The organism is Bradyrhizobium betae (assembly GCF_050632175.1).
GTDB lineage: Bacteria > Pseudomonadota > Alphaproteobacteria > Rhizobiales > Xanthobacteraceae > Bradyrhizobium > Bradyrhizobium betae_B.
This window is the reverse complement of record NZ_CP192576.1, coordinates 3,760,549-4,662,893: the sequence shown is the minus strand read 5'-3', so window position 1 is coordinate 4,662,893 and position 902,345 is coordinate 3,760,549. Positions and strand designations below refer to the sequence as shown.

The 902,345-nt window shown below is 63.8% G+C and carries 798 protein-coding genes, 5 tRNA genes, 79 pseudogenes and 1 riboswitch (1 of these 883 running past the window's edge); of the genes and pseudogenes, 430 read left to right on the top strand and 452 right to left on the bottom strand.

The window, feature by feature from the left end; genetic code table 11:
• On the bottom strand, positions 1-102 hold the 5' portion of the coding sequence (locus ACQ86E_RS22475; RefSeq protein ID WP_431201850.1) for a class 1 fructose-bisphosphatase. The gene continues 936 nt to the left of window position 1, outside the view; 102 of the gene's 1,038 nt are visible here — the first part of the coding sequence; it begins with the start codon at positions 100-102; the stop codon falls past the left edge of the window.
• Between the two features lie 119 nt (positions 103-221).
• Between ACQ86E_RS22475 and ACQ86E_RS22470 the strand changes: the two genes are divergently transcribed.
• Positions 222-1,199, top strand: coding sequence for a LysR family transcriptional regulator (locus ACQ86E_RS22470; RefSeq protein ID WP_431201849.1), 978 nt, complete (start codon positions 222-224; stop codon positions 1,197-1,199).
• Positions 1,200-1,404: 205 nt separating this feature from the next.
• Here ACQ86E_RS22470 and ACQ86E_RS22465 read toward each other — a convergent pair whose 3' ends face one another.
• A complete protein-coding gene (locus ACQ86E_RS22465) occupies positions 1,405-2,241 on the bottom strand; it encodes an NAD-dependent epimerase/dehydratase family protein (RefSeq protein WP_431206535.1) in 837 nt (278 codons plus the stop codon).
• Between the two features lie 53 nt (positions 2,242-2,294).
• Entirely contained in the window at positions 2,295-2,819 is a 525-nt protein-coding gene (gene rfbC / locus ACQ86E_RS22460; protein WP_431201848.1) for a dTDP-4-dehydrorhamnose 3,5-epimerase, read from the bottom strand.
• Positions 2,820-2,954: 135 nt separating this feature from the next.
• Here rfbC and ACQ86E_RS22455 point away from each other — a divergent pair, with 135 nt between their 5' ends.
• Positions 2,955-4,187 (top strand): methyltransferase domain-containing protein, encoded by a 1,233-nt coding sequence (locus ACQ86E_RS22455; RefSeq protein ID WP_431201847.1) that lies wholly within the window; start codon positions 2,955-2,957, stop codon positions 4,185-4,187.
• Positions 4,188-4,197: 10 nt separating this feature from the next.
• Here ACQ86E_RS22455 and ACQ86E_RS22450 read toward each other — a convergent pair whose 3' ends face one another.
• The 6 genes from ACQ86E_RS22450 to ACQ86E_RS22425 all read right to left on the bottom strand — a co-directional run bounded on the left by ACQ86E_RS22450 (position 4,198) and on the right by ACQ86E_RS22425 (position 8,444).
• The gene (locus tag ACQ86E_RS22450) at positions 4,198-4,407 is read right to left on the bottom strand and encodes a hypothetical protein (protein WP_431201846.1); all 210 of its coding nucleotides are present in this window, start codon (positions 4,405-4,407) and stop codon (positions 4,198-4,200) included.
• A 127-nt stretch (positions 4,408-4,534) separates the two neighbouring features.
• Positions 4,535-4,831, bottom strand: coding sequence for a DUF4118 domain-containing protein (locus ACQ86E_RS22445; protein WP_431201845.1), 297 nt, complete (start codon positions 4,829-4,831; stop codon positions 4,535-4,537).
• Complete coding sequence (locus ACQ86E_RS22440; RefSeq protein WP_431201844.1) at positions 4,828-4,953, bottom strand: hypothetical protein; 126 nt, start codon at positions 4,951-4,953, stop codon at positions 4,828-4,830. Before ACQ86E_RS22440 ends, ACQ86E_RS22445 begins: the two co-directional genes overlap by 4 nt.
• Before the next feature lie 130 nt (positions 4,954-5,083).
• Positions 5,084-6,277, bottom strand: coding sequence for an MFS transporter (locus tag ACQ86E_RS22435; RefSeq protein ID WP_431201843.1), 1,194 nt, complete (start codon positions 6,275-6,277; stop codon positions 5,084-5,086).
• A gap of 52 nt (positions 6,278-6,329) precedes the next feature.
• Entirely contained in the window at positions 6,330-6,950 is a 621-nt protein-coding gene (locus ACQ86E_RS22430) for a TetR/AcrR family transcriptional regulator (protein ID WP_431201842.1), read from the bottom strand.
• A 537-nt stretch (positions 6,951-7,487) separates the two neighbouring features.
• Entirely contained in the window at positions 7,488-8,444 is a 957-nt protein-coding gene (locus ACQ86E_RS22425; protein WP_431201841.1) for an N-carbamoyl-D-amino-acid hydrolase, read from the bottom strand.
• A gap of 255 nt (positions 8,445-8,699) precedes the next feature.
• Here ACQ86E_RS22425 and ACQ86E_RS22420 point away from each other — a divergent pair, with 255 nt between their 5' ends.
• The gene (locus ACQ86E_RS22420) at positions 8,700-8,924 is read left to right on the top strand and encodes a hypothetical protein (protein ID WP_151650476.1); all 225 of its coding nucleotides are present in this window, start codon (positions 8,700-8,702) and stop codon (positions 8,922-8,924) included.
• A 197-nt stretch (positions 8,925-9,121) separates the two neighbouring features.
• The gene (locus tag ACQ86E_RS22415; protein ID WP_431201840.1) at positions 9,122-9,445 is read left to right on the top strand and encodes a hypothetical protein; all 324 of its coding nucleotides are present in this window, start codon (positions 9,122-9,124) and stop codon (positions 9,443-9,445) included.
• A 33-nt stretch (positions 9,446-9,478) separates the two neighbouring features.
• Here ACQ86E_RS22415 and ACQ86E_RS22410 read toward each other — a convergent pair whose 3' ends face one another.
• From ACQ86E_RS22410 to ACQ86E_RS22395, 4 genes are all read right to left on the bottom strand, one after another.
• A complete protein-coding gene (locus tag ACQ86E_RS22410) occupies positions 9,479-10,453 on the bottom strand; it encodes a tripartite tricarboxylate transporter substrate binding protein (RefSeq protein WP_431201839.1) in 975 nt (324 codons plus the stop codon).
• 153 nt (positions 10,454-10,606) lie between these two features.
• The gene (locus tag ACQ86E_RS22405) at positions 10,607-12,289 is read right to left on the bottom strand and encodes a type IIL restriction-modification enzyme MmeI (protein ID WP_431201838.1); all 1,683 of its coding nucleotides are present in this window, start codon (positions 12,287-12,289) and stop codon (positions 10,607-10,609) included.
• Entirely contained in the window at positions 12,286-14,049 is a 1,764-nt protein-coding gene (locus ACQ86E_RS22400; protein ID WP_431201837.1) for a type IIL restriction-modification enzyme MmeI, read from the bottom strand. Before ACQ86E_RS22400 ends, ACQ86E_RS22405 begins: the two co-directional genes overlap by 4 nt.
• A 193-nt stretch (positions 14,050-14,242) precedes the next feature.
• Positions 14,243-14,319: transfer RNA gene (locus tag ACQ86E_RS22395), tRNA-Pro, on the bottom strand.
• A gap of 89 nt (positions 14,320-14,408) precedes the next feature.
• Between ACQ86E_RS22395 and ACQ86E_RS22390 the strand changes: the two genes are divergently transcribed.
• Genes ACQ86E_RS22390 through ACQ86E_RS22375 form a run of 4 tightly spaced genes read left to right on the top strand, consistent with a single transcriptional unit; the run spans position 14,409 to position 17,855 of the window.
• Positions 14,409-15,377 carry an L-threonylcarbamoyladenylate synthase gene (locus ACQ86E_RS22390; protein ID WP_431201836.1) on the top strand — a complete coding sequence of 323 codons (969 nt, stop codon included), beginning with the start codon at positions 14,409-14,411 and terminating at the stop codon, positions 15,375-15,377.
• A 20-nt stretch (positions 15,378-15,397) separates the two neighbouring features.
• The gene (locus tag ACQ86E_RS22385; RefSeq protein ID WP_431201835.1) at positions 15,398-16,825 is read left to right on the top strand and encodes an FAD-binding oxidoreductase; all 1,428 of its coding nucleotides are present in this window, start codon (positions 15,398-15,400) and stop codon (positions 16,823-16,825) included.
• Positions 16,806-17,261 carry a GNAT family acetyltransferase gene (locus tag ACQ86E_RS22380; protein ID WP_431206534.1) on the top strand — a complete coding sequence of 152 codons (456 nt, stop codon included), beginning with the start codon at positions 16,806-16,808 and terminating at the stop codon, positions 17,259-17,261. Before ACQ86E_RS22385 ends, ACQ86E_RS22380 begins: the two co-directional genes overlap by 20 nt.
• 12 nt (positions 17,262-17,273) lie before the next feature.
• Positions 17,274-17,855, top strand: coding sequence for an NUDIX domain-containing protein (locus ACQ86E_RS22375; protein ID WP_431201834.1), 582 nt, complete (start codon positions 17,274-17,276; stop codon positions 17,853-17,855).
• Positions 17,856-17,910: 55 nt separating this feature from the next.
• On the opposite strand, the gene ACQ86E_RS22370 is transcribed toward ACQ86E_RS22375, so the two are convergent.
• Complete coding sequence (locus ACQ86E_RS22370; protein WP_431201833.1) at positions 17,911-18,756, bottom strand: outer membrane protein; 846 nt, start codon at positions 18,754-18,756, stop codon at positions 17,911-17,913.
• Positions 18,757-19,015: 259 nt separating this feature from the next.
• Between ACQ86E_RS22370 and ACQ86E_RS22365 the strand changes: the two genes are divergently transcribed.
• Together ACQ86E_RS22365 and ACQ86E_RS22360 are read left to right on the top strand one after the other, a co-directional pair.
• On the top strand, positions 19,016-19,945 hold the full coding sequence (locus tag ACQ86E_RS22365) for a glycine reductase (protein WP_431201832.1): 930 nt from the start codon (positions 19,016-19,018) through the stop codon (positions 19,943-19,945).
• 38 nt (positions 19,946-19,983) lie between these two features.
• Positions 19,984-21,177: a CaiB/BaiF CoA transferase family protein gene (locus ACQ86E_RS22360; RefSeq protein WP_431201831.1), complete on the top strand. Its 1,194-nt coding sequence runs from the start codon at positions 19,984-19,986 to the stop codon at positions 21,175-21,177.
• A gap of 78 nt (positions 21,178-21,255) precedes the next feature.
• On the opposite strand, the gene ACQ86E_RS22355 is transcribed toward ACQ86E_RS22360, so the two are convergent.
• Positions 21,256-22,014 carry an SOS response-associated peptidase gene (locus ACQ86E_RS22355; RefSeq protein WP_431201830.1) on the bottom strand — a complete coding sequence of 253 codons (759 nt, stop codon included), beginning with the start codon at positions 22,012-22,014 and terminating at the stop codon, positions 21,256-21,258.
• Positions 22,015-22,075: 61 nt separating this feature from the next.
• Here ACQ86E_RS22355 and ACQ86E_RS22350 point away from each other — a divergent pair, with 61 nt between their 5' ends.
• The 4 genes and pseudogenes from ACQ86E_RS22350 to ACQ86E_RS22335 all read left to right on the top strand — a co-directional run bounded on the left by ACQ86E_RS22350 (position 22,076) and on the right by ACQ86E_RS22335 (position 23,921).
• Entirely contained in the window at positions 22,076-22,573 is a 498-nt protein-coding gene (locus ACQ86E_RS22350) for a hypothetical protein (protein WP_431201829.1), read from the top strand.
• Positions 22,574-22,590: 17 nt separating this feature from the next.
• Positions 22,591-23,024: pseudogene (locus ACQ86E_RS22345) on the top strand (NUDIX hydrolase).
• Between the two features lie 46 nt (positions 23,025-23,070).
• A pseudogene (locus ACQ86E_RS22340) lies at positions 23,071-23,447 on the top strand (TIGR02301 family protein).
• A 207-nt stretch (positions 23,448-23,654) separates the two neighbouring features.
• Complete coding sequence (locus ACQ86E_RS22335; RefSeq protein ID WP_431201828.1) at positions 23,655-23,921, top strand: hypothetical protein; 267 nt, start codon at positions 23,655-23,657, stop codon at positions 23,919-23,921.
• A 244-nt stretch (positions 23,922-24,165) separates the two neighbouring features.
• Here ACQ86E_RS22335 and ACQ86E_RS22330 read toward each other — a convergent pair whose 3' ends face one another.
• Together ACQ86E_RS22330 and ACQ86E_RS22325 are read right to left on the bottom strand one after the other, a co-directional pair.
• Entirely contained in the window at positions 24,166-25,029 is an 864-nt protein-coding gene (locus ACQ86E_RS22330; RefSeq protein WP_431201827.1) for a sulfurtransferase, read from the bottom strand.
• 159 nt (positions 25,030-25,188) lie between these two features.
• Positions 25,189-26,523, bottom strand: a complete 1,335-nt coding sequence (locus tag ACQ86E_RS22325) for a dihydroorotase (protein WP_431201826.1) — start codon at positions 26,521-26,523, stop codon at positions 25,189-25,191.
• 101 nt (positions 26,524-26,624) lie between these two features.
• On the opposite strand from ACQ86E_RS22325, the gene ACQ86E_RS22320 reads away from it, so the two are divergent.
• The 7 genes from ACQ86E_RS22320 to ACQ86E_RS22290 all read left to right on the top strand — a co-directional run bounded on the left by ACQ86E_RS22320 (position 26,625) and on the right by ACQ86E_RS22290 (position 33,304).
• Positions 26,625-27,506, top strand: coding sequence for a YgfZ/GcvT domain-containing protein (locus ACQ86E_RS22320; RefSeq protein ID WP_431201825.1), 882 nt, complete (start codon positions 26,625-26,627; stop codon positions 27,504-27,506).
• Complete coding sequence (locus ACQ86E_RS22315; protein WP_431201824.1) at positions 27,503-28,129, top strand: DNA-3-methyladenine glycosylase I; 627 nt, start codon at positions 27,503-27,505, stop codon at positions 28,127-28,129. Before ACQ86E_RS22320 ends, ACQ86E_RS22315 begins: the two co-directional genes overlap by 4 nt.
• Entirely contained in the window at positions 28,126-28,740 is a 615-nt protein-coding gene (locus ACQ86E_RS22310; RefSeq protein ID WP_431201823.1) for a YfbR-like 5'-deoxynucleotidase, read from the top strand. Before ACQ86E_RS22315 ends, ACQ86E_RS22310 begins: the two co-directional genes overlap by 4 nt.
• A gap of 135 nt (positions 28,741-28,875) precedes the next feature.
• Positions 28,876-29,382, top strand: a complete 507-nt coding sequence (locus tag ACQ86E_RS22305; RefSeq protein ID WP_431201822.1) for a tyrosine phosphatase family protein — start codon at positions 28,876-28,878, stop codon at positions 29,380-29,382.
• A complete protein-coding gene (locus tag ACQ86E_RS22300; RefSeq protein WP_431201821.1) occupies positions 29,379-29,567 on the top strand; it encodes a hypothetical protein in 189 nt (62 codons plus the stop codon). The genes ACQ86E_RS22305 and ACQ86E_RS22300 overlap by 4 nt, the downstream gene beginning before the upstream one ends.
• Positions 29,564-30,532 carry an NUDIX hydrolase gene (locus ACQ86E_RS22295; protein ID WP_431201820.1) on the top strand — a complete coding sequence of 323 codons (969 nt, stop codon included), beginning with the start codon at positions 29,564-29,566 and terminating at the stop codon, positions 30,530-30,532. The genes ACQ86E_RS22300 and ACQ86E_RS22295 overlap by 4 nt, the downstream gene beginning before the upstream one ends.
• Positions 30,533-30,583: 51 nt before the next feature.
• The gene (locus ACQ86E_RS22290) at positions 30,584-33,304 is read left to right on the top strand and encodes a DUF2339 domain-containing protein (RefSeq protein WP_431201819.1); all 2,721 of its coding nucleotides are present in this window, start codon (positions 30,584-30,586) and stop codon (positions 33,302-33,304) included.
• Here the strand turns inward: ACQ86E_RS22290 and ACQ86E_RS22285 are convergent, their stop codons facing one another.
• From ACQ86E_RS22285 to ACQ86E_RS22260, 6 genes and pseudogenes are all read right to left on the bottom strand, one after another.
• Complete coding sequence (locus tag ACQ86E_RS22285; protein WP_431201818.1) at positions 33,305-34,993, bottom strand: methyl-accepting chemotaxis protein; 1,689 nt, start codon at positions 34,991-34,993, stop codon at positions 33,305-33,307.
• Between the two features lie 398 nt (positions 34,994-35,391).
• Positions 35,392-37,133 (bottom strand): annotated as a pseudogene (locus tag ACQ86E_RS22280) (methyl-accepting chemotaxis protein).
• Between the two features lie 230 nt (positions 37,134-37,363).
• Positions 37,364-37,597: a DUF6894 family protein gene (locus ACQ86E_RS22275; RefSeq protein ID WP_431201817.1), complete on the bottom strand. Its 234-nt coding sequence runs from the start codon at positions 37,595-37,597 to the stop codon at positions 37,364-37,366.
• 152 nt (positions 37,598-37,749) lie between these two features.
• Complete coding sequence (locus tag ACQ86E_RS22270) at positions 37,750-38,349, bottom strand: hypothetical protein (protein WP_431201816.1); 600 nt, start codon at positions 38,347-38,349, stop codon at positions 37,750-37,752.
• Between the two features lie 113 nt (positions 38,350-38,462).
• On the bottom strand, positions 38,463-39,449 hold the full coding sequence (locus ACQ86E_RS22265) for an MDR family oxidoreductase (protein WP_431201815.1): 987 nt from the start codon (positions 39,447-39,449) through the stop codon (positions 38,463-38,465).
• A 39-nt stretch (positions 39,450-39,488) separates the two neighbouring features.
• Positions 39,489-40,742 (bottom strand): MFS transporter, encoded by a 1,254-nt coding sequence (locus tag ACQ86E_RS22260; protein ID WP_431201814.1) that lies wholly within the window; start codon positions 40,740-40,742, stop codon positions 39,489-39,491.
• Positions 40,743-41,080: 338 nt separating this feature from the next.
• On the opposite strand from ACQ86E_RS22260, the gene nadA reads away from it, so the two are divergent.
• The 3 genes from nadA to nadC all read left to right on the top strand — a co-directional run bounded on the left by nadA (position 41,081) and on the right by nadC (position 44,782).
• Positions 41,081-42,187 (top strand): quinolinate synthase NadA, encoded by a 1,107-nt coding sequence (nadA, locus tag ACQ86E_RS22255; protein WP_431201813.1) that lies wholly within the window; start codon positions 41,081-41,083, stop codon positions 42,185-42,187.
• Between the two features lie 106 nt (positions 42,188-42,293).
• On the top strand, positions 42,294-43,892 hold the full coding sequence (locus tag ACQ86E_RS22250; RefSeq protein ID WP_431201812.1) for an L-aspartate oxidase: 1,599 nt from the start codon (positions 42,294-42,296) through the stop codon (positions 43,890-43,892).
• An 11-nt stretch (positions 43,893-43,903) separates the two neighbouring features.
• Entirely contained in the window at positions 43,904-44,782 is an 879-nt protein-coding gene (nadC, locus tag ACQ86E_RS22245) for a carboxylating nicotinate-nucleotide diphosphorylase (protein ID WP_431201811.1), read from the top strand.
• Positions 44,783-44,899: 117 nt separating this feature from the next.
• Here nadC and ACQ86E_RS22240 read toward each other — a convergent pair whose 3' ends face one another.
• The 3 genes and pseudogenes from ACQ86E_RS22240 to ACQ86E_RS22230 all read right to left on the bottom strand — a co-directional run bounded on the left by ACQ86E_RS22240 (position 44,900) and on the right by ACQ86E_RS22230 (position 49,982).
• Positions 44,900-46,366, bottom strand: a complete 1,467-nt coding sequence (locus tag ACQ86E_RS22240) for a cell wall hydrolase (protein ID WP_431201810.1) — start codon at positions 46,364-46,366, stop codon at positions 44,900-44,902.
• A gap of 437 nt (positions 46,367-46,803) precedes the next feature.
• Positions 46,804-49,730 (bottom strand): annotated as a pseudogene (ppdK, locus tag ACQ86E_RS22235) (pyruvate, phosphate dikinase).
• 96 nt (positions 49,731-49,826) lie between these two features.
• Positions 49,827-49,982 (bottom strand): DUF3096 domain-containing protein, encoded by a 156-nt coding sequence (locus tag ACQ86E_RS22230; protein WP_007594951.1) that lies wholly within the window; start codon positions 49,980-49,982, stop codon positions 49,827-49,829.
• Between the two features lie 222 nt (positions 49,983-50,204).
• On the opposite strand from ACQ86E_RS22230, the gene ACQ86E_RS22225 reads away from it, so the two are divergent.
• Positions 50,205-50,558 (top strand): DUF1236 domain-containing protein, encoded by a 354-nt coding sequence (locus tag ACQ86E_RS22225; protein ID WP_162005913.1) that lies wholly within the window; start codon positions 50,205-50,207, stop codon positions 50,556-50,558.
• 126 nt (positions 50,559-50,684) lie between these two features.
• On the opposite strand, the gene ACQ86E_RS22220 is transcribed toward ACQ86E_RS22225, so the two are convergent.
• The 7 genes from ACQ86E_RS22220 to ACQ86E_RS22190 form a co-directional block, all read right to left on the bottom strand.
• The gene (locus ACQ86E_RS22220; protein WP_431201809.1) at positions 50,685-51,782 is read right to left on the bottom strand and encodes a hypothetical protein; all 1,098 of its coding nucleotides are present in this window, start codon (positions 51,780-51,782) and stop codon (positions 50,685-50,687) included.
• A gap of 165 nt (positions 51,783-51,947) precedes the next feature.
• Positions 51,948-54,296, bottom strand: coding sequence for a glycine--tRNA ligase subunit beta (gene glyS / locus ACQ86E_RS22215; RefSeq protein ID WP_431201808.1), 2,349 nt, complete (start codon positions 54,294-54,296; stop codon positions 51,948-51,950).
• Positions 54,296-55,231 carry a glycine--tRNA ligase subunit alpha gene (locus ACQ86E_RS22210; protein ID WP_431201807.1) on the bottom strand — a complete coding sequence of 312 codons (936 nt, stop codon included), beginning with the start codon at positions 55,229-55,231 and terminating at the stop codon, positions 54,296-54,298. The genes glyS and ACQ86E_RS22210 overlap by 1 nt, the downstream gene beginning before the upstream one ends.
• A gap of 193 nt (positions 55,232-55,424) precedes the next feature.
• Positions 55,425-55,616, bottom strand: a complete 192-nt coding sequence (locus ACQ86E_RS22205) for a hypothetical protein (RefSeq protein WP_431201806.1) — start codon at positions 55,614-55,616, stop codon at positions 55,425-55,427.
• A gap of 104 nt (positions 55,617-55,720) precedes the next feature.
• On the bottom strand, positions 55,721-56,629 hold the full coding sequence (locus ACQ86E_RS22200) for a S49 family peptidase (RefSeq protein ID WP_431201805.1): 909 nt from the start codon (positions 56,627-56,629) through the stop codon (positions 55,721-55,723).
• Positions 56,630-56,801: 172 nt separating this feature from the next.
• Positions 56,802-57,611, bottom strand: coding sequence for a tRNA1(Val) (adenine(37)-N6)-methyltransferase (locus tag ACQ86E_RS22195; protein WP_431201804.1), 810 nt, complete (start codon positions 57,609-57,611; stop codon positions 56,802-56,804).
• Positions 57,604-57,831: a DUF2007 domain-containing protein gene (locus tag ACQ86E_RS22190; protein WP_015687918.1), complete on the bottom strand. Its 228-nt coding sequence runs from the start codon at positions 57,829-57,831 to the stop codon at positions 57,604-57,606. Before ACQ86E_RS22190 ends, ACQ86E_RS22195 begins: the two co-directional genes overlap by 8 nt.
• Positions 57,832-57,961: 130 nt before the next feature.
• On the opposite strand from ACQ86E_RS22190, the gene ACQ86E_RS22185 reads away from it, so the two are divergent.
• From ACQ86E_RS22185 to ACQ86E_RS22170, 4 genes and pseudogenes are all read left to right on the top strand, one after another.
• Positions 57,962-58,969 (top strand): polyprenyl synthetase family protein, encoded by a 1,008-nt coding sequence (locus ACQ86E_RS22185; protein WP_375310519.1) that lies wholly within the window; start codon positions 57,962-57,964, stop codon positions 58,967-58,969.
• A gap of 445 nt (positions 58,970-59,414) precedes the next feature.
• Entirely contained in the window at positions 59,415-59,930 is a 516-nt protein-coding gene (locus ACQ86E_RS22180; RefSeq protein WP_431201803.1) for a winged helix-turn-helix transcriptional regulator, read from the top strand.
• 1 nt (position 59,931) lies between these two features.
• Positions 59,932-61,195 (top strand): annotated as a pseudogene (fabF, locus tag ACQ86E_RS22175) (beta-ketoacyl-ACP synthase II).
• Positions 61,196-61,266: 71 nt separating this feature from the next.
• Positions 61,267-62,136, top strand: a complete 870-nt coding sequence (locus ACQ86E_RS22170) for an alpha/beta fold hydrolase (RefSeq protein WP_431201802.1) — start codon at positions 61,267-61,269, stop codon at positions 62,134-62,136.
• A 94-nt stretch (positions 62,137-62,230) separates the two neighbouring features.
• Here ACQ86E_RS22170 and ACQ86E_RS22165 read toward each other — a convergent pair whose 3' ends face one another.
• The 3 genes and pseudogenes from ACQ86E_RS22165 to ACQ86E_RS22155 all read right to left on the bottom strand — a co-directional run bounded on the left by ACQ86E_RS22165 (position 62,231) and on the right by ACQ86E_RS22155 (position 66,914).
• On the bottom strand, positions 62,231-63,115 hold the full coding sequence (locus tag ACQ86E_RS22165; protein WP_431201801.1) for a 4-(cytidine 5'-diphospho)-2-C-methyl-D-erythritol kinase: 885 nt from the start codon (positions 63,113-63,115) through the stop codon (positions 62,231-62,233).
• A gap of 29 nt (positions 63,116-63,144) precedes the next feature.
• A pseudogene (locus ACQ86E_RS22160) lies at positions 63,145-64,945 on the bottom strand (tetratricopeptide repeat protein).
• A 307-nt stretch (positions 64,946-65,252) separates the two neighbouring features.
• The gene (locus ACQ86E_RS22155; protein WP_431201800.1) at positions 65,253-66,914 is read right to left on the bottom strand and encodes an electron transfer flavoprotein-ubiquinone oxidoreductase; all 1,662 of its coding nucleotides are present in this window, start codon (positions 66,912-66,914) and stop codon (positions 65,253-65,255) included.
• Positions 66,915-67,050: 136 nt separating this feature from the next.
• On the opposite strand from ACQ86E_RS22155, the gene ACQ86E_RS22150 reads away from it, so the two are divergent.
• Positions 67,051-67,860 carry a uracil-DNA glycosylase gene (locus tag ACQ86E_RS22150; RefSeq protein ID WP_431201799.1) on the top strand — a complete coding sequence of 270 codons (810 nt, stop codon included), beginning with the start codon at positions 67,051-67,053 and terminating at the stop codon, positions 67,858-67,860.
• Positions 67,861-67,978: 118 nt separating this feature from the next.
• Here the strand turns inward: ACQ86E_RS22150 and ACQ86E_RS22145 are convergent.
• From ACQ86E_RS22145 to ACQ86E_RS22130, 4 genes and pseudogenes are all read right to left on the bottom strand, one after another.
• Positions 67,979-69,488 (bottom strand): annotated as a pseudogene (locus tag ACQ86E_RS22145) (glycosyltransferase family 39 protein).
• A gap of 99 nt (positions 69,489-69,587) precedes the next feature.
• On the bottom strand, positions 69,588-70,373 hold the full coding sequence (locus ACQ86E_RS22140) for a ribonuclease HII (protein WP_431201798.1): 786 nt from the start codon (positions 70,371-70,373) through the stop codon (positions 69,588-69,590).
• 73 nt (positions 70,374-70,446) lie between these two features.
• The gene (locus ACQ86E_RS22135) at positions 70,447-70,902 is read right to left on the bottom strand and encodes a VOC family protein (RefSeq protein WP_431201797.1); all 456 of its coding nucleotides are present in this window, start codon (positions 70,900-70,902) and stop codon (positions 70,447-70,449) included.
• 23 nt (positions 70,903-70,925) lie between these two features.
• A complete protein-coding gene (locus ACQ86E_RS22130) occupies positions 70,926-72,101 on the bottom strand; it encodes a PA0069 family radical SAM protein (RefSeq protein WP_431201796.1) in 1,176 nt (391 codons plus the stop codon).
• Between the two features lie 210 nt (positions 72,102-72,311).
• Here ACQ86E_RS22130 and ACQ86E_RS22125 point away from each other — a divergent pair, with 210 nt between their 5' ends.
• Together ACQ86E_RS22125 and ACQ86E_RS22120 are read left to right on the top strand one after the other, a co-directional pair.
• Complete coding sequence (locus ACQ86E_RS22125) at positions 72,312-74,699, top strand: phosphoketolase family protein (RefSeq protein ID WP_431201795.1); 2,388 nt, start codon at positions 72,312-72,314, stop codon at positions 74,697-74,699.
• Between the two features lie 4 nt (positions 74,700-74,703).
• A complete protein-coding gene (locus ACQ86E_RS22120; protein ID WP_431201794.1) occupies positions 74,704-75,891 on the top strand; it encodes an acetate/propionate family kinase in 1,188 nt (395 codons plus the stop codon).
• 34 nt (positions 75,892-75,925) lie between these two features.
• Here the strand turns inward: ACQ86E_RS22120 and ACQ86E_RS22115 are convergent.
• Positions 75,926-76,766, bottom strand: a pseudogene (locus tag ACQ86E_RS22115) (RMD1 family protein).
• Between the two features lie 332 nt (positions 76,767-77,098).
• On the opposite strand from ACQ86E_RS22115, the gene ACQ86E_RS22110 reads away from it, so the two are divergent.
• Together ACQ86E_RS22110 and ACQ86E_RS22105 are read left to right on the top strand one after the other, a co-directional pair.
• Positions 77,099-77,674, top strand: coding sequence for a glycosyl transferase (locus ACQ86E_RS22110; protein WP_151643269.1), 576 nt, complete (start codon positions 77,099-77,101; stop codon positions 77,672-77,674).
• A gap of 62 nt (positions 77,675-77,736) precedes the next feature.
• Positions 77,737-78,666: a bifunctional helix-turn-helix transcriptional regulator/GNAT family N-acetyltransferase gene (locus ACQ86E_RS22105; protein WP_431201793.1), complete on the top strand. Its 930-nt coding sequence runs from the start codon at positions 77,737-77,739 to the stop codon at positions 78,664-78,666.
• Between the two features lie 193 nt (positions 78,667-78,859).
• Here ACQ86E_RS22105 and moaB read toward each other — a convergent pair whose 3' ends face one another.
• Positions 78,860-79,420, bottom strand: coding sequence for a molybdenum cofactor biosynthesis protein B (gene moaB, locus ACQ86E_RS22100; protein ID WP_431201792.1), 561 nt, complete (start codon positions 79,418-79,420; stop codon positions 78,860-78,862).
• A gap of 139 nt (positions 79,421-79,559) precedes the next feature.
• Entirely contained in the window at positions 79,560-80,492 is a 933-nt protein-coding gene (gene ypfJ / locus ACQ86E_RS22095) for a KPN_02809 family neutral zinc metallopeptidase (protein WP_431201791.1), read from the bottom strand.
• 412 nt (positions 80,493-80,904) lie between these two features.
• Here ypfJ and ACQ86E_RS22090 point away from each other — a divergent pair.
• Together ACQ86E_RS22090 and ACQ86E_RS22085 are read left to right on the top strand one after the other, a co-directional pair.
• Positions 80,905-82,034, top strand: a pseudogene (locus ACQ86E_RS22090) (site-specific DNA-methyltransferase).
• Positions 82,035-82,332: 298 nt separating this feature from the next.
• Positions 82,333-83,020, top strand: a pseudogene (locus ACQ86E_RS22085) (glutathione S-transferase family protein).
• A 57-nt stretch (positions 83,021-83,077) separates the two neighbouring features.
• On the opposite strand, the gene ACQ86E_RS22080 reads toward ACQ86E_RS22085, so the two are convergent.
• The 5 genes and pseudogenes from ACQ86E_RS22080 to ACQ86E_RS22060 form a co-directional block, all read right to left on the bottom strand.
• Positions 83,078-85,087, bottom strand: a complete 2,010-nt coding sequence (locus tag ACQ86E_RS22080) for a methyl-accepting chemotaxis protein (RefSeq protein ID WP_431201790.1) — start codon at positions 85,085-85,087, stop codon at positions 83,078-83,080.
• Positions 85,088-85,358: 271 nt separating this feature from the next.
• Positions 85,359-87,902, bottom strand: a pseudogene (locus ACQ86E_RS22075) (HWE histidine kinase domain-containing protein).
• Complete coding sequence (locus ACQ86E_RS22070; RefSeq protein ID WP_431201789.1) at positions 87,899-88,483, bottom strand: biliverdin-producing heme oxygenase; 585 nt, start codon at positions 88,481-88,483, stop codon at positions 87,899-87,901. Before ACQ86E_RS22070 ends, ACQ86E_RS22075 begins: the two are co-directional and overlap by 4 nt.
• A gap of 111 nt (positions 88,484-88,594) precedes the next feature.
• On the bottom strand, positions 88,595-88,726 hold the full coding sequence (locus ACQ86E_RS22065; protein WP_431206533.1) for a DUF1127 domain-containing protein: 132 nt from the start codon (positions 88,724-88,726) through the stop codon (positions 88,595-88,597).
• An 89-nt stretch (positions 88,727-88,815) separates the two neighbouring features.
• Positions 88,816-89,259 carry a nuclear transport factor 2 family protein gene (locus ACQ86E_RS22060; protein ID WP_431201788.1) on the bottom strand — a complete coding sequence of 148 codons (444 nt, stop codon included), beginning with the start codon at positions 89,257-89,259 and terminating at the stop codon, positions 88,816-88,818.
• A gap of 90 nt (positions 89,260-89,349) precedes the next feature.
• Between ACQ86E_RS22060 and ACQ86E_RS22055 the strand changes: the two genes are divergently transcribed.
• Positions 89,350-90,264: a LysR family transcriptional regulator gene (locus ACQ86E_RS22055; protein WP_431201787.1), complete on the top strand. Its 915-nt coding sequence runs from the start codon at positions 89,350-89,352 to the stop codon at positions 90,262-90,264.
• Between the two features lie 193 nt (positions 90,265-90,457).
• On the opposite strand, the gene ACQ86E_RS22050 is transcribed toward ACQ86E_RS22055, so the two are convergent.
• Complete coding sequence (locus ACQ86E_RS22050; protein WP_431201786.1) at positions 90,458-91,078, bottom strand: glutathione S-transferase family protein; 621 nt, start codon at positions 91,076-91,078, stop codon at positions 90,458-90,460.
• 128 nt (positions 91,079-91,206) lie between these two features.
• Here ACQ86E_RS22050 and ACQ86E_RS22045 point away from each other — a divergent pair, with 128 nt between their 5' ends.
• Positions 91,207-92,484, top strand: a complete 1,278-nt coding sequence (locus ACQ86E_RS22045) for a flavin-dependent oxidoreductase (RefSeq protein WP_431201785.1) — start codon at positions 91,207-91,209, stop codon at positions 92,482-92,484.
• A gap of 3 nt (positions 92,485-92,487) precedes the next feature.
• Here ACQ86E_RS22045 and ACQ86E_RS22040 read toward each other — a convergent pair whose 3' ends face one another.
• Complete coding sequence (locus ACQ86E_RS22040; RefSeq protein WP_431201784.1) at positions 92,488-92,907, bottom strand: PaaI family thioesterase; 420 nt, start codon at positions 92,905-92,907, stop codon at positions 92,488-92,490.
• Positions 92,908-93,238: 331 nt separating this feature from the next.
• Here ACQ86E_RS22040 and ACQ86E_RS22035 point away from each other — a divergent pair, with 331 nt between their 5' ends.
• The gene (locus ACQ86E_RS22035; RefSeq protein WP_431201783.1) at positions 93,239-94,894 is read left to right on the top strand and encodes a sensor domain-containing diguanylate cyclase; all 1,656 of its coding nucleotides are present in this window, start codon (positions 93,239-93,241) and stop codon (positions 94,892-94,894) included.
• 2 nt (positions 94,895-94,896) lie between these two features.
• Here ACQ86E_RS22035 and mutY read toward each other — a convergent pair whose 3' ends face one another.
• Entirely contained in the window at positions 94,897-95,994 is a 1,098-nt protein-coding gene (mutY, locus tag ACQ86E_RS22030) for an A/G-specific adenine glycosylase (protein ID WP_431201782.1), read from the bottom strand.
• A gap of 153 nt (positions 95,995-96,147) precedes the next feature.
• Here mutY and ACQ86E_RS22025 point away from each other — a divergent pair.
• The 9 genes and pseudogenes from ACQ86E_RS22025 to ACQ86E_RS21985 all read left to right on the top strand — a co-directional run bounded on the left by ACQ86E_RS22025 (position 96,148) and on the right by ACQ86E_RS21985 (position 106,249).
• Positions 96,148-96,638: pseudogene (locus ACQ86E_RS22025) on the top strand (DUF721 domain-containing protein).
• Positions 96,639-96,765: 127 nt separating this feature from the next.
• Positions 96,766-97,422 (top strand): DsbA family protein, encoded by a 657-nt coding sequence (locus ACQ86E_RS22020; RefSeq protein WP_431201781.1) that lies wholly within the window; start codon positions 96,766-96,768, stop codon positions 97,420-97,422.
• Positions 97,423-97,639: 217 nt separating this feature from the next.
• A complete protein-coding gene (gene smc / locus ACQ86E_RS22015; RefSeq protein ID WP_431201780.1) occupies positions 97,640-101,104 on the top strand; it encodes a chromosome segregation protein SMC in 3,465 nt (1,154 codons plus the stop codon).
• Between the two features lie 131 nt (positions 101,105-101,235).
• A complete protein-coding gene (locus ACQ86E_RS22010) occupies positions 101,236-102,216 on the top strand; it encodes a small ribosomal subunit Rsm22 family protein (RefSeq protein ID WP_431201779.1) in 981 nt (326 codons plus the stop codon).
• A gap of 138 nt (positions 102,217-102,354) precedes the next feature.
• Entirely contained in the window at positions 102,355-102,915 is a 561-nt protein-coding gene (locus tag ACQ86E_RS22005; protein ID WP_431201778.1) for a LemA family protein, read from the top strand.
• 32 nt (positions 102,916-102,947) lie between these two features.
• The gene (locus ACQ86E_RS22000; RefSeq protein WP_431201777.1) at positions 102,948-104,156 is read left to right on the top strand and encodes a M48 family metallopeptidase; all 1,209 of its coding nucleotides are present in this window, start codon (positions 102,948-102,950) and stop codon (positions 104,154-104,156) included.
• 193 nt (positions 104,157-104,349) lie between these two features.
• On the top strand, positions 104,350-105,099 hold the full coding sequence (locus tag ACQ86E_RS21995) for a hypothetical protein (protein ID WP_015687960.1): 750 nt from the start codon (positions 104,350-104,352) through the stop codon (positions 105,097-105,099).
• A gap of 61 nt (positions 105,100-105,160) precedes the next feature.
• Positions 105,161-105,829, top strand: coding sequence for a hypothetical protein (locus ACQ86E_RS21990; protein ID WP_431201776.1), 669 nt, complete (start codon positions 105,161-105,163; stop codon positions 105,827-105,829).
• Between the two features lie 87 nt (positions 105,830-105,916).
• Entirely contained in the window at positions 105,917-106,249 is a 333-nt protein-coding gene (locus ACQ86E_RS21985; protein WP_431201775.1) for a GIY-YIG nuclease family protein, read from the top strand.
• Between the two features lie 5 nt (positions 106,250-106,254).
• Here the strand turns inward: ACQ86E_RS21985 and ACQ86E_RS21980 are convergent, their stop codons facing one another.
• The 5 genes and pseudogenes from ACQ86E_RS21980 to petA all read right to left on the bottom strand — a co-directional run bounded on the left by ACQ86E_RS21980 (position 106,255) and on the right by petA (position 112,748).
• On the bottom strand, positions 106,255-106,788 hold the full coding sequence (locus ACQ86E_RS21980; protein ID WP_431201774.1) for an adenine phosphoribosyltransferase: 534 nt from the start codon (positions 106,786-106,788) through the stop codon (positions 106,255-106,257).
• Between the two features lie 9 nt (positions 106,789-106,797).
• Positions 106,798-108,963 carry an anthranilate synthase component I gene (locus ACQ86E_RS21975; RefSeq protein ID WP_431201773.1) on the bottom strand — a complete coding sequence of 722 codons (2,166 nt, stop codon included), beginning with the start codon at positions 108,961-108,963 and terminating at the stop codon, positions 106,798-106,800.
• Between the two features lie 311 nt (positions 108,964-109,274).
• Positions 109,275-109,949: a dienelactone hydrolase family protein gene (locus tag ACQ86E_RS21970; protein ID WP_431201772.1), complete on the bottom strand. Its 675-nt coding sequence runs from the start codon at positions 109,947-109,949 to the stop codon at positions 109,275-109,277.
• A gap of 144 nt (positions 109,950-110,093) precedes the next feature.
• The gene (gene fbcH, locus ACQ86E_RS21965; protein ID WP_431201771.1) at positions 110,094-112,157 is read right to left on the bottom strand and encodes a cytochrome b/c1; all 2,064 of its coding nucleotides are present in this window, start codon (positions 112,155-112,157) and stop codon (positions 110,094-110,096) included.
• 62 nt (positions 112,158-112,219) lie between these two features.
• Positions 112,220-112,748 (bottom strand): annotated as a pseudogene (petA, locus tag ACQ86E_RS21960) (ubiquinol-cytochrome c reductase iron-sulfur subunit).
• 277 nt (positions 112,749-113,025) lie between these two features.
• Between petA and ACQ86E_RS21955 the strand changes: the two are divergent.
• The 8 genes from ACQ86E_RS21955 to ACQ86E_RS21920 all read left to right on the top strand — a co-directional run bounded on the left by ACQ86E_RS21955 (position 113,026) and on the right by ACQ86E_RS21920 (position 118,164).
• The gene (locus ACQ86E_RS21955) at positions 113,026-113,493 is read left to right on the top strand and encodes a tRNA (cytidine(34)-2'-O)-methyltransferase (RefSeq protein ID WP_431201770.1); all 468 of its coding nucleotides are present in this window, start codon (positions 113,026-113,028) and stop codon (positions 113,491-113,493) included.
• Between the two features lie 10 nt (positions 113,494-113,503).
• Positions 113,504-114,136 (top strand): 7-carboxy-7-deazaguanine synthase, encoded by a 633-nt coding sequence (queE, locus tag ACQ86E_RS21950; RefSeq protein ID WP_431201769.1) that lies wholly within the window; start codon positions 113,504-113,506, stop codon positions 114,134-114,136.
• Between the two features lie 15 nt (positions 114,137-114,151).
• On the top strand, positions 114,152-114,517 hold the full coding sequence (locus tag ACQ86E_RS21945) for a 6-pyruvoyl trahydropterin synthase family protein (protein WP_431201768.1): 366 nt from the start codon (positions 114,152-114,154) through the stop codon (positions 114,515-114,517).
• A 16-nt stretch (positions 114,518-114,533) separates the two neighbouring features.
• Positions 114,534-115,421, top strand: coding sequence for an oxygen-dependent coproporphyrinogen oxidase (hemF, locus tag ACQ86E_RS21940; protein WP_431206532.1), 888 nt, complete (start codon positions 114,534-114,536; stop codon positions 115,419-115,421).
• On the top strand, positions 115,412-116,170 hold the full coding sequence (locus ACQ86E_RS21935) for an HAD family hydrolase (RefSeq protein ID WP_431201767.1): 759 nt from the start codon (positions 115,412-115,414) through the stop codon (positions 116,168-116,170). Before hemF ends, ACQ86E_RS21935 begins: the two co-directional genes overlap by 10 nt.
• A gap of 367 nt (positions 116,171-116,537) precedes the next feature.
• Positions 116,538-116,747: a DUF2158 domain-containing protein gene (locus tag ACQ86E_RS21930; protein ID WP_166474320.1), complete on the top strand. Its 210-nt coding sequence runs from the start codon at positions 116,538-116,540 to the stop codon at positions 116,745-116,747.
• 471 nt (positions 116,748-117,218) lie between these two features.
• The gene (locus ACQ86E_RS21925; RefSeq protein ID WP_431201766.1) at positions 117,219-117,728 is read left to right on the top strand and encodes a YkgB family protein; all 510 of its coding nucleotides are present in this window, start codon (positions 117,219-117,221) and stop codon (positions 117,726-117,728) included.
• 109 nt (positions 117,729-117,837) lie between these two features.
• Positions 117,838-118,164, top strand: coding sequence for an antibiotic biosynthesis monooxygenase family protein (locus ACQ86E_RS21920; RefSeq protein ID WP_431201765.1), 327 nt, complete (start codon positions 117,838-117,840; stop codon positions 118,162-118,164).
• 98 nt (positions 118,165-118,262) lie between these two features.
• Here the strand turns inward: ACQ86E_RS21920 and ACQ86E_RS21915 are convergent, their stop codons facing one another.
• Positions 118,263-118,985, bottom strand: a complete 723-nt coding sequence (locus ACQ86E_RS21915; RefSeq protein ID WP_431201764.1) for a cytochrome c biogenesis CcdA family protein — start codon at positions 118,983-118,985, stop codon at positions 118,263-118,265.
• 48 nt (positions 118,986-119,033) lie between these two features.
• The gene (locus tag ACQ86E_RS21910) at positions 119,034-119,426 is read right to left on the bottom strand and encodes a thioredoxin family protein (RefSeq protein WP_431201763.1); all 393 of its coding nucleotides are present in this window, start codon (positions 119,424-119,426) and stop codon (positions 119,034-119,036) included.
• Positions 119,427-119,623: 197 nt separating this feature from the next.
• Between ACQ86E_RS21910 and ACQ86E_RS21905 the strand changes: the two genes are divergently transcribed.
• The 4 genes from ACQ86E_RS21905 to ACQ86E_RS21890 all read left to right on the top strand — a co-directional run bounded on the left by ACQ86E_RS21905 (position 119,624) and on the right by ACQ86E_RS21890 (position 121,770).
• The gene (locus ACQ86E_RS21905; RefSeq protein WP_431201762.1) at positions 119,624-120,256 is read left to right on the top strand and encodes an RNA polymerase sigma factor; all 633 of its coding nucleotides are present in this window, start codon (positions 119,624-119,626) and stop codon (positions 120,254-120,256) included.
• The gene (locus ACQ86E_RS21900; RefSeq protein ID WP_431201761.1) at positions 120,253-120,945 is read left to right on the top strand and encodes an NrsF family protein; all 693 of its coding nucleotides are present in this window, start codon (positions 120,253-120,255) and stop codon (positions 120,943-120,945) included. Before ACQ86E_RS21905 ends, ACQ86E_RS21900 begins: the two co-directional genes overlap by 4 nt.
• Positions 120,946-121,021: 76 nt before the next feature.
• Complete coding sequence (locus ACQ86E_RS21895; protein ID WP_431201760.1) at positions 121,022-121,237, top strand: YgaP family membrane protein; 216 nt, start codon at positions 121,022-121,024, stop codon at positions 121,235-121,237.
• On the top strand, positions 121,234-121,770 hold the full coding sequence (locus tag ACQ86E_RS21890; protein ID WP_431201759.1) for an RNA polymerase sigma factor: 537 nt from the start codon (positions 121,234-121,236) through the stop codon (positions 121,768-121,770). Before ACQ86E_RS21895 ends, ACQ86E_RS21890 begins: the two co-directional genes overlap by 4 nt.
• Positions 121,771-121,850: 80 nt before the next feature.
• On the opposite strand, the gene ACQ86E_RS21885 is transcribed toward ACQ86E_RS21890, so the two are convergent.
• Genes ACQ86E_RS21885 through ACQ86E_RS21870 form a run of 4 tightly spaced genes read right to left on the bottom strand, consistent with a single transcriptional unit; the run spans position 121,851 to position 127,325 of the window.
• Entirely contained in the window at positions 121,851-122,837 is a 987-nt protein-coding gene (locus tag ACQ86E_RS21885) for a Bug family tripartite tricarboxylate transporter substrate binding protein (RefSeq protein WP_431201758.1), read from the bottom strand.
• Positions 122,834-124,468 (bottom strand): hydantoinase B/oxoprolinase family protein, encoded by a 1,635-nt coding sequence (locus ACQ86E_RS21880; RefSeq protein ID WP_431201757.1) that lies wholly within the window; start codon positions 124,466-124,468, stop codon positions 122,834-122,836. The genes ACQ86E_RS21885 and ACQ86E_RS21880 overlap by 4 nt, the downstream gene beginning before the upstream one ends.
• Positions 124,468-126,090, bottom strand: coding sequence for a hydantoinase/oxoprolinase family protein (locus tag ACQ86E_RS21875; protein ID WP_431201756.1), 1,623 nt, complete (start codon positions 126,088-126,090; stop codon positions 124,468-124,470). The genes ACQ86E_RS21880 and ACQ86E_RS21875 overlap by 1 nt, the downstream gene beginning before the upstream one ends.
• Positions 126,087-127,325, bottom strand: a complete 1,239-nt coding sequence (locus ACQ86E_RS21870) for an NAD(P)/FAD-dependent oxidoreductase (RefSeq protein WP_431201755.1) — start codon at positions 127,323-127,325, stop codon at positions 126,087-126,089. Before ACQ86E_RS21870 ends, ACQ86E_RS21875 begins: the two co-directional genes overlap by 4 nt.
• On the opposite strand from ACQ86E_RS21870, the gene ACQ86E_RS21865 reads away from it, so the two are divergent.
• Both ACQ86E_RS21865 and ACQ86E_RS21860 read left to right on the top strand, forming a co-directional pair.
• Positions 127,282-128,337 carry a LysR family transcriptional regulator gene (locus tag ACQ86E_RS21865; RefSeq protein ID WP_431201754.1) on the top strand — a complete coding sequence of 352 codons (1,056 nt, stop codon included), beginning with the start codon at positions 127,282-127,284 and terminating at the stop codon, positions 128,335-128,337. The two genes, ACQ86E_RS21870 and ACQ86E_RS21865, sit on opposite strands and share 44 nt — an antisense overlap.
• Before the next feature lie 51 nt (positions 128,338-128,388).
• Complete coding sequence (locus tag ACQ86E_RS21860; RefSeq protein WP_431201753.1) at positions 128,389-128,955, top strand: hypothetical protein; 567 nt, start codon at positions 128,389-128,391, stop codon at positions 128,953-128,955.
• Positions 128,956-128,965: 10 nt separating this feature from the next.
• Here ACQ86E_RS21860 and ACQ86E_RS21855 read toward each other — a convergent pair whose 3' ends face one another.
• From ACQ86E_RS21855 to ACQ86E_RS21835, 5 genes are read right to left on the bottom strand one after another with little or no spacing between them, the layout of a single operon-like run.
• Entirely contained in the window at positions 128,966-129,736 is a 771-nt protein-coding gene (locus ACQ86E_RS21855) for a sulfite exporter TauE/SafE family protein (RefSeq protein ID WP_431201752.1), read from the bottom strand.
• Entirely contained in the window at positions 129,733-130,992 is a 1,260-nt protein-coding gene (locus ACQ86E_RS21850) for a CCA tRNA nucleotidyltransferase (protein ID WP_431201751.1), read from the bottom strand. Before ACQ86E_RS21850 ends, ACQ86E_RS21855 begins: the two co-directional genes overlap by 4 nt.
• Positions 130,993-130,999: 7 nt before the next feature.
• The gene (locus ACQ86E_RS21845) at positions 131,000-131,263 is read right to left on the bottom strand and encodes a DUF6111 family protein (RefSeq protein ID WP_431201750.1); all 264 of its coding nucleotides are present in this window, start codon (positions 131,261-131,263) and stop codon (positions 131,000-131,002) included.
• Positions 131,260-131,955: a CoA pyrophosphatase gene (locus tag ACQ86E_RS21840; protein ID WP_431201749.1), complete on the bottom strand. Its 696-nt coding sequence runs from the start codon at positions 131,953-131,955 to the stop codon at positions 131,260-131,262. Before ACQ86E_RS21840 ends, ACQ86E_RS21845 begins: the two co-directional genes overlap by 4 nt.
• Positions 131,952-132,563 carry a DUF1285 domain-containing protein gene (locus tag ACQ86E_RS21835; protein WP_431201748.1) on the bottom strand — a complete coding sequence of 204 codons (612 nt, stop codon included), beginning with the start codon at positions 132,561-132,563 and terminating at the stop codon, positions 131,952-131,954. The genes ACQ86E_RS21840 and ACQ86E_RS21835 overlap by 4 nt, the downstream gene beginning before the upstream one ends.
• Before the next feature lie 253 nt (positions 132,564-132,816).
• Here ACQ86E_RS21835 and ACQ86E_RS21830 point away from each other — a divergent pair, with 253 nt between their 5' ends.
• The 9 genes from ACQ86E_RS21830 to ACQ86E_RS21790 all read left to right on the top strand — a co-directional run bounded on the left by ACQ86E_RS21830 (position 132,817) and on the right by ACQ86E_RS21790 (position 145,558).
• Positions 132,817-133,815 carry an AAA family ATPase gene (locus ACQ86E_RS21830; protein ID WP_431201747.1) on the top strand — a complete coding sequence of 333 codons (999 nt, stop codon included), beginning with the start codon at positions 132,817-132,819 and terminating at the stop codon, positions 133,813-133,815.
• Positions 133,815-134,759 carry a DUF58 domain-containing protein gene (locus ACQ86E_RS21825; RefSeq protein WP_431201746.1) on the top strand — a complete coding sequence of 315 codons (945 nt, stop codon included), beginning with the start codon at positions 133,815-133,817 and terminating at the stop codon, positions 134,757-134,759. The genes ACQ86E_RS21830 and ACQ86E_RS21825 overlap by 1 nt, the downstream gene beginning before the upstream one ends.
• Positions 134,756-137,566, top strand: a complete 2,811-nt coding sequence (locus ACQ86E_RS21820) for a DUF4159 domain-containing protein (RefSeq protein ID WP_431201745.1) — start codon at positions 134,756-134,758, stop codon at positions 137,564-137,566. The genes ACQ86E_RS21825 and ACQ86E_RS21820 overlap by 4 nt, the downstream gene beginning before the upstream one ends.
• 7 nt (positions 137,567-137,573) lie before the next feature.
• Positions 137,574-139,637: a hypothetical protein gene (locus ACQ86E_RS21815; protein WP_431201744.1), complete on the top strand. Its 2,064-nt coding sequence runs from the start codon at positions 137,574-137,576 to the stop codon at positions 139,635-139,637.
• A gap of 154 nt (positions 139,638-139,791) precedes the next feature.
• Complete coding sequence (locus ACQ86E_RS21810) at positions 139,792-140,196, top strand: DUF2946 domain-containing protein (RefSeq protein WP_431201743.1); 405 nt, start codon at positions 139,792-139,794, stop codon at positions 140,194-140,196.
• A 147-nt stretch (positions 140,197-140,343) separates the two neighbouring features.
• Positions 140,344-142,704, top strand: a complete 2,361-nt coding sequence (locus ACQ86E_RS21805; protein ID WP_431201742.1) for a TonB-dependent receptor — start codon at positions 140,344-140,346, stop codon at positions 142,702-142,704.
• 173 nt (positions 142,705-142,877) lie between these two features.
• Positions 142,878-143,630 carry a 2-amino-5-chloromuconate deaminase CnbZ gene (gene cnbZ / locus ACQ86E_RS21800; protein WP_431201741.1) on the top strand — a complete coding sequence of 251 codons (753 nt, stop codon included), beginning with the start codon at positions 142,878-142,880 and terminating at the stop codon, positions 143,628-143,630.
• Between the two features lie 26 nt (positions 143,631-143,656).
• Positions 143,657-144,799: a Rid family hydrolase gene (locus ACQ86E_RS21795; RefSeq protein WP_431201740.1), complete on the top strand. Its 1,143-nt coding sequence runs from the start codon at positions 143,657-143,659 to the stop codon at positions 144,797-144,799.
• A 15-nt stretch (positions 144,800-144,814) separates the two neighbouring features.
• The gene (locus ACQ86E_RS21790) at positions 144,815-145,558 is read left to right on the top strand and encodes an SDR family NAD(P)-dependent oxidoreductase (protein ID WP_431201739.1); all 744 of its coding nucleotides are present in this window, start codon (positions 144,815-144,817) and stop codon (positions 145,556-145,558) included.
• Here the strand turns inward: ACQ86E_RS21790 and ACQ86E_RS21785 are convergent, their stop codons facing one another.
• A complete protein-coding gene (locus tag ACQ86E_RS21785; protein WP_431201738.1) occupies positions 145,559-146,530 on the bottom strand; it encodes a LysR family transcriptional regulator in 972 nt (323 codons plus the stop codon).
• 207 nt (positions 146,531-146,737) lie between these two features.
• Between ACQ86E_RS21785 and ACQ86E_RS21780 the strand changes: the two genes are divergently transcribed.
• Together ACQ86E_RS21780 and ACQ86E_RS21775 are read left to right on the top strand one after the other, a co-directional pair.
• Positions 146,738-147,175, top strand: coding sequence for a DUF3830 family protein (locus ACQ86E_RS21780; RefSeq protein ID WP_431201737.1), 438 nt, complete (start codon positions 146,738-146,740; stop codon positions 147,173-147,175).
• A gap of 78 nt (positions 147,176-147,253) precedes the next feature.
• Positions 147,254-148,900, top strand: coding sequence for an ABC transporter substrate-binding protein (locus ACQ86E_RS21775; RefSeq protein WP_431201736.1), 1,647 nt, complete (start codon positions 147,254-147,256; stop codon positions 148,898-148,900).
• A 74-nt stretch (positions 148,901-148,974) separates the two neighbouring features.
• Here the strand turns inward: ACQ86E_RS21775 and ACQ86E_RS21770 are convergent, their stop codons facing one another.
• From ACQ86E_RS21770 to ACQ86E_RS21760, 3 genes are all read right to left on the bottom strand, one after another.
• Entirely contained in the window at positions 148,975-149,457 is a 483-nt protein-coding gene (locus ACQ86E_RS21770; protein ID WP_431201735.1) for a GNAT family N-acetyltransferase, read from the bottom strand.
• A gap of 127 nt (positions 149,458-149,584) precedes the next feature.
• The gene (locus tag ACQ86E_RS21765) at positions 149,585-150,103 is read right to left on the bottom strand and encodes a GNAT family N-acetyltransferase (protein ID WP_431201734.1); all 519 of its coding nucleotides are present in this window, start codon (positions 150,101-150,103) and stop codon (positions 149,585-149,587) included.
• On the bottom strand, positions 150,100-151,272 hold the full coding sequence (locus tag ACQ86E_RS21760) for a hypothetical protein (RefSeq protein ID WP_431201733.1): 1,173 nt from the start codon (positions 151,270-151,272) through the stop codon (positions 150,100-150,102). Before ACQ86E_RS21760 ends, ACQ86E_RS21765 begins: the two co-directional genes overlap by 4 nt.
• A 129-nt stretch (positions 151,273-151,401) precedes the next feature.
• Here ACQ86E_RS21760 and ACQ86E_RS21755 point away from each other — a divergent pair, with 129 nt between their 5' ends.
• Both ACQ86E_RS21755 and ACQ86E_RS21750 read left to right on the top strand, forming a co-directional pair.
• On the top strand, positions 151,402-152,145 hold the full coding sequence (locus ACQ86E_RS21755; protein WP_431201732.1) for a glycosyltransferase family 2 protein: 744 nt from the start codon (positions 151,402-151,404) through the stop codon (positions 152,143-152,145).
• Positions 152,146-152,209: 64 nt separating this feature from the next.
• Positions 152,210-152,587: a DUF2304 domain-containing protein gene (locus tag ACQ86E_RS21750; protein ID WP_431201731.1), complete on the top strand. Its 378-nt coding sequence runs from the start codon at positions 152,210-152,212 to the stop codon at positions 152,585-152,587.
• Between the two features lie 4 nt (positions 152,588-152,591).
• Here the strand turns inward: ACQ86E_RS21750 and ACQ86E_RS21745 are convergent, their stop codons facing one another.
• On the bottom strand, positions 152,592-153,083 hold the full coding sequence (locus ACQ86E_RS21745; protein ID WP_431201730.1) for an NUDIX domain-containing protein: 492 nt from the start codon (positions 153,081-153,083) through the stop codon (positions 152,592-152,594).
• A 166-nt stretch (positions 153,084-153,249) separates the two neighbouring features.
• Here ACQ86E_RS21745 and ACQ86E_RS21740 point away from each other — a divergent pair, with 166 nt between their 5' ends.
• Positions 153,250-154,131 carry a metallophosphoesterase family protein gene (locus tag ACQ86E_RS21740; RefSeq protein ID WP_431206531.1) on the top strand — a complete coding sequence of 294 codons (882 nt, stop codon included), beginning with the start codon at positions 153,250-153,252 and terminating at the stop codon, positions 154,129-154,131.
• Positions 154,132-154,254: 123 nt separating this feature from the next.
• On the opposite strand, the gene ACQ86E_RS21735 is transcribed toward ACQ86E_RS21740, so the two are convergent.
• The 3 genes from ACQ86E_RS21735 to ACQ86E_RS21725 form a co-directional block, all read right to left on the bottom strand.
• Positions 154,255-154,809, bottom strand: a complete 555-nt coding sequence (locus ACQ86E_RS21735; protein WP_431201729.1) for a hypothetical protein — start codon at positions 154,807-154,809, stop codon at positions 154,255-154,257.
• Between the two features lie 185 nt (positions 154,810-154,994).
• Complete coding sequence (locus ACQ86E_RS21730) at positions 154,995-155,204, bottom strand: DUF4170 domain-containing protein (protein WP_094975753.1); 210 nt, start codon at positions 155,202-155,204, stop codon at positions 154,995-154,997.
• A gap of 30 nt (positions 155,205-155,234) precedes the next feature.
• Positions 155,235-156,869 (bottom strand): isocitrate lyase, encoded by a 1,635-nt coding sequence (locus tag ACQ86E_RS21725; RefSeq protein ID WP_431201728.1) that lies wholly within the window; start codon positions 156,867-156,869, stop codon positions 155,235-155,237.
• A 232-nt stretch (positions 156,870-157,101) separates the two neighbouring features.
• On the opposite strand from ACQ86E_RS21725, the gene ACQ86E_RS21720 reads away from it, so the two are divergent.
• The 5 genes from ACQ86E_RS21720 (at position 157,102) to ACQ86E_RS21700 (ending at position 160,844) form a co-directional block, all read left to right on the top strand.
• Positions 157,102-158,547, top strand: a complete 1,446-nt coding sequence (locus tag ACQ86E_RS21720; RefSeq protein ID WP_431201727.1) for a helix-turn-helix domain-containing protein — start codon at positions 157,102-157,104, stop codon at positions 158,545-158,547.
• A 127-nt stretch (positions 158,548-158,674) separates the two neighbouring features.
• Positions 158,675-158,893 carry a hypothetical protein gene (locus tag ACQ86E_RS21715; RefSeq protein ID WP_431201726.1) on the top strand — a complete coding sequence of 73 codons (219 nt, stop codon included), beginning with the start codon at positions 158,675-158,677 and terminating at the stop codon, positions 158,891-158,893.
• A gap of 11 nt (positions 158,894-158,904) precedes the next feature.
• The gene (locus ACQ86E_RS21710; RefSeq protein ID WP_431201725.1) at positions 158,905-159,366 is read left to right on the top strand and encodes a hypothetical protein; all 462 of its coding nucleotides are present in this window, start codon (positions 158,905-158,907) and stop codon (positions 159,364-159,366) included.
• A gap of 164 nt (positions 159,367-159,530) precedes the next feature.
• Positions 159,531-160,331, top strand: a complete 801-nt coding sequence (locus tag ACQ86E_RS21705; RefSeq protein WP_431201724.1) for a hypothetical protein — start codon at positions 159,531-159,533, stop codon at positions 160,329-160,331.
• A gap of 162 nt (positions 160,332-160,493) precedes the next feature.
• The gene (locus ACQ86E_RS21700) at positions 160,494-160,844 is read left to right on the top strand and encodes a hypothetical protein (RefSeq protein WP_431201723.1); all 351 of its coding nucleotides are present in this window, start codon (positions 160,494-160,496) and stop codon (positions 160,842-160,844) included.
• A 55-nt stretch (positions 160,845-160,899) separates the two neighbouring features.
• On the opposite strand, the gene ACQ86E_RS21695 is transcribed toward ACQ86E_RS21700, so the two are convergent.
• On the bottom strand, positions 160,900-161,541 hold the full coding sequence (locus ACQ86E_RS21695) for a tetratricopeptide repeat protein (protein WP_431201722.1): 642 nt from the start codon (positions 161,539-161,541) through the stop codon (positions 160,900-160,902).
• 134 nt (positions 161,542-161,675) lie between these two features.
• Positions 161,676-162,623 (bottom strand): zinc metalloprotease HtpX, encoded by a 948-nt coding sequence (gene htpX / locus ACQ86E_RS21690; protein ID WP_431201721.1) that lies wholly within the window; start codon positions 162,621-162,623, stop codon positions 161,676-161,678.
• Between the two features lie 143 nt (positions 162,624-162,766).
• Between htpX and ACQ86E_RS21685 the strand changes: the two genes are divergently transcribed.
• From ACQ86E_RS21685 to ACQ86E_RS21665, 5 genes are all read left to right on the top strand, one after another.
• Positions 162,767-162,997 carry a hypothetical protein gene (locus ACQ86E_RS21685; RefSeq protein WP_431201720.1) on the top strand — a complete coding sequence of 77 codons (231 nt, stop codon included), beginning with the start codon at positions 162,767-162,769 and terminating at the stop codon, positions 162,995-162,997.
• A gap of 5 nt (positions 162,998-163,002) precedes the next feature.
• Complete coding sequence (locus ACQ86E_RS21680; protein WP_431201719.1) at positions 163,003-163,230, top strand: hypothetical protein; 228 nt, start codon at positions 163,003-163,005, stop codon at positions 163,228-163,230.
• 29 nt (positions 163,231-163,259) lie between these two features.
• Entirely contained in the window at positions 163,260-164,615 is a 1,356-nt protein-coding gene (locus ACQ86E_RS21675) for a lytic murein transglycosylase (protein ID WP_431201718.1), read from the top strand.
• 230 nt (positions 164,616-164,845) lie between these two features.
• A complete protein-coding gene (locus ACQ86E_RS21670) occupies positions 164,846-165,349 on the top strand; it encodes a DUF1993 domain-containing protein (RefSeq protein WP_431201717.1) in 504 nt (167 codons plus the stop codon).
• Positions 165,350-165,528: 179 nt separating this feature from the next.
• Complete coding sequence (locus ACQ86E_RS21665) at positions 165,529-166,623, top strand: alkene reductase (protein WP_431201716.1); 1,095 nt, start codon at positions 165,529-165,531, stop codon at positions 166,621-166,623.
• A 179-nt stretch (positions 166,624-166,802) separates the two neighbouring features.
• On the opposite strand, the gene ACQ86E_RS21660 is transcribed toward ACQ86E_RS21665, so the two are convergent.
• The 7 genes and pseudogenes from ACQ86E_RS21660 to glpD all read right to left on the bottom strand — a co-directional run bounded on the left by ACQ86E_RS21660 (position 166,803) and on the right by glpD (position 174,444).
• The gene (locus ACQ86E_RS21660; protein ID WP_431201715.1) at positions 166,803-168,596 is read right to left on the bottom strand and encodes an ABC transporter substrate-binding protein; all 1,794 of its coding nucleotides are present in this window, start codon (positions 168,594-168,596) and stop codon (positions 166,803-166,805) included.
• A gap of 77 nt (positions 168,597-168,673) precedes the next feature.
• The gene (locus ACQ86E_RS21655) at positions 168,674-169,003 is read right to left on the bottom strand and encodes a DUF2160 domain-containing protein (RefSeq protein ID WP_431201714.1); all 330 of its coding nucleotides are present in this window, start codon (positions 169,001-169,003) and stop codon (positions 168,674-168,676) included.
• A gap of 10 nt (positions 169,004-169,013) precedes the next feature.
• Positions 169,014-169,820, bottom strand: coding sequence for a carbohydrate ABC transporter permease (locus ACQ86E_RS21650; protein WP_431201713.1), 807 nt, complete (start codon positions 169,818-169,820; stop codon positions 169,014-169,016).
• Positions 169,820-170,722: a carbohydrate ABC transporter permease gene (locus ACQ86E_RS21645; RefSeq protein ID WP_431201712.1), complete on the bottom strand. Its 903-nt coding sequence runs from the start codon at positions 170,720-170,722 to the stop codon at positions 169,820-169,822. The genes ACQ86E_RS21650 and ACQ86E_RS21645 overlap by 1 nt, the downstream gene beginning before the upstream one ends.
• On the bottom strand, positions 170,722-171,807 hold the full coding sequence (locus ACQ86E_RS21640) for an ABC transporter ATP-binding protein (RefSeq protein ID WP_431201711.1): 1,086 nt from the start codon (positions 171,805-171,807) through the stop codon (positions 170,722-170,724). Before ACQ86E_RS21640 ends, ACQ86E_RS21645 begins: the two co-directional genes overlap by 1 nt.
• A 12-nt stretch (positions 171,808-171,819) precedes the next feature.
• Positions 171,820-172,897 (bottom strand): annotated as a pseudogene (locus ACQ86E_RS21635) (ABC transporter ATP-binding protein).
• The gene (glpD, locus tag ACQ86E_RS21630; protein WP_431201710.1) at positions 172,894-174,444 is read right to left on the bottom strand and encodes a glycerol-3-phosphate dehydrogenase; all 1,551 of its coding nucleotides are present in this window, start codon (positions 174,442-174,444) and stop codon (positions 172,894-172,896) included. Before glpD ends, ACQ86E_RS21635 begins: the two are co-directional and overlap by 4 nt.
• Before the next feature lie 224 nt (positions 174,445-174,668).
• Here glpD and ACQ86E_RS21625 point away from each other — a divergent pair, with 224 nt between their 5' ends.
• Both ACQ86E_RS21625 and ACQ86E_RS21620 read left to right on the top strand, forming a co-directional pair.
• Complete coding sequence (locus tag ACQ86E_RS21625; RefSeq protein WP_431201709.1) at positions 174,669-174,962, top strand: type II toxin-antitoxin system Phd/YefM family antitoxin; 294 nt, start codon at positions 174,669-174,671, stop codon at positions 174,960-174,962.
• Complete coding sequence (locus tag ACQ86E_RS21620; protein ID WP_431201708.1) at positions 174,959-175,384, top strand: type II toxin-antitoxin system VapC family toxin; 426 nt, start codon at positions 174,959-174,961, stop codon at positions 175,382-175,384. Before ACQ86E_RS21625 ends, ACQ86E_RS21620 begins: the two co-directional genes overlap by 4 nt.
• Before the next feature lie 4 nt (positions 175,385-175,388).
• On the opposite strand, the gene ACQ86E_RS21615 is transcribed toward ACQ86E_RS21620, so the two are convergent.
• Positions 175,389-176,237 carry a DeoR/GlpR family DNA-binding transcription regulator gene (locus ACQ86E_RS21615; protein ID WP_431201707.1) on the bottom strand — a complete coding sequence of 283 codons (849 nt, stop codon included), beginning with the start codon at positions 176,235-176,237 and terminating at the stop codon, positions 175,389-175,391.
• A gap of 91 nt (positions 176,238-176,328) precedes the next feature.
• Complete coding sequence (locus tag ACQ86E_RS21610; protein WP_431201706.1) at positions 176,329-177,039, bottom strand: HAD family hydrolase; 711 nt, start codon at positions 177,037-177,039, stop codon at positions 176,329-176,331.
• 155 nt (positions 177,040-177,194) lie between these two features.
• On the opposite strand from ACQ86E_RS21610, the gene ACQ86E_RS21605 reads away from it, so the two are divergent.
• Both ACQ86E_RS21605 and ACQ86E_RS21600 read left to right on the top strand, forming a co-directional pair.
• Positions 177,195-177,599 (top strand): nuclear transport factor 2 family protein, encoded by a 405-nt coding sequence (locus ACQ86E_RS21605; protein WP_431201705.1) that lies wholly within the window; start codon positions 177,195-177,197, stop codon positions 177,597-177,599.
• Between the two features lie 106 nt (positions 177,600-177,705).
• A complete protein-coding gene (locus tag ACQ86E_RS21600; RefSeq protein WP_431206530.1) occupies positions 177,706-178,122 on the top strand; it encodes a nuclear transport factor 2 family protein in 417 nt (138 codons plus the stop codon).
• A 122-nt stretch (positions 178,123-178,244) separates the two neighbouring features.
• Here ACQ86E_RS21600 and ACQ86E_RS21595 read toward each other — a convergent pair whose 3' ends face one another.
• The 14 genes and pseudogenes from ACQ86E_RS21595 to ACQ86E_RS21530 form a co-directional block, all read right to left on the bottom strand.
• Complete coding sequence (locus tag ACQ86E_RS21595) at positions 178,245-178,436, bottom strand: hypothetical protein (RefSeq protein ID WP_015688044.1); 192 nt, start codon at positions 178,434-178,436, stop codon at positions 178,245-178,247.
• Between the two features lie 220 nt (positions 178,437-178,656).
• Positions 178,657-179,067: an acyl-CoA thioesterase gene (locus tag ACQ86E_RS21590; RefSeq protein WP_431201704.1), complete on the bottom strand. Its 411-nt coding sequence runs from the start codon at positions 179,065-179,067 to the stop codon at positions 178,657-178,659.
• Positions 179,068-179,074: 7 nt separating this feature from the next.
• The gene (locus ACQ86E_RS21585) at positions 179,075-181,171 is read right to left on the bottom strand and encodes a 3-hydroxyacyl-CoA dehydrogenase NAD-binding domain-containing protein (RefSeq protein ID WP_431201703.1); all 2,097 of its coding nucleotides are present in this window, start codon (positions 181,169-181,171) and stop codon (positions 179,075-179,077) included.
• Between the two features lie 2 nt (positions 181,172-181,173).
• Positions 181,174-182,457 carry an acetyl-CoA C-acetyltransferase gene (locus tag ACQ86E_RS21580; RefSeq protein ID WP_431201702.1) on the bottom strand — a complete coding sequence of 428 codons (1,284 nt, stop codon included), beginning with the start codon at positions 182,455-182,457 and terminating at the stop codon, positions 181,174-181,176.
• Positions 182,457-184,724, bottom strand: a complete 2,268-nt coding sequence (locus ACQ86E_RS21575) for an acyl-CoA dehydrogenase (protein WP_431201701.1) — start codon at positions 184,722-184,724, stop codon at positions 182,457-182,459. Before ACQ86E_RS21575 ends, ACQ86E_RS21580 begins: the two co-directional genes overlap by 1 nt.
• 311 nt (positions 184,725-185,035) lie before the next feature.
• Positions 185,036-185,659, bottom strand: coding sequence for a flavin reductase family protein (locus tag ACQ86E_RS21570; RefSeq protein ID WP_431201700.1), 624 nt, complete (start codon positions 185,657-185,659; stop codon positions 185,036-185,038).
• An 86-nt stretch (positions 185,660-185,745) separates the two neighbouring features.
• The gene (locus ACQ86E_RS21565) at positions 185,746-186,345 is read right to left on the bottom strand and encodes a TetR/AcrR family transcriptional regulator (RefSeq protein ID WP_431201699.1); all 600 of its coding nucleotides are present in this window, start codon (positions 186,343-186,345) and stop codon (positions 185,746-185,748) included.
• A 33-nt stretch (positions 186,346-186,378) separates the two neighbouring features.
• Positions 186,379-189,517, bottom strand: a pseudogene (locus ACQ86E_RS21560) (efflux RND transporter permease subunit).
• 180 nt (positions 189,518-189,697) lie between these two features.
• On the bottom strand, positions 189,698-190,804 hold the full coding sequence (locus ACQ86E_RS21555) for an efflux RND transporter periplasmic adaptor subunit (protein ID WP_431201698.1): 1,107 nt from the start codon (positions 190,802-190,804) through the stop codon (positions 189,698-189,700).
• 242 nt (positions 190,805-191,046) lie between these two features.
• On the bottom strand, positions 191,047-192,375 hold the full coding sequence (locus ACQ86E_RS21550) for an MFS transporter (protein ID WP_431201697.1): 1,329 nt from the start codon (positions 192,373-192,375) through the stop codon (positions 191,047-191,049).
• A 127-nt stretch (positions 192,376-192,502) separates the two neighbouring features.
• Positions 192,503-193,663, bottom strand: a complete 1,161-nt coding sequence (locus tag ACQ86E_RS21545) for a winged helix-turn-helix domain-containing protein (RefSeq protein WP_431201696.1) — start codon at positions 193,661-193,663, stop codon at positions 192,503-192,505.
• A 119-nt stretch (positions 193,664-193,782) separates the two neighbouring features.
• Entirely contained in the window at positions 193,783-194,037 is a 255-nt protein-coding gene (locus ACQ86E_RS21540; RefSeq protein WP_431201695.1) for a hypothetical protein, read from the bottom strand.
• Between the two features lie 120 nt (positions 194,038-194,157).
• The gene (locus ACQ86E_RS21535; RefSeq protein WP_431206529.1) at positions 194,158-194,403 is read right to left on the bottom strand and encodes a hypothetical protein; all 246 of its coding nucleotides are present in this window, start codon (positions 194,401-194,403) and stop codon (positions 194,158-194,160) included.
• A gap of 247 nt (positions 194,404-194,650) precedes the next feature.
• Complete coding sequence (locus tag ACQ86E_RS21530) at positions 194,651-196,024, bottom strand: caspase family protein (RefSeq protein ID WP_431201694.1); 1,374 nt, start codon at positions 196,022-196,024, stop codon at positions 194,651-194,653.
• A gap of 320 nt (positions 196,025-196,344) precedes the next feature.
• On the opposite strand from ACQ86E_RS21530, the gene ACQ86E_RS21525 reads away from it, so the two are divergent.
• Positions 196,345-196,986, top strand: a complete 642-nt coding sequence (locus ACQ86E_RS21525; RefSeq protein WP_431201693.1) for an OmpA family protein — start codon at positions 196,345-196,347, stop codon at positions 196,984-196,986.
• Positions 196,987-197,040: 54 nt separating this feature from the next.
• On the opposite strand, the gene ACQ86E_RS21520 is transcribed toward ACQ86E_RS21525, so the two are convergent.
• Positions 197,041-198,984 carry a PAS domain S-box protein gene (locus tag ACQ86E_RS21520; protein ID WP_431206528.1) on the bottom strand — a complete coding sequence of 648 codons (1,944 nt, stop codon included), beginning with the start codon at positions 198,982-198,984 and terminating at the stop codon, positions 197,041-197,043.
• Between the two features lie 105 nt (positions 198,985-199,089).
• Positions 199,090-200,352 carry a phospholipid carrier-dependent glycosyltransferase gene (locus ACQ86E_RS21515; RefSeq protein WP_431201692.1) on the bottom strand — a complete coding sequence of 421 codons (1,263 nt, stop codon included), beginning with the start codon at positions 200,350-200,352 and terminating at the stop codon, positions 199,090-199,092.
• Positions 200,353-200,565: 213 nt separating this feature from the next.
• On the opposite strand from ACQ86E_RS21515, the gene ACQ86E_RS21510 reads away from it, so the two are divergent.
• Both ACQ86E_RS21510 and ACQ86E_RS21505 read left to right on the top strand, forming a co-directional pair.
• The gene (locus ACQ86E_RS21510; protein WP_431201691.1) at positions 200,566-201,267 is read left to right on the top strand and encodes a FecR family protein; all 702 of its coding nucleotides are present in this window, start codon (positions 200,566-200,568) and stop codon (positions 201,265-201,267) included.
• 11 nt (positions 201,268-201,278) lie between these two features.
• Positions 201,279-202,402, top strand: a pseudogene (locus ACQ86E_RS21505) (hypothetical protein).
• A gap of 143 nt (positions 202,403-202,545) precedes the next feature.
• Here the strand turns inward: ACQ86E_RS21505 and ACQ86E_RS21500 are convergent.
• The 3 genes from ACQ86E_RS21500 to ACQ86E_RS21490 all read right to left on the bottom strand — a co-directional run bounded on the left by ACQ86E_RS21500 (position 202,546) and on the right by ACQ86E_RS21490 (position 204,134).
• Entirely contained in the window at positions 202,546-203,034 is a 489-nt protein-coding gene (locus tag ACQ86E_RS21500) for a VOC family protein (protein ID WP_431201690.1), read from the bottom strand.
• A gap of 43 nt (positions 203,035-203,077) precedes the next feature.
• Entirely contained in the window at positions 203,078-203,506 is a 429-nt protein-coding gene (locus tag ACQ86E_RS21495) for a VOC family protein (protein WP_431201689.1), read from the bottom strand.
• Positions 203,507-203,621: 115 nt separating this feature from the next.
• Positions 203,622-204,134 (bottom strand): cupin domain-containing protein, encoded by a 513-nt coding sequence (locus tag ACQ86E_RS21490; RefSeq protein ID WP_431201688.1) that lies wholly within the window; start codon positions 204,132-204,134, stop codon positions 203,622-203,624.
• A gap of 127 nt (positions 204,135-204,261) precedes the next feature.
• Here ACQ86E_RS21490 and ACQ86E_RS21485 point away from each other — a divergent pair, with 127 nt between their 5' ends.
• Positions 204,262-204,480: a CsbD family protein gene (locus ACQ86E_RS21485; protein WP_015688065.1), complete on the top strand. Its 219-nt coding sequence runs from the start codon at positions 204,262-204,264 to the stop codon at positions 204,478-204,480.
• A gap of 75 nt (positions 204,481-204,555) precedes the next feature.
• Here the strand turns inward: ACQ86E_RS21485 and ACQ86E_RS21480 are convergent, their stop codons facing one another.
• Positions 204,556-205,020, bottom strand: a complete 465-nt coding sequence (locus tag ACQ86E_RS21480; RefSeq protein WP_431201687.1) for an FKBP-type peptidyl-prolyl cis-trans isomerase — start codon at positions 205,018-205,020, stop codon at positions 204,556-204,558.
• Between the two features lie 68 nt (positions 205,021-205,088).
• Positions 205,089-206,675 carry a gamma-glutamyltransferase gene (ggt, locus tag ACQ86E_RS21475; RefSeq protein WP_431201686.1) on the bottom strand — a complete coding sequence of 529 codons (1,587 nt, stop codon included), beginning with the start codon at positions 206,673-206,675 and terminating at the stop codon, positions 205,089-205,091.
• Between the two features lie 233 nt (positions 206,676-206,908).
• On the opposite strand from ggt, the gene ACQ86E_RS21470 reads away from it, so the two are divergent.
• Positions 206,909-207,676: a rhodanese-related sulfurtransferase gene (locus ACQ86E_RS21470; protein WP_431201685.1), complete on the top strand. Its 768-nt coding sequence runs from the start codon at positions 206,909-206,911 to the stop codon at positions 207,674-207,676.
• Positions 207,666-207,884, top strand: a complete 219-nt coding sequence (locus ACQ86E_RS21465) for a SlyX family protein (RefSeq protein ID WP_431201684.1) — start codon at positions 207,666-207,668, stop codon at positions 207,882-207,884. The genes ACQ86E_RS21470 and ACQ86E_RS21465 overlap by 11 nt, the downstream gene beginning before the upstream one ends.
• A 6-nt stretch (positions 207,885-207,890) precedes the next feature.
• Here ACQ86E_RS21465 and ACQ86E_RS21460 read toward each other — a convergent pair.
• Positions 207,891-209,794 (bottom strand): annotated as a pseudogene (locus ACQ86E_RS21460) (sensor domain-containing diguanylate cyclase).
• A gap of 184 nt (positions 209,795-209,978) precedes the next feature.
• Positions 209,979-210,194 (bottom strand): hypothetical protein, encoded by a 216-nt coding sequence (locus tag ACQ86E_RS21455; protein ID WP_431201683.1) that lies wholly within the window; start codon positions 210,192-210,194, stop codon positions 209,979-209,981.
• A 111-nt stretch (positions 210,195-210,305) separates the two neighbouring features.
• On the opposite strand from ACQ86E_RS21455, the gene hemE reads away from it, so the two are divergent.
• Positions 210,306-211,349 carry a uroporphyrinogen decarboxylase gene (gene hemE, locus ACQ86E_RS21450; protein ID WP_431201682.1) on the top strand — a complete coding sequence of 348 codons (1,044 nt, stop codon included), beginning with the start codon at positions 210,306-210,308 and terminating at the stop codon, positions 211,347-211,349.
• Here hemE and ACQ86E_RS21445 read toward each other — a convergent pair.
• The 4 genes from ACQ86E_RS21445 to ACQ86E_RS21430 all read right to left on the bottom strand — a co-directional run bounded on the left by ACQ86E_RS21445 (position 211,346) and on the right by ACQ86E_RS21430 (position 215,572).
• Complete coding sequence (locus ACQ86E_RS21445; protein ID WP_431201681.1) at positions 211,346-211,966, bottom strand: response regulator transcription factor; 621 nt, start codon at positions 211,964-211,966, stop codon at positions 211,346-211,348. The two genes, hemE and ACQ86E_RS21445, sit on opposite strands and share 4 nt — an antisense overlap.
• A 331-nt stretch (positions 211,967-212,297) precedes the next feature.
• Positions 212,298-213,278: a hydroxymethylbilane synthase gene (gene hemC, locus ACQ86E_RS21440; RefSeq protein WP_431201680.1), complete on the bottom strand. Its 981-nt coding sequence runs from the start codon at positions 213,276-213,278 to the stop codon at positions 212,298-212,300.
• Between the two features lie 25 nt (positions 213,279-213,303).
• Positions 213,304-214,929, bottom strand: a complete 1,626-nt coding sequence (locus tag ACQ86E_RS21435; RefSeq protein WP_431201679.1) for a GMC family oxidoreductase — start codon at positions 214,927-214,929, stop codon at positions 213,304-213,306.
• A 52-nt stretch (positions 214,930-214,981) separates the two neighbouring features.
• Positions 214,982-215,572, bottom strand: a complete 591-nt coding sequence (locus ACQ86E_RS21430) for a TetR/AcrR family transcriptional regulator (protein WP_431201678.1) — start codon at positions 215,570-215,572, stop codon at positions 214,982-214,984.
• 99 nt (positions 215,573-215,671) lie between these two features.
• Here ACQ86E_RS21430 and ACQ86E_RS21425 point away from each other — a divergent pair, with 99 nt between their 5' ends.
• Positions 215,672-216,037, top strand: coding sequence for a nuclear transport factor 2 family protein (locus tag ACQ86E_RS21425; protein ID WP_431201677.1), 366 nt, complete (start codon positions 215,672-215,674; stop codon positions 216,035-216,037).
• Positions 216,038-216,370: 333 nt separating this feature from the next.
• Positions 216,371-218,332 (top strand): annotated as a pseudogene (locus ACQ86E_RS21420) (putative bifunctional diguanylate cyclase/phosphodiesterase).
• A 106-nt stretch (positions 218,333-218,438) separates the two neighbouring features.
• On the opposite strand, the gene ACQ86E_RS21415 reads toward ACQ86E_RS21420, so the two are convergent.
• The 4 genes from ACQ86E_RS21415 to pgm form a co-directional block, all read right to left on the bottom strand.
• Positions 218,439-219,419 (bottom strand): PDR/VanB family oxidoreductase, encoded by a 981-nt coding sequence (locus tag ACQ86E_RS21415; RefSeq protein WP_431201676.1) that lies wholly within the window; start codon positions 219,417-219,419, stop codon positions 218,439-218,441.
• 10 nt (positions 219,420-219,429) lie between these two features.
• A complete protein-coding gene (locus tag ACQ86E_RS21410) occupies positions 219,430-220,182 on the bottom strand; it encodes a GntR family transcriptional regulator (RefSeq protein ID WP_431201675.1) in 753 nt (250 codons plus the stop codon).
• A gap of 3 nt (positions 220,183-220,185) precedes the next feature.
• Complete coding sequence (locus tag ACQ86E_RS21405; RefSeq protein ID WP_431201674.1) at positions 220,186-221,235, bottom strand: Rieske 2Fe-2S domain-containing protein; 1,050 nt, start codon at positions 221,233-221,235, stop codon at positions 220,186-220,188.
• Positions 221,236-221,453: 218 nt separating this feature from the next.
• Positions 221,454-223,100, bottom strand: a complete 1,647-nt coding sequence (gene pgm / locus ACQ86E_RS21400; protein WP_431201673.1) for a phosphoglucomutase (alpha-D-glucose-1,6-bisphosphate-dependent) — start codon at positions 223,098-223,100, stop codon at positions 221,454-221,456.
• 169 nt (positions 223,101-223,269) lie between these two features.
• Between pgm and ACQ86E_RS21395 the strand changes: the two genes are divergently transcribed.
• Positions 223,270-224,403: an alpha/beta hydrolase family protein gene (locus ACQ86E_RS21395; RefSeq protein ID WP_431201672.1), complete on the top strand. Its 1,134-nt coding sequence runs from the start codon at positions 223,270-223,272 to the stop codon at positions 224,401-224,403.
• Positions 224,404-224,496: 93 nt separating this feature from the next.
• Positions 224,497-225,309 (top strand): lytic transglycosylase domain-containing protein, encoded by an 813-nt coding sequence (locus ACQ86E_RS21390; protein ID WP_431201671.1) that lies wholly within the window; start codon positions 224,497-224,499, stop codon positions 225,307-225,309.
• Between the two features lie 216 nt (positions 225,310-225,525).
• Here the strand turns inward: ACQ86E_RS21390 and ACQ86E_RS21385 are convergent, their stop codons facing one another.
• A complete protein-coding gene (locus tag ACQ86E_RS21385) occupies positions 225,526-226,335 on the bottom strand; it encodes a response regulator (RefSeq protein ID WP_431201670.1) in 810 nt (269 codons plus the stop codon).
• Positions 226,336-226,627: 292 nt separating this feature from the next.
• Here ACQ86E_RS21385 and ACQ86E_RS21380 point away from each other — a divergent pair, with 292 nt between their 5' ends.
• Positions 226,628-227,797: an acyltransferase family protein gene (locus tag ACQ86E_RS21380; protein ID WP_431201669.1), complete on the top strand. Its 1,170-nt coding sequence runs from the start codon at positions 226,628-226,630 to the stop codon at positions 227,795-227,797.
• Between the two features lie 6 nt (positions 227,798-227,803).
• Here ACQ86E_RS21380 and ACQ86E_RS21375 read toward each other — a convergent pair whose 3' ends face one another.
• From ACQ86E_RS21375 to ACQ86E_RS21355, 5 genes and pseudogenes are all read right to left on the bottom strand, one after another.
• On the bottom strand, positions 227,804-228,688 hold the full coding sequence (locus ACQ86E_RS21375; RefSeq protein ID WP_431201668.1) for an aldose 1-epimerase family protein: 885 nt from the start codon (positions 228,686-228,688) through the stop codon (positions 227,804-227,806).
• Between the two features lie 121 nt (positions 228,689-228,809).
• Entirely contained in the window at positions 228,810-230,126 is a 1,317-nt protein-coding gene (locus ACQ86E_RS21370; protein WP_431201667.1) for a UDP-glucose dehydrogenase family protein, read from the bottom strand.
• Between the two features lie 211 nt (positions 230,127-230,337).
• Positions 230,338-230,550, bottom strand: a complete 213-nt coding sequence (locus tag ACQ86E_RS21365; protein ID WP_431206651.1) for a hypothetical protein — start codon at positions 230,548-230,550, stop codon at positions 230,338-230,340.
• Positions 230,551-230,562: 12 nt separating this feature from the next.
• Positions 230,563-230,745, bottom strand: a pseudogene (locus ACQ86E_RS21360) (hypothetical protein); the annotation flags it as partial.
• Between the two features lie 14 nt (positions 230,746-230,759).
• Positions 230,760-231,173, bottom strand: coding sequence for a hypothetical protein (locus ACQ86E_RS21355; protein WP_431201666.1), 414 nt, complete (start codon positions 231,171-231,173; stop codon positions 230,760-230,762).
• A gap of 828 nt (positions 231,174-232,001) precedes the next feature.
• On the opposite strand from ACQ86E_RS21355, the gene ACQ86E_RS21350 reads away from it, so the two are divergent.
• Complete coding sequence (locus tag ACQ86E_RS21350) at positions 232,002-232,232, top strand: hypothetical protein (RefSeq protein ID WP_431201665.1); 231 nt, start codon at positions 232,002-232,004, stop codon at positions 232,230-232,232.
• 17 nt (positions 232,233-232,249) lie between these two features.
• On the opposite strand, the gene ACQ86E_RS21345 is transcribed toward ACQ86E_RS21350, so the two are convergent.
• The 13 genes from ACQ86E_RS21345 to ACQ86E_RS21285 form a co-directional block, all read right to left on the bottom strand.
• Positions 232,250-232,504, bottom strand: a complete 255-nt coding sequence (locus ACQ86E_RS21345) for a hypothetical protein (RefSeq protein ID WP_431201664.1) — start codon at positions 232,502-232,504, stop codon at positions 232,250-232,252.
• A gap of 1,494 nt (positions 232,505-233,998) precedes the next feature.
• Positions 233,999-238,669: an Ig-like domain-containing protein gene (locus tag ACQ86E_RS21340; protein WP_431201663.1), complete on the bottom strand. Its 4,671-nt coding sequence runs from the start codon at positions 238,667-238,669 to the stop codon at positions 233,999-234,001.
• Between the two features lie 455 nt (positions 238,670-239,124).
• The gene (locus tag ACQ86E_RS21335; RefSeq protein ID WP_431201662.1) at positions 239,125-239,910 is read right to left on the bottom strand and encodes a hypothetical protein; all 786 of its coding nucleotides are present in this window, start codon (positions 239,908-239,910) and stop codon (positions 239,125-239,127) included.
• Positions 239,911-240,482: 572 nt separating this feature from the next.
• Positions 240,483-240,935: a hypothetical protein gene (locus ACQ86E_RS21330; protein WP_431201661.1), complete on the bottom strand. Its 453-nt coding sequence runs from the start codon at positions 240,933-240,935 to the stop codon at positions 240,483-240,485.
• Between the two features lie 18 nt (positions 240,936-240,953).
• Positions 240,954-241,709 carry a hypothetical protein gene (locus ACQ86E_RS21325; RefSeq protein WP_431201660.1) on the bottom strand — a complete coding sequence of 252 codons (756 nt, stop codon included), beginning with the start codon at positions 241,707-241,709 and terminating at the stop codon, positions 240,954-240,956.
• A 14-nt stretch (positions 241,710-241,723) separates the two neighbouring features.
• A complete protein-coding gene (locus tag ACQ86E_RS21320; protein ID WP_431201659.1) occupies positions 241,724-244,000 on the bottom strand; it encodes an exopolysaccharide biosynthesis protein in 2,277 nt (758 codons plus the stop codon).
• Between the two features lie 149 nt (positions 244,001-244,149).
• On the bottom strand, positions 244,150-244,776 hold the full coding sequence (locus ACQ86E_RS21315) for a hypothetical protein (protein ID WP_431201658.1): 627 nt from the start codon (positions 244,774-244,776) through the stop codon (positions 244,150-244,152).
• Between the two features lie 127 nt (positions 244,777-244,903).
• Complete coding sequence (locus ACQ86E_RS21310) at positions 244,904-245,671, bottom strand: O-antigen ligase family protein (RefSeq protein ID WP_431201657.1); 768 nt, start codon at positions 245,669-245,671, stop codon at positions 244,904-244,906.
• The gene (locus ACQ86E_RS21305) at positions 245,665-246,393 is read right to left on the bottom strand and encodes a hypothetical protein (protein ID WP_431201656.1); all 729 of its coding nucleotides are present in this window, start codon (positions 246,391-246,393) and stop codon (positions 245,665-245,667) included. The genes ACQ86E_RS21310 and ACQ86E_RS21305 overlap by 7 nt, the downstream gene beginning before the upstream one ends.
• Complete coding sequence (locus ACQ86E_RS21300; protein WP_431201655.1) at positions 246,357-246,752, bottom strand: glycosyltransferase; 396 nt, start codon at positions 246,750-246,752, stop codon at positions 246,357-246,359. The genes ACQ86E_RS21305 and ACQ86E_RS21300 overlap by 37 nt, the downstream gene beginning before the upstream one ends.
• A 144-nt stretch (positions 246,753-246,896) precedes the next feature.
• A complete protein-coding gene (locus ACQ86E_RS21295; protein ID WP_008140397.1) occupies positions 246,897-247,352 on the bottom strand; it encodes a glucuronosyltransferase in 456 nt (151 codons plus the stop codon).
• A complete protein-coding gene (locus tag ACQ86E_RS21290; RefSeq protein ID WP_431201654.1) occupies positions 247,343-248,095 on the bottom strand; it encodes a WecB/TagA/CpsF family glycosyltransferase in 753 nt (250 codons plus the stop codon). The genes ACQ86E_RS21295 and ACQ86E_RS21290 overlap by 10 nt, the downstream gene beginning before the upstream one ends.
• A gap of 67 nt (positions 248,096-248,162) precedes the next feature.
• Positions 248,163-249,209 carry a glycosyltransferase family 4 protein gene (locus ACQ86E_RS21285; protein ID WP_431201653.1) on the bottom strand — a complete coding sequence of 349 codons (1,047 nt, stop codon included), beginning with the start codon at positions 249,207-249,209 and terminating at the stop codon, positions 248,163-248,165.
• Positions 249,210-249,527: 318 nt separating this feature from the next.
• Between ACQ86E_RS21285 and ACQ86E_RS21280 the strand changes: the two genes are divergently transcribed.
• Genes ACQ86E_RS21280 through ACQ86E_RS21260 form a run of 5 tightly spaced genes read left to right on the top strand, consistent with a single transcriptional unit; the run spans position 249,528 to position 255,076 of the window.
• A complete protein-coding gene (locus tag ACQ86E_RS21280; protein ID WP_431201652.1) occupies positions 249,528-250,667 on the top strand; it encodes a glycosyltransferase in 1,140 nt (379 codons plus the stop codon).
• Positions 250,633-251,874, top strand: coding sequence for an acyltransferase family protein (locus ACQ86E_RS21275; RefSeq protein WP_431201651.1), 1,242 nt, complete (start codon positions 250,633-250,635; stop codon positions 251,872-251,874). Before ACQ86E_RS21280 ends, ACQ86E_RS21275 begins: the two co-directional genes overlap by 35 nt.
• A gap of 10 nt (positions 251,875-251,884) precedes the next feature.
• Positions 251,885-253,003, top strand: a complete 1,119-nt coding sequence (locus ACQ86E_RS21270) for an acyltransferase family protein (protein ID WP_431201650.1) — start codon at positions 251,885-251,887, stop codon at positions 253,001-253,003.
• 4 nt (positions 253,004-253,007) lie between these two features.
• On the top strand, positions 253,008-254,687 hold the full coding sequence (locus ACQ86E_RS21265) for an acyltransferase family protein (protein WP_431201649.1): 1,680 nt from the start codon (positions 253,008-253,010) through the stop codon (positions 254,685-254,687).
• Complete coding sequence (locus ACQ86E_RS21260) at positions 254,654-255,076, top strand: SGNH hydrolase domain-containing protein (protein ID WP_431201648.1); 423 nt, start codon at positions 254,654-254,656, stop codon at positions 255,074-255,076. The genes ACQ86E_RS21265 and ACQ86E_RS21260 overlap by 34 nt, the downstream gene beginning before the upstream one ends.
• A gap of 6 nt (positions 255,077-255,082) precedes the next feature.
• Here ACQ86E_RS21260 and ACQ86E_RS21255 read toward each other — a convergent pair whose 3' ends face one another.
• Positions 255,083-255,502, bottom strand: a complete 420-nt coding sequence (locus ACQ86E_RS21255; RefSeq protein WP_431201647.1) for a hypothetical protein — start codon at positions 255,500-255,502, stop codon at positions 255,083-255,085.
• Between the two features lie 197 nt (positions 255,503-255,699).
• On the opposite strand from ACQ86E_RS21255, the gene ACQ86E_RS21250 reads away from it, so the two are divergent.
• Genes ACQ86E_RS21250 through ACQ86E_RS21220 form a run of 7 tightly spaced genes read left to right on the top strand, consistent with a single transcriptional unit; the run spans position 255,700 to position 262,444 of the window.
• On the top strand, positions 255,700-257,025 hold the full coding sequence (locus ACQ86E_RS21250) for an O-antigen ligase family protein (RefSeq protein WP_431201646.1): 1,326 nt from the start codon (positions 255,700-255,702) through the stop codon (positions 257,023-257,025).
• Positions 257,026-257,032: 7 nt separating this feature from the next.
• Positions 257,033-258,391: a lipopolysaccharide biosynthesis protein gene (locus tag ACQ86E_RS21245; protein WP_431201645.1), complete on the top strand. Its 1,359-nt coding sequence runs from the start codon at positions 257,033-257,035 to the stop codon at positions 258,389-258,391.
• Positions 258,388-259,404, top strand: a complete 1,017-nt coding sequence (locus ACQ86E_RS21240; RefSeq protein WP_431201644.1) for a glycosyltransferase family 2 protein — start codon at positions 258,388-258,390, stop codon at positions 259,402-259,404. Before ACQ86E_RS21245 ends, ACQ86E_RS21240 begins: the two co-directional genes overlap by 4 nt.
• A 46-nt stretch (positions 259,405-259,450) precedes the next feature.
• Positions 259,451-259,777 (top strand): hypothetical protein, encoded by a 327-nt coding sequence (locus tag ACQ86E_RS21235; RefSeq protein ID WP_431201643.1) that lies wholly within the window; start codon positions 259,451-259,453, stop codon positions 259,775-259,777.
• Between the two features lie 14 nt (positions 259,778-259,791).
• Positions 259,792-260,523, top strand: coding sequence for a glycosyltransferase family 4 protein (locus ACQ86E_RS21230; protein ID WP_431201642.1), 732 nt, complete (start codon positions 259,792-259,794; stop codon positions 260,521-260,523).
• Positions 260,523-261,386 carry an acyltransferase family protein gene (locus tag ACQ86E_RS21225; protein ID WP_431201641.1) on the top strand — a complete coding sequence of 288 codons (864 nt, stop codon included), beginning with the start codon at positions 260,523-260,525 and terminating at the stop codon, positions 261,384-261,386. The genes ACQ86E_RS21230 and ACQ86E_RS21225 overlap by 1 nt, the downstream gene beginning before the upstream one ends.
• On the top strand, positions 261,311-262,444 hold the full coding sequence (locus ACQ86E_RS21220) for an acyltransferase family protein (RefSeq protein WP_431201640.1): 1,134 nt from the start codon (positions 261,311-261,313) through the stop codon (positions 262,442-262,444). The genes ACQ86E_RS21225 and ACQ86E_RS21220 overlap by 76 nt, the downstream gene beginning before the upstream one ends.
• Positions 262,445-262,569: 125 nt before the next feature.
• Here the strand turns inward: ACQ86E_RS21220 and ACQ86E_RS21215 are convergent, their stop codons facing one another.
• Positions 262,570-262,743 (bottom strand): hypothetical protein, encoded by a 174-nt coding sequence (locus ACQ86E_RS21215; protein ID WP_431201639.1) that lies wholly within the window; start codon positions 262,741-262,743, stop codon positions 262,570-262,572.
• 330 nt (positions 262,744-263,073) lie between these two features.
• Between ACQ86E_RS21215 and ACQ86E_RS21210 the strand changes: the two genes are divergently transcribed.
• Positions 263,074-267,189, top strand: a complete 4,116-nt coding sequence (locus ACQ86E_RS21210) for an Ig-like domain-containing protein (protein WP_431201638.1) — start codon at positions 263,074-263,076, stop codon at positions 267,187-267,189.
• Between the two features lie 380 nt (positions 267,190-267,569).
• Here ACQ86E_RS21210 and ACQ86E_RS21205 read toward each other — a convergent pair whose 3' ends face one another.
• Both ACQ86E_RS21205 and ACQ86E_RS21200 read right to left on the bottom strand, forming a co-directional pair.
• The gene (locus ACQ86E_RS21205; protein ID WP_431201637.1) at positions 267,570-268,778 is read right to left on the bottom strand and encodes a polysaccharide biosynthesis/export family protein; all 1,209 of its coding nucleotides are present in this window, start codon (positions 268,776-268,778) and stop codon (positions 267,570-267,572) included.
• 178 nt (positions 268,779-268,956) lie between these two features.
• Positions 268,957-270,471: an undecaprenyl-phosphate glucose phosphotransferase gene (locus ACQ86E_RS21200; RefSeq protein WP_431201636.1), complete on the bottom strand. Its 1,515-nt coding sequence runs from the start codon at positions 270,469-270,471 to the stop codon at positions 268,957-268,959.
• A 329-nt stretch (positions 270,472-270,800) separates the two neighbouring features.
• On the opposite strand from ACQ86E_RS21200, the gene ACQ86E_RS21195 reads away from it, so the two are divergent.
• From ACQ86E_RS21195 to ACQ86E_RS21185, 3 genes are all read left to right on the top strand, one after another.
• Positions 270,801-271,205: a hypothetical protein gene (locus ACQ86E_RS21195; protein WP_431201635.1), complete on the top strand. Its 405-nt coding sequence runs from the start codon at positions 270,801-270,803 to the stop codon at positions 271,203-271,205.
• Positions 271,206-271,297: 92 nt separating this feature from the next.
• Positions 271,298-271,639 (top strand): hypothetical protein, encoded by a 342-nt coding sequence (locus ACQ86E_RS21190; RefSeq protein ID WP_431201634.1) that lies wholly within the window; start codon positions 271,298-271,300, stop codon positions 271,637-271,639.
• A 90-nt stretch (positions 271,640-271,729) separates the two neighbouring features.
• Positions 271,730-273,010, top strand: a complete 1,281-nt coding sequence (locus ACQ86E_RS21185; protein WP_431201633.1) for a hypothetical protein — start codon at positions 271,730-271,732, stop codon at positions 273,008-273,010.
• Between the two features lie 2 nt (positions 273,011-273,012).
• On the opposite strand, the gene ACQ86E_RS21180 is transcribed toward ACQ86E_RS21185, so the two are convergent.
• Complete coding sequence (locus tag ACQ86E_RS21180; protein WP_431201632.1) at positions 273,013-273,621, bottom strand: transglutaminase-like cysteine peptidase; 609 nt, start codon at positions 273,619-273,621, stop codon at positions 273,013-273,015.
• 195 nt (positions 273,622-273,816) lie between these two features.
• Between ACQ86E_RS21180 and ACQ86E_RS21175 the strand changes: the two genes are divergently transcribed.
• From ACQ86E_RS21175 to ACQ86E_RS21165, 3 genes are all read left to right on the top strand, one after another.
• The gene (locus tag ACQ86E_RS21175) at positions 273,817-274,557 is read left to right on the top strand and encodes a metallophosphoesterase family protein (protein ID WP_431201631.1); all 741 of its coding nucleotides are present in this window, start codon (positions 273,817-273,819) and stop codon (positions 274,555-274,557) included.
• Between the two features lie 9 nt (positions 274,558-274,566).
• Complete coding sequence (locus tag ACQ86E_RS21170) at positions 274,567-275,085, top strand: hypothetical protein (RefSeq protein WP_431201630.1); 519 nt, start codon at positions 274,567-274,569, stop codon at positions 275,083-275,085.
• Between the two features lie 271 nt (positions 275,086-275,356).
• Positions 275,357-275,647 (top strand): hypothetical protein, encoded by a 291-nt coding sequence (locus tag ACQ86E_RS21165; protein WP_431201629.1) that lies wholly within the window; start codon positions 275,357-275,359, stop codon positions 275,645-275,647.
• Between the two features lie 126 nt (positions 275,648-275,773).
• Here the strand turns inward: ACQ86E_RS21165 and ACQ86E_RS21160 are convergent, their stop codons facing one another.
• The 3 genes from ACQ86E_RS21160 to ACQ86E_RS21150 all read right to left on the bottom strand — a co-directional run bounded on the left by ACQ86E_RS21160 (position 275,774) and on the right by ACQ86E_RS21150 (position 276,966).
• Positions 275,774-276,193, bottom strand: coding sequence for a hypothetical protein (locus tag ACQ86E_RS21160; RefSeq protein WP_431201628.1), 420 nt, complete (start codon positions 276,191-276,193; stop codon positions 275,774-275,776).
• Positions 276,194-276,244: 51 nt separating this feature from the next.
• Positions 276,245-276,544, bottom strand: a complete 300-nt coding sequence (locus ACQ86E_RS21155) for a hypothetical protein (RefSeq protein WP_431201627.1) — start codon at positions 276,542-276,544, stop codon at positions 276,245-276,247.
• 266 nt (positions 276,545-276,810) lie between these two features.
• Positions 276,811-276,966, bottom strand: coding sequence for a hypothetical protein (locus ACQ86E_RS21150; protein WP_431201626.1), 156 nt, complete (start codon positions 276,964-276,966; stop codon positions 276,811-276,813).
• A 550-nt stretch (positions 276,967-277,516) separates the two neighbouring features.
• Here ACQ86E_RS21150 and ACQ86E_RS21145 point away from each other — a divergent pair.
• The 3 genes and pseudogenes from ACQ86E_RS21145 to ACQ86E_RS21135 all read left to right on the top strand — a co-directional run bounded on the left by ACQ86E_RS21145 (position 277,517) and on the right by ACQ86E_RS21135 (position 278,530).
• A complete protein-coding gene (locus ACQ86E_RS21145; protein WP_431206650.1) occupies positions 277,517-277,702 on the top strand; it encodes a hypothetical protein in 186 nt (61 codons plus the stop codon).
• Positions 277,703-277,858: 156 nt separating this feature from the next.
• Positions 277,859-278,023 carry a hypothetical protein gene (locus ACQ86E_RS21140; protein ID WP_431201625.1) on the top strand — a complete coding sequence of 55 codons (165 nt, stop codon included), beginning with the start codon at positions 277,859-277,861 and terminating at the stop codon, positions 278,021-278,023.
• 142 nt (positions 278,024-278,165) lie between these two features.
• Positions 278,166-278,530, top strand: a pseudogene (locus tag ACQ86E_RS21135) (VanZ family protein).
• A 22-nt stretch (positions 278,531-278,552) separates the two neighbouring features.
• Here ACQ86E_RS21135 and ACQ86E_RS21130 read toward each other — a convergent pair.
• From ACQ86E_RS21130 to ACQ86E_RS21075, 12 genes and pseudogenes are all read right to left on the bottom strand, one after another.
• On the bottom strand, positions 278,553-278,837 hold the full coding sequence (locus ACQ86E_RS21130) for a hypothetical protein (RefSeq protein ID WP_431201624.1): 285 nt from the start codon (positions 278,835-278,837) through the stop codon (positions 278,553-278,555).
• A 110-nt stretch (positions 278,838-278,947) separates the two neighbouring features.
• A complete protein-coding gene (locus ACQ86E_RS21125) occupies positions 278,948-279,394 on the bottom strand; it encodes a hypothetical protein (protein ID WP_431201623.1) in 447 nt (148 codons plus the stop codon).
• Positions 279,395-279,545: 151 nt separating this feature from the next.
• The gene (locus ACQ86E_RS21120; protein ID WP_431201622.1) at positions 279,546-281,273 is read right to left on the bottom strand and encodes a chemotaxis protein; all 1,728 of its coding nucleotides are present in this window, start codon (positions 281,271-281,273) and stop codon (positions 279,546-279,548) included.
• A gap of 5 nt (positions 281,274-281,278) precedes the next feature.
• Complete coding sequence (locus ACQ86E_RS21115; RefSeq protein ID WP_431201621.1) at positions 281,279-282,370, bottom strand: protein-glutamate methylesterase/protein-glutamine glutaminase; 1,092 nt, start codon at positions 282,368-282,370, stop codon at positions 281,279-281,281.
• A 16-nt stretch (positions 282,371-282,386) separates the two neighbouring features.
• A pseudogene (locus tag ACQ86E_RS21110) lies at positions 282,387-283,240 on the bottom strand (CheR family methyltransferase).
• A gap of 138 nt (positions 283,241-283,378) precedes the next feature.
• A complete protein-coding gene (locus ACQ86E_RS21105; protein ID WP_431201620.1) occupies positions 283,379-285,178 on the bottom strand; it encodes a methyl-accepting chemotaxis protein in 1,800 nt (599 codons plus the stop codon).
• 55 nt (positions 285,179-285,233) lie between these two features.
• Entirely contained in the window at positions 285,234-285,722 is a 489-nt protein-coding gene (locus ACQ86E_RS21100) for a chemotaxis protein CheW (RefSeq protein ID WP_431201619.1), read from the bottom strand.
• A 47-nt stretch (positions 285,723-285,769) separates the two neighbouring features.
• Positions 285,770-287,467, bottom strand: coding sequence for a methyl-accepting chemotaxis protein (locus ACQ86E_RS21095; protein ID WP_431201618.1), 1,698 nt, complete (start codon positions 287,465-287,467; stop codon positions 285,770-285,772).
• A 36-nt stretch (positions 287,468-287,503) separates the two neighbouring features.
• The gene (locus ACQ86E_RS21090) at positions 287,504-287,965 is read right to left on the bottom strand and encodes a chemotaxis protein CheW (RefSeq protein ID WP_375310705.1); all 462 of its coding nucleotides are present in this window, start codon (positions 287,963-287,965) and stop codon (positions 287,504-287,506) included.
• Positions 287,965-290,034, bottom strand: a complete 2,070-nt coding sequence (locus ACQ86E_RS21085) for a chemotaxis protein CheA (RefSeq protein WP_431201617.1) — start codon at positions 290,032-290,034, stop codon at positions 287,965-287,967. The genes ACQ86E_RS21090 and ACQ86E_RS21085 overlap by 1 nt, the downstream gene beginning before the upstream one ends.
• Positions 290,031-290,397, bottom strand: a pseudogene (locus ACQ86E_RS21080) (response regulator). Before ACQ86E_RS21080 ends, ACQ86E_RS21085 begins: the two are co-directional and overlap by 4 nt.
• Positions 290,397-290,720, bottom strand: coding sequence for an STAS domain-containing protein (locus ACQ86E_RS21075; RefSeq protein ID WP_431206527.1), 324 nt, complete (start codon positions 290,718-290,720; stop codon positions 290,397-290,399). Before ACQ86E_RS21075 ends, ACQ86E_RS21080 begins: the two are co-directional and overlap by 1 nt.
• A gap of 286 nt (positions 290,721-291,006) precedes the next feature.
• Between ACQ86E_RS21075 and ACQ86E_RS21070 the strand changes: the two are divergent.
• From ACQ86E_RS21070 to ACQ86E_RS21060, 3 genes and pseudogenes are all read left to right on the top strand, one after another.
• Positions 291,007-292,145, top strand: a pseudogene (locus ACQ86E_RS21070) (response regulator).
• A 187-nt stretch (positions 292,146-292,332) separates the two neighbouring features.
• Positions 292,333-293,001: a hypothetical protein gene (locus ACQ86E_RS21065; protein ID WP_431201616.1), complete on the top strand. Its 669-nt coding sequence runs from the start codon at positions 292,333-292,335 to the stop codon at positions 292,999-293,001.
• 18 nt (positions 293,002-293,019) lie between these two features.
• Positions 293,020-295,170, top strand: coding sequence for a CHASE2 domain-containing protein (locus ACQ86E_RS21060; RefSeq protein ID WP_431201615.1), 2,151 nt, complete (start codon positions 293,020-293,022; stop codon positions 295,168-295,170).
• Between the two features lie 18 nt (positions 295,171-295,188).
• On the opposite strand, the gene pobA is transcribed toward ACQ86E_RS21060, so the two are convergent.
• On the bottom strand, positions 295,189-296,361 hold the full coding sequence (gene pobA, locus ACQ86E_RS21055; RefSeq protein ID WP_431201614.1) for a 4-hydroxybenzoate 3-monooxygenase: 1,173 nt from the start codon (positions 296,359-296,361) through the stop codon (positions 295,189-295,191).
• A gap of 51 nt (positions 296,362-296,412) precedes the next feature.
• Here pobA and ACQ86E_RS21050 point away from each other — a divergent pair, with 51 nt between their 5' ends.
• Complete coding sequence (locus tag ACQ86E_RS21050; RefSeq protein WP_431206526.1) at positions 296,413-297,315, top strand: helix-turn-helix domain-containing protein; 903 nt, start codon at positions 296,413-296,415, stop codon at positions 297,313-297,315.
• A gap of 18 nt (positions 297,316-297,333) precedes the next feature.
• Here the strand turns inward: ACQ86E_RS21050 and ACQ86E_RS21045 are convergent, their stop codons facing one another.
• A complete protein-coding gene (locus ACQ86E_RS21045; protein WP_431206525.1) occupies positions 297,334-298,284 on the bottom strand; it encodes a GlxA family transcriptional regulator in 951 nt (316 codons plus the stop codon).
• A 138-nt stretch (positions 298,285-298,422) separates the two neighbouring features.
• Between ACQ86E_RS21045 and ACQ86E_RS21040 the strand changes: the two genes are divergently transcribed.
• Positions 298,423-299,136: a DJ-1/PfpI family protein gene (locus ACQ86E_RS21040; protein ID WP_431201613.1), complete on the top strand. Its 714-nt coding sequence runs from the start codon at positions 298,423-298,425 to the stop codon at positions 299,134-299,136.
• Positions 299,137-299,169: 33 nt separating this feature from the next.
• On the top strand, positions 299,170-299,559 hold the full coding sequence (locus ACQ86E_RS21035; RefSeq protein ID WP_431201612.1) for a nuclear transport factor 2 family protein: 390 nt from the start codon (positions 299,170-299,172) through the stop codon (positions 299,557-299,559).
• Between the two features lie 67 nt (positions 299,560-299,626).
• On the opposite strand, the gene pcaG is transcribed toward ACQ86E_RS21035, so the two are convergent.
• Positions 299,627-300,253 (bottom strand): protocatechuate 3,4-dioxygenase subunit alpha, encoded by a 627-nt coding sequence (pcaG, locus tag ACQ86E_RS21030; protein WP_431201611.1) that lies wholly within the window; start codon positions 300,251-300,253, stop codon positions 299,627-299,629.
• Between the two features lie 5 nt (positions 300,254-300,258).
• A pseudogene (gene pcaH / locus ACQ86E_RS21025) lies at positions 300,259-301,048 on the bottom strand (protocatechuate 3,4-dioxygenase subunit beta).
• A gap of 103 nt (positions 301,049-301,151) precedes the next feature.
• Here pcaH and ACQ86E_RS21020 point away from each other — a divergent pair.
• From ACQ86E_RS21020 to pncB, 3 genes and pseudogenes are all read left to right on the top strand, one after another.
• Positions 301,152-302,073, top strand: a pseudogene (locus ACQ86E_RS21020) (LysR family transcriptional regulator).
• A gap of 121 nt (positions 302,074-302,194) precedes the next feature.
• Complete coding sequence (locus ACQ86E_RS21015) at positions 302,195-303,100, top strand: putative nucleotide-diphospho-sugar transferase (protein ID WP_431201610.1); 906 nt, start codon at positions 302,195-302,197, stop codon at positions 303,098-303,100.
• 86 nt (positions 303,101-303,186) lie between these two features.
• Positions 303,187-304,491 (top strand): nicotinate phosphoribosyltransferase, encoded by a 1,305-nt coding sequence (gene pncB / locus ACQ86E_RS21010; protein WP_431201609.1) that lies wholly within the window; start codon positions 303,187-303,189, stop codon positions 304,489-304,491.
• Between the two features lie 28 nt (positions 304,492-304,519).
• On the opposite strand, the gene ACQ86E_RS21005 is transcribed toward pncB, so the two are convergent.
• Positions 304,520-305,032, bottom strand: coding sequence for a TetR/AcrR family transcriptional regulator (locus ACQ86E_RS21005; protein WP_431201608.1), 513 nt, complete (start codon positions 305,030-305,032; stop codon positions 304,520-304,522).
• Between the two features lie 92 nt (positions 305,033-305,124).
• Here ACQ86E_RS21005 and ACQ86E_RS21000 point away from each other — a divergent pair, with 92 nt between their 5' ends.
• The 3 genes from ACQ86E_RS21000 to ACQ86E_RS20990 all read left to right on the top strand — a co-directional run bounded on the left by ACQ86E_RS21000 (position 305,125) and on the right by ACQ86E_RS20990 (position 309,900).
• Positions 305,125-305,448: a hypothetical protein gene (locus ACQ86E_RS21000; RefSeq protein ID WP_431201607.1), complete on the top strand. Its 324-nt coding sequence runs from the start codon at positions 305,125-305,127 to the stop codon at positions 305,446-305,448.
• Positions 305,449-305,812: 364 nt separating this feature from the next.
• Positions 305,813-309,217: an acyl-[ACP]--phospholipid O-acyltransferase gene (locus ACQ86E_RS20995; protein WP_431201606.1), complete on the top strand. Its 3,405-nt coding sequence runs from the start codon at positions 305,813-305,815 to the stop codon at positions 309,215-309,217.
• 5 nt (positions 309,218-309,222) lie between these two features.
• Positions 309,223-309,900 (top strand): esterase/lipase family protein, encoded by a 678-nt coding sequence (locus tag ACQ86E_RS20990; RefSeq protein WP_431201605.1) that lies wholly within the window; start codon positions 309,223-309,225, stop codon positions 309,898-309,900.
• Here ACQ86E_RS20990 and ACQ86E_RS20985 read toward each other — a convergent pair.
• The 4 genes and pseudogenes from ACQ86E_RS20985 to tcuA all read right to left on the bottom strand — a co-directional run bounded on the left by ACQ86E_RS20985 (position 309,893) and on the right by tcuA (position 313,183).
• Positions 309,893-310,420 (bottom strand): disulfide bond formation protein B, encoded by a 528-nt coding sequence (locus tag ACQ86E_RS20985; protein WP_431201604.1) that lies wholly within the window; start codon positions 310,418-310,420, stop codon positions 309,893-309,895. The genes ACQ86E_RS20990 and ACQ86E_RS20985 overlap by 8 nt on opposite strands.
• Positions 310,421-310,469: 49 nt before the next feature.
• Positions 310,470-310,628 carry a DUF5993 family protein gene (locus ACQ86E_RS20980; RefSeq protein ID WP_431201603.1) on the bottom strand — a complete coding sequence of 53 codons (159 nt, stop codon included), beginning with the start codon at positions 310,626-310,628 and terminating at the stop codon, positions 310,470-310,472.
• Between the two features lie 71 nt (positions 310,629-310,699).
• On the bottom strand, positions 310,700-311,806 hold the full coding sequence (gene tcuB / locus ACQ86E_RS20975; RefSeq protein ID WP_431201602.1) for a tricarballylate utilization 4Fe-4S protein TcuB: 1,107 nt from the start codon (positions 311,804-311,806) through the stop codon (positions 310,700-310,702).
• A pseudogene (tcuA, locus tag ACQ86E_RS20970) lies at positions 311,793-313,183 on the bottom strand (FAD-dependent tricarballylate dehydrogenase TcuA). The gene tcuB and the pseudogene tcuA overlap by 14 nt, the downstream one beginning before the upstream one ends.
• A gap of 159 nt (positions 313,184-313,342) precedes the next feature.
• Here tcuA and ACQ86E_RS20965 point away from each other — a divergent pair.
• Positions 313,343-314,026 carry a GntR family transcriptional regulator gene (locus tag ACQ86E_RS20965; RefSeq protein WP_431206524.1) on the top strand — a complete coding sequence of 228 codons (684 nt, stop codon included), beginning with the start codon at positions 313,343-313,345 and terminating at the stop codon, positions 314,024-314,026.
• Between the two features lie 5 nt (positions 314,027-314,031).
• Here the strand turns inward: ACQ86E_RS20965 and ACQ86E_RS20960 are convergent, their stop codons facing one another.
• From ACQ86E_RS20960 to mobB, 14 genes and pseudogenes are all read right to left on the bottom strand, one after another.
• Positions 314,032-314,244 carry a hypothetical protein gene (locus ACQ86E_RS20960; RefSeq protein ID WP_431201601.1) on the bottom strand — a complete coding sequence of 71 codons (213 nt, stop codon included), beginning with the start codon at positions 314,242-314,244 and terminating at the stop codon, positions 314,032-314,034.
• Positions 314,157-314,786 (bottom strand): IclR family transcriptional regulator, encoded by a 630-nt coding sequence (locus tag ACQ86E_RS20955; RefSeq protein ID WP_431201600.1) that lies wholly within the window; start codon positions 314,784-314,786, stop codon positions 314,157-314,159. Before ACQ86E_RS20955 ends, ACQ86E_RS20960 begins: the two co-directional genes overlap by 88 nt.
• Positions 314,787-314,794: 8 nt before the next feature.
• Complete coding sequence (locus ACQ86E_RS20950; protein WP_431201599.1) at positions 314,795-315,676, bottom strand: NAD(P)-dependent oxidoreductase; 882 nt, start codon at positions 315,674-315,676, stop codon at positions 314,795-314,797.
• Positions 315,677-315,740: 64 nt separating this feature from the next.
• Positions 315,741-316,938, bottom strand: a pseudogene (locus tag ACQ86E_RS20945) (ABC transporter substrate-binding protein).
• A 16-nt stretch (positions 316,939-316,954) separates the two neighbouring features.
• Positions 316,955-317,811, bottom strand: a pseudogene (locus ACQ86E_RS20940) (alpha/beta fold hydrolase).
• Positions 317,808-318,212: a hypothetical protein gene (locus tag ACQ86E_RS20935; RefSeq protein ID WP_431201598.1), complete on the bottom strand. Its 405-nt coding sequence runs from the start codon at positions 318,210-318,212 to the stop codon at positions 317,808-317,810. The pseudogene ACQ86E_RS20940 and the gene ACQ86E_RS20935 overlap by 4 nt, the downstream one beginning before the upstream one ends.
• A gap of 308 nt (positions 318,213-318,520) precedes the next feature.
• Entirely contained in the window at positions 318,521-318,994 is a 474-nt protein-coding gene (ybaK, locus tag ACQ86E_RS20930; RefSeq protein ID WP_431201597.1) for a Cys-tRNA(Pro) deacylase, read from the bottom strand.
• 110 nt (positions 318,995-319,104) lie between these two features.
• Entirely contained in the window at positions 319,105-321,873 is a 2,769-nt protein-coding gene (fdhF, locus tag ACQ86E_RS20925; RefSeq protein WP_431201596.1) for a formate dehydrogenase subunit alpha, read from the bottom strand.
• Positions 321,870-323,579 carry an NADH-ubiquinone oxidoreductase-F iron-sulfur binding region domain-containing protein gene (locus ACQ86E_RS20920; protein WP_431201595.1) on the bottom strand — a complete coding sequence of 570 codons (1,710 nt, stop codon included), beginning with the start codon at positions 323,577-323,579 and terminating at the stop codon, positions 321,870-321,872. The genes fdhF and ACQ86E_RS20920 overlap by 4 nt, the downstream gene beginning before the upstream one ends.
• A gap of 242 nt (positions 323,580-323,821) precedes the next feature.
• On the bottom strand, positions 323,822-324,097 hold the full coding sequence (locus ACQ86E_RS20915) for a hypothetical protein (protein ID WP_431201594.1): 276 nt from the start codon (positions 324,095-324,097) through the stop codon (positions 323,822-323,824).
• A 92-nt stretch (positions 324,098-324,189) separates the two neighbouring features.
• The gene (locus ACQ86E_RS20910) at positions 324,190-325,845 is read right to left on the bottom strand and encodes an OFA family MFS transporter (protein ID WP_431201593.1); all 1,656 of its coding nucleotides are present in this window, start codon (positions 325,843-325,845) and stop codon (positions 324,190-324,192) included.
• A 315-nt stretch (positions 325,846-326,160) separates the two neighbouring features.
• Positions 326,161-326,424, bottom strand: coding sequence for a sulfurtransferase TusA family protein (locus ACQ86E_RS20905; protein ID WP_431201592.1), 264 nt, complete (start codon positions 326,422-326,424; stop codon positions 326,161-326,163).
• 46 nt (positions 326,425-326,470) lie between these two features.
• The gene (locus ACQ86E_RS20900) at positions 326,471-327,727 is read right to left on the bottom strand and encodes a molybdopterin molybdotransferase MoeA (RefSeq protein ID WP_431201591.1); all 1,257 of its coding nucleotides are present in this window, start codon (positions 327,725-327,727) and stop codon (positions 326,471-326,473) included.
• A 9-nt stretch (positions 327,728-327,736) separates the two neighbouring features.
• On the bottom strand, positions 327,737-328,264 hold the full coding sequence (mobB, locus tag ACQ86E_RS20895; RefSeq protein WP_431201590.1) for a molybdopterin-guanine dinucleotide biosynthesis protein B: 528 nt from the start codon (positions 328,262-328,264) through the stop codon (positions 327,737-327,739).
• A gap of 203 nt (positions 328,265-328,467) precedes the next feature.
• Here mobB and fdhD point away from each other — a divergent pair, with 203 nt between their 5' ends.
• The gene (gene fdhD, locus ACQ86E_RS20890) at positions 328,468-329,358 is read left to right on the top strand and encodes a formate dehydrogenase accessory sulfurtransferase FdhD (RefSeq protein ID WP_431201589.1); all 891 of its coding nucleotides are present in this window, start codon (positions 328,468-328,470) and stop codon (positions 329,356-329,358) included.
• Positions 329,359-329,374: 16 nt separating this feature from the next.
• Entirely contained in the window at positions 329,375-329,998 is a 624-nt protein-coding gene (gene mobA, locus ACQ86E_RS20885) for a molybdenum cofactor guanylyltransferase MobA (RefSeq protein ID WP_431201588.1), read from the top strand.
• Here mobA and ACQ86E_RS20880 read toward each other — a convergent pair.
• The 4 genes and pseudogenes from ACQ86E_RS20880 to ACQ86E_RS20865 form a co-directional block, all read right to left on the bottom strand.
• The gene (locus ACQ86E_RS20880) at positions 329,992-330,312 is read right to left on the bottom strand and encodes a hypothetical protein (protein ID WP_431201587.1); all 321 of its coding nucleotides are present in this window, start codon (positions 330,310-330,312) and stop codon (positions 329,992-329,994) included. The two genes, mobA and ACQ86E_RS20880, sit on opposite strands and share 7 nt — an antisense overlap.
• Positions 330,313-330,481: 169 nt before the next feature.
• Positions 330,482-332,429 (bottom strand): annotated as a pseudogene (locus tag ACQ86E_RS20875) (molybdopterin biosynthesis protein).
• A gap of 13 nt (positions 332,430-332,442) precedes the next feature.
• Positions 332,443-333,548: pseudogene (locus ACQ86E_RS20870) on the bottom strand (molybdopterin-binding protein).
• Between the two features lie 54 nt (positions 333,549-333,602).
• On the bottom strand, positions 333,603-334,436 hold the full coding sequence (locus ACQ86E_RS20865; RefSeq protein WP_431201586.1) for a substrate-binding domain-containing protein: 834 nt from the start codon (positions 334,434-334,436) through the stop codon (positions 333,603-333,605).
• A gap of 391 nt (positions 334,437-334,827) precedes the next feature.
• Here ACQ86E_RS20865 and ACQ86E_RS20860 point away from each other — a divergent pair.
• Both ACQ86E_RS20860 and ACQ86E_RS20855 read left to right on the top strand, forming a co-directional pair.
• Positions 334,828-335,723: pseudogene (locus ACQ86E_RS20860) on the top strand (substrate-binding domain-containing protein).
• Positions 335,724-335,827: 104 nt separating this feature from the next.
• On the top strand, positions 335,828-337,057 hold the full coding sequence (locus tag ACQ86E_RS20855; RefSeq protein WP_431201585.1) for an ABC transporter substrate-binding protein: 1,230 nt from the start codon (positions 335,828-335,830) through the stop codon (positions 337,055-337,057).
• A gap of 170 nt (positions 337,058-337,227) precedes the next feature.
• Here the strand turns inward: ACQ86E_RS20855 and ACQ86E_RS20850 are convergent, their stop codons facing one another.
• Positions 337,228-338,205: a TAXI family TRAP transporter solute-binding subunit gene (locus ACQ86E_RS20850; RefSeq protein WP_431201584.1), complete on the bottom strand. Its 978-nt coding sequence runs from the start codon at positions 338,203-338,205 to the stop codon at positions 337,228-337,230.
• Between the two features lie 107 nt (positions 338,206-338,312).
• Between ACQ86E_RS20850 and ACQ86E_RS20845 the strand changes: the two genes are divergently transcribed.
• Together ACQ86E_RS20845 and ACQ86E_RS20840 are read left to right on the top strand one after the other, a co-directional pair.
• Positions 338,313-339,290: a Bug family tripartite tricarboxylate transporter substrate binding protein gene (locus ACQ86E_RS20845; protein WP_431201583.1), complete on the top strand. Its 978-nt coding sequence runs from the start codon at positions 338,313-338,315 to the stop codon at positions 339,288-339,290.
• Between the two features lie 344 nt (positions 339,291-339,634).
• A tRNA-Ile gene (locus ACQ86E_RS20840) sits at positions 339,635-339,710 on the top strand.
• Here ACQ86E_RS20840 and ACQ86E_RS20835 read toward each other — a convergent pair.
• Complete coding sequence (locus tag ACQ86E_RS20835; protein ID WP_431206523.1) at positions 339,667-341,484, bottom strand: recombinase family protein; 1,818 nt, start codon at positions 341,482-341,484, stop codon at positions 339,667-339,669. The two genes, ACQ86E_RS20840 and ACQ86E_RS20835, sit on opposite strands and share 44 nt — an antisense overlap.
• A gap of 362 nt (positions 341,485-341,846) precedes the next feature.
• Between ACQ86E_RS20835 and ACQ86E_RS20830 the strand changes: the two genes are divergently transcribed.
• On the top strand, positions 341,847-342,698 hold the full coding sequence (locus ACQ86E_RS20830) for a hypothetical protein (protein ID WP_431201582.1): 852 nt from the start codon (positions 341,847-341,849) through the stop codon (positions 342,696-342,698).
• Between the two features lie 417 nt (positions 342,699-343,115).
• On the opposite strand, the gene ACQ86E_RS20825 is transcribed toward ACQ86E_RS20830, so the two are convergent.
• The 6 genes and pseudogenes from ACQ86E_RS20825 to ACQ86E_RS20800 all read right to left on the bottom strand — a co-directional run bounded on the left by ACQ86E_RS20825 (position 343,116) and on the right by ACQ86E_RS20800 (position 352,094).
• Positions 343,116-344,327: a GIY-YIG nuclease family protein gene (locus ACQ86E_RS20825; RefSeq protein ID WP_431201581.1), complete on the bottom strand. Its 1,212-nt coding sequence runs from the start codon at positions 344,325-344,327 to the stop codon at positions 343,116-343,118.
• On the bottom strand, positions 344,320-346,398 hold the full coding sequence (locus ACQ86E_RS20820; protein ID WP_431201580.1) for a DEAD/DEAH box helicase: 2,079 nt from the start codon (positions 346,396-346,398) through the stop codon (positions 344,320-344,322). Before ACQ86E_RS20820 ends, ACQ86E_RS20825 begins: the two co-directional genes overlap by 8 nt.
• The gene (locus ACQ86E_RS20815; RefSeq protein ID WP_431201579.1) at positions 346,395-348,818 is read right to left on the bottom strand and encodes a DNA methyltransferase; all 2,424 of its coding nucleotides are present in this window, start codon (positions 348,816-348,818) and stop codon (positions 346,395-346,397) included. The genes ACQ86E_RS20820 and ACQ86E_RS20815 overlap by 4 nt, the downstream gene beginning before the upstream one ends.
• Positions 348,704-349,152 (bottom strand): annotated as a pseudogene (locus ACQ86E_RS20810) (type IIL restriction-modification enzyme MmeI). Before ACQ86E_RS20810 ends, ACQ86E_RS20815 begins: the two are co-directional and overlap by 115 nt.
• Before the next feature lie 144 nt (positions 349,153-349,296).
• Positions 349,297-350,757 (bottom strand): argonaute/piwi family protein, encoded by a 1,461-nt coding sequence (locus ACQ86E_RS20805; protein ID WP_431201578.1) that lies wholly within the window; start codon positions 350,755-350,757, stop codon positions 349,297-349,299.
• On the bottom strand, positions 350,754-352,094 hold the full coding sequence (locus ACQ86E_RS20800; RefSeq protein WP_431201577.1) for a DUF4365 domain-containing protein: 1,341 nt from the start codon (positions 352,092-352,094) through the stop codon (positions 350,754-350,756). Before ACQ86E_RS20800 ends, ACQ86E_RS20805 begins: the two co-directional genes overlap by 4 nt.
• A gap of 282 nt (positions 352,095-352,376) precedes the next feature.
• Between ACQ86E_RS20800 and ACQ86E_RS20795 the strand changes: the two genes are divergently transcribed.
• Together ACQ86E_RS20795 and ACQ86E_RS20790 are read left to right on the top strand one after the other, a co-directional pair.
• Positions 352,377-352,517, top strand: a complete 141-nt coding sequence (locus tag ACQ86E_RS20795) for a hypothetical protein (protein ID WP_431201576.1) — start codon at positions 352,377-352,379, stop codon at positions 352,515-352,517.
• Complete coding sequence (locus ACQ86E_RS20790; RefSeq protein WP_431201575.1) at positions 352,517-353,236, top strand: hypothetical protein; 720 nt, start codon at positions 352,517-352,519, stop codon at positions 353,234-353,236. Before ACQ86E_RS20795 ends, ACQ86E_RS20790 begins: the two co-directional genes overlap by 1 nt.
• 18 nt (positions 353,237-353,254) lie before the next feature.
• On the opposite strand, the gene ACQ86E_RS20785 is transcribed toward ACQ86E_RS20790, so the two are convergent.
• Both ACQ86E_RS20785 and ACQ86E_RS20780 read right to left on the bottom strand, forming a co-directional pair.
• Positions 353,255-353,788 carry a restriction endonuclease gene (locus ACQ86E_RS20785; protein ID WP_431201574.1) on the bottom strand — a complete coding sequence of 178 codons (534 nt, stop codon included), beginning with the start codon at positions 353,786-353,788 and terminating at the stop codon, positions 353,255-353,257.
• Positions 353,788-354,213, bottom strand: coding sequence for a hypothetical protein (locus ACQ86E_RS20780; RefSeq protein WP_431201573.1), 426 nt, complete (start codon positions 354,211-354,213; stop codon positions 353,788-353,790). The genes ACQ86E_RS20785 and ACQ86E_RS20780 overlap by 1 nt, the downstream gene beginning before the upstream one ends.
• A 1,052-nt stretch (positions 354,214-355,265) precedes the next feature.
• Here ACQ86E_RS20780 and ACQ86E_RS20775 point away from each other — a divergent pair.
• From ACQ86E_RS20775 to ACQ86E_RS20760, 4 genes are all read left to right on the top strand, one after another.
• Positions 355,266-355,622 carry a DUF6876 family protein gene (locus ACQ86E_RS20775; RefSeq protein ID WP_431201572.1) on the top strand — a complete coding sequence of 119 codons (357 nt, stop codon included), beginning with the start codon at positions 355,266-355,268 and terminating at the stop codon, positions 355,620-355,622.
• 133 nt (positions 355,623-355,755) lie between these two features.
• Positions 355,756-356,322, top strand: coding sequence for a hypothetical protein (locus ACQ86E_RS20770; protein ID WP_431201571.1), 567 nt, complete (start codon positions 355,756-355,758; stop codon positions 356,320-356,322).
• A gap of 597 nt (positions 356,323-356,919) precedes the next feature.
• Positions 356,920-360,618, top strand: a complete 3,699-nt coding sequence (locus ACQ86E_RS20765; RefSeq protein WP_431201570.1) for a tandem-95 repeat protein — start codon at positions 356,920-356,922, stop codon at positions 360,616-360,618.
• On the top strand, positions 360,561-361,784 hold the full coding sequence (locus ACQ86E_RS20760; RefSeq protein ID WP_431206522.1) for a calcium-binding protein: 1,224 nt from the start codon (positions 360,561-360,563) through the stop codon (positions 361,782-361,784). The genes ACQ86E_RS20765 and ACQ86E_RS20760 overlap by 58 nt, the downstream gene beginning before the upstream one ends.
• An 8-nt stretch (positions 361,785-361,792) precedes the next feature.
• On the opposite strand, the gene ACQ86E_RS20755 is transcribed toward ACQ86E_RS20760, so the two are convergent.
• Positions 361,793-362,134 carry a helix-turn-helix domain-containing protein gene (locus ACQ86E_RS20755; RefSeq protein WP_431201569.1) on the bottom strand — a complete coding sequence of 114 codons (342 nt, stop codon included), beginning with the start codon at positions 362,132-362,134 and terminating at the stop codon, positions 361,793-361,795.
• Between the two features lie 195 nt (positions 362,135-362,329).
• On the opposite strand from ACQ86E_RS20755, the gene ACQ86E_RS20750 reads away from it, so the two are divergent.
• Complete coding sequence (locus ACQ86E_RS20750; RefSeq protein ID WP_431201568.1) at positions 362,330-362,542, top strand: hypothetical protein; 213 nt, start codon at positions 362,330-362,332, stop codon at positions 362,540-362,542.
• 40 nt (positions 362,543-362,582) lie between these two features.
• On the opposite strand, the gene ACQ86E_RS20745 is transcribed toward ACQ86E_RS20750, so the two are convergent.
• Positions 362,583-363,245, bottom strand: coding sequence for a hypothetical protein (locus ACQ86E_RS20745; protein WP_431201567.1), 663 nt, complete (start codon positions 363,243-363,245; stop codon positions 362,583-362,585).
• Between ACQ86E_RS20745 and ACQ86E_RS20740 the strand changes: the two genes are divergently transcribed.
• Positions 363,244-363,834 (top strand): tyrosine-type recombinase/integrase, encoded by a 591-nt coding sequence (locus ACQ86E_RS20740; protein ID WP_431201566.1) that lies wholly within the window; start codon positions 363,244-363,246, stop codon positions 363,832-363,834. The genes ACQ86E_RS20745 and ACQ86E_RS20740 overlap by 2 nt on opposite strands.
• Before the next feature lie 21 nt (positions 363,835-363,855).
• Here the strand turns inward: ACQ86E_RS20740 and ACQ86E_RS20735 are convergent, their stop codons facing one another.
• The 5 genes from ACQ86E_RS20735 to mobC form a co-directional block, all read right to left on the bottom strand.
• Positions 363,856-364,299, bottom strand: a complete 444-nt coding sequence (locus tag ACQ86E_RS20735; protein ID WP_431201565.1) for a hypothetical protein — start codon at positions 364,297-364,299, stop codon at positions 363,856-363,858.
• A gap of 144 nt (positions 364,300-364,443) precedes the next feature.
• The gene (locus ACQ86E_RS20730) at positions 364,444-364,755 is read right to left on the bottom strand and encodes a hypothetical protein (protein WP_431201564.1); all 312 of its coding nucleotides are present in this window, start codon (positions 364,753-364,755) and stop codon (positions 364,444-364,446) included.
• Complete coding sequence (locus tag ACQ86E_RS20725; RefSeq protein WP_431201563.1) at positions 364,740-366,665, bottom strand: type IV secretory system conjugative DNA transfer family protein; 1,926 nt, start codon at positions 366,663-366,665, stop codon at positions 364,740-364,742. The genes ACQ86E_RS20730 and ACQ86E_RS20725 overlap by 16 nt, the downstream gene beginning before the upstream one ends.
• Before the next feature lie 11 nt (positions 366,666-366,676).
• Positions 366,677-367,948, bottom strand: coding sequence for a relaxase/mobilization nuclease domain-containing protein (locus ACQ86E_RS20720; RefSeq protein ID WP_431201562.1), 1,272 nt, complete (start codon positions 367,946-367,948; stop codon positions 366,677-366,679).
• Positions 367,945-368,379 (bottom strand): plasmid mobilization relaxosome protein MobC, encoded by a 435-nt coding sequence (mobC, locus tag ACQ86E_RS20715; protein WP_431201561.1) that lies wholly within the window; start codon positions 368,377-368,379, stop codon positions 367,945-367,947. The genes ACQ86E_RS20720 and mobC overlap by 4 nt, the downstream gene beginning before the upstream one ends.
• 702 nt (positions 368,380-369,081) lie before the next feature.
• On the opposite strand from mobC, the gene ACQ86E_RS20710 reads away from it, so the two are divergent.
• The 7 genes from ACQ86E_RS20710 to ACQ86E_RS20680 all read left to right on the top strand — a co-directional run bounded on the left by ACQ86E_RS20710 (position 369,082) and on the right by ACQ86E_RS20680 (position 374,889).
• Complete coding sequence (locus tag ACQ86E_RS20710; RefSeq protein WP_431201560.1) at positions 369,082-370,425, top strand: GmrSD restriction endonuclease domain-containing protein; 1,344 nt, start codon at positions 369,082-369,084, stop codon at positions 370,423-370,425.
• 229 nt (positions 370,426-370,654) lie between these two features.
• Positions 370,655-371,431, top strand: coding sequence for a hypothetical protein (locus ACQ86E_RS20705; protein ID WP_431201559.1), 777 nt, complete (start codon positions 370,655-370,657; stop codon positions 371,429-371,431).
• Positions 371,432-371,767: 336 nt separating this feature from the next.
• Positions 371,768-371,902, top strand: coding sequence for an HNH endonuclease (locus ACQ86E_RS20700; protein WP_431206521.1), 135 nt, complete (start codon positions 371,768-371,770; stop codon positions 371,900-371,902).
• Between the two features lie 572 nt (positions 371,903-372,474).
• Positions 372,475-372,828: a hypothetical protein gene (locus tag ACQ86E_RS20695; RefSeq protein WP_431201558.1), complete on the top strand. Its 354-nt coding sequence runs from the start codon at positions 372,475-372,477 to the stop codon at positions 372,826-372,828.
• A gap of 348 nt (positions 372,829-373,176) precedes the next feature.
• Positions 373,177-373,305, top strand: coding sequence for a hypothetical protein (locus ACQ86E_RS20690; RefSeq protein ID WP_007600646.1), 129 nt, complete (start codon positions 373,177-373,179; stop codon positions 373,303-373,305).
• Between the two features lie 155 nt (positions 373,306-373,460).
• The gene (locus tag ACQ86E_RS20685) at positions 373,461-374,240 is read left to right on the top strand and encodes a helix-turn-helix domain-containing protein (protein WP_431201557.1); all 780 of its coding nucleotides are present in this window, start codon (positions 373,461-373,463) and stop codon (positions 374,238-374,240) included.
• The gene (locus tag ACQ86E_RS20680) at positions 374,224-374,889 is read left to right on the top strand and encodes a nucleotidyl transferase AbiEii/AbiGii toxin family protein (RefSeq protein ID WP_431201556.1); all 666 of its coding nucleotides are present in this window, start codon (positions 374,224-374,226) and stop codon (positions 374,887-374,889) included. The genes ACQ86E_RS20685 and ACQ86E_RS20680 overlap by 17 nt, the downstream gene beginning before the upstream one ends.
• 32 nt (positions 374,890-374,921) lie before the next feature.
• Here ACQ86E_RS20680 and ACQ86E_RS20675 read toward each other — a convergent pair whose 3' ends face one another.
• The gene (locus ACQ86E_RS20675; protein ID WP_431201555.1) at positions 374,922-375,719 is read right to left on the bottom strand and encodes an adenylate/guanylate cyclase domain-containing protein; all 798 of its coding nucleotides are present in this window, start codon (positions 375,717-375,719) and stop codon (positions 374,922-374,924) included.
• A gap of 139 nt (positions 375,720-375,858) precedes the next feature.
• Here ACQ86E_RS20675 and ACQ86E_RS20670 point away from each other — a divergent pair, with 139 nt between their 5' ends.
• Positions 375,859-376,362, top strand: a complete 504-nt coding sequence (locus ACQ86E_RS20670) for a hypothetical protein (RefSeq protein WP_431201554.1) — start codon at positions 375,859-375,861, stop codon at positions 376,360-376,362.
• 23 nt (positions 376,363-376,385) lie between these two features.
• On the opposite strand, the gene ACQ86E_RS20665 is transcribed toward ACQ86E_RS20670, so the two are convergent.
• The 6 genes from ACQ86E_RS20665 to ACQ86E_RS20640 all read right to left on the bottom strand — a co-directional run bounded on the left by ACQ86E_RS20665 (position 376,386) and on the right by ACQ86E_RS20640 (position 382,667).
• Positions 376,386-376,658 carry a hypothetical protein gene (locus ACQ86E_RS20665; RefSeq protein WP_431206520.1) on the bottom strand — a complete coding sequence of 91 codons (273 nt, stop codon included), beginning with the start codon at positions 376,656-376,658 and terminating at the stop codon, positions 376,386-376,388.
• Positions 376,659-376,804: 146 nt separating this feature from the next.
• Positions 376,805-377,098, bottom strand: coding sequence for a pentapeptide MXKDX repeat protein (locus ACQ86E_RS20660; RefSeq protein ID WP_431201553.1), 294 nt, complete (start codon positions 377,096-377,098; stop codon positions 376,805-376,807).
• 477 nt (positions 377,099-377,575) lie between these two features.
• Positions 377,576-378,310, bottom strand: a complete 735-nt coding sequence (locus ACQ86E_RS20655) for an outer membrane protein (protein ID WP_431201552.1) — start codon at positions 378,308-378,310, stop codon at positions 377,576-377,578.
• 234 nt (positions 378,311-378,544) lie between these two features.
• A complete protein-coding gene (locus tag ACQ86E_RS20650) occupies positions 378,545-379,765 on the bottom strand; it encodes an adenylate/guanylate cyclase domain-containing protein (protein WP_431201551.1) in 1,221 nt (406 codons plus the stop codon).
• Between the two features lie 76 nt (positions 379,766-379,841).
• Positions 379,842-380,426, bottom strand: coding sequence for a HutD/Ves family protein (locus tag ACQ86E_RS20645; RefSeq protein ID WP_431201550.1), 585 nt, complete (start codon positions 380,424-380,426; stop codon positions 379,842-379,844).
• A gap of 153 nt (positions 380,427-380,579) precedes the next feature.
• Positions 380,580-382,667, bottom strand: coding sequence for an adenylate/guanylate cyclase domain-containing protein (locus ACQ86E_RS20640; RefSeq protein ID WP_431201549.1), 2,088 nt, complete (start codon positions 382,665-382,667; stop codon positions 380,580-380,582).
• Between the two features lie 303 nt (positions 382,668-382,970).
• On the opposite strand from ACQ86E_RS20640, the pseudogene ACQ86E_RS20635 reads away from it, so the two are divergent.
• From ACQ86E_RS20635 to ACQ86E_RS20620, 4 genes and pseudogenes are all read left to right on the top strand, one after another.
• Positions 382,971-383,275, top strand: a pseudogene (locus ACQ86E_RS20635) (BufA1 family periplasmic bufferin-type metallophore).
• Between the two features lie 45 nt (positions 383,276-383,320).
• Positions 383,321-384,235, top strand: coding sequence for an MNIO family bufferin maturase (bufB, locus tag ACQ86E_RS20630; protein WP_431201548.1), 915 nt, complete (start codon positions 383,321-383,323; stop codon positions 384,233-384,235).
• 25 nt (positions 384,236-384,260) lie between these two features.
• Positions 384,261-385,025, top strand: coding sequence for a DNA-binding domain-containing protein (locus tag ACQ86E_RS20625; protein WP_431201547.1), 765 nt, complete (start codon positions 384,261-384,263; stop codon positions 385,023-385,025).
• Entirely contained in the window at positions 385,022-385,531 is a 510-nt protein-coding gene (locus ACQ86E_RS20620) for a DoxX family protein (RefSeq protein WP_431201546.1), read from the top strand. Before ACQ86E_RS20625 ends, ACQ86E_RS20620 begins: the two co-directional genes overlap by 4 nt.
• A 13-nt stretch (positions 385,532-385,544) precedes the next feature.
• Here the strand turns inward: ACQ86E_RS20620 and ACQ86E_RS20615 are convergent, their stop codons facing one another.
• The 3 genes from ACQ86E_RS20615 to ACQ86E_RS20605 are packed head-to-tail and all read right to left on the bottom strand — an operon-like array spanning position 385,545 to position 387,627.
• On the bottom strand, positions 385,545-386,390 hold the full coding sequence (locus ACQ86E_RS20615) for an SDR family NAD(P)-dependent oxidoreductase (protein ID WP_431201545.1): 846 nt from the start codon (positions 386,388-386,390) through the stop codon (positions 385,545-385,547).
• 9 nt (positions 386,391-386,399) lie between these two features.
• A complete protein-coding gene (locus ACQ86E_RS20610) occupies positions 386,400-386,951 on the bottom strand; it encodes a carboxymuconolactone decarboxylase family protein (RefSeq protein ID WP_431201544.1) in 552 nt (183 codons plus the stop codon).
• Entirely contained in the window at positions 386,929-387,627 is a 699-nt protein-coding gene (locus ACQ86E_RS20605) for a TetR/AcrR family transcriptional regulator (protein ID WP_431201543.1), read from the bottom strand. The genes ACQ86E_RS20610 and ACQ86E_RS20605 overlap by 23 nt, the downstream gene beginning before the upstream one ends.
• A 157-nt stretch (positions 387,628-387,784) precedes the next feature.
• Here ACQ86E_RS20605 and ACQ86E_RS20600 point away from each other — a divergent pair, with 157 nt between their 5' ends.
• From ACQ86E_RS20600 to ACQ86E_RS20580, 5 genes are all read left to right on the top strand, one after another.
• Positions 387,785-388,993: an ABC transporter substrate-binding protein gene (locus ACQ86E_RS20600; protein ID WP_431201542.1), complete on the top strand. Its 1,209-nt coding sequence runs from the start codon at positions 387,785-387,787 to the stop codon at positions 388,991-388,993.
• Between the two features lie 3 nt (positions 388,994-388,996).
• On the top strand, positions 388,997-389,890 hold the full coding sequence (locus ACQ86E_RS20595; protein WP_431201541.1) for an MBL fold metallo-hydrolase: 894 nt from the start codon (positions 388,997-388,999) through the stop codon (positions 389,888-389,890).
• A gap of 12 nt (positions 389,891-389,902) precedes the next feature.
• The gene (locus tag ACQ86E_RS20590) at positions 389,903-390,871 is read left to right on the top strand and encodes a Bug family tripartite tricarboxylate transporter substrate binding protein (protein ID WP_431201540.1); all 969 of its coding nucleotides are present in this window, start codon (positions 389,903-389,905) and stop codon (positions 390,869-390,871) included.
• A gap of 39 nt (positions 390,872-390,910) precedes the next feature.
• Positions 390,911-391,450 (top strand): VOC family protein, encoded by a 540-nt coding sequence (locus ACQ86E_RS20585; RefSeq protein WP_431201539.1) that lies wholly within the window; start codon positions 390,911-390,913, stop codon positions 391,448-391,450.
• A gap of 76 nt (positions 391,451-391,526) precedes the next feature.
• The gene (locus ACQ86E_RS20580) at positions 391,527-392,336 is read left to right on the top strand and encodes a class I SAM-dependent methyltransferase (protein ID WP_431201538.1); all 810 of its coding nucleotides are present in this window, start codon (positions 391,527-391,529) and stop codon (positions 392,334-392,336) included.
• A 31-nt stretch (positions 392,337-392,367) separates the two neighbouring features.
• On the opposite strand, the gene ACQ86E_RS20575 is transcribed toward ACQ86E_RS20580, so the two are convergent.
• A complete protein-coding gene (locus tag ACQ86E_RS20575; protein ID WP_431201537.1) occupies positions 392,368-393,930 on the bottom strand; it encodes a L,D-transpeptidase in 1,563 nt (520 codons plus the stop codon).
• Between the two features lie 485 nt (positions 393,931-394,415).
• The gene (locus tag ACQ86E_RS20570) at positions 394,416-394,586 is read right to left on the bottom strand and encodes a hypothetical protein (RefSeq protein WP_431201536.1); all 171 of its coding nucleotides are present in this window, start codon (positions 394,584-394,586) and stop codon (positions 394,416-394,418) included.
• A gap of 250 nt (positions 394,587-394,836) precedes the next feature.
• Here ACQ86E_RS20570 and ACQ86E_RS20565 point away from each other — a divergent pair, with 250 nt between their 5' ends.
• Entirely contained in the window at positions 394,837-395,070 is a 234-nt protein-coding gene (locus ACQ86E_RS20565; RefSeq protein WP_431201535.1) for a hypothetical protein, read from the top strand.
• 247 nt (positions 395,071-395,317) lie between these two features.
• Here ACQ86E_RS20565 and ACQ86E_RS20560 read toward each other — a convergent pair whose 3' ends face one another.
• Positions 395,318-395,956: a Crp/Fnr family transcriptional regulator gene (locus ACQ86E_RS20560; RefSeq protein ID WP_431201534.1), complete on the bottom strand. Its 639-nt coding sequence runs from the start codon at positions 395,954-395,956 to the stop codon at positions 395,318-395,320.
• The gene (locus ACQ86E_RS20555; protein ID WP_431201533.1) at positions 395,895-396,134 is read right to left on the bottom strand and encodes a hypothetical protein; all 240 of its coding nucleotides are present in this window, start codon (positions 396,132-396,134) and stop codon (positions 395,895-395,897) included. The genes ACQ86E_RS20560 and ACQ86E_RS20555 overlap by 62 nt, the downstream gene beginning before the upstream one ends.
• Before the next feature lie 229 nt (positions 396,135-396,363).
• Between ACQ86E_RS20555 and ACQ86E_RS20550 the strand changes: the two genes are divergently transcribed.
• The 5 genes from ACQ86E_RS20550 (at position 396,364) to ACQ86E_RS20530 (ending at position 400,370) form a co-directional block, all read left to right on the top strand.
• Positions 396,364-397,458 carry a cache domain-containing protein gene (locus ACQ86E_RS20550; RefSeq protein ID WP_431201532.1) on the top strand — a complete coding sequence of 365 codons (1,095 nt, stop codon included), beginning with the start codon at positions 396,364-396,366 and terminating at the stop codon, positions 397,456-397,458.
• Complete coding sequence (locus ACQ86E_RS20545; protein WP_431201531.1) at positions 397,427-398,338, top strand: sensor histidine kinase; 912 nt, start codon at positions 397,427-397,429, stop codon at positions 398,336-398,338. Before ACQ86E_RS20550 ends, ACQ86E_RS20545 begins: the two co-directional genes overlap by 32 nt.
• A complete protein-coding gene (locus ACQ86E_RS20540) occupies positions 398,335-398,997 on the top strand; it encodes a response regulator (RefSeq protein WP_431201530.1) in 663 nt (220 codons plus the stop codon). The genes ACQ86E_RS20545 and ACQ86E_RS20540 overlap by 4 nt, the downstream gene beginning before the upstream one ends.
• A 323-nt stretch (positions 398,998-399,320) precedes the next feature.
• A complete protein-coding gene (locus ACQ86E_RS20535) occupies positions 399,321-399,695 on the top strand; it encodes a BA14K family protein (protein ID WP_431201529.1) in 375 nt (124 codons plus the stop codon).
• A gap of 63 nt (positions 399,696-399,758) precedes the next feature.
• Positions 399,759-400,370 carry a PRC-barrel domain-containing protein gene (locus ACQ86E_RS20530; RefSeq protein ID WP_431201528.1) on the top strand — a complete coding sequence of 204 codons (612 nt, stop codon included), beginning with the start codon at positions 399,759-399,761 and terminating at the stop codon, positions 400,368-400,370.
• 40 nt (positions 400,371-400,410) lie between these two features.
• On the opposite strand, the gene ACQ86E_RS20525 is transcribed toward ACQ86E_RS20530, so the two are convergent.
• The 8 genes from ACQ86E_RS20525 to ACQ86E_RS20490 all read right to left on the bottom strand — a co-directional run bounded on the left by ACQ86E_RS20525 (position 400,411) and on the right by ACQ86E_RS20490 (position 409,447).
• Positions 400,411-401,604, bottom strand: coding sequence for a CaiB/BaiF CoA transferase family protein (locus ACQ86E_RS20525; protein WP_431201527.1), 1,194 nt, complete (start codon positions 401,602-401,604; stop codon positions 400,411-400,413).
• 85 nt (positions 401,605-401,689) lie between these two features.
• Positions 401,690-402,904 carry an ABC transporter substrate-binding protein gene (locus tag ACQ86E_RS20520; protein ID WP_431201526.1) on the bottom strand — a complete coding sequence of 405 codons (1,215 nt, stop codon included), beginning with the start codon at positions 402,902-402,904 and terminating at the stop codon, positions 401,690-401,692.
• Positions 402,905-403,116: 212 nt separating this feature from the next.
• On the bottom strand, positions 403,117-403,812 hold the full coding sequence (locus tag ACQ86E_RS20515) for an ABC transporter ATP-binding protein (protein WP_431201525.1): 696 nt from the start codon (positions 403,810-403,812) through the stop codon (positions 403,117-403,119).
• Complete coding sequence (locus ACQ86E_RS20510; RefSeq protein ID WP_431201524.1) at positions 403,812-404,570, bottom strand: ABC transporter ATP-binding protein; 759 nt, start codon at positions 404,568-404,570, stop codon at positions 403,812-403,814. The genes ACQ86E_RS20515 and ACQ86E_RS20510 overlap by 1 nt, the downstream gene beginning before the upstream one ends.
• Positions 404,567-405,859, bottom strand: coding sequence for a branched-chain amino acid ABC transporter permease (locus ACQ86E_RS20505; protein ID WP_431201523.1), 1,293 nt, complete (start codon positions 405,857-405,859; stop codon positions 404,567-404,569). The genes ACQ86E_RS20510 and ACQ86E_RS20505 overlap by 4 nt, the downstream gene beginning before the upstream one ends.
• Positions 405,856-406,803, bottom strand: coding sequence for a branched-chain amino acid ABC transporter permease (locus ACQ86E_RS20500; protein WP_015688231.1), 948 nt, complete (start codon positions 406,801-406,803; stop codon positions 405,856-405,858). The genes ACQ86E_RS20505 and ACQ86E_RS20500 overlap by 4 nt, the downstream gene beginning before the upstream one ends.
• Before the next feature lie 114 nt (positions 406,804-406,917).
• A complete protein-coding gene (locus tag ACQ86E_RS20495; protein ID WP_431201522.1) occupies positions 406,918-408,150 on the bottom strand; it encodes a branched-chain amino acid ABC transporter substrate-binding protein in 1,233 nt (410 codons plus the stop codon).
• A gap of 268 nt (positions 408,151-408,418) precedes the next feature.
• The gene (locus ACQ86E_RS20490; RefSeq protein WP_431206519.1) at positions 408,419-409,447 is read right to left on the bottom strand and encodes a fatty acid desaturase; all 1,029 of its coding nucleotides are present in this window, start codon (positions 409,445-409,447) and stop codon (positions 408,419-408,421) included.
• A 400-nt stretch (positions 409,448-409,847) separates the two neighbouring features.
• On the opposite strand from ACQ86E_RS20490, the gene ACQ86E_RS20485 reads away from it, so the two are divergent.
• Positions 409,848-410,075, top strand: coding sequence for a hypothetical protein (locus ACQ86E_RS20485; RefSeq protein WP_431201521.1), 228 nt, complete (start codon positions 409,848-409,850; stop codon positions 410,073-410,075).
• 21 nt (positions 410,076-410,096) lie between these two features.
• On the opposite strand, the gene ACQ86E_RS20480 is transcribed toward ACQ86E_RS20485, so the two are convergent.
• A complete protein-coding gene (locus ACQ86E_RS20480) occupies positions 410,097-411,533 on the bottom strand; it encodes a lipopolysaccharide biosynthesis protein (protein WP_431201520.1) in 1,437 nt (478 codons plus the stop codon).
• 283 nt (positions 411,534-411,816) lie between these two features.
• On the opposite strand from ACQ86E_RS20480, the gene ACQ86E_RS20475 reads away from it, so the two are divergent.
• Together ACQ86E_RS20475 and ACQ86E_RS20470 are read left to right on the top strand one after the other, a co-directional pair.
• Entirely contained in the window at positions 411,817-412,902 is a 1,086-nt protein-coding gene (locus ACQ86E_RS20475) for a glycosyltransferase (protein WP_431201519.1), read from the top strand.
• Positions 412,903-413,006: 104 nt separating this feature from the next.
• Entirely contained in the window at positions 413,007-414,083 is a 1,077-nt protein-coding gene (locus ACQ86E_RS20470) for an endo-1,4-beta-xylanase (RefSeq protein ID WP_431201518.1), read from the top strand.
• Positions 414,084-414,103: 20 nt separating this feature from the next.
• On the opposite strand, the gene ACQ86E_RS20465 is transcribed toward ACQ86E_RS20470, so the two are convergent.
• The 3 genes from ACQ86E_RS20465 to ACQ86E_RS20455 form a co-directional block, all read right to left on the bottom strand.
• A complete protein-coding gene (locus ACQ86E_RS20465; protein WP_431201517.1) occupies positions 414,104-415,054 on the bottom strand; it encodes a DUF6492 family protein in 951 nt (316 codons plus the stop codon).
• A gap of 95 nt (positions 415,055-415,149) precedes the next feature.
• Positions 415,150-415,944, bottom strand: a complete 795-nt coding sequence (locus ACQ86E_RS20460) for a protein-L-isoaspartate O-methyltransferase family protein (RefSeq protein WP_431201516.1) — start codon at positions 415,942-415,944, stop codon at positions 415,150-415,152.
• Position 415,945: 1 nt separating this feature from the next.
• Positions 415,946-419,410, bottom strand: a complete 3,465-nt coding sequence (locus ACQ86E_RS20455) for an ATP-binding protein (protein ID WP_431201515.1) — start codon at positions 419,408-419,410, stop codon at positions 415,946-415,948.
• A 135-nt stretch (positions 419,411-419,545) separates the two neighbouring features.
• Between ACQ86E_RS20455 and ACQ86E_RS20450 the strand changes: the two are divergent.
• The 4 genes and pseudogenes from ACQ86E_RS20450 (at position 419,546) to ACQ86E_RS20435 (ending at position 428,221) form a co-directional block, all read left to right on the top strand.
• A pseudogene (locus ACQ86E_RS20450) lies at positions 419,546-425,992 on the top strand (amino acid adenylation domain-containing protein).
• Positions 425,993-426,130: 138 nt separating this feature from the next.
• A complete protein-coding gene (locus tag ACQ86E_RS20445) occupies positions 426,131-426,298 on the top strand; it encodes a hypothetical protein (protein ID WP_431201514.1) in 168 nt (55 codons plus the stop codon).
• 215 nt (positions 426,299-426,513) lie between these two features.
• A complete protein-coding gene (locus ACQ86E_RS20440) occupies positions 426,514-427,245 on the top strand; it encodes a 4'-phosphopantetheinyl transferase family protein (protein WP_431201513.1) in 732 nt (243 codons plus the stop codon).
• Positions 427,242-428,221 (top strand): annotated as a pseudogene (locus tag ACQ86E_RS20435) (LLM class flavin-dependent oxidoreductase). The gene ACQ86E_RS20440 and the pseudogene ACQ86E_RS20435 overlap by 4 nt, the downstream one beginning before the upstream one ends.
• A gap of 40 nt (positions 428,222-428,261) precedes the next feature.
• Here ACQ86E_RS20435 and ACQ86E_RS20430 read toward each other — a convergent pair.
• The 3 genes and pseudogenes from ACQ86E_RS20430 to ACQ86E_RS20420 form a co-directional block, all read right to left on the bottom strand.
• Positions 428,262-429,288, bottom strand: a pseudogene (locus ACQ86E_RS20430) (histone deacetylase family protein).
• A gap of 133 nt (positions 429,289-429,421) precedes the next feature.
• On the bottom strand, positions 429,422-430,363 hold the full coding sequence (locus ACQ86E_RS20425; protein WP_431201512.1) for an SMP-30/gluconolactonase/LRE family protein: 942 nt from the start codon (positions 430,361-430,363) through the stop codon (positions 429,422-429,424).
• Positions 430,320-432,394, bottom strand: a pseudogene (locus ACQ86E_RS20420) (PQQ-dependent sugar dehydrogenase). The gene ACQ86E_RS20425 and the pseudogene ACQ86E_RS20420 overlap by 44 nt, the downstream one beginning before the upstream one ends.
• 208 nt (positions 432,395-432,602) lie before the next feature.
• Here ACQ86E_RS20420 and ACQ86E_RS20415 point away from each other — a divergent pair.
• Positions 432,603-432,836: a DUF6894 family protein gene (locus tag ACQ86E_RS20415; protein WP_015688253.1), complete on the top strand. Its 234-nt coding sequence runs from the start codon at positions 432,603-432,605 to the stop codon at positions 432,834-432,836.
• A 9-nt stretch (positions 432,837-432,845) separates the two neighbouring features.
• On the top strand, positions 432,846-433,022 hold the full coding sequence (locus ACQ86E_RS20410) for a hypothetical protein (RefSeq protein WP_431201511.1): 177 nt from the start codon (positions 432,846-432,848) through the stop codon (positions 433,020-433,022).
• Positions 433,023-433,043: 21 nt separating this feature from the next.
• Here the strand turns inward: ACQ86E_RS20410 and ACQ86E_RS20405 are convergent, their stop codons facing one another.
• On the bottom strand, positions 433,044-433,817 hold the full coding sequence (locus ACQ86E_RS20405; RefSeq protein WP_431201510.1) for an enoyl-CoA hydratase-related protein: 774 nt from the start codon (positions 433,815-433,817) through the stop codon (positions 433,044-433,046).
• A 99-nt stretch (positions 433,818-433,916) separates the two neighbouring features.
• Here ACQ86E_RS20405 and ACQ86E_RS20400 point away from each other — a divergent pair, with 99 nt between their 5' ends.
• Positions 433,917-435,506, top strand: coding sequence for a gamma-glutamyltransferase family protein (locus tag ACQ86E_RS20400; RefSeq protein ID WP_431201509.1), 1,590 nt, complete (start codon positions 433,917-433,919; stop codon positions 435,504-435,506).
• A gap of 81 nt (positions 435,507-435,587) precedes the next feature.
• On the opposite strand, the gene ACQ86E_RS20395 is transcribed toward ACQ86E_RS20400, so the two are convergent.
• From ACQ86E_RS20395 to ACQ86E_RS20380, 4 genes are read right to left on the bottom strand one after another with little or no spacing between them, the layout of a single operon-like run.
• Complete coding sequence (locus tag ACQ86E_RS20395; protein WP_431201508.1) at positions 435,588-436,874, bottom strand: NAD(P)/FAD-dependent oxidoreductase; 1,287 nt, start codon at positions 436,872-436,874, stop codon at positions 435,588-435,590.
• Positions 436,875-436,884: 10 nt separating this feature from the next.
• Positions 436,885-437,616, bottom strand: coding sequence for an amino acid ABC transporter ATP-binding protein (locus ACQ86E_RS20390; RefSeq protein ID WP_431201507.1), 732 nt, complete (start codon positions 437,614-437,616; stop codon positions 436,885-436,887).
• Positions 437,613-438,266 (bottom strand): amino acid ABC transporter permease, encoded by a 654-nt coding sequence (locus ACQ86E_RS20385; protein ID WP_431201506.1) that lies wholly within the window; start codon positions 438,264-438,266, stop codon positions 437,613-437,615. The genes ACQ86E_RS20390 and ACQ86E_RS20385 overlap by 4 nt, the downstream gene beginning before the upstream one ends.
• A 42-nt stretch (positions 438,267-438,308) precedes the next feature.
• Positions 438,309-439,067, bottom strand: a complete 759-nt coding sequence (locus tag ACQ86E_RS20380; RefSeq protein ID WP_431201505.1) for an ABC transporter substrate-binding protein — start codon at positions 439,065-439,067, stop codon at positions 438,309-438,311.
• A 180-nt stretch (positions 439,068-439,247) separates the two neighbouring features.
• Between ACQ86E_RS20380 and ACQ86E_RS20375 the strand changes: the two genes are divergently transcribed.
• Positions 439,248-439,886 carry a helix-turn-helix domain-containing protein gene (locus ACQ86E_RS20375; RefSeq protein ID WP_431201504.1) on the top strand — a complete coding sequence of 213 codons (639 nt, stop codon included), beginning with the start codon at positions 439,248-439,250 and terminating at the stop codon, positions 439,884-439,886.
• A 111-nt stretch (positions 439,887-439,997) separates the two neighbouring features.
• Here the strand turns inward: ACQ86E_RS20375 and ACQ86E_RS20370 are convergent.
• Together ACQ86E_RS20370 and ACQ86E_RS20365 are read right to left on the bottom strand one after the other, a co-directional pair.
• Positions 439,998-441,261: pseudogene (locus ACQ86E_RS20370) on the bottom strand (D-amino acid dehydrogenase).
• A 70-nt stretch (positions 441,262-441,331) separates the two neighbouring features.
• On the bottom strand, positions 441,332-442,660 hold the full coding sequence (locus ACQ86E_RS20365) for an aspartate aminotransferase family protein (RefSeq protein ID WP_431201503.1): 1,329 nt from the start codon (positions 442,658-442,660) through the stop codon (positions 441,332-441,334).
• A gap of 159 nt (positions 442,661-442,819) precedes the next feature.
• On the opposite strand from ACQ86E_RS20365, the gene ACQ86E_RS20360 reads away from it, so the two are divergent.
• Together ACQ86E_RS20360 and ACQ86E_RS20355 are read left to right on the top strand one after the other, a co-directional pair.
• Positions 442,820-443,368, top strand: a complete 549-nt coding sequence (locus ACQ86E_RS20360; RefSeq protein ID WP_015688264.1) for a cupin domain-containing protein — start codon at positions 442,820-442,822, stop codon at positions 443,366-443,368.
• A 146-nt stretch (positions 443,369-443,514) separates the two neighbouring features.
• Positions 443,515-443,667: a hypothetical protein gene (locus ACQ86E_RS20355; protein WP_431201502.1), complete on the top strand. Its 153-nt coding sequence runs from the start codon at positions 443,515-443,517 to the stop codon at positions 443,665-443,667.
• Positions 443,668-443,709: 42 nt separating this feature from the next.
• Here ACQ86E_RS20355 and ACQ86E_RS20350 read toward each other — a convergent pair.
• The 3 genes and pseudogenes from ACQ86E_RS20350 to ACQ86E_RS20340 form a co-directional block, all read right to left on the bottom strand.
• Positions 443,710-445,972: pseudogene (locus ACQ86E_RS20350) on the bottom strand (xanthine dehydrogenase family protein molybdopterin-binding subunit).
• Positions 445,965-447,019, bottom strand: a pseudogene (locus tag ACQ86E_RS20345) (FAD binding domain-containing protein). Before ACQ86E_RS20345 ends, ACQ86E_RS20350 begins: the two co-directional pseudogenes overlap by 8 nt.
• On the bottom strand, positions 447,016-447,513 hold the full coding sequence (locus tag ACQ86E_RS20340; RefSeq protein WP_431201501.1) for a (2Fe-2S)-binding protein: 498 nt from the start codon (positions 447,511-447,513) through the stop codon (positions 447,016-447,018). The pseudogene ACQ86E_RS20345 and the gene ACQ86E_RS20340 overlap by 4 nt, the downstream one beginning before the upstream one ends.
• Before the next feature lie 239 nt (positions 447,514-447,752).
• Between ACQ86E_RS20340 and ACQ86E_RS20335 the strand changes: the two genes are divergently transcribed.
• Positions 447,753-448,391 (top strand): TetR/AcrR family transcriptional regulator, encoded by a 639-nt coding sequence (locus ACQ86E_RS20335; protein ID WP_431206518.1) that lies wholly within the window; start codon positions 447,753-447,755, stop codon positions 448,389-448,391.
• 65 nt (positions 448,392-448,456) lie between these two features.
• Entirely contained in the window at positions 448,457-448,864 is a 408-nt protein-coding gene (locus ACQ86E_RS20330; protein WP_431201500.1) for a DUF4864 domain-containing protein, read from the top strand.
• Here ACQ86E_RS20330 and ACQ86E_RS20325 read toward each other — a convergent pair.
• The gene (locus tag ACQ86E_RS20325) at positions 448,861-450,126 is read right to left on the bottom strand and encodes an MFS transporter (protein WP_431201499.1); all 1,266 of its coding nucleotides are present in this window, start codon (positions 450,124-450,126) and stop codon (positions 448,861-448,863) included. The genes ACQ86E_RS20330 and ACQ86E_RS20325 overlap by 4 nt on opposite strands.
• A gap of 173 nt (positions 450,127-450,299) precedes the next feature.
• On the opposite strand from ACQ86E_RS20325, the gene ACQ86E_RS20320 reads away from it, so the two are divergent.
• The 8 genes from ACQ86E_RS20320 to ACQ86E_RS20285 all read left to right on the top strand — a co-directional run bounded on the left by ACQ86E_RS20320 (position 450,300) and on the right by ACQ86E_RS20285 (position 457,645).
• Positions 450,300-450,725, top strand: a complete 426-nt coding sequence (locus ACQ86E_RS20320) for a hypothetical protein (RefSeq protein ID WP_431201498.1) — start codon at positions 450,300-450,302, stop codon at positions 450,723-450,725.
• A 70-nt stretch (positions 450,726-450,795) separates the two neighbouring features.
• A complete protein-coding gene (locus tag ACQ86E_RS20315; RefSeq protein ID WP_431201497.1) occupies positions 450,796-451,077 on the top strand; it encodes a hypothetical protein in 282 nt (93 codons plus the stop codon).
• A 9-nt stretch (positions 451,078-451,086) separates the two neighbouring features.
• On the top strand, positions 451,087-452,511 hold the full coding sequence (locus tag ACQ86E_RS20310) for a TolC family protein (protein WP_431201496.1): 1,425 nt from the start codon (positions 451,087-451,089) through the stop codon (positions 452,509-452,511).
• A 13-nt stretch (positions 452,512-452,524) separates the two neighbouring features.
• Positions 452,525-453,856: a copper oxidase gene (locus tag ACQ86E_RS20305; protein WP_431201495.1), complete on the top strand. Its 1,332-nt coding sequence runs from the start codon at positions 452,525-452,527 to the stop codon at positions 453,854-453,856.
• A gap of 32 nt (positions 453,857-453,888) precedes the next feature.
• The gene (locus ACQ86E_RS20300; RefSeq protein WP_431201494.1) at positions 453,889-454,341 is read left to right on the top strand and encodes a cupredoxin domain-containing protein; all 453 of its coding nucleotides are present in this window, start codon (positions 453,889-453,891) and stop codon (positions 454,339-454,341) included.
• 15 nt (positions 454,342-454,356) lie between these two features.
• Positions 454,357-454,659 (top strand): copper-binding protein, encoded by a 303-nt coding sequence (locus ACQ86E_RS20295; protein WP_431201493.1) that lies wholly within the window; start codon positions 454,357-454,359, stop codon positions 454,657-454,659.
• Positions 454,660-455,008: 349 nt separating this feature from the next.
• Positions 455,009-457,150 (top strand): flagellar biosynthesis protein FlhA, encoded by a 2,142-nt coding sequence (gene flhA, locus ACQ86E_RS20290; protein ID WP_431201492.1) that lies wholly within the window; start codon positions 455,009-455,011, stop codon positions 457,148-457,150.
• Positions 457,151-457,444: 294 nt separating this feature from the next.
• Positions 457,445-457,645 (top strand): hypothetical protein, encoded by a 201-nt coding sequence (locus ACQ86E_RS20285; protein ID WP_151643769.1) that lies wholly within the window; start codon positions 457,445-457,447, stop codon positions 457,643-457,645.
• A gap of 588 nt (positions 457,646-458,233) precedes the next feature.
• On the opposite strand, the gene ACQ86E_RS20280 is transcribed toward ACQ86E_RS20285, so the two are convergent.
• Both ACQ86E_RS20280 and ACQ86E_RS20275 read right to left on the bottom strand, forming a co-directional pair.
• The gene (locus ACQ86E_RS20280; protein ID WP_431201491.1) at positions 458,234-458,587 is read right to left on the bottom strand and encodes a hypothetical protein; all 354 of its coding nucleotides are present in this window, start codon (positions 458,585-458,587) and stop codon (positions 458,234-458,236) included.
• A 10-nt stretch (positions 458,588-458,597) separates the two neighbouring features.
• Positions 458,598-459,415: pseudogene (locus tag ACQ86E_RS20275) on the bottom strand (alpha/beta fold hydrolase).
• Between the two features lie 487 nt (positions 459,416-459,902).
• Between ACQ86E_RS20275 and ACQ86E_RS20270 the strand changes: the two are divergent.
• The gene (locus tag ACQ86E_RS20270) at positions 459,903-460,826 is read left to right on the top strand and encodes a LysR substrate-binding domain-containing protein (RefSeq protein WP_431206517.1); all 924 of its coding nucleotides are present in this window, start codon (positions 459,903-459,905) and stop codon (positions 460,824-460,826) included.
• Between the two features lie 88 nt (positions 460,827-460,914).
• Complete coding sequence (locus tag ACQ86E_RS20265) at positions 460,915-461,310, top strand: hypothetical protein (RefSeq protein ID WP_431201490.1); 396 nt, start codon at positions 460,915-460,917, stop codon at positions 461,308-461,310.
• A gap of 61 nt (positions 461,311-461,371) precedes the next feature.
• On the opposite strand, the pseudogene ACQ86E_RS20260 reads toward ACQ86E_RS20265, so the two are convergent.
• The 6 genes and pseudogenes from ACQ86E_RS20260 to fliI form a co-directional block, all read right to left on the bottom strand.
• Positions 461,372-461,720 (bottom strand): annotated as a pseudogene (locus ACQ86E_RS20260) (NAD(P)/FAD-dependent oxidoreductase); the annotation flags it as partial.
• A 6-nt stretch (positions 461,721-461,726) separates the two neighbouring features.
• A complete protein-coding gene (locus ACQ86E_RS20255) occupies positions 461,727-462,686 on the bottom strand; it encodes an AraC family transcriptional regulator (RefSeq protein ID WP_431201489.1) in 960 nt (319 codons plus the stop codon).
• A gap of 252 nt (positions 462,687-462,938) precedes the next feature.
• Positions 462,939-463,997, bottom strand: coding sequence for an anti-sigma factor domain-containing protein (locus tag ACQ86E_RS20250; protein WP_431201488.1), 1,059 nt, complete (start codon positions 463,995-463,997; stop codon positions 462,939-462,941).
• Positions 463,998-464,033: 36 nt separating this feature from the next.
• Positions 464,034-464,579: a sigma-70 family RNA polymerase sigma factor gene (locus ACQ86E_RS20245; protein WP_431201487.1), complete on the bottom strand. Its 546-nt coding sequence runs from the start codon at positions 464,577-464,579 to the stop codon at positions 464,034-464,036.
• 193 nt (positions 464,580-464,772) lie between these two features.
• Positions 464,773-465,192, bottom strand: coding sequence for a flagellar export protein FliJ (gene fliJ / locus ACQ86E_RS20240; protein ID WP_008138882.1), 420 nt, complete (start codon positions 465,190-465,192; stop codon positions 464,773-464,775).
• Between the two features lie 133 nt (positions 465,193-465,325).
• Positions 465,326-466,651 carry a flagellar protein export ATPase FliI gene (gene fliI / locus ACQ86E_RS20235; protein WP_431201486.1) on the bottom strand — a complete coding sequence of 442 codons (1,326 nt, stop codon included), beginning with the start codon at positions 466,649-466,651 and terminating at the stop codon, positions 465,326-465,328.
• 429 nt (positions 466,652-467,080) lie between these two features.
• Between fliI and ctrA the strand changes: the two genes are divergently transcribed.
• From ctrA to ACQ86E_RS20215, 4 genes are all read left to right on the top strand, one after another.
• Positions 467,081-467,782 carry a response regulator transcription factor CtrA gene (gene ctrA / locus ACQ86E_RS20230; RefSeq protein ID WP_015688285.1) on the top strand — a complete coding sequence of 234 codons (702 nt, stop codon included), beginning with the start codon at positions 467,081-467,083 and terminating at the stop codon, positions 467,780-467,782.
• Between the two features lie 163 nt (positions 467,783-467,945).
• Entirely contained in the window at positions 467,946-468,350 is a 405-nt protein-coding gene (locus tag ACQ86E_RS20225) for a DUF350 domain-containing protein (protein WP_431201485.1), read from the top strand.
• A gap of 1 nt (position 468,351) precedes the next feature.
• Positions 468,352-468,732 (top strand): hypothetical protein, encoded by a 381-nt coding sequence (locus ACQ86E_RS20220; RefSeq protein WP_431201484.1) that lies wholly within the window; start codon positions 468,352-468,354, stop codon positions 468,730-468,732.
• A 3-nt stretch (positions 468,733-468,735) separates the two neighbouring features.
• Positions 468,736-469,896: a glutathionylspermidine synthase family protein gene (locus ACQ86E_RS20215; protein ID WP_431201483.1), complete on the top strand. Its 1,161-nt coding sequence runs from the start codon at positions 468,736-468,738 to the stop codon at positions 469,894-469,896.
• A 58-nt stretch (positions 469,897-469,954) separates the two neighbouring features.
• Here the strand turns inward: ACQ86E_RS20215 and ACQ86E_RS20210 are convergent, their stop codons facing one another.
• From ACQ86E_RS20210 to chpT, 6 genes are all read right to left on the bottom strand, one after another.
• A complete protein-coding gene (locus ACQ86E_RS20210) occupies positions 469,955-470,827 on the bottom strand; it encodes a CheR family methyltransferase (protein WP_431201482.1) in 873 nt (290 codons plus the stop codon).
• Positions 470,824-472,020: a protein-glutamate methylesterase/protein-glutamine glutaminase gene (locus ACQ86E_RS20205; protein WP_431201481.1), complete on the bottom strand. Its 1,197-nt coding sequence runs from the start codon at positions 472,018-472,020 to the stop codon at positions 470,824-470,826. The genes ACQ86E_RS20210 and ACQ86E_RS20205 overlap by 4 nt, the downstream gene beginning before the upstream one ends.
• A 75-nt stretch (positions 472,021-472,095) precedes the next feature.
• Complete coding sequence (locus ACQ86E_RS20200) at positions 472,096-472,461, bottom strand: response regulator (RefSeq protein ID WP_007600538.1); 366 nt, start codon at positions 472,459-472,461, stop codon at positions 472,096-472,098.
• A gap of 73 nt (positions 472,462-472,534) precedes the next feature.
• Entirely contained in the window at positions 472,535-473,005 is a 471-nt protein-coding gene (locus tag ACQ86E_RS20195) for a chemotaxis protein CheW (RefSeq protein WP_431201480.1), read from the bottom strand.
• 84 nt (positions 473,006-473,089) lie between these two features.
• On the bottom strand, positions 473,090-475,900 hold the full coding sequence (locus tag ACQ86E_RS20190) for a hybrid sensor histidine kinase/response regulator (protein ID WP_431201479.1): 2,811 nt from the start codon (positions 475,898-475,900) through the stop codon (positions 473,090-473,092).
• Positions 475,901-476,097: 197 nt separating this feature from the next.
• Complete coding sequence (chpT, locus tag ACQ86E_RS20185; protein ID WP_431201478.1) at positions 476,098-476,751, bottom strand: histidine phosphotransferase ChpT; 654 nt, start codon at positions 476,749-476,751, stop codon at positions 476,098-476,100.
• A gap of 172 nt (positions 476,752-476,923) precedes the next feature.
• On the opposite strand from chpT, the gene ACQ86E_RS20180 reads away from it, so the two are divergent.
• Positions 476,924-477,754, top strand: coding sequence for a 3'(2'),5'-bisphosphate nucleotidase CysQ family protein (locus ACQ86E_RS20180; RefSeq protein ID WP_431201477.1), 831 nt, complete (start codon positions 476,924-476,926; stop codon positions 477,752-477,754).
• An 8-nt stretch (positions 477,755-477,762) separates the two neighbouring features.
• Here ACQ86E_RS20180 and ACQ86E_RS20175 read toward each other — a convergent pair whose 3' ends face one another.
• Complete coding sequence (locus tag ACQ86E_RS20175; RefSeq protein WP_431201476.1) at positions 477,763-478,248, bottom strand: YHS domain-containing (seleno)protein; 486 nt, start codon at positions 478,246-478,248, stop codon at positions 477,763-477,765.
• A gap of 139 nt (positions 478,249-478,387) precedes the next feature.
• Here ACQ86E_RS20175 and ACQ86E_RS20170 point away from each other — a divergent pair, with 139 nt between their 5' ends.
• From ACQ86E_RS20170 to ACQ86E_RS20150, 5 genes are all read left to right on the top strand, one after another.
• A complete protein-coding gene (locus tag ACQ86E_RS20170) occupies positions 478,388-478,996 on the top strand; it encodes a DUF1134 domain-containing protein (RefSeq protein ID WP_431201475.1) in 609 nt (202 codons plus the stop codon).
• Positions 478,997-479,112: 116 nt separating this feature from the next.
• Complete coding sequence (locus tag ACQ86E_RS20165; protein WP_431201474.1) at positions 479,113-480,411, top strand: hypothetical protein; 1,299 nt, start codon at positions 479,113-479,115, stop codon at positions 480,409-480,411.
• Positions 480,412-480,569: 158 nt separating this feature from the next.
• Positions 480,570-480,644, top strand: a tRNA-Val gene (locus ACQ86E_RS20160).
• Positions 480,645-480,954: 310 nt separating this feature from the next.
• Positions 480,955-481,230: an AbrB/MazE/SpoVT family DNA-binding domain-containing protein gene (locus tag ACQ86E_RS20155; protein WP_431201473.1), complete on the top strand. Its 276-nt coding sequence runs from the start codon at positions 480,955-480,957 to the stop codon at positions 481,228-481,230.
• Positions 481,217-481,606, top strand: coding sequence for a type II toxin-antitoxin system VapC family toxin (locus ACQ86E_RS20150; protein WP_431201472.1), 390 nt, complete (start codon positions 481,217-481,219; stop codon positions 481,604-481,606). Before ACQ86E_RS20155 ends, ACQ86E_RS20150 begins: the two co-directional genes overlap by 14 nt.
• A 100-nt stretch (positions 481,607-481,706) precedes the next feature.
• Here ACQ86E_RS20150 and ACQ86E_RS20145 read toward each other — a convergent pair whose 3' ends face one another.
• The 4 genes from ACQ86E_RS20145 to ACQ86E_RS20130 form a co-directional block, all read right to left on the bottom strand.
• Positions 481,707-482,387, bottom strand: a complete 681-nt coding sequence (locus tag ACQ86E_RS20145; RefSeq protein ID WP_431201471.1) for a hypothetical protein — start codon at positions 482,385-482,387, stop codon at positions 481,707-481,709.
• Positions 482,384-482,896, bottom strand: coding sequence for a transcription elongation factor GreA (greA, locus tag ACQ86E_RS20140; RefSeq protein WP_431201470.1), 513 nt, complete (start codon positions 482,894-482,896; stop codon positions 482,384-482,386). Before greA (ACQ86E_RS20140) ends, ACQ86E_RS20145 begins: the two co-directional genes overlap by 4 nt.
• Positions 482,897-482,932: 36 nt before the next feature.
• Positions 482,933-483,454 carry a hypothetical protein gene (locus tag ACQ86E_RS20135; RefSeq protein ID WP_431201469.1) on the bottom strand — a complete coding sequence of 174 codons (522 nt, stop codon included), beginning with the start codon at positions 483,452-483,454 and terminating at the stop codon, positions 482,933-482,935.
• A gap of 151 nt (positions 483,455-483,605) precedes the next feature.
• On the bottom strand, positions 483,606-483,956 hold the full coding sequence (locus ACQ86E_RS20130; RefSeq protein ID WP_431201468.1) for a hypothetical protein: 351 nt from the start codon (positions 483,954-483,956) through the stop codon (positions 483,606-483,608).
• 311 nt (positions 483,957-484,267) lie between these two features.
• Between ACQ86E_RS20130 and ACQ86E_RS20125 the strand changes: the two genes are divergently transcribed.
• The 3 genes from ACQ86E_RS20125 to ACQ86E_RS20115 all read left to right on the top strand — a co-directional run bounded on the left by ACQ86E_RS20125 (position 484,268) and on the right by ACQ86E_RS20115 (position 487,661).
• Positions 484,268-484,498, top strand: a complete 231-nt coding sequence (locus ACQ86E_RS20125) for a DUF3551 domain-containing protein (RefSeq protein WP_431201467.1) — start codon at positions 484,268-484,270, stop codon at positions 484,496-484,498.
• A gap of 256 nt (positions 484,499-484,754) precedes the next feature.
• The gene (locus ACQ86E_RS20120) at positions 484,755-485,699 is read left to right on the top strand and encodes a hypothetical protein (protein WP_431201466.1); all 945 of its coding nucleotides are present in this window, start codon (positions 484,755-484,757) and stop codon (positions 485,697-485,699) included.
• 423 nt (positions 485,700-486,122) lie between these two features.
• The gene (locus ACQ86E_RS20115) at positions 486,123-487,661 is read left to right on the top strand and encodes a peroxidase family protein (RefSeq protein WP_431201465.1); all 1,539 of its coding nucleotides are present in this window, start codon (positions 486,123-486,125) and stop codon (positions 487,659-487,661) included.
• Positions 487,662-487,760: 99 nt separating this feature from the next.
• On the opposite strand, the gene ACQ86E_RS20110 is transcribed toward ACQ86E_RS20115, so the two are convergent.
• On the bottom strand, positions 487,761-488,723 hold the full coding sequence (locus ACQ86E_RS20110; protein ID WP_431201464.1) for a cupin domain-containing protein: 963 nt from the start codon (positions 488,721-488,723) through the stop codon (positions 487,761-487,763).
• A gap of 213 nt (positions 488,724-488,936) precedes the next feature.
• Between ACQ86E_RS20110 and ACQ86E_RS20105 the strand changes: the two genes are divergently transcribed.
• The 4 genes from ACQ86E_RS20105 (at position 488,937) to ACQ86E_RS20090 (ending at position 491,791) form a co-directional block, all read left to right on the top strand.
• Positions 488,937-489,707 (top strand): alpha/beta hydrolase, encoded by a 771-nt coding sequence (locus ACQ86E_RS20105; RefSeq protein ID WP_431201463.1) that lies wholly within the window; start codon positions 488,937-488,939, stop codon positions 489,705-489,707.
• A gap of 76 nt (positions 489,708-489,783) precedes the next feature.
• Positions 489,784-490,671, top strand: a complete 888-nt coding sequence (locus ACQ86E_RS20100; protein ID WP_431201462.1) for an alpha/beta fold hydrolase — start codon at positions 489,784-489,786, stop codon at positions 490,669-490,671.
• The gene (locus ACQ86E_RS20095; RefSeq protein WP_431201461.1) at positions 490,668-491,162 is read left to right on the top strand and encodes a DUF302 domain-containing protein; all 495 of its coding nucleotides are present in this window, start codon (positions 490,668-490,670) and stop codon (positions 491,160-491,162) included. The genes ACQ86E_RS20100 and ACQ86E_RS20095 overlap by 4 nt, the downstream gene beginning before the upstream one ends.
• A gap of 101 nt (positions 491,163-491,263) precedes the next feature.
• Positions 491,264-491,791 (top strand): hypothetical protein, encoded by a 528-nt coding sequence (locus ACQ86E_RS20090; RefSeq protein WP_431201460.1) that lies wholly within the window; start codon positions 491,264-491,266, stop codon positions 491,789-491,791.
• A gap of 62 nt (positions 491,792-491,853) precedes the next feature.
• On the opposite strand, the gene ACQ86E_RS20085 is transcribed toward ACQ86E_RS20090, so the two are convergent.
• From ACQ86E_RS20085 to ACQ86E_RS20075, 3 genes and pseudogenes are all read right to left on the bottom strand, one after another.
• Positions 491,854-492,726 carry a L,D-transpeptidase gene (locus ACQ86E_RS20085; RefSeq protein ID WP_431201459.1) on the bottom strand — a complete coding sequence of 291 codons (873 nt, stop codon included), beginning with the start codon at positions 492,724-492,726 and terminating at the stop codon, positions 491,854-491,856.
• Between the two features lie 123 nt (positions 492,727-492,849).
• Positions 492,850-493,368, bottom strand: a complete 519-nt coding sequence (locus ACQ86E_RS20080; RefSeq protein ID WP_431201458.1) for a hypothetical protein — start codon at positions 493,366-493,368, stop codon at positions 492,850-492,852.
• A 41-nt stretch (positions 493,369-493,409) separates the two neighbouring features.
• Positions 493,410-494,956, bottom strand: a pseudogene (locus ACQ86E_RS20075) (acetolactate synthase large subunit).
• A gap of 281 nt (positions 494,957-495,237) precedes the next feature.
• Between ACQ86E_RS20075 and ACQ86E_RS20070 the strand changes: the two are divergent.
• Together ACQ86E_RS20070 and ACQ86E_RS20065 are read left to right on the top strand one after the other, a co-directional pair.
• Entirely contained in the window at positions 495,238-495,816 is a 579-nt protein-coding gene (locus tag ACQ86E_RS20070) for a L,D-transpeptidase (protein WP_431201457.1), read from the top strand.
• A 93-nt stretch (positions 495,817-495,909) separates the two neighbouring features.
• The gene (locus ACQ86E_RS20065; RefSeq protein ID WP_431201456.1) at positions 495,910-496,746 is read left to right on the top strand and encodes a DUF2927 domain-containing protein; all 837 of its coding nucleotides are present in this window, start codon (positions 495,910-495,912) and stop codon (positions 496,744-496,746) included.
• A gap of 259 nt (positions 496,747-497,005) precedes the next feature.
• On the opposite strand, the gene ACQ86E_RS20060 is transcribed toward ACQ86E_RS20065, so the two are convergent.
• A complete protein-coding gene (locus ACQ86E_RS20060) occupies positions 497,006-498,133 on the bottom strand; it encodes a threonine synthase (protein ID WP_431201455.1) in 1,128 nt (375 codons plus the stop codon).
• Positions 498,134-498,458: 325 nt separating this feature from the next.
• Here ACQ86E_RS20060 and ACQ86E_RS20055 point away from each other — a divergent pair, with 325 nt between their 5' ends.
• From ACQ86E_RS20055 to upp, 3 genes are all read left to right on the top strand, one after another.
• Positions 498,459-499,715, top strand: coding sequence for a GTP cyclohydrolase II (locus tag ACQ86E_RS20055; protein WP_431201454.1), 1,257 nt, complete (start codon positions 498,459-498,461; stop codon positions 499,713-499,715).
• Positions 499,716-499,722: 7 nt separating this feature from the next.
• The gene (locus tag ACQ86E_RS20050; RefSeq protein ID WP_431201453.1) at positions 499,723-500,961 is read left to right on the top strand and encodes a URC4/urg3 family protein; all 1,239 of its coding nucleotides are present in this window, start codon (positions 499,723-499,725) and stop codon (positions 500,959-500,961) included.
• 157 nt (positions 500,962-501,118) lie between these two features.
• Positions 501,119-501,748 (top strand): uracil phosphoribosyltransferase, encoded by a 630-nt coding sequence (gene upp, locus ACQ86E_RS20045; protein ID WP_431201452.1) that lies wholly within the window; start codon positions 501,119-501,121, stop codon positions 501,746-501,748.
• Between the two features lie 3 nt (positions 501,749-501,751).
• Here upp and ACQ86E_RS20040 read toward each other — a convergent pair whose 3' ends face one another.
• Together ACQ86E_RS20040 and ACQ86E_RS20035 are read right to left on the bottom strand one after the other, a co-directional pair.
• Positions 501,752-502,861 (bottom strand): M48 family metallopeptidase, encoded by a 1,110-nt coding sequence (locus tag ACQ86E_RS20040; RefSeq protein ID WP_431201451.1) that lies wholly within the window; start codon positions 502,859-502,861, stop codon positions 501,752-501,754.
• 3 nt (positions 502,862-502,864) lie between these two features.
• Positions 502,865-504,010 carry a YjgN family protein gene (locus ACQ86E_RS20035; RefSeq protein ID WP_431206516.1) on the bottom strand — a complete coding sequence of 382 codons (1,146 nt, stop codon included), beginning with the start codon at positions 504,008-504,010 and terminating at the stop codon, positions 502,865-502,867.
• Positions 504,011-504,405: 395 nt separating this feature from the next.
• Here ACQ86E_RS20035 and ACQ86E_RS20030 point away from each other — a divergent pair, with 395 nt between their 5' ends.
• Together ACQ86E_RS20030 and ACQ86E_RS20025 are read left to right on the top strand one after the other, a co-directional pair.
• Entirely contained in the window at positions 504,406-505,671 is a 1,266-nt protein-coding gene (locus ACQ86E_RS20030) for a cytochrome P450 (RefSeq protein ID WP_431201450.1), read from the top strand.
• A gap of 25 nt (positions 505,672-505,696) precedes the next feature.
• Entirely contained in the window at positions 505,697-506,971 is a 1,275-nt protein-coding gene (locus tag ACQ86E_RS20025) for a cytochrome P450 (RefSeq protein WP_431201449.1), read from the top strand.
• A 219-nt stretch (positions 506,972-507,190) separates the two neighbouring features.
• Here the strand turns inward: ACQ86E_RS20025 and ACQ86E_RS20020 are convergent, their stop codons facing one another.
• Positions 507,191-508,111, bottom strand: coding sequence for a LysR substrate-binding domain-containing protein (locus ACQ86E_RS20020; RefSeq protein WP_431201448.1), 921 nt, complete (start codon positions 508,109-508,111; stop codon positions 507,191-507,193).
• Between the two features lie 125 nt (positions 508,112-508,236).
• Between ACQ86E_RS20020 and ACQ86E_RS20015 the strand changes: the two genes are divergently transcribed.
• The 4 genes from ACQ86E_RS20015 (at position 508,237) to mdlC (ending at position 513,153) form a co-directional block, all read left to right on the top strand.
• A complete protein-coding gene (locus ACQ86E_RS20015) occupies positions 508,237-509,406 on the top strand; it encodes an acyl-CoA dehydrogenase family protein (RefSeq protein WP_431201447.1) in 1,170 nt (389 codons plus the stop codon).
• A gap of 10 nt (positions 509,407-509,416) precedes the next feature.
• Entirely contained in the window at positions 509,417-510,538 is a 1,122-nt protein-coding gene (locus ACQ86E_RS20010) for a CaiB/BaiF CoA transferase family protein (protein WP_431201446.1), read from the top strand.
• The gene (locus ACQ86E_RS20005) at positions 510,535-511,386 is read left to right on the top strand and encodes an FAS1-like dehydratase domain-containing protein (protein WP_431201445.1); all 852 of its coding nucleotides are present in this window, start codon (positions 510,535-510,537) and stop codon (positions 511,384-511,386) included. Before ACQ86E_RS20010 ends, ACQ86E_RS20005 begins: the two co-directional genes overlap by 4 nt.
• 144 nt (positions 511,387-511,530) lie before the next feature.
• The gene (mdlC, locus tag ACQ86E_RS20000) at positions 511,531-513,153 is read left to right on the top strand and encodes a benzoylformate decarboxylase (RefSeq protein ID WP_431201444.1); all 1,623 of its coding nucleotides are present in this window, start codon (positions 511,531-511,533) and stop codon (positions 513,151-513,153) included.
• 87 nt (positions 513,154-513,240) lie between these two features.
• Here mdlC and ACQ86E_RS19995 read toward each other — a convergent pair whose 3' ends face one another.
• Positions 513,241-514,017, bottom strand: a complete 777-nt coding sequence (locus ACQ86E_RS19995) for an SDR family NAD(P)-dependent oxidoreductase (RefSeq protein WP_431201443.1) — start codon at positions 514,015-514,017, stop codon at positions 513,241-513,243.
• 75 nt (positions 514,018-514,092) lie between these two features.
• Here ACQ86E_RS19995 and ACQ86E_RS19990 point away from each other — a divergent pair, with 75 nt between their 5' ends.
• Entirely contained in the window at positions 514,093-514,548 is a 456-nt protein-coding gene (locus ACQ86E_RS19990) for a MarR family winged helix-turn-helix transcriptional regulator (protein ID WP_431201442.1), read from the top strand.
• 101 nt (positions 514,549-514,649) lie between these two features.
• On the opposite strand, the gene ACQ86E_RS19985 is transcribed toward ACQ86E_RS19990, so the two are convergent.
• Both ACQ86E_RS19985 and trhA read right to left on the bottom strand, forming a co-directional pair.
• Complete coding sequence (locus tag ACQ86E_RS19985) at positions 514,650-515,444, bottom strand: SDR family oxidoreductase (protein WP_431201441.1); 795 nt, start codon at positions 515,442-515,444, stop codon at positions 514,650-514,652.
• A 47-nt stretch (positions 515,445-515,491) separates the two neighbouring features.
• Entirely contained in the window at positions 515,492-516,187 is a 696-nt protein-coding gene (gene trhA / locus ACQ86E_RS19980; RefSeq protein ID WP_431201440.1) for a PAQR family membrane homeostasis protein TrhA, read from the bottom strand.
• A 178-nt stretch (positions 516,188-516,365) separates the two neighbouring features.
• On the opposite strand from trhA, the gene ACQ86E_RS19975 reads away from it, so the two are divergent.
• Both ACQ86E_RS19975 and ACQ86E_RS19970 read left to right on the top strand, forming a co-directional pair.
• Positions 516,366-517,835 (top strand): YcjX family protein, encoded by a 1,470-nt coding sequence (locus tag ACQ86E_RS19975; RefSeq protein WP_431201439.1) that lies wholly within the window; start codon positions 516,366-516,368, stop codon positions 517,833-517,835.
• On the top strand, positions 517,832-518,860 hold the full coding sequence (locus ACQ86E_RS19970) for a YcjF family protein (protein ID WP_431201438.1): 1,029 nt from the start codon (positions 517,832-517,834) through the stop codon (positions 518,858-518,860). Before ACQ86E_RS19975 ends, ACQ86E_RS19970 begins: the two co-directional genes overlap by 4 nt.
• A 134-nt stretch (positions 518,861-518,994) precedes the next feature.
• Here ACQ86E_RS19970 and ACQ86E_RS19965 read toward each other — a convergent pair.
• A pseudogene (locus tag ACQ86E_RS19965) lies at positions 518,995-520,583 on the bottom strand (glycosyltransferase family 39 protein).
• A 146-nt stretch (positions 520,584-520,729) separates the two neighbouring features.
• Between ACQ86E_RS19965 and ACQ86E_RS19960 the strand changes: the two are divergent.
• From ACQ86E_RS19960 to ACQ86E_RS19945, 4 genes are all read left to right on the top strand, one after another.
• Positions 520,730-522,466 (top strand): adenylate/guanylate cyclase domain-containing protein, encoded by a 1,737-nt coding sequence (locus ACQ86E_RS19960; RefSeq protein ID WP_431201437.1) that lies wholly within the window; start codon positions 520,730-520,732, stop codon positions 522,464-522,466.
• A 136-nt stretch (positions 522,467-522,602) separates the two neighbouring features.
• Complete coding sequence (locus ACQ86E_RS19955; RefSeq protein ID WP_431201436.1) at positions 522,603-523,802, top strand: molybdopterin-dependent oxidoreductase; 1,200 nt, start codon at positions 522,603-522,605, stop codon at positions 523,800-523,802.
• An 11-nt stretch (positions 523,803-523,813) separates the two neighbouring features.
• Positions 523,814-524,116, top strand: coding sequence for a cytochrome c (locus ACQ86E_RS19950; RefSeq protein ID WP_431201435.1), 303 nt, complete (start codon positions 523,814-523,816; stop codon positions 524,114-524,116).
• A gap of 208 nt (positions 524,117-524,324) precedes the next feature.
• On the top strand, positions 524,325-524,525 hold the full coding sequence (locus ACQ86E_RS19945; protein WP_008134691.1) for a cold-shock protein: 201 nt from the start codon (positions 524,325-524,327) through the stop codon (positions 524,523-524,525).
• 170 nt (positions 524,526-524,695) lie between these two features.
• Here ACQ86E_RS19945 and ACQ86E_RS19940 read toward each other — a convergent pair whose 3' ends face one another.
• Entirely contained in the window at positions 524,696-525,157 is a 462-nt protein-coding gene (locus ACQ86E_RS19940; protein WP_431201434.1) for an Lrp/AsnC ligand binding domain-containing protein, read from the bottom strand.
• A gap of 116 nt (positions 525,158-525,273) precedes the next feature.
• Here ACQ86E_RS19940 and putA point away from each other — a divergent pair, with 116 nt between their 5' ends.
• From putA to ACQ86E_RS19925, 3 genes are all read left to right on the top strand, one after another.
• Positions 525,274-528,273, top strand: a complete 3,000-nt coding sequence (putA, locus tag ACQ86E_RS19935) for a bifunctional proline dehydrogenase/L-glutamate gamma-semialdehyde dehydrogenase PutA (protein ID WP_431201433.1) — start codon at positions 525,274-525,276, stop codon at positions 528,271-528,273.
• 116 nt (positions 528,274-528,389) lie between these two features.
• Entirely contained in the window at positions 528,390-529,595 is a 1,206-nt protein-coding gene (locus tag ACQ86E_RS19930; protein ID WP_431201432.1) for a CaiB/BaiF CoA transferase family protein, read from the top strand.
• A gap of 153 nt (positions 529,596-529,748) precedes the next feature.
• Positions 529,749-530,396 (top strand): glutathione S-transferase family protein, encoded by a 648-nt coding sequence (locus tag ACQ86E_RS19925; RefSeq protein WP_431201431.1) that lies wholly within the window; start codon positions 529,749-529,751, stop codon positions 530,394-530,396.
• Positions 530,397-530,520: 124 nt separating this feature from the next.
• Here the strand turns inward: ACQ86E_RS19925 and ACQ86E_RS19920 are convergent, their stop codons facing one another.
• The 6 genes and pseudogenes from ACQ86E_RS19920 to ACQ86E_RS19895 form a co-directional block, all read right to left on the bottom strand.
• Positions 530,521-530,685, bottom strand: a complete 165-nt coding sequence (locus ACQ86E_RS19920) for a hypothetical protein (protein WP_168213508.1) — start codon at positions 530,683-530,685, stop codon at positions 530,521-530,523.
• Between the two features lie 23 nt (positions 530,686-530,708).
• Positions 530,709-532,243: pseudogene (locus ACQ86E_RS19915) on the bottom strand (hypothetical protein).
• A 93-nt stretch (positions 532,244-532,336) separates the two neighbouring features.
• Positions 532,337-533,304 (bottom strand): annotated as a pseudogene (locus ACQ86E_RS19910) (hypothetical protein).
• Between the two features lie 223 nt (positions 533,305-533,527).
• Positions 533,528-534,025, bottom strand: a complete 498-nt coding sequence (locus tag ACQ86E_RS19905; RefSeq protein WP_431201430.1) for a TPM domain-containing protein — start codon at positions 534,023-534,025, stop codon at positions 533,528-533,530.
• Positions 534,026-534,030: 5 nt separating this feature from the next.
• Positions 534,031-534,945: a TPM domain-containing protein gene (locus ACQ86E_RS19900; RefSeq protein WP_431201429.1), complete on the bottom strand. Its 915-nt coding sequence runs from the start codon at positions 534,943-534,945 to the stop codon at positions 534,031-534,033.
• Between the two features lie 137 nt (positions 534,946-535,082).
• A complete protein-coding gene (locus tag ACQ86E_RS19895; protein WP_431201428.1) occupies positions 535,083-535,691 on the bottom strand; it encodes a LemA family protein in 609 nt (202 codons plus the stop codon).
• Positions 535,692-535,849: 158 nt separating this feature from the next.
• Between ACQ86E_RS19895 and ACQ86E_RS19890 the strand changes: the two genes are divergently transcribed.
• Genes ACQ86E_RS19890 through ACQ86E_RS19880 form a run of 3 tightly spaced genes read left to right on the top strand, consistent with a single transcriptional unit; the run spans position 535,850 to position 539,067 of the window.
• Complete coding sequence (locus ACQ86E_RS19890) at positions 535,850-536,704, top strand: enoyl-CoA hydratase (protein WP_431201427.1); 855 nt, start codon at positions 535,850-535,852, stop codon at positions 536,702-536,704.
• A 4-nt stretch (positions 536,705-536,708) separates the two neighbouring features.
• Positions 536,709-537,857 carry an acyl-CoA dehydrogenase family protein gene (locus ACQ86E_RS19885; protein WP_431201426.1) on the top strand — a complete coding sequence of 383 codons (1,149 nt, stop codon included), beginning with the start codon at positions 536,709-536,711 and terminating at the stop codon, positions 537,855-537,857.
• A 13-nt stretch (positions 537,858-537,870) separates the two neighbouring features.
• Positions 537,871-539,067, top strand: a complete 1,197-nt coding sequence (locus ACQ86E_RS19880) for an acyl-CoA dehydrogenase family protein (RefSeq protein WP_431201425.1) — start codon at positions 537,871-537,873, stop codon at positions 539,065-539,067.
• A 133-nt stretch (positions 539,068-539,200) separates the two neighbouring features.
• Here ACQ86E_RS19880 and ACQ86E_RS19875 read toward each other — a convergent pair whose 3' ends face one another.
• Positions 539,201-541,525: a xanthine dehydrogenase family protein molybdopterin-binding subunit gene (locus tag ACQ86E_RS19875; protein ID WP_431201424.1), complete on the bottom strand. Its 2,325-nt coding sequence runs from the start codon at positions 541,523-541,525 to the stop codon at positions 539,201-539,203.
• Between the two features lie 189 nt (positions 541,526-541,714).
• Entirely contained in the window at positions 541,715-542,590 is an 876-nt protein-coding gene (locus ACQ86E_RS19870) for a dihydrodipicolinate synthase family protein (RefSeq protein WP_431201423.1), read from the bottom strand.
• Positions 542,591-542,777: 187 nt separating this feature from the next.
• On the opposite strand from ACQ86E_RS19870, the gene ACQ86E_RS19865 reads away from it, so the two are divergent.
• Positions 542,778-543,914: a diguanylate cyclase domain-containing protein gene (locus tag ACQ86E_RS19865; protein ID WP_431201422.1), complete on the top strand. Its 1,137-nt coding sequence runs from the start codon at positions 542,778-542,780 to the stop codon at positions 543,912-543,914.
• A 15-nt stretch (positions 543,915-543,929) separates the two neighbouring features.
• Here ACQ86E_RS19865 and ACQ86E_RS19860 read toward each other — a convergent pair whose 3' ends face one another.
• Positions 543,930-544,895: a VOC family protein gene (locus ACQ86E_RS19860; protein ID WP_431201421.1), complete on the bottom strand. Its 966-nt coding sequence runs from the start codon at positions 544,893-544,895 to the stop codon at positions 543,930-543,932.
• 183 nt (positions 544,896-545,078) lie between these two features.
• Between ACQ86E_RS19860 and ACQ86E_RS19855 the strand changes: the two genes are divergently transcribed.
• Together ACQ86E_RS19855 and ACQ86E_RS19850 are read left to right on the top strand one after the other, a co-directional pair.
• Positions 545,079-545,945, top strand: a complete 867-nt coding sequence (locus ACQ86E_RS19855) for a S1C family serine protease (protein WP_431201420.1) — start codon at positions 545,079-545,081, stop codon at positions 545,943-545,945.
• A complete protein-coding gene (locus ACQ86E_RS19850) occupies positions 545,942-546,313 on the top strand; it encodes a response regulator transcription factor (protein WP_431201419.1) in 372 nt (123 codons plus the stop codon). Before ACQ86E_RS19855 ends, ACQ86E_RS19850 begins: the two co-directional genes overlap by 4 nt.
• 111 nt (positions 546,314-546,424) lie before the next feature.
• Here ACQ86E_RS19850 and ACQ86E_RS19845 read toward each other — a convergent pair whose 3' ends face one another.
• Entirely contained in the window at positions 546,425-548,764 is a 2,340-nt protein-coding gene (locus ACQ86E_RS19845) for a Tex family protein (protein ID WP_431201418.1), read from the bottom strand.
• A 1,211-nt stretch (positions 548,765-549,975) separates the two neighbouring features.
• On the opposite strand from ACQ86E_RS19845, the gene ACQ86E_RS19840 reads away from it, so the two are divergent.
• Together ACQ86E_RS19840 and ACQ86E_RS19835 are read left to right on the top strand one after the other, a co-directional pair.
• Positions 549,976-551,082 (top strand): ring-opening amidohydrolase, encoded by a 1,107-nt coding sequence (locus ACQ86E_RS19840; RefSeq protein WP_431201417.1) that lies wholly within the window; start codon positions 549,976-549,978, stop codon positions 551,080-551,082.
• 106 nt (positions 551,083-551,188) lie between these two features.
• On the top strand, positions 551,189-552,658 hold the full coding sequence (locus ACQ86E_RS19835; protein WP_431201416.1) for an amidase: 1,470 nt from the start codon (positions 551,189-551,191) through the stop codon (positions 552,656-552,658).
• A 40-nt stretch (positions 552,659-552,698) separates the two neighbouring features.
• Here the strand turns inward: ACQ86E_RS19835 and ACQ86E_RS19830 are convergent, their stop codons facing one another.
• Positions 552,699-553,019, bottom strand: coding sequence for a hypothetical protein (locus ACQ86E_RS19830; RefSeq protein WP_431201415.1), 321 nt, complete (start codon positions 553,017-553,019; stop codon positions 552,699-552,701).
• A gap of 135 nt (positions 553,020-553,154) precedes the next feature.
• Here ACQ86E_RS19830 and ACQ86E_RS19825 point away from each other — a divergent pair, with 135 nt between their 5' ends.
• Together ACQ86E_RS19825 and ACQ86E_RS19820 are read left to right on the top strand one after the other, a co-directional pair.
• A complete protein-coding gene (locus ACQ86E_RS19825; protein ID WP_431201414.1) occupies positions 553,155-554,063 on the top strand; it encodes a PaaI family thioesterase in 909 nt (302 codons plus the stop codon).
• A gap of 67 nt (positions 554,064-554,130) precedes the next feature.
• Positions 554,131-554,496 carry a hypothetical protein gene (locus ACQ86E_RS19820; protein WP_431201413.1) on the top strand — a complete coding sequence of 122 codons (366 nt, stop codon included), beginning with the start codon at positions 554,131-554,133 and terminating at the stop codon, positions 554,494-554,496.
• Here the strand turns inward: ACQ86E_RS19820 and poxB are convergent.
• The 3 genes from poxB to ACQ86E_RS19805 all read right to left on the bottom strand — a co-directional run bounded on the left by poxB (position 554,493) and on the right by ACQ86E_RS19805 (position 557,870).
• Complete coding sequence (poxB, locus tag ACQ86E_RS19815; protein WP_431201412.1) at positions 554,493-556,229, bottom strand: ubiquinone-dependent pyruvate dehydrogenase; 1,737 nt, start codon at positions 556,227-556,229, stop codon at positions 554,493-554,495. The two genes, ACQ86E_RS19820 and poxB, sit on opposite strands and share 4 nt — an antisense overlap.
• Positions 556,230-556,309: 80 nt before the next feature.
• Positions 556,310-556,942 carry a 2-dehydro-3-deoxy-6-phosphogalactonate aldolase gene (locus tag ACQ86E_RS19810; RefSeq protein WP_431201411.1) on the bottom strand — a complete coding sequence of 211 codons (633 nt, stop codon included), beginning with the start codon at positions 556,940-556,942 and terminating at the stop codon, positions 556,310-556,312.
• 13 nt (positions 556,943-556,955) lie between these two features.
• A complete protein-coding gene (locus tag ACQ86E_RS19805) occupies positions 556,956-557,870 on the bottom strand; it encodes a 2-dehydro-3-deoxygalactonokinase (protein ID WP_431201410.1) in 915 nt (304 codons plus the stop codon).
• A gap of 219 nt (positions 557,871-558,089) precedes the next feature.
• Here ACQ86E_RS19805 and ACQ86E_RS19800 point away from each other — a divergent pair, with 219 nt between their 5' ends.
• Together ACQ86E_RS19800 and ACQ86E_RS19795 are read left to right on the top strand one after the other, a co-directional pair.
• Positions 558,090-559,187, top strand: a complete 1,098-nt coding sequence (locus ACQ86E_RS19800; RefSeq protein WP_431206515.1) for an LLM class flavin-dependent oxidoreductase — start codon at positions 558,090-558,092, stop codon at positions 559,185-559,187.
• Positions 559,188-559,245: 58 nt separating this feature from the next.
• Positions 559,246-559,801: pseudogene (locus ACQ86E_RS19795) on the top strand (flavin reductase family protein).
• A 177-nt stretch (positions 559,802-559,978) separates the two neighbouring features.
• Here the strand turns inward: ACQ86E_RS19795 and ACQ86E_RS19790 are convergent.
• The 4 genes from ACQ86E_RS19790 to ACQ86E_RS19775 all read right to left on the bottom strand — a co-directional run bounded on the left by ACQ86E_RS19790 (position 559,979) and on the right by ACQ86E_RS19775 (position 566,714).
• Positions 559,979-561,847 carry a sigma-54-dependent Fis family transcriptional regulator gene (locus ACQ86E_RS19790; protein WP_431201409.1) on the bottom strand — a complete coding sequence of 623 codons (1,869 nt, stop codon included), beginning with the start codon at positions 561,845-561,847 and terminating at the stop codon, positions 559,979-559,981.
• Positions 561,848-561,942: 95 nt separating this feature from the next.
• Positions 561,943-565,248 carry a carboxyl transferase domain-containing protein gene (locus ACQ86E_RS19785; RefSeq protein ID WP_431201408.1) on the bottom strand — a complete coding sequence of 1,102 codons (3,306 nt, stop codon included), beginning with the start codon at positions 565,246-565,248 and terminating at the stop codon, positions 561,943-561,945.
• Between the two features lie 126 nt (positions 565,249-565,374).
• A complete protein-coding gene (locus ACQ86E_RS19780; RefSeq protein WP_431201407.1) occupies positions 565,375-566,043 on the bottom strand; it encodes an aspartate/glutamate racemase family protein in 669 nt (222 codons plus the stop codon).
• The gene (locus ACQ86E_RS19775; protein WP_431201406.1) at positions 566,019-566,714 is read right to left on the bottom strand and encodes a GntR family transcriptional regulator; all 696 of its coding nucleotides are present in this window, start codon (positions 566,712-566,714) and stop codon (positions 566,019-566,021) included. The genes ACQ86E_RS19780 and ACQ86E_RS19775 overlap by 25 nt, the downstream gene beginning before the upstream one ends.
• A 308-nt stretch (positions 566,715-567,022) precedes the next feature.
• On the opposite strand from ACQ86E_RS19775, the gene ACQ86E_RS19770 reads away from it, so the two are divergent.
• From ACQ86E_RS19770 to ACQ86E_RS19740, 7 genes are all read left to right on the top strand, one after another.
• Positions 567,023-568,135 carry an ABC transporter ATP-binding protein gene (locus ACQ86E_RS19770; RefSeq protein WP_431201405.1) on the top strand — a complete coding sequence of 371 codons (1,113 nt, stop codon included), beginning with the start codon at positions 567,023-567,025 and terminating at the stop codon, positions 568,133-568,135.
• A gap of 1 nt (position 568,136) precedes the next feature.
• Entirely contained in the window at positions 568,137-569,186 is a 1,050-nt protein-coding gene (locus tag ACQ86E_RS19765; protein WP_431201404.1) for an extracellular solute-binding protein, read from the top strand.
• Complete coding sequence (locus ACQ86E_RS19760; protein WP_431201403.1) at positions 569,187-570,044, top strand: ABC transporter permease; 858 nt, start codon at positions 569,187-569,189, stop codon at positions 570,042-570,044.
• Positions 570,034-570,843, top strand: coding sequence for an ABC transporter permease (locus ACQ86E_RS19755; RefSeq protein WP_431201402.1), 810 nt, complete (start codon positions 570,034-570,036; stop codon positions 570,841-570,843). Before ACQ86E_RS19760 ends, ACQ86E_RS19755 begins: the two co-directional genes overlap by 11 nt.
• A gap of 2 nt (positions 570,844-570,845) precedes the next feature.
• Positions 570,846-571,769 carry a polysaccharide deacetylase family protein gene (locus ACQ86E_RS19750; protein WP_431201401.1) on the top strand — a complete coding sequence of 308 codons (924 nt, stop codon included), beginning with the start codon at positions 570,846-570,848 and terminating at the stop codon, positions 571,767-571,769.
• A gap of 202 nt (positions 571,770-571,971) precedes the next feature.
• A complete protein-coding gene (locus tag ACQ86E_RS19745; protein ID WP_431201400.1) occupies positions 571,972-572,472 on the top strand; it encodes a hypothetical protein in 501 nt (166 codons plus the stop codon).
• 11 nt (positions 572,473-572,483) lie between these two features.
• Positions 572,484-572,957, top strand: coding sequence for a hypothetical protein (locus ACQ86E_RS19740; protein WP_431201399.1), 474 nt, complete (start codon positions 572,484-572,486; stop codon positions 572,955-572,957).
• Here ACQ86E_RS19740 and ACQ86E_RS19735 read toward each other — a convergent pair.
• The gene (locus ACQ86E_RS19735) at positions 572,954-573,322 is read right to left on the bottom strand and encodes a TetR family transcriptional regulator C-terminal domain-containing protein (RefSeq protein ID WP_431201398.1); all 369 of its coding nucleotides are present in this window, start codon (positions 573,320-573,322) and stop codon (positions 572,954-572,956) included. The two genes, ACQ86E_RS19740 and ACQ86E_RS19735, sit on opposite strands and share 4 nt — an antisense overlap.
• Before the next feature lie 124 nt (positions 573,323-573,446).
• Positions 573,447-573,554, bottom strand: a pseudogene (locus ACQ86E_RS19730) (TetR/AcrR family transcriptional regulator); the annotation flags it as partial.
• 175 nt (positions 573,555-573,729) lie between these two features.
• Between ACQ86E_RS19730 and ACQ86E_RS19725 the strand changes: the two are divergent.
• On the top strand, positions 573,730-574,107 hold the full coding sequence (locus ACQ86E_RS19725; RefSeq protein WP_431201397.1) for a tautomerase family protein: 378 nt from the start codon (positions 573,730-573,732) through the stop codon (positions 574,105-574,107).
• A 19-nt stretch (positions 574,108-574,126) separates the two neighbouring features.
• Here the strand turns inward: ACQ86E_RS19725 and ACQ86E_RS19720 are convergent, their stop codons facing one another.
• From ACQ86E_RS19720 to ACQ86E_RS19710, 3 genes are all read right to left on the bottom strand, one after another.
• A complete protein-coding gene (locus ACQ86E_RS19720; RefSeq protein WP_431201396.1) occupies positions 574,127-575,053 on the bottom strand; it encodes a CobW family GTP-binding protein in 927 nt (308 codons plus the stop codon).
• A gap of 3 nt (positions 575,054-575,056) precedes the next feature.
• Positions 575,057-576,547: an amidohydrolase family protein gene (locus tag ACQ86E_RS19715; protein WP_431201395.1), complete on the bottom strand. Its 1,491-nt coding sequence runs from the start codon at positions 576,545-576,547 to the stop codon at positions 575,057-575,059.
• A gap of 164 nt (positions 576,548-576,711) precedes the next feature.
• Entirely contained in the window at positions 576,712-577,920 is a 1,209-nt protein-coding gene (locus ACQ86E_RS19710; RefSeq protein ID WP_431201394.1) for an alpha/beta hydrolase family protein, read from the bottom strand.
• A 344-nt stretch (positions 577,921-578,264) separates the two neighbouring features.
• Between ACQ86E_RS19710 and ACQ86E_RS19705 the strand changes: the two genes are divergently transcribed.
• The 3 genes from ACQ86E_RS19705 (at position 578,265) to ACQ86E_RS19695 (ending at position 579,657) form a co-directional block, all read left to right on the top strand.
• Positions 578,265-578,786: a hypothetical protein gene (locus tag ACQ86E_RS19705; RefSeq protein ID WP_431201393.1), complete on the top strand. Its 522-nt coding sequence runs from the start codon at positions 578,265-578,267 to the stop codon at positions 578,784-578,786.
• Between the two features lie 38 nt (positions 578,787-578,824).
• On the top strand, positions 578,825-579,334 hold the full coding sequence (locus ACQ86E_RS19700; RefSeq protein ID WP_431201392.1) for a hypothetical protein: 510 nt from the start codon (positions 578,825-578,827) through the stop codon (positions 579,332-579,334).
• 116 nt (positions 579,335-579,450) lie between these two features.
• The gene (locus ACQ86E_RS19695; RefSeq protein WP_431201391.1) at positions 579,451-579,657 is read left to right on the top strand and encodes a hypothetical protein; all 207 of its coding nucleotides are present in this window, start codon (positions 579,451-579,453) and stop codon (positions 579,655-579,657) included.
• 142 nt (positions 579,658-579,799) lie between these two features.
• Here ACQ86E_RS19695 and ACQ86E_RS19690 read toward each other — a convergent pair whose 3' ends face one another.
• On the bottom strand, positions 579,800-580,012 hold the full coding sequence (locus ACQ86E_RS19690; RefSeq protein WP_431201390.1) for a hypothetical protein: 213 nt from the start codon (positions 580,010-580,012) through the stop codon (positions 579,800-579,802).
• A 1,106-nt stretch (positions 580,013-581,118) separates the two neighbouring features.
• Here ACQ86E_RS19690 and ACQ86E_RS19685 point away from each other — a divergent pair.
• Both ACQ86E_RS19685 and ACQ86E_RS19680 read left to right on the top strand, forming a co-directional pair.
• Positions 581,119-582,459 (top strand): nucleotide sugar dehydrogenase, encoded by a 1,341-nt coding sequence (locus ACQ86E_RS19685; RefSeq protein WP_431201389.1) that lies wholly within the window; start codon positions 581,119-581,121, stop codon positions 582,457-582,459.
• Positions 582,460-582,625: 166 nt separating this feature from the next.
• On the top strand, positions 582,626-583,564 hold the full coding sequence (locus ACQ86E_RS19680; RefSeq protein WP_431201388.1) for an IS630 family transposase: 939 nt from the start codon (positions 582,626-582,628) through the stop codon (positions 583,562-583,564).
• 12 nt (positions 583,565-583,576) lie between these two features.
• On the opposite strand, the gene proS is transcribed toward ACQ86E_RS19680, so the two are convergent.
• Positions 583,577-585,076 (bottom strand): proline--tRNA ligase, encoded by a 1,500-nt coding sequence (gene proS, locus ACQ86E_RS19675; protein ID WP_431201387.1) that lies wholly within the window; start codon positions 585,074-585,076, stop codon positions 583,577-583,579.
• Between the two features lie 214 nt (positions 585,077-585,290).
• Between proS and ACQ86E_RS19670 the strand changes: the two genes are divergently transcribed.
• Complete coding sequence (locus ACQ86E_RS19670; RefSeq protein WP_431201386.1) at positions 585,291-587,207, top strand: hypothetical protein; 1,917 nt, start codon at positions 585,291-585,293, stop codon at positions 587,205-587,207.
• Between the two features lie 42 nt (positions 587,208-587,249).
• Here ACQ86E_RS19670 and ACQ86E_RS19665 read toward each other — a convergent pair whose 3' ends face one another.
• Positions 587,250-588,323: an Ldh family oxidoreductase gene (locus ACQ86E_RS19665; RefSeq protein WP_431201385.1), complete on the bottom strand. Its 1,074-nt coding sequence runs from the start codon at positions 588,321-588,323 to the stop codon at positions 587,250-587,252.
• Positions 588,324-588,556: 233 nt separating this feature from the next.
• Complete coding sequence (locus tag ACQ86E_RS19660) at positions 588,557-588,889, bottom strand: hypothetical protein (protein ID WP_431201384.1); 333 nt, start codon at positions 588,887-588,889, stop codon at positions 588,557-588,559.
• A 240-nt stretch (positions 588,890-589,129) separates the two neighbouring features.
• On the opposite strand from ACQ86E_RS19660, the gene ACQ86E_RS19655 reads away from it, so the two are divergent.
• The 12 genes and pseudogenes from ACQ86E_RS19655 to ACQ86E_RS19600 all read left to right on the top strand — a co-directional run bounded on the left by ACQ86E_RS19655 (position 589,130) and on the right by ACQ86E_RS19600 (position 608,919).
• Positions 589,130-589,858 (top strand): SDR family oxidoreductase, encoded by a 729-nt coding sequence (locus ACQ86E_RS19655; protein ID WP_431206514.1) that lies wholly within the window; start codon positions 589,130-589,132, stop codon positions 589,856-589,858.
• A gap of 16 nt (positions 589,859-589,874) precedes the next feature.
• Positions 589,875-590,960, top strand: a complete 1,086-nt coding sequence (locus tag ACQ86E_RS19650) for a Gfo/Idh/MocA family protein (RefSeq protein WP_431201383.1) — start codon at positions 589,875-589,877, stop codon at positions 590,958-590,960.
• Positions 590,957-592,222: a M20 family metallopeptidase gene (locus ACQ86E_RS19645; RefSeq protein WP_431201382.1), complete on the top strand. Its 1,266-nt coding sequence runs from the start codon at positions 590,957-590,959 to the stop codon at positions 592,220-592,222. The genes ACQ86E_RS19650 and ACQ86E_RS19645 overlap by 4 nt, the downstream gene beginning before the upstream one ends.
• 25 nt (positions 592,223-592,247) lie before the next feature.
• The gene (locus ACQ86E_RS19640) at positions 592,248-592,946 is read left to right on the top strand and encodes a hypothetical protein (RefSeq protein WP_431201381.1); all 699 of its coding nucleotides are present in this window, start codon (positions 592,248-592,250) and stop codon (positions 592,944-592,946) included.
• A 14-nt stretch (positions 592,947-592,960) separates the two neighbouring features.
• Complete coding sequence (locus ACQ86E_RS19635) at positions 592,961-593,962, top strand: AMP-binding protein (protein WP_431201380.1); 1,002 nt, start codon at positions 592,961-592,963, stop codon at positions 593,960-593,962.
• 44 nt (positions 593,963-594,006) lie between these two features.
• Complete coding sequence (locus ACQ86E_RS19630) at positions 594,007-596,115, top strand: condensation domain-containing protein (RefSeq protein ID WP_431206513.1); 2,109 nt, start codon at positions 594,007-594,009, stop codon at positions 596,113-596,115.
• 11 nt (positions 596,116-596,126) lie between these two features.
• Positions 596,127-597,449, top strand: a pseudogene (locus ACQ86E_RS19625) (amino acid adenylation domain-containing protein); the annotation flags it as partial.
• A 21-nt stretch (positions 597,450-597,470) separates the two neighbouring features.
• Positions 597,471-603,218, top strand: coding sequence for an SDR family oxidoreductase (locus ACQ86E_RS19620; RefSeq protein WP_431206512.1), 5,748 nt, complete (start codon positions 597,471-597,473; stop codon positions 603,216-603,218).
• A 12-nt stretch (positions 603,219-603,230) separates the two neighbouring features.
• On the top strand, positions 603,231-604,049 hold the full coding sequence (locus tag ACQ86E_RS19615) for a phytanoyl-CoA dioxygenase family protein (RefSeq protein WP_431201379.1): 819 nt from the start codon (positions 603,231-603,233) through the stop codon (positions 604,047-604,049).
• Positions 604,033-604,809, top strand: coding sequence for a 4'-phosphopantetheinyl transferase superfamily protein (locus ACQ86E_RS19610; protein ID WP_431201378.1), 777 nt, complete (start codon positions 604,033-604,035; stop codon positions 604,807-604,809). Before ACQ86E_RS19615 ends, ACQ86E_RS19610 begins: the two co-directional genes overlap by 17 nt.
• Positions 604,806-607,460: an alanine--tRNA ligase gene (gene alaS / locus ACQ86E_RS19605; protein WP_431201377.1), complete on the top strand. Its 2,655-nt coding sequence runs from the start codon at positions 604,806-604,808 to the stop codon at positions 607,458-607,460. Before ACQ86E_RS19610 ends, alaS begins: the two co-directional genes overlap by 4 nt.
• A 172-nt stretch (positions 607,461-607,632) precedes the next feature.
• Entirely contained in the window at positions 607,633-608,919 is a 1,287-nt protein-coding gene (locus ACQ86E_RS19600; protein WP_431201376.1) for a peptide MFS transporter, read from the top strand.
• Between the two features lie 954 nt (positions 608,920-609,873).
• On the opposite strand, the gene ACQ86E_RS19595 is transcribed toward ACQ86E_RS19600, so the two are convergent.
• The 3 genes from ACQ86E_RS19595 to ACQ86E_RS19585 form a co-directional block, all read right to left on the bottom strand.
• Positions 609,874-610,401 (bottom strand): hypothetical protein, encoded by a 528-nt coding sequence (locus tag ACQ86E_RS19595; protein ID WP_431201375.1) that lies wholly within the window; start codon positions 610,399-610,401, stop codon positions 609,874-609,876.
• 84 nt (positions 610,402-610,485) lie between these two features.
• Positions 610,486-610,908 carry a DUF5615 family PIN-like protein gene (locus ACQ86E_RS19590; RefSeq protein ID WP_431201374.1) on the bottom strand — a complete coding sequence of 141 codons (423 nt, stop codon included), beginning with the start codon at positions 610,906-610,908 and terminating at the stop codon, positions 610,486-610,488.
• Complete coding sequence (locus ACQ86E_RS19585) at positions 610,908-611,264, bottom strand: DUF433 domain-containing protein (protein WP_431206511.1); 357 nt, start codon at positions 611,262-611,264, stop codon at positions 610,908-610,910. The genes ACQ86E_RS19590 and ACQ86E_RS19585 overlap by 1 nt, the downstream gene beginning before the upstream one ends.
• A gap of 117 nt (positions 611,265-611,381) precedes the next feature.
• Between ACQ86E_RS19585 and ACQ86E_RS19580 the strand changes: the two genes are divergently transcribed.
• The 12 genes and pseudogenes from ACQ86E_RS19580 to gmtX form a co-directional block, all read left to right on the top strand.
• A complete protein-coding gene (locus ACQ86E_RS19580) occupies positions 611,382-612,338 on the top strand; it encodes a GSU2403 family nucleotidyltransferase fold protein (protein ID WP_431201373.1) in 957 nt (318 codons plus the stop codon).
• 124 nt (positions 612,339-612,462) lie between these two features.
• Complete coding sequence (locus ACQ86E_RS19575; RefSeq protein WP_431201372.1) at positions 612,463-613,959, top strand: hypothetical protein; 1,497 nt, start codon at positions 612,463-612,465, stop codon at positions 613,957-613,959.
• A gap of 87 nt (positions 613,960-614,046) precedes the next feature.
• Complete coding sequence (locus ACQ86E_RS19570) at positions 614,047-616,323, top strand: VPA1269 family protein (protein WP_431201371.1); 2,277 nt, start codon at positions 614,047-614,049, stop codon at positions 616,321-616,323.
• Positions 616,286-616,891, top strand: a complete 606-nt coding sequence (locus ACQ86E_RS19565; protein WP_431201370.1) for a hypothetical protein — start codon at positions 616,286-616,288, stop codon at positions 616,889-616,891. The genes ACQ86E_RS19570 and ACQ86E_RS19565 overlap by 38 nt, the downstream gene beginning before the upstream one ends.
• A 234-nt stretch (positions 616,892-617,125) precedes the next feature.
• Positions 617,126-617,440: a hypothetical protein gene (locus tag ACQ86E_RS19560; protein WP_431201369.1), complete on the top strand. Its 315-nt coding sequence runs from the start codon at positions 617,126-617,128 to the stop codon at positions 617,438-617,440.
• Positions 617,421-617,582 (top strand): hypothetical protein, encoded by a 162-nt coding sequence (locus tag ACQ86E_RS19555; RefSeq protein ID WP_431201368.1) that lies wholly within the window; start codon positions 617,421-617,423, stop codon positions 617,580-617,582. Before ACQ86E_RS19560 ends, ACQ86E_RS19555 begins: the two co-directional genes overlap by 20 nt.
• Before the next feature lie 5 nt (positions 617,583-617,587).
• Entirely contained in the window at positions 617,588-617,878 is a 291-nt protein-coding gene (locus ACQ86E_RS19550; RefSeq protein ID WP_431201367.1) for a hypothetical protein, read from the top strand.
• A 37-nt stretch (positions 617,879-617,915) separates the two neighbouring features.
• On the top strand, positions 617,916-618,155 hold the full coding sequence (locus ACQ86E_RS19545) for a hypothetical protein (RefSeq protein WP_431201366.1): 240 nt from the start codon (positions 617,916-617,918) through the stop codon (positions 618,153-618,155).
• The gene (locus ACQ86E_RS19540) at positions 618,122-618,670 is read left to right on the top strand and encodes a hypothetical protein (protein ID WP_431201365.1); all 549 of its coding nucleotides are present in this window, start codon (positions 618,122-618,124) and stop codon (positions 618,668-618,670) included. The genes ACQ86E_RS19545 and ACQ86E_RS19540 overlap by 34 nt, the downstream gene beginning before the upstream one ends.
• Positions 618,604-619,215: an AAA family ATPase gene (locus ACQ86E_RS19535; protein ID WP_431201364.1), complete on the top strand. Its 612-nt coding sequence runs from the start codon at positions 618,604-618,606 to the stop codon at positions 619,213-619,215. The genes ACQ86E_RS19540 and ACQ86E_RS19535 overlap by 67 nt, the downstream gene beginning before the upstream one ends.
• Positions 619,216-619,286: 71 nt before the next feature.
• Positions 619,287-619,793: an ATP-dependent DNA helicase gene (locus ACQ86E_RS19530; RefSeq protein ID WP_431201363.1), complete on the top strand. Its 507-nt coding sequence runs from the start codon at positions 619,287-619,289 to the stop codon at positions 619,791-619,793.
• A 465-nt stretch (positions 619,794-620,258) separates the two neighbouring features.
• Positions 620,259-620,717, top strand: a pseudogene (gmtX, locus tag ACQ86E_RS19525) (gamma-mobile-trio protein GmtX); the annotation flags it as partial.
• A gap of 291 nt (positions 620,718-621,008) precedes the next feature.
• Here gmtX and ACQ86E_RS19520 read toward each other — a convergent pair.
• Both ACQ86E_RS19520 and ACQ86E_RS19515 read right to left on the bottom strand, forming a co-directional pair.
• Positions 621,009-621,083: transfer RNA gene (locus ACQ86E_RS19520), tRNA-Glu, on the bottom strand.
• 219 nt (positions 621,084-621,302) lie between these two features.
• On the bottom strand, positions 621,303-621,647 hold the full coding sequence (locus tag ACQ86E_RS19515) for a hypothetical protein (protein ID WP_431201362.1): 345 nt from the start codon (positions 621,645-621,647) through the stop codon (positions 621,303-621,305).
• On the opposite strand from ACQ86E_RS19515, the pseudogene ACQ86E_RS19510 reads away from it, so the two are divergent.
• Together ACQ86E_RS19510 and rpoH are read left to right on the top strand one after the other, a co-directional pair.
• Positions 621,646-622,654: pseudogene (locus ACQ86E_RS19510) on the top strand (RluA family pseudouridine synthase). The gene ACQ86E_RS19515 and the pseudogene ACQ86E_RS19510 sit on opposite strands and share 2 nt — an antisense overlap.
• A gap of 220 nt (positions 622,655-622,874) precedes the next feature.
• Positions 622,875-623,776, top strand: a pseudogene (gene rpoH, locus ACQ86E_RS19505) (RNA polymerase sigma factor RpoH).
• Between the two features lie 272 nt (positions 623,777-624,048).
• Here rpoH and ACQ86E_RS19500 read toward each other — a convergent pair.
• Complete coding sequence (locus ACQ86E_RS19500; protein ID WP_431201361.1) at positions 624,049-624,366, bottom strand: hypothetical protein; 318 nt, start codon at positions 624,364-624,366, stop codon at positions 624,049-624,051.
• On the opposite strand from ACQ86E_RS19500, the gene ACQ86E_RS19495 reads away from it, so the two are divergent.
• Complete coding sequence (locus tag ACQ86E_RS19495) at positions 624,293-624,481, top strand: hypothetical protein (protein WP_431206649.1); 189 nt, start codon at positions 624,293-624,295, stop codon at positions 624,479-624,481. The two genes, ACQ86E_RS19500 and ACQ86E_RS19495, sit on opposite strands and share 74 nt — an antisense overlap.
• 8 nt (positions 624,482-624,489) lie before the next feature.
• Here the strand turns inward: ACQ86E_RS19495 and ACQ86E_RS19490 are convergent.
• The 5 genes and pseudogenes from ACQ86E_RS19490 to ACQ86E_RS19470 form a co-directional block, all read right to left on the bottom strand.
• Positions 624,490-625,113: pseudogene (locus ACQ86E_RS19490) on the bottom strand (peptidoglycan recognition protein family protein); the annotation flags it as partial.
• 37 nt (positions 625,114-625,150) lie between these two features.
• A pseudogene (locus tag ACQ86E_RS19485) lies at positions 625,151-625,418 on the bottom strand (diguanylate cyclase domain-containing protein); the annotation flags it as partial.
• 451 nt (positions 625,419-625,869) lie between these two features.
• The gene (locus tag ACQ86E_RS19480; RefSeq protein WP_431201360.1) at positions 625,870-625,995 is read right to left on the bottom strand and encodes a hypothetical protein; all 126 of its coding nucleotides are present in this window, start codon (positions 625,993-625,995) and stop codon (positions 625,870-625,872) included.
• A gap of 1,165 nt (positions 625,996-627,160) precedes the next feature.
• Positions 627,161-627,773, bottom strand: a pseudogene (locus ACQ86E_RS19475) (LysE family translocator).
• A gap of 49 nt (positions 627,774-627,822) precedes the next feature.
• On the bottom strand, positions 627,823-628,197 hold the full coding sequence (locus tag ACQ86E_RS19470; RefSeq protein WP_431201359.1) for a response regulator: 375 nt from the start codon (positions 628,195-628,197) through the stop codon (positions 627,823-627,825).
• Positions 628,198-628,325: 128 nt separating this feature from the next.
• On the opposite strand from ACQ86E_RS19470, the gene ACQ86E_RS19465 reads away from it, so the two are divergent.
• Positions 628,326-629,156 (top strand): SDR family NAD(P)-dependent oxidoreductase, encoded by an 831-nt coding sequence (locus tag ACQ86E_RS19465; protein WP_431201358.1) that lies wholly within the window; start codon positions 628,326-628,328, stop codon positions 629,154-629,156.
• A 102-nt stretch (positions 629,157-629,258) separates the two neighbouring features.
• Here the strand turns inward: ACQ86E_RS19465 and ACQ86E_RS19460 are convergent.
• Positions 629,259-630,066: pseudogene (locus ACQ86E_RS19460) on the bottom strand (lytic murein transglycosylase).
• Between the two features lie 274 nt (positions 630,067-630,340).
• Between ACQ86E_RS19460 and ACQ86E_RS19455 the strand changes: the two are divergent.
• Positions 630,341-630,673 (top strand): hypothetical protein, encoded by a 333-nt coding sequence (locus tag ACQ86E_RS19455; protein WP_431206510.1) that lies wholly within the window; start codon positions 630,341-630,343, stop codon positions 630,671-630,673.
• A gap of 551 nt (positions 630,674-631,224) precedes the next feature.
• Positions 631,225-631,461 carry a hypothetical protein gene (locus ACQ86E_RS19450; RefSeq protein WP_431201357.1) on the top strand — a complete coding sequence of 79 codons (237 nt, stop codon included), beginning with the start codon at positions 631,225-631,227 and terminating at the stop codon, positions 631,459-631,461.
• Positions 631,462-631,557: 96 nt separating this feature from the next.
• Here ACQ86E_RS19450 and ACQ86E_RS19445 read toward each other — a convergent pair whose 3' ends face one another.
• From ACQ86E_RS19445 to dnaG, 5 genes and pseudogenes are all read right to left on the bottom strand, one after another.
• Positions 631,558-631,956 (bottom strand): hypothetical protein, encoded by a 399-nt coding sequence (locus ACQ86E_RS19445; protein ID WP_431201356.1) that lies wholly within the window; start codon positions 631,954-631,956, stop codon positions 631,558-631,560.
• 259 nt (positions 631,957-632,215) lie between these two features.
• Positions 632,216-633,265: a DUF262 domain-containing protein gene (locus ACQ86E_RS19440; RefSeq protein WP_431201355.1), complete on the bottom strand. Its 1,050-nt coding sequence runs from the start codon at positions 633,263-633,265 to the stop codon at positions 632,216-632,218.
• Positions 633,266-633,284: 19 nt separating this feature from the next.
• The gene (locus ACQ86E_RS19435; protein WP_431201354.1) at positions 633,285-634,442 is read right to left on the bottom strand and encodes a DNA methyltransferase; all 1,158 of its coding nucleotides are present in this window, start codon (positions 634,440-634,442) and stop codon (positions 633,285-633,287) included.
• Between the two features lie 2 nt (positions 634,443-634,444).
• Positions 634,445-636,585 (bottom strand): annotated as a pseudogene (gene rpoD / locus ACQ86E_RS19430) (RNA polymerase sigma factor RpoD).
• 374 nt (positions 636,586-636,959) lie between these two features.
• Complete coding sequence (gene dnaG / locus ACQ86E_RS19425; protein WP_431201353.1) at positions 636,960-638,972, bottom strand: DNA primase; 2,013 nt, start codon at positions 638,970-638,972, stop codon at positions 636,960-636,962.
• A 187-nt stretch (positions 638,973-639,159) separates the two neighbouring features.
• Between dnaG and ACQ86E_RS19420 the strand changes: the two genes are divergently transcribed.
• Complete coding sequence (locus ACQ86E_RS19420; RefSeq protein ID WP_431206509.1) at positions 639,160-639,723, top strand: chlorite dismutase family protein; 564 nt, start codon at positions 639,160-639,162, stop codon at positions 639,721-639,723.
• Here the strand turns inward: ACQ86E_RS19420 and ACQ86E_RS19415 are convergent.
• The 3 genes from ACQ86E_RS19415 to ACQ86E_RS19405 form a co-directional block, all read right to left on the bottom strand.
• Entirely contained in the window at positions 639,720-640,118 is a 399-nt protein-coding gene (locus tag ACQ86E_RS19415) for a gamma-glutamylcyclotransferase family protein (protein WP_431201352.1), read from the bottom strand. The genes ACQ86E_RS19420 and ACQ86E_RS19415 overlap by 4 nt on opposite strands.
• A gap of 65 nt (positions 640,119-640,183) precedes the next feature.
• The gene (locus ACQ86E_RS19410) at positions 640,184-640,999 is read right to left on the bottom strand and encodes a transglutaminase-like domain-containing protein (protein ID WP_431201351.1); all 816 of its coding nucleotides are present in this window, start codon (positions 640,997-640,999) and stop codon (positions 640,184-640,186) included.
• Complete coding sequence (locus ACQ86E_RS19405) at positions 641,000-641,911, bottom strand: transglutaminase family protein (protein ID WP_431201350.1); 912 nt, start codon at positions 641,909-641,911, stop codon at positions 641,000-641,002.
• A gap of 90 nt (positions 641,912-642,001) precedes the next feature.
• On the opposite strand from ACQ86E_RS19405, the gene ACQ86E_RS19400 reads away from it, so the two are divergent.
• Positions 642,002-642,808, top strand: a complete 807-nt coding sequence (locus ACQ86E_RS19400; RefSeq protein ID WP_431201349.1) for an N-formylglutamate amidohydrolase — start codon at positions 642,002-642,004, stop codon at positions 642,806-642,808.
• Here ACQ86E_RS19400 and ACQ86E_RS19395 read toward each other — a convergent pair.
• Positions 642,805-643,785, bottom strand: coding sequence for a DUF3592 domain-containing protein (locus tag ACQ86E_RS19395; protein WP_431201348.1), 981 nt, complete (start codon positions 643,783-643,785; stop codon positions 642,805-642,807). The genes ACQ86E_RS19400 and ACQ86E_RS19395 overlap by 4 nt on opposite strands.
• A gap of 83 nt (positions 643,786-643,868) precedes the next feature.
• Positions 643,869-644,486 (bottom strand): LysE family translocator, encoded by a 618-nt coding sequence (locus ACQ86E_RS19390; RefSeq protein ID WP_431206508.1) that lies wholly within the window; start codon positions 644,484-644,486, stop codon positions 643,869-643,871.
• 115 nt (positions 644,487-644,601) lie between these two features.
• Here ACQ86E_RS19390 and ACQ86E_RS19385 point away from each other — a divergent pair, with 115 nt between their 5' ends.
• From ACQ86E_RS19385 to ACQ86E_RS19375, 3 genes are read left to right on the top strand one after another with little or no spacing between them, the layout of a single operon-like run.
• Entirely contained in the window at positions 644,602-644,916 is a 315-nt protein-coding gene (locus tag ACQ86E_RS19385) for an ArsR/SmtB family transcription factor (protein WP_431206507.1), read from the top strand.
• Positions 644,909-645,379 carry an SRPBCC family protein gene (locus ACQ86E_RS19380; RefSeq protein WP_431201347.1) on the top strand — a complete coding sequence of 157 codons (471 nt, stop codon included), beginning with the start codon at positions 644,909-644,911 and terminating at the stop codon, positions 645,377-645,379. The genes ACQ86E_RS19385 and ACQ86E_RS19380 overlap by 8 nt, the downstream gene beginning before the upstream one ends.
• The gene (locus ACQ86E_RS19375) at positions 645,376-645,888 is read left to right on the top strand and encodes an SRPBCC family protein (protein ID WP_431201346.1); all 513 of its coding nucleotides are present in this window, start codon (positions 645,376-645,378) and stop codon (positions 645,886-645,888) included. Before ACQ86E_RS19380 ends, ACQ86E_RS19375 begins: the two co-directional genes overlap by 4 nt.
• Positions 645,889-645,906: 18 nt before the next feature.
• Here ACQ86E_RS19375 and ACQ86E_RS19370 read toward each other — a convergent pair whose 3' ends face one another.
• Together ACQ86E_RS19370 and ACQ86E_RS19365 are read right to left on the bottom strand one after the other, a co-directional pair.
• Complete coding sequence (locus ACQ86E_RS19370; RefSeq protein ID WP_431201345.1) at positions 645,907-646,083, bottom strand: hypothetical protein; 177 nt, start codon at positions 646,081-646,083, stop codon at positions 645,907-645,909.
• A gap of 264 nt (positions 646,084-646,347) precedes the next feature.
• Positions 646,348-647,122 (bottom strand): annotated as a pseudogene (locus ACQ86E_RS19365) (DUF2189 domain-containing protein).
• Positions 647,123-647,326: 204 nt separating this feature from the next.
• Between ACQ86E_RS19365 and ACQ86E_RS19360 the strand changes: the two are divergent.
• Positions 647,327-649,555, top strand: coding sequence for an ATP-binding protein (locus ACQ86E_RS19360; RefSeq protein ID WP_431201344.1), 2,229 nt, complete (start codon positions 647,327-647,329; stop codon positions 649,553-649,555).
• Positions 649,556-649,575: 20 nt separating this feature from the next.
• Here ACQ86E_RS19360 and ACQ86E_RS19355 read toward each other — a convergent pair whose 3' ends face one another.
• The 4 genes from ACQ86E_RS19355 to ACQ86E_RS19340 form a co-directional block, all read right to left on the bottom strand.
• Positions 649,576-651,186, bottom strand: coding sequence for an acyl-CoA synthetase (locus ACQ86E_RS19355; protein WP_431201343.1), 1,611 nt, complete (start codon positions 651,184-651,186; stop codon positions 649,576-649,578).
• 119 nt (positions 651,187-651,305) lie between these two features.
• Positions 651,306-652,442, bottom strand: coding sequence for an epoxide hydrolase family protein (locus ACQ86E_RS19350; protein WP_431201342.1), 1,137 nt, complete (start codon positions 652,440-652,442; stop codon positions 651,306-651,308).
• Positions 652,443-652,613: 171 nt separating this feature from the next.
• Positions 652,614-653,069: a GatB/YqeY domain-containing protein gene (locus ACQ86E_RS19345; RefSeq protein ID WP_431201341.1), complete on the bottom strand. Its 456-nt coding sequence runs from the start codon at positions 653,067-653,069 to the stop codon at positions 652,614-652,616.
• A 33-nt stretch (positions 653,070-653,102) separates the two neighbouring features.
• Positions 653,103-653,831 (bottom strand): alpha/beta fold hydrolase, encoded by a 729-nt coding sequence (locus tag ACQ86E_RS19340; RefSeq protein WP_431201340.1) that lies wholly within the window; start codon positions 653,829-653,831, stop codon positions 653,103-653,105.
• A 147-nt stretch (positions 653,832-653,978) separates the two neighbouring features.
• Between ACQ86E_RS19340 and carA the strand changes: the two genes are divergently transcribed.
• Complete coding sequence (gene carA, locus ACQ86E_RS19335; RefSeq protein ID WP_431201339.1) at positions 653,979-655,169, top strand: glutamine-hydrolyzing carbamoyl-phosphate synthase small subunit; 1,191 nt, start codon at positions 653,979-653,981, stop codon at positions 655,167-655,169.
• Positions 655,170-655,208: 39 nt separating this feature from the next.
• Here the strand turns inward: carA and ACQ86E_RS19330 are convergent, their stop codons facing one another.
• On the bottom strand, positions 655,209-655,424 hold the full coding sequence (locus tag ACQ86E_RS19330) for a hypothetical protein (RefSeq protein WP_011090107.1): 216 nt from the start codon (positions 655,422-655,424) through the stop codon (positions 655,209-655,211).
• Between the two features lie 147 nt (positions 655,425-655,571).
• On the opposite strand from ACQ86E_RS19330, the gene ACQ86E_RS19325 reads away from it, so the two are divergent.
• On the top strand, positions 655,572-656,093 hold the full coding sequence (locus tag ACQ86E_RS19325) for a hypothetical protein (protein ID WP_431201338.1): 522 nt from the start codon (positions 655,572-655,574) through the stop codon (positions 656,091-656,093).
• A 62-nt stretch (positions 656,094-656,155) separates the two neighbouring features.
• Here ACQ86E_RS19325 and ACQ86E_RS19320 read toward each other — a convergent pair whose 3' ends face one another.
• Positions 656,156-656,680, bottom strand: a complete 525-nt coding sequence (locus ACQ86E_RS19320; RefSeq protein WP_431201337.1) for a Dps family protein — start codon at positions 656,678-656,680, stop codon at positions 656,156-656,158.
• A 113-nt stretch (positions 656,681-656,793) separates the two neighbouring features.
• On the opposite strand from ACQ86E_RS19320, the gene ACQ86E_RS19315 reads away from it, so the two are divergent.
• Positions 656,794-657,495 carry a class I SAM-dependent methyltransferase gene (locus ACQ86E_RS19315; RefSeq protein WP_431201336.1) on the top strand — a complete coding sequence of 234 codons (702 nt, stop codon included), beginning with the start codon at positions 656,794-656,796 and terminating at the stop codon, positions 657,493-657,495.
• Positions 657,496-657,789: 294 nt separating this feature from the next.
• Here ACQ86E_RS19315 and ACQ86E_RS19310 read toward each other — a convergent pair whose 3' ends face one another.
• A complete protein-coding gene (locus tag ACQ86E_RS19310) occupies positions 657,790-658,167 on the bottom strand; it encodes an ArsR/SmtB family transcription factor (RefSeq protein WP_431201335.1) in 378 nt (125 codons plus the stop codon).
• A 108-nt stretch (positions 658,168-658,275) separates the two neighbouring features.
• Between ACQ86E_RS19310 and ACQ86E_RS19305 the strand changes: the two genes are divergently transcribed.
• The 4 genes from ACQ86E_RS19305 (at position 658,276) to greA (ACQ86E_RS19290) (ending at position 663,734) form a co-directional block, all read left to right on the top strand.
• Positions 658,276-658,692, top strand: coding sequence for an MFS transporter (locus tag ACQ86E_RS19305; protein ID WP_431201334.1), 417 nt, complete (start codon positions 658,276-658,278; stop codon positions 658,690-658,692).
• Positions 658,653-659,366 carry an MFS transporter gene (locus tag ACQ86E_RS19300; RefSeq protein WP_431201333.1) on the top strand — a complete coding sequence of 238 codons (714 nt, stop codon included), beginning with the start codon at positions 658,653-658,655 and terminating at the stop codon, positions 659,364-659,366. The genes ACQ86E_RS19305 and ACQ86E_RS19300 overlap by 40 nt, the downstream gene beginning before the upstream one ends.
• Before the next feature lie 220 nt (positions 659,367-659,586).
• Positions 659,587-663,051, top strand: coding sequence for a carbamoyl-phosphate synthase large subunit (gene carB / locus ACQ86E_RS19295; RefSeq protein WP_431201332.1), 3,465 nt, complete (start codon positions 659,587-659,589; stop codon positions 663,049-663,051).
• 209 nt (positions 663,052-663,260) lie between these two features.
• Positions 663,261-663,734 (top strand): transcription elongation factor GreA, encoded by a 474-nt coding sequence (gene greA, locus ACQ86E_RS19290; protein ID WP_027534300.1) that lies wholly within the window; start codon positions 663,261-663,263, stop codon positions 663,732-663,734.
• 73 nt (positions 663,735-663,807) lie between these two features.
• Here greA (ACQ86E_RS19290) and ACQ86E_RS19285 read toward each other — a convergent pair whose 3' ends face one another.
• A complete protein-coding gene (locus ACQ86E_RS19285) occupies positions 663,808-664,287 on the bottom strand; it encodes an Lrp/AsnC family transcriptional regulator (protein ID WP_431201331.1) in 480 nt (159 codons plus the stop codon).
• Between the two features lie 268 nt (positions 664,288-664,555).
• Here ACQ86E_RS19285 and trxB point away from each other — a divergent pair, with 268 nt between their 5' ends.
• The 5 genes from trxB to ACQ86E_RS19260 all read left to right on the top strand — a co-directional run bounded on the left by trxB (position 664,556) and on the right by ACQ86E_RS19260 (position 668,441).
• A complete protein-coding gene (gene trxB, locus ACQ86E_RS19280; RefSeq protein WP_431201330.1) occupies positions 664,556-665,521 on the top strand; it encodes a thioredoxin-disulfide reductase in 966 nt (321 codons plus the stop codon).
• A 5-nt stretch (positions 665,522-665,526) separates the two neighbouring features.
• Positions 665,527-666,450, top strand: coding sequence for a LysR family transcriptional regulator (locus tag ACQ86E_RS19275; protein WP_041748541.1), 924 nt, complete (start codon positions 665,527-665,529; stop codon positions 666,448-666,450).
• Positions 666,451-666,898: 448 nt separating this feature from the next.
• Positions 666,899-667,807, top strand: a complete 909-nt coding sequence (locus ACQ86E_RS19270; RefSeq protein ID WP_431201329.1) for a 4-hydroxy-tetrahydrodipicolinate synthase family protein — start codon at positions 666,899-666,901, stop codon at positions 667,805-667,807.
• A gap of 189 nt (positions 667,808-667,996) precedes the next feature.
• Positions 667,997-668,146: a hypothetical protein gene (locus tag ACQ86E_RS19265; RefSeq protein ID WP_015688442.1), complete on the top strand. Its 150-nt coding sequence runs from the start codon at positions 667,997-667,999 to the stop codon at positions 668,144-668,146.
• A 130-nt stretch (positions 668,147-668,276) separates the two neighbouring features.
• Positions 668,277-668,441: a hypothetical protein gene (locus ACQ86E_RS19260; RefSeq protein ID WP_431201328.1), complete on the top strand. Its 165-nt coding sequence runs from the start codon at positions 668,277-668,279 to the stop codon at positions 668,439-668,441.
• Between the two features lie 70 nt (positions 668,442-668,511).
• Here the strand turns inward: ACQ86E_RS19260 and ACQ86E_RS19255 are convergent, their stop codons facing one another.
• Together ACQ86E_RS19255 and ACQ86E_RS19250 are read right to left on the bottom strand one after the other, a co-directional pair.
• Entirely contained in the window at positions 668,512-669,189 is a 678-nt protein-coding gene (locus ACQ86E_RS19255) for an AAA family ATPase (RefSeq protein WP_431206506.1), read from the bottom strand.
• Positions 669,190-669,641: 452 nt separating this feature from the next.
• Entirely contained in the window at positions 669,642-669,986 is a 345-nt protein-coding gene (locus ACQ86E_RS19250; RefSeq protein WP_431201327.1) for a hypothetical protein, read from the bottom strand.
• 442 nt (positions 669,987-670,428) lie between these two features.
• Here ACQ86E_RS19250 and ACQ86E_RS19245 point away from each other — a divergent pair, with 442 nt between their 5' ends.
• Positions 670,429-671,373: an AEC family transporter gene (locus ACQ86E_RS19245; RefSeq protein ID WP_431201326.1), complete on the top strand. Its 945-nt coding sequence runs from the start codon at positions 670,429-670,431 to the stop codon at positions 671,371-671,373.
• A gap of 205 nt (positions 671,374-671,578) precedes the next feature.
• Positions 671,579-672,052, top strand: a complete 474-nt coding sequence (locus ACQ86E_RS19240) for a hypothetical protein (RefSeq protein WP_431201325.1) — start codon at positions 671,579-671,581, stop codon at positions 672,050-672,052.
• Between the two features lie 82 nt (positions 672,053-672,134).
• Here the strand turns inward: ACQ86E_RS19240 and ACQ86E_RS19235 are convergent, their stop codons facing one another.
• From ACQ86E_RS19235 to ACQ86E_RS19205, 7 genes are all read right to left on the bottom strand, one after another.
• Positions 672,135-672,992, bottom strand: a complete 858-nt coding sequence (locus ACQ86E_RS19235; RefSeq protein ID WP_431201324.1) for a hypothetical protein — start codon at positions 672,990-672,992, stop codon at positions 672,135-672,137.
• Between the two features lie 11 nt (positions 672,993-673,003).
• Positions 673,004-673,300 carry a hypothetical protein gene (locus ACQ86E_RS19230; protein ID WP_431201323.1) on the bottom strand — a complete coding sequence of 99 codons (297 nt, stop codon included), beginning with the start codon at positions 673,298-673,300 and terminating at the stop codon, positions 673,004-673,006.
• 290 nt (positions 673,301-673,590) lie between these two features.
• Positions 673,591-674,265 carry a thiaminase II gene (gene tenA, locus ACQ86E_RS19225; protein WP_431201322.1) on the bottom strand — a complete coding sequence of 225 codons (675 nt, stop codon included), beginning with the start codon at positions 674,263-674,265 and terminating at the stop codon, positions 673,591-673,593.
• Between the two features lie 184 nt (positions 674,266-674,449).
• On the bottom strand, positions 674,450-675,475 hold the full coding sequence (locus tag ACQ86E_RS19220) for a hypothetical protein (protein WP_431201321.1): 1,026 nt from the start codon (positions 675,473-675,475) through the stop codon (positions 674,450-674,452).
• A 53-nt stretch (positions 675,476-675,528) separates the two neighbouring features.
• Entirely contained in the window at positions 675,529-677,049 is a 1,521-nt protein-coding gene (locus tag ACQ86E_RS19215; protein WP_431201320.1) for a hypothetical protein, read from the bottom strand.
• A 228-nt stretch (positions 677,050-677,277) separates the two neighbouring features.
• Positions 677,278-677,354 (bottom strand) — tRNA-His (locus tag ACQ86E_RS19210).
• A 343-nt stretch (positions 677,355-677,697) separates the two neighbouring features.
• The gene (locus tag ACQ86E_RS19205; protein WP_431201319.1) at positions 677,698-678,129 is read right to left on the bottom strand and encodes a phasin; all 432 of its coding nucleotides are present in this window, start codon (positions 678,127-678,129) and stop codon (positions 677,698-677,700) included.
• Between the two features lie 632 nt (positions 678,130-678,761).
• Between ACQ86E_RS19205 and ACQ86E_RS19200 the strand changes: the two genes are divergently transcribed.
• Entirely contained in the window at positions 678,762-682,157 is a 3,396-nt protein-coding gene (locus ACQ86E_RS19200; protein WP_431201318.1) for a PAS domain-containing protein, read from the top strand.
• A gap of 18 nt (positions 682,158-682,175) precedes the next feature.
• On the opposite strand, the gene ACQ86E_RS19195 is transcribed toward ACQ86E_RS19200, so the two are convergent.
• Together ACQ86E_RS19195 and ACQ86E_RS19190 are read right to left on the bottom strand one after the other, a co-directional pair.
• Complete coding sequence (locus tag ACQ86E_RS19195; protein ID WP_431201317.1) at positions 682,176-683,114, bottom strand: AraC family transcriptional regulator; 939 nt, start codon at positions 683,112-683,114, stop codon at positions 682,176-682,178.
• Positions 683,115-683,542: 428 nt separating this feature from the next.
• Positions 683,543-683,806, bottom strand: a complete 264-nt coding sequence (locus ACQ86E_RS19190; RefSeq protein ID WP_431206648.1) for a hypothetical protein — start codon at positions 683,804-683,806, stop codon at positions 683,543-683,545.
• Here ACQ86E_RS19190 and ACQ86E_RS19185 point away from each other — a divergent pair.
• Positions 683,690-685,319 (top strand): annotated as a pseudogene (locus tag ACQ86E_RS19185) (methyl-accepting chemotaxis protein). The gene ACQ86E_RS19190 and the pseudogene ACQ86E_RS19185 sit on opposite strands and share 117 nt — an antisense overlap.
• Positions 685,320-685,501: 182 nt before the next feature.
• Here ACQ86E_RS19185 and ACQ86E_RS19180 read toward each other — a convergent pair.
• From ACQ86E_RS19180 to ACQ86E_RS19115, 14 genes and pseudogenes are all read right to left on the bottom strand, one after another.
• On the bottom strand, positions 685,502-687,475 hold the full coding sequence (locus tag ACQ86E_RS19180; RefSeq protein WP_431201316.1) for a methyl-accepting chemotaxis protein: 1,974 nt from the start codon (positions 687,473-687,475) through the stop codon (positions 685,502-685,504).
• 151 nt (positions 687,476-687,626) lie between these two features.
• Positions 687,627-689,168, bottom strand: coding sequence for an FAD-dependent monooxygenase (locus tag ACQ86E_RS19175; protein ID WP_431201315.1), 1,542 nt, complete (start codon positions 689,166-689,168; stop codon positions 687,627-687,629).
• Between the two features lie 271 nt (positions 689,169-689,439).
• A complete protein-coding gene (locus tag ACQ86E_RS19170; protein ID WP_431201314.1) occupies positions 689,440-690,612 on the bottom strand; it encodes a thiolase family protein in 1,173 nt (390 codons plus the stop codon).
• 218 nt (positions 690,613-690,830) lie between these two features.
• Complete coding sequence (gene serA / locus ACQ86E_RS19165) at positions 690,831-692,420, bottom strand: phosphoglycerate dehydrogenase (RefSeq protein WP_431201313.1); 1,590 nt, start codon at positions 692,418-692,420, stop codon at positions 690,831-690,833.
• 17 nt (positions 692,421-692,437) lie between these two features.
• Positions 692,438-692,596 carry a hypothetical protein gene (locus ACQ86E_RS19160; RefSeq protein ID WP_431201312.1) on the bottom strand — a complete coding sequence of 53 codons (159 nt, stop codon included), beginning with the start codon at positions 692,594-692,596 and terminating at the stop codon, positions 692,438-692,440.
• 159 nt (positions 692,597-692,755) lie between these two features.
• Positions 692,756-693,929, bottom strand: a pseudogene (locus ACQ86E_RS19155) (phosphoserine transaminase).
• A gap of 78 nt (positions 693,930-694,007) precedes the next feature.
• The gene (locus tag ACQ86E_RS19150) at positions 694,008-694,214 is read right to left on the bottom strand and encodes a hypothetical protein (protein ID WP_431201311.1); all 207 of its coding nucleotides are present in this window, start codon (positions 694,212-694,214) and stop codon (positions 694,008-694,010) included.
• Positions 694,215-694,373: 159 nt separating this feature from the next.
• Entirely contained in the window at positions 694,374-694,838 is a 465-nt protein-coding gene (locus ACQ86E_RS19145; protein ID WP_431201310.1) for a GNAT family N-acetyltransferase, read from the bottom strand.
• 30 nt (positions 694,839-694,868) lie between these two features.
• Positions 694,869-695,459 (bottom strand): glutathione S-transferase family protein, encoded by a 591-nt coding sequence (locus ACQ86E_RS19140; RefSeq protein ID WP_431201309.1) that lies wholly within the window; start codon positions 695,457-695,459, stop codon positions 694,869-694,871.
• A 69-nt stretch (positions 695,460-695,528) separates the two neighbouring features.
• Positions 695,529-696,338: an outer membrane protein gene (locus ACQ86E_RS19135; protein WP_431201308.1), complete on the bottom strand. Its 810-nt coding sequence runs from the start codon at positions 696,336-696,338 to the stop codon at positions 695,529-695,531.
• 168 nt (positions 696,339-696,506) lie between these two features.
• Positions 696,507-697,337 carry an outer membrane beta-barrel protein gene (locus ACQ86E_RS19130; protein ID WP_431201307.1) on the bottom strand — a complete coding sequence of 277 codons (831 nt, stop codon included), beginning with the start codon at positions 697,335-697,337 and terminating at the stop codon, positions 696,507-696,509.
• A 228-nt stretch (positions 697,338-697,565) separates the two neighbouring features.
• Positions 697,566-698,813: an MFS transporter gene (locus ACQ86E_RS19125; RefSeq protein WP_431201306.1), complete on the bottom strand. Its 1,248-nt coding sequence runs from the start codon at positions 698,811-698,813 to the stop codon at positions 697,566-697,568.
• A gap of 214 nt (positions 698,814-699,027) precedes the next feature.
• Positions 699,028-700,374: a phosphoglucosamine mutase gene (gene glmM, locus ACQ86E_RS19120; protein ID WP_431201305.1), complete on the bottom strand. Its 1,347-nt coding sequence runs from the start codon at positions 700,372-700,374 to the stop codon at positions 699,028-699,030.
• Between the two features lie 219 nt (positions 700,375-700,593).
• Entirely contained in the window at positions 700,594-700,761 is a 168-nt protein-coding gene (locus tag ACQ86E_RS19115) for a hypothetical protein (protein WP_431201304.1), read from the bottom strand.
• A gap of 92 nt (positions 700,762-700,853) precedes the next feature.
• Here ACQ86E_RS19115 and ACQ86E_RS19110 point away from each other — a divergent pair, with 92 nt between their 5' ends.
• Positions 700,854-701,990 (top strand): alpha-hydroxy acid oxidase, encoded by a 1,137-nt coding sequence (locus tag ACQ86E_RS19110; RefSeq protein ID WP_431201303.1) that lies wholly within the window; start codon positions 700,854-700,856, stop codon positions 701,988-701,990.
• A 144-nt stretch (positions 701,991-702,134) separates the two neighbouring features.
• Here the strand turns inward: ACQ86E_RS19110 and ACQ86E_RS19105 are convergent, their stop codons facing one another.
• The 9 genes and pseudogenes from ACQ86E_RS19105 to ACQ86E_RS19065 all read right to left on the bottom strand — a co-directional run bounded on the left by ACQ86E_RS19105 (position 702,135) and on the right by ACQ86E_RS19065 (position 711,689).
• The gene (locus ACQ86E_RS19105) at positions 702,135-702,758 is read right to left on the bottom strand and encodes a hypothetical protein (protein ID WP_431201302.1); all 624 of its coding nucleotides are present in this window, start codon (positions 702,756-702,758) and stop codon (positions 702,135-702,137) included.
• Between the two features lie 124 nt (positions 702,759-702,882).
• Positions 702,883-703,509, bottom strand: coding sequence for a hypothetical protein (locus ACQ86E_RS19100; RefSeq protein WP_431201301.1), 627 nt, complete (start codon positions 703,507-703,509; stop codon positions 702,883-702,885).
• A gap of 64 nt (positions 703,510-703,573) precedes the next feature.
• The gene (locus tag ACQ86E_RS19095) at positions 703,574-704,407 is read right to left on the bottom strand and encodes a shikimate dehydrogenase (RefSeq protein ID WP_431201300.1); all 834 of its coding nucleotides are present in this window, start codon (positions 704,405-704,407) and stop codon (positions 703,574-703,576) included.
• A gap of 63 nt (positions 704,408-704,470) precedes the next feature.
• Positions 704,471-705,115 (bottom strand): YoaK family protein, encoded by a 645-nt coding sequence (locus ACQ86E_RS19090; RefSeq protein ID WP_431201299.1) that lies wholly within the window; start codon positions 705,113-705,115, stop codon positions 704,471-704,473.
• A 66-nt stretch (positions 705,116-705,181) separates the two neighbouring features.
• Positions 705,182-706,943: pseudogene (locus ACQ86E_RS19085) on the bottom strand (SulP family inorganic anion transporter).
• A gap of 110 nt (positions 706,944-707,053) precedes the next feature.
• Positions 707,054-707,326, bottom strand: coding sequence for a helix-turn-helix domain-containing protein (locus ACQ86E_RS19080; RefSeq protein ID WP_375310978.1), 273 nt, complete (start codon positions 707,324-707,326; stop codon positions 707,054-707,056).
• A 292-nt stretch (positions 707,327-707,618) separates the two neighbouring features.
• Positions 707,619-709,682 carry an elongation factor G gene (locus ACQ86E_RS19075; RefSeq protein WP_431201298.1) on the bottom strand — a complete coding sequence of 688 codons (2,064 nt, stop codon included), beginning with the start codon at positions 709,680-709,682 and terminating at the stop codon, positions 707,619-707,621.
• A 167-nt stretch (positions 709,683-709,849) separates the two neighbouring features.
• Complete coding sequence (locus ACQ86E_RS19070; protein WP_431201297.1) at positions 709,850-710,329, bottom strand: DUF992 domain-containing protein; 480 nt, start codon at positions 710,327-710,329, stop codon at positions 709,850-709,852.
• 157 nt (positions 710,330-710,486) lie between these two features.
• A complete protein-coding gene (locus tag ACQ86E_RS19065; protein ID WP_431201296.1) occupies positions 710,487-711,689 on the bottom strand; it encodes a pyridoxal phosphate-dependent aminotransferase in 1,203 nt (400 codons plus the stop codon).
• A 603-nt stretch (positions 711,690-712,292) separates the two neighbouring features.
• Between ACQ86E_RS19065 and ACQ86E_RS19060 the strand changes: the two genes are divergently transcribed.
• The 6 genes from ACQ86E_RS19060 to ACQ86E_RS19035 all read left to right on the top strand — a co-directional run bounded on the left by ACQ86E_RS19060 (position 712,293) and on the right by ACQ86E_RS19035 (position 716,349).
• Positions 712,293-712,943 (top strand): glutathione S-transferase family protein, encoded by a 651-nt coding sequence (locus tag ACQ86E_RS19060; protein WP_431201295.1) that lies wholly within the window; start codon positions 712,293-712,295, stop codon positions 712,941-712,943.
• A gap of 299 nt (positions 712,944-713,242) precedes the next feature.
• Positions 713,243-713,434 carry a hypothetical protein gene (locus ACQ86E_RS19055; RefSeq protein ID WP_431201294.1) on the top strand — a complete coding sequence of 64 codons (192 nt, stop codon included), beginning with the start codon at positions 713,243-713,245 and terminating at the stop codon, positions 713,432-713,434.
• Positions 713,435-713,519: 85 nt separating this feature from the next.
• The gene (locus ACQ86E_RS19050) at positions 713,520-713,678 is read left to right on the top strand and encodes a hypothetical protein (RefSeq protein WP_431201293.1); all 159 of its coding nucleotides are present in this window, start codon (positions 713,520-713,522) and stop codon (positions 713,676-713,678) included.
• A 128-nt stretch (positions 713,679-713,806) separates the two neighbouring features.
• Entirely contained in the window at positions 713,807-714,619 is an 813-nt protein-coding gene (locus ACQ86E_RS19045) for a PAS-domain containing protein (protein ID WP_431201292.1), read from the top strand.
• Between the two features lie 72 nt (positions 714,620-714,691).
• Positions 714,692-715,147, top strand: a complete 456-nt coding sequence (locus ACQ86E_RS19040) for a GNAT family N-acetyltransferase (RefSeq protein WP_431201291.1) — start codon at positions 714,692-714,694, stop codon at positions 715,145-715,147.
• Positions 715,148-715,407: 260 nt separating this feature from the next.
• Complete coding sequence (locus tag ACQ86E_RS19035; RefSeq protein WP_431201290.1) at positions 715,408-716,349, top strand: aldo/keto reductase; 942 nt, start codon at positions 715,408-715,410, stop codon at positions 716,347-716,349.
• Positions 716,350-716,367: 18 nt separating this feature from the next.
• On the opposite strand, the gene ACQ86E_RS19030 is transcribed toward ACQ86E_RS19035, so the two are convergent.
• From ACQ86E_RS19030 to ACQ86E_RS19020, 3 genes and pseudogenes are all read right to left on the bottom strand, one after another.
• Positions 716,368-716,688 carry an antibiotic biosynthesis monooxygenase family protein gene (locus ACQ86E_RS19030; protein ID WP_431201289.1) on the bottom strand — a complete coding sequence of 107 codons (321 nt, stop codon included), beginning with the start codon at positions 716,686-716,688 and terminating at the stop codon, positions 716,368-716,370.
• 220 nt (positions 716,689-716,908) lie between these two features.
• Complete coding sequence (locus ACQ86E_RS19025) at positions 716,909-718,126, bottom strand: DUF1501 domain-containing protein (protein WP_431201288.1); 1,218 nt, start codon at positions 718,124-718,126, stop codon at positions 716,909-716,911.
• 2 nt (positions 718,127-718,128) lie between these two features.
• Positions 718,129-719,698: pseudogene (locus ACQ86E_RS19020) on the bottom strand (DUF1800 domain-containing protein).
• 114 nt (positions 719,699-719,812) lie between these two features.
• On the opposite strand from ACQ86E_RS19020, the gene ACQ86E_RS19015 reads away from it, so the two are divergent.
• Positions 719,813-720,031: a cysteine-rich CWC family protein gene (locus tag ACQ86E_RS19015; RefSeq protein ID WP_431201287.1), complete on the top strand. Its 219-nt coding sequence runs from the start codon at positions 719,813-719,815 to the stop codon at positions 720,029-720,031.
• Between the two features lie 55 nt (positions 720,032-720,086).
• On the opposite strand, the gene ACQ86E_RS19010 is transcribed toward ACQ86E_RS19015, so the two are convergent.
• From ACQ86E_RS19010 to ACQ86E_RS19000, 3 genes are all read right to left on the bottom strand, one after another.
• On the bottom strand, positions 720,087-720,794 hold the full coding sequence (locus ACQ86E_RS19010; RefSeq protein WP_431201286.1) for a glutathione S-transferase family protein: 708 nt from the start codon (positions 720,792-720,794) through the stop codon (positions 720,087-720,089).
• A 260-nt stretch (positions 720,795-721,054) separates the two neighbouring features.
• Positions 721,055-721,285 carry a hypothetical protein gene (locus tag ACQ86E_RS19005; RefSeq protein ID WP_431201285.1) on the bottom strand — a complete coding sequence of 77 codons (231 nt, stop codon included), beginning with the start codon at positions 721,283-721,285 and terminating at the stop codon, positions 721,055-721,057.
• Positions 721,282-722,061: a TSUP family transporter gene (locus ACQ86E_RS19000; protein WP_431201284.1), complete on the bottom strand. Its 780-nt coding sequence runs from the start codon at positions 722,059-722,061 to the stop codon at positions 721,282-721,284. The genes ACQ86E_RS19005 and ACQ86E_RS19000 overlap by 4 nt, the downstream gene beginning before the upstream one ends.
• 318 nt (positions 722,062-722,379) lie before the next feature.
• On the opposite strand from ACQ86E_RS19000, the pseudogene ACQ86E_RS18995 reads away from it, so the two are divergent.
• The 6 genes and pseudogenes from ACQ86E_RS18995 to ACQ86E_RS18970 all read left to right on the top strand — a co-directional run bounded on the left by ACQ86E_RS18995 (position 722,380) and on the right by ACQ86E_RS18970 (position 729,194).
• Positions 722,380-723,296, top strand: a pseudogene (locus ACQ86E_RS18995) (LysR substrate-binding domain-containing protein).
• Between the two features lie 102 nt (positions 723,297-723,398).
• Positions 723,399-723,624, top strand: a pseudogene (locus ACQ86E_RS18990) (hypothetical protein).
• A 58-nt stretch (positions 723,625-723,682) separates the two neighbouring features.
• Positions 723,683-723,913 carry a hypothetical protein gene (locus ACQ86E_RS18985; RefSeq protein WP_431201283.1) on the top strand — a complete coding sequence of 77 codons (231 nt, stop codon included), beginning with the start codon at positions 723,683-723,685 and terminating at the stop codon, positions 723,911-723,913.
• A 93-nt stretch (positions 723,914-724,006) separates the two neighbouring features.
• The gene (uvrB, locus tag ACQ86E_RS18980) at positions 724,007-726,973 is read left to right on the top strand and encodes an excinuclease ABC subunit UvrB (RefSeq protein WP_431201282.1); all 2,967 of its coding nucleotides are present in this window, start codon (positions 724,007-724,009) and stop codon (positions 726,971-726,973) included.
• A 169-nt stretch (positions 726,974-727,142) separates the two neighbouring features.
• Positions 727,143-728,551: pseudogene (locus ACQ86E_RS18975) on the top strand (DUF4407 domain-containing protein).
• Positions 728,552-728,588: 37 nt separating this feature from the next.
• Positions 728,589-729,194 (top strand): hypothetical protein, encoded by a 606-nt coding sequence (locus ACQ86E_RS18970; protein ID WP_431201281.1) that lies wholly within the window; start codon positions 728,589-728,591, stop codon positions 729,192-729,194.
• Between the two features lie 334 nt (positions 729,195-729,528).
• On the opposite strand, the gene ACQ86E_RS18965 is transcribed toward ACQ86E_RS18970, so the two are convergent.
• The 3 genes from ACQ86E_RS18965 to ACQ86E_RS18955 all read right to left on the bottom strand — a co-directional run bounded on the left by ACQ86E_RS18965 (position 729,529) and on the right by ACQ86E_RS18955 (position 731,096).
• Positions 729,529-729,882, bottom strand: coding sequence for a hypothetical protein (locus ACQ86E_RS18965; protein ID WP_431201280.1), 354 nt, complete (start codon positions 729,880-729,882; stop codon positions 729,529-729,531).
• Positions 729,883-730,156: 274 nt separating this feature from the next.
• Complete coding sequence (locus ACQ86E_RS18960; RefSeq protein WP_431201279.1) at positions 730,157-730,543, bottom strand: hypothetical protein; 387 nt, start codon at positions 730,541-730,543, stop codon at positions 730,157-730,159.
• 307 nt (positions 730,544-730,850) lie between these two features.
• A complete protein-coding gene (locus ACQ86E_RS18955; RefSeq protein WP_431201278.1) occupies positions 730,851-731,096 on the bottom strand; it encodes a hypothetical protein in 246 nt (81 codons plus the stop codon).
• A 284-nt stretch (positions 731,097-731,380) separates the two neighbouring features.
• Here ACQ86E_RS18955 and ACQ86E_RS18950 point away from each other — a divergent pair, with 284 nt between their 5' ends.
• The 5 genes and pseudogenes from ACQ86E_RS18950 (at position 731,381) to ACQ86E_RS18930 (ending at position 734,718) form a co-directional block, all read left to right on the top strand.
• A complete protein-coding gene (locus ACQ86E_RS18950) occupies positions 731,381-731,833 on the top strand; it encodes a nuclear transport factor 2 family protein (RefSeq protein ID WP_431201277.1) in 453 nt (150 codons plus the stop codon).
• A 229-nt stretch (positions 731,834-732,062) separates the two neighbouring features.
• Positions 732,063-732,503 (top strand): nuclear transport factor 2 family protein, encoded by a 441-nt coding sequence (locus ACQ86E_RS18945; RefSeq protein ID WP_431201276.1) that lies wholly within the window; start codon positions 732,063-732,065, stop codon positions 732,501-732,503.
• A gap of 246 nt (positions 732,504-732,749) precedes the next feature.
• Positions 732,750-733,675: pseudogene (locus tag ACQ86E_RS18940) on the top strand (hypothetical protein).
• A 189-nt stretch (positions 733,676-733,864) separates the two neighbouring features.
• Complete coding sequence (locus ACQ86E_RS18935) at positions 733,865-734,290, top strand: hypothetical protein (protein WP_015688512.1); 426 nt, start codon at positions 733,865-733,867, stop codon at positions 734,288-734,290.
• 290 nt (positions 734,291-734,580) lie between these two features.
• Positions 734,581-734,718: a hypothetical protein gene (locus tag ACQ86E_RS18930; protein WP_015688513.1), complete on the top strand. Its 138-nt coding sequence runs from the start codon at positions 734,581-734,583 to the stop codon at positions 734,716-734,718.
• Positions 734,719-734,805: 87 nt separating this feature from the next.
• On the opposite strand, the gene ACQ86E_RS18925 is transcribed toward ACQ86E_RS18930, so the two are convergent.
• The 3 genes from ACQ86E_RS18925 to ACQ86E_RS18915 all read right to left on the bottom strand — a co-directional run bounded on the left by ACQ86E_RS18925 (position 734,806) and on the right by ACQ86E_RS18915 (position 736,085).
• Complete coding sequence (locus tag ACQ86E_RS18925; RefSeq protein WP_431201275.1) at positions 734,806-734,952, bottom strand: hypothetical protein; 147 nt, start codon at positions 734,950-734,952, stop codon at positions 734,806-734,808.
• Positions 734,953-735,150: 198 nt separating this feature from the next.
• Positions 735,151-735,633 (bottom strand): MaoC family dehydratase, encoded by a 483-nt coding sequence (locus tag ACQ86E_RS18920; protein ID WP_431201274.1) that lies wholly within the window; start codon positions 735,631-735,633, stop codon positions 735,151-735,153.
• A complete protein-coding gene (locus ACQ86E_RS18915; protein ID WP_431201273.1) occupies positions 735,633-736,085 on the bottom strand; it encodes a MaoC family dehydratase in 453 nt (150 codons plus the stop codon). The genes ACQ86E_RS18920 and ACQ86E_RS18915 overlap by 1 nt, the downstream gene beginning before the upstream one ends.
• Before the next feature lie 169 nt (positions 736,086-736,254).
• Here ACQ86E_RS18915 and ACQ86E_RS18910 point away from each other — a divergent pair, with 169 nt between their 5' ends.
• Positions 736,255-736,551, top strand: a complete 297-nt coding sequence (locus tag ACQ86E_RS18910) for a DUF4282 domain-containing protein (RefSeq protein ID WP_431201272.1) — start codon at positions 736,255-736,257, stop codon at positions 736,549-736,551.
• 101 nt (positions 736,552-736,652) lie between these two features.
• Here the strand turns inward: ACQ86E_RS18910 and ychF are convergent, their stop codons facing one another.
• From ychF to ACQ86E_RS18890, 4 genes are all read right to left on the bottom strand, one after another.
• On the bottom strand, positions 736,653-737,750 hold the full coding sequence (gene ychF / locus ACQ86E_RS18905) for a redox-regulated ATPase YchF (protein ID WP_431201271.1): 1,098 nt from the start codon (positions 737,748-737,750) through the stop codon (positions 736,653-736,655).
• Positions 737,751-737,755: 5 nt separating this feature from the next.
• Complete coding sequence (gene pth, locus ACQ86E_RS18900; protein ID WP_431201270.1) at positions 737,756-738,361, bottom strand: aminoacyl-tRNA hydrolase; 606 nt, start codon at positions 738,359-738,361, stop codon at positions 737,756-737,758.
• A gap of 61 nt (positions 738,362-738,422) precedes the next feature.
• A complete protein-coding gene (locus ACQ86E_RS18895) occupies positions 738,423-739,148 on the bottom strand; it encodes a 50S ribosomal protein L25/general stress protein Ctc (protein WP_431201269.1) in 726 nt (241 codons plus the stop codon).
• Positions 739,149-739,411: 263 nt separating this feature from the next.
• Positions 739,412-739,672 (bottom strand): accessory factor UbiK family protein, encoded by a 261-nt coding sequence (locus ACQ86E_RS18890; RefSeq protein ID WP_431201268.1) that lies wholly within the window; start codon positions 739,670-739,672, stop codon positions 739,412-739,414.
• Between the two features lie 155 nt (positions 739,673-739,827).
• Between ACQ86E_RS18890 and ACQ86E_RS18885 the strand changes: the two genes are divergently transcribed.
• The 8 genes from ACQ86E_RS18885 to ACQ86E_RS18850 all read left to right on the top strand — a co-directional run bounded on the left by ACQ86E_RS18885 (position 739,828) and on the right by ACQ86E_RS18850 (position 747,507).
• Entirely contained in the window at positions 739,828-740,565 is a 738-nt protein-coding gene (locus ACQ86E_RS18885; RefSeq protein ID WP_431201267.1) for a dienelactone hydrolase family protein, read from the top strand.
• An 11-nt stretch (positions 740,566-740,576) separates the two neighbouring features.
• Positions 740,577-741,422 carry a prolipoprotein diacylglyceryl transferase gene (gene lgt / locus ACQ86E_RS18880; protein WP_431201266.1) on the top strand — a complete coding sequence of 282 codons (846 nt, stop codon included), beginning with the start codon at positions 740,577-740,579 and terminating at the stop codon, positions 741,420-741,422.
• A 21-nt stretch (positions 741,423-741,443) separates the two neighbouring features.
• The gene (locus ACQ86E_RS18875) at positions 741,444-742,562 is read left to right on the top strand and encodes a class I SAM-dependent methyltransferase (RefSeq protein ID WP_431201265.1); all 1,119 of its coding nucleotides are present in this window, start codon (positions 741,444-741,446) and stop codon (positions 742,560-742,562) included.
• Complete coding sequence (pgeF, locus tag ACQ86E_RS18870; RefSeq protein WP_431201264.1) at positions 742,559-743,326, top strand: peptidoglycan editing factor PgeF; 768 nt, start codon at positions 742,559-742,561, stop codon at positions 743,324-743,326. The genes ACQ86E_RS18875 and pgeF overlap by 4 nt, the downstream gene beginning before the upstream one ends.
• A 122-nt stretch (positions 743,327-743,448) precedes the next feature.
• Entirely contained in the window at positions 743,449-744,057 is a 609-nt protein-coding gene (locus ACQ86E_RS18865) for a hypothetical protein (RefSeq protein ID WP_431201263.1), read from the top strand.
• Positions 744,058-744,250: 193 nt separating this feature from the next.
• Positions 744,251-745,204 (top strand): ribose-phosphate pyrophosphokinase, encoded by a 954-nt coding sequence (locus tag ACQ86E_RS18860; protein WP_431201262.1) that lies wholly within the window; start codon positions 744,251-744,253, stop codon positions 745,202-745,204.
• 243 nt (positions 745,205-745,447) lie between these two features.
• On the top strand, positions 745,448-746,476 hold the full coding sequence (locus tag ACQ86E_RS18855) for a putative zinc-binding metallopeptidase (protein ID WP_431201261.1): 1,029 nt from the start codon (positions 745,448-745,450) through the stop codon (positions 746,474-746,476).
• Complete coding sequence (locus ACQ86E_RS18850) at positions 746,473-747,507, top strand: D-alanine--D-alanine ligase family protein (RefSeq protein WP_431201260.1); 1,035 nt, start codon at positions 746,473-746,475, stop codon at positions 747,505-747,507. The genes ACQ86E_RS18855 and ACQ86E_RS18850 overlap by 4 nt, the downstream gene beginning before the upstream one ends.
• A gap of 119 nt (positions 747,508-747,626) precedes the next feature.
• Here ACQ86E_RS18850 and ACQ86E_RS18845 read toward each other — a convergent pair whose 3' ends face one another.
• From ACQ86E_RS18845 to ACQ86E_RS18805, 9 genes are all read right to left on the bottom strand, one after another.
• The gene (locus ACQ86E_RS18845; protein ID WP_431201259.1) at positions 747,627-748,085 is read right to left on the bottom strand and encodes an SRPBCC family protein; all 459 of its coding nucleotides are present in this window, start codon (positions 748,083-748,085) and stop codon (positions 747,627-747,629) included.
• Between the two features lie 10 nt (positions 748,086-748,095).
• The gene (locus tag ACQ86E_RS18840; protein ID WP_431201258.1) at positions 748,096-748,935 is read right to left on the bottom strand and encodes an XdhC family protein; all 840 of its coding nucleotides are present in this window, start codon (positions 748,933-748,935) and stop codon (positions 748,096-748,098) included.
• Positions 748,936-748,945: 10 nt separating this feature from the next.
• Positions 748,946-750,154: a vWA domain-containing protein gene (locus tag ACQ86E_RS18835; RefSeq protein ID WP_431201257.1), complete on the bottom strand. Its 1,209-nt coding sequence runs from the start codon at positions 750,152-750,154 to the stop codon at positions 748,946-748,948.
• Complete coding sequence (locus ACQ86E_RS18830) at positions 750,151-751,017, bottom strand: AAA family ATPase (protein ID WP_431201256.1); 867 nt, start codon at positions 751,015-751,017, stop codon at positions 750,151-750,153. Before ACQ86E_RS18830 ends, ACQ86E_RS18835 begins: the two co-directional genes overlap by 4 nt.
• 106 nt (positions 751,018-751,123) lie before the next feature.
• Positions 751,124-753,544, bottom strand: coding sequence for an aerobic carbon-monoxide dehydrogenase large subunit (locus tag ACQ86E_RS18825; RefSeq protein WP_431201255.1), 2,421 nt, complete (start codon positions 753,542-753,544; stop codon positions 751,124-751,126).
• Positions 753,541-754,041 carry a (2Fe-2S)-binding protein gene (locus tag ACQ86E_RS18820; RefSeq protein WP_015688535.1) on the bottom strand — a complete coding sequence of 167 codons (501 nt, stop codon included), beginning with the start codon at positions 754,039-754,041 and terminating at the stop codon, positions 753,541-753,543. Before ACQ86E_RS18820 ends, ACQ86E_RS18825 begins: the two co-directional genes overlap by 4 nt.
• 12 nt (positions 754,042-754,053) lie before the next feature.
• A complete protein-coding gene (locus tag ACQ86E_RS18815) occupies positions 754,054-754,917 on the bottom strand; it encodes an FAD binding domain-containing protein (RefSeq protein ID WP_431201254.1) in 864 nt (287 codons plus the stop codon).
• Between the two features lie 319 nt (positions 754,918-755,236).
• Positions 755,237-756,427, bottom strand: coding sequence for an MHYT domain-containing protein (locus tag ACQ86E_RS18810; protein WP_431201253.1), 1,191 nt, complete (start codon positions 756,425-756,427; stop codon positions 755,237-755,239).
• Between the two features lie 100 nt (positions 756,428-756,527).
• Positions 756,528-757,091, bottom strand: a complete 564-nt coding sequence (locus ACQ86E_RS18805; RefSeq protein WP_431201252.1) for a 6,7-dimethyl-8-ribityllumazine synthase — start codon at positions 757,089-757,091, stop codon at positions 756,528-756,530.
• 75 nt (positions 757,092-757,166) lie between these two features.
• A riboswitch (FMN riboswitch) is annotated at positions 757,167-757,326 on the bottom strand.
• Between the two features lie 422 nt (positions 757,327-757,748).
• Between ACQ86E_RS18805 and ACQ86E_RS18800 the strand changes: the two genes are divergently transcribed.
• Positions 757,749-758,249 carry a YbjN domain-containing protein gene (locus ACQ86E_RS18800; protein ID WP_431201251.1) on the top strand — a complete coding sequence of 167 codons (501 nt, stop codon included), beginning with the start codon at positions 757,749-757,751 and terminating at the stop codon, positions 758,247-758,249.
• Between the two features lie 225 nt (positions 758,250-758,474).
• Positions 758,475-759,299: a pyrroline-5-carboxylate reductase gene (proC, locus tag ACQ86E_RS18795; protein ID WP_431201250.1), complete on the top strand. Its 825-nt coding sequence runs from the start codon at positions 758,475-758,477 to the stop codon at positions 759,297-759,299.
• Positions 759,300-759,419: 120 nt separating this feature from the next.
• Here the strand turns inward: proC and ACQ86E_RS18790 are convergent, their stop codons facing one another.
• The 5 genes from ACQ86E_RS18790 to ACQ86E_RS18770 form a co-directional block, all read right to left on the bottom strand.
• The gene (locus ACQ86E_RS18790; protein ID WP_431201249.1) at positions 759,420-759,812 is read right to left on the bottom strand and encodes a thioesterase family protein; all 393 of its coding nucleotides are present in this window, start codon (positions 759,810-759,812) and stop codon (positions 759,420-759,422) included.
• Between the two features lie 195 nt (positions 759,813-760,007).
• Positions 760,008-760,256: a tautomerase family protein gene (locus ACQ86E_RS18785; protein WP_431206505.1), complete on the bottom strand. Its 249-nt coding sequence runs from the start codon at positions 760,254-760,256 to the stop codon at positions 760,008-760,010.
• Between the two features lie 55 nt (positions 760,257-760,311).
• Positions 760,312-761,757, bottom strand: a complete 1,446-nt coding sequence (hisS, locus tag ACQ86E_RS18780) for a histidine--tRNA ligase (protein ID WP_431201248.1) — start codon at positions 761,755-761,757, stop codon at positions 760,312-760,314.
• A 144-nt stretch (positions 761,758-761,901) separates the two neighbouring features.
• Positions 761,902-762,426: a YegJ family protein gene (locus ACQ86E_RS18775; protein WP_431201247.1), complete on the bottom strand. Its 525-nt coding sequence runs from the start codon at positions 762,424-762,426 to the stop codon at positions 761,902-761,904.
• Between the two features lie 104 nt (positions 762,427-762,530).
• Entirely contained in the window at positions 762,531-763,613 is a 1,083-nt protein-coding gene (locus ACQ86E_RS18770; RefSeq protein WP_431201246.1) for a branched-chain amino acid aminotransferase, read from the bottom strand.
• Positions 763,614-764,028: 415 nt separating this feature from the next.
• On the opposite strand from ACQ86E_RS18770, the gene ACQ86E_RS18765 reads away from it, so the two are divergent.
• The 3 genes from ACQ86E_RS18765 to ACQ86E_RS18755 are packed head-to-tail and all read left to right on the top strand — an operon-like array spanning position 764,029 to position 766,632.
• Complete coding sequence (locus tag ACQ86E_RS18765) at positions 764,029-764,496, top strand: MarR family winged helix-turn-helix transcriptional regulator (protein ID WP_431201245.1); 468 nt, start codon at positions 764,029-764,031, stop codon at positions 764,494-764,496.
• A complete protein-coding gene (locus ACQ86E_RS18760) occupies positions 764,493-765,224 on the top strand; it encodes a response regulator (protein ID WP_143843344.1) in 732 nt (243 codons plus the stop codon). The genes ACQ86E_RS18765 and ACQ86E_RS18760 overlap by 4 nt, the downstream gene beginning before the upstream one ends.
• A 22-nt stretch (positions 765,225-765,246) precedes the next feature.
• Positions 765,247-766,632, top strand: a complete 1,386-nt coding sequence (locus ACQ86E_RS18755) for an ATP-binding protein (protein WP_431201244.1) — start codon at positions 765,247-765,249, stop codon at positions 766,630-766,632.
• 166 nt (positions 766,633-766,798) lie between these two features.
• Here the strand turns inward: ACQ86E_RS18755 and ACQ86E_RS18750 are convergent, their stop codons facing one another.
• A complete protein-coding gene (locus ACQ86E_RS18750; RefSeq protein WP_431201243.1) occupies positions 766,799-767,329 on the bottom strand; it encodes a DUF3617 domain-containing protein in 531 nt (176 codons plus the stop codon).
• 45 nt (positions 767,330-767,374) lie between these two features.
• Complete coding sequence (locus ACQ86E_RS18745; protein ID WP_431201242.1) at positions 767,375-767,626, bottom strand: hypothetical protein; 252 nt, start codon at positions 767,624-767,626, stop codon at positions 767,375-767,377.
• Between the two features lie 274 nt (positions 767,627-767,900).
• Between ACQ86E_RS18745 and ACQ86E_RS18740 the strand changes: the two genes are divergently transcribed.
• The 4 genes from ACQ86E_RS18740 (at position 767,901) to ACQ86E_RS18725 (ending at position 770,611) form a co-directional block, all read left to right on the top strand.
• Positions 767,901-768,311: a hypothetical protein gene (locus tag ACQ86E_RS18740; protein WP_431206504.1), complete on the top strand. Its 411-nt coding sequence runs from the start codon at positions 767,901-767,903 to the stop codon at positions 768,309-768,311.
• A gap of 119 nt (positions 768,312-768,430) precedes the next feature.
• Positions 768,431-769,135, top strand: coding sequence for a ribonuclease T2 family protein (locus tag ACQ86E_RS18735; RefSeq protein ID WP_431201241.1), 705 nt, complete (start codon positions 768,431-768,433; stop codon positions 769,133-769,135).
• A 146-nt stretch (positions 769,136-769,281) separates the two neighbouring features.
• Positions 769,282-770,142, top strand: a complete 861-nt coding sequence (locus ACQ86E_RS18730) for a 23S rRNA (adenine(2030)-N(6))-methyltransferase RlmJ (RefSeq protein WP_431201240.1) — start codon at positions 769,282-769,284, stop codon at positions 770,140-770,142.
• Positions 770,143-770,395: 253 nt separating this feature from the next.
• A complete protein-coding gene (locus tag ACQ86E_RS18725; RefSeq protein WP_008544396.1) occupies positions 770,396-770,611 on the top strand; it encodes a cold-shock protein in 216 nt (71 codons plus the stop codon).
• 82 nt (positions 770,612-770,693) lie between these two features.
• Here the strand turns inward: ACQ86E_RS18725 and ACQ86E_RS18720 are convergent, their stop codons facing one another.
• Positions 770,694-771,317, bottom strand: a complete 624-nt coding sequence (locus ACQ86E_RS18720; protein WP_431201239.1) for an outer membrane protein — start codon at positions 771,315-771,317, stop codon at positions 770,694-770,696.
• Positions 771,318-771,572: 255 nt separating this feature from the next.
• Here ACQ86E_RS18720 and uvrC point away from each other — a divergent pair, with 255 nt between their 5' ends.
• The 7 genes from uvrC to ACQ86E_RS18685 all read left to right on the top strand — a co-directional run bounded on the left by uvrC (position 771,573) and on the right by ACQ86E_RS18685 (position 777,850).
• Positions 771,573-773,633, top strand: coding sequence for an excinuclease ABC subunit UvrC (uvrC, locus tag ACQ86E_RS18715; RefSeq protein ID WP_431201238.1), 2,061 nt, complete (start codon positions 771,573-771,575; stop codon positions 773,631-773,633).
• 96 nt (positions 773,634-773,729) lie between these two features.
• Complete coding sequence (gene pgsA / locus ACQ86E_RS18710; protein ID WP_041748548.1) at positions 773,730-774,347, top strand: CDP-diacylglycerol--glycerol-3-phosphate 3-phosphatidyltransferase; 618 nt, start codon at positions 773,730-773,732, stop codon at positions 774,345-774,347.
• Positions 774,344-774,595 carry a molybdopterin converting factor subunit 1 gene (gene moaD / locus ACQ86E_RS18705; RefSeq protein ID WP_092029492.1) on the top strand — a complete coding sequence of 84 codons (252 nt, stop codon included), beginning with the start codon at positions 774,344-774,346 and terminating at the stop codon, positions 774,593-774,595. Before pgsA ends, moaD begins: the two co-directional genes overlap by 4 nt.
• A gap of 3 nt (positions 774,596-774,598) precedes the next feature.
• Positions 774,599-775,081 carry a molybdenum cofactor biosynthesis protein MoaE gene (locus ACQ86E_RS18700; protein ID WP_431201237.1) on the top strand — a complete coding sequence of 161 codons (483 nt, stop codon included), beginning with the start codon at positions 774,599-774,601 and terminating at the stop codon, positions 775,079-775,081.
• Complete coding sequence (gene prmB / locus ACQ86E_RS18695) at positions 775,081-776,040, top strand: 50S ribosomal protein L3 N(5)-glutamine methyltransferase (protein ID WP_431201236.1); 960 nt, start codon at positions 775,081-775,083, stop codon at positions 776,038-776,040. Before ACQ86E_RS18700 ends, prmB begins: the two co-directional genes overlap by 1 nt.
• An 89-nt stretch (positions 776,041-776,129) precedes the next feature.
• Positions 776,130-776,726 carry a phage holin family protein gene (locus tag ACQ86E_RS18690; RefSeq protein WP_431201235.1) on the top strand — a complete coding sequence of 199 codons (597 nt, stop codon included), beginning with the start codon at positions 776,130-776,132 and terminating at the stop codon, positions 776,724-776,726.
• A complete protein-coding gene (locus ACQ86E_RS18685) occupies positions 776,726-777,850 on the top strand; it encodes a YihY/virulence factor BrkB family protein (protein WP_431201234.1) in 1,125 nt (374 codons plus the stop codon). Before ACQ86E_RS18690 ends, ACQ86E_RS18685 begins: the two co-directional genes overlap by 1 nt.
• A 42-nt stretch (positions 777,851-777,892) precedes the next feature.
• Here ACQ86E_RS18685 and ACQ86E_RS18680 read toward each other — a convergent pair whose 3' ends face one another.
• On the bottom strand, positions 777,893-778,732 hold the full coding sequence (locus ACQ86E_RS18680; RefSeq protein ID WP_431201233.1) for a class I SAM-dependent methyltransferase: 840 nt from the start codon (positions 778,730-778,732) through the stop codon (positions 777,893-777,895).
• A 401-nt stretch (positions 778,733-779,133) separates the two neighbouring features.
• On the opposite strand from ACQ86E_RS18680, the pseudogene ACQ86E_RS18675 reads away from it, so the two are divergent.
• Positions 779,134-780,638: pseudogene (locus tag ACQ86E_RS18675) on the top strand (EAL domain-containing protein).
• 15 nt (positions 780,639-780,653) lie between these two features.
• Positions 780,654-781,508: a TIGR01459 family HAD-type hydrolase gene (locus tag ACQ86E_RS18670; RefSeq protein ID WP_431201232.1), complete on the top strand. Its 855-nt coding sequence runs from the start codon at positions 780,654-780,656 to the stop codon at positions 781,506-781,508.
• A 93-nt stretch (positions 781,509-781,601) separates the two neighbouring features.
• Here the strand turns inward: ACQ86E_RS18670 and ACQ86E_RS18665 are convergent, their stop codons facing one another.
• The gene (locus ACQ86E_RS18665) at positions 781,602-781,997 is read right to left on the bottom strand and encodes a response regulator (protein ID WP_007596883.1); all 396 of its coding nucleotides are present in this window, start codon (positions 781,995-781,997) and stop codon (positions 781,602-781,604) included.
• Between the two features lie 225 nt (positions 781,998-782,222).
• Between ACQ86E_RS18665 and ACQ86E_RS18660 the strand changes: the two are divergent.
• The 11 genes and pseudogenes from ACQ86E_RS18660 (at position 782,223) to ACQ86E_RS18610 (ending at position 794,363) form a co-directional block, all read left to right on the top strand.
• Positions 782,223-783,192 (top strand): annotated as a pseudogene (locus tag ACQ86E_RS18660) (bifunctional riboflavin kinase/FAD synthetase).
• A 202-nt stretch (positions 783,193-783,394) separates the two neighbouring features.
• The gene (gene ileS, locus ACQ86E_RS18655) at positions 783,395-786,409 is read left to right on the top strand and encodes an isoleucine--tRNA ligase (protein ID WP_431201231.1); all 3,015 of its coding nucleotides are present in this window, start codon (positions 783,395-783,397) and stop codon (positions 786,407-786,409) included.
• A 9-nt stretch (positions 786,410-786,418) separates the two neighbouring features.
• Positions 786,419-786,913, top strand: a complete 495-nt coding sequence (lspA, locus tag ACQ86E_RS18650; protein ID WP_431201230.1) for a signal peptidase II — start codon at positions 786,419-786,421, stop codon at positions 786,911-786,913.
• Positions 786,914-787,019: 106 nt separating this feature from the next.
• Positions 787,020-787,748, top strand: a complete 729-nt coding sequence (locus ACQ86E_RS18645; protein ID WP_431201229.1) for a hypothetical protein — start codon at positions 787,020-787,022, stop codon at positions 787,746-787,748.
• A 203-nt stretch (positions 787,749-787,951) separates the two neighbouring features.
• Positions 787,952-789,346, top strand: coding sequence for a M16 family metallopeptidase (locus ACQ86E_RS18640; protein ID WP_431201228.1), 1,395 nt, complete (start codon positions 787,952-787,954; stop codon positions 789,344-789,346).
• Positions 789,343-790,710 carry a M16 family metallopeptidase gene (locus tag ACQ86E_RS18635; RefSeq protein ID WP_431201227.1) on the top strand — a complete coding sequence of 456 codons (1,368 nt, stop codon included), beginning with the start codon at positions 789,343-789,345 and terminating at the stop codon, positions 790,708-790,710. The genes ACQ86E_RS18640 and ACQ86E_RS18635 overlap by 4 nt, the downstream gene beginning before the upstream one ends.
• 116 nt (positions 790,711-790,826) lie before the next feature.
• Positions 790,827-791,243, top strand: a complete 417-nt coding sequence (arfB, locus tag ACQ86E_RS18630; protein WP_431201226.1) for an alternative ribosome rescue aminoacyl-tRNA hydrolase ArfB — start codon at positions 790,827-790,829, stop codon at positions 791,241-791,243.
• 155 nt (positions 791,244-791,398) lie between these two features.
• Positions 791,399-791,785: a c-type cytochrome gene (locus tag ACQ86E_RS18625; RefSeq protein WP_431206503.1), complete on the top strand. Its 387-nt coding sequence runs from the start codon at positions 791,399-791,401 to the stop codon at positions 791,783-791,785.
• Positions 791,786-792,181 carry a VOC family protein gene (locus tag ACQ86E_RS18620; RefSeq protein WP_431201225.1) on the top strand — a complete coding sequence of 132 codons (396 nt, stop codon included), beginning with the start codon at positions 791,786-791,788 and terminating at the stop codon, positions 792,179-792,181. It abuts the gene before it with no gap.
• A 35-nt stretch (positions 792,182-792,216) separates the two neighbouring features.
• Entirely contained in the window at positions 792,217-792,765 is a 549-nt protein-coding gene (locus tag ACQ86E_RS18615; protein ID WP_431201224.1) for a gluconate 2-dehydrogenase subunit 3 family protein, read from the top strand.
• A gap of 29 nt (positions 792,766-792,794) precedes the next feature.
• Positions 792,795-794,363, top strand: a complete 1,569-nt coding sequence (locus ACQ86E_RS18610) for a GMC family oxidoreductase (RefSeq protein ID WP_431201223.1) — start codon at positions 792,795-792,797, stop codon at positions 794,361-794,363.
• A gap of 124 nt (positions 794,364-794,487) precedes the next feature.
• Here the strand turns inward: ACQ86E_RS18610 and ACQ86E_RS18605 are convergent, their stop codons facing one another.
• On the bottom strand, positions 794,488-794,796 hold the full coding sequence (locus ACQ86E_RS18605; protein ID WP_431201222.1) for a ribbon-helix-helix domain-containing protein: 309 nt from the start codon (positions 794,794-794,796) through the stop codon (positions 794,488-794,490).
• 229 nt (positions 794,797-795,025) lie between these two features.
• Between ACQ86E_RS18605 and mutL the strand changes: the two genes are divergently transcribed.
• Positions 795,026-796,837 (top strand): DNA mismatch repair endonuclease MutL, encoded by a 1,812-nt coding sequence (mutL, locus tag ACQ86E_RS18600; RefSeq protein ID WP_431201221.1) that lies wholly within the window; start codon positions 795,026-795,028, stop codon positions 796,835-796,837.
• Position 796,838: 1 nt separating this feature from the next.
• Here the strand turns inward: mutL and rsmD are convergent, their stop codons facing one another.
• A complete protein-coding gene (gene rsmD / locus ACQ86E_RS18595) occupies positions 796,839-797,396 on the bottom strand; it encodes a 16S rRNA (guanine(966)-N(2))-methyltransferase RsmD (protein ID WP_431201220.1) in 558 nt (185 codons plus the stop codon).
• Position 797,397: 1 nt separating this feature from the next.
• Positions 797,398-799,551 (bottom strand): pseudouridine synthase, encoded by a 2,154-nt coding sequence (locus tag ACQ86E_RS18590; protein ID WP_431201219.1) that lies wholly within the window; start codon positions 799,549-799,551, stop codon positions 797,398-797,400.
• Positions 799,552-799,670: 119 nt separating this feature from the next.
• Here ACQ86E_RS18590 and ACQ86E_RS18585 point away from each other — a divergent pair, with 119 nt between their 5' ends.
• Positions 799,671-800,129 carry a nucleoside deaminase gene (locus tag ACQ86E_RS18585; protein ID WP_431201218.1) on the top strand — a complete coding sequence of 153 codons (459 nt, stop codon included), beginning with the start codon at positions 799,671-799,673 and terminating at the stop codon, positions 800,127-800,129.
• Between the two features lie 103 nt (positions 800,130-800,232).
• Here ACQ86E_RS18585 and ACQ86E_RS18580 read toward each other — a convergent pair whose 3' ends face one another.
• The gene (locus tag ACQ86E_RS18580) at positions 800,233-801,135 is read right to left on the bottom strand and encodes an alpha/beta fold hydrolase (protein WP_431201217.1); all 903 of its coding nucleotides are present in this window, start codon (positions 801,133-801,135) and stop codon (positions 800,233-800,235) included.
• 74 nt (positions 801,136-801,209) lie between these two features.
• Positions 801,210-802,492: pseudogene (purD, locus tag ACQ86E_RS18575) on the bottom strand (phosphoribosylamine--glycine ligase).
• Between the two features lie 955 nt (positions 802,493-803,447).
• Here purD and ACQ86E_RS18570 point away from each other — a divergent pair.
• On the top strand, positions 803,448-804,410 hold the full coding sequence (locus ACQ86E_RS18570) for a hypothetical protein (RefSeq protein ID WP_431201216.1): 963 nt from the start codon (positions 803,448-803,450) through the stop codon (positions 804,408-804,410).
• 424 nt (positions 804,411-804,834) lie between these two features.
• Here the strand turns inward: ACQ86E_RS18570 and ACQ86E_RS18565 are convergent, their stop codons facing one another.
• Together ACQ86E_RS18565 and ACQ86E_RS18560 are read right to left on the bottom strand one after the other, a co-directional pair.
• On the bottom strand, positions 804,835-805,329 hold the full coding sequence (locus ACQ86E_RS18565; RefSeq protein ID WP_431201215.1) for a hypothetical protein: 495 nt from the start codon (positions 805,327-805,329) through the stop codon (positions 804,835-804,837).
• A gap of 605 nt (positions 805,330-805,934) precedes the next feature.
• Positions 805,935-806,153, bottom strand: a pseudogene (locus ACQ86E_RS18560) (transcriptional regulator); the annotation flags it as partial.
• A gap of 59 nt (positions 806,154-806,212) precedes the next feature.
• Between ACQ86E_RS18560 and ACQ86E_RS18555 the strand changes: the two are divergent.
• Together ACQ86E_RS18555 and ACQ86E_RS18550 are read left to right on the top strand one after the other, a co-directional pair.
• A complete protein-coding gene (locus tag ACQ86E_RS18555; RefSeq protein ID WP_431201214.1) occupies positions 806,213-806,749 on the top strand; it encodes an REP-associated tyrosine transposase in 537 nt (178 codons plus the stop codon).
• A gap of 112 nt (positions 806,750-806,861) precedes the next feature.
• Positions 806,862-807,218, top strand: coding sequence for a hypothetical protein (locus ACQ86E_RS18550; RefSeq protein ID WP_431201213.1), 357 nt, complete (start codon positions 806,862-806,864; stop codon positions 807,216-807,218).
• A gap of 166 nt (positions 807,219-807,384) precedes the next feature.
• On the opposite strand, the gene ACQ86E_RS18545 is transcribed toward ACQ86E_RS18550, so the two are convergent.
• On the bottom strand, positions 807,385-807,636 hold the full coding sequence (locus tag ACQ86E_RS18545; protein ID WP_431201212.1) for a winged helix-turn-helix domain-containing protein: 252 nt from the start codon (positions 807,634-807,636) through the stop codon (positions 807,385-807,387).
• Positions 807,637-807,681: 45 nt separating this feature from the next.
• Positions 807,682-807,846, bottom strand: coding sequence for a hypothetical protein (locus ACQ86E_RS18540; RefSeq protein WP_431201211.1), 165 nt, complete (start codon positions 807,844-807,846; stop codon positions 807,682-807,684).
• 105 nt (positions 807,847-807,951) lie between these two features.
• Between ACQ86E_RS18540 and ACQ86E_RS18535 the strand changes: the two genes are divergently transcribed.
• Entirely contained in the window at positions 807,952-808,716 is a 765-nt protein-coding gene (locus tag ACQ86E_RS18535) for an IclR family transcriptional regulator (RefSeq protein WP_431201210.1), read from the top strand.
• Here ACQ86E_RS18535 and ACQ86E_RS18530 read toward each other — a convergent pair.
• From ACQ86E_RS18530 to ACQ86E_RS18520, 3 genes are all read right to left on the bottom strand, one after another.
• On the bottom strand, positions 808,713-809,471 hold the full coding sequence (locus ACQ86E_RS18530; protein ID WP_431201209.1) for an SDR family NAD(P)-dependent oxidoreductase: 759 nt from the start codon (positions 809,469-809,471) through the stop codon (positions 808,713-808,715). The genes ACQ86E_RS18535 and ACQ86E_RS18530 overlap by 4 nt on opposite strands.
• Positions 809,468-810,706 carry an ABC transporter substrate-binding protein gene (locus ACQ86E_RS18525; RefSeq protein ID WP_431201208.1) on the bottom strand — a complete coding sequence of 413 codons (1,239 nt, stop codon included), beginning with the start codon at positions 810,704-810,706 and terminating at the stop codon, positions 809,468-809,470. Before ACQ86E_RS18525 ends, ACQ86E_RS18530 begins: the two co-directional genes overlap by 4 nt.
• Before the next feature lie 87 nt (positions 810,707-810,793).
• Complete coding sequence (locus ACQ86E_RS18520; protein WP_431201207.1) at positions 810,794-811,600, bottom strand: acetoacetate decarboxylase family protein; 807 nt, start codon at positions 811,598-811,600, stop codon at positions 810,794-810,796.
• A gap of 161 nt (positions 811,601-811,761) precedes the next feature.
• Here ACQ86E_RS18520 and xseA point away from each other — a divergent pair, with 161 nt between their 5' ends.
• Positions 811,762-813,402 carry an exodeoxyribonuclease VII large subunit gene (xseA, locus tag ACQ86E_RS18515; protein ID WP_431201206.1) on the top strand — a complete coding sequence of 547 codons (1,641 nt, stop codon included), beginning with the start codon at positions 811,762-811,764 and terminating at the stop codon, positions 813,400-813,402.
• 125 nt (positions 813,403-813,527) lie between these two features.
• On the opposite strand, the gene ACQ86E_RS18510 is transcribed toward xseA, so the two are convergent.
• Together ACQ86E_RS18510 and ACQ86E_RS18505 are read right to left on the bottom strand one after the other, a co-directional pair.
• Positions 813,528-813,677 (bottom strand): hypothetical protein, encoded by a 150-nt coding sequence (locus ACQ86E_RS18510; RefSeq protein ID WP_431201205.1) that lies wholly within the window; start codon positions 813,675-813,677, stop codon positions 813,528-813,530.
• A gap of 186 nt (positions 813,678-813,863) precedes the next feature.
• Positions 813,864-814,688, bottom strand: a complete 825-nt coding sequence (locus ACQ86E_RS18505) for a dienelactone hydrolase family protein (RefSeq protein ID WP_431201204.1) — start codon at positions 814,686-814,688, stop codon at positions 813,864-813,866.
• 193 nt (positions 814,689-814,881) lie between these two features.
• On the opposite strand from ACQ86E_RS18505, the gene ACQ86E_RS18500 reads away from it, so the two are divergent.
• Positions 814,882-815,109, top strand: coding sequence for a DUF2093 domain-containing protein (locus tag ACQ86E_RS18500; protein ID WP_151644268.1), 228 nt, complete (start codon positions 814,882-814,884; stop codon positions 815,107-815,109).
• Between the two features lie 106 nt (positions 815,110-815,215).
• Here the strand turns inward: ACQ86E_RS18500 and lpxK are convergent, their stop codons facing one another.
• The 6 genes from lpxK to ACQ86E_RS18470 form a co-directional block, all read right to left on the bottom strand.
• Positions 815,216-816,232, bottom strand: coding sequence for a tetraacyldisaccharide 4'-kinase (lpxK, locus tag ACQ86E_RS18495; RefSeq protein ID WP_431201203.1), 1,017 nt, complete (start codon positions 816,230-816,232; stop codon positions 815,216-815,218).
• The gene (locus ACQ86E_RS18490) at positions 816,225-817,583 is read right to left on the bottom strand and encodes a 3-deoxy-D-manno-octulosonic acid transferase (protein ID WP_431201202.1); all 1,359 of its coding nucleotides are present in this window, start codon (positions 817,581-817,583) and stop codon (positions 816,225-816,227) included. The genes lpxK and ACQ86E_RS18490 overlap by 8 nt, the downstream gene beginning before the upstream one ends.
• The gene (locus ACQ86E_RS18485; RefSeq protein WP_431201201.1) at positions 817,546-818,259 is read right to left on the bottom strand and encodes a lysophospholipid acyltransferase family protein; all 714 of its coding nucleotides are present in this window, start codon (positions 818,257-818,259) and stop codon (positions 817,546-817,548) included. The genes ACQ86E_RS18490 and ACQ86E_RS18485 overlap by 38 nt, the downstream gene beginning before the upstream one ends.
• Positions 818,256-818,498: a DUF4170 domain-containing protein gene (locus ACQ86E_RS18480; RefSeq protein ID WP_431201200.1), complete on the bottom strand. Its 243-nt coding sequence runs from the start codon at positions 818,496-818,498 to the stop codon at positions 818,256-818,258. Before ACQ86E_RS18480 ends, ACQ86E_RS18485 begins: the two co-directional genes overlap by 4 nt.
• A 62-nt stretch (positions 818,499-818,560) precedes the next feature.
• Positions 818,561-819,376, bottom strand: a complete 816-nt coding sequence (locus ACQ86E_RS18475; protein ID WP_431201199.1) for a 3'(2'),5'-bisphosphate nucleotidase CysQ — start codon at positions 819,374-819,376, stop codon at positions 818,561-818,563.
• Positions 819,363-820,751 (bottom strand): TldD/PmbA family protein, encoded by a 1,389-nt coding sequence (locus ACQ86E_RS18470; RefSeq protein ID WP_431201198.1) that lies wholly within the window; start codon positions 820,749-820,751, stop codon positions 819,363-819,365. Before ACQ86E_RS18470 ends, ACQ86E_RS18475 begins: the two co-directional genes overlap by 14 nt.
• A 276-nt stretch (positions 820,752-821,027) precedes the next feature.
• Here ACQ86E_RS18470 and ACQ86E_RS18465 point away from each other — a divergent pair.
• A pseudogene (locus ACQ86E_RS18465) lies at positions 821,028-821,542 on the top strand (DUF6101 family protein).
• 104 nt (positions 821,543-821,646) lie between these two features.
• On the opposite strand, the gene ubiA reads toward ACQ86E_RS18465, so the two are convergent.
• Both ubiA and ACQ86E_RS18455 read right to left on the bottom strand, forming a co-directional pair.
• Positions 821,647-822,579, bottom strand: coding sequence for a 4-hydroxybenzoate octaprenyltransferase (gene ubiA / locus ACQ86E_RS18460; RefSeq protein ID WP_431201197.1), 933 nt, complete (start codon positions 822,577-822,579; stop codon positions 821,647-821,649).
• A pseudogene (locus ACQ86E_RS18455) lies at positions 822,576-823,237 on the bottom strand (hypothetical protein). Before ACQ86E_RS18455 ends, ubiA begins: the two are co-directional and overlap by 4 nt.
• 212 nt (positions 823,238-823,449) lie before the next feature.
• On the opposite strand from ACQ86E_RS18455, the pseudogene ACQ86E_RS18450 reads away from it, so the two are divergent.
• A pseudogene (locus ACQ86E_RS18450) lies at positions 823,450-824,213 on the top strand (16S rRNA (uracil(1498)-N(3))-methyltransferase).
• Here the strand turns inward: ACQ86E_RS18450 and ACQ86E_RS18445 are convergent.
• Both ACQ86E_RS18445 and ACQ86E_RS18440 read right to left on the bottom strand, forming a co-directional pair.
• Positions 824,210-825,220: a helix-turn-helix domain-containing protein gene (locus ACQ86E_RS18445; RefSeq protein WP_431201196.1), complete on the bottom strand. Its 1,011-nt coding sequence runs from the start codon at positions 825,218-825,220 to the stop codon at positions 824,210-824,212. The pseudogene ACQ86E_RS18450 and the gene ACQ86E_RS18445 overlap by 4 nt on opposite strands.
• Positions 825,221-825,230: 10 nt before the next feature.
• On the bottom strand, positions 825,231-825,737 hold the full coding sequence (locus ACQ86E_RS18440; protein ID WP_431201195.1) for a hypothetical protein: 507 nt from the start codon (positions 825,735-825,737) through the stop codon (positions 825,231-825,233).
• A gap of 220 nt (positions 825,738-825,957) precedes the next feature.
• Here ACQ86E_RS18440 and ACQ86E_RS18435 point away from each other — a divergent pair, with 220 nt between their 5' ends.
• The 9 genes and pseudogenes from ACQ86E_RS18435 to ACQ86E_RS18395 all read left to right on the top strand — a co-directional run.
• Complete coding sequence (locus tag ACQ86E_RS18435; RefSeq protein ID WP_431201194.1) at positions 825,958-826,140, top strand: hypothetical protein; 183 nt, start codon at positions 825,958-825,960, stop codon at positions 826,138-826,140.
• Positions 826,141-826,405: 265 nt separating this feature from the next.
• Positions 826,406-827,557 (top strand): ATP phosphoribosyltransferase regulatory subunit, encoded by a 1,152-nt coding sequence (locus ACQ86E_RS18430; protein WP_431201193.1) that lies wholly within the window; start codon positions 826,406-826,408, stop codon positions 827,555-827,557.
• 3 nt (positions 827,558-827,560) lie between these two features.
• Positions 827,561-828,538, top strand: a complete 978-nt coding sequence (gene hisG / locus ACQ86E_RS18425; RefSeq protein WP_431201192.1) for an ATP phosphoribosyltransferase — start codon at positions 827,561-827,563, stop codon at positions 828,536-828,538.
• Between the two features lie 142 nt (positions 828,539-828,680).
• A complete protein-coding gene (locus ACQ86E_RS18420) occupies positions 828,681-829,718 on the top strand; it encodes a glycosyltransferase family 2 protein (RefSeq protein WP_431201191.1) in 1,038 nt (345 codons plus the stop codon).
• A complete protein-coding gene (locus ACQ86E_RS18415; RefSeq protein ID WP_431201190.1) occupies positions 829,715-830,557 on the top strand; it encodes a ChbG/HpnK family deacetylase in 843 nt (280 codons plus the stop codon). Before ACQ86E_RS18420 ends, ACQ86E_RS18415 begins: the two co-directional genes overlap by 4 nt.
• A gap of 123 nt (positions 830,558-830,680) precedes the next feature.
• Entirely contained in the window at positions 830,681-831,502 is an 822-nt protein-coding gene (locus ACQ86E_RS18410) for a DUF2076 domain-containing protein (RefSeq protein ID WP_431201189.1), read from the top strand.
• 179 nt (positions 831,503-831,681) lie between these two features.
• Entirely contained in the window at positions 831,682-832,026 is a 345-nt protein-coding gene (locus ACQ86E_RS18405) for a hypothetical protein (protein ID WP_431201188.1), read from the top strand.
• Entirely contained in the window at positions 832,023-832,190 is a 168-nt protein-coding gene (locus ACQ86E_RS18400) for a hypothetical protein (RefSeq protein ID WP_431201187.1), read from the top strand. The genes ACQ86E_RS18405 and ACQ86E_RS18400 overlap by 4 nt, the downstream gene beginning before the upstream one ends.
• Positions 832,191-832,376: 186 nt before the next feature.
• Positions 832,377-832,937, top strand: a pseudogene (locus ACQ86E_RS18395) (caspase family protein); the annotation flags it as partial.
• Between the two features lie 125 nt (positions 832,938-833,062).
• On the opposite strand, the gene ACQ86E_RS18390 reads toward ACQ86E_RS18395, so the two are convergent.
• Complete coding sequence (locus tag ACQ86E_RS18390) at positions 833,063-833,416, bottom strand: hypothetical protein (protein WP_431206647.1); 354 nt, start codon at positions 833,414-833,416, stop codon at positions 833,063-833,065.
• A gap of 18 nt (positions 833,417-833,434) precedes the next feature.
• Here ACQ86E_RS18390 and ACQ86E_RS18385 point away from each other — a divergent pair, with 18 nt between their 5' ends.
• Complete coding sequence (locus ACQ86E_RS18385) at positions 833,435-834,052, top strand: hypothetical protein (RefSeq protein WP_431206646.1); 618 nt, start codon at positions 833,435-833,437, stop codon at positions 834,050-834,052.
• Between the two features lie 22 nt (positions 834,053-834,074).
• Here the strand turns inward: ACQ86E_RS18385 and ACQ86E_RS18380 are convergent, their stop codons facing one another.
• Positions 834,075-834,890 (bottom strand): L,D-transpeptidase, encoded by an 816-nt coding sequence (locus ACQ86E_RS18380; protein WP_431201186.1) that lies wholly within the window; start codon positions 834,888-834,890, stop codon positions 834,075-834,077.
• A 316-nt stretch (positions 834,891-835,206) separates the two neighbouring features.
• On the opposite strand from ACQ86E_RS18380, the gene ACQ86E_RS18375 reads away from it, so the two are divergent.
• Positions 835,207-835,992, top strand: a complete 786-nt coding sequence (locus ACQ86E_RS18375; protein ID WP_431201185.1) for a protein phosphatase CheZ — start codon at positions 835,207-835,209, stop codon at positions 835,990-835,992.
• A gap of 169 nt (positions 835,993-836,161) precedes the next feature.
• Here the strand turns inward: ACQ86E_RS18375 and ACQ86E_RS18370 are convergent, their stop codons facing one another.
• On the bottom strand, positions 836,162-836,683 hold the full coding sequence (locus tag ACQ86E_RS18370) for a hypothetical protein (protein ID WP_431201184.1): 522 nt from the start codon (positions 836,681-836,683) through the stop codon (positions 836,162-836,164).
• Positions 836,684-836,996: 313 nt separating this feature from the next.
• On the opposite strand from ACQ86E_RS18370, the gene ACQ86E_RS18365 reads away from it, so the two are divergent.
• From ACQ86E_RS18365 to ACQ86E_RS18355, 3 genes are all read left to right on the top strand, one after another.
• Positions 836,997-837,293: a co-chaperone GroES gene (locus ACQ86E_RS18365; RefSeq protein ID WP_015688616.1), complete on the top strand. Its 297-nt coding sequence runs from the start codon at positions 836,997-836,999 to the stop codon at positions 837,291-837,293.
• 175 nt (positions 837,294-837,468) lie between these two features.
• Complete coding sequence (gene groL, locus ACQ86E_RS18360) at positions 837,469-839,097, top strand: chaperonin GroEL (protein WP_431201183.1); 1,629 nt, start codon at positions 837,469-837,471, stop codon at positions 839,095-839,097.
• A 142-nt stretch (positions 839,098-839,239) separates the two neighbouring features.
• A complete protein-coding gene (locus ACQ86E_RS18355; RefSeq protein WP_431201182.1) occupies positions 839,240-840,451 on the top strand; it encodes a hypothetical protein in 1,212 nt (403 codons plus the stop codon).
• A 132-nt stretch (positions 840,452-840,583) separates the two neighbouring features.
• Here ACQ86E_RS18355 and ACQ86E_RS18350 read toward each other — a convergent pair whose 3' ends face one another.
• Together ACQ86E_RS18350 and ACQ86E_RS18345 are read right to left on the bottom strand one after the other, a co-directional pair.
• The gene (locus ACQ86E_RS18350; RefSeq protein WP_431201181.1) at positions 840,584-840,982 is read right to left on the bottom strand and encodes an META domain-containing protein; all 399 of its coding nucleotides are present in this window, start codon (positions 840,980-840,982) and stop codon (positions 840,584-840,586) included.
• A gap of 144 nt (positions 840,983-841,126) precedes the next feature.
• Entirely contained in the window at positions 841,127-842,791 is a 1,665-nt protein-coding gene (locus ACQ86E_RS18345; RefSeq protein WP_431201180.1) for an L-lactate permease, read from the bottom strand.
• Positions 842,792-843,102: 311 nt separating this feature from the next.
• On the opposite strand from ACQ86E_RS18345, the gene ACQ86E_RS18340 reads away from it, so the two are divergent.
• Positions 843,103-844,866 carry an ABC transporter ATP-binding protein/permease gene (locus ACQ86E_RS18340; protein ID WP_431201179.1) on the top strand — a complete coding sequence of 588 codons (1,764 nt, stop codon included), beginning with the start codon at positions 843,103-843,105 and terminating at the stop codon, positions 844,864-844,866.
• Between the two features lie 254 nt (positions 844,867-845,120).
• On the opposite strand, the pseudogene ACQ86E_RS18335 reads toward ACQ86E_RS18340, so the two are convergent.
• The 5 genes and pseudogenes from ACQ86E_RS18335 to ACQ86E_RS18315 form a co-directional block, all read right to left on the bottom strand.
• A pseudogene (locus ACQ86E_RS18335) lies at positions 845,121-846,097 on the bottom strand (TorF family putative porin).
• A gap of 469 nt (positions 846,098-846,566) precedes the next feature.
• Positions 846,567-846,916: pseudogene (locus ACQ86E_RS18330) on the bottom strand (histone).
• Positions 846,917-846,985: 69 nt separating this feature from the next.
• Positions 846,986-848,308: a glycolate oxidase subunit GlcF gene (glcF, locus tag ACQ86E_RS18325; protein ID WP_431201178.1), complete on the bottom strand. Its 1,323-nt coding sequence runs from the start codon at positions 848,306-848,308 to the stop codon at positions 846,986-846,988.
• On the bottom strand, positions 848,305-849,543 hold the full coding sequence (locus ACQ86E_RS18320) for an FAD-binding protein (RefSeq protein ID WP_431201177.1): 1,239 nt from the start codon (positions 849,541-849,543) through the stop codon (positions 848,305-848,307). The genes glcF and ACQ86E_RS18320 overlap by 4 nt, the downstream gene beginning before the upstream one ends.
• 73 nt (positions 849,544-849,616) lie before the next feature.
• Positions 849,617-851,110 (bottom strand): FAD-linked oxidase C-terminal domain-containing protein, encoded by a 1,494-nt coding sequence (locus ACQ86E_RS18315; protein WP_431201176.1) that lies wholly within the window; start codon positions 851,108-851,110, stop codon positions 849,617-849,619.
• Between the two features lie 253 nt (positions 851,111-851,363).
• Between ACQ86E_RS18315 and cycA the strand changes: the two genes are divergently transcribed.
• A complete protein-coding gene (cycA, locus tag ACQ86E_RS18310; RefSeq protein ID WP_431201175.1) occupies positions 851,364-851,759 on the top strand; it encodes a cytochrome c-550 CycA in 396 nt (131 codons plus the stop codon).
• Between the two features lie 19 nt (positions 851,760-851,778).
• Here cycA and ACQ86E_RS18305 read toward each other — a convergent pair whose 3' ends face one another.
• A complete protein-coding gene (locus tag ACQ86E_RS18305; RefSeq protein WP_431201174.1) occupies positions 851,779-852,654 on the bottom strand; it encodes a LysR substrate-binding domain-containing protein in 876 nt (291 codons plus the stop codon).
• A 189-nt stretch (positions 852,655-852,843) separates the two neighbouring features.
• On the opposite strand from ACQ86E_RS18305, the gene ACQ86E_RS18300 reads away from it, so the two are divergent.
• The 8 genes from ACQ86E_RS18300 to ACQ86E_RS18265 all read left to right on the top strand — a co-directional run bounded on the left by ACQ86E_RS18300 (position 852,844) and on the right by ACQ86E_RS18265 (position 859,876).
• Complete coding sequence (locus ACQ86E_RS18300) at positions 852,844-853,608, top strand: ABC transporter ATP-binding protein (protein WP_431201173.1); 765 nt, start codon at positions 852,844-852,846, stop codon at positions 853,606-853,608.
• Positions 853,605-854,342 (top strand): ABC transporter ATP-binding protein, encoded by a 738-nt coding sequence (locus ACQ86E_RS18295; protein WP_431201172.1) that lies wholly within the window; start codon positions 853,605-853,607, stop codon positions 854,340-854,342. The genes ACQ86E_RS18300 and ACQ86E_RS18295 overlap by 4 nt, the downstream gene beginning before the upstream one ends.
• Before the next feature lies 1 nt (position 854,343).
• Positions 854,344-855,207 (top strand): branched-chain amino acid ABC transporter permease, encoded by an 864-nt coding sequence (locus ACQ86E_RS18290; protein WP_431201171.1) that lies wholly within the window; start codon positions 854,344-854,346, stop codon positions 855,205-855,207.
• On the top strand, positions 855,204-856,124 hold the full coding sequence (locus tag ACQ86E_RS18285; RefSeq protein WP_431201170.1) for a branched-chain amino acid ABC transporter permease: 921 nt from the start codon (positions 855,204-855,206) through the stop codon (positions 856,122-856,124). Before ACQ86E_RS18290 ends, ACQ86E_RS18285 begins: the two co-directional genes overlap by 4 nt.
• On the top strand, positions 856,124-856,741 hold the full coding sequence (locus ACQ86E_RS18280; protein WP_431201169.1) for a carboxymuconolactone decarboxylase family protein: 618 nt from the start codon (positions 856,124-856,126) through the stop codon (positions 856,739-856,741). Before ACQ86E_RS18285 ends, ACQ86E_RS18280 begins: the two co-directional genes overlap by 1 nt.
• The gene (locus ACQ86E_RS18275; protein WP_431201168.1) at positions 856,738-857,961 is read left to right on the top strand and encodes an ABC transporter substrate-binding protein; all 1,224 of its coding nucleotides are present in this window, start codon (positions 856,738-856,740) and stop codon (positions 857,959-857,961) included. Before ACQ86E_RS18280 ends, ACQ86E_RS18275 begins: the two co-directional genes overlap by 4 nt.
• Positions 857,962-858,039: 78 nt before the next feature.
• Positions 858,040-859,371 (top strand): LLM class flavin-dependent oxidoreductase, encoded by a 1,332-nt coding sequence (locus ACQ86E_RS18270; protein ID WP_431201167.1) that lies wholly within the window; start codon positions 858,040-858,042, stop codon positions 859,369-859,371.
• Complete coding sequence (locus tag ACQ86E_RS18265) at positions 859,358-859,876, top strand: flavin reductase family protein (RefSeq protein WP_431201166.1); 519 nt, start codon at positions 859,358-859,360, stop codon at positions 859,874-859,876. The genes ACQ86E_RS18270 and ACQ86E_RS18265 overlap by 14 nt, the downstream gene beginning before the upstream one ends.
• A 51-nt stretch (positions 859,877-859,927) precedes the next feature.
• Here the strand turns inward: ACQ86E_RS18265 and ACQ86E_RS18260 are convergent, their stop codons facing one another.
• Complete coding sequence (locus ACQ86E_RS18260) at positions 859,928-860,860, bottom strand: alpha/beta fold hydrolase (RefSeq protein WP_431201165.1); 933 nt, start codon at positions 860,858-860,860, stop codon at positions 859,928-859,930.
• A 330-nt stretch (positions 860,861-861,190) separates the two neighbouring features.
• Here ACQ86E_RS18260 and ACQ86E_RS18255 point away from each other — a divergent pair, with 330 nt between their 5' ends.
• On the top strand, positions 861,191-861,373 hold the full coding sequence (locus tag ACQ86E_RS18255) for a hypothetical protein (protein ID WP_431201164.1): 183 nt from the start codon (positions 861,191-861,193) through the stop codon (positions 861,371-861,373).
• A 14-nt stretch (positions 861,374-861,387) separates the two neighbouring features.
• Here ACQ86E_RS18255 and ACQ86E_RS18250 read toward each other — a convergent pair whose 3' ends face one another.
• The 3 genes from ACQ86E_RS18250 to ykgO form a co-directional block, all read right to left on the bottom strand.
• Positions 861,388-861,648, bottom strand: a complete 261-nt coding sequence (locus ACQ86E_RS18250; protein ID WP_431201163.1) for a hypothetical protein — start codon at positions 861,646-861,648, stop codon at positions 861,388-861,390.
• 124 nt (positions 861,649-861,772) lie between these two features.
• Positions 861,773-862,426, bottom strand: a complete 654-nt coding sequence (locus ACQ86E_RS18245) for a tetratricopeptide repeat protein (protein ID WP_431201162.1) — start codon at positions 862,424-862,426, stop codon at positions 861,773-861,775.
• Between the two features lie 124 nt (positions 862,427-862,550).
• Positions 862,551-862,676: a type B 50S ribosomal protein L36 gene (ykgO, locus tag ACQ86E_RS18240; protein ID WP_006611362.1), complete on the bottom strand. Its 126-nt coding sequence runs from the start codon at positions 862,674-862,676 to the stop codon at positions 862,551-862,553.
• A 340-nt stretch (positions 862,677-863,016) separates the two neighbouring features.
• On the opposite strand from ykgO, the gene ACQ86E_RS18235 reads away from it, so the two are divergent.
• A complete protein-coding gene (locus tag ACQ86E_RS18235; RefSeq protein WP_431201161.1) occupies positions 863,017-863,901 on the top strand; it encodes an amidohydrolase family protein in 885 nt (294 codons plus the stop codon).
• A gap of 106 nt (positions 863,902-864,007) precedes the next feature.
• On the opposite strand, the gene ACQ86E_RS18230 is transcribed toward ACQ86E_RS18235, so the two are convergent.
• Positions 864,008-864,658 (bottom strand): hypothetical protein, encoded by a 651-nt coding sequence (locus ACQ86E_RS18230; protein WP_431201160.1) that lies wholly within the window; start codon positions 864,656-864,658, stop codon positions 864,008-864,010.
• A gap of 146 nt (positions 864,659-864,804) precedes the next feature.
• On the bottom strand, positions 864,805-865,152 hold the full coding sequence (locus ACQ86E_RS18225; RefSeq protein WP_143843276.1) for a MerR family transcriptional regulator: 348 nt from the start codon (positions 865,150-865,152) through the stop codon (positions 864,805-864,807).
• Positions 865,153-865,236: 84 nt separating this feature from the next.
• Here ACQ86E_RS18225 and ACQ86E_RS18220 point away from each other — a divergent pair, with 84 nt between their 5' ends.
• The 3 genes from ACQ86E_RS18220 to ACQ86E_RS18210 all read left to right on the top strand — a co-directional run bounded on the left by ACQ86E_RS18220 (position 865,237) and on the right by ACQ86E_RS18210 (position 867,595).
• Positions 865,237-866,247 (top strand): zinc-dependent alcohol dehydrogenase family protein, encoded by a 1,011-nt coding sequence (locus ACQ86E_RS18220; protein WP_431201159.1) that lies wholly within the window; start codon positions 865,237-865,239, stop codon positions 866,245-866,247.
• A 94-nt stretch (positions 866,248-866,341) separates the two neighbouring features.
• A complete protein-coding gene (locus ACQ86E_RS18215) occupies positions 866,342-867,106 on the top strand; it encodes a haloacid dehalogenase type II (RefSeq protein ID WP_431201158.1) in 765 nt (254 codons plus the stop codon).
• A gap of 21 nt (positions 867,107-867,127) precedes the next feature.
• Positions 867,128-867,595, top strand: coding sequence for a YbaK/EbsC family protein (locus ACQ86E_RS18210; RefSeq protein ID WP_431201157.1), 468 nt, complete (start codon positions 867,128-867,130; stop codon positions 867,593-867,595).
• A gap of 5 nt (positions 867,596-867,600) precedes the next feature.
• Here the strand turns inward: ACQ86E_RS18210 and ACQ86E_RS18205 are convergent, their stop codons facing one another.
• Positions 867,601-867,948 (bottom strand): hypothetical protein, encoded by a 348-nt coding sequence (locus tag ACQ86E_RS18205; protein ID WP_431201156.1) that lies wholly within the window; start codon positions 867,946-867,948, stop codon positions 867,601-867,603.
• A gap of 289 nt (positions 867,949-868,237) precedes the next feature.
• Here ACQ86E_RS18205 and ACQ86E_RS18200 point away from each other — a divergent pair, with 289 nt between their 5' ends.
• Complete coding sequence (locus ACQ86E_RS18200; protein WP_431201155.1) at positions 868,238-868,495, top strand: hypothetical protein; 258 nt, start codon at positions 868,238-868,240, stop codon at positions 868,493-868,495.
• A gap of 60 nt (positions 868,496-868,555) precedes the next feature.
• Here the strand turns inward: ACQ86E_RS18200 and ACQ86E_RS18195 are convergent, their stop codons facing one another.
• Together ACQ86E_RS18195 and ACQ86E_RS18190 are read right to left on the bottom strand one after the other, a co-directional pair.
• On the bottom strand, positions 868,556-869,077 hold the full coding sequence (locus ACQ86E_RS18195) for an REP-associated tyrosine transposase (protein WP_431201154.1): 522 nt from the start codon (positions 869,075-869,077) through the stop codon (positions 868,556-868,558).
• Between the two features lie 59 nt (positions 869,078-869,136).
• Complete coding sequence (locus ACQ86E_RS18190) at positions 869,137-870,066, bottom strand: LysR family transcriptional regulator (RefSeq protein ID WP_431201153.1); 930 nt, start codon at positions 870,064-870,066, stop codon at positions 869,137-869,139.
• Positions 870,067-870,178: 112 nt separating this feature from the next.
• Here ACQ86E_RS18190 and ACQ86E_RS18185 point away from each other — a divergent pair, with 112 nt between their 5' ends.
• From ACQ86E_RS18185 to ACQ86E_RS18175, 3 genes are all read left to right on the top strand, one after another.
• Positions 870,179-870,877 (top strand): pirin family protein, encoded by a 699-nt coding sequence (locus ACQ86E_RS18185; protein WP_431201152.1) that lies wholly within the window; start codon positions 870,179-870,181, stop codon positions 870,875-870,877.
• A 43-nt stretch (positions 870,878-870,920) separates the two neighbouring features.
• Positions 870,921-871,520, top strand: a complete 600-nt coding sequence (gene wrbA / locus ACQ86E_RS18180; RefSeq protein WP_431201151.1) for an NAD(P)H:quinone oxidoreductase — start codon at positions 870,921-870,923, stop codon at positions 871,518-871,520.
• 101 nt (positions 871,521-871,621) lie between these two features.
• On the top strand, positions 871,622-871,756 hold the full coding sequence (locus tag ACQ86E_RS18175; RefSeq protein WP_431201150.1) for a hypothetical protein: 135 nt from the start codon (positions 871,622-871,624) through the stop codon (positions 871,754-871,756).
• Between the two features lie 2 nt (positions 871,757-871,758).
• Here ACQ86E_RS18175 and ACQ86E_RS18170 read toward each other — a convergent pair whose 3' ends face one another.
• The 3 genes from ACQ86E_RS18170 to ACQ86E_RS18160 form a co-directional block, all read right to left on the bottom strand.
• A complete protein-coding gene (locus tag ACQ86E_RS18170) occupies positions 871,759-872,904 on the bottom strand; it encodes a GNAT family N-acetyltransferase (protein WP_431201149.1) in 1,146 nt (381 codons plus the stop codon).
• 118 nt (positions 872,905-873,022) lie between these two features.
• Complete coding sequence (locus tag ACQ86E_RS18165) at positions 873,023-874,375, bottom strand: O-antigen ligase family protein (RefSeq protein ID WP_431201148.1); 1,353 nt, start codon at positions 874,373-874,375, stop codon at positions 873,023-873,025.
• A 38-nt stretch (positions 874,376-874,413) separates the two neighbouring features.
• Entirely contained in the window at positions 874,414-875,481 is a 1,068-nt protein-coding gene (locus ACQ86E_RS18160; protein ID WP_431201147.1) for a glycosyltransferase, read from the bottom strand.
• A gap of 245 nt (positions 875,482-875,726) precedes the next feature.
• On the opposite strand from ACQ86E_RS18160, the gene ACQ86E_RS18155 reads away from it, so the two are divergent.
• The gene (locus ACQ86E_RS18155; protein WP_431201146.1) at positions 875,727-876,713 is read left to right on the top strand and encodes a glycosyltransferase; all 987 of its coding nucleotides are present in this window, start codon (positions 875,727-875,729) and stop codon (positions 876,711-876,713) included.
• Positions 876,714-876,724: 11 nt separating this feature from the next.
• On the opposite strand, the gene ACQ86E_RS18150 is transcribed toward ACQ86E_RS18155, so the two are convergent.
• On the bottom strand, positions 876,725-877,753 hold the full coding sequence (locus ACQ86E_RS18150) for a glycosyltransferase family 2 protein (RefSeq protein WP_431201145.1): 1,029 nt from the start codon (positions 877,751-877,753) through the stop codon (positions 876,725-876,727).
• 370 nt (positions 877,754-878,123) lie between these two features.
• On the opposite strand from ACQ86E_RS18150, the gene ACQ86E_RS18145 reads away from it, so the two are divergent.
• From ACQ86E_RS18145 to galE, 4 genes and pseudogenes are all read left to right on the top strand, one after another.
• Complete coding sequence (locus tag ACQ86E_RS18145) at positions 878,124-878,684, top strand: acyltransferase (protein WP_431201144.1); 561 nt, start codon at positions 878,124-878,126, stop codon at positions 878,682-878,684.
• Between the two features lie 563 nt (positions 878,685-879,247).
• Positions 879,248-881,609 (top strand): annotated as a pseudogene (locus ACQ86E_RS18140) (exopolysaccharide transport family protein).
• Complete coding sequence (locus tag ACQ86E_RS18135) at positions 881,602-882,408, top strand: WecB/TagA/CpsF family glycosyltransferase (protein ID WP_431201143.1); 807 nt, start codon at positions 881,602-881,604, stop codon at positions 882,406-882,408. Before ACQ86E_RS18140 ends, ACQ86E_RS18135 begins: the two are co-directional and overlap by 8 nt.
• 19 nt (positions 882,409-882,427) lie before the next feature.
• A complete protein-coding gene (galE, locus tag ACQ86E_RS18130) occupies positions 882,428-883,420 on the top strand; it encodes a UDP-glucose 4-epimerase GalE (RefSeq protein ID WP_015688654.1) in 993 nt (330 codons plus the stop codon).
• Between the two features lie 6 nt (positions 883,421-883,426).
• Here the strand turns inward: galE and ACQ86E_RS18125 are convergent.
• Positions 883,427-887,542 (bottom strand): annotated as a pseudogene (locus tag ACQ86E_RS18125) (bifunctional diguanylate cyclase/phosphodiesterase).
• Between the two features lie 293 nt (positions 887,543-887,835).
• Between ACQ86E_RS18125 and ACQ86E_RS18120 the strand changes: the two are divergent.
• Genes ACQ86E_RS18120 through ACQ86E_RS18110 form a run of 3 tightly spaced genes read left to right on the top strand, consistent with a single transcriptional unit; the run spans position 887,836 to position 891,075 of the window.
• Positions 887,836-888,888 (top strand): Ldh family oxidoreductase, encoded by a 1,053-nt coding sequence (locus tag ACQ86E_RS18120; RefSeq protein ID WP_431201142.1) that lies wholly within the window; start codon positions 887,836-887,838, stop codon positions 888,886-888,888.
• An 18-nt stretch (positions 888,889-888,906) separates the two neighbouring features.
• Positions 888,907-890,274, top strand: a complete 1,368-nt coding sequence (locus tag ACQ86E_RS18115; RefSeq protein ID WP_431201141.1) for an LLM class flavin-dependent oxidoreductase — start codon at positions 888,907-888,909, stop codon at positions 890,272-890,274.
• Positions 890,275-890,289: 15 nt separating this feature from the next.
• Entirely contained in the window at positions 890,290-891,075 is a 786-nt protein-coding gene (locus ACQ86E_RS18110; RefSeq protein ID WP_431201140.1) for a fumarylacetoacetate hydrolase family protein, read from the top strand.
• 9 nt (positions 891,076-891,084) lie between these two features.
• On the opposite strand, the gene ACQ86E_RS18105 is transcribed toward ACQ86E_RS18110, so the two are convergent.
• Complete coding sequence (locus ACQ86E_RS18105) at positions 891,085-891,540, bottom strand: Lrp/AsnC family transcriptional regulator (RefSeq protein WP_431201139.1); 456 nt, start codon at positions 891,538-891,540, stop codon at positions 891,085-891,087.
• A gap of 153 nt (positions 891,541-891,693) precedes the next feature.
• On the opposite strand from ACQ86E_RS18105, the pseudogene ACQ86E_RS18100 reads away from it, so the two are divergent.
• Both ACQ86E_RS18100 and iaaH read left to right on the top strand, forming a co-directional pair.
• A pseudogene (locus ACQ86E_RS18100) lies at positions 891,694-895,142 on the top strand (indolepyruvate ferredoxin oxidoreductase family protein).
• Positions 895,143-895,218: 76 nt separating this feature from the next.
• On the top strand, positions 895,219-896,637 hold the full coding sequence (gene iaaH, locus ACQ86E_RS18095; protein WP_431201138.1) for an indoleacetamide hydrolase: 1,419 nt from the start codon (positions 895,219-895,221) through the stop codon (positions 896,635-896,637).
• A gap of 120 nt (positions 896,638-896,757) precedes the next feature.
• Here iaaH and ACQ86E_RS18090 read toward each other — a convergent pair whose 3' ends face one another.
• On the bottom strand, positions 896,758-897,666 hold the full coding sequence (locus tag ACQ86E_RS18090; RefSeq protein WP_431201137.1) for a LysR family transcriptional regulator: 909 nt from the start codon (positions 897,664-897,666) through the stop codon (positions 896,758-896,760).
• Between the two features lie 140 nt (positions 897,667-897,806).
• Here ACQ86E_RS18090 and ACQ86E_RS18085 point away from each other — a divergent pair, with 140 nt between their 5' ends.
• The 3 genes from ACQ86E_RS18085 (at position 897,807) to ACQ86E_RS18075 (ending at position 901,182) form a co-directional block, all read left to right on the top strand.
• The gene (locus tag ACQ86E_RS18085; RefSeq protein WP_431201136.1) at positions 897,807-898,958 is read left to right on the top strand and encodes an HlyD family secretion protein; all 1,152 of its coding nucleotides are present in this window, start codon (positions 897,807-897,809) and stop codon (positions 898,956-898,958) included.
• Between the two features lie 116 nt (positions 898,959-899,074).
• On the top strand, positions 899,075-900,691 hold the full coding sequence (locus tag ACQ86E_RS18080) for an MDR family MFS transporter (protein WP_431201135.1): 1,617 nt from the start codon (positions 899,075-899,077) through the stop codon (positions 900,689-900,691).
• 29 nt (positions 900,692-900,720) lie between these two features.
• On the top strand, positions 900,721-901,182 hold the full coding sequence (locus tag ACQ86E_RS18075; protein ID WP_431201134.1) for a carboxymuconolactone decarboxylase family protein: 462 nt from the start codon (positions 900,721-900,723) through the stop codon (positions 901,180-901,182).
• Between the two features lie 178 nt (positions 901,183-901,360).
• Here the strand turns inward: ACQ86E_RS18075 and ACQ86E_RS18070 are convergent, their stop codons facing one another.
• Positions 901,361-902,221: a D-amino-acid transaminase gene (locus ACQ86E_RS18070; RefSeq protein WP_431201133.1), complete on the bottom strand. Its 861-nt coding sequence runs from the start codon at positions 902,219-902,221 to the stop codon at positions 901,361-901,363.
• Positions 902,222-902,345 lie beyond the last annotated feature (124 nt).

Below are 902,345 nucleotides of genomic sequence, written 5' to 3'. Positions count from 1 at the left end.
GGCTGCCGCGATGGCGTCGACCGCTGCCGCCACCGCCAGCGCATGCGGTGCAGTCTCGGAATACCGCTGAAGGTGCTCGTCCAGCCTGAGTTGCCCGGTCATCGGCGTCCATCCCCTAGCGGGCGCCGCATCCAGTTCCCTCCTTGGTGGAGGTCAGTGCGGTCGGTCCCGGCACGAGGAGATTGACAGGGGGAGTTTAATAAGGAAAATTTCTATTCATAATGAGCGCCAAAGAATTTTCTTATAATAGTCCCGGCCACGCAGCGGTCCAGCTCCGGCATGTCACGATCCGGCAGCTCCGCTCGCTCGCGGCTGTCTCGGCCAAGGGCAGCGTCACGGCGGCCTCAAGCCAGCTCGGCCTGACCCAGCCGGCCGTCACCCAGCAACTCCGTCAGCTTCAGGACCTTGCAGGACTGCCGCTGGTGCAGCGGACCGGTGACGGCATGCTGTTGACGGAGGCCGGCAGGGAGGTGCTGACGCTCGCCGAGCGCGTCGAAGCCGCAATCATGGACTGCCAGGGCGCGCTCGATCTGCTTGCGGGGCGCACGGGCGGCACGGTGCATCTCGGCGCGGTCTCGACTGCGAAATACTTCGTCCCGCATGCGATCGCGGCCTTCTCCAAGCGGCATCCGAAGATCGAGATCAAGCTGACCATCGGCAATCGCGAGGAGATCCGCGAGGCCATGCACGGCTACGACCTCGACTTCGCCGTGATGGGTCGGCCACCGGCCGACGTCAGCGTCGACGTCCGTCAGCTCGGGCGCAATCCGCACATCATCGTTGCGCGCAAGGGGCACTGGCTGGAGACGGATTCAGGCCTCAGCCTCACCGATCTCGTGCACGAGACCTTCCTCACCCGCGAGCGGGGATCGGGCACGCGCACGCTGATGGAGGGCATGTTCCAGAAGTCCGATCTCGAGCCGATCGTCGGCATGGAGATGAGCAGCAACGAGACCATCAAGCAGGCGGTGATTGCCGGGCTCGGCATCGCCTTCATCTCGGCCCACACGGTGGCACATGAACTCGCCGAAGGCCGCCTCATCGTGCTCGATGTCGCGGGCCTTCCGATCGTCCGGCAATGGTACGTGATCCGCCGCAGCGACAAGGTGCTGCTGCCGCCGGCGCAGGCGATGTTCGATTTTCTCGGCTCGGAAGGCTCGAATTACCTGCCCGAGGTGCCCGAATTCGGTGGACAATAGCCCGCCGAACTTCACCCCATCAGCTTCATCGCGACGGTTGCCGCCAATACGACGACGATCTGGAGCAGGCGCTCCGTCGTGAAGATGCGGTTGAAGGTGGTCATTGCTCGCCCCGGCCGGCGTGAAGGAGATTTCGATCCGCACATTGTTAGCATAGGTGCGGACCTGGACAACTCCATAGCGCCACGGGTTCCGTGTGGCGTGCTTACGCTTTCCCCGCAAGAAGATCGCCCCACCACGCAAGATCGCGGTCCGCCCCGGCGGCGAAGCCGACGACCGGAACGCCTGCAATCACCGTGCGGAGACGGCCGATGTCGGCGGCAATGATCGGCTCGGCATCGACGCCCGTTGCGGCGATGGCGCCGAACCTGACCAGGTGCCGCGCGTCGAGACGATCGGCGAAATGCTCGATCACGCTGCGCAGGCTGCGCGGCGTGCCACTGGCAAGATTGATCGCGCCCGTCAGATCGCTGTCGAGCACGGCGGCGATCATGTGGGCGAGGTCATCGACATAGACGAAGTCGCGAAGCTGTGCGCCATGCGAACAATCGAAGGCTTCCCCTGCTCTCAGGCTCCTGATCAGCGACGGGATGAGGCGCTGCTCCGGCTCGTGCGGGCCGAACGGGAAGTACACGCGGCCCCAGGCGGCGCCTGCGGCGATGTAGGCCTCGGCTGCGCGGAGCTTGGCCTGCCCGTACCGCGTCGTCGGGCGGCATGGGCTGAGTTCGTCGCACAGACCGGCTTGCGGGCCGTATTCGAGGCAACTGCCGATGCCGAGGATCCGCTTTGTGCCGCACGCCGTCGCGCCCGCAAGCAGATCGATGCTCGCGTCCGCCCAGAGCCGGTTGACGGGATCCTCACGATAGCGGCCCGGCCGCGCCTCCCAGGCAAGGTGCACCAGATGCGTCGGGCGCGACGCGGACAGCACGTCCGCACGACCGGCACCGGACAGCAGATCGGCCATGTGCCAGGTCACGCCGGCCGTCACCGTCTGCGGCATCCGCGCGACGCCATGCACCTCGAAGCCGCGATCGAGCAACACAGGCACCAGCGCGCGGCCGATGAATCCGGACGCACCCGTGACCAGTGCCCGCTTCATGACAGATAAGGCAGCGCGCGATCGCGCGCGGACAGGATCGGATTGGCAAGCGGCCACGCGATCGCAAGCGACGGATCGTCCCAGCGAATTCCGGCCGCCCCTTGCGCGTCATAGGGCACGTCGATGAAGTACATCAACGCGGTCCCGTCCACGATCGTCTGGAAGCCATGGGCACATCCGGCGGGAACGAATACGGCGTTGTGGCGATCGGCGGCGAGCTCGACCGAGCACCATTGGCCATAAGTCGGCAGCGATCGGCGCAGATCGACGATCACGTCGAACGCGCGGCCGGCGATGCACCGCACCAGCTTGGCCTCCAACCGTCCCGCCTGGTAGTGCAGGCCTCGCAAGGTACCGGCACGCTCGTTGTGGGACAGGCTGTGCTGGACGAAATGCGTGGGCAGGCCCTGCGCCGCGAAGGTCTCGCTGTCGAACAGCCGGGCGAAGAATCCGCGCGCGTCGGTCTCAGGTTCGATCCCGATTTCCAGGACGCCTGGCAGGGCCAATGGCGTGAACTTCATGTCAGGCGCTCCCTCCCGAACACCCATGGCGAATTTCGCTTTTTCGTTGCATCGCGCGCAGCGATGTCGGACCTTCTCTGGCTCCGGAGGACTCACTAGCAGCCGACGCAGAGCGGCACAACAAGGGCGCTTGCCATGACCGGGCATCCATGCCGCTTCTGCGCCGAGGTCATCGACGACACCTTCGTCGATCTCGGCCGGTCGCCTCTGGCGAATTCCTTCGTGCCGCCCGGGCGGGCGGACATCGACGAGCCGGTCTACCCGCTGCAGGCCTATGTCTGCCACGGCTGCGGCCTGGTCCAGCTTCCGCAGTTCGAGCCCGCAGCGAGCATCTTCGACCAGTATCTCTACTACTCCTCTTATTCCGAGAGCTGGCTACGGCACGCCGAGGCCTACGCCGCGGAGATGATTGCGCGCACCGCTCTTGGAGCAACATCGGAAGTGATCGAGATCGCCAGCAACGACGGCTATCTCCTGCAGTATTTTCGGCGCGCCGGCATCCGCGTGCTCGGCGTCGAGCCGGCCGGCGGACCCGCGTCGGTCGCGCGCGCCAAGGGCATTGCGACCAGGACCTGCTATTTCGGCCGCGACACCGCCACGATGCTCCGTGCCGAGGGCCACAGGCCCGACCTGATCGTCGCCAACAACGTGCTGCCGCACGTGCCCGATCTCAACGACTTCGTCGCGGGCCTGCGCGTCCTGCTGCCCGAGACCGGGTGCATCACGCTCGAGCAGCCCTCTCTCCTGCACCTGATCGAGCAGATCCAGTTCGACACGATCTATCACGAGCATCTGTCGTATTTCTCGCTCGCGACGGCCGAGACGATTTTTCGCGCGCATGCCTTGCGGGTCTTCGATGCGGACGAGCTGCCGACACATGGCGGCTCGCTGCGTCTGCACGTTTGCCACGAAGCGGCATCTCATGGGTCCTCGCCGGCCCTCGACAGGCTGCGCCGGCGCGAGGCTGCGGCGCGGCTGCACCAGCCTGAGACCTATCGTGGTTTTCGCGAGCGGGTTGCGGCCAAGCGCGCGGCGATCCGCGACTTTCTCGTCACGGCGCGGCGCGCGGGGAAGGCTGTACTCGCCTATGGCGCGCCCGCGAAGGGCAACACGCTGCTCAATTATTGCGGCATCACGCGCGAGCTGATTCCGTTCACCGTGGATCGCAATCCGCACAAGCAGGGCCTGCTGCTGCCGGGAACGCACCTGCCGATCCGCGATCCCGCGGCCTTGCTCGCGGCCAGGCCCGATTACGTCTTCATCCTGCCCTGGAATCTGAAGGACGAGATCATCGCCCAATTGCCGGAGGTTCGCGCCTGGGGCGGACAGTTCGTGGTGCCCGCGCCGGTTCTTTCGATCGTGTCCTGATGGTTAACGATCAGGCAGCGAGCGAGGTGGTGTAGTCCGCGCGCGTCGCGAAATAGGTCTCCAGCTCCGACAGCGCCCGCTCTTCCCATTCCCTGGCCTGCTCCAGCAGCGACCCGCGCTGGCCCGGGCGGAATGCAGCGGTCTGGCGATAGAGCGATGCGATGCCGCGGTAGCGGCGCACGTTCTCAAAGATGGCGTGACCGTTGATCTGGCCGTTCATGTCGAAAACTCCCTCGTCATTCCCGGGGGAGAAATTGCGGCCAAATCTTTTTCGAAAAGTTAGCGGCGCGCAGCAGATGCGCTGATGGTTGCCGGACTGTTGCGCGGGCGCAACGCGCGCAGCCCGTTTATTGCGGATTCGTTGCCGCGCTGTCGCCCGAAGACTTCAGCCCGCCGCGGCTGACGATCGCCGCCGTCTGGCGGCAGAGATCGGCAAGGCCGATCAGGAACACCGCAAGCAGGAAGAACAGATTGATGGAATCCGCATCGGCACTGGTCAGCGAACTGAACTGGAAGAACGGCGGCACGAACGCCCACCACACCAGCGGAATGGTGAGCAGCGCTGCGAATGTCGCGGCCGGAGCACCGGCGACGAGCCCGACCACGAAGACGCTGGGCAAAAATGCCGCGAAATAGAGTTTCACACCGAGTGCGACACAGCCCCCTGGAGCACGGCCGATGCCGCGACGACGACGAACCCGAGCAGAAATGCCTGCCACGACCATGGCCGTACTCGCGGTACGCCGAACAGTTCCGCACGCCTCATCAGCCTCCCCCTGCCACCTGTTAACCAGGCCCGCTTGCGACCAAAGTACTACAGCCGCAGGGAAACCGCGAGGCGGAAATTGCGCCACGGCCGGCTTGGTGAACGGCCGTCGGAGCGCACAATCGTACCGTTACTCGGTTGCCGCATAGAGCAGACCGGCAACGGGCAGCGCCAGGCCGATTCCGGCGGCCAGCGTCCAGCCGCCTTGCGCGAAGGCCCAGGCGCCGACCGCGGAGCCGGCGGCGCCGGCCGCAAAGAACGTCGCCATATAGAGGCCGTTGAGGCGGCTGCGGTTCTCGTGCCCGAGCAGGAAGATGGCACGGAAGCCGAGCACGACATTGCCCTGGGCGCCGAGATCGATGGCGATCGCGGCCACGATCAGGCAGGCGAGGTTCAGCGCCGATCCGGCCGCGCCGATATAGCTGACGAGGAAGCCAAGGGCCGCCAGCAGCATCGCGACGAGGGTTGCAACGCGGCTGTGACCACGGTCCGCGAGCCGTCCTGCGATCGGCGCCGAGAACACGCCGGCGACGCCGGCGAGCGCGAACAGCGCGATGCCGCTCTGGGTGAAGCCGAATTCGCGCGCGAGCTGGAGCGGCGCGACCGTCCAGAACAGCGTGAAGCAACTAAACAGGCTCGCCTGGTACAGCGCGCGGCGCCGGAGCAGCGGCGTGGTGCGCACCAGATGCGGCATCGACAGCAGCAGCGTGCCGTAATGCATGCGCGCAACCGGCTTGCGCTTGGGTAGCGTCATCCACAGCACCGCAGCGAGCCCGATCATCAACGCGGCGGAGGCGAAGAACACCGCATGCCACGACAGCGCCGCGGTGACGAAGCTCGACACCGGGCGCGCCAGCATGATGCCGAGCATCAGGCCGGTCGAGACGTTGCCGACGACGCGGCCCCGGATCGCCTCCGGCGCCAGATGCGCCGCATAGGGAATGATCACCTGCACCGCGACTGAGCCGACGCCGATGAACAGCGCCGCGACCAGGAACGGCAGCGCATGGGTGGCGAAGGCCGCCGCCAGCAACGCCGCAGCGCCGAGCATGATGATCGAGCAGATCAGGGCGCGGTTCTCGACGAGATCGCCGAGCGGCACGATGAACAGCAATCCGGTGCCGTAGCCGATCTGCGTCATGGTGACGATCAGCCCGGCCGCGGCGTGCGACAGGCCCAGCGCGGCGCTGATCGGCGCGATCAGCGGCTGGGCGTAATAGATGTTGGCGGCGATCATGCCACAGGCCGCGGCCAGCACGAAGGTCAGTCGCTGCGACACCGCAGCCGGCCCCGGCGCGGTCTCGATCGTGGCATTCATCGTCATTCACATGGTCTCCAAACAATAGGGAACAATCGTTCCCCAACAAGACAGGAATTCAGGCAAGCAGCTTCATCGCGGCGCCGACGAGGCGGTCGCCGTCGAGCGGCAGGCGGGCCTTGCCGACGACGCGCAGCCCCTGCGTGATGCAGATCATCAGCCGCGCGGTGTCGTCGACCACGACGTGGCGGGGAATCGAGCCGTCGGCCTGCCCCTCGCGAATGAGGCCGGCGATGAAACTCTCGTTGGTCTGGAGCTGCGCGCTGACGCGGGCACCGACGACGGAATCGACCGCCGACAACTCGACCGCGCTGCCGACCACGAGACAGCCGCGCCGGCCTTCGCTGCCCTGGGACTGCTCGACATAGGAGAGCAGCACGTGGCGCAGCCGCTCGCGCCCATTTGCGCCGCGCGCGGCAGCACTGCGGGTCTGCTCCTGGCGCCGCGCCGTGTAGCGCTCGAAGGCGGCGAGAAACACCGCATGCTTGTCACGAAACGCCTTGTAGATGCTGCCGGTGGCGAGCCGCATCGCCGCGGTGAGGTCGCCGATGGACGTGGCGTGATAGCCGCGCTCGCGAAACACCCGCACCGCGCGGTCCAGCGCGATGTCCATGTCGAACTCTCGGGGACGGCCCGGAGGACGGGCAGATGATTGCGATCGGCGGGCGGCTTTTTGCATTGCGGGATAATAGGGAATGATCGTTTCCGAATAAAGACACGTGGTTGTGATGGGGGATGGATGGGCAAAATTGCCGGGTCTCGCGTCCCGGACGCGCTGCAGCGCAGAGCCGGGGTACGGGAGCGGAGTGGGTCGCACATACTCCTCGTCATTGCGAGCGTAGCGAAGCAATCCAGCGTCTTTCCGCGGAGGGATTCTGGATTGCTTCGCTGCGCTCGCAATGACGGAGGTATGAGGCAATGGCCCATGACCTCTCGCGCACGACGCTGCCGCGTCCACCGCAGGCCCGGCTCGCAACTCCTGACGACGTACGATCGCCCCTCAAGGAAGAGACGGGATGGCCGACACATACGCTATTTCCGAATTTCGGTAAAGTGGAATATTTTGTGAGAAGAGATTGACGGCCCCGCCGGTGTTTTGCCCGACGGGCAAGATCTCGTAGCCCGGATGGAGCGCAGCGCAATCCGGGGATCTTGCCACACGCGAGAGCCGCCCCGGATTCCGCTGCGCTCCATCCGGGCTACGGGAGAGAGCGCCTCACCCCTTCCGCACCGGCGTGCCGTCCGCCATCGTCGCCACGCCCTTGCGCTCGACGATCATCCCATAGGCCTTCGGCTGGCGGTGAATGTCGAAATTGAACGTCGTGCGCTTGTAGGAGTTGCAGAGATCGAGGTCGCAGCGGGCGAGCGCGATCTCGTCGCCCTTGGTCGTGCACCGCGCGATGATCTCGCCTGATGGCGCGACGATGCAACTGCCGCCGATGTGATCGACGCCCTCCTCGACGCCGGCCTTGGCGACGCCGACCACGAAGGTGCCGTTCTGGTAGGCGCCGGACTGCATCACCAGATGATTGTGAAACAGCGAGAGATCGTCGTGCTCGGGCGCGGGCGGATTGTGCACCGGCGTATTGTAGCCGATCATCACCATCTCGACGCCCTGCAGGCCCATCACCCGGTAGGTCTCGCTCCAACGGCGATCGTTGCAGATCGCCATCCCCATCACGCCGCCGAACGCCTCGGTCACGCCAAAGCCGCTGCCGGGTTCGAAATAGCGCTTTTCCAGATGCTGGAATTCACGCCACGGCTCGTGTTCGGCATGGCCGGGCAGATGGACCTTGCGGTACTTCAGGACGATGGCACCGCTTTTCTCGACGAGGATGGAGGTGTTGTAGCGCCTGACAATGCCGGCTTCGACCGTCAGCTCGGCGTAGCCGAGGCAGAAGCCGATGCCGAGCTGGCGCGCAAGGTCGAACAGAGCCTGCGTCGCCGGCCCCGGCATCTCGCGCTCGAAGAAGCTGTCGATCTCGGCCTGATCCTCGAAATACCAGCGCGGAAAGAAGGTGGTCAGCGCGAGCTCGGGATAGACGATCAGGTCGCAGCCGTTTGCGTGGGCCTGACGCATCAAGGCCATCAGCCGCGTCACGACTTCGGTTCTCGTTTCGCGTCTTGCAACCGGGCCGAGCTGGCCAGCCGCAACATTCACAAATCTCGCCACGCGTCTTTCCTTCGTTCTTTCCCGGAGTTGCGACGGCAAGCGCGCTTTCGCGCGGCGCACCGTCGCGGCGCGCTACATGCAGATTCCGCGCCTGTGGAGCTCACGGCGCAAGGGCGAGTCGACCTGCAGTTCGAATCAGGGAACCATCGTTGCCAATCTGCAACGGTTCCCTGCGGCCTGAAGCCGGACAAAACAAACTCCCATTCCGGCCACGAACCCTGCTCACAACGCCGTGAGACTATCAGGGGAACGACGATGCGTGCACAACGCGTTTGGAAAGTGAATGGGGCCGCCAATATCGGGCACCTTCAATCGAGACTGGACGACCTCAACAAGCGCCTCAGCCAGCTTGAGAACCAGCATCCGGACAGCTGGAAGGTTGAAGAACTGAGATCGAGCGCGCTCAGCCTGTCGCGGGAGATCGACGACATCCGCTGCGCCGAGGCGACGGCGGCATTGAGCGAGCTGTTGCGGAAATAGCCGGGTCGACGGCCCGCCGCGCCTGGAACCAACCCCACTCGCCGCCATTGCCATGCTGAGCATGGAGCGGATCATGACCAGACACCTGACGCGAGCCCATCTCGCGCGCGGAGTGGCCGGCGCGGTGTCCACGCTGGTCCTGTGCGCGACGATGGCCTTCACCATCGCGCGCCACTTTGCGCTGTGAGGAGTTCGACATGACGGATCCCGAGGAGTTGGTGCGGCTGCAAGGCTACGGCGAGATGACGTTGCGCACGGCCGTCACGACCTTGATGCTGCTTGCGCCGCGCGAACGCCCCGACGCCGCCATCTTCCGCGTCCGCGACGACGTGCGACTTGCCTCGAGCGAAATTGCCGAACTCGCCTCGGAATGGGGCATCACGCCGTCGCCCGAGATCAGGTCGCCGAAACTCGCACCCGAGCAGCATTGGACGCACGTGGTTCGCGGCATGGTGCGCGAGGCGCCGCTGTCGGCGCTGCTGGTCGCGTTCATGATCGGCGTGGTGGTGACGCGGCGGTAGTCTCGCGATAACCGCCGGCTCCAGCAGGACCGATCACTTCTGCTCGTTCGCTTTCATGTCCTCGGCATAGGGACGCAAAGCCTCGGACATGGCGTCGAGGCGTTTTTGCCACTCGGCGCCCGGCAGAAAGGCTATCACCGGTTCATCGCCCGGCGAGCCCGCCAGGTATTCGGGATTGCGCAGGCCTTCGGCGATCCCGGCTTCGAGCTTCCTGACGATGTCATCCGGCACGGCCTTCGTGACAGCGAAGCCGCGTTCTGCCGTCGACGTGACCGGAAAGCCGACTTCCTCTGCCGTGGGAACATCTGATAGCGATGCAAAGCGTTTCTTCGACAGGATCGCGAGGACGCGAAGCGGCCCCTTGGCGTTGCCATGCAATTCGGGGATCTCGCTGAGACTGACCATCCCGACTTGCAGATGCCCGCCGAGCAGATCGGTCCGCTGTGCCGCCGTTCCCCGGTAGGAGATCTCGTTGGGCTCGACCTTCGCGGCTGCCGCGAGCATGCGAATGGCCAGATGTCCGTTGGTGCCGGCGCCATTATGACCGAACGTCACCGAGCCCGGCTTGCTGCGCAGTGCGGCGATGACATCCGGCAGAGTGTTGAACTTGCTGTCGGCGGGCACCACGATCACGTTCGGATCCTCGACGACTCGTGCGACCAGCCGGATGTCGTCCGTGGTGTATTGGGTTTTGCGCGTCATCGGCAGGAAGTTGTAGCCGGGCACGTTGACGACGCCGATCGCATAGGCATCCGGCGCCGCGCGCGCGATCGCTGCAAACGCGATCTCTCCGCCGGCGCCGGGCTTGTTCAGGACGACGAACTTCGCCTTGCCGCCCAGCGCGCGCTCGACGAAGGGAAGCAGCTTGCGCGCCATCACATCGGTCCCGCCGCCGGGCGCAAAGCCGACAACGACTTCGATCGGCTTGTCCTCCGGCCACGCGGCCCATGATGGCCCGCAGGCCGCGAAGCCAAAGGCAGTGGCGAGCGCGATGATTTTCCTGGTCATGATTTCCAGCCCTGTTTTTTGTTCTTGGCCGATCGCGCCGTCGAATGGACCATCGACTGTCCGCTCATCTAGCCGTCAGCAAGACCAGCTGGCAACCGGTTATCGACGCGGAGGGGACTGAAGCGGCGGGACCGAAATGCGATAGCGCCTGGTTCACGCAACACGACGCAAGGCAAATTCCTTGCCGTCGGTGGTCACGTGGCCAAGCCGGGCGAGCGACGCCAATACGCCAGCAATCTTGGTCTCGCTGGCCTTGGCCTTGCGGAATTGCGCGGCAATCGCGGCGGCATCCAACGGCACTGACGCCTGCGCCAGCGCGGCGAACACGGCGGCCGTCTGCTCGACCGCGTTGGCCGGAAACGACGGCTTCTGTTCCTTGGCAGTCACATCGAGCTGCGCCGCGACCTGCATGCCCGCCTCTTCCGCCGCCTGCTTGTCGAGCCCCTTGGCAAAGCGCGGGATCTGATAATCCGGTCGCAGCCAGCGGACGAGGCCACGCCTCTCCTCGGCCGCGCGCTCCTTGTTGAGCGCGACCAGCCGAGCGAGAATTTCTTCGTCAGACAAATCGACCTGCCAGCCGTAAGCCTGTGCAACGGCTGCATCGAGTCGATCGTGAAGCTCCTCAAGTATTAGCACAAAACCATCCTCGAATATTGTTCGCTGCTCGTTTGCGAGAGTGTCAAGTGTAGTGCCAGCCCGCAAACTTTCGAGCACGTTGTAGAGGCCCGTCAGCGTGAGGTGTTGATGCTCCGCCAGAACCCGCTTGCGATGAGTGTCGATTTCTTCCGCAATTAAGCGAATCTCTTGCTTCTGAATGTTGTTCGCCCTGGGGAACGGAAATGGATCGAAGCAACGGGACTTTGAATAACGCGGATCATTGCCGACACCCAACCATCCACCTGCCCGTAGCGCCCATGTCACATGCACGCGCGACGATAAAACACCAAGATTGTGAGCGTCATCGGAGGCAATCGCTAAGAGCATATTATCAGGAAGAATCGATGCATCGAGAAACTGAAAAACGCGATGTTTGGTCGTTTCCGCAGTCACTATATAGCGCTCAAGGCCATCAAGCGCAGGGCGCAACTCTTGCCGCGGCTTTCCAAATATCCACCAGAGTTTGGCGTAAGCTTGCGAGTCTTTGCTGCCGGATCGAATGGCCTCTTTCTCACGCTGGATTTTAACGGTTGATAGCAAATGCTGATAAACTTCAGGGAACGACGCACGTGTCTGGTCGGAATTAAGACCATAGAGATCGATTACCATCACGTCGCGCGGGCGTGCTGCTAGGTCTCGTCCGTTACGGTAGGGGCGAATATGTTTCTCGAGGCCCGGGCGCTTACCAAGACCCAGAAGCGACGCCTCATTTGACGTCACGATGAAACCAGGACCATGAAGCTTCACGCCCGGCGAGCATACTCCCTCGTTTGAGAGGAGCGCTTTGGCCGACGTGATATCTATACCCACGGTCAAATCGGAATTGACCCGGCCCGCTATTTCACGAAGCTCTATGTCAGGCGCATCAGTGTCGAGCGCTGCTTCTGAGATGACTTCACGTAGCACACCATCTTGCATTCCGGCTTCGCCAACCGTCATCGCAATGCGAACTTGGGCTGCCTCTTCGCTAGCTTTAGTCCACGGGTGATCATTAATTGCCATCACCAAGGAGATAGGTTTCTTTGCGTTCAGGTGCTTTTCCATTACGCGGCGCTGAAACACTTGCGAGATCGAGTTTGTAGTGACGAAGCCGAAACGACGCAGCAACGTCCCTTTACGGGTCAAAATCTCCGCAGCACGATCCCACCAATACATGACGAAATCAGCGGACTCGTTCATGTGCGGATGCGCAGCCCAAAGCGCCTCGGCGAGCGGCCCCCAAGCCGCGCCCGAATGTCCTTGCCGCCAATAAACGGCGGATTGCCAACGATGAATTCCGCCTTGGGCCACTCGGGCCGCCGCGCGTTTGGATAGCTATCCTTCCCGTCGACAATTCTTGGAACTGGCTCACCGTCCCATGTCAGAACCGCGTTCTTCACCTCGATATTTCTGAACGCACGCAGGATTGGCTCGTCCGGCGGTCCTCCCTTGGTCCGGAAGTGCCACTGGAGATAGCCGATCCACAACACCAACTCGGCAATCGCCACCGCGCGCGGGTTGATCTCGAGTCCGAGGAACTGATGCGGATCGACCGCGTGCGATCCGAGGCCATGCAGCGCTTCCTGCCCGCCCAGATCCGCCATCGCCTCGAGCACCTCGCCTTCGAGGCGCTTCATCAGTTCCAGCGAAACGTAGAGGAAGTTGCCGGTGCCGCACGCGGGGTCGAGAATGCGGGTTTCGCAGAGCTTGTCGTGGAACGTACTGACCTCGCCAGCTGCACCTTTAAGGTCTCCAGCCGCACGCTTCGTCTCCGCAGTCGCTTGGACGTTGCGCCAGTCCTCGCGCAGCGGTTCGATCACGGTCGCGATGACGAGACGCTCGACGTAGGCACGCGGCGTGTAGTGCGCTCCGAGCTTCTTGCGCTCGTCCGGATCAAGGGCCTGCTCCAGCAATGTGCCGAAGATCGACGGATCGACCTCCTTCCAATTGTAGCTCGCCGCCTGGCGCAGTTCCCCGATCTCCTCACGGCCGATCGGCAGCGCAGCCTTGCTCCTGAAGAACTCGCCGTTGAACTTCTTGACTTCGACTTCGAGCGCATGCGCCCAGCCGCCGGTGTTCATCGCTTCCCAGAGTTGGGTAACCTTAGGCACGAAGGCGACCGGATTGGCTTCGCAATCCTCCAGAACCTTCTTGAAGGATTTTTCCGGCAGAAGCCCGACATCCTCGGCGAACATCGTGAACAGGCAGCGCATCAGGAACATCGCCACGTCCTGCGCGGCGTAGTCCTTCTTCTCCAGCGCTCGCGAGACCTGCGCCAGCCGGCGCGCAATGTCGCGCGTGACCTTCGCCGAAGCCTGCGCCGGGTCCAGCGAGGTCGGGGCGCACCAGATGGCGTGCAGCCGTTTGCGAACGTCCTCGCTGCGCAAATCTTCGAGGTAGACACGAAAACCCTGGCGGTCCGGAAACTGGGTGTAATTCTTGCCCTGGCCGGAGAAATCGGCATAGACCTCGATGCAGTGGCCGACGTCGCAGACGAGAATGAAGGGCGGCCAGCCATGGGACGTCGGCAGCGCACGGGCGTATTCCTCCGCCTGCCGCTTGGCATTCATCATGAGAACGTCCCAAGCCCGATCGGCTCCGCGCCGTCCGCGCGAAACATTTGGACCTTCGGCCGCGAACAGGTCGTTCTGGCCCTTGATCTCCTTGGCGCCGCCCTTGGCCCGGCTCTGCTTGGCTTCGAGGACGAAACTGCCCTTCTTGTAGAGATCGATGCGACCGAGCGCGTCACCGTCGTCCTTGTGCCGGGTGACGACCCGCTCGAAGACGTAATCGTTACGCTCGTGGGTCGCTCCCGCCGGGGTCGGATGCTCCACGCCGATAAGATCGCAGAGCTCGGTCAGAAAGAGCGCGTAGTTTGCGCGTTCCTGTCCCCCCTCTTGTCCCTGCCAGCGAGCGATGAAAGTTTCGACGGATTGATGGCTTTTGGTGTCCTGCCCCATCACCGCAACCTAGCGAGATCGCGTCGGTGAGCAAGTGATCATGAAGGACTACGAAGCCATGCCACGCGCACAAGCCGCCCTGCCCGGCCAAATCGGCCGTGGACCCGTCCGGAAAATCGTTGCAGAAAGGGCGCTCCCGAGGCGACGGCGGCCGGTCCGCCAAGCCTCTGGAAAACGTCAACTTTTGAAATCTTGGTCGGAGTGGCAGGATTCGAACCTGCGACCCCTGCGTCCCGAACGCAGTGCTCTACCGGGCTGAGCCACACTCCGACAAGAGGCCGGCTTATAGCGTCGGGTGTGGCGCACTGCAAGCTGCCGGTTTGAGGAATTTCGTCCCAGTGAAAACGGGTCTTGAAACGATGATTTTACCGGCCGGCGAGGCCGCTGCCGAAGCTGCGGCCCGGCGGCTGGCCGCCGGCGGGCTGGTCGCGTTCCCGACCGAGACGGTCTACGGGCTCGGCGCGGACGCCGCCAATGCGACCGCCATCGCCCATCTCTACGCCGCCAAGGGCCGGCCGGCGTTCAATCCGTTGATCGCGCACGTCGCCGACCTCGCAGCCGCGCAGGCCATCGGCCGGTTCGACGCCCGCGCGCTGCGGCTGGCGGAGGCGTTCTGGCCGGGGCCGCTGACGCTGGTGGTGCCGAAGACAGAGGGCTGCCCGGTGGCCGATCTCGCCACCGCCGGCCTCGACACGGTCGCGATCCGCATTCCCGCCCACAAGGTGGCGGAGGCCATCCTGCGGGCCTTCGGCGGGGCCGTGGTAGCGCCGTCCGCAAACATCTCCGGCCATGTCTCGCCGACGCTGGCCGCCCATGTCGCAAGCGACCTTGCGGGGCGGATCGACCTGATCGTCGACGGCGGGCCGGTCGCGGTCGGCGTCGAATCGACGATTCTCGGCTGCTTCGACGCGCCGATGCTGCTGCGGCCCGGCGGGCTCTCGCGCGAACGGATCGAGGCGGTGCTCGGCGCGCCGCTGGCGCGGCCACCCGTGGAGGCCGGCAGCGACGACAGCCAGCCGCTGGCGCCGGGCATGCTGGCCTCGCATTACGCGCCGCGCGCCCAGGTGCGGCTCGACGCGCGCGATGTCGCCCCCGGCGAAGCGCTGCTGGCATTTGGCCCTGCGCGTCTGCCCGGCCTTGACGCCGCGTCGGCGGTCATGAATTTGTCGCCCGCCGGTGATCTCGATGAGGCGGCCGCGAACCTGTTCGGCCATCTTCGCAGCCTCGATGCCAAGGGAGCACCGACGATCGCGGTGATGACGATCCCCGGCGAGGGACTTGGCGAGGCGATCAACGACCGGCTGCGCCGGGCGGCCGTGGCGAGATAAGAGCAAGCAAGAGACGAGACATGAACATCAACAAGCCTGCCACCCCTCCGCTTGCGCCCGAGCTGATCGACCAATTCCGCAAGATCGTCGGCGAGCGCCACGCGATCACCGAAGCGGCCGACATCGAGGCCTACGTCACCGAGGAGCGAAATCTGTTCCACGGCCGCTCGCCGCTGGTGCTGCGCCCGGGCACCACCGCGGAGGTCGCCGACATCTGCAAGCTCGCCTCCGCGCATCACATCGCGCTGGTGCCGCAGGGCGGCAATACCGGCCTCGTCGGCGGCCAGACGCCGCACAATGGCGAGGTGGTGGTGTCGCTGCGCCGGCTCGACAAGATCCGCGAGGTCGACACGGCGTCAAACACCATGACGGTCGAAGCCGGGGTGGTGCTGCAGGTCGCGCAAGCGAAGGCCTCCGACGTCGACCGGCTGTTTCCGCTGTCGCTGGGCGCCGAAGGCAGCTGCACCATCGGCGGCAACCTCTCGACCAATGCCGGCGGCACCGCCGCGCTCGCCTATGGCGTCGCGCGCGAGATGGCGCTGGGGCTCGAAGTGGTGCTTGCCGACGGGCGCGTGCTCAACACGCTGTCGAAGCTGAAGAAGGACAACACCGGCTACAATCTGCACAACCTCTTCATCGGCGCGGAAGGCACGCTCGGCATCATCACGGCGGCGACGCTAAAACTGTTTCCGAAGCCGCGAGCGGTCGAGACCGCCTATGTCGGGCTGAAGTCACCGCAAGCGGCGCTGAAGCTGCTGACGATCGCACAGAGCGAGGCCGCCAATTTGCTGACGAGCTTCGAGCTGCTGTCGGAGATGGCGGTCGATTTCTCGGTCCGCCACGCCATCGACGTGCGCGACCCGCTTAGCCAGAAGCATCCCTGGTACGTGCTGATGGAATTGTCCTCGCCCGGCGACGACGCCCGCACGCCGCTGGAGACGATCCTGGCCCGCGCCATGGAGGAGGAGATCGTCGACGACGCGGTGATCGCGGCCAACCTCGCCCAGCGTAACAATTTCTGGAAGCTGCGCGAGGAGATGTCGTGGGCGCAGAAGCCGGAAGGCGGCTCGATCAAGCACGACATCTCCGTGCCGATCGCCGCCGTGCCTGAATTCATCGAGGAAGCCAACGCGGCCGTAGTGAAGCTCATCCCCGGCGCGCGGCCGGTGCCGTTCGGCCATCTCGGCGACGGCAACCTGCACTACAATGTCAGCCAGCCGGTCGGCGCCGACACCGCAGATTACCTCGCCCGCTGGCACGAGATGAACGCGGTGGTGTTCGCGATCGTGCTGCGCATGGGCGGCTCGATCTCGGCCGAGCATGGCATCGGCGTGCTCAAGCGCGACGAGCTGCCCGACGTCAAGGACAAGACCGCGATCGAGCTGATGCGCGCGATCAAGGCGATGCTCGATCCGCTCGGCATCATGAATCCCGGGAAGGTGCTGTGAGCGCCCCCTCACGATCGATGCGATCGGCGATGCCGATGTCGAGCCGGTCGTCGCGCTGTGGCAGCGCTGCGGCCTGACGCGTCCGTGGAACGACCCGCATGCCGACATCGCCCTGGCACGGCGGCGGGAGAACTCCACCGTGCTGGTCGGCCGCGACGACGGCGCCATCGTCGCCACCGTCATGGTCGGCCATGACGGCCATCGCGGCTGGGTCTATTACGTCGCCGTCGATCCCGATGGCCGCAAGCGCGGCTTCGGCCGCCTGATCATGGCGGCGGCGGAGGACTGGCTGCGCACGGCGGGAATCGCAAAGCTGCAGCTGCTGGTCAGGCGCGAGAACGCGCAGGCCAATGCGTTCTACGCCTCGCTCGGCTTCGAGGAATCGACGTCGGTGATGTTCCAGAAGTGGCTCGACGGCCGCGCGCAGCCCCGTTAGCGAGAGACAGCAATGTCCATTTCCGACCGTGTCCGCATCAAGGACGTCCGCGTGCTCTCGGACGGCTGGACCACGCTGAAGAACACGACGTTCGAGTATCGGCGCGCCAATGGCGAATGGCAGACGCAGCATCGCGAAACCTATGAGCGCGACAACGCCGCCGCCGTGCTGCCGTACAATCGCGCGCGGCGCACGGTGATCCTGGTGAAGCAATTTCGCCTGGCGGCGTTCATCCGCGGCAACGACGAACTGCTGATCGAGGCCGCCGCCGGCGTGCTCGACGATGCCTCACCGGAGGTGCGCATCCGCGCCGAGGCCGAGGAAGAGACCGGCTACCGCCTGCACCACGTCCAGAAGGTGTTCGAGGCCTTCATGAGCCCGGGCTCCGTGACCGAGAAGCTGCATTTCTTCGTCGCCGAATACGAGCCTTCGATGCGCGTCAGCGCCGGCGGCGGCCTCGCGCATGAGGGCGAGGATATCGAGGTGCTCGAGCTTTCCATCGACGAGGCGCTGGCGATGATCGCCGACGGCCGGATCATTGACGCCAAGGCGATCATGCTGCTGCAATACGCAGCGCTGCATATTTTCCGTTGAACAGTCGCGCTTCCGCGCGGCTGCCGGATTCGTCGCACCGAAAGACCGGCCTCGATCACGTCACCGGCACGAATGCCCTTGGCGTGGTGACGTTCAGATCATTGCCCCAGGCACCGCCGGTGCGCCCGCCAACGAAAAGACCCTCCCAGGGGTTCGACGGCGGGGGCGGCGGTGCCGTGACCCGCGTGCTCGCATAGGCGGCGGACGGGCCGGACGGGGGTCCGAACTTGTAGCTCAGGCCGATCGTCACCGCCTGAAACTGCGCATGCACGCTCGCTGCGGACGAACTCAACGCGGCAAGGGGCGCGGGCCCCGTCATCACGGGGAGATTGACCGTTCCGAGATCGACATACTGGTACTGGAAGTTGAGAATGAGGTTGTGCTTCAGCATGTAGTCCGCACCGAAGCCGGCGACCCAGCCCGGCCTGACGCCAGAACTCTGCGAGCTCAGAGGCGCGATCGAGGACGTGGTGCCGAGGGTGCCCAGATCGTAACGGTTGCTCAGGCTGACATTGCCGTAGGCGAGACCGCCCGTCCCGTAGAACAGAAACGATCCGACGGCCCAGCCAACCCGCGCACGCACCGTCCCGTACCAATCGATCCGCGCAATCGTGTCTTGCGAAGGATAGACGAAGGCTGGAAGCGCCGTGTTGGAAAACGTGCCGGTCGTCTCACTCTTGAGCCCTGTCCAGGACAGGTCGCCTTCAAAACCAAAGACGACGCCGCCCCGCTGCCAATTGTAACCGGCGACCGCTCCAGCCAGCCAGCTTGTGCTGCTGGCGGGACCAAAACCAACCGGCACGGCGGTTAGAGCCGCAGCATTGGCATATTGGGGCAAGGCCAGAGCAAGCAGGCTCGCGGCAGCCGCGCTTGCGAATATTGCAAAGGGACGAGATGACATGTGGCGAACACCCGAAATCGTATGAATTAAGGTCTTAGCTGCGCCGCTAATTGTTTTGGCGACTCAGATCATGCATAGCGCGGCAATAGGGGACAAGGCCGCGGCCGGCGGGACAGGCGCACGCCAAGCCGAAATCCACCTAGTGTTGCTGCGCTGCTCCACGCAGAATGCAATGCTGGTGTTCATTTACCCGCCGAGTGTTGAGCAAATGGCGGACTACCTCTAGTCTGATGTGAACAAGAACCAAGGAGACGCGCCCATGTCCGCTCCGCGCGACGACGAATTCGGCTTTGCGCCCGACTATGATACCCCCGTTCCCTATATGCAGCGCACGCGCGATTATTACGCCGCGATCGGCTACACCACGGCCTATCGCTGGGCGCATCATGTCGAGGCGCCATTCCAGCCGCTGAAGAAGCCGCTGGCGCAGTCGCGGGTCACCATCATCACGACCGCCGCGCCGTTCGATCCGGCCAAGGGCGACCAGGGGCCGGGCGCGGCGTATAACGGCGGCGCGAAATTCTACCAGGTCTATGACGGCGACACGTCGCAACAGCACGATCTGCGAATCTCGCACATCGGTTACGACCGCAAGCACACCACGGCGACCGACAACGGCACCTGGTTTCCGCTGCCGCAGCTCCTGAAGGCGAGCGCCGCGGGACGGATCGGCGAAGTCGCCCCGCGCTTCTTCGGCGCGCCGACCAACCGCAGCCATCGCGTCACACTCGACACCGACGCGCCGGATATTCTGGCGCGCTGTCTTGCCGACAAGGTCGACGTCGCCGTACTGGTGCCGAACTGCCCCGTCTGCCACCAGACCACGGCGCTGGTGGCGCGGCATCTCGAAGCCAATGGCATCCCGACCGTGGTGATGGGCTGCGCCAAGGACATCATCGAGCACGCCGCCGTGCCGCGCTTTTTGTTCTCGGATTTCCCGCTCGGCAATTCCGCCGGCAAACCGCATGACGTCGCCTCGCAGGCGCAGACGATGGAGCTGGCGCTCAAACTGCTGGAAAGCGCCAGCGGTCCGCAGACCACGATGCAGTCGCCGCTGCGCTGGAGCGAGGACGCCTCCTGGAAGCTCGACTACAACAACGTCGCGCAGCTTTCGCCGGAAGAGCTGGCGCGACGCCGCGCCGAATTCGACAAGCAGAAGGAGATCGCGCGCGGCAACCGCGCCGCCTGACGTCCTCCGATAACGAAAACAAAAATGGGGAGAACGACGTGACGCGACCGTTCGAGGGCGTGAAGATCCTGGACTTCACGCAAGTGCTGGCCGGCCCCTACGCAAGCTACCAGCTCGCGCTGCTGGGGGCGGATGTCATCAAGGTCGAGCGGCGCGAAGGCGAGGACATGCGCCGCACGCCGCTCAGCCGCGAATGGGCCGAGCGCGGGCTGGCGCCGGCGTTTCAGGCCGTCAACGGCAACAAGCGCAGCCTGACGCTCGACCTGCAAAAGCCGGATGCGATCGCGATCGTGAAGAAGCTCGCGAGCCAGGTCGACGTCGTCATGGAGAACTTCCGCCCGGGCGTGATGGACAAGCTCGGCATCGGCTACGAGGCGCTCTCGGCGATCAATCCCAAGCTGATCTATTGCGCGGTGTCGGGCTTCGGCCAGACCGGTCCGGACCGGCTGCGGCCCGGCTACGACGGCAAGATGCAGGCGCTGTCGGGCATCATGGCGATATCAGGCCATCCCGAAACGGGCCCGACGCGCGCGGGCTTTGCGGTGTGCGACGTCCTCTCGGGCGCCACGGCCGCGTTCGGCGTGTCGAGCGCACTGTACCAGCGCGACCGTACCGGCCAAGGCCAGTTAGTCGATGTCTCCATGCTGGAGGCGACGATGGCGTTTCTCTCCGGGCAGATCGCGGACTGGTCGGTCGCCGGTCACCGCCAGCAATTGTCGGGCAACCAGGCGGTGAGCCGGCGGACCACGGCGAACCTGTTCAAGTGCGGCGACGGCCACATCCTGCTCGCGGTCAACAACGAAAAGCAATACCGCGCGCTGATGTTCGCGCTCGGCCGCGAGGACACGCTGTCCGATCCGCGCTTCGCCGACTGGTTCGCGCGCAACGAGAACGAGCCGAGCTTGCGCGCCATCATCGAGACGGCGCTCGCGGCCAGGCCCGCGCGCGAATGGGAGACGATTCTGGAAGACGCCGGCGCGCCCTGCGCCAGCATCTGGAAGGTCGAGGAGGTCATCGATCATCCCCAGATCAAGTCGCGTGGCGCGATCCAGGAACTGGATACGCCCTACGGCCGCCTGCGCTTCGCCGGCAGCGGCTTCAAGCTCGCGCATGGCGGCGGCAAACTCGACCGGATGGCGCCGGAACTGGGCGCGGATACGGATGCGGTGCTGGGAGAATTGGGATTCGATGCGAAGGAGATCGCAGCGCTGAGGGCAAGGGAGATCGTTTGAGGCCGCGCCTCGCATTCAGCCGTCATCCCCGACCTGCGCTTCGCTTGTCCGGGATGACAGCGGAGTTTGTAGCCGCAGCTAAAACAACGACCCCTGCCCGTCATCGGCCGATCCGGCCGGCGCCTTCCGCGCCGCCTTCTTCGGCTTCACCGCCTCAGCCTCCATCTCCTCCTCGGTGATCGCCAACAGCAGCTGGTCGTCGTCGTTGGCCACGCGGTTGACGCGGGTGGAGACGGGGTGCCAGGCGAATTCACCGATGCGCGGGGCGGTCATCAGCGGCAGGATCGCATCGATCTCGTCGCCGCGACTGTCGAGCCAGCGCTCGAAATCGCGCGGGCTGATGGTCACGGGCACGCGGTCATGCAACGCGGCGAGATCCTCGCTCGCCGCCGCCGTGACGATCGCGACTGTATCGACTTCCTCGCCGTTCGGCCCGGCCCAGGTCTCGAACAAGGCGGCGAAACCGAGCGGCGACCCATCGGCACGATGGATGAAATAAGGTTGCTTGCGGCCGCCTTCTGCCTTCCATTCGTAATAGCCGTCGGCCGGGATCAGGCCACGGCGCCGGAGAATCGCGTTTTTGAACGCCGGCTTCTCCAGCACCGTCTCGGAACGGGCGTTGATCAGCAGCGTGAATCCGCGGGGGTCCTTGACCCAGCTCGGCAACAGGCCCCAGCGCATCAGCCGGAAATGGCGGTTGCCGTTCTCGACCAGAACGACCGGAACAGGTTGTGTCGGGGCGACATTGTACCGGGGTGGGAAGTTCGGCTGCTCGATATAGCCGAACAGTTGCCGTAAAGCCGCGGGGGCCGAAGTTATGACAAAGCGTCCACACATCTTGAGGCCAATATAGGGTCCGTTCAGGTCCTTTTAACCCCGAACGTTAAGACTGCACCGGATGAGTTCACCGGCCTCCCAACCCGCGACGCATGCAAGGACGGGCCCCGAGGCCATGGCCTGGGCCGAGCGGCTGCGCGTGGCCAACATCAACCCGCGGACCGGGCTTGCGACTGACTATCTCAATCATTTCAACGAAGCCGTGATGCTGCTCGAAATGATCCCGGACATGCCGGAATGCGCCGAAGATTTCCTCACCTGGACGCCGCTGTCCTATGCCGAGCATTTCACGGCTTCGAATTTCAAGGCACGGGATCTGGCCATCGAAGCCTATGAGAAGGCCGAACCGTCCGTGCGGGCCCAGTTCGACAACATCACCCAGACGCTGCACTCGATCCTGACCGCTGTCGGCACAGCCATGCGCGAGGTCGAGAAGGACGAGACTCGCGTCAAGCTCGCCGAGCAGGCTACCCTTTGGGTCCAGCCCCTGATCGCGGCCTGCGGCGGCGTCATCCATGGCGGCGCGGACGCCGACGTCGACACCATCATGGCGAATTGAGCCGGGGTAGCCGAGATATGTCAGCGGCCGCCCAGCCCACCCATCCCCAGATCGCGGTCAGCGCCGCGATTTTTCGCGACGGCAAGGTGCTGCTGACCCGCCGCGCCCGCTCGCCCGCCAAGGGGTTCTATTCGCTGCCGGGCGGCCGGGTCGAATTCGGCGAATCGCTGCACCAGGCACTGGCACGCGAGATCGACGAGGAGACCGGGCTGAAAATCGAGATCATCGGCCTTGCCGGCTGGCGCGAAGTGCTGCCGGCCACGGCCGGCGCCGGCCATTATCTGATCATGTCCTTTGCCGCCCGCTGGGTGGCCGGGGAGCCGGCTCTCAACGACGAGCTCGACGACCACCGCTGGATCGCCCCGGACGCTCTGGCGGACCTCGGCGATCTCAAGCTCACCGGGGGCTGGAGGAGGTCATCCAGTCCGCCCACCGGTTGATCGGCCCCTGAGGGCCCGCCTTGCGTCATCAGCCCCGAGGGGGCATACAGCCCGCCGATGTCCACGCGATTTCTGGCCATTTTTGTCCTGATTCTCGCCTGCGCCTCCGCGCCCGCGAGGGCCCAGAGCGTGGCGGCGCCGTTTGATGCCGATTTGCAGCGGCTGGCGGAGATCCTCGGGGGACTGCACTATCTGCGCGGCATCTGCGGGGCCAACGAGGGCAACAAATGGCGCAACGAGATGCAGGCGCTGATCGATGCCGAAACCCCTCGGGCGAGCGCCGCACCCGCATGATCGCCGGCTTCAACCGCGGCTATAACGGCTTTCAGCAGACCTACCGGAACTGCACGCCGGCAGCGACGGTGGCGATCCGCCGCTACATCGAGGAAGGCTCGAAGATCTCGCGGGATCTCACGGCGCGTTACGCGAATTGATTGTCCCTCTGTCATTCCGGGGCGCGCAGCGCGAGCCCGGAATGACGTGAGCTGGTCGACGCGGACGCGCGACGGGAACCCTGTCATCGTGTTTGTCCACTGCCATTAACCGTTCTTAAAGATGTGGCCTAGCGGTCGTTAATGCGCGTGCTACACCTCTGGAACAGCGCATCGCCGTGGATCGCGCCCCAGCCCTGATCGAGTTTCATGAGCCAGCCGATTTCCTACGCCCCCGCCCGCGCGCCGCTGCCCGACCACGAGCAGAAACAGGCCGCTCTGAACTATCTCAACGAAGCCTGGGCCGAAGCGCGCCACGACGGCGTCGACGGCGACTGCCTGGCGCAGGCTAGCCTGTTCGCGGCGCTCGCCGAGCTCGTTGGCACCTATGGCGAGGACGCGGTGGCGAAGTTCGTCGAGGGTTTTCCGGGTCGCATCCGCAACGGCGAATTCTCCGTCGATATCTCCCGCCAGTAAGCATCTTCCGAAAATGACCCCGCCACGCGGGCGGGGCCAGTCTACGGATGAATGACTTTGCGAACAGAATTTTGCGAATGCGTTCGCGAAGTCTACCGGATTTATCGCACGGAAGCATTTCGCCGTAGACAAGCATTAGTCCGGCGGCGACCGGGACATTTTCCCAGAACGATCGGGAACGCGCGACTTTATTTCTTGAGCATGATCTTTCGGAAAACCGCGTCACACTTTTCCGGATCATGCTCTAATCCGTCTCGATCGGCAGCGCCGGATCTCTTGCCCACTCTCCCATCGAGGCATCGTAGAGCGTGAGCTTGTCGTAGCCGAGCTGCGTCAGCAGCAGCAGGTCGATCGTCGCCGAGATGCCGCCGCCGCAATACAGGATCACATTCTTGTCCCGCGTGACGCCTTGCGCCGCGAATTTCGCTTCGGCGTCGGCGAGATTCGTCAGCGTCTTGTCGGCATTGGTGAGCGATGCCGCTGGTACGTTGACGCTGCCGGGAACGCGGCCTGGCCGGCCATAGCGGCTCGGCTCGAGGCCGCGATGAAACTGCGGCCCAAGCGCGTTGACGGTCACGGTCGAGGGATCGCCGATGCGGGCCTTCACGAGGCTCTTGTCGACGAACAAGCCCGCGCGCGGCGCAGCCTTGAAGGTCGTGGCCGGATAGCCCTTCGGTGCGCCCGTCTCGATCGGCCGCCCCTCTTCCTTCCATTTGTCGAAACCACCGTCGAGCACACGCGCGTCGATCCCGAGCGAGCGCAGCGTCCACCAGAACCGCGTCGACCACATCATCGTGCCGATGCTGTAAAGCACGACGGTCTTGCCTGCATCGAGGCCGTGGCGGCCGAAGGCGGCTTCGAGTTGCGCCACGCCGGGCATCATGAAGAACTGCTCCGCCGAGGCGTCGGAGAACTCGCCTTGCAGGTCGAGGAAGTCCGCGCCCGGGATGTGGCCGGCCGCAAAGGTCTTGTCGCCGGGGACCGCGCGATACGGCACGTCGCTGCCTGCTGGCACCGGTTCGTTGTAGGTCGTGCAGTCGTAGAGGCGAAGGCTGGGATCGCCGAGAATGGCGGCGAGTTGCGCTGTGGTGATGAGGGGTTGGGTCATGGACTACTCTCCCTGTCGAGGGAGTGTAGCTCTTTCCCTCGTCATTGCGAGCGCAGCGAAGCAATCCAGAATCCCTCAGAGGAAAGATTCTGGATTGCTTCGTCGCAAGGGCTCCTCGCAATGACGGGGGATGGTGTGTTCGTCCCTGACAGAAGCCCCCTACTGCTTCAGCGTCTCCAGAAACCGCACCGGCTCGCCCTGCGACGGCGTCACGAGCTCACCCTGCCACATCACGCGGCGGCCGCGGATGAAGGTGCCGACGGGCCAACCGGTGACGCGGACACCATCGTAGGGGGTCCAGCCGGCCTTGGACGCGACCCATTTGTTGGTGATGGTCTCGCTGCGCTTGAGATCGACGATCGTGAAATCGGCGTCGTAGCCCGCGGCGATGCGACCCTTGCAGGCCATGTTGTAGAGACGCGCAGGACCGGCGCTGGTGAGGTCGACGAACCTTGCCAGCGACAGGCGGCCGGCATTGACGTGGTCGAGCATGAGCGGCACCAGCGTCTGGACGCCTGTCATGCCCGACGGCGAAGCCGGATAGGTCTTTTTCTTTTCTTCCAGCGTATGCGGGGCGTGGTCGGAGCCGAGCACGTCGATGATGCCCTGCTCGATGCCGCGCCAGATGCCGGCGCGGTGATCGGCGCCGCGCACCGGCGGGTTCATCTGCGCCAGCGTGCCGAGCCGCTCGTAGCATTCGGGCGCCACCAGCGTGAGATGATGCGGCGTCGCCTCGCAGGAGGCGACGTCTTTGTGGTCGCGCAGGAATTCGATTTCTTCCTTGGTAGAAATATGCAGCACATGGATGCGCTTGCCGGTCTCGTGCGCGAGCTTGACCAGGCGCTGCGTCGCCATCAGCGCCGCCGTCTCGTCGCGCCAGACCGGATGCGAACGCGGATCGCCCTCGATGCGCAGCGGCTTGCGCTCGTTGAGGCGATACTCGTCCTCGGCATGGAACGCCGCACGGCGGCGGATCACCTGGAAGATGCGGCGCAGGCTCTCGTCGTCCTCCACCAGCAGCGCGCCGGTCGAGGAGCCGATGAACACCTTGACGCCGGCGCAACCCGGCGCCCGCTCGAGCACGGGCAGGTCCTGCACGTTCTCGCGGGTGCCGCCGATGAAGAAGGCGAAATCGCAGTGCATGCGGTGATGGGCGCGCTTGACCTTGTCGGTGAAGGTCGCCTCCGTCACCGTGAGCGGCGAGGTGTTGGGCATCTCGAACACGGCGGTGACGCCGCCCATCACGGCGCTGCGCGAGCCGGTTTCGAGATCTTCCTTCTGCTCCAGCCCGGGCTCGCGGAAATGCACCTGCGTGTCCATCACGCCGGGCAGGATGTGGAGGCCCTTGCAGTCGATCACTTCGGCGGCGGAGGCCTGCGACAGCGGGCCCAGTTCGGCGATACGGCCGCCTGCGATACCGATGTCACGCAGACCCTCGCCGTCCTGGTTGACGACGGTGCCGCCCTTGAGGATCACATCGAAGCGCTGGGTCATGGCTGAGGGCCTCTCTCGTCCCCAAGCGCAGGGCTTGAGGTCTTGTCGTTTATGCCTCGCGGGCTTACGTTCCGGAGCACCATGTCGCAAGAGATTTTCGCATGAAATCAGCGTTTCTTCCCGACCGGGGCGTGGTCAAGGTCGCGGGCGAGGATGCGCGCAACTTCCTCAACGGCCTGATCACGACCGATCTCGACAGGCTCAAGCCGGGCCTGGGCCGATTCGGTGCGCTGCTGACGCCGCAGGGCAAGATCGTCGTGGACTTCCTGATCACGGAAGCGCCCGCCGGCCATGGCGGCGGGTTCCTGATCGACTGCCCGAAGGCGCTGGCAGACGGCCTCGCCACCAAGCTGAAATTCTACAAGCTGCGCGCCAAGGTCACGGTGGAAAACCTTTCCGACGATCTCGGCGTGCTCGCGGCCTGGGACGGCACGCCTGCGGCCCAGCCGGATCTGGCCTTCGCCGATCCACGCCATGCGGAGCTCGGCACTCGCATCCTGATCCCCGAAGATCTCAAGCAGAAGCTCTCCGACCTCATTGGCGCGGAGCTGGTCGATGCGGCCGCCTATGAGGCGCACCGCATCGCGCTGGGTGTGCCGCGTGGCGGTCTCGATTTCATGTACAGCGATGCCTTCCCGCACGAGACCAACATGGATCGTCTGGCCGGCGTCGATTTCGACAAGGGCTGCTATGTCGGCCAGGAGGTCGTCTCGCGCATGCAGCATCGCGGCACGGCACGGACCCGCAGCGTCAAGGTGCTGCTCGATGACTCCTCGCCCGAGCCCGGCATCAGCGTCATGGCCGGCGACAAGTCGGTCGGCACGATGGGCTCGTCGGCGCAGGGCAAGGGCATCGCGCTGGTGCGCATCGACCGCGTCGCCGACGCGCTCGATGCCGGACAGCCGCTCACCGCCGGCGGCCTTGCGTTGACGCTCGCCGAACCCGAGGTCGTGCGTATTCCAACGAAGCAACCCATCGCATGAGCCGTGCCCCGCGCCTGCATCCCGACGGAAAGACGCGCTGCCCATGGCCGGGCGATGATCCGCTCTACGTCGCCTATCACGACACCGAATGGGGCGTGCCGGAATATGACGACCGCGCGCTCTACGAAAAGCTGATCCTCGACGGCTTTCAGGCCGGCCTCTCCTGGATCACGATCTTGCGCAAGCGCGACAATTTCCGCAAAGCCTTCGATGATTTCCAGCCGGAGAAGATCGCGCGCTTTAACGACAAGAAGGTGCACGCGCTGATGAACGATGCCGGCATCGTGCGCAACCGCGCCAAGATCGACGGCGCGATCCTCAGCGCGAAATCGTATCTCGACATCATGGAGAAGGGGCCGGGCTTCTCGAAACTGCTGTGGGACTTCATGGGCGGAAAGCCCAAGGTCAACCAGTTCAAGACCACCGCGAGCGTGCCGACCTCGACGCCCTTGTCGGTCCAGATCTCCAAGGAACTGTCGTCGCGCGGCTTCAAATTCGTCGGGCCGACCATCGTCTATGCCTTCATGGAGGCGACCGGCATGGTCAATGACCATCTGGTCGACTGCCATTGTCACGCGAGCTGCGGCAGGACGCAGCGCAAGCCGCGCCTCAAGGTCAAATGAGCGCGAAGAAGACGGCACGCAGCACGGACGCCCGCGCCTGGCAGCGCATGCTGTCGGGCCGGCGGCTCGACCTGCTCGATCCCTCGCCGCTCGATGTCGAGATCGCCGACATCGCGCATGGGCTGGCGCGCGTCGCGCGCTGGAACGGGCAGACCACCGGCGCACACATCTTCTCGGTCGCGCAGCACACGCTGCTGGTGGAGACCGTGCTACGGCACGAGATGCCGCGTGCCGACCAGCGCCTGCGGCTCGCCGCGCTGCTGCACGATGCGCCCGAATACGTGATCGGCGACATGATTTCGCCGTTCAAGGCCGTGCTGGACGGCCACTACAAGGCGGTCGAGAAGCGCCTGCTCGGCGCCATCCACATCCGCTTCGGCCTGCAACCGGAGTTGCCGGACGAGATCACGCAAGCCATCAAGGCCGCCGATCGCGGCGCGGCTTATCTGGAGGCGACCGAGCTTGCCGGCTTCAGCGATGCCGAGGCCAAGCGCCTGTTCGGCAGGGATCCCGGCCTTTCCGACAGCGTCCGGCGCGACTACCTCACGCCGTGGACGGCGGCGCGGGCCGAGAAGCAGTTTCTGGAGCGGTTCGGCGCGGTGTTCGCGTAGATCTCGTAGGGTGGGCAGAGCGCAGCGTGCCCACCAACCACGTCGAGATTGCGCGGTTGCGATATGGTGGGCACGGCGCGATGCACCTTTGCCCACCCTACGGCGATCGTTATAATCGCCAAAAAGGTCCCCCCAATGATCCATGTCTGCTCCCTTGCCGCCCTGCCCGAAACCGTTCGCCTTACCGGGGCCAGCCATGTGCTGACCGTGATGGCCAATGTCGAACAGGTGGCGCGGCCGGTGTCGGTGCTGCCGGCCAACCATCTCAAGGTGTCGATGGACGACATCACCGAGGAGATGGACGGCTTCACCGCGCCGTCGGAGACGCATGTCGAGCAGGTCCTGAACTTCGTGCGCGGATGGGACCGCGGCGCGCCGCTGGTGGTGCATTGCTATGCCGGCATCAGCCGCTCCACCGCGAGCGCGTTCGCGGCCGTCTGCGCGCTCAATCCGGATCGCGACGAACTCGAGATCGCGAAGAAAATCCGTGCAGCGTCTCCGATCGCCTCGCCGAACCGGCGCATCGTCGGCCTCGCCGACCGCGCGCTGGGACGCAACGGCCGCATGCTGCGCGCACTCGACGAGATGGGCCCGGGCGCGATGATGGTCGAGGGCCGCCCCTTCGTGATCGAGCTCGAATGACAGCGGCGCGCGACAACGCAGGTGCTGCCGTCATGGCCGGGCATAGCCGTCCGAAGGACGGCGTCGCTTCGCTCGCTTATGTCCCGGCCATCCACGACCTTTCTTGCTGCACGAAGAACGTGGATGCCCGGGACAAGCCCGGGATTGACGAGTTTGTGGTAACATCTGCGACCATCATCGCATGAGCGACAAGCTCCTCACGCCGATCGAGATCGGCCTGACCGCCGCGATCGTTGCGATCGAGGATCATGAGCCGCTGATCCTCACGGCGCGCGGCAGCGACGGGCTGGCCGGCCTGCCGTTCGGTCCGTTCGACGCGCTGACACACCGCACCTTCGAGATCGGCCTGCGCGCCTGGGTCGAGGCGCAGGCAGGCTTGCGGCTCGGCTATGTCGAGCAGCTCTACACCTTCGGCGATCGTGGCCGGCACGCGGAGGCCGGCGACACCGGCGCGCATATGGTGTCGATCGGCTATCTCGCGCTGACGCGCGCGGTCGGCGGCGAGCTGGCGGCGACAGGGGCAAGCTTCGAGCCGTGGTATCGTTTCCTGCCCTGGGAAGACTGGCGCGAGGAGCCACCCGCGATCATCGCGCGCGACATCATCCCGGCGCTGACCGATTGGGCCGAGCAGGAGACGCCCGAGACCACGCGCGCGCTGCCGCGCAGGGATCGCATGCGCTTCTACTTCGGACTCGACGGCGCCCCCTGGGACGAGGAGCGCGTGCTCGACCGCTACGAGCTGCTCTACGAGGCAGGCCTGATCGAGGAGGCGCGGCGCGACGGCCGTCCTGCGGCATTAGCGCGCAAGGCGCTTCCGCACCTTGGCGCTTCCATGCGCTTCGATCACCGCCGGATTCTCGCCACCGCGATCGCGCGGCTGCGCGCAAAACTGAAGTATCGTCCTGTCGTGTTTGAACTTTTGCCCGCCGAATTCACACTCACTGAGTTGCAGTATACGGTGGAGGCGATCTCCGGCCGGCACCTGCACAAGCAGAACTTCCGCCGCCTGGTCGAAATGGAAGCCCTGGTCGAACCGACCGGGGTGATGTCGACACAGACCGGCGGACGGCCGGCTGCGCTCTACCGCTTCCGCCGCGACGTGCTCCAGGAGCGCCCCGCGCCGGGCTTGCGCGTGCGCTCCCGGCGCTAACCCGAAAGATATGCGTGACCGGCCCCTGCCCGCCGGTTGCCTGGAGGCTTCATGTTCGACGGCCCGTTTGACGTCTTTGCGCTGATCATTGCGATCATCGCTGTCCTGATCGCGATCAAGGCTTCCAGCCAGGCGGCCGAACTGCGCCGAAAGCTGAACACGCTCGAAGAGATGTTTTACGCGCAGCGGCGTGTGATTCAGCCGCCGCCGCTGGTGCCCGCGCAGATACAGCCCGAGGCGCCCGTGGCAACGGCCACAGAGCCACCGCCGCTTGCGCCGGAGACCGAGACAGCGCCGCCCCCGCCCGTCACCAAGGACGTTTTACCGCCGCCGCCCGCAGCGAGCGCGGAGGCCGCCGCACCGCCGCCGCTCCCCGCGCGGACGCCTGGTACCAGAGAGCCTGGCTTCGAGGAGCGGCTCGGCACGCGCTGGGTGGTGTGGATCGGCGGCCTCGCGCTCGCGCTCGGCGGTTTCTTCATGGTGCGCTATTCGATCGAGGCCGGCCTCGTCGGTCCCGCCGTGCGCGTGTTCCTCGGCGGCCTGTTCGCAGCCGCGCTGCTGGGTGCGGGCGAATGGTCACGGCGCAAGGAGAGCATCTCCAACATCGCGGCGCTGCCGATCGCCAATATCCCCGCGATCCTCACCGCGGCCGGAACGGCCGTGGCGTTCGCGACCATCTATGCGGCCTATGCGCTCTATGGTTTCCTCGTGCCCGCCACCGCCTTCGTGCTGCTCGGCATCGTCGCGATGGGGACGCTGGCCGCGGCGCTCCTGCACGGACCTGCGCTCGCCGGTCTCGGCGTGGTCGGCGCGTTCGTGACGCCGATCCTCGTCACCAGCGGTAAGCCGGACTATTGGGCGCTCTACATCTATCTGGCCATCGTGACTGCCGCGAGCTTCGGCCTCGCCCGCATCCGGCTGTGGCGCTGGCTTGCCGTGACCACCATCGCCTTCGCCGTGTTCTGGATCTTCCCGGGCCTTGACGGCGGCGACATGCAGGTGGCGCCGCACGCCTTCCATGCGATCGCGGGCTTCGTGCTCGCCGCGCTGTTGGTCGTCTGCGGCTTCATGTTCGGCCCGACCATCGCGGACGGCGAGATCGAGCCGGTGTCGTCGAGCTCGCTCGGCGCCTATCTGTTCGGTGCAATGCTGATCGTGCTGTCGAGCGCGCATGCCGATCTGGCGCTGATCGCCTTCACGCTCCTGGTTGGCGGGACGCTGTTCGTGGCCTGGCGCGCACCGGCCGCCACCGGCGCGCTCGGCGCGGCGGCTGCGACCGTCTTCATCGTGTTCGCCGAATGGGCGGTCCGCGCCAATCCGGACATGCTGGTGCTGCCGGGCGGCCCGTTGCCCGGGGTGGGACCGGTCGCGACCGACAGCGCGGTGACGCTGCATCTGGTGATGGCCGCGATCCTTGCCGCCGGCTTCGGTATCGCGGGCTTCCTCGCACAGGGCCGCTCGAACTCGGCAATCATTCCGGTGGTGTGGTCGGCGGCGGCGGTCACGACGCCGATCGCGATACTGGTTGCGCTCTACGCGCGCATCGCCCATCTCGACCGCTCGATCCCGTTTGCGATCCTCGCCGTCCTGCTCGCGGCCGTCTTTGGCGCAGCGACCGAAGCGCTGACGCGCCGCGAGACCCGGCCGGGCCTTGCGACCTCGACCGCGCTGTTCGCGACCGGCACGCTCGGTGCGCTGGCGCTGGCGCTGACATTCGCGCTGGAAAAGGGCTGGCTCACCATCGCGCTGGCGCTGATGTCGCTCGGCACCGCCTGGATCTCGATGCAGCGGCCGATCCCGGTGCTGCGGCGGCTCTCCGCCGTCTTCGCCGCAATCGTCACCGCGCGCATCGGCTATGACCCGCGCATCGTCGGCGATGCCGTCGGCACCACGCCGGTTCTGAACTGGCTGCTGTGGGGCTACGGCCTGCCGGCGGCCTCATTCTGGGGCGCAAGCATCCTCCTGCGCCGCCGCGGTGACGACGCGCCGCTGCGTGTGGTCGAGACTGCTGCGATCCTTTTCACGGCGCTGCTTGCCTTCACGGAGATCCGTCACTTCGCAACCGGCGGCCATATGGCCGACGCCCCGTCGCTGCTCGAATGCGCGCTGCAAGTCTGCGTATCGCTCGCCATGGCGATCGGGCTGGAGCGCCTGCGGCTGCGCAGCCATAGCGTCGTGCACAATGTCGGCGCGGTCGTGCTCACGGCAATCGCGGGGGTGATCAGCGTGTTCGGCCTCTTGATCGCGGAGAACCCGCTGATCTGGCGCGTCGATGTCGGCGGCGCGGTCTTCAACCTGCTGTTGCTCGGCTACGCGCTGCCGGCGGTGCTGCTGCTGCTGCTCTCCTACGCTGTGGTCGGCCAGCGCGGCAAGGTCTACGCCAACACGATCGCGGGCGGCGCGCTGCTGTTTGCGCTCGCTTATGTCACGCTGGAGATCCGCCGCTTCTATCACGGCCCGATCCTCTCGACCGGACCGACCACGGGCGCGGAGCAATACACCTATTCGATCGGCTGGCTCGGCTTCGGCGTGCTATTGCTCGGTGTCGGCATTCTCGTCAATTCCGAGCGGGCGCGGCTGGCATCCGCAGCAGTGATCGCGCTGACGATCCTCAAAGCGTTCGTGATCGACATGTCGACGCTGACAGGGGTCTACCGGGCGCTGTCCTTCATGTGCCTCGGCGTCGTGCTGGTCGCGATCGGCTGGCTCTACCAGCGTATCCTGTTCCGGCGGCAGGCTCCGCCGCCGGCACCGCAGACCAGCGTTGGATGATCAGGCCGCGCGGACCGACTCCAGGAACTGCGCGACCTCGACCTTGAGTCGCGTGCTGTCGGTCGCCAGCGATTTCGCCGCCGACAGCACCTCGGTCGAGGCCTCGCCGGTCTCGATCGCACCGCGCTGAACGTCGGTGATGTTCGACGAGACCTCCTGCGTGCCGACCGAGGCCTGCTGGACGTTGCGCGAGATCTCCTGCGTCGCCGCGCCCTGCTCCTCGACGGCGGCGGCGATGGCCGCAGCGACCTCGGACAGCCGCTCGATGGTGCCGCCGATCTCCTGGATGGCGCTGACGGATTCCTGCGTTGCGGATTGGATGCCCGACACCTGCGCGCCGATCTCTCCGGTCGCCTTCGCGGTCTGCTCGGCCAATGCCTTGACCTCGGAAGCGACGACGGCGAAGCCGCGGCCGGCTTCACCGGCGCGCGCCGCCTCGATGGTCGCGTTCAGGGCCAGCAGGTTGGTCTGGCCCGCGATGGTGTTGATCAGCTCAACGACGTCGCCGATGCGGGAGGCCGCCTGTGACAGCGCGTTGACGCGGTCGTTGGTCCGCGCCGCCTGCTCGACGGCTTCCGCCGCCATGCGCGCCGAATCCTGCACACGACGGCTGATCTCGGTGATGGAGGAGGACAGCTCCTCCGAGGCCGAGGCCACGGCCTGGACGTTTGTGGAGGCTTCCTCGGACGCAGCCGCGACGACGGTCGCGAGTTCCTGCCCGCGCTGCGCGGTGCTGGTCAGCGTCGATGCCGATGCCTCCAGCTCGGTCGATGCCGACGACACGGTACCGACGACCTCGCCGATCATCGCCTCGAACCTGCGGGTAATGGCATCGACACGGCGGCCGCGTTCGATCTTGGCTTCGGCATCAGCCGCGGCGGCCTCGTCGGCGGCCCGCTTGGCGATCAGCGCCTCCTTGAAGATCTGGAGCGCATCGGCCATCGAGCCGATTTCGGTCTTCTCGCCGCGATGCGGCACCTCGGCCGAGAGGTCACCCTCACCGAGCGACTGCATCGGCGTGATGATGGATGCGATACCGCGCGAGACGTCTCGCACAAGATAATAGGCAGCACCGATCGCAATCACGACCGAAAACACGATGATGCCGACCAGCACGCGGAAAATCAGAGCGTAGCTTTCAGCCGCCTGCTTGGTTTCCAGCTCAGCACCGCGGTTGTTCATTTCGATGCCCTTGAGAAGCAACGGGTCAGCCGCCTGCGCCATCTTCGCGACCTTGGTCTGCAGCAGTTCGTTGGCCTCCGTCGGGAAGCGGCCGGTGCTCTTGCGCGACAGCGCCATCGCATCCTGCACACCGTTCAGATATTCCGCCCAAGCTTTCGTCCACTGTTGGTAGACCGCGCGCTCTTCGGGCAAGGTTATCAGGGGCTCGTAGACCTTACGCGTCTTCTCGATACGGTCGCGCAACGAGGCGAGGCGCTTCTCGGCGGCTTCCTTGCCCTCGGCGGTGTCCTGCATCAGGTGCAGGCGAAGCGCGACGCGCAGCTCGTTGATGTCGGCGCGAAGCGAGCCGAGCGCGCGCACGCTCGGCAGCCAGCTCTCCGCGATCTCAACGGTATGGGTATTGATGTTCTGCATGGTGCCGATGGCGGTCACGCCGACGCCGGCGAGCGAGAGCACGAGGACCGACAACACGGTCAGAAGCTTGAAGACGATCGATAATTTCGACATCACGACAAATCCCGATGACACCTGGCTCGCGCAAGTCACCTGCGCCGCGATCGCTACGACGAGCGATGAACGGAAGTCATTCCAACAATGCTGGCTGGTTCTTATCCGGGAGAATTACGTGAATAATCGCAAACAGCCGTTAACAAAGGCCTCCGTAAAATTACGGCTTCACTATCGCCGGCGTTGGATGTTCCGCAATCATGCGTTGCAGGGAGACCGAAATCCCGTGCTGCAATGCGGGTTGACGGATGCCGCCTTGCAGCATTTACACACGGCGCGTCACGCCCGCCTTCACGGAGGGCGCGCTACTCGTCGCCACGCTGAAATACGAGAGCAAACGACCGCCGCGCTTCAGGCGCGACGGTCGCTGGGTCAATTTGGAACTGAGCGTGGACGCGTCAGGCCGCGCGGACCGTCTCCAGGAACTTGCCGACCTCGAGCTTGAGGCGATCGCTGTCGCCGGACAGCATCTGCGCCGCGGACAGGACCTGTGAGGACGCCGATCCGGTTTCGCTTGCGCCGCGCTGCACGTCGGCGATGTTGGACGAGACCTGCTGGGTGCCTTGCGCGGCCTGCGCGACGTTGCGGGAGATCTCCTGCGTCGCCGCGCCCTGCTCTTCCACCGCCGCCGCAATCGCCGAGGAGATTTCCGACAACCTTTCGATAGTGTCGCTGATGGCCTTGATGGCGCCGACCGAATGCTCGGTTGCGGTCTGAATGCCCGCAATCTGCTGCCCGATCTCGCCGGTGGCCTTCGCCGTCTGCTCGGCGAGCGCCTTGACCTCGGAAGCGACGACCGCAAACCGCGGCCGGCTTCACCTGCGCGCGCCGCCTCGATCGTGGCATTGAGCGCCAGCAGGTTGGTCTGGCCTGCGATGGTGTTGATCAGCTCGACGACATCGCCGATCCGCGTCGCAGCCTGCGACAGCTCACTGACGCGGTCGGTCGTGGTGCGGGCCTGGCCGACGGCCTCGCTGGCGACGCGGGCAGATTCCTGCACCTGCCGGCTGATCTCGGTGATCGAGGACGACAATTCTTCTGTCGCCGATGCGACCGACTGAACGTTGGTGGACGCCTCCTCGGAGGCCGCAGCAACCACGGCCGTCAACCCCTGCGCGCGCTCAGCCGTCGAGGTGAGCGTGGTGGCCGACGCTTCGAGCTCGTTCGATGCCGACGACACCGTGTGGACGATCTCGCCGACCGCGGATTCTGAAACTGTCGGCGAGCCTGCGCATCTCCGACTTGCGCTGCTCGGCTGCGATCTGATCCTGTCGCATCTTGGCTTCCGCTTCCTCGCGTGCCTTCTGCTCGGACACGATCTTGAATTTCTCGACGGCGCCGGCAACTTCGCCGACCTCGTCCTTGCGGCCGAGACCCGGCAGCACGACCGAGAAATCGCCGCCGGCAAGCTTCTCCATCGCCAACGTCAGCGCGCGCATCGGACGCGCGATGCTGGAGACGGAGAAGATGCACGCGCCGATCAGGACGAGCGCAACCAGCACGCCGGTGATGAAGGATGTCCGAGCAACCGATTCAGCTTCTGCTTCCGCTTCGGCGCGAGCATCGGCACTCCTCTTCCTGGAGAAACCAGTGATCTGGTCGGTCAGCTCCGATATCTCTTGATTGATCGGCGCCAGAGTCCCCTTACGGATGCGATCGACCTCGGCCACCAGCTTCGCGAATTGCGCCGCAGATTCGCCGTCCTTTTTTCTTCGAGCGCGAGCTCCTGCCTGCGGATCGCCTCGATCTGCTGCTGGCCTTTGCTGAAATTGCCGACCAGCTCGGTCAGGCGGTCGATCCGCTTGCGGTTCTCAGGTGACCGGGAGAGCTTCGCCATCTCGCCCGCGTACTGCAGGGCTGACCTCTGTCGATCGTTGAAATAGGCGACAGTCTTCTGCAATTCGGCGAGCGAGGACGACGTCAGGATGTCGCGAATGCCGATCTGCATCCCGCGGACCGAAGCCTTGGCTTCCGCGGCGTTTTGCGCGATCGTCTGCTGCTGCGATGCGGCCGCGCCGAGCTTCTGGACGTCCGCGTCTCCGCTCATCTGGAGAAAAATCATCAGCGCGACCAGGCCGATGGTCAGCGCGGAGGTGATGGCGAGCTTGGTGCCAATTCGCAGGTTCTGAATGAACATCATTTAAGTATTCCCGGGATACGCATTGCCGCGACGAAGCGCGTGAACAGCCCGGGAAGGCTAACCGGCAGGCCACTCGTTAACGTTAAGTGCCGACCCCGCGCGCCGGGTAGAAATACGGAAATCGCGGCTCAAATTGTCGAGCTTGCGCAGCTTTCACGTGCAGAGTGCAGGTGCTTCGTGAATTTGCAGGCCTTTCGGCCCGTCGACGCCCCTCACTCCGTTCTCGCGCCTCAGCCCATCGTTTCTCCGACGAGGCTGATGCGAAACACCGGTTTCCTGTCCTCGTCGAGCAGCTCCATCCGCCACTCGGCATCCCGCTTGAGGCCGCGCGCGATGCTGCCGAGCAGATTGGCGCAAACTTCGGTCATCTCGGTCCACGCCGCTGCGCGATCCTCGAACTCGTATGGGTGATCGGCGGCGCCGGAATAGCGACCACTACTGATGCGAAAGAAATACAGCGACATCGTCGAAACCTTGTGCCCCCCGCCCGTACGCAAACTGGGGCGCGAGTCGCTACCAACGCATGAAAGCCGCCGTCCGTACGACTACGGCGCGGCAGCTTCACGAAGGATAAAGGTTTTCAAAGAGGTGTGCGAAAAGCGCCGCACGGGCCGACTCACTGGGTCGAACGGCGCAATTCCAGGGGAGCGTCGTTTCTGGCAGGCTCGGATTTGACGTCCGACTTCACCGGCTCGAGCCGGCTGCTCTCGACACGCGGTGTCTCGACGCGCGCGGCGACTTCGGTGTTGGGCGTGCCGACGGAGCCGGTGTGCTCCGACGAGCGCAGCGAGCGCGGACGCGCCACGGCACGCGCCATCAGCATCTGATTGCCGCCCTGATGGTGGAAGTCGCAATAGGCAAAGCCCATGCCCGACACCGAGCCGCGGAAACTGCGATCGTCGGTCTTCTCAAGGTTGAAGCAGGGCTCGAACGGAATGCCCTTGATCGAGGCGCAGACGTTCTGGCCGCGGATCTGGAGCGTGTTGCCGGGCAGGCGGAGGTGTTTCACCGGGCCTGCGCCCGAAAACTGCACCGCGCCGGCGGCGCCGAGGTCGTCCAGGATGCGTCCTGCGCCGCGGGTGCCGTCGAAACAGGTGAAGGCGAACACCTTGCCGGCCACGAAGCGGCGCGCCTCGTCGGCGTTCATGCCTCCGGCAATGGCCGGCGCAATCGTCACTGCCGCCGTGACAGCCCCCAACACAATACGCGCAAGCATGCTCTACTCCGAACCAACCCTTGCAGCGGGCGATGCCTTATCTCTTTACCCGCTGCTTACCATACTAACCATGGCGACATTGAAGCAGCTTGGTTGGTAAAGTCTGAACGTCGTTAGACAATTTTTACCACGATGCGGCCGCGGACCTGGCCGGCCAGGATTTTCGCGCCCCATTCCGAAACCTGGTCGAGCGAGATTTCGTGAGTAATTTCAGATAGTTTCGTCCGATCCAGATCGGACGCCAGGCGCTGCCAGGCGGCTTTGCGCGGCTCGATCGGGCACATCACGGAATCGATGCCGAGAAGGCACACCCCGCGCAAAATGAAGGGTGCGACAGAAGACGGCAGGTCCATGCCGGCCGCAAGGCCGCAGGCCGCGATCGCACCGCCGTATTTCGTCATCGACAGGAGATTCGCCAGCGTGGTCGAGCCGACGCTGTCCACGCCGCCCGCCCAGCGCTCCTTGGCCAGGGGCTTGGCCGGCCCCGACAGTTCATTGCGGTCGATGATCTCGGCCGCGCCGATCCCCTTCAGATACTCCGCTTCCGCGGCACGGCCGGTCGAGGCGACGACGTGGTAGCCGAGCTTCGACAGAACGGCGATGGCGACCGAGCCAACGCCGCCCGCCGCGCCCGTGACCACCACGGGGCCGGCCTTCGGTGAGAGGCCGTGCTTCTCCAGCGCCAGCACGGACAGCATCGCCGTGAAGCCGGCGGTGCCGATCGCCATGGCGTCGCGCGCCGACAGACCCTGCGGAAGAGCGACCAGCCAGTCGCCTTTCACCCGCGCCTTCTGCGCATAGGCGCCGAGATGGGTCTCACCCATGCCCCAACCGGTGCAGACGACCTGATCGCCGGCCTTCCATCGCGGATGCGAGGACGCTTCGACGGTGCCGGCGAAATCGATGCCGGCAATCATCGGGAAGCGGCGCACCACCGGCGCCTTGCCGGTCAGCGCGAGGCCGTCCTTGTAGTTCAGCGTCGACCATTCCACGCGGACGGTGACGTCGCCGTCCATCAGCTCGTTCTCGTCGAACTGCGCCAGTTGCGCGGTGGTGCCCTTGTCCGCCTTGTCGATCCGGATCGCCTTGAACGTGGCCACAGCAAACTCCCTGACTTGTTTCAGGCGATGTTTAGCCGATCAGGCAGGCTGCGCAACCGCTCGCTGAATCGGCTTTTCCACGATCGGAAGATTGATCAGCGCCGAGAGCACGCCGAACAGGATCGAGAGCCACCAGATCGGCGTATAGGAACCGAACTTCTCGAACACGATGCCGCCGAGCCAGACGCCGAGGAAGCCGCCGACCTGATGGCTGACGAAGGCGAAGCCGTAAAGCGTGGCGAGCCAGCGGGTGCCGAACATCAGCGCCACCAGCGCAGAGGTCGGCGGCACCGTCGACAGCCAGGTCAGTCCGGAGATCGCGCCGAACGCAATTGCCGAGAACGGCGTGATCGGGAACGAGATGAAGGCCAGCGTCGCAAGCGCGCGGGTGAAATAGATGACGGAGAGGATGTAGCGCTTGGGCAGCGAATTCTGGAGATAGCCGACGCTGAGCGAGCCGATGATGTTGAACAGGCCGATCGCCGCGATCACCCAGCCGCCGGTTTGCGTCGAGATTCCGCGATCGACCAGGAAGGCCGGCAGATGCACGGTGATGAAAGCGAGCTGGAAGCCGCAGGTGAAGAAGCCGAGCACCAGCAGCACATAGGAGCGATGCCCGAAGGCTTCAGCAAGCGCCTTGGTGAACGATTGTTCCTCCGCGGGCGCAGCGTTGGCCGCGCTTGCGACCGGCGGCGTGGAGAGCGCGAACGACAGCGGGATGATCAGCAGCATCAGGAAGCCGAACACGGTGAGCGCCTGCTGCCAGCCGAAATTGTCGATCAGCGCCACGCCGATCGGCGCGAACAGGAACTGGCCGAACGAGCCCGCCGCGGTGCCGGCGCCAAGCGCGAGGCCGCGCTTCTCGGCCGGCAACAGCTTGCTGAACGCCGACAGCACCAGATTGAACGAGCAGCCGGCCAAGCCAAAGCCAACCATCACGCCCGCACCGATGTTGAGCGACAGTGGCGTCGAGGAGTAGCGCATCAAGAGCAGGCCGCCGGCATAAAGCAGAGCGCCGACGGACATCACCCGGAACAGGCCGAAGCGGTCAGCGACCGCTCCGGCGATCGGCTGGCCCAATCCCCACAACAGATTCTGAAAGGCAATGGCGAGGCCAAACACGTCGCGGCCCCAGGCGAATTCATGGCTCATCGGCTGCACGAAGAAGCCGAGTGCCGAACGCGGTCCGAAGCCGAGCATGCCGATGGCGCAGCCGCAGAGAATGATGATCGCCGGCGTGCGCCAGGAGGAAGGCCTGGAAACCGGACCGAACTCGCCCGCTTGTGTCGACATGCGCTTCCTCATCTGTCGCAGGCGGGCCCGGAATAGCAGCCGCAAGTCAGCCGTTTAATGCAGATGCATGGAGATCCCAAGTCAAAAATGATTGCATCCTGCGAAGAGCTGTTGCCGGAGCATTGCGTTTCTTCGAGACCTCGTTCCACGACGCCGATCGCGCTTTGACGAGAATGTGTGCGGCAGCGCCTAGCAGCCGCGCCGGCGGCATGTTATCTCTTATATACTCAGATTGAGCATATTTAAGTCTGACTGAAATCCAACCGGCGTCTCGGCCGGATTTCTCAGGCTCCATATATGCTCGATATGAGTATAATTGATGAACACGGGAGGCTTTGATGCCGATCACTGGAATTTACGGTCCGGACGACTTTGCCAACCGGCCTCAGGGCCAATCCACCATCCCACCCCGCCCCGCGCCGGCACGGTCGGGCCCGGCACTGCCGATGCCTTCGCTGGAATGGACGCCGGAGGTCGAACGGGCCACCGCGCCGCTCTACGAGCGCATCAAGCACGTGATCCCATCGATCGAATGGCCGCTGATGGCGCCGACCATCAAGGCGATCAACGAGCTGAAGCAGGCGCGCGGCGCGGTGATCCTCGCGCACAACTACCAGGCGCCGGAGATCTTTCACGGCGTTGCCGACATCGGCGGCGACTCGCTCCAGCTCGCCGTCGAAGCAACCAAGGTGAAGGCCGGCATCATCGTCCAGTGCGGCGTGCACTTTATGGCGGAGACCTCGAAGCTGCTCAATCCGGACAAGACGGTGCTGATCCCGGATTCGCGCGCCGGATGCTCGCTCGCCGCCAGCATCACGGGTGCGGACGTCCGCCTGCTCCGCGAAAGATTTCCGGGCGTGCCTGTGGTCGCCTATGTCAACACCTCTGCGGAGGTGAAAGCCGAGGTCGACATCTGCTGCACCTCGTCGAACGCGGTGCAAGTGGTCGAGAGCCTGAACGCGCCGAGCGTGATCTTCCTGCCCGATCGCTATCTTGCGACCTACGTCGCCTCGAAGACCGACGTGAAGATCATCGCCTGGAAGGGTGCCTGCGAGGTGCACGAACGTTTTACCGGCGAGGAGCTGCGCGCCTATCGCGAGGCCGATCCGTCGGTGCAGATCATCGCGCATCCCGAATGCCCGCCGGACGTGCTGGCCGAGGCCGACTTCACCGGCTCGACCGCGCACATGATCAACTGGGTGCGCGAAAAGCGGCCGCGGCGGCTCGTGATGATCACCGAATGCTCGATGGCGGACAATGTGCGCGCCGAGCTGCCTGATGTGGAGATGCTGCGCCCCTGCAATCTCTGCCCGCACATGAAGCGCATCACCCTCGCCAATATCCTGGAGAGCCTGCTCACGCTGCGCGAGGAAGTGACGATCGATCCGGCGCTTGCGGAGCGTGCGCGGCGCTCGGTCGAGCGGATGATCAATCTGAAGAACTGAAACGCTTGGCGACGAACGGCGCGGACAGCTTCGCGCAAACAACTTCCGCCGCGGCGCAAGGGTCCCTGTTTTCGCAGGGGCGACAGTACACTGAAAGGAGAGAACAATGACGAACAACCTCACCCGCAGCACCGATGACGTCGTCATCGTCGGCGGTGGCCTTGCCGGATTGTTCTGCGCGCTGAAACTCGCACCGCGGCCAGTGACGCTGATCTCGGCGGCTCCGCTCGGACAGGGCGCATCCTCCGCCTGGGCGCAAGGCGGCATCGCCGCCGCAATGGCCGAAGGCGATACGCCCGAAGCGCATGCCGCCGACACCATCGCGGTCGGCGGCGGCATCGTCGATGAGGCGGTCGCGCTCGGCCTCGCGCGCGAGGCCGCAGCGCGGATCCATGATCTGCTCGCCCATGGCGTGCCGTTCGACCGCGATCTCGAAGGCCGGCTCGCTGTCGGGCGTGAGGCCGCGCATTCGGCGCGGCGCATCGTGCATGTGCGCGGCGACGGGGCGGGCGCGGCGATCATCGCAGCATTGAGCGAAGCCGTGCGCCGCACGCCGTCGATCCGCCTGATCGAAGGCCTGGTCGCCGAAGCATTGCTGACCGAGGACGGCGCGGTCACCGGCCTGCAACTGCGCGAGGCCGGCAATTTTTCGGCGAGGCCGACCATGATCGCTTCCCGCGCGGTGGTGCTCGCGACCGGCGGCATCGGCCATCTCTATGCCGTCACCACAAATCCTGACGAGGCCAGCGGATCGGGGCTTGCGATCGCGGCGCGCGCCGGTGCTGTCATCGCCGACCCCGAATTCGTGCAGTTCCACCCGACCGCCATCATGGCCGGGCGCGATCCGGCGCCGCTCGCGACCGAAGCGCTGCGCGGCGAAGGCGCGACGCTGGTCAACAGCCATGGCAAGCGCTTCATGTCCGCACTCCACCCGCTCGACGAGCTCGCCCCGCGCGACATCGTGGCCCGCGGCGTGTTCGCGGAGATAGCGGCCGGACGGGGAGCATTCCTCGATGCGCGGGCGGCGCTGGGCAGGCGCTTCGCCGACAGATTTCCGACGGTGCATGCGAGTTGCATCGCCGCCGGCATCGATCCCGCGACGCAGGCCATCCCGATCGCGCCGGCCGCGCACTACCATATGGGCGGCATCGCGGTGGATGCGCGCGGCCGCAGCTCGATCGACGGACTCTGGGCCGGCGGCGAAGTGGCGTCGACCGGCGCCCACGGCGCCAACCGGCTTGCATCGAACTCGCTGCTGGAAGCCGTGGTCTACGCCGCACGCATCGCCGACGACATCGCCGGTCGCGCCATCCCCTCGTCCGCCCGCCTCCCCGACGTGCTGATGACGCCGCGCGGCGAGGCGCCGGATGCTGCGGCCGTGAAGCGGCTGCGGGCGATGATGAGCGCGCGCGTCGGTGTGATCCGCGACGACGACGGACTTGCTGAGGCGGTGCGCAGCTTCGCCGCGCTCGAACGCGAAGGCACAAGCATCGCTGTCCGCAACATGGCGACATCGGCCCTGCTCGTCGCCGTCTCGGCGTGGAGCCGGCGCGAGAGCCGCGGCGCGCATTTCCGCATCGATCATCCAGCGGATGTCCCCGCATTGGCGCAGCGAACGATGACCACGCTCGCCGCAGCGCGCGCGGTCGCCGAGAGTTTGAACGAGCATCTCCAGCCGCGCACCGCGCAACCCATGATCGCCTGAAGGAGGCCCCCATGATCAACCCGACCTCACTGCTCTGTCCCGATGCCTTCCTCTCGCCGCTCGCGATCGACGAGGCCGTGCGGCGCGCACTCGACGAGGATCTCGGCCGCGCCGGCGACATCACCTCGCTCGCGACGATTCCGGAAGCGAGCAAGGCGCAAGCCGTCCTCGTCGCGCGCCAGTCCGGCGTGCTCGCCGGCTTGCCGGCGGCGTTGGCGACGCTGCAAAAGCTCTCGCCCGACATCGAGGTGCGCGCGCATGTCCGCGATGCCGCCCGCGTTGCCCGCGGGCAGCAGGTGCTGACGATCATCGGCCCGGCACGTGCCATTCTGGCGGCGGAGCGGACCGCGCTGAATTTCGTCGGCCGCCTGTCGGGCATCGCGACGCTCACGGCCGATTACGTCGCGCGCACCGAAGGCACCAGGATGCGCATCTGCTGCACGCGAAAGACCACGCCGGGGTTGCGTGCGCTGGAGAAATACGCCGTGCGCTGCGGCGGCGGCTTCAACCACCGTTTCGGCCTCGACGACGCGATCCTGATCAAGGACAACCACATCGCGGTCGCCGGCGGCATCCGCCCGGTGCTGGAGCGCGCCCGCACCCATGCCGGACACCTCGTCAAGATCGAGATCGAGGTAGATACGCTTGCACAACTGCGCGAGGTGCTCGACAGCGCAATGGCTGACGCCGTGTTGCTCGACAACATGGATCTCGCGACGCTGCGCGAAGCGGTGCGGATGAACGAAGGCCGTCTCGAGCTGGAGGCGTCGGGCGGGGTCACACTGGAGTCAATCGCGGCGATCGCAGCCACCGGCGTCGACTACGCGTCATCCGGCGCGCTGACGCATTCGGCGCCGAATTTCGACTGTGCGCTGGATATCGCGGCGTGAGGCGGACTATCCTCTCCGTCATGGCCGGGCTTGTCCCGGCCATCCACGCCTTGCAACTCGATACAAAGAACGTGAATGCCCGGGACAAGCCCGGGCATGGCGATCTCTTGTGAACGACTAGCGCCGCTCGCTCACGCCCATCTCCGCAGAACTCTTGGCTTCCTGCGCGAGCTCGGCGGAAAGTGCGGCGGTTTGCGCCGGGGTGCCCCAGCTCGGTTCCTCGCTGCCGTCGCCCCAGGCGCGCGGACGGTAGAAGGTGTGCACGCCGGTCTTGTACATCTTCTTCATCTCGGCGACCCAGGACGGGCGCACCCAATAGGCGTGGTAATGCGTCGACTTGCCGACCTCGGGCAGCCAGATCTGGCCGTCGAGCATCGCCTTCGAGATCTTCTTCGCGCGCTCCCACATCTCGGGCTCGCGGATCACGTCGGCATTGTTGTCGCAAGCAAAGGTGAACTGGCAGGCGAGATGGCGGTGCTTGTTCTGATAGACCGCGCCGCACACGGAGTCGGGATATTTGCCGGAGAACACGCGGTTCAAGACCACCTGCGCCACCGCGATCTGGCCGCGCACCGCCTCGCCGCGGGACTCGAAATAGACGGCTTCGGCGAGACACTTCTCGGATTTCGCGCGCGACTTGTCGTCGAGTGCCAACCGCTCGGCCGGCGATCTGGCACGCTGGTTGTCGGCGTTGACCTCGCCCTTGGGGGCGACGCTCTCGCCGCTCTCGATGTCCCCAGCGATCTCCGCCGTCGGCGGCGACAGCGAGGCCGTCACCTTCATGTCGGGATCAGGCATCACGATCAGCGGCTCGGCGCCGGGCTGCCAGCTCTCGATGCTCTCGGCGCTGCCGCCGAGCGAGGAACTGCCGAAGAACAGGTTGGAGGTCTTGACGCTGAAGGGATCGCGCACGGGCGTGGTCGGCGCGGTGGCTCGCTTCAGCGCCTCCAGCGGCTGCACCGCGAATGAACGCGCGAGGTCGCTGGCCTGTGGCGCATTGGTGTATTGCGACAGCGGCGGCGCGCGGAGCGCTTCCGCGAGTTCGGGATCGAGTGCGGCTGCGGACTCTGGCGACATTGCCTGAGACACCGCCTGTGGCAACGCGGCGGTCTTGGCGCCGAACACCGAACTGTTCGAGGTCGCGGGATCCTGGCCAGCGGGGGCTGCGGCCGGCACAGCCGTCTCAGGCGCTTGCGTCGGCGTCACGGTCGTGAGGCGATCACCCTTCATGGAGCGATCGACCTTGGGAAAATCGGCGGCCTGGTAGCGCGGCGCTGCCTGCAGCGCCGGATTGCGGCCGAGCGCGCCGGTGACGTCGCGACCGTCGAGGCTCGCGAGGCGAACCATCGCGCTCTGCGGAACCGACGTGCCGATGGGACGGGAAAAACTGTAGGTGGCGAGCTGAATCGAGGATGCCGCAGAGAACACCTGCTTCTGCCAACGCTCGGCAACGCCAGGCTGGCGCGCAAGTAGGGAGGCAATATCCTGATAGCCGGTCTCTCTCGGCATCAATGCGAAGATGCAGAGACCGATGCCGAAGGACGCGAACCGCGCGCCCTTCGGATGGTTACGCAACACAGACATCGATACGCTCACGCTACGCTTACAAAAATCGAGATGCAGTACATCCGTGCAATTCGATCTTTCTCGTGAGTATCTAATTTAGGTTGCCGAAGAATTAATCGACGTTGCGCGCGTGGCACACGCAAGCGGTCGCAGGTGTTTTCCAGGTGTTTTCACGGAGACATTGCGGGCGTGGTAAATGCGGGCTGACGTCGAGCGGTAAACAATCGGTCAACGCAAATGGTGAAGGAACTCTGCGCGCGCGTATCATTACGGGACGGGACGCGGGTCTGGTTCCATCCGCGTCATTGCGAGGAGCTCTTGCGACGAAGCAATCCAGAATCCCTCCGAGGACAGAGTCTGGATTGCTTCGCAATGACTGTGGGGAGAGAGCGGAGCGCAAACGAAAAGAGGCGGGGTCTGGCCCCGCCTCTTCGCATTCAACTTGTCAAATCGGTTTACGCCTGGCTCGCGACTGCCTTGCCGAGTGCAGCCTGCGCCGCGGCGAGGCGCGCGATCGGCACGCGATAGGGCGAGCAGGACACGTAGTCGAGACCGATGTTGTGGCAGAAGGCGACGGAGGCGGGATCGCCGCCGTGCTCGCCGCAGATGCCGACCTTGAGCTTCGGGCGTGTCTTGCGGCCACGTGCGACGCCGATCTTGACGAGCTCGCCGACGCCTTCCTGGTCGAGCGCGACGAACGGATCAATCGGCAGGATCCCCTTGGACACGTAAGTCCCGAGGAAGCTCGCTGCGTCGTCGCGGCTGATGCCGTAGGTGGTCTGCGTCAGGTCGTTGGTGCCGAAGGAGAAGAACTCCGCGCTCTCCGCGATCTCGGCCGCGAGCAGGCAGGCGCGCGGCAGTTCGATCATGGTGCCGACCTGATAGGTCAGCTTGGTGTTGGCGTCGCGCATCACGGCTTTCGCGGTGGCATCGATGCGCGCCTTGACGAGGTCGAGCTCCATCTTGGTCGCGATCAGCGGCACCATCACCTCGAGGCCGACGGCCTTTCCGGTGCGCTTCTCGGCCTCGACCGCCGCCTCGAAGATCGCACGCGCCTGCATCTCCGCGATCTCCGGATAGGCGATCGCGATACGGCAACCGCGGAATCCGAGCATCGGATTGAACTCCGAGAGCTCGCGCGCGCGGTCAGCGAGGCGCCGCGGGTCGGTGTTCATGGCACGCGCCACTTCCTCGACCTCGGCATGGGTGTGCGGCAGGAACTCATGGAGGGGAGGATCCAAAAGCCGGATCGTGACGGGCAGGCCCTTCATGATCTCGAACAGCTCGACGAAGTCGGCACGCTGCATCGGCAGCAGCTTGGCGAGCGCGGCACGGCGCGACTGCTCGTCCTCGGAGAGGATCATCTCGCGCACCGTGCGGATGCGCGTCTCCTCGAAGAACATGTGCTCGGTGCGGCAGAGGCCGATGCCTTCGGCGCCGAACTTGATCGCGGTGCGGGCGTCGTCCGGCGTATCGCCATTGACGCGAACGCCGATCTTGCGGACCTGGTCGGCCCACTTCATCAGCGTACCGAACTCACCGGACAGCTCGGGCTCGATCATCGGCATGCGACCGCCGAGCACCTGGCCGAGCGAGCCGTCGATGGTGATGACGTCGCCGGTCTTGAAGCTGCGCGAGCCGATGCTCATGGTGCCGCGACCGTAATCGACGCGGATGGTGCCGCAGCCGGAGACGCAGGGTTTGCCCATGCCGCGCGCGACCACGGCGGCGTGCGAGGTCATGCCGCCGCGTGTGGTCAGGATGCCTTCGGCGGCGTGCATGCCGTGGATGTCTTCGGGGCTGGTCTCGATGCGGACCAGGATGACCTTGCGTCCATCGGCCTGAAGCTTGGCCGCCTCGTCCGAGGAGAACACGATCTCGCCGGAAGCCGCACCAGGCGAGGCGGGCAGTCCGGTTGCGATCACGTCGCGCTTGGCGCCGGGATCAATGGCCGGATGCAGCAATTGGTCGAGCGAGGCGGGATCGATCCGCATCACCGCTTCGTTCTTGGTGATCAGGCCCTCATTGGCGAGCTCGACCGCGATGCGCAGCGCCGCTTTCGCGGTGCGCTTGCCGCCGCGGGTCTGCAGCATCCACAGCTTGCCCTGCTCGACCGTGAACTCCATGTCCTGCATGTCGCGGTAGTGCTTCTCGAGCAGCGTGTAGATCCGCGTCAACTCCTTGAAGGCCTCCGGCATCGCCGCTTCCATCGACGCCTTGTCGGAGCCGGATTCCCTGCGCGCTTCTTCGGTGATGTCCTGCGGCGTGCGGATGCCCGCCACCACGTCCTCGCCTTGCGCGTTGATCAGGAACTCGCCGTACAGCTTGCTCTCGCCGGTCGAGGGATTGCGCGTGAAGGCGACGCCGGTGGCCGAGGTCTCGCCCATGTTTCCGAACACCATGGCCTGCACGTTGACCGCGGTGCCCCAGGATTCCGGAATGTCGTGCAGCTTGCGGTAGGTCACCGCGCGCGCGTTCATCCAGGATGAGAACACCGCGCCGATCGCGCCCCAGAGCTGGTCGTGCGGATCCTGCGGGAAGTCCTTGCCGGTCTCGCGCGCGACCGCGTCCTTGTACTTGCCGACCAGATCGACCCAGTCCTCGGCGGAGAGATCGGTGTCGAGCGTATAGCCCTGGCTGTCCTTGAAGGTGTCGAGGATTTCCTCGAAGTGATGATGCTCGAAGCCGAGCACCACGTCCGAATACATGGTGATGAAGCGGCGATAGCTGTCATAGGCGAAGCGGCGGTCACCCGACAGCTCCGACAGCGCTTCCACGGTCTGGTCGTTGAGGCCGAGGTTGAGCACGGTGTCCATCATGCCCGGCATCGAGGCGCGTGCACCGGAGCGCACGGAGACGAGCAGCGGGTTCCTGGTGTCGCCGAAGATCTTGCCGGTTAATTTGCCGACATGGTCGAGCGCCTTCTCAACCTGCGACTGCAATTCCTTGGGATAGGATTTGTCGTGTGCGTAGAAATAGGTGCAGACCGAGGTGGGGATGGTGAAGCCGGGGGCACCGGCAGGCCGAGATTGGCCATCTCGGCGAGATTGGCGCCCTTGCCACCCAGCAGGTCGCGCATTTCCGTACGGCCTTCGGCCTTGCCATCGCCGAATGTGAAGACCCACTTACCGGCCTTGGCGACGCCCGGCACCGCCTTGGCGGTGGCCACCTTCTTCGGTGCTGGCTTGGCAGCGACCTTCGGAGCAACCGGCTTGGCCGCAGCTTTCGCAGCGGGCTTAGCTGAGGGCTTCGCAGCCGGCTTGGGGACAGGCTTGGAGGCGCTCTTGGCCAGCGCCTTGCGGGCCGCCGGCGCGGCTTTCGCCTTGGCAGAGGCCTTTGATTTCGCTGCAGTTTTATTGGGCTTCGAGGCGGCTTTGGCCATAGCTTGCACACAACCTGCGAGAGGAATGGGAAATCGCGCGCCTTACACCACTTTGGGCAGGGTCGCGCAAGTCGAAGAGTTCCGGAAAATGAAGGCCTAGAGATGGAGCCACTTCAACAATCCAAGCCCGATCGCGCCATTTATGATCAGAAAGATCGCGACGATCAGGTTGAGCAGGCGCGGCATGATCAGGATCAGCACGCCCGCAAGCAGCGACAGGATCGGCGAAATGTGGGCGACGGTGATGTGCATGAATTGTCTTTCCGTAAGGTGAGGCGAATCGCCGGCGGATCATAGCGGACCGGGTTCCGCGGGTAGAGACGCGCAAGACGCGAGCGGGTTCCCGACTTCGCGAAAACTGCCCGAAATTGCCGCTGATGCGGCAAGGCTTTCCCGGAACATTGCGAAGGGGGCATGCATTGGCCAACCGGTCGCGCCGCTGGCGCCGGCTGACTCATGTCAAAGGAGTTTTGCATGCGGAACAGGATTCTTGCTCTTGCAGCGCTCGCGGCCGCGATCGGTTCGCCCGTCGCGGCGCAGGCGCAAACCGGAATCACAGTGGGACGCGCGCCCGTCGTGGTCGATAGTGGCCCGACGATTGCGGTCGAACAGCGGCCCGCCTTCCGGGACTATGTCGTCGAGCAACGTGTACCGGCCTTCAGCATTCCAGATCGCGTGGTGGTCGGCAGCACCTTACCCGAGAGCGGCGTCACCTATTATGACGTACCGCAACGTTTCGGCGCCACCACCTACCGCTACACCGTCGTGAACGGCGCAACCGTGCTGGTCGAGCCGCGCTCGCGGCGCATCGTCGAGGTGATGGACTAGTTCAACTCGATGTCCGGCGCGTCAAAAAATCAGGCTGACGCGTAGAGCTGAGTAGCGGACATCAGGCCCTGCCCGGTCTTCCCCCGCCGGGCGGGGCTTTTCGCGCGCGCTTCCGAACAACCGCGCCTAGTGTCCTCTCAGCATCGCCATGATGTGGCTGCTGGATTTATAGTTCGCCAACGCATGATCGCGGAACGTCGGCGTCCAGTTGGACGCCTGGCGCTCTTCGGCGCTCATCGACGAATAGGTGTTGAGAATCCCCAGGCTGAGCTGCGTCGGGTCGCCGGTGGACTGACTTCGATTGAGCGCCGTGAGAATGCTGGCGCGGTTGCGTGCATCGAGCGCCTGCTTGGCGGCGAAGCTCTCTTGCTTCGAGAACAGTCCGTCCTGATTGAGCGAGACCGCCGCAAGGGAACGGTTGTCCAATCCGGTGAGATCGGCCTGTTGCCCGGTCTTTCGCAACGGGTCGAACACCTGGTTCTTGGCGGCGGTGGCAGCAGCCTTTGCCTGGGCATCGAGAGTCGCGCGGACGCGTTTGGCGACGGTCGAAAAATCCGCCGGCGTCGACGTACCGCCGTCGCCATTGCCAGAGAGGTAGGCGGCGACCGGATCGTTGGCGATGGAGGTCGGCGCTTTGCTGGGATCCTGACGGGTCGCCTGGACGCCCTTCGTCACCGCGGTATGCAGCGCTGACCAGGCAGCGGTCGCCTTTTCCTCTCCACTCGCACCATCGAAATAATCCAGCGCCGCGTTGTAGACCGCGTTGATATTGCCCGTCAGCTTCGACGTGGCTACCGCAGGGGCCAGCGCGTCGTTGAAGCGGTTGGAGAGTTCGGTGCTGGCTGCTTTCTGTTCGTCGGGACTGAATTTGCCGCCATTGTTGGTTGACACCGCAAACAGCGAGCGGCGATCGAACGACGACAGGTCCACCGTGGTCTTGCCGTCGGCCCCGATCGGCCCGGTCACCTTGGCGGCGACATAGGCCTTGTCGAGTGCCGCCCGCATGTCTCCGGTCAGCGTCGCGAAGTCGGGCTGCGCCGAGGCGTCAGTGAGCCGCGCGCGGGCGGCCTCCGACAGCGTCAGATTGGTCGCCCCATTGCCTTGGGACGCGCCGGAAGAATCCGCATCGTTCAGCAGAATACCGGCTGAAGACGCCTGTGGCGAACCGGCCCGCGCATAGGCCGAGCCAAGATACGAATAGGGATTGTTGTTGATCGAGGTCACTCAGCTCCCCGCTGCTGCACGTTGGGGTTAACGAAGCGTTATCCCCACATGCACCATTTCAGAGCATGGTTAACCAAGTATGAATGTTTCCGTATGTTACCGGATGTTTCTGGATCTAGCGTTCCCTGGTGTTAACCGGGAGCGCCCAAAGCTGGGCGAGAGCGATCAGCGTTCGATCTTCGAGAAATCCGCCACCGCACGCGTGGCGCTGCGGATCTCGTTGAGCAGCTTCAGGCGGTTCTCACGCACCTTCGGATCGTCGTCGTTGACGCGAACCTTGTCGAAGAACGCATCCACCGGCGGACGCAGCTTGGCCATCGCGGTCATCGCGGCGGCGAAGTCTTCCTTGGCGACCGCGGCACTCGCTTCCGCCGTCACCTCGCCGATCGCCTTCGCCAGCGCCTTCTCCTCATCGAGGCCGTAGAGCGCAGCATCGGGCGCGCCGTCGAAGCTGCGCTTGTCCTTCTTCTCCTCGATGCCGAGAATATTGCTGGCGCGCTTGATGCCGGCCAGCAAATTCTTGCCGTCATCGGTCTCGAGGAATTTGCCGAGCGCCTCGACGCGGCGAACGATCATCAGGAGATCGTCCTGGCCGCCGAGCGCGAATACGGCATCGACGAGATCGTGCCGCGCGCCCTGCTCGCGGAGCTGGACTTTCAGGCGGTCGGCGAAGAAGGCGAGCAGATCAGGCAAGAAAGCCCAAGGCCTGATACTCACCGAATTTTCGGTTGAGGGGACGTAGTAGAGTCTGCCCTCTGGATCTTCTTCTTCCCTCAAGAAGCTGATCAGCACGCCCAAGCTCAAATCGCCTAGCCGCCGCCAATTTTCATCCGCATCGACAGTATTGGAAATTGCGGTCGTCACGTTAGACGAGATAATCGGAAACCCACCCTCGATGAAGTTATCTCGATTGAACGAGACTTGGGCCATCCCACCAAGTTTCAGTGTCTCGCGGTTGATGAATTGGGTACGAATTGAAATCGCAGCGCTCGTTATTGCGTCCGTGAGGCTAAGCTTAATGTCGCGGTCAAGCAATATTCGGATCACGCCAAGCGCCGCACGCCGTAACGCGTAAGGATCTTTTGATCCTGTCGGTTTCTCGTCGATCGCCCAGAAGCCAACCAGCGTATCAATCTTGTCGGCCAGCGCCACCGCGACGCTGACCGGATCGGTCGGCACGCGATCGGCAGGTCCCTGGGGTTTGTAGTGCTCCTCGCAAGCCGCGGCGACGGAAGCGTCCTCGCCTTGAGCCAGCGCATAGTACTTGCCCATTAGGCCCTGCACCTCAGGGAATTCACCGACGACTTCAGTTAATAGGTCGGCCTTTGCAAGAGATGCGGCTCGTTTCGCCATCTTTACATCCGCATCTACTCGCGGGGCGAAATATCCTGCTAACAGTTCGATCCGCTTGATGCGCTCCGACTGCGTACCAAGCTTCTCATGGAATACGATCTGCTCGAACTTCGGCAGTCGATCCTCGAGCTTCGTCTTCAGGTCCGTCTCGTAAAAGAACTTCGCATCGCTCAGCCGTGCACGGATGACGCGCTCGTTGCCGGCGATGATGGTCTTGCCGCCGTCGGTGGCCTCGATATTGGCGACCAGGATGAACTTGTTGGCGAGTTTGCCGGTCTTGGGATCGCTGACGACGAAGCACTTCTGGTTGTTGCGGATGGTGGCGCGGATCACTTCGGCGGGTGTCGCCAGAAACTCCGGTTCGAACGAGCCCATCAGCACGACCGGCCATTCGACGAGGCCGGCGACCTCGTCGAGCAGGTTCTGGTCCTCGACGAGGTCGAAGCCTTGCGCGAACGCAAGCTGCTTGGCGTCGGTGAGGATCGCGTCCTTGCGCCGCTGGGGGTCGAGCACGACCTTCGCGGCGAGCAGCTTGGCGTCGTAATCCTCGAAGCGGCGCACGTTGATCGCAGCCGGCGCGAGGAAGCGATGGCCGTAGGTGGTCTGGCCGCTCTCGATGCCGTCGACCTCGAACTTCACGACGTCAGGCTCTTCGGTCTCGATGCCGAAAGTGGCGGTGATCGCATGCAGCGGACGCACCCAGTTGAGCGCGCCCGGCTTGCCCGAACGCGCGCCCCAGCGCATCGACTTCGGCCAAGGGAAGGTGCGGATGATAACGGGCAGGATTTCCGCGAGCACGTCGATTGCCGGACGTCCGGGCTTCTCGATCAGTCCGATGTAGAAGTCACCCTTGGGGTCGCGCTGGATCTTGGCCTCATCCAGCGATTTCAGTCCCGTCGCTTTCAGAAAGCCTTGCACAGCCGCATCGGGCGCACCGATTTTCGGTCCGCGGCGTTCGGTCTTGAGATCAGGCTGGCGCGCGGGGATACCGTGCACGGTCAGCGCGAGGCGGCGCGGCGTCGCGAACGCCTTGGCGCCTTCGTAGACGAGACCTTCGGCGACGAGCTTGTCGGTGACCATGCGGCGCAGATCGTCGGCCGCCTTGGCCTGCATGCGCGCGGGGATTTCTTCCGAGAACAGTTCAAGCAGGAGATCAGGCATCAGGCCGCTCCGCCCGCTTCAGTATGAATCCAGGCCTCGCCGCAGGCTTTTGCCAGCTCACGCACGCGAAGAATGTAGCTCTGCCGCTCGGTCACGGAGATCACGCCGCGGGCGTCGAGCAGGTTGAAGACGTGGCTCGCCTTGATGCACTGGTCATAGGCCGGCAGCGCCATCAGATGCGCCTCGCGCTTGCCATCTTTCCAACCGGCGTCGAGGTATTTGCGGCACGCGGCTTCCGCCATCTTGAATAGCTCGAACAGCATCGCGGTGTCCGCGACTTCAAAGTTGTGCTTCGAGTATTCCCGCTCGGCCTGCAGAAAGACGTCGCCATAGGTGACCTTGGCATCGCCGTCGCGGCCATTGAAGTTGAGGTCGTAGACGCGATCGACGCCCTGCACATACATCGCGAGGCGTTCGAGGCCATAGGTGAGTTCGCCCGCGACCGGCGCGCATTCGACGCCGGCAACCTGCTGGAAGTAGGTGAACTGGCTGACTTCCATGCCGTCGCACCAGCATTCCCACCCCAAACCCCAGGCGCCCAGCGTCGGGCTCTCCCAATCGTCCTCGACGAAGCGGATGTCGTGCACGGCGGAATCGATGCCGATCGCGGCGAGCGACTTCAGGTACAGCTCCTGAAGGTTCGGCGGCGACGGCTTCATGATCACCTGGAACTGGTAGTAGTGCTGCATCCGGTTCGGATTCTCGCCGTAGCGGCCGTCCTTGGGCCGGCGCGACGGCTGCACATAGGCGGCGTTCCAGGGCTTCGGCCCGAGCGCGCGCAGCGTGGTCGCCGGATGGAAGGTGCCCGCGCCCATCTCCATGTCGTAGGGCTGCAGGATCACGCAGCCCTGCTCGGCCCAGAAGGTCTGGAGCGCGAGGATGAAGCCCTGGAACGAGCGTTCCGGGCGCATATGGGCGGGCAAGGAGGCGTCCATCGTCAGATCAGGCTCTCGCGGGGGTTTTGAATCGCGCGGGACCGTATCGACGGCGGGGGTGGGAATCAAGGCAAAGGGCCGGAAAGCAGCCTAACCCCGTCATGGCCGGGCTTGTCCCGGCCATCCACGACTTGGGTCGCGGTACGAAGAACGTGGATGCCCGGGACAAGCCCGGGCATGACGCCTGTGGCCGCTAACCCGGCCGGTAAGCCCCGGTCACAGGGTCACGCTTCAGCGTCTGAATATTCCCGGCGTGGGCGGCCTCGGCGACGCGTGAGAGGCGCATCTCCTCCAGCTCATGGTTGATCCGGACAGCGGTCTTGTAGGCCCAGCGGACCACGGCAAGCCCGCCCAGGACGCCCGCGAATGCGACGAACGGCGGCATCGGTCGTTCCTTGTTCAATACTCAACCCCCACGGACATTCTTGCGCAGACCGGGCCGCGCCGCAATTGGCTCGGCACGGACCAAATGGCGCGGGTGGGCTCCGCCTAGAACCCGAATTTCGCCCAAATCGCACGCGTTTCGACCGCCGAGATCAACTCGTCCGGCAGCCCGGCCATTGATTCCATGGCCGAAAGCTGGCCCGCGCCGGCCGGTTTTCGTCCGAAAAGGCCGGACAAGAGCCCGCTCGGCTGCGCAATCACGGGGGTGAGAACCTTCTCGCCATAGCGGGCACGAAGAGTTGAGCGGAGATCGCCGATGCTGTCGGCGAGCCCCAGCGCGACTGCACTCTCGCCGGCCCAGTATTCGCCCGTGAACAGGGTATCGTCCGCCCCCTTCAGCCGGGCGCCGCGGCTGTCCTTCACCAGCGAAATGAAGATCTGGTGGATCTCGCGCTGGATCGCCTTCAGCTTGGCGACGTCGTCCGGATTTTCGGGCAGGAACGGATCGAGCATGGCCTTGTGGGTGCCGGCCGTGTAGAGGCGCCGCTCGATACCGAGCCGCCTGATCGCTTCCTGGAAACCAAAGCTACCGCCGACCACGCCGATCGAGCCGAGGATCGAGGACGGATCGCAAATGATCTCGTCGCCGGCGCAGGCGATCATGTAGCCGCCGGAGGCTGCGACGTCCTCCACGAACACCAGCACCGGCAGCTTCTTCTCCGCCGCGAGTTGCTTGATGCGCAGATAGATCTGGCGCGACTGCACCGGCGAGCCGCCGGGCGAGTTGATCACCAGCGCCACTGCCTTGGCGTTCCGCATCGAGAAGGCCCGCTCCAGCACCCGCGCGACTCCCGCCAGCGACATGCCCGGGCGCAGCGGCGTCACCGCGCCGATCACACCGGACAGCCGCACCACCGGCACCACCGCCGTCCCCGGGCGGAAACGCGCCGGGAGGTATTGCATGAGCTTGTCGGCCAGGCCGGAACTCTCACGATCGTTCAAATGTTCGGCCATGCCACTACCTCTGGTTAACCATTTCTTATCACGCGACTGTCATTGGAAGTGCCTGGAACGTGTTTTGCAGTTTGTCCGTAGGAAAGCTGCAATAAAGCAGTGGAGGAACGCCATGAAGATCTATCTGCTGATGCTCCTGGTCGGTGCGCTTTTCACGGCGATTCGCATGACGTCAGCGCAGGAACAGCAGCCGGAATCGCTTCCGCAGTAAGCTCCACGGCTCCGCCAGCGGCAAAACCGCTCTCCCTTCCAGAACTTCCCCGACCTCTTTCTTAGGCACGCGCGCCTCTTCGTTGAGCATGAGGCCCGGCAGCAATCGCGCCGGGGCCCGGCCGCCCTTGACTGCGCGCACCAGCACGCGGATCGCCGGCCGTCCCGCCTCGCCATGAATCGGAAGGATCGACAGGCTGCCGAAGCCGCGTGACAACGCTGTCAGGACCTCGGCGATCCCATCTGCACGCCAGATCAATGTCAGCGCGCCATTCGATCGGAGGATGCGCCGCGCCGCATGCACCCAGCCATCCAGCGTCTCGCTCGTCGCTACATGCGCGACATGGCGGGCCTGATCCGGCGAGCCGCGGTGACGCGCGGGATCGTTGAAGGGCGGGTTCATCAGCACCGCATCGACGCTGTCGGGCAAAAGCCCGTGCTCCGCAAACGCCGACGCATCGGCCGTGACATCGAGCACTATCGTCTCGGCGGCAATCGCATTCGCCGCCGCATTGGCCCGCGCAAGCTGCGCAAGTTCCGGATCGATCTCGACCAGGCTGAGACTTATTCCCGCCACGCGGCGGGCGAGCGCCAGCCCGGCCGTGCCGACGCCGGCGCCGAGATCGACCACGCGGTCGCCTGCCCTCGCCTCCGTCGCCGCCGCGAGCAGGATGGCGTCATGGCCGGCGCGGTGGCCGGACCGCTTCTGCTTCAGCCGCAACTGGCCGCCGAGAAAGGCGTCCTCGGTGATGTCTGCCGGCGCCTCAATCATCGCCGCGCAATTCGTGGCTGAGGCCGGCCTCGGTGAGGAGCGCCCGCGCCTCGAGGGCGTCGTCCTCATGGACCAGGATCCGCCGCGGCAGGATGCCGAGCGAGCCCTCGATGATGCTCATGTTCTGGTCCAGCACCAGATGATGGATATTGGCGCCGTCGAGCAGCGCTCCGATCGCCGACACCAGCACCATATCGTTGGTCCGAACCAGTTCACGCAAAACAGGTCTCCTGCCTGGAGGGGGTAAAGCGGCAAATGTCAATGGTTCCGCAGCACTTGCCGCATCAGCCTGCAGTTTCTATTGTATTTCCATCAGAATAGCCCCTCCGGGGCAAATATTGGAGACCGGCGTGGCCGTCATCGTACCTTTCGAAACTCCCGGCGCGTCGATCGAAGAGCTGGTTGCCCTTGTCGCCGGTGACATGGAGCGCGTCAACGCCACGATCCTGTCGCGGACCGGTTCTGACGTGACCATGATCCCGGAGGTCGCCAACCATCTGATCTCCTCCGGCGGCAAGCGCCTGCGCCCGATGCTGACGCTCGCCATGGCCAACCTCGCCGGCTACACCGGCGACGGCCACATCAAGCTCGCGGCATCCGTCGAGTTCATGCACACCGCGACCCTGCTCCACGACGACGTCGTCGACGAGAGCGAGATGCGCCGCGGCAAGCTGTCGGCGCGCATGCTCTGGGGCAACGAGGCGAGCGTGCTGGTCGGCGACTTCCTGCTGGGCCAGGCGTTTCGCATGATGGTCGAGGTCGGCTCGCTCCGCGCGCTCGATATTCTTTCGGCGGCCGCCGCCACCATCGCCGAGGGCGAGGTGATGCAGCTTGCGGCTGCCAAGAACACCGCGACCACCGAGGACGAATATCTCGCCGTGATCCGCGGCAAGACCGCCGAGCTGTTCGCGGCCGCCTGCGAGGTCGGCCCCGTGATCGCCAACCGGCCGAAGGCCGAGCAGACCGCCTGCCGCTCAGTCGGCATGAATCTCGGCATCGCCTTCCAGCTCGTCGACGACGTGCTCGACTATGGCGGCAAGAGCGCAAAACTCGGCAAGAACACCGGCGACGATTTCCGCGAGGGCAAGATCACGCTGCCGGTGGTGCTCGCCTTCCGCCGCGGCAACGACACCGAGCGCGCCTTCTGGATCAAGGCGCTGGAGCGCGGCGAGATCGGCGACACCGACCTCGACCACGCCATCGGCCTGATGAACAAGCACCGCGCGCTCGAGGACACAATCAGCCGCGCCCACCACTACGGCGCCATGGCGGTCGATGCGCTGGCGCTGTTCCCGTCGTCGCCGATGAAGAGCGCGCTGGAGCAGGTCGTGGCGTTCTGCCTGGCACGGTCACACTAAGGTCGGCGGTAGGCCCGACACGCTTATCGCTTTGCACTGCCATCAGCCCCGTCATCCTGAGGCGCTCGCGTAGCGAGCCTCGAAGGATGCACGGCCGAGATACAGCCGGGCCGTCGCCCTTCGAGGCTCGCCCAGCGACGCTATCGCGTCGCCAGACGAGCGCCTCAGGGTGACGGCGATGGAGGGGTGCTCGCTGCTAGATCTCCGTCATTGCGAGCGCAGCGAAGCAATCCAGTCTGCCTCCGCGGCAAGACTCTGGATTGCGTCGCTGCGCTCGCAATGACGGAGTATGACGCTCGGCCGTCACTCGCCAAATTCGCGCTTCTAATCGCAGCGATAGCTCAAATAACGACGCCAGCCTCACGGTCTCGCAGTTCACTCTCGCGCTCCGCGCAAGCTTCACAGGTGACTTGCATTTTGCAAGTTACTACCTTACCTTGCTGCCATGCAGCCCAAATCCCCCTCGATCCTGGAATGCCCGGTCGGCCGCGCCGTGGAGACGGTCGGCGAGTGGTGGAGCATCTTGATTCTGCGGGATGCGTTCCAGGGCGCCACGAAGTTCGACGAGTTCTCGCAGAGCCTCGGGATCGCGCCGAACATCCTGTCGCGGCGACTTGCCCATCTCACCGCGAACGGCATGTTCGTGCGACGCCGCTATCATGAGCGGCCGCCGCGCTACGAATATGTGCTGACGGACAAGGCGCGGGATTTCTTTCCCGTGATCGCTACGCTGCTTGCCTGGGGCAACAGGCATCTGGCGCCGAAGGGCGAATCCATCGTGCTGGCGAATCGCAGCGATCGTCGCCCGCTCGATCCGGTGGTCGTCGATGCCACCGACATGCACCCCATTACACTTGCCGATGCGGTCGTCATCGCGGGGCCGCGCGCAAGCCGCGGGATGCGCGCGCGGCTCGCCTCGCTCAAGGCCATGAACCCGGCGGTCGCGCCGGCCGGAGACTGACATGCGTCGTATCGTCGTAACAGGCATGGGCGCGGTGTCGCCGCTCGGCTGCGGTGTCGAACTGTCGTGGCGCCGGCTGCTCGCCGGTCAAAGCGGACTGCGTCCTCTGCCCGAATGGTCGCAGGCGCTGCCCGCGCGCATCGCAGGCCTCGTGCCCGACAAGGCCGACGATGCCGAAGGCGGCTTTGACCCGGCGCAGGCCGCCGCGCCAAAAGACCAGCGCAAGATGGACCGCTTCATTCTGTTCGCCCTGCTCGCCACCGCGGAGGCGGTCGCGCAGGCCGGATGGACGCCGCAGGATGCGGCGGCGCTGGAAGCGGACCGCGACGATCATCGCCTCCGGCGTCGGCGGCTTCCCGGCGATGGCGGAGGCGGTTCGCATCACCGAACAGCGCGGGCCGCGCCGGCTCTCGCCGTTCACGATCCCCTCGTTTCTCGCCAATCTCGCCGCCGGCCATGTCTCGATCAGATACGGCTACAAGGGTGCGCTGGGAACGCCGGTCACGGCGTGTGCCGCCGGCGTCCAGGCGATCGGCGATGCCGCGCGTATGATCCGCGCGGGCGAAGCCGATGTCGCGATCTGCGGCGGTGCCGAGGCCTGCATCGACATCGTCAGCCTCGGCGGCTTTGCGGCGGCGCGTGCGCTATCGAGCTCCTTCAACGGCGAGCCCGCACGCGCTTCGCGGCCGTTCGATCGTGACCGCGACGGCTTTGTCATGGGCGAAGGCGCCGGCATCCTGGTGATCGAGGAGCTGGAGCATGCGCTCGCGCGCGGCGCCACGCCGATCGCGGAGATCGTCGGCTACGGCACCACGGCGGATGCCTATCACATGACGTCGGGTCCGCCTGATGGCGACGGCGCCCGCCGCGCCATGGAGATCGCGCTTCGGCAGGCCAACCTTGCGCCCGGGGATCTGCAGCACCTCAACGCACATGCGACCTCGACGCCAGCCGGCGACGAGAGCGAGCTTGGCGCCATCGCTGCGCTGTTCGGCCGCAATCGGAATGTTGCGGTGAGCGCAACCAAATCGGCCACCGGCCATCTGCTCGGCGCCGCCGGCGGGCTCGAGGCGATCTTCACCATCCTCGCCTTGCGCGACCAGATTGCGCCGCCGACGCTCAATTTCGAAAACCCCGACGCGAGCGCTGACGGTATCGACATCGTCTCCGGCAGCGCGCGGCCGATGCCGATGCGGCACGCCATCTCCAACGGATTCGGCTTCGGCGGGGTGAATGCCAGCGTGATCTTTCGGAGGATGAGCTAGACGCGAGGACTCGCAGCAGGCTACGTCATTGCTGCTGTCGCCTTATCCCGATACGAGAGGATCGCCGCACGATGCCTGCCCCGCATAGCCGCTTCTATGAATCGCACGGCCTGCGGCTACATTATGCCGATTGGGGCAACGAGGGCGCGCCGCCGCTCATCCTGGTCCACGGCGGCCGCGATCATTGCCGCAGCTGGGATGTCATCGCCAAATCGCTGCAACCGCATTTTCACGTGGTCGCGCCCGATTTGCGCGGTCACGGCGATTCCGACTGGACCAAGGGCGGCAGCTACGCGCTGACCGAATATGTCTACGATCTCACCCGGCTCGTCGGCACCATCGCCGCATCCCGGGTAACTCTCATCGGCCATTCGATGGGCGGCATGGTGAGCCTGATCTTTTCGGGATCATTCCCCGAGCAGGTCGCAAAGCTCGTCGTGCTCGACGGCGTGACCATGCTGCCGGACGCGCCCAAACCGCCGGCGCATGAGCGCATAGGTAAATGGGTTGGCCAGCTCGACAGACTGCACGACCGCACGCCGCGCCGCTATTCGACCCTCGAAGATGCGGCCGCGCAGATGGTGCTTCACAACAAGCGGCTGTCCCGCGAGCTCGCGCTGCATCTTGCCACTCACGGCGCGCGGCGGAACGAGGACGGCACCTATAGCTGGAAGTTCGATCCCTACCAGCGCGCCAGCGCGCCACATCGGCTCTGGCCGGACGATCACGTCGCGCTGTGGTCGCGCATCGCCTGCCCGACGCTGCTGCTCAATGCGGACGAGAGCTTTCTGGCCGGCGCCAGGGCAGCGGGCCTGGAGCGCTACTTCCCGCAGGCGCGCATCGAGACCATCGCCGGGGCCGGGCACTGGCTGCAGCACGACAAGCCGCAAGAGGTGTTGGGCGAGATCCGGGGATTTCTTGGGCTTGCTGAGGACTCGTAGCCCGTATGAGCGAAGCGACATACGGGAAACTGCGAGCAAGAATCCCGGATGTCGCTTCGCTCATCCGGGCTACGGATCGTCTTCCGGGAGATACTTAGCTCAACGTCCCCGCATGCACCCACCAGCCGGGATGATCACGCCGGATTTTTTCGGCGGCGGCGTGCGCATCCGTGGGCGCGCCATAGATCGCAAAGCAGGTCGCACCCGAGCCGGACATGCGGGCGAGCTTGACGCCGGCGGTGTCGCGCAAGGCTTCCAGCACCTCACCGATCGCGGGCTCGATCCGCAGCGCAGGAGCTTCCAGATCGTTGGGGACGGCTTCGAGGACGCCGACCCAATCGGCAATCGACGCGCCCTCCTCCGGCCAGGCCGGAGCGGCGAGAACGGATGTGGCGCCCACCAGGAGCTCGCCGTTGCGCAGGCCCAACTCCCTGAACACATCCTTGGTGGCAACAGGCACGCGCGGATTGACCATCACGCAGGGCATGCTCGGCAGCGCCAAAGGCAACAACTGCTCGCCGACGCCGGTCATGTCGCAGGCGCGCGAGAACAGGCACACCGGCACGTCGGCGCCGGTCGCGAGCGCGACCTTCTGGAGCCTGATATCATCGAGCGACAGATCGTTGAGACGCACCAGCAGCCGCAGCGCCGCCGCGGCGTCGGCCGAGCCGCCGCCGATACCGGCCGCAACAGGCAGCACCTTGTCGAGCGCGAAGGCCCCGAGCTTCAGGTTCGGCACGGCTGCGGCCAGAAGCCTGGCGGCCTTGAGCACGAGATTGTCGGAGGTCTCGCCGCAGGCCGCAGCCAGCGGTCCGGTCGTGGCGAGCTTCAACTCGGCGCCCGGATCCAGCGTCAAACGATCGGCGCAGTCGGCGAAGGCGACCACGCTTTGGAGATCGTGATAGCCGTCCGTACGACGGCCGACGACGCGAAGGCTCAAATTGACCTTCGCCCGCCCTTCTTCAATCAACGCCGGCATCGGCGATCAGCCCCCAGAACTCACTCAGACTAGCCGCCCTTGTCGTCGTCTTTCTTCTTGTCCGCCTGCGCGGCTGAAGAGTTCGAATTGTCCTCGGCGGCGAGGCCGTTGGCGATCTTGGCCTCGATCTTCGGAAGCTCCTCCGGCTCGGGCTTGAGATCGCGGGCGTGGGCCCACTGGAATTTGGCTTCCAGCGTGCGGCCGACACGCCAATAGGCATCGCCGAGGTGATCGTTGATGGTGGGATCCTCGGGCTTGAGGTCGATCGCGCGCTCGAGGTTCTTCACCGCCTCTTCGTAATTGCCGATGCGGTAGTAAGCCCAGCCGAGCGAGTCGACGATGTAGCCGTCGTCGGGACGCTGCTCGACGGCGCGCTTGATCATCTTCATGCCCTCGTCGAGATTGACGCCCTGGTCGATCCAGGAATAGCCGAGATAGTTGAGGACATGCGGCTGGTCGGGCTGCAGCTCGAGCCGCCTTCTTCATGTCGGCTTCGGCCTTGGCCCATTCCTTGGAACGCTCCTCGCAGATGCCGCGATAATAGTACCAGACGCTGTTGGCCTTGTCGGCGCCGGGCGGCAGCACGTCGATGCCGCGCGAATAGGTCGCGCCGCAGTCGCCGAACCGCTTGCGGCCGCGCTCGATGTTGCCGAGCGCCATGATGGCTTCGAGATCCTTGGCATCTTCTGTCGTGACGCCCTTGAGAATCTTGATCGCCTCGTCGGTACGATCGGCGGAGTCGAGATCGATGGCGAGCTGGATCTGCGCGTTGCGCTTGAGCGGCGAGGTCGATGGCACGCGCTCGTAGACCTTGATCGCCATCTGCGGCCGTTTCACCGATTCATAGAGATCGGCGAGCGAGAGCAGCGCCAGCGGATGGGTCGGCTGGAGGTAGAGCGAGAGCTGGAGATAGACCAGCGCCAGATCCTCCCCGCCGCGGCGGGTCAGCGTCGCGCCGATGCCGTAGAGCGCCTCGGCGGCGCCCGCTTGCGCGGAATCGACCAGCGGCGGCATCTTCTTGCCGGCCTTGGTTTCGCGCAAGCCCTCCACGATCAGCGGATGACGGGCGAGCTTCTTGTCGAACGCCTGATAGACGGTGGTCGCGGCAGCCGAGTCCTTATTGCGCGACAGCCAGCGCGCATAGGCCTCGGTGACGCGCAGCATGGAATCGTCGAGCTTGTAGGCGCGCTCGAAGCGGGTGCCCGCGTCTTTCTCCTTGCCGGCAAGCTCGAGGATCAGGCCGGCGTGGAGATCCTTGAACAGCGGATACCATTCCGGACCGGCGAGCTTGTCGATGGTAGCGACACCGCCCTTGGCATCGCCCGCGCCATAGGCGGCCCAGCCGGACAGCAGCGTGGCGACGAGATCGGTGATCGGACCGCGGATCGACTGGTTGATGTTGGTCTGCGCGGCCGCGTACTTCTTGACCTTGAGATCATGCACGCCGACGACGAGGCGCGCGACACGGTTGGTCTTGTCAATGGTGAGGATGCGCTCGGCGAGCTTGACGGCTTCGTCGATGTCACCGTCCGCGACCGACGAGATGAAGGCGCGGTCGAGCAGCTCGTTGTTCTTCGGGTCGGTGCGAAGCGCCGAGCGGTAGAAGGCAGCGGCCGATGTCGCGTCGCGCTCGACGCTGGCGTGGCGGGCGGCGAGATAGCTGCCGGCGGTGGTGAGCGATTTCAGATCGTTTCGGCTCGGGAATTGCGCCGCCGTGTCGGACGGGTGGTCCGGCGTCTGCGCCAGGACCGCGCCGGGGACCGTCGCGATCGCTGTGCCCATCAGGGCGATGGCGGCAACAGTCCAGCGGTTGAAACGATTTGAGAACATCAGGGCTCGCCTTGAGTTGGTAGTGCCTGGGTTTGCAGCAGAAGGCCGTATCGCATGCGAACGCGGCCGGTGGCATCGGACCCGGAACCGTCGGGCCGACAATGCCGCTTTTGGCGCTTCGCCGCAAGGATTCGGGCCGGGCGATCCCCTCCGCACGCCCCAAATCCGCCAACAGAGCCCCAAGACGCCGCCAGTATGGCCGTATCGTGGCCGCGACGGGTAGCCGCAGCCGGGTCCTCACGCGAACGTGCGTCAGATCACCTTTTGTGACCGGGTCCGCTCTGACGTCGCTCCGATCTGCTCGTTCTTACATCGCCTCGTAGTTTGGACCGCCGCCACCCTCCGGGGGAACCCAGGTGATGTTACCGTTGGGGTCCTTCACGTCGCAGGTTTTGCAGTGGACGCAATTCTGGGCGTTGATCTGGTAGCGCGGGCTCGCGCCCTCCTCGACCCACTCATAGACGCCGGCCGGGCAATAGCGATTCGAGGGACCGGCGAAGACGTCGTGCTCGGATGTCTTCTGCAGGTTCATGTCTGCAACCCGGAGATGGACCGGCTGATCCTCTTCATGATTGGTGTTGGACATGAACACCGAGGACAGCTTGTCGAAGGAGATCTTGCCGTCCGGCTTCGGGTAGTTCTTCGGCGCGTGCTGCTTGGCCGGATCGAGCGTGGCGCGGTCAGGCTTGGCATGCGACTGCGTGCCGAACAGCGAGCCGCCGAACAGCGTGTTGCACCACATGTCGATGCCGCCAAGTGCGACGCCGAGCACGGTGCCGAACTTCGACCACAACGGCTTGACGTTGCGAACCAGGAACAGATCCTTGCCGACGGACGAGGAGCGCCAGGCGTTCTCGTAGTCGACGATCTCGTCATTGGCGCGATCGGCTTTAAGCGCCGCTGCGACATGTTCTGCCGCGAGCATGCCGGTGCCCATCGCGTTGTGCACGCCCTTGATGCGGGGCACGTTGACGAAGCCGGCCGCGCAGCCGACCAGCGCGCCGCCGGGGAACGTCAGCTTCGGCACGGACTGGTAACCGCCTTCGGTGATGGCGCGCGCACCATAAGCGAGCCGCTTGGCGCCCTCAAACGTGCCGCGGATCGAGGGGTGGGTCTTGAAGCGCTGGAACTCGTCGAACGGCGACAGATACGGGTCGTCGTAGTTCAAGTGCACGACGAAGCCGACCGCGACGAGATTGTCGTCGTAATGATAGAGGAACGAGCCGCCGCCGGTCTTCAGATCGAGCGGCCAGCCGAACGAATGCTGAATCATGCCCTTCTGATGCTTGGCGGGATCGATCTGCCAGACTTCCTTCAGGCCGATGCCGAACTTCGGCGGCTCCCGGTTGGAATCCAGCGCGAATTTGTTGATGAGCAGCTTGGTCAGGCTGCCGCGGGCGCCTTCCGCGAACAGCGTGTATTTGCCGAGCAGTTCCATGCCACGGGTAAAGGAGTCCTTCGGCTTGCCGTCGCGGCCGACGCCCATGTCGCCAGTGGCAATGCCCTTCACCGCGCCCTGCTCGTCATAGAGCACTTCGGCCGCGGCAAAGCCCGGATAGATCTCGACGCCAAGCGCTTCGGCTTTGGTGGCAAGCCAACGGCAGACCATGCCGAGTGAGCCGATGTAGCAGTGATGGTTGTCCATCAGCGGCGGCATCATGAAGCCCGGCAGCTTGATCGCGCCGCCGGCGGTCATCCAGTAGAAGCGGTCGTCCTTGACCTCAGTCTTCAGCGGGCAGTCGGAATCCTCGCGCCAGTCCGGGATCAGCTTGTCGAGCCCGACCGGATCGATCACGGCGCCGGAGAGAATGTGCGCGCCGACCTCGGAGCCCTTTTCCACGACGACGACGTTGAGATCGGCATTGATCTGCTTCAGCCGGATCGCCGCGGCCAGGCCCGAGGGGCCGGCGCCGACGATGACGACGTCGAATTCCATGGATTCGCGCGGGGGAAGTTCTTCGGTGCTCATCTGATCTCAGCCCTTGAGACGGTCCTTGGGTCGATTGCGCCCTCTTGTTTCCGATTTTTCCGGGTAGGACAACCACGGAAATGCATTTCGCTGGGATGCAAGACCCCTTAAACTGAACTAATAGTCAGACTTTCCCATGATGCCCGAACCCGCACCCACCGTCCGCGAGCTGCTCGCCTTCTATCTGGAGGCTGGAGTCGATTGCGCGCTCGCGGAGGAACCGATCGACCGCCTGGCGGAATTGGACGCTCCGCCTCCCGTCCCGCGCGCGGCACCGCCGGTCGAGGCGCCACGGCCTGTTGCCGCGCCTGCGGTGATGCGCGGCGAGGCCACACCCGCGCCCGACGTCGCGATTGCTTCGGCACGCGAGGCTGCGCGGACCGCGCCGACTCTGGAGGCGCTGCGCGAGCTGATGCAGGGTTTCGAGGGCTGCGCGCTGAAACACACCGCGACGCGGCTGGTGTTCGCCGACGGCAATCCGCAGGCGCGCATCATGTTCGTCGGCGAGGCGCCGGGCCGCGATGAAGACATCGAAGGGCTGCCCTTCGTCGGGCGCAGCGGCAAGCTGCTCGACCTCATGATCGGTGCGATCGGCCTCAACCGCTCCACGGCCTACATCGCCAACGTGATTCCATGGCGGCCACCGGGCAATCGCACACCGACGCCGCAGGAAACGCAAATCTGCCTGCCCTTCATCCAGCGTCAGATCGAACTGGTGAACCCGGATGTGCTGGTGACGCTGGGCAATCCCTCGACGCAGACATTGCTCTCGACCCGCGAAGGCATCATGCGCACCCGCGGCCGCTGGTTCGACTACGAGACGGGCGGGCGCACGATCCGCGCACTGCCGACGTTCCACCCGGCCTATCTGTTGCGCTCGCCATCCTACAAGCGGCTGGCCTGGCAGGATCTGCGGGCGATCGCGAAGGTGCTGGCGGGGTCGTAAGGGGCAGAATGCTCCCTCCCCGTCATTGCGAGGAGCGCAGCGACGAAGCAATCCAGACTATTTCCGTGGAAAGATTCTGGATTGCTTCGCTACGCTCGCAATGACGACGGAAAGAGTGTCAGCTCCCCTTCGGCCGCACGATGGCCCAGCCGACGCGCAAGAGTTGCTGGCGGCCGGTCACCAGCCATTCGAAGGCGCGCGGCACCTCGGGCACGATGCCGGGGAAGCGCGCGAGGATGTCCAGCGGCGGCGTGCCGGCTGTATCGGAGGCGCGCCAGACCACGACGCCGCCGGTCTCGCTGAACTTGGCCTGGTTGATCCACGGCGTGCGCGCGGGCTGGGCATCGATGAAGAGATGCGGGCGGCCGGAATGCAGCGTGATCAGGCTCGCAAGCTGGGTCTCGCCGGCGACCGCGCGCAGGCGATGGTTAGTGCGGCGGGCAAAGCTCTCGTCGAAGAAATCCGAGATCGCGCGGGCCGGCATCGAGGTCGCGATCTCGCCTGCGCCGGTCCATGGCAGGAACAGCACGGCAAGCACGACACCGGCGGCGGGCGCCGCGACGGCGGCGGCCCACACCATGCGCAGCATCCGCGCGCGGCGCATCGCGATGAGGTCGCCGGCCGCCACGACCACCGCCAGCCCGGACATGACCAGCACGACACCGGCGCCGCCGACGACGGAATCGAGCCCGAGCAGGCCCGAGATCAGCACCGCGCCGAGCGCTGGCGCCAGCGCGAAGAAGTAGACGAAGTTGCGCGCGAGCGGTTCGACCGGCGGGCGATAGATGATCGGCGCCTCCTCGCCCTTGGCGACGAACAGGCCGGTGTTGAGGAAGGTCAGCGCCGGGATCGCAGCGGCCCCGAGCACGAGGCCACCGAGCAACCATGCCACATGGATCGCGCGGGCGTTCAGCTCTGCGACCTCAGGCAGGGCCGGCAGGACGAGCGTCTCGGCCCGCATCAGCCAGACCGCATAGGGCAGCGCCAGCACGGCGACGACGATCAGGGCAAACAGCGGATCGAGCGCGCGCAGCGTGCGACGGCCGCCGGCGGTCGCAAGCGCGAAGACGACAATCAACAAGAGAAGGTAGATCGCCGCAGGCGCTGGTGAGCAGCAGGAGGCCGGCCTCGATCGACCAGGCAAACCAGGCATTGCCGCGGCGCTGGCCGATGATCTGCCAGGAATGCAGCAGCAGCAGCGCCCACAGCGGCCGCGCCAGCACCAGCGGGCCGAAGTCGAGTGCGGACGAAGAGAAGGCCAGCACCGTCATGGTCAAGAGCACGGCGAGCACCGCCTGCTGCGAGCCGACCACGGCGCGGGAGAGATGATAGAGCGCGATGAAGGTCGCGACCTCGCAGAGCTCGGCCAGCAGATAGACACCGAACATGTGGCCGCCGGCGGCGCGATAGGCGATGTCGGCCAGCCAGACCGGCAAGGGAGGCCCAAGATCCGTGCCGACCTGGTACTCGCGACCGAACGCCAGCAGCGTCGCGAGGCTGCCGGGCGGGCTGCGATAAAACACCAGCGCCACGAACAGCCACATCGCTGCCTGCAGCAGCACGGCGATCCACACGATCAGCCGCGGCCGGGCGCGAATGAGCTCGATGACCAGGGAGGTAAACCGCATGCAACGCCTGAAAGATGCAGCCAACCCGTCCAGCCGGCCCTATTCGCTCACGCCTGTTTTGATAAAGGGCGTGACGCGTCGTGGCAACGCCAGTCTGCTCTAGAGCCCGAGGGACGCATCGATTTCGGTGGCTGCTTCCACCTGCAGTTCGACCTCGGTGACGGCAAACAGGTCCCGCACCGGCTGGACGGTCCAGGGCATGTGCTTGGCGCGCGCGGCGGCGACGGGAGCAAAGAAGCTGCGGTGGTGGACGGTCGGGCCGAGGCGGTTCAGCGCGTCGAGATGGTCGGGAACGCCGTAACCCTTGTGCTGCTCGAAACCGTAGCCCGGGCAGTCCTGCGCCAGCGCACACATCAGCCGGTCGCGGGTCACCTTGGCGACGATTGAGGCCGCGGCGATCGACAGCACGATACCATCGCCGCCGATCACGGCCTCGCAATCGCATTCGGTGTCGAGCCGGTCGCGGCCGTCGACGAAGACATGCCTGGGCTGCTCGGGCAGCGCCACCACGGCGCGCTTCAGGGCCCATAGCGAGGCGCGCAGGATGTTGTCGCGGTCGATCCGGGCGCGCGAAGCGACGGCGACCGAGACCTGCGCGGTCGCGCAGATCCTGTCGAACAGCTTTTCGCGCTCCTCGGCCGAGAGCCGCTTGGAATCGTCGATACCGCGGGGGATGCGGTCGGGGTCGAGGATGACGGCCGCCGCCACCACGGGACCTGCCAGCGGCCCGCGGCCGGCCTCGTCGCAGCCCGCAATCGGCCACACGCCGCGCTTGATCAGCGCGCGCTCGCGGCGAAAGCTCGCCTTCGCGGGCGCGGCCCTCTTGCCGGCGTCCTTCTTTGGCGCGTCTTTGGCTGGCTTCCCGGCGGACTTGTCCCGAATCATGGCCGGGATCGTGCGCAAGAGGCGTTGCTTGCGCAACCGGGAACCCCGGACAATTCCCGCTATTCAGGCCAGCCTACTCCGCCAGATGCACCCGGCGATCCTCTCCCACCTCGATACCCGGCGCGACCACGACTTCCCAGGGATGGCCGTCGGGATCGGCAAAATAACCGGAATAGCCGCCATAGTCGGTCTCGTGCGCGGGCTTCAGCAGCGCAGCGCCCTTGCCAACGGCGAAGGCGAGCACCGTGTCGACCTCCTCGCGCGTGGCACAGTTCCAGGCCAGCGTCATGCCGCGGAAGGTCGTTGGCCTCGGCTCGTCCGGCGAGACGGCGTCCGCCGCGAGCTGATCCCAGGGAAACAGTGCGAGCACCGGACCGCCGGTGTCGAAGAAGGCAACGGCCTCGCCGGTCGCCTTCAGGCGGCGCGAGAAACCGAGCCCGTCGTAAAAGGCGATGCTGGCGCTGATGTCGCTCACGCCCAGCGTGATGACTGTGAGCCGCGGAACCGGGCCCGGAACGTCCTTACTCATGTTACGCCTCGTTTGCATTCGTACTAGAACAGGCTGAGCTGAGCGCCGTCAGGCTTCGGCCTCGCAAAGTGATCCGTCGTCAGCTTCGCACGGCGCTTGTTGAGTCCGAGCCTGTCGCAGGCGATCTCGAAGCGGCGGCCGATGGTCCAGGCCATCGGGCCGGTGCCCTTCATCCGCTCGCCCCATTTTGCGTCGTAGTCGCGGCCGCCACGCATGTCGCGGATCAGCGTGAAGACGTGGCGGTAGCGGTCCGGATAGTTCGCCATCAGCCATTCGCGGAAGAGATCGCGCACCTCCAGCGGCAGCCGCAGCAGTATGTAAGAGGCTTGCTTGACGCCGGCGTGGGCCGCCGCATCCAGAATGCGCTCCATCTCGGAATCGTTCAGCGCTGGGATCACGGGCGCGACCATGACGGTGGTGGGAATGCCGGCTTCCGAGAGCTGCTTCAGTGCTTCCAGCCGCTTCGACGGCGTCGACGCCCGCGGCTCCATCGTGCGCGCCAATTTCGGATCGAGTGAGGTCACCGATATAGCGACCTTGGCCAGGTTGCGCTTGGCCATACGCGACAAAATGTCGATGTCGCGCGTCACCAACGCCGATTTGGTGACGATGCCGACGGGATGGCCGGCGCGCTCCAGCACCTCCAGAATGCCGCGCATGATCTTTCGCTCGCGCTCGATCGGCTGATAGGGATCGGTGTTGGTGCCGATCGCGATCATCCGCGGCTCGTAGCCGGGTGCGGCCAGCTCCTTTTCGAGCAGCGCCGGCGCCTCCGGCTTGACGAACAGTTTCGACTCGAAGTCGAGCCCCGGCGACAGGCCGAGATAGGCATGAGTCGGACGCGCGAAGCAGTAGACGCAGCCGTGCTCACAGCCGCGATAGGGATTGATCGAGCGGTCGAAGCCGATGTCGGGCGACTCGTTGCGGGTGATCACCTTGCGCGAGGTGTCGACGGCCACCGAGGTCTTGAACGGCGGCAGCTCTTCCAGGCTCTGCCAGCCATCGTCGAAGGCGACCCGCGCCTCGGCCTCATAGCGGCCGCTGGCGTTGGATTGCGCGCCCCGCCCGCGCCTGCGCTGGCTGTCGATGGCGACAGCCAGTTCGGGGAAAGCGGCGGGAAAATCGGAAGGCGCACCCGCCGGCTCGGAGGGCGCCGTGACCGGCGGGTGCTTGAGGGCACGAGAGGATGCTCGACTCATGAAGCCAAGATAGCACGCAACTGGAACAAATCAAGAACAAGAACGAAAAGCTGGAAAACAACCCCATGCACAGTAGCCGCCTAAATTTCGGGCTCGGTCTTTTGACATCACGCAACACGCCCGTCACGGCCATCCCGTTTGATGGCGGACAGGGATCAATCGTGCCGGAACAAAGTTGGTGACGGTCGCTGGGGTGAAAGTCGGCAGAATATGAAAAATCAACAACAATCGGGCTTGGCGCACAGCGACCTCGATCTGCTCGATCGCTACTGGCGCGCCGCCAACTACCTCTCCGTCGGGCAGATCTATCTGCTCGATAACCCTCTGCTGCGCGAGCCCTTGCGGCCCGAGCATATCAAGCCGCGTTTGCTCGGCCATTGGGGCACGACCCCCGGTCTGAATTTCATCTACGCCCATCTCAACCGCGTCATCCGCGCGCTGGATCTGAGCGTGCTCTATGTCTGCGGTCCCGGCCATGGCGGCCCCGGCATGGTCGCCAACACCTATCTCGAAGGCAGCTACAGCGAGATCTACCCGAACATCGCGCGCGATACGGACGGATTGCGCAAGCTGTTCAGGCAGTTTTCCTTCCCCGGCGGCATTCCGAGCCATGCAGCGCCGGAAACGCCGGGCTCGATCCACGAGGGCGGCGAGCTCGGCTATGCGCTGGTGCACGCCTATGGCGCCGCGTTCGACAATCCCGACCTGATCGTCGCCTGCGTCGTCGGCGACGGCGAGGCCGAGACCGGCCCGCTGGCGGCGTCCTGGCACTCCAACAAGTTCCTCAATCCCGTGCACGACGGCGCGGTGCTGCCGATCCTGCACCTCAACGGCTACAAGATCGCCAACCCGACCGTGCTCGGGCGGATGCGCGACGAGGAGATCCGCGATCTCTTCCGCGGATTCGGCCACGAGCCACTGTTCGTCGAGGGCGACGATCCCAAGGTAATGCACCAGGCCATGGCGGATGCGTTCGACGTCGCGTTCGCCAGCATCCGCTCGATCCAGCAGCACGCCCGCGACGGCCGCAAGAGCGTCGAGCGACCACGCTGGCCGATGATCGTGCTGCGCAGCCCGAAGGGCTGGACAGGTCCGAAAGAGGTCGACGGCAAGAAGGTCGAGGGCTTCTGGCGGGCGCATCAGGTGCCGGTTGCAAGCTGTCGCGAGAATCCGGCGCATCTGAAGATTCTCGAAGACTGGATGCGCAGCTACGAGCCCGAAAAGCTGTTCGACGCGAGCGGCGCACTGATCCCCGAGCTTCAGGCGCTGGCGCCCGAGGGCAATCGCCGCATGGGCGCCAATCCGCACGCCAATGGCGGGCTGTTGAAGAAGGAACTGAAGCTGCCGGATTTCCGCAGCTTCGCGGTCGAGGTGCCGCAGCCCGGCAGTGTCACGGGAGAAGCAACGCGCGAGCTCGGCAAATTCCTGCGCGACGTCATTCGCCTCAATGCCGCCGAGCGCAATTTCCGCATCGTGGGTCCGGACGAGACGGCGTCAAACCGGCTCGACGCGGTGTTCGAGGAAACCGAGCGGGTCTGGATGGAGCCGATCGAACCCTACGACGTGCACCTCGCGCAGGACGGCCGCGTGATGGAGGTCCTCAGCGAGCATCTCTGCCAGGGCTGGCTCGAAGGCTACCTCCTCACCGGTCGCCACGGCTTCTTCTCGTGCTACGAGGCGTTCATCCACATCGTGGATTCCATGTTCAACCAGCACGCCAAATGGCTCAAGGTGACGCGGCATCTGCCTTGGCGGCGCCCGATCGCCTCACTGAACTATCTCCTGACCTCGCATGTCTGGCGACAGGACCACAACGGCTTCAGCCATCAGGACCCCGGCTTCGTCGATCTCGTCGCCAACAAGAAGGCCGATATCGTCCGCATCTATTTCCCGCCGGATGCCAACACGCTGCTCTGGATCGCCGATCACTGCCTGCGCACCTACAACCGCATCAACGTGATCGTCGCCGGCAAGCAGCCGGCGCCGCAATGGCTGTCGATGCAGGACGCCTCCACGCATTGCGATGCCGGCATCGGCATCTGGAGCTGGGCCGGCAACGAGGACGCGGGCAGCGAACCCGATGTGGTGATGGCCTGCGCCGGCGACGTGCCGACACTGGAGACGCTCGCCGCCGTCGATCTCTTGCGCAAGGCGTTGCCCGATCTGAAAATCCGCGTCGTCAACGTCGTCGACCTCACGACGCTGCAGCCGAAGGAGCAGCATCCGCATGGGCTCAGCGATCGCGACTTCGACGGCCTGTTCACGTCAGACAAGCCGGTGATCTTCGCCTATCACGGCTATCCCCATCTGATTCACCGGTTGACCTATAATCGAACCAACCATGCCGGCCTGCACGTGCGCGGCTTCATCGAAGAAGGCACCACGACCACGCCGTTCGACATGGTGGTGCTCAACGAGCTCGACCGCTATCACCTCGCGATCGAGGCGATCGAACGCGTGCCGGGCCTTGCGGTCAAAGCCGCGGCTGTGAAGCAGCAGTTCCGCGACGCGCTGATCGAACATTCGCGCTACATTCGCGAGCATGGCGAGGACATGCCTGAGATCCGCGACTGGGCCTGGCCGGGCAAGACGGGCTGACATCATGCCGGCATCGGCCTCAGTCCTCGTCCTCAATTCGGGATCGTCGAGCATCAAGTTCGGCCTGTTCGACATCTCGGCGGCCGAGCCTGTCCTGCTCTGCAGCGGCCTGCTCGACGAGCACGAGGCCAGGCCCCGGCTCGTCGTGAAAGACCCCGCCGGCGAAGACCTGTTCGAGACGCGGAGAGAGGCGTCGGATGCGGACAGCGGTCATCTGTTCGCCGACGTGCTAGGTTTCATCGAGGACCATTTCGGCAAAGGCCGGTTGGGTGCCGTCGGCCATCGCATCGTTCATGGCGGGCCGGATTATTCCGGTCCGGTCGAATTGACGGAAGAGGTCACCGCGAAGCTGGAGGCGCTGACGCCGTTGGCGCCGTTGCATCAGCCCCGCTGCCTCGCGCCGGTCCGCACCATCAGGGCGATCCAACCCGCTCTGACGCAGATCGCCTGTTTCGATACCGCCTTTCACCACGGCCTCGCGCCGCCCGCGAGCAGCTTTGCCATCCCGCGGCGCTTCGAGGCGCGCGGCGTCCGGCGCTACGGCTTTCATGGGCTGTCGTTCGAATATGTCGCGGGCCGTCTCGCCGAAATCGCGCCGAACCTCGCAGCCAGGCGCACGGTCGTCGCGCATCTCGGCAATGGCGCGAGCCTGTGCGCGCTGCGCGATGGCCGCAGCGTCGACACCACGATGGGATTGACGCCGCTCGACGGCCTCGTGATGGGCACCCGCTGCGGCGCGATCGATCCCGGCGTGTTGCTCTATCTGCAACAGCACGAAAAGATGTCCGTCGAGGCGGTGCAGCACCTGCTCTATCACGAGTCCGGCCTGCTCGGCGTATCCGGGCTCTCCTCCGACATGCGCACGCTACTCGCAAGCCGCGATCCCGCCGCGCACGAGGCGATCGATCTCTTCACCTTCCGCGCGGCGCAGGAGGTCGCGGTGATGGCGAACACGCTCCAGGGGCTGGACTGCCTCGTGTTCACCGGCGGCATCGGCGAGCATGCGAAGGAGATCCGCAGCGCGATCGGCGAGCGGCTCGCCTGGCTCGGCGTGCGCATCGATCCCGTCGCCAACGACACGGCGCGCGAGCGCATCAACAGCAGCGACAGCTCTGTGGAGACGTTCGTCATTCCGACGAATGAGGAACTGACGATCGCGCGGCATTGCAAGACGGTGCTGAACGCAGAATGAAATGGGCGGCCGCACTGCAATGCGCAGCCCGCTCTTAATGCATCCCCGCAAGAATCTGAAAACAGCCGATCGCCACCTCGATCACGATCAGAACCACCACCGCGATCTCGAGGCGCAGCGAGCGCTGGGTGTCGATGATGTCGGTCAGTGCGTTGGCGGTCTCCGACACCGCGGTGAGCTTGCGCTCGAGCCGTGTCGAGACGCTCTTTCAGTTCGTACTCGTCTTCGAGACGGGCATAGAGCCGGTCGAGCTCGGGCTTCTCCCAGAGCACGTCGGGTTTCTCGGCCACCGCAACGCGGCCCGCGACGCGCTGCTGCACCAGAAGCGCGTTGCCGATCAGTTGCAGGATTCCCTTGCGGCGGCGCGGCGTGCGGCCGTGCTCCGCGAGTTCGCGGGCAAAGGGCTCGATCACGTCGAAGACCGCGGCGACGCGCCGCTCGTCGCGGGCGAGCGAGGTGCTCTTGGCGAGCGCGTCCGCAACGATCAGCAGCCGATCGTCGGAAAATTTGGCAAGGCAGATCGGCCCGCCCGGCTGGATCACCTCGGCGCTTTCATCCTTGCAGAGCTGCGCCTGGGCGATCTCTTCCTCATAGGGGCTGAGTTCGCCGGTCACGCGGGACTTCAGGCTGTCGACCAGAACCTTCTCTTCGGAAGGAAGCAGGCCGATCAGCACCACGACGCCGTAGCGGAAGATGACGGCGAGTCCGGCATGGACGCGAAAGGCGGCGGGCGTCGAGGAGACAGGCGCACCGATCTCGAGCCCGGAGGGATTGATGCGTTCACCCAGCATCACGGCGCGGATCCGCAACGTCGGCGCGGCATCCGGCTTCGGGGGCGTCGACGTCAGGCTGACAGCAAGTCGATCGGCGTTCATGCGAAGCTCTCGTCAGCAACACGCATTGCAGGATTTTCCCATTTCCGGCCTTCGTCCCGCTCGCATGCTCTTCTTGCAGGATTGCGATCTGCCTGCATGTCGCGCAATATAGGAACGAAATTCCGGGTTAAGATCATTAAGGCGGGGCTTACGCCGAAATATTCGGCAACATTGCCACCCCGCGCGGGACATATTCGGATGCGATTGCTCCGGCAGTTTACCATTGCTCCCCGAAGCGCGGCCGAAAAGTTGCACTCGGCCAAGCCGCGGGTTTATGACAACATCATAACAAGCTACGCTTCTCCCGAAGTGCAGACACCGAAGCCTCAAATATGCTGAGCGTCATCATACCGACCGAAGGCGTCGAGCAAACGGCGGTCGCCACCCTGGCGGCGCTGGTCCCCGGTGCCGCGGCCGGCATCATCCGGGAAGTGCTTTTGATCGACGGCACCCGCAACGGCGTCATCGAGCGCGTTGCCGACGTCGCGGGCTGCCGTTTCGTCGGCTTCGAGGGCTCCTCGCAGGGCGCGGCGCTGGCCGCCGGCGCGCTCCAGGCCCGCTCGCCCTGGCTGATGTTCCTGCCCGCCGGCGCGGTGCTGGAAACCGGCTGGATCGAGGAGACCACACAGTTCATCCAGGCGGTCTCCACCAGTGGCCGGGACCGTGCCGCGGTGTTCCGCTATGCGCGCTCTCCTTACGCCGATACCGGATTCCGCGACATGCTCCGCGCCGTCGTGCGCAAGCTGGTTGGTCCGCTGGGCGATCAGGGACTTTTGATCGCGCGTGACCATTACGACCGGATCGGCGGCTACCCGCCCCAGGCCCGCCGTTCCGAGGCACGGCTGCTGCGGCGGCTCGGCCGCTCCTCCCGCACCATGCTCCGCAGCCGGATCGTCATGGTCGGGTGAGGCCACACGATACTTGCCAACGTCAAATAATTATTTGACTATGGCAAATATCGAGGTGAAGCATGCCGACCAACGGGACCGACGACCACATCGCAGCGGTGCGCGCCTTCAACCGCTTTTATACCCGCAAGCTTGGCGTGCTCGACCAGCATCTCGGCAAGAGTCCGTTTTCGCTCAGCGAAGCCCGCGTGCTCTACGAACTCGCGCATCGCGACGACCTTGCGGCAAAAGAGATCGGAAACGAGCTTGGTCTTGATCCCGGCTATCTCAGCCGCATCGTCCAAAGCTTCGACGAGAAGGGACTGATCACGCGAAGGCCGCTGCCCGCAGACCGCCGGCAATACCAGCTCAGCCTCACCGCCAAGGGGCGCCAGACCTTCGCCAAGCTGAACCTCGGCTCGCAAAACGAGGTCGCCGCAATGCTGGCTCCGCTTTCGGCCGGAGATGCAACGCGGCTCACGCAAGCCATGGCAACCATCGAGGACGTGCTGGAGCCGCGTCGGAGCCAGCCCGCAGCGTTCATGCTGCGCAGCCACCGCATCGGCGACATGGGCTGGGTCATCTCGCGGCAGGCCTCCGCCTATGCCGCGGATTACAACTGGGACATCAGCTACGAGTCGCTCGTCGCCGAAATCTGCGCACATTTCATCAGGAACTACGACCCTGCGCGTGAGCACTGCTGGATCGCGGAAGCCGGCGGCGAGCCGATCGGCTCGATCTTTCTGGTCAAGGCCACGGACGAGATCGCCAAGCTCCGCCTGCTGCAGGTCGAGAAGAAAGCGCGCGGGCTCGGTGTCGGCCGCGCGCTGGTCGAGCAATGCATCCAGGGCGCTCGCGAACGAGGCTACAGCAGGATGACGCTGTGGACCCAGAGCATCCTGGTCGCCGCACGCGGCATCTATCAAAGAGCGGGCTTCAGGCTGGTCGCCACTGAGCCGCATCACAGCTTCGGGCAAGATTTGGTGGGCGAGACCTGGGAGCGGGATCTGTGATGATCTCGCAGCGGGCGCGATGCGCATGAATGTGCCCTCGCCCCTTGCGGGAGAGGGCAGCGAAGCTGGTCGACGCGGGTTCAGTTGGGTGAGGGGTATGTCTCCGCGAACATCCGTGCAAGTGGATAGATACCCCTCATCCGGCGCTTCGCGCCACCTTCCCCTGCAAGGGGGAAGGGAAGTAAGCAAGCAACTACACCGTCGCGCCCTGTGCCTTGGGCCTGCGCAGATGTTCGTCCAGCCGCGGCATGATCTCGACGAAATTGCAGGGACGCGTGCGGTAGTCGAGCTGGGGTTTGAGGATGCCGTCCCAGCCGTCGCGACAGGCGCCGGGCGAACCGGGCAGGCAGAAGATGTAGGTCGCGCCCGCAACGCCCGCGGTCGCGCGGCTCTGGATCGTCGACGTTCCGATCTTGGCGTGGCTCATCATGTGGAAGGCGATTGAAAAGCCGTCCATGCGCTTCTCGAACAAGGGCTCGATCGCCTCCGGCGTGACATCGCGCCCGGTGAAGCCGGTGCCGCCGGTGGTGATGACGACGTCGATGCCGGCATCCGCGATCCAGCGGCGGATCACGGCCCGGATCGCCTCGACATCGTCGGTGACGATCTCGCGCGCGGCAAGATGATGGCCCGCCTCGGTGAGGCGATCGGCCAGCGTCTGACCGGACTTGTCATCGGCAAGCGCGCGCGTGTCGGAGACGGTGAGCACCGCGATGTTGAGCGGGATGAACTGCTTCGTTTCGTCGATGGACATCGCGACTTCACTCCTGCTTCCCCAGCCCACGCCGTCATCCCTGAGGAGCGCGCGCAAGCGCGCCTCGAAGGATGGGCTACGGGCTCGTCATCCTTCGAGGCTCGTCAAGAGGCGAGCACCTCAGGATGACGGATAACTCCTACGAGCCGCCGCCGAACGTGTTGCAGGCCTGCACCGTGCCCTGCTGGTAGCCGGTCATGAACCACTGCTTGCGTTGCGCCGCCGAGCCGTGGGTGAAGGAATCGGGCACGACGCGTCCCGTGGACTGGCGCTGCAGCGTGTCGTCGCCGATCGCACTGGCCGTGGTCAGCGCGGCGTCGATGTCGCCCGGCTCGAGGAAGTTCGGCCGCTTCTTCGCCTCGCGGTTGACCCAGACGCCGGAGAGGCAGTCGGCCTGCAGCTCCACCTTGACCTGGAGCGCGTTGGCCTCGGCCTTGCTGCCGGCCTGCTGCTGCATCCGCGTCACGCGCGGAATGATGCCGAGCAGGTTCTGGATGTGATGTCCGGCCTCGTGCGCAATGATGTAGGCCGTGGTGAAGTTACAGGCGGACTTGCCGGAGCAGCCGCGGAAGCGTGTCTCGACCTCGCGGAAGAAATTGGTATCGAGGAAGATCGTGCGATCCGGCGGACAATAGAACGGGCCCATCGCCGACTCTGCCCGGCCGCAGCGGCCGCCATTGGTGGCGTTGCGGAACAGGACGATCTTTGGACCGGTGTAGTTCTGGCCGCTGGCCTGGAAGATCTCGCTCCAGCGGTCGTCGATCTCGCCGAGGATGCCGGAGATCATGCTGCCCATCTCGTCGGTCGGCGCGCCGCGCTTTGCGGAGGTCGACTGGCGATCGGTCTGGTAGGAGGGCGCCTGGCCGCCGCCGGTGAGGATCTCGGCGCCGCCGATCAGGATGCGCGGATCGATGCCGAAAGCATAGCCGACCAGCCCGAGCACGATAATGGTGCCGATGCCGAGCCCGCCGCCGCCCATCGGCAGGCCGAACCCGCCTCCGCCACCACCGCCGCCGCCATCATCGCGACGATCCTCGATGTCGTCGCTGCGGCGGAAATCATCGTAGCGCATGGCGGGCTTCCCTTAAGTCCTTGATGGCGTCACCTGGGCGCAGGAGAGCGAAAGCTCAACGCGCCAGACACGTAAAATTTCCATTGCGTTAATCAATATCCCGCTCGGCAATTATTGCCTAGTGCGGCAGCGTGCCGATGCCAGCAATTTTTTCCGAGGGTCGTGCATTTTTTTCCGAGAGTAATTTGAAGTCTTCCAGCGCTCCGACCACTCCCGCAGCGCGAGGACGCACGAAACACACTGTAAAACACGGCGAATGCGCGCGACGAACCACGTACAACGCGCGACACGAGGCCTGCTCACGAAAGCGGCGGGTTAAGTCGATTTTTACTTTGCCGCTTCATTGTAACGGTCAGTCGGTTGTTTGGTCCCGCGTCGCCGACAGCGTCGCCTGAGTCAGAGTTCTTGAGTCATGGTAGAGTCGCGTCGCGGGGCGTCTGCAAGGGCGCCCCGCACAAATTTCGAGTCTTCGTCGCATCGCATCATCCTCGGTGATTGCGTCGCCGAGATGTCGAAGCTTCAGGCTGGTTCGGTCGATCTGGTGTTCGCAGATCCGCCGTATAACCTCCAGCTCAAGGGCGATCTCAAGCGCCCCGACGAATCGCACGTCGATGCCGTCAACGACGACTGGGACAAGTTCGATTCATTCTCCGCCTATGACGATTTCACCCGCGCCTGGCTGCTTGCCGCCCGCCGCGCGATGAAGCCGTCGGCGACGATCTGGGTGATCGGCTCCTATCACAACATCTTCCGCGTCGGCGCGATCATGCAGGACCTCGGCTTCTGGCTCCTGAACGACATCGTCTGGCGCAAATCGAATCCGATGCCGAATTTCCGCGGCCGCCGCTTCACCAATGCGCACGAGACCATGATCTGGGCCGCGCGCGACGAGAAGGCCAAGGGCTACACGTTCAATTACGAGGCGCTAAAGGCAGCGAACGAGGACGTGCAGGCACGCTCCGACTGGCTGATCCCGCTCTGCACCGGCGAGGAGCGCCTCAAGGGCGCCGACGGCAAGAAGGTGCATCCGACGCAGAAGCCGGAAGGCCTGCTCGCCCGTGTGCTGCTGTCGTCGTCGAAGCCCGGCGACCTCGTGATCGATCCCTTCAACGGCACCGGCACGACCGGCGCGGTCGCAAAACGCCTCGGCCGCTCCTATATCGGCTTCGAGCGCGACAAGACCTATGCGAAGGCGGCGGAAGCGCGCATCGCCAAGGTCGAGCCGCTGCCGGAGGCAAGCCTCGCCCCGTTCATGACAGCGCGCGAAGCCCCCGCGTGGCCTTCTCCGAACTGATCGAACGCGGCATGATCATGCCCGGCGCAAAGCTGTTCGACGCCAAGAAGAAGTTCGGCGCACTGGTCCGTGCCGACGGCGCCATCATGTTCGGCGACAAGGTCGGCTCGATCCACCGCATGGGCGCCGTGGCGCAAGGCGCGCAAGCCTGCAACGGCTGGACCTTCTGGCATGTCGAGACCAAGAAGGGTCTCAAGCTGATCGACGAGCTCCGCGCCGAGATCCGCGCCGGCATGGGCGCGGAATAGTTCCCCCGCCCTCGTCATTCCGGGGCTCGCGAAGCGAGAGCCCGGAATCCATCCAACCACAGCAGATGCGGCCCAATGGATTCCGGGCTCGCGCCAAGAGGCGCGCCCCCGAATGACGGTGGTCGTCGTTCGGCGCGCCATGCCATTACGGCGGCAATCGGCCTTTGTTACGCCGGCTGATCTGCGCCGCGCGCAGATACCACACGGCAAACTCGCCGGTTGCGCCCGCAGCCCATGTTCAGGCAGAGAGGACACGACGCTGCGTTCATTCTCTAAAAAGGGAATTGGGGAGACAAACATGCTCAAATTCTATTTCAACGGATCGCCGAACCCGACCAAGGTCGCGCTTTATCTCGAAGAGGCAGGCTTGCCCTTCGAGCCGGTGGCGGTCGACACCCGCAAGGGCGACCAATTCGCGCCGGACTACCTGAAGGTCAATCCGAACGGCAAGGTGCCCGCGATCGACGACAGCGGCACGATCGTGTTCGACAGCAACGCCATCCTGCTCTACCTCGCCGAGAAGACCGGCAAATTCCTGCCCGCCGCCAGCGTGCGCGGCGAGACGCTGTCATGGCTGATGTTCATCGCCACCGGCGTCGGGCCCTATTCAGGCCAGGCCGTGCACTTCAAGCACTTTGCGCCGAAGGACCAGAACCACGACTACGCCCATAACCGCTATCAGTACGAGACCGATCGCCATTACAAGATTCTCGACGGTCACCTCGAAGGCCGCCGCTATATGGTCGGCGACAGCTATTCGATCGTCGACATGGCGCTGTGGGGCTGGGCGCGGATGGTGCCGCTTCAAGCTCGGCGACGACGCCTTTGCGCGATACCCGAACGTGAAGCGGCTGGTCGACGAGATCTCGGCGCGGCCAGCAGCTAGCCGCGCAATCGCGCTGAAGGACAAGTTCACCTTCAAGGCCGAGATGGACGAGGAGGCGCGCGCCAACATGTTCAGGCACTTGGCGACCAAGGTCGCCTGATCGCGACAAGCTGCCGTTCAAGGCCACGCGCATGCGCGTGGCCTTTTGCTTTTCACCTCAGGCGGCGTGGACCGATTCCAGGAATCTTGCGACTTCCTGCTTCAAGCGATTGCTGTCCGACGACAGCGAGCGCGCCGCCGAGAGCACTTGCGAGGAGGCCGAGCCGGTCTCGGACGCGCCGCGCTGCACGTCGCCGATATTGGTCGACACCCGCTGCGTGCCGTGAGCGGCCTGCTGGACGTTGCGGGAGATTTCCTGCGTGGCGGCGCCCTGCTCTTCCACGGCGGCGGCAACCGTCGAGGAGATTTCCGACAGCCGCGAGATGGTGCCGCTGATTTCCCGGATCGAGCCGACCGACTCCTCGGTCGCGGCCTGGATGCCGGAGACCTGCTGGGCGATCTCGCCGGTCGCCTTCGCGGTCTGCTCGGCCAGAGCCTTGACCTCGGACGCGACCACGGCAAAGCCGCGGCCGGCTTCGCCGGCGCGCGCGGCCTCGATGGTGGCGTTCAGCGCCAGCAGATTGGTCTGGCCGGCAATGGTGCTGATCAGCTCGACCACGTCGCCGATGCGGGCGGCCGCCTTGGAGAGCTCCCCGACGCGGTTGTTGGTCTTGCTCACCTGCCCGACGGCCTCGCCGGCGATACGGGCGGATTCCTGCACCTGACGGGCAATCTCGGAGACCGAGGACGACAGCTCTTCCGTCGCCGAGGCGACGGCCTGCACGTTTGCCGAGGCTTCCTGCGAGGCGGACGCCACTTCGGTGGACAGATCCTGCGCACGCGTCGCGGTCGATGTGAGCGTCCCGGCAGACGCCTCGAGCTGGTGCGACGCCGACGATACGGTGTTGACGATCTCGCCGACCGCCTGCTCGAACTGATCGGCGAGCCGGACCATGTCGGCCTTGCGGCTTTCCGCCTGGCGCGCCTCGACCTCCACCTGCTCGGCGCGCATGCGCTCCGTGTCGATCATGTTGGTCTTGAACACCTCGATCGCCTTGGCCATGTCGCCGATCTCGTCGGCCTTGCCGCGCCCGGGGATCTCGACCTCGAGATTGCCGCCGGCGAGCAGTCCCATCGCGCGCGTCATCGCGGTCAGCGGCCCCACGATGCTGCGGGCGATCAGAAAGGCGACGATCACCCCGAACAGAATGGCGAGCCCGCCCGCGATCTCCTGGATGGTCGTCGTCCCGTCGATCACCGCCTCGGCGTTGGCACGGGAATCCTTGTAGTCCTTCTTCAAGGCGGTTTCCGCGACCTTGAGCTTGGCGATGCTCTCGACGATCAGCGGCGCGAGGCTCTTCTGGTAGATCTCGTCGGCCTGAAGCATCGCCGCAGACGTGGTCTCGAATGCGGATTTATAGACGCCGAGCGAGGTCTTCACAGGCGCGAGCGTGGCGCGCAATTCCGTCGCTTGCGGGCTTTTCTCGATCGCCGTGAGCCGCTGCGCCGCCCTGTCCACGCTGGCGCGGAAATTTGCCGGGCCCTGCGTATCGCGCAGGGCCAGGAAACGCCAGTTTGCAATCCGAACGAGCAGGATCCTGGATTCGAGGTCCGCGACCAGAGACGCGGTGTCTTCGTCGACGGCCGCGCGCGCGACATCGACCAGCTTGGCCATCTTGGTGGCCAGGTCCTCGCCGCTCGGCAGCAGCGTCGCCTTGCCGGTCCGCGCCTCGTTGACGGCATCGCCGAGATTGTCACGCAGGCGCCGCATCTTGGCGATGTCGTCGATCAGGCCGCCATAGAGATTCTTCCGCTCCTCCGAGAGCGTGCCCTTGGCCCCGGTCAACAACAGCTCGGTCGCGGCGGTCTCCCGCTCTTGCGCCTCTCTCATCGCGGTTTCGTTGCCGTTGTAGACGTAATTCAGATTGGCCCGCTGGATCGCCTGGAGATGGGTCGAGATTTCCAGTACGCGCGCCGTGCTGTCAGAGAGCGCCGATTGTCTTGCGACCTGGTCCTGGACCGCCTTCAAATTCCAGATGGCGACCACCGCCATTACGAGACCAACCGCCACCAAGGCCATGAAACCTGCGTACAGGCGTCCCCTGATACGCAAACGAAAGTTCGGCATTCCCACTGTCCACCCAAAAGCATGTGAATTCGAGCGGCCGAACGCGTCAGGCGATCGTCACGGCCCCCCTGGCAGCCGCGAGTCACTTTCGGCGACCCACGCTGCACTGCGACACAATGCGGGACACTCGTTAATTGAACCTTCCAAATTTTCGCGCAGACTCGCAACGAAGCGCGCAATGTTTGCTGATTTTATGGACAGTTGCGCAGGAATGCGGCGTACGTCGCATGTCTATGCAGCCCGCTGCAAACCCCGTCCGGTTGAACGTTTGCTAGCCGCCCGCCGGCATCAATTTGCCGAGCGCATGCTCGACCACTTCCAGCGTGTAGGGCTTCTGAACCACCGGCGCCGAGGCCAGATCCGCCGGGATCGGCGCGCGCTCGCCATAGCCGGTCGCGAAGATGAAGGGCACGCCGATCTCCTTCAGCTTCTGCGCCACCTTGATGCTGTTCTCGTTGCCGAGATTGAGATCGAGCAATGCGAAGCTCGGCCGCGCGCGCTCGATCGCGCGCAGCGCCTGGTCGACGCTCGCCGCCGTTTCGACCTGGCGGGCACCGAGATCGAGCAGGATGACCTCGGCCGCCATGGCGATGATGAGATTGTCCTCGACGATCAGCGCCGTGTCGGAAATGCGGGGACGGGTGGATTTCTGTTCCTGGACGCGCATTGCGGCTCCTGCGATTGCTGTCACCAACGCGACGAAGTTTGGTGGAACGACGAACTTCGCCTGCACGCCGAGCAGATCGAAACGGATCTCGGCCTCGCCCTTGAGATCGAATGGAACGGAGCGCTCGATGATGGTGGTCCCGAAGCCGCGCCGCGACGGCGGCTGCACGGGCGGACCGCCGCTTTCCTTCCACTCGATCTCGAGGCTCGAATTGGGGTCGATACGCCACACCACCTCGACCTGACCGGTGGAATCGGCGAGCGCGCCATATTTGGCGGAATTGGTCATCATCTCGTGGACGACGAGCGCCAGCGTCGCGAACGCCCGGGGATCGAGCGACACGTCAGGTCCGTCGATCTTCACGCGGTCCGCGCGCGCGCCAAGATAGGCACCGGCCTCGGATCTCGATCAGCGCGCGGAGCGCCACCGGCGCCCAGTTCAGGTTTGTGATCTGGTCGTGGGCGCGCGCCAGGGCTTGAATGCGGCCGCCAAGCACACTGGCGAATTCCTCGACGTTCTTGGCAGTATCCTTGCTCTGCGCCACCAGCGCCCGGACCAGACTGAGGATGTTGCGGACGCGATGGTTGAGCTCGGCAATCATCAACTCCTGCCGCTCCTGCGCGCCGCGACGCTCGCGCGCCGCCAGATCGGACATCTGCAGGATCACCTCGAGCAGCGTGACACGCAGGCCCTCGGCGATACGGATATCGGCCGCGGACCATGGTTTCGACTGGCCCGCCACCGTCTCCTGCCACAGCTCGAAGCTCTTGCGCGGCGTCAGGCGCGGGCCGTTCGGGCCCTCCTCGTAGACCTTCTCAGGGGCGCCAGCCCAATTGACGGAACGCAGCACCTCGCGCCGGAAGAAGATCAGGCAATCGCGGGGGTCCGCGAAATCGGGATGGCGAGGAAGCCCGCGGCACGGTCCCGGAAGGACTCGCCGGCCGCGTAGACCTTGGCAATCTCGGCGCTGGCAGAGATCCGTCCTGGCGAGGTCCGGTTGAGGAAAGTGACGAGCTCCTTCACTTCCTCCTCGGTCGGCGTCTCGCCGTCGAGCGTGATCTCGTTGTCGGACCAGACCGCGACTCCGTCACATTCGATCATCTTGCGATAGTCGCCGACGAAATCGACGATCGCGCGCCGACTATGTTCGTGGGCTGCTGCGGTTTCGATCAACCGCTCCTGGACCTTGTGGGCGCGGGCCTCGTAGGCGACACCGCTTTCGCGCTCCCTTCCCTCGACGATCCAGGAAAACATTTGCCCAAACAGCTCGGAGGCCGTGCGCTTTTCGAAGGAGATGTAGCGCGGCGAGTAATGATGGCAGGCAAACAGGCCCCAGAGCTTGCCGTCCCGCAGGATCGACACCGACATCGAGGCGCCGACGCCCATATTGCGCAGATATTCGATGTGGATTGGCGAGACCGAGCGTAGCACGCTCATGGAGAGATCGAGCAGACCCGCATTGTGCGTGGCGACCGAGGACAGCGCGGCCGGCTTTGCGTTGATGTCGGCGATGATGCGGAGCCAGTTGCGCTCATAGAGGATGCGCGCCTGCCTGGGAATGTCGGAAGCCGGATAGTGCAACCCGAGAAAACGTTCGAGCCCGGCTCCCGCGGCTTCCGCGATCACCTCGCCCGATCCGTCCGGGTGAAACTGGTAGACCATGACGCGGTCGAAGCCCGTGAGCACCTTGAGCTGGCGCGCCGCCTCGCGGGCAAGCTCCGTCATGCCCCGGGTCTTGCGGACACGTTCGAGCATCAGGCGCACGAGCTCGCCGGAATTGACGCCGGGCTCGATGACGCTCGGCTCGGCCTCGACGACGAGATAGACGCCGGAGAAATGGATCGAGAGATCGTAGAGCGGCTTGCCGGACTGGATCTCGACGCCGAACACGCGCTCGGTTGCATCAGGGCCGCTGAGCTGGTCGACACGGTTGCGGATCGTCTCGATCGCGGCTGGCGAAAAGACGTCGGCGATCGGTCGCCGCAAAAGATCGGAAAGTTCGACGCCAAGAAAGCTGTCGGCATTGTCCGACGCCATGCAGATGGTGAAATCGGATAGCAGCGTCAGCAGGAATCCGAACGGCTGCACGCTGCCGGGGATGTGGATCGGCTCGCGATCGCAATTGGTGAGATTGACCGCCTCGTTCATGCGCGGTCCGCCGCCTGCTCGAACGCGGCGAAGGCTGCGCCTGCCGCCTCGATCGCTTCGTCCTCGTCGCAGGCACCTTCGGCTCCAAGCTTCGCCAGGAAGCTCTGCCAGAGCCGCTGGCCGGCACCATGGCTGAGATAGGCCGTGGCCGCACCGATGCGCGGATCTGTAGCGTCAGCGACCGCCTTCAGCAGGAATTTGGCGCCGAGCCGGGAGCCCTCCAGCACATACATCGTGCCGAGCACACCGCTTCGTGTCAGAGGCCGCACCGACACCGTGGACTGCGCGGCGCTGCCGAGCCGTCCGAGATCGTCCGCAATCGCGGCGCTACGCGACCGTTCCGACCAGTCCGGAAACATCCTGGCAACGCCAGCGTCGACGAGCGCCGCCTCGAGCGGCAAAAGCGCGCCGGCACTGGCTTGCAGAAAACGCCGATAGCCGGACAAGGCGGCAAGATCGAACGACGTCAGCTGCGCATCGAGGTCCCGGTGCGCAGCCGCAGTGGCGTCTCTTAGTCTTTCGCGGAGTCCGGGGAAGCTGCGGCCCACATGTGTCGAAACGTCCGAAGCCCCAGCCAGCATGAAATTCCCGACGCGCGCAATGCCGGGGGCGCTATTGCCCCGGAACCCACCAAACGCCGGCGCAAACCCAAAGGTTCCCGCTCGGCATCGAAAAATGGGAACGGCGTGTCCCTATCGCCGCCGACGGGGCCTCCTCAGCTCGTACTCAATCTCGGACCAGGTCATCCCGCAGTCCAGCAGCTCCCGTTCGGTCATGGCTGCGAGCTGATAGCGGGTCCGGGACCGCTCCCGCCGGACCCGCATGATGTCCACAAACGTCCGCCAGGCGCGTCTGACCATCGCCGGCGGCGGCGAACAGGCCCGGCCGGCGGACGCAACACGGGTCAATCCGGTCAGCCCGCGGGCCTCACGGGCGTCTGCGGAAAAGGCCCCAGCGCCTTCTCGGTCAGGATCGAGTCGCAGTATTCCCTGATCTCCTTGATCCTGCCGTCCTCGAAACGAAACACCAGGCAATAGTCGTTGTCGTAGCGGACGCCCTCCGGCGTGACGTTATCGCCCTTGGCCTCCACCACGACGACGTCGCCGTCGGCGATGAAGCGGTGGGCGACCGTCCGGGTCCGGTCGGCCAGGCGGGTGCGCACATAGGCGTGCAGATCGTTGAGGATCGACTGCTTGCCCAAAAAGGTCCTCGACCAGGAATACTGGCCGGTCACGACCCATCTGGCGTCGTCGGCAAGGCTTGCGGTGAACAAAGCGCGGTCGCGCGCGGCCGGATCGGGATCGGCGGCGGCGGCAAAGATATCCTGCATCAGTTTCTTGTTGGCGCTCGCGCTCATGGCGGCATCTCCGTTTGGTGGCACACGGAGATCATCGCGGGCCGACGAGCATTCTTCAAATCGATAGCGAATATGATATCTATTCACCCTATGAATTTGCATTCGCTCGACCTGAACCTGCTGACTGCACTCGATGCGCTGCTGCGCGAGGCCAACGTCAGCCGCGCCGCCATGAGGATCGGCCTGTCGCAGCCGGCGACGAGCCACGCGCTCCAGCGCCTGCGCGACATCTTTGGCGACCCGCTCCTGGTGCGCACCGGCGCGCGGATGGAGATGACGCCGCGAGCACAGGCCTTGCGCGCACCGCTGGCCCAGGCACTCGACCAGGTGCGCGGGCTGTTCGTGCCGGAGGCGTTCGATGCCGCGCGCAGCGAGCGGCAGTTCCGCCTGATGATGCCGGATCTCGCAGTCGAACTGCTGATGCCGCCGCTGATGGAGAAGGTGACGCGGGCCGCGCCCAATGTTCGCATCGACGTCGTGCCGTGGCGGGGGCCTGCGATCTTCCACGCCGAGTTCGCCCGCACCATCGACCTCGTGATCTCGATCGGCAACGCCTTCAAAGGCTTTCACCGCCAGCTGCTCTACACCGACAGCGACGCATTGGCGGTGCGGCGCGGCCATCCGCATGCCGCGAAACTAAAGCGGCGCGAGACCTTCCTGGCCGCGCGCCATGTCGGCGTGATCATACGTGGCCAGCCCGAGGATCTGATCGACACCTGGCTGCGCACCAAGGGCATCGAGCGGCATATTTCGCTGGTGGTGTCGGGCTATCTGGAAGCGCTGCACGTCGCCGCCCGCACCGATCTCGTCGCCTTCGTGCCGCGCCGGCTGATCGCGGCGCTATCAAAACAGTTCGGCCTCGTTGCGGTGACGCCACCGCTCGATCCTGGGATCGACGAGCAGTTCATGTTCCATCCGACCCGCGCGCAGATGGACCCCGGCTCGATCTGGCTGCGGCGGCTGATGCTGGAGACGGGCCGGGAACTGGAGAAGAAAGCTTCGTAGGAGGCGACTTCACCAATCTCGGTATCGTCCCGGACAAGCGCAGCGAAGCGGAGCGCTGATCCGGGACCCATAGCCCCAGGGCCTAGTTTGACGAAGACTTGTCGTTCGGTACGTCTACCGGACACGATCGACAGATTCCGCGGTATGGGTCCCGGGTCTGCGCTTACGCTTGCCCGGGACGACACCGAGTTTGTTACGCCCTCTGCGCGTCCATCACCTTGCGCACAGCGGGGCGGTCCGACATGCGCTTGAAGTGGTCGGCGATCTTCGGCGTGGCGTTGATGTCGACGCTGTCGCCTTCAAGCCAGGTCGAGAGCGTGTAGAGATAGGGGTCGCAGATCGTGAACTGCTCGCCCATCACCCAGGGCCCCCGATACATCTTCTGCTCCATCAGGGCGAAGCAGGCACCCATCGTCTTCGGGATCATCGCCTTCATGTCGGCGAACGAGCTTGCCTCCGTCGCCCAGCGCGCCCCGCGCATCTTGTGGGCATGGTTGATGTGCACGGTCGAGCACAGATAGGAGTTGAACGACTGCACCTGGGCGAAGTCGAAGGGATCGTCGAGCGGTGCCAGCTTCGCCTTGGGGAACGTCTGCGCAACATAGGCCAGCATCGCCGGAGTCTCGGTCAGGACGCCGCGATCGGTCACCAGCGCGGGCACGCGGCCCTTCGGGTTGATAGCGAGATAATCCGGGCTGTTCTGCTGGTTGTCCTTGAAGCTCAGCCGCTCGGCCGCGTAGTCGGCGCCGGCCTCTTCCAGGGTAATGTAGGTGGCAAGCGCACAGGTGCCGGTGGCGTAGTAGAGCTTGAGCATGTCGGACCTCATGAGAAAGCTGGAAATTAACGACTGTCGCCGCCCAGGTCCATAGCACGACTTTCTCCTTCGCAGTTGCCCACTGCCGCCCGCCTGTGCCAAGACGCCCGGAATTGGAGGGGATTGTCATGACCGTACTCATCGCCGGCGGCGGCATCGGCGGGCTGACGCTTGCACTCAGCCTGCACGGCATCGGCGTTCCCGTAAAGGTGTTCGAGAGCGTGGCCGAGCTGAAGCCGCTCGGCGTCGGCATCAACGTTCTGCCGCACGCGGTGCGCGAGCTGATCGAGCTCGGACTGACGGACAAGCTCGATGCCGCCGGTGTGCGTACCCGCGAGCTTGCCTATTTCTCCAAGCATGGCAAGCCGATCTGGAGCGAGCCGCGCGGGCTCGAAGCCGGCTACAAATGGCCGCAATTCTCGATCCATCGCGGCACGCTGCAGCAGATCCTGCTCGATACTGCGGTCGAGCGGCTCGGGCGCAAGAACATTCTGACCAGCCATCATCTGAGCGGATGGAGCGACACGGACAACGGCGTGCGCGCGGACTTCATCGACAAGGCGACCGGCAAGGCCGCCGGCACCTACGAAGGCAAAATCCTGATCGCTGCCGACGGCATTCATTCCGCCGTACGAGAAAAGCTCTATCCCAACGAGGGGCCGCCGATCTGGAACGGCCGCATCCTCTGGCGCGGCGTCACGGCGTCAAAGGCGTTCCTCACCGGCCGCACCATGATCATGGCCGGCCACGAGATCCTGAAATTCGTCTGCTATCCCATCAGCAAGGCGCCGGACGCGAACGGGAACCTGCTCATCAACTGGGTCGCCGAGCGCCATATGCCGCCGACCTATCAGTGGCGGCGCGAGGACTACAACCGCACCGCGCGGCTGGAAGAGTTTCTGCCCTGGTTCGAGAGCTGGCAGTTCGACTGGCTCGACGTGCCCGGCCTGATCAGGAACTGCCCGCACGCCTATGAATATCCGCTGGTCGATCGCGATCCGGTGTCGCAATGGACCTTCGGCCGCGTCACGCTGATGGGCGACGCCGCGCATCCGATGTACCCGATCGGCTCGAACGGCGCATCGCAGGCGATCCTCGATGCCCGCACCATCACGCGCGAGATCCTGGCGCACGGGCCGACGCAAGCGGCGCTACTGGCCTATGAGGCCGAGCGGCGGCCGGCGACCACCGACCTCGTCCTGCTCAACCGCAAGAACGGACCCGAGCAGGTGATGCAGATGGTCGAGGAGCGCGCGCCCGATGGCTACAACGTCGTCACCGACGTGCTGTCGCAGAAGGAGCTGGAAGACATCGCCGCGAACTACAAGCGCGTCGCGGGATTCCAGGTCGAAGCGCTGAATGCGAAGCCGCCGATCGTGAGCGCGGGCGCGCGCGCGGGCAGATAAAGGCTACCGCACCACCCTCGCCGCCTCTAGCAGCCGCTCGCTCGCGCTGGCCGTGGCCAGCACCGTGCCGTCTTCCGCCATGAGCTTGGCCTCGACGAACGCGATGGTCTTGCCGAGCTGCGTCACCTTCGCTTCGCCGATGATCGGGCCGGGCTTGGCGGGGCTGAGGAAATTCACGGTCATGCTGATGGTGGTGGTGTAAAGCCGGCCCTCGCTCATCACCAGCACCGCCGGCCCCATCGTGTCGTCGAGCATGGCCGAGAGCATGCCGCCCTGGATGAAACCAGCCGGGTTGCAGAACTCCGGCTTGCCCTCGAAGGCGATCCTGATCCAGCCTTCTTCCGGACGGGCGTCCAGCAGGCGCCATCCGAGCAGTTCGGCGCAAGGCGGCCTGCGAAAATTGTCGAGCGCGGTCTTGACCATTCACGCCTCCGTTGCCGGCTATTCATAGCTCAGGCCTGCTGACAGCCTGGTGTCAGCAGACGACAGACCGCAGCGCAACATGCCGGGAACAACGGAACATCACGAGCAAGGCGGCTCTTTAGGTCTTCTCAACCAAGTGAATTTACGACCGATTCAATACGATCCAATTGGGCAATCTGCCGGTAAGCGGTTAGCAGGTACCACATGGCATGAGCGACGGTGAAACCGGAGCCTATCCATGCGAGCCCTCTTGCAGCAGGTCGGAAACCGCCTGCACGCGATTGAAGACCACTTAACCGTAAGGACGCAGATCGCCGCGGCCGTGGCTGTCATGTCCGTCCTGCTCGTAGGCACGCTCGCCGCCGGCGCCGCATTCATCAGCTACAGAAACACTGCCGCTCTCATCGAGAGCAGCCTGACAGCGACTGCTTCTACGGCTTCAGGCCGGCTCGACCGGTTTATGGCAACGCGCCAACAGGAGATGAAGCTGTTCGCGGAGATGCAGCCGATGCAAACGCAGTGGCAGGGGGATCCGGCCGCTTTGCGCAGTTCGCTGGAGAACCTCCAGCGCTCGTTCTCTGATTTCGCCTGGATTGGTTATGCCGGCGTAAATGGCAACGTTGTCGCCGCCACCGGCGGCCTCCTCCAGGGGAAGTCCGTGGCCGAGCGCCCCTGGTTCAAGCAGGGGCTCGAAAGGGTGGCTGTCGGCGACGTGCATGAGGCGGTGCTGCTGTCCTCGCTGCTGACGCAGCGCGCCAATAACGAACCCTACCGCTTCGTCGACATCGCCGTCCCCGTACGTGACACCAATGGCGATCTGCTCGGCGTACTCGGCGGTCACCTGAACTGGGACTGGGCGAGCAACTTGATCAAAGACGTCGAGGCGAATGATGGCAACGCTGACGCGACCCTGTCGATCCTCAGCAAGGGCGGCATGGTCCTGCTGGGCCCACAGAAGGAGACCATCCGCTACGGCCGCGACGAGCTCGCCCGCATCGTGAAAGCCGGCGCCGGCACATTCAGGGAAACAGAGAATGGCGAGCAAATGCTGACGGCGTTCCATGTCGGCAAGGGACATCGCGACTATCAGGGCCTGAACTGGATCGTCACCGCGACCCAGCCGGCGAGCGTGGCGCTCAAGGCCGCGATCTCCTCGGCGCAGATGATTTTGGCGATCGGCGCCGCGACCGCGCTGATCGCGCTGTCGCTGGCCGTTCTAGTCTCGCGCCGGATCGCGGCCCCGATCATCGCCCTGACGCGGGAGGCCGACCGCATCGGGCGCGTCCACGGCCCGACCATGCTGGCCCGGCAAAGCGGCTCGGCCGAGGTGGTGCAGCTCTCACGCGCGTTGCGTTCGCTGCTCCGCCGCATCGGCCTTGCCGAGGAGCGCACCAAGGAAGCCGAGTTGCGCGCGACCGAGAACGCAATGCAGCTCCAGGAAGACATGCTGAAGCTGCGCCAGCTCGCCGACACCGATTTCATGACCGGCCTGATGAACCGCCGCTCTTTCCTCGCTGTCGCCGACGACGCCATGGCGTTCTGCCGCCGCTACAAGCGCAACATGGCGACGGTGATGATCGACATCGATCATTTCAAGAAGATCAACGATACGCATGGCCACGCTGCCGGCGACGACGCCATCAAGCGCGTTGCCGAGATCGTCAGCCAGTCGATCCGAACCACTGACAAGGCCGGCCGGTTCGGTGGCGAGGAGTTCGTGGTGCTGCTGCGTGAGATCGATCAGGAGACCGCCATCTTGCTTGCCGACCGCATCCGAACGTCGATTGAGAGCGCAAAAGTGACGCATGGCAATGTCACCATTCCCATTACCGTCTCGGTCGGCCTCGCACTGTTCGACGAGAGCGATCGCGACGTGCAGGATGTGATCGAGCGGGCCGACCAGGGCCTCTATGTCGCAAAGACAACCGGGCGTAATCGTACCTTCCTGATGCCGGCGGAGGACGAGCGCGCCGCGCGCGCCGCCTGAATTCAGTCGAGCGCGTGCGCGATCACCTTGCGCATGACGTTCGGCAGCGCTTCGCCGGCAAGGGTTGCGATCGGCACCCAGCGCATGCCCGCGGGTGCGCGGCTGCGCGCTTCGGCCTTCGCCGTGTAGACCACCAGCTCCAGCGGAAAATGCGTGAAAACGTGGGTGACGACGCCCAACTTGCGCTGCCAGCGCGACAGCCCTTTCAGTTCCGGCGCCTGCTTCTTCGCCGTCGCGTCGTCGTGGCCGGCAAGCCAGTCCGAGCCCGGCACTTCCGTCATGCCGCCGAGCAGGCCCTTCTCGGGACGGGATCGAACCAGCAGTTCGTCACCGCGCGTGACGACGAAGGCCGCGCCGCGCCGCAGCGTTCCGCTCTTCTTCGGCGCCTTGCGCGGAAACGTTTCCTGCGCACCCTGCGCCCGCGCGGTGCAATCCTCGTTCAGCGGGCACAGCGCGCAGGCCGGCTTCTTCGGCGTGCAGATCGACGAGCCCAGATCCATCAGCGCCTGTGCGCTATCGCCGGCGCGAGAATTCGCGAGCAACGTCCGGGCCAATTGCTGGATCAGAGGCTTTGCCTGCGGAAGTTCGTCTTCGATTGCAAAGAGCCGCGACACCACGCGCTCGATATTGCCGTCGACCGGCATGGTGTGACGATCGAAGGCGATCGCCGCAATTGCCGCCGCCGTATAAGGTCCGATGCCGGGTAGCGCGCGCAGGCCCTCCTCCGTGTCCGGAAACACGCCGCCATGCTCGCGCGTCACCGCGACTGCGCAGGCGTACAGATTGCGCGCACGCGAGTAATAGCCGAGGCCGGCCCACATCCGCAGCACGTCGTCCTGCGAGGCCTCTCCCAGCGCCGTGACGTCAGGCCAGCGCGCAATGAATTTTTCGAAGTAGGGACCGACCGCCTTCACCGTAGTCTGCTGCAGCATGATCTCCGACAGCCAGACGCGGTAGGGATCCGACGTCTCGCCCGGCAACGCGCGCCAGGGCAGACGGCGGCGGTGGCGGTCGTACCATTGCAGAAGTGCAATCGGGCGCGACGCGGTCGCCACCGGATTGGGTTCCGACTTCGCTCTCAGGGCGGATTTGGAGCTCATGCACTCACTGTAGCGGCGTTGCGCTGTTCTCTCCACGTCCTGCTCGCGCGCGTCGCGGGCATCCACGTCTTTCTTCACTGAAGACCGTGGAAGGCCGGGACAAAGCCCCGGCCACGCGCCTGTGGCCCATGCTCCGGCGTGCTATAAGGGCCCATGTCCAAATTTCCTCCGAAGCCCGGCCCCATCAGCGCCAAGCCGCTCGCGATCCTGCTCAACGACGTCTTTGCCGAGGCCTACGCCAAGCAGGGCTTTGCCTCGCGCGAGTTGGTGACGCGGTGGGCGCAGATTGCCGGGCCGGAGATCGCAGCCCATTCCGAGCCCTTGAAGATGCAATGGCCGCGGCCGGTCGAAGGCCAGCCGCAGGAGCCGGCCACCCTGGTACTGCGGGTCGAGGGGCCGATGGCGCTGGAGATCCAGCACTCGGCCGACGTGATCCTGGAGCGGGTCAACCGCTTCTTCGGCTGGAGCGCGGTCGGCAAGCTGGCCTTCCGCCAGGCCCCCTGTCGCGGCCTCGGGCCCGGAAGCGGCCCGGGCCGCCGGACCCTCAGACCATCGCCAAGGTGGCGGAGAGCCTCGCGGACATCGAAGATGAAGACCTGAAGACGGCGCTTGCCCGTCTCGGGGCCGCCATCAAGCGAAATTGAGCCTTATTTCGCGATCAATCTGGATCCGTCCTTGCGGCGCGCCATTGCCACAAACGACGTTTCAAGCTAGCGACAGGCCGCCTGAACGGGAACTTCGGGCGAGACCACGCCAATCCGGGAGCCGACCTTGATCATCACCCGCCGCGCCTTCAACACGATGCTGTCGCTGACCGGGCTTGCCGCGCTCGCCGGGCTCTCACCACTGCAATTCATCTCCGAGGCGATGGCGCAGGCCGCCGGTGATGTGGCGAAGCCCGTCTCGCTGCCCGACATGGCGCTCGGCCCGAAGGACGCCGCGGTCACCATCACCGAATACGCCTCGATGACCTGCCCGCACTGCGCGGCCTTCAACGAGCAGGTGTTCCCCAAGATCAAGTCGGAATACATCGACACCGGCAAGGTGCGTTACATCTTCCGCGAGTTTCCGCTCGACATCAAAGCCGCCGCCGGCTCGATGCTGTCGCGCTGCATCGCCAAGGACGACGCGGCGAAATACTTTGCCGTCACCGACATGCTGTTCCGCCAGCAGAACGACTGGGTGCTGAAGAACACGACCGAGACGCTGACGCGGATCGGCAAGCAGGCCGGCCTGACCCAGAGCCAGGTCGAAGCCTGCCTGAAGGATCAGGCGCTGCTCGACAAGATCGCCGCCGACCAGAAATATGCCAGCGACGTTCTGAAGGTGGATTCGACGCCGACCTTCTTCATCAATGGCGAGAAGATCAAGGGCGAGACCTCGTTCGAGGAATTCGCCAAGAAGATCAATCCGCTGCTGAAGAGCTGATTCGTTCGTCAAGACTCTGATTCGCATCTCGAAAGCCGTATCTTTCCCGTCATAAATCCCTTGGGAAAAGCGGCTTTCGCCGGTTGCCCTCGCGGCGCACCGCGGCCATTGTCCAGCCGCATGAGGCGCCTCGCGCGACTCGCCCGGATACCGACATTGCCCTCCATGGCAGTGTCCCGGCAGGGGAATTCGCACCTGCCAACAGAGATGCGTGCTTATGAAAATCACCCGCCTGCGCCTTCACGGCTTCAAGTCCTTCGTTGAGGCCACGGACTTCGTCATCGAGCCCGGCCTGACCGGCGTGGTCGGACCCAACGGTTGCGGCAAGTCGAATCTCGTCGAAGCGCTGCGCTGGGCGATGGGCGAGACCTCGTACAAGAGCTTGCGTGCCGCCGACATGGACGCGGTGATCTTTGCCGGCTCCGGCAACCGTCCGGCGCGCAACCACGCCGAAGTGACGATGACGATCGACAATTCCGATCGCACCGCCCCGGCGGCGATGAACGACAGCCAGCTTCTCGAAATCTCCCGCCGCATCGAGCGCGAGGCCGGCTCGGTCTATCGCATCAACGGCCGTGACGTCCGCGCCCGTGACGTGCAGATCCTTTTCGCCGACGCCGCCACCGGTGCGCGCTCGCCCGCCCTCGTCCACCAGGGCAAGATCGGCGAGATCATCCAGGCCAAGCCCGAGCAGCGCCGCCGCGTGCTGGAAGACGCCGCTGGCGTCGCCGGCCTGCACGCCCGCCGCCACGAGGCCGAGCTGCGGCTCAAGGCCGCCGAAACCAACCTCACCCGCGTCGAGGATGTGATCGGCCAGCTCGGAGGGCAAATGGAAGGCCTGAAGAAGCAGGCCCGTCAGGCCGTGCGCTATCGCGAGGTCGCGGCCAAGGTCCGCAAGGCCGAAGCAACCCTGTTCCACCTGCGCTGGATCGGTGCCCATGCCGACGTCAGCGAATCCGGCCAGACGCATGATCTCGCCGTCCGCGAAATGGCCGAGCGCACCCAGCACCAGGCCGAGGCGGCCCGCATCCAGGCGATCCGCGCCACCGAGATGCCGGCGCTGCGCGATGCCGAGGCGCGCGCCGCGGCCGGACTTCAGCGCCTGACCAACGCCCGCGAGCTGCTCGACCGCGAGGAAGAGCGCGCCAAGGAGCGCGTGGCCGAGCTCGAGCGGCGCCTGGCGCAATTCGAAGGCGACATCTCGCGCGCCCAGCAACAAACGATGGACGCCGATGTCGCTCTGCAGCGGCTCGACGCCGAAGACGCCGAGCTGAAGGAAGAGATCAAGTCACGCGTCGAGAAGCGTTCCGGCGTCGACGAGCGCGTCGGCGAAGCCGAGGCGGTGCTGACCGAAACCGAGCAGCAGTTCGCCGAGCTCACCACCGCGCTCGCCGACCTCACCGCCAAGCGCAACCAGCTCGAGGCCAATGTCCGCACCCACCGCGACAAGCTCGCCCGTCTCGACCAGGAAATTTCGAACGTCGCGGCCGAAGAGCAGAAGCTCGCGGATGAAACCGGCGGGTTCGGGGATCTCGACGAGCTGACCGCGACGGTTGAGACCGCTGAGCAGACGCTGGCCGCTTCGGAAGCCGCCGCGCAGGCGAGCGAAGCGGCGCATCTCGCCGCCCGCCAGACCCTGGAATCCTCGCGCTCGCCACTTGTCGAAGCCGACAAGCGCGTGCAGCGGCTCGACACCGAGGCGCGCACGATCTCCAAGATCGTCAACGGCGAGACCAAGAACCTGTGGCCGCCGATCATCGACGGCATCACTGTCGACAAGGGTTTTGAGAAGGCGATTGGCGCCGCGCTCGGCGACGATCTCGACGCGCCCGTCGATCCGTCGGCGCCGATGCGCTGGACCAATGCCGGCGTCACCGAGGGCGATCCGGAGCTTCCCGAAGGCGCCGTGCCGCTCGCCAACCACGTGCAGGCGCCGACGGAACTCGCCCGCCGCCTGGCGCAGATCGGCGTGGTGCCGCGCGAGCGCGGTGCCGAGCTGGTCTCGCAGCTCAAGACCGGCCAGCGGCTGGTCTCGCCCGAGGGCGACGTCTGGCGCTGGGACGGCTTTGTCGCCGCCGCCCACGCCCCGACCGGCGCCGCACGACGGCTTGCCGAGCGCGCCCGCCTCGTCGACATCGAGAACGAGCTGGAGCAGGCCCGCATCGACGCGCAGATCAAGCGTCAGGCGCTGGAGAATGCCGAAGCCGAGCTGCAGATGGCGGCCAGCACGGAAGGCGCCTCGCGTGAAGCCTGGCGCGCCGCGCAGCGCGAGCTGAACGTCGCACGTGAGCGCCATGCCACCGCCGAGCGCGAGATCAGCCGTCACGCCGCACGCAAGGCGACGCTGTCGGAAGCGCACAGCCGTCTCGCCGCCGACCGCGCCGAAGCGGAGGCCGCGTACGAATACGCCGAGGCCGGCATCACCGAGCTGCCGTCGAGCGAGGACACCGAGACCCGTCTCGCCGCCGTCCGCAGCGACATCGAAGGCCACCGCCGCATGGCCGCCCAGGTCCGCGCCGAGGCGCAGGCGCTGGCGCGCGAGGCCGAGCTTGCCGACCGCCGCGTGCAGGCGATCCTCGCCGAGCGCACCGAGTGGCAGAACCGCAAGGAGAGCGCGGCCTCCCACATCGACACCATCCAGACCCGCATCACCGAGGTCTCGATCGAGCGCAGCGATCTCGAAAACGCGCCGCAAGTGTTTGCCGAGAAGCGCAGCGCGCTGATCACCGAGATCGAATACGCCGAGAACGACCGCCGCATGGCCGCCGACGCGCTCGCCACCGCGGAAGCCGCGATGGCGGAAACCGATCGCGTCGCCAAGCTGACGCTGGAAGCACTCTCCAGCTCCCGCGAGGCCACTGCCCGCGCCGAGGAGCGCATGGAAGGCGCGCGGCGCCGGCTCGAGGACATCGAGCGCGAAATCCGCGACATGCTCGAAGTCGAGCCGCAGGCCGTCGCCGGCCTTGCCGAGATCGAGCCCGGCACCGAATTGCCCCCGCTGCACGACATCGAGGAAGACCTCGAAAAGATGCGCCGCGACCGCGAGCGCCTCGGTGCCGTCAACCTGCGCGCCGAGGAAGAGCTGCGCGAGGTCGAGACCCAGCACACCAGCCTGGTCACCGAACGTGACGATCTGGTCGAAGCCATCAAGCGGCTGCGCCAGGGTATCCAGAGCCTCAACAAGGAGGCGCGCGAGCGCCTGCTGACCTCGTTCGAGGTCGTCAACAACCATTTCAAGCGGCTGTTCGTCGAGCTGTTCGGCGGCGGCGAGGCGGCGCTGCATTTGATTGAGAGCGACGACCCGCTGGAAGCCGGTCTCGAGATCATCGCCAAGCCGCCCGGCAAGAAGCCGCAGACGCTGTCGCTGCTCTCGGGCGGCGAGCAGGCGCTGACCGCGATGGCGCTGATCTTCGCGGTGTTCCTCACCAACCCTTCGCCGATCTGCGTGCTGGACGAAGTCGACGCGCCGCTCGACGACCACAACGTCGAACGGTACTGCAACCTGCTGCACGAGATGACCAGCTCGACCGACACGCGCTTCATCATCATCACGCACAACCCGATCACGATGGCGCGGATGAACCGGCTGTTCGGCGTCACCATGGCCGAACGCGGCGTCTCGCAGCTCGTGTCGGTGAGCCTGTCAGAGGCCGTGGACATTCTCGACCAGAACGTGGCGTGAGGCTGAGGTCGTCCCGAAACCATCGACGTCATCATCCGCGAAGGCGGATGATCCAGTATGCCGCGCCCTCTCGGTTTGACGGCGCTATCTCGGAGTACTGGATGCCCCGCCTTCGCGGGCCATGACAGCGAATGATGATCTCGCCCACACTGCCACCTGAACTGAAGGCGGCCCTCGATGGCAAGCTCCAGGGCTTTTCGCGCACCGACGCCGCACTGCGCTCGCAGAAGATCTCGACCACTTATCGCGCTGGCGGCGGCTCCGGCACGATCAAGTCGGACGCCGATGCGCTGGCCTATGCGCTCGCACGGATGCCTGCGACCTACGCGGCGGTCGCCGCAAGCCTCAATGCACTGACTAAGATTGCACCGGACCTTGCCCCGGAAACAATGCTCGACGTCGGCGCAGGCCCCGGCACGGCAAGCTGGGCTGCCGCTGAGGCCTTTCCGTCGCTGCAAGATTTCACGCTGCTCGATGCCAATGCCACGCTGAGCCGGCTCGCGCTCGAACTTGCCCGTGACAGCACGCGGCTGGCAGAGTGCCGCTACCTGCCGGGCGATGCCGGCGGCAACCTCGCCGAGGTCTTGCAGGCCGATCTGGTCGTGGCCAGCTACATCATCGGCGAACTCAGTGAAGCTGATCAGCGCAAGCTCACGGAGGCCATGTGGGCCAAGGCGCGCCACGCGCTGATCGTGATCGAGCCCGGCACGCCCGCAGGCTACGCCCGCATGCTCGCGCTGCGCCAGCAACTGATCGCAGCTGGCGCCCACGTCGCCGCGCCGTGCCCACACGACAAGCCCTGCCCGCTCACCGCGCCTGACTGGTGCCATTTCAGCCAGCGCCTGCCGCGCTCCCAGGCTCATCGCCAGATCAAGGGCGCCGACGTGCCGTTCGAGGACGAGCGCTTCATCTATGTCGCCCTGACCCGCGCAGCGCCTGCGAGCCGCGCCTCGCGCGTGCTGGCACCGCCGGATATCGGCAAGGCCGAGATCACGGCCAAGCTCTGCACCGAACACGGCGTTGAGCTCGCCAAGATTCCGCGACGCGACAAGGCCGCCTATGCCAGTGCCCGCCGCTGGCGCTGGGGCGATGCCGTCATTGCCGAAAGTTAACCTCGCCCGGCGCTTTTGCCTTGAACTCGGATGGCTTCCAGTCCGACCAAGTCTTACCTCTCCTATGCGCCGGGGCTCTCGCTCCGCCCCAATTTGGTCTAGGCTGCGCCCGCCTTCGTCCCCCTTCAGGAGTTCTCCATGTCGACCGGCTGGATCGTTCTCGGCGTCATCGTCGTTCTCGTGTTCCTTGCGTTCAGCGCCTACAATCGCCTGGTGGCGCTCGGCCAGCGCGTGGGCCAGGCCTTTGCCGATATCGACGTGCAGCTCAAGCAGCGCCACGACCTGATCCCGAACCTGGTCGAGACCGTGAAGGGTTATGCCTCGCACGAGCGCGGCACGCTCGACGACGTGATCAAGGCGCGCAATTCGGCGATGTCGGCGCAGGGCCCGGCGCAGGTCTCCGCCGCCGAGAACCAGCTCTCAGGCGCGCTCGGCCGGCTGATCGCGCTGTCGGAGGCCTATCCCGACCTCAAGGCCAACACCAACTTCCAGCAACTCGCCAGCGAGCTCTCGGACCTCGAGAACAAGATCGCGGCGAGCCGCCGCTTTTTCAACAGCGCGGTCCAGGAGTACAACACCGGCATCCAGCAGATGCCCGCCGCGTTGTTCGCCGGCATGTTCGGATTCACCAAGAAGGATTTCTTCGATCTCGGCGCCAGCCGCACCGAGGTCGAGGCGACGCCGCAGGTGAAGTTCTGATTTGAGCCGCCAGGCCGGCAGGGCATCGCGTCATGGCCGCGTATGGTCTCTACACGCATATCGCTTCGAACAAGTTTCGTTCGATGCTGTTGCTCGCCGGCCTGTTCGCACTGGTCTACGTGCTGGTCTATGCCGGCGCGCTGGTCGCTGAAGTCGTCATCAACAGCAATGAAACCGTCGCTTATTATCTGAGCCATGCCTTCTATGATCTGAAAGTCGCAGCCCCCGTTGCGACGGTCGTGACGGCGGTCTGGATCGTGATCGCCTATTTCTTCCACCAGTCGATGATCGATGCCGTCACCGGCGGCCACGACGTCACCCGGCAGGAGCAGCCGCGGCTCTACAATCTGCTTGAAAATCTCTGCATCTCGCGCGGCATTACGATGCCGAAGCTGAAGATTATGGAGAGCCCGGCGCTGAACGCGTTCGCGACCGGGCTCAACCCGCGGCAATATTCGATCACCGTCACCACCGGCCTCCTTCACACGCTGAACGACAGGGAGATCGAGGCGGTGCTGGGCCATGAGCTGACCCACATCAAGAACGGCGACGTGCAGCTCATGGTCGTCGCGGTCATCATTGCGGGCGTGGTCGGGTTTTTCGGCGAGTTGTTCTTCCGCCTGTTCACCAATTTCAGCTGGAGCGGCGGATCGTGGTCGTCGGGCTCCTCCTCGTCGTCACGGTCGTCCTCGTCGTCGAGTGACAGCAAGAACTCCGGCGGCGGCGCGGTGATCGTGATCATCATCGCGGTCGTGCTGATCGTGGTGGCCTGGCTGATGTCGCAGGTGGTCAAGCTCGCGCTGTCGCGGTCGCGCGAATATCTCGCCGACGCCGGCTCGGTCGAGCTGACGAAAGATCCCGACGCCATGATCTCGGCACTGCGCAAGATCGAGAACCGAGGCGAGCTGCCGGGCGCGACCTCGGCGGTGATGGAGCTGTGCGTCGACAATCCGCGCGAGGGCTTTGCCGATTTGTTCGCGACTCATCCGTCGGTGCAATCCCGCGTCGACGCGCTGGTCAAGTTCGCCGGGGGCCGCGATCCAGGTCCGCTGCCGCCGCCCGGGGACGAACCCGACGAGCCGGAGCCGCAAGCCGACCAGCCTGACGCCCCGCCGGTGGCGAAGGGACCGTGGAACGATGCTGGCGGCTCGGTCAGTCCGCCGCCCGTGCCAGCACCCAGCCCCGCCGGAACCGCAGGGGGAAGCCCGATTAATCCGATGGGCCCCTGGGGCCGCCATTGAGCGCGTGATTTACCGCCCCGCACGGCGGGTTTCGCGGCGGCAGGGAAAAACTCCGGGAATTGCCGGAGGCGGGTGCCAGAGATTTGAATTCTCCCTTGTTTCTGCCATGTTCGCGCCCAACAGCAGACTCGGGACATCGATTTGGGGCCCGGCCGATTGCAGCTGCGATCGGAGGGCGCGTTAGGGGACAGCAATGGCAAAGCCGGCAGTGGTTGTGGTGGGCGCGGACAAAGGCGGGGTCGGCAAGACGACGGTATCGCGCACCCTGCTCGATTATTTTTCCGCCAACAACGTGCCGACGCGGGCGTTCGACACCGAGTCGCCGCGCGGAACGCTGAAGCGCTTCCACCCTGACATCACCGAGATCGTCGACATGACGACCACGGCCGACCAGATGAAGATCTTCGACACGCTCAACGCGACGAGTCCGTCGGTCACCGTGATCGACGTCCGCGCCGGCCTGCTCTCGCCGGCGCTGGCCTCGCTGCGCGACATCGGTTTCCTCGATGCCGCCAAGGCCGGCCAGATTACCTTCGCGGTGTTCCACATCCTTGGCCCCTCGATCGCTTCGCTGGACGAGATCGCCGAGACCGCGGGCTTCATGGGTGGCGCGAAATATTTCCTGGTGAAGAACTTCATCAACGACACCCAGTTCTTCCAGTGGGACCAGGCGACCTACCAATCGTATTTCAACCGCATCAAGGACGCGACCGAGCTGACCATCCCCAAGCTCAACGAAATGGCCTATGAGCAGGTCGAGGTGTCCTCCGTCCCGTTCCTGAAATTCGTCGCCAACAAGGGCATCCACGACGAGGCCGCGAACTATTCGTTCGTGCTGCGCGGTTATGTCCGGCATTGGCTCGCGAACGTCTGGAGCGAGTTCGACCGCATCCACCTGACCGACATCGTCGGTGCGAAGCCCGGCCGCAACAGCGAAAAATAGTTGCGCAAGCCGGGCGGATGCGGCTGGATTGAGCGGTGAATCCGCGCAGATATAGCTGTCGATGCCCGCGACGCCCCTCTACATCATCTGTTCGCCCCGCCCGCAGGTCGGCAAGACGCTGCTGGCGCGGCTTCTGACCGAGTTTCTGCTGCTCAAGAACGGCGACGTCGCGGCCTTCGATGTCAATCTGAAGGAGCCGTCGCTGCTCGACTTCCTTCCGAAGGTCACCGAAACGGCCGATGTGATCGACACGTTCGGCAAGATGCAGCTGATGGACCGCGTCATCGTCGATGATGGCATGGCCAAGGTGATCGACCTCGGCTTCCACGCCTTCGACGAGTTCTTCAAGATGACCGAGGAGATCGGCCTGCTCAAGGAGGCGGCACGCCGCCACGTCGCGCCGATGATCCTGTTCATGGCGGACACCGACCGCGCCTCGGCTCGGGCCCATGAGATGCTGCGGGACCGGATACCGCGGATGAACCTGATCACGGTGGACAACGAGCACATCGTGCGCGGCGAGCTGCCGGCGGCGATGGCAGCCGGACGGGTGTTCCGCCTGCCCGCGCTGCCCGGCTTCCTCAAGACCTATATCGACCGGCTGAACTTCTCCTTCACCGGCTATCTGCGCCAGGAGAAGGACTCCTCCACCGAGCTGCACCAGTGGATCCGGCGCAATTACCTCGCCTTCCGCGAGCTCGAGCTCAGCCTGATCCTGCAGCGGTCCTAGGCGATCATTTTACCCGGATTTTATTGACTGTTTGCCGGACCGCGTTTATGGAGAACGCCTATCGCGTCCTCCAACGAGGTCCTCCCCGTGAGCATCGACCGGAAAGCAGCCATCGCCGCCTACAAGGAGCGGAAGACCATTGCGGGCATCTTCGTCGTTCGCTGCGCTGCTTCAGGCCAGGCCTGGATCGGCCAGGCGCCGAACCTCGAAACCATCCAGAATCGCATCTGGTTTTCCCTGCGCCAGGGTAATCACACCAGCCGCAGCCTTCAGGCCGCCTGGGACGCGCATGGCGAGGCGGGACTGACGTTTGGCGAATGTGAACGGCTGGAGGATGAGGAGAGCGCCTATGTCAGGCATGCGCTCCTGAAGGAGCGCATGCTGCATTGGCGGGCCGAACTGGAGGCCGAGGCGATCTGACGCTCTCAGTGCCCCTCGAACGTCATCAGCGTACGCACCGGCACGTCCATGGCGCGCAGCTTCGCGGCGCCGCCGAGCTCGGGCAGGTCGATGATGAAGCAGGCCGCGACGACGTTGGCGCCGATCTGCCGCAACAGCTTCACCGCGCCTTCCGCGGTGCCGCCGGTGGCGACGAGGTCGTCGACCAGGATCACGCGCTCGCCGGGCGAGATGGCGTCGACATGCATCTCCATCTCGTCGATGCCATATTCCAACGAATAGGCGATCCGCACGGTGGTGTGCGGCAGCTTGCCTTTCTTGCGGATCGGCACGAAGCCGGCCGAGAGCTGGTGCGCCACCGCGCCGCCGATGATGAAGCCGCGCGCTTCCATGCCGGCGACCTTGTCGATCTTGTTGCCGGCCCAGGGATTGACGAGTTCGTCCACCGCGCGGCGGAACGCGCGCGCGTCCGCAAGCAGTGTGGTGATATCGCGGAACTGGATCCCCGGCTTGGGATAGTCGGGGATGGTGCGGACGCTCGCCTTCAGATCAAAGGTCATTCGTGCCTCTCAATTGGCCGGCGCATCGAGCCGGAACGCATTCTCAACGATACGCAAGCCCACCTCGTTGCCGAGCGACATCAGCGATTCCGGGTGGAATTGCACGCCCGCGACCGGCAGGGTCTTGTGCTCGAGCGCCATGGCGACGCCGTCCTCGGTGCTGGCAGTGACGCTCAACACCTCCGGCATGCTGTCGCGCTCGACAAAGAGCGAGTGGTAGCGGCCGATGACGATCTCGTTCGGCAGATTGCGCATCAGGCGCCCGCCGCGTACCTGCACCCGCGAGGGCCGGCCATGGGCGGGATGGGTGAGCTGCCCGAGCTCGCCGCCGAAATATTCGCCGATCGCCTGCACGCCGAGGCAGACGCCGAACACCGGCAGCTTGTTCTCCAGCGCCGCATCGATGGTCTTCTTGATCCCGAAATCTTCCGGACGCCCCGGGCCCGGCGACAGCACCAGCAAGTCCCACCTCTTCTGCCTGAGCATGTCCAGCGCATGCACATGCCGGACCACGGTGACCTCCGCGCCGACCTGACGGAAATAATCGGCAAGCATGTGCACGAAACTGTCGTCGTGGTCGATCAGCAGCACCCGCTTGCCCGAACCCGTGGCGTCAGGCGCAAAAGCCGACAGCGGCTTCGGCGGATCGCCGCGTAGCGCCTGGAACAGCGCCGCAGCCTTGACCTGGCATTCGCGGTCTTCCGCCGCGGGATCGGAGTCGAACAGGCACGTGGCGCCGACGCGGACTTCGGCGAGACCGTCTTTCATACGGATGGTGCGGATGGTGAGACCGGTGTTGATGCTGCCGTCGAAATTCACCGCGCCGATCGCACCGGCATACCAGCGCCGCGGCGAACGTTCGTGATCCTCGACGAACTGCATCGCCCAGAGTTTTGGCGCGCCTGTGACGGTGACGGCCCAGGCATGGGTGAGGAAGGCATCGAGCGCGTCGAAGCCGGGACGCAGCATGCCCTCGACATGATCGACGGTGTGGAACAGTTTCGAGTAGGTCTCGATCTGGCGCCGCGCCAGCACCTTGATCGTGCCGGGCACGCAGACGCGCGCCTTGTCGTTGCGGTCGACGTCGGTGCACATGTTCAGCTCGAACTCGTCCTTCTCCGAGTTCAGGAGCTGGCGGATCTGCTCGGCGTCGCCGATCGCATCACTGCCGCGCGCGATGGTGCCCGAGATCGGGCAGGTCTCGACGCGGCGGCCGTCGGACCGCACGAACATTTCGGGCGAAGCCGAGACGAGAAACTCGCCCTCGCCGAGATTCATCAGCGCGCCGTAGGGCGACGGGTTGATGATGCAAAGCCGCTGGAACACTTCCGCCGGCGAGCGGTCGCAGGGCTCGGCGAAAAGCTGGCCGGGCACGGCCTCGAACAGATCGCCGCGCGCGAAGGCCGCGCGTGCGGTCTCGACCGTCGCTTGATATTCGCCGGGCGCGTGATCGGCAAAGCCTTGGCGCGGCGTCTTCTGGTACGGGCTTTCGGCCGTTTCGTGCGGCAGGCCTGCGGTGGATTTGCCCTTCCAGGCGAAATCGTAGGTCAGCACCACGCCGCGACCGGTGGCACGGTCGTAGGCGAGCAGCCGATCGGGCACGTAGAGCACGATGTCGCGCTGGTCCTGTTCGCGCGGGCGCTTCTGCACGAGATCCTCGATCTGGAACACGAGGTCGTAGGCGAAGGCGCCGAACAGCCCGAGCAGCCCGTCGTCACTGGCGGAGAAGGCGGCGACGATGTCGCGCACCAGCGACATCACGCTGGCGCGCCGGGTACGCTGGTCTTCTTCGACCGGCGCATCGCCGCGAATGATGTGGCCTGCGAGCCGCGATGCGGTCTTCTCGGAGATCACCACGCAGGGCTCGCGCAGGACATCCGCCAGGAAGGCGATCAGCACCTGCCCGCGCTCATTCAACGCTTCCAGCCTGAAATCGAAGCCAACGGTCTCCAGCTTGAGAGGCGGGTCGGAGAAGCCGAGGTCGAAGCTCTCGTAGCGGCCGGGCACGGTCGTGCCCGAGGACAGCACCACGCCGCGGCGGCGATCGAGCAGACTGACGAGGTCGTCGAGCCGGTTGGCGCCGCCGGTGAACTGCTCCGCCACGCGCGTGATCGCGAGACCTGCGCGGGTCACGTAATCGCTTCGGGCCGGAAGAGCAAAGACTGTCCTGTTCATGTCGTCCTCTTACGAAACTTGCCGAGGGAACGCCACACAGGACAAACGAGAAGGCCGCCGCGCTGTGCAGGCGACCTCAGACGATTTGGGAAAGGAAAATCGCACCGGCCACCTCTTCAGGAGGTGCGCCACCAAAGACGGGTTGGGCGGACGACGGTGCTCATGGCCGGATACTCACCATGGCGCGGGAGCGGCGTCAAGGGTGGGGAGCCGGTGCCGTAGGCCGGATGGAGCGAAGCGCAATCCGGGGTTCGTGCGACGACGAGACAACGCCGAATTACACTTCGCTCCATCCTGGCGACAAAGCTCCCCTACCCCAGATGTTTCCGGAAAAACTCCGTCGCCCTGCCCCAGGCGAGTTCGGCGGCTTCGCGGTCGTGCACGGACTGGCGCTGCTCGTTGACGAAGGCGTGTTCGGCGTCATAGCGGAACAGCTCCAGTGACTTGCCGGCGGCCTTCATCGCCTTTTCGAAGCCGTTGACCAGCTCCGGCGTGCACCAGTCGTCCTTGTTGGCGAAATGGGCCTGGAGCGGGATCTTGACGTCGGCGGGCTTGGCCGCCTGCTCCGGCGGGATGCCGTAGAACACGACACCGGCTGACAGCTCCGGCACATGCACCGAGCCGATGATCGTGACGGCGCCGCCGAGGCAGAAGCCAGTCAGCCCGACCTTGGCGCCGTTGCGCGACAGGTATTGCGTGGCGCCGCGCACGGTCTGCATGGTGGCGTCCATGAAGTCGAGCGAGTTCATCTCTTTGCCGGCGGCGTCCGTGTCGTGATACGGCACCACCTTGCCCTTGTAGAGATCGGGCGCCAGCGCATCGAAACCGGCCAGCGCAAAGCGATCGCACAGACCCTTGATCTGGTCCGACAGGCCCCACCATTCCTGGATCACGACGACGCCCGGCGCATTGCCGCGAGCGGCGTTGGCGAGATAGCCCGACGCGTCCTTGCCGTCCGGGCGCTTGAAGGTGATCGCGGTTCCCATGGTGTCCTCCGACGATTGGTGGGGAGCAGTTGCAGCTATTTTGGCTGTTGCAAGCACGATAGGCAATCGCGCCGGACAACACACGCGCGTGTGCAACAAAAAAGCCCCCTCGCGGGGGCTTTTCCGGTTCTCGTCGCGCGCCGCTCAGTGCGAGCTGGCCCAGACCTTCTTCTTGGTGAAGTACATCAGGCCGGCGAAGATGAGCAGGAAGATGAAGACCTGGAAGCCGAGGCGCTTGCGCGCTTCCATGTGCGGTTCGGCGGTCCACATCAGGAACGTGGTAACGTCCTTCGAGTATTGCGCGACCGTGGTCGGAGACCCATCGTCATAAGTCACCTGGCCGTCGCTGAGCGGCTTCGGCATCTTGATGGCGTGGCCCGGGAAGTACTTGTTGTAGTAGGACCCCTCCGGAATGGTCACACCCTCCGGCACGTGATCGTCAAAGCCCTGCAGCACCGCCGAGACGTAGTCCGGGCCCTGCTCCTGGTACTGGGTGAAGAAGTCGAAGATGAACCAGGGGAAGCCGCGGCCGTAAGACCGCGCCTTGGTGATCAGCGACAAATCGGGCGGCGCCGCTCCGCCGTTGGCCGCACGGGCCGCCTGCTCGTTCGGGAATGGCGAGGGGAAATAGTCCGCAGGCCGGCCCGGACGCTCGAACATGTCACCGGAATCGTTCGGGCCGTCCTTGACCTTGTACTCGGAGGCGAAGGCCGCCGCCTGCGCGACCGAATAGCCGGGCCCGCCGGCTTCCGCCAGGTTGCGGAAGGCGATGTAGGACAGGCCATGGCAGCTGGAGCAGACTTCTTTGTAGACCTTCAGGCCGCGCTGGAGCGCACCGCGGTCGTAGTGGCCGAAGGGACCGGCAAACGACCATTTGTTGCCTGGCGGCTTGTCGCTGCCTTCGGAGGCGCGGGCATCCCCGAGGCTGCCGAGCAATAGCGCGCCGGCGGCAACGAGCATGACCGCGACGGACGCGACGGCCTTGCCGCTGTTGGCGAGGATCGCCTCCGAGATCGAGTTCGGCACCGGTCGCGGCGTCTCGATGCGCGAGAGCAGCGGCAGCACGATCAGGAAGTAGGCAAAGTAGCAGATCGTCAGGACCCGGCCGGCGATCACGTAGATGCCTTCCGGCGGCTGCGCACCGAGATAGCCGAGCAGGATGCAGACCGCGACGAAGATCCAGAAGAACTGCTTGGCAAGCGGACGGTACTTCGACGACCGTGTCTTGGCGGCATCGAGCCAGGGCAGGAAAACCAGCACGATGATCGCCGAGAACATCCCGATCACGCCCGCGAGCTTGTTCGGGATCGAGCGCAGGATCGCGTAGAACGGCAGGTAATACCATTCCGGCACGATGTGCGGCGGCGTCACGCCCGGGTTTGCCGGAATGTAGTTGTCGGCGTCGCCGAGATAGTTCGGCATGTAGAAGATGAACCAGGCGTAGAGCAGCAGGAAGCAGGCGACGCCGAAGCCGTCCTTGATGGTGGCATGCGGCGTGAACGGCACCGTGTCCTTTTCCGTCTTCGGCTCGACGCCGTCAGGGTTGTTCTGGCCGGCAACGTGCAGCGCCCAGACGTGGAGCACGACAACGCCCGCGATCAGGAACGGCAGCAGGTAGTGCAGCGAGAAGAAGCGGTTCAGCGTCGGGTTGCCGACCGAATAGCCGCCCCACAGCAGCGTCACGATGCTCTCGCCGACATAGGGGATGGCGGAGAACAAATTGGTGATGACGGTGGCGCCCCAGAAGCTCATCTGGCCCCACGGCAGCACGTAGCCCATGAAGCCCGTCGCCATCATCAGGAGGTAGATAATGACGCCGAGAATCCACAACACCTCGCGCGGCTCCTTGTAGGAGCCGTAATAGAGGCCGCGCAGCATGTGGATGTAGACCGCGAAGAAGAACATCGACGCGCCGCAGGCGTGCATGTTGCGCAGCAGCCAGCCGTAATTGACGTCACGGACGAGCAGCTCGACCGACTTGAAGGCGAGATCGGCATGCGGCGTATAGTGCATCGCCAGGATCACGCCGGTCAGGATCTGCATCCCCAGCATGAAGGAGAGGATGGCGCCGAAGGTCCACCAGTAGTTCAGGTTGCGCGGGGTGGGATAGACGACGAAGGAAGAGTGCATGAGGCCGAGGATCGGCAGGCGCCGTTCGAGCCATTGCAGGGCCGGATTGCTCGGCTGGTAGTCGGATGGTCCGCTCATGATGCGATCCTGAGGAAATAATACGACGAGACGGCGCGAAGCTTCGGACGTGGGTCCGAAGCTCAGCCGATCTGGATTTTGGTGTCGGAAACGAAAGTGTACGGCGGCACCGGCAGGTTCGCGGGCGCGGGCCCCTGACGGATACGGCCGGACGAATCGTACTGCGAACCATGGCAGGGGCAGAAGAACCCGTCGTAATTGCCCTCATGAGCGATCGGGATGCAGCCGAGATGGGTGCAGATGCCGATCACGACCAGCCACTGCTCGTGGCCGGACTTGACCCGGGCCTCGTCGGTCTGCGGATCGGGCAGGCTCGCCACGTTGACGGCGCGCGCCTCGTCGATCTGCTTCTTGGTGCGGTGGCTGATGTAGATCGGCTTGCCGCGCCAGAACACCTTGATGTCCTGCCCCTCGGCGACCGGGCTGAGATCGACCTCGATCGGGGCACCGGCCGCGATGGTCGACGCATCGGGATTCATTTGAGAGATGAAGGGCCAGAGCGCAGCCGCGCCCTACTGCTGCAGCTGCCCCGGTTGCAACGAATAAGAAATCACGGCGTGTCGGATGGTCCGCCGAAGACGCTGTCGTCACGATTCCAACCCTTTCTTCTTATGCTACCGGTGGAACCGCTCCGGAGGCCCCCAAGGTCCCCAGAACAGGCTGCCGGCGCCCGCGGCCCCCGCGGCGGCAGAACTTCACGTGTCCCCACCAAAACAAGGCGAAAACAGCAGTCCAGAATCGTTCTATTGGCACCCTTGCCGGGCGAGCGCAAGCCCGCTAACGGCGGGGAGGCGTGCAATGCACGAATTCCCGCGCCGGCGATGTTTTATTGAGACATTTCCCGCGCTCAACAACCCGCCCGCTCCCCATGCAGATCGCACTTTTCCAACCCGACATCGCCCAGAACACCGGCACGATTCTCAGGCTTTGCGCCTGCCTGGGTATGGCCGCCCATATCATCGAACCGGCGGGCTTCCCCTTCTCCGACCGCCTGTTCCGCCGGGCGGGAATGGATTACCTCGACCATGTCAGCGTGACCCGCCACGATTCCTGGCCGAAATTCGAAGACTGGCGCGCGGCACAGGGCGCCCGGTTGCTGCTGTTCACCACCAAGGCGGCCACCGATTACCGCGATTTTCATTACCAGACGTCGGACATCCTGCTATTCGGACGCGAGAGCGCCGGCGTCACCGAGGCTGTGGTCGAGGCCGCGGATGCGCGGCTGGTGATTCCGATCACGCCGGGGCTGCGGTCGCTCAATGTCGCCATGACCGCGGCGATGGCCGCAGGCGAGGCGCTGCGGCAGCTCCGGAACCCCTCGGGCGCGACGAATTGAGGAGAGACGAGTGAGTTACGCGGTCAAGGAAATCTTCCTGACCCTGCAAGGCGAAGGCGCCCACGCCGGACGCGCGTCGGTATTCTGCCGTTTCGCCGGCTGCAATCTCTGGAGCGGCCGCGAGGCCGACCGCGTGGATGCGATCTGCAAGTTCTGCGACACGGATTTCGTCGGTACCGACGGCACGCTCGGCGGCCGCTATGCCTCCGCCGCGGAACTCGCCGATACGATCGCCGCGCAATGGACGGCCGGGGGCGGCAACCGCTACGTTGTGCTGACCGGCGGCGAGCCGCTGCTGCAGGTCGACGCCGCGCTGGTCGATGCGCTGCACGCGCGCGGCTTCGAGATCGGCGTCGAGACCAATGGCACCATCACTCCGCCGGAGGGCCTCGACTGGATCTGCGTCAGCCCCAAGGGCGGCAGCGAACTCGTCGTGCGCCGCGGTCACGAGCTCAAGCTGGTCTATCCGCAGACGCTCGCCGCACCCGAAGCGTTCGAAGACTTCGCCTTCGAGCGCTTCTCGCTGCAGCCGATGGACGGGCCGGAGGCCGCAGAACATACCGCGCGGGCGATCGACTATTGCCTGCGCCATCCGCAATGGCGGCTGAGCGTGCAGACACATAAATCGCTCGGCATCAGATAGGACATCGACGGACAGATGTGGGAATTGACGAAATCGTTTCGCTTCGAGGCGGCGCATTCACTGTCGGGCACGACGTTCGGGGCCGCCAGCGAAGAGATCCACGGCCACTCCTTCCGCGCCGAGGTGACGGTGCGCGGCACGCCGGACCCCGCGACCGGCATGGTGGTCGATCTCGGCCTCGTCCAGCGCGCGATCGAGGACGTCAGGCTTTCGCTCGACCACAAGTTCCTCAACAAGATCGAGGCGCTCGGCAAGCCGACTCTGGAGAACCTGTCGCGCTTCGTCTGGGAGCGGCTGGCGCATATCGGCAACCTGACCCGCGTCAGCATCCACCGCGACAGTTGCAACGAGAGCTGCACCTATTACGGTCCGCAGGGCTGACGGCATGGTATCGACGATGGACCCGAGCTTGATCGAAGACCGCAAGACCCGCGCCCGCGCCTGGTTCGAATCCTTGCGCGACGACATCTGCGCGAGTTTCGAGCGGCTCGAGGACGACGCACCGCAAGGTCTCTATCCCGGTGAAGCCGGCCGCTTCAAACGCGCGCCCTGGCAACGCACCGATCACAGCGGCGCGGCCGGCGGCGGCGGCGTGATGTCGATGATGTCGGGCCGCCTGTTCGAGAAGGTCGGCGTGCACTGCTCGACCGTGCACGGCGAATTCGCGCCCGAGTTTCGCGCGCAGATCCCGGGCGCTGCCGAAGACCCGCGCTTCTGGGCCTCCGGCATCTCGCTGATCGCGCACATGCGCAATCCGCACGTGCCCGCCGTGCACATGAACACGCGCTTCGTCGTCACCACCAAGGCCTGGTTCGGTGGCGGCGCTGACCTGACGCCGGTGCTGGACCGCCGGCGCACCCAGGACGATGCCGACACGCTCGCCTTCCACGCCGCGATGAAAGCGGCCTGCGACCAGCCGAACGGCATCGCCGACTACGACAAATACAAGAAGTGGTGCGACGAGTATTTCTATCTGCCGCACCGGAAAGAGGCGCGCGGCATTGGCGGGATCTTTTACGACTGGCACGACAGCGGCGACTGGGACGCCGACCTCGCCTTCACGCAGGATGTCGGCCGCGCTTTCCTGAAGATCTACCCCGACATCGTCAGGCGCAATTTCGCAAGCGCCTGGACCGCCGAGGATCGCGAGGAGCAATTGATCCGCCGCGGCCGCTATGTCGAATTCAACCTGCTCTACGACCGCGGCACCATCTTCGGGCTGAAGACCGGCGGCAATGTGGATTCGATCCTTTCGTCGCTGCCGCCGGAGGTGAAATGGCCATGACGACGATGAAGCCTGCACAGAGGCCGCTCCCCCGCGCCATGCTGATCGACATGGACGACACCATCCTGTCGGCCTATGGCCGGCCCGAGATCGCCTGGAACACGATCGCGGAGGAATTTGCCGAGGAACTCGCCCCACTGCCGCCGCGCGAGGTTGCGACCGCGGTGCTCGCCTATGCGCGAGGCTTCTGGGCGAATGCGGGGGCTGCGTGGCGGATGAAGCTTGGCGAGGCGCGGAGGCTCACGGTGCGCGGCGGTTTCGCCGCGCTCGCCGCCAATGGCCACCGCGCCCTCCCCGACGAACTCGCCGATCGCCTCGCCAACCGCTTCACCACCTACCGCGAAGAAGCGATCTTCGTCTTCCCCGGCGCGCATGATGCGATCGACGCCTTCAAGGCGCACGGCGTCAAGCTCGCTCTGGTCACCAACGGCGCCGCCGACATGCAGCGCGCCAAGGTCGAGCGCTTCGAACTGGCGCATCGCTTCGACCACATCCAGATCGAGGGCGAGCACGGCTTCGGCAAGCCGGAGGAGCGCGCCTATCTGCACGCGATGGACACGCTCGGCGTCACGCCTGCGGACACCTGGATGATCGGCGACAATCTGGAATGGGAAGTCGTGACGCCGCAACGCCTCGGCATCTATTCGATCTGGATCGATGTGCATGGCGACGGCCTGCCAGCGGGCTCCACGGTCAAGCCCGACCGCATCATCCGCTCGCTGACCGAACTGGTGCCAAGCCAGGTCTAGCCACGGCCCGACACAAACATCGAAAACAACCCCATGCACAGTAGCCGGCTGCCGCAAAATCAATGGGTTGCCGCGAGCGCAGACGCGGATGCTGATTTTACGAAATCATTTGACGCGTCGGGCAAAACAGGTGCATGATGTCATCATCGCGGCGCATGGGACGGATAAGCCCCTGCGCAACCCATCACGCAGGCGCCATCGCCTCCGTCATGGTCCCGCTCCCGGCCTGAAGCTCTGTTATCGATGTTTCAACAGTCTGGCTGCGGATGCGCGCTGCCGCAGCACATCCACTGATCCCGCAAGTCGTGATCGGCGTGTCATGCCGGCCTGCTAGCTTCTCTCGTCAATCAACCTGAAAGGACCATCCATGGAACTAAAAGCCGGCGATATCGTCATGCTGAAATCCGGCGGCCAGCCGCTCACAGTCGCCGAAGTGAAGGGCGACGACGTGCTCTGTCTCTGGATGGGCGTGGAAGGCGATCTGTTTCGCGAGACCCTGCCGCTCGCCGTGCTCGAGCAGCTGGAAGAGTTGGACGAGGACGACGAGGATGAAGAAGACGACGAAGACGAGGAGTAGGCCGGCCTGAAGGCCGCATCCTCGTTGGATCGGAGTGCTCGACTCCTGCGCACCCGATGTCCGCCATTCCGCCAGTCGCGGCGCGATTGCGGGCATCGCTGCAAGGGCACGAAGGGCCGAAAGGGGACACCTTCATCGTTCGCCTTTTCGTTGCCCGGAAGCGGCTTCGGCCCCCATACAAGACCGGGCGATAACCCAGCCGCATCGCGGCATCTGACGATTTGTCCTCTGTGAGGGCGAGCACAGTCAGCGCGCCTTGCCCTCGGGAGCGCGCTGCTGGTTCGCCGATGGTCCAGGATATCGCGCAAAGCCGTCGTGCAGCAGAGGCACGCAATATTCCCGTGGCCGCAACACAAAATCGTGACGCCCCACGAAAGCGCGACGCGTAACACTACGCGGAATCCCCCGTATCGAAATCTGCGGCCTGCGAACGAGAAGATCGCTGCGCGCCAACAGAATGCGAGGGGTCTCATGAAGGAAGCGTTCAATATCGCCGAGCACGGCGCGGGGTCTTACCGGATGCTGGCGATCTTGAGATGGGTCATGGTCGTCATATTCGTGTCGTTCGGAATGCAGAAATTTACCCCGCAATCGGCGCAAGGCATCGCGCAGTTCATCACCAACAGCCCTTTCATTTCCTGGCTGTCGATATTCGGCTTGAGAGGCGAGGCCTATTTCCTGGGAGTTGCAGAGTTCGTCATTGCCGCGCTGCTTGTGGCGGGCGCGTTCAACCCACTGCTTTCAGCCCTGGGCTCGTTTCTCGGCGTGATGACTTTCGCGATCACATGGTCCTTTTTCTTCACGACACCCGGTGTCGTGACGTGGAGCTTGTCGGCCGATCCGATGGCCTGGAATCTGGCAGGTGAATTCCTGTTCAAGGACATCGTTCTGCTGTGCGTCTGCGTCGTGCTGTTTCTCGCGTCGTTGCCGCGAACGGGACTGTGGTTGCGCACCAACGCTCCGCCTCAGGCTTCTTGCTGAAGTCGTTTTTCCATTCAAAGCCGGCGAGGCCGCGCTTAAACGCGCCGCGGCCACAACAACGGCTTCGCGCTCGAACGATGAATCCATTCACAAAGGAGGCTTGGACAGCATGATCGGAGAAGTGATCGTTATTGGCGACCTGAAATTGCGTCACGATGCGTCTATCGACGAGCACGACAAGCTCGGAGAACGCATGTTTGGCATCGTAAACCAGCTGCCTGGCTTCCTGTCTGTCAAATCGTTCAGATCGGATGACGGCGAGGAATTGACCGTTTTCCGCTTTGCGTCGGAGGACGCACTGGAGGCCTGGCGGACCCATCCCGAGCATGTCGAAACGATGAAGCGCGGGCACGCGGAGTTTTACGTCAGTGGATTCCTGGAAGTTTGCAAGGTTATTCGGGAGGTCGGTCCGTTCGATCATTCGCAACAAGGGTGAACTGCTATCGGACACGAACAACCCTTCCGAACCGCGACGAGGGATGAGCCGCATGCGAGACGGGGGCACCGGGGCCGTCCGCTCAGCCTCTCGGCGGTTCAGAACGTGGTCGTCAGGTTGGTCAGCCACGCCGGCGATGCGTCGACGAGAACCGCTTCCAGCATCTTGTCGGCACCCGTCACGATCAGAAAGCCGATGACCACGAAGAGGAGTCCGAGTGCGGATTTCATGCCGCTGCCGGCCGACAGGAGCGTGCCGCGCCAACGCAACATCGTTTCCCTCGATAGCCAGCCCAGACCCAGCAGTGGAAGCGCCGCTCCGATGCCGAACGCGAGCATGGTCACCGCGACCTGAATGAGGTCCTGCCCCTGTGCCGCGAGCAGCGAAGCTGCGCCAAGCGTGGGTCCGACGCAGGGGCTCCAAACCGCCCCCAAAAGCGCGCCGATCCAGAACTGCCCTGCGAGGCCGCTGGTTCGTTCAGGTGTGAGCCTGCCGTCGGCCCAGTTTCCGAGCGGACCGGCCGCGGCCGCAAGCCTGGCCTGAAGAGGCGGCACCAGCAGTACGGTCCCCACAATCATCACCAGCGCAGCAGCAACGTAACGCAATCGGTCCGCATCGAGCCCGATCGCATGGCCGGCCGTTGCCAGGAACAATCCGATCGCGACGAACGACAGGGACAGCCCGATGGCAAGTGCCAGCGGTCCCCAGCGATGTGCGGAGGCAGCCGTGCCGAGCACGATCGGCAGGATCGGCAGCACGCATGGCGACAGGATCGAAAGGATCCCGGCCAGAAAGGCCAGGATCGGGCTGCTGATCGTCATGTTGACAACTCGAAGCCGCTGCGCGACCGCGTCAGCGAAGCTGAGGGATCAGATCGACTTGGCGGCCAAGCCGAAGATGGAGTCCCGCTTGGTGTCGCCCACGGAACGGCCTTCCTCCTTTTCGCCCTTGAAGGCGATCAAGGTCGATTGCATGCGGGCGCCGAAGCGGTTGACGAGATCCTTCTGGCTGTCGAAGTCGATCACGAAATAGACGAGATTCTTGAACTTGGGATCGGCCCTGAGCTCACTCAGGATCGGCGCCTGCGCCTTGCAGGTCGGGCACCAGGACGCATGGATCGCGATGAGGATCGGTTTTCCGGCCTTTTGGGCATCTGCGAAGGCCTTGGCGTCGAATGTGGGAGCGGTCTCCGCCAGTGCCGGCGACAGGGTCAGCGCTCCGGCGACAAGCGAGGCAATCAGGATCGATCGGCGGTTCAGCATGGTGTTCTCCTTGGTGACCCGGGAGGTACGTCCCGAAGACCGCGAATATTACGGGAAAGCCCGGTATTCATTTTCGCTCCAACCGGTTCGATCGCCGACCGGAAAAGGTTAGCGGCGGTCTAAAAAATTCTTTCCTATCACCGCCCGGCCGGAGAGGTGTATCCAACCGGGGACACATCGGGCTGGACTGCCGAAACATGCCGGGCTGCATCAAGGAAGATCCCCCGTACCCGGGTGCCCCGAGGCTCACTCTGGTCAGCACCGACAGACATCGGAGCTCGCGCGGCCAGTCCGACTGGTCGAAGCTCATGGCCTGCGCCCAGGACGGTGACCGCGATTCCTATCGGGCCCTGCTGACGGAAATCGAGCCGTACATTCGATCGATCGCGATCCGATATCTGAGCCATTCGGCCGACATGGAGGATGCGGTTCAGGACGTCCTGATCACCGTCCATTCCATCAGGCAGACTTACGATCCGAAACGTCCGTTCGGACCTTGGCTGGTCGCCATCGCCAACCGGCGCATCATCGATCGGCTTCGCCGCACGATGCGACACCGGAGCCGCGAGGTCGAATTGTCGGCGGAGCATGAAACCTCGACCGCGGCGCCGGCGAACCTGTTCGGTGACAAGGCGCCCGACCGCACCCTCGTAAGCGCCATCGACAAGCTGCCGCCGGATCAACGCGACGCGATCAGAATGCTGAAGCTCAACGAAATGTCGCTCAAGGAAGCCTCATTGGCCAGCGGCCGGTCTATCGCGGCGTTGAAGGTCGCGACCCATCGCGCCATCAAGAACCTGCGCAAACTGCTGAAAGGCGAGTCCACATGAGGAAGACATCCGACCTCATCGCGGTGCTCGCGGATTCGGCAACCCCGGTTCGCCGCCTGCGTCCGCCATCGGTTCGCGCCGGCATCTGGCTCGCGCTCGCCGCCGCACTGCTGGGACTGCTTTGCCTTGCTCACGGCGTGCGGCCGGACCTGGCGGGCCGATTGCAGCAACCTGTTTTTGTCGTCGGCATGATCGGTACGCTCTCGACCGCCGCCCTTGCCGCACTGGCGGCGTTCAAGCTCGGTGTGCCCGGTAGTTCGCGCCGATGGCTCCTGCTTCCGCTGCCGGCGCTCGCGGTGTGGGTGTCGACGATCGGCTACGGATGCCTGACGGACTGGGTCAGCATGAGCGCCGACGGCGTTCGCATGGGCGAAGCCGTGCGCTGTTTCGCCACCCTGCTGCTGAACAGCATACCGATTTCACTTGCGATGCTGGTCATGCTTCGCCACGCAGCCCCGCTGCGGCCGATGGCCGTGAGCGCGGCCGGAGGGCTGGCGATTGCCGCCATGACGTCGTTTGCGCTGGCGCTGCTCCATGATCTCGATGCAACGATCATGATCCTCATCTGGAATCTCGGCATGGCCGCCTTGATCGCCGGCCTGGCGAGCGCGTTTGGCCTGACCGCACTCGACTGGGTCTCGGCCCGAATCATGCCGGCGCTTCCGTCGCAGCTTGCCAGGCGGCGATGATTTATATTTTGGGCAGCGAACCCTTTTGCGAATTTTGCCCCTCTTGATGTCTGAACCTGACCAAGAGGGCGATCAAATGATGTACTTCAAGACCAATCTTCCCGGACCGGAACGCGCGATCCGCATCGCCATGGGTATCATGGTGGCCGGCCTGGCCTATCTCTACGGGCCGAGCCTCCTGATGACCTGGATCGGTGTCGCCATGGGCATCGTGTTCGCCGTCACCGGTTTCGTCGGGTTTTGTCCGATGTGCGCCATGGTGGGCCGAAGATACATTGGGACCGATACGTGATCGCCGAGCCCAAGCTCGTCGAGGCAGCGTGCGGCGGCGATTCCGCGGCCGTCGAGGAACTGCTCGTCGTGTGCCAGCCGGACCTGCGTCGCTTCGCGCGGCGGACGTGCTCAACCCGCGAGGATGCTGAAGACGCGGTGCAGATTGCGTTGTGGCAGCTCTACCGCAAGATCGGGGCGTTGAGAACGGCAGCCACGTTCGCGTCGTGGCTGTTCCGGATCATCGAGCGTGAATGCTATCGGTTGTATCATGCGCGCGACAAACTGCAGGCGCTCGATGAGACGATGGACGCGGTGCTGCGGCAGGAGCCGCTGCCGCTGGCGCTTCGCAAGGACCTCGTGACGGCCATTGCGGCGCTCCCGGAACCGTATCGCAAGATACTGATCATGCGCGACGTCGACGAGTTGACGGCGCCGGAAACGGCCGAACAACTCGGCATTTCGATCGAGGCCGTCAAGAGCCGCCTGCACAGGGCGCGTTCATTGGTGCGTGAGCACCTGCTCGCCGGCGGATATCTGGCATCGATGACCTGATAGGGAAAGCCGAGGTGACAGTCCGGCAATGCCACCTCAACTCGTTATTTCAGACGGGACCGCGCCGCGCCGGCGCTGGCTCAATTCACCTGCGCGCCCGAGTTCTTCACGATCGGCGTCCACTTCTCCACTTCGCTCGCGACGAAGGCCTTGAAGGCCTCGGGCGTCGAGCCCTGGATGATGAAGCCCTGCGCGGCAAAGTAGTCCTTGATGTCGGGCGACTGCATGGCCTTGTTCACTTCCGCGCTCAGCTTCTCGACCACCTCGGGCGGCGTGCCGGCCGGCGCGAACAAGCCTTGCCAGGACAGCGCCTCGAAACCCTTCAGTCCGGTTTCATCCAGCGTCGGCACATCAGGCAGCAGCGGGTGCCTCGTTTTCGAGGTCACGGCCAGCGCGCGAATTTTTCCGGCCTGGATCTGCGGCATCAGCACCAGGACGTCGCCGAACGTGACCTGGATCTGACCGCCCATGAGGTCGGTGAGCATGGCGGCGCTGCCGCGGTAGGGAACGTGCACCATCGAGACACCAGTCACCTGCTTGTACATCTCGCCGGTGAGATGCATCGACGTGCCGTTGCCGGCCGAGCCGAAACTCAGCGCATCCGGTTTCGACTTCGCCAAAGCGAGAAACTCGGCCGCATTGTTCGCCTTCACCTCGGGGTTGACGGCCAGCACCAGCGGCGCACTCACCATCATCGTCAGCGGCGCGAAGTCCTTGATCACGTCGTAGGGCAATTTGGGGTACAGCGACTGCGCGATGGCGTTGCTGCCGGTGACGCCCGCCAGCAGGGTGTAGCCGTCGGGTGCGGATTTGGCGACGAAGTCGGCGCCTATGGCACCGCCGGCGCCGGGGCGATTGTCGACCACGACCGGCTGGCCCCAGGCGGCGGCGAGCTTGTCTCCCAGACGCCGCGCCAGCACGTCGGTGCTGCCGCCGGGCGCGAACGGCACGACGATGTGGATCGCCTTGTTCGGGTAGGTTGCCTGCGCGTGACCCGGCGCAGGCAGCAGCATCGCGAGGCTGGCGAGCGCCAGCGTCGCACGGCGCGAAATCGGGAAACGGATCATGGGCAACTCCTTGCGGGTGGGATGGCGGAGTCGGCGGGAGCGAGATGCCCCCAGCCGCCTCCGCCGGCGGTTTCGATGATCAGCAGATCGCCGGCGGACCACGCGATGCGGGCGCGCGCAGGCAGGAGCTCGATCGCCCCGTCCACACGCAAGACCCGGGCCACCGAATTTGCACCGGCCTCGCCACCCTGGGCGCCCCGCGCACGGCCGACGTGGCGCTCGCCGCGATAGGCGATCCAGCCTTGCCCTTCGAGCAAGCGATAGGCGCGTCGCACGCCGTCGCCGCCGCACTGCCGGCCGGCGCCGCCGCTGCCGCGGCGGATCTCGTAGCATTCGACACGCAACGGCGCTTCGGCCTCGATCACTTCCACGGGCGTGTTGCGCGCATTGCCGACGTCGGTGGAAACCCCGGCGCGGCCGGGCGCGTCGACGCTGGCGCCGGCGCCGCTGGCAATGATCTCGGTGAACATCCAGCGCCGCCCGTCCGTCCGCGTGCCGCTGAGCGCGAGCACGGTGGCAACGCCGGCATGCGGCGCCACGCCGGTCCCGCTGGCCGCCTGCGACCAGGCACCCAGAATGGCGTTGCACGCAAGCTTCACGGTTGCGGTGCGCGCATTGACCGCCGCCGGCAGCGCCGGATTGACCAGGCTGCCGGCCGGCAGCTTCAGCGTGAGCGGGGCGAGGCAACCGGCATTGTTCGGTGCTTCCGGCGCCAGCGTGCGCATGAAAAACAGGGCCGCCGACAGCATCGCCGCCGGCGAGGCGTTGAGCGGTCCCCGCACCTGCGGCGCGGTTCCATCGAAGTCGATCACCAGCGCATCACCCTGCTTGCGCAAGCTCACCGCGATGGCGACAGGCGCGGTGTCCACGCCGTCGCCGTCGAGTTGATCGCGCCAGCTCCATTCGCCGTCGGGTGCGGCACTCAGGGCCGCGCGGGTCATGCGTTCGGTCTGCGCGATCAGGGCATCGCACACCTCGGGGAAACGGGGGCCGGTGTGACGCGCGATCTGTTTCAACTCGCGCGCGCCTTGCGTCAGCGCCGTCCACTGCGCGTGCAGATCGCCGCGCAAATTGTCGGGCGTGCGCGAATTGGCGGCCAGGATGGCGTCGATGTCTGGCAGAATACCCTCGGCGCTACGCCACCGTACCGGCGGCAGGCGCAGGCCCTCCTGATACACGTCGGTCGCATCCGGCGGGATCGAGCCGGCGGCCATGCCGCCGACATCCTGATGGTGCAGATTGGCCGCCGCCAACGCGATCACGTGGCCGTCGTGGAAAATCGGGTGGACCAAAGCGAGATCCGGCAAATGCGTGCCGCCGGACCAGGGGTCGTTAAGCAGATAGGCGTCGCCCTCCGACATGGTGTGAAGCGGAAAGCGCGCGAGCACGCCTGAAACGGCCGGGATCAGCGATCCCAGCAACAGCGGCAGCGAGCGCGCCTGAGCCAGCAACCGTCCGTCCGGCAGGAACAGCGCCGCGGCACAGTCGCCGCTCTCGCGGGCGATGGACGACACGGCGGCGCGCATCATGCCGTCCTGCATGCGGTCGGCCGTGCCCTGTAGCGCCAAGCGCAGCGGCTCCATCCGGAGCGCGATGGCCTGATCGGGTGCAAGGTCGCCCGCGCGCGACATCAAGCCCTCGCCTCCAGCGTCAGCGTCTGATCCGGCGTGATCCGCCACGACCAGCCCGCCGGCACAAAGGCGGTGGTCATCGGCGTGAACAGTGAATACGGCCCCTCGCCTTGCGGCGGCAGCGAACCCCACGGGCTTCCGCTCGCGGCAAGGCGGACGTCGCCCTCGTCCGGACTGCAGAGCATGCCCAGCGCCGCCATCACGCCTGCGTGCGGCATCACCAGCACGCGGCGCATGCCAGCGAGTTCGGCGATCTCGGCCGCATGCTGCGCACCACCGCCGCCGATGGCGACGAGCACCGCGTCCGCCGGATCGAGGTTGCGCTGGAAGGCATGAGTCTTGAGCGCCTCCGCCATGCCGGCGGCAGCCGCGCTCACGACGGCCTCGGCTGTGCGAGCCACCGACAGACTGAGCGCAGCGGCGACATCGCCGAGCGCGGCTTGCGCGGCGGCACGGTCCAGCGCCATCCCGCCGGCCAATCGGGCCGGCAGTCGGTCCAGCACGCACAGCGCATCGCTCAGCGTCGGCAAGTCACCGCCCAGACCAAAGGCGGCGGGCCCGGGCCAGGCGCCTTGCGAGCGCGGACCGAGGCGCAGCGCGCCGCCCGGCAGCACCGACACGACGCTGCCGCCGCCGATGCCGATGGACGTGATGTCCGCGCAGCGCTGGCGGACCGGCAGGCCGCCGCATTCCAGCGCATCGGTAAAGGTCGGCCTGCCGTCGAGGAGGATGCTGATGTCGGCGCTGGTGCCGCCGATATCCAGAACGATCGCAGGACCGGAGGTTCCGAGGCAGGCCGCCACGCCCTGCAGCGCCGCGCAGGGACCGGACATGGCAAGGCCGATCGGCTGCTCGGCGAGATCGCGCCAAGGGGCAGTGCCGCCGGCCGATCGCATCAGGCGCAGCGCCGGCAGACCGCGCACTTTCAGCGCCTCAGCCAACGCGTGCAGATAATCCGCGGCCAACGGCTTGGCATAGGCGTCCAGCGCCGTGGTCAGCCAGCGTTCGAACTCCCGCGGCTGCGGGTCGACGTCGCTGGACAGGGAGACGTACAGACCCGGGAGGCGCGCCCGCAACGCAGCGCATAGCGCGCGCTCATGCGCCGGATTGCGGTGCGAGAACAACAAGCCGATCGCCAGCGTGCGCACGCTGGCCGCGCGCACCCCATCCGCAATGGCGTCCACGGCCGCGAGATCAAGCGGCTCGACCTCGCGCCCTTCGGCATCGATCCGCCCGCCGATCTCGAAACGCAACGGCTCCGGAAACAGCTTGGCTTCCGGCAAGGCCGGCGCGATCACCGGCTGATACAGCTCCTTGCGGTTCTGGCGCGCCAGGACCGGCACGTCGCGCATGCCGCGCGTCAGCACGAGGGCCACCGGCGGCTCGTTCAACTCCAGCAGCAGATTGGTGATCACGGTGGAGCCGTGCACCACGCGGTCGATGTCGCCGGGCCCGATGCCGGGCTGCGCACACAATTGATCGAGCGCCTCGACGACCGGCTCCGCCAGCCTCCGTCCGGCGCGCGGATGTTTGAGCGCCGTGATGTGCCCGTCGCTGCGCAAGGCCACCGCATCGATGAAGGTGCCACCCATGTCCAAGGCGAGCGACCAGGACGCGTTCAACGGAATCGCTCCGGCGAAAACGGCGTCAAATCCACCTGCGTCGGGCGTCCGGCCACCAGGTGCGCGATCTCGCGGCCGGTCGCCGCACCCATGCACATGCCCATGTGGCCGTGGCCGAAGGCGAGCCAGGCGTTGTCGGCCGCGCGGACCGGACCGACCACGGGAAGGCTGTCCGGATGACAGGGACGATGGCCCATCCAGCGCGTGACGGACGATGTATCGAGGTGCGGGAACAGTTGCTGTCCCTGGCGCAGCAGAGCGTCGGCGCGCGCCATGTTCGGCGGCGCTTTCAGGCCGGCGAATTCAACCGTGCCGGCGAGCCGAAGGCCCATGGCCATCGGGTTGACCATCAGATTGTGCTCCACCGCCATCACGGTGTGGCGCAGGGCCAGGTTCGAGCTCTGCACGGTGACGTGGTAACCGCGCTGGGTCTCCAGCATCACCGGGCTGCCTAGCATTGCTGCCAACGGCCCCGACCAGGCCCCGGCCGCGACCACCACGCCGTCCGCCGCCAGCGGCTCGCCGCGCTCCAATTTCACCGCCGTGACGCGCCGGCCCTGACGCTCGAACCCGCGGACGCGGTCGCCGACGTGACGCGCTCCGTCGGCAATGCAGCGATTGTAGATCGCCTTGACGAGGGCGGACGGGTCGGACGTCGAACCGTTGTCGGGCGCCAGAATGCCGAAGCGAAAACGCCCCTTCAGGTCCGGCTCGAGGCTTTCCAGCTCGTCCTGCTCCACGTCCAGCATCCGCACGCCGAGCGATCGCCGAAGGTTCATGCCCCAGGCCCACTGGGCCGCCGTCTCGCGCGAGGAAAAGACATACAGGCAGCCGCTCCGCCGCACCAACTCGCGCGCATCGGCATGGGCGAGCAGCGGATCGTAGCAATCGAAGATCGGCGCCAGCAGCGAACGCAGCGCGGTGGCGATACGCGTCACCTCTTCGCGCGACGAATGACGCAGCATGCGCAGCAGCCAAGGCGCCACCAGCGGCGCATACGGCCAGCGCACCGTCAACGGCCCCAACGGGTCGAGCAGCCAGCGCGGGACCTTCTTCCACATGCCCGGCATGCCCACCGGCAGGCAGGCGCTGGGCGACAGCGAGCCGGCATTGCCGAACGAGCAGGCTTCGCCCGCGTCCAGCGGATCGACGAACGTCACCGCATGGCCGTCGCGCTGCAGCCAGGCCGCGGTGCACGCGCCGACGATTCCGGTTCCTATGACCACAATGTGCATGGGAGGAATTGTGAAAAATAATTCCCCCATCACACAAGCCAATTCTTTTCATACGATCATCAGGTTTTCTGATAATCGGTCCATTCGCGCGAGGATCTATGATGCGGCCCCCGTTCTCTCCACTCTCAGCCTGCGTCAGATGCGCGCCTTTGCCGCGGTCGCTCGCGCGGGCAGCTTCACCGCGGCGGCGCGGCAGATCAACCTGACGCAGTCGGCCGTCAGCATGCTGGTTCAGCAGCTTGAGGAAACCCTCGGGCTGAAGCTGTTCGACCGCGGCGCGGCCGTGTTGTTGACGGCGGCCGGCGAGCAATTGCTGCCGCTGGCGCGCCGCATCCTGGACGATTTGCAACAGATCGCGGAGGGCGCTTCGGACCTTCGCTCGCTTCGCACTGGCCTGCTCCGTGTGGTCGCGCCGCAGATGCTGGCCTGCACCTGGGTCGCGGCGGTGCTGGGCGAATTCGAGCGGGCCCATCCGGATGTCGGCCTGCGCGTCACCGACGCGATGGCGGACGAGGTGGTGAGCATCGTGCGCCGGGGCGAGGCGGAACTGGGCGTCGGCCCCGAGCGCGCCACCGGCGAGGATGTCACCAGCACGTTCCTGATGGATGTGCCGATCCGCGTGGTCTGCTCGGCGAAGCACCCGCTGGCGCAGCAACGCGCCGTGTCGTGGAAGAAACTGCGCGACGAGCGCTGGGTGATCTATTCCAGCGAGTTCAACCGGCACCTTGAGAGCCTGCTGCATGCGCATGACAGCTCGCTGTCCATGCAGACCGCCGTCGAGGTCAAATATCTGACCACCGCTCTGGCGCTGGTGGGCGTCGGGACCGGCCTTGCCGCCGTTCCCGACTACGGACGGCTGTTCGCGCCGAATTTCGACGTGCGTTTCATCAAGCTGCGCGCGCCGGACATCCGCCGCCGCTACTATATCTATCAACGGCGGGGACTCGTGCTCTCGCCGCCCGCGGAGGCATTCGTCAAGCTGCTGCGCAGCGCGGCCCGCAGCGAGGCATGAAACGACGACGCGCCAATTGCGTTGGACCAAAAGGCTGACTAGGACGTTTGGATGAGCATCGAATCGCCTCCGAGTTGGCCGGTCGTGGACCCACCGCCTTTTGTTCCCGCGCCTCGTCGCCGATGGCCGTTTGCGCTCTTCGTGGCCGTCGTCCTTGCACTCGCAGGCGCAGGGGCGGCTTATGCCTGGCTGAACCCGGGATTGTTCATGCAGCCCGCGGGGCGCGACGCCGCGGAAGCTGACGCCGGCGCCAATGACAGCGCGGTCATGACCGACCTGCTCGCCGCGCAACAGAAGACGGCCGACGACCTGGCGGCGATCGACAGGACCATCGCCAGCCAACAGGAGCAGCTCAAGGCGATCGTCAGTCAACTTGCCGAGCTCAGTTCGAAAATCGAAGCCCTGAAGAGCCCGGCCCCGCAGGCACCGGTCGCACCGTCTGCTTTTCCTGAGCCCACTGTCGCGAGGCCGTCGGCTTCAGTGCCTCCCGTCGCGCCAGCTCCGGCAGCGCGCGTCGTCCCGAAGCAAAAGAAGCCACCGCGCGCAACGACCCCGACGGGTCCGATATCGGTCGGAGGAGCGCCGCTGAACGTGGCGCCCGACGCGACTGTGCGCTGAGCCGGGGCATCTACGCGATCAGCTGCCGCGCCGCAGCCGAAATCATCACCAGGCCGCCGGTGATCACGGCGACGTCGAGGATCGCGGTGTGAATGTGCACCGGCATCCGCTCGACAAAGGCCTTGGCGAGGAACGCGCCGGGAATCGCGATGCCGCCGATCAAGAGCGCAAAGGCCAGCACCTGCGCCGTCACCGCGCCGGCGAGGCCGAACACCGAGATCTTGATGAGGCCGGTGCCGAGCGAGATCATCGCGTCGGTCGCGATCACGGCGGCGCCCTCGAGGCCCGCGGCCATCAGCAGCGACAGCAGGATCACGCCCGAGCCCGAGGTGCCGCCGACCAGCACGCCGTAGCCGACCGAGCCTGCCGCAAGGCCCGCGTCGCCGATCCGCACCCTTCGGCGGCGAAGCACGCGGCGCAGCGGCACGCTCAGGATCAGCATCGAGCCGATCACGAGCGCGGCGCCGGCATTTGTGAGGCGCGTGTAGCCGTAGGCACCGAGCGCAGTCGTCAGCGCGGCGCAGGCGAGCACGATAGCTGCGCGGCGGCGATCGGCATGACGCAGATAAGCGAGCGCACGGCTGGAATTGGTGAAAATCGCGGAGATCGCGATGATCGGCACCACGGGCTCGGCGCCGACCAGCGGCACCAGCACCAGCGGCATCAGCGCGCCGGTGCCGTAGCCGGCGAGACCACCGATGATCGAAGCAAACAACGCCATCAACGCGACCAGCAGGAGCTGGAAAATCGAGATGTCGGCGAAGCCTGAGACGATGGTCAATGTTTCTGGTCGCGGCTGATGCGTGCCGCAGCTTGATCTGCGATGGAAGCGAGCGCCGCTTCCTCTAGTGGAAAATCCGCCGCAAGCCAAGCGTCCTCGGCGAGCGTCAACACATGTCCGAGCGCAGGCCCTTCCGCCATGCCGCGCGCGATGAAGTCGGCGGCGCGAAGCGGAAATTTCGGCGCGGTCCAGCGCTGCGGCAACTCGGCGAGCGCGCGCCAGTACGACGAATCCACGTCGCCGCCGGCGCGCGCCCAGGCGAGCAACACGCGATCGTGATAGCGCTCGGCGCCGAGCCGGTAGAGCAGCCGCCGCGCGCCGGCCTCGTCCTTGGTGACGAAGCGCCACCAGCGATGCCCCATCGAATCCAGCGCCTTGGCTTCGACATTGGACAGCCGCAGGCGCGTCGCGACGCGCTTGGCATCTTCGGTCACGGCGACCGTCAGGGCTGCGAGGCGCCGCGTGGGACTCGGCGGCAGGCCGAGCTCGCGCTCGATCGCGATCATGGTCGCGAGCGGCCCGGTATAGGCGACGCCGCCGATCAGCGCCTGCAGCAATCCGCCCTCGGCCATGGCCCGCGCCGCGTCAGATGCGCCGCCGGCCACCAGCAGCTTCAGCATCTCCATGCGCACGCGTTCGGCCGACAGGCTGGCAAGCCCCGCACGTCCCCGGATGCAGGCCAGATATCCGTCGCGATCGGGCTCGCCGGCACCGAAGGCGGCGTGGATGCGAAAGAAGCGCAGGATCCGCAGGAAATCCTCGGCTATGCGCTTGTCGGGATCGCCGATGAAGCGCACGCGGCGCGCCGCGGCATCGGCGATGCCGCCGACATAGTCGTAGACGACACCTGACGCGTCGACCGACAGGCCGTTCATGGTGAAGTCGCGCCGCTCGGCATCCCTCACCCAGTCGCGGCCGAACGCGACCTTGGCCTTGCGGCCGAAGGTTTCGGTGTCCTCGCGCAGCGTCGTGACTTCGTAGGGCTGGCCGTCGATGACCAGCGTGATGGTGCCGTGGTCGATGCCGGTCGGCACGCTCTTGATGCCGGCAGCCTTGGCGCGCCGCACCACTTCGTCCGGCAACGCTGTCGTTGCGATGTCGATATCGCCGGGCGTCAGGCCGAGCAGCGCGTTGCGCACGGCGCCGCCGACCACCCGCCCCTCCTCGCCATTGGCGTTGAGCAGCTCCAGCACGCGCGCGGTCCCGCCTGCGGTCAGCCAGGGCGCGTCGGCGAGTAAAGGCTTCGCGCTCACCATGCCGCCCCTATTTTTCCACGCCCGGCACGAGCTTGCCGTTCTCGACATGGGCTGGAACGTAGGTCGAATCCGGCGCGGCGCCGGAGAAATGCGCAAAGCCTATCAGCCCCGCGATGACCAGCACGAGCGCGACCAGGACAAGGCGCGCGACGACCGTGACCGGCCATGACGATTGCACGAACAGGCCGGATCGGGTGGCTGCCAGGAACAACGCATAGACGGCAAACGGGACGAGGAAAATTCCGATCTCGGTCAGAACCGGCCGGATCATGATGAATAGATCCGCTCATAGAGCACACGCAGCATTCCGGCCGTCGCACCCCAGATGTAGCGTTCCGCGAACGGCATCGCGTAATAGGACCGCTCCATGCCGCGGAATTCCTTGCTGTGCACCTGGTGGTTGGCCGGGTTCATCAGGAAGGATAGCGGCACCTCGAAGGCGTCATCAACTTCGGAATGGTTGATGGTGAGCTCGAAGCCGGGACGCACCCTGGCCACCGTCGGCAGGATGCGGAAGCCGAACGCGGTGCCGTAGAGATCGAGATAGCCGAGCGGCTCGACGAAGTCTCTGGACAGCCCGACCTCCTCCTCGGCCTCGCGCAGCGCCGCATCGAGCGGCGAGGTGTCGGTCGCGTCGATCTTGCCGCCGGGAAAGGCGATCTGGCCGGCATGGTCGTTGAGATGCGCCGAACGCTGCGTCAGCAGAATGGTCGGCTCGGGATGATCGACCACCGCGATCAGCACCGCCGCCGGCCGCACCGGCTGCTCGCGCGCGACGATCGCGAGCATCTTGTCGGTGCCCGGATCTCCCGAGGCCGGAACGATGTTCGGATCGTACAGTCCGAGTGGAACGTCGAAGCCGAGCTTCGCCCTGGAGCGGGCGAAGAAATCCGCAGCGCCAAGCACGACAGGCTCGTGACCAGGCTCGCGATCAGGCTCGCTCCTGGAGATAGGCTTGTTCAAAGCGCGGCCCTCACCTGTTCCGCGTCGGCCATGGCGAAGAACTCGCCGGCCGACTCGACGCCGAACATCGGCTGGCCATCGACCATCCGCTCCTCGCCCATGTCAACCAGATCGTAATAGAGCGCGCGGGTGACCTTGGCCCAGAGATCGGCACGGACATGCAGATAGGGTGTCAGCCCGCCGTCTTTGGCCTGCTCGAAGCGCAGCCGGTGCGCGGCATCGCAGGTGACCCAGTCGTCGACATTGGTGCGGAAACTCAACACGCGATGGCTGCCCTCGCCGTCCTTCTGCATCTCGACCGCCATGAACGGCGCGTCGTCGACGCGAATGCCGACCTTCTCCACGGGCGTGACGAGGAAATACTTGTCGCCTTCGCGCTTCAGGACGGTCGAGAACAGGCGCACCAGCGCAGGACGGCCGATTGGCGTCCCCAAGTAGAACCAAGTACCATCAGGAGCGATTCGCATGTCCAGATCGCCGCAAAACGGCGGATTCCACAGATGCACCGGAGGCAGGCCCTTTTTGGCGCCCTCGGCACTGGCAGCACTTTTGGCGGCGGCAGTCAGCCCCTCAAGTCCACGATCGGCGCTCTGCCCTTGGTTCGCCATGGTTTGCCCTGACTTTGTCTCTGGCACGATTGGTGCAAGTCTGATTTGTACGTTGACGTTGTGCTCGGGTGAAGAGTTCCACCCCCGGATTCATCCGGTGTGGAGGTCGCCACTTCGTGATGCCCTACATATGCCTAAGCCGATAAGGTGGGGATAGGTTAATTCAACGAATACATGGCCTTCCTGCAAGTCTAGCATAAGGCCCATGTGAATGACGACGCAGGATAGCGCGGCAGGCTGAAGGAGCTGACGGATGGCGGAGAGTGTCGAGAAGCTCGAAGACGGCATCGTCCGTTCGGCCGAGCAGGTGTCGGCCCAGGTGCGCGCAGCGAAAGACGCGATCGCGTCGGTGATCTTCGGTCAGGATCGCGTGATCGAGAATACGCTGGTCACCATCCTCTCCGGTGGCCATGCGCTGTTGATCGGCGTGCCGGGTCTTGCCAAGACCAAGCTGGTCGAGACGCTCGGCGTCACGCTCGGCCTCGACGCCAAGCGCATCCAGTTCACGCCCGATCTGATGCCGTCGGACATTCTCGGCGCCGAAGTGCTGGACGAGAGCACCGCGGGCAAGCGCGCCTTCCGCTTCATCTCCGGCCCCGTGTTCGCGCAACTCCTGATGGCCGACGAGATCAACCGCGCCAGCCCGCGCACGCAATCGGCGCTGCTGCAGGCGATGCAGGAGCAGCACATCACCGTTGCGGGCGCGCGCCATGACCTGCCGAAGCCGTTCCACGTGCTCGCCACGCAAAACCCGCTGGAGCAGGAAGGCACCTATCCGCTGCCCGAAGCACAGCTCGACCGCTTCCTGATGGAGATCGACGTCGACTATCCCGATCGTGACGCCGAGCGCCGCATCCTGTTCGAGACCACCGGCGCGGACGAAACGCTGGCCAAGGGGTCAATGACGGCGGACGCGCTGATCACCGCGCAGCGACTGGTGCGGCGGCTGCCGGTCGGCGATTCCGTGGTCGAGGCGATCCTGTCGCTGGTCCGCTCGGCCCGTCCGGGCGAAGAGAGCGGCGAAACCGGCAGGTTCATCGCCTGGGGCCCCGGCCCGCGCGCCAGCCAATCCCTGATGCTTGCCGTGCGCGCACGCGCGCTGATCGATGGCCGCCTCGCGCCGTCGATCGACGACGTGCTCGATCTCGCCGAGCCCGTGCTGAAGCACCGCATGGCGCTGACGTTCCAGGCGCGCGCCGAAGGCCGCACGATTCCGGACGTGATCAAGCAACTCAAGACGCGGATCGGTTGATGGCCGCAGAGACCGGGCACGCAGCAAAGGAGACAGTTGCGATCCGACGTGCCGATGGCGAAAGCCGTACGCTCGCCGCTTCGTTGCCGCGCCTGGTGCTCGAGGCCCGCCGTATCGCCGCCAACGTCATCCACGGCCTGCACGGACGGCGCAGGGCCGGCTCGGGAGAGAACTTCTGGCAATACCGCCGCTTCGTCTCCGGCGAGCCGTCGCAGAACGTCGACTGGCGGCGCTCCGCGCGTGACGATCATCTCTATGTCCGCGAGCTCGAATGGGAGGCGTCGCACACGGTCTGGATCTGGCCCGACCGCTCGCCGTCGATGGCGTTCGCTTCGAAAACCGCGCGTGAATCCAAGCTCGAACGCACCCTGATCGTCGCCTTCGCGCTGGCGGAGCTGCTGGTCGCGGGCGGCGAGCGGGTCGGCATTCCAGGGCTGATGGCGCCGACCACGAGCCGCAGCATCATCGACAAGATGGCGCAGGCGATGCTGCATGACGATGCCGACCGGTTGAGCCTGCCGCCGTCCTTCGTGCCCGCCGCGCTGGCCGAGACGATCGTGCTGTCGGACTTCTGGTCGCCGATCTCGGAGATCAGAACGACGCTCGCGGGGCTCTCCGGCTCCGGCGCGCATGGCACGCTGGTGCAAATCGTCGATCCCGCCGAGGAATCGTTCCCCTATTCCGGACGCGTCGAGTTCGTCGAGCCGGAGGGCTTCGGCGTGATCACCGCCGGCCGCGCCGAGAGCTGGGCGCAGGATTACACCGCGCGGCTCGCGCTGCACCGCGACCAGATCCGCGCCGAGACGCGCAAGCTGGACTGGTTGTTCACGACGCATGCGACCGACCGCTCCGCCGCCGAGCTGCTGCTGTTCCTGCACGCCGGCATGCAGGTGAGCAAATCCGGCGCCCGCACCACCACCATCAAGGCGGGGCCGGCCGCATGATGGGATTGCCGCTCGCCTTCACCGAACCGCTGCTCCTGCTCGGCCTCGTGAGCCTGCCGGTGCTGTGGTGGCTGCTCCGCGTGATGCCGCCGCGGCCGCGCCGCATCGAATTTCCGCCGACGCGCCTGCTGTTCGACATCGCGCCAAGGGAAGAGACGCCTTCGCGTACGCCGTGGTGGCTGACCGCGCTGCGCCTGCTGGCCGCGGCGCTCGTGATCTTTGCCGCCGCCGGCCCGATCTGGAATCCGCCAACAGGCGCCGCGGGCAGCAAGGCGCCGCTGATGATCATGCTCGACGACGGCTGGAGCGCGGCATCGCACTGGGACGTCAGAATCAGGGCCGCCGACGAACTGATCGCCAGCGCCGACACCGACCGCCGCGCGATCGCGCTGGTGCCGCTGTCCGAGCCGAACCGCGACATCACCCTCATGCCTGCGGGCGCGGCGCGCGTGGCGCTGCGGCAGCTCGCGCCAAAGCCCTATTCGATCGATCGCGTCGACACGCTGACCGCCGTCGACCGCTTCCTGAAGGCCACCGGCGACTGCGATATCGCCTGGCTGTCGGACGGCATCGACACCGGGCGCGGCGAGGACTTCGTGCAGGCACTCGGCAAGACCGTCGGCGATCGCAGCCTGACCGTGTTCGAAGGCGGCACGTCGTCGCCGCTGGCGCTGGTCGCGGCCGAAAACGCCGCCGCCAAGATGACCGTGAAGGTGCTGCGCACCGACAGCGGCATCGCCATCGGCACCGTGCGCGCACTGGACCAGAAGGCCTCGCCGATCGGCGAAGCGCGCTATTCGTTCGGCCCGCAGGACAAGGAGACCGAAGCCGCGTTCGACCTGCCGGTCGAGCTGCGCAACGACATCACGCGGCTCGAGATCACGGGCGAGCGTTCGGCCGGCGCGGTGCAGCTGCTCGACAAGCGCTGGCGCCGCCGCGCCATCGGCATCGTCACCGGCACGAGCAGCGAGACCGCGCAGCCGCTGCTGGCTCCGACCTTCTACCTCACCCGCGCGCTGGCGCCGTTCGCCGACGTCAGGCTGGCCGACAAGGGCTCGCCGCAGCAGGGCATCACGCAATTCCTCGACCAGAAGCTGCCGATGATCATCCTCGCCGATGTCGGCACCGTCGCCCCCGAAATCCGCGAGCGTCTCAACGCCTGGATCGACCAGGGCGGCGTGCTGGTGCGGTTCGCAGGTCCCCGCCTGGCGCAGGCCGAGGACGATCTCGTTCCGGTCAAGCTGCGCAAGGGCGGCCGCACCCTCGGCGGCAGCCTGACCTGGGAGAAGCCGCAACATCTCGCTTCCTTTGCCGCCGACGGGCCCTTTGCCGGCGTCACAGTCCCCAAGGACATCACCGTGAACCGGCAGGTGCTGGCCGAGCCCGACGCCGTGCTGGCCACCAAAAGCTGGGCCTCGCTGGAAGACGGCACGCCGCTCGTCACCGGCGAGCATCGCGGCAAGGGGCTGGTCAGCCTGTTCCACGTCAGCGCCGACATGCGCTGGTCCGATCTGCCGATGTCGGGCACCTTCGTCGAAATGCTGCGGCGGATCGTCGACATGTCCGGCTATACCGCCAAGCCCGGCCCCGGGGTCGCGGGCGAGGCAACCGCCGAGACGGTGGCGCCGCTTCACATCCTCGACGGCTTTGGTGCCTTCGGCCCGCCGCCGGCCACAGCAAAGCCGCTGCCCGCGGATTACCGCGACCGCGCCACACCCGATCATCCGCCCGGCTTCTACGGTCCGGCAGAAGGACCGCTCGCCGTGAATACCCTTGCCAGCGCCGACCGCATCGCCGCGCTGAACACCGCGAGCCTGCGCGCCCGGCACGCCACCTACACCAATGCCGAACCGCGCGACCTGCGCGGCTGGCTGCTGTCGACGGCGCTCGCGCTGTTCCTGATCGACGCCATCATCGTCGCGGTGCTCGGCGGCGGCATCGCCGCGCTGCTGCGCCGGCGTGCCGCGCCCGCCATGATCGTGCTCGGGCTGCTCGCGGGCCTTGCGTCATTCTCGCCGACGCCGTCGCGCGCCGACAGCGCCTCGGACGAGTTCGCCATGAAGGCGGTGTCGCAGACCCGCCTTGCCTATGTCGTGACAGGCAATGCCGACGTCGATTCCATCGTCAAGTCCGGGCTGTCAGGCCTGACGCAATTCCTCGCGCAGCGCACCGCGCTCGAGGCCGGCGATCCCGTCGGCATCGATCCCGGCCGCGACGAGCTCGCCTTCTTCCCGCTGATCTACTGGCCGATCGTGCCGGGCGCGCCCAAGCCGCCGCAGGATGCCATCAACAAGATCGACGCCTACATGAAGCAGGGCGGCACCGTGCTGTTCGACACCCGCGACGCGATCGAAGCACCGCCCGGCGACAACGGCGCGGCGCAGACCCCGGGCATGCAGACGCTGCGCGAGATCCTGTCGTCGCTCGACGTTCCCGAGCTCGAGCCGGTGCCGCGCGAGCACGTGCTGACCAAGACCTTCTATCTGCTGCGCGACTTTCCCGGCCGCTTCAGCACCGGCCAGACCTGGGTCGAGGCGCTGCCGCGCGACGAGGACGAGGACAGCGCGCAGCGGCCCGCCCGCGGCGGCGACGGCGTTTCGCCGATCATCATCACCTCGAACGATCTTGCCGGCGCCTGGGCGGTCCGGCCGGACGGTCAGTACACGCTGCCGGTGGCCGGCGGCGACGCCCGCCAGCGCGAATTCGCCTACCGGGCCGGCGCCAACATCGTGATGTACACGCTGACCGGCAATTACAAGGCCGACCAGGTGCACGCACCGGCGCTGATCGAACGGCTGGGGCAATAGGATCGCCATGAATTACGGCATCGCGTTCACGCCGCTCGTCCCTGCGATCGTCCTGTGGCTCGCGCTCGCCGCGATCGTGGTCATTGCGATCGTGCTGCTGGTGGCGCGTGCGCGCGGCGCCGCCGTGCGCGTGGCCGCGCTGGCGCTGTTCCTGCTGGCGCTGGCCAATCCCTCCTTCACCCGCGAGGACCGCGATCCCCTCACTTCGGTCGCCGCCGTGGTCGTCGACAAGAGCCCGAGCCAGAATTTCGGCAAGCGTAACGAGGAGGCCGCGAAGGCGCAGGAGGCGCTGGTCGACGGCCTGAAGAAGATCAAGGGGCTGGAAGTCCGAATCGTCGACGCCGGCCAGGCCGACGGCGAGACCGACGGCACCAAACTGTTCGGCGCGCTGGCCTCGGCATTGGCCGACGTGCCGGTCGACCGCGTCGCCGGCGCGTTCCTGATCACCGACGGCCGCGTCCACGACATCCCGGCGAGCGCCGCCGCGCTCGGTTTCCAGGCGCCGGTGCACGCGCTGATCACCGGGCAGAAGGACGAGCGCGACCGCCGCATCGCGATCACGGCCGCGCCGCGCTTCGGCATCGTCGGGCAGAACCAGACGATTACCTACCGGCTCGACGACCAGGGCGTCACCGGCGAGCGGGCCAAGGTCACGATCCGCCGTGACGGCGAAGTCCTCAGCGAGCGCACGCTGGGAAGCGGCCAGACCGCGAGCGTCGACGTCGACATCAAGCATGCCGGGCCGAACATCGTCGAGATCGAAGCCTCTCCGCTCGAGCGGGAGCTGACGCCGGTGAACAACCGCGCCGTCGTCGCCATCGACGGCGTGCGCGACAAGCTGCGCGTGCTGCTGGTCTCGGGCGAGCCGCATTCGGGCGAGCGCACCTGGCGTAACCTGCTGAAGTCCGACGCCAGCGTCGATCTCGTGCACTTCACCATTCTGCGTCCGCCGGAGAAGCAGGACGGCACGCCGATCAACGAATTGTCGCTGATCGCGTTTCCGACCCGCGAGCTGTTCCAGCAGAAGATCCACGAATTCCAGCTGATCATCTTCGACCGCTACGCCCGCCAGGGCGTGCTGCCGATCGCCTATTTCGACAACATCGCGCGCTATGTCCGGGCGGGCGGCGCGGTGCTGGTCTCGGCCGGCCCCGACTATGCTTCCAATACCAGCATCTGGCGCACGCCGCTGGATTCGGTGCTGCCGGCCGAACCTGTCGGCGTGACCGAAAAGCCGTTCTATGCGCATCTGTCCGACGTCGGCAAACGCCATCCGGTCACGCGCGGCCTCGAAGGCTCCGCCTCCGAGCCGCCGCGCTGGAGCAGGTTCTTCCGCACCGTCGACACCCGCAATGCCGTCAACCCGCCGGTGATGACGGGCGCTGACGGCAAGCCGCTGCTGTTCCTGTCGCGCTTCGGTGAGGGCCGCGTCGCGCTGCTGCTGTCCGACCACATCTGGCTGTGGGCGCGCGGCTATGAGGGCGGCGGCCCGCATCTCGATCTGCTCAGGCGGATGTCGCACTGGCTGATGAAGCAGCCGGATCTCGACGAAGAGGCGCTGCGCCTGCAGGTGCAGGGCAAGGACCTCGTGGTGGTGCGCCAGACCATGGCGGACAGCGTCCAGCCGGTGAGCGTGACCTCGCCCTCGGGCGTGGCGCACGATCTGACGCTGAGCGCCGGCGATCCCGGCGAGTGGCGCGCCAGCCTTCCCGCGAACGAGCTCGGCCTGTGGCAGGCCACCGACGGCACGCTGAAGGCGCTGATCAATGTCGGCCCGACCAATCCGAAGGAGTTTTCGGAGGTCACCTCCACGATCGACACCTTGAAGCCGCTGACGCAGGCGACCGGCGGCAACGCCGTGCGCGTCGTCGACGGCGCCAGCGTCGAGCTGCCGCGCATCGTGCCGGTACGCTCGGCCGGCATGTTCGCCGGCGACGGCTGGATGGGGGTGCGGATGCGCGACGCCAGCGTCGTCAAGGGCGTCGGCGTGCTGCCGATCTTTGCCGGCCTGATCGGCCTGCTGCTGCTGCTCGGCGCCTTCGCGGCGACGTGGGTGCGCGAGGGGCGCTGATCATCCAGTTGCAGGAACGACACATTGCCTGGCTAGCCTGCGCGCAAGGGCTCGGTGCAGGTTGACATCAGCTCTTCGATCGGGCGATGTTACAATATAACATCGTGAAAGCCCGAGGGGATCGGTGCCTCGCGATGCGGGGTGGCGTTTCCAGATGAAGTGGTTCCGGTCGAATATCAGGCACGGCGCCCGGCTCGCGTTGTTCGCGATGCTGGTGCAGCTCGCGCTGACGTTCGGCCACAGCCATTGGTTCGCCCAGGCAACGACGCTCGCGCAGCCCTCGCACCAGCAGACTGACAGCACCAAAGGCATCGCCGCAATCGACCGCGCGACGGTCGAGAAGCAATCACCCGCGGGACCCGACCGCGAGCAGCCGGGCGACGACAATTGCGCGATCTGCGCCGTCGTCGCGATGGCGGGCACCATCGTCTCCGCAACGCCGCCCCTGCTGCTGCTGCCGCAGGCGATCGAACTGCTCTATCTCACCACTGACGCCGAATTCGTCCATCTGAAATCGGCCGCCGCGGCGTTCCAGCCGCGCGCTCCTCCCGCGTCCTGATCTCCAACGCTTGATCATGCCTTGGCTCGCCGCACGTCGGTGAATGCCGGGGACCGTTGAAGTCGAATTCCGTCGCACCGCGACGGCAGGCCGCCTCCGATCAGCAACAACCACATCTGCGGACGGCGCCTGAGTGGAATCAGGACCATGTCATTTCAATTGCGACGCGCGCAGCGTCTGGGTGGAGCGAGCCTGCTCCTGCTCGGCGCAGCCGCCACTCCGGCACTGGCTCAGGACAAGCCCGCGGCCACCGAGCTTCCCGCCGTCACCGTGACGGCGCCCAGCCCCATCGTGCGGCGGGCTATCGTACCCTCGCGCACGGCGAGCCGCGCCACGCGTCCTGCGCCGGCGCGGAGCCGCGAGCGCACCGCCGAAGCCGCGCCGGCAGCGCCGGCCCCCGCCGCGCCGCAGCCGGGCGTGCTGCCTGTCGTGACCAGCCAGTTCGCCACCGTCACGGTGATACCGAACGAGGAGATCCGCCGTCAGGGCGGCGGGCAGCTCGGCGATCTCCTGTTCTCCAAGCCCGGCATCACCGGCTCGGGCTTTGCGCCCGGCGCCTCCAGCCGGCCGATCATCCGGGGTCTCGACGTCAACCGTGTCGGTATCGTCGAAAACGGCACCAACGCGGGCGGTGCGTCCGACCTCGGCGAGGATCACTTCGTCCCGATCGATCCGCTCGCCACCAACCAGATCGAAGTTGTGCGCGGCCCGGCGGCACTGCGTTACGGCTCGACCTCGATCGGCGGCGTCGTCAGCGCCACCAACAACCGCATTCCCGATGCGCTGCCTGCTTGCGCGCCGTCTTTCCAGGCTTACGGCCTGCCGGCCAAGGCGCCGCTCGCAGCGGCCGCGACGTCGCCCTGCGTGACGGCCGAGACGCGCACCGCGTTCTCTTCGGTCGATCGCGGCGTCGAGAGCGGCGTGCTGCTCGACACCGGCGGCGGCAATTTTGCCTTCCATGCCGACGTCTATGGCCGCACCACCTCGGACTATTCTATTCCGAGCTATCCCTACCTGAATGATCAGTCGCGAGCCGTGAACGGCCGCCAGCCGAACTCGGCGACACGCTCGGACGGCGCCTCGATCGGCGGCTCCTACTTCTTCCAGGGCGGCTATATCGGCGCGTCGATCACGCAGAACGACGCGCTCTACCATATTCCCGGCATCGACGGTGCCGACCACAACACGCGGATCGACGGCCACCAGACCAAGATCAACGTCAAGGGCGAGTATCATCCCGACGCCGCCGCGATCGACGCTGTCCGCTTCTGGGCCGGCGCGACCGACTACCGGCACAACGAGACCGGGCTTGCCGATCCCACTGACCCCACCAGCGACGGCGTGCGGCAGACCTTCACCAACAAGGAGCAGGAGATCCGCACCGAGGTGCAGCTGATGCCGTTCAACGCGCACTTCGCCGAGGTGACGACGGCGCTGGGCTTCCAGGTCGGCCATCAGGAGCTGAGCGCGCCGAGCCCGGACAATCCCGGCACGCTGTTCAATGGGCTGTGGGACCCCAACAACAGCACGCGCGTTGCTGCTTACGCCTTCAACGAGTTCAAGTTCACCGAACAGACAAAGGCGCAGATCGCCGGCCGCATCGAGCATGTCGAGCTGCACGGCACCACGCCGGACTTCCCGACGGACTATCTGCCCGACGGCACGCCGCAGGCAGGCATCGCGCGCAGTCCGTCGTTCACGCCGAAGAGCGGCAGCATCGGCTTGTTGCAGGACTTGCCGGGCGGCATGGTCGGCAGCATCACCGCGCAATATGTCGAGCGCGCGCCGAAGGCGGCCGAGCTGTTTTCCCGCGGCGGCCACGATGCGACCGCGACATTCGACATCGGCAATCCCAACCTCACCATCGAGACCGCCAAGTCGGTCGAGCTCGGCGTGCGCAGGGCGACGGGGCCGTTCCGGTTCGAGGCGACCGTCTACTACACGCATTTCGACAACTTCATCTATCGCCGGCTCACCGGCGTGATGTGCGATGACGACTTCGCTTCGTGCGGTACGCCGGGCGCCGAACTGAACCAGGCGGTCTATTCGCAACGCAACGCCAACTTCCGCGGCGGCGAATTCCAGTCGCAACTCGATGTCGGTGCGTTCCAGGGCGGCATCTGGGGCATCGAGAACCAGCTCGACATGGTCCGCGCCACCTTCGCCGACGGCACCAACGTGCCGCGCATTCCGCCGCTGCGGATGGGCGGCGGCGTGTTCTGGCGCGACGACAACTGGCTGATGCGCGTCAACCTGTTGCACGCCTTCGCCCAGAACAATGTCGCCGTGATCGCGGAGACGCCGACACCGGGCTACAATTTGTTGAAGGCCGAGGTCAGCTACAAGACAAAACTCGACCGCAACTGGTTCGGCGCGCGCGAGATGACGGCAGGCATCGTCGGCAACAACCTGCTCAACGAAAACATCCGCAACTCGGTGTCCTACACCAAGGACGAAGTCCTGATGCCCGGCATCGGCGTGCGGGCGTTCGCCAACTTCAAGTTCTAATAGCTTGCTCGAGCCGGGGCCAAAGGGCCCCGGCTCACCGCCCGTTGCCTCATCGGCAACAATCAGGTGCCAAGAATGATCTTGTGAGATCCGGCCCGCCTCTTCACTCTCGCCGGTGGTGTGAGCACGATGTTGCGTTGCTCGCGATGCAGACCTCGAATGGCGAGTGGGCAATGACAGAGCTGGGATCGTTTCGCGCGGGATCGTATCAATTCATTCCGGGCGTGTTCCAGTATTCCGCCGGAGTGAAGCCCGACGATGGCTTCGAGATCGTCCGCGTTCGATTCCGCCGTCCACCGGCCCTCTCGGAGGGATTTTCCGCAGCGGCTGATCATTTGAAGTCGATCAATCGCGGCGTCGAGGCGTTCTGTGCCTGCGAGCTGAGGTCGCCGGCGCCTTTCACCGAGCAGGGTTTCCTCGACTTCAACAAGGAATATGTCGGCTGGCTCGACACATGGGGGCTGACGAAGGATGGCATCAATCCGGTCGCACGCACCAACGTGTGCCCCGAGGTCGATCCTCCGAAGACGGTGAGCATGTATGCCTTCTGCTATACGCGCCCGACATCGTCGAAAGACGGCGGTGGTTTTGTCGTCGCGGGCAGCGGCGAGGCTCCGGAAGGCAAGGCGAGCTACCGGGATTTCGCGATCAGGCCCGGGGACCAGTCGACCGAGGGCATGCTCGAGAAATGCCGCTTTGTGCTCGGCGAGATGGAACGGCGCATGAGTGCGCTGGGCGCCGGATGGGCAGATGCGACCGGCGCGCATGTTTACACCGCATACGAACTTCGGGCATTGATGAAGCGCGAGATCGCCCCGCGCGGGGCCGCGGCGAACGGCCTCAGCTGGCATTTCGCAAGGCCGCCCGTGCAAGGCCTCGATTACGAGATGGACGTTCGTGGCGTCTCCGCGGAGGTCGTGATCTAACGAGTTGCTCCTGAAGGTCGACGCACATGCCGCGCGAAGTCATCTACACCGATCAATTGATGCGCCCGATCGCGCATTTCTCGCATGCCTCGCGCATCGACAATCTGATCCACGTGGGAGCATCGGCGGGTGTCTTTCCGGATCTGCGCCTCGCCGGCGAGGCTCCGGGCCGGGTCGACATGGAGGCGCAGACGCGCCGCATGTTCGCCAATCTGAAGACAACGCTTGACCTGCTCGGTGGACAAATGTCGGACGTCGTTCGGCTCAAGGCCTACGTCGCCGACACCAGGGATATTCCAAAGTATCTCGATATCTACGCCGAGGAGTTCCCCGGCTTGCGGCCGGCGCACAGCGTGGTCGGCTCCTGGGATTTTCCGCTGCCGCAGGCGGCCGTGGAAATCGATACCACCGCGATCGTCGGCGGTCAGGCCCGCGCGATACCTGCGGGCGCCATGGTCGCGGGAGAGTGGCACCACGCCACGGCGCTGCCCATCGGTAGCAATGGCGGCGCCGACCGGCAGGTCGCGGCCACCTTGCAGAGCCTCAAAACGATGCTCGAGGATGCAGGCTTTGGCCTTGGCGATGTCTGCAATCTCCACGTCACCATCGCGGACATTCGCGACTACGACCTCGTCGTGGACGCATTCACGCGGTTGTTCGGCGACCGCTTCCCGACATGGACCGTGGTCGGCGCTCCGCTCGAACGGCCGGAGTATTGTATCGGCATCGAGTCGGTGGCCATCAGGGGTGGCGGACAGGTGATTTCGAGCGAACTCTCGCCGCATCTGCCCGGACGCCCCGCGTCGGCCATGCTGGCAGGCGATACGCTGTTCCTGAGCGGACAGGGCACGCCTGACGATGCCGATCTGAGCGTGGAGCAACAGGCCAGAGCGATCTGGAAGCGGCTACATGCGCTGATCGAGGCCGCAGGATTTCCAAGGGATTCCCTGCTGCGCACCAACAACGTGCTGACCGACTGGCGCGACTTCCAGGGCTTCAACCGCGGTTACGGCCCCAACGTGGCCAAACCCTATGTGCCCCGGGCGACGGTGCTCGGTGCCCTCCCCGACCGGCGCGCGCGGGTGCAGACCGAAGGGATCGCCCATCGCAGCGGAAGTCATTCGAAGATCGTGCAAGTCGCGCCGCTGGTCGAACAGACCGGTGCCTGAGCGTCAGGAAAGATCATGGAACGTTTTCGCGGAAAGGTCGTCCTCGTCACCGGCGGCACGCGCGGGATAGGCGCAGGCCTCGTCGGCGCGTTCCTGAAAGAAGGCGCAGCGGTCGGCTTTTCCGGCACGAGCAAGGCCGGTGTTGCCGAAGCGCGGTCGAAATTCGGTGCTCCGGAGGCGACACATGGGATCGTCGCCGATCTCGTGCATCCGGATGCGGGCGCGGAGCTCGTGCAGGCGGTACTCGATCGGTTCGGCAGGATCGACATCATCATCAACAACGCGGGCGTCGGCAGCATCCTGAACGAGTGGGAGATCACGCCCGCGGAATGGGATCGCGTTCACGCCGTCAATTTGCGCGCCACGTTCTTCGTGGCACAGCACGCCGCGCGGTCGATGCGCGACAACGGCGGCGGAAGCATCATCAACGTGTCGTCGATTGCCGGACAACATGGAGGAGTCGCAGGCAGCCCGGCCTACGCCTCGTCCAAGGCCGCCGTGATCGGCCTGACCAAGTCGCTGGCGCGGCGGTTCGCGCCCCATGGCATTCGCGTCAATTGCATCGCGCCCGCCGACATCGAAACCGACATGACCGCCAGCTGGCCGCCCGCGTTGCGCGACAGGCTGAATGCCATGACACCGCTCGGCCGGTTCGGAACGACAGACGAGGTCAACGGCGCGGCGCTGTTCCTGGCCTCAAGCGAAGCAAGCTTCATCACCGGACAGACGCTGGCGATCAACGGCGGCGCCTACATGTAATTAGTGCGGTCGATCCGACGCCGAAGCACGATCGGCTTCCACCTTCAGCATGTCAACGAACGCACTGACCGCCAGAGGCAGCCTCCTGCCGGCCATGACGCAGACGTCGTGCGAGGCGCGCTGGAAGGAGTCCTCGACGATCGGAATGCTGACGAGGGCGCAGCTTTCGAGCTCCTGCAGGGTCGGCAATGTCGGCAGGAAAGTGACGCCGCCGCCGTAGCGGGCAAAGCCCTTCAACGCCGCGATGGAATTTGTTTCCAGCGTCGGCGACAAATGCAGCCGTCTTGCGCTGACGGCGGAGTCGATCAGCCGGCGAATCCCGAAGGTCTTTTCCGGTACGGCCAGGGTGTGACCGACCACTTCCGACAGGTCGAGCGATTGCGCCCGCGCGAGGGGATGGCCCGGCGCCATCACGGCACAGAGCGGGTCGTGAATGTGCGCGGCGAAGCTCAGGAGCTCGTCGGCCTCCGCATTGAAGACGAGGCCGATGTCGCCGGTGCCGTCGTGCAGGCTGCGCGTGATGGCGGAGGTTCCGGCGACCTCCAGCTCGTAAGTGATGCCCGGAAACCGCTTGTGAAACGAAACGACAGTCCGGGTCAGCAAATAGTCGACGAGTCCCTCGTTCGCCATGATGCGAATATGGCCGCGCTGCAGACCGCGCAGCGAGTCGATCTCGCCGCGCAGCCGCTCGACATCCAGCAGGAAATTGCGGGAGAAACGCGCCAGCGTGTCAGCCGCCTCGGTCGGGGCCACGCCGCGCGGCAGCCGCTCGAACAGTGGCACGCCGACCATTTGCTCAAGCCGCGAGATCTGCCTGCTGACGGCCGAGGGTGCGACATTCAGGGAGGACGATGCGTGCCGTATCGACTTCAGCCTATACACCTCCCGGAAATAGCGTATGAGCGTTGACTCTAGCTGCAAGAGAGTTGCCTCCAGAGGAACATTATCAGAGGAAGTCGACAATGCGGGCAACTCAAAAATCGCCGCTGCGGCGACGTAGCCAATAAAAACCTAATGGCTGCAGTTATTTCGAGCACTCTGGAAGTCCTCAGGGCATCAATTGCCCGCGGCATGTGCGTTGCGCAGGCGGCAACAATGCATTCGTAAGATTGATCTTGTGAGTACGGTTCATTGCGAGAGACTGGCTCCCGTCGATGGTCTGGGGGAGCGCGAACGGAAATGCCCAAGCTATTATTCAGTTTTGCCCGCGGGGGCAGCTTCACGGCGAACGTGATGGCCGACAAGGCTCCCAAGACCTGGGCGACGCTGCGCGCCCACCTCCCCGTCACCGTCAAGGCGTACAACGCGCGATGGACGGGGCGGGAGACCCACATCAAGCTCGACGTGCCCAACAAGCCGCCGCGCGAAAACCAGATCCTCAACGCGGGGCTCGGCGACGTCATCTACGCGTGCGAGTGGTCCGATCGCGACGTGACCGGCTTCGAGGCCATCGGCTGGTTCTACGGGACCGAGACGGTGCGCGACTGGCGCGGCGAGTCGCGCGTCAACCTGTTTGCCCGCGTCGATCAGAGCCAATGGCCGTTCCTGGAAGAGGTCGGCCTGCGCACGTGGCGCGAGGGCGGTGAAGATTGCACGGTCACCGTCCTCGAGGACTAGTCGTCAAGTTCCCGGCGTCGTGATGCGGCGCCGGCGCATCTTCGCAGATCTCTGAAACCAGAATTTGGAGTCGGCCACATGAGTTCCCGTCGCACCATTTCCGTCCTCGCCGCCATGGCGGTCGCGCTTGCTACATCCACGTCGGCTTTTGCACAGGGCAAGACTCTCCGGATCGGAATGACGGCCAGCGACATTCCAAAGACTCATGGCCAGCCGGACCAGGCCTTCGAGGGCAACCGCCTGACCGGTCTCACGATGTACGACGCCCTCACCGCCTGGGACTACAAGACCGGCACCAAGATCATGCCGGTTCTTGCCACCGAATGGGCGGTGAGCCCGGACGACAAGACGAAATGGACCTTCAAGCTGCGGTCCGACGTGACGTTCAAGGACGGTTCTCCCTTCAACGCCGACGCCGTGGTGTGGAACGTCCAGAAGGTTCTGGACAAGACCGCGCAGCATTTCGACCAGAGCCAGGTCGGCTGGACCGTTCCGCGCATGCCGACGCTGCGATCCGCTCGCAAGATCGACGACACGACGGTCGAATTCACGACCTCCGAGCCGGACTCCTTCCTGCCGCTCAACCTCGCCAATCTGTTCATGGCCTCGCCTGCCCATTGGCGCGCCAAGCTGGCCGCGGTGCCGGCTGAGGTCACCGACCCGGCGCAGCGCTCCGCGAAAGCCTGGGAGGAATTTGCCAAGGATCCGTCAGGCACCGGTGCGTTCACCCTCGCGCGCTTCGTGCCGCGGGAACGGCTCGAGCTCGTCCGCAATGACAAATATTGGGACAAGAGCCGCGTGCCCAAGATCGATCGCATCGTCATGATCCCGCTGCCGGATGTCACGTCGCGGACGGCCGCCCTGCTCGCCGGCCAGGTCGATTTCGTGGAAGCACCGGCACCTGATGCCGTGGCGTCGATCCGCGCCCGCGGCTTCAACATCGCGACCAGCCAGAGCGCTCATGTGTGGCCCTGGCAGCCGTCTCTGCTGCCCGGCTCGCCCTGGCAGGACAAGCGCGTGCGGCAAGCGGCCAATCTGTGTATCGACCGTAACGATCTCGTCGCGCTGAACGGGGGCATTGCGGAGCCGGCGCTCGGCATGATGCGCAGCGGACATCCCTGGTTCGGCAAGCCGACCTTCAAGCTGCGCTACGATCCCGACGAAGGCCGCCGTCTCATGAAGGACGCCGGCTATTCGGACAGCAAGCTCGCGAGCGTCAAGGTCATCACGGCGATCTCCGGTTCTGCGATGATGCAGCCACTGCCGATGAACGAGCTGATCCAGGAAGCGTTCCGGAAGTGCTACATCGACGTCAAGATCGAGGTTCTCGAATGGGGCACCCTGTTCACGAACTGGCGCGAAGGACCGACGGCCGCCTCGGCGCGCGGCGCCAACACGACCAACGTGTCGATCGCGACCATCGATCCGTTCTTCGCGCTGGCGCGCTTTGCGGATTCACGGATGGCGCCCCCGGTGTCGAACAACTGGGGCTCCATCAACGATCCCGAGCTCGATCGTCTGTCCAGGGCCGCACGGACGACGTTCGAGCCCGAGGCGCGCGATATCGCCCTCTCGAAGGTGCATGAACGGCTCGTGGACGAGGCGATGTTCATCTTCTTCGTGCACGAGGTGGCACCAAGAGTGCTGTCGCCTCGCATCACCGGCTTCTCGGCGCCCAATGGCTATTACATCGACTGGGCGGCACTGGACATGAAGCCGGAATAGCGGAACGCAGGCGCGCGTCGTAACCGCGTAGCCCGGATGGCGTGGAGCGAAATCCGGGCTGCGGACCGAAAGGCTCACGCGGAAGGCGTAAGCCGCTTCTCGAAACGCCACTGCTCGACCGGGAACAGCCCCTTCGACGTCTCCGCCGACATCATGAAGGTGCCGGCATTGCGCCAGCCGCTCTTCTCGTAGAACCGCGCGGCCCGCGCGTTGCCGACGGCGCATGCCAGCCACGCAAGCTCCACGCCACGCGCGGTGAGCCGCGCTTCGGCATCGGCAATCAACGCCGCAGCCACGCCCGAGCCGTGCGCTTCGGCCGACACGAAGAGCTGATACAGTTCGTCACCCTTGAGGGCGCAGAAACCGAGCGGCGCGCCGGCCGGGCCGGCGACACAGACATCGGAAAGCATGACCGCGAGCCGGTCGCGAAAGCTTGGGACGGTCCGGAGCCGGACCAGCTCTGGCGGCGCCAGATGCGCATGCGACCCATGCCAGGCGTCGTGCCAAAGTTGCGCGAGATGATCGGTCTCGGCGGGGTCAGCGGGGCGTACCTGCATTTTCGATACTCCTCCGTAAGGCATGGGTTGTAGCCCGGATGGAGCGCAGCGTAATCCGGGGTTTTCACCTCACCGAAAGACCTTCCCGGATTGCGCTGCGCTCCATCCGGGCTACGAGCGACACGCCCTACCCCACCCGCGCCTTGCTCCAGTCGGGCCCGACCGGTCCCGATACGCCCGCGAAGGCGCCGTCGACCAGCTCGAACACCAGGATGCGGGCGGCATCGACCGGGCCCGGCATGGTGATGCGGCCCTTGTCGACCCGCTTGAAGCCGACGCGGCTGTAATAAGGCTCGTCGCCGACCAGCAGCACGAGGCGGTGCCCCTTTTCCCTGGCGTCCTTCAGCGCGCGCTCCATCAACAGACGGCCGACCCCGCGGCTGCGGAACGGCGGCTCGACGGTGAGCGGCCCGAGCATCAGCGCCGGCGTCTCGCCGATCAGGATCGGCAATTGCCTGACCGAGCCGACCAGCAGCGTGCCGATGCGCGCCGTGAACGACAATTCGAGCACATGATCGACATGCTCGCGGATGCGATAGGCGCTGAGCACGAAGCGGCCGGGGCCGAAGGTACGTTCGTGCAGCCGTTCGATCGCCTGGGCGTCGCCGGCGGCTTCGGGAAGGATGGTCAGGGAGAGATCGGTCATGTTGATCGGCGGGATAACATCTCGCCGGGCCGTGGTCCACCGGGCTCTTGCGCGATCGAACCCTGTGACGTGCCGCGGGTAAAGACGGCCGCGAACAGCAGCGTCCAGAACGACAGCATCAGGATGGGAATGATGTAGTACGGCGTGAAGACGGGATGCGTAGCAAAGAACGCGAGATTCAGCACGAGATTGACGGCGACCAGCAGCGTGAGTTTCCTGACGCCGGCATGGCCTGCGAAACGCCACAGCAGCGCGGTCCAGACACAGGCGATCACGATCAACGGAAATTGAGTGTCGCCGAGATAGGCCCGCAGCACGGCAGGATCGAGGCTCCGCGGAGCCGTATCCTGGCCGCCATAGGCCGAGAGCAGCGGGTTACCCGAATTGACGAAGTTGGCCGCGAATACCGGCAACAGGCCGACGAGAATCGAGAGGCCGAGCGTAAGACCGGTCGCGTAGGTCTCGCGGCTACGCCAGATCAGGAACGACAGCCCGAAGAACAGGAAATAGCCGGCCGACAGAACCACGTTCGCGATCCTGAAGCTCGCGGACAGGCCGAGCAGAAGGCCGACGGCCGCGACCACCAGCAGGCGGCGCCGGCCGTCATCGACGAACAGCCTCGCGGTGAACAGGCCCGCCAGCGCGCACACGACAACGGTCGGCGCCATCGAATAGCTCGCCTTGGTCGGATTGATCATGAAGAGGATCGAGAGGACGCCCAACACTGCCGCTGCTGCCAGGGACACCGGCTCCCGCGCCCGCCACAGACCGTATAGCGCAAAACCGGCGATGATCATGTTCGCCAGCGCATATAGCGGAACGACCTGGAATCCCTCCGGGAAAAGCGCCAGCGCGAAGCCCGTGCCCGGCGGCGGCGTCATCACCCATTTGCTGCCGTCGGCGGTCTGGGTGTGGCAAGGCGCCCGCGTCGGATCGCGCCAGTTCGGAAAATCGATGCTGCGCAACTTGCCGGCGAGATAACCGTCGGTTTCACGGGCGAGGCTGGTGTCGAGCCCTTGCCATCCGAAACGCTGGAACAGATGCGCCTGCCTGAGATAGCAGATGTCGTCATAGACGCCGCGGCTCTCGCTCCAATGCGAGATCAGCCTGACGTTGCTGGCCAGAATTGCCAGAAACACAATTGAAAAAAATACTTTGACGGCTCTCATGGGCTCTCGCCGGGCCTGCCGGCCTAGCCTGGAAATGGTCCGCCTGTACAGGAAAAACACCGGCAAGTATAGCAAGGTGGGGACTTTGGAGGTGAGGCGGCCGTGGCCGACATGAGTTTGGGTCCGGGCTTGGGTTCAAGCGACACGTGCCGCAGCGCCGCAAGGCAGGCCGGCGCGCCGCGGGTCCTTCTCGTCATTCCCTGCTTCAACGAGGAGGCTTCGATCGGCGGTCTCCTCAGCGAGATCGCCGCGATCGGCCGCGGTTACCACACCCTGGTCGTCGACGACGGCTCGTCGGACGCGACGTGCGCGGTGGCAAGCTGTCGCTCGCCCGTCGCCCGCCTCGCGCAGAATCTCGGCATCGGCGGCGCCGTGCAGACCGGTTTCAAATACGCGGCGCGTCAGGATTTCGATTTCTGCATCCAGATCGACGGCGACGGACAGCATGATCCGCGCGCGATCGAGACTCTGCTCGATGCCTATCGCAGCCACCCGACCAACATCACCATCGGAAGCCGCTTCATCGACCATTCCGGCTTCTGCTCGACGCCGATGCGCCGCGCCGGCATCAGGCTGATCGTGCTTGCGCTCAACGGGCTCTTCACCGGCGGCCGCATTACCGATCCGACCAGCGGCATGCGGCTGCTCGACCGCTCGGCCATCGCCTTCTTCGCCAGATCTTATCCTGCTGATTTTCCGGAGCCAATCTCGCTCGCCTGGGCGATGCGCGCGGGCCTGACCGTCAGCGAGGTCCCGGTCGAGATGCGGGCGCGGAAGGCCGGTGTCAGCTCGATCGACGGAATCAAGTCGGCGAGCTACATGATCCGCGTCCTCGGCTACATCCTGCTCGCGCGTCTGGTGAGAGCGCCATGACGCCGAGACTTGCAGCGATGATCCGCAATCCCATCATTCCATCGAACCTTCCGAGGAGGCAGCCGTGACAAGTGTCCTTCCGAGCCCCGAAACGGTCGTCGTCATTTCCGCCTTCGCGTTGATCTACATGCTGGTGCTGCTGCGCAAGACGCTGCAGGGGAAGTTCGATCTCTATGACTTCATGATGCTGTCCATGGTGGCGATCATCCCGGCGGGCTTCGCGCTGTTTCCAAACCTGGCCTATCTGGTCAGCCATTTGACCGGCGTCGTGTTTCCGTTCGTTGTGATGTTCGGCACGCTGTTCCTGGTGGTGTTCGCGTTCATGCACAACATGACGGCGCGGCTGCACCGGCTGGAGCGGCAGAACTGCGCGCTGATCCAGGAGCAGAGCCTGCTGGCGCTGGAACTGAAGGCGAAGGAAAACGGCCGGCCGGGCGGTTGAATGCTCAACGCCACGTCGCCATCAGCGGCTTGCCGTCCAGCACCTCCGCGAGCCTTTGCCGCGTGCCATGCGTGGTCCCCTCCGGCAGCGCCGTGATCGCGAAGAAGCCACACTCGACGATCTCGTGGTTCGGTTCGGGCAAACGATCCTGCGTAAACTGCCTGACCACGTAGACCGCGACATGGTCGCGGCGGGAGACGTGGCTGTTGAGAAAGATGCCGTGCAGCACGGCCTCCCCGGTGAGATCGATATCGCCCTCCTCCTTGAGCTCGCGCCGCATCGCCTGCTCCATGGTCTCGCCGAGATCGACGCCGCCGCCGGGCAGATACCAGCCGCTGATGTAGCTGTGCCTGACCAGGAACACCCTGTTCTCGTCGTCCAGCACCACGGCGCGGACGCCGAGCGTCATGCCGCGGACCAGCAGGAAATAAGCGTGGAAGATTCGCCGCAGCAGCGGCTCGAATCTCCGTCGGACGCGGTTCAGACGATCTCCCATCAGGCTCCCAAGAACCTTCGCAAGAAACTTCGCAAGAAAACTTTCAAGAAAACTTTCAAGAAAACTCCCAACAGGCCCTGCCCGGACCCCGCTTGCACGTTGCCCGCGACCTTGCCATTACAGCAAACGAATAGCGAGGCAATCGCGCGCCATGACTTACCCTACGTTGGCCCCCTTCACGCTCGCCCATCTGTCCGACCCGCATCTGCCGCCCTTGCCGAAGCCGCGGCTGATCGAACTCGCGGGCAAGCGCGCGCTCGGCTACGTCAACTGGAGCCGCAACCGCCACAAGTACCAGCGCCGCGAGGTGCTCGACGTACTCGTCGCCGACGTCAAGGCGCAGGCACCCGACCACATCGCCGTCACGGGCGACCTCGTCAATCTGGCGCTCGAGGCGGAGTTCGCGCCCGCGCGGGCCTGGCTCGACGATGTCGGCCCGCCCGACCGGGTCACCACGATACCCGGCAATCACGACGCCTATGTCCGCGCCACCTTTCATCGCTTCGGCGAGACCTTTGCGCCCTATCTTGCCGGCGACGACGGCAGCATCGGGTTTCCGAGCCTGCGCCGGCGCGGGCCGCTCGCGCTGATCAGCCTGTCCACGGCGGTGCCGACCTTGCCGCTGATGGCCACGGGCACGCTCGGCCGCGAGCAACTCGCGGCCCTCGAACAGGTGCTGATGCGGCTTTCGGCCGAGGATGTCTTCCGGGTGCTGCTGGTGCATCATCCGCTGAAGTCGGACGCGCGCCAGAAGCGGATGACGGATTCCGCCGAACTGCTGGCCCTGTTGAAACGCCACGGCGTCGAGCTGATCCTGCACGGGCACGACCACATTCATTCGACGATGTGGTTCGAGGGCCCCCACGGCAACATCCCCGCGGTCGGCGTGCCGTCGGCCTCCGCGCTCGCACACGGGCGCTACCCGGCCGCGGCGTATAATCTGTTCACGATCGAGAAGGACAATGCCGGCTGGCGCTGCGAGCAGACGGTGCGGAGCCTGGAGTCCGGATTTCAGATCCGGCAGATCAAGCATGTGAGGCTGATCTAGTTTAGTTCGCCGTCATTGCGGGCGTGATCCGTAGCCCGGATAGAGCGCAGCGTAATCCGGGGCGGTGCGTCTGGAGCGAGAGGTGTCCCGGATTGCGCTGCGCTCCATCCGGGCTACGAGAGGTCACCAGCTCCGCAGGGCCGCCAGCACGGCAACCCCGAACAAGGCGGCGGCACCGAGCACGAATCCGAACACGAACGGCCAAATGCGCGAGCGGCGCGGCGGCGGCGCGGCCTCGGACTTCGGCTCCGACGGCACCACCATCGCACGCTCGCGTTCGATGATGCGGCGGGCGACATAATCGGTGACGGCTTCGACGATCACCGGAATGTCGTGCGATTCGGCGAGCACGATGCGGCCGAAGCGGGTGTCCTGGACGAAGCGGTACATCCGCTTGTCGCGCCCCATCAGGATGTGCGCGACGACGTCGATCCAGAGCCGCGGCGTATCGCCCTGGCTGACGCCGCGGTCGAACAGATCGATCTTGTCAGGCACCTGGGCGAACAGGGGATCGAGCGCGTCGTTGAGGATCTCGAGCCGCGCCACCTCGGCGTCGCGGAGGTCGACGACCACGCCGGTCCGGTCGGCGGCCTCGATCCGTGCGCGCAGCAGCGCGTCGCGCAGCCGCACCGGGCGCGGCTGGCTGGGATGGGTCCCGCTGGTCTCGGGCTCTGACATTGTCGGCCTCGTCCTCGACTATCCTCCGTTAACCTATCAGCAACCAATCCCTCCGCAAAGGCCTCACAATTCCAGAGACTTACCGCGCCCACAGACGGCTCACCTGTGCCAAAAACAGACGATCCCACCCAGGCAGAGCCTGGATGGGACCATCCGTCCTTGGGCGTCTTCTTGAATTCGGACCGTCAGGCCGAGACGCGCGACGGCTCTTCCACGATCGAGAAGCGGACGCCGGCCTTGTGGCGGTTCTCTTCCGAGACGGTGCGCCAGGCGTCCTCGGCCTCCGTTCGGGTCTTGAACGGACCCTGCACCTGGGCCGAGCCTTCCACGAGCTTGTGGAAATTCATCGAACCGAACTCGCCGCCGATCACCCAGAAATTGCTGCCTTTGGTCATTGTCAGTCTCCTGTTTCGTAGCGTGATGCGTTAGCCGAACTGGTTCATGGTGTTGTGGGCGCCGCCCGCCTTCAGGGCAGCCTCGCCGGCGAAGTATTCCTTGTGGTCGTCGCCGATGTCGGAGCCGGCCATGTTCTGATGCTTGGCGCAGGCGATGCCCTGACGGATTTCCGCGCGCTGGACGTTCTTGACGTAGCCCAGCATGCCCTGCTCGCCGAAATACTCGCGTGCGAGATTGTCGGTCGAGAGCGCTGCCGTGTGATAGGTCGGCAACGTGATCAGGTGGTGGAAGATGCCGGCGCGCTTCGCCGAGTCGGCCTGGAAGGTACGGATGCGCTCGTCGGCTTCGATCGCCAGCGGCGTATCGTCGTATTCCGGCTTCATCAGCTCGGCCCGGTTGTACTTGCTGACGTCCTTGCCCGCTTCCTTCATCGCGTCGTAGACCTGCCAACGGAAGTTGAGGGTCCAGTTGAACGACGGCGAGTTGTTGTAGGCGAGCTTGGCGTTCGGAACCACCTTGCGGATCCGATCGACCATCTTGGCGATCTGTTCGATATGCGGCTTCTCGGTTTCGATCCAGAGCAGGTCCGCACCGTTCTGCAGCGAGGTGATGCTGTCGAGCACGCAGCGATCTTCGCCCGTTCCGGCGCGGAACTGGTAGAGATTGCTGGGCAGGCGCTTCGGACGCAGCATCTTGCCGTTGCGATTGATGATGACGTCGCCGTTGCGGGCGTTCTCCGGCGTCACTTCCTCGCAATCCAGGAAGCTGTTGTACTGATCGCCGATATCGCCCGGCTTGTGGCTGACGGCGATCTGCTGCGTGAGGCCGGCGCCGAGCGAGTCGGTACGGGTCACGACGACGCCGTCTTCGACGCCCAGCTCGAGGAACGCATGGCGGCAGGCGCGGATCTTCGCCAAGAACACCTCGTGCGGCACGGTGACCTTGCCGTCCTGGTGCCCGCACTGCTTCTCGTCCGAGACCTGGTTCTCGATCTGGAGTGCGCAGGCACCCGCCTCGATCATCTTCTTGGCGAGCAGATAGGTCGCCTCAGCGTTGCCGAAGCCCGCGTCGATGTCGGCGATGACGGGGACGACGTGGGTCTGGAAGTTGTCGATCTTTTCGATCAGCTCCTTCTCGCGGGTTTTGTCGCCTTCCTTCCGCGCCTTGTCGAGGTTGCGGAAGATGTCGTTGAGCTCGCGCGAGTCGGCCTGACGCAGGAAGGTGTAGAGTTCCTCGATCAGGGCCGGCACCGAGGTCTTCTCGTGCATCGACTGGTCGGGCAGCGGTCCGAACTCGGAGCGCAGCGCCGCGATCATCCAGCCCGAGAGATAAAGGTAACGGCGATCGGTCTTGCCGCCGAAGTGCTTCTTGATCGAGATCAGCTTCTGCTGCGCGATGAAGCCGTGCCAGCAGCCGAGCGACTGGGTGTACTTGGTGGGATCGGCATCATAGGCCGCCATATCGGCCCGCATCAGCGCCGCGGTGTAGCGGGCGATGTCGAGGCCGGTCTTGAAGCGGTTCTGCAGACGCATGCGCGCCACGGCCTCGGCCGTCACCCCGTTCCAGGTCGGCTTGGTCTCAAGGAGCGCCTGGGCGGCCTCGATCTCGCTCTGATACGAGGCCGGGCTCTGGAGGGCATTGATGCCACGGGGCTGGTAGTTCATCTGCTCGATCCTTTCGCTGATGACAAAGCGTTTGCGTTGCCATCGACATTTTTGACAGTGCATTGCGAAATGCGTGCCTTGAGCTAAACGCGAGAAAAAGAAGTTCGTATAGAGGCCTTGTATTTGAATGGTGATGTCATGTAACATCAGAACATGTAATAGATGTTATGTTGTAAATCTTGTAACAAAACTAGGACAGCATTTTGTCCTTTGCGCGCCTGGAGCCCTGAAAATGCCCGCCGAGCCCGGGAAGAAACTGTTCGTCGGCCCGCGCTTCCGGAGGATTCGGCAGCAATTGGGGCTGTCGCAGACCCAGATGGCCGAGGGGCTCGGGATCTCGCCGAGCTACGTCAATCTGATCGAGCGCAACCAGCGCCCGGTGACCGCGCAGATCCTGCTCCGGCTGGCCGAGACCTACGACCTCGACCTGCGCGACCTCGCCACCGCGGACGAGGACCGCTTCTTCGCCGAACTGAACGAGATCTTCTCCGATCCGCTGTTCCGCCAGATCGACGTGCCCAAACAGGAGCTGCGCGACCTCGCCGAGCTCTGCCCCGGCGTGACTCACGCACTGCAACGGCTCTACGCGGCCTACACCGAGGCCCGCCAGGGCGAGACGCTGGCCGCGGCGCAGATGGCCGACCGCGATGTCGGCACGCGCTACGAGGCCAATCCGGTCGAGCGCGTGCGCGAGCTGATCGAGGCCAACCGCAACTATTTTCCGGAGCTCGAACAGGCCGCAGAAACCTTGCGCGACGAGCTGAACGTGCCGGCCGAAGGGCTCTATGCCGCGCTCGCTGCGCGGCTGCGCGAAAGGCACTCGATCCAGACCCGCATCATGCCCGTGGACGTGATGCGCGAGACGCTGCGTCGTTTCGACCGTCACCGCCGCCAGTTGCTGATCTCGGAGCTGGTCGACTCGTCCGGCCGTGCCTTCCAGCTCGCCTTCCAGCTAGGCCTCGGCGAATGCGCGCAGCATCTGGAGACCATCATCGGCCGCGCCGGCCCGCTCGACGACGCGCCGCGGCGGCTGTTCCGCATTACGCTCGCCAACTATTTTGCGGCGGCCGTGATGATGCCCTATCCGGTGTTCCTGGCTGCGGCCGAAGCCTTGAGCTACGACATCCATCTGCTGGCGCAGCGCTTCAATTCCGGTTTCGAGCAGGTCTGCCATCGCCTCACCACGCTGCAGCGGCCGAATGCGCGCGGAATTCCGTTCTTCCTGCTGCGCGTCGACAATGCCGGCAATGTCTCGAAGCGCTTTTCCTCGGGCACATTCCCGTTCTCGAAATTCGGCGGCACCTGCCCGTTGTGGAACGTGCACTCGACCTTCGACACGCCGGATCGCCTGCTCAAGCAGGTGATCGAGCTGTCCGACGGCACGCGCTATTTCTCGATCGCGCAGATGGTGCGCCGGCCCGTGGCGCCGCACCCGCTGCCGCAGCCGCGCTTCGCCATCGGCCTCGGCTGCGAGATCCGCCACGCCTCACGCCTCGTCTACGCCGCCGGCATGGACCTGGAGAAGGCCGAGGGCACGCCGATCGGCGTCAACTGCCGCCTCTGCGAGCGCGAGAACTGCGCCCAGCGCGCCGAACCGCCGATCACGCGCACGCTGATCCTGGACGAGACCACGCGGCGGGTGAGTTCGTTCGCGTTCTCGAATGCGCGGGAGCTCTGAGAGCTGCCATTGGCGCCGTGGTCCTGGCGACTCTCCCAGATGGCAAGGAACTTCCGTTTTGCCCCAACGTTGCCTTGGCTGAAGGGGCGGCTTGGTGCGCTCGTGTGCACTTGCCGCAGGTCGAGACATGAAGAACTTCTCAAATGCGGCCTTCCCGCCTGACATGATCGAGGTGATGACCGAGGCGCTCGGCGCAGCGGTCGCAACGCTGCCCGAGCCGGTGCACTCGTCGCATGTTGACGCGATAGCTCAATCCATCCTCCGGACGGCCCAAACCGGCGAGCGCAACATCGTCGTGCTGCAGAGGATTGCGCTGATGGAGCTCAGCCTTGCACCGCGGATGTGACGAGGTGAATCATGCGAATTGAGGCAGGCGTTGTTGCAGCCGTGTTGGTGCTTTGCGGTTCTGCGGTTGCGCACGCGGAGAGCTGGGCCGCCTACCGCATTCCTGAAACCGGGACCACGGTGGACATCCCCGTCTCGATCTTCACCGAGGACGCCGGCAAGCCGGACGGCCAGGGCCAGCGGTTTCGCTCGGCGGACGGCAGAGCCGATCTGACCGTGCAGGCGGTGCCCCGGACGGGCGAATCTCCCGCCGCCTTCCTGGCCCGGAAGAATCCACCGTCCGGCATCGTCTACAAGCGGATCACGCCGCACTTCTTCGTCGTGTCCAGCGTCAAGCGCGACACCATCTGGTACGATCGCTGCAATTTTTCGGCACGCTACGTCCACTGCGTGCTGATCAACTATCCCGCGGCCGAGAAGCGCCAGTGGGACGCCGTCGTGACCAGGGTCAGCCACAGCCTTGGCGGCAGCTGACGCCCTCGCGGCGCTCTTTGGTTAACCTCGCACTAATCCGCCTGCGCGATCTGCAACCAAGGATTAAGCACGCCTCAACATCGCTGCCATAGTCTCGCCCCACTCACTTTTCGCAAATAACGGTGGCCTATTCTGCCGGGCGACGTGACATCAGGGGGTTCATCATGCGCATTGCGTTGCTGCTGACCGCAACCATCGTCGGCGCGCTCTTCACCAGTCCATCCAGGGCCGGAACGCTCGATGGCGACGCATCGCAGGCGCTGCCGCCTGGCTTCCAGAGCTATCGCGGCTACATGTTCGACGTTTCCGAGAACCGCGACCGCAAGGACGTCGACAAGCTCATGGACAATCTGAAGAGCCAGATCGACGTCGTCGAAGGCGCCGGCCTCTCGCCGCGCGTGCTGCGCTTCTTCCATACCGTTCCGATCGTCGCGAGCGAGCTCGCGTGTCTCGACGAAGGCGCCGCGACCGCGTGCTACGGCCGGGTCACACCGGACATCCAGCGCACCGCGCCGCGGACGCTGACGGTCTGGGACCCCGCCAAGCAGCGCTGGAGCAATCCCAATGCCGTCGACCTCGCGGTCGATTCGGGCCTCGGCGTGATCATGCTGCGCCCGGACATGATGCGCTACGAGAAGGAAGCCGTGCTGCTGCACGAGATGCTGCACGCCTTTCACGCGCGGCTGCTGCCGGACGGCTACGCCAACAAGGGTGTGATCGGCTATTACGCCCTGGCCAAGTCCAAGGACATGCTGCCCAAGGACTCTTATGCGATGAAGAATCCCATGGAATTCTTTGCCGTGACCTCCAGCATCTTCCTGGCGGGAAAAAGCGAATTCCACGACCCGAAGTCGCGCGAGGCACTCAAGGAGAAGATGCCGGACTATTACAAATATCTGGTCGGCGTGTTCGGCTTCGACCCCGAGCCGGCGGCGTCCAACGGCCCGGTTGCCTCACTGAAGTGAGGCGACTGCGCCAACTCACCCCGAAAGCCGCGCGAAAATGCGCGGCTTTTTTGTTTTGCCAACCGGAAGCTGCGGATGACGCCTCGCCGGGAATTGCCAAGGCGGGGCCCGATCTGCATAGTCCCGCCCGCATCGATACCGTTTTCAAGAGGATACAAGAACATGGCGGACGCCGACCTGGATGTCGTGATCCGGCAACTGGCCAGACAGCTGCATACGGGCCTGATGACCCGCGCCAAGGAGCGGCGGGATCGCTTCAACGGCCTTGCGGCCAAGGCCAAGGGCAAGGAAACGGGCGAGCGCTTCAAGATGCTGGCCAAGGCCAGCATGGAGCAGGCCACCGCCGCCGCCAAACGCCTGCAGATGTCCGCCGACAACGTCGCCGACAGCTACGCCCGCGCGATGCGCCTCGCCGCCAGCACGCCTGTTTCGGTGAAGGCAGAAAAGAAGGCGAAGGACAAGCCTGAGAAGGCCGGCAAGGCGAAGAAGGCCAAAGCGAAGAAGGCGAAGTAGTCGCGGCTCGCATGCTTTCCCTCGCCGATTTGCGGAGAGAGGAGAGAAGCTACTCTCACCGACGCGGCGCGGCCCCCTGGGTCGGCTCGGCGCTCGCGAGTTCGGCGAGTTTGGCACGCGCCGCATCGTGGGTGCGGACGTCCTTGCCGGCCGGCAGCGCAAGCGCGGCTTCGAAATCGGCGCGGGCATCATCGGCCTGGCCGCGGGCGAGGAAGGCAAGACCCCGGTCGAGGCGGGCCTGGGCAACCGACGGATCGAGGCGGATCGCCGTGTTGTAGCTCAGGATCGCGCGATCGAGATCGCCGCTGCCGGCAAGCGCCAGACCGCGCTCGTGATACGGCGCAGCGAGCTTTGGATTGTGCGCAATCGCCTCATCGTAATCCTCGATCGCGAGCGCGAGGTCGCCATTCTGCCGGCGTGCCTGCGCCCGGTCGCGATAGAGCGTGGCGCGGTTGGGATTGAGGTGGATGGCCTCGTCGAAATCCGCGATCGCCCGCCGCCAGTCGCCGTGGCGGAGCGCGATCCGGCCGCGTCCCTCGTAGGCGAAAGCAATCAGCGAGCCACGCAGCGGCGAGAACCCGATCACGGCCGAACAGATGTCGGGCTCGTCCTCGTCCCCGCAATTGACGACGGTATGCGTGGACAGGCCGACGAGCACGCCCAGGACGATCAGCAATGGTACCGCAGCTTTGGTCATCTTCGACGGCGACCGGCATTGGGCCGGCCACGCATCCCCTTTCGAAGAAACAGTCTCGCCGTGCTGTTAACACCGGTGGGGCCGATTCTGTGTGCGCCAAGTCACAAAGCGGGCGCAATTTCCGGCCTGTTGCATCAGCCCCAGGGACCACGAGCAGGACCACGCGACGACGAGCGGCCCCACGGGCCCCGCGGCGGATAGTTTTCGTTGGCCCCGACCGACGGCGCGGCCCGCGCGCCTAGCTCGCCCGCGAGCTGCCGGAGCGCCGCGACGCGATTCTGCGTCGAAGGATGGGTGGCGAACAGATTGTCCACGCCATGGCCCGACAGCGGATTGATGATGAACATGTGCGCGGTCGCAGGATTCCGCTCCGCATCATAGTTTGGCACCTGATGCGCGGCGCCTTCGATCTTCACCAGCGCCGACGCCAGCCACATCGGCTGTCCCACGATGCGCGCGCCGAGATCGTCCGCGGCGTATTCGCGCGTGCGGCTGATCGCCATCTGCACCAGCATGGCCCCGAGCGGAGCGAGGATCATCATCAGGATCGAGCCGACGATTCCCGGGCCGTTATTGTTGTCGCGGTGGCCGCCGAAGAACATGCCGAACTGCGCCAGCATCGAGATCGCACCGGCGATGGTGGCGGTGATCGTCATCAGCAGCGTGTCGTGATTCTTGACGTGGGCAAGCTCATGCGCGATCACGCCGGCAAGCTCCTCGCGGCTGAGCTGCCGCATCAGGCCGGTGGTGACGGCGACGGCCGCGTTCTCGGGATTGCGGCCGGTTGCGAACGCATTGGGCTGTGCCTCGTCCATCAGGAACACGCGTGGCATCGGCAGCCCCGCGCGGCCCGCAAGCTCTGCGACGAGACGCACCAGTTCGGGCGCGCTGTTACGGTCGACCTCATGGGCGCCGTACATCGAGAGCACCATGCGATCGGAGTTCCAGTAGGTGAAGAGATTGGTCGCGGCAGCAACGGCGAGCGCGATCATGGCGCCGGAAGCGCCGCCGATCAGATAGCCCACGCCCATGAACAGGGCGGTGAGGCCTGCAAGCAGCATTGCGGTACGAAGATAGTTCATGGCCGTCTCCTGGGCGGCCGCGGGCGAGCCTCGGCCAGCACACTTGAGGTAGGGATGACCCCGGCCCGGGCGCAAGGTTTCAGGGTGCGTCGCGGAGCCGCGGCACTTGACCCAGCCCGGTACGGCCGGGCACCATCAAGGCTATGCATTTCGAGATTCTCGGCGAAATCACCGAGGTCGAAACCTTCGCCAGCGGCTCGGGCATCCGCGAGATCGCCCGGCTGCGACGAATCTATGGAAAAGGGCGCTGGCGGAAGCGCAAAGGCATCGCCCGGGTCCGATTATCCGATGGCTCAACCCACCTCGCTGAGATACATTGGTATGAAGCTGCCGGCATCGGCCGCAAGGAATTCAAGATCAAGAACCTGCTCTGACAATCATGACGAAATCGCGAAGCAAGCAACTGGTGATCTGCGTTGACAACGAGGGCTATGCTGCCTCTCTCGAGAAGCGCAAGATCTACGTAACGTTGCGCGATGCAGCGGCCGAAAAACTCGACATGCTGCGGATCGTCGACGAGTCCGGCGAAGATTACTTGTATCCAAAGTCGTTGTTCCGTTCCATCGCATTGCCACTCGCCGTGAAGCGCGCCGTATTGGCGGCCTAGCGCTCATCCGCCCAGCACCAGAGATATCGATGCCGATGAGCTGCCTTGGTTATCGCCTTGCGGTCGCAACCTTCGCGATCTTATTCGCCCTTCCCGCCTCCGCCCAGCTCGCGCCGCCGTCCGCCAAGCCCGCCGTTCCCAAAACGACGGCCCCCAAGACGAACGCTCCCAAGACCACCGCCCCCAAGGCCACCGCCCTCTCGCCGCGCGCGGCGTCGTGCCACAACGGGGCGAGCTTCGATCGCTTCCTCGCCGACGTGAAGCAGCAGGCGGTTGCTGCCGGCGTGTCACAGCGGACGATCGCGGAGGCCTCGCCCTACCTCGTCTACGACCAGGGCATCGTCAACCGCGACCGCGGCCAGCGCGTGTTCGGCCAGCTCTTCACGGAGTTTGCCGGCCGCATGGCCGCGCCCTATCGCATGCAGAACGGCCAGCAGCACATCAAGACACACGCGGCCGCGTTCGCGCGCGCGGAAAAAGAATATGGCGTGCCGCCGGCGGTGATCGCGGCGTTCTGGGGCCTCGAAAGCGATTTCGGCGTCAACATGGGCAATCTGCCGACACTGAAATCGCTGGTGTCGCTGGCCTATGATTGCCGGCGCTCGGAGATGTTCGTGGGCGAGACCATCGCCGCGCTGAAGATCATCGACCGCGGCGATTTGCATCCGGACGAGATGATCGGCTCCTGGGCCGGCGAGCTCGGCCAGACGCAATTTTTGCCGGTCCATTACGTCAATTATGCCGTCGACTATGACGGCGACGGGCGGCGCGACCTGCTCCGCAGCGAGGACGACGTGATCGGCTCGACCGCGAACTACATCGCCAACGGACTGAAGTGGCGGCGCGGCGAGCCGTGGCTGGAAGAGATCAAGGTGCCATCGAGCCTGCCGTGGGATCAGACCGATCTCACCGTGCAGCAGCCGCGCTCGAAATGGGCGCAGCTTGGCGTCACCTATCCCGACGGAAGGCCGCTGCCGAGCGACAATCTCGCAGGCTCGGTACTGCTGCCGATGGGACGCTTTGGGCCGGCCTTCATGGCCTACCCGAATTTCGCGGCCTACACCGAATGGAATAACTCGCTGATCTATTCGACCACCGCGGGCTACCTCGCCTCGCGCATCGCGGGCGCTGCACCGATGCGCAAGCCGAGCCAACCGGTCGCACAACTGCCGTTCAACGAGCTCAAGCAATTGCAGCAATTGCTGGTCCAGGCCGGCTTCAATGTCGGCAAGGTCGACGGCGTGCTGGGTCAGCAAAGCCGAGCCGCCGTGAAGGCGATGCAGATCAAGTTCGGCCTGCCTGCGGATTCATGGCCGACCGCCGAGCTTCTGGCCCGCATGCGCGGCGGCACCGCTCAGGCGCAGCCGGCGGGGACGGTGCGATAAACGGCCTTACTCGCGGCAGTGCCGTCTCAGTCATGCCCCGCGAAGGCGGGGCATCCAGTATTCCAGAGGCGGCGAGATTCATCACGACTGCCGCGCCGATAGTACCACAAGCCGGCACAATAGAATTTTCGCATCGCACAAGCCGCTTCCATGATTGTATTTTTCCATGAGGTTCCCATGTGAGTGACTCAGGTTTTCTCCTGAGATTCCCCCATCGAAGCGAGCATCACATGTCCTTCTACGACGCCGTCGTCCCCGCCTATCTGCAAATGCTGAACAGCCTCACCGGCCTGCTCACCAAAGCCGAGGCGCATTGCGCGGCGAAAAAGGTCGACCCGGGCGTCCTGCTCGGCTCCCGCCTGTTCCCGGACATGCTGCCGCTGTCGAAGCAGATCCAGCTCGTCAGCGATTTCGCCGCCAAGGGCTGTGCCCGGCTGACCCACAGCGAGGTGCCTTCCACGCCCGACACGGAAAAGACGTTCGAGGAGCTGAAGCAGCGGCTCGCCAGGACCATCGACTATGTGAAGTCGTTCAAGCCCGAGCAGTTCGAGGGCGCCGAGACCAAGGACGTCAGCTTCCCGTCCGGGCCAGACAAGATCACGACGCTGAAGGGCCAGCAGTTCCTGAGCGCGTTCTCACTGCCGAACTTCTATTTCCACTGCGCGACTGCTCATGGCATCCTGCGTCACAACGGCGTCGAGATCGGCAAGCGCGATTTCATGGGTCTGAACTGATTTGCGCAATCGCCCGGCCACGACAGCAGAATTCTGCTGTCGTGGCCAAAATTGCACATGAATTGTGCTGCGCGGGCCCTGCCGCGCAGCTCGCCTGCACTTTCCGAATAGCTGATCCCTTGCGCTGATTACCGCGATGCACAAGTGTTCCGAACCTCTCACCGCCCGAAAGCATTCCCATGAGCCGTCCGACCAAATTGTTTGAGACTTACAAACTCGGCCCGATCACGCTGGCCAACCGCCTCGTGATGGCGCCACTGACGCGCAACCGCGCCGTTCCCCGCACTTTCGTGCCGGGCGCACTCGCCGCCGACTATTACGCCCAGCGCGCTTCCGCGGGGCTTCTGATCACCGAGGCGAGCCAGGTCTCGCAGCAGGGCCAGGGCTACCAGGATACACCCGGCATCTACACCAAGGACCAGGTCGCAGGCTGGCGCAAGGTCACCGACGGTGTCCATCAGCGCGGCGGCAAGATCTTCATCCAGCTCTGGCACGTCGGCCGCATCTCGCATGTCGACCTCCAGGCCAATGGCGCAGCTCCGGTGGCGCCGAGCGCGATCCGCGCCAAGGGCAAGACTTTCGTGAACGGCGGCTTCGCCGATGTCTCCGAGCCCCGCGCACTCGAGCTCTCCGAAATTCCGGGCATCATCGACGACTTCAAGCGCGCCACGAAGAACGCGCTGGAAGCGGGCTTCGACGGCGTCGAGATCCATGGCGCCAACGGCTATCTGCTCGAGCAGTTCGCCAAGGACGGTGCCAACAAGCGCACCGATGCCTATGGCGGCTCCATCGAGAACCGCGCGCGGATGATGCTGGAAGTGTCCAAGGCCGTGGTGGCCGAGGCCGGCGCCGACCGCACCGGCATCCGCATCTCGCCAGTGACGCCGGCCAACGACATCTCGGACTCGAACCCGCAAGCCTTGTACGACCATATCGTCGATGGCCTGAGTGCGCTCAAGCTGGTCTATCTCCACGTCGTCGAAGGCGCCACCGGCGGGCCGCGCGACATCGCGCCGTTCGACTATGCCAGCCTGCGCAAGCGCTTCTCCGGCGCCTATATGGCCAACAACGGCTACGATTTCGATCTGGCGACCAAGGTGCTGGATGCGAACGCCGCCGACCTCATCGCCTTCGGCAAGCCGTTCATCTCGAACCCCGATTTGGTCGAGCGGCTGAAGAAGGGTGCTGCGCTGAACGACTGGGACAAGAACACGTTCTACGGCGGCGGCGCGAAGGGGTACACGGATTACCCGACGCTGGCGGCGGCGAAGTAAGGCTGCCTCCTCCGTCATTGCGAGGAGCGAAGCGACGAAGCAATCCAGACTGCCTCTGTGGAAAGACTCTGGATTGCTTCGCTTCGCTCGCAATGACGGTGTGGTAGCAGTGCGAAAAATTACAAGAAAAAGGCCGGGATCGCTCCCGGCCTTTCGCATTTGATGACGTTACGCTTCGCTTACTTCGCTTCCGCACGCTTCGGGGGCTGGGCCGGCCACGACTTGATCAGCGTGTCGTAGTCGACCGTCTCGCCCTTCGGCTTCTCGTTGGCGAGCTTGCGCTGCGGGGCGAGGGTGCCGTCCTTCTGGGCCTTGGCGTACCAGTACTCGGCCGACTCCTTCTTGTGCAGCTTCGGACCGCACTCCTTCTGCACGCCCGATTTCTCCAGACGCTCCATGACGGAGTCCTGGGCCGCGGCGAGCGAGTCCATCGCGGCCTGCGGCGTCTTCGCACCGGATGACGCATCGCCGATGTTCTGCCACCACAGCTGCGCAAGCTTCGGATAGTCGGGCACGTTGTTGCCGGTCGGAGTCCACTGCACGCGCGCGGGCGAGCGGTAGAACTCGATCAGGCCGCCGAGCTTCGGCGCACGCTCGGTGAACGACTTGTCCCAGATGTCGGACTCACGAATGAAGGTGAGACCGACATGGCTCTTCTTCAGCGACACCGTCTTGGAGACGATGAACTGCAGATAGAGCCAGGCTGCCTTGCGGCGATCCGCCGGGGTCGACTTCAAGAGCGTCACGGAGCCGGCGTCCTGGTAACCGAGCTTCATGCCTTCCTTCCAGTAGGCGCCGTGCGGCGACGGAGCCATACGCCATTTCGGCGTACCGTCCGCGTTCATCACGGCGATGCCCGGCTTCACCATGTCGGCGGTAAAGGCGGTGTACCAGAACATCTGCTGGGCGATGTTGCCCTGCGCCGGCACGGGACCGGACTCGGAGAAGGTCATGCCCTGAGCCTGAGGCGGAGCATACTTCTTCATCCACTCGAGGTATTTCGTGATCGAGTAGACCGCAGCTGGACCGTTGGTGTCACCACCGCGCTCGATCGACGAACCGACCGGACGGCAGCCTTCCATGCGGATGCCCCACTCGTCGACCGGCAGACCGTTCGGAATGCCCTTGTCGCCGTTGCCGGCCATCGACAGCCAGGCGTCGGTGAAACGCCAGCCGAGCGACGGGTCCTTCTTGCCATAGTCCATATGGCCGTAGACCTTGACGCCGTTGATCTCCTTGATGTCGTTGGTGAAGAACTCGGCGATGTCCTCGTAGGCCGACCAGTTCACGGGAACGCCGAGCTCGTAGCCGTACTTGGCCTTGAACTTGGCCTTGTAGTCGGGGTTGGTGAACCAGTCGTAGCGGAACCAATAGAGGTTGGCGAACTGCTGGTCAGGCAGCTGATAGAGCTTGCCGTCCGGCGCGGTGCCGAACGACTTGCCGATGAAGTCGTTGACGTCGAGCTGGGGATCGGTGACGTCCTTGCCCTCGCCGGTCATGTAATCCGACAGCGCGATGGTCTGGCCGTAACGGAAGTGGGTGCCGATCAGGTCGCTATCGTTGATCCAGCCGTCATAGACGTTCTTGCCGGACTGCATCTGGGTCTGCAGCTTCTCGACGACGTCACCTTCCTGGATGAGGTCGTGCTTGAGCTTGATGCCGGTGAGCTCGGAGAACGCCTTGGCCAGCGTCTGAGCTTCGTATTCGTGGGTCGTGATGGTCTCGGAGACGACGTTGATCTCCATGCCCTTGAACGGTTCGGCCGCCTTGGCGAACCACTCCAACTCCTTCTTCTGGTCGTCCTTCGACAACGTCGAGGGCTGGAATTCCGCGATCCACTTCTGGATCACGGCCTCGTCGGCGGCGCGGACCGGCGCCGAGACAGCGAACGCTACCGCAATGATGGCTGCCGCACTCGATACGCTCAGCAAGCTGACCTTGGTCAGCGGACCTTTGCTTCTAGACCGTCGCATGTTGTTTCCTCCGTTGCAGCGACAAACTTTTGTACAGGCCCGGGTTGGTCCCGGATCTGGCCGTCCCTTCGCGAGTTTCAGACCGTGCGGAAGATGAGCGCGGCCGTGACCAGCGAAATTCCTGATGCGAGCCACAGGCTCGAGATTTCAAAACCTTCCTCGCCGATCGGCAGCGTGGCAAGCGCATCGGTGCCCATGAAAGCGATCCACAACAGGTGGATGACGGCCGCCGTGATCAGCGAGATGAACAGGCGGTCGCCGCGCGTGGTCGGAATGCGGAGCACGCCGACGCGCTCGGCTTCGGGATAGACCGCGGCGAGCCATGTCATTACGGCCAGCGTGCTGGCGAGCGCGACGAAGAAGATCGCCGTCGGCAGCGTCCAGGCCATCCATGCAATGGAGTCCAATGATGCCTCCCTAGACCCGACCGAGCGCGAAACCGCGCGCGATGTAGTTGCGGACGAACCAGATCACGAGCGCCCCCGGAATGATGGTGAGCACGCCGGCCGCGGCCAGCAGCCCCCAATCCATGCCCGCCGCAGACACCGTCCGCGTCATGATCGCCGCGATCGGCTTGGCGGAGACCGAGGTCAGCGTTCGCGCAAGCAGCAGTTCGACCCAGGAGAACATGAAGCAGAAGAAGGCAGCGACGCCGATGCCGCTCGCGATCAGCGGCACCAGAATCTTGATGAAGAAGCGCGGGAACGAGTAGCCGTCGAGAAAAGCGGTCTCGTCGATCTCGCGCGGCACGCCGGAGACGAAGCCCTCGAGAATCCAGACCGCCAAGGGCACGTTGAAGATGCAATGCGCGAGCGCGACCGCCCAGGGCGTATCGAACAGGCCGATCGCCGAATACAAGTTGAAGAACGGAAGCGCATAGACCGCCGCCGGCGCCATGCGGTTCGACAGCAGCCAGAAGAACAGATGCTTGTCGCCGAGGAAACGGTAGCGCGAGAAGGCGTAGGCTGCCGGCAGCGCCACCGAGATCGAGATGATGGTGTTGAGGACGACGTATTCCAGCGAGTTGATGTAGCCGGAATACCAGCTCTCGTCGGTGAAGATGCGCTTGTAGTGCTGCAGCGTCGGGGTATGCGGCCACAGCGTCATCGTCGAGACGATTTCGGCATTTGTCTTGAAGCTCATGTTGACGAGCCAGTAGATCGGCAACATGAGGAAGACCAGGAACAGCCCCATGATGAGGCGACGGCCGGGAATCGAATGCATCACGCGGCTCCTTCCTGGTGCTTACGCTCGGCGCTGGCATTGGTCATGACGGTGTAGAAGATCCAGCAGACGATCAGGATGATGAGGTTGTAGACCAGCGAGAGCGCGGCGGCCTTGCCGAGGTCGAACTGGCCAAGCGCGATCTTGACGAGCTCGATCGACACGAAGGTCGTGGAGTTGCCGGGACCGCCCCCGGTGACGACGAACGGCTCGGTGTAGATCATGAAGCTGTCCATGAAGCGCAGCAGCACCGCGATCAGCAGCACGCGGTTCATCTTGGGCAGCTGGATCGCCTTGAACACGGCCCAGCGCGAGGCACCGTCGATCTGGGCGGCCTGGTAATAGGCCTCCGGGATCGACTTCAGGCCGGCATAGCAGAGCAGCGCGACGAGGCTGGTCCAGTGCCAGACGTCCATCACGATGACGGTGATCCAGGCGTCGATTTCGTTGGAGACGTAATTGTAATCGATGCCGATGGCGTTGAGCACGTAACCGAGCAGTCCGATGTCGGGCCGGCCAAAGATCTGCCAGATCGTGCCGACCACGTTCCACGGAATCAGCAGCGGCAGCGCGAGGATGACGAGACAGGCCGCCACCGTCCAGCCCTGGCGCGGCATCGACAGCGCGACGACGATGCCGAGCGGCACCTCGATGGCGAGGATCACCAGCGAGAAGAAAAGATTGCGGCCGAGCGAGGCGAGGAAGCGGCCGCCGAGGTCGGTCGAGGGATCGAGCAATTCCTTGAACCAGCCGACACCGTTCCAGAAGAACTGGTTGTTGCCGAACGTGTCCTGCATCGAATAGTTCACCACCGTCATCAGCGGCAGCACCGCGGAGAAGGCGACGACCAGGAATACCGGCAGCACCAGGAACCAGGCTTTTTGGTTGACGGTCTTGTCCATCAGGCGGCTCCCTCCACCAGAAGGCTGTCGGCATAGACGTGGATATGCGACGGGTCGAATTTCAGCCCGGCGGTGCCGTCCGAACTGGTGAATCCCGCAGGCGCGCGCGCCGCGAGCTTTGCGTCGCCGAGGCGGGTGCGGGCGAAACGGATGCGGCCGAGATCGTCGATGCGCTCGATTTTCGCGGTGAGCGAGCCCGGCGCCGGTGCGACCACATCAACGAATTCCGGGCGCACGCCGATTTCGATCTTCGCGCCGGCCGGAAGCTTGTCATAGCTCCGGCCCAGCCCAATGACGTGGCCGCCGATCCTGGCCTCGCGGCCCCTCACCTCGGCCGGAATGATGTTCATGCCGGGCGAGCCGATGAAATAGCCCACGAATGTATGCGCCGGCTTGTCGAACAGTTCGGCCGGCGTGCCACTCTGCACCACGCGGCCGTCATGCATGACGACGACGGTGTCGGCGAAGGTCAGCGCCTCGGTCTGGTCGTGGGTGACGTAGATCATCGTGAGGTCGAGCTCGCGATGCAGCGCCTTCAGCTTGGAACGCAGCTGCCATTTCAGCTCGGGGTCGATCACCGTCAGCGGCTCGTCGAACAGCACGGCGGCCACGTCGGAGCGGACCAGGCCGCGGCCGAGCGAAATCTTCTGCTTGGCATCGGCGGTGAGCCGCGTCGCCTTGCGGTTCAGATAGGGTTCGAGATCGAGCAGGCGGGCGATCTCGGCGACGCGCTTGTCGATCTCCGCCTTCGGCACGCCGCGGTTCTTCAGAGGAAACGCCAGGTTCTGCCCCACCGTCATGGTGTCGTAGATCACCGGAAACTGGAACACCTGGGCGATGTTGCGCCTCTGGGTTGACAGCGGCGTGATGTCCAGACCATCGAACAGGATTTTTCCCCGCGACGGCGTGATGATGCCGGAAATGACGTTGAGCAGCGTGGTCTTGCCGCAGCCGCTTGGGCCGAGCAGCGCATAGGCACCGCCCTGCCGCCAAGTCATGGTCACCGGCTTGAGCGCAAAGCTGTCCTGCGGCGCGTCATTGCCGCCGTAGGAGTGGGCGAGATCGACGAGGTCAATGCGGGCCATGTCGCATCTCCCTCAAGAGCCTGGTGCCGCGACCAACCGGTCGGCGGCATCAAACACAAAGACATCATTGGGATCGAGCACGGCATCCAGCGTCTGGCCGGGCTCGAATTCGTGCACGCCATGCAACACCGCAACCCAGTTCGATCCGTCGCGGGTCAAGTGCACGAAGCTCTCCGAACCGGTGATTTCGGTCACCGTCACCGTGGCGTGGAAGGCGTGGCGGTCGGCCTCGCCGTTGGCGAGCGCCAACTGATGGGCGCGAAAGCCGACGCGATAGGAGCCGTCGGCGAGCGACGAATAGAGCCCGGAGGCCGGCGACGCGGCGCCGCCGGCATATTGCACGGCGCCGTTCTTCTTCTCGATGCCGACGAGGTTGAGCGGCGGATCGGAGAACACCTGCGCCACGCGGAGCGTCTGCGGCCGGCGGTAGACGCTCGGCGTCTCGCCGATCTGAAGCGCCTGGCCTTCCCACATGCAGACCGTGTTGCCACCGAGCAGCAACGCTTCGGTCGGCTCGGTGGTGGCATAGACGAAGATCGCGCCCGAGGCCTCGAAGATGCGCGGCAATTCGGCGCGCAGCTCTTCGCGGAGCTTGTAGTCGAGATTGGCGAGCGGCTCGTCGAGCAGCACGAGATCGGCGCCCTTGACCAGCGCGCGCGCCATCGCGGTACGCTGCTGCTGACCGCCGGAGAGCTGAAGCGGCGTGCGCTTCAGGAACGGCTCGAGCCGCAGCAGCCTTGCGGCTTCTGCCACGCGCGTCTCGATCTCGTCACGCGGCTTGCCCTGCACACGCAGCGGCGAGGCGATGTTCTCGTAGACCGAGAGCGAGGGATAATTGATGAACTGCTGATAGACCATCGCGACCGAACGCTTGCGCACATCGACGCCGGTGACGTCCTTGCCGTTGACCAGCACCTTGCCCGTGGTCGGCTTGTCGAGACCCGCGAGCAGCCGCATGATCGAGGTCTTGCCCGACAGCGTCGGCCCGAGCAGCACGTTGAGCGTGCCGCTCTCGAGCCGTCAACGAGACGTCGCGGATATGTTCGATACCGTCGACGGTCCGGGTCACGTGATCGAGTGTCACGGTCATGAGCGACCTCCTGCTTCCAGCAGGGGACTTTGCCGCACACCATGAGCTGCAATCCAGTCACTCAACGTCGCGATCTCGTCGGCAGATAGTCGCAGGCCGAGCTTGGAACGGCGCCAGACGATGTCTTCGGCGGTGACGGCCCATTCGTTGGCCATGAGGTAGCGGACCTCGCGCTCGGTCAGCGTCGCGCCAAAGGCCTGGCCGAGATCGGCGGCGGATTTCGCGTCGCCGAGCAGCTTCGCCGCCCTTGTGCCATAGGCGCGCGCGAGGCGCCGCGCATGCGCATGGCTGAGGAAGGGATAGCCGCGCTGGAGCTCGGCGATCAGGCCGTCGACGTCGGACACACCCATGTCGCCGCCGGGCAGCGACACCTTGCCGGTCCAGCCCTCGCGCGCTTTTGCACTGCGAAGATAGGGCGCGAGCCGTTCCAGCGCCTCTTCGGCGAGGCGGCGGTAGGTCGTGATCTTGCCGCCATAGATCGACAGCAGCGGCGCGTTGCCGGGCATGTCGAGCTCGAACACGTAGTCGCGGGTTGCAGCCTTGGCTTCGCTGGCGCCGTCGTCATAGAGCGGACGCACGCCGGAATAGGTCCAGACCACGTCCTCTGAGGTCACAGGCTTGGCGAGATATTCGCTGGCGGCCTTGCAGAGATACTCGATCTCCTCAGCCGTCGCCTTCACCTTGGACGGATCGCCGTCATAGTCGCGGTCTGTGGTGCCGATCAGCGTGAAATCGTCCTGGTACGGGATCACGAAGATGATGCGGCCGTCTGCGTTCTGGAACATGTAGGCGCGGTCGTGGTCGTAGAGTTTCTTCACGACGATGTGCGAGCCCTGCACCAGGCGCACCTTGGCCTTCGCATTCACACCGGCGCCGCGGCCGAGCACGTCCTCGACCCAGGGACCGCCGGCGTTGACCAGCGCGCGGGCCTGGACCTGCGAACGCGCGCCGGTCAGCGTATCGATCATGCTGACGGTCCAGATACCGTCGGCCTGGCGAATTTCGGTGGCGCGGGTGCGGGTGCGGATTTCGGCGCCCTTGTCGGCGGCGTCGCGTGCGTTGAGCACCACGAGGCGCGCGTCATCGACGAAGCAGTCGGAATATTCGAATGCGCGGCTGTAGCGATTCGGGATCAGCGGTTTTCCGACTTCATCGCACCGCAGATCGACCGATCGCGTCGCCGGCAACAGATGCCGGCCGCCGATGTGGTCATAGAGGAAGAGGCCGAGGCGCAGCAGCCACGCGGGACGGAGCCCGGCGTGATGCGGCAGAACGAAACGCAGCGGACGGATGATGTGGGGCGCGATGCCCCAGAGAATCTCGCGCTCGATCAGCGCCTCGCGCACCAGGCGAAACTCGTAATATTCCAGATAGCGCAGTCCGCCATGCACCAGCTTGGTCGACCAGGACGACGTCCCGCTCGCCAGATCGTTCATTTCGCACAGGAAAACGGTGTTGCCGCGGCCCACGGCGTCGCGCGCGATGCCACAGCCGTTAACGCCGCCTCCGATGATGGCGAGGTCGAATATCCGCTCCAACAGACGCATCCCCCGGCGACCGCTCGTTCCTTCGAGCAGTTACTTTCGTTTTTGATTAGATCACACCGAAAAACGAAAGCAAGACGAAAGAGAGGGGACAATAAGTGAAACTCGAACTTTCTGAGGAGCAATCCGGTGCCAAAACAGGCACTTTTGTCGCGATCCAATACGCAGCAGCTTGAACGGTCAGTGCGATCTTATATAGTCATAATAGTCAGATTGGTTCATTCGACATGACAGGCAAAACCACCACTCCCGATTCGCCACCGGCTGACGCACCCAATGACACTTGGACACTAGCTAACGCCAAGGCGCGCCTGTCCGAGGTGATCGACCGCGCCCAAGCGGGCCCCCAGACCATCACCCGTCATGGCAGGCCTAATGCAGTGGTCGTCTCCGCCGAAGAGTGGGCGCGAAAGACCGCGCGCAAAGGTACGCTGGCCGAATTCCTGCTGGCCTCGCCGCTGCGCGGTGCCGATCTCGAACTCGAACGCATGCAGGACGAACCTCGCGACGCGTTGACGTGAACCTGCTGCTCGACACCAACGTGCTGTCGGAGGTTCAGCGGCCAGCGCCTTCCCCGAAAGTCCTGGCGTGGCTGGATACGGTCGACGAGGACCGCGCGTTCATCAGCGTTGCCTCGATCGCCGAGCTTCGCCGCGGCATCGCATTGCTAGATGACGGCCGTCGGCGCGCGGCGCTGGCCGCCTGGCTTGCCCATGACCTGCCCATGCGGTTTGCCGAGCGCATCCTGCCGATCGACCAGGCGGTGGCCGAGCGATGGGGCGACCTGATGGCGCAGGGCCGCCGCAGTGGCATTGCGCTGTCTGTGATGGATGGATTTTTCGCGGCTACCGCGCTCACCCACAATCTCACGCTCGTCACGCGCAACGTGAAAGATTTTACGGCATTCGGCGTAACGCTGCTCAATCCGTGGGACAGCGACTAGGCCGCTATCTCAACCGCACCACCGGCGATGCTTCGGGCACAGCGTCCTGCGTCTCCGCGGGAGCGTCGTCGTTATCCCCTGCCCCCTTCGGCAACGCCGCCATTACCTCGATGCCCTTGCTATGGCAGATCGTAGCCAGGCGCTCGGGCAGTTCCTGATCGGTCACGAAGGTCTGGATCTGGCTGATATGGGCGATGCGCACCGGCGCGCTGCGACGGAGTTTTGTGGAATCGGCAACCAGCATGACGCTGCGGGCGTTGGCGATGATGGCTTGCGCCACCTGCACCTCGCGATAGTCGAAGTCGAGCAGCGCACCCTCCTCGTCGATCGCGGACGCCCCGATGATGGCGTAATCGACCTTGAACTGTCCGATCAGCTGCGTTGCGGTCGAACCGACCACGGCGCCGTCGGCACGCCGCACAGTGCCGCCGGCGACCACCACCTCGATGCGGGGATGTCGGTAGAGCAGCATCGCGACGTTGAGGTTGTTGGTGATGACGAGGAGGTCCTCGTGGGAGGTCAGCGCGCTCGCGACCTCCTCGGTCGTGGTGCCGATGTTGATGAAGAGCGAGCAGCCGTTCGGGATCAGCGAAGCGGCCGCAATCCCGATCGCCTTCTTCTCGTCGGCGGCGACGAAGCGCCGCGCTTCGTAAGCGAGGTTCTCGACGCCGGACGCGATGATCGCGCCGCCATGGATGCGGGTCAGCGAGCGGCGCTCGCAGAGATCGTTGAGATCCTTGCGAATGGTCTGCGCCGAGACCTCGAACTTGCGCGCCAGCTCCTCCACCATGACGCGGCCCGAAGCACGCGCGATGTTGAGGATTTCGGCTTGGCGATGGGTCAATCCGGTCACGGCGATGGCCTCAAATCAGGATGCCGCATGGTGCGGCGGTTCGCAGCTGCGGTCAATGCGGACGCCGATCACGGTTAACGGCCGAAGCCTCTCACCACGCCATCGCGGCGGCGAGACGCGCGAGCAGATCCGGATCGTCGAAGGCGCTGGCGGACGCGACTGCGCCTGATCCAACAAGGTCAGCATGGCTGAGGCTGGTGCGGATTCCGATGGTCGGAATGCCGGCGGCGGCCGCCGATTGCACGCCGGAGCGGGAATCCTCGAACGCAACGGAGGCCGCCGCGCTGGCGCCGACGAAGCGCAGTCCCTCCTGATAGGGCAGCGGATGCGGCTTGCCGTGCGGCAGCTCGTCACCGATCACGATCGCCTTGAAGCGATGCGTGATGCCGAGACCGGAAAGCAGCAGTTCGGCATTGAGGCGCGGCGCGTTGGTCACCGCGGCCATGGGAATGCCCGCGCCATCCGCCAGGTCGAGCAGCGCCATCAGACCAGGCAGCGGCTCGATCTGCCCGGCGACGAGCGTGCGGAAGACCTGCTCCTTCTCGCCGAGGATCTCGGCGCGCTTGTCCAGCGCTTCATCGGGCAGGAAGCGCTCGCCGATCGACACATTGGAAAAACCTTGCAGCTCCCTGGAGAAGCGCGCGTGATCGAACACATGGCCACGCGGCCCGAGCACCTGGTTGAAGGCCTTCAGGTGCAGCGGGTCGGTATTGGCGAGCGTACCGTCGATGTCGAACAGTAATGCCTTGCCCAAGTCCTTGCTCAAGTCCTTGCCCAAGTTCTTGTCGAGAGCCTCGATCATTTCCGTACTTTCCCCGATGCGCGGCGCATCAATGCGAAAGACGTATCAATACAGCCTTCATCGCGCAATGACGCATCGACGTGACCGTCACGCGACACTCGACAAAGCCGCGCACGGCTGCAACACTCGGCGCAAGATCAAAAAAGGAGGAAACGATGACGATCAACCGACGCGATCTGGCTCTCTCGACTCTTGCCGTCTCGGCGCTTGTCCTCTCAGCGCCCGGTGTCACGACACCCGCGCTGGCGGCTTCGGCCGACGAGGACGCCGTTGCAAAGAAGGTCGAGGCCTTCCGCCTCGCCCAGATCGCGGCAGACCCAAAGGCGCTCGGCGCACTGTGCTGGGACGATCTCAGCTACAGCCATTCCAGCGGCAAGGTCGAGGACAAGGCGACTTTCATCACCAATGCCACCGACGGCAAATCGAAGTTCCTGTCGATTGAATACAAGGAGCCGACCATCAAGGTCGTCGGTCCCGCCGCGATCGTGCGCTTCCACTGGGTCGCGGAACAGGAGATGGCGGCCGATGGGAAAAAGTGCCGACCAACCTTCACATCCTGATGAACTGGCAGAAGCAGGGCGACGACTGGAAGCTGTTGTCGCGGGCTGCGACGAAATTGTGATGACGATTCTGCCCCTCCTGTTGCGGGAGGGTGTAGCTCGCCGCATGGCGGCAAGAACGGAGGATACGATGACACTGAATCGCGATCATGCTGCCACGAGGGACCACGAAGCGGTGGCAAAGAACGTCGAGGCCTTTCGTCTTGCCCAGATCGCGGCCGACCCGAAGGCGCTCAGCGCGCTTTGCGCGGACGATTTGAGCTACAGCCATTCGAGCGGCTTCCTAGAGGACAAGGCGGCCTTCATCGCCAACGCCACCGACGGGAAGACCGAATTCCTGTCTATCACGTACAAGGACCCGACCATCAAGATCGTCGGCCCCGCCGCGATCGTGCGCTTCCACTGGCTGGCCGAGATGACGACCGGCGGACAGAAAGTGGCAAACAGCCTTCATATCCTGATGAACTGGCTGAAGCAGGGCGACGATTGGAGGCTGTTGTCGCGCTCCGCGACGAAGCTGTGATCACCGGCGTCATCCGGGACGCGCCGAAAGGCGCGGGCCCGGAATCCATTGATCAACGTCTTCTGAGGCAAAATGGATTCCGGGCTCGCGCTTCGCGCGCTCCGGAATGACAAGTGCAGCACCTACGCCGCTTCCCTCACATCGCCGTTAACCAGCTTGCGCGCAGCGCGCTCGGCTTCGCGGGCGTTGCGGAAGAGCTGGCCTTCGAGGCGGTTGAACTGGTGGGACGAGGCGAAGAAACAGTATCCGCCCTGGCCGCGAACGACGATACCCGCGGTCTGTGAATTGACTTCGATGATGTAGCTGTCCGGCATGGCCCGTAGATTCCTCAATGCGGGCAAATAACCGGATCTCTGCCCAAAAGTTCCTCAGGCAAATCAGCCGGTTTCCACCCCGAATCGACGTGCAATTAAGTACTTGGGGACCTCATCCGTTTTATGACTGGTTGTTGGCGAAGCCGCGACGCGTTGACTCAGTCACGCCGCGTTTGGCCGCCTGCACATGTTCGTGAGATGGACAGAGCGCCGCGCGCGGTTACGTCGCGATCGGCGGATCATCCCGACTGATCGCCTGCGGACGTCCCTCGTCGTCGATCGAGACATAGGTGAAATTACCGTCGGTCACCAGGATCGGCCGAAGCTCCCTGCGCCGCAGCGCCCAGGCTTCGAGGTGCACGGTCATCGAGGTGCGACCGACGCGCACGAGATTGGCGTAGACGGAAACGAGATCGCCGACATAGACCGCTTTGCGAAAATTCATCGCCTCGATCGCCACCGTTACGGTGCGAGATCTCGCCACCTTCGATGCGAACACACCGCCGCCGACGTCCATCTGGCTGAGCAGCCAGCCGCCAAAGATATCGCCATTGGCGTTGGTATCCGCGGGCATCGCTAGCGTGCGGATGCAGAGATCGCCGCTCGGTTCGGTGTCGGACTCGTCGGTCATATGGCTCTCACTTGAAATTGTCCCAGCCCGGATCGGGCGCAAAGCGCGCGCCGAATCGCTCGGCCAGCGCGCGCATGGTGGATACGACATTCTCCACCCCGCGCGTGCGCGCATAATTCAGCGGCCCGCCGCGGAAAGGCGCGTAGCCGGTGCCAAAGATCATCGCGCCGTCGACGGCGTCGGGATCATCGACGATGCCTTCGCGAAGGGCCGCGACGCAGACATTGGACATCGGCAGCACCAGCCGGTCGATCATCTGGTCGGTGACACGCGGACCGGTCTCGGCCAGCGGTGCCTTCTCCGCCTTGCCGTCCTTCCAGGTGTAGAAGCCCTTGCCGGTCTTGCGGCCGAGCTCGCCCCTGGCGACTTTCTCGCGCAGCCAGGCCGGTGTCGGCGGCAAGAGATCGCCGAACCTGGTGCGCAGCATGTCGCCGACGTCGAGGCAGATGTCGAGCCCGACCTGGTCGGCCAGCTCGATCGGCCCCATCGGCATGCCGAATTGCTCGGCGGCGGCGTCGATCAGGCGCTGGTCGGTCTTCTCGTCCAGCATCACCATCGCTTCCAGCATGTACGGCGTCAGCGCGCGGTTGACGAGGAAGCCGGGCGAGCTCTTCACGGGCAGCGGCAAACGGTCGATCGCGCCGACGAAGGCGAGCGCCTGTTTCAGGACCTGTGCATCGTTGCCGTCATGGCTGACAATTTCGACCAGTTGCAGCCGCGACACCGGGTTGAAGAAGTGAAGGCCGACGAGCCGCTCCGGCCGCGCCAGCGTGGTGCGCAGGTCCTGCAGCGGAATGCTCGACGTATTGGTGGCGAGGATCGCGCCCGGCTTCATCTTCGGCTCGAGGCCGGCATAGACCTTCTGCTTCAGTTCCAGCTTTTCCGGCACCGCCTCGATGATGAGATCCGCGTTGCGGACGCCCTCTCCGTCCATGTCGGGGATCAGCCGATCGAGCGCGTCACGCACCTCGGTCGGTTTGCGGATGATCTTGCCGTAGAGCTCGGCAGCGCGCTTCACCGCGCCGGCGATCGGCTCCGCCTTCATGTCGGCGAGCGAGACGCGTATCCCCTGCCCGGCTACCCAAGCGGCGATGTCGCCGCCCATGGCGCCGGCACCGATGACGTGGACGTGCTTGATCGTATTCCCGCCGCCCGTCGTCTTCTTCATCTGCTCGCGCAGGAAGAACACGCGGATCAAATTCTGCGCGGTCGGCGTCACCATCAATCTGGCGAAGGAAGCCTGCTCGGCCTTCAGCATCGCGGCCTTGCTGCCGCCATGGCTCTCCCAGAGATCGATCAGCGCGTAAGGCGCGGGATAATGCTCCCGGGGTGCGGCCTTTGCCGCCTCCGAGCGCATCCGCTTGGCCAGCAAGCCACGCACCGGCCCGAGATTGGCCGCGCGCGTGAGCAGGCCGGGCTTGGCCCGCTTCAGCCGGCCGAACAGGACGTCTTTCACCGCGCCCCGGACATGGCGCTCCTGCGTCACGGTATCGACGAGGCCCAGCGATTTGGCGCGGCGCGCATCGATGGCGCGGCCGGTCAGCATCAGCGTCATCGACTGGGTCGGATTGACCAGCGCGGTGAAGCGCGCGGTGCCGCCGAGACCGGGATGCAGGCCGAGCATCACCTCGGGGAAGCCGAAGCGCGCGCCGTCGATGGCGATGCGCGACTGGCAGGCGAGCGCGACCTCGAGGCCGCCGCCGAGACAGAAGCCGTGGATCACCGCAACCGTCGGCAGCTTCAGCGCCTCCAGATGATCGACCACGGCATGCGCGGCGCGGATACGTGTCTCCACTATCGCAGGATCGCTGGCGCCACGGAATTCGTTGACGTCCGCGCCGGCAATGAAGCCGGAAGGTTTGGCCGAGCGGATCACGAGGCCGGCCGGGCGCTCGGTCTCGATCGCCGCGAGCACGGCGTCGAATTCCTCCATCAAATCCGAAGAGAGCGTGTTGGCGCTTGCATCGGCGCGATCGAACAGCAGCCAGGCGACACCGTCGGCATCGCGCGTCAACTTGAAATGCTTGTAGGGGCTGTCAGTGGCGGGCTTGGGCCCGAGCTCCAGCACGCGGTCGCCGAGCGCGGTCATGATCTTCGAATCCATGGTCACACCGCCTCGATCAGCATGGCGCCGCCGAGCCCGCCGCCGATGCATTCGGTGGCGACACCGCGCCGCGTACCGAGCCGCTTCATCGCGTTGACGAGGTGCAGCACGATGCGGTTGCCGGAAGTGCCGACGGGATGACCGAGCGAGATCGCGCCGCCATCGACATTGAGCTTGTCGCGGTCGATCTCGCCGGCGGCGCCGTCGAGTCCGAGAATCTCGCGGCAGAATGTGTCGTCGTTCCAGGCGGCGAGGCAGCCGAGCACCTGGGTCGCAAAAGCCTCGTTCAGCTCCCAGGTCTCGACGTCCTGAATTGTGAGGCCGTTGCGCGCAAGCAGCGGCGTTGCCGACATCACCGGACCGAGCCCCATGATGCTGGGATCGAGCGCGGCCCAGTTGCTGTCGACGATGGCGGCCTTCGGCGTCAGTCGGTGCTTCGCCACCGCCGCGTCGGAGGCGAGGATCACCCAGGAGGCGCCGTCGGTGATCTGCGAGGAATTGCCGGCGGTGACCTGCCCCCAAGGGCGCTCGAACACCGGCTTCAGCTTTGCCAGCGTCTCGGCCGTCGAGTCCGGACGTACGCCGTCGTCGTGGTCGAAGAATTTTCCATTACGGGAGAACGCGGTCTCGACCTCCCCTTTGAGATAGCCCTCCGTCTGCGCATGCGCGAGCCGGCGATGGCTCTCGGCGGCGTAAGCGTCGGACTGTGCGCGCGTGATGCCGAAGAGATGGCCGACGACTTCAGCAGTCTGGCCCATGTTCAGATCGGTGATGGGGTCGGTCAGCCCGCGCTCCAGGCCAATGATGGGCTTGAGATCGCGCGGCCGCAGCTTGAAGGCGGCGGCCGCCTTCGCGGCGATGCCCTTGGCCGTGGCAAGGCCGGCAAACCAGCGCACGCCCGAATTCGGCCAGACCAGCGGTGCGTGGCTCAGGGCCTCGGTACCGCCGGCGAGGATCATGTCGGCGTGGCCCTCGCGAATGTAGCGGTAGGCGGTGTCGATCGACTGCATGCCGGAGCCACAGTTGATCTGCACGGTGAAGGCGACCATGTCCTCGCCCATACCGAGCCGGAGCGCGGCGACGCGAGCCGGGTTCATCTCGTCCGCGATCACGTTGACGCAGCCCAGGATGACCTGGTCGAAATCATCCGGCGAAAACGGCTGGCGCGCCAGCAGCGGCCGGCCGCATTGCACGGCGAGATCGACCGGCGTAAACGGCCCCGGCCCCGAGCGCGCCTTCAAGAACGGCGTCCGGCTGCCGTCGACGATGAAAACCGGTCGTGCCATCAGCTCGCCGCCCTCTGTTCACCGAGTTCCTGGAAGAACTGATGCACATCTCCGGTTTTCTTGTAAATCGGCGACAGCGCCTCCGGCGCGAAATCGTCGACTTCGATCACTTTTGTGACAGCTTCGCGGGCGGCGGCAAGCTGCTCGCCTTCGGCCTGCGTGATCACGCCCTTGGCCACGGCGTCCTTCCAGTCACGGATGTGCGCGGCGCGCATGCGCTTGGCGATGGCGTCGGTGCCCGTGACCAGCGTGAACGCGCGCTCCAGCCGGGCGAAGCCGCCGTCGTCATCGACATAAGCGAGATCCGCCGTCAGGCGCTCGCGCGCGGCCGAGGGCTCCAGCACGAGACTTGCGCATTGGTGCACGACGCGATCGGACGGGCCGAGCACGCGAGCGCCGAACGGCTGCACCACAAGCTTGAGGAAGCCGGCGACGAAACGGTTGGGCAGGTTGGCGAGGATTTCCGCAAGCCTGTTTTCGATCGTCTTGAAGCCGGTCGCCATGCACCATTCCAGCGCGGCAAAGTCTTCCTTCTGCCGGCCCTCGTCCTGCCAGCGTTTCAGCGCCGCCGATAACAGGTACAGCTCGGACAGGATGTCGCCGAAGCGCGCCGACAGCATCTCCTTGCGCTTGAGTGCACCGCCGAGCGTGAGCAGCGCCATGTCGGCGCAGAGCGCAAACGCCGCGGAGTAGCGCGAGAGCTGACGATAGAACGGCGTGGCGTCGCCTGCGTTCGGTGCCGGCGCGAAGGCGCCAAACGTCCAGCTCCGTCCGAAGGCGCGCAACAGCGTCTCGAAGCTATGGCCGACATGCTTCCAGAACGCCTTGTCGAACGCTGTGAGCCCGCGGTCGCGGTCGGTGTCGGCAAGCGCGGTCATCTCGGCGAGCAGATAGGGATGCGCGCGGATCGCGCCCTGCCCGAACACGATGAGGTTGCGGGTCAGGATGTTGGCGCCCTCCACCGTGATGCCGACAGGAACGGCGCGGTGGAGATTGCCGAGATAGTTTTGCGGTCCGTCGATCACGGCCTTGCCGCCATGGATGTCCATGGCGTCGTCGACCGCGGTGCGCATTCGCTCGGTCGCATGCAGCTTCATGATGCCGGAGATGACAGCCGGATGAACGCCGGCGTTCAGCGCCGCGCAGGTGAGCCGCCGCGCCGCGTCGAGCTGATAGGCGGTGGCGACGATGCGCGCCAGCGGCTCCTCGACGCCTTCGAACTTGGAGATGGAGATGCCGAACTGTTCGCGGATGCGGGCATAGGCGCCGGTGGTTCGGGCGGCATAGGCAGCGCCGGCCGCCGACAGCGACGGCAGCGAGATGCCACGGCCGGCAGCGAGCGCCGTCATCAGCATCTTCCAGCCTTGCCCAAGGCGTTCCTGGCCGCCAATGACATAGTCGAGCGGAATGAAGACGTCGCGGCCCCGGTTCGGGCCGTTCTGAAACACCTGCATCGACGGCAGATGGCGGTGGCCGATCTCGACGCCGGGCAGATGAGTCGGGATCAACGCCACGGTGATGCCAAGCTCTTCCCGGCTGCCCACGAGATGATCGGGATCGTAGGCCTTGAACGCCAGCCCCAACAACGTCGCGACGGGACCGAGCGTGATGTAGCGCTTATGCCAGTTCAGCCTGAGGCCGACGACCTCGCGGCCCTCGAACACGCCCTTGCAGATGATGCCGGTATCGACCATCGAGGCTGCATCGGAGCCGGCCTCGGGGCTGGTGAGGCCGAAGCAAGGAATGTCACGGCCATCGGCGAGGCGCGGCAACCAGCGCTCCTGCTGCTCCTTGGTGCCGAAGCGCATCAGAAGCTCGCCGGGTCCAAGCGAATTCGGCACCATCACGGTGACGGCCGCCGCGATCGAGCGAGTGGAGATCTTGCGCACGACCTCCGAATGCGCGTAGGGCGAGAAGCCGAGGCCGCCGAACTCCTTCGGGATGATCATGCCGAAGAACTTCTCGCGCTTGATGAAGGCCCAGACCTCCTGGGGCAGGTCGCGCCATTCCCAGAAGATCTTCCACTCGTCGAGCGTGGCGCAGAGTTCGTTGACGGGGCCGTTGAGGAAGGCCCGCTCCTCGTCGGTCAATTGGGCCGGAGCGATTTTGAGCAGCTTCGACCAATCGGGATTGCCGGTGAAGAGATCGGCGTCCCACCAGACGTCACCGGCCTCCAGCGCCTCGCGCTCGGTGTCGGACATCGCCGGCAGCACGCCGCGGGCCCAGGAGAAGATCGGCTTGGTGATGGTGTCGCGGCGGAAGCTCATGGCGGACCTCATGCAACGGCGCGGTTGTCGGGCATTTTAGCGGAAAGTGACGGGGGTAAGTGAACACTTCGCCGGCAAAAAGAAGCGAATTGACGCGGCCGGGCGGCCGCCCCGAAGACCTAACGGCCGGGGCGTGGGGGCAGTTCCGGGGAGGGGATGGGATGCCCAGCTGTTATTCCGGGGCACGCGAAGCGTGAGCTACGGTGCGCAATTGCGCACCTGAGAATCCATAACCACGATCGGGAGTATGGATTCCGGGCTCGCGCCTGACGGCGCGCCCCGGAATGACGGTGGAGAGAGAAGCGCCGGCCTTAATCCGGCCGGACCATCTCGAACATGTTTTCCGGCTTGATCTCGAAATAGTCGCCGCGGCGTCCCGCGCGCACGATCGGGCGAGCGGCGGCGGTCTGGTAGACGCCGTCCTTGATCATGGCCTTGTCGATGTGGACGGCGACGACCTCGCCGAGCGTCAGCCAGGCATCGGCCTCCTTGCCGTCGGCACCCTTGAGGCGGACGATGTCGGACACCTTGCACTCGAAGGCGACCGGGCTCTCGCCGACACGCGGCACGTTGACGAGCTTGCCGGGTACGGCGGTGAGGCCCGCGAGTTCGAACTCGTCGACCTCGGGTCCGACATGTGCGGCGGTCGCGTTCATGTGCCTGGCGAGGTCCATCGTGGCCAGATTCCAGACGAACTCGCCGGTCTGCTGCATATTCTCGACGGTGTCCTTCCAGTTGGTGGAAGAGAAACCGATGATCGGCGGCACGTAGCAGAAGGCGTTGAAGAAGCTGTAGGGCGCTAGATTGACGTGGCCCTTGGTGTCGCGTGAGGAGATCCAGCCGATCGGCCGCGGCGCGATGATGGCGTTGAAGGGATCGTGCTTGAGGCCGTGGCCTTTGGAGGGCTCGTAGAAGTACAGGTCTTTGTCGGTCACGCTGGCTTTCCCCTGCCCGTCATTGCCTGCCACCAGCCGGTCGGTCTGGGGCGTTGAGCCTGCTTACAGGAGAAATTCCCCGCCCGTCAGGGGCGCGGGGACAGACCCGCGATGACGAAATCGATCATCTGGTCGATGGTCGGGCCGGGCTTGGTGGTGCACTGGGCGATCATCTGGGGGTGGAAGAAGCGCATCATCGCGGTGCAGGCGCAGAGTGCGGCCAGTTGCAGGTCCGGCGCCTCGAATTCGCCGGTGGCAACTCCCTGCGCGATCACCTGGCCGACAACCCCGCCAATGCACTCCATATGGTTCACGCAGACGTCCCAGTCTTCCTGCATCGCGATCTCGACCATCTCATGCAGCTTGTTGTCACCGACATAGCGCTCGGTGTTCATGCGATGGATGGTGGTGAGCAACTCGCGGAAGCGCGGGAGGACGGGCCCCGGCCGCGCCACGATCCGCTGCGCCTCCAGCTCGACCTCGCCCATCAGCGAACGGGCCACCGCCTGATGGATCGCCTTCTTCGATTCGAAGAAGCGATAGACATTGGCGGGGCTCATCCTGAGCTCCTTGGCGATGTCCCCGACCGTGGTCTTCTGATAGCCGATCTGACGGAACAGCCGCTCGGCCACCTCGAGAATACGATCCCGGGTGTCGCCTTCGATATGTTCCGAAATAAGGGCCATCAATCAGGACTCGTTTGCCAGCAGTCTTCTCATTTATTCAGCCGCTTCAGCAAGCGGAATTGCGGGATGCTCATCGCTGCCATGCTGCGACGCAGCGGATTGATCGGGAGTCCCCGCCTCATCCAGGCTCTTCCTGAACCACAGGGCATAGAGGCCCGGCAGGTACAGCAGCGTCAAGAATGTTGCGACGAACAGGCCTCCCATGATCGTGATCGCCATCGGGCCCCAGAAGGCCGAGCGCGACAGCGGGATCATGGCGAGGATCGCGGCGAGCGCCGTCAGCACCACCGGCCGGGCGCGGCGAACGGTTGCCTCCACGATCGCCTCGCGCCGGGTCAGGCCGTGCGAGACGTCGGTCTCGATCTGATCGACCAGGATGACCGTGTTGCGCATGATCATGCCGGCGAGCGCGATCAGGCCAAGCAACGCCACGAAGCCGAACGGGGCATTGGCGAGATTGAGGCCGAACGAGGCGCCGACGATGCCGAGCGGCGCGGTCAGGAACACCAGGATCAGGCGCGAGAAGCTTTGCAGCTGGATCATGAGCAACGTCAGCATCACCATGACCATCAGCGGGAAGAGGACGAAGATCGAGGCGTTGCCCTTGGCGGACTCCTCGAACGCGCCACCCGGCTCGATCCGGTAGGCCGGCTCGAGGTGATCCTGGATCGCCTTCAGCTTCGGCGTGATCTGACTGGTGACGTCGGGAGCCTGCACGCCGTCGACGACGTCGGAGCGCACGGTGATCGCCATGTCGCGGTTGCGCCGCCACAGGATCGGCTCCTCGTGGGCATACTCGATCTTGGCGATCTGCTGCAGCGGCACGGCGACGCCGTTGCGGGAGGTGATGGTGAGATCACCGACGCCGCCGAGATCGAGACGTTCGGACGGGATCGCGCGGGCCACCACGGCGACCTTCTCGATGCCGTCGCGGATGGTCGTGACCTGCGCACCCGAGATCAGCATCGCAAGCGCCTGCGACACGTCCTGCGGGGTCAGGCCCATGGCGCGGGCGCGGTCCTGGTCGACGACCAGCTTGAGGTAGGGCGACTGCTCGTTCCAGTCGAGCTGGACGTCCTTGACGTTCTTGTTCTGCCGCATGACGTCGCGAACCTGGTAGGCGATCTCGCGCACCTTGTTGGCATCGGGCCCGATCACGCGGAACTGGACAGGGAAGCCGACCGGCGGACCAAAATTGAAGCGGTCGACACGCACGCGCGCCTCGCTCAACATGCCGTCGGCGGCGGCCTTCTCGATCTTGGCCTTGATGCGTTCACGCGCCTCGACGCCCTTGGCGACGATGACGATCTCGGCGAAGGCCTCGTTCGGCAGTTGCGGGTTGAGGCCGAGCCAGAAGCGCGGCGAGCCCTGGCCGACATAGGACGTATAGGTCTCGATGTCCTTGTCGTCCTTCAGCAGCGTCTCGGCCTGCTTCACCGACTTCTCGGTGACGTTGAAGGCGGTGCCCTCCGGCAGGCGCAGCTGGAGGAACAGCTCGGGCCGCTCCGACAGCGGGAAGAACTGCTGCTGGACATGGCCGAAGCCGACGATCGAGGCGATGAAGATGCCGACGGTCGCGACCACGACGGTGATGCGGTGGTTGACGCACCACTGCACGATGGCGCGCAGCCCCCGATACATCCGGGTCTCGTAGACCGCGTGCGGGTCGTGATTCTGGTGGACCTTGATGTTGGGCAGCAGCATGACGCCGATATAGGGCGTGAAGATCACCGCCACGAACCAGGAGGCGACCAGCGCGATCGCCACGATCCAGAAGATGCTGCCGGCATATTCGCCGACCGCGGAATTGGCAAAGCCGATGGGGAGGAAGCCGGCGGCCGTGACCAGCGTTCCCGTCAGCATCGGAAACGCCGTTGATTCCCAGGCAAATGACGCAGCCCGGAAGCGGTCCCAGCCCTGCTCCATCTTCACCACCATCATCTCGACCGCGATGATGGCATCATCCACCAGCAGGCCGAGCGCGATGATCAGCGCGCCGAGCGTGATGCGGTGCAGATCGAGCGACATCGTGTTCATGACGATGAAGACGATGCCCAGCACCAGCGGCACCGACAGCGCCACCACGATGCCGGTACGCCAGCCCAGCGCCAGGAACGAGACGAACAGCACGATGACGAGCGCTTCCATGAAGGAGTGCACGAACTCGCCGACCGCGTGCTCGACCACCTTGGGCTGGTCGGCGATCAGCTTGACGTCGATGCCCTGCGGCACGGCCTTCATGAACTCGGCGGTGGCCTTTTCGACCTCCTTGCCGAGCTCGAGGATGTTGGCGCCCTTGGCGGTGACGACGCCGATGCCGATCGCAGCCTTCCCCTCCTGACGGACGATGAAGCTCGGCGGATCAACATAGCCATGGGTGACGGTCGCAATATCGCCCAGACGAAACACGCGGCCGTTGCTTTCGACCGGCGTTTCGGCGACAGCCTTGGCACCGTCGAGCGCGCCGGTGACGCGCAGCGGCACGCGCTGCGACGAGGTCTCGACCGTGCCGGCAGGCGTCACGTTATTCTGCTTGGCGAGCAGAATCGAACAGCGCCTGCGGCGTGATGCCGAGGGTCGCGAGCTTTGCGTGGCTGAACTCGACGAAGATGCGCTCGTCCTGATTGCCGTAGACGTCGACCTTGGTCACGCCCGGCACCTTCAGCAGGCGCTGGCGGAAGCCTTCGGAGACCTTCTTGAGCTGGGCGTAGTCGGCGCCGTCGCCGGTCATCATGTAGAGAATGGAATCGACGTCGGAGAACTCGTCGTTGACGACCGGGCCGAGGATGCCCGAGGGCAACTGGCCTTGCACGTCGGCGAGCTTCTTGCGCAGAAGATAGAAGAGATACGGCACGTCCTTCGGCGGCGTGGAGTCGCGGAAGGTCACCTGAAGCGCCGTGAAGCCGGGTTTGGAATACGTCTGCACCTTCTCGAAGTAAGGCAGTTCCTGGATTTTCTTCTCGATGGGATCGGCGACCTGCGCCTGCATCTCCTGGGCGGTCGCGCCCGGCCAGAGTACGGAGACGTTGACCACCTTCACCGTGAAGAACGGGTCTTCGGCACGTCCGAGCTTCTGATAGGAGAAGAAGCCGGCGACGCCGAGCACCAGCATCAGGAAGAGAACCAGCGTCTGGTGGCTGACGGCCCAGGCCGAAAGGTTGAAGCGCTTCATCGCACTCTCCGAAAGACGGTCCAGTTGCAGAAAACGACAGCCACTCTGTTCAAACCGTCGTCGCGAGGCAGCGAAGCAATCCAGGGGGCTGGGCAGGTTCTGGATCGCTTCGCCGCTTCAGCCTTCGCATTTGCGCTCGGGCCGAAACTCACCTCGCACGACGAAACTCGTAAGAAATATCTAGAAAGACAACGACGACACGATCCGCACCTTCTGGCCCGGATCGAGCTTCTGTACGCCGAGGGCCACGATCTTGGCGCCCTCGTCCACACCGCTGGTGATGATGACGTCGTTGCTCTCGTAGGACTTCACCACGACGGGCTTCAGCGTGACGGCGCCGTTGTCGTCGACGACGTAGAAGGAAGGCTTGCCGCCTTCGTTGAACAACGCCGACAGCGGCAGCCGTGCAACGCGCTCGGTGGCGGCATCCGACAGCGTCAGCGTCGCGGTCATGCCGAGCGACACCTTGTCGTCGGCCTCGGGCAGTGAAAATTTCGCGAGATAGGTGCGCGTAGCGGAATCCGCGGTGGGCGCGATCTCGCGCAGCTTGGCCGCGTACTTCTTGCCCGGCTCCGACCAAAGAGTGACGCTGGCGGCGCCCGACTTGGCACGTCCGACCAGCGTCTCAGGGATCGCGACGACCGCTTCCTTTTCGGCAAAGCGGGCGACGCGGATCGAAGTCTGGCCTGCGGCAACCACCTGGCCGGGTTCGATCAGCGTTGCGGTGACGACGCCACGGGCGTCGGCGTTGAGCGTCGCGTAGGAAAGGGAATTCTTGGTCAGCTCGACCGAGCGCTCGGCCCGGTTCAGGCGCGCCCGGGCCTCGTCGGCCGCGGCGCGACTCGAATCCAGCTGGGCATCGGTGGTCCAGCCCTTGGCCTTCAGATCCTTGGCGCGCTGCTCGGCAGCGGCGGCCTGGGCCAGCACGCCGGTCGCGGCAGTCTGCTCGGCGACGGACTGCTCGGCCTGGAGCTTCAAATCGACCTCGTCGAGGGTCGCGAGCGGCTGGCCGATCTCGACGGTCTGACCGACCTCCACCAAGCGCTTGGCGACCTTGCCGGCAACACGGAAACCGAGGTCGCTCTCGATCCGCGGCCTGATGGTGCCGACGAAGCTGCGCTCCGGTGTCTCGGCATCATAATGCGCGGTCGCGACCAGAACCGGCCGCGGCGGCTCCGCCTTTTCAGCGACGGTGTCATTGCACCCGGCCAGCGCGGCGGCCATCAGGGCCAGCGACACACCCGCCAAGAGCTTGGAGTAGCTGAATAAAACTGACCGAACGAACATCGGAGGACACTCCTGCGGCTGCAATGCAGGGAATGTCGACTAACTACTGACGAAAGTCAATAATCGTCAGTCATCAGGAAAGCGTGATCGTTAAGGGGTGGTAAGGATTGGGATGATCAACGCCAAGACGGTGCCATCGTACGGTGGGCCCGCGAAGCGTGCCCACCGTTGCACTCGATGAAGCTGGGAAAATTGTGCGCTCAGAAATGTGCGCCTTTGGGCAAGTTCTACCAGGCTCCGCTCTATCGCCCCTGCTCCGCGAACTCGTGCTTGCTCTCGTGGCCGCCGATGAAAACCAAAATGCCGGCCAGCAGAGGCAGCACGGCGAGCACGAGCAAGCCGGTCGAGGTCTGGCCGGTGGCTTCCTTGACCCAGCCGATCAGATAGGGACCGCCGAAGCCGGCGAGGTTGCCGATCGAGTTGATCAGCGCAATGCCGCCGGCGGCGGCAGTACCGGAGAGCCAGGCGGTCGGCAGCGTCCAGAACACACCGAAGCAGCAGAACACGCCGATCGCAGCCACGGTCAGCACAACCATCGTCATGGTGGGATCGGTGAGATAGGAGGACACGCCGAGCGCGACGGCGGTGAGCAACAGCGGCGCGCCGACATGCATCACGCGCTCGCGCGTCGCATCTGAATGCCGCGCCCACAGGATCATTGCAACCGTGCCGAACAGATACGGGATCGCGGTCACGAAGCCGGTCTGCGCGTTGGTGAGGCCGAACGCCTTGACGATCTGCGGCAGCCAGAACTGCATGCCATAGAGCGCGCCGACGAAGCCAAAATAGACCAGGCTCAGCATGATCACCTTCGGCGAGGACAGCGCCTCGCCGAGCGACAGATGCTTTACCGCCTGCTTGGCGGCAATCTCGGAATCGAGCCTGGTCTGGAGCCAGGTCTTCTGCTCGGCGGAGAGCCAATCCGCCTTCTCCGGCTTGTCGGTGAGGTAGAACCAGGTGACGATGCCGAGCAGCACCGAGGGGATACCCTCGATGATGAACAGCCACTGCCAGCCCTTCAGGCCCATCGCCCCGTCGAGCCCGAGCAGCAGGCCCGAGACCGGCGCGCCGATCAGGGTCGAGACCGGCACGGCGATGGCGAAGGCCGCGAGGAAGCGCGCGCGATATTCGGCCGGGTACCAGTAGGTGAGATAGAGGATGATGCCGGGGAAGAAACCGGCTTCGGCGACGCCGAGCAAAAAGCGCAGGACGTAGAAGCTGGTGACACCGCTCGTGAGCGCCATCAACGCCGAGATGATGCCCCAGGTCACCATGATGCGGGCGATCCAGCGGCTGGCGCCGAACTTCTCCAGCGCCAGGTTACTCGGCACCTCGAAGATGAAATAGCCGATGAAGAAGATGCCGGCGCCCCAGGAGAAGATCAGCGGCGTGAACTTCAGCTCGGCATTCATGGTCAGCGCGGCGAAGCCGAGATTGACGCGGTCGAGATAGGAGAAAAAGTAGGCCAGCACCAGGAACGGTATCAGGCGCCAGGAGATGGCGCGGATGGTCGAGGTCTCGATCTCCGACTTCGCGGCACCGGAACCGGCATCGATCGTGGTCTGGCTCATGACTTTTCCCCCAAGGGTTGTTGCTTTTATGGGCTGATCCGGGGTTTTGAGCATCGCCGCAAAAGAGTCAATGGAGCGAGCAATGCAAGGCGCGGCCGGATGATCCCGGTGCCGACAGCAACGAGTTTCACTCGTCCAATTGAAACCGCTCGAACCGATCGAGCTCTTCCTCGATCACTTGCTTGAATTCCTTGCGCCGCGCCGTCTTCTTCCCCTGCCCGACCCAGGTCCATTTCTGCATCAGCAGCTTCTTGCCCTGCCGGTCGGTCTTGAGGTCGAGCGCGGCGACGATCTCGTCGCCGACCAGCACGGGCAGCGCGAAATAGCCGAGCTTGCGCCTTGCCTTCGGCACATAGGCTTCGAAAAGATGATTGTAGCCGAAGATGAGATTGGTGCGCTTGCGCTGGATGATCAGGGGATCGAACGGCGAGAGGATATGAACGAGATCCGGCGACACTTCGCCGGGCTCCAGCGCCGCGGGCGCTGCCCAATGCTCCTGCTTGCCGGCGCCGTCGATCGCGACAGGCACGAGCTCGCCGCGGCGGACACGTGAGGCGATCAGGCCCGCCACCGCCTGCTTGCTGAGCGCATCGAGGTGGCAGATCGAATCCAGGCTGACCACGCCCTGTGACCGCAGCGCGCGATCGAGCAGATAGGCCGTGATCTCCCGCGCCGACGCCGGCTTCGGCAGCCTGTCCCAGCCGAAATGACGCGTCATCAGCTCGTAGGTCTTGAGCATGCCCTGGCGCTCGCTGACGGTCGCGACGCCGGTATAGAAGGCGAGCTGCAACGCGCGCTTCGAGGGCTTTCGGCTCTGCCAGAGGTGCTCCTTCTCGGTGAGCACGTCGTCCTCGATGTCGCGGATCGTCAGCGGGCCGGCGCGCAGCAGCCGCATCACCTTGCGCGTGTCCGCCGGCGTCACTGAGGCGTACCATCTGTGGCCCTCGCGCCGGTGCTCGCGCATCGCCGGCAGGAAGAAGCGAAAATCGTTCGAGGGAACGTAGGAGAGCGCATGCGTCCAGTATTCGAACACACTCCTGTCGACGCTCTGGGCCTGGCGCAGGTCGGCGCGACGGTAGGACGGAATGCGGCTGAACAGGATGTGGTGATGACAGCGCTCGATCACGTTGATGGTGTCGATCTGCACATAGCCGAGATGGGCAACTGCATCCGTCACGGCTGCCGCGCCCTCCCCAAACGGAGCGCGCGCATCCAGCCGCTGGGCATGCAGCCAGATCTGCCGGGCCTGTGTCGTGGTGAGCGGGATCGGTTTGAGCGCGCGTGACATTGCAGACAGCAATGTAGCTGGATTCGCGCGACGGAAAAGGAGGGACCAAGGAGGCGACCCAAGAAAAGCCGCGCTGCCAACTGCTGCCAGCGCGGCTGGATCATGCGCGCGACCCGCGCCTATTTCATCGACATCGCCTTCTGCGACTTCATGTAGTGCATGCAGGCGCTCTTCATCTTGCCATTGCTCATGTCGGTGTTGGCCATCGCCATTTCCTTGTTCGCCGCCATCTTGGCCGGCGTGTCGGGTGTGCCGCCCATCATGGCGGCAGACTTCATCATGTTGTCCTTGGTGCATGCCATCATCGCGGCGGATGCGGGCGACAGGGAAAGAGCGAGAGCACCAAGGGCTGCGGCGGCAAGCAAGATCTTCATCGAAACGTCTCCGTAAAAGCCAGACCGGCGCCATGCCGGTATGCGTTAGTACGTTTCTCGAGAAAGAACGTTTCGTGGAGAACAGAACTTCCCTCGCTGCAGTGCGAAGGGGAAGAGCGATCAGCGCACGCCGTTCGGCGTTTTGGAGCGGTCGCCAACGCTGCCTGTGGCAACGTCCGGCTCGCAGATGGCCTTGCCCCGCCCTTCCGCCTGGCAGCGATAGACGCTGCCGGTGAGGCGGTCGACCAGCCACATATTCTCGTCGTTCGGCCCGTCGAGTCCGACATAGCGACTGGTCAGCCCCGTGATCAGAGTCGAGAGCAGGATCGCCACCGCGATCATCGCCGCACCGATATAGACGGGCATGGAGGTCAAGGAGTCGGTCCGATCCGGCGGGCCACTGCGATAGAACTGGTAGTCACTTGGCCTCGGCACTGGACGGAACTCGCCTCCCCCGATTCACAGCTTCGATAACCCCTGCTAGGCCTGCATCGGGCCGAAAGCTTGTTCGCAGGCGGGCCATGCCGCGACGGCTTTGCGACGATCGAGGTGAACAGGTTTCCAAAGCAGAAGCGGCCCGTTTGGGGCCGCTCCGCGCCTTGTGGTGGCCAAATCAGCGATGGAACAAGCCACCCATCATGTGGCCGAACAGATTGCCCGGGCCGCCGCCTCCGCCGCCGTGAGAGCGACGACCACCGCCGGAGGAGCGGCGGCGCGCGGGCTCGTCGGTGGAGTCGTCAGAGGCCACACGGCTGGAGACGATCTCGGACTGCATCGCCTTGTGCTGGAGCTTGTTGAGATAGCCGGTCGTGGGGTAGCCGCGCGCGGCCTGCCAGCGCCTGATCACGGACCGGGTCTCCTCGTCGAACTTGCCGGTTGCCTTGACGTCGAAGCCGAGACCGGTGAGGCGGCGCTGCACGTCGCGGCGCTGGTTCTTGTCGAGACCAACCTGGTCTTCGGCGATCTGGTCAGCCGTATCCGTGAAGGTCGCGGGATCGATTCCTACGGTGAGGTTGCGCGTCGTCGTGGACGGACCGTCCTGCAGCGCGGCGATGCGGGCGAGCGCCAGCGGCTTGAAGGTGCCGTTCGGATAGTTGGTGAGATAGGCGTTGAGCTCCTCGACCTTGTTGGTGTCCTTGATCGAGCGCCAGAACTCGAGCTCGACTTCGCCGGCCTGGGCGACGGTCGCTGGCGCGGCAGCGTCCGACGCGGTGGCCGCGGCCGGGTTGAGAAAAACCGTGCCGGTGAGATTGGTGTGGCCCCAGGGCAGCTGCGCCTTGCCCGTCTCGTCGTTGACCTGGGCGCGAACCTTGGTCATGGCCTGCTGGATCTCGAGGCCGGGAGACGCGATGTTCGCAATGAGCGCGCGGGTAAAGGGGCTGTTGGTGCCGGCCTCGCCGTCGAGGGCAGTCTGGCCGGGACCGGTGGCGAACGCGATCAGCGTGCCCTCGCCGGACTTCATCTCGGCAAGGCCGCTGGCCACGTTGACGGATCGCGTTGCCTTGGCCGAGCGGATCTTTGCGGCGAAGGGATTGTCGCGGCAGGCGTCGAGGAACACCAACTTCACCTTGGCATCCGCCATGGTCTGCTCGAGCGTGAGATCGACATTGATGGCAGCGCCGAGCTTGACGTCCATCTCGGATTTGAGGTCGGCATCGACAGGCAGCAGATAATTGGTGCCGTTCACCGCGATGCCGTGGCCGGCATAAAAGAACAGCGCCACATCGGCGCCTTCGCTCTTCTTGCCGAATTCGAGCAGCTTTGCCGTCATGGCGTCGCGGGTGAGATTGGCACCCTCGACCACGTCGAAGCCGACATTGCGCAGCACCCGGGCCATCGACTTGGCGTCGATCGCCGGATTCGGGAGCTGCGGGACATTCTTGTACGCGGCGTTGCCGACAACAAAGGCGACGCGTTTGTCGGCGTACGCCGCGTTACCAGTGAACACGAAAGCCGCCAGAGACATTGCCGCGAGCAGGAAACGCATGGTCTTTCTCCCCAGATCAAGAACCACCGATGGCCGCAGTGTGATCTCTTCCACGGAAGTCGAATGTGATTTAGATCACGTTGGTACCGCAACGGCTCGAACGGGCCTCAAAAAAACGCGACAATCCCTGTTGGCGCCGTAGCCCCCGCAGTCCTTTTGGAAGCAAAACACCCCGGTCGTGCGCCCGAACGCCGCCAAATGAGTTAGAATGAATTCGGAGGCCTTTCGGCCAGCGTGACCAGGATCACATCAAGGCCTTTGAACCTTCCCTATGCTCGCAGCATCAAATCGCCATCAGGCGTAACAGCGAGGATACCACGATGACCCGTTTTGATAAGTTCTTTGCACTGAAGGCGATTACTCTCACCGCCGCGCTGTCGATGACGGCGGGCCTGGCCCTGGCCGGCGACAATGTCTCGTCGGACAAGATCCTGGATGCGTTGAAGCCGAAGCCGGCGACGCGCGGCCTGTCCGTCGGGCCGCAGGCCGATCCGGCGGTGCAGGCCAAGGAATCGACCTTCCTGAACACCGTGCGCAACCGCTCCACCCGGTCGCTCTCCACGGGCGAGCGTGAGCAGATCGCCGAGCTGGCTGCGACCAAGCCGAAGATCGATCTGGAGATCCAGTTCGATTACAACTCGGCCGACATCGCCAAGACCTCGGTGCCGTCGGTGCAGGCGCTCGGCAAGGCCCTGGCCGACCCGTCGCTGAAGGGCTCGACCTTCGTGGTCGCCGGCCACACCGATGCGGTCGGCACCGAAGAGTACAATCAAGGGCTGTCCGAACGTCGGGCCGACACCATCAAGAAATACCTGGTGCAGAACTACGGCCTCAACGGCACCGATCTCGTCACGGTCGGCTACGGCAAGACCAAGCTGAAAGACACCGCCAACGGCGCCGACCCGATCAACCGCCGCGTCCAGGTGGTGAACATGGAAGCCAAGACGACGGCGTCGAAGTGATTTAGTGACGAACCCTGCCTGTCGCATCGCGGCAGGCAGTCGGGTAACCGTCGCTCATACTGGCGTCGGTACGCCGAGCGCCTCCCGCACCAGCCGGGCAAGCTCCGCCTTGCGGTAGGGCTTTTCCAAAATCAGGGCACCCTGCCGGACGTGACCGTTCGCCGCCAGCGTCTCTAGGGCATATCCTGACGTCAGTAGCACGCGCAGCTCGGGATTTGCCTTGCGTGCGAGACCCGCAAGCTCCCATCCATTCACGCCCCCGGGCATCACAACATCGGTGAACAGCAAATCGACATGGGGCGCAGCCGCGAGCATCTGCAAGGCCTCCCTGCCATCGATAGCGGAGATCACCCTGTAGCCGAGGCTCTCCAGACTCATCACCGCGTAGGATCGAACGAACGGATCGTCCTCGACCACCAGCACGATTTCGGAGCCGCTCTGTGCCATCTCCTTCTCGATCGCCAGCGGCACGCTCTGCGTCTTCGTCATCACGGCCGGAAGATAGATCCGCACGGTCGTCCCCAGGCCCGGTTCGCTGTAGATCGTGACGTGCCCGTTGGACTGCTTGGCAAAGCCGTAGACCATGCTGAGCCCCAGCCCACTGCCCTTGCCGACCTCCTTGGTGGTGAAGAACGGCTCGAATGCGCGTTCCAGCACACGCTTCGGCATGCCGGAACCGGTGTCGGTCACGGCGATCACGACATACTCGCCGGGCCCGACCTCGGGATGTACGTTGTGATCGCCTGTATCGAGCGATGCATTCGCCGCCGAGATGGTCAGGCGCCCGCCTGATGCCATCGCGTCCTGGGCGTTCAGGGCGAGGTTGAGAATCGCCGATTCGAGCTGCACGGGATCGGCGAAGGCATGCCGGAGTGCGGGATCGGACAGCGTGGAAATCTCGATATCCTCGCGGAGCGTTCGTCGCAGCAGCTTGTACATGGACTCGATGAGCTTGTCGCATTCGGTCTCCACCGGCCTCAGCAACTGCTTGCGGCTGAAGGCCAGCAGGCGCTGCGTCAATTCGGCACCGCGCTCGCCGGCGCTACAGATGTCGTCGGCCAGCCGCTTCAAATCCCCCCGCGACACCAACTGCTCGGCCAGATGTTCGGCATTGCCAACGATCACGGTGAGGAGGTTGTTGAAATCATGGGCGATGCCGCCAGAGAGCTGCCCGACCGCCTCCATCTTTTGGGCCTGCATCAGTTGGGCCTCCGTGCGCTTGCGATCGGTCAGGTCATGGATCATGCCGACGAAGATGGACGAGCCGTCCTGCTTGGCCTCGCCGACCGAAAGATCCATCGGGAAGGTGGAGCCGTCCTTGCGCTGGCCGATCACCTCGCGACCGATGCCGATGATCTTCTTCTCGCCCGTAGCGAGGAAATTGCGAATATAACCGTCATGCCCGGAGCGGTACGGCTCCGGCATCAGCATCCGAACGTTCTGCCCGAGGACTTCGTCGTCGCGATATTTGAAAAGCCTTTCGCAGGCCGGATTGAACTTCAGGATGTTGCCGTCGGAATCGATCAGGATCACACCATCGACGGCGGTGTCGACGACCGCGCGCAGCCGGGCCGCGCTCTCACGCAGCTCTCGCTCGACTCTCTCCCGCTCGGTGAGGTCGTGAATGATGCCGACGAAGATCGGCTCGCCAACCGCCTGTGCAGTCTCGCCGACCGAGAGATGCATCAGGAAGGTCGAGCCGTCCTTGCGCCGCCCCACCACCTCGCGGCCGATCCCGATAATCTGGCGGACACCGCTGGAATGATAGTTGTGCAGATACCCATCATGGGCGTCGCGATAGGAGGGCGGCATCAGAACCTTGACGTTCTCGCCGATGACCTCGCTCGCGGGATAGCCGAACAGCTTTTCGCAGGCTGGATTGAACATCAGGACGCGACCGCGCGCATCGATCAGGATCACGCCGTCGACCGCGGTGTCGACGACGGCGCGCAGCCAGTCGGAATTGGAACGGTCAGGTCCAGCGATGCCGTCTTCCATGCTCACCTGGCGAGTCTCTCCGGCTCCGACCGACGCCCGCCAGTCCACACGCCTTGATTGATTCCGGCAAGCGAATTCTACCGGCTCTGTGCACGATGGCAGGCATTAGATCCAGCTCTGGAACAGCATGAGCCGGTTGAAGGTCTGCATCGACGTGCCGACGAAGGCCGCCGAGATCGGCAGCATCACCGCAAAGCCGATGGCGGCGAGGCCGACATAGGCCCATAGCAGCCAGCGCGGCAGGCCCTCCCGACGCAACACATAGACCAGCGCGAGCGACGCGACCGTTGCGGCCGGCAGATAGTAGTAGATGAAGCCCAGCGTACGCGGCAGCAAGGCCCAGGCGAGCCAGCAGCCGAAATAGAACACCGCAATCAGGAACGCATCCCAGCGGCGCGTCACGATGAAATCGCGCAGCACGATCGCGAGCGCGACCAGCGCCGGCCACAGCACCAGCGGGTTGCCGAGAAAGACGATCGCCGAGACATTGTCTTCCGTCGTCTTGTCGAACAGAAACCACACCGGGCGGGCGAGCAGCGGCCAGGATGGCCAAGAGCTCATATAGGTATGGCCGGCGATCGCGGTGGTGGTGTTGTCTGCAAAGATCCGGCGCTGCGCCTCGATCAGGTCCGTTAGCGACAACCCATAGAGTGGAACGAACGTGGCAAGATATGTCATCGCCGGCAGGACGGCGAAGCAGAGCGCGGCATGCTGCACCCGAAAATCGGGCCAGAGATCGGGGCGATACCAATCGCCCGGCCTCGCGTCGGCGAACAGCGTGCGCCAGCCCTGCATCAGGCGGATCACCGCAACGATGACGATGCAGATTCCGAGCGGGAACAGCCCGCTCCATTTGCAGGCCGCGGCAAGACCGAACAACGCACCCGCCAGCGCGAACGACGCATGCGGGCGCTGCCTTCGAAAGCCATGCTTGAAGGCTGCGACCGCCAGCAGGCTGAAGCCGAGCGCAAAGATGTCGAGCATCGCGATACGCGCCTGCACGTAGAGCATCTGGTTGAAGGCCGCGATCAGCGTTGCTGCGATCGCCGGTCCTTGTGCCGAGAACAGCGCCAGCCCGCACAGATAAATCGCGACGATCGCGAGCGCGCCGAACAACGCCGCCGGATAGCGCCAGCCGAGCGCATTGTCGCCGAAGGCCGCGATCGACGCCGCCATCAGCTCCTTGGCCAGCGGCGGATGCATCGGATTGAGCATCGGCTGCGACATCGCCGGTGCAAGCATCTGCCGTGCAGCGGGCACGTAATGCACCTCGTCGAAAACGAACTTCTCCGGCGTCGTCAGGCCGATCAACAGTGCAAGATGGGCAACCAGGAAAATCGCGACAGCATACACTGCGCTCCGCGACATCCTCGGAACCGCAGGCAGATCGAGCGACATGGGGGGGACGTTTTGCGTGGCAAATCTGCTTCACCGTGGAGAAAAATCTGGCTGGCACTTTTCATTGAACGCATTCTGCCGCAACTGTCACTAAGGATAACGCTCGTCCCGCGCCCTTTGTGATAATTCCGCCACGAAGCGCGCGCGGTCCGGTACGATCAGGGACCAACGATCGGTTGTGAAATGAATTTGCGTTTCTGGCTCTTCCCTACACTGTTGGCGGCCGTTGTAGGCGCGTCGCCTTGCGCGCAGGCGCAGACGCGCGTCGGCGAAGCCGTTGTGATCCAGAACGAAGTCGTGCGCGTCGCCGCAAGCACGACGCCGATCAATGTCGGCGACAGCATGCTGCGCGACGAGACCGTGCGCACCGGTGCCGACAGCGCGGCACGCTTCGTCATGGCCGACAGCACCAACCTGTCGCTGGGGCCGAGCGCGACGCTCAAGCTCGACCGCACCGTCTTCAACGACGAGCACAGCTATCGCGACGTCGCGATCCGCATGACCACGGGCGCCTTCCGTTTCGTCACCGGACATTCGGAAAAGACTGCCTACAAGATCACGACGCCGCTTGCGACCATCGGCGTGCGCGGCACCACGCTCGACATCCTGTCCCAGCGCGGGCGCTCCGTCGTCGTGCTTCAGGACGGTGCGGCCAGCGTCTGCACGACCAGCCTCCAATGCGTGCAGCTCACCCAGCCGGGCGATACTGCAGTCATCGTTTCGGCCGGCGGCAAAGTCAGCATCACCAAGACCAATACGCCGCCCTGGACCTTTGCCGCCAACTGCGCCGCGAGTGCCGGGCTGTGCTCGGTCAACCAATATGCCGGCGCCTCGCCGACCATCACGCCCGCCGTCAATGACGACGGCATGCTGTGCGGGCGGTGACGATGGCAACAATGGCAAAACGCCTCACGGCCTGGGCGGCGCTCGCGGCGACCGTCATCGTCTGTTCTCTCCCGCTCGATGTGCGGCCGGCCTCGGCCGACGAATGCGATGGCGGCTATTGCAATCCGACTCCCACGCCGACCTATTCACCATCGCCTTACCCGTCGCCGACCCCCTCACCGTCGCCGAGCCCTTATCCGTCGCCCTCGCCGAGCCCCTATCCGCCCCCTCGGGTCCGACCGGTGCGGACTCCAGCGGCAATTCGATCGGCGGCCTCGCCGACCAGCGCTTCAACCAGATGATCACCAACCGGGTGCTCGGCACGGTGTTGCTCGGGGTCAACGAGCAGGTCAATTGCAGCGACTGCATCAGCGCGTTCGGCTCCGCCGGTTCGTTCTCGGCCGGCATCCACGGTCGCAAGGAGCTGACCAAAAATCTCTCGCTGCTCGCCGGCATCGCCTACACGCAATACAACGAGGGCGGCTACAAGATCACCAGCGCCCCGATCGGCGCCTTCGCGCTGCGCTATGATTTTACGGACTGGGGTTCGTCACGCCCGTTCTTCGACGTCGGCACGATTCTGACGCCGTGGGAGAAGGCGCGCTACACGCGGAGCTACAACACCAGCCTTGGCCCGGTGAGCGTCACGGGCTCGACCAACGCCTCGAACTACGCGGTCTACGGCCGCGCCGGCTGGATGAGCCGGGTGTCGCCACGCGACGAGGTCGCGGCTTCCATCGAAGTCTGGCAGCTCTGGCAACGCGTGTCCGGCTACAGCGACAGCGCCGTGGCGTTCAATCCGTTCGATGCCACCATCGCGACCGGCACCGATCGCACCAGCCTGGTCAAGATCGGCGGCCAGTGGACCCATCTCTTCGGCGGCAACATCGAGGCCAACATCAACGGCGGCTGGGTGCAGTCCTTCGCCAGCCATAGCGGCATCGTCGCCACCGTAACCGGCGACGGCACAGTGGTGCCGACCATGGGCAACCAGGGCTGGTTCGAATATGGCGGCCGCCTCGGCTTCCGCGTGCAGAAGGGCTGGATCGTGGATCTCTTCGCCAATGGCACGCTCGGCCCGCAGCCGGTAGGGAATACGATCCATGGCGGCGTGGGGCTGAGGATCAATTACTGAGGTACCAAGCTCCGCTGTCATGCCCCGCGCAGGCGGGGCATCCAGTACGCCGCGGCCTTCGGCTCAATCAATACCGTCCCGGAGTACTGGATCGTCCGCCTTCGCGGACGATGACGAAGCGTGTGAGGCGCGAGCGTGCCGCCTCACGCCGCCGACTTGCCCTCGAACGCGCGGCGCAAGGTCTCGACATCCAACTTCACCATCTTCATCATGGCCTGCATCGCACGCGCAGCCGCTGCCTTGTCGGGGCTCGACAGGAAGTCGAACATCACCTTCGGCACCACCTGCCATGAGACGCCCCAGCGATCGCTGATCCAGCCGCACTGCTGCTCCTTGCCGCCATGAGCGAGGAAGGCATCCCACACGCTGTCGACCTGGGCCTGATCGTCGCAATGGATCATCAGCGAGATGGCGTGGGTGTATTCCACCTTCATGCCGCCGTTGAGCGCGACCAACGGCTGTCCAGCCACCGTGAACTCGACGACGAGCACGGAACCTGTTTTGCCGGACGGGCCGTCCGAAACGTTGCGCTGGATGTGCGTGATCTCCGAATTCGGGACCAGCAAGACATAGAACTTCGCGGCTTCTTCGGCATCGCCGTTAAACCACATGCAGGGCACGAGTTTGGACATCGTGAGCGCTCCTCTCTGGCGTTTCGAATGACGTGAACTTCGATCAGGCGTTCGTCGTCTCGGATTGCGCAGCAAAGGCTGCCATGTCCATCCAGTTCACACCCCACATGTGACCATCCGGATCCTCGAAGCTGCGACCGTACATGAAGCTGTATTCGTCCTTCGGTCCGGGATCGGCTACCCCGCCCGCGGCCCCGGCCTTGTCGACGATGTCATCGACCTCCTTGCGGGTGTCCGCGGACAGGCAGAACAATGCCTGGTTCGATGTCTTTGCATCTGCGATTGGCTTCGGCGTGAACTGACGGAATTTGTCGTGGGTCGTCAGCATCACGTAGATGGTCTCGGAGAAGACCATGCAACTCGCCGTGTCGTCGCTGAATTGAGGGTTCCTGACCGCGCCAATTGCCTCGTAAAAAGCAGTTGCGCGCTTGAGGTCGGTCACCGGCAGATTGAGGAAGATCATCCTCGGCATGGAAAGCTCCTTGGGCGGGTTCTGCCCAAGGACGGACGGCCTGGCGACGATCCTACACGGCTTCGGGATATTTTTCTGGGGCCGCGAGGGGTGTCCCCCGCGGCTCTTATGCAGCTTACTTCTTCTCGTTGGGGTCCCGATGCACCGGGTCGATCCACAGCACGGTCTCGGGCTTTTCGACCGGCTCGATGTCGAGGTTGATCGCGACCGCCTCGCCGTCGCTGCGCACCAGCACGCATTCCAGCACCTCGTCCGGGCTTGCGTTGATCTCCTGATGCGGCACGTAGGGCGGCACAAAGATGAAATCGCCGGGGCCGGCCTCTGCGGTGAACTGCAGGCTCTCGCCCCAGCGCATGCGCGCCTTGCCCTTCACGACATAGATCACGCTTTCGAGATGGCCGTGGTGATGCGCGCCGGTCTTGGCGTCAGGCTTGATGCTGACGGTGCCCGCCCACAATTTCTGCGCGCCGACACGTGCGAAATTAATCGCGGCCGCGCGGTCCATACCGGCCGTCGACGGCACGTTGGTATCGAGCTGATTGCCGGGAATGACGCGCACACCGTCATGTTTCCAGCGATCCTCGTGATCGTGGTCATGGTGGGAATGGGTGTGGTCATGGCCGGTCATGGGGCTTGCTTTCTGTTCCTTCGGTGCGCGGCAAGCTAGCCAAAGCTGCGACATCAAGCCATAGCAAAAACGGAACCCAGACGGCCGTCAGGTGTTGTCCTGGCGAGCAAACCGGAAGGAGAATTCCATGGGTAGCACCAGCGACAAGATCAAGGGCACCGCCAACGAGGCGATCGGCAAGGCCAAGCAGGGTATCGGCGAAGCCACCGGTTCCGACCGCCTCAAGGGCGAAGGCGTGGTCCAGGAAGTGAAGGGCAAGGGCCAGCAGGCCATGGGCGACGCCAAGGACGCTGCGAAGGACGCGATCGATCGCGCCGCAGCGGCGGCAAAGCGCGCGGCGGAGTGACGCGCGCGCAATAGAAGAGCTACAAGACTTGAAGCGAAAAGACCGGCCGCGGGGCCGGTCTTTTTGTTTGTACGATTATTTCACCGCGAGCAATTCGACGTCGAACATCAAGGTCGCATTCGGTGGAATCACGCCGCCGGCGCCGCGGGCGCCGTAGCCGAGCTGCGGCGGGATGATCAGCGTGCGCTTGCCGCCGACCTTCATCGTGCTAACGCCCTCGTCCCATCCGGCGATGACGCGGCCCTTGCCGATCGGAAACTCGAACGGCTCATTGCGATCGACGGATGAATCGAATTTCTTGCCCTTCTGGCCGTTCTCATAGAGCCAGCCGGTGTAGTGCATCACGCAGATCTGTCCGGGCTTCGGCGAGGCGCCGGTGCCGACAACGCTGTCGATGGTCTGCAAGCCTGAAGCTGTGGTCATGGTCTTTCCTGCGGTCTGGGCCGAGGCCGTGGTGGAAACGAAGTCGGACACGCCGGCGATCACAGTGATCGCGAGGGCCGACATGATGGCGAGGAGTGCGCGCTGGAAACGCGGCATGAGGCACCTTCCGTTTGAGGCGGGAGGTGTCTAGCCCAACAAGGAAACCGTTTCCAGCCCCGCGCCCATCAATAGCCGAGCGCGCAGCCGTCCTTGCGCGGGTCGGAACCGCCGGTGAGTGTGCCCTTGTCCCAGTCGATCCAGATCGCCTGGGCGCCGCCGAGCGGCCCGACCACGCTGGCGGTCTTGTGGCCGATCTTCTTCAGGCCCTCGACGATGTCAGCCGGCACGCTGTCCTCAAGCTGGTACTGGCCTTCGTAGTGCAGGCCGCGCGGCATGTCGATCGCTTCCTGCACGTCGCAGCCGTAGTCGAGGATATTGGTCAGGACATGGGTCTGACCGGTCGGCTGGTACTGGCCGCCCATCACGGCGAACGGCATCACGGAGCGACCGCCCTTGGTGAGCAGACCCGGCATGATCGTGTGCAGCGGGCGCTTGCCGCCTTCGATACAGTTGGGATGGCCCGGCTGGATGCGGAAGCCACCGGCGCGGTTCTGCAACAGCACGCCGGTCTTGTTCGAGACGATCGCCGAGCCGAAGGAATGCGCGACAGAGTTGATGAACGAGCAGACGTTGCGGTCCTTGTCCACCACCGTGATGTAGATGGTCGAGGGGTTCATCGGCGGCGCGACGTTCGGCAGGTCGAGCATGCCATCCATGCGGATCTTGCTGATGTACTCGTCGGCAAAGCTCTTTTCGAGCATTTCGGCGACGTTGATCTTCATGTGTTCGGGAGAGGCGACATGCATCTCGCGGTTCATGTAGGCGATGCGCGCAGCTTCCGCCTCGAGATGGAAGCGCTCGACGCTGACGGGTGCATACTTGGTCAGGTCGAAGCGCGACAGGATGTTGAGCATCAGGAGCGCGGTGACGCCCGGGCCGTTCGGCGGGCACTGCCAGACGTCATGGCCCTTGTACATGGTGCCGATAGGCGTCGTCGTCTCGGTGGTGTGCGCGGCGAAATCGTCGAGCGTGTGCAGGCCGCCGATGCCCCGCAGGGTCTCGACCATGTCTTCCGCGATTGCGCCCTTGTAGAAAGCGTCGCGGCCGTCCTTGGCGATCGCGCGCAGCGTCTTGCCGAGCTCAGCCTGGCGGATGACGTCGCCGGCCACCGGTGGCTTGCCGCCCGGCAACAGATAGCGCGCGGTGTTGGTGCCGTTCTTGAGCTTCTCGAACTGGTTCTTCCAGTCGAAGGCGATGCGGGGGGCAACGACATAGCCCTCTTCCGCCGCCTTGATCGCGGGCTGCAGCAGGCGGTCGAAGCCGAACTTGCCGTGGTCGCGCAGCACGGTGGCGAAGGCGTCGATCACGCCGGGGATCGAGACCGCGTGCGCCGAGGTCAGCGGCACGGAGGTAATCTTGCGCTCGAGGTACCAGTCGGCGTTGGCCGCCTTCGGCGCCCGGCCGGAGCCGTTATAGGCGATGATCTTGCCCTCGCCGCGCGGCTGGATCAGCGCAAAGCAGTCGCCGCCGATGCCGGTCGATTGCGGCTCGATCACCCCGAGTACGGCAGAACCCGCCACCGCTGCGTCCACCGCCGTGCCGCCCTCGCGCAATACCTCGATCGCGGCGAGCGACGCCTGCGGGTGCGAGGTCGCCACCATTGCGTTGGTGGCGTGGACCGTGGACCTGCCGGGGAAGTGGAAATTTCTCATCGAATTCTGCTCTCTCAAGGCGCTCTTGTAAGGCTCTGTTGGGCCCGGGCTCAATCTTGAGGCGCGCGGGTCGCGCTACCTCGGAAAAACCGGGCTTACATGACACATTCCGGCCCGTCCGGGCAATGCTGGCATACCAGAGAAATGGCTGCCATCCGCTGGGCGTATGGACCTGTCGGGCCCCCGTGCGATGCGGGTTTTCCGGGCGGCAGACGCCTGCTAAACGAGCCGGCATGATCCACAAGGTCGCCGCCTTCTACCAATTCGCCGCCCTGCCCGATTACCGCGAGCTGCGCGAGCCGCTGCGCGCGTTCTGCGCCGGGCTGGCGCTGAAGGGCAGCGTGCTGCTGGCTCAAGAAGGCATCAACGGCACGATCGCCGGAGTGGCTGAGGCGATCGACGCCTTCGTCCACGAGCTCGCACACGGCGAAATGTTCGGCGGCCGACTGAACAATCTCGAGTTGAAGTTCTCGACTGCGGAAGCCATGCCGTTCGGCCGGCTCAAGGTGCGGCTGAAGAAGGAAATCGTCACGCTCGGCGACGTCGCCGCCGATCCGACGCGGCAGGTCGGCACCTATGTCGATGCGAGCGAATGGAACGCGCTGATCTCGGCGCCCGATACGTTGCTGCTCGACACCCGCAACGCCTTCGAGGTGGCGATGGGAACGTTCGAGGGCGCGGTCGACCCTGACATCAAGAGCTTTGGCCAGTTCAAGGATTTTGCCGCCGAGCAGCTCGATCCGGCAAGGCACCGCAGGATAGCCATGTTCTGCACCGGCGGCATCCGCTGCGAGAAGGCGAGCGCACATCTGCTCGCACGCGGCTTTGCCGAGGTCTATCACCTCAAGGGCGGCATCTTGAAATATCTCGAAGAGGTGCCGGAGGCGGAGAGCCGCTGGCGCGGCGAATGCTTCGTGTTCGACGAGCGCGTCGCGCTCGGCCATGGCCTACGAGAAATTGGGCTTCGCGAACGGGACAGGGACGCCGCACGTGACGAATGACACCAAGACGCTCAGCGAGCGCGTCGATGCGCTGGAGATGCGCATTGCCTATCAGGACGACACCATCGAGACGCTGAACCAGACCATCACCGCCCAGTGGAAGCAGATCGACGTGCTGACGCGGAAGATCGCAGAGCTCGGCGAGCGACTGCAGGACGCCGAGGCGAACGCGCCGGGAGCGGCCAACGAGCGCCCGCCGCATTATTGAACGAATCTACTGGCCGGACGCCTTCGGCAGCAGGCGGGCGACCTCACCCGCCATCATCAGGCGGTCGCGGCCGGCATCCTTGGCGGCATAGAGCGCCTGATCCGCGGCCTCCACGAGCGTGCCTACGCCTGCGGTGCGCTCCAGCGCCGGCCGGCAGGCCGCGCCGCCGAACGACGCAGTGACGCAGCCCGTCAGACCATTGGTGCTGTGGACGAGGCCCGCCTCGCGGATGGCCTTCCGGACCCGCTCGCCGATGCGGGCGCAGCCCGCGGCGTCGGTGTTCGGCAGCAGCACGGCGAATTCCTCGCCACCATAGCGCGCAGCGAGGTCGCCAGCGCGATGCATCTCGGCCGCGATGGCCTGCGCCACAACGCGCAGACAGGCATCGCCTGCGGGATGGCCGTACTCGTCGTTGTAGGACTTGAAGTGATCGACGTCGATCATCAGCAGAGCGAGGCTGGAACGTTCGCGATAGGCGCGCGCCCATTCTTCCCTGAGCCGTTCGTCGAAACAGCGGCGGTTAGCAAGCCCGGTGAGACTATCCTCGATCGCGAGCGTCTCGAGCCGGGTCTCCAGCTTCTTCTGCTCGGTAATATCGCGCGAGATCGCGACCATGCCGTCGACCAAGCCGTTGTCCTTGCGCGTCACCCGCATGTTCGATTCGAGCCAGACCTCGCCATTTTTGCGGTGCGTGTTGCGGTAGGTGACACGCGCCTCCTCGTTCTCGCCGCGCTTCATGGCGTCGACGATGGCCCGGACCTGGGGCAGGTCCTCAGCATGGACGCCGGCGAGCGCAGGGGTTCCGATCAGTTGAGCGGCGCGCCAGCCGAGGACGCGGACCGACGAGGGGAGACATAGCGCAGCCGCTCGTCCAGCCCGATACGCGTGACCATGTCGCTGGAGCCCTCCGCAAGCAGGCGGAAATGGGCTTCCTTCTCCACCAGCGCCGCGGCCATGCGTTGGCCCCGTCGCAGATGCCCCACCAGAACCGCGCCGATGATGGCAATCAGCATGACCAGTGCGAGCACGAAGAGCATGCGTGAGATTGCCGCGGCGCGCCACGGTGCCAGCAGCTCGTCCTTGTCGACGGTGGCGAGCAGGACGAGCGGGTAGCGGCTGCTGCGCTTGAAGAAGCTGACCCGTTCGACACCGTCCAGCGACGACTTGAAATGATAGGTGCCGCTCGGCCCTTGCAGGCTCGCGTCGCGGAACAATGACGTGTCCGCGACGCTGCGCCCGACGAACTTCTCGTTGTTCGGGTTGCGCGCGATGATGGCGCCGTCGCCATGCATCAGCGACACCGTGCTGTTGCGGCCGATCTCGAACTGCTCGTAGAAGTGCGAGAGATATCTGGAGCTGATGGTCGCGAGCACCACACCAGCGAAACTGCCATCCGGCTTGTTGAAGCGGCGCGACAGGGTGACGACCCATTCGCCGTCAAGCAGGCTCTTCACGGGACGGCCGACATAGGCCTCCCGCTTCGGGGATAGCTGATGATAGCGGAAGAACGCGTCGTCGCTGAGCGTCGAGGCGATCGTCCCCGGCGAGGTCAGCCAATTGCCCTGGTCGTCAATGACGGCGAAGCTGTGGACGCGCTGCATCGACTTCTTACGCACGTCCAGGAGGTTGCGCAGCTTCGTGATCGTTACGGGATCGGTGCCGTCCATCTCCAGCCGGCTGACGGTGCCGACGACGCCGGAATCGAGCAGGTCGAGACTGTCTTCGGCATGCTGAGTCAGCGAGCGGGCGACGTTCGCCATCTCGGTTTCGGCACCCTTGAGCACCGCATCGCGGGCAGCCCATTCGCGCCAGCCGCTGACGCCGAGGATCGTCGCGCAAGTCAACACGACGAAAGCCGCTGCGCGCAGCGGCAAGCGACTCCATCCGGCTCTGTGGACAGCAAGGTTCATCCGGCAGACTTCTCCGATCGTCGGAAACTCTGCCGCTTCTGTTATTGAACCTTGAAGGACTCACGCGCATTCGCAGGGATCTGCGAGTTTCCCCGTACTCCTACGGACCGAAGCATCGCTGGATCGCTAACGAGGCGTTAGCGACCCTATCGGAAACCGGCGACGGATCTTGGCTGGGACCTCCTCAGCTGAACATCGCCTTAACCTTGTCCCAAAGCGAGGGACTGTCGGCGTCCGCGTCGGCCTTCGATGGCGTCGGCTGGGCAGCGCTCACGGGGTCTGACGCCGGAAAGGAATCTTCCAGCCCGGTTTCAAGCTTGGCGTGGCGATCGGCGGCCAGCGCCTTGTGCAGATCATCGGCGTGCTTGTCGTGCGGCGCGGGATTGAAGGTCTCAGCCATGGAATTCCTCCTCCATTGGCAGGATCAACGCGGCGCATTTGCACTGGTTCCACTGTTCCGCTCCGGCCCTTGGCGGTGTATCAGGAACCTCAACCTGCATCAGGACAGTCCGTGCCCCAGTCTGCGACAAAGCCCTTCATCGACGTGCTCTCCGGCCAGCGCCAGGCCGTCCCGCCAGTGTGGATGATGCGGCAGGCCGGCCGCTACCTGCCTGAATATCGCGAGGTTCGCGCCAGGGCCGGCGGCTTCCTCGATCTCTGCTTCGACCCGGAGCTCGCCGCCGAAGTCACGCTGCAACCAATCCGGAGATTCGGCTTCGATGCCGCGATCATCTTCTCCGACATCCTGGTCATCCCCTATGCGCTCGGCCGCTCCGTGCGCTTCGAGGTCGGCGAAGGCCCTCGGCTCGAGCCGCTGGATGATCCCGCCAAGGTCGCGACGCTGGCGCCGCTTGCCGACTTCGGCAAGCTCCAGCCGGTATTCGATGCGCTCAAGATCGTGCGCAGCGCGCTCGACCCCAGGACCGCGCTGATCGGCTTCTGCGGCGCGCCATGGACGGTCGCGACCTACATGGTCGCCGGTCACGGCACGCCCGACCAGGCACCGGCGCGGATGATGGCCTACCGGCATCCGGAGGCGTTCGCGGAGATCATCGACGTGCTGGTCGAAAATTCGATTCAGTATCTGCTGGCGCAGCTCGCCGCCGGCGCCAATGCCTTGCAGATCTTCGATACCTGGGCCGGCGTGCTGCCGCCGGCCGAATTCGCGCGCTGGTCCGTCGAGCCGACCCGGCGGATCGTGGAGGGCGTGCGCGCCAAGGTGCCGGATGCGAAGATCATCGGCTTTCCCCGCGGAGCCGGCGCGCAATTGCCTGGTTACGTCGAGGCGACCGGCGTCAACGCCGTCAGCATCGACTGGACCGCCGAGCCGGCCTTCATCCGCGAGCGCGTGCAGAGCCGCGTCGCGGTGCAGGGCAATCTCGATCCGCTGGCGCTGATCACCGGCGGCGCCGCGCTCGACCGCGCCGTGGACGACGTGCTGGCGAGTTTTGCGCAAGGCCGCTTCATCTTCAATCTCGGCCACGGCATCCAGCCTGAGACGCCGATCGCCCATGTCGAGCAGATGCTGAAGCGGGTCCGGAGTTATCGCGGCTAAGCCGCCGCGGCTCGCTCCCCCGGCGCCTGTCTTGCGCCGAACACCCCCAGCAGGAGCTGGGCGCTGGTCTTGACGCCGGCCTTTCGCAGGATGTTGGCCCGATGATCCTCGACCGTGCGCGGGCTGAGGCCCAATTGTCTCGCCATCACCTTCGTCGACATGCCCGCGAGCATGTGATCCAGGACTTCCCGTTCACGCCGCGTGAGCCGTTTGGCGTGCTTGAAATGCGCGACCGGACTCGCTGCGGAACGTGCGCCTGAACAGGCCGTCTCGATCCGTGCAACCAGCGTATCCGGCCGGAACGGCTTCTCGATGAAGTCGGCGGCTCCGGACCGAAGCGAACGCACGGCTGTGGGAATGTCGCCGTAACCGGACATCATCAGGATCGGCGCCGGATAATCCTGATCGCGGAGCTCGCTCAATGTCTCAAGGCCCGATTTGCCGGGCACGCACACATCCAGAAGAATGCAGGCCGGCGAGTTCTGCCGGGCCTCGACCTGAAGCGCCTCGCCGTCGGCGAAGAAGACGGATCGATATCCGGCCTTCTCCAGAAGGGCCTTCAGCATCATACGCATCGTCAAATCATCTTCGAGAATGAAGACGTCGTTGGTGCTCATCGTTCCTGTCCCTGCACTGTAACCGGCATCGCTATGCGCCGATCAGGTCGCCGGGAAAAGCAGAAGATGCAGGCACAGTTTTCCATCAGATAATCGCGAGCCTGTCCAAGCGCCCATGGCATTAGGCTGAAATTAAAGTCCCTCCTCCGAAGTCCCGGCTCGCTTCACCAAAAAAAGAGCGAAAACAACCCCATGCAAAGTAGAAATCTCTCGAAATCATTGAAAAATTTCGGCCGGCACCCATCGACCTCCGCCCGCGGCGAAATTTGACACGTCGGGCAAAACAGGAGCACGATGACACCATCGCGCCGACCGTAATCTCGCAAGCGGCTTACCGCGGCCGGCTGCGCTCGATGATCTCGGCGGCGCCCTTGCCCAACAGATCCAGCCCCACCGCACGGCCGAGCTCACGAGGGCGGTTGGCAGCCCCTGTGCGCGAGGCTTCGATGATGGTGTTGCCGGAGAGGTCGAGCACGGATGCGGTGAGCGACATCTGATCGCCCGTGATGGTCGAAAAACCCGCCACCGGCGAATTGCAGTGACCGTTGAGCACCCACAACACCTCGCGCTCGGCATCGGCGCAGGCGCGCGCCGCAAGATCGTCGATCGACGCAAGAATGCGCCGCGTCTGCCAATCCTGCGCCGCGCACTCGACCGCAACGATGCCCTGCCCCGCCGCCGGCAGCATTTCCGCCGTGGTGAACTCATAGGCGATGCGATGGGAAAGACCGACGCGATCGAGGCCCGAGCGCGCCATGATCAGCGCGTCCGCCGGTCCCACCGCGCCGCCATCCGGCAGGCGCTGTTTCTCGCCATTGTCGAGTTTTCGCACGCGCGTGTCGGCGGCGCCGCGGAAGTGGATCACTTCGACGTCCGGGAACAGCCTTCGTGCATAGGCCGCGCGCCGGACGGCGTTGGTGCCGATCTTGAACCCCTTGCCACCGGACCGGCGCAGCGCCTCCAGCGTCACGCCCTCGCGCAGCACCAGCGCGTCGCTGGCGGGATCACGCGACAGCGTGGCGCCGATGACGAGGCCGGGCGTGTCCTCGTTACCCGGCATGTCCTTCAGCGAATGCATCGCCGCCTGCAACTCGCCCGACAGGACCGCGGCGCGGATCTGCGCCACGAAGGCGCCGCCCTTGCCGCCGTGCGGCAGCAGCTTGCCGGTCTGGTCGAGATCGCCGGTGGTGTCGAACTTGACGATCTCGACATCGAGATCGGGCATGGCGGCGGTCAGGCGGCGCGCGATCTCTTCCGTCTGTGCCAGCGCCATCGCGCTCTTGCGTGTGCCGATCCTCAGTCGCGTAGCCAAACCGCCTGCTCCTTCTCGCGCGGGTTTACCGCGCATCCTCCAATATCATGTCCGAGGCCTTTTCGGCGATCATGATGATCGGCGCGTTGGTGTTCCCCGACACGAGGTCCGGCATGATCGAGCCGTCGACGATTCGAAGGCCTTCGAGGCCCCTCACCCTCAACCGCTGGTCCACGACCGAAAGCGCGTCGTTGCCCATACGACAGGTCGAAGTCGGATGGTAGATGGTGCTGCCGCGCTCGCGGCAATAATCGAGCAACTCGGCATCCGTAGATACTTTCGCCCCGGGATCGTACTCGCCAGCCACAAACGGCTGCATCGCCGGCGCATTCAGTATCCTGCGCAGGATCTTGAGGCCTTCGACGTTGGTGGTGCGGTCCGTCTCGGTCGACATGTAGTTGATGCGGATTTCCGGCGGCACGGTCGGGTCCGCGCTCCTGATGCGCAAGGAGCCGCGGCTCTCGGGCCGGAGCTGGCACACCGACGCCGTGAAGCCGGAGAAATCATGCAGCCTCTCGCCCATCTTGTCGGTCGAGAACGGCAGGAAGTGCACCTGGATGTCGGGCGAAGCGAGGCGCGGATTGGTCTTGAAGAACGCGCCGGCGGTGCCTGCCGCGATCGTCAGCCAACCTTTCCGGAACAGCGCGTAGCGTGCGCCGGCGAGCGTGCGGCGGATCGGATTGTTGACGGTATCGTTCAGCGTGATCTTCTGCGAGCAGCGCATCACGATGCGGACCTGCATGTGATCCTGAAGATCGTGGCCGACGCCTGGCGCATCCAGCACGATTTCGATGCCGTGCTGGCGCAGGAGATCGGCAGGCCCGACGCCGGAGAGCTGAAGCAGTTGCGGCGAGTTGTAGGCGCCGCTCGACAGCACGACTTCTTTCCGGGCACGCGCGCGGCGCACCGTTGCGCCCTGCCGATATTCGACGCCGACCGCGCGGCGGCCCTCGAACAGCACGCGCTGGCCGAGCGCCTCGGTCTCGACCTTAAGATTGCTGCGTGTCCTGGCGGGACCGAGATAGGCCACCGCCGTCGAGGCGCGGCGGCCGTTGCGCGTCGTGGTCTGGAACAGGCCGACGCCTTCCTGCGTGGCACCGTTGAAATCCGGGTTATAGGGCAAGCCGTTCGCGACGGCGGCATCGATGAAGGCCTTCGACAGCGGATCGGTGACGACCATGTTGGAGACCGGCAGCGGACCGCCGGTGCCGTGATATTGGTCGGCGCCGCGCGTCTGGTTCTCGGCCTTCTTGAAATAAGGCAGCACGTCGTCATAGCCCCAACCGGTGTTGCCGTGCTGACGCCAGCGGTCGTAGTCCTCGTGCTGGCCGCGGACATAGAGCAGCCCGTTGATCGAGCTCGATCCGCCCAGCGTCTTGCCGCGCGGCTGGAATACCTGGCGCCCCTTCAACTCGGGCTCCGGCTCGGTCTGGTACATCCAGTTGACGGTCTTTTCCTTGAACAGCTTGCCGTAGCCGAGCGGCACGTGAATCCAGATGTTGGAATCCTTGGGGCCAGCCTCGAGCAGCAGCACGCTGTGCTTTCCGTTCGCCGACAGGCGATTGGCGAGCACGCAGCCGGCTGAGCCGGCGCCGACGATGATGTAGTCGAATTCGGGATCGGACGGTATGAGGGCGGAAGTTGCGTTCATGCGCTACTGGTCTTCTTGTTGGTGGGGCGTTTCCGTTTTGTGATTAGCACAATCATGCGCGCACGCGCAGCGCCTCGACCAGCGATTTGAACGCACGGGCATATTCCGCACCCGCTCTTGCGATATCGGCGCGCCCGGCGCAGGCGACCGCGGCCTCCGTCACCGCGCCGAGCAGCAGCCGCGCCAGCGGCTCGACCGGCTGCTTTGGGATCAGGCCGGCCTCCATGGCGGCAGCGATCGCGCGCGGCATCTTGCCGCCGAAGTGCTGCGCGTCGATCTCGCGCCAGCGTTCCCAGCCGAGCACCGCGGGGCCGTCGCGCAAAATGATCTGACCGGTCGGCCCTTTGGCGGTCGCAGCAAAGTAATGCTGGGTGCCGGCGACCATCGCGGCGAGCACATCCTTCTCGGCGCGCGCGGCGCTATCGATCTCGATCACGAGGTCGCGCGAAACGGCATCGAACACGGCCTCGAACACGACCTCCTTGGTCTTGAAGTGATGATAGACCGCGCCCTTTGCGACGCCGGCAGCTTCCGCGATTTCGTCCATCGTGGTGGCAGCAAAGCCCCGCGCCCCGAACAGGCGGCGCGCCGCCGTCAGGATCGCCTCGGATGTCGCGGCCCGCCGCTCCGCCTGCTTGGCCATGGATGCCGTCTAGCCCAATTCGCCCCAGACAACCAGTTGACCTTTCGACTATCGGTCGGTATTTACCGACTATCAGTCGGTTTAATCGTGAGGTGCATTATGCCGAGTCGTGAGATCGTTGAAGCGTTTGCGCAGCGGCTGGAGGCCGGGGACTTCATCGGAGCCATCGAGCGGTTCTGCACGCCTGATGCCGTGACTTACGAGAACAACGCCGCGCCGACGGTTGGCCGCGACAAGCTCGTCGCCAAGGAGCGCGGCGTGCTGGCAGCCTCCAGGGAGGTCAGGGCGGTCCGGGTCGGGCCGAGCCTGATCGAGGGCGATCACGTCGCGACGCGCTGGAATTTCAGCTTCATCAATGCAGATGGCATCATCCGAACGTTGGATGAGATCGCGTGGCAGACGTGGCTGGGCGACCAGATTGTCGAAGAGCGGTTCTATTACGATCCGAAGCAGTTGGGGCGGTGATCGCATTCCGGACACCGGTGTCATCGCCCGGCTCGACCGGACGATCCAGTACTCCGAGACGATTGTCATTCAATCGATAAGCCGCGGCGTACTGGATGCCCCGGCCAAGCCAGGGCATGACAACGGAGCGAGTGGCGATCATGTTTCCGCGCGTTACAACCGTAACGCCGGGCGCCACATTTGTATCGATTTGTTATCGATACTCCGTGACCAACACGCAGAAGTGGTCGCGGCAATGCCGGCCGGATGAGATAATTCATAGTTCGTCAAATGTTTGCGGCGAATTCTCCGGACCGAGCCGGACAAACGGCCCACGCTGCTGCAGGCTCTGGAATGCGGACTCAATTGACCAGCTATTTCGCACGGCTGTTCGCCGGCGATCTGTCGGCCTTTGGCGGTCCTGCAACCGACGAAGCCGTCGCCGGCCATATCCGCGCCGAACAGATGTCGCTGGTGCTCGGCTATTCGGTCGGCATCATGCTCGCCAATGCCTGCAACGCGGCCGTGCTTGCCATCGCGCTGTGGCATTCGCCGGACTGGAAATTCGCGCTGGGTTGGGCAGTGATCGTGGCCGGTGCCGCGATCGCGTTCGGCCTGCAATCCCACGCCTCGCGCCGCATCACCAAGCCGCAATTCGTCTCGCGCCGGGCGATGCAAAGGCTGGTGCGCAACGCCTTCGTCCTCGGTGCCGCCTGGGGCATCGTTCCGGTCGCCTTCTTTGCGAATGCCGCAACCGGCGGCCAGCTCGTCATCACCTGCCTCTGCTCTGGCATGCTGGCCGGCGGCGCACTCGCCTTCGCGACGATCCCGATCGCGGCGATTGCCTTTACGACGCCCATCTTCATCGGCATCGCGATCTGCCTCAGCCGGGACGGCGACCCCGCCTATGTTCTGATGGCCATCCTCGTGGTGGTCTACGGCTCGGTGCTGCTGCGCGCGGTGTTCGTCAATTCCATTGGATTCGCGCGGCGCGTGATCCGGCAAGTCGAGGCCGAGCGCACGGTGCGGCAGGATCCGCTGACGCTCCTGCCCAACCGCTTCGCCTTCAACGAGACGCTCGATGCCGCGCTGAAACGCCTCAGCCTGTCCGGCGAGGAATTCGCGGTGCTGCTGCTCGACCTCGATCGCTTCAAGGAGATCAACGACAAGTTCGGCCATCCCGCCGGCGACGAATTCCTGGTCCAGGTCGCAAGCCGCCTGCAGCGCTGCACGCGCGCAGCCGAGCACGTCGCGCGCATCGGTGGCGACGAGTTCGCACTGGTGATGGCGAACCTGGCGCGGCCCGAAGATGCCCTCGATATCGCCGAACGCTTCGTTGCCGCCTTCACCGAACCTTTCCTCATCGATGGCCGCGAGATCGTTGGGGCGACCAACGTCGGAATCGTGCTGGCGCCGCGCGACGGCGAGACTCAACTCGACATCATGAAGAACGCCGACACCGCGCTCTATCGCGCCAAGAAGGCCGGACCGGGGACGGTGTGCTTTTTCGAGCAAGCCGACGACAAGGCCTCGCGCGACCGCAAGGCGCTGCAAGCGGACCTCGAAGGCGCGGTTGCGCGCGACGAGCTGTTCCTCGTCTTCCAGCCATTCCTGGATCTGGGCGAAAATCGCGTCACCGGCTTCGAGGCACTGCTGCGCTGGCAGCATCCGCAGCGCGGATTGATTCCGCCGAGCGAATTCATTGGGATCGCCGAGGAGACCGGGCTGATCCACGAGATCGGCGAATGGGTAATCCGGCGCGCCTGTATGACGCTGGCCGACTGGCCGGAGGAGATCAGGATCGCCGTGAACTTTTCCGCGGCGCAGTTTCACAACGCAGGCATTCTGCAGACCATCGTGCAGGCGCTTGCGGATGCGCAGATCGCCCCGCACCGGCTCGAGATCGAAATCACGGAATCGATGCTGCTGTCGAAATAGGGCTCGGCTGCGTCGATCCTCAACGCGCTGCTGCAACTCGGCGTCACCGTGGCGCTCGACGATTTCGGCACCGGGTTTTCGTCACTGACTTATTTGCGCAAGCTGCCGTTCAGCCGCATCAAGATCGACCAGTCCTTCATCCGCGACATGCTGGTGCAGCCGGACTGCGCGGCGATCGTGAAGTCAGTGATCTCGCTGGCACGCGACCTACGGATCGGCGTGGTGGCGGAAGGCGTCGAAACCGCCGACCAGCTCGAGTTTCTGCGCCAGTTCAGTTGCGACGAAGTGCAGGGCTATCTGATCAGCCGGCCGGTGCCGGCCGACGCCGTGCTGGCGCTGCTGGATACGACGAAATTGCGGGCGAATTTCGCAGCATAGGCTCCTTCGTAGCCCGGATGGAGCGGAGCGCAATCCGGGACGAGCGTGCGCCGGAGCGAGACCGCCCCGGATTTCGCTCCGCTCCATCCGGGCTACGCTTCCCGTCTCAGACCGCATCAGCCCGCAGCAGCGTGTCCACGGTGATGGTGCCGCGGGCACGGGAGACGCAAGCGCAGATCTTCTGGTTGCCCTCCTTCTGGTGATCGCTGAAGAAGACGTCGCGATGGTCGATCTCGCCGTCGACAGCGACCACGTCGATAGCGCAGAGGCCGCATTCGCCGCGCTTGCAATCGTACATCACGTCGTGACCGCTGGCATTGAGCACGTCCAGCATCGAGCGCTCACGGGGGATTTCCAGCTCGATATTGGAGTCCTTCAGGCGCACGCGGAACGTCTCGGTCGGCAGCGTACCGCTGGACCCGAACGTCTCGTAGCGGAGATCGGGGAGCGGATGGCCGGCGCCGATCCAGGCGTGGCGCGCCGCATCGAGCATTCGCATCGGGCCGCAGAACAGCGCCAGTGCACCTTGCGGAAGCGAGGCGAACAGGGCGTCGAGATCGAGCCGGTGGCCCTCGTCGCTGGCATGGACGATCAGGCGGTCACCGAGCATCCCTGAGAGATCATCGAGATAGGCAGCCTCGCCGCGCGAGCGAACGGCATAGTGCAACGTGACCTCGGCCCCGCGCCGCGCCAGCGCCTGCGCGGCGCCGAGGATCGGGGTGATGCCGATGCCACCGGCGATCAGGCAATAGCTTTGGCGGGTCCAGTCGACCGCGAGCAGCGAGGCGGGCTGGGTGATGTCGAGCCGCGCGCCCGGCTGCAGAGACCACATGTAGCGCGAGCCGCCGCGGGAATCATCAGTGCGGCGCACCGCGATCCGCAAGCCACGCGAGGTGGCCTCACCGACGAGCGAATAGGATCGCGTCTCCGGCAGGCCGTCGATGGTGACGCTGACATTGATATGGCTGCCGACCGGATAGGCGGCGCCGTCAAACTGATCCGGCAGGATCAGGAATTCGCGGATACCGGGCGCGAGTTCGCGCGTCGAGACGAGCGTGGCCGGAATCCAGGTTTCGATGAAGCGCATGGTGCCTGCCCTAGTCGGTTGCGGTCCTGATCAGCGCGAGCGCCGGCAGGAGGTCGAGATGGGTCCGGTTGCGCAATGCCAGCCGCAGATTGCGCACCGCGAGCCGGGCGTGCTCGCGCATCACAGCCTCGGCGCGCGCGCCTTCGCGGTTCTCGATGGCGTCGATCACGACGCGGTGGTGCTCCTGCCCGATGATCAGGATCTGCTGTGCCTCGGGCAGCGCCGACTGCGCCATCACGAAACCGCTTGGCGAGGCGAATGGCAGCGCCGAGGCGCGGTCGATCTGGCGGATCAAGGGCGGGCTGCGCGACAATTCGGTGAGCAGCGCGTGAAAGCGCGCGTTCAGCGTGACATAGGAGGAGAAGGCATCGACAGAGATCGGCATCTGCCGCAGCAGTTCGTCGATCGCCGCAAGACATTCCTTCAACGGCTCGAGCTCGCGCGCGGAGACACCGCGCTCGGCGGCGAAGCGCGCGGCGAGGCCTTCCAGCGTGCCGCGCAGCTCGATGGAATCGGAGATGTCGCGCTCCGAAAACGCCTTCACCATGAAACCGCCGGAAGGGATCGCCTCCAGCAGCCCTTCCTCCTCCAGCCGAACCAGCGCCATGCGCACCGGCGTGCGCGAGGCGCCGGTGGTCTCCACCGCCTGGAGCTCGGAGATGCGCTCGCCGGCGCGCAACGCGCCGGACAGGATCTGGTCGCGCAGCGCGAGCTGCGCCTTCACGGTCTGCGAGACGGAGCGGTCGACCTCACGCTCGGCCATGACTTACTCCGCGGCCTGGAGGCGCTGCGGCGCGGTTTCCTTCGCGATCATCTTGTCGATCAGCTTGCGCGACCACATCGCGCCGGCGTCGATGTTGAGATTGTAAAAGATGCGATCGGGGTTCTCGTCCATCGCGCGCTGCTGCGCTTCCAGGATCAGCTCGTCCTCGCGGAAGATGCTGGAGACGCCCTCGCGGATCTCGGTGGTGATGCGCTGCTCGCCGATCCGGTAGTTGCGGACGAAGGCCCAGAAATAGTGACAGGTCTTCTCGGTTTCCGGCGTGATAGTGTTGAGCACGAAGCCGTTGACGCCCTGCGAGCGGTCGCCTTCTGGCGCGCCGGTGCCTGTTGGCGCCACGCCGACGTCGATGGCGATGGTGCACGGCGCTTCGAAACGGATGATCTGCCAGCGATCGACGAGACCGGACTTGCCGAGCTGTTTCGCCCAGAACGGCGGCGCCTCGATTCCGCGCATCCAGCGCGTCACCGTGACCGTCTTCTCGCCATGGGTGACGTCGAACGGCGCTTCGGCGACCGCGTCGTTGCCGATAGAGGAGCCGTGCACGAAGGTCTCGTGGGTGAGGTCCATGAGGTTGTCGAGCACGAGGCGGTAGTCGCAATTGACGCGAATAGTCTTGCCGTCGCCGGCCCAGGCCGGATCGTGGTTCCAGTGCATGTCAGGGACGAGCGCGGGATCGGCCAGCGCGGGATCGCCCATCCAGAGCCAGACGTAGCGGTGGCGCTCGACCACGGGATAGGCGCGGACGCAGGCCGACGGGTTGATGGTCTCCTGCGAGGGCATGAAGGTGCAGCGGCCCTGCGCATTGTATTTGAGGCCGTGATAGCCGCAGACGACGGTGTCGCCTTCCAGCCGGCCCTTGGAGAGCGGCACCAGCCGATGCCAGCAGGCATCCTCCAGGGCGGCCACCGCACCATCGGCCTTGCGGTACATCACGACGTGCTTGCCGCAGATCGTCCGCGGCAACAGCGCCGGCTTCACCTCCGCGTCCCAGGCCGCGGCGTACCAGGCGTTCATGGGGAAGGGTTTTGTCACCGGCGATCTCCCAAGGCTTATGTATGCGTTATGTATACAATATCGCGGGGAAAGAATCGTTCAAGGCCAAATTTGGAGTAATATAATACCTAAGACTGGTGATATGTATACATAATTAGCCATCGCTGTCATTCTCCGCGAAAGCGGGTAATGACACCTGTTGATACTGCGAGTACGTCCCCTCGGAGGGCAGCGAGAGCGGCGCTTTGGCTCGGCAGCTACGCCCCGAACACCTTCTTCAGCCCGGCCTGCGCTTCTTCCTGGATCCGCTTCAGGTGCTCGGTGCTGCGGAAGCTTTCCGCGTAGATCTTGTAGACGTCCTCCGTCCCCGAAGGCCTTGCCGCGAACCAGCCGAAATCGGTTTCGACCTTGATGCCGCCGAAGGGTTGGCCGTTGCCGGGCGCCTTGCTCAGCGTGGCGCGGACCGGATCGCCGGCGAGATCCTTCAGGCCGAGCTGCTCGGGCGTGACGGACTTCAGGATGTTCTTCTGCGGCGTGGTGGCGGCAACGTCGATGCGCGCGTAATGGGGCACGCCGAGCTCGGCGGTGAGATCGCCGAACAACTGACTTGGGTCGCGGCCGGTCTTGGCCATGATCTCGGCGGCGAGCAGGCCGAGGATGATGCCGTCCTTGTCGGTGGTCCAGACCCCGCCGTCGCGGCGCAGGAACGAGGCCCCTGCACTCTCCTCGCCGCCGAAGCCGAAGCCGCCCGTGAGGAGGCCGTCGACGAACCATTTGAAGCCGACCGGCGTCTCGACCAGCTTGCGGCCGAGTTTTTTGGCAACACGGTCGATGATCGAGCTCGACACCACGGTCTTGCCGATCGCGGCGTCCTTGCCCCAGTTCGGGCGGTGCGCGAACAGATAGGAGATCGCGGTCGCCAGATAATGGTTGGGGTTCATCAGACCGCCGGTGCGCGTGACGATGCCGTGGCGGTCGGCATCGGTGTCGTTGGCAAAGGCGACGTCGAAGCGGTCGCGCATCGCGATCAGGCTCGCCATCGCGTAAGGCGAGGAGCAGTCCATGCGGATCTTGCCGTCCCAGTCCACCGTCATAAAACGGAAGGTCGGATCGATCGCCTCGTTCACGACGGTGGCTTTCAGGCCGTAGCGTTCGATGATCGGGTGCCAGTAATGCACGGCGGCGCCGCCGAGCGGATCGATGCCGATATTGATGCCGGCGGATTTGACCAGATCGAGGTCGACGACCTCGCCGAGATCGGCAACGTAGGGCGTGACGAAGTCGTAGGCGTGGACGTTCCCGGACTTTTTCGCCTTCGCATAATCCATGCGCGCGACGCCCTTGAGACCGTCGGCGAGATAGGCGTTGGCGCGTTTCTCGACCACGGAGGTCGCATCGGTGTCGGCGGGCCCGCCATGCGGCGGATTGTATTTGTAGCCCCCATCCTCCGGCGGATTGTGCGAGGGCGTGACGACGACACCGTCGGCAAGGCCCGACGTGCGGGCCTTGTTGTAGGTGAGGATCGCGTGCGAGATGACAGGCGTCGGCGTGTAGCCGCCGTCCTTGTCGATCATGATGTCGACGCCATTGGCCGCGAACACCTCGACCGCGCTGACCAGCGCGGGCTCTGCCAGCGCGTGGGTATCGATGCCGATGAACAGCGGACCGGTCAGCCCCTTTTCCTTTCGGTAGTCGCAAATCGCCTGCGTGGTGGCGAGGATGTGCCCTTCGTTGAACGTGTTCTTGAACGAGGTGCCGCGATGGCCGGAGGTGCCGAACGCGACCCGCTGCGCGGGGTCGGCGACATCGGGTTTGCCGGCGAAATAGGCCGTCACCAGCCGCGGAACGTTGGTGAGCGCATCAGGCGAGACCAGCTTGCCCGCCGCGGGATGAACATCAGTCACTGAAATATCCTCGTCCTGCCTAAAGAGATTGCGGAGCAGCATAGCATCGGCCGGGCCACCGCCAAGGGCACAACATCGGTGACGGGACGGCGTTCCCTAGGAGAGTGGCGAGAACAGGTCCGGCGATCATGCTATGCTTCGCGACCATCGAGGCCCTTCGAATCGTCCCATGATCCTCCCGCGAAAACTGCTTCTGCTGATCGCCGGCCTCGTAGTGGCGAGCACGCCGGCGCGCGCCGCGGAGTTCTACACCGAGGACCTTCGCATTCCGATGGCGGAGGCCGGGCCGCAGGGCCTGGAGGCGTTCCTGGTCCGCCCAGCAGGCGCCAAGCGCTATCCGCTGGCGCTGCTCAGCCACGGCTCGCCGCGCAAGTTCGAAGACCGCGCGACCATGTCGGCGCACAGATATTACGGCATCGCGCTCGAATATGCCCGGCGCGGCTTTGCCGCGCTGATCGTGATGCGGCGCGGCTACGGCACCTCGCCGGGCGGGCGCGTGGACAGCATCGGCGGCTGTGCCAATGCCGCTTACCTGCCGGCGGCCGCAGTTGCGGTCGCGGATTTGCGCGCCGCGATCGATGCGATGGGACGCAGGTCCGACGTGACGACGACGGGCATGATCGCGGCCGGCCATTCCGCCGGCGGCCTTGCCACCGTCGCGCTGACCGCGCAGGCGCCGCCCGGGCTCATCGCCGCGATCAACTTCGCCGGCGGCCGCGGCTCGCGGGATGACGACGATGTCTGCAATCCGGCTGGTCTGGTGCAAGCCTTCGCCACGTTCGGAAAAACATCGCGCGTGCCCACGTTGTGGGTCTATGCGAGCAACGATTCGTTCTTCGGGCCCGATCTCGCACGCCGTCTCCATGACGGGTTTCGCGGCGGCGGCGGCAACGCAAAATTCATTGCGGCCGCGCCTTACGGCGACGACGGCCATTATCTCTATTCGGTCGCAGGCCGCCCGCAATGGACGCCGTATGTCGACGCCTTTCTGCGCGAGCGCGGGCTTGGCCATGACATCCTGAGCGCACCCGATCCGCTGCCGCCGCCCTACCAGCTCAACGTATCCGCGCGCGCCGAGTTCGCGCGCTATCTTGCGAGCACGATGCCGCACAAGGCGTTTGCCGTCTCGCCGAAAGGTGGGTACGGATGGCGGTCGGGACGTATGACAGCCGACGACGCACAGCGCGATTCGCTCGCAGCCTGCATGAAATGGGCAGCGACCTGCACGCTCTATGCGGTCGATGACCAACTAACGGGGGCTGCGCAGAGGACCTCAACGGACCAGAGTGCCCGCGCGCGCTAGACGCCAGTGGCCCGTCGACCTTCCGGCGTCCGCGGCCCGCACCATCACCCGGGGCAAATCGGTTGTTAACTCGAAAGATATATGACGTGCGCCATGCTGTGGGATCCGGCACACCTCAGATGCAGCGCAACGTGGAAACACGTCGCGATCGCCGTGCTTTTGCTGACATCGACCTGCGTCCATGCGGCAGATGGCGCTTCGGACGAGGTGAACACGACATCAGCCATAGCCAGCAGCAATGCCGACCTTGGCGCAGGGGAGACGCCGACGTCCCGGGTCATGATCCGAAAGATCATCGAACGGGAAACTGCGAAGACCAGTCTTCCTGCGGACATTGCCGAGGCCGTCGTCTTCGTTGAGAGCGGATACAACACGGCCACCATTGGCAGTGTTGGCGAGATTGGCCTCATGCAGGTGCGGCCCGAGACAGCCGCGATGCTCGGATTCAAGGGTAACAACGCCGAGCTCGCGGAACCCGATGTCAACATCCATTACGGAGTGCTCTATCTCAGCCGCGCATGGCGTCTGGCAGGTGGAGACCTTTGCCGCGCCCTGATGAAATATCGGGCAGGCCATGGCGAGGAGTCGATGACTCCCCGTTCGCGGGTCTATTGCAATCGCGCCCGCAACCGTCTTGTCGCGATGAACTCAGCGGCAGCAGCAGGCGTCCAAACCACGATTGTCCCGGATGCGGCACCAACCGCAGCACCTGCACCGATAACGACGGCGACGACGACAAAATCAGCGCGTAACCCAAAAGTGCCGGCTCAGCCGCGGGAGGTTTATACGCGCTATCGCCAAGGCACGGCAGCGGCAAGCCGCGCGTATTGGGCAGCACAGGAAGCCCGGGTCAGCCTCATTAAGGCTCGCATCGAAGCGAGGTGGAAAAGATTCGCATCTCGCTGATACAATCCGCTCGGTATTGAGCTGGCAGCAATTGAACGACCGACAATTTTGAACAGAGCCCGAATTGAGATCATGCACAATAGTTTGAGAGTTTTGTTCGCAATCTTCGCAACAGGCGCCGTGGCCCTGTCTGCCTTTCTGGCCATTCGGTTCGTCGTCGGCTTCAGCGGCTGAGACAGATGGCGCGGTCGCCGCGATGTGGTGTCGCGCCCGGGCCTAGAGCCGTTCGCTGAGCGCGAGTTTGTAGCCGACGCCGGTGACGGTCGCGATCACGGGCGTGCCGCTGCCGACGAGCTTGCGGCGCAGCCGCGCCACCAGCGCATCCACGGTGCGGATGTCGACCTCGGCCTGGCGGTTGCTGACGACCTCGATCAGGTAGTCGCGGCTGAGCGGCCTGCCGTCGGCACCGACCAGCGCGGCCAGCAGGTCGAATTCGGCGCGCGTCAGCGCCACCGGCTTGCCGTCGCTGCCGAGCAGCTCGCGCCGGGTCAGGTCGATGATCCAGTCGCCGAAGGCGATCGAATTGTGATTGCGCGCCGCCTTGCGGTCGATCGAGCGGCGCCGCAGCACGCTGCGTGCGCGCGCGAGCAGGTCGCGCAGATTGATCGGCTTGGTGACGTAATGGTCGCCGGCGATCTCGAGGCCGAGGATGCGATCGACGTCGGTGTCGCGGCGGGTCACGAAGATGATCCCCGCGTTGCTGGTCGCCTGGATCTCCTTGGCGAGCTCGAAACCGTCGCCGTCGGGCAACTGCACGTCGAGGAAGACGAGATCGGTGCGCGCGCGCAACGCCTGGCGGCATTCCGCGCATGAGCCGGCGCCGACCACGTCGAAATTGTTCTCGCTGAAATAACCAACCAGCATCGTGCGCGTCACCGGATCGTCTTCGACGACGATCAGCCGCTCGCGGCCAGCAGGACGCAATTCCTGAAGTGCGGAATTAGTCACGTTGTTGGATGTCCTGTGTGCTTGCGACCCGAAATTCAAGTCGCCGCGCAGCGCGCTGTCCTGTGAACGAACATTCACGACTTATTCGAGCCCCCGAAATTGCCTGCCAGAATACTAGGCGTGTTGTGCTGGCCAAACAATATTGGTCACGGCTTGGGCGCATTAAGTATGAATTGGCCCACAATTCTCATCCCGCGCATCATCATGCGGGCCTGGCTCGCACGAGTGCCGTGAAGCCACCTCGACCCCGCCAATTCCTTACATTCGCCCCCGGACGCAACCGACGGTTAACGTAAAGAACGCGTTTGGCTTCGGAAAGGCAGGCCGCACCTCTATTGTCCCCGCAGGCCCGAAATCAGGAGCAGGCGTGATGCAGGGGCAGGCCCGGTTGGCCGGTCAAATCGAGGACGGGGCAACGCGCCTCAGTCGTTCGCACAGCCTCGACTTCCTGCGCGGTCTCGCCATCCTCGGCGTGTTGGCGATCCACGTTTCGCAATCTTTTCCTTCGAACATCCACGCCGTCGACTACGCCTTCATGTGCGGCTGGACCGGCGTCAACGTGTTCTATTTCGTCAGCGCCATCACGATGTGCCTCATGTGGACGCGGCGCGTCGAGGCGAACCCCACGCGCAAATTCTATATCCGCCGTGTCTTGCGGATCGCACCGCTGTTCTGGCTCGCGATCCCGCTCTACCTCGTCGTCAACGGCACGGGGCCCAGCGCCAACGCTCCCAACGGAATCGGCCCGCTGCAGGTGATCCTGACCGCGACTTTCCTGCACGGCTTCTGGCCTGACAGCGTCAACAGCGTCGTGCCGGGCGATTGGTCGATCGCCGCGGAGATGACTTTCTATCTCGTCTTCCCCTTCGTGATCACGGCATTCGGATCGCGCCGCCATCTCTATCTTGCGCTGGCGATCGGGCTGCATCTCGTCAATGTCAGCCTGTTCAAGCCGTGGGCTTTCGAGCTGTTCTCGGCCTATTACGGACCGGGCAGCGAATCCTTCGTCTGGAGCACGCTGCACATCAGCTTCCTGAACCAGTTGCCGGTCTTCCTCGTCGGCTGCGCGCTGTTCTTCTCGCTGCGCGACGGCTTTGCGAAGTCGGATGCCGCAATCTACGCCGCCTTCATCGCGCTGTCTTTCATGGCCAATCGCACGTCCGGCGCGCATGAATTCAACTATCTGTTGATCAACCTCGCGCTCGGCGCGGGTGTGGCCGGCAGCATCCGCTTCGCGATCCGCTGGCAGCCGATCGAGGCGCTCGGCCGCAATTCCTATTCGATGTATCTGTCGCACTTCGCGGTGATCCTTGGCCTGCGCCAGATCTGGCCGCTTGCCGACGGACTGCTCTCGCTGCTGATCGTTTATGCCGTCACGGCGGCGCTCAGCTATCTCGTGGCGCGCGCGACATGGCACCTGGTCGAGCGGCATGCGCAGGATCTCGCGCACCGCCTGACAACTTCGACGGCCACGACCACACGCGCGGAGCCGGTCACGGCACCAGGCATCGCCCTGAACGGCCGCAGCGCCGGCGCGTGAGCCGTCTCAGGACGATCCCACCTCGATCCGGTACGACAGCTCTTCCCTGGCGCCGGCCGCGATATGCATCAGGCCCGGCTTGTCGCTGAACTCGCCCTCGAAGCCGGCGGGGCTGGCATAACCGCGCCAGGGCTCGATGCAGAGGAACGGCGCGCCTGTTGGTTTGGACCAGACGCCGAGCTCGCGAAAACCGCGCCAGGACATTTTGAGCCAGGGACCAGCGCCCGTCCCCGCCGCATAGCGGACCGCATGGCTGTTGACGGGATCGAGGATCACCGCATCGTTGACGAACAGGGATTCCGACAGGGGAAGCACCGTGCCTTGGACGGGGCTCGGATCCGTTGCCGCGAGCAGGAGGCCGCCCTCGACCCGGCGGACTGGAGACGGCTCCTCGGTCGTGAACGTCAACGCGTAGCTCTCCTTCGGTACGCCAGCCTGAAGCGGCCAATTGAAGGCGGGATGACCACCGAGCGACACAGGCAATGTGTCGTCGCCGGTGTTGATGACCGAGAGTGAGAGATCGAGACCTTGATCGTCGATCGCATAGCCGGCCGTCAGGCGGAATGCGAACGGATAGAGCGCGCGCGTCGCTTCGCTGTCTTCGAGCGCCAGCGTGCAACGGTTCTCGCTGCGCTCCACCCACGCAAAGCGGCTGTCACGCGCAAAGCCGTGCTGGGTCATCCGGTAGGTCTTGCCAAGGTGCCGCATCTCGTCATTGGCGAGGCGCCCGACGATCGGAAACAGCAGCGGCGCATGGCGCTGCCACGCCGGCCCGGCCTGCCAGACGAATTCGGTGCCGCTGCCGTCCTTCAGCGAGCACAGCTCGGCGCCGTGCGCCTTGATGGTCGCCGTGAGTGAGCCGCTGCGGATCGTGTGCGTGTCGTCAGTCATGACGGTCTCCATGGCGGCGACGAGGCGTGCGATCGGATCATATCGCAACGCAGGCCATTCCGCCCGCCTCGCGACGGGGCGACGCAGAGCCGCGAAAGCCCGTCGCTCCGTTGGAGGTCTACTAGGCTTGAGACGACGACCGCCCGACGCTCTCATAGACGAAGCCGGCCGCGGCCATCTCTTCGGGACGGTAGATGTTGCGAAGGTCGACGACGACGGGCTGGGCCATGGTCGCCTTCAGCCGGTCGAGATCGAGCGCGCGGAACTGCACCCATTCGGTGACGATGACGATCGCATCGGCGCCTTGCGCGCAGGAATAGGCATCCTCGCAATAGGTGATGCTGGGGAGTTCACCCTTGGCCTGCTCCATGCCGACGGGGTCGAACGCCCTGACCTTCGCGCCCATGTCGATCAGGCCGGTGACCAGCGGGATCGACGGCGCGTCGCGCATGTCGTCGGTGTCGGGCTTGAAGGTGAGGCCGAGCACGGCGATGGTCTTGCCGCGCAAGCTACCGCCGAGCGCCTGGCTCACTTTCCGCGCCATCGCACGCTTGCGGTTCTCGTTGACCGCTAGCACGGATTCGACGATGCGCAGGGAGACGTCGTAATCCTGCGCGATCTTGATCAGCGCCTTGGTGTCCTTCGGGAAGCAGGAGCCGCCGAAGCCGGGACCCGCGTGCAGGAACTTGGTGCCGATGCGGTTGTCCAGGCCAATGCCGCGTGCGACCTCCTGGACGTTGGCGCCGACCTTTTCCGACAAGTCTGCGATCTCGTTGATGAAGGTGATCTTGGTCGCGAGAAACGCGTTCGCGGCGTATTTGATCATCTCGGCGGTGCGGCGCTCCGTGAACATCAGCGGCGCCTGGTTCAGCGACAGCGGGCGGTAGATGTCGCCCATCACCTTGCGGCCGCGCTCGTCGGAAGTGCCGACCACGACGCGGTCGGGGAATTTGAAGTCGCGGATCGCGGCGCCTTCGCGCAGGAATTCGGGATTGGAGGCGACGACGACGTCAGCCTTGGGATTGGTTTCGCGGATGATGCGCTCGACCTCGTCGCCGGTGCCCACAGGCACAGTCGACTTCGTCACCACCACGGTGAAGCCGGACAGCGACTGCGCGATCTCTTTCGCGGCGGCGTAGACATAGGACAGATCGGCGTGACCATCGCCGCGGCGCGAGGGCGTACCAACCGCGATGAACACCGCGTCGGCATCCGCCACCGGCTTCGACAGATCGGTGGTGAAGTCCAGACGCCTGGCCTTGACGTTGGTCGCGACCAGTTCGTCGAGGCCGGGCTCATAGATCGGGATCTCGCCGCGATGAAGCGCAGCGATCTTCTTCTCGTCCTTGTCGACGCAGGTGACGTCGTGACCGAAATCCGCAAAGCAGGCTCCGGACACCAGTCCCACATAGCCCGTTCCGATCATCGCGATGCGCATGAAAAGCTCTTTCCGTTGTAGACGGATGTTCCACCGAACACCCTAGACGATTTCTCTATCCGACCGCTCGCCCAACATTAGGGCAAGCTGCTGCGTAAACTGAATAAACCTTAGTCGCTCGACATGACAAGAACCTCAAACAGTTCGTGAATTACGCGACATGCGATTGTTGCATTCTACGTATGCGCGCGATACGCCGCATATGCGCGCCTCAAGCCGTGGACAGCGGAGTAGTATCGCGCCAGCCGGATTGTCGAGACAGCTGACGTCGGGCGTGCGCGGTCTGCCATCCGCTCGCGGAGGTGTCGAAAGAGATCTCGCCGCTGTAACCGAGGATGTCGGCGACGACGCCGGCGATTGTGAGGTACTCGCCGGTGCCGATGTTGGGCAGCTCAGCGCTTGGATAGGTCTTCATCAGATGCACGCAGGCATCCGCGATGTCGTCGACATAAAGGAACTCGCGTCGCGGCGCGCCGGTGCCCCAGACGACGACATTTTCGCACCCACGAGGTTTACCTCGTGGAAGCGGCGGATCGGCACCGCGACAACAACCCCGAAATGAAAAGGCCTGCCGAAGTAGCCCCGGGCGTGCAAATCCGCCGGCGGCGACTGACGTCACGGATGTGGCCGCCTTTACTGCGGATAGCCGACCGAGCTCGCTACCATCGATGAATCCGGCTTCGAGATCGTGACCTGGACCGTGGAGATTCCTTTGTCGTGGCGGTTCTTGCCGACGACGACGAGGGTGAACTTGTCAGTGCCAGAAAAATCGGTTTTCGCGAAATAACGGAAGCCCGGGCCGACCAAAACCAACTCTCCGCTGCTCGGTTTCTCGGAAATGGAGACGCTGTAAATCTGCATCGTCGACCAGCGCAGCCCCTGGATGCAGTCCGCGCCCGGCGCGATGGTCATTGACCATTCCATCGTGTCGCTCGCAAGCTTGTAGGGCTTGATGTCGCGCATGCAGTTTGGCGTGGCATGGGCTTCAAGGGCTGATGCCAGGATCATCAGCGCAGCTATAGATGCTAAGCGGCCGGTGTTCGACATGACGGTCCCCTTCTCATGGTCGACGGGAGCGACAATGCAAGCAGCAGACTGACAAATTGTAAAAGATGGCATCACCTGAGCGCTGTGCTTAACACCGCACTAAACGGTTCGAGGTACATGGCGCCCCATCGGCGCCCGCGAGATGCATGACGGCTCCGCTGTCCTGTTCGAAGGCGACCGGTGCATTTGCCGAAACGTAATATCCACTCGGTTCCGGGCCGTCAGCCATTGACGTCCGGAAACGGATATCCATGTCCAAAAGCATGAGATATACGACGCACATGCTGTTGGCCTGCGCCTGCCTAATATTAACTTTTAGTCCAGTGGAGGCTCAGGGCACACAACAACCACCATATAGCGGCGCGCCCAACGGCTATGTGGTCGTGCCGGGGCCGACCGTATCGACCAGGCCCGAGCGCACTCCGAACCGGCCCACGAATTATTTCTCGCCGGCCGATCCGTCTTTCGTCGGGCCCAACGCCACGGGCTGCTGCGGTTCCGTCAGACGGTCCGGCCGACGCTAGGCTTCGGCAAACTTGTCACCCAAGAGGCGACGGCATCTTGCGGGTTCGTCCCTCTTTTGAGACAAGGGGGATGTTATCGTTAACGTGGAGTAACGAGTGGCAGTCCTGATCTTGATTTCGGCAGTCGCCGGGCTTTCGTTCGCCGCCGGTTATACAACCAGAGAATTCATCTCGCGCCGGCGGAGGGAAAGATCGATCAGATTCAGACCCTATTTGCCTCCAGCCGAGCTAAGGCAACCCCCGCCTTCCTCCTGCGAGATCGCAATCTGACGGCGAGATCTGCGCGTTGAGGCGTCACGAGGAAATGTACAAAGCTGCGGGAATCGCCGCTCTCGTCATATTCGCAAGCTCAATCGAGGTCTCGGCCAGCCCAAGTGCCGAAACCGCCAGAAAATGCATGCATTATTCCTATATTGCGTTTCCGTACAAGCGGCCCGGCGCTGTGCTGATGAGCGGAGACCGGCAAGCCTATTTCAAGGATTGCGTTGCCAAGGATGGCAATGTACCGGAGCCTGCCGCCGTCAAGGAGCAGTGACAGACCATCGGTTCAGATCATTTGCCGCCATCGTCCATCTTGCCGTTATTGGCAACGCATTTGTTGAAATAGGCGGTCTGATCGCGCCCCGATCCCTTGGCGCTCCCGGCCGCAGGATTGGCAGGTTCGCGGGGCGGGAATTGCTTCGCGGTGAGCGCTCTGCAGGTCTTGGCCAGGTCGGCCGTAATTGCCGATGCGTGCTCGGGCATTGCGGTGCCGGCGAAGCAAATGAATCCGACTGCGACAGCGCCGACCTTGCATCTGAAAACCATGGTTGCTCCTCCTCGCATGTGACTGCGCCGACCATATCAACCCTCCGATATCCTCTATCGAAGGGATCCGGCAAGCTCCCATTCAGTGATCTCCCGACTATCGTTGGAGATCAAGCGGATCGACGGCTCCGACTCCTCCGGAGCAACCTGGACATCCATTAGCTCAAGAGACCTGCGATCCAATGACGAGGACGAGGCGCCACAGGCTTCAAACGAAGTCCAGTTCGCCCTCGTGATCTCGCGGTCAAGAATCCTGTCGAGCATATGCGGCAGGTCGTCTAAGACCTAGCCCTCTACAAGCTCCAGGAGCAGTTCACTCACGCGGACGTCGAGGAAGTGAAGCGGGCGCAGCAGCATTCGCTGGGGACCGCCATTCGCGGCTTCGAGGAGTTTTCGCAGCAACAGGTCAGCCTTTCGCCACCGGGTGCGCCCGCCCCGTCCGCACTCCCGGCTTCGGATAACATGCGCCCGATCCCGATCCTGGAGTTCCCGTCGGCCCCGCCCCCGGGTCGAGATCGACCGCAGCCTAGCCGCGGCCCGTCATCCGCTATAGTGGGTCATCAGGCGAACGGCTGCGCTGCTGACCGTTGCCGGTCTCGCGGTCGTCGCCGTCCAGCAGCAGCAGCGACTGGCGTCGCTGACAGGCTATCTTCAGCGCCAAGTCCAGCAGCGACAGATCGCCGCTGCGCCGCCTGTGACCGCCGTGCCACCGACAACAGTGCCGCCCGCAGCTCCACCGAGGCCGAACCCGCTGCCGCCGACGGGCTACGACCTATGCCGTGGTCGACGACAACTCGCTGACTGAGCCGCGCTTGGTACCTTGGCACCTGGCTGGCCGCCGGAAATCGGGGTCGCGGTCTCGGCCGCGTTCAAGGTGCCTACCAGGCCGATCGGCCGAACGGCCATCCGAAATTCATCGTGTTCCGGCACGACATCATGACCAACATCCTCGAACGCACCGAGTGCGCGCTCTTGCGAAAATCTGGGAATTCTCGAGCGGAGCCAGCGGCAACAAGCCGTAGGTGGACGACCGTTCCGGGCCTCACCGAGCTGCACGGCGAGGCCCCGTCGCTGGAGCTGCCCCGGGCCGCTACGCACTCATCCTGAAGGCGCAGTAATACCATTTCAGCATCAACGGGCCACATCACCGACCCGCGCCAATGCATCGAACGGATCATGACCGCCAGCGGCACGTTTTATACCGACTTCAAGAAGCCCTGCCCCTTTCTAACCCACTCTCCCAGAGTCCCGCATCTGATCGCAATGTGAAAGCCCTTGGATGCAGGATACAGGTGCCCCGCCCAAGCAGGCTGCACAAAGAGGAATAAAACGGAGCGTTGCAAAAAGACCAAAAACAACGAAATGAATACCGCCACGCCGTACAACTGCATCCAACGGGAAGAAAACGCAAACAATCCAGTGACGCATGATGGATGCGCTCCACAAAGGTCACAATCATTTTCCTAGTCTTGCGTTTAGGAATAGCGCTCACAATCACGCGTGCAATAGTACACCGTCCGTCCAAATCTTGTGGTCCTGAGCCATCCTCATCACGTCGAGAATTTCGGTGTGATTCTGCAGCGCATGAGCACTATTGACGAAGCCAATTTGGGTTTGAGCAACGACGTACGCGCTAAAATCAAACGGCCCAACTGCGCCTTCGTAGAGCTCCTGCGGACCACCAGCTTGGAAGACGCTAAGGCTATCGGAGGGATGCCCGACAACTGCACCCGCCAGCGGCGTCATTACAGCCGGTCGCGCAAACTGGAATTGATCGACAGGCGGATCAATTACCAATGTGCCGCCGCCTCCGTCGCTCAGGAGATTAAATGTCGAATGCGTGTAATCGCCGATCAGCGCAATGTTTGCGGTGTGGTTTTGAGCGTCTTTGACTGTTAACATGCCGCCCGAATGGTCACCGGAGTAGGACATCGTTGTTCCCGAGCCATACGAAATATCTTTCAAATCAAGCAGATCAGAAGCATTCTCATCGCCGTTCCCCGAGAGGCCGAAAATCTTGCCTATAAATTGAGAGGCATGGTCGAGCACAAGAGTGCCGGTCACGGCCTTGAAAGTGAAGGAGCCGGAAGCCGCTCCGGTGATCTCCACGGACGCTCCACTTTCGATAATTACCTCTTGAATCATTTTCGCAAGATTTAGTGTGGCCTTCCCCACTACATCAATCACCGTCGAGATACTATTGATAACACCGTCGCCGTTGAGATCTTGCTGAAAGCTCGTTTCGAGCGCCTTGAAGGCCCCGTCGGTTCCTGACCCCGGCATATAAAAATTGCCTGTGTAGTTACCGCTGGTGTCCGTGCTCCAGACCGAATAATTGCCAGTGGTCGTGTTCTTCCAGGCGACCTCGTAGCCGTTCGAGACGGCCTCCACTCCGATCGGCGTATAGTCGTCAAACTGGCCGATCGCGACCGCTGCGCCCTGATATTTCAATGTGGGTCCGGTGCCGCCGTTAACTGAATTGAGTAGATAGTTGCTACCATAGACGGCCAGAGCGGTCGCTCCAATCGCCTCGATGACGCTCGACGACGCGGATTGCCCGGCGCCGATTTTACCGTCCCCATTGAGGTCTTGCTGGAAACTCGTCTCTAACGTTTGGAAAGCCGCACTGGTACCTGAACCTGGCATATACAAATTGCCGGTGTAGTTGCCGTTCGCGTCCGTGCTCCACACTGAGTAGTTACCTGTTGATGCGTTCTTCCAGGCCACTTCGTAGCCGTTCGGAATTGCTTCCACGCCGATCGACGCGTATCCGTCGAACTGGCCGATGGTGACCACCGCGCCCTGATATTTCAATGTGGGTCCGGTGCCGCCGTTAACTGAATTGAGTAGATAGTTGCTACCAGAGACGGCCAGAGCGGTCGCTCCAATCGCCTCGATGACGCTCGACGACGCGGATTGCCCGGCGCCGATTTTACCGTCCCCATTGAGGTCTTGCTGGAAACTCGTCTCTAACGTTTGGAAAGCCGCACTGGTACCTGAACCTGGCATATACAAATTGCCGGTGTAGTTGCCGTTCGCGTCCGTGCTCCACACTGAGTAGTTACCTGTTGATGCGTTCTTCCAGGCCACTTCGTAGCCATTCGGAATTGCTTCCACGCCGATCGACGTGTATCCGTCGAACTGGCCGATGGTGACCACCGCGCCCTGATATTTCAATGTGGGTCCGGTGCCGCCGTTAACTGAATTGAGTAAATAGTTGCTGCCAGAGACGGCCAGAGTGGTCGCTCCAATCGCCTCGATGACGCTCGACGACGCCGACTGCACAACGCCAATCTTTCCGTCACCGTTGAGGTCTTGGTGGAAGCTCGTCTCTAATCTTTGGAAGTCCGCGCTAGTGCCTGGACCGGGCATATAGAGGTTTCCGGTATAGCTTCCGTTCGCGTCCGTGCTCCACACCGAGTACTGATTAGTGACGGCATTCTTCCAGGCCACCTCGTAGCCCGTACTAATCTGCTCCGCTGCGACAGGAGCAAAGTTGTCAAATTGCCCCGATTGCACAGCCGCCCCCGAATATTTTAGAAGTACATCCGCCCCAATGCCAGACAAGTAATAATTGTTGCCAGCCTGCATCAGCGTTGTCGTGCCCGCCGATTCGATTGCTGTACCAATGATCGGATCCAGGATGTTGGACAACGCACTGACGTTGCCTGCCGCGTCTGTTGCCGTCGCAGAAAACGCATGGGCCCCCGCCGACAGGTTGCCGCTGTTAATCGTCCATGTGCCATTTAGCGCAGCCGTGCTGGTGCCGAGAAGCTTCGCCCCTTCGTAAAGCCGAACCAGCGCCCCGGCCTCGGCGGTGCCGCTCACATTCATCGACGTCCCGGTTGCTGCGGTGTCCGAGACGACAACCGGTGCCGCAGGCGCGATGGTATCGACGACAACCTCGAGCACCGTTGACAGCGCGCTGGTATTCGTCGCCGCATCAACTGCCTTGGCGGCGAAATTGTGGCTGCCATTCGCCAGCTTCGCGGTTGCAAAAGACCATGCGCCACTGGCGTTCGCCGTCGCCGCCCCAACCTGAGTAGAGCCGTCGAACACCTGAACGCTGCTTCCAGCTTCCGCCGTCCCCGTCAAAATGATTTGGTTGACGTTCGTGATCCCGTCGCCCGTCGTGTCGCTGTCTGGCGAAAAGGACTTGATAACGGGCGCAGAAGGCACAATCGTATCAACCACGGCGTTGAGCGGAGCTGATAACGCGCTAACGTTGCCTGCGGCATCCATCGCGGCACTGGTAAACGAATGAGTTCCGTCCGTCAGAAGCCCGGTGGTGAAGGACCACACGCCGCTTGCACTGGCAGTCAGTGTGCCGACTTGTGCGGAGCCGTCGAATATTCTCACATTACTGCCCGCCTCTGCTGTTCCGTTCAGCGTGACATGGTTGGCATTGGTGCTGCCCTCGTGGGAGACGTTGCTGTTCGGCGAGAAAGCGATGATTGCGGGCACATTCGGGGGCGTCGTATCCACGATTAGATTGATGGCCGAAGACGCTGCGCTGACCCCACCGGCGCCATTGACCACTTTGGCGTTGAGGGCGTGAGTGCCGTCCGCCAGAGCCGCAGTCGCAAAGCTCCAGGTTCCGGAACCTCCCACGACAGCGGTGCCGATCTGGCGGGTACCGTCGAAGATTTGCACGGTGGTCCCCACCTGGGCCGTTCCAATCAGAGTGACATGATTGACGTTGGTCAACCCGCTCGCGAGGCCGGCACTGTCCGGCGATGAAGCCGTGATTGTTGGCGCGAGGGGCGCCGCGTCGCTCGAACTGGATGGATTTTTCGCGACAGTCAGATCGAGACTGTGGATTGCCAGCGTGCCCGCCCCGGAGCCGATCTCGGCGCCGAACTCCAGCGAGGCCAGGTACTCGCTGGTCGAGACCACGCCAAGACTTTCGAGCTTCGCCAGGATCGAATCGATATCGATCACGCCGGTTGTCGAATCCGTATCGAGGATGACCGCCGTGTAGGGCCGGAAGCCAGGCTGATAGTAGATCTTGGCGGAGACTCCTGCGTCACTGTAGGTGCCGATCTGAGTACCGAAGGGGCTGATACCGCCCTTGTGCAGCCAGATCATCACCTCATTGGTGATTGTGCTCGCATCCCCGTTCGGGCGGCTCGTCAGCCAGAGATCGAACGCAACATCGAAGCCGGCAAGATTGCCGTGATACTCGACGTCATATGTGACGTCGAGATTGGAAAGGCTGGAAAGCTGAATAGCAAACGAATTGACGGGCGAGCTTGACGTGGCCGCATATGGATTGAGACCGTACGAAATCTCTTGATAAGCTCTGATGACGGGATTGGGATCGATGACAATCGGAAACGACCAGCTAAAGGTCGTCTGCTTGGTCAGGTCGGCCGCTGCATATGCGGTGGAAACGGAATAGTCCGTGCCGTAAACGAGGCGACCTGGATTCCAGACATTGTTGACGATCGTCCAGCCATTTGCGGTGAACGCCTTGGCCGGACCGACCATTTGAGACAGTCCGGTCAAGGATGCGGGCGAACTTGGCTGCATACTAAAATCATATGCGCTCAGGGTCGACAGACTCACATTCCGCAGCACGAGGCTCTCACCATTTGCGAATGCGAACTTCACGTCCGCGCCATTTTGCGTGGCCAATGCCGTGAGCTGATCGAACCTTGTGATCCCGTAGCCCTGCAGCTTTATGATGTCGGCGCTCGGCGCGAAGTTGACGATGGCATCTGAGCCATTTCCCGCCTTGAGAATGAACAAATCGGCCCCGGCCCCGCCGACCAGGATGTCGTTGCCTGCATCGCCGTCGAGCGCAGCGCCGACCGAGCCGGCAATTATGATGTTGTCAAGGGCGTTTCCCGTTCCGGAATTTGCGCCGGGCGTATTGAGAATGAGATTTTCCACGCCTTCGGGAAGCGTCGCGGCGCCCCAATAGTTCACGACGATTGTATCGGTGCCCTGTCCGGCCTGCTCGATGACGGTCTCGCGATTGTCCCAGAGGTAGTAGGTGTCGTCGCCGAGACTTCCGATGAGAACATCGCCGCCGGCGCCGCTGAACGCATCATTGCCGGACGTACCGACTTGCGTCTCTGCTCCCGACGTATTGATCGCCCATCGGGTCGTGTTCCCCGATGTCGACAGAGCAAGCCCGTTCGCACTGCTGTAGATCGTCATACGCCCGTCCCCCTAGGCGTATGAAAACAGTCATTCCCAAATATCCGGGGGCGGAATTGTAGCTGATTGTTCGGATCCGATTGAGATTTGAGTAAGTTTTTCAGAAAATGAACAAAGATCTCATAGGTCGTTGCAGGCCCTTCAACTGCCATATTCCGCTGAGAAGCAGGCCTTGGCGAGAAGACCAACTAATCCATGTCCGAGGCCGTCAATGAGAAGCGCAGCGATTATCGTCTTGTTAGCCTTTTTCAGCTCCGGACCGAGCGCGGCCGAACGGCTATTCTCGACGCCGCTGAGGGATGCGGCGGTCAGTCACGATCTTGCGAAGGTCAGGAAGACACAGGCAATCATCTCGAACCGCGCAGAAGCAGGCTCCACTTCTGCATCAAAGAACCAGAACGGCAAGAGCTCAGTTACTCAGCCGCGCACTGCCATGCAATAGCAGGAGACAGGGCTCACCGGTAATCCACGGAGACCGAGTTCACCAGGAACGAGCCTGTTCCCTGCGCCGGCTCAACACCGAGCGAATGGCCATTGTAGTATTCATCGCCGGTCAGGATTCCCTTGGATTTCAGGAAGAGATGCATCGCCTGAAGATCGATCGAGCCCTTGGCATGATCGGCGTGGTCGACGGGAATGAACAGGATATCGGGCACCTTCGGCCTTCTATCGATCGCGACCTTCCATTGCACCCCGTCATGGCTGAACGTTCCGATCGGCGTAGCCGTGTTGAAGTATTTCACCGAATATTCGGGCGTACGGAGAAACACCTCGATCTCGAACAGGCGCGATGTCCAGCCACGGGGAGCCTTGGTGAGAAAGTAATCATAGATGACGTCGAAACCGTTGTGTGTCCCGGAAAAGCTTAGATCGTGTGAGACCGACAATTGCTGGATTTCGTTGATCCGCGAGGGCCGAATTTGCCGTTGCGGCACGGTGTTGAAATAGTCGCCATAGGCCGCAGCCTGGAGGAAGCCCACGATGAATTTCGGATCGCGGATCGGCCAGTTCCAGGTGATCGTCGTCCCCACCGGAAAATTCTCGGGATCCACGGTGAAACTCTGATCGAAGTCCTTGCCGGCGACGTATTCCCGCTTGTTGAAGGGGTCCATGAATGCCGAAAATGGACCCTTGGTGAATAATTGATGATCGCCGAAGCGGCGCAGTTCAGCCGCGCCGGCCCAATCCGCGGTCAGCAGCAAGGCGGAAGCGAGGATGAAAGCTCGCGGGACTAGACGCATATCACTTCCTTCTCGATCCAGGATATGGAGTCGCGATCGTCGCCCCCGACCTCAAAATGCCGACTCAGCGAAGCAGGTTTGCGAGAATAATGTCCGAACACCACTCGGCAACCGAGATCGATTAACGGACGACTACTTGTCGCAGCTGCTCTTCCATTGGCAGTGCCCGTAGATGTCACAATCCTTGATCGGAGCGCATTGCGAGCGCCCACCCTCGCCGATGCGCATCGGCGTCTGACGGAGTGTCGTCGAGCACGAACGAGCGGGGCAAATCGGAGCAATGTCATACGGACCGCTGCAGATGGCGCGGAAGGCACCATCGACGCATTGGCAAAAGCATCCGGCCCATGCCGCGGATGGCATCGCTCCGATTGCGATAGAACCGATCAGCCAGGCGGTTCTCACCAGACTTCCAATATGAAAATTCATCCAGAGCCTCAGTGACCTCGTTGCGATACCCGCCGAATCTTGCACGAAAACGGCCGAAGGAAGCAAGCCAACCGTCCTGCCTCCAAACGTCTCACGACATTACGTTCTCGTAACGAAGATGCGGACATCTTGCGACACAGCGGCTAGTTGAAATACTCGCGAAACTCGAACCTGAAATCCTTCGCATCCGGCATGATGCCAAAGATCTCGCGGCGCTTGGTGTAGGCTCCGACGGCGATGTCATTGCACTTGTCGGTACCCAGATAGCAGGCCCGCAGCTTGACCGGAACGCTGCATGAATTGTTGACGATCAGGATGTGGTCGTAAAGCTTCGGATTGACGACCTGCGACTTGGCCTCCCCGAGCACGTAGACGCAGGGGCGGCCCGAGGAATCCATATGCCGCTGCGGTGTCCGGGACGAACCGAACCTCATGGACGATGAGATGGTATCCACGCTGAGGCCAGGCGTCGAGCCGACGACCGAGCCCCCGGTCAGTCCGGGCTTGTCGACCTGTGCAAGCGCCCCATCATGAGCGACCAGCACGGCGGCAAGGCCGATAGCCACCGCACTAGCGAATGATCGAATCTTCGACATTCCAAACTCCAGCTCCGCTCAATTCCAGTATCGCTGCGGGCGCGGCTCCGCATTGGGAATATCGACTCGAATTCCCTGGTCCTCGAGGAGTCTCGCGAATTGTTCGCGATTGTACCGCCCGACGTTCGCAAGTCGAGCGAGCAACTGTTCCCGCACCGGCCACCCCGGACCCGCAAGGTTGGCAGCGGCCAGATCGACGAAGCCGGCATCCACTAACTCTGAAAATTCGGTGAGCACCTTTTTCTGTAGTTCATTACCAAGCGACGAAAACACGGCAAGCGCAAACCGGTTCCGACGAAGAGCGATCCAGCCCTCATTCGGTCCTGTCTCGTAGGACATCTCCAAATAGCGGAGAGCCTTCTCGGACACCCCGGAGCTGGATACTTCGATCCAGTACCGCACAAACCAGAAGAACGGGTCGTACGGAGAGCAACTGATGGACTTGCGGATCGCACCGCGCAGATCGCTGGAGAGCTTGTTCAACGCGAGCCGATCCGTTTCGCCACCCTTGATCTCGTACAACTGCACCTTCACGAACACGGCGCTGCGGATTGCAGGAGTGTTGCAGTCCGCAGCAGCGATCGCGCGATCCGCGTCAGGCTCAACCCCTTCCAGTACGCTAGGCTGGAAAGTCTCACCGAGCGAGATACGGGACCCGACGGCTTCGAGATCCCTGAAAGGAAAGATGCGCTGATACGTGCTCACGCTCCACGAGATCGTGAACACGCCGGCCGCAACGAACAGCAGCTTCAGAAAGACGCGGGCTATCCACACGGTATCGCCACGCCTCAATCCACGTAGCCGTATCTCGAATAATAGGAATTCCCGTAATATTCGGAGTGCCGCAAATCGTAGCGGCTCACGGCCTTCATGTTGGCCTTGTTGAGCACACAACCGATCGTCCTTTCGGTGACGTTCGGGGCGTCGTTCAACGCCATCTGCACGACGTCGATCTTGGTCTTACCCCACTCGACGATCAGCAGATAGGAATCGACGAGCCGATTGGTTGCGCGCACGTCGACGATCGGAGCCATCGGCGGCAGATCCACGATGATCCTGTCGTAGGAAGCGCGCAGACCCGCGAACAGCTTCTCGGTCGACTGCCAAAGCATGATCTCATGGCTGTGGGGCAGCCACTGATCGATCACGACCGGAAGGAAATCGAGTCCGGTCTCGGGATCGGTCCAGAGCGCGTCCTGCAAAGCCACATCGCCGGAGATGACGTCCACCAGTCCGGCCTTGGCACCCGGCGTAAGCTGCTTGGTCAACGACGGATTGCGCAGATCGCCGTCAATGAGCAGCGTGCGCGTACCGCCATGCGCGATGACGCGGGCGAGCGAAGCTGCCGTGCTGGATTTTCCCTCGTTGGGAAGCGCTGACGTGATGCCGAGGACGTTGTTGGTCCTGCTCGAACCATGCAGGTCGGCGGCAAGCTTGATTGCCCGCAATCCCTCGGCAAACCGCGAGAACGGCGCTTCCATCACGTAGCGCATCGGGCTCGGACGGAACACCAGCGGACGGTCGATCGCCGCCAGCCGCTCGTCTTCGCGCGGCGGACGACCTGCGGGCCGTTGCGGCGGCGGCGAGCGGACCGCGCCATCCGCTGTTTGCTTACCCAAGGCGCGGGCAACCATGCCACGCACGCCGCGGGAAGATTTTGCGCCGTCAAACGACAGTTTCGGCAGCACGGCGATGCAATCGAGCCCGAGCTCGTGCTGCACCCTCGATGCAGTCCGGAATGCGCGGTCCGACATATCCCTGAAAACCGCGAGGCCGAATGCCAGCGCAATTCCCCCGACGAGGGCGCCCGGCATCACGATCAGCATGTTCGGAAACGACGGTTTCAGCGGCGGCGTTGCTTGCGTGATCAGGCGGGATTCAGTGATGGGGAAAGACTGCTGCTGCACGGAGACCATGTAGAGTTGCAGGAAGTTGTCGGCGAGCGCGCGATAGCTCTGCGCGTTGCTTTCAAGCTCTCGCAGCGCGATCTGGGCCTGGCTCGTGTCGTTCGACGCCTTGACCGTCTGATCCAGGGTCTTCTGCGTGCTATCCTCCTTGGAGGACGCGATCTCGAGGTCGCTCTTGTACGATTCGGCAATGCGCTTGAGTTCGTCCCCGATCGACCGGCGGATCTCCCGCATCTGATCGCGCAGATTCTTCACCGCGAGATGCTGGGGGCCATAGCGGTTGGACCAATCGGCTTCACGGTTCGAGAGATCGAGATATTGCTGGCGAAGCCGCGTGATCACGTCGTTGTGAAGAGAGTCGGCAACGGCTCCTACTTCGGTGATGATCGTGCCGTCGCCATTGTCCTTCTGAAGAATGCCGTTGATACGATCCAGGCGCGCTTGGGCTTCAGCCTTTTGAGCGCGCGCGATCGTCAGGGCGCTGTTGATTTCAGCGAGTTGCTGCTCGTTGAGAAGGCGACCGCCAGTATCGACGATGTTGTTGTTCGCCTTGTACTGCACCACGGCGCGCTCGGCCGCTGAGGCCTGGGTACGGAGATCCTTCAGCCGGTCCTGCAACCAGATTGCGGCCCGGCGGGACGCCTGATACTTCGATTCGAGCTGATCGTTGATATAGGCCTCAGCCACCGCATTGGCGATCTTTGCCGCGCGGTCGGGATTTTCGGACTGGTAGTCGATTTGAATGACATACGAGAGTCCCAATCGCTTGACGGAGAGACGCTTGTGAAACTTTTCAAGCGCCTTGCGGGTCAACTCGAAATCCGACCGCGGACCATCGGAGAGCAGCGACCTGATGCCACCGAGGATTGCACCGGGAATACCACCGCCGGGACCAACGAACTCGTCGAGTTCCGTCAGTCGAAGCTGCTTGATGACATTGAGCGCGATCGTCTCGGACTGAAGAATTTCGACCTGGCTGTCCACCGTTCCGGTATCCAGCGGCGATTCGGTCCCGAGCGGAGCCTGCTGCTGAATGGTCTGCACCTTCTTCGTATCGATGATGAGCAGACCAGTGGCAGTGAAGCGCGCCGGGGTCGTCAGCATGATGACACCGCCCAGAAGAACGCACACCAGCACCACCGTGACAAGGAGGGCCACGTGCCGCGAAATCAAACCCTTCAATGACTGAAGGGTCTCTTCTGCCGATGTGTACTCTTGGGTAACGGACGAAATGGCGGTGGTAGGCTTGGTAATATTGAGCATCAATCCAACTCGTCCATCTTTTGCTTTGGCGGCGAGCGCCGGCCCTACGGGCTCGTCGTCTGCGCCGCCGTCGTCGTCGAAGAGACGCCTGAAATTCCCGTCACTCCGCCGCTGAAGTAATTAAGCCCGTTGCCGCGAACGCTCTCTGCCGAGAACGTGAACGCTGCTCCCGTGCCGTTGCCCGTAGTCGCCGCTGGGTTGGTTCCGCCCCCGACGCCTCCCGGCGAAATTCCTGCGCCAGAAGCGTTCGTCGCCAGTGTTCTGTTCTTGTCGTCGCCGGTGATCGCCGCGTAGGCAGTCTTTGCCGAGACAGACTGGCTCTTGTCCACTCGATCCTGAATCTCTGCGGCGAAATTAGGGTCCGTACGCAAACAAAGCACAGATGCAGCCTGACCGAGACCAGACCCGATCGCACTTTGCTGATCTCCCGAAGCGCCTTGAAGCAGGCCGAGAACCGGAGAGAGCGTCGAGGAATCCGACGCCACCAGATCCCTGACGGTCTGCGCAAGATCGGCCGCTCCCAGGATCGAACTTGGATTTGCAACGAAGTTGTTAATGGTCGCAGCTGGCAACTTCTGATCGCCGGACAGACACGTGGCTGAGGCAGCCTGAACGGAAACGAGAGAGATCGTTCCGACGGCGATAACAAGACGTCCAAGCACCGAGCCCATGTATTCTCTAAACACTGTTTTCTCCCACCAACCGAGGTAGTTAACGCAGTCCTCCTATAGCATGCTCCTGCAACTTAAAGGCAAACATACACGTTTGAATGACAGTAAGTTTAACGGCTGCGTTCATCTACGCCGTCCCGCGATCCGGGTTAGCCGCGCTGCGCCTGACGTGACTCGACGCAGACGGTTGAGCCAGCGCTTGAGCAAGTCCTGTGCCAACTATCGCGGCCGCCGTTAGCGCGTATCCGGGGATCTGCAACGAGAAATCAACCAGAGAGTGCAGTCCTGCGAGGAGCCAAACCGCCAGTGCCGCCGAAATGGGCAGAGGGTCGCGGGTCGGGCGACGCAGGATCGCCCAGATCAGCAGAACGACGATCGCCAAGTACCAAGCCAAGACTCCGCCCGCGACGAAAACACCGGTTTCCGACGCAATCTCCAGCAGAACGTCATGTGCTCGATTCCAAGTGCCCGAGATCGATATATCGCCTGGGCGGTACGCCTGGAAAATCGCGACAAAGCTTCCCAGACCCGTTCCAAGTTCAGGGAAGTCATGCGCAATCTGCATGGTCGTCCGGTAAACTGGCCAGCGCCCCTCGTCGCTGAACCCCTGGATACTGAAGCGATGCCCGACATTGCCCCCGACAGTCAGCATAAGACCGGTCGCCACCAATGAGCCGATCGCGCCCACGGCGACTATGGCTTTCCAGTGGGCAAACTCGCGCCGGAAGTACGCTAGAAACGCAACCAGCAGCACGATCAGCGTAAGAACGGAACCGGCTCGAGATCCAGTCATGAAGACCGCACATAGCGTGGTGACGAGAATCGCAAGAGCGAACAGGCTGCGATTCGTTGGATGCGCGACGAGCCGCTGGAACGCACCACGAAGGGTCAACAAGCTCCGCTCCCGCATGTCGCGCAGTTCCTCGCACCAGAAGAGGAACCATAGCACCGATGCCTGGCCGAAAAAGACCGCCGCTGTGTTCCGATTGGTAAACGTTCCCGTGAGATTGGCGAGATGATCTGTCTTATTCTTCCAGAAAGGATCTTGCCGGGATCGACCGCAAAGGTGACGATCCCGAGCAAAGCGTAGGCCGCACCGGCGAAAGCGACAACACGAAGCAGCCTGAGGCCGTCGCGCCGGTCTGACGCGATCGCGAAAGACACAAGCAGCATGAGCACGAAGGCCAGCTCTGCTCCGATCGCGATGAGCGGGACATCCCTCACGACTGAAACGATGGGAGGAAAGTCTTCTCCCAGCACGGCACCAGCACGGGCCCAGATCGGATGAACCAGTCCGCTGGAAAACCATGGCCGTACCGATATCTGCTCATGAACCACGACCAGATAAGCACCAACGCACACGAAGGCCGCCAATAGAAAGGCTATCGATTTGCCGGAAAGCCTCGCCGGCACGCTGCAGATCGCGGCTAGGCCCAGCAACAAGCTCCATGCCGCCACAAAACTCGCAGCCGTCGAGCCAAGCGGAAACGGCGCAAGACATACGACGGCGGCGACGCAAGCGAATGCCGCCTGAGCGGCGACCAGGCGCACAACACCGCGACGCTCCCTCTTGAGATTTCTTACCGCTTGGCCGCGCTCGACTCGTTCCGGCGCCATGGCAGTGTCCAGACCCTAGAGCTTGGTCTCTCTTTTTCGATGAAGGCGCGAAGCTGCGACACGAATTCCTCTGGCGCTTTCCGGGAAACGCCCTGGGATGCAACCATATCGCTGAGATGGTTCAACCGGTCGAGGAGTTCAGCTTCGTCCCTCACCACGTAGAGACCTGGTGTATTCGCGAAACGCGCAGCGGTTGCAGACTGATGCTCGTTCCTGTGTTCGCCGCGCGTGTGATCACGCGGCATGATGATGATCGGCTTCCTGAACTCAAGTGCCGTCAAGATGGAGCCCATGCCCGCATGGGCAACAATCAGCTCGGCCTCGGCCTGGAGCTTGCGAAACTTGTCCGGACTCATCATGGCAAAGCACTCGAGCCGCCTGAGGCGTGTAGCCCGACGGTCCGGTCTGCGCCATTACGTCGGTTCTTCCGTTCTCGACCGCCCACATATCCACGGTACTAATCAGGCGATCGAAAGGAAATTGGGTGCCGACAGAAACCAGAATCACAGTACCGCCCCGAAGGAAGAAAGGTTGGGGTATTTTTCCACGAGATGAGGCCATTGCGTAAGCCACAGATCTGCATAGCGTCTGGCGAGCTTTCCCGATAGCGACATACGTTCTGAATTCGCCAGGCTGTCGATCCAGACGGTTCGCGCCCCTAGCACTTTGCCCACCTGAATTGCAACCAATCCGGGCGCCGCGCCCGTCGTCACGATCACGTCGGGACGAAATTTTGCAATTATCCAGATCATCTGGGCAAACAGCACCGCAAAGCTCGCAGGATGGCTCCGCGAGGCGTCGGTCACGACGGCCACAGGGGTCGCACCGGACGGAGCCTCGGCCCCCTCCATTGTGGTCACATACAGGGCCTTGTGTCCCTCGAAGGCGGGACTAAGGCGCGATAGTTGGACCCAATGCCCCCCGCCAGACGCAACCAGCATCAGTCGTTTTACGGCCATATACGTTTTCCCCACCGGGTTGCGCTGCCGAGCGCTTCCCCGGTCACACGAGCGATAAACACAGGTATCCCTAGCAAGTACCGACGCCACAGACGAAGGGGCTCATAGAGTAACCTAAACAACCACTCCAGGCTGAGTGCCCGCAGCACGGCCGGCGCGCGAGGAACCTCGCCCGAGACGAAGTCGAACAGTCCCCCAACGGCGAACGCGCGAGGGCATGCATAAGGGATGTGCTTGGCAATCCAGAGTTCCTGCCTTGGATTTCCAAGTCCTACCAGCACAAGATCAGGGTTTGATGATTTGATCCGTTCGACGATTTCGTCTTCCTCGCCCTGTTCATAATAACCATCCTGACACCCGACCACCGTGTGCTGAGGCCACAAAGTTGCAATGACCTCCGACGCCCGTTGGACGGAGGCCGGCCTAGATCCCACGAGGAATATCCGCAACCGGTGCGCCGTCTTGGAAAGAACCACCGGGATTAGATCCGTTCCATTCATGTTCGCAGGGAAAACCGTTCCTTTGAGGATCAAGCTAGCAAGATTCAATCCAACTCCGTCATTGAGGACGGTGAACTCCTTGAGGATGTCGAGAACGAACGGATCGGAGCGCGTATAATTGAACAGGTTGGCGTTCAGGAACGCGACCTTCATCGGCTGCTCAGCCATCATCGACGCGTCAAATCGCGCCACGAACTCCCCAACGTTCGAGGAAAGCACGCTGATGCCGCCGATGTCGACCAACTGTCCTACACGGTGGGGCATTAAATGGTTTCGCAAATAGTCATAAACAGCAAGGGCCTGTCCGGTCTCAATCTTGCTCGATACAGTTTTCGAGCATGCGGACGCAGGTGCTCCAGTCATAGTCGTTCAGGACTTTGTTTCTGGCGGTGTTTGCCTCGCCCCTTGTGACTTCCAAGTCGTGTTGACAAAGAATGTCAACAGTTGCCTGTACTGCGTTTTTCTGGGAGACGACCCGCCCACAATAATCTTGCGTCATCTTTCTCGCGCCGGGCAAATCTATGCAAATCGGATAGACACCCGCCGCAAGCGCCTCGAGAACGATCAAAGGGAATGAATCCAACACAGAGAGGTGGACCAGAAAATCGGCAGCCGCGAGCTTTTTCATGAGCGCTTCTTCTTCCATCGCGGGAAAAAGCGTAACATTCTCATCGAGGCCATACTTCGCGATCCGTTCGTTCAGCGCGATCCGCGTCTCGTTGTCGCAACCTCCGATGACTTCCGCAGAGAAAGCTACGTTACGTTGTTTCATCGCTGCGCAGACATCGAGAAATAGAAAGGTGCCCTTTTCTTGCGAAAGTCGGCCTGCATGGATCAGTTTGACATCCCGACTGCCTGCCCTACCCTCAACGACCAGTCCTCGTGTGCCGATCGAACGTGGCAGAAAAGTGTGAATGCGGCATCGTGGCACGCTCGTCGGCAATGCCAATTCCTGAAGCTGGATTTCGGACAAATAGGCAAATTTGCTGGAAAAACCGAGCAAGAAACGGCTCAACGCGCGAAGGGCGGCAATCCGAGTGGATTTCCAATTGGCCCCGAGATGCGGCGTCACCACGACCTTTAAACCCGCAGCCCTCGCGGCGAGCAGAAAAGCCAAATCAGCCAGGTTCACATATTGGAGCCATACCGCGCTCCAACCCTCGTTGTGCCGTCGCCAGAAGGTGAGCAGCGACCGCCAGACCTTGGGAGCAGTCCCGGGCCTCAGATAGGCGGTATTTGTCGGCAGCCAATCGATCTGGAGCCGCCCCTCCAGGTTCACCGCATCATGAGCACGATTGCAAAATGCCTCTACGCCACCTGGGCGCGCGGGAGTTCCTCCAAGAATAAGAACCTTCATCAACAAAGAACTCTCGAACAACATTCGACCACTGGTTTGCACCTATATGACACCTTGGCCAGTCGGTTTAATCCAAACCGGGAAAATAGAGACCGATGTGAACGGAAATATCTCCGTCGTTCCCGCCGAAGATGCCATTCCCGTGCCATGGTGCGCTAAAGCCAGGCGGAAACGGGGCCGAGAGTCTCTTTTTCTTTCTGACAGACCATGTTACGGATCAAGCCACTCAAATTCTTCGAGAATATGCGTGGCGCGGACTCGTAGCGGCTTTTGCAGGTGATCCGACGAGGCTTCGACACCTAGCCGACGGTTTGCCAAATGAACCACCAGTCGATCGTTTTTCTCCTCTCTCACTCGTCCGCGGGAGGCGTTCAGGAAATCTGGGCCAATCTGGCCGAAGGTTTTCGAATCCGCGGTTTCGACGTACGATTGATGGCGCTCTACCCCTATCGCGCGCAAGTCCGCGAGACCTCTCCTGATCTGCCTTGGCAATACGTCATCTCTCGTCGGCCGACAGCGATTGGCGCCCAGATCAAAATGCTGATGTCACTCGTGAGTCTGCTGCGCAAGAACGCGCCTGACATGATTTTCACGGCGATGCCGGCGGCCAATGTCCTCGCTCCGATCGCTGCAAGGCTCGCAGGCGCATCGACGCGAATAGTCATCTCGCATCATTCTCCCGTGAGCACCCACAGCCGGATCCTCAACAAAATCGACGGTTGGGTTGGATCGTGGCCGAATGTGCAGACGGTCGTGACAGTCTCGGACGCTGTCGGTGAATCGCTGCACGGCAAGCCGAACGCCTATGTGGCCAAGCGGCGGACCATCCACAACGCGCTCCCGCCGGAGATCGAGGCGCTGCTGACCACGCTTTCCGCCGAGCGCGAGCGCAAGGCGACGCACGGACGGCGCGTCGTGGCAACGGGGCGCCTGTTCCCACAAAAGAATTATCCCGTTCTGGTGCGCGCAGCCGTGCACATGCCGGACGTCAAGATCATCATCGTCGGCATCGGCCCCGAGGAGGCCATGCTGAAGGCGCTTGCTGCCGAGCTCGGCGTGACGGACCGCATCGATTTTGTCGGGCATCGCTCCCGGAAGGAAGCGCTCGAGCTGCTCTCGGAAGGCGATGTCTTCGTGCAGCCGAGCTGGTTTGAAGGACACAGCCTCGGATTGATCGAGGCTGCGAAGCTGCAATTGCCACTGGTTGTTTCCAACGTTCCCGTTCAGATCGAGGGCATCACCGCAACGGACGGTACGGCATGCGGCATCGCCGTCGATCCCAGCGACGACAAGGCGCTCGCCCGGGAGATCCTGCGGCTACTCGACGACCCGGCTCATTATTTGACGTGGACGGATCGCGCGCGCCACCTCGCAAACGCGATCACTTATGAAGGCATGATTTTAAAGTACGAGGAGTTAGTACATGACGATAGCACTCAGGGGAGTGAGACCGGCTGACGCCGCCGCGTCCAAGCCCAGAACGACAATTCTTTCGGTTCAAGTCATGCGCGGCCTCGCCGCGGTAGCAGTTGCGGTATTTCACGCACACGTCATTCTAGCGCGACCCGAATACGGCGGCTTCACGATCCTGCCGAGCATCGCCACCAAGGGCTGGCTCGGTGTGAATTTTTTCTTCGTGCTCAGCGGCTTCATCATCATGTTTGCGCACGTAAACGACGTTGGCCGGCCGGATCGCATCGCCAATTACGTCTGGAAGAGGTTTTCTCGAGTCTATCCGGTCTATTGGATATTCCTGATCTTCTTCCTGGCCGCCGCCTATCGCGGAATAGGTCACCCCAATTTCTCATGGGATAACGCCAACATTTTGACAGCGTTTGCGCTCGTCAAACTTTGCGATCAGTTCAGCCTTCCGCTCCAGGTCGCATGGACGCTGTTCTACGAGGTGACGTTCTATGCGGTGTTCATCGTGTTGCTGGTGAACCGCACGATCGGCATCGCCGTGCTGTCGGCATGGATGCTATGCGTCGCATTCAGCAGCCTGGTTCTCGGAAATGTCGAGTGGGGACTTCTGAACATCTGGAATGCCTATTTTGTGGTCGGCATGCTCATTTACCTGCTTTACCGGAAGATGGACGGGCGCTTGGCGATACCGTTTCTGATTAGCGGCACGCTGTTGCTGGTCGTGATGCTTCGCGGCTATATCAAGGAAATGGAGTACGCACAGACACATCCGTGGATGATGATCTCGATTGCGCTGCCGTTCGCGATGATCCTTCTGGGGTGCGTCTTGACGGAGCGGCGCTATGGCTGGAAGCCCCCGAGCGTGCTGCTTAATCTCGGAGACGCAACCTATGCCATCTATTTGGTACATTCTCCCACTATCACGATGATCGCATTGCTGAACACCAAGTTCGCAGCAGGAGTGCTACCGCCGATGGCTCTGTTTGCAATCACATGCGTGGGTTCCATTGCTGCCGGCGTTCTGGCCCATGTCTTTGTGGAACGTCCGGTTCTCGGGTTCCTGAAGAGCCTTGAACAGCGCGGCATCGGCACGAAGGTTGCAATCTTGGGCAGATGGCTGGGCGCAACGGCCGTCCAGTCCGCTCGAGGCCTCGCGCAGAGCCGCTATGCGCCGGTACGCGGACATCATGCCGGACTTGGAACCTCGGGCATATCCCGTACCGACGTGATTAAGCCGGCGTGATAGGAGTGGAATGTTGACGCCAGAAGTTTCCGCCGGAAGTGGCCAACCGCCTCGGCCGGCAAAGAAGGCGCTCCAGTCCGTGCAGGTCATGCGTGGACTGGCGGCCGTCGCCGTCGCCATCTACCACACGCACCTGATCCTGGCCCAGCCCGAGGACGGCGGCGTCAGTGTATTCAGTGGCGTGGCTTCGAAGGGCTGGCTGGGCGTCAACTTCTTCTTCGTTCTGAGCGGCTTCATCATCATGTTTGCTCACGTCAAGGACGTGGGTAAACCCGCCAGACTCGGAAACTATCTTTGGAAGAGATTTGTGCGGGTTTATCCAGTTTACTGGATATTCCTCACCTTGTTTTTGATCGCCGCATACCGCGGCATCGGGCACCCCAATTTTTCGTGGAATACGGAAAACCTGCTTTCGGCCTACGCTCTTGTCAAACTCGCCGAGCCACTGAGCCTGCCGCTCCAGGTGGCATGGACGCTCTTCTATGAAATGGCGTTTTATGCCGTTTTCTGCACCCTGATCCTGAACAGGCTCCTGGGCATTTTCGTTATTGCTGCCTGGGCCGTTTCGATTCTGGTCAACAGTCTCGTTTTTGGTCACGAGCCGGGATTGCTCCAGATGTGGAACGACATGTGGTGCGCCTATTTTCTCATCGGCGTCTGCACGTATTTCGCTTTTACCGTCGTCGACGAACGATGGGGTGTCGCACTGCTGGCCCTGGGTCTGGCGCTCCTGGTCCTGACCGCATCGGCCCTTGCCAGCGGCCGGATCGGAGTGACCCAGAAGGATCCGCTCGTCCTGCTGGCGCTCGCGGTGCCCTTCGCGCTGATCCTGCTGGGCGGCGCCTTGGGCGAACGGCAGCACAACTGGAGCTTTTCACCGATATTGCTCAAGATCGGCGACGCGACCTATTCCATTTATCTTGTACACTCACCCGTCATCACAGTGGTCGCGCTGCTCAATGCTCGCCTTGCGTCACATCTTATACCGCCAATTCCCCTCTTCCTGTCGACAGCAATCATCGCAGTTGTCGCCGGCGTACTCGCCCACATTTTCGTCGAGAAGCCGGTGCTTCGTGCTCTGCGGGACCTCCGCGCTGGTCGTCGCGCCGTGAGCCAGGCCGCAGAGTAGAATCATGAGCGCTAAGACAAAATACTTTCCCGGCATCGACGGGCTGCGGGCCGTCGCGGTCCTGTCGGTCCTACTCTATCACCTGCGCGACAGCTTTCTGCCGGGCGGATATTTTGGCGTAGACATTTTCTTCGTCATCTCGGGCTTCGTTGTCACCGGATCGGTCGCCGGTGCGCGGTTCGACAACCTGTTCCAGTTCCAGGGGCATTTCTATGCGCGGCGCATCGTGCGCATCATGCCGGCGCTGGTGTTCTGCCTCGTGGTCACCGCCGTTGTCGGAACGCTGTTCATTCCCTCGTCATGGCTGAGCAACATGCTGGCGAAGACGGGCCTCGCGGCCTTCTTTGGCGGCAGCAACATCATTCTGGCGCTCAACAACGACGAGTATTTCTCACCCAGAGCGGCCTTTAACCCCTTCGTGCACACATGGTCGCTCGGCGTCGAGGAGCAGTTCTATCTCCTGTTTCCGATCCTGATCTATTTCTTCCATCACGAGCGGCCGGGCGCCAAGACAACACGCGCCGTCGCGGTCATTTCGGCTCTTTCAATCCTCTCGTTCGCGTTGTGCGGATTGCTGACCTGGTATCGCTGGGAGTACGCATTCTATCTTATCCCGGCGCGATTCTGGGAACTGGGCGCCGGCGTCGTGCTGTATTTGTCGATCAACGCATGGGCCCCCCACGTCACGGCTCTGAGCCCGCAGAAGTACAACCTCGGATTCGTGACCGGATTGCTGCTGGTCGCGGCTTCCTTCGCAATTCCCGCGACGATCTTCTCTCCGTTCCCTGCGGCCCTCGTTCCCGTTGCAGGCACAGCCTGCCTGATTGCGTTCATCGTGGCGCAACCCGAGCGTGCCCTTGCGAACGTTTTTGCGAAACCGGCTCCCGTCTTCATCGGAAAGATCTCCTATTCACTCTATCTCTGGCACTGGCCGACCTTCGTCGTGTTTCGCTGGACGGTCGGCCTGGACCAGATCCAGACCTGCCTTGCGGCAGTCGCCATCGCATTCCTGCTGGCGATCGCCTCCTATGTGATCATTGAACAGCCCGCACGGGGCTTTCAGTGGCAAAGGCGCCTGTCCGTCGCGAAATTCATCCCTGCGTCGCTTGCCGTCGTTCTGATGATCTCGGGCGCAACAGCCGCTGTTTTCAAATACAAATCGAACCTGACGCTCAGCGTCACCGGCAATACCGACGTCTGGTATCCGCTGGCCCGCAAGAGCGCGGTCTCTGCAAAAGGCTGTAAGATCGTGCGATCTGACGTTGTGGAGGGAGGCGTTCCGCTGACGGTTTGGAAACCAACCCAGTGTCAGGGAGCGCTTGCGAACGGCACGGTGTATGTCGTCGGCGACTCCCATGCGAGCGCCTACACGACAATGGTACGTCAGTTCGCGCTCGATACCGGGACCACCGTCAAGGTCTACTCTCACGAGGGTTGCGCCTTCATTCCGCTGGACCGGCCGATTGCCGAGCACGACAGCAATTGCCGGAAAGCTCATCAGGAAATAGCGCAGTATCTCAGGGACACCGTCAAACCGCACGACATCGTTTTCCTTCCGAGCCTGCGCCTCCCCGGTTCGGCAATCAGTGGGGCGATGTTGATGGTGAGAGCAAGGCATCCAGCCCGGCTGCTTCGAACCAGGCGGCCGTCGTGGCGGAAGCGATACAGCTTCTCGCTCCGATGACTCAGTTCGGCGTGCGCGTCGAATTCGAGGCGCCCAAACCATTATTCCGGAGTCCTCCGTTTCGTTGTTCCGATTGGTTCAATCGGGGCAATGCCGTTTGCGCCCCCGGCTTCAGCATGAGCCGCGACGATCTCGAGAGGCTGCGGACACCGGTTCTGGCCGCGATGACCGAGCTCGCCGCCAAGAATTCCAAGATATCTATCTGGGACCCCTTCCCGGTACTTTGTCCTGATCAGACTTGCACACCGTTCCGCGACGGAAAGCCGCTATTCTTCGATGCTGATCATCTCAGCGGTTTCGGCAACGACTTGTTGTATGGAAACTTCTCCAAGAACACGCTTGCCCTGATGGGCTCTACCCAGAGCGCCAACGCAGAACCCTCAAAGTAGAAAGCATCAGTGCGCTGCTGGCTCCCAGCGTCGCGTTCGAGACGGAGCATCGCTGATATTGATCGTTGCCTCGATCGTCGTTTCTCCCTGAACGCGAAGCGCACTCCCCTTCACCAGCAACCGGAAGGTGTCGGACTCGTTCGACGAGCCGGCGATGTAGCGGAACGACGGACCGTTGATCGCGATGCGGCCAAACTTCGGCTGATTCAAGACGAGAACTTGATCAATCAGAAGGGTGGACCAACGGAGCCCCTGCACGCACTCCTCGCCCTGGCGGAGATCGATGTTCCAGTTTACAATTTCCGAGCGAAGCCGGATTGGTTCTGGTCGAAGAATGCACGTTCCGCCGGCCCGCGCGGGCGTCTGGCAGGCAGCTATCAGGAACGTGATGACCGGAAAGGCGATGCGGATGGAGTAGCTGGGCATGGTAAGGACCACTCCGTGGATCTTCCAAAGGGGCGCATAAACTGTAGTGGCAACCATATTGGCGCCGACATTGCACCGCAACAAACATCCCGGTAATATCGAGTAGAGCCGCTTGCCTAACGCAACATGGTTACGACGATCAGGCGGCCTTTGCCTTAAGTATTGCTGATTCACACGCCAACCGACGTCCGGCAGGAATGACCATTCAATCCGAACGAAGCGCTTCGATTGCTCTTCACCGCAGACCTGCGCCGCCTTCTGTGCCCGTCGCCAGCCTGACGATGTACGCATTGCTCGGCTTGATGGTGGCCGGCCCGTACCTGACGCTGAAGACCCTGCCCTACACAGGTGAAGGAAGCGTTCTCAGGCAATTCGCCTTCACGGGTGTCTATATCGCGGCGATGACTGCAGCGCGTGTTGCGGCCAATCCCCGCGGCCTCTTCCCGCTCCCGTTAAGCCTCGGAGTCACGCTGCTGTGGTTCTGGCTGAGCCTCACTTGGGCGGTCGATCCCGACATCGCCATGCGCCGTCTCCTGCTGACGACGATGATCGTGCTCACCGTGTTCAGCATGGTGGACATTTTGGGTTATGCGAGGACTATTCTCATCTTCCGCGAGATGATGATCGTGATCCTCGCGATCAATTTCCTGTCCGTCGTTCTGTTGCCGTCGGTCGGCATCCACCAGCAGCTGGATGTCGAGGGATTTGGCCTCGATCCCGAACTGGTTGGAAACTGGAAGGGAGTTCTGACGCAGAAGAACTTCGCCGGCGCCGTCTGCGCGCTTACCATTTCCGTATTTCTGTTTGACGCTCGTTCGATCAAGACCTGGATTCGCTGGGCGGTCATCCTCGGCAGCGCGTTTTTCCTGTACAAGACGCATGCAAAGACGTCGATCGGCATGATCGCATTGTCCTTGTCGGCCGGATGGGTGTTCCAGGCCTACAATCCGAGATTTCGACCGCTGCTCCTTCCGGCCCTGCTGGGTACGATTCTGGTGATCGTTGGTGCGACGATCGCTTATTGGAGCGACATCCAGGCGATATTCAGCCGACCGGACGCATTTACCGGACGCGTGCATATCTGGTCGACGCTGCTGTCCTATTGGAAGGACCATTGGCTCCTCGGCTCGGGCTACGGATCGTTCTGGAATATCGGCGGCAACAAAAGCCCTCTGTACCATTACGTCAGAGAGACGGACTGGGTCGCCCTCGTCGCGATCGGACACAACGGCTACATCGACCTGCTCTGTCAGACCGGGCTTCCGGGGCTCGTCCTGGTGATCTTGTCGACCGTCATCATTCCGCTCGCGAACCTGGGCTCCGGATCGATCCCCCGCAGTCAGCGTGGGCTACTGGCATCCTTCCTGATCTTCTGCATCGGACACAATCTCACGGAAACGAGCGTGCTGGATCGTGACTCCATCGTCGGAATCCTCCTGATGTTCACAATCGCATTGATTTTGGCGTCTGCACGCTCGGCGCAATCCGCGCCCACGGGCGGCGTGCCCAGCCTGCATGGTTGACTGACTCTTGAACGAGGACAGCAAACAGAACTCCGGCCTTGAAAAGGCGTTTCGGTACGGCCTGGCAGCGATCGGACCGATCGCAACTGCGGGCAGCCAGTTCGTTCTTTCGCTGCAGCTTCTGCACTTCCTCGACATAAAGTCGTTCGGCAGCTTCGCCTTCCTGCTGGTCACCTCCCAGTTCAGCAGCGGGGTCTGGAGCGCATTGTTCTGCGCACCGCTTCCCGTCCTGGTCACTCAAGGATCCGCCGAGCAGCGGCAAACGATGCTGCGCTGCCTTTTCGCGACCAACCTCGTGCTCGCCACGGCGGCGTTCTTCGTCTTCTGGGCCTTGGGAGAGGCGCTTGGCGTAGCCCATGGCGCGGCCGCGCTGTTCGCGGGATACGGCGCTTTCGCGCTGCTGCGCTGGTTTGGCCGGGCCTATGCCTACGTCACCGGACATCAGATCAGGGCAACCATGTCCGATCTGCTGTACAGCCTCGCACTGCTCGCAGGACTCGCGACCATCTACCTTACGAAATCCTCCGACCTTTATCTACCGAACGCAGCGCTGATGGCGAGCGCCATACTGAGTCTGCTTCCCTTCGGAGGCTCCTATCTCCTGCAGCAATTCGTCAGACTTTCCTTCCGCGACATTCCTCGCTATCGGCAAGTTTGGCGCCGGCATTCGAGCTGGTCGCTGACCGGCGTGGTGACCACAGAGGCGACAGCCAACGCCCACGCCTACATTGTCACCTTCTTTCTTGGCCCGACTGCGTTCGCGCCCTTGTCGGCGAGCGCGTTGCTGATCCGTCCGATCAGCGTCGTCATGAACGCGCTGACCGACTTCGAACGTCCGCAGATGGCGCGCCAGCTCGACGCCGGCAATTTCGGCGGCGCGCTGCATTCCCAGCGCACATTCCGTATCGCCATGATCGGAATTTGGGCTTTGACCGTGCTGGCCGCGACCGCTCTCATCATATTCGCTCCGCGCCTGATCTTTCCCGAGAGATATGCGATCAACTACCTGGCCGTTGCGGCCGCGTTGTGGATGGCAGTTGCTGGAATGCGATCGCTGCGAACCGCCGACAGCGTTCTGCTTCAGGCGGGCGGCGTGTTTCGCGAGCTTGCCTATGCCAGCATGATTTCGTCGGGGGTTTCGGTACTGGCAGTCATCGCACTGCTCGTCTGGGGCGGCCCGCTCTGGTCCATTGCAGGAATTCTGGTTGGCGAGGCCGTCTATGCAGCCTGGATCTGGCGCGAGGCGGCGCGCTGGCGGCATCGCCAGTCGGCCGCCGGCTCTGATGGCGCCGGGCCGACCGCAGCTTCGCCGGAAGCCGCGCGAGCGCAACCACGCGAGCGCGTCGACGAGGAGCAGGCTTCATGAAGGTCTCGGTTGGCATCAAGGCCCTGAATGAGGAAAGCCACATCGCCGCATCTCTAGGGAGCGCCGTTGAAGCCGTTCGACCTTTCGGCGGCGAGGTCATCCTCGCCGACAGTTGCTCGACTGACCGCACGATCGAGATCGCAAGACAGTTTCCCGTGAAGATCTATCAGCTCGCAACGCCTTCGGAGCGCTCCTGCGGCACCGGCGCACAGCTCGCCTTCCAGCATGCCGAAGGTGACTATTTCTACCTGCTGGACGGAGACATGGTGCTCGACCCCGCATTCCTCCCGGCCGGAATCTCGTTTCTTGAATCCAATTCCGGGTTCGCCGCGGTAGGTGGCCGCGTTCGCGAGGTCAACACCGATACCGAGGAGTACAGGATCCGCGCCAACACGGTGCAGGCTGAGGCCAACTGGCGGCCGGGTACGGTCGATCGATTGGATTGCGGTGGCCTTTACCGCATGTCCGCGCTCAAGGAGCTCGGCTACTTCGCCGACCGCAATCTTCACGCCTTCGAAGAATTCGAGCTCGGCGCACGACTACGCGAACGGGGCTGGCAACTTGCCCGAATCGACGTTCCGGCCGTCGATCACCACGGTCATACGACCGGAAGCTTCAAGCTGCTGTGGCGACGGTTGAAGTCCGGCTACGCCGCGGCGCATGGCGAGGTCCTTCGCGGCGCGATCGGCAGGCCGCATCTGTCCCTGGTCGTCCGGCACCTCAGTCATATCAGGAACAGCGTTGCCGTGATCGCCTGGTGGGCCGCGTTGATCGTACTCGGCTTCCTGTATCCGCTAACGGCCCTGACCCTCCTCGCTCTGCCCTTGCTGCTGCTGGTTGTGCGCAGAAAGTCGCTTCGGCTAGGTCTCTATTCCTTCACGATGTGGAACACTTATGCCTGGGGGCTTCTTACCGGGCTGTTCAGCTCCCGCAAGCCACCTGAACGGAAGATCGATTCGGTCGAGCTCGCCGCTCAACTTCCCGAGAGGATGCAGGCCTCACATCGCCAATGACAACGCACTTCTTACGCTTGCAGATGATTTCCAGCAGAGTAACTCGATGAACCGCATCTCGGTGATTGCACCGCATTTCCAGGAGTACTCGCTGCTTTTCGCCAACGCGCTGTCGCGTCATGGTCCCGTCAGGCTGTTCATCGATCTGAAGCGACTGAAGAGCGAGTTCAGCGGCCGCCAGATGCCTGTCGCCGCCAATGTCACCATACAGCATGTCGGGCTCAATTCTATCCTCGATGTATTCCGAATTTTTTCGGGATGCTTCAATCGCGCCCTAACGAACTCTTCGTTCAAGAAGCTTCCGGCCTGCTCAAGTCGATCATCTGCGCCTGCGTGGTCACCGTCGCCCGGCCGTTCTGCAAGATTGTTCTAACCGTACACGATCCGGTGCCGCATTCGGGACGCGATGCGGCGATCGCTGGCCGGCTCGATCGCTTTCGTCGCTATGTTCGCGGGCGGGCTCACGTCATTCTGGTTCACGGACGACATTGCTACGACGAGTATGTCGCGAACCACAATTTTCCAGGACAGAAGGTGCACATCATCGAACATGGCGTCATCCTGTCCGACGGGGACGCTACCGAAACCCCTGCCGCTCCGTTCAGCGTACTGTTCTTTGGCCGCATGGAGGAATACAAGGGCGTGGATGTGCTGTGCGAGGCGACCGAGATCCTGAAGGACGAGAACATCGACTTCAGGCTCCGTATCGCCGGACGCGGACCCGAGATCGATCGCTTCCAGCAACGCTACGAGCGCATTCCGGGCGTCGAGGTGCTCAACACGTTCGTTCCGGCAAAGGGGCTGGTCGAATCGATCGTGGATGCCGATTGCGTCGTCCTGCCGTATTTGAGCGCGACGCAGAGCGGAGTTCTCGCAGGGGCCTTCGCCAACGGCCGCTTCGTGATTGCAAGTCGGGTTGGCGGTATTCCGGACATCGTCACGCACATGGAGGACGGCATTCTCGTGCCGCCGAACGATCCTCGCGCACTGGCGGACGCCCTGAAGCTTGCCGCATCCGACAGGGAACTTCGGCAGCGTTTGAAGGCGGGAGCGCGCCACACCACCGACACACGGCTTCGCTGGGACCGGATCGTCGACAACCTGCGCTCGGTCTGTTGATGTCGTCGTCCGAAGTCCGGTACCGGCCCGACATCGACGGCCTGCGGGCCGTCGCCGTCGTTGGGGTGCTGATTTTTCACGTTGCCCAATCGTTTCTTCGCGGAGGCTATGTTGGCGTCGACGTCTTTTTCGTGATTTCCGGCTACTTGATCAGCTCGAACATCCTTGCGCAGGCTGAGCAGCGAAAGTTCAGCATCGCACGATTCTACGAGCACCGGCTGCGACGGATATTTCCGGCCTATGCCGTCGTGCTGGCTTTCACCACGGCGGCCGTCGTCTGGAAATTCGTCCCGAGCGAGATCAACGCCTATGCGAAGGCGCTTGGAGCAGCGATCGCATCCGTCACGAATATCTACTTCTGGGCCACATCGGACTATTTCGCGGTCGCAGCTGAAGAGCTGCCCCTGCTGCACACGTGGTCGCTTGCCGTCGAGGAGCAGTTCTATCTTCTGTTTCCGTTTCTAGTTGTTGCCATCCATCGATGGTTTCCCGGACGGCACGCCGTGGCCGTGCTCGCGATCTTCCTTGTCTCATTGGCCGTAAGCATATGGGGCGCGTATGCTGCTCCGATCGCCACCTTCTATCTTCTTCCGACGCGCGCCTGGGAGCTCCTTCTGGGGACGTTGCTTGCGCTCAAGATCGGACCATTGCCGCGAACCGAACTGGAGAGAAACCTGACGGCGGGCGCTGGGCTCGCGCTGATCGCACTCCCCATGATTCTCTATTGGCCGTACACGCGCTTTCCGGGACTGGCGGCCGTTCCCCTTGTCTGGGCGCCGCCCTCATCATGCTGGCTGGCGAGACCGGCGGCAGCCTGGTCGGACGGCTGTTGTCGATGCGCCCTGTCGTGTTCGTGGGGCTGATATCATATTCGCTCTATCTCTGGCACTGGCCTCTTATGGTGCTTCAACGCACCGACTTCCTGCTGGTGCATAGCGATTCCCGCCTCGTAACGCGCGGAGCTGTCTTCGTCGCATCGTTTGTCTGCGCGTTTCTGTCCTGGTGGATCGTCGAGCGGACGACGCGAAATCGCCGGCTCGTGTCTTCCAAAACCATCGTCCTGGGTTCCATTGTCGCAGCGTTGGCACTGCTGCTCGCCGCCGGCGTGCTGGCCTATACCGGCGGCTTCCAGCAACGTTTTTCGCCCGAAGCTTTGGCGGTCGCTCGATATCTCGACTACGATGAAAAGAAGCAGTTTCGCGAAGGCAGCTGTTTTCTCGACCGCGAGACGCCATTTCAGCGCTTCGACCAGACTGCCTGCCTGCCGGACATTCCGGGCCGACCGAACTATCTCCTGATCGGCGACAGTCACGCGGCCGCCCTCTCCTCCGGACTGCGTCAGGCTTTTCCCGACGCGAATGTCCTTCAGCTCTCGGGCGTCGGCTGTCCGCCGACGATCGCACTTCAGCCTGCTGCGAGCGAGGCATGCAGCGGACTGAACCGTCTTGCTTTCGAAGAAATCCCGAAGACGCGCAAGATCACCAAGGCCTGGCTGGTGGCGCGATGGAACGTCGGACGCCTCGGCCAAGGGCCCGGCTGGAACAAGGATTGGCTGGCGGATTTGCAGCAGACAGTGGAAGAGCTGCGGCGGCATGGAATCGAGTCCATCGTGATCGGTCCGATGCCCGAATATGGGTCGCGCTTGCCGAGGTTGCTGGCGAAGTCCATCGAGACCCACGACCCCGGGCTTGCATCACGTTCCCTGACGACGGATTCGCTCGCTCTGGATCGCCAGATGGCCGACTTCACCCGCAAGCATGGGATCGACTACGTATCTCTTGCTGGAGCCATTTGTTCCGGCCTCGATAAAAGCTGCATGACCTACGCAGCCCCGGGCGTGCCGCTACTGTTCGACAGCGACCATGTCACGGACACCGGAGCAGCGCTGATCGCGGAGAAAATCTCGCCGCAGCTTCGGTGATTGCAAATAATCATCAGTGCCCTGCCCGCGCTGCTCCTAACGCACCTCGAACAGCATCTCACGGATGCGATCCGTAATGTTACGGAAATCGAAATCAGAACCAGCCCGGCTCACTCGTAAATTCTTCACCTCGTTCGATGAAACGTGAAGCAGCTCATCGAAAGAAAGCGCAGTTCGACAGCGGACTCACTGCTCAATTTTTCGGCGGGCAGCGCACGCGCCTTCGTGTCGCGGTTCTCAATCGTCTCATTCAAACGAACGAGACAGTTGCGGAACACATTTACGATCAGTTGATCCATCTACCCGCGAAAATCTCCATTTCCGGGAAAGCACGCGGCATTATTTGCACTCACACCAACGAAAGACGGAATCGCATACTATTCGCGCGACAATTTCGTGACAAAATGTTTCCATTCGCGGATCGTGTCTGAGCAAGAGCGTGCTCATTATTTGCGCCCGCAAGAACCGCCAGCGCCAAACTCTGAACAGATTATTGACCGAAGTAGCGCCTACCAAGGTTGAGCGCGACGATTCATATTTGGACTATTTGTTGTAAATCTTGAGGGTCACACCAAGCTGAAATTTGCAAATGAGTGGCTTTTTGCGCCGAGTAATTCAAGGAGAGGCGCATGGCTACCTACGTTACTGCGAACGGATTGGTGCTTCCTATCTCTCAAACGCCAGACAACTGGCCCGCAGGCACGACAGCTTCGGAAACTCAGATTGGCACTTCCGGGAATGATCAGTTCCAGGGTGCAGGCGGCGATGTTCTGATCGGCGGAGCCGGCGACGATACGTATTTTCTCTGGGATTCGGCATCCTCGATCACCGAGCAGGCTGACCAAGGGATCGACACCGTCTACTCTGAATATTGGGGTGCGGTGACCCTCGGTGACAATGTGGAAAACCTGCTCTTGATGTCCGACGGCTCGACTTCGGCGACAGGCAACGCATTGAACAACATCATCGTGGCCGGCGCGATCGGCGCAACGCTCAACGGCGGGGGCGGCGATGATGTTCTGATCGGCGGCGTAGGAGCCGATATCTTCAAGGTCACGGCGGGCAACGGCTCGGATGCGATCGTGAATTTCAAGCCGAGTAGCGACGTCGTCAAACTGACCGGCTACGGCATATCGAGCTTCGATCAATTGATGTCGCTCGGAACCCAGAATGGTTCCGACGTTCAGTTCACCTTCGCCAATGGCGAGAAGCTGGTCCTGCGCGACGTGAACCTTTCCGATCTGACCGCCTACGACTTCGGCCTCCCCGCTGCAGTCTCGGCGATACAGCCCGGTTATAGCCAGTTGGTCGGATCCGGCGAGATCGCCGTCGCGAACGGCTGGGTGGTCTTCAACAATGTGTGGAATCCGGGAAACCTCGGATCCACCGACTATTCGATCACCGGCTCGTACAAGGCTTCCGACCTCACCGATCACACGACGTTCACTTGGTCGTTTCCACTCGTTACGGAGGCCATCTCCACCGTTCGCGCCTATCCCGAAATCAGCTTCGGTCCGAATCCGCTCAGCGATGTTCAGACCCCCGCACCCGGCGCCGCCTTCCCCGTCCAGTTGAGCGCCTTGTCGGGTCTCACCGCCAGTTTCGACCTCTCCTATCAGGGAAACATGGATGGCTTTGACGTCGCCTTCGACGTCTGGCTGACCAGCGTACCCAATGGTGGAGCATCGACCATCACAAACGAAATAATGGTCTGGCTGCACAAGGGAGACGTCAAGCCGTACGGCGATCTGATCGGCACCTATCAGGACGGCACCATCTCCGCCAAGATATATCACGGCGACAACAATGGCCGCCCCTACACCGCCGTCGTCCTCGATACCGACTTGCCCGCGGGCAGCATCGACTTCAGTGGAATACTGAACAAGCTCCAAAGCCTCGGCATTGTATCCTCCAGCGAATATCTGGCGTCGATCGAACTTGGTGCCGAGGTGGTTTCCGGAGCGGGCTCGCTGACCATCAACGATCTCAATTTCGCCGTCAAAACCAAAGACGCGCTCGGTGCCGTAACGTCGACCACGATTACCGGCACCGACGTATCGAGCACCGTGACGATACCTGGCACGACCTCGGTGCCGGTTATCGGCTCATTCTCACCCGACACCAATGTAGTCGGGGACGGCCTCACCAGCGCCAACAAGATCACATTGAACGGCGGCGCAGCGGTCGTCGGCAGCACCATCGTGATCTATGATGGCGGCACCAAGATAGGAACAGCGATCACAGGGGCCGATAATTCCTGGTCATTCACGACGTCGACGCTGTCGGATGGTACGCACGTTTTCACGAGCAAGATGATCGACTCCGCCGGCAATGCCAGCGCTTCCTCGGCGGCGCTGAACGTGACGGTCGACACGACCGTGCCAAATGCGCCGACCTTTCTTTCGATTACTCCGGACAGCAACATCGCTGGCGACGGCATCACCAACGCCAATCAGATCACCCTGCACGGCGCGGCCGCCGCCGGTATCACCGTGGAAATATACGAGAGCGGCAACCTGATCGGTACCGCCGTGACCGGCAGCGACGGTCTGTGGTCCTTCGCGACGGCGACTCTGTCGGACGGCAAGTACAGCTTCAGCAGCAAGGCGATCGACGCCGCGGGCAATGCAAGCACGGCTTCCGCCTCATTCGGCGTGACAATCGATACCGTCGCACCAAACAAGCCCGCGTTCTCCGGAACCGCACCCGACGGACATGTCGTGGTCAATGGGGCCACCAACGCCAATCATATCACGCTGAACGGAGCCGCGCTGCCAAACAGCACGATCAAGATCTTCGACGGCAGCACGCAGATCGGAACCGCTTCCGTCGACGGAAACGGTATCTGGACTTTTGTGACAGCAGCACTGGCCGACGGCAATCACACGCTCACCGCCAAGACCATGGACGCTGCGGGCAATCTCAGCGCGGCTTCGACGGCTCTGGCCATCACGGTGGACACCGTCGCGCCCGATGCACCCGTCCTGCTGTCATTCTCCCCCGATAGCAATATCGCCGGCGACGGTATCACCAACGCAAACCACATCACGCTAAACGGCGCAGCAGCGGTCGGCAGCACCATCAAGATCTACGATGGGGGTACCCTGATCGGTACGGCCGTCGCCAACAGCAGCGGGCTCTGGTCATATGCGACCGCCACGCTGTCGGACGGCACTCATGCCTTCACGAGCCGGGTGATCGATGCGGGCGGCAATCTCAGCGCGGCATCCTCTGCCATGAAAGTGACGATCGATACGGTGGCGCCGAACAAGCCCGGCTTCTCCGCATTCGTTCCCGATGGCCATCTCGTCACCGGTGGTGCTGTCAACGCCAACCACATCACACTGAACGGCGGCGCCGCGGCCAACACCACCATTAAGATTTTCGACGGAACCACGCAGATCGGAACTGCATCGGTCGATAGCAGCGGCGTGTGGTCCTTTACCACCGCCGCGCTGGCCGACGGCAGTCACACGCTCACCGCCAAAACCATGGATGCGGCCGGCAATCTCAGCGCGGCATCGACTGCCCTGAGTATCACGGTGGATACCGTTGCGCCCGCTGCACCCGCCCTGCAGTCGTTCTCTCCCGACAGCAATATCGTCGGCGACGGCATCACGAGTGCAAACCAGATTACGCTGAATGGCGCGGCAGCGCCCGGCGCGACCATTAAGATCTACGACGGCAGTATTCTGATCGGCACCGCCGTCGCGAACGGTAGCGGGCTCTGGTCATACGCGACGGCCGCGCTGTCGGACGGAACGCACACCTTCACCAGCAAGGCAGTCGATACGGCTGGCAATTACAGCACCGCGTCCTCGGCCTTGAAGGTTACCGTCGACACGGTGGCTCCCAACAAGCCGGGTTTCTCCGCCTTTGCGCCCGACGGCCACCTGATCACCAGCGGGGACACCAATGCCAACCACCTCACGCTCAATGGGGGCGCTGCGGCCAATAGCACTGTCAAGATTTACGACGGCGCAACGCAGATCGGCACGGCATCGGTCGATGGCAACGGTGTATGGTCGTTCACAACCGCGGCATTGACCGACGGCAGTCACACGCTCACCGCCAAGGCCATGGATGCAGCCGGCAACCTCAGCGCAGCCACGACGGCGCTGAACGTCGCGGTCGATACCGTGGCGCCCGATGCACCGGCCGTGTTGTCGTTCTCTCCTGACAGCAATGTCGTCGGCGACGGCATCACGAATGCCAGCAAGATCACGCTGGCGGGCGCGGCGGCAGCCGGCCTGACTGTCAAGATCTATGACGGCACCACGCAGATCGGCAGCACGACCGCAGGAAGCGACGGCACTTGGTCCTTTGCCACCGCGGCACTGTCCGACGGCAACCACAGCTTCACGAGCAAGGCGATAGACACGGCCGGCAATGTCAGTGCGGTCTCCTCTGCCCTGAAGGTAACCGTCGACACGGTCGCGCCAAATGCACCCAACTTCACGGCCTATGACGCAAGCGGTCATGCGATGAGCAATAGTGCGTCAACCAGCGTCGATCAGTTCACCCTGAAGGGCGGTGCTGCGGCCAATATGACGATCGAGATATTCGATGGCTCGACCCGGATCGGCACGACGACGACCAACAGCAGCGGCGCCTGGTCGTTTACGACCGCCGCCCTCGCCGACGGCAATCACGTGATTACCGGCGATGCAGTGGACGCCGCCGGCAATCACAGCGCAGTGTCGGCCGCGCTGAACCTGACGGTCTGGCATGACCTGGTGGTCTAGACGACCACGCGAACCGATGGGGCGGTCCAGGCTGCTGGAACAGCCTGACTGCCGATAAGCCCAGCCGGAGGCAATTCCGCCGATAGAGGACACGTCCGGCCAAGGGAAGGTCTTGGCTTGGCGCGTCGTACCGCCACTCCGGGCAGCTCCGCCGCCTCAGGCTGAGCTTCCGAAACCGGAGCAGTTTTTCTCGCTGATACCGAATCCCGCACGCCTGAAAGACGACGAAATCGCGCGCACCGCGCATATCACCGTCCGCCAAGAGCGCGCTCGTCGGCCGCACGGTTCGAATCTCGCAGCGAGCGCTGAGCATGGACCTTGCCCTCCGTCGATCAACCCGGACGACCGAGCACGGTCAAACCGTGCTCGGTCCCCGCGATTTAGTTGGTGTTCAGGGCGGTGCCGTTCTTGAGGTTAAGCCTCAGGATATGGGCGTTGTTGGCCGTGACGATGGTATCGTCGGCCGTGGCGACCACAGTTCGGACGAACTGCAGGAATTTCGCCGTTTCCACCGTCGCTGCGTTGGCCGCGAAGAGCACGTCCTTGTCGCGCATGTCGAATTTGGTCGCGAGGAAATATCCGGCCGGATCGCGGAAGTCCACGTTGTAGACAACCGGGACGAGAGGTCCGACGTACTTCGAACCGTCAACACCAAGACGCTCGGCGAGCTCGCGCGGTTCACGGCGGTAGACATAGACGCCGGCCGGCTCGGCCTGCGCGTCGAGCAGACCGCCCGCCTTGGCCATCGCCTGTGCCATGGTGATTTTCCACATATCGAACGGGAATTGTCCCTGCTGGCCCGAGGCACCGAAAGCCAGGAACACCTGAGGCTCGCGGTAGACATAGATCGAGTCGCCAGGATGCACCCACACATTGTTCAGAGGCGAGAACACCACCGAACCAAATGGCACGGTCGCACGTCTGCCGTTTCGCTCGAGTGTGACCCACGTTTCCCAGCCTGGCCCCTTCGGACCACCTGCGCGTGTGATCGCATCCAGAACACGCTCGCCCGCGGCATTCGCCGGGAAGCGGTTCGGCTGATTGACCTCGCCCAGAACGCTGATCAGAGACGTATTCTGAGTGATCAGCGCCACCACAACCTGCGGTTCGATGGCACGATTTCCGATCGACTTGACGATATCCTGCTGCACCTCGGCCGGCGTACGGCCGACCGCGCGCACCGCGCCGGCATAGGGCACGGTGATGTTGCCGGCGGAATCGACATTCTGGTTCGGCAGCGACACGAAGTTACCGGGGCGCACGCCCGCCTCGGCTGGGATAAACAAGCCGCCCGCAGCCGCTTCGAAAATAGTCACGGACACGACGTCGCCGATGCCGAACTTGATGCTGTCAGGCCGCCTCTTGTCGGGGAACGATCCCGCCAAAGCGCCTGGGCCGTATTCCTGAAGGATGCCGACAACTTCCGGCGTCAACTTCACCACGGCATAGCGAGGACCGGAGCTGGTCTGTTCCGACTTGACCTGGAAATCTTGGGGACCAGAACTCGGCATAATCGAGCAACCTGCGCAAAGCAGCAGGAGACCCGCTAGCGCGGCGCGCTGAAAATACTCAAACTTCAAGCTTACCATCCCCAATTGACGATGCACGATTGTGGGAAAACCGTAGCTGAGTCAATCAGTCTCGAGATCTTCGCGCCATTTTGCGAAGCATGTTGCGCGCCCGCTACACGCCGGCGGCTACATGACAAAATAAAAGGCATCGGCCACCGCATGCGGTGGCCGATGCCTTTTCAATTGTGAACGTACGTTAGTAAACGTTCCGGTTATGAAGGACCTCGAAGCACGTCATTATGATGATCTTGATATCCAGGGTTAGCGTCCAATTATTGATGTACCAGATGTCGCAATCGACTCTGCCCTTCATCTGCTCGACCTTGGCCGTCTCACCTCGATATCCCCTGACTTGGGCCCACCCCGTGATTCCGGGCTTCACATGATGCCGGAACGCATACTCGGAAAGCAGGTCACCGTAGTGATCGTCGTGCGCAAGAGCGTGGGGACGCGGGCCGACAAGCGACATATCGCCCAAAAGCACGTTCAAGAGCTGGGGAATCTCGTCAATGCTGGACCGACGAAGAACTTTGCCGACCCGCGTCACGCGCGGATCGAACCGCTGCGCCTGGGTGACCACTGCACCATCCTCCATGACGGTCATGGAGCGGAACTTGAAGATCGAGAACTGCTTTGCATTGAAACCGTTTCTCTTCTGACGGAAGAAAACCGGCCCCGGCGAGTCGAGCTTGACGGCCACCGCGGTGAGAATCATCAGCGGAGCCAGAATGAGCAGGCCGATGCTGGCTCCGATGACGTCCACGACGCGCTTGGCGAACTGCTCCCATTGCGAGAGAGGCCCTCTCTGAACTTCGACGGACAGAGACTTCCCCAAACGGTAGGACGGGTTCGAAGCGACAGAGCGGATGCGCCGGTCCGGCAAGAGACGAACGGGTAATGGAGAGACCCTGAGGCGATCCCGGATCAACTCCAGCTTGCGCGTATCATTCCAAGGCAGAGCCAGCACGATTTCATCGACCCCGCGATCGCGCGCTATCGACAGCGCATTTTCCAGGGCGCTCTCCTCGTCCTCGGTCATCGAAAAACCGCCGACGCCTTCAGAGGACAACGTCACACGATCAACCTCGGCAAGGCCGAAACGCTCGAGCAGCTCATCCTGCCCCAATGCAGCAAGTTCAGAACGCGTGCCGAGCAGCACCGTCGCCCGACCTTGGACGCGCCCCTCGCTGACAGCGCTCAGCACCAGCCGCTTGGAGAAACGACGAGAGACGATCAGCAGGCAAAATGCGAGCGTTCCATAGCACAGCACCGACCCGCGCGAGAAAGATGCCCCCACCTTCATCAGGAAGGCGAGTTGAGACAGCAGAAGAATGACGAGCGACCACTGCAGGAAGATCCGGGCAGCATCCTTGCGCCTCGAGAAGACCGCTCGCAGATCGTAGAAGCCGCTGGAATGTCCCAGCAACACATAGATCAGCGCAGACATGATGCCGGCGCCTAACAACTGCTCCGGGCTCTTGAAATCACCGTTCGCGGCAATCTGATATAGAGCGCCTCCAGCAACGCTGGAGAACGCGATCACCGCTGCATCCACGGACATCAGCAGGTACTGGAGCGCTGCGTAGGGGAATTTCCGCCCTAACGCCGGCAAGAGCCAGGATCCGTTCTTGGGCGTTTCATGGATTTGCGAACCACGAAGACCTTTGTCCGGCACAACCAAGGCGTCGGTGATCGACTCCTGAGGTACCATGAATCACCTCGTATGTTCGGCAAAGCAACAAACTTAATGGGTACTAAAATACGATCTCGCACTGCATTACAATAAATTTGCGCATCGCAACAGATCAAATTTTATGGCAGCTAATGCCAAAGAATTAATCATGTCGTCAAGACGAAATGCGCGCAATTTGCAATGACAAGGCAGCGACAATGCAATGCAGAATTGTTCTCCTCGCGATATTCATTGTTTGGTTGGTCCAAGCGAACATAGCCGCCGCTCAAGATTGTCCAAATTGCGGCAATCCGCTTGCGCAACCCCAATTCAGCGAGAGCACCACCCTCACGGACGGATGGCGGCTGGTGAAGAGCCGCGATCCGAGCGGAGGAGGAGAAATCGTCTCGGTCATGCACGCCGTCGATACCGCGAAGTCCGACGTTGGACTTGCGGGCATGAGCCTGCGATGTGGCGCAATCGGCCCCGAAGTGATCCTGATTTTACTGGATCGCGTTCAATCGACGGGACGCCTCTCGGTGACCCTGAAGACCGGTTCGATAAATACACAATTCGAGGCATCGGTGCTGCAGGACGGACGCGCGATCCTGCTGCCCCTCGCTGTAACGGCCGTCTCGAACGCCGCCAAAAGAGGCACCGCCGAGGTTTCCATAACCGTCAACACGCGACCTCAGACGATTAACGGAATCGTACCGCTTGCCGGTCTGTTGAGTGCTTTGAATTCACTATCTATACACTGTTCAGGAAAGTAGCGACGCCGCGACGCGCGATTCGACGGAGGTCTGAAGGGGAATTCACCGTCTCTTAAGTGGCAGAAAAGAAGGTGCAATCGGGGAGCTTGCTCATGTTTGCGATTGCCATCTTCTTGTTTCTGGTCTGCGCGGTGTTGGCGTGGAGCTTTCGGGTCTGGATACTCATTCCGATCTCTGGACTCGCTGTAACCACGCAGTTGATCTCTGATCTGATCGGAGGAGCAAGCATCGGAACGATGCTGGGGTCTGCGTTCGTCATGGCGTTCGTCCCGCAACTCGGCTTTGTGCTGGGCTTGTTTACGCGCTACCTCCTGTTCGCCATGCGCGCGCCCTTGCCCTCTGGACATCCGCAGAGCACGATCGCAAAACTTTACAAGCAGAACTCCGATTCATACAGTGTGGCCAAAGTACGTCGTGGCTCCGACACCCTGTAGGCTGCTCCACTGAGCGATAGTTCACGGCATACGCTGCAGATCGGCGAACACCACTGCAGTCGATGTGTCGCCCGCGAGAGGTTGGCAGGATTGTCGGCACCACTGATCTGCTTGATTCTGCTGATAACCGCGACGCCTGCCTTTGCGATAAGCAATCAAGCTCTCGGCAGGGATATCAGCCTGACCGCCGCTGCGATCATTCTGCTCCTGGTCGCGCGCGAAACGCCGGAAAAACTCAGCTTCGTCTTACAGCGGCTGAAAGTGTTCTGGCTTGCGGCCGCCGTGCCCCTGGCGTGGCTGGCGTTTCAACTCCTTCCCCTTCCCGAGGGATCGCTGACCAACTCCTTATGGTCGGCTGCATCGACGGCACTGGCCGAGCATTGGACCAGCGGGCACGTTACGATAGACATCGACGCCACGTTTCGCAGCATGATCTCCTATCTCGGCGTGCTGGCGCTGACGATTGCCGCGGCCGTCATCGGGCGCGATCGTGCCCACGCCAAAGATCTTCTGACCGCCCTCAGTGTCGGATCGACCCTCACAGCGATCCTGCTATTGATCGCTCGGTCCAATCCCAATATCGGACTGCCGACGCCGGACAGCACCGGCGGAAACGCCATGACCGCGATCACCGCAATGGCGATCATCGCGAACGGCTGCATCCTCGTCATGACCACGGGTCAGACTGACGCCGGCTGGTCGTTCGACCGCCTGGGATTTACCGCGTTCGCCGCCTTTGGAATCGCGATTTCATTCGTCGCGCTGAAGGCCGCCGGGTGCTTCGCCCTGTCGGCTGCGACGCTGGCCGGAATCGCCGTCCAAGGCTTTGTCGTGCTTGTACGTCGCTTGAAACTTCGGTCCTGGCAGGCCTTTTCGCTATTTCTGGTGCTGGCTGCTCTCGCGACCAGTGTCGTGGCCGCCCGAAATCCGAGCCTGATCGATTTTGCAGACCGCGCTCGACCGGAAGACCTTGCAGACGTTCAAAGAGCCCTTTCCGAGGCCCCATGGCCTGGCTCGGGAGCCGGCACATTCGGCTATGTCATGCAGATGTACCGAAGCTTCGGCCTGCCGCCCATGTTGATCGCACCCTCAACAGTCATCGCGGTCTCGGCGGAATGGGGGCGCGCCGCATTGTGGCTCATGACCGCCTCGGTGACATTGCTCTGCCTTGCGCTGTTCTGGGCGACCTTGCGACGGTCCCGCGACACCCATTTTCCCCTGTTCGCCGCAACAGTCCTGCTCGTGACGCTATGCCAAGCCTTCCTCGACCCGAGCCTTCGGAGCAGCGTCGTTCAGACGACCATCGCCATAGCGATCGGGCTTGGCTTGTCCCAAAAAGTGGGCGAAGGCCGCCGTTCCGGCGCGGACTGATCCTAGACCCTGCGGTCCGCTATCGTCGTCCACAGTTTGCTGCTGTTTGGCAATTGCATGCGGACCCATCGATAGGGGGCCCGAGACCACGGCCTGACCTGCGCGTTGAGATTGTCAAGGACAACGTCGCCCTCGTTGGTTCGGACCACCAGCACGAGGTGATGTTCGCCGCTGGGCACGACCACTTCGCTCAGCAACAGCACCCGGGCCGGCCAGCCACGCTTCAGCAACTCATGGCGCTTGGTGACCGCATAGTCGTTGCAATCACCCCGCGCCGGATTGAGAACCCAGGCTTCCTCGGCCTCGTTGTCGAGCCGAGCCGCGACGATGTCGCGATTGACCGCTTCGTTGACCTGCTTCAGATCCTTGAGCCGTTCAGGCGTGAGCTGGACCGGACCTCCGCGAAACAGGGGCCGCTTGCGGCATTCCGCCTCGTACCGGTGGCAAAAGCGGTTGAAAGCCATGGGGGGCAATGCGGGCGCATCGAATTTGATGCGCTGGATCAGGGGCCGCAAGCCCATACTTGATCCCAGCAGGCCTGCGGCCGCAGGTGCTACTGCAAGGCCCCAAGTGGCGATTGCAACAGCCAGGCTTGCCGATATTCTGCGCATGTCTTTGCTCCCCGCTTTCGGGAGAAGCTAAGCCGGAGACATTGAGATTCTGCGCGCTCGAAACGTCCAAATTGGTTCAAGAAACTCACGTTTTATTGCGGATTTATTAACTATAAGTATCCGACAACGTTTACAACTAAGATCCGCTCTTAATGGTTCCTCCCCTCCGGACGGTAAGGAGCCTCGGGCTCGCAGATGTTAAGATCGTCCCGCGCCAAAAATTCGGCACCCAAACCCCAGTTGCCGGACGGTATTCGTATTTATGCGATCAGCGACATCCATGGCTGCTCCGATCTGCTCAGAACCATGTTTGAGGTGATCGACCGCGATCTGATGACCATCGGCCGACGGCGGGCGCTTCACGTCTTCCTTGGCGACTATATCGACCGCGGGCCGGACTCCTCGGGGACGATCGACCTTCTGATTGATCGCGCTCGGAGGCACGAATCGATCTTCCTCAAGGGCAATCATGAAGAGTTCCTGTTCGAGGTGCTGAGAAATCCAGAGATGCTGCAGAACTGGAGACAGTATGGCGGCCTCCAAACCCTGAGCTCGTATGGCATTCAGCCTCCGCTGAATCCGACCGGCGAGGAACAGAAAGAGCTGATAGATCGGCTTGCATTGGCGATCCCGATGCATCACCGGATGTTCTTCGAAAGGCTCCGCACGCGTTTCGTATGCGGGGACTTTTTCTTCGTCCATGCGGGTATCAAGCCTGGACTGCCCCTGGCCAGTCAACGCGAGGAAGATCTTCTCTGGATTCGAGACGAATTCCTGCTCAGCGAGAGGAAGCATGAGAAATACATTATCCACGGTCATACTCCGGTCCGTGAGCCGGACATTCGGCCAAACCGCGCCAACATCGACACGGGCGCCTACGCTACCGGTAATCTGACGCTCCTGACCATCCAGGGCCACCAGTTGCTGGCCCTCTAATGCGACCTGTTGTCCCGAATGGTTTCACACCCCCTGTTCCGCGCGACGCTGATCATTCTGGCCGCCACGATCGGCTACTACGGAATCAGCGCGATGATTTCCGATGTCGCCAACATGCGCGCGTCGGTTGCAGCCAAGACCAGTGCAGTTGCACAGGCGCAGCCTGACGGGCTCGCGGCGCGTTCCGGATATGACCGCGATACGGATCGCGCCGTCGCCGACGCCCTGGAAATGCTGCGCTGGCCGGCCAACGGTTCGCTCCAACGCGAGGACGCCGATCGCGTAGGAGACGCGCTCCGCCAGGCACTGGCTCGCGCGCCCCATGACGCACTTCTCTGGCTCGGCCTGGCCGCATTGGAGACCGATCGCGTCCCCAACAGCTCGGCCGGCGCGGAGCCGTTAAAAATGGCCTATTTCACGGCCCCGAACGACGCCCGATTGATGGCGATGAGACTTGAGATCACAACGCGAATAAGCCGCCCCATCGATCTGCAACTCAAACAGCTTGCCGAGGGGATGTTCGGCTGATGCTGACGCGTCAACCCGACCAGCGTGCGGCCGTGGTTTCAGCCTACCGACAGGCATCAAACCAGGGAAAGGCATTGCTAAAAGACGCTGTGCGGGCCACTGACCCGTCATTTCTGAGGCTGCTGCGCGGTTAGAGCCTCTCATCAAGACGCCCTGCCTGCACGCCCAGGAGGATATTGATCCTGCCCTGCCCACAGACTAAGGTCGTGTCAGATCAGACAGGAAATTGGCAATGCGATTGGGATTGGGATTGGGGTTGGGGTTGTGCTTGGTGTCGGCTCTGACGGCGTGCGCGGGCTCCGCGCTTGCTGCAGATTATCCGGTTCCCACCGAGCGGCGTGTCGCGCAGATCACCACGATCGACCGCGGACCGAATCCCTATTGCGGACCCAAATACGGCTGTCCGATCGTGGTTCGAGTCCGGCACCGCAGCCTCGGCATGGGTTATCCCTCGAGCTTCGATCCCCGCACCCGGGGTGAGCCGCATTACTTCTACGGGCCGGTCCGAACCTACGTGGAGTTCGTCGACCCGGTGTTTCCCGAGCGGGTCTCGGCCTACTGACAATTGGCGATGCGGGCGCGCAGCCGCAAATTGGACCCGGCACGACCTTCAGCAAGACTCGCGGTGGCCGTTCATCCGACTTGAGATGCTGACCTGATCGATTGGCTGCCGGTTGCACCCGGTCATTCAATTGGTCGCTTGGCCGGACCGATATTCCGGAAAGCGGCTCAGCATCGCCGCCTTCAAGAACTTGAAATGCGCGACGGAGGCGCCGAGTTCCTTGAGCCGGCGCTGGCCGTTCAGGATTTCCTTGTCGAACAGATCCTGGTGGTGATTGTCGAGCGGCTCGCGCTCCAGATATTCGTCGTCGCCGTTGCCGAAGGTCACGGCCGCACGCGCCAGCACGTCCTCGACCCGGCGGTTCAAGCCCGACTGCTCGTGCTCCGCCGCATGCAGGGCGTCATCGATCGCGACCATGATGGCCTCGATGCGCGTGCGATCGGTTTCAGCGTCGCGTTCGGGCGAACGCGCGCGGAACGTCTGTTCTCCCCTGAAACGGTCCTTCAGAAAATTATGGGTGCGGGCCCGCAGGAAGAGCTGAAACATGCGTGCGTTTTCCGGTTGGAGGCGCCAGACCGGAAAATGGGCCCGGGATGGTTAATAAAGGTTGAAGCCTTCGCGCCGCCCGGTGCGGCTTTGCGCCATCCAGGACTTCCAGGCGCCCTCGTGCTTCTCATAAAGCTCCTGCCGGCGCTGCTCGCCGGCATTCGGCCACACATCGCGGCTGTCGGTGGCAGCCTGCCCCTGGTCGGATACCTGCTCACTATCGAGCCGCTCGAATTCGAACGTCTCCTCGGGCGTGAGGCCGATCAGGACGCGGCGGCCTCCCCCATCGACGAAATACCGTCGCGGCGCGTTGTTCGTCTGGCTCGTCGTGGTGACCCGCAGCCTTGTCATGATCCGCTCCCCTTTACCGTCATTCTCACCGCAACGGAACGCCGACATTCCGGTTGCAAATCATCAGAATGCACGCCGCGACCAAGGGCGAAATCAGGATCGCAACCGGCATCATTCGGGATTCGCCCCAGTGATCGAGCGACTTGTCTCAAGCCGTGACAGTCTCATCTTCGAGTTGTGTCGAGATCATGATGAGCGCCGCTGATTTTCTCGTCATGCCAGGATTTTTTGGGCAGCACCTTGCACGCGAAGTGACCTCACGCGCGTCAACCGACCAACCAGAAGAACATCCTCACCAGCAACAACGTGATGAAATACATCCAGCCCGCCATCGCGATCAGCGCAACGCTGAAAAAGGCGCCTTCCAACGCCCGCTCTCTGATCTTCGTGAGAGGAAGTGCCGCGCGCGCCTTGTGAAGCATCTCGGTCTTCTGATTTCTTTGTCACCGTAGGCGCGACCATAGCCGAACAAATTCGACGATCTCGTGACGCGTTGTCTCAGAGACGCGCAATGTTGCTCGTCGGAATCAACAGTGCACGCATGCATTGCGTTGGATCTATTCTCGTTCGAGTCTCTGCGATCAACACTCTGGGCAATATGCGTGGTCGAACCCGATGCGACCGGACGCGCATGGTCCATCGCGGAGAAGCGTCGCAGCCGCACGCCTGGATTGCGCGACCGTGCGCTGGTTCTGCGACAACCGGACGTGGCATCGGAACATGCTCGATCGCGGCCATCGATGCGCACGCATCGGTCTTGGCTAGCGGATCCCCGTGGTACTACGGAGCGCCGCGCAGCTATTTTGTCCCGGTAAGGTTGAGCAGTTAGCTTAATCCGCGTTGTTTGTTGCGAACGTCGCGAGATCGCATATCCATCTCCTCACCGGCTACCCCAGGCCCGGCCCCCACCCAGGCAAAGCCGTCGAGCGAACGTGGGTCCGCTTGGCGGCTTGCCGTTGTGTCGACGAGAGGATGAATTCAGTTATGGCGCGCAGGCCCTGGTCGTTCAAGGAAGACCGCCGGCTGATGGAGTTGGCCAAGTCCTCTGCTTCGCTGGAAGAGGCGGCGAAAACTCTCGGGCGCTCGCCCGATGCCGTCAAGCGCATGGCCTTGCGCCTCGGCCTGACGCTAAAATCCAGGGGCTCCAAGAAAAGTTAGCATCCCGTCGCGCTGGCCGTGCTTCGCGCCCGAACGGGCCAGCATGCCTCGTCGATGACTGGAATTTGGGCAACGACGATCGCCTGCCCGCTGAAGGTGGAACTTGCGGCCGCACTCTGCATTGTTCGCTAAAGAGATGCGAGAGGCGGAGCCATCATGGCCAGCACGTTCCTAATCGTGGTGTCGACTTGGGTCGGCATCAACATCGTGTTCGTGGCGGTGCGGCTGTGGGTGACAGGGCCGAAGAACTGGCAAATTGATGTCCGTTCGCGCGCACTCGGCGCCGTCTGCGTGAAATCGCAACTCCGCCGCCGCGCCTGACGTTGTACGGCCATGGGATGGTCGTTGTAACCAACCTGCGGCGCGCCCGTGAACCTCGGTTCGTCCCCCGAAAGCTTGTGAACCTTAACGATATTCTTGGCTTTCGAAAGCGAGTAGCCGCCCGACCGGTTATGTTGGCGCCATGCGCCGCAACCATCTCATCGCAGCTGCAGGATCTGCCTCGCACTCATCATCTATGCCACGCTCGCAAAGCTTGCGGGCAGGCCAGCACTCATGGGCCATGCGGAGGCCTATTGGGTGGTCGTCATTGAACGCTTCAGCGCCTACGGCCTGTTGGGTTTCCTGCTGTCCTTCCTGCTACCGGGGCGGTTCAAACTGGCTTGCGCGTTCGTGGTGGCCGTCGCAGTCGGGTTAGAGGTCTTGCAGGCGATGACGCCGGATCGTCATCCAGAGTTCATCGATGTCCTGCAAAAGGCCGCCGGCGGCACCGTCGGCGTCCTTCTGGCCCAAACCATCCTGGCCTTCCTGCCGAGGCCACCGTCCTGAGGCGGCCGACGACACGGCAGGATCAGGCAACTCCGCGTCGCGATCCCGGCTGATCGGCCGAGAGGACTCCCGCCATCTGCCGATGGGCATCGCGCAATGCCGTGATCGCATCGTCGAGGTCGAAATCGGCTTCACGAACGGTCTCGAAAAACCGCGCCATCAAGGCGAGGTTCAGCTTGACGCGAGTGTTTCCGTCGCGGCTCTTGCGGCGGTCAAGCGAAAGATGCAGCGCCTGCATCCTGGCCTCGGTAGCGCTACAGCCGCTGAGTGCCGCGAGTTCGTCATATGTCATCCAGATCTGAGGCATGTCCCTGTCCGCCTTTTTGTTATGGGCCTCAACCTAGATTTCACGTCTAAACGCACTCTTGCCGCGGTGCGCGTGCGGCGCGTTTTGGCGACAACAGCGTCAATGCAACGCTAAGACATCGGGGCTTTGGGCGGCGTGAAGGGATGACGTGGCCGGGAACGGCCGTCGAGGACCTTGGGCAGCCTGTCGACATTGAGCTTCACGACCGCGCATCGGGCGTCGGCCGCCGGCGCGTCGTCCTGGATGTAGATCAGCGTCGCCTCGAACTTGATGTCGGGCACTTCCCTGGCCGTGCCGGAACAGTTCGCCACCAGGCCGTTGCACACCCCCGTGAGCCTGACCTCGACCTCGTCCGGCCCAAACACACTCGGCGGACCGTCAGCGTGCCTATTGACGGTCAGGACGGCAGAGAAATGCTGCTCATCGACACGGTAGGAGCCACCATAGGTAAAGAAGCTGTCGTTGCCCGAGATCCGCCCCTCGATCAGATCCACCATGCCGGTGCCTTGACCACGCGGGGTCCTGAACCATGCAGCGTATTTGCCGTCCTTCAACATGGATCATTTCTCGACGCGGAAATTGACTTGTATTTGCGACCAACTCTGGGGCGCGGCAATGACCGACCTGCGAACCCTTTGGGCAAGGTTAACGCCCCGAAAACCCAATCCATCGAATTGCCGCCGACGCCTGACGCCGGCGACGAAAGAGTCAGAATAATTCTATGCCGTCATCCGCGGTCTCGACCGCCTCGACGCGGCGCGCGGCGGCGATCGAAGCCAGACCAAGCGTCTGCAAAAATTCTCGGTGGACCTCCCGCTCGCGCTCCATCGTGTAGCGCGCGAAGAGACCGTCGAGCATCGCCTGATCCTGTGGCTCAGGCTGCGGCCGCTGAGCGCCGCCACTCGCGGTCTCGAGACGCGCGGCGACCGCAGGCAAGGCTGCGGAGCTTTCGCCAAGCGAGTTCATCAGGCCCTGGGCCGAATTCATCAGGCTCTCGAACTCCGCCCCTTCGTCGACGAGCCGGCTCATCAGCTTGCCGAGACGCTCATTGCCGACCTCGACCTCGCGCAGCGCCTGGAGGATCTGCGGCTCGAGCTTGGCGAGTTGGGTCGGGTCACCCTGCACGCGCAGCGCCTTCAGTTCGTTGGCCGACCGTTCGATGCCGTCGAGCACGGGCCGCAAGCGTCCCGCGCCCGCCGCCACCTGATCGGCGGTCGCCTTGAGCTCGTTGGCGATCACGACGAAAGCGCTGCCTCGGCTGCCGAGGTGGCTTGCCTTGAGGCCTGCATTCATGCCGATCAGCGTGATGTCGACGGTCGCCTCGGCGAGCCCTGCGATCGCCTGGCGGAATTTCGTCAGCGTATCCTCGACGACCGCGAGCGCCTCGTCGACGGAACGCCCCGCGCTCTCGCAGGTGGCGATCAGGGTCGAGGCATGCGCCAGCGTCTGCTTGATGCGCGACAGGAACGAGGACGAGCCGCCGTCCTCGCCGCCGAACAGCGTGCGGCCATGGCCGACGACATTGCCCGCATCGTGCAGGATAGCGGCCAGCGTGCGAACGATCTGGCCGATGTCGCCGCCGAACTCGCGCTGGGCATCCCTGAGCAGCGCCGCCTGCAACTGACAGATCGCGCGCGCGCCGTCGTCGCTCGCACCCGGTTCCGAAACGAGGCTCGGCGAAGATCCCGAGGCCAGGCCGAGGCCGTGACAGACATGCTCGAGGCGCTGGCGCGTGCTGTCGCCGGCCTGCAGCGAAATGATCGCGCTGCCGACCGCTTCGGCGATCTTCCTGGTGCTGGCACTCGCGTGGTCGGCGAGCTGGCTGCCGTTGCGGCGCTGGTCGTGCAGGCCGGAATAGGCTGCGCCGAGTTCGGCGCTCTCCGACACCAGCTGGTTGCGGTAACGGCTCTCGAATTCCTTCTGGCGGCCGGAGGCCGTTGCAACCGCCTCGGAAAGACGCTGCTGGTCCTTCGCGCAGCCCTCGATCGAGGCCTGCACGGCCTTGCCCAGATCGTAGGCCTCCTGCGTGAAGGCGAGAAAGCCCTCCCGATCGCCGTCGAGCGAGGCCGCCTCGATCCGCGCGCTGCGCGCGATAATGGTGATCATCCCGATGTGCTTGAACAACGGCTTGAGCAGCGACGACGCCTCTGCCGTGCTCGTGCCGATCGTCGCCAGCAAAGCGCTCTCGGCCGGCAGCGCCTGCGCCAATTCGCCGAGACGCGCCGAAATCTCCTGCAACGCCGTGGCGGCGCCCTCGATCTCAGCACCGGAGAGTTCCTGCGATAGCGTCGCGAGGCCCTGATTCAACTCCCCAAAGATGAGGTGGCCGCGGCCCAGCTCTTGACCAACCCGCGCGAAAACGTCCTCGATCCGCGACGAGACATCCTCGATCGCGGCGGTCGCCTCAGTCAACGTATTGGCCGGAACGGCGGACATCGCGATCAACCCGTCAGTGCCGCGTGCCCGGCCTGGTACCAGAGCATGATCTCGCGCGGGATATGTTGCAGCGAGACGACCTTCTCGACGCCGCCATGGGCGATGGCTTCCTTGGGCATGCCGAACACCACGCAGCTTTCCTCGTCCTGCGCGCGCGTGGAGGCGCCGAGCTTGCGCATCTCCAGCATTCCGCGCGCGCCGTCGTCGCCCATGCCGGTCATGATGACGCCGAGCGCATTGGCGCCGGCATGCTGGGCGGCCGAGCGAAACAGCACGTCGACCGAAGGACGATGTCGCGATACCGGCGGACCGTCCTTGATCGCGATCTGGTAGCGCAGGCCGATGCGCTGGAGCAGCATGTGCCGGGCCCCCGGAGCGATATAGGCGCAGCCCGGCAACACCGGCTCGCCGTCCTCGGCTTCCTTGACCCGAATCTGGCAGACGCTGTCGAGGCGCCTGGCAAAGGCCGCGGTGAAGCCCGCCGGCATGTGCTGGACGATGACGATCGGCGGGCAGTGCGGCGGCAGCATCTCGAGGACATCGTTGAGTGCTTCAGTGCCCCCGGTCGATGCGCCGATGCACACGATACGCTCGGTCGTCGGCCGGACCTTGCCCTGTACGGGAGGCGGGATGATTGCGTCAGCCGTCAGCTTCTTCTCGATCGCCCGGCGCTCAGCACGCGGACGCACCCGCGCGCGAGCGGCCGACTTCACGGCCTCGCGCAGCCGCGTGGAGCATTCCAGCAAGGCCTGCCGCGTGTCGATCTTCGGCTTAGGCACGATATCCACGGCGCCGGCCTCGAACGCCTCGAACATCACGCTCGAGCCCTCTTCGGTCAGCGAGGAGCAGATGATCACCGGGATCGGACGTTGCGACATGATCTTGCGCAGAAACGTCATGCCGTCCATGCGCGGCATTTCCAGGTCCAGGATCATGACGTCGGGGATTTCCTCCTGGAGACGCTTTGCCGCCACGAACGGATCGGAAGCCGTTCCCATCACCTCGATATCAGGATCTTCGGACAGGATCGTCAGAAGGATTTGGCGAACCGACGCCGAATCGTCCACGATCAGCACGCGAACTTTCTCCCTCGGCATGTTGATTGCGCTCCGACTAGACCTGGAAAATGGTTGGCTGAACTTGCTTCAAACCCGGCACTGCACTGTGAATCATCGATTCCGAATGCCCGACCAGCAAATAGCCGCCGGGCCGCAAATGGCTGCACAATTGCTCGATCACCTTGCGCTGCGTCTCGCGCTCGAAATAAATAAGAACGTTGCGGCAGAAGATGATGTCGACGTCGCGGTCGACGGGATAGGACGCATCCATGAGGTTCATCCGCATGAAATGGGTCATGCGCCGCAACTCCGGCACCACCCGCACCTCGCCGCGCGACCTGTCCCGCGATGACAGGAAATATCTCTTCAGGAACGGCTCGGGCACCGGCGCGAGCACGTCACGGGTGTAGATCGCGGTCTTGGCGAGGCGCAGCACCGCCGTTGAAATATCCGTCCGAGAATACGGTACTGGAACCGCGAGCCGTTCCGCGTCATGTCGTCCAGCACCATGGCGGTGGTGTAGGCCTCCATGCCGGTCGAGCTCGCCGAGCTCCAGACCTTCAGGTTCGCATTCTTGCGTCCGTGCAGTTTGAGGAGGGCCGGGATCGCGACGTCGCGCATGAAAGTGAAGTGCTGCGGCTCGCGGAAGAAGTCGGTCTTGTTGGTCGTCACCACATCGATGAGATGAGTGAGCTCGGTGTCGAAATGTTCGGCTTCGAACAGGTTGTCGACATATTCGTTGAGATCGGAGAAGTTCAGCGCGCGCACGCGCTTGTGCAGCCGCCCCTCCAGCATCAGCCGCTTGCCCTGCGGCAGCTTGATGCCGACCTGCCCCTCGATCAACTCGGCAATGGTCCGGAAGTGGCGGTCCGACAGATGGACGGCCGAATCCTGCACGGCGGGCATCATGGCTGAATGCCCCGATCCGCGATGGCCGTCTGCACTGACTGTCGGGCCGAACGGGCCATCTTGAATCCTGCGCGTTTACGCGAGTTGCCGAAGACGGATTGGCCCACCTGCAAGGGTGGGCCAATCCATGAAGGAGCCCTAGCGCTGGAACTCGGCGTCCCGATCGTCCTCGGCGTCGTTCATGTCGAAAGCGAAGCCGCCGCCACCAGCAGCCTTCATCGCACGCGCCGGTCTGGCCTGCGGCTTCTTGGCCGGCCGCTCGACGGCCGCCATGGTCGCCGCCTTGGCGCGAAGCTGGTTCACCGCCTTATCGATCGGCGCGGATGCCTGGCTGCGTCCCTGCTCGATCCGGAAATAGGCGATGGTCGACTGGAGCTGCTCGGCCTGCGAGGCGAGTTCCTCCGAGGTCGACGACACCTGCTCGGACGCGCTGGCGTTCTGCTGACCGACCTTGTCGAGCTGCTGGATCGCCTGATTGATCTGGGCCGAGCCGACGTCCTGCTCGCGGCAGGCGGCGGTGATTTCCTCGACGAGCTCTGCCGTCCTCTTGATGTCAGGGACGAGCTTGGACAGCATATTGCCTGCCTCCTGCGCGACCTTGACGGTTTCGGTCGACAGCGTACCGATCTCGGCCGCGGCCGCCTGGCTGCGCTCGGCGAGCTTTCGCACTTCGGAAGCCACCACGGCGAAGCCCTTGCCATGTTCGCCGGCGCGCGCGGCCTCGACCGCGGCGTTGAGGGCGAGCAGGTCTGTTTGGCGCGCGATCTCCTGCACGATCGTGATCTTCTCGGCGATGGTCTGCATCGCGTTGACGGCACGGCCGACCGCGGCGCCACTGGCCTCGGCGTCCTTGGCCGACTGCCCGGCGATCTTCTCGGTCTGGTTGGCGTTGTCCGCGTTCTGCTTCACGTTCGAGGCCATCTCCTCCATCGAGGACGAGGCTTCTTCCGCGGACGATGCCTGCTCGGTCGCACCCTGCGACAGCTGTTCGGCGCTCGCCGAGAGCTCCTGGCTGCCGGCAGAGACGTTCTGAGCAGCGGTGAGCGCTTCGGACACGATCTGCCGGAGCTTTTCCACCATCCGCTCGAGCGCAAGGCCGAGCGTATCCTTGTCCGACAGCGGCTTTGCCTCCACCGTGAGGTTGCCATGTGCGATCTCGTTGGCCAGAGCCGCGGTCTGGTTCAAATTAACCGTCATCGCATTCAGCGATTTGATGAGATCCCCGATCTCGTCGTTGCTGGAGGATTCGATTTTCTGGCTGAGGTCGCCGATGGCCACAGCGTCTGCGAGGCTCACCGCGCTGGAAAGAGACCGACTGATGTTCAGCGCGATCCAGAAGGCGGCACCGGCGGCAATGACCAGCGAGGTGAGGACCAGGGACAGCAGAATGATGGTCGCACGGCTGCCTTCGGCTTTGGCTTGATCGCTCTCCTCAGCCATCTGCTTCTTGACATAAGTGATGTAATCGCTAGCCGCGTTGAGCGCCGGCGTCGAGGCCTTGAGTCCCTCCGTCATGGACCTCTCGGCTGCCTTGCTCTTGTCCTGCTTGGCAAGTGCAAGCGTTTGATCCTGCACGATGTTCGAGTTCGCATAGGCGACGGCAAACGTCTCTAGAATCTTTTTGCCGGCTTCACTTGCGGTGGAATGGACCTCGTCCCTCAGCTTGAGAGCACGCTCGCGGAGCTGGGATATCTGGCTGATGAACTTGGCCTGATCGGCATCGGCCGCCAGGATGGTGTTCTTTTCCGCTCGCACCTGAAGCAACACGGCTTCCTGAAGCTCACCGACCTTTGCCAACCGACTGGCCCTGGCCGATAGGTGCTCGGCCGTCGTGACCATGTCGTTCAACTTCATGTAGGCGACACCGCCGGCGATCATGGACAGCAGGATGACGACGCCGAAGGCGCTGGCAAGCTTGGCTTTGACGGTGAATCTCATGTCATTCTCGTTGTTTTAAATTGGGGTGCTTACGCTCGGCAACGCACGTGCAAACTCAGGCGGCCCGGGACGTATCCGCGGCCGCGTTACGTCCGTCCGGGATCTCGTCATGCGCCATCAGCTTGGCGAGATCGAAGATCACGACGAATTTCTCGCCCTTGCGACCGATACCGGCCGCATAGTCCGACTGCCACTTGCCGCCGACTTCAGGGATGGGCTCGATCGCCTGCTCGTCGATGTCGGTGACCTCGAACACGCAGTCGGCGACGAAGCCGACGCCGACCAGGCGGTCCTTCATCGGCACGTCGAGAATGATGATGCGGGTCGCCTCGGTGGCCGCCACGGCCGGCAGGCCGAGCTTTGTCCTGAGGTCGACGATCGGATAGCCGCTGCCGCGCACGTCGATCATGCCCAGCAGGAAGTTCGGCGCGTGCGGAAGGCGCGAGATCGGCCTCATGTCCAGGATCTCACGGACATTCCGGATGCTGATGCCGAACGTCTCGCCGGCGAGCCCGAGCGTCAGATATTGCGAGGTTGCGGCCATGATGAAGTCCAGGGTGGGATCCGGGTCAGATCGGTTTCAAATCGGTGTCAGCGCTGGAAGTCTGCGTCGCGGTCGTCGTCGCCGTCATGCATGTCGAAGGCGAAGCCTCCGCCATTGGCGACCTTCGTCGCACGCGCCGGCTTGCGAACAGCGGTCGGCTTTTTCGTTCCCCGGTCCGCCGCGGCCATGTGGGCGGCCTTGGCACGGAGCTGGGTGACGGCGCGATCGATCGGTGCCGTTGCAGCGCTCTCGCCGCGGCCGGATTGCTCGATCCGGAAGAACGAGATGGTCGACTGGAGCTGTTCGGCCTGCGAGGCGAGTTCCTCGGAGGTCGAGGAGACCTGCTCGGACGCGCTGGCGTTCTGCTGACCGACCTTGTCGAGTTGCTGGATCGCCTGGTTGATCTGCGCGGAGCCGACGTCCTGCTCGCGGCAAGCCGCGGTGATCTCCTGCACCAGTTCGGCCGTCTTCTTGATGTCGGGCACGAGCCGGCCGAGCATCTCGCCCGCTTCCTGCGCGGTCTTGACCGTTTCTGTCGACAACGTTCCGATCTCGGCGGCGGCGGCCTGGCTCCGCTCCGCAAGCTTGCGCACTTCGGAGGCGACCACGGCGAAGCCCTTGCCATGCTCGCCGGCGCGCGCCGCCTCGACCGCGGCGTTCAGGGCGAGAAGATCCGTCTGGCGGGCAATTTCCTGCACAATGGTGATCTTCTCGGCGATCGTCTGCATTGCATTCACCGCGCGACCGACCGCCGCGCCAGAGGCTTCCGCGTCCACGGCGGACTTTGCCGCGATCTTCTCGGTCTGATTGGCGTTGTCCGCATTCTGCTTCACGTTGGAGGCCATTTCCTCCATCGACGAAGATGCCTCTTCTGCTGATGAGGCCTGCTCGGTGGCTCCCTGCGACAGCTGCTCGGCGCTCGCAGAGAGTTCCTGGCTTCCGGCGGAGACGTTGTGTGACGCGGTGAGAGCCTCCTCGACGACTTGCCGAAGCTTTTCGACCATCATGTTCAACGATTTGACGAGGTCGCCGATCTCGTCATTGCTGGAGATGCTGATCGTCTGGGTGAGGTCGCCGCTCGCCACCGCACCGGCAAGGCCGACCGCTCGGCCGAGACCACGGGCAATGCTGATGGAAATCCAGATCGCGGCAATCAGGCCTATCGCGAGCGACGCCATCACGGCCGAGATCAGCATCATGTGGGCCCGATTGCCATCCTCATGAGCCATGGCGGCCTGGTCAGCCATGTTCTTCTTGACGTTGGTGACGTAAATATTGGCGGCTTCCATCGCCTCGGCTACGGCCTTACGGACCTCCGCCATGGATCGTTCAGCACCTTTTGCCTTGTCGGTCCGCGCGACCTTGAGGGCGTCATCCTGAACGGCATTCATTCGCGCATAGGCGGCGCCGAAATTCTCGATAAGCTTCTTGCCCTCGGGAGAGGCCACCGCGTGAATCTCTTCCTTCAGCTTCAGAAGCGCTTCCCGCTGCTTGGCGATGTCCGCGATGAAGCGATCCGCTTCGTTCTCGGGCGCGAGAATGAAGTTCTTCTCGGCGCGAACCTGAAGCAGGATGCCCTTCTCGATTTCCGCCGCCCGGTCCATCCGGCCGGCGCGCGACACCAGGCTGTCCGCGGTGTCGATCATCTCGCTCAGCTTGACATAAGCGAGACCACCCGCCGCCATCGAGAGCAACAGGACCACACCGAACGCGATGGCAAGCTTTGCCTTGACCGTAAATCTCATTTCCAGCCCCTACCGATCTCGTCCCGAGACCTCATTTCAATTCAGGATGCGTTCCATATTGGGAACGATGACGAACTCTTCGCGCCATTTGGCGATGAAACGAATGAACTCCGGCTTCCAGTGCATGCCGACGCGCGGCGTCTGCTGCACGTCGGTCTGTGAGATCTCCGTGACCTCGTAGACCTTGTCGGCGGTGACGCCGACCAGAACCGGTTCGCCGTCGAGCTCGAGTTCGATGACGACGATGCGCGTATCGGCCGAGTTGTCGGGCTGCGGCATGCCGAAGCGGATGCGCAGGTCCGCGAGCGGAATGACGTTGCCGCGCACGTTGATCACGCTGGGAACGAAGGCCCGCGCGCCAGCGACCTTAGTCACCGGCACGGGATCGATGATCTCGCGCACGAGGCCGGCGTCGAGCGCGAATTTCTCCTCGCCGAGACCGATCATCACGACCTGCATTGCGCCGGCTTGATGCCCGTCAGCCAAACCTTCGTTCATCACGCCGCCTCGCTGATATGCTGCTTCTCGACCTTCGACTGCGCCAGAGCGACGAGCTGCGCGACGTCGAGGATCAGCGCCGCCGTGCCGTCGCCCAGGATCGTCGCACCGGAGAAGATCGTGACGTCGGAGTGCAGCTTGGAAAGCGACTTGATCACCGTCTGGTGGTTGCCGATGATCTGGTCCGCGACAAGACCTACGTGGGTCTCGCCGGTCGAGATGATGATCGTCTTCTGGTGGCGGTCCGGCGTGCCCGACGCGTCCATGATCTCGCGCAGCCTGAGGAAGGGCACGAGGTTGCCGCGCACGTTGAGGAAGTTCCGGCCGCGCGAACGCTCGTCCTCGGCCGTCAGCTCGATGCATTCCTCCACTGCCGACAGCGGAATGATGTAGCGACCCTCACCGACGCGGATCAGCAGACCTTCGATGATCGCGAGCGTCAGCGGCAGGCGCAGCGTCACCGTGGTGCCCTGGCCCGGTTTGGTCGACAGATCGATCGTGCCGCGCATGTTCTCGATGGTGCGCTTGACCACGTCCATGCCGACGCCGCGGCCGGACAATGCCGAGATGGTCTGCGCGGTCGAGAAGCCCGGATGGAACAGGAACTGGTGGATCTCGTGGTCGGTGAGAACGGCGCCTGCAGCAATCAGCCCCTGCTCTTCCGCCTTCGCACGGATGCGCGCGGTGTTAAGTCCGCCGCCATTGTCCTTCACGGTGACGAGCACTTGCGCGCCGGAATGAACGGCGGCGAGCTCGATGCGACCCGGCTCGGTCTTGCCGTTGGCGGAGCGGGTCGCGGTGTCCTCAATGCCGTGATCGATGGCGTTGCGGATCAGATGCACCAGGGGATCGGCGAGGCACTCGATCATGGTCTTGTCGAGCTCGGTGTCCTCGCCCGTGGTGACGAATTCGACGGGCTTCGACAGGTCCCGCGACAGGTCGTGGATCAGGCGGCGGAAGCGGCCGAACAGCGAGCCGATCGGCACCATGCGGGCGCCCATCGTGGTGTCGCGCAGACTGGAGGCGAGACGCTCGATTTCCTCGGCGATCATCTTGATCGAGAGATCCGAGCCGGACGAAGCAAGCTGGGTCAGCCGAGCCTGGGCGATGACGAGTTCGCCGACCCGGTCCATCAGCTCGTCGAGGCGCTCCGCCTGGACGCGAACGGTGGCGATGCCGCGGTCGTCGCGCTTGGCCTCGGGCTTCGGGTTCGATTCAGCTTTGGGCTCCGCCTTCGCGACGGGCTGGGCGGCAACCGGCGCGGGAGCGACCTGAACCACAGGCGCGGGCATCTCGACCACCGGGGCCGGCTCCTCGTCGAGCAACTGGAACAGCGGCATCGGCGCGGGCGCTTCGACCTGCTCGAGCGGCGAGAGCGTCAGCTTCATCTCGTCCGAGACGAACATGAAGACATCGTCGATCGCATCCTTGTCGCAGGCCGCATGCAGCTTGACGTCCCACTTCAGATAGCAGTCTTCCGGATCCATCTCGTCGAGGAACGGAATGCCGTCGGTCACGGGCACGACGAAGCAGGGGCCGAGCTTGCACAGGTCTTCGAGCAGATCCAGCGGGTTCGAGCCGTTGCGCAGGATGTGGGACTCGAATTCCAGATAGAGGTGCCAGCCGGCCGGCGTGCTCCCGGCCGGGGCCAGCGGCGGCGCCTCGGTAATCTCCGCGACGGGAGTGGCAGGCTGGTCGGGAAACACGAAGCGCTTGAGATCGGCGAGGATGGCGTCGCCGATGACGTCGTCGGTCGATTGCGGATCCTCGATCAGCGCGCGAATATAGTCCTTGGCTGCAAGCGCGACCGAGATCAACTCCTGCGTCGGCTTGATCTCGCCCTTGCGGACGCGGTCGAACGCGGTTTCGAATTCATGGGTAAAGGATGCGACCTTGTCGAAGCCGAACATGGCGCCTGAGCCCTTGATCGTGTGCAGGGCGCGGAAGGCGGAATCGACCAGCTCGCGGTCGTCGGGACGCTGGCCGAGATCAAGCAGGGCCCCTTCCAAGACCTCGAACAGCTCGCTGGCTTCCTGACGAAAGACCTCGGTCGGGTCCATCGTACTCATGCACGCACCAGCTTGGCGACAACCGAGAGCAATTGCTCGGGCTTGAAGGGCTTGGTGATCCAACCGGTTGCGCCAGCGCTCTTGGCTTCCTGCTTGACGGTCTCGTTGGACTCGGTGGTCAGGAACACGATGGGCATGCCGACCACGCTCGGCAGCTTGCGCAGCGCCCGGATCAGCTCCAGCCCGTTCATGACAGGCATATTAAGGTCGGTGATCACGAGGTCGAGCTTGCCAGCCTGCGCCTTGGCGAGCCCTTGTGCGCCGTCCCCGGCCTCGATCACGTTGTGACCGGCCGAGCTCGAGCACGACCTTGATCATCTGCCGGATGCTGGGGGAGTCGTCGACCGTGAGAATCGTGGCCATCAGATGCCATCTTTCTTTTGCGGGAAATGCTGATCGATCATCGCATCGCTGGCGAAGCCAGCGCGGCGAAGGGTGTTGCGCAGAGACTGGGAGAATGAGGTGAGCACCACCGGGCGCCCCTGGGCCTCACCTGTCTTGGCGGTCGACAGCAGAAGCTGGATCGACGTCACGTCGGCCTTGTCGACGCGCGAACAGTCAATCTCGAGCCGGTCCTGCCGGCCGAAAGCTTCCCGGATCAGGTCGTAGACGCTGCGGATTGCGGCGATGCTGCAATCCGCCGGCAGCCGCAGGGACCACTTCGGCTCAGTCACATCTGACGACATTCGTCCCCCAAATTCCCTCGGGATTCGCTGCACGCATGGCGCGAATCCCGCACGATGACTATTCGCAACGGAGAGTATGCAAACCCCTAATGGGCATCCCCGTACAACTACGGGTCACATACCGAATAACTTCGCGTTTGCATGCAGGCGTGCATGGCCCGCTCAATTCTCATGCGTTGCGCGCAGTGTTCGGGCAGTTCGGGGTAGCTGGACGTTTGCTCCGCGTTAAACCGCAAAGGCTACTGGTTGAGGTCATGCTTCGCCGTCCGAACGAGCCCAGCCGCCGATGCTGACCCAAGCGCTTCTGGTTGACGACAGCCGCTCTGTCCTGAAATTCCTGCAACGGCACATCGAGGCCGAGGGACAGGTCGAGGCTACGACGTTCCTCGATCCCGTCGAGGCGATCGCTTGCGCGCGCGAGCGTGTCTTCGACATCGTACTTGTCGACTACGAGATGCCCCATATGGACGGCATCAGCTTCATCCGCGCCTTCCGCACCCTGCCCGGCTGCGCCGACGTCCCGATCGCGATGATCACGTCGCGACAGACCGATGACGTCAAGATGGAAGCGCTGCAGGCTGGTGCAACCGATTTCTTACCGAAACAACCACAAAGCCTCGAGATGAAAGTCCGCTTGCGTAATTTGGTGCGGCTAGGTGCAGCCGTGCGCAAGCAAAACGACCGGGCTGCCGACCTGGCGAGCGCAGTTGCCGCCGCGACCCAGAAACTCGGCGAGCGCGAGGAGGAAATCATCCTGCGGCTCGCGCTTGCCGTCGAGTACCGCGACAACGACACCGGCGAGCACACGCTGCGGGTCGCCCGCTACAGCCGTATCATTGCCGAGCAGCTCGGCCTGCCGGCCCGGCTCTGCCGTGACATCTATCTCGCCGCCCCCTGCACGACGTCGGCAAGGTCGCGATCCCCGACAACATCCTGCTCAAGCCGGGCAAGCTGACCGACGAGGAGATGGCGGTGATCCGCACCCATGCCGCGATCGGCGAGAAAATCCTGGCGGACTCCGGTTGCGAGCTGATCCAGCTCGGTGCGCAGATTGCGGCAGGCCATCACGAGCGCTGGGATGGCGCAGGCTATCCGAACGGCCTCAAGGCAGACGAAATCCCGGTCGCAGCGCGCGTGGTCGCCGTCGCCGATGTCTTCGACGCCCTGACCACGCGGCGGCCATATAAAGAGCCGATGCCGCTGGACATGGCGCGCAACTATCTGGTCGAGAACCAGGGCAGACAATTCGACCCGACCTGTGTCGAGGCGTTTCTGTCACGCTGGGACGAGGTGGTGGAAATCGCCGCCGGACAGCAGGCGACGCCCTATCACAAGACAGAAGCTGCTCTGGCTCCTGCTATAGAGAGTGGGGCTGAGAGCCGTCCGGCCGCGGACCGCTCGCCTGAGCCGGCCCCAGCCACCTGATATGGCCCATCCGCGCAACGGCTTGCCGTGGCTCTGTTTTCTCCGGTCGTCGGTTTGAACCTGTTCCTGATAGAGTACACCAATATCTAAGAGTGATTCTGGTCACACTTGCCTGGGCGATGCGCTGCTAAGCATCGAACCAGGACGGAGACCGGCAGAGCATCGGTCGAATTGGATGAGAACTCCCATGAAAAGCCTGATCGGCACCGTTGTCGGCGCGTTCTGTCTTGCCGCCCCCGCCCTGGCGGAGACCCCGGCCGCGATCGTCGAGGACGTCCAGGGCAAGGTCGACGGCATCGCGTTCATGGATTACGTGGCGCCGGGCAAGATCATCAAGCTCGGACCCAAGGCCAGCATCACGCTCAGCTATCTCAAATCCTGCCAGCGCGAGACCATCAGCGAAGGCGTCGTCCTGGTCGGCACGGAGCAGAGCACGGTGCAACTCGGCGAAGTCAAACGGGAAAAGGTGCCCTGCGATACCAACGCAGCAAAACTGTCGGAGCGCGAGGCGAACCAGAGCGCCGCGACGACGTTCCGCACGATGCGATCGGACGCCAAGGGCGCGCCGGCCAGGCTGCCCACGCTGTACGGCGTCGCACCGCTGGTGCAAGCCAGAAGCGGCAGCACGCTGGTGATCGAGCGCACCGACGGCAAGGAGCCGACGATCAGCATCCCGCTCAGGAATGACGTCATGACCGGCGGCAAGTTCTACGACTTTGCCAAGGCCGGGAAGGCACTGACCCCCGGCGGCAGCTATCTCGCCATTCTCGGCGCCAAGCGCTACGCCTTCCAGGTCGACGCCAGCGCCACGTCATCGCCGACGCCGATCGTCGGCCGGCTGCTCCGACTCGAATAGGCGGCCAGCGACGGGGCGATGCGGCGGATCGGCAGGCGGGACATCGTTGCAGCGATCCTGATTGCGCTCCTGGCGGGCGCCGTCTTCACGTCTCCGCCGCTGCAGGTGCTGCAAGGCCTCTCGCTCGACATCCTCACGGCGCTGCGCGGCAAGCTTGTCGGCGACCGCCGCGATCCCGCGACGTCGCCGGTCGTCGTCGTCGCGATCGACGGGGAGACCTACGACACCCTGCCCTTCAAGGGATCGCCGACCCAGACCTGGACGCGCGAGATCGGCCGGGTGCTCACCAGCATCGCCGACGGCGGCGCCAAGGTGATCGGCTTCGACGTCATCTTTCCAAGCTCGATCGAGCAATCGGAAATTCCTTTCGGAGACGCGCCGTTCGGTAGCCGCTTGAAGGGATTTGACCGGGACTATCTGATCGCGCTGCGTCAGATCTCCGACAGCGGCAAGCTCGTGCTCGGCGAAATCCTCAGCAACGACCACCCCGACAGGCCCTACCGCGCGCAGCAACTGGCGGTGCGAACCAACATCCGTGCGCTCAATGTCCATACTGATGCGGACGACGTCATCCGGCGGATGCCGCTCGGTTTCTCCATCGACGGCAAGCCGGTGCCCGCCATGGCCGTCGAGCTCGCCGCACGCGCGCTCGACGCAACGCCCGAGATCGCGTCGTCCGGTGCGGCCAAGCTGTCTGGATATGCGATCCCGAGCGCGGTGCCGAATACGCTGACGCTCAACTTTCGAGCGCTTGGCCGCGACGTTCCGACCTTTTCTTTCGCTGACCTGCGAGCCTGCGTCGAAAAAGGCGACCGTGAGTTCTTCCGCCGCACCTTCGCCGGCAAGGTGGTGCTGCTCGGCAGCGTGCTGAATTTCGAAGATCGCAAGCTCACGTCGATGCGCCTTGCAGGCGGTTACGACGGAACACCAGCCGCACGATGCGTCTTGCCCGCCCCGGCAAGCGCCGCGCCAAAGGCCCGCAGCGACATCGCAGGCGTCTTCGTGCACGCCACCGCCGTGCGAAATCTGATCGAGCGCGACGTCGTGACCGAGCTCGGCTTTCCCATGCGGGCCGTTGTCACGATCGTGTTTGCAGCGATCATCGCCGTTGCGGCCTGCATGCTCGCCCCTGGCGGCGCACTGAGCGCCTGGCTCGCCTTCACTGCCGTGTACACCGCCATGGCCGTCGGCGTCTTCGTTCAAGCCCTTGCACTGCCGCTGACTGAGCCCGCACTCGCGAGCCTGGCCGCGCTCGCGATGATGATCGGCTACCGTTTCGTGCTGGCCGATCGCGACGAACGTTTCCTGCGCAGAAGCTTTGCCTTCTATCTCGCTCCGGAAGTGATCGACACCATGGTGGCCTCTGGCAAGATGCCGGCGCTCGGCGGCGAAATGCGCAACGTCACCATGTTCTTTTCCGACCTCAGCGGTTTCTCCTCCATCGCGGAGACGATGACACCGGGCGAGCTGGTGACCCTCATGAACGAATATCTATCGGCCATGACCGATATCATCGAAGGCCATGGCGGCTATGTCGACAAATATATCGGCGATTCCATCGTCGCCATGTTCGGCGCACCCGCTGACGACCCCGCGCACGCGCGTAGCGCCGTCCGCGCGGCGCTGAAGTGCCACGAAAAGCTCGCGGAGCTGAATGCCAACAATCCCGCCTTCGCCGGCCACGGCCTGTCACATCGTATCGGGCTCAACAGCGGCGAGGCCGTGGTCGGCAATATCGGCTCGCGACGCCGATTCAATTACACCGTCATGAGCGATACCGTGAACGTCGCCTCGCGGCTCGAAGGCGCCAACAAATATTACGGCACGGCGATCATGGCTTCGGCGGCGACGGTCGCGCAGACCGGCGACAGCTTCGCATGGCGCGAGCTCGACGCGATCCGGGTCTTGGGGCGCGGCGAAGCGATCAAGGTGTTCGAGCCGCTCGCCGAGACAGGCGCGGAGAGCGCGGAGCAGAAGACGATGGTCACAGCATATGCGGAAGGACTGGCATGCTGGCGCGCGCGGGAGTTCGCGAAGGCGGCCGATGCGTTTGAAGGCGCGGCAATGAACGATCCGGCGTCGCGTCTGTTCGCCAGACGCGCCAAGGCGTATTCCATCAACCCGCCACCGCCGGATTGGACACCGGTCAACACGCTCGAAGGCAAGTAACTTCCCTTTCCTCTCGCGCTAGAACGGCAGCCCCACGTAATTCTCCGCGAGCAGCCGCTGCGCTGTCTCGGACGAGAGCAGATAGTCCAGCTCGGTCTGTTGAAGCCTGTCTTCATACTCGGAGCGGTCGGGGAAGCGGTGCAGCAGCATCGTCATCCACCAGGAGAAACGTTGTGCCTTCCAGATGCGCGCGAGCGCCTTGGCCGAATAGCCCGCAAGACCGGAATCGTCGCCGTCCTGATAATGCGCGAGCATGGCGTGATAGAGATAGTAGATGTCGGACGCCGCGCTGTTGAGCCCGCGCGCCCCGGTTGGCGGCACGATGTGGGCGGCATCGCCGGCGAGGAACAGGCGGCCATAGCTCATCGGCTCGGCGACGAAGCTGCGCAGGGGCGCGATGCTCTTCTCGATCGACGGCCCCGTGACCAGGCGACCGGCGACCTCCTCCGGCAGGCGGCGCCTCAATTCGGCCCAGAACGCATCGTCGCTCCAGTCCTCCACCTTGTCGGTCAGCGGCACCTGGACGTAGTAGCGGCTCAACACCTGCGAACGCAGTGAACACAGTGCAAAACCACGTTCGTGCTTCGCGTAGATCAGTTCCGGGGAAACCGGTTTTGTGCGCGACAACACGCCAAGCCACCCGAACGGATAGACCTTCTCGTATTCGCGCAGCACGTCCTTCGGGATTGACCTGCGGCTGACGCCGTGAAAGCCGTCGGCGCCGACGATGTAGTCGCAATCGACGCGGATGATTTCCCCGTTGGAGCGATAAGTTACATACGGCCGATCCGACGTCAGATCATGCGGCATCACGTCTTCCGCGTTGTGCACGACCTTGCCGCCGAACCGATCCCGCGCCTCGTAGAGATCGCGCGTCAGCTCGGTCTGGCCGTAGACCAGCACCGAGTTGCCGCTGGAATGCCTGTGCAGATCGATGTGGGACAGCACGCCGTCATGGGCGATCTCGAATCCGTTGTGGATCTCGCCTTCGCGGTCCATCCGCTCGCCACATTGCGCCTCGCGCATCAGCTTGGCAAAACCGTGCTCGAGCACGCCGGCGCGGATGCGGGCCAGGACGTGGTCGCGGCTGTATTTCTCCAGCACGACAGTGTCGATGCCCTTCAGGTGCAGGAGCTGCGACAGTAGCAACCCGGACGGTCCACCGCCGATGATGCAGACCTGAACTTTCATTTTTGCGTCCTCCCGTTGAGTACTATTTTGCAGATGCAACCGCGCAAACCGATGGAGGCTTTCACCATTATCTTGTACAATTCGAACATGAGAACCGCAGCCCCTGCCCCGGCGATCCGGGTCTACAATCTATTCGGCGAATCCGGCGACCTGCCCGACGTCGTGCATTGCGAGACGATCGCGTCACGCTCGGTGCTGCACGACTGGACGCTGGCCGTGCACCGCCACGCGCGGCTCCACCAGGTCTTGCTGATCGAGCGCGGCGGCGGCGAGGCAACGCTCGACGGGCGCGTGGTGCCGCTGAGGCCGATGCAAATCGTCAACGTGCCGGTCGGCCACGTCCACGGCTTCCGCTTTGTGCCTGACACCCAGGGCTGGGTGCTGACCATGGCTGCGGAAATCCTGGACGAGGCGCTGCTTGCCTCGGAAGGGTTGCGCGGGGCCCTGTCGCGATCGGCCGTGGTGCGCGGCACGCCGCAGATCCGCACCACCATGAAGCAGATCTTTGCCGAGCATGCCGCGCGCGATTTCGGCCGCGCGCACGTGCTGCGCGCCTTGTCGGCGGCCATGATCGGGCTGGTGGCGCGTGCGCTCACCGGCGAGAGCAGCGGCAATGGCACAGCGGAAAGCGGACTGTTTCGCCGCTTCGAAGCGCTGCTCGAACAGCATCATCTGCGACGCTGGAGCGTTGCCGACTACGCAAGCGCGCTGTCGATCACACCGACTCATCTCAACCGGATCACGCGTACGGCGACCGGCGACACCGCCTCGCACCTGATCCTCAACCGGTTGATCCGCGAGGCGCGCCGCAACCTCGTCTATACCAACCTGCCTGTTTCGACCATCGCCTACACGCTCGGCTTCGAGGACCCCGCCTATTTCAGCCGGGTCTATGCCGCGGCCACGGGACTATCGCCGCGCGCCTTCCGCGCCCAGCTCCACGGCCGCGAATAGAAGCCTCGACCGATCGGCTCAGGCGCCGAACCGGCGGCGATAGTCCTGCGGCGCCGTGGCCAGCACACGCAGAAAACTGCGGCGCATGGTCTCCTCCGACCCGAAACCGCAGCGCTGGAATATCCGCTTCACCGGCAGGCGCGTCTCCGACAGCATCCGTCGGGCGGCTTCCACCCTCAGCCGTTCGATTGCGCGCAACGGCGTCTGTCCAGTGGCTCTGGCATAATGCCGGCTGAAACTGCGCTCGCTCATGCCGGCCTGACTGGCCAGTCTGGACAGCGAAAGATCGCCGGCGAGATGCTTGCCGATCCAGTCGTGCAGCGCGCCAAACTCGTCCTCGGCCGACTGCAAAGACAGCGTCTCGCTGAACTGCGCCTGCCCGCCTGGCCGCTTGAGGAAGACGACGAGATAGCGCGCCACAGCCAGCGCCGTCGTGCGGCCGAGATCCTCCTCCACAAGGGCCAGCGCCAGATCGATACCAGCCGTCACGCCTGCCGACGTCCAGATCGTGCCGTCGCGCACGAAGATCGGATCCGATTCGACGCGCACGGCGGGGAAGCGCCGTGCTAGCTCGGCGCAGTATGACCAATGCGTCACTGCACGCCGGCCGTCGAGCACTCCCGATGCACCGAGCAGAAACGCTCCGGTGCAGACCGACGCCACCCTGCGCGCCTTCTTCACACGCTGGCGCAGCCAAGCCAGCAGCGCCGGATCGGCACAAGCAAGGTCAACGCCCGGGCCGCCCGCGACCACCAGCGTGTCCAGCGTGCCGGCGCTGCGCGGCAGCGCATCGGTGACGATCTCCAGCCCCGATGAAGCCGCCACGCGCGAGCGATCCTTTGCCACGACACGCAGGACGTAAGGCGCGGGTTCACCTGCCTGCACGACCTGCTCGTTGGCGGTCGCGAACACCTGGAGCGGCCCCGTCACATCGAGCAACTGCACCGCCGGATAGGCCAGCACTTCGATGACGCGAGGGGCGTGGGCCCCGGCGGAGCGCACGGCACGCGAGCGGGACGTTGGCGGGAAACGAGGGGACTTTGGCATCTCAGCCACAGCGTGACCCGTTACATTGTCACTGTCCAGCCTCGAATTGAGAGTGAGCCCATGATTTCGCCAGAGACGCACCTGCAAATCGGATCCCTGCTGTTCGACGGTCTCGACCAAATCGATCTGACAGGACCCTTCGAAGTGCTGTCGCGCATTCCGAACGCGACCTATCGCGTCTACGCCAAGACGACCGACCCCGTCCGCGACGTCAAGGGTCTGCGATTGACTCCAGATGCAACGCTCGCAGCAGCGCCCAAGCTCGACGTGCTGCATGTACCGGGCGGCTTTGGTCAGGAGGCCCTGATGGAGAACGAGGAGATTCTCGCCTGGATCACGCAGCAGGCGGCGGGCGCGCGCAGCGTATTCTCGGTCTGCACCGGCGCCTTGCTACTCGGCGCCGCCGGATTACTGAGGGGACGGCGGGCAACGACGCATTGGGCCTCGTTCCATCTGCTGCCATTGCTCGGCGCCATTCCGGTCAACGAGCGCGTCGTCGTGGACGGGACCTGGATCTTCGCAGCCGGCGTCACCGCCGGAATTGACGGCGCGCTACGGCTCGCGGCCGAGCTGCGCGGCGACGACGCCGCGCGCGCGATCCAGCTCTACATGCAGTATGCGCCGGAGCCGCCGTTCGACAGCGGCACGCCGGAGCGCGCGCCCGTCGCGATTCTCGACCAGGCAAGGCGCGCGGTCGCCGACATCACCGCACAGCGCGAGGCCACGGCCCGGCGCATCGCCGCGCGGCTCGGGATCACCAACACCACGGACTGATTTCGCAAGGCCTCACATCCGAGGGAGGAAGCAATGAGCACGAAGACCTTCACCAAAACCGCGCCGCCAGACTGGCTGCTCGCAATGTGGAGAGAAATCGACGACAAGACCTTCGGCAAGGGGTTCGACTGCTTCGCCGAGGATGCAATCTGCAATCTCGGCGTCGCCGACTGGCACGGCCGGGAGACGATCCGAAACAATCTGCGGCAGTTCATCGACCGTGGCTTCACCGCGCTCCACGATGTCATCGAGTATTGGGACAGCCCGCTGCTCAAGATCTTTCGCGGCGAGGTCTCGATGCGTTTCGACGATCCCAACGTCGCGCCTGTGCGGCCGACGATGGTCCATTTCTTCTATATGGACGAAAGGGATCCCACCAAGGTCAGGCACTGGATTGGAGCAGTGGGACCAACCGGATTCTAGCCTGCGGCATCCGCCTGATCGCGACGCCAGGATCGGCGTCATCTTTCGGTGAGGCCGATCGCAGGGCTCAGACGTCGAAGAACACCGTCTCGTCCGCGCCCTGCAAATTGATCGTGAAGGAATACACGACCTTGCCGGCACGTTCGCCGCGGGTCGCGATCAGGGTCTTGCGGCGCACCGCCGGTTCGACGAGGTTGAGCACGGGATCTGCGGCGTTTGCGGCCTCCTCATCCGAGAAATAGAGCCGCGTGTTGAGGCCGATGTTGATGCCGCGCGCGACGATCCAGACGTTGACATGCGGCGCGCATTTGCGGCCGGCCTTATCAACGATCGCGCCGGGCTTGACGGTGTCAAAGGTGACAAGACCGCTGTCGAAATCCGATCCTGCGCGGCCCCAGCCGCGGAAATCCCCATCCAGAGTGCCAGCCGAACGATCGGCCGGATGGTTGTAGCGGCCGCTGGCATTGGCCTGCCAGATTTCGAGCAGCACGTCGCGCAGCGGCGAGCCGGTTCCGTCGAGCACCTTGCCTTCCAGCGTAATGCGCTCGCCTTGGGTGTTCGGCGTCACCAGCACGTTGGAAAAGTTCTTCTCGAAGATGTCGAATCCGGCCATGGCCGGGATCAGGCCGATGTGGACATAGGGGCCGGCGGTCTGCGAAGCGGTTTCCTTGAGATAGTTGAGCGGCTGCGGCATGGATTTCAGTTCCCCGCGGTGCGATTTTCAAAATAGGTGGAGCGCTGTCCGCGCAGTACGATGTCGAAGCGATAGGCGAGCGAGTCGAACGGCGTCGATGCGTTGAGGTCGAGCGGCGCGACGAGACGGTCGAGCGCGTCCTTGTCCGGGATCGTCGTCAGGATCGGGCAGACCGGAATCAGGGGATCGCCCTCAAAATACATCTGCGTGATCAGACGCTGCGCAAAACCCGAGCCGAACACCGAGAAGTGGATATGGGCCGGACGCCAGCTATTGACGAAGTTGCGCCAGGGATAGGGGCCCGGCTTGACCGTGCGGAAATAATAGTAGCCGGTGTCGTCGGTCAGCGCACGGCCACAGCCGCCGAAATTCGGATCGATCGGCGCCAGATAGGTATCCTTCTTGTGCCGGTAACGACCGCCGGCATTGGCCTGCCAGAACTCGACCAGCGTGTTCGGCACGCCGCGGCCGGTCTCATCCAGCACACGGCCATGGACGATGATGCGCTCGCCGACGGGATCGCCGTCCTTGGCGTAGTTGCAGAATCAGGTCGTTGTCGAGCGGGCCGAGATCGTTGTGGCCGAACACCGGACCGGTGATTTCCGAGATCGAGTTCTCCAGCGACAACAGGGACTGGCGCGGCGACCGCAGGACCGAGGATTTGTAACCCGGCGCATGCGCCGGCGGATGGATGGAGCGGTCGCGCTGAAAGAAGCCGCCATCACCGAGCGGCGGCGTCAGGGGCTCTGGGCGGTTGAGGCGGGGATCCTGCAAGGCTGGCGCCTGGGCGTTCATCGGCGTTGTCTCTCCCTTGGAGCCCTGGTCCGGGCGCGCGGCTTATCGAGAGATCATGGGCCGGCCTATTCCACAGATAAATAGATTGATTATAATACATTGCATGAAGAAAATCGATCATTTGGCTCTCGACGGTCACGCGCTGGAGCTGTTCCTGGCCGTGCTGGAGGAAGGCTCGGTCACGGCGGCCGCAACGCGGCTCGGCCTGACGCAATCGGCAGTCAGCCACGGGCTGAACAAGCTGCGGCGGATCTCCGGCGACCCGCTGTTCGCCAAGTCCGGCCGCGGCATCGTCGCAACCGCCCATGCCCAGGCACTGGCCGCGAAAGCGCGCGCGCTGATCGACGAGATGCGGAGCTTTGCCGGCGGCGTCACGTTCGAGCCGGCCGGAGCGCAGCTCTCGCTCACGATCGCCGCCAATGACTTCCAACGCGATCTCTTGCTGCCGCGGTTCTTCGCGCATGTCGCCACACAGGTGAAGAGCCTGAACCTGCGGGTGATCCCCTCGCAGTCGCCCTCGCCGGCGATGCTGCGCGAAGACCGCTGGCGATCTCCTGATCACGCCGCTGCCGCCATCCGGCGCCGACATCGTTCAGAAGCGCCTGCTCAGCGATCACTACGTCTGCTACTTCGATCCCAGGGCGCGTGCGGCACCATCCGGCCGCAGCGCCTATCTCGCGGCGCGCCACGTGACCGTGGTCTATACGGACAATGAGCGGCTCGACTTCGATCGGCGGCTGGCGGCAAACGGCTTTCACCGTGACATCGCAATCTCCGTGCCGAGCTTCTCCGGGGTCCCGTCATTCCTGCGCGGCTCGCAGATGCTTGCGAGCATGCCGAGCCTGCTCGCATCGGGCGTCATGCGCGGCTTCGCGCAAACCCGCATTCCGCTGGCCTCGCGCACCCGCACGCTGGCCGAGCTGCCGATGTTCATGGTCTGGCACCAGCGCTACCAGAAAGATCCGGCGCATCGCTGGATCAGGAACCAGCTCGAGATCATGGCGGCGACAGCCGCGGACGGCTGAGAACCAATGCAGGATTGCAAATGCCGGTTCATTTCGAGCCTATTTGCCGTGCTGTCAGTCCTGCGCTACATTTCCAGCGCTGTGCAAGAGAACGCCAGCCAAAGGCGTTCGGAGAAGTCCTGTGCGGCAAAGCGTCTGTCTTCTGACGGCCTATGACTCCATTCAGCAACCGCTCGCAGCCTTCACCGTCCCGCGCATGCAGGCTCTCGCCGACGCGCACGGTTATCAACGGCGCTCCATTCACGGCGACAGTTGGAAGCGTCCGCGCGGATGGATGAAGATCGAGGTGATCCGGGCGGCTATCGAGGACAATTTCGACTTCGTGCTGTGGATGGACGTCGATGCCGTTGTGCTTCGCAACGACATCGATGTCAGGACGGCGGCGGTGAATGATGCCGATCTGCACCTCGCCTGGCACGGGCCGGAGACCTCCGAGATCATGGCCGCCGATTTCGTCCCGCACTTCAACTCGGGCGTCATGCTGATCCGCGTCAACGACTGGTCGCGTGCGTTTTTCAAGCAGGTTTGGGACACCGGCCAATTGCGGCATCCCTGGTTCGACCAGGCTACCATACTCCACGCCCTTGGATATGACGACTGTCTGGGGCTTGGCCCGGATCGCCCCAATGAACCGAACCGGTCGCGTCTCGCGCGTCTCGACACCGCCTGGAATTCAATCCCTGGCCTGGCCATCGCACCGGATCCGATCGTGCACCACTATGCCGGGATCAGTAATCCGTCGACGCGGCTCAGGTTGGTCGAGGCGGATGCGCTGACGGCGTCCATGCGCGAACGACTCGACACCGATGTTCGTGAGGCCATCGCTCGTCAGTTCGGCCTGTGGCGCGAGGACGCGGCCATGCGCGACTGGGTCACAGGAGAGCGGGACTTCGCGCTGGCCGGACGGTATGAAATCCTCTCGGAGAGGGATCAGGCGCGAGCGCAACTGGCGGCGGTCCTGGGCTCCACCTCCTGGCGGGTGACCGCGCCGCTGCGCTGGACCAGGGAATTGTTTCAGCGCCGGTGACGGCAATGCTCGCCGGTTGCCAGGCGGTGGCCAGCTCCACGCCAAACCCACTGGTTGCGCAGGGTCGGTCACGCTAGAATTGCCCCATGACAGTGACCGACATTGCGAGCCGGACCTACAATCACAGCTGGCGGCTGGATCCCATCGTCCGTAGCCTGCTGGATACCGACTTCTACAAGTTATTGATGTTACAGATGATTCGGGAATCTTACCCGAGTCAGCAGGTGACCTTCTCGGTCATCAACCGCTCGCGCCATGTGCGGCTCGCCGAGATCATCGACGAGGACGAACTGCGCGCCCAGCTCGACCACGCCCGCACCATCCGCTTCGCCAAGAAGGAGCTGATCTGGCTTGCCGGCAACACCTTCTACGGCAAGACCCACATGTTCTCGGCGGACTTCATCCGCTGGCTCGCCGAATTCCGTCTGCCCGAATACGAGTTGCACAAGGTCGAGGGGCAATACGAATTGCATTTCCACGGACCGTGGAGCCACACCACGATGTGGGAAATTCCGGCGCTTGCCATCCTCAACGAATTGCGCTCGCGCGCGGCGATGAAGGGTCGCGGACGCTTCGAGCTCGACGTGCTGTATGCCCGTGCCAAGGCCAAGCTGTGGAGCAAGGTCGAGCGTCTGCGCAAGCTGGAGAATCTGAAACTCTCCGACTTCGGCACGCGCCGCCGCCACGGCTTCCTGTGGCAGCGCTGGTGCGTCGAGGCTGTGAAGGAAGGCCTGGGCCCGTCCTTCATCGGCACCTCGAATGTGCTGCTCGCGATGGACAATGACCTCGAAGCCATCGGCACCAACGCGCATGAGCTGCCGATGGTGGCGGCCGCGCTCGCCAGGGACGACGAGGAATTGCGCTGGGCCCCCTATCGGATTCTCGACCAGTGGCGGCAGACCTATGGCGGCAACCTCCTGATCGCGCTGCCCGATGCATTCGGCACGAAAGCCTTTTTGCGCGATGCGCCGGAATGGGTAGCCGACTGGACCGGCTTCCGTCCCGACAGCGCGCCGCCGATTCAGGCCGGCGAGGAGATCATCGCCTGGTGGGAGAAGAAAGGCCGCAACCCCAGGGACAAGCTGCTCGTGTTCTCCGACGCGATGGACGTCGGCTCAATCGAGGAGACCTATCACCACTTCGCCGGACGCTCGCGCCTCTCGTTCGGCTGGGGCACCAATCTCACCAATGATTTCGTCGGCTGTCCGCCGGACGGCTCGGTCAATCTCGATCCGATCTCGATTGTCTGCAAGGTGACGTCGGTTGACGGCCACCCGGCCGTCAAGCTCTCGGACAATCCGGAAAAGGCAACCGGCCTGCCCTCCGAGATCGAGCGCTATTTGCGCGTCTTCGGCGATGCCGGTCGCGTGCGCAAACCGGTGCTGGTCTAGCGCTGGTCGATGACGCGCCCCGACAGCGTTATTGCACGGGCAGAATCCCGAGACCTGCCAGATGCGCGTCGAGAAACTGGTCGAGCTGCTGGCGCAGCATCTGCGGCGGCACGGCGATCATGCGCTCCTCGAGACCGAGCGAGATGATGCCGTGCACCGCGGAGAAGAGGGTGCGCGACAGCAGCGCGATCTTCACGTCATCCGCATCCGGTAACAGACGTAGCAGAGGCGGATGCATCAGCGCGAAAGCATCCATCACCATCTGAAGGATGTCATCGGGGTAAGGACGATCGTCCTCCATCCGATGCTCGAACAGCGAGCGCAGTAAATTGGCGTGCTCGGAGGAGAATTCGAGATATGTCGCCGCAAGCCCATAGAGCTGGCGGATGGGATCTTTGGTTGGAACTCCCTTGAGCCGCATTGTGAGCGCCTGCACGGTCTCCCGATTGACGGTCAGGATCACCCCGTCGAAGTCGCCGAACTCGTTATAGACACTCCCAACCGAGCAACCGGCAGCTTCCGCGACATCCCGAACCTTCAACGATCTCAAGCTCTTGGTCGCAATGATGCTGCGGGCGATCTCCAGGATCTGGTGCCGTCTCCGAAACTTTTTCGGTCTCGCAGCGATTCTTCTTGAACATTGTTCATTTTCAAGCTACTCATGTGAACAATGTTCAATTTAACCCGGAGACCTGCAAGATGCAAACCCTCGCTTTTGATATCGCCACCACCTTCGTCGACGACGCCGCGGCTCTCGTGACCGGATTTGGCCGAACCATCTGGCGGGCCGCCATGGCACCGGTCGATCGCATTGCAAATGCCTGCGACATTGCCGGCGTGCTCACCGCGCGCCGCGCGACCTTCCGGATGTGGCGGGCGAACCGCGCCCGTACCGGCCACCGCTTCAGTCTGCTCGGCCGCCTCTCGCCCTTTCGCCACCTCGCCCACCTCACCTGAGGCGGGCGCAGCCGGCACGTTTCGGTCGGCTCGAATGCAAGACCTGGTTGCAAGGAAGGACTTACCATTTTCCGACATTCGCAACGAATTTCACGGCATTGGGCGATGCGGTTCAACTTTCCCTCACCGCCCAGCGCGATATCCCGGTAAGCGCGGCCCCTTCCGCCCGAGCATGATGGCCGCGAGCAGAAATTAGCGAACCTAACGAGACCATTAGGAGACCAACAGGATCGGAAGGCTCGAGGGGACAGAACAGGCCGGCGGGCGTCGCCACCCAGCCATCGTTCGTCCCACGCAATTCCGGTCGTGACGTTTCACCGACAGCACTGCAACTTCAGGCCGTTTTTCCAAAACAGGACTCGTCATGATCAGGGAATTGATGTCGTCACGCCGCTTTGCGCCGCTGTTTTGGGCGCAGTTCTTCTCGGCGCTCAATGACAACGTGCTCAAGAACGCACTCGTCATCATCCTGCTTTACAGTGCCGCGACCGGTCACGGCGATGCCCTGGTGACGGTGGCTGGCGCCGTCTTCATCTTCCCCTATTTCATCCTGTCTGGGCTCGGCGGGCAGCTCGCCGACAAATACGTCAAATCCGTCGTCGCACGGCGGCTCAAATTTGCCGAGATATTCGCCGCGGGTTTTGCCGCCGCCGGCTTCTTCCTGCACTCGGTACCGCTGCTGTTCGCAGCGCTGGCGCTGTTCGGCGTCATCGCTGCCCTGTTCGGTCCCGTGAAATACGCCATGCTGCCGGACCAGCTGGAGCTCGGTGAGCTCGCGACCGGTAACGCGCTGGTCGAAGGCGCGACCTTCATGGCCATCCTGCTCGGGACTGTCGCCGGCGGCCAGTTCGTGGCCGGCTCCGCGCATATGGGCTGGGTCGCATCGGCCGTGGTCGTGCTGGCCCTGCTGTCCTGGGCCTTCGCGTCCCGCATTCCGCAGACAACGCCATCCGCCCCCGATCTGCCAGTCAACGCCAATCCCTGGACCTCGACGCTCGGCCTGTTGAAGACGCTGCATGCAGACCACCGGCTGTGGGACGGCACCGTGATCGTCTCCTGGTTCTGGCTGGTCGGCGCCGTCGTACTGTCGCTGCTGCCGGCGCTGGTCAAGGACGTCGTTGGCGGCACCGAGGGCGTGGTGACGCTGTGTCTTGCGGTCTTCGCGATCGGCATTGCCATCGGTTCGCTGTTCGCGGCCAGCCTCAGTCACGTTCGCCCGAACCTCGCGCTGGTGCCGATCGGCGCCATCATCATGGGGTTTGCCGGCCTCGATCTCGCCTGGGCCATCGGTGTGACCGCCAAGGGCCAGAACATCGCTGCGGTCGACTTCGCAACCTCGTTCGCCGGCCTGCGCATGCTGATCGACTTCGTCGCCTTCGCGTTCGGTGGCGGCTTGTTCGTCGTTCCCTCTTTCGCCGCCGTGCAGGCCTGGTCGGAACCGACCGAGCGCGCCCGCATCATCGCCGCCGGCAACGTGCTGCAGGCCGCCTTCATGGTGGTCGGCTCGCTGTTCGTGGCGCTGTTGCAGGCAGCTGGCCTTCACATCGGCTGGATCTTCTTCGGCCTCGGCGTCGCCAGCTTCGGCGCGGTGTGGTTCGTGCTGACGAAGTGGGGCAAGGAAGGCGTGCGCGATTTCGGCGGACTGCTGTTCCGCGCCCTGTTCCGCACCGAGGTTCGCGGCCTCGAGAACCTCCCGCCTCCGGGCACGCGCATGCTGATCGCCCCCAACCATGTCAGCCTGATCGACGGCCCGCTGCTGCACGCCGTACTGCCGATCGATGCCAGCTTCGCGGTGGATACCGGCATCGCCAAGGCCTGGTGGGCCAGGCCGTTCCTGCGCGTGGTCAAGCACTACACCATGGACCCGACCAAGCCGCTGGCTGCGCGCGACCTGATCAAGCTCGTCGCAGCCGGCGAGCCCGTAGTGATCTTCCCGGAAGGACGCATCACCGTCTCCGGCTCGCTGATGAAGGTCTATGACGGCACCGCGATGATCGCCGACAAGGCCGACGCCGTCGTCGTGCCGGTTCGCATCGAAGGCGCGCAGCGCTCGCATCTCAGCTACCTCAACTCCAGCCAGATCAAGCGCTCTTGGTTTCCGCGGGTGACGGTCACGATCCTGCCGCCGGTCAAGCTGCCGGTCGATCCGGCATTGAAGGGCAAGGCGCGCCGCAATGCCGCGGGCGCCGCGCTTCAGGACGTGATGATTGACGCCATGGTGAAGAACGCCATGCTCGATCACACGCTGTTCGAAGCGCTCGGACACGCCTACCGCGACCGCGATACCGGCAAGGTCATCGTCGAGGACGCGCTCGGCACCAAGCTGACCTATCGCAAGCTGATCCTCGGCGCACAGGTCCTGAGCCGCAAGCTCGAAATCGGGACGTCGGCCGGCGAGAATGTCGGCGTGCTGCTGCCGAACTCCGCCGGTGTCGCCGTCGTCTTCATGGCGCTGCAGAACATCGGGCGCGTCCCGGCGATGCTCAATTTCTCGGCCGGCCCGGTCAACGTCCTCGCCGCCATGAAGGCGGCACAGGTCAAGACCGTGCTGACGTCGAAGGCCTTCATCGAGAAGGGCAAGCTCGACAAGCTGATGGCCGCGATCTCCGCGGAAGCCCGCGTCGTCTATCTCGAGGATGTCCGCGCCTCGATCGGCACGGCCGACAAGATCAAGGGCCTGCTCGCCGGCACCACGCCGCGCGTCGTCCGCCAGCCCAACGATCCGGCCGTCGTGCTGTTCACGTCGGGCTCGGAAGGCACGCCCAAGGGTGTGGTGCTGTCCCACCGCAACATCCTCGCCAACGCCGCACAGGCACTGGCGCGGGTCGATGCCAACGCCAATGACAAGGTGTTCAACGTACTGCCGGTGTTCCACTCCTTCGGTCTGACCGGCGGAATGATGATGCCGATGCTCGCGGGCATTCCGATCTACATGTACCCCTCACCGCTGCACTACCGGATCGTGCCCGAGCTGATCTACCAGACCGGCGCAACCATCCTGTTCGGCACCGACACGTTCCTCACCGGCTACGCACGCTCGGCGCATGCCTACGACTTCCGCACCTTGCGCCTGGTAATCGCCGGCGCGGAGGCGGTGAAAGATCGGACACGCCAGGTTTTCATGGAGCGCTACGGCATCCGCATCCTCGAAGGCTATGGCGTCACCGAGACCGCGCCGGTACTGGCGATGAACACGCCGATGGCCAATCGTCCCGGCACCGTCGGCCGCCTCTCGCCGCTGATGGAAAGTAAGCTCGATCCGGTCCCCGGCATCGAGGAGGGTGGACGCCTCTCGGTACGCGGGCCGAACGTGATGCTCGGATATCTGCGGGCCGAAAATCCCGGCGTGCTCGAAGTGCTCCCCGAGGGCTGGCACGACACCGGCGACATCGTCGCAATCGACCCGGCCGGCTTCATCACCATCAAGGGCCGTGCCAAGCGCTTTGCCAAGATTGCGGGCGAAATGGTCTCGCTGTCCGCGGTCGAGAACATCGCGACGACGCTGTGGCCGCAGGCCGCATCGGTCGCCGTATCGATCCCCGACCAGCGCAAGGGCGAGCGCATCGTGCTGCTGACGACGGAGAAGAATGCCGAGCGCAGCGCTATGCAAGGCCAGGCCAAGGCGATCGGCGCATCCGAGCTGACCGTGCCCGCGGCCATCATGGTGGTCGACAAGGTACCGCTGCTCGGCACCGGCAAGACCGACTACGTCACCGCAACCACGATGGCCCGCGAGCAGGCGTCGGCGCCGGAGCGCGAGGTGGCGTAGGTGCGATGTACGCGGCGCTGAATTCGGTCGGCGCGCGATGCCCTGGTGTGGTTCTGCTCCATGGCATCGCGCGCACCTCGGCATCCCTGAAAGGCCTCGAACGGTCGCTCAAGGCGAGCGGCTTCGCCACGCTCAACATCGACTACGCCAGTCGCACCAAGCCGATCGCGGAGCTTGCCGACGATATCCAACCGGCGATCGCCCGCTTCGCCGAACGCGATGCGCCATTGCATTTCGTGGCGCATTCGATGGGTGGTCTGGTGACGCGCGCCTATATCGCGAAATACCGGCCGAGCAAGCTTGCCCGCGTCGTGATGCTCGGCACACCGAATAGCGGCAGCGAGGTCGCCGACTTTCTGGGCGGATCTTGGCTCTATCATTCATTCTATGGACCAGCCGGGCGCGAACTCACCACAGCAAGCCGATTAAACGCCTCTTCCCCGGTGGACTATCCCGTCGGCGTGATCGCAGGAAATCGGTTCATCGATCCCGTCGCCGGCCTCCTTATTCTCCCGAAGCCGAACGACGGCCGCGTCTCCGTCCAAAGCGCGTTGCTTGCCGGCATGACTGACCATATCGTCGTGAAGGTCTCCCACACCGGACTTCCACGTCACCCGGTAGCGATCGAACAGACGATCGCCTTCCTGCGCGATGGACGCTTTCGAGCGGCTTCCGTCACCTGAGCAGGAGATAGTGAACCGGATTGTCGTCGCATTGACCCGCGCCGCACTCCAGCACGGTGGACAGCAGATTTGCGGCAACCAGCAACGCGAAGATTGCGAACACCGCGTTCGATGCCGGCCCGTTCAGAGGCGGATCCCAGTCTCGGCTACCGGTTACATCCTTCAGCACAAACGCAAGCGCGACGTAACACACGATTCCAACCGCCGCGATCAGCGCCCAGGTGTAGAAATGCAGACCCAACAGCGTCGTGCCGTATCCGGGATCACCGGGCGCGAGATGCAGCGCCACTTGCCGGATCGAGATGAAGCCGGTGACGAGACTGGCGATGAGGATCATCGCATAGTGCGACCCGCGCTCACCAATGCGCAGGTTGAATAGAAACCCCATGCCGATCGCGATGAAGCCGGCGCGCTGCAGCAGGCAAAGCGGACAAGGCAACTCGCCGAGCGCGAGCTGATAGTAGAATGCGACGGTCAGGACCAGTGAGATGCCGAGCACCCCAAGCATATTCAAGGTCATGCCGACCGATCTTTGCTCGTTCATGTTTCCAGTGCCCATCTCGACGCTGTCAGAACGAGAACTTCAGGGAATCGGTAGCGTGGTGGAAGAACCATGCGACCGTGACGACGATCGTTACGCTCCAGAGCGCGTAGCTCAGCCCCGCGCGAGAAAGCCAGACGCAGCCGCAGCCTGCGAGCGCCAGCAGAAAAGGCAGAAACATGTACATGAGCGCGGGGTCCTCAAGCGATTCGCTCATCGCGCGAACGGCCCAAGAGATACGTCAGCCCCGCACGCCCCTCAAGAGCCGGCTTCGCCCCGCCGTTCCTGCGCGTAACGTACCAGCGCCGCGAAGCGATAGATGCCGTGGACGAACTTGCCATAGGGCATGGTGATGAACAGCGCGAATACGGCGCCGAGATGCAGCGCCAGCAACGGCCCCATGGCCGCGGTCTCGCGCAGGATCAGAAGCAGCATGCCGGTGAGACCGGTCAGGAACAGCATGGCGATGAAGCCGACATCCATGCCGTAGCGCTGCTGGTCGAGCAGTTCCGGCGCGCGGCGTGACTTTGCGATGAACAGGCCGGTCGGGCCGACGATAAGGCCAATGCCGCCGAGCGTACCCAACACAACGGGCAGGTCCCACCAGGGATAGGGCGCCTCGCGGGCGAGCAGATAGTGATACAGCGTGGCGACGGAGGTCGCGGCGAAGCACAGCAGGAAGCCGTAGAACGTCAGGTGATGATACAGCTTGCGCCGGTCGGTCGGCTTCTCGTCCTCGTTGTAGCAGCCGACGCCCCGGCCGTGGAGATAGCGTAGCTCGCCGGCATCTCGAATCGCCTGAAAGATCGAGCCACCGTCGGCGCGGCCGCCGATCGGGGTGCCGATATCGCGCCAGAACGCCCGCACGCTCATGACCAGCGCGAGGATCGCGTAAAGGAAGGCTGCGCTGAACAAGGCAGCCATCGCGTTATGCGGCATCAGCCTGTAGAACGCACCGGGGCCGGTATGCACGCCAAACAGCACAGCGCGGTCGTTCAAGGCGGCAAAGCCGAGGATGAAGGCCGCCATGCTGAGCGCGGCGATGACGCTGATGACAAGGCCGTTGCGCGCGAATGCGCCTGAGAGCGCCCGCGGCCAGGCATAGGCCGCGTAGGACTCGGCGCGGGCGATGGCCAGCGTCTGCGGGACGTTGACGTTGAATTCGTGCGGCGGCGAGAATTGGCAGTCGACGTAGCAGGCGCCACAGGAATGGCAGAGATTGGCGAGATAATTGAGGTCGCCGTCGGAGAAGGCGCGGCGCATCTCCATGGCCGGAAACACCGCACACAATCCCTCGCAGTAGCGGCAGGAATTGCAGACGGTCATCAGACGGTCGGCTTCGTCCAGAATCCTAGTTCCGTGCATGTTTCGCCGCTTCCCGTCCTGCGATCCGCCCGAACACGCTGCCGATGGTCATGCCCATGCCGGCCGCATAACCCTTGCCGAGCACGTTGCCCGCCATGATCTCGCCGGCTGCGAACATGTTGGCCGACGGCCTGCCGTCAGCCATCAGCATGCGCGATTCCTTGTTCACGCGCGTGCCGAGATAGGTGAAGGTGATGCCGGGCCGCACCGGATAAGCGAGATAGGGCGGCGTCTCGATTCGCCGCGCCCAGTGGGTCTTGGCCGGCGTGACGCCTTCGGTACGGCAGTCATCGAGAATGGTGTGGTCGAAAGTGCCCGGCCGCACGGCGGCGTTGAATTCGGTGATGGTCTTTTCCAGCGCAACCGGGTCGAGCTCGAGCTTGCCGGCGAGTTCGGCAATCGTCTGCCCGGCGATCGGCGGGAACAGCGTCGGCATGAAGCTGGTGACGACGGTGGAATCGAAGATGATGTAGGCGATCTGATCGGGCTGCGCGGCGACCAGCCGGCCCCAGATCGCGTAGCGCTTCGGCCAGATGTCCTCGCCCTCGTCATAGAAGCGCTGGGAGTGCTTGTTGACGACGATACCGAACACGACCGAGTCGTGCCGCGTGATGATGCCGCCGTCGAATTTCGGCGCGCGAGCGTCGATCGCCACCGCATGGCACTGCGTGGGGTCGCCGACCTCCTGCACACCCTTGTCGAGCAACATTTTCAGGATCGAGCCGCGGTTATAGGGCGTGCCGCGGATCAGGAAATTGTCGGCGGCCTCTCCCCAATATTGCTTCAGCCATTCGATGTTCGCCTCGAACCCCCGGCCGCGGCGACCAGCGAGGTCGCACGGATTTCGGTCTCACCCTTGATCGGCCGCTTGAGGCGCGCGGCGAGGAACATGCCGTCTTCGATCACGAGATCCGTGACCTCGGCGTCGTACTCAACGTCAACGCCGAGCTGCTCTGCGGTCAGATAGAGCGCGTTCAGCATCGCGCGGCCACCGCCGAGGAAGAAGGAGTTGGTGCGGCCGAGGCTGAGTGTGCCCCCGAGCGAGGGCTGCCAACGCACGCCCTGCTCCACTATCCAGTTCAGGATGTCCTTGGACTCCCGGATCATGTGGCGGGCGAGCACTTCGTCGGTTTGCCCGCCAGTGACGCGCAGCAGATCCTCCCAAAACTCCTCCTCGGTATAGGGGCCGGTCAGGATTTCGGTCGCGGCGTCGTGGGCGCAGCGCATGTTGCGGGTATGGCGGGTGTTGCCGCCACGATAGAACTTCGGCGCGCCTTCGAGCACGAGAACCGAGGCGCCGCCGCGGCGCGCCGAAATCGCCGCGCACAACGCCGCGTTCCCGCCGCCGATCACCAGCACGTCGTATTTGCCGCTCATGCCGTCTGCCCGCTGCGACGAAGTTAGAGACATTCTGCCCGCCGACAGCCCCGGTCAACCGGACCGCCATTGCGCACGTTTGTATACAAAGATATACAGATCTCGCGCAAGCAGCAATCTGTGCATGGGCAGGATGCACTTGGCAGCCCAAGAGGACGCATGGCCAGACGCCCGGCAAAGGCAGGCGGATCGATCGCACGTGGCGGCGGCGTGGCGCTGGGAGAAGCAGTGTTCCGCTCCCTCTGCGAGGCGCTTCAGGCCGGCAGTTACCGCGCCGGCGACCGCCTGCGCGAGGAAGAGGTCGCGCAGCGGCTGAAGGTCAGCCGCACGCCGGTTCGAGAAGCCTTGGGCCGGCTCGCGGCCCGCGGCTTCGTGGAGCCCGCCGGTGGCCGCGGGGTGATCGTGCGCAACCTCGATATTTCCGAGGTGCTCGAGCTTTACGCCATGCGCGAAATCATGGAGGGCGCCGCTGCGCGCCTCGCCGCCGAACACGCCTCGGCAACGGAGATCGACGCGTTCAGGGATATCGAGCAGACTTTTGTCGAGGCCTCAGAGACCGATGCGGCCGAGATGGCGAGGCTCAACCGCGTCTTCCACGAGGCCATCTGCCGCGCGGCGCGCAACCGCTATCTCGACAACGCCTCTCGCGAATTACAGGATTGGATCGCCCTGCTCGGCCCGACCACCTTCACCGTGACCGGTCGCCCCTCTACCAGCCATGGCGAGCATGAGGCCATCATCGACGCCATCGCCGCGCACGATGGCGACAAGGCCGAACAACTCGCGCGCGCGCATATCCGCGAAGCGCTGCGCTGCCGGCTGAAGCTGCTGCAGAAGCAGTAGACCGCCTATCGCCGCGCCCGCCGCGCAGGAAGCGCATCATCGACCGAGGCTGCGAGGGCAGCGTCGAGCAGGTCGGTCGGCCCGCCCAGCGCACGCGTCAGGCGGATGGCCGCCTTCAGCAGCCGCGATGTCATCGTCTTGATCGTGTCGCGCGTGAAGCGCGGCTTCGGCCCCGAGAGCGACAGCGCACCAACACATTTTCCGCCGGGACCGAACACTGGACAGGCCAGCCCGGCGCAATCCGGATCGCGCTCGCCGAACGACACGGCGATGCCCCCTCGCGGATCTCGTCATAGGCCTCGCCCTTTTCGCCGTCGAAGGCCAGAATGACCCGGCCTGCGGCTCCCCGGTCGAGCGGCAGCAGAGCGCCCGCCTCGACCCGGTCGAGCGTCGAATGCTGGGAATCGACGCGAAAGACACAGAGCCTGCGCCTGGCGTCGTGCCGCACGTGGTACGACGGGCTTTCGGTCCCGTCGGCCACGAGCTGGCGCAGCAGCGGCATGACGCGATCATGCAAATTGTTGCCGCGCTGGTAGATCGCGCCGAGCCGGAACGGCGTCGGGCCGAGATGGTAACGGCCGTCGGCGAACTGAACGAGATAGCCGAACTCCTGGAGCGAGGTCATCAGCCGCAGCAGCGTGCTCTTGTACATCTTGGTTCGACGCGCGAGCTCGGCCAGCGTCATCGGCTCCGGCGCATCCTCGAAGGCCGCGAGGATGGTCAAAGCACGATCGACGGCGGCGACACCGGGCGAAGGCATTCAGTCTCCTACTCTGGGAATCCGGAGGGATCGATCAGTTTGGCGATGATCGGAAAGTACGCGTCGCCCATGCCCTTGTCGATCGTCTCCTCGAAAATCTCGCGCATCAGCGCTGCGCCGCGCAAATTCAGCCCGGCTTGGGCACCCAGCTCCAGTGCGTAGGACAGATCCTTCATTGCATATTCGGTCGAGAAGGCACGCAGCGGAAACTGCTGGGCGACGATCGCCTTCATGCCGTGGTTGCGGAGAGCAAAACTGTCCGCCGAGCCCTTGGACAGCGTCTCCAGCAACAGCTTCGGCTCGACGCCGCTGTGCTTGGCGATCGCGACGGCCTCGGCCAGCGCGTTCACCGTCTCGAACAGCACCATGTTGTTGAGGATTTTCGTCACCTGCCCCGCCCCGGTGCCGCCGCAAAGGGTGACGTCGGTGGCGAAATGCCGGATCAGCGGCTCCACCTTCGAAAATTGCTCAGGCGTGGCGCCGACCATGACGCTGAGCGTGCCGTCCTGCGCTGCCTGACGGGTGCGCGCGATCGGCGCATCGATCCAGAGCGCGCCCTTGTCCGCGAGCTGCTTGGCGAAGGACCGCGTCAGGCCGACGTCGGAGGTGCCGAGATCGATCACGGTCTGGCCGCTCCTGATCGCCGGCAGGATGCCCGAGAATACCGACATCACGTGTTTGGCGCTGGGCAGGCACAGGAAAATTGTTTCGCTGCCGCCGACCAGATCTTCAACCGACTTCGCCGCCGTCGCACCATCGGCCACGATCCGCGCCAAGGGCTCCGCGGCGAGATCGAACGCAAGCATCGCCCGTCCGCTCTTGCGCAAGAGATTGCGGCAGATCGGCTCGCCCATGACGCCGAGACCGATGAACCCGATCACACCAGACATTCCGTATTCTCCTCGAAAAATCTCGCCGCCGGACGGGCGCGCGTGCCCGCCCGGTCGACGCTGTTTACTTCACAAGCGGACAACCGCCTTCGCTCATCGGCCGGAACACATCCTCGCCTGGCTTGGAGCTGACGACCTTGTAGTAGTCATACTTGTATTTGGACTCCTCCGGCTTCTTCACCTGCACCAGGTACATCGTGTGCAGCACGCGCCCGTCGGTACGGATCGTAACGTCCTTGTTGTAGGCGTCATTGACTTTCATCTCGTGCATTTTTGCGGCAACGACGGTTGCATCGGTCGTACCCGCGGCCTTCACGGCGGCGAGATAGTGATGGACGCCGCTATAGACGCCAGCCTGCACCATGCTCGCGACCTTGCCGTTCATCAGTGCCGCATAGCGCTTCGACCAGGCGCGGGTCTGCTCGCTGAGATCCCAATAGAATGAGGTCGTCACCTGCAGGCCTTGCGTGACCTTCAATCCGAGCGAGATCGACATCTGTGATGAAGACGAGGAGACCGGCAAGCTTCTGCCCGCCTTCGACGACACCGAACTCGCCGGCCTGCTTGATCGCGGTCTGCACGTCCGCCCCCGACGTCGCAAGCCCGACCACGTCGGCCTTCGATCCCTGGGCCTGCAACAGGAACGAGGCGAAGTCGGCGGTGCCGAGCGGATGCGCGGCCGAGCCGATCACCTTGCCACCCGCCGCTTCGATGAATTTCGTGGCGTCACGCTGGAGCGCGTGGCCGAACGCGTAGTCGGCTGTCACAAAGTACCAGCTCTTGCCGCCGGCGCGCGTGATCGCGTCGCTGGTGAGCTTTGACAGCGCATAGGTGTCGTAGTTGAAGTGAAAGCTGACTGGCGAGCAGGATTTTCCGGTGAAATCGGACGATCCGGGCCCCGAGATCACGAAGATCTTGTTCTTCTGCTTGGCGACTTCGAGGATGGCGAAGCCGGCGGAAGACGCCGCACCATCCGCGATCATGTCGACGCCTTCATTGTCGAACCATTTTCGCGCGGTGGCGGATGCGATATCCGGCTTGTTCTGGTGGTCGGCCGAGACGATCTCGATCTTCTTGCCGAGCAGTTCGTTGCCGAAATCCTCGGCGGCGAGCTTTGCGGCTGCGACCGAGCCGCGCCCGCCATTGTCGGCGAACACGCCGGACTGGTCGTTGAGCACCCCGATCCTGATCACATTGTCGGCCGCGAATGCGACGCCCGCTTGTGCGGCAACGACGGCCGCCAAAATCCAACGCAACTTCATAACATACGCCTCCCTTTTACGAATTTTGCTTGTCGAGGATGTCTTGCAGCACCGGCGCGATGTAGCGGCGGAACTGGGCCGGGTTCTCACTCATCGGAAAATGGCCGAGCCGCTCCATCACGGTCGCCTTCGCGCCGGGGATGCCGGCCGCGGTCCGCAGCGTATCCTCCGGCGTGCAGGAGAAATCGTATTCGCCGGTCAGGAGATAGAGCGGGCACTGGTCGACATCGATGGCGCTAGTGCGTCCGCGCAGATCGCCATCGACCCGGTAGAAATAGAGGTCGCCCTTGAAGATGCCGGGTCCGCCCTGCTTGTAGCCCCATAGCGTTTCGTTGCGCGCAGCTTCGGGACCATTGAGTGCTATCAGGCCCGACACCAGCGCGGCACAGACTTCGCCGCCATGGACGTCGGGTCGGTTGAGCCAGTTCGTGTCATACCAGGGCTGCTGGAAGTCAGCGGCCTCGAGCCCGATCAGCGCTCGGAATTCGTGGGCGTGTTCGATCGCAAGATTGAGCACGATGCGGCCACCGATCGAGCAGCCCATCACCACCGGCCGATCCAGCTTGAGCGCCTTGCAGAAGGCCCGGATGGCCGCCGTGTAACTCGCGGTGGTGAGCCTGTATTCGCTGCCATACTGGCTATCGGGCGGGTTGGACTTGCCGTGCCAAGGCATGTCGAAGGCGATGACGCGGAAGTTTTTGTGAACTCCTCGTCCGCGAGCAGATGGCGCCACTGCCGGGCGTCGGAACCCGCCGTGTGCAGGCAGACCAGCGGAATGCCGCTGCCATTCTCCTCGAAGTAGATCCGGTTGATCTCGCCGCCGATCTCGACATGCACGTAGCGGCCGAGGATCGGTTCGATGAAGCCGCTCATGAGGCGCCCCCGAAGCCGCTTTGGCGGGGCAAGGCGAGCAAATCCTTGAAGTATTGCAGATGCGCCATGAAGGGATGCAGATCGCCTTCGAGGCTCGCCTGCCCGCGCTTGGTCAACGCCAGAACGTCATGCCAGCCGGCCGGCGGCATTGCCTGCCAATAGGCGGGGAACGCGGCCGGCGTCGCGCGATAGGCGAAACGCCAGGATCGCATCAGGACCGGCGCAGGCGTCATGTCGACTATCTGCCCGGCGCGGATCGCGACATGAAACGGCTGCGTGGTCGGCCCGAGCAGGCAATCGACGTCGAGCCAGCGGCCGCGCGCTGTCAGCGCCGTGTCGCGCGCCAGCAGTTCCGGGATGGCCTTGAAGCCTTCGAAGATCGCCTCTTGTGTGTACGTCACCGGCGGATCGGCGTCTGGGTGGACGCGCTGGTGCTCCATCGTTTCTTCCCTTTGACTTTCTTGTTCTGCTAGACAGAACATTATTCTATTTCTATGCTGGTTCTATACAGACCCTGTGCGTGAACTCAAGTCCCGACCGATGTTGTGGTACGGTGCGACGGCGGTAGGCACGGGCCGATGTTCGAGGGATCGAGCGACGGACGCACCGCGCTTGCCGATCTGAGTGACTTGGCTAGGAAATCAGCCGATCGTCAGACCGGGCACCGAGAGCGCGATCGAGACAATCGCAACCTCACCATCAAGCTTCTTCAGGCGAGCACATCCGCCACGACCGCTTTCAGGACATCCCGCACGTCGGTGGGCTTGAGCCGCACCTGCAAGCCGCGCTGGCCACCGTTGAGAAAGACCCGGTCATGCGCGAGCGCGCTCTGCTCGATCACCGTGCGCACAAGCTTGCGCTGCCCGAACGGGCTGATGCCGCCAACCTTGTAGCCGGTGACGCGCTCGGCTTCGGGCGGCTTCATCATCTGTGCGGACTTCCCGCCGGAGGCAGCGGCGAGCTTCTTCATCGAGACTTCCTGGTCCGACGGAACGACGACGCAGACCGGCTTGCCGTCCACCAGCGCCATCAGCGTCTTCAGAACGCGCGCCGGGTCCTCGCCGAGCGCGGCTGCCGCCTGGAGCCCGATGCTCTCGGCATCAGGGTCGTAGTCGTATGTTTGGACGGAGAACGCAACTCCGGCCGCTTCGAGCGCGCGCGTGGCGGGGGTGACCTTGGACATATGTCACATCTATCACCGTCATTGCGAGGAGCGAAGCGACGAAGCAATCCAGAATCCCACCGAGGAAACAGTCTGGATTGCTTCGCTTCGCTCGCAATGACGACGGAGTGCTACTCCGCCGCGTCCCGCATCTCCGCGCGCTCGGCCCTTGCCGCGCAGAACTTGAATTCCGGGATTTTGCCGAATGGATCGAGCGCCGGGTTCGTGAGCAGGTTCGCCGCCGCCTCCGCGTAGCAGAACGGCATGAACACCATATTCTCCGGCACGTCGCGGTCGGAGCGGACCTTGACCTCCACCGCGCCGCGGCGGGTCTCGAGCCGGATGAAATCGCCGGGCGCGAGCTTCTTCCTGTGCATGTCCTTCGGCGACATGAAGGCGACCGCCTCGGGCTCGATCTGGTCGAGCACCTGGGCACGGCGCGTCATCGAGCCGGTGTGCCAATGCTCCAGCACGCGACCGGTCGACAGCACCATCGGATATTCAGCGTCGGGGATCTCGTCCGGCGGGATGACGTGAGCCGGCACGATCTTGCCGCGGCCGCTGGCGGTCGGGAAGCCCGTGGTGAAGATGATCTCGTTGCCGGGCACGTCGGGACCGTCGACGGGATAGGTGACCGCGCCCTCGCGGACCAGCCGCTCCCAGGTGATGTTCTTCAGCGACGGCATCAGCTCCGCCATCTCGGTGAAGACCTCACCGGGGCCGGCATAATTCCACGGCAGCCCCATGCGCTTGCCGATCTCCTGGATGATCCAGAGATCCTGGCGCGCATCGCCCGGCGGCTTGACGACCTGACGCGCCAGTTGCACGCGGCGATCGGTGTTGGTGAACGAGCCTTCCTTCTCCGCGAAGGCCGAGGCCGGCAAAATGACATCGGCGTGGAACGCTGTCTCGGTGACGAAGAGATCCTGCACAACGAGATGATCGAGCATGGCGAGCGCCTGGCGCGCATGCTGGAGATCGGGGTCGGACATCGCGGGGTTCTCGCCCTCGATATACATGCCCTTGATCTCGCCGGCGTGGATCGCGTTCATGATCTCGACCACGGTCAGGCCCCGAACGGGATCGAGATCCTGGTCCCACATCTTTTCAAACGCCCCGCGCAAATCGTCGCGGCTGACCGGCTGATAGTCCGGCAGGAACATCGGGATCAAGCCGGCGTCGGAGGCGCCTTGCACGTTGTTCTGGCCGCGCAGCGGATGCAGGCCGGTGCCGGGACGGCCGACCTGGCCGGTGATCAGCGCCAGCGCAATGAGGCAGCGCGCATTGTCGGTACCGTGGACATGCTGGCTGATGCCCATGCCCCAGAAGATGATCGACGACTTTGCGCGCGCATAGATCCGCGCGACCTCGCGCAGGGTCTGCGCCGGGATGCCGCAGATCGCCTCCATCTTCTCCGGCGTGAACTCCTTGATCTTCTCCTTGAGGTCCTCGAACCCTTCGGTGTAGCCGGCGATGTACTGATCGTCGGTCAGGCCTTCGGTGATGATCGTGTTGATCATCGCGTTCAGCATGGCGACGTCGGAGCCGGGCTTGAACTGCAGATGCTTGGTTGCGTGCCGCGACAGCGTCTGCCGGCGCGGATCCATCACGAACAGTTTTGCACCGTTCTGCTTGACGGCGTTCTTGATGAAGGTCGCGGCGACGGGATGGTTCACGGTCGGGTTGGCGCCGATCACGATGATGACCTCGGCGTCCATCGCGGCAGCGAACGGCGCCGACACCGCGCCCGAGCTCAGCCCCTCGAACAGCGCCGCCACGGAGGAGGCGTGACACAGCCGGGTGCAGTGGTCGACATTGTTGGAGCCGAAGCCGGTCCGCACCAGCTTCTGGAACAGATAGGCCTCTTCATTGGAGCCCTTGGCCGAACCGAAGCCGGCCAGCGCCTTCACGCCCTTCTCGTCGCGGATCTTGACCAGACCCTTTGCGGCGATGTCCAGCGCTTCTTCCCAGCTCGCTTCGCGGAAATGCGTGAAAGGGTTAGCCGGATCGACCTGGTCGTTGGAATCCTTCTTCGCATTCGGCAGCCGCACCAGCGGCTTGGTCAGCCGATGCGGATGGTGGATGTAGTCGAAGCCGAAGCGGCCCTTGACGCAGAGACGATTGTGATTGGCCGGACCGTCCCGGCCCTCGGCATAGATCACCTTTTCGTCCTTGACCTCGTAGGTGACCTGGCAGCCGACGCCGCAGAACGGGCAGAGCGAGTCGACCTTCCGGTCGGCATAGGTGACACGCGTTTGCTTCTCGTCGAGCATCACGGCCGGCATCAACGCGCCGGTCGGGCAGGCCTGCACGCATTCACCGCAGGCGACGCAGGTGGACTCGCCCATGGGATCGTCGAAGTCGAACACGATCTTCGAGCCGTGGTTGCGATAGGCCATGCCGATGACGTCGTTGACCTGAACCTCGCGGCAGGCGCGCACGCAGAGGCCGCACTGGATGCAGGCATCGAGATTGACGCGCATCGCCGGATGGCTGGCGTCGGTCGCCCAGCGCTCGGCGGCGGGGAAACGGCTCTCAGTGACGCCAGTCGTCTCGGCCCAATGCCAGAATTTCGAGTCGGGATCGTGCGAGGTCTCGCGCGCCGGCTGGTCGGCGACGAGCAGCTCCATCACCATCTTTTGCGCGGACACGGCGCGCGCGCTCTCGGTTTTCACCTTCATGCCGACCGACGGCGTGCGCTTGCACGACGCCGCCAGCACGCGCTCACCCTCGATCTCGACCATGCAGGCGCGGCAATTGCCGTCGGGGCGATAATCGGGCGCGGGCGAATAGCACAGATGCGGAATTTCCCGGCCCTGACGTTTGGCGACCTGCCAGATCGTCTCGCCGGGATTGGCTTCGACCTGCTTGCCGTCGAGTTCGAACGTAACCTTGGTCATTCGGCCGCTTCCTTGAACTCGTCAGGGAAATATTTGATCACGGTGGCCAGCGGATTCGATGCCGCCTGACCGAGCCCGCAGATCGAGGCGTCGCGCATCGCCTGGCTCAATTCTTCCAGAAGCGCGCGGTTCCAGACCGGCTTCTGCATCAGCAGCGCCGCCTTCTGGGTTCCGACGCGGCACGGCGTGCACTGACCGCAACTCTCGTCCTCGAAGAACTTCATCAGGTTCAGCGCCGCCGCGCGCACGCTGTCCTTCTGCGACAGGATCACGATCGCCGCGGAACCGATGAAGCAGCCGTATTTTTCCAGCGTACCGAAATCGAGCGGGATGTCGTCCATCGACGCCGGCAGGATGCCCCCCGACGCGCCGCCCGGAAGATACGCGTAGAACTGATGGCCGTCGGCCATGCCGTCGCAATATTCGTCGATCAGCTCGCGTACCGTGATGCCGGCGGGAGCCAGCTTCATGCCGGGATTTTTCACGCGGCCAGACACGGAGAAGCTGCGCAGTCCGTGGCGCTCATGGCGACCGTGGCTGTTCCACCAGTCGGCACCCTTCTCGACGATGTCGCGCACCCACCACAGCGTCTCGATGTTGTTGATCAGCGTCGGCAGACCGAACAAGCCGGACTGGAACGGATAAGGCGGCTTGTGCCGGGGCAGGCCGCGCTTGCCCTCGATGCTCTCGAGCAGCGAGGATTCCTCGCCGCAGATATAGGCGCCGGCGCCGCGACGCATGTGCAGCGTCGGTCCGCCCGCCGGCAACTTTGCGATCTCGCGTTCGAGGATCGCGCGTGCCGCCGGATATTCGTCGCGGATGTAGATGTAGACGTCGGACGCCTCCACGATATGCGCGCCGATCAGCGTGCCTTCGAGAAAACGGTGCGGGTCGCTGTTGAGGTAGAGGCGGTCCTTGAAGGTGCCCGGCTCGCCCTCGTCGCCGTTGACCGCCATAAGCCGCGGACCGGGTTCGCCAAGCACCGCTCGCCATTTGCGCCCCGTCGGAAAGCCTGCGCCGCCGAGACCGCGCAGGCTGGAATCCTCGAGAAGCTTGAGGATCTCGTCCCGGGTGATCTGCCCCGAGCGCAGCCGCGCAAGTAGCTTGTATCCGCCGTCCTTCACATAGGCGTCGTAGTCGACATAAGCAGGAAGATGCGCGTGGACGTCGCCGCGCCCTGCCGTAGCCAGCACTTCGGCGGCAGTCGCCTGATGCACGAAATGGTGGCCGACTTCCGCGACCGGCGCGGCATCGCACAGTCCGACACAGGGCGCGCGCACCACGCGAATGCCGGGACCGGCGCTGCTCTGCAGATCCTGCAGCAGTTGCTCGCCGCCCAGCATCGCACAGGTGAGGGAATCGCAGACGCGGATCGTCAGGGGCGGGATGCTTGGCTCGCCTTCCTTCACCACATCGAAATGCGCGTAGAAGGTCGCAGTCTCGAACACCTCGGCGAAAGCGAGCTTCATCTCGTCGGCGAGCGCAGCGAGATGCGCGGCCGAGATCTGGTGATACTTGTCCTGGATCAGGTGCAGATATTCGATCAGCAGGTCGCGCCGCCGCGGTTTGTCGCCGAGTAGCTGCGCGATCTCGTGGGCCGCGGTCGGGTCGACCTGCCGCCCCTTGGGCGTGGCCTTGGCGCGTCGGCGCCCTTCGCCCGGATGTTCGAATTCCCTGACCTTGTGAACGTCGTCGTTGCTGCTCATGGAAACGTCGCGTTCTCCTCAAAACCGATGAAGTCCAGCGGAACCGCCCTCATCTTCCGGGGCGCACTTCCAAGCCTGATCATGGGGAACCGCATTGCCTCTGTCCCTCAGATCAACTCTCGATCGACGCGACTCTAGTCTCTGGTATGCCAGATGCAAGAAAATTTAGAACGTCTCTATGGCGATTTAGGGCAGGGAGCCGAACCACCTGCCCTTTCACGCAAAAACAAATGGAACCGATCTCAGGTCTTGTTCATGCAGTCTTCGATGTAGAACCAGCGGTCGTCGCCAGCGAGGCCCTTGGATTTCACGTCGGCGCGGCAGGCTTTCAGCTTCGGCTTGTTGGCCGACCATTTCGCTTTCATGTCCTTCAGCTTCTGCATCGTGAGCTTCATCTTGCCCGGCTTGGCTTCGGTCGTCGCGGCAGGTGCCGCCGGAGTCGTCGCTGTTTGCGCGGAGACAGCATGAAGGCCAGCCACGAGCAGCACGGCAGCAAGACAAATTCGTGTGCGAACCATGAGATCCCCCTCGATCCATTCTTGGTTTATTTTGAAGGACGAACGCCGCGGGACGTCGGTTATTAACATCCCGCGGCACTTGTGGACTTGGGTCAGAATATCTTGAGCGCACTCTCCCCAGTCTTCCAGATGCCCCACAGCAACGGAATGCCGACAAACGCCCAGAACAACGCCGCCTTGGCGTCAAGCCCGCCGAATCCGATGCCGTAGGAGCCGTGCGGCCCCGACGCGGCTGCACTGGCGCTCGCCGCCTGCAGCTTGGCGACATCGGCGTCCTTCATGTGCCACTTCGGATCGACCGGCTTGATCAAGTAGTTGCAGATCAGGCCCGCGATCAGCATCGCGCACAGGATGTACATGGTGGTGTTGTAAAGCTGGTCGCGCGGCACGCCGGCCGCGAGCTGGAACTCGCGGATGTAGTTCACCACGACGGGGCCGATGATGCCCGCGGTGGCCCACGCCGTCAGCAGCCTTCCGTGGATGGCGCCGACGAACTGCGTCCCGAACATATCGGCAAGATAGGCCGGCACGGTCGCGAAGCCGCCGCCATACATCGACAGGATGATGCCAAAGCCGAGCACGAACAGCAGCTTCGAGCCCATCGCCGCAAAGGTCGGCGCCAAGGCGTAGAGCACAATGCCGAGGATGAAGAAGGTGTAGTAGGTGTTCTTGCGCCCGATCTTGTCCGACAGCGAGGCCCAGACGAAGCGGCCGCCGATGTTGAACAGCGAAAGCAATCCGGCGAAGCCTGCGGCAATTCCCGCGATCTGCGCCTTCTGCCCGGCATCGAGCGCGTTGAAGCCCACGTCAGGCAGGCCGATCAGCTTGCCTGCGAAGATCTCTTGCAGCATCGGCGAGGCCATGCCGATCACACCGATTCCCGCCGACACGTTCAGGCAGAGCACCCACCAGATCAGCCAGAACTGCGGCGTCTTGTGCGCGTCGTTGAGATGGACGTTGTTCTTTGAGATCATCGCATTGGCCTTGACCGGCGGTGTCCAGCCCTCGGGCTGCCAGCCGGCCGGCGGAATGCGATAGCGGAACGCGCCGATCATCATGAACACGAAGTAGATGACGCCCATCGCGACGAATGTCTCCCAGACTCCGACGGAGGTCGGGGTCTTGAAGTAGTTCATCAGCAGGTTCGCCAGTGGCGCGCCGATCATGGCGCCGCCACCGAAGCCCATGATGGCCATGCCGGTCGCCATGCCGCGGCGGTCCGGAAACCACTTCACCAGCGTCGACACCGGCGAGATGTAGCCAAGGCCAAGACCGATACCGCCGATCACGCCGGAGCCGAGCCACATCAGCCAGAGTTGATGCGTGTAGATGCCGACCGCGCCGAGAAAGAGTCCGCCGCACCAGCACAGTGCCGAGACGAAGCCAGCCTTGCGCGGTCCGACGCGTTCGAGCCAGCCTCCCCAGATCGCAGCCGAGACCCCGAGCAGCACGAAGAACAGCGTGTACATCCAGCCCATGCTCGCGACTTTCCAATCGCAGCTGGTCGTGAACAGCTCCTGGAATAGCGTCATGTCTGCGCACGCCTTCGGCGCGGTCAGACCGACCGCGCGCGACAGCGGCAGCCAGAACACCGAAAAGCCATAGGCCATGCCGATGCAGAGATGGATACACAACGCCGCCGGCGGCACCAGCCAGCGATTGAAGCCGGCGGTCGCGATGGTCCGTTCGCGATCAAGGAAACCTGCGCCAGCACCCGAAAGTGCTCCAGCGCTCTCAATTGTAGCCATGCATTCCTCCCCTGCAGCCGCCCTTCTGAGCAGCCTGCCACGACTATCCTGGTCCTCAGCCCTTGCAGCGCAGCCGTTGTCCCTGCTGCTCCGCACAGTCACCCGACGCACGCCAGGACACCACGCGCGTTCGAAACGTTAACCCCTCGATCGGGGCTCTATGCCCGATACGACGCGCAGGCTTCATGCGTGGCCCGTTGTTCCGCGTAACGCAGACAAGACTCAAACTCCGCGCCTGCACGGAGAAAGTCAATCTGGGCAGAAGCTGTGTTCGATGTCGATAGACAAAAGGTCGGTATCAGCAAGGTAACGCGTTCACGGACGCAGCGCACCATTGGCTCGCTCTATCGAGTCATTCGCTTTTTCTATCAAGAACACGATGCGCGCGTCGTTGCGCTCGGTGATCTCCACCGTATCGCCCGTCTCCAGGATCAGGTTCGGAATGTCGATCACCGACAAGGGATCCGTGCAGTGCACTTCGAGCTGGTCGCCGGGCTGCAATGGTTTCAGCGCCTTGCGCGTCTTCAAGGCCGGAAGCGGGCACTTGAGCCCGGTGAGATCAAGCGTTGTCCTGGTCATGGGCGCAACATGGCGGGCTGGGTCGACGGCGTCAACGCAGGGGGCTTCAGAGCAGGTCCGCATAGGACAAGAAACCTACACTCTGTCCGGGCTCGACGCGCGTGATGTCCTCGCCGAGCTCGACAAGGCCATCAGTCTCGATCAGCGATGACAACAGCCCGGCCCCTTCGCGCGGGAACTTGACCGCCTCCAGGGCGCCGTCCTCACCACGTCGCAAGGTGGCGCGAACATATTCGCGGCGGCCAATCTTCTTGCCGTAGGCGAAGGCCGCGCGGATCGGGATCGGCAACAGCGGCTCGGGCAGACCACCCGCAAGCGCCAGCACGGTCGGTCGCACCACGTGGACGAAGGTCACAAAGCTGGCGACGGGATTGCCGGGCAGGCCGATCAGCGGCGTGCCGTCGATGATGCCCATCGCCACCGGGCGGCCGGGCTTGATCGCCATCCGCCACAGCACCAGCGATCCGATGCTCTCCACCGCCGCCTTGACGTGGTCCTCCTCGCCGGTCGAGACGCCGCCGGAGGTGAGGATCAGGTCATGACTGCCGGCAACCTGCTTCAAGCCGTCCGCAAGCGAGGCCCGCTCGTCACGCAAAATGCCGAGATCGCTCACCTCGCAGCCGAGCCGGCGCAGCATCGCCATCAGCATGAAGCGGTTGGAATCGTAGAGCTGGGACGGCGCGCGCGGCTCGCCGGGCGACGCCAGTTCGTCGCCGGTCGAGAACACCGCAACGCGGGTGCGCCTGACGACGTCGAGCCTGGTCAGGCCGAACGCCGCCGTGAGCGCAACATGCTGCGGCAGCAAGCGCTGGCCCGCGCGCAGCGCCACGTGACCTTCCGGAATGTCCTCGCCGGCAGGACGGACATTGGCACCCCGCTTCAGCCCCGCCGGCAGGACGATGTTGCCGGCGTCGTCGATGCGGACATCCTCCTGCATGAAGACGGTTTCGGCTTCCGGGGGCATCGGCGCGCCCGTGAAGATGCGCGCGGTGTGACCGGCCTTGATCGGCGCTTGCGCAGAGCCGCCGGCCTGGATGCGACCGTCGAGCGGGAGCGCCCGCTCCTCCTGTTGCGGAAGGTCCGCGTCGCGCACGGCATAGCCGTCGACAGCGGAGTTGGTGAAGGGCGGCAGCGGCAGCGGCGCCGCGATATCGCGCGCCAGCACGCGTCCGTCGGCATCGACCAGCGCCACGGTCTCGATATCGGCGATCGCATTGACGCGCGCCGTGATGAGGCCAACGGCCTCGTCGACCGACATCATCGGTCCGCCGAAGGCAAAGCAATCGTCCGACAGTTGCGCCATGGTGCCTCGTCAGCGCGTTGCGGCGCTTTTCGCGACCGCTTCCTCGGCCGGCATGGCCGCGCGCAGCAGCAATGCCGCAGCAGCCTCGATGTCATCGAGATGGACCGTCGGCAGCCGCGTTTCAATGGCGGTGTCGGTCGCGATTCCGACAATCCCGGGATCGTCGGGAAACAGCAGCGGCTTGTCGTTGCCAGCGCGATGCACCTCGATCTTGCGATGCGGCTCGCGCTTGAAACCTTCGACCACGACGAGATCGACGGCGGACAGCTTGCTCAGGAGTTCCGGCAGCCGCGGCTCCGCAGCTCCGCGCAATTCGTGCATCAGCGCCCAGCGGTTTGACGAAGCGACCAGCACCTCGGCAGCTCCCGCCTCGCGATGGCGCCAGGAATCCTTGCCGGGCACGTCGACGTCGAACTGGTGATGCGCATGCTTGATGACGGAGACGCGCAAGCCCTGCGCCTTGAAATGCGGGATCAGCCGCGTCAACAACGTGGTCTTGCCCGCACCGCTCCAGCCCGCAAGGCCGATGACTTTCATGACCGTTCGTTCTCCGCCAACGGCTCGCCGGCCGATGGAACCGCTACCCCCGTCATTCCGAGCGCAGCGAAGCAATCCAGACAGCCAGCGCAGATATAATTCTGGATTGCTTCGCGGCGCTCGCAATGACGAACCGAGGCGTTTCACTCATTCCCGCCATGCTTATATCGGCTTGAACCGAATGTCATGCTAACGTCGCGGCCATGATGAAGATCGACAAAGCCCCGGTGCCCCTGATCCTCCCGAATCCTGGCGACCCGCGCTTGACCCAGAGCGTGACCGGGACCGATCAGTCCGGCGCCAGGGTCGAGATCAAGGTGCCGATGGAGCGCCCGCTGACGCTTTACCTGAACGCCCAGGAGATCGTCACCATGATGACGATCGGCGACTATCCCGAATATCTAGCGCTCGGCTATCTGCTGAACCAGAATATGCTGAAATATAACGACGCGGTCACCGAGGTCGAATACGACGACGATCTCCAGGTGGTCGTGGTGCGCACCGAGCACCACACCAATTTCGAAGCCAAGCTGAAGAAGCGCACGCAGACCTCGGGCTGCGCTCAGGGCACCGCGTTCGGCGACCTGTTAGAGGCGGTCGAGAGCGTCGCGTTGCCGAAGGCCGAGCTGCGCACCTCCTGGCTCTACCAGATGACACAGACCATCAACACCATGCCGTCGCTCTATCTGGAGGCCGGCGCGATCCATGGCTGCGTACTGTGCAAGGAGGGCGAGCCGCTCTGCTACACCGAGGATGTCGGCCGCCACAACGCCGTCGACAAGATCGCGGGCTGGATGTACCGCCACGGCGTCGATCCGTCCGACAAAATTCTCTACACGACAGGGCGACTCACCTCAGAGATGGTGATCAAGACGGTACGCATGGGCATTCCGATCCTGGTGTCGCGCTCCGGCTTCACCGCCTGGGGCGTCGATCTGGCGCGGCAGGTCGGCCTGACATTGGTCGGTCGCGCGCGCGGCAAGCGCTTCATCGCGCTCGCGGGCGAAGAACGCATCGTCTACGACCAGAACCTCGCTTATGTCGAGGAGGAGTCGGCGAAACACAAGCGCAAGGGTGAAGGTGGTGACGACTAGCATTCCGGCAACGAGCATGCCGTCAACTCTTGGCGTGCTGCTCGCCGGCGGCCTCGCGCGCCGCATGGGCGGCGGCGACAAGCCAATGCGCACCATTGGCGGCCGCACCATTCTGGAGCGCGTGATCGCGCGCCTTTCGCCCCAGTGCAGCGGAATGATCCTCAACGCCAACGGTGATCCCGCGCGCTTCGCCGCGTTCGGCTTGCAAGTCATCGCCGACGACGTTCCCGGCTTTCCCGGCCCGCTCGCCGGCATCCTCGCCGCGCTCGACTGGACCGCGGCAAACCGGCCGGAGATCGAATGGGTGCTCAGTGCGGCCGGCGACTGCCCTTTCCTGCCGCGCGATCTCGTTGCGCGCCTGCATGAAGCACGGGAACGAGAGAACGCGCAGCTTGCGGTCGCCGCATCCGGCGACCAGACGCATCCGGTGATCGGGCTGTGGCGCGTCGCCTTGCGCAATGAGCTGCGCCACGCGCTGGTGGTCGAGGACATCCGCAAGATCGACCGCTGGACTGCACGCTACCCGCTCGCGACCGTGACATGGCCGACCGAGCCGCTCGATCCGTTCTTCAATGCCAACACGGTCGAGGATATCGCCGAGGCTGAAAGGCTAGCGGCGCTGGATGCCGCTTCTCAATGAAGCTGCGCTCTTGGAAATTCGCCTAAGAGCTGCGCCCAAATAATCGCGAAGGCGATGAGGCCACAGAGGCCGAAGACGATGGTGAATCGCGGCAGCCGCCCGATCGAGACGAGTAGCCACGCCGGCAGGAAAAATAACGCGAAGATCATTCCGAGCGGGAAAACCGCGAGCCATTGAAACCCGCTGCCGTCGCCCTGTGGGACATGAGCGATGAAATAGAAAGTGTAGAGCCAGAACAACGTGCCGGTGGCCGCCACGAAGGCGGCGATTCTTCGAAAATTCATGGAATTCAAAGTGGGCGTGGGGCTTCTCATGCTCCTTTGTCGCAATGGCCACTGCGTCAGTTCATTGACTGACCGCTGGTTTGAACCGGGTCAGGGGTCGGCGGCGACCATAGGGAACGGGACACCGCACCCCCGCGCGGCGGGCGCTCGCCGAAGCACGTGAACGCAGCCGAGAGACAGCCGCTCCGTCCGCAAGCGGCTAGGCCGGACGAAATCCGGCATGTTCCAGTGCCGTACGGGCCTCCTCCGAACGCAGCGCATCGAGGAAAGATTGCACCGCCGGCCGCTGCTTGCGTGCCGTCACAAGCGCGAAATCATAATGCTCTTCCGCGAACGGAATGAAACAGAGGCCGACCGCATCGGCGACCGGCGCAATGGTCATGCCCCAGTCGGCGCGGTGTTGCGCGACGGCCGCGGCCACCGCGTTGTGCGAACGCGGCTGGTTCCAGTAGCCCTCCGGGCGCGCACCGCCGAGCAGCCGGTCGATCAGGATGCGCGTGCCGGCGCCTTGGTTGCGGTTGACCATGATGCAGGCGGGATCCGCGAGCGCGCCGGCGACCGCTTCCTTCGCGCCAAGCCCCTCAAAACGCATGTCGCCTTTGCGGAAGACGATGCCCTGCATCCGCCGCCAGCCCGGGACGAGCTCGATACCGTCGACGAGGTAAGGCGTGTTGTAGGTCTCGCTCTTGTCGTCGAACAGATGGATCGGCGCGAGGTCGCATTCGCCGCGCTTGGCCGCCGCAAGTCCGCCGAGGCTGCCGACCGCGATCGAACGCACGGAGAGGCCCGCACGCGCGAGCTGTGCAGTCACCAGATCAAGGCCAGTGCAGTGGCTGCCGACGATGACGAGATCGGGGACCCGCACATGCGGCGTGAACAGCGTCACCTCGGCTGCGGTCCCAGCCGGCATCTGGTCGGCCAGCGCATCGATGCGCAGAAAGCCGTCGGCCTGCGCAAAGGACGTGATCGCGCCGGACCCTTTGCCGGTGGGATAGGCGATCAGGCCGTCCTTGCCCTCAACCAGCGAGACCATGACGAACTCGGTGCGGCCTAGCTCGGAAGAAATGCGCACCGGCACTGTCACGTTCACCCTGGCATCGGAGCGCGGCGGCAGTCCGGCCATCCTGCGCAGCACCGGCACGATCATGTCGTGGAAGGTGAACATCGCCGAGGTCGGAAAGCCCGGCAGGATCACCACCGGCTTGCCGTTGCACACGGCAAGGCATAGCGGCTTGCCCGGCTTGAGCGCAACGCCATGCGCGATGATGCCGGGTTGGCCGAGCCGGCCGATGATGCGATGGGACAGGTCGCCGGCGCCTTTCGAGGTGCCGCCCGACAGCACCAGCATGTCGGCGTCCGACAATGCACGCCGCATGGCGGCTTCGAGCTTTGCTTCATCGTCGGGAATGGCGCCGAGGAAGATCGCGTCGCCGCCGTTCTCGTCGATGGCCGCTGCGACGATCGCACCGTTGGTGTCGTAGATGGCGGCAGGCGCGAGCGCCTGACCCGGCTGAACCAATTCGTCGCCGGTGGAGATCACCGCAACCCGCGGCTTGCGCGCAACAATCACCTCGGCAATACCGCAGGCCGCCAGCATGCCGATCTCGCGCGAGCCGATGATCGTGCCGGCGCGGAGCAGCGCCTCGCCGCGCGCGATGTCGGAGCCTGCATAGGAGACGAACTGCCCGGGAGACGGGGCGCGACGGACGTCGATCGCATCCGGGCCGGCCGGCTGGGTGTGCTCGACCATGACCACGACATCCGCGCCGCGCGGCAAGGGCCGCCGGTGGCGATCGGCGTCGCGGTTCCTGCCGCGACTTGCAACGTTGGGGCGACGCCGCAGTGGATGGTCTCACCGTTCACTGCGAGACGCACCGGCGTGCCTTCGCCAGCCGCCGCAAGGTCGGCCGAGCGGACGGCAAAACCATCGACATTGGAACGGTCGAACGGGGGACGTCGAGCGGCGCTGTGATGTCTTCGGCGAGCGCCGCGCCGAGTGCATCAGCCAGCTTGCGCGCTTCGCGGGGGATCGCGCGCGGGAACAGCGCAGTTTCAAAACGCGCCAGCGCCTCCTCGCGCGAGAGGATCTTGAGGAACTGCTCCTGCTCCAGCCTGCTGCTGTCTGGCGTTTGCGGGATCATCGTCATGCCGGAACCCATATCATTCCGGCATGAGATAAGCATCGACCGGCGCGCCCGCCGCAAACCCCTCGTGGCTGGCGGGAATGAGCAGCCATGCATCCGCACGGGCGATCGCCTGAAGCGACCATTCGCCGACCGCAAGCGGCAGCCATGCCTGATGTTCCCTGACCAGCAGAGCGATTTCGGCGATGCCGACACTGGATGCGATTTTTCGCGCGAGCGGCAGGATCATTTGCCGGCGCGGGCGCCGTGCCGACAGACGATCGACGAGGGGAAGCACGAGCACAAACCAGGCCGCGAGCGCATGATCCGGCGAGCCGGGCAAGGCGATGACGGGAACTCTTCCGACCCGCGCCACAGCGGCGGTGCGTCCTGGCAGGAGCGCAAGGCCGTGGGCGAGCACAGCGCCGTGCTGAGCCAGCGCGGCGACAGCATGGTCCCGGCGGCCGACGCCGCTGCCGCCGATCGTCACGACGAGATCGCAGGCGGAATCGCCGAACGCCTCTGCGATCGATGCCACGTCGCGCGCGGCGGCTTCGCGCATCTGCACTTCCAGCCCTGCAGCGCGCGCGGTCTCCGCGATCAGATGCATGGTCGCCGTCGCCCCCGGCACGTTGATGATGCGCAGCCGGGGACGCCGCACGCCGAGCTTTTCGACACTAGCCACACGGGCCAGCAGCAGAGCTGCCGGACCGACCGGATGCCCCTCTGCCGCAGCAGACGCCCGTTCTCCGATATCGCTGCGGGCGCGCTTGACGCCCTGCCCCGGCCCGCCCTCCGCCAGCACCTGCATCAGCGGCCCCGATGCATCCACTGCGTCGGCATCTAGGACACAATCACATCCGGCCGGCATGGCGTCGCCAGCCTCGACCCATGCCGGAGGCTCCGTCAGCGCCACCGGCGAATAGGCAGAGGCGCCGACGAGATCGGTGGCGCGCAATGCCCAGCCGTCGGCGGCAGCAATGTCACGAGGCGGACAGGCCTCCATCAGTGGCGCGCCCGCAGCAATGCAGCCGGCAGCCTCGGCCAGCGAGAGCTCCACCGGTGCGACCGGTTCAACGTCTCGCAGCAACGCGGCGAGTGCGGCGTCGAGCGGCGCGAGCGAGGGGGCAGACGCTGGGTCATGCGCCAAGATGGATCATGCATCGCGCGGTTTGGCAACCGCGGGGGACGCCGGTTTCAACCGCCCGACTTGCCCGCATTGGGGAAGAACAATTGCTGTCCGTCGACCTTGTATCCGGCGATCGCCATCTGTCCCTCCGGCGAGGTCAGCCAGTCGACGAAAATCTGCCCCAGCTCCTTCTTCACGTTCGCAAATTTTTCCGGGTTCACCAGCATCACGCCGTATTGGTTGAGCAGCCGCTTGTCGCCTTCGACGACAATGTCGAGATCGCCGCGCTCCCTGAAGGTGATCCAGCTGCCGCGGTCGGACAGCACATAGGCGTTCGCCTTGCGCGCCGCCTCGAGCGCGGCGGGCATGCCCTCCTTGGCGTCGCGATACCAGGCGCCCTTGGCGGCGGCGATGTCGATGCCGGCGACGATCCAGAGCGCGAGCTCCGCAGCATGGGTGCCCGAGCGATCGCCGCGCGTCACGAACGGCGCATCCTTGGCCTCGATCGTCTTCAGCGCGGTCGCGATGTCCTTGCCCTTGACGCCGACAGGATCGCTCTTTGGTCCGATCAGCACATAGTCGTTGTACATCACGTCGAGACGTTTCACGCCGAAACCCTCGGCGACGAATTTCTCCTCCTGCGGCCGCGCGTGCGTCAGCACGACATCGGCTTCACCCTTGCGCGCCCCGTCAAACACCTCGTCGGCGCGCCGCGCGATCACCTTCACATCGATGCCGGTCTTGTCCCGGAAGATCGGCAGGAGATAATCGAGCAAACCGGATTCCTGCGTCGACGTGGTCGATGCCAGGACGATCGCGCGGTCCTGCGCGGACGACGCAACAGCGCCGGCGGCGAGGCCGCAGAGAATCGCCAATGCAACGGTCAGGCGGCGTACAGCCATGATCGGGTTCCCCTGAATCTGATGCGATCATGACGATCGATTGCGCCGCACTCGTGACGCGTTGCCCACCGGCAGCGCGATGGAAGCAACAAGAGATAGAGTGGGAACAGAACCACCACCAATCGCGGGCTTCGCGAGGCGTCGCACGCATCGTGTCGAGTGCCGGACTCGGGAAAGTTCGGCAACGCATCGGCGCTGATGTCGATCGCGATCGCAAGGCTCGCACCATTGGATCGTCGCAGATTGTAAACCCAATGCGAAATCGCAGGTCAGCATGTGTTGCAAAGCAGCGAGATGATCGGGCATGGTCCGCGCGGACTGAAATGAAACTGCAGAATTCCACCTGCGACGAACGTCCAAAAAGAAGCAAGAATTTGCATAGGAATGCAGGATGGAATTCCTGACGACGAGTGAAGCGGCTGACTATCTCCGGTTGGGCGAACGCAAGCTCTACGAACTCGTGACGACCGGTGCGATCCCTTGCACCAAGGTGACCGGCAAGTGGCTGTTTCCAAGGCACGAACTCGACCTCTGGGTGCTGTCGGGCCTGGCGCGTCCGGCCGGCATGCTGGCCGCGGAGCCGCCGCCGGTCGTCGGCGGCAGCCAGGACGAGTTGCTGGACTGGAGCCTGCGCGAGATCCGGCTCGGGGCTGGGATCGATGAGCGAAGGCAGCGCGCGCGGAGCTCGAGCGCCTGCAGCGCAACGAGGTGATGGCCGTCGCGATCCACTTCCACAGCCTCGATGCCGAGGGCAATCTCGCCTCCGACGCCAGTGCGACAGCGCTGCGTGACGCGCCGGACCTGCATGACGCGGTGCTGGTCGCGTTCGTGCGCCGCGAGCAGGGTCTGGTGTTGCCGCCGGGCAATCCGAAACGGCTGCGCGGCCTCGCCGACGTGCTCTCACTCGGCGCACGGATGGCGATGCGGCAGCAGGGCACGGGGGCGCAGATGCTGCTCGACGTGCTCTTGAAGCGCGCCGGCGCCTCGACGCGCGATCTGCGCCGGATCGAGACGCCGGCCCTGACCGGGCCCGATCTCGCCGAGATCGTCCGCGCCGGACAGGCCGATTGCGGCGTCGCCACGCGCGCGGCGGCGCGCTCGGCCGGGCTCGATTTCGTGCCGCTGGTCTGGGAGAATCTGGACCTTGCGATGCGGCAGCGCAGCTATTTCCGCCCGCCGATGCAGGCCTTGATCCGGTTCCTTAGCGAAAGACGGCTGCGGCAGCGCGCCGAGGAGCTGACCGGCTACGATCCCTCGCCCGCGGGGCAGATCCGCTTCGCGGCCTGACATTGACGCCCACCCCTCAATAGTTGCAAAAGAAACCAATTCAGCCGGGCCGTACCCGGGGACAAGCAACTTCGGCCAACGAGCCGGATCAGGGGAGGACAAGCGTGAACCCAACGAGATTTGGACTGCCGGTCGCGGCCGGCTTTGCCGCGACGATCCTGGCGGCATCGCTGCTGCCGGATGCCGCGATGGCGCAGGTTTCCGACGACGTCGTCAAGATCGGCGTGCTCACCGACATGAACGGTCCCGCCTCCGCGCCGACCGGCCAGGGTTCGGTGACGGCGGCGCAGATGGCAATCGACGATTTCGGCGGCACCGTGCTCGGCAAGCCGATCAGCATCGTGGTCGGCGACCACCAGCTCAAGGCCGACATCGGCGCCTCGCTGGCGCGGCGCTGGTACGACGTCGAGCAGGTCGATCTGATCGTCGACGTGCCGGTCTCGGCGGTCGGGCTCGCGGTGCAGAACATCGCCAACGAGAAGAAGCGGCTGTTCATCACCCACTCCACCGGCACCGCGGATTTCCACGGCAAGTTCTGCTCGCCCTACGCCATGCAGTGGGTGTTCGACACCCGCGCGCTTGCGGTCGGGACTGCGGACGCGGTCGTCAAGCGCGGCGGCGACAGCTGGTTCTTCATCACCGACGACTACGCCTTCGGCCACTCGCTCGAACGCGACGCCTCGACCGTCATCACCGCCAATGGCGGCAAGGTGCTGGGCTCGGTGAAGCCGCCGCTGGCGACACCCGACTTGTCCTCCTTCGTCCTGCAGGCGCAGGCCTCCAAGGCCAAGATCATCGGCATTGCCGCCGGTCCCCCCAACAACATGAACGAGATCAAGACCGGCTCGGAGTTCGGCGTGTTCAAGGGCGGCCAGCAGATGGCGGCGCTGCTGGCGCTGATCACCGACATCCACGGCCTCGGATTGCAGGCAGCCCAGGGCCTGTTGCTGACGACGTCGTTCTACTGGGACATGGACGACAAGACCCGCGCCTGGTCGAAGCGCTATTTCGCCAAGCTGAACAAGATGCCGTCGATGTGGCAGGCCGGCGTCTACTCCAGCGTGATGCACTATCTCAACGCCATCAAGGAGGCCGGCACCGACGATCCGCTCAAGGTCGCGGCCAAGATGCGCGAGAAGCCGGTCGAGGATTTCTTCGCCCGCAACGGCAAGCTTCGCGAGGACAATCTGATGGTGCACGATCTCTGGCTGGTACAGGTGAAGACGCCGGAGGAGAGCAAATATCCGTGGGACTATTACAAGATCCTCGCCACCATCTCGGGCGACAAGGCGTTCGGGCCGCCGGACCCGGCCTGCGCGATGGTGAAGAAGTGAGGCCGCGCTCACAGTGGACCCTCTCCCCTTTGCGGGAGAGGGTGGATTTGCGAAGCGAAGCCGGGTGAGGGGTTCTATCCTCACGAGCGGCATTACGCGTGGAAAGAACCCCTCATCCGGCGCTTCGCGCCACCTTCTCCCGCAAGGGGAGAAGGGACGCAGCAAGCCAACTACTTCACCACGCCGATCTCGCGGAAATATTTCAGCACGCCGGGATGGATCAGCTCCGGCCTCGGCGCCGCCGCGACGGTGTTCGACGCGGTGGTCTCGCAGGCCTGAGCGAGCTGCTTGCAGAAGCTGGCCTCGACGCCGTGCAGCGTCTTCGCGAGGCGATAGGCGACGTCGTCGGGCAGATCCTCGCGGGTCAGCACAAAACTCCAAGAGCCGAGCGAGGCGATCGGTTCGGACTGTTTGGGATAGGAGCCGGCCGGAACGAGCAGCGGTTTGAGGAACGCGTGCTTGGCGCGAATGCGCGCGATCTCCTCGGCATCAGGCGCGATGAAGCGCGCGCCTGACGCGCTCGAGGCGACGGCCTTGAAGCCGGGCCAGCCGATGCCGGCGCCCCAGAGGGCTGCGACGCGGCCGTCCTCGACCATCGCGGGGCCATCGCCGGCGCGGTCGAGATAGACAGCCTTGAAGTCCTCATCCTGCTTGAGGCCGAGACCGTCCAGCACATAGCGCGCCAGGATCGGCAGGCCCGAGCCTTTGGCGCCGAACGCGACGGGCTGGCCGACGAGATCGCGAATGGTCCGGTAGGGACTGTCGGCCCGCACCACGAACATGCCGGGGTTGGAATAGATCGCCGTGAGGATCTTCAGCGCTACCTTCGCGCGGCCGATGCCGGCGAAGGCCTCGTAGGCCGGCTCGCCCGCGACCAGCGCGAGATCGAGCTCGCCCTTCTCCAGCAGGGGAATGTTCTCGTTGCTGCCCTTGGTGTTGCGCGGGGCGATGGTCAGCGACGGATCGGCCGCGTTCATCGTCTGCGCGAAGGCGTTGCCATAGAGCGGAAAGCCGCCGCCGGGCGTTGCGGTGCCCAAGCTGAGCGTAACGCTGAGTGTCGTGGCCGAAATGGCGTTGCCTCCGGTTTGAGCAGCAGCGGGGCTCGCAAGGAGTGCCGCGGCGAGAAGGACGATCGAAGCGAATCTCATGATGAGTCCCGGCGGAGCTGCGTCAACACCGACTTGCGGCGATGTAGGCAGCGGCCCGATTTTGTGAAAGCATGCGCCCCAACGACAATAGAACAATGGGAGGCTTCATGTTGCGAATTTTGCGGCGCGCTGTTTTCGGGCTGGTTCTGCTTTCAACGCTTTTCGGCGCCGCGCCTCGCGCCTCCGCCGCCGGCTATCCCGACCGCCCCGTGCACTGGCTGATCGGCTTCGCCGCCGGCGGCCCGGTCGACATCGTGGCGCGGATCATGGCGCAGTGGCTGTCGGACAAACTCGGCCAGCAGTTCATCGTCGAGAACCGCACCGGCTCCGGCGGCAACATCGCCGCGGCCGCGGCGATCAATTCGCCGCCGGACGGCTACACGCTGCTGTTCGTCGCGCCCAACAACGCGATCTCGACCTCGCTCTACAAGAAGCTGCCGTTCGACTTCCTGCGCGACACCGCGCCGGTCGCGAGCATCATGCAGCTCACCAACATGCTGGTCGTCTCCAACGCGGTGCCGGCGAAGACGGTTGCCGAGTTCATCGACTACTGCAAGGCCAATCCCGGCAAGATCTCGTATGCCTCGTCCGGCAACGGCACCTCGGTGCACATGTCGGCCGAGCTGTTCAAGGCGATGACCAAGTGCGACATGGTGCACGTGCCCTATCGCGGCTCGGCGATCGCCTTCCCCGACATCATCTCCAACAAGGTGCAGCTGATCTTCGACAATTTGCCTAGCGCGCTGGAGCAGGCCAAGGGTGGCAATGTGCGCGCGCTCGGCGTCACCTCGCCGAAGCGCTGGCCGATCGTGCCCGACGTGCCCGCGATCGCCGAGACCGTGCCGGGCTTCGAATCGGTCGGCTTCTACGGCATCTCCGCGCCGAAGGGCACGCCGCCCGAGGTGATCGAGGTCCTCAACAAGGCCGTCAACGAGGCGCTGATGGACCCGAAGCTGGTGGCGCGCCTGGCCGAGACCGGCGGCATCCCCAAGCCGATGACGCCGGCCGAGTTCGGCAAGCTGGTCGAGAGCGAGACCGCGAAGTGGAAGAAGGTCGTGGAGTTCGCCGGGGTGTCGGTGGACTGAGACCGTCGCCGCCGCGCGCCTGCAGCTCACCAGCGAGACATCGGAGGGGATCAAACGACCCCCTCCGATCAAAACGCAAAAACAACCCCATGCACAGTAGACGAGACCAATGATTACAAGGAGTTAGCGACAAAGGCGCGCCGCCCCGGCAAAAATCGGTTGACCCGTCGGGCAAAACAGGAGCATAAGGGCATTATCGGAGATTTCGGGTATTCGAAAATTTCCAGCGACGCTGCTCCGGAGGCTTCCGTCCACCCGCCCCAGCATTGCACCCCCGCCTCCATCCCTGTAAACGAACCGCGCACCGTTGCCGGCCGCGCGTTCCCGCGAGCCGCCCCGCGGCGGGGCCTGTAGCTCAATGGTTAGAGCCGGCCGCTCATAACGGTCTGGTTGCAGGTTCGAGTCCTGCCGGGCCCACCATCTTGCCCTGCATTATGGGAAGTCTACCCTTTCGGGCAGAACCCGTTCTGCTTGGGGTTGATGTTTTTATGGAATGCAGGTCGAGGTGGCTGCGCACTCCCGCAACCATCTTGCCCTGCAATGATGGTACAGATGAAAAAAGAGGTTCCGAGACCTCAGGCAGGCCGGCGATAAGCCGGATGTGTCTGAGTGATTGTTCTTCCTCCTCTCTGAATTGTGTTTTGCCCGAAGCGATCTTCGCAATACCTGCGAGGTCGCCATATAGATTGATTAGCAACCCATCTCCATCCTCATCAGGCGTTAGGACGATTTTGTCGATCAAGCTACGGACGAGATCGACTGCCTCTTGGCCGAACTTCTCGTCTCGAAGTGCTTTGGTCAGCGCCGTGATTTCTTCGCGGTAGCGCTGCGCCATGTTGGGATGGAGTAATACAGGCGTTTCCTTTTGAACGCTCAAAAGTTTCGTGAGTTCTTGTTCTCTCGCATGTATGGCGTTTGACTCGTCTTTCATGCCAGGCGTGTCATACCCATCCATAACCGCTTTGATAATTCGCTTCTGTCGTCCCTGAAGCTTAGCCAGCTCCGCCTTGTAGCTTGCCAGCGACGAGTTCTGCGCTATGCGCAGGCGGTTAAGGTGAGCGGCGTACTCTTTGCAGAATACGTCGAGAAGTGCCGGATCCATCAGGCGTTCTTTCAGAAGAGCGAGCACCGTATTTTCAAGCTCATCCTGCCGAACTCCGCGCCGGTTAGTGCAAACCGCATCACCTTTGTTGCGCACTGCCGAGCAACCGTAATGCGTTTTAGAAATCTTCGCCATGCCGCTGCCGCAGCAGCCGCATTTGAGCAAGTAAGAAAATATGTAGCGGGGACGCTGCTGCTTCCAGAACGGCTTATGCACCTTGCGAGATGCCTGTTGGCGCATCTTGACGCGATCCCAGAGTTCCTGCGGGACGATCCGCAACTCGGGTACTTCCGCACGAACGTGCTGAGACTCAGGGTTGATGCGCGCAGTATGACGTCCCGTGTCCGGTGACTTCGGATAGCTGACCTTATTCCAAACGCGCAGCCCCACATACATTTCGTTGTTGAGAATACCGGTGCCGCGCTGCCAGTTCCCATAGATCGTGGTTGCCGCCCACTTGCTGGCAGTTGGTGCTGGTACGCCTTCCTTATTTAGTTTGGAGGCAATCGCCTTCGGCGATTTTCCGGCAACGTATTCTTCAAAAATTCGCACGACAATCTTCGCCTCGGCGGCGTTGATCACTCGCTCGCCACGGATAAGTTCTCCGCGCGAGTCGATGTTCCGTACAACGTCATATCCATAGCAATTGCCGCCGCCACTTCTTCCGCTCTCAACGCGTCCACGAAGGCCGCGTTTCACTTTGATCTTGAGATCGTCCAGGAAGACCGCATTCATTGTCCCCTTGAAGCCGACATGGAGGCTACTGATTTCACCCTCTTGGATAGTGACGATCTTGATGCCCAGAAAGCGAAGACGTTTGAATAAGCCCGCCGTATCTTCCGGATCGCGAGAAATTCGATCGAGGCCTTCCGCGATTACGACATCAAATGCGCCGTTACGCGCATCCTGCATCAGTTGGTTGATGCCGGGCCTTTGCAAGATGGTGAAGCCGGAGATAGCGGGGTCGGTGTAGACCTTTACGAGACCGAACCCTTCGCGCTCGGCAAACTCTTTGCAAGACCGTATCTGATCTTCCGTTGAGAGAGGATTTTGCAGATCGCCCGAATGGCGACCGTAGGCGGCAGCACGCATCATTGCTCTTCCTTTTGCTTATCGTTGGCGCGTGCTTGCCGTTGCGAATACGAATCATAGTCGCGTTCAGCTGCCTTACGAGCGAGTAACTGAACGAGAGCCACAAGGCGGGTATCGAAACCCGACTCCAGTCCCGGCATTAGCGAGTGCGCTTGATGCCCTCGATTCTCGGGGGTGCTGGGCTCTTCGGTCAACGTCTTCCTTCCTTTCGTCCTCCGCTCAATCCGGAACATAACAAGAACAATCTTGCATGAAGGCGGAAACGAAGCGCAAGTTTTTTAGGAATTTTTTCCTCAGTACCTCTTCAGCTGAACATATGGAAAATTGGATGGGTGAATCGACGGGTGGCAATGGGGGACGCCATGGGCTTTCGATGGGAGCGGGGAACAGCCCGAGACAAAATTGCGCTCTATGAGATCGTGCGTTCGCTTTTGAAGAAGAAGAACTGGGAGTGGAAAACGCTCTGGAAGGAGATGAAATTCGAAGTCGGTATGGAGTACGAGCGCAATTTCCGGCGCGGCGAAATTTCAACGTCACGCGCGGTTCAAATTTTTAAATGGGTACAAGACAACTACCCCGAAACGGCGGCGCATCTTGAAAGCATATTGGAAGACGCGCTTGCGTCACTGGATCCCAACAATCCATGGGAACGTTTGATCGAAGAGCGCGGCGAATTCTCTAACCTGGAGCTCTCAGAGGTCGCACTGCCTCGGTATGTGTACGACGGTCCCCGCTCAAAAATTACCGAGGAGCGTAGCAGCTCTACACCCATCCAACGAACCGTGAAGCTTTACCAACGCTTCTCATTTCGGGTGGAGAGCCCGTTCGATGGCCAAGTCCTCGGGTTTCAACGGACGGGAGGTGTCTGGTGGCCCATACCCTTGGGCCGCACTCTCCATAAGAAGTGGCCATCGATCAGTGCTGGAAAGTCTTGGTGGCCGTACGATCCCGATGACGAAGACCGTTCGGCCCCCCAGTTCCTGTTAAGGGCCTCGGAGGAGCCAGGACTTCATATGATCGTTTTTCCAATACTCCGCGACGCTAGCGATATTAGAATTAACGCGAGCAACGAAAACCGCGTGCCGCCTGACGTTCTCGACCGATTGGCCGCGAAGCTCTCACCGCTTCCCCCTGACGCCTGCCGGATTTTTCGAATGAACGTAATGGTACGTGATCTGGACGAGCCTGAAGAACGAAAGCCCGTACCGGGCTAAGGTCCGCAAGATGTGTGCGGTATTACCGCACAATCTTGGCAAGGGGCCCGCTGCGCGCCCCGTTGCATCCCTCCGGCCAATGACGCGGTCACGAGGCATCGAGCCTCCCCGCGTCACCAGACCGTATCGCCGGTCTATCACTCGCCAGACCTGGAGCTTTCCCGCTCCACCGGCACCGAACCATGGAGGACCGTTATGGCCGGTCCAGCGCCACTCGGAACCGAGCCTCCGTGCTCCCCGAGACCCCATGGCCAACCGTCCGCCGGTTGGATGCTGTCAACGTCTTGCCGCTGAACGACGCGCATGGAGATTTCACTCTCCGCTGCACCCATCGACCACGGGGCGTTTCGCCGCCCCTGGGCACCCCACGAGCAGGGCAAGGAGCCTTCTACTACTCCACCTGCACCGAACCTGGGATCATGGCGCTGTCGATCGGGCGGTAGACTTGAGAGAAGCGGTCGCCGGATCGTAGACAAAGTCTGTGATGCTACCGTCCCTGATCTTCCGGACCGCTTGGTCAATGACGTGGAGCGGCACCAGGAACCATTCCCTTGGCTTCACCGGTTGCCCGAAACGATCGTCGATTGACAAGTCGAGCCGCACCGCACCGAACAGGCGATGAAAGATGTTCTCCAGCCGGGTTCGGTTGATGTTGAATAGTTTGTACGTTGCAACGATTTCAACATCTGCCAGGAGATAGGTCGGATCCTGGGCAGCCTGCGTAATACGCGCCTCGACCGAGCCACCTGTAACACCGATTTTGTGAATTAGCTCGCGGTGTTTGGCGACCTCAGGCAAATTCGATTTGCTCCGAAGCACATAAATGGTGCCGCTTTCAAGATCATCGCCCTCGGCTTGGTCGCCGAACAGCGGACCAGCCGAGGGGTTCGTAATACGGCGGCCCGCATCGTCTCGATACAATGCCTTCTGGAATGACCGCGCCAAAACGTTGCTTTCGGTTGCATTGTCGTAGATGACGCGAAGGCGGCGATCCTTGCGGTCATATTCGGTGACGAATTCATCACCCGCAGTCGCGATGTACGCCATCTGCCCGCCAACGACGAACCATTCACCGGGCCGAATATCGGCAAGCTGCATTTCCGCCTTGTCTAGCGTTCGCGTCATCCTTGCGCCTGTGTCTAGCTCCTTCCGGACCTGGTCGAACAGTGGCCTGAACGTGTCGAAGTCCTCGCATGGCGTCCTATTGGCGATTTCCTCGGCTGCGCGCTTCTCCTCACGCGAGACTACGTGCCTGAGCACGGAGATATCGTCCGCTTTAGCAACGTCGACACCGAGTTCGGCCAACAAGGCTTCATCATCCAGCGCTTCCGCCGGTACTGCCTCAGCTCTCTCGGGCACAGCCAGCAACCCGTACCGATCAAAAGGCGCGAGCAATTCACGGCATTCCGTCAGAGCCCGAAGACGGTCCAGGCGAACGGCATAAAGGCGTTCAAAGATATCGCGCGTTTCCCCATGTTGGGGAGGACGGCCATGCTCCTCTCGGAACCTAACAATATCCTCGAATCCCGCAAGGATGCGCTCCTGGCGCGGAGTCCGTCCGACGGCCTTCGTTGGTGCAATTGAAACACCAAGCTCTGCAAGCAGTTCGTCATCTGAAAGCTCAGCCATTTGCGGCCTGCGATCTATAGCGAGCGAGAGCGGCGACACCCTCGGCAAGTTTCTTTTCCCAAGCATCCTGCGACGTGATCTCGGGGGCTCGTCCACGTTCCTGCTTGAACTTGAGCGCCCGCACGGCAAGGTCCCGGGCTTCTTCATAGCTCAGGTTCACCCGCTTCGCTTCTATGACTGCCTTCACCTGTTTTAGGACGTTTTCGTCCATCGCTTTTGCTAGGACAGCGTATGCGGCTTCGAACGGGTTGATGTGGTCGATCAGGTCGATGTCGAGTTCCCGGACATCCATCGCAATTTTGCGAACGCCGTCCAGCAGCGCGGTGTTCGCAGTCGGATCAGCATTGTCGCCGCTGACAAGCCGCTTGGCTTCCTGCGTCAAGTTAAGCGCTGCGATGGCATGCTGCCGGATAGCCTCTTGGTCTGCCTCGCTCAGCTCCGGGTACCGGTCACGGACGATCTTGCCCATGCGGGTCACCGTCAGTTCCTCAGGCACCGTGTTCTCGCGATCAAAGATGCCACGTTCGAGTGCCGTCTTGTCTTGCACGAAGGCCGTGATGACCTCGTTCAGGTCTTCACGGCAGATTCTTGTGGCTTCAGGGCTCTCCGGAGTCACCAGCCCCTTGATCTCAAAGTGGAACTGCCCAGTCGCTTCGTTGTAGCCGACGTTGCGTGGGTTGTCCTCGGAATAACCGTTAGGACCGTAGTCGAAGCCATCTTTCTTGCCTGCATTTTTGGGCGTGAACTCGAATCGCGGCGCAAGAACTTGCTCCATAAGCAGACTAGCGGCGATGGCCTTCAGCGTGTCGTTGATCGCGTCGACGACGAGAGGCTGCGCGGCATCTACCTCGGCGATCAGGTTGGTGAAGCGCGACCTCTCTTTGCCGGGAGCATCCCGGGTCGCCCGACCGATGATCTGTATGATTTCTGTCAAGCTGCTGCGATAGCCAACCGTCAGCGCATGTTCGCACCAAATCCAGTCGAATCCCTCTTTGGCCATGCCAAGAGCGATAATGATGTCGACGTGATCCCGATTGTCGCGCTGCTTCGGATCCTTGAGTGCGGCGGACACCTTCTCTCGTTTCGAAGGGTCATCATCAACCAGGTCTGCGACTTTGATCACCTTGCCGCCCGGTAGCTCGATCATATGGAAGCCGGTATCGGGGTCGACTCCCTTCCAGACGCCGAGGGCGTCCATGATTTCTTCGACTTCTTTGTGTTTATCCTTGGTGCTCTCACGCGAATTCACGTTAGGAATATGCACGATCGTTTTGAAGGACGGATCGAGCACCTTCATAATCGCGTCTAGATAACGCTGCGTATAGAAGAAGTAGCCGATATCAAGGGACTTCAGATGCTCGTAACCATTCAGCTGTTCGTAGTAGGTGTAGGTGACGGTTTCGAACTTCGCTTCATCCCCCGGCGCCAAGACCGGCTCCGCATCACCCCGAAAATACGACCCAGTCATAGCGACAATGTGAACTTTGTCGCGGGCAATAAATTGCTCCAGCTGACTGCCGAGTTTATTGTCGGGGTTGCTGCTGACATGATGAAACTCGTCCACAGCGACCAACCGGTCATCGAACGCTTCAATGCCAAGCTCTTCGACGGCAAAACGGAAAGTGGCATGGGTGCAGACGAGCACCCTGTCGTCGCTCGCCAAGAATTCGCCGACCGCTTTCACTTTCGACTTCGCAACCTTTGGCTCGTCGATGCCGGGGGCATTGCAAAGATTCCATTGCGGCTTAACAGTCCAGTCCGACCAGAACCCATTTGCCGTTAGCTTCTCGTCGGCAAAGCTTCCGCCAATGGATTTCTCTGGAACAACAATGATTGCCTGCTTCAAACCCTGCTTATGCAATTTATCGAGCGCTATAAACATGAGCGCGCGCGACTTTCCCGATGCAGGCGGAGATTTTATCAGCAAGTACTGCTCACCACGACGGGCGTAGGCGCGCTCCTGCATGACGCGCATCCCCATCTCGTTCTGCTTTGTCGACGCGCCGGTTCGTGCAGTAGTAATTGACACGGATGGCAGGGTACGTTTGTTTGTCGGATTGTCCTGCGTCATGCGGCACGCTTCGCTTTCTTCTTCGTCTGAGGTTTCTCCGTCGTCATCTTTGAGTAGAGATCGAACAACTTCACAAGCCGCTCGGTATCATTCCTGAAGCGGCGGCCAATATAGATACGTTCCACCACTTCATCGTTTCGCTCGTGGGCCCTTCGGAGGTCATCGGGCATCTCTTCTTCGGGATCATAGAGATCAGCAATCGTAGACGGAAAATGAGATTCCCTCGCAAGCAATATCTCTTCGGCGCAACGATTCAGCTCTTCCTTGTTATGGTCGGTAAGAGGCGGGACCGGGAACGTGTTCCAGCCAAGCGTGTTTGAGTATCGGAAATCGCGCTTCATCTTCCCGCACACGGTCGCAATCCAGACCAGATGCAGGCGCGAAGCTATTAGAGACAAATTCCATAGCGGGCTGTCGAAAATGCCGAACGCTTCCGTCACGATTGCTCCGGTCGATAGAACGCTGACAGGTAGGTAATCTCTCGTTTCAGAAGAGGTCTTGGCGACGATGATTATCTCTTCACGCCCAGTCTGCCGCACTTCGCCAAAACGATAGGGCACAGATGCGAGTTTTGCAGTCGCCGCACGAGTACTGTTGCGGCGCTTCGCTTCGACCGCATCGAATCGACGCTTTAAGAATGCGTTTTTGGATGCGAGTTCATGCATCCGATCAGTAACCCAGATGCACCTCCTCTCGATCCCATTGATAAATTCCTCTGTGCCACAGGCGCGCCGAATAAATTGCCGATCGACACCACACGCCAGCGCGTCTCTTGCCTCTGACATGTTTAGAAGCAATGCGCCTCCATCGTTCGGCATGCTTCCGAAGTTCATTTGCGGCAGTGCCGATAATGGAACCTTGCTTTCTGCAACGACTATTTCGGTGTCCGGAACAAGATAAGGACCAATCTTTTGCACCTGTCGCTCTAACCCGCCATCAAAAATCCTTTTGGGACCTGGGGACCTGTGACGGACGCCAATCACCGAAACCATCACTACAGCTTTCTTCGTTGCCAGGTTGTGCCATTTGAATGAGGGCTCCGCGAAGAAGATTTCCAAATCGCTTCCCAGAATGAATGGCCAGAATCGAGCGACTTGCCTTCCTTGGTGAATGCTGTTTGTGGTGACAAATGCAAACATTGCTGCCGTCTGCTTCACGAACTGGGCAGCTCGAACAAACCACCCCACGACGTAATCTGCAGATCCAAACGGGATGTCAGTGCCTTCGAACACCGACTCTAGATCGTCCTTCTGTGCATCAGTTTGGCTTTGGCTACCCTTATATGGCGGATTTCCACAGACGTACGTCTCAATCTCGAACTTATCACCGGTGTCGTCGTCCGAGGCCAAGCGTCCAGTAGAGTCCATAGAATCTCGGTCGGCTCCATCAAATCTTATCGCCGGAGGACAGACCTCGTTCCAGGGTTGCCGAAGCGCGTTCCCAACGCGAATTTGCCCTGTCTTGTGCAAGGGGAGGACCATCGCCCTTGCTTCTTGTTGGCTAATGTATTGGACGTCAGATTGAAACTCGGCAATGAGCAGCGCCAATCGTGCAATCTCTACCGCGAAGTTCTTGATCTCGATCCCATAGAAATTCTCCAGCTTGATCCAACTCCTGGGCTCATCGCCCGTGCGGCGAACAATTTCATGCTCAATTGAACGCATCTCCTTGTAGGCAATGACAAGGAAATTGCCGGAGCCGCAGGCAGGATCAAAGACGCGAATTGAAGCGAGGCGCTTGCGCAGGTTTCGCAGTTTGCGAAGATTGTCTTCGGCGCTCTGCAGGTGCTCACGAAGATCATCAAGGAAAAGAGGATTCAGGACCTTCAGAATATTGGGCACGCTGGTGTAGTGCATGCCGAGTTCGCCGCGCTCGTCATCGTCTGCTACAGCTTGAATCATCGACCCGAAGATGTCCGGATTGATCTTGTCCCACTCCAGACCACCGACTGCCAGCAAGTACGAGCGCGCGACTTTGCTGAACTTCGGGCAATCACCGCCGCCGGCGAACATGCCGCCATTCACGTAGGGAAATTTATCTGCCCAGCTCTTTACCTTAGCGGCTTCACGATCTTGCGGTTTCAAATCCATCGCGCGGAACAGCTCGCACAATATTTCGTGCGTGTTACCCGATTGGCCATCGGACATCAGCTCAAGCATTTTCGTGAATTGCTTCGGCAGAAAAATTCCAGTGTCTTCGGCGAAGAAACAGAAGATGAGGCGCGCGATAAATTGGTTGAGTGCCGGACGCTTTGCCTCTGTGGCCCAATCAGGGTTGTCACGCAGCAGCTCAACGTAGAGCTTGTTCAGCTTACCCGTGGCTTTGATATCAAACGGGTTGTTCTTGATTTCCTTGACGGTCGAAATGCCAGCCAGGGGAGAAAGATACCGAAGTGCTTTGCGAAATCCTCGTACGGACAAGCAAGCGGTTCGCCGCTGATCAGGTCCTCGGCTTCGAGCGAGACGCCGTCGGTGGCAAGGATGAACTTGGCCTTCGCAGCAGCTGTCTTCGGGCTCTCGCGTAACAGCATCATGGTCTTGCTGACCATGCCGTCATCGCAAATAGCAATATGGATGTGATTGCGTTGGAGCACGCCCCCGGAATGTCGGAGGCATTCGTGTTTCCCGACCGCAGCCGCTTGATGGTCGTGTCTTTGTTTCCGAAAGCGGTCAGAAAGGCGTAGGGAAACTCGGCAGCGTCGAAAGGACGCGCTGCCAACGCCGATACTGCCTCTTCAATTTCTACTGCGTTCATTCCAATTCCTTGGCCTCAGGCCCAGGTCATCCGTCCAGTTTGCGGGAGCGCCGCCCGATGATAGCGGCGTGGGGCTGGCACGCAACCGAATCACGCACCGCAAGAGAAATATGTAAACTCGAAAGCGGCCCCAGTAGGCCTGCTTCAGGTGTACTTCCGGAAGTCAGGCGAGATGGGCGTCCCGAAATCAATGTGTTTCAGGATATGCCCGACTTCGCGCGCGGCCATGATGGGCGCTGGCAGCTTCAGGTCGAATTGAGTGGTGTTCCAATTAACCTTGGTCAGCGCCAAAATCTCTTCGGCCAGCTTTGAAATCGCCGTATCGCAATTTTCGTGCGGCACGAGCAGCAAAGGACGCGGCACACGAAGGCCTGGGAAGGTCCCGTAATACGGCACGGATCCCCGCGTATACAGAAGCCCTTTACCGCGCAAATCAATGAACGTTCCACGTAGTACCGGGTAGTTTCCATCGCGAAAGACGGCGATGGGCGAGCTTTCTTGCACCCAAACCAGATCGCTCAGGTCGATACCCGCCCGCCGCAAAGCTGCATCGATGCCTTTCGCTTCCTCAGGTCTAAACCTTGAGGTTTTGAGGATGACGAGGCGCGCCGGGACGTGACGGTGATGGGTTTTATAAGTCGCGATTGATTGTGTTACGAGGTCGTCGGCATCCTGCTCGGTCAGATAGGGATGGCGGCCTTTGGTTTCGGTTTGCGCCCGAGCACCACGCAAAATCAGACCGCGCCCCCGCTCGTCGAACATTTGCGCGGTGCTGGTCCAAAGTTGCTGCCCATCGACGTCTCTATAGAAGCCGATGCCGAGGTAGCTAGTGCGCAGGCCATCGGCTTGCGGCAGCAAGCGCCAAGGTACCTTTCCAGCCTTATAGAACAACGCATTCAGCAGATTCCACGCGCGCGTTGCTTTCAGCTGTACCTGACGGTTGCTTTCGCGCTTCACCTTGCGTGGGATTTTAGCGGCATCATCCCATGTGTCAGGCCAGACGATTTGCGTCGGCACATCGAGATGAAGCGTCTTGGCCTTCAGAAGATCTCGGAAATCGAGCAGGATATCGCTATCCTCTTCCTCCTGATCCTCCTCCTTCGGCTCCGCATCTTCGCTCTTGGCATTGACGAGCTTCTCGATCAGCGGAATGGGGAGCGCAAGCACGATGACATCAGGCTTGACGCTACTTTCGTTCAACGCCCAGAGCTGCTGTGAGACCATTTCGACCGCCTGCCGCACAGCTTCATCGTGCCTGCCGATCGCTCGAATCTCATTGACCTGGCTGCGTGACACCGTGACGGTCGCACCGTCCGGGACCACGAATTTGCAACGAAACGGGTTCTGATTCCCCAATCCCGGAAAATCGGGATTAAGATTGATGAGTTGCTTGTTTTCGCTTTCAATCCCGCGCGCCGTCTCGTTCAAGAACTCCGTGAAACCTGACACAGTGTCATCCGTGCCTATGACGCCCACGTTCACCACATCGCCCGAGCGCGGCTGAAGCGGCCCGAACTCACGCAAACCTTGGCGCGGATCGCAATGCTGACCGCCGTCGCCAAACTCCAATACCGGCTCATCGAAAACGCGTGCTTTGAAGGTCATGCTGGCAACCCCTCATCAAAGAGATCGGCGGGCTTCATCTCATCCGCGCGGGGATCAGTTCGCTCCCATGTGTCTTCAGGCACAGCCTTTTCAAGTTCAATAGGCGGCAGATGTTCAAATCCCACCAAGACATCGCTGGCATTGGTTTTTTCGAACAAATCGTTTTTCTGTTTGCAGCTCTCGGCCAGCAAGCTTTGCCACATAATAACTTGGCCGCGTACAGCGGCATTGCGCTCGAGACGCTTTTTGCCTGCCAGCAGTGCGCCGGGAAACGGATGTGGGACGAAGCCGTTCCGCGTGAAATAAAACGTCGGGTCAATAACGACAAACCATTCATCGCCAAGCCGTTCAAATCGGAACGACGCGGCGTGGTGACGAACATATCCCGGTTTGTCAGGATATTTCTTGTTCGGGTAATAGCTGACCACGCGAGCCGATGCGTCTTTTACCGCTGAAGCATATTTGTAACTGCGAGACTTGTTCTCGCCGAGTGCATGAAAATGAAACAAGCGCTCATCTTTGAGGAAGCTGAGCTGGTCGCGGGTTTGCCGCGACAATGTCCTGCGCAACAGATCGATCGTGCAATTCATGTCGTCGAGATCGTCATTTAACGTGAATAGCTTCGTATCGATCGCTTCAACCTGATCCAGATCGACGATCGCCCGCGTTCCGAATTCACGCGGATCGAAAAACGATACGAAACGTCGCTTTTGAATAACCCAGTCGAACCTTGGATTGCGCTGCTTCAAAAGGTCTGGGATGGCATCTCCACGAAAACCAAATGGCGAGGTGGAGATGAAAATCTCATCCGGAAGGCGCACGCGCATCATGTTGACGATAGCGCTCTCGCCAAAGTTCAGCGGCGGAATGTGGACGCCCGGTGTGCGTCGGTCGATAGTAAGTGCTGCCAATCTATCAGCACAGCTTGGATCGAAAACATCAGCGGCTTTGTCGAACTTGAGGCGTCGTTCATCACCCCGCAATCCATTGGTTACATCCTGCCAGTAAGCCGAGCCATCGGACTGACGCCAGAGAACGATGATGACGGGGATATTGTATTTGCGCCAATATTCGAGGTCTTTGGGTTTAATCGTGTACTCGAAGGTTTTGTCGGTCTCGCGAATGTAGCTTCCGCTTTCGGTCGCTTTGACTTGAACGCCTAAGAGTTTGCCCAGGGCGGCACCCGTCTTCCGATCGCGAAGCTCAATGAGGCCATCGACACCCGCCTCTAGGCGCCCTCGCTGCTCGTAAATGAAGCCCGTCTCAAGGACGATTTTCTTGACGGCAGTCTCGCCCAGCTCCCCAAGGACCTGGCTATCGGTGACATGTTTGGACATGCAACCAGCATAAGGATTCTCTCTGATTCCAATAGCAAAATGTTCACGTTATGTTTCAATACCCCCGAAACCCACAGAAAGCTTAAGGGACGCTCGAACAGTTCACCGGCCCGTCTTCGTGAACTGTTTCAGAAGGCTTTAAGAACCAGATTTTATAGTCTCATCGCATTGACTAATAATGGCTTTTTCAACTTATCGCTTGCCGTTGCTGTTCCATTGTCTCTAGAAAGAACCTGTTATCTATAAAAAAATGAAAGTCTCGAATTAACGAAGGAGACTTCAATGACCGATTTTCTCGAATTCACTCGCTTGGTGGGAGGGATGCCTTTTTGGGTTCTCGTCGCCGGGATTGTGCTGGCCGCGTTCGCCCTGGCGGCATACGCGATCTACGCGGTGCTCGCGGTGACCAAGGGGCGGACCTGATGGCGCTTAAGGAATGGACCAAGTTGCCCTCCCGCTGGATCGAGCAGAAAAGACTGCGCGAGTTGCGATGGTTGAAGGGCGCAGGCGCTGACAACTTAGCGGGTCTGATGACCTTGCTTGTCCTCGTGCATCACGCCGACGAGGAAGGACGTTCGATTGTCACCTACGATGCGCTCACGCACTGCACGAGCTTGAGCCGCGCGAAAGTCGCCGCCGGGCTGAGTGTTATCGAACAGATGGGATTGATCTCACGCGACGGGCGTAGAAGCGGTTATATCCTCAGTGACTATGATCCGACGGCCAACTGGGCGAAGATCCCGGCGCGACTGCTTTACGCCGCCGATGGCCGCATCGCGGCCTTCGATGACTTCAAGCTGCGCAGTCCTGCCGAACTTCATGCGCTGAAGCTTTACTTCCTGTTTGCGTCTCGGCGTGATCGGTCTACCAACTTCGCGAACATTAGCTTCAACAAGATCACCGAGTATTCCGGAGTTGAACAACACGCTATCAAGCGCGCCATCAGCATCCTCCTGCACAATGGGCTTATCTACGTCGAGCGTCAGCGCAGCTATGTACGAGAAGGCGGCGTTGCAAATGCCTATCGCCTGGTTGGCTTGGACACCCGCAACCATTTTGGCACCCAGCCAGCTGATATCGCGGCTGAGCTGGTCTCGGCGACCAATACGGCAGGGAAGGACTTCAACGACGTTCCGTTTTAGGAACGCTTTGCGAGTGGGCTAAGAGATCGTGCCTTTAACGGCGAGATCGCAAAGTTTCCTCTTGATAAGGTGGCCAAGCGCATCGGTGTCCGCAAGAGCGAGCAACTCTGCCGTAGTCAATACGACAAGCTTCCGACGCTCCTTAAGCGCCGTTGCGACAATATGATGAGCGGCGGTCAGATCGTTGGCGTCCCCGGTGATGCCGCGCGGTGAGATCAGCACGCCGAAATCGAGTCCACGATTACGAAGCTTACTATCGAACCAATTCACTTCGATACTGCTAACCGGATTGGACCAGTTTTTTGCCTCGATCAGCACGACGTTAGGGAGAAAGTGTAACCCCGTCGCGTCTTGTTCATTCCAAAGCGCGACGTCGATTTCCTCCGTGTTGAACGGGTTCATGTCGTTCCGGTGCGTGATCGATACGCCGGGGACCAACCCGAACAAGTAGCAGATCATGTCTTCAAGGGCTCTACCGCGCACAGCCGTAGTCCCGGCTCCCGTTCCTGTCGCGATATAGCCCTGCAGCGTCGCGGTCTGGATCGCCGGCATCAGCGCGCCCCACCGTGAACGCGGCGATTGCGCAGATCACGAATGACTTCAGCAAACGGGCGCGTCCGAAGCTCGTCAATCAGGTCGACGATCGAATAGACGAGGATCGTTGGCGGCAATCCTTTCGGATTTGTCTCGATGACCTGCGGGCCTTGTCCGTAAAGAAGGAGCCCCCAGCTTCCGCCCCGCGACGACACCGCCTCAAACAATTGATTGGCTGCGCGCTTTACCTCGTCCACGCCGCGAAAGCGGCTCTTCACTTCGATCAAAAGAGGATTGCCGACGAAGGGCTGAAGCGCATCGGACCAGACAGCAATATCCGCTCCTAAGCCCTGATTAGGCGCTTCCGACACGATGTCGACTCCGGAGCCACGTAACGCCTGAACGACAACACGCTCCACGCCGCGAAAATCATTCGCCTCCAAGGCTCCGCGCAGGCTTTCTTGAATAGCCTCGGCGGTCGGGCCGAGAGCCGCGCGGGATGGTGCGCTCGGGGGGAGGACCTGACAGAGCGTTCGGGAGAGGCAACGATCTGATCCAGCGCGAAATCAATCGCATCGCGATTTTTTAGGCCAGCCCGGATCACGAGGAAACGCTTCAGATGAGACGGGACGGTTGCCAGCTTCGGAGGTGCAATAAGAACGATCTGGCGGCCAAGCGCCGACGCCTGTCCAAGCTCAAACAATACCCATTGAGACCGACGCTCAGATGTCAGAACGCCGATAACAAGGTCGACATCGGCGATCTTGTGAGAGATAGATTCGGACCAGTTCGATCCCGGTTGTAACTCGTCCGGTACAGCGACCTGGATTCCACGCCGCATGAGTGCGCCGCGAAGATAAGAAAGGTCCGCGCCAGCAATACTAGAGATGTAGCAACTTCGAATCCGCCCCAAGTTTGTCACCGCTCTTTTGTGTGCGGCCAATCTAACCGCTTGCTCCTCAAATGCAAAGAACTGAGGATTTTTAGTACTCTGAAGGTCGTTGGCGCGTCGGCATGGCCGACCGGGCTCTATTCCGCTTCGCTTCACCAAGCCAAGCCGTTGCCGCGAAGAGGCGGAACGTTTGTCTCGTCCATCCGGTAACGATCCCTCGCGCAAGACGATACTGAGCCGCTCGCCGGAGGCACTCGCATTAGGGTCCCGCCTTCACGCTGTTCCGGCGTCGCTATCACTGCCCCGAACGACGGGTGCCTTATTAACCGGTCTCGCGGCTGCACTCGGTCCCGCGTCCCGCCTGAAGGCGGCGCTATGCTGACGCTCCTGCGGGTGCCTTCTCTTGAGACCGCTCGTCGCGGTCGCTGCTTAGGGGCGCCGCCCCTCGGCGCGCCGCAAGAACAATCTGCTCGCCGTGGCTCGGCTTTGCCTGCGCCCGCACCAAACCCCGCAGATTCTTCTTAGCGGCTTGCACACCCCGCTCTCGGCGAGGGCCAAGGCTGCATCAGCCGATGCAACCAAAGCCAAACAAGAGAGGACAAGATGACTGATCCAAGACTTGCTGATCTGAAACAATTCACGGGCTCGGAAGAGTGGTTTCGCCACGCACTTAACCGGAGCGTCACGTACACGCAAGGAGCGCGGTATGTCGCCGAGCAGGTCGGCGCTTACTGGCTTCTTGATGAGATCGCGCTGGCGCAGCTCGCCGTAGCGGTAGTCCGGGCGCAGCCCTTCCAGGTCTGGAAGCTCGATGTGATGGGGAGCCGGGCAACGCTGTTTTGCGAGGATGGCAATGACGCCGTTGTTTTCACTAAGGATATCAGCTTCACGAATTTCCCGGAGCCGGGCATCACGCTTTGGTTCACTGATAAAGTCATCCTGCTGCCGAGCGAATACTGAACGGAAGCGAGTTTAAGAGAAAGGGCGTCAGGAGACGCCCTTTCTTTGATTCAGGGGCTTTTTGATAACGCGATCCTGCTGCAGATTGGTGACTACAGTTCGCACAGCCGATTACGAAGGGAGCCAAACAATCATGTCATTGCAATTCGACCCGCAAACGGGAGCGATCACCTACAACGGCACGAAGATTGGCGAGCATACATTTAAGGATGGCCAATCGATAGTTCGGTTCAGCCTCGAATACACGACTACGGGGGAATGGATCCTCCCGCTGAGCGGTCTCGCTGTAGGTCTTTTGCAATTGCCGGAGAACCAACCCGCCAAGCCAGCGCTGACCGTTGCGACAACCGACGACGCAATCGACCAAGAGTTCGACGTTCCCCAGCTCCTGGTCGAGAAGCTCATCAAACGTAAGGGGCATGTGTGGGATTTTCACAAAACGGATGCCGACCCATGGCCTTCTCGCCTGCACGGCCATGATTACGAGAAGGGCCTTAAACTCGATGCGCTCACGGGTGACATTTACGACGTTGCAACACGGACCAGGTGCAAGACGCTCAAAGACCGAGAGCTGAAGGACGTTCAATCGCAGCTTCGCGACTGCAAAGATTTTAAGAACCTTGTCGAGGAGCTGATCGACAGGCCCCGCATGGAAACCGAAGGAAGGAAAAGGCCTGGCGTGAAACCGTCAAAGGGCTGATCTGCATTGGTTGAGTGACTTCCGATTTACACGATCACAAGCGGAAATCGTAGCGACTTGACGGCGCGCTTTTACATAGCATCAGCGCCAAAGCATAGACTTGCTAACAAGATGAGAGTGAAGCGGACTCGTTCCTTGACTCCGTTATTTTCCCCCTGCTTGAATTGACTAACATTGCGGAGGGGTAACGAGCATGAGTAAGACGTCTATTCTAGTTGCAGCAGTGGGATTACTTATCATAATCGCTGTTGTTGCCATCGCTTACCAAGAACATCAACGATCGTCGGTGCTCCGAGGTGGGGGCTCGATGGACTCGTTCCCGGTCGAAGCGCCCTCATCAAACAGCAGCAACTAGTGGAGGTCGTTTGTCTTTATCGAAATTGAACGGACGGCCAGTTTGCGTACGAGGGCATAGTGACAACGTCTAGAAGGTCTGCAGGGCTAGCCGTTCTCGGAATCACTCTCTTAGCTATTCTTCTCGCTATTCTTTTCAATTTGCCGCAGCGGATTAGACTCGCACGTTTGGGCGCTTATCCGGTGGTGGCACAGGATCATCAGCAAATGAAGCATTAACACAACATTTTTGAGCGGGGCACTATGAGTTGGTGGAAGATTGAGGGTACGAGCTGGGGTGCTATCACAAACATATCCTACAGTTTCGTTAGCGCGCCGCCGACTGGCTCCGATTACTACGAGATAGGCACCACTGACTTCGTTGACGAGGTTGATCCGTTCTTTGAAAGCAATCCCGGCTTTTCAGGGCTCGTGAATGGTCAACAAACCTCTATCAATACTGTGCTTTCGACCTCAGACGTCTACCAAGTCTCGTTTCCCGACATTATCGCTGTTGAGTTCTCCAACGTTACAACTTCCGGATTGGGAACGATCACCTTCGGAGCCGCCGATCTGAACACAACGTTCCTAGAAACGATCAAGGGTATTTCTCCAGTTGCCGCAACCCTTAAAGAGCCGTCCAGTGAAGGCTATGCCGGTGATATTTGGTTCGACAATAATGAACAGGTCGCATTCAATCTTCTTTTAGAAAAGGGCCAGGTTGGCCTGTACACGATCCTTCATGAACTCGGGCATGCAATGGGGCTCGTGCATTCGCACTCCGATGGTATGAATGATTTGTATAGCATCAACCCGGCACTGGATAGCCAGCAATTTACAATCATGTCGTATAACACGCTGGGTTGGTCGGGTAATAACACAGGCGCAAGCGATAACGCGCTCTATTACGACTCCACAACGGCTCTTCGTCCGTATGGCTTGCAACTCTATGATGTCAAAGCTCTACAAGATATGTATGGCGCCAATGCTTCTGTACGTGCTGGCGATACAACCTACAAATTGGGTCAAGGTCTAGGTCGCGACAGCGGCCCTGATAAAGCATTCATCTATACGATTTGGGATGGCGGCGGCGATCACGATGCACTCGATGCATCGGACTTCGTAGGCTACCGGGCGAAGATCAATTTGAACGAAGGCCAATTCAGCTCCATAGGCGGAAACGGCCTTGGTAAGCAAGGCTATGGGTCCACTGTTGGCGAACCTAATGGCCCCGGCGGGATCCCCGCCAATCGCGAAATCCAAAACGTCGCGATCGCCTACGGGACGATCATTGAAAACGCCATCGGCGGCAATATGGACGATTACATCATTGGCAATGCCAGCGCCAATGAGATCACCGGCAATCGCGGTGCCGATACGCTTGAAGGCGGGGACGGTCAGGACAAGTATTTTTGGAGCCTTGGCGATGGTGCTGACATCATTGACGATGATTGGGCCGACGGCGATCTCATCGTTCTTGGTTCGGGCATATCGCGCAATATGGTCAGCGTCACGACATCCGGTGCCGATTTGCGTCTTACAATCAGTAACGGGGTCTATCCTAACATCAGCGACCCCGGCTATCCGGCCCTGATCACGATCAAGAATCAAGCTGCAAACAGTGGTACTTTTCTGTCCAGCCATGTGACCGGTCTTGCTCCGACGGTTGTCGACTTTACCCCTTCAACGACGAATACGGTGAACGGCTCGGCGACCGTTCTGAATGGCACGAGTGCGAATGATTACATCGATGGAAGCGCCGGCGCGTTCCAAACACTAAACGGCTTAGGAGGCGCCGACAATATTTACGCTGGGAGTGGTGACTCTTCATACGGCGGCGCTGGGGCTGACAAGATTGCTGGCGGATATTTCGCCTCCGGAGGAGATGGAGACGATAGCCTGATTAACGGCGTCCTCATGGAGGGTAATGACGGCGACGATTTCATCGCGGCGGGCGGGTACACCACTGACATAGATGGTGGAACGGGTAACGACACGATCGAGAGCTTTGGCTTCACCTACGACATCAACATTCTAGGCGGTTCTGGGAACGATGCGATCCTGTCTTACGGAGACGATAGTGTGATCGACGGGGGCGCCGATGATGACGTCATCAGCGTTCTTGGTAGCAATAGCACCGTCAATGGTGGCACGGGCAACGATGTCCTCCATTTCTTGTTTAGCAATGATATCCGCAGCGCTTCAGTTACGACCGGCGACGGTGCCGATACGATCTACAAATCCGGAGGATGGACTCTCCATATCGACTTTGCCACCGGTGCCGTTGCGAGCAGCCGCACGATCGTGGAAAACACGAATGACTACAAAATCATATTCACGAATGGCGGTAGCCTTCTATTGAAGGATTATGTCGGCATCGAAACCGAGTATACCTTCACCTCTCAGGCAGCCAGCGTTGCTTACGACGGCAATAATTCTGATGAGAAAGTATATGGCATTTCCTTCAACGACATCATTACCGCGGCTGGCGGCAACGACGAAGTCCGCGCCGGCGACGGTGACGATGAGATTCATGGCGGTGCTGGGAACGACATCCTGTACGGCGACTCTGGAAATGACGTTATCGAGGGCGATGACGGTGACGATGAAATCCATGCCGAGGCTGGAAACGATCTCGTAAGAGGCGGTGCCGGAACGGACGAACTGTTTTTAGGGTCCGGGATCGGCATAGGCGACGTTACACTCCATCGCGACGGAAACAATCTGCTCATTCACGTAAACGACGGGCGCACGGTGACCCTGGGCGGTCAATACATCAACGACGGCACAACCTACACGCAAGCTGTCGAAACCTTCGATAGCGTCGACCTGCTTACCGCGATGATTGGTGTCAACAATATTCCAAACGCAATAGGTGATGCCGCGACCGGCAACGAGGACACGATCATCACCGGCAACGTGCTCTCCGACAATGGCAGCGGCGCGGACTCGGATCCCGACTCCGATACTTTGACGGTCACGGTAGCATCATTTGCGACGGCCCATGGTAGCGTCTCCATTCTCGCGAATGGAAGCTTTACCTACACTCCAGTCGCCAATTACAACGGGACAGATAGCTTCGCTTACGAAGTCTCTGACGGAAACGGCGGGACCGATACCGCAACAGTGACTTTAACGATCAATGCCGTGAACGACGCGCCCGTGGCGACCAATAACGGGGCATCCGTCGATCAGGACGCCACGCTTACGCTGACAACGTCGATGCTCACAGCATCGGATGGTGACAACACGGCTTCGCAGCTTGTCTTCGCCATCGCGACAGCGGCAGCTCATGGAGCCGTCAAGTTAAACGGCACGACCTTGGGACTCAACGATACCTTCACCAAGCAGGACATCATTGACGGCCATGTTACCTTCGTGCCGACTGCTGGCTACCACGGCAGTGATGTATTTGGCTTCACCGTCAGCGACGGCGTTGCGACTTTGCCCTCTGCAAATTTCAATCTCACTATCAACTCGCTCAACAATGTTCCGGCACTCACAAACAACGGTGGGAGCACAACGCATGCGACGGCGCTGACTTTAACAACCGCGATGCTCAGCCTTACGGATAGTGACAATACGGCGAGCGAGCTTCATTTCACGATCTCAGATCTGCCCGCTGGCGGGGTGTTAAAGCTCAATGGAACTGCTTTGAATGCCAGTGACAGCTTTACCAAGCTAGACATAGTGAGTGGTCTCGTAACCTATACGCCGACCCCGGGTTTCTTAGGGACAGACGATTTCGATTTCGTCGCAAGTGATGGTATCGCAAATCTGTCTCCTGCATCCTTCTCGATCAGCGTGACGACTTCCTTGAACGTCGTCAGCGGAACCGCTGGCAACGATACGCTGACCGGCACGTCCAATGCCGACCTGATGATTGGCAAGGGGGTGCTGACTCGATCAGTGGCGGCGCCGGTAACGATGAAATCTATGGAGGAGCCGGTAATGACGTCCTGAGAGGCGAGATCGGTAATGATGTTCTCTATGGTGAAGATGGCAATGATGAGCTGTGGGCAGGACGTGAAGATGGGATATCTGGGCTGACCAGCACCTATGGTGCGCATGCGCCTGGCACAAAGTGGCTTTACGGTGGCAGCGGCAATGACTCACTCCTTGGTTACGCAGGCAATGATACAATGCACGGCGGAACAGGGACCGACGACATGTGGGGCGGCGGTGGAGACGACACTTATATCTTCCACATGGGCGATGGTGTCGATATCCTGAGCGACAGCGGTGGCACGAATAATGACAAAGTGCTGCTTGGCCCAGGTATTGCTCTTACCGACGTGGTACTCAAGAACGTCGGCTCCTACGGCGTCGAGATCAGTTTACTGAATTCTCCAGGCGATACGCTGACCCTCGATACTCAAAGATTGGGTAGCGCTTATTTCATAGAAAAACTTGCTTTTGAAGGTAACGGCGAAATTGCCTTCCCGACCATTATTGGTGCGACTTCTGGCGGCACTGTTACTGGCACGACCAGCAATGACGTTATTTTTGCTAATGCATCCAGCACAATTGTTACCAACAACGGCACCGATATTATTTTGGGTGGCGAGGGATCTGATAGCGTCAACCCAGGGGTAACCACTTACACGGGTGACAAAGTCATATATGGACGCGGTGGGAACGATACCATCAATAGCGGCACGGGTGATGACGTCCTTGATGGTGGCGTCGGAAACGATACCATCTACGGTAACGATGGCGCCGACTCTGTTCGTGGCCGAGCGGGAGATGACATTCTGCATGGTGGGAATGGGAACGATGCGCTGTTAGGCTTTGATGGCGCCGACACGCTATATGGCGACGCCGGCGCCGATCAATTCTTCTTTTTCTCTACAGATCTCGGCACCGGCGTGGACGGCATTGAGGACTTCAGCAAGACGTCGGGCGATACGATCAATATCGCTGACCTGCTGGAAACCTATAACCCGCTGACCGATGCGATCACGGATTTCATTGCGACGTCTGTCAGTAGCGGCCACACGACGATCAAGGTCGATCTGGATGGCACGGGCAGCGCGTATTCCATGCAGGATGTCGCGGTCGTGAAGAACACGACCTGGACCAATGTGGCCGACATGATTTCGAGCGGTGACTTGGTTGTCGATGCCTGATCCAAACGTCATTCCAAACGACGACGGGCCTTGCATGTCTGACGCATTAGCTTGCAGCAGAGCCTGAAGTTCTCTTCATTTGCTGCGATAAGCCGGGCTTGTGCCCGCACATACATGGCGATGATTGTGACGTCGCGGTTGAGGTTCCTTGCAATCGAAGCCAGATTTTCGTCGTTCGTCCTGCTCGCAAGATACGCAGCCCATACTCGTGCTGGGTGGATCAAGGAGGTCCGGCGCGCCGAACCCAGGTCCGTCACGCTCACCCCGAAATGTTTCGCTGCAACGCGCAATGCATCATCTACGCCAGCTTGTATGCCGGCACGTTTGAAAGAAGGCGGGTCTGTCTCCATGACGTGACGGATCCTTCTATGCCGTCCTTGAACTTTGGGTTCTAAGCGGGTCCGCCGCGACGGTTCAACAGGCTGCCCGCTCCATTCGCATGCGCTCCCGTGTTGTCCTGTATGACCGCGCGGACTGATGGCTCCGCTTTTTTCGTCCCCATAAGGCCGGGCAATCAGGTCCGGTCTTCACAAATGGAGATGAATATGACCGCATCCAACAACAAACGTCCGAGCCACATCGTCTGGCAGGTGGTTGGCGAAGGCGACAAAGCCCGCTGGAACCGCATCGGCGCTGGCTGGCCAAACCGCGACGGCAAAGGCATCAGCCTGAAATTCGATGCTCTCCCCCTGGATGGCCGCGTCGTGCTGCGCGAGCACGAGCAGAACGAAGAGGCTGCGCAACCATCGTCCGAATAACCGGAGCGAACGGCGGGGCCTTAGCCGGTCTCGCCGTTCGCTAGTGTTTCCCCCACGGCATCTGCTGAAACGGCAGGATTGCCTGAGCGACCTTGCAAAATCTGGTGTCATAAAGGTCCGACGCGTTCAAGACGCTTTCGCGGGTGAAGAAGAACCATGCATTGATGGAAATGATTATCGCCACCAGACTCCACGCAACAATGCCCGGGATTTGGGTGTCGCCAGGAATGAGGGCGCGTAAGGCGATGAATAATCCGAAGGCCAGGAGCGGCCCGAATATTTCGAAGAGCTGAAGCCAGCCAGGTCGCACATTGCAGTAGGCTAGATCGACCATTCCAAAGCCAGCCACGAAGATGTGGAAGAAGATGAAGAGCGCAATAAGTATGCCCAGCACCCATGTCCCCATGCCGCGACTGAAGACGCCCCCGACAATTGCTCGCGCTTCGTTCTGATCCATCAAAAACCCCCATACTTCTGCGTTGGCCGATGGCGCGCGTTGAACGGGAGCCGCTCGACAGAATTGCCAATTCTGTCGCATCACGAATTTTAACCGGGGGATTCTTGATCCGAATTCTGCGGGCTGATAAAGTTGGATCCATTGGAAGCGACTAAACTGCCGGTTTTTCGGCGCTTCCGGGTCATTCAACAGAATTGGCAAGACTGTCGCACTTTCGTCGGCACCGCCGTCGAAAGGAGCGAACATGTACGCAATTTCCCAGCCCTACGTAGTCAGCCTCTATTCCTTGCAGGGGCAGCGGAAGTACCTGACCGGGCCGGAGCGAACCCTTTTCATTGCAGCGGCTATGAGCTGTCCACGACCGGAGTTGAGGAGCTTTTGCCTGGTGCTCGCCTACACCGGATGCAGGATTAGCGAGGCGCTTAAGTTGGTCGCGGCGAACATCGAAACAACCGAAACATCGATCGCGCTGCGCAGCCTAAAGAAGCGAAAGAAGGTAGGAATCGTTCGGCAGGTGCCGGTCCCGGCCGCGCTGATCGACGAGGTAAAGATCGTCCATGATCTCTCGGTCCCGGGCCGGCGACTGTGGACCTGGTCGAGAAGCAGAGCCTGGCAACTGGTGAAAGCCATCATGGCGCAGGCCGGGATCTGCCCGGGTTTGCATGCCACCCCAAAAGGGTTGCGTCACGGATTTGGCGTCCACGCCATCCGCAGCGGCATTCCGTTAAACCTCGTTCAGCGCTGGATGGGTCATGCGAGCATGACAACGACGGCGATTTACCTGCAAGTCATTGGCGCAGAAGAGCGCGAGATCGCCGAGCGGATGTGGCAATAACTCACTGTTTCGACGACGCGTTCAGAAACCGAAGGAGTCAACCTGGCCATCTTCTTTGACAAGAAAACGGGCCACGCCCAGCTTGTCCAATCCGCCTTGTGTTTCGTCGTATAGCGTCCGGTAGCGCGGGAAATCCGGAAACGCCAGAGCCACCAATGCGTCCGGATGTTTTGTTTGTAATCGCATCGCTTTAAGGAGAGCGTGTGAGTACCATTGTTGCGCCTGGTTCGTCGGATTGGTCGGCTTGGTCTCGCTCGCACGTTCCGGATTGCGGTAGAATTTTGACGGAAACCCTTTTGCCTCGATCAGCAAGGCCCGGCCAGCTCGCTCCGCATGGATATCGACGCCGCGCTCCTTTGAATGTGTGTTGGCCTTGGTGATAATGGTCCAACCGTCCCGGTCCAGCTGCTTCGCCAGTGCGTCGACGACGTTGCCTTCCCAAAACCAATCCTTAGTTACGTCCATAAGCGCTCCTTGCGGGCCTATCATAGCCCTGAAAATCCTACCTCCGCCATGGCTCCCGTTTGGTTGCGCGGCATTTCTTGCCCATTCTTATCCATAGGCGCTTAAGCATCAGCCGCACGTTGATCCACGCGACGAGACGAACCCTTAAAGCCGGGGGCGCAACTGGCCCCGTCGTTTCTCGCGATCTTCGCAAATATTGACCGCTTCCTGAAGGCACTCGAAATGCGCGAGGTGCTTCATATCGACATCGGTTGCCACAGCCCGCCATTCGTCGACAAGGTCAGGGTTGACAAGAATGACGACATCCGCGAAATCCTCATTGATCGGCGCAACTGACAAGACAACGATAGCCTTCAGCATGTTGCTGTCAGGCCGTGCCTTCGCAACGAGCACGCCGAAATCCGCCGCTGCACGTTTGAATTCCAGCCTGATCCAGGGCTTTACCGGTGCATCCATGTCCACCCCCACATCGCGGTGATGATGAGAACCGTGCCGACCGTCATCTTGAAACAGGCCCAGTACTCAGCCCGGCGCTCGGCTTTGATCCGTGCTGCTTCTGCAAGAATCGTTCGGGCTTTCTCGTGCTCTTTGCGGGCGTGTGCTTCAGCTTCCTCCTTTTTTCTTTTTTCCTGCGCACGCTGGTAATCACACTCTCCGACATATTCTCTCACCAGGCTTCGAATGCCACGTCGGAGCCAAAGAGTGTCGCTGTCAGGGGGAGCCGGATGATCGCAATGGCGGTCGAACGTGCCCTCAAAATACTCTTCCTTAAAGTACGGTGTCCGTCGCAGCGCCATCGGTTGATGGCCGGAAATCAGAGCAATCGCTTTCATATCCTCGGGATTGCCGAACAATCGGCCCACTTCATCGGGCGTGACCAGGAAGCGCTTGTGCAGGCTTTGGGACAGTCCAGAGGTTTCGGTTTGACTGTGACCCGTCGTGAAAGACGACGAATAGGCGGTCGAGCTGCTGGCGCTTCCACCGCTTTGCGACGCGGAAGAAGAATAGGACTGGCTGACACCCATTGTGAAAGAGTAACTGTTGCCAGTCGATTTGCTTGCGCTGGCCAGCGTGCGCACGATTTCCCGCTCACCGATCGATTTCGACACGTATTCCCTGGTGAAATAATCGTCGTTGCAAAAGAATAGCTTCACACCGGCATTGGCGATGAGCGTTTCCCAGTTCTTGTCGTAGTTCTCCTGGAGCTGCCCGAGGGTCTGCGCGACGAAAACGAGCTTCACTCCAAAGCCTGCAATCTGCGCAGCGGCGTTTTCCAGGACACGCATGCGCTTGAGCGCCGGAAACTCATCGAGCACCATCATCACCGGATGGCCGCAGGCCGGTTGACCTTTGACCCGCTCCATCTCAGTAACGACGAGCGTCGTCATCATGCGCAGCCAACGGCTATGGGTCTCCATGTATCGCTGCGGCAGGCTGATATAAAGGCTGGTCCCCCTGGGATTCGTCTTGAGCTCGGCGAGCTGAAAGGTGGATTTGGAGACCACCCTTGCCATCGCAGGACTGTCCAGAAAATCGGAATGCGTGGTCGCAACCTGAACGACCGAGCCAAAGAGCCTGGGCGAGGACTCTTCCATGTGGGCGAGCATGGCGCCACCGCGAGCAACAACGCCGTTGAACGCCGGGTTGCGCTTCATTGCTGCAAAGAGAAGGGAGAACGCCGACGGGGGTGGCTTATCGGTCGCGAAAGCTGCCAGGCGAGCGGCCTTTTCGTCCCCCGCCATGATGAGCGTCCGGGCAGTGATAAGATTGCGTTCTTCGGGCGAAAAATCCGGCGATGTCCGCAGGTGCAGCAGCACGAACTTCCAGTACGCGCGAGCGGATTCATCGAAGAACGGATCGCTCGAACGCTCCGAGACGATGATCGAATCCGCAATGCGCGCCGCTTCGTCGACCGATTCTTCTTTGTCCGGATGCAGGGCGTCGAGCGGGTTAAAACTCGCCTTCTCGCTATCGTCCATCCCCATGACATCGAATGGATCGAGCAACCGAACGGTCTGGCCGAGGCCATCGCAGAAGATTGACCCGCCACCGCGCCGTCGCGCGGTGACCATGGCATTCTCACCCTTGGGGTCGATCACGACCACCGAGCCCGGCCACAGGCAAAGATTGGGTACAATCACGGAGACGCCTTTGCCGCCGCGCGTATTGCATACGATCAGAGCGTGGCGGTTATCGGTCACACCGACGTGCCGACCGTCTTCCGATCTGCCAAGGTAGAAGTTCCCAATCTCGAACGGCCCGACGGCGCTTCCGCCGCCGCGGTACCAATCAGCCGTCCCTAACTGCCTGTTGTCCGGCTGAAGCAGGACGGGCAGACCAGTGTGATTATCAATGGTTTCTGGCATCACCGTCCTCCCTACATCCCGAGCTGCAATTCTTGATCGGCTTCGCGTTCGCGATTTCTACCGTTCTGCGTCCGTGTCACGTCGAGGAGGACCGCCACTTGCCTGGCGAGGGTCGCGCGGTGGGCCTTCTGCTGGGTTCGCAACAAGTCGATCCGCTCCTGATACGGCGCGCGCTCTTTAGCTTGCGCGTCGTGCAGTTGGTCGGTTTCCCGGCGGTCGCGGACGAACGACGCGTAGGCCTCAGCTTCGTTCTGCTTACGCAACTTGAAGAGACGGCCACTCAGCACATCGAGGACGATCCCGAGCCCGCGCCGGAATTTGCCAGCACGCTCTTTGGCTTCGGTGACTTGGCGTTGCTTTTGTCGCGAAGCGAGCTGCGCGCGCTCGGCGCGCTGCTTCATGACTACCTTGCGCAGATCATTCTTCGCGGCGTCGAGCTGTGCCTTTTGTTCGTTCTTGTCGGCTTCCAGCTGCTTGCGCAGCCCCGCCGACAATTGCTTGCCAATACTCGCTTGCGCCTCCGCCACAGATGGCAATTGCCCGCCGTCGCCCAACCGCTCCTTTAGCTCTTTGGTTTTGATCCCGGACCAGCGGGAAACGGCATAGACTTGACCGCTCATATCCGTTGCGACGATGCCGCGCCGGTCACCTCTGGCGAGGTAATACCCGCGCTCTTCCAGCGCTTGCCTGAAGCTCGCCAGGTTGTCCGACCGGTCCCAGGCGTCCCGGAAAACCTGCTTGATCTCTCGCGGATCCAGACCAAGGCGCTTGGCCTGTTGCCACTCGGCCAGCGTGAAATTGAGCGGGTTCTTCCAGCCGTTCTCGCGGTGACCCTCCGGCAACTTCCATTCGTGTTCGAGATAGAGCTCCTTCGAAAGGGCGCTCAGCTTGTTCTTGTAGTGCGGGAGGTTGATCGCCTTCATCTGGTCGGCATCAATGCGCGACCAGACTACATGCGCGTGGCGACGGCCTTCCTTTTCATGGATGACGATCGCGCGAGGCTGCTCCTGGAGACCGAGTGCCGCTTCCGCCCGGTCTGCGGCGTCGATAAATGCTGAGAGCGGCACGTCCGCCTCTTTGGGCGGATTGAGGCTGAGCGAGAAGATCGGCTGGCGGCAGCGGGTTCCTTTCGCGACGGCGATGGCCTCCGCCATGGCTCCGTACAGATCACCGGAGACAAACCCGCGTACGTCGAAGACCGTGATGTGGTCATTGTCCTTCTGGTTCAGCAAATGGGCGGCGAGCTGCCTCGGCCCGCCCCGTTGGGAGCCTTTGAGGATCATGGCTCACCTCGCGCGGCTGGATTGAAATAATCCACTACGGGCAGCGTGGTCCGCACCTGATCCAGCACCCGGATCCCCAGTGCCTTCAGGAGCAACATCCTCATCTCTGAAACGTGCACGCAAGCCTGTTGCAGCTCGGACTCGACCTCTTTCGTGACCGGAAGACTGCCTTGATTGGACGCCTTGGCCAGCTGATTGAGGTTGTTCGTAATACGGGACTGTCCAAGTAGCCCGAGCAGGCGCCCCAGAGGTTCCGCATCCTTGATCGGATATTGCCTGCTTTCATCTCGTGGGGCCGCGTCTCCTTCGAGGAGACGAGCCCGGATGTATATCCCCAACGGGGTGCCGCCTGCGTCGGCTTGCAGACGGTCCTTTTCTTGCTGAGTCAGTCTAAGGGAAAAGGGCTTCGCCTTCTCAGTCTTGTGGTTCATTGCCTGCTCCTACAGGCGTCTGCCAGCCTTTCCCGGCCCGTTTCCGCGAGGCTCACGGGGTAAATACAGGATTACGCTGGGGTTTGACGCCAAATGCGCAGAACAGCAGGGCAAGATGGTTGGGCTCCGGGCCCACCAGCCTTCGCTCGCTTCGCGAGCTTCGACTCGGCAAGCCGGAGCCACAAATGCGAAGCGAAACGGGTGAAGGCTGTCGCGCCGAAGCCCGTAGGGCGTAGGCGGACTGGTCACAGGCTACGCGTGGCGCGGCCACGGGGAGACCGAAGGGGGAAGCGGGTGCCCGGCGAAGCCGAGAGGCGGGCGAAGGCTGCAGCACCTGAGCCCAGGGGGCAAAGGCGGGCTCGCATTTGACAAGCTACCCGACGACTAGTCCTGACCCACAAGCCCAGGAAAGAGGCCTGCACCACACGTCGGTTTGCCTCGGAAGAGCGAACCGTCATAGTTGAGTGCACTGTCCACCCCAATTTGAAAAGTACAAGGAACGCCGTTGCATTTGTGGGAGCATGTCGAAGATTTGCTGCCGGCGCCCTTAGCAACCGCGTACTCAAGGAACCGCTGACACGAACACCTCTTTCGGCGCGAACTATCTTTTTGGTTGCAGAATGATACGATCGCACGGAGGGAACAGCATGACGATCGAGCTTACATGGCTCTAGTCGATGTCCAAAGATCGCGGCGGGAAAAATGCAGGATTTCGAAGATCTTCACTTGGACGATAGCAGTGACTTGGACCAGGAGGCAATCGGCGTCCAGCCCGACAAACGCACGATCCACGCCAAGCCTGGCGATGTTGAAGTCGACTCTCTCTATAATAAGCAAAAGCGCGGAAAGCTGCTCGTTCAACCTGATTTTCAGAGAGATTTTGTATGGGATGTAAAGCGGGCAAGCAGGCTCATTGAATCTGCATTGCTACAGATTCCGATTCCCACAATTTATATCTCGGAGGAGCCTGATGGACGAGAGTATGTCATCGACGGACAACAGCGACTGACCGCATTTTTCTCGTTTCTCGACGGAAACTTCCCTGACGGCAGTAAATTCACGTTGACAGGCCTGAAGGTTTATCCAGAGCTCAACGGTAAGGCATACGATGCACTCGACGAGAAGCTTCAGGACGCAATCCGCTACTACCTTCTACGAACGGTTACTTTCAAAAAGGGGTCAGACGAGAACTTAAAGTTCGAGATTTTTGAGCGCCTTAATACGGGCTCAGTACCTCTGAATGACCAGGAGTTGCGTAACTGCATCTATCGCGGCCGCTTCAATAGCTTGACTCAGGAGATGTCCGAAGATCCAGATTTCGTTTATTTGCTCGATATCGCAAAGCCAGACAGCCGCATGCGAGATATCGAATTGGTTCTTCGTTTTTGCGCGTTCTACCACGCGACGTATCTAAACTATAAGCCTCCCATGAAGTCATTTCTGAATAAGGAGGCGGAAACGTTTCGAGATATATCAGCGTCGGACGAACGAGAGTTGCGCGCAGCCTTCAAGAACTCATGCCAAATCAATCGCTCACTCTTTGGAAAGCATGCGTTCAAACGATACTATCGGGGCAACGAAAAGTCGCCAAATGGCTATTGGGAAACGAAGAAGTTCAATGCCTCACTCTACGATGTACTTATGTACACATTCGCCAAAGAGGACAAGAACAAGGTCTTCCAAAACCTCGATTCGATCAGGGAGGCGCTAATCTCACTGATGACGACGAACGAGCACTTTATCGGTGCGATCGAGTTGTCGACAAGTTCCGTCAAAGCAATAACAACGCGCTTCGATATTTGGCGCATTGCGTTACAGGCGATCCTAGGAATACAGCAGAAAGAGCCGAGATGTTTTTCTAGCCAACTCAAGGAGGCGCTTTTTACGAGTGATCCTACCTGCGCCATTTGTAACAATCGGATTCAGCAAGTAGACGATGCCGCCGTTGATCACATCGAGCAGTATTGGACCGGAGGCAAAACCATCCCTCAGAATGCACGTCTTACACACCGTTACTGCAATTGGGCGCGACCACGTAAAGAGTGATCAGCGCTTTTCAGACAGTCGTTCGCACATGTCGCGAGGACCCTTCGGCTTGCGCCAGTGAAGGTGTCGGCCTTCATCTACCCCGGATTACCCGGACCCAAGGCCGCTCTCATTTGAGCTAACTGGCCGCCGACATATAGGATCAACTTCCCAAAAATCCACCTCCTGGGCGCTCGGCCTGCCTTTCGAATCCGGCTTGCCTGCGCTACTTTTGGTTGGGGGCCCATAAATGCAGTTGCATGAATTCATTAAAGCGGACGAACTCGAGGCGCTGCCGGATGATGACGCCCACGAGGCGTTCGCTCAATTCGTCCGTATTGCTCAGACAAGGCTGAGCGAAAGAATCGAAGCCCTCTCCAAACACGACGATCAGCAATCCTGGCAGCAAATAAACGACGCGCGTCACGGCTTCATGAACATCGTAGTGGCCGCGGCCAAAAAATTCGAGATCGAGCCGATCGCTTCTCTTATGATGCCTCGCAATCAAGAGTACGACGATCAGACCTTTCGTCAGTTTCAATCGGACCTCGATTTTTTCGTAACCCAACTCGTCCTAGAGAATAGCGCGAGAGCGAAACGCGACTCAGTCTCTGTCTCTTCGGATCTCAAAGCGAAGATCCGCACCTACTTGCATCATCTGCGCGATGCGATCGAAAAGTCCGATCTCGACGAGGATAAGCGAGGCAAATTACTTGATCAATTAGACGCCTTTGAAGCCGAACTGGAAAAGCGCCGACTCCCTTTGATGACGGTGACGCTGATGGTTATCGCTTTGGCGAGCGCGCCGGGCGGACTCTGGTCGACCGGCGAGGCTGCTCAAAGGCTGGTTGCCAGCATCTTCAAAGTGGTCGGCGAAGCCAAGAATGCTGACGACGAGGCCCGCAAGCGGCTCATTCCCGTCGAACCGCCCAAGGCAATTGCACCACCACGAGCGCCGGAAGGGGAGAGAAAGCCAATTCCGAGACGCCGCGCTTCGAACGACTTGGATGATGACATACCATTTTGACCAAGGCTTAATCAGACCGGTGGGCGCAAAATGGCGCAGCGAACCTGCAGATACTGTCGGCGAACGTATCAGCTGAACAAAGACAATTTCGGGCATAACCCGCAGGGTGGTTTTCGATGGAAGTGTCGCGCTTGCGTGCGTCAGGCCGTCAGGGAGTACAACAAGGTCCACAGTGGCCGCGCTTACGAGCGGACCCAACTCCGCAACGACACGAGATTAACCCAGGCTGATAGAGCTCGCTACGGTGCCCAGCTTGCGCGAAGAGATGGCGGCTATATCTGCTTCTATTGCAAAGAAGAGCTCGGTGCCGACTTCCACATTGATCACAAAATTCCAATCGCGAAGGGCGGGCAACACGCTCTGGCGAACTTCGCTCTGGCGTGCATGCCTTGCAACCAAGAAAAGCATGCGAAGGATATCAATGAGTATCGCGTTTGGCGTCAGGACCGAGGGCTATCAATTTTGTTTTAGCGCCAATCGAAAGAGGAAACATGGAGATCGACGCTAAGAGAAAGCTAGCAGCATTCGTTGCGGAAAAGCGCGGGGGATTACGGCCTTACTAATTAAGTGCACTGGACTGCCCCCCTTCAGGGGTGCAGTCCAGCACTGTCACCGTAATCTTCGCCTCGACCGCAATGCGAGATTGGAAGTATTGAGTTTGGCGCGACAGACTAGCACTAAGGTCACCTCGACGGCCCGATCGCGCCTGCGGAGAGGACCCATACCGTGGTGATCACCGTAGGATCGGACCGCCACGTGATCGATGTGACGCAAGGCGTGCCGGGGGCGTGACGGGGTCAAGCTCAACCGGTATCGCGCCGTCGCGCCGCTCCGCGCATATTGATGACGGTGCACTTCATTCACGGGCTCGGACACCACCCCGCGAATAGCGCAACCAACCGGGCAAACTTTGCCTGCACCGCGAGGGGACATCGGCACTTTTTTCACGCCCGTCAGGACAGCTCGAACCGGAAACACCGGGAAATCATGGGAAACGCTTTGGCATGCGCGTTGCTTATCGGGGATCGTCTTGAGGACCGAACATGCAAGTCGGAAGCGGAACATCAATCCTCGGCTACCAGGCCACCAAGGCCGCCTCATCCACCAGCGGCACGAAGACGCCGGCGGTGAACGATGGCGGGATCGCGCAAGCGCACGAGGACAGCGCATCGACGAAGAGCAGCGTCGAGGCGGACTTCCTGAAGTACGCCAAGATGACTCCTTTCGACCGTATGCGGGCCGGCATCTTGAAGAGCATGAATCTCACCGAGGACGATCTCGCCAAAATGTCTCCGGACCAGCGAAAAGCCGTCGAGGAGAAGATCAGAGATGCCATTGAAAAGCAGCTCGAAAAGCAGGGCCAGAAAGCCGGCAGTCTCGTCGATCTATCGGCGTAACGACCGGATCCTGCTCGCGGCATTGCCCGGCTTCCCCGGTGCTCGCCGCTGACGATTGGAAAATCGGCGAACATCGGCATGCGGGCTGCCAATCCAGGATGTCTCCCCTCAAGCCAGCTTCCAGCGGCGCCGGCACGACCTCTGCGGAAAAATCCACAGCTTGACCTTCCTTAGATCGTCGTGCACCCCGGGTGCCCCGAGTCAAATGGCGCGCGCCCCATTGACTCCGTACAGGCAGACTGCGGAAGGTTGCGGGCGCGATGCCCCCATTCGATTGGGGAAGGCGCCGGTCCGCCGGCGTTTCGGCATTGTGCGCCTACGACCGCCCTCTGGCGCCAGGAGACCATCATGACCAGTGAAAAAGGCCCGAACATCAAGAAGAAGCAGAAATGCAAGAACTGCGAAGGCAAGGGCCTGCTGAAGAAGGGCGACAAGGTGGTGAAGTGCCAGCGCTGCAAGGGCACGGGGGTGCGGTGATGTCGCGGTGATGGCCTCCGCAAGACCAAGGCTAGACCATCCCGCCTGCACAATCACATGGGTGAGACGCATCTTCACTACGCCCTTCCATCGTTTCAGTTATTGCAGTTAGATAGGTTAGCCTCTATCTTCGGACCCTCAGAAGGGCCTGCGCCATGACCACCCACTTGCCGCAATTCGTCGAACTCTCGGACCGGGACCGCAAGGCGGCCAAGGACCTCGCCAAGCCAGGCAAGGGCGATCATGTCGAGGTCCGGATCCGCCGCAAGTCGGGTGAAGATCAGGTCGTCAGATTGCCGCCCAAAGCTGCGGCGCTAATCGAAACGGCGCTCTGCCGTCTTCTCCAGGGAGAGCGCGTCGCTGTTCTCGCAGAGGATCAGGAACTCAGTCCGAACGACGCGGCAGACATTCTCGGCATCTCCCGACCGCTGGTCGTGCAGCGGATGGACTCTCGCGACCTGCCATTCCGGTATGTCGGCAAGCATCGCCGCACGAAGCTCAGGGATGTATTGGCGCTGAAGTCGCAGATGGACGCCCGGCAAGCCGCGATGGAGGCACTCGTGGAGAGCGCCGAAAACCCGAAGCGGCGCGATGGCGCAGGCCAGGCTAAGACATCGAAGAGCGTTGGAGGCGGTTCCAACCGCGGCGCTGCGCGGAAGAACGTCGATCAAATCGTTCTTGGCACAACCAATGCTCCCTACCGCCGGACGATCAGCTCGACTGATCTTGTGGCTCGCCTCACATCGCAAGATTGGCAGAACTGGATCGCGCATGTCGTCACATTCTTCACGGAAGTACGACCTGAACTCGTCTTGCAGTTCGCCCGGCGTCACGCCATTTCCTCGCGAGATCTGACCGCCGCTTATCGATCGATGAAGTCGGCCACCGGCGAAACCAACCCTGCATTGGAGCGCGCGCTTGAGCGGCTGGCTTAGCTTACTTGGCCGAACGCTCGATGGGCTCTCGAGCCTGGAGCAACTGGGCCAGCCGGTGCCTGACTGGGTACTGGGCGGTGGCACCGCCCTGATGCTCTACGCCAACCATCGATTTAGCCGGGACATCGATGCGTTCATCGACGATCCCCAATATCTCGGCTTCTTGTCGCCGGAGACAACGGACGTATGGAACTGCGAAGATTGGGACAAGGCGGCCCATTACCTCAAACTCAGATATCCCGAGGGCGAGATTGATTTCATCGTCAGCGGCACAATCTCGGATCTCGATCCTGTCGAGAAGGAGATCGACCTGACCTCAGTTCGGGCGGGGTGGACGCCGGCGATCATGGTGGAGCCTCCAGCAGAGATCGCCCTCAAGAAGATGTACCATCGAGCGACGATGCTGAAGCCTCGCGACATCTTCGACATCGCAGTCATCATGAAGGTCGCGGGTGGCTCTCTCATCGCAAACCTGGGCAAGATCGCTTCCAGGAAGGACGACCTCGTTCGCCGCCTCGCCAGCATTCGTGTCGAATACCTCAAAGCCGATCTTACCGAACTGGACATCCAGCCTGGATGGGAGCGCGAGAAGGAAACTTGTCTCGAAACCGTTCGCTCGCTCGTGGCGCAAATTCCAGCGGCCGGTTAGGTGCGTGATACCGGGGACGAACCGAAATCCCCTCAACCCTCCACCCGATACAGCCGCCACCGCTCCGGCACGCCCTTGAGCTGATGCATGCCGTGATCCCGCAGGCTGATCGCAGGTTGCGCCTTCAGGAGATCCTTCACCGCGCTCGACACCAGCACTTCGCCGGCGCGCGCCTTGGCGGCGATGCGGGTGCCGATGTGGAAGGCGAGGCCGACCATCTCGCCGCCGCTCATCGTGTATTCGCCGGCATGCAGGCCCACCCTGATCTCGAGGCCGAGCGTGCGCATGGCCTTCTGGATCGCGGTGGCGCAGTTGATGCCGGCTGCCGGCGCCTTGAATGTCGCCAGCACGCCATCGCCGGTCGTGACGACCTCCTTGCCGCGCGCGGTCTTCAGCTCCTTGCGGACGGCGGCGTAATAATGGCCGATGATCCTGGTCCAGCGCGCATCGCCGAGCTTGGCCGCCTTCGCGGTGGAGCCGACGATGTCGACGATCAAAATGGTGGCGAGCGCCTGTTTGGGCTCGGGGCTGCGCCCGGCCGAGGGGCGGCGGTTCGCGATGGGGCCGGCCAGCGGCTCATAGCGATGATTGCGCCGCCGCGCGATCGCGGCCCTGGTGTAGTTCTGGGCGCGCTGCGCGGTGCCGCAACGAATGGTCTTTTCCTGCGGCAGGCGCGACCAGTTGACCTTGCGGCCGTCGCCGGCGCCATGGACCTCGACGGCGCCCCACTTCAGATGAACCACCGGGCCGACGCGCCTGATACACCACGCCTTCGACGTGTATCCGGAGACGTTCGACCAATGGATTCCGATACGGAGAAATTTCGGCATGAACGCGCGGCCAGTCGACGCAACCTTCGAAGCAACCTTCAAAGTAACCTTGGGGCTACCCAGCGTCGAGCGTAGTGATACACTCCGGCATTGGCAATACGTCCTCCGTCATGACAAGTTCATTTGAAAACCGTGCCATATGCAAAACCCATTTCGCAATTTTTGTGAAGCCGCCCTGTTGTCCGCCACGCTCGCCATCATCGCCTCGCCCGACATGGCGCGTGCGCAATCGGGCAGCGCCGGCGGCAGCATCGGCAATGACGAGAAGTCGCTGTCGGGTTCGCGCGAGAGCCCTCGCGCCGCCGAGCCTTCGAAGCCCGCGCGACGCAGCAGGCCCGCGGACGATGCGCCGAGCCGCGCGCCGCAACGGAGCGGCGGAGGCGGCAATTACGACGGCGCCTGGGTTCTGACCAGCGTCGGCCAGACCTGCGACGGCTCCACCGACACGGTGGTCATCACCAGCGGCACGATGGTGGGGAAATACGGCACAGGGCAGGTCCGTCCGAATGGCGCCGTGTCCGGAACCGGAGCCGCCGGCAGCCTGAGCTGGACCATGTCCGGCCGCCTCGCGGGCCGCAGCGGCTCCGGCACATTCCGGCGATCCGACGGGTGCATCGGAAGCTGGACCGGCGCGAAGCAGTGAGATGACGAGCTCGGGGCCGCCGATCACAGCATGGTCGTGAGCTCATAGATCAGGACGCCCGCCCCGAGACAGCGCCGCCATGGATTGACGCCGCGAAAGATCTCGTCGAGCGCCCACACGACGAGGCCGCCTCTGAACACGATGTCCAGAGCGGTGGCGACGGTCCCAGGCGAAGGCCAGACCCAGCGCAGGGCACCGGCCACGATGACGACCCAGAGCACGAGATTGGGCGCCTGGGCGATGGTGATCTCGCCGGTCGTGCGGCTTCGAAAGAACCATTGCAGAAATGGGGACATCATCGCCGTGGCTTCTCCAGCGCTTCAGAATACCGCACTCGCGTCAGCGCCGGGCCATTCAATCGCGGCATGAGCGAGACGCGAAGCGGGAAAGCAAAAGGGCCCCGCAACCTGCGGAGCCCTGGATCTGCGTCGGGTCGACCGACTTACTTCATGTTGCCGGCCTTGGTGCCGCCCTGGTCGCTGCCGGGGCCGGAACCGCCCTGGCCGGATGCGTCGGGCTTCATCATGCCGCCCTTGGCCATTCCGTCCTTGCTCATCCCGTCATTGCTCATGCCGGTGGTGCCCTTGTTCATGGAGCCCTTCGTCATGGAGCCCTTCTCGCTGTTGTGCATGCCGGGCTTCTGCATGTTGTCGGCCTGCGGCGCGGGACCGGTCTGGGCGAAAGCAGAGCCGGACATCAGAGCGAGGGCGGCGGAGGCGATGATGATCTTCTTCATGGGAAACTCCTGGTTCATTTGTGCGGGGACAACGTCGCGCAAAGTTGCCTCGTTCCAAAAAGCGCCGAGGAACCGGCAAAACAATCTCCTCGGGAACATGAAACTCCGGATGCATCCGTACGTACGAGAGCTCGGCTCACATGACAGGAATTTAAGATGGCTTTCTGAAATCCCGGCACGCGCTGAAACGTATCTTGGATGTCGGTGAGCGAGCTCTCCTCAGCGCGAAGCCGACCGGCGGTCCCACCGGACCATCATGGTCGCGCCCACGATGGGGCCGCCGTCCATGCACGTTAGGAACCGGCGCATCGGCCAGCCATTGGTCATTGCCGGGTCCCACAACACCGGCACTCTGGCGGCTCCGGCTCCGAGCCACCCCTGCGGAGTCCGGGGCCGCCTCAATGCGCGATCCGCACGAAAAAAGCCCGGCCTCGCGAGGAGACCGGGCTCGAGTTGACTGGAAACGGGTCGCAGGCGTCAGTCGAATTTGTACATGATCGCCGCACGGACCGTATGCGTATCGAGCGTGAACTGTTCCGTGTTGAAGGTGGCCGGGCTCGAGCGGCCGGTCGCCGTTCCGAAATTGTCGTAGAGATATTCACCGCGCACGATCCAGTTCGGCGTGACCTTGAAGTCGATGCCGCCGCCGACCGTGAAGCCGACGCGCGTCGCGCTGTTGCTGTAGCCGGGATAGATCGCGCCGTTGAAAGTCTGAGGCACGATGAAGTTGAGGTTGTCGCGAACGCCGGCAATCGCAGCACCACCCGCAATGAACGGCAGCCAGTTGCCGAACGAGTAGCCGAGACGCGCACGCGCATGCGCCGTCCAGTCGATCCTGTTGTTGATCGACGAAACATTATTGGCGATCCCGTTGTAGGGCGTCCCGATCGTCTTCGAACCGGTCACGTCCGCCCAGTTGCCGTCGAACTCCACGCCGATGACCGTGTTGCGGACCTGGATGTTGGCGCCGACCAGGCCGCCCGCCGTCCAGCCCGAATTGTCGTAGGAGCCCGGCCGAAGAGGATTGGTTTCGTCGGAAGACCACTCGTTCGTACCCCACATGCCGCCGGCCGATACGCCGAGATAGACGCCGGTCCAGTCCGTGATCGGAGCGGCCACGGGAGCCTTGGTGTAGTGCGCCGCGAGGTCGGCCGCGGATGCGGCGGAGGTCAGAGCGGTGGTTGCAGCGAATGCGATCAGGAGTTTTTTCATGTCTCGATATCCCAGCGGTTCGATTCAAATGATGATCGATTCATAGTCGCTGCTCATCGCTCATGCTGTAGTTCGAAGGACACATCAGGATTTGGCAAGCATGCGACCGGCGTCACCCGAATGCATGACGCGCCGCGAAGCGGCACATCATGCATTCGAATGTCGCAAGCAGCGACTCGATGTCGTCAGAGGCTTTGTCAGGCGAAGCGCCGTCACATCGCGCGGAAACAGCCGTTACGGCTGATATGCGAACAGCTCGATCGGTTCGCTGAAGCCGCGCACGTCGTGTTTGCCGACATGCTCCAGCTCGAACTCGCGCTCGACGAGTTCGGCGAACTCGCGCGACAGCAACACCGGCCGCCCCAATTTCTTGGTGAGCGTCTCGAGACGCGAGGCCATGTTGACGGCGGGGCCGATCACGGTGAAATCGAGCCGGGAGCGTGACCCGATATTGCCGTACATGACGTCGCCGACATGGACGCCGATGCCGTAGTTGAGCGGCGCGCGGCCGGTCCCGCTGTTTCGCTCGTTCAGGGCCGTCATGGCCTGGCGGGCTTCGGTCACGGCGCGCAGCAGATTGGCGCAGGCATGGGGGTCGTGAAGCGGGAAGATCGCGAGCAGGCCGTCGCCGATGAACTTCAGGATCTCGCCGCCGTGCTTTGCGATCGGCTCCGACATCGCGTCGAAATAATCGTTGAGCAGATCGATGACGTCGTCGCGCGGCCAGTTGTCGGAGATCCTGGTGAAGTCGCGCAGGTCGCAGATCATGATCGCGGCGCGCACGGTCGTACCGGTGCCGCGCCGTGTGGCGCCCGCCAGGATCAGCTCGCTGGCATGGGAGCCGACATAGGTCTCCAGCAGCGTCCGCGCCAGGCGATTCTTGATGCGGATTTCGCTGACCAGCGCCAGCGCCGGCAGCACGCGCTTCAGCGCCGCGATGTGCGAATCCTCGAAACCGCCGGGGCGGTCGGTTGCGAAGGTGATGAGATGCTGCTTGCCGAGGGTGTGGTAGAGCGGCCAGGCGACGTAGTCGGTCAGGCCCTTCGCCCGCATCTCGTCATAGAGCGCGTGCTTGCGGCCGAGCGCGACGTCGCGCTCCAGATTCTCGCGTAATTCGGTTGCGCCGTTCTGGATCTCGTTGGCGGGACTGCCGATGTATTCGGAGCGGCCCCGCACGTCGAAATCGACCAGGGCGATCTCCGCCTCCCGCATGCCGTCGGACCACATGAAGCGCGCCCCCAGCCATTGCGGGTGCTGGATCAGCACGTGAAACGTCGACCGCTGCAGCGGAATGCCGGCCTGCTGCAGCCGGATGCACATCTCGGCGAAGATGTTGTCGATGAAGCGCTCGTCGCGCGTGCCGTTGGTCAGCCAGTCGACGACGCCGTCGGACAGCGTGGAGGCATTGTTGATTGGCGGCGCGTTCATGTCCTGGCCTTCGACGGCGGTCTGCATGGCAGCAGATATCGTGCCCCGGCGGCGCGGCGTCAACCTGACCAATTGCCCGGATTGTACGCAGCGACTTGTCGCGTCAACCGACCAGCCGGATGGATCCCAGCACGACCAGGCCCGAAACGAGCATGAGCTTCGATTCCGCGGTCAGTTCGACCTTCAGCGTGTTTTCGTGCGAAATCGCAAAATCCTCGGCCCCGAGGCGGATGCGGCAATCGCCGCGCGCCGCGTAGACGAGATGCGTGCCGGCGGCGAGAGACCGCTCGCCGGGCTGCTCCATCGCCGCAAGCTCGATCTCCGCCGCACCGCGCCGGGCCATCAGATTGACGACCTCGACCGGGCCGGCCTCGAGCACGGTGACGATTTCCATCTCGCCGTTGAAGCGCACGGCCCTAAACGGTTCACGCTCGTCGAACTCCTGCGTCGGCGATTTCAGCACCAATCCGCGCCCACCGACGACCATCTGCAGGCGATCGATGCCCGGCATGTGGGAGAACGGGCCCGGCGCCACGATCGGCGTCGAGGCAAAACGCCACAGCAGGCTGTTCCAGTCCTTCACCGGCGCGTCGGCCCGCCAGGCGCCCGCGATATCGGTGAAGATGCCGCCGCCGTTCTTCCAGGGCGAGCGGGTGTAGTCTTCGGATGTCAGCAGCGTGGTCTTCATGTCTTCGAACCGTCCGGCAAACGCACGAGTGTCGCGATCGTCGGCGCATCATGCGTGTGATCGGGGACCTTGCCAACCGATCCAGCGCACCACGAATCCCGCACGCGATCGCGCCGGATGTAGCACGGCAGACATTGCCGGCAAATCGATGCGTCATTTCGTCCTGAGCGCCGCGACCGGCTGCCAGGCGGCATCCGGCATCGCCGCCGCGAACTCCCGGCAGCGCTCGCCCATGAGTTCGGCCGGGCGGTCGTGGCCGCGCTCGGCGAGGACCGCTTCGAAATCGACGAGTGCGGCGGCAAAGCGCCGCGCGCGATAGCTCGACAGTCCCTGTTCGTAGCGTGCGATCCAGCCGGTCGCACTCGCGTCTTCCCCGGCGATCCCGATCAGTTCGTAGACGGCGACCCCCTCCTCGCGCCCATAGACCGCAATGCTGTCCACCTCACGCGTGACGACCGTGCCCCGCGCGAGCCGTTCGGTGGTCTCACCGATCAGGATGTGCGTTCCATAGGCCTTGTTGGCGCCCTCGAGCCGGCTTGCGACGTTCACGGCATCGCCGATCACGGTGTAGTTCAGCCGCAGCTCCGAGCCGATATTGCCGACCAGCATGCGACCGGAATTGATTCCGATCCGGATCTGGAGCGGCTGGCCGAGATCGTCGGCGAGACCGGACTCTTCGATCGCCCTGCGGCAGGCCAGCGCCGCGCGGCAGCAGCGCGCGGCGTGATCCTGCTGCGGCTGCGGTGCGCCCCAGAACGCCATCACGGCATCGCCGATGAACTTGTCGATGGTCCCGCCATTGGCCACGACGGCTTCCGAGCAGAGGTCGAGATAGCGCGACAGCAGCGGCACGACGCGGTCGCCGAGCCGTTCGGACAGCCCGGTGAAGCCGGCGATGTCGATGAACATCACGCTGAGCTCCTGGATGCTGCCGCCGGGCTTCGCCTCGACGCCCTGGCGCAGCAATGCGCGAACGAGATCGGCCGGGATGAACTTGCGAAAGGCGGATAGTCCGGACGCCATTTCGGCGATCGCCCCCGACAGGCTGGCGATCTCCTTGACCCGCGACGGATGCCGGCGGACACGCTCCAGCGCAAAGGTCTCGACGTGGCGGATCTCGCCGACGACGCGCGACAGTGGCGCGGCAATGACGAAGCGCGCCAGCATCGCCGAGGCCAGTGCCGCGAGCACTGCGCCGACCGCAAGGCCGAGGATCAGGCGCCGCAGCGTGGTCTCGACCGGGCCGAGAAACTCGGCCTCGGGAATCACGGTTGCGAGCGACCAGCCGGGAAACGGCAACGGCGTCAGCGCAACCTCGTAGGCCGCGCCGCCTGACATGAGCCGGCTGCGCCAGGCCGTCTTGCGGCCTGCCTCGCCGGCCTTTTCGAGCGCGGCGCGCGCCAGCGGCAGCAGCGCGGTGTCGCCACGCGCGGGATGCAGTTCGTCAGCATCCTTGTCCGGTGCGGCGACGAGTTCGCCGCTGCCGTCGACGATGAAGGCGGTCCCGGTGCGTCCGACCTCGAGCTGCGACAGGAAGCGCGCCAGTCTCGTATATTCGATGATGACGGCCAGAACGCCCTGCCGCTCCTGGTAGACGTCGATCGGGCCGGCAAAGGCGATCGACGGCCGTTCGCCTGTCGGATGCTCCGTCACCCTGAACCATTGAGGCTCCTCGGCCGTGAGCCCGGCCTTGAACCAGGCCTGACCGGCGACCCGAAAATCGGTCGGCTCGAAGCGGCGATTGGCGAACTCGATGTCGCCGGGCACCACGTCATATTCGTCGATGCGTCGCTGGCCGGGATGATCGGTCAGCGAGATCTCCATCATTTCCAGACGACGATCCCCAAGCTTGTGTGCCGCAAAAAACGAACCGTCGGGCCAGCCGAACGCGACCCAGGAGATCGTCGCCTGCGACTGCAACTGCGACAGGAAGACGAATTCGCGCTTGTCGGCCTCGCGGGTGTCGAGCACGTTCTGAAGGAAAAGCGTGCGGATCGCGGTGTGTGCGGCGCGCGCCTCGTCGACGATGGCCGCGACCTCCTTGCGCACCGCCGCCACGATCTGCTCGTTGATGGTGGCGGCGAGTTGCCGGCTGGTCGCCTCCGCCGTTCGCCACCACAGCAGACTGGACAGCGCCGCCGTCAGCAGGATCGCAGCCAGGACCAGCGCGGACACGGCGAGGCGGATGCTGACCGTCAGCCCGGCGATCACGTCACGCCGGTGCTTGGGGAAGACCTTCATCGCCGTTTCCGTCTTTCTGGCTGGTCGCTTGATACCCTTTACGCCGCGCAGGCTCGTTCGTTACCGCTCGCAGATGCCGGCCCTTGCATCCAATGCTCTCCGGCTAACGTCTCGATAGAGCCAAGGCATTGGATTTGTGCAGCCGATTGCCGCTAGTCCCGGTCCAGGCGCACCACATGGGCCGCCTCTAACGGGTCTCACGGATTTGTGACCAACATCGCGGTAACCCGGCCTGCGAACCAAACGAACCACACCATGCGCCAGTCACCCGTCAGGCGATGCATCTGAAAAAGGAGAACTCCGATGTCTGCCAAACACGCCATCACCACGCTCGCTCTCGCCGGCGCCATGTCGACCGCGCTCGCGACTCTCGCCGCCGCCGGCCCCTGACCAAGGCCGAGGGTGAGGCCGCCATTGCCGCCAAGAAGGAGAAGTGCTTCGGCGTCGCACTGAAGGGTCAGAACGATTGCGCCGCCGGACCGGGCACGACCTGCCAGGGCACATCGACCACCGACTTCCAGGGCAATGCATGGAAATTCGTGCAGGGTGGCACCTGCGCCAGCATCGAACTGCCGAACGGCAAGAAGGGCTCGCTGAAGCCGGTCTGACACGGCCAGCCGCACCCCGTAATCGCGACAAAGCGGAGCGTCATCATGATGACGGCAATCAAGCCAACCACCGTATCGGCCCTGCCGCTCCGCTTTTCACTTCCGATCGGCGGCGTTGCCGGGACCAGCTTCAAGCCGGAGCACCTTTCCGCGATCCTGGAAGCCGGCCCTCAGGCCGGATTCTTCGAGGTCCACGCCGAGAACTACATGGGCGCCGGCGGTCCGACGCATCGCGCGCTCGAAGCGATCCGACGCGACCATCCGCTGTCGCTGCACGGCGTCTGTATGTCGATCGGCGGACCGCAGCCGCTGGACAAAGCGCATCTGGCCCGCTTCCGCGGCCTTGTCGCGCGCTATCAGCCGGCGCTGGTCTCGGAACATCTGGCCTGGTCGACGCACGACACCAGCTTCTTCAACGATCTGCTGCCGCTGCCCTATACCGAAGCGACGCTGGCTTGCGTCTGCGATCACGTCGATCAGGTGCAGGAGGCGATCCGCCGCCCGCTGCTGCTGGAGAACCCGTCGACCTACGTGACCTTCCGGGAATCCTCGATGAGCGAGACCGATTTCATTCGCGGCATCGTCGAGCGCACCGGCTGCGGCTTGCTGCTCGACATCAACAACGTGTTCGTGTCCGCGACCAATCACGGATTCTCCGCGCTCGACTATCTCGCCGATTTTCCGCTGGCTCATGTCGGAGAGATTCATCTCGCCGGCCACGCCGAGCAGACCGACGATGACGGCAATCTCCTGCTCATCGACAGCCACGACGGCCCGGTCGCCGACTCCGTGTGGAAACTTTTCGAGATCATCGTCGCGCGGCGCGGCCCGGTGCCCACGCTGATCGAATGGGACAGCAGGATTCCGGACTGGCCGATCCTGCAAGCCGAGGCCGCGGCCGCGCAGGCAATCCTCGATCGCTGCAAGGCCGCAACGGCGGAGGATCGCCGTGCGGCCTGAAGCTGACATCAGCTTTGAAGCTGACTTGGGCTTTGCCGCGGCCTTCGCGCCGGCGCTGCTGGATCCCACCCGGGACGCACCATCTCTGGTGGCCGGCCGCAACGGCGCGCCAGCGGGCCGGCGCTACGACGTCTACCGCAACAACGTCACCGTCAGTTTGATCGACGCGCTGGCGGCAATTTATCCGGCGGTGCAACGCATCACCGGCACCGACTTCTTCCGCGCCATGGCACGTTTCCACGTTCGCAGCACGCCGCCGGCCTCGCCGCTGCTGTTCGAATACGGACGCGACTTTCCGGACTTAATCGACGCTTACGAGCATGCGCAGGACATGCCCTGGCTCGGCGACGTCGCCCGCATCGAACGAGCCTGGCTCGATGCCTATCACGCCGCCGACGCAGCGGCGCTGTTGCCGGCAACGCTTGCGGGCATTGCGCCGGAGCGAACCGCCGGCCTCGTTTTCACGCCGCACCCAGCAACGCAAATTGTCCGGTCGCACTATTCGGCCCTGACGATCTTCGCCGCCAACCGCGACAACGTGCCGGCAGCGCGCATCGACGCCTCCCTGCCGGAGGACGCCCTGATCACCCGCCCTGCCTACGACGTCGTGGTCCGGCACCTTCCGCCCGGCGGCGCCGTCTTTGCTGACTGCCTCCTGACCGGCGCACCACTCGGCGCGGCGGCCGCCGCCGCGCTCGACGCATCACCCGCGTTCGACATCGCCGCGAATATCGCAGGCCTGATCGAAGCCGGCGCATTCACCGCGCTGGTGTCCGGAGAGGTATCATGATCACAGACGATCGCATGCCGGCAGGCAGCAGCTTTCCGCCGCTCGGGCCACTCGTCGACAGAGCCAATCATCTCGTGCGGAGCGTTGCCGTACCGTCGCTCGTTCAACTCGCGTTGCGCATCGCGCTTGCGGTGCCGTTCTGGCGCTCAGGCGTACTGAAATGGGCCGGCTTTCTCCAGCTCAATGACACCGCGGTCACGCTGTTCAGCGACGAGTTCATGCTGCATCTTCCGGGTGGGCCCTATCACTTCCCTGCCCCGGCGGTGATGGCGTTCCTGTCGGGATGCGGCGAGATCATGTTTCCGGTCCTGCTGATCCTCGGGCTCGGCACGCGGTTCGCGGCACTCGGATTGCTGTTCATGACCCTGATCGTCGAGCTGACGGTGCCCGATGGCTGGCCGATCCATCTCACCTGGGCGGCGATGGCGCTCGGCATCATGGCCTACGGGCCAGGGCGAATCTCCCTCGATCATCTCCTCTGCCGCCTGCGATCGGCGCACCGATAGAGCGGGATCGGAGCTACATCCCGCTGAGGCCGCTATCGACCGCGAGCGTCTGTGCGGTGACATAGACGCTTTCGTCCGAGAGGAAGAACAGCACGGCGTAGGCGATCTCCCACGCGGTGGCCTGGCGGCCGAAGGGGGCGTGGCCCTTGCCGCGGTTGGGACGGCCGGCGCCGGCTTCGCGGCCGTTGGGGGTATCGACCATGCCGGGATAGACGAGGTTGGCACGGATGCCGCGGCGCGCTCCGAGATGGGCGATGTTGCGCATCAGGCCGCCGAGCGCGGCCTTGGAGGAATCATACACCGCCATTTGCGAACCTGCCTTCAGCGCGGCGATCGAGGAGATGAAGACGACCGAGCCGCCATTGTCGAAGCTCGGCAGCGCGGCGCGGCAGCACAGCATGGGCCCGCGGACGTTGACGTCGTAGATCCTGTTCCACTCCTCGGGACTGACCGCATCGAGGCCAACTTTGCCGAAAGTGCCGATGTTCAGCACCATGCCGTCGAGACCGCCCATGGCGCGGTGCGCCTCCTCGATCATGCGGACGACGTCGGTTTCCGATGTCACGTCGGCGGCAATCGCAAAACCCTCGCCGCCTTCGTCCGTGATGTGCTTGACAGTCTGCTGTGCGGAGGTGCGGTTGAGGTCGGCCACCGCGACCTTCGCGCCCTCACGCGCGCAAAGGATGCTCATGGCGCGGCCGTTGCCGATCGGATCGGTGACGGCATCGAACACGCGCTGGCCGCCGCCGACGATCAGGATGCGGCGGCCCTTCAGGCGCCCCCTGCCCGGTGCTTCGCCCAGTGACTCCGCGCTGGGTGGACGGACGTAGCGGTCCGGCTTGGTCTCGGTATCCGTCATCTCAGCCGCCTACTTCTTGCCGCCGTCATAAACCTTCATCCCCGCGGCGGGATCGAGATCGGTCTCGGTCGCCTCGGTCAGGCGCGCCATCATCATGTAGAAGCCGAGCGCCACGATGGATTCGACGATCTCCTGGTCGCTGAAATGTTTACGCGCAGCGGTAAAGGTCGCGTCGGGCACACGGACGTTCTGCACGACCTCGCGGCCGAACTTCAGCAGCGCGCGCTCGGCCTCGCTCAGTCCGGCGGCGTCGTAGTCGCCGCGCTCCACCGCATCGATCTGCGCTTGCGTGCAGCCGACGCCGAGCGCGATCGGCACGTGCTGGCGCCATTCGTAGGCGCCGCCTTCCAACTGCGCCGCCTGGAGGATCAAAAGCTCGCGGTTGACGGCAGAAAGCTTCTGCTTGTGCAGGATCGAATTGCCGAGCCGCATCGCCGGGATCATGTTGGCCTCGGCGTGTGCCATCATGCGGAAAATGTTGAGCTTGACCGGCATGCGGTCGAACGACGCGCGGATGTCGCCGCTCGTCGTCTCCGGATCAATCAGGGGCAGCCTTGCCACGCGTTTCTCCCTTGGGTTTTCGTTTCTTGTTGGCGTCGTCGATGCCCGCCGCGATCAGCGACAGGAAGAAGGCGAGGTAGCGGTCGATCGCCTCGATCACCTTGGCCCGCGGCGACGGCGCCGCGCCCATCACGTAATGTTCGAGACGGATGTAGATCAGGCCGGCGGCGAACAGCCGCGCGGTCTCGCGCGGGTCGGGCGTCGAGACGAGGCCCGCGAGCGCAAAGCCGCGGAAATAGTCTGTCATCATGCTCTGCTCGCGCGCATAGAAATGATCGGCGAACTTGGCGCGGATGCCGGGCACGCGGTTGCGCTCGGCGGTGATCACCTTCTGGAACTGGTGCTCGCGCGGATCGGACCATTGCTCGACGAGGTCCAATGCAAATTGCCTGCAGAACGCGGCGGGCTGGCGCGCGAGCTGCCTGTAACGCGGCTCTTCCAGCCGGCTCGCAGAACTCGCCGGGCCGTGCTCGCTGACGATCGCCTCCAGGATGGCGGCCTTGCCGGAGAAGTGGTTGTAGAGGCTGCTCTCGCGGATACCGACGCGCCGCGCCAACTCGCGCATCGAGGCGCCGCCATAGCCGCTCTGCGCGAACAGATCGAGCGCCTCGGTGAGGATGCGCTCGCGGGTGGTGGGCGCAGCCGCTTCCGCCGCGCTGGAGGTGTGGACAGCCATGACGGCTTGACTAACGAACGATCGTTCGCTAGTCAACCGTACGAACGATCGTTCGTTTGCCAGTGTGGCGACAAGCGTCGCGGCCCGCAAGGGCCAGGTTCTCGCGTTTCAACTCCGCTCATTCGAGAGGCGGGGAGCAATTTTGGGAGATGACGTCATGGCGCGCTTTGCCCGCCTTCACCTGCGTGCGGCCTGCATCCTGTTGCCGCTGCTCGCGGCCGGCACCGCCTCCGCCCAAAGCAAGTACGATCCCGGCGCCGACGACAAGACCATCAGGATCGGCACCACCGCGCCGCTGAGCGGGCCGGTGTCGGCCTTCGCCCAGATCGCGAAATCCGCCGAAGCCTATTTCCGCAAGGTCAACGACGACGGCGGCGTCAACGGCCGACGTATCCAGATGATCATCGCGGACGATGCCTACAGCCCGCCGAAGACGGTCGAGCAGACGCGCAAGCTGGTCGAGAGCGACGAGGTGCTGCTGATCTTCGGCGGCGTCGGCACGCCGACCAACAGCGCCGTGCACAAATATCTCAACGACCGCAAGGTGCCGCAGCTGTTCCTGGGCTCGGGCGCAGCGAAGTGGGACGATCCCAAGGGCTTTCCCTGGACCGTCGGCTGGCAGCCGACCTACCGCGACGAGGCCATCGCCTACGCCAGGTACATCAAGGCGAACCACGCCAACGCAAAGATCGGCGTGCTCTACCAGAACGACGATCTCGGCAAGGACTATCTGAAGGCGCTGGAGGAAGGGCTCGGCAGCGGCGAAGCCATCGTCGCGCGCGCGGCCTACAAGACCTCGGCGCCGACGGTCGACACCCAGATCCTCCAGCTCAAGACCGCGGGCGCCGACGTGGTACTGGTGGCGGCGACGCCGAAATTCGCAGCACAAGCCATCCGCAAGATCGGCGAGATCGGCTGGAAGCCCGTGACCATCATCTCCAACGTCTCGGCCTCGATCAGCGGCGTGCTGGTGCCGGCCGGCAAAGACAATTCCACCGGGGTCATCTCCAGCCAGTATCTGAAGGACGCGACCGACCCGGCCAACAAGGACGACGCCGGATACAAGGAATGGCTGGCGTTCATGGACAAGTACATGCCGGACGCCAACAAGAGCGACTGGCTCAACGTCTATGGCTACACCATCGCGCAGACGCTGGTGACGGTGCTGAAGGCCTCCGGCAACGACCTCACCCGCGCCAATGTGATGAAGCAGGCGACGACGCTCAAGGACGTCAAGCTGCCGATGCTGATCAACGGCACCGCGGTGAACAACTCGCCCGAGCACTATACGCCGATGACGAGCCTCCAGCTGATCCGTTTCGACGGCACGCGCTGGGTGCCGTTCGGCGATCTCCTGAAGAACTGACGCATGCGGCAGGTCCAAATCGGCAGCATGCGGATCGATCTCGTCAGCGAGATTCCTTCGCTTGCCTTCGACAAGACCTGGCTGTTCGCCAACGTCACCGACGCCGTGATCGCGGAGAACCGCAACTGGCTCGATCATCGCTACATCGAGCCGGAGACCGGCCGCTTCATCCTCAGCCATCACTCCTACCTCGTGCGCACACCGCGCTGGACCGCCATCGTCGACACCTGCTGCGGCAATCACAAGCCAAGGCCGCGCGTGCCGGTGTGGAACGATCTCGACCAGCCTTATCTCGCAAACCTGCAGGCGCTGGGCGTCAAGCCCGAAGAGGTCGACTTCGTGATGTGCACGCATCTGCATGTCGATCACGTCGGCTGGAACACGCGGCTCCTCGACGGAAGCTGGGTGCCGACCTTCCCCAATGCGCGCTATCTGATGGGCCGCGACGAGTACCGCAACTTCGAGGCCATGCACAATGCGGCACCGAAAAGCCCGGTGAACCACGGCTCGTTCGAGGATTCCGTGCTGCCGGTGGTCGCGGCGGGCCTTGCCGAGCTGGTCGAGACCGATCATCGCCTGTTCGATGATCGCGACGCGGCCCTGCGCTTCGCGCCGGCGCCGGGCCACACCGCAGGCAACATGCAGATCCATCTCAATGGCGGCCACGATCATGCGGTGATGTCCGGCGACGTCATCCACCATCCGATCCAGTGCGCCGCGCCCTGGCTGTCGAATGCCGCTGACGTCGATCCGGCCGCAGCGCTCGCGACCCGGATGGCGCTGCTGGAAGAGCTCGCGGATACACCGAGCTATCTGCTCACGGGCCACTTTCCGGCACCGACCGCGGGCCGCGTCGTCAGGCACGGCGAGGCCTATCGATTTCGTTTTTGGGAATAGGGGAATGCCATCATGATACTGCGCACCGTCACACTCTCATTGCTCGCATTGCTGTCGGCGACATTGCCGTCGCGCGCCGAGGATCCTGCCGCCTATCCCACGCACAAAATCAGGATGCTGCTGCCCTATGCCGCCGGCGGCGGCGGCGACGTGGTCGGCCGGCTGCTGGCGGACAAGATGGGCAGGACGCTGGGGCAAAGCATCTATATCGAGAACCACACGGGAGCTGCCGGCACGCTCGGCACGCAGATGGTCGCGACCTCGCCGAACGACGGCTACACCATCACCGTCGGCGGCATGACCACGCATGTGCTGGCCCCAGCGATCTATCCGAAGCTGCCCTACGATTCGATCAAGGATTTTACGACGCTCGGGCGCGTCGGCGTCTCCGCGATCATGCTGGTGGCGACCAAGGATTTTGCCGCAAATGACATCAAGGAACTCATTGCGCTCGCCAAGAAGGGGCAACCGATCCAATACGGCAGTTGGGGCATCGGCTCGACCGGACAATTCTGCGCGGAAATCCTGATGCAGCAGACCGGCATCAAGATCGAGCACGTACCGTTCAACGGCATCGCCAAGCTTGCCGGCGACCTGCTCGGCGGCCACATCTCGCTGGCGACGCTCGACGTGGCAACCGCGACGCCGCTGGTGAAGGACGGCTCGATCAAGGCGCTGGCCGCCTGCGGCGAGCGCTCGCCGAGCCTGCCGGATATCGCCAGCTACAAGGAACAGGGCGTGCCGTTCGACCGCAGCCTGTCCTGGGCGATGTATGCGCCGGCCGGCCTCGCTCCGCCGATCGCACAGAAATTGCAGGCGGCGCTGAAGGACGCGCTCGGCGACGCCGTGGTGAAAGACAAGCTGCTGGCGCTGGGCATCACGCCGCAATTCGTGCCGGGTGACGAGCAGCGCGACATCAATGCCCGCGATATCGCGGCCTGGAAGCAGGTTGCCAAGGACGCAAATATTGAAGTCAAGTGATCGAGGTCAAGTGAGCAAGTCGAGAAGAGGAGCGCGGGCATGAGCCGCATCTTCGGCGCGGTGCGCCAGAACGGATATGTGGTGCGGGACATCCACGCCGCGATGAAGCACTGGATCGAGGTGATGGGCGTCGGCCCGTGGTATTACATGGACCGCGTCAGAACCGACTGGTTCCGCCATCGCGGCCAAAACTCCGCCGTCGAGATGAGCATCGCGCTGGCGAACTCCGGCGATCTCCAGATCGAGCTGATCCAGCAGCGCAACGACGCGCCCTCGCTGTACAAGGAGTTTCTGGACGCCGGCCACGAAGGCCTGCAGCACATGTCCTACTGGAGCCACGACTACCAGGCGCTGTACGACAAGGCGCTGGGGCTCGGCTACAGGATCGGCCATGAGGGCCAGATCGGCGGCGACAAGGGGCGCTTTGCCTATTTCGACACGCAGGCGCATCCGGGAACCATCATCGAGATCTCCGACATCAGCGGCACCAAGGGGCCGTTCTTCGAGAAAGTCAGGCAGGCGGCGTTGAACTGGGACGGCACGCGGCCGATCCGCGAGGTCGTCGGCGCGAAATCGTAGGAGGGATCACCTCTGCACGCTGGACGGCGATCCATGCTAGCGTGAGCCTCGCGTCCGAACCTTCAGCGAGGCAAGCATGTCCAGCACTGACAAGGTTTTCGCCGGCTCGATCCCAAAGCTTTACGACGAACATCTGGTCCCGATGATCTTCGCCGTCTACGCGGACGACATCGCAAGACGTGTCGCCGCGCTCTCGCCGTCGGCGCTGCTCGAGATCGCCGCGGGCACCGGTGCAGTGACGCGCGCCGTGGCGGCGGTGCTGCCGTGCGGCATCCGCTATGTCGCGACCGACCTCAACGAGCCGATGCTCGCGATTGCAGCCCAACGTCAGGCGGACGACGACCGCATCACCTGGCGCCAGGCGGATGGCATGGCGCTGCCATTCGCCGACGCCGAATTCGACGTGGTCTGCTGCCAGTTCGGCGCGATGTTCTTTCCGGACCGCGTCAAGGCCTATGGCGAGGTGAAGCGCGTCCTGAAGCCGGGCGGCACATTCGTGTTCAATGTCTGGGACCGGATCGAGGACAATGTGCTGACGCAGGAGGCGACTATTGCGCTCGGCACGATGTTTCCCGACGATCCGCCGCGTTTCATGATCCGGACACCGCACGGCTATTACGACAGGGACGTGATCAGATCCGATCTTGAACGTGCCGGCTTCCGCGACATCGCGATCGAAACGCGATCCGAGATCAGCCACGCGCCGTCGGCCGAGTCTGTCGCGACCGCCCTCTGCCAGGGCACGCCGCTGCGCAACGAGATCGAGGCAAGGGATGCCAGCAAGCTGCAGGCAGCAACCAACATCGTTGCCGACGCGATCCGGACACGCCATGGGTCCGGACCGGTCGAGGGCAAGATCCAGGCTGTCGTGATCGAGGCGCGGTAGGCGTTGCGGAGAGCTTCAGCTCCCGCGCAACTTACCAGAAGCTCCGCTGCATCGGCTGCGCCGGCTGGTAATATTGATACTGGCCGCGGCGGCGCGGATTGACCGGCTGCGGGTTCGGCTCGCGCTGCTGGAAGAAAAAACCACCAAAACCGTTGCCGCCCCAGCCATCGTCGCTCGCCATTTCCATCGGCGGCGGCGCGGTGGGCTTGCGGGTGATGAAGCCGCCCTGCGGCTGGTTGCTCAGCACCGCCACGAACTCGGTGCGGTAGTTGGTTTCGGCGCTCAGCGGCTCGTCCGAGATGACGATCGACGAGCGCGGCAACGCGGTCGGCCCGATGCGATCCCAGACGTCCTGCGGAATGGTGATGCGGTCGAGCGCGTCCTTGGCGTCGTCGCCGCTTTCGATCGTGACCACGCTCCAGCGCAGGCCGGTATCGCTCTTCGCCATCGCGGTGAAGATATGCGTGCCGAGCGGCTGGTCGGGATTGCGGATGGTGACGGGAACCTCGATGCTGGTGTCGAACACCTCGCCGCCGCCGTCCGGCGCAGGCTTGTGCGTGTTTCGCCGCACGTAGAGCTTCTGTGTCGCGCGGCTGATGTAGACCGAGACCGGCTCGAGAGCGAGCCTGGCGTCGGTCGCAGCCGTCACGGCCTCGGCCTTCCTGGTCGCCGCGACCTTGGCGGCTTCCTTCGTCGCTGCCACGGCATCGCGCTTCGACTGCGCGGCGGCCTTGGCGGCATCGAGCGCCGACGCAGCATCGGCAGCCTTGGTGGCGACCTTCTGCTTCAGTTCTTCGGCCTGCGCACGCGCCTGATCGGTTTTGGCGGCAGCGATCTTCCTGTCGGCGAAGGCGAGTTCGGCGTCAGCCTTGGCCTTCTGCTGTTCCAGCTTGCGCAGGGACGCAGGAAGCGACGCCGCCTCCTTCGCGGCCGCGGCCGCAGCCTTCTTGGCCTCGGCGGCAGCCTGGGTCGCCAGCTCGGCTTCAGCGGAGAGCTTGTCGGCCCGGCCCGGCACAGCCGCGATGGCCTCCCGCTTCGGCACGAACAGCGAGGGGTGAGAGAATTCGATCGGGGCCGCGTCGTTCGGCGAGATGATCACGCGCATCCCGATGTTGGTCTTGTCGAACAGGCCCTCGGCGAAGCCGAAGGGCATGCGCACGCAGCCGTGCGAGGCGGCATAGCCGGGCAGCGGGCCGCCATGCAGCGCGATGCCGTTCCAGGTGATGCGCTGCATGTTCGGCATCCAGGCATCGTCATACATGGTCGAGCGGTGGTCCTTGTCCTTCTCGACGATGGCGAAGACGCCGGCCGGCGTCTCGCGCCCCGTGGTGCCGGTCGACACCGGCGCGCGCAGGATCCAGCCGTCGGCGTCGTAGAAGGTGACCTGCTGGCTCTTGATCGACACGATCGCCATGATCGGTTCGCCCGCCTCACGCGGCGCCACCGCCTCGGCCGGCTGGCGCGCCTGCTTGGCCGCCTCGGCGCTAGCAGTCAGCGCCGTCAGGACGGCGACCGCGGCGAGCGCGACAAGTCCGGGAGGCCGCCAACGCCGCATCGCCGTATTGGATTGCGCCGTCGTCATCAGGTCTTTCATGCCATACCCCGGTCCAGTACCAGTCCGCGCCATATCGATCAGATTGCGATCATTGGATTAAGAAATCGCAGCCACCTTGCGTTCCGTATCCGGCGATATTCGGTCCGCTCGCGGGCAAATCTTCATATACGAGGGATCGCGCACGCGGAAGATGGCCCGGGACCGTGGCTGACCTGAAGCTGGCCGGTCGCTGCGGCGGAACGCTCGCCGCGACCGAATCGCAGGTCAGGTCCAGGCGCGGACATTAGGATGTGACCCTCATCACAAAGAGTTGCGCCGCGCCTCGCATCCTGGCCAACCCTTGCCCGGATTGTCTCGGTCGTGGCCGGACCGGCGCAGCTTGCCATTGGCTTCATCGTCGTTCCGGCAAACCAGCGGCGGGAGCTGGCGAAAGGGATCGCTGCGGTCCCTAACTCCGGTTCCTGAACGTAGGCTCCAATGGTCGACCGGGGCGAATCATCTCTTCGGCGTCGACGCTCGACAGGTCAGCCCACCAACCTCAGCCTCGCGCGCAATCTGAGGCGCTGGACCGCTCGCGTCAAAGCCGGATCGTCGACCACAAACTCGAGCATGCGCAGGATTTCCTCCTGATTGCATCTCGGCCCGGCATTTTCGCAAAGCGCGACCATTCGCTTGACCTCGTCGAGGGCCTCCACGACGATCTCCGCATCCGACAGTGCTCTGCTATCATGGCGTGACATTGCCCGACGATGCGCTTCGACGATCCATGCGCCAACGGGACAGATCGTCGCAAATTCAGGTCCGGCACCGCACCATCGCCTGATGCCCATTGGCTGGCGCCGGCGTCGGGATTTTCCTGACGACGCATGCGGACTCAGCCCGACTGTTACCCGAGGCCATCATCCTCCACATTGGAGGAGCACTCTCATCATCGGGAGATTCAAGATGCCGGTGCTCGTGCGATCAACGACGCAGAGCAAACTCACCCGTGCGATCGATGGCACCGTTTCCGCCATCCTGCGCAGATTGGCACCTGATCCGTCTGCTCTCGACACCTCCGCTTCGATCTCGAGATCCAAAAGCCGGATCGACGCCGGCGTCCAGTCGCTCCTCGGGCTGGTATGGCGGAAGGTCCTGGCCAACTACGTATGTTTTCCCGAATCGAAGACGAAGCCATGAACGGGTATATCCTGGCTGGAATGATGCTCTTCAGTGCCGGGATACTCCTGGCGCATGCTGTCGATGCATTCTTCGACCCGCACAACAGAATCTCGCGAAGCTAATTCGCCGTCTTAAGGACGCAGCATCATGTGCTGCAGCATCATGTGCTTGCGATCGAGCCCCGGGACCTGCAGAGAGCGTCACCAAATGGCGCCGGTCCCGTCAGGGAAACGTCGGGCCATTCGCCACCACGCCCGGCACCAGGTCAAGCATGGACGACGCGGAGCGCTACCGGGCCCGACACGGTGTTCTCATGAGCAGACCGGATGACATGAAAACAGTTGCAGGATGCCGCCTCCAGCTTCGGCTCGTCGACGATGACGATGCATCCGCGGCTACGGCTGATGAGTCCGGCCTCCTTCATCTCGCCGATCGCCGTCGTGATACCCGCGCGCCGCACACCGAGGGCCTGGGCCATGCAACGATGGGTGAGCGCGATCTCGTTGGTCCCGATCCGGTCGCGAGCGACCAGTAGCCACCTGGCCAAGCGTTGGGACAGATTGTGCCTCGAATTGCATGCGACGAGCTGCGAGCTGTGGATCAACGAGGCCTGTACGTATCGCAGCATCAGCTTCTCGATCTCGGAATCCGTCTTGATCAGGTCGATCAGCGCTTCCGTGCCAATGCGCAGCGCTCTGCCGGGAACGTTGACCGTACACCGGTGGGGCGACACACGCATCCCAAGCACCAGCGGAATGCCCACGAAGTCCTTCCTCCCGAGCGTATGGATCTCGACTGGCGGACTATCGCCGGCGCGGGTCGTCAGGGACGCGGCACCGGATTCAATGAAATACGCATGTTGGAGCGGAAGGCCCCGCTCCTGCAGCACTTGTCGCGCCGACATCCGGATCGACTCGCAACGGTCCAGCAACCTGGCGCGCGATAGCGCAGAGATGTGCCACGAGTTCGTTGGCGACCGTCGGCGACGGCGATAAGTCGGCGCGACCGGGCATGCGGCCCACCGCTTCGGCTGCCGCCACCGGGTTTCGCATTTCTTCCTTGACGAGGTCGAGTTTGAGCATGTCCGTCGCCTGGTGATTGACGTTTGACTATTCATGATCGTCGGACCACCTTCGTCCCAGTCGGGCTGAAGGATGGTTCCGTCAGGAAAAACCTGACACGCAAGGATTGGTCGTGCCACTTCCAAGTGCTTCAATCAGCAGACACGTCGCGCGCGATACTCCGAGATCGAGACCGGTTGCCGCAACTGGTTCGAAGAGCGCTGCGCAGCGTCCGCTGATCCTGCTCGTCATGGCGGCGGCCATTCCTCTCATCCTGTTCGCCGGCTGGGTGGTCTTTCTGAACGCCCGCCAGGACCGGACCGACTCGCGTCTTGCTGCCCTCGAAACGCTTGATCGCGTCGTGACCCGCATCTCTTCGGATCTGACTCTCCAGGTCCAGATCGCTGAAACGCTCGCGGCATCTGCGAGTCTGGATACGCCGGATCTGTCCTCGTTCTACGTCGAAGCCCTGCGCGTGAAGGAGACCCGGCCCCTCTGGGAAACAATCGAACTGGTCGACCCAAAGGGAACCCAGGTGCTCAATCTTCTGCGTCCCATCGGCGCCGATCTCGGCGCGACCGCGGATCGCGAGAATTTCGAGAGGATCCTCACGACCCGCAAGGCGGCCATCGGCGGAATTGGCCCTCTCGGTCCGATCTCGGGCAAACGCCTCGTCGCGCTCAGGGCACCCGTCGAGCGCAAGAACGAACTCAAATTCGTCCTGACGGTTGCCTTGGTGCCAGATGCTGTCAGCCAGATCCTGAAGAGCGCAGGAGCGCCGCCCGGATGGGTGGGCCTCGTCGTGGACGGCAGAGGCAACATCGTCGCACGGACCGTCGCCGAGCAGTTCGAACTCGGCCGCCCCGCCAGCGCGTCGGTGCGCGAGGCCATCTCACGGGGGTCTGAGGGCAGCTATGTCGGCACGTCACTGGAGGGAGCAGAGGTCGATTCCATCTACAAGGAACTGCCGGGCACGAGCGGCTGGTCCGTGCATTTCGGCATTCCCACGGATGAACTCCGACGCACCAGTGCGCCGTTCTGCAATCTTTCTCGCCGGTGGCGGAGCCGTCAGCCTGGCTTTGGCGCTCGCGCTGGTCTGGTTCACTGCGCGCGACATATCCCAACGCCGTGCAGAGCAGGAAGCCCAGGCCGCGCTCGCCCTCAAGGCAAGCGAGGAGCGCCGGCGTCTCATGGTCGACGCCGCGGACCTCGGAGTCTTCAGCTGGAACGTACCCACCGGCGAGGTCGTTGCCTCGCGGCGAGCGCTGGAGATGCTCAGGATCAGCCGAAGCACCGATGCCGGAGACGCAAGCATGCCTTTCGAGACGCTTCTCAACAGCATTGATCCCGCGGACCGGTCGTCGTTCGAGAAGACATTATCCCAATGCGAAAGAAGCGATGCCGTTGCCACCGAATTTCGCACCGCCCTGCCGAACGAGCGCTGGTTGCGGGTCAGTGCACGCAGTTCGCGTTTAGACGGACACAGCGCCGACGTCGTCATCGGCGTGCTTCTGGATGTCGACGTGATGAAGCGCGCGGAGTTCGATCGGCAACGTTTGCTGCGGCGACTTGGAGAAGCCGAGGAAAATGAACGCAGACGAATTTCGCGCGAATTGCACGATCAGATCGGGCAGACGGTCACCGGCCTGCTGCTCGGCCTGAAGAAGCTCGAGCAATCGATCGAGGCGACGCCTTTCTACTCGTCCCAGATCGACAAGCTGCACTGGTTGCAGGGACTTGCCAGCGGAATTGGGCGGGACATCCACCAGATCGCGGCGGACCTCCGTCCCACCGCGCTCGACGACATGGGACTTCACAGAGCCATTGAAGCATTCTGTGCCGAGTGGACCCGGCGTTTCGGAATCAATACCGACGTCCAGTTGCTCGGCCCGGTCGACCGGCTCCCGCTGGAGATCGAGATTGCCCTGTACCGCGCCATCCAGGAAGCGCTCAACAACGTCGTGAAGCATGCGAACGCGCGGACCGTGAGCCTCGTGTTCGACCGTCGAAGGGACGAACTGCGCGTCATCGTCGAAGACGACGGAACGGGGTTCGACCCGACGAAATTGTCTCGCTCCGGTCTCAATGCGTCGCGTCTTGGCCTCTCCGTCATGGAAGAACGCCTGGCGCTGCTCGGAGGTGCGCTTACCATCGAATCCGAGCACAACGTCGGAACGACGCTGTTCATGACGGTCCCATTGGCCGGAAAGGATGCCGGCGCGTGAAGCCGATCAGAATCACACTGGCAGACGATCATCCGCTCGTACTGGCGGGAATGAAAGCCCTGCTCGAACCGGTTAAGGACATCTCCATCGTGGGAGAAGCAACCGACGGACAGAATGCGATCGACATCATCGGCAAGGAACGGCCGGACATCGCAATTCTGGACATCTCGCTACCGATCATCGGTGGCATCGAGCTGGCACAACGCATCGCCGTCGATTTTCCCAACGTTCGACTACTGGCGCTCACCGTGCATGAAGATCGCGCCTACGTTCAGCCCATGATGCGGGCCGGTGCGCGCGGATATCTGCTCAAGCGATCCGCGGCCGACGAACTCGTGCGGGCGATCCGGGCCGTCGCCGAGGGAGGCGTGTATCTCGACCCTGCAATCGCCGAGAAGATCCTGCCAACGCCCTCCGGCGACCACGCGCCGTCCGGGAAGGCATCCCATCTCGACCTGACGCCACGCGAGGCCGAGGTGCTCCGCTTCATCGCTCAGGGCTTCAGCAACAAGGAAATCGCCAACCGGCTGGATGTCAGCATCAAAACGGTCGAGACACACAAGTCGAGAGGAATCGAGAAATTGGGTCTCTACACGCGTGCCGACATCGTGCGCTACGGCGTCTCGCAAGGCTGGCTCGATCACATCTCCAAAGAGTAGCACAGACGCGAAAGACCCCGACTCGGGGGCCGAGCCGGGGTCCTGCGGATAACGACGACACCGGAACGGGGGCCAGCATCGACACGATCCTGCTCTCCCTAACCGCGCGCTGCAATGGACGACGGTACGCTGCCGTGCCCGAATAATGCGAGCACGGCGAAACGTTCAAAGCGCAATTCTCCGCCTCGCCGAGATGCTGCAAAGCGTCGCAGAACGAACAGGCCCGTCTGCCTGCTCCGTACGCCTCTGTACCAACCCTGGTTGAACCTCGCACGAGGCCGCGAATTAGCCTCCCACGAAGCAAAGAGGAATGGAGACCAGAATTGATACACTCACGCATACTACCGTTTGCCGCTGCGGCGTTCATTGCAATTTCGGCCGGTGCAAGCGGAGCCGTTGCCGCCCCCAACCTCGTTCAGGGCGGCTCCCATGTTCGCTCCGACGTCGTCAACGTTCAGTGGCGCGGCGGCTGGCACCATCGGCATCATCATGGATGGCGCCACGGCTATCGACGTCCCTACGGCGTGGGACCGGCGCTTGGTGGACTCGCGGCCGGCGCCATCATCGGAGGAGCGATCGCCAACAGTCGCGCCCAGGCAGCCGAGAACGACGCCTACTGCTCACAGCGCTTCAAGTCCTATGACCCGGGTTCCGGCACGTATCTCGGATATGACGGGCAACGGCATCCCTGTCCCTGAACTGCGCGCGCGAGTCCAGAACAGCCGCACGAGCGGCGATCCAGTCAGAAGGAGTTTCTTTTCATGAGAACACAAATCACAGCGGCCGCATTGGCTGCAATCGCCCTTGCATCCGCCCCTGCCTTTGGCGAAACCGCGCTGCCGCAGTCCGGCAACGACCAGGCCAGCGGACAGCAGTCGGCGATCTCGAGTCTCCGGCAAGCCGGGTACACCGATGTCCAGGCGGCCACCGGCTCGGTGCTCATTCAAGCCAAGGACAAGTCCGGAAATCCGGTCATGTTGATCGTCAACGGGGCGCAGGGCAGGATGACCGTGGGCGCAAGCGCGGGATCAACGACCCAGACGGCGCACGCCACTGCCACGCCCGGTGGCGCTTTCACGGCAGTCCCGGCCAAGGACAGTCTGGGCTCGAAGGTGATCGGCCTCGAGGTCTATAACAACAACAAGCAGAATATCGGCACCATCAAGGACGTCGCGTTCAACGAGAACGGCGTCGACGGATACATTCTTTCCGTCGGTGGCTTTCTCGGGATCGGCGATCACTACGTCGCGGTTCGTCCGTCAGCCGTCAAGATCAGCTATGACCGCGGCGACAATCGCTGGCATGCTTCGATGGACGCGACCGCCGATCAATTGAAAGCGGCGCAAGAGTTCAAATACCCAAGCAACACCTGAGACGATCCTGCCGGGATGGCTCATTGCCGTCCCCGGCTCATCACGATGTACCGACCGCCTTGCTGTCGACCGCCGCCTGGATTTCCGCATCGCTCAAACCCGCCTCGCGGAGGACCTCGCGCGAGTGCTCGCCGAGGCGCGGAGCCATACGATGGAGGCTGGCCGGGCTTTCTGAGAATTTCGTCGCGGGACGCGCCTGCCGGATCCGCCCCTCAGTGGGATGATCGATATCCGCAAACAAGCCGACGGCGGCGAGATGCGGTTGCTCGCCGATCTCGGTGAGCCTGGCGAACGCTGTGTGCGGCACATCCAGCCGCAGCAGCAATTCCTCCCACTCAGCGGTGGTGCGGGTCGGCCCGATCTCGCTCATGCGGTCGTAGATCTTGTCGATGTTTTGCGAGCGCAGCACGGGATCGCGCACGCCGAGTTCGTCGCTTAGCTCAGGGCGGCCGACGGCTTCGAAGAAGGCGCACCAATTGTCCCCGGAATAGGGCAGCATCGTCAGCCAGCCATCCTTGGTCCGCACCGGGCGCCGGTTCTTCATCCGCTTGTAGCCGGTGGGGCCGATCGGCGGATCGAACGCGTGCCCGCCCAGCATCTCGATGCTGTTGAAGCCGGCAATGGTTTCCAGCATCGGCACTTCCACCATCTGGCCCTGCCCGGTGCGCTCGCGTCGGAACAAGGCCGCGGAGACTGCGCCGACCATTGCCATCGCGCAGATCTTGTCGCCGATGAGGCTCGGCACGAACGCCGGTTCCTCGTCAGATCCGATCGACGACGCGAGGCCCGAAGCGGCCTGGATGATCTCGTCGAAGGCGGGGCGCGCGGCCCACGGGCCGTCCTGGCCGAAGCCGGTGGCAGCCGCATAGATCAGCCGCGGATTGAGCTTTGCACAGGCCTCATAACCGAAGCCCAGCCGGGCCATCGCCGCGGGGCGCACATTGGTAACGAGGGCATCGACCGTCGGGATCAGCCTCGCCAGCGCCGCCTTGCCGTCAGGATGTTTCAGATCGAGCGCGAGGCTGCGCTTGTTGCGGTTGACCGCCATGAACTGCCCGCTCATGCCGCGGTTTCGGAACACGCCGGTGTAGCGCCAGGTGTCGCCCGCGGGCGGTTCGACCTTGATGACGTCAGCGCCCCAATCGCCGAGCATTTGCGCGGCATAGGGACCGAACAGCACGCTGGTCAGATCGAGAACGCGGATGCCGCTGAGGGGACCTGTCGGTGTCGTCATGTCTTCACTCGGGCTGGAGCAAGCAATGCGGGCACTTCCAAGCGGGCAGGGACGCGCCCTGCCCGCCTGTCACGATGTGTCAATCCTATTCGCCGAGAACGTCGCCGAACAGCTCCCATGACTTGCCGTTGAAGCGCGCCATCTGCAACTGCCGGATCGGCGTGACCTGCTCGGCCGAGGTGTTGAGCCTGATGCCCGGCAGCAGCATCGGCAGCTCGACGTCCTTGAAGGACTGCGTCTGCTTCATCAGATTGGCGCGCGTCAGATCGTTGCCGGCGCGCTGCAGCACCAGCTCCATCATCTGCGCCATGGTGTAGCCGGTGACGTTGAAGATGTCGGCGGGGTCGGCGCCCGAATTGTACGTCTTCATCCATTCGCGCCAGGCCTTCATCCCGGCGTCATTCTCCCAGCGCGGATCACCGGGATCCTTCTGGAAGGCGCCGGTGACGATGCCGACGGCATTGTCGAGGCCGGCAGGCGTCAACACGGAGCCGACGGAGTTGGAGACCGCCGGAAGAATGATCTGCGGCTTCCAGCCGAGCTCCGCGATCTTCTTGATGGCTTGCGCCGCGAATTTCGGCGTGCACTCGTTAAAGACAACATCGGCGCCGGCGGCCTTGAACTTGACGATCTGGGAGTCGACTGTCGGATCGGAGGTCTCGTAGGTGGCCTCCGCAACGATCTGGTTGACGTGCTCCCCCAAACCTTCCTTGAAGCCAGCGAGATAGTCGCGCCCGGGATCCTCGTTCGGGGTGATGACCGCGATCTTCGCGCCGGGCTTGTTCGCCAGAATCCACTTGGCGTAGATGCGGCCTTCGGTCCGGTAGGTCGGCTGCGAGCCGGTGGTCCACGGGAAATGCTGCGGATCGTTCCAGCGGCTGGCGCCACTCGACGGGAACAGTTGCGGGATCTTCTTGGCGTTGAGGTATTTTTGTGCCGCGATGTTCGGGCCGGTGCCGAGCATCGAGAACATCGCGAACACCTCATCGCTCTCGGCAAGGCGCCGCACCTGCTCGACCGTCTTTGCCGGCGAATAGGCGTCGTCCATGCTGAGCAGCTCGACCTTGCGGCCGTTGATGCCGCCCTTGTCGTTGAGCATCTTGAAATAGGCGATCTCGGCGCGGCCGATCGCCGAATAGGCCGAGGCGGGCCCCGAATATGGCATGGTCTGCCCGAGCTTGATCGTCGTGTCGGTGGCTCCGGTGTCGTAGTTTCCGGCCGTAGCGGCCGTCGCAGCGGCCAAGACTGCGATGAGAGCAATAGCTCCACGTATCAGTTGTTTTCCAGGCATGCCCGGCATCTCCTTCCCTGGCAGAGCGCATCGACGCGGGCCGAAAGGCCGTCGCCAACGTCCTCCACTTCTGTTCTTGGTTATCGTCGGCCGCATCGATCGCGATGTCGGCAATTGCGACGATAGCCTGAATAGGGCGCGGGAGATGTAGCGAAGAATTCAGATGCGTATGCGCAGCTTGCAGCCGTTCTATTCTGCGAGCCTGCCGCCTGAGGGTAAGGTCAGACCTCGAGCCATTCCTGCCGCACGGCGGCATTCGCCTTGAGCTCGTCCGGCGTTCCCTCGAACACGACGCGGCCGTGGCCCATGATGTAGACGCGCTTGGAAATGCGCATCGCGATCGACAGCTTTTGCTCCACCAGCAGAATCGCGACGCCCGCCTGAGCGATGCGCGCGATGAGATCGCCGACCTGCTGCACGATCAACGGCGCCAGACCTTCGGTCGGCTCGTCGATCATGATCAGGTCAGGATCGCCCATCAGCGTTCGGCAGGTGGTGAGCATCTGCTTCTCACCGCCTGACAGGACGCCCGCCGCGGTGTCGGCACGCGCGGCGAGATTTGGGAACATGTCGAGCATGTCCTGAAGCCGCCATTTGCCGGGACGGCTTGTGTCCTTGACGCCGAGCAGAAGATTTTGGCGAACCGTCAGGCTCGGGAAGATGTCGCGATGCTCCGGCACATAGCCGAGCCCGAGGCGCGCGATCTTGTAGCTGGGCAGGCCGACGATGTCCTTGCCCTTGAAGCGGATCGTGCCCTGCGGCGCGACCTCGCCCATGATCGCCTTGACCGTGGTGGAGCGGCCGACGCCGTTGCGGCCGAGCAGGCTCACGACCTCGCCGGCGGCGACGTCGAGATCGACGCCCTGAAGGATGTGGCTCTTGCCGTAATAGGCGTGGAGATCCCTGACCTCGAGCATCAGTGCGCCTCCTCGCCGAGATAGGCTTCCTTGACCTTCGGGTCGCGCCGGATCTCTTCCGGCGTGCCCGAGGCGATGATGTGGCCGTAGACCAGCACCGAAATGCGGTCGGCAAGGCCGAACACGACGCTCATGTCGTGCTCGACGATGACGAGGGTCTTGCCCTCGGTCAGCCGCCGGATCAGCGCCATGGCGCGCTCGGTCTCCGCATTGCTCATGCCGGCGGTCGGCTCGTCCAGCAGGACGACGGTGGCGCCGCTGGCGATGGTGATGCCGATCTCGAGCTCGCGCTGCTCGGCGTAGGTCAAGAGACCGGCCGGGACATCGCGCCGGTGCGTCAGATGGATGTCGTCCAGGATCTGCGCGGTGCGCTCGCGCACCTCGGGCAGGCTGTCGACGTTCTTCCAGAAGGCATAGCGATGTCCGGTGGCCCAGAGCACGGCGCAGCGCACGTTCTCCCACACCGACATGCGGGCAAACACGTTGGTGACCTGGAACGAGCGCGACAGTCCGCGCCGGTTGATCTCGAACGGCTGGAGGCCGGAGATGACGTCGCCGTTGAGCTTCACCTCACCCGAGGTCGGCTTGATATGGCCGCTGATCAGATTGAACGTCGTGGATTTTCCCGCGCCGTTCGGACCGATGATGGCGTGCCGTTCGCCTTTGGCGACGCTGAGATTGAGATCGCGAATGATGCTGACATTGCCGAAACGCTTTTCGACGGCGCGGACTTCGATCGCTGATACCGCTCCGCTCATGCCAGATACCCCCGGTCACGAGCGACCGTCGCAGCCCTGTCCCACGCATCGGCGATCCGCCGCCAGGTGAGCCGCGCGAGGAACGCGCCGCCGAAGACCAGAACCGCAGCACTGAGCCACGTCATCGGTGACTTCGGATTGAAGGCAATGCCGAACAGGTTGATGGCCTCCCCGCCGGAATAGCGCGCAACCGTCTCGATGGTCAGGATGACGCCGCAGGCAAGCGCCAGGGTCGGCACGATTGCGACGAGATAGGACGGGATCACCGTCCACAGCGTTCCGGCACGAACCAGCGGCCGGTGCATCATCAACAGGCCCGCGATGCCGCCGGGCGAGAACATCACAATGCCGATGAAGATGATGCCGAAATAGAGCTGCCAGACGCTGGTGACGCTGGTCAGGCCAAGCTGGAGATAGGTGACGAGGATCGCACCGAGAATGGGGCCGAAGAAATAGGCGGTGCCGCCAATGAAGGTGGAGAACAGCACGAGGCCGGACTGGATCGCGCCGAGATAGGCGGAGTTGGCGATCTCGAAATTGATCGCGGCCAAACCGCCGGCAATGCCGGCAAAGAAGCCGGCGAAGCAGAAGGCGAGATAGCGGACCACATGGGGATCGTAGCCGATGAACTGGACGCGCTCCGGATTGTCGCGGACCGCGTTGCTGATGCGCCCGAGCGGCGTGCGGGTGAGCGCGTACATCGCGATCGCCGCCAGCACCAGCCAGAACGCAATCAGATAGTACACCTGGAGCTGCGGCCCGAACGACCAGCCGAACATCTTCGGCAGCGCGGTGCGGTCCGTGGTGATGCCGGATTCGCCGCCGAACACCGAGCGCAGGATCAGAGAGGACGACGCTACCAGCTCGCCGATGCCGAGCGAGATCATCGCGAACACGGTGCCGGCGCGCTTGGTCATGACCCAGCCGATGATGACAGCGAAGATCAGGCCGCCAAGGCCGCCGAACAGCGGAATGAACGGCAGCGGGATCGGCCAGCCGTGCGACACCACCGCATTCATCATGTGGCAGGCCGCGAAGCCGCCCAGCCCGTAGTGGACGGCGTGACCGAACGACAAGAGGCCGGTCTGGCCAAGCAGGATGTTGTAGGACAGCGCGAAGACGATCGCGATGCCGATCAGGCTGAAGGACGTCAGCGAACCGCCTGAGGAGAAGATCATCGGCAGGACGATCAGCATGGCGATGCCGATCAGCCAGACGCCGTAGAAACGCAGGCCGTCGCCGGCGGGCTTGCCCGTCATGTTCGAGGTCGAAGTCGTTGCAGTCGTCATGACTCGCGCGTCCCCATCAGGCCCAGGGGGCGAACGATCAGAATGAGCACCAGCAGCATATAGGGAACGATCGGCGCGACCTGTGCGATCGTGACGTTCCAGATGTCGGTGAGGACGGACGGTCCCGACGACGGATCGAGCGGGCCGAACGCGCTGGCCAGCGAGCCATCGAGCGCCACCGCGAACGTCTGCACCAGCCCGATGACGAGCGAGGCGATGAAGGCACCGGGCAAGGAGCCGAGGCCGCCGAACACGATGACGACGAACAGAATAGGCCCAAGCGAAGCGGCCATGTCGGACTGCGTCACCAGAGCAGGACCGGCAATGACGCCGGCCAGGCCGGCCAGCGCACTGCCGACGCCGAACACCGCCATGAAGACGCGCCCGACATTGTGGCCGAGATGCCCGACCATGTGGGGATGCGTCAGCGCCGCCTGTACGATCAGGCCGACGCGGGTGCGCTTGAGCACGAGCAGCAGCGCCACGAAGATCACGACCGACACGGCCAGCATGAAGATCTTGTAGGCGGGATAGTTGGTCGAGAAGATCGTGAAGGCCGGGAAGTCGAGCAGCGCCGGCACGCGATAGTCGACCGGGCTCTTGCCCCAGATCATCGACACGATCTCTTCGATCGCAAAGGCAAGACCAAAGGTCAGCAGCAACTCCGCGACATGGCCGTGCTTGTGGGTGTTGCGCAGCCCGTAGCGCTCAACCGCCATGCCGATGGCGCCGACCAGCAGCGGCGCCAGCACCAGCGCGGGCCAGAAACCGATCCATTTGGTGAGCTGGAAGCCGAAAAAGGCGCCGAGCATGTAGAAGCTGGCATGGGCGAAGTTGAGCACGCCCATCATGCTGAAGATGACGGTGAGCCCGCTCGACAACAGAAAGAGCAGCATGCCGAACAGCACGCCGTTCAGGGTCGAAATGACAATCAGTTCAAGCACAGTGCACTCGTCTCTGGCCGGGGCCCGGCGGTCCCGGTGAATCCGATCAAACGTCGTCCGGCCGTCGTCCTCCCGCAGCCCATGACGGCTGCGGGAGAACGACGATCCCAGCGATTACGGCCGCGCCATCTTGCAGGTCGTGGACACCATGGCCTGCGGCGTGTCGACCCTGGAGACCAGATGCCAGCCCCAACCGGTGCCCTCCTCGTCGAACGGCTCGTTGGCGGCGAGCTTGCCGAAGGAGGAGATGTAGATCGGCTGGAAGAACTGGTGGTCGTCCTTGCGCATGAAGCCCTGGCCACCGTCCAGCACTTCGAACTTCAAATCCTCGAGCGCCGCGGCGACCTTCAGCGGCTCGATCGAGTTGGCCTTCTCGGCCGCCGCCTTGAACATCCGCATCTCGTTGACTGCACGCGGATACCACAGCGAGATACCGACCTTGGCGCGGAACGCCTTCTCGAAGTCCATCGCAGTCTGGTTACCGGAATTGGCAAAACCTTCGGTGATCTGGAAGACCTGATGGTCGAGGCCGGTCTGCTTGATCGCGGTCGGACCGCCGGCGCCGCCGGCATAATAGGTGTACCAGTTGACCTTCAGCCCGGCATCGGCGGCGGCCTTGAGCAGCAGCGCGATGTCCTGGCCCCAATTGCCGGTGATGACGCTGTCGGCGCCGGACGCCTTGATCTTGGCGATGTAGGGCGAGAAGTCGGTGACCTTCAGCAGCGGATGCAGCTCGTCGCCGACGATCTGGATGTCGGGCCGCTTGGCACCCAGCATCTTGCGCGCATCGGTGCGTACCGACTGGCCGAACGAATAGTCCTGGTTGATCAGGTACACCTTTTTGACCGAAGGCGTGTCCTTCACGTAATTGGTGAGCGCTTCCATCTTGATGTCGGAGCTCGCATCCCAGCGGAAATGCCAATAGCTGCACTTGTCGTTGGTCAGGCTCGGATCGACCGCGGCATAGTTGAAGTACAGCACTTCTTTGCCGGGATTGCGCGAATTGTTCTTGGTGACGAAATCCGAGAGCGCGGCGCCGACGGACGAACCGTTGCCTTGCGTGATGTAGTGGACCCCGGCGTCGATCGCCTTCTGGGCCTGCACCAGGCTCTCCTGCGGATTGGTCTTGTTGTCGAGACCGATGATCTCGATCTTCTTGCCGAGGATGCCGCCCTTGGCGTTGAGCTCGTCGGCCAGATACTGGAATGTCTTCAGGCCACCTTCGCCGACGCTGGCGCCGCCGCCGGAGAGCGGATCGATATAGCCGATCTTGATGGTATCCTCGGCCGAGGCGGCTTGACCGAGCATCGGGGCGATCACGGCAATGGCCAAAGTGAGCTTGCGCATTGTTTTTGTTTCCTCGCTGGATTTCGACTTTAGTCGATAGTGCATGCGCATATTACTGCGCAATTTCAGACCCCTAATGAGCAGAACGAGCTTTGATTGACAAGCTCAACATGACATGGCTCCAGCCGCCGCTACGGCAAAATGTAAAGGCGATTGCCCATCTCTTTTGCAAGCCTTTTGCAAGAATTTTCTTTTGCAGGAATTTCCGCATTGAGAAATAGATCGCAGGCCGGATCGCGCTGGTCTCTTAACATGATACGGGCGGGCGTCAGGTCCCGACAGATCGGGCGTGGACCCGAGCGCGTGCTTCGGCAAAGGAGACGAGCTGCAGCCGCTCCTCATCCCACAAAACCAGCGGTACGGACTTCAAACTCTGCAACAGCGTCATCCGTCCGATGTTCGCAAGCTGCGGATGGTCACGCAACACATCCGGCAATCGATAGCAGGGAATTCGGCTGGATAAATGATGGATGTGGTGGATGCCGATATTCGCCGTGAACCATCGCAACACGCCCGGTAAATGGTAGTGGGAACTGCCATGCAGCGCAGCTTCGTGGAAGCTCCAGTCTTCGCCGTGGGACCAGTACGTGTCCTCGAACTGATGCTGGACATAGAACAGCCAGACACCGATCGACGCCGCCAGAACCACGATCGGCAGATGCACCAGCAGGAACGGACCGTATCCGACCAGCCACATCGCCGCGGCGACGAAAACCGCGATTGCGGCATTGGTGCCCATCGTGCTCAGCCAGGGCTTCCAGCCGCCACGCATCATCCCCACCGGCAATCGATGCTTCAGGATGAACAGATAGGTGGGACCGACGCCAAACATGACCAGGGGATGCCGATAGAGACGATAGAGCAGCCGGCGCCATCGCGACTGTGTGTGAAACTCGCGCAGGGTCAATGTATCGATGTCGCCAAGGCCCCTGTGATCGAGATTGCCGGAGCCCGCATGATGGTGTGCATGGTTGTGCCGCCAGTAATCATAGGGCGTCAGCGTCACGACGCCGATGGCTCGGCCGACCCAGTCATTCACGACCCGGCTGCGGAAGAACGAGCCGTGTCCGCAATCGTGCTGGATCATGAAGAGGCGGACGAGCAAGCCGGCTGCCGGGACCTCGAGCAGCAGGCCGAGCCAATAGCCGTTGTCAAAAGCATGCCAGGCCAGAATCCAGATGGCCAGGAAGGGCACTGCGGTGATTATGAGTTCGAGGACGCCGCGAGCGCTATCGGGCTCGCGATAGCGGGCGAGCAGCTGCGCCAACGCGCGGATGTCCGGCATACTTTGAGGCATATCTGGTCTATTTCCGAACATGCCCGCCCAGGAAGGCACGCTTCTCGCGCACGACTTCGGCAGAGGCTTTAGGGTGGGTGTTCCCCACGCAGTCCTATAGTGGTCCGTGCGTGGATGAATCGCCGGGCCATATTGCACAGTTCGGAGTCCAACAGTACCCCTAAACCGCACGGCGCGTCACGAATTCAGGCAGATCCAGGCCGCCATGAGGTCGCAGGAAGACAAAAGCGCCGATGGCCGCGGCGTGACAACGCGTCGGGGAGCAAGATTTGCCTAACGCGCCCGGCGCCGGCCCTGCTAAGCTGAGGGGATCCTCGATCAGGCGTGGACCTGCATGACAAGCCCGGGACCGTGAGGGACGACGACTAAGGTATTCGCGCGAAAGGATCCAGGACAGTCAATGAAAAAGCCGATCATAATTGCGGACGAGATTGAGCCGAGAATCGTGCAAAGGGCTGACATCGCGCCGACTGAGGGCTTCTCGCTGGTGGTCGATGGTCACTTCAAAACGCATTACGACGACGCAGATGCCGCTCAGAAAGCCGGCGCCGAGCTGTTGGGCTGGTTTCCCATGTTGCAGGTCCTGATCTACGATGCTGCGACCAGGACGAGATCCCCGCTGCAATAGTTCCCGGCCAAGTGCATCTAGCTAGACGCCCAGTGCCTTGCGGTTGAACGTCCGCAGGAAACGGAGCGAGAGCGTTCGCACATTCGCGACGTTGAGGAGCCACGCCGCGGCGACATAAGCGAGTCCGCCCACCAAGCTCACGACGATGAGCGAGACGATGCCGGTGCCGCCGACCTGCGATCGCGCAACGAGGATGGCGCCTGCCATCGCTGCAGCCGATACCACCACGCCGGCGAGGCGATTGAAGTCGAACGGCACGGGATGGGCGCGCCTCATCAGGACGACGGCCACGACGAAGCCGATCGCCTCGGTCGCGAGCGTCGCAAGCGCCGCGCCGTAGAGGTCGTAGCCGGCGACCAGTGCGAACATCAGGGCCACGCTGACGACCAGCGTGAGGAAGGATTGCGCCGCCAGCATGAAGGGCCGTTCGGCGAGCTGGAAGCTGATCTGCACATAGAACTGATTGGCGATGCCGAACAGCCGGGCCAGTACCAGGGTCGGCAGCAGCGCCGCCACGCCGACGCGGAAGTCGATACCGACGAGGGTGCCCGCGACCTGGTCCGCCGCAAGCGCGAGCCACACCGCGACCGGCGCAACGACGACGAGCAGCAGCTCGAGGCTTTCACTCAGCCGCTGCCGCGTCGTCTCGTCGTTCTTCTCCGACAATGACCGGAACACCAGGGGCACGGTGGCCGCGGCGACGCTTGACGCGATCATGACCATGAACTGGCGCGGCAGATCGGCGGCGACGCCAAAGATGCCGGCGGCGTCTTTGCCGAGCAGATACGCGACGATGAGCCGGTCGCAGGCCGAATAGACCGCAACGGACAATCCGGCCAGCGTCAGCGGCAGGCCGTAGCGCGCCAGCTGCATGAACTGGCTGCGCTGGAAGCGCGCGATCCTGGTGCGATCGCCGACGAGGTTGAGCACGATGCCGGTGAGCGAACCGAGACCGAACGCAGCGAGCAACCCCAATCCACCCCAGCCGAGCCAGATGCCGAGCAGGCCGAAGCCGACGCTCGCCACGCTGCGCACGATCGAGATCGCGGCAAACCGATAAGGCCGCAATTTGGCGCGCTCGAACTCCTGACCGACATCGACCGCATTGGCCATGATCGCGACGAACATGCTGGCAAACAGCAGCTCGACGCTGACATCGCTGCGGAACAGGAAGACCAGCGGCGTGGTGGCACAGAGGACCGCGGCCGTGAGCCCGAAGGCGACCATTGCCGTACCGCGAAAATCCACCTCCGCCGACATCGCCTGATAGCGCGACACCGACAGCTTGATCCAGGCGAAGAAGATCGCGCCCAGAATGCCGGCAAGGCTGATGCCGACGACATAGACGCCGTACTCCGCCGGCGTCAGCAGCCGCGTGTAGGCCGTGACCGCGAAGAAACCCACCGCCGCAGGCAGGATATAAGCGACGAGATAGATCGAGAAATGTCGGTTCAGCATGCGGACACGGCACCGGCGGCGCGACTGTCGCGGCCGTTCATCAGTTGGAGGCTTGACGATCGGAGGCCTTGACGATCAGGGGCTTGGCAATCGGACTGCGGCGCAGCATCCCCGAAGAGTGTCACATAAGTCTGCAAATCGGGCCGCGAACGCGACCAGCCGGGGGATTTCGCGCGTTAGCGTTAAATTTGCCCTTTCCTTGCAGGGCATGGCGCGATCACAGAAAAGAAACCATGATTTTTAAACGTCGTCCGACGTTTCCCAGTGCCTGGACCTGACTGACATGGACGTTGCAGAGCGAATTGAGGCAAACCCGGTCTCGCTGCCGCACGGCGGCATCGAAGCTCCCCTGGTGCCGGCGGCCCTAGACGGCGGCGAGCGGATGACGCTCAACCTGTTTTTCGAAGAGCGGGACGACCGCTGGTTTCCGGGCGACCGCCACATCCGGCCGTTGCTGCGACGCCTGCTGCTCGGCAGGTCCTGGATCAGCGGCCAGAGGCGCGTGTTCCTCAATCTCTGCGCCGGACTCGACAGGATCGGCGTCCGCTATCGCGTCAACGACTACGGCCATATCCGCAAGCATCCTGAGGAACTCGCCTGCATCATCGGGCGGCCCTTCGTGCTCGACTGGTTCGCATGGAAGAACCCGCTCCTGCTCGGAGTGGCCATGTACGACCATCCGATCGACGCACCGGACAGCCTGAAGGATCTGGACGTCAAGGCCATCCTGGTGCCCTGCGCCTGGTATGCCGACATGTTCCGGCCCTTTTGGCCGCGTGTCGACGTCTGGCCGGTCGGCATCGAGACGGATTCGTGGCCGCCCGCGCCTGCCGAACAAAAGAGCGTCGACGTGCTGCTCTACGACAAGGTGCGCTGGGACCACGCGCGCTACGAGACCGAGCTGATCGAGCCGATCCGCAGACACCTTGCAGCAAGCGGCCGCACGGTCGAGGTGATCCGCTACGGCCACTATAAGGAAGACGATTACAAGGCGGCGCTGGCGCGCAGCCGCAGCATGATCTTCCTCTGCGAGCATGAGAGCCAGGGCATCGCCTGCCAGCAGGCATTGTCGAGCGGCGTCCCCGTGTTCGCCTGGGACCGCGGCGGGCCATGGCAAGACCCCCAGTATTTTCCGAACAAGGTGGTATATGAAGGCGGCGTGTCATCGGTACCCTATTTCGACGCCCGTTGCGGCATGACCTTCACCGATGCGGATGGCTTCACCGCCGCCTGGAACGACTTCTGGTCGCATGTCGGCGCCGGCGGCTTCGCACCTCGCGATTATGTGATGGACAATCTGACGCTGGAAAAGGGCGCGCTTCACTATTGCGGGATTGCGGAAGCCGCGATGCAGCGTCACGCGCGTTGATGCGCGACGCCCCGGGCAACGGTTAACCCAACCACGGGAAACCCCGGCGTCGCGACGCGACGCTTGGTACATTGGCGCGTTGCTCCCCAAAGGAACGTCCCAAATTGGTCAAGCTCGACAGACGCGAATTTCTGATCGGCGGTGCCGCTGCGCTTGCGGCGGGCGCATCGGCGTCTGCGGTGCCAGTGGTGCCAGCGTCGAAACTTGCCCAGCGCCGTCCGGGCTTCGGTGCCGCGGCCACGCTCTGGGACCTGCAGGCCGATCCCAGACTCGGTGAAGCCATCAGCACCTATTGCACGCAGGTGGTGCCGGTGCTCGAGCTGAAATGGCCGATGCTGCGGCCGAACGCGCACACATTCAACTTCGAGCGCGCCGACGCCATCCTGGATTTCGCACGCGATAACGATCTGACGATGCGCGGCCACACGCTCGCCTGGTATCACGACATTCCGGACTGGACCAAGCAGATCAAGGATACCAAGGGCGTGGAGCGCGCCTATGTCGACCACATCGGCACCGTCGTCTCCTATTACAAGGACAAGCTGACGTCGTGGGACGTCGTCAACGAGCCGATCCCGGACAATCCCAAGAAGATCACCGACCGGCGCGACACGTTCTGGACCCAGCACCTGGGCAGCAACTGGATTCCGCTCGCCTTCCGCACGGCGGCCGCGGCCGATCCCTTCGTCAAGCTCGCGATCAATGAATACGACATCGAGTCGGCAAAGGACTCGTTCATCGCCAAGCGCGCGGCCTACCGCAATCTCATCATGGACCTGCTCGACCGGGGCGTGCCATTGCACGCCGTGGGACTGCAATCGCATCTGCACGCCGAGCTCGATATCGACACGCATGGGCTGGCCGAGTTCGTCACCGAGCTGCGCTCCTGGGGCCTCGACGTCCTCGTCACCGAGCTCGACGTCGACGACCAGAAGCTGGCGGGCAGTCCGGCGGAGCGCGACGCCATCGTCGCCAGGCGCGTCAACGATTTGCTGACGGCGATTTCGACCAGCGGACCGGCACGCTCGATCCTGACCTGGGGCCTTTCGGATCGCTACAGCTGGATCAACGGCACCTTCGCCCGCGCGGACAAGCAGCCGAACCGCCCGCTGCCGCTCGACGGCGAATTCAAGCCGAAGCCGTTCATGGACGTCATCAGCAAGTTCACGAAGGATGCTTGAGCTGCGGCTTTAGCCCAGCCCTAGCGCGTCTTCGGCGCCTCGAACTCGGCGACGTCCCCGATGTGATCGGGAGACAGGCTCGGGCCGCGCCGGTCGCGCGAATTCAGCCGGAAGACGTCGCGGATGTCGTCGATCGAGGTCGACGAATAGGACTGGATGCAGAGCGCGACCTGCTCGGGCGAAGCGGCACGCATCATCGCCTCGATCGCAGGACGGTCGAGACGCGTATCGTCCCAGTGCGAGACCGCGATGCTGTCTTCCGTCACCCGATGGGCGGCCAGCTGCTTCGGCGAATTGGCGACGAAGTGACCGTAGAGCAGATATTCGGAAAACTTCTTCTTGCGGCACAGCGCCAGAACCCAGTTCAATCCCGTCGCCGACTTGATGGCATCGGTCATGGCGCGCGCGGTGTCCTTGTCCCAGACCAGCGCGTTGCCGACATAGTCGTCAGCGGGGAAGGAGCGATCCTTGATCCCCAGAAGCTGATCGACGGTGCGGAGCCACAGGACATGCAAGGGGTGATCGGCGTCGATGTCCTTGCGGGTGACGAACAGCGGCGTCTTCTCGGCACCGGCATATCGGCTCACGTCGAATTCGCGGAAGAACAGATTGTCGGAGTCCAGGATGCAGACACGCTGCTCCGGCGCATTGAGGACGCCGGCGATCTTGAGGATCTGCTGGATGTGCCAGCCGTGGACGGGTAACGAGAGCAGCGACAGCCAGACCCGGCGGCTGCTCATGAACTGGAGCGCCGGCGGCAGCGCGAACAGCCATTTCGGCAGATAATGCGAGGCCGGAACGATGACGCGCTTGTCGGAAGCAAACGGCGCAAACAGCGGCACGTCCTCATCGTTAACGAGAACATAATGCCGCGTATATCCCGTCAGCCAGGTGTCGATGCTCTCGACGAGCAGCGAAAACCGTTCGATATCCTTGGCGTAGCTGGCTGTCAGCAGGGCAACGGAATGCATAATGCGTGCTCAAATGGCCATGACCCCGCACTCATACAGGCGCATGGTGACGCCGGAAACTCACAATCTGAATCAAGGTAAAATGAATCGAAGCATTAGCCATCCGACGGCAGCCCCTGCTCTATTCCCCGAAAACGCAGCGGCGCCAGGGCGGAGGCGCGCTGCCACCAGTCGGCGACGCGGTCATCCAGCGCGGTCGTACCGCGGCCCCGGCCGGGAAAGATCCGGATCTGCTGCACCGCTTCGGCCTCGAACCCCTTGCCCTTGCGTGTGATCTTGAGCGCGGCACCTTCGCGGTCGCGCTGGGTCAGCGGCACCAGAAGGCGCCCGCGCGGGCGGAGCGACTGGAGCCAGAGCGGATGCGGCTGCGAGAATCCGGCGTGCACGATGATCACGTCGGCCGGTGCGCCGAGATGCCTGCATCCGTCACCGTGCACGACCTCGACATTGCCATAGGCGCGAAGGTTGGTCGCGGCGCGAGCGGCGAGCCGCTCATCGCATTCGATGGCGTGCACCCTGCCCCTGGGACCCACGATTTTCGACAGCACCGCCGAGAAATAGCCGAGCCCGCAGCCGATCTGGACCACGCGGTCCTTCTCCCCGACGTCGAGCAGATCGACGAAATGCGTCCACAGGCTCGGCAGTCCGGTGTCGAGCTTGCGGCGCGCGTCGATCGCGACCAGTACGTTGTCGTAGAGATGAACGGGATCGGCGTCAGGCGTCAGGCGGTAGCTGCGCGCCGCCTCGCTCTTGATGCGCCAGGGACCTTTCGCCAGAAAATCCTCGCGCGGCACGGCACCGAGCGCCGCGAGCAGGCGCGGTGAGGAAATCCGCTCCCGCCTGGCAATCAGCGCGACGTAGCGCGCACGCGCGGCGGCAACATCGCTCATGTCAGGGAGCGGCCCGTTCGCGAACCGGGCCGGCCGCACCGAGGTCGTTGACCAGCTCCATCGCCTGTCTCAGGTCCGGCGTGTAGAAGCCTTCGTTGAACTTGGCGACGATCGGCGCGAGCAGGAGACTTGCGTGCTCGCGCTTGCCTGTCTCGTGCGACAGGCGCGCGAGGCTGACGGCGGTGCGAAGCTCCCAGGACAATGCGCCCTGCTTGCGCGCTGTCTCGAGCGAAAGCGCGAACAGGTCCTCGGCTTCCTGCGCGGATGCGGGATCGCCGTCCGACAGCGTGATCTCGCCCTGCAGACGGTACACTTCGGCGAGATAGGAATGATCGCCGGTCCTTCTCGCGGTCGCGAGCGCGCCGTCCAGCGCGCGCAAGGCGGCATCGCGCATCCCGACCTTGGCATAGGCTTCCGCGAGCAGGCAGCGGAACCAGCAGCCGGCAAGCCAGGAATCCATCGCCTCGTATTCGTCGAGGCCCAGGCGCATCTGGCCGATGCCTTCATCGGCCTCGCCCAATTGCGTCAGCGCCCAGCCGCGCAGGATCGCGGCCTGCTGCTTCCAGTGCAGGAAATTGTGCTCGGTGGCGATGATCATGGCGCGATTGGCATAGTCCCGCGTGCCCTCGATATCGCGCAGGTGCTGGCAGAGATAGGCGCCGAACACCAGCGCGAAAGCGAGTGAGAAGGGATGGCGTATCTTCTCCGCATGCAGGATCGCCTGCTCGCTGTGCTGGCGCGCCGCGTCGGGCCGGCCGAGGAACCACAGGAGGTAGCCGAGATAGGACAGCGAGACGACACCGGGATCGGTGCCGTGCCGCTCCATCAGATCGGAGTGCAAATCGGGGCTGTAGAGATTGATGCAGCGGTGGAGGTGATGTTGTGAGGCAGCAAAGCGCCCGCGATAGAGCATGGTCATCGCGATCGAGCGGTGCGCCTCGATCAGGTAGCCGGTCTGCTGCGCCGGCTGCGTCCGTTCGTTCAGCCGCTCGCGCTTGGCGAACTTCAACAGTTCGACGCTGAGATCGTGCGCGCGGGTCAGGTCGGCGCGGATGAAATGGCAGACCCAGAGCCCGCGGGTGGCGGCGAAGGCCTTTTCGTCGTCGTCGAGCTGCTGGCCCAGCTCGAGCGCGCGCATGTAGTTCTCCTCGACCTCCTGCACCGCATAGCCCTTGGCTGCGATCAGCGCGTTGCCGAGCGCGATGCGCAGCTCGAGCTCGATCTCGTCAGCGCCCTGCATGCGCGCATTGGCCTGCACCACGCCGAGGCCGCGGTGCAGATGGCCGATCGCCTCCAGATTGGCACCGCTCCTGGCCGCCTGCTTGCCGGCCTTGAGCCAGAAGCTCGCGGCGCCCTCGCTCTGGCCGGATTCGGTGAGGTGATGGGCGAGCAGCTCCGGTTCGCGCTCGGTCTTCTCCGGATACATCTCCGCGAGCACCTGCGCGATCCTCGAATGCAGCTTGCGCCGCTCGCTGTGCAGCAGGCTGTCATGCGCGGCGTTCTGGATCATCACGTGCTTGAAGGAGTACAGCGCGTCGGGCGGATGGCCGCGCCGCATGATCAGCCCCGCCTCTTCGAGGTGATCGAGCGCGGCCTCGATCTGCTCCGCCGGCATGTTGGCGACGGCATGCAGCGTCTCGTAGGAGAACTCGCGGCCGATGGTGGCGCCGATCTGCGCGATGCGCTTGAACGGTCCCATCCGGTCCAGCCGCGCCATCAGGGAATCCGTCAGCGTCGCCGGGATGGCGAGTTGCCGCCACGGGCCCGACAGCACGTAGCGCCCGTGCCGCTCGGTCAGCAGGTTGGATTCGAGAACGGTCTTGGTCAGTTCCTCCAGGAACAGCGGCACCCCGTCGGTCTTGACGATGATCTCCTCCACGACCTCCTTGGGAAGCTCGCGGCCCGCGACGCGTTCGACCAGCGTCGTGCGCAATTGCCGGCTCAGGCGGTTCAGCACCAGCGTGGTGATATGCGAGTGCGCGCTCCAGCTCGGCTGGAACTCGGATCGCGCGGTCATGACGACCAGGATCGGCCGGTTCTGCACCCGGTCGACCAGGAGATCGATCACCTCGCGGGAGGTCGGGTCGATCCAGTGCAGATCCTCGAACGCGATCACCAGCGGCATCTCGCGCGCAAGGCCGAGGAAGTGATCGACCAGCGCCACGACGGTCGCATCCTTCTGCTGCTGCGGCGACATGTCGAGCGGTGGATAGCGATCTCCGGTCGGAATCGACAGCAGCGCGGCGAACAGCGGCGTGACCTGCTCGATATTACCATGGGCGGCGGCGATTGCAGTCTCCAGGCCGGCCAGCGCCAGCGCGGACGGGTCCTCGCGATCGAGGCCGAGCGAAAATTTGAGCTGCTCGGAAAACGGATAGAACGCCGTGGAGGTGTAGTAGGGCGAGCACTGGAACGAGATCTGTCCGTGCCGATCGCCAGAGATCCGCTCGAAGACCTCCTGGATGATGCGCGACTTGCCGATGCCGGGCTCGCCGAACTTGACCACGACCTGGCCGTCGCCGTCCTTGACCTGCTGCCAGCGCCCCATCAGCAGTGCGATCTCTTCCTCACGATTGACCAGCGGCGTCAACCGCCCGCCCATGGCGGCGGCGAAGCGGGTCTCCACCCGCGATGCCCGCATCACGTGCCACGCCTGCGCCTTCTCCGAGATTCCCTTCAGCGCATGGGTGCCGAGGTTGCGATAGTCGAACTTCCCCTTCAGCAGCGACTGCGTCGATGCGGAGATCACGACGCCATTGGGCGGCGCCAGGCTCTGAAGGCGCGCGGCCAGATTGACGGTTTCTCCGACCGCGGAATCGCGCTCCTCGGTACCCTGTCCGACGAGGTCCCCGACCACGACGAGGCCGGTCGCGATGCCGATGCGGACGGCCGGAGCGTGGCTCAGCGCGCCGCGCGGCTCGATCGCGCGCGCGGTCGACAGCACCCGCACGATCTCGAGCCCGGCGCGCACCGCGCGCTCGGCGTCGTCCTCATGCGCGGTCGGATAGCCGAAATAGACGAGAATGCCGTCGCCGACGAAACGCGCGGCAAATCCTTCGTAGTGCTTCACCACACGGACGCAGGTCTCGCGAAAGCTCGCGATCATGTCGCGCACATCCTCCGGATCGAACTGCACGGAGAGCGAGGTGGAATCGACCATGTCGCAGAACATGGTGGTGAGCTGACGCCGTTCGGCGCCGACCTCCGTCCGCGTTTGCGGGGATGCCGCAGTTTCAGGCTTTGCCGCGGTCTCGGCCTGGAACAGCCCGGCCATGGCCCGCTGCAGCCGCTTGCGATCGCCCAGCGGCAATCCGAGCTCGACCAGATCGGATTCGGTCAGGTCACCCATGACATCGAGATCGACGCGGTGCTGCGCGAAGAGATCGGTGTAGTGACCAAGACCGATGCCGTCGAGCCAGCTATTCAGCCCGCTTTCCGTCCCCGTGCCCGGTTCATTCTCCAGCATGGTGATTTTGCCCGACCATCACTCCGTCGAAGCGCTTTAGGCCCCTCAACCACAGATTTTGGGGCCCGAACTTCACCTCAGACTGGACGCGTTCCCTAACTCTTGGGAAGAATAGCCCAATCAGATCAAAAGGGAATGGCATTGTCGGACATTGCATCCGGAGCGGGAGAGGGATCGGACGGCAGAGCCGCCGAAACCGGGGCTTTTGCCAATATCAGCGGCTTTCTCGACTTTCATGCGCGCAAGACGCCGGCGGCACCCGCGCTCCTTGCACCGGGCCGGCCGGCGCTCAGCTACGGCGAGCTGGACAAGCTGATCCGGCAATTGGTCCGCACCCTGCGCGGGCTCGGCATCACTCCGGCCGACCGGATGGCAGTCGCGCTCCCGCGCGGCGCCGACAGTGCGCTCGCGCTGATCGCGGTTGCCTCGGCCTGTGCCTGCGTCCCCGTCAATCCCGATCTGACCGCAGACGAGCTGCAACGCTATTTCAGCGAGTTGAAGCTGAGGGGGCTGGTGACCCGCGCCGATATGAACTCGGCCAGTCGCGACGTCGCCAGGGCGCTGGATATCGCGGTGATCGATTTCATGCCGGGGCCGGACGATCGTCTCGGCGGCTGCAGGTTCATCGGACCGGCGGTTGGTCCGGCAAACGCCAGCGGCGCTTCGCGCGGGGACGATGACGCCTTCATCCTGCTGACATCGGGCACGGCGGCGCGGCCGAAAATGGTGCCGCTGACCCATCGCAACGTATGCCTGTCCGCTCGCAATGCCGGCCGCGTGCTGTCGCTGGATTCCCATGATCGCCTGCTCAACGTGCTGCCGCTGTTTCACGCCCATGGCCTGATCTCCGGCCTGCTGACGGCACTGGTCGCGGGCTCCAGCGTGATCTGCACCGACGGCTTCGACGCATCGTCCTTCTTCGGATGGATGCGGGAACTGCAACCGACCTGGTACACGGCGGTGCCGACCATTCATCGCGCGCTGCTGACGGCGGCGGAAGCCGACCCGGATCGCGCCCGGTCCTCGTCGCTGCGCGTGATCCGCTCGGCCTCGTCCTCGCTCGCGCCTGCGATCCTGAGCGGGCTCGAGGCCATGTTCGGCGTCCCCGTGCTTGAGACCTACGGCATGACCGAGGCGGCCTCGCAGATCGCCGCCAATCCGTTCGAGCTGCGCAAGGTCGGATCGGTCGGCCGCGCCGCGGGCCCCGAGATCGCGATCATGGACGAGACCGGCCGGGCACTTGCGAGCGGCGAGCATGGCGAGATCATGCTGCGCGGACCGAACATGACGCGCGGCTATTACAACGACGACGCGGCGACGCAGGCCGCATTTCGCGGCGGCTGGTTCCGGACCGGCGATCTCGGTTACCTCGATGCCGACGGCTATCTCTACATCGTGGGCCGTATCAAGGACGTCATCAACCGCGGCGGCCAGAAGATCTCGCCGCTGGAGGTCGAAGAGGTCCTGCTGAGCCATCCGGCGGTGCTGGAGGCCGGCGTATTCGCCGTTCCGCACCCAAAACTCGGCGAGAACGTCGCCGCCGTCGTGGTGCTGCGGCCGAATTCCGAGGCGACCTCGGACCAGTTGCGCCAGTTCGCGCGCAAGCGCCTTGCGGCCTACAAGGTGCCGAGCCTGATCCGCAGCGTCGCGGCGCTGCCGAAAGGCGCCAGCGGCAAGGTCAAGCGCAATGCGCTGGTCGATCTGGTCGCCAGGGCTGAGGACGGCGACGAGGCGCGGCTGCCACGTACCACGCTCGAGACCCAGCTCGCGGAGATCTGGGCCGGCCTGCTGGAGCTGCCGCAGGTCGGTGTCGACCAGGACGTGTTTGCGCTCGGCGCCGATTCGCTCGCGGCGACACAAATGCGCTCGCGCCTGCGCGAACGCTTCAACGTCGACTTCTCGTTCGAAGACATCTTTGATTGCGCCACGGTCTCCGCGCTTGCGGCCCGGATCGAGACCGCGACCACGCACCGCGAAACGATACTGCCGGCCTGGCGCCAGGCGGCGGCACCGGAGGCGCCGCTGTCGTTCCAGCAGCAGCGAATGTACCTGCTCTCGCGGCTCGACAAGACCCGCTACAACTACAACGTCGTCGAAGTCGCCGTGCTCAAAGGCCTGGTTGACGTCTCCGCGCTCCAGGCCGGCCTGAGCGCGGTCTGCGCGCGCCACGAGGCGCTGCGTTCGGTCTTCGTCGAACGCCACGGCGAGCCGGCGCAGCGTGTGCTGCAGTCGCCGCCGCAGTTCGAGCGGATCAAGCTCAAGCCCTGCCCCGCGGACAAGCGGAAAACGGCGATCAGGCGCGCGGCGGCTCGAGCTTGCGCAATATCCGTTCGATCTGGCGAAGGAGCCGCCGCTGAAGGTGACGCTGCTCTCCTTCGACAAATCCAGCCACGTGCTGGTGGTCAACATCCACCACCTCGTCACCGACGGCTGGTCGCAGCGCCTGTTCTGGGAGGAACTCGCCGCCCATTATGCCGCCGCGCGCAAGACGGGTGCGGCGGCGCTGCCCTCGCCCGCTTTCCAGTATCGCGACTTTGCGCTCTGGCAGCAGAGCTGGGCGCTGACAGAAGCGGCGAAGCAACAACTCGACTACTGGCGGGCGCAGCTCGACGGCGTCACCACGCTGCCGCTGCGAACCGACCGGCCGCGACCGGAGGTCTGGAGCGGCCACGGCGCCCGTCACTATCTCGAATTCTCCAAGGCACTGTCGGCCGATCTGCGCGCGCTGAGCCAGGACCAGGGCGTCACGCCTTTCATGACGCTGCTTGCAGCCTTCCAATGCCTGCTGTTCCGGCACACCGGGCACGAGGACGTCGCGACCGGTTCGCTGATCGCCAACCGCAACCAGATCGAGAGCGAGCGCCTGATCGGACTGTTCGCCAACACCCTGATCCTGCGCAACGATTTTGGCGGCGATCCGGGCTTTGGCGACGTGTTGCGGCGGGTGCGTCAGGTGACGCTGGACGCTTACCGCAACCAGGACCTGCCGATCGAGGAGGTGCTGCGCGCGTTGCAGGTCGCGCGCCGGAGCGACGGCAATCCGCTGTTCCGGATCATGTTCATTCTCCAGAACGCCTCGATCGAGGCGGCCCGTTTCCCCGGCCTGTCGACACGGCGACTGGAGGTGGACCCAAAGGTTGCGCGCTTCGATATCACGCTCGAACTGGTCGAGGCCGACGGCCGCTTCACCGGCTTCTTCGAATACGCCACCGATCTGTTCGACGCGGTGACGATCGAAGCCATGGCGGCTCAGTTCAAGACCCTGCTCAGGGCCGTCATCGCCAATCCCGAGCAGCGCATCTCGCGCCTGCCGCTGCTGACCGAGGCCGAACGCCGGCAACTGCTGGCGCAAGGCCATGGCGCTCCGGCCGATTTCACCAAAGACGGCAATCTCGGCGAACGATTCGACCGCCAGGCGAGGAAGAGACCGAATGCGATCGCGGTGTCGGACGGACACACAACCCTGACCTATCGCGAGCTCGCCCGCCGCAGCCAGGCGGCGGCCCGCTGGCTGGCCCGCGAGGGCATCGGCGCCGAGAGCGTCGTCGCCCTGCTGGCGGACCGCGGCCCCGATCTGCTCGCGACGATGATCGGGGTGCAGCGCGTGGGCGCGGCCTTCCTGAACCTCGATCCCGACCAGCCGCTGGCACGGCTCGCGACCATCCTCGGATCGAGCTGCGCCCGCATGCTGCTGACCGGACGCGCGCAGTCCGCCATGGTCGAAGCGCTGCTCGAACCGCTGGTCGAGCGCATCCATGTGGCCGAGATCGACGATGCGGTTACGCCGCCCGAATCGGCCAAGCCGGCGCGTGCGGCGCGGCGCGCGGCTTCGAGCCTTGCCTATCTCGTCTATACGTCCGGCTCCTCCGGCGCGCCGAAGGGCGTCATGATCGAGCAGCGCGGACTGTCGAACCATCTGGCCTCGCTCATTGCCGAGCTTGGCCTCTCGGCCAGGGACGTGATCGCGCAGACCGCGCCACAGAGCTTCGTGATTTCGGTCTGGCAGTTCCTCGCCGGTCCCATGGTCGGTGCGCGCGTCCATATCTGTGGCAATGCGACCGTGCAGGACCCGATCCTGCTTGCCCGCGAGATCGAGCGCGAAGGAATCACCGTGCTCGAGATCGTCCCGTCGCTGTTGCGCGTAATCCTCGATCGCATGGACGAAGCGCAGGTCCAGCGCGCCTTTGCAGGGTTACGGCTGCTGATCTCGACCGGCGAGCCGCTGCCGGTCGATCTCTGCCGTGCATGGTTCGCCCGCTGCGCCAAGGTGCCGTTGATCAACGCCTATGGCGCATCGGAATGTTCCGACGACGTGTCCCTGCACCGCCTGACCAAGGCCCCGGCGTCGGCGACGGCCAATGTCGCGGTCGGCGCGCCGCTGCCCAACACCCAGCTCTACGTGCTCGATCAGAACCTTCAGCCGCTGCCGGTCGACGTGACCGGCGAGCTCTGCGTCGGCGGCGCCGGCGTCGGTCGCGGCTATATCAACGATCCCGCGCAGAGCCGGCAGCGCTTCATCCCGGATCCATTCGGGCGCAAGGCCGGCGCGCGCCTGTATCGGACCGGCGACCTCGCCCGCCGCCGCGCCGACGGCACGATCGAATGCCTCGGCCGCGCCGACCATCAGGTCAAGATCCGCGGCTACCGCATCGAGCTCAAGGAGATCGAGAACGCGCTTGCCGACCATCCGGGCGTACGGGCCGGCATCGTCGAGCCGCGCCGCGAGGCGAGCGGCGATGTCAGGCTGATCGCCCATATCGTCGCAAGGTCCGGCAGCCGGAGCAACGCCAGCGAGCTGCGCGAATTCCTGAAGAGCCGGCTGCCGGGATACGCCATCCCGTCCGCATTCCTGTTCCTGGATCAGATGCCGGTCAATGCCCATGGCAAGATCGACCGATCGGCGCTGCTCGCGCCGACGCAGCAGGAAGCCTCCGCGCCGGACACCGCCGTTTCGGCACGAGGGTTCACCGAAAAGGTGCTCTCCGACATATGGATCGACCTGCTGAAGGTCGAGAGCCTTGGCGTCACCGACAATTTCTTCGATCTCGGCGGCCATTCGCTGCTGGCGGGCCGGGTGATGGCGCGCATCGCCCGTGCACTCGGCGTGTCGCTGCCGATCAAGACCATCTTCGAGGCGCCGACGATCGAAGAGCTGGCCCGACGGGTCGACGAAGCCGTGACCGCGAAGCCGCGCGGGCTCGCGGCAACCGCGCCGCGGCTGGCCGAAAGCGGGCAGCCGACGCTCTCGATCTCGCAGGACCAGATGATACGGATCGAGCAGAACCTGCCGGGGCTGCCGCTGTTCAACTTGCCTTTCGCCTTCCGGCTCGAAGGCCCGCTCGATCCGGCCTTCCTCGCGCAGGCGTTCGACGACATCGTCCGCCGCCACGAATCGCTGCGGACGGGATTCGGCTGGAGCGGCGAGGAGCCGGTCAGCCGCATCGCCACGCCCGGCGAGTTCGGGCCGGTCCTCACCGTCGAGGTCATCGGCGACGGGCATCCGCACAATAACAAGCGGCGCAGGGCTCTCGAACTCAGGAAGATCAAGCTCCTGATCGAGCAGGAGACCTATGCTCCGTTCGACACCGCACGGCCGCCGCTGTTGCGGGCTCGGCTGTTGCGCCTTCATGCCGACGACCACGTGCTGCTGCTGACGCTGCATCATGCCATTGCAGACGGCTGGTCGATCGGCGTGCTGTTCGAGGAATTGTCGAACCGCTATGCGGCGCTGGCCGGACGTCCGTCCGTGCCGCTACCGAAACTGCCGTTGGCCTATGCGGACATCGCGCGCTGGCAACGCTGGTGGTGCGGTACCGACGCGGCTCGCCGCCAGGCCGCCGAGTGGACGGAGAATCTGCGCAGCGCCGCCCCCTATTTGACGGCGAAGCGAGCCCGAGTGCGTCCACCGGGCGTCATCCGGTCAACCTCGAGGGCGAGTTGATCGGCCGGGTCACGGCCTTTGCCGGCCAGCACAATTGCACGCTCTTCATGTGCCTCCTCACCGGCCTGAAGGCCCTGCTGCTGCTACGAACCGGCCGTAACGACATCTCGATCGCCACCGCCATGGCCAATCGCGGCCAGCCGGATACCGACCGGATCGTCGGCCCGTTCGAGAACACGGTGATCGTCCGCACCCGAATCACGCCGGAGCTGCCGTTCGCGGAAGCCCTGGCCCGGGTGCGCCAGAGCGTACTCGACGCGCATGCGCGGCAGGAGCTACCCTTCAACATCCTGGCCGACCATTTCGAGCAGGAGGGAATCGACCCGTCCTCGCTGCTCCAGGTCTATTTCACACTGCAAAATCCCCTGCGCCAGCCATTGGATTTGCCGGAGATTGCGGTGCAATCGATCGGAAACATCGCGCGCGAGGGCCAGCCGGTGCTGCCGATCGACCAGACCTGGCTGTCGCTGATGCTCAAGGAGCGGCCGACCGGAATCACCGGCTCATGCAACTACAAGCACGATCTGCTGGATGGCCGCATGGTCGGCGAATGGATGGCGGATCTCGTCGCGCTGCTGGAGGCGGCCGTCGCCCGACCCAGCACACCGCTCGGCCAATTGCTTGTGCGCAGGGCAGCATGACCATCTGTACAAGACGGACGAATAGGAGTTCACTCGCCAAAGCTGTGCATGATCAAGTTGCATCTTGATTCTTCAGCTCCAGCGCGCAAGATTATTCTCGCGTTTGATTTGGACGATTATTTTCAACCGGGGAGTGTTATGGGTTTCATCAAATTTGCCAAAGGCACCTCGTTGAGCGACAAGGATCGCAAGGCGCTCCAGAAGCTGCTCACCACCGAGAAGAAGAAGCTGCAGTCCGCGCTGAAGGACGTCGACGCCAGTCTTTCCGTGCTGGGCGGGTCGAAGAAGGCCAAGAAGAAAAAGTAAGACTCGTTGGCGAGACGCCGACGAAGCTTCGGATAACGGTCGCACGCCAGCCGAGCTGGGGGCTCGCACAAGCTTGCGCCCGTAAACCGTCCAGCAATCGACAAGAATTTGCCCGGGTGGACCGCTAGAAGCGGTTTGCTCAGTTGCTTCTTGCTCAGTTGATTCTTCTGTCAGAGCCGGAGTTTTGCCTCCGCCTGACGCCATGGGCCAAATTGATGGCAGACGACAGGATTGAACTGTTTGTCGGACTGATCGAGAGCTTTGACGCGCTGGGCGCAGTCGAAGCGTGCCGACGTCTGCTCTCGGTCGACGAACGGGTCCGCGCCGACCGCTTCATGTTCGAGCGGCATCGGCGGCAGTATATCTTCGCCCACGCAATGTTGCGCCTGGCGTTGTCCAAGGCCGCGCCCAACGTCGCTCCCTCCGACTGGTCCTTTGCAGCCGGCCGCTACGGGCGGCCGTTTGTCGCAGCGCCCGCGACGTCGACGGCGCTGCATTTCAGCCTGTCCCATGCCGACGGCTGCGTTGCCTGCGTCGTGTCGCAGCATGAGGCCGTCGGAATCGACGTCGAAACCGTGTCACGGCGGGTCGCGCCGCTGTCGACGGCGCTTCGCTTCTTTGCCCCGGAGGAGGTCGAGACCTTGCGCGGCCTGCCGGAGCCCGCGGCAATCGAACGCTTCTTCGACTATTGGACGCTCAAGGAGGCCTATCTGAAGGCCCGAGGTTTTGGGCTCAATCTGCCGCTCGACGCCTTCGCGATGCAGGTATCGCAGGAGGCCATCGAGATCAGCTTCAAGTCCGATATCGCCGACGATCCGCAGGGGTGGCGCTTTTCGTTGTGCTCGCCATCGCCGTCGCATCGCCTCGCGATCGCCGACGGCTCCCGCGCCGACGGCGGCCTTCCCATCAACCGCAATGCCTGGCCGCTCCAGGAAGCGGCTGAATGAAGCCGGCACGGCTGCGCGTCTTTCCCGCGATTTCGCGCAACCGCGATGCCAGCAAATATGTCGAAGAGCTGATGCGGGTAGCGCAGTTCGTCGACCGCAACGGCTTCGAGGGCATCCTGCTGTTCGAGGGCAACGACGTCTTCGTCGAGCCCTGGGCAATGGCTCAGCACATCATGGCTGCGACGACGCGAAGCTCGCCGCTGATCGCGGTCAACCCGGTCTACATGCACCCGTTCACAGCGGCAAAGTTCGTCTCGTCGCTTGCCCAGCTCCACGGCCGCAAGGTCTATCTCAACATGATCACGGGGACCGCGGTCAGTGACTTGCAGGGTTTGGGCGACGAGCAATCGCATGCGGACCGCTATGTCCGGCTCGGCGAGTTCGTCGCGCTGATGCGCCAGTTGCTGACGAGCCCGCGGCCGGTGAATTTCGAGGGCCGGTTCTACCGCGCACACCATCTGCAGCTTCGCCCGCGCCTGCCGGCGGAGCTGATGCCGGAATTCCTGATCGCCGGCCAGTCGGACGCAGCGCAGCGCTTGGCGAGGAGACCGGCTGCATCAAGATGCAGATGCTGCCGCCCGATCTCGACCGCGGGCTGGATGCGCCCGGAATGAATTTCGGCATCTTCGCACGCGAGAGCCGTGAGGAGGCGAGGCAGGCGGCCAAGTCGCGCTTCCGCGACAACCCCGATGATCGCGAACTGCTCGCGCTCACCGTGGACAACAGCGACTCCGTGTGGAAACGGCGCCTCTATGACGGCCAGAGCGGCGAGCTCGCCGACAACGGCTACTGGCTATTGCCGTTCCTGACCTTCCAGGCCGACTGCCCCTACCTGGTCGGCAGCTATGCCGAAATCGGCGTCAAGCTGAAGGAGTTTGCAGCGAAGGGCCTCACCACGGTCATGCTCGACATGGTCGCCGACGAGACCGAGATGCAGCATGTCTGCAAGGCGCTCGCGGCCAGCGGGATGTTCTGAAATTATCCCGCCTCTCCCCGCTTGCGGGGAGAGGCGAAGTTCACCGCGCCTCTTCGAATCCCGCCAGCACCGAGGTCAGGTTCGCCCCAAGGATGTCCGAGAGATAGCCACCCTCCTGCACGAACACGGTCGGCAGGCCCAGCTTGGCGATGGCCTGGCCGATGCGGCGGAAGCCGGGCGTGGTGACGGACAGTCCCTTGAGCGGATCGTCCTCGGAGGCATCCAGGCCGAGCGCAATGACGAGGGCGCCGGGCGCAAAGGATCTCGATCGCCTTGCGCGCGACGTCCATGGCCTGCATGTAGCCGTCATCGCCGGTGCCGATGGCGAGCGGGATGTTGAGATTGGTGCCGAGGCCCGGGCCTTCGCCGCGCTCATGCGCGTAGCCCCACACATAAGGGTAATACGCGACGGGATCGGCGTGGATCGAGACGGTATAGACGTCAGGGCGCGCGTAGAAAATGCCCTGCGTGCCGTTGCCGTGATGGACGTCGACATCAAGGATGACGACGCGCTCGTGCTTGAGCCGCAGATGTGCGGCGGCGATCGCGCTGTTGTTGAGGAAGCAGAAGCCGCCGGCCATGTCGCGATAGGCGTGATGGCCGGGCGGACGGCAGAGCGCATAGACGGCGTCTTCGCCGTCCATCACCATTTGCGCCGCCGTGGTCGCGACATCGGTTGCCGCACAGGCTGCGGCCCAGGTGCCGGGACCGATCGGTGCCGCGGTGTCGGCGGTGTGCCAGCCGAGCTTGCCGACGATGTGGGTGGGGTAGGTCGCAGCGTGGCGCACGGGATGGATGTTGCCGATCATCTCCGGGCCGGAATCGCCGAGCGCCGTCCAGGCGTCCCAGGCCTCGCTCAGGAACGACAGATATTCCGGGCTGTGAATGCGCGCACGCGGCCCCTGCCCGAATGTGGTCGGCTCGACCAGTTGATGCTTGCCGTCCTTCAACCCCTTCAGCAGCCGGTCGGCGCGCTCGGGTTGTTCGGTGGTGCGCTTGACGACACCGCGAACCAGGAAGAATTGCGGATCGTGGCTGCGATGCAGCTCGGTATGGACGGCTTTCACTCAAACACTCCGTGGTCGCGTGCTCTGTAACGGTGCCCACAGATGTCTAAATCTCCGCGGCGGCTCGATGCAAGCAAGAAGAATGCCGTCCCCGTCGCGCCGTCCTGCGCCGGAAGCAGACCGCCTCTGATGCTCAGCAACGCCCGCGCTGCAGGCAGTGCTCGCGGCCCTGCTGATCGGTGCGGAAAGACTCGATGAAGCCGCCCTGGCGCTGGGTGACGAAAACGGTCTTGCCGTCGCTGCCGCCGAAAGCGAGGTTGGTCGGCTCCTTGCCCTTCAGCGTGATCTCGCGCTCGACTGCGCCGTTCGGTTTCATCAGCGCGATGGTGCCCTTGAGGATGCGTGCGATATAGAGACGGCCGGCGACGTCGGTGCGCAGGCCGTCGACGGTGTCGGGCTGGAACGTCTTGATCAGCTTTGCGTCCGTGAGCTCGTTGCCATTGATCGCATACGACCAGATCTGGCCGCTGCTGGATTCCCCGACATAAAGCGTCTTGCCGTCCGGGCTGAGATCGATGCCGTTGGTGGTGCCCATCGCGCGCGGCGCGGACATCACCCGCCCCTGCACCGAACCGTCGGCGGCTCTCGCAATCCGCCAGATGTGGCCCTCGCGACCTTTCCAGTTCGGATCGCTCGCATAGATCGTGCCGTCGCGCGCAATGGTGATGTCGTTGGGCTGGTTCATCTCGTCGGAGTGAAACCAGACCGAGGGCTCGGTCGCGCCCTTGGGAATGATGAAGATGTTGTGCTTCTTGTAGTCGGCGATGAACATCGCGCCGCTTCGATCGAAACGGATCGCGTTGCCGACGCTGCCCTCGGGAAGTGCCGTGAACGGCCCCGAGGCCGCGCCGCCCGCCGGCAGCTTGCCGATTGTGCCGGGCTTGCCGAAGTTCACGACGAAGAGATTGCCATCGAGATCGGCGGCGGGCCCTTCGATGCCGAACGTGTATTCGCTGGCAGGCGTGACCTGCACGCTTTCGAACAGTCTCGTTTCCGCGCGGGCCGACGAGACCGCGAGAATGAGACAAACGCTACTGCACAGGCACCAGAAATTCATGCCGGATGTAATAGCCATCGTCGTCGCTGCACTCGCCATTCAAATAGGGATCGGCCGGCCGGAAGAATCGGCTGAAGCCGGGTTTGTCTACAGCGCTCCTTTGTGTCACGACGACGACCTTGGAGGCCGGTATTTCGCCGCATTCCTTGTTGGCTCTGCTGAAGAACTTGCGTTGCGGCGGTCCCGCCTTGATCCACATCCGCGTGCCCGGGACCATTCTCGCAACGAGCATGTCGGCGGTATCGAGCAGACCGGCATAGCCGGGCTCGGTCTTCGGCAATGTCTCGCCGCCCGGCGGCATCAGCTTCTCCGCGCCGATCCCGCGTAGCCGCGTGCGCAGCCTGCCCGCGTTGGGATCGCCGGGATAGATCCAGCCGTCCTGCGCCAGCATGAAGCGGAGCACCGTTGCGTCCTTCTCCGCATCCGGTTGTCCCGGCTTCAGACCAAAATCCGAATGGCAGCCGACGCAGTGCTTCTCGACGAGCCCCTTGCGCAGCGTGGTCAGCCGAACCCGGTTCTGCGCGTCCCTGGCGACGAAGGCTGCGAGCTGGTCGATCACCGCCTGGCTGCGGGTATCGCAGGGCAGCGGCGGCGGCGGATCGCCCGCTGCGCGATCGATCCGGATCACGGTCTGGTTCTTGTCCTCGACCAGCCAGATCGCGCCGTCCTCCGCGACGGTCATGCCGACCGGTGCGCCCTGCGGCCGCGCGCCGTTGACGCGGTGCCAGCCGGCGATCAGCTCCTCGAACGGCGCGGCGGCAACCTCCCCCGCGTCGGTCTGGAAGCTGCGGGTCGGATCGGCCGCGCAGCTGACGCGATAGCGCACCGGCGGAGGGCTCGGCCTGGGGAAGCCGTGGTCGTCGACGTCGTAGACGAGCACGCGGCTGCCGGTCGGGCGATAGCCGTGCAGGCCGACCAGCAGCTTGCCTTCGAGCTCCGGGAATTTCGCGCCGTGATAATACACCATCGCCAGCGGGCGCCGTGCGGCGGCATCAGCGAGAGCGGTCGCCTGTAGAGCGCATTGGCCGTGCACAGCGACTTGTAGACGCCGGACTGCAGCACGGTTCTGAATTCGGGGCTCGGCGTCGACAAATCATAGCAATAGGGCCAGCCATAATGCTTGCCCTGCTCGATCGCGTTGAGCTCCTCGTTGGGCTTGAAGATATCCGGCAGGTCGCGGCCGTTCTCGCCTTGCAGGAAGGCATAGCCGGCATCGGGAAAGTTCGGATGCAGCGCCAACGCCATCGAATTACGCAAGCCGCGCGCGTAAACCAGATGAGGCGGATCCGGATCGTTCGGCTTCAACGCCGGAAAGACACCGCCCGCGGGCGGCGTGAACAGCCAGATCGACGCCATCGCGGCACCGCCTTCGGCGGCCGCGCAAGGCCGCGTGATCGGCGCCGGCGTGATGCAATCGTCGCTGTGCGAGCCGATGTTGACGAACAGCCGCCCGTTCCTGTCGAAAACGAACTGCTTCAGCGGATGCGCGCTCTCGTCGAGCCTGCTGCCGTCAGGCAACCGGATCCGGCGCCCGGGCATGTGACGGATGATGGTCTCGACCGTGCCGCGCGGATTGTCCGCGATCGGGTCGAACCGGAAAATCGTCTCGGCTGTCGAGGCATAGAGCTTCCTGTCCGGTCCGATGACGAGGCCGAACGGATATTCGATGCCGGTCAGCAGTTCCTTGAATCTCTGCCCTTGGGGCGCATGCGGATCGAGCAGCAGCAGCCTGCCATCGGCGTGGCCCCAGCCGCCCATGTCGGCCACGACGAACAGCTCACGGCCCGGCACCTGGACGATCGAGCGCGGAAACTTGAGGTGATCCTCTTCGCTGGCGACGAGGCCTACGCAAAATCCCGCCTTCATGTCGATCTGGAGTCTGGGAAAGGCGAGATCGCCGCTGCCGCAGAGCTCCGCGCCGATCGCGTAGCCGCTTTTCCTCACCGGTTCGGAGGAGGCTCCCGATGCAAGGCTGAGCAGCCCCCCAGTAACAGCAGCGACAAACAGGCGCCGGTAGCGACGTTCGCGCCAGAATGTGAGGTGATGCACGGCAGCCTCCCCAAACTTTCCGCGCAGACTTGTTCCATGTCGAGGGAACGCCGTCCAGTTGGTCATCACCCGCCTGTGATTAAACCTGTAACGACCTTGGTGCCGACCAATATCCGTAACTTCCCTTACCGGGCTCGACCCGAATGTTTCGCGCATGCTTCGGATGGTATCGGTCTGCCATCCCGATCGCTCCCTATAGGAGACGAATATGGTTCAGGTCTATTTTCACTGCTCCAATACCGACGGCACGCTGATCGATCGCAGCGGCACCGCGGTGACCAGCCTGACCGAGGCGCGCGACCGTGCCGCCCAGATCATGAGCTCGATGATCCAGACGCCCGGCACCGAGGACTGGCGCGATTGGGTGATTCATGTCAGCGGCTCCGACGGCGAGGAGATTTTCGATCTCCCCTTCACCGCCATGCTCGGCAAGCCGCATTGAGGTGATGCCATGTTGCTCGCTTCACTGACCCTGCTCTGCCAGCCCCTGAGCTTCATCGCCGCCAAATGGCAGAAGCTGGTGCGGATTGCCGGCAAACCTTACCGCCCCGAACTTCACTACATGCGCGGCCCGGGGCCGAAATGGCACGCCAAATATCAGGCCAGCCGGCTGGACCGCACGCGCTGAGCGCGGTCCGCCACCCCTCCGCTATTTGCCCATGAATTTCGCCTTGCGCTTCTCGACGAAGGCGTTGCGGCCTTCGACCGCATCGGCGCTCCGGCGGATCGCGGCCTGAAGCTCGATCTCGCGGCGGAATTGCGCCTCATAGGTCGCATGCTCGCTCTCCTCGATCAGCGCGCGGGTTGCGACCAGAGCGAGCGTCGGCCCCTCCGCCAGGCGACGCGCCAGCGTCATCGCCTCCTCCATCAGCTTCGTATCATCGACGACCTGCCGCACCAGGCCGATCTCCTGGGCCCGCTCGGCCGTCAGCGGCTCGTTCAGAAGCATCAGCTCGATCGCCCGCTGCCGGCCGATCAGGCGCGGCAGCAGCCAGGTCGAGCCGAGATCCGGCACCAGCGCGATGCGGCTGAATACCTGGATGAAGCTCGCCGACCGCGCCGCAACAATGATGTCGCCGGCCATCGCAAGACTGAAGCCGCCGCCAGCCGCGACGCCGTTGACGGCGACGACGACGGGCACCCGGCATTCGCGCAGCGCCCTGAAGGCCGGCCAGTAGAACCGCATCACGCCGGCGGCGATGTCCTCGCCGAGCGCCTCGGATGCCTTCAGATTTTGTCCTGAGCAGAAGCCGCGCCCGGCGCCAGTGAGGACCAGGGCGCGAACGCTTTCGTCCCGCGTCATCTCGGCCACCGCAGCGGCGAGCGCGCCGAGCAGGTCCGGTGTCATCGCGTTCAGGCTCGCCGGCTCGTCCAGCGTCAATATCCCGACCGCGCCATCCCGCGCCTGTTTCACACCTGCCATGTCGGTTCTCCCTTTGGATTGTTCTCGTTTGCCGCAATGTGCCATTGTCCGCGCGCTCCGCCAACCAAGACAACCGACGACAACAGACAAGACGACATCATGCCTCATCAATTCAGTCTCGCCCAATCCGTCCGCAAACCCGCCATCAAGACCAAGGGCGGCATCGTCGCCGCGCAATCGCGGCGGGCGGCCGAAGTGGGGGCGCAGGTGCTGGCGGCGGGCGGCGATTGCGTGGACGCGATCGTCGCGACCACCATGGCGCTGAACGTGCTGGAGCCCTGGAACAGCGGTATCGGCGGCGGCGGTGCGATGGTGCTCTACCGCGCCAAGGAAAATCGCTACGAGGTGATCGACTACGGCATGTGTGCGCCGCAAAGCCTGCGCACCGCCGACTATCCGCTCAGCGGCGCGGGCGCAGCCTCCGATCTCTTCCCGTGGCCGCGGGTGAAGGACGACCGCAACATCCACGGCCCCGGCGCGGTCGCCGTGCCCGGCGTCGTCGCCGGCATGGAGGAGGCGCATCGCCGCCACGCGAAGCTGCCGTGGAAGGATCTGGTCGCGCCGTCCGTCGCGCTCGCGGGCGAAGGCATGCTGGTCGACTGGTGGACCACGCTGACGATCGCGAACTCGGCCGCCGATCTCAGGCGCTACCCCGGAAGCGCGGCCACGTTCCTGAAGGACGGCCTGCCGCCGAGCGCGCCGTGGGGCGTCAAGTCCGAGACGCGGCTGCGGCTGGACAATCTGAAGGCGACGCTGTCGCATCTTGCCGAAGCCGGCCCGCGCGATTTCTACCAGGGCGATCTCGCCAGGAGCATCGCCTCGGACATCAAGGCCGACGGCGGCTCGCTCTCGGTGGAGGATCTCGCCGCATTCCGCGCCCATCCGCGCGAGCCGCTGGCGATCCCCTATCGTGGCGGCAAGGTCATCGCGACGCCGGAGCTCACGGCCGGACCGACGCTGGCGCATGCGCTGCGCCTGCTGCAGGAGACTCTGAAACCGGCAGGCACGCCCGATGCGGCCGCCTATGGCGAATATGCGCTCGCGCTGCAAGCTGCCTATGCCGAGCGGCTCAAGGACATGGGCGACGCCGCAGGCAAGCGCTCGCTCGGCGCGGAGTATCTGGCACCGGCCTGCACCACGCATTTCTCCGTGGTCGACCGCGACGGCAACATCGCAGCGGTGACGCAGACGCTACTCTCGTCCTTCGGCTCGAAATACGTGACGCCGCACACCGGCATTGCCATGAACAACGGCATCATGTGGTTCGATCCGACGCCCGGCACCACCAACTCGCTCGCGCCCGGCAAGCGCTGCCTGACCAACTACACCCCTGTCATCGCCGAGACCAAGGATGGCAAACGCCTCGCGATCGGTGCGTCCGGCGGCCGCCGCATCCTGCCGTCGGTGATGCAGCTCGCGTCGTTCGTGATGGATTTCGGCATGGACCTGGATGCCGCCATCCACCAGCCACGCATCGACGCCAGCGAAGGCGCGATCGTGATCGGCGACGCCCGCCTGCCGGCGGACGCCCGCAAGGCGCTCGCCGCGCGCTTCGATTACGAGGAGACCCAGGTGCAGGCCTTGCCGCAGAAATTCGCCTGCCCGAGCGTGGTGATGCGCGAGGGCGAGATCAACTCCGGCGCGGTTGAAATCTTCCAGCCGTGGGCCGATGCGGTGGCGGAAGGCTGAGCAGACTCGGTCAGCAACGGGCTCTTTAACCTCTCCTGCAAGCGGGAGAGGGAGCGCACTCGCGTTGCAGCAACCAGTGCTTCAAATCCCCAGCCGGTCCCTGACACGCCCCGCGATCACGGCGGTCGTCACGCCAACGGGCCAGAATGCATGCATCGAGATCGGCTTGATGCCGGTGACGGGCATGTCGATCCCGGCCCTGGCGCCGCCGATCAGGCGGCGGGCGAGTTGGGCGCCCATCGCGGTCGAGAGCGCGACGCCGCGGCCGTTGCAGCCGAGCGAGATCAGGACGCCCTCCGCAGGCTCGTGCACATGCGGATAATGATCCCCGGTGATGGCGAGGCGGCTGTTCCAGCCATGCGTCCAGGTGGCACCCTTGAGCTGCGGCCAGAGCCGCTCGGCATAACGCATGAGATAGGCGACATCGTTCGGCGCGCTGATCCAGCGCATCGGGCCGCGGCCGCCCATCAACAGACGGTTGTTCTGGTCGATGCGGTAGTACACCGTGATGTGACCGCTTTCGTAGAGCACCGGACGCGTCGGCATGATCGAGCGGGCGACCTCGTCCGACAGCGGCGCGGTGGCGGCGATCGAGGAGAACACCGGCACGATGGTGCGGCGGAGCGCAGGCCAGAGATCATCCGTAAAGCCGTTGGTGGCGAGCAACACCTTGTCCGCATGCACGATCGCGCGCGGCGTCTCGATGCGCCAGCGGCGGCCGTCGCGGCGGAGCGACAGCGCCGGCGTTTCGCCATGGACCTTCGCCCCTGCCGAGATCGCGGCGCGCGCGAGGCCGCGCGCGTAGCTGAGCGGATGCAGATCGCCGCCGCGGCTGTCCAGCATGCCGCCGATATAGCGGTCGGTGCCGGTCATCTCGCGCAGCTGCTCGCGGTTCAGATAGGTCACGGGCATGCCGCGACGGATGCACTGCTGCGCGGTCGCCTCGATCGCAGCGGCGCTGGCCTCGTTATACGCCGTGCGCAGCGTGCCGTTCTGCCGCGCCTCGCACGGGATCTGGTAGCGGCGGATCAGATCGTGCGTGAAGTTGGTGGTGCCGTAGGCGAAGTCGATCATGCGGCGGCCGAGCTCGACGCCGAAATCTGCTTCGATCTGGTCGGGATCGTGCTTCAAGCCGGGATTGGTGTGGCCGCCATTGTTGCCCGATGCACCCCAGCCGGGCTCCTGCGCCTCCAGCACCAGGGCCTCGACACCCTGCTCCGCCAGATGCAGCGCCGTGGACAGGCCTGTGTAGCCGCCGCCAATGATCGCAACGGAAACGTTCTTGTCCGTGTCGAGCGGCGGCGTGGCAACCGGTGCAACGGCGGTGTCGGCATAGAGTGAGGGCGGCAGGGGCAGGCGCGCAGTCATGGCGAACCGATCAGAGCGGGTGCAGCACACGACGCAAAAAGTCCTGCGTGCGCGGATGCTGGGGTTGATTGAGCAGCGCCTTGGCCGGCCCCTGCTCGACGATGACGCCGCCGTCAATGAACAGCACACGGTCGGCGACGTCGCGGGCAAAGCCCATCTCGTGGGTGACGACCACCATGGTCATGCCGTCGTCGGCGAGCTTGCGCATGACGCCGAGGACGTCGCCGACGAGCTCGGGATCGAGCGCCGAGGTCGGCTCGTCGAACAGGATCGCCTTGGGCTGCATCGCCAGCGCCCGCGCGATCGCGACGCGCTGCTGCTGGCCGCCGGAGAGCTGCGGCGGATGCGCGTCGGCCTTTTCGGCGAGACCCACCTGCGCAAGCAGCGCGCGGCCCCGCTCGAGCGCCACAGCGCGCGCTTCCTTCTTGACGTAGAGCGGTCCCTCGATGACGTTTTCGAGCGCCGTGCGATGCGGGAACAGATTAAACCGCTGGAACACCATCGAGACCTGGGTGCGAACCTTCACGATCGACGAGGCATCGCGATCGACCTTGAGGCCTTCGATGCTGATCTCGCCGCGGTCGTAGCTTTCGAGCCCGTTGATGCAGCGCAGGATCGTCGACTTGCCCGAGCCTGATGGCCCGACGATGCAGACCACCTCGCCCTTCTGGACCGATGCCGTGATGCCCTTGAGCACCTCGTTCTGGCCAAAGCTCTTGTGGACGTCGGTGAGCTCGATCATTTCTTGCCGGCCCGCTTCTCGAAATGACGAACCAGCAGGATCAGCGGAATGCTCATGGTGAGATACATCAGCGCCACCATCGTGAACACGTTGGTGTTCTTGAAGGTCGATGACGCGATCAGCTTGCCTTGCAGCGCGAGTTCGGCCACCGTGATGGTCGAGGCTTGCGAGGAATCCTTCAGCATCATGATCATGACGTTGCCATAGGGCGGCAGCACGATCCGCACCGCCTGCGGCAGCACCACGCGGCGCATGGTCAGCCACCAGCCCATGCCGATCGACTGCGCCGCCTCGATCTGGCCCTTGTCGATCGCCTCGATGCCGGCGCGGAAGTTCTCGGCCTGGTAGGCCGAATAGGCGATGCCGAGTCCGAGGATCGCGGCCTGCAAGGCCGACAGCGTGACGCCGAGATCGGGCATCACGAAGTACAGATAGAACAGCAGCACGATGATCGGGATGCCGCGGATTACGTTGATCAGGCTGGCGCTGAGCAACGACAGCGCCTTGATGCCGGAGACCCGCATCATCGCCCAGATCAGGCCCAACACCGTCGAGAGCAGCAGCGAGCCGATGGTGACGAGGATCGTCAAAACGACGCCGCTCATCAGGATCGGGAAGAACTCGAAGGCGTCGTGCCAGAAGCCTTTCATCGGCAAGCCTTCAAAGCCCCTTCATCGATCGGCCCCTGACGATCAGCCCTGTGCCTTCAGGCCCCATTTGCCGAGGATCTTGTCGATGGTGCCGTTGGCCTTCAGCTTGGCCAGCGACGCGTTGATCTTGCCGAGCAATGCGGCCTCGCCCTTGCGCACGCCGATACCGACCGAGCCGACGGTGACGGGCTTGTAGCCGTCGACGAGACGCACCTCGGGGAAACCGCCCTGCTTCAGATTGTAGGCGAGGATCGGATAGTCGGCGTAGCCGGCCTTGAGGCGGCCGGTGTTCACGTCGCGCAGAATGTCGGGGATGGTGTCGTAGGCCTTGACGTCGGCGAACAGGCCGGACTTCTTCAGCGCATCGACGAAGGCGGTGCCGACCTGGGCGCCGACCGTCTCGCCCTTCAGATCGTCCTGCGTCGCATAGGCCTTGGTGTCGGTCTTCGGCACCACCAGGCCTTCGCCATAGGTGTAGATCGGGTCGGAGAAGTCGACGACTTCCTTGCGCGGCGCGGTGATGAACATCGCGGCGGCGATGATGTCGATCTTGCTCGAGGTCAGTGACGGGATCAGCGCCGAGAACTGCATCGGCTCGATCTGAACGTTGAAGCCGGCATCCTTGCCCACTTCGGTCACGAGATCGACCATGATGCCCTGGATGGTATTGGTCTTGGTGTCGAGGAAGGTGAAGGGAATGCCCGTCGGCGTCGAGCCGACCTTCAGCACCTGCTGCGCCGAAGCGGGCATAGCTGCCGAAATTGCGAGCGCCGCAACCGCGGCCAGACCAAAACGCTTCATCGCATTCCCCTTTGGGTCCGGCCGGTGCGGCGCTCGCAAATGTCGTGTTCGCAGACATTGCGGGCCGAGCCGTTTCGGCCTATTTTCACCAATATGAAAATTTGGTCACACTTTCGCGAGTGATGCAAGTGGTTTTCATGCACATGAAGGAAGCGGTTTGACGTGAGCGGTGGCAAAAGAATGCGCAAACCGGCCGCTGCGAAAGCGGTGAAGAAGCCGAAGGCTAGCGCGACGCCGACGGAGCCGGCAATGGACGTCGCGGTCGGCCGCCGCATCCGTGATCTCAGGCGTGTCAGGCAATTCTCGCTTGAGACGGTCGCCGCGCGCACGGAGCTGTCGATCGGCTTCCTCAGCCAGATCGAGCGCGGATTGTCATCGCCGTCGTTGCGCGTGCTGGCAACGCTCGCCGATGTGCTCGGCGTCGGCATCGCCGCGCTGTTCGGCGCGAGCCCGAGCGCCGACGGTGCCTCCGATCAGGTGGTGACGCGCGGGCTGCAACGCCCCGAGTTGAAGCTTTGGCGCACCGGTGTCTCCAAGCAATTGCTGAGCCCGGCCAGCGCCGACAACAAGCTCAATCTGTTTCTTGTGCATCTGGAGCCCGGCGGCTCAACCGGCGACGAACTCTACACCCATGACGGGGAAGAAGCCGGCCTCGTGCTCGAGGGCGAGATGATGCTGACGGTGGACAGCCAGACGTGGTCGCTAAAGACGGGCGACAGTTTTAGATTTGCGAGCCGGCGGCCGCACCGGTTTTCCAATCCGGCCGAGGATGCGAAGGCCGTGGTGCTGTGGGTGAATTGCGTGACGGGGGCGGGGTAAATTCTCCTCTTTCGTCATTGCGAGCGAAGCGAAGCAATCCAGAGTCTCACCGCGGAAAGATTCTGGATTGCTTCGTCGCTGCGCTCCTCGCAATGACGAAAGGATAGAGTCTTACCCGAACCGGTGATTGTACCGATCCACCGTCAGCGCACTGACATCGACATCCGGCTTCTTGCCTGACAGCAGATCCGCGAGCACGCGGCCGGAGCCGCAGGACATGGTCCAGCCGAGTGTGCCGTGGCCTGTGTTGAGGTGGAGATTGGCGTACTTGGTCGCGCCGATCACGGGCGGGCCGTCTGGCGTCATCGGGCGCAGGCCGCTCCAGAACGTCGCCTTGGAGAGATCGCCGCCGCGCGGGAACAGATCGGTCAGCGAGTGGTCGAGCGTGGCGCGGCGCGCATCATAGAGCTTGGTCGAGAAGCCGGAGATTTCGGCGGTGCCGCCGACGCGGATGCGATCGCCCAAGCGGGTGATCGCGACCTTGTAGCTCTCGTCCATCACGGTCGATTCCGGCGCGCCCGAGGCGTCCTTGATCGGCACGGTGATCGAATAGCCCTTCACCGGATAGACCGGCAGCGAGATGCCGAGCGGCGCGACCATCTGCGACGAATAGCTGCCGAGCGCGAGCACGTAAGCGTCGGCCTGGAGCACGCCCGCACTGGTCGCGACACCGGTGACACGCGCGCCGTCGGTGACGATGCGGTCGATGCCGGTGTTGAGAAGGAAGCGCACGCCCAGCGCTTCGGCGTGCTTGGCCAGCGCCTGCGTGAACATGTGACAGTCGCCGGTCTCGTCCTGCGGCAGCCGAAGGCCACCGACGAACTTCTCCTTCACGCCTGATAGCGCCGGCTCGACCGCGATGCAGCCCTCGCGGCTCAGCGTCTCGTAGGGCACGCCGTACTGCTTGAGCACGGCGACATCTTCGCCGGTGCCGTCGAGCTGGGCCTGATAGCGGAACAGCTGCAGCGTGCCCTGCGCGCGCTCGTCATATTGGATGCCGATGTCGCGGCGCAGATCGCGCAGGCAATCGCGGCTGTATTCCGCGATCGGGATCATCCTGCTCTTGTTGACCGCGTAGCGCGCTGGTGCAGTTGCGCAGCATCTTGGTGAGCCAGACCCACATCACGGGATCCAGCTTCGGCCGGATCACCAGCGGGCCGTGCTTCATCAGCAGCCACTTGATCGCCTTCACCGGCACGCCGGGCCCGGCCCAGGGTGAGGAATAACCGGGCGACACCTCGCCGGCATTGGCGAAAGAGGTCTCCAGTGCCGGCTCGGGCTGACGGTCGACCACCGTCACTTCATGGCCGGCACGCGCGAGGTAGTAGGCAGAGGTGACGCCGATGACACCGCTGCCGAGGATCAGAACTTTCACGCTTCGTCAAACTCCCGCGGCATCACGCTCGCCGCTGCAAGGAAACAACTCGCAACGGCGAGAGCAATTGTCAGGCCACCCGCTTGATGGCATCACCCAGGATCGACACGATGTCGTCGATGTGGCTCTTCTCGACGATGAGCGGCGGCGACAGCGCGAAGCTATCGCCGCTCATGCGGAAGTAGAGCCCGCGATTGAAGCAGTCGACCATCACGTCGTAACCGCGCGCACCCACCGCGCCGTCGCGCGGCGACAGCTCCACCGCGCCCATCAAGCCGCAATTGCGGATGTCGATGACATTGGGCAGGCCCTTAAGCGAGTGCAGCGCATCGCGCCAGTATTCGGCGATCGACGCACCGCGCGTGAGCAGGCCTTCGTCCTTGTAGATGTCGAGCGTCGCGATGCCGGCGGCGCAGGCGGTCGGGTGCGCCGAATAGGTGTAGCCGTGGAACAGCTCCATGACGTTTTCCGGGCCGATCATCATGGCATCGTGCACCTTGCGGTGCGCAAACACCGCTCCGCAGGGCAAGGTGCCGTTGGTGATGCCCTTGGCCGTCGTCATCAGGTCCGGCGTGACGCCGAAGAAATCGGCGGCGAACGGCGTGCCGAGGCGGCCGAACCCGGTGATGACCTCGTCGAAGATCAGCAGGATGCCGTGCTTGTCGCAGATTTCGCGCAGGCGGTTGAGATAGCCCTTCGGCGGCGGCAGCACCGCTGTCGAGCCCGGTACCGGCTCGACGATGACGGCGGCGATCGTCTCGGCGCCGTGCAGGCCGACCAGACGCTCGAGATCGTCGGCGAGCTCGGCGCCATGCTCCGGCTGGTCCTTGGCGAAAGCGTTGCGGGTGAGATCATGGGTGTGGCGGATGTGGTCGACGCCCGGCAGCAGGGTCGTGAAGGCGCGGCGGTTGGCAACCATGCCGCCGACCGAGGTGCCGCCGAAGCCGACGCCGTGATAGCCGCGCTCGCGGCCGATCAAACGGGTGCGGCTCGCCTGGCCATTGGCGCGGTGATAGGCGAGCGCGATCTTCAGCGCGGTATCGACCGACTCGGAGCCGGAGTTGGTGAAGAAGATGCGGTCGAGGCCCTTCGGCGCGATCTCTGCGAGGCGCTCGGCAAAGTCGAATGCCAGCGGGTGGCCCATCTGGAACGACGGCGCGAAGTCCAGCGTCATCAGCTGCCGCTCGACCGCGGCGGCGATCTGCTTGCGGCCGTGGCCGGCATTGACGCACCAGAGGCCGGCGGAGCCGTCGATCACCTTGCGGCCGTCGACGGTGGTGTAATGCATGCCCTCGGCAGAGGAGAACAGGCGCGGCGCCTTCTTGAACTGACGGTTGGCCGTGAATGGCATCCAGAACGAGTCGGTCTTGATGGTGTTCGGAATCTGATGAAGGGTCACGGGCCACGCTCCTTTGCTGACCCGCTAGCAGAGGCACGGCTTCGGAACCGCAACAAGTCCTTTTCTGGTAAGCTGCAAGCCATTGATTTGACTGGAGCTGCGGGTCCATATTTGCGCGATCCGCAACACCTGCAACAGGGACCAGGGCAAGGACAGACCATGAGCGTCGACATCGGTGGACGGCTGCGATTCATCCGGGCGCACCACAAGCTGTCGCAGCGGGAGCTCGCCAAGCGCGCCGGCGTCACCAATTCGACGATCTCGCTGATCGAATCCAACCAGATGAACCCGTCGGTCGGCGCGCTCAAGCGCATCCTCGACGGCATCCCGATGGGGCTCGCCGAGTTCTTCGCGCTGGAGCCGGAGAGCCGCCGCAAGATCTTCTACCGCTCGGAAGAGCTGACCGAAGTCGGCAAGAAGCCGATCTCCTATCGGCAGATCGGTGACAATCTGTTCGGCCGCAGCCTGCAGATCCTGAAGGAGCGCTACGAGCCGGGCAGCGACACCGGGCGCGTTCACCTCGTCCATGACGGCGAGGAAGGCGGCATCGTCATCTCAGGCAAGCTCGAAGTCACCGTCGAGGACGAACGCCGTATCCTCAATCCCGGCGATGCCTATTATTTCGAGAGCCGGCGCCCGCATCGCTTCCGCTGCGTCGGCGGCAAGCCGTGCGAAGTGATCTCGGCCTGCACGCCGCCGACATTCTAAACCTCTTCGACGTTATCCGGGATCCTACGGCGTCCCCCGGTATCTTACGGAGCTTGACCCAGCTCAATTTCCGCGCGCCAAACCTTTATATGCTGCGAACTGGAGCCGGGAGGCATTCCGGGGCCGCTTCGTAACGAGGCTCGCAGATGAAGATCACGCTCGCCAATGCTGACGCCGCGCTCGACGAAGTGCTGCGCGACACCGACAAGCTCCATTCGCAGGAGCTGCGCAAGGCCATCGCCGCGTACATCGAGACGCAGCGTGAGGCGCTGAAGGCACTCCGCAAGAAGCTGCATTAGCGGGACGCGGCGGAGCGAGACGGTCTCGCCCCGCCCGCTGCCTCAAAGCTGCATCAGCAACTCCTCGATCCGGATCGGGAACCGGCGCACCCGCACACCGGTCGCATGCCAGACCGCATTGGCGACCGCGCCGGCGCTGCCGGTGATGCCGATCTCGCCGACGCCCTTGATGCCGAGCGCATTCACATGCGGATCGTGCTCCTCGACCGTGATCACGTCGAGCGGCGGCACGTCGGCATTCACGGGGATGTGGTACTCGCCGAGATTGGGGTTCATGATCCGGCCGCTGCGGCGGTCGGTGATGGCCTCCTCATGCAGCGCGAAGGACATGCCCCAGATCATGCCACCGAACAGCTGGCTCTGCACCATGCGCGGATTGACGATGCGTCCCGCCGCGAAGGCGCCGACCATGCGGCTGACGCGAATCTGGCCGAGCTCGGGATCGACCTTCACCTCCGCGAACACCGCGCCATGCGCGTGCATGGCATATTCCTCCATCGCCGCGGGGTTCGGCGCACCGGTGCCGCGCGCCTCGACCTCGGCGACCCCGGCACGCGCGAGAATCTCGACATAGCTTTCGCCGCGGCTCTCGTCGTCACGCCGGATCAACCTTCCATCACGCGCGATTACGCCGGCATTCCCCGCGCCGAACAGCGGCGAGCGCTCGTCGCCGGTCGCGAGATCGGCGAGCTTTGCGACCACGGCCGCACCGGCGCTGTGGATCGCCGCGCCCGCGGTCGCGGTGTGTGCGGAGCCGCCGGCAATGCCGGCATCGGGCAGGTCGGACGTGCCGGCCTTGAACGCGACGCGGTCGATATCGAGACCGAGTTCATCGGCCGCGATCTGGGCGAGCGCCGTCCAGGCGCCCTGCCCCATGTCATGCGCCCCGATCTCCATCGCACCAGAACCGTCGCGCCGGATCACCGCGCGCGCCTCGGCCTGGAACATCAACGCCGGGAAGGTTGCGGTACCCATGCCCCAGCCGACCAGGAGGCCGGCATCGTCGCGCATCTGCCGCGGCTGGAGCGACCGCTTCGACCAGCCGAACCGCGCCGCACCCTGCTCGTAGCAGGCGCGCAGCGCCTTCGACGAGAACGGTTTGCCCGTGATCGGCTCGACCTCGGCGTAGTTCTTCAGGCGGAAGGCGAGCGGATCGATGCCGCACGCCCAGGCCATCTCGTCGATCGCGCTCTCAAGCGCAATCGAACCGGTCGCCTCGCCGGGCGCGCGCATGAACAGCGGCGTGCCGGTGTTGACGCGCACGGCGTCGTGCGAGGTGCGGATCGCAGGTGCCGCGTAGAGCGTGTGCGAGGCGTCAGCGGCCGGCTCGTAGAAATCGTCGAACGTGCTCGACACCGTTCGGGCGTGATGATCGAGCGCGGTCAGGCGCCCCTCGCCGTCGGTGCCGATGCGCAGCCGCTGGCGCGTCGGCGCGCGGTGGCCGACCGGGCCATACATCTGCTCGCGGCGCAGGACGAGCTTGACCGGCTTGCCGACCAGCTTTGCCGCCATCAGACCGAGCACGGGAGGGCCCGCCATCAATCCCTTGGAGCCGAACCCGCCGCCGAGGAAGGGGCTGCGGATGTGGATCTTGTCATGCGGGATGCCGAACAGCTCGGCAACGCGCGCAAGCGACAGCATGAGACCCTGGGTCGGCATGTCGATCTGCACACTGTCGCCGTCCCAGGCGGCCACGATCGCATGCGGCTCCATGGCGTTGTGATATTGCGGCGGCGTCTCGTACACTGCGTCGATCTGCTTGTCGGCCGCAGCGAGGCCCGCCTCGACATCGCCGCGATGGTTTTCCGTGGGATTGCCGACGCCGACGACCGGCGGCACGAAGCTTTCGCCGGCGTCGAGGCCGACGAGCGCAGGCAGCACCTCATAGCGCGGCGCCAGCAGCAACGCGCCCTCCGTCGCCGCCTCCAGCGTGTCGGCGATCACGACGGCGATGGGCTGGTTGGCGTAACGGACCTCATGGCTCTGCAAGACCTCCATCCGGAACACGAACGGATTGGTCTTGATCTCAGGATCGATCGCGAGCTGTGGCTTGTAGTCCGGCGTCATGACGTCGACGACGCCGGGATGGCGCTTGGCCGCGGCGACATCGAGCGAGGTCACGCGGCCGTGCGCGATGCTGGAGGCCGCGATCACGGCGAACAGCATCCCGGGCGGGTGATTGTCGGCGGCATAGGTCGCCTGCCCCCTGACCTTGAGGACGCCATCGCGGCGGGTCAGCGGCTGGCCGATGCTCGAGCTCGTGGCGCAGATGAGCGGGAGCGCTGGTGAGAGTGAGCTCAGGCATGGATGGCTCCGGAGGTCGATGCAAAGGGAGACGCCGGCAACGCTGGAATGCGCGCGGGCGTGCCGGTGGCGGCAAGGGTCAGCGCGCGCACGACGATGCGGCGCGCGAGCTCGATCTTGAAGGCGTTGTCGCCGGACGGCTTTGCGTCGCTGAGCGCGCGCCAAGCGGCTTCCTGGAAGGCATCGGCCGTGGGCGCGACATTCCTGAGCACGTCCTCCGCAGCGCGGGCACGCCAGGGCTTTGCGGCGAGGCCGCCGAGCGCAAGCCGCGCCTCGGCGATCTTGCCGTTCTCGATACGCAACGCGGCCGCAGCCGAGACGATTGCGAAAGCATAGGACGTGCGTTCGCGAACCTTGAGGTAGCGCGCATGCCCCGCGAAACCGCGCGCGGCCGGCGGCAGGCGCACCGCGACGATGAGATCGCCGGGCTCCAGCGCGAAGTCTCGCTCGGGCGTATCGCCCGGCAGGCGATGCAGCGCGTCGAGGGCGATCTCGCGGCGGCCGTTCCTCCCTCGATCTCGACGATGGCGTCTAGCGCGAGCAGCGAAACGCAGAAGTCCGACGGATTGGTCGCGATGCAGCTCTCGCTCCAGCCGAGCACGGCGTGGGTGCGGTTCTCGCCGCCGCGGGCGTCGCAGCCAGAGCCGGCCTCGCGCTTGTTGCAACGGCTGGCCGTGTCGTAGAAATACGCGCAGCGTGTCCGTTGCAGGAGATTGCCGCCGACGGTAGCGGCATTGCGCAGTTGTGCGGAGGCACCGGAGAGCAGCGCTTCGGCGACGGCCGGATAGGACCTTGCAAAGCCGGCATCATGCGCGAGATCGGCGTTGCTGACGAGCGCGCCGATGCGCAATGACCCGTCGGAGAGCGTTTCGATTCCGTCGAGCCCGTCGAGATGAGTGACATCGACCAGACGGTCCGGCCGGCTCACGCCGCCCTTCATCAGATCAAGCAGATTGGTGCCGGCGGCAAGATAGACAGCGCCCGGCTGGGTGGCGGCGGCAACGGCTTCGGCAACCGTGGCTGGCCTGACATAGTCGAACTGCTTCATGCGGAGCGCCTCTGGTTGGATTCATCGGCGCCGGCCTGCGCTTCGAGCACTGCATCGACGATGCCGGCATAGGCGCCGCAGCGGCAGAGATTGCCGCTCATGCATTCGCGAATGCGCTCGGGATCGTTGCCGGCCTGGGCTTCGTGCATCATGCCGATCGCGCTCATGATCTGGCCGGGCGTGCAGAAGCCGCACTGGAATCCGTCATGGACGATGAAGGCTGCCTGCACCGGATGAAGCTGGTCGCCCCGCGCAACACCTTCGATGGTCAGGACGTCGGCGCCGTCGTGGCTGACGGCGAGTGCGAGGCAGGAGTTGATGCGCTTGCCGTCGACGAGAATGGTACAGGCGCCGCACTGGCCGCGGTCGCATCCCTTCTTGGTTCCGGTCAGATCGAGGCGCTCACGCAGGAGATCGAGCAACGTGACGCGCGGATCGTCGAGGACGAAATCGCGCCGCGCACCGTTCACGGTGAGGCTGATGGAGTGGTTCATATAAGGCTCCGATCAGATATGGACATGGGTCGTCGGCCGGCGCGCCACCTCCGTGGCCGCCGTCGACATGTGCCAGCCGGGCGAAAGCCGGCCAACATCCCAGCGAAGATACGGAGGCACCCTCCGCTTAACAAGGGCTGCCGAGAAATATCTGGAATTCGTCAAAAGCCCGTGCGCCACCAACGCGATGGAGCTAGCCAAGGGTTCAATCTAACCAATTCGTGATCTACATTGCCGGCATGGACGACCACACCGACCAGACCCGGAAGCCCCGCGCCGACGCCGTGCGCAACCGCGAGCGCGTGCTCGAAGCCGCCAAGGCCGTGTTCAATGCCGGCGGTCCCGAGGCGAGCCTGGAAGCCGTGGCAAAGCGCGCCGGGGTCGGCATCGGCACGCTCTACCGGCATTTTCCGACGCGCGAGGATCTGTTCGAGGCAGTGTATAGACGCGAGGTCGAGCAGCTCAGCGAGCTTGCCGAGCAATTGAAGAATGCCAGGGATCCGGTCGCCGCGCTGCGGCGCTGGCTGCGCTCCAACGTCGAATTCGTTGCCACGAAAAAAGGCATGTCGGCGGCGCTGGCGCTGACGTTCCAGAGTTCCTCGGACCTTGCGGCATTCTCGATGGACCGGCTGACCAAGGCGATCGGCTCGCTGCTCGACCGCGCGGTCGCGGCCGGCCAGATGCGCGGCGACGTCAGCCCGGAGGACCTGCTGCGGGCGCTGGTCGGCATGTGCTACATGCACGACCAGCCCGGCTGGCAATCCTCGGTGCTGCGGATGCTCGACGTGTTCGTGGACGGGCTGCGGGTGCAACCCGGCACCAAGGCCAGGCCGCGCGCCGCAAAGCCTGCGAAGCCGGCGGTGAAACGGAAGCGATAGTGGACCGTATTTCCCTCAAGCCGTGCTAGGATCAGCATCGCCGGGATTTCAACGCGGAGCCTGTCATGCGCATCGCCGCCTTGCTCGTCGCCATCAGCGTTATCTTCAGCTCCGTCCCGGCCTACGCCGACGACGTCACAGCAGCACAGGGCGTCATCCGCGCCCAGGAGCAGGCTTTTGCGCGCGATGATGCGGCCGGAGCCTATTCCCATGCTGCGCCGGCAATTCGCGAACTCTTCGCCGCGCCGGACATCTTCATGTCGATGGTGCAGAACGGTTACGCGCCGGTCTACCGGCACAAGAGCTTCGAGTTCGGCGACAGCAAGAGCGAAGGCAGCTCGGTCTCCCAGCGGGTCAATATAGTCGACTCCAATGGCGAGGCTTGGGAGGCGCTCTATACGCTCGAGCTTCAACCCGACGGCAGCTACAAGATCACCGGCTGCTCGCTTTTGAAGGTGGGACGGGAAGCCTAGGTCGCAAATCCCGGCCCGGTCCTGACCGCGTTCATCCGCGACCGGATCAGCAGCGTCACGACGATGCCAATGTTGAGCGCATTCCACGCCACGCCGTTGGTGAACGCTGCCGCATAGGAGCCGGTGGAATCGAAGATGATGCCCGATACCCAGCCGCCGAAGGACATGCCGAACACGGAGGCGAAGATCACGATGCCGACGCGGGTCGCGGCCTCGCTGGCCGGCATCGCCTCGCGCACGATGATGGCGTAACTCGGCACGATGCCGCCCTGGAACAGGCCGAACATCGCGGAAATGATGTAGAGCGAGGTCAGGCTGTCGAAGAACAAATAGAACACCAGCGCAAAGCCCTGCGCCAGCGCCCCGACCAGCAGCGTGCGGATGCCGCCGATCTTGTCGGCGAGATAGCCCGAGCCGATCCGGCTGACGATGCCGCAGGCCATCATCAGCGACAGCATCTCGGCGCCGCGTGCCACGCCATAGCCGAGATCGCCGCAATAGGCGACGATATGCACCTGCGGCATCGCCATGGCGACGCAGCAGGAGATGCTGGCGATCGAGAGCAGCACCGTCAGCGTGTTGGTCGAGAGCTTGAGATCGACCCGCGGCGGCTGAGCATTGGCATGATCGTGGACCTTGTCGTCGCCCATCTGCGCGCGCAGAACCAGCACCAGGATCGTCATCAGGCTGACGCAGACGAGGGCGATCCCGATATGGGTATAGCGCCAGCCGATCGTCGCCATGCCCGTGCTGATGAGCGGCGGCCACATCGTGCCGGCGACGTAATTGCCGCTCGCGACGATGGTCACGGCGAGCCCGCGATAGCGCTCGAACCAGTGCGAAGCCTCCGCCATCAGCGGCGCGAAGGTCGCCGACGTGCCGAGCCCGATCAGGAAATACGCCGCGACGAACTGCCAGAGCTGGGTCGAGAGTCCCGCCAGCACATTGGCGACGCCGAGGAAGGCAATGCTGATCGCCATCGCCGCCACGATGCCGAACTTGTCGGTGATCTTGCCCGCGATCACGCCGCCGAGCCCGAAGCCGAACATCATCAGCGTGAACGCCAGCGACACCGCGCCGCGCGTGGCGGCGAATTCGGTCTGCACCACGGGAATCACGACCACCACCGCCCACATGCCGACGCCACCGATCGAGCCGATCAGAAGCGCAATGACAAGGCGCACCCAGGCCTGACGCGAATCAGGGGTGAATGTTTCAGGTATTTGTCCGGGGTGATTAGGTGCGTGCACGGCGCGGACCATGTTCGCTGATCGCCCTGTGGTCAAGCATCGTGCCGCGATATTGGGCATGCGCGGTGCACTGCGGTAGGAAGAGCTTGGCGAAATGGCGGTTTGCCATTAGTTTGCAATCTGCGTGTGCAACAGTGCCGCGCATTGGGCCAATCGACGGTATGTTGCTGCAATTGACGCGATCGATGCGGATCAGGGTGGGGCGGATCATCGCCCTCGCCTATCTGTTCTGCGTGCTCGCGCCGGCAGCCAGCCTCGCCTGGGGCAGCGGTCCGGCGCCGTGCCTCGACGATGTGCTCCGCGTCGACCAAGTGCCTGCGCATCATCAGTTGCCGGCCCAGCACATGTCTGGTGTCGCCTCGCATGACCATTCGGGACCGCACACGCATCACCAGACCGCCGCGCAGGACGCACCGGTCCAGCATCATCATGACGGCAAGGGCAAAGCCGGCCCATGCTGCGCGATGATGTGCGTCAGCGCGCTGCCGGCCGATCTGCCTGCCGTCGCCAAGCCGGTCCTGCCCATCTCCGCCTGCGCGCCGGAGATCGTTGTGAGTCTCCACAGCGAGGCGCCGCCCCTGCTCTACCGCCCTTCCCATCGCCTGACCTGACAAGACGAGTTGAGGCTCCGCGCGTCCGCGCGCGTGCGCCTTTGGTCTTCGGACAGATCAGGGATGAATCATGCTTACGCTTCTCGGGGCGAAGTTCGCCGCTGCATCGTCAGCGCGTGGACGACACTTCCTGTCTTGTTGCCTGCTGGCCTCGGCCGCGCTGGCGCTCACCGGCTGCATGCCGGCAACGACCTACGTGGCCGGCGCTGATCCTGCCGATCCCGCGGCAAAGGTCGCGGCTGCCGGCTATCGGTCGACGATCGCGCCCTACACCGGCCTGCGACCTGCGGCGCCGGCGCCATGGCGCGACCGCAACGACGCCGTTGCGCCGCAGCCGAAGCAAGACCGGTAGGAGCGCGCCATGGCACACCATCTTGCGCGCAACCTGCTCCTCGTTGCGACGTTGGCCCTCTCTGGCTGCGCCGCCTTCTCGCCCGATAGCGGCATGAATGCGGTCTCCGACCTGACGAGCCAGACCATCAACCAGGACGTCGCCTTCGTGCGAACGCCCGAGGGCGCCGGCGCGGTCGACGCGCGCGTTCGCAAGTTGCTCACGCGGACATTGAACGCGGAGAGGGCGGTCCAGATCGCGCTGCTCAACAACAAGGGGCTGCAAGCCGCCTACAACGAGCTCGCGCTCGCCGAGACCGATCTCGTCGAGCAGAGCCTGCCGCCCAATCCGGTTTTCTCGATCTCGCGGATTTCGGGCAATGGCGCCAGCGAGATCGAGCGTCAGGTCGTCGGCGACATCCTGGCGCTGGCGACACTGCCATTCCGATCCGACATCGCCCGCGAGCGCTTCCGCCAGGCGCAATTGCGCGCGGCGCTGGCGACGCTGCGGCTCGCCGCCGATGTGCGCCGCGCCTACGTTCGCAGCGTTGCCGCCAACGAGATGGTGGTGCTGCTGACGGACGCGAAGGCGACGGCGGAATCGACCGCCCAGCTTGCGGTCAAGCTTGGCGAGACCGGCGCGCTCAACAAGCTCGACCAGGCCCGCGAGCAGGTGTTCTACGCCGAGACCACCGCCGACCTCGCAGCCGCACGGCAGACCGCGGCGAGCGCCCGCGAGAGGCTCGCGCGCCTGATGGGGCTGTGGGACGACGGCCTGGACTTCCGTCTGCCCAACCAGTTGCCGCCATTGCCGCGCCGGCCGCAGGCATTGCCGTCGATCGAAGCCGACGCGGTTGCTCATCGCATCGACTTGCAGATCGCGCGGCTGGAGCTGACGGCGCTGGCGAAGTCGTTGAACCTCACCGAGACGACACGCTTCGTGACGCTGCTCGATCTCGCCGGCATCTCCCGTCGCACCCAGGATCCGGAAGGCGCCCCGTTCCGCGAGCGCGGCTTCGACGTGCAGTTCCAGATTCCGATCTTCGACGGCGGCGAGGTACGGGTGCGGCAGGCGGCCGAGACCTACAATCTCGCCTTCAATCGCCTGACCGAGCGCGCCGTCAATGTGCGGTCCGAGGCGCGCGATGCCTATCGCACCTACCGCTCTAGCTACGACATCGCCAGCCACTACCAGCGCGAGATCCTTCCCTTGCGAAAGATCATCACCGAGGAGATGCAGCTCCGCTTCTCCAGCATGCAGGTCGACATCTTCGCACTGCTGACCGAAGCACGGCAGCGCCTTGCGTCGCTGCGCGGCGCGATCGACGCCAGGCAGAAATTCTTTCTCGCCCAGTCCGACCTGCAAACCGCGGTCAATGGCGGGGGCGCGCCCGCGTCCGGCGGCGACACTTCAACTACCATCGCCGCGGCAGCGTCTGCCGATGGCGGCCACTGACATGGAGACCAGGATGTTTTCCCGCCGAGGATTTTTGGGCACCGCCGCACTTGCCAGTGCGTCCGCCGTCAGCGGCCGCGTGCAGGCCGCTTCGATTCCGGAGGCGCCTGTCATGGACCAGGTGGTGATGCAGCCGCCGCTGCACCCCATCAGCGGGCCCGACTATCGCCCGGTCGTCACGCTGAACGGCTGGTCGCTGCCGTTCCGCATGAACGGCGACTGGAAGGAATTCCATCTCGTCGCCGAACCGGTGGTGCGTGAGTTCGCCGAGGGCATGAAGGTGAACCTCTGGGGCTACAACGGCCAGTCGCCTGGCCCAACCATCGAGGCGGTGGAAGGGGACAAGGTCCGCATCTTCGTCACCAACAAGCTGCCCGAGTACACCACCGTGCACTGGCACGGCATGATCATCCCGAGCGGCATGGACGGCGTCGGCGGACTGACCCAGCCGCACATCCAGCCCGGCAAGACCTTCGTCTATGAATTCGAGATGAAGAGGAGCGGGACGTTCATGTACCACCCGCATTCCGACGAGATGGTGCAGATGGCGATGGGCATGATGGGCATGGTCGTGGTGCACCCGCGCGACCCGGGCTTCCGTCCCGTCGACCGCGACTTCGTCTTCGTGATGAGCACCTACCGCGTCGATCCCGGCACCTATTTGCCGAAGGTCAACGAGATGACCGATTTCAACATGTGGACCTGGAATGCGCGGGTGTTTCCCGGCATCGATCCGCTGCCGGTGCGGCTCGGCGACAAGGTGCGCGTGCGCATCGGCAATCTCAGCATGACCAACCATCCGATCCATCTGCACGGCCACAGCTTTGCGGTGACCTGCACCGATGGCGGCTGGATTCCGGAGAGCGCGCAATATCCGGAGACGACGACCGACGTGCCGGTCGGCGCGGTGCGTGTGTTCGACGTGCTCGCCGACAATCCCGGCGACTGGGCGTTTCACTGCCACAAGTCGCACCACACCATGAATGCGATGGGCCACGACATGCGCAATCTGATCGGGGTGTCGCGCAAGGATCTCGCCAGGGCCGTCGGCAAGCTCGCGCCCGACGGCATGGCGATGGGTTCGACCGGCATGTCGATGGGCAACATGGAGATGCCCGCGCCCGACAACACGCTACCGATGATGAGCGGCACCGGGCAGTTCGGCCCGATCGAGATGGGCGGCATGTTCACGGTGATGAAGATCCGCGAGGGCCTTCCGCGCGACGATTATCGCGATCCCGGCCCCTATCAATTTCCGCAAGGCACCGTCGCCTACGAGGTCGAGGCGCCCGATGCGGCGCCGGCACGGGAGCCGGGCAGGCCCTCGCACAAAATGAAGATGTGAACGTTGTGATGAACCACGAACTGGAGACCAGGATGAAGACGATCAGACTCGCTTTGGCGCTGGTGGCGTTGTCGCTCGCGCCCGCGCTCGCCCATGAAAATCATGCGCACGAGACCTTTTCAGCCGGCGAGCCCGGCAATCCCAAAAGGCCCGCCCGCACCATCGAGATCGTGATGAACGAGATGGACTACACGCCCGCGCGGATCGAGGTCAAACGCGGCGAGCAGATCCGCTTCGTGCTGCGCAATGTCGGCAAGGAGGATCATGAATTCCTGCTCGCGACGCCCAAGGAAAATCTGGCACATGCGGAGGTCATGAAAAAGCATCCACACATGGAGCACGACGATCCCAACGGGGTCAGGCTCGCACCCAGCAGGACAGCCGAGATCCTCTGGAAATTCACCAAGGCCGGCACCTTCGAATTTTCCTGCCTGATCCCCGACCATCGCGACTACGGCATGGTCGGCCACGTCACCGTGAAGTAAGCGATGGAGCTTCCCATGATCCGCATCATTCGCCTCGCAGCCGCACTGGCGCTGACCGTGAGCCTTACCGCTGGAGCCCTTGCGGCCGGAGGCGCCGCGATCAGCGGCGAGGTCAGGAAAATCGACGAGAGCACCGGCAAGATCACGCTCAAGCATGGCCCGGCCAAGAGTCTCGGCATGGAGGAGCCCATGACCATGGTCTACCGCGTCAAGGATCCCGCTCTGCTCAAGCAGCTGAAGGTCGGCGACAAGGTCACCTTCGAGGCCGAGGAGGCGGCTTCGGGGTATACGGTGACCAGGATCGATAAGGCGAAGTAGGCTCCATCGTCATTCCAGGGCGTGCCCCATGGCGCGAGCCCGGAATCTATTTCCCGACAACAGCTGCAGCACGATGGATTCCGGGCTCGCCCTCCGGGCGCCCCGGAATGACTGCCCGGGAAGGCCCCGAAACAGCCGGGCCCGACCTCCTGCCGCACCCGCCGTTAACCCTTTGCTAACCATACACCCGGCAAGAATTGCCGAGTGAAGTCGAGTGTCGTCAGCCGCGTAGAACGGGAGGTCCCCCGTGGACGCCAGTGCGGTGCCTCACTTTCGGAACGGCGGTCCTTCGGCCGCCGCGCAGACGATTGGGGCGCGCGGACGGCAGTCGCGCGGGGGAGCAGCTAGCATGGTCGACGTCACCGCCGGACAGGGCGTAGGCAGCACGAACGCCGGCTTCCCCACCCTTGCCGAGGTCGTGAACATCCTCAAGCGCGGCGATATCGCGCTGGCGCTGGGCGTCCTCACCATCCTGGTGGTGCTGATCCTTCCGCTGCCCGCGATCGTGCTGGATCTGTTCCTGGCGATCTCGATCACGCTCTCGATCCTGATCCTGATGACGTCGCTGTTCATCCAGGCGCCGCTGGAATTTTCCGCCTTCCCGACCGTCCTGCTGATCTCGACCATGCTGCGCCTGTCGCTGAACATGGCCTCGACCCGCCTGATCCTGTCGCACGGCCACGAAGGCACGGCGGCCGCCGGTCACGTCATCGAGGCCTTCGGCAGCTTCGTGATGGGCGGCAATTTCGTCATCGGCATCATCGTCTTCGCCATCCTGATCATCGTCAATTTCATCGTCATCACCAAGGGTTCGGGCCGTATCGCCGAAGTCGCCGCCCGCTTCCACCTCGACGCCATGCCCGGCAAGCAGATGGCGATCGACGCCGACCTCGGCGCCGGCCTGATCGACGAGGCGACTGCCAAGCACCGCCGCAAGGAACTGGAGGACGAAAGCGGCTTCTTCGGCGCCATGGACGGTGCCTCCAAGTTCGTCCGCGGCGACGCCATCGCGGGCCTCTTGATCGTCTTCATCAACGTCGTCGGCGGTATGATCATCGGCGTGGCGCAGCAGGGGCTCTCCTTTGCCGACGCCGGGCGCAGCTGCACGCTGCTGACCGTCGGTGACGGCCTCGTCACCCAGGTGCCGGCGCTGATCGTCTCGACCGCGGCCGGCCTGCTGGTCTCCAAGGCCGGCGTGTCCGGCGCCGCCGACAAGGCGCTGATGAAGCAGTTCTCCGGCTATCCGCAGGCGCTGGCAATGTCCTCGGCGGTCATGCTGGTGCTGGGACTGCTGCCGGGCATTCCTGCGCTCCCCTTCCTTATACTCGGCGGCGGCGCCGGCTTCCTCGCCTGGAACGCCCGCAACCGCAACCGGGCGACCGCCAAGGCTACCGAAGTCGCGAAGACCGCGCCCGCCGCCGGCACACCCGGCGCGCCGGGCTCCGCTGCGGCCGAGGAGCCGATCTCCGCCGCGCTCAAGATCGACGACCTCAAGATCGAGCTCGGCTACGCGCTGCTACCGCTGGTCAATGGCCCCGACGGCACCGACCGTCTCACCGAGCAGATCAAGGCGCTGCGCCGCTCGCTCGCGATCGAGATGGGATTCGTGATGCCCGCCGTGCGCATCCTCGACAACGTCCAGCTCGAAGCCAACACCTACATCATCAAGATCAAGGAGGTCGACGCCGGCACCGGCAAGATCTGGCCGAATCAGTTCATGGTCATGGACCCCGGCGGCAGCCAGGTGCAGGTGCCCGGCATCCACACCACCGAGCCGACCTTCGGCCTGCCCGCGACCTGGGTCGACGCCAGTCTCAAGGAGGAGGCATCGCTCAAGGGCTACACCGTCGTCGACGCCGCGACCGTGCTCTCGACCCACCTCACCGAGCTGCTCAAGGCCAACATGTCGGACCTGCTCTCCTATGGCGAGGTCCAGAAGCTGCTCAAGGAGCTGCCGAAGGAGCAGGGCGAACTGGTCAAGGACATCGTGCCCGGACAGGTCACGGTCTCCGGCATCCAGCGTGTGTTGCAGCTGCTGCTCGCCGAACGCATCTCGATCCGCGACCTCTCGACCATCCTCGAAGGAATCGCCGACTCGCTCGCCTTCTCGCGCAATCCCGCCACCATGGTCGAGCACGTCCGCGCCCGCCTGGCCCGCCAGATCTGCGCACAGAACACCTCCTACAGCGGTTACCTGCCGCTGATCGCGCTGTCGGCCCGCTGGGAACAAGCCTTTGCCGAATCCATTATCGGGCAGGGCGAGGAGCGCAGCCTCGCGATGCAGCCGTCGAAGCTGTCGGAGTTCATGACCGGCGTTCGCGAGGCGTTCGAGCGCGCCGCCCGCGAAGGCGAGTCGCCGGTGCTGGTGACCTCTGCGGCAATTCGTCCCTTCGTCCGCTCCCTGGTCGAGCGGTTCCGGGCCCAGACCACGGTGCTGTCGCAGGCCGAGATCCATCCGCGGGCGCGGTTGAAAACGGTCGGAAGCATCTGATTTGCCTTAAGAAGCCGTGTGTTTTTCGGCAACAGGCAAATGGTTTTTGAGTTCCCGGCGCCTTGTCGACCAAATGCCGGCGAGGCGCCTTGAACGCAGATTACAGCTTTGAAATAATTGCAAAATTGCACGAATAGGGTCAGTTTTTGATCGCGGCTTTTCACGCCGCGTCACGCTCTTGTGATCGCATCTTGGGAACGAATCCCCGCAATACTAGGTTGTTGGGCATCGGAAGTATGAACCTGCCTCAACAAGGCGGCGACTACTTCGGGTAGATGGCGGCAGGAGCCTTCCATGAACCACTCGATTTACAGCGCAGATCGCTCGACCCACCTGAAGATCGTGATCGTTGCGCTCGTTGCCGGCATCACGGTGGCGGGCTTCGGAATCACCGCGCGTACGAGTTCAGACGAAGGCTTGACCCAGACCGCTCGCGTGATGAAGGCCGGCAAGCCGGTGGCAATCACCAGCTCCAACGTTTCGCTGGTTCGCTAAGGAGACATGAGTTTCAGGAATTCACGCGGCTCTTTACCAGCCCCCCAAAGTCGCCACGTGGATATGTAGACGACCCCAACCCCAAGTCGACTACAGAAAGCGCCCGCCCCCCACGGGCGCTTTCTCATGTCTGGGGTGATGTTTCGGGCACGTGCAGCCCGCCCGGATTCGTCATTCCTAGCGCAGCGGAGCAATCCAGAATCCCTCCGCGGAAGCAGTCTGGATTGCTTCGTCGCTTCGCTCCTCGCAATGACGGAGTGTGGGTCGGCAGCGTGCTTCTTCAGCTTGCATTTTCAATCGCAGACACGGTTTCGCATCCTCGCGGCTCATTTCGCCCGAGCTTTGTTTCATCGTTTCACCCTCAAATGAAAGGGCGCAGGGAAGACCGGGTGCCGGCCGGGCACCCACGGTCCACTGTGCGGAAGGTGGCAACAAGAATTTGCACAGCGGCATACAGGTGTAGCCAGACATCCGGCCTTCCCTGCGCAGTGGTTTGACGGCTTATGTCGAGCTCTCCTCGGGGAGCGATGCACTCTTGCCCCCGTCGCCTTGCGGCTGACGATGCGCGTGCCCGGTCGGGCCGCTACATCACCGCAACGCTTGACGCCAGCCTGCGGGCGTCAGGACCACACGATTTTGCCGTACGCCGATCACACCGATCGTGTGCGCGGCGGCTTCGCTCACGGTTGCCCGCCCTGCAAAACCCTCCGCGCCGACGTGACCCACGTCCACCGCCGTCCGGCCCGCGTTCGTGACGATCGCGATACGCCCCTCTTCGTTGGGCCGGAGTGCGATCTGCATACGCTGTTTCCGAATTTCGGTAAAGTGGAATATTTTAACGAGCGCGGGTTGCCCTACCACTGGCGTGTTTTGCCCGTCGGGCAACGCCAGGGTTTGTGGCCGGGCCCGGCCGCCGAACAGGCCCCGGTCAGCAGCCTCCATGGAGATGTCGTCAAGACCTGATGAACGAGAGCAGGTCGGGGTTGAGGACATCGGCATGTGTGGTGAGCATGCCATGGGGGTAGCCTGGATAAGTTTTCAGCGACCCGTTCTTAAGCAGGTTGACCGCACGCGGCACGGTACTTGCGAATGGGACGATTTGATCCGCCTCGCCATGCATCACCAGCACCGGCACGGTGATCTTCTTGAGGTCCTCGGTATAATCTTCGAGCCAGGAGTCGACAGTCGCATAGTGAGCGAGGGCACCACCGGCCATGCCTTGGCGCCACCAGTTGGCGATGATGGCTTCGGAAGGCTTGGCCCCGTCGCGATTGTAGCCGTAGAACGGATTCTCGGGGACGAAACGGTAGAACTCCGACCGGTTGCCCAACATACCGGCCCGGATCGCTTCGAACCACTCCGGCGCTTGACCGGACGGATTGTCCTCGCTGCGGTACATGTTCGGCGTCAGTGAAGCGACCAGCACGGCCTTCGCGACGCGCGCCGGGTGGCGAGCAACGTAGCGAGCGACCTCACCGCAACCTGTCGAATGCCCGATATGGATCGCGTCGCGCAGGTCGAGGTGTTCGGTCAGGGCCGCGAGGTCTTCAACCCAATGATCCATGTCGTTGCCGGTGCCGGGTTGGCCGGACCGGCCGTGGCCGCGCCGGTCGTGGGCGATCACACGATACCCGTGATGAAGGAAGAACATCATCTGAGCATCCCAGTCGTCCGCGGTCAGTGGCCAACCGTGGCTGAAAACGATCGGCTGGCCTGCCCCCAGTCCTTGTAGAAGATGCTTACGCCGTCTGTCGTCGTGATCGTGGACATCGAATCGCTCCATCTGCGCTGTTGGATATTTGTTGAAGAGTTTGCGGAAAGGGGATCTTGAAAGAGCAAGCACGCCCAAGTTGATCAGGCCACACATCGCGCCCCCTGGCTTTCCCGAAGACACGATTTTCAACGGCCTCGCCGGCGAGCCTTGCCGTGGCAACACCCCATCCCCGACGCGCTATCGCCGCAGCCGGCGCGGCGCTTTTCGTCGCTGCTGCGCATGCGCACGCGTTTCCCGCTAGACGAGGGGTGCCACTCTCGATCGCGCGGCAGAATTGTCGAAGCCGTCCTGAATTGCGATTCCGCCGTGCCTATCGGGCTGGAATGCTGGAATCACTTTGCTGAAGACGACACGAGGCTTCGGCGAAGACATTGTTCGTTGTCCTTTTCTTGGTTGAAGACTGCGAAACGGTAAATCCCTCTTTGGCTCCTGACCAAGACCTTGTAGGCTTCAAGCTATGCCTGGAAGATATACGAGGGGATGATGGAGCTCCGGCACCTGCGCTACTTCGTTGCCGTCGCCGAAGAAGGCAGCCTGCTGAATGCCGCCGAGCGGCGACTCAACACCTCGCAGCCATCGCTGAGCCGGCAGATCCGCGATCTGGAAGACGAAGTCGGCGTACAATTATTGGAGCGCCAGGCGCGCGGCGTGACGCTGACCGCCGCCGGACGCGTGTTTCTTGATCATGCGCGGCTGGCGCTGCTGCAGGTCGAAGCTGCAACGGAAGGGGCCCGGCAGACTGCGCAACCGCAAAAGCCCGTTCTCTCGATGGGTTTTCTCGTCGGATTGGAGGTGATGTGGCTCCCCCAGCTTCTGCGCATCCTCCGCGAGGAAGCCCCCGACGTGGAAGTCACGCTCAGCACGCAATCCTCACCAGAACTCGCGCTCGCATTGACGCGGGGAAAGCTGGATATCGCTTTCCTTCGTCCCGAGAAGGACAACGAGGGCGTCGTCTTCAAGATGCTGGCGAAGGAGCCCTTGATAGCGGTGCTTTCGGCCGAACATCGTCTGGCATCGCGCAAGACGATCCGTCCCCAGGATCTCGCCCGCGAGATCTATGTCAGCTCCGCGAGAACCTCTCCCGTCCTGCAAGAGGTCATCCAGAACTACGCATCCCGGGTCGGCATTACGCTCAAGGCGAAGTACGAAGGCGAGAATATATCGTCGGCGATGTCGCTCGTGGCATCCACGGGCGGAATCAGCCTCGTACCCCTTTATGCGCAGAACATGCTGGCACCGAACGTCGTCGCCAGAGCACTCGAAGGCAGCACGCCGACGGTCGAATTGGCCCTGGGATATAACAGGACAAATTCGTCGCCCCTGCTGCGCCGGCTTTTGTCCCGTGCGGACGAATTGATCGCGAACGTTCAGAACCAGAGCATCATTCGCTATGTCGAAGTTCAATAGCCGGCTGCGCTGGAGACCTGCTTCTGGTCACGAGCGTCCTTGCGCGATCATCGTCGTGAACGGTGTGTGCACGAAAGCCGAGGCGTAGATGTCATTGCGTGGCGTGATCCGCAAACCGGACCGGACTGAGCTGGGCAGTGTAGCCGACGTCCAACTGCAGCTCAGCCAGGCCTTTCCCGGGGTTCGATTCGTCTACTTGGCCGAAGAACCGCCAGGTGCGATTGAGGCTCGAGGACAGATGTCTTTCGCGCTGTGGGGCTGGCTCAAACTGTTCGGAGCGGACGGAGGCTACCCCTGTTGCAAGGGCTACTGGGAGCGTGCGGAGGATCTAGGCGGCGGCGCGATCGAATTCTATTTCGAGACGAACGAGCCCGTTCGATATGTCAGTGCGAGCGGCTATGGCAGAACGCAGGGCTTCGATGCCCCGTACGAGGAACTGGAAAAGAACACCGGTTGGAAGATCAACTACGGCTTCTTTGCCTGACGGACAGATCACCTTGCCTTGGTCGGCCGGTTCGTGGGGCCGAATGGACGCATGGCCCGGCTCAACGGCGCGGCGCTCCATAGGTCGGCGGTGGCGCCTGCACCGTCGGCGCGGCTGCTGCGAACAGCTCGTCCTTGCTCCCCGAGAGCGGCGGATAGATGCGCTTGCGGTTGATGGTCTGTTTGGTCGCCTTGGCGGCCGCGCCGGTGCTGCGCACCTCGCAGCCCCAGCCTTCGGTGTAAAGCGCGCCCGAGGCGATCGCGCGCACCTGTGAAATTTTCCGTCAGACCGCTCGCGCGCATGCCGGCACACCAGATCACTGTCTGCGTCGGGATGAACTCGCACGAGCTCAGACGGATGCCGGCGGCCTCGACCGAGGTGACGCGCACGCCGCGCCGCGGCACAAAATCGCGGCCTCAGGCCTCGCGCAGGTCCGATGGCGTCGCACCGAAGCGCTTGCGGAAGGCGCGATTGAAATAGGACAGGTCGGAGAAGCCGGAGGAATGCGCGATGTCACTGATCTTGCGCGCCCTCGCGCGGGGATCGCCGAGCAGTTTTCGCGCCAGGAGAAGGCGCTGCTCGAGCACGAATTCGGTGAAGGTCGTACCGGCCTGCTCGAACAGGCGCTGGGCCTGGCGCGGGCTGAGCCCGGAACGCGTCGCGACTTCGGAGAGGCAGAGATCGTTACGCCCGAGCGCGGCCATCACGTCGGCGCGCATCAGATCGAGACGGGCCGCCGCGTGTCCGCGCCCACGTGCGAGGCTGGCATGCTCGGCATCGGTGCCGAGCAGGAGACCGACGAGATCGACCATGTGCTGCGCGGTCAGGCGCTGGCCGACGGCGTCCAGATGTGGCGCCTGATTGGCGGCAAGCGCGTGGTAGCGAAAAATCGTCTCGGCGACCGCACCATCGGAAAGCACCTGCGACAGCTTCTCTTCCGCGCGCGGATTGATGTCGAGCAGCGCGCGGCGCGGCATGCGGATGGTGGTGAAGCGGTCGTCGGCGGTATGGCCGACGGAGCCGGTGATGCTCATGTCGGCGAGCACCATCTGCGCGGGCGCAAGCTCGACGGCATGGCCGTTCTGCCTGACGCGGACGAGGCCTGCATGGGCCGCGATCAGGACCAGATCGTCGCTGCCGTCCGCCAGCCCGCCTTGCGTGCGTGAATATTGCGCGGAGGCACCTTCGGGAATGGCGAGCGCGATATTGTCGACCACGCTGACCTGGAGCCGGCAATCGATGCTGTCGCCATGGCTTGGCCCGATGTCGAGGCCACAGGACCCGAAGGCCCGCTCGCGCCAATGTTCGAAAGCCGGACCTTGCGGCAGACCCGCATATTGGTGGACGAAGATGCCCGGCGTTTTGGCTGCATCCATCTGATTTCTAAGCCCCTCTCCGGCACCATGATCGACGGCGCCGACTTGCAAATTCCGGGGATTTGACGCCGCGAAATGGATGGAGGTTCAAATCCGGGGCGGATTCAGTGAGCCTTGTCGGGATGCGACGGCGAGATGGACCGTGGCGACAGCTTTGAGCCTGTAGCCCGCATGCAGCGAAGCGGAATGCGGGGATCTCGCCTGGCGCGAAGGACCCGGATTGCGCTGCGCTCCATCCGGGCTACGACGGACCTACTTCTTCGCCGGAACCTGCGGCTGGGACGGCGGTACGGTCTCGATCAGCTTGCCGGAAAACACCGGCGCCGAGGTCGGATTGCCATCGGGCGAGCCGCCGGCCTGCTCGACGGTGACGGCGTAGGTCGCACCATTGACGACATCGGCATCGTAGGAACCCAGCACCGGGCGCGCGGTGAAATCGCCCGCGCCGATCACGCCGAGCGAACGCGGGCGCGGCAGCTTGTCGGAGATCAGCCAGAGCTCAAAACTCTTGCCGGGCTCCGGCGTCGCGCCGACCTTGCGCACGGTAAAATTCCTGGTCTCACCGTCGACGGTGAGGATGAAGGCGGGGCCGCCGCCCTGGCCCTGCAGCAGCGCGACATATTGCGACGACGCGGTGAGCGGCGCCGGTGTCTTCACCTCGACCGTCTGGATGCGTGGTGCGGGGCGCAGGCTGCCGGGCAGCGCGTCGGGCTGGAAGATCTGAAGCGACAGCGTCACCAGCAGCGCGGCCGCGAGCGCGCCGACGGCGGATGCGATGGTGCGCCAGCGTTTCACGCGGCCCTCGAGCCGGATCACGTTGCTGTTGTCGACGACCGGCGGCGGTGGCGTGCGCACGACTTCAGGATCTGGCGCGTGGACCTGCGGCATGAAGATCGGCGCGATGTCGGGAATTGCATCGGGCGCCGGTCGCGCTGTGCCGGGCTGCTCCGCTTCGGGAGGCTGCGGCTCCGGTTGCGAAATGTCCTCCGGCTGCACGTCCGGCGGCGCAGTGTCGAGCGAGGAAAACTCCGGCACAGGTGGCGGCGGCGCGACATCCGACGGCGCAGGCGCCTCCTGCGCAAACTCCGTCCGCGCGAGCTCGGAGCGGATGTTCTCCCACACGGTCGGACGCGGCTCGATCGAGCCGACCATCTGGTTGAGGACGCCGAGACGGTAGGCCCACCCCTGCACGACATCGGCGAACGCCTTGTCCACCGCCATCATGGTCTCGACCTGTGCGCGCTCGCCGGCGTCGAGCGTACCGAGCGCATATTCCGCGGCGAGCGCGATATGGTCCTCCGTGTAGGCCATCACTTGCGGTCCAGCACCACCCTCACAATGAAACCCTCATAGCCCGAGGCACTCCCGAATATCCAACATGCTGCGCCGGAGCCACGTCTTCACCGTGTTGACGGGCGCCGAAAACTTCTCCGCCAACTGCTCGCGGCTCCAGCCGTTGTAATAGGCGAGAAGCACCAACCTCTGACGGTCCGGCTCGAGCCGGCCGATGCATTCCAAGAGCCGCTTCAACTCCTCGGTCATCTCTCTCCGCGCCAGCGGATCGGGGCTGTCGCTTGCAACCTCCATCGCCTGCGGCTCTTCCTCGATGGAGACTTCCGTCTTCTTGCGGACGATGTCGATGGCGCGGTTGCGCGCGATCGACGCCATCCATGTGATCGGCGACGACAGGGCCGGATTGAACAGGCCGGCGCTGTTCCAGATCTTGACGTAGGCCTCCTGAATGACCTCCTCCGCGAGATCCTGTCGGCGCAAGATACGGAGCACGACGCCATAGAGTTTCGCACGCGTGGCGACGTAAAGGCGCTCGAACGCGGCCTGATCGCCCTTCGCTACCTGCTCTATCAGCGCGACCAGCTCTGCTGGCGTCAGCATTCAGCCCCCAATGCCCCGTCGCCTTTTTCTCCCTCTCCCCGCAAGCGGGGCGAGGCGAACCATCCACCACCATAGCGCGCGGCAAAGCCCCTCACCAAGGGGCGGGGGGCCACACTGTGGATAGCAAATGCGAAAACCCGGACCTTGCGGGTCCGGGTTTTGCAGATTCTTGCAGGTTCAGGCGGCCAGCGCCTCAGGCGACGGCGCCGATCCGGGCGCGCATCAGGCCGATGCTGTCGAGGTCGGCCTGCTCGCGGGCGTTTTCCTCGGCGCGTTCGCGGGCCTGGTCGCGCTCGTCGAGGAGTTCGACCTTCTTCAGTTCCTCGAAGGCCTCGGCCAGCGCGGCCTTGGCTTCATCGAGCTGGCCCTTCAGCTCGTCGGCGGAACGGGTCAGGTTCTCCCGGCGCTGGATCGCGGCCTTGGCATAGGTGGGATAGGCGAAATGCGAGGGATCATTGATCCCGGCGCGCTCCTGCTCGGTCGTGATCTCGCGCTCGAGATCGGTCGACATCCGCTGGAAGTCCGCGATCATGGTCTCGATCTGGGTGACCCGGCGGCGCTTCTCGTCGACCTGAAATTTCTTCAGGCGGATGAGGGTATCACGTGACTTCATCGACTCATACTCCCCAGAAGTCCCCTGGCTGCAGGACACACGCACATTGGGACATCACCGGTCTCCCCACTGGCCCTGACAGGACCAGGACCGGCTCTGCTACTCAGTGAGAGCGGATGATGACGGGACAAAGTTAGCGTTCCGTTTCCAAATTGCCGATGATTTGCGCCAACTGGCGGTAGCCGTCCGCCAGCGAGACATTTTCGTCCTTGCGCTGCTTCAGGAACGCTTCCAGCGGCTCGTGCAGCCGGATCGCCTCGTCCACCTCGGGGCTCGAACCGGCCCGGTAGGCGCCCAGCCGGATCAACTCCTCCATGTCGGCATAGGTCGCCATCACCGCCCGCGCCTTCTGGATGGTCGGCCAGAATTGCGGGTCGGCCGATTTCGGCATGGTGCGGGAGACGGATTTGAGGATGTTGATGGCGGGGTAGCGGCCGCGCTCGGCGATCGAGCGCTGCATTACGATATGGCCGTCGAGGATGCCGCGGACGGCGTCCGCGATCGGCTCGTTGTGATCGTCGCCGTCGACCAGCACGGTGAAGATCGCGGTGATCGCGCCCTCCCCCAGACCCGGTCCGGCGCGCTCCAGCAGCTTCGGCAGTTCGGTGAAGACGGTCGGCGTATAGCCCTTGGCCGTCGGCGGCTCGCCGGCGGACAGGCCGATCTCGCGCTGCGCCATGGCAAAGCGCGTCACCGAGTCCATCAGGCAGAGGACGTCCTTCTCCTCGTCGCGGAAATACTCGGCGATCGCGAGCGTGAGATACGCGGCCTGGCGGCGCATCAGCGCCGGCTCGTCCGACGTCGCGACCACGACCACGGAGCGCGCCAGGCCCTCCTCGCCGAGGTCGTCCTGGAGGAATTCCTGCACCTCGCGGCCGCGTTCGCCGATCAGCCCGATGACGCTGACCGCGGCATCGACGTTACGCGCCAGCATCGACAGCAGCACCGACTTGCCGACGCCGGATCCTGCGAAGATGCCCATGCGCTGGCCGCGGCAGCAGGTGAGGAAGGTGTTCATCGCGCGCACGCCGAGATCGAGCGGCGCGCCGACGCGCTTGCGCGAATGCGCCGGCGGCGGCGAATTGCGGTACGGCATCGGCGCCGGACCCTGCGGCAACGGCCCCTTGCCGTCGATCGGTTCGCCCAGCGCGTTGACGACGCGGCCGAGCCAGGCCGCGCAGGGCCGCACCTGGTTGGCGGCGTTGGCGATCACCGCCTTGCAGCCGCGGCGCACGCCATCGAGGCCGGCGAACGGCATCACCACGGCGTTGTTGCCGGAGAAGCCGATCACCTCGCAAGGAATGTCGCGCCCCTGCCCGGTCTCGATCAGCAGCCGCGCACCGACCGACATCGCGTGGATCGGCCCGGCCACCTCGACCATCAGGCCGCGAACGCCGACCACGCGGCCGTACATGTTGATGCCGTCGATATCGCCGATCTGTTCGGCAAGAGCCTTCATCGGGCAACCTTCATGAGAGGGTCTTCATTAAGGTGCGCGCCTTCATCGCAAGGGCCTTCGAGGCGAAAACCTTAAGTTTCGCCATATTTCTGAACGGCGCTTAACTTCGTGTTTACCCGCATCGTTAATCATTGCGTCACTGTCTTTGTGACTGAGCGTGGCTCCCCTTCAGAAGAAGGCTGAGTCGCGGGAGTCGGTTAGGCCCGTCTCTTAAAGTGGAACTTGAACGGAACCGGGTGACGAAAGCTGCTTCCTGCGCAAGACCTTAGGGCGATTCGATAAAAATTGCACCGGGGGGACTTGCGTTCCAGAATCAGGATTTGTTAACCATCTGTTGTCAGGATCCGAATCAGTTGTTCAAAGGCGTTTTGTGAGTGCCGCGAATGCGGCCGACCTGACGCCCAGGAGCGGCGACTATGGGGAACTGGCATGCGCGTTTTGCTGATTGAAGATGACAGCGCCGTCGCGCAGTCGATCGAGCTGATGCTGAAGTCTGAGAGCTTCAACGTCTACACGACCGATTTGGGGGAAGAAGGCGTCGATCTCGGTAAGTTATACGATTACGACATTATCCTTCTCGACCTCAATCTGCCCGACATGTCCGGCTACGACGTGCTCAAGCAGCTTCGGGTCTCCAAGATCAAGACACCGATTCTGATCCTCTCCGGCCTCGCCGGCATCGAGGACAAGGTCAAGGGTCTCGGCGTCGGCGCCGACGACTACATGACCAAGCCCTTCCACAAGGACGAGCTGGTTGCCCGCATCCACGCCATCGTGCGGCGCTCCAAGGGCCACGCCCAGTCGGTCATCCAGACCGGCGACCTCGTCGTCAACCTCGACACCAAGACGGTCGAAGTCGGCGGCCAGCGCGTGCACCTGACCGGCAAGGAATACCAGATGCTGGAGCTGCTCTCGCTCCGCAAGGGCACCACCCTCACCAAGGAAATGTTCCTCAACCACCTCTATGGCGGCATGGACGAGCCCGAGCTGAAGATCATCGACGTCTTCATCTGCAAGCTCCGCAAGAAGCTCGCCAACGCCTCCGAAGGCCGCAACTTCATCGAGACCGTGTGGGGCCGCGGCTACGTGCTGCGCGAGCCGCACGAGCAGGAAGAGCGCATTCCCGCCTGATCCCTGGGTTTACCCGCGAGCCCTGTCGGGGCTCGCTCCTCCCAGCCTGGACCCCGCCGCAAATGGCGGGGTTTTGTTTTTTGGGGATCGCTTCACCCGAAGCTTATGTTTGAACCGCTATCCTTCCCCCGCCGACGAATGGTCGCTGCACGATGGGGGAACGATGATCCTGCAATCACTGGCCGGCCTGCCCGCCTTCCTGGTCTATTTCTGCACCGGGCTGGTCGCGATCGTGGCGTATCTGTACGTCTACACCCGCATCACCCCCTACAACGAGTTCCAGCTCATCCGCGACAACGAGCCGGCCGCGGCAATCGCGCTCGGCCTCAGCCTGCTCGGCTTCGTGGCGCCGCTGGTCAGCGCGATCGCGCATTCGGCCAATGTGCTGGACTGCATGGTCTGGGCGATCATCGCGCTGATCGTGCAGGTCATCGTGCTCTTTCTCGTGAGGGTGCCGGTGCCGAACCTGCCGGCCCGGATCGCCACAGGCGAGCTGGCGCCTGCCATCTGGCTCGGACTGTCCTCGCTCGCGGCCGGCCTGTTGAACGCCGCCTGCATGATCTACTGACATGACGGACAAGCCCTCCAGCAAGCAATTCGGCAAGCGCCGGCCCGTCGTGCCGCCGCCCCCGCGGCCTCCGGCGAAGCGCTCCGGCCATGTCGCGCTGCTGGTGATGGGCACGATCGCGGTCGGCACCACCGCCTACACGCTGATGCCGCAGCGGCGCTGCGAGCCGCCTCCTCCCGGAACGGACCCGGCGGTGCAGACGAGCACCGCTTGCAACAGCAGCAGCCGCAGTTCCTCCAGCGGCGGCTCGTCGCGATCGAGCTTCTTCAGCAGCGATTCCTCGAGCCACTCCTCATCGGGAACGTCGTCCGATTCCGGCCTCAGCAGTGTGAGCCGCGGCGGCTTCGGCTCGTTCGGTCACGGCTTCTCGGGCGGCGGCTGATCCATGCGACGCATCGTCTGTCCCGAACGCGACGATTGGCGGCAGACCGCTGCGCAATGCGGCTTCGCCTTCCACACCATCGACGGCGAACGCTATTGGGACGAGAGTGCCTATTACGGCTTCACGCTCGACGAGATCGAGCGCGGCATCGAGACGCCGACCGGCGAGATCGACGCGATGTGCCTTGAGCTTGCCGGCCGCGTGATCGGCGATGAGCGCCATCTGCGGCGACTGAAAATTCCTGAAGCGTTCTGGGACTTGATCGCCACGAGCTGGAAGCGCGACGACCGCAGCCTCTATGGCCGGCTCGACCTGAAGTACGACGGCAAAGGGCCGGCCAAGCTGCTCGAATACAATGCGGATACACCGACCTCGATCTTCGAGGCCGCCGTGTTTCAATGGACCTGGCTCGAACAGGCGATCGAACGCCGCATCATTCCGGCACGAGCCGACCAGTTCAACTCCATCCACGAGCGGCTGATCGCGGCCTGGAAGGAGATTGCCGCCGGCCGCCATGTCCATCTCACCGGCACCACCGGCAACGAGGAGGACGCCGGCACGCTGGCTTATCTCGAGGACACCGCGCGCCAGGCGGGGCTTTCGACCACCCTGCTCGACATCGACCAGGTCGGCTGGCGCGACGAGCCCGGCGGCTTCGTCGATCTCGACGATCGCGACATCGCGTTCGCCTTCAAGCTCTATCCATGGGAATGGATGTTCCACGATGCCTTCGGCGCAAAGCTTGCGGGCGCGCCGACGCGCTGGATCGAGCCACCGTGGAAGGCGGTGCTCTCCAACAAGGGCATCCTGCCGCTGCTCTGGGAGATGTTTCCGAACCATCCCCATCTGCTGCCGGCCTTCTTCGAGGACGATCCGCGCGCCGCTGAACTCGGGGCATCCTACGTGCGCAAGCCGCTGCTGTCGCGCGAAGGCGCCAATGTCACGCTGGTGTCCGGCGGCATGCCGCTCGACGAACAGGAAGGTCCCTATGGCGCGGAGGGCTTCGTGCGACAGGCGCTCTCGCCGCTGCCGAATTTTTCCGGAAACTATGCGGTCGTTGGAAGCTGGCTGGTGAACCACGAGCCGTGCGGACTGTCGATCCGCGAAGACGAGAGCCCGATCACGGGCAATGGTTCGCGGTTTCTGCCGCACGCGATTTTGTGAGGCGCTCGGTCATTCCGGGGCGCGACAAAGTCGCGAGCCCGGAATGACGAGGAGAAGATCACCGTGCCGCGGCAATCTTCAGCGGCTGCGGCATCAATCCGCCCATGGGACGGCCGGATCGCGCGGGGTTGAGCTGGTAGAGACCGCGGCGGTCGGAGATGGGACGGAATGCGTCGGTGATGCCGACGACGGATTCGGCGGCCCCGAGCAGCAGCGTGCCGTCGGCCTCCAGGCACTTCGCCATGCGCTCGAAGATCACCGCCTTGGTGTCCTGGTCGAAATAGATCAGCACGTTGCGGCAGAAGATCACGTCGAACGTGCCGAGATGGGAGAAGTCCTGCAGCAAATTGAGCTGGCGGAACTGCACCATCGCGCGGATATCGGCATTGAGCTGCCAGATTTCGCCAGCTTGCGTGAAATACTTCATCAGGTGCTGGATCGGCAGGCCGCGCTGCACCTCGAACTGGCTGTAGACGCCCGCCCTGGATTTCTCCAGCACCTCCTGCGACAGATCGGTGGCGACGATCTCGACGCGCCAGCCGGCGAAGGCGGCGCCCATCTCCTTCACGCACATCGCGATCGAATAAGGCTCCTGCCCCGTCGACGACGCCGCCGACCAGATCCGCAACGACTTGCGCGCCGCCCGGGCCTGGAGCAGGCCCGGCAGGATGGTTTCGCGCATATGATCGAACGGGATCTTGTCGCGATAGAAGAAGGTCTCGTTGGTGGTCATCGCTTCGACCACGTCGGTCGCAAGCCGGCCATCGCCATTCCTGATCTTCAACACGAGATCGGGAATGCCGGGAAGACTTGCCTTGCGGGCAAGCGGCAGGAGCCGGCTCTCGACCAGATATTGCTTGTCGGCGGAGAGATCGAGGCCGGAGCGCTCTTTCAGGAACTTGCGCAGATAGTCGTAGTCCGCGGGCGTCACGTGCGGTCCCCCGCGAACAGGCGATTGACCTTGGAACCAATCTGGTTGAGCGGCAGGATCGCCGAACAGATGCCGGCATTGGCAGCCGCGCCCGGCATGCCCCAGACGACGCTGGAGGCTTCATCCTGCGCGATCACACTGCCGCCGGCCGCGACGATGTCCTTGCCGCCGCGCATGCCGTCCGAGCCCATGCCCGTCAGGATCACGGAGAGGATGTTGCCGTGCCAGATGTCGATGGCGGACGTGAAGAGCGGATCGACCGCGGGCTTGCAGAAATTGACGGCGGGGCCGTCGTCGAGTGCGATCGCCGCGTCCGCGCCGTTGCGTACGACGCGCATGTGCTTGCCGCCGGGCGCCAGATAGATCCGTCCCGGCTTGACCAGTTCGCCGTCGACCGCCTCTGCTGCCGGCTTGCGGCTGGAGCGCGCCAGATGCTCGGCAAGAATGGTGGTGAAGGTCGGCGGCATGTGCTGCGTGATAAGCACCGGGAAGCGGTCGATCACTGGGCCGAGCTCGGTGACGAGCGCCATCAGCGCCTGCGGGCCCCCGGTCGAGGAGCCGATCAGCAGCACCTTCGGTGCCTGGCTCGAGAACGGGCGCGTGGACAGTATCCCCGACGACTGCGCAGGCACGGCAGGAGCCGGCGCAGCGGGCCGCGCGACCGGTCCGCGTGCGGCCGGAGCCGGGCTCGGGCTCGCGGGCGCCAGCGGCGGGCTCCCAACGGCGGGCTTGCGGCGCAGCCGAGCACCGAGGTGACGGATCTTCTGGATCAGGTCGTGGTGGAAAATGTCCGCGGCCGACGCCTCGCGCGTCGACTCCGGCTTCGGAATGTAATCGGCCGCGCCGAGCGACAGCGCCTTGAAGCTGATCTCCGCGTTTCGGCGCGTCAGCGTCGAGGCCATGATGATGACGAGATCGCGCTTCTTCGCCAGCAGTTGCGGCAGCGCCGAGATGCCGTCGAGCTCGGGCATTTCGATGTCGAGCACGGCGACGTCGGGGTTGATGCGTTCGATCTGGTTGACCGCCTCGAGCCCGGTGCGCAGCGAAGCTGCGACCTCCATGTCGTGCTCGGCCCCGACCCAGCGCGAAATCAGGCCGCGTATGACGACGGAGTCGTCGACGATCATCACCCGCAGCGGCCCGGCTTCGCGCGACGGGCTGGTGGTCGAATTACCTGCGAACGCAACACTCATTACTCACCAACTCAGACTGAAACGGGTTAGTTGAAAACAATCACCGAAGGATCCGTTCAGCCTCCGGATGTTCGCTCAGATTAGTCCGACTTCCTGAAATTTCGCCGTCACGATGTCCTTGTCGAAGGGCTTCATGATGTATTCGTTGGCGCCGGCATGCAGCGCACGCGCGATATGCGCGACGTCGTTCTCGGTGGTGCAGAACACCACCTTGGGCTGGTCACCGCCCGGCATGCGGCGCAGATGGCCGAGGAATTCGTAGCCGTCCATGACCGGCATGTTCCAGTCGAGCAACACCGCGTCGGGAAGCCCGCGCTTGCAGGCCTCCAGCGCCTTCTCACCGTCCTCGGCTTCGAGGATCTGGAAGTCGAGGCCCTCCAGGATCCGGCGCGCAACCTTGCGGATGACGCTGGAATCATCAACGACGAGACAAGTTCGCATGTGAACCTCTGCTTCCTATCCCCTTGGCGGGGGCACTTCCAATTACTGGCACGTCGGCGGCGGCGCCGCCGTATCAGGCCGCCATCATCTCGGGTGCAAGCTCGAGGACGCGATCGACGTCGAGAACGACCATGAGCTGTCCGTCGAGGCGGTGGACGCCGCCGGCAAGCTTCGCCATGCGGGGATCGAGGTTGACCGGGTTCTCTTCCATGCCGCTCTCGGACAGGCGCAGCACTTCGCCGATCTGGTCGATCAGCAGTCCGTAGGATTCACCCCGGAGGTCGACGCCGACCGCCATCGGGGTCTTGCCGTCCTCGGGCTTGGGCAGGCCGAGCCGGGCGCGCATGTCGACCACGGTGACGATGCGGCCGCGCAGGTTCAGCACGCCCGCGATCTCGCGCGAGGACAACGGAACGCGGGTGACGCGCTCGGGCATGAACACGTCCTGGACGCGGGAGATCGGCAGCCCGAACAGCTGCCCGCCGATCATCGCGGTGACGTATTCGACCATCGCGCCTTCGCCGGTCTGGGTCTTGTTGGTCATGTGCGTATCTCCTGATCCCCAAGTCTCTTTTGTTGGAGCATGATCTCGCCGGAAAACCGCTTCACACTTTTCCGGATCATGCTCTTACGCTGCTGCCCGGCTCAGATCGGAGGCGCCGGCGGCGCTCGCGGTCTGTTCCTTCAGCGCCGCGATCAGACCGGGACGGTCGAACTTGGCGACATAGTCGTGGAAGCCGGCCTGACGGCCGCGCTCGATCGCCGCCGGCGACACCAGGGCGGAGAGGCCGATGATCGGCATCGAGCCCAGATTGTTGTCCGAGCGGATGGTCTCGGCGAACTCGAACCCGTTCATGTCGGGCATCTCGATGTCGGTCAGGACCACGTCGAAGCTCTGCGCACGCAGCGCAGCCAGGCCCTCCTGCGCGGTCGGCGCGGTGCGGACACGGTAGCCGGCGGCCTTGAGCACCGGTGCCAGCATGTTGCGGAAGAACGCGCTGTCGTCGACCAGCAGCACCGACTGCGAGTGCAGCGACGGCTTCATCTCCTTGCGGGTGAACCAGTCGGAGAACGCCATCGGCAGGAAGTGGCCGACGTCGATCACTTCGGTCGCCTGGCCCTTGATCACGGCCGAGCCCAGGATGCCCTGGCTGGCGCCGCCGACCTCGATGTTCAGCCGCTCCTCGACGATGTCGATGATCTCGTCGACGACCAGGCCCATCGAGCGGCCGTCGTCGGAGAACACCAGGATCGGCTGGGCGCCCTGCGAGGCGATGGTGACGCTTTCCATGGCAACCAGCGGCATCAACTGCTCGCGGTACTGCACCATGTAGCGGCCGTTGGAGAACTCGATCTTGTCGGCGGGGAGTTCTTCGAGGCGCGTGACGAGTCCGAGCGGGACCGCCTTGGGCTGGCTGGAGCCGGCGCGGAACACCAGCAGCGAGGTGGTCTGCTCGCCCGAGGAGGCGTGGTGGGCCGAGGCGTCGTCGCCCATCTCGTGAGCCGAGGAGCCGGCGGCGCCGAGCGCCTTGGCGATGCCGTTGGGATCGATGATCATGATCACGGCGCCGTCGCCCAGAATGGTGTTGCCCGAGAACATGTCGATGTGACGCAGCTTGGTCGACATCGGCTTGACCACGATCTCTTCGGTGTGGAACACGCCGTCGACGACGATGCCGAAGGTCTGGCTGCCGACCTGCGTCACCACGATGAAGCCGTTCTCGGGATCTGAGGCGGCGCCGTCGTCGATCTTGAGCAGCTTCTTGAGGTGGATCAGCGGCAGCAGCTTGTTGCGCAGCCGAAGCACCGCGGTGTCCTTGATGCGCTCGATGCGGTGCTCCGAGTTGGCGCGGGCACGGACGAGCTCGACCACCGAGAGCTGCGGGATCGCAAAGCGGTCGCCGGCGGCTTCCACGATCAGCGCGGAGACGATGGCGAGCGTCAGCGGGATCTTGATAGTGACCGAGGAGCCCTCGCCGGCCACCGACTTGATGTCGATGGTGCCGCCGATCTGGTCGATATTGGTGCGGACCACGTCCATGCCGACGCCGCGGCCGGAGACCGAGGTGATGGCGGCCGCGGTCGAGAAGCCCGGCGCAAAGATGAACTTGTGGATCTGGGCTTCGCTCATCTTCTCGAGCTCGGCCTCGGTGACGAGACCGGAAGAGATCGCCTTGGCCTTGATCTTGTCGGTGTTGAGGCCGCGGCCGTTGTCAGCGATGCAGATGATGATGTGGCCGCCCTCGTGATAGGCGGACAGGCGGATGGTGCCCTGCTCGCCCTTGCCGCTCGCCAGCCGCTCGGCCGGGGTCTCCAGGCCATGGTCGGCGGAGTTGCGCACCATGTGGGTGAGCGGGTCCTTGATCAGGTCGAGCACCTGGCGGTCGAGCTCGGTGTCGGCGCCGTGCATCTCCAGATCGATCTGCTTGCCGAGTTCGCTCGAGAGGTCGCGGACGATGCGGGGCAGCTTCTGCCAGGCATTGCCGATCGGCTGCATGCGCGTCTTCATGACGCCCTCCTGCAGCTCGGCGGTGACGTTGGACAGGCGCTGCAACGGCACCTTGAACTCGGTGTCCTCGTTGCGGCGGGAGATCTCCAGGAGCTGGTTGCGGGTCAGCACCAGCTCGGAGACCATGGTCATCAGATGCTCCAGCGTATCCACGTTGACGCGGATCGACTGGTTGGCGACGCGGTCGCCCTCGCCTGCGGCCTCGTCGGCCACCGGCTTTCTTGCGGCCTTCTCCTTCGGCGCCTTGTCGTTGGAAGCTTTGGCTTCCTTGACGATGTCCTTGGTGACTTCCTTGGCAACCGGCGCCGGCGCTTCAGCGGCGGGCTCGGCCTTGACCTCGGCAACGGGCGCTTCGATCGGGGTCTCGCGGAAGGCGCGCTCGAGCTCGTCGAGCGACACTTCGCCTGGACGCAGCGGACGCTCCAAAGTCTGGTCGATCAGCGAACCCTGCGTCATTTCCTTTGCAGGCGCAGGCGCAGCGGCGGCCGGCGCTTCCGGCACCAGCGGCGGCGCCTCAGCTACGGGAGCGGCAGCTGCAGCAGCCATTGCCGCCATGCCCTGCTCGACCATCGCCTCCAACTGGTCGATGAGATCGCGGTCGGTGCCCTCGGGCTCGGCTTCGGTCGCCTCGAGACCCGCCAGGATCTCCTTGATGCGGTCGATCGAAGCCAGAATCAGCGACACCGCGTCCGCCGTCACCGGCATGCCGTCGCGGAATTTGCTCATCAGGGTCTCGCCGGCATGCGCCAGCGCTTCCAGCCGCGGCAATCCGAGGAAGCCGCAGGTGCCCTTGATGGTGTGGACCAGGCGGAAGATGTTATCCAGGATCTTGGCGTTGTTCGGCTCCTGCTCGAACTTCACCAGCTGATTGTCGACGGTGTCCAGGCTCTCACTGGTCTCCGTCAAGAACTCCCGCAACAGATCATCCATGAAAACAGGCCTTCATACAGGGAGGGCGCGCACGATTTGTGATGCGCCATTTCGGAATGAGGTCAGCTTCACCGCAAAGCGTTTAATAATGGTTGAGTATGTGGAAAAGAACGGAACCAACAAAGAGATAAGGCGCTCCGGACAAGCCGTAGCGCCTTGTAAAGGATGGGTTAACGATTTGCGCGCGACGGGCGCGTTTACGAAGCGGTAACAGTGATGGCTTCGCCCTCATGCGCAAGCTTCACGGTGACCCCGCAAGCCTGTGCCAACAGCCGCGTATAATAAGGCTGTATCGCGTGCGCATCCGCAGCCGGCCCACGCTCGCCGCTCAGGAGCTCGGAGATGTTCTGCGGCAGGCGCGCATTATGTCCGGTCGCGGTGATGCGAAAGCTCATGGTCTCGCCGTCGCCGATCGGATCGACCGTCAGCGTGCCGCCGCGCGGGATCGTGTGCTGGGAGACGACTAGCATGTTGAGCAGCAGCTTGACGCGATTCTTCGGCAGCAGCAGCCGCGGCAGATTCCACGTGATCGTGCACTTGCCATCCTCGATGTGGCCGCGTGCCATGGTCTGGGCATCCCCGAGGTCGATCTGGGCGCCGGACGAGCCGGCCGCGCCGAAGGCAAGGCGGCAGAACTGGAGGCGGGCGGACGCCGTCTTGGCGCTCTTGCGAATCAGGTCGAGGGCGAATTCGCGATCCTCGGGCTTGGGATCGTCGTCGAGCACTTCGAGCCCATTGACGATGGCGCCAACCGGGCTGATGAGATCGTGGCAGACCCGCGAGCACAGCAGCGCTGCGAGTTCGAGCGCATCTGGGGCGGTAGCGGTAGCGGGTGACGAAACGTCAGACATAAAGGGTTCCTGGAATTGCACTGCGCGGACGCGGCGAATCACGCATGCTTGACGAATGCCGCAGGTTCTAACATTCGCAAGCCCGTGGCAGCTAGCTTGCGATCGGTTCGAAGCGGCCCTAAAGCCGCGGGCGAATCAGTTGCGTGGGGATGGAATTGCCGATGAATGAGGCATGCAGGTGAAGCGGATCATCGACGGCCAAGCCGCATCCGGTCTGATGGAGCCGCTCACCGCGCTGGTGGTGGAGGCGGGCGAAGCGATCCTCGCGGTCAACCGCTCCGCAATGCGGGTCGAAGGCAAGCAGGATGGCTCGCCCGTGACCGAGGCCGACCTTGCCGCCGACCGTATCATCGCGGACGGCCTGACGCATCTTGCGGGCGACGTGCCGATGCTGTCGGAAGAGCGAACCCAGCTCGCCTCGCCGCCATTTCTGGACAGCTTCTTCCTGATCGATCCGCTCGACGGCACCAAGGAGTTCGTCGCCGGCCGCGACGAGTTCACGGTCAACCTCGCTCTCGTGACCCGGGGCGTGCCGCTGCTCGGCATCGTCAGCGCGCCCGCGCTCGGGCTGCTCTGGCGCGGCATCGTCGGCCGCGGCGCCGAGCGCGTCAGGTTCGACGGCGTGGCCATCGGTGCCGCCGAGCCGATCCACACCCGCCGGCTGCCGGCGCCGGGCGAGCCCTGGATCGCGGCGGTGAGCCGCTCGCATGGCGACCCGAAGACCGAGGCGTTCATCGATGGCCGGCCCAACGCGATCAGAAAGACGGTGGGCTCGGCCGTGAAATTCGGCCGGATCGCGGAGGGCAGCGCCGACATCTATCCCCGCTTCGGGCCCACCTGCGAATGGGACGTCGGGGCCGGCTGCGCGGTGGTCACCGCCGCCGGCGGCCGGGTCACCGACGGCAAGGGCGGCGAGCTCCGGTTCGGCCAGCGCGGCGATACCGGCTTCATCATCCCGGACTTCATCGCCTGGGGCGATCCGCAGGCGATGGGTCGCTCCTGACCGAGCTGCTACTGACTGAGCTCTTGCTGGAGTGCCGGCCAGCGCTTGCGCACTTCATAGAGGAAGCGCTCCGGATCGGCGGCGAAGGCGTCGCGATTGGCCTCCCGGCTGAACAGATAGAGCCGCTGCGCCGAGATCACGTAGAAGCGGGGATTGGCGGCGATGGCGACGCCGCGGGCGATGTCGGCCGGATCGTAGCCGCCGAACTGCGGACCATAGACCTCGGGATGGGCAAGGAACGACGCGCGATTGCCCTCGTTCCGGAAGCGCCAGACCGCGCCCCAGAGGTTCGCCTCGAACTCCGCCGTCCCCTGCACGGCCGCGCCGTCGACGAAATAGGCGACCGGGTCGAAGCCTTCGATGGCCACGCCGCTGAAGCGGTTGACGACGATCCGTTCGGTGGTGGAGGCCTGAGCCGGCAACCCCGCGCAGGTGAGCCAAATGCCCGACAGCAGGCAGACCAGGAAGCCGATCAAGGCAATTCCGGGGCGCAAAGGGCTATCTTCCTGCCGTTGTGCCGTCATAGTTGCTGCGGATAACATCCGAGTCGAGGGGACATCCGGCGCAACCTACGGCCGTGCCTGTTGGCGCCAGGTTAAGGAAGCGACGGGATTCGATACCAGGGGTTCTTTTATGACTTTCGCATCACGCCTTGCCGCAGTGGCGCTCATCGCGCTGGCCGGCTGGATCGTGCCGGCTTCCGCCCAGACGGCCGAGCCGCCGCCCAACCTGCCACCGCCGCAGCGGACCCCCACGCCCAGCACCTATGGGCCGGACGAACTCGTCAACGCCGGCCACCGCTTCTTCGGCAACGTCTCGCGCGGGCTCGCCTCGGTCATCGAGAAGGCGGTGAGCCAGTGGGGCCTGCCGAACGGCTATATCCTGGGTGAGGAAGGCTCCGGCGCCTTCGTCGCCGGGCTGCGCTACGGCGAAGGCACGCTCTATACCAAGAACGCCGGCGACCTGCGCGTCTATTGGCAGGGCCCCTCGCTCGGCTTCGACTGGGGCGGCGACGGCGCGCGCACCATGACGCTGGTCTACAACCTGCCCGCCACCAACGCGATCTACCAGCGCTTCGCCGGCCTCGACGGCTCCGCCTACATCATCGGCGGCTTCGGCATGACGGCGCTTACCGCCAACAACATCGTGCTGGTGCCGATCCGCTCGGGCCTCGGCCTGCGGCTGGGCGCCAATATCGGCTATTTGAAATTCACCCCGCGCGCGACCTGGAACCCGTTCTAGGCTCCTCCTCCGCTCAAGTTCCGGATTCACGTTAACAACAGGGCGGGGCTGGCTTTTGCCGGCCCGCCATGCATTGTCCTTGGTGAATTTTTCCTAAAGTCTGGGAGTTGTGGCCCATGGTCGAACCGATCATGTACCTTGCGATCGGTTTCCTGCTCTCGATGCTGTGCGGGCTCGCCATCGTGCCGCTGGTGCATAACCGCGCGGTCCGCCTGACCACGCGCCGGCTCGAGGCCGCCACGCCGCTGTCGATGGCCGAGATCCAGGCCGACAAGGACCAGCTCCGCGCCGAATTCGCGATGTCGGCGCGCCGGCTCGAGATGAGCGTCGACCAGCTCAAGAACAAGACCACGAGCCAGCTCGCCGAGCTCGGCAAGAAGAGCGACGCCATCAACCGCATGAAGATCGAGCTCGGCGAGAAGAACGCCACGATCTTCGCGCTCGAGGCGCGCGAGAAGGCGGTGAAGGAGCAGCTCCGCGCCACCGAGGAAGAATTCAACGCCAAGACCGAAGCGCTGCGCGCCGCCGAGATCGCGCTGACCGACAAGCAGGGAGAGCTTGCCAAGATCAACTCCGAACTGTCCGACCGCTCGATGATGGCGGAGACCCGCCAGGTCGAGCTGGTCGCCGTGCGTGCGCAGATCGAGGAGCTCAAGAACCGCGTCGGCGATGCCGAGAAGGAATTCACCGCGACGCAGGCCCGCCTCGCGCAGGAGCGCACCGAATCCGAGACCGCCTCGCGCGAGCTCAGCGAGGCCCGCGGCCGCGTCGAGAATCTGAGCCAGCGCGTCACCGAGCTCGACCGCCAGCTGATGCTGCAGGTCAAGGAAGCGGAGATGCTGTCGAGCCGCGTCGCCGACCTCGAAGGCCGCCTCGCCACCCAAGGCAAGCTGCTCGCCGAGCGCGACTACGAGAACAACCAACTCCGCCAGGCCGGCGAGAACGCCGAGCGCACCATCAAGGACCTGCGCGTCGAGATCGCAGGCCTCAGCGGCGGCAAGTCCTCGGCAGCCGCCGAGACGCTGCGCGCCGAGAAGACCGCACTGGAAGAGCAGCTGCGGACCGCAAGAGACGAGCGCGCCAAACTCCAGCGCGACCTCAATGCGATCCAGCAGCAGGCGGAAAGCTCCTGGGCGACCGAGCGCATGGAGAACGCGCTGCTGCGCGAGCGCATCAACGACATCGCCGCCGAGGTCGCAAAGCTCGCGATGCAGCTCGAAGGCCCGAACTCGCCGATCGAGGCGCTGCTCGCCGCCGAAGCCGGCCAGCCACCGCGGCCGGCGCCGCGCCCGGCCAATGACGCCACGACCAATGGCGCGGCCACCCCCAGCCTGCCCGAAGGCGGCGGAACGCTGGCCGACCGCATCCGCGCCCTCCAGGCCCACGCCTCCCGCGCCCGCCAGCAGGGCGCGTGAGCCGGCCGAAACCCGGCTCTCCGCTGGCTTGCGTGATTTACAGGAAGGTTTTCAGGGCCTGGGGCGGCCTGGAAACTTGACACCTTCGGCCCGCACTTCTAAATCGCGGGCTCAATGCGCCGGCCGGGCCAAAGTCCGGCCGCCTGCATGATGGTCCCGGGCGCATAGCTCAGCGGGAGAGCGTTCCCTTCACACGGGAGAGGTCCAAGGTTCGATCCCTTGTGCGCCCACCACGCTTCGCCAAACGGCTTCGCGTGGCGCAGCCACGCCCCCAAAAGCTTCGCGTAGCGCAGCCACGTCCAATGATGGCTAAGCGCGCTCGAAGAACGTAGACGGACTGGGGCGCTTGCTGCCTCTCCGTCGAAAATGTCGAAAACAACCCCATGCACAGTAGCCGACTCCAGCCGGATCAAGGTCTTACGTGTTTTCCGAATTTTGCTTGCGCCGTCGGGCAAAACAGCGGCATGATGGCAGCATCCCCCAGCGTCACCTTGCGCCGAGGAAGGGACCAGCTTATCTTACCTGCGTCTTACTGAGGATGCATTGATGGCTTCCGACAAGCTGACGACGACCGTGTCGACCAAGGGTCAGGTCGTCCTGCCGAAGGCGATCCGCGAGCAGCACCGCTGGCTGGCAGGCACGCGACTCTCGATCGAAAGCACACCGGACGGGGTCCTTCTCAGGCCGTCCTCACCGTTCCCTGCGACCAAGCCGGCGGACGTCTTCGCGTCGTTACCCCATCGGGGCAAGCCCAAGAGCGTGGAGGATATGGACGCGAGCATCGCCGCAGAAGCGCGACGGCGTCATGTTCGCGGTTGATACAAACGTCGTCGTTCGTTACCTGACGGGCGATCATCCCCAGCAATCGGCGAAAGCCAAAGCCATCATCAACGAAGAGGAAGTCTTCGTCAGCACGACAGTGATGCTGGAAACCGAATGGGTGTTGCGCAGCGCGTATGGTTTCGACGCCAAGCGCGTGAGCAAGGCGCTCCGGGATTTCGGCGGCCTTTCCACGGTCGTGTTTGAGGATTCCGGGCTGGTCGCGTTTGCTCTGGATCGCATGAACGACGGCATGGATTTCGCCGATGCGCTCCATTTGGGACGAGCAGAATCCTGCCAGGCCTTCCTGACGTTTGATCAACGCTTCGTCAGATCGGCGAAGGCGATGGGCCTGGCGAAGGTTCGGTTAGCGTAACGATCACCCCTCCCGATCGACAAACCTCGATCTCCTGCGCGCCTGAGGGCGCACCATGTCTCCGACCCCGGGCTCGCGATCAGGGACCTCACGGCCCCTGCTACGAACGAGCCTGCCCCGGCCGCAACGCCGCGTAGAGCCCGACCAACGTCCCGATCGCCACCAGCGCTGCCGCCAGCAGCACCTGCAATTCGCCGTCATCGGTCGTGCCGACCGACGACACCAGTCTGGTCACGACGACGAACAGGATGCCCACGGCGGCTGCTGCGCCCACGCTGAGATAGGCGAGCTCGCGCGTCAGGCTGCGGCCGAGCAGTCCGAGTGCCGTGAAGTACATCGCGCAGGCGTTGGGATGAACGAACAGGGCGACGCGCGCGTAACGGCCGTAGGCGTCGAGGAGAGTCTCGCAGCGGTGCAGTGCCGCTTTCGAGGCCACCCGCTGCAGCAGCGGCCTGAAGAAGCGCGCCTGTCCGTAGCTGAGAATGGCGCCCGCGATGATGGCGAGCCACGCCACGATGAACACGGAGGTATCCGCGGGCTTCGGATTGAGCGCCACGGACATCAGGATCAGTGCAGTGCCGGGAAAATAGCCGAAATACGGGAACACCGATTCCAGCAGCACGCAGACGAACATGAAGACCAGAAACCATGACGAACCGGTCGCGCCCTGGACGATGGCGTTCAGGTCGAACAGGTTCGTCCTGTACAGGACGAGGTACATGCAGGTGGCTAGTCCAGCCAGCGCATAGAACGGCAGCGCCCCCGACAGAAACCGTCTCATTCAGCCATCGGGCTTCGTTGCGCGGGAAGCCCGATCGACAGGATCTCGATCTCCTGCGCGCCCGAGCCCACGACGTCGCCGACCGCCTTCCCCATCAGCGACTTCGCGACGGGCGCCACGAACGAGATCGATCCTTCTTTCGGATCGGCCTCGTCCTCGCCGACGATGCGATAGGTCTGGACGCGGCCGTCGGCTCGGCTGAAGGTGACGGTGCTGCCGAAGGCGACGATATCGGTCGAGGCCGGGGTGGGCATGAGCTGCGCCGTGCGCAGCCGTTCGGCGAGATAGCGGACATCACGCAACGGCACCGCCGACTGCCGGCGCTTCTCGTTGACGTCCTCGATGGCCTGCGCGGCTTCATAAGCCTCGCGCGCCGCCTGGAGCTGCGCCTGCAAGGCCTGCAGGCCCGTTTCCGTCACGAGGTTCGGATGCGGCGAGATCGGCCGATCCGGCAACAGCGTCTCGGACGCGGTCTCGGCGCTCTCTTCCTTGGTAAAGGCGACGCTCAACTCGAAAATCCCGTCGAACAGTTTCGGAGGTGCGGACTATACCTCAAGTTCGACGAAGCGGCGCAGCTTGAACACGATATCCGGCAGGGCTTGGCGGAACCGGGTCGCGTTGGGGAAACTGGTCGAGAACGGCGCGAAGGTGATCATCGCGTTCCAGTGCCGGTAACCGTAGACCGTGACGGACGCGCCGGTCGCCGGAAAATCCTCCAGCTTGCGCAGCTCGCCGAGCACGAGATCGGCAATCGCGTCCGCGGGCAGCAATTGCCTGCCGTCCGGGGTCGTGGCGATTTTAGGCGGAGGCTCGACCGGCTTTTCAACCGGCATCGCGGCGGCCGGCGTGGCACTGGGGACGTTCTCGGAGGAAGCATTTCGGGGACCAGTATCCTCAGACTCGGCCTCATCGGGGATGGAGACCGCGACCTGCTCGAAGCCGTTGCTCGGCGCCGTCGGTGGAACCTCGGTCAGCGGCGGCGGTGCGATGGTATCTGCGCGCTTGTTGCCACCCAGGATGCTGCTGATCATGGCCACCAGGCCAGCATCCTTCACGTCGTCACTCATTATCTCCCCCAGCTTCGGCCTGTTCTAGCACCGCTCCGGCGGGCCGCCACAACCTATGTGTGGTCAGCGCCCGCCTGGCCAAGCCGTCTTTGGGCTCCTTAATGACATCGACGGCGCGGCGTCTGGTCACACCGCACCGCCGTGCAATCCGTCACTGCTTATCGAACGGAATATATTGCTGGTACTGCTTGGGCACCGAGCTGCGGTAGCGTGCCGGCACGGTGCCGCTGTCGACCGAATGATCGATCTCCTGCTGCCGGGTCATCTTCTTCTTCGGCTGCTTCTTCGACGCGCTCTTTTTGGAGTCGGTCGGCTGGCTCGAGGTGTCGGTGGTTGCGGCCGGCGCCGCATTTGTCGGCGTGGACGTCGCGGCCGGCGCAGAATTTGTCGCCGCGGGCGCCGCCGTTGCTCCGGCGGCCGGCGCGGTCTGCGCCAGCGCGAACGGTGTCTGCATGAGAAGCGCCAGCGCTGCGGTCGCAGCCAGCACGTATGATTTTTGCATCAAAACCTCCAAAATGACCTGATCCCGAATGAGGCAAAGCGTCGGCCCCGGGATCGAATTGTTCAAGTCCGAGCACGATAGGGCGGAAGCCGGCCGAGAACTGTGGCCGAGATCACATAGCTCCCCGCGGCTTGCGTCATCATAGACGCATGTCGAACCCCGCGCCCACTGCAGACACCAAGACAAGCACGACAAAGTGTCGGGCTCGCCCTGGAACACACGGACTGGGCTGATGTTCCTCATTCAACGTTCTTGTCCTCAAGCGTTCTTGTACCCCAGCGTTCTTGCACACACTCCCGAAGGAGACCGACATGCGTCGCACCATCCTCACCCTCGCATCGTTCGCGGCCCTGATCGCCGCGACGCTCCCGGCAACCCAGGCCCAGGCCGCCAACGACAGGTACTGCCTGCAAGGCCGCATGTGGGGCTATCCCGGCAACTGCCAGTTCGCGAGCTACCAACAGTGTCAGGCCACGGCCTCGGGCACGTCGGCCTATTGCGGCGTCAATCCGCGCTACGCGTATTCGCAGCGCGCCTACTGACGAGACGCCGGCCGAGAACACGCGGCGTGCGGGATAGCGCACGCCGCTCGCGAGGCGGACCAAGGCTCAGGGCCCGGAGGTGAAGCCACATCGGCGTGAGCGCCTCCCGGGTGGTGCCAACTTGTCACAACTGGACGCGAACAGGCTGCGCGCTCGCGGCCGTGGATTGTCCCGTTCCGGCGAGTGATGACAATTGGCAGCAGGATGCTCATTCCGATTCGCAGGGCATCATGACAGGCAAGCCAAGGACGTCGTCGTGCACAAGGCAGCATTCATCGCATCCGGGCTCTTCCTGCTCACCGCTCCGGCAATCGCGGCCGATCTGCCGATCAAGGCCGTCACTTACGAGCCGCCCAGTCTTTGGCAGATCGAGGTCGGCGCACGGTACTGGTACAGCATCGGCCGCACGGCTTACGATTTGCACACCACCGGCGCGAGATCTTCCCCTGTTATCTCGAGGCTCGACTATCACAACATGAGCACGCATTCGGGAGAGGTTTTCTTCCGGATCGACAGCCCCACGAAGTTCTTCGTGAAGGGCTACGGTGGCTATGGAGGCATCACGGGCGGCACCATGAACGACGAGGATTTTCCGCCGTTCTTCAACGGGCCGTACACGAAGACGGAGAGCCAGACGCGCGGATCCCTGGCCTACGCCAATCTCGATATCGGCTATTCATTCTACGAGTCCCACCCCGTCGATGCGCAGCCGCGCCTTCGTCTGGGTGGCTTCGTCGGCTACCATTACCGCGCCGAACTGGCCGATGCATGGGGCTGTCGACAGACCGAGCCTGGCGGCCAGATCTGCGAAGGCGCCGGCGCCCTCGCCGGCAGCGTCAAGGTCATCACCGAGCGCGACATCCTGCACACCGCACGCGCGGGCGCCGTGGCCGATCTCTGGTTTACGCCGGCACTCAAGCTGACGGTCGACGCCGCCTACACCTATTCCGACGTGAGAGCTTTCGACACGCACTTCTTTACCTTCGGCACTGAACCCTCTCGCGGGTACGGCCATGGCTTTCAGCTCGAGACGGTGATGTCCTACGCCATTACGCCCAACGCAAATATCGGAATTGGCGCCCGGTACTGGCACACCGGAATCAACGACTTCACCGAGCCTGCAGGCGGCGGAGCGGGCCAGGCCCAGACCTATCAGGTCGACCGATACGGCACCTTCATCCAAAGCAGCTTCAAGTTCTGACCGGGCAAGCCTGGACTCTCGCCGACACCCGCAAGCACGCGCTGTTGGCCGGCGCCCCAACATGACGCCGGCTCTATCCAGCACCAGCAACACGCCGATCGTGTAGGCGAACCCGACATGCGTCACCGTGCACGTCGCACACGTCGCTACGATCCTGCGGGAAGACGATCTACCGCGAGCACAGCCTGGTGAATATTCCTCCGCCGGTCGATGACGAGAATGTTATCGATGATGGCTTCGGGGAAAAATTTGCAAAGCCCCCCGTAGCTTGCTCGCAGAGCGCCTCCTCCGAAAAATCGTTGATCCCGGGCAATTGTGATCCATCTCGCGCGTGGCAGCCGGTATCGCGCCTAGGCTGCAAATGCCAGCGCAAGAAACTTTAGCCCGATCTCTTTTATCTGGATTTTTTCAGGGAGGTTCTTCATGAGCAGCCGCCACGCCATCGTTCCGCGCGGTCTGAACGCTACGCGCTCGTCTCTTTCCCAGGGCCGCTTCGGCCGCATGTTCCGCAATCTCGCACCGGCCAAATTCGGCTCGAACGATGCCAACAACGTCGCGAATCTTTCGGCGCTCGCCGACAAGATGATCGCCGGCTTCGATGGTCCGAAGGACGGGCCGGACGCGGAGGAGAGCGGCATTCCTTCGCTCTACACCTATTTCGGCCAGTTCATCGACCACGACATCACGTTCGATCCGGTCAGCTCGCTGACCAAGCAGCAGGATCCCGACGGGCTCGTCGACTTCCGCACCCCGTCGCTCGACCTCGACAATCTCTACGGCCGCGGTCCGAACGACCAGCCTTACATGTATGACGGCATCAAGTTCCGGCTCGGCGAGAAGCTGACCGGCGCGGGCGTCGCCGATGCCAGCGACCTGCCGCGCTTCAAGGGCCGCGCGCTGATCGGCGATCCCCGCAACGACGAGAACAGCATCGTGTCGCAGTTCCAAGCCCTGATGCTGCGCTTTCACAACCGAATGGTCGACGACAATGACAGCCTGTCGTTCGAGGAGGTGCAGCAGCGCGTCCGCTTCCACTATCAATACGTCGTGCTGAACGATTTCCTGCCGCGCATCGTCCACGCCAGCGTGCTGGACGCGCTGAAGACCGCGGGCCAGTATGACCGCGGCAAGCTCGCCTATTACCACTGGAAGACCTTTCCGTTCATGCCGGTCGAGTTCTCGGTCGCGGCCTACCGGCTCGGTCACTCCATGATCCGCCCCGGCTACCGGCTGAACGATGCGGACAACATGCTGCTGCAGATCTTCCCCGATCCGAACAACCCCGATCACAACGCGCTGACCGGCTTCCGCGCCATGGGTCCGGGACGCGCCATGGATTGGGGTCGCTTCATCGATCTCGACTCGCGCGCCTACGGCGTCGAGGACGACGACACCAATCCCGACAACAAGCGGCGGCTGCAATTCGCCTATCGCATCGATGCCTCGCTGGTCGACCCGCTGCGCAAGCTGCCGCCGGAGGTCGCGTCCAATCCATCGTCGCTGGCGCTGCGCAACCTCGAACGCAGCTGGCGGCTCGGCCTGCCGTCCGGACAGGCCGTGGCGAGAGCGATGAACCTGACGCCACTGACTGACGATCAGATCATCATCGGCAAGGCGGTCGACGAGCCCGGCGCGGGCGATCCACAGACCAAGATCGCAAACATCGCCAACGGTGTGTTCGCCGGCAATTGTCCGCTCTGGGCCTACATCCTCGCGGAGGCCAGGCAGTTCCAGATCGCGGTGACGATCCCGGCCAGCGGCGCGCCGGCCGGCGGAATCAACACACCGCAACTCGGCCCCGTCGGCGGCCGCATCGTCGCCGAAGTCTTCCTCGGCATGATGTTCGGCGATAATTCCTCCGTGCTGTCGCTCGACCCTCAATGGGCGCCGGTGACCGGGGCGAACTTCGCGTTGAAGGACCTCGTCGCCTACGCGCTGGGACAAGGCGATCCGCTGCACTGAACGGGTGATGTGAGATGAGACAAGGGCCGCTCGCGTCGTGCGAGCGGCCCTGTGGCCCGCTTCGCCATGACGGCGAGCCGGCAGCGCGCTCGCTCGAGATCAATCGGAAACTGTTGCTGCCGAACCGTCCGGTTGCAGGTGGCTTGCTTCCATATATCGCGCGGCCCGGTAGCGGCCGGGCGACGATCCATGATGCCGGTGGAACAGTTTTGAAAACGCCGCGGCCGTCTCGTAACCGACCTGGCTCGCAATCCGCGCGATCGGCTCATCGCTGGTTTCGAGCAGGAACGCCGCTTGCGCCATCCGGCGTTCGATCACATAGCGGTGCATGGACTGGCCAACGAGCCTGGTGAAACGGGCGGAAAATACCGAGCGGCCAAGCCCCACGCGCTGGCCGAGATCGCTGAGCGTCCAGGGCCGTTCCGGGTTTTCGTGGATCAACTTGAGCGCCGGTCCGATATGCGGGTCCGATATGGCCCCGAGCCAACCGCCTTGTCCGGGACTGAGGGACGCGATCCAGCTTCGGAGCACCTCGACAAACAGCACTTCCGTCAATCGTGAGAGCGCGACGCTTTGGCCAGGACGCTCGAGCGCTGACTCGCTGACCATGCGGCGCAGGATGGCTTCGAGCCAGCCACCATCCGCCGTCGGCTTGAGCAGGAGCACGGGCGGAAGCAGCTCCAGCACGCTGCCAAACAGCGGCCGCGACACCGTGAAATTGCCGCAGATCATCGTCGAGAGCGGCTTTGCACGGCCGCCGTGACGAACGACGCCCAGACGTGGCGACGATCGATCGATATCCTTGATCTGCAAAGGCTTGGCCCGGCGATCCGAATAAAACACATGGGGCTCGCCGCGTGTGATCACGACGAAATCGCCCTCGGTCATCTGGATTTCCTGTCCCTGTTCGAGCGCGAGCGTCGCGGTGCCCCGGCTGAGATAATGAAACAGCGCATAGGGGCGCGCCGGCAGCGCCAGATTCCAGGGATGGCCGAGCTCGAAGTGGAACAGAAGCGTCCCACCGAGACGAACGCGATCGAGCACCTGGGCGAGGATATCCATGCCGCCGAAGCTAGTCCGGTGGACGATCGGACACAACATCCGGACGATTGATGCCTGTTGACCGAAAAGCCCGCGCCCTACGTCAGGTCGCGGCGGGCCGACGTCACGTGCGGCAACCATTCGCCCACGGCGAGTGGAAGAACCGCGACCTGAAAACGCCCGTCCATTCGCTCCCGGACCTCATTTCGTCCCAAACGCCAACAGGAATAATCGATGCGAAATATCCTCCTTTCAGCCGCCACCGTGCTCCTGGCCGGAACGACTTTGGTCGGCTCCGCCAATTCCGCCGAACTGCCCAAGGGCGCGGCCCACAACATCGTGCTCGTGCACGGCGCTTTCGTGGACCAAACGAGCTGGAAACCGGTTGCCGATATTCTCACGAAGAAGGGCTACAACGTCACGCTCGTGGAAAATCCGCTCACCTCGCTCGACGCCGACGTCGATGCGACCAAACAGGCGCTCGCCAAGCAGGACGGCCGGACCGTTCTGGTCGGTCACTCCTGGGGCGGCGTGGTGATCACGCAAGCCGGCAACGATCCCAAGGTTTCGGCGCTGGTCTATGTCTCCGCCTTCGCGCCCGAGGTCGGAGAATCCCTGGCGTCGCTGGCCAAGGCCGGCCCGCCGACCGAAGGCGGCAGCGCGATCCATCCCGACGCGAAGGCCAATCTGTACATTGACCCAAAAGTGTTTCCGTCGGCGGTGGCGGCTGACCTTCCTCCGGAGATCGCCGAGCACCTCGCCAACTCGCAACTGCCGCTCAACCACGTGGCGTTCGAGGCACCCGTCAGCATTGCGGCCTGGCGCGACAAGCCGACATTCTATGTCGTCACCACGAAGGACAAGGTCATCGCACCCGATGCGCAGAAATTCTTCGCGACGAGGATGAAGGCCCAGACGACGGAAGTCGCCGGCAGCCATGCCTCGCTGGTGGTTCACGCGAAGGACGTCGCCGAGGTCATCGAGAAGGCCGCGCTCGCGAAGTGACGGTACCGCTCCCGGCGCTTGCGCACCGGGAGCACGCACCGCTCGACCATTTCAAGCCAGACATCCGGAGGATGACATGACTCAAATCGACATCGCGAGCGAGGACGTCGCCACGCTCGAAACGGCACCAACCCGATACATCGAAGGCCACGGAATCCGCTTCGCCTATCGTCGCCTCGGCCCCGCCAACGGAACGCCGCTGGTTCTGCTGCAGCACTTCTCGGGCAATATCGATGCTTGGGATCCCGCCGTCGTCAACGCCCTCGCCGCCGATCGTCCCGTCATCGCGTTCGACAACGCCGGGGTCGGTCGCTCGACGGGGCAAACGCCTGACAACATCGCGGAGATGGCGAGAGATGCCGTTGCCTTCATCAATCTGCTCGGCTTTTCCGAGGTCGACCTGCTGGGCTTTTCTCTCGGCGGCTGCGTCGCCCAACTGATCGCCGCCGAGCACCAACGGCTGGTCCGCAAGCTCATCCTCGTCGGCACCGCGCCGAAAGGCGGAGAGGAACACCTGCTCGCGGTTCTCCAGCAGGCGTTCTCCCAGACCGATGTGCCGGACCCGCGCCTGCCGCTGTTCTTCACGAATTCGTCCGCCAGCCGATCGTCCGGCCTGGCGTTCCTGAAGCGGACCAAGGTGCGCAAGGACGATCGGGACACCGATAACGGCAGCGCGGTCACCGATCCGCAGGCCAAGGCGCTGATCACCTGGTGCGCCACACCCGACCCCGCGCACGCCATTCTGCACGCCATCCGCCAACCCGCTCTTGTGGTCAGCGGCAGCCACGACACCATGCTGCCCGCGAACAACGCCTACGCGATGTCCAGGGAACTCGGCAACGCTCAGCTGATCCTCTATCCCGATTCAGGGCACGGCGCTCTGTTTCAGTACCACGAGACGTTCGTCAGCCACGTCCTGACCTTCCTGGATGCACAGCCGGCGGCTGTTACGGAGGACAAATGACAATCGCTCAAGTCGAAGTCGAGCGTTTCAGCCTCACCAGCTCGAAACCATTCGACGCTGTCGTCGCCGCGTTGAAGTCGGCGGTCGGGCAACCCAACATGGTCGAATTTTTCAAGGAGACGCGGGCGACGAATTCCTTCGCTGACCTGGAGCGCGTCGTACGACGCGGCCTTGGCCGGACGGACCTCATGCTCTTCGCGGAATTCGACCTGGGCGACATTCTGCGTCGCGAAGCCGGATCCAGCACACCCAGGATCATACGGCTTGTGGTCGGCAATCCACTCATCATGAAAGAGATGGTCAAGCACGTGCCGGATGCTGGGTCCTATGCTCCCGTCACGGTGCTCATTGATGAGCGTCCCGATGGCGTGCACGTCTCCTACGACAAAATGGAGAGTTATCTGCTGCATTATGGCAGCCCGGAAGCCCTTGCCGTCGCCAGGAAGCTCGATACGAAAATCACGACCTTGCTGAGCGAATGCGCAAACTGAAACGTCGTGATGACGTCTCTGTCCGATTGACGTGGGTAACTCACGACGTCGCGACTGACGTCGTCATGACGCAAGCCGACCATTGAAACGGAAATTCCTGCATGTACAAGACACTTGTCGCCACCGTCACTGCCGCGACTCTTTTCACCGGGGCCGTCGCGGCCGCTCCTGCCGTCAGCAAACAGCCGCTGGATGCTGCGACACTCGGCGCGATCAAATCGAAGTTCGGCAGGCTGATGGAATTGGCCAACAAGCACGATTTCAAGGCCCTGCATGAGATGTTCTGGCAATCACCCTCGGCCCTGCTGGTCGCCAAGAGCGCGATCCCGTCCGAAGGAAACTGGGCCGGCTTCTGGGGCAACGAAGCGATCGATCAAAAGCTGCATGATATCGGCAGCTCCGGTCCGGTCGTGCTCGAGCCGGATTATGCGAAGCTCAGGGTTGTCGGCCTGACGCGCGACGTCGCCGAGTCCTACGTCCCGATGAACATCACGGTCTCTTATGCAGGGCAGGATGGGACAGCGAAGCCTTTTCTGATGATCATCAATTGGCTTCGCGTCGGGAGCGACTGGAAAGTCGCGTCAGAAATCATCCTGCCGGTCCCGCCCGTACCCGCCGCGAAGGGTTAGGCGCAAAGCGTCGCTTGTTCGGAACCGACGCCTCGGCTGCACGCCGAGGACGGAGGGCTGAGTTATCTCGCCTCGGCGACCTTCGCTCCCGCTGAAGGCATCTGCGCGTTAGCCGCCGAGAGCCGTTTCGGCAGCGATGCCGGGTCCGGCAATCGGAAAGCGGCGTCGGCCGGCGCCGGCTGGAATGGCCGGCGGGTGGCGGTTGCCGGAAGCACGATCACTTTGGCTCCGACTTTCACCCGGTCATAGAGGTCCGTGACGTCGTCATTGGTCAGCCGGATGCAGCCGGACGAAACCTTCTTCCCGATCGTATCGGGGTTGTTGGTGCCGTGAATGCGATATTCGGTGTCGCCGAGATACATTGCCCGGGCGCCGAGCGGATTGCCGGGTCCGCCTGCCATGAAGCGCGGCAGATAAGGCTGACGCCCAATCATCTCCACGGGCGGATGCCAATCCGGCCATTCCGCCTTGCGGGCCACGGTCTGCTCACCGGACCATGTGAACCCTTCGCGGCCGACACCGATGCCGTAGCGCAGGGCCTGCGTGTCGTTCAGAACGAAATAGAGAAACGTGTTCTTGGTATCGATGATCACGGTGCCCGGCGTCTGGCGGCTGGCATAGTCGACCACCTGCCGAACCAATGCGCCGGGACCATCGGCGGCTTTTGGCGGTTCGACCAGAGGCGCGGGGGCTGGAACCGGGGCAGGAACCGGAGCCGGCGCTGCGACGCGGACAGGTGGTGCCACGTAAACCGGCGTTGACGACGCCTGGGCTTCGCGCGCGGACGGCTTTCGCGTCGTTTGCACGCTCATCGGTCCGGACAGCAAGCCGTAGCCCAATGCAGCGATGGCGACGGCGCCGATCGCAACTCTCGCGACCATGGGTAGCGCGAACGTGTCTGCCTTTGCCTTTCCGCGCTTGGGCCGCTTGCTCATGTGTTTCCCCAGGTCACCATGCCTGAAGAGGTAACCAGCAACATTTAAGAAACTTCGAAGCGAATGGGTTCGGACTGGAACCGTTGGCGATGGTTAACGCCAAGTGGCAGCGAGCGCTTCGCGCTAACGCGTGGCCGCGAGACCGTTCTCCGCGAGCCGCGCCGCGAACCACAGCGACAGCGGCTGATCGAGGCTGCCGCTGACATAGACTTCCGACATCGTCACATGCTGCCTGTCCAGCACCAGCAGCACGCCGATCCAGTAGGCGAACCAGACATCCGGATCGGTCAGAGCGCGCAGCTTGTGCTGGTCGTGCTCGAGCGAGGTGTGATTGCTCGCCTTGCGGATCTCGACACTGAGCAAATTGTTCGGGATCTCGCGCTGATGCACGACGACATCGGGGTAGATCGACTTGCCGAGATGATCGTCGGTCGAGATGATGGTGCCGTGCGGCAGATGCAGCGTGCGCTCGCCGAGCCGGTCGTAGTTGCAATCGACCGCCCAGCCCGAAAACTGCCGCTCGAGATGGACGGCGAAGCGGTGCGTGATCGCACGCTCGCCGATGTCCTTCTCGAACAGAAATCCTTCGTGGGCGTAGAACTCCCGGAGCGCCGCGATCACCTTGTTCAGCTCGGTCTGCATGTCGCCTCCGGGCCTTCGGCACTCCGCTTTTTGCAGCGCGCCTACATCTGGACTTCGATCAGTCGCGGACCCGGCTCGGCGACGGCTTCGGCCAGCGCCTTGTTGAACTCGTCCGCATTGGTGACGGCGCGGCCGGGCACGCCCATGCCCTTTGCCAGCGCGACGAAATCGAGCGTCGGACGGTCGAGCCGGAGCATGTCGTTGGCGCGCTGGCCGGGCTCGCCGGCGCCGACATTGTCGAACTCGCCGCGCAGAATCTGGTAGATGCGATTGGCGAACACGATGGTGACGATATTGAGGTTTTCTCTAGCCTGCGTCCACAGCGACTGGATCGTGTACATCGCGCTGCCGTCGCCGACCATGCAGATCACCTTGCGGTCCGGACAGGCGATCGCGGCGCCGATCGAGAGCGGCGTGGAGAAGCCGATCGAGCCGCCCATGTTCTGGAGCCAGTCGTGCGGTGCGGCGGCCGCGGTCGGCGGGAAGAAGGCGCGGCCGGTGGTCAGGGACTCGTCGACCATGATCGCGTTCTCGGGGATCGCGTAGGCAATCGCCTGCGCGATCGAGGCGTGGGTCAACGCACCGGTCGGCTTGACCAGTTCCTGCAATGCCTGCGGCTTGACATCGCTGGCGCTGGCCTTCACGGCGCCGGCGAGCGCGTCGAGCGCTGCGACCGAATTCTCCCCCACGACGTCATGCGATGCACGTCGCAGCCTTCGGGCCGCAACACGCTGGGCTTGTTCGGATAGGCGAAGAACGCCACGGGATCGTCGGACTCGACCAGGACGATGTGACGGAACTTCGCCAGCATCGGCAGCGCCTGATCGATGACATAGTGGATGCGGTCGATCGAGTAACGGCCGCGGCCGCGCGCCATCCTGGGACGGAAGGTCGGGCCCATCACGGTGCAGCCGGTCTTGGCTGCGATGCGCTCGGCCAGCGCCAGGCCCTGCTCGGAGAGCGCGCTGCCGGTCATCAGCAGCAACGTGCCCTCGCCGTCACCGTGCAGGATCTTCGCGGCCTGCTCGACCGCCTGCGGCGAATAGCTCGCGCGCTGCTGCTCGGCCGGCACCTCGGCGATACCGTCGGCCTCGTTCCAGGCGGTGTCGGCGGGCAAAATGAGGGTCGCGATCTGCCCCGGCGCGCTCTTGGCGGCGGCGATCGCCGCGGCCCCGTCGGCGGCGACCGATTTGGAATCCGGCGAGGTACGGACCCAGGACGACATCGGGCGGGCAAGGCCCTCGATGTCGGAGGTGAGCGGCGCGTTGTAGCCGATGTGGTAGACGGCATGCTGGCCGACGATGTTGACGATGCCGGAATTCGCCTTCTTGGCATTGTGCAGATTGGCAAGGCCATTGGCGAGGCCGGGGCCGAGATGCAGCAGCGTCGAGGCAGGCGTGCCCTTCATGCGGTAATAGCCGTCGGCAGCGCCGGTCACCACGCCCTCGAACAGGCCGAGCACGCAGCGCATGCCCGGCACACGGTCGAGCGCTGCGACAAAATGCATCTCGGAGGTCCCCGGGTTGGAGAAGCAGATGTCCACCCCACCCTTGACCATCGTCCGCACCAGGCTTTCCGCACCGTTCATCCCAAAGCTCCTGCAACCGGCAATTTTCAAATGATCCGTCCGATCAATCATTGTTCGCTGGTCTCGTCAAAGCAATAGCGGCCGTTGCGGCCCTGCCCCGCGCGGCGACGCGCGGGTTTGGCTAATGATTTTCGGCAGATTGGCGCGGTTGCCGATCTGGTAAAGCCAATCGTTAAGCATGGCCTCCTCGCAGGGGACCTGCCTCACGGGGCCGTGGCTTGCGAAAAGCCCGCAAATATGGCCTGTGGCCTTAGTTGAATCGATTTTTGCTGGGGGAAACAATGATCCGGTTTTTTGCCGCGCCGATTGCCGCCATCGCATTGCTGTCGGCCATTGCGGGCGGCGCGCTTGCTGAAGAGTTCGACTCGCGCGACATCATGGGCGGTGGCCCGAACTTCTTCCGCTCCAGCGCCAATCCGGTCCCCCGCACCACCGTCATGTATAACGGCAACTACGCCCCCGGCACGATCGTGGTGAACACGTCCGAGCGTCGGCTGTATCTGGTGCTGCAGAACGGGCAGGCGCTGCGCTACGGCATCGGCGTCGGCCGCGACGGCTTCCGCTGGGGCGGGGTGCACAAGATCACCGCCAAGAAGGAGTGGCCGGATTGGACGCCGCCGTCGCAGATGCTGGCCCGCCGGCCGGACCTGCCGCGCCACATGAAGGGCGGCGTCGACAACCCGCTCGGTGCGCGCGCCATGTATCTGGGCTCGACGCTCTACCGCATCCACGGCTCCAACGAGCCGGAGACGATCGGTCAGGCAGTCTCCTCGGGCTGTTTCCGCATGACCAATGACGACGTCAGCGACCTCTACGGCCGCGTCGGGGTCGGCACCACCGTGGTCGTCCTGAACAACTAGAGCCACGCGAGCGGAGGGCTCCCTCTCCCGCAAGCGGGAGAGGTTAGGAACCCGCGGGGCACGTGAATTTGTGGACTTGTGCGCAAGGCGCGAATGCGGCAGCGTCGCAACACGATGAGCGCATTGAACTCGCCCTCGGCTTCCCTCCGCATCGCCCTGCTGGCGCTCGCAACGTTCGCATCTGTGCCTGACACCGCATCCACGGCTGTCGCGAGCGAAGTGCCTGCGATTGCTGCACGCCAGCGTTCGGAGAAGAAGAGCTTCACCGACGGCGAGATCGTCGAAGGTTTTCTGAAGACCGCATTCGGCGCCGAATACCATCTCGCCGGCCGCGTCGACCGCATCCGCAAATTCGACGCGCCGGTGCGCGTGTTCGCCGAGAGCGACCGCGCCGATCGCAAGGCGCAGCTGGCCAAGGTCGTGGCCGACATCGGCAGGCGCGTGCAGCATCTCGACATCGCCATGATCGAGACCAACGAGGCGGCGAACGTCCGGGTGAAGCTGGTGCGCGACCGCGACCTGTTCCGCACCATCTCGAGCTTCTACGGCGCCGAGAAGGCGCGCGAGATCCGCACCTCGCTCGATCCGCAATGCCTGTCCGGCTTCCGCAAGAACGACAATTTCGAGATCGAGCATTCCGACGTCATCCTCACCGTCGACAACGGCGACTTCACCTTCCTCGACTGCGCCTATGAGGAGCTGCTGCAATCGCTCGGCCCCATCAACGACACCGCGAGCGTGCCGTGGACGATGTTCAACGACAACGTCTCGATGGGCTATTTCGACGTCTACGACCAGTACATCCTGAACCTGCTCTACGATCCCCGCATCAAGCCCGGCATGACCGTCGCCGAGGTGAAAGCGGTGCTGCCCGAAGTGCTCAAGGATGTGCGGCTGTGGGTGAGGCGGGTGAATGATCTGAAGGAGTAGTTCCGTCATCCTGAGGTGCGAGGCATGGGACGCAACGCGTCCCATGGGGAGCCTCGAAGGATGAGCGGCCGAGATGCAGCAGTCGGGCCGTCGCCCTTCGAGGCTCGCCAAAGAGGCGAGCACCTCAGGGTGACGGTGATATATTTTCGCGTTGCTCCCACATCGTCATTGCGAGCGCAGCGAAGCAATCCAGAATCCCTCTGCGGAAAGACTCTGGATTGCTTCGCTCCGCTCGCAATGACGGAGAAAGCGTAGCGCCCTACTGCACGAGATCGGCGACCGTCGTTGCGGCCTTCAGCCCGGTGCCGGTGAGGATCACGACCGTGGTCTCGCTGGCCTTGATCGCACCCGCAGCCGAGAGCTTGTCCAGCGCGGCGGCTGCGCTGGCGCAGGTTGGCTCGGCGAACAGGCCCTGACGCGCCAAACGCCGCAGCGCGGCGACGATCTCGTCCTCAGTGAGCGCGATGGTGCCGCCGCCGCTCTCGCGCAAGGCCGCAATGATCTCGCGCAAGCGCAGGGGGTTCTTGATCGCGGTGCCTTCGGCGATGGTCTTCTGCACCTCGCGCGCGACAGGCGTGTCGGCGCCGGCCTGAAAGCTTGCATCGATCGGCGAGCAGTTCAGCGGCTGCGCCGCGAACAGGCGCGGCAGCTTCGCGATCTGGCCCGCCTTGAGCAACTCGCGGAAGCCGAACGCGCAACCCAAAAGGCTGCTGCCGGCGCCGACGGGCATGATGACATTGTCGGGCGCGCGAAAACCGAAATCTTCCCAGATTTCGTAGGCGAGCGATTTGGTGCCTTCCAGGAAGAACGGCTGCCAATTGTGGCTAGCGTAAAACATCTGGCTCGACTGGCGGATCGCCTCGGCTTCCGATTCCTCGCGCGGGCCTTCGACGAGTTGCACCGTGGCGCCGTAGGCGCGCACCTGCGCGATCTTGGCCAGCGACGTCGAGGCTGGCGCCAGAATCTTCACGCGCATGCCGCCGGCGGCGCCTAACCCGGCCATGGACGAGCCGCCATTGCCGGAGGAGTCCTCCAGAATCGCGTCGACGCCGATCTGCCGCAGGAAGGACAGCATCACCGCCGAGCCGCGATCCTTGAAGGAGCCGGTCGGGTTGAACCATTCGAGCTTGAAGAACGGGCGCAGGTCACCCCAATCCTGCTGCACCAGCGGCGTGCAGCCTTCGCCGAGCATGATCGGCTTTGCGATCGCGACCGGCAGCGCCGCGCGGTAGCGCCAGAGCGAGCGCGTGCGGGGCTCGATGTCGTCGCGCGAAATGCCTGTTCCCGGCGTCACCAGCAGCGGCGTGCGCTCGTCCGAGCACCAGCGCGGCTGGTCGAACGGATAAAGCTGTCCGTTGCGGGGATCGATGTAACTGGCTGCGGGCATGGGGGTCTCCGGAAGGTAGAGGCGTTCTGCACGATTTGTCCGATTATGCAGGTTCGGTCCAGCCCGGGCCTTTCGGACAGCGCAACGGCAGCTCTTGAAAGCGTTAAAACAGTAATTATTTCATATCCTTAGGCGACCTAAAGGCAGGATCGCCCCATCGATGACGGGACGTTCGGCAATGATCATCTGCCTGATGCGGCACGATTAACTTGTCTGTCGTCGTGAGCCGCTACAATATCTTGGATTGATCTTGCGCCGCCGGTGGCGGCGCGACCGAGCCAGGCCCGTCCGAGCGGCGGGCCGTTGGCTTTTTGGGAGTTTGGTCATGAGCCGCGCGAACCGTACCGACCACATCCGCCTCACCTCCCATCCGGAGCCGGGCCGGGCAGCCGCCTTCCCGATCCATTGGGGCGCCGCGGATGCGCGCGCCCGCGGGCCGATTATCGGCACGGTGTCGCGCGCCGGGGATCGCAACGTGATCGGCAGCCATGGCGGCTCCTATGCGATGTACCGCGCGCTCGCGGTGTCCGCTGGCGCACTCGATCCGATCCGGCGCCCTGACCTCACCAACACATTTCCGGCGGCGACCATCGGCCCGTTCGAGCAATGGCGCGATCCCGCCACGATCGTCGCGCTCGATCCCTGGGGACATCTGGTCGCCGAGAATTTCGGCAAGGAAATCGCCGAGGGCTCCGACATCCGTCCGAGCATCGCGGTGACGCGCGCGCGGCTTGACCTGCCGGAGATCCGCGAGGCGCTGGCCGCAAAGCGGCTGCGCGCCGACGGCGAGGTCGTGCACGCCAATGGCAGCGTCTCCGTGGTGAAGATCGCGATCGATCCGGTGTGGTATCTGCCGGGCCTTGCCGAGCGGTTCAAGACCAACGAGACCGAACTGCGCCGCACGCTGTTCGAGCAGACCGCCGGCATGTTCCCCGAGCTCGTGACGCGGCCGGACATGAAAGTGTTCCTGCCGCCGATCGGCGGCACCACGGTTTACATGTTCGGCGACGTGACGAAGTTGCCCGACCATCGCACCAGGATCACCTGCCGCGTGCATGACGAGTGCAACGGCTCCGACGTGTTTGGCTCCGACATCTGCACCTGCCGTCCCTATCTCATCCACGGCATCGAGGAATCCGCGCGCGGCGCGCAGGAAGGCGGGCTCGGACTCGTCATCTACAACCGCAAGGAAGGCCGCGCGCTCGGCGAGGTCACGAAATTTCTGGTCTACAACGCACGCAAGCGCCAGGAGGACGGCGATGCGGCCGCCACCTATTTCGAGCGCACCGAATGCGTCGCCGGCGTGCAGGATGCGCGCTTCCAGCAATTGATGCCGGATACCATTCACTGGCTCGGCCTGAAGCGCATCGACCGGTTCCTGTCGATGAGCGACATGAAATATGACGCACTGACCTCGCAAGGCATCGACATTGTCGAGCGTGTGCCGATTCCGCCGGAACTGATTCCCGCCGACGGTTATGTCGAGATGGCCGCGAAGAAGGCCGCCGGCTACTACTCGACCGACGTCGCGCCCGAGAAGGACGTCAACGGCGTGGTCGGGCGTTCGCTGGAAAAATACTGATCAGGCGATGACCGACGCTCTGGAACTGCAGGCCCGCTCGCTGCTCAGTGCAGCAGCGGTTCGCGCGCGCGCCGAACAAATGCTCGAGATCGGCCTGCACGGCGGGCTCAGCCATTTCACCGTCGATCTCGATTACATGGACGCCGTCGCGGAGGCCGTGCTCGCGGTGACGCGAAAGGCCTACCCGACGCTGGAGATTCCGTTCCACGCGCGTTGGCGGCATTTCGTGCTCGGCGGTATCGACCGCTGGGCGCGGCTGGCGGATGCCGCATCGTGGCCTGACCGCGCCGCGCGTGCGCGCGCCGAGTTCGATCTCGCCATCGTCAGCGTGCTGCTCGATGCCGGCGCGGGCGCTGAGTGGCGCTATCATGATGCGGTGACGGGACAAGGCATCGGCCGGTCCGAGGGTCTCGCGATCGCGAGCCTCGACATGTTCGCAAGCGGCCTGTTTTCCGGCGATCCGCGCGCGCCCTTCAGGGTCGACGCGGGTGTGCTCGCAAAGCTGCCGCTCGCTGCACTGACATCCGCGTTTCAAGTGACGGACGCCAATCCCTTGCTCGGCCTCGAAGGCCGTACGGATCTGCTGCAGCGCCTGGGCAAGCTGGTCGCCGGGCGTCCGGAGATTTTCGGCCTGCACGATAGCCCACGGCCGGGCGGCTTGTTCGATCACATCGCAGCGCAAGCCAAGGAGGGCACCATCGCCGCGCCCGCGATCCTCTCCGCGGTGCTGAACCAGCTTGGGCCAATCTGGCCGTCGCGACTCGATCTCGCCGGGATTTCGCTCGGCGATTGCTGGCGCCATCCGGCGCTCAAGGCCAATGACGCGACCGCGGGCCTCGTGCCGCTGCACAAGCTGTCGCAATGGCTGAGCTATTCGTTGATCGAACCGCTTCAGCGCGCCGGCTTTGACGTGACCGACATCGACGGCCTCACCGGGCTCGCCGAATATCGCAACGGTGGCCTGTTCGTCGATCACGCCGTGCTGCGCCTGCGCGATGCCGCGGACGCCGGGCGCGCGCATGCGGTGGACTCATTGCTGGTCGTCGAATGGCGTGCGCTGACCGTGGCGCTGCTGGACCGGCTTGCCGGACTGGTTCGCGCCAAGCTCGGCCGCACGCCCGAGACATTGCCGCTCGCCAGCATCCTGGAAGGCGGCACCTGGGCCGCTGGCCGCGCCATTGCGTTTGCGCTCCGGCCCGATGGTTCGCCGCCGCTCAAGGTGATCAGCGACGGCACTGTTTTCTAAACCCTCTCCCCTTGCGGGAGAGGGTGGCTTCGCGAAAGCGAAGCCGGGTGAGGGGTCTCTATCCTCACCAACGGTCTTGCAAGTGGAAAGAAACCCCTCATCCGGCGCTTCGCGCCACCTTCTCCCGCAAGGGGAGAAGGAAGAAAGGCATCCGATCATGGAAGGCGTCACGATCGTCGATCATCCGCTGGTGCAGCACAAGCTGACGCTGGTGCGGGACAAATCCATCTCGACCAAGTCCTTCCGCGAGCTGATCAAGGAGATCGGCATGCTGCTGTGCTACGAGGTGACGCGCGACCTGCCGCTCGCGGACACCGTCATCGAGACGCCGCTGGCGACGATGCATTCGGCCAAGATCGCCGGCAAGAAGCTGGTGTTCGTGCCGATGCTCCGGGCCGGCACCACCTTCGTCGACGGCATGATGGATCTGGTGCCGACCGCGCGCGTCGCGCATATCGGGCTCTATCGTGAACCGGAGAGTTTTGCGGCGGTCGAGTATTTCTTCAAATCGCCGTCCGATCTCAGCGAGCGCCTCGCCATCGTGGTGACGCCGGTGGTCGCCACCGCCAACACGGCCGTGGCCGCCATCGACCGGCTGAAGGAGCGCGGCGCGAAAGACATCCGCCTCGCCTGCCTGATCGCCGCGCCGGAAGGGCTGGAGCGGCTTCGCGGCCTGCATCCCGACGTGCCGATCTGGACGGCCGCGGTCGACGAAGGCCTCGACAAGAACGGTTTTATTCTCCCGGGTCTCGGCGACGCCGGCGACCGCGCTTACGGGACGCGGTAACTTTCAGATCTTCCCGCTGCCGCAAATCAGCTTCAACGATTGCCACTCCTTGTCCGTCAGCAGCGGCGGGCCGCTGGCGGGGCGGTCTTCTTTCGTCATGCGGGCGAGCCGGTCCTCGGTGAGCGGATGGCTCGCCAGAATCGACGTGAGGCCGCCGCCTTCCTTGCCGGTGATGCGGAACATCAATTCGGCCGCGGGCTTCGGCGATCGGCCGAGCTTGTGCATGATCTCGATCGCGAACGCATCGGCGGCGGTCTCGGCCTCGCGCGAATAGGAGGCCTCGACCACACTACGCGAGGCGAAGATCACGGCGGAGGAACCGGTGACGTCGCCGAACAAGAGGCCAATCAGGAACGAGGTGCCGCCGTTATAGATCAGGCCGCGCATGTTGTCGTAATGCTTGAGATGGCCGAGCTCGTGCGCGAGGATGCCGGCGAGCTCGTCGGGGGTTTGGGCCTTGTCAATCAGGGCCTTCAATACGTAGACCTTGCCGCCCGGCAGCGCGAAGGCGTTCGGTATCGAGGACGGCAGGACACCGGCGGTCATGCTGTCGTCGTCGAGGCCGGCGGCGTCGCGCAGGCGGTTGACGAGCTTGACGAAGGCGGCTTTCCCGGCCGGATCGTCGCATGCTTTGCCGCCGAAGATGGTCTTGACCTGGACTTCCGACGCATCGCCGATGCGCCGCTCGATCGGTTTCGGCACCAGCGGTGCGAGACGGTCGGCGGCAAGCGGCACGCCGAACAGCACGACACAGACGATGGAGACAGCGGCCGCTACCGACCAGCCGACGATCTTTGCGACGCCGCGGCGCGAGGTCTGGTGCTCGTCGAGACGCATGCAGCGGGCAGTGACATCGGCGGCCAGCGCGGCGTCGCGGATTTCGAGGCGCGCCAGGGACGGCGCGGAGGTACAGGCAAGACGCAACACTCCGGCCGGGCTGTCGGCGCGGCGGATATCTGCATAGGCCCAGCGAACGGGCGCCCCGCCCTCCTCGACAATCTCGAGCGCGTCGCCGAGTGTCAGCGTCACCTGCCGCCTGCGGCTCGACACGCCGTCGAAGAAGATCGTCGGCTTGGCGGACTGCGTGGGGGACTCAGGTGACAACTCACTCACAGATCAAAATCCCGCGACATCGAGCCCGTCGGCAAAACCTTCGCCGAGCGCGCTGGCAAGCTCGCCGCTGCCGCGCACGTCCGCCGCGGCGCCGATGTTGTGCACCTCGACGGTCTCCAGCACCTTGGCCCAGATATCACGCTGCAGATAGACCCGCATGACGATGTTGATCGCGAGCGCGAGCGCAAAATAGCCGATGACCATCATCACCACCATCGGGATGCTTTTGGCGGTATTGCCGGCTTCGAACATTTGATCGGCCGGAACGCCGCTCAGCTGGACGACGAGCAACGCGGCGCCGCCCATATAGGCGGCGAACACGGTCGTGAGCAGCATCCACCAGCCGATCACTTTCCAGTACAGGCCATAGAACGCGTCATGCGGCAGCTGCGAGGACAGGCTGACGCCGCCGATGCGGATGCCGTCGAGCCACCAACGCCATTCGCGCGCCTTGAACTCGGCATAGACAAACGGCGCGAGCGGGAAGATGAGGAGCGCGACCGGGCTGAGCAGCCACAGCCACCACGCACGCTTGAAGAAGGTCCAGCCGTCGCCCTCGAAATCGCCGGAGCGATCGCCGTAATGGGTGTGCCGCATCTTGTAGCGTTCGAGCGAGGCTTCGCGCCAGGGCAGCGCCAGACCGAGGGTGAGGAACACCAGCAGGCCCCACGCCATGGCGCGGAACGAATAGGCCCAGCCCGAGCCGTCCATCCAGAACCGCACGCCGCGCCAGACCGTGCGCGTCAAGCGGTAGCGCCGCGCGCGAAAGATCGCGAACTGGCCGAAGGCGTAGAAGCTGATGAACAGCGGCGTCGAGGCAAAGCCCTGCCAGCGCTCGAACTCGATACCGACGAGAAAATAAGCGAGGTAAATCGGCACCAGGATCGCGAGCGCGAACAGGAAGCCGATCAAAAGCTCCTTGGCCCGACCGGTATATTCGGCGGCGTCGCCGTCGATCGCGGTGTTCGACCACAAATGACGGCGGATGTCGGTGACCAGCCAGAACCGGTAGAAGCCGAAGGTGACGAGCTCCAGCATGGCCCCCTTGGTGACCAATTTGCGAAACTCGGTGCGGTTACCGGTGAAATCGACCCGCGTCGGCGGCAACGGCGGGGGCAAGGGTTCGGACCCGATCGGGGTCCATTGCATGTCGTTCACGGCGGCAACCTCGGGGTGCGGATCTGTCGCGGTCAAACTATAGATCAGACATTAGTCGAGCCCTAGGACGGGGCGGTTCGATTTGGGCTCGATTTCCGTTGGTTTCTCGCACGATTCTCAGACAAATGGCGTGCGCGGGATCACGTTGGATGTCCTGTAGCCCGGATGGAGCGCAGCGCAATCCGGGGCAGTGCGAGTTGCGGCCGAATCCCGGATTACGCTTCGCTCCATCCGGGCTACTGGACCAACATCCACCTCTTGCAAAGGTTGGAGGAGGCGAAACTCTCCCTTGCTCCGGCGCCGACAACGGGTTGTAATTGCAAATCAAATACCGCAGCGCAGAATTCATAAAAACGGCGCGCGGAGGACTATCAGGGAGAGCGGTCATGCATGGGACCATCGAGAACGCGGCCAAGCTCGACGCATTGCGCGAGCGTGCGTCATCACTGCCGCTGGAGCAGTTCGATCCGGGCGATCCCGAATTGTTCAGGACGGATACGTTCTGGCCGTATTTCGACCGCCTGCGCCGGGAAGATCCCGTGCACTACTGCAAGGACTCGATGTTCGGGCCGTACTGGTCGGTCACGCGCTACAACGACATCATGGAGATCGAAACCAACCATTCGGTGTTCTCCTCGGCCTCCTCGCTCGGCGGCATCACCATCCGCGACATCGACCCGGATTTGCGCCGCGAGAGTTTCATCTCGATGGACCCGCCGCGCCATGCCGCGCAGCGCAAGACCGTCGCGCCGATGTTCACGCCGACGCATCTGGACAATCTCGCCCTCAACATCCGCAAGCGCTCGGCCGAGTGCCTCGACAATCTACCGCGCGGTGAGGTGTTCGACTGGGTCGATCGCGTCTCGATCGAGCTCACCACCCAGATGCTCGCCGTGCTGTTCGATTTCCCTTGGGAGGACCGCCGCAAGCTGACGCGCTGGTCCGATATCGCCACCACCATTCCCGGCCCCGACGGCCTCGTCGCTACCGAAGACGAGCGGCAGGCCGAGCTGGCGGAATGCGCCGGCTATTTCGCGCGGCTGTGGAAGGAGCGCATCGCGCAGCCACCGAAAAGCGACCTGCTATCGATGATGGCGCATGGCGCCGCCACGCGCGACATGGATGCGAAGAACTTTCTCGGCAATCTCATTCTTTTGATCGTCGGCGGCAATGACACCACCCGCAATACCATGTCAGGCTCGCTCCACGCGCTGAGCCAGCATCCGGAGCAGTATCGCAAGCTGCGCGACAATCCGGCGCTGCTCGACAGTTTCGTGCCGGAGGTGATCCGCTGGCAGACGCCGCTGGCGCATATGCGCCGAACCGCGCTTGCCGACTTCGAGTTCCGCGGCAAGCAGATCAGGAAAGGTGACAAGGTCGTGATGTGGTACGTCTCGGGCAACCGCGACGAGGAGGTGATCGAGAAGCCCTACGACTTCATCATCGATCGCGCCCGCCCGCGCACGCATCTGTCCTTCGGCTTCGGCATCCACCGCTGCGTCGGCTTGCGGCTTGCCGAGCTTCAGCTCAAGATTATCTGGGAAGAAATCCTGAGGCGTTTCGACCATATCGACGTGATCGGTGAACCCAAGCGGGTCTATTCGAGTTTCGTAAAGGGTCTTGAAACCCTGCCGGTTAAGATTGCGGCGTGAGACAAGAACAACTGGAGCTACCCTCATGAACATCCAAGCGCCGGTTAAAGTGGACAAGGCCGAACGCATGCGCAGGGCCCGCGAGGAGGCCTATGCGACGCCGCTGGCGCAGTTTCACCCCGGCGCGCCCAGGCTGTTCCAGGACGACACGCTGTGGCCGTGGTTCGAACGGCTGCGCAAGGAAGAACCGGTGCATTACTGCACCAACGCGCCGATCGAACCGTACTGGTCGGTGGTGAAGTACGACGACATCATGCATGTCGACACCAATCACGGCATCTTCTCATCCGACTCGACGCTCGGCGGCATCGGGATCCGCGACGTGCCGCAGGGCTACGACTGGCCGAGCTTCATCGCGATGGACCAGCCGCGTCATTCGTCGCAACGCAAGACGGTGTCGCCGATGTTCACACCGGCGCATCTGGACGAGCTGGCAAAACTGATTCGCCAGCGCTCGCAGACCGTGCTCGACAATCTGCCGCGCAACGAGACCTTCAACTTCGTCGAGCGGGTCTCGATCGAGCTGACGACGCAGATGCTGGCGACCCTGTTCGACTTCCCCTGGGAAGAGCGGCGCAAGCTGACGCGCTGGTCTGACGTCGCGACCGCGCTGCCCAAGAGCGGCATCGTCGCCTCCGCCGAAGAGCGCCGCCGCGAGATGGACGAGTGCTACGCCTACATGTCGAAGCTCTGGAACGAACGCGTCAACTCCGCGCCGCGCAACGACCTGTTGTCGCTGATGGCGCACAATGACGCCACGCGTTTCATGGACCCCGACAACCTCATGGGCAACATCATCCTGCTCATCGTCGGCGGCAACGACACCACGCGCAACACCATGACCGGCTCGGTGCTGGCGCTGAACGAGAATCCCGATCAGTATGACAAGCTCCGCGCCAATCCGGAACTGATCGACTCCATGGTGCCGGAGGTGATCCGCTGGCAGACGCCACTGGCGCATATGCGCCGCACCGCGCTTGCCGACACCGAAGTCGGCGGCAAGCACATCAAGAAGGGCGACCGCGTCGTGATGTGGTACGTCTCCGGCAACCGCGACGAGGAGATGTTCGAAGAGCCGAACGAGTTCATCATCGACCGCCCGCGACCGCGTACCCACCTCTCCTTCGGCTTCGGCATCCACCGCTGCGTCGGCATGCGCCTTGCCGAGCTGCAGCTCAGAATCGTCTGGGAGGAGATGCTGAAGCGGTTCGACCGCATCGAGTTGGTCGGCGAGCCGAAGCGGATCTATTCGAGCTTCATCAAGGGGTATGAAAGCCTGCCGGTAAGGATTCCGGGGTAGGCTCTATCCTCCGTCATTGCGAGCGCAGCGAAGCAATCCAGTCTGCCTCCGCGGAAAGATTCCTGGATTGCTTCGCTGCGCTCGCAATGACGAGGTTTTGGCGACACGTGCGCGCCAAACTCGCACTGCCCCCTCACCAGCTATAAAATTCCGGCATGACAGGTCGCGCCAGATGCGAAGGCACGAGGGCGTGCGGCTGTTCTACCACACTGAAAGCATCTAACTCAGCTTGATGTCCCACAGGCCTTCCTTGCGACAGGCGGCGACCTCGTCGCGCAGGAGGGCGGTGATGGCGAGCGAGGCCGTCGAGGCCGGACGGTCGATCGGAGAGGCGAAAATGAGTTCGCGCGTCATCGGCCTGGAGACGACGGCGGTTTCCAGCCGTCCCTCGGCGACCTCGCCGTGGACCGACGACGGCGGCAGCAGCGCAAAGCCGAGGCCCTCCTCGACCAGGCTGGTCAGCACGCGAAACGAATCCGCTTCCAGCTGGACGTTGAGCTTGATCTTGCGCTGGGCCGCCGCGTGCTCGATCAGCGCGCGCAGGCCGTGGGAATGACTGGGCAGCACCAGCCGCTGCCGCAGCAGCCAGCCGATCTCGACGCTCTTCTTGCGCGCGAGGCCGCAGCCGCGCGGGCCGACTGCGACGATGTTGTCGCGGCCAAGACTCTCGACGTTGAGATGCAGATCGGCGGAGCGACCGTAGAGGATGGCGAGGTCCATCTCGCCGCGGTGAAGCCATTCGACGAGGTGGCCGCTGTAGCTCTCGACGATACGCAGCGAAATGCCGGGAAATTTTTCGACGCAGCGCCGCGCAAAGCGCGCCGACAGCACGCAGCTCACGGTCGGGACGAGGCCGAGCACGACCTGGCCGGACGGCGGCCCCTTGGCCGACTGGATGTCGTCGCGGATCTGGTCGATCTGGCGCACGATGCCGGAGGTGCGCGCCAGCAGCAGCCGGCCGGCCTCGGTCAGCACCATGCCGCGGCCGTTGCGCGTGAACAGTTCGACGCGCAGCTCGTGCTCCAGCAGCTTGATCTGGCGGCTCAGCGCGGGCTGCGCCACGCGCAGCGTGTCGGAGGCCTTGGAGAGGCTGCCGAGCTCCGCCACGCAACTGAAGGTCCTGAGCTGACGGAAATCCATGCTTGCCAATCCTGGAAGGCTACTCCATACGCTATAGCAAATGAGCATAGGGGGCTGGCATTGTTTTCACAACGCCAGGGGATCGGCCGGCGTTATCTTGACTGCCGCTACCATTGGGAAACGCCATGAGTGAAGACCACCACACCGAAGATCATTCCGACATCCGCGAGGCCGTCGCAAAGCTGTGCGCGCAGTTTCCCGGCGAATACTGGCGCAAGCTCGATCGCGAGATGGCCTATCCGAAGACCTTCGTCGACGCGCTGACGGAGGCCGGCTATCTCTCGGTGCTGATCCCCGAGGAATATGGCGGCGCGGGGCTGAAGCTGTCCGCGGCCGCGGCGATCCTCGAGGAGATCCAGCGCGCGGGCTGCAACGGCGGCGGCTGCCATGCCCAGATGTACACGATGGGCACGGTGCTGCGGCACGGCAGCGACGAGCAGAAGGCGAAATATCTGCCGAAGGTCGCGAGCGGCGAATTGCGGCTGCAGGCTTTCGGCGTCACCGAGCCGACCAGCGGCACCGACACCACCTCGCTGAAGACCTTCGCGCGCAAGGACGGCAATGCCGGCTACATCGTCAACGGCCAGAAGATCTGGACCAGCCGCGCCGAGCATTCCGACCTGATGCTGCTGCTGGCGCGGACCACGCCGAAGGACGAGGTCAAGAAGCGCACCGACGGTCTGTCCGTGTTCATCGTCGACATGCGCGAGGCCAGGAACAAGGGCCTCGAGATTCGCCCGATCCGCACCATGATGAACCACGCCACCACCGAAGTGTTCTTCACCGACATGAAGGTGCCGGCGGAGAATCTGATCGGCGAGGAAGGCAAGGGTTTCCGCTACATCCTCTCCGGGATGAATGCCGAGCGCATCCTGATCGCGGCCGAGTGCATCGGCGACGCCAAATGGTTCATCGCCAAGGCGACGAACTACGCCAAGGAGCGCAGCGTGTTCGGCCGGCCGATCGGCCAGAACCAGGGCATCCAGTTCCCGATCGCCAAGGCCTACGCCGCGATGCGTGCGGCCGAGCTGATGGTGAAGGAGGCCACGCGCAAATACGAGGCCGGACTCGATTGCGGCGCGGAAGCCAACATGGCCAAGATGCTGGCGGCCGATGCGTCGTGGGAAGCGGCGAATGCCTGCGTCCAGACCCATGGCGGCTTCGGCTTCGCCGAGGAATACGACGTCGAGCGCAAATTCCGCGAGACGCGGCTCTATCAGGTCGCGCCGATCTCGACCAATCTCGTGCTCTCCTTCATCGCCGAGCACGTGCTCGGCATGCCGCGCTCATACTGAGGCAGCAATCATGGGAGCATTGGACGGGATCAGGGTGATTGCGGTGGAACAGGCGGTGGCGGCGCCGTTCTGCTCGTCGCGGTTGGCGGATGCCGGCGCGGAGGTCATCAAGATCGAGCGACCGGAGGGCGATTTCGCGCGCAGTTATGACGCGGCGGCCAAGGGCCAGAGCAGCTACTTTGTGTGGCTCAACCGCGGCAAGCAATCCGCGGTGGTCGATCTCGCCACCAAAGAAGGCTGCGCCGAGCTCGAGAGACTTATCGCGAGCGCGGACGTGCTGATCCAGAACCTCAAGCCCGGCTCGATGGACAAGCTCGGCTTTTCGCGCGAACGGCTGCTGAAGGATTACCCGAGGCTGATCTCCTGCACCATCACCGGCTATGGCGACGAAGGCCCCTACGCCCAGCGCAAGGCCTATGACCTCTTGATCCAGGCCGAGAGCGGGCTTGCCTCAATCACCGGCAACCCCGATGGCGCCTCGCGCGTCGGCATGTCCATCGTCGACGTCGCGACCGGCGCGACCGCGCATGCCGCGATTTTGGAGGCGCTGATCGGGCGCGGGCGCACCGGCAAGGGCGCCGACATCCGCATCTCCATGTTCGACGTGATGGCGGACTGGTGCACCGTGCCGCTGCTCAACTCCGAGGCCGGCAATCCGCCCAAGCGCATGGGCCTGCGCCATCCCTCGATCGCGCCCTATGGCGTGTTCACCTCAAAGGACGGCAAGGATATCCTGATCTCGATCCAGAGCGAGCGCGAGTGGAAGACGCTGTGCGCCAAGGTGCTGGATCAGCCCGACCTGCCGAACGATCCGCGCGTCGCCAACATGGTCGAACGCGTGCGCAACCGCGACTTCACCGACACGGCGGTGGCCGATGTCTTTCGCAAGATGACGCGCGACGAACTGCTGAAGCGGCTGTCGAATGCCGACATCGCCTTTGCCGAGGTCAACACCATGGCCGACCTCACCAACCATCCGCATCTGCGCCGCATCGAGGTCGACACGCCGAACGGCCCTGTCAGCTATCCCGCGCCGGCGCCGATCATCGTCGGCGAGACGCGCAGCTACGGCGCCGTGCCCGCGATCGGCGAAAAGCCGGCAAAAAATCATAACAAGAGCGAGGCATCATGACCGAAAAGCTCGACATCGATCACTTGCGGCAATGGATCGGCCGCAGCCAGGAGGCAACCGACACCGTCACCGCGCACCTCGTCATGGGTTTGCGCGCGACGCTGTTCCAGGAAGTCGGCGAGCCCAAGACGGGCGACGCCGCGCCGTTCACGGTGCATTGGTGTCTGGCGCAGCCGGTGTTTCCGATGTCAATGCTCGGGCCCGACGGCCACCCGACCCGCGGCGGTTTCCTGCCGCCGGTGCCGTTGCCGCGCCGGATGTGGGCCGGCGGCGAGATCGAGTTCCTGCAGCCGCTGCAGGTGGGCGATGAATCGACGCGGACCTCGCGTATCGCCGACGTGCAGGTGAAGACGGGCTCGACCGGCACACTGTGCTTCGTCTCGGTCGAGCACAGCATCTCCAGCCCACGCGGCGTCGCCATCCGCGAGCGCCAGGACATCGTCTATCGCGAGATGACCAGCAGCGCGCCCGCGACCGCAAAGGCACCGCCTCCGCCGCCCCAGGCGCAGCACCGCGAGACGCATGTGTCCGATCCCGTGCTGCTGTTCCGTTATTCCGCCCTCACCTTCAACGGCCACCGCATCCATTACGACCGCGATTACGTCACCAAGGTCGAGGGCTATCCGGGCCTGATCTTCCACGGACCGTTGCAGGCCGCGCTGATCATCGAGCTGGCGGCAAAACTGCGCGGGGGCAAGGCGCCCAGGAAGTTCACTTATCGCGGCCTGCAGCCGCTGTTCGAGGGAACGGAGTTCTCCATCAACGCCAATGAGACCGCTGATGGCATGGAGCTGTGGACCGCGAATGCGGAAGGGCAGCCGACGATGAAGGGCACGGCGGTGTGGTGAGGCGCCGCTCTCTCCTCGCCATTGCGAGCGCAGCGAAGCAATCCAGAATCCCTCTGCGGAGATATTCTGGATTGCTTCGTCGCAAGGACTCCTCGCAATCACGGGTGAGGCAGAAAGCATCGATAAACAACTGGGACGGAAACCATGGCCAAGAACGGCAAAAGCGGCACCAAGTCCGTCACCGTCAAGCAGGCGACCCTCGACCTGCTGCGCTCCTTCGGCATCGACAGGGTGTTCGGCAATCCCGGCTCGACCGAGCTGCCGTTCCTGAGCGACTGGCCAGACGACATCGACTACGTGCTGGCGCTGCAGGAAGCTTCCGCGGTCGGCATGGCCGATGGCTACGCGCAGGCGACGCGCAATGCCGGCTTCGTCAATCTGCATTCGGCGGCCGGCGTCGGCAACGCGCTCGGCAACATCTATACCGCGCATCGCAACCAGACGCCGCTGGTGATCACCGCCGGCCAGCAAGCGCGCTCGATCCTCCCCTTGCAGGCGTTTCTCTATGCCGAACGCGCCTCGGAGTTTCCGCGGCCCTATGTGAAGTACAGCGTCGAGCCGGCGCGGCCCGAGGACGTGCCCGCCGCGATCGCGCGCGCCTATTACACGGCGATGCAACCGCCATGCGGGCCGACCTTCGTGTCGATCCCGGTCGACGACTGGGCGCATGCCGCAGCGCCCATCGAGGCGCGCAAGGTCAGCCGCGAGATCGGACCCGAGCCTGACGCGATGAAGGCGCTCGTCGCAGCGCTCGGGTCGGCCAAGCACCCTGCTCTCGTCGTCGGCCCCGGCGTCGATCGCGCCGGCGCGGTCGATCTGATGGTGCGCGTGGCCGAGAAGGCCAGGGCCAGCGTCTGGGTCAGCCCGTTCTCGGCGCGGTGCTCGTTCCCCGAACGCCATCCGCAATTCGCGGGCTTCCTGCACGCCTCGCCCGCGCAACTCTCCGATGCGCTGCGCGAGCACGATCTCGTCGTTGTCGTCGGCGCGCCGGTGTTCACCTTCCATGTCGAGGGCCACGCCGCGATCTTCGACGGCGGCACGACCATCTTCCAGATCACGGACGATCCGGATGCGGCGGCGGTGACGCCATCAGGCACCAGCATCATCGCGACGATGAAGCCCGCGCTGAGCCTGCTGCTCGACCTGCTGCCGGAGAGCAAGCGCGCGGCGCCGAAGGGACGCACGCTGCCGCCAGCACCGCAGGCCGGCGATCCGCTGCCAGTGGAGTTCCTGCTGCATACGCTGTCGCAGGCCATGCCCGATGGCGCCTCACTGGTGGAGGAAGTGCCCTCGCACCGGCCGGCGATGCAGAAGTTCATGCCGATGCCCGGCCAGGACAGTTTTTACACCATGTCCAGCGGCGGCCTCGGCTATTCGCTGCCCGCCGCCGTCGGCATGGCGCTCGGCAAGCCAAACAGCCGCACCGTCTGCCTGATCGGCGACGGCTCGGCGATGTACTCGATCCAGGCGCTGTGGACCGCCGCGCAGCGCAAGCTGCCGCTGACCATCGTCGTCATCAACAATTCCGGCTACGGCGCGATGCGTTCGTTCAGCCAGGTGATGCAGGTGCGGAACGTGCCGGGGCTGGAGCTGCCGGGGATCGATTTCGTGCGGCTGGCCGAAGGCATGGGCTGCCACGCGGTGCGGGTGAGCAAGGCGGCGGAGCTCGGCGAGGCGCTGAAGCGCGGGATGGCGCATGAGGGCACGAGCCTGGTGGAAGTTGTGGTGGATTCGGCGGTGCCGGTGTTGTACGGGCAGAAGCATTGACGGTGCCGTAGCCCGGATGGAGCGCTGCGCAATCCGGGAATCGTGCCGCAAGCGCGTCGGCCCGGATTACGCTTCGCTCCATCCGGGCTACGAAGCCAGAAAGCCCCCATCTGCCGCCAGCACATGCCCGACGACGTATGACGACGCGTCGGACGACAGCCACACCACCGCCTCCGCCACCTCCTCCGGGCTCCCCATCCGCCGCAACGGCAGACCTGCACTCACTGTCGCGATATCGCCGACGCCAGCGCGCAGCATCATGTCGGTGACGACGCGGCCGGGTGCGATGGCGTTGATGCGGATGCCGCGCGGGGCGTTCTCCATTGCCGCCGAACGGGTCAGCGAGATCGCGGCGGCCTTCGAGGCCGAATAGAGCGAAAAGCCGGGATTGGGATTGCGCATGCCGCTGACGGAGGCGTTGACGACGATGCTGCCGCGCCCCTGCGCCAGCATCGCGGGCAGTTGATGACGCAGGCACAGGAACAGAGCGCGGACATTGGTGTCGAAGACGCTGTCGTAGATCTCCATGCCCTGCTCTTCCAGCGGCGCGCGACGCTCCTGGAAGCCGGCATTGTTGAAGGCGACGTCGAGCCGGCCGCAATGCTCGATCGCCGTGCCGACGAGGCGGGCCACGTCGTCCTCTCGCGTGATATCGGTCTGGATCGCGATCGCGTTCGCACCGAGCTCACGGCATGCCGCGGCGGTGGCGTCGATCTCGGCCTCGCGCCGGCCCGCAACGAGGATCGCCTCCGCGCCTTCGGCCGCCATCCGCAGGGCCGTGGCGCGGCCGATGCCGCTGCCGCCGCCCGTGACAAGGCAGACCTTGCCTCTCATCCGCATTCCGGACGACTCGGTCACGCTCATGGCTCACTCCAAAACGCTTGCGCGCTCCGTTGCGCGCATATAGTTGTATGATACAACTATGCTCAGGGAGTCAAGATGGCCGGGCTTTCGCTGATCGACGACATCCGCGCCGCCTCGCGCCTGATGGTGCGCGAGCTCGGTTTCATGGATGCGACGGTGGCGGCGTCGGACTATCCGCCCTCGGCCGTGCACACCATCCTGGAGATCGGAATCCGCGGGCCGATGACTTCAGGCGACCTCGGCGATTTCCTGCGGCTGGAGAAATCCAGCGTCAGTCGCCTGGTGCGCAAGCTGATCGATTGCGGCGAGCTCCGGGAGACGCCGGACGAGCTCGATGCACGCAGCAAGCGGCTGTCGCTGACGGCGAGGGGCCGGCACACCATGGAGGCGCTGCACGCCTTCGGCCGACAGCAGGTGAGCGGCGCGCTGGCGGTGCTGACGGAGGCCGAGCAGCGCACGGTGCGCGAGGGGATGATGCTCTATGCGCGGGCGCTGAGGGAGAGTCGGGTGGAGAATGAGTCCGCGGCGTGAGGTGCCGTAGCCCGGATGGAGCGAAGCGCAATCCGGGGTTCTTGCCACACGCGAGTCGGCCCCGGATTGCGCTTCGCTCCATCCGGGCTACGGACTCACCACTACTTCCCGAACTCTTCCCGCATCCTGGCCTGGATCTTGGCCATGCCGCCGATCCAGCGGTCGTAGTTCTCGGTCTTCTTGCGCATGTAGCCGAGCACCTGCGGGTGCGGCAGGATCAGGAACGTCTCCTGCTCGAGGCTGGCGAGCACGTCTTTCGCTACCTGCTCGGGCGTCAGGTCGCCATCGCCGGATTGCGGGCCTTTGGGGATCGAGCGCAGCATGTTGGTGTCGACGCCCTGCGGACAGAGGATCGAGACCTTGATGTTGTCCGCCCGGTGCGAGATCGCGAGATTTTCGGCAAAGCCCACCGCGGCGTGCTTGGTGGTGGAATAGGCCGGGCTGCCGACCTGCGAGAGCAGGCCCGCGGCGGAGATCGTGTTGAGGAAATAGCCGCCGCCGCGCGTCTTCATGCGGGGGATGAGATGCCGCGCGGCATAGACATGAGCCATGACGTGGATCGCCCAGCTCCGCTGCCACGGCTCATCCGAAGCGCCGCCGGCATTGACGGACATCGGATCGAAGCCGCCGCCGATGCCGGCGTTGGAGCAGAACAATGCGATCGGGCCGAACTGCCGCTCGGTCTCCTCGATGACGTGGGAAATGTCCCTTTCCTGCGCGACGTCGCATTTGAACGCTGCGCCGTCCACCGTGGCCGCGACCGCCCTTGCATTGTCGGCGTCCATGTCGGCGACCACGACCTTGGCCGCACCGGCGGCGTGGAAGGCCTCGCACATCGCCTTGCCGATGCCGTTGGCGCCGCCCGTGACGACCACGACCTTGCCGGTCACCTGCATGCGACGTCTCCTCTTCTTATTTGTCTTGTACCGCTTCGCGGATGGGATCAGCTCAACACGAGGTCGAGCACCGCGGTATAATGGCATGCCGCGCCGGCCAAGACAAAGGCGTGCCAGATCGCATTCTGGAAGCGCAGCCGGCGCCAGGCGTGGAAGATCACGCCAAAGCTGTAGAGCAGCCCGCCTGCAAGGATGAAGCCCAGCACCAGCGCGGGCAGCGCCTTGACCACGGCGTCGTACAGCATGATGCCGCTCCATCCCATCGCGAGATAGATGCCGACCGCGACGCGGTCGAACCGGCCGGGAAAGCGAAGCTTCAACACGATGCCCGATATCGCGACACACCAGACGCAGACGAGCAGCACCAGCGCAAACACGCTGTCCTTCAACTCCAGGATGAACGGCGTGTAAGTGGAGGCGATCAGAAGATAGATCGCGGAATGATCGAACCGCCGCAGCAGCCATTTGACCGGCGAAACCGGCCAGAGATTATAGGTCGCCGACAGCACCAGCATCGAGAGCAGGCCGGCGACATAGATCGAGACGCCGACGATGTTGGTGGCGTCGGCATAGACCACCGCAAGCACCACCAGGACCGTCGCGGCGATGATCCCCGACAATACACCGATGGCGTGGATGATGCCGTCGGCGATCAGTTCGGCGCGGTCGTAGTGCCAGCCGATCGCGTCGGCCGCGGCATGGACGGAATCAGAGGCAAGCTGCTTCAGTTGGAAGACGGTCATGACAATCCGTAAAGGCTAAAGACAATGCCCTCTCTTATGGGTCTTTCGGCACCGGCGCGTCGTTCAATCGGTTGATTTGCAGACAATGGCGGTGGAAGTATGAAGCTTGATTTTCCCAATGCAATTGCCACTTTTGTGAACAGTCTCACAGTTCCCGCCCGGGATTTCCAGCGTTCATATGGCATTCACCTTTCAGGATATGGTCGAGGAAGCACGCCTGTCGACCCGGGCGCTGATCGACTATGGCGAGCATTTCTTCAATCCCACGGTGCGGCTCGGCGTCACCGGCCTGTCGCGGGCCGGTAAAACCGTGTTCATCACCGCGCTGATCCATGGCCTCACCCGCGGCGGCCGGTTTCCGGTGTTCGAGGCCTATGCTTCGGGCCGGATCGCGCGGGCCAATCTGGCGCCGCAGCCCGACGATGCCGTGCCGCGCTTTGCCTATGAAAGCCATCTGCACGCACTGATCGAGGAACGGCTCTGGCCGAGCTCGACCGTCGACATCAGCGAGTTGCGCCTCGTGATCGACTATCAGCGCCCGAATGGCGCCGACCGCACCCTGACGCTCGACATCGTCGACTATCCCGGCGAATGGCTGCTCGACCTGCCGCTGCTGCAAAAGAGCTTTGAGCAATGGTCCACTGAGAGCCTGGCGCTGTCACGCGAGGCGCCGCGCGCGCACGTTGCCGCGGAGTGGCACGCGCATCTTGCAACGCTCAAGCCCGAGGCCCGCGAGGACGAACAGGCCACGCTCACGGCGGCAAAGCTGTTCACCGACTATCTGCGCGCCTGCCGCGACGAGCGCTTCGCGATGAGCCTGCTGCCGCCCGGCCGCTTCCTGATGCCCGGCAATCTCGCAGGCTCGCCGGCGCTGACCTTCGCGCCGCTCGACGTGCCGATCGACGGGCAGGCACCGGAAGGCTCGCTGTGGGCGATGATGGTGCGCCGCTACGAGGCTTACAAGGACGTCGTGGTGCGGCCGTTCTTCCGTGATCACTTCGCCCGGCTGGATCGCCAGATCGTGCTGGCCGATGCGCTCGCCGCGTTCAACGCGGGACCCGAGGCGCTGCACGATCTCGAAGCCGCGCTCGCCGGCATTCTCGACTGCTTCAACATCGGCCGCAGCACGATCCTCTCCAGCCTGTTCCGCCCGCGCATCGACCGCATCCTGTTCGCGGCGACCAAGGCCGATCATCTGCATCATTCGAGCCACGACCGGCTCGAGGCCGTGCTACGCCGTGCGGTCACCCGTGCTGTGACGCGCGCGGAAGATACCGGGGCGCAGATCGACGTCGTCGCGCTCGCCGCTGTGCGCGCCACGCGCGAAGCGCAGGTCGCGCATGGCCGCGACAAATTGCCGTCGATCCTCGGAACGCCGGCCGCTGGCGAAAGCGCGGGCGGCGAGTTCTTCGACGGCAACACCGAGGTCGCGACCTTTCCGGGCGATTTGCCTCTGGATCCCGAGGCGCTCTTCAACGGCACGGATACGTTCCGCGGTCTGTCGACTGAAACCGCCGGTAAGAGCGACTTCCGCTTCCTGCGCTTCCGTCCGCCCAGGCTCGAACGCGTGGGCGCGGACCAACCGACGCTGCCTCACATCCGCCTCGACCGGGCCCTGCAGTTCCTGATCGGAGACAAACTGTCATGAACGACCGATCCACGCCACGGCGGCCGGCGACGTTCCGGCTCGACGATCCCGGCGTCGTCGTCACCGAAGCCGACGAGGCGGCGCGACTCGGCCGCACCACGATCCAGATCACGCCGGAGCACGATCCTCAGGCGCTGCCGGTGCCGATCGAGGCCACGCTGCCGGCGCGGCGCGGTTTTCCCTGGGGCGCACTGTTCTGGTCCGGGCTCGCCGGACTGACGCTGCTCGGCACCGGGCTCGGCGTGGTCCATCTGATCGAGGATCTGTTCGCACGCAGCGAAACGCTCGGCTACGTCGGAATTGCCTTTGCCTTCGTTACTGCGCTGGCGCTTGCGGTCGTGATCGGGCGCGAGGCCGTCGGGCTCGCACGCCTTGCGACCATCGAGAAGCTGCATGCGCGCGCCACCGCAGTGCTTGCCAGCGACGACCGCAAGGAGAGCCGCGTCATCGTGCAGGATCTGCTCAAGCTCGCGCACCTGAACCCGCAGCTTGCGCGCGCCCGCGCCACGCTGGAGAGCCATACCGACGAGATCATCGACGGCGCCGACATGATCCGGCTCGCCGAACGCGAATTGATGTCGCCGCTGGATGCGGAGGCGCGGCGGCTGGTCTCGTCAGCCGCGCAGAAAGTCTCGATCGTCACGGCCGTGAGCCCGCGCGCGGCGATCGACGTGATGTTCGTGTTCGTCGCCGCGCTGCGGCTGATCCGCCAGCTCGCTTATCTCTATGGCGGCCGGCCCGGCGCGCTCGGCATGATCCGCCTGCTCCGCCACGTCATTGCCCATCTCGCCATCACCGGCGGCATGGCCGCGAGCGACAGCCTGGTGCAGCAGATGCTCGGCCACGGCATCGCGGCGAAGCTGTCGCAGCGGCTTGGTGAGGGAATCCTCAATGGGTTATTGACGGCACGGCTGGGATTGGCAGCGATCGACGTCACAAGGCCACTGCCCTTCGCGGCGCTGCCGCCGCCGAAGCTGTCGGATCTGGCGACGGATCTGTTGCGGAAGAAGGAGGATGAGGCGTAGCGCTATCCGCGGCCTCGGTGCCGTAGGGTGGGCAAAGGCGCAAAGCGCCATGCCCACCATCTTTCCAATACTCGACAAAAGACGTGGGCACGCTTCGCTTTGCCCACCCTACGATACTGTGGTCGAGAGTAGAGCTATGCGAGCTCTCGTTTCTCGAACTCCCCCGCCAGCACCTTCCACCAGAACAACGGCGAGTCCTTTGGCGGCGACAGCTCCGGGGTCCAGCCGCTCAGTTTTTCGATCGCATAGGTGTCGATCACGAGACCGCGCCAGCGGCGCTCGACCTGGCCAAGATGCTCGCGTTTGGCGGGGATCGCATCCCAGACCGGAGCACGATCGTCCGGCTCTCGGCCGATATAAATGCCGGCGTGGCCCCTGATCCTGTCCATGCCGGGATCGGCAAACTCCTGGAAGCGGCCGCGCTCGTTGATCTCGATCACGGGAACGCGGCCCCGAAACAGCCAGCGCATCATGGCGTAAGTGCGATAGTCCGTAGTGGCGATCCAGGTCGCGCCGGTCTCGTCGAGCGCGGCTTGCGCACGTGCCGCGACCTGCTCGTAGCCGGCTTCGGCGCCGATCGGATCGATCTTGCCGAGAAGATTCCAGGGCGCGGCGACGTAATAGAGGAACACGATAACGACGAAAGCGATACCTGAGACGACGGCCGTGTTGAGCCAGAACAGGCTCGACCGGATCAACCGCGCCGACCGCTTTTCACGCGACAGCATCACGAGGTTCACCGCCGCGGCGGCGAAGCCGACCGGCCACATGAACATCGGCCAGGTGTCGCCGACCCTCAACGTCGTCGATTTCGCGAGGAAATAAAGGAACGGCACCAGCACCGCGGTGGACAACAGGATCGCGACCGGCTCGCGTGCGCGATAGCCGCGCCATGCTGTCGTGACCAGCCCGGTCAACACCACCGGCAACATCACGAAACCGACCAGTCCGAATTGCAGGCCGATGTAATCGCCGATCGTCCGTAGCGAAATGCCGTAATTGGCGGTGGCGCGCACGCCCTGGAAACGGAACGAGGCCCAATCGTGCTGCGCGTTCCAGATCAGCACCGGCGAAAACACCGCGATGGCGACCAGCACGGCCACGTAAGGATAAGGGCTGCGCAGCCAGCGCCAGCGCCAATCCGGCACCAGCAGGAACGCAGCGACCGCCGGCGCGAACATGATCGCGGTGAATTTCGACAGCATCGACAGGCCGGCGAACAATCCGGCCGCCAGCCACCAGCGGCCGTCGCCACTCTGCGCCAGCCGCACCAGCGACCACATCATCGCCATCGCAAACGGGATCATGGCGACGTCGGGCGCGACCTTGGCCATCAGCAGGCCGTAATAAAGCGCGGCCTCCGGCATCAGCACCGCGAACATGACCGCGCGCGCATCATTGGTGAGGCGGCGGACGATGTCGGCGAGCAACAGTTGCGTCACCAGCATCGCGACGATGCCTCCAAAGCGCACACCGAGCGTGGTGTCGCCGAAGATCGCGGTGCCCACTCGGATGAACCATGCGATCATCGGAGGATGATCGAGGAAGCCGAGCGCTGTCTCTTTCGACCAGGTCCAGTAGTAGGCCTCGTCGGTGCGCAGCTCGATCGCTGAGGCGTAGACGATGCGGAGCAGCGTCATCGCCGCGATCACGAGCGCAGCCATGACGAGGAGACGGCGCGCGGCGCCGCCGGGGGCGTGGTGATGTCGGAAGCTGTCGTCACGGCCGCGCTTTTCGCCAACCTGGGAGGGGAGTCAATGCGGGCAGCCGCGCATACCGCTGTCGCGCATGTGATCGGGCCCGCGCTCACCCACCCGGAATGAAACACCGGGCTGGCTGTTCTCCTTCATGAACTGATACAACCGAATCATGGCCACCACCGCCCTCGCACAATTGTCCGAACTCCTCCGTGCGACCAGCGCCCGCCAGGTGCGGCTGGTCTGCGGGATCATCCTGTTCGCTTACGTGGTCAGCCATTTCCTCAACCATGCGCTCGGCAATATCTCGGTCGACGCCATGGAGGTCGGGGTCATCTACCATACCCTGTTCTGGCAGTTCCTCCCCGTAGCACTCGTGTTCTACACCGCCGCGCTCATCCATATGGGCCTGGGCATCTACGCGCTGTATCAGCGCCGCCAGTTCCGCTGGCGGACGATCGAGCCGCTCCAGCTCGTGCTGGGGCTGAGCATACCCGCCCTCGTCATGGCGCATGTGATCGGGGTGCGGCTCGGTCAGACGCTGTACGGACACGAGAAGCTGTATCCGCAGGAACTCTATCTGTTCTTCGTCGCGGCGCCTGGCCGGCTCTGGCTGATGACGACCCTGCTCATCATCGCCTGGATCCATGGCTGCATCGGCGTCTATTTCTGGCTCCGTCTCAAGCCGTTCTTCGTGCGCGCCGCGCCTTATCTGCTCTCGGCCGCCGTACTGATCCCGACATTGGCACTGCTCGGCATCTACCAGGGCGGCCGCAGCGTCGCGATCGAGGCCGACGATGGGGAGTGGCGCACGCACAACCTGGCGCGCCGCCAGGTCGGCACAGTCGCCGAGGCCGACACGCTCGACCGCATCGCCGGCGGCCTCACCATCGGTTATCTCGGCCTGCTCGCCCTGGCGTTCGCGGCGCGCGGCGTGCGCGCCTTGCGCGAACGCCGCGCCGGCATGATCGCGCTGTCCTACGGCAACGGCAAGACGGTGCGCGTGCCCAAGGGCCTCTCCGTGCTGGAAGCAAGCCTGCGCCACAATCTGCCGCATGCCAGCGTCTGCGGCGGCCGCGCCCGCTGCTCGACCTGCCGCATCCGCGTGATCGGCGACCATGCCGCCCTGCCCGAGCCAACGCAGCGCGAGGCTTTCGTGCTCGCCCGTGTCGGCACCGCCGATCCCTCGATCCGGCTCGCCTGCCAGTTGCGGCCGGAGACCGACCTCTCCTTCTTCCAGCTCTTCATGCCGCAGGCAGTGTCGGCCGACGCGCATGCCTCGGCGCCGACCCGAATCGGCCAGGAGCGCTATCTCGTCAGCCTGTTCGTGGACATGCGCGGCTCGACCCAGCTCGCCGAGAAACGACTGCCGTTCGACACCGTCTTCATCGTCAACCGCTTCCTCGGCGCGGTGTCGCAGGCCGTCATCGAGCACGGCGGCCAGCCGAACCAGTTCGTCGGCGACGGCATGTTGGCGCTGTTCGGGCTGTCGGCCGATCCGCAAGACGCCTGCCGGCAAGCGCTGAAGGCGGCCAGCAGCATCGCCGCGAACATCGACGAGCTGAACCGGCTCCTCAGTCATGATCTGCGCCAGCCGATCCGTTTCGGCATCGGCATTCACGGCGGCGAGGTCATCGTCGGCGACATCGGCTATCGCGATCACATCGTCTTCACCGCGCTCGGCGATGCCGTCAACGTCGCCGCCCGCCTCCAGGACATGACCAAGACGCTGGCCTGTGAAGCCATCGTCTCGGAGGAAGTCCGCCGCACCGCCGGCCTTGCCGACGATTCGCTGCCGCAGCAGGACGTCGCGATCCGCGGCCGCGACGAACCGATGGCCGTGCGCGTGGTTGCGGATGCGAGGGAGTTGTCGGGGCTGGTCGATCGCGGGGCGCACGCTGCCGCGTAACACCGGCTTGTTGCAACGCAACGGCATGGGGCTGCTGCGAAAGCACGAATTGACTTCATCCCGATCGTTGCGGCAGATGAGCGCAGGGTTGCGGTGATGACCGCGATCCAACGAAAAGCTCCGGGAGGAGACCAGAATGTTCGATCGACGCGACCTGCTCAAAGGAGCGGGCTTGGCCGCCGTTGCGGCCACACTGAATTCCACCAAAGCGCTGGCCCTCGACACCGTCACGCTTCCGTTTGCCAATGGCGAGCGGCCGCTGGTGAAATATCCGCAGAAGCGGCCGATGATCGGCCTGACCAGCCGTCCACCGCAGCTCGAGACGCCGTTCGCTGTGTTCGACGACGGCCCGATCACGCCGAACAACGCGTTCTTCGTGCGCTACCATCTCTCGGACATCCCCTACAATCTCGACCCCGACAAGTTCATGCTCGAGGTCAAGGGCAAGGTCGACAAGCCGTTGAAGCTGTCGCTGAAGGACATCAAGAAGATGAAGGCGACGGAGATCGTCGCCGTCAACCAGTGCTCCGGCAACAGCCGCGGCCTCGTCGAGCCGCGCGTCGCCGGCGGCCAGCTCGCCAACGGCGCCATGGGCAATGCACGCTGGCGCGGCGTGCCGCTGAAAGCGGTGCTGGAGATGGCGGGCGTGCAGAGCGGCGCCAAACAGGTCACCTTCAACGGCATGGACGGCCCGGTCAGCGACAAGACGCCTGATTTCGTCAAGGCGCTCGATCTCGAGCACGCCACCGACGGCGAGGTCATGCTGGCCTATGGCATGAACGGCGAGGATTTGCCGTTCCTCAACGGCTTCCCTCTGCGCCTGATCGTACCCGGCTATTACGGCACCTACTGGGTCAAGCACCTCAACGAGATCACCGTCATAGACAACGTCTTCGACGGTTTCTGGATGAAATCAGCCTATCGCATTCCGGATACGCCGAACAATGCGATCGAGCCCGGCACGGCGCCAAAGGCAACCATCCCGATCAACCGCTTCACCATCCGCTCCTTCATCACCAGCGTTCCCGACGGCGCGAAGCTGAAGGCGGGACGAACAACGCTACGCGGCATCGCCTTCGACGGCGGCAAGGGCATCAAGGACGTCGCGGTCTCCACCGACGGCGGCAAGACCTGGACCAGCGCCAGGCTCGGCAAGGACCTCGGCAAATACTCGTTCCGCGAATGGAAGCTGCCGGTGAAGCTCGCGGCAGGCAGCCACGAGCTCAAGGTCCGCGCCACTGGCAATGGCGGCGAGACGCAGCCGGATACGCCTCGCTGGAATCCCGCGGGTTATCTGCGCAACGTCGTCGAAACCACGCGCGTCACCGTGGCCTGAGGAGAATGATCATGCAGCGCACCGTTCTCCTCGCCATCGCAGTTGCGGCCGGCATCAGTGCCGTGACCGCGGCGCCCGTCAACTACCAGCTCCCCAACGAGGTCGCAGCCTTCAAGCCCGGCCCCAATCTCGAAGTCGTGCAGGGCAATTGCACGGCGTGCCACTCGGCCGACTACATCGCCACGCAGCCGCCGATGAAAGACAAGAAGGGATTCTGGCAAGCCGAGGTGACCAAGATGATCAAGGTCTATGGCGCGCCGATCGACGATGCCGATGTCGGCAAGATCGTCGATTATCTGGCCGCGACGTATTGACGGCTGGCTTGCGGCGCGCGGGCCGATTGACCGCGAAACGGGCAAAATAGGCAAAAACGCCGCGAAGTTGAGCGGAATTCGGCGAAAGGCCAATGTGGTTTGATCTATGAAGGCCGCAACATTCCGCGTATCTTATTAGGACCGAACCGGCCGGTTGGCGGGGACTGGCGGTTCGAGATCTCGGAGGAAGACCCGCGGAGAAGTCGTGATGGCTAAAGGTACGGTCAAGTGGTTCAACCCGACGAAGGGTTATGGGTTTATCCAGCCTGCGTCGGGTGGCAAGGATGTGTTCGTGCATATCTCGGCAGTGCAGAAAGCCGGCCTGTCCTCGCTCAACGAAGGACAGACGGTGGAATACGAAGAGATCGCAAACCGGGGCAAGACCTCCGCAGAGAACCTCAAGGTATAAGCCCGACAGCCTATGCTGCCTCCCGCATTGAACCGGGAGCGGGCCAAGAAAATTTCAGAAGACGGCAAGTGCATTCGACGACGGGCGTTGCGACTGCACGAGGATAGCTATTTTGCCTTTGAAGACCGCTCGTTCAACGCCGCAGCAATGACAATCGCGACAGCATTTCGTTACTCCACCGGCAACGGTGCGTCGCGCTTGATCTCTTCCATCACCGCATAGGTCCGCGTCTCGCGCACCCCCGGCATCGACAGCAGGGTCTCGCCGAGAAAGCGTCGATAGGCGGTCATGTCCGCAAGCCGTGCCTTCACAAGATAGTCGAAGCCGCCTGCAACCATGTGACACTCCAGCACCTCGGGCGCGAGTTTCACCGCACGCGCGAACCGGTCGAAATTGTCGGGCGTGGTCTTGTCGAGCAGCACCTCGACGAACACGAGTAAACCGAGGCCAAGCCGGTGCGGATTTAGCCTCGCCCCATAACCCTCGACGAAGCCCTCACGCTGCAGGCGCTTCAGCCGCTCGCCGATCGACGTCGGCGACAGCCCGATGCGCTCGGCAAGCTCGACATTGGCGATTCGCCCGTCCTGCTGCAGAATCGCGAGGATCTTGCGGTCGATTCGATCGAGTTCCATATTTTATCCGGCGATTAGACTCATGAGGTTAAGTTCCTAAGGCAATATGGCTAACTTGTCTATCGAACTACGGTCACACCGGCTTTATCCTGAGTTCAGGTCACAGGACACGCCCCATGCCGAACATCCCGCCTCCCTTCACGGCCCCCTACGCACCCGATGATTCCGAGATCGCCGCGCGCCTCTTGCCGGCGTCGCATCTCAGCCCGCCGCAAGAGGCGCGGATCGACCGCACCGCGATGCGGCTGATCGAGGCGATCCGCGAGCGCGAGGACCGGTTCGGCGGCGTCGAGGACATGCTGCGGGAGTTCGCGCTCTCGACCAAGGAGGGCCTCGCCCTGATGGTGCTGGCGGAGGCGCTGCTGCGCGTGCCCGACGCGCGCACCGCCGACCGGTTCATCGAGGACAAGCTCGGCGAGGGCGATTTCATCCACCACGAGACCAGGTCCACCGCCTTCCTGGTCAACGCCTCGGCTTGGGCGCTCGGCCTGTCGGCACGGGTGATCCAGCCCGGCGAGACGCCGGACGGCACCATCGGCCGGCTGGTGAAGCGGCTGGGCGCACCGGCGGTGCGCACCGCCACGCGCCAGGCGATGCGGCTGATGGGCAATCATTTCGTGCTGGGCGAGACCATCGCGCAGGCGCTGGAGCGGGGCCGACCGCGCCCCGGCCAGAAGCCGCGCTACTCCTTCGACATGCTCGGCGAAGGCGCGCGCACGGCGGCCGACGCGACGCGCTATTTCGACGCTTATGCCAGCGCGATCGAAACCATCGGAAAGGCGGCGGGCAGCCAGCCCCTGCCCGAGCGGCCCGGCATCTCCGTCAAGCTCTCGGCGCTGCATCCGCGCTTCGAGGCGGTCAGCCACGCCCGCGTGATGCGCGAGCTGGTGCCGCAACTGCTGGACCTCGCGCAGCGCGCCAAGGCGCATGACCTCAACTTCACCGTCGACGCCGAGGAAGCCGACCGGCTGGAGCTGTCGCTCGACGTGATCGCGGCGACGCTCGCCGATTCTTCGCTTGCCGGCTGGGACGGATTTGGGCTGGCGATCCAGGCCTATCAGAAGCGCGCCAGCGCCGTGATCGACCATGTCGATGCGCTCGCCCGCGTCCACGATCGCAAGCTCATGGTGCGGCTGGTCAAGGGCGCCTATTGGGACACCGAGATCAAACGCGCGCAGGAGCGCGGGCTGGACGGCTATCCCGTGTTCACGCGCAAGGCGATGACGGATCTGAACTACGTCGCCTGCGCAGCAAAACTGCTCGCCCTGCGGCCGCGCATCTTCCCGCAATTCGCCACCCACAACGCGCTGACGGTCGCGACCGTGCTGGAACTCGCCGGGGACATTGGCTGCTTCGAATTCCAGCGCCTGCACGGCATGGGCGAAGCGCTCTACGAGCAGCTTGTCAAGGATCACCCTGACATTGCCTGCCGTACCTATGCGCCGGTCGGCAGCCATCGCGATTTGCTCGCCTATCTGGTGCGGCGGCTCTTGGAGAACGGCGCCAACTCGTCCTTCGTGGCGCAGGCGGCCGATGATCGTGTGCCTGTACCGGCGCTGTTGCAGCGTCCCGCGGATGCCATCGTCCGGCCGCAAGCGGCGGCGCATCCGAAGATTCCGCTGCCGTCCGATCTGTTTGCGCCGGAGCGAGCCAATTCGCGCGGTGTCGAATTCGGCGCGCGTGCCGCGCTCGACCAGTTGCTGACGGACGTCAAGGCGGAGACGGCCGACCTCAAGCCGATCGCGGACGTAACGCCGGATCAGGCCAGCGCAGCGGTGGCTGCTGCGCGCGCGGGCTTTGCCGCCTGGAGCCGGACGCCGGCGGGCACGCGCGCGGCCGCGCTGGAGCAGGCTGCGCGTTTCCTGGAGAGCCGCGGCGCGCATTTCATCGCGCTGCTGCAAGCCGAAGGCGGGAAGACGCTCGACGACGCGCTCTCCGAGCTGCGCGAGGCCGTCGATTTCTGCCGCTACTATGCCGCGCAGGGCCGCAAGCTGTTCGGCAGCGAGACGGCGATGCCGGGGCCGACCGGCGAAAGCAATGCGCTCGCCTTGCGCGGCCGCGGCGTCTTCGTGGCGATCTCGCCGTGGAATTTCCCGCTGGCGATCTTCCTCGGCCAGGTCACAGCCGCGCTGATGGCCGGCAACAGCGTCGTGGCAAAGCCCGCCGAGCAGACCCCGCACATCGCGCGCGAGGCCGTCGCCCTGCTGCACGAGGCCGGCATCCCCACGAGCGCGCTGCATCTCATCACCGGCGACGGAAGCATCGGCGCGGTGCTGACCGCACACCGGAATATCGCCGGTGTTGTCTTCACCGGCTCGACCGAGGTGGCGCGCACCATCAACCGGACGCTCGCCGCCAAGGACGGGCCGATCGTGCCGCTGATCGCGGAGACCGGCGGCATCAACGCCATGATCGCGGATGCCACCGCTCTGCCCGAGCAGGTCGCCGACGATGTCGTGACGTCCGCGTTCCGTTCCGCTGGTCAGCGCTGCTCGGCGCTGCGGCTGCTTTTCGTGCAGGAAGACGTCGCCGACCGCATGATCGAGATGATCGCCGGCGCTGCGCGCGAACTGAAAATCGGCGATCCCTCCGATGTCGCAACCCATGTCGGCCCTGTCATCGACATGGAGGCCAAGCAGCGGCTCGATACGCATATCGCGCGAATGACGGCCGAGGCGAAGCTGCACTTTGCCGGCACCGCGCCGGAAGGCTGCTTCGTCGCGCCGCACATCTTCGAACTCAAGGACGCCGGCCAGCTGACCGAGGAAGTCTTTGGCCCGATCCTGCATGTCGTGCGCTACCGCGCCGAAAACCTCGAGCGCGTCCTGACCGCGATCGAGCGCACCGGCTACGGGCTCACGCTCGGCATCCACTCCCGCATCGACGACACGGTCGAGGCGATCATCGACCGGGTCCAGGTCGGCAACATCTATGTCAACCGCAACATGATCGGCGCCGTGGTCGGCGTGCAGCCATTCGGCGGCAACGGCCTGTCGGGAACCGGTCCCAAGGCCGGCGGACCACACTATCTGTCGCGCTTCGCGACGGAACAGACCGTGACGATCAACACCGCCGCCGCAGGCGGCAACGCGGCCCTGCTTGCGGGGGAGGCGTGAAGCCCTGCGCCTGACGCCGTTGCATCCCGGCAAAACATCGGTCTAATGCTCCCATGATCTGGCCCGCGCCAATTCCAGCGCGCGGGAAACAACAAGAGCGAGGGAGCGACGCCGCGATGGAAAAGGGCATTTTTGCAGGCCTGAAGGTTCTGGACTGCGCGAGCTTCATCGCAGCGCCCGCGGCCGCGACCGTGCTGTCGGATTTCGGCGCCGACGTCGTCAAGATCGAGCCGCCCGGCGCCGGCGATCCCTACCGCAATCTGCCCAACATTCCGGGCTATCCGAGCAGCGAGCATAATTTCGCCTGGCTGCTCGAGGCCCGCAACAAGAAGAGCATCGCGCTCGACCTCGCGAAGCCCGAGGCGCAGGCCGTGCTCTACAAGCTGGTGGAAGAGGCCGACGTCTTCATTACCAACATGCCGCCGCCGGTGCGCGCCAAGCTCGGCATCACCTATGACCACCTCGCCCATCTCAACGACCGGCTGATCTACGCCTCCTTCACCGGCTATGGCGAAAAGGGCGAGGAGGCCAACAAGCCCGGCTTCGACAGCAACGCCTATTGGGCGCGCTCCGGCCTGATGGACCTCGTCCGCGCCGACACCGACACCACGCCGGCCCGCTCGGTTGCCGGTATGGGTGACCATCCCTGCGCCATGGCGTTCTACGGGGCCATCGTCACCGCGCTCTATCAGCGCGAGAAGACCGGCAAGGGCTCGCATGTCGCTTCCAATCTGATGGCGAACGGGGTGTGGGCCGCGAGCGTGCTGGCGCAGGCAAAGCTATGCGGCGCCAAGTTCGCCGAGCGACGACCGCGCGAGCGCGCGCTCAACGCGGTCGCCAACCACTATCAATGCAAGGATGGCCGCTGGCTGATCCTGTCGCTGCTCAGCGAGGAGAAGCAGTTTCCCACGCTGGCCAGGTGCCTTGGCCGCGAGGACCTCATCACCGATCCGCGTTTCGCCACCAAGGCCGATCGTCACGCCCGCTCGGTCGAGCTGATCAAGATCTTCGACGAGACCTTTGCGACCAGGGATCTCGCCGAATGGCGCAAGCTCCTCGACGGCAACGGCCTCGTGTTCGGCATCGTCGGCATTTTGGACGACATCCCGAACGACAAGCAGATGCTCGACAACGAGGTGCTGGTGCCGTTCGAGAACGACACCATGCTCACCATCTCCAGCCCGATCTGGATCGACGGCACCAGGAAGGTCCAGCCGCGCAAGCCGCCCGGCGTCGGCGAGCACAGTGACGAGATTTTGCGCGGGGCGGGATACGACGAAGCCGCGATCAAGCAGCTGCGGGGTTCGGGGGCGGTAGGGTAGGAGCACACCGTCCTAACCTCGTCATTGCGAGCGCAGCGAAGCAATCCAGAATCCCTCCGCGGATGCATTGCTGGATTGCTTCGCTGCGCTCGCAATGACGATGCCGAACGATCTCGCTATAACTCACGCCTGCTTCCCGCCTCGTGAGGTCCCATGCCCAGCTACCGCCTGCATTACTTTCCCGAATCCGGCAACAGCTACAAGCTGGCGCTGATGCTGACGCTTTGCGGCGAGACGTTCGAGCCGGTGTGGACCGATTTCGGCGGCGGCGTCACGCGCACGGCGGAGTGGCGCAAGGCCGTCAACGAAATGGGCGAAATTCCCGTGCTCGAGATCGACGGCCTGAAGATGACGCAGACCGCGCCGCTTCTGCTGCAGCTCGCCGAGCAGTACGGGCAGTTCGGCGCCGAGACGGCGGAGGAAAAATTCGAGCTGCTGCGCTGGCTGTTCTGGGACAACCACAAGCTCACCGGCTACATGGCGACGTACCGCTTCATGCGGGCCTTCACCGAGAAAAACGATCCGCAGGTACTGAAGCATTTCCGCCGGCGGCTCGAGGACTTCCTCGGCATCCTCGACGGGCACCTGCAGCACAATGCCTTCGCGATCGGCGCGCGGCCGACGGTCGCCGACATCTCGATGATGGCCTATCTGCACTATCCGAGCGACGAGCACGGTTTTGATTTCGCGGCGAGCCATCCCGCCGTCCACGCCTGGCTCGGCCGCATGGCCGCACTCCCCGGCTGGAAGCCGGCCTATGATCTGCTGCCCGGCAAGCGGATGACGAACTACGCGACGTGATGGTGCTCGCGCCAAACTCTCGATGCCGTCATGGCCGGGCTTGTCCCGGCCATCCACGGTCTGAAACGCTGATACGAGAACGTGGATGTTCGGGACAAGCCCGGGCATGACGAGACAGTACGGTTTACCTCAGCGCCAGCCAGCCGAGCGTGAACAGGATCCCGCCGACGATCACGACCGCCACGATGGCCGAGATGCTGACGCGAGCGCTGCCAGCGACCTGCTTGGCTTCCTCATTTCGCGCAATCTCGAGATTGCGCTCCTTGTTGGCGCCGCTGGTATCCGTCATGGGTCATCCAAATCGGTGTTTTGCTAACGCGTCTTGATGAAGCACATGCCGATGCGGCTTGAGGCCGCGGCAGCCTGACACGCGAGACCTTTAGCACAGCTCCATGACGTAAAACTCCTGTCGCCCCTTTCCGATCCCGCATCTGGCAAAGAACAATGCGCACCCCAGCCGTCCTGATATTCGGTGCCGGCGAGTTCCCGGCTGCCGCGCGTTTGCGGCCGGCTGGCAAATCCGCGTGAGAAATCAGGGCGTTTGCCCGCGGCGAAGGCTGTCAGGATGTCGCGGCGACGGACTTGGTCGCCGACAAAATGCGGCGAGGCCGGCACGATGGTGGAATTGGACGGCTTGTCCGCCAGCCAGTCCACGCCCGGAAAATGGAAGCCGCCGATGCCGCGGGTCTGATGGCAGCCGGCGCAGGTGACGTCGTTGAGTCGGCGCTGGAAGCCCGCGACGGAGCGGATGTTCTGCATGTCCCCGCGCGCCGCGGCCTGCTTCAGCGCGCCGACCACGTCGCTGTCCGTGAAGACGGGATTTTCGTTGCCCTCCCCTGCATCATGCCGAACTCCGGCTGCAGTGCGGAGGCATCGAGGCCGGCGGGCGTCGGCACCACCGCAGCCCGGGCCAGGAATCTTTCCGGGATCAGCACCGTGCCGCGATCGAATTCGCGGTAGTGATCGGGCGCGAGCAGCCAGTCTTTGAAGTCGCGCCGGAGGTCATTGTCGGCAAGAATCCGGTCGCGGTCGATCTGGTTTTCCAGCGTCGATTCCTCGAACGTCTTCGTGGCGGCGTTGTACTTGAAGACCTTCAGGAGATAGTCCGACCGGAAATCATGCAGCGCCGATTTCGGCGCGATCGAGATCTGGATGTTGGTCTCGATGCGGTCGAGCAGGGCATCGTCGGGATGCGAGCTGCTGCCGATCAGCCCCTGCCAGTCGCCATTGTCCAGCCAGCGCCGCGCGACCTCGGTGCAACTCACGGGCTTGCCGTTCGAAGCGATCTGGCGGGCATCGCGCGCCTTCATCACCAGATTGAACGTCATCGGCAGGCGCGTTGCGGTCTTGCCTCCATCGGGCCCGGTCTCGAAACGCGCCAGCCGGTAGATCAGCCGGATCTCGCCGCAGGATTCTTCCGACACATAGGCGCGGTCCATACGGTTGACGATGCCGGCGAGCACGAAGCGCGTGTCGGCGGATTTCAGGTTGGCACGATCGAACAGCTGCACGTCAAAGCCTTCGCCGATGCCGATGGTCTCGGTCGGATAGGCCGCCTTCTGATGCGCGATGTAACGGTCGAACTCGGCGTCGAGCGCGGGTGGGATGTCCTTCAGCTGCTGTAACGAGGAGAACAGCAGGTCGGTCGTCAGCGGAAAGTTTGCGTTACGCTCCGGCCAAAGTAGCCGCGAAATCGTCAGTGTGTCGTTCTGGTCGAGCTTTCGCAGAATGTCGGGATCGGTGATCGCGGTACCGCGCATCAGCTGTGCGTTCTCCGCGGCCGATAGCGACATGGCGCCGCCGAGCAACACGACGACAGCAAGGAGAATTCGCAAAGCGCGGCTCATGCCTGAGGTAACACCGCGCAAGCCGGCCTATTCAAGCAAAAAGGCGCTTCACATGGTGGTGAAGCGCCTCTTCGAAAGTCGAATATCGGAGGTTCAGCGCGAGACGATCAGGCCCTTGCTGGTGACGACCACCCAGCGGCCGTCCTGGCGGCGGATCGCATCGACGCGGCCGACGCCTGGGATCGGATCGCCGGGATAGACCTCGTAGAGGCCGTCGCGGCCCTCAATCAGCGCGCCGCCATTGGCCGCATTGCGCAACCGCCAGCCTTCGACCGTCGGCAGACGGCCGACCTCGGCCTTGGGCGCGGCAGGCGCCGGTGCAGCGGCGGCGGTCGCAAGCTGGGTCGGCGCGATGGAGCCGGTCGTTTCCCTGGGCACTGATGCGGCGGCCTGCGCGGAAGCCGCGGCCGGCGGCGCGGCACGCAGCTTGTCGACGGTCTCGGACAGCTTTGCGATTTTGGCCATCGGCTCGGCCTGAGCCTTCTCGAGCTTGTCGAGGCGGTCGTTGGTCCGGTTGAACTGACCGAGGCCGGTCTTGGAGGTGTGCTCGACATTCGCCTTGAGCGCGACCACGTCGGCATCAATCCGCGCGACCGAAGATTCCAGTGCGCTGGTGTCGGCAACCTGTGCCGGCGCGGGGGCTGCGAAGTGCATCATGCCGGCGGTCGCGAGCGCGCCGCTGATCGCGCCGACGCTGGCCGCAATGGCCACCACCGCAGCCATCGCCGACAGGCGGCGCTTGCCGCCGGTCTCGCGCGGCGCGTCCGCCTTCACATGCGGGGCAAACTCCTCGCGATCCCAGGAACGCTCGGACGAGGCCATGACGATGAGCTTGCCGAGCTTCGGTTCGGGCTTGGTCTCAGCCTTTGCCTCAACCTTGGCGTCAACCTTGGCCTCGAGCTTTGGTGGCTCGACCTTGACGGGATCCGGCTTGGGCGGCGCCTCATGGTCGGGGGCGATCGAGGAGCCTCGACCCCGGCAGCTTCGAAAGCCTGCGGCGCGCTCGCAGCTTCGTCGGCGCTCGTCTGCTCACCGGTCTCTAGGGAAGCCTGCTCAGCCATTGGTTCGCTCACAGCTCAAATACTCCACTCTGGATTGACCTTTTGGTAACTTTCATTGCTTGCGAAATCCTTACCTCGGGACCCGCTTACCGAAATTTTAGGAAATCTTCCGGGGCCGAATTAGGCCGGGAACGTGGAACCGGTGTGGCGGGCGTGAAACAGTTTGTAACCGGGGCAAGATGAACGGCCGCGCAACGGGACGAGGCGCAGCTTCTCTCCTCCGTCACATCACGACGGGCGCATCCGGAAGCTCGTTCACATGCGACCCCTGCGGCGGGAAATGCCGCGCCAGCTCGCGCGATACCGCTGCGATGCCGCCGATCACGCCGCGCTCGAACTGGCCGGAGACGAACTCGGCTTCCATCGCGCGGCAGATGCTCTCCCAACCCTCGCCGCCGACCTTTGCGTGAATGCCGCGGTCGGCCACGATCTCGACGTCGCGGTCGGCGAGCAGGAGATAGATGAGGACGCCGTTGTTGTGCGCGGTGTCCCAGATGCGCAAATGCGAGAACACGTCGAGCGCACGCGCGCGGGCCGGCTGATTGCGGAACAGTGGCGCGCCATCCAGCGCGCCTTCGACGACGAAGCGGACCTGGCCGGAGTGGGTGGCCTCGCCCTGCCTGATCGCCTGCTCGATACGGGCGAGCACGGCCTGCGAAAAGATCTGCTTCGCTCGCCAATGATGCTGCACCAGATGTCTGGCAATACGCTTGATGCTCATGACCGCTACCAGCTCCCCGAGGCGCCGCCGCCGCCAAAACTGCCACCGCCGCCGCTGAAGCCGCCGCTGCTCGACGAGCCGCTGCTCCAGCCGCCTCCCGAAGAACCGCTCGACCACGAGCCACGGCGCGAGGATCCCGAGCTTGGGCCCATCGCTGCAAACAGATCGGCAATGAACCCGATGACGAAACCGAGCGCGCCGAGAGCGAGGGCAATCGAGAAGGAACCGAGAATGAACCAGCTCAGCACTGCGATGACGCCGCCGGTCGCCAATGATCCGACCAGTCGCCCCAGCATGGCACGGAAGAACCCGCCCACGCCCAGAGAGGCGAACAGCGTCACGATGAACAGCGGAGCGAGATCGTCCAGATTGCCGAAATTCACGGTCGGCGAGGGCACCGGCAACGGCTCGCCGTCGATGACGCGGATCATCCGATCGACGCCATCGGAGATGCCGCCGCTAAAATCACCCGTCCTGAATTTCGGCGTGATGATCTCGTCGATGATCCGCCGCGAGGTGACGTCGGTGAGCGCGCCTTCGAGGCCGTAGCCGACCTCGATGCGCAAATGCCGGTCGTTCTTGGCGACGATCAGGATCGCGCCGTCGTCGATCTTCTTGCGGCCTATCTTCCATGCCTCCGCGACGCGGATCGAGAATTGCTCGATCGTCTCCGGCTGCGTGGTGGGCACGATCAGGACGGCGACCTGGCTGCCCTTACGCGTCTCGAAGTCACGCAGCTTTTGCGACAACGCAGCGACGTCGCTGCTGGAGAGCGTGCCGGTCTGATCGACGACGCGGCCGGTGAGCGCGGGGACGGCGACGTCGGCTGCGGCGGGGAGGACGAAAGCGAGGACCAGGGCGAAGGCAAGGACGATCGGAGCGAGCACGTCCGAACTAACCCGCCACACCCTCGCTGTCATCGCCCGGCTTGACCGGGCGATCCAGTATTCCAGCGACGCCAGAGAGCTACGGAAAGGCCGCGGCGTACTGGATTCCCGCCTTCGCGGGGAATGACAGTGGTGGGCGGGGCTGGGCGCATTCGCAAAATCAAACGCACCTACTTCGACGGCGCGGGCGCCGGGTTGAAATCAACCTTCGGCGCGGTCGAGATTTCCTTTTCGTTCTCAACTGTGAAATTCGGCTTCTCCTTGTAGCCGAAGATCATCGCGGTGAAATTGGTCGGGACTGAGCGAATGGTGACGTTATACTCCTGCACCGCCTTGATATAGCGGTTGCGGGCGACCGTGATCCGGTTCTCGGTGCCTTCGAGCTGCGACATCAGGTCCTTGAACAGCGCATCCGATTTGAGCTGCGGATAATTCTCGGTGACGACGAGCAGGCGCGAGAGCGCGCTGGAGAGTTCGCCCTGCGCGGCCTGGAATTTCTGGAAGGCTGCGGGATCGTTCAGCACCTCAGGCGTCGCCTGGATGCTGCCGACCTTGGCACGCGCATTGGTGACGCCGAGCAGCACGTCCTTCTCCTGCTGGGCAAAGCCCTTCACCGAGTTGACGAGATTGGGCACGAGATCGGCGCGGCGCTGATACTGATTCACGACCTCGGACCAGTTGGCCTTGATCTGCTCGTCCTCGCTCTGGATCGCGTTGTAGCCGCAATTGGTGAGGCTGAGTGAGGCGAGCGCCGCCAGCACGGTGAGGATCTTGCGCATCAAATTTCTCCCGGTGGAATCGGGGGCAACCTAGCAGATCGGACACGAAAAGCAGCCGATTTACGCAAGCCTCTTGCCTATCCCCTTGCCTATCTCTGGCCGACATAGTCAACTTGACGGAACAATAAGACAGACTGGAAACGCTGAGGGGGAACGCGATGTCCTCGTTCGAGACCATCCTCGTGGAGCGGCCGGAGCCGGCGATTGCCCGGATCGTGATGAACCGGCCCGAGGCGCGCAACGCGCAGAACCTGCAAATGACCTACGACCTCAATGCCGCCTTCGACGAAGCGGTGCAGGACGACGCGGTCAAGGTCATCATCCTCGCCGGCAACGGGCCGCACTTCTCGTCCGGGCACGACCTCCGCCCCGGTGGCAAGAATGCCGCAGGCGTCGATTTTCCACCCGTAGGAAATTGGGGCGGCTTTGCCGAGCCCAATGCCCACGGCCGCTTCGCGCGTGAGCAGGAAATTTATCTCCAGATCACGCGGCGCTGGCGCAACCTCGCCAAACCGACCATTGCCGAGGTGCACGGCAAGTGCATCGCCGGCGGGTTGATGCTGGCATGGGCCTGCGACCTCATCGTCGCCAGCGACGATGCGCAGTTCTGCGATCCCGTCGTCACCATGGGCGTCTGCGGCGTCGAATGGTTCGTACATCCCTGGGAGCTCGGCCCGCGCAAAGCCAAGGAATTCCTGTTCACCGCCGACAGCTGGAGCGCCGAGGTGGCGCATCAGCTCGGTATGGTGAACCAAGTCGTGCCACGCGCGGAGTTGTCGTCGCGCGTGCTGGATCTGGCGCGCCGGATCGCATCGAAGCCGTCGTTTGCACTGAAGCTGACCAAGGAAGCCGTCAACCGCTCGGTCGATGTAATGGGTCAGCCGGCCGCGATCGACCAGGCGTTTGCGCTGCATCAGCTCTGTCACGCCCACAATCTTCAGGAGTTCGGCATGGTGGTCGATCCAGCCGGACTGCATCCCTCCGTGCGCAAGCCGCCGGCGGCCGCGGAGTAGCGACATGGACCTCAATCTCAGTGACGAGCAACGCCTGTTGCGCGAAAGCGCGGAACGCTTCGTAGCCGACAGCTACGATGCCGATCACCGTCGCAAGACGGCGAACGATCCGCTCGGCTTCAGCCCTGCGGTGTGGAAGCAGTTTGCCGAGCTCGGCTGGCTGGCGCTGCCGATCCCCGAGGAGTTTGGCGGACTCGGCGGCGGCGCGGTCGAGATCGGCATCTTGATGGAAGCCTTCGGCCGCGGGCTGGTGTCCGAGCCTTATGTCGCGACGGTGGTGCTCGGAGCCGGACTGATCGACCGATGCGGCGGCGCGGCTCAGAAGCAGGCAATCCTGCCTGAGATCTCGGACGGATCATTGAAGCTCGCCTTCGCCCATTCCGAGCGCGCGGCGCGGTTCGACCTCGCCAGGGTCGCGACCACTGCCAGCAAGACGGCGCAAGGCTGGCGTCTTTCCGGCAGCAAGATCGCCGTGCTCGACGGCCACGCCGCCGACGAGATCATCGTCTCCGCGCATATTCACGATCACAGGGGGCCATCCGGACGGATCGGCCTGTTCCTGGTAACGGCAACGGCGCCGGGCGTCGCCGTCAGCGACTATGAGCGCCTCGGCGGCGGGCGCGCCTGCAACATCGAACTGTCCGACGTGCATCTGCCGGAGGATGCGCTGCTTGGCGATGGGCACGACGCACTGCCGGCGATCGAATGGGCCGTCGATCGCGCCATGGCCGCGCTCGGCGCAGAGGCCGTCGGCATCATGCAGGTGCTGCTCGACACCACGCTGGAATACACAAAGATCCGCAAGCAGTTCGGCCGGCCGCTCTCCGCCAACCAGGTGATCCGTCACCGGCTCGCCGACATGGCAATGCAGGTCGACGAGTCACGCTCGATGGCATTGCGCGCCGCGCTGAAGGTTGACAGCCCACCGGTCGAGCGCGCACGGGCTGCCTCAGGCGCGAAGGCGAAGATCGGCAAATGCGCGCGCTTCGTCGGCGAACAGTCGATCCAGCTCCACGGCGGCATGGGCGTCACCGAGGAGCTCGAGGTCGGCGCCTATTTCAAGCGGCTGGTCGCGTTCGACACCCTATTCGGCGGCCCCGCGCATCATTATGCCCGCCACGCCAAGCTTGGCCGCATCACTATCCCCGCCTGAACAGGAGCGCATCATGGACCTGTCGTTCAATGCCGAGGAGCGCGCCTTCCAGGACGAGGTGCGCGACTTCATCGCCAAAAATCTCACCGAGGAGATGAAGCGCGCGACGGCGCTGACGCCGTCGGTATTCTCCGACCCTGACATCGGCATGGCCTGGCAGCGCACACTGCACAGCCGCGGCTGGGGCGCGCCGGGCTGGCCGATCGAATACGGCGGGCCGGACTGGACGCCGGCCCAGCGCTGGATCTTCGAGACGGAAAGCGCGCGGGCCGGTGTGCCGAACGTCAACGTGATGGGCGTGAAGATGGTCGGCCCCGTCATCATCGGCTTCGGCTCGCCTGAGCAGAAGAATTTCTACCTGCCGCGAATTCTCTCCGGCGAGGATTATTGGTGCCAGGGCTATTCCGAGCCGGGCTCCGGCTCCGATCTGTCCTCGCTGAAGACGCGCGCGATCCGTGACGGCGACGACTACATCATCAACGGCACCAAGATCTGGACCACGCATGCCCACCACGCCAACCGCATGTTCGCGCTGGTGCGCACCAGCGACGGGCCGCGGCAGCAGGACGGCATCAGCTTCATCCTGATCGACATGACGACGCCAGGCATCACCACGCGGCCGATCTTGACCATCGGCGGCGATCACGAGGTCAACCAGGTGTTCTTCGACGACGTGCGCGTGCCCGTCGCCAACCGCGTCGGCGAGGAAGGCAAGGGCTGGACCTACGGCAAATATCTGCTTGAGTTCGAGCGCGGCTCGGGGATTGCCTCGGCGAAGCTGCGCGAGGGGCTGAAGGCGATCGCGGATCTTGCCGAGTCGGACCTGACGGGACGCGCGATCGACAGCCCCGATATCGCGGCGCGCATCTCGGAGGTCGAGGTCGATATCGACGCGCTGGAGATGACCGAGCTGCGCGTTCTCTCGGCGCTCCAGACCGGTCAGAATCCCGGCGCGGTGTCGTCGATCCTGAAGCTGCGCAACAGCGAGATCCGCCAGGCCGTGACGCGGCTCGGGGTCGACGTGATTGGCCACGACGCGCTCGCCGTCGAGCCGATGCGCCCGCTCTACAAGCTCAACCACGAGCCGCCGACACCCGAGGACATGCTGACGGTGGTGCCCGAATATCTCAACGGCCGGGCCTATACGATCTTCGGCGGCACCTCGGAAATCCAGCGCGACATCATCGCGAAGATGATGCTGGGGATTTGAAGAGCGAGACTCTCTCTTTCGTCATTGCGAGGAGCCCTTGCGACGAAGCAATCCAGAATCCTTCCGCGGGGGACTGGATTGCTTCGCTGCGCTCGCAATGACGTCGTGGCAATAGCGCGGTCCGCCGTCGCTCTCACCCCGCCGCCTTCGCGTCCCGGATCGCCTTCCAGATCTTCTGCGGCGTCAGGGGCGTGTTGAGCTGGGTGATGCCGAGCTCGGCGAGCGCGTCCATCACGCCGTTGGTGACGCAGGGCGGCCCGCCGATGGCGCCGGATTCGCCACAGCCCTTGGCGCCGAGCGGATTGGTGCGGCAGGGCGCGGAATCATCCAGCGTCACCACGATCGGCGGAACGTCGTCGGCACGAGGGATGCAATAGTCCTGGTAGCTGGCGGTGAGGAGCTGGCCGTCGGCATCGTAGGACACGCCCTCGTACAGCGCCTGGCCGATGCCCTGCGCAACGCCGCCATGGATCTGGCCGGTGACCAGCATCGGGTTCACGGCTACGCCGACGTCGTCGACGGTGGTGTAGCGCACGACCTTGGAGACGCCGGTCTCCGGATCGATCTCGACCTCGCAGATATGCGTACCGTTCGGCCAGCTCGGACCGTCGACCTCGCCTTCGGAATCGACGCTGAGCTTGGCGCCGCCTTCCTTCTCGGCAAGATCGAACAAGCTGATGCGACGGTCGGTGCCGACCACGGTGAGCATGCCGCCCTGGTACTCGATGTCGTCGACCGAGGTTTCCAGTACGTTCGCCGCCTTCTCGCGCGCCTTCTGGATCAGGTCGTTCGATGAGACCGCAACCGCCGTGCCGCCGACGAACAGCGAGCGCGAGCCGACGCTGCCAAACCCCTGCGCGAGATCGGTGTCGCCCTGCACGATTTCGATCTTGTCCATGGCGATGCCGAGCGTATCGGAGATCATCTGGGTGTAGGTGGTCTGCAAGCCCTGCCCCATCGCCATGGTGCCGGAATGCAGGATGACGCGGCCTTGCGAGGTCGCGTGCAGGCTGACCTTCTCGGTGTGGGCGCGGCCACCGGTCCATTCGATGTAGGAGGTGAGCCCGCGGCCGTAGAGCAGACCCTTCTTCTTCGCGGCCTTCTTGCGCGCGGCAAAGCCGTCCCAGTCGGCCAGCTTCACGGCACGGTCGAGCATATGCGCGAAGGCGCCGGAATCGTAGACCTGTCCGGCCGCATTGGTGTAGGGCAGTTGCGCCGGCTTGATGTAATTGGCCTTGCGGATCGCCCGCGGATCCATGCCGATTTTTCGCGCGGCAGCGTCAAACAGGCGTTCGACGATGAAGACGGCCTCGGGACGGCCCGCGCCGCGATAGGCGCCGACCGGTGCGGTGTGGGTCATCACCGACTTTACCTCGAAATGCACCAGCGGCAGATCGTAGACGCCGGTCTGCACGAACGGGCCGAGCACCAGCGGAATGATGTTCGCCGCTCCCGACGAGTAAGCGCCGGTGCAGCCGATCGACTTGACGCGATAGGCCAGCACCTTGCCCTTCTCGTCCAGCGCGAAGGACGCGGTGGAGGTCAGATCGCGGCCGTGGGTGCCGCCGACGAATTCGTCGGTGCGGTCGCCGCGCCAGCGGATCTTCTTGTTCAGCTTGGTCGCGGCGTAGGCGACGATGCCGTCTTCGGGATAGAGATTGGTCTTCTGGCCGAACCCGCCGCCGATGTCGCCGACCAGCACGCGGACGCTGTCCTTGGGTCGCTTCAGCACGGCTTCCGCCAGCACGTCGCGGGTCGAGGCTGGAGTCTGCGACTGCACGTGCAGCAGGAGACGGCCGGTCTTCTTGTCGATCTCGGCAATGGTCGAGCGCGGCTCCATCGCGGAGGGCACGAGACGCTGGCTGACGATATCCAGCTCGACGGTATGCGCGGCCTTGGCGAAGGCTTCATCCGCCTTGGCGGCGTCGCCATAGCTCATCGCGCCGACGATGTTGTCGGGCGCCTCCGGCCACACCAAGGGCGCGCCCGGCTTGACGGCTTCGACGGGATCGACCACCGCAGGCTGCACGTCATATTCGACCACGATGGCTTCAGCCGCGCTCTGCGCCTCGCTGCGCGAGGATGCGACCACGGCGGCCACGGCTTCGCCGGCATAGCGCACGATTTCATGGGCGAGCAGGCGACGCGGCGGCACCGTCATCGGCTTGCCGTCGGGACGCTTGAAGATGCTCAGCGTCGGGATGGTTCCGATGTCATCCTTGACGAGGTCCGCGCCGGTGTAGATCGCGGCGACACCGGGCATCGATGCGGCTGCGCCCGTGTCGATCGAGACGATCTTCGCGTGAGCGTGCGGCGAGCGCAGCACATGCAACCACAGCGCGCCCTCCTCCGGTTTGTCGTCGATGAACTGCCCCTTCCCGGTGAGCAGCCGCTGGTCTTCCAAACGCTTGACGGGCTGGCCCGCTCCGAAACGCAAATTGCCGGGAAGAATGTTCATTCCGCTGGGTCCCTTAAGTCAAAACTGCGGGGTGCCTTTTAGCGGATCGAGGCATGCGAGGCCAGCCGCGGTTTTGGGCGGGATATCCACGATTTCGTCATGCCCGGGCTCGTCCCGGGCATCCACGTTCTTTGTGCGTAGGATAGGCGTGGATGGCCGGGTCAAGCCCGGCCATGACGACGGAGGGACCTAACCTAGCTCCCTGAGCGCGGCCTCCACGACCTTGCGCGCGTCGTCCGTCAGCGGGGCCTGCGGCGGGACGGGATTGCCGACCTCATAGCCCTGGCTCGCGAGCCCGGCCTTGATGCAGGCGGCGAGATTGAAGCGCGCGAAGGCCTCGTTGATCCGCCACAGCCTGCGCTGCAGAGCCATGGCCTCGTCCCAGCGGCCGGCCTTGCAGAGGTCGTAGAGCGCGACGCTCTGGCGCGGGATGATGCAGGCCGGACCCGCCATCCAGCCGAGCCCGCCGATCAACATCACCGCGGCCGGGATATGGGCGGAGGCCGAAAACACGCGCAAGGCATCGCCGCAACGGTTCATGATCGAGAGCAGCCGGCCGGTATTGGTCGAGGCGTCCTTGATGTAGCCGATGCGCGGATGCGCAGCGAGGCGCGCGATGATTTCGAGAGTCAGGTCGGAACGCTGGAATTGCGGATTGGTGTAGATGACGACGGGAATATCCACCGCGTCGGCGATGCTGCGGAAATAGGATTCCACCTGCGCGTCCGCGAGCGGAAAATACGCCTCCAGGATCGCCAGAATGCCGTCGGCCCCGAGCTTCTGATACGCCTTCGCCTGCGCCACCGCATCGGCTGTCGACGTGGAAGCGACGCCGGCCACCACGGGCACGCGGCCCTTCGCGGCCTCGATCGTGGTCTGCACGACCGCCGTGCGCTGCGCGGCGTTGAGATAGGCGAACTCGCCGGTCGATCCCAGCGGCGTCAGCCCGTGCACGCCGGCGCCGATCAGGTCGTCGCAGAGTTTCGCCAGCACCTTCGTGCGGACAGCGCCGTCCGCATCGACAGGCGAGACCAGATAGGGAAACACACCGCGAAATTCGGTCATGGCGGGTCCGATGCAGAAGGCTGGAGCATACCGGCAAGCAGGCGTCGCGCGCCTCGTCCGCTGCTAACACGCAACAAAATTGCCAGCAAGCTCGCGCATTGACCAGTTCTTAAGGACGTTACACGCCGGCCGCCGTGTCGTGCGCCTCCCCTACCCTATTTTAGGGAGTGACGGTGATGGTGCCGGCATGCCTGTCACAATGTTGTCCCGGTATCTGCATCCCGATCCGCGCATCCGGCGCGAGCTCGTCGAGCTGCTGTACACGTCGCTGCCGCAGGTATTCGCCATCGGGGTCACCTCGGTGACGGGGGCCGTGGCGCTGGCCATCATGAGCGGCGATATCGGCTATGCCGTGATCTCGGGTTTCATCTTCATCACGGCCTCGGCCCGGATCTATTCGCTATTCCGCTACAAGTCGCGCGCGGCACAATTCTCCGACGCCGACGTGATCCGCTGGGAGCGGCTTTACGGCGCAGGCGCATCCGCCTTCGGCCTTGCACTCGGCATGCTATCGTATCGCGCGCTCCAGATCGACGACGACCCCGGCGCCTGGATCGCATTCGGGCTCTCGATGTCGTTCTGCGTCGGCATGGTTTCGCGCGCGGCGATCCGTCCCTGGATCATCCTGACCACGGCCGCGATCCTGCTGACGCCGACCATCGTGGCCGGCCTGCTCCGGCCCGAGCTGGCCTACAAGCTCGGCGCGGTGATGCTGGTGTTCTTCTGGCTGACCCTGCGCGAAGCCTCCAAGCACCTCAGCGCCGCCTTCGTCGAACGCCTCGAAGCCAAGCATCGGCTGGCGCGGCAGGCCACCCACGATTTCCTCACAGGGCTGCCGAACCGGGCCGCGTTCCTCCAGGCGCTGGCGGAGACGCGCGGCGACTTCGCCATCATTGCCATCGATCTCGACGGCTTCAAGCCGGTCAACGACCGTCACGGCCATCACGCCGGCGACGATCTGCTGCGCCAGGTGGCGGAGCGGCTGTCGTTCTGCGTCGGCGCGACCGGACTTGCCGCGCGCTTCGGCGGCGACGAATTCATGATGCTCAAGCCGGTTGCCGCCGGCAAGGAAGGCCGCGAGGAAGCGCTCGCTTTGGCGCGCCGGGCCATTCTCGATCTCTCGATCCCGTTCCTGCTGACCGACATCCCGGTCCGCATTGGCGCAAGCGCGGGAATTCTCGTCAGCGCTGGCGCTGCGACCGCCGGTGCGACGGCGCAGCTGCTCGAGCAGGTCGACCGCGCCCTCTACGCAGCGAAACGCGCCGGAGGCAGCCGCTTCGCATGGGCGGATGAGGATTTCGGCCTCGAACACGCAGCAGGCTGAAGCTGCCGCGTTCGATCACGCCTTGAGCAGCCGCAGGCGTGTGCCCCATGGATCGATCGCCTCGATACCATCCGCAAGCCTGGTAAGCTGCGCACCGCCCTTGCGCAGGCGTTCCTCCTGCGCGGCGAGGATGTCCTGCTTCGCCGTCACCAGCGAGAACCAGGCAAGGCCGGTGGTGGCATCGTCGCGCTGGCCGGCGCCCTGGCTCTGCCAGACATTGATGCCGAGGTGATGGTGATAGCGGCCCGACGACAGGAACGCGGCGCCGTTGCGCTTGCGGGTGGGGTCGAGGCCGATCGTGCCGTGATAGAAGTTCTCGGCCTGCGCGAGATCGCCGACGCGCAGATGCATGTGGCCGATGCGCATTCCGTCCGGCGCCCTGGCGTAGTCGGCAACGCGCGTGTTGGTCAGCGACAGCAGGTCGGGAATGTTGAGCTCGTCGGTCGCCATCTTCACGCTGCCCTCGCTCCACTGCCATTGCGAGGGATCGCGGTCGGCATAGACCTCGATGCCGTTACCCTCGGGATCGTCGAGATAAACGGACTCGCTGACGAGGTGATCGGCAAAGCCAGACAGCTTCACGCGATGCGAGGCGGCATGGACAAGCCAGCGCGCGAGGTCCTTTCGCGTCGGCATCAGGAAGGCGGTGTGATAGAGGCCGGCGGCGTTGCGCGGTTCGATCATCGCATCGGGGCGGGCTTCCAGCACCAGCAGCGTGATGCCGGCGGTGCCGAGCCTGGCGGCGCTTGCCGAGCGCTCCAGCACGGTGAGCCCGATCACGTCGCGGTAATAGTCGGCGACCTTGTCGAGATCCTTCACCTGCAGCGTCACCATGCCGACCCGCATCGGCGTGCGGCTCGCATAGGTCGGCCCGCCGCCCTGCGGATTGCCCTCGGCGCGCGCCGCAGCCGCGGCGGCCATCGCAAGCGAGCTGGCGCCGGCAAGTTGAAGCAAGGTGCGGCGGGTGAGTTCGATGGTCATCAGTCAGGACTCGCTGGAGACGCTTGAGGCCATTTGGTGCAATCCCGGGATTGCTACACGTTCCCGTGAGCCCCTCCCAATCACATGTTCGTCGGCCGTGGTCCTGCAGGAGGACTGGCCACCCGGCCAGTTTCGCAATCAACCGCGACATCCCAGATTGGAGGCAGCTTACAGGAGCCCGCTATGACCGATTCCACGCCTCTGTCTTCACTGTCGTCCGCGCTCGCGGATGTCGTGGCGCACGCCGCGCCGTCCGTCGTCTCCGTGCATTCGCATCGTAGCCGCGCCACCGGCTTCGTCTGGAAGCCCGGCCTGATCGTTACCGCCGACGAGGCGCTTGCCGACGAGGGCGAGGTCCGGATAGGTCTCGCCGACGGCAGCACCGTCGCCGCTTCAATCGCCGGCCGCGACCATACGACCGATATCGCGCTGCTTCGCGCCGATACAGGTCTTGCGCCGGTCAAGCTGGCCACCACCGTTCCTGCGCTCGGCACGCTGTCGGTCGTCGTCGCTACCGATCGCGACGCGCCGAGCGCGGCACTCGGGATGGTGTCGGCATCAGGCAAAGGCTGGCGGTCCCTGCGCGGCGGCGACATCGATGCGCGGATCGAGCTCGACCTGCGCCTGCGCTTCGGCCAGCAAGGTGGGCTCGCGCTCGACGCATCGGGCGAAGCGTTCGGCATGGCCGTGCTCGGACCGCGGCGGGTGCTCGTCATTCCGACGGCGACGATCGCGCGGGTTGCGGCGCAGCTCGAGACGCGCGGCCGTATCGCGCGCGGCTATCTCGGCCTCGGGCTGCAGCCCGTGCGGCTCGACGACGGCATGGGTGCGATGGTGATGAATGTCGACCAGGCCGGGCCGTCCGCCATCGCCGGCATTCGCCAGGGTGACGTGATCATCGCAGTCAACGAGCAGAAGCTCTCAGGCGTGCGCGCGCTGTCACGCACGCTCGGCCCGGCAAGCGTCGGCGCGGTAGTCGATGTCTCCGCACGCCGCGGCGGCGAGCCGGTCAGCTTCAAGGTCACGGTCGGCGAGAGGCCGGAGGCGTGAGCGTCGACCCAACGCCGGAGATCGTGCTGTCGCTGGAGATCGACGACCCCGTTCTCGCCGATCGCCTGGCGGCGCTGCTCGGCAACGTGACCGGGCTTCGCCTCGCCGCGCCCGGCGAGCAGGCCGCGGCGACGGTTGTCGCCCGCGATCCGCGCAGCATGCCCGACGACATCGCGCTGACGCAGCGCGAGCTCGACGTACTGGCGCTGATGGCCGAGGGCGCCTCCAACAAGATGATCGCGCGCCAGCTCGGCATCTCCGTGCACACGGTGAAATTCCACGTCGGCTCGCTGCTCGACAAGCTGGACGCGACCGGCCGCACCGACGCGGTGGCGCATGCGGCACGCCGCGGCGTGATAGAGCTATGAGCGGGCGGCGATCAGTCCGCCTCAACGCGTTGGCGTAGCCCGGATGGAGCGGAGCGCAATCCGGGGCATGCGCCCCGCATTCCGCTTCGCTGCATGCGGGCTACAACTCACTCACGCGCGCTTGCCGCCGTTCTTCTCGGCCGCACGGCGCATCGCTTCGGCGAGGGCGCCGCCGCCGCCGGAGGAGGCCTCCTGCTTGCGCGGCGCCGACGACGTCATGCGGGCGGGGTTGCGTGTGCTGTTGTCGCGCTGCATGCCGGGGGCGTCCTTCTTGGCGCCGACCTCGTCGTCGAGCCGCAAGGTCAACGAGATGCGCTTGCGGGCGACCTCGAAGTCCAGCACCTTGACCTTGACAATGTCGCCGGGTTTCACCACCTCGCGCGGATCCTTGATGTAGGTCCTGGACATCGCCGAGATGTGCACGAGGCCGTCCTGGTGCACGCCGATGTCGACGAAGGCGCCGAAGGCCGCGACGTTGGTCACGGTGCCCTCGAGGATCATGCCCTTCTTGAGGTGCTTGATCTCCTCGACGCCCTCCATGAACACCGCGGCCTTGAACGCCGGGCGCGGATCGCGGCCCGGCTTTTCCAATTCCTTCAAGATATCGGTGACGGTCGGCAGACCGAAGGTCTCGTCGACGAAATCCTTCGGCTTCAGCGTGCGCACGATCTCGCTGCTGCCAATCAATGCCTTGATGTCGCTCTTGGTGGCGGCGAGAATCCGGCGCACCACCGGATAGGCTTCCGGATGCACGCCGGAGGCGTCGAGCGGGTCTTCGCCGCCGAGGATGCGCAGGAAGCCGGCGCACTGCTCGAACGCCTTCGGGCCGAGCCGCGGCACCTCCTTCAGCGCCTTGCGCGACTTGAACGGGCCGTTGGCGTCACGATGCGCCACGATGCTCTGCGCGAGACCCGAGCCGACGCCCGACACGCGCGCGAGCAGCGGCGCGGACGCGGTGTTGACGTCGACGCCGACCGCGTTCACGCAGTCTTCCACCACCGCATCGAGCGATTTTGCAAGCTTGGCCTGGCCGAGGTCGTGCTGATACTGGCCGACGCCGATCGCCTTCGGCTCGATCTTGACGAGCTCGGCGAGCGGATCCTGCAGGCGCCGCGCGATCGAGACCGCGCCGCGCAGGGTGACGTCGAGACCGGGCAGCTCCTCCGAGGCGAAAGCCGAAGCCGAATAGACCGACGCACCGGCCTCCGACACCACGATCTTGGTCATCTTCAGCTCGGCGAGACCCTTGACGAGATCGCCCGCGAGCTTGTCGGTCTCGCGCGAGGCCGTGCCGTTGCCGATCGCGATGAGCTCGACGCGATGCTTCAGCGCCAGCTTGCCGAGGATCGCGAGCGCCTCGTTCCACTGCCGCTGCGGCTCGTGCGGATAGATCACGGCGGTATCGACCACCTTGCCGGTCGCGTCGGTGACGGCGACCTTGACGCCGGTGCGGAAGCCGGGATCGAGCCCCATGGTGACGCGGGTGCCGGCCGGCGCGGCCAGCAGCAGGTCGCGCAAATTCGACGCGAACACGCGCACCGCCTCGGTCTCGGCCGCGTTCCACAGCCGCATGCGCAGGTCGATGTTCAGATGCACCTGGATCTTGGTGCGCCAGGCCCAGCGCACGGTGTCGACCAGCCAGCGGTCGCCGGCGCGCTTGAGGTCGGCGATGCCGAAGCGCTTCATGATCTTCAGCTCGTAGATACCAGGCACGCCCGGCGGCGGCGGCTCTTCGGCCTGAATCTGCAGGTCGAGAATTTCTTCCTTCTCGCCGCGGAACATCGCAAGGATGCGGTGCGATGGCAGCTTGGTCAGCGGCTCGGAGAACTCGAAATAGTCGGCGAATTTCTCGCCCTCGGTCTTCTTGCCGTCGCGCACCTTGGAGGCCATGCGCGCATTGGTCCAGACGTCTTCGCGCAATGCGCCGATCAGGTCGGCGTCCTCGTCGAAGCGCTCGACCAGGATGGCACGGGCGCCATCGAGTGCGGCGGCGGCATCCGCGACGCCCTTCTCGGCATTGACGAAGGTTTCGGCCACGACTTTCGGATCGTTACCGGGCTCCGCCATGAGCTGATTGGCGAGCGGCTCGAGGCCGGCTTCCTTGGCGATCTCGGCCTTGGTGCGGCGCTTCGGCTTGAACGGAAGATAAATGTCTTCCAGACGCGCCTTACTGTCGGCAGCAAGAATGGAGGCTTCCAGCGCGGCATCGAGCTTGCCCTGCTCGCGGACTGATTCGAGGATGGCCTTGCGGCGGTCTTCCAGCTCGCGCAAATAGCCCAGGCGCTCCTCCAGGGTACGCAATTGCGCGTCGTCGAGCGCACCGGTCGCTTCCTTGCGGTAGCGCGCGATGAAGGGAACCGTGGCGCCACCGTCGAGCAGCGTCACCGTCGCCTCGACCTGCTCCGCCCGGACCCCAAGCTCCTGCGCAATTTTCTGGTTGATATTTGCCACGCGAGAATCCCTCTATTCCAACCACGCCATGCGGAGCGAACCACCGGCTGCGGGACGCCGCTTATGGACCAACCAAGGTTGATTCATCAAGGTGCGGCGCGCAACCGTCGACAGGGGATTTTTTGGTGGAGCGATGCGTTCTCGCCACAATCGTGGGGATGGACGGGTTCTTCCTCTTGCTCCGCTGACTTGCCCGCGGCTTCGTAATCGTCATTGCGAGCGCAGCGAAGCAATCCAGAGTCTTTCTGCGGAGGGATCCTGGATTGCTGCGCTCGCAATGACGGAGTTTGAGGCAATAGCTGCGTCTCCAAATAGCGCCGTCATTCCCCGCCACCGGGTCTCGCCTTCGGCGAGCCCGATGACAGGCTCCGGCGGGGAATCCAGTACGCTGCGGCCTCTCGGTTGAACCACAACTGTCTCGGAGTACTGGATCGTCCGGTCCTGGTGCGCAATAGCGCACCGGCCGGACGATGACAGCTCGTATGTGGTTGCAGACACGCCTTCTCATTCTCGCGACGCGTTTCGCCCGAGCTTTGCCTGGTCTTGCCGCCCTCTCCAATCCAAGAGGGCGCAGGGAAGACCGGGTGCCGACGGGCACCCGCGGTCCGCTGCGCGAAGATGTAGCGCAAAAGAACCGCACAGCAGCATACAGGTGTCGCCGATCACTCGGCCTTCCCTGCGCGATGGTCGGACGACTTATGCCGTGATCTCCCGGGAGCCGAACTTTCCTTCTGGCCTCCCTCACCCCAGCGAATTGACGATGCCATCTGCCCGGTTGGGCTCGCGCACATCTCCGCAAAGGCTTGACCGTAGCAACGACGGCCAGGACCACACGGTTTTGCCGTACGCAGCTCATCCGGCTTCGCCAGCAGGCTCCGCCGGACTTTGGCGCCGCTCGTCCGCACGTGGCCGCGGGCTCACAGGGACTACCCGCCCTGCCCGCACCTTTCGCGCACGACGCTGCCGCGTCCACCGCAGGCCCGGCTCGCAACTCGTGACGACGTACGATCGCCCCTCAAGGATGAGCCGGGATGCGCAACACATACGCCGTTTCCGAATTTCGGTAAAGTGGAATATTTTCGTGAACGTGGCTTGACACGCCGGCGAAACAGGGCGGCGGCGATCACTGTCTCTGCTTGCATCTTGACAGGGGCCTCCGTTCCACGCCTGTTTGATCTGCCGGACCACCGAACTCGACGTGAGGACCAATCATGCCCACCACATCGGTCGGCGTCTTCAAGATCGCCACCAGCGGCCCCGGCGACGTTTCCGGCCTCATGGCCATGATCGGCTCCGGCGCGATCGACGCGGCATCGATCCTGGCGATCCTCGGCAAGACCGAAGGCAATGGCGGCGTCAACGACTTTACCCGGGAGTATGCGGTGGCCGCGCTGTGCACGGCGCTGGCGCCGCAACTCGGCCTTTCCGCCCACGAGGTCGAGCAACGCATTGCCTTCGTGATGTCGGGCGGCACCGAGGGCGTGCTCAGCCCGCATATCACCGTGTTCACGCGGCAAGAGATCGATCGGCCACCAGCGGATCTGTCCGGCAAGCGCCTGAGCATCGGCATGGCCCACACCCGCGACTTCCTGCCCGAAGAGCTCGGCAGCGCGGCACAGATCGCGGAGACGGCGAAAGCCGTGATGACCGCCATGGCGGATGCCGGCATTTCCGACCCGGCCGACGTCCATTTCGTGCAGATCAAGTGCCCGCTGCTCACCAGCGACCGCGTCGCGGCGGCGAACGCGCGCGGCAACAAGACCGCAACCACAAGCGCCTACAGCTCGATGGCCTATTCGCGGGGTGCTTCCGCGCTCGGGGTTGCGGTCGCGCTCGGCGAGATCGCCTCCGACGTTGGCGACGCCGACGTGCTGCGCCGTTATGATCTTTTCTCGAAGGTCGCATCGACCTCGTCCGGGATCGAGCTGATGCACAACGTCATCATCGTGCTCGGTAACTCCTCATCTTCCGCGAGCGCGTTCGAGATCGGGCATGCCGTGATGGACGATGCGATCGATGCCGCGGCGGTGGTGGCGGCATTGAAGAGCGTCGGGCTCGGTGCAAATCCGCAGCCGGGCCGCGAGCTCGTCAACATCTTCGCCAAGGCCGAAGCGTCGCCTGACGGCAGCGTACGCGGCTTCCGCCACACCATGCTGGAAGATACCGACATCAGTTCGACACGCCATGCCCGCGCGGCGGTCGGCGGCCTGATCGCGGGCCTCGCCGGCACCGGCGCGATTTATGTTTCCGGCGGCGCCGAACATCAGGGTCCGGCGGGCGGCGGGCCGGTTGCAGTGATCGCCCGACTGGCTTACTGACGCAGACCTCTCCGCCCGGCGCAACCCTGCCCCTCGCGCCGGCTCAGTTGATTCACGCGGGCCCTTGCGAAAAAGGTGATGCCGCACCTCAAGGGATTATGACTTCATGACTTTGCCGATGAGCTGGAACGAATGGGCGCAGCACGATGGCGTTGGGCTGGCGGCGCGTGTCCGCAAGGGTGAGCTGACGGCGAAGGAATTGGCGCGCCAGGCCGCCGCAGGCGTGGCCAAGGTCAATCCGGCGCTGTCGGGCGTGGTCGAGCTGTTCGAGGACGTGATCGCCGATCCGGCCAAGGACGGCGCCAATCTCGGCGGCCCGTTCGCCGGCCTGCCCTTCCTGATGAAGGACCTCGGGCCGACCATGAAGGGCCGCCTCCAGGAGATGGGCTCGCTGCTGATGCGCGGCAATCGCGCCGCCGCCGACACGTTCCTGACCGGAAAACTCCGTCAGGCCGGCCTGAACCTGATCGGGCGGACCACGACGCCGGAATTCGGCGTGTGCTCTTCGGCCGACAATCCCGCCGTGTACGTCACGCGCAATCCCTGGAATACCGACTACACCACCTGCGGCTCGTCGGCGGGCAGCGCCGCGATGGTCGCGGCCGGCGTGGTGCCGATCGCGCATGCGACCGACGGCGGCGGCTCGATCCGCATTCCCGCCGGGGTCAACGGCAATATCGGCCTGAAAGTGTCGCGCGGCGTGTTCTCGCTGGCACCGCACATGTCGGATCTCACCGGCCTCGTCTCGATCCAGGGCTGCCAGTCGCGCTCGGTGCGCGACACCGCTGCTTTCGTCGATCACGCCCGCGGACCTGCGCCCGGCGAGTTCATGCCGTTCTGGACCACGGCGCAGCCCTATTCGGAGATGATCAAGCGCGATCCGTCGAAGCTGCGAATCGCGCTGTCGCACACCTGGGGCGACTACACCGCGACGCCTGAGATCGCCGCCGAGCTCGAGAAGACCGGCCGTTTCCTCGAAGGTCTCGGCCATCACGTCGATTACGCGCTGCCCGAACTCGACTTCCGCGCCGCGTTCGAGGCTCAGACGATGTGCTACATCTCGAATTTCGCGGTGGTGATCTCCAACATGCTCGCCGCACGCGGGCTGGAAAGACCGCCGGAAGATCTGATCGAGCCCATGAACATCCGGATCTGGGAAGCCGGCCGCCACACCAGCTTCGCGGAACGTGCAAAGATGCAGGGCGTGTTCAACACGACCTCGCGCGGCTTCGGCGCGTTCTTCGAGCAGTGGGATGTGATCCTGACGCCGATCACGGCGCTGCCGACGCCGAAGGTCGGCACCAGGGAATATCTCACCATTTCCGACAACCCTGATGTGCTCGACTGGTTCGGCAATCTCTGGCGCTTCTTCGCCTTCACCCCGCTCGCCAATCTCTGCGGCATGCCGGCGATCTCGATGCCGATGGCGACACAGGATCACGGCCTGCCGCTCGGCATCCAGGCGATCGGCAAGCAGGCCAATGACGGCCTCCTGCTGCAACTCGCCGCCCAGATCGAGCGCGCGCTCGACGGCAAGTGGAACGATGGCAGGAAGCCGAAGGTGCATGTGAGCTGAGGGAACGGCGATCGCATTGAGACGCGATCGCGCCTCTCACCTAGTTCTTCACCGTCGGAATTTCCTCCGCCGTCGGCTGCTGCTGTCCCATCTTGAACATCGCCAGCGCCTTGTCGAGCGCTTCGCGCAGGGCAAGCGCCGCGGCCACGCTGCAACGTAAGTGCGCAGTCTGGACCACATCGACCCTGACGGCGGCGCCGACCGGCATCAGCAGGTTCGCGGCAAGCTCGATCTGGATCGCGCCGTTGTGATGGCCGAAGCAGGAGGCGCCGTCGAAATAGATGATCGGCGCCCGCTCGGAGCTGGAGGTCGAAATGATGACGGGCCCCTGGCTGGTGGCGGGCGTTTCGGGGTCGGCCATGGGCACTCCTCGCGGCTAGTCGAACAAATCAGGCGCCACCATCGTTGCTTCGGCCCGCCGTGTCGAGGCAAAACCGGCCGTGCGAGGCGCATTCGGGGTTTTGCACCGCGCGGGCCGCTGGTCTAGAACGTCATCATGTCCATTCCGCCTGCCACGCTTCCTTTCGAGGAACTCGCCGAGGCCATCAAGGGCCGCCGCTCCGATTATGGCCATATCAGCGGGCTCCAGCTCGACCGTTTCGCACCGGCCGAGGCCTGGTCCAGCCTGCCCTACCGCCCGGTGTTCGTCGGCGACACCGAGACCGGCGTGCTGCATGGCGGCGTCGTCACCGCGATGCTGGACGAGAGCTGCGGCATGGCGGTGCAACTTGCGCTCGACGGCACGAGCGCGATCGCAACCCTCGATCTGCGCATCGACTACCAGAAGCCGGCCACGCCCGGTCTCGACATCAAGGCGCATTCGGTCTGCTACCGCACCACGCGCTCGATTGCCTTCGTGCGCTCCACCGCCTATCAGGAGTCCGAGGACGATCCGGTCGCGACCGCGACCGCCTGCTTCATGATCGGCGCCAACCGCACCAACATGCTGGCAGACCGTAGGATGGATTCGCGCAGTATCCAGACGCTGGAGGCGCCGGACGATCCCGGCGGTCCGTTCGCGAGCAGCCCGTTCGCGCGCGCCCTCGGCATTCGCGTCAACGACGACGGCACGCTGACGATGCCGTTCTCGCCGCAGATCATCGGCAATCCGATCCTGCCCGCGATCCATGGCGGCATGACCGGTGCCTTCCTCGAAACCACCGCGATTTTCGGCGTGAGGCGCGAGCTCGGCATCGCCGCGCTGCCCAAGCCGATCGGCCTCACCGTCAACTATCTCCGCTCCGGCAGGGCGCTCGACACCTTCGCCAACGTCTCGATCGTGAAGCAGGGCCGGCGCATCGTCGCCTTCGAGGCGCGGGCCTGGCAGGACGATGCGAACAAGCCGATCGCCTCCGCCTTCGGTCATTTCATGCTGCGGCCGACGCCCGGAAACGACGAGGAATAGGCTATTTTCCCTTGACGACCGGGGACCGGGCCACAACGATAGCGCGCTTTCTGCGAGAGGTATTGGGTTGCGGCATCCGCTCGACATCATCGCCATGTTCGCCGCGCTCTGGCTGCTGGCATCGATGGTGCTCGATGCGCTGACGCCCAAGGAATTGACGGCGGTGATGATCGGCATCGCGATCGGGCCCGCCATCGTCATCACCGCCGTGTTCTATTATCTGCGCTGCCCGCGACTGGATTTTGCGGTGATGTTCGCAGCGCTCTGGCTGATATCCGACATCGCCATCGCGTTCATCTCGCGGGCGCCGCTGCCGCATTTCCTGATCGCGCTCGGTTTCATGCCGGCGCTGCTGATCGGGATCGTGCTGCACTGGCAACGCTTCCAGCGCCGCCATGAGCGACTGACGGTGCCATCCGTGAAGCGTGGCTAGCGCGATAGCAGATTCGTCTTGGCGAGATCGATGACCTCGTCGCCGCGTCCGCTCATCACGGCGCGCAGCACCCACAGGCTGAAGCCCTTGACCTGCTCGGCCGTGATGGTCGGCGGCATCGACAGCTCCTGCTTGGCGGTGACGACGTCGAGCAATGCGGGTCCGTCGTGGGCCAGCATCTCCTTCACCGCACCCGGAAGTTCGCCGGGGTCCTCGACGCGCCTGGCGAAAATGCCCATCGCGCGCGCCATCGCCGCGAAATCAGGATTCTCCAGGTCGACATTGGTATCGACGAAGCCCGCGGCCTTCATCTCCAGCGCGACGAAGCCGAGCACGCCATTGTTGAAGACCACCACCTTCACCGGCAGCTTCATCTGCGTCAGCGTGATCAGGTCGCCCATCAGCATGGTGAAGCCGCCGTCGCCCGACAGCGAGATCACCTGACGGCCGGGCTGGGCGGCCTGCGCGCCGATCGCCTGCGGCATGGCATTCGCCATCGAACCGTGCACGAAGGAGCCGATCAGCCGGCGGCGGCCGTTCATGTCGAGATAGCGCGCGGCCCACACGGTCGGCGTGCCGACATCGGCAGTGAACACGGCATCGTCGGAGGCGTGGTCGCTGACGACCTTTGCGAGATATTGCGGATGGATCGGCTTGGAGCCCGGCGTACCCCTCGCGAGCGAGTCGAGTCCCTCGCGCGCCTTCTTGTAGTGCGCGATCGCGTCGTCGAGATGCTTGCGCTGTGTCTTGTTCTTCAGCAGCGGCAGCAGCGCCTCGATGGTGAGCTTGACGTCGCCGACGAGGCCAAGATCGATCTTGCATCGCCGTCCGAGGTTCTCCGGGCGGATATCGATCTGCGCGACCTGGCAGTCGGTCGGGAAGAACTGCTTGTAGGGAAAATCAGTCCCGAGCATCACCAGCGCGTCGCAGGCGTGCATGGCGGCATAGCCCGAGGAGAAGCCGATGAAGCCGGTCATGCCGACGTCGTAGGGGTTGTCGTACTCGACATGCTCCTTGCCGCCAAGCGCATGCACGATCGGACTCTTCAGGCTTTCTGCCAGCTGCATCAGCGGCGCATGCGCGCCGGCACAGCCGCGGCCGCAGAACAGCGTGACGCGCTCGGCGCCGTTCAGCAGATCCGCCAGCGCCTTCAACTCGTCGGCCTGCGGCACCACCTTCGGCGGCATCAGCGCCAGTCCGCGCGCCGTCGACAGCGCACGCTTCGGCGGATCGCGGAATGCGACATCGCCGGGCATGACAACGACCGCGACGCCGCGCAGGCCCACGGCGGCGCGGATCGCATTCTCGAGCACGTAAGGCAGCTGGCTCGGATCCCCAACCATCTCGCAATAATGGCTGCATTCGCGAAACAGGTTCTGCGGATGGGTTTCCTGGAAGTAGCCGCCGCCGATCTCGGCCGAGGGGATCTGTGCCGCGATCGCCAGCACGGGAACGCGGCTGCGATGCGCGTCGAACAGGCCGTTGATCAGATGCAGATTGCCGGGGCCGCACGAGCCCGCGCAAACCGCGAGGCTTCCGGTCATCTCGGCTTCGCCGGCGGCTGCGAACGCCGCAACCTCCTCGTGCCGGACATGGATCCATTCGATCGTGCCGCGGCGGCGCAGCGCCTCGGTGAACGCGTTCAGACTGTCACCGACGATGCCGTAGATGCGCTTGACGCCGGCCTGTTCGAGCGTTGCCACGAACAGTTCGGCCACGTTGTTGATCGCCATGTCGGTCTCCTGATTCCGCGAGTCACGCAAGATAGGATAACGCGCGGCGGCGACCAGATCACGGCTTGTTTATTGCTGCGTCAGTCTTTCGCAATCGCCCGATCGTAGGCCGCGATCGTCAACCTGGCGCGCGCCGCGACATCGGCGGCCGACATGCCGGGCTTGTAGAGGCTGGAGCCGAGCCCGAACGCAGTCACGCCGCCCTTGATGTACTCCGCGAAATTCTGGTCGGAGACGCCGCCGACGGCGGCGATCAGCACGCCTGGTGGCAGCACGGCGCGGATCGCGGCGATGCCGGAGGCGCCGAGCACGCTGGCCGGAAAGAACTTCAGGCCCGAGGCGCCGGAGCGCACCGCGAGCAGCGCTTCGGTCGGCGAGAACACGCCCGGCAACGTCACCATGGCGTATTGATGCGCTCGCGTGAGCACCTGGGTATCCACATTCGGCGAGACCATCAACTTGCCACCGACGTCGTTGAGGCGATCGACATCCGAGGTGGTCAACACGGTGCCTGCGCCGATCAGCACGCCTGATGGCGCCAGCTTCGCGGCGGTGGCAATCGAGCGGAACGGATCGGGCGAGTTCAGGGGAATCTCGATCGCGGTCATGCCGGCCTCGATCAGTACGCCGACGATGGCCTCGGTCTCCGCGGGCTTGATGCCGCGCAGGATCGCGACCAGCGGTCGCTTCATCGGCGGAAAGGGAACGCTCATGCTCGGTGTCCTTCTATGTCGTCCAGATCGCGGCCGCCGCCATCGACAGGCCGCGGCGGACGGCTTCGTCGGCATCGATCGGATTCACGGCCACCGACAACGCATCGAAGGCCAGCCCGTACAACGCCGCAAGCCGCCCCGATGCAATCAGGGTGATGCCGGCTTTGGGCACCGTGCCCGAAAGCCCCGCCGCCAGCTCGACGCCGATCAGCGTGCCTGACAGCGTTTCGCGCGCGGCGGCCGGGGTGCCGCCGAACAAGAGCTGCCGCGACCGCGCGCCGAACAGCAGGTTGGCCGCGAAGGCCGGAGCGTCATACGCGGCCTTCACCGCCGCCTTGAAGCTCGCGACATCCTCGGCGTCATCGGCGCCGGCGACCGCGAGCGACAGGATCGTCTCGCGCGAGACCACGCTGAAGAGTTCGCCGGTCATGAAGGTGGAGAAATGCGCGACGGTGCCGTCCTTCACCCGCACCCATTTCGAATGCGTGCCGGGCATGCAGACCAGCGCTTCGCCGGCAGCATCGAGACCGAGCGCGCCGAGCAATTGCGTCTCCTCGCCGCGCATCACGTCAGGTGCGTTGGCGTCGCGCTGCGCGATGCCGGGCAGGATGCGGATGTCGCGCGCCTCGCCGGGCACGCGCGCGGCCTGCTTCAGGACGGCAGCGAGCGGCGCGGGCGTGTCGACATAGCCGGCCTCGACCCAGCCGGTCTTGGCTCCGGCCATGCCGCAGATGAGAACCGGCAGCTTTGCGGCAGCCTCGACGGCCGCCAGATGCGACTGCAGCACGCCGGCAAAACCCACCTTCGCCGCGGCCAGCATGCCCTCGTCGCTGCGTCGCGCCGCCAGCACCTGGCCGGCGCGATCGACCAGCCACAGCCGGAAGCTGCTGGTGCCCCAGTCCACCGCGACATAGGCGGGTTCGGTCATCTCGACGTGTGTCCTCGTCTCACCGGCAAGACGGCGTCTCGCGACAATGAGACGGCGGCTTGCAAATCCGCCCCGGAATATCGGCAATTGCCGCCGCAAACCAGCGCTTTCTCGCAAGTCTGAGCCGCCCGCCGCGCTGGCACAGCGCTTGCTGAATTGCCTTCCGCTCACGTCCGTGAACCGCGCAGCAAGACGCGTCAACATCAGATGAGGAAACCCATGGAGATCGGCTATTTCACGATGCCTTCGCATCCGCCGGAGTGCGGCCTGAAGGAAGGACACGATTGGGACCTGCAGGTCCTGCGCTGGCTCGACGAGCTCGGCTATCAGGAAGCCTGGATCGGCGAGCACCACACCGCGCCCTGGGAACCCAATCCTACCCCCGACCTGCTGATCGCGCAGGCGCTGATGCAGACCAAGAATATCCGCATCGGACCGGGCGGGTTCCTGCTGCCCTACCATCACCCGGCCGAGCTCGCCAACCGCGTCGCCATGCTCGACCATCTCTCCGGCGGCCGGCTCAATTTCGGCGTCGCCGCATCCGGCCTGCCGAGCGACTGGGCGATGTTCAACGTCGACGGCATGAGCGGGCAGAACCGCGACATGACCCGCGAGGCGCTCGAGATCATCCTGAAGATGTGGAGCGATCCCGCGCCCTGGACCTACAAGGGCAAGTTCTGGACGGTGACCAAGCCGGACACGATGTTCGACTTCCTCAAGCCGCACATCAAGCCGTTGCAGACACCGCATCCGCCGATCGGCGTCGCCGGCCTGTCGAAGAACTCGGACACGCTGAAGCTTGCCGGCGAGCGCGGCTTCATCCCGATGAGCCTCAACCTCAACCCGGCCTATGTCGGCAGCCATTGGGACTCGGTCGAGATCGGCGCCGCCAAGACCGGGCGCAAGCCGAACCGCGCGGATTGGCGCCTCGTGCGCGAGGTGTTCGTCGCCGACACCGACGAGGAGGCCTGGAAGCTCTCGACCGGCGACATGATGGGCCGGATGATGGGTGAGTACTTCCTGCCGCTGCTCGGCCATTTCGGCTTCAAAGACTATCTGAAGCACGCGCCCGACGTGCCCGATAGCGACGTCACCGTCGAATATTGCGCCAAGCGGAACTGGATCGTCGGCTCGCCGGCAACCGTCGCCGAGAAGATCGAGAAGATCTACGACGAGGTCGGCGGCTTCGGCGTGCTCTGCGTGTTCGGCTTCGACTACAAGCACAAGCCGGAAGCCTGGCACCACTCGCTCTCGCTGCTCAAGAACGAGGTGATGCCGCGCCTGAAGCATCTCGGCTCCGCGAAGAAGGCGGCTTGACCTGATACGGGTGCGGCGCGATCGTGCCGCACCCGCATTCATTTCGGAGATTTTTGGCGTGAGCGTGGACGCGAAGGATTTCAAGCAGGCGATGCGCCAATGCGCCGGTGCCGTCGCGCTGGTCACGGTAGGCGCCGAACACGGCAAGCGCACGGGACTGACGGTCACGTCGGCCTGCTCGCTGTCGGACAATCCGCCGTCGCTGATCGTCTGTGTCAATCGCAACGCCAGCGCGCATGCGCGCATCCGCGAGGAACGCGCGTTTGCGATCAACTTCCTGCACGAGGACCACGCGGCGTTGGCGCTGACCTTCAGCGGCCAGAAAGGCGTCAACGGCGATGACCGTTTTGCCTTCGGCCAGTGGACGCGCGGCACGACCGGCGCACCGGTGCTGACGGATGCGGTCGCCGCGTTCGACTGCGTGCTGGCGCAGGAGTTCGAAACGAAGACGCATTCAATCTTCGTGGGCGAGGTTCGCGGCGTGTCGCATTTCGACGGGGCTTCGCCGCTCGTCTATCTGCGCAGCAGCTTCCACGTGCCTCAGGAAATCCGCGGCACCGTGACGGTCGGCGACCGCGATCTCGCGGCATCTGAGCTGGAGTGATTTTTCGTAAGCGGCGCATTATCTTCCCTTCTCCCCTTGTGGGAGAAGGTGGCGCGAAGCGCCGGATGAGGGGTATGTCTCCGCAGGCTCAGGTGAGAGTTGGACTCGTGGAGAGAGACCCTCACCCGTCTCGCCGCTACGCAGCGAGCTCCCCTCTCCCACAAGGGGAGAGGGGAAGAAAGAGCGCCTACTGTGCCGTCTCGATCTTCAGCAGCTTGATCTTCCGATACAGCGTCGCGCGGCTCAGCTTCAGCGCACGCGCCGCTTCCGTCACCCGGCCACCATGCTTGCGCAATGCCTCGACGATCGTCCTCCGCTCAGCCGCCTCGAGACCCGGCTCCGCCGTCCGCCCGCCGAACGGCGGCAGGTCGAGATCGGCATCGGTGATGACACCATCCTCCGCCGTGCAGCCGGCAAGCCGCAGCACGTGGCGGAGCTGGCGCATGTTGCCGGGATAGGGATAGGCCGAGAGCAACCCCCACGCCTCGTCCGACAAGCGGCAGTCCGGCGCCTCCTCGCGCGCGATCTGGCGAATGATGTCGTCGCGATCGGCGCGATCGCGCAAAGCCGGCAATCGCACCTCCATGCCGCGCAGGCGAAAGTAGAGATCGGCGCGGAAGGTGCCCTGCTCCGCCATGCGGCCGAGGTCGCGATGGGTGGCGCTGATCAGGCGAATATCGACGGGCACGGGTTTCAGCGCACCGAGCGGCCAGACCTCGCGGTTTTCGAGCACGCGAAGCAAGCGCGTCTGCAGCGCGATCGGCATGTCGCCGATCTCGTCGAGGAACAGCGTGCCGCCGTCGGCCTGCACGATCAGGCCCTTCGAACCGTCGCGCCGCGCGCCGGTGAAGGCGCCGGCCTCGTAGCCGAACAGCTCGGCATCGATCAGGCTCTCCGGCATCGCCGCGCAGTTCAGCGCGACGTAGTTGTTGCGGGCGCGGCTGCTGGCGGCGTGAATGGCGTGCGCGAATACGTCCTTGCCGACGCCGGTCTCGCCATGCAGCAGCACCGGCAGATTGTGATCGCCGATGCTCCGCAGCCGCTTGACACTTTTGATCAGGCCGGGGTCGCGGCCGGCGAGCCGGTGCATCGCGTCGTAGCGATCGATCGGCGCGTCACGACGCGGCGCGGGCGATCTCGCGCGCAGCGGCGGCGCGACGTGTCCCCGCCCCAATGCGCGGCCATCGGCACGGCGCAGCTCAACAGTCTCGTCCGCGCCACGCACGGCGTGATGGTCGAACTTGACATAGCGCGACAGGTCGATGCCGGATGCGATCAGGCCGTCGGTGAGGCCCAGGAGCGCCCGGGCTGAGCGGCAGGCGCCGACGATGCGCCGGTCGTCGTCATAGGCGAGCAGACCGCTGCCGCCATCCCCCGGCACGGTGGCGATCCAGGCGTTGCGGAAATGACCGCGGAAGATAGCGCCCTCCATCCGCCGGGTCGCCTCCATGGTCACCGCGAGCGCGAGCTGGTGCGCGGTACGTTCGAGATCCTCGCGGCATGAGGTGATGTTGACGGCGCCGGCGAGCCGGCCGGCCTGGTCGAACAGCGGCGCCACGGCGCAGGAGAACATGTGCCACTGCGCGCGAAAATGCTCGTCGCGATGCACCAGGATCGGCTTTTGCTCGGCCAGCGCGGTGCCTAGCCCGTTGGTGCCTTCGAAAGCCTCGGAGAAGTTCGAGCCGGTATAGATCTTCCAGTCCATGAACAGTCTCGCGTCGGCCTCGCCCGGCAGACGGCTGAACAGCATGGTCGCGTTCGCATCAGCCAGATTGACGCAATAGCCGGCGTCGCGCAGCACGCGGGCGAGATCATCGAGCTCGGGCGTGACGAACCTGATCGTCTCCTCCAAGGGCTCGGCGACGTGGCGGATTTCTGCTTCGGTCAGCGTCTGCGGCGGGCCCTGGCGGGCCGGATCGAGCTTGTGGCTGATGACACATCGCCGCCAGGAACTGGCGATGCGCGACGAGGCATCGACGTCGGCCAAGCGGTCTGTAACCTGATTGGCGACCGACAAGACACGGGCGACATGGTTCGAGGCCGAAAGGCTGGCCATCGCGGACGTCTCCACCCTGTATTATTGTGCAAAGTCTGGCACCACAGGCGGGGATGTCAATCGGGAACCGGGACGCAGCTATTGCTGCACTGCGCTCACCACGTGTCGATGCACGGCCGCTTCTTCTCCGTCCTCGGCGCCGGCTTCGGCACCGAGCGCAGGCCCGCCATGATCCAGCGCCGTGTCTCGGAGGGGTCGATGACGTTGTCGATCTCGAACACCGAGGCGATCGAGACGGCCTTGCCGTTGGCGTAGAGCTCGGCGACCTTGTTGCGGTAGTAGGTCTCGCGCTCCTCGGGGTCGGCGATCGCCTCCATTTCCTTGCGGAAGCCGAGCCGGACATAACCCTCCAGGCCCATGCCGCCGAACTCGCCGGTCGGCCAGGCCGCGGTGAAGAACGAGGCGTGAAAGCCGCCGCCGATCATCGACTGCGCGCCGAGACCATAGCCCTTGCGCAGCACGATGCCGAACAGCGGCACAGTGAGGCTCGCACCGGTGACGAACATGCGCGAGACGTGGCGCACGATCGCGGTCTTCTCGGCTTCGGGACCGACCATGAAGCCGGGCGTGTCGCACAGCGAGAGGATGGGCAGGTCGAACGCGTCGCAGAGTTGCAGGAAGCGCGCGGCCTTGTCGCCGGCGTCGGCATCGATCGCACCGCCGAGATGTCGCGGATTGTTGGCGATCAGGCCGAACGGCTTGCCCTCGATCCGGATCAGCGCGGTGACCATGCCGACGCCGAACTCCCGGCGCAGCTCCAGCACGCTGTCCTTGTCCGCGACGAGGTCGATCACGTGGCGGATGTCGTAGACCCGCAGGCGGTTCTCGGGGATCGCGCGGCGGAGCAGACGCTGGTCGGCGGCCTGCCACTCCGTCACCGCGCCCTGGAAGTAGGACAGGTATTTTTGCGCAACGGCCGTCGCCTCCTCCTCGTCCTCGACCAGGATGTCGATGACGCCGTTGGGCGACTGGAAGGAGACCGGGCCGACCTCGGCCGGATGGTAGACGCCGAGCCCGCCGCCCTCGATCATCGCCGGGCCGCCCATGCCGATCGAGGCGTTCTTCGTTGCGATGATGACATCGCAGCAGCCGAGCATCGCGGCGTTGCCGGCAAAGCAATAGCCGGAGACCACACCGATCACAGGCACGAGGCCCGAGAGCCGTGCGAACTGCACGAAGGACGGACCGTCGAGGCCGGTCATGCCGAGCCGGTCGGTGTCGCCGGGCCGGCCGCCGCCGCCCTCGGCGTAAAACACCAGCGGCACGCGCCAGTCTTCCGCCAGCGTCAGCATGCGGTCGATCTTCTTGTGGTTCATGTGGCCTTGCGTGCCTGCGAGCACGGTGTAGTCATAGGCCACGACGATGCAGCGGCCGCTTTCAGCGCCAAACTTATCGGCATTCACCGTCGCAACGCCCATCACGAGACCATCGGCGGGCGTGTTCTTGATGAGATCGTCGACCTTCCGCCGGCGGCGTTGCGCCGCGATGGCGAGGCTGCCATATTCCATGAACGAGCCATCGTCGACGAGCTGGGCGACATTTTCGCGCGCGGTGCGCTGGTTGGTGTTGCGGCGGCGCGCGACCGAGGCCGGCCGGTTGGCATCGAGCGTGTTGGCCTGGCGCGCGATCAGTTCGGCCAGATCAGGACGGATGTGGTCGAGATCGATCTCTGCCTCCGCCGCCGACGCGTCGGCCGCGACATCGAGCGGCTCCAGATACAGGATCGGCTCGCCATGCATCAAGGTGACGCCGTCGCCGGCGACGAGCTTCATGACGCGGCCGCCCTGCTCGGCCATGACCAGATGCTCCATTTTCATGGACTCGATCACGGCGAGCTGCTGGCCGGGGCGTACAATCTCGCCCTCCTTCACCTGGACCGTGACGATGGTTCCCTGCAAGGGCGCAGCGACCATCAGTGCGCCTTCAGGCACCACCTGCGCGATGTGCGCCTCAGTGACGTGAGCGCTGCTGCGCTCAGTCGGGGCAAAATACAACGGCTTGGCCGCGCCATCGGCGGCCTCGACGAGCTTTGCGATGTTGCGATCGATGAAGTCGGTCGCGATGCGGTTGGTCCTGAAATCGGGATGCGCGAGCACCGCCTGGAGGAACGCAACGTTAGTGACGACGCCGTCGATCCGGAATTCTCGCAATGCGCGCGATGCTTTGGCGACCACATCATGCCAGGCCTCGCCGGGCGTATGCACGATGACTTTTGCGAGCAGCGAGTCGAAGGCCGCGCTGGTCTTGTAGCCGGCGTAACCAAAACTATCGACGCGGACGCCGGGCCCTGACGGCGGCTCGAACACAGCAAGCACACCGCCGGTCGGATGCGTCGCGCCTGTGGCGTCCAGCGTCTCCATGTTGACGCGGAGCTGCATCGCATAGCCGCGCGGCTTTGGGATAGAGCCCTGCGCCAGGCCGAGCGAGGCCAACGTCGCGCCTGATGCGACCGCGAGCTGGGCACGGACGAGATCGAGCCCAAGCACTTCTTCCGTCACGGTATGCTCGACCTGGAGCCGCGGATTGGCCTCGATGAACGCAAAGCTGTCCTCGGCCGTGCCGTCGACCAGGAACTCGAACGTGCCGAGATTGTCATACGACGCCGCAGCCGCGAGTTGCTTCGCCGCCTCGATGATGCGGCCGCGCAAGGACTCGCTCAGCGACGGGCTCGGCGCCACCTCGACCAACTTCTGGTGCCGGCGCTGGATAGTGCATTCACGCTCCCAGAGATGCGAGATCGCACCATGACGGTCGCCGATGATCTGCACCTCGATGTGGCGGGCCTGCCGGATCAGACGCTCGGCATAGACGCCGTCGAAGCCGAATGCCGCCTTGGCTTCGGACTGGCAGCGCGCATAGGCTTCGGCGAGATCGCCTGCGTTCTCCACCACGCGCATGCCGCGGCCGCCGCCGCCGGCCATCGCCTTGATCACGATCGCGGCGCCCTTGTCCAGGGATTCGAAGAATGCGGTGATCTCCTCGAGGCTCGACGGGCCGCTGGTGCCGGCGATGATCGGCACGCCGCAGCGCTTTGCCAATTGCCGCGCCGCGACCTTGTCGCCGAACAGCTCGAGCGCCGTCACCTTTGGTCCGACGAAGGCGATGCCTGCCTCCGCGCAAGCCTTGGCGAATGCCGCGTTCTCGCTGAGAAAGCCGTAGCCGGGATGCACGGCATCGCAGCCGGCACTCCCGGCCGCCTTCACCACCGTCTCGATGTCGAGATAGGCCCGCGCACCGCGGCCGGGGATTTCGACCGCCTCGTCGGCAACACGAACATGCAGCGACAGCGCGTCATCCGCGGGGTGGACGGCAACCGTAGCGATGCCTGCATCGGCCGCTGCGCGTGCGATGCGGATGGCGATCTCGCCACGATTGGCGATCAGGAGCTTCTTGAACGACATGCAGCGATCTCCATGCCCGCCGCGAGACGCAGGGGCGGCAGGTCCGATGATCCTGCATCTTCGCTTTGACTGCGGTCGTCAAGGGAGGGACGCCGGCGGCGATGACCGCTCCCGTCGGCCGGAATATCAGTCGGCCCCGTGCGCCCTGATGAGGCGTATAATCCGCGCCACGGCAGACGGAATCGGCGCGATGACGGGGACGGTGAACATCGGCTGCAGCTCGCGCGCGGCCTCGCCGAGCGGCCCACCGCCGACAATGACGGCCTCGGCGCCATCTTGCGCGATGCAGGCCTCGACCGCACCGGCAAGGGCTTCGCACAGCCGCGCCGGATCGCGCATCAGCTCTTGCGCATCGCCCTCGGCAAAGCGGGTGCCGGTGTAGTGCGATCGCAATCCCAGCGCTTCCGGCAGCGCATCGATTTTTGATTTGAGCTTCGGCGTCGTGGTCGCGACGCCGAAGCGGCGGCCATTCTTCGCAGCCGCCAGCATGGACGACTCGCCGATGCCGACTGCGGGCAAATTCATCGCCGCCTTGATCCCGGCGAGGCCGGGATCACCGAACGCCGAGACGATGATGCCGTCGCAGCCGGCACTGCTGGCCAGCGCAATCTCTTCGACCTCAGGTGCAGCCGCCTCCAGCGCCTCTGCCGACACGATCATCTTCGGCGCGCGCGTCGCCGTTGCGCCGACGACGTCGAAGCCGTCCGCAGCGACGGACTTCGCGATGGCGACCATCATCGCGGTCGTCGCCTCGTTGCTGTTCGGATTGATCAGGAGGATGCGGCGGCCGGCCATGCTATCCGCCCGCGCGCACGCGCGCCGATTTCCTGGAAGATCGCGGTGAGCTCGTCGACCTCGTCCTCGCCCTCCGTCGGCTTGATTCGCTGCTCCATCTCCTCGATGTGATGGCGCATGGCGTGGACCGCGCCGGCCCTGTCGCGCGCGAGGATCAGCGCGCCGATGTCGGGGTGCGCGTCGGGCGAGCAATCCGGCTCGCCAGGCTGCTCGAATGTCGCGATCGCCAGCGACGTCCGCAGCATCAGTTCCCGCGACATGTCCAGCAGCACCTGGTTGCCGGCAAGCTTGGCGACCAGGATGTGGAATTCCGCCGTGAGCGACAGCGAGGCCCAGCGGTCGTTGCGGTCGTGACGCGCTTCGAGCTCCATATGCGCCTTCAGCGCGGCCTTGCCTGATTTGTCCAGCCGGTCAATCGCCGCGGCGACGGTTGCTGTCTCGATAAGACGTCGCGCCGCGAAGATGTCCCGGGCTTCCTCCCAACTCGGCCTGTACACGAACGCGCCGCGGTTCGGAATCTGCATCACGACCTTGCGCGACGCCAGATGCGCCAGCGCCTGCCGGATATGAATCCGCGTGGTGCCGAACGCCGCCGCGAGCTTGTCCTCGCCGAGCTTGGCGCCCGGCTTGAGTCGCTTCTGGCTGATCGCGGTCAGGATGCCCTGAACCACGGGATCGTCGTCGATGCTGCGCGGATCGACGGCATCGGACTCCCTGGGTTTCGGCGCTGGTCGCTTCGGCTTGCGCTTGAGGGGCGGGTTCGCTTCATGCGTCGTTTTTACAGGATTCCGGAATGTAGCCGCAGCCCATTTTTTGCACAAACCAGCCGATATAATGTTTACAATATAGCCAATATATTGGCGCCAACTTTTGGCGCCTAACGATTATTGCAGCGTCTGCAACACCTTAGCAGGCGAACTACGCTGGCACGCCGATTGCTATCCCCTCACGGAGGACAACGCGAAGGATGGAGCTGGCGTTGAGTGATGCACGCGGACACTCGCTGGATCTGAAGGGCATCGGCCACGCATTCGGTGCGACGGTCGCGCTGGACGAGATCGATCTCACTGTTGCGGCCGGCGAGCTGATCGCCCTGCTCGGGCCGTCCGGCTGCGGCAAGACCACGATGCTCCAGATCATCGCGGGCTTCCTGCGCCCGTCCAAGGGTGAAGTCCGTTTTGACGGCGCGCGGGTGGAGCACATCCCCGCCAACCGACGCCGCATCGGCATGGTATTCCAGAACTATGCGCTGTTTCCCCATCTCAGCGTGTTCGAAAACGTCGCCTATGGGCTCCGCGCGCGCAAGAGGCCGGGCGCCGAGGTCACGACAAAGGTCGAGCAAATGCTCGGCCTCGCCCAGATGACGTCGTTTGCACAGCGGCTACCCGGAGAGCTTTCGGGCGGACAACAACAGCGCGTGGCGCTGGCGCGCGCGCTCGCGATCGATCCGGGCCTCGTCCTGCTCGACGAGCCGTTCTCCGCGCTCGACAAGAATCTGCGCCTCGACATGCAGATCGAGATCAAGAGCCTGCTGAAGACGTTCGGCGTCACCTCCATCCTCGTCACGCACGACCAGGAGGAGGCGCTGTCGATGGCCGACCGCATCGTCGTGCTCAACAAGGGACGCGTCGAGCAGATCGACAGCCCGGATGCGCTCTACGATCGCCCGGCGAGCCTCTTCATCTCGAGCTTCATCGGCCACACCAATCTGCTGCGCGGCACCGTCACCGAGGCGAACCGCGTGCTTCTGGACTCCGGGCCAGAGATCGACCTCGGACGATCCGCGCAGCGCAGGCGCGGTACGCCCGTGACGATCTCGGTGCGGCCGGAGAACATCGCGTTCGGCGCCGCAAAGCAACCGGGCGCAATTCCCGTCACGATCCGCGCCACGGTGCCGCTCGGCGCCGTCAGCGTCACCGAAGGCGTCACCGCGAGCGGCGAGGCCGTGAAGATCAGTCAGGCACGCGCCGCCGGCATCGCGAAGGCGCAGACGGGCGAAACGGCCTGGCTCGCGATCTCCGATACGTCGCGCATCAGCGTTTTCAGCACGCCGATCGACGATTTTTCAAAGCATCAGCAGAGGAGTGTTTGACATGAGCCTATCCCGGAGATCGCTGCTCACATCAGGTTCGGCCGCACTTGTGACGGCAGGGATCGGCTGGCCGTGGTCGTCGCGCGCCGGTACCTCGATCGTGGCGACGACTTATCCCGGAAGCTTCGACGAAGCTTTCCGCTCGGTGGTCGGGCCGGCCTTCAAGAAGGCCAGCGACAGCAGCGTCACCTTCACCCCGCTGCTCGGCGTCGACCAGATCGGCAAGATCCAGGCCTCGCGCAACGCGCCGCCGTTCGACGTCGTGCTGTTCGACGAGGGCCCTCTGATCCCGGCGATCGCGAGCGGCGTGCTGGAGAAATTCCCCGTCGAGCAGTCGAAGTCCTATACCAACATTCCAAGCGCCTTCCGTCATCCTGACGGTTACGCGCCTGTCATCACCTGTCAGTTGATCGGCATCGCGTACAATCCGAAGAAAATCACGACGCCGCCGACCTCGTGGGAGGACCTGTGGAAACCGGAATACAAGGGGCGCGTCGGCATCACCGGACTTGGCTCCAGCCTCGGCACTGCCTTCATGGTCGAGATCGCCAAACTCAACGGCGGGTCCGAGACCAACATCGAGCCGGCGTTCGAGGCCATCAAGAAGCTGCTGCCGAATGTCGGCGCGATCGCGGCTTCGCCCGGCGCGCTGGCTGCCCTGTTCCAGCAGGGCGAGATCGATATCGCCTTCAACTTCTGGAACAACGTGGCGTTGCTCGCTGCCAAGGGCGTCGACATCGCCTTCGCCAAGCCGAAGTCCGGCGCCGTCGTGATCCGCACCAGCGCGCAGATCGTGAAGAACAACCAGGACCCGAAGCTGGTGCTCGACTATCTCGACACGGTGATGTCAGTCGACACGCAAAAGGGCATCGAAGCCGCGCCATGGGTGATGATGCCGACCAACGCCAAGGTGCCGTTGACCGGTGCGAACCTCACCGTCGCCAAGAGCGTCGACGACCTCGTCGCAAACAATGTGCTGCTCGACTGGACCAAATTCCAGTCGCTGCGCGGCGAATGGATCACCCGCTTCAGCAAGGAAGTGAAGATCTAAATGACTCCGGCCGGCACGAATGCATCAAGACAGTTGCTGCCGGCGGTTCCGCTGGCGGTGGTGTTCCTTGCGGCCTTCGTGCTGCCGCTGGCCGCGCTCGTCGCAATCAGCCTGTTCCGGACCCCGCAGTTCGCGGAGTTGTCGCTTCTGCAATATTTGCGATTCCTGTCGGACCCATTCAGCATCAAGGTGCTGTCGGATACGCTGTGGCTCGGTGCGGAGGTTGCTCTGGCAACGCTGGTCCTCTCCTATCCGCTCGCGCTGGTCTATGTCGCGAGCGGCCCGCTCATGCGCACCCTGATCACTTTCCTGATCATGCTGCCGCTCCTGACCAGCACGGTGGTGCGTACCTTTGCGTGGATCGTCATTCTCGGCCGCGACGGCATCGTCAACTCGGCGATGCTGTCGCTGGGGCTCTGGCAGTCGCCGGCGCGGCTGCTCTACACCTGGGAGGGCATGGTTCTGGCGCTGACGCAGATCCAGCTCCCCTTGATGGCACTGCCTGTCATCAACAGCCTGCTGCGGCTCGACGGCAATCTGACCCGGGCGGCGGAGGGATTGGGTGCAAGCCGCGCGCGCATTTTCCTCACCGTCATCCTGCCGCTGACACTTCCGGGCGCCATCGCCGGCTGGCTGCTCGTCTTTGCTGCGGCCGCGACCGCTTTCATCACCCAGACGCTGGTCGGCGGCGGGCGCATCATCCTAATGCCGTCCTACATCTACCAGCAGGCCGTCGGCGTGCAGGATTGGCCGTTCGCCGCGGCGTTGTCGCTGATCTTCACGCTGGCCGTGACAGGCATCGTGTTTGCGATCGGCGCGCTGTCGCGCCGCTTCGTGCGAGGCGTCGATGCAGCGTAGCCTCATCGATCGGACCTATTCGACCGTCATCGGCGCCATCACCTGCTTCGGCATGCTGCTGCTGCTGGCACCGACGCTGGTCGTCCTTGTCATTTCCTTCACCGGAGGCATCACGCTGAAGTTCCCGCCGCCGAGCTGGTCGCTGCGCTGGTATGTCGAGCTACTGCAATCGCAGGAGATCGTGGAACCTGCGCTGACCAGCCTCAAGGTCGCGGCGGCCGCGACGGTACTCTCCGCGGTGCTGGGCGGCGCGGCGGCGCTTGGGCTCGCCCGCAGCCGGCTGAAGATGGCGCGGGCGCTGGATGCGCTGTTCATGTCGCCGATGGTGCTGCCCGCGATGGCCTTCGGCCTGTCGCTGCTGCTGGTCTTCAACCTGCTCGGCATCCGCCTCTCGGCGGCAACGCTGGTGCTCGGCCACACCATCATCTGCGTGCCGTTCGTGATCCGGATGGTCGGCGCGTCGGTGCAGCAGCTCAATCCGGTGCTGATCACCTGCTCGCTCAGCCTCGGCGCAAGCCGCTGGTACACCTTCCGCCGGATCACGCTGCCGCTGATCCGCCGCGGCATCGTCGCGAGCTGCTTCGTGGCATTCCTGACCTCGTTCGACAATGTTCCGGTGTCGCTGTTCCTGGCGGATGCGCGCACCGAGGTGCTGCCGATCAAGCTCTGGGCGATCCTCGAAGGCAGCCTCGATGTGCGCGTTGCCGCCGTCTCCGGCGTGATCGTACTGGTGACACTCGCCGGCCTCGTTTGTGCCGAGATCTTCGGCGGCGTCAGCCGCCAGATCGGGAAGCGCTGATCATGCCGATCGAACGCGACCTGCGCGGATACGGCCGGGCACGCCCGGATATCGTCTGGCCCAATGGCGCCCGCGTCGCGGTGTCGCTGGTGGTGAACTTCGAGGAGGGCGCGGAGCTCGCCGTCGAGCAGGGCGATGCCGAGACGGAGCGCTATGGCGAGGTCGCTTCGACATCCCCGCCGGGAGTTCGCGATCTCGTGCAGGAGCAAGTGTTCGACTACGGCATGCGGGCCGGGCTGTGGCGCTTCCTCGACGCTTTCACCGAGGCCAATGTGCGTTCGACCTTCATGATGTGCGGCCGCGCGGTCGAGCGCGTGCCGGACCTTGCCCGCGCCGTCACCGAGGCCGGACACGAGCCGGCCGTGCACGGCTGGCGCTGGCTGCCGCACGCGCTCTACGGCGATGCCGAGACCGAGCGCCGCGACCTCGAGAGGACGCGCAACGTCATCACCCTCGCAACCGGCGTCACGCCTGTCGGCTTCATGACGCGCGGCAGCCAGAGCGCGTGGACCCGCGATCTGCTGGCCGAGCTAGGCTTCGCCTACGATTCCAACGCGCTGGACGACGACCTGCCCTATTGGAGCCGAACGCCGAAGGGATCGATGCTGATCCTGCCCTACGGCTTCGACACCAACGACATGAAGTTCTTCCACCCCAACGGCTTCGTGCAGCCGGAAGACTTTTCGAACTATGTCAGTGCCGCGCTCGCGACGCTGGTCGAGGAGGCCGGGCGCGGCCGATCCTCGATGCTGTCGATCGGCTTCCACTTGCGCATCTGCGGCCGGCCCGCGCGCTTCCGCGCCGTGAAGGCCATTCTCGCGGAGCTGGCGCGGCTCGACGGCCGCGTCTGGATCGCGGCGCGCACCGACATCGCGGCGCATTTTCGCGAGGTCGTCAGCGACGAGCTGCACGGACCGTGGTCATGAAACCTACCCAGACCTACGAGGAAATCGAGGTCGCGTTCGTGTGAGCGCATTTTAGAACTCGTCGACATTCACATCTCTACGAATCTAGAAGACCTCGATATCGGCCTTCCCCACGTTGACTTGCACCAGCCCATGGCGGAACGATCGGCGCAGAAATTTTGCGCCAGCCGGGGCATGAGCGCAGCCAGCAACCCGAGGCTCCATGCATCAATCGACATACGCCAAACCGCTCGATCTTCCCGCGCTGAGCGCTGCGGAGCGATTGTTCATCTGGGGATTTCGGGCGAAGGCCCGCAGCGGGGGCGCCGTACCGACGGCGGCCGATATCCAGGAGGTGTATGACTATTTTCGCATCGGCGATGCCGTGCCTTCGCTGGATTCCATCATCGAGATCTTTGCCTGCACGGCGCATACGGCCATCGAGGTTCATTGCCCGACCTGTCCGAAGATGTCGGACAGCGAGCGCGGGATCCTGCACGCCATCGCCGCGGCACAGCAGGACTGCATCGATGTTGCGCGCGCGCAATTCGAGAGCTGGCTTCCACCTGTCGGCGCCGACTGGGCGCTGGCGCCGGTCCGGGGGCTTGCAACGATCTTCCGCATGGCCGGTCTCATCCTGCCCGACCGGCAGGTTCGGTCTTTCGACCATGGCCGGACGATGGCGATGAAGAGCTGGCTGGTCGGAAGCCCCACCCTGCACTGACGAGATCCTTCATGACGCAGGATGCGTGCGGCTTTATGCCAGGCCCGGACGACGGCAAGTCGCGGCTCTGTCCGCTCCAGGCCGTGCTTGCGACGCGCCCCTGCGTCGAGAACTACGATGATTTCTGCCGCGTTGCGCTGTCGCTGTTCCGCTTCATCGCCGCCGCCTATGCGACGGGCGCCTCCGATTGTTGGGAAGCGGCCTATCGGTTTGCCGACGAGGCGCCCGGCATTGCCGACAGCCCGCTACTGGTCGCGCGGGCGGCCGCGCTTGTCAGGATCCTGCGCAGCGGCCGGCCCTGCGATCTCTGCTTCATGCCGCCGTCCTGCCGGCGCCTGTCGAAGGACGAGGCGGAACTGATGCGACTGCTCGCGGTCGCCCGCGGCAAGCGGCCGGGGGAACTCGAATCTGTCGTCTGCCAATTCGTCGGCAACGAAAACGAAGTTGCGACGACGCGGGCGGTCAACGCGCTCGCAGTCTGCTAGCCGCCCTTCTTGCCGAGCACGAGATCGATCGTGTGCGCAGCGATCTTGCGCAGTTGCGGCTCGTCGCCATAGGCACGTTCGAGCACCCCGAGGCCGCGCGTCACCGTGATGATGTGCAGCGCTGCGGCAGCAGAATTGCCGCTGAATTCGCCGCGCTCGGCGCCTGCCGACAACGTATCCTGGACCAGCGCGGTGATGCGCGAGATCAGGTCCGCGAAGGCCCGGCGCGCTTCTTCATCCAGCCCCTCGCCTTCGACCGCACCGAGCTCCATCAGGCCGCGCGTGGTCGGACATCCCCGGGGTGGCGTGCCGGAGCGGAAATTGGTGATGGTCAGGTCGAAGAACGCGGTGAGACGTTTGCGCAAGCTGCCGGCACCCAGCGCTTTTTGCAGGGCGAGGAGATAATCCCTCCGCGTAGCGTTCATAGGCCTGGAGGAACAGCGCCTCCTTGCTGCCGAAGGCATTGTAGAGGCTGCCGCGCTGGACACCGGCTTCGCGCGCGATGTCCGACAGCGAGCTGCCGCGTACGCCCTTGCGCCAGAACTGGTCGAACGCGACGCGCAGGACGTCATCATGGTCGAACTCGCGCGGTCTCAATGTGGATTCCTAGAGTGGATGTTGGCCTAAAGTATTTGACACGACGTCAAGAACGTGTTTTCTGGACATCGTGTTAAAAACTAGTTGGGATTGATAGCCCGTTTCGTCAATGGGTTGAACCGCCGGCGCGGGCGATTTGCCTTGTCCGGTCGGACAGCATGCAAAGGGTCTTGCGATGCCTCTCCTTCACATCTCGATGCGCGCCGGAAAGCCGGAAGCCTACCGTCAGGCGATCCTCGACGGCCTTTATCGCGCCATGCGCGAGGCGCTGAACGTGCCTGAAGGCGACGAGTTCATGACGATTAGCGAGCTTTCGCCGGCAAACTTCCGCTGCGGCGATGCCTATGGCGTCAAACGCAGCGAGGACGCCGTGCTGATCCAGATCACCGTGTTTGCGACGCGCACCGCGGAACAGAAGAAGGCGCTGTACCGCCGGATCGCAGAGCTGCTCGGCGACGACCCGGGCATCCGCCCCGAGGACGTGTTCGTGAACGTGCTCGATGCCCCCGCGGAGAACTGGTCCGTCGGCCACGGCCTCGCGCAGTTTGCGTGAAGCCGCGCCGGCCGTCACTTCACGGCGCAACGCAAGCAGCCATGACACCGTCGAGCTCGGCTTTCGAAAGCACGCCGAGTTCAGCGATGAAGACGATCCGCGCCCGCGGCACGCCAGGGGCGGGCGCATCGCCGGGCGCGAGGGTGGCGCGGCCGCCGGCGAATTGAAACACCATCAGGCGTCCCGGCTGCTCGACGGTCTCGAACAGGCCTTTTGCGCGCGCAAGCTTAGGCGCGAGGCGACCGATCGCCTGCTGCAGGCGCGGCAACGAGAGCGGCTGGTCCGATGTCCAGCTCAGCGTCTCGAAGCGTTCCTCCGCCGGGCGCTTCGGCCCCGGCTCCCGCGGCGCCGGCGCGCGATCGACGGTCGTGGGGAACAGCAGCGCGGATGGAATCTCGCCGTGCTTCGCATCGACCACCACGGCGGGGACGCGTAGCGCGCGGATGGCTTCACGCAGCCGCTCACCCGCGCCCGCCTCCGCCAGATCCAGCTTGCTCAGCGCCACGATATCCGCAACGCGCAATTGCGAGCGCATCAGCGCGTCGTCCAGGGCAGCCGGCGGCGTGCTCGCGTCCATCACGCAGAGCACGGTTTCCAGCGGTGCCTCGCGCAGGATCACCGGGTCCATCAGGTTGCGAACGATATCGGCGGGATCGGCGACGCCACTGGTCTCGATGACGATATACTCCGGCTTCGGATCGCGCCGCAGCAGCGTCGAGAGCGTGCGGAGCAGATCGCCTTCGAGAGAGCAGCAGATGCAGCCATTGGCGAGGCTCACCACGCCATCGCTGGCGCCCGCGATCAGCTCCGCATCGATGTTGATCGCACCGAAATCATTGACCACCGCGGCGATGCGGCGGCCTTCCGCATGCGCCAGCAGATGGTTCACGACCGTGGTCTTGCCGGCCCCCAGAAAGCCCGTCACCAGGAGAATGGGGACCGGCATGGATCAGCTCTCGACGACGGGCCGGCGCACCGGCTTGCCGGGCCGGGCCGCGACATCGAGGATGCCGTCGCTGATCAGCGGCTGGCCGCTGACCACCAGGTGCCGCACGCCCGCCGACGGACGGTTCATCGCCGTGAAGGTCGCGCAGTCGCTGAGCTTCTCGTAGTCGAACACGACGATGTCGGCATCGGCGTCCTTCGTGAGCCTTCCCTTGGCGCGCATCGCCGGCGTGCTCTGCGACAGGATCTCCGCCGGGATCAGCGCGCATTTGCGCACGCCTTCCAGCAGCGACACGGTCTTGCGCTCGCGCACCCATTCGCGAATGAATTTCGTGAAGCAGCCGGCCGAGCGCGGGTGCGAGGTGGCGTCATCGGGCAGCGGCCAGGCGTCGCCGGTGTAGGTCTTGCCGTCCGACGTGGTCCACGGCATCGCGTCGGAGGCGATGGCGCCGCCGGGATACAGCACCGACATGTCGAGGAGGTCGCGGTGATGCGCGTTGTTCTCGGTGTCGAGGATGTGCCAGAGCACCAGCGAGGACGGCTCCTCGGCCTGCGCCTTGAGCAGCTCTTCGCGGTCGTGGAAACGGTAGCCGTCGGTCACGCGCTGCACCGAATCATAGCCGGTGCCGTTGCGTTCGACGAATTCGGGATCGCTGAAGAAGGCGGCGGCCAGCACGGTCGAGCCGGTGCCATAAGGATAAGCCTCGACCGTGATGGGCAGGCCCTGCGCCTGCGCCTTTTCGATCAGCACGCGGCAGCGCTCGATGTCGGTCTTGCTCGACGAATTGAAATGGCAGATGTGCATGTGCGCGCCGGTGGCGCCGGCGTAGCCGATCAGGCGAACATAGGCTTCGGCCGCGCTCTCGGGGTCGACGCGCGACATGTAGGCGACGTGGGTGAAGGTCGGCACGTCCTGCTTTGCGGCAAGTTGGCAGACAGCGGTCAATTCCTGCACGCCGGCGCCGGGCGCGTAGGCGTTGAGGATGCCGATGCCGATGCCGCCCTCGTTCAGGCCGCGCGAAAGACGCTCGAGAATGCCGGCGACCTCGGCATCGCTCGCCACGTTGTCGATCCAGCGCCGGTCGCGCATGGCGTTGCCGAACGCCTCCAGCGAGCTCTCCGCATTGGAACCCGTCATCGCGCCGATGCGCGCAAATGCCCAGTTGGTGGCGGCCCCATAGTTCAGCACGCGGCCTTCCCTGGCCTGCCGCTCATACCACGACCCGACCGGCAGCACGCCGGCTTCGAGATCGAGCGTCGTCGTCACGCCGTCGAAGGCCTGCATCCGGTCAGCCGGGACCGACTGGCCATGCGCGTGCAGATCGATGAAGCCGGGAGCGACCACGAGGCCGGTCGCGTCGATCACCCGCTCGGCGCCGCCGAGGCCCGTGCCGACGGCAGCGATCTTGCCGTCCACGACCGCCACATCGCCAACGGCGTCCATCCCGCTCGCGGGATCCACCACCCGACCGCCGCTGATCACCAAACCGCTCATATCGTCACTCCGAAAAGCCATTGCCCAAACCTCCAAAGGCCCGGCAGCAGCTTTGGCGGCGGAGACCGGCCACATCGCGCACCGTCCCGGCGCGCATCAATGCAGATTTTCGGGGGAACGACTACCGCCGCCGATGCCGACGCATCATGCGGAATCGCGCGCGGTCAGAGCCCGTCAAACCACGCTTTCCACTTCGGGACCGCCGTCGCGAAGGTGCCACGATGGCTCGTGCTCCCGGTGGATACGGCTTCGACTGCCGGATTTCCGCTGCCGATCGCCTGCTGGTAGGTCATGGCGAGCTGGCCGAGCCCGACGCTGATCGCTTCGTCGGTCTCGCCGTAATAGTTGCGGACCGGGCTCTTGACGATCCAGCGATACGCCTGTGTCTGCGCGACGAGCCGCCCGTAGGCCGATGCCGCGAAGAACTGCGGATCGAAATAGTCGGCACGGATCAGCTTGTGCAGATCGGTCGGCACGTCCGCAGGATTGAAGGGCTCGCGCGTGTAGGCCTTGCGCGACACGTCGTAATAGGCATCCGCGATCAGCGAGCGCGCGAGACCTGGCACGCCGTAATAATTCTCGAAGGAGAACGCCGTCAGGATCAACAGCGAATTCACCCAGCTCGCATCGTTCTTGCGCGGGAAGCTGAGAAACCCGTTCAGCGCCACGAACGCGTCGACAGGCGCGCTCGCGGTTGCGGCGGCGTCGACCTTGATGCCGGATTGCTCGAGCTTCTCGAGCATGGCCATGGTCACGAACCCGCCTTGCGACCAGCCGGCGAGAAACAGTTTCGTCGTGGTGAGCTTGAGATGATCGAGCACGGCGCGGCTTGCGATCAGCATGTCGTAGGTCGCCTGCTGGTGGCTCGTCTTGACCATGTAGCCTTCCGGCTCGGACGACGTGCCCAGCCCGAAATAATCGGCGCCGATGACGACATATCCCTGGCCTGCGAACTGCGCGATCGTCAGTTGCGTCTCGGGCGACTGTTCGGGAAACGACGGCACCTCCTGCTTCCCGTAAACCGTGCCGTGCTGATACGTCACCATTGGAAACGAGGTGCCCTCGACGTCGGGGACGGCGAGCAGTCCGGACGCGACCGTCGGCTTGTTGCCGCGCTCCGGCACCACGGAGGCATACGTCACGCGATAGAGGCTGACGGCATTGCGGGCCGGGCTATAGGTTACCGTAATACCGGCGAAGGCCGGCGTATCGACCTGCAGGATCTTGTCCAGCTGGGCGGAATCCCAGCGACCGATGCGCTGGTATTCGACATTTGCCGACAATTTGACGACCTGGCTATCCTGCGCCCGGGCCGAAAATCCCGGGAAGAGCTGGATAAGAAGCAGCAGCGAGAAGCACCGAACCAATTTCATGCAAAAGACCCGTTGAATGAGACGTGATAGGCCTAAGCGGTTTGGGTTGAGATTCTGTTTCGGGTTGACGGGTCCGCTGTGACTTCGCAACGGTCGCTATTACGCGAATCGGTGCAAAGCGCTAATCATTGCGGAGAATTGCAGGTCCAATTCGGAGACGTTCCATGGCCCTTCCCTCCGTCCAGCAGCAGCTGACCCTGCCATGGGGCCCAGATATGCGTTCGGCACGGGACGATCTCCTCGAAAGGTATCTTCATCTTCGCGAAATCTCCAAGAGACTTCATCACGAGGTTCTGAGGTCCATCTCTGCCGACACGATTCTGAATTGCGCACGGCGGCTCGGATTGGCGAAGGGGAAGACGTTCGTTCTCGATCATGAGGACGAGATGTACTACGTCTACGACCTCGCCATTTACACCGCGCCGGCCGATCGCTCCCGAGCAATCGACCGCTACGCGAGGTCGGCTGCGTTCGAACCGCAATCCGACGAGAGGTTGATGTTGGACGCGATGTGCGCGTCGCAGTTTGCGATCCTTCTGATCGAGCGACATCACGAATCGGCAGGCCTGATCGCCACCGATATTCTCCGCAACTCCGAGGTGTGGCTGCTCGACGTTGGGCTCGACAGTTCGATGGACGAGGGAGAGCTGATCGCAACCAGGCTGATCACCCCCGGGGCTTTCTCGATGACCGCCGGCGTCAACGTTCCGTTCGAGATCGAGATGCTCGATGCGGTTTGCGCGCTGCTGCCTCGGAACATCGCCAACAGCAAGCTCAGTCGCGTCGCCGAAGACAGACGCTTCGCCGAAGCCGTCTACACGATCGGGCTGATGGATGGCGTCACGGACAAGATGGCTCATCTTTGATCTGCCGGACCGGCTGTGACCTCTGCCCGGAGCGCGGGTTGAGCTCTCGCGAAACCATTGCACCTCCGGACGCGGCGCGCTTCAATCCATCATCATCATCGACGCAGGCGAACACCATGCCGGCAACCATGGGGAACATCACGGAGGCCTTCGAGTTCGCCAATACCAACGGCGACCTGGGAGAATTTCGCGCGTTCGTCTGCAGGCAGACCGGAAACATCCATTATCAAACCGATTTCATTGACGCCGCCGAGTTGAACGACGAACTGCCCGAGGACATCGACGACGAGGACAAGTACATCGCGCTTCCGGACAAGCGTGAACTCGGCCTGGGCAAGCCGCTGGTGCTCGACTTTGCCCGGGAGTTCCTGCCGAACGATTTCGACGAGGTCCGCTATTTCTTCAGCAAGCGGGGCGCTTATCCGAAATTCAAGGCGCTGCTCGCCAGACGAGGCGCGATCGATCGCTGGCATGCGTTCGAGGCGAAAGCCACGGAGCAAGCGTTGCGCGAATGGTGCGTGCTGAATGAGATCGAAATCGTCGGCTGATTTTCACTCAACCTGTGGCATAGCCGGCGCACCGCCAGGGCCTGGCGCCTTCACCCCTGCATGACCCGCTGTTGCGGCTCCAACTTGACTCTCTCACTCTCGCTCTCGGGAAGGCCATGCTGATCTGCACCTTGTGCATGTCCAGGCGCGATCCGGTGAAGTTCGTGCTGGCATGCACCAGCCGGAATTCCTTCGGCACCGGCGCGAGCGTCACGGCACCGCCGACCCTTCCATCGAACGTCGTGGTGAAGGTGAGCTCGTCGGTGAACGTGTCAGGGCGCCATCCTGCGGCAGATCTCAAATGGCGCGACGTTGTCGCCTGATGCCGACGCGTAGCCCCCATGTCCGCCCCGCAGAACAACAACATCAGGTTGCAACGCATGGCGACGGGTGGTCAAGGATTCCTGCGCGAGGCGCTTTGCGCGCCCCGGACCCGGAGGCCCGGAGGTCGCACAAGCCGTTCGCTCAGTTCTGCCGGTGAATGGTGATGTTGATGTGGCCACCGCCGCCGAGACTGCCGAGAGCCTCGATGCCTTTGCCCCATTGTTCGCCGACCCACTTCGCAGCCGAATGAACTTCATGCTTGATCCAGCCCCAGACGCCGCCACCGGCGATGACGTCGAGCTCTTCGATGGACAGTTCGCGGCTTTCAAACCCGGCGTGGTCAGGATTCTTCATTGGCGTCTCCAGTTGGTGATGCGGGCCATCCCGCAAGCACGGGCAGGATGCGCGCACATGCCCGGCGAGAGCTGTGACGATGATCACCTCGGTCGCGACGAGCGATGAATTGTCACTTCAGTCGGGGGCAGCGAGGCGGGGCTATGGCATGAAGAGACAGGCGTGGCCGGAGGCTCGCCTGTGGCATCCTTCGAAACGCCCGCTACGGCGGGCCCTCAGGACGAGGTTACGTTGTGTGGCGCGAGTCTGGGACCGAGCAGAAGCGGATATATCAACGCTCGATGGAGCCAGATGGCGCTCCCTAGGAGCCTCTGGTTGATTGTCCAGTGATCGAGATAGTATCGATTTTCATGCACAACTTCAATAATTTGTCGCCAGTCTCGGAACAATTCCTTCCAGAAGTATTTTCCGGTGCGGCACATTTGTTGGACGTCTTGTTGGACGAAATTTAAGGGCCTCACCGTAGAGGCCATTGACGAAATCCGCTGGACGATGACGGCCCCCGACGCCTGAAACATGCTCGTAACCCAGCTGTCGCGAAATGCGACGCACGAATGCCACCTAACCCGATGGCGCCGCCGATACGGGCTGCAGTCGAGAACTGAGAGATCACTCATTGAAGCAGGTGGAGCTTTGCCGCCACCTTGCCTTTGCAGGTCTCCCTTACCACCCGCGCACCAGATCCGAGTGTTTGCGTTTCGTGCTATCTTAGATTAAGCTAACATGCCATTAAACCTTGAGGAATGGATACTGCGGCTCAGGGACTATGATGAAAATCGAAGGAATAGCTGGTGGGACCCCTTCCGACAGGTATGAATGCTCAAATTCCGGATTGCCCATCATTCTTGGTCTTGAACTCCTGGCGCAAATATGATCGTCAGGCGAGCTTGTTTGGAGATGCCGGGCAAATCATCCTGCCCGCACAACGCGTTGGCATTATCGGGCTTGGCGGCGGGCTCTGCTCTAGCTGAGCTCGGGGTCTGGCCGTCGGTAAGTTTCTGCTCGCATATCTGATCGGGCTAAGGTGACGAACCAGCCGCGCCTTCCATGCCCCAGCACCCGATTCCATCTAGGCGGGCCGAGACCCTCCCTTTTCGGAAGGTACAATGTCGATGGAACAAGCAAAATCCGCTGTGCCCGACCTTTTGGAGAAGCTTAGCCGCAAGGAATGTACCGTCGGGATTGTTGGTCTCGGGTATGTCGGTTTGCCGCTCTGCCTTGCGATCGCGTCCGCTGGGTTACAGGTGATCGGCTTCGATATCGATCGCCATAGAGTAGGCTCACTGATCAGTCTCCGAAGCTACTTCGAGCATATCCCCGACCTGGCGATCGAGAGCCTATTGGCAAGCCGACGTTTTCAGGCAACGGACGATTTCCGCCGTCTCAATGAACCCGACGCGATCCTGGTCTGCGTGCCTACGCCGCTAACGCCTCACCGCGAACCGGATCTGTCCTTCATCATCTCGGCGGGCCGTGCCATTGCGCAATATATGCGCAGGGGGCAACTCATCGTTCTGGAATCAACGACCTATCCCGGAACGACCGAAGAGGTGCTCCGTCCGATACTGGAAAGTACCGGTATGATAAGCGGGCGCGATTTTTTCCTCGCTTATTCGCCGGAACGCGAGGATCCCGGAAACCCCAGTTTTACCACCGCCGACATCCCCAAGATCATTGGCGGGCTTGACGCGGGGCGCGACCTCGCTGTTGCCCTCTATTCGAGCTTCGTCACCAGGATTGTGCCTGTGTCGTCGGTGGCTGTTGCCGAAGCGGTCAAGCTCGCCGAGAATGTCTTTCGAGCCGTCAACATTGCGCTCGTCAATGAACTGAAAATGATTTTTGATGCCATGGGGCTGGATGTGTGGGAAGTCATCGAGGCCGCCAAGACCAAGCCGTTCGGTTTCATGCCGTTCTATCCGGGGCCCGGCATTGGCGGTCACTGCGTTCCAATTGATCCGTACTATCTGACATGGAAAGCGCAGGAATACGGCCTGGTCACCCAGCTCATCGAACTGGCGGGCCAAATCAATACGGGCATGCCGCAATACGTCGTAAACCAGCTGGCCCTTGCGCTGGATCGCCAGCAGAAGATCGGGTTGAATGGCTCCCGTATTTTGGTGGTCGGCCTCGGTTACAAGAAGAACATCGATGACACCCGAGAAAGCCCGGCCTTGCGACTCATTGAGCTGATCGAAGCTCGAGGAGCGACGGCGGATTTCTTCGATCCGTTTGTAGCGACGATTCCCGTAACGCGGAAGTCTCTGGCCGGCCGAACGTCGTTCAAGTGGGATATTGCTGCGCTTTCGATCTATAACGCTGCGGTCATCGCTACGGACCACGACTGCATCGACTACGCCTCTCTCGTGAACAGCTGTAGACTTGTCATTGACACGCGGAACGCTTGCCGCCGCGCCGGCATAGATGCCCCTCATGTCGTGAGGGCATGACCCGATCGACCTATCCAACGCAACCGTCATGGTTGCGCCGCCGGCTACGCCGCCGGATGCCCGAGCACGGCGCCTAAAGCGGGATGGGTTTAGACTGAATCGATTTGGGATTCCCAAATCAGTCGGTTTCTGATTCACCATGCTGGCTGGACGGAGGCCAGCATGGATGGGCAAGCCGTACTCTCTTGATCTTCGCAAGCGTGTTGTGGCCGCGATCGAGGGCGGGATGTCCCGCAATCAGGCCGCCAAGCAGTTTGGGGTGGCAATCAGCACAGCCATCGGCTGGATGAAGCGGGTTGATGAGACCGGCAGTGTCGAGCCTGGCCAGATCGGCGGCTACAAGCCGAAGGCAATTTCGGGTGAGCACGCGGTCTGGCTGTCGCAGCGGATCAAGGACGGCGATTTCACCATACGTGGTCTGGTTGCTGAGCTCGCCGGGCGCGGCTTGAAAGTCGATTATCACTCGGTATGGGACTTCGTGCATGCCGAGAAGCTCAGCTTCAAAAAAAGCGTGGTGGCTGGCGAACGCGATCGTCCCGACGTCGCGCGGCGGCGAGCCCAGTGGGCAAAATATCAAGATCGCGTCGAAGCTGAGCGGCTCGTCTTCATCGACGAGACCCGGACCAGGACCGATATGGCCCCCTTGCGGGGATGGGCGCCGCGCGGGAGCCGGCTTCACGCCAAGGTTCCCCACGGCCGCTGGAAGACCATGACCTTCCTGGCGGCCCTGCGCCATGACCGGATCGATGCGCCATGGTTCATCGAAGGGCCGATCGATGGCGTGAGCTTCCGCACCTATGTCGAGAAGGTTCTCCTGCCGACCCTTCGGCCTGGCGACATCGTCGTCTTGGATAACCTCGGCAGCCACAGGAGCAAAGCCGTTCGCCAGCTCATCCGTTCGGCCGGCGCCAAGCTGTTCTTCCTGCCAAAATACTCGCCCGACCTGAACCCGATCGAACAGGTCTTTGCCAAGCTCAAACACCTCGTCCGCAAAGCTGCCGCGCGAACTGTCGACGCGGTCTGCGCCGCAATCGGCCACGCACTCGACGCCTTCACCGCCGAGGAATGCGCCAACTACCTCAAAAACTCAGGCTATCGAAGCTAATCCCATCACGCTTTAGTACGCTCTCGCGAGCACGACATCCAGCACTGCCGGCTCGCCTGTTATGATGCATCGCCCCTCGTCGCCGGCCTGGTCGTAAGGGATGCAACGAATTGTAACGCCAAGCCCGCGCAGCACCTCGTCTGCCTCAGGGCCCTCACGCAGTTTGCCGCGCACGAAACCGTTGCCGGAATTGAAAAAGGCTTCCAGTTCGGCGGCATTCTTGATGTCATTTCGCGTCATGCTGGCTTGAGTCGCCAATGCACTATCCGTCAACTGCTGTTGTACCATCGCCAGCTCGTTAGTTATTCCCGATACGAAGGAACCGACGCCATAAACGGTAGGCTTGGCGCCGACTTCGAGACGCTTGTGTACAGAGACCTCGGATTTCTCGTTGTCGCGAGGGCCAATTTCACAGATAAACGGTATACCTTTCTTGATCCATTTCCAGCGCTTTACGGCCGCGCTTTCATCACGAAGGTCGACGAATACGCGAACCGGTTCATCTGCAAACGACTGCCCGCCGAGTTGGTGGGCGAGCGATTGACAGGCTTGAATGACCGCGTCACCCTGAGTGTCGTTGCGGATGATCGGGATGACAACGACGTGATACGGCGCGATTTTCGGCGGAAGGCGCAATCCATCATCATCCGAATGAACCATGATGAGCGCACCGATCAATCGGGTCGATACACCCCATGAAGTGGTGTACGCCAGTTGACTTTCACCGTTTCGGTCCTGGAAAGTGATGTTAGCCGCTTTGGAGAAGTTTTGACCGAGGTAGTGGGAGGTGCCCGACTGGAGCGCTCGGCCATCCTGCATCATCGCCTCGATCGTGTGAGTCTCGACCGCGCCCGGGAAGCGTTCGCCGAGGCTTTTTGTCCCTGCAATCACTGGAATAGCCATGCAATTTTCGACCACGTGGCGGTAGACGCCCAGCATGGTTTTGGTGTGTTCGACGGCCTCCTCCGCTGTTGCGTGCGCCGTATGTCCTTCTTGCCACAGGAATTCGGTGGTTCGTAGAAACATGCGCGGCCGCAACTCCCAACGAACGACGTTTGCCCACTGATTGATCTTCACCGGCAAATCGCGGTACGACTTGATCCAGCGGGCGAAGGCTTCTCCGATAACGGTTTCCGACGTTGGCCGAATCACCAACGGTATCTCGAGCGGAGCGGCGGGGATGAGTTTGCCGTCCCGGCTTTCGAGGCGGTGATGCGTGACGATCGCCATCTCCTTCGCGAAGCCCTCGACGTGGGTCGCTTCCTTCTGGATCAGGTCGATAGGAATGAAGATCGGAAAATAGCAGTTCTCGTGGCCGGTAGCCCGGATTTCGCGATCGAGATGCCCCTTGATCCGCTCCCAAATCGCGAACCCCCAAGGCTTGATGATCATGCATCCGCGCACGCCGGATGGCTCGGCCATATCAGCACCGGTTATCACGGCTTGATACCAGTCGGCGAAGTTCTCCGCTCGGGTCGTATCGAGTGCGCTTTTGCGTGCCTTGTTGTTCATGTGAGTCCTCTCATAGTCCCCTGGAAACTTCGCTCGTTTGCAACACGCATTGGAAGTGTCAATATGAATGAAACGATACGGAAATGGAACAGCCGCCCCCGAGTATAGCGCGCACCAGTTCGCGCTTCTACCCGCATGCGGAACGGCCCAGAACCGCTCGCGCGTTGGGGTTTCGATCTTTGCGCACGGCAGCGGTCGATCCTAAGGAAACGCGATGGTATCTCTCATCGTCTTAGTCGCAGAAACCGACCTCGAAGAGCTGACCTTTTGTGAGGCCATATCACAGCATCGGCCGCGCAATGTCATTCCTCTGATTGATCGCTCTTCGCTGCCAACCCGCTTCGAAACGGCAGCTCGCGCCGCGGGATATGACGTGACATTCGTATCGTCGGTCGACGATGCGTTACGCATGGCTGACTTCTCGGCCCAGGATGCCCAGGAGGCCAGTCCGATAGCGATCATTGCGGGGAGCGCGGATGTCCTTGCCGGACTTGCGCTGTTTCTCCGTGTCGTCGCCCCTGGCGCCATTCTGCTAAGCGAAACGTCTTCGAGCGGGCCCGGGGCTGACGGGCTTCCCGCCGGTTCAGCTTTGCTGCTGGACGACGGCGGCCCGCAAAGTCATTTCCTTTTGGAGATCGCTCAACGTTTTTGGCAAGAAGAACGTCCCACTGGCCTCGTGCCGGCAGCGGATGGCGATACTGCCCGTCTGGGTCTTGCCAAGGCCCTGTCATTGTCCAACATCAATACCCACGCCCCTGAAGTAGTTTGTATCCGCCGATCCGAGACCGCCGCTAACGATAGCGCCGAATTGGTCAAAGCGTCGACGGCCATGATCATGGCCGGTCACGGCAATCCGATAGATCTTGGTCTAGGCGCCGGCAGGATCATATGCGGGCAGCAACCTTCGGCGTCGAGAGCGCCTGCCCGCGGCAGCTTTCCCTGCATCCGCGGAAAATTGTGTCTCCGCCAAATTTCTTTTGGCCGGCCACCGACCGATACAAGCAACCTGATCGATCCGGAGGTCATAAATTCCCGTATCATTGTATTTCTCGGCTGCGGAACGGCGCCTCTTCCCGGCAGCACCTTTAACCTGGAATCGACCATGGTGATGCGTTCCATTGCCGGAAATGCCATTGCCGCGATTGCGACGACGGGCATTACACCATTGTCCGATGAACTGATCTACATCGTGAGCGCGGCGCTCTCCGCGGGCTGGCCGCTGGAAAAGGTTGCCCGAGAAGCCTCGCACTGGGTCCGAGCCTTCTACAAACAGGAGGCATCGGCGGTGCCTCATTTTGTCGTTTTTGGAAATCCATTGACGCGCATTGCAAACGCGGTTGATCGCCAGGCGGAGGCCGGCGGCAATCTTTCTGCGCAGCAGGGGTTGACCCGAGCGGCGGGCGGCCTCGAACGAACAATCAGGGACATCGTGGAGGCCTGGCCCGGCTGGCTTCTAGACGCAGGTGGCAACGCGCCCAGCGATTCGATCGCGGAGACGATCGGACTGATTGGATTGTTGCATCGATTCCTTTCAACGTCCGGCCACATAGACCAGGCGCTGGAAGCGGTGCTGAAACAAGCTGCCTTTCAGGTAGAGAATTTGCTTTTGTCTCTCTTGCTGGATCGTGGTCCAAAGCGCCGAGAAGTAACGTTCGCTGCCTGGGAGAGTTTCGCACACCCGGTCCGGAACGAGGGTGCAAGCGAAGTTCCGTGCCCCTGTGGCCGGCAGTCGATCGTCGCCAACTGGTTCGAACTGGCGGTTACGCCGCATCTGAAGCGGCGAGTCTTGACTTGCCCGCTGTGCGGTCCTGTTTCCGAGGATGACGGGATCATACCGTTCAGCACCCAGTTCTCGATCGGCGCAAACAAATTTACTGCGAAAATAAAGATCGAGGCTCCGTCAGATCGATCCGTGCTGCTAGCAGTGCGGGCATTCGTCGAACATTGGGGGTTAGCTGACCCGAGCCTGTCACCCATCCAGAATCTTGAAATCATGAATGGCGAGGTGCTGGAATTGGCGATGGAGGCCGATTTGCCCGCCGGCACGCAAAAGGGTATCCGCTACGCGGGGGTGATCGCTGTCGTCAATGGGCACCCTTCTTCTGTGCGACGGCCGCTTCACTGCGCGTAGCGTTGACTGGACGCGTTTTTCGGCCTCGAGGTCGTCGTGCCTCTATTGTATCGGATCTGGAAATTGCACGCCGAGCTTGACGGCCCATGAGCGGAGGTCTGACATAATGAAAGGATGCAGCTGAATTCCTTCCGCGAGCTTTCGCTTTCGACCCTCGATCGCTGTTGCGCCCGGCATGCGAACAGCAATATTTCTGGAATCCGGCCGGCTGTTTTTGCAAATTTCGACCAGATGATCGGTTTGCCGCAGGAAGCTCTCCTTCCCCGCGAGCCGCTCGGGGCACATCGCTTGAATGAAAACCGTATTTTCCCAGCCCTTGGGTTTATCTGCACGTCCAAATCCGGATAGCCCCTGCGTCGCTGCCTCAAGCCACAGCAGCAAGGCGAACCCCTTGTGGCCCTGTTCAAATCCCCCCAACGGCAGAATTGAACCGACGTTGTCCCCGTCCTGAAATACGACGCCCGGATCATTCGTCGGATTTCCAGCGTGGTCTACGGCAATGGGATAGGGAAACAACTCTCGTTCATTCGACAGGCGCCACGCACGCCCCACCGTGCTGCTCGCAAGCGCCATATCGATAAGGATCGGCCCATCTTTTGACGTTGGAATACCGACGGCCAAGGGCGCCGGATTGAAAAGCGGATCAGCTCCGTGATGAGCGGAGACGTGCTGCTCCGAAGGACTGGTGCTCGCGACAAGCACCATGCACGACCTGTCGGTGGCGTATTCGAGATAGGTCGCCAGGCAGGCAGTGTGCATGCTGCGCCGGATCATGATCGTACAGATTCCGCACGACAATGACTGCTCGGTTGCATGTTGAACGCCTTTGGTCACCAACCAGGGCCCCGGCAGGCAATTGCCGTCCCACACCGCGCAATGACCCAAATCCGAAACCGTGGAATACGATCCGGACTTTGCCATCCGGCCGTCGAAAAGCGCCTTCAGATATGCGCCACAGAGTTGTAGTCCGTGCGTATCGTGACCGAGCAAATCGGCGTCCACCAAACGCGACGCAACGACCGCCGACTTGTCGTCATCGAGGCCGGCTCTGCGAAACAAGGTTTCGCAGAGCTGGCGCAACTCGTGCGCGCCATAGCTTGCGACGTTGGCCGTCATGCAAAACTCCGTCAGCCCCAAAACATCGGAGCGTCATATCCCGAGATGATCTGTTCGAAGGGATGGATACCTTCGATGGATGCCACATGGGATGCCACATGGCTTGCGAATGCCGAGGGCGGCGTGACGACGCCTTGCATGTTCGCCGCCAGACCCCACGGCGTCGGCCGTCAAAGATGAAACAATTCCGGGATTTCTCTGCGTCAAAATCGCTATCGCGGATACTCGTCCCGCTACCATGCCATCGCAGGCGACGAGATCAGCTGCACCCGGGCGGTATCACTCGCAATTCGTTCGACTTCGTCCGATCTCATGCCCGCCTTGCTACCGATTTTTTTGGCGTCATCCACCTTTCCCTTTTTCAGCGAACTGACGAACATCGACCATTGAGTCTTGTGCTTGTTGAAATAGGAAACGACTGGGTTCGAGGTCGCGGGCGCTTGCTCCTGCTTCGTCTGCGCCACCGCGTCGGAAGACGGCAGACAATTCAATGAAACAGCCAACGTGATCGCCGTGATCCAAGCCAGCCTCACATCGCTAGAGGTGGCTGATTTTTCAATAGTCATTCGATTCTCCATCATTAAATTCGAATTGTGATATTGATCATCAAAACGCGCAGTACAGCGCGAGCACGACGTGCTCCAGCACAACAAACCGCCTTTAATTTGAACCGCAATCTGCCGTTTTGTCGATCAGCCCGACTGCGTCCGCGCCTATTCTATCGCGAGTATTATCGTTGCCCTACTCGTTAAGGCGTGTCAAGAATGGAGTAAGCAACCAGGGCATGCAAGGAGTCGGCCGGCTTGGTGAACGCGCAGGGTCTTTCCCGCCCCCACTCGCGAAAAGGCATCATTTTCGGAGCGTCGGCCGGCGTTGGTGCTGCACTGGGAGTTCGGTTATCGCAGACGGAGGACGTCACCTTCGTGTCACGCCGGGGCATCGCTCCCGAAGGGGCGACCGGCCGTGCGGTTGGATGCGACGTGCGAGACTACAGCGCCGTGGCACGCATCATCGAAGCCACGCCACAACATCTCGACTATGTCGTGTCGTGCGTCGGAGTTGGCTACTATGCGCCTTACAACCGGGATTTCTCTCACTGGTGGGAAGAGATCCTGAGCACCAACGTAACCGGGAACGTCAACATTCTGTCGGCCGTGATGCGCCTCCGGCCGGAGTGCCGTCAAGTCATCGTTCTGGGGTCGGTGGGTGCGCGCAGACCCTCTCGAACGCCTGGTAACCAGATGTACCGGGCCAGCAAGGCGGCATTGGCCGTCGTACTGGACGATATCCGGCTCGAACTGCGCGCGAGCGGCAGCCTCATGAAGATTTGCAACCTGGCACCCGGATTCATTGAGCCGACTGACTTCGGTCGGCGCTATTATGAATCTGATCCTGCGGCGAAGACCGATCTCTACGGCAAGTTTCGCGGGCTCAGCCCGGAAGAGGTTGCCGGCGTGATGGAATGGATTTTGGCGGGTGCGGCCAATATCGACATTACCGAAATGATACTGCGGCCAACTGCCCAACCGGATTAGACGTCGGGGAATCTGCGTGGAAAATGGTAACGGTTTTTCGGCCCCGCGGCGGGTGTTGCTCGTAGGACTTGGTCGGGCCGGCCAAAGGTTCAAGAGGGCGCTCGATTATATCCAGTCCAGCACCCCGTCCTTGCTTGTGCTGGCCGGAATAGTCGACGCCGATCCGCGCAGGGCTTTTGCTCATGCACCGGATGTGCCGGCATTTACCGAGGTCGATGAAGCCGTGAACGCCGCCTTGCCGGACGCCGCCATTGTTTGTGTCAGCGAAGAGTCCCATTTCGACGTGTTGCGAGCATTAGCCGTCAGCCCGGTCAAGGTCATATTGTGTGAAAAGCCGCTGACGGCAACGCTGCGACAAGCGGAGCAGCTCGAAGAAGTGTTGCGAGGCAAGCGTCTCAGCCTGAACATGGTTGAACGGTTCAGCCCGGTCGTCCCGGCGTGCATGCGCTGGTTGGCCGAACGGCCGGATTTGACCGTTCGCCGTGTGGAATTCTTCTGGGGCAAGCATCGCATCAAGGATGCGCGCCCCACTATCGGCGTTTGCAGCGAAGTGATTCATCCATTGGATCTCGTCAGATTGATTTTTCCGCAAACTCTAACGCTCCAGGCGGCATTCGGCGTGGAGAGTGACCTTCACGTGACGGCCGCTCCCGTGCTCGACAGCGTGTTCGTCATGTACCAAGGCCGAACTTGCCCGGTCGTCGGTCAAAGCTCGTTCGCATGGCCGGGTCGTGACCGGCGGGTCGTCGCCTACGTTGCTGGAAAGACCGATCTTTTTCGTATCACCCTCGAGTTCGATCATCCGAGCTGGGACTGCGATCGTCTGGAAATCCATGCGATTGACGAAACTACCGGCATCTACCAGGCCGTGTTCAAGTTGGAGACTAGCACTGCCAACTTCCCGGCGGAGTTGCGTCATGTCTACAAGGTTGGTCAATTCTTGCGCCACAGTCTCGGTGCCTCGAACGGAGAACCGCTCGAAGTTCCTCTGGTGGACTACGAAGAAGCCTTATCCTTGCAACGAGTGATCGAGCAGCTTGAAACGGAGACCAAACGGTCGCCCGCCAGGTTCCGTGCATCCGAAACCGGACATGTATCATGATCATGGTAGAGCAGTTCGCCCCCTGGATCGACGGCAACTTGGAACGCATTGCGGAGCGTCTGAGCGCCTATCTCGCGATAGATACCGTATCGCCGCGCGAGGGTGATGCGTTCGATTTTCTACACGAATATCTGCAGGAGGCGGGTTTCGCGACGCGCGAGGTCCCCATCTTCGCGGAAACGCTTGAGCATAACGATGCTTGCCCAAGCCCACCCTCGCGCATCAATTCAGGCGGTCGCAAGAATTTTTGTGCACACTACAGGGCGGATGATACGACCGAAACGGTGATCGTAAGCTGTCACATCGACGTGGTGCCTGCGCCGACGTGGCCCGAAGCGTTCACTCCGCGAGTCGTCGATGGCATCGTCCACGGCCGTGGAGCGTGCGATACCAAGGGAAACCTCGTCATGCTCGTCGAGGCGATCAGGTTTTTGCGAGAGTCGAAAGTTGCCCTGACCAAGAATATCGACTTTCAAGGCGTGATCGAAGAGGAGATCGGCGGCAATGGAGCGCTGTCCATGGTTCTGCAGGAGCGGTCCCGAGCCCAAGCGGCATTGATTTTGGAGCCGACTTCGCTGCGGCTCTATCGAGGACACCGCGGTTGTCTCGGTTTTACGCTTACTGTTCACGGCGCTGCCGCCCACATGGGGGCTTCCGTAAACGCTATCGGGCCCGTCCAGGCCGCTGCTCTGTTCGTCGAGGAAATGACCCGTGTCGAAGAGCGTTTGATACACGAAGCACGCAGGGAGCCTGCCTTCGACGAGTGGCCGCGCCCGATACAAGTCAATGTCGGGCGCATCGAGGGTGGAGAGTGGCACGGTACGATCGTGGACAGGTGCCGCGTCATGGTGAACATGGGCTTTCCGCCGTCGTGTGGACTTGAGAAAGCAAAGGCAATCGTGGAGCAAGCCGTTCGTCAACTCCGAGAGAAGTGTGGACTGGCGATCGATGTTGTCTATGACGGGATCAGGAACGACGCTTATCTCGACCCGGTCCAATCGCGTTTGATCGATGCTATGAACAGGGCGCTTCTCGACAGCGGCGTTGAGGTCGGCAGCGTGAATGCGTGGAACGTGAGTTGCGATGGGCGCACCTACGCCAAACATCTGGGCATTCCGACGCTGATCTTCGGCTGTGGTGACCTGAAGGATGCGCATTCCAACCATGAAAGTCTGAAGCTCGATTCCCTGGTCAAGGGCATCAGGGTCATGTCATCGTTTTTTTCGGCTTCGGCATCGGAGAAAACTTTCTCGGTATCTTGATCTGTGACACTAACAGGGGTTCAGCATGACAAAGGTTCCGATTCGCGGCAGCGAGAACATCGATGCGGACGCTCATGACAAGGAGTGGACGGAATATACGGACGCCGCTTGGGGACACATGATTCCGACGGCCGACTTGCGATACATGAGCGAATTCATTTTCCTGATCGACAAGTACAGCAGCGAAAAAACCAGGAATATGCTGGAGTGGGGTGCGGGATTTACGACCCGGTGGCTGTGCGCTCTCGCCGAGAAGCGCAAGGCCGAGTTGTTCGTGACCGTGGACACCAACGCGGAGTATTTGAGCCAAGTGATCGCGTTCATGCCGCCGAGTCCGTACCGGTTCGAGGCGCACGCCGTGCAGGAAATCGGCGAAACGGATGACCACTCACGCAGCCCCGCGTTCCATTACGCGACATTTCCATTGCATTTCGAAAAGCATTTCGATTTGATCTTTGTCGACGGGCGCCGCCGGAATGAATGCCTGATGATGGCTTCAATCCTGCAGTCGGACCATGGGCATGTCATCGTGCATGATTACCGACGAAAGCGGTACGAAGCGGGCATGTCCTACTTCGACGTAGTGGAGGATTTCTTCGGCTTTCGCGTGCTCAGGCGCCGCCGTGATCTGGATTCATTTGCCCGGGGACAGTTCGAAAAACTCAGCAAGGATGCTTCGACCTTTCCAGTTGCGTTTGACATGGCGATTTCTCAGAATATCTGAATTCGGGGCTGCCGATGCGTGCGCTCACACTGACTGCGCGGATTTTGGAAGCGCCCGACCCCGAACGTGTCGCCGTCGTCTGTGGTGACGTTGCGCTCACCTACCGAACGCTTTTAGGCTTGGCCGCGGACGTGGCATTACGCCTCTCCGCCGCGGGGGTAGCAGGCGAGGAGCCGGTGGCGGTACTTGCATCGCGGCGGCCGGAATTCGTGATCGGCGCGCTCGGGACCATGCTGGCAGGTGCGTGCTTCGTGCCCGTGGATCCGGATCTGTCGCCGGCCCGCCGAGACCAGTTGCTCGCGATTTCTCGAGCGTCAAAAATTGTTGGCCCAGCCGATTCGGCTGTCGCCAACATCCTCATTGACCTGACGGCTCCCGTCTCGGGGTGCGGCTGCGTCGACGAGGCGACGCCGAATAGCCTTGCCTATCAGTTGTTCACCTCCGGTTCTACAGGCGTCCCCAAGCTGGTGATGATCGAGCACCGATCGGTATGCGCGTTGCTTGATGGATTCGAACGCGTTGCCGCTGCTCATGGCCCCGTGATATCCACGGCGGTTTGTCCGTTCAGCTTCGACGTGTCGATATGGGAGCTGTTCGTGGCGTTGACCAATGGCGGAACCGTCCACATCCTTGACGGCGAAGCAGCGCGCCAGCCGAACCGCCTCGTCGGTTACATTGCCAAGCATGGGGTCAACACCGCATACGTCCCGCCGCTCGCCCTGGATATGTTTGTCGAGGAATCCCGGTCGAGTTCGCCGCTACGCAGGATGCTGGTCGGCGTTGAGGCGATTGCGCAGGGAACGCTGCAAAAATTGCGCGAAAAAATTCCGCATCTGCAAATCATCAACGGCTACGGCCCGACGGAGGTGACGATTTGTTCGACGTTTTTCCGTTCCGGCAGGCGCAGGAGCCCGAACGTCCGGTGCCGATCGGCTGGGCCGTGGAAGGTTGGACGCTGGCGGTCGTCGACGACGAACTGGTGCCGGTTACGCCGGGTGAGATCGGCGAATTGCTGATCGGCGGCATCGGCCTCGCACGGGGATACGCCCACGATTCTGACATGACGGAACGCAGCTTCGTCAATACGGCCCTGCTTGGGCGATGCTATCGCTCGGGTGACTATGTGCGCGAGCTGCCGGACGGCGCGCTCGAATATGCGGGGCGGCGTGACGACCAGATCAAGATTCGCGGCTTCCGGGTCGAGCCTGCAGAAATCGAGATCGCGCTACGACAGCAGCCCGGAGTGGTCCGAGCCCTGGTGTTGGCGCCGAAAGGACGCGACGGCAGGCGGTTATATGCCTACGTCGAGGGCAAAACCGCCACCGAAACTCTGCGGAAGCAAATCGGAGAGTTGTTGGCGGGCCACATGGTGCCTTCCCGCCTGGTCGTTGTGCCGGAGTTCCCGGTTACCGAAAACGGCAAAATCGACCGTTCCAGGCTTACCGAAGCGGCGCGTCGACGGCCCGAGATCGGTGAACTGGTCGTCCCCGCAGCACCGATCGAGTGCCAAATGGCGGCAATCTGGTGCGAAGCCTTAGATCTGGACAGCGTCGGCGTCCACGACAACTTCTTCGATCTCGGCGGTGATTCCATGCTCGCGCTGGCAGTGGCGCGGCGTTCAGCAATGCTGGTGAACAAGCCCGGACTTGCGCCCAAGCTCCTGTCCTGCATTACGATCGCCAAGGCAGCGGAGGCGCTGACGGGAGCCGACGAATACCCAGAAGTTTCCATCGACGAGGAAGAGGCGGATTGTCCGGCAACTTTCGGACAGCAGGGCTTGTGGGCTCTACAACATCTCGACATTGCCAACCCGGCGTTGGTTCTACCGTTCGTCATTCGCTTCAAGGGCGACATCGCGCTGGAAGCGATTGCCGACGCGATCCGGCAGCTGCTGCGACACCACGATACTTTTTCACTGGCCGTTCGCCTCGTCGAAGGCCGCATAAGGCTGTGCCAGGCCGAACCGCCCATTATCAATGTGGAGAAGCAGGTGATCGCGGAGGTTGACCTCCGGGCATTCCTGGCCGGTCTGGCAACCAAATCGGCAAATTCTCTGATCCGCTTGCGTGAAGTTCCGATCGAAATACACTTGCTGAGTACGTCAGGCAACGACGGTGTGGCGCTTTTCATGTTCCATCACATCGCGGTGGACGGATCCTCCCTGCCACTGATCGTGTCCGAGTTGGTGCGTGCCCTGGAAGGCCGGCCGCTCGAAGGCGGGGAGCGTGCCGTGCGTTCCTTTGCGCGCTGGCAACAGGCTTGTTTCGAGCGCTCAATCTGGAACTCTCACAAGGCGTATTGGGATTCTCAACTCGGCTCATTGCCGGACGCCTTGACTCTGCCGATCGATCGGCCTCGTCCGTCGCGGCGATCCGGGCGAGGAATGCAAGTCGAGCAAGTGCTTTCAGCACGAAGCACCGCGACGGTTCACCGTCTCGCGCGAGCAAACAGCACGACGCCATTCCGCGTGTTGCTCGGTCTAATCGGCCTGCTTGCACATCGACTTTCGGGCCAGGGCGATGTGATCGTGGCCACGCCCGTCTCTTCGCGCCACCAACCATCCGCTCTTGATGCGGCGATCGGCTATTTCGTGAACTTCCTGCCGATCCGATTTGAGTTCAACGAAGCGTTGACTTTCAGCCTGCTGATGCAGCAGGTCCAGGAAAAGGTGACGGCTGCCCAGGTCCACGCGGACTTCCCCATCGAACTCATGATCCGGGGTCTCGAGACCGACGTCGCACAATCGCTCACAAGGCTGGTCGTAGCGCAGAAGCTGTTCACTGGCCTGCCACAACGAGCGGGCGCAATCGAGCTTCAGGAAATCGAACTGCCCCGCCGCGCGGCGATCTACGAGCTCGCGATCTTCGTGGCCGAGACGGCGCGCGACATCACCCTTGCCTGGGAGTTCGACAGTGATCTGTTCGATTCGAGCTCGATCGAGCGTTTCCAAGGCATTCTGGATGTTCTGCTGAATTCGGCCGAGGAGTCACCAAGTTGTCCTGTCGGCAGGCTTGACCTGATGATGCCTGCCGAGCGAGCCGAACTGCTCGACTCCATCGATTTCAGTATCCACGGCACGGCGGCCCACGGCAACTTGATTGGCTTGTTTGACGAGCAGGCAAGCGCCAATCCCGTTGCAATAGCGGTCACTGATTCCGGGGAAGTCTAACCTATGGCGAGCTCGCCGCATCTTCACTGTCGGTTGCAGCCGAATTGCGACGGCAGGGTGTGGGCCGGGAGACGCCAGTGCTCGTGTTTACGAATCGCAGCACGGCCTTCCTTATCGGCATTCTCGGAATTTTAAGGGCGGGCGGATACTACATCCCGATTGACGCGGCGATGCCGGGCGAACGTGTTCAGTTCATCGTTTCGACGGTTGAGGCGCGCCATGCCATCATAATGCCGGGCGTCGACGAGCGTTGTCCGGCGGGAGTGCGCGGCCTGGAAATAGGTCCTCTGCTCCAGAGCCAATCCGGAGCCAGCATCGAAGTCGCCCGCGAACCGGATTCGCTTGCCTATGTCATGTTCACCTCCGGATCAACCGGCACGCCCAAGGGCGTCGCCGTACCTGATCGCGCCATCGTGCGCCTGGTTCGTGACCAGAATTTCATTTCGCTGGGCACCAGTGATGTCTTTGCGCTGATCTCGAATCTGTCGTTCGACGCGGCGACACTTGAGATCTGGGGCGCATTGCTGAACGGGGGTCGAATATCAATTCCGTCCGAAGCGCTCATAAGCGACCCGGAGAAGCTGTTGCGCTTCATTGCCGACAGCGGCGTAACGGCGGGATTTTTCAACGCGACCGCCTTCCGATGGATGATCCATCTCGACGCCGCCGCCTTGCGCGGCCTGCACTCGATCATAGTGGGAGGCGAGAACGTTCCGGAGGTCTTGTTCGTAAGGGCAGCGCGTGCGCTCGATTATCGATCGCTTGTGAACGGCTACGGACCGACGGAAAACACCACCTTTTCCTGCTGCCACAGGATGACGTCGCCGCCGCACCTGGGACAACCCATTCCGATCGGCCGCGCCATCGCAAATTCGGCCGCAATCGTGGTCGACGAGAACATGTCGCCGGTCCCGGTCGGCGTCGTCGGAGAAATCATCGTGTCGGGCGCGGGGTTGGCACGCGGGTACATCGGCAACCCGGAGGAAACTCAACGCCGCTTCATCAAGCCGTTCGGCGCTCAAACCTGGTACCGGACCGGCGATCTCGGCAGAAAGTTGGCGAACGGCGACATCGTTTGCATGGGGCGGCGCGATCACCAGATCAAAATCCGGGGTTTCCGCATCGAGATCGGTGAGATCGAGGTTGCCATCATGCGATGTCCCGGCGTGGAGGGCGTTGTCGTTCTGGCACCTGCCACGCCCGATGGGCCACGACTGGAAGCCTACGTCGAGGCACAAATCTCGGCGGCCGATATCCGGAAACATCTAGCCGGAAAACTGCCGAGCTATATGCTCCCTGCGGATATTTTCATCGTCGACAAGCTGCCGGTCACCTCGAGCGGCAAGCTGGATCGGATGGTGCTGAGGGCGGCCGCTGGAGCGGTGCCCGTGTCGACAATGCGCGAGACTCCTTCAGCACGACACTTGCGGGATCGCTTGACCTCGATTTTCAGTGATGTTCTCAAGCACCGACAGTTCGGTCCACAAGATCGCTTTTTCGAGATTGGCGGCAACTCGCTTCTGCTGATCATTCTAGCAGGAAAGCTGACACAGTCGTTCGAGCATGAGATTACGCCGATCGACGTGCTGGATAACCCGACGCTCGATGGGCTCGCGCGACTGCTGCAATCCCGTTTGGGCGTCGTGCTCGACGCATCGGATGGCCAAAGGCCTACGAACGAAAAAATTACCGACAACCGCATTGCGGTGATCGGTCGAGCCGGCCGATTCCCGAATGCGGCCTGCGTTGACGATTTCTGGCGCCGCACGAGTGAGGGCGTCATCGATATCCGCACGCTCGACGAACAGCCCGAGGGATTGCTCCCATACCGCGGCGTGTTGGACGGCGTCGATCGCTTCGATTCCGGCTTCTTCGGCGTTCCTGAAGGCGAGGCGCGGCTGCTCGATCCGCAACAGCGCTTCATCCTCGAAGTGACGCAAGAGGCGCTGGATGACGCGGCGTTCGATCCACGTCAGAGCAATGCGGTCGTATCGGTGTACGCAGCATGCGGTCCCGCACGTGAGATCGAGGAATCGGGCTCATTATCCGCTCAATATGAACGAACGCTGGCTACCGCGCCGGACTTCACTGCAACGCGGATTTCCTATCGATTCGACCTCAGAGGTGAGAGCGTCACCGTGCAAACCGGCTGTTCGTCCTCGCTGGTAGCGGTTCATATGGCGTGTGAGAGCCTGTTATCGCGCAAGTCGGACGTCGCCTTGGCCGGAGGAGTTTCGATCGCGGCCAACCAGCAACTAGGGTACGCGGTTGAAGATGGAATGATCACATCTCCGACGGGCCGCTGTTGTCCGTTCGACGTCCGGGCCAACGGCACCGTGCCGGGGAGCGCCGTCGGAATGGTTGCAATGATGCGCCTGGCCGACGCCGTAGATCAAGGCGCGCCGATCCAAGCGGTGATTCTGGGTTCAGCCATCAACAACGACGGAGCGTCTAAAGTGGGATTCATGGCGCCATCGCCCTCGGGGCAGGCTGCCGTAATCACGGCGGCGCTTGGCCGCTCAAACATCGGCGGCGATAGCCTGGGGTATATCGAGACTCACGGCACCGGAACCCGACTCGGTGACCAGGCGGAGATCGAAGGCCTGGGACGCGCCATCAGGCCGCTCGACGGGCACGATATCGCGCTTGGCTCAGTGAAAGCCAACTACGGTCATCTCGATCGCGCCGCCGGAATCGTGGGTCTTCTGCGCGCCATTGAAGCCGTGAAACACGGGGTCATCCCTCCGCTGGCCGGCTTCGAGCAACCTGATGAAGACTTGGCTCTTGCCGCGCGCGGATTCTATGTGCCGACCAGAGCTACGGGCTGGCCGGAGCAGAACCATCCGCGCCGAGCCGGCGTAAGCTCCTTCGGCGTTGGAGGCACGAACGCCCACGTCATCGTCGAGCAAGCGCCGGAGCTGCCGACCGCTAGGCCCGTCCTCACACCTGTTCCCATCGTGATTTCCGCCGCTTCGCCGGGCTCGCTAAAGACCACACGCCTGCGCTTGGCTCAACATATCGAGACTGGGCCACCGGGCAACTTGAACGGGCTAGCGCGGAGCTTGTTCGAGGGGCGCCGTCACCAAAAGTTCAGGCAGGCATTTGTTGCGACTGACCCAGGGGAATTATGTCGACAGCTCCAGTTCGAGGCACCCAATCACGTTGAAGCTGCGGTCTCGCCATCGCTCGTCTGGCTCTTCCCAGGCCAGGGTGACGCCACAGTCGACGGGTTCAAAGCACTGTACGACAACCAGCGGGTCTATCGGGCAGCGCTCGACGAATGTGCTAACCTGGTCCGTCAATACAGCGACATCGACGTCATCAATCTTCTATTTGGCGCGCAGCCCGACGCCAGCCGCTTTGAGGACATGGGCTGCTTTCAGCCGGTCATGTTCGCGGTCCAATACGCACTTTCCGATTTTTGCGAAAGCTTGGGCGTGCAACCGGGCGCGTTGATTGGCCACAGCCTTGGCGAGGTCGTGGCCGCAACGCGGGCTGGCGTGTTCAAGCTAGAGGATGCCGTAGCGTTTGTGATCAAGCGCGGCCAGTTGATGCAACTGACGAGGCCGGGCGCGATGATTTCGGTAACTCTACCGCCCAGCCGGATGGCCCGCTATCTTTTGCCCGGAACATCGATCGCCGCTTACAATGGCCGCGAACTGGTCGCCATCTCAGGCTTGTCCGAGCCCGTCGCCGAGCTTGAGGCAAAGCTGATCGCCGACGGAATCAGCGTCAGGCCACTGGCCATTCCACGTGCCGCACACTGCTCTCAGATGCAGGAGACGGCAAGAGAACTTGGGCGCTTCGTTTCGACATTACAGCTTACGCCGCCGCGGATCCCCATCGTCTCCAATGTGACCGGAGGTTGGGCCGATGTAGGCATGGCGACGGCCGATTACTGGGCACGCCATATCGAGATGCCCGTACGGTTCGTCGAATCTTTGAACTGTGTCGCGGAAACAGGGCGCGTGCTGGGGTTGATCGTCGGCCCCGGAAACACGATGCGCCGTCTGGTTGCGCATGAGATGGAGGAACGGGCTGTCGACGTCGTCGAGCTGTCGACCGATGCTCCGCACGCGCTTGATACCCTGAACTCGTTGTGGTGCGCGGGCGCAAACGTGAACGTCTGGGCTGCGACGGAGAACCCCGCGACGGCGAAAGTCAGCTTGCCGCCGACCGTGTTCGATCATCGGTTCTCGTGGCCGTTCCGTGAAGTTGCGAACAAGGCCCCAACGTCGCTTCAAGTTTCCCGCCAGGATGATTCTGGAGCCTGGCTTTGGCAAACCAAAACGACGGCGGTCAAGAGTTCGAGCCGCCAGACGCGAGAGGTGAGATGTCGGCTACTGAATCACCCCGATGGCATGGTAGAGAGCCTGATACGATCGTTGTCCGGGCTCCGGCCGGTCGAAAATCTGTCCGAGGCCACGGATGTCATTTGGTGGATCGATCACCTTGATCCGAGCGCACTTCAGGTTCAATTGCGGGCTATTGCCGAACGAGCGGAGCAGGAACTCCGTGTCTGGATCATAGCAGGGCGTTCCGAGCCGCTCTGTCTTGATCGGCCTACCGACCGCGCGATCGGGCTGGGGATCGTGCGCGCAGGCGCCTTGGAGCACCCGAAATCGAGCTGGCATGTGGTCGATGTGGCGGGCTCGTCCGATATGGCGTCGGACATTGCGGCGGCGATCGACCTGGCGGATCCGCCGACCACTCTGAAGGCTGGGTTGGACGGGCTTGCCGCAGTCAGGCCCGAGCATGCATGGCCCGACTGGAGATCGCGCCCGTTGCGCGATGACGGATGCTACATCATCACGGGTGGCGCGGGGCGTGTAGCGAGTGCGCTGGTGAAGGCAATTCGCCGCGAAGTTGCCGCGCCGATCGTTCTTTTGGGGCGTCAACCCTTCGAGAGCGTCCAGCCAAGGTTGACCTCGCTTGCGAATAATGTCGTGTATCGGCAACTCGACGTCACCGACGCTGCGGGGACGGCCGAACTATTCACGGAACTGCGCAGCGAGTACGCCAGGATCAATGGTGTCATTCACGCTGCCGGCGAGACCGATACGCGTCGCTTTGCCACGCTCGCAACGCTGGAAGCATCCTCCTGGGCCGAGATTTCAGCCGCTAAGCTGCGCGGAACCTCTGCGATCGCAGCGGCGTTGCGGCCGGATGAAGCAGATTTCGTTCTACTTTGTTCGAGCCTTTCGACAGCGATCGGCGGCGTCGGATTTGCCTCGTACATTGCAGCCAACGCGACATTGGACGAATATGCCGAGTCGCGTTGGGAACGAGGCGACAAGCGCTGGATCAGCGTCGGCTGGGAGGCCTGGACGGAAGGAGACGCGCGTACCGATATTGGACCTGCACGCTATGCGCTCGATGATGAGGACGGTTATCACGCCTTCATGCGATGCCTTTGCGTGCGGGGACCGGTTGTGCTGATTTCGACGGCGCCGATCGATGCGCGTATCGACGAAATCCGCGAGCAGGTCGGTCGGACGAGCGTACCATCCTCGCAAATCTTGGGAGCGGTCGCGGCGTCGCCGAGTCCAGCTGTTGCCGTGGAAAACGTGCTCCGGGCGGTTCTCGGCCGTATTCCCGATGATCCGGAACGCGACTTGCGCGAGGAAGCGATCGAGTCGCTGACGATCCTTCAGATCGTGACGCGTCTGCGCAAGAGCTTGAAGATCGAGCTCTCGTTGATGGATGTAATGCGCAACCTGTCCGTCAACGGCCTGCGTCATCTCGTCGAAACGGCCATCGGGTCCGTGCCTCGGGACGGCGAATTCGAGATCGTGCGGGTACCGGAGGCAGCCAGTTATCCAACCTCCTCCGCGCAGCGACGCTGGCTGATACTCATGCCTGAGAAATACGGCGGACTTGACATTGTTGTCCATGTGGCGGGCAACGTCACGCTGGGAGCGTTGACGGCTGCCGTAAGGTCCACGATCGAACGTCATTCGGGGCTACGGACGACGTTTACGTTCAGGGGCGGCAAGTGGCTACAGCATATCGTATCGACGATTTGCGTGGAGGAAGTGGACCTCAGGCAGGAGGTTTATTGGAAGTCGACTCTCCGCGCTATCGCGAAGGAAAAATCCGAACGGTGGTACGAGGCCGAGGCGATCTCGCCGCCGTTCGAAATCGTCGTCGCCGCGCTACCTGACGGTCAGTTTGCGCTTGTGATCCATGGCCATCACGTCATTTTTGATGGCTGGTCATCCAGCATCTTCCTCAAGGAGATCGCAGACGCAGTGGCTGGCCGCGGGAGTAGACAACCCTTTCAGTATGTCGACTACGCGACTGCCCAACAGAACTATCTTGCCGGACCTGCAATACTGCCGGTGCGCAAGTACTGGCAGCGACACTTTGCCGATGCGCCTGTTCCCACGCGCGTGCGCGGCTTTGCCGACGTCGAGACAGCGGAAGATAATGGCGATGTGCTACCGTTCCTGCTGGACCAAAAGGTCGTCGAACTGCTCGCTCATCGTGCCCTTGGTTTGCATGCAACGACTTTTATGCTCTTCGCGGCTGCGTACGGGCTCGTTCTCAGCAGGCTCACCGGCAGTTTCGATCTAATTTTCGGTACGACCGCCGCAGCCCGGCCGACGCCGCAGTCGGAGGAGATCATCGGCGTCTTCGTAAATCCGTTACCGCTTCGCTTGAAATTCAGCGCCGACCAATCCCTCGAATCGTATCTGGAGACCGTCAAGCAGGTGCTCACGGGGTTCCACGAAAATCAGAACTATCCGCTTGAAGACCTTCTCAAGCATGTCCCGTCATTCCGGAATTGCGACCTGAATTCGACTTTCCACTGCTATCTTCTCTATCAAAACTATTGGCGAGCGCCGGAAGATGTCTTGCGCTTCCGTCGCTTGAATCTCGAAGCGTCAGGTCACCATAAGCTGATGAGAGAGTTTGAGATCGTCCTCGAAGACGAGGACGGTAGTGTGCACGGCGAGCTATGGTACCGCGCCAGCCGCTTCACGCCGCAGCAAGCATGCCTCTGGCGCGATATGTTCGTGTCCTGTGTCGCCGATATCAGCACTGCAGACCTGCAGGTCACTGTTGCAAAGCTCCTTCAGAAGTTCGTGATTGACACTTAGAGATGGTAGGCGATGTACAAGATTGCTTTTGACATCAACGACAATACCAAAGACAAGGCCGCACGGATCCGGTCGGTCGATGTTCTCGCCTCCGTGGACGAGGTCGAACACCTGGTGCGCGAAGGTTGGCTGCAGATCGATGGATTGTTTTCCGATGTCGAACTGCAGAGTTTTCGGCAGGCCATTGAAGAGGTCGTGACAGCGGAAACCGATAACCCGACAACCGAACATATCCCCGGCAACGGTCATTACATCCGGAGCCTTTTAGACAAGCACAGTGCTTTCCACTCGCTCATTCGCATGAAGAGGCCCTTGTCGATTGCAAGGGCCGTTCTCGGTCCCCAGGTGTGGTTCGACGCCGAGGCGCGTGTCGTCCCGGCCGGTATAGCGGGAATGCGCGTCAATTGGCATATTCATCACCGTGTGATACCCGCTCCCCTTCCTCCCTTCTTTTGCTATCCGCACGCGGTGCACGGCCTGATCTATCTCGACGACGTCAACGAGGACACGGGGCCGATCCGTATCCTGCCCGGGTCCCACATGCAGCCGCATCTCGACATTTCGAACACGGACGGGGAGCCCCGGACGGCCCAGGTCACTTTGCTGCCGAAGGCCGGAACCTGTCTGTTGATGCACGCCAACACCTGGCACAGCACTGTTCCCACGACACGCAACGCCGGTCGGCGCAGACTTTTGCTGTTCGGGTACACGCCGTCGTGGATCAGGCCTGACGTCGCACGCGGCGTGAAGCCCGCGGCCACCCTGACCGACGAGTTGCGCAAATTCGGCGATGCCGAAATGCGGGAGCTGCTCGGTGAATATTTCTGGTAGCTCCGACCTCGATTCCAATTCAGTCGCGGTCTGGTGGATCGATCTAGACACCATATCCGAAGACCAGACTCGAATGCTCCGCGGACTTCTTCCGTCGGACGAAACAGCTCGGATTGACCGCCTTCTCCGGCCAATCGACCGAAAGCGCTCGATTGTCGCCCATGCTGCCCTGCGCCTTTTGTTGTCCAGATTGATTGGGCTGCCGAACTCTCAATTGGCGATCACCAGAACAACGGACGGCAAGCCGATCTGGCCGCAGAGCGGTTATGAATTCAGTTTGTCTCACAGCGGGAGGCGGGTTGTCCTGGCCATTTCTCAAGGTCCCCAAGTCGGAATCGATGTGGAGGAACACCGTCATTTTTCGGACCTTGCCGATATGATACCGCTTTACTTCCACGCCGGCGAGGCGGCCGAGTTGATGGCGCTGGCGCCCGCGCGGCGCGAAGACGGTTTTTTTACGATGTGGTGCGCCAAGGAGGCCGTGGTCAAAGCATTGGGTCAGGGTCTGCGCTCCCCACTGAGCGGGTTCCAGATTTCCAACTCCGGAGGGAGTTACGATTGGCCATCGCGCCCGGCGGTCAGCCTTCGTCGCACTGGGCGTTGCACGCGATACCCCTTGGCCCTGATTATCGGGCCACCCTCGCCATTAGGGGTAATGCGGCTTATTTGGGTCACTATGAGCTTGCTTTTACCGCGCTTAGCCCTGCAATATCTTAGCAATCCATTGCACATCACAACTCCACAAACGGACGTTTCATGAACAACACGATCAACGACGTGCGCAGCGCGTTCCTGGACTATTTCATAAAGCAGGGGCACACGCATGTGCCGTCGGCCTCGCTTTTACCGGTGAACGATCCGACGCTACTGTTCGTCAATTCGGGTATGGCGCCCTTCAAGGACGTTTTCACGGGTGTCGAGACTCGACCCTACACGCGAGCGACGACAGCTCAAAAATGCGTGCGCCTCGGTGGCAAGCACAACGATTTGGACAACGTAGGCTTTACCGCGCGGCATCATACCTTTTTCGAAATGCTGGGAAATTTTTCCTTTGGCGACTATTTCAAGGAATTTGCGATCCACGCGGCATGGAATCTGTTGACCAAAGAATTCGGCCTGCCGATCGAAAAGCTGTTGGTCACGATTTATGCCAGCGACGACGAAGCCGCTGCCTTGTGGAAGAAAATCGGCGGCCTTTCGGATAACAAGATTATCCGCATCGATAACGACGACAATTTCTGGCGCATGGGTGATCTCGGTCCATGCGGGCCATCGTCGGAAATCTTTTTCGATCACGGCGATCATATCGCGGGAGGTCCGCCGGGTTCTTCGGACCAGGACGGCGATCGCTTCGTCGAGATCTGGAATCTCGTGTTTATGCAATACAATCAGATTACTCCAGATGAGATGCAGCCCCTGCCCAAGTTCTGCATCGACACTGGTAGCGGAATCGAGCGCCTTGCCGCTGCGCTGCAGGGTAAGTCGGACAATTACGATACCGATCTGTTGCGCAGCTTGATACTCGCGTCGGCCGACCTGACAAAAGTGGACCCGGACGGTGCTCTCAAGTCGTCGCATCGCGTCGTGGCCGATCACGTACGCACATCGGCCTTCCTGCTGGCCGACGGCGTGACGCCGGGAAACGAGGGACGTGGCTATGTGCTTCGCCGCGTCATGCGCCGGGCCATGCGGCATGCGCACCTGCTCGGAGCGAAAGATCCGTTGATGTATCGGCTGGTTCCTGAACTCGTTACTCTCATGGGAGCAGCCTACCCTGAGTTGATACGCGCCCAGCCCTTCATCATGGAAACGCTTCGGCTCGAGGAGACGCGGTTCAGACAGACGTTGGATCGCGGTCTCAAATTGCTGGGTGATGAAATCGGCAAATTGACCAGCGGCGCTCCGTTGCCGGGTGAGGTTGCTTTCAGGCTCTATGACACTTACGGCTTCCCGATAGACCTGACTCAGGACGCATTGCGCTCTCGCGACATCAGTGTCGACCTGGTGGGCTTCAACGATGCGATGGCCAAGCAGAAGGCGCTCGCGCGAGAGTCCTGGGTCGGGTCGGGCGATCTTGCCACGTCGAAGGTCTGGTTCGATCTGCGCGATGAGTTTGGTTCGACTGAATTCATGGGCTACGAAACGGAAGCGGCTTCCGCCAATGTGACGGGGATCGTCGTTGACGGCGCACGATCGAACGAGGCGAGGGAGAGCGACATCGTCCAGATAACGCTCAATCAGACCCCCTTCTACGCCGAATCCGGTGGCCAAGTCGGTGATAGCGGGCAGTTGAAACTGGAGGATGGCTCGGTTGTCGATGTCACAAACACCGTCAAGGAGCTGGGCCAGCTGTGGGTCCATCGCGGCACGGTGGTGAAGGGCAACGTCAAGGTAGGCGACAAGGTGCGGGCAATCGTGGACTCCAAGCGGCGTGCAGCGATCCGCGCCAATCATTCCGCGACACACCTGCTGCATGAGGCCTTGCGCGAACGTTTCGGCGATCACATCGCTCAAAAGGGGTCGCTAGTGGCTCCGGACCGGCTGCGCTTTGATTTCAGTCATCCGATGCCGCTGACGTCCGAAGATCTCACGACGATCGAAGCAGAGGTCAATCGTCAGATTCGCGGGAACAGCGAAGTGACAACCCGGATCATGTCGCTTGCCGAGGCGCAGGGAAGTGGCGCCAGGGCATTGTTCGGAGAAAAGTACGGTGATGAAGTTCGTGTGGTGGCGATGGGTACGCCGACCAGAAGCGATCATGCAGCCTATTCCGTCGAGCTGTGCGGGGGCACCCATGTACGTCGTACCGGCGACATTGGCTTGCTGAAGGTCACAGGCGAAAGCTCGGTCGGATCCGGCGTGCGGCGCATCGAAGCGCTGACAGGCGAAGGCGCCTTGACCTACGCGAACAAGCTGATCTCGCTGGTACGTGCCATCGGCAGCAACCTCGGTATCTCGACGGACGAGCAGATATTGACGCATGTCGTTCAGCTTCAGGAGCAGATCAAGAGCAAGGACAATACGATCAGGCAGCTGCGCATTGACAGCCTGAAGGCTTCAACGGCCTCACCCTGCATTCGCGATATCGGTGGAGTGAAGTTCGACGTACGTGTCGGAGACTGGCCAGTACCTGATCTCAGGCGCATGGCAGACGAAATGAAGAAGTCGATCGGTTCAGGCGTAGTGGCGCTGATTTCGACGGCCGAAGGTAAAGCGTCCGTCGTCATCGGCGTCACTCCGGACCTCGTGGGCGAGCTTGATGCCGTGCATCTTGCAAAGGTCGCAGCCGAGGCTTTTGGCGGCAAGGGTGGTGGCGGGCGGTCGGACCTGGCACAGGCCGGCGGCCCGGATGCGACTCGAACCAGCAACGCCGTCGAGGCCCTAACACGGGCAATCGAGTTCAAAGCCTGAATGATGCGGCTGCATTGCTATCCAATGAGCCTTACAAGCCGGTGCTCTAATTTTTTTCTCCGAATTATGCGTTGGCTTCGAAGAATTATGCGTTGGCTTCGAATAAGGGCACGTCGCGTTTTGTCTATGAGGGCGATCAGGCTGCTCGCAAGGTAACTTCTGGGAATCGCTCGTGTCCGACACCAAGCCGCAATCAGCCAAGGGCGACTTGTTTGGTCATCCGACAGGACTAACTTTCCTGTTTGCGACAGAAATGTGGGAGCGGTTCTCCTATTACGGTATGAAGTCTCTTCTCATACTTTATATGGTGAACCATCTCTTCAAAGCGGGCACAGTCGAAAACGTCGCTGGCTATGGCATCTTAAAGCGATTGCTTGAGACAGTGTTTGGGAAGCTTGAGGCGCAGCCACTCGCATCGCTGATCTATGGGCTTTACGGCGGTTTGGTGTATCTAACACCTGTGCTTGGCGGCCTTCTCGCCGACCGCGCAATAGGGCGGCGCCGGGCGGTTCTCCTCGGCGCTATTCTGATGATGTTTGGCCATTTCCTAATGGCGTTCGAGTCTCTGTTTTTTCTTGCACTGTCGGCCTTGATCCTGGGAAGTGGCGCCTTCAAACCTAATATCGTAACTCAAGTCGGCGGCCTGTATTCACGCGACGATGACCGCCGTGACAGAGCTTATGCTATTTTTTACGTCGGCATCAATGTCGGCGCTTTTCTTTCGCCCTTGATATGCGGTTCGCTGGCCGACGGTTTTGGCTGGAGCTTTGGTTTTGCTGCCGCAGGCGCTGGGATGCTAATCAGCCTGGTCATCTACCTGTTTGCTCTGCCGGCACTACCGGCGGACCAACTTGACGAAAGGCGAAGTAAGGAGAAATCACGCGCTCCACGCAAAAAACGGATCATAATTGCTCTGATTGGGTTAGGTTCATTGCAGTCACTTTTTTGGGCAGTTTACGAACAGACAGGCAATACGGTCGTCCTTTGGTTCAATGATCATACTGATCGATCGATCAAGCTATTTTTTTGGCAAACTCAAATTCCCGTCACCTGGATACTTTCCTTGAATCCCCTTCTCATCTTCGCCTTTACTCCACTCATCATTGCTTTATGGGGATGGCAAGCAAAACGATCAGGCGAACCGTCGGACGTTGGGAAAATGGCGCTTGGTAGCGCGCTTGTCGGATTGAGTTATTTGATTTTGTCCGCGGTAGCTTGGCAAACTGGGCCGGTCGAGAAAGCGAGTTGGCTCTGGTTGGTATTGTTCTTCGTCGTCCTAACCGTCGGAGAGCTTTATGTTTCGCCGATCGGCTTGGCATTCTTTGCGAAGGCAGCTCCGGCCTCGATGAGGTCCATGCTGATGGGCCTATGGTTGACAACCAGCTTCGTGGGCAATGTCTTGGCCGGCTGGCTTGGTAGTTTCTGGAGCAGCTTCGCCAAGAGTGAGTTTTTTTGTTGATAGCAGCTATTTCAGTTTTCGTTGCGGTTGCAATGTGGGGTATCGATCGACCGCTGAGATCAATTTCAAAATAAACAGATACAGCAAATATGCGAGCTGAGAACGACTGACCCCAATCCGCCCGAAGCAGAGAGATTTCCCGACCTCGCGGTGCACGAGGTGGCGTTACCTTGGACGAGACTCTTAGGGATGCCGCAGCAACAGCGTTTCCGGTTGCGGCTCAACAAGCTGCCGCAGCGCGCATTGAATTCGCCCGAAATCTTTCCACCTGCCAATTCACGGTGGTGGCCCCGAATGTCGGGAGCGCGTGTGAAGTCACGGATTCAATTTTCAGATGCGTTTGCACACAACCCGATCGTGGGTCGTTTGCTCTAACGGCGAGGTCGACAAAGCCGCTTCTGGGATGAAGAAGGCCAAATGGCTTTATCGATCTTACATTCGGCTACATTTGCGCCGCGGACATTGCTACTCAAGAGCGGTGAAGCCAGACCCTCTTTCTTGTTGAGTACTTTCATAAACTCTGGCTGCGGCGAGCATGAGATCATAGCGTCGCCATCAAATCATTCTGCCCATTCCAAGGAAAGAAGTTCGACGTGCCTTGAAGCAGAAAAATATCCCTATTTGATCTTTTTTGTTAGGTGCGCGCGTTGGACGCTCAAAGAGATGGATCTCTTTGCATTCTTGTGGAATATCAGAATGATAAAAAGAGAGGTGGTACGCCCAAAACCATCGTCTGGCGCTCCCTAGGGGAATCGAACCCCTGTTTCAGCCTTGAGAGGGCCGCGTCCAAATACCCCCTCTCGACATCTACCAAACTATACCAACAAGGGCCGGTTTTGACCTGAATCGAGGGCGGAAAGATGGGAAGGGCTTCTGATATACCCCCTCATCTACTATACCAATTTTAGAATGATCGAAGCGGTTCGGCGCCTGGTCGAGGCTTACCGCCGTAGTTCAGAAGCGCGGCTGCATCGCAATCTCTGGATCGGCCTCGACGTAATCGAAGGTCCAGAGGCTGAGATTGCTGTCGGAGCAGCGGAGCGGTTCGGCGATCGTGTAGATCCGACGGCGGCGGAAGGCGGGCGGGCTTTGCTGAAAGAGCTCGCTCTTCGGAACGCCGACGTTCATGAAGTACGGCCGATCGAGATAGCGTTCGGGCCGGTTGGTCCAGGCCGGCACTTCGCCGAGATCCCACCGCCTCGCGAGGTGCTCTCCCGCGGCCCCGAGCAGCGCGTTCAGCACTGGATTGGGTGCGAGATCCGGCTCGTCCTCGATGCGGCGCCGCCGGCTTTCAGGGTCGGGGTCGGTGTGAAATTCAACGAGAAACCGGGCCAGTGCATGTTCGTAGGGATGACCTTGACGAACATCGTCGAGGATTTCAGCCAACGAGCCGGGCGGAATGTCATCGACGATGCTACCGCCCAGCCGACGCACCTTCTGAAGCCCGGTAATGGCTGTTTGTCTCGCCTCGAACTCTCTCATCTGACGACCTGCGATCGAATGTGTTCGATCAGCAGTTTGAATCGCCACCGTGCAAAAGGCCAGCGCGAGCAATTCCCGTGAACATCAAGGCCACTTCGGATTGTTGATATGGCCGATGTCGTGGTCGTCGGCGCCCCAGTCGCGCACATGCACGCTGCCGTCGGCTAACACTTCCATGACCTTGTTGACCAGATCGTCGTTCATGGCGGCGTAGGCGTCGAGCGCTTTCTCGAAAAGGGCGGCGTGGTGCTGTCCGCGGTTGTTCGGCGCTTGCGGGATCAAGATGACCAGGCCGGGATGGATCTCGATCGCGGCGTGCTGCTTCAGGAAATCGCGACGGTTCAGGGTCACGACGATGTAATCGTTGTCCACCGCAAAAGGCACCAGATTCCAGTCCTGCCAGCCCGCCTTGCCGATGTGCGGCACGTAGTCAGCGTCGTAGCCCCGAGCCTTGGCGATGGCGACGAGGTCGGCGTTCAGGCATTCGTCGATCAGAAAGCGATCCATCAGTGCTGGGGCGCCGGCGCGTCCATGGACCTCCACCCGGGGCCGTAGGTGGTCTCGGCCCAGCGCGCGACTGCGTCGATCCCGTCCACCGGAAGGCTGGGGTAGTCGCGGAAGATCTCTTCCGGCGAGCAGTCCGCCCGCAGGTAGCTCAGGATCGTCTCTGCCAAGATACGTGTGCCGCGAACGACGGGGTCCCCGCTCATCACCGTCGGGTCGCTAACGACCTCCGTCATCACTGCCGCACTTCGTCTCGGCGCAGCCATCACCGTCTCCATCGCGAAATCGCTCGTTCCATCAATATCGGCCGCATCCCGGCCGGGCGCAACGGCACCGGTCCGCCTGTCCAAATTAACCATGTGGAACAAGATCCTCGACTCTCGGCCTTGTATTTGGCAGTTTATACTACCAGATGTTCATTTCCAATAAGGGAATAAACCGCCGTGCATACCGCGATGAGCCGAGAACAGCGTCGATTGGTCGAGACCATGCGCTCGACCGTGAGCGATTACGGCGACGTGCTGCGCTCTCGGGACGCGTACGCGGGCGGCATGCAGTGGCTGACGGTGAAAGGCCGCGAATACCTGACGCGGTACCGCTACGACCCTGTTTCCGGAGACAAGAAGGCCGTTTCGCTCGGCCGTCGGACCCCTGAGACCGAGAAGATCCACGACGCGTTCATGAAGGAGCGCGCCGAGCTCGACGGCCGGATCGCCCAGCTCAGGCCTGCCATGGCCGAACAGGCAAGGATGGCCAAAGCTCTCAGGCTGTCGCGCGCTCCTTCCGAGGTTGGCGGCGTGTTGCGGGCGATCGGCACGTCGGACCTGATCGACCACGTGACGCTGGTCGGCGAGGCTGCGGTCTACGCCTACGAAAACGAGATGACATCCCAGTTGCCCCGCGAGGTTCTGCCGGACGAGGGTCTCGACCTTCTGGTCGCCGGTGTGCGCGCGGTGGACTCGATCGACGAGCTCGTCGCGGTGCTGCGGCGGGCCAAGATCCCGGTCCGTCCGGGCCGCGCCCGGGGGCGGGACGCCGCCGAACTGCGGACCGAGGAGAACCTGACGATCCGGCTGTTCACGTCGTCCTCGATCGATCGGATGGTGGACGACTACGAAAGCTATTCCGCCGGCCAGGCGCCGCGATGGGCTGCCGAGCAGACGCCGATCCGCTCGGTGGTGATCGACCGGTCTGGACGGGCCGCCTCCGTCTCGGTGCTGGAGCCGCGGGCCTGGGCGATCCTGCGCTGTGTCGTGCTCGATATGGACGAGATGTCGGTGGGCCGCCGCGAGACTTCGACCGAACTCATCTCGACGACCGCGCGCATGATCCAGGACCGTTGGCCGGAGCCGTTTTCCGAGGAAATCTACGGCTTCGGGCCGTTACGTGATGCTCTCGAGGGAGAGGAGTTTCCGCCCCCGCCAAGACTGTAGCGGCATCTCTATTCCAAGGATTCGTTTACCGCCACCTCAGGATGTGGCGGGCGCTTAGGTATTGTTCAGAGTCGGTGCGTTTATGTTGTCGGCAGTTCAGAGTTCATCAGGAGCGGAGCGGCCCTTGTCGTTCCGTACAGCCCGTCACATGGCTCGAAATGCCACAGTGCGGTGCCCCACGGCGCCGCAGCCGCTTTATCACGTCACCGTTCCAATGCCCGTGGAAGGCATGGAAGGCTGGACGGCACGCGTGCTTTGTCTGCAGCATCCCGGCGGCGAGATCGAGGTTTTCCGCCCGCTGCTGAAATACTTCAAAGCGCACCCGACCCGGTCCAGTTCGTGGCAAGACACTGCCGCGCAGGCCATCGGGCTCCTTTGGGACTACAGCGTCGCGACCCGGGAAACTCGACCGAACCGCGGCGCGCGGGACCTGTTCCGCGATTTCGCGCTATCGCTGGCGAAAGGCACCATCGCGACCGACTGCACCGATCCCACCGGACTGTACTGGCCTTCGACGCCGTACGCGCGTTGCAAAGGGCTCATCAAGGCCATCGAGAAGTTCGCCGGCTGGTGCGACTACGAAGCCGGCAGCGGATCGCCGCTCGCTCCGGACTACGTCCCGCTGATCCCGCAGACGGGCGAGCACGTGGCTGCCATGATCCGTTGGAGCCGGCTGCGCGAGGGATCGATGCTGAAGCACATCGCTCACGCTCCGCGCTCGCAGCCGAAGAGCATCGTCGAGCACGGGCGCGAGCCCGCCGGACGAAGCGCCGAGCCGGTCAAGTTCTTCCCGCCGGAGCATGCCGCCCGCCTGATCTGGGAGGGCTACAAGATCCCCGGGGCCGAGCTCGAGGCGAACGTCTTCCATCGCTACAACGTGCGCAACATGATGATCGCGCTCCTCGACGGGTGGGGCGGCCTCCGCCGCTCCGAGGGGCTGCATCTCTGGGTTCAGGACGTCGTCGAGGATCCCAACAACCTGGACCACGCGCTGGTCGTGCTCAACCATCCCGCGGAGTCCAAGGTCGAATTCACCGATCCGATCAGCCTCCGGGTCGAGACCATGACGCGGCGCGAATTCCTGAAGCGGCAGTATGGGTTGCTGCCGCGCAACGACGTTACGCGGGGCGGTTTCCACGCCGGTTGGAAGGGAATGGACCTCGATCCGCGGTACCAGTCCTGCGTCTTCTGGATCGACCCCGACGCCGGCAGGCTGTTCTGGGCGCTCTACTGGGGCTACCTCAACTACGTGCGCACGCCCATCATGGCGGAGCGGATCAAAGCCGGCGGCGGCGACCATCCGTTCCTGTTTGTCTCCATCAAGGGCGATGAGAACGGCGAGGGGTCAGCTTTCCCGGAGAACCGTACTCGGAAGGCGCGTACGAACGCAGCCACGCGGCTGCGGTCGAGCGTATCGGTCTCGAACACAAGAAATACGCAGGCACCACGACGCATGCGCTGCGCCACCTGTACGGCCAGACGCTCGAAGCGCAGGGGCTCCCTCCGCAGGTCATCAAGAAGGGACTCCATCATCGCAACTACTTGTCGCAGGTGCCCTACACCGTGCCGGACAACAACAAGATCAGCCAGAAGCTTCGGGAGGCCCAGGACAAGATACTGAAAGGAGAAATCCGCGCGGTTGCGCCGCTCGCGAGCTCCACTGCCGAGGCGCTGCTCAAGATCCGCGAGTTCATGTCGGGAGGTCCCTTTGGCTGACAGCGATTTGACCTTCATGACGAACGAGCTGATCGAGGGGCGCTACTTCAATTCGAGCGAGGACCGATCTGCGCTCATTCCGAGCCGGGCCGACGAGCCCCTCGAATTGCAGCAGATCGTGGAAGCTCACATCCGCAAACACGCGGAAACCGACGATCTCGACACCAAGAACGAGGTCGTTTCCGAACTCATGGACCTGCATCGTCAGGGCCTCATCCTGTGGCCGCTGGGCGCGCTGTGGGGCCGGTCAGCCATGGGCGAAGTAAATGAGCAGCGCTTCGCGCGCAGCGTCCTCGACCATGATCCGGGCCTCTATGACGTCAGGAACGTCATCCTGGAAACGAAGCACTTCCAGGAATCGAAGTGGTCCGAGAAAGAGAAGGCCAATCGCAGCTTCGTGTTCTGGAAATTTGCCGCGGCCTTGCACTTTGCCGGCGAGGGCATCGACGGCATCGAGATGATCCAGGAAGTTCACCTGGTCAAGATGGCCGAAGCTTTCAGGGTCGACGGTGGCTGGAAATCGTGGGTGCCGTCTGCCACCCGGAAGCATTTGCGCTACCTCGCAGGCTTGCTCGGCGACCTTCGCGGCGATCCGCTGTTTGCAGTCGCAGTTCGGCAGGACCTGCGCAAGTCCAAGGCGGCGGCGCGGCTGACCGACATCCTACGCCACGCACCACACCTGAAGTGGATCGAGGAGCAGTTCGAACTCTGGATCGACCAGCAGAACGTGCTCACCAAGGACAACTACAGGGACGGCCTGCGGCTGCTTTTGACCTACCTGGCTGGGCTGCCCTCGGAGCCTGCGCGCGACCATCTGGAGCTTCTTTCCGAGCCGGTGCTGCGCCCGCTCCTCGAGTACGCGAAGAAGTGGTCGGCGGCGTCCGCGCGCATCAATGCGGTGGCCAAGATCCATCACTTCTGCAGGTATCTTTCCGACGAAATTGCCGCGACCGGCGGCAAGAAGATTGAACTTGGTTTCCGTGAGGCCGACCTCGACCGTTTCAAGTCGAGCCAGGCGGTTAAGGGCCCGAGTTCGGCGCATAGCGACGTCCGGGCCCGTCCCATGCCGCCCCGCTACCACCAGATGCTGAAGGAGATCATCCGGGAGCAGGACTTCAAGTGGGCGAAGGAGTTCACGCGGCAAGAAAAACGCGTCCACTGGATAACCTGGTTCAACCCCGAAAAGGGCACCACCGAACCCGTGTTCTGCGAGGTTCTACCTCGCATGCTGCTCGTCCATCTCGATCTGCCGCTACGCAACGTGCAGGTTCGCCGCCTCGACAGCGGCGAAGGCGACTCCCGCGCGTGGGACCCCGCAACTGGTCGCTGGAAGGCGGCGACCGGCCCGCATGCGGGCTATTGGGAAGGCGTCGGGGCAAAGAATCCTCGCCGCGGCGTCTTCCGGGAAATCCAGACCCTGACCGGGCAGATCACCGGCTTCTGGGTCAACAGCAACAAGACCCAGGACGGCGGCGGCCTGTTCGGCGAGAACAGCGGGTACGAAATCCCGTGGCAGCACGAAGAGGCGCTACGCAACCTCGCCGAGATGCGCGCCTGGCAGGAAAAGTATAATCCCGTCGAGGGGCCGCTGGAGCACGAGAATCTGCCTTCCAACGCCTTTGACGACGACCCGTCGCAATTGGTCAAGACCATGCTGCCGGCGCGCTTCTACCTCTTCCGCTACCCGGACAACTCCGGACCGCGCGGCAACGAGGCGCCGGTAGGCTACAAGCTTTTCTATCAGTTCTTCCACGATGCGCTGGCGGAGCTCGAGCCGCCGCCTGAAGGAGGAAGATCCGGACTTTCCGGTCAACATCATCACCAAGTGGGAGGGCGATTCTCCGAAGGCCGCCATCTTCACCATCCACGGCATGCGCTCGGCGAATCTGACCTCGCTGTACATGGCGGGGGTGCCGATCGAGATCTTGAGCAAGGTCGTCGCCGGACACGCGACCATCCTGATGACGCTGAAGTACACCAAGTTCGAGCCGGTGCACGTCAACGAGATCCTGACCAAGGCCCGCATGCAGGCGCTCGCGACCGCGCGGGACGAATTCCCGGACCTGCTCAAGAGCGCTTCGCTCGAGCAGGCCATGCAGATGACGGCCCGACTGACCGAGGACGGCGTCCGGCAGATGAAGGGCCCCTACGACGAAGCCAGCATCTGGGCGAGGCTCGACATCGGCATCTGTCCGAACGGGGGCACTCAGTGCCATGTCGGCGGTCCGGTCGTGGTCCAGCGCAACGACAAGGGCAAGAACAGGTCTAAATACGCCCGCGTGCCCGGCGGGGACCGCAATTGCGTGCGCTGCCGGTTCTTCGTGACCGGCCTGCCGTTCCTCATCCCGCTCTGGTCTCACGCCAACGCGATCTTCGCCAAGATCGACCGCGTCGCGAAGAAGATGGACGCCTGCCAGAAGGAGACCGAGAAGCTGAAGGTCGAGTGCAAGCGGCTGAACGCCGCCGGCGAGCAGGCCCCGCGCAGCATGCGGCAGCGGATCCGGCAGCTTGAAGAGGCCTGGATGACCGATGCGGTCATGCGCGATCAGGCGCTGGCGGATGCCGAGGCGACGATGCTCCTGATCGAGAAGATCCGGGTGATCGACGGTGCCTCCGCCGACGGTGACAGCAAGCTGCCCATGTTGCTCGCCGACGACATGTCGCCTGAGGTCGTCGGACGGGAATCGACCAGGTTCGAGCTCGTCGACGCGGTGGTCCAGGCCTCCCGCTGGTTTCCCTCGATCGCCGACGACGGTCTCGGAGATGGAGCGGAGATAGCTCCCTCGACAAGATACTCTATCGGAATGGTTACGCTCCCATCACCCTCTCCTCCCTGAGCGATGCGGAGCGCCGGCGGGCGGCGGATGCTCTTGCTGCCCTAATCCTCGTCGAACTGCAGGCAACGGAGGCGCAGAACCTGATCGACGGCAGGAAGAGCCTTGCCGACTACGGCGGCTTACGGGAGCGGCTGGAGGCCGTCGCCCAAAAGGCGATCGGACGCCCCATCGAACGACTGGCGCTGCCGCGCCGGGAACGCCGGCCACCATCGACGCAACGGCAGAGGAAGCCACGTGACGCGTTCCATCCTCCCCGAACTGCTCCGCGACCTGGAGCTCTACCTCGACCGCCAGGCTATCGAGTGGCAGCGGCAGCCCGAGCACGACCGCGTGCCCACCCTGCCTGCCAACCCTGACAGCAAGGTCAACGTGCGCGCCATCATCCTGGCGCTCGGCCGTGCGCAGTCGCAGGAGCAGCATCTCTTCAACAAGCCCGAGCTCAAATCGGCCATCAACGCTGTGGCCATCGAGCAGGGGCTGAAGCCGATCGGATCGCGGAGCGATGTTGGAGAAAGCCATCGCCGACCGGATGCGAAGGACGGAAGCTAGGTCGAACGAACTGGCCAAGACGGTCGCGGAGCAGGCTTCCGTCATCGAGAAGCAGCGCCGCACCATCGACGGTTTGCGTGAGCAGATCAGGATCTTCGAGGAGACCGGTCAGGTGCTCAGGACCGCACCGGTGCGCACATGAGGGTGATGGTCGACAGCATCGTCTCGGAGAAGCCGTACGGGGTAATTTTTTCCGCCACGGTGGCCGAGGAAGGTAGTCGTCGGCATGGACAGCGGCTGCGCGTGCGGGCCGAGCTACGGCACCTGCTCGGTGTGCCGACAGTCGGGGACACCTGGGAGATCGACGGAGACGTCCTGCAGACTTCCTACGGCCCCCAGCTGTCGGTCCGCACGGGTCGTCGTCTTCTCTCGTCTGGCCGCCTGGTCAAACAATTTCTCGCCTCTCACGTGCCCGGCGTCGGGACTGGAGCGCGCTGATCGGCTGTGGAACGCCTTCGGCGAGAACCTGCCCGAAGTGCTTTCCACCGACGACATGCTGGACGCGATCGCTGCGGCCATGTCGCCGGAGAAGCCGGTTCTCGGAAAGCGCCTCGCCGTGCTGGCCGTCTCTGCCTGGCGCACTGCGAGCAGCGAAGCAGCGCTCGTCGCCTGGCTGGACCGGCTTGAGTACACGACCTCCGGGTGGTCCGCCAAATCCATCGCGTGTTCGGAAATGCCGCCATGGAGCTTGTCGCGGCGAACCCCTACGTCATGACCCCTCTGCTGTCGTGGAAGCAGATGGACGAGCTAGGCAGGCGGCTTCTCCGCGAGGATGGGCGCGAACCCTCAAGCAATGCCAGGCGCTGGGTGGGCGCCGCCGACGAGGCGGTCAAACGGATGCTCCGTCGGGGCGATACGGCCGCATCGCTCGCAGACTTCACTGCCGAACTCGGCGCGCTGCTGGGGGCGCTGGCCGACTGCGATTTGGCGCTGAAAGCCGCTCTCGGCAACGGAGCGGCACTGCGCGCCGGCGACCAACTGCGGGCTCCCGGGGCCGCGGCTCTCGAGGATGATCTCGTCGAACGCCTCAAGACCCTCTCTTCCAGGCCGCTGGAGCCGCGCCTGAAGGCGATGGCGCCAAGTCGCTGGGCCGAGATCCTGGCCGACCTAGCGGGTCCCGGCGGGCTCTCCAGCCCGAACAGAACGCCGCTGCGGTCCAGATCATGTCCCGCCCTCTGGCGTGCCTGGTCGGCGGCGCGGGGACGGGCAAGACGTTCACCTGCAAGCTGATCTGTGGACCTGTGGATCCGCTTCGGTGGAGACGTGCTCCTTGTGCGCCCTCGCCGGCAAGGCGGCGCTGCGGCTGTCCTGTTCGACCGGCCGTTTGGCGAAAACCCTGTCCAGGACATTGGCGGAGCTCGCCGAGCGCGACGACCTCGAAGCCCTTCTCGTCGACGAAAAACGCGTCCGAAGACGAAAAGCAGAAGGCCAAGCTGAAGCTGGACGGCCTCAGCCGGATCACCGACAGCACGCTCGTCGTCGTCGACGAGGCTTCCATGGTCGATCTCCCGACTTTCGACAAGCTGGCCAAGCGGCTCCGCCCCGGCAGCCGGCTGCTGCTCGTCGGCGACGAGGCTCAATTGCCGCCGATCGGTTTTGGCTTGGTTTTTCACAAGCTCGTCGGCGACCCCTCTATCACTTCCCGCCTGACGCAGGTTCATCGCCAAGCGGCCGCCACCGGCATCCCCGCGGCCGCCTCGGCGATCCGGACGGGCGGTCTGCCCGACTTCTCGCCCTTGCCGGTCCGACCCACGGCATCTCGTTCGTCGACGTAGCTTCAGAAATCCTTGCTGGCGCCCTCGACGACGTCATCGAGCGGTTGGGCGGTCCTGCCGACGTTCTCGTGGTGACCGCCACCATCGGCGGCGCGGCCGGCGTGGAGTCCGTGAACGAACGCCGGCACGCCCGCCACGTCGCTGTTGGTCGCGAGGAGCTTCGGGGCTTCTTCGGGCGGCGTTTCTCGGTAGGCGAGCCGGTGATCTTCGGCCGCAACGACTACCGCGCCGGCCTGTTCAACGGACTGCTGGGGCACGTCATCGAGCTCGACTTCGAGAGTCGCGCTGTCAGCGTCCTGTTCGACGGCGACGGCGAGCCGAAGAAGCTTGGGGACGAACACCTCGTCGACCTCGACCTGGCCTATGCGGTCACCTGTCACAAGTGTCAGGGATCGAGCGCCAGGCGCGTCGTCGTTCCGATCTACGGCACCCGCCTGCTCGACCGGTCCTGGCTCTACACGGCGGTCACGCGCGCCGAGGAGCAGGTCGTCTTGATCGGCGACAGGAACGTGTTCGGTACCGCCGTAGCGAAGCCTCCCGCTGCGACCTTCAGGAAAACGGGGCTGCAATGGCCGTGACAACAAGGAATTCATCCGGGCTCCCGACGTTCGTTCGATTGATCCCCGGAGCTGCCCCTCGCGCGACCCGTCCGGCGACGACGCGCGCAAACCGCAAGGGCGGAGAGCGAAGCGTCCCTTGCAGGTGAGCACGGCGGCGGCAGGGTCTTGAGCGAGAGGGCGGACGGGATCCTTCGATTGATCCCTGGTGAGCCCGAGCGGAATTCTTCTGAAATCGAGAATTTGAGGAGGACATCGTGAGCAAGCAGTTGATTGCGCAGTTGACCGAGGCAGCGAAGGCCTGCCTTGCCGACCAGAAAGCCACGACTTCCAACGAAAGCGTCAAGCGGAAGCTCGACGTGCTGTCGGGCATCTGCGAGAGGCTCGCGACCACGCCTGGCGAAAAGCCGCTCACCATCGCCGAGGTTGCTCGTCGTCACAACGACCTGAGCGAGCAGACGATCCGCAACGGAGGCGCCAACGGGCAACCGCTACATGCACGTATTTCGCGCATGGGAGCGTGTGGCCGATGCCTTTATCGCGGCCGACCGTCCCTCGCCGCGCAAGGGCGTCCAGATACTGACCGAGAGCGACCTCCACAGCATCAAGGACCCCGTCCTGAGGCACCAAATCACGCTGGTGTTCGCTCAGAATAAGGGCCGGTACAACGAGATTAACACCCTCAAAAAGCTCTTGAAGGAGCGTGAAATCAGGTTCTCGGAGGGGCCGGAGCATCGAAGCCTGACCGGCGGAGAAGACCTTGTTCTTACCTCAGCCGAACTCGACGCTGTCCGTGATTTCATCAACCCCAAGAAGATGAAGGCGAAACACCTGAAGCCCTCTAAGGACGACGGCGTTCACACCGTCGATGGGCAGGCGGTCGCGGACCCGGGCTTCCTCTCGGCACTCCGGAAGATCTCGAAAAGCTACGAACTGCCGGAATGAGCAGTCCGGGACTTCGTCGGCTCGCGTGGGACCGTTGATCTGAATCAACAGACAGACACGGGCGTCGGCCGATGCTTTAAGAATGAAATCACCCAGTGAGAGCCAGCCTGGCAAAAGGCTCCCTGTCCCGGCGTCGCGGCGCACGGCAGAGATGCTTCGCATGATCGAGGAGTACGCAGATGACCTGCGGGAGATCATCAAGCAGCTTCGAGGATCACTGCATTGAACAGTGCGGCATCCGCTTGGCGCGGCATAGGCGCTCTTGCGCCCGGATGAGATGATGCTGAACGGTGGCGCTCCGTAAGGGAATCGAACCCTTCTTTGAGCCTTGAGAGGGCCCTGTCCTAACCGATAGACGAACGGAGCAAGGTCCGCGAAGCGGGCCTTCTACTAGTCTTTGCGAACCTACCAAAATAGGCTCGCTACACTCCCTTTCGGTACATATACCGAGGCAAAAACCCTATCACCTACATACATGGTATGGTCGGAGGGGGGTATTTACCGTCCTAACCGCTAGACGAAGGGAGCGTGCGGGCTAGCTAATCAACCTCGAAATTTGTCCGCCGCAAGGACCCGGGAGGCCCTTTACGGCTCATTGGCAAATTTCAGCTTTCCAGCCGGCTTCAGGGTGTGGGCGTCGAAGGTGCGGATCTCGGTGACCCCGCCGACGTCGAGGGTGACGACGAGGCGGTCGCCGGCAACCCCGGTCGAGACGATCCTGGCGCCCTTCGGCAGGGTGGCGGTGACGTCGGCCATTGGCCCGGGCGCCCTTCCCTCGGACTTGAAAAGGCGGTAGCCCACCGCGATCAGGACGGCGCAGATGGCCAGCGCCGTGGTCAACCCCGCGATCAGCATCATCCGCCGAACCCGCGCAAACAGCGCGGCCTGCTCGGGGCTCGGTTCGGGAACAGCGGTATCAGAAATCGTCATGGAAAACTCGGGCTCTGCGCAAAGGTTGGAGGTTGTCGTCGAAGGCTCCGAGGGCTCGGCCCGGCTCGACCGCGTGCTGGCGGCGCACCTCACCGAGCTGTCGCGATCGCGGCTGAAAGCCCTGATTCTGGCGGGAGCGGTGACCCTCAAGGCCTCCGCGATCCGCGACCCCGCTTATCACGTCAGTTCCGGCGATACGATCACAATCGACGTGCCGGAGGCGGTGCCCGCCGAGCCCAAGGGCGAGGATATCGCGCTCGATATCGTGTTCGAGGACGACGACATCGTGGTCCTCAACAAGCCGAAAGGGCTGGTGGTGCACCCCGCGGCCGGCCACGAGACCGGCACGCTGGTGAATGCACTGATCGCCCATTGCGGAACGTCGCTGTCCGGCATCGGCGGGGTGCGCCGGCCCGGCATCGTACACCGGCTGGACAAGGACACGACGGGGCTGATGGTGGTCGCCAAGAACGACCTCGCCCATGCCTCGCTCACCGCGCAATTCGCCGATCACGGCCGCACCGGGCCGATGCGGCGCGGCTACATGGCCTTTGCCTGGGGCGTGCCCGGCCGGCAACGCGGCACCGTCGATGCACCGATCGACCGCCACCCATATGCGCGCGAGAAGATGGCGGTGCGCCAGAGCGGCCGCGAGGCGGTGACGCATTGGGAGATTCTCGAGAGCTTTGCCGGGCGCGACGGAAAGCCGATCGCGACGCTGCTCGCCTGCGAGCTCGGAGATCGGCCGCACCCACCAGATCCGCGTCCACCTCGCCCATATCGGGCACCCCCTGATGGGCGACGCGGTCTATGGCCCGCATTTCAAAACCAAGGCGAACCAGCTCGGCCCGGAATCGCAGGCCGCCCTGGCCAGCCTGGGACGGCAGGCCCTGCACGCCTATCTCCTGGTATTGGAGCACCCGAGGACCGGAGAACTTCTTCACTGGGAGGCGGCTCTGCCGGAGGATTTGCTTCTCCTGCAAGGCGCCCTGAAAGCGGCGCTATGACGCAGGTCGGTTCAGAAAGCCTTTACATTACAAAAAGTTATAGCAGCCACACGGGGACGTGACGTCAGCAATCCTTCCCTTTTTGCCCTCCGATGAGGTAGAGTTGCGCCTGCGTTGGAAAGGACCAACGCGGAACATCGCAGCTACGGCCGGCTTTAACAAAGCGGTCGTCTGCCTGGCCCGCCGCTATCGGGGGCCTGAACCTTGGAGGGCTCAACACATGGCCCGTACCGCTGCTTTGCCGGTGCTCAACGGAGAATCCGGCCTCTCTCGCTACCTCGCCGAGATCCGCAAATTCCCGATGCTGGAACCCCAGCAGGAATACATGCTCGCCAAGCGTTGGCGCGAGCATGACGATCGCGACGCGGCACACCAACTCGTCACCAGCCATCTCCGCCTCGTGGCCAAGATCGCCATGGGCTATCGCGGCTACGGCCTGCCGATCTCCGAGGTCGTCTCGGAAGGCAATGTCGGCCTGATGCAGGCGGTGAAGCGTTTCGAACCCGAGAAGGGGTTCCGTCTCGCCACCTACGCGATGTGGTGGATCAAGGCGTCGATTCAAGAGTACATCCTGCGTTCCTGGTCGCTCGTGAAGATGGGCACCACCGCGAACCAGAAGAAGCTGTTCTTCAACCTGCGCAAGGCGAAGAGCAAGATCAACGCGCTGGACGAAGGCGATCTCCGCCCCGACCAGGTGAAGATCATCGCCAAGCGCCTCGGCGTCACCGATCAGGACGTGATCGACATGAACCGCCGCCTCGGTGGCGACGCGTCGCTCAACGCACCGATCCGCGACGACGGTGAAGCCGGCGAATGGCAGGACTGGCTGGTCGACAATACGCCCAACCAGGAAGCCATGCTGGCGGAGCACGAGGAATATGACGAACGCCGCGACGCCCTCAACGGCGCCATGAGCGTTCTTAACCCGCGCGAACGCCGCATCTTCGAGGCCCGCCGCCTCGCCGATGATCCCATGACGCTGGAAGACCTTGCTGCCAGAGTTCGGCGTGTCGCGCGAGCGCGTCCGCCAGATCGAGGTCCGCGCCTTCGAAAAGGTGCAGGCCGCGGTCAAGGGCATCGATCGCAAAGGCCGAACAGGCCGCGCTGGAAGCCGCGCATTAAGCGAGGCTTCGGCGCCAGGAGATTGGCGGATCGAAAGAGACGGAAAGCCGGCGGCGACGCCGGCTTTTTTGTTGAGCTGATACTTTGCCTGAGTGATGCGCAGCGCGCGGCCCACCCTCGCGAGCGAGGCCGGCTCGTCCAGCGAGTCCTGCTGCGATGGTGTCTCGTCGAGCAGCGCGCCTTCCTGAGTCTTGTTAGTCGGCGGAGACGATTTCGGGCTGGTCTGCGCGGCAGACTGAGACGGCCATCACATTCCCCTCCGCTTGCCTGTCCTACAACCGAGCTTGCCTTGAACCCGCGCTGCCGGTCAACCGACCGACTGGGATCGGCCGGCAGCATCCATTGAACGGACACCACCCGTGGCGATCATCCTGCAATCCACCGTCGGCGGCTTCTCCGCCCAGTTCATGCGCAAGCTGCCGCTGGTCGAGCAGGCGATGCGCGAGCACGGGCTCGACCCCAGCGGAGTTCGTGATCTCCAAGTGACTATGCGTCGACCGCGGCGTACCACGATCATTGGCCCGTTCTTCTTCAACTACAGGCGTCTTCTTCGGCGAGGAGACATTCACCGTCACCGAGCCGAACGACATGGTGTTCCTGGACTACTTCTTCCAGCGCGTGCTGGCGGCGGACGGACCGCCGGAAGCACCGCGGCGACCGGGATTGATCCGGCGGTTGTTCAGCTGGATGTCGGAGCCGGTTTGACCTTCACTCCCCCAGGTCCGCGCCAGGGTCGCAAGCGAGCAGCCTTCGCAATAGCGCGGTCCTTGTAGTCGATCCAGTTGTGCGCATAGACGTGGTCGAGCGGGATGCCGTAGCGCACGCGCAGGACCTGGACGAGGATCTTCCACGCCGCGACCTGCGCCTCGGTCGGAGCTGCCGTGACATCGGGATAGTTGCCCGCGAACTCGACGCCGATCGAATTGCCGCGCACGACCTGACGGTAGGTCGGCTTGTTGTCGATATATTTGTTGTCGTTGCGATTGGCGCCGTCGCCATGGGGTCGGCACCAGATTCTCCGCGACCGCCCAATAGACGGTGCCGTCGGTCTCGACCCACACCGTGACGCCGCGCCGCGTCGGATTCCTGGACCGTGCTGCTGCGCCGCCGCGCGCTGAGCCTGCCGGTCCCTCGGTCTGGTGCACGATGATGTTGCGCCAGGGGTGCGCGTTCTCGACGTCACCCCAGGGCGCAAGCCAGACGATTTTCAGCCCGGGAATATCGGGCGTGCCGGGGCTGCGCGCGAGCTTTGCGAGCCCGGCGTCGGTTGCGGCGGCGGGAACGACCAGGGCGAATGCAGCGAGAACAGCCGCCAGACGCAGGCGAGAGATCATCATGCGGGTCCAATCACGGACCGAGCTCTCAGCACGGTCTCTACGCGAATTTGCGCGCGGCCTCGCCGAGCCCGAGCGGCTCGGGCGAAAGCGGCGGAGCCGGATCGTAGACGGCAAAGTCGTTCTTGCCGTTCTTCTTGGCGATAGAGGGCATGATCGGCGTGCGCGATCAGCCGGTCCGGGAATTGGCCGATGCCGCGGTCCCATTCGGCCGCGCCGATCGAGATCGCGATCGCGATGTCCTTGCCGCCGCACGCCACGGCATCCTGACGGCAGACCTCGAGCACGCGGCGGGCGATCATTGCGGCCTTCGCGCAGGGACGATGACGCTGCGCGCTGATGCAACCAGCCACACAAAAAAGGGCGAGTGAAATTTTTTTTTTTTTTTTTTTTTTTTTTTTCTGTCTGTTCTTTGCCTGGAGGGGCTGCTTCCTCTAAAAGTGGTTCCTGGGGAAATGTGTTGAGTGTTCTGAAAAAAAAAAATGAGTTTGTTCTGTGCCAGTAATGGTTTTTTTTTTTTTTTTTTTTTTGTTTTTTTTTTTTTTTTTTTTTTTTTTTTTTTTTTTTTTTTTTTTTTTTTTTTTCTGTTTTTTTTTTTTTTTTTTTTTTTTTTTTTGAAAGTTAAAATTGGTGAAATTCAAACAAAAAAAAAGTCAAGTCTGGGTTTTTTTTTTCCAAAAGGGGAAGTTTTCCAAAACTAGTTTGGAGAATGCAGAGCTCATCACTGTCTGCTGCTTTTGTGTTCTGGATCGTTCTGTGTCACCTGATTTCTATGGAAGTTCTTCTTTCCAAAGCTGGCTCATACTCCAAATTTTTTTTTTTTTTTTTTTTTTTTTTTTTTTTTTTTTTTTTTCCATTGTTGGAAGCAGTTGACTGCTTGTTCAAGTGTTCTGTCTCCTGGAACTGAGCTCATGTTCTTTGAGGAAGTGAGGGCCAAAAGAATGCAGCCAAACTCATGTGTGTTTTTCCCGACAACGGAAGTGGTTATGGATGAACAGCAAGCTTCTGTCTCCTTCAAAACAGCCCATTTCCCATGCAGGCCCTCCTGCAGATGCAGAGCTGGTGTACCCAGTTAGAAGCCAGGGGACTCTGCCAAGCAGACCAAGATGGCAAATGGCAGGGGAAGTGCGTTTAATGTCATGGTGTGTTAGGCAAGCTGTTTCTCTCTTAGAGCAGCATCTGGGAAGTCATTCACAGGGGGGGGTGGGGGGCTCATTGAAGGAAGTGGGAGTCCAGAATGCTGCAGTTGAAGCAGATCAGTTAAAAGCAAAATGTGAATGGAAGTTTTTTTTGAAAAAAAAAAAAAATTTTTTTTTTTTTCTTAGTGTCTTAAAAAAAAAAAAAAAAAAAAAAAAAAAAAAAAGAATGCTCTCCAATTTTTCTTTTTCTTTCCAAGTGAGTCTGGGGGGGGGGGGAGCATCAGAGTGTTGTGTGAGTCTGTGTGTGCTCTGCTGCAAGCTTCTCCTCCCGCCCTCGGCAGGGTACCAGCTTGTCCATGACTCGTCCCCGTTTTCTTGCGGCGAAGAATGCGCGGGTTGCACTTAACGGAACCTCACTGCGATCTGCGAAAGTCCGCCCTTGGTTTTGGATTCATGAACGGCGCGCGGCGATTATCGGAGCGTTAGTCATGTCTCCGCCGTCGCGTCGCAACGCGCGGCTAGGCGGATCTCGCGGACAAAAATCACCAGAAAATGCATCTGAGCTGTGGATAACGCAATGACACAGATGTGACAGCGCAGGGCAGAGACCTGCGAATCTGTTGAGTTTGTCGTCGAGGATGTTGCGAGGCTGGCCCTCCGCCGAGCATCCCTCGTGTCGCGTTTAACCATGAACCCCTAAGAGGATACTATGGCTAAGAAAGCGAAGAAGGCGAAGAAGGCGACGAAGAAGAAGGCCAAGAAGGCCGCGAAGAAGAAGTAGCCAGCATGTTCTTTGCCCGGGTGGAGTTTCGCTCCGCCCGGGCGTCGGGTAAGGCCAAGAGAGTTGATGGCGGGCGCGAGGCCCGCTTTTTATTGGCAGATGTTCGAGGAGCGGACGCTCCCGCAACAGCCTACCGCTCGGCGAACGCCAGCTTCGCACCCAGCAGCGCAAAACCGGCGGCAAAGCTGCGGCGCAGCCAGGCCATGACGCGGGGCCGCGAGATGACGCGCTCGCGCACCGAGGCGGCGCAGAGGCCGTAGACGACGAACACGGCGAAGGTCATCGCCATGAAGGCGCCGCTCAATTCCAGCATCCGCGCCAGCACATGGGCCTCGTCCACCGCGACGAATTGCGGCAGGAAGGCGAGGAAGAAGATCGAGAGCTTCGGGTTGAGGATGTTGATCAGGAAGCCGGTCACGACGATGCGGCCGCTGGAGCGCTCCTTGATCCCGCCCTCGACCGACAGCGCGCCGGTCTGGCGCAGCGCCTGCCAGGACATATAGAGCAGATAGAGCACCCCGCCCCATTTCAACGCGGCAAAGGCGAGCGCGCTGGTGTGCAGCACGGCGGCGAGGCCCAGCATCGCCGCGATCATGTGCGGGACGATCCCGGAGAGTACAGCCGAACGCCGCCGCGACGCTGGCACGCGAGCCACGCGTGAGCGCCGCGGCCAGCGTGTAGAGCACGCCGGTGCCGGGCGAAGCGACGACGATCAGAGAGGTGAGGAGGAATGACCAGGACATGAGCGGATCGTATCACCGCGCCGCTCAGTCCGAAAGGATTGCCGAGCCGTCAGGACAATTGCGCGATTTCGGCTTCGCGCAGGACGTCCAGCGGCGCCCATGGCTTGGCCCAGAATTTTGCGCCGTCAGGCAATGGCTGCATCAGCGGCCGCCCCGAGGTGACGACGACGTCGAGGCCGGGGTTACGGCCCTTGGCGACGTGCGCCAACTCGACCCCGGTCATGCGGCCTGCAAGCTGCACGTCGGTGAGCATCAGGCATAGCGCGCCGGCGTTCTTGTCCAGCACGCGTTCGGCAGCCTCCGCGCTTTCGCACTGGATGACCAGGTAGCCGCTCTCTTCCAGCAGGAGACTCAGCATCTCCCGCTGCATGGCATCGTCCTCAACGATCAACGCGGTCGCTTGATATGGTTGCGCCTGTCCCATTTGACTGCTCCCAAAATGCTCGCCTCCGCTCAAGTAGCGTGGGTTAAGGGGTCAAATCCGATACGGTTCGGTTCCATTCTTAAAAAATGTAAATCATAGTTCCCTCCCAAAGGTTGACGGGGGAATCCATGACGACGATTCGCGGCGCGGCCGCCATCACGGGAGCGGCCAGCGGCATCGGCCGCGCCCTCGCGATCGAACTCGCAAGCCGCGGCTGCGACCTTGCGCTCGCCGATCGCGACGAGGCGGGGCTGAAGACGCTCGCCGCCGAGATCGGACGGGATCGCAACATCAGCGTGCATCGCGTCGATGTCGCCGAAGCCGGCGATGTCGCGCAGTTCGCGGCCGATGCGATCGCGGCACATCCCACGCTCGGCATCGTCGTCAACAATGCCGGGGTGGCGCTGATGGGATCGTTCGAGGAGATCGACCAGGCGCAGATGGAGTGGCTGTTCGACATCAATTTCTGGGGCGTCGTGCACGGCACGCGCGCGTTCCTGCCGCATCTGAAGACGCGAGGCGAGGCGCATATCGTCAACCTCTCCTCGATCTTCGGCATCATCGCGCCGCCGGGACAGTCGGCCTATGCGGCGGCCAAGTTCGCGGTGCGTGGCTTTTCCGAGAGCGTGCGCCATGAGCTTGCGGCCGCGGGCAGCCCGGTGAGGCTCTCGGTCGTCCATCCCGGCGGCGTCGCCACCGCCATCGCGCGCAACTCGCGCACCGGGGTCGGCGTCACCGACAATGCCCGCCGCGCGCAATCGATCGAGCGGTTCGAGCATGCGGCGAAGACGACGCCGAAAGATGCCGCGCTGCGCATCATCAGGGGCATCGAGAAGAACGAGCCGCGCATCCTGATCGGCAACGACGCCCGCTTCATGGACCTGCTGCAGCGCTTCCGCCCGGGAACATACTGGGCGCCGCTACAGCGGAAGCTGGAGAAGATGGCGAAGGGGACGTGAATTCGTAGGATGGGTAGAGCGCAGCGAAACCCATCATGTTTCCGCGAGGAGGGTGCGCGATGGGTTCGCTGCGCTCTACCCATCCTACAAGCGATGTGCCCCTTACTGCCCCGCCAGCCGATCGGCAAAATACCCGATCGTCTTGCGATAGACCACTGCCCTGTTCCATTCCCGCATCGCCTCGAAATTGGCGGTGCCTTCGCCATAGGGCTGCCCCATCTTGAAGCCGTTGCTGTGGAGCAGGTTCGCGGTCGAGGCGAGCACGTCGGGGACGCTGTGGCGGAGGTCGACGTGGCCGTCGCCGTCGAAATCGACGCCGTACTTGATGTAGGACGACGGCAGGAACTGGGTCTGGCCGATCTCGCCGGCGAAGGCGCCGATCAGGTCGCGCAGCGGCAGATCACCGCGCTGCACGATCTTGAGGGCGGCGAGCAGCTCACCCTGGAACAGCTCGGTGCGGCGGCAGTCATGCGCGAGCGTCGCCAGCGTGCGGACCACCGGCATCTTGCCGATGTCGCCCTTGCCGAAATCGCTCTCCAGGCCCCAGATCGCAACCAGGATCGTGCGAGGCACGCCGAACTGCTGCTCGATGCGCGAAAGCAGCGCGGCGTGACGCTGCAACAGCGCCTTGCCGCCATTGATGCGGCCGGGGCCGACGCGGGTGGAGACGTACTGCTCGAAACTCTTGTTGAAGGTGTGGCGCTGGCGCCTGTCGAAGGCGAGCACCGCGCCGTCCTGCTGCACGCCACTGAGCGCCGCATTGGTCACGCTCGCCGAGACGCCCGCCGCCTGCGCTTCCGAGGCCATGCTGGCGACGAAGCTGTTGAAGTCGCCGCCGCAGCGCGCGGCCTCCGGCCGAGCCGCCGGCCCAACAGACGATGAAAGCGGCGGCGAGAAGCGGTCTCAGCATGCGGGAAGATCCTTGAACAATGTGCGTGGAAAGCGATGCGCGATCATGCCCGGGAACAGGATTCGCGTCAAAGCGATCGGGACCGGTCTTGTCCATCGGCCCGCCTTCACCGCGCCGAACCAAAAATCAGAAAACAACCCCATGCACAGTAGGAGCTCAGCTGGCATCGATGCGCTTTTACCGAAATTGCTTGACCCGTCGGGCAATACAGGTGTATGGTGCCAGCATCAGGGATTCCTCACGTGGCGCCACCACGCGGCTGGCAGCGAATGACATGGCACTCCCCACCCTCCTCCGCATCCCCCTGTTTCGCCTGCTCGCCATCAACCTTGCGATCGGCGCCTGCGCCGCGGCGCTGCTCGTCGGCGGGCTGCTCTGGCTCAACCCCGGACATCTGCGCGAGCTGATCTTCGCCGACCGCGCCCCCGGCATTGCGCTTCTCGTCCTGCTCGGCTCCTTCCTCATCACGTTCGGCTCCGCCGCGATGGGCAGCGCGATCATGCTGCAGGGACGCAAGGAAGATAAAGAGGATGACGGCCGGCGCGGCGGCGGACACGGATCGCGGCTCGCCGTGCAGAAACTGGCACAGCGCACGCACACGCGTTGAGATATGCACCCGCGAATTGGAATGCGTTCGCGTGCAGGGAATGAGAGCCCTCCGCGCTCATTCGGAAAAGATGCAGCTCTACGCGATTCAATACATCCCACGCGAGCTCTCGTTGCATTGCGAGAGCGACGATACCGAACAAAGTGCTTTGACGATCCAATCATCTGCTTCGAAAAATCGTGCACGCGGCGCTCGCCATCGACGCATATCTGATGCGCACGCTGCGACACCAACGCCGTCATGATTTGCCTTGCCATGGCATGGCGATGGTATTAGCCTTCTATTTTAGGTTGTTGCCCTGCCAGCCCCGGGCGACGCTGAAGACCAAAAATAAACGGCGGGCTTTGCGGCCCGCCGTTTATTGAGGTCGGGGCCAACCAATCGGATGCATCGGATTTTGCGAAGCGCCGGACGCTTCCATCCTCCCCGGCATCTCGCCAGCGGCCTGCCGATCGATCGGCTCGCGGTTCCGCCGCCACAGAGTCATGCTGACCGCCGGAAACCCGGCAAAGTCAATTGACTATGGCGCCCTGATCGACGACAAGCCCGCCATGGCCAAAAAACCCGGAACCAATCCAAAAGGCGAATTCGCCTTCTTCAACGTCTTCTATGAAGACGGCTCCCAACGCTCCAACCGCCGCGTGCCCGCGGAATTGCTCGGAGGCCTCGACGGCGACGAGCCAGCCCGCGCCTTCATCATGGAGCAGGACCGCGAGATCGCCGAAAAGTCCGGCCGTCCGCCGCTGGAGATCAAGGATCTCGAGCGGGTCGGCGCGAAGAAGAAATAGGCGCTGCGAGGTACTCGCAGCACAAGCAGAAGCGGCTGGCCTTGGGACGCCCTCCACTGCCCTTCGGGGACGTGGGTTAAGACGCTTCACTGCGTCCTACTGCATCGCAAAATCGAAGAACAATTCTGCATCGATCAACCATTCATCCAACATGGTACCCGACGCTCCTGGGCGTTGATAACTGAGCAGATCGGCAGCTTTTCGCAAGCGCGGAAAGCCACGCTGAGTTTGGAAATAGCTGCTAACTTTGCGCCAGGTATCGCGATTTCGATGAGCGTAGAAATTCCTGATTACAGCGATGTCGGAGAATAGTGTGGTGTTGAGCGCGAGAGCGGCATCGAACTCCGGCAAATTGTTTCCACCGAGGGCCGCCAAGACATTGCGTACTTCTCTTGGGTTACGAAACTTATGTTCGTCTCGGCGATCAACAACTGGGGGTGAGCCCATTCTCTGATACCGAACAGAATTCACAATCGATAAAGCTTGCGCGCCCAAGTGAGCATCTGTTGGAAATGGCGGGACTTGGGTTCGCGCCCATCGTCCTGACAGGCCCTTCACTCCAAAATTCGAAGAGACCAAGAACTCTCTAAAAGTCGAAATGATAAGGTTGTCTAACTCGATAACTACGTGAGCCCCCCAAGTCGCCGCGGCACGATCATTTCCCGCAGAGAAATAAGTCTGACACGATCGAAAGAAAGAGATTCGTCGCATTAGTACATCTTGCGTCGCGTCAAATCGACGAGAGGCGCGCATGTCAAGCGTCTGAATTTTTTAAGGCAGAGTCGAAATACAACATTCGGACTGCGCGGGAAGTATCCACATTTGTCTTCGTAGTAGTCTGCACGAAATCCGCGAGTTGTGGAGAATCGTCTGGACTGCCTAGCGCAACGATCAAGTCGTTAAGACTTACAGGCGCCGCATCAACTTTAGCAGCGACCTCAGGAGCCAAGCTGCGAGCTTGGTCGAGGATTGCGAGTTGATATTTCCTATCGATGAGAGCTGAAATAATCGAATAAGCCATATAAGGCTTCGTCAATCGCGCGTCGTGATAAGCATCCATCGAGAGATAAGTGTCTATGCCCCAGCCAAGCCTTTCGTGGAATTCCTCCTCACGATCGAAGGACGTGTTGTACTTCTTATATATCGCATCCAATTGCGTGCTCTTTGTCGTGTGGATGCCATTATCAAATAAGTACGCGAGATCAGCGAGGAGTTTGAAGTCACCCATGCGGATTAAATCTCGCTTGGAGAAGAGCCCTATCTGCAGAAATCTTTCTCTTTTCTCTTTGCACAAGCTGTTCACAAACCACTTGAACGGCCCTTGGAATCGAGCATTGCGCTGCTCCTCCTCGTTCAATGGAACGTTGTTGGCATTCATTCGAGTGAATGCCTCACGCACTTCCGATTCCTGCACACCTGAGAACTGATCTATGGGGAGAGAATAACCCAGGAATTTTGATTTATCGTCATCCTCTAGATCGGAGTAACGCTTTCCTCGAAAGCGATCTGTATCGATCTTCTGCGACAATCGAAGTTTATTGTTGAAAAACTCCCGAAGCGCGCCGCTGCGTTGCTGCCCATCGACGATCTCTTTGATCGTCCCCTTCGTCTTCAGGTCAATTCGAGCGTAAACGAAGAGCTTAGGAATCGGAAATTCCAAAAGAATCGATTCGATGAAGTAAGATTTTGCCAGAGACGACCAAAGACCTGAGTTGCGCTGATAGTCATCATTGATCGTAATCTTATTTGCCTTCAGATCGTTGCAAAAATCTCCGACCGACATTGGTGAGGCATTGGCAAGCATCTGTTGTTACTCGATCAGATTAAACACGCCTGAAAAGTAATGCAGTCTCTTGGGCAGTATCCATACTGTACCCGTTCGCTCGCGGATTTAGTTGTGCAAAACTCTGCTTAAAGTTGAAATTCGCTCGGCTCACCAACTGAAATCCTGCTGCACTTGCGAAGTCCGCCGAAAGCCGGGCTAGGTCTACAAAGATTTCCTTATAGTGAGATCCTTGCACAACAACGACCATCCGTGCTCCAGGGCGAGAAAGGCCGTTGAGCCTCTCGAACGAGAAATACATCATAGAGATATAAGAGCTAAAGAAAGAGAGATAGTACGTTGCAGATGCCTTTGAAGCGTGTGCAGCAATTTTCGCTAGAAGGGTCTTTCCATAGTCCCCAATGTCCGTGGGCATAAAACTTGGCCCTCGTCCAACCACAGGGGAACCGATCATCGCGCGACGCAATTCTTCGATTGCCAGTTCTTCGACCAATGAGAGAACCAAGAGTTCCGGCAATGTCGCCTTCACATAGTCGATTCGTGTCAAATACGGCGGCGACGTGATAATGATATCAGCTGAAATTTGCGGCAACGCCGGACCGAGCAGATTTGCTCTAATCAAGGAAACTTTAGCTGCCGCTCTAGACGATGTGAGCTTCGAACCGAGTTCGCTTAGTTCATGGTCGACCTGAATTTTAGTGATCGATGTTACGACCTTTCGTACCTCGGTCTGATCTAGCTGCCACCATGTCGGATTCGTGGCGACTCGATCTCGCAACTTCCTCCGTGCAATTCGAAATATCGCCAAAAGCAGCAACGAACGTGTAGAGGAATCGTAGGGCGAGCTACAACTCTCGATCAAGAATTTCTGCGAGATCGACCGTCCGGAGTTCGCCAGTAGCGCACGGGCAGACGCCAAATTCTTTAGAGTTGCAAGGCGGGCCATCGCGACAACCGCCATTGCAGGATTTATATCAATTCCGATCGAAGCCACCCCACTTCGTCGGGCAATGCTTGTCGTTGTCCCAGATCCGTTCCAAGGATCCAAAACCACGTCATTGGGCGATGCTTGCAACGCATCCAAAACATCTGTCACGAAAGCTTCCGAGAAGCCCGCGTAGTAAGGAAACAGCGAAGATTGCCGCTCAGTCGTCGTCTGCTTCGGTGACGAAAGCGGCGCTCCCCCAAGCGCCAGCATCGCTAATTATCCAAAAACGACCGCAGCTTCCGCGACCTCGACGGATGCTTCAGCTTCCGCAGCGCTTTCGCCTCGATCTGGCGAATACGTTCGCGCGTCACCGAGAACTGCTGCCCCACTTCTTCCAGCGTGTGGTCGGTGTTCATGCCGATGCCGAAGCGCATGCGCAGCACGCGCTCTTCGCGCGGGGTGAGCGAGGCGAGCACACGCGTGGTGGTCTCGCGCAGGTTCGACTGGATCGCGGCGTCGATCGGGAGGATCGCGTTCTTGTCCTCGATGAAATCGCCGAGATGCGAATCCTCTTCGTCACCGACGGGGGTTTCGAGCGAGAGCGGCTCTTTCGCGATCTTGAGGACCTTGCGGACCTTCTCCAGCGGCATGCCGAGCTTTTCGGCGAGCTCTTCCGGGGTCGGCTCGCGGCCGATCTCGTTGAGCATCTGGCGGCTCGTGCGCACGATCTTGTTGATCGTCTCGATCATGTGCACGGGGATGCGGATGGTGCGGGCCTGGTCGGCAATGCTGCGGGTGATCGCCTGCCGGATCCACCACGTGGCGTAGGTCGAGAACTTGTAGCCGCGGCGGTACTCGAACTTGTCGACCGCCTTCATCAGGCCGATGTTGCCTTCCTGGATCAGGTCGAGGAACTGCAGGCCGCGGTTGGTGTACTTCTTGGCGATCGAGATCACGAGACGGAGGTTGGCTTCCACCATCTCCTTCTTGGCCTGACGGGCTTCGCGCTCACCCTTCTGCACCGAGTGCACGATCTTGCGGAACTCGACGATCTCGAGGCCCGTGAGGGCTGCGAGCTGATGCACCTCGTGGCGAAGGTCCTTGATGCGGTCCTTCTCGTGGTGGACGAAATTCTTCCAGCCCTTGGCCGAAAGCTTCGAGACACGGTTGAGCCAGCGCGGATCGAGCTCCGAGCCGGTGTAGTTGCGCAGGAAGTCCTCGCGCGCGACGCCGTGGCTGTCGGCGAGGCGCATCAGACGGCCCTCGTGGGAGACGAGGCGCTTGTTGATGTCGTAGAGCTGCTCGACGAGGCTGTCGATACGCGCCTGGTTCAGGCGCAGCGACTTCACCTCGACGATGATCTCGTCCTTGAGCTTGCGGTACTTGCGCTCCTGGTGCGGCGAGAGCGAGGGACCATGCGAGGTGCTCTCGAGCTGGTTCTGGATGTCCTGCTCTTGCAGCTTGCGCAGCTTCTTGTAGCTCTCGGCGATCTTGTCGAAGATCTCGACGACCTTCGGCTTGAGCTCGGCCTCGATTGCCGCAAGCGACATCTGGTTCTCGAACTCGTCGTCATCGTCCATGTCGGCTTCGGCGGCGGCCTCGCCCGGATCCTTCTCGGCTTCGCCGGCATTGCCCGGCGCAGGCGCGGCGCGGAACGGGGTCGGCGCCGGCGGTGCGGCGGGCGGCGCGACATGCGCGCCCACGGCCGCGGCGGCCTGGCCGCCTTCGGCCGACGCTTCGCCGTTGGGACCGGCGATCATCGCGGTGTTCATGCCGGCCTTGGCATCGGGGCCGGCATAGGTCGCTTCGAGATCGATGATGTCGCGGAGGAAGATCTTGCCTTCGTTGAGCTCGTCGCGCCAGATAATGATGGCCTGGAAGGTCAGCGGGCTTTCGCACAGCCCGGCGATCATCGCCTCGCGGCCGGCCTCGATGCGCTTGGCGATCGCGATTTCGCCTTCGCGGGACAACAGCTCGACCGTGCCCATCTCGCGCAGATACATGCGAACGGGATCGTCGGTGCGCTCGCCCGGCTCGCTCTTCTTGACCTCGGTGACGGCCTTTTGCGTGACCTCGACGAGTTCGTTGTCGGTCTCGTCCTCGCCGCCCTCGTCCTTTTCCTCCTCGTCGCCGCTATCGTCGGCTTCGGTGACGTTGATGCCCATGTCCGAGAGCATGGACATGATGTCCTCGATCTGCTCGGGGAGGTCTGGTCGGACGGCAAAACTTCGTTGAGCTGATCGAAGGTCACGAAGCCGCGCTTCTTGGCCTGCTTGATCATCTTCTTCACTGCCGCGTCGGACAGATCGAGCAACGGCGACGGCGCGTCCTGGGAATCCTTCTCGGGAGCGTCCGCTGCCTTGTCGTCTTTTTCCTTGTCCTTCGCCTGCAGCGTCTTTGCCTTGGTGGCCATCCATTGCTCCTAAACGCGTTTCAAACAGACGGCTCGCCCCGCCTGCCTGAAATCACTGAACCTGTTGCTCGACGCTCTCGCTTCGCCAGATCTCGACACGGAAAGGGCGGCGCGCATATCTCTCGCCACCCCGACCTTTCTCTCGCCGGATTTGCCTAACGCTTCGTGAGCCTCTTTGTCACAGCGGATGCAGGTGAAGTGCCAACAGCTATTGCGCGGATTCATTCCTGACGCGTCTGTTCTGCCTGCGGCCGCCTGGGGGCCAAAGTGCTACAAGACCGTTAAGCCTCGATTAACCCTGTTTTTGCCGCCAAACCTTGGATTTGGCGAGTCTTTTAGCGGTTCCGGCCTTGGCCGTCCGCATGATTCTTTCATCACACGCTCTTCTGGAACCGGCCCGACAGCTCGCCAAAACCCTCGATCAGGGCCTCGGTGCCGTCAACTTCGGCCAACCGAGCCTTCAAATCACGAAGCCACGCCATGTTGGCCTCGCTGGGATCGTCCCCCAAGGCCAGTTCGGCATCCTTCAGTTCTCTAAGTAGTGAATGGTACTGCCGATGCAAGGCAACGAGCTGGTGCCAGGTGGCGAGAACGTCGTCCCGCGCCGCGCCCTCCTTCGCACCCCACACCGCCCCTGTCGTAATTCGCCCCTCAACCTTTTGAATAAGCTGTGAAAATCCGCCTTTCTTGAGATCGTCGCGCATCTTCTCGGCCTGCTCGGATGGATCCGGGCTGTGGTGATGGTCGTTGGCGAAGGCGGCGATGATGCCGGCCCGGAGCTTGTGGACATCGGAGTGGATGAACTCCAGGGCCGCAGCCTCCTCGAGATGCTCGTGCAGCAGCCAGGGGTGGTTGATCAGAATTTGCAAAATCAGCGCTTCGCGGCGGGAAATGGCGCTGCGCTGCCCCTGCATGATCAGGCTGGCCGCCAGCTGTGGGCTCGCCGCCTGGTAGGGGCCGGAGGGCAGCATGACGGGACCGGGCGGGCCGCGACGTCCTCCGCCGAATCCCTGGCCGCCGAATCGATTCGCCTGCCCCCCGCCGCGGGGCTGGAACGGGCGGCCGCCACTCCCAGGGCGGAAATTGCCACGGCCGGCAAAGCCGCCACGACCGCCTTCGGGAGCAAAGGTGCGCTGAAGCCGCTCGGCGAGATCCTGGCGATAATAGCGCCGCACCACCTCGTCCCGGATGCCGTTCGAGAGCTCCTTGATGCGTGCCTCCAGCGCGGCGCGCCGCTCGGGGGTGGCAAAATTGCCGCCTTCCAGCTCGCGCGACCAGAGCATGTCGGCAAGCGGCCGCGCCGCCGCGATCACCTCCTCGACCGCGCCGCGGCCGCCGGAGCGCACGAGATCGTCGGGATCCTGCCCTTCCGGCAGCAACGCAAAGCGCAGGCTCTTGCCCGGCGCGAGGAAGGGCAGCGCGAGATCAGCGGCGCGATAAGCCGCCTTCTGCCCGGCCTTGTCGCCGTCGAAGCAGAGGATCGGCTCGTCCGCCATCTTCCAGAGCAGTTGGAGCTGGTTTTCGGTGAGCGCAGTGCCGAGCGGCGCCACGGCACCTGCAAAGCCCGCGGTGACCATGGCGATGACGTCGACATAGCCTTCGACCACGATCAGCGACGCACCGTTATGCGCGGCGGCGCGCGCGGTCTGGTAATTGTAGAGATTGTCGCCCTTGTGGAAGAGCGGCGTCTCCGGCGAATTCAGATATTTGGCCGGAACGTCCTTTTCCAGCGCGCGTCCGCCGAAGGCGATGACGCGGCCACGAAGATCCGTGATCGGAAACATCACGCGATCGCGGAAGCGGTCATAAGGCACGGGAATGTCGTCGCCGGCGACCAGCAAGCCGGTCTCGACCATGTCCTCGACGGAGATGCCGAGCTTGCCGAGATGCTCCTTCAGCGCGAAGCGATCGGGCGAGGCATAGCCGAGGCGAAACTGCACTTGCGTCGCCGGCGAGATCGCGCGGTCGGCGAGGTAGCCGCGCGCTTTCGCGCCGAGGCGCGAGGCCAGCGTTTCCGCGAAATATTTCGCGGCGAGATCCATGACGTCGTGCAGCGTCCGGCGCCGCTGCTCATGCCGCGCCGCATCCGGCGTCACCGCCGGCAGCGGCAGGCCCGCGATGCTGGCGAGCCGCTCGACCGCCTCGGCGAACGGCAGGCCGTCGGTCTCCATCACGAAGGTGATGATGTCGCCGTGCTTGCCGGAGGAGAAGTCGTGGTAAAAACCCTTCTGGTCGTTGACGTAGAAGGACGGCGTCTTCTCCTGCTGGAACGGCGACAGCCCCTTCCACTCCCGCCCCGCCTTCTTCAGCTTGACGCGCTTTCCCACGACTTCGGAGACCGAAAGCCGGGCACGAAGCTCGTCGAGGAATTGGGGCGTGAAGCGCATGGGGAGACTAACGGGCCAGCTGAGTCGGAGCGAACGCCTACGGATATAGGAACGACACTCCTAAAAGTCAGGAATGTCCGAGTTATTCGACCTGTGCACAGCCCCTGTCATTCTGGGGCGGCGAAGCCACGAGCCCGGAATGACGGAAGGCCTTGAACCCAACCCGGTTCCACGCTTCCATACCGCCATGTTCAGAACGTTTCGGGGTGGCCAGAGCGGGGGCTGGCGCGTGACCTCGGTATCGCCCGTCACGGGCGAGCCCCTGCCCTTCATGCCGGCGCTGTCGGTCACCGACAGCGGGGCCATCTCATTGCCGCTAGTGCCCTCGCGCAATGCGTGGCGGCTGGTCGGCGCGCCGAGCTCGCTCCGCTATACCGAGCGGCCTGAGAAGCAGCAGCTCACCGCGGTGCAGGCCGGACTCGGCCGGCCGGAGGCAACCAGCGCCGCGCTGATCCCAATCCGCAAATCGCAGGCCTGGTGGGAGCTGACCCAGGAAGAACGGCGCAGGATCTTCGAGGACAAGTCGCACCACATTGCGAGCAGTCTTCGCTTTCTGCCCGCGGTCGCACGCCAGCTCTATCACTGCCGAGATCTCGGTGAGCCCTTCGATTTCCTGACCTGGTTCGAGTTCGCCCCCGCGCAGGCCTCGCTGTTCGAGGAGCTGGTGGGGATGCTCAGGCGGACCGAGGAGTGGACCTACGTCGAGCGCGAGGTCGACGTTCGCGTGGTCAAGGAAGTGCTGTCGGCCTAATGATCGAGGAAGCGGCCTGACTCGATGTGGGGCAGATCAGTCACGGGCCAGTTGTAGATATAGGTCCAGGCCTTCTCCGTGACGCCGTCCGCGCCTGTCACGTCGATCAGCTCGCGCAGATATTCGGTCGGCTCCGCAAAGCCCTCGCCGCAGGCTTCGTACATGTCGAGCTCGCGCAGCAATTCGTCCGGCACATGAAGGCGAAACAACTCGCCATGGACGACGTCGGAGTTGGCGTCCGACAACAGCAATCCCGGATAGTGCTTGACCAGAACGAGCCGGCCGCGACAGGTCGCCTCGCCAAGGAAATCCGCGTGGCCGGCGAGCAGCCGCGCCATCGGATGGTCGAAACCGCGCATCAGGGTGCCGTAGACGAAGAGACGATCGGAGGTCATGAGGCTCTATAACCGCTCGCCACCGTCATTGCGAGGAAGCGTTGCGACGAACCTGCAGCAACGGCTCACCCGGCCTTCACGACCTCGTCGCTGATGACGACGAACGTCTTCAACTCCATCCGGCCAAAGCTGGTCGAGAGCGCGACGTCGGCGGCGTCGCGGCCCGTGGCCATCAGGATGCGGCCCCTGCGGGGAATGTTGTGGCGGGCGTCGAAGGTGAACCATTTTCCCGACAGCCAGACCTGAAACCAGCCGGAAAAATCCATCGGGGCCGGATCCTTGGGAATGCCGATGTCGCCCATGTAGCCGGTGCAGTAGCGCGCGGGGATGCCCATGCAACGGCAGAAGGCCAGCGCGAGATGCGCGAAGTCGCGGCAGACGCCGGTCTTCTGCTCGTAGACGTCGTGCGCCGATTTCATGTGATGGGCGTGCTGGTATCCGAAAGTGACATGTTTGTGGACGAACTCGGTGATGGCGGCGACGCGCTTCCAACCTGGCTCCGTCTTGGCGAACAGCGACCAGGCGATGTCGGTGAGCTTGTCGGTCTCGCAATACCGGCTCGGCATCAGGTAGAGCATCAGCTCGTTCGGCAATTGCTCGATCGGGAGCTGCTGCGCCGTCGGCATCACCTCGTCGGGCAGGCCGGTGTCACGCACCAGCGCGCGGCCCTTCAGGGTCACGCCGCCCGCGGGAGCGACGAGCCGGCCGCAGACGTTGCCGAAGCTGTCGTGATAGAAGCGGATCGGAACGTCGGGCTCGGCGACCACCGTCTCCTTGCCGATGATGTCGGCCTGCCGCGAGGGGTGGATATTGAGCATGATCACCATCGGGGTCGGCTGCTCTGCCGCGTAGGTGATCTCGAAGCCGACCCTGATTTCCATCTATAAGACCTCTGCCTCCATCTCTTCGTCGCTCTGCTGGTCGTCCGAGACCACCCTGATGGTCACGTCCATGGCCTCGAAAGCATTCCCGGCGCCGATATAGACCCCGTGCAACGGGATCGCCTGGCGCGGATCGCGGGCGACCGCGACTCGAATGAGATCGCGGGTGCCGACGATGCCGTTGGTCGGATCGAACTCGATCCAGCCCGCACTCGGCAGATAGACCTGCACCCATGCGTGGGTCGATCCGCCACCGACGTGACGCTGCTCGATATCCTCCGGCACGAAGATGTAGCCGGAGACAAATCGCGCTGCGATTCCGAGGTGGCGCAAAGCTTCGATCATAAACAGCGCATAGTCCCGACAAGTTCCCGTGCCCGACTGCAAAGTATCGAGCGGATGCTGCGTGCCGAGCTCGTGGCGCTTGCGGTACTTGAACTGCTTGCGGATGCCGTGCGTCATGCCGCTCAGGATCTTGACGGTCGGCGTCGGCGCCTCCTCGTCGAGGAAGCCGCGCGCCCATTCAGCGATCTCACCGCCCGGATCGGTGTATTGCGGCGTGATGTACTGGACGAGATCGGGGAATTCCTCGTCGTCGTAGACGAAGGGGTAGAAATAGGCGGTATCGTCCGGCGTCAGCGCGAATTCCTCGACCGGATTGTGCTCGACGGTGACATGCCAGTCGAAGCTCAGCGTCTCCGCACGTTCGTCGAAATTGGCGATCGCGACCGAATTGCCGAACACATCGTGAATCCAGTGCAGCGACATCGGCGTGGGCGAGATATCGAGTCTGGAGGCGAGCACACGCAAATCGTGACCGTCGCGCGGACGGAGCATGATCCTGTGTTCGCCGAACGCCACGGGGCGGTTGTAGCGATATTCGGTCTTGTGATGGATCGTCAGCAGCGGCATCGTGAGGCAATCATGATCATGTTGGGGGGATCAATCTACAGCGATTCTGCCCAATTGTGCGGGTGACTGCTCTTTCCATAGGCAATCTGGATGGCTTTAGACACGGCTGGCGCGACCGATCAACTGCTGGACGAGGGCGACATTCCGCCGGTGCATGAGGTGAACGCCGGGGGAACATCGCCCTTCCTGCTCACCTCGGATCATTACGGGCGGGCTCTGCCGCGCGCGCTGGGCGATCTCGGCGTCGCCGAGGCCGAGCTGACGCGGCACATCGCCTGGGATATCGGCATCGCCCGTGTCGCCGAGCGGCTGGCCAGGATGCTGGACGCACACCTGATCGCGCAGCGCTATTCCCGGCTCGTGATCGACTGCAACCGCCCGCCGGGCGCAGCGAGCTCGATACCGGTCATTTCGGAGGCAACCGCCATCCCGCGCAACGAGGGCATTTCGGAGCACGAGCGCGGGGCGCGGCGGCGCGAGATTTTCGAGCCCTATCATCACCGCATCAACGCCGTCATCGACGGCCGGCTACACGACAAGCGACCGACGGTGCTGGTGTCGCTCCACAGCTTCACGCCGGTTTATGCCGGGGTTGAGCGGCCCTGGCATATCGGCACGCTCTACAACCGCGACACGGTGCTGCCGCACCTTCTGCTGAAACATCTCCGCGCCGAGAGCGATCTCGTCGTCGGCGACAACGAGCCTTATGCGGTGAACGACCTCACCGACTACACCATCCCCGTGCACGGCGAAGCCCGCGGCCTCGTCAACACCGGCATCGAGATCCGCCAGGATCTGATCGCGGATCAGTCCGGCGAGCAGCAATGGGCCGAGCGGCTGGCGCGGATCTTCGCGGAGATCGAGGTGGAGTTGAGGGCGGAGAGAGTGGTCGACTAGCCGCGCGTCGCGACGAACAGCGCCAGCGCGGCGAAGGTCGCGGCAATGCCCCACAGCACCCAGGCCATGCGGCCGTCGCCGCGGGCATCCAGCGTCGCCTCGGCCGGGTTGTCGGGATTGACATGGACCTCGACGGTCGCGCCGTCCTGATAGCGCGACATCAGCTTCCGCAGCATCTCGTCGGACGCCGACGGCGTTCCGGCTGCGACACGCGCGCATTCATTGGTGTAGCTGACGTTCTGATAAACGTACGTATAGGTCACGCGTTTGCCGAACATCTCGACGCCGCGCGTCTCGCCCGGCTCGCTGGCCGTGCGATATTCCTCGATTCCCGACAGCTTGACCGTGCCCGGCACCACCGGCCAGCGCGTCGCCATCGACGCCTGCTTTCGCACGGCAACCCCCATCAGCGCGATGACGAGGCCGAACGCGCCGAAGCCGACGACGAGGCCCGCGAGGTCAGGCCGTCCGATATGGTGCGCGAGATAGGCATATCCCTGATTGAACCCGAACGCCGAGCCGAACACGATGGCAAGCACGATCACCGTGCCGATGCCGAGGCAGCCCCACAGGCCCTTGGGCAGGTCGCGTTCCAGCACGGCCTGATCGGGATGGCGCGGATTGTAGTAGACCGTGACGATGCTGCCGGCCGGATATTTCGCGAGCTTTTCGGCGACCTGGAAGTTGCCGAGGTCTTCGCCGATCGAGATGCGGTTGTTGCGCAGCTTCCTGCCGCCCACCGAATACTCGTAAGTCACATTCGCAAAATTGCGACTCTCGAGGCGTGAGCCGCCCTCGCGGTCGTCGTCGAAAACCTTGACCTCGCGCACCGCTGCGACCGAGGTGACGACTTTGCCCGGCGCCTGCAGCCAGCTTCGCGCCTCGCGCACCTGCCAAGTCTTGACGATTGCCGCAACCAGCAACATTCCCAGCGGTGCAAGCAGCATCGCGTAGACGAACCAGGGCAGATCGGGCACGGCAAGATCCTTCGTCGACGGCAATGCCCGATTGGACGCATCGCCGCCGACAATGGTTCAAGCCGGACAAGCGCGAAGGCGGACTACTTCGCCCTGGTCAGCGCCAGCCAGATGCCGCCGCCGATCATGAAGCCGCCCGACACCCTGGACATCATGCGGGTGCGGCGCGCCGAGAAAAAGTTGCGGGCCTGACCGGCAAGCAGTGCGTAGATTCCGTCCGTCAGGCCGGCGAGCACCATGAAGGTCATTCCGAGCACCAGGACCTGCGACAGGTGATCCTTGCTCATGTCCATGAACTGCGGAATGAACGCGCCGAAGAACACCAGCAGTTTTGGATTGGACAACGCAACGACAAAGCCCTGCAAGAGGAAGCCACCGCGAGGCGGAGGCGGTGGCGCGTCGGTGTCGACGCCCTCGACCGGCGAGCGGATCAGCTTGATGCCGAGCCAGACCAGATAGGCCGCGCCTGCAAAGCGCACCCAGTTGAACCAGTAGCCCATCGTCGCCATCAGCGAGGTGAGGCCCACCGCAAGGATACCAATCACGATCAACAGCCCCACCTGCACGCCGAGAATGTTGGTGAGCGCCGCGCGCGTACCGTGACGCAGGCCGTTGGCGATGACGAGGGTCACGATCGGCCCCGGCAACAGCGCCAGCGCAATGCAGGCGGCGACGAAGGCGAGATAGGCTTGCATGGACATCATGAGAGAGACTCGCTGAGGGCGGTTCGGAGACATTAATGCATGGCGACGGCGGGAACGGAAGTCACGTCCTCGCACTTGACATGCAACCTTTTGGTTGCCTATTATCGCTGCCATGGATGCGGTCTTCAAAGCGCTCGCCGATGCGTCACGACGGTCGCTGCTCGACAGGCTTCACGCCAGGAACGGCCAGACACTGAACGAGCTCTGCGAGGGCCTCGCGATGACGCGTCAGGCGGTGACCAAACACCTTGTCGTTCTTGAAGAGGCCAACCTCGTCACGACGATCAGGCATGGCCGCGAGAAGCTGCACTATCTCAACCCGGTGCCGATCCATCAGATCGGCGAACGCTGGATCAGGAAATTCGAGCGCGGCAAGCTCGCCGCGCTCGGCGAGTTGAAACGCCAGTTGGAGAAGCGCGATGAGTAAGCCGCAGTTCGTCTATGTGAGCTATATCGAAACCACGCCGGAAAAACTGTGGGAAGCGCTGACGTCGAGCGAGTTCACGAAGCAATACTGGTTCGGCGCCGAGGTCCGCTCCGACTGGAAGGTTGGCTCCCCCTTCGCGCTGACGCTCGATGGCGAGATCACCGATTCCGGCGAAATCCTCGAGGCCGATCCGCCGCGACGGCTTTCCTACAGCTTCAAGCACCGGAAGTTCGAGGAGCTCCGCGGCGAGCCAATCTCGCGCGTCGTCTTCACCATCGAACCGTTCGGCTCGCTCGTGCGTTTGACCGTGCTGCATGACGGCCTTGTCGAGGGTGGCAAATACCTCGGCGCCGTCTCCAATGGCTGGCCGGCGATCCTGTCCGGGCTCAAGAGCCTGCTGGAGAGGGGCCAAGTGCTCGCCATCCCGCGAGCAGCCCTCAACAAGGGATTCGAAGCAAAATGAACCTGGAACAGTTCAAGCCGCTGACGGTCTACACCATCTACATCGCCTCGACGCCCGAACAGGTGTGGGAGGCGCTGACATCGGCCGAGTTCAGCCGCAGATACTTTTCCGGCTTTGCGGTGGAGATGGAGCCGAAGCTCGGCGGCCGCTTAATCGTGCGCGCGCCCGACGGTTCCGAGCACATCTCCGGCGAGGTGTTCGAATACGATCCGCCGAGGAAGCTGACGGTGACGTGGAACGTCAACTGGCCCGACCTCGTCGCAAAACTCGGTACCACACTCGTCACCTACGAGATCGAGCAAGCCGGCGAAGCCGTCCGTCTCACCATGAGCGAATGCCACGACCGTCCGCTGAGCGACGATATCCTTTCCGGCGGCCGCACAGGCTGGCCGGCGATCCTGTCCGGGCTCAAGAGCCTGCTCGAGACGGGGAAGGCGCCGCAGATCAAGATGGCGCCGCCAGCGCAGATGCTGGCGGCGTTGAAGGCGATGGGGATCAGGACGCCGTAGCGATTGGAACCTGCGCTGTCATCGCTTCTTCTTCACCGGCGGCTGAATCTCGTCGATCTTGCTGCGGCAATCCCCTTCCGAATCGTGCGGGCCCGAGACGAAGGTCCCGCTGACCTTGATCGCGTACCAGCCTGACTCCACGCCGAGCCGGAGCGCTTCGTCTGTCTTGACGTGCCGTGGGGAGAGAGCCTGCATCGGTTGAGCTTGCATCAGGTGCTTTCGGTTGGCGCTCGATCTCATATCGAAACGCAGTGGAATCTTTCGGATGTCCGCGGCAAGAGGTGCGGGGGTTGCGGCCATTTCACGTCGCGCGTGGAGTCGTGGCGCCACGTGGGCGCGGAGACGACCGCTCTTTCCGACATTGGCGCACCGTGCGCGCAATCACGGCAATTAGCTATCGTTTTCTCGCCCAATTCTCGTCCAAGGGCGAATAGCTCGCTGCCGATGCGTCCGGCTCCTCTAGGCCATCGGCGCCACCAGCCGCCGATAGAGATGCCACGTCGCATGCCCGAGCACCGGCAGCGTCACGATCAACCCCAGGAAATACGGCAGCGCCGAGACGATCAGCAGGATCACGATCACGGCGGCCCAGCCGATCATCGGTAGCGGGCTCGTCACCACCGCGCGCACGCTCGTAACCATGGCGGTGACGAAATCGACCTCGCGGTCGAGCAGCAGCGGAAACGACACCACGGTCAGCGAAAACAAAATCAGCGACAGCGCCGCGCCGACCGCATTGCCGATCGCGAGGAACAGCAGGCCCTCGTTGGTCGTCAGAACCACCGTCATGAATTCCTGGAGGCTCGGAGAACGAGGCGTGCAGGCCGAGCAGCAGCGCGATCAGGAGCCGCACCTGGTACATCCAGACCACGAACACGAACAGCGTGACGAACGCCATCCAGCCGATCTCGCTGCGCGAGCGTATCGCCGACCAGATGGCAGCGAACGAGACCGGTTCGCCGCGCTCGCGGCGGCGGCTGACTTCGTAAAGACCGATCGCCACGAACGGGCCGACCAGCGCGAAGCCGGCCGCGAGGGGATAGACCAGATAGACCATACCGAAAGCCGTGAGGCAGAGCATGATGGCGATGCCACCGGCCGCGTAGAGCGCACCAAAGCAAAGCCCGTAAAGTGGTACCATCTGGAAATCGCGCAGGCCCTCTGCCAACGCTTCGGCGATATCCGTCGCCCCCACGGAGCGCACCACCGGATCGACCTTGCCCGAGATGGACATCGGCACCCTCCTCCTCTGCCGGTGCGATCTTCGTCGCACGCGGATCGACCTCGATAGTAGCGCCATTGGGCGCCGCGCGCGACTTCAGAATCTTTCCCCGTAGGCAGCTTTTCGGCACGACGCCTATGGACTGAGCAGAGGATGGTGCCGCAGATTGCCCCTTCCGGCCAGCACGTGCGATCACCAGAGCGGACCACCCGACCGATGAGCTTGCGTACCCGGCTACTGATACTCGTGATCGCGGCCATGCTGGTGCCGGCGAGCCTGGTCGGGCTGCGCTTCGTGCAGAACAGGAGCAGCGAGATCAATGCGGCCCTGGCCAATCTGGCTGCGTCGGCCGACGACATCGCGAGCGATCTGGACGAGAAGATCCAGGGCACCGCCCAGCTTCACTATGGCCTCGCCCGTGCGCGCGACCTCGATACGCGCGACAAGGCGGCGTGCTCGGCCTTTCTGTCGGACGTGCGCGAAGAATACCCGCAGTTCACAGGGATATTGACCATCAATCCGGACGGCAGCCTGTTCTGCGACTCGCTGCGGACCGACCGCACCCTCGATCTGAGGGATCGCGCCTATTTCAAGCAGGTCCAGGGCTTGCACGGCAGCGTCGCGCTCGAGCCGGTATTCGGCCGGCTGACCGGACTATCTGTGCTCCAGATCGCCTACCCCGTGCGATCGGAGGCGGGCGCGCTGAAATTCATCCTGCTTGCCTCCTTCAACCTCAACAAGTTCGCGGAATACCACCACAAGCGGCTGCTCACCGAGAAGGAGATCCTCTTCACCGACGGCAAGGGGACCGTTCTTGTCGCCCCCAAGGAAGGCGGCCGGAGTGCGCCCGTCGGCGCCTCGATCGCAGGGTCCGACCTGTTCCGCTTCGCTGCAAACCCCGATCGTGACGCGTTTCGGGAGGTAACTGATCGCGAAGGCCGCACCCAGGTATGGGCCGTTGCCCGCTCGCCTTCGATCCGCAACGCCGGCCTCTACATCATGGTCGGGCGCTCCAAGGACGGACTGGTCGCGGCCGCCAGCCGCCGGCTCTACGAGGACATGGCGATCCTCGCCGTGGCCTCGCTGCTGCTTTTGGCGGGCGTCTGGGTCCTTGCGACCATGAGCGTCGGGCGCCAGGTCGGACGGCTCGCCACGATGGCGAAGAAGCTCGGGCTCGGCGAACTCGACGCACGAATTCCGCCTCCTTATCCGCGCGGTGAGCTCGGCGGATTGATGACCCTGCTGAACGGCACCGCCGAGTCGCTCGAGCAGCAGCGCGCCGCCATCGCCGACCTCAGCCACAAGCTCAGCCAGTCCCAGAAGATGGAAGCGATGGGGCAGCTCACCGGCGGCGTGGCGCACGATTTCAACAATCTGCTGACCGTCATCCTCGGTAATTCGGAGCATCTCGCCGACAGGCTGGCGGGAAACAAGGAACTGCACCGGATCGCCAGCGACATCGCGACCGCCGCCGAGCGCGGGGCCGACCTGACACGGAGCCTGCTCGCCTTCGCACGCAAGCAGCCGCTGCGACCGCGAGAGATCGACATCGCCGAGAAGGTCGTCGGCATGGAGCAGTTGTTGCGCCGGTCGCTGGGCGAGCACATCGAGTGCAGCTTCGTCTTCGGACCAGATCTGTGGTTGACCAGCGTCGATCCCGGCCAGCTGGCAACGGCCCTGCTCAACCTCGTGCTCAACGCGCGCGACGCGATGCCCGACGGCGGCAAGCTGACGGTCGAGGTCCGCAACAACTCGCTGAGTGCATCCGACCTCGACGTCAACGGCGAGCCGCGGCCAGGCGACTACGTCATGGTGGCCGTGACCGATACCGGCAGCGGCATGACCGGCGAGGTGGCAAGCCGCGCGTTCGAGCCGTTCTTCACCACCAAGGAGGTCGGCAAGGGCACCGGCCTCGGCTTGAGCATGGTCTACGGGTTTGCGCAACAATCCGGCGGGCTCGTGCAGTTGCAGTCCGAACCGGGGCAAGGCAGCGTCGTCAGGCTGTTCTTTCCTCGCATTGCAGCCACGCTGAGCGAGGATCCGCCACAAGTGGAGCGGCTCACCATCCCCGATGGAAGCGAAACCGTTCTCCTGGTCGAGGACGACGACATGGTCCGAGCCTATGTCGAGAGCGAGCTGAAGACGCTCGGCTACAGCGTCATCGCGACATCGAACGGGCCCGCGGCGCTGGACGTGCTGCGCCAGCCCGGAGATATCCATCTGCTGTTCACCGACGTCGTGATGCCCGGCGGCATGTTCGGGCCGGAGCTTGCAAGGCAGGCCCTCGTCCTGCGGCCCAGCCTCAAGGTGCTGTTCACCTCTGGCTACAGCCAAAGTCCCGTCAAGACGCCCGACGGAATCGATGCCCGCATTCTGACGAAGCCGTTCAAGCGGCAGGATCTCGCCGCGATGCTGCGGTCCGCCCTGTCGGCGCCGTCGCGCTGATCAGCGAACCTTACCCCTTCTTACCCCTTGGCCCGCAGCTCGCGCCGCAGAACCTTGCCCGTCGCCGTCATCGGCAGTGTCTCCGCGAACTCCACGAAGCGGGGATATTCGTGCGCAGCGAGTTGTACCTTGACGAACTCCTGGATCTCGCGCGCGAGTGCCTCGCCCGGGGCAAAGCCCGGGCGCAGCACGATCCAGGCCTTGATCGATTCGGTGCGGATCGGATCGGGAATGCCGACCACCGCCGCCATCGCCACCGACGGATGCTTCATCAGCGTGTGCTCGATCTCGGACGGGCCAACACGATAGCCGGCGGTGGTGATGACGTCGTCTTCGCGGCTGACGTACCAGAAATAGCCGTCCTCATCCTGCACGCCGAGGTCGCCGGTGAGCAGAAACTCGCCGGCATATTTCTTCGCCGTCGCCTCCGGATTGCGCCAGTATTCGAGCATGGTGCACGGGCACGGCTGGCGCACGCCGATGATGCCGCGCTGGCCGCGCGGCTGCTCCTCGCCCTTGTCGTTGACGATGCGGACGTCGAAGCCCGGCGTCGCCTTGCCCATCGAGCCCGGGCGGATCGGAAAAAGGTTCGAGTTGCTGCCGATCACGAGATTGCACTCGGTCTGGCCGAACACTTCATGCGCATCGATGCCGAAGGTCTCGCGCACCCAGCCGAGCAGTTCGCCGCCGAGGGATTCGCCGCCGGTAAAGATGCTGCGCAGCTTGACGCCGGAATGCTTCACGCAGGCCTGCCGCATCAGCTTGAGCGCGGTCGGCGGCAGGAAGACGTTGCGGACGCCGAGATCGGCCATCATCTGCATCGCCGCCTGCGGTTCGAACTTTCGGGCGCGATGACCGACCAGCGGAATGCCGTGATACCAGAACGCGAACAGCCCGTTGACGAGGCCGCCGATCCAGGCCCAGTCCGCCGGCGTCCACATGAGATCGCCGGGCCGCGGCAGGAAGTTGTGACACATCTCGACGTTCGGCAGATGACCGAGCACGACGCGGTGCGCGTGCAGCGCGCCCTTCGGATTGCCTGTCGTGCCCGAGGTGTAGATGATCAGTGCGGGATCGTCAGCCGAGGTGTTGATCCGCGCGAAGTCGGGCGATGCGGCCTTGACTGCATTCCAGAATGATTTCGTACCAGCCGGCGCGCTTTCACCGACGACATAGACGTTCTTCAGATCCGGCAGGCGATCGCGGATCCTCGCCAGCTTCTCCCAGCCCGCTTCATCGGTGACGATCGCCTTGGCCTGCGAGTTCGACAGACGGAATTCCAGCGCGTCCTCACCGAACAATGCGAACAGCGGGATCGAGATCATCGCCGAACGGAACGCCGCCATGTGCGCGACCGGCAATTCCAGCGATTGCGACAGGAACACCGCAACGCGGTCGCCGCGCGCGAGGCCGTCGGCCTTCAGCACATTGGCGAAACGGCGCGACATCTCCGCAACTTCGTCGAAGGAAGTGCGCGTGGTAGCGCCGTTCTCGTCGACATAGACCAGCGCGAGGCGGCCGGTCCCGTCGGCATGGCGGTCGCAGCACGCCTCCGCCATGTTGAAGCGCGCCGGGACGTCCCAGCGGAACTTGCGGTGGAGCTCGTCGTAGGTGGCAGCTTCGGTGAGCATGGGCGTTTCCCGGCAGCATCGTCATGGCCGGGCTTGTCCCAGCCATCCACGTTCTCGTTTGGCCTGAGTTTAAGGCCGTGGATGCCCGGGACAAGCCCGGGCAGGACGGAGAGTGCGCTTCACCGCACCGTCGCGAAGAACTTCCTGACATCGCGCACGAACAGCTCCGGCTGCTCGAATGCGGCGAAATGGCCGCCCTTCTCCATCTCGCTCCAATGCGTGATGCTGGAGAAGTTCGGCTCCATCCAGCGCCGCACCGGCGTGATGATCTCCTTGGGGAACACCGCAACGCCCGTGGGCACGTGGACCTTCGGCGTCGTCCGGCGCTTGCCGAAGCTTTCCCAATACAGCCGCGCCGATGACGTCGCCGTTTCCGTCGCCCAATAGAGCATGACGTTGTCGAGCAGTTCGTCCTTGCTGAAGATGTTCTCGGGATGGCCGTCGCAATCGGTCCAGGCCCAGAATTTTTCCAGGATCCAGGCCGCCTGTCCGCTCGGCGAATCCGTCAGGCCATAGCCAAGTGTCTGCGGCCGCGTCGATTGCTGTTTTGAATAGCCGGAATCGAGATCGGCATAGTGCTTGAGGCCGGCGAGCGCGCGCTTTTCCTCCGGCGTCGGCTCGCCCTCGACCTTGGGCGCGGCGTTGAAGGCGAGCGTGATGTGGATGCCGGCGCAATGCGCGCCGTCCTGTCCGCCGAGCGCGGTCGTCACCGCCGAGCCCCAGTCGCCGCCTTGCGCGCCGTAGCGCGCGTAACCGAGACGATCCATCAGCTTGGCCCAGGTTGCAGCGATGCGATCGACGCCCCAACCGGTGGTCTTGGGCTTCGCCGAGAAACCAAACCCCGGCAGTGAGGGGCAGATCACGTGGAAGGCATCGGCTGAATTGCCGCCATGCGCGACGGGATCGACCAGCGGCGCGATCACCTTCTGGAACTCGACGATCGAGCCGGGCCAGCCATGGGTGATGATCAGCGGCAGCGCCGAAGGCTCCTTCGAGCGCGCATGCAGGAAGTGGATGTCGAGCCCGTCGATCTCGGTGGTGAACTGTTCGAAGCGATTGAGCTTGGCTTCGCGGGCGCGCCAGTCGTAGTCGTTCGCCCAGTAGCCGCAAATCTCCTTGATCCACTTCAGCGGCGCGCCCTGGCTCCAGTCGTCGACCAGTTCGACCTCGGGCCAGCGCGTGCGAGCCAGGCGGGATTTGAGATCGACGAGAATGTCGTCGCCGATGGCGATGCGGAATGGCTTGATGGCGGTCATCGGTTGCCTCCCTTGTTCTTCTTGTCATTCCGGGGCGCGCAAAGCGCGAGCTATGATGCGCAATTGCGCATCTGAGAATCCATTGAGCAACGGATTCAGCGGCGCGATGGTTTCTCAGATGCGCAATTACGCATCATAGCCCGACGCTTCGCGTCGCCCCGGAATGACGACCTAGCCCGTCAGCGCGGCCTTCACCAATCCGCTGGCCTTGCCGAAATCCATCTGGCCCGCGTACTTCGTCTTCAACACCGCGATCACCTTGCCCATGTCCTTCATGCCGGCGGCGCCGGTCTCGGCGATGGCGTCCGCGATCGCCTTCTTGACCTCGTCATCCGACATCTGCTTCGGCAGATACGCAGAGATCACCGCGATCTCCTCGCGCTCCTGCGCGGCGAGCTCGGCGCGGCCGCCCTTTTCGTAGAGCTCGACCGACTCCTGGCGCTGCTTGATCATCTTCTGGAAGACGCCAAGCAGGTCGGCATCCGAGAGCGGCGGCTTGCCGTTGCCGCGGGCCTCGATGTCGGCGTTCTTGATGGTCGAGTTGACCATGCGCAGCGTGGAGAGCTTGCGCTCGTCCTTGGCCTTCATGGCCTCCTTGACCGCATTGTTGATGTCGTCGCGCAGCATGATCGTGATCCCTTCGCCTATCCGACGCCTGATCTAGGCCGTTCGTGCCCCTGAGACAACCTGGGTTTGAAGCCATTCGGCCAGCGCACGCGCCGTCGCCTCGGGCTGCTCCGGCTGCGGCAGATGCCCGCAACGCTCGAGGATCACCAGCCTCGCGCCGGCAATGCCCTCCGCCATCTCCTTCGAGAACGCATTGGGAATGGTGTTGTCCTGATCGCCCGTCAGCACAAGCGTCGGGCATTTGATCGTCGCCAGCGTGGGCCGCGAATCCACCCGCGCGATGATCGCGGTCTGCTGGCGCAAATAGCCTTCCACGCCGACATCCTCGCCCTGCTCATCCACGAGCCGGCGAATGCCGGAATCGTCGCGGCGCGAGGGATGCACCAGGTCGGGAAACATCTCCTCACGTGCCGCGCGCAGCTCGCCGCGTCTCGCCCGCTCCATCAGGCCGCGGCGGCGCGCGGTCGCCTCAGGCGTATCAGGCCGCGCCTGGGTGTTGATGAGCGCGAGCTTGACGACACGCTCGGGCGCCTGGCGCATGATCTCGAACGCGATGTAGCCGCCCATGGAATGGCCGGCGAGCGCGAAGCGCGGCGGCGCCTCGCTCAGGACCCGGCGGGCGATCGCCGCCATGCTGTCGTCGCGGATATGGTTGGCGACCATCACCGGGCCGAACCGCCACAGCGCCGGGATCACCGGGGCATAAATCCGGGCCGAGGAGGCCAGCCCCGGTACCAGCAGGATGGGGACGGTCTGGTCCATTATTGCCTCGCAAGCCCCGGGATTTGCCGGAAATTATTCCGGCCAAGCTTAAGTCCCTGAAGGGACCTGTCAAATATGCAAAAACGCATGTGAATCGGCGCATCTGCGCTTTGACGGCGGCGCCCGCCGGGACTATGAACCGGGCTCATGACACAACATGACAACGATACCGCTTGGCCGGACCATAAACCGACCGCGCTCCTCGTGCTCGCCGATGGCACGGTGCTCGAAGGTTTCGGTCTTGGCGCCGAAGGCCATGCCGTGGGTGAAGTCTGCTTCAACACGGCGATGACCGGCTATGAGGAGATTCTCACCGATCCCTCCTATGCCGGGCAGCTCATCACCTTCACCTTCCCGCATATCGGCAATGTCGGCACCAACGACGAAGATATCGAGACGGTGAACATGGCCGCGACGCCTGGTGCGCGCGGCGTGATCCTGCGCACCGCGATCACCGATCCCTCGAACTACCGCTCAACCAGGCATCTCGACGCCTGGCTGAAGGCCCGCGGCATCATCGGCCTCTCCGGCATCGACACCCGTGCTCTAACCGCGCTGATCCGCAGCAAGGGCATGCCCAACGCCGTGATCGTGCATTCGAAGACCGGCGAGTTTGACCTGCACGGCCTCAAGGAAGAAGCACGCGAATGGCCGGGCCTCGAGGGCATGGACCTCGTGCCGATGGTCACCTCCGGCCAGCGCTTCACCTGGGACGAGACGCCCTGGGTGTGGGACGAGGGTTTTGGCCGGCAGGACAAGCCGGAGTTCAACGTCGTCGCCATCGACTACGGCATCAAGCGCAACATTCTGCGCCTGCTCGCCGGCGTCGGCTGCAAGGTGACGGTGGTGCCGGCGACGACCTCGTCGGAGGAGATTCTGGCGATGAAGCCGGACGGCGTGTTCCTGTCGAACGGCCCGGGCGATCCGGCCGCGACCGGCAAATATGCCGTGCCTGTCATCCAGGACGTGATCAAGTCGGGGACGCCGACATTCGGAATCTGCCTCGGCCACCAGATGCTCGGCCTCGCCGTCGGCGCGAAGACGAAGAAGATGCATCAGGGCCATCACGGCGCCAATCATCCCGTGAAGGACGAGACCACCGGCAAGGTCGAGATCACCTCGATGAACCACGGCTTTGCCGTGGACGAGAGCACGCTGCCGAAGGGCGCGACGCAGACCCACATCTCGCTGTTCGACGGATCCAATTGCGGCATCCAGCTCGACGGCAAGCCGGTGTTCTCGGTGCAGTACCACCCCGAGGCTTCGCCCGGCCCGCGCGACTCGCACTATCTGTTCCAGCGCTTTGCCGATCTGATGCGGCAGAAGAAGAGCGCTTGAGTCCAGACGACGCCGGCGGACGAGACCGCCGGCTGTGCGTCACGGACGCATGAACATGAAGTCCGTGTCGGGATCGCAATTCTCGGCGATGAAGCGCAGCTCCGCCTGGATGTCGGCAACCGACCGCGTCTCGAGATATTTCGAGATCACGAGGCTGAGCAGGGCGCGGCAGACCGCTTCGTGTCCGAGGCCGGCCGTCTCCGCTTCGTCGACGGCCGCCGAAAAATGACGCTGCGCAACGTCGGATGCGTACATGGCGGTCCCTCTCTTCCGTTCAGGGTTGAGTGCCAATGAACAGCCGCCTGCGCCTTGATCTCCGTCAAGCCAGCGGGTGGACTGCTGTCAGGAACAAGAGCCTCCGTGCCGTCTTGATTCCCAGTCAATTGCTACCGGAGCCCTGTCATGTCGGTCGTCCGCGACAAGGCCGAGCCGCTCGCCATCGTGTTTGAGGATGACGGGCTCGTGCCGAACAACGCTCTGCCCTTCCTGGTCTACCAGGATGCGGTGAGGCTCGATCCGAAGCGCCCCGAAGAGACCATCGAAAACCTGTTCGAAGCGAACGGCTGGGGCGGCACGTGGCGCAACGGCGTCTACGACTATCTGCACTACCATGCGACGGTACATGAGGTGCTCGGCGTCGCGCGCGGCAGTGCGCGGGTCCGCTTCGGCGGCGATCAAGGCCGGGAGCTGGAGATCATGGCCGGCGATGTCGCGATATTGCCGGCGGGCACGGGCCATCAGTGCATCGAGGCGAGCGGTGATTTCTGCGTGATCGGCGCCTATCCGCCCGGCAGCAAGATGGAGATCACGCGGGCGACGCCGGAGAACCACGCCAAAGCGCTCAAGACGATTCCGGAGGTCGCGCTGCCGCCAACCGATCCGGTGACGGGCAAGGACGGGGCGCTGATGCGGTTGTGGCGGTAGCTGAAAGCGCAGGTGCCGTCGGGTGGATTGGCGAAGCGTAATCCACCCTACAGCAACGTCCGCTACGCCTCGTTGCCGCCTTCCTGGCGGGTGGCTTCGAACAGGAACCAGGTGCGGCGCTCGGTCTCGTCGATGAAGTTTTCGAGCAGGCTCGCGCTGGCGACATCGCCGGCGTCGTCGCAGACCTCGTGAGCCTTCCGCATCGCCGCGGCGACGTGCTTGTTGTCCTGCATCAGTTCGCGCAGCATCTCGCGCGGCGGGACGTAGTCCTCGTCGTTGTCCTTGATGGTCTGGAGCTTTGCGACCTGGCCGATGGATTTCAGCGTCGCGCCGCCGATCTTGCGGACGCGCTCGGCGAGCTGGTCGGTGGTCGCGAAGATCTGGTCGGACTGCTCGTCGAGCAGCAGGTGATAGTCCCGGAAATGCCGGCCGCTGACGTGCCAGTGGAAATTCTTGGTCTTCAGATAGAGCGCGAAGGCGTCGGCCAGAAGCACGTTGAGCGCCTCGGAGACCTTCTTGACCGACTGGGACGACAGATCGGTGGGGGTGTCGAGGTCGGGAGAGACCTTGCTGGGGGCTTTGCTCACGGGAAACCTTCCTGTTAGGACGCAGACATTGACGGCACGCCGTCGCACCCCTAACGCAGACGGGCAGCGTCGGTTCCCGTGCAGGAACCGTTTGGCCGGGGCCCTCGGATACCATGGACGATTGGATCGACTACTACGACTCCACGCATACGATCTATGTCAGCAAGCTGCATCGCGATTTGCACTTCCAGATCATCGCGCGGGACATCATCGGCTACATCACTTCGCCCGAGGCGACCGTGCTGGACTACGCCTGCGGCGAGGCGCTGTCGGCGAGCCAGGTGGCGGCGGCCTGCGGCAAGCTGATCCTCGCCGAACCCGCGCCGGGCGTGCGCGGCCGGCTGATCGCCCGGTTTGCCCCGAACACGAAAATCCGCGTCCGCTCGCTCGACGACGTCCGCAAGATGCAGGACCAGTCCATCGACCTCGTGGTGATGAACTCGGTCGCGCAATACATGACGCCGGAGGAGCTCGATGCCGCGCTCCTCAACGTCCGGCGATTGCTGACCCCGTCGGGCAAGCTGGTGCTCGGCGATATTCTCCAGCCCAATGTCGGCATGTTCAGGGACGTGATGGCGCTGCTCGGTTTCGGCCTGCGCCACGGCTTCCTGAAGGACGCGCTGATCGGGCTCATCAGCACCGCCCTGTCAGATTACCGTCATCTGCGCACGCGCATCGGGCTGCAGCGCTACAGCGAGGACGAGATGACCGCCAAGCTCAAAGCGGCCGGCTTCGCGGCCCAGCGCGCACACACCAATATCGGCCATAATCGCTGGCGCATGACATTCGTCGCGCGGCCGCCGCTGGTGCGTTAAGCATAACGACCACCTGAGGTGGCTTGTCGCACCTCGATCGGACATGATCTCCGCGGCCCGGTGGCGGAAGCGTCTACGCGAGAGCAGTGCATCGCTCTTCATCCTGGTTCAAATCCAGGCCGGGTCTCCACGCTTCGCCCCTGCGGGCCACGCGTGGCGCAGCCACGCCGCCGAAACAAAAAATGTCGAAAACAACCCCATGCACAGTAGCCGGCGGTGGCCGGCGTGTTACGCGCTGGATCTTCTGAAGGCCTTGATGCGGCGGGCAAATCCGCCGCCCGGCACGCAATCGCCTCAGTTTGGGTCCGCAGCGACCATTTCGCACCCGGGCAACAACTGAAGCCGGTCGGCGTCCCTGGCCGCGGAACTTAGCACCGCGTCGAGCAGGCCCGGGAAGCGCGCATCGAGATCCTCGCGGCGCAGCCGCATGAAGCGGTTGGTGCCGGCCACACGGGTCTGCATCACGCCGCATTCGCGCAGTTTGGCGAAGTGATAGGCGAGGTTCGACTTGCCGCTGAGCGCATAGAAGTCGCCGCAGCACAATTCGCTGCTCACATGTTCCTGCCGGGCGAGCTGGTAGACGATCGCGAGCCGGATCGGATCGCTCAGGCAATCCAGAACCATCGGCAGTTCGATCTGCTCGCGCGCGGGATGATGGGGCGTACGACTCATGGTCCAATCATAGCAACGCTGGCCATATGTTCAATAGTTCTTGAACCAATTGACATTAGCGGACCGCCGATCAATAGTTCAATACTTATTGAACATAGGATGACGGACATGAGCGTGTTCTGGCTCGCGGTGGCGGCGTTTGCGATCGGAACGGAGGCCTTCGTCATCGCTGGCCTGCTGCCGACCATCGCGGCCGATCTGCAGATTTCGGTGCCCGCGGCCGGACAGCTGGTCAGCGTCTACGCGCTCACCTATGCCGTGGGGTCGCCGATCCTTGCCGTAACCCTCAACAATATCGACCGCCGCACCGTGCTGACGCTGGCCTTGTCGGCCTTCATCGCCGGCAATCTGCTGGCGGTGGCCGCCTCCGGGTTTGCACTGCTGATGGCTTCGCGGATGCTAATGGCACTCGGCGCCGGCCTGTGCATGCCGACGGCGCTCGGTGTCTCCGTGGCAGTCTCCTCCCCGAACGGCGCGGCCGCGCCGTGGCGCTGGTCACCTCCGGCCTCACCATCGCAACCGTGATCGGTGTCCCCCTCGGCAATTGGATCGGCAGCCTGTTCGGCTGGCGCGCGACGTTCGCCATGGTCGCCCTGCTCGGCGCAATCGCGATGGCGGGCCTGCTTTTTGGCCTGCCCCGCGGCCTGCCCCGAAATACCGCATCGCTCGCCGAACGGCTGGCCGTGGCGCGCCACGGCAACGTCCTGATCGCGCTGCTCATCACGATCCTGTGGGCGCTCGGCGGCTTCACCATGTTCACCTATTTCGCCGTTCCGCTGCGCGCGCTCGGCTTCGATGCCGCGCATATCAGCCTCGCGCTGCTGGTTTTCGGCGCGGCCGCCGCGATCGGGAACATGCTCGGCGGCCTGTTGGCCGACCGGCTCGGCGCCATTGCCACGGCGGCGCTCGGCCTGACCGGCATGGCCAGCGCGCTTTTCCTGCATTCACTGGTGCTGAAATTCCTCCCCGGCCAGGCGCATTATGCGATCCTGGGCCCGATCTTTCTCCAGGGTGTCTCGGGCTGGGCGTTCTATCCGGCCCAGATCGCCAGCATCATCCGGATCGACCCGCAGGCCTCGATGGTCGCGCTCTCGCTCAACGCCTCTGCCATGTATCTCGGCTTTGCGATCGGGGGGCCCTTGGCGGCGCCGTGCTTGTGGGGTGGAGCCCGACCGATCTCGGCTGGGTCGGCGGATTGAGCGTTTCCGCGGCGCTTCTGGTGCATCTCGCCCGCGGCTGGCAGGCGCGGCCAAAACCCGTCAAAATTGCCGGTTGATGGGCGCTTTTCGGGGTTTCGCCGTCCCGAAAACTGGTCTAAGACCCGTCCGCGCGCGAGGCAGACCCCCGCGCTCTCGGCCACAGGGGACGCGCAGCAAGCGCGCCCTTTTTTGTGCCCAAATTCCACTTCGGCGAGAGTTGATGCCCAAACGTACAGACATCACCACCATCCTGATCATCGGCGCCGGCCCCATCGTGATCGGCCAGGCCTGCGAGTTCGACTATTCGGGCACGCAGGCGGTGAAGACGCTGAAGGAAGAGGGCTATCGCATCGTCCTCGTCAATTCCAATCCGGCCACCATCATGACCGATCCGGAATTGGCCGATGCGACCTATATCGAGCCGATCACGCCCGAGATCGTCGCCAAGATCATCGAGAAGGAACGTCACGTCATTCCCGGCGGCTTCGCGTTGCTGCCGACCATGGGCGGCCAGACCGCGCTGAACTGCGCGCTGTCGCTGCGCCAACAAGGCACGCTCGACAAGTTCGATGTCGAGATGATCGGCGCGACCGCGGATGCGATCGACAAGGCCGAGGACCGCCAGCTGTTTCGCGAGGCCATGACCAAGATCGGGCTCGAGACGCCGAAGTCGCGGCTCGCCAACGCCTCCGCCCTGAAGAAATCCTTCCGCGACAAGCGTCAGGCTGAACGCGAGAAGCTGTCGGGCGCGGCTCTGGAAGAGCACGACCGGCAATGGACGCTCGGCGAAGGCGACCGCCGCAAGCGCTACCAGGAATATGCGCTGGGCCAGGCGATGATGGCGCTGTCCGAGATCGGCCTGCCCGCGATCATCCGCCCCTCCTTCACCATGGGCGGCACCGGCGGCGGCATCGCCTACAACAAGGAAGAATTCCTCGACATCATCGAGCGCGGCCTCGACGCGTCCCCGACCAACGAAGTCCTGATCGAGGAATCCGTCCTCGGCTGGAAAGAGTTCGAGATGGAGGTGGTGCGCGACAAGAAGGACAATTGCATCATCGTCTGCTCGATCGAGAATTTCGATCCGATGGGCGTGCACACCGGCGACTCCATCACGGTGGCTCCGGCGCTGACGCTGACGGACAAAGAATACCAGATCATGCGCGATGCCTCGCTGGCGGTGCTGCGCGAGATCGGGGTCGAGACCGGCGGCTCCAACGTGCAGTTCGGCGTCAATCCCGAGGACGGCCGCATGGTCGTGATCGAGATGAACCCGCGCGTTTCCCGTTCCTCGGCACTCGCCTCGAAGGCGACCGGCTTCCCGATCGCCAAAGTCGCGGCCAAGCTCGCGATCGGCTACACGCTCGACGAAATCGCCAACGACATCACCGGCGGCGCGACGCCGGCCTCGTTCGAGCCGACCATCGACTACGTTGTGACCAAGATCCCGCGTTTCGCCTTCGAGAAATTCCCCGGCGCCTCCACCACCCTGACGACGTCGATGAAGTCGGTCGGCGAGGTCATGGCGATCGGCCGCACCTTCCAGGAAAGCCTGCAGAAAGCGCTGCGCGGGCTCGAGACCGGCCTGACCGGCCTCGACGAAATCGAGATCGACGGCCTCGGCCAGGGCGACGACAAGAACGCGATCCGCGCCGCGCTCGGCACGCCGACGCCGAACCGGCTGCTCCAGGTCGCGCAGGCGATGCGGCTCGGCTGGTCCAACGAGGAGATCTTCAACTCCTGCAAGATCGACCCGTGGTTCCTTGGCGAGATGCGCGGCATCGTCGACATGGAAGAAAAGATCAAGAAGAGCGGCCTCCCCTCCAATGCTTTCGGCATGCGCACGCTGAAGGCGATGGGCTTTTCGGACGCGCGGCTCGCGGTGCTCGCGCAGCTCGCCGACGCCGACGTCACGGCCAAGCGTCACGCGCTGGGCGTTCGCCCGGCGTTCAAGCGTATCGATACCTGTGCGGCCGAATTCGCCTCGCCCACGGCCTACATGTACTCGACCTACGAGTCGCCCTTCGCCGGCAGCGTCGCCGACGAGAGCCAGCCGTCGGACCGGAAGAAGGTCATCATCCTCGGCGGCGGCCCGAACCGCATCGGCCAGGGCATCGAGTTCGACTATTGCTGCTGTCACGCCTGCTTCGCACTTGCCGATGCCGGCTACGAGACCATCATGGTCAACTGCAATCCGGAGACGGTGTCGACCGACTACGACACCGCCGACCGGCTCTATTTCGAGCCGCTCACGGGCGAGGACGTGCTGGAGATCATCGCGACCGAGCGTACCAACGGCACGCTGCATGGCGTGATCGTGCAGTTCGGCGGCCAGACGCCGCTGAAGCTGGCGCGCGCGCTGGAAGCTGCCGACGTGCCGATCCTCGGCACATCGCCCGATGCCATCGACCTTGCCGAAGATCGCGACCGCTTCAAGCGCGTGCTCGACAAGCTCCGCCTCAAGCAGCCCAAGAACGGCATCGCCTATTCGGTTGAGCAGGCCCGCCTGGTCGCCACCGATCTCGGCCTGCCGCTGGTGGTGCGCCCGTCCTACGTGCTCGGCGGCCGCGCAATGCAGATCATCCGCGAGGAGAACCAGCTCAGCGATTACCTGCTCGGCACGCTGCCGGAGCTGGTGCCGGCCGACGTCAAGGCGCGCTATCCGAACGACAAGACCGGGCAGATCAACACGGTGCTCGGCAAGAACCCGCTGCTGTTCGACCGCTATCTCTCGGACGCCACCGAAGTCGATGTCGATTGCCTCTCCGACGGCAAGGACACCTTCATCGTCGGCATCATGGAGCACATCGAGGAAGCCGGTATTCACTCCGGCGACAGCGCCTGCTCGCTGCCGCCCTATTCGCTCGACGCCAGGATGATCGAGGAGCTGGAGCGCCAGACCCGCGAGCTCGCGCTCGGCCTCGACGTCGTCGGCCTGATGAACGTGCAATACGCCATCAAGGACGGCGATATCTACGTGCTCGAGGTCAATCCGCGCGCCTCGCGCACGGTGCCTTTCGTCGCCAAGGTGGTCGGCACGCCGGTGGCGAAGATCGCCGCGCGCATCATGGCCGGCGAGAAGCTCGCCGACTTCAAGTTGAAGAAGGCGCAGCTCAAGCATGTCGGCGTCAAGGAATCGGTCTTCCCGTTCGCGCGCTTCCCCGGCGTCGACACAGTGCTCGGTCCGGAAATGCGCTCGACCGGCGAGGTCATGGGCATCGATCGCAATTTCGAGGTCGCTTTCGCCAAGAGCCAGCTCGGCGGCGGTACGAGGGTGCCGCGCAAGGGCACGGTGTTCGTCTCGGTGCGCGAGAGCGACAAGACGCGCATCGCCGAGGCCGTTCGCGAACTGCATTCGCTCGGCTTCAAGGTGCTGGCGACATCGGGCACTCAGCGCTTCCTGACCGACCAGGGCATCCCGACCGAGAAGGTGAACAAGGTGCTGGAAGGCCGGCCCCACATCGTCGATGCCATCACCAACGGCGACGTCCAGCTCGTCTTCAACACCACCGAGGGCCCGCAGGCGCTCGCCGACAGCCGTTCGCTGCGGCGCGCGGCCCTCTTGCATAAAGTGCCGTATTACACCACTCTTTCCGGGGCCGTGGCGGCCGCGCAGGGCATCCGCGCCTATCTGGGCGGGGACCTTGAGGTTCGGACCCTGCAGAGCTACTTTTCGGAAACCTGATCGCTAGCGGCGGCGAAGCTTCCGCTAAGTGACTGGCAATGAAGCCACAATGGCCGGAGGAACTGTCCGGCCATATGGTTGTTCTGTTCCGGCGCCAGCCCACATAACGGCTCCGGTGGGCGCGTATTCCGCTCCCGGAAGCACTGACGAGATCAAGGTTGCCGCGCCCTCTGTTGGGTCGGGCGCGCGGCCGAAGGACGAGAGAAGAGATGGAAAAGGTTCCGATGACTGCGGGCGGCTTTGCCGCGCTCGGGGAAGAATTGAAGAAGCGCCAGTCCGAGGACCGTCCGCGCATCATCGAGCACATTGCGGAGGCCCGCTCGCACGGCGACCTCTCGGAGAACGCGGAATATCATGCCGCGAAGGAAGAGCAGTCCCACAATGAGGGCCGCATCGCCGAGCTCGAGGACAAGCTGGCGCGCGCCGACATCATCGATATCTCGAAGCTCTCCGGCGACACCATCAAGTTCGGTGCCACCGTGACGCTGGTCGACGAGGACACCGAGAAGAAGGCGGTGTGGCAGATCGTCGGCGAGGTCGAGGCCGACGCCAAGAAGGGCCGCATTTCCATCACCTCACCGCTCGCGCGCGCGCTGATCGGCAAGAAGAAGGGCTCGACCGTCGAGGTCAACGCCCCCGGCGGCGCCAAGGCGTATGAGATCACCAAGGTGGAGTGGCGGTAAAGATTTTCCGCCAGATGTGGTGACGTTTTGAAAAGGCCGTGCGACGCGCGGCCTTTTTGTATCTGCGTGTCGCCTACCGTCTTGCCTTCACGTCCAGCGGCACGGCCGCCTCGTACTTCGAATTATGCAGCACCAGTGAGGTCCGGACGTTGCGCACATGGGGCGCGGCGGTCAGGTGCGTCACGAAATCCTGGAACGTCGCCATGTCGGGCGCTACGCATTTCAGGATGAAATCGACTTCGCCCGACAGCATCCAGCATTCCCGCACCAGGGGCTCAGCGCGGACGAACTTCTCGAAGGCGCGCAAATCCGCCTCGGCCTGGCTGGACAAATGCACAGCGGCGAACACGGTGACGTCAAAGCCCAGTTTTCGCGCGTCCAGCAGCCCACGATAGCCGTGGATGTAGCCCTCCTCCTCCAGTGCGCGGACGCGGCGCAGGCACGGTGGGGGCGAAATACCGACCCGCTTGGCTAGCTCAACATTGGTGATGCGACCGTCGGCCTGGATTTCGGTGAGAATCTTCAGGTCGATCTCGTCTAGGTTCCGCGACACGTGACTGGAACTCCTGGCCTTTATGGCGGTATCGGGTGGATTTGCTGCAATCCTCATACCCAGTCGCGCTCGCCAGCGCAATTTTATTGCGCGTTCACTCCAATCGACTTTTGTTCCCCGTTGGAAAAATCCGCCGAATGGGAATGCAATTCTTGCATAGCTCACCAGAAGGCTTAGATTAGCTCTGATATTTCAGCGCTACCGCGAGGCCTCCTGGCTCTTTCCGCAACCGCGCTGCAGTTTCCCCGTGACAAAGGCGTCCGTCGAAATGTCCGCTACCGTACATGCAAAGGTCGTCATTATTGGCTCCGGGCCCGCTGGCTATACCGCCGCGATCTACGCTGCGCGCGCAATGCTCGAGCCGATCCTGATCCAGGGCATGCAGGCCGGCGGCCAGCTCACCATCACCACCGACGTCGAGAACTATCCTGGCTTCGCCGACGTGATCCAGGGCCCATGGCTGATGGAGCAGATGGAGAAGCAGGCGGTCCATGTCGGGACCAAAATCGTCTCCGACCTGGTCATCAAGCTGGACACGACGCAGCGGCCGTTCCGCCTCACCTGCGACAGCGGCGACGTCTATCTCGCCGACACCGTCATCCTCGCCACCGGCGCGCAGGCGCGCTGGCTCGGGCTGCCGTCCGAAGCGAAATTCCAGGGCGGCGGCGTCTCGGCCTGTGCCACCTGCGACGGCTTCTTCTACCGCGGCAAGGAGGTCGTGGTGGTCGGCGGCGGCAATACCGCGGTCGAGGAAGCGCTGTACCTCACCAATCATGCCTCGCAGGTCACCATCGTCCATCGTCGCGATCACTTCCGCGCCGAACGCATCCTGCAGGAGCGCCTGTTCAAGCACCCGAAGATCAAGGTGGTCTGGGACTGCGCCGTCGACGAGATCTGCGGCACCGAGAACCCGAACAAGGTCACCCATGTCCGCCTGAAGAACGTCAAGACCGGCGCGCTGACCGACCTGAAGACCGACGGCGTCTTCATCGCCATCGGCCATGCGCCGGCGACCGAGCTCGTGAAGGACCAGATCAAGCTCAAGCCCTCCGGCTATGTCGAGGTCGCCCCGAACTCGACCGCGACCTCCGTGCCCGGCCTGTTCGCCGCCGGCGACGTCGCCGACGAAACCTATCGCCAGGCCGTCACGGCCGCCGGCCTCGGCTGCATGGCAGCCCTCGAGGCCGAACGATTCTTGGCCCTGCGCGCCAGCGAGCGCGCGGCAGCGGAATAAAGATCATGCCTCGAACACGCGACGGATTTACGGATATGGATTGGGACAAGCTGAAGGTGTTTCACGCGGCGGCGGAAGCGGGCAGCTTCACGCATGCGGGCGAGCAGCTCGGCCTGTCGCAATCGGCGGTGTCACGCCAGGTCTCGGCGCTGGAGCAGGAGCTTTCGGTCTCGCTGTTCCACCGCCACGCCCGCGGCCTGATCCTCACCGAGCAGGGCGACCTGCTGTTCCGCACCGCACATGACGTGTTCATGCAGCTGCAGGCGGCGCGCGCCAAGCTGACCGACAGCCGGGAGCGGCCGAGCGGCGACCTCAAGATCACCACCACGCCCGGCGTCGGCATCAACTGGCTGATCCCGCGGCTCGGCGAGTTCACCGCGCTCTATCCCGAGATCCGGATCTCGCTGATCGTCACCGACGAGGAGCTGGACCTGTCGATGCGCGAGGCCGATGTCGCGATCCGCACCCGCAAGCCGACGCAGCCGGATCTCATCCAGCGAAAACTGTTCGCGATGGGCTTCCACGCCTATTGCTCGCCGGACTACATCAAGCGCTTCGGTACGCCGCGCACGCTGGAAGAGCTCGACGCTCACCGCATCATCACGCTCTCGGACGGCAGCTTCGCGCCGCATCTTCAGAACCGCAACTGGCTGGTCGAAGCCGGCCGCAACGGCTCGGGTCCGCGCGAAGCCTATTTCAAGGTCAACAACATCCTCGGTCTCGTGCGCGCCTGCCAGCAGGGACTCGGTATCGCGGCACTCCCGGATTACCTGATCGAAGAACAGAGCCGGCTCGTACAACTGTTCGGCGAATCGGATTCGATCCAGCTCGACACGTACTTCGTCTATCCCGAGGAGTTGAAAACGGTCGCGCGCGTGCAGGTGTTCCGCGACTTCGTGGTGAGCAAGGCGCAGCGCTGGCCTTCCTGATTTCCGCATGTCTGACATGCGGCTTGGACGCTTGCTGCATGGCGCACGTCAAGCCCATACTGCTTGCACGCTGAGCCTTCGCGTTGCGCATTTGTCCCCCTCCTCCAGTGGCGCGGGAGTTCAGTAATCCCTCTTGGAAGGTGATTGTGTCGGCCTCACGTGGCCAATACCTCAAGCCGGGCCCTCTGGGTCCGGCTTTTTTCTGTCCAGTCCGGCTTTCGCTTTCCGCGTGTATTGACAGTTTTTGACGTAGCCAGCATCATTTACAAATGATCACGAAGTCGTGCGCAATCGTTTCGAAAAAAGGCCCCCATCCCGGGGCCTCGGATTTTTGCGCGCGCTAATATCGACTTCGTCATCGCGAGCCAAATCCCGAAAACCCCGCCACCTGGACGGGGTTTTTTCATGTGCCCTCCGTCTCAGGTTTTTACGAGAAGGAGAAAAGAACATGACCGGTCTGGAAGATCATTTGCACGGATTGTGGCTGCCGCTGGTGACGCCGTTTCGCGACGGACGTCTCGACGAGACGTCGCTGCGGCGGCTGACGCGGCACTACAGCGCACAAGCCGTCGACGGTTTCATCCTCGGCGCAACCTCGGGTGAAGGCATGACGCTGCGCGATGCCGAGCTCGAACGCCTGGTTGCCGTGGTGCGCGACGAGATGGCGGCGGGGCGGCGCTCCGTTCCGCTCTGCCTGGGATTGTCGGGCGCCGACACCGCGCGGCTGAAGGAGCGGCTTGATGAAACCGCGGACTGGCCGATCGACGGTTATCTGATCGCGAGCCCCTATTACGTGCGGCCGTCGCAGCGCGGCCTGCTGGCGCATTTCGAGGCGCTGGCCGATCATGCCGCATGGCCGCTGGCGCTCTACAACATCCCCTATCGGACCTCGGTCAACATCACCAACCAGACCTTGCTGCGGCTTGCCGAGCATCCGAACATCGTCGGGCTGAAGGATTGCGGCGCCAGCCGCGAGCAGTCCATCGCACTGCTGCGCGACCGCCCGAAGGGATTCCGTGTACTGACCGGCGAGGATCCGAATTACTTCGAGGCGCTGGTCGACGGCGCCGACGGCGGCATCGTGCTGTCGGCCCATGTCGAGACCGCGACGTTTGCGGCCGTGCAGGCCGAGCTGACGCGCGGCAACCAGGATGCGGCGCTGGCGCGCTGGCACGAGGTATCCGAGCTGACGCGCCTGTTGTTCACCGAGCCGAGCCCGGCGCCGGCGAAGTATTGGCTGTGGCGCAGCGGCCTGATCGACAGCCCCGAAGTGCGCCTGCCGATGGTGGAGGTCGGCAGCGAGCTTGCCGCCACGATCGATCGCGAGATCGAGCGGCGGATGAGAGTTGCGGCGTAGGCGCTCGTTTTCGTCATTCCGGGCTCGCGACCTCGTCGCGCCCCGGAATGACGGCGGAAGGATGGCGCAGTGTCACCTTGGTTAACCCCGCCCCAACGGCCTTCGCAGCCGCCGCATGGCGCGTCCACGTCTCGTTTACGCGACCGCGCCTATCGTTCCCGTTCAAAGTCCTTCAAAGGGGGAATGATCATGGGGCATCGCACCCGGCCTACGGCCGCGAGCCAGTTCGCGCCCGCCGATCTCTTGCAGGGAATTCTGGTCGTATCGTCGTTCGGGTTCTGGGCGGTGATGCTCGGCCTGATCCCGGTGCTGCTGGTTCGGGTCTGGCTCGTCGGCTGACGCCAGCCCGCGCGATGGTTAAACGGAGGTCACAAATGCGCTCCAAATGCGCAGGGGATTGCGACCCGGAATTTTAAAACATCGTGCGTATCGTCCACGCTCATAAGCGAAGAAATCGCGGGGGCGTTTAGTGAATAGTCGGAACGAAGTGGCGTCGCATTACGACGCAGGACAGCAGGCCTGTACCACCGAAGAGAGCTTCACCACCGAGGACATCCTCTGGGCCGTCGGCATCTGGTCGGTGATCCTGACGCTGTCGCCGGTGATCGTGTTCTACATGCTGATGGTAGCTTGACTTCATAACATCCCGAAACGCAAAACGCGCGGAGAGCCGCGCGTTCTCGTCCGGGGATTGTTGGTTGAAATCAGGCGGCCTGCTTGTGCATCGCGCCGGATGCCGACGCCGTGCCGCGAATGGCTTTCACCGAACGCTCGATCGCTGCCCACAGCCTTGCGATTTCCTGAGCCGCACGGCTCTCGGCCTGATATTCCCGCGCGCCTTCGCCATGGCTCAGCGCCATCAGCAGGTCGGTACGGTTGGTGATCTGGCCGCCCCACACCGGTGCACGGAATTTGGCAAGCGCCTCGCGGGCGATGGTGACAATCGGGCTTTCGGATTCGTCGCGGCGCGCCGGGGCACCGTTGAGCACGACCGCGTAGGGCTTGCGCGCCGCGCGGCACATCTGAATCGTTTCCTGCACCGCGTTGACGTCGAACACGCCGGGACGGGCTGGGATCACCACCATGGTGGCGTTGCGGATGGCGTCGTCGACCACGGCCGACAGGTTCGGCGGCGTATCGATCAACACCCATTCATATCCGTCGCGCTTCGCAGCGGAGACGATGCCGCTGACCGAGTTCACGGCAGGCTTGATCGGCGGCTCGTTGGTGCCACGCAGCTTGTGCCACAGCGTGAGCGAACCCTGCGGATCCGCGTCCACGAGCATCACCTGCTTGCTCGCCTTGATCTGCGCGGCGAGATGCGCGGCGAGGGTACTTTTGCCCGAGCCGCCTTTACGCGATGCGAAAACAATAACGTTCATACCCTTGGCCTCCAGATTGACCCCGTAGTCTGAAAATGAATCACCACGCTGATTCGTGAAAGAAAAATTTATCGTGAGTTGCGTTACGGCCACGAAATAACAAGACGTGTTGGCTTTTGAGTCACACTGCGGCCCGCGACGCAGATACGAATTGCAATGAAATGCCTTTCCTGCAGGCAGTCACGCGTTTTCCGGGCCCGCCATGCAGGAAAAACCGGAACGCAACCTCCCCGCGCAAACCTGCCCGCGGCTCTCTTCCATCGCACGCGTCTGGAATTGTCGCAGGCATCCGCATGCTCAGGCGAACAAAAGGAGTCCGGTAGCTGGCGCGGGGCTGATGAGTCCTCGGCGGCCCGGCCGGACACGCAAATGCCCGGGACGTCGAGCGCGAAACCGCGCGGCAGCCCGGGCATGGTCGGAGTTTCAGGAAAGGAACGCGCGGGTGGCGGGGCTCAACCCTCGGTCTTCTTCTTCTTGGTCGCCTTCGGCTTGGTGCTCGTCTTCGCCGCCTTCGGCGCGATATTGGTCGGCTTGCCGGCGCGGACTTCGGCCGGCTCGGGTCCCGGGCGGAAGAACACCTTGCACTGCGGCGAGAGCTGCGCCTTCTTCCTGACCATGCAGGCGGTGATGGCATCGACATTCGGCACGAACTCGCCGCACAGCCGCATCGCATCGGGCGAGCAGGCCTGCTGTTCCTCCTGCGTGTAGGCGAAGCCCGTACCGGGCTGGACCAGAACGGCCAGGGCGAGCCCCGAGACGGCAGCAAGAACGAACTTCTGAAAACGGAACGCCGGCATCGATACCCCCTGCATGTCGAGTCGATGCGGAGTGTGGGTGAACGGCGGTTCGTTGGCAACGCGCGGGAATGCGAAAGGCGCAACGTGTGCGCTCTCGGCAACAGGCGGGAGAGCGGGCGCGGGACAGACTGCACTTTCAGCTGTCGTCACCCGCGAAGGCGGGTGACCCAGTATTCCAGAGACGTCAAACGTACCCCCGAGAAGCCGCGGCGTACTGGATCCCCGCCTTCGCGGGGGATGACAGCTGTGTGGGGACGCCCAAAACAAAAATCTGAAAACAACCCCATGCACAGTAGCCAAGTCCGGACGAATGCTGCGCATTCCGGACGCACTTACGGATTTTACGAATTTGGCTTTGACACGTCGGGCAAAACAGCGGCATAATGCGATCATCGAGAGTGTGAGGGGTGGCCAGTCCAAGTCCCCGTGAAGCGAGGGGCGCATGGCCACCGTTCTGATCGTCGCGCCGGTGTTCGCCCTGATCGCGGCGGGCTATGCGGCGGTGCTGTTCCGCTTCGTCTCGGAGACCGCGCACAAGGGCATCTCCGAATTCGCCTTCAGCATCGCGATCCCGGCGCTGCTGTTCCGCACCATCGTCGTCTCGGAATTCCCCGACGTCAGCCCCTGGCGAATGTGGGGCGCCTATTACGGCGCGCTCGCGATCATCTGGATCGCGGCGCTGGCGATCTCGACATTGCTGCGCGCGCGCCGCGAGGACCACGAGGACGGCGTCGTGTTCGCGATCGGCTCGGTCTACGGCAACATCGTGATGCTCGGCATTCCGCTGGTGCTCTCGGCGCTGGGCAACGAGGCGGCGGGACCGATGGCGCTGATCCTGTCGGTGAACACGCCGCTGCTCTGGCTCTGCGGCATCCTGCAGATGGAACTCGTCAGCCGCAAGCCCGGCGGTTCGCCCCTGTCGGTGATCCGGCCCGTGCTCGCGGATCTCGCGCGCAATCCGCTGATGCTGGGGATCGGCCTTGGCGTCGTCTGGCGCTTCACCGGACTCGGCCTCAATCCCGTCGTCGACAGGACCATCGAACTCTTGGCGCAGGCGGGATCGCCGGCGGCGCTGATCGCGCTCGGCATCAATCTGTTCCGGTTCGAGGTGAAGGGCGAGATGTTGAGCGTGGTCGTGCTGTGCGCGCTCAAGCTGCTGGCGATGCCGGCGGCCGCGTTCGTGCTGGCAAAACTGCTCGGCCTGCCGCCGGTCGCGGCCGGCGTGATCGTGCTATTCGCGGCGATGCCGACCGGCGCCAACGCGTACATCTTCGCGGTTCAGTACAAGCGGCTGGTGAACCCGGTGTCGGGCGCGGTGGCGCTGGGGACGCTGCTGGCGGCGGTGACGTTGCCGGTGGTGGTGATGGTGGTGGCACGTCTTACCTAGGCCGCCAGGCGCGTCCTCGCTGGGATCAACGCAGTCCCAGGAACGACAGAATTGCGCCAACCACGACGACGAGACCGACGATATAGATAATTCCGTTCATTGTTCAGCTCCTCAGCGTTGTCTGTCCCTGCCGCAGTGACAAACCCCCTGGACGCCAAAAAGGTCCGCCGCGCAAATTGCCGATTCTTCCCGAATGAAGGAACGAATGGCCGCCCTGCCGCTTTTGAATCCGGAACTATTTGGCGGGAGAGACATCGATGCGGGCCTGGCACCAGATCGCGAGTGCGACGACGACGATTGCATTTTCGATCTGTCTCTTCATGGCGTCGCAGATGTACGTGACCTCGCGCGCGTCCGCGGCCGAATCCGCAACCCTGCAAGTCCTGAAGCTGCGAAACGCGGGATATCGCGCGCTGCACGCGCATTGAGCCGGACGCGAATGTCGCTTGCCCTATCGCTGATCGTGGACGGCTATGTGCGCCTGGGAGATCGCGAGGCACTACAAACGCTGCGAGCCCATCGTGCCGCGATGCTGGACTCGGCGAAGGCGGTCGCCGACATGGACACCAGCAGTATGTATGATTGCCACGCTCGCGGACGACATCGAGATCATCGAGGCCGGCTTGTCTCGGCTGAGCCCTCAGCGCGAGCAGCAGGAATTCGCACCCGCGCGGCTTAATCCAATCCGGGAGGCAGGCGTCGGGTACGCCTCGCAGTCGCGGACTGCGGTCGCACCTCCTAACCATCGTTAAGTCGGTTTATCAAGGCAAGAGCCTTCTTCTGCCGAGCGAGGAATTGAGCTGGTTCGTGAGGTGCTGACTGAACGAGATGTCCGAGGGCGTATATCCGTTGGGGCCAGTCGGCCCAAAGGTCAGCAGCAATTCATGTGTCCGCGTTCGGTTCACATTAAGTATCGGCGTCCCTCCTCCAGAGAGCGGAATGAGCTTGAATTGAGGACTGACACCACCACTCGATACCACTACGAACTTCAGATCGTAGCTATAGACATCGACCTTTTCGGGCTTCTTGTCGCCCATTGGCTTCGATGAATAAAGCAGATCCGCGGCCATTACGTGATCCCGCAAGAACCTCTCGATTCCCAGATCTGACTTCACGAACAGCGAGCTCATATTCTGATCGATTGGCCAATCAACCACATCGCACATCTTCTTGTTTTTGCCCGGACCAGCGATGTTGGCGACGCCCCAATAAGAATAGGTCGTATCCGTACGCGTCGCCGTCGATGACAGCTCGCCCGAAAGGCCGACGCCCCAGCTGCGACCGATCGAATTGCCGGCTTCCATTCCGTCCGTAAGCGTGCGGTTGTAGGTGAGGTTAGGAGTGACGGCCGAGCTTTCCGCGATCGTCAATGTCATCTGCAGTTGGACACCATAGTCCGACGGTATCGCCGGCCCAAAGCTGGTCGGAATCTTGTTGACCTCGCGTATGGCCCTAATGGTCTCGCAGAAAATGTTGCGCTTGATGTTGAACACCATGTCGGTGCCGATGTCCTGGGCCTCCCACCCCTCGGTGAGCCTGGGTGGCGTAAAGCCACAACCGGCAAGCGGGATAGTTAGGATGAGCGCTATTGCGGTCGTCCTTGAGGAGAGATTGGACATTTTGCGACGCCTCAATCGGGCAGCTTGACGCCGGAATCGGGCTGGAGCTGCTTCAGCAGTTCGGTTGCTTCGCCTCGCGGCAAGGACTTGATGGTCACTTCAAAGCCCGGATCGTTCTTCTTTACGACCAGTGCGCCCTGATCACCGGCCGACTTGGCGAGCTCAGGAAGCAGCTCGCTTGGCACATCGCCAAGCACAAAATCAAAATTGTCGCCGGACTTCATGATGCGGAGCGCATCGATCTTTGGGTAACACAAATTTCCCCATTGTCTTTCATCAGGTAAACACGGTGGTGGATGAGGGGGCATGTTCTTCTCCTGAGTATGTCTCCTTTGCAATAGGTGCAATCAGGCCACGGACCACGCGTACCATGCAAGCACAAGTAGCGCATCAAAGCTCAAAATCTTTAGTTGTATCTAAATTACAACACACCTCTTAAACTACTGCAGGTAGCCCGGGCCCTCTAGAGCGGGCTATAGAATTACTCCCAGCGATCCGGCTTCGATCCCCCGTAGTGTCGTGGCGTTTCGAGTATTGTCGCCGGAATCCACCCTCACTGCAGAACTTTCATGTCATGGCCTGACGACGGCCGAAAGGCTTATTGAACAGGACGGCCCGCGCGCCAGGCCATCTCCCAGAAGTCCGCCTCGAGCCGGGTGGCTTCCCTGAAGATCGCAATCAGTTCCGCCTCGCGGGCCGGCGTGGCGTAGCGATCGGCGAGCTGCTCCATGTGCGCTTGCGCCTTGGCCGCGACCTCCTGGTACGGCGCGCCGGCATACTCGGCGATCCAGACGCGATAGGCGTTTGACGCGGCCTCCGCGAGGGGGCGCGAGGCGAGCCTTGTTGCGATCTCCGCGTAGCCGATCACGCAAGGCGCCAGCGCCACCTTGAGCGCCAGCAGGTCACCGCGCATTCCGGCATCGAGCACGTAGCGCGTATAGGCCAGCATCTCGGCCGCCGGCGGGGCCTGTTCAAGATCGGCCGGGGACAGACCCCATTCGCCACAGAGTTTGACATGCAGGTTCATCTCAACATCGAGGATCGCCGAGAGGCCGCTCGCTGCTTCACGCATGTCGTCAAGCCGGGGCGACTTGTAGACCGCGAGCGCATAGGCGCGCGCAAACTCGATGAGGAACAGATAGTCCTGAACGAGGTAGTGACGAAACGCAGCTTCAGGGAGCGAGCCGTCCGCCAAGCCGTTCGTGAAGGGATGCTCGGTGTAGGCAAGCCACTCGACGGATGCTGCGGTTTTGAGACGCTCGAAGAAGGTCACGATGTTTTTCGCCTGGGTAGCTTGTCGATGAACGCCTTTGGCAAGCTACCGATAGCGCATCGCGGACCGGGGAGCTACGGCGACCGCGGACAAAACTGGCTTTAAGCAGCGTTGCGGATGGGGCATTCTCTTCGTCGAGAGGGTGCACTGTCACCGTAACAATAATGGAATCGCAGGGATGGCCTCATACAGCAATTATCGGCTTTTCGCCCTGCAAATCGTCTAAAGCAAGTCCGAGATTTCGCTTAGTCAGCACCAATCTTCCATCATTTTTGAAACCCTCATTCACGACGTTCGCATAGGTTGCGTTATGAACTATGTCCCCAGTCTCCTGGAACAGGACGAATGAGATATACGGACCGTCGTTATTGTGTAGCATTAGCCTATGGATATTCTGCCACCCTTCCTTCTGTAGATTATTGGTGAGCGCGCGGCGAACTGCGTTTGTTAAAATATCCACAAACTCAAGCCCAAACTGCACGTCCGAGCAGAACTGGAGGTCCTTCAACAATAGCTTCATTGAAGTACCCTTCTCTTTTGACCCGTCTTGCGCGTCGAACTTCTCAAAATGCGAGTAATCCGCGTTAAATTGCTCGGGGAGCATCATGGCGGGCCGTCGCTGCGACATGTTCGCGAGAGCACCCTGCGCGTAATGCGCCCACCACTCCTCCCACCTTGTAACCTTGGCTTTCTCTTTACCGTCAACCCGCCAGGAGAAGGACCCAAGCTCGTACGGCTTCCGCTGCGCGAAGAATGTCGTCGCCTTGGTAATCACGTGATGCAGGACATCAAAGGTCGTGAGCGCCTGGAGGAACAAATTCAGAGGCACCTTCTGAATATACTCACTAGCCCCTTTCACTTCCGGCTGCACGTCCTCCCGAAACATCGAGACCTTTGCCAGCATTTGCTCACCAAGTTTCCTTTGATACTCGCGGGCGGCATTCTCCTGGTGCAGTCCAAGATCCAACGCTGTTATCTCGAAGAGCGCTTCATTGCGAACCAAGAGCGTAACAACCTTATCAACCTGCTTTTCGTTGAGAAGCCGTCCCTTCACTTCCCCCTTCTCTTGGGGCAGTCTCGTCCGAAACTTCTCGTATTTCGAGGCGACTTTCTTCATCATTACGTCAGGAATTATTAGCGCTCCGACAACGCTGATCGACCCAGCATGAAACCCGGAGAACGATCCACTTTCATCAATGAAGATGTGCAATTTCTTCCCCCAAAAACGACCTGCTGTGGCTGTTCTCGGTTGCTCGCCTCAAGCTACGCAGCGTGCCTTTCGATATATATCAAACCTGCTCGACGAAGCGCATCGTCCGAGCCCGAGCCCCAAAATTTTATGATCTCGAATTCTCTTCGGGCGCGAGAACCGGTGTACATGCTCAGATCGAGCATGTAGGCATCAAACGCTCTACCAGCCCGACCGCGGTCTCGAACAGTTACGCGCAGCTTCGCACGGTGAAGATATTTTAGGTCAACGAGCTCGTTGATCGTCTCGGTCTCAAATGTTGTCAGATCTTTCTCGACTAAAATGCAATTTGCATTGTTGTCTATGCAAAAATCGACAATCTTGCGGAACACCTCCTGCAAACGATCGCGGTCCTCAGTTGTGCCTGTGTCCCTTGTGAAATCCTCCTCTTTGAACGCTCCCTGCTGACCCGCCGCACGGTTGACATCCTCAACGCCGACTTTCGGCCCTCGCGCGTCCTTACCTCCGAGCAGTCGCTCGCGCGCGACTTGGATGGATTTGCTGAACATTGTAAGGAAGTCGCGGGCCACGCCGCCGCTAGCCAATACTAACCGATCACGCGCTCCGTCTGCCATTATATCTGATAGTGAAACGGATGCCTCGGTCGCAAACTGACCGAGGACCTTCAGCAAAAAAGCTTTCGTCACCTCATATCTCTCAAGGGTAACGTCGAGATCGACCTCATCTGCATCGTCGCCCAACTTCATGCCTAACGGTGGATGACCATGCACATACCATCGCGAGCGGTGCCTAATCGTCCCAACCTTGAGCCAGAGGTTGGTCCCCTTCGCAATTCTGTGAAAATAGTCGACAACATTGGCCTGATCTTCCAACCTCAGGTGATACAGATCGTCGAGAAGCAAATAGGACGGGCCGTCCGCCAGCGCGGAGAGTCTCACAAAGAGCTGCTGGTAGTTCATTATGTGCCGGTGAAGCACTTCGATCTTCCTAGACGAATACTCGCTTTGCACCTCCGATCGCGTCCTCTCGCTTTGCGAAGTTGAGAGTTCCGATCCAACGAACGGGAGCTTTCCGGAGACGCTGCCTTTCACTTCATCTGAGCTTTCGGCTCCTTCCGTAGCTTTGAACTTCACCTCCTCCGCGGTATGCAGCAGAATTTCGAGTCCCTTGATCACTTTGCTGAATTCAATCGACAGCGCTTTCGTCTCGGCCCGATTGAACCCGGGTCGGTTGGGAACGGAGCCGAAAAGTTTCTTCCAAAAGCTTGTCTTGGTTGAAGGGTTTGTTGCAGCAGTATCGAGCCAAGTCCGAAACTCGGAGAAACTCTTTATCAATATGCTCAACAGTACGTCTGGGTAGCTGTGCTGCTTGAAGGTCTCAAGATCGACCATCGCGATAGGAGTTCGATCCAGCGTCAAGTCTGCGCGTATCTTCTGTAAGAGACTTGATTTGCCAGAGCCGCGTCGACCGAAGATGATGTTGTGCCGTTTGCTCTTCGCCTTTGTGAGAACACCAGGCGTCGGCTCCACAAAATGTCTTACACCCTCGCTGCTTGCGCGAACTGATTCATCCACGAGCTGACTCAGTCGTTCCACAGCCGGAGAGTCCAAAATTGCTTCGTGCGACAATCGAGTAGCGCCCCTTTAAAAGAACCTCGAAAATGCAACTTTAACGGAAGACGGCGGGGCTTGCCACCAAATGAACTTGTGCATTGCAGTTCGGTGGATAGCCGCACGCGAGAGCGCGAACCACCCAATCAAAGCTCCTAACTGGCTAACGAAATAGGTCGAGAAGTGTCCCGCTGGTACAGTTGGGTGGGCTCGAACCACCGACCTCCTGTTCCACAGACAGGCGCTCTAACCAACTGAGCTACAACTGCATCCTTGCGAGCCGCGCCTTGGGGCGCCCTGACGGGCCGGTCACCTAAGGGGGCTGGACGGGGCGGAAACTAGGTGCAACGGGCGTTTTTGGCAAGGCCGCAAACGGACGAAAAACCGGGGTAAATCACCCTCAGCACAATGAAATCGGGCTTGATGGCGATCGTAGCGAGGTTGCGCTCCCCTCGCGCGCCTGGCGGCGGCACTCCCGGTGAGGAGAGAGCCCTCTCCCGGCCTCTCCCGCATCCGCCTTCGCCAAGAGGCTTCGGCGGACAGGCGCGGGAGAGGTGAAGAAAAACCCGGGCGTTGCGGCCCGGGTTTTCAACTCATTCAGACCCGATCCGCTCAGGCGGCGGGGTAGAGCTTGGCGGCGCTGGCCTTGATCGGCTCGGCGGCGGCGGTGGCCGTGCGCTGGGCGATCTCGGCGAGCTCCTTGGCCTGGGCCTGGAAGGTCTCGAGCTGGGTCTTGGAGTGGCCGGTCCACAGCGCGAACGCGTCCTGCGGCGACTTCACGCTGAAGAGCTGCTGGGTGAACTCGAGCTGCGCGGTGGTGTTGGCCTTCATGAACTCCATCACCTTGGCGGCGTATTCGCTCGCGCCCTTGTGGGCGGAGGAGAACACGGCCTCGACGGTGCCGTTATGGCTTTCAGCGGCGTCCTTGAACTTGGCGTAGTTTTCGCGCGCCTGCGAAACGCCCTTTTCGGCGAACGCACGCACCTGCTCCGGAACCTCGAACGGGATGACGGAGGCGGAGAATGGATCAGTCGCACCTGACATGGTTGTCCCTCACGATAATGAAATATGGGGTGAGCCAACTGGCGCGCCCGCCGGGCCCCCAATCCGGGCCTGCATTCAGCGGTGCGGAAACCGGATACGCGAAACAAAACGGCTCGCCCAACGCCGGGTAGTATCGCTGCCTAACATGTCAACATTGTGCAGCGCAACGCGATGCGGGGGTGCGGCGCAAAATTTAATCTCGGGGAGGGTGAGGTTCCCGAGGTGGGGAACCGGGGGTTGAGGGGCCGGTCTTTCCGTTCCCTCCCGCCTTGTGGGGGAGGGCAGGGAGGGGGTGCCACACGGGGACTCTTTCCGCCGCGCGCCGTGACAACCCATACCTTTTCCTGGGCTACCCCTCTCCCTAGCCCTCCCCCGCAAGGGGGAGGAACGCACCTCCGTTGAGGTTGCTGGTCGGGTCTGATCGCGAAACCTTCCGCCCGAATCCTGCGGATGCCGGCCGGCTGCGGGTTGCGGGGGCGGAGGGATTAAGGTTATCGCGGCTTTAGGCTTACCTGGTTACGGTGGGGCCGTGGACCTGCCCGCGCCCGCGGGCGATACTAACCCTTTCTTAAGGCTGTCATTCCCGGCAGTCTGATGGTCTGTGGCGTGACAGCGAGATACAAGCCGGTCGGATGACAGTAACGGATTTCCAGTTGCGAGGCGTCGGCGATCCCAGGCTGGCGGTGCACGCGACCTCATCCCTGCCCGCCTGGCTCTGGTCGATCGACGGCACGCGCGTGCTCTGGGCCAATCCGGTCGGCGCAAAACTGTTCGGCGCAGCCAATGCGACTGTGCTGGCGAACAAGACCTTCGGCCCCGCCGACAGCCATCGCCGCCAGATCGTCCGGCTCGCCCTGCAGCTCCCCGCCAACGGTGCCATGAGACTCGAACGGCTGCGCGGCTTCGGCGCGCGGCTCGGCACGCTGATGACCTGCGGCTGCGCGCGGCTGGAGTTTGCCGACGGACACCATGGCGTGCTGGTCACCGCGATGGATCCCGCCTTGCGCACGATGCCGCTGATCGAGCGGCTGCATCGCCTGGTCGACGGCGCCACGGTGCCGATGGCGGCGTTCGGGCCCGACGGCATGTTCGCCGGCGCCAGCGAAGCCGCGCGCGCCCTGCTCGGCTTTCGCGATCTCGGCGAGGCCGGGCTCGAACAGGCGCGCAGCGATGCGCTGCGCGAAGGCCGCGTCGAGACGCCGATCGGCATCGGCCAGATGGTGCTGCAACGGGTCGGCACCGGCGCCGATGTCGGACTGATCGCGCTGATCGAGCCTGCGGCCACGCATGCCGCGCCTGCCGCGGAGACTTCCGAGAGCCCAGCGGAGAGCGCGCCTGAAGCGCAGGTTCACCACGCGCCTGACAGCGTCGAGGCGCCGCCTTCGATTGATGCTGCCGGCGGGATCGCGCTGTTCGACGCGTTCGCCGAGCCGGTCGAAGCGCCCGCTCCCGCTGAGGCGATCGCGCCTGCGCCTGAGCCTGAGCCTGCGACACAGGAGACGACGCCTGATACCGCAGAGGCTGTCGAGGCCAGCGAGGCCGCGCCAGACTCTCCGGTTGAAAACGCGCCGGACGCCATTGTGCCGCCGCAGGCCGCGCCGATCCCATCCGCCATGGTCGAACCGCCACCCGCGGAGCCGCCTGCACCGCGCCAGCATCCGCTGCGCTTCCTGTGGCAGATGGATGCGGACGGCCGCTTCGTGCTCGGCTCGGACGAGTTCATCCGCCTGATGGGCGCGCACACGGCGGCCGGCTTCGGCCGCCCCTGGCACGAGATCGCCGATGAATTTTCGCTCGATCCCGAGGGCCGCGTCGCGCAGGCGCTCAGCAGCCACGACACCTGGGCCGGGATCACCGTGAACTGGCCGGCCGACGGCGGCGAGCATCTGCCGGTCGAGCTCGCCGGCCTGCCGGTCTACGACAGCGCGCGCAATTTTGCGGGCTTCAGGGGCTTTGGCGTCTGCCGCGATCTCGACGGCCTCAACCGGCTCGAAGCGCTCCGCCGCTATGAGCTGCTGGTCGAACCGCCGGCGCCGCAGGGTCTGTCGGCCGATGTGGTCGAGCCTGATCCAGAGCCAACGCCGGAGCCCGAGCCTGTCGCGGAGGCACCGCCTCCGCCGGCCGAGCCGCCCGCAGCCCCTGCGCCGACATCTGAGCCTGAACTGCCCGAGCCCGTCCTCAAAGCGACTTCACACCCAACCGAACCGGAAACGCCAGTGGAAACGCCGCCTCCCAACGTCGTGCAGTTCCGTCCCGCCGGTGATCCGAGATCGCCGACGCTGACGCCGGTCGAGAACAGCGCGTTCAACGAGCTCGCCCGGCAATTGTCCGAACGGCTCGAACGCGAACGCGAGACGATCGCTTCTGTCATCCTCGAGCCGCCCTCCGCGGAGGTGCCACCCGAACCGCTGCCGCCGGAGCCCGAGCCGCCGCACGCACCGGCGCAGTGGCTGACCGAGCCCGCGCCGCCCGCGCACGGCAGCACGCGCGACCGCGCGCTGCTCGACCTGGTGCCGACGGGCATGCTGATCTACCGGCTCGACCGCCTGCTCTACGCCAATCCCGCCTTCCTCGCGCGCATGGGCTATGCCGACATCAACGCGCTGGAGGATGCCGGCGGGCTCGATGCGCTCTATGTCGAGCCGGGCGTCTCGTCGGCCAGCAGCACCTCGCAGGCGGGCACGCCGGTGACGATCAGCGCGACGCTTGCCACCGGCGACGCGCCGCTGGCGACAACGGAAGCGCATCTGCACACGATCGACTGGGATGGCGAGAGCGCGCATGCGCTGATCTGCGCGCTGCCGCAAGCCGCGCCTGTCGTGGCTGCACCTGTTGTCGCGCCGCCCGTCGCCCCCGAGCCCGTCGTCGCCGAATCCTTCCCTTACGCGCCCGAGCTCGAGCCGCAGGCCGAGGCCGGCGACGCCGATGCGGAAGATCTCGCCGCGATCCTCGACACCACGGCCGAGGGCATCGTGATGTTCGATGCCGAAGGCAACATCCACGCCTGCAACCGCAGCGCGGAAGCGCTGTTCGGCTATGACGGCGAAACGCTGATGCAGCACAATCTGGTGACGCTGTTCGCGCCGGAGAGCCAGCATGTCGTCATCGACTATCTGGAAAACCTCAAGAGCCAGGACATCGCGAGCCTGCTCGACCACGGCCGCGAGGTGCTCGGCCGCGAGAAGAAGGGCGGCGTGATTCCGCTCGCCATGATCATGGGCCGCACGCGGCCCGACGGCCCGAACTTCTTCGCCGTGTTCCGTGACCTGTCGCAGAGCAAGAAGGGCGAGAGCGAGCTGAAGAGCGCGCGGCGCCTCGCCGACGGCGCCGCCAACGCCAAGGCCGACATGCTGGCGCGAATTAGCCACGAGATCCGCACGCCGCTCAACGCCATCATCGGCTTTGCCGAGGTGATGATCTCCGAACGCTTCGGCACGCTCGGCAACGAGCGCTACGGCGAATACATGAAGGACATCCGCGCCTCCGGCGAGCGCGTCATCACCATCATCGACGATCTCCTGGAGCTGTCGCGGATCGAGACCGGCCAGCTCGACCTCAACTTCGCCAACCTCAACCTCAACGACCTGGTCGAAGCCTGCGTCACGGTGATGCAGCCCCAGGCCAATCGCGAGCGCATCATCATCCGCACCTCGCTCGCGCACGCGCTGCCGCAGGTCACGGCGGACGCGCGCGCGATGCGGCAGATCACCATGAACCTGATCTCGAACTCGATCCGGCTCGCCAGCGCCGGCGGGCAGGTCATCGTCTCGACCGCGCTATCCGACCGCGGCGAGATCGCCCTGCGCATCCGCGACACCGGCCATGGCCTCACCGAGCGCGAGGTCGCCGCCGCGATGGAGCCGTTCCGCACGCCGCCGCCCGGGGACGCCTCGGACAGCTCGGCGCTGAGCCTGTCGCTGACCAAAGCGCTGGTCGAAGCCAACCGCGCCCGGTTCAACATCAAGAGCACGGCCAACACCGGCACGCTGATCGAAGTGGTGTTCGCACCGGTGGTGGCGGGGGCGTGAGGCAGGGTGGCCGGCGGTTTACCACCTCCGCTTCGCAGCCGCCAAAGTCTCCGACGGCAACTCGCCGATGACGCGTTGGTATTCGGCGGAAAAACGACCTGCGTTCAGGAAGCCGCACTTCAACGCGACCGCAAGCACGCCGGTGTTCTCATCAGGCTGCCTCAGCATTTCTGCCGCCTTCCGGAGCCGAACCTGCCTGGCAAACAGGCCCGGCGACCCACGTCCCGATTCTGCGAACTCCCGGAATACCGTCCGTACGCTGACGTTTGCGATCCGCGCCAACTTCTCGAGGTCCAGCGGCTGATCCCAGTGGGTTTCGATGTAGGATTCGACGATACCGACGACGGTTCGATTGGCGCGCGACGGCGCCTTGTGCAGCCATTGGCTGAAATTATGCCGATGAGCCAGGAGCATTCGCATCATCAAGCTCCGCTCGAGTTCGGTCATCGCGATGGGTAAGTAACCTTGCCCGAACCTCTCCAGTTCTTCGGCGAACCTGAAAACGTCCTGCCGCACCAGCGTCATCACCGTCGGATCTGGATCGTCTTCGACGAAACTCAACCTCGTGTCGCCATGATCTCCGATCACGCTCTTGAGCAGACGCTCCAGGGCATAGGTATCAATCCTGACAACCAACTGCCGGTAGCCGGCCGGAAAATCCAGATCCAGCCTCGAGTCACCCGCGATCATAGGGCTCCATCCCGCGATGGGCCGGCTCGCGGCCTTGGCCTGGAAGCTCGCCGTCCCCGCGATGGAAAAGAACTGCCGGAGGATTCCCGACTCCGGAAACGAGAGGGACGCCGCACCGGCGTAGGAGCAGAAAGCCAGTCCAATCGAGCTGAGCCGTGCGAAGTTGGCGTGGACGCCGAAGGCGACGTCGCGACTGTCGAACCGATCGGCGCCATAGGCGCTGAACAGGAAATCGCGCGCGAGCCCGCTGTCGCAGGTGCGAAACAATGGATATCGATCAAGGTATGACACGTTACGCAAATCAGCCCCCCGCGATCGGAGTCTAACACGGGTCGTTTAGCCGGCCACCATTTGGAAGTTGCAGGGACGGCGAGCGATGCTCGTCACCTCATCGGGATTGCCGCTCTTGCCGACCGCGAATTGCACGGTCCGCAACATCTACCCAATATGGGTATGTGGATGATCTTTTTTTCAAGGAGCGGCCCACAAAATTACGGACGCGCCGGGGAATGTCGGCGTCATTGCGACCGACGAGTTGCTGGATTTCGATAGGCATTTTAGCGCGGCGTTTAAACTTGCCCCCGCGCAAACTACTCCAGCACCGGCGTACGGATTGAAGCCTCGAGTCAGGTTAATCGCCAAGGCAGAAACCGGCTATTGTGTCTTTGATCGGACAAACATTCTGATAATCCGGTTCAGTTATCCCATCCGACAGCTTTGGAGACGCAGCCACGGTTCGCAACGGCTTGGCGTCCAGGTGTTTCAATATCCATAGAGCGTCGGGAGACAACGACATGTTTGGCCGCAAGACCGGTAGCGACACGAAGGCCCAGATCGATGCGATCGGCCGCTCGCAAGCCATGATCGAGTTCGACACCGACGGAACGATCATCACGGCCAACCAGAATTTTCTCAATGCGCTCGGCTATTCGATCGAGGAAATCCGGGGCCAGCACCACTCCATGTTCGTGCCGGCCGATCAGCGCGACGGCCCGGCATACAAGGCATTCTGGGCGGCATTGAACCGCGGCGAGTTTCAGGCGGCCGAGTTCAAGCGGATCGCCAAGGGCGGTCGCGAGGTCTGGATCGAAGCTTCCTACAATCCGGTGCTCGATGGCAACGGAAAGCCGGTCAAGGTCGTCAAGATCGCAACCGATATTACGGCCAAGAAGCTCCGCAGCATGGCGGATTCATCGAAGATCGCCGCCGTCAACAGGACGCAGGCGGTGATCGAGTTCAAGCTGGACGGCACGATCGTCGAGGCGAACGAAAACTTCCTGAATGCGCTCGGTTATTCCCTCGCCGAGATCCAGGGCAAGCACCACAGCATGTTCATTCCGCAAGCCGACCGCGACAGCGCGGCATACCGCGAGTTCTGGAGCAAGCTCAACCGCGGCGAATACCAGGCGGGCGAATTCAAGCGGATCGGCAAGGGCGGCAAGGAAGTCTGGATCCTCGCATCCTACAACCCGGTGCTGGACGACAACGGCAAGCCGTTCGGAGTGGTCAAGTTCGCGACCGACGTCACCGCGGACAAGATCCACAACGCCGACCTGGCGGGGCAGATCGAGGCGATCGGCAAGTCGCAGGCCGTGATCGAGTTCAACATGGACGGCACGGTCATCACCGCCAACGAGAATTTCCTGCATACGCTCGGCTATGCGCTGGGGGAGATCAAGGGCAGGCATCACAGCATGTTCGTCGAGCAGTCCGAGCGCGACGGCTCCGCCTACCGCGAATTCTGGGCTGCGCTCAACCGCGGGCAGTACCAGGCGGCCGAGTACAAGCGCATCGGCAAAGGCGGCAAGGAGGTCTACATCCAGGCCTCCTACAATCCGATTCTCGATCTCAATGGCAAGCCCTTCAAGGTGGTCAAATATGCCACCGACACCACGAGGCAGGTGCTGGTCCGCATGGGCAACGAGCGCGTCCGCGGCATGATGGAATCGGTCGCGGCCGGATCCGAGGAGCTCAACGCCTCGGTGCGCGAGATTTCGGAAGCCATGACGAAATCACGCGATACCGCGATGGGCGCGGTCGAGCAGGTCGGGGCAGCCGACGCTCAGGCGCAGCGCCTCACCGAGGCCGCGCAGGCCATGAGCGGCATCGTCGAGCTGATCAGCAACATCACCGGCCAGATCAACCTGCTCGCGCTGAATGCCACCATCGAGATCCGCGCGAGCCGGCGAAGCCGGCCGCGGCTTTGCCGTGGTCGCCTCGGAGGTCAAGGGCCTCGCCAACCAGGCCAAGCAGGCGACCGACAAGATCGCCCAGGAGATCGACAACCTGAATGGAATCTCCGGCGATGTCGTCGGTGCGCTGAGCATCATCAAGCAGGCGATCAACAATGTCAGCGAATACGTGACATCGACGGCCGCCGCCATCGAGGAGCAGAGTACGGTCACCAACGAGATGTCCACCAGCATGCAGCGTGCCGCCGCGGAAGCTGCGGCCATGGCGGGCGGCGCCTGAGCATGGCGCTTCACGGGCTCGAAGTTTCCGATACGGCGGCAGGAGAGCGCCGGCCGGCGCTCGCGCCGACCTTCCCCGCGAAGGCGGGGTTGAGCGAGCCCGCGGCGCGCCTTAACCCAAGTACGCCTCTTAACCCAGGTGCGCTTCTTAAACCAAGTACGCCTCGCCCCGGCTGCCTGCCTTCACGCCGCCCGCACGGTGTCCAGAAACCTGCTGACCTCGATCTTCAGCCGGTTGCTGTCGTTCGACAGCGACTGCGCTGCCGAGAGCACCTGCGAGGAGGCCGAACCGGTCTCGGTCGCGCCCTGGCGCACGCTGCTGATGTTGGCACTCACCTGCGTGGTGCCGGCCGCCGCGTTCTGGACGTTGCGCGAGATCTCGCTGGTCGCGGCGCCCTGCTCTTCCACCGCGGCCGCGATGGTGGACGAAATTTCGGACAGGCGCTCGATCGTGCCGCTGATGGTCCTGATAGCACCGACCGACTCGCTGGTTGCGCCCTGGATGCTCGAGATCTGCTGACCGATATCGCCGGTCGCCTTCGCGGTCTGTTCGGCCAGCGCCTTGACCTCGGAGGCCACCACTGCAAAGCCGCGCCCGGCTTCGCCCGCGCGCGCGGCCTCGATGGTGGCGTTCAGCGCCAGCAGGTTGGTCTGGCCTGCAATCGCGTTGATGAGCTCGACCACGTCGCCGATGCGCGCCGCCGCCTGCGACAATTCGCTGACGCGGTCGTTGGTCTGCCCGGCCTGGCTGACGGCTTCGCCGGCCATGCGCGCGGAGGCCTGCACCTGGCGGCTGATCTCGTTGACGGACGCAGTCAGCTCCTCCGCGGCGGAGGCCACCGACTGCACGTTGGTCGCCGCCTCCTCGGAAGCTGCCTCGACCAGCGTGGCGAGCTCGGTCGAGCGGCCGGCGGTCGTGGTCAGCGAGGTCGCGGATGCTTCGAGCTCGGTGGCCGCCGACGACACCGCATCGACGATCTGGCCGACGGCACGCTCGAAAGTGTCGGCCATCCTGATCATGTCGGCGCGGCGGCGCTCGGCGGCGAGCTTGTCCTGCCGGATCTTCTCTTCCGCCTCGTCGCGCGCCTTCTGCTCGGCATTGATCTTGAACGTCTCGACAGCCTGCGCGATCTCGCCGATCTCGTCGGGACGGCCGAGCCCGGGCAGCACGATGGCGAAATTGCCGTTGGCGAGCTCGATCATCGCGATACGCATCGCGGAGAGCGGCTTCGAGACCGAACGTCCGATGAAGATGCCGAGGCCGAGCACGCCGGATGCGATCAAAGCGATCGCGACCGCGATCCAGAACTGGATACCGTCACGCTCGGCGTCGTTGAGACGATCGGCCTCGACGCGGATCTTGTCGACCGATTTCGAGACCTGCTCGATCACAGGCTCGACCGCGGAGAAGGCATCCGACATGGCCTTCAGCTCGACCGCCAGCTTCAGCGCGGTCTCCATCCAGGCGGAGAAGTCGCGCTGGTAGTCGGCGAGCTTCTGCTTCAGCTCGGCCTTCGCGGTGTCAGGAATGGAAGCGGCGCTGAGCGCGGCTGCGAATTCGGCCGCGCGTTTCTTCATGGCGTCGCCATATCTGGCGTCGCGGCGCAGCATGAAATCCTTCTCGTGCCGGCGCATCATCAGCATGATGACCTTGAGAGAGGAGTCCTGCAGCTGGTCGACCTGGCTCTCGATGCCATGGACCGAAGCACGCAGGCGGCCTTCGAGGCCTGACTTCTCGTCGAGGCCAAGACGTTGCCTCTCCTCGACCACCGCGGCGAAACGCGTCTGATAGGTCTGCAGCGACGCGTTCATCGCCTCGATCTGCCGGGCCAGCTCCGGCTTGCCGAGCGCCACCACCTTGCTGCGCAACGTCTCGATATCGGGGGCCACCTGCCTGCTGATCTCGGCCTGCCGCTGCGCCTTGCCCGGATCGCTGCGCAGGAGGAAATCCTTTTCCGCGCGGCGCGCCTCGAGCAGCTCGACCGCGATCCTGTTGTTCAGCTCGAACACGGCGCGTGCGTCCTCGGCGGCGTTGCGATAGACACCCATCGTTCGCTCGCCGTAGAGATGAATGCCGCCGATCAGGACGACGCCGATGACGCCAATGATGCCGATCGCAGTGATCTTGTGCGTGAGCCTGAGAGAGAAAAGCCGCATCGTGTTGCCGGAGCTGGTTGTGGCCGATACGGTTGATGAAGCGCTAATGCGCAAAATCTTCCGTTAATTTCCGGGCACGTAGGATTACGTGTATTTTGTCACAATGCTCGCGTTGTGCACGTCGGCATGCACAACTCTGCTCAAAAATCGCTCAATCGGCCCCTGGCGCACCGAACCATCGCGACGCGGCCTGAGCCGCCTCCTCCTCATCGGCCATGCCGTCACTGGCCCAGGCGACGATGCCATCAGGGCGCAGCAACACCGCGTTGAGGCCCAACCGGTTCGTCACGTCATCGGCGACATAGTCGATGCGATCGCCCCAACTCCTCGCAAGCGCCTGAAGCGGCGCACGTGCATCGAAGTCCAGCAATATCCCCTTCGCACGCCTGAGGCGTTCTCCGACGGTCGTCCCATCGCGCCATTCGAAATCGGGAGCGCTGCGGCCGACGAGCGGATGACCGCCACCGAGATCGTAGCGGAGCGACACGCCGCGCACGCGCTCCGCAAAATACGTCGCGCCATCACGCGTCTCGATGAGATCGCTCATGATGGCCTTGAGCGCGCGACTGCCCGGCGTCGGCCGCATGATCGCGACCTGCGCGCGCGACCAGTCGAGGATCTGCGCGCCGACAGGATGCCGCTCGCGCGAATAGCTATCGAGCAGGTCGGCGGGTGCTGCCCCGCGGATCGTCGCCGCCAGCTTCCAGCCGAGGTTCATCGCATCACCGAGACCGAGATTGAGGCCCTGCCCGCCCAGCGGCGAGTGGATGTGGGCGGCATCGCCCGCGAGCAGCACGCGCCTGTTGCGATAGGTCGTTGCCTGATGCGCGCGGTCCGTCCACGTCGCGGCAAGGCGGAGAGCCGTGACGGTGACGTCGGTGCAGGAGATACGGCACAGGACGCTCTGCACATGCTCGCGTGTGAGCGGCGCAGCCTGGTGGAACGCGCCGCCGTCGAAGTCGACCATCGCGATGGTCCCTGGTGGCGCATAGGTGTACATGCCTGCTTGCGTGAAATTGCGGCCCGCACGGAGTTTTGTGGGATCGGCCAGCTCGACCTCGACGGAATAGCCCGTGAACTCGGGCTCGGTACCGACGAAGTCAAAGTCGGCGGCTTTGCGCACCGTGCTGCGGCCGCCGTCGCAGCCGACCAGCCAGTGTCCTCGGAAGGTCTCGCTGCTTGCTTGCACGGTCACGTCGTCGTCTGCAGCGACAATGACCGTGAGGCCCACGCCGCGCCGGATCTCGGCGCCGAGGCTGCAGGCGCGCGTGGCCAGGACGGTTTCGAGCGTTTGCATATCGACGGCGACAGCAGCATCGGCCGGCGTTGGTAGGCGCCAGGGCCATTTGGCGACATCGACGTCATCCTGAAAGAACTGGATGCCGGCGAAATGACCTGCCGGCCGCCGTGTCTGCTGCATCCAATGGGCCGCGGACTTGATCGCATCTGAGCTCGCGCGCTGTGCAGCCGCGATATCTTCCAGCAATCCGCGCCGGTGAAAGGCCTCGCAAGTCGGGACCGAAAGACCGCGCAGGCCGAACGGGAGTTGTTTCAGCGGCGAACGCGGGTCTTGTGCCTGCTCCAGCACCAGCACCGAGAGACCCGCGAGCCGCAGCTCGCACGCGAGAAACAGGCCGACGGGGCCGGCACCGGCAATGACGACGTCGTATAGATCAGGGGATTGATTTTGCATGAGACGCTCCTGTGGTCGATGTTCGACCGGAGCGTTCCCAGAGATGCGAGAATCACACGGACGAACGATGGGACGCCTGAGCGTCCGATGTTCGTCGCGGGGATCTCGACCACAAGGCCAAAGACCAGAGCTTTCGTTACCGAAAGGATTTGGGCTTACCAGACCAAATCTGCCTTTTCCGACACGAGGCTTATAGTTTCGCGGCGGTCGGACCGCAATGAAAAAGGCACGGCGCTTGCGGCGCCGTGCCTTTCACGTTCATGCGATCGCCTTAGCTGTAGATCTCGAACAGGCCGGCGCCGCCCTGGCCGCCGCCGATGCACATGGTCACCACGCCCCACTTCGCCTTGCGGCGCGCACCTTCCTGGAGGATGTGGCCGGTGAGACGCGCGCCGGTCATGCCGAAGGGATGGCCGATCGCGATCGAGCCGCCGTTGACGTTGTACTTGGCGGGATCGATGCCCAGCTTGTCGCGCGAGTAGAGGCACTGGCTGGCAAAGGCTTCGTTGAGCTCCCACAGATCGATGTCGTCGATCTTGAGGCCGTGACGCTTGAGCAGCTTCGGCACGGCGAAGATCGGGCCGATGCCCATCTCGTCGGGCTCGCAGCCCGCCGCCGCCCAGGCGACGAAGCGGCCGAGCGGCTTGAGGCCGCGCTTTTCGGCGTCCTTGGCTTCCATCAGCACCACGGCGGCAGCGCCGTCGGAGAGCTGGCTGGCATTGCCGGCGGTGACGAACTTGCCCGCGCCCCGCACCGGCTCGAGCTTGGCGAGGCCCTCCAGCGTGGTCTCCGGACGGTTGCACTCGTCGCGGTCGACGACGTAATCGACGATCGATTCCGCCTTGGTCGCCTTGTCCACGACCTTCATCTTGGTCTTCATCGGGACGATCTCGTCCTTGAACTTGCCCGCCTGCTGCGCCGCGGCCATGCGGCGCTGCGATTCAAGCGAATATTCGTCCTGGTATTCGCGGCTGAGCTTGTAGCGCTCTGCGACGATGTCGGCGGTGTCGATCATCGCCATGAAGATGTCGGGCGCCGTCTTGAGCAACTCGGGATCGACCGTCTCCTTCGGCGTCGCGCCGCCCGGCATCGAGATGCTCTCGACGCCGCCGGCGACGATGCAATCCGCACCGTCCGAACGGATCGAATTGGCGGCCATCGCGATGGTCTGCAGGCCCGACGAGCAGAAGCGATTCACCGAGACGCCGCCGGTCGATTTCGGCATGCCGGCCAGCAGCGCGGCCTGACGGCCGATGTTCGGCGCGCCATGGGCGCAATTGCCGAGGTAGCAATCCTCGACATAGTCCTTCTCGACACCGGCGCGGTCGACCGCATGCTTGATCGCGTGGGCCGCGAGCGACATCGGCGGGGTGATGTTGAACCCGCCGCGGCCGGACTTGGCAAGGCCGGTGCGCGCATAGGAAACGATGACGGCTTCACGCATTGATTTCTCCCTTTCGAACAGTGGTACGGAGGCCCGGTAACAGGCGTTCTCGGGCGCCATTGGTACACAAAGTTGGGCGGCGGCGGAAAGAATAAAGCGCGGCACTGCGTCAACAAAAACGCCGCCCTCGAGGGAGGGCGGCGCCATTGTTCCGCAGGTCGGAATTCATGATATGACGACCGTCATTCCGGGGCGGGCGGGCACCGGATTGACGCGCCTCAGAAGGTCAGCGCCTTGACCTGCTTGACCTGCGGCAGGGCCTGCACCTTGGTCAGCAGGTCCGCCGGCACCGCGCCGTCGACCTCGACCAGCGCGATGGCATCGGAGCCCGGCGCGACGCGGCCAAGATGGAAGGTGGCGATGTTGATTTTGGCGTCGCCCAGAAGGCCGGCGAACTTGCCGATGAAGCCCGGCTTGTCCTCGTTGGTCACGTAGATCATCGACTTGCCGAACTCGGCATCGACGCGGATGCCCTTGATGTCGACCAGGCGCGGCTTGCCGTCGGCATAGACGGTGCCCGAGACCGACCGTTCCTGCCGCTCGGTGGTGACGGTGACGGTGATCAGGCTCTCATAGTCGCTCTGGGCGGCGCGCACGATCTCGTCGATCTCCATGCCGCGCTCCTTGGCGACGACCGGCGCCGAGACCACGTTGATCTCGCCCAGCATCGGCCGCAGCAGGCCGGACAGCACGGCGGAGGTGATCGCCTTGATCTTCATCTCGGCAACCTGGCCCTCATAGGTGATCTGCACCTTGAGAATGCCGCTCTCGGTGAGCTGGCCGGCGAACGAGCCGAGCTTCTCGGCGAGCGCGATGAACGGCTTCAATTTCGGCGCTTCCTCCGCCGTGATCGAAGGGAAATTGACGGCGTTCGAGATCGCGCCGGTCAGCAGATAGTCCGACATCTGCTCGGCGACCTGCAGCGCGACGTTCTCCTGCGCCTCCGTGGTGGACGCGCCGAGATGCGGCGTGCAGATCACGTTGGGATGGCCGAACAGCACGTTCGCGGTGGCGGGCTCCTCGACGAAGACGTCGAAGGCGGCGCCGGCGATGTGCTTGGCGTTGAGCGCATCGACCACCGCCTGCTCGTCGACGAGGCCGCCGCGGGCGCAGTTGATCAGGCGCACGCCCTTCTTCATCTTGGCGATGGCGGCCGCATCGATGATGTTCCTGGTCTTGTCGGTGAGCGGGGTGTGCAGCGTGATGAAATCGGCGCGCTTGAGCAGATCATCGAGCTCGACCTTCTCGACGCCGATATCCCGGGCGCGCTCCGGCGACAGGAACGGATCGAACGCGATCACCTTCATGCGCAGGCCGAGCCCGCGGTCGGCGACGATCGAGCCGATATTGCCGCAGCCGACGACGCCGAGCACCTTGCCGGTGATCTCGACGCCCATGAAGCGGTTCTTCTCCCATTTGCCGGCCTGGGTCGAGGCGTCGGCCTGCGGGATCTCGCGGGCCAGCGCCAGCATCAGGGTGATGGCGTGCTCGGCGGTCGTGATCGAATTGCCGAACGGCGTGTTCATCACGATGATGCCCTTGGCCGTCGCGGCGGGTATCTCGACATTGTCGACGCCGATGCCGGCGCGGCCGATCACCTTCAGTTTCGCCGCTTTCTCCAGAATCTTGGCGGTCGCCTTGGTCGCGGAGCGGATCGCAAGGCCGTCGTAATTGCCGATGATCTCGGCGAGCTTGTCCTTGTCCTTGCCGAGGTTGGGCTGGAAGTCGACCTCGATGCCGCGATCCTTGAAGATCTGCACGGCGGCGGGAGAGAGCGCGTCGGAGATGAGAACTTTCGGTTTGGACATGAGGGTTCTGCCTGCTGTTAGCTGAAGAGCTTCTGGAAGAAGCCGCGCTTGGCGGCGGGGATTGGAATTCCGGTACGCAAGGTCGATGCGAGCGAGCTGCTTTCGAGCGGGACGGCGTCGAGCGGCCGCCCCTTCAAGACGTTGCCGGCGACCGCACGACTGATCGCCGCCTGCACGCGGCATCAAGCAACACGCTCAAGAAAGTTGAGCGCTCGGACGGCTCGTTTGCGGCACGCACGAGCATGCGCTCGATCTCGTTCTCGGGTTCGAACATGACGGGCCTGTGCAGATCAGGCCGTGCGGAGAAGTCCGCACGGCGTCAGCTCACGGCGTTGTCAGGCGGCTTTCGCCAGCGTAGCCTTGGTCTCGGCGAAGGCCCAGTCGATCCACTGAGTCAGGATTTCGACGTCCTTGGCCTCGACGGTGGCGCCACACCAGATGCGCAGGCCGGCCGGCGCATCGCGGTAGTACGCGAAGTCGTAGCCGGCGCCTTCCTTCTCGACCAGCGCGACCAGCTTCTTGGAGAACTCGGCTTGCGCGTCGTCCGAGAGTGAGGTGAGCGCGGGATCGGTGAACTTCAGGCACACCGAGGTGTTGGAGCGGATCGCGGCGTCCTTGGCCAGGAAGTCGATCCAGGGCGTTTTCGCCTTCCAGTCGGCCAGCACCTTGGTGTTGGCGTCGGCACGCGCGATCAGGGCCTTGAGGCCGCCGATCGACTTGGCCCAGTTCAGCGCGTCGAGGTAATCTTCGACGCAGAGCATCGACGGCGTGTTGATGGTCTCGCCGACGAAGATGCCTTCGTTGATCTTGCCGCCCTTGGTCATGCGGAAGATCTTCGGCAGCGGCCAGGCCGGCTTGTAGGTCTCCGAGCCGCTCCACAGCGCGGGGCGACAGGATCAGCATGCCGTGCGCGGCTTCGCCGCCGAGCGCCTTCTGCCAGGAGAAGGTGACGACGTCGAGTTTTGCAAAATCGAGCGGTTGCGCGAAGGCTGCAGAGGTGGCGTCGCAGATCGTGAGACCTTCGCGGTCCGGCTTGATCCAGTCCGCGTTCGGCACGCGCACGCCGGAGGTGGTGCCGTTCCAGGTGAAGATGACGTCGCTGTTGGGATCGACCTTGGAGAGGTCGGGGATTTCACCATAGGCCGCGTTGAGCTTGGTGACGTCCTTGAGCTTCAATTCCTTGACGATGTCGCTGACCCAGCCCTCGCCGAAGGATTCCCACGCGAGCGTGGTGACGGGCCGCGCACCGAGCAGCGACCACAGCGCCATCTCGACCGCCCCGGTATCGGACGCCGGCACGATGCCGATGCGATAATCGGCGGGGACCTCGAGCACTTCACGCGTCAGATCGATCGCGAGCTTGAGCTTGGTCTTGCCGACCTTCGCGCGATGCGAACGGCCGAGTGCTGCGTCCTTGAGATTTTGGGCGTTCCATCCGGGGCGCTTGGCGCAGGGGCCGGAGGAAAAATGCGGCACGTTGGGCCGCGAAGCGGGCTTCGCTACAGTCATATTCTACCCTTCCAGATAGTAAGCCTCCCGTTGGGGGAGGTGTCCCGCCGCGGCTGATACGGGAAACAGGAAGAGTCGTCAAGGAAGTTCCGGGGCCTCACGCGCGAGTGATGGCTCATCCGGGGCGACATCAGGGGATTCGACCATGGCGAGCGCGTTCAGCAAGCCGGTGGCATCACTGATCAATTGCGCGGCCCGGCGGCGACTGCCGACTTTCAAAATGCATTTGTCATTGGCCTGCACAACGTAGTCGTTGCCGACCTTGATCATGGAATAGCTTGTCATCAAAATTCCCGAACCGACCGAGCCCGGCTTCCAGACGCTGGCGTAGCACCGTTCGTTCCTGGTTCCACGTGAACGACTGAAGGGTAGTTTACCCACTGTTAAGATGAACGAACGCGCGATCCGATTTCGCTGATCGCGCAACGGCCGCTGGATGCTGCCTCAAAAGCGGACAGTCATGCCGACGTGACTCGATGTGAATCCGAGTCGCTTGTAGAAGCGCTGTGCGTCGACGCGACTCGCATGCGTCAGCAATTCGACCAGGATGCAGCCGCGCGCTTTTGCTTCGGTCACCGCCCATTGCACCAATTGCTCGCCGATGCCGCGGCTGCGGCAATCGGAGGCGACGCGAACATCTTCGAGCAGGCCGCGGATACCGCCTTGCGAGCTGATGCCCGGCAGCACCGCCAGTTGCAGACAGCCGACCACCCTGCCCTCGCTCTCCGCAACCACGAGCGTGAGGTTCGGATCGCGCTCGACCCGCGCGAACGCCTCGTAATACACGGCAGGTAGTGGGTCCTCCATGCGCTCGCGGGCGCGCCCGAGATGATCGTCGGCAAGCATTGCAATCATCGCAGGGACGTCCTCGCGACGTGCGGGACGGATGGAGACGGACTTATCGTTCATCGGGGAAACTCCGGGCTCGGCGCGAGAGGCTCAGCGCGCCGGCGGCAGACCGAGAGAGGCCTCGGCCTCGCCGATCCAGCGGCGAACGGCCGGATAACGGCCGAGATCGAAGCCGCCCTCATGCGCGAGGCGGGTATAGGCAAGCAGCGAGACATCGGCGAGCGAAACCTCATCGCCGGCGAAGAACCGGCTTGCCGCCAGATGCTGCTCCATGCGGTCGAGCGCCGCATAGCCGCGCTTGACCTTCTCGGGGTCGAGCTCGGATGCATCCTTGCCGAGATAGACCAGCTGGAAGCGGCACACCGCGATGTAGGGCTCGTGGCTGTACTGCTCCCAGAACAGCCATTCATCCATCTTGGCCGCAGCGAAGGCATCGCGCGGGATCAGCGCGCTGTCGCGGGCGAGATAGCGGATGATGGCGTTGGACTGCGCCAGCGTACGGCCGTCATCGAATGCGACGGTCGGCACCTGGCCGGCGCCGTTCATCTTCAGAAATTGCGGCGTGCGCGTCTCGCCTTTGCTTGTGTCGATCTCGATCCACTGGTGAGGCAGCGCCAGCTTGTCGCAGACCCACTTCACCTTGAGACAATTGCCGGAATTGCTATCGCCGTAGACCTGCATCGCTGCCACCCCATTTACGGGCGACAGAGCATCAGGACGGAAGGAACCTGTCAACAGGCAGCGGGCGGCTCAGAACTTGTAGCCGAGCCCGGCGCGAACGGTGTTGATGTTGGTGTCGACCGCGGCGGTGAAGCGGATATATTCCCACTCGGCGCGCATGAAGAGCCCGCCCACGAGATTGACGTCGACGCCGAGACCGGCGCTGTAGCCGTAGATCAGATGGTTGTGCTGCGTATCGGTCGAGGAGACTGGCCCCTGTAGAACGCCAGCGGGGGTCACATAATCCTGAGCACTCACCGACTGGGTAATGTCGGCATTGCCGAGCGCGAGTCCGGCGAACATGTAGGGCAGGAAACATCCCCACGCATAACCGGCCCGGCCGCGAAACGTTGCCATATCCTTGATCGCGATCGATGACGTCGAGCTGGCGGTAACGGAGTGCACGTTGCCATCGGACAACGTGTTGCTGCGGGATTCGCTGGCCGTGGCTGATCCGCCGAAGGAGCCGTGTAGGTAACTTGCTTCCACGCCCAACACGACATCTTCCCACTGGGCATTGTAACCGGCGAAGGCGCCGTATCCAGTGCTACGACGGGAGGCCTTGCCAAGTCCCAGATTCCACTGCGAGACGCCCATTTCCGACTCGATCAACGTATCGGCCAACAGTGCCGCCATCATGTTGCTTGTTGAACCGTTGAAGTTCTCGTCAGAGGATCCATAGCCGGCCTGGGCGCCGATGTAGCCGCCCTGCCAGTTGACGCTGGATCTCGACAGGCCGTCGGTGAAGCTGCCACGCAGGATGGGCAGATCGGAGAGGTCGGCCGCATGCGCGACAGACACCGTTCCCAACATCACCGCTGCCAACAAAAGCCTACGCATCGCAACGCTCCATCGAACTCGAACTTTCACTCGTGATCATGGCTCGTTAACCTTAACCAATGGTTGCGCCGGACGCTTTCGTCGCCGTCACGCATGAAAAATACGCAAAGCAAAACGGCGCGGGATGATCCCGCGCCGTTAAGAGAGTTTAACCGATCAGGCTTGCAATCAGCCCTTGGTGACGAGCGGCGGCATGTAGGCCGGCTGCGGGCTGTTGAGCTCCCAGCGCACGCCGAGCTTGACGTCATGCGAGGTGATGTCCTTGATCTTGATCGAGGTCGGACCCGACGCGCTGTTGTCGAACAGGCGGTAGTTGCCGGGCGCACCGTCGCCGAGATTCATGTAGCTGTAGGCCAGTTCGACGGTGAAGCCGGGATTGACCTTGTAGGCGAGACCGGCATGAGCGGCCCAGGCCAGGTTCCACTTTCCGTTGTCGGCGAAGTAGGCGACGCTGTTGTTGAGCCCCGGGCTGTACGACACGCCGTCGTCGCGGAAGCCGCTGATCTTGTTGTAGGAGCCGCCGACACCGGCACCGATGAACGGGGTGATGCACCACCAGGTGCCGAGGTCAACGTAGGCGTTGGCCATCACGACCCACTCGGACTTGCTGCCGGTGTAGTTGTTGACGCCGACGAAGCCGGGTCCAACGACGTTGTCGCTGCCGTGCAGATTGGCTTTGCCACGGTACTGGCCGATCACGTCCGCGCGAAACCAGTTGTTGAAGCGATAGCCGGCGCCGAGACCGAACAGCGTCGCTGAGTCGAAGCCGAGGCCTTCCGTCGACTTCGAATAACCAGCCGGCAAGGCGCTGTCGATGCTCTTGGCGCGCTGGTTGGTCATGCCGATGTCGCCGCGGAGATACCAGCCGCCGAAATCGGCGGGCGGAGCCACCGGCGCGTACATCGGAGGGGGCGCCGCGATCGGCATGTCGGCGGCGAACGCCATCGACGAGATCAGGGTTGCCGCACCCGCGGCAAGGAGAGACTTAACGCTACGCATTGGCTTCGTCCTTATGGCCGGTGAGGCTCAATACGGGCGCCTCACGTTCTGGAAACTCACAGGCGGGACGATGCCACCAAATGCTTAAGCGCCACTTAACCCTAATTTTTAAGGTTGATTTTTTCTCACCACTCGCGCGCTTGCCGTCGAAGCGTTGCAAAAATGCAGCGCCTGCGCGTTGCAATCGCTAACGATGTATGAAGCCGCAATGCAGCGAAGGAGGATTTGTTAACGCGCGTAGCGCGGCAGCCTGGGCAGGAACACCGCAAGCAGGCCGATCGCCGGCAGGTAGGCGCAGACCTGATAGACGAACTCGATCGAGGTGTGGTCGGCGAGCTTGCCGAGCACGGCGGCACCGAGGCCACCGATCCCGAAGGCGACGCCGAAGAACACGCCGGAGATCATGCCGAAGCGGTGCGGCACCAGCTCCTGCGCGAACACGATGATCGACGACGTCGTCGAGGAAATGATGATGCCGATGATCACGCTCAGCACCGCGCTCGCATAAAGCCCGGCATAGGGCAGCGCCAGCGTGAACGGCAGCGCGCCCAGGATCGAGATCCAGATCACGATCTTGCGGCCGAAGCGATCGCCCAGGGGACCGCCGAAGAACGCTCCGACCGCGTTCGCCGCGAGGAAGATGAAGAGGTAGATCTGGGCGGTCTGTGTCGACACGCCGAAACGGTCGATCAAATAAAAGATGTAGTAGCTCGACAGGCTGGAGACGTAGAGCTGCTTCGAGAACAGCAGCGCCACCAGCACCAGCAGCGCGACCGTGACGCGGCGCGAACTCGGCGCGTCCGGATGGGCCTGAACCGCGACCGTCTTCTTCGCCTTGATCTGCGGTTCATACCAGCGGCCGATGCGCCAGAGGATCACGATGGCGAGGAACGCGATCGAGGAGAACCATGCGATGCTGCCCTGCCCGAACGGCACCACGATCAGCGCGGCCAGCACCGGTCCCATCGAGGTGCCGAAACTGCCGCCGAGCTGGAACACCGATTGCGCAAAGCCGTAGCGGCCGCCGGAGGCGAGCCGCGCGATGCGCGCGGACTCCGGATGAAACACCGCAGAGCCGAGACCGACCAGAGCGGCAGCCACGAGGATGACGAGATACTGGTGCGCGGCGCTGAGCAGCAGCAGGCCGAAGAAGGTCGAGGCCATGCCGATCGCCAGCGAGTAAGGCTGCGCCTTCTTGTCGGTGTAGTGGCCGACCACCGGCTGGAGCAGCGAAGCCGTGAACTGGAACGCCAGCGTGATCATGCCGATCTGCGCAAAGTCGAGCGCATAGGTGTCCTTCAGGATCGGATACACCGATGCGATCAGCGACTGCATGGTGTCGTTGAGGAAGTGCGAGAAGCTGATGCCGGCGAGGACGACATAGGCCGGCCCCGCAGCCTTGGCGATGGGCGTGACGTCGGCAACGACGACAGGCTCGGTCAGCGTTTCCTCAGAGACGACGACAGGCTTGTTCAAGGGAGCACCCCGGCATGCGCGGCGGAGCGCCGCGACCTGCTGGGTACGATGACAGCGGCGGTTGAACCACCGCCAATCGTCGATGGCTGGAATGCGCTCGCCTGGTTCACTGCGAGATTCGTAGCCCGGATGGAGCGAAGCGCAATCCGGGGCCTTATCGGCCGTTGCGAGAATCCCGGATTTCGCTTCGCTCCATCCGGGCTACGATCGCACCTCAGGCCGCAGCCGCCTGCCCCAGTGCCGAGACGATGGTGTCGACGACGTCCTCGACGAGGATACGGTCCTCGCCCTCGCCCATGACGCGGATCACGGGCTCGGTGCCCGAGGAGCGGATCAGCAGGCGGCCGTGGCCGTTGAGGCGTTTCTCGCCGTCCGAGATCGCGGACTTGACGTCGGAATCATCGAGCGGCTTGCCACCCTTGTGGCGGACGTTCTTGAGGATCTGCGGCAGCGGATCGAAACGATGGCAGACTTCCGACACCGGGCGGCGCAGCTTCTGCACCACGGCCAGCACCTGCAAGGCGGCAACGAAGCCGTCGCCGGTGGTGGCGTAGTCGGACAGGATGATGTGGCCGGACTGCTCGCCGCCGAGATTGTAGCCGCCGTTCAGCATCTGCTCGAGCACGTAACGGTCGCCGACCGGCGTCCGCACGAGATCGAGGCCGTGCCCCTTCAGGAAACGTTCGAGACCGAGATTGGACATCACGGTGGCGACGATGCCCGGACGCGACAGCCGTCCGTCTTCCTTCCAGCTCTGCGCGATCACCGCGAGCAGCTGGTCGCCGTCGACGACATGGCCGCGCTCGTCGACAAGGATGACCCGATCGGCGTCGCCGTCCAGCGCAATGCCGATGTCGGCGCGCATCTCGCGCACCTTCCGCGACAGCGCTTCCGGCGAGGTCGAGCCGCAATCCTTGTTGATGTTGAAACCGTCGGGCTCGACGCCGATCGGCACCACGTCGGCGCCCAGTTCCCACAGCGCTTCCGGCACCACCTTGTAGGCGGCGCCATTGGCGCAATCGATCACGACGCGCAGGCCGTCGAGCGACAGATCGCGCGGCAGCGTGCGCTTGGCGAATTCGATGTAGCGGTCGTGCACGCCGTCGATACGGCGGGCGCGGCCGAGGCTCGCACTTTGTGCAAGCCTCTTCTCGATCGGCTCGTCCAGCAGCAGCTCGATCTGCTTCTCGACGTCGTCGGACAGCTTGAAGCCCTGCGGGCCGAACAGCTTGATGCCGTTGTCCTCGAACAGATTGTGAGAGGCCGAGATCATCACGCCGAGATCGGCGCGCATCGACTTGGTCAGCATCGCGACCGCCGGCGTCGGCATCGGGCCGACCAGCAGCACGTCCATGCCGACCGAGGTGAAGCCCGCGACCATCGCGTATTCGATCATGTAGCCGGACAGGCGGGTATCCTTGCCGATCACGACCCGGTGGCGGTGGTCGCCGCGCTGAAACGCAAGGCCTGCGGCCTGGCCGACCTTGAGCGCGAGCTCCGGCGTGATCAGTCCGTTGGCGCGGCCCCGAATCCCGTCCGTCCCGAAATATTTGCGGCTCATATCGTCCCCCACGCAACAACCAGGAATCCCCGCGACAACCTCCGGGTGCCACAATGGGCCCCGCATCCCTGATTTGCTGGGGTCTTATAATGCCTGCGCGGCTAACTTGGCTTCAAAAAATATGATGAATCATTACGGAACCGGGGACAACGCGCCCCGGTAACTTATTGTTAACATTATATTTCCGACTGGCGCGCCGGAACGGACGGGAACCAGAGGCTAGCCCGAGCGCTTCACATGGCCGTCCCCGCGGCTGGGCGCCGGCTGGGTGACGTTGACGGGGTCGGAGCCCGGGAAGGTCTCCTCGAGGCCTTCTTCCAGCGCGTCCTCGAGATCCTGCTTCTCCTTGATCTCTTCCGGCGTGGGCTGGCTGTGCGGTTTGCTCATGGCGCCCTCTCTTCAAACGATTTGGCTGTGCATCCAACCATGCTAGATGACCCCTCGATCTTCTGATGCAAGACGGGCCGGGGAAAACATCCATGAAGCACATCACCTGTATCGACGACCTTCGCACCCTGCATCAGCGTCGCGTGCCGAAAGCGTTCTTCGACTATTGCGACCGCGGCTCCTACGCCGAGGAAACGCTGCGCGCCAATCGCGACGACATGCAGCACATCAAGTTCCGCCAGCGCATCCTGGTCGACGTCTCCAAACGCGACACCTCGACCACCATCCTCGGCGAACCCTCGACCATGCCGCTGATGCTGGCGCCCGTGGGCCTGCTCGGCATGCAGCATGGCGACGGCGAGATCCACGCCTGCCGCGCCGCGCAGGCCGCCGGCATCCCGTTCACGCAGTCGACGATGTCGATCTGCTCGATCGAGGACATCGCGGCCAATGTCGAGAAGCCGTTCTGGTTCCAGCTCTACGTGATGAAGGACCGCGGCTTCATCAAGGAATTGATCCAGCGTGCGATGGCAGCCAAGTGCAGCGCGCTGGTGCTAACCGTCGATCTCCAGGTGATCGGCCAGCGCCACGCCGACATCAAGAACGGCATGACGATCCCACCCGAATGGTCGCTGTCGAAGTTCCTCGATTTCGCGACCAAGCCAGCCTGGGTCTCCGGCGTGCTGCAAGGCAAGCGCCGCACCTTCGGCAACATTGCAGGCCATGTGAAGAACACCGAGGACCTCAACCGGCTCGCGGAATGGACCGCCTCGCAGTTCGACACGTCATTGAACTGGAAGGACATCGAGTGGGTCCGCAGCATCTGGCCGGGCAAGCTCATCATCAAGGGCATTCTCGACGTCGAGGATGCCGAGGAAGCAGCCAAGACCGGCGCGCAGGCGCTGGTGGTGTCGAACCATGGCGGCCGTCAGCTCGACGGCGCGCCGTCCTCGATCGAGGTGCTGCCGGAGATCGCCGACGCCATCGGCGACAGAATGGAAATCATGTTCGACGGCGGCATCCGCTCCGGCCAGGACGTGATGCGCGCGCTCGCGCTCGGCGCAAAATCCTGCATGATCGGCCGCGCCTATGCCTATGGCCTCGGTGCCGGCGGCCAAGCCGGCGTCGCCAAGGCGATCGACATCATCCAGAAGGAGCTGCTCACCACCATGGGCCTGTGCGGCGTCAACCGGATCGACGAAATCGACGATCACATTATTGCGGTGTAGCCGCAGCAGCGGTGTAGCAGGGTGAGTTAGCTCTGCGGCTGCGCGAAGCGCAGTCGCACAGCGTAACCCACCAACTTCGGCCCGCATTCGCGGATGCATGGTGGGTTACGGCTACGCCTAACCCACCCTACAAATTCCGCGCGTTCACATCGGCGGCGTGATGCCGTCCCTGCCGACATTGACCCGGTTCGCTTCCAACGAGCCGTCGTCCTTCTTCACCGCGCCGAAGATGATCAGCTTGGCGCCCGGCTTGATCTCGGACTTGTCGCTGCCGATGAAGGTGACGATGGGCGTGTCCGGCGGCACCACCACTTTCTTCTCGCCATCCTTGTACTTGACCGTGATGTTCTGGCCGTCGGTTCCCTTCACCGTCTGCGCCACGGTGGCGTTGGTCATGGTCGAGTTGGCACGCGCATCCCAGGGGCGGAAGCCCTCGGCGGCGCCGCGCTGGTTCTCCGGGAAGATATGCACCGCGATCGCCTTTTGCGTTCCGTCGGGCTCGGGCAAGCCGGTGACCCCGATGTAGGAACCGTCCTTGATCTCCGACAGCGAGGTCTTGACCACGGCGAAGACCGCGGCGTTGTCGGTCATCTTCACCTTCACGTCGGCACCCTCGCGGGTCTTGATGGCGAGCGTGTTGCCGTCGACGCCCTCGATGGTTCCGCGGATGCGCACCGTCGGCGTTTGCTGCGCCGAGGCCGAGACGATGGAAACGACAGCAAATGCAGCCACGACGGCGCGTGGCATCCAGTTATTCAGCTTCGACATGATTGCCCCCTTCAGGACGTTGCGGTGGATCGATCACGGCAAACCCGCGCCGCCACCGCTATTCTCAACTTTTGAGCATGATTTTCGGAGAACCGCTGCTCAGTTTTACGGATCGTGCTCCCGGTCACATCGGCGGTGTAAGTCCGTTGATGCCGACGTTGACGCGGTTGGTCTCGAACGAGCCATCCGGCAATTGCTTCATGAAGGCGACGACTTTTGCGCCGGCCTTCAACTCGGCCTTGTCGCCGGGCACGAAGGTGACGACAGGCGTGTTGTCGGGGACGAACACCTTCTTCTCGCCGTCCTTGTACTTGACCAGCAGCGTATGGCCGTCATTGCCGACCACGCTCTCCGACACCGTCGCATTGGTCATGCTGGAGTTCGGCTTGAGGTCGTAGGGTCGCGAGCCTTCTCCGGTGCCGCGCATGCTCTCAGGAAACACGTGAACCTCGACGGCGTTGTTGCCGCCATCAGGTCCCGGCACGGTGGTGGCGCCGACGAAGGAGCCGACCTTGATGTCCGCGAGCGAAATCTTGGTGACCCCGGCCACGCGGACGTCAGGCGCAATATGCAGCTTGACGTCCTCGCCGCCGCGCGACTTCACCTGCATGGTGTCACCGCTGACACTCTCGATCGTACCGCGCACACGCGTCGGTACCGGCGCCTTTTGCGCGACGGCACAGAGGGTGGAAGCGGCCACCATCGCGACGGCGATGAGCGGGCGTGTGAAACTTGCACGGTGGATGGTCATGACGGTCTCCGGTTGTCCCACGGGGTAGAACTCCGGATATGGCGCGCTATTCGCTGTTGACCTCTCAAGTCTTTGTGAGATCGGCTTCGACCAGCGCGCGCAGTTCGGCCGTGACCTGCGGCCTCCGGCCGAACCACAGCTCGAAGCCGCGCACCGCCTGGTGCAGCAGCATGCCGAGCCCGTCGGCAGTTTTCAGGCCGCGCGCCTGTGCGGCCGCCAGCAGCGGCGTGACCAGAGGGACGTAGACCAGATCGGCGACCACGGCCGCCTGCGGCAGGCGAGCCACGTCGATAGCGAGCGAGGGCTGGCCATGCATGCCGAGCGAGGTCGTGTTCACGAGAAGTCTTGCGCGCGGCAGCACGTCGTCGATCGCGTCCCACGTCACCGGATGCACGTTCGGCCCGAACTGGTTTGCCAGTGTCTCGGCCCGCGCGATGGTGCGGTTGGCGAGATGGATGCGGTTGATGCCGCGCTCGCGCAGGCCAAATATGACGGCGCGCGAGGAGCCGCCGGCCCCTAACACCAGCGCCTCGTCCGCCTTGTCCCAGCCGGGTGCGCCGGCATCGAGATTGTTGATGAAGCCCTCGACGTCGGTGTTGGTGGAGCGCAGCTCGCCGCCTTCGAACCACAGCGTGTTGGCCGCGCCCACGGCCCTGGCGCGCGCATCGGGCGTCGACAGCTCAAGCACGCCCTCCTTGTGCGGGATGGTGACGTTGGCGCCGACGAAGCCACGCAGCGACAGCCGCAGCACGAAGTCGCGGAGGTCTTCGGGCGGCACCGCCTCGATGACATAACCGCCCTCGATCCCGAGCGTGCGCAACCAGTAGTGATGGATCAGCGGCGAGCGCGAATGCGCGGCCGGCCATCCTATCAAACAGGCTGCAGGCGTTTGGGTCACGATCAATCCTGCGCTCCGGGAGAGAGTGTCGGACGCGATCCATTTCGCGTCCCGCGGGCTCTGTCAAGCGCGCGGGCGCCGCATCGCCGCGGCCACGATTGCGGCCAGCGCCAGCGCCGCGCCTGCAGCGAACCAGATCGCGGCGAGGTTGATCCGGGCATAGGCCAGCGCGCCGGCCGCGGCGCCCGCGACGAGCGCCGCCCACAGGAACCAATTCGGGGCCCAGCTCCAGCGCGGTCCCCCGGTGAGGCTCACCGCAAGGAGCTGGCCGACCTTGACCAGCGCACCCGTGACATAGGTGAGGCCGAGGCCCGCGCCGCCGTCGATCTGGAACACGGCATTCTCCAGGCCCATCGCGAGCACGATCGCCGCGATCGCGAGATCCGGCAGGCCGTAGGCATGGCAGAGTCCGGCACCGGCCAGCAGCGCCGCTTCGATCAGAAGCAGCCAAGGCTGACGCTCGGCGCCGCCGCCGAGCACCACGAAGCTGCCGGCGGCCGCGCCGACCACGAACAGCGCGATCAGACCGAGAGCGCCGGCGGCCTGCCACCATTGCGCGTCCGCAATGCTGACGCCGAGGCGCGTCGAATTTCCGCTCATGAAGGAGACGAACAGGCCGCCAAGCTTCAGGAAGCCGATGCCGTCGACAAAGCCCGCGAGCAAGCTGAGCGCGCAGGCCAGCGCCACATTGCGAGTCGAATAGAGCATTCCGATCCACCACCGCCGTGATGCGGCAGTGTCGGTCAATTCGGCCGGCTTGAGAAGGGAGCGCCGCTAATTCGCGGCGGCATCCTCGGCGACGGGAGCAGTCGCGCCCGCGGCCTGCTTGATATCGGCGACCGCTCGCTCGATGGTCTGACGATAACGCGCGTGTCGCGGGCTCACACCGTGCGTGAGCAGCGCGCGCCGGACCGCGGGCGATGCGCCGGTGATGAACAGCTTGATGCCCTGGCGGTGCGCCTTTGCGGCGACGCGCCCCAGCACGTTTGCGGCCGTGGAATCCAGGAACGGAACCGCGGCAAAATCGACCACGAAGGCCTTGCGCCCGTCGGCGACGCCGTCGAGCACACTGCCGATCGCCGATGCAGCGCCGAAGAAGAACGCGCCGGTGATGCGATAGACCAGCACGTCGCGATCGACCGCGAGCCCGGAATCGTAGCGTACGCGCTCGCCATTGCCGTCATCGGGACGATCGTCGGGCGCCAGCGGCGGCCGCTCCTCGATCGCGGTCATCTCCGACATGCGGTGGATGAACAACACTGCGCCGAGCGCGAAGCCGACCAGGATGCCTTCGGTGAGATCGCGAAAGACGGTGAGCAGGAACGTCGCGAGCAGCACGATGGCATCGCCCCAGGATGAGCGCAGCAGCGTGGCGAATTCGTGCTTCTCGGCCATGGTCCAGGCGACGACGACGAGCACGGAGGCGAGCGCGGCCAGCGGAATGTAGCTCGCCAGCGGCGCCGCGATCAGCATGAACAGAAGAAGGAAGACCGAATGCAGCATGCCCGCGAGCGGCCCGCGCGCGCCGGCGCGGATGTTGGTGGCGGTCCGCGCGATCAGGCCGGTGACACAAATGCCGCCGAACAGCGCCGAGCCGATATTGGCGGCGCCCTGCGCCACCAATTCGCAATTGGAGCGGTGACGGCGCCCGGTCATGCCGTCCGCCACCACGGCGGACAGCAACGATTCAATCGCGGCCAGCAGCGCGAACGCAATCGCATCCGGCAGCACCGCCGTCGCCTTCGCAAGCGAGAACGCCGGCAAGGCCGGCGACGGCAATTCGCGCGGAATGCCGCCGAAGCGCGAGCCGATGGTCTCGACCGGCAGCGACAGCACGGTACACGCGACCGCCGCAAGCACGACCGCGATCAGGATGCCGGGCCAAGACGGCCGCCAGCGCCGCAGGCCGGCAATGATGGCGATGCTGACGATCGCGACGGCCACGGCGGACGGATTGATGGTGGGCAGGCCCGCTGCGAGCGCGACGAGTTTCGGAACGAACTCGCTCGGCTCTTTCCCCGCGAGCGTGATTCCTCCGAGATCGCGAAGCTGGCTGGCGAAGATGATCACGGCGATACCGGCGGTGAAGCCGACAGTTACCGGATAGGGAATGAACTTGATGTAGGTGCCGATCCGCAGGAAGCCGGCAGCAACCAGAAGAAGTCCCGCCATCAGGGTGGCGAGGATCACGCCGTCGACGCCGTGACGGTCGGCGGTCGCCGCGACCAGCACGATGAAGGCCCCGGCGGGACCGCCGATCTGGAAACCGGCTGCCGCCGAGCAGCGATGCGATGAAGCCGCCGACGACGGCGGTGTAGAGACCGCGGTCCGGCGTCACGCCCGAGGCGATCGCGATCGCCATCGACAACGGCAGCGCGACGATCGCGACCGTGAGACCCGCGAACACATCGGCGCGGAGATCGGCAAGGCCATATCCCTCGCGCCATACGGTCACGACCTTTGGCAGATAGAGTTCGGTAAAGGTCGGCCGACGAAGCTGGTGCAGCTTGCCTGCGTGTTCGCCCGTGATGCTCATTTCAGCAAATTGCTCCGCTGCCCACAATGCTCCGATGCATCGTGCGGCCGCGTGCTTCGGCGCGCCCGGTGCGTTAGTCCAATTTGCTCCCGAGCATGATCATCGCGGGATCACGCCCCCACCCGGCGTGGCGGCCCCGGCTCTTTCAGCCGAACGCCGCGTCCGCCGCCGTCGCTGCGTGCCTGTTCGCCGATCAGCTCGACGCCCGCCCGCTCGAACGCATCGACCACTCTCATCAAGGTCTCGACCACGCCGCGAACGTTGCCGGTGCTCGCCTCCATCCGTTGGATGGTCGGCAGCGACACGCCTGCGAGTTCCGCCAAGGTCCTCTGGTCAATGCCAAGCAGCGCGCGGGCTGCCCGCATCTGGAATGACGTGATCACCTTGGCCTCACGTATCAAAGCTTATAATTGATATCTGACGCATGTACAATGATGTAAAATACATCATTTGGCAGGAAGCGCAAGGTCCCTCCTCCGTCATTGCGAGGAGCCCTTGCGACGAAACAATCCAGAATCCCTCCGCGGAAAGACGCTGGATTACTTTGCTGCGCTCGCAATGACGCGTGGAGGGGGCGCGGGCCACATGAATCGCCGCGCTCGCGGAGCCCTCACCCCACCCTCTCCCCGCAAGAGCGGGGCGAGGGGAGTGAACGAGCCGTGCGTCCCTACCAGCTTACGCCGCGTGCTGATGCGCGGCGATGATCTGGTCGGCGGCGCGGCCCGTAACCTCGGCCATGTGGTCGAACTGGCGGGTGAAGCTGCCGGCACCGGCGGTGGCCGAACGCAGCTCGACGATCAGTTCGCCGATCTCGGCTTCCGGCATCATGGCGCGCACGCAGTCCCAGCCGCTCCAGCCGTCGCGGGTGTCGAAGCCGAGGATCTGGCCGCGCCGCGCCGACAGGATCGCATTGATCCTGGCGGTGGCCTCGGTCGGGCAGACGATCTCGACGACGTGGATCGGCTCCAGCAGCACCGGCTGGCATAGCGGCAGGCCCTCGTTGAGGCCGACTCGCGCCGCAGTGCGGAAGGCAAGGTCGGAAGAATCGACGCTGTGATAGGAACCGTCGGTCAACGTCACCTGCACATCGGTGACGGGGAAGCCGAGCGGACCGCGCGTCAATCCGTCGACAACGCCCTCCTCCACCGCGCCGATATAGTTGCGCGGCACCGCGCCGCCGACCACCTTCTCGGTGAACTTGAAGCCGTCGCCGCGCGGCATCGGCCTGATGTCGAGCACGACGTCGCCGAACTGGCCGTGGCCGCCGGACTGCTTCTTGTGGCGGCCGCGTTGGGTGATCGGCTTGCGGATGGTCTCCTGATAGCCGATCGCGGGCGGATGCGAGGTGAGCTTGATACCGAAGCGGTCGCGAAGCCGCTCGCTGGCGACGCGCAGGTGCATCTCGCCCTGCCCCCACAGCACGGTGTCGTGGGTCTGGGCGTTCTGCATGACGACGAGCGAGGGATCCTCCTCGTGCAGCCGCGCCAGCGCCTGGCCGAGCTTGACGTCGTCCTTGCGGTCGGTGGCGGCGATCGAGATCGCCAGCACCGGCGGCGTCGGCTCCGCTGCGGCCAGCGCATCCGGCGGAGTCTTGCCGGTCGAGACCGTGTCGCCGGTCTTGACGGGATCGAGCTTGGCGAGCGCCACCGTGTCGCCGGCTTCGGCCACGGCACGCTTGGTGTCGTAGGCGCCGTTGACCGCAAGGATGCCGGAGATGCGGCTCAATCCGCCGGAGGCCGATTGCAGCGTGGCACCGTCGTCGAGATGGCCGGCGAGCAGCCGCGTCAGCGACAGCTTTCCGCCATGCTGCGAATGCAGCGTCTTGAAGACGAAGCCGAGCGCATCCTTGCCGGCGGGCACACCCAGACGCTTCGCGGTCTCCGCAATGCCCGGGGCCTCGTGGCGCAGCGCCTTCATCAGTCGCAGCACGCCGTTTTCGCGCGCGGCGGCGCCCAGCAGCACGGGACAGATCTGCCCCTCGCGCAATTCGCGGGCGAGGTCGTCGAACACGGCATCGCGCGGCGGCTGAATGTCCTCGAGCAGCTGCTCCATCAGCGCGTCGTCGTGATCGGCGAGCTTCTCAAGCATCGAGAAGCGTGCCTCCTTTTCGCGATCGAGATCGCCGCCTGCGAGCGCGACCACTTCGGAGGCCTTGTGCTCGCGATAGATGAAGGCGCGCTCCAGCGCGAGATCGACAAAGCCTTCGATCAGCTCATCCTTCCAGATCGGGATCTGGCGTAGCACCAGCGGCACGCGCGAGGCGGGCTGGAGCGTCGCGAGCGTCTCGCGGATGCGCTTGTTGGCGCGGTCGATCTTGTTGAGAAACAGGAAACGCGGGATCTTCAGCTCCTCCAGCTCGCGCAGGATGATCTGAAGCTGCGGCAACTTCTTCTCGTCGGCCTCGCAGACCACGATGGCGGCGTCGACCGCGGGCAGCGCGGCGCGCATGTCGTGTGCGAACTCGACGGACCCGGGACAATCGAGGAAGGTGTAGCTGTCGCCCATGAAACTCGTGGTGGCGGCAGTGAGGCCGACGGTCATCTTGTGATGTCGGGCTTCCGGCGTGGCGTCGCCGACCGATGTTCCGGCGTCGACGCTGCCGGCGCGCGGGATGGCGCCCGTTCGCGCCAGGATCGCTTCGAGAAGTGTGGTTTTACCGCTTTGGAAAGGGCCCACCAGCGCGATGCACCGTGGACCCAAAGGTTTATTGATTGGGGGACTTCTGACGTCTTGTCCCATTTCGCCGCCTCCTTGGTGTGGAGCTCGGCCCATGATTGGGTCGGCAAGCGCAGATGCTCTGCCCGTCCCTGAGATTTGGCAAGCGTCAAAAATCGCTGCGGTGCGTCGTCGATGTTTCACCTCTCCCCAGCGGGGAGAGGTGAATCAACACCTCCAGTAAGGAGCGCTTAACGGCCCGGACGGAGTTCCAGGCTCTCGAGTCCGGCCGCAACGTTGAGGCCGACCTGGCCTTGGACGCTGAGCGGCTGAAGCGCGATCGAATTGTTGGAGCCACCGACCAGTACGTTGCCGCCGAGGCCGACGCCAACCGACGCGCTGCCCTGCGCGCCCGCGTAGTTGCCGGCGAGATCACCGGGACCGAGCCGGTTTACCGGTGCGAACACGCCCCACGCCAGTGCCGTCTCCTGGGTGATGCCGATGTCGAGACCCACCTTGCGGATCGTCGCGACGTAGCGGTCCTCCGGCAGGCCGTCTGCGCGGAGCACGCATCCGAGATGGGTCACGGAACCCACGATGAACCCAACGCTAGCGCCGCCGCGGCATTCGAGTACACCGACCTTCACCATCCGCGATTGCGCGCTGGCGCCCGTGACGGAAGCAACGAGGCTGGCTGCGGCAAGCCCGGCTAGAAGGAGTGAACGGCGCATGAAATATCTCCGGCAATGAATGTGACGCGAGCATGGGAAGGGACGATGCAAGTCGCGCGGGGGTTCTATGCCACAAGAGTGATCTCGGTGCCAGATTTCGTGATGAGATAAAAAGGCCCGCCGAAGCGGGCCCATTCCAAATGTTGTCGCGACAATCTTACCGCAGATTACCGCAGAAGCGCTGGATACGCTTGCAGGCATCTTCGAGGTCCGAGGTCTTGGTCGCGTAGGAGATGCGGAATGCAGGTCCAAGGCCGAACGCCGAACCCTGCACCACCGCAACGCCCTCGGTCTCGAGCAGCTCGGTCACGAAGGTCTCGTCATTGTCGATCACCTTGCCCGACGGCGCGGTCTTGCCGATCGTGCCGGCGCAGGACGGATAGACGTAGAAGGCGCCTTCGGGACGCGGGCACTCGATGCCCTTGGCCTGGTTGAGCATGGAGACCACGAGGTCACGGCGCTCCTTGAACACCTTGTTGTTGGCGGGGATGAAGTCCTGCGGACCGTTCAGCGCTTCCACCGCAGCCCACTGGGCAATCGACGACGGGTTCGAGGTCGACTGCGACTGGATCGTCGCCATCGCCTTGATCAACTGGGCGGGACCACCGGCATAGCCGATCCGCCAGCCGGTCATGCAATAGGCCTTCGACACGCCGTTCACGGTGAGGGTGCGGTCGTACAGTTTGGGCTCGACCTGCGCGATGGTGGTGAACTGGAAGTCGTCGTAGACGAGATGCTCGTACATGTCGTCGGTCATCACCCACACATGCGGATGCTTGACCAGCACGTCGGTGAGCGCCTTCAGCTCGGCCCTGGTGTAGGCAGCTCCGGTCGGGTTCGACGGCGAGCACAGGATGACCCATTTGGTCTTCGGCGTAATCGCCTTCTCGAGTGCGTCGGCCTGAAGCTTGAAGCCGGTCGCGGCGGTGCAGACCACCGACACCGGCTCGCCGCCGGCGAGCGCCACCATCTCGGGATAGCTGACCCAGTACGGCGCGGGGATGATCACCTCGTCGCCCGGATTCATGGTCGCCATCAGCGCGTTGTAAAGCACCTGCTTGCCGCCGGTGCCGACGATGATCTGGTTCGGCTTGTAGGTGAGGCCGTTCTCGCGCTGAAACTTGTCGATGATGGCTTCCTTCAGCTCGGGAATGCCGTCGACCGCGGTGTACTTGGTCTTGCCCGCTTCGATGGCGTGGATCGCCGCCAGCTTGATGTTGGCCGGCGTGTCGAAGTCGGGCTCGCCGGCACCCAGGCCGATGACGTTGCGGCCCGCCGCTTTCAGCGCGCGTGCTTTATCCGTGACCGCGATGGTCGCGGACGGCTTCACACGGTCGAGCGCAGCGGCAAGGAAGGACATCGTCATCTCCTGACAAGCGTCGTGAACCCTTTGGCCTCACGACTCCGATTGTGGGAATGCAGACACCCTAAAACGTGTGCCGGTGCACCGCAAGAAACTTCGGCCCAATCTCGCAAAAGTTTGCGGATCTGGAGCGTTTCAAGGTGCGATTTGCCGCAATTTTCCGAAACTTTGCCGCCGGAAACGCTCATATCCCGCAAGGCCTGTCCTCGGAGCAATTTTGCGCCGTTCCCGATCAAACAGCAGGTCGTCATGCCCGGGCTTGTCCCGGGCGCCACGTTCTTCGTGCCACGTCGCCAAGACGTGGATGGCCGGGTCAGCCCGGCCATGACGATGCGGAAACGTTAACGCCCTGAAGCCAATGTGCGTGCGATCATCCTGCCCTCACACCAATGCACGGCACGATGCGTCCGCGCGGTGACGCAAGCGTGAACTGAGTTGCATGTCCGCACGGAAATGATCTTCCGCCGCATTGCAATGCGGTAGGGTTTTCGAGTTTTTCTATGGGCTGGCCCTTGCAGCGGATTCGCATCGGCATCATTGTTTAGCCGCGTTGCGGGGCAACAAGCGCAGCGTCTTCCCGTGCCCGGAATCATCTTCAGAATGTACAAGCTCTATTCGATGCAGCGCTCCGGCAACAGCTACAAGGTCCGCCTTGCGCTGGCGCTGTTGAATTTGCCTTACGAAGCGGTCGAGGTGGACATTCTGCGCGGCGAGAGCCGCACGCCGGACTTTCTGACCAAGAACCCGTCGGGCCAGGTGCCGCTGCTCGAGGTCGGCGACGACCGCTATCTCGCCGAGTCCAACGCCATCCTCTGGTACGTCGCCGTCGGCACGCCGCTGGCGCCGGAGAACCGCATCGACCGTGCCGAGGCGCTGCAGTGGATGTTCTTCGAGCAGCACGCGCTCGAACCGAACATCGGCGCGGCCTATTTCTGGCTGTCGCTGGTCAAGGGTGGCCGCGACCTGCAGGTCCACGCGCTGGAGGACTGGATGGAGCGCGGCTATGGCGCGCTCCAGGTGATGGAGAACCATCTCAAGACCAACGCCTATTTCGCGGCCCGCCAGCTCACGGTCGCCGACATCGCGCTGTATGGCTACACCCACCTTGCCGACCGCTGCGACTTCGACCTCATGGCCTTCCCTGCGATCCGGGACTGGCTGAAGCGCGTCGAGGCCGCTCCCGGCTTCGTGGCGATGGACTGGCGGCCAGCCGACATCGACAACCCCGCCAGCATCGCGGCGGGGGCCTGAAGGTGAGCTCCCTCTCCCGCTTGCGGGAGAGGGTTGGGGAGAGGGTGTTTCCGCATGGGGACACTCCCCGTGCGGAGAGAACCCTCACCCGGCGCTTCGCGCCGACCTCTCCCGCAAGCGGGCGAGGTGCACCGAGTTCGCGGCTGATCCGCCCAAACATCAAGAATTACGGGCATATCGCTAACCTTTGCCGCAATCCCGCCATTTTCATCGCAGGAGCCGCCGCAATATTGCCGGTTGAAATTGTGAAGTTGTTCGGCGTCGCGGGTGATTCGTCCGCACGTTGAAGGATTTAGACCATGATTCGGGCGTCCGGCACGGCAGGCTTTCAAGGCCGTCCCGATACCGTCGCATCTTCCCGGTTAACCAACGCGGTTGCGGCCTCACTCGCCGTCGCCGTGCTGTCGCTGTGTCTGATCGTCACCCTGACGGTGCTGTCGACCAAGGTGACCATGGCCAAGGCGACCATGGCGATCGGTCTGCCGGTCTGATCCCCGTTTCATTCCGGATCATGCTTCACGGCGCCAGGAAACCTTCAATCTGGCCCGCCTCGACCGGTATCGCGACAGGATTTCGATGAAATCACCTGTGGTCGTCGTTGCAATCACCCTGACTGCGGCCATCCTGGTCGCGGCATCGCTGCTGATCTTCACCGGCATGCGCAAGAGCCCGGGGGCCTCGACGCTGAATGCGCCTGCGCAGCAGCAGCGCCTCAGACACACGCATCTGGTCTAAAATCTTCCGAAAGCTTTGCGCGCTCTCACAGCCGCTTCTTAAGCGTTCCGCGCGATTTCGCACTGCAACCGCGCAACGATCAGTCAGTGTCGCGGCCTTATCTCGTTCAGGAAGGACGAGTCAGGCCCATGCGATTCGGATGGCGTGCGATCTCCGGTCCCGTGCTGACGGCAGCGGTCGTGCTGCTGGCGATCCTGCTCGATCGTCATGTCCCCGTCCCCTCGCCCGCGCCGCTGCTCGTCGGCATCGTCGCGCTGGCGGGAGCGCTGGCGGGTTTCGCCCCGGCCATGACCAGCGCGGCGCTCGCCGTGATCGGCGCGGCGCTGTTCTTCCTCAGCCGTCACGGCGTATCCTTCGGCGCAGCAGCGGATCTGGTCCGGCTTGGCCTGCTCGCCATCACAGCCTTCGGCACCGCCGGCATCACCGGCCTGATGCGTAAGCGGCTGCTCGGCACCTTCGCCGCCGAGCGAAAGAGCCACGCCACTGCCGCGCGGCTGTCGGCGGCGCTCGACGAGGTCGACATCGGCATCGTGCTGCTCGATGCGGAGACGCGGGCCGAATTCATCAATCGCGCCTTTCGCGACTATTTCGCGCTTCCGGACGAAATCGCCGACGGCAAGCCGCCGTTCGTCGCGCTGATGTATCACGGCCGCGACACCGGCACGTTCGAGCTGCCGGAAGACGAGCTCGGCACCTTCATCGCGCAACGCATGGAGACGGTGCGGATCGGCGACGCCACGCCGATCAACATCAATCTGCGCAGTGGCGAGGTGTTGCGCTTCGTCTGCGCCGTGCTGCCCGACGGCGGCCGCATGCTCAGCTATACGCCGGTGACCGACCTCGTGCGCCACACCGACGCGCCCTCGCGCGCCGACTATTACCGCTCGCTGCGCGATCCCACCGGCCGCAGGCTGATCCGGCATCTGGGCGTCGCGGAGTGATGCGAGAGCACGATTGATCGGCGCGCCCATCATCACGTATGAAGGGCCTCCATCGGCCGCGGGAAATTTCAGATGTCGCTCAGCATTCGCTCCGTCACGAAGCAGGATTACGATCAGTGGCTGCCGCTGTGGGACGGCTACAATGCCTTCTACGGCCGCTCGGGCCCGACCGCGCTCGCGCCCGAGATCACGAGGATGACGTGGCAGCGCTTCTTCGATGCCTATGAGCCGGTGCATGCGCTGGTCGCCGAGAGCGAGGGCAAGCTGCTCGGGCTGACGCACTATCTGTTTCATCGCAGCACCACCGCGATCGAGCCGTCGTGCTATTTGCAGGATTTGTTCACGAGCGAGGCCGCGCGCGGCAAGGGCGTCGGCTCGGCGTTGATCCATGGTGTGTATGAGCGCGCAAAGAGCGCCGGCGCGTCGCGGGTCTATTGGCAGACGCACGAGACCAACGTCACGGCGCAGCGCCTGTACGACAAGGTTGCCGAGCGCTCGGGCTTCATCGTCTATCGCAAGGTCTTCTGATCTTCGCCAGCCAGACGCCCTGTGGATAACTCTGCCTGTCACCGGCGCGTAACACTCCGGGACTAGGTTGCAGCTGCGTCTGATCAGGCCCCCGTCACCGATCAAGCGCCCCAAAGCGGTCCCCGTCAGTCGCCGCGTCTGACAGGGGCCGCGTTTTTTGCCCGCGATTGCCAAGCATGGCAGCAGCGCGGCCGGCGCGCCTTGCTGCTGCGGCGCACCGCGGTCACAATGGGCGCCGCTTTCTCCTGACAGGACCTCCCATGGAAATTCGTAATCTCGGCGCCTCCGGCCTGCGCGTGTCCGCGGTCGGGCTCGGCTGCAACAATTTCGGCCAGCGCATCGACCTCGAAGCCTCGCGCAAGGTGATCCATCGCGCGCTCGATCTCGGCATCACGCTGTTCGACACCGCCGACATCTATTCGAACATGGGCGGCTCGGAAAACGTGCTGGGCGCCGTGCTCGGCGATCGCCGCAAGGACATCGTGCTCGCGACGAAATATTCCAAGCCGATGGCCGAGGACGGCACCAAGCAGGGCGCCTCGCGCCGCTACATCATGGCTGCCGTGGAAGCGAGCCTGAAGCGGCTAAAGACCGACTACATCGATCTCTACCAGCAGCACGATTACGATCCGCTGACGCCGATCGAGGAGAGCCTGCGCGCGCTCGACGATCTCGTCCGTCAGGGCAAAGTCCGCTATATCGGCAATTCGAACTTTCCGGCCTGGCGCATCGCGGAGGCGGAGTACGTTGCTCGCGCGATGAATGTCAGCCGCTTCGTCTCCTGCCAGGACGAATATTCGCTGGTCGTACGCGACATCGAGAAGGACCTGTTGCCTGCTGCGCAAGAATACAAGCTCGGCCTGTTGCCGTTCTTCCCGCTCGCCAGCGGACTCCTGACCGGCAAGTACAAGAGGGGCGAAGCCGCCCCCGGCGACACCCGCTTCGGCCAGACGCCGCGGCTGCGCGACCGTTACGTCACGCCGCGCAACGAGGCCATCGTCGAGAAGCTGCAGGCCTTCGCGCAGGCGCGCGGCCACTCCATGCTCGAACTCGCTTTCTCCTGGCTCGCCGGCCGCCCGCAGGTCTCGAGCGTCATCGCCGGCGCGACCCGCGCCGAGCAGATCGAGCAGAACGTCAAGGCGATCGCGTGGAAGCTGAGCGCGGAAGAGATGGCGGAGATCGACAAGATCACGCAGGGCTGATCTCGACGGCGCGGCGGGCTATGTCCCGCCGCCCACCGTCTGGATGACCTCGAAGCCCTCGAACTGGGGATGACCGAGATAAGTCGGCTTGTTATCGCCGGCCCGCGCATGCGCCGCGCGGAACGCTTCCGATTTGGTCCAGGCCTCGAACGCGGCATGGTTCGCCCAGATCGTGTGCGAGGCATAAAGCGTGTGATCCTCGAGCTCGGGGCCGCGCAGCAGATGGAATTCGACGAAGCCCGGCACCTTGTCCAGATGCGTGTCGCGCGTAAGCCAGACCTGCTCGAAGGCGGGCTCGGAGCCCTTGGCGACGCGGAAGCGGTTCATGGCGATGTACATGGGTGCGATCTCCTGATGTCAGCGAAGCACCGCTCTCTCACTCCCTCGCCCCGTTCTTACGGGGAGAGGGTGGGGTGAGGGGCCGCCTCCGCGAGTTCGGTCTGAATTGTAGGCGAAGCGCGTGCCGCGCGCACGACTGTTGTGCGAGTTGGATAGACTTCCCTTCTGGCAACAGTGTGCCCTGCCCCTCACCCGGATCCCCGCAACGAGCGGGGAGAGATTAAGCAACCAATCCCTTCATGGGCCGCGCTGCGGTGCTGTCCGGGAATACCGTTTCCGCCAGTACGCGATCCGACAGCCCGAACTGGCCTTGCAGCACGCCCTTGATGACCGAGCGCAAGTCGGTCGTCGGCTTCAGATCTCGGCCCTCATGGAGATTGGCGAGCTTGAGGCCCGGCCAATCCGAGATGACGCGGCCGCCCTTCACGGCGCCGCCCGCCAGAAGTGCGATGGTGCCGGTACCGTGATCGGTCCCGTCGGTGCCGTTGATGCGCGCGGTGCGGCCAAATTCAGTGGCGACCACGACGGCGGTGTCGCGCCAGCGTTCGCCCAAACCGCTTTCGAATTCGGCGAGCGCACCGTCGAGCCCGCCGAGCAGGAAGGCGAGACGCCCGACCGGGCCGCCTTCATTGGCATGCGTGTCCCAGCCGTCGAAGGCGAGCGCGGCAATGCGCGGGCCGTCATCGGCGGCCATCAACTTTGCCGCGCCGCGCGCCACCTGGCGCATCTGCGCGACCTGGTTGCCGCGCTTGGGCTTCATGTCGTCGCCGCTTGCGACCTTGTCGAGCTGGAGGCCTTGCGACAGCGCCGAAGCCAGCGCAGGATCGCGGTGACGGTAGAGATCGACCAGCCGCATCGCGGTGTCGTCATCGGCTTGCGGCAGCGCGACCGGCGCCCAGCCGACGGTCGGCGCATTGCCGCGCAGCACCAGCGGCGTGGTCGGACCGACAGCAAGACCGCTCGACACGCGCTCACCGCGCGGCAGCGCTTCGAGCGCGCGGTTGAGCCAGCCGGACTGGACGCGGCCGGGACCGGCATAGCCGCTTTCGAGCACATCCTGGCCGTCGAAATGCGAGCGGTCGCGATACGGCGTCGCAACCGCATGGATCACCGCGGCATGCTTGTCGCGGTACATGCGCGCAAACTCCGGCATCGCCGGATGCAGGGCGAAGAAGGAATCCAGCATGAGGGCGGGATGGGCGCCGTCAGCGGCGAGCGCGATCGAGCCGTGCAGGCCGGCATAGTCGGGGTCGCCGACCGGCGCGACGGTCGAAAGGCCGTCGAGCGCGCCGCGCAGGATCACCACGACCAGCCTGGGATCGCGCCCGTCGGCCGCGCGCGCGAATTTCGGCAGGTACGCCCAGGCCGCGAAGGACGCGCCGCCGAGCAGGAGGCCGCGGCGCGAGGTGAGGAGGCGGTTCTCGACGCAGTCGATCATTGTCATCTCCGCTGCATTTCCGGCGACATCAGCAACAGCGCCAGCGCCTGCTGCCGCGATTCCGCGCGCTCGATGGTTTTGCGCGTGTCGATCGAGGCCGCATCCGCGGCGGCGAACTCCAGCAGGTCGAGCGGATCGATGTTGTTGCCGAGCCGCGCGCCCAGTTGCGCCGCGATGTCGAGCCGTAGCTTGAGGCCCTCTGGCGCGGCCCAGGCCGCGTTGGTGTCCGGGAAGCCATTCGGCCCCGCCGGTGTCCACAAGGGCTGGCCGAGCAGATTGAGGCCGTTGAGATAGGGGCCGGGATCCTCGGGCACGCGCGCGAGCAGCCGGCCGCTCGCGACCAGGAAGTCATATGGCGAGCGCATCTTGGTCAGCGGCGCCCTCCAAGCCTCGTCGGAATCGACCAGCGCCGTCGCCATCGCCTTGAGATCGCCGTCGGACTTGACGAAGACGTCGCGCAAGCGCGCCACGAGCGCCGGCGGCGGATCGTCGGCGACGAAGTGCCGGACGAACTTGGTGGCAATGAAATTTGCGGTGGAGGGATGGCGTGCGATGTCGGCGAGCGCGGCCTCGCCCTGTGCCAGCTCCGTCGCCTCGTAGGTCTTGCCGAGCAGCATTTGCGTCCCCGGCTGGTGCGCATTGGCGTTGAACGCGAAGGCGCCGGGCGCCCCTAACTGGCCCTGCCGTCCCGCAAAGGTCCAGCCGGTGATGATGCGCGCGAGCGAGGTGACGTCCTCCTGCGTGTAGCCGCCGCCGACGCCGAGCGTATGCAGCTCCATGATCTCGCGCGCGAGATTCTCGTTCAGCCCGCGCTTGCGGTTCTGCCCTGCACGAGAATCAGGTCCGAGCGATTGCTGGTTGTCGAGGAAGAACAGCATCGCCGGATGCTGCTCGACGGCCTTCAGCATGTCGGCGAAACGTCCGAGCACGTGCGGCCGGATCGCCTCGCGCTCGAATGCGCCGGCCCACATCCGCGCCAGCTCGCCCTTGCTCGCGGAGATGCAGAAATGGTTAGACCAGAACACGACGAGACGCTCGGTGAAGCCGCACTCCACCAGCGTCGCGCGCTGCAGCCGTGCCAGCGCCTCGGCGCGAAAGGTCTTCTGGATCACGTTAAGCGGCTGCGGGGCCGGCTTTGCGGCGGGCGGCGCCGCCGTATTCGGCTGCATGGTCTCGGGCTTCGCCGTGACGTCGGCGGACTTCGCCTCGGCCATCTGGCCGGCCATCTCGGCCGCCAAGGTGTTCAGCGAGAGATTGCGGCGCAAGCCCGGCTTCTGATCGGCCGGCGCTTGCTGCGGCGCTTCGGCGGGCGCGGCGGCTTTGGCCGTTTCTTTGGCGGCTTCGCGCGCCTGCTTGACCTGATCCTGATAGGCAAACACGGCCTGGCCGAGCTGCGGCGTCGATTGCAGGCCGGGCGCCTCCAGCAGCACGCCATTCGGACGCGCCAGTTCCGCCTTCACGAAGCCACGCGGGTCGCTGGCGGCGTTGATGAGATCGCCGGACGCCCCGCCGCGAGCGCCGAAGCCGAAACGGTTGACCGCAACCAGGGCGGCTTGCGAGATCGCGGGCCATCGATTTGTCCTTCGCGCGCTGCCAACCGCTTTGCGAGTCCATGCGCAGCGCTTAATATACCGCAGCGGGAGATGAACCCGACATGAAAATGACGGCGAAGATTTTGCGGCAATCATGACAAATCCGAAAGAATCCGCGGCGCCTGAACCACGCCGCCTCACCTGTTCCCGCTGCGGCACCGCGTTCGGCTGCGACCTCTCGGGCAAGTGCTGGTGCGCGGAGGAGACGGCGCGACTGCCGATGCCGGTCAAGGGCGAGGACTGCCTGTGCCGGGACTGCTTACGCAAGGCGGCAGCGGAGGCGGCACGGAACCCGGATGGAGCGCCAGCGTAATCCGGGACTCAATCCGCAAGCGCCGGCCCCGGATTTCGCTGGCGCTCCATCCGGGCTACGAAGCTTGGACTGGATGCCCCGGCGACTTCCGCGCCATACCGTCGAACGCATCGAGCAGCTTCTCGCGCCACGCGTAAACCGGATCATCCGCTTCCAGCAGCTTGAACGGGCTGGTGACGCGCGCCCACTGAAAACCGCCGAACACGATGTAGTCGGCATAGTTCGGCGCGCTGCCGCCGATGAAGGGCTGCTTCTTCAGGGTCTGCCGCATCACCTCGAGCGACTTGCGGAACGTAACGACCCCCGCATCGCGGCTCGCCATCACCTCTTCGAGAGTCTTTCCGCCGAAGCGCGCCTCGCGCGATTGGCGGAAATAGGCGGCATCGACTTCAGCGAGGTTGTTCGGGATGTCGGCGACGATCAGCGGAAAGATGCCGCCGACGATGGCGATGTCGCCCCAGGCGTTGATCATGCGCGCCATGGCGCGGCCGCCCTCGCCGCCGAACAGCGACGGCTGGTTTGGAAAATTGTCTTCGAGATAATTCGCGATCGCCCAGGAATCGACGACGGGCTTGTCGTGATGCAGCAGCACCGGAACCTTCTCCGAGCCGTGCGGCGCGATCACGCTTTTCTCGGTGAAGCGCCAGGGCAGCGATTCCGCCGCCAACCCCTTGTGCGCGAGCGCCATCCGCGTGCGCCAGCAAAACGGGCTGAACGGGCGCGAGGCGTCGGTGCCGACGAGTTCAAAGAGCTTGAGGGACATGCAGAGGCAACTCCAAGTGTTCCGTCATTGCGAGCGCAGCGAAGCAATCCATACTGCCGCCGCGGGCGCATTCTGGATTGCTTCGCTTGCGCTCGCAATGACGATGTGGAGGCAGATGCGCGGCAAACTCCACTGTCATGCCCCGCGCAGGCGGGGCATCCAGTACGCCGCCGCGGTCGTGAGATACATGACTGCTGGTGTTTACTGGATCATCCGCCTTCGCGGATGATGACAGCGAGGGCGTGGGAAGAGCGAAGGCGTCAGCGCCCGTTCGCGCACAGTAACCGCTCGCCACCTTCCGTCACCGCGATGACCAGCCCGATGCCGGGCCGGGTCTCGCGGGCGACGTAGCCGCGGTCGGCGGCGTCCTCCCAGATGGTGAGGCGGGGGCACGAGGTCTTCCAGGTTGCGATCACCTCGGCATAGGCGCGCGGCTCGCGGGCGACCCATTCGACGAAGTCCAGCACCAGCGGATCTGCAGTCTCGCTCATTGCAAACCTCCCTTGTCGAAAGCGGCCAGCACCGGCGCTCGGAGCAGCAGCCAGCCGCCATAGGCGATGTAATAGCAGGCGATGGTGGTGATCAGCTTGTTCGACCAGGCGATGAATTGCCGGTCGGTCATGGCTTCGAGGATGCGCCGCGCCAGCGTGGTGCCGAGCATCGAGGCGAGAATCGCGACGCCGGCGAGCACGGGATCGAGGCTCGCCGCCTGGTCGATCACGCCGCCGAAATAGATCAGCTTGGTGAAGTGGCTGACGAGCTGGCACATCGCCTTCGTCGCCACCTTCTCGCGCCGGCCGAAATCCCCTCCGAGGAAGAAGGTGTCGAGCAGCGGCCCCGACACGCCGGTCATCAGCATCAGGCCCATGCAGATCGTGCCGTAGACCGTGCCCTGCCAGAGACGGTCGGGATCCGGCTTGACGGTCGAAGGCAGCAGCCGCGCCATGAACGGGGTGACGCCGAGCAGCAGCAGCGCCATCGGCTTGTCAGGCACGTAGCGGGTCAGCGACCAGGCCGCGAGCGCGACCGCCGCGCCGACCATGTAGTTCGCGACAGGCCGCCAGCGGATATGCGCGCGCCAGAGAAAGGCGCGCCAGCCGTTCGAGGCCATCTGCGTGATCGCGTGCAGCACCATCGCGGTCGGCAGCGGCATCAGGGCCAGCAGCACGCCGATCAGGATCAGCCCGCCGGCCATGCCGAACAACCCCGAAAGAAACGCGGTGCCGACCATCAGCAATCCAAGGGCAGCGATCATGATAGGCGTCACTGAGGAATCTCCCCTGGTGGATGGGTTAGGTTAGGGACGTAGCGCTGTTTCGCTCCCTCGCCCCGCTTGCGGGGAGAGGGTGGGGTGAGGGGAGTCTCAGCAAGGGAGGGGGCAGTTGGACTCGCGGAGGAGTCCCCCTCACCCGGAATTTGCTGTCGCAAATTCCGGCCTCTCCCCGCACGCGGGGAGAGGCGAAGAACGCGGCAGCTGCCCTTGAAACACAACCTTGGAATTACTTTCATTCTTGTGCCTCCCTTGCTCCTTCTTCGCAAACTGAGTTATCTTGCCCTGGCATCAGCTTTCCTGAGGGTGGGGCATTTGCGGCGGCTGCTGTTTCTCAACGGCATCAAGGCATTCGAGGCGGCGGCGCGGACTGGCAGCTTTGCCGCGGCCGGTCTCGAGCTCAGCGTGTCGGCAGCCGCCGTCAGCCGCATGGTGCATCTGCTCGAGGACCGGCTCGGCGTCGCGCTGTTCGAGCGCAAGGCCAACAAGCTGGTGCTGACGCAGGCCGGGCGCTCTTATCAGAGCGGGCTGACGCCGATCTTCGATGCGCTGGCGAGCCTCACCGCGCAGGTGACGGCGCCGTCCAGCGTCCGCGTGCTCACCATCGGCGTCGGACATACGTTTGCGATGCGCTGGCTGATCCCGCGGCTGTCGGAGTTTCGCAGCGAGGAGCCCGACATCGAGGTGCGCTTCACCACCGGCGGCGCGTCGGTGCCGTTCGGCGAGGACTGGAGTTGCGGCATCAAGCTCGGCACCGGCGACTGGCCGGGGCTGGTGGCCGAGCCGCTGTTCGCCGGCGATCTCACACCGGTCTGCGTGCCCCGGCTGGCCACATCGCTGAAGCGGCCGGCCGATCTGAAGGGCCCAAGCCTGATCCGCGTCGAACATTCGCCCGAAGACTGGCCGATCTGGCTGAAGGCCGCGAACCTCCCCGTATCAATCCGCGCGGGCCGGAGTTCCAGTTCTACGGCCAGGCGCTGCAGGCCGCCGCCGACGGGCTCGGCATCGCCATGGGCATCCGGCCCTATATCGACGACGATCTTGCCGCCGGACGGCTGGTCGCGCCATTCGACCTCTCGGTGCCCAAGGGCATGCGCTGGTACCTGGTCTATCGCAGCTTTCAGACCGAGCAGCGCGACTTTGCCGCGTTCCGCCGCTGGATCATGCGCGCGGCGTCGGGGCCCGCGGCCCGCCCCGTCAGGCGGATCGGCCGTGCTGCAACACGGAACTGACAATACCGGACAAAAAAGCCCGCCGCTTGTGAACGGCTTCACATACTGAAGCTGGCAAATGTGGTCCCCTAACCCTCCGACAAGACACTCTTGGGGACTACAATGACGACCCTTTACGACGGCTTTGACATCGAGATCCTTCGAAGCTGGCAAGGGGCTGTGGCACGCCCGTATCCGGCGCGCCGATTTCAGCCCGGTTGCCATCGACGGCGTGCTGTTTCCGGCCATGGAGGTCGGTTTCGCCTGGCCCGATCCCGACGCGGCGATCGCCGACGCCAAGCACCACATCGATCGCTTCCGCCGCCGCGCGGACGACAGCGACGAATAAGCGAGCGCGACTGCAGCCAGGCTCAGGGACAGGCGTAGCTCAACAGGGGGAACCGGTCATGTCAGTCATCGAATGCGGAGACACCCCGCGGCCAAAGATTTACGCCCGCAATGTGCTGTCGAATTGTCCGGAATGCGACGGCGACCTCACGGTGCTGCGCGTGATCCCCGGCCGCGCCGGCTGCGAGTACTGGGCCATGCGCTGCACCGATTGCGGGGGTCTCCATCTCGACATCCTCGAGCCGCGTCTGGTGGCCGAGGACGACGGAGGACCGCTGCCGGCGGCGTGACCGAAACGACTGCTGCCAACCTGCTGTCAGCAGCCTGCACCCGGATGGGCATTCGCCCTTTTCTGAGGAGCGGACTCGCCCCATATTCGCCTCATGGCGAAGAAACCTGCTCCCCCAAAATCCCCTAAATCCAAGACGCCAAACTCCAAGGCACATCGGCCTGACGTGCAGCCGATCGGGCCGGCGCTGGCCGAACTGCTGAATCCCGCCATCAATCGCGGCGATGCCGGGCTTGGCTCGGGCACCGGCCTGCAGCCGCCGCCGGACAATTCGCGCGATCGCCGCTCCGGGGGTGAGGCCGCCGCGCACCGCGCGCGCGCCTCGACGCCGAAGGCGTTTCCGCAGGATGCGGCCAAGAATCTGGCGAAGCCGATGCCGCTGCGCCCCAATCCGCAACCGCCCGGCGCCCGCGAAGGCAGCGGTTTTGACGAGGCGCCGCAGGCCAATTACGGCACGGCGGCCACGATCCCGACGCTCGATCCGGAACTGGCGCGGCAGCTCGGTTTTCCCACCGAGGAGGACGACGCCGAGGCGCTCGCCCGGCCGCCGCGCAACAAGATGGAGGCGCTCGGCGTCAAGGCGACTGCCGATGCGCTGGAATCGCTGATCCGCGAGGGCCGCCCCGAGTTCCGCAAGAACGACGGCTCGCTGAAAGTGTGGACGCCACACCGGCCGCCGCGGCCTGAGAAGTCTGAAGGCGGCGTGCGCTTCGAGATCAAGTCGTCCTACGAGCCGCGCGGCGACCAGCCGACCGCGATCGCCGAACTGGTCGAAGGCATCCAGCGCAACGAGCGCTCCCAGGTGCTGCTCGGCGTCACCGGCTCGGGCAAGACCTACACCATGGCCAAGGTGATCGAGGCGACGCAGCGCCCCGCCATCATCCTCGCCCCGAACAAGACGCTGGCCGCCCAGCTCTACGGCGAGTTCAAGAGCTTCTTCCCGGACAACGCGGTCGAGTATTTCGTCTCGTACTACGACTACTACCAGCCGGAAGCCTACGTTCCGCGCACCGACACCTATATCGAGAAAGACTCCTCGATCAACGAGCAGATCGACCGCATGCGCCACTCCGCGACGCGCGCGCTGCTCGAACGCGACGACGTCATCATCGTCGCCTCGGTGTCCTGCATCTACGGTATCGGCTCGGTTGAGACCTACACCGCGATGACGTTCGCCTTGAAGAAAGGCGAGCGCATCGACCAGCGCCAGCTCATCGCGGACCTCGTCGCACTCCAGTACAAGCGCACCCAGCACGATTTCACCCGCGGCACGTTTCGCGTGCGCGGCGACGTCATCGACATTTTCCCGGCGCACTATGAGGACCGGGCCTGGCGCGTGAACCTGTTCGGCGACACCATCGAGACCATCGAGGAGTTCGATCCGCTCACCGGCCACAAGCAGGACGAGCTCGAATTCATCAAGATGTACGCCAACTCGCACTATGTGACGCCGCGTCCGACGCTGGTGCAGGCCATCAAGTCGATCAAATACGAGCTGAAGATGCGGCTCGACCAGCTCAACAACCAGGGCCGCCTGCTGGAAGCGCAGCGGCTGGAGCAGCGCACCACCTTCGACATCGAGATGATGGAGGCGACGGGGAGCTGCGCCGGCATCGAGAACTATTCGCGCTATCTCACCGGTCGCCTACCCGGCGAGCCGCCGCCGACGCTGTTCGAATACGTGCCCGACAACGCGCTGGTTTTCGCCGACGAGAGCCACGTCACCGTGCCGCAGATCGGCGCGATGTTCAAAGGCGACTTCCGCCGCAAGGCGACGCTGGCCGAATACGGCTTCCGCCTGCCGTCCTGCATGGACAACCGCCCGCTGCGCTTCGAGGAATGGGACATGATGCGGCCGCAGACGGTCGCGGTGTCGGCGACGCCGAGCAGCTGGGAGCTGAACGAGAGCGGCGGCGTGTTCGTCGAGCAGGTCATTCGCCCCACCGGACTGATCGATCCCCCGGTGAACATTCGCCCCGCCCGCACCCAGGTCGACGATCTCGTCGGCGAGGTCCGCGCCACCGCGCAGGCCGGCTATCGCTCGCTGATCACGGTGCTGACCAAGCGGATGGCGGAGGACCTGACCGAATATCTGCACGAGCAGGGCATTCGCGTCCGCTACATGCACAGCGACATCGACACCATCGAGCGTATCGAGATCATCCGCGATTTGCGTCTCGGCGCGTTCGACGCGCTGGTCGGCATCAACCTCTTGCGCGAAGGCCTCGACATTCCCGAATGCGCGCTGGTCGCGATCCTGGACGCCGACAAGGAAGGTTTTCTGCGCAGCGAGACCTCGCTGATCCAGACCATCGGCCGCGCCGCGCGCAACGTCGACGGCAAGGTGATCCTCTATGCCGACCAGATGACCGGATCGATGCAGCGCGCCATCGCCGAAACCGACCGCCGCCGCGAGAAGCAGGTCGAGTACAACACCGCGCACGGCATCACGCCGGAGAGCATCAAGAAGTCGATCGGCGACATCATGAACAGCGTCTACGAGCGCGACCACGTGCTGGTCGAGATCGGCGGCCACGACATGACCGACGACGTCATCTCGATCGGCCACAATTTCGAAGCCGTGCTCGCCGACCTCGAAACCCGCATGCGCGAGGCCGCCGCCGATCTGAACTTCGAGGAAGCCGCGCGCCTGCGCGACGAAGTCAAGCGCCTGCGCGCCACCGAGCTCGCGGTGGTCGACGATCCCACCGCCAAGCAGCGCACCGTGCAGGGCAAGGCCGGCGCCTATGCCGGCACGAAGAAGTACGGCGATTCCGCCAATCTGCCGGTCAGCGCCATGAAGAAAAAGACCGTGAGCTCCGCGCTGAAGGCGAGCGGCGGCGGCAGCGGCTCGAAGGTGCACAAGCCGCATCTCGACGAGATGCACGGCCCGGAATCGCTGCCCTACCGCGAAAACCGCGCGCTGCCGTCGAAGCCCTTCGGCGGCGAGAGCCGGATCATCCAGCCGACGGATTCGCGGCAGTCGGGGCCGGAGTTCGGGCCGGCGCCGAAGTCGACGGGTGGGATGCCCGGGCGACGGGGTGGGTGGAAGAAGAGGTAACATACAACCCTTGGATTCGGACGGCATTAGCTTCAACCCAACGCGCTTGACGGCAGGGCCCGGCACACTACAATCTTTAACTGTATTTTAGCCCTTCTCGCGCGCCTCGTTTTATTCCATGGGGGTCCAAGTGCGCAGATCGAGAATTCGACCACTGTTGATACATTAGATGTTTTCACGATTCTTCGAAAACGTCCAAGCGCGCATCCTTCGTCTGTTCTGCTTTATAGCAGGAATAGATCACGAGGCTGTGGTGGACTGCCCCCGCACCGACCGTATTTGGGCTGGGCATTTAGGTTTTTCACTTTCGCTGTCCTTCACTGTGATTTTCGGGATCACATATTACTCTTCAGGCTACGTCGTCGTAGAGCCAGCAAATCGAGTAATCGTCTCCGCTGTCGTCGCTCTTACGATTTTTATGTTTGATCGAGCATTCTTTCAGTCAGATTGGTTTCTTCAAACCTCCGCAGAGAATTATCAGAAGGCCGCATGGCACATCTTCCGCATCGCAGTTCGCCTTACAATCTCTATTGGAATCGCTTTCGTACTCTCAACATTCCTGGAGCTCGCGATATTTTCGGATAGCATCACGGAGAAGATTACAATTGATCACCTCTCGATCAACAAGCCTACCTACGACCGGATAAACAAAGAGAAGCGCGATCTTGATAACGAGATTGAGTTACAGCGGAAGAACCTGACTAACCTTGAGGCTCTCTACCAACGGGAACTTACAGACGACGCCCCATTGGATGTCGCAGCACAGGTGCAATTCGACGACTACGAACAACAGAAGAAGAATTTGGAGAAAGTTGAACAAGGCCTTCGCGCCCAAGCCCAAATACTTCGCGACAAAATCCTCGAATATCAGGAAGAAATGAACGCGGAAGAATTGGGGCGCGCTATAAAACCAAACAGCAGCGGAAAGGTGGGGATGGGCCCTCAATTCCAATTCGCAAAAAGCAAAAGGAACTCTACGAGGCTCGACTTTCTGACATTCAAGGCCAGATACTCGCAATACCTGCTAAGAGGGAAGAGTTCGCGAAGGCGCAGAAGGCCCTCTCGCAAGAGGCGCTTGTACGTCGCAACGATGATAGGAGTTCTTCTCAAGACAAACGAAACGAGTTGCGACGCCGAATTGACGGCGCACGCGCTGAATTGTCAGCACTAGAGATCGCACGAACACGAAAGCTCGATGAATTTCAACGAGCAGCCTTCGCGAGCCCTGAATTTCAACAAAAGAAGAACGATCCGCTATCGCGAATGACGGCATTTGCCGAGCTTAAGAGGGATCCAAAGCACGGAACTACAGTTTCGCTGTTTGCTGTAATGACCCTATTATTTGTTGTCTTTCTGGAAGTCGTTCCGGTTCTGGCAAAAGCATTTTTCTCTCCGCTGACTGCGTATGGCCAAGTCATAAGAGCGCAGGTGGAATTAAGGAAGACCAAGGAATCCCATCAAGTCGAGATGCAAGACAAGGCCGCTAGAAAGATCGAAGCCGAGCAAGATCTTGAGATAGCGATTCGCGAAACGGCAGCGACTGGATTGAAGGATTCATCTGACGCTGCTGCAGCTTAGTAGAGTAGGTCGGCATCATTCCGAGGGAGGATTGTCCATGAGTGACGGCAACAGGACTACCGGAAAGGTCGAGGTAATGAGCCCGAAGGACCTCGTGCCCAAGGGCGAAAGCTCAATGGCAACTCATCCTTTTGCCCCGGATTCCTTTAACCTGGCCAGCACGATGAAAGAGCGGCTAGGAGTACTGGGAAGACTTCAAATCAGTGCTGCCGAACGGAGGATCGCGCGCGAAGAGATAAAGCAGGTCCTAAAGAACGAGTTGCGCGCCCAAACAGAACTAATGTTGCATCGAGCCCGACTCGATTTGGACTTCTATAAGAAGGTTGATCAAGCTGCACACTCCGTTCGAGTCACAAAGGTCGAACAGTTTCTCGTGACGGAAGAAGCAAAGATGCAGCACGTCTTGAACGACCTAATTGATAAATTCGAAGACGGCTTCACTGATCAGTACATGGCCACGAAAGATAAGCTGCGCAAAGATTTAGGAGCCGGCAGAATTGATCAAAGCATCCATGACATGCGCTCAGCACGGGCCTATGAACGCTATGAGTCGGCAATGAACAAATCGCTCAACGATATGAACATGATTATCGATAATCACAAGACCAACCTAGCGAACACCCTAAAGGCGTTTACGAATTAGTCGTCGCCCGCAAATCGCTTCTTGAGAATGGAGATAATATTTTGAACATCTCTCTCAGCATGCAAGAGGTCAATTCTACCGCTGGCCAAATTTCGCACTGAGAAGATCAAGCCTACCATTGCCTTGTCTAAGGAGCTAAGTCCCTTCAACTCACCGGCAGTCAGGCCCCGCACCACATTAGGCACGCTTGAGCACGTTGCCTCGTTTCGCGATGACACAGGAAACGAGATGATGTTGTCACGCTTTCTAGGCTGAAGCATCGCTTCTAAGTATTGAAGATTGGTAAATGGACAGTTAACGATCACCTCCTTGATATCGCTGACGAGCGCGCTCGTTATTCTTTGCGGAACACCAGCGTATCGTACCCAGCTAACTCAAGTGTTCCATAGGTGCCCTGAGCATCTTTCTTGAGTTTGAAATGAAAGATGATTTTCTTTTCCAGGACATCTATCCGCACAATCTCGTTGCTCAATTCCTTCCATTCCAATCTGAGTAGACCCGTTCCTGATAACGAAGCTGTCCCATCGGGATAGAAATATAGCGATATTGCCGGAGATTTTTCGGCATTCCATCTGCCCATTATGGTCGGCACGTGCTGACCGCACGACGCCAGCACGAAAAGAAATAAAGCCGGTAGCGCTTTCAAGTGACGTCCACCGAATGATTTTTCGGGCAAAGCTTGGCTCATGTGAATGTTCAAAATAGATCGGGTACTACTAGGTGCAGCCTTCCTATTGAGCTGTTCTGTTCGCGCCGCCATTGCGGACTGCTACTGCGAGGGTTGCGGCTGCAAGGGTGGCCCGGGCTGGCGGGACCTCAACGGGCAATGCGTTTCCCACAATCAGCTAGACAAAATATGCGGAATCCCAGCTTCGAATAAGTGCACATTTGAAGGTGCAACACAAGTATGCTCAACTAAAGCGAGAAGGGGCAGACCGCGGACTTCGTAATTGCTTTCGTCCTCACCCCACGCTCGCCGTCACTACCGCCATCACCGACAGCAGCAGCACGATGGTCACGAGCTGGAGCGAGGCGACCGGCTGGGTGCGCCATGCCGTGATCTTGTCGGCGAGAGACAGGTGCGCCTCGAAGAATTTCGGTTCGTAGACGGTCTTGAACAGGTGCGGGAAGCTCGGACCGAGGGTCACGGCCAGCATCGCGTGGGCGAGCGAGGCGACGGCGACGAAGATGGCGACGCCGGGGTCGCCGACCAGGTCGTGGTTGCCGCAGAGCTTGAGCAGGAAGGCGGCGGCGGCGAAGGTCGGGAAGCTCTGCAGCGTCGCGGTCAGCGCGAGGCCTTCGATCGCGTTATGAAGTCGGGACTTTCTTCCGGCGGCGATGGAAGCCATGGCACGTCTCCCTGATGACATGCCGATGACGGTAGCGGTGCCGGGAGCGGCGCGATGTGAGCTGGGTCACGCGGTGCTTCGCCTCTTCCCGCTTGCGGGGAGAGGCCGGAATACGCGCGCAGCACGGATTCCGCGTGAGGGGGACTCTCCGCGAGTCCGACTGTCACCGTCCCCGGGGAGACTCCCCTCACCCCAACCCTCTCAGCGCGAGCGAAGCTCGTCGCGGCCCCGCATCCGCCTTCGCCAAGGCTTCGGCGGACAAGAGCGCGGCGAGGGAGTGCACCGTCGGCGGGGCGACAGCTTGATCCTACAGCTTGCCCTGGCCGTTCGCCTGGCTCTGCTGTTGCCGCTGCCGGTCCTGCTGCTCCTGTTCCTTGGCGTGGTGGCGGCCGTAGAGGCAGCCGGCGGCGGCGCCGAGGACGCCATGATGGCCGGCATAGTGGCCGGCGACGCCGCCGACGATGGCGCCCTTGATGCAGCCCTTGGCATTGGCGGCGGAGGTCGCGCCCAGCATGAGAACCGCGGCAGCGACGGCGAGAAGCGGGGATTTCATGGATCGGTGTCTCCGGTTGAATAATCGGCATCTCAACGAGCGCAAGCGGGTTCCGGTTCCAGCGCTCGCCGCATGGCGCATCGCGCCGGACGCTGTGCGCGCAGCGTCATCGCGTCCCTGCAAATTCCAGCAGGCGGATGCACGCGCAACCCGCCCTTGCAGCACGTGAACCACGGTCCATCGACACATGACCAATCGCGGCAGGGCTCTGTCTTTTTGCGGATTGCTGGACCCGCAAGCTGCACGATAGCGTTGTAGTCCACGGCCAATGAGGCGGGAGCGGCATGACGGTTGAATCGCTGAACAGGCAACGCGTTCTGCACCTGCTCGACAGCTTTGCGCGCGGCGATATCGAGGCCGCGCTGTCGTGCTGCACCGACGACGTGGACTTCCTCACCCACGCGCCGATCGACGTGCTGCCGCACATGGTGCCGCGCCATGGCAAGGCCGAATTGCGTGCGCTCTGGCAGACGATCTGGTCGCGCTATTCGGACATCCGCTACAAGGCGCCGCATATCCTCGCCGACGGCGACGAGGTCGCGACCTACATGCACACCTATTTCAGGAAGCGCAGCAACGACCGCATCGTGCAGTTCGACATGGCCGTGTTCTACAGCTTCCGCGGCGGGCTGGTGGCGCAGATCCGCGAAATCATCGATTCCTACGACCTCGTGCAGCAGGTGCTGGAGCGCGAAATCGGGCCGCTGATCCTGGGGGCGCCGGTCGACGGCAGCTAGCGCGCCGGAACGTCGCAGCGTGACCAGTTCCCGGTGGGGCCCGGTAAAATACGGGGTTCTATTGTAAATCTCACAAACAGCGCTCAATTGTGCATTGCAATATCGTGATTTGCATTTCCGCAAATCGAGCCTATTTGTTTGTATACGAACGGATTGGAGCAACCCCGCGGCGCGTACTGTGCATGGGGTTGTTTTTCGTTTTTACGAGCCAGTTTCAGGACGCCCCAAGATGACAGAGCACAGCCTCTGGCGTTTCTCGCGCGCGTTGCACCGCGCGATCAACGACCGGCATTTCGAGGATATCGAGGCCCTGATCGACGAGGACGTCGAATGGGCGATCTATGGCCCGATCGACATGTTTCCGTTCCTCGGCGCGCGCCAGGGCAAGGACGCCGTGCTCGACGTCATCCACCAGCTCGCCGACAATTTCCGTGTCCGCCGCTTCGACCGCGAGAGCATCATGCTCGGCGTCGATTCCGCCGCCTCAATGCTGCGGTATTCGCTGACCGCGCTGGATTCCGACAAGCCGATCAGCTTGCGCGTGGCGCAGTTCGCCCAGTTCAGGGCCGGCAAGCTCGTCAGCATGCGCGTGCTGGTCGACAGCTTCGACCTCGTTGAACAGGCACTCGGCCGCGCCATTCATCTGCCAAAGATGACCAGCGTCGGCTGAGGGGGACGCCAACGGGCCCCGCAGTTCGGGACCGGTGATGATGCGCCCGCGACGTCCTGGCCTCCAGCCCCGCCGGATGCCGTCGTGGAGACGCTCGTCACCGGGCGCGCGCCTTCGCGCGGCCCGTTGGTTCGTCATTTTTTGGGGTGGCTGCGGCACCGCGTACTTGTGCAGAGCAGCACCACGCCACAATTTTGCAACGATGGTTCCCCATCCTGGGTGCGGACCGGGCTTGCGGGCAGGACGATGGAATTCACGACAGGTTTTGGCTGGACCAGGCTGCCGGTGCTGGCGGCTGTGTTCATCTTGGGCTCGGTGCTGACGGTCTCGGCGCAGATCATCCCGCCCTTCTCCCCGCAGCGGCCGCGCCTGACGACGAGGCCGAGACCGCGGAGACCGCCGAGGCGACCCCTGACGTCAACGACCCCGACGTGCTGAAAGGCATCGACGTCGACAAGCTCGACTGGAGCCAGCTCGCGGTCGATGCCGGCACCGCCAACGAAATCGCCGCCGCCAGGAAGCGCGCCCAGGCCGCCGCCAAGGACGGCATGAACTGGTCGTCGAACGCCAATGCCAACGGCTCGTCGGCGGTGACGGTGAAGCAGTCGGTCTCCTCGTTCTGGGACGCCCGCATCGGTGCCGACATGACGGTGACGAGCGAGCCGCGAACGATGTCCGAGTTGCTGGCACAGAAGGCCACCAATGGCGGCAACCTGCCGCAATCCTCCGGCAGCGCCTGGGCGGCGGCGACCGCGCCGGGGGCGGGCGTAATCTGGGACAAGACCGCGGTGGAAGCCCGCGTCGATCCCGGCGCCGAGCAGAGCAAGATCGGGGCATCGCTGACCAAATCGGTGCCGCTGTCGGGCGACACGGCGCTGACGCTGCAGAACGGCTACAGCGTCAACCAGCAAGGCACGACGGCCTTGCCCGGCATCGGCGGGCACATCACGCGCAATTACGAGACCGACCAATCCGCCAAGGTCACCATCACCGACACCGGTACCAGCATCACCGCCGGCCAAATGCTGTCGACCACCGACGACAAATGGCTGCGCAAGGTCGGCGCCGAGCAGAAGCTGTTCGACAACGTCACCGTCTCCGGCTCCGTCGGCGAGACCTCGCAGGGCGCGATCAGCAAGAGCCTGTCGGCGGGATTCAAGAAGAGCTGGTAGCTCAACGCGCCACGCGCCTGGCGTTCACGCTCTGCTAACCATACGCCACGGCAAAGCCCCCGAATGGACCGCCCTTGCCGCACCTCGGCCAAGTTGCGGCCAAAATCCGGCGCCCTGATGCTACGGCCTTACAGACGTCGTCGTGCGGGGGACACTCGCGCTGCGCTCAACGCGAACAGGGGAACAACGATGAACGCCATGCGTCCGGAAAAGACCGAGACCACCGAGACCGAGACGGTCGACACCAACCTCGCCGCCGTCACCGAGGTCGAAGCCGGCATCCGCGACTTCGTCCGCAACGACATTGCCTATCTGCGCCGGCCGGCGGCGACCGCCACCACCGACGCGCCGCCGCTCGATCCGAGCGCGGAGGCCACCGTCACCAACGTCAACTCGCTGATCCAGCGCGTCGCCGGCACCTCGCTCGCCGAGATCGAGAACCTGATCTCCGAGCTCGAGAGCCTGCGCGATTTGCTCCACGCCGAAGGCCAGCGCGTCCAGCGCGAGATCTCCGGCTACGCCCAGCTCAGCCAGGCCGCGATGAAGTCGACCCGCATGATCGCCGACAACGTCGCGCAGTGGAAGCGCGCCGCCGACGGCCTGCGCAACAGCTGATCGCTTAAGCGTCACGCATCACCAGCCGCCGCGTTCCGACAGGGGCGCGGCGGTTTTGATTCGTGGTGTGTCCGCACGCTGCCTCCCCAATCAAAGGTGTCATCGCACGCGAAGGCGGGCGATCCAGTATTCCAGAGACGGAAGTGATTGAGCCGAGAGGCCGCAGCGTACTGGATGCCCCGCCTTCGCGGAGCATGACAATAGTGGGTGCGGTTTGAACCGTACGTTCCTCACCACCGACTAACGCCAAGCGTCCGCGCCACCGACGGCCGGGCCTGGGGACATTTCAGATGGAAAGCATACGGCCCGACACCACGGACCCGATACCGATGCGGCCGGCGCCGAACCAGTTCGGCACGATCATGCTGCGCTTTGTCGGACTGCTGGCGGTTGCGATCGCGATATTGGCGTTCGTCTATAGCCGCTGAACGGAGGCCGGCTCGCGGCCCCGCGCGGACGCCGCTTCGCGGCGCCGCGCGGACGCCGCCTCGCGGCGCCGCGGAGTTAACGAACTCTTAACGGGCAGCTTCCACGGTCGAGGCTTCCAACGTGTAGCCGCCATCGGCATAGCCCTTCACCACCATGCCGGCGATCAACATCACGGCCAGCGTGGCGGTAGCAAAGATAAATCCGACCAGCTTGAGTGCGCCGCGATCTGCCATGGTCCTCGTTCCCCTGTACTCTGCCCAGTTCGTTCAAATAGACAGCGACAGGTTCATAATTGGTTAGCAACTCGATGGTTCCGCCAAGTGCTTGCGGGTCACCATGTTGCGCAGGCTTATGCCAGCCGCCCCGAATCGCGTCCATAGCGCGCGGGCAACACTCGCGCGCTCTTTTCAGTCGTTCATCCTGGAACGAATCTAACAGTCCTTCGCGCGCATCGGCACGAAGGCGCTGGCGGTGATGGAATAGACCTCCTCGCCGCGCTGGTTGGTGCCGGTGGTGCGGGCCGTCAAAATGCCCCAGCCGGGACGTGAGGCGGAGCTGCGCTTGTCGACGACGACGTTGACATAGCTGATCGTGTCGCCGGCGAGCACCGGCCTGATCCAGCGCAAATCGCGAAAGCCCGGCGACGGACCCCACACCGCGACCTCCTCGCCGCGTTCCGCGGCCTCACGCGCCAGACGCTGGCCGTCCGCGACGAGCAGGCTCATGCAGGCCGAGCCGACATGCCAGCCCGAAGCAGCTAACCCGCCGAACAGCGAGTTCTTGCCTTCCTCCTCGTCGAGGTGAAAGCGCTGCGGATCGAACTTTGCGGCGAAGGTCTTGATGGAGTCCGCGGTGAAAAGGTAGGCGCCGATCTCGCGGCGATGGCCGATCTCGATGTCGTCGAAGAACCGCATCAGACCGCCCCCTCGCGCCGCTTGATCAGGATCGGCGAGGTCATCTCGCACAGCGCCTGCCCGGTCGCGTTGCGCACGGTGCATTTGAACTTGACGATGCCAAGCTCGGGGCGGCTCTTCGAGGCGCGGGCTTCCACGACGTCGACGTCGAGCATGAGATCGTCGCCGGGCCGCAAGGGCGACAGCCAGCGCACCTCGTCAACGCCGGGCGAGCCGAGCGATGCGGCACGGGTGATGAAGCCGTCGGCCATCATCCGCATCATCAGCGAGCAGAGGTGCCAGCCGGAGCCGGACAGGCCGCGCAGCATGCTCGTGGCCGCCGCCTCTTCGTCGAGGTGCATCGGCTGCGGATCGAACTCGGCGGCAAAGGCCAGGATCTCGTCGCGGGTGACATGTCGCGGGCCGAACGTTCCGAAGCGGCCGGGCGGGAAGTCTTCGAAGGTCAGGGTCATCTTTGGATTGCTGGAGGAAAGGACAGATTGTGGCCGCAGTTTGCGGCAATCTCAACCCGCCGGCCCGCATGGCTCGTGCTACATTCGATGCGGCGGCTTTGGCCTTGAGTCGGATCGATCGAGGGCCGAAAACCCGATTTGACAAGGCCAATCTGGCCTGGGGATAGCAATGTTTTCATTCAGCGACCTGTTTCAGTGGGACCGGTTCATCACGCCGACGATCATCAAGACCTTCTACTGGCTGGTGATCGCGCTGATCTGCCTGTTCGGCCTCTCCGGCATCTTCTCCGGCCTGGCTGCGATGGCGATCAGCCCGTTCGGCGGATTCCTTGTGCTGCTGTCGTCGATCGCCAGTGTCGTGGTCGGCATCGTGTTCTCGCGCATCATCGCGGAACTGATCCTGATCATCTTCCGCATCAACGAGCATCTCGGCGCGATCAGGGACCAGGGCGGCGGGATGCGGTAGCCGGTCATTGCGAGGAGCCCTTGCGACGAAGCAATCCAGGCTGTCTCAGCGGACACAGTCTGGATTGCTTCGCTTCGCTCGCAATGACGGGAGGAAAGACCTTAATTATTGAACCTGAAATGCATCACGTCGCCGTCGGCGACGACGTATTCCTTGCCTTCAAGGCGGAGCTTGCCGGCATCGCGGGCGCCGGCTTCGCCGTTGAATGCCACGTAATCCTCAAACGCGATGGTCTCGGCACGGATGAAGCCCTTCTCGAAATCGGTGTGGATCACACCGGCTGCGCCCGGCGCCTTGGTGCCGCGATGGATGGTCCAGGCGCGCGCTTCCTTCGGGCCCACCGTGAAATAGGTGATGAGGTCAAGCAGCGTGTAGCCGGCGCGGATCAGGCGATCGAGGCCGGCTTCTTCGAGACCCAGCGTCTCGAGGAAGTCAGCACGCTCCTCGCGTGAAATGGTCGCGATCTCGGATTCGATCTTGGCGGAGATGACCACGGCGACGGCGCCTTCCTTGGCGGCCTGCTCCTGCACCGCCTTCGAGAACGAATTGCCCGTTGCGGCCGAGCTTTCCTCGACGTTGCAGACATAGAGCACGGGCTTGGACGACAACAAGCCCAGCATCCCGAAGGCGCGCTCCTCCTCCGCCTTGCGTTCGACGAGGCGCGCGGGCTTGCCCTCGCGCAGCAGCACCAGGGTGCGGTTGACGAGATCGAGCTGCTCCTTGGCGTCCTTGTCGTTGCCCTTGGCCTTCTTGGTGAGGTTGTCGACGCGCTTCTCGAGGCTGTCGAGATCGGCGAGCATCAGTTCGGTCTCGATGGTCTCGATGTCGGCGAGCGGGGCGATCTTGCCCTCGACATGGGTGATGTCGGAATCTTCGAAGCAGCGCACGACATGCGCGATGGCGTCGGTCTCGCGGATGTTGGCGAGGAACTGGTTGCCGAGGCCTTCACCCTTGGAAGCGCCGCGCACGAGGCCCGCGATGTCGACGAAGGTCAGCCGGGTCGGAATGATCTGTCCGGACTTGGCGATTGCCGCGAGCTTGTCGAGCCGCGGATCCGGCACGGCGACCTCACCGACATTCGGCTCGATGGTGCAGAACGGATAGTTCGCGGCCTGCGCCGCGGCCGTCTCGGTCAGCGCGTTGAACAAGGTCGACTTGCCGACATTGGGCAATCCGACGATCCCGCATTTGAATCCCACGAGCGTTATTCCTTGCCGTTGTCGTCCTTGGTCAAAAATCCCTTCGCCTGCATCGCGAGATGCACCCTGTTGGCGAAGGTCGCGTCGGTGCCCCTGGCGATCAGTGCGGCGTGCTCGGCAACCGCGTCGCAGAGGGTCGCGACCCAGTCGTTGTCCGCCTTGGCGAAATCCGACAGCACGTGGCCGTGCACCAATTCCTTGACGCCGGGATGACCGATGCCGAGTCGGACCCGGCGGTAGTCGTTGCCGATATGCGCCGAGATCGAGCGCAGGCCGTTGTGGCCGGCGATGCCGCCGCCGATCTTCACCCGCACCTTGCCCGGGGGCAGCTCGAGCTCGTCGTGGAACACGGTGACGTCGCCGGGCGCGATCTTGAAGAAGCCTGCCGCCTCCTGAACGCTGCGGCCGGAATCGTTCATGTAGGTCGTGGGCTTGAGCAGGATCACGCGCTCAGTGCCGAGCCCACCTTCCGAGGTCTCGCCCTGAAACCTGCGGCGCCACGGTGCGAAACCATGACGCCGCGCGATCTCGTCGACTGCCATGAAGCCGATATTGTGCCGGTTACGTGCGTATTTCGCGCCGGGATTGCCGAGCCCAACAAACAGTCGCATGACGCGGCGCGCTCCTCAGCTGGCGCGCGATCAGAGACCGCGTGCCAGCTCTTTCGAGAGATTACTTCTTCTTGTCGCCGGCGGGAGCCTTGGCAGCCGCCGCCGGAGCCTTCGCACCAGCCGTCGGAGCAGCGGCGCCAGCCGCCGGAGCAGCACCAGCCGCCGGAGCAGCAGCACCCGGAGCTGTAGCAGCAGCCGCTGCCTTCTGCTCTTCGGCGTAGCCGGAGGGCGGCACGATGGTAACGAGGGTTGCGTCCTCGGAGGTCAGCGCCTTGACGCCGGCCGGCAGCTTGATGTCGGACAGATGCAGCGAGTGACCGATTTCGAGCGAGCCGACATCCGCCTCGATGTACTGCGGGATGTTCTCGACACCGCACTCGAGCTCGATTGCGTGCGCGACGATGTTGACGGCGCCACCGCGCTTCACGCCGGGAGAGCCTTCCGCCTTCACGACATGCAGGGGAACGCTGATGCGGATGGTGGCGCCTTCGCCGAGACGCATGAAGTCGACGTGGATCGGGAAGTCCCTGACCGGATCGAGGTGGTAATCGCGCGGAATCACGCGATGCTTCTTGCCGTCGAGCTCGACGTCGACGAGCGTGGTCAGGAACCGGCCGGCGAGGATGCGCGCGCGCAATTCGCGGTCTTCAACCGAGATCGGCAGAGGGGGCTGGTTGTTACCATAGATCACTCCGGGCACTCTGCCGGCGCGACGCTCAGCCCGGGCGGCCCCCTTGCCGCTCTTCGGACGTGCGGTCGCCTTCAATTCCTTGACGGTCGTCGCCATAACGTTAAGTCCTTGTTTTTGCAAAGTTAATGGGCCGCAAGGCGGCCCATCGCGTTCGCCGCAGCAAGCCTCCAGGGGTGCGGGGGCCGCGGACGTGGCGGGCTTTTACCCGGAAGACGCGGAAATGACAAGGAAATGCGAGGATTTTTTGCAGCCGGCATGGCCCGGAACACCGTCATGGCCGGGCTTGTCCCGGCCAGCCACGTCTTGCGGGGTGGAGGTGAGAACGTGGATGCCCGGGACAGGCCCCGGGCATGACGACATCAGCTAGCAGCTCCCCCGAGCTTCGCCTCCAGCGCTGCGATGCGCGCCTTTAGCGTCTCGTTCTCCTCACGCGCCAGGCGGGCCATGTCCTTGACCGCCTCGAACTCCTCACGCTTGACCAGATCCATGTCGCGCAGGAATTTTTCGGCCTGGGTGCGCAAGACTGTGTCGACCTCGCGCTTGACGCCCTGGGCGGCACCAGCGGCGTCGTTCATCAGCCGGCCGATCTCGTCGAAAAACCGGTTGTTGGTCTGGGTCATGTCGGCCTCCGATAAACTTTGCGCGAACTTGCAGGAGACAATGGCAATCCGAGCGGAACGGTTCAAGGGCCGATTGGCGGTATCCTTGTCATGAACCGGTTTCCTTGCAATCGTATTCAACGTCCCTGCATAAGAAGAATCATAAGGCGCACGAGATGATCGACCAGCAGATCGCAATTCCCACCAAGGACGGCCACACCGCAACCTTCATCAGCCATCCTGAACGGGGCGGACCGTTTCCGGTCATCCTGTTCTACATGGACGCGCCGGCGATCCGCGAGGAGCTGCGCGACATGGCGCGGCGGCTCGCGACGTCGGGCTATTACGTGATGCTACCGAACCTCTATTATCGCTCCGGCGTGATGGAGCTCGGCGCGCTGCCTGCAGATCCGAACGCGCCGGAGCGCAAGCGCATGTTCGCGCTGATGGGCTCGCTCACGATTCCGATGATCATGGACGACACCAGGGCGCTGCTCACCTATGCCGACGGCCAGGCGGCCGCGAACACTAAGATCGTCGGGACCGTCGGCTACTGCATGAGCGGCCGCTATGCCGTCAACGCCGCCACGCATTTCCCCGATCGCGTCAAGGCCGCTGCATCGATCTATGGCACGCAGCTCGCGACCGACCAGGACGACAGCCCGCATCTCGCCGGAGGCAAGACCAGGGCCGAACTCTATTTTGCCTGTGCCGAGACCGACATCTACGCGCCCACGGAGATCATCGAGAAGGTCAAGCAGGGCATGAGCGGCGCCAAGGCCGAGGTCGAGATCTATCCCGGCACGCATCACGGCTTCGCCTTTCCCAAGCGCCCGGTCTACGACCGCGACGCCGCCGAGCGGCACTGGGAGCGGTTGCTGGCGCTCTATCGCCGCAATCTCGTCCAGTCATAATAGAAGGCCCGATGCCCTTTCTGCTCATCGACTTTCCCGCCTTCAAGCCGATCGCGATCGAGATCGGTCCGTTCGCGATCCGCTGGTATGCGCTGGCCTATATCAGCGGCATCGTGTTCGGATGGCTCTATGCGCGGTCGCTGCTGAAAAAAGAACGGCTATGGGGCGGCCCCGCGCCGATGTCGCTGGTGCAGATCGACGATTTCATCCTCTGGGTGACGCTCGGCATCATCCTGGGCGGCCGCACCGGCTACGTGCTGTTCTACAATCTGCCCTTCTTCATCGATCATCCCGCCGCGATCTTCAAATTGTGGGAAGGCGGCATGTCCTTCCATGGCGGCTTCCTCGGCTGCGTCGTCGCGGTGATGTTTTTTGCCTGGCGCAATGGCATCTCGATCCTGTCGCTCGGCGACATCACCACCGCTGTCGCCCCGGTCGGCCTCCTGCTCGGGCGCATTGCCAATTTCATCAATGGCGAATTGTGGGGTCGCGCCACTGACCCCAGCCTGCCCTGGGCGATGATCTTCCCCCACGATCCGACGCAGCTCCCGCGTCATCCCAGCCAGCTCTACGAGGCCGGCATGGAAGGCATCCTGCTGTTCACGGTGCTCGCGATCATGATCCGCCTCGGCGCCCTGAAGCGGCCCGGCATGATCCTCGGCGCCTTCATCCTGATCTATGGCCTGTCCCGGATCGCCGGCGAGCATTTCCGCGAACCGGACGCCCAGCTCGGCTTCCTCTGGGGCGGATTAACCATGGGCATGCTGTTGTCGATCCCGATGCTTATTGTCGGCCTCATACTTATTGTATTGGCTGTGAGGCGCGGTGCGCCGAAGCCCGCAAAGGCCATTCGTTAATTTCTTTCGAGAAGACAGACCGTGACCGAACAGCCGCTACTCAACGAGATCAAGGCGCTGATCAAATCCTCGGGCCCCATGCCGGTCTGGCGGTACATGGAACTGTGCCTGATGCACCCGCGCCATGGCTATTACATCTCGCGCGATCCGCTCGGGCGTGAGGGCGACTTCACCACCTCGCCGGAGGTCAGCCAGATGTTCGGCGAGCTCCTGGGGTTGTGGACCGCCTCGGTCTGGAAGCAGATGGGCTCGCCGCAATTCCTGCGGCTGATCGAGCTCGGCCCCGGACGCGGCACCATGATGGCGGATGCGCTGCGCGCGCTCCGCGTGCTGCCGCCGCTCTATCAGGCGCTTCACATCCACATGGTCGAGGTCAATCCCGTCCTGCGCGAGCGGCAGAATGCGACGCTTGCCGGCGTGCGCAACATCGCCTGGCACGACAGCATCGACGACGTGCCGGACGGACCGAGCATCATCCTCGCCAACGAATATTTCGACGTGCTGCCGATTCACCAGATGGTGAAGCGCGAACACGGCTGGCACGAGCGCGTGATCGAGGTCGACCCCAACGGCAAGCTTCAATTCGGCGCGGCGGCCGAGCCGACGCCGCGTTTCGACGTGCTGCTGCCGCCTCTGGTGCGCGCCGCGCCCGTCGGCGCCGTGTTCGAATGGCGGCCCGACAGCGAGATCATGAAGCTCGCCACGCGCGTGCGCGACCAGGACGGCGCGGCGCTGATTATCGACTACGGACATCTGCGCAGCGATGCCGGAGATACCTTCCAGGCCATCGCGCGCCACACCTTCACCGATCCGCTGAAGGCGCCGGGACAGGCCGACGTCACCGCCCATGTCGACTTCCAGGCGCTGGCGCGCGCGGCCGAGGATGTCGGCGCCCGCGTGCACGGCCCGGTGACGCAAGGCGATTTCCTCAAGCGCGTCGGCATCGAAACACGCGCAAACGCCCTGATGCAGAAGGCCTCGCCCGAGATCGCCACCGACATCTCGATCGCGCTCAAGCGCCTGACCGACACGGGGCGCAGCGGCATGGGCTCGATGTTCAAGGTGCTCGGCATCTCCGAGCCGCGGCTGACAGGCCTTGCGGGCCTCAGCGATCTCGAACATGCCGGAGACGGTTCATGACACTTGCTTCGTCGCTGCTGTCGGCCGTGCCCGGACTGCGGCATTCCTTCTTCACGCGCGAGGGCGGCGTCTCCGGCGGCATCTACTCCGCGCTGAACGGCGGGCTCGGCTCCAACGACGATCAGACCCTCGTCGCGGAGAACCGCCGCCGCATGGCCGAGCATGTCGGCGTCGCGCCGGAGCGCTTCCTCAGCCTGCACCAGATTCATTCGCCCGACGTGCTCGTCGCCGACGCGCCGTGGCCGAACGGGCCGCGGCCGAAGGGCGATGCGCTGGTGACGAGGACGCCGGGGATCGCGCTCGGCGTCTCCACAGCCGATTGCGGACCGGTGCTGTTCGTCGATCCCAACGCCCGCGTGATCGGCGGCGCACATGCCGGCTGGAAGGGCGCGCTGACCGGTGTGCTGGAATCGACGATCCTGGCGATGGAAAAGCTCGGCGCTTCGCGCAGCGGCATCATCGCGGCGATCGGCCCGCTGATCCGCCAGGATAGCTACGAGGTCGGCAACGAATTCGTAGCGCGCTTCATCGAGGCGGATGCCGACAACGCGGTGTTCTTCATCCCGTCGATCCGCGAGGGCCATGCGATGTTCGATCTCGCCGGCTTCATCCGCAAGCGGCTGGAGGCGGCCGGCATCCTGATGATCGACGACCTTGGTCTGGACACCTACGCCGACGAGCGCTTTTTCAGCTATCGCCGTTCGGTGCATCGCAAGGAGCCGGACTACGGCCGGCATGTCCACGCGATCGCGCTGGAAGGGTGAACACACGGGCAACGTCGTGTCATTCCGGAGCGATGCACAGGATTCGCGCCCGTAATGCCCCGGATCTGTGTCGCCTCTGCCCTAGACCTTAATCGATTTTAACGATATCGCTGCCCTCCATAATGAGGGACGCGTCATCCATCTTGAGCCGCGCGGGTTCGCGCGTGCTGGCGGTCATGCTGCTGGCGGCAGCAACCGCGCTGGGCGGCTGTGCCGGCGGCGGAGGTGTTGCCAATTCCTATGCGATGGCACCAAGCGCCGGCCCGGGAGCGACGGTTGCCTTCGAATCGATCGACGGGCCGCCGCCGCAGGTGTTCGACCGCATGGTCGGTGTGCTCGACAGCGAATCCAAGCTGCGCAGCCTGTCCGTGGTCTCTCGCGAGGGGACGGCTGCCTACCGCGTGCGCAGCTACCTTTCCGCCCAGGTGGTGCGCGGCAAGACCGTGATCGCCTGGGTCTGGGACGTCTACGACGCCAACCAGCAGCGGGCCCTGCGGGTCTCGGGCGAGGAACCGACCTCCGCCAAGGGTGGGCGCGATCCCTGGTCGGCCGCCGACGACCTCGTGCTGCGGAAGATCGCCCAGGCCGGATTCAGTGGACTTTCCAACATGATCAACGGAACGCCGGACGCCCCGAACGCCGTTCCGGGCCTGCGCGGACCGGCAGTGGCAAGCGTGATCCCCGATGGGCCGGATTTGCCGACCTCCGCGCTCGGCTATGCCGAGCGATAACTGCCGCTAAACCACAGCCCCAACTTGCGGCCAAACCGTTGGCGAGACTCAGGATTTCAAAGGGAAAACGTAGCATCCCGGGTTGCCATTGCGGCCCCCGGCCTGATATTTGCTCGCCCGTCGTAACCGTGCTTCCAGTGGGTATTCTGTGATGTTGAACGTCGTATCCAGCAAAGCGCGGGAGGAATCGTCCATGTCGGGCAAGAACGGCTCCATCAAGCTCGTCGCCGGCAACTCCAATCCTGCCCTCGCGCAAGCGATCGCGGAAGGCCTGAACATGCCGCTGACCAAGGCGGTGGTCCGGCGCTTCGCGGACATGGAGATCTTCGTCGAGGTTCAGGAGAACATTCGCGGCTCGGATGCCTTCATCATCCAGTCGACCTCGTTTCCGGCAAACGACAATCTGATGGAATTGCTGATCATCACCGATGCGCTGCGCCGCTCATCGGCGCGCCGCATCACCGCCGTGATCCCCTATTTCGGCTACGCTCGGCAGGACCGCCGCTCTGGCTCGCGTACGCCGATCTCGGCCAAGCTGGTTGCCAATCTGATCACCCATGCCGGCGTCGACCGCGTCATGACGCTCGACCTGCACGCCGGCCAAATTCAAGGTTTCTTCGATATCCCGACGGACAATTTGTTCGCGGCCCCCGTGATGGTTCGCGACATCCGCGAACGTTTCGACCTCAGCAAGGTGATGGTGGTCTCGCCCGACGTCGGCGGCGTGGCCCGCGCCCGCGGCCTCGCCAAGCGCATCAACACCCCGCTCGCGATCGTCGACAAGCGCCGCGAACGCGCCGGTGAATCCGAGGTCATGAACGTGATCGGCGACGTCTCCGGCTATAGCTGTATTCTGGTCGACGATATCGTCGATTCCGGCGGCACGCTGGTGAACGCCGCCGATGCGCTGATCGCCAAGGGCGCCAAAGACGTCTACGCCTACATCACCCACGGCGTGCTCTCCGGCGGCGCGGCCACCCGCATCACCAACTCCAGGCTGAAGGAGCTTGTGATCACCGACTCGATCATGCCGACCGACGCGGTGAGCAAGGCGCCGAACATCCGCACGCTGCCGATCGCCAGCCTGATCTCCGACGCGATCGCGCGCACGGCAGCCGAAGAGTCGGTGTCGAGCCTGTTCGACTGATTTCTTCTTCGCCTCTCCCCCGCCTGCGGGGAGAGGCCGGAATTCGAACGAAGCTTGAATTCCGGGTGAGGGAACTCTCCACGAGTCGCACTCTCACCGTCCCCGTCGATGCTCCCCTCTCCCCGCAAGCGGGGCGAGGGTGCGCGAGCATCTCCTGTTCCCCACTTGGCCCAGTTCCCCCGGGTTGTTGCCTGCCGCCGCCCATGACATCATCGTGACACCGAGTCACCTCCTGGGTCCCTGATGCCGCACCGGAAATTCGCCTGGGAAAAGCTGTCGGACGAGCAACTGCTCAAGCAACGCCTCTCCAGCCTGAGGGTGACGGTCGAAGGCACCTGGCTCGAGGATTGTGTCAGCACGCTCCACGAGGAGCTGGAAGAGCGCGGCATCCGGCTGCGGCCCCACGCCTGGATGTCGAGCGAATGGTTCAGTCCGGGCGGGGTGCCCGGCATCGCCATTCCGTTCTATCTCGCTCATCCCCGCCTGATGAAACTCGAGAAGAAGATGATGTTCGACGTTGAGGGCGGGACCTGGCGCGAATGCATGGCCATCCTCCGTCACGAGGCAGGGCATGCCGTGCAGCACGGCTACCAGCTGCAACGCCGGCGGCGCTGGCAGCAGCTGTTCGGCCCGTCGTCGAAACACTATCCGCGCTACTACCGACCCAATCCGGCCAGCCGGCGTTACGTCCAGCATCTTCGGCTGTGGTATGCGCAGAGCCATCCTGATGAGGATTTCGCCGAAACCTTCGCGGTGTGGCTGCGGCCGCGCTCGAACTGGCGGACGCGATATGAGGGTTGGCCGGCGCTGAAGAAGCTCGAATATGTCGACGAGCTGATGAGCGAGATCGCGGGAAAGCGACCGCTGATCACGACGCGAGAGCGTGTCGATCCGCTGGGTCGGCTCAGCCAGACGCTCGAAGAGCACTACAAGAAGAAGCAGGCGTTCTACGCCTTCACGCCTCCGAAGACCTACGACCGCGATCTCTCCCGGCTGTTTTCAGCCGATCCGCGGCATCACCGGTCGAAGCCGGCTTCTGCCCTGATCAGGCGGCACCGCGCCCACATCAGGCAATTGGTGGCGCGATGGACGGGCGAGAACCAGCTCACGCTCGATGCCGTGCTCGACGAGATGATCTCTCGCTGCCGCGAGCTCGACCTGCGCGCAGTCGGCCCCGAACAGAAGCTCGTTCTCGATTTCACCGTCCTCGTGACCGCCAAGACGATGCACACGATGTTCGGCCCGTCCCGGCGCAAATGGATCGCGCTATGAGACGCCTTCGCATTCTGGTCCTGATGCATCCTGACTTCCTGCCGCCGGACTCCTCCGACGGATATACCCCGCAGGAAATCAACACCTGGAAAACGGAATACGACGTCGTGAGCACCTTGCGCGCGGCCAAGCACGAGGTGCGTGTCCTCGGCGCTCAGGAGGAAATCAGGCCAGTCCGTGAAGCGATCGAGCAGTTCAAGCCCCACGTGGTTTTCACGCTGCTGGAGGAATTCCACAACAACGTCGCTTACGACCAGCACATCGCCAGCTATCTCGAATTGATGAAAGTCCCCTACACGGGATGCAACCCGCGCGGCCTGATCCTGGCGCGTGGCAAGGATCTGTCCAAGACGCTGGTGCACCACCGCCGCATTGCGGTGCCGGCCTTCGCCGTGTTCCCGATGCGACGCAAGGTCAAGCGGCCAAAGCATCTTGCGCTGCCGCTGATCGTCAAGGCCCTCAACATGGATGGATCTGCCGGCATTTCTCAGGCCTCCATCGTCGATACCGACGAAAAGCTCGCCGAGCGCGTCGCCTTCATCCACGATCGGAGCGAAACCGCAGCCATCGCCGAGCAGTTCATCGAGGGACGCGAGCTGTACGTCGGCGTGCTCGGCAACAACCGCCTGCGCGTGCTGCCGGTCTGGGAGTTGAAATTCGGCAGCATGGGCGGGCGTAGGTCACGGCATATCGCCACGGAGAAGGCCAAGCACGACACCGACTATCAGGAGAAGCTCGGCATCGTCGACGGGCCGGCAAAAGATCTCCCGCCCGAAGTGACCGCCCGCATCCAGCGGGCAGCGAAACGCATCTACCGGGCGCTTGGCCTCGACGGCTACGCGCGGATCGATTTTCGTCTCGCCGCCGACGGCACGCCGTATTTCATCGAAGCCAATCCCAACCCCGAGATCGCCAAAAGCCAGGAGTTCGCCACGGCGGCTCTCCACGCCGGGCTCAAATATCCGGCTCTCCTGCAGCGCATCCTGACGCTGGGGATCAGCCGCGCCAAGGCGGGGGTGTCGCTGGGGTGAGTAAGGGATAGGCTTGCGCATCTCTCGTAGGGTGGGCAAAGGCGCAACGCGCCGTGCCCACGGTCTTTCCGTTGAGATGAAGGTGGTGGGCACGCTTCGCTTTGCCCACCCTACGGCACCTAGCTCACCTCAGCCTTCGCGCTCACCACCTCGGCGAATGATTTGAAGAACTCGCCCGCCAGCTTCGTCGCGGTCGAATTGATCAGCCGTGCGCCGAGCTGGGCGAGCTTGCCGCCGATCTGCGCATCCACCTCGTAATGCAGCACCGTCACGTCAGCGCTTTCGGACTCCAGCCGCACGAGAGCGCCGCCCTTGGCAAAGCCGGCGACACCGCCGGAGCCTTCGCCCGAGATGCGATAGGAGTTCGGCGGATCGAGATCGGATAGCGTGACCTTGCCGCTGAACGTCGCCTTCACCGGGCCGACCTTGAAGACCACAGTCGCCGTCATCTCGTTCGGCGCGGTCACCTCGAGCGCCTGGCAGCCGGGGATGCACTGCTTCAGCACGGCGGGATCGTTCAGCGCCGCCCAGACCTGCTCGCGTGAGGCGGGGATGCGCTGGCTGTCGTTCATCTGCATGATGGGTGTCTCACTCTCTGCTTGCTGGCTGAACGGCAGCGCGCTGGCCGCGCCGCCGTTCCCTGGTGATCTCCGCGAGGATCGACATTGCGATCTCCTCCGGCGTGATGGCGCCGAGATCGAGCCCGGCGGGCGCCTTGAAATCGTCGATCGCAGCGGCGCTGGTGCCTTCCGCGACCAGCTTTGCACGTAGCGACGCCATCTTGCGGCGGCTGCCGACGAAGGCGTGATAGTCGGCTTTGGTCGCGACCGCAGCGCGCAAGGCGGCTTCGTCGCCCTTGCCTTGTGTCGAGACCACGACGAAGCGCCTGGCGTCGTTGAGCTCGCCGAGCCGGTAGCCATCGATGAGGGTGTCGGCATCCGGCTGCGCCGCCAGATCGGCGGCGGGCGCAGCGAGCGTGACGTGATAGCCGAGGGTGCGCGCCTGCACCGCCAGCGACAAGGCCACCGGACTCGCGCCGAGAATGACCAGCGAAGGATGCGGCAGCACCGGCTCGACGAAAATGTCCATGGTGCCCTTGCTCGGGCACATGTTGCTGGCAAAGCGGATGCCGTCGCGGCTCTCGCCGGCGCTGACGCCGAGCTCGGCCAGAAGATTCTCCGGCTGCACCGAGACCATACGCGACTCGCCGTCGGCGAGCGCCTCGCGCGCCGCCTTCAGCACCGCTCCTTTGGCGCAGCCGCCGCCGATCCATCCCGCGACAATGGTGCCGTCGGCGGCGATGATCGCCTTGGCGCCGGCCTTTGCCGCGGTCACCGACACGGTGCGCACGACGGTCGCAAGAACGAAGGCGCGCTCGGCGGCCTTCAATTGCGCCACGAGATCCAGCACTTCGACATGAGCGGTCATCAGTGCCTCCTCAGAGCTTCATCAGATAGGGTTCGAGCGCGCGCAGGCTTTGCAGTGAATTCGCGGGCGCGTAGAGATCGACATGCGGCAGCGCCGCTCTTATGCCCCTCGCCTCGGGTGTGTAGCCTTCCCAGGCCATCATCGGATTGAGCCAGACGATGCGACGGCAGCGCCGCGAGAGAGCGGCCATCTCCCGGCCGAGCAAGGCGGCATCGCCGGTCTCGTAGCCATCGGACACGATCATCACGCAGCTGCGCGAATGGATCACTCGGGGAGCGTGCCAGCGGTTGAAGGTCTGCAGGCTCTCGCCGATCTTCGTGCCGCCGCCCGCGCCCTGCGCCATGATCGAGAGCCGGTCGAGCGCGCGAGCGGCATCCTTCTCTTTCATCGCATCGGAGACGTAGGCGAGCCGGGTGTGGAACAGGAACGCCTCGGCCTCGCGAAACTGGTCGAGCACGCCGTGGATGAAGCGCAGGAACACGGACGTGTACATGCTCATCGAGCCGGACGCATCGAGCAGCACGATCAGCCGCAGCGGCTTGTCCTTGCGTAGGCGCTTGACCAGGCTGACCGGCACGCCGCCATGGCTGATGTTGCGATGAATCGTCCGCCGGAGATCGAGCCGGTAGCCGCGCCGGCGCGCCAGATCCCGCCGGGTAAGCCGTGTGCGCATCACCCGTGCGAGCTGCGCTGCGGCCTCATGGGCCTCTGCGACCTGATCGGGATCGCTGAGCTTTCTGAAATCGACCTCGGCGATGTTCTCTGCCGGCGAAGTACCTTCCATTCGACCCTCGCCGGAACGGCCTTCCGGCGCGTCGTCGGAAGACGGAAGCTGGTCGGTGATCGACTGGCTGCCACCCTGCTCCGCTGCCGCATCCTGCAAGCTCTTCAGCGAGGGACTGCTGGCGCCGGGCGCAGAGCCGATGGTGCGGGAGCGTGAGCGCACACGCTTGCCCAGCCAGAATGCGTCGAACAGACCGTCGAACTTGTCCCAGTCGGATTTGCGCGCCGAGAAGAGGTGCTTGAACGCTGCGCGCAAGAGGCCGGGCCGCCCCGCATAGCCTGATGACATCAGCGTCGCCGCGTCTTGCCCTTCGGCCAGTCCCACGCGAAAGCCGGCATCGCGCAAGGTACGCAGGAAGGCGGCAAGCCTTGCGGAGACGAGGCGGGAGACCTGGTCGAGGTCATCGTACCCGGGGCTGGATCCGCAGCAACTCATGCGACCTTCCCCAACAGGCGCTGCGTCACCTCTGGCGTGACACGCGCGCGATCTTCATGCGTCTTCAAAAGACAGATCAGTGTCTCATGCACGGTCTCGGGCGCGTCGTTGAGATCGCGAATGTCGAGGCCGACAAGCGCGGCCGCCCAATCCAGCGTCTCTGCGACGCCCGGGACCTTTCGCAACTCCTCCTTGCGGATGCCCTCGACCATGCGGGCGATCTGGAGCGAAAGCGCCGGGCTCGCCCCGGAGACCCGCGCCAGGATGATGCGGGTCTCGCGGTCGACGTCGGGATAGTCGACATAGTGATAGAGGCAGCGCCGGCGCAACGCGTCGGACAGCTCGCGCGTGCCGTTCGAGGTCAGCACCACATGCGGGATGGTGATTGCGGGGATGGTGCCAAGTTCGGGGATCGAGACCTGGAAATCGGACAACAGCTCCAGCAGGAACGCCTCGAACTCGTCGTCGGCGCGGTCGATCTCGTCGATCAGCAACACCGGCGCTTTCGACCGGCGGATCGCGGCGAGCAGGGGACGCTCCAGCAGGTATTTTTCCGAGAACACCTGGTCCTCGATGCTGCCAGCACCGCGATGCGCCTGGATCGCCAGCAATTGGCGCTGGTAGTTCCATTCGTACAACGCGGAGGACTGGTCCAGCCCCTCATAGCATTGCAGCCGGATCAGCTCGGTCGCATGCACTTTGGCGAGCGCCTTTGCCACTTCGGTCTTGCCGACGCCCGCCTCGCCTTCGAGCAGCAGCGGACGCCGCAACAATTGCATCAGCGAGATCGCGGTCGCGAGGTCCGCATCGGCGATGTAGCCGGATGCGGACAGTGCTTGCGCGATCTCGTCACGGCCTTTCATCTCCATACTCCTCCGTCATTGCGAGCGAAGCGAAGCAATCCAGCAATGCCGCTGCAAAGAAAGTCTGGATTGCTTCGTCGCTTCGCTTCTCGCAATGACGACAACATTACGCCACCGCGCCCAGATCCTTCGCGGCCTTCCAGTTGCGCCAGAAGTCGTGCGGCATCTGGATGTGTGTCGCGCCCAGGAAAGAGAACGCGTCGTTGACGGCGTTGGAGAAGGCCGGCACGCCGCCGACATTCGGGCTTTCGCCGACACCCTTGGCACCGATCGGGTGATGCGGTGACGGGGTAACGGTGAAATCGGTCTCCCAATGCGGCGTCTCGACGGCGGTCGGCATGAAGAAGTCCATGAACGAGCCGGTGACGACATTGCCGACCTCGTCGTAGCGGATCTCCTGGCCCATCGCGATGGCGAAGGCTTCGGTGAGGCCGCCGTGGACCTGGCCCTCGATGATCATCGGGTTGATACGGGTGCCGCAATCGTCGAGCGCGTAGAAGCGCCGGACCTTGTACACACCGGTGTCGACGTCGATGTCCATCACGCAGAGATAGGAGCCGAACGGATAGGTCATGTTGGGCGGATCGTAGTAGCTCACCGCCTCCAGCCCCGGCTCCATGCCGGGGGGCACCGAGTTGTAGGCTGCCCAGCAGATATCCTTCATCGACATGGATTTCTCCGGCAGGCCCCGCACGCGGAAGCCGTCGATGTCGAACTCGAGGTCATCCTCGTGGACCTCGAGCTTGTAGGCCGCGATCATCTGCGCCTTGGCCTTGATCTTTCGCGCGGCCATGGCGATCGCGGCGCCCGCCACCGGCGTGGAGCGCGAGCCGTAGGTGCCGAGCCCGTAAGGTGCGGTGTCGGTGTTGCCTTCCTCGACCATGATGTTGTCGGCGGGAATGCCGATTTCGGTCGCGATGATCTGGGCCCAGGTGGTCTCGTGGCCCTGGCCCTGGCTCTTGGAGCCGACCCGCGCGATGCCGGCCCCCGTCGGGTGCATGCGGATTTCGCAGGAGTCGAACATGGCGATGCCGAGGATGTCGCAGTTCTTCGACGGCCCGGCGCCGACGATCTCGGTGAAGAAGGAGACGCCGAGGCCCATGATCTCGCGGGTCTCGCCGCGCGTGAAGGCGGCGCGCTTGTCCGCCTGCTCCTTGCGAAGCGCTGCGTAGCCGGTCGTCTCCATCATCTTGCGCATGGCGGTGTGGTAGTCGCCGGAATCGTATTCCCACCCCAAAGCCGAGTGATACGGGAATTGCTCCGGCTTGATGAAGTTCTTCAGCCGCAGTTCGGCCGGATCCATCTTGAGCTTCTGCGCCAGAATATCCATGGCGCGCTCGATGCAATAGGCCGCTTCCGTGACGCGGAACGAGCAGCGGTAGGCGACGCCGCCCGGCGCCTTGTTGGTGTAGACGCCGTCAACAGCCAGATGCGCGGTCGGGAAGTCGTAGGAGCCGGTGACGATGTTGAAGAACCCGGCCGGCCATTTCGACGGGTCGGCGCAGGCGTCGAACGCGCCGTGATCGGCCAGCACATGGACGCGCAACCCCGTAACCTTGCCCTCCTTCGTCGCGGCGATCTCGGTCGTCATGTGATAGTCGCGCGCGAACGAGGTCGCGGTGAGGTTCTCGATGCGATCCTCGACCCATTTCACCGGCTTGCCGGTGACGATGGAGGCGACCGCCGCACAGATATAGCCGGGATAGGCGCCGACCTTGTTGCCGAAGCCGCCGCCGATATCGGGCGCGATCACGTGGATCTTGTGCTCCGGAATCTTCGCGATCAGCGCCACCACCGTGCGGATCACATGCGGGGCCTGGAAGGTGCCGTAGATCGTCAGCTCGCCCTTGATCTTGTCGAACGAACAGACGCACTGGCAGGTCTCGAGCGGCGACGGATGGGTGCGGTGATAGGAGATCATCTCCTTGATCGTGACCTCCGCCTTCCTGAAGGCGGCATCTGTGAGGTCCTTGTCGCCGACGGTCCACTCAAAGATATGGTTGTCGTGCTTGCGCGGACCATGCGCGCCGGACATCTTGCCGACGAGGTCCTCGCGCAATACCGGGGCGCCGGCATCCATCGCCTTGAACGGATCGACCAGCGGCGGCAGCGGCTCGTATTCGACGATGACCGCGTTGATGCCGTCGTCCGCCGCATAGCGGTCGGTGGCGACGACGAAGGCAACCTCCTGGTTCTGGAACAGCACCTTGCCGTCGGCCAGCACCATCTGCACGTCGCCGGCGAGTGTCGGCATCCAGGCAAGATTGACGGTTTTCAGCGTCTCCGCGGTGATCACCGCGAGCACGCCGGGGACCTTCAGCGCCGCGCTGTCGTCGATTGACTTGACGCGCGCATGCGGATGCGGCGAGCGGACGAAGTCGCCGTGCAGCATGCCCGGCAGCTTGACGTCGTCGACGTAGTTACCCCTGCCTTGCGTGAAGCGGATATCCTCGACGCGCTTGCGCTTGCAGCCCATGCCTTCGAGCGCGGCGGTGCGTTGTTCCCGCGTGGGAGTGAGGTCATTCATTCTGCGGCCTCCTGGAATTCCACGCCGTTGATCTTGGCGCTCGCGTACTGGATTGCCTTGACGATGTTCTGGTAGCCGGTGCAGCGGCAGATGTTGCCGGAGATGCCCATGCGGATTTCCGGCTCGCTCGGCGAGGGATTCTCCTTCAGCAGCCGATGCGCGCGGACGATCATGCCGGGCGTACAGAAGCCGCATTGCAGGCCGTGCATCATGCGGAAGCCTTCCTGCAGCGCCGACAGCGTACCGTCGGCATTGGCGATGCCTTCGACCGTGATGATGTCGCTGCCATCGGCCTGCACGGCGAACATGGTGCAGGATTTCACCGACATGCCGTCGATATCGACGGTGCAGGCACCACAATGGGTGGTCTCACAGCCGATATGGGTGCCGGTCAACTGCAGATTCTCGCGGATGAAATGCACCAGCAGCGTGCGCGGTTCGACGAGGCCTTCGACCTCGGCGCCGTTCACCTTCATGGTTACGTGTGTTTTTGCCATCGATCCTCTCCCTCATTTCGCCCTGGCGGCGGCGCGCTGCAGCGCACGCGTCACCATGATGCCGCCGACATGTTTTCTGTATTCGACAGGACCGCGGGCATCGGCGGCCGGCGCCATGATCGCTTCCGCGGCTGCGGCCGCTGTCTTGAGCGTGGCAGCATCGAGACTTGTGCCGATCACGGCCTTGGCCGCGTCGGTGGCGAGCAGCGGTGTCTCGTGGACGTTGGTGAGCCCGATCGTGCAGCTCGCGACCTTGCCGCCGGCCATGGTCAGCACGACAGCGGCGGCCGCGGTCGCGTAATCGCCGACCTTGCGCTTGAGCTTTTCGTAGGCGTAGCCGTGGCCGGCGGCGAGCGCCGGGAACGAGACGGAGGTCAGGATTTCGCCGGGCTCGAGCGCCGTGAAATAGGCACCCTGGTAGAAATCCGCAGCCGGCAGGTCACGGGCGCCGCCGGGACCTTCGAGCCGGTAGCTCGCGCCCAGCGTCATCATCAGCGCCGGCATGTCGTTGCCGGGATCGCCATTGGCGACATTGCCGCCGATCGTGCCGCGGTAGCGAACCTGCGGGTCGGCGATGAGAAGCGCCGTCTCGTGCAGGATCGGCGCCGATCTGGCGATCTCGTCGGAGGCCAGCAGATCGTGCTGGGTGGTCATCGCGCCGATCACGACAGTATTGCCGTTGCGGCTGATGCCCTTCAACCCGGCGATGCCGTGCAGGTCGATCAGATGGGCGGGACTGGCGAGCCGCAGCTTCATCATCGGCACCAGACTGTGCCCGCCGGCCAGTGGCCGCGCATCCTCGCCGAGGTCCGCCAGGAGTTTGACGGCGTCGGCGACACTCGCCGGCCGGTGATAGCTGAATGAGCCTGGGATCATCGTCTCCTCCTCGTCGTCCTTTGCGCGTGACGGCGCGGACGTTGACGGGGAAGGTCACTCCCGGCGGGGCGGCCCGCAATCATTCGGGCACAAGAGCGGGCTTTTTGCACGAATTGCAGATGGAGACGCACGAATTGCGTCAGGGATGGGGACGTATAAGCCGCGATCTCGCTGCAACCTCTCCCGCGTGCGGGAGAGGTCGGCGCCAAGCGCCGGGTGGGGGCTCTCTCTTCTTGGGGAGTCTCTCTGCGGAGACACCCTCTCCCCAACCCTCTCCCGCAAGCGGGCGAGGGAGCGCACCTTCAGCTCGGCTGAGATTCTACGCCTGCCGCCTGTTCGCCAGCCCCAGCCGCGCCTTCACTTCGGCGATCTTGGCCCGGCTCACGGGAACCCGGTGCGGCGACGGGCCGTCGAGTTCGAGCACGGCGCCATCGCCCTCCTTCCGGACCAGCGCGACATGGGGGATGGCGACGATATGGCTGCGGTGCACGCGGAGGAATAGCGAGGGATCGAGCTGCGCCTCGGCCTCCGAGATCGACCACGGGCACATCCGCTCGCGGGTGCCGTCATGGACGCGGGTGTAATGCGCGTCGGCGCGAACGCTGCGGACATTGGCGGTGTCTATGAAGTGCGTGCCATCGGCGCTCTCGACCGGAAGCCGCGGCGCGGGCGCGCGGGGCGGTTGACCAAGGCCACCGAGCGGCCCCAGCGGTCGCGCAGGTGCGGCAGCCGGCTCCGCAGCGGCAGGTTCAGCCGACGGGGGAGCCGGGTCGGCGGCAATTGACGCCGGAGCCTGCCGCCGTGAATCGGGGACCAGAGACAACAAAAAGCCGGCCGCGATTACGAAGCACAGCACGGCGACCACGATCGAGAGGATTTGCTGCGACGCAGCAAGGCCGCCGAGATGGTGGTGCGCCGCGCCCGTCAGCGGCTCGAAATGCATGCCCAGCATCGCCGTGTAGTGCATTCCCGAGACGGCCACGCCGAAAACGACCGAGCTGACGATCAGGCGAACGCCCTCCTGCTGCGCCAGGAAGGCACGCAGGCCGCCATAGGCGGTGACGATCGCAACCAGCACCGACAGCATCACCATGGCTCGGTCGTGCACGATGGCAAAGGGGCCGGCGAGCCCGTGGATCCCGACATAATGCATGCTGGCGATGCCGACGCCGAGCAGCACGGCCGAGGACGCCACCCTTCTCAAGGACGGCTCGCCGATCGAGACAAAGAACAGTGAAATGCCGACCACCAAGGCGCAGATCAGGAATGAGATGATCGTGGGCAGGACGAGGTAAGCCGTGTCGGGCGGCAGCGGTGCGGCCAGCATGCCGACGAAGTGCATGGTCCAGATGCCGACGGCCAGAAACGCGGCCGCACCCGCGAGCAAAACGCGGTTACTGACGCCGGGCGTATTGCGGATGCGAGCCGCAAGCGCAAAGCCGGTATAGCCACCCAGGCTCGCGATCGCCACAGAGAGCGCGACGAGATAGGGATCGTGTCCTTCGAACATGATCTTGCCGGCCGCCCCGTCTCCACGGCACGGCCTCCTCCGCCGCCGACCTTATAGGGACGGCGGCGGGATTGACAATCAGGGGCGTGTGAGCGGACGGCTACACAATTCCCGCCGCCACCTGGCCACGCAGGCGCTCGAGGCCAAGCAACGTCTCCGCACAGGCTGCCGCAACTTCGACGCCCTTGATCGCAAAGTGCCTGCGGAAGAAATCGTAGTGCACCTCGGTCTCGTGGAATTGCTGCGGCGTCAGCACGGCCGAGAACACCGGCACCTCGGTGCGCAGCTGCACGTCCATCAGCGCCTTGATCACGGTGTCGGCGACGAACTCGTGGCGATAGATGCCGCCGTCGACGACAAGGCCGGCGGCGACGATCGCGGTGTAGCGCCGCGTCTTGGCGAGGACCTGCGCATGCAGCGGGATTTCGAACGAGCCGGGCACCTCGAACACGTCGACATGGGTGAGATGCCGCGCCTCGGCCTCCCTGACGAAGGCGATGCGGGCCTCCTCGACGACATCGCGGTGCCAACAGGCCTGCACGAAGGCCACTCGCTGCGGTTTTGCAAAGCGCGGATGCTCGGGCGCCGGATCCTGTGGAACCGGAGGCGGCGCTTGGGTGGGTTGGGACGTTTCGGCTTGGGGATCTTGCAACATCTGATTCATGGCTTTCCTTCTTAAGGACCAGAATCAGGGCACACGGAACGACAAACAGCCGCACCTCGCGATGCGTCTGCCACCGACCGTTCTCTTTCATCCGGACTTTAACCGTCGGCTTCGGAGTCGCACCGAATCTGCTGACCCTTCCCCTTGGCAAGAAACCTGGGAGAAGGCGCTCGCGGGCTTAGGCCTTTCGGCCCTTACCGCCGGTGGGGACTTTCACCCCGCCCTGAGAACATCGGCCGTCCGGAATGAACGGCCTGGATGGAAATATGACGCCGGTTCGGGGCCGCAGCAAGCGTGTTCCGCATGGAAAAACGCATGGTCCCATGCCTGCCTGGGGGTGCTCCTGAAGGTCCGGGCCTCCCGCGGCGGAATTAACGATTGGCGCCTTTGGCGAATCCGATTCCTGTTTGTTCTCTTCGTTAAGAATTGTGGCCGAGGAGATGAGCTGTGGACGAACGAGTCCTGACTTGTGGACGGACTCGGCAGCCAGTTGCGCAGATTCCGCAAATCACATCAGTTGATCCGCGACAAGCCGCGCTGATCCCGGGACCGCAACAGCGGCTCCGAGGGATCGCCCCAACGATAACTGGGGGGAGCGCGCGCCGGACCAACCGCGTGCGTATCAAAGACAACAAAAAGGCAAGAGGTCGAGACGGCATGTCCCTGCTCGAAGGCACACTCGATTCCAGAAGTCACCCGCTCGCGGTGGTCGAAGATATTGCTGCCAGCAACAACTGGCCGTTTGAACGCTCCGGCGAAGACGAACTCACGATCGTCTCCAAGGGACAATGGACCGACTACCAGATCTCCTTCACCTGGATGGGCGAGATCGAGGCGCTGCATCTGGCCTGCGCCTTCGACATGAAGATTCCGGTCGCGCGCCGGAGCGAGGTGCAGCGACTCGTCGCCGCGGTCAACGAGCAATTGTGGGTCGGCCATTTCGACCTCTGGACCAACACCGGCATGATCATGCATCGCCAGGCCCTGGTGCTGCCGGGCGGCCTCACCGCCTCGACCGCGCAATGCGAAGCCATGCTCGCCGGCGCCATCCACGCCTGCGAGCGCTACTTCCCCGCGTTCCAGTTCGTGGTGTGGGCCGGCAAGACCACCGCCCAGGCCATGGACGCCGCGATGTTCGACACGGTGGGAGAGGCGTAAGCCTCTGGAGGTCAGAGAGTCACAACGCCCTCCCCGTCGTCCTCCCGGACAAGCGAAGCGCAGCTTAGCGCTGATCTGGGACCCATACCGCGTGATGTCCCTTGTGGCACACGGCTTGTTGCCAACACCTCCATCCATTAAGACCACTCGTGGTTACGCGACGAGCAAGCGCTCGCGCGGGGTCCCCGCGTTCGCGGGGACGACACCAAATATGTGGCGGCAGCGATGGCAAACAGCACTCTCCAAAACATCACCGGCACCATCCTGCTCGCCGGCGCCGGCAAGATGGGCGGCGCGCTGCTGACCGGATGGCTGGCAGGCGGGCTCGACCCGCGCCGCGTCGCGGTGGTCGATCCGTTCATCTCGCCCGAGATCACCGCGCTTGCCGGCAAGGGCGTCGCGCTCAATCCCGACGTGAAGGCGGCAGGTGCCGTCGAAACGATGGTCGTCGCAGTGAAGCCGCAGATGTTCCGCGAGGCCGGCGCCAGGCTGAGATCGTTCGTTTCGGAGAAGACCTCGGTCGTCTCGATCATGGCGGGAACCACGATCGCCTCGCTTGCCGAGGTCTGCGGCGGTGCCGTCGTGCGCGCCATGCCGAACACGCCGGCCGCAATCGGCCGCGGCATCACCGTTGCGGTTGCGGCAAATGACGTCAGCACACAGCAGCGCGCGGTGGCCGATGCGCTGCTGCGCGCCACCGGTTCGGTCGAGTGGGTCGAGGATGAAGGCCTGATGGATGCGGTAACGGCCGTCTCCGGCTCGGGCCCGGCCTATGTGTTCCTGCTCGCCGAAGAGCTCGCGCGTGCCGGCGTCGAGGCGGGATTGCCCGAGGCGCTGGCGACGAAGCTCGCACGCGAAACGGTCGCCGGCTCCGGCGAGCTGCTGCACCAGTCGGAGCTTTCCTCCAGCACGCTGCGCCAGAACGTCACCTCGCCCGGAGGCACCACCGCCGCAGCCCTCGGGGTGCTGATGGGCGAGCCCGGCCTGCGCGACCTGATGATCCGCGCGATCGCCGCCGCGACGCAGCGGTCGAAGGAATTGGCGAAGTAAACGGGCGGTGTAGGTGCCGTAGGGTGGGCAAAGCGAAGCGTGCCCACCACTTTCATTCGCGATCGAGGACGGATGGTGGGCACGGCACTTCGCGCCTTTGCCCACCCTACAAAATTCGCGTCAAGCCCCCAACCGCTTGTTGAACATCTCGACATTGACGAGCCCGCGGGCATGCCGGCCCTCGCCGAGCTTGCGCGGGCCTTCGAAGGCCTCGACCTCGAAACGGATGACGCGGCGCTCGACGGCGACGACCTTCGCGGTGGTTCGTACCGTTGCCCCGACCAGGGCTGCCGCAAGATGGCGGATGTCGACTTCGGTGCCGACCGTGACCCAGCCCGGCTGAAGCACGGCACGGATCGCGTCGCCCGAGGTCATTTCCATTTCCAGGATCATCATCGGCGTCGCGTAGACCATCGGCATGCCCGGCACGAAATGCCCGACGGTGCGCTCCGCCGGCACCACCAGCGTCCGCTCGGCGCTCATGCCTGTCGTGATGAAGTCGCGTGCGTCCATGGGTGCCTCAAACTCCGCTGTCGTCCCGGACAAGCGAGCATAGCGAGCGCTGATCCGGGACCCACAACCACAGGATTGAGTTTGGCGAAGACTCGGATTACCAGCTTGCCCCCGTAACCACTCCCTGTGGTTATGGGTCCCGGATCTGCGCTTCGCTTGTCCGGGACGACAGCTGTGAGTGACGCTAGAGCAGCGTTACTTCTTCGCCGCTGCCGCGCGCTCGACGAACGTCTTGCCGCCCTTCATCTTGTGCCGGAGCGGGGCTTCGTTGATCTGGATGACGACGGCATCGGCATCGACGCCGAGATTCTTCACCAGCGCCTGGGTGATGTCGCGCATCATGCCGGCCTTCTGTTCGTCGGTGCGGCCCTCGGCCATGCTGACGGTGATCTCAGGCATTGTCTTCTCCCTTGCGGCCGAACACCGGCCATTGACGGTCGCTATCAAACAAGACGTGGATGCCCGGGACAAGCCCGGGCATGACAAAGCCAGTGAATGGCTATCCCCACTTTACGTCATGGCGCGCCAGCACCTCGCGCACTTTGGCGACGAGATCGGCTTCGCTGCATGAAAACTGCGCCGGGCGGCTCTCGCGCCATTCCTGGTTGGAGGCGATGGCCGCGGCGGCCTTGGCGCCTTCGATCAGATCCTTGATCTGCACCTCGCCGCGCGCCTTTTCATCGGAGCCCTGGATGATGACGCAGGGCGCATGGCGGCGATCGGCGTATTTGAGCTGGTTGCCCATGTTCTTGGGATTGCCGAGATAGAGCTCGGCGCGGATGCCGGCGGTGCGCAGGCTTGCCACCATCTTCTGATAGTCGGCGACGCGATCGCGGTCGAACACGGTGACGACGACGGGGCCGACTTCAGGCCGCGTGTCGAGCTTGCCGAGCAGCGTCAGCGCCGCCTGGAGCCGCGACACGCCAATGGAGAAACCGGTCGCCGGCACCGGCTCGCCGCGGAAGCGCGAGACGAGGCCGTCGTAACGACCGCCGCCGCCGACCGAGCCGAAGCGCACGGGGCGGCCTTTGTCGTCCTTGGTCTCGAGCAGCAGCTCGACCTCGAACACAGGTCCAGTATAGTACTCTAGACCCCGAACAATGGTCTGATCGATCCTAATGCGATCCCGACCGTATCCAGAATCTTCGCAAAGATTTTTTACCGCAAGAAGTTCCTGACCACCTTCCTTGAACCGCTCGTTAACCGCGAGTTCATCCCAATGCTTGGGCATCGTGAATAGAATATCACGCGACAGATTTTCGGTTGGCTCGACAGGTGCGACGAATTCCAGAAGACGATTGGCGTAGATTTCATCTAAGCCCGCGCCTTTCGTAAAGTCACCCTTACCTTCCTCTCCTCCATCCCAACGCCCGGCACCTAAGAGCTTGCGCACTTCGGCGGCTGGAAACTTATCGAGCTTGTCGATCGCGCGAAGTACGGTAAGTCGCCTTGCGGCATTCTCGTCACCACCAAGACCGATGCTCTCCATAACCCCATCGAGCACTTTGCGATTGTTCACCTTCACGACATAGGAGCCACGCTGCACGCCCAGCGCTTCCATCGTGTCCGCCGCCATCATGCAGATCTCGGCGTCCGCCGCCGGCGTCGCCGAGCCGACCGTGTCGGCGTCGAACTGCATGAACTGGCGGAAGCGGCCCGGGCCGGGCTTTTCGTTGCGGAAGACGTAGCCGACGCGATAGCTGCGGTAGGGCAGGACCAGACCGTCGGTGCCGTAACGCTCGCCGACATAGCGCGCGAGCGGCGCCGTCAGGTCGTAGCGCAGGCTGATCCACTGCTCGTCGTCGTCCTGGAACGAGAACACGCCCTCGTTCGGACGGTCCTGGTCGGGCAGGAACTTGCCGAGCGCGTCGGTATATTCCATCGCCGGCGTCTCCACCGGCTCGAAGCCGTAGAGCTCGTAGACGGCGCGGATCTTCTCGACCATCTCGCGGGTCGCCCGGATCGCGGCGGGGTCGCGATCCTCAAGCCCGCGCGGCAGGCGCGCCTTCAGTTTCTGGGGTTTTTGGGTTTTTCGGCCATGCGCGGCGTTTACCAGCCGACGCGGGACGCGGCAACCGCCGGCTTGCACTTACGGCTGCTCCATCCGCGCCCGGAGCGCATCGGCGTCGGCCTTCGGCAGCGATTTCAGCGTCGGCTTGATGGTTTCGCCGCCGACGATCTTGCCGTTGCGCATGAACATCCAGTCCGAGATGTCGGCGTCGCTGAACTTGACTTCGTCGCCGGCCCGTTTGCCTGGCAGATCGCGCGGCTCGTTGGCGAAGAGACCGGAATAGGCCCCGCCCGGCAGCTTCTTCACCTCGGCGATCCAGATGTGCTCGCCACCCCTGCGGGTCGAGAAGCGCACTTTCAGGGCGTGCCCGGTTTCAGACGGCTTTGGTGCGTCGTAGGAGGCCCAGAAGGTCGGGAGCGTGCTGCGGGCGCGCGCGATCGCGGTGTTCATCTCCGGATCGGTGGTGCGCACGTCGACGATCGGCGAGCGGTCCTCCGCGACGACCTCCGGCACGGGGCCGATGGTCAGGAGGCCGAAGACGGAGACGCCGGTGATTGCGGCGAGAATGACCCATTTCAGGAGTTGGGAGAGTTTGGGTGCCATGATCGCGATGTCCGGGTGCGTCAGTATCTCCGGGCTTTGTCGCGGGATCGTGGCAGGGCGTTCATGGCGTCCCTCTCCCCGCAGGCGGGGAGAGGGAGAAGCAATCAAAACACCTTGCGGATCCAGTTGTGCGGATCGTTGGTGCGGCCGTACTGGATGTCGACGAGTTGCTTGCGCAGGCCCATGGCGACGGGGCCGGCGGCGCCGCCGCTGATCTCGAAGTCGCCGCTCACCGAGCGCACCTTGCCGATCGGCGAGATCACGGCGGCGGTGCCGCAGGCGAAGGCTTCCTTCAGCTTGCCGGAGGCCGCGTCCTTGCGCCACTGGTCGAGCGAGTAGGGCTCCTCGCGCACGGTCTTGCCGGCATCGCGGGCGAGCGTGATGATGGAGTCTCGGGTGATGCCGGGCAGGATGGTGCCGAGCGGCGGCGTCGACAGCGAGCCGTCCTCGAACACGAAGAACACGTTCATCCCGCCGAGCTCCTCGACGTAGCGGCGCTCGATCGCGTCGAGGAAGACGACCTGGTCGCAGCCGTGCTGGATCGCTTCGGCCTGCGCGCGCAGGCTGGCCGCGTAATTGCCGCCGCATTTGACGGCGCCGGTGCCGCCGACGGCAGCGCGCGTGTAGTTCTCCGACACCCAGATCGAGACGGGCGCGGGTCCGCCCTTGAAATAGGAGCCGACCGGCGAGGCGATCACCGCGAAGATGTATTCGGACGACGGCTTGACGCCGAGGAAGGTCTCGCTCGCGATCATGAAGGGTCGCAAGTAGAGGCTGCCCTCGCCGCCCGGCATCCAGGCGCGGTCGATGCGCACGACCTGCTCGACCGCCTCGATGAAGACGTCCTCGGGGATCTCGGCCATCGCCATGCGATCGGCGGAGTCCTTGAAGCGGTGCGCGTTGGCGTCGGGGCGGAACAGGTTCACGCCGCCGTCGTCGCGCTTGTAGGCCTTGAGGCCCTCGAAGATTTCCTGGGCGTAATGCAGGACGGCGCCGGCCGGATCGAGCTGGAAGTTGGCGCGCGCCTCGATCTTGGCCTCGTACCAGCCGCCCTTGGCCTGGTTGTAGCGGACGATCGCCATGTGATCGGTGAAGACCCGCCCGAAGCCCGGGTCCACCAGCTTGGCGACGCGGTCCTTTTCTGGCGTAGGATTGGATGCGGGCTGGATGTCGAATTTCATGCTCATGTCCTTAGGCCTCCCGCTGCCGGTGGCGGCGCTGTTCTGGCGCCTGCCTACCCCATTTCGGGGCCGGCTGGCTTGATGTGGTTTCTGGCCGGACCACCACCAGCCTTGTTAAGGCCGGTTTCCGTGGCCAGCATGTCGCCGAGGACATGCTTTTGCGGAAGGCGGAAGTCCAGTATGTTTTGCCGAAATGCCGCTCGACAATCGCACGGTAGATCTGCTTCGGCCGTCGCCGCCTGTCCGGCTCACTCCGGCCGCCCTGCTTCGATGCCGCCCGACGCGGAACGATCTAAAATTTCGTGCGGGTCGATCGTTTTGTAACATTGAACCCAAGATACGTCAATATGCCTGACATAAATTTCGCGACTCCCCTCAAGACGCTGCCGAGCCTCGGCCGGCCGCAGGCGATGGAGGCAATTTGCGCTGGGATATCATCGAGCTGCTGTTCTTCGCCTATCGCGATTTCGTCGGCGATCCCGACCAGGAGCTGGAGGCGTTCGGCTTCGGCCGGGCCCATCACCGGGTCATGCATTTCGTCTATCGCTATCCCGGTCTCAAGGTCGCCGACCTGCTCGACGTCCTGCGCATCACGAAACAGTCGCTCGGCCGGGTGCTCAAGCAGCTGCTGGACGAGGGCTATATCGTGCAGAAGACCGGCGACAATGATCGCCGCCAGCGCCTGCTCTACGCGACGCCGAAGGGCGAGGCGCTGGTGCAGAAGCTCGCCGGCCTGCAGACCACGCGGATCACCAGGGCGCTGGCCGAGATGGCGCCGCAGGACGCCGAGACCGTCAAGCGCTTCCTGCGCGCGATGATCGACCGCGACGATCCGGACAAGGTGCTGGAGACGATCTTCGGCAACGTCAATCAAGACGGAAAGGAGTGACCGTGCCACTCGCTGCCACGCTCGCCCGCCCGCCGGTGCAACCGGCCGATGACGCGCCTCATCTGCTTTTGGTGGATGACGACCGCCGCATCCGCGATCTGCTGTCGCGCTTCCTCGCCAGCGAAGGCTATCGCGTCACCACCGCGGCGAGCGCCGGCGATGCGCGCTCGAAGCTGCTGGGCCTGCATTTCGATCTGCTGATCCTCGACGTGATGATGCCTGGCGAGACCGGCTTCGATCTCGCCCGCTTCATCCGGACCTCTTCCTCAGTCCCGATCGTGATGCTGACGGCAAGGCACGAAGCCGAAGCCCGCATCGAGGGCTTGCAGATCGGCGCCGACGATTACGTGGCAAAACCGTTCGAGCCGCGCGAGCTGGCGCTGCGCATCAACAACATCCTCAAGCGCGCCGCGCCGCCGCCGCAAACCGCAGCGGTCGAGAAGATCGCGTTCGGTCCCTACGTCTACCATCTCGACCGCGGCGAATTGCGCCAGGGCGAGGAGGTCATCCACCTCACCGACCGCGAGCGCGAAATGCTGCGCATTCTCTCGGAGACGCCGGGCGAGACCATCCCGCGCAGCGCGCTGACCGGCAATGGCAGCGTCAACGAGCGCGCCGTCGACGTGCAGATCAACCGCCTGCGCCGCAAGATCGAGACCGACCCCGCCAATCCGCTTTTCCTCCAGGCGGTGCGCGGCATTGGCTATCGCCTGGTGGCCTCGCCATAGATAGATCAGTGAAGCGCAACCGATGAGCACGATCGATACCGGCCTGACGCTGCTCAAGAGCGCTGCCGGCCGCGTTTCAGCCGCCAATGGCTGGATGGGCAATGCGTTCAAGGGCTGGATGCCGACCGGCCTCTATGCCCGCGCGCTGCTGATCATGATCGTGCCGATGGTGATCCTGCAGACCGTGGTCGCCTTCGTGTTCATGGAGCGGCACTGGAACACGGTGACGCGACGGCTTTCAGCCGCGGTAGTGCAGGACATCGCTGCGCTAATCGACGTCTACAAGAGCTATCCGCAGGACAAGGACCGCGCCCAGCTCAAGAGCATCGGGCAGCGGCTACAGTTGGTGGTCGATTTTCTGCCCCCCGGCGACATGCCACCGCCGGGACCCAAGCCGTTCTTCTCGCTGCTCGACCAGACGCTGTCGGTGCAGCTCGGCCGCCAGATCGGGCGCTCGTTCTGGATCGACACCGTCGGCCGCTCCAACCTCGTCGAGATCCGCATCCAGCTCGACGATGCCGTGATGCGCGTGTTCGCGCAACGCAGCGCCGCTTATGCCTCGAACTCGGAGATCTTCCTGTTCTGGATGGTGGGCACGTCATCGATCCTGCTGATTGTCGCGGTGCTGTTCCTGCGCAACCAGATCAAGCCGATCCTGCGGCTTGCGGATGCCGCCGAAAGTTTCGGTAAGGGCCGCGAAGCGCCGAACTTCAGGCCGCGCGGCGCGCGCGAGGTGCGGCGCGCGTCGATTGCCTTCCTCGAGATGAAATCGCGCATCGAGCGCACGATGGAGCAGCGCACCGCGATGCTCGCCGGCGTCAGCCACGATCTGCGTACTATCCTGACCCGCTTCAAGCTGGAGTTGGAGCTGATCGGCGACAGCCCCGAGCTCGAGGGCATGCGCAAGGACGTCGACGAGATGTCCATGATGCTGGAGGATTATCTTGCGTTCGCCCGCGGCGATTCCGGCGAGCAGTCGCAGCCGACCGACATGGCGCAGGCGCTGGAAGAGCTGCGCAGCGACGCCGAGCGCCACGGCCACACCGCCACCGTGGCTTTCAACGGCCTGCCCGTCGTCACCGTGAAGCCGGCCTCGTTTAAACGCTGCCTCGCCAATCTCGTCACCAACGCGGCGCGCTACGGCAGGAGCATCGCCATCACCGGTCATCGCGATCACCGTTATTTGACCGTCACGGTCGACGATGACGGCCCCGGCATTCCCGCGCATTTGCGCGAAGAAGTGTTCAAGCCGTTCTTGCGGCTGGACAATGCGCGCAACCAGGACGAAGGCGGCACTGGCCTCGGCCTTGCCATCGCCCGCGACATCGCCCGCTCACATGGCGGCGACATCACCCTCGGCGACAGCCCGATGGGGGGATTGAGGGCGAGCGTTCGGATTCCGGTGTAGGTGTTCTTTACCTCGCCCCGCTTGCGGGGAGAGGTCGATTCGATCGCAGATCGAATTCGGGTGAGGGGTGCAGGTCTCACAACGATCGCATGTGTGGAGAGAGGCCCTGACCCCAACCCTCTCCCCGTAAGAACGGGGCGAGGGAGCGTACCGGTTACGCGGCGCCCTACTTCGGCAGCAAATTCTTCAGCTTGTCGATGTCGCGCACGTTCATCTTGAAACCGCCGGGCATCACGATGTCGCCGGGCTTCTGCTCCGGCTTGCAGGCCCCGAGCCACTTGGCTTCGAGGGTCATGGTGGTGTCGCGCCCCGCGGAGCCGACAGCGCCGCCTTGCGCATGCGAGGTGGTCTTCACCGTATAGGCCGAGTTGAAATCGCCAGTGATCTCGGCATGCGAGGTCGTGCTGATGCCGGCGACGCTGCACTCGGAATCGCTGACATAGCCGGTCGCGGTCTTCTTGATCTCCTGCTTGGCGCAGATCTGCTTGGCCATCGGAGAAACGTTGTTGTTCATCTCCTTGTCGACGGTCTGGTCGGTGCAGTGCTGCATGGTCATCTCGGGCACTGGCGAGCCGGCCCGGACCATCTTGATTTCCCAGAGACCGGCCTTGCGTACCGGCAGATCGTCCGCACGAGCCGCACCTGCCGACAGGACGACACAAACGGCCGAGCCGAGCAAAGCGAGTTTGCGCGTCATGTTTCGAGGCTCCCGGCTGAGAGATTGCGGCGCTACGAGCGCGCTTTAGTAGAGCGTGCGGATCGGCTGCTCAGCGGCGCCATAGGGCACCCAGCGGCAGGAGAACGAGATGTAGCCGCCCTCATAGGCCTGCACCGCGAGAAACTTCACGACCTTGCCGTAGCGCGCGCAGTGGTCGACCGCGACCTGCCGTGCATCGGTCTGGGTCGCCATCGAATAGGCGATGATGCCGCCGGTGTCGTTGCCCTTGAACGGCGGCACCGGAAGGAGATCGGCGCGCGCCGACTGGCTCGCCATAATACCCAAGGCAAGAATGGCCGCGGCCGCAATGATCTCGCATTCCCGTTACTCCAATTGGTTGGCGTCAGTTTACGGTGCCGGAATGGAAGTGAAAAGAACTGAAGCCCCGCCAGCTGCGACGTTATGGTCAACTCTTGGGTAAGTGTTGCCGCGCTGCACTTGACCTGCCCGGGCCTTCGCGTCACCGTCCAGCCTTCAAGACCCAGCTGTCCGGATTGCCCATGCGCGCCCCTCCCTGAAATCGCTCCGCTTTGCCGCCGTGTTCGGCCTCATGTTCGGAGCGCTGTCGCTCGGCGAGGCCAGGGCCGCCAATCCGCTGGAGCTGAACTTCTGGCTGAGCGGGCCGCGCTATGACGGCGCCGTCGCCGATTGCGACAAGGCGCTGCCGACCATCGCCACCCAGTTCTGGGAAAAGGAAAGCTCGTTCTGGAATTCCTCGTTGAAGATCACCGGCTTCGCCGCTGTTCACGAGGTCGCTTTCCGGCCCTGGCAGTCCGACAACATTCCGCGCCGCTATTGCACCGGTGAGGCGATGCTCAATGACGGCAAGGCACGCAAGGTGCATTTTTCGATCATCGAGGACGGCGGCTTTGCCGGCTACGGCAACGGCGTCGAATGGTGCGTGGTCGGGGTCGATCGCAACTGGGCCTACAATCCGGCCTGCCGCGCCGCCAAGCCGTAATTCGACCAGCCCTGATTCGGACCGATCAGAGCCCAAGCGAGCGCCGCTCGAAATTTGTTCTTGAAATGTTCTTTTCGCCTGCTAGGCTCGATTGCACAGTCTAGTTGAGGGGCGTCGCCATGTTTCATTCCAGATTGCAGTCTTTCTCCCGCCTGATGATCTCGCTGACGCTTGCCCTGCCCCTCGCGGCCGGGCTGGTCGTCTTCGCGAGCGGTGCAAAGGCCCAGGACAAGCGGCAGAACGCGCCCGGCGAATTCGATTTCTATGTGCTGTCGCTGTCGTGGTCGCCCTCGTTCTGCGAGGAGGCCGCCGAGCGCGGCGGGCGCTCGCAGATGCAGTGCGGCGGGCGGCCCTATGCCTTCGTGGTGCACGGGCTATGGCCTCAATACGAGAACGGCTTCCCCGAATATTGCCAGCGGCCGTCGCCGCGGCTGAACCGCAACATCGTCTCCTCGATGCTCGACCTCATGCCGGCGCCGGGCCTGATCTTCAACGAGTGGGACAAGCACGGCACCTGCTCCGGACTCGACGGCCGCAATTATTTCGAGACGATCCGCAAAGCGCGCGCCGTGGTGAAGATCCCGGCCGAGTATCTCGACCTGTCGCAGGCCAAGACCGTGGCGCCGGGCGAGGTGGAAGAGGCCTTCGTCAAGGCCAATCCGGGCTTGAGCAATGCGGCTGTGTCGGTCACCTGTAACCGGACCCGGCTCTCCGAAGTCCGCATCTGCCTCAGCAAGGATTTGCAGTTCCGCGCCTGCGAGGAAACCGACCGCCGCGCCTGCCGCCGCGACCAGGTTACGATGCCGCCGATCAGGGGTGGTTGAGGACAGTACGGCCTCCGTCATGCCCGGGCTGGTCCCGGGCATCCACGTCCTTCCTGCGGGTGGTCGCGCGTGGATGGCCGGGACAAGCCCGGCCATGACGGGTAGAAGATGCTGCGCATCTTCTCTCATGAGCCGCAGATCGTCCCATGAACTACCGTCACGCCTTCCACGCCGGCAGCTTCGCCGATGTCATCAAGCACATCGTGCTGGCGCGCATCATCACCTATCTGCAGGACAAGCCGGGGGCGTTCCGCGTCATCGACACCCACGCCGGCGCCGGCCTTTACGATCTCGACAGCGACGAGGCGCGCCGCAGCGGCGAGTGGCTGACGGGTATTGCAAGGCTGATGCAGGCGCGGCTGTCGAACGACACCGTCGCGCTGATCAAGCCCTATCTCGACATCGTTCGCGCCTTCAATCCGAAGGCCGAGCTCAAGGCCTATCCCGGATCGCCGCTGATCGCCCGCGGCCTGATGCGGCCGCAGGACAGCCTGGTCGCCTGCGAGCTTGAGCCGAAGGCCCGCAAGGCGCTGATCGGCGTGCTGCGCCGCGACGAACAGGCCCGGGTGGTCGATCTCGACGGCTGGGTCGCGCTGCCGGCCTTCGTGCCGCCGAAGGAACGGCGCGGCCTCGTGCTGATCGATCCGCCGTTCGAGGCAAAGGACGAGTTCGAGAAGCTCGGCGAAGCCTTCTCGGCGGCTTACGCGAAATGGCCAACCGGGATCTATGTGATCTGGTATCCGGCCAAGAGCAGGCGCGCCACCGACGCGCTCGCGCAGCTGGTGGCGCAGCTCGCAGCCGCAGCAAAGCCACCGGGAAAATGTCTGCGCCTCGAATTCAGTGTCGCGCCGCAGCTCGACGGCGGCGCCCTCACCTCAACCGGCCTGCTGATCGTCAATCCGCCCTACACGCTGCATGGCGAGCTGAAGACGATCCTCCCCGAGCTGGAAATGCCGCTCGGCCAGGGCGGAGCTGCCAGATTCCGATTAGAGGTGCCGCGGCCATAACGCGCCGGCATTCTTGGGAAAAATATGCAGTAGCGGTAGTCAATCTGCAGAGAACCGTATTATGCTGTTTCAGTGACTGGCTTTACGTTCCGCTTCCGCGAATGGTTGCGGCGGAGTGAAGGCCTAAGAAAGATCCGGCCGGACCGACACGGTCCGCCCAAGGATGGCCAGCTCTCCCGGGCTTCGTAAGGCCCGGTCATGTCGTGACGTGCGTCTGCGTCGCGACGGAGGAGCAATGAGGGGGAGTTTCCCGATGGCCATGACGGGAACGGTTAAGTTCTTCAACGGCGAGCGCGGCTACGGTTTCATCAAGCCGGACGACGGCGGTCGCGATGTCTTCGTTCACATCACCGCTGTGGAGCGGGCGGGACTGAAGGACCTTGCCGAAGGACAGCGCATTACTTTCGAAGTCGAACCGGACAAGAAGGGGAAGGGACCGAAGGCGGTCAATTTGGTCATCCTCTCCTAGCGGGCCTGGCGCAAACCACCTGCCGCAAAAATCCCGGCCGCGAGCGGCCGGGAGGTTGTTGTCCGGTATTTTCTTGTTGCTATCAGAAGTGATAGTTCACGCCTGCGCGTACAACGCTGGCGCTATAGCCGTTTGACACGCCTGTAATTCCGAACTGGCTGGTCGACAGGTCGATGTAGAGATATTCGAGCTTCACGCTCCAGTTCTGCGCGAGGCCGAGCTCTGCGCCGGCACCGATGGTCCAGCCGGCGCTGGTGTGCGACTCCGTCCAGCCGAACGTCTGCGCGCGCAGTTCGCCGAAGGCGAGGCCGGCAGTGCCGTAGAACAGCACGTTGCTGAACGCATAGCCAGCGCGGCCGCGCAGGGTGCCGAACCAGGGATTGGAGAACTTCCACGGCGCGAAGGTGTCGTCGGCGCCGGCGGCCTGGATGTCGCCCTCGACACCGAACACCCACGGACCGTTCTGGAAATTGTAGCCGGCCTGCGCGCCACCGACGAAGCCGGAGGGCTTCACGGGACTGTTGCTCACCGAGCCCCACTCATAGCCGAGATTGGCGCCGAGATAGGGGCCCGCCCAGCTATAGGCGTTGAGCGGCTGATTGACCGTGTAGGGCGCACGCTGCCCGTAACTGAGATCGGCGGCCTCTGCCGAAGCTGTCCAGCCGGCTGCAGCCAATGCGGCTGCGCCCACGACGAACCCCTTCATCACACTCTCCAACGCAACTGCCGTCACCAGGTGCGATGCCCTGCGCCGCCGCGCCTGGCAAAAGCCGCATGGTTACGGAACCAAGACCTTTTCGTGTAAGATTTATCGAGAGTTTTAAGTTAAAGGGCTGTTAAGGCGGGTTACCGCGCTGTTAACAGACTTAAGGAAGCGTTACCGGGAACCGCGCCCGCCATCCCTGTGCGTGCCGCACCGCGGGAACTTCAAATCGGCATCCCCAGCGCTTAAATTCGCCCCATGGTTCACGATTCCACCGACAATCCGGATGAGGCGCGCGCGCGCAAATCGCCGCGGACCGCGGCGACCGACACTCCGCCCGAGGCGCTGACGCCGCCGGATCTCGATCCCGCGGCCGGCGGCGATGACGAGGACGAGGCGCGGCTGCCCGACATCCTGGAGGAGAGCGGCGCGGTCGGCGAGGAGCCGCTGGCGACGGGCCATGAGGCGATCGAGCGCGCGGTCCGGCTCGCCCCGACCTCACCCGGCGTCTATCGCATGCTCAGTGCGAATGCCGACGTGCTCTATGTCGGCAAGGCCAAGAACGTCAAGAAGCGGCTGTCGAACTATGCGCGCCAAAGTGCGCCGCAGCCGGCGCGCATCCTGCGCATGATCGCCGCCACCGTAACCGTGGAAATCATCTCGACCACGACCGAGACCGAAGCGCTGCTGCTCGAGGCCAACCTCATCAAGCAACTCCGGCCGCGCTTCAACGTGCAACTGCGCGACGACAAGTCGTTTCCCTATATTCTGATCACCGGCGACCACTGGGCGCCGCAGATCCTCAAGCACCGCGGCGCCCAGTCGCGGCCCGGCCGCTATTTCGGCCCGTTCGCCTCCGCCGGCGCCGTCAACCGCACCATCACGGCCCTGCAGCGCGCGTTTCTGATCCGCTCCTGCACCGACTCGTTCTTCGAGAGCCGCACCAGGCCCTGCCTGCTCTACCAGATCCGCCGCTGCGCCGGTCCGTGCACCCGCGAGATCGACTTCCCCGGCTACACGACGCTGGTGCGCGAGGCGACCGACTTCCTGTCCGGCAAGAGCCAGGCGGTGAAGCAGGAGCTTGCGGGCGAAATGGAAAAGGCCTCCGGCGAGCTCGAATTCGAGAGCGCCGCGCTCTATCGCGACCGCCTCGCCGCGCTGTCGGCGATCCAGTCGCAACAGGGCATCAATCCGCGCACGGTGGAAGAAGCCGACGTATTCGCGATCCACCAGGAGGGCGGCTTCTCCTGCGTCGAAGTGTTCTTCTTCCGCACCGGGCAGAACTGGGGCAACCGCGCCTATTTCCCGCGCGCGGAGAAGACTTACACGCCGGAGGAGGTGCTCGGGTCCTTCCTTGCCCAATTCTACGACGACAAGCCGCCGCCCAAGCACATCCTGCTCTCGCACGAGATCGAGGAGAGCGAGCTGCTGGCCAATGCGCTGTCGATCAAGGCCGGCCACAAGATCGAGGTCACGACGCCCAAGCGCGGCGAGAAGAAGGAGTTGGTCACCCACGCGCTCACCAATGCGCGCGAGGCGCTGGGCCGCAAGCTCGCGGACACCGCGACGCAAAGCCGGCTGCTGGATGCCATGGCCGCGACACTGAGCCTGCCGCATGCGCCCAAGCGCATCGAGGTCTACGACAACAGCCACATCCAGGGCACCAATGCGGTCGGCGCGATGATCGTCGCCGGCCCTGACGGCTTCGTCAAAAACCAGTACCGCAAGTTCAACATCAAGTCCGAAGGGATCACGCCAGGCGACGACTTCGCGATGATGCGCGAGGTGCTGGAGCGCCGCTTCAAGCGCCTGATCAATCCGCCCGAGGAAGGTGCGGCCAAAGCCAAGGATGACGATTTCCCACAATGGCCCGACCTCGTCATCATCGATGGCGGCCGCGGCCAGCTCAACGCGGTCCGGGAAATCTTCACGAATCTCGGCCTGACCCAGGTGTCGCTGATGTCGGTCGCCAAGGGACCGGACCGGGATGCCGGCCGCGAGACCCTGTTCATGCCGGAGCGCGAGGCGATCAAGCTGGAGCCACGCGACCCCGTGCTCTATTTCATCCAGCGGCTGCGCGACGAGGCCCACCGCTTCGTCATCGGTTCGCATCGCAAGCTGCGCAAGAAGGACATTCGCGAGGCCGGTTTGCAGGAGATTCCGGGCATCGGCCCGTCACGCAAACGTGCCTTGCTGCATCATTTCGGAACCCTGAAGGAGATCGAACGGGCCTCGATCGTCGATCTCGGCAAGGTTCCGGGGGTGAGCGCCGAGAGCGCGCGCAGGATTTTCGACTATTTCCATCCCCAGCCGGGGTGAACTCAAGGGAGCCGCGGTCATATGATCGTCGCATCCCGCACCCCATTTGGGAGCTGGACGGTTGACCTTCAGGCACCAGCGGTATTGGTAGGACGGATGAACATCGCCACGACACGAGGGACGAACAGCCGCGCGATGTCCCTCCCGAACATCCTGACCTATGGCCGGATCGCCGCGATCCCGGTCGTGGTGGGGTGCATCTACGCGCAATCGATTCTAGACCAGCCGCTGTGGCTGCGCTGGGTGGCGGTCGCCATCTTCATCGCGGCAGCAGTGACCGATTACCTCGACGGCTATTACGCCCGGATCTGGAATCAGCAATCGGCGTTCGGCCGGATGCTCGATCCGATCGCCGACAAGCTGCTGGTCGCCTCCTGCCTGCTGATGCTGGCCGCGGACGGCATCATCCACGGCTGGTCGCTGTGGGCCGCCATCGTGATATTGTGCCGTGAGATCCTGGTTTCGGGCCTGCGAGAATACCTCGCCGCGCTGCGCGTCAGCGTCCCCGTGACCAAGCTCGCGAAGTGGAAGACGACCGTCCAGCTCGTCGCGATCGGCTTCCTGATCGCCGGCCCGGCCGGCGACGAAGTGGTGCCGATCGTCTCGATGATCGGGCTGGTGCTGCTGTGGGCCTCGGCGATCCTCACAATGTACACCGGCTACGATTATTTCAGCTCCGGCATCCATCACCTCATCAAGGAGGATGAGGCATGAAGGTGAAGTACTTCGCCTGGGTGCGCGAGCGCGTCGGCAAGGCCGAGGAGACGATCGAGCCGCCGGCGACCGTGCGCACCGTCGAGGAGCTGATCGCCTGGCTGTCCGGCCGGAGCGAGGCTTATGCTTATGCCTTCGAGAAGCCGAAGGTGATCCGCACCGCGATCGACCACACCCACGTCAAGTCCGACGCCGCCATCGCCGGCGCCCGCGAGATCGCGTTCTTCCCGCCGATGACCGGCGGCTAGTTCATGACATCCACTGCCACCACCTGCCCCGTCACCATCCGCATCCAGGAGGACGATTTCGACATCGCGCGCGAGATCGCCGTCCTGACCAGAAGCCGCACCGACATCGGTGCCGTCGTCAGCTTCTCCGGCATTTGCCGCGGCGACGAGGACAGCGCGAAGATCGCGGCGCTGACGCTCGAACACTACCCCGGCATGGCGGAGGAGGAGATCAAGCGCCATGCCGACGAGGCCACCTCGCGCTGGCCGCTCAACGGCGTCACGGTCATCCATCGCGTCGGGCGGTTCATGCCCGGCCAGAACATCGTGCTGGTGCTCACCGCCTCGCAGCACCGCCAGGCGGCGTTTCAGGCCGCCGAGTTCCTGATGGACTATCTCAAGACCAGCGCGCCGTTCTGGAAAAAGGAAGAGAGCGCCGCCGGCACCGGTTGGGTCGAGGCCCACGCCCGTGACGACGAGGCCGCCGCACGCTGGACCCGATCCTGATGGCAAGAGCATCAAGAAAGACAACGCGCGGCCGCGCTGCGCCGAAACTCGCGAAGGTCGGCCGCGGCGAACTGCTCACCCTGATCGATTTCGTCCGTTACGCGGTCAGCCGCTTCACCGAGGCCAAGCTCGCCTTTGCGCACGGCACGACCGATCCGGTCGCCGAAGCCGCCTTCCTGGTCTGCGAGTCCCTGCATCTGCACCCCGACCAGTTCGAGACCTTCGCGCACGCGCGCGTCACGGCGGCGGAAGGCAAGACCATCCTCGATCTCATCCATAAGCGCGTCATCACGCGGAAACCGGCCGCCTATCTCGTCAACAAGATCTACATGCGCGGCCTGCCCTTCTATGTCGACGAGCGCGTCATCGTCCCGCGCTCCTTCATCGGCGAGCTGCTGGAGTCGCATTTCGGCGGTGACGGCGAAGTTGGCTCCCTGATCGACAATCCCAGGGCCGTCGAGCGCGTGCTCGATCTCTGCACCGGCTCAGGGTGCCTGGCGATCCTCGCCGCCCATCATTTCCCGACCGCGACGATCGACGCCGTTGATATCTCCAAGGGCGCGCTCGAAGTCGCCGCACGCAATGTCAGCGAACATGGGCTCGACGAGCGGATCACGCTCCACCGTGGCGATCTGTTCGCCCCGCTGGGCGACAACAAATACGACCTGATCATCACCAACCCGCCTTACGTCGATGCCGAAGGCATGGCGGCCTTGCCGCCGGAATGCCGGGCCGAGCCGAAGCTCGCCTTCGACGGCGGCGCCGACGGTCTCGACGTGGTGCGCCGCATCCTGCACGGCGCGCCCGACCACCTCACGCCGGATGGCGGGCTGCTCTGCGAGATCGGCCGCGGCCGCGAACTGGTCGACGAGGCATTTCCGGAACTGCCGCTGCTCTGGCTCGACACCGAGGAGTCCGAGGGCGAGGTGTTCTGGATCGCGGCCGCCGACCTTATCTGATCCGTCACGACAGCGACGCTTCGCGCGGAACAAGTCAAATTCCGCCACGTTCATCCCCCGACGAAGTTCTCGTTTCGGAGGATATCCGCATGCTCGCGCCATCGGGCGAATTGCTGCGCGCCGGCATGGCGCTGAAACTCAACCATCTCAAGCGCGCCACGCAATCCTATCTGCGTGACCGCACCAATCAGGCCACAGGACATGTGACCTCCTATGCAGTCGCGGCGGGATTGTTTGCCGCAGCCGGGCTGTTCGTGATTGCAACCTTCTTTGTCGGCGTGATCGCCTTGTACCGCTGGGTCGCCCTCGCCTACGGGCAATTCTGGGGCTTTGGGGCTGTTGCTTCCGTCTTGCTGGTGCTGGCGTGTGCCTGTGCCGGCGTGGCGGTGGCGCAGATGAATCGCAAAACCAGGCCCATCGTCCCCCTCGCCAGCCGTCTGCGCGTTGCGATCGCCACTCCTCGGATTCCGCGCGGAACGGTCCAGCAAGCGGTTAAGGAGGTCGCAGCCGCGATCCCCTTGGTGCCGCTCGGACCGGACGAGAACCCGGGCGCAACAGGTCGCGGCAGGTCAAATCCTGTTCGCAACAACCGGCCACTGCAGCTTGGCTTGATGGTCGCAGCCGCCGGATTGCTGGGCGTGACCGTGGCCCGACGGAAGTACCGTCACCAGCGCCTGGACACCTGATGTCCACGCCGCGATCAGGACAGCTCGACAGTTGGCTCCTGGTTGCCGCCACGACCATCTTCGTGCTGACCGCGGAACGGTATCTCCAGGGCTTCGGTCAGCCAAAGTCGGCTGAGACTCGCCGCAACACCGAAGCCAGCGCCCCCGAAACGAATCCGGCGCATGCGGCTGCGCAGCCAGGCCGTGGCCGACGTTCGAACAACCCGTTCACGATCCCCTGGGCCGGCTGGAAGGACATCCTTTTGCGGACATATCCCCGGATCGACGATGATCGCCTGCTCGCCACAGCGGCGGGTGTTGTCTTCTTCGGCCTGCTCGCGATCTTTCCGGCTGTCACCGCGCTGGTCTCGTTCTACGGCCTGTTCGCCGACCCCGTCACCATCGGCGACAATCTTCAGACCCTCGCGGTGATGCTGCCGGAAGGCACATATCAGATCATCGGCGATCAGGTGGCGCGCGTCGTCTCCAAGGGCAACGCCGAGTTGGGAACGACCTTCCTGTTCGGCCTCGTCCTCGCGATCTGGAGCGCCAATGCCGGCGTCAAAGCCATCATCGACGCCCTCAACGTTGCCTACGAGGAACGCGAGAAGCGCGGCTTCATCCGGCTCAATATGGTCTCGCTGGCGTTTACCGTCGGCGGCATCGTGGCACTGCTGCTGATGGTCGGCGCCGTCGTCGCCTTCCCGCTCGCCCTCGATCACCTCCGGCTCGCGCCCGAAAGCAAGCTGATCATCGCGATTGCGCGCTGGCCCCTCCTGCTCGTGTTCCTGCTTGTTGCGCTGGCGCTGCTTTACCGGCTCGCGCCCAGCCGGGACGCACCGCGCTGGCAGTGGCTCAGTGTGGGCGCCGTGACCGCTGCCGTGCTCTGGATCGCCGGCTCGGCGCTGCTCTCCTGGTATCTGTCGGCCTTCGCCAACTACAACGCGACCTACGGCTCGCTCGGCGCCGCGATCGGCCTGATGATGTGGATGTGGATGTCGGCGATCGTCGTTATGTTCGGGGCCGAGCTGAACTCGGAGATCGAGCGGCAGACCCTGCACGACACGACCACCGGGCAGCCGAAGCCGCTCGGCAGCCGTGAAGCCGTCTCGGCCGACACGGTCGGCGCCGCCGTTCCGAACTGATCGCGGAGGTCAGGCCGAACTCCGGCCCGACCGAATTCGCCCTCAGCGCCTGATGATGACGGCTTCCAGATATTCGCTGTGCACGACCACCGTGCCGTCGTCGGCATGGTTGAACTCGCCCAGCAATGTCATGAGATCGTGCCGCAACGCCGCCTGAGCGGTCTCGTCGAGCGCGGCGAAGGCCTTCAGCATCGGTCCGTAGTACGATTTGAAGACATCGAGCCAGTGCTCCGGCGAGCGATAACGGAACACGAACATGCGCGGTTCGGCGGATATCTCCGAGGCCTTGGTGATGAACATCTCCTCGAGCCGTGCCTGCGTCCCCCACAAGGCCGGCGATTTGACACCTGCAGGTGGCGCCACATGCTTGCCGATGGTCTTGAAGAGCTGGCCGATGAACCCCTGCGGCGTCCAGTTGGCGAGGCCGATCTTGCCGCCGGATTTGCAGACCCGCGCCAGCTCGGAGGCCGCCTTGTCCTGGTCGGGGGTGAACATCACGCCGAAGGTCGAGACGACGACGTCGTAGCTGGCATCCGCGAACGGCAGCGCCTCCGCATCCGCCTCGCGAAATTGGACCGTCAGATGATCCGCCGCCGCGCGCTCCTGTCCGCGCCTGAGCAGCGCCGGCACATAGTCCGTGGATGTGACATCACACCAGCGCCGCGCCGCCGCCAGCGTCGCATTGCCGTTGCCGGCGGCGACGTCCAGCACCTTGCTGCCGGCGCGCAAGTCCAGCGCCTCGCAGAGCTGCTCGCCGACGATCTGCAAGGTGGTGCCGACGACGGCGTAGTCGCCGGACGACCAGGCGCCTTGCTGGCGCTGCTTGACGGCGGCGAGATCGGGCTCAGAAGGAGCCGGCTTGAGCGCTGCGGATGTCGACATGGCAATTCTCCTGGGGTTGAAAACACCGGGACGATAGGGCGCATGCGGCCCGCTGGCCTTGAGAGCAGCGTTATTTTACGCTGAGACTGCCTTGATTTCCCCGCGGGAGCGGAGGGCACGGGATTGTGCTCGGCAGCCATTGCCCTCAAGCGCCCGGGGAAGCGATCCGCCGCCAACGAGATTGCCACTGTCCGTTCGTCCGTCCATCGCGATGCTGCCGACCGCGAGCGCTGCTTTCGCCGGCTTTACTGACATAAGCCTTACAGAGGCAGCTATCCCCTCGAATCAACAATGATGTTAGGGTCATGCCGCTTGGGGGAGCATGAGGCGTGACGGGTTCGCACAGCAGCCCGTGTTTTCCCGGGGTGAGGCAGTCAGCTCTTTGAGGCGTAACGCGCGGCATGATTCGCATTTCGACGATCTTCATCGCCATCTGCATGGTTCTGGTCGCGGCCTCGCTCGGGCTTGTCCTCTACTCGGTTGCCGGCATCAGCGGGACCGAATCCGCGATCGTGGCACTGACCGCGCTGACCTTCCTGATCCTGTACAACGCGGTATCGATGCGGCTGCGCGATCGGAACGACGTCGGCGGTCAGATCGCCGACCTCTCGCGCGGCACCGCCGACCTCGCCCGCCAGGTCGCCGAGTTCGGCCGACGGCTGGCTGCGATCGAGGGGCGCATCGCCTCGTCCAATTCGACCAACACCGACCGCATCCAGTCGGTGGCGGGCGAGATCAACGAGCTCGGCGGACTCGTCAGGCAGCTCGCGACCACCGTGTCGGCCCATGAGGATCTGCTGGCTGGCAACGCGCCGGTCCCCTCTCCTGCTCCCGCTCCGGTCGCGATGCCGGAACCTGAGGCGCCGATCGACCTGATTGCGATGCCCGAGGAGCGCCCGGTTCCGGTTGCGCCTCCCCGCTCCCGGCAGCGGCACCGCGGCCGACGCCGCCAGCGGTTCAGGCCAAGACTGCCAACGCGGTTCAGACAGTCGACGGACGCAACCAGACCCAGATGCTGGCGACGCTGCGCAACGCGATCGACGAGAACCGCATCGACATCTTCCTGCAGCCGATGGTGACGCTGCCGCAGCGCAAGGTGCGGTTCTACGAGGCAGTGACGCGGGTACGTGACGGTCGCGACCAGTTGATTGCTGCCGAGGAGTTCATCAGCATCGCCGAGGCCTCGGGGCTGATCGGGCGCATCGACAACATGGTGATGCTGCGCTGCGTGCAGGTGCTGCGCCGCCTAATGGTGCGCAACAAGGATGTCGGCGTGTTCTGCAACGTCGCGGCCTCCACGCTCGGCAATTCGACCAGCTTCGCGCAGTGCCTCGACTTCCTCGAAGCCAACCGGGCACTGGCGCCGTCGCTGGTGCTGGAATTCAAGCAATCGACCTTCCGCAATCTCGGGCCGGCCGAAATCGAGAATCTCGCAGCGCTCGCCCAGCGCGGGTTCCGATTCTCGATCGACCACGTCACGGATCTGCGGATCGAGCCGCGCGAGCTCGCCGACCGCGGCGTGCGCTTCATCAAGGTGCCGGCCTCGCTCCTGCTCGATCCCCGGCAGGCCTCGACCTCGGACATCCACCCCTCCGACCTCTCCGATCTGCTCGGCCGGTTCGGCATCGACCTGATCGCCGAGCGCATCGAAGGCGAGCGCGCTGTGGTCGATCTGCTCGACTATGACGTACGGTTCGGCCAGGGCTTCCTGTTCGCGCCGCCCCGGCCATTGCGGCCGGAAGGGGCATCTGCTACCGGCGGGGCCGCGCCGAACCAGGCGCAGGACACCCAGGGATCCAATGGCTCCGCTCCCCCCAGCCAAGGTACGACAACTGGTGCGACGTCTTCGGCACCTCCAGCCCAACGCATCACCACCGGCAGCGCCGCTCTCGCGCGGCGTATTTGATCGGCCGCGCGCATCATGACGACGCTGCATTTTGCCGAAAGCCTGCGCGAGCTCGTGGGCGGTGTGGACGTCGTGCTCAGCGACATCTGGGGCGTGGTCCATAACGGCCTGGAATCCTTCCCGGAGGCCTGCGAGGCGCTGCACACCTATCGCAGCCGCGGCGGTACGGTGATCCTGATCACCAATGCGCCGCGCCCGGCGGATTCGGTACAGCGGCAGCTCCGCAAGCTCGGCGTCGCGGACGAGACCTACGACGCCATCGTCTCGTCGGGCGACCTGACACGGCTCTATGTCGCCGACCATCCCGGCAGCAAGATGTTCTGGCTCGGCCCCGAGCGCGACAACTCGATCTATCGCGGCCTCGATGCGGTGACCGCGCCGCTGGAAGAGGCCGACTACATCGTCTGCACCGGGCTCTACGACGACGAGACCGAGACCGCGGAAGACTATCGCGGCATGATGCTGCAGGCGCGCGAGCGCAAGCTGACGCTGGTCTGCGCCAACCCCGATATCGTGGTCGAGCGCGGCGACCGGCTGATCTATTGCGCCGGCGCCATTGCCGAACTCTATCGCGAGATCGGCGGCGAGGTGATCTTCTACGGCAAGCCGCACCGGCCGATCTACGAGCGCGCGATGGCGCTCGCCGGCGAGCGCCAGGGCCACCCGATCGACCGGAAAAAGGTGCTGGCGATCGGTGATTCCGTCCGCACCGACCTGACCGGGGCGCGCGAATTCGGCATCGACTGCCTGTTCGTCACCCGCGGCATCCATGCCGAGGAGTTCGAGGGGCTCGACCAGCTCGACCCGACATCGGTGATGGAATTGTTCGGCCACCCGCCGAAAGCGCTGATGCGCGAATTGAAGTGGTGACCTCTGTCGTTCCGCGAGGAACGACGCATCAACACAGAAAGCCCGGGAGAAATGCCCGGGCCTTCCGAAATCAACCGATGGCTTCGATCGCGCTTACGCGCTCGCCATGTCCGGGAAGACCGCCTCGATCTTGGTCTTCAGCGTCGCCGCGTTGAACGGCTTGACGATGTAGTTGTTCACGCCGGCCTTCTTGGCCGCGATCACGTTCTCGGTCTTCGATTCGGCCGTGATCATGATGAAGGGCGTGGTGGCGAGGTTCGGATCCGCGCGCACTTCGCGCAGCAAATCGTAGCCCGTCATCGGCTCCATGTTCCAGTCGGAGATCACGAGGCCGTACTTCTTGCCGCGCATCTTGTTCAGCGCCGCCGAACCATCGCTGGCATCATCGATATTCTCGAAGCCAAGCTGCTTCAGCAGATTCCTGATGATACGGATCATGGTGCTGTAGTCGTCAACCACCAGAACCGACATCGACAAATCAACCGCCATCTCGACTCCCCCAACGCAAACCAGGAATGTTACAATCGGACCCGCCAGCTCTAGCCCCGCGGTTCCACGTTTCAAGAACTAGCACCAAGGCGTTAAACAGCGCGTTAATCGCGGGCGCCCTCGAAGGACTGAAATCGCATTCAATGCAGCCGCCCCCTCCCGCTTGACTTCATCCAGCCGGTCAAGCCACGGTCCGCAGGTCCTGCCGCTTCGAGAATTCCCCTGATGGCCCCGCATTTTACCGTTATTCGCGACTCCACGCCGGATTCCGCGATTTTAAAGGGTGCCGTGGTCGCGATGGGCAATTTCGACGGCGTTCATCTCGGCCATCGCGCGGTGATCGCGGCGGCCCTGGAAATGGGCCGAACGCATGGCCGCCCTGCACTGGCATTGACCTTCGAGCCGCATCCTCGCCGGTTTTTCAGCCCGAACACCCCCAATTCCGCCTGACGGACGAGCCGGCGAAGCTGCGACTGCTGGCCGGCACCGGACTTGCCGGCGCCGTGGTCATGACCTTCGACAAGGCGCGGGCCGGCACCAGCGCGCAAGATTTCATTCACCATGACCTGATCGGACGGCTGGGTGTCAGCGGCATAGCGGTCGGCTACGACTTCCATTTCGGCAAGGGACGGGTCGGCTCGCCGAGCCTGCTGGCCGACGAGGCCCCCGGCTCGGCATCGAGGTCGACGTGCAGCCGCATGTCGATATCGACGAGCGGCCGGTCTCCTCCAGCGCCATCCGGATCGCACTCGCCGAAGGCCAGATCGACGAGGCCACCACCATGCTCGGCGCCCCCTGGTTCATCACCGGCGAGGTGATCCACGGCGAGAAGCGCGGCCGCGACCTCGGCTATCCCACCGCCAACATCCGCCTCGATGCCAATTGCGGCCTCAAGCACGGCATCTACGCGGTGCGGGTCGGGCGCGGCGCCGAGCGGCTGGACGGGGTGGCGAGCTTCGGCCGCCGCCCGACCTTTGATAATGGCGCCCCGCTGCTGGAAATCTTCCTGTTCGACTTCAAGGGCGACCTCTACGGGCAGGCACTCGACTGCGCCTTCGTCGGCTTCATCCGCGAGGAGCTGAAATTCGACAGCCTGGAGGCCCTGATCCGCCAGATGGACGACGATTCCATCCGCGCCCGCACCATTCTGGCCGCCGCCCCGGACGCCTTTCCGCGGCTTGGCGCCGTTGATTGAGGCCGAAAGACCGGCCCGCCGGGCCTTTGCGCTTCCCCCGGCCGGCTGCTATGGAGGGCCATGTTTGCGCGGCGCATCATAGGGATTAGCGGCCCGGCTTCCGCCTGAGCTTTCGGCTCGGCGCAAGACCGGGATTTCGTCGTTCCGCCCCGCGATTCCGCATCGCCATCCGTTTCCGCGCCATTCCGAGCCAGTCAGCATCATGTCCGAAAAGCCGCAAAAGTCCGACGCCCCAAAGTCCGACGCCAAAGACTATTCGAAGACCCTGTTCCTGCCGCAGACCGAATTCCCGATGCGCGCGGGGCTGCCGCAGCGCGAGCCGGAGATCCTGAAATACTGGAACGACATCGGCCTCTACGACAAGCTGCGCAAGGAAGCCGACGGCCGCGCCAAGTTCGTGCTGCATGACGGCCCGCCCTACGCCAATGGCAACATCCATATCGGGCACGCCCTGAACAAGATCCTCAAGGACGTCGTGACCAAGAGCCAGCAGATGCTCGGCTACGACTCCAATTACGTGCCCGGCTGGGACTGCCACGGCCTGCCGATCGAATGGAAGATCGAGGAGGAGAATTACCGCTCCAAGGGCAAGCAGAAGCCGGACTTCCGCGACTCCGCCGCGATGGTGGCTTTCCGTAAGGAGTGCCGCGCCTATGCGACGCACTGGATCAACGTGCAGCGCGAGGAATTCAAGCGGCTCGGCATCATCGGCGACTGGGACCATCCCTATCAGACCATGAGCTATCCGGCCGAAGCGCAGATCGCCCGCGAACTGATGAAGTTCGCCGCCAACGGCACGCTGTATCGCGGCTCCAAGCCGGTGATGTGGAGCGTGGTCGAGAAGACCGCGCTGGCCGAGGCCGAGGTCGAGTATGAGGACCACACCTCCGACACGGTGTGGGTGAAGTTTCCGGTCACGTCTCCGGCCCACGGCGCGCTTGCCTCCGCCAGCGTCGTGATCTGGACCACCACGCCATGGACGCTGCCGGGCAACCGCGCGATCTCGTTCTCGCCGAAGATCGCCTACGGCCTCTATGAGGTTACCGACGCGCCTGCGGATAACTGGGCCAAAAACGGCGACCTGCTGATCCTGGCCGATGCGCTGGCCGAAAGCGTGTTCAAGCAGGCCCGCGTCAATACCTACAAGAAGGTGCGCGACATCCCGGCCGACACGCTCGATGCGGTGGAATGCGCTCATCCGCTGAAAGGCGTCGGCGGCGGCTACGAATTCACGGTCCCGTTGCTTCCCGGCGACCACGTCACCGACGACACCGGCACCGGCTTCGTGCACACCGCGCCCGGTCACGGTCGCGAAGACTTCGACGTCTGGATGGCCAATGCGCGCGAACTGGATGCGCGCGGCATCAACACCACCATCCCCTATACTGTCGACGAAAATGGCGCCCTCACCGACCACGCACCGGGCTTCACCGGCAAGCGCGTGCTCACCGACAAGGGCGAGAAGGGCGATGCCAACGAGGCCGTGATCAAGGCGCTGATCGAGGCCGGCAAGCTGCTCGCGCGCGGCCGCCTCAAGCACCAATATCCGCATTCCTGGCGCTCGAAGAAACCGGTGATCTTCCGCAACACGCCGCAATGGTTCATCGCGATGGACAAGGACATCAGCGAGGACGGTCAGGCGAAGAAAGGCGACACACTGCGCGCCCGCGCGCTGCGCGCCATCTCGGTGACGCAATGGGTTCCGCCGTCGGGCGAGAACCGCATCAACGGCATGATCGCCAATCGTCCGGACTGGGTGATCTCGCGCCAGCGCGCCTGGGGCGTGCCGATCGCCGTGTTCGTGCGCGAGAAGAGCGACGGCTCGGCCGAGATCCTGCAGGACGAGATCGTCAACCAGCGCATCACCGAGGCCTTCATGGAAGAAGGCGCCGATGCCTGGTACATGGACGGCGCCCGCGAGCGCTTCCTTGGGCCCCGTGCGGCTGAGGACTGGAAGAAGATCGACGACATCTGCGACGTCTGGTTCGATTCCGGCTCCACCCACGCCTTCGTGCTCGAGGATCGCCAGAACTTCCCGCAGCTCGGCAACATCGTCCGCAAGGTCGATGGCGGCCAGGACACCGTGATGTATCTGGAAGGCAGCGACCAGCATCGCGGCTGGTTTCATTCCTCGCTGCTGGAAAGCGCGGGCACGCGCGGCCGCGCGCCCTACGACATCGTGCTGACCCACGGCTTCACGCTGGACGAGAACGGCCGCAAGATGTCGAAGTCGATCGGCAACACCGTCGAGCCGCAGAAGGTGATCAAGGATTCGGGCGCGGACATCCTGCGCCTGTGGGTCTGCGCCACCGACTATGCCGACGACCAGCGCATCGGCCCGGAGATCCTGAAGAACACCATCGAGACCTACCGCAAGCTGCGCAACACCGCGCGCTGGATGCTCGGAACGCTGCATCACTTCAAGCCGGGCGAGAAGGTCGCCCATGCCGAGATGCCCGAGCTCGAGCGGTTGATGCTGCATGAACTGGCGGGCCATGCCGAAACCATTCGCAAGGCCTATGCCGCGTTCGATTACAAGACCGTCGTTGCAAGCCTCTCGGCCTTCATGAACTCCGACCTGTCGGCGTTCTATTTCGACATCCGCAAGGACACCCTGTATTGCGATCCGCCGTCCTCGCTGGCGCGCAAGGCGGCGCTCACCACGATCGACATCTTGTGCGACGCCATCCTGAAGTGGCTCGCCCCGATCCTCAGCTTCACGACCGACGAAGCCTGGCGGATGTTCCGGCCGAACGAGGCGCCTTCCGTCCATTTGACCCTCTTCCCCGAGGGCCTCGAACAATTCCGTGACGCGAGGCTCGCCGCGAAATGGGAGATCATTCGCAACGTCCGCCGCGTCGTCACGGGCGCGCTCGAACTCGAGCGTGCGGCCAAGAACATCGGCTCGTCGCTGGAGGCCTCGCCGGTGATCTATGTCGCCGACCGCGACATGCTGGCGACGCTGTTCGACATCGACCTCGCCGAAATCTGCATCACCTCGAACTACGAGGTGCGTGAGGGTGAGGCGCCGGCATCGGCATTCCGTCTCGACGCCGTGCCCGGTGTCGCGGTCGTCGTCGAGAAGGCGGTCGGCACCAAATGCGCCCGCTCCTGGAAGATTTCGCCGACGGTGGGCGAAGACGCTGAATATCCCGACGTCACCCCGCGCGACGCCAAGGCGCTGCGCGAATGGAAGGCGCTCGGGGTAGTGGCCTGAGCCCCGGCCATGGCCCCGCTCCGTGCCGGCATCCTCGCGGCAACGGTCACGCTCGTGGCCGACCAGGCCTCAAAGCTCTGGCTGCTGAACGGTTTCGACCTGGCACGCAAGGGCGTGGTGAAGGTGACGCCGTTCTTCGACCTGGTGCTGGCCTGGAACATCGGCATCAGCTTCGGCTGGCTCCAGAACGACAGCCAGGCGGCCCAGATCGCGCTGATGGCGGTCAAGGCCGTTGCGGTGGTCGCCCTCGCCATCTGGATGGCCCGCTCGCACACCCTGCTGGCGACGGTCGCGCTCGGCCTGATCATCGGCGGCGCCATCGGCAACGGCATCGACCGCTTCGCCTATGGCGCGGTGGTCGATTTCGCCCTGTTCCATATCGAGATCGGCGGAAATACCTATAATTGGTACGTGTTCAACCTCGCGGACGTGGCCATCGTTGTCGGGGTGGCGGGGCTATTGTATGATTCCTTCCTGGGGGTACCCGCCGCAAAAGCGCCCTGATCCCGGCCGATACGGGCTGGCAGGCGGAACCTTGCTTTTTGCGAGGATTGGCCGCGTTTGAGCGGCAAAGAGCAGCTATCTGCCACAATATGGAACAGGTACAATAATGCGCAGCTCGAAGACCAGCGGTTCGATGGTTCGAGACCCCAAAGCGGGGTTCTGGCGGGCGTTGAAATTGTCCGCTGTCATGCTCGGCATCGGTCTCGCCATGTCGGCAGGTCAGGCGCGCGCCGGTGACGACGACGAGGACGACGATGGGATGACCTTCGAAGAGAGGATCATCGACAATCTGATGTCCGGCATCGGCGCCAAGAGCATGGAAAAACCCGGCATCGAATACCGCGAGCGCTCGCCGCTGGTCGTGCCGCCCAAGCTGGACCTGCCGCCGCCCGCGACCCAGGCCAAGAATGCGCCGAACTGGCCCAAGGACCCCGAGGAAAAGCGCCGCAAGGAAGCCATCGCCGCGCGCAAGAAGGCCACCAAGGCCACCGAGAACTGGCAGGCCGCCCAGCCGCTGACGCCCGCGGAGATGAAGGCCGGCGAAGTCGCCGCGGCCCCTCGCACAAGCAACGACCCGATCCAGCCGGGCACCAACGCCAACCCGTCGCTCAGCCCTGCCGAATTGGGTTTTTCCGGCGGCCTGTGGAATATGATGAGGGGCGTCGGCGGCAAGGGCGAGACCAAGCAATTCACGACCGAGCCCCCGCGCCAGTCGCTGGTCGAGCCGCCGCCGGGCTATCAGACGCCGTCCCCGGGCTATGCCTATGGCGCCGGAGAGGACAAGTCGCGCCGGACCTATTTCGACATCATGTCGGGCAAGGACAAGGAACAATAGCGTTCCCGTCCTGCCGCGGTATCCTGACCGCAGCGAATCTGGCGCCGCCGGCGGATGTACGCCGGGGCGCGATCTAGAATTGCCTATCAGTAACTTGCCACCACGTTGAGTTCTCTGCTTCGTGACGCGAAGCCTCAGCCGCACGGTGTACCATGCCGTGCCTTTCGAGCCGGACATCCGGACTCGGCCTTTCACCAGGGATCATGATGTCCGCAAACCGATCGGTTGCCTGCCTCCTTGCCGCGCTGCTTTCGACGAGTGTCCTGACGGCCGGCGCGGCCCTCGCCCAGACCACGGTGACATCGGCTCCGCCCGCCAGCTTCACGCTCGGCAATGGCATGCAGGTCGTGGTGATCCCGGACCACCGCACGCCCGTGGTCACCGAGATGATCTGGTACAAGGTCGGCTCGGCCGACGAGACGCCGGGCAAATCCGGACTCGCGCACTTCCTCGAGCATCTGATGTTCAAGGGCACCTCGAAGCACCCGGTCGGCGAATTCTCCCAGACCGTGCTCCGCGTCGGCGGCAACGAGAACGCCTCGACCTCGGTCGACTACACCAACTACTACCAGCGCGTGCCGAAAGAGCAGCTGCCGACCATGATGGAGTTCGAGGCCGATCGCATGACCGGCCTGATCCTCAAGGACGAGAACGTGCTGCCCGAGCGCGACGTCGTGCTTGAGGAATACAACATGCGCGTCGCCAACAATCCGGACGCGCGGCTCAACGAGCAAATCATGGCCGCGCTCTATCTCAATCATCCCTATGGCCGGCCCGTGATCGGCTGGCACCAGGAGATCGAGAAGCTCGACCGTGAGGACGCGCTCGCCTTCTACCGCCGCTTCTACGCGCCGAACAACGCGATCCTCGTCATCGCAGGCGACGTCGAGGCCGCGGACATCCGTCCGCTGGTCGAACGCAATTTCGGCTCGATCCCGGCCCAGCCCGCGATCCCGGCGCGCCGCGTCCGCCCGCAGGAGCCGGAGCCGGCCGCACCGCGCACCGTCACGCTGGCCGATCCACGCGTCGAGCAGCCGAGCCTGCGCCGCTATTATCTCGTTCCTTCCGCAACCACGGCCGCAGCCGGCGAAAGCGCGGCCCTCGATGTGCTGGCGCAGTTGATGGGCAGCGGCAGCAATTCCTATCTCTATCGCGCGCTAGTGGTCGACAAGCCGCTCGCAGTCTCGGCCAACGCCAGCTATTCGAGCATCGCGCTCGATCCGACCCAATTCGCCGTGTCGGCTTCGCCGAAACCCGGCGTCAGTTTCGCCGAGATCGAGCAGGTGATCGACGGCGTCATTGCCGAGGTCGCGCAGAATCCGATCCGCGCCGAGGATCTGGAGCGGGTGAAGACGCAGCTCATCGCGGAAGCGATCTACGCGCAGGACAATCAGACGGTGCTGGCACGCTGGTATGGCGGCGCGCTGACGACGGGCCTCTCGATCGAGGACATCCGAAGCTGGCCGGACCGCATCCGTGCGGTCACCGCCGAGCAGGTTCGCACGGTTGCGCAGAAATGGCTCGAGAAGAAGCGCTCGGTGACGGGCTATCTGATCAAGGACACAAGCGCCGCCAAGCGCGAGGAGAAGCGTTCGTGACCTATCCCTTCCTTCGACGCGTTGCGTTCTCCATCGCCACCGGCGCCGCGTTCGCGCTCGCGACCATCTCGCCATCGCAAGCCGCAGCGAAGATCCAGCGCCTGGTCTCGCCCGGCGGCATCGAGGCCTGGTTCGTGCAAGACGCGACCGTGCCGCTGATCGCCATGGAATATTCCTTTGCCGGCGGCTCGGCGCAGGACCCCAAGGACAAGTCGGGTGTCGCCAACCTGGTCAGCGACCTCCTCGACGAAGGCTCCGGCGATCTGGACTCCAAGACCTTCCACGAACGGCTCGACCGCCGCGCCATCGAGCTCAGTTTCAGCGCCACCCGCGATACCTTCCGCGGCAGCTTGCGCATGCTGCGCGACAACAAGGACGAGGCCTTCGACCTGCTCCGGAGCGCGCTGACCTCGCCGCATTTCGACACCGCCGACGTCGAGCGCATCCGTTCGCAGGTGATCTCGGGCCTGCGCCGCGAGACCACCAACCCGACCTCGCTGGCGAGCCGCAAGTTCCTGGAGGTCGCATTCGGCGATCATCCCTATGGACGGCAGACCAACGGCACGCTCGACAGCGTGCCGACCATCACGGTCGCCGACATGAAGGATTATGTCGGCCGCGTGCTCGCCAGGGACGGCCTGAAGATCGCGGTCGTCGGCGACGTCGATCCGGCCACGCTCGGCAAGCTGCTCGACCACACCTTCGGCAGCCTGCCTGCCAAGGCCAACCTCACGCCGGTCGCCGACGTCGAGGCCGCCAAGCCGCCGCAGCGCGCCTTCGTGCCGCTCGACGTGCCGCAAACCGTCATCACCTTCGGCGGCCCCGGCGTGAAGCGCAGCGATCCGAACTTCATGGCCGCCTATGTCGTCAACCACATTCTCGGCGGCGGCGGACTGTCCTCGCGGCTTTATCGCGAGGTTCGCGAGAAGCGCGGGCTCGCCTATTCGGTCTTCGAATCGCTGCTCTGGATGGAGCATTCGGCGATCTTCATCGGCAATACCGGCACGCGCGCCGACCGCGCCAGCGACACTATCGACGCCATCGAGAAGGAGGTGCGCCGCATCGCCGAGGAGGGGCCGACACAGAAGGAGCTCGACGAGGCCAAGTCCTACCTCAAGGGCTCGCAGATGCTGGCGCTCGACACCTCCTCCAAGCTGGCGCAGGCGCTGCTGCAATATCAGCAGGACAAGATGCCGATCGACTATATCGAGAAGCGCAACGCCATCATCGAGGCGGTGACGATGGACGATGCAAAGGCAGCCGCCAAGCGCCTGTGGGGCCAGGGGCTTCTCACCGTCGTCGTCGGCCGCGCCCCGCAGGCCGCCGCGCAACCCGCGGCAGCACCGGCGACGAAGTCCAACTGACGGTCCCTTACGTTTCCTGAATGGCCGGGCTCGTCCCGGCCATTTGCGTTTTGCATGGGCGCCATTGCCGAATGGTGATGTCCGGGATATGTCCTGATATCACGAACGGTGCCCCCATGCTGCGGATATCCCGCGATCTCGTCATCGACGAGGACGACATCGAGATCGGCTTTGTTCGCGCCTCGGGCCCCGGCGGCCAGAACGTCAACAAGGTCGCGACCTCGGCGCAATTGCGCTTCGACACCCGCAAGCTGACCTTGCCGGAGGATGCCGCACTGCGCCTTGCCCGTCTCGCAGGCCAGCGCATGACCAAGGACGGCGTCATCGTGATCCAGGCTCAGCGCTTCCGCACCCAGGAGCGCAACAAGCAGGATGCGATCGACCGCCTCATCGAGATCCTGAGCGAGGCGATGATACGGCCGAAGCCGCGGCGCGCGACAAAGCCGACCTTCGGCTCCAAGCAACGCCGGCTCGAGGGCAAGAAGCGCCGCAGCGATATCAAGTCGAAGCGCGGCGGACATTTCGACGATTGATTGCGGCAGTCGATCGCACCGCAAATCGGTGCGAGGCACATCGCGCGCTTTACGTTTTGTTCCCGTCCGAAACAGCCCGCTACTACCACCGCATGTTTGGCCGCGCCTAGAGTTTATGCACGCTGAATTTGACGTGGATGGGCGGGCTTTTGGCGATGCGCGCGGTCGTGCTGGGATTGTGCACTGCAGTGATTCTGGTGGTGCGGGTTGCCGACGCGCAGATGCCGTTGCCGGCCGCAAAGCCGCCGGATGGCGCAACGCTGTTCAAGCAGCAATGCGCGGTCTGCCACACGTTGAGTTCGTCCGAGCCGATGCGACAAGGGCCGCCGCTGGTTAAGGTCGTCGGGCGGCCCGCCGGCAAGGTCGAGGGCTTCCGCTATTCCGAGAATCTCGCCAAAGCCGACTTTGCCTGGGACGAGGCGAAGCTCGACGCCTGGCTGACCAATCCGCAATCCGTCATTCCCGGAGTAGCGATGGTCTACCGGCAGGCCAAGCCGGAGACGCGCGCCGCCATCATCGCCTTTCTGAAGGAGCAGAACTGAATGGCAAAGCCTGTTCATTCCATGATCCGCGTGTTCGACGAGGCGCGCTCGCTCGACTTTTACAGACGCGCCTTCGGCCTCGAGGTCGCCGACCATCTGAAGTTCCCCGATTTTGCCCTGATCTACCTGCGTCACCCCTCGTCACCTTTCGAGGTGGAGTTGACGGTCAATTTCGATCGCAAGGAGCCTTACGCGCTCGGTGACGGCTACGGCCACCTCGCGGTGGTGGTCGAGGATCTCGATGCGGAACATGCCCGCTTCGAGCGCGAGAAGCTGGCGCCGGGTCCGTTGCGCGACTTCAAGCACGACGGCAGGACGCTGGCACGCTTCTTCTTCGTCAGCGATCCCGATGGCTACAAGATCGAGGTGATCCAGCGGGGCGGACGTTTCAACTAGCCAAAATCAAAAAATCAAAATCAACGGAGGAAACCATGAGAGAAGTCGATCGTCGAAGCAAGCACAGCCGCCGCGTCTTTCTCAAGGGCGCAGCGACGGCCGTGCCGGTCGCCGCTGTCGCGACCAGTGTCGCCGTCAGCATCGAGGACGCCTGGGCCGAAGATGCGAGCGCACTCTCGCCCGCGACGATGAAGACGCTGCTGAAGGTCGCGCGCGATACCTATCCGCATGATGTGCTCGGCGACAGCTACTACATCACCGCAATCAAGCCGTGGGACGGCAAGGCGGCCAAGGATCCCGCCGTCAAGTCGCTGATCAGCGAGGGTATCACGCGGCTCGATCAGAACGCGCGGGATCGCCACAAGGTCCCGTACGCCGAGGTGCCATGGGAAGCCGACCGCGTCGTGCTGCTGAAGGAGATCGAGCAGAGCGAGTTCTTCCAGAAGGTCCGCGGCGACCTCGTCGTCTCGCTCTACAACCAGAAAGAGGTCTGGCCGCGGTTCGGCTATGAGGGCTCCTCCGCCGAACACGGCGGCTACATCAACCGCGGCTTTGCCGACATCGACTGGCTGCCCAAGGCTTAAGGCCACCCCAACGGTTCAGGAGAACGCATATGGCAAAATTCGATCTGAACGACTCCAGCGTTGTGGTGATCGTCGGCTCCGGCGCCGGCGGCGGCACGTTGGGCAACGAACTCGCGCAGAAGGGCGTCAAGGTGGTCATCCTCGAGGCCGGGCCGCGCATCGAGAACCAGGACTTCGTCAACGACGAGTGGGAGAGTTTTTCCCAGCTCGCATGGACCGATGCGCGCACCACGTCGGGCAACTGGCGCGTCGCGAAAGACTTCTCTGGTCTTCCGGCCTGGATCGTCAAGGCGGTCGGCGGCTCGACCACGCACTGGGCCGGCGCGTCGCTGCGCTTCGACGAGCACGAGTTCAAGGTGAAGAGCACTTACGGCAGCCTTCCCGGCGCTAACTTGCTGGACTGGCCGGTGACGCTCGCGGAGATCGAGCCGTGGTACGCCAAGGCCGAGAACAAGATGGGCGTGACCCGTACCAACGGCATTCCCGGACTTCCCGGCAACAATAATTTCAAGGTGCTGGAGGCCGGCGCGAAGAAGCTCGGCTACAAGACCGTGCACACCGGCAACATGGCGATCAACAGCCAGCCGCGCGACGGCCGCGGCGCCTGCCAGCAGATCGGCTTCTGCTTCCAGGGCTGCAAATCCGGCGCGAAATGGTCGACGCTCTACACCGAGATCCCGAAGGGCGAGGCGACCGGCAATCTCGAGATCCGTCCGAGCAGCATGGCGATCAAGATCGAACATGACGCCAGCGGCAAGGTCACCGGGGTCGTCTACGCCGACGAAAACGGGGCGATGCAGCGCCAGAAAGCACGCATCGTCGCGGTGGCCGGCAATTCGATCGAAAGCCCGCGGCTGCTGCTCAACAGCGCCTCGAGCATGTTCCCCGACGGCCTCGGCAATTCATCCGGCCAGGTCGGCCGCAACTACATGCGGCACATGACCGGCAGCGTCTACGCCGTGTTCGAAAAGTCGGTGCACATGTATCGCGGCACCACCATGGCCGGGATCGTCCGTGATGAAGCCGCCAATAACCCGAAGCGTGGCTTCGTCGGTGGCTACGAGATGGAGACGTTGTCGCTCGGCCTGCCGTTCATGGCCGCGTTCCTCAACCCGGGTGCCTGGGGCCGTCCGTTCACCGCGGCGCTCGACGGCTATCCCCGGATGGCCGGCATGTGGCTGGTCGGCGAGGACATGCCGCAGGAGACCAACCGCATCACGCTCGACCCCGTCGTCAAGGACAAGTTCGGACAGCCGGTCGCCAGCGTGCATTTCGACGATCATCCCAATGACCTCGCGATGCGTGCGCACGCCTACAAGCAGGGTGCGGCGCTCTATGACGCCGTCGGCGCGACCGTGACCTATCCGACGCCGCCCTATCCGAGCACGCACAATCTCGGCACCAACAGGATGAGCGAGAAGCCGCGGGACGGCGTCGTCAACAAGTTCGGGCAAAGCCACGACGTCAAGAACCTGTTCGTCTCCGACGGCAGCCAGTTCACCAGCGGCGCAGCCTGCAACCCGACGCTGACCATCGTCGCGCTGGCAATCCGGCAGGCGGATTACGTTGCGGGCGCGATGCAGAAGAAGGAGATTTGAGGTCCCGCTCTCTCCCCGTCGTTGCGAGCGAAGCGAAGCAATCCAGAATCCCACCGCAAAGGCAGTCTGGATTGCTTCGTCGCAAGAGCTCCTCGCAATGACGGTGGCGACGGCCTCGTAGCCCCTATTCGGCCGCGTCGAGAATGGGCGCCTTGAATTCCTGCACCGACGCCATCGTCTTCGACCGATAGATCAGGCAGGAGCACCTCAGCAGCGAGGCGAAATTGTTGACCTCGCCGTGATGGTCGAGCACTTCGTTATAGAGCGTGGTCAGGAACTTGCCGACGCTCATGTTCTCCTTGGCGGCGATCTCCTCCAGCGTGTCCCAGAACGCCATTTCCAGCCGGATCGAGGTGCAGTGCCCGCCGATCCGTAGCGAACGGGTCTGGGATTCGTAGTCGCGTTGGGGCTGGTGCGCGAAGAGATGGCACATGGCGTCCTCCCGTCCTGTTGCCGTTTTTTCACGATGCTACACCGCTGTCCGGCGCCTCACAATCGGGACCGTCACAGGATCTCCGGTTCACGGTTTTTCTGAACGTCCAGTATCTTCAATGTGATAGTTATCTCCCATCCCCAGGCCGCCATGTTCCTGTTGCTCAACGCATGCTTTTGACGCAACACGGCATAAGATTGCGCCGTTCACGAATCCAACTCCCGAGCCCATGCCCGTCCGTCAGCTTCCAGAGCAAGTCGTCAACCGCATCGCCGCCGGCGAGGTGGTCGAGCGTCCGGCGAGCGTGGTCAAGGAACTGGTCGAGAACGCGATCGATGCCGGGGCGAGCCGGATCGACGTCTTCACCGACGGTGGCGGGCGCCGCCGGATCGGCATCACCGACGACGGCAGCGGCATGACCGCGAAGGACCTCGCGCTCGCAGTCGAACGCCATGCGACGTCCAAGCTCGACGACGAGGACCTGCTCCAGATCCGCACCCTCGGGTTCCGCGGCGAGGCGCTGCCATCGATCGGCTCCGTGGCGCGGCTCTCGATCACGACGCGGCATGCCAGCGAGCCGCATGCCTGGGCGCTTACCGTCGAGGGCGGCGAGAAGTCCGAGATCATGCCGGCGGCGCTGGCCCATGGCACCCGCGTCGAGGTCAACGATCTCTTCTATGCGACGCCGGCGCGGCTGAAATTCCTGAAGACCGACCGCACCGAGGCGGAAGCCATCCGTGAGGTGGTGCGGCGCCTCGCCATGGCGCGGCCGGACGTCGCCTTCACGCTCGCGGGCGAGGAGCGCGCACCGGTGACTTGGGCCGCTGCATTGCCCGGCGCCGCCGGGCGGCTGACGCGGCTCGGCGACATTCTCGGCGCGGAATTCCGCAGCCACGCCATCGAGGTCCATGCCGAGCGCGAGGGCGTCGTGGTCGCCGGCTATGCCGCAGCGCCGGCACTGACCAAGGCCAATGCGCTGGGGCAATATCTCTTCGTCAACGGCCGCCCCGTGCGCGACAAGCTGATCCTGGGGGCGGTGCGCGGCGCCTATGCCGACTATCTGCCGCGCGACCGCCATCCGGTGCTGGCGCTGTTCGTCACGCTCGACCCGCGCGAGGTCGATGCCAACGTGCATCCGGCCAAGACCGAGGTGCGCTTCCGCAATTCCGGCCTCGTCCGTGCGCTGATCGTGCATGGATTGAAGGAGGCGCTCGCGCGCGAGGGGCGGCGCACCGCCGCCAACAGCGGCGAGAGCGCATTGTCCTCGTTCCGACCTGCCTTCACGCCGCGCCCCGCAAGCTGGGACTGGCGGGCCTCGCCGTCCGCCCCGGTCGCACCGATACCGTCATTTGACGGCAGCGCCGCGCCCGCCTTTGCCGAGCGCACGCAGGCTGCGTTCGATGTCGGTGGGCCCAGCGCAGACGTGCGGTTCGACACGCAGCCGGTGACGGACCTCGTCGACCGTCCGCTCGGCGCGGCGCGGACCCAGATCCACGAGACCTACATCGTCTCGCAGACCCGCGACGGCCTGATCATCGTCGATCAGCACGCCGCACATGAGCGCATCGTCTACGAGCGGCTGAAGGCTTCGCTGGCCGCGAACGGCGTGCAGCGGCAGATCCTCCTGATCCCCGAGATCGTCGAGATGGACGAGGCCACGGTGGAGCGCCTGCTGGAGCGCAGCGAGGAACTCGCTTCATTCGGCCTGGCGATCGAATCCTTCGGCCCCGGTGCGGTCGCGGTGCGCGAGACGCCGTCGCTGCTCGGCAAGACCAATGCCGGCGGCCTGCTGCGCGACCTCTCCGAGCACATGGCCGAATGGGACGAGGCGCTGCCGCTGGAGCGCCGTCTGATGCACGTCGCCGCCACCATGGCCTGCCACGGCTCGGTGCGTGCCGGCCGCAGGCTGCGGCCGGAGGAGATGAACGCACTGCTCCGCGAGATGGAGGAGACGCCGAACTCCGGCCAGTGCAATCACGGCCGGCCGACCTATGTCGAGCTGAAGCTGAGCGATGTGGAGAAGCTGTTCGGGCGAAGGTGACTTACGCGTTGCGCTTCAAAAACACGAACTCCGTGTCGTCATACGCCCGCCGCTCCAGCTCCTCGAAACCTTCCGGCGTCGTGAACTGCGCAACCTTAGCCTCTTCCACAACGAGCAACGCACCCGGCGTCAGCCAACCGCCGTCGCGCAAGCTCGCCAGCGCCTCCTCCGCAAGCCCCTTGCTGTAGGGCGGATCGAGGAACACCAGCGAGAACGGCTCGACCGGATGCGCGGGGCCAAGATCGGTCGCGTCGCGGCGGTAGACTTTTGTCACCCCGCCGAGGCCGAGCGATTCCACATTGTTGCGTAGCAGCGCGCGCGCCTCCGCGCCGTTGTCCACGAACAGCACGAACTTCGCGCCGCGCGAGGACGCTTCGATGCCGAGCGCGCCGGTGCCGGCAAAGAGATCGAGCACGCGCGCGTCCTGGATCGGATCGTCATAGGCGTGCACGAGGATGTTGAACACGGACTCGCGCAGGCGGTCCGCCGTGGGGCGGATGTCGCGCGAGGACGGCGAGGCAAGATTGCGCCCCTTCAAACGACCGCCGACGACGCGCAAGTCAGTCCTCCCGCGGCGTCAGGTCGCGCTTGCCGTGATAGCCGCGCTTGGGACGGCGCGGCGGGCCGTAGCCGCTCGCCTCGGCCTCGTTGCGCTCGCGCGCTTCCTCGCTGCCGGTGCGCTGCACCAGCACGCGGCGGCCCTTGCGGTCGTTGATCACGTCGCGCTTGCTGGCGGGCTTCTTTTCGCGCGGCGCGCCGTCTTCGCCCGACGATGCCTTCTTCGGCACATCGAACTGCGCGCCAGACTTCTCGATGATCTTGTCGCCGAGCTGCTCGCGCAGCACGCGGGACTTGATTTCCTCGACCTGCCCCTCGGGGACTTCGCCGAGCTGGAACGGGCCGTAGGAGACGCGGATCAGCCGGTTCACCTCGAGCCCGAGATGGGCGCAGACGTTGCGCACCTCGCGGTTCTTGCCTTCGCGGATCGCGAACACCAGCCAGACATTGGCGCCCTGGTCGCGCTCCAGCGTCGCGTCGATCGGGCCGTATTTGACGCCCTCGATCTCGACGCCGTTCTTGAGTTCGTCGAGCTGCGCCTGGGTGACGTCGCCATGGGCGCGGACGCGGTAGCGGCGCAGCCAGCCGGTATCGGGCAATTCGAGCGTGCGCGCGAGCCCGCCGTCATTGGTGAGCAGCAGCAGGCCCTCGGTGTTGAAGTCGAGCCGGCCGATCGAGATCAGACGCGGCAGGCCTTCGGGCAGATTGTCGAACACGGTCGGACGCCCTTCCGGGTCGTCATGCGTCGTCATCAGGCCGCGCGGCTTGTGATAGAGGAACAGCCGCGTGCGCTCGCGCTCCGGCAACGGCTTGCCGTCGATGGTGACGACGTCGTTCGGCGTGATGTCGAGCGCCGGTGAGTTGATGACGCGGCCGTTGACGGTGACGCGGCCCTGCGTGACCATCTCTTCGGCATCGCGGCGCGAGGCGAGGCCCGCGCGCGACAGCACCTTGGCGATGCGCTCGCCCGCCTTCTTCGGCTTCGGCTCTTCGTCGCGGCGCGGCCGCCGATCGACGTCACGGTCGCGCTCGCGATAGGCGCCGCGGCCGCCGAACGCCGGGCGCTTCTCGAAGATCCGGCTCTCGTCCTCGTTTTCACGGCGTGGACGATCGCCGAAGCCACCTTCGTTGCGCGGATGCTCGTGCCAGTCGGAGCGCCCCTCGGACCGCTCGCGCGGCCGGCTGAATTTCGGACGGTCGCCGCCGCGGTCACCCTCGCCGTCGCGGCGGGGCCGATCGAACTTCGGACGATCAAATTTGGGACGATCTCCATGCGGACGATCGAACTTGGGACGCTCGCGGAACGGACGATCACCCGAGGGGCGATCGTCGCGCGAACGCGGGAAACGCGGACGCTCATCGCCGCCTTCGCGCTTCTGCCAGGGCTTGTCCGCGCCGCGATCACTGCCGCCGAAATTCTTGCCAAATTCCTTGCGCGGCCCGCGATCCGGCGCGCCGCGCGAAAATTTCCGCTCGCCATCGAACTTGCGCTCGGGGCGGTCGCCACGGGGCGCACGATCGCCGCGGTCGAAATTCGGGCGGTCGCCGCGCGGCTTGAAGCTGCGCTCGCCACGATCCTCGCGCGGCCCGCGATCCGGTCCGCCCCGCGAGAATTTCCGCTCGCCGTCGAACTTGCGCTCGGGGCGATCGCCACGCGGTGCGTAGGGCTTCTTGTCGCCGAACTTCCTGTCGCCGGACCGGCCCGCCGGGCGGGAGTCGTCGCGGTCGCGGCTGCGCGGCGGACGGTCGCCGCCGCCAAAGGACGGGCGATCGCCACGAGGCTTGAACGGGCGCTTCTCGCCGTCGCGCGAGTTGCGATCGGAAAACGGGCGGTCGCCACGCGGCTTGAAGCTGCGCTCGCCGCGATCCTCGCGCGGCCGGTCGTCGCGATTGAATTTCGGCCGGTCGCCGAAGTCGCGGCGCGGCGCATCGCCGTCCGCGCGAGGGCGGAACGGACGGTCCCCGCGATCGGCACGAGGCGGACGGCTGTCGCGGCCGCCACGGGGCGGGCGGGCATCGCTCCGGCCTTCGCCGCCGCGCTTGGCGAACTTCTTGTCGGGGCCGCGCGGCTTGCCGGAGCGTCCCTTGGGCGGGCCGCCTCTGGCTGGGCCTCGCCGGCCGCGGGAATCGTTGTCTTTGTCGCTGTCGCGAGGCATGAATGATCTCACTCAGGGGGTGGCCGGAAAGCATTGCGCGCGCTCGTTGCGAGCCGCATGCTCAGGCAAAATCGATAAGCACTTCTGCTGAAGGCGCAGCTACTAGCAGGTTTTAGGCGATGATACGAGGCTTGAAAGCGCCCTCTTTCATGGATTTGGCGCTCAAAACGGCCGAAAATGCCGGAAAGGCGGGCGAAGTCCCGATCGGATGCGTGGTGGTCCGCAATTACGAGGTCATCGCCACCGCCGCCAACCGGACACTGACCGACCATGACCCGACCGCCCATGCCGAGATCGTTGCGCTGCGCGAGGCGGCCAGCAAGATCGGCAGCGAGCGCCTGGTCGACTGCGACCTCTACGTGACGCTGGAGCCGTGTACCATGTGTGCGGGCGCGATCTCCTTTGCAAGGGTGAGGCGGCTCTATTACGGCGCGGCCGACCCCAAGGGCGGCGCGGTGGAATCCGGCGTGCGGTTTTTCACCTCGCCGACCTGCCACCATACGCCGGACGTCTATTCCGGGGTCGGGGAGAGCGAGGCGGCGCGGCTGCTCAAGGACTTCTTTCGGGAGCGGCGGTAGGGCGAGCTGCGTAGCCCGGATGGAGCGCAGCGCAATCCGGGGCCGTGCCGCTGCGGTGACAGCCTCCCGGATTTCGCTGCGCTCCATCCGGGCTACAAGATCCTCAAGCTGAGAAGAACTCGCGCAGCGCCTTCGCGGTGACATCGGGGTTTTCCTCGGTGAGGAAGTGGCCGGAATCCACCGGCATGCCCTCCACATTCGTGGCCCATTGCTTCCAGGTGTCGAGCGGCGTGGCGGCGGCTTGCGCGATGCCGGCGTTGCCCCACAGCGCCAGCATCGGCACCGTGATCTTCTTGCCGGCTTCGAAATCGGCCTTGTCCAAATCGTAGTCGAAATAGGCGCCGGCGCGGTAGTCCTCGCACATCGCGTGGATGCGGGCGGGATCGCGGAACGGGGCGAGGTAGTGATCGAGCGCGCGCTTGTCGATCGCGTCCAGCGTCTTCGATTTGGTCTGGCTCGCCATCTTGAAGCGGAGGAAGAACTCGCCCTGCCCTGCGATCAGCGTCTCCGGCAGCGGGGCGGGCTGGGCGAGGAAGGTCCAGTGCCAGATCTTCAGGCTATAGGCGCGGTTCATCCGCTCCCAGTAATCATAGGTCGGCAGGATATCGAGCACGGCGAGCTTCGAGAGCCGGCCGGGATGATCGAGCGCGAGGCGATACGACACGCGGCCGCCGCGGTCGTGGCCGGCGAGCGCGAAGTGGACGTGGCCGAGCTGCTCCATCGCCTCGACCATCGCTTTGGCCATCGCGCGCTTGCTGTAGGGGATGTGCAGCGCGTCGCTCTCGGGCATGTCGGACCAGCCATAGCCCGGCAGGTCGGCGATGATCAGCGTGAAGGTGTCGGCCAGCTGCGGCGCCACGCGGTGCCACATCACGTTGGTTTCGGAGAAGCCGTGCAGCAGCAGCAGCGGCGGGCCGCTGCCGCCGACGCGGGCGAAGATGCGGCCGAAGGAGGTGTTGATCCATTCGGAGGCGAAGCCGGGATAGAGGTCGGCAAGATCGGACATGGTTCCACCTCTCAAACGTCGAAAACAACCCCATGCACAGTAGAACGCCCGTTGATCTACTTACATAATTTCCGTTAGCCCCGCGCCTTCTCGGCCTCCACCGCCTGCCAGCCGATGTCGCGGCGGCAAAAGCCGTCCGGCCAGCGGATGCGGTCGACGGCCTGATAGGCGCGCGCCTGCGCTTCCGTCACGGTTTTGCCGAGCGCGCAGACATTGAGCACGCGGCCGCCATTGGCGAGGATCGCGCCGTCCTTGGCGACGGTGCCGGCATGAAAGATCTCGGCGCCCTCGACCTTCCCGGCCTCCTCCAGCCCCTCGATGCGCGTACCCTTCTGATAGTCGCCGGGATAACCCTTCGCCGCCATCACCACCGTCAGCGCGGACTCCGGATACCAGCGAATGTCAAAATTCTTCAGCTGGCCGTCGCATGCGGCGAGGAAGGCCGGCACGATGTCGCTCATCATGCGCAGCATCAGCACCTGGCACTCGGGATCGCCGAAGCGGACGTTGAACTCGAACAGCTTTGGGCCCTGCGTCGTCAGCATGATGCCGGCATAGAGAATGCCGCGGAACGGCGTGCCGCGCTGCTTCATGCCGGCGACGGTCGGCAGGATGATCTTCGCCATGATCGCGTCGTGGACCGCGGGCGTGACCAGCGGCGTCGGCGAATAGGCGCCCATGCCGCCGGTGTTCGGGCCGAGATCGTGGTCGAACACGCGCTTGTGGTCCTGCGCGGAGGCCAGCGGAATGGCTGTCTCGCCGTCGCACAGCGCGAAGAAGCTGATCTCGCGGCCCGGCAGAAACTCCTCGATCACCACCTCGGCGCCGGCCTCGCCAAAGGCGCCTTCGAACATCATGGCGATGGCGTCCTCGGCCTCGCGCACGGTCTTGGCGACGACGACGCCCTTGCCGGCGGCGAGGCCATCGGCCTTCACCACGATCGGCGCGCCCTGGCTCTGCACATAGGCGCGCGCGTCATCGGCATTGGTGAAACGCTTGTAGGCGCCGGTGGGAATGCCGAACTCGGTGCAGAGCGCCTTGGTGAACCCCTTGGAGCTTTCGAGCTGGGCGGGGATTTTGTCCGGCCCGAACGCCTTGATGCCGGCGGCGGTGAGATCATCGACGATGCCGGCCGCCAGCGGCGTCTCCGGCCCGACCACCACGAGCTCCACCGCGTTGGTCTTGCAGAAGGCGATCACGGCGGCATGGTCGGCCACATCGAGCGCCACGCATTCCGCCTCCCGCGCGATGCCGGCATTGCCGGGCGCGCACCAGAGTTTGGTCACGAGGGAGAAGCCGCGATCTTCCACGCCAGGGCATGTTCACGGCCGCCGGAACCAAGCAGGAGAATGTGCATCGAGGGCTCAGAATTGAGGGGTTTGGATGGGGCGGAGGTCGCACGAATCGGGGTGGGGCTCAAGGGGGGTGCCTTCCACTACCCGTCATTCCGGGGCGCGCGTAGCGCGAGCCCGGAATCCATCGGATCGCGCCATGCGCAAAACGGTCGGCGACGACCCGGAATCTATCTCCACCTTCGACGGAATGGCGAACATTGCCGATACCGAACGCCGCAACGAACGTTAGATCGAATTGTAACACCGCAGTACAAAGAGGAGCAGAGCCTTTTAGAATCGCAGGGATTCCGATTTGCCGCGGCTGAACGCTTGCGGCCCTCTGGAAGAGGAAGCTCATGGCTTGGTTTGGTGCTGATCCTGGTGGCGTCAATAGTTTCGGACTAGCCGCGCTTTACAGTGACGGGCATTTCAAGACCCACCGTTGCTCTTCAGTTGACGATGCCGTCAGTTGGATTGAGCGGCCGGAGGCGGTAGGCATCGACTGCCCCTTTGGTGGTCATCCGGTGCGGGCGGAGGCCGATCAGTCGATGAGTGGCTCCGAAAGACCTACCGAATCCCTTCTGGCACCGTCCAATCTGTAAACAGCCTGCGAGGAGCGGTAGTGGTTCAGGGTGTCTTGCTGGCGATGCGTCTGCGCATACTCTCTCCAAGTCTTCCAATCACCGAGGCACATCCGAAGGCCTTACTCAGAGCACTTGAGCTTCATAACGCGCCGTGGGCCTCGATTGCAGACCGGTTTGACCTCAAAGGCCCGGACCCGAGCCACAGAAGCGAGCACGAGCGCGACGCTCTCTTGAGCGCGGTTGCGGCTAGAGAAGGGACACGACAGACGTGGCGCGACCTGTCTTCCCAAGGTTGCGCATCAGAGCTTGATCCTAAGGATCTTTGGTTTGGACCGGTTAGCTACTGGTGGCCGAAAACTAAGGGTGTGTGAACTGAAGTGGGGAGAGGTTTTCAATGAGAATTGTGGATAGAGGAGCGTGGGTACACAATTCAAACCTGCCGCAGACAAGCGGAGGCGAGTTTTTTACCTTAGAGCAATTGAAGACGATGACCATCGACGCCATGAAGGCCTACCTGAGGCGACGGATCGGCGGTTATACAGTCGCAATAAAGCCCATGCGAACGATGAACAAACTTTACCGCGGAGTATTCTGCGGCGAACGCCCGAGTAGTGTGGACAGGATTTCCTACCCGCCGCAGCAGTTTGTTTTGAAGCCAGGTCGCGCCAATCGTGACCATCGCTCCATGTTTTATGGGTGCGCTGGAGAGTTCCCTATATTCTTCGAAATACATGCGAAGCAAGGAGACTTGATTGCGTTATCGGAATGGGCCGTGACAGAACCGCTCTGGATGCACAACCTCGGATATCATCCCGATGCGCTTGAGAAACTAGGCGCACCTATTTCCAGCCAAAATTCGCAGCGTTCGCCGTTGGCTAGCCCCATCGTCAATGAGACAAATTATAATCGCCGCATTCGGAGGCGGATGTCCTTAGCATTTACAGCTGATGTCCCGGAGGGTGAGGAGTATCGGTACAAAGAAACAATCGCAATCAACGAGCTTCTATTTGATCGGGCCTCCTCAATAGCCGCTGGAGGCAATGATGACCTACGAAGTGAACGTGTGGCCGGCACGGTATATCCAACGGTCAAGTTGAGAGGGCTCGCGGACAATGTCGTCATATGGCCGGAATTTGTGGACCGCTATCTGAAGATCAAATCCGTGCGGTTCTTGCAGGTAGACGCTGCGGATGAGAAGACGTTGTCGTACAGCTTTCTAACGATTGGCTACTCGCAGACATTTGTTGGCAAGACAATCATTTGGCAGGAAGACCTTGCGCCCGAGGCGCAGCGTCGAACCAACGTCAGCTTTGAGAACGGTCAATGGGTATTCCGCGACGGCTCTGATACTCGGTGACGAGTGGTAGCACGTAGGATGGGTTGAGCCCTTGCGAAACCCATCGCACTTGTTTCGTGGTAACGTCGCGTCATGACCGCGTACCGCCGCAATATTGGGAGCATACCATTCGCGACGACGTCGATTTCGCGCGGCATGTCGACTACGTTCATATCAACCCGGTCAAGCACGGGCTCGTCGACCGAGTACGTGAATCGGCGCCCTCATCGTTCATCGCCCTGTGAAGCTCGGCAATTATCCGGCCTATTGGCCGGCGATCGGTCGGACGACGGCCGGTGAAGGGGATAAAGAAGCGATGGGTTTCGCAAGGGCTCAACCCATCCTACGAGGATGTGAATCTTTCGACTTTCTGCGATTTCGATGTGAGTCAAATCAACGACTTAGCTTGCTCGCATAAATCGAATTGTCTCTCATGCTCTACGAACTAAAATCTCGTCGCAACCCATTGTTGGTTGGCAGATTCAATGGCTTCGTGCGAAGTCGCCTCGATAATTTCGCGGAAATAGCGGACGAACCTATCTATGTGCCTGTTGTTGTAATGCCGAAACAGGTGCGAGTGTCTTTTACTACCTAGAGTCAACCCAAAATAATCTGGGGTTGCCGCATCCTCTCCCGTAAGCACAGAGAGAGATTTGCGCATCACTTTGCCCTTTATCTGTCGCTCGACATGGCGGGACCACTCCCAAGCAACAAAATCGGCCGCGTGAAAAATGCCCTCCATCTGGCCCTTCGTGGCGGCGGTGAACCTCGACATTGAGTAAGATTCAGCAAGCAACTGACCGGCAGGTCGATCCATTATAAAATTGAGGAATCTCAACATGCCCGGCTGACCGCCATCGCCGGCCTCGAAGATGTACGAGATATGCTTTCCTCTTTTGAGTTTCTCTCCTTCTGGATTGCGCCGAAGGCGAATAGGCATAGGTTACACATCACACCATAGGGTGAGCGGAAGGCGTTTCTCATCTCCTCGCTATTTCGATCTCCGCTAGTGACCGAAGGAAACACTTCGGAAATGTTGCTATCGTTGCAAGACACGGCAACGATACTCGAAGCATAGGTCTTCAGAATTGAGACGATGCCGACCATTATTTTGTTTTTTTCGGTATCGGTTATTCCCTCGAAATCCCCCTTCGCGCATTTAAATCGGTCATGTGGAAAGTTCGCCCATTCATAAGGCGACTCCACTCCGCATTCGCCTTAACGGCGCGGTCATAGCCGAAGGCCACGCCGCCAAGCGCGAACACACCGCTCCCTAGCCGGGAAGCATCAATCGATGCGCGAAGCGCCACTACTTCCCCCGACAAATCCAGGCGGAAGCAGGTTGCAGTTTCACAGTCAGATTCGTGCTCATAGACGGAATTCATATCATAGAGTCCCGTCTGGGTACGGCAAGTGCAATACGCCCGCCGAAATGCAAAACAGGCTGTCAAAGCCGAGATTAAGGAGTGCAAATTCTCCTGGTTTTTCAATAAGACATTGGCTGGACGGCAGTACCCACCCAACTGTACCGATCTTGCCAATGGCCTACATCTGCCTCCCGGCAATGATCTCCTGCAAGATCGGTACATGCCTTGCAAACGCACCGCGCCCCACGGCTGTGGCTGTCACCGTCGTCTGCGGCTTCTTGCCCACGAACGCCTTCTCCACCGACACATAGCCCGCCTTCGCCAACGTCTCGATATGCGCCCCGAGATTGCTGTCGGTGGCGCCGGTGAGCTTTTTCAGGCGCCCGAATTCCAGCCCTTAGGATGGGTTGAGCCCTTGCGAAACCCATCGCACTTGTTTCGTGGTAACGTCCCGTCATGACCTCGTACCGCCGCAACTTCGTTTCGGGTGGGTGCTTCTTCTTCACCGTCAATCTGGCGGAGCGGAAGCTGGCGTTGCTGACGGATCATATCGGGTCGTTGCGCACCGCGTTTCGTGAAACGCACCGACGCCATCCATTCACGATCGATGCCATCGTGGTGCTGCCTGATCACCTTCACACGGTGTGGACGTTACCGGAAGGTGATGCCGATTTTGCAATGCGCTGGCAGTTGATCAAATCCACCTTCTCGCGCGGTCTGGCGCACAACGAAAGGATATCCCAAAGCCGCTCGGCCAGAGGTGAGCGGGGCATCTGGCAACGCAGATATTGGGAGCACACCATTCGCGACGACGTCGATTTCGCGCGGCATGTCGACTACGTTCATATCAATCCGGTCAAGCACGGGCTCGTCAACCGAGTCCGTGACTGGGCGCCATCCTCGTTTCATCGCCACGTAAAGCTCGGCGATTACCCGGCCGATTGGGCCGGCGACCAGTCGGATGACGGCCGCGACTACGGAGAACGGGGATAGAGAAGCGATGGGTTTCGCAAGGGCTCAACCCATCCTACGAGCTCATGAACCACTCAAAGATTCCTGAAAATCTGCACAAAAGCGGGGCCGACATCTAGGTTATGGTGTCCGTATGACGCGTATTTTGGTCTTCCCGCTTCTCATGCCGCAGTTCGCGCTGCTTGTGTTCGTGGCTCCTTCGATACTGGAGAAGGGTCTGCCGGAGGCTGGCTTCTGGCTATTCGCAGAACAGTTTGCTTACTTCATCGTCTTCATACCAGCGTGCTTTGCTGCCGCTGTCGACGGGGTGTTGTGCAAGCAGCGTCGTTATCTGCGTCTCGTCATAACGGCGTGTGCAACTGGAGTATTTGCTTTGGTCTGGGCGCACTATCTGGGGGAGCGCCCGTCCATGCATGATGCGTCAGTGGGCGCTATACCCGCCGCATTATGCTCCTGGATATCAGCGTTGTCCGAGCACAAGACAGCGTAGATGCGTGAGGCATATGAACGGGAACTAAGATGACGGTGCAGGCACGCAACCGTGCCCGGGCGGAGAGATCACCCCACCCCGCTCGCGCTGCGCGCGATCGACCCTCCCCCTCCAGGGTAGGATAAGAAGTTCGCGCCAGCTTCGGAAGATCGGACCTATTGGAAGATCAAACCTGCCTCCCCGCAATAATCTCCTGCAACGTCGCCACATGCCGCGCAAACGCGCCACGCCCTGCCGCGGTGGCCGTCACCGTCGTCTGCGGCTTCTTCCCCACGAACGCTTTCTCCACCGACACGTAGCCCGCCTTCGCCAGCGTCTCGATATGCGCCCCGAGATTGCCGTCGGTGGCGCCCGTCAGTTTCTTCAGCCGCGCGAATTCCAGGCCGGCCGTCGCCGGCAGCGCGTTCAACGCCGCCATGATCTTCAGGCGTAGCGGCTGGTGGATGATGTCGTAGCTCAGCCATCAGATCCGCCGCATCCAGAGGCCGCCGAGGATCAGGCCGCCGCCGTTGACGAAGGCCATCCAGAGCGGGAATGCCTCGCCGACGAAGAAGAAGCCGATCAGCGTCGGTGCGGTGATGACGACGCCGATCGCGACGAAGGCGGTGCCGAGCCACAGGCCCGTCATTCGATGCCCTCATTCCGCGGCGTACCGGCCCGGGCGGACGACTTTTCGCCGCGCCGGCGATCGGGTACATGGAATCGAGATACGCGCCCCTTAAAGGCCTGATGGATGACGAACCCTGAGAAACTGCAGCCGGGCGCGCCGGCCCTGGAGAAGGGGCTGGACCTTCTGGAGGCGCTGGCGGGCGCCTCACGCGGCCTCAGCCAGAAGCAGCTGGCCGAGCGCGTCGGCCGTTCCGTCGGCGAGATTTTCCGGATGCTGGTGGCGCTGGAACGCCGTGGCTACGTCGCGCGCGACCCGGCGACCGGGGAATATACGCTGACCCTGCAACTGTTCCGGATCGCCTCGCAATTCCCGCCGACCGAGCGGCTGTTGAAGGCCGCGCTGCCGGTGATGGAGCAGCTTGCCTCCCGCGTGCAGCTGTCCTGTCACCTCACGGTGCTGCACGGCGAGCAGTTCATGGTGATTGCCCGCATCGAGCCGGAATGGCTGATGGGCTGGTCGGTCAAGGTCGGCGCGGTCTTCCCGCTCACGCAGCAATACGCCTCCGCGAAAGTGCTGGCGGCCTTTCGAGCTCGAGGGCCGGCGCCAGGAGCTTGCGCATGTCATCGCTGCGCACGATCGCATCAGTGCCAGGAAGGCACTGGCGGCGCTCGACCGCATTTCCTCGGAAGGGGAAATTTCTCCAATGACGACGGCTATACGCGCATTCTCGCCTATAGCTGCCCGATCGTCGAAGCCTCCGGCCGCGCGGTGGCTGCATTGACCGTGCCGCTGGTCAGGCAGGATCAGATTCCCGCGAACGAGGCCGGCATCATCGCTGCCGAGCTGCGAAGCGCCGCCAAAATCGTCTCCGAGAAGATCGGCGGCTAAGCCACGGTCATTCCGCCATCGACGACCCAGGCCGCACCATTGACATGCGCGGCCTCGTCGGACGCAAGAAAGGCCACGATGTTGGCGACGTCTTGCGGCCGCCCATGCGCAGCCGCGCCGTTTCGGCGCAAGGCTACCGCGTTGTCGCGCGACTGCCCCTCCAATTCCCGGATCATGCGCGACTCGATCGGCCCGGGCAGAACGGCATTGACCCGGATCTTCGTTCCACCGACCTCAAGCGCAGCGGTACGCGTCAGTCCGAGCACGGCGTGCTTGGACGCGACGTAGCCGGCGAGCCCTGCCCGCCCACGGATCGCCGACGTCGATGCGGTGTTGACGATCGTGCCCGCGCCGCGCGGGATCATTCTTGCAAGCACGTGCTTGAGGCCGAGAAAGACCCCCTTCACATTGACCTGCAGCACCCGATCGAACGTGTCGTCGGGATATTGGTGCAACGGAGCGACGACACCTTCGATGCCCGCGTTGTTGGCAAATATGCCGATCGGCCCCAACCGTGCTTCGACCGTCTCGATGAAGGCGGCCGTATCGCGCGCGCTGGCAACATCGGCACTGATGGCAAGCGCCTTGCCGCCGCCGTCCTCGACGAGCCGCGCAACGGCGTTGGCTGCCGCTTCATCGCGGTCGACGATCGCGACCGCATCGCTCATCCGCGCCAGCCTCAGCGCAATGGCGCGTCCGATATCGCCCCCGCCGCCGGTGACGAGCGCCACCGGTCGCCGGTCTGTTGCGGTCATGATTTCAGGAACTCGCAGCCACCATCCTCCAGCGGCCGCCAAGCCTCGGACGGTGGAATGGTCTTGACCAGCTTGTAATAATCCCAGGGATATTTGGAGTCCGCAGGCGTCTTCACCTCGAACAGATACATGTTGTGCAGCTTGCGGCCGTCAGCCCGCACGCTGCCCTTGCCGAACAGGGGATCATCGGTCGGCAGCTTCTTCATCTGCTCCACGACGGCCTTGCCGTCGCCGGACGCGCCGAGCGCATCGACCGCCTTGAGGTAATGCAGCGTCGTTGCGTAGGCACCCGCATGCAACGCGGTCGGGTAGCGGCCGTTGTTGCGCGGTGCAAATCGTTTGGTCCAGGCACGGGTATCGTCGTTCAGGTCCCAGTAGAAGGATTCGGTGAACTGCAGTCCCTGCGCGATCTTGAGACCGAGCGAGTGCACATCGCTGAGATAGAGCACGGTTGCGACCACGCGCTGGCCACCTTGCGGGATGCCGAATTCGACCGCCTGCTTGATGGAATTGATGGTATCGCCGCCGGCATTGACCAACGCGATGATCTCAGCCTTGGAAGACTGGGCCTGCAACAGGAAGGAGGAGAAGTCCTGCGTGTTGATCGGTGTGCGAACCCCGCCGAGGACCTTGCCGCCGAATTTCTGCACGACGTTCTTGATGTCGCCTTCCATAGCATGGCCAAAGGCGTAGTCGGCGGTGAGCAGGAACCAGCTCTTGCCGCCGCTCTCGACCACAGCGCGCGCGACACCGGACGAGAGCGCGTAGGTATCGTAGGTCCAGTGCACGAGATTGGGCGAGCAGGACTTGCCGGTCAGGTCCGACGAAGACGCGCCCGAGACCAGCAATGTCTTGTTGTTCTGCTGCACGATGTTGCGGACCGCGAGTGCGACGGCTGAATTCGGCGCGTCGACGATCACATCGACCCCCTGGCGATCGATCCACTCGCGCGCGATGTTGGCGCCCACATCGGCCTTGTTCATGTGGTCGCCGCTGATCACCTCGATCGGACGGGCCATCTTGTGGGCCGCCTGGAAATCCTCGACCGCCATTTTGGCTGCCAGCAGCGAGCCCGGACCGGTGACGTCGGCATAGAGGCTGGACATGTCCGTCAGCACACCGATGCGAAGCGGTTTTGTCTCCTGCGCCTGCGCGCCGAGCCCGGTCATGCCCAATGCAAGACCACCCGCCCCGGCCAGCAGCCGCCGGCGGCTCACCCGATATCGTCCCACCATGTCCAAACCTCCCTTGCCGGTACGTGCTTCTGCACGCTTGTTTATGTTTTCACCCGCGCGACCATCGCGCGCAGGCCGATCCTGTCGTTACGGAACGAGCCGTTCGATGAGGCGCCGGTCCTCGACCTCGAAGCCGCCGCCATAGACGTCCGACACCATGAAATGCGCGCCGAGGATTTCCGGATCGAGCTCGGCGATCGGATCGTAGGGGCTCGCGTGCAGTGTCATGGTGGCGCGGCCCGGCACCGGCCTGGAGTATTTCAAAGGCGTGCGGCGATAGACGATGTCTGAATAGGCCGTCCCGAGCCGCTCAGGATGCGGCAAGCGGCGCACGTGGATCTCACCGGCGGGCAGCTCATCGCCGTCGACGACGCGAACGACCGGTGCCGACTGATCCGGCGTGAAGGAGAAATCGGCGAGCGGAATGCCGCGGCGCCGGACCCATCCGGTGATCGAGCCGTCCGGATGTTCGTCGAAGGCGTAGTGGGTATCCTTCTTGGTGTAGCCGAACACCTCGCGTCCCGCGCAGATCCCCATGGGATCGCTGCAATACATGAAGATATGCGTCTCGGTGAACAACCCCTTGTAGCGCACCGGCACGGAGATCATGAGATCGAACATCTCGCCGGCGTGCACGGCCAGGGAATGCCCGGGCGAACGCATGAACCGAAAAGCGACCCGATCGCTCGCGATCTCGAATGGCGTGTCGGCAAGCAGCGCTGCGACCTTGCCCGGCGCGACGCGAGTCATGACCTCGACGGTGCGCAAGGTGCATCCCCACTCCACCGGATAGGCCGGCGAATAGGGCGGATTGACCCCGCTGCCCGGCTTGAGCCGGTAGTCGCCGAACATGCGTCGACGCGGATCGTTGGGATCGGTGATCGCATCGGTCATGGGCTCGGCTCCCTTTAGTTTCATATATGATTGTCATATTGCATATATGAAATTACACGTGAGTCAAGACGCGCCCGGGATGACGGCGGAGAGCGGGGAGCGCGCCCGGAATGATTGGCGCCGCGCGGCGAAAATCCTTAAACAGCGGGTCTGACCCCAACATGCCGAATCGTCTGCCGATGCCGCCTGCGGAACAACTGAACAACGCCCCCGAATTCACCGTGTCCGAGCTCTCGCAGTCCCTGAAGCGGACGGTCGAGGACACCTATGGCCATGTCCGGGTCCGCGGCGAGATTTCCGGCTTTCGCGGCGCGCATTCCTCCGGGCATTGCTATTTCGCGCTGAAGGACGAGAGCGCCAAGATCGAGGCGGTGATCTGGAAGGGCGTGCACGGCCGGATGCGCTTCAAGCCCCAGGAGGGGCTCGAAGTCATCGCCACCGGCAAGCTGACGACTTATCCGGGCTCCTCGAAATACCAGATCGTGATCGAGGCGCTGGAGCCGGCCGGCATCGGCGCGCTGATGGCGCTGATGGAGGAGCGCAAGAAGAAGCTCGCCGCCGAAGGCCTGTTCGACGAGGCGCGCAAGCAGCTCTTGCCCTGGCTGCCCGAGGTGATCGGCGTGGTGACCTCGCCGACCGGCGCGGTGATCCGCGACATCCTGCACCGATTGGAAGATCGCTTTCCGCGCCATGTGCTGGTGTGGCCGGTGAAGGTGCAGGGCGAAGGTTCAGCCGAGCAGGTGGCGGCCGCGATCCGCGGCTTCAATGCGCTGCCCGAGGGCGGCAGGATTCCGCGGCCCGACGTGCTGATCGTCGCGCGCGGCGGCGGCTCGCTGGAGGACCTCTGGTCGTTCAACGAGGAGATCGTGGTGCGCGCCGCAAGCGAGAGCATGATCCCGCTGATCTCGGCGGTGGGGCACGAGACCGACATCACGCTGATCGACTTCGTCGCCGACAAGCGCGCGCCGACGCCGACGGCCGCGGCCGAGATGGCGGTGCCGGTGCGCAGCGATCTGTTCGTCGAGGTCGCCGATCTCGGCCGCCGCACCCACGCCTATTGGCTGCGCGCGCACGAAAGCCGCCGCAACGAGCTGCGGGCCGCCGCACGCGCGCTGCCGTCGGCAGGCGATCTGCTCGCGATCCCGCGGCAGCGGCTGGATTCGGCGGGCGCGTCGCTGCCGCGCGGGCTGAAGGCCAACACGCATGCGCATTTCCGACGGTTCACCACGGCGAGTTCAAAGCTGACGCTGCGGGTGCTGCACGGGCAGATCTCGCAGGCCGATCACCGCCTCACCGTATGCGGCGAGCGGCTTGGTCTGTCCGCGCGCTCGCTGCTGCGGCGGCGGCGCGATCGCTTTGCCGGGCTTGAAGTGCGCCTGCGCGCCTCCAAGCTTGCCAACGCGCAGGCGCAGCGGAGCGCGATCGTCCGCCAGCGCGAGCGCACGCAAAGGCTCGGCGAACGCGCGGGCCGCGCGCTGGCGACGCTGCTGCAGCGGCTCGATGCGCGCGTGGAGAACAGCGGCAAGTTGCTGTCCGCGCTGTCCTATCGCGGCGTGCTCGCGCGCGGCTTTGCGCTGGTGCGCGATGAGGCGGGACATCCCGTGCATGCGGCCGATACGATCGGTCCCGGCGCGCGCGTCGAGATCGAGTTCGCGGATGGACGTGTGGGGGCGACGACGGATGCGGATCGCCCGGCGCCGGCGGCCAAGCGTGCACCATCGCAGCCGAAGTCCGCAGCGCAGGAGACAAAACCCGCGCCGAAGCGCGTGGGCAAGCCGGTGGATCAGGGGACGTTGTTCTAAGGGGCGAGGGAAGGTGCTTCCACGAACTCGTCATTGCGAGCGCAGCGAAGCAATCCAGAATCTTTCCGCCGAGGGACTCTGGATTGCTTCGCTGCGCTCGCAATGACGGTGTGAGGCAGCCCGCCCTACCGGCAGGACAATCCCGCGTCGATCGTGGTCCAGAAGCCGCAATGCTCGGGCGCCTGCATGGGCGCGCCGGCGTGGGCTTCGAACAGGAAGATTGCGACGGTGAAGACCATCAGGGCGGAGGAGAACAGGGCGAAGCGGTTGCGCATGGGACTTGCGTTTAATCGACATCGTGGTCGAACTAAGGCGCTGTCACGTGCCGACACCGCATTCCTGCGCGATCGGCCCCGCCGTAGCCGGTAGCCCGGATGGAGCGCAGCGTAATCCGGGACGGTCGCAGCGCGTGGCACGATTCCCGGATTGCGCTGCGCTCCATCCGGGCTACGGGACCATCGCTACCGCGCCAGCCATTGCGAAACTTCCTTCTGCGCGTCGGCACGGGCGACCGCATCGGTGCCGAGATGGCCGTGCTCGGGCGCCGCGGCATCGCTGCTGCCGGCGACGACGTGCAGCGGCGTGTTGGCGCGGTCGAAATCGTGCCAGGCGCCGGGATAGACCACGATACGCGCGAGCGCGCTGCGGCCGCGCGCGCCGTCCACCATCTGGCGGCAGGCCGGCGGCGACGACACGTCGTCATCGGCACCGATCAGCACCAGCGTCGGCACCCGCGCGCTCCAGCCGAGACCGGCGGAGATCCGGCAGTCCGGATAGAACGCGATCGCCGCGCGAAAATCCGGGCCCGCATCGCGCGCCGCGCTCTGCGGCCGCACCGCCCAGAGCAGCGCGCTGGCGCCGTTGGCCCAGCCGATCAGGCTGACGCGGTCGCGCGCCACCCAGCCCTGCTTCATCAGCCAAGCGCGCGAGGCCGCGATGTCGGTGACGCGCTCGCGCCGCGCCTTGACGTGCATCTCCTTGACGCGGCATTGCGGCCCGAGCTCGCGCGAGCCGTAGCTGTCGGGCAGCAGCACGGCGTTGCCGGCCTTGAGCAGCCGCTCGGCCCAGTCGCGATAGCGCGGCAGGACGGAATCGGAATGGCCACCGAGGCCGCCGCAGCCGTGCAGCGCGATCACGGTCGGAAACGGCCCCTCGCCGTCAGGCTTGTAGAGCTGCGCATGCAGCACGCCCGATGAGAGCGGAATGTCGACCTGCTGCGGCGCAGGCGCTGCGCGCGCCGCCGACATCAGCAGCATCAGGAACAGGGCGGTCAATCGAAGGCGCATCGGACTCTGCCGTAAGAGGTGCCGGAACAAGCCCCCTTCGCGCGAAGCACTATCATGCGGAAACGGCGGCAAAACATCACAAACCGGTGGGTTTACCGGGCGGACAAGCCACCCTATCTATGCTACATTCCGTCCAACACATCGTGCCCTCCAGGGTCTGCCTGGACGCGGCCTTCCACGGAGACTTTCGACCGTGCTGAACAAGTTCGGCCCCTCGGGCAGCGGCGAGGCGCAGGTGCAATATCTCGACGGCGACTTCCGCGTGATTTCGCCGGGGACCTATGTGCGCTGCGCCATTACCGACACGCGGATACCGCTCGACGAATTGAAGTACTGGAGCGTGGACCTGCAGGAGGCCTACGCCACGCCGGCCGCCGTGCTGCAGCGGCACTTCCCCGGCGCGCCGAAGCCGCAGGCTTAACGCGGCAGGCGGTTGTTGCATCGAAGTCTCCTGATCCCGTGAGATCGATAGGAGTCTGGCGATGAATGTTGCCTGAATGGCAGGTGCGTCACCGCCTGCTACGCGATCACCGCCTGCTGAAGCGCCGCTCGCGCGCCTTGTAGAGATGATCGCCGATCAGCTGCCGCAGCTTGGCGGGGTCGTCGAATTCGAGCTGGACCGCGAACGGCACGATGCCGTCAGGCACGACCTCGCTGACGCGCAGGCGCGCAAGATCCTTTTCCGTCGTCACCAGCGTGAGCTGCTCGGCTTGCGCCTCGGCTGCGAGTGCGGTGATCTCTTCGCGCGAGAACATGTGATGGTCGGCGAAGGGACGCGTGCGCGCGACATCGATGCCGCTGGCGCGCAAGGAGCGGAAGAAACGCTCGGGATCGCCGATGCCGGCGAAGGCCAGGACCCGCCTGCCCGAGAGCTGCGCGACCGAGGCCGCATCCGCCTTCAGGCGCGCGCGCAGCTCCGGCTTGTTGCGCTTGGCGATCTCGGCCGCGACGTCGCTGGCTGCATGGCCGTCGCCGATCAGCACCAATGCGTCGGTGCGCGCGAGCTGCGCCTTCAGCGGCGCGCGCAGGGGACCTGCGGGAAACACCTTGCCGTTGCCGAGGCCGCGTTCGCTGTCGATCACGATCAGCGAAGCATCCTTCAACAGACGCGGATTCTGGAAGCCGTCGTCCATCAGGATCAATGTGGCGCCCTGTGACTTCGCGAGCGCGACACCTTCGAGGCGATCGCGCGCGACCGCGACAGGGACGTCGCGCGCCATCATCAGCGGCTCGTCGCCGACATCGGCCGCGCGGTGGCGTTCGCGGTCGACCATGACCGGACCCTGCAACCGCCCGCCATAGCCGCGGCTGAGCACCACCGGGGTTTCACCGAGCTCGCGGAGCAGCTTCGTCAGCGCCAGCACGGTCGGCGTCTTGCCGGCACCGCCGACATGATAGTTGCCGACGCAGATCACGGGGATGCCGGCGTCGACGCCCTCGCGCGCCATGCGGTGCGCGGTGATGGTGCCATAGAGCGCACCGAGCGGGCTGAGGAGAAGGGATTGCAGGGAACGCGGCCGGTACCAGAAGGCCGGCTCACGCATTGGCGGCCCCCATCTCGATCCGCAACTGCAGCAGATATGGTTCGAGCGCGCTCATGGTGCGATTGAGCGCGCCGCCGAGCTCCTCGACCACGCTCGCGCCGGCGTGTTGCATCTTGGTGCGGATGGTCGGCTCGGCCAGCAGCAGACCGAGCTGCTTGACCAGCGCCTCCTGCGTGTCGGCCTGGCGCGCACCGCCCCTGGTGTCGAGCGCCTCGTAGACGTCGGCGAAGTTGAAGACGTGCGGACCATGGACGATCGCAGCACCGAGCTTGATCGCCTCGATCGGATTCTGTCCGCCGTGGCGGATCAGCGATCCCCCCATGAACACGACCGGCGAGAGCCGGTAGAACAGGCCGAGCTCGCCCATGGTGTCGGCGATGTAGACATCGGTGGTCGCGGCGGGAAGCTCGTCGCGCGAGCGCAAGGCGGGCTTCAGGCCGGAGGCGGTGATCAAGCCGCCGATCGACGACCCGCGATCCGGATGCCGCGGCACGATCACGGTCAGAAGCTGCGGGAAGAAACCGACCAGGCTGCGATGCGCCGCGACCAGCATCTCGTCCTCGCCCGGATGGGTCGAGGCGGCGACGATGATCGGGCGTCCCCGCGTCATCGCCATCAGCCGTTCGAGCTTGGCCGGATCGGCCGGCGGCGCTGATACGTCGAGCTTGAGATTGCCGGTGGTGACGACGTCGCGGCCGCCGAGCGCGGAGAAGCGTTCGGCATCGGTCTTCGACTGGGCAAGACAGATGTCGAACCGCGACAGCAGCGCCGAGATGGTGCCGTACATCCGCCGCCAGCGCGGGAAGGAGCGCGGCGACATCCGGCCGTTGATCAGCACCATCGGCAGGCGGCGCGTCGCGCCCGCCAGGATCAGGTTCGGCCACAGATCGGATTCGATGAACAGCGCCAGCGACGGCTTCCAATGGTCGAGGAAGCGCGCGACGTAGCGCGGGGAATCATACGGCACGTATTGATGGATGACGTCGGGCGGAAAGCGTTTCGCCGCGATCGCGGCCGAGGTGACGGTTCCCGAGGTGAGCAGGATGCGCAGGTTGAGATCGCGCAGGCGCTCGATCAGCGCGGCCGCGGCCAGCACCTCGCCGACGCTGGCGCCGTGGATCCACACCAGCGGGCCGTGCGGCCGCACGTCCCGGGACAGGCCCCGCCGCTCGCCGACGCGCGCGGGATCTTCCTTGCCCTGCTTCAGCCGCCGCTTGATCAGCGCAGGCGCGAGCGGCACCAGGCCTGATGCCAGGCGCCGATACATCCGCAGTGTCATGGGCAGCGCTCGTGGCAGCGATCCTGGCAGCGAATTAGCCATCTTCGGGTCCCGGGCGGCCGAGTTGCGCATAGGCGCGGCGGGTCGCCTCGTTCAAGGTCTGTTCCAGCTCCAGCCGCAGCGCTTCCATCGTCGCGGCGTCGGCATCCGCGGGAACGTGAATTTCCTTGATGCCGACCAATGCGCCCCGCCCGAACGGCAGGTTGATGGTGGTGCGGTCCCAGTTCTCGAGCCGGATGAAGCGGCTGGTCGCCATCGCGAAAGGCATGATCGGCCGCCCCGATTCCCGTGCCAGCATGATGATGCCGAGCCCGGCCACGCGCGAGCGCTTGGGGACATCGGCGGTCAGCGCGACATTACAACCGTCCTGGAGCGTCCGCACCATTTCCTTGAAGGCGCCGACGCCTCCCTTGCGGTGGAAGGCGCCGCCATGGTCGCCGGAACCTCGGATGGTGCCGATGCCGAGCCGCTCTGCGGCGATCGCATTGAACTCGCCGTCGCGGTGGCGGGAGATCAGGACCCTGGCCTTATACCAGTCCTTGTTCTTGATGAAGGGCGTGAGGAAATGCTGGCCGTGCCAAAAGGCGAAGATCGCCGGGATCTGCGGCTCGACCCGGTCGTAGACGTCAGGCGGATCGAACGTGAACCTGTTGGTCCGCCAGACCAGACGCAGATATTCGGCCGCCAGGATGCCCACGGCGCGTTGAACGAAGCTGCTCCGCAGCGTATTGCGAAGCAGTTTTTTCAACGCGCCGGTTCTTGATTCGGGTCGAGCAGCCGGTGGAGATGGACGATGAAATAGCGCATCTGCGCGTTGTCGACCGTGCTCTGCGCCTTGGCGCGCCAGGCGACATGGGCCGCCGCATAATTCGGATAGAGGCCGACGACCTCGACATCGTCGAGATTCTTGAAGGTGTTGTGCTCGAGATCGAGCAGTTCACCACCGATGACGAGATGCAGCAATTGTTGCGGGGCACTATCTGGCATGGGTTCTCTTCCTAACGGGCTGCCCGGCAAAGCAGTGGTCGAAAAGCACTTCACGACGCGCTTCAGGGCAAGGGACGATCTCGAAAATGCGCGACAATGCTCGCATGACGATCGCGTCCCGCTGCCACCAGCACCCCGTGCGTAACTTCCCTGCGGTTATAGAGGATGGGGTCTCCGGAGAGGTCACTCATCCTACCATCCGCTTCCTGCACGATCAAATCGGCCGCCGCAAGGTCCCAATCATGGCTGTTGCCGCCCGCAAAAGCCGCATCCAGCACGCCATCGGCGACCCGGCAGAGGCGCAGCGCCAGCGAACCGATTCGCGGATGCAGCTTGATGTCCCCGCCCGAGCTGTGAAGCCGCTCCACCATCGGCTTCGGGCCGGCGACGCGGGAGAAGTCGAGCGCGGATCCGCCCGCCGCCCGCACGGCTCGACCGTTGAGCGTCGTGCCCTGGCCGCGCGCCGCGAAGAAGAACTCGTCGCTGGCAGGTGCGAACACCGCGGCCAGCACCGGCGCGGCATCCTCGACCAGCGCGACGCTGACGCACCATTCGTCATGGCCGCCCAGATAATTGCGGGTGCCGTCGATGGGATCGACGATCCATGTCAGCCGCCGCGACAGCCGGCTCGAATCATCGGCGCTCTCCTCGGAGAGCCAGCCATAATCCGGCGTGGCCGAGCGCAGGCGCGCTTCGAGCAGATCATTGACGGCGATATCGGCTTCCGACACCGGCGAGGACGCGCCCTTGGTCCATGTCTTCAGCTCGGTGCGGAACATCGACCGCGCGAGCGCGCCCGCTTCCCGCACCGTGTGTTGCAGCAGCGCCGCGTCGCGCGTCAGGATGGTTTGGAGAGAGTGCGCGTCAACGTCCGCCAAGCGTCAAACCCTCGATGCGCACCGTCGGCGCATTGACGCCGTAGCGGAACTCAAGATTGTTCGCCGGCTGCATCGACTTGAAGATCTCGAACAGATGGCCCGCGATCGTCACCTCGCTGACGGGATAGGTGAGTTCGCCGTTCTCGATCCAGAACCCGGAGGCACCGCGGCTGTAATCGCCGGTGACGCCGTTGACGCCGGAGCCGATCAGGTCGGTGATGTAGAAGCCCTGCTTGATGTCGGCGATCAGCTCGGCCGGCGTCGGGATGCCGGGTTCGAGATGCAGATTGTACGGCCCCGGCGAGGGCGAGGACGAGACGCCGCGATGGGCGTGGCCGGTGGTGGTGAGGCCGAGCTCGCGCGCGGTGGCACAGTCGAGCAGCCACGTGGTCAGCACGCCCTCGTCGATCAGCGCGGTCTTCCTGACGGCGACGCCCTCGGCGTCGAACGTCTGCGAGCGCAGGCCGCGCTTGCGCAGGGGATCGTCGATGATGCGGATGTTCTTCGCGAACAGCTGCTGGCCGAGCTTGTCCTTCAGGAAGCTGGTCTTGCGCGCGATCGAGGCGCCGTTGATGGCGCCGACGACGTGGCCGACCAGCGAGCCCGCAACGCGCGGATCGAACACGACCGGCACCTTGCAGGTCTCGACCTTGCGCGGATTGGCGCGCGCCACGGTGCGCTCGCCGGCGGAGCGGCCGACCACGTCCGGCGACAGCAGATCGGCACCATGCGGCGCCGAGGTGAAGTCGTAATCGCGCTCCATGCCGGTGCCCTCACCGACGATCGCGGTCGCCGAGATGCCCTGGCTGGAACGCAAATAGGAGCCGTGGAAACCGGTGCTGGTGACCAGCACCATGCCGCCCATACCGGCAGAGGCCGAGGCGCCGCCGGACTTGGTCACGCCCTTGACGGCGAGTGCGGCGGCCTCGGCCTCGAGCGCGCGGCGCTCGAGCTCCGAGGTCGAGGGCACGTCGGGATCGAGCAGGTCGAGATCGGGGAAGTCGCGCGCCAGCAGTGCGGGATCGGCAAGGCCGACATATTTGTCGTCGGGCGCCACGCGCGCCATCGCCACCGCACGTTCGGCCAGCTTGGTCACCGCATCGCCGCTGGCGTCGTTGGTCGAGACCACGGCCTGGCGCTGGCCGACCAGCACGCGCAGGCCGACATCGTCGCCCTCGGAGCGTTCGGATTCCTCGACGCGGCCGTCGCGCACTTCGACGCCTTGCGAGATGCCGCGCACCGCGACCGCATCGGCTGCATCCGCGCCGGCGCGCCGGGCCGCCTCGACCAGCCGCTGCGCGAGATCGGAGAGCGCGGACTGGTCGAACAGGTCGCGATTGGCTTTGGAAAGCGTCGAGCTTGGTGAAGGGTTCACAAACGAAATCCTGTTGCGGCGGGAGGTTTCGGGGCGAGAGCGGCCCTGAGCACCAGATGTGCCCTGATGGTGCGGACTTCAAGCATTTTCAGCCCGAAAGAGGCTCAGATTCGCGACTTCAGCGCAACGTCTCGTCAATCATGTGCGCCAAGGTCTTGTCAATCATGAGCGGCGGTGACGCTGGATTAACCAGCCTTTTTAAGCGGTTTCCGAAGGGCGCGCGCTAAGGTCCACCCATCGACCGGGAACATAATCCTGGCGGGGAGAATTAAAGCCGTGAGGCGTCAAACAGCAACAAGCGGGATCGCTCCCGCCGGGTCGGGCCGCAGCCTGCGGCTCGACCCCTTTCCCTTCCGGTCCGCTTCGATGCGCATGATCCGCGCGCCGACGGATACACAAGGCAGATCGAGCTTCACCGCGAACGCGTCGTGCTGCGCCGTGCCGTCCGCGGCATGCGGATGGCGATCAACGTCCGCGTCAGCGACTTCACCGGCGTCGCGCTCCGCGGCAACGACGAGGCGCAGACACTCGTTCTCGTGCATCGCGATCCCTCGCTCTCCATTCCGCTGCTGGTCAGCGCCGATGGCGACGAACTGGCCGAGGCCTGGGCGATCTGGAGCGAGCTGCTCGCTCTTCCGCAACTGGACGAAGGTGCCCGCAAGCCCGCAGCCCGCCGTCGCCGCTGCAACGCGATCCGCGCCCGCCGTCCGAAATTCCTGATGCGCCGGCGTGTCGCCATGGCGCGCGAGCTGTCGATTCATCGCGAACGCGAGATCATCGCGAGAAACTAAAGGTGCCATAGGGTGGGCAAAGCGAAAGCGTGCCCACCTCTTCAATCACAGTCCTGGATGGATGGTGGGCACGGCGCAAAGGCGCCTTTGCCCAACCTACGAAACTACGCGGCCCGCGTCACCGCGTCGGCGAGCAATCCCGCAAACAGCAACAGTCCTGCATCGCGGTTCGACTTGAACAGGTGCAGACAGAGCACGGGATCGTCGATCCTGAGCCGCACGATCTGCGACGCCAGATGCACGGCGAATGCCGCGAGCCCGAGCCAGGCCGGCCAGCGCGCATCGCCAGATGCCAGCGCCACGCCGATCAGCATCACGGCCAGCCCGTAGAACAGGATCAGCGCCTGGTGCGTATGGGCGCCGAACAGGCGCGCGGTGGACTTGATGCCGATCAGCGCATCGTCCTCGGCGTCCTGATGCGCGTAGATCGTGTCATAGCCGATCACCCAGGAAATCGCGCCGGCGTAGAGCACCAGCGCGGTGACGTCGATGCGCCCGAAGGTGACGGCAAATCCCATCAGGGCGCCCCAGGAGAAGGCGAGCCCGAGCACGATCTGCGGCCACCAGGTGATCCGCTTCATGAAGGGATAGATCGCGACGATCAGGAGCGAGGCGATGCCGGTCAGGACCGCGAAGCGGTCGAACTGCAGCAGCACCACGAGACCGATCAGCGCCTGCGCGACCAGAAAGGCCAGCGCCTGCTTCGTCGTCACCTGGCCCGACGGCAGCGGCCGCGAGCGGGTGCGCTCGACCTTGTCGTCGAGGTCGCGGTCGGTGATGTCGTTCCAGGTGCAGCCCGCCCCGCGCATCACGAAGGCGCCGATGAAGAACAGCACGATGGTGAGCGGCAGGCGGCTGGCGTCATGCGCCATGCCGGCGGCGAGCGCCGCCGACCACCAGCACGGCATCAGGAGGAGCCAGGAGCCGATCGGACGATCGAAGCGCGATAGTCGCAGATAAGGCCGCGCCCATTGCGGCGCGAGCGTATCGACCCAGTTGCCGGTGGAATCGGCAACACGGGCGGATGTGTCGCTCATCGGGTGAGGACGTTGCCGTTGAGCGTGTCGAAGGTGCTGCCGCCCTTCTTGCCGGCATTGGCCTCAGGCGCCGAGCCCGAACCCAGCACCTCGCTCAGCGACGGGCCGGCCGGACCGCGCGGCTGCTGCTGCATCTGCTGCGCAACGTTGCAGACCTTGGTCGCCATCGCCTCGGTGTTCTTGTGGCCGTCCTTCATCTGCGCGCCGACCTGGGGCGGAATTCCGCACTTCGCGGCGTGAGTCTCGATGTACTTGATCATCTTGGTCTCAGCCTGGCTGAAATTGCGGATCAGCTTGCAGGCCTCGTCCGGCGGCGCGTGACGGTCGCTCGCGGCCTTGATCAGCTTGCCGCGCTTCTCGGCATCCTCGCGCAGGGGAATGAAGGCTTTCATGCAGTCCTCGCCGGGACCGCCTTGCGTCGGCGGCGCCGCGCTGAAAGCGCCGGCGCCCCCACAGGTGCTGCACCATTTACGGGAAAGGACGATTGCGGCGCGGTGCCGACGGAAGCGACCGGCGCGGAGCCGTTGACCGGCGGAAACGCGGAACTGGATGGGGCCTGGTTCGGCAGCGGCGCCGGGAAAGCGCTTTGCGCATAGGTATCCGAGGCACCGATGGTGACCATGGCTACAGTGATCGGAACCATCCAATGACGGATCATCAAGGCAGTCTCTCCGGCAGGAGCCTACGGGGTTCGGCGCTTTCCCAATTGAAGCGCAACCAGCGTGCTGGCGATTTTACGATTCCCGCCGGCCCTTAACAACCCGTCGAATAGGGCAAGAGCGCGGCGCGCCGACGCACCGGTTTGGCAATATTTACCCCCGAAATGGCGGCTTTCGGTTAATAACGGCACCAAATTGGACCCGTTGAACGATGCCCCCCTACAATTTTCGCGCCCCCCGCCTGTTCGTCGACGCCCCCTGGCCCAGGATGCCAGGGTTCCGCTCGACCGCGAGCAGGGAAATTATCTCGGTAATGTGCTGCGGCTCGCCGCCGGGGCCGAGGTTCTGGCATTCAACGGCCGCGACGGCGAATGGCAGGCCGCGATCGAAGGCCGCAAGCGGCCGGACGGCCTCGTCATCCTGCAGCAGGCGAGGCCCCAGGACGCCCTGGCCGACCTCACTTACGTCTTCGCCCCGCTCAAGCATGCCCGGCTGGACTACATGGTGCAGAAGGCCATCGAGATGGGCGCCGCCACGCTTCAGCCGGTCCTGACCCGGTTCACCCAGGCCTCCCGGGTCAACACCGAGCGGATGCGCGCCAATGTCATCGAGGCCGCCGAACAATGCGGCATCCTGAGCATCGCCGCCGTGGCCGAGCCCCTGGCGCTGGACCGGTATCTCAGTCAGCGCCCCGCCGGCCGGCTGCTCATCTTCTGTGATGAGGCGGCGGAGGTCCAGGATCCCATTCAGAGCCTGAAAAAGGCCCGCGAGGCCGGCCTTGACCAAGGCGCGCCGGGTATCGACGTCCTGATAGGCCCCGAAGGCGGTTTCGCCGAGGAAGAGCGCGCCCTGCTGCTGCGGCAGCCGGAGATCCTGCGGCTGGCGCTGGGACCCCGGATCATGCGAGCCGATACCGCCGCGGTGGCGGCGCTGACGCTGGTCCAGGCTGTGCTGGGCGACTGGAGCGGCGGTTAGATCGTCCCTCGCAGAGACCTGTTCAGCGTCTCGGATGGCAACTCACCGAAGGCCGCCCTGTAGCTGGCCGCGAATTCGCTCAGATGCCAGAAGCCATGCGCAATGGCGCAGGACTTCACACTCCGCCGCCCCGGACCGAGGCGGAGCTGCCTGCGCACCGACCAGAGGCGCAAGACCCGGCTGTAGCGATGCGGGCTCATCCCGCAGATGGCGAGGGTCGCACTCTGGAGAGTCCGGACGGATACGCCCACCTGCTCTGCCAGTTCAGTCGTCTTGGGCCAAATCGTCAGATTGCGACGGATCAATCTTTCCATGTCCGCAACGATCCGCCGATAGCCATCCGTCGCGGACGGCACGGGCCCACCACCCACATTGGTGCGAATCGCGGCTTCCATCGTGTCGAGCAGGGATCGCTCGACAACGGCTTGCGAGGTCGGATCGTTCAGGAAGTCCGGATCATACGCAGCGGTTTCGAGCGTGACGGTGATCAAGCGGCGCAGGGAAACGAGTACGTCGGACGCCGGGTTCAGCAGATGATAGCCATCACCCAGTTGCGCCCAGGGTTCGTGCGTAGGCGCACTAAAATAGACGATGCCGATCGGACGGCCTTCCGGCTCGTACACGAGGCAATCGGAATCGCCTTTTAGAACGACCACGGAACTTCCGATGGGTTGCCCGTTGATACGGGCAGAGTTCACATGATCCATCGGCACCGACACGGCGATGGCATTCGTCAACTGATAGCCGCGAACGATCCGCGGGAAGGTTTTCACCAGAGACAGCGTGAGGGTCGGCAAGCTGAGCCGGGCGCGCATGATCGCTGTCGTCCCGGCGGACAACGGCATGCTGGATGCGCCGGCGTATCTCTCGCTTTCGTCGAAATGATCGACGTCATACGATTGGAGCTCGAGCGCCGAGGATGGCCTGAGCCCCTGGAACGACAACAAGCGGTCCGTCGCTACTCTTTGCGCTGTGTCGCGCACCACGTTGAGATGGCTTTGATCCATATGCTGCCGCTTACTTCGCCTTCCTTGTCGACGCGGCGCCCTTGGCGACACGCAGGTCATCCGGTCCGTTGATGCCGGCGCGCTTGAGATCACGAAGCAGCTTTGTCAGCAGCAGCATGTTGGTCTTCTGCAGCTCATGATTGTTTCCAAACTTGAACATGTTCTGTTCGGTCACGATGAGCCCGGCCTTGATCTCGGCAAGAATTTTGCGCCGTTTCAGTCCCGTCACGCGACGACGCACCGTCTCCAGTGGCAGACTGAGGAAGCGCGAGAGTGCCGCTCGGGATACTCCTTGCTTGATCACATCCGGTTCGACCGCATCGATGCTGGAAAATCTCGCGTCCAGCGATGGGTCGTTCATCACATGAATAACATTCGCATTCAGAACCGCATGAACGATCAGAAGGTCTAGCGGATCGAATTCGTCGTAGTGCCGGAACAACTCGCTGATCGAAAACAGCATGTAGGCCAGCGTATGTCGCGAGACCGTCCGGATGATATCTGAAGCATTGCGCATGAATCGAAACCAACATTCACATTGTAGACGAACGCCGCGGCGAACGGATCATCCGCCATACCCAAAATGAGTATGCGATGACTTGTCAGCCATCTTCAATTTCTCATTGTGACGCTGGGCCTTGCTGTATCGGGGCCCGTCGGGCGGACGATTTCGCGCCGTATCGATCGCACAGGCAATCGCACGGGAAGAACAGACAATTGCACGGGAAGACTTGGCGATGGATGACGATGCCATATTCGACAGGCCGCGACGCGAGGAGCTGCAACTGATCAAAGCATTCCTCGGCATCACCGACCCGGGTAAACGGCAGAGGGTTCTCAGACTGGCGGAGCAGCTCGCGGATGACGCTTCATACGAAGCGGCGGGACTTGGCGCCCCGAGACATCCCGGCCCCGAATGAATGAGAGCGAAGCATCCCTTGTGAGTCAGCTCAGCCTCGTCGCAATGGAATGCTGAGAGGCCATGGTATTAAAATACCTAATGCGACTCGCACACAAATCCGAGCTGCACATTCGGCCAGCGGGTTCGGCGACGCTCCGAGGCTGTTAAGCGATTGATCCTTTGGAGGTCGAAACCGCTCCCGGGCCATGCTAAGGGCTGCGCCAATTCGCCTGTCTCCCCTTGCCTTGCCCTGCCCGGTTCCACCGGGATGATGGACCCCTTTGATGACCACGACTGCCACCTCAAATGCTGCCGGCTCCGCCGCCTGGGCGGATACGCTGCTGTTGTCGTTCGCGCAGGCCGGCTATGTCAGGGCAGAGCCCGCGATCCTGCAGCCGGCCGAGCCGTTCCTGGACCTCTCCGGCGAGGACATCCGCAAGAGCCTCTATTTGACCACGGACCTGTCCGGCGGGGAGCTCTGCCTGCGGCCGGATCTGACGATTCCCGTGGCCCGCGACTACCTCGCCTCGGGACGTGCTGGCCAGCCGGCCGGATTCAGCTATCTCGGCCCGGTGTTTCGTTACCGCAGCGGACAGGCCAGCGAGTTCATGCAGGCCGGCATCGAATCGTTCGGCCGCCAGGACCGCCCCGCAGCCGATGCCGAGATGCTGGCGCTGGCGCTGGAGGCGACCGCTGCCTTCGGTGTCAGCGACGTCGAGATCCGCACCGGAGACGTGGCACTGTTCAATGCCCTGCTCGACGCGCTCGACCTCTATCCGGTCTGGCGCCGCCGCCTGGTCAAGGATTTCAACCGCAAGATCAGCCTGGAGCAGGATCTGGAGAAGCTGGCCGCCACGACCACCGCGACCCGCAGCGAATATGAGGGCGTGCTGGCCGCGCTCGCCGGCTCCGACCGCAAGGCGGCGCTCGCCTTCGTCACCGATCTGATGTCGATCGCCGGCACCACCAATGTCGGCGGCCGCACCGCGGCCGAGATCGCGGACCGCTTCCTCGAGCAATCCACGCTGAAGGGCGGCGCGCTGCCGCGCGAGGCGATCACCGTGCTCAAGCGCTTCCTGTCGATATCGGGCAATCCCGACGACGCCATCGCCGAACTGCGCGCGCTGACAAATGATGCGAAGCTCGATCTCGCTGTTGCCATCGACCAGTTCGAAAGCCGGGTCGGCTTCATGGCGGCGCGCGGCATCGACGTGAAACAAACGCGTTTCTCCACCGCGTTCGGGCGTGGCCTCGACTATTACACCGGCTTCGAATTCGAGCTGCACTATCGCGGCAACGGCGCCGAGCCGCTGGTTGCCGGCGGCCGCTATGACGGGCTGATGACCCAGCTTGGATCGGCAGAGCCGATTCCGGCGGTCGGCTTCTCGGTCTGGGTGGACGCGCTGACCAGGATCGGCCGCAAGGTGGGAGCTTAAGTCATGAGCGCGCCATTCGTTCTGGCCGTTCCCTCCAAGGGCCGTCTCCAGGAAAACACCGAGGCTTTCTTCGCCCGTGCCGGGCTCAAGCTGTCGAAGGCCGGCGGCGCCCGCGATTATCGCGGCACCATCGCAGGGCTCGACAATGTCGAGGTCGCCTATCTCTCGGCCAGCGAGATCGCCTCGCAACTGTCCCGCGGCTTCGCGCATCTCGGCGTCACCGGCGAGGATCTGGTCCGCGAGAACATCGCGGACGCCGACAGGCGCGTGTCGCTGATCGACGGGCTCGGCTTCGGTTATGCCGACGTCGTCGTCGCGGTGCCGCAGGCCTGGATCGACGTCCGCACCATGGCCGATCTCGACGACGTCACCACCGGCTTCCGCGAGCAGCATCACATGCGGATGCGGGTCGCGACCAAGTTCATCAACCTCACCCGCGCCTTCTTCCAGGGCCACGGCATTACCGATTACCGCATCGTCGAAAGCACCGGCGCGACCGAAGGTGCGCCGGCGGCCGGCGCCGCGGAGCTGATCGTCGACATCACCACCACGGGCGCGACCCTGGCCGCCAACGGCCTGCGCGTGCTCGACGACGGCGTGATCCTGCGCAGCCAGGCCAATCTGGTCGCCTCGAAAGATGCGAACTGGTCGCCGGAGGCACGCGAGACGGCGCGCGTCATCCTCGATCACATCGCAGCGCGGGCGCGGGCCAACAAATACCGCGAGGTCCGCACCCGCTTCCGGCAATGCGACGCGGCCCTGCTCGGCGAGGCCCACAGCCGTTTCGGCGTCGAAGCCCCGTTCGGCGGGCCGACCTCGTCGGGCATGCTCACGCTGCACTGCCCGCCCGGGCAGCTCTATGCGCTGGCGAGCTTCCTGCGCGAGCACGGCGCCGAGACCGTCTCGGTGGTCTCGCTCGACTACGTGTTCGACCGGGAGAACCCGCTGTTCGCCAGGCTGGAGGCGTTCCTGCGGCAGTGAGCCCAAAGCTTTGTTGAGCGACTTCGTTCAGCGTAGCGACAGCAAACGACAGCTACCATATGCTGTTGAGACGACTTGTTGCAGGACGACTTGTTGCAAGACGACTTGCAAGAAGCCTTGATTACCTCTGGAACCTTGATCGATGACGCTGGGCTCTGACGTTTCCGGCCTGACCACCACCGCTGCCGGCGCCGCGGCGAAGGGACTGTCGATTGTCGTCCCCGTCTACAACGAGGCGGCAGGACTCGTCGCCCTGCACCAGCGCATCTGCGATCTCGCGAAAACCCTGCGTCAGCGCTATCGGCTGGCCTGCGAGATCGTCTATGTCGACGACGGCAGCGCCGATGCGACACTGTCGATCGCACGCAGCCTGCCGGCCGACGCGGTCGACGTCCAGGTGGTGTCGCTGTCGCGCAATTTCGGCAAGGAGGCGGCGCTGATGGCCGGCCTCGACCATGCCCGGCTCGGCGCGGTCATGTTCATGGACGGCGACGGCCAACACCCGCCGGCGATGGTCGAGCAGCTGGTGCGGCACTGGATCGAGGACGGCTATGACGTCGTCTATACCGCCAAGGCGCATCGCGACAACGAGCCCTTCCTGCGCCGCGTCGCCGTGCACGGTTTCTACGCGTTGATCAATTGGGGCGCCCGCCAGAAAATCCCGGAGGACGCCGGCGACTTCCGCCTGCTGTCGCCGCGCGCGGTCGCAGCGCTCAGGCAGCTTCCGGAGCGCAATCGCTTCTTCAAGGGTCTCGCAAGCTGGATCGGCTTTCGCCAGATCCGCGTCGACTACGAGCCGGCGCCGCGCATCCATGGCGTAACGACGTTCAGCGCCGCGCGCCTGCTCGGTCTGTCGATCGAGGGCGTGACCTCGTTCTCGGTGGCGCCGCTGCGCTTTGCCAGCCTGGCCGGCGTGATCCTCGCCGGCGGCGCGTTCCTGTTCGGCCTCTCGATCCTCTGGGAGGTCCTGACTACCGGCAAGCAGGTGCCGGGCTATCCCTCGCTCGTGATCGGCCTGATGACGATCGGCGGCGTGCAGCTCATCATGATCGGCATCGTCGGCGAATATATCGGCAAGATCCTGTCCGAACTGAAGGCGCGCCCGATCTACTTCGTCGCCGAGCATAGCGAAAAGCGCTTCGAGACCGAGGACGCCGCGAAGCGGACGGCGGCCGAATGAGCGCGGCGGCGCCGCGGCGGATCTGGCTGTGCGCCGACGATTACGGCATCAGCCCGGGCGTCAACCGTGCCGTCCGCGACCTGATCGAGCGCGGCCGCCTCAACGCGACGTCGGTGATGATGGTCGGCCCGGCGATCGGGCGCAGCGAGATCGAGGCGCTTCAGGCCTCGGCAAAACAAAGCCAGCGCTGCGCGATCGGATTGCACGTGACGCTCTCGGCGCCGTTCCGGCCGCTCACCATGCATTTCCGTCCCCTCAACGGCGACATGTTCCTGGCATTTCCGAAGCTGCTGCGGGCGGGCCTCACGCGAAAACTCGACCGCGAGTTCTTTCGGAGCGAGGTGAAAGCGCAACTCGTGGCCTTCATGGAAGCATTCGGGCGCGCGCCCGACTTCGTCGACGGCCACCAGCACGTGCAGCTCTATCCGCAGGTGCGCGACGGTTTTGTCGATGCCGTCACCGATGTCGCCCCGAACGCATGGGTGCGCCAGGGCGGGCGCGACCTGCCTTTGGCGCAGCGGCTGGCTTCGCCAAAGGCCATGGTGCTCGACATCCTCAGCGCGCAATTCCGCCGCCGCGCCGGTAGCGCAGGCCTGAGCTTCAATCCCAGCTTTGCAGGAGCCTATGATTTCACGCGGGCCGCCGATTTCGGCGCCCTGATGCGGCAATTCCTGGAAGGCCTGCCCGACGACGGCCTCGTGATGTGCCACCCCGGCTTCGTCGACGACATCCTCGCGGGCCTCGACCCGATGACGGACGTGCGCGAACGCGAGCACGCTTATCTCGCCGGCGATGCCTTCGCGCGCCTGCTGACGGACAGCGGCGTCACGCTGGGGTAACCCGCCGAAAGCAGGCTTTGAGGCAGCTTGTCGCATACCGAAATTTAATCCGGCCGGCACTGTTGGGGCCACAATGGAACCCTACATCTGGCTCGCGCTTGTTTTGCGCGAGGGAGATTGATCATGACGCCGCAGGAACGCCAGCTCGTCGACGACCTTTTCGACCGGCTTTCGAAATTGGAAAACGCACCGCGCGATCCCGACGCGATCGCTGCAATCTCCGACGGGCTGCGCAAGGCGCCCGGCGCGATATACGCGCTGGTGCAGACGACACTGTTGCAGGACGAAGCGCTGAAGCGCGCGCATAACCGCATCCAAGAGCTGGAGGCGGCGCGTGCGCCGGAGCAGGCCCAGTCGGGCGGCTTCCTCGATACCATGCGCGACACGCTGTTCGGTGGCAGCCCCGCACGCGGCTCGGTTCCGAACGTGCCGCCGCGCGACTCGCGGCCGGTCTGGAACACCGGCCAGGCCATGCCGCAGCCCCAGCCGGGCTACGGCCAGCCGCCTTACGGGCAGGGCTACGCTCAAGGCCCGGGTCAGGGCTATGGCGCCCCGCCTGTCGGCGGTGGCGGCGGCTCCTTCCTCGGTACGGCGGCGGCTGCCGCGGCCGGCGTCGTCGGCGGCTCGCTCCTGCTCTCCAGCATCCGCGGCATGATGGGCGGATCGCACCAGCAGGCCTTCGGCGACACCAACTCCCTGGGCGGCGATCGCAGCCCGTGGAGCGGTGGCGATCAGTCCGGCGGCTCGCTCGCACGCGATGCCGGTCTCGACGACATCGGATCGAACCGCGAATCCCGCCAAAGCTTCTCCGATCAGGCTTCGAACGACCGCGACAACAACAACTACCAGAGTGACGACGACGACCATCGCGACGACGGCAATATGGACCTGGCCGACGACAGCGATTTCGGCGGCGGAGACGACGGCGGCAGCGATTACGCCTGATCGCGGCAAGCTTCGCGACCCCAGACGAACGGCCGCCGAACAGGCGGCCGTTTCCGTCTGGGCGGTGCCCATGTCCCCGGCTGCAATCCGTTGCGCAAATCCGGCCCGCCATGCGGGTCGGTCTTGGACAGGCGCCATACCGCCGCTATGATGCAGGCTTTCAGACGGGGAGTTTTGCAATGCGGCTGATTTGCCTGACGGCTTCCATTATTTTTGCGTTGCACACGAGCAGTGCCTTCGCCGCGCCCGCGGGCGTCTTGAACAAGACCATCACGATTTCCTTTGCCACCACCGGCATGGCCAAAGCGCCCGACGGAAAATCGCACGGCTTCACCACCAAGTTGTCGCGCATCGTCTATGTCAGCAGCGCCGGACGCCTGTTCAGCCGCTTCCGGGCGACGAACCGCGGCGGCGACCGGAGCGGCGAGATTGCGCCGGGGCAGGGGAAAGGCAGCTTCAATTTTCAGGGCGACCGACTGGTCGGCGTGCTCCCTTTGAGGTCGGCGCGCGCCAGGTCACCGTGACGTTCGATCCCGGCTTCTCCAGTTGCTCGGTCAATGTGATCGAGGGTCATACCGGCGGCATCATCCGCCGCAAGGCGCCCAACGGCGTCATGTATGAACTCTCCGGCGTGACCACGACGTCGCCGAGCTGCTCGATCCAGAGCGGCAATGCCTTCGCAAGTTAAGGTTTCCGGCAGGACGGCGGTTGTCCGTCCATTCGGGCTTCGACAGGAATCCTTAGTGCACCCGCGGAGGCCCTCCGTGCGACCCGCTTTTTGTTTCTGCTCGCGCTGATTTTTTCAATCTCCGCCGACACGGCCTCGGCCGGCAAGCGCGTCGCGCTGGTCGTCGGCGTTTCGGAGTACCGGCAGGTGCCGCGACTGCCCAATCCCACGCGCGATGCCGAGGTGATGGCGGCCCTGTTCAAGAAGGCGGGTTTCGACGCCGTGGAGAGCAGGCGCGATCTCGGCATCGCCGAGCTGCGCCGGGCCATCCGCGAGTTCTCCGCGGCATCGCAGGATGCGGACGTCGCGGTGGTTTACTATGCCGGCCACGGCATCGAGGTCGACGGCGTCAACTATCTGGTGCCGGCCGATGCCCGGCTCGCGAGCGATTTCGACATCGAGGACGAGACCATCTCGCTCGATCGCGTGATGCGCGCGCTCGACGGCGCCAGGCGACTCAAGCTCGTCATCCTCGATGCCTGCCGCGACAATCCCTTCGCCGCCAGCATGAAACGCACCGTCGCCAGCCGCGGGATCGGGCGGGGCCTTGCCAAGGTCGAGCCTTCGATGTCCGACACGCTGATCGCGTTCGCCGCGAGGGCCGGCGCGGTGGCGAGCGACGGCGACGGACAGAACAGCCCTTTCGCTACGGCGCTGGCGCGGAACATCGCCGAGCCCGGGCTCGATTTGCGCATCGCGTTCGGCCGCGTCCGCGACGAGGTGCTAAAGGCCACCGGCAACCGGCAGGAGCCGTTCGTGTACGGATCGCTTGGCGGCGACACCGTGGCGCTGGTCCCGCGCGCCGCCGATCCCGAGGCGGAAGCCCGCGTCGACTACGAGCTGGCGGCGCAGGTCGGCACCAGGGAAGCCTGGGATCCTTCCTCGCCAAGCACCCGGCCGGCTTCTTCGCCAACCTCGCCCGCGGGCAGAACAGCAAGCTCGAGGCCGCCCAGCAGGGCCGCGTCCGGGCCGACGACGCCAAGCGGCAGGCCGACGAGCTGGCGGCGCAGAAGGCCGCGGACTTCCGCCGGCAGCTCGAGGAGCAGAGCGCGCGCCAGACCGCGGAGGCCAAGCAGAAGCTCTCCGAGCAGGCCAAGCGCGAGCTCGACGAGGCTCGCGCCCAGATCGCCGAGCAGGCCAAGAGGGAGCTGGACGAGGCGCGGCGTCAGGCCGAACAGGCCCGGCAACAGGCGGATACAGCCCGGGTGCAGGTCGACGAGGCCCGGCGCCAGGCGGCAGCCGATGCGCAAATTCAGGTCGAGCAGGCCAGGCGCGACGCCAAGGCCCAGGCAGACAAGGCGCTGGCCGACAAGGCTCAAGCCGAGAAGCTGGCCGCGCTCACGCCCAACCAGCCGCCCCCGCCGGCGCCGCCGCCTGCCGCACCGAAGATGGATCCGTCCGATCTCGCGCGGCTGCTGCAGGCCCACCTGAAGCGCGTCGGCTGCGATCCCGGCAGCATGGACGGCAAGTGGGATGACGGCTCGCGCAAGGCGCTGGAGCTGTTCAACAAGAGCGCCGACACCCATTTCGACGTGAAGCTGGCCAGTCTCGACGCGCTGGACTCGGTGCGCGGCAAGACCGACCGCGTCTGTCCGCTGGTATGCGCCCGGGGACAGCGCGCCGACGGCGACCGCTGCGTCCAGATCGGCTGTTCGAGCGGCTATGTCCTCAACGCCAGCGGCGCCTGCGAGAAGCGGCCCGAGCCGGCGCCGAAGCCGAAGACCGTGACGCGGCAGGAGCCCGCCGCGACACGCAGTGCGCCGGCGCCCCGCGGTGGCGGCGGCAAGTGCTTCTCGTTCGGCGGCAAGACCTATTGCGAATAGGCTGCTTGCCCGCCGGTCCGGTTCACATCACCACGACCTTGGTGCCGACATTGACGCGGCCGTAGAGGTCGATGACGTCCTCGTTGCGCATGCGGATGCAGCCGGAGGACACGTTGGTGCCGATGGTCCAGGGCTCGTTGGAGCCGTGGATACGGTAGAGCGTCGAGCCCAGATACATCGCGCGGGCGCCGAGCGGGTTTTCCGGACCGCCTTCCATGTGCCGGGGCAGGTCGGGGCGGCGCGCGATCATTTCCGCGGGCGGCGTCCAATCCGGCCATTCGCGCTTGGCCGTGATCGACTTCACACCGGACCAGGTGAAGCCGGGGCGTCCGACGCCGATGCCGTAACGCATCGCCCGGCCGTTGCCCTCGACGAGATAGAGGAACTTGTTCGGCGTATCGACCACGATCGTGCCGGCACTTTCCTTGCCGCTATAGTCAACAGATTGCTTCTCGAATCTCGGGTCGAATTGACGCTGGCGCGGATCGACCGCCTCCTGCTGGAGACCTGCGCCTTGCTGATATCCACCCTGCATCTGCGGCTCGCCCATCGGCGGCAGGCGGCGCTGGTCGTGATAACCCGGCTGCTGCTGGTAGACCGGCTGTTGCGGCGCGTAGGCGGGACCGCGGCCCGGACCGTCGCCGAACAGGAACTCGATGAAGCCGCCGCCCATGTTCGCATTGGAGGCGACGCGCACCGGCGCTGGCGGCACCTGCGGCCGGTAGAGCACCGCCGGCGGATCGTTCGGCACCGTATTGTCGAAGGCATTCGCGCTGTTTGCGCCGGCAATGAAGGTGCAAGCGCTGCCAAGCAGCGCGACAGACATTTTCTTGAACATCGACGTACTCTGTACTGTTTCGTCTAGATCACATGCGTCATGCAGGAGCTGATGGCTGATCGGCGTCCCCGACGTGGTCAATAAAGAGCAAAAGCCGTTTTGTTTGGTAAACGAGAGCCACGTTTCGATTCACCACGTCGCGAACGAAGGCCCAATTTGGCAATCAGCGTTTATTTTCGATGAACGCCACAGTCCCATGGTTAATCAGCGGTTTTTTGCGTCGTCGCGCGCGACCGCGCAACAGTTCCGGCTGTGAACCTCGTGTTAAATTGCTTCTGCCTACAAAGACGCGTGAGTGAGGTGGGGGGAGTATCTGATGGCTGTTCACCGCAAACGTTTTCGTGTCGAGGATATCGTCGGTGGCGAGATGCCCCTTCTTGACGTGACTGAAGAGGCAATCCCGATGCATAGCGAGATCATGGCGGAGCTGCGCGCGATCCGCGCACAGATGGCCAAGGGCAGCGTGCCTGCGCCCTTGTCCGGTAGCGCGGCCATGGCGGCGATCGACGCCTCCACGGCGCAGGAGCTTTCCGACGCACGCACGATGCTCGAGACCTATCGGGCCCAGATCGAGCAGTGCGAGAAGCTGAAGATCGAGCTCGACCTGATCCATGACGCGATCGACCGCACCAAGCGCGAGATCGCGGTGCTGCATGGCAAGAGCTTTGACGGCGCGGAGATGGCCAAGGTCAATGGCGAGCTCGGCGCGGTGGTCGGCGGCACCGAGCAGGCCACACAGCAAATTCTCGAAGCTGCCGAATCGATCGACCAGGCGGCCAGCGCGATGGCCAAGGTGGACTCGGCCGACCAGCAGAAGCGGCTCGCCGACGACATCCAGGAACGTGTCATCTCGATCTTCGAGGCCTGCAACTTCCAGGACCTGACCGGGCAGCGCATCAGCAAGGTCATGACCACCATGAAGTTCATCGAGCAGCACATCAATGCGATGATGGACATCTGGGGCGGCGTCGACGCGATCAAGGCTCACGTGCCGGCGCACGTCGACACCCGCAGTGAAGACGACAAGCTCCTGAACGGCCCGAAGCTCAACGACGACGTCGGCCACGCCTCTCAGGACGATATCGACGCGCTGTTCGACTGATCGGACGCAGCTTTTGCGGAAAAACAAAAACGCCGGCAAAAACCGGCGTTTTTTATTTAGTCGTCATTGCGAGGACTGAGGCGACGAAGCAATCCAGACCGTCTCCGCGGAAAGATTCTGGATTGCTTCGCTGCGCCCGCAATGACGAACGGTTAGATTCGCGATCGCCTTACGCCCGCGGCGCACAGCGGACGTAGACCATGTTGCCGTAGCGGGTGGCGGCGTCCTTGTCGATGAAGCGGGTGATCAGGACGCGGCCGTCGAAGGAGACGATTTCGCGATCCTGCTCGCCAGGGGTCGGCCCCGCCGGCCCGATATAATTCTTGCCGCTGGGCGAGCCTTTCAGCCGCAGTTCCTGCGGCGTCGCCTGGTCGGCCAGATGCATGATCACGCCACCGGAGGAGCCGGCGGTGATCACGTAGGGATTCTTGCACTGCGCCCTCGCCGCGGCCTCGGTTCGGGCGCGGTCGGCCGGGTTCTGGAACGAAGCAAGGCCCCAACGGCCGACGATTTCGTCGGCACGGATGCTCGCCGGCATTTCCGGAGCGGTCCCCGGCTCGGCCTCGGGCGGCGGCGAAGACGACGAGAAGGACGGCAGGCTCATGCCACCGCCGCAGGCGCCGAGCAGCAGCGCCAGGCAAGAGGCGACCGCCAGATTGGCAACCGTGCGCGCGTGAGCTGAACTGATCATGGCATTTCCCCGAACAAGACGACGGCCGCACCCCTCCCGCAGCCAAGCGTAAAACCGCTGCCGGAGCAATGACGTCCTTTAATACGTCGGCACCCCGAACGAGTTTCCAATGCCACCATCCTATATCCGCCTCACCAATCGCTTAACCACCTTTGCTTGACAGGATCGCGGCCAAGCAATATTTCCGGGCGCACTATTAGCACTCGGAAAGCCCGATTGCTAAGCACGCCGTTCGATCCTCGGGACGAGGAAGGACGGCAGCGCCGCCCCACCTACTTCCACTACTATCGAAGCGCCTCCAAAGGGAAACGTCATGGCTAAATCCAAATTTCGTCCGCTGCATGACCGTGTCGTGGTCAAACGTATCGACGCCGAGGAAAAGACCAAGGGCGGCATCATCATTCCCGATTCCGCCAAGGAAAAGCCGTCCCAGGGCGAAATCGTCGCCGTCGGCCCCGGCGGCCGCGACGAAGCCGGCAAGCTGACCCCGATCGACCTCAAGGTCGGCGACCGCGTGCTGTTCGGCAAGTGGTCGGGCACCGAGGTCAAGATCGACAACGAAGATCTCCTGATCATGAAGGAGTCGGACATCATGGGCGTTCTGTCCTAAGGCCACCCGCCTGAACAGCCGCTGAATGCTTCACTGTCATGCCCGGGCCTGCCCCGGGCATCCATCATTTCTGCACCAGGATGGATTGCCGGGTCGAGCCCGGCAATGACGAAGCGAGGGCGGAACAGACACGGCATAAAACAAGACACATCACGAAACACGAGGGACTGCAGACATGGCTGCCAAAGACGTCAAGTTTTCCGGAGACGCGCGCGATCGCATGCTGCGCGGCGTCGACATTCTCGCCAACGCCGTCAAGGTGACGCTCGGCCCCAAGGGCCGCAACGTCGTCATCGAGAAGAGCTTCGGCGCGCCCCGCATCACCAAGGACGGCGTCACCGTCGCCAAGGAGATCGAGCTCGAGGACAAGTTCGAGAACATGGGCGCCCAGATGCTGCGGGAGGTCGCCTCCAAGACCAATGACCTCGCCGGTGACGGCACCACCACCGCGACCGTGCTGGCTCAGGCCATTGTGCGCGAAGGCGCCAAGTCGGTTGCCGCCGGCATGAACCCGATGGACCTCAAGCGCGGCATTGATATCGCGGTTGCGGCCGTGATCAAGGACATCGAGAAGCGCGCCAAGCCGGTTGCGTCCTCTGCCGAGGTCGCTCAGGTCGGCACCATCTCGGCCAACGGCGATGCCGCCATCGGCAAGATGATCGCCCAGGCGATGCAGAAGGTCGGCAACGAGGGCGTCATCACCGTCGAGGAAAACAAGTCGCTCGACACCGAAGTCGACATCGTCGAGGGCATGAAGTTCGACCGCGGCTATCTCAGCCCCTACTTCGTCACCAATCCCGAGAAGATGACCGCCGAGCTGGAGGACGCCTACATCCTCCTGCACGAGAAGAAGCTCTCGGGGCTGCAGGCCATGCTGCCGGTGCTGGAAGCCGTGGTGCAGTCGGGCAAGCCGCTCGTCATCATCGCCGAAGACGTCGAGGGCGAGGCATTGGCGACCCTGGTCGTCAACCGCCTGCGCGGCGGCCTCAAGGTCGCGGCCGTCAAGGCGCCGGGCTTCGGCGACCGCCGCAAGGCCATGCTCGAGGACCTCGCGATCCTCACCGGCGGCCAGCTGATCTCCGAAGACCTCGGCATGAAGCTCGAGAACGTCACGGTGAAGATGCTCGGACGCGCCGGCAAGGTCGTGATCGACAAGGAGAACACCACGATCGTCAAGGGCGCCGGCAAGAAGCCGGAGATCGAGGCCCGCGTCGGCCAGATCAAGGCCCAGATCGAGGAGACCACCTCGGACTACGACCGTGAGAAGCTCCAGGAGCGCCTCGCCAAGCTGGCCGGCGGCGTCGCGGTGATCCGCGTCGGCGGCGCCACCGAGATCGAGGTCAAGGAGAAGAAGGACCGCGTCGAGGACGCGCTCAACGCCACCCGCGCCGCGGTACAGGAAGGCATCGTCCCCGGCGGCGGCGTCGCGCTGCTCCGCGCCAAGAAGGCCGTGGGCCGTCTCACCAACGCCAATGCCGACGTGCAGGCCGGCATCAACATCGTGCTGAAGGCGCTGGAAGCTCCGATTCGCCAGATCTCCGAGAACGCGGGCGTGGAAGGCTCGATCGTCGTCGGCAAGATCCTGGAGAACAAGTCCGAGACCTTCGGCTTCGACGCCCAGAACGAGGACTATGTCGACATGGTCGAGAAGGGCATCATCGACCCCGCCAAGGTGGTTCGCACCGCGCTGCAGGACGCCTCCTCCGTGGCCGGCCTCCTGGTCACCACCGAGGCCATGGTCGCCGAAATGCCGAAGGAAGCTGCGCCCGCCATGCCGGCCGGCGGCGGCATGGGCGGCTTCTGAGCCCGTCCTGTGACCTGACAGTGTTGCGAAGGCCGCCTCCGGGCGGCCTTCTTTTTGCCCAGGTTCGCCCGCGCTTTCCGATTCAACCGGCGGCCAAAACCAACTACGGTGGCGCCGATTCTTTTGCTCGAGGATTTCGTCGATGCGCGCGCTTCTGGTTTGCCCGACAATTGTTTTGGCCGCTCTGCTTGCTACCTCGCCGCATCCCGCCTCCGCGCAGATGAAGCTGTCGCCCAGGGCCACGGCGCCAAGCGGGCCGGAGATACGCTATTTCACCTCGATCGACGGGCTGATGGACGGCAATGCCGACGTCATCCTGAAGGAGACGCGCCAGGGCAAGACCGTCACGGCGGCCGTGCTCGACGTCTGCTATCCCGTCGCGAAGAATTCCGACCGCAAGGACCGCTTCGTCGTCAATCTCCAGGTCGCGGGCCAGAACCTGACCGGCACGACGCAGAGCATCGGTGAAAAGTCTCCCGTGAGCGTCAAGCTGCTGCGCAAGCAGTCTGGCGACAGTTTCGAGTTCCGCGGCCAGATCAGCATCGGTCAGGCCGTGACCGAGGTCGCCTCGCCCGACAATTCCGATCTCAGCGAGAGGGAATTTCAGGACAACCAGACCTCGGACGACGGCATCACGGCGCAGCCGAAGGATTTCACCGACGTCTCGCCGGAAGCGATCGCGGTCAAGGTCAAGCTGGATGCGGCAACCGAGTTCCTGAAGAGTCTGAAGGGCCAGGACGTCGAGGTCACGCTTGCGAGCCTTTCGGTCGGCTGCGAGGCGCTGCGCGCCGGCGAGCAGACCATCAACATGTCGGTCGATCCGGAACGCGCAGGCGCGCTGCTGGCAAAATTCAAGGCGATGCCGGGCGTCACCGCGGCGGGCTGGACCGCGGGCATGACCGAGATGGACCGCACCATCCGCTTTGCCGCCGCCGACTGGCGCGACGGCGACAAGCTCAACCGCGACAAGCTCGCGTCAGCCGTGGTCGGTGTGCTGAGCAAGACGCTGGCGGCAAAGCCGGTCTCGCAAAGCTTCAATCCTGCCACCGGCAAGCTCAAGCTGGTCTTCAAGCGGCCGAACCAGGATTTTTCGGCGCTCGACCTCACCGATACGATCGAGGTCACTGGCCTCGTCTCGCCCGACAGGCCCGGCACGACCGACAGGCTGATGCTCTGGATCGGCAGCCCCGCGACCACGACGGCGGATGAGAGCAGCGGCGCCAAGCTCAACCTGTCCGACGACGCGGCGGCCGACGAGGAAGGCGATCAGCCCGACGACAACGGCTCGGTCGAGGCGCTCACGAAGGAGCTGAAGGGCCAGCGCTGGGATGCCGACAAGTCGGTGTGGAAGTAACGAAGCCACCAACTCCGCTGTCATCGCACGCGAAGGCGGGCGATCCAGTACTCGAAGACCGTAGTGATTGAATCGATGAGCCGCGGCGTACTGGATTCCCCGCCTTCGCGGGGAATGACAGCGAATGAGCAGCTAATTCCCGGTCGAGCGAAAGCGCAGCGGCTTGGGGCCGATCAGGGTCAGCACGTCACCCTGGCGCTTCCAGGTCTCGACGCTGGCGAGCGCCGCGACGAGTTCGTCGTCGGCCTGCGCCCTTGCCGGCGGGCAGGAGCGGTCCTGGATCTGGCCCGGGACGAAGATCACGGTGTTGCCGGCCACCGAGAACTGGCCCTTGCCACCCTTGCACCAGAGCTCCAGCACCACCTCGCCATTGTCGCCGATCTCGATGTTCGGAATCCGCTTCGAGCCAGGCTGCGGCTGTGCTTCCATCGTCATCTCGGTGCCGAACGGAAAACCGTCCTCTGCACGCGCGACAGGGGACATCGCCAGCATTGCAACCGCCACCCACACCATCTGCTTGAGCGAAACCATGAGACCTCTCGACCGACCTGATTTGCGGCACCTTCTATAAGACGACGGCGTCATTGAGAAGGTTCGCCGGCTTTGGGCGCAAAAATCCCCGCGAGGACAACCCGCGGGGAGATTTGACTTGCGTCGAAGCCGCGACGCGGCCTGCTACTTCAGGACCATCGCCGTGAACGGCCAGACATAGGCCTGCAGCGTCACGAGCACGCCGACGAGACAGGCGAGCACGATCGAGTGCCAGAACACGAAGCGCAGGATGGTGCCCTCGTGGCCGTACCAGTTGGTCGCGGTGGAGGCGACCACGATCGACTGCGCGTCGATCATCTTGCCCATCACGCCGCCGGAGGAGTTCGCGGCGGCCATCAAGATCGGCGATATGCCGAGCTGTTCGGAGGTGATCTTCTGCAAATTGCCGAACAGGATGTTCGACGACGTATCCGACCCCGTCAGCGCCACGCCAAGCCAGCCGAGCAGCGTGCCGAAGAAGGGATAGAGCACGCCGGTTGCAGCGAAAGCGAGGCCGAGCGTCGCGTCGACACCGGAGAGCCGCGTCAGCGTGCCGATCGCGAGCATCGCCGAGATCGTGATCAGCGAGATCGCGCACAGCCGGATGGTGCGGCCGTACTGGGTGACGAGTTGGCCGGGACCGACGCCCATCAGGAAGCCGGAGATGATCGCGGCGATCAGCATGCCCGTGCCGGTGAAGGAGAGGTAGGTGAAGCCGAACACCGCACTCTCTTTCGTCGGCCCCGGCGCGACCGGCGGCATCTTGTTGATCATCTGGTGCAGTTCGGGAACGGGATAGTTCCAGGTGAAGATCGAATTCGCCCAGGTCTTGAAGCCGCCGTTGCCCCAGACCAGCATCACGATACAGACGATGATCCAGGGCAGCAGCGCGCTGAACAGCTCGCTCTGCGTGAGCGGCGTCTTGTCGAGCGGCTTGGCAGTGGCCATGGTGGAGGCCGATTCATCATTGCCGCGGAGCGCCGGCGACAGCCAGAGCTGCTTCGGCTGCCAGACCTTCAGGAACAGAATCAGCGCACCCATCGAGATCAGCGACGCGCCGATGTCGACGATCCAGGGATTGATGTAGTTCGAGATCACGAATTGCGGAATCGCGAACGATACGCCGGTGACCAGGATCGCCGGCCAGACGTCCTTCATGCCTTTCCATCCGGCGAACGCCCATATCACCCAGAACGGCACGATCAGCGAGAAGAACGGCAGCTGCCGTCCGACCATCGCGCCGAGGATATAGGGATCGAACCCGGTGACCGAGGCGAGGCCCTGGATCGGCGTGCCCAGCGCGCCATAGGCGACCGGCGCGGTGTTGGCGATCAGCGACAGGCCGCTTGCCGCAAGCGGCGAGAAGCCGAGGCCGATCAGCACCGCGCCCGTGATCGCCACCGGTGTGCCGAAGCCAGAGGCGCCCTCGAAGAAGGCACCGAAGGAGAATGCGATCAGCAGCAATTGCAGCCGCCGGTCCTCGGTGACGCCACCGATCGCGCGCTTGAGAAGTTCGAAGCGCCCGGTCGATACCGTCACCTGATAGAGGAAGATGACGTTGAGAACGATCCAGCCGATGGGGAAGAAGCCGGTCACGATGCCCAGCACCGAGGCGCGGATCGACATGTTCGCCGGCATGGTGAAGATGAAGATCGTGATCAGATTGGCCACGATCACGGCGATGATCGCCGCAATATGAGCCTGGACGCGGCCGCTCGCGATCAGAACCAGCAGCGTGACGACGGGCACCGCCGCCGCCATCGTGGACAACACGGGGCTGTGCAGCGGATCATAGACTTGATTCCACATGGTCTTCCTCCCCCACGCATGTATGCGGCAGGCGGCCAGCGTGGACAGCCGAGCCTGCTTGACGCTGTAAGCGATCCCCCGGGTTGGATGCGAATTCCTCGCGAACGCAGCGGTTCCCGTCCGCTCACAAGCCCGCGAAGTCCCGGAGCCTCCACCCCGCGCCGTTGAGACCCATGCTAGGGTTGCAAGCTGCGACAAGCCAACGCAAATTGCAGGACTTGCGACTTTAGTCTAAGCGCGCCGATTTCAGCCATTGCCTCAGTCGTTTGGCCCCGGGCATTTGTGCACATCCCCGCAGGAGATTCAGCTCTGTGAAGAACATCATCGCCACCCTCGCGATCGTCTGGCGAATCGCCGTTCCCTATTTCCGGTCGGAGGACAAATGGGCCGGCCGCGGCCTGCTCGCCGCCGTCATCGCGATGGAGTTGGCGCTGGTCGCAATCGACGTGCTGGTGAACCAGTGGCAGAACCGGTTCTACAGTGCGCTCCAGAACAGCGACTGGGATGCCTTCGTCACGCAGATCTGGATCTTCGTCGGCCTCGCTTCCACCTTTATCGCGCTGGCCGTCTACAAGCTCTATCTGAACCAATGGCTTCAGATCCGCTGGAGGCAATGGCTGACCCGGCACTACTTGGGCGAATGGCTGCAAGACGCCACGCATTACCGTATGCAGCTCAAGGGCGATGCGGCCGACAACCCCGACCAGCGCATCACCGAGGACGTCAGGAATTTCGTCGAGCAGACGCTGACGATCGGGCTGGGCCTGCTCTCGTCGATCGTCACGCTGTTCTCCTTCGTCATCATCCTCTGGGGCCTGTCCAACGCTGCACCGCTGCACCTGTTCGGCCAGGATCTGATGATCCCCGGCTATCTATGCTGGGGCGCGCTGATCTACGCGATCTTCGGCACCGCGCTGACCCACTGGATCGGCGCCCCGCTGGTCAACCTCAATTTCGAGCAGCAGCGCTATGAGGCCGATTTCCGCTTCAATCTCGTCCGCGTGCGCGAGAATTCCGAGCAGATCGCGCTGCTCAAGGGCGAGGGCGCGGAACGCTCGCGCCTGCTGGATCGCTTCGGCTTCGTGATCGGCAACTGGTACGCCATCATGAGCCGGACCAAGCGCCTCACCGCGTTCACGGCGAGCTATCAGCAGGCCGCTGTGATCTTCCCCTACGTGCTGGTCGCACCGGCGTTCTTCGCCAAGAAGATCCAGCTCGGCGACATGATGCAGACCGCCTCCGCCTTCTCCAGCGTGCAGGGCGCGCTCTCGTTTTTCGTCACGGCCTACCGGTCTCTCGCGGAATGGCGCTCGATCGTCGCGCGTCTCGACGGCTTCGAGATGTCGGTCGAGTCCGCCGCTCACCTGCCGGCGCATGAGCCGGCGATCAGCCTCAAAGCCGCTGACGGCGGCCGCACTGTCGGGCTCGAGCAGCTCTGCGTGAACCTGCCCAACGGCACCCCGCTGGTGGCCGCCGACGCCTTCACCGTCCAGGCCCCGGAGCGCGTGCTGGTGACCGGGCCGTCGGGCTCGGGCAAGTCGACGCTGTTCCGCGCCATCGCCGGCATCTGGCCGTTCGGCACCGGCACCATCGTCATTCCCGAGAGGGCGAAGCTGATGATGCTGCCGCAGCGTCCCTACTTCCCGGTCGGCCGGTTGCGCGATGCGGTGGTTTATCCCGCCGCCCCGGGCGCATTCGAGGCTGCCGATGTTCGGGGTGCGCTTATGGCGGTCGGGCTGCCGAGCCTCGCCGAGCGGCTGGACGAGGACGGTCACTGGAACCGGATGCTGTCACTCGGAGAGCAGCAGCGGCTCGGGCTCGCGCGGGCGCTGCTGCATGTGCCGGATTATCTCTTCCTGGACGAGGCCACCGCCTCTCTGGACGAGCCGTCCGAGGCCCGGCTGTACCGGTTGCTGGCTGAGAAGCTGCCGCAGGCCACCATCGTCTCGATCGGGCACCGCTCGACACTCGACGCCTTCCATACCCGCAAGGTGACGATGACGAAGCGCGGAGAGATCCACGTCCTGGGCGACGCGAGCAAGCCGGCCGAGGCGGAGCCGAGCGTCGCGCGCTAAGGCGGTGCAACCAAGCTTCCCTATCGTAACGCGATAGGACCTTCGTTGCGGCCATCCTTCGAGACGCCCGCCTCCGGCGGGCTTCTCGGGACGAGGTCTGTCCTCGCGACAAGATCCCAACCCTCATGGTGAGGAGCGCCGCCTTGCGGCGCGTCTCGAACCATGCGGGCCGAGCGCTCTCACAGACGTCCCTCTCCCCAAAGCAAAGGGCGGCAGGTTGCCCTGCCGCCCTCGAAATCGTCTCGGGACGAAGCTTACTTCAGGTTGCTCATCGCCGTCAGGTCGAAGGACAGCTTGGCAACGCCGGCCGCGCCGCACCAATTGGAGCTAGCACCGCCCGGATTGATCGGGGTGACGTTGGTGGTGCCGGTGGCGTTGAACGCGCTGGTGAAGGCGTTGCAATCACCCTTGCTCATGTCGGTGTCGGAGTAACGCAGATCCAGCGTCATCACTTTATAGGTGAAGCCGATGCCGATGTTCCAGGTGTTATAGCTGGGCTCGGGAATACCTCCCGTGTAGTTCGGGAAGCCAGCAAGCTGAGCCACGCCATAGAAGGAATCCGAAGTTCCGAACCACTGGCGGCCGAACTCACCCGAAACGTACATTCCGACGCCGCTCGCACCAAATGTCGTGCTCGGCGCGATCCACTTGCCGGTGATCGACAGGTAGTTGCCCCAAGCGCCGGTATTGAGGAAATTCGGCGAATAGAATTCGTTGAGGCCGAACGAGAAGCTGTCGTTCACGGTGTAGGTCACCTTGCCGTAGACCTCGTAGAAGCTCGCATCCCTCTTCGCGACGTTGAGGTTGGTCAGGGTGTTGGCGATACACTCTGCGTTCAGCGGGTTTCCTGCGGTGTCGGTGACAGCGCCACCGCCATAGTAGCAGGTGCCGCCCGGATACAGATAACCCCAAACACCAACGTCGAAGGCGAAGGCACCGAAGGTCGGGCGAATACCACCGTAAATGTCGATCTCGGCGGCCGCGCGATTGGGGAAGGAGATGCTCTCTCCGGCCACACCGGCGTACAGCTGCAGGTCCTTGGTGACGTTGTAGCGCGGCTCAAAATAGGCCGCGACCGACGCCTTGTGGTTCGACTGGGTGATACCGCGGAAGATGTAGTCGTTCATGATCGCGGCGCCGAAGGCGATATCCCAGGGGTCAAAGGCAACAACCGGGGAGCCTTTTTGGCCTTGACCGACATGTCCGCCGCCATCGCCGAGCCCGCCACCATTGCCAGCGCCGTTGCCAACAAAGTCACTTTTTCATTTCAATCCCCATCACCAGTTTTTACCCAGTCGGTCCCCGGAAGCCCCCCGGGCGTACGACGTGTCTGCAAAATTTCGTTACTGCGACAATGTGGATTGGGGCATGTGAACCGTGAAGCAAAAATCACGGGCATCTGCCGACTTTTTAGGCGTTCTGACGATTCCACGAAAGGTTGTCAGCCTGTGTTGCTTCTAGATCACATTATTTGCATTCCAAGGTGCACAGAAAGACCCGGGTTAGTACGGAACCCTGGGGGCATGTTGCCCAAATACGAATCAGGCCGGCTCAGAGGTCGCGATTCCCTCAGCGGGCTTGCGACGATGCAAAAAGGCCGCAGCGTCACCGCCGCGGCCTTTCCGTTGTCGATCGTAGTCATTGAGATGGACCAAGCCCGTTGGCCTGACCTTGGCCTGACCTTGGGCCCAAACCTGGACCTACCCCTGCCCTTCAGCCGGTGTCGGTTCCGCAGAAGACGAAGGCATCGCCCAGCTGGTCTCGGCGGCGGGCTCCGGAGACGGAGCAGCAGCCGGTGCTGACGGCTTCGGCGGGGGAGCTGCCTTCGCCTTCTTCGGTGCCGCTTTCTTCGCGGCCTTCTTCGGTGCGGCCTTCTTGACAGCCTTCTTGGCCGACTTCTTCGGCGCGGCCTTCTTGGCAGACTTCTTCGGGGATTTCTTGGCAGACTTCTTCGCGGACTTCTTGGCTGCCTTCTTCGCGGTCTTCTTCGCCGCTACAGCCTTCTTGGCCTTTTTGGCCTTCTTGCTTTTTTCTTCTTCGCTTTCGCCATCGTGGTCCTCCTGTTGCCGACGAACAATGGTCGATCGGGCGTCTTCAGCCGTCCTCCGGAATGAGACGCTCAGCTCGACGTGTTCAATGCCGGCCGCGACCCGCCCGTAGCCCAATCGAGAAGCTCAATCGTGTGTACGACCGGAACTGACGTGCCACTGGCGATCTGCACCATGCAGCCGATATTGCCCGCGGCAATCATGTCCGGCTGGACGCTTGCGATGTTGGCGACCTTGCGATCGCGCAACCGGCCCGCAAGCTCGGGTTGGAGAATGTTGTAGGTCCCCGCCGAACCGCAACACAAATGGCTCTCCGGCACATCTTTCACCACGAATCCATTCTTGGAAAGCAATTCTTTCGGAAGGCCCGTGATTTTCTGTCCGTGCTGCAACGAACATGCGGAGTGATAGGCGACGACGATGTCGTCCAGTCGCGTCTTCGACTCGAGTCCGAGACCGGCGACGTATTCGGTGATGTCCTTGGCGAGTGCGGACACCTTGGTTGCATCGGCTGCGAACGCGGCATCCTCGCGCAGCAGATAGCCGTAGTCCTTGATCACGGTGCCGCAGCCGGATGCCGTCACCAGGATGGCGTCGAGCCCCTCCTTCGCCGCTTCCTTCTGCCACGCCGTGACATTGGCGCGCGCCCGCCCCAACGCATCCCGGTCGTTGCCGAGGTGATGGGTCAGCGCACCGCAGCACTGCTCGTCCCTGACCAGGACGACCTCGATGCCGTGGCGGGTGAGAAGACTGATGGCGGCCTGGTTGATGCGTGGCGCCAGGACTTGCTGGGCGCAACCCTGGAGCAGCGCGACACGGCCGCGCTTCTTGCCTGATGCCGCGAACACGCTGCCCGGAAGCGGGCCGGGCGCCGGCAGCCGGTTCGGGGCCAGCGCCAGCATCGCCTTGAGGCGCTGGATCAGGCCGGGCGTGGCCGAGGGCCGCGGGGTCGGCAGCAGCACGGCGAGCGGACGGGCGAGCCGCGCCAGCCACATGCTGGCGCGAAAGCGCTGCGGGTCAGGCAGGACGAAGGCCAGCACCTGGCGCAGCAGCCGCTCGGACAGCGGTCTCTGATAGCGCTGCTCGATCCTGACCCGGGCCTGATCGACGAGATGCATGTAGTTCACCCCGGAGGGGCAGGTCGTCATGCAGGCAAGGCAGGACAGGCAGCGGTCGACATGCTTGACCACCTCCGCCGTAGGGGTCTGGTCCTTCTCCAGCATCTCCTTGATCAGGTAGATGCGGCCGCGCGGGCTGTCGAGTTCGTCGCCGAGCAGCACATAGGTCGGGCAGGTTGCGGTGCAGAAGCCGCAATGGACGCAGGCGCGCAGGATCTTGTCGGCTTCCGCAATGTCGGGATCGGCGAGCTGCGCGAGAGAGAATTCGGTCTTCATGCCGCAACGCCCCGCGTCAGCCGTCCCCGGTTGAGAATGGTCTTCGGATCGAAACTGGCGCGCACCCGCTCGCTCAGCGCGGCAATGCCCACCGCCTGCGGGTGGAACACGTCCACAATGCGCCTGACATCCTCGGCCGCGCGGAGCAGCGTGGCGTGCCCGCCGAAGGCGTTGGCGTGCTGGCGCACGGCCGGGGCGTGCGCATCAGCCTTCGGCGGCAGCGCGGCCCAGATCAGCCCGCCGCCCCAATCGTAGATCACCTCACCGCCGGTCTCGCGCACCAATTGCGTGCCGAGCGCCGCCCCCGAGGCCGGCGGACAGACAATCCGCCACACCGACCAGGCGCCGAGCGCGCCGCTGGCCGCGAACGGCAGCACGTCGCGGATGGTGGCCCACAGGACCGACGACGCGGTGTCCTCGATCAAAGTTGCGGTTCCAAACGGCGCCAGCAATTCGCGCAGCGAGCCGGCGCGGTGCGCGGCGGAGGCCGTGATGCCCTCCAGCCGCAGCACGGTCAGCGCTTCGCCATGGCCTGCGACCTCGCCGAGCCCGTCGGCGTTCGCCCGGAATGCAGATTTCGGCAGGTGCGCGGCGCCGGAGACGTCGAAGGGCGACCCGAGCGCCACGGTCATCGCCTTGTTGGCGGCGGCGTCATCTAACCCCCGCAGCAGCAGCGTCCGCTCGGCTTCAGGCTTGGGCATCACCTTCAGCGTGACCTCGGTCATGACCGACAGCGTGCCCCAAGACCCGGCGAGAAGCTTGCAGAGGTCGTAGCCGGTGACGTTCTTCACCACCTTGCCGCCGGTCTTGAAGCTGTCGCCGAAGCCGGAAACGGCATGTGCGCCGAGCAGATGATCGCGCGCCCCGCCCGCCTTGATCCGGCGCGGACCGGCAAGCCCGGCCGCGATCATGCCGCCGATGGTTCCGAGCGCGGGCGTGCCGAGCAGCGGCGCCGTGTTCATCGGCTCAAAGGCGAATTGCTGGTTCTTGGCATCGATCAGCGACAGCACGTCGGCCAGCGGCGCGCCGGCCTGCAGCGTAACGATCAGCTCGTTGGGCTCGTAGGCGGTGACGGCATTCAGCGCGGAGACGTCGAGCACGGCATTGGTCGCCATCGCGTGACCGATGCCGCGCTTGGAGCCGTGACCAATGATCTCGAGCGGCTGCTCATTGGCAATCGCCGCGCGCACCACCTCTTCGACGTCTTTGACGTCTCTGACCTTGAGCGTATCCACGACTGAGCGGGTATCCAAATTTAGAAGGGAAAGCAAATCTGGCACATGACAACGACGATGCAACGATCGCGCGCTAGAACCGCGGAATGTCCGGAAACGCCAGCTTGCCCGCATGCACGTGCATCCGGCCGAGCTCGGCGCAGCGGTGCAAGGTCGGAAACACCTTGCCGGGATTGAGCAGGCCCTGCGCGTCGAAGGCGCATTTCAGCCGCTGCTGCTGGTTGAGGTCGATTTCCGAAAACATCTCCGGCATCAGGTCGCGCTTCTCGATGCCGACGCCGTGCTCGCCGGTGAGCACCCCGCCGAACTCGACGCAGGCGCGCAGGATGTCGGCGCCGAAGGCCTCGGCGCGCTCGATCTCGCCGGGCTTGTTGGCATCATAGAGGATCAGCGGATGCAGATTGCCGTCGCCGGCATGGAACACGTTGGCGCAGCCGAGCTGGTATTTTTCACCGAGCTCGCGGATACGCGCCAAGGCCTTCGGCAGCGCGCCGCGCGGGATGGTGCCGTCCATGCAGAGATAGTCGGGCGAGATGCGCCCCACCGCCGGAAACGCGGCCTTGCGGCCCGCCCAGAACAGATTGCGCTCGGCCTCCGAGGTCGAGATCTGGCAGGTGGTCGAGCCGCAACCGTTCGCAATGGTCTCGACGCGCGTGATCAGCTCGTCGACCTCGATCTTGGGACCGTCGAGTTCGATGATCAGCAGCGCTTCCACGTCGAGCGGATAGCCGGCATGGACGAAGGCTTCGGCGGCATGGATCGCCGGCTTGTCCATCATCTCCATGCCGCCGGGAATGATGCCGGCGCCGATGATGCGCGCGACGCATTCACCGGCTGCCTCGACCTCTGCGAAACCGACCATCAGCGCGCGCGCCGTCTCGGGCTTCTGCAGGATGCGCACCGTGATCTCGGTGATGACGCCGAGCAAGCCTTCGGAGCCGGTGATGACGCCCATCAAATCGTAACCGGAGTTCTCACACCCCTTGCCGCCGATGCGCAGGATCTCTCCGCTCATCAGGACAATCTCGCAACCGAGCACGTTGTTGGTGGTCATGCCATACTTCAGGCAGTGCACGCCGCCGGAATTCTCCGCGACATTGCCGCCGATCGAGCATGCGATCTGCGAGGACGGATCGGGCGCATAGTAGAAGCCGGCATGCGCGACCGCCTGGCTGATGGCGAGATTGGTGACGCCGGGTTCGGTGACGACGACGCGATTGTCGAAATCGATTTCGCGGATGCGCTTGAACTTGCCGAGCCCCAGCAGAACGCCGTCTTCAAGCGGCAGCGCGCCACCCGACAGCGAGGTGCCCGAGCCGCGCGGCACCACCTTGATGCCCTGCGCTGCACAATATTTCAGGACAAGCGAGACCTGCTCGGTCGTATCGGGCAGCACCACGACCATCGGCGGCTGCCGATAGGCGGTGAGGCCGTCGGATTCATAAGCCCGCATCTCGGCGGCGCTGTCGATCACGCCTTCGCCGGGCACGATTGCGCGCAACGCAGCAATGATCTCCGCGCGGCGCGCTAGTACGGCCTGATCGCTCGCAGGCATCATGATGGCCATAGAAATATCCTTCCGACTCGCGGCGAACGCTCGAATTGTCGCGGCAAATCAACCACGTCCGCGATGGTTTGGGTAGGCCATCCGAAAGTCGCAGCGACGATCTCTGGCGAGTTCACTCTGGGACAAGTAGGAAATCGTGAAACCTGTCATGGTTTCGTGGCTTGTCCAAGCCGGGCGGGCCTGCCAAAAGCGGCAGGTTCGACGATTGCCGACCAGATAAACGCCCCACCGGGAAAGAGACGAAGAGCACCCTATGAAAAAACTGACTTTTGGCGCGCTGATGATCCTCACCGTCACTGCCACAGCGTCCGCCGCGATGGCGCAGGATGTTGCCGCCGGCAAGACGTCGTTCAACAAGTGCCTGGCCTGCCACGCCATCGGCGAAGGCGCCAAGAACAAGGTCGGCCCCGAGCTCAACGGCCTCGACGGCCGCAAGTCCGGCACCGCGCCGGACTACAACTATTCCGATGCGAACAAGAATTCCGGCATCACCTGGAACGAGGCGCAGTTCAAGGAATACATCAAGGACCCCAAGGCCAAGATTCCCGGCACCAAGATGGCGTTCGCCGGCATCAAGAACGAGAACGAGATCAACAATCTCTGGGCCTTCGTCTCGCAGTTCGACAAGGACGGCAAGATCAAGCAGTAAGCCTGATTGCGGCGGGCGCTCAGGACTCCCGTTTCGCAATATCCTTGATGATATAGGCTGCCAAATGGTCCGCGGCCGGAATCAACCCCGGTTCGCGTTGCCACAACATCAGATCGACGTCAGGCAACGGCGGCAAGCCGTCTTCGGCGTCGAGCCTGCGCAGCCCGTTCACTTTGACCGATTCCGCCAGCACGATCACGGCGGCATCGGCCAGGGCCATCGCCTCCATCCCGGCGATGCTCTCCGAGATGCACGAAATTCGCCACGCGCGGCCGATCTCGTTGAGAGCTGCCAAGGCGTAGTCGCGATAGAGATTCCCATCCGGCAGCATCGCGAGCGGAATCGTTTCAGCCTTGAAGGCCTCGCCGTTGGCGGCGCCGAGCCAGACCAGTGGTTCGTGACGTAGCAAGGTGACGCTGCCCACGTTGGGATGGACGTGCGGCATCCGCGTTGCCAACGCGACGTCGAGCCGGCCATCTGAAATTTCTCCGGCAAGTTGCGCGCTGAGCGCACACCGCACCGTCACTTCCACGCCGGGATAAGAGGCGCGAAATCGCGCAAGCGTCTGCGGCAGCAGAAACGCTGCATAGAGATCAGGACATCCGAGCGTAACCCTGCCTGCGACGTCCTCCGCCGCCAGCCGTGCGCGGGCATCGTCGTGCAGCTTGAGCATCAGCCGGGCGTAGGGCAGCAACATCTCCCCATGCCGGGTCAGCCGCAGATGACGGCGATCGCGTTCGAAAATGCGTTGCCCGGCGGCTTCTTCCAGTCTCGCCAATTGCAGGCTGACCGCCGGCTGCGTGAGATTTTGCCGTCGCGCCACCCGTGTGAGGCCGCGCTCCTCGACGAGCATGACGAAGGTCCGCAGCAGGGCAATTTCGAGCGGGCGTCGCATCGCCCTTGATAAGCAAAACTTGGCTTCTCGCGAAGCACAATAAATTTGCCTTCGGCATTGAGTACCGTCAAAATTCTTCAGCAAAGTAAATAGCTTACGCCCAATAAGCGAGCACATGCGCCTATTTTGTAGCCAATCCTGTCGTCCCTGTCGGCGCTTCCCTGAAACGCCACGCGAGCAATCCCCCTCATGACCGCACTGCTCGAAGTCAAGGATGTCAGCAAGCATTTCGGCGGCCTCGCCGCCCTTGATCATTGCTCGCTGTCGCTCGAACAAGGCCAGGTCACCGGCCTGATCGGACCGAACGGCGCCGGCAAAACCACGCTGCTCAATGTCATCTCGGGCCTTGTCAAGCCGGACAGCGGCACGGTGCATTTCGACGGCCGCGACGTCACCGGACAACCGATGCACCGCGTCGCCACGCTCGGGCTGGTCCGAACATTCCAGATCGTGCGCGAACTCGGCGGGCTGACGGTTCTGGAAAACCTGCTGCTGGCGCCGTTCCACCAGCGCGGCGAGGTCATCTCGGGAGCGCTGTTCGCCCGCGCCACGGTACGCGAGCAGGAAGCCCGCCACGCGGCCAAGGCCCGCGACGTGCTGAAGCGGATCGGCCTGTGGAAGCTGGCCGATCATTCGGCCTCGGCGCTGTCGGGCGGCCAGAAGAAGCTGCTGGAACTGGCGCGCGTGCTGCTGCTGGAGCCGACGCTGGTACTGCTCGACGAGCCTGCCGCCGGAGTCGCGCCGCCATTGCTGAAGGACATCATCGCGCTGATCCGCGAATTGAAGGCCGACGGCATCTCGTTCGGCATCGTCGAACATGACATGCACCTGATCGGCGCAATCTGCGACCATGTCCACGTGCTGGCGGAAGGCACCAATCTGATCTCGGGCAGCTTTGCCGAGGTCACGGCGGATGCCCGGGTCATCGACGCCTATCTCGGATTGGCGGTATGAGCGTGGCCCCGGTCACCCCAGCGCTGTCGGTGCAGGGCTTACGCGCCGGTTACGGCAACGGCGGCGACATCGTCTGCGGCATCGACCTCGATCAGGCGCCGGAAACCATTTTGACGGTGATCGGTCCGAACGGCTCCGGCAAGTCGACCTTCGTCAAGACGCTCGCCGGCCTGCTGCGGCCCCGTGCCGGCAGCATCGCGGTGACCGGTCGCGACGTGACGGCCCTGTCGCCGGCCCGGCGCGTCATGGCCGGGCTTGCCTATGTGCCGCAGGAAGCCAATGTGTTCGGCAACCTCACCATCCGCGAGAATCTCAAGCTCGCCACCGAATTCCTGCGCGGCCGTCCCGGCGTCGGCCCGGCGCAGCGGGAACTGGTGATGGGACTGTTTCCGGAGATCGCCGCGCGGCCGAAACTGTTGGCAGGCAATCTGTCAGGCGGCCAGCGCCAGATGCTGGCCTTTGCCTGCGCACTGCTCGCCAATCCCGAAGTGCTGCTGCTCGACGAGCCGTCGGCGGGGCTGTCGCCGAAATTCGTCGGCGAGACCATGGAGGCGGTGGTGCGGGTGCGCGAGAGCGGCGTCACCGTGCTGCTGGTCGAGCAAAACGTCGCGGCCGCACTTCGCATCGCCGACGAGGTCATGGTGCTGGTGGCCGGGCGCAAGAGCCTGCGGTCCCCCGCCAAGGACGTCTCGAACGCCGATCTTGCCGACCTGTTCTTTGCGAAGGCAGGCTGAGATGATCGCGCAACTCGTCCTCAACGGTTTTGTCACGGGCCTGCTCCTGGCGCTGCCGGCTTTGGCTTTGACACTGACCTTCGGCATCCTGAAATTCCCGAACTTCGCCATCGGCGCAATGCTGACGTTTGGCGCCTATGCCGCCTGGGTCGCCAACAGCCTGCTCGGCATGCCGCTCGCAGTCGCCGCCGTGGCCGCGGCGGTCGTCATGGCGCTGGTCGCGATGCTTTGCGACGTGCTGGTCTATTCCCGGCTGCGCGACCGCGGATCGATCACGCTGCTGGTGTCCTCGCTCGGAATATCGCTGGTCCTGGAGAACATCTGCCGCTTCGCGTTCGGCAACGCGACCCGCAATTTCGCGTTCGAAGTGGCTCGGCCGATCCGATGGCATGGTCTGCGCATCAACCAGGAGCAGTTGATCACAGCCATCGTCGTGATCACCTGCGTGATCCTGATCCAGTTGCTTCTTCATGCCTCGCCGCTCGGACGGGCGATGCGCGCCGTGGCCGACAATCCGGCCCTCGCCGCGGTACGCGGCGTCGAACGCCAGACCATCGCGCGTATCACCTGGTGTATCGCGGGGTGCCTCACCGCCTTGTCGGGCGTCCTCGCAGGACTGGACCGCGCCGTCGATCCCCTGCTCGGCTGGAACTACCAGATCCCGATCTTCGCCGCGGCCATCCTCGGCGGACTGGGAAGCCCGACCGGCGCCATCGTCGGCGCCATCGTGATCGGGCTTGCTGAAGAATTGTCCTCGCTGGTGCTGCCGACCAACTACCGGCAGATCGTCAGCTTCGCGGTGATCCTGGCGCTGCTGCTGGTGCGCAACCGCGGCCTGTTCGGCGGGAAGGCGGTGCGCAAATGATCGCCTACCTCACCACCCTGATCGTCCTGGTCGCGGTCTCCGCCCTCGTCGGCCTGGCGCTGAACGTGCAATGGGGAGTCGCCGGGCTGGTCAATTTCGGCGTGGTCGGCTTCGTCGCGCTCGGCGCTTACACCACCGCTTTGCTGGCACCGCCGCTGGGATGGTTCCCCGCGATGCTCGCCGCCGCCGCGCTGTGTGCGCTGATCAGCACGGTGCTCGCCTTCCTGTCGATCCGGCTCGAAGAGAATTACCTCGCGATCGTGACCATCGGATTCGGCGAGGTCGTCCGCATCCTGCTGCTGAACGAAAGCTGGCTGACCGGCGGCGCCGTCGGCATCGCCGACATTCCCCGTCCCTTCGTCAACCTGGTGCCGCCGCAGCAATACGACCTGATGCTGGCCGCGTTCGCGCTGGCGCTGGTGGCGATCGTCTTCGCATTGCTGGAAACGCTGGTGCGGTCCCCGTTCGGCCGCGCGCTGCGCGCGGTCCGCGACGATGCCACCGTGGCGGCTGCGCTCGGCAAGCCCGTGCTGCTGCTGCGCGTGAAAGCATTTGCAACCGGCGGCGCGGTGATGGGCGTGGCCGGCGCGCTGCACGCCTTCTACCTGACCTATATCGATCCGAGCCAGTTCACCTCGATCATCACCGCCTACGCCTTCATGGCGGTGATCGCTGGCGGCCGGGGCTCCAATTTGGGTTTGCTGTTCGGCGCCGGCACCATCATGGCGCTGCTGGAAGCCACGCGGTTTCTGAAGGATGCGTTCGCCGTCATCGACGGCACCCAGTTGGCGGCGCTGCGGCTCGGGTTGATCGGCCTCGGCATCGTCCTGCTGCTGATCCTCCGCCCGCAAGGCCTGCTGCCGGAGCCACAGCGGAAAGTCCGCGACTTCTTCCCCGACCATGAAGGGACGTCCTGATGCCGCGCGTCACCCCGCTGCCTTCGTCGGCGCTGCCGTCAGACATCGCCGAAGTCTACGACCGCTTCGTGTCCTACGGCCCGTTCCAGGATCAGGCCGCTGTGCTCGCGCATGTGCCGCCGGCACTCGACCATCTCTGTCGCATGCTGATGGAGTTGAAGGCGCGGCGCGCGGTGAACTGGCGCTACATCGAACTCGCCATCGTCGTGGTGTCCCAGCTCAATGCCTGCACCTATTGCGTCGCCAGCCACTCGCCGGTGCTCGCGGTCGAAGGGCTGCCGGCGGACGCGATCGCGGCGCTTCCGAACACCGAACATCCCGCCTTCGACGAGGTCGACCGCCTTGTCGTCGAATACGCGACGCTGGTGACGCAGAACCCCGGGCGGATCCGCGACAACGTCTTCGAGCGGCTGCGCAGGCATTTCTCCGAGGCCGAAATCGTCGAGCTGACGCTGCGCATCGCACTTGCCGGTTTCTACAACCGCTTCAACGAGGCGCTGCAGATCGACGATGGCAGCGCCGCAGCCCGGCTCGCGTCCTTCCTCGCGCCCGATGATTCGCCGCCGATCCTTCCGCCCCAGATTTCTTCAACCGACGACAACGGAGACTTGCGATGACGGATTCAACGATCAATCGGCGACATCTGCTCGCTGGACTGGGTGCGGCATCGCTGGCCGGCCTCACCGGAGCGCCGGCGCTGGCACAGGCCGCCGAAATCCCGATCGGAATGGTGCTGCCGTTCTCCGGCGCCACCGGACCCTATGGGCCCGACATGAAGAAAGCCGCCGATCTCGTCGTCAAGATCATCAACGATGGCGGCGGCATCCTGGGCGGGCGCAAGCTGCATCTGTACGTCGAGGATTCCGAGACCAACCCGACGGTCGGCGTCACCGCGACGCGCAAGCTGCTCGATGTCAACAAGGTCGAACTGGTCGGCGGCTTCTGGGGCAGCCCGATCGCGCTGGCAGCCAAGCCGCTGATCCTCGCCGCCAACAAGGTGGAGATGGTTTCGGCCTCGGCCAACGGCATCACCGACGGCGACACCAAGGGTCTGATCTACCGCTTTCAGGCCAAGAGCAGCCAGTGGGGTCCCGCCGGCGCCAAGGTGATGACCAGCCTCAAACTGAAGAAGGTCACGATTCTCGCCCAGCAGAACCCGTTCGTGATCTCGATGATCGAGCCGTTCAAGGCCGAGATGGCCAAGCTGGGCGGCCAGATCATCGACGTGGTCCAGTACAATCCGGATCAGGCTTCGTATCGCGCCGAAGTCGAGAAGGCGTTCGGCCCGGAGCCCGACGGCGTGTTCTGCCTGTCGCTGCTCACCGACTTCGTCGCCATCAGCAAGGAAGTCTATCGCGGCGGCTTCAAGTCGAAGATCCTCGGGCTCGGCACCGGTGCCGACGCCGACGGCGCCTACTTGAGGAGCGTCACGCCCGAAGTGGCCGAAGGCATCCACCATCTACAGCCGGCGCCGCCGATGGACTCGGCCGCCTACAAGAAGTTCGTCAAGCTGATGGGCGCCCCCGAAGGCACCGCGTTCCTGTTCGCCGGCAACACCCATGACCAGGTCTGCGTCACCGCGCTGGCGATGGAGCACGCCAAGACCCAGGAAGCTGCGGTATGGGTGAAATCGATCCGCGAGGTGTGCAATCCACCGGGCGAGGAAGTCGACGACATCCTGAAGGCGCTTGAGATGGTGCGGGCCGGCAAGAAGATCAACTTCGTCGGCGCCGGTGCCACCGTCGATTTCGACGAACGCGGCGACCAGCTCAACCGCTCGTTCCTGCATCAGGTCATCGAGAAGGGCAAGAACAAGATCGTCGAAGTCGTGACCTGAAGACGACGAGACACTGGGAAGAAGAACAAGGCGCCGGCTGCCGCCGGCGCCACACGCGAACTTATGCGGGAGGACAAATTGGCCAAATCGAAAATGATGCATCTCTGCGGCTTCCTGATCGCGGGCCCGGTGGTTCACAGCCACGCAATCTGGCGCAATCCGAAACACACCACGGATTTTCTCAGCCTCGAACACTACACGCGCATCGCCAAGGTGCTGGAGCGCGGGCGCTTCGACTTCATGTTCTTCGCCGACCGGCTGGCCATCGCCGACCGCTACGGCGCAAGCCACGTGACCGGCATTCGCCATGGCGACCAGGACGCGACACGGATGGACCCGATGCCGATCCTGGGGGCGCTGGCGGCGGTGACCAGCCGCATCGGCCTCGGCGCGACGAGGTCCACCACCTACGACGCGCCCTACAATATCGCGCGCGAATTCGCTACGCTCGATCACATCTCCGCCGGGCGCGCCGCCTGGAACGTGGTGACGTCGATGAACGACGGCGAGGCGCTCAATTACGGCAACGTGCCGCATCTCGGCCATGACGAGCGCTACGACCGTGCCGACGAGTTCATGGAAGTGGCTTTCAAGCTGTGGGACAGTTGGGAGCCCGACGCGCTGGTCCTCGACCGCGCCCGCGGCATCTACGCCGATCCCGGCAAAGTGCACTACCTCAACCATTCCGGAAAATGGTTCCAATCGCGCGGCCCGCTGAACATCCCGCGCGGCCCGCAAGGCAGGCCGGTTGTGATCCAGGCTGGCTCGTCCGGGCGCGGCAAGGCGTTTGCCGCACGCTGGTCGGAGGTGATCTTTGCACTGCAGCCGAACATGGAGCGAATGCACAAGTTCACTGGCGAGGTTCATGCCGCGCTGGCGCAGCAGGGCCGGCCGGCCGATGCCAGCCGGATTCTGATGGCGATCATGCCTTTCATCGGCGAGAGCCGCGCCGAGGCCGAGGAGAAGCGCGACCTGCACGATTCGCTGGTCGATCCCTTGGTCGGATTGTCTACACTCGGCGCGCACGCCAATGCCGATTTCTCCGCACTGCCGCTCGATGAGTCCGTGGAGTCGGTCTCATCGTCGGGCAGTCAGGGCAACATCAATGCATTGAAGAGCATCGCGGCGGGCGAGCCGATCAGCATCGCCGAGGCGGGGCGCATCTACGGCCGCGGCGTGATGTGCCCCCGGCTGATCGGTACAGCCAAGGACGTCGCCGACGAGATGGCCGAGATCGTCGCTTCCGGTGCCGCAGACGGCTTTGTGGTGTCGCCGGCGTTCCTCCCCGACACGTTCGAGGATTTCGTCGATGGTGTGGTGCCGATCCTCCAGGACAAGGGCCTGTTCCGCCGCGACTATGCCGGCGTCACCTTGCGCGATCATCTCGGGATCGCCGATGGCGCAGCGTGAGGTGCAGATGCCTGCGCAGGGCAGCAGCGTCGATCGACTCGCCAGTATCGCACCAGCGGCGTTCAAGGCGGCTATGCGGCGCATGGCGGCGACGGTCAGCGTCGTCACCAGCGGCAGCGGCGGCGTGTTCAACGGCATGACCGCCACCGCGGTGTGCAGCGTGTCCGCCGATCCGCCGTCGCTGCTGATCGTGGTCAACAGGGCCAACCGCTCGCACGCGCTGATCGAACGATCCGGCGCCTATACGGTAAATGTCCTCTCCGCCGAACAGGAGCGGCTCGCGACGCACTTTGCCTCGACGCCTGCCGAGCCGTTCGCGGATGTGCCTTACAGTCTCGGCTCCAACCACTGCCCGATCATCGAGCACTGCACCTCATACCTCGCGTGCCTGGTCGAGCAGCAGACCGGATTCGGTACGCACTCGATCTTTATCGGAAGGGTGGTTGCCTCGGGCAGCAGCGACAGCCTGCCGCTGCTCCATCAGGACGGCAAATTCCGCGGCTAGGGATTTCTCGTTGAAGCTGAACCGGCTGGGTCCTGGACCTGCGCGGCCCTGTTAGATCCCGCCGAGCATCGTCTCGATCTCCGCCTTCACGAGGTCCGGCACCGCATTCTGCACCATGTGGCCGAGATCGGGCAGCACGATCAGCTTTGCGTTCGGCACCATGGCTGCGAACGGGCGCGCGTGGATGTTGGTGGACACCGTCTTGTCGGGCTCGCCGGCGATGATCGTGACCGGCGCCACGATCTCGGCATAGCGCGGAGCCTGCTCGGCGACCGCCTCCTTCAGCGTCACAAGATCATAGGCATTGGCGATGAACTCGCGCGGGCGCAGCAGCAGCGGCGTCGCGGAGTCCTTCACGAAACCGTCCGGCATGGTTTGCGGCAGGAAGACACTGCGCGCGCCGGCTTCGACAACGAAATAGCCGAGCGGCAGCGTGACGGTGTAGGCGAGCAGCGGCCCGATCACGGGTGCTGCGATGATCTCGTTGTAACGGCCGACACCGCCGCGCCAGGGATGGGTAACCGGCGCGAGCATCACGAGGCCGGCGACGCGGGCGGGATGATCGAGCGCCATCCGCGCCCCGAGCGCGCCGCTCCAGGAATGCACCACGAAGACCGCGCGATCGATGCCCAACTTTCCGAGCGCCTCGTCGATCATCCGCGCCTGGATCTCCGGCGTCGAATCCTGCCGCCGTGCGCGCGTGCTCCAGCCATGGCCGGGACGGTCGATCAGGATGATGCGATGGTCGCTGGCGAGGAGGTCGCCGAGAGGACGCCGCATCGCTTCGAGATTGGAGCTCGCGCCATGCAGCATCACGATCGGCACGCCGGAATCGCGCGGGCCGATATCGACGACGTGAAGCGTCGCGCCATCGACCTCGATCATGCGGCCCTGAGGCGGATGAGCGCGTTGCACGGCGACGATTCCGGCCTGCGTGACCAGCGCCAGCAGGGCCAGCGCCGTCACGACTGAGATCACGATCATGCAGGGGGTCCGGGAAATCCTGGGCACATTGCAGTTACGGGTCTCGCAAGAGGCAGTTTCGTGCAAGCGGGGCTTAGCACTTCCGCTGAAAACAGGCCGGGCTGTGGATATGTGCATAATTCCCGAACTAAAAACTCAATAGAATCAATGCCCGTCGTCAGTGACCCGCAAGCTCCGGGCCAGCTTCATGCAGTCGTCATCGCGGTTTCCTTATAATCGCCACGGTCGGTTCCGCCATTTAGACGCGGATGGGCGCCGATCCTCCTCGCAACCCCAGGGGATGCGGGACAGGCCGGCAGGATTTATCCTGGTTTGAACCGGAGAATTTCGATGAGCTTGAGATCGAAAGATACGGCGATCGACGAGATCGTGGCGAGCTGCAACGGCGACTTGCGTGGTGCCGTCCGGGCGCTGCTCCTGATCAACGAGCATCTCGAGACGGAGCTTGCGAAGGCTTACGCGGCGGCGGCCGATCAGGGCTTGGCCGAACGCGGCGGCAGCGTTCTGCATTGACCTGACGGCAACGACTAGTTGGCGCTGTCTTCGGCCTTTTCCTCGTCGGGGCTGACGGCGGGGCAGACGCGAATCGTCGAGCGGGCAAGCTTGGCATCGGCCATGGACTTGTAGGGGCCGTCACCGAACCAGATGTCGCCGATGATCACGGGGTTTCTGGTCACGATGTTGCATTTGCCGGTGGCGCGGTTGCCGACCACCCAGAACAGTCCGTCGGCGAGGCTCATCGTCCCCGACGCGAGCAGCAAGCTACCCGCAAGGATCAAACGCTTCATGGCTGTGCTCCTGCAATGCAGGTAGGCCCCCGGCAGTCCTCGCAATAGTCCTCGCGACGCCGCGCCTGCGATCGTGGTTAATCCGGAGACGCCGCGTTCACTCAAGAAAAGATCGAGTTCTCGGCTAGATGTCGCGGCCTTCGACCTTCTCGGTCAGGGACTTGACCTGCTCGGGGATCTTGTCGAGATGCGGATTGATTGCGAGCGCCTTGCGGTAGGCATCGAGCGCGCGCTTCTCGTCGCCGACTTCCTGCATGATCATGCCGAGCCCTGCGAGCGCGCCGAAATGGCGGGGCTCGCGGATCAGAACCTCGCGGATGTCGGCGAGCGAACGGCCATAATCGTTCTGCATGTAATAGAGCGTGGCGCGCCGGTTCCAGGCCTCGATGTAGTCGGGCCTGAGCTTGATCACCGAATCCAGCAACTTGATCGCCACGTCGATCTTCTGCGCGTCGACCGCGGTCTTGGCCCGTGCCATCAGCAGCGAGGCGGTGTCGCTCGGGGTCTGGATCCAGATCGCCCAGATCCGCGCCTCGACGTGCTTGGCGCTGGCCTCGTCGGGGGCGGCCTTCAGCGCGCCGAACAGGAAATCGATATTCTTGTTGCGATCGACCTTCGGCAGCTTGGCCGGCGGTTCGGGGAGCTTCTTCTGCGCCTTGCCGGGCGGGGGCGGCTGAGCCGTCTGCGCGAGAGCCGGAGCGAGGCCGGCGATCCCCAGCACGAGGGTCAGGCCAAGAGCCATATAGAGGGTTCGCGCGAAACGGAATCTCATTGCCATGGCCAAAGTCTAAACGCGTAAAGCCGCCCTTGCAAAGCAAAGGCGGCGTCAAACTCGTGTGAGATCGTGGTCTTGCGGGGCGCGCGAAGGCGACCGGCAGGGGCAGAGATCAGCCGATCTCAGATCAGCCCTGGCGAGCCTTGAAGCGGCGCTGCACCTTGTTGATCACATAGACCCGGCCCTTGCGGCGGACCAGGCGGTTGGCGCGATGGCGACCGCGCAGCGACTTCAACGAGTTACGGACCTTCATGGCAGAATCCTGAACGTTCGAAAGGCCGTGTTCGGCACACCCGTTTCGGCACGCGCGAATGTGGCAAAATGAGATTTAACCCGCTGGCGGACAACCGCCCGGGACGGGGCGGTTCTTAAGGCATGGCGGGAGGTGATGTCAATGTTAACTGCCCCGCTCAGGGCCGGCAAATTTCTGAAAACAACCCCATGCACAGTAGAAGAGGCCGGATCGGACCCAATCCGGCCCTCCCCGGCCGGCCCCCGCAAATGCTTCGCCGAGCTGCGGTTTCAGCGTAGGCGACGCCTTGCCAAATTCGTTATATGATATAATCAATTTACAACCGGTCGGGAGGAAACCAATGCCGAAGCTCAAGCTGCCGAATATCGACGATGTCGTCGCGATCGACATCCACACCCATGCCGAGGAGCCCTGCGGCTGCCATCCCGACGACGGCTATGACGATTTCCAGGCGCAGATGGCGGATTATTTCAAGTCGCCGAACAAGCATCCGCCGACCGTGCCGGAGACCGCGGCCTACTACCGCTCCAAGAACATCGCCGCGGTGATCTTCCCGGTCGATGCCGAGCGCGAGACCGGCTTCCGCCGCTATAACAATTACGAGATGCTGGAGGTCGCCTCCGACCATCTCGACGTCCTCATCCCCTTCGTCTCGATCGACCCGCACAAGGGCAAGCTCGGCGTGCGCGAGGCGCGCAAGCTGATCGAGGAATACGGCGTCCGCGGCTTCAAATTCCACCCGACCATGCAGGGCTTCTACGCCAACGACCGCATGGCCTATCCGCTCTACGAAGAGATCAACAATGGCGGCGCGATCGCGCTGTTCCACACCGGCCAGACCGGCGTCGGCTCGGGCATGCCCGGCGGCATGGGCATGCGGCTGAAATATTCCAACCCGATGTACATGGACGACGTCGCGGCCGACTTCCCCGACCTGAAGATCATTCTCGCCCACCCCTCCTTCCCGTGGCAGGAAGAAGCGCTGTCGGTCGCGACCCACAAGCCGAACGTCTACATCGACCTCTCCGGCTGGTCGCCGAAATATTTCCCGCCGATCCTGGTGCGCTACATCAACTCGATCCTGCAGGACAAGATGCTGTTCGGCTCGGACTGGCCGGTGATCACGCCGGACCGCTGGCTGTCGGACTTCGCCAAGATCGAGATCCGCGACGAGATCCGGCCGAAGGTGCTGAAGGCGAACGCAAGGAAATTGCTGGGGATCTAGCGCGGCCGTTCAGGCGGCCCTGGCGTGGCAGAGCAACGGCTCGAGCCGCCGACGGCAAGCCAAGGAGACCGCCTGGCGGCGGTCTCCGGAAGTTCACCGCGCCTGATCAGGCAGCTCGCTTGAAAGCCTCCCGCGCCGCCTCATTGGCGCGATCAAAGGCAAGGCGCGTTTCGGTCAAGGCGGTCATGAGTGCGGACCACGAGTGGGTCCCTGCCTCTTTCAGCTTCTCCAGTTTCTTCTCCGCCTCGGCCGCATCGGCATTCATGCGTTTCAGCGCGGCGTCGATGTCCGCCCGATGCTCGGAAGCGAACTTCCCGGCATCGCTGCCGAGCTTGTCGGCAACTTCGCGCCACGCCTTGAGCTGCGCATCCGCCTGAAGCTTGAACGTCGCCTGTTGCTGCTCGAGCTGCTTGCCGAAGCTTTCGACGTACTTTCCGGCCTCGGTCTCGAACACGCGCCAGTCGGCTTCCATCTTCGATTTCGCCTCGGTCCAGGCCGCCTCGCCCGCCTCCGACTGTTTTTTCAGGGTGTCGCGGAATTCATCGCGCTGCTTGCAGAGATCGGCCAGGACTTTGGTGGCCTTCCCACTGAGATCGGACTGCACCTCGGCGGCCTTGGCCTGGAATGAGGTCACCGTTGCCTCCATTTCGCCGAGACGCTCCTTTCCCCAATTCGTGAAGAAGTTGATGTTGCTTTGCGTAACCATTGTTTCATGTCCATGGTTCGAATGGTACCGCCCCAATGTCTCGGCTAGCACGCGGCGCCGGGCTCCTTCTTGACGTGAGTCAACGCGCGTCGTTCGCTTCGTCAGCGGCACACGAGGTGCAGTCCGTCTGGTGAAGCGCACTGACTACAAGGAGGCGGCCCGCGAGTGGACTACAGTCTCACTCGCGTTGCGGCCGATCAGTTCACACTTGCCAGAAAGCCTGCCAGAATTGTCCGGCTCTGGCTGAGCGTCTCGATGCGCTCATCGATCAGTCCGACCTGCTGGGCGAGTATTCTTCGCAACTCGTTGCAGGGCGTGAACGCCGGATCGTTGTTGCGCACACACGGCAGCAATCGCTGGATCGTTTCGAGCGTCATGCCGGCGGCGCCAAGCATCTTGATCCGCCGCACGGTTTCCTCGTCCGCCGGGCCATAATCGCGGTAGCCAGCCGCGGTCCGCAACGGCGCCAGCAACCCTTCGGCCTCGTAGTAGCGCAGCATTCGAATGCTCACTCCCGTCCTCCGGGCAAGTTCGCCAATTTTCATCTGAGAACCTCTTGACCCTCACAGCGCTGTCAGACCTTACAGACCCGGCTGATCCAAGTGAATGCCGCTTGAGAGGGAGCAACGATGAAAGCCTACCATTTGAATGGCCAAGCTGGTGGCGCTGGCCTTGTGCGAGCCGAGGTCAGCAAACCCGAACCCGCCAGTGGCGAGGTCCGCATCCGGGTCGAAGCTGTCAGTCTGAACTACCGCGACCTCCTGATCCTCGACCGCGTGGGCCAAGGTGGGCTCAACGGCCGCGTGCCACTCTCCGACGGTGCAGGCGTCGTTGACGCCATCGGCGCCGGCGTCACGCAATGGCGGGTCGGAGACCGCGTTGCGGCATCGTTCTTTCGCGATTGGATCTCGGGGCCGTTCAAGGCCAGCTATGTCCCGTCATCCCTTGGTGGCAACACGATGGACGGAATGCTGGCGGAGTATGTCGTGCTCCCGGCAAATGCGCTCGTTTCCGTGCCGGCGCATTTGTCCTCGGTCGAAGCCGCGACCTTGCCTTGTGCCGGTGTCACCGCTTTCCATGGCCTCATTGCACGCGGCCGGATGGGCAAAGGCGATACGCTGCTGGTCCAGGGAACGGGTGGCGTCGCGCTGTTCGGACTTCAATTCGCAGCGGCGCTGGGAGCGCGCGCGATCGTGATCTCGTCCTCGGATGAAAAGCTCGCGCGCGCCAAGGCGCTCGGCGGCTCGATCCTCATCAACTACCGCGAGACGCCTGACTGGGATGATGCGCTGATGAAAGCGACGAATGGCGAAGGCGTCAGCCATATCCTCGAACTCGGCGGTCCCGGCACCTATGACCGATCGCTGCGATCGGTCGCGTCGGGCGGCAAGATCGTTCAAATTGGCGTGTTGACGGGGTTCGGCCCGAAGCCCGATCTCGCGCGCCTTCAGTGGGAGAATGCCGACATCATCGGTGTCACCGTCGGATCGGTCGAACATTTCACCGCGATGAACCGCTTCTTGACCGAACACGCGATCCACCCGATCGTCGATCGGATCTACGGCTTCGACGAAGTCCCCGAAGCGTATGCTTACCTCCGGACCGGCTCACATTTCGGCAAGGTCGTCGTCGAGCTTTAGGAGCCAAGACGCCCAGTTCGACTTCGCTCCTTGGATCGAAATCGCAGGGCCTATATAGTCCTTGCGACCGCAACGATCTCGGAGGACCAGTCCCTTGAACATCAAAGCCGTCGTCTTCGACGCCTACGGAACGCTCTACGACATCCAGTCGGTCGCGGAGATCACCGAGGATGCGTTTCCGGGTTACGGCGAGATCATCACGCAGGTGTGGCGGATCAAGCAGCTCGAATACACCTGGTTGCGCTCGCTGATGCGGCGCTACCAGGATTTTGGCGCGGTCACACGGGATTCGCTTGCCTATACGCTGCGCCTGCTTGGCCTTGCCTATGAGCGCGAGACGTTCGAGCGCGTGATCGAGAAGTACCTGCATCTCGATCTCTATCCGGACGCAGCCGCCACGCTTGCGGCCTTAAGGCCGCGCAAACTCGCCATCCTTTCCAATGGCAGTCCGGACATGCTGAACGCGCTGGTGCGCAACTCCGGGCTCGATCGCCTGCTCGATGCCACCATCAGCGTCGATATCAAGAGGATCTTCAAGCCGTCGCCCGAGGCCTACACGCTGATCGGCGAGCAGCTCGGCACCAGGCCTGACGAAGTTTTGTTCGTCTCCTCCAATCCGTGGGATGTGGCCGGCGCAAAGTCGTTCGGCCTCAACGTCGCCTGGATCGAGCGGGTGACGCCGGAGGCGATGGCGCTGGCTTGCGTCGAGAACGAACTCGTGGCACCGCTGACGATGTTCAAGGCGATCCGCACCCAGATGGACGAGCTCGGCTTTGCGCCGGATTATCGCGTCCGTTCGCTTTCGGAGCTGGCCGGGATCATCGCCGTGGATGACCCGGGGATCGCCGCCCGCCCGTAAGTCCGGAATGAGTTGACTGGAATGAGCCTGGAATCCGTTCGCACCTTCTTCGCCGAGAAAGCCCCCGACATATCAGTGATTGAATCGCCGATCAGCTCGGCCACGGTGCCGCTGGCCGCCGAGGCCTACGGCGTCGAGCCCGGCCGGATCGCGAAGACGCTGAGCTTGCGCATTGGCGAGCGGGTGATCCTGATCGTCGCTGCGGGCACCTCGCGGATGGACAACAAGAAGGTGAAGGCGCAATTCGGCGGCAAGCCGAAGATGCTGGGATTGGAAGAGGTCGCGGAGATCACCGGCCATGAAGTTGGCGGCGTCTGCCCGTTCGGGCTGAAATCGCCGCTGCCGATCTACTGCGATGTATCGCTGAAGGCGTTTGACATCGTGGTTCCCGCCGCGGGCTCGACCCACAGCGCCGTGCGCATTGCGCCCGACCGGATGGCCGAACTCGTCGGCGCCGAATGGGTCGACGTCTGCGAGGTCAGACCCTAGAAATACTAATCATCGTCGTCGTAAGGCTGCGGCTGGGCCGCGGGAGGCGGCGGCGCATTGTAGCGCGGCATCGGCGCCGCGCGATTGCGCGGAACTTGCTGCTGCGGCGGCATCTGGTTGTTGGACTCGAACACCGCACGGCAGCCGCCCGAAAGCTGCGGCGTGTTCTGCCGCAGGCAGGCCGTGATGCGGCTTACATCCGGAATCTGGTCGCTGCACAGACGCCACACATCCGGAGTGCAGGCCATCTGCTGTTCCATGGTTCCGCGATACTCTTCGGCGGAGGCAGCACTCTGCGCAACGATGCCGCCGATGGCGAGCGCGACACCCAGCGCAATCCGCTCTGTTCGCATGTCCAGATCCTTCCCGAGACTCATCGATTTTCATCAATCAATGTGGCGGGGTCCGGTTCAGGTCTACAACAAAACGTGAAACGTGGCTGGAACCTAACCCACCTTGCCGATCGTCTCGCTCGCCGCGGTCAGCCGCGGGCTGTCGGCCGGGATGAAACGCGGAGACTCCAGCCTGGCGATCAACAGGAACAAGCCGTTTACGAACCATTAACCATGTCCAGCCCGCAGCCAGGAACGCCGCATCAAAGCCACCGTTGCCATCCCAGATCCGCGTGTCAGGGAGAGTGCCATGGGAAAGCTCGCAACCATCGACGTTGCCCTCGACGAGATGCTGGTGAATCTCGCGGCCATCGTCCTGCGGCTGTCGAAGCCGGATGTCACGCGAACGCCGGAAGCGCGCAACGCATTGGCGCAATCGGTGCATCAATACGCGGTGTGCGCAGCGCGCTCCACCGATCCGCGTGTGCACGAATTGAAACTGCAACTGGAAGAGACGCTGAAACCAAGCTTGCGGGTTGTCGCGAGAGATGGAGTGAAAGTGTCGTAGATCACCTTCGTCATTGCGAGTGCAGTGCCGTAGGGTGGGCAAAGCGAAGCGTGCCCACCATCATTCGCCAAACTCCCCTGCGATATCCCGCATGTCCCCTCCCCAATCCACGGGAAGAGCGCCCTGCTCGACGTAGCGATGAAAGCTGCTGTGCGGCCAATCGCGCACATGCGTGACGAGCCCGTGCTTTACCGGGTTGAAATGAATGTAGTCCACATGACGCTCCAAATCAGCGTCATTGCGAATTGCATGTTCCCAATAGCGGCGTTGCCAAATGCCCTTCTCGCGCTTCTTCAATTTGCTTGTCGAGCGCGCCTGCGCTTCCGATCCTCTCGAGAAACCTCCTTTGATCAGATTCCATCGCGACGAAAAATCGGAATCGTTCTCCGGCAACGTCCAGATCGCGTGCAGATGATCGGGCAAAACGCAGATTGCGATTGTCTCGAACGGTCGGCGCTGCACGATCGTTCGGTAAATTTGTCGTAGGCGATCAACCTGATCTACGAGCAGGGCGCTTGACCGATCGGCGAGCACGACGGTGAAGAAGAACATGTTGCCACGGGCTCGGCGATACTGAGACATTTGCGCCCCTTTGCATATTGGTGGGCACGCTTCGCTTTGCCCACCCTACAAGAGTTACACTACTTTGCGACCTTCTTCGGCCGCCGCTTGCATGTGCCCGGCAGCTTCGCCGCAAGAAAATCGCCGAGCGCTTCGACGCGTGCGGGTCGCGGACCGCCAGGCGGGGTCACGAGGTGCACGGCGCCTTCGGCCTGCTTCCAGTCCTTGAGAATCACTTCGACCTCGCCGGACGAGATGGCCTCGCCGACGATGAATTCCGGAAGCTCGGCGATGCCGAGGCCGGCGATCAGCGCCGGCATCACCGCTTCGCCATTGTTGACGCGAAGCTGGCCGCCCGGACGCACGCTGGCCTGCTCGCCGGCCGAATTGGTGTAGTGCCAGACGTTGGGCGTCGAGAGATAGGCGTAAGCGAAGCATTTGTGTTCGGCCAGATGCATCGGATGCGTCGGCCGGCCATGCTTCTTCAGATAAGATGGCGCGGCGACCGTGAAGCGCGGCATGGTGAAGAGGCGCCGCGCGATCAGCGAGGAGTCCGGCAGCCGCGCGATCCGCACCGCCATGTCAAAACCCTCGCCGATCAGATCGACGGTCGCATCGCTCAAATGCAGGTCGACCGAAACTTCCGGATAGGCCTCGAAAAACTCCGGCAGCAGCGGCGCCACCGCCTTGATCCCGAACGTCATGGGCACGGCGAGCCGCACCAGCCCGCGCGGGGCCACCGATTGCGCCAGCGCCTCGTTCTCCGCTGCCTCACCGTCGACGAGCAGGCGCGTGGCGCGTTCGGCGAGCTTGTGTCCGGCATCGGTCAGGGCAAGCCGGCGCGAGGTGCGGTTGAACAGCCGGGCGCCGAGCCGCTCCTCCAGCCGCGTCACCGCCTTGGACACCGTCGCCTTGGACATCGCAAGCTCGCTCGCGGCCCCCGCAAACGACCGTAATTCCACGACCTTTGCGAAAATCGCGAGCGCCTCGAAATCGGGGAGTTTCGCCATGCTGGCCGGCCTCTAAAGGTCTATTTAGGAAACAATAGGTTTCAACAGTTTCTATTTCTATACCACAGGCGGCGGCTTATCCAAGGGTCAATCGCCAACAAGGAATACGCAAATGATCGAACTCAGACCTTTCGACAAGCTCGGCGGCGCCGATCACGGCTGGCTGAAAGCAAAACATCATTTCTCCTTCGCGAGCCACTATGACCCCGACAACATGGGCCATGGCGCCTTGCGGGTGTGGAACGACGACGAGATCGCGCCGAACACCGGCTTTCCCGCCCATCCCCACGCCAACATGGAAATCATCACCTATGTCCGCGAGGGCGCGATCACCCATCAGGACAGCCTCGGCAATGCGGGCCGCACGGAAGCGGGCGACGTGCAGGTGATGAGTGCCGGCAGCGGCATCCGTCACTCCGAGTACAATCTGGAGCCGACCCAGACACGTATCTTCCAGATCTGGATCGAGCCGACCGCGCGCGGCGGACAGCCGACCTGGGGCTCGAAGCCGTTCCCGAAGGCCGACCGCTCCGGCAAGCTCGTCACCATCGCGAGCGGCCTCGAAGGCGACACCGATGCGCTGCCGATCCGCGCCGATGCGCGGGTGCTTGCCACCACGCTGAAGGCCGGCGAGAGCGCGGAGTACGAGCCGCAGAAGTCGCGGCACCTCTATCTGGTGCCCGCGGCGGGTGCAGTCGAGATCAACGGCGTCCGCGTCAACGCCCGCGACGGCGCCGCCATCCGCGACGAGGAGAAGCTGAAGATCACCGCGCTGGAAGACACCGAGCTCGTGCTCGTCGACGCCGCGTAACACCCAACAACCAGCAATCAAGCCAACACAACGGAGACTACCGATGACCAAAGTTCTCGTCCTCTATTATTCCGCCTATGGCCACATCGAAGCGATGGCGAACGCCGTCGCCGAAGGCGCGCGCGAAGCCGGCGCAACGGTCGACATCAAGCGCGTGCCCGAGCTGGTGCCTGCCGAGGTCGCGAAAGCCTCGTACTACAAGGTCGACCAGGCCGCGCCCGTCGCCAAGATCGAAGACCTCGCCAATTACGACGCGATCATCGTCGGCACCGGCACCCGCTTCGGCCGGATGGCCTCGCAGATGGCGAACTTCCTCGACCAGGCCGGCGGGCTCTGGGCCAAGGGCGCTCTGCACGGCAAGGTCGGCGGCGCCTTCACCGCGACCGCGACCCAGCATGGCGGCCAGGAGACGACGCTGTTCTCGATCATCACCAACCTGTTGCACTTCGGCATGGTGATCGTCGGCATGAACTACGGCTTTGCCGGCCAGATGAAGCTCGACGAAGTCACCGGCGGCGCGCCGTACGGCGCGACCACGATCACCGGCGGCGACGGCAGCCGCCAGCCCAGCGCCAATGAGCTCGCCGGCGCGCGCTACCAGGGCCGCCAGATCGCGGAGACAGCCAGGAAACTGCATGGCTAGGCTGAACGGTCGGGCTTCACGCCGGCCGCATGGCTGATGCGACGCGGGCGGCATTCTCATCCGGGAGTGCCGCCCCATTTTACGCCGCAGGAGCGGCGTATATGGCTTTCGAAATCTTCCTGATCGCGCAGATGATCCGCAAGCCCGCACAGGCGCTGGCGCGGCGCTGGTATTGCCGAAGCCTGTTCCGCGCCTCGCGCGGACGGCTGCACTGCGCCGGATGCACGGGGTCCTGAGTCTAACGCGCCGATCTGCCCATCGCCCGCGCCGCAATCGCGGCAAGCTTCGGATGGCGACGCAGCTCCTGCGCAGCATGGTCGCGCCAGGCGTAGGGTATGCCGCGCCAGGACAGCGCGACGCTGACATCGGTCAACGGCATCTGCTCGGCGCCGAGTCGGCGCTTGTAATCCTGATTTCCAATGCTGAGATCAAAGCGGCGCAGGCCCTGCGCATGCAGCGCCGCAATGGTGCGTTCGGTTGCGAGCAACCCGGGAGAGAAGTTCGCCCAGGTCTTGCCGGTGTGACTGATGCGCAGCAGGACATACGTGGCGCCGTATCTGACACCGAGCGTGGTGGCAACGATACCCTTGTCGCAAACCAGCGCCGAGATGACGGCATAGCCATCGGCAACACCCCGGCGCGCCACCTCGCGATAGAACCGGGCGTGAGCGTCGTCGTTAAGGACGAACGGAGAGCCGAGCTGTCTCATCCGTTCGTCTTGCTGGACGTCCATCACATCGAGGATCTCTCGCGCGCGCTCGACGTCGGCGGCGATCTCGAACCGCGCGTTGCCAAGACGGCTGAAGACGCGCCAGCATCGCGGCAGCTGCAGGCGTTTGAGCGACGCCTGATAATCCTCGTAGTCGTCGCCAGTCAGCACGAGATTGCCGTTGAGCGAGCACGATCCGACCCGACCGAGCGACACCAGCGGATTCGGCTTGCCGCCGACATGGGCCGGCATCTTCTTCAGACGCAACAGATCGAAGCGGTCGGGCGAGGCGCGCAATGAAACGACCAGGGCCTTGCCGATCGCATCCGTCGTCGCAGCGTCCAGCGCGGCATCGGGCGCCAGGATCGGTGCGTTGATGTCCGAGACGCCGAGGTCGGCGAATTCGACGATGCGAATGCCGCGCCTGACATGGCTGATCATCGGCACCACGGCAATGTCCTTGCCGGTCGCAACATCGGAGATCACACCGATCAGCGGCGTGACGTCGTCAAACGCGTCGTACCAGGCACCGAGCCAGTAGCCATGCTGGAACGCGGTGCGATGGCCTGCGCTCAGCCGCGATTCGGCCTGCCGCCAGTCACGCACGAAATCGACAGCGATTCCCGGGGTGCTGGACACAAGATCATCTGGTTGCTCGACGCTGAGACACGTCATCTGCGGGGCATACAACGACTGAATGTTTCCAGATAGATGTTTTGTCGCAGACCACAGGTCACGTCACGGCTTATCGTTAAGCCGATGCCACCAGCGCCGCCCCGGCTGCGACAAGTTGTCAGCGCTCCGGTGCGATCCGCTCGACGCATTGGAACCTCGCCAGGAAATGCAGGCCGGCCACGGCCAGCGCGAACATGAACCAAATCGGATTCTGGCGTTCGAGCAGGAAGGTCTCGGTGGCCCCGTAGTACAGGCCGAACAGCCATATGGTCAGGAACAACTTGGCCAGCGCGCCACTGCGGCTGCGAGCCTGGGCCGACTGAAAGTTGCGGAGCGGCGCGAGAACGAAGACGAGAACCACCAGCAGCAGCCCCGGCAGGCCGATGGTGACCGCCAGCTCGAGATAGCTGTTATGGCTGTGTGCCGCGCTCGTCGCCCATTCGGCGCCCTGGGCCGTCTGCCGCGCGGTGACGTTGTCCCAGAAGGCCGCATAGCCGTGGCCGATGATCGGCCTTTCGGCGACGGCCGCCAGCGCGAACTGCCAGACGTCGGAACGGCCGGTGAAGGTGGGATCGAGAGGAAGCAGCCGCGTCATGGCTCCGAGCGCCGGGCTCATGACGCTTCCGACCGTCAGCAGGTTCATCACGATCAGCGGCGCGAAGCACAAGATCCGCTTCAGCCACAGGCTTGGCGTCACATAGACCAGCGAGGCGAGCGCATAGATCGCAAGGCACAGCACCGACGAGGTCTTGCCGCCGGTGAAGATCAGGAAGATGCCCGCCAGCGCGGCGATCGCCGGGCCCATCACGAACGAGCCGGCACTGCAGAGATAGATGCCGACATAGATCAGGACCGTCATCACCGGCGAGGCGATGTTCTTGTGGCCAAAACTGCCGCGCCAGTCGCCGGCGAGCTGCGGCTCGGTGACGTCGAGTGCGGTGTGGATCGAATATTGCGGAGCGAGGAGGACGCCGAGATAGCAAAGCGCGAGCAGCACGAGCGCGGCCGCGCCCAGGCACAGGTTGAAGGCGCGCTGCGTCGGCGGCAGCAATGGCAACAAGACGGCGAGCGACGTCACACTGACCGCGAGCACGAAGCGCTGCATCGAAACGCCGCGGCTCTCCGAGAAAGCGATGTTGATCAACAGCCAGCCGACGAGGCAGACGTGCAGCGGCGTCACCAGCGTCTTCAGGAAAGGCGCATCCGTGGCCGCGACGAGCAGCATCGCGACCGCCGCCAGCAGGCCCCACGCGATATAGGCCGTCGCCATTCGTCCGCTGACGACGGTGGCAACATCCCCACTGCGCAGGTCGGGAAACGGATCGAGCGTCACCAGCACGAGGAGCAGCGCGGCAATCGCGACGAGGCACCGCGCCGCCTGCACGGCGTTCAGCCCCGCAAGCCCGACGTGCAGCACGTGGCCGAACGATCGGGGCGCGACGTCGGTCATGTCAGCAGAGCTGTGATCCATGGTTCAAGGCAGTGATGAAGCCGGGGAGGCTTCAACTCCTAGCTCATCCCCGTTAAGCATCCGTCAACCAGCATGCCGGAGCTCTGCGACACCGCCTGCTGCCGCACGATGCTCTGCGCGATCTGGTAATATTGCAGCGCTCGTTGCTCCAGCGTGAGATTGTCGAGAACGAAGCCGCGCGGATCGAACGTACCGGCAGCGCAACCGGCCCAAAAATCGGTCCAACCGGCCTCGAATCCCGCAATGTCGAGGAACCTGGCGCCGCAACGCTCGTCCCAATACGGCACCGACGACACCGGCTCGAACTGGACGCGGTGCGGGAAATAGTCGGGGTCCCGCCACGGTCCACCGGGATCCCAGGCGAACACCGGCACGCCGCAGGACAAGGCCTGCTGGTAGGCGATGCCCTGGCTCTCGTTCTGGCACAGGAAGATCATCGCACGCGCGCCCGCCAGCGCGGCCTGATAGTCTTCCTCCATGTAGCTGCCGTAACGCAGTTCCGTGAACGAGCGCCCCTCCGCGATGAGTCGCGCGCGGACGGGCTCGATCAGCTCCGGCGCATAGCGCTCGCGGTCCCAATGGACCTTGTCGTAGATCAGCACGTCGACGGTCTTGTGCGAGGTGCGCGGCGGTGCCCAGAGATCCGTGTCGATACCGACCGGCCACGCCTCCGTGTCGGGCCAGTACGGCCGGTACATGTCGGCGTACCATGGGCCGGGCACGACGACCTTCTTCACCGGCAGACGCTTGAACAGGTCGGGATCGTCAAGCGGATGATTGTGGGCGGCAACCCCGAGCAGGATCGGGTTCCTCCACGCGAACTTGTCGAGCAGAAAAGTGCGGCCGACGATGCAGGCGAGCTCTTCGGGATGCTGCGCGATATAGCGGTAGTCGTTGACGCGGTAGCGGATACCGAGCCGGTCGAGCCCCGCACAGAGATTGAGGAACACGCGAAGCTGACCGCTCATGCGCGGCTCGCCCAGCAGCATGCGGCGCGCCATGCGCCGCAGATGCCGGTCGCCGGGAAACCAGCGATCGTCCTTGTCCTCGTAGAACAGGTTGAGGACCATGGCATCGGGATCGTAGTCGAATGTCTTTGCGGGCACGGGATCCATCCGCGGCAATCAGGCCCGCATTCTCGCATGGGACCGGCTGCCGCACTGCTCCAAATCTACGACAGGCTTAATGCCAGCAGCTTAACGCTATTGCGCGAAACCGCGGTCGCGCAGGTCTTCGCGGCAACGATTTGGCCGTAATGCGAGTATCATTCGCAGCGGCCAGGGTTGCGATCGATCGCGTCGCCCTCGACAGATGCGCCCTGGTTAACAGACCCTTAAAGGCGAGCCGTAACTTGACCACCGCCAACGACGTCCTCGATCTGCCGACCGCCTCGCGCGCCGCGACGGCTGCGCGCCTCCCGCTGCCCGCGAACCCGGTCGCGCCGGTGTCGATCGTCATTCCCGCCAAGAACGCCGCGGCCTATGTCGCCGAGACCCTCGCCAGCGCACTGGCGCAGGCCGAGGTGACCGAGGTGATCGTCGTCGACGACGGATCGACCGACAACACCGTCGCGATCGTTCGCACCATTGCTGACCGTCGACTGCGGCTGCTGACCAACGACTCCGCCGGCGTATCGGCCGCGCGCAATCTCGGTGCGCGACATGCAAGAGGCGAATGGCTGCTCTTCCTCGACGCCGACGACCGCCTGCGTCCCGGCGCCGTGGCGGCCCTGCTGGCGGCGGCGCGCCGGTCTCCGCTCGCGATTCTCGTCTACGGCGACTACAACACGATCGACAGCGAGGGACGGCAGATCGGACGGCGCGACGTACTGAAAGGTCGCCGCAAGCCGTCCGGCGACGTGCTGACGCGACTCGCGGCCGGCAATTTCATAGTCAACGGCGGCATCGCGCTCGCACGCGCGCACGCTTTCCGCGCCATCGGCGGCTTCGACACGGCCCTCAGATATTGCGAGGACTGGCATTGCTGGTGCCGTCTTGCCGCGATTGGCGAGTTCGCGTTCACACCGAAGCTTCTGCTCGACTATCGCCTGCACACGGCCAACACCATGAACGCGGCCGTGCGGAAGCCGCAGGACTTCTTCCCGGCGGTTGCGCGGATCTTCGACGACGGGCTGATCCTCTCGCGACTTCCCGAGGGCACGGCGGCCGGACTGCGGCGAGCAGCCGAAATCCATCTCGTGACCTATGCGGCAACACAGGCGGTCCGCTTCGGGCGATATCGCGAGGCGCTTGGCTATCTCGGCATGGTCGGGCGTCGCTCCCTCAAGGCGATCCCGCGATCGGCGGTCAAGGTCGCTCTTTCCTATTTTGGAATCTAGAGGCTGACGCGTCAGGAAACGATCTTCGACGCCTCATAGGGCATCGGATCGTAACCGAATGCCGCGAGAGCAGAACCGACGGCCACCAGTATCGGGTGCATCGCAACGACCCCTTTCGATGACGTCATCAGGCGAGCTGAGCGCATCAGCGATAGCGGCAGCCGTCCCAAGGTCATCGCAAACAAGCGCGCCCGCGCGCCCGCGCTCTGCGCGGCCTTGGACCGCACGCGATAGTTGATCACCCCGATGCGGAGGCTCCGTCTGGCAATCCATCCGAGGCTGGTCCGGTTCCGCGGCACGGTCTCGGTGATGACGGCTTCTGCGGTCCAATGGAAGGTCATGCCGGCGTTGCGGCCACGATAGAAGAAATCGCAATCTCCGCCGCCAAGGAAATTGAAGCGCAGATCGAAAGCCGGACTGCCGAGCCTCTCGAACGTCGCGCGCGTGATCAGGCAGTTGCCGCAGCCATAGATCAGCGGCACCGCACCGGTGTAATCGTAAGTGGGGCAGAACGCGGGATGACGCGCGAGCCAGGGTTGGCTGTCGTCGTCGAACACCGGCAGCACCGGTCCGCCGACCACGTCGGCACCGGTCGCCTCCGCAGTACGGATCATCAGCTCGAGCCAATCGGGCGAAGCGATCTCGTCGTCGTCGATCATCAGGAAGCGGGTCGCAGCGGGAAACACCGCCTGCGCCGTCTCGAACGCGGCGTTGATCGCCTGGCAATTGCCCTGCCGCTTCTCGACCAGGCAGAGGCCCTGGAGCTTGCCCGCGGCGAGATATTCCGCAGCGACCGGCGCACTCGCGCGCCCTGCCGCATCGTTCTCGACCATGACCACCGCAAAGGAGCGCGTGGTGCGCTGACCGACCAGCGAATCCAGTGTCAGCCGCAGATGATCGGGGCGGCGAAAGCAGGGAATGCAGACGACGATGCCGACCGAGAGATCAATGACGCGCGAACTCGCCGCGATCTCCCGGTTCGAGTCGCGCACGGCATCCAAGATCCGGCTGGCGGACAAATCGGTCGGGATCAGCGTCATGGCCCTCTAGATGGCTGAGACATATTGAGAAAGCCTTGCGCCAGTGTCCCAGGGCGACACGTCCGCGCGGGACAGATCCGTCGCAAGATGAACTGCCTGGCTCGGCGCTCAACACTGCACCGCGACGCCAATGCCCTCGTTAGAACGCATCCGCTCATGCGCTTAACCCTTTCGCGCGTTTTCGCTGCGAGTTCCAGCACGCATGGTACTGCAATTTGCAGTCCATCACCCACCGACGACGCAACATGCGCAATGCCTTGGTTAACGCATGTTCGAATGAACCCAGCCTTCACCGGGTATTTACGCGCGGATGCCAGGCTCGGCACGACATGAGGGGCGCGGGGCGCCGCAAGGATCAGGAACGAACGTGGTGCGCAAGATCGAGAATCCGGTGCTGCGGGCCGGTGCGCTCCTGTTGTTCGCCTGCCGGCGCGCCTGGCTGACGGTGCGGTACGGGCGCCGGCTCCAGCTCGGGCCCGGGATCGTGTTCAAGGGTCGGCTGGTGCTCGGTCGCGGGGTCCGCGTGTCGATCGGAGCGAACTGCCGGATCGGCAAGCGCGTGCTCATCACCGGGCGTGGCCAGGTCACGATCGGTCACGACACCTTTCTCAACGGCTGCTGGATCGGCTGCGACCAGAAGGTCGACATCGGGTCGTTCTGCCTGATCAGCGACTGCGACGTCGTCGACACGGACTTTCACAACCTTCCTCCGCGACTTCGGCACGAGCCTGCGGTTGCCCGGGCCATCGCACCGGTGCACATCGGGGACAACGTGTGGGTGGGCGCGCGCTCGATCGTGCTCAAGGGCGTGACGATCGGCGACCATTCCGTCGTGGGTGCCGGCACAGTGGTGCGTGAGAACGTCGCCCCGCGCGTGGTCGTCGCCGGGAATCCGGCGGCTGTCGTCAAGCAGTTCCGCGACGACGAATAGGCCGGCACGAATCGACAAGGACGAACGCGGGCTCTGCGCGCGATGCACAGCCGGATGGACCCGGATTCCAATCGCGCGTTAAGGGCCATTTTACTTCGTCGCGGAATCCTCCGTCCGGGATCGCCGCGATGCACTTCAATATCCCCTTGATGTGCTGCGTGGAACGGAGAGACCGGCAACAACCATGGTATCTTCGCGACGAAGCGGTTTCATCGCAGAAGCACGTGAGGCAGAACCCACGCGGAAGACCTGCTGAGAAAGCGCTGACGAGCATGCGCGCAGGCGGGCGATCAAGCTACGAGGTCCGAGCAGGCTCACCGCTTGGCATGCATGGGTAACTAATCGTTAAGCACTGGGGGCCGTGGTGACACCAAAGCGGGACAACGACGCGGCAAATGGCAGCTTGGGCTTAAACGCTTTGTTTGCCATTTCAGTGAATAGTCCCGCAACGGGTATGGTTAATTTTCCCTGTTGCGTTGATAGGGCACCTATATCCCGGGTGCGTGGCGTAGAGCGAAGAGTAACCCCTCAGCCCGCCGCAATTGGAATGAAAGCTGGGGATCATGCTTGACTACAACCAGCCGATCGATCGGGCACCACCAGAGGCCCCGCAACAGAGGTCTCAGGCCGGCTTCAACGTGCTGGAGCTCGTCAATCTGCTCTGGCGGCGGAAGATCGCGATTGCGGCTGCCGCGCTCCTCGGCGCGACGCTTGCCGTCACCGTGGGCAAGAGCGTGACGCCCCGCTACACCGCGACCGCCCAGCTCTATGTCGACCCGCGCGAGCTTCAGCTCGTCGATCGCGAGCTCACGCCGCGCGCGCAGGACGTCTCCGGCATGTCCATGGTGGTGGAGAGCCAGGCGCGCCTGATCACGTCCAACAGCGTGCTGCTCCAGGTGATCCAGCAGGCCGGTCTGGACAAGGATCCGGAATTCGGCGGCGGCGACAGCAAGAGCCTGATGTCGTCGCTGCTCGGCCTGATTGGCCTGCAGCCGCGCGCGCCCTCCGCCGCGGAGACGAAGGAAGTGCAGCTTGCGGCGGCTCGAGGCGCTGAACAGGCACATCACCATCCGCAAGACCGAGAAAAGCTTCATCGTCGACATCGAGGTCTGGTCGACCGATCCGGCCAAGGCGGCGATGCTTGCCAACACGCTGACCAGCGCCTACCTCGCTGAATCCCGCAACTCGCAGGCTTCGGCCGCACGGCGTGCGACCAGCGACTTGTCGGGCCGGCTCAAGGAGCTGCGCGAGCGGCTGCGCAACGCCGAGACGACACTCGCCACCTACAAGGCCCAGAACAACTTCGTCGGCACCCAGGACGCGCTGATCAGCGACCAGCAGCTCTCCGCCAGCAACCAGCGGCTCTCCGCTGCCCGCGCCGCGACAATGGACGCGCAAGCGCGGCTCGACCAGATCGAGGCCAGCCGCCGCACGGCTGCTGATGCCGGCGCGAATTCGGAAGCGTTGCAATCGCCGACCATCGCGAATCTGCGCGCGCAATATGCCGACGCGCGCAAGAAATATGCGGAACAGACCAGCGAGCTCGGCCCGCGTCATCCTGCGCTGCGCCAGACCGAGAAGCAGGTCGAGGATCTCAAGCGCACCATCAACGAGGAGATCGATCGCTTCGCGCAGTCCGCCAAGAACGATTTGACGCGAGCCCGCGACTTCGAAGCCTCGCTCAACCGCGCACTTGAGGCGCAGAAGCGGCAGAGCGTGCAGCTCAGCCAGGCCTCCGTGCGCCTGCGCGAACTCGAGCGCGAGGCCGATGCCAGCCGCGACGTCTATCAATCCTTCCTCAAGCGCTCGCGCGAGACCGAGGAGCAGGAGACGCTCAATACCTCGGCCGCCCGCGTCATCGGCGAAGCGACAGTGCCGCAGCGGCGGTCGTTCCCGCCGGCAATGAGCCTGTTCGCCATGATCGGCTTCATCTTCGGCGCGATCGCGGCGTCGGGATGGTTCGTCGCAGCAGAGCTGCTGCTCGCCGGCGCGCCCGCGCCGACCCGTCGCGAGCGCACGCCGGCGCCGGAGGCTCCCGGAGTTCCCGAAGCGACGCGGGCTGCGGAGGCTGCTCGACCCCAGCAGGCTGCGCGAGCTCCGGAAGTGGCACAGGCTCCACCGCAACTTGCCGCACCACCGCTGCAACCCTCGATGATCGAAAACTCCCTGATGGAGAAGCCGCTGATCGCGCGCTTCCAGGAGGCCGACGTCATCCACACGCTGGGCGCCATTCTCGCGACCGACGGCGGTGTCGACCTGACCCGGCTCGGCTGGCCGACGCTGCGACCCGGCTTCCCGCTGACGACGCTGCTCAATTCCTGGCGCGACATGCGCGCCGCGTTGGCGCGGCGTGCCGACGGCAAGGTGATGCCGGTCATCGCGCTCGTCGGTGCCGGAGACGCGACCGGACGCAGCGTGACCGCGCTGAATTTCGCGCTCGCAGCCGCGCGTGACGGCGCGCGCGTGCTGATAATCGACGCCGACCATCAGGCGCACCCGCTCTCGAACAAGATCAGCCGCCCCGGCAAGAGCGAGCCGAGCAGGCTCGGCTGGCTCTCGATCGGCAGCAAGGCCGCGCGCGAGATCAAGACGGTCAACGGCATTTCGGTGCTGCCGGTCGCCGAAGGTGATGCCGGCAAGGCGACCGATGCCATCCGCAAGGCGATCGAGCAGGCGCGCGCCGCCGGCGGCTATGATCTCGTGGTCCTCGACGGCCCCGCGATGCCGCTCTCGGCCGGCAGCCGCAAGCTGCTCGATGACGCCGACGCGCTGGTGGCGGTGCTGCCGACCAGCCTCGACATCAACGACAGCCTGGAAGAGATCTTGAGCATGCTCGGCCGCGCCGAGCACAAGCTCGTCGGCGTCGTGCTCGACGAACTCACCCCCGCAACCCAAGCGCGCCAACGAGGCCGACAATATGCTTGAGCGTCGCGTCAATCTGGACGGCCGGGCCGCAACTGCCGATGTGCCGCGGATCACCGTCGGCGGCCTTCGCATGGCCGCGCTCGACCTGGAGGCCACCGCCGATTTCATGATCGAGGCCACCGATCCTGACAATCGCATCGGCCGTCCGCTGCATCTGACCTCGGCCAATGGCGAGGTGCTGGCGCGCTGCTCGACCGAGCCGGAGACCGAACGCCTGTTTCGCGGCGCCGACCTGATCAACGCCGACGGCCAGCCGCTGGTCGCGGCCTCGAAGCTGCAATCCTGGTTTCCGCTGCCGGAGCGCGTCGCCACGACGGACCTGTTCCACGTCGTCGCGCGCAAGGCCGAAGCGCTCGGCCGCACCTTCTACATGTTCGGCGCCAGCGAAGACGAGAACGCCGCCGCGGTCGAGAATGTGCAGCGATTGTATCCGAACCTCAAGATCGTCGGATACAGCCACGGCTATCTGCGCGGCGACGCCCTCCGCGCGAAGGTCGAGGACATCAACGCGCTCGCGCCGGATTATCTCTGGGTCGCACTCGGGGTGCCCAACGAGCAGGCATTCGTCGAAGAATATAGCCCGCTGTTGACCAATGTTGGCGTTATCAAGACATCCGGCGGGTTGTTCAACTTTTTGTCGGGCAGCCGGTCCCGCGCGCCGCAATGGATGCAGAAGGTCGGGCTCGAATGGGCCTGGCGCACATGGCTCGAGCCGCGCCGCCTGCTCTGGCGCTATTTGACCACCAACCCTCGCGCGCTCTATCTTCTCTTCAGCCGCAACCGGCCTTTCAATCGCTGAGAGAAGAGTACAAGACGACATGACCGACCGACCGACTGTCCTCGTCACAGGTGGCGCGGGCTATATTGGCTCGCACGCCTGCCGCGCATTGGCCGCCGCAGGCTATCAACCCGTCGTCTACGACAATCTCTCGACAGGTCATCGCAGCTTCGTCGCCGGCCCGCTCGTGACGGGCGACCTGCTCGACGGCGCCGCGCTGGCGCGCGCCTTCGCCGACCACAAGGTCACGGCCGTGATGCATTTCGCGGCTGCCAGCCTCGTCGGCGAGTCCATGACCGACCCGCAGAAATATTACATCAACAATGTGCAGGGCACGCTGTCGCTGTTGCAGGCGATGCGCAACGCGGGCTGCCATCGCATCGTGTTCTCCTCGACCGGCGCCGTCTACGGCAACGCCGATTCCAAGGAACTGCCGGAAGACTTTCCCTGTGCGCCGATCAACCCTTACGGCGCGTCGAAATGGATGATCGAGCGCATGCTGGCCGATTATCGCGCGGCCTACGGCTTCGGCGCGTTCTGCCTGCGCTATTTCAACGCCAGCGGCGCCGATCCGGCCGGCGGCATCGGCGAGCTGCGTGACAACGAGACCCATCTCATTCCGCGCGCCATGATGGCGCTGCAGGGCCATGTCGATTTCGCCGTGTTCGGCGACGACTACGACACGCCCGACGGCACTGCGATCCGCGACTACATCCATGTCACGGACCTCGCCGCAGCACATGTCGCCGCGCTGAAGCTGCTGGAGACGGGGCATGCCGGCGGCAGCTTCAATCTCGGCACCGGCTCCGGCTTCTCAGTGCGCGAGATCCTGAACGCCATCAGGCAGGAAACCGGGCGCGAGGTGCCGCACACCATGAAGCCGCGCCGCGCCGGCGATCCTACCTATCTGGTCGCCGATGCCTCCGCCGCGCGCAAAGTGCTGAATTTCGTGCCGCGCCATTCCGACCTCGCCACGGTGATCCGGACCGCCTGGGCCTGGCACCAGAAGGCGCATCCGCTGAAGTCACGCTAGAACGCGCTAGCTGAAGGCGCGTTTCAACCGTGACGCCGCCGCTTCCTGCGCCATCAGGTCCGGCTCCGGCTGGAGCGGTGGCGCGACCGGCAGCACCATCGGCCGCAGCAGCTCGGCCATCTGCCTGGCCGGGAGCGGCTTCGAGATCAGGAAGCCCTGCATCTCGTCGCAGCCATGGCTGCGCAGGAACGCCTCCTGCTCGGCATTCTCGACTCCCTCGGCGACGACGGTCATGCCGAGCGCCTTGCCCATGCTGATGATCGCCTGCGCGATCGCCTGGTCCTCCGAATCCTGCGGCAGGTCGCGCACGAAGGAGCGGTCGATCTTGATCGTGTCGATCGGGAAGTGCTTCATCAGCGACATCGACGAATAGCCGGTGCCGAAATCGTCGATGGCAAGGCGGATGCCGCGGCTCTGGATGGCGTCGAGCACCTTGAGCGCGCGCCCGACATTGCGCATCATCATGCTCTCGGTGACCTCCAGCTGGAGCAGCACCGGCGACATTCCGGACGCCGCCAGCGCCTCGTCGACGTCCTGCAACAGATGTTCGTCGACAAACTGCCGCGGCGAGAGGTTGACCGCCATCGATACCGGCAACAAGCCGCGACGTTGCCAGGCCATCGCCTGCGCGCACGCCTCCTTCACGACCCAGCGGCCGATCGGCACGATCAGGCCGGTTTCCTCAGCGAGCGGAATGAACTGCGCAGGGGGACGTTGCCGAGATCCGGATGGGCCCAGCGCAACAATGCTTCGACGCCGGTGATCTGACCGGTCTGCATGTCGACCTTGGGCTGGTAGTTCAGCGAGAACTGCTCGCGCTCCAGCGCACGGCGCAGTGCGCTTTCCAGCGACAGCCGCTCGATCGACTGCGTCTTCACTTCCTTGGAGAAGAAACGATAGCCGTTCTTGCCGTCTTCCTTGGCAAGATACATCGCCATATCGGCGTTCTTGGTCAGCGTCTGCGCGTCGGAGCCGTTGGCCGGATACATCGCGATGCCGATCGAAGCGGTGGTGTGACACTCGTGGCCGGCAAGCTCCATGGGCTCGCCGAGCGCGGTCAACAGCCCGGTCGCGATCCGCTGGACGGTGTCGATCTCACCGCACTGGTCGAGGATCACCACGAACTCGTCGCCGCCGAGGCGCGCCACCGCGTCGCTGGCCCGCAGCGCGCCGCGCAGCCGGTTCGCTACCTCGAGCAGAAGCAGGTCGCCGGCCTCGTGACCCAGCGAGATCGTTGATGACCTTGAAGCGGTCGAGATCGATGAACAACACCGCGAAGCGGTGGTCGTGGCGCTCGGCGTCGTCGATCGCCTTGCAGAGCAGCCCGTTGAAAGTCTCGCGGTTCGGCAAATCGGTCAGGCTGTCGTGGGAGGCGAGGTACTCGATCCTCTCGTCCGCCTCGTTCTTTGCGTCGGCGCGATCGAAATTCTCGATCGCAAAGGAGACGTTGTCGGCGAGGCGCTGCAGCAGCTCGACGAACTCGGCCGTGAAGGTCTCCTGCTCGGTCGACATGTAGATCATGACGCCGACGGCCTGATCGTGCGTGATCAGCGGGAACGCCGCGCCTGAGCGCGCGCCGTCGCCTTGCAGGACAGCATGGAAAGCGCTCACACGGCTGTCATTGACATAGTCGTTGCTGACACAAGGCTGCCGGGTGCGGAACGCCGTGCCGCTCATGCCGCGTCCCTCAGGCCTGTCGGCATCGATGGAGAGGCGGACGTTGCGGGTGGTCTCGGCGGACGGCCCCGCGGTCGCGACAATTGCGAGCTCATCGCTGTCGGCCCTGGCCATGGCAATCGTCGTCGAAGTAAACTTGCCGCCGGTCGATGCGGCCTGACACACCAGCTCGAACAGCTCGGTGCGCGATTTGGCCCGGACGATCGCCTCATTGGTATCGCTCAGCGCCGCGAACATGCGCGTCAGGCGCTCCTTCTGCGCCTCGGTCCGCGACCGCTCCTCGGCCCGGTCGAAATTGTCGAGCGCAAAGGACACGTTCTCGGCCAGCCGCCCCAGCAGCTGGATGAGATCGGGCGTGAATGTGCCCTCGTCCGGCGACAGAAACAGGAGAATGCCGACAGCGTCGGCACCGTTCCTCATCAAGGGGAAGCAGCCGCCGGACTTCGTCCCCTGATCGCGCGCGATACGGCGCCAATGCGTCGCACGAACGTCGGTGAGGAGCTCGTTCGAGACGCAAGGCGCCCTGGTGCGGAATGCGGTCCCGGCAAGCCCTCGCCCCTCAGGTTCGTCGGCGGACGTCGCAAAACGCCATGTCTCGACGTGACTGCGGCATTCGCCCTTGGTGACGGCGATTTCGAGATGACGCCCCGTGGGATCGACCATCGCGATGGTGGCGGACGTGAATGTGCCGCCAAGCACGGCGGCTTCGCAAACGGCCTCGAACAATTCGGCGCGGGTCTTCACGCGCATGATCGCTTCGTTGGTCGCGCTCAACGCCTCCAGCATACCCTGCAGGCGATTACGCTGCATCTCCGCTTTGGCCTTCTCGTCGGCGCGATCGAAATTCTCGAGCGCGAAGGCGACATTGGCCTGGAGCCGCTGCAACAATTCGACGAATTCCGGCGTAAACGTACCGCGTTCCGGCGAGTTGAACAGAAACACACCCTCGACACGGCCGCCATTGAACAGCGGCAACGCTGCAGAGGACCCGATGCCATTGCGGCGAGCGCTGGCGTGCCAGGGCTTGATGCGGTCGTCGGCCAGCACATCGTTGCTGACGCAGGGCTGGCCCGTCCGGAAGGCGGTTCCCGTCAGCCCCCGGCCTTCAGGCACCTGATCGGACGTGGAGAACTTGAAGGTGCGGACCGTATCCGCATTTGGCCCGTAACAGGCCACGACACGAAGCAGCTCGGCATCGTGATCGACGAGCGCGATGTTGGCCGAGGTGAACTTGGCCCCCTTCGCCGTTGCCTCGCAGACGAGATCGAACAGCTCGGAGCGGGAGCGCGCTCGCAGAATTGCTTCGTTGGTGGCGCTCAGTGCCGCATACATGCGCGCCAGACGTTCTTCCTCGGCGGCGATCTGCGCCTTCTCGGCCTCACGGTCGAAATTGTCGAGGGCAAAACAGACGTTCTCGGCGATGCGCAGCATCAGCGCGACGATTTCCTCGTCCTTCGCCCAGGATTGGCTGAGGAAAGACAAGATGACGCCAATGCTCTCGCCATGCTGGATCAGGGGCGCCGCGATACAGGCGGCAACGCCAGAATTGACATTGACCTGCTCCCAAAGCGTTCCCTTGGTGCGTTGCGCGAGATCGACCTCGACAATGGGTTTCTGCGTCCGGAACACCTCGCCAGAGATGCCGCGACCATAGGGATTCCCGGGATCGACGGAGTAGCGGGCCCGGGCCACGATCTCCAAATTCTCGCCGGTGCCGGCGACGGGCTTCAGCCAATGCGAGTCCTGCTCCTTCAGTAGGACGAAGGTCGCCAGCGACTTGCCGCCATGAACGGAGGCGTCGCACACTCGTTGATACAATTCCTGCTCGGTCCTGGCACGCAGGATGGCTTCGTTGGTTGCGCTGAGCGCACCGAACATGCGGTTGAGGCGCCGGGTCGCCCGCTCGCTGGTCTGCCGCGCAGTTTCACGCGCAAAATTCGCCAGCGCATAGGAGATGTTGGCCGACATGCGCTCGAACAGCGAGACCATTTGCGCGTCGAGCGAGCCGGCCTCGCCGCGCGTCACGAGCAATATACCGATGCTCTTGCCGTTGCGGAGCAGCGGCAGTGCTGCCGCGGCGCCGATACCCGCCTTCGCCGCCCCCTCGCGCCACGCAAACGAGCGCGGCTCGTTGAGATAGTCGTTGCTGATACAGAGCTTCTGGGTACGAAAGGCCTCGCCGCCGACACCGGAGCCCTCCGGCGTTCTCTCGACCGTCGTGATCTCGATTGCGCTCAGCCGCTTCACGTCATCGCCACACCCTGCGGCAAAGCGCAGCCGAACGCCGTCCGGCTCCACCAGGAACACGGCGACGGCCATGAAATCCCCGCTCGAGAACCCGGCGTCGCAGACCTTCTGGTACAGCTCGTCCGGCGATCTCGCATAGAGAATCGCTTCGTTGATGGCGCTCAACGCAGCAAGTGTGCGCGCGAGGGTCGTCTGCACGATCTCAACTCCCGGGCATTTCTGCCTCTTTATCCCGGGTACTTTATGAACGGCGATCGCCTAAATGGTCGTTATTGCGCGCCGCAAACCGTCGATCAAAGTGAACGAGCTGCGAACGACAGGCGTCAAGCTGTCTGGAATGCCGCCATACGGGAGGAATCGTCGACCAAAGCAGCGGTCTCTTTACGAATTTGCAGCCCTGTATTGGTTTACGAGAGATTGATATCGCAGCGCCGCTTTGAGACGATGGCTTCCAACAACCGCCCACCAAGGGTGGCGACAGAGGGAACGCCATGCCGACCGTTACGGCCGACCGCCTCACGCGCATCGGCGCCGCACTGCTCGGCGCCGCCGGAGCCTCCGAAGAAGAAGCCGATGCCGTTGCCATCGGATGCGTCAACGCCAATCTGGCGGGGCACGACTCCCACGGCGTGATCGCGGTTCCCACTTATATCGACCGTATCAAGGCCGGGCACATCGTTCCCGGCGCAAAATGGTCCATCGTCCAGGAATCGCCGACCACGACCGTAATCGACGGCCATTGGGGCTTCGGCTTCCACGTCAACGCCAAGGCGATGGCGCTGACGATCGAGAAGGCCAGGACGGCGAATGTCGCCGCCTGCACCGTATTCCGGCAAAGCCATGTTGGCCGCCTCGCCGCCTATCCGCTGATGGCGATGCGCGAAGGCATGATCGGGATTGCAACCGCGGATTCGGGCCGCTCGCCGAAGCACGTGGCGCCGTTCGGCGGCAAGGAAGCGCGGCTCGGCACCAACCCGATCTCGATTGCGGTGCCGTCCGATCTCGATGCACCGTTCTATCTCGACATGGCGACCTCGGCGGTGGCGGCCGGCAAGATCCAGCTCGCGGTTGCGCGTGGCGAGGAGATACCGACCGGATGGATCATCGACGCAGAGGGACGGCACACCACCGATCCGACCCAATACCGCAAGGGCGGCGCGCTGCTGCCGCTCGGAGGCACTGAAGGTTACAAAGGCAGCGGTCTCGCCGCGATGGTCGAGGTGCTCTGCGGCCTCCTCACCGGTCTCGGTTTCGGCGTCGAGCCCACCGGCCGGCACAATGACGGCTGCTTCATGGCGGTGTTCAACGTCGCCGCGTTCCGCCCGCTGAAGGAATTCAAGCGCGAGGTCGCGGAGTTCGCGCACTACCTGAAATCGACGCCGCCGTCCGAAGGCAGCAAGGGTGTCTACTATCCCGGCGAGATCGAGGGGCTGCGCGAGCAGCAGCGCCTGCGCGACGGCATCGAGGTCGAGGATGCGACCTGGGAAAAACTACGCGCGCTGGCGCGCGAATACCGGCTCGACGCAGTGCTCGATCTGGCCTGACGGTAGCAGGAGACAAGCATGACGCGACAGATGGTACTTGTCGGCTTCCTCCAGGCGCAGAACTGCACCAACCTGCCGAGCTCCTGGCGGCATCCGGACTCGCGCGCCGATTCGATGTCGGCGGACTATTACCAGGAGATCGCAAGGATCCTCGAGGCCGGCAAATTCCACATGGCGTTCTTCGACGACCGCCTTGCGATGCCGGACCGCTACGGCAACGACCACGCCCACACCGTCGAATACGGTATCCGCTGCGTAAAGATGGACCCGCTGATCGTCCTGACCGCGATGGGGTTGGTCACCGAGAAGCTCGGACTGGGGGCGACCTGCTCGACCACTTATTACGAACCCTTCGACGTCGCCCGCCGTTTCGCGACGCTCGACCTGATGTCCGGCGGCCGCGCCGGCTGGAATGTCGTCACCTCGCTCAACGACGGCGAGGCGCTCAACATGGGGCGCGATTCCCATCCCGAACATGATTCCCGCTACGACAAGGCCGACGAGTTCATGGAGGTCGTGCTCGGCCATTGGGACACCTGGGAAGACGGCGCGCTCATCATGGACAAAAAGAGCGGCCGCTTTGCCGACCCGGCCAAGGTGAAGCGGCTCGATCACAAGGGAGCGGCCTTCAAGTCCCGCGGACCTTTCACCGTGCCACGCTCGGACCAGGGTCACCCCGTCATCATCCAGGCCGGCGCCTCCGGTCGCGGCCAGCGCTTTGCCGGACGATGGGGCGAGGTGATCTTTACCGCCGCGCGCAACCTCGCGGGCGCCAAGGACGGCTATGCGGCCGTGCGCAACGAGGCTGCGAAGGCCGGCCGCGATCCCGACCAGATGTTTCTCTGCAATCTCACGACACCGGTCTGCGCCGCCACCAAGGCTGAAGCGGAGGACAAGATGGCGCTGATCAACAAGCTGCCGCTCGAGATCGACGCGTTGTCGCTGCTCGCCGAAGCGCTCAATTACGACTTTGCCAGCAAGGATCTCGACGAACCGCTGACGACGGATGATCTCAAAAGCATGCAGGGCATTCTTGGCATCCGCGATGGCGTGCTGAAGAGTTCGGGCAAGAGCAATCCGAGCGCACGCGACTTCGTCACCTTCTCCGGCCGCGGCCAGGTCCATGACGCAATGGTCGGCGGGCCCAAGGAGATCGCCGACAAGTTAGAGGGGATGTTCGTCGAGCGCGGCTGCGACGGCTTTGTTATCGCGGCCACGTACGTGCCCGGCTCCTATGCGGATTTCGTGCAGCACGTCGTGCCGGAATTGCAGCGCCGCGGCCTGTTCCAGAAGGACTACCGCGGCAAGACGCTACGGGACAATCTCGGGCTGAAGCGGCCGGCCGCCGGCGCCTGGAAGGTGCAGCCGCGCGATGCCGCAGAATAACAACGAGGACAAGACATGCGCTGGCTGAAATTCACCGCCTCGGGCAGGACGTCCTGGGGGATCATTGAAGGTGACCGGGTGATCGCGGTGGACGGCGATCCCTTCGGCGAATGGCAGCGCACCTCACGCACGCATGCGCTTGGCAACGTCAAGATCGAGCTGCCGCTGATCCCGCGCACGTTCTACTGCGTCGGCTTGAACTACCTCAAGCATCTCAAGGAGGCCGCCGACAAAGCGGGCACCGTGCCGGCCGTGCCTGATCGACCCGGGATCGGCTACCGCGCCCAGAACGCGCTGATCGCGCATGACGAGGACGTCGTGATCCCGTCCTTTGCGACGGATAAGATCCACTATGAGGGCGAGCTCGTCGTCGTCATCGGCAATAAGGTGAAGCATCTCACCAAGCAGAACGCGATGGACTGCGTATTCGGCTATACCATCGGAAACGACGTCAGTGAACGCAGCTGGCAGAAGGCCGACCGCAGCCTGTGGCGCTCGAAGAACGCCGACACGTTCAAGCCGATGGGCCCGTGGATCGAGACCGAGGCCGATCTCGCGAAGATGGAGACCGTCGTCCGGGTCAACGGCAAGGAGACCAACCGCTTCGCGACCGCCGACATGATCTTTGGTGTCGTGCCGTTCCTGGTCGAGTTGACGAAGTATTTCACGCTATGGCCGGGCGACGTGATCTGGATGGGCACCGACGGCGCGTCGCCCGACATCAAGCACGGTGATGTCGTGGAGATCGACATCACCGGCGTGGGCACGCTGCGGAACCGATTTGTGCGGGAGCAGCGGTAGCAAGGCAGTTCAAAACGGCAGGGCCACGCTGGTCTTGATCTCCTTCAACACCACATTGCTGCGAACATAACGGATGCCGGGAATGCGGAACATGAATTCGTCGAGGAACCTGTTGTAGGCGGCCATGTCCTGCACGACGACGCGCAGATGATAGTCGGCGTCTCCGGTGGTCGCGAAGCACTCCAGCACCTCGCGGCGTTTCGTGACCCGTGATACGAACTCGTCGACGAATTTGGCGTCGTGCCGCTCCAGCGAAACATGGAGAATCGCGGACATGACAAAGCCCGCCTGCTCGCGCGCAATCAGCGCCGCATAGCCCTTGATCACGCCGCTCTCCTCCAGCGCGCGCACCCGGCGCCAGCAGGCCGAGGTGGACATGCCGACCTCGTCGGCGAGCTGCTGGTTGGTGGCACGGCCATCCTTCTGAAGATGGGCGAGAATTCGCGTGTCCTGCTCTTCAATCATGAAGGCTCCTCAATTCGATCAAATCTACCGAATCCCAGCTTGAATTGCAAAATTCTACCAAGAAATAGGTCTACAGGGGATTGATAGGTAAGACTTACCAGCCTCCGCGGCATACCCTTCCACCATCGGCAAGGATGCCGCGCGAGGTCCGCCATGGACGCCATTCCGTCACTCGATGCCTACGAGCTCTCCGACCGCTACGATCGCGACGAGGGCCGCGTCTTCCTCACGGGCACGCAGGCGATCGTCCGCATCGCGCTCGACCAAAAGCGCCGCGACCGTGCCGCGGGGCTGAATACCGCGGGCTTCATCTCCGGCTATCGCGGCTCGCCGCTCGGCGGCGTCGATCTCGAACTCTGGCGCATCCAGGAGCGGCTCAAGCAAGACCGCATCGAATTCCTGCCGGCGGTGAATGAAGACCTTGCAGCAACCGCTGTGCTCGGCTCGCAGCAGGTGGAGACGCAAGGCGACCGCGAGGTCGATGGCGTGTTCGGCCTCTGGTACGGCAAGGGCCCTGGCGTCGATCGCTCCGGCGATGCGCTCAAGCACGGCAATGCCTACGGCTCCTCCCCGCATGGCGGCGTGCTGGTGGTCGCCGGCGACGACCATGGCTGCGTGTCCTCCTCGATGCCGCACCAGTCGGACGTCGCCTTCATGAGCTGGTTCATGCCGACGCTGCATCCGGCCGATGTCGGCGAATATCTCGCATTCGGCGAATATGGCTACGCGCTGAGCCGCTTCTCCGGCATGTGGGTCGGCTTCAAGGCAATCTCGGAGATCGTGGAATCAGGCGCTTCCGTCGAACTGCGCCCGCCGCGAATCTTCCGCACGCCCGACTTCACATCACCGCCGGGTGGGCTGCACTATCGCTGGCCCGACCTGCCGGGTCCGCAGATCGAGGAACGGCTGGAGGCGAAGAAGCACGCGGTCTACGCCTTCGCCAAGGCCAATCCGATCGACCGCCGCATCTACGACATTCCCAACGCCAGCTACGGCATCGTCACCACCGGCAAGGCACATCTCGACTTGATGGAGGCGTTGCGGCTGATGGGTCTCGACGAGGTCGCCTGCCGCCGCATCGGCATCGACGTCTACAAGGTCGGCATGGTCTGGCCGTTGGCGCTGCACGACGCCATGGACTTCGTGAAGGGCAAGCGCGAGATTCTCGTCGTCGAGGAGAAGCGCGGCATCATCGAGAGCCAGTTCAAGGAATATTTCTACGACTATCCCGGCAGCAAGCCGGAGCGCATGGTCGGCAAGCACGACGAGACCGGCGCACGGTTGATCTCCTGGATCGGTGAATTGTCCCCGCGCGCGTTGGCAGGCGTGCTCGCGCGCCGGCTCGATCCGATGTTTCCGGGGCTCAATCTTGCCGCGCGGGCCGCAGCGCTGCTGCCGGAGGCGGCGCGCACGATCAACGTCCCCGGCGCGACGCGCACGCCCTATTTCTGCTCGGGATGTCCACACAACACTTCGACGAAGGTGCCTGAGGGCTCGAAGGCACTGGCCGGCATCGGCTGCCACTTCATGGCGAGCTGGATGGACCGCGAGACCTCCTCGCTGATCCAGATGGGCGGCGAAGGCGTGAACTGGGCCGCTTCGTCGCGATTCACCGGCCACAAGCACATCTTCCAGAATCTCGGCGAAGGCACCTATTATCATTCGGGCTCGATGGCGATCCGCCAGGCCATCGCGGCCAGGGCCAACATCACCTACAAGATCCTGTTCAACGACGCCGTCGCCATGACCGGCGGCCAGCCGGTCGACGGCCCCGTCAGCGTGCAAGCGATCGCACACAGCGTGCGTGCCGAAGGCGTCGAACGCATCGCGCTGGTGTCGGATGAGCCCGCGCAATTTTCGCCGGCGGATTTTCCTGTTGGCGTCAGCATCCATCCGCGCGAGGAGATGGATGCCGTGCAGCGCGAGCTGCGTGACGTCTCCGGCGTCTCGGTGCTGATCTATCAACAGACCTGCGCCACCGAAAAGCGGCGGCGGCGCAAGCGCGGCCAGATGGACGACCCGAAACGCTTCGCCTATATCAACGACCTCGTCTGCGAGGGCTGTGGCGACTGCTCGGTTGAATCCAACTGCCTCAGCGTCGAGCCGAAGGAGACGCCGTTCGGCCGCAAGCGTCAGATCAACCTGTCGTCCTGCAACAAGGATTTTTCCTGCCTCAACGGGTTCTGCCCGAGCTTTGTCACAGTCGAGGGCGCCGTGCGCCGGAAGAAGAGTGCGAGCCAGATCGACGCAATCAGCCGCGCCGCGACGCTTGTGCTGCCGACCCTCGCATCGCTCGACCGGCCTTACGACCTGATGATCACCGGCGTCGGCGGCACCGGCGTGATCACGGTGGGCGCGCTGATCGGCATGGCCGCGCATCTCGAACGCCGCGGCGTCTCGGTGCTGGACTTCACCGGCTTTGCACAAAAGTTCGGACCCGTGCTGAGCTACATCCGCCTCGCGGCATCCCCCGAGGCTTTGCACCAGGTCCGCATCGACCAGGGCGCCGCCGATGCGCTGATCGGCTGCGACCTCGTCGTCAGCTCCTCGCCCAAGGCATCCGGCACCTATCGCCACGGCACGCGCGCGGCTGTGAACACCGCGGAGATGCCGACCGGCGATGTCGTCCGCTTCCGCGACGCCGATCTCGCTTCGCCTGCCCGTCTGCGCGCCATCCGGCAGGTCATTGGTAACGACAATCTCGATGCGATCAACGCCAATGCAATGGCCGAACGGCTGCTCGGCGATGCCGTCTATGCCAACATCATCATGCTGGGCTTCGCCTGGCAGCGAGGGCTGGTGCCGGTCTCACTGCAAGCGCTGCTGCGCGCGATCGAGCTGAACGGCGTCGCGGTCGAGCGCAACAAGCAGGCTTTTGCCTGGGGCCGGATCGCTGCCACCGATCCGGACGCCCTGCCGAAAGTGAATGATGCGCCCGCGGCCGAGACGCTCGATCAGCTCATCGCCCGCCGCGCCGATTTCCTCCGGGATTATCAGGACGAGGCTTATGCGGCGCGCTATCGGTCGAAGATCGAGACGATTCGCAGCACCGAGGCTCCATTGAACAGCGAAGCGCTGACCGAAGCCGCCGCACGCGGCCTGTTCAAGCTGATGGCCTACAAGGACGAGTACGAGGTGGCGCGATTGCACATGCAGAGCGGCTTCATCGACGAGCTGAAGGGGGAATTCGAGGACGGCTTCAGCGTGCATTACCATCTCGCCCCGCCTTTCCTGGCCTCCAGACGCGACGCCCGCGGCCGCCCCGAAAGCAGGCTTTCGGCCAGTGGATCCAGCTGCCGCTCGCCATGCTCGCGCGATTGAAGGGATTGCGCGGGACTCCGTTCGATCCGTTCGGTTACACGGCCGAACGGCGCGCGGAACGGGAGCTGATCACCTGGTATGAAGGTCTGATCGAACGGATGCTCGGTCAGCTCGACGCAGCGCGTCTGCCTGACCTCATAGCTATCGCAAAAGCGCCGATGGATATCCGTGGCTACGGACCCGTGAAGGACGCGGCGATCGCCAAGGTGAGGCCGGAGGTCGAACGGCTATTTGGGAATTTGACGGTGTCGGTAACGCAAAAGATGCACGCCCACGGTTGACGCGGCGCCAAGGAGGCTCCAGCCTCCATGCATTGAGGCGCGCCCTTTTGGCGCCCCTGCAATCAGGTGACGCATCATGGATTTCGACCAGTTGACCCTGAGCCAGGCCGTCGCCGACCTCCGTGCCGGAAAGATCACGAGCACAGCGCTCACGACGGAAGCTCTCGCCCGCGCCAAAGCCAAGGCCGACCTCAATGCCTTCGTCACCCTCGACGAAGCCGGCGCCTTGAAGGCCGCAGCCGCGTACGACGCGACAGGCGACAAGACGATACCGCTCGGCGGCGTGCCCATCGTTATCAAGGACAATATCGAGGTCGCGGGACTGCCCTGTAGTGCCGGCACGCCCGCGCTGAAGAATTACATTCCGAGGGCCGACGCGCCCGTGGTCGCGAAGCTGCGGGCCGCAGGCGCGATCATCATCGGCAAGACCAGCATGCATGAGCTCGCCTTCGGCATTTCCGGCTACAACACCGCGTTCAAGACCGGCGAGGCGTTCGGCGTCCGCAACGCCTATGATCGCTCCCTGATCGCCGGCGGCTCCTCGTCAGGCACGGGCGCCGCGCTCGGCGCGCGGATCGTCGCGGGCGGGCTCGGCACGGACACCGGCGGATCGGTCCGAGTGCCGGCTGCGCTGAACGGCTGCGCCTCGCTGCGCCCGACCCTCGGGCGTTATCCGCAAGGGGGCATCGCGCCGATCTCACGCACCCGCGACACGGCAGGCCCGATGGCCGCGACGATGGCCGATGTCGCTTTGCTCGACCGCGTCATCGCCGGGGGCGACGAGATCACGCCGGCCGATCTCGCGGGAGTCCGGATCGGCATCGTGAAGACGATGCTGACAAATCTCGACGCCGACACCGACGCGGCGTTCCAGGCGGCCGTGGCGAAATTGAAGGCGCAGGGTGTCACGATCGTCGAGATCGAGATGCCGCAACTGGCCGAGCTGAATGGCCAGATCAGCTTTCCGGTCGCGCTCTACGAGGCCTATGACGATCTGGTCGCCTATCTCGCGCATACCGGCACCGGCCTCAGCGTCGAGGCGCTGGCGCAGGAGATTTCGAGCGCCGACGTCAAGGGCACCTATGATGATTTGGTGATCCCGCGCAAATTACCCGCCCCAGATGGCACGCTGGTTGACGCCAAGCCGATCTACGACGCCGCGATCGAGATCGCACGCCCTGCGCTCCAGGCGCTCTATAGCAAGACCTTTGCCGATCATCGGCTCGACGCCATCGCATTCCCGACCACGCCGCGCGTTGCCATCCCCTCGAATCCGGAGTCCAGCACGCCCGAGAATTTCGGCCTGTTCATTCAGAACACAGATCCCGGCAGCAATGCCGGCATTCCCGGCGTGCAAATTCCGATCGCGCTTGGCGCCACGAGCAAATTGCCGATCGGCCTCGAGCTCGACGGTCCCGCCGGCAGCGATCGCCGCCTGCTTGCGATCGGCATGGCGCTTGACGCCGTGTTCGGACGGCTGCCCGCGCCACACTGATGCTGTCTTAGGGTGGGCAAAGCGAAGCGTGCCCACCAGCCTTAGCGAAATCGCGGAGAAATGGTGGGCACGACGCTTCGCGCCTTTGCCCACCCTACGGCACCGCCGCCGCGCCGCCGCTCACGAGTACGGATTGATCAGCTTCTGCTGCTCGGCGCTGTGATGAACCAGCATGTCGATGAAGGTCCTGACCTTCGCCGATAAATGATGCTTGTGCGGGTAGACCGCGTTCATCGACATCTCGACCGGCCGGTATTCCGGCAACAGGCGCACCAGCCGGCCGGCATCGAGATCGTCGCCGACCAGGAAGCCGGCCGCCAGACTTACGCCTGCGCCCTGCAGCGCGGCCTCGCGCAGAGCCTCGCCGCTGTTGGTGATGAGATTGCCGGAGACGCGCACCGAAGCCGGCGCGCCCTTGCGATCGAAGAAGCGCCACTCGTCGAAGGGATAGTTGAGATGTCGCACGCAATTGTGCCCGGCGAGCTCTTCGAGCGTCTGCACCCGCCCATGCGCCTCGATATAGGCGTGCGAGCAGCACAACACGTGCCGCCAGGTCGCAAGGCTGCGCACGATCAGGCTCGAATCCGGCGGTGCGGTCATGCGCAACGCAAGATCGAAGCCTTCCTCGATCAAATCGACATTGGCCTCGCCCATGCGTAGATCGACCTTCACCCCGGGATAGGTCGCGAGGAATTCCGCCATCACGGGCGCGACGAACGGCACCATGTGCGTGGCGGTGTGGATACGCAGCGTGCCGCGCGGCGTCGACTGCAGTGCGCCGGCGATGTCGTCGGCTTGTTCGAGATCGGCAAGGATCTGGGTCGAACGGTCGTAATAGGCTCTACCGATCTCGGTGAGGCTCACCTTTCGCGTTGTGCGGTTGAGCAGCCGCACGCCGAGCCGGTCTTCCAGCGCCTGGACGTGGTTGCTCACCATCGTCGTCGACATATTCAGCCGGCGGGCGGCGGCGGAAAAGCCGCCGTTTTCGACCACCCGGACGAAGGCGGTGAGGCTGGTGAAGCGGTCCATGGGTCAGGCTCCGATTATCCACTGTGGCTGGATAATGCTTCCGGTTGTTCGAGGATTATCACAAGCGGGTAGACAGCGCATCTTACCGTCACCGACAGCGCACCGTGCCGACCAGGGCGGTTCGGAACTCCGAGGACGTCATGTCAAACGCTTCTTATGTCACTGAAATAAATGAAAAACTCCGCCTTCGTCCGTCCCGTCAGGCGATCAAGCGCGCGGCCGTCGGCCTTGCTCTGGCACTCGGCATCGCGGTCGCCAGCGACTACGGGTACGACTACCTCAGGCACGGCCGCTACCTCGAGTCCACCGACGATGCCTATGTGAAGGCCGATTCCACCATCATCGCCCCAAAGGTCTCCGGCTACATCGCCAAGGTGCTGGTCGGCGACAACGAGAAAGTCAGAGCGGGCCAGGCGCTGGCGAAGATCGACGACCGCGACTTCAAGGCGGCGCTCGACCAGGCTAAAGCCGACGTCGCCGCCGGTGAAGCCTCGGTGCGCAACATCGATGCCCAGCTCGAACTGCAGCAGCCGATCATCGCGCAGAGCACGGCCGACGTCGCCGCAGCCGACGCCAATCTGAAATTCGCGCAGGAAGAGCGCGCCCGTTACGACGATCTCATGAAGTCGGGCTCGGGCACGATCCAGCGCGCGCAGCAGACCGACGCGGCGCTGCGCGCCAGCAACGCGCAATTGCAGCACGCAAAGTCGGGCCTCGTGGCCGCGCAACGCAAGGTCGACGTGCTCACCACCCAGCGCGCCCAAGCCACAGCCCAGCTCGACCACGCCCGCGCGGTCGCACAGCAGGCTGCGCTGAACCTGTCCTACACCGAGATCACCGCGCCGGTCGACGGCACGGTCGGCGCGCGCTCGTTGCGCGTCGGCCAGTACGTACAGGCCGGCACGCAATTGATGGCGGTGGTGCCGCTCGATGCGGTCTATGTCGTTGCAAATTTCAAGGAGACGCAGCTCACGCATGTGCGTCCGGGCCAGCCGGTCGAGTTGCACGTCGACAGCTTTCGCAATCGCACGCTACACGGTCACGTCGATAGCCTTTCGCCGGCCAGCGGGCTTGAATTCGCACTGCTGCCGCCCGACAATGCCACAGGCAACTTCACCAAGATCGTGCAGCGTGTGCCGGTGAAGATCGTGCTCGACGACCACAGTCTCACGGGTCTGCTGCGGCCCGGCATGTCTGCGGTCCCGACCATCGACACCAAGGCGGCTGTGCTGGCCGAGCGCGAAACGGCCAAGCGCCTCGCCGACAACACGACGCGCCCGAACGGCGGTTGAAGCCGGGAGGGGCCGGCAGGATGATCGAGTCCTGCCGGATGATCCCTCCTTCGCTTCTCCGATTTTGAAACCATCCGCCTGACGCATCCTGTCTCCATGCCCGAGACGAGGTTTCCATGAGCACGCTTCAACCGACCGTCAACGCCGCTTCCGCCACCGACATCCCCGCTCCCGTCGCTCCCGCGACACCGGCGGTTTCAGCAAAGACATGGATCGCGGTCATCGGCGCGACGCTCGGCGCCTTCATGGCGGTGCTGAACATCCAGATCGTCAACGCCTCGCTCGCCGACATCCAGGGCGCGATCGGCGCCGGCATCGATGACGGCGGCTGGATCTCGACCTCCTACCTGGTCGCCGAGATCGTGGTGATCCCGCTGTCGGGATGGCTCGCGCAGGTGTTCTCGATCCGCCTTTATCTGCTGACCAACGCAGTCCTGTTCCTGCTTCTGTCCGCGGCCTGCGCGCTGGCGCAGGACCTGCCGCAAATGATCGTGCTGCGCGCCGTCCAGGGCTTTACCGGCGGCGTGCTGATCCCGATGGCGTTCACGCTGATCATCACGCTGTTGCCGCGCGCCAAGCAGCCCGTCGGCCTTGCGCTGTTCGCGCTGTCGGCGACGTTTGCGCCGGCGATCGGGCCGACCATCGGCGGCTATCTCACCGAGAATTTCGGCTGGCAGTACATCTTTTATGTCAACCTCGTGCCCGGTGCGATCATGGTCGGCATGCTCTGGTATGCCCTCGACGCCAAGCCGATGAAACTTTCGTTGCTCCGAGAGGGCGATTGGGCCGGCATCATCACCATGGCGATCGGCCTGTCGGCGCTTCAGACCGTGCTGGAGGAGGGCAACAAGGACGACTGGTTCGGTTCACCTTTCATCGTCAAACTCTCGGTGATCGCAGGCGTGGCGCTGGCCACCTTCCTGATCATCGAGTTCACCGTGAAGAAGCCGCTGCTGAACCTGCGCCTGCTCGTGCGCCGCAATTTCGGCTTCGGAATGCTCGCGAACTTCCTGCTCGGTGTCGCGCTGTACGGCTCGGTGTTCATCCTGCCGCAATATCTGTCGCGCATCCAGGGCTACAATTCCGAGCAGATCGGCATGGTGCTGGCATGGACCGGGCTGCCGCAGCTCGTCCTGATCCCGCTGGTGCCGCGCCTGATGCAAAAATTCGACGCGCGGATCATCATCGGCATCGGCTTCGTGCTGTTCGCAGCCTCCAATTTCATGAACATCTATATGACCAACGACTACGCCGCCGACCAGCTGCTGTGGCCGAACGTCGTCCGCGCGATCGGCCAGGCGCTGGTGATGGCGCCGCTGTCGGCGGTAGCCACGGCCGGCATCGAGGCGGAGAACGCGGGCTCGGCGTCCGGCCTGTTCAACATGATGCGCAATCTCGGCGGCGCCGTCGGCATCGCACTGCTCCAGACCGTGCTGACCAAGCGCGAGCAATATCACTCCAACGTGCTGATGCAGTCGGTCTCGGTGTTCGAGCAAGCCACGCGCACGCGGCTGGAGCAGCTCACGCAGTACTTCGTCAATCACGGCGTCCTCGATCGTGCGGATGCTGCGCATCGCGCCTACGTCGCGATCGGTCATATCGTGCAGAAGCAGGCCTACATCCTGGCCTTCAGCGACACTTTTTATCTGCTCGGCGTGGCCCTGATCGTGGCGCTCGCCGCCGTCCTCTTTCTGAAGAAGCCCGGCCAGACCTCGGCCGGTGGAGCCCACTAACGTCAACCCAGCAAGCAAGGAGAACGACCATGAAACCTCGCATGAACTTCTATCAGGCCGCCCCCGACACCATGAAAGCGCTGATGGCGCTGGAAGAGCAGATCCAGTCGACGGGACTGGAGAAATCGCTGATCGAGCTCGTCAAGATCCGCGCCTCGCAAATCAACGGCTGCGCCTTCTGCATCAACATGCACACCGAAGACGCCCGCAAGCGCGGCGAGACCGAGCAGCGCATCTATCTCCTGAATGCCTGGCGTGATTCACCGCTCTATACCGACCGCGAACGTGCCGCTTTGGCCTGGACCGAATCAGTGACGCTGATCGCCGAGACTCACGCGCCCGACGACGTCTACGAGCAGGTGCGCACGCAGTTCTCCGATGCGGAGACGGTGAATTTGACCGCGCTGATCGGGGCGATCAACGCGTGGAACAGGCTCGCGATCGCCTTCCGTGCGGTGCATCCGGTGAAGGTGAAGGCGTCGGTGGCGTGATGAGTGATGGGGGCAATATCGCCTCCACGCTCTCAATTGTCATGCCCCGCGAAAGCGGGGCATCCAGTACGCCCCAGCCTCTCGATTCCCATTACCGCTTCGGCGTACTCGATCGCCCGGTCAAGCCGGGCGATGACAGCGGAGTTGTACCACGGTCGATGACAACCGCGGACTCAGCTTAAACCGCCGTCGCCTTGGCGAACTCCACATAGATCTCGCGGAGGCGCGTCGCCACGGGGCCGGGCTTGCCGTCGCCGATCGTCTTGCCATCGAGTGCGACCACCGGCTGCACGAAGGAAGATGCCGAGGTGATGAAGGCCTCCTTGGCGGCGAGCGCCTCGGCGACCGTGAAGGAGCGCTCCTCGACGCGGAGCTGACGTTCTTCGGCAAGCGCGATCACGGCCTTGCGGGTGCAGCCCGGCAGGATCGCGTTGGAGTTCTGGCGGGTGACGATGACGTCGTCCTTGGTGAGGATGAACGCGGTGGACGAGCCGCCTTCCGTCACATAGCCATCCTGCAGCATCCAGGCCTCGCCGGCACCGGCTTCGGCCGCGGCCTGCTTCGCCAGCACCTGCGCCAGCAATGCCACGCTCTTGATATCGCGGCGCTCCCAGCGGATGTCGGGCACCGTGATGACGTTGATGCCGGTCTTTGCCGAAGCCGCGTTGATGATGTCCTTCTCGGAGGTGAACATCACGAGGCTCGACTTGACGTCAGCCTTGGGGAACGGGAAATCACGCCCCTTGTCGGCGCCGCGCGTCACCTGGAGATAGACGAGGCCGCTTGTCACCTTGTTGCGGGCGATCAGCTCTTTCTGGATCTCGGTAATGCGCTCGACCGTCTCCGGCAACTTCAGCTTGATCTCGCCGACCGAACGTTCCAGCCGCGCCAGATGCGAGGCGTTGTCGACCAGCTTGCCGTCGAGCACGGCCGAGACCTCGTAGATGCCGTCAGCGAACAGGAAGCCGCGATCGAGCACCGAGATCTTGGCCTCCGAGAGCGGGACGAATGAGCCGTTGACGTACGCGATCGGGTCCAAGGCAGGTCTCCTGGGGAGGAAGGGGATTTGGCGCGCTTATACGCGAATTGGGAGTGGCGATCACCCCTCAATCTGTCATTCCGGGGCATTCGCCAAGCGAATGAGCCCGGAATCCATTTTACCT

What these genes read in the sequence shown, in the direction of transcription:
- ACQ86E_RS19405 (WP_431201350.1), bottom strand. Translation starts at nt 641,911, where the DNA reads ATGCCGCTGCTGACGATCCATCACAAGACCGAATATCGCTACAACCGC.
- ACQ86E_RS18540 (WP_431201211.1), bottom strand. Translation starts at nt 807,846, where the DNA reads ATGACGGGCCTGTGGCTCGGCACCGCCTTCGTCGCGATCGGCGTCGTC.
- ybaK (WP_431201597.1), bottom strand. Translation starts at nt 318,994, where the DNA reads ATGTCCAAGGTCACCCCCGCCACGCGCGCGCTCGAAGCGGCCGGAGTT.
- ACQ86E_RS20575 (WP_431201537.1), bottom strand. Translation starts at nt 393,930, where the DNA reads ATGAAAGACCTGATGACGACGGCGCAATCCAATACGGCGATGCGGCGT.
- ACQ86E_RS18845 (WP_431201259.1), bottom strand. Translation starts at nt 748,085, where the DNA reads ATGCAGATGAACGACAGCCAGCGCATCCCCGCCTCACGCGAGCAGGTC.
- ACQ86E_RS21845 (WP_431201750.1), bottom strand. Translation starts at nt 131,263, where the DNA reads ATGATCCGGCCGGTTCTGACCGAGATCGGAATTTTCCTCGTCCCGTTT.
- ACQ86E_RS20060 (WP_431201455.1), bottom strand. Translation starts at nt 498,133, where the DNA reads ATGCCCGCAGCCAGTTACATCGATCCCCGCAACGGACAGCTTTATCCG.
- ACQ86E_RS20670 (WP_431201554.1), top strand. Translation starts at nt 375,859, where the DNA reads ATGCAAAACCCATTTCGCAATTTTTGTGAAGCCGCCCTGTTGTCCGCC.
- ggt (WP_431201686.1), bottom strand. Translation starts at nt 206,675, where the DNA reads ATGAGAAATTTCCACTTCCCCGGCAGGTCCACGGTCCACGCCACCAAC.
- ACQ86E_RS18895 (WP_431201269.1), bottom strand. Translation starts at nt 739,148, where the DNA reads ATGGCGACGACCGTCAAGGAATTGAAGGCGACCGCACGTCCGAAGAGC.
- ACQ86E_RS19170 (WP_431201314.1), bottom strand. Translation starts at nt 690,612, where the DNA reads ATGCGTGAAGCCGTCATCGTTTCCTATGCGCGCACCGGCCTTGCCAAG.
- ACQ86E_RS19100 (WP_431201301.1), bottom strand. Translation starts at nt 703,509, where the DNA reads ATGACCATCCACCGTGCAAGTTTCACACGCCCGCTCATCGCCGTCGCG.
- flhA (WP_431201492.1), top strand. Translation starts at nt 455,009, where the DNA reads ATGGTCGACGTCACCGCCGGACAGGGCGTAGGCAGCACGAACGCCGGC.
- ACQ86E_RS19115 (WP_431201304.1), bottom strand. Translation starts at nt 700,761, where the DNA reads ATGAGCAAACCGCACAGCCAGCCCACGCCGGAAGAGATCAAGGAGAAG.
- ACQ86E_RS21200 (WP_431201636.1), bottom strand. Translation starts at nt 270,471, where the DNA reads ATGGTACCTCAGGAGTCGATCACCGACGCCTTGGTTGTGCCGGACAAA.
- ACQ86E_RS19390 (WP_431206508.1), bottom strand. Translation starts at nt 644,486, where the DNA reads ATGTCCATGCAAGCCTATCTCGCCTTCGTCGCCGCCTGCATTGCGCTG.
- ACQ86E_RS18290 (WP_431201171.1), top strand. Translation starts at nt 854,344, where the DNA reads ATGATCGCGCAACTCGTCCTCAACGGTTTTGTCACGGGCCTGCTCCTG.
- ACQ86E_RS19940 (WP_431201434.1), bottom strand. Translation starts at nt 525,157, where the DNA reads ATGGAACTCGATCGAATCGACCGCAAGATCCTCGCGATTCTGCAGCAG.
- uvrB (WP_431201282.1), top strand. Translation starts at nt 724,007, where the DNA reads ATGGCGAAGAAACCTGCTCCCCCAAAATCCCCTAAATCCAAGACGCCA.
- ACQ86E_RS19245 (WP_431201326.1), top strand. Translation starts at nt 670,429, where the DNA reads ATGGCCACCGTTCTGATCGTCGCGCCGGTGTTCGCCCTGATCGCGGCG.
- ACQ86E_RS20655 (WP_431201552.1), bottom strand. Translation starts at nt 378,310, where the DNA reads ATGAAAAAACTCCTGATCGCATTCGCTGCAACCACCGCTCTGACCTCC.
- ACQ86E_RS19955 (WP_431201436.1), top strand. Translation starts at nt 522,603, where the DNA reads ATGTTCGATCGACGCGACCTGCTCAAAGGAGCGGGCTTGGCCGCCGTT.
- ACQ86E_RS20070 (WP_431201457.1), top strand. Translation starts at nt 495,238, where the DNA reads ATGATCCGGTTTTTTGCCGCGCCGATTGCCGCCATCGCATTGCTGTCG.
- ACQ86E_RS18445 (WP_431201196.1), bottom strand. Translation starts at nt 825,220, where the DNA reads ATGGATCAAAGCCATCTCAACGTGGTGCGCGACACAGCGCAAAGAGTA.
- ACQ86E_RS19800 (WP_431206515.1), top strand. Translation starts at nt 558,090, where the DNA reads ATGGAGATCGGCTATTTCACGATGCCTTCGCATCCGCCGGAGTGCGGC.
- ACQ86E_RS19925 (WP_431201431.1), top strand. Translation starts at nt 529,749, where the DNA reads ATGCCCAGCTACCGCCTGCATTACTTTCCCGAATCCGGCAACAGCTAC.
- ACQ86E_RS21500 (WP_431201690.1), bottom strand. Translation starts at nt 203,034, where the DNA reads ATGTCCAAACTCGTGCCCTGCATGTGGTTTAACGGCGATGCCGAAGAA.
- ACQ86E_RS20480 (WP_431201520.1), bottom strand. Translation starts at nt 411,533, where the DNA reads ATGCTGAACCGACATTTCTCGATCTATCTCGTCGCTTATATCCTGCCT.
- ACQ86E_RS20485 (WP_431201521.1), top strand. Translation starts at nt 409,848, where the DNA reads ATGAAAAAGCCGATCATAATTGCGGACGAGATTGAGCCGAGAATCGTG.
- ACQ86E_RS21775 (WP_431201736.1), top strand. Translation starts at nt 147,254, where the DNA reads ATGAGTTCCCGTCGCACCATTTCCGTCCTCGCCGCCATGGCGGTCGCG.
- ACQ86E_RS18665 (WP_007596883.1), bottom strand. Translation starts at nt 781,997, where the DNA reads ATGGCGGTTGATTTGTCGATGTCGGTTCTGGTGGTTGACGACTACAGC.
- ACQ86E_RS18405 (WP_431201188.1), top strand. Translation starts at nt 831,682, where the DNA reads ATGCGGCTGATTTGCCTGACGGCTTCCATTATTTTTGCGTTGCACACG.
- ACQ86E_RS22275 (WP_431201817.1), bottom strand. Translation starts at nt 37,597, where the DNA reads ATGTCGCTGTATTTCTTTCGCATCAGTAGTGGTCGCTATTCCGGCGCC.
- ACQ86E_RS18085 (WP_431201136.1), top strand. Translation starts at nt 897,807, where the DNA reads ATGTCAAACGCTTCTTATGTCACTGAAATAAATGAAAAACTCCGCCTT.
- ACQ86E_RS21725 (WP_431201728.1), bottom strand. Translation starts at nt 156,869, where the DNA reads ATGAACTACCAGCCCCGTGGCATCAATGCCCTCCAGAGCCCGGCCTCG.
- ACQ86E_RS19275 (WP_041748541.1), top strand. Translation starts at nt 665,527, where the DNA reads ATGCCTCGAACACGCGACGGATTTACGGATATGGATTGGGACAAGCTG.
- ACQ86E_RS18210 (WP_431201157.1), top strand. Translation starts at nt 867,128, where the DNA reads ATGAGCCTGGAATCCGTTCGCACCTTCTTCGCCGAGAAAGCCCCCGAC.
- pcaG (WP_431201611.1), bottom strand. Translation starts at nt 300,253, where the DNA reads ATGCCGCAGCCGCTCAACTATCTCAAGGAAACCGCTTCGCAGACCGCC.
- ACQ86E_RS19055 (WP_431201294.1), top strand. Translation starts at nt 713,243, where the DNA reads ATGATTCGGGCGTCCGGCACGGCAGGCTTTCAAGGCCGTCCCGATACC.
- ACQ86E_RS19465 (WP_431201358.1), top strand. Translation starts at nt 628,326, where the DNA reads ATGACGACGATTCGCGGCGCGGCCGCCATCACGGGAGCGGCCAGCGGC.
- ACQ86E_RS21545 (WP_431201696.1), bottom strand. Translation starts at nt 193,663, where the DNA reads ATGTCACGCGCGCTCAAACCGATCCCGCTCACCACGACACAGGCCCGG.
- ACQ86E_RS18150 (WP_431201145.1), bottom strand. Translation starts at nt 877,753, where the DNA reads ATGACGCTGATCCCGACCGATTTGTCCGCCAGCCGGATCTTGGATGCC.
- ACQ86E_RS20650 (WP_431201551.1), bottom strand. Translation starts at nt 379,765, where the DNA reads ATGCAGACCGCCGTCGAAGGCCAGGACATGAACGCGCCGCCAATCAAC.
- ACQ86E_RS21795 (WP_431201740.1), top strand. Translation starts at nt 143,657, where the DNA reads ATGCCGCGCGAAGTCATCTACACCGATCAATTGATGCGCCCGATCGCG.
- ACQ86E_RS19075 (WP_431201298.1), bottom strand. Translation starts at nt 709,682, where the DNA reads ATGGGACAAGACGTCAGAAGTCCCCCAATCAATAAACCTTTGGGTCCA.
- ACQ86E_RS18305 (WP_431201174.1), bottom strand. Translation starts at nt 852,654, where the DNA reads ATGCGACGCCCGCTCGAAATTGCCCTGCTGCGGACCTTCGTCATGCTC.
- ACQ86E_RS18355 (WP_431201182.1), top strand. Translation starts at nt 839,240, where the DNA reads ATGCGCGCGCTTCTGGTTTGCCCGACAATTGTTTTGGCCGCTCTGCTT.
- ACQ86E_RS18520 (WP_431201207.1), bottom strand. Translation starts at nt 811,600, where the DNA reads ATGACCGATGCGATCACCGATCCCAACGATCCGCGTCGACGCATGTTC.
- ACQ86E_RS22270 (WP_431201816.1), bottom strand. Translation starts at nt 38,349, where the DNA reads ATGCTTGCGCGTATTGTGTTGGGGGCTGTCACGGCGGCAGTGACGATT.
- ACQ86E_RS18830 (WP_431201256.1), bottom strand. Translation starts at nt 751,017, where the DNA reads ATGAAAGGCCGTGACGAGATCGCGCAAGCACTGTCCGCATCCGGCTAC.
- prmB (WP_431201236.1), top strand. Translation starts at nt 775,081, where the DNA reads ATGGCAAGAGCATCAAGAAAGACAACGCGCGGCCGCGCTGCGCCGAAA.
- ACQ86E_RS21220 (WP_431201640.1), top strand. Translation starts at nt 261,311, where the DNA reads ATGCTGGCTGGCGAGACCGGCGGCAGCCTGGTCGGACGGCTGTTGTCG.
- ACQ86E_RS18855 (WP_431201261.1), top strand. Translation starts at nt 745,448, where the DNA reads ATGCCGCACCGGAAATTCGCCTGGGAAAAGCTGTCGGACGAGCAACTG.
- ACQ86E_RS20410 (WP_431201511.1), top strand. Translation starts at nt 432,846, where the DNA reads ATGTTGCTCGCTTCACTGACCCTGCTCTGCCAGCCCCTGAGCTTCATC.
- ACQ86E_RS20385 (WP_431201506.1), bottom strand. Translation starts at nt 438,266, where the DNA reads ATGAAAGGCTTCTGGCACGACGCCTTCGAGTTCTTCCCGATCCTGATG.
- ACQ86E_RS18965 (WP_431201280.1), bottom strand. Translation starts at nt 729,882, where the DNA reads ATGAGCCAAGCTTTGCCCGAAAAATCATTCGGTGGACGTCACTTGAAA.
- ACQ86E_RS21490 (WP_431201688.1), bottom strand. Translation starts at nt 204,134, where the DNA reads ATGACCGGCCATGACCACACCCATTCCCACCATGACCACGATCACGAG.
- ACQ86E_RS19900 (WP_431201429.1), bottom strand. Translation starts at nt 534,945, where the DNA reads ATGACAGCGAGGGTGTGGCGGGTTAGTTCGGACGTGCTCGCTCCGATC.
- ACQ86E_RS19515 (WP_431201362.1), bottom strand. Translation starts at nt 621,647, where the DNA reads ATGACGATTTCTGATACCGCTGTTCCCGAACCGAGCCCCGAGCAGGCC.
- ACQ86E_RS20220 (WP_431201484.1), top strand. Translation starts at nt 468,352, where the DNA reads ATGACGGACAAGCCCTCCAGCAAGCAATTCGGCAAGCGCCGGCCCGTC.
- ACQ86E_RS21425 (WP_431201677.1), top strand. Translation starts at nt 215,672, where the DNA reads ATGCCGAGTCGTGAGATCGTTGAAGCGTTTGCGCAGCGGCTGGAGGCC.
- ACQ86E_RS18375 (WP_431201185.1), top strand. Translation starts at nt 835,207, where the DNA reads ATGGCTGTTCACCGCAAACGTTTTCGTGTCGAGGATATCGTCGGTGGC.
- ACQ86E_RS21915 (WP_431201764.1), bottom strand. Translation starts at nt 118,985, where the DNA reads ATGACGATCAGCAGCCCGATCCTGGCCTTTCTGGCCGGGATCCTTTCG.
- pncB (WP_431201609.1), top strand. Translation starts at nt 303,187, where the DNA reads ATGACAGTGACCGACATTGCGAGCCGGACCTACAATCACAGCTGGCGG.
- ACQ86E_RS20660 (WP_431201553.1), bottom strand. Translation starts at nt 377,098, where the DNA reads ATGAAGAAGATCATCATCGCCTCCGCCGCCCTCGCTCTGATGTCCGGC.
- chpT (WP_431201478.1), bottom strand. Translation starts at nt 476,751, where the DNA reads ATGTCTGACGTTTCGTCACCCGCTACCGCTACCGCCCCAGATGCGCTC.
- ACQ86E_RS20020 (WP_431201448.1), bottom strand. Translation starts at nt 508,111, where the DNA reads ATGGATTTCCGTCAGCTCAGGACCTTCAGTTGCGTGGCGGAGCTCGGC.
- ACQ86E_RS21880 (WP_431201757.1), bottom strand. Translation starts at nt 124,468, where the DNA reads ATGTCGCGCGCGGGCGACCTTGCACCCGATCAGGCCATCGCGCTCCGG.
- ACQ86E_RS18110 (WP_431201140.1), top strand. Translation starts at nt 890,290, where the DNA reads ATGCGCTGGCTGAAATTCACCGCCTCGGGCAGGACGTCCTGGGGGATC.
- ACQ86E_RS21250 (WP_431201646.1), top strand. Translation starts at nt 255,700, where the DNA reads ATGACCATTCAATCCGAACGAAGCGCTTCGATTGCTCTTCACCGCAGA.
- ACQ86E_RS21430 (WP_431201678.1), bottom strand. Translation starts at nt 215,572, where the DNA reads ATGGCCAAGCAGGCGGAGCGGCGGGCCGCGACATCCGAGGCGATCCTG.
- ACQ86E_RS20190 (WP_431201479.1), bottom strand. Translation starts at nt 475,900, where the DNA reads ATGGATGATCTGTTGCGGGAGTTCTTGACGGAGACCAGTGAGAGCCTG.
- ACQ86E_RS21700 (WP_431201723.1), top strand. Translation starts at nt 160,494, where the DNA reads ATGGCGGACGCCGACCTGGATGTCGTGATCCGGCAACTGGCCAGACAG.
- ACQ86E_RS22400 (WP_431201837.1), bottom strand. Translation starts at nt 14,049, where the DNA reads ATGGGGCAGGACACCAAAAGCCATCAATCCGTCGAAACTTTCATCGCT.
- ACQ86E_RS18280 (WP_431201169.1), top strand. Translation starts at nt 856,124, where the DNA reads ATGCCGCGCGTCACCCCGCTGCCTTCGTCGGCGCTGCCGTCAGACATC.
- ACQ86E_RS18120 (WP_431201142.1), top strand. Translation starts at nt 887,836, where the DNA reads ATGCCGACCGTTACGGCCGACCGCCTCACGCGCATCGGCGCCGCACTG.
- ACQ86E_RS20980 (WP_431201603.1), bottom strand. Translation starts at nt 310,628, where the DNA reads ATGTACATGTTTCTGCCTTTTCTGCTGGCGCTCGCAGGCTGCGGCTGC.
- ACQ86E_RS21225 (WP_431201641.1), top strand. Translation starts at nt 260,523, where the DNA reads ATGTCGTCGTCCGAAGTCCGGTACCGGCCCGACATCGACGGCCTGCGG.
- ACQ86E_RS21410 (WP_431201675.1), bottom strand. Translation starts at nt 220,182, where the DNA reads ATGGCCGAGCGTGAGGTCGACCGCTCCGTCTCGCAGACCGTGAAGGCG.
- ACQ86E_RS19550 (WP_431201367.1), top strand. Translation starts at nt 617,588, where the DNA reads ATGGTCGACAGCATCGTCTCGGAGAAGCCGTACGGGGTAATTTTTTCC.
- ACQ86E_RS21720 (WP_431201727.1), top strand. Translation starts at nt 157,102, where the DNA reads ATGCCCGCCGAGCCCGGGAAGAAACTGTTCGTCGGCCCGCGCTTCCGG.
- ACQ86E_RS18720 (WP_431201239.1), bottom strand. Translation starts at nt 771,317, where the DNA reads ATGAAGGGGTTCGTCGTGGGCGCAGCCGCATTGGCTGCAGCCGGCTGG.
- ACQ86E_RS21970 (WP_431201772.1), bottom strand. Translation starts at nt 109,949, where the DNA reads ATGGGAACCGCGATCACCTTCAAGCGCCCGGACGGCAAGGACGCGTCG.
- ACQ86E_RS19270 (WP_431201329.1), top strand. Translation starts at nt 666,899, where the DNA reads ATGACCGGTCTGGAAGATCATTTGCACGGATTGTGGCTGCCGCTGGTG.
- mdlC (WP_431201444.1), top strand. Translation starts at nt 511,531, where the DNA reads ATGGCCAAGAACGGCAAAAGCGGCACCAAGTCCGTCACCGTCAAGCAG.
- ACQ86E_RS20050 (WP_431201453.1), top strand. Translation starts at nt 499,723, where the DNA reads ATGACCGACGCTCTGGAACTGCAGGCCCGCTCGCTGCTCAGTGCAGCA.
- htpX (WP_431201721.1), bottom strand. Translation starts at nt 162,623, where the DNA reads ATGAACTATCTTCGTACCGCAATGCTGCTTGCAGGCCTCACCGCCCTG.
- ACQ86E_RS21600 (WP_431206530.1), top strand. Translation starts at nt 177,706, where the DNA reads ATGGCGGCAAGAACGGAGGATACGATGACACTGAATCGCGATCATGCT.
- ACQ86E_RS19350 (WP_431201342.1), bottom strand. Translation starts at nt 652,442, where the DNA reads ATGACCGCCATCAAGCCATTCCGCATCGCCATCGGCGACGACATTCTC.
- ACQ86E_RS18685 (WP_431201234.1), top strand. Translation starts at nt 776,726, where the DNA reads ATGTCCACGCCGCGATCAGGACAGCTCGACAGTTGGCTCCTGGTTGCC.
- ACQ86E_RS19340 (WP_431201340.1), bottom strand. Translation starts at nt 653,831, where the DNA reads ATGGACCAGACCGTCCCCATCCTGCTGGTACCGGGGCTGGCCTCCTCG.
- ubiA (WP_431201197.1), bottom strand. Translation starts at nt 822,579, where the DNA reads ATGAGCGACACATCCGCCCGTGTTGCCGATTCCACCGGCAACTGGGTC.
- ACQ86E_RS19685 (WP_431201389.1), top strand. Translation starts at nt 581,119, where the DNA reads ATGTCGATGGAACAAGCAAAATCCGCTGTGCCCGACCTTTTGGAGAAG.
- ACQ86E_RS20510 (WP_431201524.1), bottom strand. Translation starts at nt 404,570, where the DNA reads ATGAGCGGAGCGGTATCAGCGATCGAAGTCCGCGCCGTCGAAAAGCGT.
- ACQ86E_RS18555 (WP_431201214.1), top strand. Translation starts at nt 806,213, where the DNA reads ATGACCTCGTACCGCCGCAACTTCGTTTCGGGTGGGTGCTTCTTCTTC.
- ACQ86E_RS19230 (WP_431201323.1), bottom strand. Translation starts at nt 673,300, where the DNA reads ATGCCCCCTCATCCACCACCGTGTTTACCTGATGAAAGACAATGGGGA.
- glyS (WP_431201808.1), bottom strand. Translation starts at nt 54,296, where the DNA reads ATGCCTGATCTCCTGCTTGAACTGTTCTCGGAAGAAATCCCCGCGCGC.
- ACQ86E_RS18300 (WP_431201173.1), top strand. Translation starts at nt 852,844, where the DNA reads ATGACCGCACTGCTCGAAGTCAAGGATGTCAGCAAGCATTTCGGCGGC.
- ACQ86E_RS20730 (WP_431201564.1), bottom strand. Translation starts at nt 364,755, where the DNA reads ATGGATGCACCGGTAAAGCCCTGGATCAGGCTGGAATTCAAACGTGCA.
- ACQ86E_RS18430 (WP_431201193.1), top strand. Translation starts at nt 826,406, where the DNA reads ATGACCACGACTGCCACCTCAAATGCTGCCGGCTCCGCCGCCTGGGCG.
- ACQ86E_RS21180 (WP_431201632.1), bottom strand. Translation starts at nt 273,621, where the DNA reads ATGCGCAGAATATCGGCAAGCCTGGCTGTTGCAATCGCCACTTGGGGC.
- ACQ86E_RS22415 (WP_431201840.1), top strand. Translation starts at nt 9,122, where the DNA reads ATGACGGATCCCGAGGAGTTGGTGCGGCTGCAAGGCTACGGCGAGATG.
- ACQ86E_RS18295 (WP_431201172.1), top strand. Translation starts at nt 853,605, where the DNA reads ATGAGCGTGGCCCCGGTCACCCCAGCGCTGTCGGTGCAGGGCTTACGC.
- ACQ86E_RS19305 (WP_431201334.1), top strand. Translation starts at nt 658,276, where the DNA reads ATGAGCGTGTTCTGGCTCGCGGTGGCGGCGTTTGCGATCGGAACGGAG.
- ACQ86E_RS21390 (WP_431201671.1), top strand. Translation starts at nt 224,497, where the DNA reads ATGCTGTGGGATCCGGCACACCTCAGATGCAGCGCAACGTGGAAACAC.
- ACQ86E_RS21145 (WP_431206650.1), top strand. Translation starts at nt 277,517, where the DNA reads ATGAATTCAGTTATGGCGCGCAGGCCCTGGTCGTTCAAGGAAGACCGC.
- ACQ86E_RS21115 (WP_431201621.1), bottom strand. Translation starts at nt 282,370, where the DNA reads ATGCCGAGGGAGAAAGTTCGCGTGCTGATCGTGGACGATTCGGCGTCG.
- mutL (WP_431201221.1), top strand. Translation starts at nt 795,026, where the DNA reads ATGCCCGTCCGTCAGCTTCCAGAGCAAGTCGTCAACCGCATCGCCGCC.
- ACQ86E_RS21340 (WP_431201663.1), bottom strand. Translation starts at nt 238,669, where the DNA reads ATGACGATCTACAGCAGTGCGAACGGGCTTGCTCTGTCGACATCGGGG.
- ACQ86E_RS19435 (WP_431201354.1), bottom strand. Translation starts at nt 634,442, where the DNA reads ATGCTGGCGCTTGGGGGAGCGCCGCTTTCGTCACCGAAGCAGACGACG.
- ACQ86E_RS21415 (WP_431201676.1), bottom strand. Translation starts at nt 219,419, where the DNA reads ATGCGCTTCATCGAAACCTGGATTCCGGCCACGCTCGTCTCGACGCGC.
- ACQ86E_RS19620 (WP_431206512.1), top strand. Translation starts at nt 597,471, where the DNA reads ATGGTGCTGAGGGCGGCCGCTGGAGCGGTGCCCGTGTCGACAATGCGC.
- ACQ86E_RS19060 (WP_431201295.1), top strand. Translation starts at nt 712,293, where the DNA reads ATGTACAAGCTCTATTCGATGCAGCGCTCCGGCAACAGCTACAAGGTC.
- ACQ86E_RS22385 (WP_431201835.1), top strand. Translation starts at nt 15,398, where the DNA reads ATGAACATCAACAAGCCTGCCACCCCTCCGCTTGCGCCCGAGCTGATC.
- ACQ86E_RS19375 (WP_431201346.1), top strand. Translation starts at nt 645,376, where the DNA reads ATGAACCTGGAACAGTTCAAGCCGCTGACGGTCTACACCATCTACATC.
- ACQ86E_RS18885 (WP_431201267.1), top strand. Translation starts at nt 739,828, where the DNA reads ATGATCGACCAGCAGATCGCAATTCCCACCAAGGACGGCCACACCGCA.
- ACQ86E_RS19145 (WP_431201310.1), bottom strand. Translation starts at nt 694,838, where the DNA reads ATGAACGATAAGTCCGTCTCCATCCGTCCCGCACGTCGCGAGGACGTC.
- ACQ86E_RS18170 (WP_431201149.1), bottom strand. Translation starts at nt 872,904, where the DNA reads ATGACGTGTCTCAGCGTCGAGCAACCAGATGATCTTGTGTCCAGCACC.
- ACQ86E_RS18235 (WP_431201161.1), top strand. Translation starts at nt 863,017, where the DNA reads ATGCCGAAGCTCAAGCTGCCGAATATCGACGATGTCGTCGCGATCGAC.
- ACQ86E_RS19030 (WP_431201289.1), bottom strand. Translation starts at nt 716,688, where the DNA reads ATGTACATCGCCATGAACCGCTTCCGCGTCGCCAAGGGCTCCGAGCCC.
- ACQ86E_RS19765 (WP_431201404.1), top strand. Translation starts at nt 568,137, where the DNA reads ATGAGCCTATCCCGGAGATCGCTGCTCACATCAGGTTCGGCCGCACTT.
- ACQ86E_RS19665 (WP_431201385.1), bottom strand. Translation starts at nt 588,323, where the DNA reads ATGACGGCCAACGTCGCAAGCTATGGCGCGCACGAGTTGCGCCAGCTC.
- ACQ86E_RS18345 (WP_431201180.1), bottom strand. Translation starts at nt 842,791, where the DNA reads ATGTGGAATCAAGTCTATGATCCGCTGCACAGCCCCGTGTTGTCCACG.
- ACQ86E_RS19200 (WP_431201318.1), top strand. Translation starts at nt 678,762, where the DNA reads ATGACAGTAACGGATTTCCAGTTGCGAGGCGTCGGCGATCCCAGGCTG.
- ACQ86E_RS18550 (WP_431201213.1), top strand. Translation starts at nt 806,862, where the DNA reads ATGACGCGTATTTTGGTCTTCCCGCTTCTCATGCCGCAGTTCGCGCTG.
- ACQ86E_RS20095 (WP_431201461.1), top strand. Translation starts at nt 490,668, where the DNA reads ATGACAATCGCTCAAGTCGAAGTCGAGCGTTTCAGCCTCACCAGCTCG.
- ACQ86E_RS21695 (WP_431201722.1), bottom strand. Translation starts at nt 161,541, where the DNA reads ATGACCAAAGCTGCGGTACCATTGCTGATCGTCCTGGGCGTGCTCGTC.
- mobA (WP_431201588.1), top strand. Translation starts at nt 329,375, where the DNA reads ATGCCGTCAACTCTTGGCGTGCTGCTCGCCGGCGGCCTCGCGCGCCGC.
- trxB (WP_431201330.1), top strand. Translation starts at nt 664,556, where the DNA reads ATGTCCGCTACCGTACATGCAAAGGTCGTCATTATTGGCTCCGGGCCC.
- ACQ86E_RS21905 (WP_431201762.1), top strand. Translation starts at nt 119,624, where the DNA reads ATGCCGGGCTGCATCAAGGAAGATCCCCCGTACCCGGGTGCCCCGAGG.
- ACQ86E_RS19990 (WP_431201442.1), top strand. Translation starts at nt 514,093, where the DNA reads ATGGCCGGGCTTTCGCTGATCGACGACATCCGCGCCGCCTCGCGCCTG.
- ACQ86E_RS19050 (WP_431201293.1), top strand. Translation starts at nt 713,520, where the DNA reads ATGAAATCACCTGTGGTCGTCGTTGCAATCACCCTGACTGCGGCCATC.
- ACQ86E_RS19010 (WP_431201286.1), bottom strand. Translation starts at nt 720,794, where the DNA reads ATGTCCCTCAAGCTCTTTGAACTCGTCGGCACCGACGCCTCGCGCCCG.
- ACQ86E_RS19645 (WP_431201382.1), top strand. Translation starts at nt 590,957, where the DNA reads ATGATCATGGTAGAGCAGTTCGCCCCCTGGATCGACGGCAACTTGGAA.
- ACQ86E_RS20110 (WP_431201464.1), bottom strand. Translation starts at nt 488,723, where the DNA reads ATGGATATCCTCGCCCAGGTGCTCGATCGCGTTCGTCTCGGTGGGACG.
- ACQ86E_RS21285 (WP_431201653.1), bottom strand. Translation starts at nt 249,209, where the DNA reads ATGAAGGTTCTTATTCTTGGAGGAACTCCCGCGCGCCCAGGTGGCGTA.
- ACQ86E_RS19985 (WP_431201441.1), bottom strand. Translation starts at nt 515,444, where the DNA reads ATGCAGGTGACCGGCAAGGTCGTGGTCGTCACGGGCGGCGCCAACGGC.
- ACQ86E_RS18190 (WP_431201153.1), bottom strand. Translation starts at nt 870,066, where the DNA reads ATGGCGAAACTCCCCGATTTCGAGGCGCTCGCGATTTTCGCAAAGGTC.
- ACQ86E_RS18440 (WP_431201195.1), bottom strand. Translation starts at nt 825,737, where the DNA reads ATGCGCAATGCTTCAGATATCATCCGGACGGTCTCGCGACATACGCTG.
- ACQ86E_RS18350 (WP_431201181.1), bottom strand. Translation starts at nt 840,982, where the DNA reads ATGGTTTCGCTCAAGCAGATGGTGTGGGTGGCGGTTGCAATGCTGGCG.
- ACQ86E_RS22325 (WP_431201826.1), bottom strand. Translation starts at nt 26,523, where the DNA reads ATGACCCAGCGCTTCGATGTGATCCTCAAGGGCGGCACCGTCGTCAAC.
- ACQ86E_RS19670 (WP_431201386.1), top strand. Translation starts at nt 585,291, where the DNA reads ATGGTATCTCTCATCGTCTTAGTCGCAGAAACCGACCTCGAAGAGCTG.
- ACQ86E_RS21175 (WP_431201631.1), top strand. Translation starts at nt 273,817, where the DNA reads ATGTTAAGATCGTCCCGCGCCAAAAATTCGGCACCCAAACCCCAGTTG.
- ACQ86E_RS21445 (WP_431201681.1), bottom strand. Translation starts at nt 211,966, where the DNA reads ATGAGCACCAACGACGTCTTCATTCTCGAAGATGATTTGACGATGCGT.
- ACQ86E_RS19540 (WP_431201365.1), top strand. Translation starts at nt 618,122, where the DNA reads ATGGAGCTTGTCGCGGCGAACCCCTACGTCATGACCCCTCTGCTGTCG.
- ACQ86E_RS21675 (WP_431201718.1), top strand. Translation starts at nt 163,260, where the DNA reads ATGCCGATGAGCTGCCTTGGTTATCGCCTTGCGGTCGCAACCTTCGCG.
- ACQ86E_RS21945 (WP_431201768.1), top strand. Translation starts at nt 114,152, where the DNA reads ATGTGGGAATTGACGAAATCGTTTCGCTTCGAGGCGGCGCATTCACTG.
- nadA (WP_431201813.1), top strand. Translation starts at nt 41,081, where the DNA reads ATGCCGATCACTGGAATTTACGGTCCGGACGACTTTGCCAACCGGCCT.
- ACQ86E_RS18255 (WP_431201164.1), top strand. Translation starts at nt 861,191, where the DNA reads ATGAGCTTGAGATCGAAAGATACGGCGATCGACGAGATCGTGGCGAGC.
- ACQ86E_RS18920 (WP_431201274.1), bottom strand. Translation starts at nt 735,633, where the DNA reads ATGCGGTTCTTCGACGACATCGAGATCGGCCATCGCCGCGAGATCGGC.
- ACQ86E_RS20400 (WP_431201509.1), top strand. Translation starts at nt 433,917, where the DNA reads ATGCCTCATCAATTCAGTCTCGCCCAATCCGTCCGCAAACCCGCCATC.
- ACQ86E_RS21595 (WP_015688044.1), bottom strand. Translation starts at nt 178,436, where the DNA reads ATGCCGGACAGCTACATCATCGAAGTCAATTCACAGACCGCGGGTATC.
- ACQ86E_RS22120 (WP_431201794.1), top strand. Translation starts at nt 74,704, where the DNA reads ATGCCGGCATCGGCCTCAGTCCTCGTCCTCAATTCGGGATCGTCGAGC.
- ACQ86E_RS20505 (WP_431201523.1), bottom strand. Translation starts at nt 405,859, where the DNA reads ATGACGACTGCAACGACTTCGACCTCGAACATGACGGGCAAGCCCGCC.
- ACQ86E_RS18955 (WP_431201278.1), bottom strand. Translation starts at nt 731,096, where the DNA reads ATGAAATCCCCGCTTCTCGCCGTCGCTGCCGCGGTTCTCATGCTGGGC.
- ACQ86E_RS20375 (WP_431201504.1), top strand. Translation starts at nt 439,248, where the DNA reads ATGCGCAAACCGGCCGCTGCGAAAGCGGTGAAGAAGCCGAAGGCTAGC.
- ACQ86E_RS19385 (WP_431206507.1), top strand. Translation starts at nt 644,602, where the DNA reads ATGGATGCGGTCTTCAAAGCGCTCGCCGATGCGTCACGACGGTCGCTG.
- ACQ86E_RS18365 (WP_015688616.1), top strand. Translation starts at nt 836,997, where the DNA reads ATGGCTAAATCCAAATTTCGTCCGCTGCATGACCGTGTCGTGGTCAAA.
- ACQ86E_RS20910 (WP_431201593.1), bottom strand. Translation starts at nt 325,845, where the DNA reads ATGGCTACAATTGAGAGCGCTGGAGCACTTTCGGGTGCTGGCGCAGGT.
- ACQ86E_RS19045 (WP_431201292.1), top strand. Translation starts at nt 713,807, where the DNA reads ATGCGATTCGGATGGCGTGCGATCTCCGGTCCCGTGCTGACGGCAGCG.
- ACQ86E_RS21590 (WP_431201704.1), bottom strand. Translation starts at nt 179,067, where the DNA reads ATGACCGACGAGTCCGACACCGAACCGAGCGGCGATCTCTGCATCCGC.
- ACQ86E_RS22010 (WP_431201779.1), top strand. Translation starts at nt 101,236, where the DNA reads ATGATGATCTCGCCCACACTGCCACCTGAACTGAAGGCGGCCCTCGAT.
- ACQ86E_RS19180 (WP_431201316.1), bottom strand. Translation starts at nt 687,475, where the DNA reads ATGCGGCTTTTCTCTCTCAGGCTCACGCACAAGATCACTGCGATCGGC.
- ACQ86E_RS19840 (WP_431201417.1), top strand. Translation starts at nt 549,976, where the DNA reads ATGCCCACCACATCGGTCGGCGTCTTCAAGATCGCCACCAGCGGCCCC.
- ACQ86E_RS20520 (WP_431201526.1), bottom strand. Translation starts at nt 402,904, where the DNA reads ATGCCGGGCATGCCTGGAAAACAACTGATACGTGGAGCTATTGCTCTC.
- pth (WP_431201270.1), bottom strand. Translation starts at nt 738,361, where the DNA reads ATGCGACTGTTTGTTGGGCTCGGCAATCCCGGCGCGAAATACGCACGT.
- ACQ86E_RS18080 (WP_431201135.1), top strand. Translation starts at nt 899,075, where the DNA reads ATGAGCACGCTTCAACCGACCGTCAACGCCGCTTCCGCCACCGACATC.
- ACQ86E_RS19760 (WP_431201403.1), top strand. Translation starts at nt 569,187, where the DNA reads ATGACTCCGGCCGGCACGAATGCATCAAGACAGTTGCTGCCGGCGGTT.
- ACQ86E_RS19595 (WP_431201375.1), bottom strand. Translation starts at nt 610,401, where the DNA reads ATGAGAGAGTTCGAGGCGAGACAAACAGCCATTACCGGGCTTCAGAAG.
- ACQ86E_RS21040 (WP_431201613.1), top strand. Translation starts at nt 298,423, where the DNA reads ATGATTTCGCCAGAGACGCACCTGCAAATCGGATCCCTGCTGTTCGAC.
- ACQ86E_RS19895 (WP_431201428.1), bottom strand. Translation starts at nt 535,691, where the DNA reads ATGCGCAAGATCCTCACCGTGCTGGCGGCGCTCGCCTCACTCAGCCTC.
- ACQ86E_RS20865 (WP_431201586.1), bottom strand. Translation starts at nt 334,436, where the DNA reads ATGGCTGTACGCCGCCTGACCGTTGCATTGGCGATTCTCTGCGGCCTC.
- ACQ86E_RS19105 (WP_431201302.1), bottom strand. Translation starts at nt 702,758, where the DNA reads ATGTCGAAGCTGAATAACTGGATGCCACGCGCCGTCGTGGCTGCATTT.
- ACQ86E_RS21455 (WP_431201683.1), bottom strand. Translation starts at nt 210,194, where the DNA reads ATGGCTGAGACCTTCAATCCCGCGCCGCACGACAAGCACGCCGATGAT.
- ACQ86E_RS18825 (WP_431201255.1), bottom strand. Translation starts at nt 753,544, where the DNA reads ATGAATGACCTCACTCCCACGCGGGAACAACGCACCGCCGCGCTCGAA.
- ACQ86E_RS19945 (WP_008134691.1), top strand. Translation starts at nt 524,325, where the DNA reads ATGGCTAAAGGTACGGTCAAGTGGTTCAACCCGACGAAGGGTTATGGG.
- ACQ86E_RS20170 (WP_431201475.1), top strand. Translation starts at nt 478,388, where the DNA reads ATGACTTTCGCATCACGCCTTGCCGCAGTGGCGCTCATCGCGCTGGCC.
- carB (WP_431201332.1), top strand. Translation starts at nt 659,587, where the DNA reads ATGCCCAAACGTACAGACATCACCACCATCCTGATCATCGGCGCCGGC.
- ACQ86E_RS20590 (WP_431201540.1), top strand. Translation starts at nt 389,903, where the DNA reads ATGATACTGCGCACCGTCACACTCTCATTGCTCGCATTGCTGTCGGCG.
- ACQ86E_RS22350 (WP_431201829.1), top strand. Translation starts at nt 22,076, where the DNA reads ATGAGTTCACCGGCCTCCCAACCCGCGACGCATGCAAGGACGGGCCCC.
- ACQ86E_RS19090 (WP_431201299.1), bottom strand. Translation starts at nt 705,115, where the DNA reads ATGCTCTATTCGACTCGCAATGTGGCGCTGGCCTGCGCGCTCAGCTTG.
- ACQ86E_RS18915 (WP_431201273.1), bottom strand. Translation starts at nt 736,085, where the DNA reads ATGACCCTGACCTTCGAAGACTTCCCGCCCGGCCGCTTCGGAACGTTC.
- ACQ86E_RS18435 (WP_431201194.1), top strand. Translation starts at nt 825,958, where the DNA reads ATGGATGACGATGCCATATTCGACAGGCCGCGACGCGAGGAGCTGCAA.
- ACQ86E_RS21665 (WP_431201716.1), top strand. Translation starts at nt 165,529, where the DNA reads ATGAGCCGTCCGACCAAATTGTTTGAGACTTACAAACTCGGCCCGATC.
- ACQ86E_RS19855 (WP_431201420.1), top strand. Translation starts at nt 545,079, where the DNA reads ATGACCGATTCCACGCCTCTGTCTTCACTGTCGTCCGCGCTCGCGGAT.
- ACQ86E_RS20785 (WP_431201574.1), bottom strand. Translation starts at nt 353,788, where the DNA reads ATGCCGGCGATCCAGACCGCGACGCTGCAGGGCTATATCGCGACAGGA.
- ACQ86E_RS22430 (WP_431201842.1), bottom strand. Translation starts at nt 6,950, where the DNA reads ATGCAAAAAGCCGCCCGCCGATCGCAATCATCTGCCCGTCCTCCGGGC.
- ACQ86E_RS18725 (WP_008544396.1), top strand. Translation starts at nt 770,396, where the DNA reads ATGGCCATGACGGGAACGGTTAAGTTCTTCAACGGCGAGCGCGGCTAC.
- ACQ86E_RS20705 (WP_431201559.1), top strand. Translation starts at nt 370,655, where the DNA reads ATGCAGTTGCATGAATTCATTAAAGCGGACGAACTCGAGGCGCTGCCG.
- ACQ86E_RS20090 (WP_431201460.1), top strand. Translation starts at nt 491,264, where the DNA reads ATGTACAAGACACTTGTCGCCACCGTCACTGCCGCGACTCTTTTCACC.
- ACQ86E_RS18625 (WP_431206503.1), top strand. Translation starts at nt 791,399, where the DNA reads ATGCGCGCGGTCGTGCTGGGATTGTGCACTGCAGTGATTCTGGTGGTG.
- ACQ86E_RS20245 (WP_431201487.1), bottom strand. Translation starts at nt 464,579, where the DNA reads ATGCTGACGCCAGCAGAGCTGGTCGCGCTGATAGAGCAGGTAGCGAAG.
- hemF (WP_431206532.1), top strand. Translation starts at nt 114,534, where the DNA reads ATGGACCCGAGCTTGATCGAAGACCGCAAGACCCGCGCCCGCGCCTGG.
- ACQ86E_RS20900 (WP_431201591.1), bottom strand. Translation starts at nt 327,727, where the DNA reads ATGGCGCAACTGTCGGACGATTGCTTTGCCTTCGGCGGACCGATGATG.
- ACQ86E_RS21835 (WP_431201748.1), bottom strand. Translation starts at nt 132,563, where the DNA reads ATGGCGAACCAAGGGCAGAGCGCCGATCGTGGACTTGAGGGGCTGACT.
- ACQ86E_RS20135 (WP_431201469.1), bottom strand. Translation starts at nt 483,454, where the DNA reads ATGAGTGACGACGTGAAGGATGCTGGCCTGGTGGCCATGATCAGCAGC.
- ACQ86E_RS19785 (WP_431201408.1), bottom strand. Translation starts at nt 565,248, where the DNA reads ATGTCGTTCAAGAAGCTCCTGATCGCCAATCGTGGCGAGATCGCCATC.
- ACQ86E_RS20665 (WP_431206520.1), bottom strand. Translation starts at nt 376,658, where the DNA reads ATGTCCCCATTTCTGCAATGGTTCTTTCGAAGCCGCACGACCGGCGAG.
- ACQ86E_RS19780 (WP_431201407.1), bottom strand. Translation starts at nt 566,043, where the DNA reads ATGGCCGGCCGCCGCATCCTCCTGATCAATCCGAACAGCAACGAGGCG.
- ACQ86E_RS21120 (WP_431201622.1), bottom strand. Translation starts at nt 281,273, where the DNA reads ATGTCCGCCGTTCCGGCCAATACGTTGACTGAGGCGACCGCCGCGATC.
- ACQ86E_RS19615 (WP_431201379.1), top strand. Translation starts at nt 603,231, where the DNA reads ATGTACAAGATTGCTTTTGACATCAACGACAATACCAAAGACAAGGCC.
- ACQ86E_RS21265 (WP_431201649.1), top strand. Translation starts at nt 253,008, where the DNA reads ATGAGCGCTAAGACAAAATACTTTCCCGGCATCGACGGGCTGCGGGCC.
- ACQ86E_RS18890 (WP_431201268.1), bottom strand. Translation starts at nt 739,672, where the DNA reads ATGACCCAGACCAACAACCGGTTTTTCGACGAGATCGGCCGGCTGATG.
- ACQ86E_RS21300 (WP_431201655.1), bottom strand. Translation starts at nt 246,752, where the DNA reads ATGATGAGTCCGGACAAGTTTCGCAAGCTCCAGGCCGAGGCCGAGCTG.
- ACQ86E_RS20965 (WP_431206524.1), top strand. Translation starts at nt 313,343, where the DNA reads ATGGCCAGACGCCCGGCAAAGGCAGGCGGATCGATCGCACGTGGCGGC.
- ACQ86E_RS18930 (WP_015688513.1), top strand. Translation starts at nt 734,581, where the DNA reads ATGGAAAGCATACGGCCCGACACCACGGACCCGATACCGATGCGGCCG.
- iaaH (WP_431201138.1), top strand. Translation starts at nt 895,219, where the DNA reads ATGGATTTCGACCAGTTGACCCTGAGCCAGGCCGTCGCCGACCTCCGT.
- trhA (WP_431201440.1), bottom strand. Translation starts at nt 516,187, where the DNA reads ATGACCGTCTTCCAACTGAAGCAGCTTGCCTCTGATTCCGTCCATGCC.
- ACQ86E_RS22005 (WP_431201778.1), top strand. Translation starts at nt 102,355, where the DNA reads ATGTCGACCGGCTGGATCGTTCTCGGCGTCATCGTCGTTCTCGTGTTC.
- ACQ86E_RS19205 (WP_431201319.1), bottom strand. Translation starts at nt 678,129, where the DNA reads ATGTCAGGTGCGACTGATCCATTCTCCGCCTCCGTCATCCCGTTCGAG.
- ACQ86E_RS22205 (WP_431201806.1), bottom strand. Translation starts at nt 55,616, where the DNA reads ATGCCGCCGTTCGTCGCATTCGCGGGCGTCCTGGGCGGGCTTGCCGTG.
- ACQ86E_RS22295 (WP_431201820.1), top strand. Translation starts at nt 29,564, where the DNA reads ATGAGCGACAAGCTCCTCACGCCGATCGAGATCGGCCTGACCGCCGCG.
- uvrC (WP_431201238.1), top strand. Translation starts at nt 771,573, where the DNA reads ATGGTTCACGATTCCACCGACAATCCGGATGAGGCGCGCGCGCGCAAA.
- ACQ86E_RS19140 (WP_431201309.1), bottom strand. Translation starts at nt 695,459, where the DNA reads ATGCAGGTCTACGGCGATAGCAATTCCGGCAATTGTCTCAAGGTGAAG.
- ACQ86E_RS22355 (WP_431201830.1), bottom strand. Translation starts at nt 22,014, where the DNA reads ATGTGTGGACGCTTTGTCATAACTTCGGCCCCCGCGGCTTTACGGCAA.
- ACQ86E_RS19810 (WP_431201411.1), bottom strand. Translation starts at nt 556,942, where the DNA reads ATGAGCGTTCCCTTTCCGCCGATGAAGCGACCGCTGGTCGCGATCCTG.
- ACQ86E_RS21050 (WP_431206526.1), top strand. Translation starts at nt 296,413, where the DNA reads ATGGAGGCTTTCACCATTATCTTGTACAATTCGAACATGAGAACCGCA.
- ACQ86E_RS18985 (WP_431201283.1), top strand. Translation starts at nt 723,683, where the DNA reads ATGTCAGTCATCGAATGCGGAGACACCCCGCGGCCAAAGATTTACGCC.
- ACQ86E_RS19235 (WP_431201324.1), bottom strand. Translation starts at nt 672,992, where the DNA reads ATGTCCAATCTCTCCTCAAGGACGACCGCAATAGCGCTCATCCTAACT.
- ACQ86E_RS20880 (WP_431201587.1), bottom strand. Translation starts at nt 330,312, where the DNA reads ATGAGAAGCCCCACGCCCACTTTGAATTCCATGAATTTTCGAAGAATC.
- ACQ86E_RS21065 (WP_431201616.1), top strand. Translation starts at nt 292,333, where the DNA reads ATGAAAAGCCTGATCGGCACCGTTGTCGGCGCGTTCTGTCTTGCCGCC.
- ACQ86E_RS20915 (WP_431201594.1), bottom strand. Translation starts at nt 324,097, where the DNA reads ATGGTTCGCACACGAATTTGTCTTGCTGCCGTGCTGCTCGTGGCTGGC.
- ACQ86E_RS21305 (WP_431201656.1), bottom strand. Translation starts at nt 246,393, where the DNA reads ATGGCGCCGGAACGAGTCGAGCGCGGCCAAGCGGTAAGAAATCTCAAG.
- ACQ86E_RS22470 (WP_431201849.1), top strand. Translation starts at nt 222, where the DNA reads ATGAGCGCCAAAGAATTTTCTTATAATAGTCCCGGCCACGCAGCGGTC.
- ACQ86E_RS22250 (WP_431201812.1), top strand. Translation starts at nt 42,294, where the DNA reads ATGACGAACAACCTCACCCGCAGCACCGATGACGTCGTCATCGTCGGC.
- ACQ86E_RS20525 (WP_431201527.1), bottom strand. Translation starts at nt 401,604, where the DNA reads ATGACGACACCGACAGGTCCCCTCAGCGGCATCCGCGTTCTCGATCTG.
- ACQ86E_RS19860 (WP_431201421.1), bottom strand. Translation starts at nt 544,895, where the DNA reads ATGACCATCGAACTCACCCGCCGCACCTTGCTTCAACTTGCCGGCGCC.
- ACQ86E_RS19025 (WP_431201288.1), bottom strand. Translation starts at nt 718,126, where the DNA reads ATGATCGACTGCGTCGAGAACCGCCTCCTCACCTCGCGCCGCGGCCTC.
- ACQ86E_RS22365 (WP_431201832.1), top strand. Translation starts at nt 19,016, where the DNA reads ATGTCCGCTCCGCGCGACGACGAATTCGGCTTTGCGCCCGACTATGAT.
- ACQ86E_RS20380 (WP_431201505.1), bottom strand. Translation starts at nt 439,067, where the DNA reads ATGAAGCGTTTTGGTCTGGCCGCGGTTGCGGCGCTCGCAATTTCGGCA.
- ACQ86E_RS20955 (WP_431201600.1), bottom strand. Translation starts at nt 314,786, where the DNA reads ATGCCTTCGCCCGGTGTCGCCGCCGTCGATCGTGCTTTGACCATCCTC.
- ACQ86E_RS21995 (WP_015687960.1), top strand. Translation starts at nt 104,350, where the DNA reads ATGGCAAAGCCGGCAGTGGTTGTGGTGGGCGCGGACAAAGGCGGGGTC.
- mobB (WP_431201590.1), bottom strand. Translation starts at nt 328,264, where the DNA reads ATGAAAGTCATCGGCCTTGCGGGCTGGAGCGGTGCGGGCAAGACCACG.
- glpD (WP_431201710.1), bottom strand. Translation starts at nt 174,444, where the DNA reads ATGCGTCTGTTGGAGCGGATATTCGACCTCGCCATCATCGGAGGCGGC.
- ACQ86E_RS19755 (WP_431201402.1), top strand. Translation starts at nt 570,034, where the DNA reads ATGCAGCGTAGCCTCATCGATCGGACCTATTCGACCGTCATCGGCGCC.
- ACQ86E_RS20750 (WP_431201568.1), top strand. Translation starts at nt 362,330, where the DNA reads ATGACCGCATCCAACAACAAACGTCCGAGCCACATCGTCTGGCAGGTG.
- ACQ86E_RS20805 (WP_431201578.1), bottom strand. Translation starts at nt 350,757, where the DNA reads ATGACCTTCAAAGCACGCGTTTTCGATGAGCCGGTATTGGAGTTTGGC.
- ACQ86E_RS21100 (WP_431201619.1), bottom strand. Translation starts at nt 285,722, where the DNA reads ATGGCCGCAACCTCGCAATATCTGACGCTCGGGCTCGCCGGCGAGACG.
- ACQ86E_RS21575 (WP_431201701.1), bottom strand. Translation starts at nt 184,724, where the DNA reads ATGAGCTTCCGCCGCGACACCATCACCAAGCCGATCTTCTCCTGGGCC.
- ACQ86E_RS20255 (WP_431201489.1), bottom strand. Translation starts at nt 462,686, where the DNA reads ATGGATGCAGCCAAAACGCCGGGCATCTTCGTCCACCAATATGCGGGT.
- ACQ86E_RS20335 (WP_431206518.1), top strand. Translation starts at nt 447,753, where the DNA reads ATGGACGACCACACCGACCAGACCCGGAAGCCCCGCGCCGACGCCGTG.
- ACQ86E_RS22315 (WP_431201824.1), top strand. Translation starts at nt 27,503, where the DNA reads ATGAGCCGTGCCCCGCGCCTGCATCCCGACGGAAAGACGCGCTGCCCA.
- ACQ86E_RS18525 (WP_431201208.1), bottom strand. Translation starts at nt 810,706, where the DNA reads ATGGTGGGACGATATCGGGTGAGCCGCCGGCGGCTGCTGGCCGGGGCG.
- ACQ86E_RS20950 (WP_431201599.1), bottom strand. Translation starts at nt 315,676, where the DNA reads ATGTCTGGTGTGATCGGGTTCATCGGTCTCGGCGTCATGGGCGAGCCG.
- ACQ86E_RS18670 (WP_431201232.1), top strand. Translation starts at nt 780,654, where the DNA reads ATGACGACGCTGCATTTTGCCGAAAGCCTGCGCGAGCTCGTGGGCGGT.
- ACQ86E_RS21150 (WP_431201626.1), bottom strand. Translation starts at nt 276,966, where the DNA reads ATGCTTCACAAGGCGCGCGCGGCACTTCCTCTCACGAAGATCAGAGAG.
- ACQ86E_RS21580 (WP_431201702.1), bottom strand. Translation starts at nt 182,457, where the DNA reads ATGGCACGACCGGTTTTCATCGTCGACGGCAGCCGGACGCCGTTCTTG.
- ACQ86E_RS19110 (WP_431201303.1), top strand. Translation starts at nt 700,854, where the DNA reads ATGAAGCACATCACCTGTATCGACGACCTTCGCACCCTGCATCAGCGT.
- ACQ86E_RS19315 (WP_431201336.1), top strand. Translation starts at nt 656,794, where the DNA reads ATGGACGATTGGATCGACTACTACGACTCCACGCATACGATCTATGTC.
- ACQ86E_RS18565 (WP_431201215.1), bottom strand. Translation starts at nt 805,329, where the DNA reads ATGCCTATTCGCCTTCGGCGCAATCCAGAAGGAGAGAAACTCAAAAGA.
- ACQ86E_RS20605 (WP_431201543.1), bottom strand. Translation starts at nt 387,627, where the DNA reads ATGGCTGTCCACACCTCCAGCGCGGCGGAAGCGGCTGCGCCCACCACC.
- rfbC (WP_431201848.1), bottom strand. Translation starts at nt 2,819, where the DNA reads ATGAAGTTCACGCCATTGGCCCTGCCAGGCGTCCTGGAAATCGGGATC.
- ACQ86E_RS21075 (WP_431206527.1), bottom strand. Translation starts at nt 290,720, where the DNA reads ATGTCGTCAGATGTGACTGAGCCGAAGTGGTCCCTGCGGCTGCCGGCG.
- ACQ86E_RS20800 (WP_431201577.1), bottom strand. Translation starts at nt 352,094, where the DNA reads ATGTCCAAACATGTCACCGATAGCCAGGTCCTTGGGGAGCTGGGCGAG.
- ACQ86E_RS21745 (WP_431201730.1), bottom strand. Translation starts at nt 153,083, where the DNA reads ATGGGAGATCGTCTGAACCGCGTCCGACGGAGATTCGAGCCGCTGCTG.
- ACQ86E_RS20490 (WP_431206519.1), bottom strand. Translation starts at nt 409,447, where the DNA reads ATGCCTCAAAGTATGCCGGACATCCGCGCGTTGGCGCAGCTGCTCGCC.
- ACQ86E_RS20440 (WP_431201513.1), top strand. Translation starts at nt 426,514, where the DNA reads ATGGCAGACGACAGGATTGAACTGTTTGTCGGACTGATCGAGAGCTTT.
- ACQ86E_RS20310 (WP_431201496.1), top strand. Translation starts at nt 451,087, where the DNA reads ATGGCACACCATCTTGCGCGCAACCTGCTCCTCGTTGCGACGTTGGCC.
- ACQ86E_RS18585 (WP_431201218.1), top strand. Translation starts at nt 799,671, where the DNA reads ATGATACGAGGCTTGAAAGCGCCCTCTTTCATGGATTTGGCGCTCAAA.
- glmM (WP_431201305.1), bottom strand. Translation starts at nt 700,374, where the DNA reads ATGAGCCGCAAATATTTCGGGACGGACGGGATTCGGGGCCGCGCCAAC.
- ACQ86E_RS19635 (WP_431201380.1), top strand. Translation starts at nt 592,961, where the DNA reads ATGCGTGCGCTCACACTGACTGCGCGGATTTTGGAAGCGCCCGACCCC.
- ACQ86E_RS21680 (WP_431201719.1), top strand. Translation starts at nt 163,003, where the DNA reads ATGACGAAATCGCGAAGCAAGCAACTGGTGATCTGCGTTGACAACGAG.
- ACQ86E_RS22390 (WP_431201836.1), top strand. Translation starts at nt 14,409, where the DNA reads ATGATTTTACCGGCCGGCGAGGCCGCTGCCGAAGCTGCGGCCCGGCGG.
- ACQ86E_RS19790 (WP_431201409.1), bottom strand. Translation starts at nt 561,847, where the DNA reads ATGGCCAGCCTTTCGGCCTCGAACCATGTCGCCCGTGTCTTGTCGGTC.
- ACQ86E_RS19640 (WP_431201381.1), top strand. Translation starts at nt 592,248, where the DNA reads ATGACAAAGGTTCCGATTCGCGGCAGCGAGAACATCGATGCGGACGCT.
- ACQ86E_RS18380 (WP_431201186.1), bottom strand. Translation starts at nt 834,890, where the DNA reads ATGTTCAAGAAAATGTCTGTCGCGCTGCTTGGCAGCGCTTGCACCTTC.
- ACQ86E_RS21275 (WP_431201651.1), top strand. Translation starts at nt 250,633, where the DNA reads ATGACGATAGCACTCAGGGGAGTGAGACCGGCTGACGCCGCCGCGTCC.
- ACQ86E_RS22070 (WP_431201789.1), bottom strand. Translation starts at nt 88,483, where the DNA reads ATGCTGGCTGGGGCTTCGGACGTTTCGACACATGTGGGCCGCAGCTTC.
- ACQ86E_RS20835 (WP_431206523.1), bottom strand. Translation starts at nt 341,484, where the DNA reads ATGCGTGCTGCCGCCTACGGTCGCCATTCGGGCGATCTGCAAAATCCT.
- ACQ86E_RS20390 (WP_431201507.1), bottom strand. Translation starts at nt 437,616, where the DNA reads ATGATCGAGCTCACCGACGTCCACAAGAGCTTTGGCCAGAACGAGGTG.
- ACQ86E_RS18420 (WP_431201191.1), top strand. Translation starts at nt 828,681, where the DNA reads ATGACGCTGGGCTCTGACGTTTCCGGCCTGACCACCACCGCTGCCGGC.
- ACQ86E_RS20035 (WP_431206516.1), bottom strand. Translation starts at nt 504,010, where the DNA reads ATGCAATGGACCCCGATCGGGTCCGAACCCTTGCCCCCGCCGTTGCCG.
- ACQ86E_RS20015 (WP_431201447.1), top strand. Translation starts at nt 508,237, where the DNA reads ATGAGTGAAGACCACCACACCGAAGATCATTCCGACATCCGCGAGGCC.
- cycA (WP_431201175.1), top strand. Translation starts at nt 851,364, where the DNA reads ATGAAAAAACTGACTTTTGGCGCGCTGATGATCCTCACCGTCACTGCC.
- ACQ86E_RS21480 (WP_431201687.1), bottom strand. Translation starts at nt 205,020, where the DNA reads ATGCCGCGTTTCCAGCGCGCACTCCTCGCCATCATGTCGGCCCTCGCG.
- ACQ86E_RS20320 (WP_431201498.1), top strand. Translation starts at nt 450,300, where the DNA reads ATGCGGATCAGGGTGGGGCGGATCATCGCCCTCGCCTATCTGTTCTGC.
- ACQ86E_RS18370 (WP_431201184.1), bottom strand. Translation starts at nt 836,683, where the DNA reads ATGATCAGTTCAGCTCACGCGCGCACGGTTGCCAATCTGGCGGTCGCC.
- ACQ86E_RS18950 (WP_431201277.1), top strand. Translation starts at nt 731,381, where the DNA reads ATGACGGTTGAATCGCTGAACAGGCAACGCGTTCTGCACCTGCTCGAC.
- ACQ86E_RS19325 (WP_431201338.1), top strand. Translation starts at nt 655,572, where the DNA reads ATGTCGGTCGTCCGCGACAAGGCCGAGCCGCTCGCCATCGTGTTTGAG.
- ACQ86E_RS18105 (WP_431201139.1), bottom strand. Translation starts at nt 891,540, where the DNA reads ATGATTGAAGAGCAGGACACGCGAATTCTCGCCCATCTTCAGAAGGAT.
- ACQ86E_RS19660 (WP_431201384.1), bottom strand. Translation starts at nt 588,889, where the DNA reads ATGACTATTGAAAAATCAGCCACCTCTAGCGATGTGAGGCTGGCTTGG.
- ACQ86E_RS22040 (WP_431201784.1), bottom strand. Translation starts at nt 92,907, where the DNA reads ATGGTCAAGACCGCGCTCGACAATTTTCGCAGGCCGCCTTGCGCCGAA.
- ACQ86E_RS18735 (WP_431201241.1), top strand. Translation starts at nt 768,431, where the DNA reads ATGTTTCATTCCAGATTGCAGTCTTTCTCCCGCCTGATGATCTCGCTG.
- ACQ86E_RS21210 (WP_431201638.1), top strand. Translation starts at nt 263,074, where the DNA reads ATGGCTACCTACGTTACTGCGAACGGATTGGTGCTTCCTATCTCTCAA.
- ACQ86E_RS18970 (WP_431201281.1), top strand. Translation starts at nt 728,589, where the DNA reads ATGAGTGACGGCAACAGGACTACCGGAAAGGTCGAGGTAATGAGCCCG.
- ileS (WP_431201231.1), top strand. Translation starts at nt 783,395, where the DNA reads ATGTCCGAAAAGCCGCAAAAGTCCGACGCCCCAAAGTCCGACGCCAAA.
- ACQ86E_RS18275 (WP_431201168.1), top strand. Translation starts at nt 856,738, where the DNA reads ATGACGGATTCAACGATCAATCGGCGACATCTGCTCGCTGGACTGGGT.
- ACQ86E_RS18245 (WP_431201162.1), bottom strand. Translation starts at nt 862,426, where the DNA reads ATGGCAATGAGATTCCGTTTCGCGCGAACCCTCTATATGGCTCTTGGC.
- hisG (WP_431201192.1), top strand. Translation starts at nt 827,561, where the DNA reads ATGAGCGCGCCATTCGTTCTGGCCGTTCCCTCCAAGGGCCGTCTCCAG.
- ACQ86E_RS20985 (WP_431201604.1), bottom strand. Translation starts at nt 310,420, where the DNA reads ATGACCTTGAATATGCTTGGGGTGCTCGGCATCTCACTGGTCCTGACC.
- ACQ86E_RS21730 (WP_094975753.1), bottom strand. Translation starts at nt 155,204, where the DNA reads ATGACCAAAGGCAGCAATTTCTGGGTGATCGGCGGCGAGTTCGGTTCG.
- ACQ86E_RS20395 (WP_431201508.1), bottom strand. Translation starts at nt 436,874, where the DNA reads ATGACTGCGCGCCTGCCCCTGCCGCCCTCACTCTATGCCGACACCGCC.
- ACQ86E_RS18510 (WP_431201205.1), bottom strand. Translation starts at nt 813,677, where the DNA reads ATGCGCAACCGCTTCGCCCTGTTCTCCTCCGCCCTGATGGTCTTCACC.
- lgt (WP_431201266.1), top strand. Translation starts at nt 740,577, where the DNA reads ATGCCCTTTCTGCTCATCGACTTTCCCGCCTTCAAGCCGATCGCGATC.
- ACQ86E_RS20600 (WP_431201542.1), top strand. Translation starts at nt 387,785, where the DNA reads ATGGCGCGCTTTGCCCGCCTTCACCTGCGTGCGGCCTGCATCCTGTTG.
- mobC (WP_431201561.1), bottom strand. Translation starts at nt 368,379, where the DNA reads ATGAACCACAAGACTGAGAAGGCGAAGCCCTTTTCCCTTAGACTGACT.
- ACQ86E_RS19715 (WP_431201395.1), bottom strand. Translation starts at nt 576,547, where the DNA reads ATGAGCGGTTTGGTGATCAGCGGCGGTCGGGTGGTGGATCCCGCGAGC.
- ACQ86E_RS20845 (WP_431201583.1), top strand. Translation starts at nt 338,313, where the DNA reads ATGTTGCGAATTTTGCGGCGCGCTGTTTTCGGGCTGGTTCTGCTTTCA.
- lpxK (WP_431201203.1), bottom strand. Translation starts at nt 816,232, where the DNA reads ATGCGTGAGCCGGCCTTCTGGTACCGGCCGCGTTCCCTGCAATCCCTT.
- ACQ86E_RS21895 (WP_431201760.1), top strand. Translation starts at nt 121,022, where the DNA reads ATGATGTACTTCAAGACCAATCTTCCCGGACCGGAACGCGCGATCCGC.
- ACQ86E_RS19875 (WP_431201424.1), bottom strand. Translation starts at nt 541,525, where the DNA reads ATGAACATTCTTCCCGGCAATTTGCGTTTCGGAGCGGGCCAGCCCGTC.
- glcF (WP_431201178.1), bottom strand. Translation starts at nt 848,308, where the DNA reads ATGAAGACCGAATTCTCTCTCGCGCAGCTCGCCGATCCCGACATTGCG.
- ACQ86E_RS22240 (WP_431201810.1), bottom strand. Translation starts at nt 46,366, where the DNA reads ATGTCTGTGTTGCGTAACCATCCGAAGGGCGCGCGGTTCGCGTCCTTC.
- ACQ86E_RS22140 (WP_431201798.1), bottom strand. Translation starts at nt 70,373, where the DNA reads ATGATTCGGGACAAGTCCGCCGGGAAGCCAGCCAAAGACGCGCCAAAG.
- ACQ86E_RS20465 (WP_431201517.1), bottom strand. Translation starts at nt 415,054, where the DNA reads ATGCATTCCGTTGCCCTGCTGACAGCCAGCTACGCCAAGGATATCGAA.
- ACQ86E_RS18835 (WP_431201257.1), bottom strand. Translation starts at nt 750,154, where the DNA reads ATGAGTTGCTGCGGATCCAGCCCCGGGTACGATGACCTCGACCAGGTC.
- ACQ86E_RS20555 (WP_431201533.1), bottom strand. Translation starts at nt 396,134, where the DNA reads ATGCTCAAACTCGACCTCGTCAAGGAAGAAATGCGAAACCCGGTGGCG.
- ACQ86E_RS21850 (WP_431201751.1), bottom strand. Translation starts at nt 130,992, where the DNA reads ATGGTGAGCGCGAAGCCTTTACTCGCCGACGCGCCCTGGCTGACCGCA.
- ACQ86E_RS21130 (WP_431201624.1), bottom strand. Translation starts at nt 278,837, where the DNA reads ATGCCTCAGATCTGGATGACATATGACGAACTCGCGGCACTCAGCGGC.
- ACQ86E_RS18775 (WP_431201247.1), bottom strand. Translation starts at nt 762,426, where the DNA reads ATGGCACCCAAACTCTCCCAACTCCTGAAATGGGTCATTCTCGCCGCA.
- ACQ86E_RS20445 (WP_431201514.1), top strand. Translation starts at nt 426,131, where the DNA reads ATGGGTTTCATCAAATTTGCCAAAGGCACCTCGTTGAGCGACAAGGAT.
- ACQ86E_RS21395 (WP_431201672.1), top strand. Translation starts at nt 223,270, where the DNA reads ATGATCCTCCCGCGAAAACTGCTTCTGCTGATCGCCGGCCTCGTAGTG.
- ACQ86E_RS20115 (WP_431201465.1), top strand. Translation starts at nt 486,123, where the DNA reads ATGAGCAGCCGCCACGCCATCGTTCCGCGCGGTCTGAACGCTACGCGC.
- xseA (WP_431201206.1), top strand. Translation starts at nt 811,762, where the DNA reads ATGCCGAATCGTCTGCCGATGCCGCCTGCGGAACAACTGAACAACGCC.
- cnbZ (WP_431201741.1), top strand. Translation starts at nt 142,878, where the DNA reads ATGACAGAGCTGGGATCGTTTCGCGCGGGATCGTATCAATTCATTCCG.
- ACQ86E_RS21515 (WP_431201692.1), bottom strand. Translation starts at nt 200,352, where the DNA reads ATGTCGCGGAGCGCAGTGTATGCTGTCGCGATTTTCCTGGTTGCCCAT.
- proC (WP_431201250.1), top strand. Translation starts at nt 758,475, where the DNA reads ATGGCAAACAGCACTCTCCAAAACATCACCGGCACCATCCTGCTCGCC.
- ACQ86E_RS19805 (WP_431201410.1), bottom strand. Translation starts at nt 557,870, where the DNA reads ATGACCGAACCCGCCTATGTCGCGGTGGACTGGGGCACCAGCAGCTTC.
- ACQ86E_RS19470 (WP_431201359.1), bottom strand. Translation starts at nt 628,197, where the DNA reads ATGGGACAGGCGCAACCATATCAAGCGACCGCGTTGATCGTTGAGGAC.
- ACQ86E_RS19370 (WP_431201345.1), bottom strand. Translation starts at nt 646,083, where the DNA reads ATGCAGGCTCTCTCCCCACGGCACGTCAAGACAGACGAAGCGCTCCGG.
- ACQ86E_RS20545 (WP_431201531.1), top strand. Translation starts at nt 397,427, where the DNA reads ATGCCTTTCGAGACGCTTCTCAACAGCATTGATCCCGCGGACCGGTCG.
- ACQ86E_RS19065 (WP_431201296.1), bottom strand. Translation starts at nt 711,689, where the DNA reads ATGTCCTTCCTTGCCGCTGCGCTCGACCGTGTGAAGCCGTCCGCGACC.
- ACQ86E_RS21375 (WP_431201668.1), bottom strand. Translation starts at nt 228,688, where the DNA reads ATGACTGACGACACGCACACGATCCGCAGCGGCTCACTCACGGCGACC.
- ACQ86E_RS20995 (WP_431201606.1), top strand. Translation starts at nt 305,813, where the DNA reads ATGATCAGGGAATTGATGTCGTCACGCCGCTTTGCGCCGCTGTTTTGG.
- ACQ86E_RS18480 (WP_431201200.1), bottom strand. Translation starts at nt 818,498, where the DNA reads ATGCCAGATAGTGCCCCGCAACAATTGCTGCATCTCGTCATCGGTGGT.
- ACQ86E_RS21790 (WP_431201739.1), top strand. Translation starts at nt 144,815, where the DNA reads ATGGAACGTTTTCGCGGAAAGGTCGTCCTCGTCACCGGCGGCACGCGC.
- ACQ86E_RS18165 (WP_431201148.1), bottom strand. Translation starts at nt 874,375, where the DNA reads ATGGATCACAGCTCTGCTGACATGACCGACGTCGCGCCCCGATCGTTC.
- fliJ (WP_008138882.1), bottom strand. Translation starts at nt 465,192, where the DNA reads ATGAAGTCACGTGATACCCTCATCCGCCTGAAGAAATTTCAGGTCGAC.
- ACQ86E_RS20740 (WP_431201566.1), top strand. Translation starts at nt 363,244, where the DNA reads ATGTACGCAATTTCCCAGCCCTACGTAGTCAGCCTCTATTCCTTGCAG.
- ACQ86E_RS21540 (WP_431201695.1), bottom strand. Translation starts at nt 194,037, where the DNA reads ATGAAGATCTTGCTTGCCGCCGCAGCCCTTGGTGCTCTCGCTCTTTCC.
- ctrA (WP_015688285.1), top strand. Translation starts at nt 467,081, where the DNA reads ATGCGCGTTTTGCTGATTGAAGATGACAGCGCCGTCGCGCAGTCGATC.
- ACQ86E_RS22455 (WP_431201847.1), top strand. Translation starts at nt 2,955, where the DNA reads ATGACCGGGCATCCATGCCGCTTCTGCGCCGAGGTCATCGACGACACC.
- ACQ86E_RS20300 (WP_431201494.1), top strand. Translation starts at nt 453,889, where the DNA reads ATGAAGACGATCAGACTCGCTTTGGCGCTGGTGGCGTTGTCGCTCGCG.
- ACQ86E_RS20775 (WP_431201572.1), top strand. Translation starts at nt 355,266, where the DNA reads ATGACTGATCCAAGACTTGCTGATCTGAAACAATTCACGGGCTCGGAA.
- ACQ86E_RS20295 (WP_431201493.1), top strand. Translation starts at nt 454,357, where the DNA reads ATGATCCGCATCATTCGCCTCGCAGCCGCACTGGCGCTGACCGTGAGC.
- ACQ86E_RS20580 (WP_431201538.1), top strand. Translation starts at nt 391,527, where the DNA reads ATGTCCAGCACTGACAAGGTTTTCGCCGGCTCGATCCCAAAGCTTTAC.
- ACQ86E_RS21370 (WP_431201667.1), bottom strand. Translation starts at nt 230,126, where the DNA reads ATGCGCATCGCGATGATCGGAACGGGCTATGTGGGACTGGTGTCCGGA.
- ACQ86E_RS20105 (WP_431201463.1), top strand. Translation starts at nt 488,937, where the DNA reads ATGCGAAATATCCTCCTTTCAGCCGCCACCGTGCTCCTGGCCGGAACG.
- ACQ86E_RS21780 (WP_431201737.1), top strand. Translation starts at nt 146,738, where the DNA reads ATGCCCAAGCTATTATTCAGTTTTGCCCGCGGGGGCAGCTTCACGGCG.
- ACQ86E_RS21330 (WP_431201661.1), bottom strand. Translation starts at nt 240,935, where the DNA reads ATGTCGAAGATTCGATCATTCGCTAGTGCGGTGGCTATCGGCCTTGCC.
- ACQ86E_RS18700 (WP_431201237.1), top strand. Translation starts at nt 774,599, where the DNA reads ATGACATCCACTGCCACCACCTGCCCCGTCACCATCCGCATCCAGGAG.
- ACQ86E_RS21660 (WP_431201715.1), bottom strand. Translation starts at nt 168,596, where the DNA reads ATGCGACGGTCTAGAAGCAAAGGTCCGCTGACCAAGGTCAGCTTGCTG.
- ACQ86E_RS22420 (WP_151650476.1), top strand. Translation starts at nt 8,700, where the DNA reads ATGCGTGCACAACGCGTTTGGAAAGTGAATGGGGCCGCCAATATCGGG.
- ACQ86E_RS22285 (WP_431201818.1), bottom strand. Translation starts at nt 34,993, where the DNA reads ATGTCGAAATTATCGATCGTCTTCAAGCTTCTGACCGTGTTGTCGGTC.
- ACQ86E_RS22060 (WP_431201788.1), bottom strand. Translation starts at nt 89,259, where the DNA reads ATGAGCGCGAGCGCCAACAAGAAACTGATGCAGGATATCTTTGCCGCC.
- ACQ86E_RS21900 (WP_431201761.1), top strand. Translation starts at nt 120,253, where the DNA reads ATGAGGAAGACATCCGACCTCATCGCGGTGCTCGCGGATTCGGCAACC.
- ACQ86E_RS21885 (WP_431201758.1), bottom strand. Translation starts at nt 122,837, where the DNA reads ATGATCCGTTTCCCGATTTCGCGCCGTGCGACGCTGGCGCTCGCCAGC.
- ACQ86E_RS21215 (WP_431201639.1), bottom strand. Translation starts at nt 262,743, where the DNA reads ATGGATCAACTGATCGTAAATGTGTTCCGCAACTGTCTCGTTCGTTTG.
- ACQ86E_RS20565 (WP_431201535.1), top strand. Translation starts at nt 394,837, where the DNA reads ATGCCGGTGCTCGTGCGATCAACGACGCAGAGCAAACTCACCCGTGCG.
- ACQ86E_RS21830 (WP_431201747.1), top strand. Translation starts at nt 132,817, where the DNA reads ATGGCGGAGAGTGTCGAGAAGCTCGAAGACGGCATCGTCCGTTCGGCC.
- serA (WP_431201313.1), bottom strand. Translation starts at nt 692,420, where the DNA reads ATGTCCAAACCGAAAGTTCTCATCTCCGACGCGCTCTCTCCCGCCGCC.
- ACQ86E_RS19415 (WP_431201352.1), bottom strand. Translation starts at nt 640,118, where the DNA reads ATGACCTCCGATCGTCTCTTCGTCTACGGCACCCTGATGCGCGGTTTC.
- ACQ86E_RS18770 (WP_431201246.1), bottom strand. Translation starts at nt 763,613, where the DNA reads ATGAGCATGAAATTCGACATCCAGCCCGCATCCAATCCTACGCCAGAA.
- ACQ86E_RS19035 (WP_431201290.1), top strand. Translation starts at nt 715,408, where the DNA reads ATGGAAATTCGTAATCTCGGCGCCTCCGGCCTGCGCGTGTCCGCGGTC.
- ACQ86E_RS22300 (WP_431201821.1), top strand. Translation starts at nt 29,379, where the DNA reads ATGACAGCGGCGCGCGACAACGCAGGTGCTGCCGTCATGGCCGGGCAT.
- ACQ86E_RS18535 (WP_431201210.1), top strand. Translation starts at nt 807,952, where the DNA reads ATGACGAACCCTGAGAAACTGCAGCCGGGCGCGCCGGCCCTGGAGAAG.
- ACQ86E_RS19695 (WP_431201391.1), top strand. Translation starts at nt 579,451, where the DNA reads ATGCTGATCTGCACCTTGTGCATGTCCAGGCGCGATCCGGTGAAGTTC.
- ACQ86E_RS19970 (WP_431201438.1), top strand. Translation starts at nt 517,832, where the DNA reads ATGAACGACCGATCCACGCCACGGCGGCCGGCGACGTTCCGGCTCGAC.
- ACQ86E_RS18580 (WP_431201217.1), bottom strand. Translation starts at nt 801,135, where the DNA reads ATGTCCGATCTTGCCGACCTCTATCCCGGCTTCGCCTCCGAATGGATC.
- ACQ86E_RS18620 (WP_431201225.1), top strand. Translation starts at nt 791,786, where the DNA reads ATGGCAAAGCCTGTTCATTCCATGATCCGCGTGTTCGACGAGGCGCGC.
- ACQ86E_RS18640 (WP_431201228.1), top strand. Translation starts at nt 787,952, where the DNA reads ATGATGTCCGCAAACCGATCGGTTGCCTGCCTCCTTGCCGCGCTGCTT.
- ACQ86E_RS19630 (WP_431206513.1), top strand. Translation starts at nt 594,007, where the DNA reads ATGACGGAACGCAGCTTCGTCAATACGGCCCTGCTTGGGCGATGCTAT.
- ACQ86E_RS18925 (WP_431201275.1), bottom strand. Translation starts at nt 734,952, where the DNA reads ATGGCAGATCGCGGCGCACTCAAGCTGGTCGGATTTATCTTTGCTACC.
- ACQ86E_RS18865 (WP_431201263.1), top strand. Translation starts at nt 743,449, where the DNA reads ATGAGGGACGCGTCATCCATCTTGAGCCGCGCGGGTTCGCGCGTGCTG.
- ACQ86E_RS18205 (WP_431201156.1), bottom strand. Translation starts at nt 867,948, where the DNA reads ATGCGAACAGAGCGGATTGCGCTGGGTGTCGCGCTCGCCATCGGCGGC.
- ACQ86E_RS21295 (WP_008140397.1), bottom strand. Translation starts at nt 247,352, where the DNA reads ATGGCCGTAAAACGACTGATGCTGGTTGCGTCTGGCGGGGGGCATTGG.
- galE (WP_015688654.1), top strand. Translation starts at nt 882,428, where the DNA reads ATGACCGACCGACCGACTGTCCTCGTCACAGGTGGCGCGGGCTATATT.
- ACQ86E_RS19920 (WP_168213508.1), bottom strand. Translation starts at nt 530,685, where the DNA reads ATGACGGATACCAGCGGCGCCAACAAGGAGCGCAATCTCGAGATTGCG.
- ACQ86E_RS19135 (WP_431201308.1), bottom strand. Translation starts at nt 696,338, where the DNA reads ATGCGTAGGCTTTTGTTGGCAGCGGTGATGTTGGGAACGGTGTCTGTC.
- ACQ86E_RS21090 (WP_375310705.1), bottom strand. Translation starts at nt 287,965, where the DNA reads ATGAACGAAGGTTTGGCTGACGGGCATCAAGCCGGCGCAATGCAGGTC.
- lspA (WP_431201230.1), top strand. Translation starts at nt 786,419, where the DNA reads ATGGCCCCGCTCCGTGCCGGCATCCTCGCGGCAACGGTCACGCTCGTG.
- ACQ86E_RS19585 (WP_431206511.1), bottom strand. Translation starts at nt 611,264, where the DNA reads ATGGTTAATTTGGACAGGCGGACCGGTGCCGTTGCGCCCGGCCGGGAT.
- ACQ86E_RS19750 (WP_431201401.1), top strand. Translation starts at nt 570,846, where the DNA reads ATGCCGATCGAACGCGACCTGCGCGGATACGGCCGGGCACGCCCGGAT.
- ACQ86E_RS21270 (WP_431201650.1), top strand. Translation starts at nt 251,885, where the DNA reads ATGTTGACGCCAGAAGTTTCCGCCGGAAGTGGCCAACCGCCTCGGCCG.
- ACQ86E_RS19450 (WP_431201357.1), top strand. Translation starts at nt 631,225, where the DNA reads ATGGCCAAAAAACCCGGAACCAATCCAAAAGGCGAATTCGCCTTCTTC.
- ACQ86E_RS22155 (WP_431201800.1), bottom strand. Translation starts at nt 66,914, where the DNA reads ATGAGCACCGAAGAACTTCCCCCGCGCGAATCCATGGAATTCGACGTC.
- ACQ86E_RS22370 (WP_431201833.1), bottom strand. Translation starts at nt 18,756, where the DNA reads ATGTCATCTCGTCCCTTTGCAATATTCGCAAGCGCGGCTGCCGCGAGC.
- ACQ86E_RS22130 (WP_431201796.1), bottom strand. Translation starts at nt 72,101, where the DNA reads ATGAGTCGAGCATCCTCTCGTGCCCTCAAGCACCCGCCGGTCACGGCG.
- ACQ86E_RS20325 (WP_431201499.1), bottom strand. Translation starts at nt 450,126, where the DNA reads ATGGTCCGCGCCGTGCACGCACCTAATCACCCCGGACAAATACCTGAA.
- ACQ86E_RS22435 (WP_431201843.1), bottom strand. Translation starts at nt 6,277, where the DNA reads ATGACGATGAATGCCACGATCGAGACCGCGCCGGGGCCGGCTGCGGTG.
- ACQ86E_RS20720 (WP_431201562.1), bottom strand. Translation starts at nt 367,948, where the DNA reads ATGATCCTCAAAGGCTCCCAACGGGGCGGGCCGAGGCAGCTCGCCGCC.
- ACQ86E_RS21860 (WP_431201753.1), top strand. Translation starts at nt 128,389, where the DNA reads ATGAGCATCGAATCGCCTCCGAGTTGGCCGGTCGTGGACCCACCGCCT.
- arfB (WP_431201226.1), top strand. Translation starts at nt 790,827, where the DNA reads ATGCTGCGGATATCCCGCGATCTCGTCATCGACGAGGACGACATCGAG.
- ACQ86E_RS22410 (WP_431201839.1), bottom strand. Translation starts at nt 10,453, where the DNA reads ATGACCAGGAAAATCATCGCGCTCGCCACTGCCTTTGGCTTCGCGGCC.
- ACQ86E_RS18840 (WP_431201258.1), bottom strand. Translation starts at nt 748,935, where the DNA reads ATGACCGCTCATGTCGAAGTGCTGGATCTCGTGGCGCAATTGAAGGCC.
- ACQ86E_RS20125 (WP_431201467.1), top strand. Translation starts at nt 484,268, where the DNA reads ATGCGTCGCACCATCCTCACCCTCGCATCGTTCGCGGCCCTGATCGCC.
- ACQ86E_RS21685 (WP_431201720.1), top strand. Translation starts at nt 162,767, where the DNA reads ATGCATTTCGAGATTCTCGGCGAAATCACCGAGGTCGAAACCTTCGCC.
- ACQ86E_RS21155 (WP_431201627.1), bottom strand. Translation starts at nt 276,544, where the DNA reads ATGACAAGGCTGCGGGTCACCACGACGAGCCAGACGAACAACGCGCCG.
- mutY (WP_431201782.1), bottom strand. Translation starts at nt 95,994, where the DNA reads ATGAGCTCCAAATCCGCCCTGAGAGCGAAGTCGGAACCCAATCCGGTG.
- ACQ86E_RS18225 (WP_143843276.1), bottom strand. Translation starts at nt 865,152, where the DNA reads ATGAAAATTGGCGAACTTGCCCGGAGGACGGGAGTGAGCATTCGAATG.
- ACQ86E_RS21925 (WP_431201766.1), top strand. Translation starts at nt 117,219, where the DNA reads ATGAAGGAAGCGTTCAATATCGCCGAGCACGGCGCGGGGTCTTACCGG.
- ACQ86E_RS19330 (WP_011090107.1), bottom strand. Translation starts at nt 655,424, where the DNA reads ATGTACGCATCCGACGTTGCGCAGCGTCATTTTTCGGCGGCCGTCGAC.
- ACQ86E_RS21520 (WP_431206528.1), bottom strand. Translation starts at nt 198,984, where the DNA reads ATGGAAGACGGCATCGCTGGACCTGACCGTTCCAATTCCGACTGGCTG.
- ACQ86E_RS20315 (WP_431201497.1), top strand. Translation starts at nt 450,796, where the DNA reads ATGCTTACGCTTCTCGGGGCGAAGTTCGCCGCTGCATCGTCAGCGCGT.
- ACQ86E_RS22450 (WP_431201846.1), bottom strand. Translation starts at nt 4,407, where the DNA reads ATGAACGGCCAGATCAACGGTCACGCCATCTTTGAGAACGTGCGCCGC.
- ACQ86E_RS22195 (WP_431201804.1), bottom strand. Translation starts at nt 57,611, where the DNA reads ATGATTGAGGCGCCGGCAGACATCACCGAGGACGCCTTTCTCGGCGGC.
- ACQ86E_RS21380 (WP_431201669.1), top strand. Translation starts at nt 226,628, where the DNA reads ATGCAGGGGCAGGCCCGGTTGGCCGGTCAAATCGAGGACGGGGCAACG.
- ACQ86E_RS19720 (WP_431201396.1), bottom strand. Translation starts at nt 575,053, where the DNA reads ATGCCGGTCCCCATTCTCCTGGTGACGGGCTTTCTGGGGGCCGGCAAG.
- ACQ86E_RS19950 (WP_431201435.1), top strand. Translation starts at nt 523,814, where the DNA reads ATGCAGCGCACCGTTCTCCTCGCCATCGCAGTTGCGGCCGGCATCAGT.
- ACQ86E_RS19740 (WP_431201399.1), top strand. Translation starts at nt 572,484, where the DNA reads ATGACGCAGGATGCGTGCGGCTTTATGCCAGGCCCGGACGACGGCAAG.
- ACQ86E_RS22065 (WP_431206533.1), bottom strand. Translation starts at nt 88,726, where the DNA reads ATGCGGGTCCGGCGGGAGCGGTCCCGGACCCGCTATCAGCTCGCAGCC.
- ACQ86E_RS19905 (WP_431201430.1), bottom strand. Translation starts at nt 534,025, where the DNA reads ATGAGCATCAAGCGTATTGCCAGACATCTGGTGCAGCATCATTGGCGA.
- ACQ86E_RS21125 (WP_431201623.1), bottom strand. Translation starts at nt 279,394, where the DNA reads ATGTTGAAGGACGGCAAATACGCTGCATGGTTCAGGACCCCGCGTGGT.
- putA (WP_431201433.1), top strand. Translation starts at nt 525,274, where the DNA reads ATGCCGAACATCCCGCCTCCCTTCACGGCCCCCTACGCACCCGATGAT.
- ACQ86E_RS21085 (WP_431201617.1), bottom strand. Translation starts at nt 290,034, where the DNA reads ATGAGTACGATGGACCCGACCGAGGTCTTTCGTCAGGAAGCCAGCGAG.
- ACQ86E_RS19380 (WP_431201347.1), top strand. Translation starts at nt 644,909, where the DNA reads ATGAGTAAGCCGCAGTTCGTCTATGTGAGCTATATCGAAACCACGCCG.
- ACQ86E_RS19005 (WP_431201285.1), bottom strand. Translation starts at nt 721,285, where the DNA reads ATGAGCGAGACTGCAGATCCGCTGGTGCTGGACTTCGTCGAATGGGTC.
- ACQ86E_RS20640 (WP_431201549.1), bottom strand. Translation starts at nt 382,667, where the DNA reads ATGAAGGTCTTCCCCAAGCACCGGCGTGACGTGATCGCCGGGCTGACG.
- ACQ86E_RS22125 (WP_431201795.1), top strand. Translation starts at nt 72,312, where the DNA reads ATGAAAAATCAACAACAATCGGGCTTGGCGCACAGCGACCTCGATCTG.
- ACQ86E_RS21930 (WP_166474320.1), top strand. Translation starts at nt 116,538, where the DNA reads ATGGAACTAAAAGCCGGCGATATCGTCATGCTGAAATCCGGCGGCCAG.
- ACQ86E_RS18615 (WP_431201224.1), top strand. Translation starts at nt 792,217, where the DNA reads ATGAGAGAAGTCGATCGTCGAAGCAAGCACAGCCGCCGCGTCTTTCTC.
- ACQ86E_RS19440 (WP_431201355.1), bottom strand. Translation starts at nt 633,265, where the DNA reads ATGCTTGCCAATGCCTCACCAATGTCGGTCGGAGATTTTTGCAACGAT.
- ACQ86E_RS18075 (WP_431201134.1), top strand. Translation starts at nt 900,721, where the DNA reads ATGAAACCTCGCATGAACTTCTATCAGGCCGCCCCCGACACCATGAAA.
- smc (WP_431201780.1), top strand. Translation starts at nt 97,640, where the DNA reads ATGAAAATCACCCGCCTGCGCCTTCACGGCTTCAAGTCCTTCGTTGAG.
- ACQ86E_RS20675 (WP_431201555.1), bottom strand. Translation starts at nt 375,719, where the DNA reads ATGCCGAAATTTCTCCGTATCGGAATCCATTGGTCGAACGTCTCCGGA.
- ACQ86E_RS19175 (WP_431201315.1), bottom strand. Translation starts at nt 689,168, where the DNA reads ATGCAAAATCAATCCCCTGATCTATACGACGTCGTCATTGCCGGTGCC.
- ACQ86E_RS22180 (WP_431201803.1), top strand. Translation starts at nt 59,415, where the DNA reads ATGCAGCCCAAATCCCCCTCGATCCTGGAATGCCCGGTCGGCCGCGCC.
- ACQ86E_RS22170 (WP_431201802.1), top strand. Translation starts at nt 61,267, where the DNA reads ATGCCTGCCCCGCATAGCCGCTTCTATGAATCGCACGGCCTGCGGCTA.
- ACQ86E_RS21975 (WP_431201773.1), bottom strand. Translation starts at nt 108,963, where the DNA reads ATGAACAGGACAGTCTTTGCTCTTCCGGCCCGAAGCGATTACGTGACC.
- ACQ86E_RS18740 (WP_431206504.1), top strand. Translation starts at nt 767,901, where the DNA reads ATGTTCGGAGCGCTGTCGCTCGGCGAGGCCAGGGCCGCCAATCCGCTG.
- ACQ86E_RS21235 (WP_431201643.1), top strand. Translation starts at nt 259,451, where the DNA reads ATGAACCGCATCTCGGTGATTGCACCGCATTTCCAGGAGTACTCGCTG.
- ACQ86E_RS20755 (WP_431201569.1), bottom strand. Translation starts at nt 362,134, where the DNA reads ATGGAGACAGACCCGCCTTCTTTCAAACGTGCCGGCATACAAGCTGGC.
- ACQ86E_RS20195 (WP_431201480.1), bottom strand. Translation starts at nt 473,005, where the DNA reads ATGACCAACAAGACCCAGACCGGCGAAGGCGCGATGGTCGAATACGTC.
- ACQ86E_RS19535 (WP_431201364.1), top strand. Translation starts at nt 618,604, where the DNA reads ATGTCCCGCCCTCTGGCGTGCCTGGTCGGCGGCGCGGGGACGGGCAAG.
- ACQ86E_RS20005 (WP_431201445.1), top strand. Translation starts at nt 510,535, where the DNA reads ATGACCGAAAAGCTCGACATCGATCACTTGCGGCAATGGATCGGCCGC.
- ACQ86E_RS21160 (WP_431201628.1), bottom strand. Translation starts at nt 276,193, where the DNA reads ATGTTTCAGCTCTTCCTGCGGGCCCGCACCCATAATTTTCTGAAGGAC.
- ACQ86E_RS20425 (WP_431201512.1), bottom strand. Translation starts at nt 430,363, where the DNA reads ATGGCTATTACATCCGGCATGAATTTCTGGTGCCTGTGCAGTAGCGTT.
- ACQ86E_RS21565 (WP_431201699.1), bottom strand. Translation starts at nt 186,345, where the DNA reads ATGGCCCTTATTTCGGAACATATCGAAGGCGACACCCGGGATCGTATT.
- ACQ86E_RS21555 (WP_431201698.1), bottom strand. Translation starts at nt 190,804, where the DNA reads ATGTTCGTTCGGTCAGTTTTATTCAGCTACTCCAAGCTCTTGGCGGGT.
- ACQ86E_RS20150 (WP_431201472.1), top strand. Translation starts at nt 481,217, where the DNA reads ATGTTCGCGGTTGATACAAACGTCGTCGTTCGTTACCTGACGGGCGAT.
- ACQ86E_RS22135 (WP_431201797.1), bottom strand. Translation starts at nt 70,902, where the DNA reads ATGAGTAAGGACGTTCCGGGCCCGGTTCCGCGGCTCACAGTCATCACG.
- ACQ86E_RS20530 (WP_431201528.1), top strand. Translation starts at nt 399,759, where the DNA reads ATGAGAACACAAATCACAGCGGCCGCATTGGCTGCAATCGCCCTTGCA.
- ACQ86E_RS21240 (WP_431201644.1), top strand. Translation starts at nt 258,388, where the DNA reads ATGAAGGTCTCGGTTGGCATCAAGGCCCTGAATGAGGAAAGCCACATC.
- ACQ86E_RS18820 (WP_015688535.1), bottom strand. Translation starts at nt 754,041, where the DNA reads ATGGCAAAAACACACGTAACCATGAAGGTGAACGGCGCCGAGGTCGAA.
- ACQ86E_RS18680 (WP_431201233.1), bottom strand. Translation starts at nt 778,732, where the DNA reads ATGTCGACATCCGCAGCGCTCAAGCCGGCTCCTTCTGAGCCCGATCTC.
- ACQ86E_RS19015 (WP_431201287.1), top strand. Translation starts at nt 719,813, where the DNA reads ATGACAAATCCGAAAGAATCCGCGGCGCCTGAACCACGCCGCCTCACC.
- moaB (WP_431201792.1), bottom strand. Translation starts at nt 79,420, where the DNA reads ATGTCCATCGACGAAACGAAGCAGTTCATCCCGCTCAACATCGCGGTG.
- fbcH (WP_431201771.1), bottom strand. Translation starts at nt 112,157, where the DNA reads ATGAGCGGACCATCCGACTACCAGCCGAGCAATCCGGCCCTGCAATGG.
- ACQ86E_RS19360 (WP_431201344.1), top strand. Translation starts at nt 647,327, where the DNA reads ATGAGCTTGCGTACCCGGCTACTGATACTCGTGATCGCGGCCATGCTG.
- ACQ86E_RS19825 (WP_431201414.1), top strand. Translation starts at nt 553,155, where the DNA reads ATGTCCATTCCGCCTGCCACGCTTCCTTTCGAGGAACTCGCCGAGGCC.
- ACQ86E_RS21645 (WP_431201712.1), bottom strand. Translation starts at nt 170,722, where the DNA reads ATGGACAAGACCGTCAACCAAAAAGCCTGGTTCCTGGTGCTGCCGGTA.
- ACQ86E_RS22225 (WP_162005913.1), top strand. Translation starts at nt 50,205, where the DNA reads ATGCGGAACAGGATTCTTGCTCTTGCAGCGCTCGCGGCCGCGATCGGT.
- ACQ86E_RS20475 (WP_431201519.1), top strand. Translation starts at nt 411,817, where the DNA reads ATGGACGTTGCAGAGCGAATTGAGGCAAACCCGGTCTCGCTGCCGCAC.
- ACQ86E_RS20515 (WP_431201525.1), bottom strand. Translation starts at nt 403,812, where the DNA reads ATGCTCGAGGTCAGGGATCTCCACGCCTATTACGGCAAGAGCCACATC.
- ACQ86E_RS21060 (WP_431201615.1), top strand. Translation starts at nt 293,020, where the DNA reads ATGCGGCGGATCGGCAGGCGGGACATCGTTGCAGCGATCCTGATTGCG.
- ACQ86E_RS21815 (WP_431201744.1), top strand. Translation starts at nt 137,574, where the DNA reads ATGAATTACGGCATCGCGTTCACGCCGCTCGTCCCTGCGATCGTCCTG.
- ACQ86E_RS21910 (WP_431201763.1), bottom strand. Translation starts at nt 119,426, where the DNA reads ATGCTGAACCGCCGATCGATCCTGATTGCCTCGCTTGTCGCCGGAGCG.
- carA (WP_431201339.1), top strand. Translation starts at nt 653,979, where the DNA reads ATGACACAACATGACAACGATACCGCTTGGCCGGACCATAAACCGACC.
- ACQ86E_RS21335 (WP_431201662.1), bottom strand. Translation starts at nt 239,910, where the DNA reads ATGCGTCTAGTCCCGCGAGCTTTCATCCTCGCTTCCGCCTTGCTGCTG.
- ACQ86E_RS22165 (WP_431201801.1), bottom strand. Translation starts at nt 63,115, where the DNA reads ATGCCGGCGTTGATTGAAGAAGGGCGGGCGAAGGTCAATTTGAGCCTT.
- ACQ86E_RS20215 (WP_431201483.1), top strand. Translation starts at nt 468,736, where the DNA reads ATGCGACGCATCGTCTGTCCCGAACGCGACGATTGGCGGCAGACCGCT.
- moaD (WP_092029492.1), top strand. Translation starts at nt 774,344, where the DNA reads ATGAAGGTGAAGTACTTCGCCTGGGTGCGCGAGCGCGTCGGCAAGGCC.
- ACQ86E_RS18530 (WP_431201209.1), bottom strand. Translation starts at nt 809,471, where the DNA reads ATGACCGCAACAGACCGGCGACCGGTGGCGCTCGTCACCGGCGGCGGG.
- ACQ86E_RS18730 (WP_431201240.1), top strand. Translation starts at nt 769,282, where the DNA reads ATGAACTACCGTCACGCCTTCCACGCCGGCAGCTTCGCCGATGTCATC.
- ACQ86E_RS19930 (WP_431201432.1), top strand. Translation starts at nt 528,390, where the DNA reads ATGGAAAAGGGCATTTTTGCAGGCCTGAAGGTTCTGGACTGCGCGAGC.
- ACQ86E_RS20100 (WP_431201462.1), top strand. Translation starts at nt 489,784, where the DNA reads ATGACTCAAATCGACATCGCGAGCGAGGACGTCGCCACGCTCGAAACG.
- ACQ86E_RS20790 (WP_431201575.1), top strand. Translation starts at nt 352,517, where the DNA reads ATGGCGCTTAAGGAATGGACCAAGTTGCCCTCCCGCTGGATCGAGCAG.
- ACQ86E_RS20030 (WP_431201450.1), top strand. Translation starts at nt 504,406, where the DNA reads ATGCATGGGACCATCGAGAACGCGGCCAAGCTCGACGCATTGCGCGAG.
- ACQ86E_RS20165 (WP_431201474.1), top strand. Translation starts at nt 479,113, where the DNA reads ATGGTCGAACCGATCATGTACCTTGCGATCGGTTTCCTGCTCTCGATG.
- ACQ86E_RS20550 (WP_431201532.1), top strand. Translation starts at nt 396,364, where the DNA reads ATGGCGGCGGCCATTCCTCTCATCCTGTTCGCCGGCTGGGTGGTCTTT.
- ACQ86E_RS20455 (WP_431201515.1), bottom strand. Translation starts at nt 419,410, where the DNA reads ATGCTGGAGAATGAACCGGGCACGGGGACGGAAAGCGGGCTGAATAGC.
- ACQ86E_RS21190 (WP_431201634.1), top strand. Translation starts at nt 271,298, where the DNA reads ATGTTTGCGATTGCCATCTTCTTGTTTCTGGTCTGCGCGGTGTTGGCG.
- ACQ86E_RS20025 (WP_431201449.1), top strand. Translation starts at nt 505,697, where the DNA reads ATGAACATCCAAGCGCCGGTTAAAGTGGACAAGGCCGAACGCATGCGC.
- ACQ86E_RS20085 (WP_431201459.1), bottom strand. Translation starts at nt 492,726, where the DNA reads ATGAGCAAGCGGCCCAAGCGCGGAAAGGCAAAGGCAGACACGTTCGCG.
- tcuB (WP_431201602.1), bottom strand. Translation starts at nt 311,806, where the DNA reads ATGCACGGAACTAGGATTCTGGACGAAGCCGACCGTCTGATGACCGTC.
- ACQ86E_RS20360 (WP_015688264.1), top strand. Translation starts at nt 442,820, where the DNA reads ATGAGCGTCGACATCGGTGGACGGCTGCGATTCATCCGGGCGCACCAC.
- hisS (WP_431201248.1), bottom strand. Translation starts at nt 761,757, where the DNA reads ATGGTCGAGAAGATCCGCGCCGTCTACGAGCTCTACGGCTTCGAGCCG.
- ACQ86E_RS18860 (WP_431201262.1), top strand. Translation starts at nt 744,251, where the DNA reads ATGTCGGGCAAGAACGGCTCCATCAAGCTCGTCGCCGGCAACTCCAAT.
- ACQ86E_RS20330 (WP_431201500.1), top strand. Translation starts at nt 448,457, where the DNA reads ATGCGCATCGCCGCCTTGCTCGTCGCCATCAGCGTTATCTTCAGCTCC.
- ACQ86E_RS18935 (WP_015688512.1), top strand. Translation starts at nt 733,865, where the DNA reads ATGAACGCCATGCGTCCGGAAAAGACCGAGACCACCGAGACCGAGACG.
- ACQ86E_RS20830 (WP_431201582.1), top strand. Translation starts at nt 341,847, where the DNA reads ATGGGCTTTCGATGGGAGCGGGGAACAGCCCGAGACAAAATTGCGCTC.
- ACQ86E_RS22105 (WP_431201793.1), top strand. Translation starts at nt 77,737, where the DNA reads ATGCCGACCAACGGGACCGACGACCACATCGCAGCGGTGCGCGCCTTC.
- ACQ86E_RS19130 (WP_431201307.1), bottom strand. Translation starts at nt 697,337, where the DNA reads ATGCGTAGCGTTAAGTCTCTCCTTGCCGCGGGTGCGGCAACCCTGATC.
- ACQ86E_RS21650 (WP_431201713.1), bottom strand. Translation starts at nt 169,820, where the DNA reads ATGCATTCGATTCCCGGCCGTCGCCTCATCATGGGGCTGTTCCTGGTC.
- pgsA (WP_041748548.1), top strand. Translation starts at nt 773,730, where the DNA reads ATGAACATCGCCACGACACGAGGGACGAACAGCCGCGCGATGTCCCTC.
- pgeF (WP_431201264.1), top strand. Translation starts at nt 742,559, where the DNA reads ATGACACTTGCTTCGTCGCTGCTGTCGGCCGTGCCCGGACTGCGGCAT.
- ACQ86E_RS20460 (WP_431201516.1), bottom strand. Translation starts at nt 415,944, where the DNA reads ATGAGCGATGTTGCCGCCGCGCGTGCGCGCTACGTCGCGCTGATTGCC.
- ACQ86E_RS18815 (WP_431201254.1), bottom strand. Translation starts at nt 754,917, where the DNA reads ATGATCCCAGGCTCATTCAGCTATCACCGGCCGGCGAGTGTCGCCGAC.
- ACQ86E_RS18415 (WP_431201190.1), top strand. Translation starts at nt 829,715, where the DNA reads ATGAGCGCGGCGGCGCCGCGGCGGATCTGGCTGTGCGCCGACGATTAC.
- ACQ86E_RS18250 (WP_431201163.1), bottom strand. Translation starts at nt 861,648, where the DNA reads ATGAAGCGTTTGATCCTTGCGGGTAGCTTGCTGCTCGCGTCGGGGACG.
- ACQ86E_RS18790 (WP_431201249.1), bottom strand. Translation starts at nt 759,812, where the DNA reads ATGGACGCACGCGACTTCATCACGACAGGCATGAGCGCCGAGCGGACG.
- ACQ86E_RS20765 (WP_431201570.1), top strand. Translation starts at nt 356,920, where the DNA reads ATGAGTTGGTGGAAGATTGAGGGTACGAGCTGGGGTGCTATCACAAAC.
- ACQ86E_RS22230 (WP_007594951.1), bottom strand. Translation starts at nt 49,982, where the DNA reads ATGCACATCACCGTCGCCCACATTTCGCCGATCCTGTCGCTGCTTGCG.
- ACQ86E_RS20265 (WP_431201490.1), top strand. Translation starts at nt 460,915, where the DNA reads ATGTCATTGCGTGGCGTGATCCGCAAACCGGACCGGACTGAGCTGGGC.
- ACQ86E_RS19455 (WP_431206510.1), top strand. Translation starts at nt 630,341, where the DNA reads ATGGCACTCCCCACCCTCCTCCGCATCCCCCTGTTTCGCCTGCTCGCC.
- ACQ86E_RS20645 (WP_431201550.1), bottom strand. Translation starts at nt 380,426, where the DNA reads ATGAAGACCACGCTGCTGACATCCGAAGACTACACCCGCTCGCCCTGG.
- ACQ86E_RS22310 (WP_431201823.1), top strand. Translation starts at nt 28,126, where the DNA reads ATGAGCGCGAAGAAGACGGCACGCAGCACGGACGCCCGCGCCTGGCAG.
- ACQ86E_RS19880 (WP_431201425.1), top strand. Translation starts at nt 537,871, where the DNA reads ATGGACCTGTCGTTCAATGCCGAGGAGCGCGCCTTCCAGGACGAGGTG.
- ACQ86E_RS21760 (WP_431201733.1), bottom strand. Translation starts at nt 151,272, where the DNA reads ATGAGAGCCGTCAAAGTATTTTTTTCAATTGTGTTTCTGGCAATTCTG.
- ACQ86E_RS18910 (WP_431201272.1), top strand. Translation starts at nt 736,255, where the DNA reads ATGTTTTCATTCAGCGACCTGTTTCAGTGGGACCGGTTCATCACGCCG.
- ACQ86E_RS21525 (WP_431201693.1), top strand. Translation starts at nt 196,345, where the DNA reads ATGACCCGTTTTGATAAGTTCTTTGCACTGAAGGCGATTACTCTCACC.
- proS (WP_431201387.1), bottom strand. Translation starts at nt 585,076, where the DNA reads ATGAACAACAAGGCACGCAAAAGCGCACTCGATACGACCCGAGCGGAG.
- ACQ86E_RS20695 (WP_431201558.1), top strand. Translation starts at nt 372,475, where the DNA reads ATGCAAGTCGGAAGCGGAACATCAATCCTCGGCTACCAGGCCACCAAG.
- ACQ86E_RS18175 (WP_431201150.1), top strand. Translation starts at nt 871,622, where the DNA reads ATGGCTTTCGAAATCTTCCTGATCGCGCAGATGATCCGCAAGCCCGCA.
- ACQ86E_RS20905 (WP_431201592.1), bottom strand. Translation starts at nt 326,424, where the DNA reads ATGACCAGGACAACGCTTGATCTCACCGGGCTCAAGTGCCCGCTTCCG.
- ACQ86E_RS18800 (WP_431201251.1), top strand. Translation starts at nt 757,749, where the DNA reads ATGTCCCTGCTCGAAGGCACACTCGATTCCAGAAGTCACCCGCTCGCG.
- ACQ86E_RS18610 (WP_431201223.1), top strand. Translation starts at nt 792,795, where the DNA reads ATGGCAAAATTCGATCTGAACGACTCCAGCGTTGTGGTGATCGTCGGC.
- ACQ86E_RS21510 (WP_431201691.1), top strand. Translation starts at nt 200,566, where the DNA reads ATGAATTTGCGTTTCTGGCTCTTCCCTACACTGTTGGCGGCCGTTGTA.
- ACQ86E_RS21470 (WP_431201685.1), top strand. Translation starts at nt 206,909, where the DNA reads ATGATCCACAAGGTCGCCGCCTTCTACCAATTCGCCGCCCTGCCCGAT.
- ACQ86E_RS20340 (WP_431201501.1), bottom strand. Translation starts at nt 447,513, where the DNA reads ATGAACCACTCCATCAGCCTCACCGTGAACGGTGCGCGGCGCGATTTC.
- ACQ86E_RS21920 (WP_431201765.1), top strand. Translation starts at nt 117,838, where the DNA reads ATGATCGGAGAAGTGATCGTTATTGGCGACCTGAAATTGCGTCACGAT.
- poxB (WP_431201412.1), bottom strand. Translation starts at nt 556,229, where the DNA reads ATGGCGATCAACAACGTGGCCGAACTGTTCGTGGCAACGCTCGAACAG.
- ACQ86E_RS19410 (WP_431201351.1), bottom strand. Translation starts at nt 640,999, where the DNA reads ATGGAAATCAGGGTCGGCTTCGAGATCACCTACGCGGCAGAGCAGCCG.
- ACQ86E_RS20820 (WP_431201580.1), bottom strand. Translation starts at nt 346,398, where the DNA reads ATGACGCAGGACAATCCGACAAACAAACGTACCCTGCCATCCGTGTCA.
- ACQ86E_RS21140 (WP_431201625.1), top strand. Translation starts at nt 277,859, where the DNA reads ATGGCCAGCACGTTCCTAATCGTGGTGTCGACTTGGGTCGGCATCAAC.
- ACQ86E_RS20850 (WP_431201584.1), bottom strand. Translation starts at nt 338,205, where the DNA reads ATGAGATTCGCTTCGATCGTCCTTCTCGCCGCGGCACTCCTTGCGAGC.
- ACQ86E_RS18200 (WP_431201155.1), top strand. Translation starts at nt 868,238, where the DNA reads ATGGGAAAGCTCGCAACCATCGACGTTGCCCTCGACGAGATGCTGGTG.
- ACQ86E_RS22080 (WP_431201790.1), bottom strand. Translation starts at nt 85,087, where the DNA reads ATGCCGAACTTTCGTTTGCGTATCAGGGGACGCCTGTACGCAGGTTTC.
- ACQ86E_RS20305 (WP_431201495.1), top strand. Translation starts at nt 452,525, where the DNA reads ATGTTTTCCCGCCGAGGATTTTTGGGCACCGCCGCACTTGCCAGTGCG.
- ACQ86E_RS21640 (WP_431201711.1), bottom strand. Translation starts at nt 171,807, where the DNA reads ATGGCCCGCATTGACCTCGTCGATCTCGCCCACTCCTACGGCGGCAAT.
- ACQ86E_RS19310 (WP_431201335.1), bottom strand. Translation starts at nt 658,167, where the DNA reads ATGAGTCGTACGCCCCATCATCCCGCGCGCGAGCAGATCGAACTGCCG.
- ACQ86E_RS20495 (WP_431201522.1), bottom strand. Translation starts at nt 408,150, where the DNA reads ATGCGCAAGCTCACTTTGGCCATTGCCGTGATCGCCCCGATGCTCGGT.
- ACQ86E_RS21350 (WP_431201665.1), top strand. Translation starts at nt 232,002, where the DNA reads ATGTACAAAGCTGCGGGAATCGCCGCTCTCGTCATATTCGCAAGCTCA.
- ACQ86E_RS18605 (WP_431201222.1), bottom strand. Translation starts at nt 794,796, where the DNA reads ATGTGCCATCTCTTCGCGCACCAGCCCCAACGCGACTACGAATCCCAG.
- ACQ86E_RS18690 (WP_431201235.1), top strand. Translation starts at nt 776,130, where the DNA reads ATGCTCGCGCCATCGGGCGAATTGCTGCGCGCCGGCATGGCGCTGAAA.
- ACQ86E_RS18195 (WP_431201154.1), bottom strand. Translation starts at nt 869,077, where the DNA reads ATGTCTCAGTATCGCCGAGCCCGTGGCAACATGTTCTTCTTCACCGTC.
- ACQ86E_RS19870 (WP_431201423.1), bottom strand. Translation starts at nt 542,590, where the DNA reads ATGACCGAATTTCGCGGTGTGTTTCCCTATCTGGTCTCGCCTGTCGAT.
- ACQ86E_RS19725 (WP_431201397.1), top strand. Translation starts at nt 573,730, where the DNA reads ATGCCTCTCCTTCACATCTCGATGCGCGCCGGAAAGCCGGAAGCCTAC.
- ACQ86E_RS21610 (WP_431201706.1), bottom strand. Translation starts at nt 177,039, where the DNA reads ATGATCGAGGCTCTCGACAAGAACTTGGGCAAGGACTTGAGCAAGGAC.
- upp (WP_431201452.1), top strand. Translation starts at nt 501,119, where the DNA reads ATGGAAGGCGTCACGATCGTCGATCATCCGCTGGTGCAGCACAAGCTG.
- ACQ86E_RS21980 (WP_431201774.1), bottom strand. Translation starts at nt 106,788, where the DNA reads ATGACCTTTGATCTGAAGGCGAGCGTCCGCACCATCCCCGACTATCCC.
- ACQ86E_RS22290 (WP_431201819.1), top strand. Translation starts at nt 30,584, where the DNA reads ATGTTCGACGGCCCGTTTGACGTCTTTGCGCTGATCATTGCGATCATC.
- ACQ86E_RS21550 (WP_431201697.1), bottom strand. Translation starts at nt 192,375, where the DNA reads ATGAGCCAGACCACGATCGATGCCGGTTCCGGTGCCGCGAAGTCGGAG.
- ACQ86E_RS18810 (WP_431201253.1), bottom strand. Translation starts at nt 756,427, where the DNA reads ATGTTCGAAGGACACGATCCCTATCTCGTCGCGCTCTCTGTGGCGATC.
- ACQ86E_RS21825 (WP_431201746.1), top strand. Translation starts at nt 133,815, where the DNA reads ATGGCCGCAGAGACCGGGCACGCAGCAAAGGAGACAGTTGCGATCCGA.
- ACQ86E_RS19960 (WP_431201437.1), top strand. Translation starts at nt 520,730, where the DNA reads ATGGCCACCACCGCCCTCGCACAATTGTCCGAACTCCTCCGTGCGACC.
- ACQ86E_RS18805 (WP_431201252.1), bottom strand. Translation starts at nt 757,091, where the DNA reads ATGAATCAGATGTTGCAAGATCCCCAAGCCGAAACGTCCCAACCCACC.
- ACQ86E_RS19890 (WP_431201427.1), top strand. Translation starts at nt 535,850, where the DNA reads ATGTCCTCGTTCGAGACCATCCTCGTGGAGCGGCCGGAGCCGGCGATT.
- ACQ86E_RS22110 (WP_151643269.1), top strand. Translation starts at nt 77,099, where the DNA reads ATGCTGAGCGTCATCATACCGACCGAAGGCGTCGAGCAAACGGCGGTC.
- ACQ86E_RS19830 (WP_431201415.1), bottom strand. Translation starts at nt 553,019, where the DNA reads ATGGCCGACCCCGAAACGCCCGCCACCAGCCAGGGGCCCGTCATCATT.
- ACQ86E_RS20250 (WP_431201488.1), bottom strand. Translation starts at nt 463,997, where the DNA reads ATGGCCTACACGGAGGACCATATCGCGCTCGCCGCGGAATATGCGCTC.
- ACQ86E_RS22335 (WP_431201828.1), top strand. Translation starts at nt 23,655, where the DNA reads ATGAGCCAGCCGATTTCCTACGCCCCCGCCCGCGCGCCGCTGCCCGAC.
- greA (WP_027534300.1), top strand. Translation starts at nt 663,261, where the DNA reads ATGGAAAAGGTTCCGATGACTGCGGGCGGCTTTGCCGCGCTCGGGGAA.
- ACQ86E_RS19070 (WP_431201297.1), bottom strand. Translation starts at nt 710,329, where the DNA reads ATGCGCCGTTCACTCCTTCTAGCCGGGCTTGCCGCAGCCAGCCTCGTT.
- ACQ86E_RS21035 (WP_431201612.1), top strand. Translation starts at nt 299,170, where the DNA reads ATGAGCACGAAGACCTTCACCAAAACCGCGCCGCCAGACTGGCTGCTC.
- ACQ86E_RS20920 (WP_431201595.1), bottom strand. Translation starts at nt 323,579, where the DNA reads ATGAGCAGCAACGACGACGTTCACAAGGTCAGGGAATTCGAACATCCG.
- ACQ86E_RS21605 (WP_431201705.1), top strand. Translation starts at nt 177,195, where the DNA reads ATGACGATCAACCGACGCGATCTGGCTCTCTCGACTCTTGCCGTCTCG.
- ACQ86E_RS21765 (WP_431201734.1), bottom strand. Translation starts at nt 150,103, where the DNA reads ATGACCGATCTCTCCCTGACCATCCTTCCCGAAGCCGCCGGCGACGCC.
- ACQ86E_RS22050 (WP_431201786.1), bottom strand. Translation starts at nt 91,078, where the DNA reads ATGCTCAAGCTCTACTACGCCACCGGCACCTGTGCGCTTGCCACCTAC.
- ACQ86E_RS20735 (WP_431201565.1), bottom strand. Translation starts at nt 364,299, where the DNA reads ATGGACGTAACTAAGGATTGGTTTTGGGAAGGCAACGTCGTCGACGCA.
- ACQ86E_RS19745 (WP_431201400.1), top strand. Translation starts at nt 571,972, where the DNA reads ATGCATCAATCGACATACGCCAAACCGCTCGATCTTCCCGCGCTGAGC.
- ACQ86E_RS21095 (WP_431201618.1), bottom strand. Translation starts at nt 287,467, where the DNA reads ATGAGATTTACGGTCAAGGCAAAGCTTGCCATCGCGTTCGGTGTGGTC.
- ACQ86E_RS18505 (WP_431201204.1), bottom strand. Translation starts at nt 814,688, where the DNA reads ATGCGCCTTCGATTGACCGCCCTGTTCCTGATGCTGCTGATGTCGGCG.
- ACQ86E_RS18410 (WP_431201189.1), top strand. Translation starts at nt 830,681, where the DNA reads ATGACGCCGCAGGAACGCCAGCTCGTCGACGACCTTTTCGACCGGCTT.
- ACQ86E_RS22210 (WP_431201807.1), bottom strand. Translation starts at nt 55,231, where the DNA reads ATGGACGCCTCCTTGCCCGCCCATATGCGCCCGGAACGCTCGTTCCAG.
- ACQ86E_RS19500 (WP_431201361.1), bottom strand. Translation starts at nt 624,366, where the DNA reads ATGTCGTTCGGCTCGGTGACGGTGAATGTCTCCTCGCCGAAGAAGACG.
- ACQ86E_RS20560 (WP_431201534.1), bottom strand. Translation starts at nt 395,956, where the DNA reads ATGTCGGCGCGACAAGTGCTGCAGGAGCGGGGCCTTCCGCTCCAACAT.
- ACQ86E_RS22405 (WP_431201838.1), bottom strand. Translation starts at nt 12,289, where the DNA reads ATGAACGAGTCCGCTGATTTCGTCATGTATTGGTGGGATCGTGCTGCG.
- ACQ86E_RS21715 (WP_431201726.1), top strand. Translation starts at nt 158,675, where the DNA reads ATGAAGAACTTCTCAAATGCGGCCTTCCCGCCTGACATGATCGAGGTG.
- ACQ86E_RS18090 (WP_431201137.1), bottom strand. Translation starts at nt 897,666, where the DNA reads ATGGACCGCTTCACCAGCCTCACCGCCTTCGTCCGGGTGGTCGAAAAC.
- ACQ86E_RS21770 (WP_431201735.1), bottom strand. Translation starts at nt 149,457, where the DNA reads ATGCAGGTACGCCCCGCTGACCCCGCCGAGACCGATCATCTCGCGCAA.
- ACQ86E_RS19345 (WP_431201341.1), bottom strand. Translation starts at nt 653,069, where the DNA reads ATGCTGCGCGACGACATCAACAATGCGGTCAAGGAGGCCATGAAGGCC.
- fdhF (WP_431201596.1), bottom strand. Translation starts at nt 321,873, where the DNA reads ATGACCAAGGTTACGTTCGAACTCGACGGCAAGCAGGTCGAAGCCAAT.
- ACQ86E_RS18135 (WP_431201143.1), top strand. Translation starts at nt 881,602, where the DNA reads ATGCTTGAGCGTCGCGTCAATCTGGACGGCCGGGCCGCAACTGCCGAT.
- ACQ86E_RS22320 (WP_431201825.1), top strand. Translation starts at nt 26,625, where the DNA reads ATGAAATCAGCGTTTCTTCCCGACCGGGGCGTGGTCAAGGTCGCGGGC.
- ACQ86E_RS21625 (WP_431201709.1), top strand. Translation starts at nt 174,669, where the DNA reads ATGACAGGCAAAACCACCACTCCCGATTCGCCACCGGCTGACGCACCC.
- ACQ86E_RS21105 (WP_431201620.1), bottom strand. Translation starts at nt 285,178, where the DNA reads ATGAGATTCACCGTCAAAGCCAAGCTTGCCAGCGCCTTCGGCGTCGTC.
- ACQ86E_RS20990 (WP_431201605.1), top strand. Translation starts at nt 309,223, where the DNA reads ATGTACGCGGCGCTGAATTCGGTCGGCGCGCGATGCCCTGGTGTGGTT.
- ACQ86E_RS18750 (WP_431201243.1), bottom strand. Translation starts at nt 767,329, where the DNA reads ATGACGCGCAAACTCGCTTTGCTCGGCTCGGCCGTTTGTGTCGTCCTG.
- ACQ86E_RS21495 (WP_431201689.1), bottom strand. Translation starts at nt 203,506, where the DNA reads ATGCCGAGGATGATCTTCCTCAATCTGCCGGTGACCGACCTCAAGCGC.
- ACQ86E_RS20200 (WP_007600538.1), bottom strand. Translation starts at nt 472,461, where the DNA reads ATGCGAACTTGTCTCGTCGTTGATGATTCCAGCGTCATCCGCAAGGTT.
- ACQ86E_RS19420 (WP_431206509.1), top strand. Translation starts at nt 639,160, where the DNA reads ATGTTCAGAACGTTTCGGGGTGGCCAGAGCGGGGGCTGGCGCGTGACC.
- ACQ86E_RS21485 (WP_015688065.1), top strand. Translation starts at nt 204,262, where the DNA reads ATGGGTAGCACCAGCGACAAGATCAAGGGCACCGCCAACGAGGCGATC.
- ACQ86E_RS21345 (WP_431201664.1), bottom strand. Translation starts at nt 232,504, where the DNA reads ATGGTTTTCAGATGCAAGGTCGGCGCTGTCGCAGTCGGATTCATTTGC.
- ACQ86E_RS21435 (WP_431201679.1), bottom strand. Translation starts at nt 214,929, where the DNA reads ATGAACGCAACTTCCGCCCTCATACCGTCCGATCCCGAATTCGACTAC.
- ACQ86E_RS20825 (WP_431201581.1), bottom strand. Translation starts at nt 344,327, where the DNA reads ATGGCTGAGCTTTCAGATGACGAACTGCTTGCAGAGCTTGGTGTTTCA.
- ACQ86E_RS21355 (WP_431201666.1), bottom strand. Translation starts at nt 231,173, where the DNA reads ATGTCGAACACCGGCCGCTTAGCATCTATAGCTGCGCTGATGATCCTG.
- ACQ86E_RS19265 (WP_015688442.1), top strand. Translation starts at nt 667,997, where the DNA reads ATGGGGCATCGCACCCGGCCTACGGCCGCGAGCCAGTTCGCGCCCGCC.
- ACQ86E_RS22375 (WP_431201834.1), top strand. Translation starts at nt 17,274, where the DNA reads ATGTCCATTTCCGACCGTGTCCGCATCAAGGACGTCCGCGTGCTCTCG.
- ACQ86E_RS22045 (WP_431201785.1), top strand. Translation starts at nt 91,207, where the DNA reads ATGACCGTACTCATCGCCGGCGGCGGCATCGGCGGGCTGACGCTTGCA.
- ACQ86E_RS18645 (WP_431201229.1), top strand. Translation starts at nt 787,020, where the DNA reads ATGCGCAGCTCGAAGACCAGCGGTTCGATGGTTCGAGACCCCAAAGCG.
- ACQ86E_RS20795 (WP_431201576.1), top strand. Translation starts at nt 352,377, where the DNA reads ATGACCGATTTTCTCGAATTCACTCGCTTGGTGGGAGGGATGCCTTTT.
- ypfJ (WP_431201791.1), bottom strand. Translation starts at nt 80,492, where the DNA reads ATGCGCTACGATGATTTCCGCCGCAGCGACGACATCGAGGATCGTCGC.
- ACQ86E_RS21255 (WP_431201647.1), bottom strand. Translation starts at nt 255,502, where the DNA reads ATGCCCAGCTACTCCATCCGCATCGCCTTTCCGGTCATCACGTTCCTG.
- nadC (WP_431201811.1), top strand. Translation starts at nt 43,904, where the DNA reads ATGATCAACCCGACCTCACTGCTCTGTCCCGATGCCTTCCTCTCGCCG.
- ACQ86E_RS19710 (WP_431201394.1), bottom strand. Translation starts at nt 577,920, where the DNA reads ATGAAATTGGTTCGGTGCTTCTCGCTGCTGCTTCTTATCCAGCTCTTC.
- ACQ86E_RS19590 (WP_431201374.1), bottom strand. Translation starts at nt 610,908, where the DNA reads ATGGATCGCTTTCTGATCGACGAATGCCTGAACGCCGACCTCGTCGCC.
- ACQ86E_RS20280 (WP_431201491.1), bottom strand. Translation starts at nt 458,587, where the DNA reads ATGGAGGCTGCTGACCGGGGCCTGTTCGGCGGCCGGGCCCGGCCACAA.
- ACQ86E_RS22035 (WP_431201783.1), top strand. Translation starts at nt 93,239, where the DNA reads ATGTCCGTCCTGCTCGTAGGCACGCTCGCCGCCGGCGCCGCATTCATC.
- ACQ86E_RS19040 (WP_431201291.1), top strand. Translation starts at nt 714,692, where the DNA reads ATGTCGCTCAGCATTCGCTCCGTCACGAAGCAGGATTACGATCAGTGG.
- ACQ86E_RS20415 (WP_015688253.1), top strand. Translation starts at nt 432,603, where the DNA reads ATGGTTCAGGTCTATTTTCACTGCTCCAATACCGACGGCACGCTGATC.
- ACQ86E_RS20010 (WP_431201446.1), top strand. Translation starts at nt 509,417, where the DNA reads ATGGGAGCATTGGACGGGATCAGGGTGATTGCGGTGGAACAGGCGGTG.
- ACQ86E_RS20180 (WP_431201477.1), top strand. Translation starts at nt 476,924, where the DNA reads ATGCAGGTGAAGCGGATCATCGACGGCCAAGCCGCATCCGGTCTGATG.
- ACQ86E_RS18755 (WP_431201244.1), top strand. Translation starts at nt 765,247, where the DNA reads ATGAGCACGATCGATACCGGCCTGACGCTGCTCAAGAGCGCTGCCGGC.
- ACQ86E_RS21670 (WP_431201717.1), top strand. Translation starts at nt 164,846, where the DNA reads ATGTCCTTCTACGACGCCGTCGTCCCCGCCTATCTGCAAATGCTGAAC.
- ACQ86E_RS20745 (WP_431201567.1), bottom strand. Translation starts at nt 363,245, where the DNA reads ATGTTCGCTCCTTTCGACGGCGGTGCCGACGAAAGTGCGACAGTCTTG.
- ACQ86E_RS19865 (WP_431201422.1), top strand. Translation starts at nt 542,778, where the DNA reads ATGCCTGTCACAATGTTGTCCCGGTATCTGCATCCCGATCCGCGCATC.
- ACQ86E_RS18945 (WP_431201276.1), top strand. Translation starts at nt 732,063, where the DNA reads ATGACAGAGCACAGCCTCTGGCGTTTCTCGCGCGCGTTGCACCGCGCG.
- ACQ86E_RS20685 (WP_431201557.1), top strand. Translation starts at nt 373,461, where the DNA reads ATGACCACCCACTTGCCGCAATTCGTCGAACTCTCGGACCGGGACCGC.
- pobA (WP_431201614.1), bottom strand. Translation starts at nt 296,361, where the DNA reads ATGAAAGTTCAGGTCTGCATCATCGGCGGTGGACCGTCCGGGTTGCTA.
- ACQ86E_RS20770 (WP_431201571.1), top strand. Translation starts at nt 355,756, where the DNA reads ATGTCATTGCAATTCGACCCGCAAACGGGAGCGATCACCTACAACGGC.
- ACQ86E_RS20725 (WP_431201563.1), bottom strand. Translation starts at nt 366,665, where the DNA reads ATGCCAGAAACCATTGATAATCACACTGGTCTGCCCGTCCTGCTTCAG.
- ACQ86E_RS19250 (WP_431201327.1), bottom strand. Translation starts at nt 669,986, where the DNA reads ATGCCGGCGTTCCGTTTTCAGAAGTTCGTTCTTGCTGCCGTCTCGGGG.
- ACQ86E_RS18490 (WP_431201202.1), bottom strand. Translation starts at nt 817,583, where the DNA reads ATGCGCAACTCGGCCGCCCGGGACCCGAAGATGGCTAATTCGCTGCCA.
- ACQ86E_RS18315 (WP_431201176.1), bottom strand. Translation starts at nt 851,110, where the DNA reads ATGGCCATCATGATGCCTGCGAGCGATCAGGCCGTACTAGCGCGCCGC.
- fdhD (WP_431201589.1), top strand. Translation starts at nt 328,468, where the DNA reads ATGATGAAGATCGACAAAGCCCCGGTGCCCCTGATCCTCCCGAATCCT.
- ACQ86E_RS20710 (WP_431201560.1), top strand. Translation starts at nt 369,082, where the DNA reads ATGCAGGATTTCGAAGATCTTCACTTGGACGATAGCAGTGACTTGGAC.
- ACQ86E_RS18590 (WP_431201219.1), bottom strand. Translation starts at nt 799,551, where the DNA reads ATGCCTCGCGACAGCGACAAAGACAACGATTCCCGCGGCCGGCGAGGC.
- ACQ86E_RS22440 (WP_431201844.1), bottom strand. Translation starts at nt 4,953, where the DNA reads ATGAGGCGTGCGGAACTGTTCGGCGTACCGCGAGTACGGCCATGGTCG.
- ACQ86E_RS19400 (WP_431201349.1), top strand. Translation starts at nt 642,002, where the DNA reads ATGGCTTTAGACACGGCTGGCGCGACCGATCAACTGCTGGACGAGGGC.
- ACQ86E_RS18185 (WP_431201152.1), top strand. Translation starts at nt 870,179, where the DNA reads ATGATCGAACTCAGACCTTTCGACAAGCTCGGCGGCGCCGATCACGGC.
- ACQ86E_RS18115 (WP_431201141.1), top strand. Translation starts at nt 888,907, where the DNA reads ATGACGCGACAGATGGTACTTGTCGGCTTCCTCCAGGCGCAGAACTGC.
- ACQ86E_RS18265 (WP_431201166.1), top strand. Translation starts at nt 859,358, where the DNA reads ATGGCGCAGCGTGAGGTGCAGATGCCTGCGCAGGGCAGCAGCGTCGAT.
- ACQ86E_RS20055 (WP_431201454.1), top strand. Translation starts at nt 498,459, where the DNA reads ATGAGCCGCGCGAACCGTACCGACCACATCCGCCTCACCTCCCATCCG.
- ACQ86E_RS21935 (WP_431201767.1), top strand. Translation starts at nt 115,412, where the DNA reads ATGGCCATGACGACGATGAAGCCTGCACAGAGGCCGCTCCCCCGCGCC.
- ACQ86E_RS21805 (WP_431201742.1), top strand. Translation starts at nt 140,344, where the DNA reads ATGTCATTTCAATTGCGACGCGCGCAGCGTCTGGGTGGAGCGAGCCTG.
- ACQ86E_RS22200 (WP_431201805.1), bottom strand. Translation starts at nt 56,629, where the DNA reads ATGGCCGAACATTTGAACGATCGTGAGAGTTCCGGCCTGGCCGACAAG.
- ACQ86E_RS19835 (WP_431201416.1), top strand. Translation starts at nt 551,189, where the DNA reads ATGACTTTGCCGATGAGCTGGAACGAATGGGCGCAGCACGATGGCGTT.
- ACQ86E_RS20690 (WP_007600646.1), top strand. Translation starts at nt 373,177, where the DNA reads ATGACCAGTGAAAAAGGCCCGAACATCAAGAAGAAGCAGAAATGCAAG.
- ACQ86E_RS20270 (WP_431206517.1), top strand. Translation starts at nt 459,903, where the DNA reads ATGGAGCTCCGGCACCTGCGCTACTTCGTTGCCGTCGCCGAAGAAGGC.
- ACQ86E_RS18570 (WP_431201216.1), top strand. Translation starts at nt 803,448, where the DNA reads ATGAGAATTGTGGATAGAGGAGCGTGGGTACACAATTCAAACCTGCCG.
- ACQ86E_RS20145 (WP_431201471.1), bottom strand. Translation starts at nt 482,387, where the DNA reads ATGAGACGGTTTCTGTCGGGGGCGCTGCCGTTCTATGCGCTGGCTGGA.
- ACQ86E_RS20405 (WP_431201510.1), bottom strand. Translation starts at nt 433,817, where the DNA reads ATGGCAGGTGTGAAACAGGCGCGGGATGGCGCGGTCGGGATATTGACG.
- wrbA (WP_431201151.1), top strand. Translation starts at nt 870,921, where the DNA reads ATGACCAAAGTTCTCGTCCTCTATTATTCCGCCTATGGCCACATCGAA.
- ACQ86E_RS20065 (WP_431201456.1), top strand. Translation starts at nt 495,910, where the DNA reads ATGCGGCAGCGTCGCAACACGATGAGCGCATTGAACTCGCCCTCGGCT.
- ACQ86E_RS21705 (WP_431201724.1), top strand. Translation starts at nt 159,531, where the DNA reads ATGCGCATTGCGTTGCTGCTGACCGCAACCATCGTCGGCGCGCTCTTC.
- ACQ86E_RS20595 (WP_431201541.1), top strand. Translation starts at nt 388,997, where the DNA reads ATGCGGCAGGTCCAAATCGGCAGCATGCGGATCGATCTCGTCAGCGAG.
- ACQ86E_RS18545 (WP_431201212.1), bottom strand. Translation starts at nt 807,636, where the DNA reads ATGGCGGCGTTGAACGCGCTGCCGGCGACGGCCGGCCTGGAATTCGCG.
- ACQ86E_RS19680 (WP_431201388.1), top strand. Translation starts at nt 582,626, where the DNA reads ATGGGCAAGCCGTACTCTCTTGATCTTCGCAAGCGTGTTGTGGCCGCG.
- ACQ86E_RS21585 (WP_431201703.1), bottom strand. Translation starts at nt 181,171, where the DNA reads ATGGATTCGAAGATCATGACCGCGCTCGGCGACCGCGTGCTGGAGCTC.
- ACQ86E_RS20615 (WP_431201545.1), bottom strand. Translation starts at nt 386,390, where the DNA reads ATGACGGATACCGAGACCAAGCCGGACCGCTACGTCCGTCCACCCAGC.
- ACQ86E_RS18745 (WP_431201242.1), bottom strand. Translation starts at nt 767,626, where the DNA reads ATGGCGAGCCAGTCGGCGCGCGCCGATCTCCTTCCGGTGCCGCCGTTC.
- ACQ86E_RS20355 (WP_431201502.1), top strand. Translation starts at nt 443,515, where the DNA reads ATGAAGATCACGCTCGCCAATGCTGACGCCGCGCTCGACGAAGTGCTG.
- groL (WP_431201183.1), top strand. Translation starts at nt 837,469, where the DNA reads ATGGCTGCCAAAGACGTCAAGTTTTCCGGAGACGCGCGCGATCGCATG.
- ACQ86E_RS18260 (WP_431201165.1), bottom strand. Translation starts at nt 860,860, where the DNA reads ATGATCGTGATCTCAGTCGTGACGGCGCTGGCCCTGCTGGCGCTGGTC.
- ACQ86E_RS19995 (WP_431201443.1), bottom strand. Translation starts at nt 514,017, where the DNA reads ATGAGCGTGACCGAGTCGTCCGGAATGCGGATGAGAGGCAAGGTCTGC.
- ACQ86E_RS22000 (WP_431201777.1), top strand. Translation starts at nt 102,948, where the DNA reads ATGGCCGCGTATGGTCTCTACACGCATATCGCTTCGAACAAGTTTCGT.
- ACQ86E_RS19255 (WP_431206506.1), bottom strand. Translation starts at nt 669,189, where the DNA reads ATGAACGTTATTGTTTTCGCATCGCGTAAAGGCGGCTCGGGCAAAAGT.
- ACQ86E_RS18960 (WP_431201279.1), bottom strand. Translation starts at nt 730,543, where the DNA reads ATGGCTTCCATCGCCGCCGGAAGAAAGTCCCGACTTCATAACGCGATC.
- ACQ86E_RS22055 (WP_431201787.1), top strand. Translation starts at nt 89,350, where the DNA reads ATGAATTTGCATTCGCTCGACCTGAACCTGCTGACTGCACTCGATGCG.
- ACQ86E_RS18850 (WP_431201260.1), top strand. Translation starts at nt 746,473, where the DNA reads ATGAGACGCCTTCGCATTCTGGTCCTGATGCATCCTGACTTCCTGCCG.
- ACQ86E_RS21735 (WP_431201729.1), bottom strand. Translation starts at nt 154,809, where the DNA reads ATGTCAGAGCCCGAGACCAGCGGGACCCATCCCAGCCAGCCGCGCCCG.
- alaS (WP_431201377.1), top strand. Translation starts at nt 604,806, where the DNA reads ATGAACAACACGATCAACGACGTGCGCAGCGCGTTCCTGGACTATTTC.
- ACQ86E_RS19885 (WP_431201426.1), top strand. Translation starts at nt 536,709, where the DNA reads ATGGACCTCAATCTCAGTGACGAGCAACGCCTGTTGCGCGAAAGCGCG.
- ykgO (WP_006611362.1), bottom strand. Translation starts at nt 862,676, where the DNA reads ATGAAGGTCCGTAACTCGTTGAAGTCGCTGCGCGGTCGCCATCGCGCC.
- ACQ86E_RS21530 (WP_431201694.1), bottom strand. Translation starts at nt 196,024, where the DNA reads ATGCGTTTCCTGCTCGCGGCAATGTCTCTGGCGGCTTTCGTGTTCACT.
- ACQ86E_RS20225 (WP_431201485.1), top strand. Translation starts at nt 467,946, where the DNA reads ATGATCCTGCAATCACTGGCCGGCCTGCCCGCCTTCCTGGTCTATTTC.
- ACQ86E_RS21710 (WP_431201725.1), top strand. Translation starts at nt 158,905, where the DNA reads ATGCGAATTGAGGCAGGCGTTGTTGCAGCCGTGTTGGTGCTTTGCGGT.
- ACQ86E_RS19355 (WP_431201343.1), bottom strand. Translation starts at nt 651,186, where the DNA reads ATGCTCACCGAAGCTGCCACCTACGACGAGCTCCACCGCAAGTTCCGC.
- fliI (WP_431201486.1), bottom strand. Translation starts at nt 466,651, where the DNA reads ATGAAGGCTCTTGCCGAACAGATCGGCGATATCGACGGCATCAACATG.
- ACQ86E_RS21535 (WP_431206529.1), bottom strand. Translation starts at nt 194,403, where the DNA reads ATGCCCGTCTATATCGGTGCGGCGATGATCGCGGTGGCGATCCTGCTC.
- ACQ86E_RS20285 (WP_151643769.1), top strand. Translation starts at nt 457,445, where the DNA reads ATGAACCACTCGATTTACAGCGCAGATCGCTCGACCCACCTGAAGATC.
- ACQ86E_RS20585 (WP_431201539.1), top strand. Translation starts at nt 390,911, where the DNA reads ATGAGCCGCATCTTCGGCGCGGTGCGCCAGAACGGATATGTGGTGCGG.
- ACQ86E_RS19555 (WP_431201368.1), top strand. Translation starts at nt 617,421, where the DNA reads ATGCGAAGGACGGAAGCTAGGTCGAACGAACTGGCCAAGACGGTCGCG.
- ACQ86E_RS22305 (WP_431201822.1), top strand. Translation starts at nt 28,876, where the DNA reads ATGATCCATGTCTGCTCCCTTGCCGCCCTGCCCGAAACCGTTCGCCTT.
- ACQ86E_RS21870 (WP_431201755.1), bottom strand. Translation starts at nt 127,325, where the DNA reads ATGCACATTGTGGTCATAGGAACCGGAATCGTCGGCGCGTGCACCGCG.
- ACQ86E_RS22330 (WP_431201827.1), bottom strand. Translation starts at nt 25,029, where the DNA reads ATGACCCAACCCCTCATCACCACAGCGCAACTCGCCGCCATTCTCGGC.
- ACQ86E_RS20080 (WP_431201458.1), bottom strand. Translation starts at nt 493,368, where the DNA reads ATGCAGACCGAGCTGAACAAGGTGATCGCGGCGCTCCGGGAGTTCTAC.
- ACQ86E_RS18220 (WP_431201159.1), top strand. Translation starts at nt 865,237, where the DNA reads ATGAAAGCCTACCATTTGAATGGCCAAGCTGGTGGCGCTGGCCTTGTG.
- ACQ86E_RS21990 (WP_431201776.1), top strand. Translation starts at nt 105,161, where the DNA reads ATGCCCGCGACGCCCCTCTACATCATCTGTTCGCCCCGCCCGCAGGTC.
- ACQ86E_RS19240 (WP_431201325.1), top strand. Translation starts at nt 671,579, where the DNA reads ATGGCCGCCCTGCCGCTTTTGAATCCGGAACTATTTGGCGGGAGAGAC.
- ACQ86E_RS21810 (WP_431201743.1), top strand. Translation starts at nt 139,792, where the DNA reads ATGAAGTGGTTCCGGTCGAATATCAGGCACGGCGCCCGGCTCGCGTTG.
- ACQ86E_RS22260 (WP_431201814.1), bottom strand. Translation starts at nt 40,742, where the DNA reads ATGTCGACACAAGCGGGCGAGTTCGGTCCGGTTTCCAGGCCTTCCTCC.
- ACQ86E_RS18285 (WP_431201170.1), top strand. Translation starts at nt 855,204, where the DNA reads ATGATCGCCTACCTCACCACCCTGATCGTCCTGGTCGCGGTCTCCGCC.
- ACQ86E_RS20620 (WP_431201546.1), top strand. Translation starts at nt 385,022, where the DNA reads ATGATCACAGACGATCGCATGCCGGCAGGCAGCAGCTTTCCGCCGCTC.
- ACQ86E_RS21280 (WP_431201652.1), top strand. Translation starts at nt 249,528, where the DNA reads ATGAACCACCAGTCGATCGTTTTTCTCCTCTCTCACTCGTCCGCGGGA.
- ACQ86E_RS19150 (WP_431201311.1), bottom strand. Translation starts at nt 694,214, where the DNA reads ATGACAAGCTATTCCATGATCAAGGTCGGCAACGACTACGTTGTGCAG.
- ACQ86E_RS20130 (WP_431201468.1), bottom strand. Translation starts at nt 483,956, where the DNA reads ATGCAAAAATCATACGTGCTGGCTGCGACCGCAGCGCTGGCGCTTCTC.
- ACQ86E_RS21205 (WP_431201637.1), bottom strand. Translation starts at nt 268,778, where the DNA reads ATGGTAAGCTTGAAGTTTGAGTATTTTCAGCGCGCCGCGCTAGCGGGT.
- ACQ86E_RS22150 (WP_431201799.1), top strand. Translation starts at nt 67,051, where the DNA reads ATGATGCCCGAACCCGCACCCACCGTCCGCGAGCTGCTCGCCTTCTAT.
- ACQ86E_RS21955 (WP_431201770.1), top strand. Translation starts at nt 113,026, where the DNA reads ATGCAGATCGCACTTTTCCAACCCGACATCGCCCAGAACACCGGCACG.
- bufB (WP_431201548.1), top strand. Translation starts at nt 383,321, where the DNA reads ATGATGACGGCAATCAAGCCAACCACCGTATCGGCCCTGCCGCTCCGC.
- ACQ86E_RS20205 (WP_431201481.1), bottom strand. Translation starts at nt 472,020, where the DNA reads ATGAGTGTTGCGTTCGCAGGTAATTCGACCACCAGCCCGTCGCGCGAA.
- ACQ86E_RS19975 (WP_431201439.1), top strand. Translation starts at nt 516,366, where the DNA reads ATGGCATTCACCTTTCAGGATATGGTCGAGGAAGCACGCCTGTCGACC.
- ACQ86E_RS21315 (WP_431201658.1), bottom strand. Translation starts at nt 244,776, where the DNA reads ATGGGCTCGGTGCTTGGACGTCTTGTTATCGCCGTCGGAACGATCTCT.
- dnaG (WP_431201353.1), bottom strand. Translation starts at nt 638,972, where the DNA reads ATGCGCTTCACGCCCCAATTCCTCGACGAGCTTCGTGCCCGGCTTTCG.
- ACQ86E_RS21820 (WP_431201745.1), top strand. Translation starts at nt 134,756, where the DNA reads ATGATGGGATTGCCGCTCGCCTTCACCGAACCGCTGCTCCTGCTCGGC.
- ACQ86E_RS19690 (WP_431201390.1), bottom strand. Translation starts at nt 580,012, where the DNA reads ATGAAGAATCCTGACCACGCCGGGTTTGAAAGCCGCGAACTGTCCATC.